Annotated in this window: 846 protein-coding genes, 12 tRNA genes, 2 other RNA genes and 3 pseudogenes (2 of these 863 cut by a window edge); 327 read left to right on the top strand and 536 right to left on the bottom strand. The window is 70.1% G+C overall.

All coding sequences use genetic code 11. The features are described 5' to 3' along the window. Positions 1-918 carry the 3' portion of a 2-oxoglutarate dehydrogenase, E2 component, dihydrolipoamide succinyltransferase gene (gene sucB, locus QUC20_RS06475; protein WP_289331277.1) on the top strand. 792 nt of this gene lie to the left of the window's left edge, so the window shows 918 of its 1,710 coding nt (coding positions 793-1,710); its start codon lies off the left edge, out of view; it ends in the stop codon at positions 916-918. 18 nt (positions 919-936) lie between these two features. Here the strand turns inward: sucB and QUC20_RS06470 are convergent, their stop codons facing one another. Then, entirely contained in the window at positions 937-2,220 is a 1,284-nt protein-coding gene (locus QUC20_RS06470; protein ID WP_289331276.1) for a serine/threonine-protein kinase, read from the bottom strand. A gap of 120 nt (positions 2,221-2,340) precedes the next feature. On the opposite strand from QUC20_RS06470, the gene QUC20_RS06465 reads away from it, so the two are divergent. Then, positions 2,341-3,051 carry a DUF4191 domain-containing protein gene (locus QUC20_RS06465; RefSeq protein WP_120264329.1) on the top strand — a complete coding sequence of 237 codons (711 nt, stop codon included), beginning with the start codon at positions 2,341-2,343 and terminating at the stop codon, positions 3,049-3,051. Between the two features lie 27 nt (positions 3,052-3,078). On the opposite strand, the gene QUC20_RS06460 is transcribed toward QUC20_RS06465, so the two are convergent. After that, entirely contained in the window at positions 3,079-3,513 is a 435-nt protein-coding gene (locus QUC20_RS06460; RefSeq protein ID WP_259455196.1) for an RDD family protein, read from the bottom strand. 133 nt (positions 3,514-3,646) lie between these two features. On the opposite strand from QUC20_RS06460, the gene glnA (QUC20_RS06455) reads away from it, so the two are divergent. Both glnA (QUC20_RS06455) and arr read left to right on the top strand, forming a co-directional pair. Then, entirely contained in the window at positions 3,647-5,071 is a 1,425-nt protein-coding gene (gene glnA / locus QUC20_RS06455) for a type I glutamate--ammonia ligase (protein WP_289331275.1), read from the top strand. Positions 5,072-5,179: 108 nt separating this feature from the next. Next, complete coding sequence (gene arr / locus QUC20_RS06450) at positions 5,180-5,587, top strand: NAD(+)--rifampin ADP-ribosyltransferase (protein ID WP_289331274.1); 408 nt, start codon at positions 5,180-5,182, stop codon at positions 5,585-5,587. A 6-nt stretch (positions 5,588-5,593) separates the two neighbouring features. On the opposite strand, the gene QUC20_RS06445 is transcribed toward arr, so the two are convergent. From QUC20_RS06445 to QUC20_RS06420, 6 genes are all read right to left on the bottom strand, one after another. Then, on the bottom strand, positions 5,594-6,262 hold the full coding sequence (locus QUC20_RS06445) for an esterase/lipase family protein (RefSeq protein ID WP_289331483.1): 669 nt from the start codon (positions 6,260-6,262) through the stop codon (positions 5,594-5,596). Beyond that, positions 6,262-7,065, bottom strand: a complete 804-nt coding sequence (locus tag QUC20_RS06440; RefSeq protein ID WP_289331273.1) for an alpha/beta fold hydrolase — start codon at positions 7,063-7,065, stop codon at positions 6,262-6,264. The genes QUC20_RS06445 and QUC20_RS06440 overlap by 1 nt, the downstream gene beginning before the upstream one ends. 91 nt (positions 7,066-7,156) lie before the next feature. After that, on the bottom strand, positions 7,157-8,059 hold the full coding sequence (locus tag QUC20_RS06435; RefSeq protein ID WP_120262878.1) for a DUF808 domain-containing protein: 903 nt from the start codon (positions 8,057-8,059) through the stop codon (positions 7,157-7,159). A gap of 9 nt (positions 8,060-8,068) precedes the next feature. Continuing rightward, complete coding sequence (locus QUC20_RS06430) at positions 8,069-11,059, bottom strand: bifunctional [glutamine synthetase] adenylyltransferase/[glutamine synthetase]-adenylyl-L-tyrosine phosphorylase (protein WP_289331272.1); 2,991 nt, start codon at positions 11,057-11,059, stop codon at positions 8,069-8,071. A 4-nt stretch (positions 11,060-11,063) separates the two neighbouring features. Beyond that, positions 11,064-12,401 (bottom strand): type I glutamate--ammonia ligase, encoded by a 1,338-nt coding sequence (gene glnA, locus QUC20_RS06425; protein WP_120262880.1) that lies wholly within the window; start codon positions 12,399-12,401, stop codon positions 11,064-11,066. Positions 12,402-12,434: 33 nt separating this feature from the next. Then, complete coding sequence (locus QUC20_RS06420; RefSeq protein ID WP_120262881.1) at positions 12,435-12,656, bottom strand: SPOR domain-containing protein; 222 nt, start codon at positions 12,654-12,656, stop codon at positions 12,435-12,437. A 78-nt stretch (positions 12,657-12,734) separates the two neighbouring features. Here QUC20_RS06420 and ppgK point away from each other — a divergent pair, with 78 nt between their 5' ends. Both ppgK and QUC20_RS06410 read left to right on the top strand, forming a co-directional pair. Continuing rightward, on the top strand, positions 12,735-13,559 hold the full coding sequence (gene ppgK / locus QUC20_RS06415) for a polyphosphate--glucose phosphotransferase (RefSeq protein WP_289331271.1): 825 nt from the start codon (positions 12,735-12,737) through the stop codon (positions 13,557-13,559). A 151-nt stretch (positions 13,560-13,710) separates the two neighbouring features. Beyond that, entirely contained in the window at positions 13,711-14,631 is a 921-nt protein-coding gene (locus tag QUC20_RS06410) for a phosphatase PAP2 family protein (protein ID WP_289331270.1), read from the top strand. Between the two features lie 232 nt (positions 14,632-14,863). Here QUC20_RS06410 and rnpB read toward each other — a convergent pair. After that, positions 14,864-15,222, bottom strand: an RNA gene (gene rnpB, locus QUC20_RS06405) — RNase P RNA component class A. Between the two features lie 133 nt (positions 15,223-15,355). On the opposite strand from rnpB, the gene QUC20_RS06400 reads away from it, so the two are divergent. After that, positions 15,356-16,000: an LPXTG cell wall anchor domain-containing protein gene (locus QUC20_RS06400; protein ID WP_289331269.1), complete on the top strand. Its 645-nt coding sequence runs from the start codon at positions 15,356-15,358 to the stop codon at positions 15,998-16,000. A gap of 1 nt (position 16,001) precedes the next feature. After that, positions 16,002-17,768, top strand: coding sequence for a DUF4012 domain-containing protein (locus QUC20_RS06395; protein WP_289331268.1), 1,767 nt, complete (start codon positions 16,002-16,004; stop codon positions 17,766-17,768). An 8-nt stretch (positions 17,769-17,776) separates the two neighbouring features. Here QUC20_RS06395 and QUC20_RS06390 read toward each other — a convergent pair whose 3' ends face one another. From QUC20_RS06390 to QUC20_RS06380, 3 genes are all read right to left on the bottom strand, one after another. Beyond that, the gene (locus QUC20_RS06390; protein WP_289331267.1) at positions 17,777-19,465 is read right to left on the bottom strand and encodes a bifunctional 3'-5' exonuclease/DNA polymerase; all 1,689 of its coding nucleotides are present in this window, start codon (positions 19,463-19,465) and stop codon (positions 17,777-17,779) included. Between the two features lie 7 nt (positions 19,466-19,472). Further along, complete coding sequence (locus QUC20_RS06385; protein WP_120262887.1) at positions 19,473-20,204, bottom strand: zinc ribbon domain-containing protein; 732 nt, start codon at positions 20,202-20,204, stop codon at positions 19,473-19,475. Position 20,205: 1 nt separating this feature from the next. Beyond that, a tRNA-Val gene (locus QUC20_RS06380) sits at positions 20,206-20,279 on the bottom strand. A gap of 137 nt (positions 20,280-20,416) precedes the next feature. On the opposite strand from QUC20_RS06380, the gene aceE reads away from it, so the two are divergent. The 6 genes from aceE to QUC20_RS06350 all read left to right on the top strand — a co-directional run bounded on the left by aceE (position 20,417) and on the right by QUC20_RS06350 (position 28,012). Further along, on the top strand, positions 20,417-23,146 hold the full coding sequence (gene aceE / locus QUC20_RS06375; protein WP_120262888.1) for a pyruvate dehydrogenase (acetyl-transferring), homodimeric type: 2,730 nt from the start codon (positions 20,417-20,419) through the stop codon (positions 23,144-23,146). Positions 23,147-23,153: 7 nt separating this feature from the next. Beyond that, entirely contained in the window at positions 23,154-24,356 is a 1,203-nt protein-coding gene (locus tag QUC20_RS06370; protein ID WP_120262889.1) for a PucR family transcriptional regulator, read from the top strand. A 126-nt stretch (positions 24,357-24,482) separates the two neighbouring features. Then, positions 24,483-25,400, top strand: coding sequence for an ACP S-malonyltransferase (locus QUC20_RS06365; protein WP_289331266.1), 918 nt, complete (start codon positions 24,483-24,485; stop codon positions 25,398-25,400). Continuing rightward, a complete protein-coding gene (locus QUC20_RS06360) occupies positions 25,397-26,398 on the top strand; it encodes a beta-ketoacyl-ACP synthase III (protein WP_120262891.1) in 1,002 nt (333 codons plus the stop codon). The genes QUC20_RS06365 and QUC20_RS06360 overlap by 4 nt, the downstream gene beginning before the upstream one ends. 75 nt (positions 26,399-26,473) lie before the next feature. Continuing rightward, positions 26,474-26,722, top strand: coding sequence for an acyl carrier protein (locus QUC20_RS06355; RefSeq protein ID WP_091499275.1), 249 nt, complete (start codon positions 26,474-26,476; stop codon positions 26,720-26,722). 51 nt (positions 26,723-26,773) lie between these two features. Further along, positions 26,774-28,012 carry a beta-ketoacyl-[acyl-carrier-protein] synthase family protein gene (locus QUC20_RS06350; RefSeq protein WP_120262892.1) on the top strand — a complete coding sequence of 413 codons (1,239 nt, stop codon included), beginning with the start codon at positions 26,774-26,776 and terminating at the stop codon, positions 28,010-28,012. Positions 28,013-28,169: 157 nt separating this feature from the next. Here QUC20_RS06350 and QUC20_RS06345 read toward each other — a convergent pair whose 3' ends face one another. Next, entirely contained in the window at positions 28,170-28,673 is a 504-nt protein-coding gene (locus QUC20_RS06345) for a DUF3145 domain-containing protein (RefSeq protein WP_120262893.1), read from the bottom strand. Between the two features lie 204 nt (positions 28,674-28,877). On the opposite strand from QUC20_RS06345, the gene QUC20_RS06340 reads away from it, so the two are divergent. Further along, complete coding sequence (locus tag QUC20_RS06340) at positions 28,878-29,069, top strand: hypothetical protein (RefSeq protein ID WP_120262894.1); 192 nt, start codon at positions 28,878-28,880, stop codon at positions 29,067-29,069. Positions 29,070-29,120: 51 nt separating this feature from the next. Here the strand turns inward: QUC20_RS06340 and QUC20_RS06335 are convergent. Together QUC20_RS06335 and QUC20_RS06330 are read right to left on the bottom strand one after the other, a co-directional pair. Beyond that, a tRNA-Ile gene (locus tag QUC20_RS06335) sits at positions 29,121-29,194 on the bottom strand. Positions 29,195-29,243: 49 nt separating this feature from the next. Then, positions 29,244-30,236, bottom strand: coding sequence for a DMT family transporter (locus tag QUC20_RS06330; protein ID WP_120262895.1), 993 nt, complete (start codon positions 30,234-30,236; stop codon positions 29,244-29,246). 43 nt (positions 30,237-30,279) lie between these two features. Between QUC20_RS06330 and def (QUC20_RS06325) the strand changes: the two genes are divergently transcribed. Both def (QUC20_RS06325) and glsA read left to right on the top strand, forming a co-directional pair. Next, the gene (gene def, locus QUC20_RS06325; RefSeq protein WP_120262896.1) at positions 30,280-30,846 is read left to right on the top strand and encodes a peptide deformylase; all 567 of its coding nucleotides are present in this window, start codon (positions 30,280-30,282) and stop codon (positions 30,844-30,846) included. Positions 30,847-30,850: 4 nt separating this feature from the next. Next, positions 30,851-31,777, top strand: a complete 927-nt coding sequence (glsA, locus tag QUC20_RS06320; protein ID WP_289331265.1) for a glutaminase A — start codon at positions 30,851-30,853, stop codon at positions 31,775-31,777. Positions 31,778-31,894: 117 nt separating this feature from the next. On the opposite strand, the gene QUC20_RS06315 is transcribed toward glsA, so the two are convergent. The 5 genes from QUC20_RS06315 to dusB all read right to left on the bottom strand — a co-directional run bounded on the left by QUC20_RS06315 (position 31,895) and on the right by dusB (position 37,303). After that, a tRNA-Asn gene (locus QUC20_RS06315) sits at positions 31,895-31,967 on the bottom strand. 93 nt (positions 31,968-32,060) lie between these two features. Continuing rightward, positions 32,061-32,828, bottom strand: a complete 768-nt coding sequence (locus QUC20_RS06310) for an ATP-binding cassette domain-containing protein (protein WP_120264332.1) — start codon at positions 32,826-32,828, stop codon at positions 32,061-32,063. A 53-nt stretch (positions 32,829-32,881) separates the two neighbouring features. Further along, complete coding sequence (gene dnaG / locus QUC20_RS06305) at positions 32,882-34,777, bottom strand: DNA primase (protein WP_289331264.1); 1,896 nt, start codon at positions 34,775-34,777, stop codon at positions 32,882-32,884. Beyond that, positions 34,777-36,150: a deoxyguanosinetriphosphate triphosphohydrolase gene (locus QUC20_RS06300; protein ID WP_289331263.1), complete on the bottom strand. Its 1,374-nt coding sequence runs from the start codon at positions 36,148-36,150 to the stop codon at positions 34,777-34,779. Before QUC20_RS06300 ends, dnaG begins: the two co-directional genes overlap by 1 nt. Continuing rightward, entirely contained in the window at positions 36,140-37,303 is a 1,164-nt protein-coding gene (dusB, locus tag QUC20_RS06295; RefSeq protein WP_120262900.1) for a tRNA dihydrouridine synthase DusB, read from the bottom strand. Before dusB ends, QUC20_RS06300 begins: the two co-directional genes overlap by 11 nt. 57 nt (positions 37,304-37,360) lie before the next feature. On the opposite strand from dusB, the gene QUC20_RS06290 reads away from it, so the two are divergent. Further along, entirely contained in the window at positions 37,361-37,861 is a 501-nt protein-coding gene (locus tag QUC20_RS06290) for a glutathione peroxidase (protein WP_120262901.1), read from the top strand. 18 nt (positions 37,862-37,879) lie between these two features. On the opposite strand, the gene QUC20_RS06285 is transcribed toward QUC20_RS06290, so the two are convergent. The 3 genes from QUC20_RS06285 to recO are packed head-to-tail and all read right to left on the bottom strand — an operon-like array spanning position 37,880 to position 40,178. Further along, entirely contained in the window at positions 37,880-38,557 is a 678-nt protein-coding gene (locus QUC20_RS06285) for a DsbA family oxidoreductase (protein WP_120262902.1), read from the bottom strand. A 46-nt stretch (positions 38,558-38,603) separates the two neighbouring features. After that, complete coding sequence (locus QUC20_RS06280) at positions 38,604-39,407, bottom strand: isoprenyl transferase (protein WP_120262903.1); 804 nt, start codon at positions 39,405-39,407, stop codon at positions 38,604-38,606. Positions 39,408-39,449: 42 nt separating this feature from the next. Then, a complete protein-coding gene (gene recO, locus QUC20_RS06275; RefSeq protein WP_120262904.1) occupies positions 39,450-40,178 on the bottom strand; it encodes a DNA repair protein RecO in 729 nt (242 codons plus the stop codon). Positions 40,179-40,214: 36 nt separating this feature from the next. Between recO and QUC20_RS06270 the strand changes: the two genes are divergently transcribed. Continuing rightward, positions 40,215-40,901, top strand: a complete 687-nt coding sequence (locus QUC20_RS06270) for a trimeric intracellular cation channel family protein (RefSeq protein WP_120262905.1) — start codon at positions 40,215-40,217, stop codon at positions 40,899-40,901. A gap of 68 nt (positions 40,902-40,969) precedes the next feature. Here QUC20_RS06270 and QUC20_RS06265 read toward each other — a convergent pair whose 3' ends face one another. The 3 genes from QUC20_RS06265 to glgA all read right to left on the bottom strand — a co-directional run bounded on the left by QUC20_RS06265 (position 40,970) and on the right by glgA (position 43,294). Then, positions 40,970-41,221: a type B 50S ribosomal protein L31 gene (locus tag QUC20_RS06265; protein WP_018186539.1), complete on the bottom strand. Its 252-nt coding sequence runs from the start codon at positions 41,219-41,221 to the stop codon at positions 40,970-40,972. Positions 41,222-41,305: 84 nt separating this feature from the next. Next, the gene (locus tag QUC20_RS06260; protein WP_120262906.1) at positions 41,306-42,091 is read right to left on the bottom strand and encodes an ABC transporter ATP-binding protein; all 786 of its coding nucleotides are present in this window, start codon (positions 42,089-42,091) and stop codon (positions 41,306-41,308) included. Positions 42,092-42,100: 9 nt separating this feature from the next. Continuing rightward, positions 42,101-43,294, bottom strand: coding sequence for a glycogen synthase (glgA, locus tag QUC20_RS06255; protein ID WP_289331262.1), 1,194 nt, complete (start codon positions 43,292-43,294; stop codon positions 42,101-42,103). Positions 43,295-43,341: 47 nt separating this feature from the next. Between glgA and glgC the strand changes: the two genes are divergently transcribed. From glgC to QUC20_RS06240, 3 genes are read left to right on the top strand one after another with little or no spacing between them, the layout of a single operon-like run. Continuing rightward, positions 43,342-44,586 carry a glucose-1-phosphate adenylyltransferase gene (gene glgC, locus QUC20_RS06250; protein WP_120262908.1) on the top strand — a complete coding sequence of 415 codons (1,245 nt, stop codon included), beginning with the start codon at positions 43,342-43,344 and terminating at the stop codon, positions 44,584-44,586. A 26-nt stretch (positions 44,587-44,612) separates the two neighbouring features. Next, positions 44,613-45,248 (top strand): phosphoserine phosphatase SerB, encoded by a 636-nt coding sequence (serB, locus tag QUC20_RS06245; protein ID WP_120262909.1) that lies wholly within the window; start codon positions 44,613-44,615, stop codon positions 45,246-45,248. 43 nt (positions 45,249-45,291) lie between these two features. After that, complete coding sequence (locus tag QUC20_RS06240) at positions 45,292-45,981, top strand: alpha/beta fold hydrolase (protein ID WP_120262910.1); 690 nt, start codon at positions 45,292-45,294, stop codon at positions 45,979-45,981. Between the two features lie 14 nt (positions 45,982-45,995). Here the strand turns inward: QUC20_RS06240 and fabG are convergent, their stop codons facing one another. Further along, positions 45,996-46,706 (bottom strand): 3-oxoacyl-ACP reductase FabG, encoded by a 711-nt coding sequence (gene fabG, locus QUC20_RS06235; protein WP_120262911.1) that lies wholly within the window; start codon positions 46,704-46,706, stop codon positions 45,996-45,998. A gap of 103 nt (positions 46,707-46,809) precedes the next feature. Between fabG and QUC20_RS06230 the strand changes: the two genes are divergently transcribed. Genes QUC20_RS06230 through QUC20_RS06215 form a run of 4 tightly spaced genes read left to right on the top strand, consistent with a single transcriptional unit; the run spans position 46,810 to position 48,787 of the window. Further along, entirely contained in the window at positions 46,810-47,259 is a 450-nt protein-coding gene (locus tag QUC20_RS06230; RefSeq protein ID WP_259455200.1) for a DUF4190 domain-containing protein, read from the top strand. A gap of 42 nt (positions 47,260-47,301) precedes the next feature. After that, complete coding sequence (locus QUC20_RS06225; protein ID WP_259455201.1) at positions 47,302-47,652, top strand: DUF3099 domain-containing protein; 351 nt, start codon at positions 47,302-47,304, stop codon at positions 47,650-47,652. Continuing rightward, entirely contained in the window at positions 47,649-47,864 is a 216-nt protein-coding gene (locus QUC20_RS06220) for a hypothetical protein (RefSeq protein WP_289331261.1), read from the top strand. The genes QUC20_RS06225 and QUC20_RS06220 overlap by 4 nt, the downstream gene beginning before the upstream one ends. Next, on the top strand, positions 47,861-48,787 hold the full coding sequence (locus tag QUC20_RS06215; protein WP_289331260.1) for an SURF1 family cytochrome oxidase biogenesis protein: 927 nt from the start codon (positions 47,861-47,863) through the stop codon (positions 48,785-48,787). Before QUC20_RS06220 ends, QUC20_RS06215 begins: the two co-directional genes overlap by 4 nt. Before the next feature lie 18 nt (positions 48,788-48,805). On the opposite strand, the gene QUC20_RS06210 is transcribed toward QUC20_RS06215, so the two are convergent. After that, positions 48,806-50,404, bottom strand: coding sequence for an ABC-F family ATP-binding cassette domain-containing protein (locus QUC20_RS06210; RefSeq protein ID WP_120262915.1), 1,599 nt, complete (start codon positions 50,402-50,404; stop codon positions 48,806-48,808). Positions 50,405-50,595: 191 nt separating this feature from the next. Here QUC20_RS06210 and QUC20_RS06205 point away from each other — a divergent pair, with 191 nt between their 5' ends. Genes QUC20_RS06205 through QUC20_RS06185 form a run of 5 tightly spaced genes read left to right on the top strand, consistent with a single transcriptional unit; the run spans position 50,596 to position 55,512 of the window. Further along, positions 50,596-51,636, top strand: a complete 1,041-nt coding sequence (locus tag QUC20_RS06205; RefSeq protein WP_120262916.1) for an iron-siderophore ABC transporter substrate-binding protein — start codon at positions 50,596-50,598, stop codon at positions 51,634-51,636. A gap of 40 nt (positions 51,637-51,676) precedes the next feature. After that, a complete protein-coding gene (locus tag QUC20_RS06200) occupies positions 51,677-52,711 on the top strand; it encodes a FecCD family ABC transporter permease (RefSeq protein ID WP_289331482.1) in 1,035 nt (344 codons plus the stop codon). Further along, positions 52,708-53,757, top strand: a complete 1,050-nt coding sequence (locus tag QUC20_RS06195) for a FecCD family ABC transporter permease (RefSeq protein ID WP_289331259.1) — start codon at positions 52,708-52,710, stop codon at positions 53,755-53,757. The genes QUC20_RS06200 and QUC20_RS06195 overlap by 4 nt, the downstream gene beginning before the upstream one ends. After that, complete coding sequence (locus QUC20_RS06190; protein ID WP_120262918.1) at positions 53,754-54,596, top strand: ABC transporter ATP-binding protein; 843 nt, start codon at positions 53,754-53,756, stop codon at positions 54,594-54,596. The genes QUC20_RS06195 and QUC20_RS06190 overlap by 4 nt, the downstream gene beginning before the upstream one ends. A gap of 10 nt (positions 54,597-54,606) precedes the next feature. Beyond that, a complete protein-coding gene (locus QUC20_RS06185; protein ID WP_289331258.1) occupies positions 54,607-55,512 on the top strand; it encodes a siderophore-interacting protein in 906 nt (301 codons plus the stop codon). An 85-nt stretch (positions 55,513-55,597) separates the two neighbouring features. On the opposite strand, the gene QUC20_RS06180 is transcribed toward QUC20_RS06185, so the two are convergent. The 6 genes from QUC20_RS06180 to sufB all read right to left on the bottom strand — a co-directional run bounded on the left by QUC20_RS06180 (position 55,598) and on the right by sufB (position 60,944). Then, the gene (locus QUC20_RS06180) at positions 55,598-56,776 is read right to left on the bottom strand and encodes a MalY/PatB family protein (RefSeq protein ID WP_289331257.1); all 1,179 of its coding nucleotides are present in this window, start codon (positions 56,774-56,776) and stop codon (positions 55,598-55,600) included. 112 nt (positions 56,777-56,888) lie between these two features. Further along, complete coding sequence (locus QUC20_RS06175; RefSeq protein WP_120262921.1) at positions 56,889-57,218, bottom strand: metal-sulfur cluster assembly factor; 330 nt, start codon at positions 57,216-57,218, stop codon at positions 56,889-56,891. Between the two features lie 9 nt (positions 57,219-57,227). Further along, positions 57,228-57,998 carry a Fe-S cluster assembly ATPase SufC gene (sufC, locus tag QUC20_RS06170; protein ID WP_120262922.1) on the bottom strand — a complete coding sequence of 257 codons (771 nt, stop codon included), beginning with the start codon at positions 57,996-57,998 and terminating at the stop codon, positions 57,228-57,230. 15 nt (positions 57,999-58,013) lie between these two features. Continuing rightward, positions 58,014-58,343, bottom strand: a complete 330-nt coding sequence (locus tag QUC20_RS06165) for a non-heme iron oxygenase ferredoxin subunit (protein WP_120262923.1) — start codon at positions 58,341-58,343, stop codon at positions 58,014-58,016. Continuing rightward, complete coding sequence (gene sufD / locus QUC20_RS06160; protein ID WP_120262924.1) at positions 58,340-59,524, bottom strand: Fe-S cluster assembly protein SufD; 1,185 nt, start codon at positions 59,522-59,524, stop codon at positions 58,340-58,342. Before sufD ends, QUC20_RS06165 begins: the two co-directional genes overlap by 4 nt. A 1-nt stretch (position 59,525) precedes the next feature. Further along, positions 59,526-60,944 (bottom strand): Fe-S cluster assembly protein SufB, encoded by a 1,419-nt coding sequence (gene sufB, locus QUC20_RS06155; protein WP_120262925.1) that lies wholly within the window; start codon positions 60,942-60,944, stop codon positions 59,526-59,528. A gap of 246 nt (positions 60,945-61,190) precedes the next feature. Here sufB and QUC20_RS06150 point away from each other — a divergent pair, with 246 nt between their 5' ends. Then, complete coding sequence (locus QUC20_RS06150) at positions 61,191-62,159, top strand: COX15/CtaA family protein (protein WP_289331256.1); 969 nt, start codon at positions 61,191-61,193, stop codon at positions 62,157-62,159. A 79-nt stretch (positions 62,160-62,238) separates the two neighbouring features. Beyond that, positions 62,239-62,730 (top strand): dinucleotide-utilizing enzyme, encoded by a 492-nt coding sequence (locus QUC20_RS06145; protein ID WP_289331255.1) that lies wholly within the window; start codon positions 62,239-62,241, stop codon positions 62,728-62,730. Positions 62,731-63,131: 401 nt separating this feature from the next. Here the strand turns inward: QUC20_RS06145 and QUC20_RS06140 are convergent, their stop codons facing one another. Continuing rightward, a complete protein-coding gene (locus QUC20_RS06140) occupies positions 63,132-64,064 on the bottom strand; it encodes a heme o synthase (RefSeq protein WP_289331254.1) in 933 nt (310 codons plus the stop codon). A gap of 223 nt (positions 64,065-64,287) precedes the next feature. On the opposite strand from QUC20_RS06140, the gene tkt reads away from it, so the two are divergent. From tkt to pgl, 6 genes are read left to right on the top strand one after another with little or no spacing between them, the layout of a single operon-like run. Further along, positions 64,288-66,366, top strand: a complete 2,079-nt coding sequence (gene tkt / locus QUC20_RS06135; protein ID WP_289331253.1) for a transketolase — start codon at positions 64,288-64,290, stop codon at positions 66,364-66,366. Further along, complete coding sequence (tal, locus tag QUC20_RS06130; RefSeq protein ID WP_120262929.1) at positions 66,363-67,469, top strand: transaldolase; 1,107 nt, start codon at positions 66,363-66,365, stop codon at positions 67,467-67,469. Before tkt ends, tal begins: the two co-directional genes overlap by 4 nt. After that, positions 67,466-69,085 (top strand): glucose-6-phosphate isomerase, encoded by a 1,620-nt coding sequence (locus QUC20_RS06125; protein WP_289331252.1) that lies wholly within the window; start codon positions 67,466-67,468, stop codon positions 69,083-69,085. The genes tal and QUC20_RS06125 overlap by 4 nt, the downstream gene beginning before the upstream one ends. Positions 69,086-69,098: 13 nt before the next feature. Beyond that, the gene (zwf, locus tag QUC20_RS06120; RefSeq protein ID WP_120262931.1) at positions 69,099-70,646 is read left to right on the top strand and encodes a glucose-6-phosphate dehydrogenase; all 1,548 of its coding nucleotides are present in this window, start codon (positions 69,099-69,101) and stop codon (positions 70,644-70,646) included. Beyond that, the gene (locus tag QUC20_RS06115; protein WP_289331251.1) at positions 70,643-71,584 is read left to right on the top strand and encodes a glucose-6-phosphate dehydrogenase assembly protein OpcA; all 942 of its coding nucleotides are present in this window, start codon (positions 70,643-70,645) and stop codon (positions 71,582-71,584) included. The genes zwf and QUC20_RS06115 overlap by 4 nt, the downstream gene beginning before the upstream one ends. A 1-nt stretch (position 71,585) precedes the next feature. Then, the gene (pgl, locus tag QUC20_RS06110) at positions 71,586-72,359 is read left to right on the top strand and encodes a 6-phosphogluconolactonase (protein ID WP_120262933.1); all 774 of its coding nucleotides are present in this window, start codon (positions 71,586-71,588) and stop codon (positions 72,357-72,359) included. 74 nt (positions 72,360-72,433) lie between these two features. Here the strand turns inward: pgl and QUC20_RS06105 are convergent, their stop codons facing one another. From QUC20_RS06105 to QUC20_RS06055, 11 genes are all read right to left on the bottom strand, one after another. Continuing rightward, on the bottom strand, positions 72,434-72,790 hold the full coding sequence (locus QUC20_RS06105; protein WP_120262934.1) for an RNA polymerase-binding protein RbpA: 357 nt from the start codon (positions 72,788-72,790) through the stop codon (positions 72,434-72,436). Then, positions 72,790-73,038: a preprotein translocase subunit SecG gene (gene secG / locus QUC20_RS06100; RefSeq protein ID WP_036304945.1), complete on the bottom strand. Its 249-nt coding sequence runs from the start codon at positions 73,036-73,038 to the stop codon at positions 72,790-72,792. Before secG ends, QUC20_RS06105 begins: the two co-directional genes overlap by 1 nt. A gap of 117 nt (positions 73,039-73,155) precedes the next feature. After that, a complete protein-coding gene (gene tpiA, locus QUC20_RS06095) occupies positions 73,156-73,944 on the bottom strand; it encodes a triose-phosphate isomerase (protein WP_120262935.1) in 789 nt (262 codons plus the stop codon). Beyond that, positions 73,935-75,149, bottom strand: coding sequence for a phosphoglycerate kinase (locus tag QUC20_RS06090; RefSeq protein WP_289331250.1), 1,215 nt, complete (start codon positions 75,147-75,149; stop codon positions 73,935-73,937). Before QUC20_RS06090 ends, tpiA begins: the two co-directional genes overlap by 10 nt. A 5-nt stretch (positions 75,150-75,154) precedes the next feature. Then, positions 75,155-76,159: a type I glyceraldehyde-3-phosphate dehydrogenase gene (gene gap / locus QUC20_RS06085; RefSeq protein WP_094261864.1), complete on the bottom strand. Its 1,005-nt coding sequence runs from the start codon at positions 76,157-76,159 to the stop codon at positions 75,155-75,157. Between the two features lie 137 nt (positions 76,160-76,296). After that, entirely contained in the window at positions 76,297-76,917 is a 621-nt protein-coding gene (locus tag QUC20_RS06080; RefSeq protein WP_120262937.1) for a superoxide dismutase, read from the bottom strand. Positions 76,918-77,072: 155 nt separating this feature from the next. Beyond that, positions 77,073-78,050 carry a DNA-binding protein WhiA gene (gene whiA / locus QUC20_RS06075; RefSeq protein WP_023951475.1) on the bottom strand — a complete coding sequence of 326 codons (978 nt, stop codon included), beginning with the start codon at positions 78,048-78,050 and terminating at the stop codon, positions 77,073-77,075. Between the two features lie 40 nt (positions 78,051-78,090). Continuing rightward, complete coding sequence (gene rapZ, locus QUC20_RS06070; RefSeq protein ID WP_289331481.1) at positions 78,091-78,921, bottom strand: RNase adapter RapZ; 831 nt, start codon at positions 78,919-78,921, stop codon at positions 78,091-78,093. Positions 78,922-78,999: 78 nt separating this feature from the next. Beyond that, positions 79,000-80,898, bottom strand: a complete 1,899-nt coding sequence (gene uvrC / locus QUC20_RS06065) for an excinuclease ABC subunit UvrC (protein ID WP_289331249.1) — start codon at positions 80,896-80,898, stop codon at positions 79,000-79,002. A 1-nt stretch (position 80,899) separates the two neighbouring features. Continuing rightward, positions 80,900-83,785: an excinuclease ABC subunit UvrA gene (uvrA, locus tag QUC20_RS06060; protein ID WP_120262939.1), complete on the bottom strand. Its 2,886-nt coding sequence runs from the start codon at positions 83,783-83,785 to the stop codon at positions 80,900-80,902. 73 nt (positions 83,786-83,858) lie between these two features. After that, positions 83,859-84,284: a MarR family winged helix-turn-helix transcriptional regulator gene (locus QUC20_RS06055; RefSeq protein WP_434543664.1), complete on the bottom strand. Its 426-nt coding sequence runs from the start codon at positions 84,282-84,284 to the stop codon at positions 83,859-83,861. Between the two features lie 60 nt (positions 84,285-84,344). Here QUC20_RS06055 and QUC20_RS06050 point away from each other — a divergent pair, with 60 nt between their 5' ends. Next, on the top strand, positions 84,345-84,581 hold the full coding sequence (locus tag QUC20_RS06050) for a hypothetical protein (RefSeq protein ID WP_396652150.1): 237 nt from the start codon (positions 84,345-84,347) through the stop codon (positions 84,579-84,581). A 24-nt stretch (positions 84,582-84,605) separates the two neighbouring features. Here QUC20_RS06050 and uvrB read toward each other — a convergent pair whose 3' ends face one another. Next, positions 84,606-86,687 carry an excinuclease ABC subunit UvrB gene (gene uvrB / locus QUC20_RS06045; RefSeq protein ID WP_120262941.1) on the bottom strand — a complete coding sequence of 694 codons (2,082 nt, stop codon included), beginning with the start codon at positions 86,685-86,687 and terminating at the stop codon, positions 84,606-84,608. A gap of 63 nt (positions 86,688-86,750) precedes the next feature. After that, on the bottom strand, positions 86,751-87,359 hold the full coding sequence (coaE, locus tag QUC20_RS06040) for a dephospho-CoA kinase (protein WP_120262942.1): 609 nt from the start codon (positions 87,357-87,359) through the stop codon (positions 86,751-86,753). A gap of 91 nt (positions 87,360-87,450) precedes the next feature. Here coaE and QUC20_RS06035 point away from each other — a divergent pair, with 91 nt between their 5' ends. After that, positions 87,451-88,176: a response regulator transcription factor gene (locus QUC20_RS06035; protein WP_120262943.1), complete on the top strand. Its 726-nt coding sequence runs from the start codon at positions 87,451-87,453 to the stop codon at positions 88,174-88,176. 18 nt (positions 88,177-88,194) lie between these two features. On the opposite strand, the gene QUC20_RS06030 is transcribed toward QUC20_RS06035, so the two are convergent. The 4 genes from QUC20_RS06030 to QUC20_RS06015 all read right to left on the bottom strand — a co-directional run bounded on the left by QUC20_RS06030 (position 88,195) and on the right by QUC20_RS06015 (position 93,133). Then, entirely contained in the window at positions 88,195-89,358 is a 1,164-nt protein-coding gene (locus QUC20_RS06030) for a diguanylate cyclase domain-containing protein (protein ID WP_289331247.1), read from the bottom strand. Next, on the bottom strand, positions 89,355-91,031 hold the full coding sequence (locus tag QUC20_RS06025; protein ID WP_289331246.1) for a sensor histidine kinase: 1,677 nt from the start codon (positions 91,029-91,031) through the stop codon (positions 89,355-89,357). The genes QUC20_RS06030 and QUC20_RS06025 overlap by 4 nt, the downstream gene beginning before the upstream one ends. Positions 91,032-91,156: 125 nt before the next feature. Next, positions 91,157-92,614 (bottom strand): 30S ribosomal protein S1, encoded by a 1,458-nt coding sequence (rpsA, locus tag QUC20_RS06020; protein ID WP_120262946.1) that lies wholly within the window; start codon positions 92,612-92,614, stop codon positions 91,157-91,159. Positions 92,615-92,845: 231 nt separating this feature from the next. After that, positions 92,846-93,133: a YchJ family protein gene (locus QUC20_RS06015; protein ID WP_353105724.1), complete on the bottom strand. Its 288-nt coding sequence runs from the start codon at positions 93,131-93,133 to the stop codon at positions 92,846-92,848. Positions 93,134-93,357: 224 nt separating this feature from the next. Here QUC20_RS06015 and QUC20_RS06010 point away from each other — a divergent pair, with 224 nt between their 5' ends. The 3 genes from QUC20_RS06010 (at position 93,358) to QUC20_RS06000 (ending at position 95,570) form a co-directional block, all read left to right on the top strand. Beyond that, positions 93,358-93,894 (top strand): hypothetical protein, encoded by a 537-nt coding sequence (locus QUC20_RS06010; protein ID WP_289331244.1) that lies wholly within the window; start codon positions 93,358-93,360, stop codon positions 93,892-93,894. A gap of 272 nt (positions 93,895-94,166) precedes the next feature. Then, the gene (locus tag QUC20_RS06005) at positions 94,167-94,592 is read left to right on the top strand and encodes a hypothetical protein (RefSeq protein WP_120262949.1); all 426 of its coding nucleotides are present in this window, start codon (positions 94,167-94,169) and stop codon (positions 94,590-94,592) included. Positions 94,593-94,652: 60 nt separating this feature from the next. Continuing rightward, positions 94,653-95,570 (top strand): 5'-3' exonuclease, encoded by a 918-nt coding sequence (locus tag QUC20_RS06000; RefSeq protein ID WP_120264338.1) that lies wholly within the window; start codon positions 94,653-94,655, stop codon positions 95,568-95,570. A gap of 17 nt (positions 95,571-95,587) precedes the next feature. On the opposite strand, the gene QUC20_RS05995 is transcribed toward QUC20_RS06000, so the two are convergent. The 3 genes from QUC20_RS05995 to trpD all read right to left on the bottom strand — a co-directional run bounded on the left by QUC20_RS05995 (position 95,588) and on the right by trpD (position 98,270). Beyond that, a complete protein-coding gene (locus tag QUC20_RS05995; RefSeq protein WP_289331243.1) occupies positions 95,588-96,586 on the bottom strand; it encodes a PHP domain-containing protein in 999 nt (332 codons plus the stop codon). A gap of 49 nt (positions 96,587-96,635) precedes the next feature. Then, entirely contained in the window at positions 96,636-97,127 is a 492-nt protein-coding gene (locus QUC20_RS05990) for an aromatic ring-opening dioxygenase LigA (protein ID WP_120262951.1), read from the bottom strand. 93 nt (positions 97,128-97,220) lie between these two features. Then, positions 97,221-98,270 (bottom strand): anthranilate phosphoribosyltransferase, encoded by a 1,050-nt coding sequence (gene trpD, locus QUC20_RS05985; protein WP_120262952.1) that lies wholly within the window; start codon positions 98,268-98,270, stop codon positions 97,221-97,223. 121 nt (positions 98,271-98,391) lie between these two features. On the opposite strand from trpD, the gene ctaE reads away from it, so the two are divergent. The 5 genes from ctaE to QUC20_RS05960 all read left to right on the top strand — a co-directional run bounded on the left by ctaE (position 98,392) and on the right by QUC20_RS05960 (position 103,303). Continuing rightward, on the top strand, positions 98,392-99,036 hold the full coding sequence (gene ctaE, locus QUC20_RS05980; protein WP_112613998.1) for an aa3-type cytochrome oxidase subunit III: 645 nt from the start codon (positions 98,392-98,394) through the stop codon (positions 99,034-99,036). A 17-nt stretch (positions 99,037-99,053) separates the two neighbouring features. Next, positions 99,054-99,854, top strand: a complete 801-nt coding sequence (qcrC, locus tag QUC20_RS05975) for a cytochrome bc1 complex diheme cytochrome c subunit (RefSeq protein ID WP_120262953.1) — start codon at positions 99,054-99,056, stop codon at positions 99,852-99,854. Positions 99,855-99,890: 36 nt separating this feature from the next. Next, on the top strand, positions 99,891-100,967 hold the full coding sequence (gene qcrA / locus QUC20_RS05970; protein WP_120262954.1) for a cytochrome bc1 complex Rieske iron-sulfur subunit: 1,077 nt from the start codon (positions 99,891-99,893) through the stop codon (positions 100,965-100,967). Continuing rightward, positions 100,964-102,814, top strand: a complete 1,851-nt coding sequence (gene qcrB / locus QUC20_RS05965; RefSeq protein WP_289331242.1) for a cytochrome bc1 complex cytochrome b subunit — start codon at positions 100,964-100,966, stop codon at positions 102,812-102,814. The genes qcrA and qcrB overlap by 4 nt, the downstream gene beginning before the upstream one ends. 81 nt (positions 102,815-102,895) lie before the next feature. Continuing rightward, positions 102,896-103,303: a rhodanese-like domain-containing protein gene (locus QUC20_RS05960; protein WP_289331241.1), complete on the top strand. Its 408-nt coding sequence runs from the start codon at positions 102,896-102,898 to the stop codon at positions 103,301-103,303. Positions 103,304-104,124: 821 nt separating this feature from the next. Here the strand turns inward: QUC20_RS05960 and QUC20_RS05955 are convergent. From QUC20_RS05955 to QUC20_RS05935, 5 genes are all read right to left on the bottom strand, one after another. Continuing rightward, positions 104,125-104,562: a cytochrome c oxidase subunit 4 gene (locus tag QUC20_RS05955; protein ID WP_120262956.1), complete on the bottom strand. Its 438-nt coding sequence runs from the start codon at positions 104,560-104,562 to the stop codon at positions 104,125-104,127. A gap of 3 nt (positions 104,563-104,565) precedes the next feature. After that, entirely contained in the window at positions 104,566-106,332 is a 1,767-nt protein-coding gene (ctaD, locus tag QUC20_RS05950) for an aa3-type cytochrome oxidase subunit I (protein ID WP_120262957.1), read from the bottom strand. Beyond that, positions 106,332-107,240, bottom strand: a complete 909-nt coding sequence (gene ctaC, locus QUC20_RS05945; protein WP_120262958.1) for an aa3-type cytochrome oxidase subunit II — start codon at positions 107,238-107,240, stop codon at positions 106,332-106,334. The genes ctaD and ctaC overlap by 1 nt, the downstream gene beginning before the upstream one ends. A 109-nt stretch (positions 107,241-107,349) precedes the next feature. Then, positions 107,350-107,709 (bottom strand): iron-sulfur cluster insertion protein ErpA, encoded by a 360-nt coding sequence (gene erpA / locus QUC20_RS05940; protein WP_023951519.1) that lies wholly within the window; start codon positions 107,707-107,709, stop codon positions 107,350-107,352. 98 nt (positions 107,710-107,807) lie between these two features. Next, entirely contained in the window at positions 107,808-109,202 is a 1,395-nt protein-coding gene (locus QUC20_RS05935) for a dipeptidase (protein WP_289331240.1), read from the bottom strand. A 47-nt stretch (positions 109,203-109,249) separates the two neighbouring features. Between QUC20_RS05935 and QUC20_RS05930 the strand changes: the two genes are divergently transcribed. Beyond that, positions 109,250-109,819: a DUF3043 domain-containing protein gene (locus tag QUC20_RS05930; RefSeq protein ID WP_120262960.1), complete on the top strand. Its 570-nt coding sequence runs from the start codon at positions 109,250-109,252 to the stop codon at positions 109,817-109,819. On the opposite strand, the gene QUC20_RS05925 is transcribed toward QUC20_RS05930, so the two are convergent. The 5 genes from QUC20_RS05925 to dnaE are packed head-to-tail and all read right to left on the bottom strand — an operon-like array spanning position 109,794 to position 117,429. Further along, positions 109,794-110,837 carry a quinone-dependent dihydroorotate dehydrogenase gene (locus tag QUC20_RS05925; protein ID WP_289331239.1) on the bottom strand — a complete coding sequence of 348 codons (1,044 nt, stop codon included), beginning with the start codon at positions 110,835-110,837 and terminating at the stop codon, positions 109,794-109,796. The two genes, QUC20_RS05930 and QUC20_RS05925, sit on opposite strands and share 26 nt — an antisense overlap. Before the next feature lie 11 nt (positions 110,838-110,848). Continuing rightward, positions 110,849-111,331 carry a transcriptional regulator NrdR gene (gene nrdR, locus QUC20_RS05920; protein WP_289331238.1) on the bottom strand — a complete coding sequence of 161 codons (483 nt, stop codon included), beginning with the start codon at positions 111,329-111,331 and terminating at the stop codon, positions 110,849-110,851. Positions 111,332-111,343: 12 nt separating this feature from the next. Beyond that, positions 111,344-112,642: a histidinol dehydrogenase gene (gene hisD, locus QUC20_RS05915; protein ID WP_120262963.1), complete on the bottom strand. Its 1,299-nt coding sequence runs from the start codon at positions 112,640-112,642 to the stop codon at positions 111,344-111,346. Between the two features lie 31 nt (positions 112,643-112,673). Next, complete coding sequence (locus tag QUC20_RS05910) at positions 112,674-113,909, bottom strand: hypothetical protein (protein ID WP_289331237.1); 1,236 nt, start codon at positions 113,907-113,909, stop codon at positions 112,674-112,676. Positions 113,910-113,958: 49 nt separating this feature from the next. After that, on the bottom strand, positions 113,959-117,429 hold the full coding sequence (gene dnaE / locus QUC20_RS05905; protein WP_289331480.1) for a DNA polymerase III subunit alpha: 3,471 nt from the start codon (positions 117,427-117,429) through the stop codon (positions 113,959-113,961). A gap of 95 nt (positions 117,430-117,524) precedes the next feature. Between dnaE and QUC20_RS05900 the strand changes: the two genes are divergently transcribed. Both QUC20_RS05900 and QUC20_RS05895 read left to right on the top strand, forming a co-directional pair. Then, on the top strand, positions 117,525-117,998 hold the full coding sequence (locus QUC20_RS05900) for an NUDIX hydrolase (protein ID WP_289331236.1): 474 nt from the start codon (positions 117,525-117,527) through the stop codon (positions 117,996-117,998). Further along, a complete protein-coding gene (locus QUC20_RS05895) occupies positions 117,995-118,597 on the top strand; it encodes a cyclodeaminase/cyclohydrolase family protein (RefSeq protein ID WP_289331235.1) in 603 nt (200 codons plus the stop codon). The genes QUC20_RS05900 and QUC20_RS05895 overlap by 4 nt, the downstream gene beginning before the upstream one ends. Before the next feature lie 37 nt (positions 118,598-118,634). Here the strand turns inward: QUC20_RS05895 and QUC20_RS05890 are convergent, their stop codons facing one another. The 19 genes from QUC20_RS05890 to QUC20_RS05800 form a co-directional block, all read right to left on the bottom strand. Beyond that, positions 118,635-119,555 carry an RluA family pseudouridine synthase gene (locus tag QUC20_RS05890; protein WP_289331234.1) on the bottom strand — a complete coding sequence of 307 codons (921 nt, stop codon included), beginning with the start codon at positions 119,553-119,555 and terminating at the stop codon, positions 118,635-118,637. A 1-nt stretch (position 119,556) separates the two neighbouring features. Next, complete coding sequence (gene lspA / locus QUC20_RS05885; RefSeq protein WP_434543655.1) at positions 119,557-120,135, bottom strand: signal peptidase II; 579 nt, start codon at positions 120,133-120,135, stop codon at positions 119,557-119,559. 3 nt (positions 120,136-120,138) lie between these two features. Beyond that, positions 120,139-120,717, bottom strand: a complete 579-nt coding sequence (locus QUC20_RS05880) for a DivIVA domain-containing protein (RefSeq protein ID WP_120262970.1) — start codon at positions 120,715-120,717, stop codon at positions 120,139-120,141. A 121-nt stretch (positions 120,718-120,838) separates the two neighbouring features. After that, positions 120,839-121,141 carry a YggT family protein gene (locus tag QUC20_RS05875; RefSeq protein WP_094261897.1) on the bottom strand — a complete coding sequence of 101 codons (303 nt, stop codon included), beginning with the start codon at positions 121,139-121,141 and terminating at the stop codon, positions 120,839-120,841. 6 nt (positions 121,142-121,147) lie between these two features. After that, on the bottom strand, positions 121,148-121,609 hold the full coding sequence (locus QUC20_RS05870) for a cell division protein SepF (protein WP_120262971.1): 462 nt from the start codon (positions 121,607-121,609) through the stop codon (positions 121,148-121,150). Positions 121,610-121,640: 31 nt separating this feature from the next. After that, entirely contained in the window at positions 121,641-122,327 is a 687-nt protein-coding gene (locus QUC20_RS05865) for a YggS family pyridoxal phosphate-dependent enzyme (protein ID WP_120262972.1), read from the bottom strand. 12 nt (positions 122,328-122,339) lie between these two features. Continuing rightward, on the bottom strand, positions 122,340-123,491 hold the full coding sequence (ftsZ, locus tag QUC20_RS05860; RefSeq protein WP_120264340.1) for a cell division protein FtsZ: 1,152 nt from the start codon (positions 123,489-123,491) through the stop codon (positions 122,340-122,342). A 192-nt stretch (positions 123,492-123,683) separates the two neighbouring features. Beyond that, positions 123,684-124,760, bottom strand: a complete 1,077-nt coding sequence (locus QUC20_RS05855; RefSeq protein WP_289331233.1) for a cell division protein FtsQ/DivIB — start codon at positions 124,758-124,760, stop codon at positions 123,684-123,686. A 3-nt stretch (positions 124,761-124,763) separates the two neighbouring features. After that, the gene (murC, locus tag QUC20_RS05850) at positions 124,764-126,164 is read right to left on the bottom strand and encodes a UDP-N-acetylmuramate--L-alanine ligase (RefSeq protein ID WP_289331232.1); all 1,401 of its coding nucleotides are present in this window, start codon (positions 126,162-126,164) and stop codon (positions 124,764-124,766) included. A 49-nt stretch (positions 126,165-126,213) separates the two neighbouring features. Next, the gene (locus tag QUC20_RS05845; protein ID WP_289331231.1) at positions 126,214-127,287 is read right to left on the bottom strand and encodes a UDP-N-acetylglucosamine--N-acetylmuramyl-(pentapeptide) pyrophosphoryl-undecaprenol N-acetylglucosamine transferase; all 1,074 of its coding nucleotides are present in this window, start codon (positions 127,285-127,287) and stop codon (positions 126,214-126,216) included. A gap of 10 nt (positions 127,288-127,297) precedes the next feature. After that, the gene (ftsW, locus tag QUC20_RS05840; RefSeq protein WP_289331230.1) at positions 127,298-128,581 is read right to left on the bottom strand and encodes a putative lipid II flippase FtsW; all 1,284 of its coding nucleotides are present in this window, start codon (positions 128,579-128,581) and stop codon (positions 127,298-127,300) included. Continuing rightward, on the bottom strand, positions 128,532-130,079 hold the full coding sequence (gene murD / locus QUC20_RS05835; RefSeq protein WP_289331229.1) for a UDP-N-acetylmuramoyl-L-alanine--D-glutamate ligase: 1,548 nt from the start codon (positions 130,077-130,079) through the stop codon (positions 128,532-128,534). Before murD ends, ftsW begins: the two co-directional genes overlap by 50 nt. After that, the gene (mraY, locus tag QUC20_RS05830; RefSeq protein WP_120262977.1) at positions 130,076-131,185 is read right to left on the bottom strand and encodes a phospho-N-acetylmuramoyl-pentapeptide-transferase; all 1,110 of its coding nucleotides are present in this window, start codon (positions 131,183-131,185) and stop codon (positions 130,076-130,078) included. The genes murD and mraY overlap by 4 nt, the downstream gene beginning before the upstream one ends. Next, a complete protein-coding gene (locus tag QUC20_RS05825) occupies positions 131,182-132,594 on the bottom strand; it encodes a UDP-N-acetylmuramoyl-tripeptide--D-alanyl-D-alanine ligase (RefSeq protein WP_289331228.1) in 1,413 nt (470 codons plus the stop codon). Before QUC20_RS05825 ends, mraY begins: the two co-directional genes overlap by 4 nt. Before the next feature lie 28 nt (positions 132,595-132,622). Next, on the bottom strand, positions 132,623-134,416 hold the full coding sequence (locus QUC20_RS05820; RefSeq protein WP_120262979.1) for a peptidoglycan D,D-transpeptidase FtsI family protein: 1,794 nt from the start codon (positions 134,414-134,416) through the stop codon (positions 132,623-132,625). 5 nt (positions 134,417-134,421) lie between these two features. After that, positions 134,422-135,042, bottom strand: a complete 621-nt coding sequence (gene ftsL, locus QUC20_RS05815; RefSeq protein WP_120262980.1) for a cell division protein FtsL — start codon at positions 135,040-135,042, stop codon at positions 134,422-134,424. After that, entirely contained in the window at positions 135,039-135,998 is a 960-nt protein-coding gene (gene rsmH, locus QUC20_RS05810; RefSeq protein ID WP_289331478.1) for a 16S rRNA (cytosine(1402)-N(4))-methyltransferase RsmH, read from the bottom strand. Before rsmH ends, ftsL begins: the two co-directional genes overlap by 4 nt. Before the next feature lie 101 nt (positions 135,999-136,099). After that, the gene (gene mraZ, locus QUC20_RS05805; protein WP_023951570.1) at positions 136,100-136,531 is read right to left on the bottom strand and encodes a division/cell wall cluster transcriptional repressor MraZ; all 432 of its coding nucleotides are present in this window, start codon (positions 136,529-136,531) and stop codon (positions 136,100-136,102) included. Between the two features lie 152 nt (positions 136,532-136,683). Further along, on the bottom strand, positions 136,684-137,055 hold the full coding sequence (locus tag QUC20_RS05800; protein ID WP_120262982.1) for an SCO2097 family morphological protein: 372 nt from the start codon (positions 137,053-137,055) through the stop codon (positions 136,684-136,686). A 68-nt stretch (positions 137,056-137,123) separates the two neighbouring features. On the opposite strand from QUC20_RS05800, the gene QUC20_RS05795 reads away from it, so the two are divergent. Beyond that, entirely contained in the window at positions 137,124-138,197 is a 1,074-nt protein-coding gene (locus QUC20_RS05795) for a polyprenyl synthetase family protein (RefSeq protein WP_289331227.1), read from the top strand. Positions 138,198-138,232: 35 nt separating this feature from the next. Here the strand turns inward: QUC20_RS05795 and QUC20_RS05790 are convergent, their stop codons facing one another. Further along, positions 138,233-138,583, bottom strand: a complete 351-nt coding sequence (locus QUC20_RS05790) for an Rv2175c family DNA-binding protein (RefSeq protein WP_120262984.1) — start codon at positions 138,581-138,583, stop codon at positions 138,233-138,235. A 138-nt stretch (positions 138,584-138,721) separates the two neighbouring features. Between QUC20_RS05790 and QUC20_RS05785 the strand changes: the two genes are divergently transcribed. After that, complete coding sequence (locus QUC20_RS05785; RefSeq protein WP_289331226.1) at positions 138,722-139,933, top strand: LysM peptidoglycan-binding domain-containing protein; 1,212 nt, start codon at positions 138,722-138,724, stop codon at positions 139,931-139,933. A gap of 88 nt (positions 139,934-140,021) precedes the next feature. Next, positions 140,022-141,977 carry a Stk1 family PASTA domain-containing Ser/Thr kinase gene (gene pknB, locus QUC20_RS05780; RefSeq protein ID WP_289331225.1) on the top strand — a complete coding sequence of 652 codons (1,956 nt, stop codon included), beginning with the start codon at positions 140,022-140,024 and terminating at the stop codon, positions 141,975-141,977. 104 nt (positions 141,978-142,081) lie between these two features. Here the strand turns inward: pknB and QUC20_RS05775 are convergent, their stop codons facing one another. The 4 genes from QUC20_RS05775 to QUC20_RS05760 form a co-directional block, all read right to left on the bottom strand. After that, complete coding sequence (locus QUC20_RS05775) at positions 142,082-143,002, bottom strand: putative endonuclease domain-containing protein (protein ID WP_289331224.1); 921 nt, start codon at positions 143,000-143,002, stop codon at positions 142,082-142,084. A gap of 137 nt (positions 143,003-143,139) precedes the next feature. Continuing rightward, positions 143,140-144,474, bottom strand: a complete 1,335-nt coding sequence (locus tag QUC20_RS05770) for a class II 3-deoxy-7-phosphoheptulonate synthase (RefSeq protein ID WP_112613926.1) — start codon at positions 144,472-144,474, stop codon at positions 143,140-143,142. 46 nt (positions 144,475-144,520) lie between these two features. Next, on the bottom strand, positions 144,521-145,210 hold the full coding sequence (locus QUC20_RS05765) for a lysophospholipid acyltransferase family protein (protein WP_289331223.1): 690 nt from the start codon (positions 145,208-145,210) through the stop codon (positions 144,521-144,523). Between the two features lie 3 nt (positions 145,211-145,213). Next, a complete protein-coding gene (locus QUC20_RS05760; RefSeq protein WP_289331222.1) occupies positions 145,214-146,146 on the bottom strand; it encodes an ROK family protein in 933 nt (310 codons plus the stop codon). Positions 146,147-146,289: 143 nt separating this feature from the next. On the opposite strand from QUC20_RS05760, the gene QUC20_RS05755 reads away from it, so the two are divergent. Further along, positions 146,290-148,125, top strand: a complete 1,836-nt coding sequence (locus QUC20_RS05755; RefSeq protein ID WP_289331221.1) for an AMP-dependent synthetase/ligase — start codon at positions 146,290-146,292, stop codon at positions 148,123-148,125. A 64-nt stretch (positions 148,126-148,189) separates the two neighbouring features. Here the strand turns inward: QUC20_RS05755 and def (QUC20_RS05750) are convergent, their stop codons facing one another. From def (QUC20_RS05750) to QUC20_RS05740, 3 genes are read right to left on the bottom strand one after another with little or no spacing between them, the layout of a single operon-like run. Further along, positions 148,190-148,681: a peptide deformylase gene (def, locus tag QUC20_RS05750; RefSeq protein ID WP_289331220.1), complete on the bottom strand. Its 492-nt coding sequence runs from the start codon at positions 148,679-148,681 to the stop codon at positions 148,190-148,192. A 1-nt stretch (position 148,682) separates the two neighbouring features. After that, on the bottom strand, positions 148,683-150,458 hold the full coding sequence (locus QUC20_RS05745) for a MinD/ParA family ATP-binding protein (protein ID WP_289331219.1): 1,776 nt from the start codon (positions 150,456-150,458) through the stop codon (positions 148,683-148,685). A 50-nt stretch (positions 150,459-150,508) separates the two neighbouring features. Continuing rightward, positions 150,509-153,916, bottom strand: a complete 3,408-nt coding sequence (locus QUC20_RS05740) for a pyruvate carboxylase (protein WP_289331218.1) — start codon at positions 153,914-153,916, stop codon at positions 150,509-150,511. Between the two features lie 90 nt (positions 153,917-154,006). Between QUC20_RS05740 and QUC20_RS05735 the strand changes: the two genes are divergently transcribed. After that, positions 154,007-154,828: a ParA family protein gene (locus QUC20_RS05735; protein ID WP_120262993.1), complete on the top strand. Its 822-nt coding sequence runs from the start codon at positions 154,007-154,009 to the stop codon at positions 154,826-154,828. A 72-nt stretch (positions 154,829-154,900) separates the two neighbouring features. Here the strand turns inward: QUC20_RS05735 and QUC20_RS05730 are convergent, their stop codons facing one another. The 3 genes from QUC20_RS05730 to QUC20_RS05720 form a co-directional block, all read right to left on the bottom strand. Further along, on the bottom strand, positions 154,901-155,446 hold the full coding sequence (locus tag QUC20_RS05730) for a MerR family transcriptional regulator (protein WP_120262994.1): 546 nt from the start codon (positions 155,444-155,446) through the stop codon (positions 154,901-154,903). Positions 155,447-155,546: 100 nt separating this feature from the next. Next, on the bottom strand, positions 155,547-156,227 hold the full coding sequence (gene ftsR / locus QUC20_RS05725) for a transcriptional regulator FtsR (RefSeq protein WP_183045276.1): 681 nt from the start codon (positions 156,225-156,227) through the stop codon (positions 155,547-155,549). Continuing rightward, a complete protein-coding gene (locus QUC20_RS05720) occupies positions 156,224-156,718 on the bottom strand; it encodes an FHA domain-containing protein (protein ID WP_023951596.1) in 495 nt (164 codons plus the stop codon). Before QUC20_RS05720 ends, ftsR begins: the two co-directional genes overlap by 4 nt. A 106-nt stretch (positions 156,719-156,824) precedes the next feature. Between QUC20_RS05720 and QUC20_RS05715 the strand changes: the two genes are divergently transcribed. Then, positions 156,825-157,379, top strand: a complete 555-nt coding sequence (locus tag QUC20_RS05715; protein ID WP_120262995.1) for a copper resistance protein CopC — start codon at positions 156,825-156,827, stop codon at positions 157,377-157,379. A 9-nt stretch (positions 157,380-157,388) separates the two neighbouring features. After that, positions 157,389-158,789, top strand: coding sequence for a dihydrolipoyl dehydrogenase (gene lpdA / locus QUC20_RS05710; RefSeq protein ID WP_120262996.1), 1,401 nt, complete (start codon positions 157,389-157,391; stop codon positions 158,787-158,789). Between the two features lie 86 nt (positions 158,790-158,875). On the opposite strand, the gene QUC20_RS05705 is transcribed toward lpdA, so the two are convergent. Both QUC20_RS05705 and QUC20_RS05700 read right to left on the bottom strand, forming a co-directional pair. Further along, the gene (locus QUC20_RS05705) at positions 158,876-159,508 is read right to left on the bottom strand and encodes a CYTH domain-containing protein (protein WP_289331217.1); all 633 of its coding nucleotides are present in this window, start codon (positions 159,506-159,508) and stop codon (positions 158,876-158,878) included. Then, positions 159,498-159,743, bottom strand: coding sequence for a response regulator (locus tag QUC20_RS05700; RefSeq protein WP_120262998.1), 246 nt, complete (start codon positions 159,741-159,743; stop codon positions 159,498-159,500). The genes QUC20_RS05705 and QUC20_RS05700 overlap by 11 nt, the downstream gene beginning before the upstream one ends. A gap of 97 nt (positions 159,744-159,840) precedes the next feature. Between QUC20_RS05700 and QUC20_RS05695 the strand changes: the two genes are divergently transcribed. Continuing rightward, positions 159,841-160,572, top strand: coding sequence for a glutamine amidotransferase (locus QUC20_RS05695; RefSeq protein ID WP_120262999.1), 732 nt, complete (start codon positions 159,841-159,843; stop codon positions 160,570-160,572). A 1-nt stretch (position 160,573) separates the two neighbouring features. Here QUC20_RS05695 and QUC20_RS05690 read toward each other — a convergent pair whose 3' ends face one another. From QUC20_RS05690 to adhE, 6 genes are all read right to left on the bottom strand, one after another. After that, the gene (locus QUC20_RS05690) at positions 160,574-161,587 is read right to left on the bottom strand and encodes a YihY/virulence factor BrkB family protein (RefSeq protein WP_289331216.1); all 1,014 of its coding nucleotides are present in this window, start codon (positions 161,585-161,587) and stop codon (positions 160,574-160,576) included. 51 nt (positions 161,588-161,638) lie between these two features. Continuing rightward, positions 161,639-162,118: a prepilin peptidase gene (locus QUC20_RS05685; RefSeq protein ID WP_289331215.1), complete on the bottom strand. Its 480-nt coding sequence runs from the start codon at positions 162,116-162,118 to the stop codon at positions 161,639-161,641. After that, positions 162,115-162,405, bottom strand: coding sequence for a DUF1905 domain-containing protein (locus tag QUC20_RS05680; RefSeq protein ID WP_353105728.1), 291 nt, complete (start codon positions 162,403-162,405; stop codon positions 162,115-162,117). Before QUC20_RS05680 ends, QUC20_RS05685 begins: the two co-directional genes overlap by 4 nt. A gap of 66 nt (positions 162,406-162,471) precedes the next feature. Continuing rightward, on the bottom strand, positions 162,472-163,383 hold the full coding sequence (locus QUC20_RS05675) for a L,D-transpeptidase (RefSeq protein WP_289331213.1): 912 nt from the start codon (positions 163,381-163,383) through the stop codon (positions 162,472-162,474). 49 nt (positions 163,384-163,432) lie between these two features. Continuing rightward, complete coding sequence (locus QUC20_RS05670; protein ID WP_120263003.1) at positions 163,433-164,425, bottom strand: aldo/keto reductase; 993 nt, start codon at positions 164,423-164,425, stop codon at positions 163,433-163,435. Positions 164,426-164,486: 61 nt separating this feature from the next. Then, a complete protein-coding gene (gene adhE / locus QUC20_RS05665) occupies positions 164,487-167,228 on the bottom strand; it encodes a bifunctional acetaldehyde-CoA/alcohol dehydrogenase (RefSeq protein WP_289331212.1) in 2,742 nt (913 codons plus the stop codon). A 191-nt stretch (positions 167,229-167,419) separates the two neighbouring features. Here adhE and nrdI point away from each other — a divergent pair, with 191 nt between their 5' ends. Beyond that, positions 167,420-167,866 (top strand): class Ib ribonucleoside-diphosphate reductase assembly flavoprotein NrdI, encoded by a 447-nt coding sequence (gene nrdI, locus QUC20_RS05660; protein ID WP_289331211.1) that lies wholly within the window; start codon positions 167,420-167,422, stop codon positions 167,864-167,866. Positions 167,867-168,176: 310 nt separating this feature from the next. After that, positions 168,177-168,380: a cold-shock protein gene (locus QUC20_RS05655; protein WP_091499607.1), complete on the top strand. Its 204-nt coding sequence runs from the start codon at positions 168,177-168,179 to the stop codon at positions 168,378-168,380. Positions 168,381-168,440: 60 nt separating this feature from the next. Here the strand turns inward: QUC20_RS05655 and QUC20_RS05650 are convergent, their stop codons facing one another. The 7 genes from QUC20_RS05650 to QUC20_RS05620 all read right to left on the bottom strand — a co-directional run bounded on the left by QUC20_RS05650 (position 168,441) and on the right by QUC20_RS05620 (position 176,055). Next, on the bottom strand, positions 168,441-169,127 hold the full coding sequence (locus QUC20_RS05650; RefSeq protein WP_120263005.1) for an ABC transporter ATP-binding protein: 687 nt from the start codon (positions 169,125-169,127) through the stop codon (positions 168,441-168,443). Continuing rightward, positions 169,124-171,466: an FtsX-like permease family protein gene (locus tag QUC20_RS05645; protein WP_289331210.1), complete on the bottom strand. Its 2,343-nt coding sequence runs from the start codon at positions 171,464-171,466 to the stop codon at positions 169,124-169,126. The genes QUC20_RS05650 and QUC20_RS05645 overlap by 4 nt, the downstream gene beginning before the upstream one ends. Positions 171,467-171,468: 2 nt before the next feature. After that, positions 171,469-172,122: a TetR/AcrR family transcriptional regulator gene (locus tag QUC20_RS05640; RefSeq protein WP_147374353.1), complete on the bottom strand. Its 654-nt coding sequence runs from the start codon at positions 172,120-172,122 to the stop codon at positions 171,469-171,471. Then, positions 172,122-172,883 (bottom strand): ABC transporter permease, encoded by a 762-nt coding sequence (locus QUC20_RS05635; RefSeq protein ID WP_120263008.1) that lies wholly within the window; start codon positions 172,881-172,883, stop codon positions 172,122-172,124. The genes QUC20_RS05640 and QUC20_RS05635 overlap by 1 nt, the downstream gene beginning before the upstream one ends. After that, the gene (locus tag QUC20_RS05630; protein ID WP_120263009.1) at positions 172,870-173,817 is read right to left on the bottom strand and encodes an ABC transporter ATP-binding protein; all 948 of its coding nucleotides are present in this window, start codon (positions 173,815-173,817) and stop codon (positions 172,870-172,872) included. Before QUC20_RS05630 ends, QUC20_RS05635 begins: the two co-directional genes overlap by 14 nt. Positions 173,818-173,851: 34 nt before the next feature. Continuing rightward, positions 173,852-175,186, bottom strand: coding sequence for a heparan-alpha-glucosaminide N-acetyltransferase domain-containing protein (locus tag QUC20_RS05625; protein ID WP_120263010.1), 1,335 nt, complete (start codon positions 175,184-175,186; stop codon positions 173,852-173,854). A 107-nt stretch (positions 175,187-175,293) separates the two neighbouring features. Next, positions 175,294-176,055: an alpha/beta fold hydrolase gene (locus tag QUC20_RS05620; RefSeq protein WP_289331209.1), complete on the bottom strand. Its 762-nt coding sequence runs from the start codon at positions 176,053-176,055 to the stop codon at positions 175,294-175,296. Between the two features lie 91 nt (positions 176,056-176,146). Here QUC20_RS05620 and QUC20_RS05615 point away from each other — a divergent pair, with 91 nt between their 5' ends. Both QUC20_RS05615 and QUC20_RS05610 read left to right on the top strand, forming a co-directional pair. After that, positions 176,147-176,866 carry a DUF998 domain-containing protein gene (locus tag QUC20_RS05615; protein ID WP_289331208.1) on the top strand — a complete coding sequence of 240 codons (720 nt, stop codon included), beginning with the start codon at positions 176,147-176,149 and terminating at the stop codon, positions 176,864-176,866. 32 nt (positions 176,867-176,898) lie between these two features. Beyond that, positions 176,899-178,086 (top strand): heparan-alpha-glucosaminide N-acetyltransferase domain-containing protein, encoded by a 1,188-nt coding sequence (locus tag QUC20_RS05610; protein WP_289331207.1) that lies wholly within the window; start codon positions 176,899-176,901, stop codon positions 178,084-178,086. Here the strand turns inward: QUC20_RS05610 and lysX are convergent. Next, entirely contained in the window at positions 178,028-181,393 is a 3,366-nt protein-coding gene (gene lysX / locus QUC20_RS05605) for a bifunctional lysylphosphatidylglycerol synthetase/lysine--tRNA ligase LysX (protein ID WP_289331206.1), read from the bottom strand. The two genes, QUC20_RS05610 and lysX, sit on opposite strands and share 59 nt — an antisense overlap. Before the next feature lie 184 nt (positions 181,394-181,577). On the opposite strand from lysX, the gene QUC20_RS05600 reads away from it, so the two are divergent. Then, complete coding sequence (locus tag QUC20_RS05600; RefSeq protein WP_289331205.1) at positions 181,578-182,768, top strand: alpha/beta hydrolase; 1,191 nt, start codon at positions 181,578-181,580, stop codon at positions 182,766-182,768. A gap of 16 nt (positions 182,769-182,784) precedes the next feature. Here the strand turns inward: QUC20_RS05600 and QUC20_RS05595 are convergent, their stop codons facing one another. The 3 genes from QUC20_RS05595 to QUC20_RS05585 are packed head-to-tail and all read right to left on the bottom strand — an operon-like array spanning position 182,785 to position 185,463. Next, the gene (locus QUC20_RS05595; protein WP_289331204.1) at positions 182,785-184,263 is read right to left on the bottom strand and encodes a sensor histidine kinase; all 1,479 of its coding nucleotides are present in this window, start codon (positions 184,261-184,263) and stop codon (positions 182,785-182,787) included. Then, a complete protein-coding gene (locus tag QUC20_RS05590) occupies positions 184,260-184,997 on the bottom strand; it encodes a response regulator transcription factor (protein WP_120263016.1) in 738 nt (245 codons plus the stop codon). The genes QUC20_RS05595 and QUC20_RS05590 overlap by 4 nt, the downstream gene beginning before the upstream one ends. 55 nt (positions 184,998-185,052) lie before the next feature. After that, complete coding sequence (locus QUC20_RS05585; RefSeq protein WP_289331203.1) at positions 185,053-185,463, bottom strand: barstar family protein; 411 nt, start codon at positions 185,461-185,463, stop codon at positions 185,053-185,055. A gap of 132 nt (positions 185,464-185,595) precedes the next feature. On the opposite strand from QUC20_RS05585, the gene QUC20_RS05580 reads away from it, so the two are divergent. Together QUC20_RS05580 and QUC20_RS05575 are read left to right on the top strand one after the other, a co-directional pair. Beyond that, positions 185,596-188,841, top strand: a complete 3,246-nt coding sequence (locus QUC20_RS05580; protein WP_289331202.1) for a glycoside hydrolase family 9 protein — start codon at positions 185,596-185,598, stop codon at positions 188,839-188,841. A gap of 91 nt (positions 188,842-188,932) precedes the next feature. Next, positions 188,933-190,009, top strand: a complete 1,077-nt coding sequence (locus QUC20_RS05575; protein WP_120263018.1) for a LacI family DNA-binding transcriptional regulator — start codon at positions 188,933-188,935, stop codon at positions 190,007-190,009. 4 nt (positions 190,010-190,013) lie between these two features. Here QUC20_RS05575 and QUC20_RS05570 read toward each other — a convergent pair whose 3' ends face one another. The 9 genes from QUC20_RS05570 to QUC20_RS05530 all read right to left on the bottom strand — a co-directional run bounded on the left by QUC20_RS05570 (position 190,014) and on the right by QUC20_RS05530 (position 200,071). Further along, positions 190,014-190,760, bottom strand: coding sequence for a MerR family transcriptional regulator (locus tag QUC20_RS05570; RefSeq protein WP_289331201.1), 747 nt, complete (start codon positions 190,758-190,760; stop codon positions 190,014-190,016). Beyond that, positions 190,747-191,994 carry an MFS transporter gene (locus QUC20_RS05565; RefSeq protein ID WP_120263020.1) on the bottom strand — a complete coding sequence of 416 codons (1,248 nt, stop codon included), beginning with the start codon at positions 191,992-191,994 and terminating at the stop codon, positions 190,747-190,749. Before QUC20_RS05565 ends, QUC20_RS05570 begins: the two co-directional genes overlap by 14 nt. 57 nt (positions 191,995-192,051) lie before the next feature. Then, a complete protein-coding gene (locus tag QUC20_RS05560; RefSeq protein WP_289331200.1) occupies positions 192,052-192,621 on the bottom strand; it encodes a hypothetical protein in 570 nt (189 codons plus the stop codon). Between the two features lie 57 nt (positions 192,622-192,678). Further along, positions 192,679-193,695: a hypothetical protein gene (locus QUC20_RS05555; protein ID WP_289331199.1), complete on the bottom strand. Its 1,017-nt coding sequence runs from the start codon at positions 193,693-193,695 to the stop codon at positions 192,679-192,681. A 39-nt stretch (positions 193,696-193,734) separates the two neighbouring features. After that, positions 193,735-195,387 (bottom strand): glycoside hydrolase family 53 protein, encoded by a 1,653-nt coding sequence (locus tag QUC20_RS05550; protein ID WP_289331198.1) that lies wholly within the window; start codon positions 195,385-195,387, stop codon positions 193,735-193,737. Further along, on the bottom strand, positions 195,384-196,556 hold the full coding sequence (locus tag QUC20_RS05545; protein WP_120263024.1) for a glycoside hydrolase family 53 protein: 1,173 nt from the start codon (positions 196,554-196,556) through the stop codon (positions 195,384-195,386). Before QUC20_RS05545 ends, QUC20_RS05550 begins: the two co-directional genes overlap by 4 nt. Then, entirely contained in the window at positions 196,553-197,386 is an 834-nt protein-coding gene (locus QUC20_RS05540) for a sugar ABC transporter permease (RefSeq protein ID WP_120263025.1), read from the bottom strand. Before QUC20_RS05540 ends, QUC20_RS05545 begins: the two co-directional genes overlap by 4 nt. Continuing rightward, positions 197,379-198,644 carry a carbohydrate ABC transporter permease gene (locus QUC20_RS05535; protein WP_289331197.1) on the bottom strand — a complete coding sequence of 422 codons (1,266 nt, stop codon included), beginning with the start codon at positions 198,642-198,644 and terminating at the stop codon, positions 197,379-197,381. The genes QUC20_RS05540 and QUC20_RS05535 overlap by 8 nt, the downstream gene beginning before the upstream one ends. Before the next feature lie 107 nt (positions 198,645-198,751). Then, complete coding sequence (locus tag QUC20_RS05530) at positions 198,752-200,071, bottom strand: extracellular solute-binding protein (RefSeq protein WP_183045284.1); 1,320 nt, start codon at positions 200,069-200,071, stop codon at positions 198,752-198,754. Between the two features lie 164 nt (positions 200,072-200,235). On the opposite strand from QUC20_RS05530, the gene QUC20_RS05525 reads away from it, so the two are divergent. Together QUC20_RS05525 and QUC20_RS05520 are read left to right on the top strand one after the other, a co-directional pair. Continuing rightward, positions 200,236-200,721: an NUDIX hydrolase gene (locus QUC20_RS05525; RefSeq protein ID WP_183045285.1), complete on the top strand. Its 486-nt coding sequence runs from the start codon at positions 200,236-200,238 to the stop codon at positions 200,719-200,721. Between the two features lie 64 nt (positions 200,722-200,785). Continuing rightward, entirely contained in the window at positions 200,786-201,820 is a 1,035-nt protein-coding gene (locus tag QUC20_RS05520) for a serine hydrolase domain-containing protein (protein ID WP_120263029.1), read from the top strand. Between the two features lie 18 nt (positions 201,821-201,838). Here the strand turns inward: QUC20_RS05520 and QUC20_RS05515 are convergent, their stop codons facing one another. From QUC20_RS05515 to QUC20_RS05495, 5 genes are all read right to left on the bottom strand, one after another. Next, a complete protein-coding gene (locus QUC20_RS05515; RefSeq protein ID WP_120263030.1) occupies positions 201,839-202,585 on the bottom strand; it encodes an ABC transporter permease in 747 nt (248 codons plus the stop codon). A 2-nt stretch (positions 202,586-202,587) separates the two neighbouring features. After that, on the bottom strand, positions 202,588-203,337 hold the full coding sequence (locus tag QUC20_RS05510) for an ABC transporter permease (RefSeq protein ID WP_289331196.1): 750 nt from the start codon (positions 203,335-203,337) through the stop codon (positions 202,588-202,590). Continuing rightward, a complete protein-coding gene (locus QUC20_RS05505; RefSeq protein WP_289331195.1) occupies positions 203,334-204,233 on the bottom strand; it encodes an ABC transporter ATP-binding protein in 900 nt (299 codons plus the stop codon). The genes QUC20_RS05510 and QUC20_RS05505 overlap by 4 nt, the downstream gene beginning before the upstream one ends. Positions 204,234-204,365: 132 nt before the next feature. Beyond that, the gene (locus QUC20_RS05500; RefSeq protein ID WP_289331194.1) at positions 204,366-205,070 is read right to left on the bottom strand and encodes a response regulator; all 705 of its coding nucleotides are present in this window, start codon (positions 205,068-205,070) and stop codon (positions 204,366-204,368) included. After that, on the bottom strand, positions 205,067-206,206 hold the full coding sequence (locus QUC20_RS05495; protein WP_183045286.1) for a sensor histidine kinase: 1,140 nt from the start codon (positions 206,204-206,206) through the stop codon (positions 205,067-205,069). The genes QUC20_RS05500 and QUC20_RS05495 overlap by 4 nt, the downstream gene beginning before the upstream one ends. Before the next feature lie 284 nt (positions 206,207-206,490). On the opposite strand from QUC20_RS05495, the gene QUC20_RS05490 reads away from it, so the two are divergent. Together QUC20_RS05490 and lanM are read left to right on the top strand one after the other, a co-directional pair. Next, positions 206,491-206,694 carry a hypothetical protein gene (locus tag QUC20_RS05490; protein WP_289331193.1) on the top strand — a complete coding sequence of 68 codons (204 nt, stop codon included), beginning with the start codon at positions 206,491-206,493 and terminating at the stop codon, positions 206,692-206,694. Between the two features lie 71 nt (positions 206,695-206,765). After that, positions 206,766-209,849 carry a type 2 lanthipeptide synthetase LanM gene (lanM, locus tag QUC20_RS05485; RefSeq protein WP_289331192.1) on the top strand — a complete coding sequence of 1,028 codons (3,084 nt, stop codon included), beginning with the start codon at positions 206,766-206,768 and terminating at the stop codon, positions 209,847-209,849. Between the two features lie 25 nt (positions 209,850-209,874). Here lanM and QUC20_RS05480 read toward each other — a convergent pair whose 3' ends face one another. After that, the gene (locus tag QUC20_RS05480) at positions 209,875-211,146 is read right to left on the bottom strand and encodes an MFS transporter (RefSeq protein WP_259455206.1); all 1,272 of its coding nucleotides are present in this window, start codon (positions 211,144-211,146) and stop codon (positions 209,875-209,877) included. A gap of 42 nt (positions 211,147-211,188) precedes the next feature. Here QUC20_RS05480 and QUC20_RS05475 point away from each other — a divergent pair, with 42 nt between their 5' ends. The 14 genes from QUC20_RS05475 to QUC20_RS05415 all read left to right on the top strand — a co-directional run bounded on the left by QUC20_RS05475 (position 211,189) and on the right by QUC20_RS05415 (position 225,392). Beyond that, positions 211,189-213,750: an excinuclease ABC subunit UvrA gene (locus QUC20_RS05475; RefSeq protein ID WP_289331191.1), complete on the top strand. Its 2,562-nt coding sequence runs from the start codon at positions 211,189-211,191 to the stop codon at positions 213,748-213,750. 79 nt (positions 213,751-213,829) lie between these two features. After that, entirely contained in the window at positions 213,830-214,060 is a 231-nt protein-coding gene (locus QUC20_RS15940; protein WP_353105723.1) for a microvionin family RiPP, read from the top strand. Between the two features lie 58 nt (positions 214,061-214,118). Next, on the top strand, positions 214,119-214,544 hold the full coding sequence (locus QUC20_RS05470; protein ID WP_147374354.1) for a GNAT family N-acetyltransferase: 426 nt from the start codon (positions 214,119-214,121) through the stop codon (positions 214,542-214,544). Further along, positions 214,541-215,737, top strand: a complete 1,197-nt coding sequence (locus QUC20_RS05465) for an aldehyde dehydrogenase family protein (RefSeq protein ID WP_289331190.1) — start codon at positions 214,541-214,543, stop codon at positions 215,735-215,737. Before QUC20_RS05470 ends, QUC20_RS05465 begins: the two co-directional genes overlap by 4 nt. Continuing rightward, positions 215,728-216,273 (top strand): flavoprotein, encoded by a 546-nt coding sequence (locus QUC20_RS05460; protein ID WP_289331189.1) that lies wholly within the window; start codon positions 215,728-215,730, stop codon positions 216,271-216,273. Before QUC20_RS05465 ends, QUC20_RS05460 begins: the two co-directional genes overlap by 10 nt. Beyond that, entirely contained in the window at positions 216,270-218,852 is a 2,583-nt protein-coding gene (locus QUC20_RS05455; RefSeq protein ID WP_289331188.1) for a class III lanthionine synthetase LanKC N-terminal domain-containing protein, read from the top strand. Before QUC20_RS05460 ends, QUC20_RS05455 begins: the two co-directional genes overlap by 4 nt. Beyond that, the gene (locus QUC20_RS05450; protein WP_289331187.1) at positions 218,830-219,741 is read left to right on the top strand and encodes an AMP-binding protein; all 912 of its coding nucleotides are present in this window, start codon (positions 218,830-218,832) and stop codon (positions 219,739-219,741) included. The genes QUC20_RS05455 and QUC20_RS05450 overlap by 23 nt, the downstream gene beginning before the upstream one ends. Beyond that, a complete protein-coding gene (locus QUC20_RS05445) occupies positions 219,738-220,805 on the top strand; it encodes a beta-ketoacyl-[acyl-carrier-protein] synthase family protein (RefSeq protein ID WP_289331186.1) in 1,068 nt (355 codons plus the stop codon). Before QUC20_RS05450 ends, QUC20_RS05445 begins: the two co-directional genes overlap by 4 nt. Continuing rightward, on the top strand, positions 220,798-221,055 hold the full coding sequence (locus QUC20_RS05440; protein ID WP_120263043.1) for an acyl carrier protein: 258 nt from the start codon (positions 220,798-220,800) through the stop codon (positions 221,053-221,055). The genes QUC20_RS05445 and QUC20_RS05440 overlap by 8 nt, the downstream gene beginning before the upstream one ends. Positions 221,056-221,075: 20 nt before the next feature. Continuing rightward, the gene (locus QUC20_RS05435) at positions 221,076-221,588 is read left to right on the top strand and encodes a hypothetical protein (protein ID WP_289331185.1); all 513 of its coding nucleotides are present in this window, start codon (positions 221,076-221,078) and stop codon (positions 221,586-221,588) included. Continuing rightward, positions 221,585-222,292: a Rossmann-fold NAD(P)-binding domain-containing protein gene (locus tag QUC20_RS05430; protein WP_289331184.1), complete on the top strand. Its 708-nt coding sequence runs from the start codon at positions 221,585-221,587 to the stop codon at positions 222,290-222,292. The genes QUC20_RS05435 and QUC20_RS05430 overlap by 4 nt, the downstream gene beginning before the upstream one ends. Beyond that, positions 222,282-223,391 carry an SAM-dependent methyltransferase gene (locus QUC20_RS05425; protein ID WP_289331183.1) on the top strand — a complete coding sequence of 370 codons (1,110 nt, stop codon included), beginning with the start codon at positions 222,282-222,284 and terminating at the stop codon, positions 223,389-223,391. Before QUC20_RS05430 ends, QUC20_RS05425 begins: the two co-directional genes overlap by 11 nt. After that, positions 223,381-223,815, top strand: coding sequence for a hypothetical protein (locus QUC20_RS05420; RefSeq protein WP_120263047.1), 435 nt, complete (start codon positions 223,381-223,383; stop codon positions 223,813-223,815). The genes QUC20_RS05425 and QUC20_RS05420 overlap by 11 nt, the downstream gene beginning before the upstream one ends. After that, complete coding sequence (locus QUC20_RS05415; RefSeq protein ID WP_289331182.1) at positions 223,812-225,392, top strand: thiamine pyrophosphate-dependent enzyme; 1,581 nt, start codon at positions 223,812-223,814, stop codon at positions 225,390-225,392. The genes QUC20_RS05420 and QUC20_RS05415 overlap by 4 nt, the downstream gene beginning before the upstream one ends. Here QUC20_RS05415 and QUC20_RS05410 read toward each other — a convergent pair. Together QUC20_RS05410 and QUC20_RS05405 are read right to left on the bottom strand one after the other, a co-directional pair. Beyond that, entirely contained in the window at positions 225,387-226,136 is a 750-nt protein-coding gene (locus tag QUC20_RS05410; protein ID WP_120263049.1) for a GAP family protein, read from the bottom strand. The genes QUC20_RS05415 and QUC20_RS05410 overlap by 6 nt on opposite strands. After that, a complete protein-coding gene (locus QUC20_RS05405; protein ID WP_147374355.1) occupies positions 226,136-226,618 on the bottom strand; it encodes a hypothetical protein in 483 nt (160 codons plus the stop codon). The genes QUC20_RS05410 and QUC20_RS05405 overlap by 1 nt, the downstream gene beginning before the upstream one ends. A 125-nt stretch (positions 226,619-226,743) precedes the next feature. Here QUC20_RS05405 and QUC20_RS05400 point away from each other — a divergent pair, with 125 nt between their 5' ends. Further along, positions 226,744-227,679, top strand: coding sequence for an AvrD family protein (locus QUC20_RS05400; protein ID WP_289331181.1), 936 nt, complete (start codon positions 226,744-226,746; stop codon positions 227,677-227,679). On the opposite strand, the gene QUC20_RS05395 is transcribed toward QUC20_RS05400, so the two are convergent. The 3 genes from QUC20_RS05395 to QUC20_RS05385 form a co-directional block, all read right to left on the bottom strand. After that, positions 227,667-228,368, bottom strand: coding sequence for a ScbR family autoregulator-binding transcription factor (locus QUC20_RS05395; protein WP_289331180.1), 702 nt, complete (start codon positions 228,366-228,368; stop codon positions 227,667-227,669). The genes QUC20_RS05400 and QUC20_RS05395 overlap by 13 nt on opposite strands. A 46-nt stretch (positions 228,369-228,414) precedes the next feature. After that, positions 228,415-229,335, bottom strand: a complete 921-nt coding sequence (locus tag QUC20_RS05390; RefSeq protein ID WP_289331179.1) for an NAD-dependent epimerase/dehydratase family protein — start codon at positions 229,333-229,335, stop codon at positions 228,415-228,417. 85 nt (positions 229,336-229,420) lie between these two features. Continuing rightward, positions 229,421-230,083, bottom strand: coding sequence for a response regulator (locus tag QUC20_RS05385; protein WP_120264349.1), 663 nt, complete (start codon positions 230,081-230,083; stop codon positions 229,421-229,423). A 270-nt stretch (positions 230,084-230,353) separates the two neighbouring features. Here QUC20_RS05385 and QUC20_RS05380 point away from each other — a divergent pair, with 270 nt between their 5' ends. Further along, positions 230,354-231,535, top strand: coding sequence for a sensor histidine kinase (locus QUC20_RS05380; protein ID WP_289331178.1), 1,182 nt, complete (start codon positions 230,354-230,356; stop codon positions 231,533-231,535). Here the strand turns inward: QUC20_RS05380 and QUC20_RS05375 are convergent. The 9 genes from QUC20_RS05375 to QUC20_RS05335 all read right to left on the bottom strand — a co-directional run bounded on the left by QUC20_RS05375 (position 231,510) and on the right by QUC20_RS05335 (position 239,002). Beyond that, positions 231,510-233,096: a hypothetical protein gene (locus tag QUC20_RS05375; RefSeq protein ID WP_289331177.1), complete on the bottom strand. Its 1,587-nt coding sequence runs from the start codon at positions 233,094-233,096 to the stop codon at positions 231,510-231,512. The genes QUC20_RS05380 and QUC20_RS05375 overlap by 26 nt on opposite strands. Continuing rightward, positions 233,083-233,784: an ABC transporter ATP-binding protein gene (locus QUC20_RS05370; RefSeq protein ID WP_289331176.1), complete on the bottom strand. Its 702-nt coding sequence runs from the start codon at positions 233,782-233,784 to the stop codon at positions 233,083-233,085. The genes QUC20_RS05375 and QUC20_RS05370 overlap by 14 nt, the downstream gene beginning before the upstream one ends. Before the next feature lie 37 nt (positions 233,785-233,821). Beyond that, complete coding sequence (locus QUC20_RS05365) at positions 233,822-234,151, bottom strand: hypothetical protein (RefSeq protein ID WP_183045292.1); 330 nt, start codon at positions 234,149-234,151, stop codon at positions 233,822-233,824. 59 nt (positions 234,152-234,210) lie between these two features. Next, the gene (locus QUC20_RS05360) at positions 234,211-235,458 is read right to left on the bottom strand and encodes a DUF418 domain-containing protein (protein ID WP_289331175.1); all 1,248 of its coding nucleotides are present in this window, start codon (positions 235,456-235,458) and stop codon (positions 234,211-234,213) included. Then, complete coding sequence (locus QUC20_RS05355; protein ID WP_183045293.1) at positions 235,448-235,984, bottom strand: flavoprotein; 537 nt, start codon at positions 235,982-235,984, stop codon at positions 235,448-235,450. The genes QUC20_RS05360 and QUC20_RS05355 overlap by 11 nt, the downstream gene beginning before the upstream one ends. Positions 235,985-236,006: 22 nt before the next feature. Further along, positions 236,007-236,837 (bottom strand): T3SS effector HopA1 family protein, encoded by an 831-nt coding sequence (locus tag QUC20_RS05350; RefSeq protein WP_289331174.1) that lies wholly within the window; start codon positions 236,835-236,837, stop codon positions 236,007-236,009. After that, positions 236,834-237,910, bottom strand: coding sequence for an aminoglycoside phosphotransferase family protein (locus tag QUC20_RS05345; protein WP_289331173.1), 1,077 nt, complete (start codon positions 237,908-237,910; stop codon positions 236,834-236,836). The genes QUC20_RS05350 and QUC20_RS05345 overlap by 4 nt, the downstream gene beginning before the upstream one ends. A 73-nt stretch (positions 237,911-237,983) precedes the next feature. Next, entirely contained in the window at positions 237,984-238,313 is a 330-nt protein-coding gene (locus QUC20_RS05340) for a hypothetical protein (protein ID WP_094261966.1), read from the bottom strand. Between the two features lie 167 nt (positions 238,314-238,480). Further along, positions 238,481-239,002 (bottom strand): DUF1269 domain-containing protein, encoded by a 522-nt coding sequence (locus tag QUC20_RS05335; protein WP_289331172.1) that lies wholly within the window; start codon positions 239,000-239,002, stop codon positions 238,481-238,483. A 30-nt stretch (positions 239,003-239,032) separates the two neighbouring features. Between QUC20_RS05335 and QUC20_RS15935 the strand changes: the two are divergent. Beyond that, positions 239,033-239,194: pseudogene (locus tag QUC20_RS15935) on the top strand (hypothetical protein); the annotation flags it as partial. 241 nt (positions 239,195-239,435) lie between these two features. Here QUC20_RS15935 and QUC20_RS05330 read toward each other — a convergent pair. From QUC20_RS05330 to QUC20_RS05315, 4 genes are read right to left on the bottom strand one after another with little or no spacing between them, the layout of a single operon-like run. Next, the gene (locus QUC20_RS05330) at positions 239,436-239,744 is read right to left on the bottom strand and encodes a hypothetical protein (protein ID WP_289331171.1); all 309 of its coding nucleotides are present in this window, start codon (positions 239,742-239,744) and stop codon (positions 239,436-239,438) included. Between the two features lie 37 nt (positions 239,745-239,781). Continuing rightward, a complete protein-coding gene (locus QUC20_RS05325) occupies positions 239,782-240,438 on the bottom strand; it encodes an ATP-binding cassette domain-containing protein (RefSeq protein WP_289331170.1) in 657 nt (218 codons plus the stop codon). Continuing rightward, positions 240,435-241,886 (bottom strand): hypothetical protein, encoded by a 1,452-nt coding sequence (locus QUC20_RS05320; RefSeq protein WP_289331169.1) that lies wholly within the window; start codon positions 241,884-241,886, stop codon positions 240,435-240,437. The genes QUC20_RS05325 and QUC20_RS05320 overlap by 4 nt, the downstream gene beginning before the upstream one ends. After that, positions 241,883-242,689 carry a hypothetical protein gene (locus tag QUC20_RS05315; RefSeq protein WP_289331168.1) on the bottom strand — a complete coding sequence of 269 codons (807 nt, stop codon included), beginning with the start codon at positions 242,687-242,689 and terminating at the stop codon, positions 241,883-241,885. Before QUC20_RS05315 ends, QUC20_RS05320 begins: the two co-directional genes overlap by 4 nt. 317 nt (positions 242,690-243,006) lie before the next feature. Between QUC20_RS05315 and QUC20_RS05310 the strand changes: the two genes are divergently transcribed. Further along, positions 243,007-243,795 (top strand): serine hydrolase domain-containing protein, encoded by a 789-nt coding sequence (locus QUC20_RS05310; RefSeq protein WP_353105722.1) that lies wholly within the window; start codon positions 243,007-243,009, stop codon positions 243,793-243,795. 63 nt (positions 243,796-243,858) lie between these two features. On the opposite strand, the gene QUC20_RS05305 is transcribed toward QUC20_RS05310, so the two are convergent. Both QUC20_RS05305 and QUC20_RS05300 read right to left on the bottom strand, forming a co-directional pair. Continuing rightward, complete coding sequence (locus QUC20_RS05305; protein WP_289331166.1) at positions 243,859-244,326, bottom strand: HTH domain-containing protein; 468 nt, start codon at positions 244,324-244,326, stop codon at positions 243,859-243,861. An 83-nt stretch (positions 244,327-244,409) separates the two neighbouring features. Next, positions 244,410-245,006: a hypothetical protein gene (locus tag QUC20_RS05300; RefSeq protein WP_289331165.1), complete on the bottom strand. Its 597-nt coding sequence runs from the start codon at positions 245,004-245,006 to the stop codon at positions 244,410-244,412. 235 nt (positions 245,007-245,241) lie between these two features. Between QUC20_RS05300 and QUC20_RS05295 the strand changes: the two genes are divergently transcribed. From QUC20_RS05295 to QUC20_RS05285, 3 genes are all read left to right on the top strand, one after another. After that, on the top strand, positions 245,242-245,772 hold the full coding sequence (locus QUC20_RS05295) for an RNA polymerase sigma factor (protein WP_289331164.1): 531 nt from the start codon (positions 245,242-245,244) through the stop codon (positions 245,770-245,772). A 106-nt stretch (positions 245,773-245,878) separates the two neighbouring features. Further along, entirely contained in the window at positions 245,879-247,192 is a 1,314-nt protein-coding gene (locus tag QUC20_RS05290; RefSeq protein WP_289331163.1) for a coiled-coil domain-containing protein, read from the top strand. After that, positions 247,189-247,728 (top strand): GIY-YIG nuclease family protein, encoded by a 540-nt coding sequence (locus QUC20_RS05285; RefSeq protein WP_289331162.1) that lies wholly within the window; start codon positions 247,189-247,191, stop codon positions 247,726-247,728. Before QUC20_RS05290 ends, QUC20_RS05285 begins: the two co-directional genes overlap by 4 nt. 569 nt (positions 247,729-248,297) lie before the next feature. Here QUC20_RS05285 and QUC20_RS05280 read toward each other — a convergent pair. From QUC20_RS05280 to QUC20_RS05255, 6 genes are all read right to left on the bottom strand, one after another. Continuing rightward, positions 248,298-249,644: an SMODS domain-containing nucleotidyltransferase gene (locus QUC20_RS05280; protein WP_289331161.1), complete on the bottom strand. Its 1,347-nt coding sequence runs from the start codon at positions 249,642-249,644 to the stop codon at positions 248,298-248,300. Positions 249,645-249,661: 17 nt separating this feature from the next. Continuing rightward, the gene (locus QUC20_RS05275; RefSeq protein WP_289331160.1) at positions 249,662-250,630 is read right to left on the bottom strand and encodes an SAVED domain-containing protein; all 969 of its coding nucleotides are present in this window, start codon (positions 250,628-250,630) and stop codon (positions 249,662-249,664) included. 193 nt (positions 250,631-250,823) lie between these two features. Then, positions 250,824-251,456: a hypothetical protein gene (locus QUC20_RS05270; RefSeq protein WP_289331159.1), complete on the bottom strand. Its 633-nt coding sequence runs from the start codon at positions 251,454-251,456 to the stop codon at positions 250,824-250,826. 152 nt (positions 251,457-251,608) lie between these two features. Further along, positions 251,609-253,228: a ThiF family adenylyltransferase gene (locus QUC20_RS05265; protein ID WP_289331477.1), complete on the bottom strand. Its 1,620-nt coding sequence runs from the start codon at positions 253,226-253,228 to the stop codon at positions 251,609-251,611. 131 nt (positions 253,229-253,359) lie between these two features. After that, positions 253,360-254,355 carry an SMODS domain-containing nucleotidyltransferase gene (locus tag QUC20_RS05260; RefSeq protein WP_289331158.1) on the bottom strand — a complete coding sequence of 332 codons (996 nt, stop codon included), beginning with the start codon at positions 254,353-254,355 and terminating at the stop codon, positions 253,360-253,362. Then, a complete protein-coding gene (locus QUC20_RS05255; protein ID WP_289331157.1) occupies positions 254,352-255,458 on the bottom strand; it encodes a CBASS cGAMP-activated phospholipase in 1,107 nt (368 codons plus the stop codon). The genes QUC20_RS05260 and QUC20_RS05255 overlap by 4 nt, the downstream gene beginning before the upstream one ends. Before the next feature lie 187 nt (positions 255,459-255,645). Here QUC20_RS05255 and QUC20_RS05250 point away from each other — a divergent pair, with 187 nt between their 5' ends. From QUC20_RS05250 to QUC20_RS05230, 5 genes and pseudogenes are all read left to right on the top strand, one after another. After that, on the top strand, positions 255,646-255,789 hold the full coding sequence (locus QUC20_RS05250) for a hypothetical protein (RefSeq protein WP_289331156.1): 144 nt from the start codon (positions 255,646-255,648) through the stop codon (positions 255,787-255,789). Positions 255,790-255,804: 15 nt separating this feature from the next. Then, positions 255,805-256,376 (top strand): annotated as a pseudogene (locus tag QUC20_RS05245) (hypothetical protein). Positions 256,377-256,444: 68 nt separating this feature from the next. After that, positions 256,445-256,588, top strand: coding sequence for a helix-turn-helix transcriptional regulator (locus QUC20_RS05240; RefSeq protein ID WP_289331155.1), 144 nt, complete (start codon positions 256,445-256,447; stop codon positions 256,586-256,588). Positions 256,589-256,631: 43 nt separating this feature from the next. Then, complete coding sequence (locus tag QUC20_RS05235) at positions 256,632-256,793, top strand: hypothetical protein (RefSeq protein ID WP_289331154.1); 162 nt, start codon at positions 256,632-256,634, stop codon at positions 256,791-256,793. Between the two features lie 15 nt (positions 256,794-256,808). Beyond that, entirely contained in the window at positions 256,809-257,798 is a 990-nt protein-coding gene (locus QUC20_RS05230) for a tyrosine-type recombinase/integrase (protein ID WP_289331476.1), read from the top strand. 202 nt (positions 257,799-258,000) lie between these two features. Here the strand turns inward: QUC20_RS05230 and QUC20_RS05225 are convergent. Continuing rightward, positions 258,001-258,074, bottom strand: a tRNA-Pro gene (locus tag QUC20_RS05225). Between the two features lie 142 nt (positions 258,075-258,216). On the opposite strand from QUC20_RS05225, the gene QUC20_RS05220 reads away from it, so the two are divergent. Both QUC20_RS05220 and QUC20_RS05215 read left to right on the top strand, forming a co-directional pair. After that, positions 258,217-258,834 carry a GNAT family N-acetyltransferase gene (locus QUC20_RS05220; RefSeq protein WP_289331153.1) on the top strand — a complete coding sequence of 206 codons (618 nt, stop codon included), beginning with the start codon at positions 258,217-258,219 and terminating at the stop codon, positions 258,832-258,834. 22 nt (positions 258,835-258,856) lie between these two features. Then, positions 258,857-259,225: an RNA-binding S4 domain-containing protein gene (locus QUC20_RS05215; protein ID WP_289331152.1), complete on the top strand. Its 369-nt coding sequence runs from the start codon at positions 258,857-258,859 to the stop codon at positions 259,223-259,225. Positions 259,226-259,280: 55 nt separating this feature from the next. Here QUC20_RS05215 and QUC20_RS05210 read toward each other — a convergent pair whose 3' ends face one another. From QUC20_RS05210 to argC, 11 genes are all read right to left on the bottom strand, one after another. Next, the gene (locus tag QUC20_RS05210) at positions 259,281-260,075 is read right to left on the bottom strand and encodes a DUF4184 family protein (protein ID WP_289331151.1); all 795 of its coding nucleotides are present in this window, start codon (positions 260,073-260,075) and stop codon (positions 259,281-259,283) included. 9 nt (positions 260,076-260,084) lie between these two features. Next, a complete protein-coding gene (tyrS, locus tag QUC20_RS05205; protein WP_289331150.1) occupies positions 260,085-261,389 on the bottom strand; it encodes a tyrosine--tRNA ligase in 1,305 nt (434 codons plus the stop codon). 364 nt (positions 261,390-261,753) lie between these two features. Next, a complete protein-coding gene (locus tag QUC20_RS05200; protein WP_120263073.1) occupies positions 261,754-262,449 on the bottom strand; it encodes a hypothetical protein in 696 nt (231 codons plus the stop codon). Continuing rightward, complete coding sequence (locus QUC20_RS05195) at positions 262,446-263,090, bottom strand: SatD family protein (RefSeq protein ID WP_289331149.1); 645 nt, start codon at positions 263,088-263,090, stop codon at positions 262,446-262,448. The genes QUC20_RS05200 and QUC20_RS05195 overlap by 4 nt, the downstream gene beginning before the upstream one ends. Positions 263,091-263,168: 78 nt before the next feature. Then, a complete protein-coding gene (gene argH / locus QUC20_RS05190) occupies positions 263,169-264,599 on the bottom strand; it encodes an argininosuccinate lyase (RefSeq protein ID WP_289331148.1) in 1,431 nt (476 codons plus the stop codon). Positions 264,600-264,608: 9 nt separating this feature from the next. After that, on the bottom strand, positions 264,609-265,709 hold the full coding sequence (locus tag QUC20_RS05185; RefSeq protein WP_289331475.1) for a heparan-alpha-glucosaminide N-acetyltransferase domain-containing protein: 1,101 nt from the start codon (positions 265,707-265,709) through the stop codon (positions 264,609-264,611). Positions 265,710-265,742: 33 nt separating this feature from the next. Further along, positions 265,743-266,666 carry an ornithine carbamoyltransferase gene (argF, locus tag QUC20_RS05180; RefSeq protein WP_289331147.1) on the bottom strand — a complete coding sequence of 308 codons (924 nt, stop codon included), beginning with the start codon at positions 266,664-266,666 and terminating at the stop codon, positions 265,743-265,745. Continuing rightward, on the bottom strand, positions 266,663-267,910 hold the full coding sequence (locus tag QUC20_RS05175; protein ID WP_289331146.1) for an acetylornithine transaminase: 1,248 nt from the start codon (positions 267,908-267,910) through the stop codon (positions 266,663-266,665). The genes argF and QUC20_RS05175 overlap by 4 nt, the downstream gene beginning before the upstream one ends. Beyond that, on the bottom strand, positions 267,907-268,812 hold the full coding sequence (argB, locus tag QUC20_RS05170) for an acetylglutamate kinase (RefSeq protein ID WP_120263078.1): 906 nt from the start codon (positions 268,810-268,812) through the stop codon (positions 267,907-267,909). Before argB ends, QUC20_RS05175 begins: the two co-directional genes overlap by 4 nt. Beyond that, on the bottom strand, positions 268,809-269,966 hold the full coding sequence (argJ, locus tag QUC20_RS05165; protein ID WP_289331145.1) for a bifunctional glutamate N-acetyltransferase/amino-acid acetyltransferase ArgJ: 1,158 nt from the start codon (positions 269,964-269,966) through the stop codon (positions 268,809-268,811). Before argJ ends, argB begins: the two co-directional genes overlap by 4 nt. After that, positions 269,963-271,009, bottom strand: a complete 1,047-nt coding sequence (argC, locus tag QUC20_RS05160; RefSeq protein ID WP_120263080.1) for an N-acetyl-gamma-glutamyl-phosphate reductase — start codon at positions 271,007-271,009, stop codon at positions 269,963-269,965. The genes argJ and argC overlap by 4 nt, the downstream gene beginning before the upstream one ends. A gap of 375 nt (positions 271,010-271,384) precedes the next feature. Here argC and QUC20_RS05155 point away from each other — a divergent pair, with 375 nt between their 5' ends. Genes QUC20_RS05155 through QUC20_RS05140 form a run of 4 tightly spaced genes read left to right on the top strand, consistent with a single transcriptional unit; the run spans position 271,385 to position 274,015 of the window. Next, positions 271,385-272,041 (top strand): hypothetical protein, encoded by a 657-nt coding sequence (locus QUC20_RS05155; protein WP_289331144.1) that lies wholly within the window; start codon positions 271,385-271,387, stop codon positions 272,039-272,041. Then, the gene (locus tag QUC20_RS05150) at positions 272,038-272,337 is read left to right on the top strand and encodes a transcriptional regulator (protein WP_071918345.1); all 300 of its coding nucleotides are present in this window, start codon (positions 272,038-272,040) and stop codon (positions 272,335-272,337) included. The genes QUC20_RS05155 and QUC20_RS05150 overlap by 4 nt, the downstream gene beginning before the upstream one ends. After that, complete coding sequence (locus tag QUC20_RS05145; protein WP_289331143.1) at positions 272,334-273,263, top strand: ABC transporter ATP-binding protein; 930 nt, start codon at positions 272,334-272,336, stop codon at positions 273,261-273,263. The genes QUC20_RS05150 and QUC20_RS05145 overlap by 4 nt, the downstream gene beginning before the upstream one ends. After that, positions 273,263-274,015, top strand: coding sequence for an ABC transporter permease (locus QUC20_RS05140; protein ID WP_289331142.1), 753 nt, complete (start codon positions 273,263-273,265; stop codon positions 274,013-274,015). Before QUC20_RS05145 ends, QUC20_RS05140 begins: the two co-directional genes overlap by 1 nt. A 33-nt stretch (positions 274,016-274,048) precedes the next feature. Here the strand turns inward: QUC20_RS05140 and QUC20_RS05135 are convergent, their stop codons facing one another. Beyond that, positions 274,049-275,629: a hypothetical protein gene (locus tag QUC20_RS05135; protein WP_120263084.1), complete on the bottom strand. Its 1,581-nt coding sequence runs from the start codon at positions 275,627-275,629 to the stop codon at positions 274,049-274,051. Then, on the bottom strand, positions 275,611-276,414 hold the full coding sequence (locus QUC20_RS05130; RefSeq protein ID WP_259455208.1) for an ABC transporter ATP-binding protein: 804 nt from the start codon (positions 276,412-276,414) through the stop codon (positions 275,611-275,613). Before QUC20_RS05130 ends, QUC20_RS05135 begins: the two co-directional genes overlap by 19 nt. A 59-nt stretch (positions 276,415-276,473) precedes the next feature. Between QUC20_RS05130 and QUC20_RS05125 the strand changes: the two genes are divergently transcribed. Further along, positions 276,474-277,598: an AAA family ATPase gene (locus QUC20_RS05125; RefSeq protein ID WP_289331141.1), complete on the top strand. Its 1,125-nt coding sequence runs from the start codon at positions 276,474-276,476 to the stop codon at positions 277,596-277,598. Positions 277,599-277,683: 85 nt separating this feature from the next. Here the strand turns inward: QUC20_RS05125 and pheT are convergent, their stop codons facing one another. The 10 genes from pheT to infC all read right to left on the bottom strand — a co-directional run bounded on the left by pheT (position 277,684) and on the right by infC (position 287,096). Then, entirely contained in the window at positions 277,684-280,203 is a 2,520-nt protein-coding gene (gene pheT / locus QUC20_RS05120) for a phenylalanine--tRNA ligase subunit beta (protein ID WP_289331140.1), read from the bottom strand. Beyond that, positions 280,203-281,243 carry a phenylalanine--tRNA ligase subunit alpha gene (gene pheS, locus QUC20_RS05115; protein ID WP_289331139.1) on the bottom strand — a complete coding sequence of 347 codons (1,041 nt, stop codon included), beginning with the start codon at positions 281,241-281,243 and terminating at the stop codon, positions 280,203-280,205. Before pheS ends, pheT begins: the two co-directional genes overlap by 1 nt. A 72-nt stretch (positions 281,244-281,315) precedes the next feature. Continuing rightward, positions 281,316-282,254 carry an amino acid ABC transporter permease gene (locus QUC20_RS05110; protein WP_289331138.1) on the bottom strand — a complete coding sequence of 313 codons (939 nt, stop codon included), beginning with the start codon at positions 282,252-282,254 and terminating at the stop codon, positions 281,316-281,318. Then, positions 282,251-282,898 (bottom strand): amino acid ABC transporter permease, encoded by a 648-nt coding sequence (locus QUC20_RS05105; RefSeq protein ID WP_289331137.1) that lies wholly within the window; start codon positions 282,896-282,898, stop codon positions 282,251-282,253. Before QUC20_RS05105 ends, QUC20_RS05110 begins: the two co-directional genes overlap by 4 nt. 70 nt (positions 282,899-282,968) lie before the next feature. After that, positions 282,969-283,880, bottom strand: coding sequence for a glutamate ABC transporter substrate-binding protein (locus QUC20_RS05100; protein WP_120263089.1), 912 nt, complete (start codon positions 283,878-283,880; stop codon positions 282,969-282,971). 56 nt (positions 283,881-283,936) lie between these two features. Then, complete coding sequence (locus QUC20_RS05095; RefSeq protein WP_289331136.1) at positions 283,937-284,728, bottom strand: amino acid ABC transporter ATP-binding protein; 792 nt, start codon at positions 284,726-284,728, stop codon at positions 283,937-283,939. A gap of 180 nt (positions 284,729-284,908) precedes the next feature. After that, positions 284,909-285,706 carry a TrmH family RNA methyltransferase gene (locus QUC20_RS05090; protein WP_289331135.1) on the bottom strand — a complete coding sequence of 266 codons (798 nt, stop codon included), beginning with the start codon at positions 285,704-285,706 and terminating at the stop codon, positions 284,909-284,911. A gap of 78 nt (positions 285,707-285,784) precedes the next feature. Beyond that, the gene (gene rplT, locus QUC20_RS05085; protein WP_023951735.1) at positions 285,785-286,165 is read right to left on the bottom strand and encodes a 50S ribosomal protein L20; all 381 of its coding nucleotides are present in this window, start codon (positions 286,163-286,165) and stop codon (positions 285,785-285,787) included. Positions 286,166-286,197: 32 nt separating this feature from the next. Then, a complete protein-coding gene (gene rpmI, locus QUC20_RS05080) occupies positions 286,198-286,392 on the bottom strand; it encodes a 50S ribosomal protein L35 (RefSeq protein ID WP_005048908.1) in 195 nt (64 codons plus the stop codon). Positions 286,393-286,436: 44 nt separating this feature from the next. Continuing rightward, a complete protein-coding gene (gene infC / locus QUC20_RS05075) occupies positions 286,437-287,096 on the bottom strand; it encodes a translation initiation factor IF-3 (RefSeq protein ID WP_259455209.1) in 660 nt (219 codons plus the stop codon). Between the two features lie 227 nt (positions 287,097-287,323). On the opposite strand from infC, the gene QUC20_RS05070 reads away from it, so the two are divergent. Then, positions 287,324-287,728, top strand: a complete 405-nt coding sequence (locus tag QUC20_RS05070) for a DUF1844 domain-containing protein (RefSeq protein WP_289331134.1) — start codon at positions 287,324-287,326, stop codon at positions 287,726-287,728. A gap of 40 nt (positions 287,729-287,768) precedes the next feature. Here the strand turns inward: QUC20_RS05070 and QUC20_RS05065 are convergent, their stop codons facing one another. The 6 genes from QUC20_RS05065 to QUC20_RS05040 all read right to left on the bottom strand — a co-directional run bounded on the left by QUC20_RS05065 (position 287,769) and on the right by QUC20_RS05040 (position 292,130). Then, positions 287,769-288,551: an SseB family protein gene (locus QUC20_RS05065; protein WP_289331133.1), complete on the bottom strand. Its 783-nt coding sequence runs from the start codon at positions 288,549-288,551 to the stop codon at positions 287,769-287,771. Continuing rightward, positions 288,535-289,281 carry a bifunctional 1-(5-phosphoribosyl)-5-((5-phosphoribosylamino)methylideneamino)imidazole-4-carboxamide isomerase/phosphoribosylanthranilate isomerase PriA gene (gene priA / locus QUC20_RS05060; RefSeq protein ID WP_120263092.1) on the bottom strand — a complete coding sequence of 249 codons (747 nt, stop codon included), beginning with the start codon at positions 289,279-289,281 and terminating at the stop codon, positions 288,535-288,537. Before priA ends, QUC20_RS05065 begins: the two co-directional genes overlap by 17 nt. 56 nt (positions 289,282-289,337) lie before the next feature. Further along, positions 289,338-290,015: an imidazole glycerol phosphate synthase subunit HisH gene (hisH, locus tag QUC20_RS05055; protein WP_289331132.1), complete on the bottom strand. Its 678-nt coding sequence runs from the start codon at positions 290,013-290,015 to the stop codon at positions 289,338-289,340. After that, the gene (hisB, locus tag QUC20_RS05050; RefSeq protein ID WP_120263094.1) at positions 290,012-290,617 is read right to left on the bottom strand and encodes an imidazoleglycerol-phosphate dehydratase HisB; all 606 of its coding nucleotides are present in this window, start codon (positions 290,615-290,617) and stop codon (positions 290,012-290,014) included. Before hisB ends, hisH begins: the two co-directional genes overlap by 4 nt. Beyond that, on the bottom strand, positions 290,614-291,699 hold the full coding sequence (locus tag QUC20_RS05045; RefSeq protein WP_289331131.1) for a histidinol-phosphate transaminase: 1,086 nt from the start codon (positions 291,697-291,699) through the stop codon (positions 290,614-290,616). Before QUC20_RS05045 ends, hisB begins: the two co-directional genes overlap by 4 nt. A gap of 71 nt (positions 291,700-291,770) precedes the next feature. Further along, positions 291,771-292,130, bottom strand: a complete 360-nt coding sequence (locus QUC20_RS05040) for a LysM peptidoglycan-binding domain-containing protein (protein ID WP_289331130.1) — start codon at positions 292,128-292,130, stop codon at positions 291,771-291,773. Between the two features lie 256 nt (positions 292,131-292,386). On the opposite strand from QUC20_RS05040, the gene lexA reads away from it, so the two are divergent. Together lexA and QUC20_RS05030 are read left to right on the top strand one after the other, a co-directional pair. After that, positions 292,387-293,052 (top strand): transcriptional repressor LexA, encoded by a 666-nt coding sequence (gene lexA, locus QUC20_RS05035; RefSeq protein ID WP_120263097.1) that lies wholly within the window; start codon positions 292,387-292,389, stop codon positions 293,050-293,052. A gap of 67 nt (positions 293,053-293,119) precedes the next feature. Continuing rightward, positions 293,120-295,027 carry a dipeptidyl-peptidase 5 gene (locus QUC20_RS05030; RefSeq protein ID WP_289331129.1) on the top strand — a complete coding sequence of 636 codons (1,908 nt, stop codon included), beginning with the start codon at positions 293,120-293,122 and terminating at the stop codon, positions 295,025-295,027. A gap of 59 nt (positions 295,028-295,086) precedes the next feature. On the opposite strand, the gene hflX is transcribed toward QUC20_RS05030, so the two are convergent. Continuing rightward, positions 295,087-296,604 carry a GTPase HflX gene (hflX, locus tag QUC20_RS05025; protein ID WP_289331128.1) on the bottom strand — a complete coding sequence of 506 codons (1,518 nt, stop codon included), beginning with the start codon at positions 296,602-296,604 and terminating at the stop codon, positions 295,087-295,089. Between the two features lie 85 nt (positions 296,605-296,689). Between hflX and QUC20_RS05020 the strand changes: the two genes are divergently transcribed. Continuing rightward, positions 296,690-297,331 (top strand): class I SAM-dependent methyltransferase, encoded by a 642-nt coding sequence (locus tag QUC20_RS05020; RefSeq protein ID WP_289331127.1) that lies wholly within the window; start codon positions 296,690-296,692, stop codon positions 297,329-297,331. 30 nt (positions 297,332-297,361) lie between these two features. Here the strand turns inward: QUC20_RS05020 and dapF are convergent, their stop codons facing one another. From dapF to QUC20_RS04980, 8 genes are all read right to left on the bottom strand, one after another. Continuing rightward, positions 297,362-298,231 carry a diaminopimelate epimerase gene (gene dapF, locus QUC20_RS05015; protein ID WP_289331126.1) on the bottom strand — a complete coding sequence of 290 codons (870 nt, stop codon included), beginning with the start codon at positions 298,229-298,231 and terminating at the stop codon, positions 297,362-297,364. 9 nt (positions 298,232-298,240) lie between these two features. Beyond that, positions 298,241-298,708 carry a GNAT family acetyltransferase gene (locus tag QUC20_RS05010; RefSeq protein ID WP_289331125.1) on the bottom strand — a complete coding sequence of 156 codons (468 nt, stop codon included), beginning with the start codon at positions 298,706-298,708 and terminating at the stop codon, positions 298,241-298,243. After that, positions 298,705-299,691 carry a tRNA (adenosine(37)-N6)-dimethylallyltransferase MiaA gene (miaA, locus tag QUC20_RS05005; protein ID WP_183045295.1) on the bottom strand — a complete coding sequence of 329 codons (987 nt, stop codon included), beginning with the start codon at positions 299,689-299,691 and terminating at the stop codon, positions 298,705-298,707. The genes QUC20_RS05010 and miaA overlap by 4 nt, the downstream gene beginning before the upstream one ends. Beyond that, positions 299,688-301,238, bottom strand: coding sequence for a tRNA (N6-isopentenyl adenosine(37)-C2)-methylthiotransferase MiaB (gene miaB / locus QUC20_RS05000; RefSeq protein WP_289331124.1), 1,551 nt, complete (start codon positions 301,236-301,238; stop codon positions 299,688-299,690). The genes miaA and miaB overlap by 4 nt, the downstream gene beginning before the upstream one ends. 76 nt (positions 301,239-301,314) lie before the next feature. Further along, entirely contained in the window at positions 301,315-303,057 is a 1,743-nt protein-coding gene (locus tag QUC20_RS04995; protein WP_289331123.1) for a choice-of-anchor G family protein, read from the bottom strand. After that, entirely contained in the window at positions 303,054-303,815 is a 762-nt protein-coding gene (locus QUC20_RS04990; protein ID WP_289331122.1) for a hypothetical protein, read from the bottom strand. Before QUC20_RS04990 ends, QUC20_RS04995 begins: the two co-directional genes overlap by 4 nt. Positions 303,816-303,831: 16 nt before the next feature. Further along, positions 303,832-304,455, bottom strand: coding sequence for a signal peptidase I (locus tag QUC20_RS04985; RefSeq protein ID WP_289331121.1), 624 nt, complete (start codon positions 304,453-304,455; stop codon positions 303,832-303,834). A gap of 4 nt (positions 304,456-304,459) precedes the next feature. Continuing rightward, positions 304,460-305,149: a SipW-dependent-type signal peptide-containing protein gene (locus tag QUC20_RS04980; protein WP_289331120.1), complete on the bottom strand. Its 690-nt coding sequence runs from the start codon at positions 305,147-305,149 to the stop codon at positions 304,460-304,462. A gap of 292 nt (positions 305,150-305,441) precedes the next feature. Between QUC20_RS04980 and QUC20_RS04975 the strand changes: the two genes are divergently transcribed. After that, complete coding sequence (locus QUC20_RS04975) at positions 305,442-308,024, top strand: helix-turn-helix transcriptional regulator (protein WP_289331119.1); 2,583 nt, start codon at positions 305,442-305,444, stop codon at positions 308,022-308,024. Positions 308,025-308,035: 11 nt separating this feature from the next. On the opposite strand, the gene QUC20_RS04970 is transcribed toward QUC20_RS04975, so the two are convergent. From QUC20_RS04970 to dapA, 9 genes are all read right to left on the bottom strand, one after another. Next, positions 308,036-308,380, bottom strand: coding sequence for a regulatory protein RecX (locus tag QUC20_RS04970; RefSeq protein ID WP_289331118.1), 345 nt, complete (start codon positions 308,378-308,380; stop codon positions 308,036-308,038). A 356-nt stretch (positions 308,381-308,736) separates the two neighbouring features. Beyond that, complete coding sequence (recA, locus tag QUC20_RS04965) at positions 308,737-309,789, bottom strand: recombinase RecA (RefSeq protein ID WP_289331117.1); 1,053 nt, start codon at positions 309,787-309,789, stop codon at positions 308,737-308,739. Between the two features lie 278 nt (positions 309,790-310,067). Further along, complete coding sequence (locus tag QUC20_RS04960) at positions 310,068-310,292, bottom strand: DUF3046 domain-containing protein (RefSeq protein ID WP_120263110.1); 225 nt, start codon at positions 310,290-310,292, stop codon at positions 310,068-310,070. A gap of 15 nt (positions 310,293-310,307) precedes the next feature. Beyond that, complete coding sequence (locus QUC20_RS04955; protein ID WP_120263111.1) at positions 310,308-310,628, bottom strand: helix-turn-helix domain-containing protein; 321 nt, start codon at positions 310,626-310,628, stop codon at positions 310,308-310,310. Positions 310,629-310,785: 157 nt separating this feature from the next. Beyond that, entirely contained in the window at positions 310,786-311,331 is a 546-nt protein-coding gene (locus QUC20_RS04950; protein ID WP_120263112.1) for a CinA family protein, read from the bottom strand. Further along, positions 311,328-311,900, bottom strand: a complete 573-nt coding sequence (pgsA, locus tag QUC20_RS04945; protein WP_120263113.1) for a CDP-diacylglycerol--glycerol-3-phosphate 3-phosphatidyltransferase — start codon at positions 311,898-311,900, stop codon at positions 311,328-311,330. The genes QUC20_RS04950 and pgsA overlap by 4 nt, the downstream gene beginning before the upstream one ends. Positions 311,901-311,916: 16 nt before the next feature. Further along, positions 311,917-314,637, bottom strand: coding sequence for an FtsK/SpoIIIE family DNA translocase (locus QUC20_RS04940; protein WP_120263114.1), 2,721 nt, complete (start codon positions 314,635-314,637; stop codon positions 311,917-311,919). Between the two features lie 48 nt (positions 314,638-314,685). Further along, complete coding sequence (locus tag QUC20_RS04935) at positions 314,686-316,362, bottom strand: ribonuclease J (RefSeq protein ID WP_120263115.1); 1,677 nt, start codon at positions 316,360-316,362, stop codon at positions 314,686-314,688. A gap of 51 nt (positions 316,363-316,413) precedes the next feature. Next, on the bottom strand, positions 316,414-317,391 hold the full coding sequence (dapA, locus tag QUC20_RS04930; protein WP_120263116.1) for a 4-hydroxy-tetrahydrodipicolinate synthase: 978 nt from the start codon (positions 317,389-317,391) through the stop codon (positions 316,414-316,416). A 133-nt stretch (positions 317,392-317,524) separates the two neighbouring features. On the opposite strand from dapA, the gene QUC20_RS04925 reads away from it, so the two are divergent. Further along, positions 317,525-318,064, top strand: coding sequence for an NUDIX domain-containing protein (locus QUC20_RS04925; protein ID WP_289331116.1), 540 nt, complete (start codon positions 317,525-317,527; stop codon positions 318,062-318,064). Positions 318,065-318,095: 31 nt separating this feature from the next. Here QUC20_RS04925 and thyX read toward each other — a convergent pair whose 3' ends face one another. After that, complete coding sequence (gene thyX, locus QUC20_RS04920) at positions 318,096-318,848, bottom strand: FAD-dependent thymidylate synthase (protein ID WP_289331115.1); 753 nt, start codon at positions 318,846-318,848, stop codon at positions 318,096-318,098. Between the two features lie 65 nt (positions 318,849-318,913). Here thyX and QUC20_RS04915 point away from each other — a divergent pair, with 65 nt between their 5' ends. The 3 genes from QUC20_RS04915 (at position 318,914) to QUC20_RS04905 (ending at position 320,810) form a co-directional block, all read left to right on the top strand. Continuing rightward, positions 318,914-319,357 (top strand): thioredoxin family protein, encoded by a 444-nt coding sequence (locus tag QUC20_RS04915; protein ID WP_120263119.1) that lies wholly within the window; start codon positions 318,914-318,916, stop codon positions 319,355-319,357. 120 nt (positions 319,358-319,477) lie between these two features. Continuing rightward, on the top strand, positions 319,478-319,903 hold the full coding sequence (locus tag QUC20_RS04910) for an OsmC family peroxiredoxin (RefSeq protein WP_023951786.1): 426 nt from the start codon (positions 319,478-319,480) through the stop codon (positions 319,901-319,903). Then, the gene (locus tag QUC20_RS04905; protein WP_289331114.1) at positions 319,896-320,810 is read left to right on the top strand and encodes a TIGR01777 family oxidoreductase; all 915 of its coding nucleotides are present in this window, start codon (positions 319,896-319,898) and stop codon (positions 320,808-320,810) included. Before QUC20_RS04910 ends, QUC20_RS04905 begins: the two co-directional genes overlap by 8 nt. A gap of 1 nt (position 320,811) precedes the next feature. Here the strand turns inward: QUC20_RS04905 and QUC20_RS04900 are convergent, their stop codons facing one another. The 7 genes from QUC20_RS04900 to QUC20_RS04870 form a co-directional block, all read right to left on the bottom strand. Further along, complete coding sequence (locus QUC20_RS04900; protein ID WP_289331113.1) at positions 320,812-321,261, bottom strand: tetratricopeptide repeat protein; 450 nt, start codon at positions 321,259-321,261, stop codon at positions 320,812-320,814. Next, positions 321,258-322,073: a 4-hydroxy-tetrahydrodipicolinate reductase gene (gene dapB / locus QUC20_RS04895; protein ID WP_289331112.1), complete on the bottom strand. Its 816-nt coding sequence runs from the start codon at positions 322,071-322,073 to the stop codon at positions 321,258-321,260. The genes QUC20_RS04900 and dapB overlap by 4 nt, the downstream gene beginning before the upstream one ends. A gap of 10 nt (positions 322,074-322,083) precedes the next feature. Continuing rightward, positions 322,084-322,905, bottom strand: coding sequence for a TSUP family transporter (locus QUC20_RS04890; RefSeq protein ID WP_289331111.1), 822 nt, complete (start codon positions 322,903-322,905; stop codon positions 322,084-322,086). A 68-nt stretch (positions 322,906-322,973) separates the two neighbouring features. Then, positions 322,974-323,465 (bottom strand): GrpB family protein, encoded by a 492-nt coding sequence (locus QUC20_RS04885; protein WP_289331474.1) that lies wholly within the window; start codon positions 323,463-323,465, stop codon positions 322,974-322,976. A gap of 87 nt (positions 323,466-323,552) precedes the next feature. Further along, positions 323,553-324,152, bottom strand: a complete 600-nt coding sequence (locus tag QUC20_RS04880) for a histidine phosphatase family protein (RefSeq protein ID WP_120264358.1) — start codon at positions 324,150-324,152, stop codon at positions 323,553-323,555. 85 nt (positions 324,153-324,237) lie between these two features. Continuing rightward, positions 324,238-325,263 carry an aldo/keto reductase gene (locus QUC20_RS04875; RefSeq protein WP_434543654.1) on the bottom strand — a complete coding sequence of 342 codons (1,026 nt, stop codon included), beginning with the start codon at positions 325,261-325,263 and terminating at the stop codon, positions 324,238-324,240. A 201-nt stretch (positions 325,264-325,464) separates the two neighbouring features. After that, positions 325,465-327,744, bottom strand: a complete 2,280-nt coding sequence (locus QUC20_RS04870) for a polyribonucleotide nucleotidyltransferase (RefSeq protein WP_289331109.1) — start codon at positions 327,742-327,744, stop codon at positions 325,465-325,467. A gap of 289 nt (positions 327,745-328,033) precedes the next feature. On the opposite strand from QUC20_RS04870, the gene QUC20_RS04865 reads away from it, so the two are divergent. Next, positions 328,034-328,216, top strand: a complete 183-nt coding sequence (locus tag QUC20_RS04865) for a DUF5302 domain-containing protein (RefSeq protein WP_120263127.1) — start codon at positions 328,034-328,036, stop codon at positions 328,214-328,216. Between the two features lie 133 nt (positions 328,217-328,349). Here the strand turns inward: QUC20_RS04865 and QUC20_RS04860 are convergent, their stop codons facing one another. After that, positions 328,350-329,798, bottom strand: coding sequence for a cation:dicarboxylate symporter family transporter (locus QUC20_RS04860; protein ID WP_120263128.1), 1,449 nt, complete (start codon positions 329,796-329,798; stop codon positions 328,350-328,352). A 157-nt stretch (positions 329,799-329,955) separates the two neighbouring features. Here QUC20_RS04860 and QUC20_RS04855 point away from each other — a divergent pair, with 157 nt between their 5' ends. Further along, positions 329,956-331,218, top strand: coding sequence for a sensor histidine kinase (locus QUC20_RS04855; RefSeq protein ID WP_289331108.1), 1,263 nt, complete (start codon positions 329,956-329,958; stop codon positions 331,216-331,218). Beyond that, positions 331,215-331,895 (top strand): response regulator, encoded by a 681-nt coding sequence (locus tag QUC20_RS04850; protein WP_120263129.1) that lies wholly within the window; start codon positions 331,215-331,217, stop codon positions 331,893-331,895. Before QUC20_RS04855 ends, QUC20_RS04850 begins: the two co-directional genes overlap by 4 nt. 116 nt (positions 331,896-332,011) lie before the next feature. Here QUC20_RS04850 and QUC20_RS04845 read toward each other — a convergent pair whose 3' ends face one another. Next, the gene (locus tag QUC20_RS04845) at positions 332,012-333,997 is read right to left on the bottom strand and encodes a GDSL-type esterase/lipase family protein (protein ID WP_120264360.1); all 1,986 of its coding nucleotides are present in this window, start codon (positions 333,995-333,997) and stop codon (positions 332,012-332,014) included. 150 nt (positions 333,998-334,147) lie between these two features. Here QUC20_RS04845 and QUC20_RS04840 point away from each other — a divergent pair, with 150 nt between their 5' ends. Continuing rightward, positions 334,148-334,831 carry a DedA family protein gene (locus QUC20_RS04840; RefSeq protein ID WP_289331107.1) on the top strand — a complete coding sequence of 228 codons (684 nt, stop codon included), beginning with the start codon at positions 334,148-334,150 and terminating at the stop codon, positions 334,829-334,831. Here QUC20_RS04840 and QUC20_RS04835 read toward each other — a convergent pair. Further along, positions 334,743-335,387: a CE1759 family FMN reductase gene (locus tag QUC20_RS04835; RefSeq protein WP_023951815.1), complete on the bottom strand. Its 645-nt coding sequence runs from the start codon at positions 335,385-335,387 to the stop codon at positions 334,743-334,745. The genes QUC20_RS04840 and QUC20_RS04835 overlap by 89 nt on opposite strands. Then, positions 335,384-336,580, bottom strand: a complete 1,197-nt coding sequence (locus QUC20_RS04830; RefSeq protein ID WP_289331473.1) for an LLM class flavin-dependent oxidoreductase — start codon at positions 336,578-336,580, stop codon at positions 335,384-335,386. Before QUC20_RS04830 ends, QUC20_RS04835 begins: the two co-directional genes overlap by 4 nt. Positions 336,581-336,727: 147 nt before the next feature. On the opposite strand from QUC20_RS04830, the gene QUC20_RS04825 reads away from it, so the two are divergent. Further along, positions 336,728-337,891 (top strand): acyltransferase family protein, encoded by a 1,164-nt coding sequence (locus QUC20_RS04825; protein WP_289331106.1) that lies wholly within the window; start codon positions 336,728-336,730, stop codon positions 337,889-337,891. Between the two features lie 9 nt (positions 337,892-337,900). Next, complete coding sequence (locus tag QUC20_RS04820) at positions 337,901-338,914, top strand: isopenicillin N synthase family dioxygenase (protein WP_289331105.1); 1,014 nt, start codon at positions 337,901-337,903, stop codon at positions 338,912-338,914. A gap of 178 nt (positions 338,915-339,092) precedes the next feature. On the opposite strand, the gene rpsO is transcribed toward QUC20_RS04820, so the two are convergent. After that, complete coding sequence (gene rpsO / locus QUC20_RS04815) at positions 339,093-339,362, bottom strand: 30S ribosomal protein S15 (protein ID WP_120263133.1); 270 nt, start codon at positions 339,360-339,362, stop codon at positions 339,093-339,095. A 118-nt stretch (positions 339,363-339,480) separates the two neighbouring features. On the opposite strand from rpsO, the gene QUC20_RS04810 reads away from it, so the two are divergent. Beyond that, a complete protein-coding gene (locus QUC20_RS04810; protein ID WP_120263134.1) occupies positions 339,481-340,785 on the top strand; it encodes an MFS transporter in 1,305 nt (434 codons plus the stop codon). Positions 340,786-340,859: 74 nt separating this feature from the next. Here QUC20_RS04810 and QUC20_RS04805 read toward each other — a convergent pair whose 3' ends face one another. From QUC20_RS04805 to QUC20_RS04795, 3 genes are all read right to left on the bottom strand, one after another. Continuing rightward, complete coding sequence (locus tag QUC20_RS04805; RefSeq protein ID WP_289331104.1) at positions 340,860-341,414, bottom strand: YceI family protein; 555 nt, start codon at positions 341,412-341,414, stop codon at positions 340,860-340,862. Positions 341,415-341,576: 162 nt separating this feature from the next. Continuing rightward, positions 341,577-341,945 carry an FKBP-type peptidyl-prolyl cis-trans isomerase gene (locus QUC20_RS04800; RefSeq protein WP_023951826.1) on the bottom strand — a complete coding sequence of 123 codons (369 nt, stop codon included), beginning with the start codon at positions 341,943-341,945 and terminating at the stop codon, positions 341,577-341,579. 200 nt (positions 341,946-342,145) lie between these two features. Continuing rightward, positions 342,146-343,228, bottom strand: a complete 1,083-nt coding sequence (locus QUC20_RS04795) for a PrsW family intramembrane metalloprotease (RefSeq protein WP_289331103.1) — start codon at positions 343,226-343,228, stop codon at positions 342,146-342,148. A gap of 167 nt (positions 343,229-343,395) precedes the next feature. Here QUC20_RS04795 and QUC20_RS04790 point away from each other — a divergent pair, with 167 nt between their 5' ends. Further along, the gene (locus tag QUC20_RS04790; protein ID WP_120263137.1) at positions 343,396-344,265 is read left to right on the top strand and encodes a fumarylacetoacetate hydrolase family protein; all 870 of its coding nucleotides are present in this window, start codon (positions 343,396-343,398) and stop codon (positions 344,263-344,265) included. Here the strand turns inward: QUC20_RS04790 and QUC20_RS04785 are convergent. The 10 genes from QUC20_RS04785 to QUC20_RS04740 form a co-directional block, all read right to left on the bottom strand. Beyond that, complete coding sequence (locus tag QUC20_RS04785; protein ID WP_289331102.1) at positions 344,255-345,409, bottom strand: LacI family DNA-binding transcriptional regulator; 1,155 nt, start codon at positions 345,407-345,409, stop codon at positions 344,255-344,257. The genes QUC20_RS04790 and QUC20_RS04785 overlap by 11 nt on opposite strands. A gap of 37 nt (positions 345,410-345,446) precedes the next feature. Continuing rightward, a complete protein-coding gene (locus QUC20_RS04780) occupies positions 345,447-347,291 on the bottom strand; it encodes a glycoside hydrolase family 3 protein (RefSeq protein ID WP_289331101.1) in 1,845 nt (614 codons plus the stop codon). Between the two features lie 44 nt (positions 347,292-347,335). Beyond that, on the bottom strand, positions 347,336-348,220 hold the full coding sequence (locus QUC20_RS04775) for a carbohydrate ABC transporter permease (protein ID WP_120263140.1): 885 nt from the start codon (positions 348,218-348,220) through the stop codon (positions 347,336-347,338). A gap of 4 nt (positions 348,221-348,224) precedes the next feature. After that, positions 348,225-349,175 (bottom strand): carbohydrate ABC transporter permease, encoded by a 951-nt coding sequence (locus QUC20_RS04770; protein WP_289331100.1) that lies wholly within the window; start codon positions 349,173-349,175, stop codon positions 348,225-348,227. Positions 349,176-349,180: 5 nt separating this feature from the next. Then, positions 349,181-350,446: an extracellular solute-binding protein gene (locus QUC20_RS04765; RefSeq protein WP_259455214.1), complete on the bottom strand. Its 1,266-nt coding sequence runs from the start codon at positions 350,444-350,446 to the stop codon at positions 349,181-349,183. A gap of 175 nt (positions 350,447-350,621) precedes the next feature. Then, positions 350,622-351,038 carry a DUF4190 domain-containing protein gene (locus tag QUC20_RS04760; protein ID WP_289331099.1) on the bottom strand — a complete coding sequence of 139 codons (417 nt, stop codon included), beginning with the start codon at positions 351,036-351,038 and terminating at the stop codon, positions 350,622-350,624. Between the two features lie 76 nt (positions 351,039-351,114). Beyond that, positions 351,115-352,575: an aspartate ammonia-lyase gene (locus QUC20_RS04755; RefSeq protein ID WP_120264363.1), complete on the bottom strand. Its 1,461-nt coding sequence runs from the start codon at positions 352,573-352,575 to the stop codon at positions 351,115-351,117. A gap of 54 nt (positions 352,576-352,629) precedes the next feature. Continuing rightward, positions 352,630-353,577: a phosphodiesterase gene (locus tag QUC20_RS04750; protein ID WP_289331098.1), complete on the bottom strand. Its 948-nt coding sequence runs from the start codon at positions 353,575-353,577 to the stop codon at positions 352,630-352,632. A 23-nt stretch (positions 353,578-353,600) separates the two neighbouring features. Beyond that, a complete protein-coding gene (locus QUC20_RS04745) occupies positions 353,601-353,936 on the bottom strand; it encodes a peptidase (protein WP_120263144.1) in 336 nt (111 codons plus the stop codon). Then, positions 353,933-355,177 carry an inorganic phosphate transporter gene (locus tag QUC20_RS04740; protein ID WP_289331097.1) on the bottom strand — a complete coding sequence of 415 codons (1,245 nt, stop codon included), beginning with the start codon at positions 355,175-355,177 and terminating at the stop codon, positions 353,933-353,935. The genes QUC20_RS04745 and QUC20_RS04740 overlap by 4 nt, the downstream gene beginning before the upstream one ends. 199 nt (positions 355,178-355,376) lie before the next feature. On the opposite strand from QUC20_RS04740, the gene QUC20_RS04735 reads away from it, so the two are divergent. Then, positions 355,377-357,530 (top strand): S9 family peptidase, encoded by a 2,154-nt coding sequence (locus QUC20_RS04735; protein WP_289331096.1) that lies wholly within the window; start codon positions 355,377-355,379, stop codon positions 357,528-357,530. A gap of 18 nt (positions 357,531-357,548) precedes the next feature. Here QUC20_RS04735 and recR read toward each other — a convergent pair whose 3' ends face one another. After that, a complete protein-coding gene (recR, locus tag QUC20_RS04730) occupies positions 357,549-358,142 on the bottom strand; it encodes a recombination mediator RecR (protein WP_120263146.1) in 594 nt (197 codons plus the stop codon). Between the two features lie 3 nt (positions 358,143-358,145). After that, entirely contained in the window at positions 358,146-360,461 is a 2,316-nt protein-coding gene (locus QUC20_RS04725; protein WP_289331095.1) for a DNA polymerase III subunit gamma and tau, read from the bottom strand. Between the two features lie 89 nt (positions 360,462-360,550). Here QUC20_RS04725 and QUC20_RS04720 point away from each other — a divergent pair, with 89 nt between their 5' ends. Beyond that, entirely contained in the window at positions 360,551-361,684 is a 1,134-nt protein-coding gene (locus tag QUC20_RS04720) for an NAD(P)-binding domain-containing protein (protein WP_289331094.1), read from the top strand. 32 nt (positions 361,685-361,716) lie between these two features. On the opposite strand, the gene QUC20_RS04715 is transcribed toward QUC20_RS04720, so the two are convergent. From QUC20_RS04715 to ffs, 5 genes are all read right to left on the bottom strand, one after another. Continuing rightward, complete coding sequence (locus QUC20_RS04715) at positions 361,717-364,296, bottom strand: glycoside hydrolase family 65 protein (RefSeq protein WP_120263149.1); 2,580 nt, start codon at positions 364,294-364,296, stop codon at positions 361,717-361,719. 64 nt (positions 364,297-364,360) lie between these two features. Next, positions 364,361-365,089, bottom strand: coding sequence for an HAD family hydrolase (locus tag QUC20_RS04710; RefSeq protein ID WP_120263150.1), 729 nt, complete (start codon positions 365,087-365,089; stop codon positions 364,361-364,363). Between the two features lie 25 nt (positions 365,090-365,114). Continuing rightward, positions 365,115-366,344: an acetate/propionate family kinase gene (locus QUC20_RS04705; protein WP_289331093.1), complete on the bottom strand. Its 1,230-nt coding sequence runs from the start codon at positions 366,342-366,344 to the stop codon at positions 365,115-365,117. Further along, positions 366,341-368,458, bottom strand: coding sequence for a phosphate acetyltransferase (gene pta, locus QUC20_RS04700; protein WP_120263152.1), 2,118 nt, complete (start codon positions 368,456-368,458; stop codon positions 366,341-366,343). The genes QUC20_RS04705 and pta overlap by 4 nt, the downstream gene beginning before the upstream one ends. A gap of 93 nt (positions 368,459-368,551) precedes the next feature. Further along, an RNA gene (ffs, locus tag QUC20_RS04695) (signal recognition particle sRNA small type) lies at positions 368,552-368,648 on the bottom strand. A gap of 107 nt (positions 368,649-368,755) precedes the next feature. Here ffs and QUC20_RS04690 point away from each other — a divergent pair. Genes QUC20_RS04690 through QUC20_RS04680 form a run of 3 tightly spaced genes read left to right on the top strand, consistent with a single transcriptional unit; the run spans position 368,756 to position 373,347 of the window. Next, the gene (locus QUC20_RS04690; protein ID WP_120263153.1) at positions 368,756-369,748 is read left to right on the top strand and encodes an AAA family ATPase; all 993 of its coding nucleotides are present in this window, start codon (positions 368,756-368,758) and stop codon (positions 369,746-369,748) included. 7 nt (positions 369,749-369,755) lie between these two features. Beyond that, on the top strand, positions 369,756-371,036 hold the full coding sequence (locus tag QUC20_RS04685) for a DUF58 domain-containing protein (protein ID WP_289331092.1): 1,281 nt from the start codon (positions 369,756-369,758) through the stop codon (positions 371,034-371,036). Further along, positions 371,023-373,347 (top strand): transglutaminase TgpA family protein, encoded by a 2,325-nt coding sequence (locus QUC20_RS04680; protein WP_289331091.1) that lies wholly within the window; start codon positions 371,023-371,025, stop codon positions 373,345-373,347. The genes QUC20_RS04685 and QUC20_RS04680 overlap by 14 nt, the downstream gene beginning before the upstream one ends. Positions 373,348-373,453: 106 nt before the next feature. Here QUC20_RS04680 and QUC20_RS04675 read toward each other — a convergent pair whose 3' ends face one another. Further along, positions 373,454-374,848: a dicarboxylate/amino acid:cation symporter gene (locus QUC20_RS04675; RefSeq protein ID WP_289331090.1), complete on the bottom strand. Its 1,395-nt coding sequence runs from the start codon at positions 374,846-374,848 to the stop codon at positions 373,454-373,456. A 200-nt stretch (positions 374,849-375,048) separates the two neighbouring features. On the opposite strand from QUC20_RS04675, the gene QUC20_RS04670 reads away from it, so the two are divergent. Continuing rightward, on the top strand, positions 375,049-375,657 hold the full coding sequence (locus QUC20_RS04670; RefSeq protein ID WP_289331089.1) for an HD domain-containing protein: 609 nt from the start codon (positions 375,049-375,051) through the stop codon (positions 375,655-375,657). A 69-nt stretch (positions 375,658-375,726) separates the two neighbouring features. On the opposite strand, the gene QUC20_RS04665 is transcribed toward QUC20_RS04670, so the two are convergent. Both QUC20_RS04665 and QUC20_RS04660 read right to left on the bottom strand, forming a co-directional pair. Next, a complete protein-coding gene (locus QUC20_RS04665) occupies positions 375,727-375,987 on the bottom strand; it encodes an META domain-containing protein (RefSeq protein WP_289331088.1) in 261 nt (86 codons plus the stop codon). 350 nt (positions 375,988-376,337) lie between these two features. After that, a tRNA-Ser gene (locus tag QUC20_RS04660) sits at positions 376,338-376,429 on the bottom strand. Positions 376,430-376,502: 73 nt separating this feature from the next. Between QUC20_RS04660 and QUC20_RS04655 the strand changes: the two genes are divergently transcribed. Together QUC20_RS04655 and QUC20_RS04650 are read left to right on the top strand one after the other, a co-directional pair. After that, on the top strand, positions 376,503-377,543 hold the full coding sequence (locus QUC20_RS04655; RefSeq protein ID WP_289331087.1) for a lactonase family protein: 1,041 nt from the start codon (positions 376,503-376,505) through the stop codon (positions 377,541-377,543). A gap of 57 nt (positions 377,544-377,600) precedes the next feature. Beyond that, a complete protein-coding gene (locus tag QUC20_RS04650) occupies positions 377,601-378,377 on the top strand; it encodes a siderophore-interacting protein (protein WP_289331086.1) in 777 nt (258 codons plus the stop codon). Between the two features lie 12 nt (positions 378,378-378,389). On the opposite strand, the gene QUC20_RS04645 is transcribed toward QUC20_RS04650, so the two are convergent. Next, the gene (locus QUC20_RS04645; RefSeq protein WP_120263160.1) at positions 378,390-378,587 is read right to left on the bottom strand and encodes a helix-turn-helix transcriptional regulator; all 198 of its coding nucleotides are present in this window, start codon (positions 378,585-378,587) and stop codon (positions 378,390-378,392) included. Positions 378,588-378,589: 2 nt separating this feature from the next. Continuing rightward, positions 378,590-379,072: a hypothetical protein gene (locus tag QUC20_RS04640; protein ID WP_289331085.1), complete on the bottom strand. Its 483-nt coding sequence runs from the start codon at positions 379,070-379,072 to the stop codon at positions 378,590-378,592. Between the two features lie 101 nt (positions 379,073-379,173). Between QUC20_RS04640 and QUC20_RS04635 the strand changes: the two genes are divergently transcribed. Continuing rightward, positions 379,174-379,809 carry an NADPH-dependent F420 reductase gene (locus tag QUC20_RS04635; protein WP_289331084.1) on the top strand — a complete coding sequence of 212 codons (636 nt, stop codon included), beginning with the start codon at positions 379,174-379,176 and terminating at the stop codon, positions 379,807-379,809. Between the two features lie 40 nt (positions 379,810-379,849). On the opposite strand, the gene QUC20_RS04630 is transcribed toward QUC20_RS04635, so the two are convergent. Continuing rightward, on the bottom strand, positions 379,850-380,347 hold the full coding sequence (locus tag QUC20_RS04630) for a DUF427 domain-containing protein (protein WP_289331083.1): 498 nt from the start codon (positions 380,345-380,347) through the stop codon (positions 379,850-379,852). Between the two features lie 10 nt (positions 380,348-380,357). Beyond that, a complete protein-coding gene (locus QUC20_RS04625) occupies positions 380,358-380,762 on the bottom strand; it encodes a DUF3054 domain-containing protein (protein ID WP_289331082.1) in 405 nt (134 codons plus the stop codon). Between the two features lie 55 nt (positions 380,763-380,817). On the opposite strand from QUC20_RS04625, the gene QUC20_RS04620 reads away from it, so the two are divergent. The 3 genes from QUC20_RS04620 (at position 380,818) to QUC20_RS04610 (ending at position 385,120) form a co-directional block, all read left to right on the top strand. Then, positions 380,818-381,435 carry a Type 1 glutamine amidotransferase-like domain-containing protein gene (locus QUC20_RS04620; RefSeq protein ID WP_220700894.1) on the top strand — a complete coding sequence of 206 codons (618 nt, stop codon included), beginning with the start codon at positions 380,818-380,820 and terminating at the stop codon, positions 381,433-381,435. A gap of 97 nt (positions 381,436-381,532) precedes the next feature. Beyond that, positions 381,533-383,248 carry an AMP-binding protein gene (locus tag QUC20_RS04615; protein WP_289331081.1) on the top strand — a complete coding sequence of 572 codons (1,716 nt, stop codon included), beginning with the start codon at positions 381,533-381,535 and terminating at the stop codon, positions 383,246-383,248. 108 nt (positions 383,249-383,356) lie between these two features. After that, positions 383,357-385,120: a thiamine pyrophosphate-dependent enzyme gene (locus QUC20_RS04610; protein ID WP_289331080.1), complete on the top strand. Its 1,764-nt coding sequence runs from the start codon at positions 383,357-383,359 to the stop codon at positions 385,118-385,120. Between the two features lie 36 nt (positions 385,121-385,156). Here QUC20_RS04610 and QUC20_RS04605 read toward each other — a convergent pair whose 3' ends face one another. Genes QUC20_RS04605 through QUC20_RS04595 form a run of 3 tightly spaced genes read right to left on the bottom strand, consistent with a single transcriptional unit; the run spans position 385,157 to position 388,344 of the window. Further along, a complete protein-coding gene (locus QUC20_RS04605) occupies positions 385,157-385,711 on the bottom strand; it encodes an NYN domain-containing protein (protein ID WP_120263166.1) in 555 nt (184 codons plus the stop codon). Between the two features lie 47 nt (positions 385,712-385,758). After that, the gene (locus tag QUC20_RS04600) at positions 385,759-386,937 is read right to left on the bottom strand and encodes a PQQ-dependent sugar dehydrogenase (RefSeq protein WP_289331079.1); all 1,179 of its coding nucleotides are present in this window, start codon (positions 386,935-386,937) and stop codon (positions 385,759-385,761) included. 9 nt (positions 386,938-386,946) lie between these two features. Beyond that, positions 386,947-388,344: a serine hydrolase gene (locus tag QUC20_RS04595; RefSeq protein ID WP_289331078.1), complete on the bottom strand. Its 1,398-nt coding sequence runs from the start codon at positions 388,342-388,344 to the stop codon at positions 386,947-386,949. 96 nt (positions 388,345-388,440) lie between these two features. On the opposite strand from QUC20_RS04595, the gene QUC20_RS04590 reads away from it, so the two are divergent. Beyond that, positions 388,441-389,751, top strand: coding sequence for an SLC13 family permease (locus tag QUC20_RS04590; RefSeq protein WP_289331077.1), 1,311 nt, complete (start codon positions 388,441-388,443; stop codon positions 389,749-389,751). Positions 389,752-389,769: 18 nt separating this feature from the next. On the opposite strand, the gene QUC20_RS04585 is transcribed toward QUC20_RS04590, so the two are convergent. The 4 genes from QUC20_RS04585 to QUC20_RS04570 all read right to left on the bottom strand — a co-directional run bounded on the left by QUC20_RS04585 (position 389,770) and on the right by QUC20_RS04570 (position 393,292). After that, positions 389,770-390,480, bottom strand: a complete 711-nt coding sequence (locus tag QUC20_RS04585; RefSeq protein ID WP_120263169.1) for an NUDIX hydrolase — start codon at positions 390,478-390,480, stop codon at positions 389,770-389,772. 20 nt (positions 390,481-390,500) lie between these two features. Beyond that, entirely contained in the window at positions 390,501-392,243 is a 1,743-nt protein-coding gene (locus tag QUC20_RS04580; protein ID WP_434543653.1) for an ABC1 kinase family protein, read from the bottom strand. 5 nt (positions 392,244-392,248) lie between these two features. Further along, a complete protein-coding gene (locus QUC20_RS04575) occupies positions 392,249-392,833 on the bottom strand; it encodes a PadR family transcriptional regulator (protein ID WP_120263171.1) in 585 nt (194 codons plus the stop codon). Positions 392,834-392,923: 90 nt separating this feature from the next. Then, on the bottom strand, positions 392,924-393,292 hold the full coding sequence (locus tag QUC20_RS04570; protein WP_120263172.1) for a winged helix-turn-helix transcriptional regulator: 369 nt from the start codon (positions 393,290-393,292) through the stop codon (positions 392,924-392,926). 96 nt (positions 393,293-393,388) lie between these two features. Here QUC20_RS04570 and QUC20_RS04565 point away from each other — a divergent pair, with 96 nt between their 5' ends. Further along, positions 393,389-394,246, top strand: coding sequence for an SDR family oxidoreductase (locus QUC20_RS04565; protein ID WP_289331076.1), 858 nt, complete (start codon positions 393,389-393,391; stop codon positions 394,244-394,246). 59 nt (positions 394,247-394,305) lie between these two features. Here QUC20_RS04565 and QUC20_RS04560 read toward each other — a convergent pair whose 3' ends face one another. Then, positions 394,306-395,085 carry an isocitrate lyase/PEP mutase family protein gene (locus QUC20_RS04560; RefSeq protein ID WP_289331075.1) on the bottom strand — a complete coding sequence of 260 codons (780 nt, stop codon included), beginning with the start codon at positions 395,083-395,085 and terminating at the stop codon, positions 394,306-394,308. A 78-nt stretch (positions 395,086-395,163) separates the two neighbouring features. Next, the gene (gene ykgO, locus QUC20_RS04555) at positions 395,164-395,286 is read right to left on the bottom strand and encodes a type B 50S ribosomal protein L36 (RefSeq protein WP_023951906.1); all 123 of its coding nucleotides are present in this window, start codon (positions 395,284-395,286) and stop codon (positions 395,164-395,166) included. A gap of 82 nt (positions 395,287-395,368) precedes the next feature. Between ykgO and QUC20_RS04550 the strand changes: the two genes are divergently transcribed. Next, positions 395,369-396,298: a GTP-binding protein gene (locus tag QUC20_RS04550; protein WP_289331074.1), complete on the top strand. Its 930-nt coding sequence runs from the start codon at positions 395,369-395,371 to the stop codon at positions 396,296-396,298. A gap of 15 nt (positions 396,299-396,313) precedes the next feature. Here the strand turns inward: QUC20_RS04550 and QUC20_RS04545 are convergent, their stop codons facing one another. After that, positions 396,314-400,840 (bottom strand): lamin tail domain-containing protein, encoded by a 4,527-nt coding sequence (locus tag QUC20_RS04545; protein ID WP_289331073.1) that lies wholly within the window; start codon positions 400,838-400,840, stop codon positions 396,314-396,316. Positions 400,841-401,015: 175 nt separating this feature from the next. On the opposite strand from QUC20_RS04545, the gene chrA reads away from it, so the two are divergent. After that, positions 401,016-402,221: a chromate efflux transporter gene (chrA, locus tag QUC20_RS04540; protein WP_289331072.1), complete on the top strand. Its 1,206-nt coding sequence runs from the start codon at positions 401,016-401,018 to the stop codon at positions 402,219-402,221. On the opposite strand, the gene QUC20_RS04535 is transcribed toward chrA, so the two are convergent. The 3 genes from QUC20_RS04535 to QUC20_RS04525 form a co-directional block, all read right to left on the bottom strand. Then, entirely contained in the window at positions 402,211-403,488 is a 1,278-nt protein-coding gene (locus QUC20_RS04535; protein ID WP_120263181.1) for an MFS transporter, read from the bottom strand. The two genes, chrA and QUC20_RS04535, sit on opposite strands and share 11 nt — an antisense overlap. A 100-nt stretch (positions 403,489-403,588) precedes the next feature. Then, positions 403,589-404,908 carry a M18 family aminopeptidase gene (locus QUC20_RS04530; protein ID WP_289331071.1) on the bottom strand — a complete coding sequence of 440 codons (1,320 nt, stop codon included), beginning with the start codon at positions 404,906-404,908 and terminating at the stop codon, positions 403,589-403,591. Positions 404,909-404,942: 34 nt separating this feature from the next. Beyond that, positions 404,943-405,638, bottom strand: coding sequence for a M15 family metallopeptidase (locus QUC20_RS04525; RefSeq protein WP_289331070.1), 696 nt, complete (start codon positions 405,636-405,638; stop codon positions 404,943-404,945). Between the two features lie 86 nt (positions 405,639-405,724). On the opposite strand from QUC20_RS04525, the gene QUC20_RS04520 reads away from it, so the two are divergent. Then, positions 405,725-406,393 carry a response regulator transcription factor gene (locus QUC20_RS04520; RefSeq protein ID WP_120263184.1) on the top strand — a complete coding sequence of 223 codons (669 nt, stop codon included), beginning with the start codon at positions 405,725-405,727 and terminating at the stop codon, positions 406,391-406,393. Continuing rightward, positions 406,390-407,493: a sensor histidine kinase gene (locus QUC20_RS04515; RefSeq protein WP_353105720.1), complete on the top strand. Its 1,104-nt coding sequence runs from the start codon at positions 406,390-406,392 to the stop codon at positions 407,491-407,493. The genes QUC20_RS04520 and QUC20_RS04515 overlap by 4 nt, the downstream gene beginning before the upstream one ends. Positions 407,494-407,499: 6 nt before the next feature. Here the strand turns inward: QUC20_RS04515 and QUC20_RS04510 are convergent, their stop codons facing one another. Continuing rightward, the gene (locus QUC20_RS04510; protein WP_120263185.1) at positions 407,500-407,808 is read right to left on the bottom strand and encodes a TraR/DksA family transcriptional regulator; all 309 of its coding nucleotides are present in this window, start codon (positions 407,806-407,808) and stop codon (positions 407,500-407,502) included. Positions 407,809-408,016: 208 nt separating this feature from the next. Here QUC20_RS04510 and QUC20_RS04505 point away from each other — a divergent pair, with 208 nt between their 5' ends. Both QUC20_RS04505 and QUC20_RS04500 read left to right on the top strand, forming a co-directional pair. Continuing rightward, positions 408,017-408,151, top strand: a complete 135-nt coding sequence (locus QUC20_RS04505) for a hypothetical protein (RefSeq protein ID WP_259455221.1) — start codon at positions 408,017-408,019, stop codon at positions 408,149-408,151. A 120-nt stretch (positions 408,152-408,271) separates the two neighbouring features. Further along, a complete protein-coding gene (locus QUC20_RS04500; protein ID WP_289331069.1) occupies positions 408,272-409,774 on the top strand; it encodes an MATE family efflux transporter in 1,503 nt (500 codons plus the stop codon). A gap of 18 nt (positions 409,775-409,792) precedes the next feature. On the opposite strand, the gene QUC20_RS04495 is transcribed toward QUC20_RS04500, so the two are convergent. Further along, the gene (locus tag QUC20_RS04495) at positions 409,793-411,475 is read right to left on the bottom strand and encodes an NYN domain-containing protein (RefSeq protein ID WP_289331068.1); all 1,683 of its coding nucleotides are present in this window, start codon (positions 411,473-411,475) and stop codon (positions 409,793-409,795) included. An 83-nt stretch (positions 411,476-411,558) separates the two neighbouring features. Here QUC20_RS04495 and QUC20_RS04490 point away from each other — a divergent pair, with 83 nt between their 5' ends. From QUC20_RS04490 to QUC20_RS04480, 3 genes are read left to right on the top strand one after another with little or no spacing between them, the layout of a single operon-like run. After that, positions 411,559-412,356, top strand: coding sequence for a glycosyltransferase family 2 protein (locus QUC20_RS04490; protein ID WP_289331067.1), 798 nt, complete (start codon positions 411,559-411,561; stop codon positions 412,354-412,356). Then, entirely contained in the window at positions 412,353-413,210 is an 858-nt protein-coding gene (locus QUC20_RS04485; protein WP_289331066.1) for an endonuclease/exonuclease/phosphatase family protein, read from the top strand. Before QUC20_RS04490 ends, QUC20_RS04485 begins: the two co-directional genes overlap by 4 nt. Then, a complete protein-coding gene (locus QUC20_RS04480) occupies positions 413,207-413,851 on the top strand; it encodes a DUF2238 domain-containing protein (RefSeq protein ID WP_289331065.1) in 645 nt (214 codons plus the stop codon). The genes QUC20_RS04485 and QUC20_RS04480 overlap by 4 nt, the downstream gene beginning before the upstream one ends. Here QUC20_RS04480 and QUC20_RS04475 read toward each other — a convergent pair. From QUC20_RS04475 to QUC20_RS04465, 3 genes are all read right to left on the bottom strand, one after another. After that, complete coding sequence (locus QUC20_RS04475) at positions 413,835-415,067, bottom strand: NAD(P)/FAD-dependent oxidoreductase (RefSeq protein WP_120263191.1); 1,233 nt, start codon at positions 415,065-415,067, stop codon at positions 413,835-413,837. The two genes, QUC20_RS04480 and QUC20_RS04475, sit on opposite strands and share 17 nt — an antisense overlap. Before the next feature lie 188 nt (positions 415,068-415,255). Beyond that, positions 415,256-415,645, bottom strand: a complete 390-nt coding sequence (locus QUC20_RS04470; RefSeq protein ID WP_289331064.1) for a hypothetical protein — start codon at positions 415,643-415,645, stop codon at positions 415,256-415,258. A gap of 132 nt (positions 415,646-415,777) precedes the next feature. Further along, positions 415,778-416,602, bottom strand: a complete 825-nt coding sequence (locus tag QUC20_RS04465) for an SDR family NAD(P)-dependent oxidoreductase (protein WP_289331063.1) — start codon at positions 416,600-416,602, stop codon at positions 415,778-415,780. A 133-nt stretch (positions 416,603-416,735) separates the two neighbouring features. On the opposite strand from QUC20_RS04465, the gene QUC20_RS04460 reads away from it, so the two are divergent. Then, positions 416,736-416,951, top strand: a complete 216-nt coding sequence (locus QUC20_RS04460; RefSeq protein WP_289331062.1) for a hypervirulence associated TUDOR domain-containing protein — start codon at positions 416,736-416,738, stop codon at positions 416,949-416,951. Positions 416,952-417,029: 78 nt separating this feature from the next. On the opposite strand, the gene QUC20_RS04455 is transcribed toward QUC20_RS04460, so the two are convergent. The 13 genes from QUC20_RS04455 to QUC20_RS04395 form a co-directional block, all read right to left on the bottom strand. Continuing rightward, the gene (locus QUC20_RS04455) at positions 417,030-417,485 is read right to left on the bottom strand and encodes an SRPBCC family protein (protein ID WP_120263195.1); all 456 of its coding nucleotides are present in this window, start codon (positions 417,483-417,485) and stop codon (positions 417,030-417,032) included. A 113-nt stretch (positions 417,486-417,598) separates the two neighbouring features. Then, a complete protein-coding gene (locus QUC20_RS04450) occupies positions 417,599-418,684 on the bottom strand; it encodes a winged helix DNA-binding domain-containing protein (protein ID WP_289331061.1) in 1,086 nt (361 codons plus the stop codon). 43 nt (positions 418,685-418,727) lie between these two features. Next, complete coding sequence (locus QUC20_RS04445; RefSeq protein WP_289331060.1) at positions 418,728-419,411, bottom strand: NAD-dependent deacylase; 684 nt, start codon at positions 419,409-419,411, stop codon at positions 418,728-418,730. Between the two features lie 2 nt (positions 419,412-419,413). Then, positions 419,414-420,145 carry a sulfurtransferase gene (locus QUC20_RS04440; protein WP_289331059.1) on the bottom strand — a complete coding sequence of 244 codons (732 nt, stop codon included), beginning with the start codon at positions 420,143-420,145 and terminating at the stop codon, positions 419,414-419,416. A gap of 125 nt (positions 420,146-420,270) precedes the next feature. Continuing rightward, positions 420,271-421,119: an aldo/keto reductase gene (locus QUC20_RS04435; RefSeq protein WP_289331058.1), complete on the bottom strand. Its 849-nt coding sequence runs from the start codon at positions 421,117-421,119 to the stop codon at positions 420,271-420,273. A gap of 74 nt (positions 421,120-421,193) precedes the next feature. Further along, positions 421,194-421,691 (bottom strand): GNAT family N-acetyltransferase, encoded by a 498-nt coding sequence (locus tag QUC20_RS04430; RefSeq protein WP_289331057.1) that lies wholly within the window; start codon positions 421,689-421,691, stop codon positions 421,194-421,196. A gap of 44 nt (positions 421,692-421,735) precedes the next feature. Continuing rightward, positions 421,736-422,593 carry a siderophore-interacting protein gene (locus QUC20_RS04425; protein WP_289331056.1) on the bottom strand — a complete coding sequence of 286 codons (858 nt, stop codon included), beginning with the start codon at positions 422,591-422,593 and terminating at the stop codon, positions 421,736-421,738. Further along, the gene (locus QUC20_RS04420; RefSeq protein WP_289331055.1) at positions 422,590-423,423 is read right to left on the bottom strand and encodes an ABC transporter ATP-binding protein; all 834 of its coding nucleotides are present in this window, start codon (positions 423,421-423,423) and stop codon (positions 422,590-422,592) included. The genes QUC20_RS04425 and QUC20_RS04420 overlap by 4 nt, the downstream gene beginning before the upstream one ends. Continuing rightward, positions 423,416-424,456: a FecCD family ABC transporter permease gene (locus tag QUC20_RS04415; protein WP_259455223.1), complete on the bottom strand. Its 1,041-nt coding sequence runs from the start codon at positions 424,454-424,456 to the stop codon at positions 423,416-423,418. The genes QUC20_RS04420 and QUC20_RS04415 overlap by 8 nt, the downstream gene beginning before the upstream one ends. Then, entirely contained in the window at positions 424,453-425,454 is a 1,002-nt protein-coding gene (locus tag QUC20_RS04410; RefSeq protein ID WP_289331054.1) for a FecCD family ABC transporter permease, read from the bottom strand. The genes QUC20_RS04415 and QUC20_RS04410 overlap by 4 nt, the downstream gene beginning before the upstream one ends. Beyond that, the gene (locus QUC20_RS04405; RefSeq protein WP_120263204.1) at positions 425,451-426,383 is read right to left on the bottom strand and encodes an ABC transporter substrate-binding protein; all 933 of its coding nucleotides are present in this window, start codon (positions 426,381-426,383) and stop codon (positions 425,451-425,453) included. The genes QUC20_RS04410 and QUC20_RS04405 overlap by 4 nt, the downstream gene beginning before the upstream one ends. A 67-nt stretch (positions 426,384-426,450) precedes the next feature. Beyond that, positions 426,451-427,098: an SDR family oxidoreductase gene (locus QUC20_RS04400; RefSeq protein ID WP_289331053.1), complete on the bottom strand. Its 648-nt coding sequence runs from the start codon at positions 427,096-427,098 to the stop codon at positions 426,451-426,453. A 67-nt stretch (positions 427,099-427,165) separates the two neighbouring features. Then, complete coding sequence (locus QUC20_RS04395; protein WP_120263206.1) at positions 427,166-427,675, bottom strand: bifunctional nuclease family protein; 510 nt, start codon at positions 427,673-427,675, stop codon at positions 427,166-427,168. 76 nt (positions 427,676-427,751) lie between these two features. Between QUC20_RS04395 and QUC20_RS04390 the strand changes: the two genes are divergently transcribed. The 8 genes from QUC20_RS04390 (at position 427,752) to QUC20_RS04355 (ending at position 434,050) form a co-directional block, all read left to right on the top strand. After that, positions 427,752-428,789, top strand: coding sequence for an LLM class flavin-dependent oxidoreductase (locus tag QUC20_RS04390; RefSeq protein ID WP_289331052.1), 1,038 nt, complete (start codon positions 427,752-427,754; stop codon positions 428,787-428,789). Then, on the top strand, positions 428,786-429,568 hold the full coding sequence (locus tag QUC20_RS04385; protein ID WP_289331051.1) for an alpha/beta fold hydrolase: 783 nt from the start codon (positions 428,786-428,788) through the stop codon (positions 429,566-429,568). Before QUC20_RS04390 ends, QUC20_RS04385 begins: the two co-directional genes overlap by 4 nt. 39 nt (positions 429,569-429,607) lie before the next feature. Continuing rightward, entirely contained in the window at positions 429,608-430,198 is a 591-nt protein-coding gene (locus tag QUC20_RS04380; protein ID WP_259455224.1) for a GNAT family N-acetyltransferase, read from the top strand. A gap of 110 nt (positions 430,199-430,308) precedes the next feature. After that, a complete protein-coding gene (locus tag QUC20_RS04375) occupies positions 430,309-431,106 on the top strand; it encodes an alpha/beta fold hydrolase (protein WP_289331050.1) in 798 nt (265 codons plus the stop codon). A 219-nt stretch (positions 431,107-431,325) separates the two neighbouring features. Further along, on the top strand, positions 431,326-431,607 hold the full coding sequence (locus tag QUC20_RS04370; protein ID WP_120263210.1) for a GlsB/YeaQ/YmgE family stress response membrane protein: 282 nt from the start codon (positions 431,326-431,328) through the stop codon (positions 431,605-431,607). A 171-nt stretch (positions 431,608-431,778) separates the two neighbouring features. After that, positions 431,779-432,729 (top strand): aldo/keto reductase, encoded by a 951-nt coding sequence (locus QUC20_RS04365; protein ID WP_120263211.1) that lies wholly within the window; start codon positions 431,779-431,781, stop codon positions 432,727-432,729. Positions 432,730-432,777: 48 nt separating this feature from the next. Then, entirely contained in the window at positions 432,778-433,227 is a 450-nt protein-coding gene (locus QUC20_RS04360) for a hypothetical protein (protein WP_120263212.1), read from the top strand. Positions 433,228-433,423: 196 nt separating this feature from the next. Next, positions 433,424-434,050 carry a helix-turn-helix transcriptional regulator gene (locus tag QUC20_RS04355; protein WP_120263213.1) on the top strand — a complete coding sequence of 209 codons (627 nt, stop codon included), beginning with the start codon at positions 433,424-433,426 and terminating at the stop codon, positions 434,048-434,050. A 29-nt stretch (positions 434,051-434,079) separates the two neighbouring features. On the opposite strand, the gene QUC20_RS04350 is transcribed toward QUC20_RS04355, so the two are convergent. Next, the gene (locus tag QUC20_RS04350; protein WP_289331049.1) at positions 434,080-434,646 is read right to left on the bottom strand and encodes a TetR/AcrR family transcriptional regulator; all 567 of its coding nucleotides are present in this window, start codon (positions 434,644-434,646) and stop codon (positions 434,080-434,082) included. 23 nt (positions 434,647-434,669) lie between these two features. Here QUC20_RS04350 and QUC20_RS04345 point away from each other — a divergent pair, with 23 nt between their 5' ends. Next, positions 434,670-435,851 carry an MFS transporter gene (locus QUC20_RS04345; protein WP_289331048.1) on the top strand — a complete coding sequence of 394 codons (1,182 nt, stop codon included), beginning with the start codon at positions 434,670-434,672 and terminating at the stop codon, positions 435,849-435,851. A gap of 45 nt (positions 435,852-435,896) precedes the next feature. Here QUC20_RS04345 and moaA read toward each other — a convergent pair whose 3' ends face one another. Beyond that, positions 435,897-436,907 carry a GTP 3',8-cyclase MoaA gene (gene moaA, locus QUC20_RS04340; protein WP_289331047.1) on the bottom strand — a complete coding sequence of 337 codons (1,011 nt, stop codon included), beginning with the start codon at positions 436,905-436,907 and terminating at the stop codon, positions 435,897-435,899. A 196-nt stretch (positions 436,908-437,103) separates the two neighbouring features. Here moaA and QUC20_RS04335 point away from each other — a divergent pair, with 196 nt between their 5' ends. The 4 genes from QUC20_RS04335 (at position 437,104) to cydC (ending at position 443,022) form a co-directional block, all read left to right on the top strand. Next, positions 437,104-438,531, top strand: coding sequence for a cytochrome ubiquinol oxidase subunit I (locus tag QUC20_RS04335; protein ID WP_120263217.1), 1,428 nt, complete (start codon positions 437,104-437,106; stop codon positions 438,529-438,531). Positions 438,532-438,541: 10 nt separating this feature from the next. Beyond that, a complete protein-coding gene (gene cydB / locus QUC20_RS04330) occupies positions 438,542-439,573 on the top strand; it encodes a cytochrome d ubiquinol oxidase subunit II (RefSeq protein ID WP_289331046.1) in 1,032 nt (343 codons plus the stop codon). Between the two features lie 87 nt (positions 439,574-439,660). Continuing rightward, positions 439,661-441,364 carry a thiol reductant ABC exporter subunit CydD gene (gene cydD / locus QUC20_RS04325; protein WP_289331470.1) on the top strand — a complete coding sequence of 568 codons (1,704 nt, stop codon included), beginning with the start codon at positions 439,661-439,663 and terminating at the stop codon, positions 441,362-441,364. Next, positions 441,361-443,022 carry a thiol reductant ABC exporter subunit CydC gene (gene cydC / locus QUC20_RS04320; protein ID WP_289331045.1) on the top strand — a complete coding sequence of 554 codons (1,662 nt, stop codon included), beginning with the start codon at positions 441,361-441,363 and terminating at the stop codon, positions 443,020-443,022. The genes cydD and cydC overlap by 4 nt, the downstream gene beginning before the upstream one ends. 92 nt (positions 443,023-443,114) lie before the next feature. Here cydC and QUC20_RS04315 read toward each other — a convergent pair whose 3' ends face one another. Genes QUC20_RS04315 through QUC20_RS04295 form a run of 5 tightly spaced genes read right to left on the bottom strand, consistent with a single transcriptional unit; the run spans position 443,115 to position 446,908 of the window. Next, entirely contained in the window at positions 443,115-443,720 is a 606-nt protein-coding gene (locus QUC20_RS04315; protein WP_120263221.1) for a GNAT family N-acetyltransferase, read from the bottom strand. 34 nt (positions 443,721-443,754) lie between these two features. Then, a complete protein-coding gene (locus QUC20_RS04310; protein WP_289331044.1) occupies positions 443,755-444,855 on the bottom strand; it encodes an ABC transporter ATP-binding protein in 1,101 nt (366 codons plus the stop codon). Further along, a complete protein-coding gene (locus QUC20_RS04305) occupies positions 444,852-445,688 on the bottom strand; it encodes an ABC transporter permease (protein ID WP_289331043.1) in 837 nt (278 codons plus the stop codon). The genes QUC20_RS04310 and QUC20_RS04305 overlap by 4 nt, the downstream gene beginning before the upstream one ends. After that, positions 445,685-446,506 (bottom strand): molybdate ABC transporter substrate-binding protein, encoded by an 822-nt coding sequence (gene modA / locus QUC20_RS04300; protein WP_289331469.1) that lies wholly within the window; start codon positions 446,504-446,506, stop codon positions 445,685-445,687. Before modA ends, QUC20_RS04305 begins: the two co-directional genes overlap by 4 nt. Before the next feature lie 9 nt (positions 446,507-446,515). Continuing rightward, a complete protein-coding gene (locus tag QUC20_RS04295) occupies positions 446,516-446,908 on the bottom strand; it encodes a TOBE domain-containing protein (RefSeq protein WP_289331042.1) in 393 nt (130 codons plus the stop codon). Between the two features lie 119 nt (positions 446,909-447,027). Here QUC20_RS04295 and QUC20_RS04290 point away from each other — a divergent pair, with 119 nt between their 5' ends. The 4 genes from QUC20_RS04290 to QUC20_RS04275 are packed head-to-tail and all read left to right on the top strand — an operon-like array spanning position 447,028 to position 450,095. Next, a complete protein-coding gene (locus tag QUC20_RS04290; RefSeq protein ID WP_289331041.1) occupies positions 447,028-448,131 on the top strand; it encodes a ThiF family adenylyltransferase in 1,104 nt (367 codons plus the stop codon). Then, on the top strand, positions 448,119-449,378 hold the full coding sequence (locus tag QUC20_RS04285; RefSeq protein WP_353105719.1) for a molybdopterin molybdotransferase MoeA: 1,260 nt from the start codon (positions 448,119-448,121) through the stop codon (positions 449,376-449,378). The genes QUC20_RS04290 and QUC20_RS04285 overlap by 13 nt, the downstream gene beginning before the upstream one ends. A 4-nt stretch (positions 449,379-449,382) precedes the next feature. Then, positions 449,383-449,862 (top strand): cyclic pyranopterin monophosphate synthase MoaC, encoded by a 480-nt coding sequence (gene moaC, locus QUC20_RS04280; RefSeq protein WP_289331040.1) that lies wholly within the window; start codon positions 449,383-449,385, stop codon positions 449,860-449,862. Continuing rightward, positions 449,862-450,095 carry a MoaD/ThiS family protein gene (locus QUC20_RS04275; protein WP_289331039.1) on the top strand — a complete coding sequence of 78 codons (234 nt, stop codon included), beginning with the start codon at positions 449,862-449,864 and terminating at the stop codon, positions 450,093-450,095. Before moaC ends, QUC20_RS04275 begins: the two co-directional genes overlap by 1 nt. Positions 450,096-450,114: 19 nt before the next feature. Here the strand turns inward: QUC20_RS04275 and QUC20_RS04270 are convergent, their stop codons facing one another. Genes QUC20_RS04270 through QUC20_RS04260 form a run of 3 tightly spaced genes read right to left on the bottom strand, consistent with a single transcriptional unit; the run spans position 450,115 to position 452,629 of the window. Beyond that, positions 450,115-450,543, bottom strand: coding sequence for a molybdenum cofactor biosynthesis protein MoaE (locus QUC20_RS04270; RefSeq protein WP_289331038.1), 429 nt, complete (start codon positions 450,541-450,543; stop codon positions 450,115-450,117). Next, positions 450,543-451,019: a MogA/MoaB family molybdenum cofactor biosynthesis protein gene (locus tag QUC20_RS04265; protein ID WP_289331037.1), complete on the bottom strand. Its 477-nt coding sequence runs from the start codon at positions 451,017-451,019 to the stop codon at positions 450,543-450,545. Before QUC20_RS04265 ends, QUC20_RS04270 begins: the two co-directional genes overlap by 1 nt. After that, a complete protein-coding gene (locus tag QUC20_RS04260) occupies positions 451,016-452,629 on the bottom strand; it encodes an SDR family oxidoreductase (protein WP_120264375.1) in 1,614 nt (537 codons plus the stop codon). Before QUC20_RS04260 ends, QUC20_RS04265 begins: the two co-directional genes overlap by 4 nt. A gap of 233 nt (positions 452,630-452,862) precedes the next feature. Here QUC20_RS04260 and QUC20_RS04255 point away from each other — a divergent pair, with 233 nt between their 5' ends. Next, positions 452,863-454,338, top strand: coding sequence for an MFS transporter (locus QUC20_RS04255; RefSeq protein WP_120263228.1), 1,476 nt, complete (start codon positions 452,863-452,865; stop codon positions 454,336-454,338). 20 nt (positions 454,339-454,358) lie between these two features. Here the strand turns inward: QUC20_RS04255 and QUC20_RS04250 are convergent, their stop codons facing one another. The 3 genes from QUC20_RS04250 to QUC20_RS04240 are packed head-to-tail and all read right to left on the bottom strand — an operon-like array spanning position 454,359 to position 458,209. Next, complete coding sequence (locus QUC20_RS04250; RefSeq protein WP_289331036.1) at positions 454,359-456,251, bottom strand: helicase HerA-like domain-containing protein; 1,893 nt, start codon at positions 456,249-456,251, stop codon at positions 454,359-454,361. A 10-nt stretch (positions 456,252-456,261) separates the two neighbouring features. Then, on the bottom strand, positions 456,262-456,921 hold the full coding sequence (locus QUC20_RS04245) for a phosphatase PAP2 family protein (protein ID WP_289331035.1): 660 nt from the start codon (positions 456,919-456,921) through the stop codon (positions 456,262-456,264). A 58-nt stretch (positions 456,922-456,979) separates the two neighbouring features. Further along, complete coding sequence (locus QUC20_RS04240; protein WP_120263231.1) at positions 456,980-458,209, bottom strand: multidrug effflux MFS transporter; 1,230 nt, start codon at positions 458,207-458,209, stop codon at positions 456,980-456,982. Between the two features lie 249 nt (positions 458,210-458,458). Between QUC20_RS04240 and QUC20_RS04235 the strand changes: the two genes are divergently transcribed. Together QUC20_RS04235 and QUC20_RS04230 are read left to right on the top strand one after the other, a co-directional pair. Further along, complete coding sequence (locus QUC20_RS04235) at positions 458,459-459,163, top strand: thioredoxin-like domain-containing protein (protein WP_120263232.1); 705 nt, start codon at positions 458,459-458,461, stop codon at positions 459,161-459,163. Beyond that, positions 459,160-459,855, top strand: coding sequence for a DUF305 domain-containing protein (locus QUC20_RS04230; protein ID WP_310790725.1), 696 nt, complete (start codon positions 459,160-459,162; stop codon positions 459,853-459,855). Before QUC20_RS04235 ends, QUC20_RS04230 begins: the two co-directional genes overlap by 4 nt. A gap of 36 nt (positions 459,856-459,891) precedes the next feature. Here QUC20_RS04230 and QUC20_RS04225 read toward each other — a convergent pair whose 3' ends face one another. The 3 genes from QUC20_RS04225 to QUC20_RS04215 all read right to left on the bottom strand — a co-directional run bounded on the left by QUC20_RS04225 (position 459,892) and on the right by QUC20_RS04215 (position 463,645). Then, positions 459,892-460,863, bottom strand: coding sequence for a carbohydrate ABC transporter permease (locus tag QUC20_RS04225; RefSeq protein ID WP_120263233.1), 972 nt, complete (start codon positions 460,861-460,863; stop codon positions 459,892-459,894). Then, positions 460,863-462,200, bottom strand: a complete 1,338-nt coding sequence (locus QUC20_RS04220) for a carbohydrate ABC transporter permease (RefSeq protein WP_120263234.1) — start codon at positions 462,198-462,200, stop codon at positions 460,863-460,865. Before QUC20_RS04220 ends, QUC20_RS04225 begins: the two co-directional genes overlap by 1 nt. A 110-nt stretch (positions 462,201-462,310) precedes the next feature. After that, a complete protein-coding gene (locus QUC20_RS04215) occupies positions 462,311-463,645 on the bottom strand; it encodes an ABC transporter substrate-binding protein (protein ID WP_183045298.1) in 1,335 nt (444 codons plus the stop codon). A gap of 269 nt (positions 463,646-463,914) precedes the next feature. Between QUC20_RS04215 and QUC20_RS04210 the strand changes: the two genes are divergently transcribed. Next, complete coding sequence (locus QUC20_RS04210) at positions 463,915-464,964, top strand: LacI family DNA-binding transcriptional regulator (protein WP_120263236.1); 1,050 nt, start codon at positions 463,915-463,917, stop codon at positions 464,962-464,964. A 73-nt stretch (positions 464,965-465,037) separates the two neighbouring features. Here QUC20_RS04210 and rplL read toward each other — a convergent pair whose 3' ends face one another. Together rplL and rplJ are read right to left on the bottom strand one after the other, a co-directional pair. Continuing rightward, entirely contained in the window at positions 465,038-465,421 is a 384-nt protein-coding gene (rplL, locus tag QUC20_RS04205; protein ID WP_023952029.1) for a 50S ribosomal protein L7/L12, read from the bottom strand. A 48-nt stretch (positions 465,422-465,469) separates the two neighbouring features. Further along, positions 465,470-465,958 (bottom strand): 50S ribosomal protein L10, encoded by a 489-nt coding sequence (gene rplJ, locus QUC20_RS04200; RefSeq protein WP_120263237.1) that lies wholly within the window; start codon positions 465,956-465,958, stop codon positions 465,470-465,472. 440 nt (positions 465,959-466,398) lie between these two features. On the opposite strand from rplJ, the gene QUC20_RS04195 reads away from it, so the two are divergent. Next, positions 466,399-467,373: a hypothetical protein gene (locus tag QUC20_RS04195; RefSeq protein ID WP_289331034.1), complete on the top strand. Its 975-nt coding sequence runs from the start codon at positions 466,399-466,401 to the stop codon at positions 467,371-467,373. Positions 467,374-467,544: 171 nt separating this feature from the next. Beyond that, positions 467,545-468,204: a YqaJ viral recombinase family protein gene (locus QUC20_RS04190; protein WP_289331033.1), complete on the top strand. Its 660-nt coding sequence runs from the start codon at positions 467,545-467,547 to the stop codon at positions 468,202-468,204. A gap of 26 nt (positions 468,205-468,230) precedes the next feature. Here QUC20_RS04190 and QUC20_RS04185 read toward each other — a convergent pair whose 3' ends face one another. Beyond that, complete coding sequence (locus QUC20_RS04185) at positions 468,231-468,743, bottom strand: 2'-5' RNA ligase family protein (protein ID WP_289331032.1); 513 nt, start codon at positions 468,741-468,743, stop codon at positions 468,231-468,233. A gap of 191 nt (positions 468,744-468,934) precedes the next feature. Here QUC20_RS04185 and QUC20_RS04180 point away from each other — a divergent pair, with 191 nt between their 5' ends. The 3 genes from QUC20_RS04180 (at position 468,935) to QUC20_RS04170 (ending at position 472,357) form a co-directional block, all read left to right on the top strand. Beyond that, entirely contained in the window at positions 468,935-470,644 is a 1,710-nt protein-coding gene (locus QUC20_RS04180; protein ID WP_259455226.1) for an MDR family MFS transporter, read from the top strand. A 10-nt stretch (positions 470,645-470,654) separates the two neighbouring features. Further along, positions 470,655-471,173 carry a MarR family winged helix-turn-helix transcriptional regulator gene (locus QUC20_RS04175; RefSeq protein WP_120264377.1) on the top strand — a complete coding sequence of 173 codons (519 nt, stop codon included), beginning with the start codon at positions 470,655-470,657 and terminating at the stop codon, positions 471,171-471,173. A 155-nt stretch (positions 471,174-471,328) separates the two neighbouring features. Beyond that, complete coding sequence (locus QUC20_RS04170; RefSeq protein ID WP_120263242.1) at positions 471,329-472,357, top strand: NADP-dependent oxidoreductase; 1,029 nt, start codon at positions 471,329-471,331, stop codon at positions 472,355-472,357. 161 nt (positions 472,358-472,518) lie between these two features. On the opposite strand, the gene QUC20_RS04165 is transcribed toward QUC20_RS04170, so the two are convergent. Then, on the bottom strand, positions 472,519-473,412 hold the full coding sequence (locus tag QUC20_RS04165; RefSeq protein WP_289331031.1) for a LysR family transcriptional regulator ArgP: 894 nt from the start codon (positions 473,410-473,412) through the stop codon (positions 472,519-472,521). Positions 473,413-473,483: 71 nt separating this feature from the next. Here QUC20_RS04165 and QUC20_RS04160 point away from each other — a divergent pair, with 71 nt between their 5' ends. Together QUC20_RS04160 and QUC20_RS04155 are read left to right on the top strand one after the other, a co-directional pair. After that, the gene (locus QUC20_RS04160) at positions 473,484-474,110 is read left to right on the top strand and encodes a LysE/ArgO family amino acid transporter (protein ID WP_120263244.1); all 627 of its coding nucleotides are present in this window, start codon (positions 473,484-473,486) and stop codon (positions 474,108-474,110) included. Between the two features lie 14 nt (positions 474,111-474,124). After that, positions 474,125-474,400 carry an acylphosphatase gene (locus QUC20_RS04155; RefSeq protein ID WP_120263245.1) on the top strand — a complete coding sequence of 92 codons (276 nt, stop codon included), beginning with the start codon at positions 474,125-474,127 and terminating at the stop codon, positions 474,398-474,400. Positions 474,401-474,436: 36 nt separating this feature from the next. Here the strand turns inward: QUC20_RS04155 and QUC20_RS04150 are convergent, their stop codons facing one another. The 6 genes from QUC20_RS04150 to QUC20_RS04125 form a co-directional block, all read right to left on the bottom strand. Beyond that, a complete protein-coding gene (locus QUC20_RS04150) occupies positions 474,437-475,480 on the bottom strand; it encodes an NAD(P)H-dependent flavin oxidoreductase (RefSeq protein WP_289331030.1) in 1,044 nt (347 codons plus the stop codon). Positions 475,481-475,566: 86 nt separating this feature from the next. Beyond that, complete coding sequence (gene rplA, locus QUC20_RS04145) at positions 475,567-476,256, bottom strand: 50S ribosomal protein L1 (RefSeq protein WP_120263247.1); 690 nt, start codon at positions 476,254-476,256, stop codon at positions 475,567-475,569. Between the two features lie 13 nt (positions 476,257-476,269). Continuing rightward, positions 476,270-476,701, bottom strand: coding sequence for a 50S ribosomal protein L11 (rplK, locus tag QUC20_RS04140; protein ID WP_023952050.1), 432 nt, complete (start codon positions 476,699-476,701; stop codon positions 476,270-476,272). Positions 476,702-476,916: 215 nt separating this feature from the next. Then, positions 476,917-477,981 (bottom strand): transcription termination/antitermination protein NusG, encoded by a 1,065-nt coding sequence (nusG, locus tag QUC20_RS04135; protein WP_120264378.1) that lies wholly within the window; start codon positions 477,979-477,981, stop codon positions 476,917-476,919. 74 nt (positions 477,982-478,055) lie between these two features. Next, a complete protein-coding gene (gene secE / locus QUC20_RS04130) occupies positions 478,056-478,313 on the bottom strand; it encodes a preprotein translocase subunit SecE (RefSeq protein WP_114588099.1) in 258 nt (85 codons plus the stop codon). A gap of 44 nt (positions 478,314-478,357) precedes the next feature. Beyond that, positions 478,358-478,430 (bottom strand) — tRNA-Trp (locus tag QUC20_RS04125). 245 nt (positions 478,431-478,675) lie between these two features. Here QUC20_RS04125 and QUC20_RS04120 point away from each other — a divergent pair. From QUC20_RS04120 to QUC20_RS04110, 3 genes are all read left to right on the top strand, one after another. Beyond that, positions 478,676-480,100, top strand: coding sequence for an HNH endonuclease signature motif containing protein (locus tag QUC20_RS04120; protein WP_289331029.1), 1,425 nt, complete (start codon positions 478,676-478,678; stop codon positions 480,098-480,100). A 158-nt stretch (positions 480,101-480,258) separates the two neighbouring features. Continuing rightward, the gene (locus QUC20_RS04115; RefSeq protein WP_289331028.1) at positions 480,259-482,109 is read left to right on the top strand and encodes an HSP90 family protein; all 1,851 of its coding nucleotides are present in this window, start codon (positions 480,259-480,261) and stop codon (positions 482,107-482,109) included. A gap of 36 nt (positions 482,110-482,145) precedes the next feature. Beyond that, positions 482,146-484,932: a tetratricopeptide repeat protein gene (locus QUC20_RS04110; RefSeq protein ID WP_289331027.1), complete on the top strand. Its 2,787-nt coding sequence runs from the start codon at positions 482,146-482,148 to the stop codon at positions 484,930-484,932. A gap of 79 nt (positions 484,933-485,011) precedes the next feature. Here QUC20_RS04110 and QUC20_RS04105 read toward each other — a convergent pair whose 3' ends face one another. The 7 genes from QUC20_RS04105 to gabT are packed head-to-tail and all read right to left on the bottom strand — an operon-like array spanning position 485,012 to position 494,524. Further along, positions 485,012-486,379: an NAD-dependent succinate-semialdehyde dehydrogenase gene (locus QUC20_RS04105; protein ID WP_120263251.1), complete on the bottom strand. Its 1,368-nt coding sequence runs from the start codon at positions 486,377-486,379 to the stop codon at positions 485,012-485,014. Positions 486,380-486,397: 18 nt separating this feature from the next. Further along, positions 486,398-487,864: an NAD-dependent succinate-semialdehyde dehydrogenase gene (locus QUC20_RS04100; RefSeq protein ID WP_120263252.1), complete on the bottom strand. Its 1,467-nt coding sequence runs from the start codon at positions 487,862-487,864 to the stop codon at positions 486,398-486,400. Next, positions 487,861-489,420 (bottom strand): APC family permease, encoded by a 1,560-nt coding sequence (locus tag QUC20_RS04095; RefSeq protein ID WP_289331026.1) that lies wholly within the window; start codon positions 489,418-489,420, stop codon positions 487,861-487,863. The genes QUC20_RS04100 and QUC20_RS04095 overlap by 4 nt, the downstream gene beginning before the upstream one ends. Continuing rightward, complete coding sequence (locus QUC20_RS04090) at positions 489,417-490,319, bottom strand: universal stress protein (protein WP_120263254.1); 903 nt, start codon at positions 490,317-490,319, stop codon at positions 489,417-489,419. The genes QUC20_RS04095 and QUC20_RS04090 overlap by 4 nt, the downstream gene beginning before the upstream one ends. After that, positions 490,316-491,674, bottom strand: coding sequence for a flavin monoamine oxidase family protein (locus tag QUC20_RS04085; protein WP_120263255.1), 1,359 nt, complete (start codon positions 491,672-491,674; stop codon positions 490,316-490,318). Before QUC20_RS04085 ends, QUC20_RS04090 begins: the two co-directional genes overlap by 4 nt. Then, positions 491,667-493,163: an amino acid permease gene (locus tag QUC20_RS04080; RefSeq protein WP_120263256.1), complete on the bottom strand. Its 1,497-nt coding sequence runs from the start codon at positions 493,161-493,163 to the stop codon at positions 491,667-491,669. The genes QUC20_RS04085 and QUC20_RS04080 overlap by 8 nt, the downstream gene beginning before the upstream one ends. A gap of 2 nt (positions 493,164-493,165) precedes the next feature. Next, positions 493,166-494,524 carry a 4-aminobutyrate--2-oxoglutarate transaminase gene (gabT, locus tag QUC20_RS04075; RefSeq protein ID WP_183045299.1) on the bottom strand — a complete coding sequence of 453 codons (1,359 nt, stop codon included), beginning with the start codon at positions 494,522-494,524 and terminating at the stop codon, positions 493,166-493,168. Between the two features lie 90 nt (positions 494,525-494,614). Between gabT and QUC20_RS04070 the strand changes: the two genes are divergently transcribed. Further along, the gene (locus QUC20_RS04070) at positions 494,615-496,135 is read left to right on the top strand and encodes a helix-turn-helix domain-containing protein (RefSeq protein ID WP_289331025.1); all 1,521 of its coding nucleotides are present in this window, start codon (positions 494,615-494,617) and stop codon (positions 496,133-496,135) included. Positions 496,136-496,227: 92 nt separating this feature from the next. On the opposite strand, the gene QUC20_RS04065 is transcribed toward QUC20_RS04070, so the two are convergent. The 6 genes from QUC20_RS04065 to QUC20_RS04040 are packed head-to-tail and all read right to left on the bottom strand — an operon-like array spanning position 496,228 to position 501,187. Beyond that, the gene (locus QUC20_RS04065) at positions 496,228-497,076 is read right to left on the bottom strand and encodes a MurR/RpiR family transcriptional regulator (protein ID WP_289331024.1); all 849 of its coding nucleotides are present in this window, start codon (positions 497,074-497,076) and stop codon (positions 496,228-496,230) included. Beyond that, on the bottom strand, positions 497,066-497,899 hold the full coding sequence (gene phnE / locus QUC20_RS04060; protein ID WP_120263260.1) for a phosphonate ABC transporter, permease protein PhnE: 834 nt from the start codon (positions 497,897-497,899) through the stop codon (positions 497,066-497,068). Before phnE (QUC20_RS04060) ends, QUC20_RS04065 begins: the two co-directional genes overlap by 11 nt. Then, positions 497,896-498,696: a phosphonate ABC transporter, permease protein PhnE gene (gene phnE, locus QUC20_RS04055; protein ID WP_289331023.1), complete on the bottom strand. Its 801-nt coding sequence runs from the start codon at positions 498,694-498,696 to the stop codon at positions 497,896-497,898. Before phnE (QUC20_RS04055) ends, phnE (QUC20_RS04060) begins: the two co-directional genes overlap by 4 nt. Continuing rightward, on the bottom strand, positions 498,693-499,511 hold the full coding sequence (gene phnC / locus QUC20_RS04050; RefSeq protein ID WP_120263262.1) for a phosphonate ABC transporter ATP-binding protein: 819 nt from the start codon (positions 499,509-499,511) through the stop codon (positions 498,693-498,695). Before phnC ends, phnE (QUC20_RS04055) begins: the two co-directional genes overlap by 4 nt. Continuing rightward, entirely contained in the window at positions 499,508-500,482 is a 975-nt protein-coding gene (gene phnD / locus QUC20_RS04045; RefSeq protein ID WP_120263263.1) for a phosphate/phosphite/phosphonate ABC transporter substrate-binding protein, read from the bottom strand. Before phnD ends, phnC begins: the two co-directional genes overlap by 4 nt. A gap of 39 nt (positions 500,483-500,521) precedes the next feature. Further along, on the bottom strand, positions 500,522-501,187 hold the full coding sequence (locus QUC20_RS04040) for an HAD family hydrolase (protein ID WP_289331022.1): 666 nt from the start codon (positions 501,185-501,187) through the stop codon (positions 500,522-500,524). Between the two features lie 80 nt (positions 501,188-501,267). On the opposite strand from QUC20_RS04040, the gene QUC20_RS04035 reads away from it, so the two are divergent. After that, the gene (locus tag QUC20_RS04035; protein WP_289331021.1) at positions 501,268-501,924 is read left to right on the top strand and encodes an amino acid deaminase; all 657 of its coding nucleotides are present in this window, start codon (positions 501,268-501,270) and stop codon (positions 501,922-501,924) included. A gap of 92 nt (positions 501,925-502,016) precedes the next feature. On the opposite strand, the gene QUC20_RS04030 is transcribed toward QUC20_RS04035, so the two are convergent. Continuing rightward, the gene (locus QUC20_RS04030; RefSeq protein WP_289331020.1) at positions 502,017-503,501 is read right to left on the bottom strand and encodes a helix-turn-helix domain-containing protein; all 1,485 of its coding nucleotides are present in this window, start codon (positions 503,499-503,501) and stop codon (positions 502,017-502,019) included. Positions 503,502-503,632: 131 nt separating this feature from the next. Between QUC20_RS04030 and aceA the strand changes: the two genes are divergently transcribed. Both aceA and aceB read left to right on the top strand, forming a co-directional pair. Beyond that, positions 503,633-504,940 carry an isocitrate lyase gene (gene aceA / locus QUC20_RS04025; protein ID WP_289331019.1) on the top strand — a complete coding sequence of 436 codons (1,308 nt, stop codon included), beginning with the start codon at positions 503,633-503,635 and terminating at the stop codon, positions 504,938-504,940. Between the two features lie 97 nt (positions 504,941-505,037). Continuing rightward, positions 505,038-506,723, top strand: a complete 1,686-nt coding sequence (aceB, locus tag QUC20_RS04020; RefSeq protein WP_353105717.1) for a malate synthase A — start codon at positions 505,038-505,040, stop codon at positions 506,721-506,723. 94 nt (positions 506,724-506,817) lie between these two features. Here the strand turns inward: aceB and QUC20_RS04015 are convergent, their stop codons facing one another. The 5 genes from QUC20_RS04015 to QUC20_RS03995 all read right to left on the bottom strand — a co-directional run bounded on the left by QUC20_RS04015 (position 506,818) and on the right by QUC20_RS03995 (position 511,524). Next, positions 506,818-507,810, bottom strand: a complete 993-nt coding sequence (locus tag QUC20_RS04015; protein ID WP_289331018.1) for a hypothetical protein — start codon at positions 507,808-507,810, stop codon at positions 506,818-506,820. Positions 507,811-507,932: 122 nt separating this feature from the next. Further along, on the bottom strand, positions 507,933-508,568 hold the full coding sequence (locus QUC20_RS04010; RefSeq protein ID WP_289331017.1) for a response regulator: 636 nt from the start codon (positions 508,566-508,568) through the stop codon (positions 507,933-507,935). Further along, positions 508,565-509,740, bottom strand: coding sequence for a sensor histidine kinase (locus tag QUC20_RS04005; RefSeq protein WP_120263271.1), 1,176 nt, complete (start codon positions 509,738-509,740; stop codon positions 508,565-508,567). Before QUC20_RS04005 ends, QUC20_RS04010 begins: the two co-directional genes overlap by 4 nt. Positions 509,741-509,755: 15 nt before the next feature. After that, positions 509,756-510,631: an ABC transporter permease gene (locus QUC20_RS04000; protein ID WP_120263272.1), complete on the bottom strand. Its 876-nt coding sequence runs from the start codon at positions 510,629-510,631 to the stop codon at positions 509,756-509,758. Next, a complete protein-coding gene (locus QUC20_RS03995; RefSeq protein WP_289331016.1) occupies positions 510,628-511,524 on the bottom strand; it encodes an ABC transporter ATP-binding protein in 897 nt (298 codons plus the stop codon). Before QUC20_RS03995 ends, QUC20_RS04000 begins: the two co-directional genes overlap by 4 nt. 94 nt (positions 511,525-511,618) lie before the next feature. Between QUC20_RS03995 and QUC20_RS03990 the strand changes: the two genes are divergently transcribed. Next, complete coding sequence (locus QUC20_RS03990) at positions 511,619-512,818, top strand: pyridoxal phosphate-dependent aminotransferase (protein ID WP_289331015.1); 1,200 nt, start codon at positions 511,619-511,621, stop codon at positions 512,816-512,818. Between the two features lie 106 nt (positions 512,819-512,924). Here the strand turns inward: QUC20_RS03990 and QUC20_RS03985 are convergent, their stop codons facing one another. The 7 genes from QUC20_RS03985 to QUC20_RS03955 are packed head-to-tail and all read right to left on the bottom strand — an operon-like array spanning position 512,925 to position 520,454. Continuing rightward, positions 512,925-514,061 carry a UDP-N-acetylmuramate dehydrogenase gene (locus tag QUC20_RS03985; RefSeq protein WP_289331014.1) on the bottom strand — a complete coding sequence of 379 codons (1,137 nt, stop codon included), beginning with the start codon at positions 514,059-514,061 and terminating at the stop codon, positions 512,925-512,927. A gap of 2 nt (positions 514,062-514,063) precedes the next feature. Continuing rightward, positions 514,064-514,471: a MaoC/PaaZ C-terminal domain-containing protein gene (locus tag QUC20_RS03980; RefSeq protein WP_120263276.1), complete on the bottom strand. Its 408-nt coding sequence runs from the start codon at positions 514,469-514,471 to the stop codon at positions 514,064-514,066. Continuing rightward, positions 514,468-514,917, bottom strand: a complete 450-nt coding sequence (locus QUC20_RS03975) for an FAS1-like dehydratase domain-containing protein (RefSeq protein WP_120263277.1) — start codon at positions 514,915-514,917, stop codon at positions 514,468-514,470. The genes QUC20_RS03980 and QUC20_RS03975 overlap by 4 nt, the downstream gene beginning before the upstream one ends. A 9-nt stretch (positions 514,918-514,926) precedes the next feature. Further along, positions 514,927-515,763, bottom strand: coding sequence for a sulfite exporter TauE/SafE family protein (locus tag QUC20_RS03970; protein ID WP_289331466.1), 837 nt, complete (start codon positions 515,761-515,763; stop codon positions 514,927-514,929). Continuing rightward, entirely contained in the window at positions 515,763-516,629 is an 867-nt protein-coding gene (locus tag QUC20_RS03965) for a DUF2510 domain-containing protein (protein WP_289331013.1), read from the bottom strand. Before QUC20_RS03965 ends, QUC20_RS03970 begins: the two co-directional genes overlap by 1 nt. 43 nt (positions 516,630-516,672) lie before the next feature. Further along, a complete protein-coding gene (locus tag QUC20_RS03960) occupies positions 516,673-518,730 on the bottom strand; it encodes an ABC transporter ATP-binding protein (protein WP_120263280.1) in 2,058 nt (685 codons plus the stop codon). Continuing rightward, positions 518,727-520,454 carry an ABC transporter ATP-binding protein gene (locus QUC20_RS03955; protein ID WP_120263281.1) on the bottom strand — a complete coding sequence of 576 codons (1,728 nt, stop codon included), beginning with the start codon at positions 520,452-520,454 and terminating at the stop codon, positions 518,727-518,729. The genes QUC20_RS03960 and QUC20_RS03955 overlap by 4 nt, the downstream gene beginning before the upstream one ends. 139 nt (positions 520,455-520,593) lie before the next feature. Between QUC20_RS03955 and QUC20_RS03950 the strand changes: the two genes are divergently transcribed. Further along, the gene (locus tag QUC20_RS03950) at positions 520,594-521,289 is read left to right on the top strand and encodes a GTP pyrophosphokinase (RefSeq protein WP_120263282.1); all 696 of its coding nucleotides are present in this window, start codon (positions 520,594-520,596) and stop codon (positions 521,287-521,289) included. Positions 521,290-521,313: 24 nt separating this feature from the next. Here QUC20_RS03950 and QUC20_RS03945 read toward each other — a convergent pair whose 3' ends face one another. The 6 genes from QUC20_RS03945 to QUC20_RS03920 form a co-directional block, all read right to left on the bottom strand. Beyond that, complete coding sequence (locus tag QUC20_RS03945; RefSeq protein WP_289331012.1) at positions 521,314-521,736, bottom strand: organic hydroperoxide resistance protein; 423 nt, start codon at positions 521,734-521,736, stop codon at positions 521,314-521,316. After that, entirely contained in the window at positions 521,733-522,227 is a 495-nt protein-coding gene (locus tag QUC20_RS03940) for a MarR family winged helix-turn-helix transcriptional regulator (RefSeq protein WP_259455228.1), read from the bottom strand. The genes QUC20_RS03945 and QUC20_RS03940 overlap by 4 nt, the downstream gene beginning before the upstream one ends. 93 nt (positions 522,228-522,320) lie before the next feature. Further along, positions 522,321-523,217 (bottom strand): SDR family oxidoreductase, encoded by an 897-nt coding sequence (locus QUC20_RS03935; RefSeq protein ID WP_289331011.1) that lies wholly within the window; start codon positions 523,215-523,217, stop codon positions 522,321-522,323. Positions 523,218-523,270: 53 nt separating this feature from the next. Then, positions 523,271-524,155 (bottom strand): SMP-30/gluconolactonase/LRE family protein, encoded by an 885-nt coding sequence (locus QUC20_RS03930; RefSeq protein ID WP_120263284.1) that lies wholly within the window; start codon positions 524,153-524,155, stop codon positions 523,271-523,273. Further along, positions 524,145-525,935 (bottom strand): glycoside hydrolase family 15 protein, encoded by a 1,791-nt coding sequence (locus tag QUC20_RS03925; RefSeq protein ID WP_289331010.1) that lies wholly within the window; start codon positions 525,933-525,935, stop codon positions 524,145-524,147. The genes QUC20_RS03930 and QUC20_RS03925 overlap by 11 nt, the downstream gene beginning before the upstream one ends. Continuing rightward, on the bottom strand, positions 525,932-526,291 hold the full coding sequence (locus QUC20_RS03920) for a sugar ABC transporter ATPase (RefSeq protein ID WP_120264380.1): 360 nt from the start codon (positions 526,289-526,291) through the stop codon (positions 525,932-525,934). Before QUC20_RS03920 ends, QUC20_RS03925 begins: the two co-directional genes overlap by 4 nt. Positions 526,292-526,433: 142 nt before the next feature. Here QUC20_RS03920 and QUC20_RS03915 point away from each other — a divergent pair, with 142 nt between their 5' ends. Together QUC20_RS03915 and QUC20_RS03910 are read left to right on the top strand one after the other, a co-directional pair. Further along, positions 526,434-527,354, top strand: coding sequence for a DUF368 domain-containing protein (locus tag QUC20_RS03915; RefSeq protein ID WP_289331009.1), 921 nt, complete (start codon positions 526,434-526,436; stop codon positions 527,352-527,354). A 62-nt stretch (positions 527,355-527,416) separates the two neighbouring features. Beyond that, a complete protein-coding gene (locus QUC20_RS03910; protein WP_289331008.1) occupies positions 527,417-528,736 on the top strand; it encodes a cytochrome P450 in 1,320 nt (439 codons plus the stop codon). A 774-nt stretch (positions 528,737-529,510) separates the two neighbouring features. On the opposite strand, the gene QUC20_RS03905 is transcribed toward QUC20_RS03910, so the two are convergent. The 5 genes from QUC20_RS03905 to QUC20_RS03885 all read right to left on the bottom strand — a co-directional run bounded on the left by QUC20_RS03905 (position 529,511) and on the right by QUC20_RS03885 (position 532,982). Continuing rightward, positions 529,511-529,584, bottom strand: a tRNA-Met gene (locus QUC20_RS03905). A gap of 23 nt (positions 529,585-529,607) precedes the next feature. Beyond that, a tRNA-Thr gene (locus QUC20_RS03900) sits at positions 529,608-529,679 on the bottom strand. 63 nt (positions 529,680-529,742) lie between these two features. Beyond that, complete coding sequence (locus QUC20_RS03895; protein WP_259455229.1) at positions 529,743-531,143, bottom strand: M23 family metallopeptidase; 1,401 nt, start codon at positions 531,141-531,143, stop codon at positions 529,743-529,745. A gap of 136 nt (positions 531,144-531,279) precedes the next feature. Then, positions 531,280-532,077, bottom strand: a complete 798-nt coding sequence (locus QUC20_RS03890; protein ID WP_120263288.1) for an inositol monophosphatase family protein — start codon at positions 532,075-532,077, stop codon at positions 531,280-531,282. 44 nt (positions 532,078-532,121) lie between these two features. Further along, positions 532,122-532,982 (bottom strand): hypothetical protein, encoded by an 861-nt coding sequence (locus QUC20_RS03885; RefSeq protein ID WP_120263289.1) that lies wholly within the window; start codon positions 532,980-532,982, stop codon positions 532,122-532,124. Positions 532,983-533,060: 78 nt separating this feature from the next. Here QUC20_RS03885 and QUC20_RS03880 point away from each other — a divergent pair, with 78 nt between their 5' ends. Both QUC20_RS03880 and QUC20_RS03875 read left to right on the top strand, forming a co-directional pair. Then, the gene (locus tag QUC20_RS03880) at positions 533,061-534,341 is read left to right on the top strand and encodes a sensor histidine kinase (RefSeq protein WP_289331007.1); all 1,281 of its coding nucleotides are present in this window, start codon (positions 533,061-533,063) and stop codon (positions 534,339-534,341) included. Positions 534,342-534,354: 13 nt separating this feature from the next. After that, a complete protein-coding gene (locus tag QUC20_RS03875; RefSeq protein WP_289331006.1) occupies positions 534,355-535,023 on the top strand; it encodes a response regulator transcription factor in 669 nt (222 codons plus the stop codon). Between the two features lie 123 nt (positions 535,024-535,146). Here the strand turns inward: QUC20_RS03875 and QUC20_RS03870 are convergent, their stop codons facing one another. After that, positions 535,147-537,561: a thioester domain-containing protein gene (locus tag QUC20_RS03870; protein ID WP_120263292.1), complete on the bottom strand. Its 2,415-nt coding sequence runs from the start codon at positions 537,559-537,561 to the stop codon at positions 535,147-535,149. Positions 537,562-537,687: 126 nt separating this feature from the next. After that, a complete protein-coding gene (locus QUC20_RS03865; RefSeq protein WP_289331005.1) occupies positions 537,688-538,407 on the bottom strand; it encodes a LuxR C-terminal-related transcriptional regulator in 720 nt (239 codons plus the stop codon). 319 nt (positions 538,408-538,726) lie between these two features. On the opposite strand from QUC20_RS03865, the gene lanKC reads away from it, so the two are divergent. Together lanKC and QUC20_RS03855 are read left to right on the top strand one after the other, a co-directional pair. Then, positions 538,727-541,348, top strand: coding sequence for a class III lanthionine synthetase LanKC (gene lanKC / locus QUC20_RS03860; protein ID WP_289331004.1), 2,622 nt, complete (start codon positions 538,727-538,729; stop codon positions 541,346-541,348). A gap of 4 nt (positions 541,349-541,352) precedes the next feature. Continuing rightward, on the top strand, positions 541,353-541,469 hold the full coding sequence (locus QUC20_RS03855) for a SapB/AmfS family lanthipeptide (protein WP_114597945.1): 117 nt from the start codon (positions 541,353-541,355) through the stop codon (positions 541,467-541,469). 68 nt (positions 541,470-541,537) lie between these two features. Here QUC20_RS03855 and QUC20_RS03850 read toward each other — a convergent pair. The 6 genes from QUC20_RS03850 to QUC20_RS03825 all read right to left on the bottom strand — a co-directional run bounded on the left by QUC20_RS03850 (position 541,538) and on the right by QUC20_RS03825 (position 545,826). Beyond that, positions 541,538-541,619: transfer RNA gene (locus QUC20_RS03850), tRNA-Tyr, on the bottom strand. 92 nt (positions 541,620-541,711) lie between these two features. Further along, a complete protein-coding gene (locus tag QUC20_RS03845; RefSeq protein WP_120263296.1) occupies positions 541,712-542,203 on the bottom strand; it encodes an FBP domain-containing protein in 492 nt (163 codons plus the stop codon). A 76-nt stretch (positions 542,204-542,279) separates the two neighbouring features. Further along, positions 542,280-543,662: a hypothetical protein gene (locus tag QUC20_RS03840; RefSeq protein WP_289331003.1), complete on the bottom strand. Its 1,383-nt coding sequence runs from the start codon at positions 543,660-543,662 to the stop codon at positions 542,280-542,282. Next, entirely contained in the window at positions 543,659-544,825 is a 1,167-nt protein-coding gene (locus QUC20_RS03835; protein WP_289331002.1) for a DUF2510 domain-containing protein, read from the bottom strand. The genes QUC20_RS03840 and QUC20_RS03835 overlap by 4 nt, the downstream gene beginning before the upstream one ends. Positions 544,826-544,947: 122 nt before the next feature. After that, positions 544,948-545,271 carry a hypothetical protein gene (locus QUC20_RS03830; protein WP_120263298.1) on the bottom strand — a complete coding sequence of 108 codons (324 nt, stop codon included), beginning with the start codon at positions 545,269-545,271 and terminating at the stop codon, positions 544,948-544,950. 60 nt (positions 545,272-545,331) lie between these two features. Beyond that, a complete protein-coding gene (locus QUC20_RS03825) occupies positions 545,332-545,826 on the bottom strand; it encodes a GNAT family N-acetyltransferase (protein WP_289331001.1) in 495 nt (164 codons plus the stop codon). Positions 545,827-545,894: 68 nt separating this feature from the next. Between QUC20_RS03825 and QUC20_RS03820 the strand changes: the two genes are divergently transcribed. Continuing rightward, positions 545,895-546,383 carry a YajQ family cyclic di-GMP-binding protein gene (locus tag QUC20_RS03820; RefSeq protein ID WP_289331000.1) on the top strand — a complete coding sequence of 163 codons (489 nt, stop codon included), beginning with the start codon at positions 545,895-545,897 and terminating at the stop codon, positions 546,381-546,383. Between the two features lie 18 nt (positions 546,384-546,401). Here QUC20_RS03820 and QUC20_RS03815 read toward each other — a convergent pair whose 3' ends face one another. Next, the gene (locus QUC20_RS03815; RefSeq protein ID WP_289330999.1) at positions 546,402-547,421 is read right to left on the bottom strand and encodes a LacI family DNA-binding transcriptional regulator; all 1,020 of its coding nucleotides are present in this window, start codon (positions 547,419-547,421) and stop codon (positions 546,402-546,404) included. A gap of 194 nt (positions 547,422-547,615) precedes the next feature. On the opposite strand from QUC20_RS03815, the gene QUC20_RS03810 reads away from it, so the two are divergent. Both QUC20_RS03810 and QUC20_RS03805 read left to right on the top strand, forming a co-directional pair. Further along, positions 547,616-548,551 (top strand): dihydrodipicolinate synthase family protein, encoded by a 936-nt coding sequence (locus QUC20_RS03810; RefSeq protein WP_289330998.1) that lies wholly within the window; start codon positions 547,616-547,618, stop codon positions 548,549-548,551. 131 nt (positions 548,552-548,682) lie between these two features. Continuing rightward, complete coding sequence (locus QUC20_RS03805; protein WP_183045302.1) at positions 548,683-549,999, top strand: Nramp family divalent metal transporter; 1,317 nt, start codon at positions 548,683-548,685, stop codon at positions 549,997-549,999. Between the two features lie 4 nt (positions 550,000-550,003). Here the strand turns inward: QUC20_RS03805 and QUC20_RS03800 are convergent, their stop codons facing one another. The 10 genes from QUC20_RS03800 to QUC20_RS03755 all read right to left on the bottom strand — a co-directional run bounded on the left by QUC20_RS03800 (position 550,004) and on the right by QUC20_RS03755 (position 559,887). Continuing rightward, positions 550,004-550,981, bottom strand: coding sequence for an alpha/beta hydrolase (locus QUC20_RS03800; RefSeq protein ID WP_289330997.1), 978 nt, complete (start codon positions 550,979-550,981; stop codon positions 550,004-550,006). A 64-nt stretch (positions 550,982-551,045) separates the two neighbouring features. Further along, positions 551,046-552,341, bottom strand: a complete 1,296-nt coding sequence (locus tag QUC20_RS03795; protein ID WP_120263304.1) for an ABC transporter ATP-binding protein — start codon at positions 552,339-552,341, stop codon at positions 551,046-551,048. A 46-nt stretch (positions 552,342-552,387) separates the two neighbouring features. Further along, complete coding sequence (locus tag QUC20_RS03790) at positions 552,388-553,236, bottom strand: carbohydrate ABC transporter permease (RefSeq protein WP_094262209.1); 849 nt, start codon at positions 553,234-553,236, stop codon at positions 552,388-552,390. Beyond that, positions 553,236-554,171 (bottom strand): carbohydrate ABC transporter permease, encoded by a 936-nt coding sequence (locus QUC20_RS03785; RefSeq protein WP_120263305.1) that lies wholly within the window; start codon positions 554,169-554,171, stop codon positions 553,236-553,238. Before QUC20_RS03785 ends, QUC20_RS03790 begins: the two co-directional genes overlap by 1 nt. Further along, positions 554,168-555,430, bottom strand: coding sequence for an extracellular solute-binding protein (locus QUC20_RS03780; protein ID WP_120263306.1), 1,263 nt, complete (start codon positions 555,428-555,430; stop codon positions 554,168-554,170). Before QUC20_RS03780 ends, QUC20_RS03785 begins: the two co-directional genes overlap by 4 nt. Before the next feature lie 150 nt (positions 555,431-555,580). Then, on the bottom strand, positions 555,581-555,946 hold the full coding sequence (locus QUC20_RS03775) for a hypothetical protein (RefSeq protein ID WP_120263307.1): 366 nt from the start codon (positions 555,944-555,946) through the stop codon (positions 555,581-555,583). Positions 555,947-555,956: 10 nt separating this feature from the next. Further along, positions 555,957-557,330 (bottom strand): FAD-dependent oxidoreductase, encoded by a 1,374-nt coding sequence (locus QUC20_RS03770; protein ID WP_289330996.1) that lies wholly within the window; start codon positions 557,328-557,330, stop codon positions 555,957-555,959. A 53-nt stretch (positions 557,331-557,383) separates the two neighbouring features. Further along, complete coding sequence (locus QUC20_RS03765; protein WP_120263309.1) at positions 557,384-558,394, bottom strand: polyprenyl synthetase family protein; 1,011 nt, start codon at positions 558,392-558,394, stop codon at positions 557,384-557,386. Positions 558,395-558,487: 93 nt separating this feature from the next. Continuing rightward, positions 558,488-559,168, bottom strand: coding sequence for a class I SAM-dependent methyltransferase (locus QUC20_RS03760; RefSeq protein ID WP_289331465.1), 681 nt, complete (start codon positions 559,166-559,168; stop codon positions 558,488-558,490). A 185-nt stretch (positions 559,169-559,353) separates the two neighbouring features. After that, a complete protein-coding gene (locus QUC20_RS03755; RefSeq protein WP_310790737.1) occupies positions 559,354-559,887 on the bottom strand; it encodes a ribonuclease FAU-1 family protein in 534 nt (177 codons plus the stop codon). 25 nt (positions 559,888-559,912) lie between these two features. Here QUC20_RS03755 and QUC20_RS03750 point away from each other — a divergent pair, with 25 nt between their 5' ends. After that, positions 559,913-561,205: an isochorismate synthase gene (locus tag QUC20_RS03750; protein ID WP_120263312.1), complete on the top strand. Its 1,293-nt coding sequence runs from the start codon at positions 559,913-559,915 to the stop codon at positions 561,203-561,205. A gap of 21 nt (positions 561,206-561,226) precedes the next feature. On the opposite strand, the gene menD is transcribed toward QUC20_RS03750, so the two are convergent. Then, the gene (menD, locus tag QUC20_RS03745; protein ID WP_289330995.1) at positions 561,227-563,062 is read right to left on the bottom strand and encodes a 2-succinyl-5-enolpyruvyl-6-hydroxy-3-cyclohexene-1-carboxylic-acid synthase; all 1,836 of its coding nucleotides are present in this window, start codon (positions 563,060-563,062) and stop codon (positions 561,227-561,229) included. A 1-nt stretch (position 563,063) separates the two neighbouring features. Beyond that, positions 563,064-563,471, bottom strand: a complete 408-nt coding sequence (locus QUC20_RS03740; RefSeq protein WP_120263314.1) for a PLD nuclease N-terminal domain-containing protein — start codon at positions 563,469-563,471, stop codon at positions 563,064-563,066. Between the two features lie 53 nt (positions 563,472-563,524). On the opposite strand from QUC20_RS03740, the gene QUC20_RS03735 reads away from it, so the two are divergent. Next, positions 563,525-563,782, top strand: a complete 258-nt coding sequence (locus tag QUC20_RS03735; RefSeq protein ID WP_120263315.1) for a DUF4229 domain-containing protein — start codon at positions 563,525-563,527, stop codon at positions 563,780-563,782. 18 nt (positions 563,783-563,800) lie between these two features. On the opposite strand, the gene QUC20_RS03730 is transcribed toward QUC20_RS03735, so the two are convergent. Genes QUC20_RS03730 through QUC20_RS03720 form a run of 3 tightly spaced genes read right to left on the bottom strand, consistent with a single transcriptional unit; the run spans position 563,801 to position 566,858 of the window. Beyond that, positions 563,801-564,769 (bottom strand): 1,4-dihydroxy-2-naphthoate polyprenyltransferase, encoded by a 969-nt coding sequence (locus QUC20_RS03730; protein WP_289330994.1) that lies wholly within the window; start codon positions 564,767-564,769, stop codon positions 563,801-563,803. A gap of 11 nt (positions 564,770-564,780) precedes the next feature. Next, positions 564,781-565,941, bottom strand: coding sequence for an AMP-binding protein (locus QUC20_RS03725; protein ID WP_289330993.1), 1,161 nt, complete (start codon positions 565,939-565,941; stop codon positions 564,781-564,783). A 17-nt stretch (positions 565,942-565,958) separates the two neighbouring features. After that, on the bottom strand, positions 565,959-566,858 hold the full coding sequence (locus QUC20_RS03720; protein ID WP_120263318.1) for a 1,4-dihydroxy-2-naphthoyl-CoA synthase: 900 nt from the start codon (positions 566,856-566,858) through the stop codon (positions 565,959-565,961). Positions 566,859-566,905: 47 nt separating this feature from the next. Between QUC20_RS03720 and QUC20_RS03715 the strand changes: the two genes are divergently transcribed. Beyond that, the gene (locus tag QUC20_RS03715) at positions 566,906-567,895 is read left to right on the top strand and encodes an o-succinylbenzoate synthase (protein ID WP_289331464.1); all 990 of its coding nucleotides are present in this window, start codon (positions 566,906-566,908) and stop codon (positions 567,893-567,895) included. Positions 567,896-567,929: 34 nt separating this feature from the next. Here QUC20_RS03715 and QUC20_RS03710 read toward each other — a convergent pair whose 3' ends face one another. After that, on the bottom strand, positions 567,930-568,547 hold the full coding sequence (locus QUC20_RS03710) for a TetR/AcrR family transcriptional regulator (protein ID WP_120263319.1): 618 nt from the start codon (positions 568,545-568,547) through the stop codon (positions 567,930-567,932). 126 nt (positions 568,548-568,673) lie between these two features. On the opposite strand from QUC20_RS03710, the gene QUC20_RS03705 reads away from it, so the two are divergent. Both QUC20_RS03705 and QUC20_RS03700 read left to right on the top strand, forming a co-directional pair. Continuing rightward, positions 568,674-571,499, top strand: a complete 2,826-nt coding sequence (locus QUC20_RS03705; protein ID WP_289330992.1) for an MMPL family transporter — start codon at positions 568,674-568,676, stop codon at positions 571,497-571,499. Continuing rightward, positions 571,496-573,547 carry a YhgE/Pip family protein gene (locus QUC20_RS03700; protein WP_289330991.1) on the top strand — a complete coding sequence of 684 codons (2,052 nt, stop codon included), beginning with the start codon at positions 571,496-571,498 and terminating at the stop codon, positions 573,545-573,547. Before QUC20_RS03705 ends, QUC20_RS03700 begins: the two co-directional genes overlap by 4 nt. Positions 573,548-573,916: 369 nt before the next feature. On the opposite strand, the gene ccsB is transcribed toward QUC20_RS03700, so the two are convergent. Genes ccsB through QUC20_RS03670 form a run of 6 tightly spaced genes read right to left on the bottom strand, consistent with a single transcriptional unit; the run spans position 573,917 to position 579,636 of the window. Then, complete coding sequence (gene ccsB / locus QUC20_RS03695) at positions 573,917-574,984, bottom strand: c-type cytochrome biogenesis protein CcsB (RefSeq protein WP_289330990.1); 1,068 nt, start codon at positions 574,982-574,984, stop codon at positions 573,917-573,919. A 5-nt stretch (positions 574,985-574,989) separates the two neighbouring features. Further along, the gene (resB, locus tag QUC20_RS03690) at positions 574,990-576,765 is read right to left on the bottom strand and encodes a cytochrome c biogenesis protein ResB (protein ID WP_289330989.1); all 1,776 of its coding nucleotides are present in this window, start codon (positions 576,763-576,765) and stop codon (positions 574,990-574,992) included. After that, the gene (locus tag QUC20_RS03685) at positions 576,746-577,606 is read right to left on the bottom strand and encodes a cytochrome c biogenesis CcdA family protein (protein ID WP_289330988.1); all 861 of its coding nucleotides are present in this window, start codon (positions 577,604-577,606) and stop codon (positions 576,746-576,748) included. Before QUC20_RS03685 ends, resB begins: the two co-directional genes overlap by 20 nt. Next, the gene (locus tag QUC20_RS03680) at positions 577,603-578,217 is read right to left on the bottom strand and encodes a TlpA family protein disulfide reductase (protein WP_120263325.1); all 615 of its coding nucleotides are present in this window, start codon (positions 578,215-578,217) and stop codon (positions 577,603-577,605) included. The genes QUC20_RS03685 and QUC20_RS03680 overlap by 4 nt, the downstream gene beginning before the upstream one ends. Further along, on the bottom strand, positions 578,217-578,858 hold the full coding sequence (locus QUC20_RS03675) for a histidine phosphatase family protein (RefSeq protein WP_120263326.1): 642 nt from the start codon (positions 578,856-578,858) through the stop codon (positions 578,217-578,219). The genes QUC20_RS03680 and QUC20_RS03675 overlap by 1 nt, the downstream gene beginning before the upstream one ends. A gap of 52 nt (positions 578,859-578,910) precedes the next feature. Beyond that, positions 578,911-579,636, bottom strand: coding sequence for a DedA family protein (locus QUC20_RS03670; RefSeq protein WP_120263327.1), 726 nt, complete (start codon positions 579,634-579,636; stop codon positions 578,911-578,913). 99 nt (positions 579,637-579,735) lie between these two features. Between QUC20_RS03670 and aspS the strand changes: the two genes are divergently transcribed. Further along, on the top strand, positions 579,736-581,076 hold the full coding sequence (gene aspS / locus QUC20_RS03665; RefSeq protein WP_289330987.1) for an aspartate--tRNA(Asn) ligase: 1,341 nt from the start codon (positions 579,736-579,738) through the stop codon (positions 581,074-581,076). Between the two features lie 89 nt (positions 581,077-581,165). After that, positions 581,166-582,359 carry a mechanosensitive ion channel family protein gene (locus QUC20_RS03660; RefSeq protein ID WP_289330986.1) on the top strand — a complete coding sequence of 398 codons (1,194 nt, stop codon included), beginning with the start codon at positions 581,166-581,168 and terminating at the stop codon, positions 582,357-582,359. Between the two features lie 39 nt (positions 582,360-582,398). On the opposite strand, the gene QUC20_RS03655 is transcribed toward QUC20_RS03660, so the two are convergent. From QUC20_RS03655 to QUC20_RS03630, 6 genes are all read right to left on the bottom strand, one after another. Continuing rightward, positions 582,399-582,701: a Dabb family protein gene (locus tag QUC20_RS03655; protein ID WP_120263330.1), complete on the bottom strand. Its 303-nt coding sequence runs from the start codon at positions 582,699-582,701 to the stop codon at positions 582,399-582,401. Then, positions 582,698-582,970 (bottom strand): glutaredoxin family protein, encoded by a 273-nt coding sequence (locus QUC20_RS03650; protein WP_289330985.1) that lies wholly within the window; start codon positions 582,968-582,970, stop codon positions 582,698-582,700. The genes QUC20_RS03655 and QUC20_RS03650 overlap by 4 nt, the downstream gene beginning before the upstream one ends. Positions 582,971-582,986: 16 nt before the next feature. Next, positions 582,987-583,280 (bottom strand): rhodanese-like domain-containing protein, encoded by a 294-nt coding sequence (locus QUC20_RS03645; RefSeq protein WP_120263332.1) that lies wholly within the window; start codon positions 583,278-583,280, stop codon positions 582,987-582,989. A 119-nt stretch (positions 583,281-583,399) separates the two neighbouring features. Beyond that, positions 583,400-583,498, bottom strand: a complete 99-nt coding sequence (locus QUC20_RS03640; protein ID WP_003792170.1) for a 30S ribosomal protein bS22 — start codon at positions 583,496-583,498, stop codon at positions 583,400-583,402. A gap of 83 nt (positions 583,499-583,581) precedes the next feature. Beyond that, the gene (locus QUC20_RS03635; RefSeq protein WP_094262527.1) at positions 583,582-583,773 is read right to left on the bottom strand and encodes a helix-turn-helix domain-containing protein; all 192 of its coding nucleotides are present in this window, start codon (positions 583,771-583,773) and stop codon (positions 583,582-583,584) included. 101 nt (positions 583,774-583,874) lie between these two features. Continuing rightward, the gene (locus QUC20_RS03630) at positions 583,875-584,282 is read right to left on the bottom strand and encodes an ArsR/SmtB family transcription factor (RefSeq protein WP_120263333.1); all 408 of its coding nucleotides are present in this window, start codon (positions 584,280-584,282) and stop codon (positions 583,875-583,877) included. A 100-nt stretch (positions 584,283-584,382) separates the two neighbouring features. On the opposite strand from QUC20_RS03630, the gene QUC20_RS03625 reads away from it, so the two are divergent. Beyond that, positions 584,383-585,825, top strand: a complete 1,443-nt coding sequence (locus QUC20_RS03625; protein ID WP_120263334.1) for a TrkH family potassium uptake protein — start codon at positions 584,383-584,385, stop codon at positions 585,823-585,825. Then, the gene (locus QUC20_RS03620) at positions 585,818-586,489 is read left to right on the top strand and encodes a potassium channel family protein (protein WP_023952231.1); all 672 of its coding nucleotides are present in this window, start codon (positions 585,818-585,820) and stop codon (positions 586,487-586,489) included. The genes QUC20_RS03625 and QUC20_RS03620 overlap by 8 nt, the downstream gene beginning before the upstream one ends. Positions 586,490-586,597: 108 nt before the next feature. Here the strand turns inward: QUC20_RS03620 and proC are convergent, their stop codons facing one another. Continuing rightward, positions 586,598-587,440: a pyrroline-5-carboxylate reductase gene (gene proC / locus QUC20_RS03615; protein ID WP_289330984.1), complete on the bottom strand. Its 843-nt coding sequence runs from the start codon at positions 587,438-587,440 to the stop codon at positions 586,598-586,600. Between the two features lie 114 nt (positions 587,441-587,554). Between proC and QUC20_RS03610 the strand changes: the two genes are divergently transcribed. Beyond that, positions 587,555-588,673, top strand: a complete 1,119-nt coding sequence (locus QUC20_RS03610) for an alpha/beta fold hydrolase (protein ID WP_289330983.1) — start codon at positions 587,555-587,557, stop codon at positions 588,671-588,673. Positions 588,674-588,686: 13 nt separating this feature from the next. Here the strand turns inward: QUC20_RS03610 and QUC20_RS03605 are convergent, their stop codons facing one another. Beyond that, complete coding sequence (locus QUC20_RS03605) at positions 588,687-589,118, bottom strand: nucleoside deaminase (protein ID WP_289331463.1); 432 nt, start codon at positions 589,116-589,118, stop codon at positions 588,687-588,689. Between the two features lie 87 nt (positions 589,119-589,205). Between QUC20_RS03605 and upp the strand changes: the two genes are divergently transcribed. After that, entirely contained in the window at positions 589,206-589,841 is a 636-nt protein-coding gene (gene upp / locus QUC20_RS03600) for a uracil phosphoribosyltransferase (RefSeq protein WP_289330982.1), read from the top strand. Between the two features lie 110 nt (positions 589,842-589,951). Here the strand turns inward: upp and QUC20_RS03595 are convergent, their stop codons facing one another. Further along, positions 589,952-593,455: a TM0106 family RecB-like putative nuclease gene (locus QUC20_RS03595; protein ID WP_289330981.1), complete on the bottom strand. Its 3,504-nt coding sequence runs from the start codon at positions 593,453-593,455 to the stop codon at positions 589,952-589,954. Between the two features lie 70 nt (positions 593,456-593,525). On the opposite strand from QUC20_RS03595, the gene QUC20_RS03590 reads away from it, so the two are divergent. Further along, on the top strand, positions 593,526-595,595 hold the full coding sequence (locus tag QUC20_RS03590) for an NAD(+) synthase (protein WP_289330980.1): 2,070 nt from the start codon (positions 593,526-593,528) through the stop codon (positions 595,593-595,595). A 5-nt stretch (positions 595,596-595,600) separates the two neighbouring features. Here the strand turns inward: QUC20_RS03590 and QUC20_RS03585 are convergent, their stop codons facing one another. Beyond that, positions 595,601-596,182: a hypothetical protein gene (locus tag QUC20_RS03585; protein WP_120263340.1), complete on the bottom strand. Its 582-nt coding sequence runs from the start codon at positions 596,180-596,182 to the stop codon at positions 595,601-595,603. 142 nt (positions 596,183-596,324) lie between these two features. Here QUC20_RS03585 and QUC20_RS03580 point away from each other — a divergent pair, with 142 nt between their 5' ends. Then, a complete protein-coding gene (locus QUC20_RS03580) occupies positions 596,325-596,456 on the top strand; it encodes a hypothetical protein (RefSeq protein WP_258524632.1) in 132 nt (43 codons plus the stop codon). A gap of 2 nt (positions 596,457-596,458) precedes the next feature. Further along, positions 596,459-597,019, top strand: coding sequence for a phosphorylase family protein (locus QUC20_RS03575; protein ID WP_120263341.1), 561 nt, complete (start codon positions 596,459-596,461; stop codon positions 597,017-597,019). Here the strand turns inward: QUC20_RS03575 and QUC20_RS03570 are convergent. The 8 genes from QUC20_RS03570 to QUC20_RS03535 all read right to left on the bottom strand — a co-directional run bounded on the left by QUC20_RS03570 (position 597,007) and on the right by QUC20_RS03535 (position 604,574). Then, positions 597,007-597,189 carry a hypothetical protein gene (locus QUC20_RS03570; protein WP_120263342.1) on the bottom strand — a complete coding sequence of 61 codons (183 nt, stop codon included), beginning with the start codon at positions 597,187-597,189 and terminating at the stop codon, positions 597,007-597,009. The genes QUC20_RS03575 and QUC20_RS03570 overlap by 13 nt on opposite strands. Before the next feature lie 9 nt (positions 597,190-597,198). Continuing rightward, a complete protein-coding gene (locus tag QUC20_RS03565; protein WP_289330979.1) occupies positions 597,199-600,210 on the bottom strand; it encodes an AAA family ATPase in 3,012 nt (1,003 codons plus the stop codon). Further along, on the bottom strand, positions 600,207-601,355 hold the full coding sequence (locus QUC20_RS03560; RefSeq protein WP_289330978.1) for an exonuclease SbcCD subunit D: 1,149 nt from the start codon (positions 601,353-601,355) through the stop codon (positions 600,207-600,209). Before QUC20_RS03560 ends, QUC20_RS03565 begins: the two co-directional genes overlap by 4 nt. A gap of 61 nt (positions 601,356-601,416) precedes the next feature. Continuing rightward, positions 601,417-602,877 (bottom strand): MFS transporter, encoded by a 1,461-nt coding sequence (locus tag QUC20_RS03555; protein WP_289330977.1) that lies wholly within the window; start codon positions 602,875-602,877, stop codon positions 601,417-601,419. A gap of 132 nt (positions 602,878-603,009) precedes the next feature. Beyond that, positions 603,010-603,369, bottom strand: coding sequence for a hypothetical protein (locus QUC20_RS03550; RefSeq protein ID WP_259455232.1), 360 nt, complete (start codon positions 603,367-603,369; stop codon positions 603,010-603,012). After that, positions 603,366-603,599, bottom strand: coding sequence for a hypothetical protein (locus QUC20_RS03545; RefSeq protein WP_289330976.1), 234 nt, complete (start codon positions 603,597-603,599; stop codon positions 603,366-603,368). The genes QUC20_RS03550 and QUC20_RS03545 overlap by 4 nt, the downstream gene beginning before the upstream one ends. 118 nt (positions 603,600-603,717) lie before the next feature. Beyond that, entirely contained in the window at positions 603,718-604,011 is a 294-nt protein-coding gene (locus tag QUC20_RS03540; RefSeq protein ID WP_289330975.1) for a GNAT family N-acetyltransferase, read from the bottom strand. Then, the gene (locus QUC20_RS03535) at positions 604,008-604,574 is read right to left on the bottom strand and encodes a P-loop NTPase family protein (protein ID WP_289330974.1); all 567 of its coding nucleotides are present in this window, start codon (positions 604,572-604,574) and stop codon (positions 604,008-604,010) included. The genes QUC20_RS03540 and QUC20_RS03535 overlap by 4 nt, the downstream gene beginning before the upstream one ends. 400 nt (positions 604,575-604,974) lie before the next feature. Between QUC20_RS03535 and QUC20_RS03530 the strand changes: the two genes are divergently transcribed. The 3 genes from QUC20_RS03530 to QUC20_RS03520 all read left to right on the top strand — a co-directional run bounded on the left by QUC20_RS03530 (position 604,975) and on the right by QUC20_RS03520 (position 606,978). Beyond that, entirely contained in the window at positions 604,975-605,667 is a 693-nt protein-coding gene (locus QUC20_RS03530) for a winged helix-turn-helix domain-containing protein (RefSeq protein WP_120263349.1), read from the top strand. A 76-nt stretch (positions 605,668-605,743) separates the two neighbouring features. Further along, the gene (locus QUC20_RS03525; RefSeq protein WP_434543652.1) at positions 605,744-606,733 is read left to right on the top strand and encodes a DNA-3-methyladenine glycosylase family protein; all 990 of its coding nucleotides are present in this window, start codon (positions 605,744-605,746) and stop codon (positions 606,731-606,733) included. Between the two features lie 26 nt (positions 606,734-606,759). Continuing rightward, positions 606,760-606,978, top strand: coding sequence for a hypothetical protein (locus QUC20_RS03520; RefSeq protein ID WP_023952268.1), 219 nt, complete (start codon positions 606,760-606,762; stop codon positions 606,976-606,978). Positions 606,979-607,070: 92 nt separating this feature from the next. Here the strand turns inward: QUC20_RS03520 and QUC20_RS03515 are convergent, their stop codons facing one another. Genes QUC20_RS03515 through QUC20_RS03500 form a run of 4 tightly spaced genes read right to left on the bottom strand, consistent with a single transcriptional unit; the run spans position 607,071 to position 610,855 of the window. Then, on the bottom strand, positions 607,071-607,829 hold the full coding sequence (locus tag QUC20_RS03515) for an iron ABC transporter ATP-binding protein (RefSeq protein WP_289330973.1): 759 nt from the start codon (positions 607,827-607,829) through the stop codon (positions 607,071-607,073). Continuing rightward, positions 607,826-608,848 carry an iron chelate uptake ABC transporter family permease subunit gene (locus tag QUC20_RS03510; RefSeq protein WP_289330972.1) on the bottom strand — a complete coding sequence of 341 codons (1,023 nt, stop codon included), beginning with the start codon at positions 608,846-608,848 and terminating at the stop codon, positions 607,826-607,828. Before QUC20_RS03510 ends, QUC20_RS03515 begins: the two co-directional genes overlap by 4 nt. After that, a complete protein-coding gene (locus tag QUC20_RS03505; RefSeq protein ID WP_289330971.1) occupies positions 608,841-609,815 on the bottom strand; it encodes an ABC transporter permease in 975 nt (324 codons plus the stop codon). The genes QUC20_RS03510 and QUC20_RS03505 overlap by 8 nt, the downstream gene beginning before the upstream one ends. Before the next feature lie 53 nt (positions 609,816-609,868). Further along, positions 609,869-610,855: a siderophore ABC transporter substrate-binding protein gene (locus tag QUC20_RS03500; protein WP_120263353.1), complete on the bottom strand. Its 987-nt coding sequence runs from the start codon at positions 610,853-610,855 to the stop codon at positions 609,869-609,871. A gap of 101 nt (positions 610,856-610,956) precedes the next feature. On the opposite strand from QUC20_RS03500, the gene QUC20_RS03495 reads away from it, so the two are divergent. The 4 genes from QUC20_RS03495 to QUC20_RS03480 all read left to right on the top strand — a co-directional run bounded on the left by QUC20_RS03495 (position 610,957) and on the right by QUC20_RS03480 (position 613,153). Next, positions 610,957-611,742, top strand: a complete 786-nt coding sequence (locus QUC20_RS03495; protein ID WP_289330970.1) for a siderophore-interacting protein — start codon at positions 610,957-610,959, stop codon at positions 611,740-611,742. 113 nt (positions 611,743-611,855) lie between these two features. Further along, entirely contained in the window at positions 611,856-612,032 is a 177-nt protein-coding gene (locus QUC20_RS03490) for a hypothetical protein (RefSeq protein ID WP_289330969.1), read from the top strand. Continuing rightward, positions 612,032-612,313, top strand: coding sequence for a DUF6412 domain-containing protein (locus QUC20_RS03485; protein WP_120263355.1), 282 nt, complete (start codon positions 612,032-612,034; stop codon positions 612,311-612,313). The genes QUC20_RS03490 and QUC20_RS03485 overlap by 1 nt, the downstream gene beginning before the upstream one ends. Positions 612,314-612,427: 114 nt before the next feature. Then, positions 612,428-613,153, top strand: a complete 726-nt coding sequence (locus QUC20_RS03480; RefSeq protein WP_289330968.1) for a YidC/Oxa1 family membrane protein insertase — start codon at positions 612,428-612,430, stop codon at positions 613,151-613,153. 90 nt (positions 613,154-613,243) lie between these two features. Here the strand turns inward: QUC20_RS03480 and QUC20_RS03475 are convergent, their stop codons facing one another. From QUC20_RS03475 to QUC20_RS03465, 3 genes are all read right to left on the bottom strand, one after another. Next, the gene (locus QUC20_RS03475; RefSeq protein WP_289330967.1) at positions 613,244-615,319 is read right to left on the bottom strand and encodes a S9 family peptidase; all 2,076 of its coding nucleotides are present in this window, start codon (positions 615,317-615,319) and stop codon (positions 613,244-613,246) included. A 23-nt stretch (positions 615,320-615,342) separates the two neighbouring features. Beyond that, on the bottom strand, positions 615,343-616,173 hold the full coding sequence (locus QUC20_RS03470; protein ID WP_289330966.1) for an aldo/keto reductase: 831 nt from the start codon (positions 616,171-616,173) through the stop codon (positions 615,343-615,345). 63 nt (positions 616,174-616,236) lie between these two features. Beyond that, complete coding sequence (locus QUC20_RS03465; protein WP_120263359.1) at positions 616,237-617,040, bottom strand: Cof-type HAD-IIB family hydrolase; 804 nt, start codon at positions 617,038-617,040, stop codon at positions 616,237-616,239. A gap of 120 nt (positions 617,041-617,160) precedes the next feature. On the opposite strand from QUC20_RS03465, the gene QUC20_RS03460 reads away from it, so the two are divergent. The 4 genes from QUC20_RS03460 (at position 617,161) to QUC20_RS03445 (ending at position 621,408) form a co-directional block, all read left to right on the top strand. Beyond that, on the top strand, positions 617,161-618,429 hold the full coding sequence (locus QUC20_RS03460; protein WP_289330965.1) for a sensor histidine kinase: 1,269 nt from the start codon (positions 617,161-617,163) through the stop codon (positions 618,427-618,429). After that, on the top strand, positions 618,417-619,094 hold the full coding sequence (locus QUC20_RS03455; RefSeq protein ID WP_120263361.1) for a response regulator: 678 nt from the start codon (positions 618,417-618,419) through the stop codon (positions 619,092-619,094). Before QUC20_RS03460 ends, QUC20_RS03455 begins: the two co-directional genes overlap by 13 nt. After that, on the top strand, positions 619,091-619,975 hold the full coding sequence (locus QUC20_RS03450) for a hypothetical protein (RefSeq protein WP_289330964.1): 885 nt from the start codon (positions 619,091-619,093) through the stop codon (positions 619,973-619,975). Before QUC20_RS03455 ends, QUC20_RS03450 begins: the two co-directional genes overlap by 4 nt. A gap of 221 nt (positions 619,976-620,196) precedes the next feature. After that, positions 620,197-621,408 carry an MFS transporter gene (locus QUC20_RS03445; protein ID WP_289330963.1) on the top strand — a complete coding sequence of 404 codons (1,212 nt, stop codon included), beginning with the start codon at positions 620,197-620,199 and terminating at the stop codon, positions 621,406-621,408. Here the strand turns inward: QUC20_RS03445 and QUC20_RS03440 are convergent. From QUC20_RS03440 to aztB, 6 genes are all read right to left on the bottom strand, one after another. Further along, a complete protein-coding gene (locus tag QUC20_RS03440) occupies positions 621,383-622,813 on the bottom strand; it encodes an MFS transporter (protein ID WP_289330962.1) in 1,431 nt (476 codons plus the stop codon). The genes QUC20_RS03445 and QUC20_RS03440 overlap by 26 nt on opposite strands. 57 nt (positions 622,814-622,870) lie before the next feature. Continuing rightward, positions 622,871-623,704: a hypothetical protein gene (locus QUC20_RS03435; protein WP_289330961.1), complete on the bottom strand. Its 834-nt coding sequence runs from the start codon at positions 623,702-623,704 to the stop codon at positions 622,871-622,873. Between the two features lie 87 nt (positions 623,705-623,791). Continuing rightward, on the bottom strand, positions 623,792-624,976 hold the full coding sequence (gene aztD / locus QUC20_RS03430) for a zinc metallochaperone AztD (RefSeq protein ID WP_289330960.1): 1,185 nt from the start codon (positions 624,974-624,976) through the stop codon (positions 623,792-623,794). A gap of 29 nt (positions 624,977-625,005) precedes the next feature. Continuing rightward, positions 625,006-625,908 (bottom strand): metal ABC transporter substrate-binding protein, encoded by a 903-nt coding sequence (locus tag QUC20_RS03425; RefSeq protein WP_289330959.1) that lies wholly within the window; start codon positions 625,906-625,908, stop codon positions 625,006-625,008. Beyond that, positions 625,905-627,140: a hypothetical protein gene (locus QUC20_RS03420; RefSeq protein WP_289330958.1), complete on the bottom strand. Its 1,236-nt coding sequence runs from the start codon at positions 627,138-627,140 to the stop codon at positions 625,905-625,907. Before QUC20_RS03420 ends, QUC20_RS03425 begins: the two co-directional genes overlap by 4 nt. Continuing rightward, positions 627,137-628,018, bottom strand: coding sequence for a zinc ABC transporter permease AztB (gene aztB / locus QUC20_RS03415; RefSeq protein WP_289330957.1), 882 nt, complete (start codon positions 628,016-628,018; stop codon positions 627,137-627,139). The genes QUC20_RS03420 and aztB overlap by 4 nt, the downstream gene beginning before the upstream one ends. A 54-nt stretch (positions 628,019-628,072) precedes the next feature. On the opposite strand from aztB, the gene aztA reads away from it, so the two are divergent. Continuing rightward, positions 628,073-628,792, top strand: a complete 720-nt coding sequence (gene aztA, locus QUC20_RS03410; RefSeq protein WP_289330956.1) for a zinc ABC transporter ATP-binding protein AztA — start codon at positions 628,073-628,075, stop codon at positions 628,790-628,792. Then, positions 628,789-630,474 (top strand): glucose-6-phosphate isomerase, encoded by a 1,686-nt coding sequence (pgi, locus tag QUC20_RS03405; protein WP_289330955.1) that lies wholly within the window; start codon positions 628,789-628,791, stop codon positions 630,472-630,474. Before aztA ends, pgi begins: the two co-directional genes overlap by 4 nt. A 94-nt stretch (positions 630,475-630,568) precedes the next feature. On the opposite strand, the gene QUC20_RS03400 is transcribed toward pgi, so the two are convergent. Beyond that, on the bottom strand, positions 630,569-631,123 hold the full coding sequence (locus tag QUC20_RS03400) for a helix-turn-helix domain-containing protein (protein ID WP_289330954.1): 555 nt from the start codon (positions 631,121-631,123) through the stop codon (positions 630,569-630,571). A 67-nt stretch (positions 631,124-631,190) separates the two neighbouring features. On the opposite strand from QUC20_RS03400, the gene QUC20_RS03395 reads away from it, so the two are divergent. Continuing rightward, positions 631,191-632,825, top strand: a complete 1,635-nt coding sequence (locus QUC20_RS03395) for an FAD-dependent oxidoreductase (protein ID WP_289330953.1) — start codon at positions 631,191-631,193, stop codon at positions 632,823-632,825. A gap of 94 nt (positions 632,826-632,919) precedes the next feature. Here the strand turns inward: QUC20_RS03395 and QUC20_RS03390 are convergent, their stop codons facing one another. The 4 genes from QUC20_RS03390 to QUC20_RS03375 form a co-directional block, all read right to left on the bottom strand. Then, complete coding sequence (locus tag QUC20_RS03390; protein WP_289330952.1) at positions 632,920-635,019, bottom strand: glucose PTS transporter subunit IIA; 2,100 nt, start codon at positions 635,017-635,019, stop codon at positions 632,920-632,922. Positions 635,020-635,107: 88 nt separating this feature from the next. Next, positions 635,108-636,616, bottom strand: coding sequence for a PepSY-associated TM helix domain-containing protein (locus QUC20_RS03385; protein ID WP_353105716.1), 1,509 nt, complete (start codon positions 636,614-636,616; stop codon positions 635,108-635,110). A gap of 81 nt (positions 636,617-636,697) precedes the next feature. After that, positions 636,698-637,351, bottom strand: a complete 654-nt coding sequence (locus tag QUC20_RS03380) for a hypothetical protein (protein WP_289330951.1) — start codon at positions 637,349-637,351, stop codon at positions 636,698-636,700. 41 nt (positions 637,352-637,392) lie between these two features. Beyond that, positions 637,393-637,866: an S-ribosylhomocysteine lyase gene (locus QUC20_RS03375; protein ID WP_289330950.1), complete on the bottom strand. Its 474-nt coding sequence runs from the start codon at positions 637,864-637,866 to the stop codon at positions 637,393-637,395. Positions 637,867-638,096: 230 nt separating this feature from the next. Here QUC20_RS03375 and QUC20_RS03370 point away from each other — a divergent pair, with 230 nt between their 5' ends. Continuing rightward, on the top strand, positions 638,097-639,131 hold the full coding sequence (locus QUC20_RS03370) for an aggregation-promoting factor C-terminal-like domain-containing protein (RefSeq protein WP_259455235.1): 1,035 nt from the start codon (positions 638,097-638,099) through the stop codon (positions 639,129-639,131). Positions 639,132-639,214: 83 nt separating this feature from the next. On the opposite strand, the gene QUC20_RS03365 is transcribed toward QUC20_RS03370, so the two are convergent. After that, positions 639,215-639,346, bottom strand: a complete 132-nt coding sequence (locus tag QUC20_RS03365; RefSeq protein WP_259455236.1) for a hypothetical protein — start codon at positions 639,344-639,346, stop codon at positions 639,215-639,217. 140 nt (positions 639,347-639,486) lie between these two features. On the opposite strand from QUC20_RS03365, the gene QUC20_RS03360 reads away from it, so the two are divergent. The 3 genes from QUC20_RS03360 to QUC20_RS03350 all read left to right on the top strand — a co-directional run bounded on the left by QUC20_RS03360 (position 639,487) and on the right by QUC20_RS03350 (position 642,331). After that, positions 639,487-639,921, top strand: coding sequence for a VOC family protein (locus QUC20_RS03360; RefSeq protein ID WP_120264392.1), 435 nt, complete (start codon positions 639,487-639,489; stop codon positions 639,919-639,921). A gap of 23 nt (positions 639,922-639,944) precedes the next feature. Continuing rightward, a complete protein-coding gene (locus tag QUC20_RS03355) occupies positions 639,945-641,183 on the top strand; it encodes an amidohydrolase (protein ID WP_289330949.1) in 1,239 nt (412 codons plus the stop codon). A gap of 83 nt (positions 641,184-641,266) precedes the next feature. Then, entirely contained in the window at positions 641,267-642,331 is a 1,065-nt protein-coding gene (locus QUC20_RS03350; RefSeq protein ID WP_289330948.1) for a sodium:calcium antiporter, read from the top strand. Positions 642,332-642,364: 33 nt separating this feature from the next. Here QUC20_RS03350 and QUC20_RS03345 read toward each other — a convergent pair whose 3' ends face one another. Next, entirely contained in the window at positions 642,365-642,697 is a 333-nt protein-coding gene (locus QUC20_RS03345) for a hypothetical protein (RefSeq protein WP_120263377.1), read from the bottom strand. A 286-nt stretch (positions 642,698-642,983) separates the two neighbouring features. Then, positions 642,984-644,783 (bottom strand): DUF2207 domain-containing protein, encoded by a 1,800-nt coding sequence (locus tag QUC20_RS03340; RefSeq protein ID WP_289330947.1) that lies wholly within the window; start codon positions 644,781-644,783, stop codon positions 642,984-642,986. A gap of 35 nt (positions 644,784-644,818) precedes the next feature. Here QUC20_RS03340 and QUC20_RS03335 point away from each other — a divergent pair, with 35 nt between their 5' ends. Continuing rightward, positions 644,819-645,250, top strand: a complete 432-nt coding sequence (locus QUC20_RS03335; RefSeq protein WP_120263379.1) for a MarR family winged helix-turn-helix transcriptional regulator — start codon at positions 644,819-644,821, stop codon at positions 645,248-645,250. A 139-nt stretch (positions 645,251-645,389) separates the two neighbouring features. On the opposite strand, the gene QUC20_RS03330 is transcribed toward QUC20_RS03335, so the two are convergent. Beyond that, entirely contained in the window at positions 645,390-645,557 is a 168-nt protein-coding gene (locus QUC20_RS03330; RefSeq protein ID WP_289330946.1) for a hypothetical protein, read from the bottom strand. An 18-nt stretch (positions 645,558-645,575) separates the two neighbouring features. Between QUC20_RS03330 and QUC20_RS03325 the strand changes: the two genes are divergently transcribed. Further along, positions 645,576-646,895 (top strand): HNH endonuclease signature motif containing protein, encoded by a 1,320-nt coding sequence (locus QUC20_RS03325; protein WP_289330945.1) that lies wholly within the window; start codon positions 645,576-645,578, stop codon positions 646,893-646,895. Between the two features lie 256 nt (positions 646,896-647,151). On the opposite strand, the gene QUC20_RS03320 is transcribed toward QUC20_RS03325, so the two are convergent. Both QUC20_RS03320 and QUC20_RS03315 read right to left on the bottom strand, forming a co-directional pair. Then, the gene (locus tag QUC20_RS03320; protein WP_064956137.1) at positions 647,152-647,577 is read right to left on the bottom strand and encodes an Hsp20/alpha crystallin family protein; all 426 of its coding nucleotides are present in this window, start codon (positions 647,575-647,577) and stop codon (positions 647,152-647,154) included. A gap of 151 nt (positions 647,578-647,728) precedes the next feature. Further along, the gene (locus tag QUC20_RS03315) at positions 647,729-649,138 is read right to left on the bottom strand and encodes an L-serine ammonia-lyase (protein ID WP_289330944.1); all 1,410 of its coding nucleotides are present in this window, start codon (positions 649,136-649,138) and stop codon (positions 647,729-647,731) included. Between the two features lie 89 nt (positions 649,139-649,227). On the opposite strand from QUC20_RS03315, the gene QUC20_RS03310 reads away from it, so the two are divergent. After that, positions 649,228-650,298 carry an FUSC family protein gene (locus QUC20_RS03310; protein WP_120263382.1) on the top strand — a complete coding sequence of 357 codons (1,071 nt, stop codon included), beginning with the start codon at positions 649,228-649,230 and terminating at the stop codon, positions 650,296-650,298. A 22-nt stretch (positions 650,299-650,320) separates the two neighbouring features. Here QUC20_RS03310 and QUC20_RS03305 read toward each other — a convergent pair whose 3' ends face one another. The 4 genes from QUC20_RS03305 to QUC20_RS03290 all read right to left on the bottom strand — a co-directional run bounded on the left by QUC20_RS03305 (position 650,321) and on the right by QUC20_RS03290 (position 652,961). Beyond that, positions 650,321-651,574: an FAD-binding protein gene (locus QUC20_RS03305; RefSeq protein WP_289330943.1), complete on the bottom strand. Its 1,254-nt coding sequence runs from the start codon at positions 651,572-651,574 to the stop codon at positions 650,321-650,323. Between the two features lie 138 nt (positions 651,575-651,712). After that, a tRNA-Arg gene (locus tag QUC20_RS03300) sits at positions 651,713-651,785 on the bottom strand. A gap of 76 nt (positions 651,786-651,861) precedes the next feature. Beyond that, entirely contained in the window at positions 651,862-652,479 is a 618-nt protein-coding gene (locus QUC20_RS03295; protein ID WP_120263384.1) for an asparagine synthase, read from the bottom strand. Positions 652,480-652,523: 44 nt separating this feature from the next. After that, on the bottom strand, positions 652,524-652,961 hold the full coding sequence (locus QUC20_RS03290) for a YdeI/OmpD-associated family protein (protein WP_289330942.1): 438 nt from the start codon (positions 652,959-652,961) through the stop codon (positions 652,524-652,526). A gap of 209 nt (positions 652,962-653,170) precedes the next feature. Here QUC20_RS03290 and QUC20_RS03285 point away from each other — a divergent pair, with 209 nt between their 5' ends. Both QUC20_RS03285 and QUC20_RS03280 read left to right on the top strand, forming a co-directional pair. Beyond that, positions 653,171-653,584: a DUF4383 domain-containing protein gene (locus QUC20_RS03285; RefSeq protein ID WP_120263386.1), complete on the top strand. Its 414-nt coding sequence runs from the start codon at positions 653,171-653,173 to the stop codon at positions 653,582-653,584. Beyond that, the gene (locus QUC20_RS03280; protein ID WP_120263387.1) at positions 653,584-654,129 is read left to right on the top strand and encodes a hypothetical protein; all 546 of its coding nucleotides are present in this window, start codon (positions 653,584-653,586) and stop codon (positions 654,127-654,129) included. Before QUC20_RS03285 ends, QUC20_RS03280 begins: the two co-directional genes overlap by 1 nt. 30 nt (positions 654,130-654,159) lie before the next feature. Here QUC20_RS03280 and QUC20_RS03275 read toward each other — a convergent pair whose 3' ends face one another. The 5 genes from QUC20_RS03275 to QUC20_RS03255 form a co-directional block, all read right to left on the bottom strand. After that, positions 654,160-655,095 (bottom strand): aldose 1-epimerase family protein, encoded by a 936-nt coding sequence (locus QUC20_RS03275; RefSeq protein ID WP_289330941.1) that lies wholly within the window; start codon positions 655,093-655,095, stop codon positions 654,160-654,162. A 32-nt stretch (positions 655,096-655,127) separates the two neighbouring features. After that, complete coding sequence (gene araA, locus QUC20_RS03270) at positions 655,128-656,630, bottom strand: L-arabinose isomerase (RefSeq protein ID WP_289330940.1); 1,503 nt, start codon at positions 656,628-656,630, stop codon at positions 655,128-655,130. A gap of 28 nt (positions 656,631-656,658) precedes the next feature. Further along, positions 656,659-658,272, bottom strand: a complete 1,614-nt coding sequence (locus tag QUC20_RS03265; RefSeq protein WP_259455239.1) for a xylulokinase — start codon at positions 658,270-658,272, stop codon at positions 656,659-656,661. 87 nt (positions 658,273-658,359) lie between these two features. Next, positions 658,360-659,376, bottom strand: coding sequence for a LacI family DNA-binding transcriptional regulator (locus QUC20_RS03260; protein WP_289330939.1), 1,017 nt, complete (start codon positions 659,374-659,376; stop codon positions 658,360-658,362). Positions 659,377-659,467: 91 nt separating this feature from the next. Further along, positions 659,468-660,082, bottom strand: coding sequence for a hypothetical protein (locus tag QUC20_RS03255; RefSeq protein ID WP_289330938.1), 615 nt, complete (start codon positions 660,080-660,082; stop codon positions 659,468-659,470). Positions 660,083-660,283: 201 nt separating this feature from the next. On the opposite strand from QUC20_RS03255, the gene QUC20_RS03250 reads away from it, so the two are divergent. Further along, the gene (locus QUC20_RS03250) at positions 660,284-660,919 is read left to right on the top strand and encodes a hypothetical protein (RefSeq protein ID WP_289330937.1); all 636 of its coding nucleotides are present in this window, start codon (positions 660,284-660,286) and stop codon (positions 660,917-660,919) included. 2 nt (positions 660,920-660,921) lie between these two features. Here the strand turns inward: QUC20_RS03250 and QUC20_RS03245 are convergent, their stop codons facing one another. Further along, complete coding sequence (locus QUC20_RS03245; protein ID WP_120264393.1) at positions 660,922-661,509, bottom strand: PadR family transcriptional regulator; 588 nt, start codon at positions 661,507-661,509, stop codon at positions 660,922-660,924. Positions 661,510-661,572: 63 nt separating this feature from the next. Continuing rightward, entirely contained in the window at positions 661,573-662,649 is a 1,077-nt protein-coding gene (locus tag QUC20_RS03240) for an FUSC family protein (RefSeq protein WP_289330936.1), read from the bottom strand. Positions 662,650-662,716: 67 nt separating this feature from the next. Here QUC20_RS03240 and QUC20_RS03235 point away from each other — a divergent pair, with 67 nt between their 5' ends. After that, entirely contained in the window at positions 662,717-663,217 is a 501-nt protein-coding gene (locus QUC20_RS03235) for a DnaJ family domain-containing protein (protein ID WP_289330935.1), read from the top strand. Positions 663,218-663,251: 34 nt separating this feature from the next. Here the strand turns inward: QUC20_RS03235 and QUC20_RS03230 are convergent, their stop codons facing one another. The 3 genes from QUC20_RS03230 to QUC20_RS03220 all read right to left on the bottom strand — a co-directional run bounded on the left by QUC20_RS03230 (position 663,252) and on the right by QUC20_RS03220 (position 666,373). Next, a complete protein-coding gene (locus QUC20_RS03230; protein WP_120263396.1) occupies positions 663,252-664,406 on the bottom strand; it encodes a cystathionine gamma-synthase in 1,155 nt (384 codons plus the stop codon). Further along, positions 664,403-665,401, bottom strand: a complete 999-nt coding sequence (locus tag QUC20_RS03225; RefSeq protein ID WP_120263397.1) for a pyridoxal-phosphate dependent enzyme — start codon at positions 665,399-665,401, stop codon at positions 664,403-664,405. The genes QUC20_RS03230 and QUC20_RS03225 overlap by 4 nt, the downstream gene beginning before the upstream one ends. A 156-nt stretch (positions 665,402-665,557) precedes the next feature. Then, positions 665,558-666,373, bottom strand: coding sequence for an NADPH-dependent oxidoreductase (locus tag QUC20_RS03220; RefSeq protein WP_220700896.1), 816 nt, complete (start codon positions 666,371-666,373; stop codon positions 665,558-665,560). 85 nt (positions 666,374-666,458) lie between these two features. Between QUC20_RS03220 and QUC20_RS03215 the strand changes: the two genes are divergently transcribed. Further along, on the top strand, positions 666,459-667,028 hold the full coding sequence (locus QUC20_RS03215) for a flavin reductase family protein (RefSeq protein ID WP_120264394.1): 570 nt from the start codon (positions 666,459-666,461) through the stop codon (positions 667,026-667,028). A 26-nt stretch (positions 667,029-667,054) separates the two neighbouring features. Here QUC20_RS03215 and QUC20_RS03210 read toward each other — a convergent pair whose 3' ends face one another. Next, positions 667,055-667,912, bottom strand: coding sequence for a sulfurtransferase (locus tag QUC20_RS03210; protein WP_289330934.1), 858 nt, complete (start codon positions 667,910-667,912; stop codon positions 667,055-667,057). A 182-nt stretch (positions 667,913-668,094) separates the two neighbouring features. On the opposite strand from QUC20_RS03210, the gene QUC20_RS03205 reads away from it, so the two are divergent. Then, positions 668,095-669,432 carry an O-acetylhomoserine aminocarboxypropyltransferase/cysteine synthase family protein gene (locus QUC20_RS03205; protein ID WP_120263400.1) on the top strand — a complete coding sequence of 446 codons (1,338 nt, stop codon included), beginning with the start codon at positions 668,095-668,097 and terminating at the stop codon, positions 669,430-669,432. Continuing rightward, positions 669,429-670,754 (top strand): NtaA/DmoA family FMN-dependent monooxygenase, encoded by a 1,326-nt coding sequence (locus tag QUC20_RS03200; protein ID WP_289330933.1) that lies wholly within the window; start codon positions 669,429-669,431, stop codon positions 670,752-670,754. Before QUC20_RS03205 ends, QUC20_RS03200 begins: the two co-directional genes overlap by 4 nt. Positions 670,755-670,765: 11 nt before the next feature. Here the strand turns inward: QUC20_RS03200 and QUC20_RS03195 are convergent, their stop codons facing one another. Both QUC20_RS03195 and QUC20_RS03190 read right to left on the bottom strand, forming a co-directional pair. Then, on the bottom strand, positions 670,766-673,252 hold the full coding sequence (locus tag QUC20_RS03195) for an MMPL family transporter (RefSeq protein ID WP_289330932.1): 2,487 nt from the start codon (positions 673,250-673,252) through the stop codon (positions 670,766-670,768). Between the two features lie 54 nt (positions 673,253-673,306). Next, positions 673,307-673,861: a TetR/AcrR family transcriptional regulator gene (locus QUC20_RS03190; RefSeq protein WP_289330931.1), complete on the bottom strand. Its 555-nt coding sequence runs from the start codon at positions 673,859-673,861 to the stop codon at positions 673,307-673,309. Between the two features lie 38 nt (positions 673,862-673,899). Here QUC20_RS03190 and QUC20_RS03185 point away from each other — a divergent pair, with 38 nt between their 5' ends. Beyond that, positions 673,900-674,505 carry a response regulator transcription factor gene (locus QUC20_RS03185; RefSeq protein WP_289330930.1) on the top strand — a complete coding sequence of 202 codons (606 nt, stop codon included), beginning with the start codon at positions 673,900-673,902 and terminating at the stop codon, positions 674,503-674,505. A 52-nt stretch (positions 674,506-674,557) separates the two neighbouring features. Here the strand turns inward: QUC20_RS03185 and QUC20_RS03180 are convergent, their stop codons facing one another. Next, a complete protein-coding gene (locus QUC20_RS03180; protein WP_289330929.1) occupies positions 674,558-675,148 on the bottom strand; it encodes a DoxX family protein in 591 nt (196 codons plus the stop codon). Between the two features lie 180 nt (positions 675,149-675,328). On the opposite strand from QUC20_RS03180, the gene QUC20_RS03175 reads away from it, so the two are divergent. Beyond that, complete coding sequence (locus QUC20_RS03175; RefSeq protein WP_120263405.1) at positions 675,329-675,784, top strand: CinA family protein; 456 nt, start codon at positions 675,329-675,331, stop codon at positions 675,782-675,784. A 13-nt stretch (positions 675,785-675,797) separates the two neighbouring features. Here QUC20_RS03175 and QUC20_RS03170 read toward each other — a convergent pair whose 3' ends face one another. The 3 genes from QUC20_RS03170 to QUC20_RS03160 form a co-directional block, all read right to left on the bottom strand. Then, complete coding sequence (locus QUC20_RS03170; protein ID WP_289330928.1) at positions 675,798-676,091, bottom strand: hypothetical protein; 294 nt, start codon at positions 676,089-676,091, stop codon at positions 675,798-675,800. Positions 676,092-676,155: 64 nt separating this feature from the next. Further along, complete coding sequence (locus QUC20_RS03165; protein ID WP_289330927.1) at positions 676,156-677,115, bottom strand: Gfo/Idh/MocA family protein; 960 nt, start codon at positions 677,113-677,115, stop codon at positions 676,156-676,158. Between the two features lie 41 nt (positions 677,116-677,156). Continuing rightward, on the bottom strand, positions 677,157-677,465 hold the full coding sequence (locus tag QUC20_RS03160) for a hypothetical protein (RefSeq protein ID WP_259455241.1): 309 nt from the start codon (positions 677,463-677,465) through the stop codon (positions 677,157-677,159). A 163-nt stretch (positions 677,466-677,628) separates the two neighbouring features. Between QUC20_RS03160 and QUC20_RS03155 the strand changes: the two genes are divergently transcribed. After that, positions 677,629-677,928: a DUF7882 family protein gene (locus QUC20_RS03155; RefSeq protein ID WP_120263409.1), complete on the top strand. Its 300-nt coding sequence runs from the start codon at positions 677,629-677,631 to the stop codon at positions 677,926-677,928. 13 nt (positions 677,929-677,941) lie between these two features. Here QUC20_RS03155 and QUC20_RS03150 read toward each other — a convergent pair whose 3' ends face one another. The 5 genes from QUC20_RS03150 to QUC20_RS03130 all read right to left on the bottom strand — a co-directional run bounded on the left by QUC20_RS03150 (position 677,942) and on the right by QUC20_RS03130 (position 681,785). After that, entirely contained in the window at positions 677,942-678,388 is a 447-nt protein-coding gene (locus QUC20_RS03150) for a MarR family winged helix-turn-helix transcriptional regulator (RefSeq protein WP_183045307.1), read from the bottom strand. A 90-nt stretch (positions 678,389-678,478) separates the two neighbouring features. Continuing rightward, complete coding sequence (locus QUC20_RS03145) at positions 678,479-679,933, bottom strand: phytoene desaturase family protein (protein ID WP_289330926.1); 1,455 nt, start codon at positions 679,931-679,933, stop codon at positions 678,479-678,481. After that, positions 679,930-680,370 carry an SRPBCC family protein gene (locus QUC20_RS03140; RefSeq protein ID WP_289330925.1) on the bottom strand — a complete coding sequence of 147 codons (441 nt, stop codon included), beginning with the start codon at positions 680,368-680,370 and terminating at the stop codon, positions 679,930-679,932. Before QUC20_RS03140 ends, QUC20_RS03145 begins: the two co-directional genes overlap by 4 nt. A gap of 24 nt (positions 680,371-680,394) precedes the next feature. After that, positions 680,395-681,570, bottom strand: coding sequence for a zinc-dependent alcohol dehydrogenase (locus QUC20_RS03135; protein WP_120263413.1), 1,176 nt, complete (start codon positions 681,568-681,570; stop codon positions 680,395-680,397). Beyond that, positions 681,567-681,785: a multidrug transporter gene (locus QUC20_RS03130; RefSeq protein ID WP_120263414.1), complete on the bottom strand. Its 219-nt coding sequence runs from the start codon at positions 681,783-681,785 to the stop codon at positions 681,567-681,569. Before QUC20_RS03130 ends, QUC20_RS03135 begins: the two co-directional genes overlap by 4 nt. Positions 681,786-681,890: 105 nt before the next feature. Between QUC20_RS03130 and QUC20_RS03125 the strand changes: the two genes are divergently transcribed. Next, entirely contained in the window at positions 681,891-682,013 is a 123-nt protein-coding gene (locus QUC20_RS03125) for a hypothetical protein (RefSeq protein ID WP_023952386.1), read from the top strand. Between the two features lie 79 nt (positions 682,014-682,092). Here the strand turns inward: QUC20_RS03125 and QUC20_RS03120 are convergent, their stop codons facing one another. Next, the gene (locus QUC20_RS03120) at positions 682,093-682,602 is read right to left on the bottom strand and encodes a MarR family winged helix-turn-helix transcriptional regulator (RefSeq protein ID WP_120263415.1); all 510 of its coding nucleotides are present in this window, start codon (positions 682,600-682,602) and stop codon (positions 682,093-682,095) included. 180 nt (positions 682,603-682,782) lie between these two features. Between QUC20_RS03120 and QUC20_RS03115 the strand changes: the two genes are divergently transcribed. Further along, the gene (locus QUC20_RS03115; RefSeq protein WP_120263416.1) at positions 682,783-683,139 is read left to right on the top strand and encodes a DUF7882 family protein; all 357 of its coding nucleotides are present in this window, start codon (positions 682,783-682,785) and stop codon (positions 683,137-683,139) included. A gap of 161 nt (positions 683,140-683,300) precedes the next feature. Next, complete coding sequence (locus tag QUC20_RS03110; RefSeq protein ID WP_289330924.1) at positions 683,301-684,953, top strand: thiamine pyrophosphate-binding protein; 1,653 nt, start codon at positions 683,301-683,303, stop codon at positions 684,951-684,953. Here the strand turns inward: QUC20_RS03110 and QUC20_RS03105 are convergent. Together QUC20_RS03105 and QUC20_RS03100 are read right to left on the bottom strand one after the other, a co-directional pair. Then, positions 684,950-686,839, bottom strand: a complete 1,890-nt coding sequence (locus QUC20_RS03105) for an FAD-dependent monooxygenase (protein WP_289330923.1) — start codon at positions 686,837-686,839, stop codon at positions 684,950-684,952. The two genes, QUC20_RS03110 and QUC20_RS03105, sit on opposite strands and share 4 nt — an antisense overlap. A 24-nt stretch (positions 686,840-686,863) precedes the next feature. Further along, complete coding sequence (locus QUC20_RS03100; RefSeq protein ID WP_289330922.1) at positions 686,864-688,264, bottom strand: MFS transporter; 1,401 nt, start codon at positions 688,262-688,264, stop codon at positions 686,864-686,866. A 75-nt stretch (positions 688,265-688,339) separates the two neighbouring features. Here QUC20_RS03100 and QUC20_RS03095 point away from each other — a divergent pair, with 75 nt between their 5' ends. Genes QUC20_RS03095 through QUC20_RS03070 form a run of 6 tightly spaced genes read left to right on the top strand, consistent with a single transcriptional unit; the run spans position 688,340 to position 694,847 of the window. Then, on the top strand, positions 688,340-689,800 hold the full coding sequence (locus QUC20_RS03095; protein WP_289330921.1) for a fumarylacetoacetate hydrolase family protein: 1,461 nt from the start codon (positions 688,340-688,342) through the stop codon (positions 689,798-689,800). Then, positions 689,797-690,495, top strand: a complete 699-nt coding sequence (locus tag QUC20_RS03090) for a GntR family transcriptional regulator (RefSeq protein WP_289330920.1) — start codon at positions 689,797-689,799, stop codon at positions 690,493-690,495. The genes QUC20_RS03095 and QUC20_RS03090 overlap by 4 nt, the downstream gene beginning before the upstream one ends. Before the next feature lie 26 nt (positions 690,496-690,521). Next, positions 690,522-692,033, top strand: coding sequence for a 5-carboxymethyl-2-hydroxymuconate semialdehyde dehydrogenase (gene hpaE, locus QUC20_RS03085; RefSeq protein WP_289330919.1), 1,512 nt, complete (start codon positions 690,522-690,524; stop codon positions 692,031-692,033). 52 nt (positions 692,034-692,085) lie between these two features. Beyond that, complete coding sequence (gene hpaD, locus QUC20_RS03080; RefSeq protein WP_120263423.1) at positions 692,086-693,246, top strand: 3,4-dihydroxyphenylacetate 2,3-dioxygenase; 1,161 nt, start codon at positions 692,086-692,088, stop codon at positions 693,244-693,246. A gap of 27 nt (positions 693,247-693,273) precedes the next feature. Beyond that, on the top strand, positions 693,274-694,059 hold the full coding sequence (locus QUC20_RS03075) for a 2-keto-4-pentenoate hydratase (RefSeq protein ID WP_120263424.1): 786 nt from the start codon (positions 693,274-693,276) through the stop codon (positions 694,057-694,059). Continuing rightward, positions 694,044-694,847 (top strand): HpcH/HpaI aldolase family protein, encoded by an 804-nt coding sequence (locus QUC20_RS03070; RefSeq protein WP_120263425.1) that lies wholly within the window; start codon positions 694,044-694,046, stop codon positions 694,845-694,847. The genes QUC20_RS03075 and QUC20_RS03070 overlap by 16 nt, the downstream gene beginning before the upstream one ends. A 7-nt stretch (positions 694,848-694,854) precedes the next feature. Here the strand turns inward: QUC20_RS03070 and QUC20_RS03065 are convergent, their stop codons facing one another. From QUC20_RS03065 to QUC20_RS03055, 3 genes are read right to left on the bottom strand one after another with little or no spacing between them, the layout of a single operon-like run. After that, positions 694,855-695,682 (bottom strand): PRD domain-containing protein, encoded by an 828-nt coding sequence (locus QUC20_RS03065; RefSeq protein ID WP_120263426.1) that lies wholly within the window; start codon positions 695,680-695,682, stop codon positions 694,855-694,857. Positions 695,683-695,726: 44 nt separating this feature from the next. After that, positions 695,727-697,178, bottom strand: coding sequence for a family 1 glycosylhydrolase (locus QUC20_RS03060; RefSeq protein ID WP_120263427.1), 1,452 nt, complete (start codon positions 697,176-697,178; stop codon positions 695,727-695,729). Beyond that, on the bottom strand, positions 697,165-699,069 hold the full coding sequence (locus QUC20_RS03055) for a beta-glucoside-specific PTS transporter subunit IIABC (protein ID WP_289330918.1): 1,905 nt from the start codon (positions 699,067-699,069) through the stop codon (positions 697,165-697,167). The genes QUC20_RS03060 and QUC20_RS03055 overlap by 14 nt, the downstream gene beginning before the upstream one ends. 219 nt (positions 699,070-699,288) lie before the next feature. On the opposite strand from QUC20_RS03055, the gene QUC20_RS03050 reads away from it, so the two are divergent. From QUC20_RS03050 to QUC20_RS03035, 4 genes are all read left to right on the top strand, one after another. Further along, positions 699,289-699,981 carry an SDR family oxidoreductase gene (locus QUC20_RS03050; RefSeq protein WP_289330917.1) on the top strand — a complete coding sequence of 231 codons (693 nt, stop codon included), beginning with the start codon at positions 699,289-699,291 and terminating at the stop codon, positions 699,979-699,981. A 7-nt stretch (positions 699,982-699,988) separates the two neighbouring features. Further along, positions 699,989-701,455: a glycosyltransferase gene (locus tag QUC20_RS03045; RefSeq protein WP_289330916.1), complete on the top strand. Its 1,467-nt coding sequence runs from the start codon at positions 699,989-699,991 to the stop codon at positions 701,453-701,455. Between the two features lie 88 nt (positions 701,456-701,543). Beyond that, positions 701,544-701,846 (top strand): DUF7882 family protein, encoded by a 303-nt coding sequence (locus QUC20_RS03040; protein WP_289330915.1) that lies wholly within the window; start codon positions 701,544-701,546, stop codon positions 701,844-701,846. Further along, a complete protein-coding gene (locus tag QUC20_RS03035; RefSeq protein ID WP_289330914.1) occupies positions 701,843-703,042 on the top strand; it encodes a glycosyltransferase family 4 protein in 1,200 nt (399 codons plus the stop codon). Before QUC20_RS03040 ends, QUC20_RS03035 begins: the two co-directional genes overlap by 4 nt. Here QUC20_RS03035 and QUC20_RS03030 read toward each other — a convergent pair. Genes QUC20_RS03030 through QUC20_RS03015 form a run of 4 tightly spaced genes read right to left on the bottom strand, consistent with a single transcriptional unit; the run spans position 703,005 to position 707,051 of the window. Then, a complete protein-coding gene (locus QUC20_RS03030) occupies positions 703,005-703,802 on the bottom strand; it encodes a glycosyltransferase family 2 protein (protein WP_289330913.1) in 798 nt (265 codons plus the stop codon). The genes QUC20_RS03035 and QUC20_RS03030 overlap by 38 nt on opposite strands. Next, positions 703,799-704,812 (bottom strand): glycosyltransferase, encoded by a 1,014-nt coding sequence (locus tag QUC20_RS03025; protein WP_289330912.1) that lies wholly within the window; start codon positions 704,810-704,812, stop codon positions 703,799-703,801. Before QUC20_RS03025 ends, QUC20_RS03030 begins: the two co-directional genes overlap by 4 nt. Further along, on the bottom strand, positions 704,809-705,927 hold the full coding sequence (locus QUC20_RS03020; protein ID WP_289330911.1) for a glycosyltransferase: 1,119 nt from the start codon (positions 705,925-705,927) through the stop codon (positions 704,809-704,811). The genes QUC20_RS03025 and QUC20_RS03020 overlap by 4 nt, the downstream gene beginning before the upstream one ends. Then, positions 705,924-707,051, bottom strand: coding sequence for a glycosyltransferase family protein (locus QUC20_RS03015; RefSeq protein ID WP_289330910.1), 1,128 nt, complete (start codon positions 707,049-707,051; stop codon positions 705,924-705,926). Before QUC20_RS03015 ends, QUC20_RS03020 begins: the two co-directional genes overlap by 4 nt. Before the next feature lie 114 nt (positions 707,052-707,165). Here QUC20_RS03015 and QUC20_RS03010 point away from each other — a divergent pair, with 114 nt between their 5' ends. Together QUC20_RS03010 and QUC20_RS03005 are read left to right on the top strand one after the other, a co-directional pair. After that, positions 707,166-708,206, top strand: a complete 1,041-nt coding sequence (locus QUC20_RS03010) for a glycosyltransferase family protein (RefSeq protein ID WP_289330909.1) — start codon at positions 707,166-707,168, stop codon at positions 708,204-708,206. Next, positions 708,203-709,492 (top strand): glycosyltransferase, encoded by a 1,290-nt coding sequence (locus QUC20_RS03005; RefSeq protein WP_289330908.1) that lies wholly within the window; start codon positions 708,203-708,205, stop codon positions 709,490-709,492. The genes QUC20_RS03010 and QUC20_RS03005 overlap by 4 nt, the downstream gene beginning before the upstream one ends. Here QUC20_RS03005 and QUC20_RS03000 read toward each other — a convergent pair. Beyond that, a complete protein-coding gene (locus QUC20_RS03000) occupies positions 709,471-710,460 on the bottom strand; it encodes a squalene cyclase (RefSeq protein ID WP_289330907.1) in 990 nt (329 codons plus the stop codon). The two genes, QUC20_RS03005 and QUC20_RS03000, sit on opposite strands and share 22 nt — an antisense overlap. Before the next feature lie 4 nt (positions 710,461-710,464). Then, positions 710,465-712,537, bottom strand: coding sequence for a beta-galactosidase (locus QUC20_RS02995; RefSeq protein ID WP_289330906.1), 2,073 nt, complete (start codon positions 712,535-712,537; stop codon positions 710,465-710,467). A gap of 62 nt (positions 712,538-712,599) precedes the next feature. Here QUC20_RS02995 and QUC20_RS02990 point away from each other — a divergent pair, with 62 nt between their 5' ends. Continuing rightward, the gene (locus QUC20_RS02990; protein WP_289330905.1) at positions 712,600-713,199 is read left to right on the top strand and encodes a TetR/AcrR family transcriptional regulator; all 600 of its coding nucleotides are present in this window, start codon (positions 712,600-712,602) and stop codon (positions 713,197-713,199) included. Positions 713,200-713,326: 127 nt separating this feature from the next. Here QUC20_RS02990 and QUC20_RS02985 read toward each other — a convergent pair whose 3' ends face one another. From QUC20_RS02985 to QUC20_RS02960, 6 genes are all read right to left on the bottom strand, one after another. After that, positions 713,327-714,133, bottom strand: a complete 807-nt coding sequence (locus QUC20_RS02985; RefSeq protein ID WP_289330904.1) for a sugar nucleotide-binding protein — start codon at positions 714,131-714,133, stop codon at positions 713,327-713,329. A 40-nt stretch (positions 714,134-714,173) separates the two neighbouring features. Beyond that, the gene (locus QUC20_RS02980; RefSeq protein WP_289330903.1) at positions 714,174-714,623 is read right to left on the bottom strand and encodes a GNAT family N-acetyltransferase; all 450 of its coding nucleotides are present in this window, start codon (positions 714,621-714,623) and stop codon (positions 714,174-714,176) included. Positions 714,624-714,702: 79 nt separating this feature from the next. Then, positions 714,703-714,794, bottom strand: a tRNA-Ser gene (locus tag QUC20_RS02975). Positions 714,795-714,885: 91 nt separating this feature from the next. Then, complete coding sequence (locus QUC20_RS02970; RefSeq protein WP_259455244.1) at positions 714,886-716,196, bottom strand: LCP family protein; 1,311 nt, start codon at positions 716,194-716,196, stop codon at positions 714,886-714,888. 273 nt (positions 716,197-716,469) lie between these two features. Then, positions 716,470-718,101: a RecQ family ATP-dependent DNA helicase gene (locus tag QUC20_RS02965; RefSeq protein ID WP_289330902.1), complete on the bottom strand. Its 1,632-nt coding sequence runs from the start codon at positions 718,099-718,101 to the stop codon at positions 716,470-716,472. A gap of 4 nt (positions 718,102-718,105) precedes the next feature. After that, the gene (locus QUC20_RS02960) at positions 718,106-718,864 is read right to left on the bottom strand and encodes a hypothetical protein (RefSeq protein ID WP_289330901.1); all 759 of its coding nucleotides are present in this window, start codon (positions 718,862-718,864) and stop codon (positions 718,106-718,108) included. A 119-nt stretch (positions 718,865-718,983) separates the two neighbouring features. On the opposite strand from QUC20_RS02960, the gene QUC20_RS02955 reads away from it, so the two are divergent. Both QUC20_RS02955 and QUC20_RS02950 read left to right on the top strand, forming a co-directional pair. Next, positions 718,984-721,407 (top strand): acyltransferase family protein, encoded by a 2,424-nt coding sequence (locus QUC20_RS02955; RefSeq protein WP_289330900.1) that lies wholly within the window; start codon positions 718,984-718,986, stop codon positions 721,405-721,407. Positions 721,408-721,710: 303 nt separating this feature from the next. Next, a complete protein-coding gene (locus tag QUC20_RS02950) occupies positions 721,711-722,565 on the top strand; it encodes a DUF308 domain-containing protein (RefSeq protein ID WP_289330899.1) in 855 nt (284 codons plus the stop codon). Positions 722,566-722,623: 58 nt separating this feature from the next. On the opposite strand, the gene QUC20_RS02945 is transcribed toward QUC20_RS02950, so the two are convergent. The 3 genes from QUC20_RS02945 to serS all read right to left on the bottom strand — a co-directional run bounded on the left by QUC20_RS02945 (position 722,624) and on the right by serS (position 724,966). Continuing rightward, a tRNA-Ser gene (locus QUC20_RS02945) sits at positions 722,624-722,711 on the bottom strand. Between the two features lie 48 nt (positions 722,712-722,759). Then, positions 722,760-723,704: an HAD family hydrolase gene (locus tag QUC20_RS02940; protein WP_289330898.1), complete on the bottom strand. Its 945-nt coding sequence runs from the start codon at positions 723,702-723,704 to the stop codon at positions 722,760-722,762. Next, positions 723,701-724,966, bottom strand: coding sequence for a serine--tRNA ligase (gene serS, locus QUC20_RS02935; protein WP_289330897.1), 1,266 nt, complete (start codon positions 724,964-724,966; stop codon positions 723,701-723,703). Before serS ends, QUC20_RS02940 begins: the two co-directional genes overlap by 4 nt. Before the next feature lie 116 nt (positions 724,967-725,082). On the opposite strand from serS, the gene QUC20_RS02930 reads away from it, so the two are divergent. The 3 genes from QUC20_RS02930 to QUC20_RS02920 all read left to right on the top strand — a co-directional run bounded on the left by QUC20_RS02930 (position 725,083) and on the right by QUC20_RS02920 (position 728,837). Then, positions 725,083-726,273, top strand: coding sequence for a diacylglycerol/lipid kinase family protein (locus QUC20_RS02930; protein WP_353105715.1), 1,191 nt, complete (start codon positions 725,083-725,085; stop codon positions 726,271-726,273). A gap of 62 nt (positions 726,274-726,335) precedes the next feature. After that, positions 726,336-727,700 carry a cryptochrome/photolyase family protein gene (locus QUC20_RS02925; protein ID WP_289330896.1) on the top strand — a complete coding sequence of 455 codons (1,365 nt, stop codon included), beginning with the start codon at positions 726,336-726,338 and terminating at the stop codon, positions 727,698-727,700. 90 nt (positions 727,701-727,790) lie between these two features. Beyond that, positions 727,791-728,837, top strand: coding sequence for an LLM class flavin-dependent oxidoreductase (locus tag QUC20_RS02920; RefSeq protein WP_120263446.1), 1,047 nt, complete (start codon positions 727,791-727,793; stop codon positions 728,835-728,837). Positions 728,838-729,280: 443 nt separating this feature from the next. On the opposite strand, the gene pheA is transcribed toward QUC20_RS02920, so the two are convergent. Beyond that, on the bottom strand, positions 729,281-730,243 hold the full coding sequence (gene pheA, locus QUC20_RS02915) for a prephenate dehydratase (RefSeq protein WP_120263447.1): 963 nt from the start codon (positions 730,241-730,243) through the stop codon (positions 729,281-729,283). Continuing rightward, on the bottom strand, positions 730,240-731,136 hold the full coding sequence (locus tag QUC20_RS02910) for an EamA family transporter (protein WP_289330895.1): 897 nt from the start codon (positions 731,134-731,136) through the stop codon (positions 730,240-730,242). The genes pheA and QUC20_RS02910 overlap by 4 nt, the downstream gene beginning before the upstream one ends. Before the next feature lie 73 nt (positions 731,137-731,209). Here QUC20_RS02910 and QUC20_RS02905 point away from each other — a divergent pair, with 73 nt between their 5' ends. Together QUC20_RS02905 and pgm are read left to right on the top strand one after the other, a co-directional pair. Further along, entirely contained in the window at positions 731,210-732,136 is a 927-nt protein-coding gene (locus QUC20_RS02905; protein ID WP_289330894.1) for a LysR family transcriptional regulator, read from the top strand. 52 nt (positions 732,137-732,188) lie between these two features. Next, entirely contained in the window at positions 732,189-733,829 is a 1,641-nt protein-coding gene (pgm, locus tag QUC20_RS02900; protein ID WP_289330893.1) for a phosphoglucomutase (alpha-D-glucose-1,6-bisphosphate-dependent), read from the top strand. Positions 733,830-733,947: 118 nt separating this feature from the next. Here the strand turns inward: pgm and QUC20_RS02895 are convergent, their stop codons facing one another. Then, positions 733,948-734,436: a MarR family winged helix-turn-helix transcriptional regulator gene (locus QUC20_RS02895; protein ID WP_120263450.1), complete on the bottom strand. Its 489-nt coding sequence runs from the start codon at positions 734,434-734,436 to the stop codon at positions 733,948-733,950. Positions 734,437-734,528: 92 nt separating this feature from the next. Between QUC20_RS02895 and QUC20_RS02890 the strand changes: the two genes are divergently transcribed. Beyond that, positions 734,529-735,458, top strand: coding sequence for an NADP-dependent oxidoreductase (locus QUC20_RS02890; protein WP_289330892.1), 930 nt, complete (start codon positions 734,529-734,531; stop codon positions 735,456-735,458). A gap of 107 nt (positions 735,459-735,565) precedes the next feature. On the opposite strand, the gene QUC20_RS02885 is transcribed toward QUC20_RS02890, so the two are convergent. The 11 genes from QUC20_RS02885 to QUC20_RS02835 all read right to left on the bottom strand — a co-directional run bounded on the left by QUC20_RS02885 (position 735,566) and on the right by QUC20_RS02835 (position 746,832). After that, a complete protein-coding gene (locus QUC20_RS02885) occupies positions 735,566-736,186 on the bottom strand; it encodes a bifunctional 4-hydroxy-2-oxoglutarate aldolase/2-dehydro-3-deoxy-phosphogluconate aldolase (RefSeq protein ID WP_120263452.1) in 621 nt (206 codons plus the stop codon). Continuing rightward, a complete protein-coding gene (locus tag QUC20_RS02880) occupies positions 736,183-737,121 on the bottom strand; it encodes a sugar kinase (protein WP_289330891.1) in 939 nt (312 codons plus the stop codon). The genes QUC20_RS02885 and QUC20_RS02880 overlap by 4 nt, the downstream gene beginning before the upstream one ends. Next, positions 737,118-737,957 (bottom strand): 5-dehydro-4-deoxy-D-glucuronate isomerase, encoded by an 840-nt coding sequence (gene kduI, locus QUC20_RS02875; protein WP_120263453.1) that lies wholly within the window; start codon positions 737,955-737,957, stop codon positions 737,118-737,120. The genes QUC20_RS02880 and kduI overlap by 4 nt, the downstream gene beginning before the upstream one ends. A gap of 58 nt (positions 737,958-738,015) precedes the next feature. Next, positions 738,016-738,780, bottom strand: a complete 765-nt coding sequence (gene kduD, locus QUC20_RS02870; RefSeq protein WP_120263454.1) for a 2-dehydro-3-deoxy-D-gluconate 5-dehydrogenase KduD — start codon at positions 738,778-738,780, stop codon at positions 738,016-738,018. After that, positions 738,777-739,652 carry a fumarylacetoacetate hydrolase family protein gene (locus QUC20_RS02865; protein ID WP_259455249.1) on the bottom strand — a complete coding sequence of 292 codons (876 nt, stop codon included), beginning with the start codon at positions 739,650-739,652 and terminating at the stop codon, positions 738,777-738,779. The genes kduD and QUC20_RS02865 overlap by 4 nt, the downstream gene beginning before the upstream one ends. After that, positions 739,649-740,887 (bottom strand): glycoside hydrolase family 88 protein, encoded by a 1,239-nt coding sequence (locus QUC20_RS02860; RefSeq protein WP_120263455.1) that lies wholly within the window; start codon positions 740,885-740,887, stop codon positions 739,649-739,651. Before QUC20_RS02860 ends, QUC20_RS02865 begins: the two co-directional genes overlap by 4 nt. 21 nt (positions 740,888-740,908) lie before the next feature. Then, complete coding sequence (locus QUC20_RS02855) at positions 740,909-741,580, bottom strand: DUF624 domain-containing protein (protein ID WP_259455250.1); 672 nt, start codon at positions 741,578-741,580, stop codon at positions 740,909-740,911. A 4-nt stretch (positions 741,581-741,584) separates the two neighbouring features. Further along, the gene (locus tag QUC20_RS02850; protein WP_120263456.1) at positions 741,585-742,505 is read right to left on the bottom strand and encodes a carbohydrate ABC transporter permease; all 921 of its coding nucleotides are present in this window, start codon (positions 742,503-742,505) and stop codon (positions 741,585-741,587) included. After that, complete coding sequence (locus QUC20_RS02845; protein ID WP_120263457.1) at positions 742,505-743,440, bottom strand: carbohydrate ABC transporter permease; 936 nt, start codon at positions 743,438-743,440, stop codon at positions 742,505-742,507. Before QUC20_RS02845 ends, QUC20_RS02850 begins: the two co-directional genes overlap by 1 nt. A 93-nt stretch (positions 743,441-743,533) precedes the next feature. Beyond that, positions 743,534-744,817, bottom strand: coding sequence for an ABC transporter substrate-binding protein (locus QUC20_RS02840; RefSeq protein ID WP_289330890.1), 1,284 nt, complete (start codon positions 744,815-744,817; stop codon positions 743,534-743,536). Continuing rightward, positions 744,814-746,832, bottom strand: a complete 2,019-nt coding sequence (locus tag QUC20_RS02835; protein WP_289330889.1) for a DUF2264 domain-containing protein — start codon at positions 746,830-746,832, stop codon at positions 744,814-744,816. Before QUC20_RS02835 ends, QUC20_RS02840 begins: the two co-directional genes overlap by 4 nt. 165 nt (positions 746,833-746,997) lie before the next feature. Between QUC20_RS02835 and QUC20_RS02830 the strand changes: the two genes are divergently transcribed. The 3 genes and pseudogenes from QUC20_RS02830 to QUC20_RS15965 all read left to right on the top strand — a co-directional run. Then, positions 746,998-748,881, top strand: a complete 1,884-nt coding sequence (locus tag QUC20_RS02830) for a heparinase II/III family protein (protein WP_289330888.1) — start codon at positions 746,998-747,000, stop codon at positions 748,879-748,881. After that, entirely contained in the window at positions 748,878-749,993 is a 1,116-nt protein-coding gene (locus QUC20_RS02825) for a substrate-binding domain-containing protein (protein WP_120263461.1), read from the top strand. Before QUC20_RS02830 ends, QUC20_RS02825 begins: the two co-directional genes overlap by 4 nt. A gap of 296 nt (positions 749,994-750,289) precedes the next feature. Then, positions 750,290-750,436 (top strand): annotated as a pseudogene (locus QUC20_RS15965) (LbetaH domain-containing protein); the annotation flags it as partial. 1,261 nt (positions 750,437-751,697) lie between these two features. Here QUC20_RS15965 and QUC20_RS02815 read toward each other — a convergent pair. From QUC20_RS02815 to QUC20_RS02785, 7 genes are all read right to left on the bottom strand, one after another. Beyond that, complete coding sequence (locus tag QUC20_RS02815; RefSeq protein ID WP_289330886.1) at positions 751,698-752,810, bottom strand: glycerate kinase; 1,113 nt, start codon at positions 752,808-752,810, stop codon at positions 751,698-751,700. Between the two features lies 1 nt (position 752,811). Continuing rightward, positions 752,812-753,849, bottom strand: coding sequence for a LacI family DNA-binding transcriptional regulator (locus QUC20_RS02810; protein ID WP_289330885.1), 1,038 nt, complete (start codon positions 753,847-753,849; stop codon positions 752,812-752,814). Positions 753,850-753,858: 9 nt separating this feature from the next. Next, positions 753,859-754,743, bottom strand: a complete 885-nt coding sequence (locus QUC20_RS02805; protein ID WP_120263465.1) for a sugar phosphate isomerase/epimerase family protein — start codon at positions 754,741-754,743, stop codon at positions 753,859-753,861. Further along, positions 754,740-755,942: a dihydrodipicolinate synthase family protein gene (locus QUC20_RS02800; protein ID WP_289330884.1), complete on the bottom strand. Its 1,203-nt coding sequence runs from the start codon at positions 755,940-755,942 to the stop codon at positions 754,740-754,742. Before QUC20_RS02800 ends, QUC20_RS02805 begins: the two co-directional genes overlap by 4 nt. 10 nt (positions 755,943-755,952) lie before the next feature. Further along, positions 755,953-757,077, bottom strand: coding sequence for a Gfo/Idh/MocA family protein (locus tag QUC20_RS02795; protein WP_289331459.1), 1,125 nt, complete (start codon positions 757,075-757,077; stop codon positions 755,953-755,955). A gap of 194 nt (positions 757,078-757,271) precedes the next feature. Then, positions 757,272-759,650, bottom strand: a complete 2,379-nt coding sequence (locus tag QUC20_RS02790) for a glycosyl hydrolase family 95 catalytic domain-containing protein (RefSeq protein WP_289330883.1) — start codon at positions 759,648-759,650, stop codon at positions 757,272-757,274. Beyond that, entirely contained in the window at positions 759,647-760,636 is a 990-nt protein-coding gene (locus QUC20_RS02785; protein WP_289330882.1) for an aldo/keto reductase, read from the bottom strand. The genes QUC20_RS02790 and QUC20_RS02785 overlap by 4 nt, the downstream gene beginning before the upstream one ends. A 64-nt stretch (positions 760,637-760,700) precedes the next feature. Between QUC20_RS02785 and QUC20_RS02780 the strand changes: the two genes are divergently transcribed. Genes QUC20_RS02780 through QUC20_RS02765 form a run of 4 tightly spaced genes read left to right on the top strand, consistent with a single transcriptional unit; the run spans position 760,701 to position 766,552 of the window. Continuing rightward, positions 760,701-761,909 (top strand): ROK family transcriptional regulator, encoded by a 1,209-nt coding sequence (locus tag QUC20_RS02780; protein WP_289330881.1) that lies wholly within the window; start codon positions 760,701-760,703, stop codon positions 761,907-761,909. After that, a complete protein-coding gene (locus QUC20_RS02775; RefSeq protein ID WP_289330880.1) occupies positions 761,902-762,849 on the top strand; it encodes a BadF/BadG/BcrA/BcrD ATPase family protein in 948 nt (315 codons plus the stop codon). The genes QUC20_RS02780 and QUC20_RS02775 overlap by 8 nt, the downstream gene beginning before the upstream one ends. Beyond that, positions 762,846-763,604, top strand: coding sequence for a glucosamine-6-phosphate deaminase (locus tag QUC20_RS02770; RefSeq protein ID WP_289330879.1), 759 nt, complete (start codon positions 762,846-762,848; stop codon positions 763,602-763,604). The genes QUC20_RS02775 and QUC20_RS02770 overlap by 4 nt, the downstream gene beginning before the upstream one ends. Further along, a complete protein-coding gene (locus QUC20_RS02765) occupies positions 763,601-766,552 on the top strand; it encodes a glycoside hydrolase family 2 TIM barrel-domain containing protein (protein WP_289330878.1) in 2,952 nt (983 codons plus the stop codon). Before QUC20_RS02770 ends, QUC20_RS02765 begins: the two co-directional genes overlap by 4 nt. Before the next feature lie 10 nt (positions 766,553-766,562). On the opposite strand, the gene arfA (QUC20_RS02760) is transcribed toward QUC20_RS02765, so the two are convergent. Beyond that, a complete protein-coding gene (gene arfA, locus QUC20_RS02760) occupies positions 766,563-768,083 on the bottom strand; it encodes an arabinosylfuranosidase ArfA (protein WP_289330877.1) in 1,521 nt (506 codons plus the stop codon). Between the two features lie 224 nt (positions 768,084-768,307). On the opposite strand from arfA (QUC20_RS02760), the gene QUC20_RS02755 reads away from it, so the two are divergent. Genes QUC20_RS02755 through QUC20_RS02735 form a run of 5 tightly spaced genes read left to right on the top strand, consistent with a single transcriptional unit; the run spans position 768,308 to position 776,201 of the window. Then, on the top strand, positions 768,308-769,573 hold the full coding sequence (locus QUC20_RS02755) for an ABC transporter substrate-binding protein (protein ID WP_289330876.1): 1,266 nt from the start codon (positions 768,308-768,310) through the stop codon (positions 769,571-769,573). A 22-nt stretch (positions 769,574-769,595) separates the two neighbouring features. Continuing rightward, positions 769,596-770,543, top strand: a complete 948-nt coding sequence (locus QUC20_RS02750) for a carbohydrate ABC transporter permease (protein ID WP_220700898.1) — start codon at positions 769,596-769,598, stop codon at positions 770,541-770,543. Beyond that, positions 770,537-771,430 carry a carbohydrate ABC transporter permease gene (locus QUC20_RS02745; protein ID WP_120263473.1) on the top strand — a complete coding sequence of 298 codons (894 nt, stop codon included), beginning with the start codon at positions 770,537-770,539 and terminating at the stop codon, positions 771,428-771,430. The genes QUC20_RS02750 and QUC20_RS02745 overlap by 7 nt, the downstream gene beginning before the upstream one ends. Beyond that, positions 771,430-774,492 (top strand): alpha-mannosidase, encoded by a 3,063-nt coding sequence (locus QUC20_RS02740; protein ID WP_289330875.1) that lies wholly within the window; start codon positions 771,430-771,432, stop codon positions 774,490-774,492. The genes QUC20_RS02745 and QUC20_RS02740 overlap by 1 nt, the downstream gene beginning before the upstream one ends. Continuing rightward, complete coding sequence (locus QUC20_RS02735; RefSeq protein ID WP_289330874.1) at positions 774,489-776,201, top strand: hypothetical protein; 1,713 nt, start codon at positions 774,489-774,491, stop codon at positions 776,199-776,201. Before QUC20_RS02740 ends, QUC20_RS02735 begins: the two co-directional genes overlap by 4 nt. Before the next feature lie 16 nt (positions 776,202-776,217). Here QUC20_RS02735 and iolG read toward each other — a convergent pair whose 3' ends face one another. From iolG to iolC, 7 genes are read right to left on the bottom strand one after another with little or no spacing between them, the layout of a single operon-like run. Beyond that, positions 776,218-777,228: an inositol 2-dehydrogenase gene (gene iolG, locus QUC20_RS02730; RefSeq protein WP_120263476.1), complete on the bottom strand. Its 1,011-nt coding sequence runs from the start codon at positions 777,226-777,228 to the stop codon at positions 776,218-776,220. A gap of 22 nt (positions 777,229-777,250) precedes the next feature. Next, positions 777,251-778,168, bottom strand: coding sequence for a sugar phosphate isomerase/epimerase family protein (locus tag QUC20_RS02725; protein ID WP_120263477.1), 918 nt, complete (start codon positions 778,166-778,168; stop codon positions 777,251-777,253). Continuing rightward, positions 778,165-780,093 carry a 3D-(3,5/4)-trihydroxycyclohexane-1,2-dione acylhydrolase (decyclizing) gene (iolD, locus tag QUC20_RS02720; protein ID WP_434543651.1) on the bottom strand — a complete coding sequence of 643 codons (1,929 nt, stop codon included), beginning with the start codon at positions 780,091-780,093 and terminating at the stop codon, positions 778,165-778,167. Before iolD ends, QUC20_RS02725 begins: the two co-directional genes overlap by 4 nt. After that, a complete protein-coding gene (iolB, locus tag QUC20_RS02715) occupies positions 780,090-781,001 on the bottom strand; it encodes a 5-deoxy-glucuronate isomerase (RefSeq protein ID WP_289330872.1) in 912 nt (303 codons plus the stop codon). Before iolB ends, iolD begins: the two co-directional genes overlap by 4 nt. Next, a complete protein-coding gene (locus QUC20_RS02710; protein ID WP_289330871.1) occupies positions 781,001-782,551 on the bottom strand; it encodes a CoA-acylating methylmalonate-semialdehyde dehydrogenase in 1,551 nt (516 codons plus the stop codon). The genes iolB and QUC20_RS02710 overlap by 1 nt, the downstream gene beginning before the upstream one ends. 26 nt (positions 782,552-782,577) lie before the next feature. Then, on the bottom strand, positions 782,578-783,516 hold the full coding sequence (locus QUC20_RS02705; protein WP_434543650.1) for a Cgl0159 family (beta/alpha)8-fold protein: 939 nt from the start codon (positions 783,514-783,516) through the stop codon (positions 782,578-782,580). Further along, on the bottom strand, positions 783,453-784,421 hold the full coding sequence (gene iolC / locus QUC20_RS02700; RefSeq protein WP_289330870.1) for a 5-dehydro-2-deoxygluconokinase: 969 nt from the start codon (positions 784,419-784,421) through the stop codon (positions 783,453-783,455). The genes QUC20_RS02705 and iolC overlap by 64 nt, the downstream gene beginning before the upstream one ends. Before the next feature lie 152 nt (positions 784,422-784,573). Here iolC and QUC20_RS02695 point away from each other — a divergent pair, with 152 nt between their 5' ends. Then, positions 784,574-785,335 (top strand): GntR family transcriptional regulator, encoded by a 762-nt coding sequence (locus QUC20_RS02695; RefSeq protein ID WP_289330869.1) that lies wholly within the window; start codon positions 784,574-784,576, stop codon positions 785,333-785,335. A 7-nt stretch (positions 785,336-785,342) separates the two neighbouring features. Here the strand turns inward: QUC20_RS02695 and QUC20_RS02690 are convergent, their stop codons facing one another. The 8 genes from QUC20_RS02690 to QUC20_RS02655 form a co-directional block, all read right to left on the bottom strand. Continuing rightward, on the bottom strand, positions 785,343-786,623 hold the full coding sequence (locus QUC20_RS02690) for an ABC transporter substrate-binding protein (protein WP_289330868.1): 1,281 nt from the start codon (positions 786,621-786,623) through the stop codon (positions 785,343-785,345). Between the two features lie 41 nt (positions 786,624-786,664). Then, positions 786,665-787,333: a hypothetical protein gene (locus QUC20_RS02685; RefSeq protein WP_289330867.1), complete on the bottom strand. Its 669-nt coding sequence runs from the start codon at positions 787,331-787,333 to the stop codon at positions 786,665-786,667. 2 nt (positions 787,334-787,335) lie between these two features. After that, complete coding sequence (locus tag QUC20_RS02680; protein WP_289330866.1) at positions 787,336-788,262, bottom strand: carbohydrate ABC transporter permease; 927 nt, start codon at positions 788,260-788,262, stop codon at positions 787,336-787,338. Further along, the gene (locus QUC20_RS02675) at positions 788,259-789,251 is read right to left on the bottom strand and encodes a carbohydrate ABC transporter permease (protein ID WP_120263487.1); all 993 of its coding nucleotides are present in this window, start codon (positions 789,249-789,251) and stop codon (positions 788,259-788,261) included. The genes QUC20_RS02680 and QUC20_RS02675 overlap by 4 nt, the downstream gene beginning before the upstream one ends. 71 nt (positions 789,252-789,322) lie before the next feature. Further along, positions 789,323-790,621, bottom strand: a complete 1,299-nt coding sequence (locus QUC20_RS02670) for an ABC transporter substrate-binding protein (protein ID WP_289330865.1) — start codon at positions 790,619-790,621, stop codon at positions 789,323-789,325. A 184-nt stretch (positions 790,622-790,805) separates the two neighbouring features. Continuing rightward, entirely contained in the window at positions 790,806-791,753 is a 948-nt protein-coding gene (locus QUC20_RS02665) for a family 43 glycosylhydrolase (RefSeq protein WP_289330864.1), read from the bottom strand. Positions 791,754-791,851: 98 nt separating this feature from the next. Further along, the gene (locus QUC20_RS02660; protein WP_289330863.1) at positions 791,852-793,618 is read right to left on the bottom strand and encodes an ABC transporter ATP-binding protein; all 1,767 of its coding nucleotides are present in this window, start codon (positions 793,616-793,618) and stop codon (positions 791,852-791,854) included. Positions 793,619-793,667: 49 nt separating this feature from the next. Beyond that, complete coding sequence (locus QUC20_RS02655; RefSeq protein ID WP_289330862.1) at positions 793,668-794,411, bottom strand: hypothetical protein; 744 nt, start codon at positions 794,409-794,411, stop codon at positions 793,668-793,670. Between the two features lie 223 nt (positions 794,412-794,634). Between QUC20_RS02655 and QUC20_RS02650 the strand changes: the two genes are divergently transcribed. After that, complete coding sequence (locus tag QUC20_RS02650) at positions 794,635-796,593, top strand: DUF6807 family protein (protein ID WP_289330861.1); 1,959 nt, start codon at positions 794,635-794,637, stop codon at positions 796,591-796,593. 17 nt (positions 796,594-796,610) lie between these two features. On the opposite strand, the gene QUC20_RS02645 is transcribed toward QUC20_RS02650, so the two are convergent. Continuing rightward, a complete protein-coding gene (locus tag QUC20_RS02645) occupies positions 796,611-797,528 on the bottom strand; it encodes a carbohydrate ABC transporter permease (RefSeq protein WP_120263492.1) in 918 nt (305 codons plus the stop codon). Continuing rightward, positions 797,518-798,450: a carbohydrate ABC transporter permease gene (locus tag QUC20_RS02640; RefSeq protein ID WP_120263493.1), complete on the bottom strand. Its 933-nt coding sequence runs from the start codon at positions 798,448-798,450 to the stop codon at positions 797,518-797,520. The genes QUC20_RS02645 and QUC20_RS02640 overlap by 11 nt, the downstream gene beginning before the upstream one ends. Positions 798,451-798,571: 121 nt before the next feature. On the opposite strand from QUC20_RS02640, the gene QUC20_RS02635 reads away from it, so the two are divergent. Next, positions 798,572-799,729, top strand: a complete 1,158-nt coding sequence (locus QUC20_RS02635; RefSeq protein ID WP_289330860.1) for an acetylxylan esterase — start codon at positions 798,572-798,574, stop codon at positions 799,727-799,729. A gap of 152 nt (positions 799,730-799,881) precedes the next feature. Next, positions 799,882-801,162 (top strand): ABC transporter substrate-binding protein, encoded by a 1,281-nt coding sequence (locus QUC20_RS02630; protein WP_289330859.1) that lies wholly within the window; start codon positions 799,882-799,884, stop codon positions 801,160-801,162. Positions 801,163-801,271: 109 nt separating this feature from the next. Here QUC20_RS02630 and QUC20_RS02625 read toward each other — a convergent pair whose 3' ends face one another. Together QUC20_RS02625 and QUC20_RS02620 are read right to left on the bottom strand one after the other, a co-directional pair. After that, positions 801,272-802,669, bottom strand: a complete 1,398-nt coding sequence (locus QUC20_RS02625) for a glycoside hydrolase family 30 protein (protein WP_289330858.1) — start codon at positions 802,667-802,669, stop codon at positions 801,272-801,274. A 112-nt stretch (positions 802,670-802,781) separates the two neighbouring features. Continuing rightward, the gene (locus tag QUC20_RS02620; protein ID WP_434543663.1) at positions 802,782-803,756 is read right to left on the bottom strand and encodes a M24 family metallopeptidase; all 975 of its coding nucleotides are present in this window, start codon (positions 803,754-803,756) and stop codon (positions 802,782-802,784) included. Between the two features lie 176 nt (positions 803,757-803,932). Between QUC20_RS02620 and QUC20_RS02615 the strand changes: the two genes are divergently transcribed. From QUC20_RS02615 to QUC20_RS02580, 8 genes are all read left to right on the top strand, one after another. After that, a complete protein-coding gene (locus QUC20_RS02615; protein ID WP_289330856.1) occupies positions 803,933-804,925 on the top strand; it encodes a LacI family DNA-binding transcriptional regulator in 993 nt (330 codons plus the stop codon). 129 nt (positions 804,926-805,054) lie between these two features. Next, positions 805,055-806,389: a Gfo/Idh/MocA family protein gene (locus tag QUC20_RS02610; RefSeq protein ID WP_289330855.1), complete on the top strand. Its 1,335-nt coding sequence runs from the start codon at positions 805,055-805,057 to the stop codon at positions 806,387-806,389. Continuing rightward, a complete protein-coding gene (locus QUC20_RS02605) occupies positions 806,386-807,321 on the top strand; it encodes an NAD-dependent epimerase/dehydratase family protein (protein WP_120263498.1) in 936 nt (311 codons plus the stop codon). Before QUC20_RS02610 ends, QUC20_RS02605 begins: the two co-directional genes overlap by 4 nt. Continuing rightward, positions 807,318-808,217, top strand: coding sequence for a 5-dehydro-4-deoxyglucarate dehydratase (locus QUC20_RS02600; RefSeq protein WP_289330854.1), 900 nt, complete (start codon positions 807,318-807,320; stop codon positions 808,215-808,217). The genes QUC20_RS02605 and QUC20_RS02600 overlap by 4 nt, the downstream gene beginning before the upstream one ends. Continuing rightward, complete coding sequence (locus QUC20_RS02595) at positions 808,214-809,332, top strand: mandelate racemase/muconate lactonizing enzyme family protein (RefSeq protein ID WP_289330853.1); 1,119 nt, start codon at positions 808,214-808,216, stop codon at positions 809,330-809,332. The genes QUC20_RS02600 and QUC20_RS02595 overlap by 4 nt, the downstream gene beginning before the upstream one ends. Positions 809,333-809,357: 25 nt before the next feature. After that, positions 809,358-810,797: an aldehyde dehydrogenase (NADP(+)) gene (locus QUC20_RS02590; protein ID WP_289330852.1), complete on the top strand. Its 1,440-nt coding sequence runs from the start codon at positions 809,358-809,360 to the stop codon at positions 810,795-810,797. 48 nt (positions 810,798-810,845) lie between these two features. After that, a complete protein-coding gene (locus QUC20_RS02585) occupies positions 810,846-811,817 on the top strand; it encodes a serine hydrolase domain-containing protein (RefSeq protein ID WP_120263501.1) in 972 nt (323 codons plus the stop codon). Positions 811,818-811,825: 8 nt separating this feature from the next. Then, a complete protein-coding gene (locus QUC20_RS02580) occupies positions 811,826-814,084 on the top strand; it encodes a beta-galactosidase (RefSeq protein ID WP_289330851.1) in 2,259 nt (752 codons plus the stop codon). A gap of 193 nt (positions 814,085-814,277) precedes the next feature. Here QUC20_RS02580 and QUC20_RS02575 read toward each other — a convergent pair whose 3' ends face one another. Then, entirely contained in the window at positions 814,278-818,168 is a 3,891-nt protein-coding gene (locus QUC20_RS02575; RefSeq protein WP_289330850.1) for an RICIN domain-containing protein, read from the bottom strand. Between the two features lie 221 nt (positions 818,169-818,389). Next, the gene (locus QUC20_RS02570) at positions 818,390-819,433 is read right to left on the bottom strand and encodes a LacI family DNA-binding transcriptional regulator (RefSeq protein WP_259455259.1); all 1,044 of its coding nucleotides are present in this window, start codon (positions 819,431-819,433) and stop codon (positions 818,390-818,392) included. Positions 819,434-819,544: 111 nt separating this feature from the next. Here QUC20_RS02570 and QUC20_RS02565 point away from each other — a divergent pair, with 111 nt between their 5' ends. The 6 genes from QUC20_RS02565 to galE all read left to right on the top strand — a co-directional run bounded on the left by QUC20_RS02565 (position 819,545) and on the right by galE (position 827,150). After that, complete coding sequence (locus QUC20_RS02565) at positions 819,545-820,468, top strand: carbohydrate ABC transporter permease (RefSeq protein WP_289330849.1); 924 nt, start codon at positions 819,545-819,547, stop codon at positions 820,466-820,468. Beyond that, positions 820,465-821,343, top strand: a complete 879-nt coding sequence (locus QUC20_RS02560; RefSeq protein ID WP_120263506.1) for a carbohydrate ABC transporter permease — start codon at positions 820,465-820,467, stop codon at positions 821,341-821,343. Before QUC20_RS02565 ends, QUC20_RS02560 begins: the two co-directional genes overlap by 4 nt. Before the next feature lie 88 nt (positions 821,344-821,431). Further along, positions 821,432-822,769, top strand: a complete 1,338-nt coding sequence (locus QUC20_RS02555) for an ABC transporter substrate-binding protein (RefSeq protein WP_120264413.1) — start codon at positions 821,432-821,434, stop codon at positions 822,767-822,769. A 73-nt stretch (positions 822,770-822,842) separates the two neighbouring features. Next, complete coding sequence (gene arfA / locus QUC20_RS02550; RefSeq protein ID WP_120263507.1) at positions 822,843-824,381, top strand: arabinosylfuranosidase ArfA; 1,539 nt, start codon at positions 822,843-822,845, stop codon at positions 824,379-824,381. Beyond that, positions 824,378-826,129: a glycoside hydrolase family 35 protein gene (locus tag QUC20_RS02545; protein WP_289330848.1), complete on the top strand. Its 1,752-nt coding sequence runs from the start codon at positions 824,378-824,380 to the stop codon at positions 826,127-826,129. The genes arfA (QUC20_RS02550) and QUC20_RS02545 overlap by 4 nt, the downstream gene beginning before the upstream one ends. Positions 826,130-826,169: 40 nt before the next feature. Then, positions 826,170-827,150, top strand: a complete 981-nt coding sequence (galE, locus tag QUC20_RS02540) for a UDP-glucose 4-epimerase GalE (protein ID WP_289330847.1) — start codon at positions 826,170-826,172, stop codon at positions 827,148-827,150. A gap of 109 nt (positions 827,151-827,259) precedes the next feature. Here the strand turns inward: galE and QUC20_RS02535 are convergent, their stop codons facing one another. Beyond that, positions 827,260-828,231 carry a LacI family DNA-binding transcriptional regulator gene (locus tag QUC20_RS02535; protein WP_120264414.1) on the bottom strand — a complete coding sequence of 324 codons (972 nt, stop codon included), beginning with the start codon at positions 828,229-828,231 and terminating at the stop codon, positions 827,260-827,262. A 76-nt stretch (positions 828,232-828,307) separates the two neighbouring features. Here QUC20_RS02535 and galT point away from each other — a divergent pair, with 76 nt between their 5' ends. Next, the gene (gene galT / locus QUC20_RS02530; RefSeq protein ID WP_434543662.1) at positions 828,308-829,468 is read left to right on the top strand and encodes a galactose-1-phosphate uridylyltransferase; all 1,161 of its coding nucleotides are present in this window, start codon (positions 828,308-828,310) and stop codon (positions 829,466-829,468) included. A 32-nt stretch (positions 829,469-829,500) separates the two neighbouring features. After that, positions 829,501-830,655, top strand: a complete 1,155-nt coding sequence (galK, locus tag QUC20_RS02525; protein WP_289331458.1) for a galactokinase — start codon at positions 829,501-829,503, stop codon at positions 830,653-830,655. Between the two features lie 63 nt (positions 830,656-830,718). Here the strand turns inward: galK and QUC20_RS02520 are convergent, their stop codons facing one another. From QUC20_RS02520 to QUC20_RS02495, 6 genes are read right to left on the bottom strand one after another with little or no spacing between them, the layout of a single operon-like run. After that, positions 830,719-830,889, bottom strand: coding sequence for a CsbD family protein (locus tag QUC20_RS02520; protein ID WP_023952533.1), 171 nt, complete (start codon positions 830,887-830,889; stop codon positions 830,719-830,721). Positions 830,890-830,948: 59 nt separating this feature from the next. Continuing rightward, on the bottom strand, positions 830,949-831,563 hold the full coding sequence (locus QUC20_RS02515) for a hypothetical protein (protein WP_289330845.1): 615 nt from the start codon (positions 831,561-831,563) through the stop codon (positions 830,949-830,951). Further along, positions 831,560-832,144, bottom strand: coding sequence for an Asp23/Gls24 family envelope stress response protein (locus QUC20_RS02510; protein WP_120263512.1), 585 nt, complete (start codon positions 832,142-832,144; stop codon positions 831,560-831,562). Before QUC20_RS02510 ends, QUC20_RS02515 begins: the two co-directional genes overlap by 4 nt. Then, positions 832,141-832,536 (bottom strand): hypothetical protein, encoded by a 396-nt coding sequence (locus tag QUC20_RS02505; RefSeq protein ID WP_289330844.1) that lies wholly within the window; start codon positions 832,534-832,536, stop codon positions 832,141-832,143. Before QUC20_RS02505 ends, QUC20_RS02510 begins: the two co-directional genes overlap by 4 nt. After that, positions 832,533-832,724, bottom strand: a complete 192-nt coding sequence (locus QUC20_RS02500; RefSeq protein ID WP_023952539.1) for a DUF2273 domain-containing protein — start codon at positions 832,722-832,724, stop codon at positions 832,533-832,535. Before QUC20_RS02500 ends, QUC20_RS02505 begins: the two co-directional genes overlap by 4 nt. After that, the gene (locus QUC20_RS02495) at positions 832,721-833,224 is read right to left on the bottom strand and encodes an Asp23/Gls24 family envelope stress response protein (RefSeq protein WP_120263514.1); all 504 of its coding nucleotides are present in this window, start codon (positions 833,222-833,224) and stop codon (positions 832,721-832,723) included. The genes QUC20_RS02500 and QUC20_RS02495 overlap by 4 nt, the downstream gene beginning before the upstream one ends. 163 nt (positions 833,225-833,387) lie before the next feature. Here QUC20_RS02495 and QUC20_RS02490 point away from each other — a divergent pair, with 163 nt between their 5' ends. The 5 genes from QUC20_RS02490 to QUC20_RS02470 are packed head-to-tail and all read left to right on the top strand — an operon-like array spanning position 833,388 to position 837,634. Beyond that, entirely contained in the window at positions 833,388-833,936 is a 549-nt protein-coding gene (locus QUC20_RS02490) for an RNA polymerase sigma factor (protein ID WP_289330843.1), read from the top strand. Beyond that, positions 833,936-834,523 (top strand): Asp23/Gls24 family envelope stress response protein, encoded by a 588-nt coding sequence (locus QUC20_RS02485; RefSeq protein WP_259455345.1) that lies wholly within the window; start codon positions 833,936-833,938, stop codon positions 834,521-834,523. The genes QUC20_RS02490 and QUC20_RS02485 overlap by 1 nt, the downstream gene beginning before the upstream one ends. Then, positions 834,520-834,840: a hypothetical protein gene (locus QUC20_RS02480; RefSeq protein WP_120263517.1), complete on the top strand. Its 321-nt coding sequence runs from the start codon at positions 834,520-834,522 to the stop codon at positions 834,838-834,840. Before QUC20_RS02485 ends, QUC20_RS02480 begins: the two co-directional genes overlap by 4 nt. A 47-nt stretch (positions 834,841-834,887) precedes the next feature. Continuing rightward, the gene (locus QUC20_RS02475) at positions 834,888-836,135 is read left to right on the top strand and encodes a GNAT family N-acetyltransferase (RefSeq protein ID WP_120263518.1); all 1,248 of its coding nucleotides are present in this window, start codon (positions 834,888-834,890) and stop codon (positions 836,133-836,135) included. Continuing rightward, positions 836,132-837,634, top strand: a complete 1,503-nt coding sequence (locus QUC20_RS02470) for a carboxylesterase/lipase family protein (protein ID WP_120263519.1) — start codon at positions 836,132-836,134, stop codon at positions 837,632-837,634. Before QUC20_RS02475 ends, QUC20_RS02470 begins: the two co-directional genes overlap by 4 nt. 24 nt (positions 837,635-837,658) lie before the next feature. On the opposite strand, the gene lplAB is transcribed toward QUC20_RS02470, so the two are convergent. Next, on the bottom strand, positions 837,659-838,708 hold the full coding sequence (gene lplAB, locus QUC20_RS02465) for a lipoate-protein ligase LplAB (protein ID WP_289330842.1): 1,050 nt from the start codon (positions 838,706-838,708) through the stop codon (positions 837,659-837,661). 101 nt (positions 838,709-838,809) lie between these two features. Between lplAB and QUC20_RS02460 the strand changes: the two genes are divergently transcribed. After that, the gene (locus tag QUC20_RS02460; RefSeq protein WP_289330841.1) at positions 838,810-839,568 is read left to right on the top strand and encodes an ABC transporter ATP-binding protein; all 759 of its coding nucleotides are present in this window, start codon (positions 838,810-838,812) and stop codon (positions 839,566-839,568) included. Beyond that, positions 839,565-840,983, top strand: coding sequence for an FtsX-like permease family protein (locus QUC20_RS02455; RefSeq protein WP_289330840.1), 1,419 nt, complete (start codon positions 839,565-839,567; stop codon positions 840,981-840,983). Before QUC20_RS02460 ends, QUC20_RS02455 begins: the two co-directional genes overlap by 4 nt. Positions 840,984-841,017: 34 nt before the next feature. On the opposite strand, the gene QUC20_RS02450 is transcribed toward QUC20_RS02455, so the two are convergent. Further along, positions 841,018-841,863: an alpha/beta fold hydrolase gene (locus tag QUC20_RS02450; protein ID WP_289330839.1), complete on the bottom strand. Its 846-nt coding sequence runs from the start codon at positions 841,861-841,863 to the stop codon at positions 841,018-841,020. 83 nt (positions 841,864-841,946) lie between these two features. On the opposite strand from QUC20_RS02450, the gene QUC20_RS02445 reads away from it, so the two are divergent. Beyond that, positions 841,947-842,405, top strand: a complete 459-nt coding sequence (locus QUC20_RS02445) for a MarR family winged helix-turn-helix transcriptional regulator (protein WP_120263524.1) — start codon at positions 841,947-841,949, stop codon at positions 842,403-842,405. An 8-nt stretch (positions 842,406-842,413) separates the two neighbouring features. Next, positions 842,414-843,748, top strand: coding sequence for an MFS transporter (locus QUC20_RS02440; RefSeq protein WP_259455262.1), 1,335 nt, complete (start codon positions 842,414-842,416; stop codon positions 843,746-843,748). Positions 843,749-843,788: 40 nt separating this feature from the next. Here QUC20_RS02440 and QUC20_RS02435 read toward each other — a convergent pair whose 3' ends face one another. From QUC20_RS02435 to QUC20_RS02425, 3 genes are all read right to left on the bottom strand, one after another. Continuing rightward, positions 843,789-846,665 carry a rhamnogalacturonan lyase gene (locus QUC20_RS02435; RefSeq protein ID WP_353105714.1) on the bottom strand — a complete coding sequence of 959 codons (2,877 nt, stop codon included), beginning with the start codon at positions 846,663-846,665 and terminating at the stop codon, positions 843,789-843,791. A gap of 172 nt (positions 846,666-846,837) precedes the next feature. Beyond that, complete coding sequence (locus tag QUC20_RS02430; protein ID WP_289330838.1) at positions 846,838-849,261, bottom strand: glycoside hydrolase family 2 TIM barrel-domain containing protein; 2,424 nt, start codon at positions 849,259-849,261, stop codon at positions 846,838-846,840. Next, positions 849,258-849,917 carry a TetR family transcriptional regulator gene (locus tag QUC20_RS02425; RefSeq protein ID WP_289330837.1) on the bottom strand — a complete coding sequence of 220 codons (660 nt, stop codon included), beginning with the start codon at positions 849,915-849,917 and terminating at the stop codon, positions 849,258-849,260. The genes QUC20_RS02430 and QUC20_RS02425 overlap by 4 nt, the downstream gene beginning before the upstream one ends. Before the next feature lie 183 nt (positions 849,918-850,100). Here QUC20_RS02425 and QUC20_RS02420 point away from each other — a divergent pair, with 183 nt between their 5' ends. From QUC20_RS02420 to QUC20_RS02385, 8 genes are all read left to right on the top strand, one after another. Beyond that, positions 850,101-851,630 (top strand): ABC transporter substrate-binding protein, encoded by a 1,530-nt coding sequence (locus QUC20_RS02420; RefSeq protein ID WP_289330836.1) that lies wholly within the window; start codon positions 850,101-850,103, stop codon positions 851,628-851,630. 67 nt (positions 851,631-851,697) lie between these two features. Next, entirely contained in the window at positions 851,698-852,639 is a 942-nt protein-coding gene (locus QUC20_RS02415) for an ABC transporter permease (RefSeq protein ID WP_120263529.1), read from the top strand. Then, on the top strand, positions 852,636-854,501 hold the full coding sequence (locus tag QUC20_RS02410) for a dipeptide/oligopeptide/nickel ABC transporter permease/ATP-binding protein (protein WP_289330835.1): 1,866 nt from the start codon (positions 852,636-852,638) through the stop codon (positions 854,499-854,501). Before QUC20_RS02415 ends, QUC20_RS02410 begins: the two co-directional genes overlap by 4 nt. Beyond that, positions 854,498-855,346 (top strand): ATP-binding cassette domain-containing protein, encoded by an 849-nt coding sequence (locus tag QUC20_RS02405; protein ID WP_120263531.1) that lies wholly within the window; start codon positions 854,498-854,500, stop codon positions 855,344-855,346. The genes QUC20_RS02410 and QUC20_RS02405 overlap by 4 nt, the downstream gene beginning before the upstream one ends. A gap of 198 nt (positions 855,347-855,544) precedes the next feature. Next, a complete protein-coding gene (locus QUC20_RS02400) occupies positions 855,545-857,830 on the top strand; it encodes a glycoside hydrolase family 3 protein (RefSeq protein ID WP_289331457.1) in 2,286 nt (761 codons plus the stop codon). Beyond that, the gene (locus tag QUC20_RS02395; protein ID WP_289330834.1) at positions 857,827-858,972 is read left to right on the top strand and encodes a serine hydrolase domain-containing protein; all 1,146 of its coding nucleotides are present in this window, start codon (positions 857,827-857,829) and stop codon (positions 858,970-858,972) included. The genes QUC20_RS02400 and QUC20_RS02395 overlap by 4 nt, the downstream gene beginning before the upstream one ends. After that, a complete protein-coding gene (locus tag QUC20_RS02390; protein ID WP_289330833.1) occupies positions 858,969-861,746 on the top strand; it encodes a family 78 glycoside hydrolase catalytic domain in 2,778 nt (925 codons plus the stop codon). The genes QUC20_RS02395 and QUC20_RS02390 overlap by 4 nt, the downstream gene beginning before the upstream one ends. A 56-nt stretch (positions 861,747-861,802) precedes the next feature. Further along, complete coding sequence (locus QUC20_RS02385) at positions 861,803-863,560, top strand: DUF5605 domain-containing protein (RefSeq protein ID WP_289330832.1); 1,758 nt, start codon at positions 861,803-861,805, stop codon at positions 863,558-863,560. Positions 863,561-863,653: 93 nt separating this feature from the next. Here the strand turns inward: QUC20_RS02385 and QUC20_RS02380 are convergent, their stop codons facing one another. Further along, positions 863,654-864,370, bottom strand: coding sequence for a FadR/GntR family transcriptional regulator (locus QUC20_RS02380; protein ID WP_120264417.1), 717 nt, complete (start codon positions 864,368-864,370; stop codon positions 863,654-863,656). A gap of 107 nt (positions 864,371-864,477) precedes the next feature. Here QUC20_RS02380 and QUC20_RS02375 point away from each other — a divergent pair, with 107 nt between their 5' ends. The 8 genes from QUC20_RS02375 to QUC20_RS02340 are packed head-to-tail and all read left to right on the top strand — an operon-like array spanning position 864,478 to position 873,209. After that, positions 864,478-865,860, top strand: coding sequence for an MFS transporter (locus tag QUC20_RS02375; protein ID WP_120263535.1), 1,383 nt, complete (start codon positions 864,478-864,480; stop codon positions 865,858-865,860). After that, on the top strand, positions 865,857-867,605 hold the full coding sequence (locus tag QUC20_RS02370) for a dihydroxyacetone kinase family protein (RefSeq protein ID WP_289330831.1): 1,749 nt from the start codon (positions 865,857-865,859) through the stop codon (positions 867,603-867,605). The genes QUC20_RS02375 and QUC20_RS02370 overlap by 4 nt, the downstream gene beginning before the upstream one ends. Further along, a complete protein-coding gene (locus QUC20_RS02365; RefSeq protein ID WP_120263537.1) occupies positions 867,602-868,072 on the top strand; it encodes a ribose-5-phosphate isomerase in 471 nt (156 codons plus the stop codon). Before QUC20_RS02370 ends, QUC20_RS02365 begins: the two co-directional genes overlap by 4 nt. Next, positions 868,072-868,890, top strand: a complete 819-nt coding sequence (locus tag QUC20_RS02360) for a triose-phosphate isomerase family protein (RefSeq protein ID WP_289330830.1) — start codon at positions 868,072-868,074, stop codon at positions 868,888-868,890. Before QUC20_RS02365 ends, QUC20_RS02360 begins: the two co-directional genes overlap by 1 nt. Beyond that, entirely contained in the window at positions 868,887-869,693 is an 807-nt protein-coding gene (locus QUC20_RS02355; RefSeq protein ID WP_289330829.1) for a sugar phosphate isomerase/epimerase family protein, read from the top strand. The genes QUC20_RS02360 and QUC20_RS02355 overlap by 4 nt, the downstream gene beginning before the upstream one ends. Continuing rightward, positions 869,693-870,541 (top strand): phosphogluconate dehydrogenase C-terminal domain-containing protein, encoded by an 849-nt coding sequence (locus QUC20_RS02350; RefSeq protein WP_289330828.1) that lies wholly within the window; start codon positions 869,693-869,695, stop codon positions 870,539-870,541. The genes QUC20_RS02355 and QUC20_RS02350 overlap by 1 nt, the downstream gene beginning before the upstream one ends. Positions 870,542-870,552: 11 nt before the next feature. Beyond that, positions 870,553-871,308, top strand: a complete 756-nt coding sequence (locus QUC20_RS02345; protein ID WP_289330827.1) for an SDR family NAD(P)-dependent oxidoreductase — start codon at positions 870,553-870,555, stop codon at positions 871,306-871,308. Between the two features lie 2 nt (positions 871,309-871,310). After that, complete coding sequence (locus QUC20_RS02340) at positions 871,311-873,209, top strand: D-apionate lactonase family protein (protein WP_289330826.1); 1,899 nt, start codon at positions 871,311-871,313, stop codon at positions 873,207-873,209. Between the two features lie 267 nt (positions 873,210-873,476). Here the strand turns inward: QUC20_RS02340 and QUC20_RS02335 are convergent, their stop codons facing one another. Continuing rightward, the gene (locus QUC20_RS02335) at positions 873,477-874,481 is read right to left on the bottom strand and encodes a LacI family DNA-binding transcriptional regulator (protein ID WP_120263542.1); all 1,005 of its coding nucleotides are present in this window, start codon (positions 874,479-874,481) and stop codon (positions 873,477-873,479) included. Between the two features lie 125 nt (positions 874,482-874,606). On the opposite strand from QUC20_RS02335, the gene QUC20_RS02330 reads away from it, so the two are divergent. From QUC20_RS02330 to QUC20_RS02295, 8 genes are all read left to right on the top strand, one after another. Then, positions 874,607-875,014: an L-rhamnose mutarotase gene (locus QUC20_RS02330; protein WP_289330825.1), complete on the top strand. Its 408-nt coding sequence runs from the start codon at positions 874,607-874,609 to the stop codon at positions 875,012-875,014. Beyond that, positions 875,011-876,177 (top strand): L-rhamnose isomerase, encoded by a 1,167-nt coding sequence (rhaI, locus tag QUC20_RS02325; protein ID WP_289330824.1) that lies wholly within the window; start codon positions 875,011-875,013, stop codon positions 876,175-876,177. The genes QUC20_RS02330 and rhaI overlap by 4 nt, the downstream gene beginning before the upstream one ends. Further along, on the top strand, positions 876,174-877,490 hold the full coding sequence (locus QUC20_RS02320; protein ID WP_289330823.1) for an MFS transporter: 1,317 nt from the start codon (positions 876,174-876,176) through the stop codon (positions 877,488-877,490). Before rhaI ends, QUC20_RS02320 begins: the two co-directional genes overlap by 4 nt. Beyond that, positions 877,487-878,347 (top strand): alpha/beta hydrolase fold domain-containing protein, encoded by an 861-nt coding sequence (locus QUC20_RS02315; RefSeq protein ID WP_289330822.1) that lies wholly within the window; start codon positions 877,487-877,489, stop codon positions 878,345-878,347. Before QUC20_RS02320 ends, QUC20_RS02315 begins: the two co-directional genes overlap by 4 nt. Positions 878,348-878,375: 28 nt before the next feature. Continuing rightward, positions 878,376-880,412, top strand: a complete 2,037-nt coding sequence (locus tag QUC20_RS02310) for a bifunctional aldolase/short-chain dehydrogenase (protein ID WP_289330821.1) — start codon at positions 878,376-878,378, stop codon at positions 880,410-880,412. Positions 880,413-880,509: 97 nt separating this feature from the next. After that, complete coding sequence (locus tag QUC20_RS02305; RefSeq protein WP_434543649.1) at positions 880,510-881,937, top strand: rhamnulokinase; 1,428 nt, start codon at positions 880,510-880,512, stop codon at positions 881,935-881,937. 173 nt (positions 881,938-882,110) lie between these two features. Continuing rightward, positions 882,111-882,332 carry a hypothetical protein gene (locus tag QUC20_RS02300; RefSeq protein WP_289330819.1) on the top strand — a complete coding sequence of 74 codons (222 nt, stop codon included), beginning with the start codon at positions 882,111-882,113 and terminating at the stop codon, positions 882,330-882,332. Between the two features lie 101 nt (positions 882,333-882,433). Beyond that, positions 882,434-884,044 (top strand): DHA2 family efflux MFS transporter permease subunit, encoded by a 1,611-nt coding sequence (locus QUC20_RS02295; protein WP_289330818.1) that lies wholly within the window; start codon positions 882,434-882,436, stop codon positions 884,042-884,044. On the opposite strand, the gene QUC20_RS02290 is transcribed toward QUC20_RS02295, so the two are convergent. The 12 genes from QUC20_RS02290 to QUC20_RS02235 all read right to left on the bottom strand — a co-directional run bounded on the left by QUC20_RS02290 (position 884,028) and on the right by QUC20_RS02235 (position 899,009). Further along, complete coding sequence (locus QUC20_RS02290; protein ID WP_289330817.1) at positions 884,028-884,873, bottom strand: transglutaminase family protein; 846 nt, start codon at positions 884,871-884,873, stop codon at positions 884,028-884,030. The genes QUC20_RS02295 and QUC20_RS02290 overlap by 17 nt on opposite strands. Continuing rightward, entirely contained in the window at positions 884,870-885,802 is a 933-nt protein-coding gene (locus tag QUC20_RS02285; protein ID WP_120263550.1) for an alpha-E domain-containing protein, read from the bottom strand. Before QUC20_RS02285 ends, QUC20_RS02290 begins: the two co-directional genes overlap by 4 nt. Further along, entirely contained in the window at positions 885,796-887,460 is a 1,665-nt protein-coding gene (locus tag QUC20_RS02280) for a circularly permuted type 2 ATP-grasp protein (RefSeq protein ID WP_120263551.1), read from the bottom strand. Before QUC20_RS02280 ends, QUC20_RS02285 begins: the two co-directional genes overlap by 7 nt. 184 nt (positions 887,461-887,644) lie before the next feature. Then, positions 887,645-889,138, bottom strand: coding sequence for a cellulase family glycosylhydrolase (locus tag QUC20_RS02275; protein ID WP_289330816.1), 1,494 nt, complete (start codon positions 889,136-889,138; stop codon positions 887,645-887,647). A 58-nt stretch (positions 889,139-889,196) separates the two neighbouring features. Beyond that, complete coding sequence (locus tag QUC20_RS02270; protein ID WP_289330815.1) at positions 889,197-890,819, bottom strand: FAD-dependent oxidoreductase; 1,623 nt, start codon at positions 890,817-890,819, stop codon at positions 889,197-889,199. Further along, complete coding sequence (locus QUC20_RS02265; RefSeq protein ID WP_289330814.1) at positions 890,816-891,862, bottom strand: LacI family DNA-binding transcriptional regulator; 1,047 nt, start codon at positions 891,860-891,862, stop codon at positions 890,816-890,818. Before QUC20_RS02265 ends, QUC20_RS02270 begins: the two co-directional genes overlap by 4 nt. Continuing rightward, on the bottom strand, positions 891,859-892,950 hold the full coding sequence (locus tag QUC20_RS02260) for an ABC transporter ATP-binding protein (protein ID WP_289330813.1): 1,092 nt from the start codon (positions 892,948-892,950) through the stop codon (positions 891,859-891,861). The genes QUC20_RS02265 and QUC20_RS02260 overlap by 4 nt, the downstream gene beginning before the upstream one ends. Then, positions 892,947-893,990 carry an ABC transporter ATP-binding protein gene (locus QUC20_RS02255; RefSeq protein WP_120263555.1) on the bottom strand — a complete coding sequence of 348 codons (1,044 nt, stop codon included), beginning with the start codon at positions 893,988-893,990 and terminating at the stop codon, positions 892,947-892,949. Before QUC20_RS02255 ends, QUC20_RS02260 begins: the two co-directional genes overlap by 4 nt. A 1-nt stretch (position 893,991) precedes the next feature. Further along, entirely contained in the window at positions 893,992-894,912 is a 921-nt protein-coding gene (locus QUC20_RS02250; RefSeq protein ID WP_023952618.1) for an ABC transporter permease, read from the bottom strand. A 1-nt stretch (position 894,913) separates the two neighbouring features. After that, on the bottom strand, positions 894,914-895,993 hold the full coding sequence (locus tag QUC20_RS02245) for an ABC transporter permease (protein WP_289330812.1): 1,080 nt from the start codon (positions 895,991-895,993) through the stop codon (positions 894,914-894,916). After that, a complete protein-coding gene (locus QUC20_RS02240) occupies positions 895,990-897,633 on the bottom strand; it encodes an ABC transporter substrate-binding protein (protein ID WP_289330811.1) in 1,644 nt (547 codons plus the stop codon). Before QUC20_RS02240 ends, QUC20_RS02245 begins: the two co-directional genes overlap by 4 nt. A 251-nt stretch (positions 897,634-897,884) precedes the next feature. Continuing rightward, positions 897,885-899,009, bottom strand: a complete 1,125-nt coding sequence (locus QUC20_RS02235) for an aminotransferase class III-fold pyridoxal phosphate-dependent enzyme (protein ID WP_289330810.1) — start codon at positions 899,007-899,009, stop codon at positions 897,885-897,887. 173 nt (positions 899,010-899,182) lie between these two features. Between QUC20_RS02235 and QUC20_RS02230 the strand changes: the two genes are divergently transcribed. Further along, a complete protein-coding gene (locus QUC20_RS02230; protein ID WP_120263559.1) occupies positions 899,183-900,073 on the top strand; it encodes an aldo/keto reductase in 891 nt (296 codons plus the stop codon). Positions 900,074-900,149: 76 nt separating this feature from the next. Here the strand turns inward: QUC20_RS02230 and QUC20_RS02225 are convergent, their stop codons facing one another. Continuing rightward, positions 900,150-900,470, bottom strand: coding sequence for a DUF952 domain-containing protein (locus QUC20_RS02225; protein ID WP_120263560.1), 321 nt, complete (start codon positions 900,468-900,470; stop codon positions 900,150-900,152). Between the two features lie 49 nt (positions 900,471-900,519). Here QUC20_RS02225 and QUC20_RS02220 point away from each other — a divergent pair, with 49 nt between their 5' ends. Next, positions 900,520-901,077, top strand: a complete 558-nt coding sequence (locus QUC20_RS02220; RefSeq protein ID WP_289330809.1) for a TetR/AcrR family transcriptional regulator — start codon at positions 900,520-900,522, stop codon at positions 901,075-901,077. A gap of 35 nt (positions 901,078-901,112) precedes the next feature. On the opposite strand, the gene QUC20_RS02215 is transcribed toward QUC20_RS02220, so the two are convergent. From QUC20_RS02215 to thiD, 9 genes are all read right to left on the bottom strand, one after another. Continuing rightward, positions 901,113-901,394, bottom strand: coding sequence for a hypothetical protein (locus QUC20_RS02215; RefSeq protein WP_289330808.1), 282 nt, complete (start codon positions 901,392-901,394; stop codon positions 901,113-901,115). Between the two features lie 56 nt (positions 901,395-901,450). After that, a complete protein-coding gene (locus QUC20_RS02210; RefSeq protein ID WP_289330807.1) occupies positions 901,451-905,146 on the bottom strand; it encodes a proline dehydrogenase family protein in 3,696 nt (1,231 codons plus the stop codon). 51 nt (positions 905,147-905,197) lie between these two features. Next, positions 905,198-905,758, bottom strand: coding sequence for an acyl-CoA thioesterase (locus QUC20_RS02205; RefSeq protein WP_289330806.1), 561 nt, complete (start codon positions 905,756-905,758; stop codon positions 905,198-905,200). Positions 905,759-905,942: 184 nt separating this feature from the next. After that, positions 905,943-907,484: an arabinosylfuranosidase ArfA gene (arfA, locus tag QUC20_RS02200; RefSeq protein WP_289330805.1), complete on the bottom strand. Its 1,542-nt coding sequence runs from the start codon at positions 907,482-907,484 to the stop codon at positions 905,943-905,945. Positions 907,485-907,540: 56 nt separating this feature from the next. Then, entirely contained in the window at positions 907,541-908,458 is a 918-nt protein-coding gene (locus tag QUC20_RS02195; protein ID WP_289330804.1) for a carbohydrate ABC transporter permease, read from the bottom strand. After that, the gene (locus QUC20_RS02190; RefSeq protein WP_289330803.1) at positions 908,455-909,426 is read right to left on the bottom strand and encodes a carbohydrate ABC transporter permease; all 972 of its coding nucleotides are present in this window, start codon (positions 909,424-909,426) and stop codon (positions 908,455-908,457) included. The genes QUC20_RS02195 and QUC20_RS02190 overlap by 4 nt, the downstream gene beginning before the upstream one ends. Further along, positions 909,423-910,754, bottom strand: coding sequence for an extracellular solute-binding protein (locus QUC20_RS02185; protein WP_289330802.1), 1,332 nt, complete (start codon positions 910,752-910,754; stop codon positions 909,423-909,425). The genes QUC20_RS02190 and QUC20_RS02185 overlap by 4 nt, the downstream gene beginning before the upstream one ends. A 130-nt stretch (positions 910,755-910,884) precedes the next feature. Beyond that, on the bottom strand, positions 910,885-911,937 hold the full coding sequence (locus tag QUC20_RS02180) for a LacI family DNA-binding transcriptional regulator (RefSeq protein ID WP_289330801.1): 1,053 nt from the start codon (positions 911,935-911,937) through the stop codon (positions 910,885-910,887). 9 nt (positions 911,938-911,946) lie between these two features. Further along, positions 911,947-912,064, bottom strand: partial view of a bifunctional hydroxymethylpyrimidine kinase/phosphomethylpyrimidine kinase gene (thiD, locus tag QUC20_RS02175; protein WP_289330800.1) — the final stretch only. Its footprint extends 1,406 nt past the window's final position; the window shows 118 of its 1,524 coding nt (coding positions 1,407-1,524); the start codon falls outside the window, past its right edge — the gene reads right to left on this strand; it ends in the stop codon at positions 911,947-911,949.

Here is a 912,064-nt window from a genome sequence, read left to right as displayed (position 1 = left end):
AACGAGGGCGTCACCTACGTGACCCCGCTCGTGCGTCGTCTCGCGCAGCAGCAGGGCGTCGACCTGGCCTCGATCAAGGGCAGCGGCGTCGGCGGGCGCATCCGCAAGGAAGACGTCCTGAAGGCTGCTGAGGCCGCATCGGCCCAGCCCGCCGCGGCTCCCGCCGAGTCCGCCGCCGCGCCTGCCCAGGTCGAGGTCTCGGAGCTTCGCGGCACGCGCGCTCCGATGTCTCGTCTGCGCAAGGTCCTCGCCAAGCGCGCGGTCGAGTCGATGCAGCAGACCGCTCAGCTGACGACCGTCGTCGAGGTGGATGTCACCAAGCTGTCGGCGTTCCGCGACAAGGTGAAGGTCGACTTCAACGAGAAGACCGGGGCGAAGCTGTCGTTCCTGCCCTTCTTCGCCCTTGCCGCCGCCGAGGCGCTTCAGACCTTCCCGATCGTGAACTCCACGGTCGACGGTGAAGAGATCGTCTACCCCGCCACGGAGAACATCTCGATCGCGGTCGACACCGAGCGCGGACTGCTCACGCCCGTGCTGCGCGACGCGGGCTCGAAGAACCTGGCCCAGATCGCTCAGGACATCGCGGACCTCGCTGCACGCACGCGTGACAACAAGCTGAAGCCCGACGAGCTCGCAGGCGGCACGTTCACGATCACGAACACCGGCTCGCGTGGCGCGCTGTTCGACACCCCCGTGGTGTTCCTTCCGCAGTCGGCGATCCTCGGTACCGGCATCGTCTACAAGCGCCCCGGCGTCGTGACGGTCGACGGCAAGGACGCGATCTCGGTGCGCTCGTACGTGTACCTCGCGCTCTCGTATGACCACCGCACCATCGACGGCGCCGACGCAGCGCGCTTCCTGAGCGCGATGAAGGCACGCCTCGAGGGCGCTCAGTTCGAGGGGAACCTCGGCTACTGATCGGCTGAGCCACTCACCTCACGGCTGGTCCGCGACGTCGTACACGTCGCGGACCAGCCTTTTCTCGTCATGAGCGACGACCACGACCACCTGAGCGGGACGCCGTCCGGAAGGATCGTCGACACGCACGACCTCGACCCCACCCAGGTCGTCGAGCACGCGCACCTCGCGCGGAGCGTCGGCTGTCGCGATGCCGTCGGGGAGCGCGGCATCCGCTCGTTCGAGCAGTGACGCACGGCACGTCGGTTCGTCCGCCCGCCAGCAGTCCGCGAGTTCGTCGATGATACGAGCGGCCGGCTCGGCTGGACGCGTCTCGGCACCTGTGGCGGGGATGGTCGCCTCGTCGAGGGCAAAGCCCTGCGGCCTCGCCGACGGCTCTTCCGTACGCCGCTCGTGCGAGACGGTTCGTGCTCGTGCGTCGGCGTCCGCATCGTGAGGCAGAGAGAACCCCACGACGAGAGTCGCAGCCACCGCACCGAGGGCGACCCACATCACACGTCGCCTACCGGCGAGGCGTGCAGCGCCCGTCGCGGGCCGGCCCCACCGCCGCACGAGGCCGCCCGCCGCACGGCGGATCTCCGCGCGCACCCCCGCTGCCGCTGCCATGACCCGCTTCATGACGTCACCGTCGACGAGTCCCGACGCGGCTGTCGTCACGATGGACGCCGACGGCGAGTCGTCTTCGGATGGACGCGACGGCAGGGGCCGAGCGGGACCCGGCGCCCCCGGCACGAACGGCTCCGGCGTGGCCAGCCCGAACAGATCATCCTCGAGCGTGGGCGCCGCGAACGGCAACGTGACGCGGTCCGCCAGGGCCTCGACGACTCGATCGCGCAACGCGCGCGCGATCGCCGCGTCCGGGATGCGGTCGAGCACGATCCGCGAAGAGACGTCCCACGCCCGCGTGCCGGTCGGGACGAGGACGGGGCGCCCATCGCTCGTCGACCACCACTCCCCCTCGCGCCATTCCGATCTCGCGGCGTCCACCGCCCCGCGCAGGACGCTCACCGCGAGCGTCACCGCTTGACCGGGAGTGAGGTCGAACGAGGTCGAGCCGCCGCAGAGGCGCGCGCTGACGAGCGGCAGGATCACGACGGTCGCGTCCGCGACCCGGTCGACGTCGTCGGGCGCGAGAAGGTGACCGCCCGGGACCGCAGACCATAGCTCCTGCGGCACGGACGACGCCGCGACACGGTACGAGGTGCCGCTGCGCGAGGCGAGGATCTCGCCGGGATAGGGCGCCTCGGGCGGAGACACGTGTCTGAGTGGGCCGGGCAGGTCGACGACGGGGAGGGCGTTCATCCTGCCAGCGTGGCGCGGTCGCGCCACGGCTCGGCCCGGTTCACACAGACGTGTGGACGACCGCCGCTCCCGGCCGGTTGTGCAGGCGGAACGGGGCGACCGAAAAGGTAGGCTGTGAGCATGTCGTCCCGCAGCACCGCACCCGAGAAGCGCCCCGGATTCTTCTCCCAGCTCCGCTCCCTGTTCACCTTCACCAAGGAGTACTACAGCTGGCTGCCGTGGTTGCTCATCGGCATCGTGGTGGTCGGCATCGGCCTGGGCGTCCTGGTGGGCTTCCTCATCCCGCCGGGCGCGATCTGGAGCGTCATCCTCTGGGGTGTCACGGGACTGCTCTTCGGCATCCTCGGCGCCATGATCACCATGACGCGGCTGGCCACGCGCGCGATGTACAAGCGCATCGACGGGATGCCGGGTGCGACGGGACACATCATCTCGACCAACCTCGGCCGCAAGTGGCAGGCCTCGGAAATGCCGGTCGGCGTCAACCCCAAGACGCAGGAGGCTGTGTACCGGGCCGTCGGCCGCGGCGGCGTCGTCATCATCGGGGAGGGCGCCCGCGGGCGTCTGACGCGACTCATCAACGACGAGCGCAGCAAGGTCAAGCGCGTCGCCTCGGGAGTGCCGATCCACGTCCTCTATGTCGGACACGGCGAGGACGAGGTGCCCATCGCCAAACTCGCCCCCACCATCAAGGCGCTGCCCAAGGCGATCGACCGGACGACGATGGCCGCCGTCATCAAGCGCATCGAGTCGGTGTCGCAGTCGGTGACCTCGCTGCCGATCCCGAAGGGCGTCGACCCGATGAAGGCGCGCGCCCAGCGCCCACGCTGAGCGCCCCGCCCCCGGAGGCCTGTGGAGTCAGGCGCGGACGAGGATCGTGCCGGCCGCCTTGTCGTGGAGTCCTCGCTGATCGGGATCGAACACCACCGCAGGGATCACCAGCACGAGGAGCAGCGTCCGTACGATCGGACGCCACAGGCCCGTCCATCCGCCGTGCAGGAGCTCGAGACGCAGGCCGACGATGCGATGACCCGGGCTACCCCCGATCAGCGGGATGAAGATGACCTGGAGCGCTGCGAAAACAGTGATCGGCGCGAACTGGGTCACCCCGGCCTCACCCGGAAGAGCGAACTGGTCGAAGCCGAGGAACGCGGTCGCGAGCAGCGTCGCCGCCGCATAGTCGATCACGAGGGCCGCCAGCCGTCGTCCGAGACGGCCGACGCTGCCGGGGCCGTGCTCGGGACGCCCCAACCGCTCGCCGGGATAGGTGTTCTCGCGCAGGGGTTCGGGCACCTGTCCAGCCTAAACGGGGCCGGTGGCGTAACATCCCGGAAACATCCGAGATACTGCCGGGCAACTGGATGCCGATAGGTTCGAAGAGGTCTGGATGACTCCAGGCTGTTCCTCACCCGATCTTGGAGACTCCATGTTCAAAGATTCTTCCGAGGTGCTCAAGTTCATCCAGGACGAGGACGTCAAGTTCCTCGACATCCGTTTCACGGATCTTCCTGGCGTGCAGCAGCACTTCAACATCCCGGCCTCGACCGTCGACGAGGAGTTCTTCACGGTCGGTCAGCTGTTCGACGGCTCGTCGATCCGCGGCTTCGCGAACATCCACGAGTCGGACATGCAGCTGATTCCGGATGTGTCGACGGCTTACCTCGACCCGTTCCGCGAGGCGAAGACGCTGATCATGATCTTCGACATCTACAACCCGCGCAACGGCGAGATCTACGCGAAGGACCCGCGCCAGGTCGCCAAGAAGGCCGAGAAGTACCTCGCCTCGACCGGCATCGCCGACACCGCGTTCTTCGCCCCCGAGGCGGAGTTCTACATCTTCGACGACGTCCGCTACGAGGTGAAGCAGAACTCGAGCTTCTACTCCGTCGACTCCGAGGAAGGCGCCTGGAACACCGGCCGGGTCGAAGAAGGCGGCAACCTCGCCAACAAGACGCCGTTCAAGGGCGGCTACTTCCCCGTCTCGCCCGTCGACAAGACGGCCGACCTGCGCGACGACATCTCGCTCAAGCTCATCGAGTCGGGCCTCGTGCTCGAACGTGCCCACCACGAGGTCGGCACCGGTGGACAGCAGGAGATCAACTACCGCTTCGACACCATGGTGCACTCGGCGGACGACATCCTGAAGTTCAAGTACATCGTCAAGAACACCGCCGAGATGTGGGGCAAGGTCGCGACCTTCATGCCCAAGCCCCTCTTCGGCGACAACGGCTCGGGCATGCACACGCACCAGTCGCTGTGGCTGAACGGCGAACCCCTCTTCTACGACGAGAAGGGCTACGGCGGACTCTCCGATATCGCGCGCTGGTACATCGGCGGCCTGCTCAAGCACGCTGCCGCGGTGCTCGCATTCACCAACCCGACGCTGAACTCGTACAAGCGTCTGGTCAAGGGCTACGAGGCCCCGGTCAACCTGGTCTACTCGGCCGGAAACCGCTCGGCTGCCATCCGCATCCCGATCACGGGCACCAACCCGAAGGCCAAGCGCATCGAGTTCCGCGCCCCCGACGCCTCGGGCAACCCGTACCTCGCGTTCGCCGCGCAGATGATGGCCGGCCTCGACGGCATCAAGAACCGCATCGAGCCGCACGAGCCCGTCGACAAGGACCTCTACGAGCTGCCGCCCGAGGAGGCCAAGAACATCCCGCAGGTTCCGAACTCGCTGCTCGACTCCCTCGAGGCGCTGCGCAACGACCACGAGTTCCTGCTGGCCGGCGGCGTGTTCACGCCCGAGCTGATCGAGACCTGGATCGAGTACAAGATCGAGAACGAGATCCAGCCGATCAACGCCCGTCCCCACCCGTACGAGTACGAGCTGTACTTCGGCGTCTGACACACCGGCTGCGACGAGCCCCGTCGCCCGCTCTCTCGAGCCGGCCGGCGGGGCTCCGTCGTTGTCGGGCGCTTGCATCGTCGGCGCAGTCGGCGCCATCCTGATCGGGTGAATCTCTCTGACCTTCCCGGGCCGTTCTTCCACGGCACGAAGGCGTCGCTGCGCGTCGGCGACCTGCTCACCCCGGGCCGCCCCTCCAACTACCGCCCGGAGATCACGATGAACCACGTGTACTTCACGGCGGTGAAGGACGGTGCCGGTCTCGCTGCCGAGATCGCTCCCGTGCCCGGCGAGCCCCGCGTCTACGTCGTCGAACCGACCGGTGATTTCGAGGACGACCCGAACGTCACCGACAAGAAGTTCCCGGGTAATCCCACCCAGTCCTATCGCTCGGCCGCTCCCCTGCGGATCGTCGCCGAAGTCACCGACTGGACGCGGCTGTCTCCCGAAGCGCTGCAGACGTGGCGGGAGCGCATCGCCCGCATGGCCCGCGAGCGCGCGGAGATCATCAACTGATCACCGTCATCCCGCCAGCCGGACGACCTCCGCGATGACCCGCGGATGCGCGAGGATGCGGAAGTGCCCGCCCGTCTCCAGCCGGACGTTGCGCGCACCGTCGAGCTCGCTGCCGCCGGGGATGTGCGGGTCGAAGTCTCCGTACACCGACACGATGCGCGGGTTGGGGCTCACCTCGCGCGCCAACGCCAGAATCCCCGGCGCGCTCGGCGAGAACGCCCGCAGCGACGGTACGAGCATGAGCCGCCCGTAGACCGAGCCGGCGAACGGGCTCGCGACGGCGACCATGCCTCGGATACGACCGCCGGCAGCGGCATCCGCCATCACCTGCTTGCCGACCAGGCCTCCCTTGCTGTGCGCGACGATCACGACATCGTCGAGGTCGTGCTGCTCCAGGTAGTCCGTGACGTGGCGCGCTGCACGCGGCACGGGCCATCGGTTTCGACCCAGCGCGGCGATCACGTGAACGGGGTGCCCGCGGTCGTGGAGCGCGGTGATGAGGGGCTGCAGGAACCGCCACGTCTCGTAAACGCCGGGGAGCACGACGATGGGTGTGCCGTCTCCCGACCGGAAGTCGCCGGGATCCGTGCGCGAGAAGAAGGCGCGCACCTGCCACACGGCCGCGTAGGCGTAGTCCGCTATCCACCACGTCGCATCGCGGAGCGCGCGCCGCATCATGATGCGCCCGCGGGGTGGCCGCCGGATGCTGTCAGAGCGAGGATGCCGTGTGCGACGGCCTCCGCTGCGGTGCGCTCGACGTGGTGCCCCTTGCCCGGTACCACGAGCACACTGCTCCGAGCGGTTCGCGCCGCGAGGCGATCGACCCACCCGTTCCCGGCGATCGGGTCGCGGCCGCCGCGCACCACGAGGGTCGGCACGACGGCCTCTGCCACGCGCTCCTCGAGAGGATAGGCGAGCATGTGCCGGACCTGCGCGAAGAACCAGCGCGGGCCGGTGCGGAGGTAGTCGAGCGTGACGCGGAGGTTCACCCGCGGCGGCTCCCGCAGCCCGTCGCGAGCCAGCGCCACGGCCTGCGCGGGCAGCCCGCGGCGCTGATCATCGACGACCGGGCCGATCAGGACGAGCCCACCGACCAGGTCCGGATGCCGCACGGCCGTCTCGACCACCCACTGCGCCCCCATCGAGTGTCCGACCAGCACGGCGGGGCGTGCGACAACGCGGCGGAGCACGTCCGCGAGGGCATCCGCCATCGCGGCGACCGAGACGTCGACCTCGGGCGCCGGCAGGCCCGCGAAGCCCGGCAGATCGACGCTGTGCACCGACGCGGTACGCGCGAGCCTCGGGTGGAGGTGGAGGAATGAGCGGTGAGACATGCCCACGCCGTGGACGAGCACGATGGTCGGAGACGACGCTTCTGCGGCGGAACTCCACACGCGGAAGACAAGCCCGTCGACCGAGAACTGCCGGGGCGACCACTCGACGCGCGCGGGGCGCGGCAGCGTCGAAGTCGTCGTCACTTGGTCAGGCTATGAGAGTCGCGAACCGAGTGCAGGCGGCTTGACGTCGCGCCCATCACCATGCCCGTCGGATGCGGCGAGCGAGGGTAGGTCAGTGGGTCGCGGCGTCTCCGGCATGCTGCGGTCCGCCGTGGCGGAGGCGCCGGATCACCATCAGCACGCCGACGATCACGAGCCCGACGAGCAGCCCGGCGATCGCCGACACGGCCGTCTCGCCGATCCAGACGACCACACCGCCCGCGGCTTCGAGCAAGTGCTCCACCCCGTGCAGCAGGTCGAGTGTGAAGGCCACCCCCACCTCGCCGAGGTTCGCGAGCACGAGGTGCCCACCCACCCACAGCATCGCGACGGTTCCCACGACGCTGATGACGCGGAAGACGGCGGGCATCGACCGGACGATCCGCATCCCCGTGTGGCGCACCCGCGACGACGGGTTCTTCGCCATGCGCAGGCCGATGTCGTCGATCTTCACCAGCAGAGCGACAGCTCCGTAGACGACGCCGGTCATCAGCAGCGCGATGATGGCGAGGACGGCGAGCGTCTGCCAGATGCCCATTCCCTCGTCGAGGTTCGACAGCGAGATCAGCATGATCTCGGCGGAGAGAATCAGGTCCGTTCGTACGGCACCGAGCACGAGCTTCTTCTCATCCCGCGGACCGTCATCCTCGACGCCGTGATGCACGCCGAACCACTCGAGCACCTTCTCGGCACCCTCGTAGCAGAGGAACATGCCGCCGAGGATCAGCAGGAACGGGAGCACGGCGGGCGCGAATGCGGTCAGCAGCAGCGCCACGGGGATGATGATGAGGAACTTGTTCGCGATCGAGCCGAGCGCGATCTTCCCCACGACGGGAAGCTCTCGGGCCGGTGTGATCCCCTGGACGTACTGCGGCGTCACGGCGGCGTCGTCGATCACCACACCCGCCGACTTCGCGGAAGCGCGCAGAGCCGCGCTCAGGATGTCGTCGACGACAGCCAGCAGACCAACCGACATGTTTCCCCTTTAGCCGTAGAAGAGCTTCTCGAACACGCGGCGGGCTTGGCGCGCGGCGCGCATCCAATCCTCCTCCACGACGGTCGCCGATCGTGCCGGATACCCCAGCAGGCGGCCGATTCCGTCGAGCCGGCCACGATCAGTGGGCAGGACGTCGCTGGTCTGACCTGACAGCAGGGTGTTCGCCGACCGCAGCCGACTGGCGAGCCGCCACGCCGCGAACAGCTTCTCGGCGGCGTCCCGCGGAATGAGCTCGGCGCCGACCGCCGCTTCGAGGGCGGCGATGGTCGACGTCGTGCGCAGGCCCGGCGCGCGGTGCGCATGCTCGAGCTGAATGAGCTGCACGAGCCACTCGACGTCGCTCAGACCGCCCGGTCCCAGCTTGAGGTGCCGAGAACGGTCCTGGCCCTGCGGCAGCCGCTCGCTCTCGACACGGGCCTTGATACGCCGGATCTCGCGGAGTCCTTGGGCGTCGGGCGCCACGGGATAGCGCAAGTCGTCGGCGAGGGCCAGGAACCGGGTGATGAGCGTCACACTTCCCGCGACGCCACGGGCGCGCAGGAGAGCCTGGGCCTCCCACGACAGCGACCAGCGCCGGTAGTACTCGGCGTACGACTCCAGAGAACGCACGAGCGGGCCGTTGCGGCCTTCCGGACGCAGGCCCGCGTCGAGCTCGAGCGGCAGGCGGTGGTCCTCGGAGTACCGCCGCACACCCTGCACGAGCTGGAGCGCGAGTTCCTGAGCGCGCTGAGCGGGGACGCCGTTCGCGTCGAACACGTAGATGATGTCGGCATCCGATCCGAAGCCCAGTTCGGCCCCGCCGAAGCGTCCCATCGCGATGACGGAGAACTCGAGGCGATCGTCTTCGGGCGGAAGCACCTCGCGCCGCACGGCACGGAGCGTCGCCTGGATCGTGACCTCGGTGATGGTGGTCAGGCCCTCCGCGAGCTCTTCGATGGAGAGCTCGCCGACGACAGCGGCCATCGCGAGCCGCAGCAGCTCGCGCCGCCTGAGCGCCCGGACCGCAGCCATGGCATCGTCGATGGAAGCATGCCGGGTCTGGATGGCGCGGGCTTCCTCCTGCAGCACGAATCCCGGGCGCGGCCGGAGCTGATCGGGCGAGTCGAGCCACGCGATCGATTCGGGGATCCACTCCATGAGCTCGCCGACATATCGTGACCCCGACAGCAGCCGGGTCAGGCTTTCCGCGGCGCCCGACGAATCGCGCAGCATCCGGAGGAACCACGGCGTGTTCCCGAGCCGCTCGCTGATGCGCCGGAAAGCGAGGAGGCCGTAATCGGGATCCACACCGTCGGCGAACCAGCGGATCATGACGGGCATGAGGTGGCGTTGGATCACGGCCTTGCGGCTGAGGCCACTCGTCAGCGCTCCGATGTGACGCAGCGCGCCGGCCGGGTCGCGGAACCCGATCGCCGCCAGGCGGGCCTTAGCCGCCTCGGGTGAGAGGGTGTGCTCGTCGGCGGGGAGCGCGGCGACGGCGGAGAGCAGCGGACGGTAGAACAGCCGCACGTGGATCTCGCGCACTTCGCGCTTGATGTCGTCCCATACCGAGACCACCCGGTCGCCGCCGTCGCCGAGGCGCGACGAGCGGGCGAGGGTGCGCAGCGCTGCTCCGTCTTCAGGCATGAGATGGGTCCGGCGCAGCTCGCGGAGCTGCAGCCTGTGCTCCATCACGCGGAGGCGCCGATAATCGAGCGCGAAGCGCGAAGCATCCTCGCGTCCGATGTAGCCCTCCGAGACGAGCGCATCGAGGGCATCGAGTGTGGAGCGCTCCCGGACTCGTTCGTCCGATGCGCCGTGCACGAGCTGGAGCAGCTGAACCGTGAACTCGACGTCGCGGATACCACCGGGACCGAGCTTGAGCTGCCGCGCAACCTCGCCGGGCGGGATGTGGTCGGTCACGCGCTCGCGCATCTTCTGCACGCTCTCGACGAAGTTCTCGCGGGCCGCGCTCGCCCACACCATCGGCTGGACGGCGTCGACGTACTGCTCCCCCAGCTCCGCATCGCCGGCGAGCGGCCGGGCTTTGAGCAGCGCCTGGAACTCCCAGCTCTTCGCCCACCGGTCGTAATAGGCGACGTGCGACTCGAGTGTGCGCACGAGCGCGCCCTGCTTCCCCTCCGGGCGCAGGTTCGGATCGACCTCCCACAGGGGCGGCTCGATCTCGACCTCCGAGATGCCCCGCATCGTCTGGATCGCGAGTCTCGTTGCGATCTCGACCGACTGCGACTCCGACACGACGTCCTCGTCGGCGGAGCCGCCGACGAAGATCACGTCGACGTCGCTGACATAGTTGAGCTCTCGCGCCCCGGACTTTCCCATCCCGATGATCGCGAGGCGGGTCGCGGCGACCGCGTCGCGATCGAAGCGCCCCGCTCCGGGGACGCCCGCGACGAGTCTGCTGCGCGCGACGGCGAGCGACGCCTCCAGCGCCGCCCCCGCGGCATCCGCCAGGGCCGCGGCCACCGCGTGCAAGATGATCGTCGGATCGGATGCCGCAAGATCGAACCGCGCGATCCGCGCCAGCATCCGCCGATACCGCACCCGTAGCGCGACCCACGCATCGTCGCCCGAGGAAGCCGCGAAGCCGTCGTCAGCGCCGACGGACTCGAGCATCTGCGCCGTCAGCTCGTCGCGCGTCGGAAGACCGTCGCCGTCGGACGCAAGGTCGGCGAGCTCTTCGGGATGTCGCAGGTAGAAGTCCGCCAGCCCCTGCGACGCACCCAGCACCGACCAGACCGCTGCGGGGCGGCGTCGCAACGCGTCGGTGACGACCGATGCGTCTCGACGAGCGATGCGCAGGAGGGCGGAGACAGCTGCGTCGGGATCCGCCGCGGCCTCGGCCGACGCCACGAGCTCGTCGCGATCGACGCTCGTCAGCTCGGCGAGCTCCGCCAGGTCGGCGTCGGCCCGTCCGAGATCGTCGAAACCCGCCCGGGCCAGCCCCGTCAGTCCGGTCGAACGAGGTGACCGGGTCATGGCCTCAGAGCATCTCCAGATTGCTCTTGAGCTCGAACGGCGTCACCTGGGCACGGTAGTTCTGCCATTCGCGACGCTTGTTGAGCAGCACGTAGTTGAACACCTGCTCGCCGAGCGTCTCGGCGACGAGCTCCGACTCCTCCATGTACTCGAGAGCGTGGTCGAGGCTTGCGGGCAAGGGCGCGTAACCGAGGGCGCGCCGCTCGGAGTCGGTCAGCGACCACACGTTGTCCTCGGCCTCGGCGGGAAGCTCGTAGCCCTCTTCGATGCCCTTGAGACCCGCGGCGAGCAGCAGCGCGTACGCGAGGTAGGGGTTGGCAGCCGAGTCGAGGGCACGGTACTCGACGCGCGACGACTGGCTCTTGTTGGGCTTGTACATCGGCACGCGCACGAGCGCCGAGCGGTTGTTGTGGCCCCAGGTGATGAAGCTCGGCGCTTCGTCGCCGCCCCACAGCCGCTTGTACGAGTTGACGAACTGGTTGGTGACCGCCGAGATCTCGTTGGCGTGGCGCAGAAGTCCCGCGATGAACTGCCGGCCGGTCTGCGAGAGCTGGTATTGCGCGCCCTCTTCGTAGAACGCGTTGACGTCGCCCTCGAACAGCGACATGTGGGTGTGCATGCCGCTGCCGGGGTGCCCGCTGAGGGGCTTCGGCATGAAGGTCGCGTACACGCCCTGCTCGATCGCCACCTCCTTGATGACGGTGCGGAAGGTCATGATGTTGTCGGCCGTCGCGAGGGCGTCCGCGTAACGCAGGTCGATCTCGTTCTGGCCGGGGCCGCCCTCGTGGTGGCTGTACTCGACCGAGATGCCGAGGTCTTCCAGCATCCGCACCGAGCGGCGCCGGAAGTCGTGGGCCGTGCCGCCGGGAACGTTGTCGAAGTACCCGGCGGAGTCGACCGGCTCGGGACCGTCGGGTCCGTACGACGACGACTTCAGCAGGTAGAACTCGATCTCGGGGTGCGTGTAGAACGTGAACCCGGAGTCGGCCGCCTTCGCGAGGGTGCGCTTCAGGACGTTGCGAGGATCGGCGACGGCGGGCTGGCCGTCGGGCGTGGTGATGTCGCAGAACATCCGAGCCGTCGGGTCGATCTCACCCCGCCAGGGCAGCAGCTGGAAGGTCGTCGGGTCGGGGTGCGCGAGCAGATCGGACTCGTAGCTGCGCGTCAGCCCTTCGATCGCCGAACCATCGAAGCCGAGCCCCTCGGCGAAGGCCCCCTCGACCTCGGCCGGGGCGATCGCCACCGACTTGAGGGTGCCGATCACGTCGGTGAACCAGAGCCGCACGAACTTGACGCCGCGCTCCTCGATCGTTCGCAGTACGAAGTCCCGCTGCTTGTCCATCGCGTCCTCTCCGAGACAGGGTCGGATCCCAGACTACTGGCGGCGAGCGCCCTCCGACGGCGGCGTGCCCCAGTCGTCGTCCTGCGCCTCGTCCTCTCGCCACGCCTGGGACCGCTGCGCCATGATCTGCGGCGCGCGGGAGGCCTCCTCGGCAGAGGCGAAGGGACCCGCGCGATCGGCGCCCGGCGACTGCTTGCCGCGCTCGACCTCGTGTGTCGTGAGGTTGTACCAGTACTCGCCGTCGCTCTCGGGCATGGTCGCTCCAGACTGCGCCTACGGTGGCGCTCGATCCGAGCCTAATCGGCCCCGCTCGCGCTCGATAGGCTGAGCCGCATGAGTGCGAGTGCGACGCGGGCCGTCGGGGTGGACATCGGTGGAACCGGGATCAAGGGAGCGGTGGTCGATCTGTCGACCGGCGACCTCCTGACCGACCGCATCAAGGTCGCGACCCCTAAGGGCGCCGAGCCCGAAGACGTCCTCGGTGCCGTGAAGGTGGTCCTCGACCGCCTCGAGGTCACCGCTGCAGGCGACGTCCCGCTCGGCGTGGCATTCCCCGCGATCGTGAAGAACGGCCGCACCCTCTCCGCGGCCAACGTCGCCGACACCTGGATCGACTTCGAGGCCGAGACCTTCTTCGAGCAGGGGCTCGGTCGTCAGATCCACTTCGCCAACGACGCGGATGTCGCCGGGGTCGCCGAGCTGCGTTACGGCGCCGCACGCGGCCAGGACGGGCTCGTCATCCTCACGACCCTCGGCACCGGTATCGGGTCGGCGATGATCTACAACGGCGTGCTGATCCCCAACTCCGAGCTCGGCCACGTGCAGCGCGCCAAGCACGGCAAGGACGCCGAGGCGTGGGCCGCGTACTCCGCGATGGAACGCGATGAGCTCGACTGGCCCGAATGGGCCGAACGGCTGCAGTGGTACTACAGCCACATCGAGTTCCTCTTCTCCCCCGACCTGTTCGTCGTCGGGGGCGGCGTGTCGAAGCACGCCGACAAGTTCCTGCCGCTGCTCGATCTGAAGACGCCCATCGTCCCCGCCGTCCACCGCAACAACGCCGGCATCATCGGCGCGGCGGCCCTCGCTCTCGCGGGCGAACGGCCCGGCGTCCTCGACGAGACCACGGAAGACCTCGCCGGCACGACCGCCCACTGACGCGGGTGGCTGCGGCGTCGGTCTCGGGCGCAGTTTCGCGTGCCAGGCGCACTCGAAGCCGCGCCTGACGCGCGGAACTGCGCCCTATGTGGGCGGAGCGGCGGTCGACGTGCTCCACGGCGAACCGGCGAGTGCCGCCTAGGCTGGCAGGATGCATGAACCTCGCCCTCGCTTCTCGGTGCGGGCACGGATGATCATGACGGGCCTCATCGCGGTGGCCCTCTTCTTCGTCCTGTACCTCTTTTTCAACCTCACGGCTGCCGGGCAGTCATTGGAGAACGGGTGGGCATGGAAGTACGAGGTCTTCGACACTGTCGGCTACTGGCTCCGCCAGAATGATCTTCCGCCGCTCTCCTACGACCGCGCCACGATCGTGGTGGGGACCCTCCTGGCCGTCGTCATCGCGGCAGCGAGACGACACGGGCGGACAGCCCTCTGGGTTGTCGTCGCGACCCCCGGAGCGGTGCTGGGATCTGAAGGGTTCAAGTCGGTCTTCGGACGTCCCCTGCTGGTCGATTCGCGTGACGACGCAGTCAGCTATCCGAGCGGCCACGCTGTTGTCGTCCTCGCCGTAGCTGCCGCCTTGCTCATCGTGGTGCCGCGGGCCTGGAAGCGGTGGGTCGCCCCCGTGCTCGGGGTCTGGATGGCGCTGGCCACCTCGGCGATCATCGTGATCGGAAACCACCGCCCGAGCGAGATCATCGGCGCCGCGCTGCTCACGATCGCCGTCTTCACGCTGACGGGATCCGTCGTGCACCTGCGGAGCCCCCGTCAGCCGCCGCCGTCGCGCACGCGCCGCCCCGCGCCGACCAGTGAACGTGCCGACCCGGCACGCAGAGCGTGGTTGCTCACCGGCATGGTCGCCGTGATCACTGTTGCCGGCATCGTCGCGGCATGGGGTGCTCTGCCTTGGGTCACGGCCATCGACGGTGTGACAGGAGCGGCGGCATCGCTGCTCATCCTCCGCGTGATCCTCGTGGTCCGGTCGTGGGTCGCTGACCTTCAGCAAGCCGAACCGGGCGACGACGATCAGAGGATCTCGGGGATGACGACCGCGAGCACCGGCTCGTAGCGCCTGAAGACTCGACGCGCGACCCGCGCCTCCGCGGTCGGTTGAACGCAATGAAGGTACGTGGTGCGTGCCGTGCACGATAGCCCCTTCCGGGGCGACATGACTGCCTGCGACGGTGAGAGGTCGCTCCCGGCACCGGGGCTCACGTTTGGGGAATGCGTCCCGGCGCCGGGAGCGACACCTGCCACGAGCGAGGCCCGCGCCGCGACGGCTGCGCAGGGGCGGTCGGGGGCGAATGGGCCGGCCTGTACGCCGGGTTCTGTCCGGGGGCGTGAGCCCCGTGGACGGCCATCTCTCTCGGCGACACGTTGCCGTGCCGCTCCAGCGGTCTACCCGGGGACTCGGCGGACCGCGTCTGCATCCCCTGTCTGACCTTGCTCCGGACGAGGTTTACCGTGCGGGTCGTGTCACCACGACCCCGGTGGTCTCTTACACCACCCTTTCACCCTTACCGACGCGAACGCCGGCGGTCTGCTTTCTGTGGCACTGTCTCGCGGATCACTCCGGGTGGGTGTTACCCACCGTCCTGTCCTGTGGAGCCCGGACGTTCCTCGGTGCGGTTTCCCGCCACGCGACCGTCCAGCCGACCCATTCGCACCTGGAGTCTACCGGCGGGGTGGACGCTCCCCCGAACCGCGGCTCGCCGCACGGGCCCCGTGGTGCTACTGTGTGCTCACAGAAGCCATCTGGGGAGATGGCCTCGCAGCCCATTGGGGAGGGCGCTATGCATAGTTCTGTCATTTCTGTCGTGCTGCTCGGTTCGCTGAGCCTGCTGCCGACTGTGTCGTCGACGGATGCCACGACGTACGCTCCGGATGATCCGAGCGGGGCGACGCTCGCGGGGTCCATGGTCACGACCGACTGCGAATCCGACGCACCGTGGATCTCATTCGACGTGGTCCTCACGGGAGGGACGGTCGAAGAGGCCACGGCACCGGTGTCGTTGATTCTCGACGACGGCGTGAACACCACCAGCGTGCCGCTCGGCTCGCTTCAGGACTACCGCCTGAGCGGCCGCATGCTGTGGCCGGGGGCGAGCGTCGACGACGAAGGCCGGGGCACCGGCTGGCCCGGCTGGGAGTTCCGCGACGGTACGTGGACGGCGACGGATGCCGGCTTCGCCTGGACTCGTGGCGACATCGCCGCGACCCTGCGGGTGAACCCCGATCTCGCCGTTCCCGTCGCTTATCCGGCTTCCACGCCCGATTGCGCGACGTCGCCGAACGGCGTGCGCGATGCAGCGGTCGCAGCGCTGCCTGCCACGGGCGGCAGCGCGAGCGGACCGATCGCGCTCGCGGTCGCCGCCGTGGGCGCCTTCGTCGCCGGGGCGCTGCTCGTGCTGCAGCGCCGTCGCCACCGGCGCGCCTGAGATGGCTGCGACGGCGCTGGAACGGCGCCTTCGCCGCCGCAGGCGCACCCGTGTCGTCATCGTGGCGGCCGCAATCGGGCTGGCGGCGGCGGGGTGGATCGGCGTGCGAGGCGTGCTCGCCGCGGGCGAGCTCCGCGAGGTACAGGCGGCGGCGACCGGGCTTCGCGCGGCACTGCAGCAGCGCGACGTGGATGCCGTTCAGGTGGCCCTCTCCGACATCGGCGAGCACGCGGCACGTGCGGAGCAGCTCACCGGAGACCCGGTCTGGGGGCTCGCGTCGTCCCTGCCGGGTGTGGGGACGAACTTCCAGGCTGTCCACGCCGCCGCGGCGGGGGCAGCCACCGCGGTTCCGGCGCTGGACGATGTGCTCGCGACCCCCGGGCTCGGCGAGACGATCGCCGGGGGCGACATCGGCGCACTCGCGGGAGTGCTCCGCGACGCATCGCCGGCGCTCGGACGCGCAGCGACGACGCTTCGCGCGACGGCCGCCGATCTCGATGGGATCGACGAATCGGCTCTCCTGCCACCGATTCGCGACGGGCTGAGCACGCTCCAGACGGTGCTCCGACCGGCCGCGGACTCGATCTCCGCGGCCGCCGGAGCATCACGGTGGGTGCCGTCGATGCTCGGCGTCGACGGCACCCGCGAAGTGCTGGTCTCGGTGCAGAACTCCGCGGAGCTCCGCGCGGGCGGCGGACTGACCGGCACGTTCCTTCTCCTCGAAGCCCGTGAGGGCCGGCTCGAGGTGCGTGAGCACACGGACTCGTCGAACTTCGCGCCCCGTCGTGTTCCCGTGATCGAGCTGCCCGCCTCCGTGTCAGAGCTGTACGGCGACGTGGTGGGAACCTACGTCCAGAATGCGACGATGACACCCGACTTCGAGCTCTCGGCTCGGCTCATGCGCACCTGGTGGCAGAGCAGCACGGGCAGCGAGCCCGACGCGGTCGTCGCGGTCGATCCCGTGGTGCTGCGCTCGCTGCTGACCGCCACGGGTCCCGTCCACCTGTCCGGTGGCGCGACCGTCGATGCGGCCGGCTTCGTCCAGGCAGTCCTGGTCGACCCGTACCTGCACTCCTCCACGGACGAGCAGACCGCCCTGCAGCGGGAGGTCGTGTCCGCCGTCGTCACGCGGCTGCTTTCCGGTGACGTCGATGTGGCATCGATTCTCGGCGCGATCGGCGACGCCGTCGCAGACGGGCGCGTGAGCGTGTGGAGCGCCCACGAAGACGAGCAGCGTCATCTCCGCGAGGGGCCGCTGTCGGGGATGCGGGCGCGACAGCTCACCGGCACCGGCGACGTGTTCTCGGTGCTCCTCAACGACGCGACGACGACCAAGCTCGACTCCTACCTGGACATGGCCGTCGGCGTCGTGTCGTCGGGGTGCCGTCCCGACGGGCGTGCCGAGGTGGTCGTGGAGGTACGCCTGCACAACAACGCGCCGCCCGAGGCGCGGGGGTATCCCGGTTCGATGACGGGGATGTACAACCCCGCCAGCCCCGGCGACATCGTCACCGACGTCGGGGTGGCCGCACCTCCCGGCTGGTTCTTCGGATCAGTCGACGACGGAACCGCGGCGGTGCCCTCACGTCAGGTCGTCGACGCCGGCGTGCCGACGAGCGTCGCCCGGTCGACGCTCGCGCCCGGCGACGCTCAGTCCCTGCGGTTCCGCTTCATCGCGCCCGACGACGCCGAGATCGCCCCTCGCGTGATCCATACACCCCTGTTGCGAGACGTCGCGCAACTCGAGCCCGGCGCCGCATGCGCCTGAGCCCCGGCTCAGTCCTTGTCGGCCGACACCGCGATACGCACGTCGAGCAGGAAGTCGAGCGGGAATGAGCCGAACAGCAGCCGGCCGGCCGCATCCGCCGCCTCGCGAACGGCCGCCGCGGCCGCCTCGGCGTGCTCGGCCGGGGCATGCACGATGATCTCGTCATGGAGGAAGAACGCGAGGTGCGCCCGCGCCGTCACGGGGTGACCACCGACGCTCGGAAACACCGCGAGCCGTTGCCGGAGGTCGGCCAGCCAGGCGAGCGCCCACTCGGCCGCCGTCCCCTGGACGACGAAGTTCCGCGTGAAGCGGCCGCGCTCGCGCGCCCGTGATCGCGCGAGCGTCTTGATGGCATCGGAGGCCTCGGGCTCAGCGGCATCCGCGTGGAGATCCCGCCATGCCGCCGAGGGTGCCGGACTCGTGCGGCCGAGCAGGGTGCGCACCGAGCCGCCCTCCTCGCCCACCCGCGCCGCGTCGTCGACGAGGGCCATCGCGCGGGGGTAGGCACGGCGCAGCGACGGGACCAGGCGCCCGCTGTCACCGGTGGTGGCTCCGTACATCGCGCCGAGGAGCGCCATCTTCGCCTCCTGACGCGATGGGACGGTACCGCGGGCCACGATGCCCTCGTACAGGTCGCGCCCGCGCGCGGCTTCCGCGAGCGCCAGGTCGGCGGACATCGCGGCGAGGATGCGGGGCTCGAGCTGAGCGACGTCGGCGATCACCAGCTGCCATCCCGGGTCGGCCCGCACCGCCGGCCGCAGCATCCGCGGCAGCTGAAGCGCTCCCCCGCCCGACGACGCCCATCGGCCCGTGACCACGCCACCGGGGACGTAGACCGGACGGAACCGGTCGTTCGGGATCCACTCGTCCATCCATGCCCAGCCGTTGGCGCTGAGCAGGCGCGTGGCACGCTTGTACGCCAGGAGCGGCTCGATCACGGGATGCTCATGACGCTGGAGCTCCCACTTGCTCGTCGACTCCACGAGCACGCCGACCCGGTGCAGCGAACGCAGCAGACGCGGTTGCGAGTCGAGACTCGCCGTCGGGTCATCGAGAGCCGCACGCACCCGGTCGGCCAGGTCGCGCACGCGGCTCGGCAGCTCCCCCGGGCGCGGCCGTGGCCCGAGCGCATCAGCGAGGATCGCGTCGTGCACCTCGCGACTCCAGGGGACGCCCGCGACGTGCAGCTCGACCGCGACGAGCGCTCCGGCGGACTCGGCAGCCGTCAGCAGACGCAGGCGTCCGGGGTCGATCGCGCTCGCCATCGCGCGCGTCTGCCGCGAGAACTCCGCCAGCGTCGCGTCGAGATCGTGCGGGAGCGCGTCGGCTGCGGGTTCGAGTGCGAACAGGACGTCACGATCGGATGTCGGGTCTTCCGGCGAGGCATCCCAGACGGCGGCGGCACGGAGTTCGGCGGGATCGGCGACGAGCGAGCTGTCGCGCAGGATCGCATGGCACAGGCGCAGATCGTGGCACCGCGCCACCCGAACGCCGGCGGCGAGGATGCCGTGATACCAGGCCGTCGTGTCGGACCAGATCCACCGCGCATCGGGATCTGCTGCGACCTCGCCCGCCAGCTCTCGAGCCGCGACACGATGACGCTCGATCACCGCGCCCGCGGCATCCACCGACGCGACGTCGAGGTCGCCGTCACCGCGGCGCCCGACCGCGCGCCAGCGGACGCGCGGGGTCGTCATCGACGGATCACAGACCGGATTCGTCGGTGCGGACGAGGATGCAGCCGCACTCGGGGCACGTGACGACCTCGTCGTCAGCAGCCTGCGCGATGGCCTTCAGGTCGGTTCCGGAGAGTTCCATGTGACATCCGCCGCAGGTGCGTCGCTGCAGCAGACCGGCACCCGGTGTGCGCTCGGCGAGGGACTCGTAGCGTGCCAGCAGATCGCCCGGCACCCTCGCCGCGATGGCGGCGCGGTCACGCGTCGCGGCGTCGAGGCGTGCCTGCGCCTCTGCGACGGCGGCCTTGCCCTCGGCGCTCAATCGACCGCCCTCGTCGTTGACCTCCGCGATGAGCGCCTGCTGCGCCGCCACCGCGGCTTCGGCGGCTTCGAGTCGCTCCATGGCTTCGAGCTGAGCATCCTCGAGCTCGCTCTTCCGGCGAGCGAGCGAAGCGATCTCGTGCTCGAGTCCTTGCGCGTCTTTGGGGTTCGACGTGGCCGCGAGGCGTTCGACATCGCGAGCCGAGCGGGCATCGACGACAGTCACGTCCGAGGCGATGCGCTTGAGCTCCGCCTCGATGTCGTCGCGCTTCCCGAGCAGGCCGGTCAGCTCGATGGAGAGCTCATGACGGCGCGCAAGCAGTTCGTTCACTCGCGCGGCCTGAGCCGGATTGCGCTTCGCGGCCTCCGCTCCGCGGGCCTGCGCGTCGAGACGGGCGATGTCCAGCAGCAGCAGCTGATCTGCGGGGGTGGCTTTCATGTGGGCCCAGAGAGACTCGAACTCCCGACTCCCTCGGTGTAAACGAGGTGCTCTAACCAACTGAGCTATAGGCCCCTGCTCTCAGTGTACGAGAGCGCCGACCCCTCCGAGCGTGGGTAGGCTGTCGTGCGGTGCTTGTGCGCGCCCGACAACGCCCGCGCCCTGCCCGTGGTGATTACCTGGCACGATCTGCCATACGAGAAAGGTCGCCCGTGACTGTCAACGATCAAGACCCCTACTCCCAGGACGCCCTGGACAGCGACCCGGAAGAGACCGGTGAATGGCAGGAGTCGCTGCGCCAGCTGGTTGACGCGAAGGGCTCGGGTCGCGGTCGCGAGATCATGCTGAGCCTGCTGCAGGCCTCGCACGAGCTGCAGCTGAACGTCCCGCAGGTGCCGGTGACCGACTACATCAACACCATCGCACCCGAGAACGAGCCGGAGTTCCCCGGCGACGAAGAGCTCGAGCGCCGCTACCGTCGCTGGATCCGCTGGAACGCCGCCGTCACCGTGCACCGCGCGCAGCGCCCCGGCATCGGCGTGGGCGGTCACATCTCCACCTACGCGTCGTCGGCTTCGCTCTACGAAGTCGGCTTCAACCACTTCTTCCGCGGCCCCGACCACCCGTCCGGCGGCGACCAGATCTTCATCCAGGGCCACGCGTCGCCCGGCATCTACGCCCGCTCGTACCTCGAGGGGCGTCTGAGCGAGAGCCAGCTGGACGGTTTCCGTCAGGAGGCGTCGAAGGCGCCCGACGGCATCCCGTCGTACCCGCACCCGCGCCTGATGCCCGACTACTGGCAGTTCCCGACGGTCTCGATGGGTCTCGGCCCGATCAACGCCATCTACCAGGCGATGAACAACAAGTACCTCACCAACCGGGGCATCAAGGACCTGTCCGACTCGCACGTATGGGCCTTCCTCGGCGACGGCGAGATGGACGAGGTCGAGAGCCGCGGTCAGCTGCAGGTCGCAGCCAACGAGGGCCTCGACAACCTCACCTTCGTGATCAACTGCAACCTCCAGCGCCTCGACGGACCGGTCCGCGGAAACGGCAAGATCGTCCAGGAGCTCGAGGCGTACTTCCGCGGTGCGGGCTGGAACGTCATCAAGGTCGTCTGGGGCCGCGGTTGGGACGAGCTCCTCTCGCAGGATGACGAGGGCGCCCTCGTCCGACTGATGAACACGACCCCCGACGGCGACTTCCAGACGTACCGCGCCGAGGACGGCGCCTTCATCCGCGAGCACTTCTTCGGGCGCGACGAGCGCACGGCCGCTCTCGTGAAGGACTGGTCGGACGACGACATCTGGGGCAAGCTCCGCCGCGGCGGTCTCGACTACCAGAAGGTCTACGCCGCCTACAAGCAGGCGATGGAGCACAAGGGCCAGCCCACCGTCATCCTCGCGAAGACGATCAAGGGCTACGGACTCGGTCACCACTTCGAGGGCCGCAACGCGACCCACCAGATGAAGAAGATGACGCTCGAGAACCTCAAGCACTTCCGCGACTCGATGCGCATCCCGATCACCGACGCGCAGCTCGAGGAGAACCCGTACCTCCCGCCGTACTACCACCCGGGCGCCGAGGACGAGACGATCCGCTACATGCTCGAGCGTCGTCGTGAGCTCGGTGGGTTCCTGCCGCAGCGCCGGACGAAGCATGCGCCGCTGACGCTCCCCGGCGACGAGTCGTACGCGCTGCCGAAGAAGGGCTCGGGCACGCAGGAGATCGCCACCACGATGGCGTTCGTCCGCCTGCTCAAGGATCTGCTGCGCGCGAAGGACTTCGGTCACCGCATCGTGCCGATCATCCCCGACGAGGCACGCACGTTCGGCATGGACGCGTACTTCCCGACGGCGAAGATCTACAACCCGCATGGTCAGAACTACACCTCGGTCGACCGCGAGCTGCTGCTGGCTTACAAGGAGAGCCCGCAGGGCCAGATCCTCCACGTCGGCATCAACGAGGCCGGAGCCGTCGCGGCGTTCACCGCGATCGGGACGTCGTACGCCACGCACGGCGAGCCGCTCATCCCGGTGTACGTCTTCTACTCGATGTTCGGTTTCCAGCGCACCGGAGACGCTCAGTGGGCAGCCGGCGACCAGATGGCCCGCGGGTTCATCATGGGCGCGACGGCCGGCCGCACGACGCTGACCGGCGAGGGCCTGCAGCACGCCGACGGTCACTCGCACCTGCTCGCCTCGACCAACCCCGCCACCGTGTCGTACGACCCGGCCTACGGGTACGAGATCGCCCACATCGTGCGCTCGGGTCTCGAGCGCATGTACGGCGGGAACCACCCCGACCCCAACGTCATGTACTACATCACGCTCTACAACGAGCCGCTGGTGCAGCCCAAGGAGCCCGAGGATGTCGATGTCGACGGCATCATCCGCGGCATCCACCGCGTGAGCGTCGGCGAGGGCGACGGGCCCCGTGCACAGCTGCTCGCTTCGGGCGTCGGAGTTCCGTGGGCCTACGAGGCACAGAAGCTCCTCAAGGACGACTGGGGCGTGGTCGCGGACGTCTGGTCGGTCACGAGCTGGACCGAGCTGCGTCGCGATGGTCTCGCCGTCGACGAGCACAACTTCCTGCACCCGACCGATGAGCCGCGGACGGCCTTCGTCACGCAGAAGCTGAACGACTCGGAGGGCCCCGTCGTCGCAGTGAGCGACTTCATGCACGCCGTGCAGGACCAGATCCGGCCCTGGGTGCCGCGCCGCTTCGCGACGCTGGGCGCGGAGGGCTTCGGCTTCTCCGACACCCGCCCCGCTGCTCGTCGGTTCTTCAAGATCGACGGCCCGTCGATCGTGGTGCGGACACTCCAGGCTCTGGCCGAGGACGGCGTGGTCGACCGCGGCCTGTCGGCGCAGGCCATCGAACGCTACCGCCTGCACGATGTGACGGCAGGCACCAGCGGAAACGCAGGCGGCGAGAGCTGACCCTTCGGTGACCGACGACAGCTCGAAGGCGGAGACACTCGCGTGGCTCCGCCGGATCTCGGGTGATCTGGCCACGGCCACGATCAATCGCCTCGAGGAGACGCTGCCCTGGTACGCCGAGATGCCGCCTGCGCGCCGGTCCTCTGTGGGACTGGTCGCGCAGGCGGGCATCACCTCGTTCATCCAGTGGTACGAGGACCCGACCTCCACACCGCGCATCGCCGCCGACATCTTCGCCGCGGCCCCGCGCGAGCTGCTGCGCAGCGTCAGCCTGACGCAGACCCTGCAGCTCGTGCGGGTCACGGTGGAGGTCACCGAAGAACGGGTGGCGCACCGGGGCGACGACGTTCGCGAAGCGATCCTGAAGTACTCGCGCGACGTCGCCTTCGCCGCCGCCGACGTCTACGCCCGCGCGGCGGAGGCCCGCGGGCTGTGGGACGCGCGCCTCGAAGCCCTCGTGGTCGACTCGATCCTGACGGGTGAGACCGACGAGGAGCTGCCGAGCCGCATCGCGGCACTCGGGTGGCACGGGCACGGCGCGGTCGCGGTCCTCGTCGGCACGACTCCCCCGCAGTTCGACGTCGACCAGCTGCGCCGGGCCGCGCGCAAGATGGGCGTCGACGTCCTCGTCGGCGTTCAAGGATTGCGCTTGGTGCTCGTGATCGGACGCGCCGATCTGCCGGGCCGCGTCGAACCGGTGCCCGAGTTGACCTTCCTCGAGATCGCGGCCCGACTCGAGCCGGGCTTCGGACCCGGCCATCTGGTGCTCGGACCCACCGTGCCCGCGCTGGTCGACGCGAGCCAGAGCGCCCGCGCCGCCCTGGCCGGCTTCGCGGTCGCGAGCGCCTGGCGTCACGCCCCGCGCCCGGTCGAGGCGGATGATCTGCTGCCCGAGCGCGCGCTGGCCGGCGACCCCGTCGCCAAGGCCACCCTGGTCGAGCGCATCTACCGTCCGCTGCTGGCGCATTCGCCCGACCTCGTCGCGACCTTGTGGAGCTACCTCGACAACGGGCGCTCCCTCGAAGCCACCGCACGTGAGCTCTTCGTCCATCCGAACACCGTGCGGTACCGCTTGAAGCGCGTCTCGGACGTCATCGGATGGGACGCCACCGGCCCTCGCGAGGCGCTGATCCTGCAGACCGCACTCATCCTGGGCTCCATCGGCAACGACCTCACGAGGCGGCGTACGCCGCAGTCGCGCCGGAGCTGACGACACGCAGCCGGAGAGCCGGAGCCGCACTCACGATCGTCGACTGTACGGTCGACACAAAGGTTCGCCGCATTGTTGTGACATCGTCGCCAGCGGTCGAGCTGCTGAACTTGGAAGGATGTAACAGTGATCATCGCCGTGTTCCCCGGGCAGGGGTCGCAGTCCCCCGGCTTCCTCGCCCCGTGGCTCGAGCTGGAGGGCGCGCGCGAGCGCCTCGAGCGCTACTCCGACCTCGCCGGAGTCGACCTCGTCGCCGCCGGCACCGAATGGGATGCCGACCGCATCCGCGACACCGCCGTGGCGCAGCCGCTCATCGTCGCCGCGAGCCTGCTGTCATACGACGCGCTCGTGCGTGAAGCTGCGCGTCCCGCCGGTGTAGCCGGCCACTCCGTCGGCGAGATCGCCGCACTCGCGGCGGCCGGCGTGCTCCGCGACGACGACGCGATGCGGCTGGTCGGCCTCCGTGGCCGCGCCATGGCGGATGCCGCGACGCGCGAGCAGACCGGTATGAGCGCCGTCCTCGGCGGAGATCAGGATGCGGTGGTCGCTCGCCTCCACGAACTCGACCTCACTCCGGCCAACTACAACGGCGGCGGCCAGATCGTCGCCGCCGGCGCTCTCGACGCCCTCGCCGACCTCGCCGCCGAGCCGGTCGCGTCGACCCGGGTCATCCCCCTGCAGGTCGCCGGCGCGTTCCACACGCGGTACATGGCACCGGCGGTCGAGACGCTCGCCGAGGCGGCATCCGCGACCTCCGTGAGCGATCCCGCCCTCACCCTGTGGTCAAACCGCGACGGCGCCGTCGTCAGCGACGGCCGCGAGGCGCTCGACCGGCTGGTCACTCAGGTCGCCTCACCCGTGCGCTGGGATCTCTGCATGTCCTCGTTCGCCGAGCACGGGGTGACCGGCATCATCGAGTTCGCGCCCGCCGGCACCCTCGTGGGTCTCGCGAAGCGCGCTCTGCGCGGTGTGCCCTCGGTCGCCGTGAAGACCCCCGACGACCTCGCCGCCGCATCCGCTCTCATCTCCGGAGGTGCCGCATGACCGCCGCCATTCGCCAGGCCACCGGCCCCGCCCACACCCGCATCTACGCCTACGGCGCCGCGCGCGGCCAGAACGCGGTGCCGAACGACGACCTCGTCGGCCCCATCGACTCGAGTGACGAGTGGATCCGCCAGCGAACCGGCATCGTGACCCGCGTCCGCGCCGATAAGGACACCACGGTCATCGACCTCGCCGCCGACGCCGTGGCCGAGGCCATCCGGCGCAGCGGCGTGCCCGCCGATCAGGTCGACGCCGTGATCGTCTCGACGATCTCGAACCCCAAGCAGACGCCGTCGGTCTCGGCGATCGTCGCAGACCGCGTCGGGGCGAACCCCGCGGCGGCCTACGACGTCAACGCGGCGTGCGCCGGCTTCTCGTACGGGGTCACGCAGGCCGATGCGCTGGTGCGCGCCGGCGCGGCACGCTACGTCGCCGTCGTGGGCGCGGAGAAGCTCAGCGACATCGTCGACCCGACCGACCGCACGATCTCGTTCCTGCTCGGCGACGGCGCAGGCGCCGCGATCATCGGTCCCAGCGATACCCCGGGCATCGGCCCGACCGTCTGGGGCTCGGACGGGTCCAAGGCCGACGCGGTCGGCATGAACCACACGCTCGTGGAATTCCGCGACGGCACCGCACCGTGGCCGACGCTGCGCCAGGAGGGACCGACGGTGTTCCGCTGGGCCGTCTGGGAGATGGTCAAGGTCGCCCGCCGCGCGCTCGAAGAAGCGGGCATTCAGGCAGGCGACCTCGCCGCGTTCATCCCGCACCAGGCGAACATGCGCATCATCGACGAGTTCGCCAAGCAGCTCGGCTTGCCCGAGACCGTCGCGATCGGTCGCGACATCGAGACCACCGGCAACACGTCGGCGGCGTCCATCCCGCTCGCCACGCACCGCCTGCTCGAGGAGAACCCCGAGCTGAGCGGCGGTCTGGCCCTCCAGATCGGCTTCGGGGCGGGGCTCGTCTTCGGCGCGCAGGTAGTCGTCCTTCCCTGATCGGGCGGGCCCCCGCACCTAGACTGAACAGCGGCCCGCGTCCGGGTCGGTCCAGAGATAACAAGGAGAAACCCCATGGCATTCAGCAACGACGAGGTCCTCGCAGGACTCGCCGAGCTCATCACCGACGAGACCGGCATCTCGGCCGACGAGGTCGCCCTGGAGAAGTCGTTCACGGACGACCTCGACATCGACTCGATCTCGATGATGACGATCGTCGTCAACGCCGAGGAGAAGTTCAGCGTCACCATCCCCGACGAAGAGGTCAAGAACCTCAAGACCGTCGGCGACGCCGTCACCTACATCACGTCCAACCAGGCGTAACCCCCACCGGCGGGGGCACACGCCCCCGCCGGGGTTCCACCGAGGAGATCCATGAGCACCCCGCGAATCGTCGTCACCGGAATCGGAGCGTCGTCGCCCCTGGGCGGCACCGCGCCCGAGAGCTGGGATGGCCTGCTGGCCGGCCGTTCCGGCGCGCGCACACTCGAGCACGAGTGGGTCGAGAAGTACCAGATCCCGGTCCACTTCGCCGCCGAGGCGATCGTGCGACCCGAGACCGTGCTCGAGCGCCCCGTGTCCAAGCGCCTCGACCCGGCGTCGCAGTTCGCGATGGTCGCGGCGATGGAGGCCTGGGCGGATGCCGGCAGCCCCGACGTCGATCCCGAGCGTCTCGGCGTCGACTTCGCGACCGGCATCGGCGGGGTGTGGACCCTGCTCGACGCGTGGGACACGCTTCGCGAGAAGGGGCCGCGCCGGGTTCTCCCGATGACGGTCCCGATGCTGATGCCGAACGCCGCCGCGGGCAACCTGTCGCTGCATTTCCGTGCACGTGCGTTCGCCCGCACCGTGGCGAGCGCGTGCGCGTCGAGCACCGAGTCGATCGTGAACGCGATCGAGCATATTCAGGACGGTCTCGCCGACATCGTCATCGCGGGTGGCACCGAGTCGGCGATCCACCCCATCACGATGGCGTCGTTCTCGTCGATGCAGGCGCTGTCGCGTCGTAACGACGACCCGGCGACCGCCTCGCGTCCGACGAGCGTCGACCGCGACGGCTTCGTCATGGGCGAAGGCGCCGGAGTGCTCATCCTCGAGACCGAGGAGCACGCCAAGGCTCGAGGCGCGAAGATCTACGCCTACGCGGTGGGCGGCGGCGTCACCGCCGACTCGTACCACATCACGGCCAACGACCCCGAGGGCGCGGGAGCATCGCGCGCGGTCCGCGCGGCTCTCGAGCAGGCGGACGCCTCGCCCGACGACGTCGCGCACATCAACGCGCACGCGACCTCGACGCCGGTCGGCGACCCCAACGAGTACCAGGCGCTGCGCAACGTCTTCGGCGACCGCATCGACGAGATTCCCGTCTCGGCGACCAAGGCGTCGACCGGTCACCTGCTCGGCGGCACCGGGGCACTCGAGGCGATCTTCACGATCCTGGCCCTGCGCGAGCGCATCGCGCCGCCGACGATCAACATCAGCGAGCAGGACCCGGCCGTCCCGTTCCGGGTGTCGGGTGAGACCCAGAGCCTCGGCGAGGGTGACCTCCTGGCGATCAGCAACTCGTTCGGTTTCGGCGGCCACAACGCGGTCGTCGCGTTCCGATCGGCCTGAACCGCAGCTACCGACGAAACAGGCCCCCGCGGACGCGCTCTGCGGGGGCCTGTTCTTTTTTCGGGTCAGCCGTCCCGTACGTGCTCCCGTCCCCCGGGATCATTCCACCGGGGCTCGGTACGGACGCACGGGCCGACTGGGTCTGTGTGGTCGCGTGTCAGCCGACCTTGTGGAGCCACACGACGGCAGCGTCGTCGCCTGCGTGACGGAACGGCTCGAGTTCTTCGTCCCAGGCTGCCCCGAGGGCGACGTCGAGCTCGCGCTGGAGCTCACGGGCGTCGCCGGCCGCGATCTCGACGGCGTAGCGGATGCGGTCCTCGCCGATCACGACATTGCCCGACGCATCGGTCTGGGCGTAGTGGATGCCGAGGCTCGGCGTGTGCATCCACCGCCCCCCGTCACTGCGCGGCGTCGGATCTTCCGACACCTCGAATCGCAGATGCTCCCAGCCGCGTATCGCGGTCGCGAGCGCAGCACCGGTTCCGGCGGGGCCTTCCCAATAGAACTCCGCGCGGCGGCTGCCGTCGAGCACCGGCTGGTCTTCCCAGTCGAAGCTGACCGCGCGGCCGAGCGCGCGTCCTGCCGCCCACTCGAGGTGCGGGCACAACGCGCGTGGCGCGGAGTGGATGAAGATCACTCCACGCGCCTGTGGTGTCGCCATGACTTCTCCGTTTCATCAGGTACGTCTTCCCCTACGACCTGAGCCCGGATGCCGGCGTTGTTCGGTTATGGCGTCGATTATCGCGTACGAACCTGGAGAATCACAACCGTGTCACGATTTTGACCGCCATCCGATGTCAAGCGCCTTCCCCGCGGAGGAGGCGGCCGACAGGCTGGACGTCACATACCGAGGAAAGGATGCCGCATGTCCGACAGCACTCCCCACCACCGCGACGCCGATGACGCGCACGCCGACGACGCCGCACCGACCGATGCCGCCAGCGACGAGGTCAAGGCCGATGCGGCGCGCGCCGGCTCCGACCGGGGTGACATCGATCTCGAGGCCGGCGACGACAACACCGGCTTCCCGCAGGACCCCGCGATCACGCACCCCTGACGCCGCACACCTCCGCATGCGAATGGCCGCCCGCGGGCGGCCATTCGCGTGTAGGGCGGGTGGGACTTGAACCCACGATCGTCGGGTTATGAGCCCGCTGCCTTGACCAGCTTGGCCACCGCCCCCTGTCGTAACGAGCCTAGCGCGCGGACCGCACGGCGTCGGTGCCGCGGCTCAGTCGTCGTCGCGGAGACGGCCCTTGCTGCCCCGCGGTATCGGCAGCTGCTGACTGTCGAGCACGACCTGGGGGTGGTTCCGCGCGAGGGACGTGACTCCGTACACCGCGATGGCACCCGCGACGACGAATCCGACGAACGCCGGCCAGGGTGCCGTCGCTGCCTCGCGGAGGATGACGATGCCGATGATGACGGCGACGATCGGGTCGATGACGGTGAGGCCTGCGATCACGAGATCGGGCGGACCGACGGAGTAGGCCGTCTGGACGAAGTAGGCCCCGACCGCCGTGGCCGTGATCAGACCGACGAGGCACAGCAGCGTCAGCCACTCGAAGTCGCCGTTCTGGATGCGGGAGATGACGACCTTCGCCAGGGTCGCGACGAAGCCGTAGATGATGCCCGAGGCTGCGATGTAGAAGAGCGGCTTCGCCCCCTTGCGTACGAGCATCCAGACCACTGCCGAGATGAGCAGCACGCCGGCGAGCAGGGCGAGGATCGTGATGAGCTGTCCCTGGTCGATCGGCTCTTCTGTTGCGACGAGCGCCGCAACCGTGACGAACGCGAGGATGCCCCCGACGCACAGGATGATCGAGAGGACCGACCGTCGGGTGGGCTTGACGCCCGTGATCCGCGCATTGAGCAGAGTGGTGATGACGAGCGAGATGGCGCCGAGCGGCTGCACGAGGATGAGCGGGGCGAAGGTGAGGGCGGCGAGCTGGCACACGATCGCCAGACCCAGCATGACGGTGCCGACCACCCACGACGGACGCTTGAGGAGGCTCAGCAGCTGCGAACCGTTCAGGCCCGCGCTGCCGGACGAGTTGGTGAGCCTCTCGACCTTCTGCACACCCCGGTGCTGGTAGAGCGCCCCGAAGGACATGAACACGGCGCCGAGCAGCGCGAGCGGGATTCCGATGAGGATTCTGGGTTCGCGGAAGACTCCGATCAGCTGATCGGTGACGTCATCGAGGGACGCGACAAACGGAATCACCTATCGACCATAACGGCGATGCGGGCTCGATTAGGCTCGCAACGTGCCCGTTCTTCCGATTCGCATCATGGGCGACCCCGTGTTGCACGCCCCCGCCGAGCCCGTCACCGAGATCACGGACGAGATCCGTCAGCTCGTGACGGACATGTACGACACGATGGACGCCGCCCCCGGAGTCGGGCTCGCGGCGCCCCAGGTGGGCGTCGGCCTGCGCATCTATGTCTACACGTACCAAGACGACGACGGTCAGGCGTGGCGCGGTGAGATCATCAACCCCGAGCTCTGGATGCGCCCGCTCGAGCCCGGCTCCCCCGACCCCGACGACGAGTCGGAGGGCTGTCTCTCCTTCCCCGGCGAACGGTTCCCGCTGCGCCGCTCCGACGAGGTTCTCGTCACGGGCACCGACCTCACCGGCTCCCCCGTCGAGATCCGCGTCGACGGCTGGCGCGCCCGCATCATGCAGCACGAGTTCGATCACCTCGACGGCATCCTCTACATCGATCGTCTCGACGACTCCGATTGGAAGACGACGCAGAAGATCGCGAAGAAGCGCGGATGGGGTCGTCCGGGCGTCGCCTGGATGCCGGGCGTCGACGACCTGGACGCCTGACCACGTGAGCGCAGCCGACGATCCCCGCGAATACGACCTCGACGCGTTGCGTCGGCGGCTCCTTCCCGAACGGGCCGGCGAACGCTCCACGAGCATCCCCGAGCTCGCCGGAGCCGACCAACACCTGTGCGCGATCGCTCTCGCCTTGCCCGATGGCTCGGTCCGTTCGTCGGCCGACGGTACGAAGCGTTTCAGCATCCAGTCGGCCGTCAAACCGTTCCTCTTCGCGCTCGCCCTCGCCGACACCGACGGGGGCGCTCTCGATCGCCTGGGCATCGAGCCGACGGGTGAGGCGTTCGATGCGATCAAGCTCGAGAGCGGCACGGGACGACCCCCGAATCCGATGGTCAACGCCGGCGCGATCCTGACGTGCGCTCTCGTCGACGGTGACGGTCCCGAGGAACGTGCTGCCAGGATCGTGACGGGACTCTCGGCATTCGCGGGCCGTGCGCTCCAGGTCGACGACGACGTCTCGCGCAGCGAGCACCTGCTCGGCGACCGCAACCACGCGCTCGCCCACCTGATGCGCGACGAAGGCACCCTCGAGGCCACCGCGGACGACGCCGTAGCCGTCTACGCGCGCGCCTGCGCCGTGCTCGTCGACGCGGAGATCCTGGCCGTCATGGGGGCGACCCTCGCGATGGGCGGCGTGAACCCCGTCACTGGCGAGCGCGTCGTCTCCGCACGGATCGCGCGGGATGTCGTCGCCGTGATGGCCACGTGCGGCGTCTATGACGGATCTGGGCGGTGGATGCGAGCCGTCGGCGTCCCGGCGAAGTCGAGCGTCTCCGGAGCGATCGTCATGTCTGCGCCCGGAACGCTCGGAGCCGCGATCGTGAGCCCGCCGCTCGACGAACTCGGGACGAGCGTGCGCGGCCGTATCGGCGCGGAGGCCCTCAGCGCCGACCTCGGGCTGCACCTCTTCGGCTGAACCGCCGCCTGCCGACATGTCTTCGGCGTGCCGTCGATGCGCCGGCACACGAGTAAAGGCCCGGGGTGGAAGCCCGGGCCTTCGGTGAGAGCCGCGGTAGATAACGCGGGTCTCTCGCTCCCCGGCTTGGACTCGAACCAAGAACCTATCGGTTAACAGCCGATTGCTCTGCCAATTGAGCTACCGAGGATCAATCACCCGCTCGCGCAGGGCAACCCCTCTATATTAGCAAAGCTCCGGGGGTGCTCACGACATCGACCGCTCCCCGGGCGGGTCGCGCCTCTCAGGACGCCCGTGACCGGCCGTCGGGAGTCCACACCACGTCGGACGCCGTCGGCCCGTACCCCACGGGGCGGCCACCGTGCAGCACGAGGGCGGCGGCGTCGAGCTCGTCGGCGGTCTCGACGTCGTTCGTCGCGATGACGATCGCCATTCCGGTGTCGTCACGACGTGAGAGGAGCGCCTCACGGGCGGCGATGCGGACCTCGATGTCGAGGTTGGCGTACGGGTCGTCACCGATGAAGACTTTCGGGTCGAGCACGAGAGCGCGCGCCAACGCGACCCGCTGGCGCATACCGGCGCTGAGCTCGTAGGGATACTGCGACGCTGCGCCGAGCGGGAGGTGCAGTTCGTCGAGGAGGGATGCGACCCGCAGCGAGAGCGCGCGCTGACTCACCCGGCGGTCGCGCGAGGTGATCGGCTCGGCGATGACCTCGGCCACCGTCAGACGGGCGGGGAGCGCGGCGCCGGCTGCCTGCGGCATGTGGCCGGCGTAGTAGGTGAGCATGCGCCGGGATCGGCCACCCTTGCGGACCGAGAGCCCGGCCACCTCCGCCGTGCCGCCCACGACGCCCACGTCAGCCGGAGCGGTTCCGGCGAGAACGGAGAGCAGGGTCGACTTGCCCGAGCCGGTCGCACCCATCACCGCGAGGGCCTCGCCGGCGCGGACGGTGACGCTCACCCCTTCGACGACGCGATCGGAGTCGCCTGTGCGCGCGATCGAGAGATCGTCGCAGAGCACCGCGATTTCCGCGTCGGGTCGTCGGGACATGCGCATCATCCTGCCGTCTTCATCGTTCGACCGCTACTCGCCGCCGCTGGTGGCTATTCCGATTCCATGAGTTGCCGCAGCCGGAGATCGAGATCGCGGATCGCGACGCCGATGGAGCGGAACTCCGGCGACCCCGGCTCGAGACGCTGCTGCGCGCTTCTGAGCTCTGCCTTCTCGCGCTCGAGCGCCCGTTGGCGCAGCTTGCGCAGCGACTCCATCGCCGTTGTCTGGGCGATGCGCTCGGTACCCGCGGGGAAATCCGCGGTGAGCAGTTCGATCGCCAGCGTCCGGTACGGCTCCCGCGTCGCGTCGACCGCGGCCGACGTCCACCCGGGACGCGTGAGGTCGGGCTGCATCGACACCGCCTGCCGCACGGCCTCGAGCGCCGGGTGCGGCATCGGCAGCCCCAGCGCGATGTCGACGGCCTGCTTGTCGAGCAGATGCCCGTACTGCAGCACACCCATCAGAGCGCGCTTCTCGAGCTCGAGCGCCGGAGGAAGGGAGGCGAGGGTGACACGCACCGAAGCGGGCGTCGGTTCGGCGGCACCCCCGGACACTCCGGCGGAGTCGGCACGACCCGCGGTCGTGGTCTCTCCCCGGGTACGCTCTCCCCCACCCGTCGATGCCGCTGCACGGCGGGCGGCGCGATCGACCTCGGGTTTCACCTCAGACAGGTCGAGACCGAGCTTGCCGGCGAGCACCCGCGTGTAGCCCGGGCGGAGAGCGGTGTCTCGGATGTCGGCGACGATCGGCGCAGCCGCGCGCAGCGCGCCGATCCGCCCCTCGACGGTCGACAGGTCGAATGTGGACAGACGCTGATCCATGACGAACTCGAACATCGGCGCCTTGGCGTCGATCAGCGACCGCACCGCCGCGTCGCCGCGGTTGAGTCGCAGATCACACGGATCCAGCCCTTCGGGCGCGACCGCGACATAGGTCTGCGCCGCGAAACGCTTCTCTTCGCCGAACGCCCGCAGCGCCGCCTTCTGACCGGCGGCATCCGGGTCGAACGTGAAGACCACCTCGCCCGCGCTTCCCTCGCTGTCCCCCATCACGCGTCGGAGCACCGTGATGTGGTCGGTTCCGAACGCGGTGCCGCACGACGCGATGGCCCCGGTGACTCCGGCGAGATGACAGGCCATGACATCGGTGTATCCCTCGACGACGACGACGCGATGCTCACGCGAGATCGACTTCTTCGCCAGGTCGAGACCGTAGAGGACCTGGGCCTTCTTGTAGATCGGGGTCTCGGGCGTATTGAGGTACTTCGGTCCCTGGTCGTCGTCGTAGAGGCGGCGAGCGCCGAAGCCGATCGTCTGCCCCGCGACGTCGCGGATCGGCCACACGACCCGTCCGCGGAACCGGTCGTAGACCCCCCGCTGCCCCTTGGAGACCAGCCCACCGGTCAGCAGTTCCTCGTCGGTGAAGCCTTGCGAGCGAAGCGCGTCGCGAAGCGCCGACCATCCCTGCGGGGCGTACCCGACACCGAAGTGGGCCGCAGCACCGGCGTCGAAGCCCCGCTCCCCGAGGAACTGGCGGGCGGCCTGCGCGTCGGGGGCCGACAGCTGCGAACGGTAGAACTCCGCCGCCGCGGTGTGCGCGGCGTACAGCCGGGAGCGACCACTCGTCTCGGGAGCCGCCGCGCCGTCTTCGTAGTGCAGCGAGTAGCCGATACGCGCGGCGAGGCGCTCGACCGCCTCGGTGAACGACAGGTGGTCCATCGCTCGCAGGAACGAGTAGACATCGCCCGACTCACCGCATCCGAAGCAGTGGTAGTACCCGACCTGCGGCCGGACGTGGAAACTCGGGCTGCGTTCGTCGTGGAAGGGACACAGCCCCTTCAGCGAGCCGACGCCGGCGGATTTCAGCGCGACACGTTCACCGACGATGTCGCCGATGTTCGTGCGCGCCTTGACCTCTTCGATGTCGGTCTGCCGGATCCGTGCCATCAGAGCCCTTCGATGGGCTCGGGGAGGGCGAAGTGACTCGGCGCCGTGGCGCGCGGGTCGGAGGACCACAGACCCAGCTCGCGGAGATCGACCGGACCGACCAGACGCCCGTGCCATTCGATGGCGAAACGGTCGGTGAGGGTGGCGACCTGATCGACGATGACACGGCGGCGGGCGGCGTCGGTCACTGCCGCGGCGAAGTCTTCGGCGTGCAACGCGTCGAGGTGCTCGGGACGCGCCCACAGGGCGTCCGCGAGGCGGCGCAACACGCGGCGCTGCTCCTTGTAGAGCCCCTTCCGACCTTCGATCGAGACGACGAAGGCTCCGATGACGCCCTTGAGGACGGCCATCTCGACCTCGATCACACGGGGCACGATCACGCGGCCCCGGAAGCGCGTCAGGACGGGGATGTCGTAATGCTCACGGGTCGCCGCGGTCGCGGCGCGCGCGAAGCGTCCGATGAGGTCGGAGGTGAGGTTCTTCAGCCGCGCCATCGCGGCGCGCGAGCCGTCGTACGACTCGAGCCACTCGGGAAGCAGCGTCAGGCGGTACAGCGCATCGCCGAGCTCGTCCTTCGTGAATCCGTAGCCGACCCAGCTCTGGATCGCGGTGAGCAGCGCCTCGCGCTCGCGCGGATCGCCGAGCCGCGCCGGATCGAGGTAGCCGTTCAGCACGGCGTCTTCGAAGTCGTGCACCGAGTAGGCGATGTCGTCGGAGAGGTCCATGACCTCGGCCTCGATGCAGCGCAGGCGTCCCGGAGCGCCTTCGCGCATCCACTGGAACACCGCCTCGTCTTCGGGGTAGACGCCGAACTTCTGGCGCCCGCCCGGGTCGGGGATCGCGTGCTCGACGGTCCACGGGTATTTGCAGGTCGCATCGAGGCTCGCTCGCGTGAGGTTGAGGCCCGCGCTCTGCCCGAACGCGTCGACGACCTTCGGTTCGAGCCGCGAGAGGATGCGCAGCGACTGGGCGTTGCCCTCGAACCCGCCGATGTCTTCGGCCCAATCGTTGAGAGCCCGCTCGCCGTTGTGACCGAAGGGCGGGTGTCCGAGGTCGTGGCAGAGGCAGGCCGTGTCGACGACATCCGGTGAGAGCTCGAGCGCGATGGCGAGCTCGCGCCCCACCTGGGCGACCTCGAGGGAATGGGTCAGGCGGTTGCGTGCGAAATCGGCGGGACTGGCCGGGCTCAGCACCTGCGTCTTGGCGGCGAGACGGCGGAGGGCGCCCGAGTGCAGGACGCGGGCGCGATCGCGCGCGAAGCTGTCGCGGCGCGAGCGGTGTTCCTCGCGGTGGAAGCGGGCGGCGTCGTGATCGTCGTAGCCGGAGGGGCGTCCCGCCGAGACGCCCACACCGCTCGTGACCTCAGCCCCCACTGTTCTCGATCTCCGCTGCAGCGATGGCCGACGACTCGGCCGCGTCGACGTCACGCGATTCCAACCAGCGATCCGGCAGGGCCGGGCGCTTGGGAGTTCCCGCACGTCCGCGCTGTCCCTCCGCGGCCGCGCCGGGGTACGGCGCGGACCAGTCCAGCGTCGCGAGGATGTCGTCGATCTCGGCGAGGCTCGACGCGGTAGCCAGACGCGCGCGCGTGTCACCGCCCACCGGATAGCCCTTGAAGTACCACGCGACGTGCTTGCGGATGTCGCGACAGCCACGACCCTCGTCCTCGAAGAACTCCACGAGCAGCTCGGCATGGCGGCGGAAAGCCGTCGCCACGAAACCGAGCGTCGCGTCGACCTCGGGACCGGCCGAGCCGGGCTCGCCCAACGCCCGCGCGAGGTCTCCGAACAGCCACGGACGACCGAGGCACCCTCGTCCCACGACGACCCCGTCGCAGCCGGTCTCGGCCATCATGCGGACCGCGTCCTCGGCGGACCAGATGTCACCGTTGCCGAGAACCGGGACGCTCGTGACGGCTTCTTTCAGCGCCGCGATCGCAGACCAGTCGGCGTTTCCCGAGTAGAACTCCGCGGCGGTGCGCGCGTGGAGGGCGACGGCCGACACCCCGGCGTCCTCGGCGATGCGGCCCGCGTCGAGGTAGGTCAGGTGGTCAGAGTCGATGCCCTTGCGCATCTTCACCGTCAGCGGCACGTCGCCCGCGGCGCGCGCGGCGCGCGTCACGATGTCGCGGAACAGGTCGAGCTTCCACGGCAGAGCCGCTCCCCCGCCCTTGCGCGTCACCTTGGGCACGGGGCACCCGAAGTTGAGGTCGATGTGATCGGCACGATCCTCCTCGACCAGCAGACGCACGGCGGCCTCGGTCGTCGCGGGGTCGACGCCGTAGAGCTGGATGGAGCGCGGCTTCTCGGACTCGTGATGGGTGATCAGGCGCATCGTTGTGGCGTTGCGCTCGACGAGGGCCCGCGTCGTGATCATCTCGCTGACGTAGAGCCCTGCCCCGTACTCGCGGCAGAGCCGGCGGAACGCGGTGTTCGTGATCCCGGCCATCGGGGCCAGCACGACGGGGGCGTCCAGGGCGATCGGGCCGATCCGCAGACGCGGCGAAGCGGACAGGACGGTACTCACCAGATCATTCTCCCAGAAGGACGGACACCGGAAGGCGGCCGGGCGTAGCCTGGGGACGTGACCGAAGCGACCACCGACATCCGTTCGATCCCGTTCTCCGCTGCAGACGGCACCGCTACCACGCTCGACGACCTCGGAGACGGTGTCCTGCTCGTCGTCAATGTCGCCTCCAAGTGCGGGCTGACGCCCCAGTACGAGCAGCTCGAGCAGCTGCAGCGGACATATGGCGAGCGCGGTCTGCAGGTCATCGGGTTCCCCTGCAATCAGTTCATGGGGCAGGAGCCGGGTTCGATGGAGGAGATCCTCGACTACTGCGCGATGACCTGGGGGGTGAGCTTCCCCATCATGGACAAGATCCGGGTCAACGGCTCTCACGCCGCTCCGCTGTACAAGGCGCTGAAGAAGATCCGCAATGAGGAGGGCGCTCGCGGCCCCGTGATGTGGAACTTCGAGAAGTTCGTGATCACACCCGACGGCGAGGTGCACCGGTTCCGTCCGCAGACGAAGCCGGATGCGCCCGAGATCGTCGCCGTGATCGAGGCGAACCTCCCGCGCTGATCCTGCCCGCGCGCCCGCTCAGCCCGCGGCTTCGACGCCGCTGCGCTCAGCCCACACCTGACGGGCGATCTGCGCGAAGGCTTCGGCGGGCTGCGCGCCCGAGACCCCGTAGCGCCCGTCGATGACGAAGAACGGGACCCCGTTGATGCCGTAGGCGCGCGCCTGGTCCTGATCTGCGCGGACGGCCGGCAGGTGCTCGCCCGATTCGAGCGCGGCACGGATGGCGTCGCGATCGAGGCCGACCTCGCCGGCGAGCTCGACGAGATCGTCGATGCGTCCCACGTGGCGCCCTTCGGTGAAGTACGCCGCCATCAGGCGCTCGGCCATCTCATGCTGACGACCCTGCGCCTTCGCGGCGTGCAGCAGCTCGTGCGCCTTGACCGTGTTGGTGTGCTTGAGGATGTCGAAGTGGTATTCCAGCCCCGCATCCTTCGCGACGCCGGTGACATTGTCGAGCATCTGCTGCACCTGCTCGCGCGGCATTCCCTTGTGGGTCGACAGGAAGTCGAGTTCGTCCCCTTCGAAGTCGACGGGGGTGTCGGGCGAGAGCTCGAACGAATGGAAGGTCACCTCGACGCGCGGGGCGTCATCGTCGTCAGCCGTGGCGGCGAGGCCAGACTCCAGGTTGCGCTTGCCGATGTAGCACCACGGGCAGGCGATGTCGCTCCACACGTCGATCTTGATTGCGTCCGTCACATCGGGTGCAACGTCGCAGTCCGCGCGGGCTATTCCCAGTCGGACGTCACGCGGTGGGAGCGTCGACGGCACCGCCGAAGCGGCGGTCGCGCGAGAGGTACAGCTGGATCGCTCCCCAGAGGTCGGACCTCGAGAAGTCGGGCCACAGGGTGTCGAGGAACACCATCTCGGCGTACGCCGCCTCCCACAGGAGGAAGTTCGAGGTCCGCTGCTCTCCACTCGATCGGATGAAGAGGTCGACGTCGGGCATGTCGGGCACGTAGAGGTGCCGGCGCAGGGCCTTCTCCGTGATGGCGGACGGCTTCATCCGGCCCGCAGCGATCTGTTCGCCCATGGCCCGCATCGCGTCGATGATCTCGTGCCGACCGCCGTAGTTGACGCACATCGTGAGCGTCAGGATGTCGTTGCCCTGCGTGAGCTGCTCGGCGTACTGGAGCTCGGAGATGACCGACCCCCACAGACGGGGCTTCCGACCCGCCCAGCGAACGCGGACGCCCCATTCGTTGAGCTGGTCGCGCCGACGATGGAGGACATCGCGGTTGTACCCCATGAGGAATCGCACCTCCTCGGGCGACCGCGACCAGTTCTCGGTCGAGAACGCATAGACGCTGAGGTGCTTGACCCCCGCCTGGATGGCTCCGGCCACGACGTCGAGCAGGACTTCCTCGCCCGCCCGGTGTCCCTCGATGCGGGTGAGGCCACGACGGTTCGCCCACCGGCCATTGCCGTCCATGACGATCGCCACGTGGTTCGGCACTCCGCCTCGCGGGAACACCGGTGGGTACACCCCGGTCCAGTCGAGCGGGCGATACGGGACCGCGTCGCGGTGCGTGTACGGCTTGGGACTCATCGGTTCGAGCCTAGGCGTTCGAGCCGGCCGGCACCGCCGCGTTCAGCGCGCCGCGCCGATGTGCCCGAGCGAACGGATGCCGCGCTCGAGATGCCACTGCGCGTATGCCGCGATGAGGCCCGATGCCGCGTTGGCCGTGCGGGGACTGCCGGCGTCGACCGTGTCCCACTCGCCGGCGATGAGGGCGCGCAGTCGCACGCCCGTCTCGGGGGCGATGCGGGCCGACCCCGCCGGTGCGCAGGACGGGCAGACCGCCCCACCCAGTGGTGCGACGAAACCGTCGTGCGGCCCCGGAGCGCCGCAGCGGGCGCAGGCGTCGAGCGACGGGGCCCAGCCCGAGAGCGCCATGGCTCTCAGCAGGTACGAGTCGAGCACGGCGCGACTGTCGTGGTCGCCGCGAGCGAGGGCGCGGAGACCGCCGACAAGCAGCAGGTACTGCTGCGGCGTCGTCTCCGCTTCGTTCAGGCGGTCGGCGGCCTCGACCATCGCCGAGGCGGAGGTGTAGCGGTCGTAGTCGGTGGCGATGTCGGCGCCGTACGACCCGAGCGACTCGGCCTGCTGCACGATGTCGAGCGAGCGCCCCTTGTACATCTGGACGTCGGCGACCATGAAGGGCTCGAGCCGTGCACCGAAGCGCGACGACGTGCGGCGCACTCCTTTCGCGACGCCTCGGAGCTTGCCGTGCCGCCGGCTGAGCATCGTGACGATGCGATCCGCCTCACCCAGCTTGTGGGTGCGAAGGATCACGACCTCGTCGCGGTAGGTGGGCACCCTCCAATTATCGCGCTGACCGACGACAATGGTCCCGTGACCCAGTCTCAGTTCGTGATCCCGCTGTGGGCGGACCTCACCGCCGTCGGCCTCGGCGGGGTCCAGGGCGCTCTGTTCGCTTCCGGGTTCGTCGGCAAACAGCGGCTCGATCCGCTCGGCGTCGTGATCATCGGCATCCTCATCGGGATGGGCGGCGGCCTCATCCGCGACCTGCTCCTGGGGGTGCAGCCGGTCACGCTGCAGAGCAACTGGTATCTGATCACCGCGACGTCGGCCGCGTTGGTCGGGATGCTGCTCTCGAACGTCTTCCGACGGCTCAACGCCGTCATCATCGGCCTCGACGCGGTCGTCATCGGCCTGTTCGGCGCGTTCGGAACGAGCAAGGCACTCGTGCTCGGGCTGCCGATCGTGCCCGCCATCTTCATCGGCTCGTGCGCGGCCGTCGGCGGCAGCATGCTTCGCGACGTCATCCTCGGCCTCCCCGTCGCCATCATGCACGTCGGTTCGCTCTATGCCATCGCCGCAGCCGCGGGATGCGCGGTGCTCGCCGGCGCCTCCACGATGGGAGCCCCCATCGTGGCATCTGCCATCATCGGCATCGCCGTCACCACCGTCATCCGTCTGCTTGCCGTCGTCTTCGACATCTCGCTGCCGGAGCAACGCGCCCTGCACCGTCGCAAGGTCGCCGCCGAGACGGCGTCGATCCCGATCGTCAGGCCCTGAGCGGGGCGGGGAGCGCCCGCGCCAACGACGAAGGCCCCGCCGAAGCGGGGCCTTGATCGAAGAACGGCTTACTTGGAGCCGAAGTTCTTGAAGCGCTGGTTGAACTTCTCGACACGGCCGGCCGAGTCCATGATGCGCTGCTTGCCCGTGTAGAACGGGTGCGAGGCGGACGAGATCTCGACGTCGATGACCGGGTAGGTCTCGCCGTCCAGCTCGATCGTCTTGTCGCTCGAGACCGTCGAACGGGTCAGGAAGGTCTCACCGGAGCCGAGGTCGCGGAAAACGACGGCGCGGTACTCGGGGTGGATGTCAGTCTTCATGGGATTCCTTACGTGGTGCCCTGGATTTTGCCAGGGCGAGGGAAGTCTGCGATGCGTTCGCACCAACGAGCGATCTTATCAGGTTCAGGAAGCCGCCCGCGCCGCATAACGTCCGTCCTCGGAGGCGAGCGTGATGGGCAGCCCGAAGGTGTCGGAGAGGTTTTCGGCTGTGAGCGTCTCGGCCAGCGGGCCGGCGGCGACGACTCCGCCCTCGCGGAGCAGAAGCACGTGGGTGAACCCCACGGGGATCTCCTCGACGTGATGGGTCACCATGATCATCGCGGGCGTGGTGGGCGCCTGGGCGTACCCGCCCAAGAGCGCCAGCAGCTCTTCGCGGGCGCCGAGGTCGAGACTCGCCGTGGGCTCGTCGAGCAGCAGGAGCTCGGGGTCGGTCATGACGGCGCGAGCGATCTGCACGCGCTTCTGCTCACCGTCGGAGAGGGTGCCGAACGTCCGCTCGGCCAGTCCATCGAGCTTCCACTCCGCGAGCACGCGCATCGCGCGCCGCTCGTCGATGTCTTCGTAGTCTTCGCGCCAGCGCCCGGTCACCGCGTACGCGGCCGTGAGGACCACGTCGAGCACGGTCTCCTCCGCGGGGATGCGTCGCGCCATCGCCGACGACGCGAAGCCGATACGCGGGCGCAGTTCGAACACGTCGGTTCGGCCGAGCCGCTCCCCCAGGATCTCGACGGTTCCCGAGGTGGGGTGCAGGAGGCTCGCGGCGAGCTGCAGCACCGTCGTCTTGCCCGCGCCGTTGGGGCCGAGCACCACCCAACGCTGATCATCGGACACCGACCAGTCGACCCGGTCGATGATGTTCCGGGCGTTTCGGCGGACGACGACGTCGGAGAACTCCAGGACCTGCGGCATGTGTTCAGCCTAGCGGCCGAGCCCCGCCACCCTCGCGTACAACGCGGCGGTCTCGTCCGCGATCGCAGCCCAGCTGAACGACCGTGCGGCACGCTGGCGTCCCGCGGCGCCATAGCGTCGCGCCGTGTCGGGATCCGAGACGACCTCGGTGAGGGTGGCCGCGAGGTCGGCGACGAACTTCTCGGGATCGAGCGGGGTCCCGGTGCCGTCGTCGGACTGCTCGATCGGCACGAGGCGTCCGGTCTCGCCGTCGACCACGACCTCCGGGATGCCGCCGGTCGCGGTCCCGACGACTGCGGCGCCGCACGCCATCGCCTCGAGGTTGACGATGCCGAGCGGTTCGTAGACCGACGGGCAGACGAACGTCGTCGCGGCGGTGAGGATCGCGCACAGCTCGTCGCGCTGGAGGAACTCCTCGATCCACACGACACCCGAGCGCTCGGCCTGCAGCTCACGGACGAGCCCCTGCACCTCCGCCATGATCTCGGGGGTGTCCGGCGCGCCGGCGCACAGGACGACCTGGACGTCCGCGGGAAGCAGACGGGCAGCACGCAGGAAGTACGGCAGCCCCTTCTGTCGCGTGATGCGTCCGACGAAGACCACCGAGGGGCGCGCGGGGTCGATGCCGTGGCGCTCGAGGACGGCGGGATCATCGACGGGCCGCCACGTCTCGACGTCGATGCCGTTGTAGATGACCGAGACCTTCTCGGGGTCGAGACCGGGATAGCTGCGCAGGATGTCGCGGCGCATCCCGTCGCTGACCGCGACGATGGCCGCGGCGTTCTCGTACGCGGTCTTCTCGATGTAGCTCGACACGGCGTAGCCGCCGCCGAGCTGCTCCGCTTTCCACGGGCGCAAGGGCTCGAGCGAGTGGGCGGTGACGACGTGCGGGATGCCGTGGAGGAGAGAGGCGAGGTGCCCGGCGAAGTTCGCGTACCAGGTGTGGCTGTGCACGACATCCGCTCCGGCGACGTCTCCGACGATCTCGAGGTCGGTGCCGAGCGTCTGGAGTGCCGCGTTGGCGTCCGCGAGTTCGACGGGCGTCTCGTAGGAGGTCGTGTCCGGCTCGTCGCGGTCGGCTCCGAAGGCCCGCACCTGCACCTCGATCGTCTCGCGCAGGGCGCGGACGAGCTCGGTGACGTGCACCCCCGCTCCCCCATAGATCGCGGGAGGATACTCCTTCGAGACGATGTCTACACGCATGGCTCGAACGCTAGTACACGAGCGTTCGGCGGGCCTAGTGTGGTGCCATGCCAGCAGCGCCCAAGGTCTTCGGAATCGTTCTCGCCGGCGGCGAGGGAAAGCGCCTCATGCCGTTGACGGCAGACCGCGCCAAGCCCGCCGTGCCGTTCGGCGGACAGTACCGCCTGATCGACTTCGCGATCTCGAACCTGATCAACTCGGGCCTGCGTCAGGTCGTCGTCCTGACCCAGTACAAGTCGCACAGCCTCGATCGGCACGTCTCGCAGACCTGGCGGATGTCCGCGCTGCTCGACTCCTACGTCGCGTCCGTGCCCGCGCAGCAGCGTCTGGGCAAGCGCTGGTTCTCGGGCTCGGCCGACGCGATCCTCCAGTCGCTGAACCTCATCAACGACGAGAAGCCCGACATCGTCGTCGTGATCGGCGCCGACCACGTCTACCGCATGGACTTCCGTCAGATGCTCGATGCGCACATCGCATCCGGCGCCCGGGCGACCGTCGCCGGCATCCGTCAGCCCATCGGTCTCGCCAACCAGTTCGGCGTGATCGACGTCGATCCCGCCGATGAGAGCCGCATCCGCGCCTTCCTCGAGAAGCCGCAGGAACCCGCGGGGCTGCCCGACTCCCCCCACGAGGTGCTCGCATCCATGGGCAACTACATCTTCGACACGGACGCTCTGATCGAGGCGGTCGAGGCCGACGGCGAGCTTCCCACCTCGAACCACGACATGGGCGGCGACATCATTCCGTACTTCGTCGACCGCGGCGAGGCCGCCGTGTACGACTTCAAGCGCAACGACGTCCCCGGCTCCACCCCGCGCGATCGCAACTACTGGCGTGACGTCGGCACGATCGAGTCGTTCTTCGACGCGCACATGGATCTCATCTCGACTCTGCCGATCTTCAACCTGTACAACACCGATTGGCAGATCCACTCGCAGGCCGTGAACTCGCCGCCGGCGAAGTTCGTGCGCGACAGTGTGGGACGCATGGGCAACGCGATCGACTCGATCGTCTCGCTCGGATCCGTGCTGTCGGGCACCCACCTCGAGCGCAGCGTCGTGGGTCCGTGGACGCTCTCCGGCGGTGGGGCCACCATCACCGACTCGGTGCTGTTCGACTACGTCAGCGTCGGAGCGGGGGCGCGCGTGCATCGCGCGATCCTCGACAAGAACGTCGTGCTCGAAGACGGTGCCACCGTGGGCGTCGACCGGGAGCGCGACCTGGCCCGTGGTTTCACGGTGACCGACACGGGCATCACCGTCGTGGGCAAGAACGCACGCGTCGAACGCTGACACCCGTTCCCGCTAGCGTGGTGGGCATGCCCCACGCGCGCTTCCTCGTCGTCTTCGATGCCGACTCGACCCTGTTGCAGAACGAGGTCATCGAGCTCATCGCCGACGAAGCGGGACGCGGGGCGGAGGTCGCGGCCGCGACCGAGGCGGCGATGCGCGGCGAGGTCGACTTCGCCTCGAGCCTGCGCTCACGCGTGTCTCAGCTCTCCGGGGTGCCGCTCGCGGCGTTCGACCGCGTGCGCTCCCGTGTCGAGCCGACGCCGGGCGCACGCGAGCTCATCGCCGCGATCCACGAGCGCGGGGGCGTCGCCGCCGTCGTGTCGGGCGGCTTCCACGAGGTGCTCGATCACATCGCCCCCGGACTCGGGGTCGACGTGTGGCGCGCCAATCGGCTCGGCACCGACGGCTCGACGCTCGACGGGACGGTCGACGGCGACGTCGTCGACGCGGAGGCCAAGGCCGCGTCGCTGCGCGAGTGGGCCGGCGCCCACGGGGTCTCTCTCGCGCGAACGATTGCTGTCGGCGATGGCGCGAACGATCTGCGGATGATGGCGGTCGCGGGCCTCGGCGTCGCGTTCAACGCCAAGCCGGCGGTGCGCCGTCAGGCGGATCTCGTCGTCGGCCCCGTCGACCTGCGGGAGCTCGTCGCGCTCCTTCCCTGACCGTGCGCTGTCGGCTGTCCGCGCCGAGCGCTACGGTCGGGTCATGGACGTGATCCTCATCCCGGGCCTCTGGCTCGACGCCTCCTCGTGGGACGACGTGGTCCCGGCGCTCCGAGACGCCGGGCATCGTCCCCATGCCCTCACACTGCCCGGAGTCGGCAGCACGGCCGGAGCATCGCGAACGACGCTCCGCGATTGGGTCGATGCGGTGGTCGCCCGCATCGACGATCTGCCGGGGCAGGTCGTCCTCGTCGGGCACAGTGGCGGCGGGAATGTGGCATGGGGAGCCGCCGACCGACGCCCCGATCGCATCGCACGCGTCGTGTTCGTCGACACGCTCCCGCCGTCGCCCGGCGCGGAGATCTCGGAGTTCCCGGTCGTCGACGGCGCGGTGCCTTTTCCCGGGTGGGATTTTTTCGACGAACCGGATGTCGCTGACCTCGACCGCGACACGCGCGCCCGCTGGACGCCACGCACGCATCCGGTTCCGGCCGCTGTCCCCACCGACGCCGTCGACCTGACCGACGACCGCCGACACGGCATCCCCGTCACGATCCTCTCGGGGTCGGCCGACGAGCGAGGAGTCCGCGAGATGCTTGCAGGGTGGCCGCGATTTCTCGCCGAGTTCGACGCCCTCGAAGATGTCTCCGTCGTCGAACTGGGCTCAGGCCACTGGCCGCAGTTCTCGCAGCCCCACCGACTCGCCCGCGAGATCGTCGCCGCGCTGGCGTGACGCCGGTCGGCGCTTCAGTGCCCCATCCCGAGGCCGCCGTCGACCGGGATGACGGCGCCCGAGATGTACGCGGCGTCGTCAGAGGCGAGCCAGGACACCGCCCCCGCGACCTCGGCAGAAGAGCCGTATCGACCAGCCGGGATGCTGCGCTTGTACTCGGCCTGTGTCTCGTCGGGAAGAGCCGCGGTCATGTCGGTCTCGATGAACCCCGGGGCGACCACGTTCGCGGTGATGCCACGAGCACCGAGCTCGCGCGTGAGCGAGCGAGCGAAGCCGACGAGGGCGGCCTTCGACGAGGAGTAATTGATCTGGCCCGCTGATCCGAACAGCCCGACCACGCTCGAGATGAGGATGACGCGTCCCCATTTAGCGCGCAGCATGCCCTTCGACGCTCGCTTGACCACGCGGAAGGCACCGCCGAGGTTGGTCGCCACGACCGAGTCGAAATCGTCCTCGGTCATGCGGAGCAGGAGGGTGTCCTTCGTGATGCCGGCATTGGCGACCACCACCTCGACCGGCCCGAGCTCGTTCTCGACCTGCGTGAAAGCAGCGTCGATGGATGCCGCGTCCGTCACATCGGCGCGGACGGTCAGCGCGCCCTCGGGCCCCTCGCCCGACCGGGCCGTCACCGCGACACGGTGGCCGTCGGCGATGAAGCGCTCAGCGATCGCGCGGCCGATACCGCGGTTTCCTCCGGTGACGAGAACGACTCGGGACGTGGACATACGGCTCTCCTGTGTCTGCTGCGCGAACCCCGCAAGCCTAGTCGCAGCGCGTGCGACGCCCGCGAACGATAAGCTGGCGGCCCGACGTCGACGAGGAGCAGATGTGAGCGACCAGCCCCAGCCGCAGCAGCCGTACCCCGCGCCCGGGCAACCCGCCTCCGGCGCTCCCGTCCCTCCCCCCGCCCCGCCCTACGCGAATCCGCCGCAGCAGCAGGCCTACCAGCCGGCCGGTTACCCGCCGCCGGCGTACGGCTACGGCGGATACCAGCCGCAGAAGACGAACGCACTCGCGATCGTGTCGATGATCGCCTCGATCGTCGGGTTCATCTGGATCCTCCCGATCATCGGATCGATCGCGGGCGTCATCATGGGCCACATCTCGCTGTCGCAGATCAAGCGGACCAACGAGAACGGGCGAGGAATGGCCCTGGCCGGCCTCATCGTCGGCTACGCCGGTCTCGCCCTCGCGATCGTCGGGGTGATCGTCTTCGCCTCGTTCATCGGCTGGGCCATCGAACAGGACAGCTACAGCTCGTACTCGTCGAGCTTCTGAGACCGGCCTCCCCCGACCACCCGGGCGTATCCTTGATGCACCGTGAAGCATCAGCCCGCAACACCGTCGGCGACCTCGCTCCCGCGAGCTCCGCACGACGACTCCAACCGCCGCATGACGAAGTACTTCATCATGATGGCGGTGCGGGTCGTGTGCTTCGTGCTGATGGTCGTCATCGCCCCGTACGGCTGGCACACGGCGGCCCTGGCGGTCGGAGCGATCTTCCTCCCGTACTTCGCGGTGGTGATCGCGAACGTCGGCGACGACGTGCGCGAGCCCGCGGCCGTCTCACCTCTGGCAGCCCTTCCCGAGCGCCCGAGCGAGGTGCCCAGCTCGCCGGAAGCACCCGCGAAGCCGACCGTGATCGAGATTCGGGAGTCGCGGCCGGAGTGAACGACATCGAGTGCTCCCGCGCCGGATGCCGCGCGTCGGCACGGTGGCGGGTCATCTGGCGCAATCCGCGCATCCACTCCGCCGATCGGCGGAAGATCTGGGTGGCATGCGACGACCACGTCGCGTACCTGCGCGAGTTCGTCGCCGCGAGGGACTTCCCCGTGAGCGTCGAGCCTCTCACCGTCGAGACCAGCGGAGCGGGCGGATCATGAGGGCGAAGACGGCTCTGCGCTGGAGCGGCTACGTCGCGGTCGCCATCGCCTTCGCGATCGCCTGCGCCTATCTGTCGAACTGGCAGTTCACGCGCAACGAGGAGCGCAGTGCGCAGCTCGAGCTCGTCGAGCGCAACTACGACGCCGATCCGGCCGCGCTGTCCGACATCCTCCCCCCGGGGAGCGAGCTCGATCCGACCGACGAGTGGCACCCGGTGGAGCTGACCGGACGGTACCTCGCCGACGACCAGGTGCTCGTGCGGAACCGTCCGCACGGGGGCACATCGGCTTTCGAGGTGCTCGTCCCGTTCGAGACGAACGACGGGCGCGTATTCGTCGTCGACCGCGGGTGGGTGCCCCCGGCGTCCGACGCCCCCGAACCCGCGTCGATCGCCGCTGCGCCGTCCGGCACCGTGACGGTCGTGGCCCGCCTGAAGCCCGCCGAAGCCGCACCCACCTCGGGCCGCTCGGCTCCGGACGGGCAGGTGCCGACGATCAACATCGACCTCGTCGTCGACGAAGCCGGCCTCACCGGCGACGTCGTGACATCGGCCTACGGGCTGCTCGTCTCGGAGGACCCCGCCCCCGCCGAGACGCTCGGAGCCATGCCTGTCCCCTCGGAGGACCCGGGTCCGCACCTGTCCTACGCGATCCAGTGGATCCTGTTCGCGATCATGGGCTTCGTCTTCATCTGGTACATGATCCGCACCGAACGCCGCCACCGGCGTGAGGACGAGGAGGATGCCGCCGCTGCCGCCGCACTCCTCGCGCCGTCGTCGGGCGACGAGCTGGTCGCTGCCGTCACGGCATCCGGTCCTCGCGAGACGTCGGTCGTCCCCGCCAGCCTCCGTCGACGACGCGACACCAAGCGCGATCGCGACATGGAGGACGAGGACGCGATCCTCGACTCCAGCCGAAACTGACTGCGGGGCCCCGAACGCTCAGGCCAGGGTGATGAGCTCGAGGTAGTCGCGTCCCCAGATGTCCTCGACGCCGTCGGGCAGGATCAGCACACGCTCCGGATTCAGCGCCTCCACGGCGCCCTCATCGTGGGAGACGAGCACGACAGCGCCCTCGTAGTGCGCGAGCGCACCGAGGATCTCGTCACGCGAAGCGGGGTCGAGGTTGTTGGTCGGCTCGTCGAGGAGCAGCATGTTCGCCGATGACACGACGAGCGTCGCGAGCGACAATCGGGTCTTCTCACCGCCGGAGAGGACGCCCGCGGGCTTGAGGACGTCGTCACCGGTGAACAGGAACGAACCGAGCACCTTCCGAGCCTCGGTCTCGGTGATGTCGGGCGCGGCCGACATCATGTTCTGCAGCACCGAACGGGAGACGTCGAGGTTCTCGTGCTCCTGCGCGTAGTAGCCGATGCGCAGCCCATGACCCGGCTCGAGCATGCCGGTGTCGGGCTGGTCGACACCGGCGAGGATGCGCAGCAGCGTCGTCTTACCGGCCCCGTTCAGCCCGAGCACCACGACCTTCGACCCGCGGTCGATGGCGAGATCGACGTCGGTGAAGATCTCCAGCGAGCCGTACGACTTCGACAGCCCGGACGCCATGAGGGGCGTCTTGCCGCACGGCGCGGGCTTGGGGAACCGGAGCTTCGCGACGCGGTCTTCCTGCCGCACCTCGTCGAGACCGGAGAGGAGCTTCTCGGCTCGCGCGACCATCTGGTGCGCCGCGGCGGCCTTGCTCGCCTTCGCGCCGAAGCGGGCGGCCTGCTGCTGCAACGCCGTCGCCTTCTTCTCGGCGTTGGCGCGCTCTTTCTTGCGCCGCTCCTCGTCCGCGACCCGCTGGCGCAGGTAGTTCTTCCAGTTCATGTTGTAGACGTCGATGACCTGGCGCATCGCGTCCAGGTAGAAGACCCGGTTGACCGTCTCGCCGACGAGCTCGACATCGTGGCTGATGACGATCAGCCCGCCCTTGTATCCCTTCAGAAACTCCCGAAGCCACACGACGCTGTCGGCGTCGAGGTGGTTCGTCGGCTCGTCGAGGATCATCGTCTGGGCGTCCGAGAAGAGGATGCGGGCCAGCTCGATGCGTCGCCGCTGACCGCCGGACAGCGTCTTCAACGGCTGGTCGAGGATGCGGTCCGGCAGCGACAGGTTGTGCGCGATGGACGCCGCCTCAGCCTCGGCGGCGTATCCGCCGAGGGCCTCGAAACGCTCCATGAGGTTGCCGTAGCGGCGCATCGCTTTTGCAGCGGCCGCTTCATCGTCCGCGCCCATCTCGAGCGACGCGGTCTGCATGTCCACGGCGATGGTCCCGAGCCCGCGGGCATCGAGGATGCGGGTGCGCGCGAGCATCTCCGGGTCGCCCGATCGGGGATCCTGCGGCAGGTAGCCCAGCTCGCCCGAGCGTTCGACCTTGCCGTCGCTGGGCAGGAGGTCGCCGGCGAGCACCTTGGTGAGCGTGGTCTTGCCCGCTCCGTTACGTCCGACGAGGCCGATCTTGTCGCCATCGGAGACACGGAACGACACGTCCGCCATCAGCGTGCGCGCGCCCACGCGGATTTCGAGGTCGTGCACGGCGAGCACAGCGATCGTCCAATCGTCGGGAACAGGGAGGGCGGCCGAACGGCCAGCCTCTCATCCTACTCGCTGTCCACGGGCATCCGCCGCAGACCGCACCCCCGACCACCTTCAGCCGGGCTGCAGCGGATTGGCACGATGGACATCGCCGACGTAAAGTAAGCCTGCCCTTACTCACCTCTCCTCTGGAGGACACTGTGCCCCGCATCCGCACAGCCGCCGCAGCCATCATCGCAGCCACGCTGCTCCTCGCCGGCTGCGGTTCGACCGCGGCTCCCGATTCGGCTCCCGCCGCTTCCGGAGACGCGTCGTCCGACGCGTTCCCCGTCACCATCGACCACGCGTTCGGCCAGACCACGATCGACAGCAAGCCCACCCGTGTCGCGACCGTCTCCTGGGGAAACCAGGAGGCCGCGCTCGCCCTCGGCGTCGTCCCGGTCGGCATGCCCGCCGTCACCTGGGGAGACGATGACGGCGACGGCATCCTCCCGTGGGTGAAGGACAAGCTCGACGAGCTCGGCGGCGACACCCCGGTGCTGTTCGACGAAGCCGAGGGCATCGACTTCGAGGCCGTCGCCGATACGCGGCCCGACGTCATCCTCGCCGCCTACTCGGGCCTGACGCAGGACGACTACGAGACTCTGAGCAAGATCGCCCCCGTCGTCGCGTACCCCGACATCGCGTGGGGCACCAGCTGGCAGGAGCTCACCGTCATGAACGGCACGGCGCTCGGCCTCAAGGACGAGGCGGAGACGCTCGTCGACGACCTTACGACCCACCTGGACGAGCTGACGGGCGCATACCCCGACATCGCCGGCAAGACGACGCTGTTCAGCTCCTTCGACGCGACGGATCTCAGCCAGATCGGCTTCTACTCGACCGCCGACCCGCGACCCCTCTTCCTCGAAGACCTGGGGCTCACCCCGGCCGCGACCGTCGCGGAGCAGTCGAAGGGCACCGACCAGTTCTGGATCACCAACAGCACGGAGGAGATCGAGCGCTTCTCCGACCTCCAGGTGCTCGTGACCTACGGCGACGACGCCACGCTCGCCGCGATGCAGGCAGACCCGCTGCTCTCGCGCATCCCCGCCGTCGCATCCGGAGCCGTCGTGGTGCTCCCCGCGTCCAACGACCCGCTCGCCGCAGCGGCCAACCCCAGCCCCCTCTCGATCACCGACCCCCTGACGTCGGAGTACGTCGACATGATCGGTGCGGCCGCCGCGAAGGCGAGCTCGTGATCGCAGGCGAACTGCGTCGGATGCCGTGAGCGCTCCGACCATGACGACGGCCGCCGCCGTGAGCACGCCCCCGCGGCGCAGCTTCCGGCGGCGGCGCGTCGTCTGGCTCATCGTCCTGGCGCTCCTCGTCCTCGCGGCGAGCGTCGTCTCGGTGACCTTCGGCACGCGCGCGGTCTCATTCGACGACATCATCGCCGGACTCAGCGGAAGCGTCGAGACCACCTCCGCGGCGGCGGTCTCCAAGCGCGTTCCGCGCACCGTCCTCGCCCTCATCGTCGGGGCCGCCCTGGCGGTGTCGGGCGCCGTGATGCAGGGTGTGACGCGCAACCCCCTCGCAGATCCTCAGATCCTCGGCATCAACGGCGGCGCGTCTCTTGCGGTCGTCATCGGGCTCGCGTTCTTCGGCGTCACCAGTGCGTTCGGCTACATCTGGCTCGCCATGCTCGGCGCAGCGATCGCCGCGGTCTTCGTCTACACGATCGGCTCGCTGGGCCGAGGCGGCGCGAGCCCGCTCAAGCTCGCTCTCGCCGGGGCGGCGACCGCGGTCGCGTTCAGCTCGCTCATCAGCGCCATCCTCCTCCCGCGCATCGACGTCATGAGCGTCTTCCGGTTCTGGCAGATCGGCGGAGTCGGCGGCGCGACCGCCGAGAAGATCGTGCTCGTGCTCCCCTTCCTCGCCGTCGGCATGATCGTCTGCCTCGCGGCCAGCGCAGCGCTGAACTCCCTCGCACTCGGGGATGAGCTCGCAGCGGGCCTCGGCGAGCGCGTACGCACCGCGCGTCTGATCGCCGCGCTCGGCGCCGTCATCCTCTGCGGTGCCGCGACGGCCGTCGCCGGTCCCATCGGATTCGTGGGACTCATCGTTCCCCACATCTGCCGCCTCCTCGTCGGCCCCGACCATCGCTGGCTCCTCCCCGTCTCCGCTCTTGTGGGCGGGGGCCTGCTGATCGTCGCCGACGTCGTCGGTCGTGTCATCGCCCGCCCCCAGGAGGTCGAGGTCGGGATCGTGACCGCGCTCATCGGCGCGCCGTTCTTCATTGCGATCGTCCGCCGACAGAAGATGCGGGCCCTATGATCGCGCCCGCAGCATCCCGTTCGACGATCGACGTGGTCGTCGCCGGGCGCCGGCGTCGCGCCTGGCGCCGACGTGTCGTGCTCGGCTCCCTGCTGGCCGCCGTCATCGTCATGTACGCGGTCTCGCTCATGGTCGGGCAGACCTTCTACTCCCCCGCCGAGGTGTGGGGTGTCATCACCGGCCAGACGGTTCCGGGCGCCTCGTTCACCGTCGGCGAGCTGCGCCTGCCTCGCGCCACCGTCGCGCTTCTCACGGGTCTTTGCTTCGGCATGGGCGGCGCCGTCTTCCAGACGATGCTGCGCAATCCGCTGGCCAGCCCCGACATCATCGGCGTCAACGCGGGCGCGAGTGCCGCCGCTGTCGTCGGAATCGTCTTCCTCTCGCTCAGCGAGGCGGGCATCTCGCTGCTGGCCACGGTGGCCGCCCTCGTGACGGCCCTGATGATCTACCTCCTCGCTTTCAAGGACGGAGGTGCCGGCGCGCGCTTCATCCTCATCGGCATCGGAGTGGCCGCGATCTTCAACAGCGTCGTCTCGTACGTGCTCTCGCGAGCCGCCGAGTGGGATCTCCAGGCCGCGATGCGGTGGATCACGGGCAACCTCAACGGAGCTTCGTGGGACCAGGCGATCCCCTTGGCGCTCACGATGGTCATCGTCGTGCCCGCATTGCTGTGGCTCACTCGCGATCTCGAGCTCATGCGACTCGGCGACGACACGGCCGCCGCTCTCGGGGTCGCTGTCGAACGCCGCCGCGTCCTGCTGATCGTTGCTGCTGTCGCACTCCTGGCCTTCGCCACGGCGGCCGCGGGACCGATCTCCTTCGTCGCGTTCCTCTCCGGCCCGATCGCCGCACGGATGCTGGGCCCCGTCGGGTCCCCCGTCCTCGCTGCAGGCCTCTTCGGGTCGCTCCTCGTGCTCGTCGCCGACCTCACCGCGCAGTACCTCCTCGGCATCCGGCTGCCCGTCGGAGTGGTGACCGGCGTACTGGGCGCCCCGTACCTCATCTTCCTGCTCATCCGCAGCAGCCGCTCAGGAGGCTCACTATGACCGCGGACCGCTCCCTCGAAGCACGCGGAGTCCGCCTCGGCTACGGCGACCGCGTCATCGTCGACGAGCTCGACCTCGTCGTGCCTGGCGGCCGCATCACGGCGATCGTCGGCGCTAACGCCTGCGGCAAGTCGACTCTGCTGAAGTCGATGGCACGGTTGCTCACGCCGAGGGCGGGCAGCGTGCTGCTCGATGGCAAGGACATCCATCGCTTGCCCACGAAGCGGGTGGCGCGCGATCTCGGGCTCCTGCCGCAGTCGCCGATCGCACCCGAGGGGATCACGGTCTCCGATCTCGTGAGCCGCGGCCGGACGCCGCACCACGGGCCCTTGGCGCGCTGGACCCGGGCAGACGACGAAGCCGTCGCGTCGGCACTGGACGCCACCGACACCGCTGCCATCGCCGATCGATCGGTCGACGAATTGTCGGGCGGACAGCGTCAGCGCGTGTGGATCGCGATGGCCCTGGCCCAGCAGACTGACGTGCTGCTGCTCGACGAGCCCACCACGTTCCTCGATGTGAGCCATCAGATCGACGTCCTCGACCTGCTCACCGACCTCAACCGCGACCGCGGGACGACGATCGTGATGGTCCTCCACGACCTCAACCTCGCCGCCCGGTATGCCGACCACCTCGTCGCCATGGCCGGGGGCCGCCTCTACGGCGCCGGCGACCCGGGCGACGTGTTGACGGCCGAGACCGTCCGCGCGGTGTTCGGACTCGACAGTCGCGTCATCCCCGACCCGCTCACGGGACGGCCGCTCGTGCTGCCCATCGGCCGTCACCACGTGCCCGCAGAGCTGACCACCCCTGACGTCGACGGCTCACACGCCGGCTGATTGGAACACCATGACTCGACCCGCCCTCGACTTCTTCCGCGTCTCTGTCGCGGACATCACCGACCTCACGCCGAGCTTCCGACGGTTCACCTTCCACGGCGACGACCTCGCCGACTACGGCGACCCCGGATTCGACCAGCGCGTGAAGATCCTGTTCCCCACCGACACCGCGTCCATCGACACCATGCCGACGGGCGACGATTGGTACGACGGCTGGCGCGCCCTCTCCCCCGAGGCGCGCCCCGTGATGCGGACGTACACGACACGCGCCGTCCGGCCCGCCCTGCGCGAGGTCGACATCGACATGGTCGCCCACGATGTCCTCGGTCCCGCGTCGGCGTGGATCGCCGGCGCCCGCGTCGGTGACGAGGTACTCATCCTCGCCCCGACGACCACGCACACCGGCGTGAGCTACGGGATCGACTTCGTCCCGCCCGCCGACACCGACGCCATCCTCCTCGCCGGTGATGAGACCGCCGCGCCGGCGATCGCCGTCATCCTCGAGCAGCTGCCTCCGGAGGCGCGCGGCACCGTGGTGCTGGAGGTCCCCACCGAGGCCGACCTCGACTACCTGCCGCACCATCCCGGGTTCGAGCGCCGGATCGCCGCGCGCTGTGGTGACGGCGAACGTCACGCGCATCTGATCGCGGCGGTCGAAGACACCGCCGCGCGTCTCGCTCCCGCCGGAATCGGCGCCGAGGTCGAAGAGATCGACATCGACGCCGACATCCTCTGGGAAGTGCCGCGCACCGCCAAGGGCGGCGCCGCCCTCAAGCGCGCACCGCTCTACGCCTGGCTCGCCGGCGAGGCGTCGGCGATCAAGACTCTGCGACGCCACCTGGTCAGCACCGTGGGCGTCGACCGCCGAGCCGTTGCCTTCATGGGCTACTGGCGGCTCGGGCGCGCCGAGAACTGACGAAGCCCGGACGACGAGTCGCCAAGATTCGCGGGTGCGAGGAGCTCGGCATCCGCGTTCCTTGGCGAGTCGAGCGCGATGCGGCTCACCCGCCGGCAAGCACCGTCTGACGGGCGAACGCGCCGACGCGGCCGACGGCCTCTCGCAGGACCTCGGGCCCGCAGCCGAAGTTCAGACGCACGTGCCCGACGCCCTCCGTTCCGAAGAACGGCCCATGGTGGAGCGCGACGCGCGAGCCGTCACGGATCGCGTCGGCCGGGTCGTCGCCCCAGCCGTACGCCGACACGTCTATCCACGCGAGGAATCCCGCGTCTGGGATGCGATAGCGCGCCCGCGGGAGATGCTCGGCCAGCAGCTCACCCAGCAGCCGCCGATTGAGGTCGAGCCGAGCGAGCAGACCGTCGAGCCACGCATCCGACTCCGGAGAGAACGCGGCGATCGTCGCCAGCGCGCCGAACAGACCGGTGCGCCATTCGACCTCCCAGGGCAGGCCGCGCACGACATCGGCGTTCGCCTCGGATGCCGTCACCATCACGGCGCACTTCAGACCGGCGAGGTTGTAGGCCTTGGACGCGCTCGTCACGGCGTACCCGACCGCGGCGGCCTCCGACGATGCCGTGAGAAATGGGGTGAACACGACGTCAGCCGCGGCGAGCGGGCCGTGGATCTCGTCGCTGATCACGACGGCATCATACCTGCGCGCGATCGCCGCGAGCGCGCGGAGAGACTCGGGCGAATGGACCGTTCCCGTCGGATTGTGAGGGTTGCACAGCAGCACGGCCCGGGCACCGGCGGCGAGAGCCCGCTCGATACCGTCGATGTCGAGCTCCCAGGCCGACCCCGTATCGACGAGCGGCACCTCCTCGACGATGGCCCCCGCCTCGGCGACCGTGTCGAAGAACGGCGGGTAGACCGGAGGATTGACCACGACCCGATCTCCGGGGGCGACCGTGGCACGCAGGAGCTCGACGACGCCCATCATGACGTCTCCGGTCCAGCGGACGCGGTTCGGGTCGACCGTCCATCCCCACCGCCGCTGGGCGAATCCGACGAACGCCTCCGCGATGCCGGGCTGCGGGGGCGTGTAGCCGGTGTCACCGATCTCGACCGCTTCGCGAAGCGCACGCGTGATCGGCTCGGCCAGCGCGAAGTCGGTCTCGGCGACGAACATCGGGATGACGTCGTGCGGATACGATCGCCATTTCGTGCTCGACCGTCGCCGCAGCGTCTCGAGCGGGAGGGCGTCGAGGGGCTGGATGTTCATTCGGCGAGCCTAATCGCGGCGCCGGTCGGTCCGCCGGAAGGTGTCGCCGCATGACGAAAGCCCCCGTCGCCGCCGAGGGGCGGTCACGAGGGCTTTCGTCTCCGGAGTTCCGTCAGATCGCGAAACCGAGGGCGCGCATCATGTCGCGGCCGTCGTCGGTGATCCGCTCGGGGCCCCACGGCGGCATCCACACCCAGTTGATGCGAAAGCGATCCACGACGTCGTCGAGGGCCTGTGCTGTCTGCTCCTCGAGGACGTCGGTCAGCGGGCAGCCCGCCGACGTCAGCGTCATGTGGATGATGAGAGCGTCGTTCTCGTCGTCCCACGCGAGGTCGTAGATGAGACCCAGGTCGACGACGTTGATCCCCAGCTCGGGGTCCATGACGTCCTTGAGGGCCTCGGTGACCTCGTCGTACTTCTCGGGCGCGAGTGTTGCGGTCATGTAACGATCTTACGCGTCGACGGGGGCGTCGGCGTCGAGGAAGCGGTCGTAGCCCTCTTCTTCGAGTCGGTCGGCGAGCTCGGGGCCGCCTTCCTCGACGATGCGGCCCTTGACCATGACGTGGACGAACTGCGGCTGGATGTAGCGCAGGATGCGGGTGTAGTGCGTGATCAACAGCACGCCCAGGTCGGTCTCGGACTTCGCCCGATTCACGCCCTCGGAGACGATCTTGAGCGCGTCGACATCGAGACCGGAGTCGGTCTCGTCGAGCACCGCGATCTTCGGCTTGAGCAGCTCGAGCTGGAGGATCTCGTGGCGCTTCTTCTCGCCGCCCGAGAAGCCCTCGTTGACGTTGCGCTGCGCGAACTTCGGGTCCATGCGCAGGTTGGCCATCGCCTGCTTGACATCCTTCGTCCACGACCGGATCGCCGGCGCCTCTCCCGCGACGGCCGTCTTGGCGGTACGGAGGAAGTTCGTGACCGTGATGCCGGGCACCTCGACCGGATACTGCATCGCGAGGAAGAGGCCCGCACGAGCGCGCTCGTCGACGGACATCTCGAGGACGTCCTCGCCGTCGAGCGTGATCGAGCCGCCGGTGACGGTGTACTTGGGGTGACCGGCGATCGCGTAGGCGAGCGTCGACTTGCCGGAGCCGTTGGGCCCCATGATCGCGTGGGTCTCGCCGGTGCGCACCGTGAGGGTGACACCGTTGAGGATCGGGGTGGGCCCCGCCTCGGTCTCGACCGTCACGTGCAGGTCGCGGATCTCGAGAACAGACATGTCGGGTTCCTTACTTCACTTCACATCGCGGGTCACGGCGGGATCGATGAGGATGTCGTCCCCATCGATCGTGACCTCGTAAACGGGGACCGGCTCGTAGGCCGGGAGATTCAGCGGTGCGCCGGTGCGCAATGAGAACGCCGAGCCGTGGGCCCAGCACTCCAGCGTGTCACCTTCGACGAAACCCTCGGCGAGCGAGATGTCGCCGTGGGTGCAGGTGTCGCCGATCGCGTGCACCTCGCCGTTGCCGTCGAGCACGACGGCCATGGGGACTTTGTCGATGACGACGCGCACAGCGGTGTCCTGCTCGAGCTCGCTGAGCTTCAGGACCTTCTGCGCGGTCACGCGCCGGCTCCGGCGGCGAGCTCGGCCTCGATGGCCTCCAACAGCTCGTCGGCCAGCTCGTCGACGCCCATCTTCTGGACGATCTCGGCGAGGAAGCCGAGCACGACGAGACGACGCGCCTCAGCCTCGGGGATGCCGCGCGCCTGCAGGTAGAACAGCTGCTGGTCGTCGAATCGTCCGGTCGCGCTGGCGTGGCCGGCGCCCCGGATGTCACCGGTCTCGATCTCGAGGTTCGGGATCGAGTCGGCTCGGGCGCCGTCGGTGAGGACGAGATTGCGGTTCGCCTCGTACGAGTCGGTGCCCACGGCATCCGGGCCGATCAGGACATCGCCGATCCACACACTGTGGGCGCTCTCGCCCTGCAGCGCGCCCTTGTAGAGCACGTCGCCGACGGTCTGCGGGCCCTTGTGATGGAGGTAGACCTGGCTCTCGAGATGCTGTCCCGCATCCGCGAACGACAGTCCGTACATGCGTCCCTCGGCGCCGGAGCCCGCGAGTTCGAGCGACGGGTTCACGCGGACCACCGCGCCGCCGAGGCTCACCACGACGTGGGTGAGCGAGGCGTCGCGGTCGACGCGCGCCTGGTGCGCCGCGGCGTGCACGGCGTCGTCATCCCAGCGCTGCAGCGAGACGACCGTCAGGGCCGAGCCGTCGCGAGCGATGATCTCGACGTTCTGCGCATGTGCGGCGGTGCCCTCGTGGCGCAGGATGACCGTTCCGCGTGCGTTCGGCATGGCCTCGATCACGACGTGGGCGTGCGCGAGTCCGCCGTTGCCCCGAAGGCTGACGACCACCGGCTCGCTCAGTTCGACGCCGGCCGGGATCCGCAGCAGCGGAGCCTCGTGCTCCTGCGACCACGCGATGGCACTCGGCAGATCCTCCGGACGGAACACCTCGCCCCGGGGCGCGTCGCCGACACGGAGCCGAGCCTGCTCGACCTCCGCCGGCGCGCTGACCTCGACGGACACGACCCCCGTCGGGCCGGGCTCGTCCACCAGCAGCGGAGCCAGTCGATCGATCGGTGTGTGCTTCCAGTTGACCTCGCGGCCCGTCGGGGTGGCGAAGTCGGCCGGGTCGTACGACGCCGGCCGCTCGGACCGCGTCTGGATCGGCACGAATGCCGCCGCAGGGTCGATGTGGCCCTTCTCGCCGGTGGCGGGGGCCTGGGTGACGCTCGTCATATCAGCCGACGCTGCCTTCCATGCCCATCTCGATGAGCTTGTTGAGTTCGAGGGCGTACTCCATCGGGAGCTCACGCGCGATCGGCTCGATGAACCCGCGCACGATCATGGCCATCGCCTCGTCCTCGGGCATGCCGCGGCTCATGAGGTAGAACAGCTGCTCCTCGGAGACCTTCGACACGGTGGCCTCGTGGCCGAGCTGGACGTCGTCGACGCGGATGTCGATCGCGGGATAGGTGTCGGATCGCGAGATGGTGTCGACGAGCAGGGCATCGCACCGCACGGTGTTCGCCGAGTGATGCGCGTTCGCATCGACCCGCACCTCGCCGCGGTAGCCGGCCCGGCCGCCGCCGCGTGCGATCGACTTCGACACGATCGACGACTGCGTGTACGGCGCCATGTGGATCATCTTGGCGCCCGCGTCCTGGTGCTGACCGGGACCGGCGAAGGCCACCGAGAGCGTCTCGCCCTTGGCGTGCTCGCCCATCAGGTAGATCGACGGGTACTTCATCGTCACCTTCGACCCGATGTTGCCGTCGACCCACTCCATCGTCGCGCCCTCGTGCGCGACCGCACGCTTGGTGACGAGGTTGTACACGTTGTTCGACCAGTTCTGGATCGTCGTGTAGCGAACGCGGGCGTTCTTCTTGACGATGATCTCGACAACCGCCGAGTGGAGCGAGTCGCTCTTGTAGATCGGCGCGGTGCATCCCTCGATGTAGTGGACGTAGCTGTCCTCGTCGGCGATGATCAGCGTCCGCTCGAACTGGCCCATGTTCTCGGTGTTGATCCGGAAGTAGGCCTGCAGCGGGATCTCGACGTGGACGCCCTTGGGGACGTAGACGAACGACCCGCCCGACCAGACGGCCGTGTTCAGCGCGGCGAACTTGTTGTCGCCGGCCGGGATGACGGTGCCGAAGTACTCCTCGAAGAACTCCGGGTGCTCACGGAGCGCTGTGTCGGTGTCCATGAAGATGACGCCCTGCGCCTCGAGGTCTTCGCGGATCTGGTGATACACGACCTCGGACTCGTACTGCGCCGCGACACCGGCGACGAGGCGCTGCCGCTCGGCCTCGGGGATGCCGAGCTTCTCGTACGTCTCGCGGATCTCAGCCGGGAGGTCTTCCCATGACTGCGCCTGCTTCTCCGTCGAGCGCACGAAGTACTTGATGTTGTCGAAGTCGATGTCGCTGAGGTCGGCGCCCCATGTCGGCATCGGCTTGCGGCCGAACAGCTGATAACCCTTCAGACGGGTCTTCAGCATCCACTCCGGCTCGTTCTTGAGAGCCGAGATCCCGCGGACGACGTCCTCGTTGATGCCGCGTTGCGCGACAGCGCCTGCGGCATCCGTGTCGTGCCAGCCGAACTCGTACACCCCCAGGCCTTCGAGTTCCGGTCGGTCGATCAGCACATCCGACATGACTTTCCTCCTCTTCGCACCGCAACGGTGTCATCCGTCCCGGCATTCCCGACTCCGACGGGAGTCACGTGGACGGGGATGCCGATTCGCGGGCCTGATGGACGCGGATGCCGCGCCTAGACTGTGAGGGACGACGTGCACACGCGCCGCCATCCCGAACACACCCGATTCTACAGGCAACGCCCCCACCCGCGGGCCTGCCCGGAACGTACGAGGCGCGAATCGAGCGCCTCGCGGAGGACTCCGATGACACAGGTCCGAACCCGCCCCGGACTCGTCGCGACGATCACGCCGACCGCCATCACGCGCTGGACGCGCGTCATGGGGTGGCTACTCGTCATCACGAACATCGGGATCGTCGGCACCGGCGGCCTCGTTCGCCTGACCGGGTCGGGCATGGGATGCGAGACCTGGCCCTACTGCACTGAGGGCTCGCTCACCCCGACCCCTGAGATGGGCATCCACGGCGTCATCGAATTCGGCAACCGCACCCTCACCGGCGTGCTGGTCGTCGTCGCATTGCTGGCGTTCCTCTCGGTGATCCGACTGCGTGCGACACGACGCGAACTCCCCGTGCTGAGCTTCCTCGTCGGACTCGGGATCATCGTGCAGGCCGTCGTCGGGGGCATCACGGTGTGGCTGCACCTGCACCCCAGCATCGTGGGTCTGCACTACCTCATCTCGGCCGCCCTGGTCGCGCTCGCCACCGCGTTCCTCGTGCGCCTCTACGCCACCCCCGGACCGCGGGTGCGCATCGTTCCCCGCGCGTACGCCATCGCCACGCACGCCACGACGCTCGCCGTCACGGTGACGGTCGTCGTCGGCATCCTCCTCACCGGGGCAGGCCCGCACGCCGGCGACGACGCCGCGGCGCGCAACGGCCTCGACCCGATCTTCTGGCAGCACGTGCACAGCTGGCCGGCCTACGTCACGCTCGTGCTGACGCTCGTGCTGGTCTCGGGGGCCATCCGCCTCCCCCGCACGACCGGTCTGCAGCGCTGGACCGGTCTGCTGCTCGGCGTCGAGCTGCTGCAGATCGCGGTCGGGCTCTGGCAGGCGCGCACGGGGCTGCCGATCGTGCTCGTCAACATCCACATGGTGCTCGCGGTCGCGCTCGTGTCTGCGATGGTCGCCGTCGTGATGTCGCTGAAAGCTCCGCTGTCGAGCGCCACGCCCGCCGCCGAACGAGAGGTCGCGCGCACAGAAGCCTCATAGGCTTCGTATGGGGCACGCAGAGGTCGACCCCGCAGAGTGTTCGAGGCCGCCGACAGCGGTCGCGACACGAAGGAGCACCATGACCGTTCACCCCCGCCTCGTCCGCAGCATCCCGTTCTGGATTCTCGTCGCCGGATCGGTTGCCGCGATCGGCGGTGGCGCCTACATCCTGGTCGAGAAGCTCAGCAACATGGAGGCGACCATCCTCGACAACACCGCCACGGGAGTCGACGTGTACGTCGGCCAGATCTGGGGCGTGTTCGGCGGCATCCTCGTCGGTGCCGGCGTCGTCGGGCTGGCCCTCGCCCTCGGCGCCGCGGCTGTGAGCTCGGCGATCCCGACCTCCGCGCGCGGCGCCGGCAAGCGCGAGCGCGGCGCTTCCGCCCCGGACGCCACGACTCCCGTCGCGTCGGAGCCCGTCGCCTCGGAGCCCGTCGCCTCGGAGCCCGTCGCCTCGGAGCGCGTCGTCTCGACCGAGACGACCGCGGTGCCCGCCGCTGGCATCTCGGCACACGACACGGCCGCGACCTCGACCCTCGAGTCGCCGTCCGATGACGCGCAGCAGCGCTGACCAGCGCCGCTGACATCCAGAACGGCCGTCCTTCGCGCCGCCCGGGCCCCCGGGTGCGGAGGGCGGCCGTTCTGCTCGTGCGCCCGTAGCCCGAGCCCTCCGTCGCGCCTCGTCACCCCGAAGCGGCATCACCCGCCACGTGGGCCGGCCGATCCCGCGGTTCATGTGTCACCGAGCGCCCCCACTCGGCCCGCGAAGCGACCCCACCTGCCAACCGAGCCCAAACCCGGCGAGCTCACCTGGCAGCACACGCCCCCACCCACCCCGCGAAGCGGCGCCAACCGCCAACCGAGCCCAAACCCGGCGAGCTCACCTGGCAGCACACGCCCGCACAGGGCCGCGGAGCGGGCAGCAGCTGCCAGGTGAAGAGCGAAGCCAGCGCGCAGCCGGGAGGCGCGGCGTCAGAAGGGCAGCAGCGGGTCGACCGCGATGGCCACGAAGACGAGCGTCAAATACGTGATCGACGCATGGAAGACGCGCATCGGACGAGCCTGCTCGCCGCGGACCGCACGGTTGTACAGGCGGTGCGACTCGTAGAGGAACCAGCCGCCGAAGACGATCGCCGACACGCTGTACACGAGTCCCATGGGCGCGACCGGGATGAGCAGCAACGAGCACACCACCGTCGCCCACGCGTAGAGGATGACCTGGAGTCCGACCTGCGAGCCGTTGCGTGTGGCGCCCAGCATGGGCACGTCGACCTCGTCGTAGTCGTTCTTGTACTTCATCGACAGCGGCCAGTAGTGCGGCGGTGTCCAGAGGAAGACCAGCACGAACAGGATGAAAGCCGCCCACGAGAGCGATCCGGTCACGGCGGACCAGCCGATGACGACCGGGAAGCACCCCGCGATGCCGCCCCAGACGATGTTCTGCTCGGTACGGCGCTTGAGGATCATCGTGTAGATCACGACATAGAAGAAGATGGCGAAGACGCTGAGGGATGCCGCGACCCAGTTGGTCGTCGCGGCGAGCCAGACGGTGGATGCCACGGCGAGCGTCCACGCGAAGACGAGTGCTCCACGGGCCGAGACCTCGCCGGTCACGATCGGACGGTTCTCGGTGCGCTTCATGTGCGCGTCGATGTCGCGGTCGAGGTACATGTTGAACGCGGCGGCGGATCCGGCGCTCATCGCTCCCCCGACCACCGTCGCCAGCACGAGCCACAGGTTCGGCAGGCCGCCGGCGGCGAGGATCATCACCGGCACGGTCGTCACCAGGAGGAGCTCGAGCACGCGCGGCTTGGTGAGGGCGACGTAGGCGCGCACCGTGGCACCGAAGGACGTTCCGCGAGAAGTGTCGACAGAGGCCGAACGCGCAGTCGTCGTGATGTCCATCGCTCCCCGCATCTCACCGCTGTGAACCTGTCCAGTCTAGGGCATCCGCCGACGGTGGCCTCCGCGGAGCCGCCCCTAGCACGACCGTCACAAGACGACGTCCGTGCCCCCGCCGCCTGACGTCATCGCTATGCTGAACACATACGCGCGCCGGCGCCGAAACCCTCCCTTCCTGACTGCGGAGCGGCATGCGCAGGCGCTGCCTCTCGAGAAAGGCGACCGAGTGTCGGAACTTCGTTGGGACGAGATCGATCGGCGCGCGGTGGACACCGCCCGCGTCCTGGCCGCGGATGCGGTGGAGAAGGTGGGCAACGGCCACCCGGGTACGGCCATGAGCCTGGCCCCTGCCGCCTACCTCCTCTATCAGCGCGTGCTGCGCCACGATCCGGCGGACACCGACTGGCTCGGACGTGACCGCTTCATCCTGTCGGCCGGGCACTCCTCGCTCACGCAGTACGTGCAGCTCTATCTGGGCGGCTTCGGACTCGAGCTCGACGACCTCAAGGCGCTGCGCACGTGGGGGTCGCTGACTCCCGGACACCCCGAGTACGGCCACACCAAGGGCGTCGAGATCACGACCGGCCCCCTCGGTCAGGGCCTGGCGACGTCCGTCGGCTTCGCCTACGCGGCGCGTTACGAGCGCGGACTGTTCGACCCCGAGGCGCCGGCGGGCACCTCTCCGTTCGATCACTTCATCTATGTGATCGCGAGCGACGGCGACATGCAGGAGGGCATCACGGCTGAAGCCGGATCGCTCGCCGGACACCAGCAGCTCGGCAACCTGATCGCGATCTACGACGCGAACCAGATCTCGATCGAGGATGACACGAACGTCGCCTTCACCGAGGATGTCGCCGCACGCTACGAGGCGTACGGCTGGCACGTGCAGACGGTCGACTGGAAGAGCACGGGCGAGTACGTCGAAGACGTCGCCGCGCTCTACGCCGCGATCGAGGCCGCGAAGGGCGAGACCGACAAGCCGTCCCTCATCGTGCTCAAGACGATCATCGGATGGCCGGCTCCCGGCAAGCAGAACACCGGCAAGATCCACGGGTCGGCGCTCGGCGCCGACGAGCTCGCCGCTACCAAGAAGGTGCTCGGCTTCGACCCCGAGAAGAGCTTCGAGGTCGCCGACGACGTCATCGAGCACACGCGCGCCCTCGCCGAGCGCGCCGCAGCGGAGCGTGCCGAATGGCAGAAGTCGTTCGACGCGTGGGCCGACGCCAACCCCGAGCGTAAGGCGCTGCTCGACCGCCTCGAATCCGGCGAGCTGCCGGCCGACGTCTCGGTCCCGGCATTCGAGGCGGGCAAGGCCGTCTCGACCCGCGCCGCGAGCGGACAGGTCATCAACGCCCTCGCCGACCAGCTCCCCGAGCTGTGGGGCGGCTCGGCCGACCTCGCCGAGTCGAACCTGACGACGATCAAGTCGGGCAAGAGCTTCATCCCCACCGAGTGGTCGACGCACGAGTGGTCGGGCGACCCCTACGGCCGCGTCCTGCACTTCGGCATCCGCGAGCACGCGATGGGTGCGATCGTCAACGGCATCGTCCTGCACGGCAAGACGCGCGCCTTCGGCGGCACCTTCCTCATCTTCAGCGACTACATGCGCCCCGCGGTGCGTCTGGCCGCTTTGATGAACATCCCCTCGATCTACGTGTGGACGCACGACTCCATCGCCCTCGGCGAGGACGGGCCCACGCACCAGCCGATCGAGCAGATCTCGTCGCTGCGCCTGATCCCGAACTTCACCGTCGTCCGTCCGGCCGACGCGAATGAGACGGCCGCGGCGTGGCACGAGCTGCTCCGTCGTCAGGGCGGCCCCGCTGGCATCGCGCTCACGCGTCAGAACATCCCGGTCTTCCCCCGCGGTGAAGACGGCTTCGCGACCACCGACGGCGTCGCGAAGGGCGCCTACGTGCTCATCGACGCCGAGGGCGGTCAGCCCGACGTGATCATCGTCGCGACCGGGTCCGAGGTCCAGCTGGCGGTCGAGGCACGCGAGGCGCTCGCGGCCGACGGCATCCAGGCGCGCGTCGTCTCGGCGCCCTCGCTCGAGTGGTTCGCGGAGCAGGACGAGGCGTACCGCGAGTCGGTGCTCCCCGCCGCCGTTCGGGCCCGCGTGTCCGTCGAGGCCGGCGCCACCCCGCTGTGGCGCTCGATCGTCGGCGACACCGGCCGCTCGGTCGGTATCGATCACTTCGGCGCGTCCGCCGACTACCAGACCCTGTTCGAGAAGTTCGGCATCACCACCGAGGCCGTCGTCGCGGCCGCCCGCGCAACTGTTGAGGAGAACAACGCATGAGCACGCCCACCCAGGATCTCTCCGACGCCGGCGTCAGCATCTGGCTCGACGACCTGTCGCGTCAGCGCATCACGACCGGCAACCTGCAGGAGCTCATCGACACCCGCAATGTCGTCGGGGTGACGACGAACCCCTCGATCTTCCAGGCCGCCATCAGCGCGGGCGTCGGATACGAGGAGGCCATCGAGGCGCAGGCGAAGGCCGGAGCGTCGACCGATGACACGATCTTCGAGCTGACCACGACGGACGTGCGCGACGCGTCCGACATCTTCCGCCCGATCTTCGACAAGACCGGCGGCGTCGACGGCCGGGTGTCGATCGAGGTCTCCCCCGACCTCGCGCACGACACCGACGCGACGATCGCCGAGGCGAAGAAGCTCGCGGCCGCGGTCGACCGGCCCAACGTTCTCATCAAGATCCCCGCGACCAAGGCCGGGCTCCCCGCGATCACCGAGGTCATCGCAGCAGGGATCAGCGTCAACGTCACGCTGATCTTCTCGCTCGAGCGCTACAGCGAGGTCATCGACGCCTACCTCGTCGGTCTCGAGCGCGCCCGCACCGCGGGCATCGACCTGGGCGGCATCCACTCGGTCGCGTCGTTCTTCGTGTCGCGCGTCGACACGGAGGTCGATAAGCGCCTGACGGCGATCGGATCGGATGCCGCGAACGAGCTGAAGTCGCTCGCCGGTGTCGCCAACGCGCGCCTCGCCTACGAGCTGTTCGAGAAGAAGTTCGCCGAGCAGCGCGCCCAGGACCTCGTCGCGGCCGGTGCGAACCTGCAGCGTCCGCTGTGGGCCTCCACCGGCGTGAAGGACCCGGCCCTGCCGGACACCCTCTACGTCACCGAGCTCGTCGCTCCCGGCACCGTGAACACGATGCCCGAGAAGACGCTCGAGGCGACCTTCGACCACGGCGTGATCTCGGGCGACACTGTCACCGGAGCGTACGAGGCCGCACACAAGGTCTTCGACGACCTCGCGGCCGTGGGCGTCGACCTCGATGACGTCACCCAGCTGCTGGAGGATGAGGGTGTCGACAAGTTCATCGCGTCGTGGCACGACCTGCAGGGCACGGTGACCGCGGCTCTGGAGAGCGCCCGTTGAGCTTCGAGATCCACGTCTCGGGGCACGTCTCCGAGGTCGTCGAGCAGACGCTGCCCCGACTCGTGAGCGATCTGGTGGCGAGCGGCATCACCGCGGGTGACGCCGACCTGTGGGGGCCGGATGCCGCGGACGAGGCGTCCCGCCGACTCGGCTGGGTGCAGGCCGTCACCGTGTCGCGCCCGCTCGTCGCGGAGATCGAGGCGCTGCGCGCCGAGCTCGTCGACCGAGGCATCACCCGGGTCGTGCTGGCCGGGATGGGCGGTTCGTCGCTCGCTCCCGAGGTCATCGCACGCACCCACGGTGTGCCGTTGACGATCCTCGATTCCACCGCGCCCGGGCAGGTCCTGGCGGCTATCGACGGCGACGCCGAGACGGGCGGTCTCGCCGAGACCGTCCTCGTCGTGTCGTCGAAGTCGGGGTCGACCGTCGAGACCGACTCGGCCCGGCGCGCGTTCGCCGCGGCCTGGAGCGACCTCGGCATCGACCCGGCCGACCGCATCGTCGTCGTCACCGACCCCGGTTCGCCGCTCGAGGCCGAGGCCCGCGAAGCGGGGCACCGGGTCTTCACCGCCGACCCGACCGTCGGGGGCCGGTACTCCGCCCTGACCGCGTTCGGGCTGGTGCCGGCTGGTCTCGCGGGAGCCGACATCGGGCAGCTGCTCGATGAGGCCGACGCGACGCTGCTCGAGGTGGCCGTCGACGATCAGCGCAACCCCGCGCTCGTGCTCGCTGCGGCGATCGCGGGCGGAGAGCCGCGCCGCGACAAGCTCGCCCTCATCAGCGATGGCACCCACATCGTGGGTCTCCCCGACTGGATCGAGCAGCTGGTCGCCGAGTCGACGGGAAAGGCCGGCACCGGCATCCTGCCCGTCGTCGCGACGCCGCTCTCCCCCGAGCTCGATCTGCTGCCCGACGACCTGCAGGTCGTCAGGCTCGTCGGCGACGCCGTCCATTTCCAGATCCTCGAGCAGCATCCCGGCGAGGTGCTCGTCAGCGGGTCGCTCGGAGCGCAGTTCCTCGTGTGGGAGTACGCGACCGCGATCGCCGGGCGTCTGCTCGGGATCAACCCGTTCGACCAGCCCGATGTCGAGGCGGCCAAGACTGCGGCGCGAGGTCTGCTCGATGCACAGCCTGCTCCCACCGCACCGCTGTTCGTCGAGAACGGTGTCGAGGTCCGGGTCTCCGACCCGTCGCTCGCGGCAGACCGCACGCTGGCGGGCGTCCTCGAGCACCTGTGGCAGAGCGTCCCGTCCGACGGGTACGTCGCCGTGCAGGCGTACGTCGATCGCACCTCGGTGCCGCAGCTGGCCGGTGTGCGCGAGCTGATCGCGGCGGACTCCGGCCGCCCGACCACGTTCGGCTGGGGACCACGATTCCTGCACTCCACTGGTCAATATCACAAGGGCGGCCCCGCGAACGGCGTCTTCCTCCAGATCACCGAGCGAACCGATGTCGACCTCGAGATTCCCGGTCGGCCGTTCACGTTCGGCCGACTGATCGAAGCGCAGGCCTCCGGCGACGCCGCAGTCCTCGCCGAGCGCGGCCGTCCGGTCGTCACGCTCACCCTGACGGACCCCGCAACCGAGGTCCTCACCCTTTTCGAAGCCGCCCAGTAGGAAGACCCCTCCCATGACCGTGGAGATCTCGCGCGCCCACAACCCTCTGCGCGATCCCGACGACCGTCGTATGAACCGCATCGCGGGGCCGAGCGCCCTGGTGATCTTCGGTGTCACCGGCGACCTGTCGCGCAAGAAGCTCATGCCCGCCGTGTACGACCTCGCCAACCGCGGATTGCTGCCCCCGGGGTTCGCCCTCGTCGGGTTCGCCCGACGCGACTGGGAGGACCAGGACTTCGCCGAGGTCGTGCACTCCGCGGTGAAGCAGTACGCCCGCACGCCGTTCCGGGAGGAGACGTGGAAGCAGCTCCTTCAGGGCATCCGCTTCGTCTCGGGCGAGTTCGGCGACGCCGACGCGTTCAGCCGGTTGCGCGAGACCGTCGAGAAGCTCGACGTGGATCGCGGGACGATGGGCAATCACGCGTTCTACCTGTCGATCCCGCCGAAGGACTTCCCCATCGTCGCGAAGCAGCTGAAGGACTCGGGCCTGGTCGACGAGCACGCCGACGCCGACACCTGGCGGCGCGTGGTCATCGAGAAGCCGTTCGGCAGCGACCTGAAGACGGCACGCGAGCTGAACGCCGCGCTCGAAGTGGCCTTCCCGGCTGATTCGATCTTCCGCATCGACCACTACCTCGGCAAAGAGACGGTGCAGAACATCCTCGCCCTTCGCTTCGCGAACGAGATGTTCGAGCCGATCTGGAACGCGAACTACGTCGACCACGTGCAGATCACGATGGCCGAGGACATCGGCGTCGGCGGGCGTGCCGGTTACTACGACGGCATCGGTGCAGCGCGCGACGTCATCCAGAACCACCTGCTGCAGCTCCTCGCGCTGACGGCGATGGAGGAGCCCATCTCCATGGAGGCCAACCACCTTCGTGCCGAGAAGGAGAAGGTCCTGGCGGCCGTCCAGCTGCCCGACGATCTGTCGACGGCGACCGCTCGCGGTCAGTACGCCGGCGGTTGGCAGGGTGGCGAAGAGGTGACCGGCTTCCTCGCCGAAGACGGCATGAACCCGGAGTCCACGACCGAGACGTACGCGGCCATCAAGGTCGACATCGCCACACGGCGGTGGGCGGGCGTGCCGTTCTACCTGCGGACGGGCAAGCGTCTCGGCCGGCGCGTCACCGAGATCGCCGTCGTGTTCAAGCGTGCGCCGCAGCATCTGTTCCTGCGCAACCAGACGACCGAGCTCGGGCAGAACGCCCTCGTCATCCGGGTTCAGCCGGATGAGGGCGTCACGATCCGTTTCGGGTCGAAGGTCCCGGGCGCCGCCACGGAGGTTCGCGACGTCACGATGGACTTCGGCTACGGCCACGCGTTCACCGAGTCGAGCCCAGAGGCGTACGAACGCCTGATCCTGGATGTCCTCCTCGGAGACCCGCCGCTGTTCCCGCGCCACGAAGAGGTCGAGCTGTCGTGGCGGATCCTCGACCCCGTGGAGGAGTTCTGGGCGAAGCAGGGCGGCCCGCTCGAACAGTACGCCCCGGGCTCCTGGGGTCCCACTTCCGCAGATGAGCTGCTGGCCCGCGACGGCCGCGTCTGGAGGCGTCCATGATCGTCGATCTGCCCGACACGACCGTGTCGAAGATCGCCCGCGAACTCGTCAACGTGCGAGAGGAGGGCGGCGCGGTCGCCCTCGGCCGCGTGCTCACACTGGTCATCGCGACCTCGCACGGACTCGAAGAAGACGCGATCGAGGCCGCGAACGACGCGTCCCGCGAGCATCCCATGCGCGTGATCGTGCTGATCACCAACCCGGATGGCGAGTCGAAGCTCGACGCGCAGATCCGGGTGGGCGGCGACGCCGGCGCGAGCGAGGTCATCGTCCTGCGCGCCAGCGGCGGAGCAGCAAGCAACGACGAGGCCCTCATCACGGGCCTGCTGCTTCCTGATGCCCCCGTCGTGGCATGGTGGCCCGATCACCCGCCGGCAGACCCGTCGCAGTCCCCCATCGGCCGCATCGCGCAGCGCCGCATCACGGATGCTGCCACCCTTCCCTACGACAGCGGACGACTCGCCGCTCTCGGTGCAGGCTACGCGCCCGGCGACACCGATCTCGCCTGGACCCGTCTGACGCACTGGCGCGAGCAGCTCGCCGCCGTGCTGGATCAGCCGCCCTACGACGCCGTGACCGAGGTCGAGGTCATCGGAAGCGGCAGCTCCCCGTCGACGGGCCTGCTCGCCGCGTGGCTGTGCCTGATGCTCGATGTTACGGTGAACTGGCAATATGCCCCTCGCGAGGAATGGGAGCACGGCATCCGCAGCGTGCGCCTGAAGCGCCCGAGCGGCGACGTCCTGCTCGAGCGGACGTCGACGGTCGACGCCACCCTGACCCAGCCCGGCCAGCCGTCGCACGACCTCGTCCTCCCCCGCCGCACGCTCCGCGAGTGCCTCGCCGAAGAGCTACGGCGTCTCGGACCCGATGTCCTGTACGGCCGTGTCATCACCGACGGCTGGGCGCAGCTGCACCGCTCACCGGCAGGAGACGCCTGAGATGCCCACCGCCGAGAAACGCGTCGTCATCAGCCCCGACGTCGACACCCTCACGGGCTCCATCGCATCGCGCTTTCTCGATCGCGTGGCGAAGTGGGGTGCGGACGGGAGAACCGTCAACGTCGGACTCGCCGGCGGCGGGATCATCGGCGATGTGCTCGAACGGCTGGGGGCCCACACCGATCGCGACAGCGTCGATTGGTCACGCGTCCACTTCTGGTGGGTCGACGAACGTTTCGTGCCGCGCGAGAGCGATGACCGGAACGAGGCGATCGCTCGCCGGGCATTCCTCGACACGATCGCCGTCCCCGCGGAGAACGTGCATCCGATCGCCGCGTCCGACGAGGTGCCGGATGCCGAAGCTGCCGCGACCGCCTACGCGGCGGAACTCGCCGCTGCGGGAGCGGACGACGTCGCCTGGCCCGTCTTCGACATCTGCTTCCTCGGCGTCGGTCCCGACGGTCACATCGCGTCGCTGTTCCCCGACCGCGGCGAGATCCGGATCACCGACAGCGCGGTCGCAGCCGTCCACGAGTCGCCGAAGCCGCCGTCTGACCGCGTGACCCTGACTCGTCCCGTGATCAACGCGTCCAAGCGCGTCTGGATGGTGCTGGCCGGGCCCGACAAGTCGGCGGCACTGGGCCTCGCCCTCGCCGGTGCGAGCTATCACAGTGTCCCCGCGGCCGGGGCGAAGGGCACCCGCCGGACGATCCTGTTCACCGACGAGGCGACGGCGTCGCAGGTGCCGCCGGAGCTCATCGACGACCAGTACTGACACCGTCGACGACACGAACGAAGAGAGCGGATGCCGTGGCATCCGCTCTCTTCGTTCGTCGCGACGGTGTCGCGTCAGTTGAGTCCGCGGCGCTCGCGAAGCTGCTGCAGCGCCTCGTCGAGGAGCTGCTCGGCTTCCTCGTCGGTGCGCCGCTCCTTCACGTAGGCGAGGTGGGTCTTGTAGGGCTCGGTCTTGGCGACAGCGGGCGGATTCGCCTTGTCGCGGCCGGCCGGCAGCCCCGAATGGGGCGAGTCGATCGTTTCGGGGATCTCGTCGTCGGCGATACCGGCGGCGAAGTAGCGCACGGTCTCGTTGCCGAGGGCGTCCCAGTACGAGATCGCCACGCGATCAGCGTGGTGACCGTGGTCCTGCTCGCCCATGGGGCCGGCGCCGACACGGGTGCCGCGGATCGCGTTGCCTCCGGTGGCCATCAGAGCACCGTGAACTTCGTGATGAGCCCGAGGGCGACGATCGAGAGGAACCAGGCCAGGGCGAGGACGATCGTGAACCGGTTGAGGTTGCGCTCGGCGAGGCCCGATGAGCCCATCGCGGAACTCATCCCGCCGCCGAACATGTCGGACAGGCCGCCGCCACGCCCCTTGTGGAGCAGGATCAGCAACGTCAGGAGCAGGCTGGTGATGCCCAGAAGCACCTGCAGCACGAACTCGAGGATCTGCACGGTGGTCGTCACCTTTCCGGCGATCGTTCCGATCGCACGAGGGTCAAGTATATCCAGCACCTGCGCGGATACGCGTACGGCCCGGCGACCTGTAGTTGGTCGCCGGGCCGTACGACGTCACACGCCGACGTGCTTCTGGTAGCGGATGATCGCTGCGAACTCGTCTGCGACGAGGCTCGCGCCTCCGACGAGGGCACCGTCGACATCGGGCTCGCGCATGAAGCCGGCGATGTTCCCCGACTTCACCGATCCGCCGTAGAGGATGCGGGTGCGCGCGGCGGCGTCCGCGCCGAGCACCGATCCGACGACCTCGCGGAGCTTCGCGCACACGTCCTGCGCCTGCTGCGGCGTCGCGGCCTGGCCCGAGCCGATCGCCCAGACCGGCTCGTACGCCACGACGATGTCGGCATCCGCCGCCACGCCAGCGAGAGCGGTCTCGAGCTGCGCCACCGGAACAGCCGATGCGCCGTGCTTCTCGAGGTCTTCCGCGGTCTCGCCCACGCAGATCACGGGAGCGAGTCCGTGACGCAGGGCCGCCTGCACCTTGGCCGCGACGACCTCGTCGGTCTCCGCGTGGTACTCGCGCCGCTCGGAGTGACCGATGATCACGTAGCGGCAGTCGAGCTGCTTGAGGAACGCTCCCGAGATCTCACCGGTGTACGCGCCGGAGTCCTTCGTCGAGAGGTCCTGGGCGCCGAGGGCGAACGCGATCTTGTCGGCGTCGAGCAGGGTCTGCACCGTGCGCAGGTCGGTGAACGGCGGGAAGACCGCCACCTCGACGGAGTCGTCCTCGTGCTTGGCGTCCTTCAGCGTCCAGTGCAGCTTCTGCACGAACGCCACCGCCTGCAGGTGGTCGAGGTTCATCTTCCAGTTGCCCGCGATGAGGGGCATACGATTCATGCCCATCCGAGCACCTCCAGACCGGGCAGCTTCTTGCCCTCCAGGAACTCCAGCGACGCGCCGCCGCCGGTCGAGATGTGACCGAACGACGAGTCGGAGAACCCGAGCTGACGCACCGCGGCCGCGGAATCTCCGCCGCCGACGACGGACAGGCCGTCGACCTCGGTGAGCGCCTGAGCGACCGTGCGCGTACCCGCGGCGAACGCCGGCATCTCGAACACGCCCATCGGACCGTTCCAGAACACCGTGCGCGAGCTGCGGATGGCTTCGGCGAACAGCTCCGCCGTCTTCGGCCCGATGTCGAGGCCCATGCCGTCGGCGCCGAACGCGGTGTCCTCCAGCGCATCAGCCGCGGCCACCACGTGGTCGGCATCCGCGGCGAACCCGGAGGCCATCACTGCGTCGACGGGGAGCACGAGCTCGACGCCGCGCTCCTTCGCCGTGGCGATGTAGCCCTTCACCGTCTCGAGCTGGTCGCTCTCGAGGAGGCTCTTTCCGACCTTGTCTCCCAGCGCGGCCAGGAACGTGAACAGCATGCCCCCGCCGACGAGGATCTTGTCGGCGCGCGGCAGAAGGTGCTCGATGACACCCAGCTTGTCGCTGACCTTCGACCCGCCGAGCACGACCGCGTACGGACGCTCCGGGTTCTCGGTGAGGCGGTCGAGGACGTCGACCTCCTTCTCGATGAGGAAACCGGCGGCCGACGGAAGGATCTCCGCGAGCTCGTAGACCGAGGCCTGCTTGCGGTGCACGACACCGAAGCCGTCGGAGACGAGCACGTCGCCGAGGGCGGCGAGCTGCTCGGCGAAGGCGCGACGCTCGGTCTCGTCCTTCGACGTCTCACCCGCGTTGAAGCGGAGGTTCTCGATCACCGCGACGTCGCCGTCGCCGAGCGACGAGACGACCTGCTGCGCCGACTCGCCCACCGTGTCGCCGGCGAAGGCGACGGGCTTGCCGAGCAGCTCGGACAGACGCTGCGCGACGGGTTCGAGCGAGTACTTGGGGTCGGGGGAACCGTCGGGGCGGCCCAGGTGCGAGCACGCGATGACGCGAGCTCCCTGGCCGATGAGGTGGTCGATGGTGGGCAATGCCGCACGCACGCGGCCATCGTCCGTGATGACTCCGTCCTTCAGGGGGACGTTGAAGTCAACACGGACGATGACGCGCTTTCCTGCGAGCGGGCCCAGCGAATCGAGGGTTCGCAGAGCCATGGTCGTCAGAGCTTGCTGGCGACGAGCTCGGTGAGGTCGACGAGGCGGTTAGAGTAGCCCCACTCGTTGTCGTACCAGCCGACGACCTTGACCTGGTTGCCGATGACGCGGGTCAGGCCGGCGTCGAAGATGCAGGAGTGGTCGTCGGTGACGATGTCGCTCGAGACGATCTCGTCCTCGGTGTACTTCAGGATGCCCTTGAGCGGTCCCTCGGCGGCAGCCTTGTATGCGGCCTTGATCTCTTCGACCGTGACCTCGCGCTCGAGCTCGACCGTGAGGTCGGTGGCCGACCCGGTGGGGACGGGCACGCGGAGAGCGAAGCCGTCGAGCTTGCCCTTCAGCTCGGGGAGGACCAGGCCGATGGCCTTGGCGGCGCCCGTCGAGGTGGGGACGATGTTGAGGGCGGCGGCGCGGGCGCGACGCAGGTCGCTGTGCGGGCCGTCCTGCAGGTTCTGGTCGGCGGTGTACGCGTGGACCGTGGTCATGAGGCCCTTGACGATGCCGAACTCGTCGTTGAGGACCTTGGCCAGCGGCGCGAGGCAGTTGGTCGTGCACGACGCGTTCGAGATGACGTTGTGGTTCTCGGGGTCGTACAGATCCTCGTTGGCGCCGATGACGAACGTGCCATCCTCGCCCTTGGCGGGAGCCGAGATGAGAACCTTCTTGGCGCCGCCCGCGATGTGCTTCTTGGCGTCCTCGGCGTTGGTGAAGCGGCCGGTCGACTCGATGACGATGTCGACGCCCAGCTCGCCCCAGGGGAGGTTGGCGGGGTCGCGCTCTTCGAAGACCTTGATGGTCTTGCCGCCGACCGTGATCGAGTCCTCCGAGTACGTGACCTCGGCGTCCAGACGACCCAGGATCGAGTCGTACTTGAGCAGGTGGGCGAGGGTCTTGTTGTCGGTGAGGTCGTTCACCGCCACGATCTCGAGGTCCGCGCCCTGAGCGAGGGCGGCGCGGAGGTAGTTGCGTCCGATGCGGCCGAAGCCGTTGATGCCGATCTTGACAGACACGATGTCTCCCGTTTCTTGTCGCGCCGGAAAAGCCCGTGCTGGCTGACCGAAACGCGATCTGGTGAAAAAGAAGAGGATGCCGGGTTCGGCTCCCGTTGCCGGGAGGAGCCCGGCATCCTCACCTGTTTATGACCCTACTACGCGAGTAGGCCGGCCGTCTTCTCCCGAGCCGTCACAAAGCGCTCGGCGACGTTCTGCCAGTTGGCGATGTTCCACGCGGCCTTGACGTAGTCCGCCTTGACGTTGAGGTAGTCGAGGTAGAAGGCGTGCTCCCACATGTCGAGCTGGAAAATGGGGACGGTTCCCTGTGCGGTGTTCGACTGCTGGTCGAACAGCTGCTGGATGATCAGCTGGGCGCCGATCGGGTCCCAGCTGAGCACGGCCCAGCCGGAGCCCTGGATGCCTGTGGCTGCGGCGGTGAAGTGGGCCTGGAACTTGTCGAAGCCGCCGAAGAACTCGTCGATCGCCGCGCGAAGCTCGCCCTCGGGCTCGCCGCCGCCCTCGGGCGACAGGTTCGTCCAGAAGATGGAGTGGTTGACGTGTCCGCCGAGGTTGAACGCGAGGTCCTTCTCGAGCTTGTTCACGTTGGCGAGGTTGCCGGTCTCGCGAGCCTCCGCGAGCTGCTCGAGGGCGGTGTTCGCGCCCGTCACGTAAGCCTGGTGATGCTTGGAGTGGTGGAGCTCCATGATCTTGCCGCTGATGTGCGGCTCGAGGGCCGCGTAATCGTATGGGAGCTCGGGAAGGGTGTACTTCGGCATTCTCTATCTCCTGTCAGCACCGCGCAGCGCGCGGCTCGTGCTGTCGAAGGCGCGCGACCGCGCACCTCGTGGACGTTTTCATCCTATTGAGGGGCAACGCTTTGCACACCCCGTTGCTTCCCGTTCGGAATGCGGTGTAACGCGGCGGCGACCGGTCAGTCGGAAAGACCTGCGGGGACCGCCGACTCGGTGTCGGGCAACCCTTCGGCGGCGGCCTTCTTGTCGGCCATGGCGAGAAGGCGCCGGATGCGCCCCGCGACCGCGTCCTTGGTGAGCGGCGGGTCGGCGTGGTGGCCGAGCTCGTCCAGGCTCGCGTCGCGGTGCGCCAGACGCAGATCACCCGCCTGCTTGAGGTGGTCCGGCACCTCGTCGCCCAAAATCTCGAGAGCGCGCTCGACTCGCGCGCAGGCTGCGACGGCGGCCTGCGCGGAGCGGCGCAGGTTCGCGTCGTCGAAGTTGACGAGACGGTTCACGCCGGCGCGCACCTCGCGACGCTGGCGCATCTGATCCCAAGTGTCCGCTGTGCGGGTGGCGCCCATCTCGGCGAGCGTCTGACGGATGGCTTCGCCGTCGCGGACGACCACGCGCGGGATCCCGCGGACCTCGCGCGCCTTCGCTGCGATACCCAGGCGGTGAGCCGCACCGACGAGCGCCATGGCGGCCTCCGGCGACGGGCACGAGATCTCGAGGGCGGCCGAACGGCCGGGGTCCGAGAGTGATCCGGCGGCGAGGAAGGCACCGCGCCACAGCGCGGCCAGGTCGGGACGGGATCCGGTGGTCAGGCGGTTGGGGAGCCCGCGCACCGGTCGGCGCCTCTGGTCGAGAAGGCCGGTCTGGCGCGCCAGGGTCTCACCGCCCTCACGGACGCGGACCGCGAACGTCGCACCATCGCGTCCGCCGGAGGCTTGGATGCGCGCCAGCTCGGGGCGTACGCCGTAGATCTCGACGAGCTCTCGGGCCACGCGGCGCGCGAGGATCTCGGAGTCGACCTCGGCCTCGACGGCAACCCGGCCCGCGATCGAGTGCAGACCGCCCGCGAAGCGCAGGATCGCGGTCACCTCGGCGACCCGCGCGGCGGGTCGAGGGTCGCGCATCGCAGCCAACTCGGTCTTGACGTCAGCGGTCAGCGGCACGGCGCTCCTTCGGCAGGGGTTCGGGGGACGAAGGAACAGCCTACTCGCGACCGAGGTCGCGGTGTTTTAGTCGCACCGCCACACCCGGGAGCCCGGACAGCCGCTGAGCCAGCTCGCGCGCGGTCACGACGGAGCGGTGCTTGCCGCCGGTGCAGCCGACAGCAACCACCGAGTGCCGCTTGTTCTCCTCCTGGTAGCCCCGCATGACCGGGGCGAGGGCAGCGGCGTAGGCATCGATGAACTCGCGCGCGTTGTCGTGCGAGAGCACTTCGTCACGCACTGCCTCGTCTTCGCCGGTGAGGGCCTTGAGGTCGGGATTCCAGAACGGATTCGGGAGGAAGCGCATGTCCGCGACGAGGTCGGCATCGGGCGGGAGGCCGTACTTGAATCCGAAGCTCATGACGGTGACGGTGTGCCGCGCTGCCCCGTCGTCGGCGAACAGGTCGGCGATGTAGGTCGCAAGCTGGTGGATGTTGTCGCGCGAGGTGTCGACGATGACGTCGGCGCTCTCGCGGATAGGGGCGAGGCGTTCGCGTTCGCGGCGGATTCCGTCGACCAGCGTGCCGTCGCCCTGCAACGGGTGCGGTCGGCGCACCGACTCGAATCGGCGCACGAGCACCTCGTCGGCCGCGTCCAGAAAAAGGATCCGCAGAGCCCGCCCGTGCCGCAACGCCCGCGTGATGTCGGGCAGCGCGGCGAACAGCTCACCGCCGCGCACGTCGACGACCGCGGCGACGCGCGGCAACGCATTGCCCGCGAGCTCGCTGAGCTCCAGGAGCGGGCGCAGCATCTGCGGCGGCAGGTTGTCGACGACATACCAGCCGAGGTCTTCGAGGGCGTTCGCCGCCGTCGTTCGTCCGGCCCCGGACATACCCGTGACGATGAGAATCTCGCCCGCCGGAACCTCGTCGGTCACCGTCACCACCCCTGTCGCTCGCCGACGTCCAGCCTATCCGTCCGCGAGGTGCCGATGGATCGCATCGGCCAAGCGCGGCCCGATGCCCGGTAGCTCCTGGATCTCTTCGGGGGTGGCCTGCTTGAGCTTCGACACCGAGCCGAAATGGCGTAGCAGCGCCTTGATGCGCGCCGCCCCGAGCCCCGGGACCTCGGAGAGCACCGATGCGATGTCGCGTTTGCGGCGCTTGCGCTGATGGACGATCGCGAAGCGATGCGCCTCGTCGCGAAGACGCTGCAGCAGGTAGAGCGACTCGGATGTGCGCGGCAGGATCACGGGGTACTCCTCCCCCGGCAGCCAGATCTCCTCGAGACGCTTCGCGATGCCGCAGAGCGCGATCTCGGTGTGGCCGGCGTCCGCGAGCGCGCGAGCCGCGGCCTCCACCTGTGGCTTGCCGCCGTCGACGACCAGCAGCTGCGGGCGGTAGGCGAACCGGGGCCGCTTGCGTGCTGTGACGACCTCGCCGTCTGCGGTCGCGTCGGGCATGGGCTCGTCGTCCTCATCGGGTCGGTCGAGGTAGGCGAGGCGACGCGTGAGCACCTGGTACATCGAGTCGGTGTCATCCGTCGTCTCGTTGACACCGAAGATGCGGTACTGGTCTTTCCGGGGCAGCCCGTCCTCGAAGACGACCAGCGAGGCGACCACGTTGGTGCCCGACAGGTGGGAGACGTCGTAGCACTCGATCCGCAACGGAGCCTCGTCGAGACCGAGGGCTTCCTGCAGATCGGTCAGCGCTTGACTGCGCGCGACGTAGTCGCTCGTGCGGCGCGTCTTATGGAGCATCAGGGCCTGCTGGGCGTTGATGCTCGCGGTCTTCATCAGGTCGGCCTTGCGCCCGCGCTGCGCGACCTGGATCGTCACACGCTTGCCACGGCGCGTCTGGAGCCACTGCTCCAGCTCTCCTGCGTCGCCGGGCAGTGTCGGGACGAAGACGTGGCGTGGGATGTCGGCGGCGGCAGCATCCCCATATGTGCGCTGGAGCACCTGATCGACCAGATCGGCGCCCGAGATGTCGATCTCCTTCTCGATCGTCGTCGCGCGGACACCGCGGATACGGCCGCCGCGCACGACGAAGTGCTGGACGGCAGCGGCCAGCTCGTCCTCGGCGATACCGAAGAGGTCGGCATCCATGTCGTCGTCGAGCACGAGCGCGCTCTTGTTGAGGACGGCATCGATCGCCTGCAGCTTGTCGCGGTACACGGCGGCAGACTCGTAGTCCATCGCCGCGGCGGCCTCGCGCATGCGCGCGGTCAGGTCTCGAGCGAAACGCTGGTCACCGCCCGACATGAACGCCACGAAATCGTCGACCATCGCCCGGTGCTCCTCGATGGTGACCTTCATCGAGCACGGACCGCCGCAGCGGCCGATCTGACCGGGGAAGCAAGGACGCCCCGAGGCCATCGCCTTCTTGTAGGACGAATCGCTGCACGTGCGGATCGGGAAGACCTTGATCATCAGGTCGATCGTCTCGTGCACCGCCCAGACCTTGGGATAGGGGCCGAAGTACTTCGCGCCGGGAATCCGCCGGTTTCGGGTGACGATGACCCGCGGCGCTTCGTCGGCGAGGGTGATCGCCATGAACGGGTACGACTTGTCGTCGCGGTAGCGGACGTTGAACGGCGGATCGAACTCTTTGATCCACATGTACTCCAGCTGGAGCGAATCGACGTCGGTCGCCACCACCGTCCACTCGACCGATGCCGCCGTCGTGACCATGCGGCGGGTGCGTTCGTGCAGGGTGTGGAGCGGCGCGAAGTAGTTCGACAGGCGCGCCCGCAGGTTCTTCGCCTTGCCGACGTACAGCACCCGCCCTTCCGCATCGCGGAAACGGTAGACGCCGGGGTCGGTGGGGATCTCGCCCGCTTTGGGTCGGTACGGGAGGACGTTCGCCACGTCAGCCCGCCTTGCGCGCCGCCGGGGCCCCCAGGATCTCGGCGAGGAACTGTCCGGTGTGGCTCTCGGCGACCCCCGCGACCTGTTCGGGTGTGCCGGTGGCAACGATCGTCCCGCCGCCGGCTCCGCCCTCGGGGCCGAGGTCGATGATCCAGTCGGACGCCTTGATCACATCGAGGTTGTGCTCGATCGTGATGACGGTGTTCCCCTTGTCGACGAGCCCGTTGAGGACCTCGAGGAGCTTGCGGACGTCTTCGAAGTGCAGACCGGTCGTGGGCTCGTCGAGCACGTAGATGCTGCGGCCGTTCGAGCGGCGCTGCAGTTCCGTCGCGAGCTTGACACGCTGCGCCTCGCCGCCGGACAGCGTCGTGGCGGACTGGCCGAGCCGGACGTAACCGAGCCCGACGTCGACGAGCGTCTTCAGGTAACGGTGGATCGCTTGGATCGGCTCGAAGAACTCCGCCGCTTCCGAGATCGGCATCTCGAGGACCTCGGCGATGTTCTTGCCCTTGTAGTGGACGGCGAGAGTGTCGCGGTTGTAGCGCTTGCCGTGACACACCTCGCAGTCGACGTAGACGTCGGGCAGGAAGTTCATCTCGATCTTGAGCGTGCCGTCGCCCGAGCACGCCTCGCAGCGACCACCCTTGACGTTGAACGAGAAGCGGCCGGGCAGGTAGCCGCGGACTTTCGCCTCGGGCGTCTCACTGAACAGCGTCCGGATGCGGTCGAAGACGCCGGTGTAGGTGGCCGGGTTCGATCGCGGCGTGCGACCGATCGGCGCCTGGTCGACGTGGACGACCTTATCGAGGTTGTCGAGCCCGGTCACACGGGTGTGCTTGCCCGCGACGCGGCGCGCACCGTTCAGGCGTGTCGCCAGCACCTCGTAGAGGATGCCGTTGACGAGGGTCGATTTGCCCGACCCGCTCACGCCCGTCACCGAGGTGAGCACGCCGAGGGGGAACTCCGCCGTGACGTTCTTCAGGTTGTTGGCACGGGCACCCACGACCGTCAGCATCCGCTTCTTGTCGATCTTGCGGCGCTTGGTGGGCGTCTCGAGCGAGCGACGCCCCGACAGATAGTCGCCGGTCATGGAGTTCTCGTCGGCGAGCAGCGCGTCGTAGGGGCCGGAGTGAACGACGTTTCCGCCCTCGACGCCGGCACGCGGCCCGATGTCGACGACCCAGTCGGCGGCGGCGATCGTCTCTTCGTCGTGTTCGACGACGATCAGCGTGTTGCCCAGGCTCTTCAGCTTGACGAGTGTGTCGATGAGACGCCGGTTGTCGCGCTGGTGGAGTCCGATCGAGGGCTCGTCGAGGACGTAGAGAACACCCGTGAGTCCCGACCCGATCTGCGTCGCCAGGCGGATTCGCTGCGCCTCGCCACCCGAGAGCGAGCCGGCCGCCCGGCCCAGGCTGAGGTAGTTCAACCCGACCTCGATGAGGAAGTCGAGCCGGGCGCGGATCTCTCGCAGCACCGCCGCGGCGATCTTGGCCTCGCGATCGGTGAGCTCGAGGTGGTTGAAGTACGTCTGGGCCTCGGCGAGGCTCAGACGCGCGACATCGGCGATGGAGCGCTCGTGGACGAGGACGGCGAGCACCTCCGGCTTGAGCCGGTCGCCGTCGCACGCCGGGCACGGAACCTCGCGCAGGTACTCGGCCCAGCGCTGACGCTGCGTGTCGGTCTCGGCCTGGAGGTACTGGCGCTCGATGTACGGGATGACGCCTTCGAAGCCGGAGGCGTAGCGCATCTCACGTCCATAGCGGTTCTTCCACTTGACCGTGACTTTGTAGTTCTCGCCGCGCAGCACAGCGTCCTGGACATCCTCGGGCAGGTCACGCCAGGGCGTCTTCAACGAGAACTTCAGGTCGGCCGCGAGCCCCTCGAGGAGTCGCTCGTAGTACTGGAAGAGTCCCTTGCCCTGAGTCGTCCACGGCAGCAGGACGCCCTCGGCGATCGAGAGCTCCTCGTCGCCCAGCATGAGCTCGGCGTCGACCGACATCCGGGTACCGAGGCCCGAGCACGTCGGGCATGCGCCGAACGGCGCGTTGAACGAGAAGGTGCGCGGCTCGATCTCGGTGAGCTGCAGTGCGTGCCCATTGGGGCAGGCGAGCTTCTCGCTGAAGCTCTGCCACGCGGCATCGCCTTCTTCGTCGACGAAGTTGATCTTGATCACACCGCCGGCGAGGGCGAGCGCCGTCTCGACGGAGTCGGTGACACGGCCGAGCAGATCCGGACCGGCCACGAGGCGGTCGACGACCACCGCGATGTCGTGCTTGTAGCTCTTCTTCAGCGTCGGCGGCTCGGCAAGCGAGACCACGTCGCCGTCGACGACGGCACGTGCGTAGCCCTTCGCGCTCAGCTCCTTGAAGAGGTCGACGAACTCGCCCTTCTTCTGCGTCACCACCGGTGCCACCACCTGGTACCGGGTGCGCTCGGGAAGCTCCATGAGTTGATCGGCGATCTGCTGGACCGTCTGACGCTGGATCCGCTCACCGCACTCGGGGCAGTGCGGTACGCCGATGCGTGCCCACAGCAGGCGCATGTAGTCGTGGATCTCGGTGATCGTGCCGACCGTCGAACGCGGGTTGCGGTTCGTCGACTTCTGGTCGATCGACACCGCTGGGCTGAGCCCCTCGATGAAGTCGACGTCGGGGCGATCGACCTGCCCGAGGAACTGCCGGGCGTAAGCGCTCAGCGATTCGACGTAGCGGCGCTGGCCCTCGGCGAAGATCGTGTCGAAGGCGAGACTCGACTTGCCCGAGCCGGACAGGCCGGTGAAGACGACGAGACTGTCGCGCGGGATGTCGAGGTCCACGTCCTTGAGGTTGTGGACGCGGGCTCCGCGGACGCTGAGTTTCGATGAGGAAGCGACGGGGACGATGGGCACCGCACAAGTCTAGGTGGGGCCTCCGACACCGGCTCCGAGGTTCGCCCTGGGCTCACTCGTGCGGTAGATGCGACTACTGCCGCGGCATCCGTCGGCCGGCGAACGGCTGCAGCCCATCGCGCAGCGCCGTCACGTCGTCGACCGTCATGCCGACCGCCGCCATGACCTGGTCGGGCACGTGCACGGCATCGGCGCGCAGCGCGCGGCCGTCGGCCGTGAGTCCGATCTCGAGAACGCGCTCGTCGCCTTGACGACGCGTGCGCGTCACCAGCCCTTGGCTCTCGAGGCGCTTGACGAGCGGAGACAGCGTGGCCGGCTCCATCGCGAGATCCGATGCCAGCTCCCCCAGCGCCTGCGGTGACGCTTCCCACAGCGCGAGCATGACCAGGTACTGCGGATGGGTCAGGCCGAGCGGCTCGAGGATCGGCCGATAGATGGCCACGACGTTCCGGGCGGCGGTCACCAGCGCGAAGCAGAGCTGGTTGTCGAGCTTCAACATGTCGTCAGCGGAGTCCACGCTCGTATCCTATATGCCCTAATCGTTAGTACACTGATGATCATGACCGAGCACGACCGTCGCCCTCCCCTTCGCACGCGCGTCCGCGAGGCGGGCGGCTGGTACGCCTATCTCAACTCGCGCCTCATCCGCGCAGCCGGCCCCGCGTCGGTCGGGCCCTACGAGACCGAGCCCGAACCCGAACGCACGGGGCGTGCGTGCCCGTTGTGCGGCCACCCCATGACCGAACACGACGTCGACCGCACCGGACCGAAGCCGCTGCTGCACTGCCCGCGCTGAGCGAGCGCGTCGGTCGGCGCACGATCAGGCGTGCCCGGCCCGCTCCATCGCGCGCAGTTCCTTCTTGAGGTCTTGCACCTCGTCGCGCAGGCGTCCGGCCAGCTCGAACTTCAGTTCCGCGGCCGCGGCGAGCATCTGCTGCGACAGGTCTTCGATCGTCGACTCGAGCTGCTGAGCACCCTCCGCGGCGATGCCCTCGCGGCGCAACTGCGGCGTCGGGCTCTTGCCCTTGCCCGACTTGTTGCGAGCGGTCGCCTTGCCGTTGAGCAGATCGCGGGTGTCGGATGCCTCGCGCGCCAGCGCGTCGGTGATGTCGGCGATCTTCTTGCGCAGCGGTTGAGGATCGATGCCGTGCTCGAGGTTGTAGGCGATCTGCTTCTCACGACGACGCTCGGTCTCTTCGATCGCCGCGGCCATCGAGTCGGTGATCTTGTCGGCGTACATGTGGACTTGGCCGGAGACGTTTCGCGCCGCACGCCCGATCGTCTGAATGAGCGAAGTGCCCGAACGCAGGAACCCTTCCTTGTCGGCGTCGAGGATCGCCACGAGCGACACCTCGGGCAGGTCGAGCCCCTCGCGAAGCAGGTTGATGCCGACGAGCACGTCATAGGCGCCCTGGCGCAGCTCGGTCAGCAGCTCGACGCGTCGCAGTGTGTCGACGTCGGAGTGGAGGTAGCGCACCCGCACGCCGTGCTCGCCGAGGAAGTCGGTGAGCTCTTCCGCCATCTTCTTCGTGAGCGTCGTGACGAGCACCCGCTCGTCGCGCTCGACCCGCACCCGGATCTCCTCGAGCAGGTCGTCGATCTGGCCCTTCGACGGCTTGATGATGATCTCGGGGTCGACCAGACCGGTGGGGCGGATGATCTGCTCGACGACGCCGTCGGCGATGCCCATCTCGTAGCGGCCGGGGGTCGCCGACAAGTAGACGGTCTGCCCGACGCGTTCCTTGAACTCATCGAAACGAAGGGGGCGATTGTCCATCGCGCTCGGCAGCCGGAACCCATGATCGACAAGGGTGCGCTTACGCGAGGCATCCCCCTCGTACATCGCGCCGATCTGCGGAACGGTCACGTGCGACTCGTCGATCACGAGGAGGAAGTCGTCGGGGAAGAAGTCGAGCAGCGTGTGGGGAGGATCGCCCGGGGACCGACCGTCGAGGTGCCGGGAGTAGTTCTCGATGCCGGAGCAGAATCCGAGCTGCTGGAGCATCTCGAGGTCGAACGTGGTGCGCATGCGAAGACGCTGCGCCTCAAGCAGCTTGCCCTGGCTCTCGAACTCCTTCAGACGCTCGGCCAGCTCATGCTCGATCGTTCCGATGGCGCGCTGAACCGTCTCGGTGCCCGCCACATAGTGAGAGGCCGGAAACACCGGAACGCTGTCCATCTTCTGCACGATGTCGCCGGTCAGCGGGTGCAGCATGTAGAGCGCCTCGATCTCGTCGCCGAAGAGCTCGATACGGATGGCGTACTCCTCGTACACCGGGATGATCTCGATCGTGTCGCCGCGCACGCGGAAGTTGCCGCGCGAGAAGTCGACGTCGTTGCGGTTGTACTGCATCGCGATGAACTTGCGGATGAGCGCATCGCGGTCGTATCGCTCCCCCACCTGCAACGCGACCATGGCGCGCAGGTACTCTTCGGGCGCACCGAGACCGTAGATGCACGAGACGGTGCTCACGACCACGACGTCGCGGCGACTCAGCAGGGAGTTGGTGGTGGAGTGGCGCAACCGCTCGACCTCGGCGTTGATCGAGGAGTCCTTCTCGATGAAGGTGTCGGTCTGCGGAACGTATGCCTCAGGCTGGTAGTAGTCGTAGTAGCTGACGAAGTACTCGACCGCGTTGTTGGGCATGAGATCGCGGAACTCGTTCGCCAGCTGCGCAGCGAGCGTCTTGTTGTGCGCCATGACGAGCGTCGGACGCTGCACCTGTTCGATGAGCCACGCCGTCGTCGCCGACTTTCCCGTACCGGTGGCACCGAGCAGTACGACGTCGGTCTCGCCCGCGTTGATCCTGGCCGCGAGATCGGCGATCGCCTGGGGCTGGTCACCGCTCGGGACGTATTCGCTGATGACCTCGAAGGGTCGCACGGAGCGCGTGGTCTGCATGATTCCAGCGTAGGCGGGGCGACCGACACCGGGCCCGGTCTTCGCTCAGAGCGTGCGAGCGTGCTACAGCTCCGAGCCGGTGGTCAGCCGCTCCCACAGAGCATCCGCCTGCTGCTCGGTCGCCGAGATGTCGCCCGCGGTGTCGATGACGACGTCGGCGATCGCGAGGCGCTGTTCGTCTGAGACCTGTGCCGCGATCCGGCGATCGGCCTCCTCCGGCGTCATCCCGCGCAGGCGCTGCAGGCGTTCGCGGCGAACCGGCGCGGGAGCATGCGCGACGACGATCGCGTCCCAGGGGTCGTCGACGCGAGCCTCGACGAGCAGAGGCACGTCGTAGACGACGACGGTGCCGGGTCCCCGGCTGAGCGCCTCGTCGAACCGCCGCTGCGATTCTGCTCGAACCGCCGGGTGCACGATGGCATTCAGCGTGCGGAGCGCCTCCGGGTCGGCGAACGCGACCGAGGCCAGCGCAGCGCGATCGAGCTCGCCGTCGGCCGCGACCACCGCAGGCCCGAACGTGGCGCGGATGGCTTCGAGCACGGGCGACCCCGCGCGCTGGACGTCGCGCACGATCGCATCCGCGTCGACCACGACGGCACCGTGCTCGGCGAGCCGCCGTGCGATCGTGGATTTGCCCGAGGCGATCCCGCCGGTCAATGCGATCAGAGGCATACACCCGAGGATGCCATGGGCGCCAGGCCGGGCGCGAGGCCGCCCGATCGATACGATGGGATTCTGACAACCCGCGGAAGGTGGGATCACCGTGGAACGCACCGCCGTCATCGTCGAAGACCAGGCCGACATCCGCAGCCTGCTCTCGGCGATCCTCGAGTCGAGCGGGTTCGTCGTGCACGCGACCGACAACGGTCTCGACGGGGTCGAGCTCGTCCGGTCGGTCTCCCCCGACGTGACCACCCTCGACGTCAACATCCCGGGTATCGACGGGTTCGAGGTCGCGCGCCGCGTCCGCGAGTTCAGCGACACCTACATCATCTTCATCTCGGCCTTCGTCGAGCCCGGTGATGCGGAGCGCGGCAGAGCTGCGGGCGGCGACGAGTACCTCGGCAAGCCGTTCCGGCCGCGAGACCTCAAAGCGCGTCTAGCTGCGATCCCGTCGCGGCGGCGGCGCGATGAGGCACCGATCGACGACGTCGTTGCAGACGCGGCCGCCGGAGCCTCGCAGGACTCCTCTTTCGGCGACGTATCGGTGGTCGCGGGAGTCTTCCGCGTCTCGGGGGCTCCCCTCGACCTGTCTCCCCCCGAATCGACAGTGCTCCACGACCTGCTCATCGCGCACGGACGCACGCGCACGAAGAACGAGCTGGCCGTTGCGCTGCGTTCCCGGTCGCGGGGAGACGCTCCCGACGCCGATGAGGTCCGCGCCGTCGAGCGCACCGTCGAGTCGCTGCGCGGCAGGCTCGCCACCGCTGCCGCCACCACACTCATCGTCTCGGATCAGGGGATCGGTTACCGGCTCGACCGGGGCTGACCCTGTCGCGTCATCCGATCACGAGGGTTCGGCGAGGAGCACGGCTGACGCCACCCCGGATGAGGCGCGTGTCGCCGTCGCTGCGGCCATCTCGATCAGGGCATCCGCGTCGTATCCCACGACGTCGCTCAGAGCGACGCCGATGCCGATGGCGGGCAGGACTCCCCCTTCGACCGACGCGAGAGCCTCGAAGAGCGATCGGTACAGTGCCATCGCCTGCCGTCGCGCGTCGGCTGCTGAGCCCACGACGGTGATGACACCGATCCGCTCGGAGCCGACCTCACCGAGGATCGCGAGCGTCGGCGCGTTGGCAGTCATCGTGTCGCGCCACGTCCGCACGACATCGTCGCCGACATCCAGGCCGAAGGCGGTGGCGATGTACTCGAGCCCGTCGAGTTCGATCACCCAGACCGCCATGAGCTCCCGCCGCGCCTGGGCCCGCTGCGCGCTGACGGCGACGGCACGCCGGAAGCCCGTCACCGTCACGATCTCACTGGGTCCGGCATCCCGGCCCTCCGGTGAATCGGAGCCGCGCACGCCCGCTCTGCCCGCGCGGAGCACGGACGCACTCACCACGGCGGTGATCGAGAGGGTGACGGTGAGGAAGCTGGCGGGGATCGAACCCGCCCACAGCAGGAAGACCTCGCCGTAGCCCACCATGGCGACGACCACGATGCGCGCGAGGTAGAACGCAGCCTGGACCCCGAACACGAGACCCAGTGGGAGCGCCGTCCGCGACGCACCGAGGGCGCCCCGGAAGCACTCCGCCGAGGCAGCAGCCCCGACGACGCCGAGGGCCCCGAACATCACGAGCGAGCCCGACCAGTCGTTCCCGCCCGCAGCGAGTTCGATGGACGCGGCCGCGGCGGCGGCGAGGCCGGCCACGGCCACGAGCGCGCCCGGGCCACGCACGCTGCGCCGGTTGTAGGCGCGACATCCGAGCCACATGAGCCCCGTGCCGACCACCGAGGCGGTGTTGCCGCAGACGACGGCCCAATCGGTCTCGGGGGCGCTCGCCCAGACGACGTAGAACAGCGTCGTCAGCACGGCGCACAGAAACCCGACGGCCCAGAACCGTCCGCTCTGCTCGGGCCGGCGAAGCAGGGTGTCGAAGATGAAGAGCACCGCGCACACCAGCACCACCAGCGCGGTGATGAGGGATACCGAGAACTGGTCGATCATGATGCCGCGGTTCCGGGGCGTCGGGCCGGGAGCGTCACCGAGAAGGTCGAGCCGACCCCGAGCACGCTGCTCACGGTGATATCGCCACCGTGTCGACGGACGATGTCGCGACTGATGGCGAGCCCGAGCCCGTTGCCGGTGACGGCGGAGTCCCGCACGGCGGCTCCGCGGTAGTAGCGCTGGAACACAGAGCCGAGATCCTCCTCGTTGAGCCCCACGCCAGAATCCTGCACCGCGATGAGCGCCCACTGGTCGCCCACCGACGTGGCGACAGACACTCGTCCACGCGGACGGTTGTACTTGACGGCGTTGGAGAGCAGGTTGTCGAGCACTTGCCGGATGCGGACCGGGTCGGCGTACGCGCGTGCGGGCTCCACGCGCGACACGTCGATCGTGATCCCGCGCTCACCCGCGCTGACGAGGATCGACTCGACGGCGGCATTGACGATCTCGACGAGGTCGATGTCGGTGGGCGAGACCGTGAGTTGCGCGGCGGACTTGTGCTGACTCGACGCGGCGAGCACGTCGCCGACGAGTCGGAGCAGCTGGTCCGCGTTCCGGTCGGCCACGCGTAGGTTCTCCAGCGCCGCCTCGGGGACGCCCGGAGTGTCGATCGCGAGCTCGAGATATCCGAGGATCGAGGTGAGGGGCGTCCTCAGCTCGTGCGAGACGGACGAGACCAGCGCATCCCGCTCCCGCAACGCATCCGTCTCGGCGGTGATGTCTCGTGTGACGACGACCGCACCGGAGTCGCCGCCGTCCGGCTCGATGATGCGCCGCGCCGAGACGCTCAGCACGCGTCGGTCGTCACCATGACCCACCTGGATGCGCGCGTCCGTGAACGCCTCGCCGCGGCGAACGCGGGCGAGCGGATGGTCCTGCGGATCGAGCGGAGTCGCACCGTCCGCAGCGTAAACGTCGGGCTGACCGCTGGTGCGAGATCCTCGCTGCAACCGGGCATGCGCGTCGTTGATGATCGACGCCGACCCATCCGTCTCGATGCGAGCCACACCGAAGTCGACTCGATCGAGGGCCTCCGTGAGCACCTGCTCATGACGTCGCGCCCGCTCCAGCGACTGTGTCAGCACCGTCGCCTGACGGTCGAGGAGAAGGCGCTGCGCGCTGGCCCGTCTGCTGCTGAGATACGTCGAGGTGCTCACCGCGATGAGGAGCAGCGGCAGCAGGAGGAAACCGAATGAGGATGGCGAGGAACGGATGACGACATCCGTCACGCCGTAAGCGCCCAGCGCGAGCAGGACGCCCCCGATCCACCCGACGGTGCCGAATCCCGCGGCGAGCCAGATGACCGGGAACACCCACAGCAGTCCGAAACCGGCGGTGGGCTCGGCGACGCGCATGACAGCTATCGCGAGGATGTCGCCCAGGGGGATCAGTGCCAGCCACAGTCTTCCGAGACTCCCCCAGGGAACGATGATCGCCGCCCCGGTGAGCACGAAGACAGCGGTGACCGCGAGGAAGAACAGCGCCGTGTCACCGCGGAACCCGACGACGAGACCCGCGATCGCGACGACGAGGACCACGGATGTCGTGACGATCTGATTGAGCATCGCCGATCGGGTGCGATCGCCGTCGCCGAGCACGGCGTCGATCCACCGTGGGGGTGCCGGGAGAACAAATGTCGCCCGCGTGCGCCGCGGCGTCTCCGTCTCCATGGTTTGAAACTATCGCGTCCCGGACTCCCCCGGGCACGGCGGCAGGCTGATCATCCCGCCTGCGCACGAAACGGCGGAAGGGCCGGAGCACGAGGCTCCGACCCTTCCGGCGTATCAGCGTGGACTCAGCGGCCCGAGAGCTTCTCGCGCAGAGCGGCGAGAGCCTCGTCGTCGGCGAGGGTGCCGCCGCCGGCGCTCGCGGACTGGACGTCCGACGAGAACGACGAGCCGTTGTCGGCCGGAGCCGCAGCCTCGGCCTCGAGGGCCTTGACGACGGCAGCCTTGTGAGCCTCCCAGCGACCCTGAGCGGCGGCGTACTCGGCCTCCCAGGCGAGACGCTGCTCGTCGAAGCCTTCCTTCCACTGGTTGGTCTCCGGGTCGAAGCCCTCGGGGTACTTGTACTCCCCGTTCTCGTCGTACTCGGTGACCATGCCGTAGAGAGCCGGGTCGAACTCGGTGCCGTACGGGTCGACCGACTCGTTCGCCTGCTTGAGCGAGAGCGAGATGCGGCGACGCTCGAGGTCGATGTCGATGATCTTGACGAAGACCTCTTCGCCGACCGACACGACCTGCTCGGCGAGCTCGACGTGCTTGCCCGACAGCTCGGAGATGTGCACGAGGCCCTCGATGCCGTCCGCGACGCGCACGAAAGCACCGAACGGAACGAGCTTGGTGACCTTGCCCGGCGCGACCTGACCGATCGCGTGGGTGCGGGCGAAGACCTGCCACGGGTCCTCCTGCGTCGCCTTCAGCGACAGCGAGACGCGCTCGCGGTCGAGGTCGACCTCGAGGATCTCGACGGTGACCTCCTGGCCGACCTCGACGACCTCCGAAGCGTGCTCGATGTGCTTCCACGAAAGCTCGGAGACGTGCACGAGGCCGTCCACGCCGCCCAGGTCGACGAACGCACCGAAGTTGACGATCGACGAGACGACGCCCTTGCGGACCTGGCCCTTGTGGAGGTTGTTGAGGAACGTGGTGCGCGACTCGGACTGCGTCTGCTCGAGCAGGGCGCGGCGCGAAAGCACGACGTTGTTGCGGTTCTTGTCGAGCTCGAGGATCTTGGCCTCGATCTCCTGGCCGAGGTACGGCGTGAGATCGCGGACACGGCGAAGCTCGATGAGCGACGCGGGCAGGAAGCCGCGGAGGCCGATGTCGACGATCAGACCACCCTTGACGACCTCGATCACGGAGCCGGTGACAACACCGTCGTTCTCCTTGATCTTCTCGACGTCGCCCCAGGCACGCTCGTACTGAGCACGCTTCTTGGAGAGGATGAGGCGGCCTTCCTTGTCCTCCTTCTGGAGAACGAGGGCTTCGACCTCGTCGCCGACCTTGACGACCTCATTGGGGTCGACGTCGTGCTTGATGGAAAGCTCGCGGGAGGGGATGACACCCTCGGTCTTGTAGCCGACGTCGAGGAGGACCTCGTCGCGGTCGATCTTCACCACGGTGCCTTCGATGAGGTCGCCGTCGTTGAAGAACTTCAGAGTCTTCTCGACCGCGGCCAGGAAGTCCTCAGCAGATCCGATGTCGTTGATAGCGACCTGCTTGGTGGCCGGGGCGGTCGTTGCGTTAGTCATGTAGTGGGTTGTCCTTGTTGGGTCAGGGTGTCGGGCCGCGGATCCGAGACGTCTTCTATCGATGACGACCTCGACCGAGGCGGATGGTTGTGGATGATGCGTCGTGAACGCATGGCGACGAGGCCACACGAGTGACGATCCAGAGTATCAGAGCAGACCCGCGCGATTCCAGTCCTCCGGGGCTTCGCACTCACCCGCAGGGCGACGGGTCTGACGCCTGTCCTCGGAGGGTCAGGACGACGGGTCTACGACACCGCCCACGTAGAGCCACCGACCACGTATCCGCGTGAAGCGGCTGACCTCGTGGAGCTCTCCGGAATCCGGCCCCGAACGCCAGCGGGCACGGAACTCGACGGTGCCGTCGGCGTCGTCGACCCCGCCGGCCGCGCGCACCACCGTGAGCCCCGTCCACTCCTGCGCAGCGTCCGAATCGAGGTCGTCCGGGCGCGTCGCCGGGTGCCAGGTGCGAGCGAGATGCGCGCGGTCGCGCAAGGCGAACGCGGTGTAGCGCGAGCGCATCAGCTGCTCCGCCGTGTCCGCGGGCCGACCATCGAGGACGGGACCGCAGCACGCCCCGTACGAGCCGCCCCCGCAGGGGCAGGGTGCGGTCGCGGCCGGCTTGCGCCTGAGCGCCGCTTCACCGAACGACATGTCCACCTCGTCTCCGCATGCCCCCAGGCTACGAGAGACTGCCCTGTGGAAAGTTCCCGCGCCGGCGGGATCACGCCGGATACGGTCGGGGCATGTTCGTCCGCCGCCACGCTGTTGCCGCCCTCGTCGTCGTCGCGCTGCTGACGAGCGGATGCGGCTCCCCCGCCTCACCGCCGACGCTGGCCCCCACCACGGCGGCGCCCTCCCCCACGGACAGCACCGCTGCCGCGTACGCTGCGGCCGAAGCGACCTACCGCGCCTACGTCGATGCCCTGAATGCCGTCGACCTCGATGATCCCAGCACCTTTGAAGCTGCGCTCGCACTCACGCGCGAGGAGGCTAAGGCATCCGCCGCCGCGTCGTTCGAAAATATGCGGTCGCAGGGATGGACGGTAGAGGGAGCAAGCAGAATCGCCTCGGTGAGCCCGAACGAAGTCGACGAGGCTCAAACTCACGCCATATTGAGCGTTTGCCTAGACGTGTCCCAAGTGAATGTTGTGGACGAGAAGGGGGCATCAGTCGTCGGTGATCGCCCTGACATTCAAGGTCTGCGCGTCAGCGTCAGCCGCTTCGGCGAACGCTGGCTGATAACGAAGTTCGAGAGCGACCCAGGGCGAACATCGTGCTGAGCGCGATCGTCATGGCCCCACTGTTACTCGGAGCTCCATTGGTATCCAGCGACCCCTGCGCAGACGGCCTCGGCTGGGTCGGTACGTGCGCTGTGAGCACCGGGAACGATTCCGTTGTCATCCGAGGCGACATCCGCACACAGTCCCCCGGCACGGCGCCCGCTCGGGATTACGATGCGCCTGCGCCACCCGCCCCACCACGAGACTGCGGGGCGCTCAACCGCTGCGATGACTTCACCGTCTCGCTGCTACCGCAGGCGACGATCGCCGACGTGGCCTCGTTCGCTCCCCAACCCTCGACGCTGGCCGCTGAACCGGCGGGTTACGGCATCGTCGGCCTGCCGGTGACGTTCCTGATCGGCGCGTCGCAGCACAGTGCCGCGGGAACACTGTTCGACCTTCCGGTGACCGTGCGGTTCACTCCGGACGACATCGTGATCGCGCCGGGCGACGGAGCGACTCTCACCGTCGAAGGCACCGCCCGCCCACCCGCGAGTCACACGTATCGCTCACGGGGCGGCTACGTCGCGACGGCCACCGTGCGTTACCGGGCGGAGGTCGATTTCGGTCGTGGCTGGCGTCCCGTTCCCGGAACCCTCGACGTTCCCACCGCCGGCTATGCGATCGAGGTGCTGGAGGCCCGCGGGACACTCGTCGATCGCGTGTGTACCGAGCCGCCGTCAGGACCCGGATGCTAACAGCCGGATGCTGAATCGAGGTGATGCCACATGGTCGGTGACCCGTGCCAGGATGATGCGATGAGCGACCGCCTCATGCTGCTCGACAGCGCATCCCTCTACTTCCGCGCGTTCTACGGCGTGCCCGACACCGTCAAAGACTCGGAAGGGCGGCCGGTCAACGCGGCCCGCGGGTTCCTCGACATGATCGCCAAGCTCGTGGCCACCTACGAGCCGACACATCTGGTCGCCTGTTGGGACGACGACTGGCGTCCGCAGTGGCGGGTCGACCTGATCCCGACGTACAAGACGCACCGTGTCGCCGAGACGGTCGAGACGGGCCCGGACGTCGAGGTCGTACCCGATCCGCTCGAGGCGCAGATCCCCACGATCCGCGAGAGCCTCGAGGCCCTCGGCATCCCGATCGTCGGCGCACCCCATCACGAGGCCGACGATGTCATCGGCACCCTCGCCACGCAGGCGACGATGCCCGTCGACGTCGTGACGGGAGATCGTGACCTCATTCAGCTGGTCGACGACGAACGCGACGTCCGGGTCATCTACACCGGGCGAGGGATGAGCAACCTCGACGTGCTGACCGGCGAGACCGTGCTCGCGAAGTACGCCGTGCGCCCCGACCAGTACGCCGACTTCGCGACGATGCGGGGCGATGCTTCCGACGGTCTCCCCGGAGTGGCGGGCGTGGGCGATAAGACCGCGGCGACTCTCCTCTCCACTCATGGCGACCTCGACGGCATCCTCGCGGCGGCGGAGACGGGCGAGGGTATGACGGCAGGTGTGCGAGCGAAGCTCGCGGCGGCGGCCGACTACCTCGCTGTGGCTCCGCAGGTCGTTCGGGTGGTGCGCGACCTCGACCTCGGTGTCGTCGACGGCCGCATACGTCCCACCGATCCCGAAGTCGTCCAGCAGCTCGCCGATCGTCGCGGGCTGGGCGGGTCGCTCGCACGCGCGGCATCCGCTCTCCGCGCCCGCGCCTGAGCCCGGGCGTCGCGGCCTCAGGGACGCGGCCGACCTGTCCACTCCCGCAGGCGCTCCATCGGCCACGTCGTGACGATGCGGTCGACGGGAACCCCCATCCGCTCCGCGCGCTCGGCACCGTAATCGAGGAGTGAAAGCTGCCCCGGGGCGTGAGCGTCGGAGTCGATCGAGAACAGGCAGCCGGCGTCGATCGCCCGCGCGATGAGATCGTCCGGCGGATCCTGCCGCTCCGGCCGGGAGTTGATCTCGACCGCCACGCCGTTCTCGGCGCAGGCCGCGAACACGGGGTCCGGGTCGAAGTCGGACGGCGGCCGGGTGCCGCGCTCCCCTTCGACCAGCCTGCCGGTCACGTGTCCGAGGACGTCGACGCGGGGATCGGATGCCGCCGCCACGAGGCGCCTCGTCATCGCCGGGCGAGGCATCCGCAGCTTCGAATGCACCGACGCGACGACGATGTCGAGCCGGCGCAGCAGTTCGTCCTCCTGGTCGAGGGTGCCATCGTCGAGGATGTCGACCTCGATGCCGCTGAGCAACGTGAACCCATCGCCGCTCATCCCGGAGACGACGTCGAGCTGGTCGCGCAGACGCTCGGGAGACAGTCCGCGAGCCACCCTCAGACGAGGAGAGTGATCGGTGAGAGCGAGGTACTCGTGTCCGAGTGCGCGAGCTGCGGCGACCATCTCCGCGATGGGGGTCGAGCCGTCCGACCAGTCCGAATGGCAGTGCAGGTCACCGCGCAGCCGGCGGCGCAGCTCGCCGGCCACGACGATTCCTCGCCGTTCGCGCAGATCCGCGAGATAGGCGGGCACGCCTCCCGCCCGGGCCTCGACGATGACCGACAGCGTCCGGTCTCCGATGCCGGGTCGCCGGCGCAGGGCGGCGGTGTCGTCGAGCTGGTCGTCCGAAAGGTCGCGGATCGCGTCGGCCGCGGCGCGGAACGCCTTCGACTTGTACTTCGACGAACGCTCGCGCTCGAGCAGCTCGGCGATCTCGGTCAGGGCATCGATGGGATCCATACGCATGTCTGAGGCCCGTGCCGCAGCACGGGCCTCACGTCCTCCCCGTTCAGCCGGAGGTCACCGCGGTTCGGCGGACGACCACCGGGGCCGAGGCCAGGCGGTGCACCGCGAAGCCGAAGATGATCGACAGGATACCCACCCCCATCGCGAAGGCGGCGACGCCGAACGAGACGACCGAGGTGAACAGCGAGGCGCGAAGGAACGAGGCGTTCATCATGGTCGCGCGGACGGGGTCGTCCTTATCGAGCTCGGCGTAGGTCTTGCCGCCCGAGGCGTCGAGTGCGTGGTGCTGGATGATGTCGGCCTGGACATAGGCGGTGAACGGTCCAGCGACGGTCTGCCCCTGGAAGGCCGCTGCGTCGTCGGGGACCGTGATGTTCTCGGCGCGCAACTGCCCCGAGACGATCGACCAGACGACGATTCCGCCGACGATCAGCACGACTCCGCCGAGCATCCCCAGGATGCCCAGGATCTTCACGAGACCGGTGCGGCGAACGGGGGCCTCCACCGTATCGGCGGTGGGGGTGGTGTGGGACATCAGTTCCTCCTCGGGTGCGTTGAGCCTCACGCTATTCACCCGCGATCACGGGACCGCTCACGCGGTGCCGTGAAAAACCGATGTGGTCTGACCTCAGCGGGACGAAGCTTCGACCCACCGCTCCAGCGTGCGCGACGCGTCTCCCGAGTCGAGGGCGCGCACGGCGACCTCCGACGCCTCAGCGAGACGCTCGAGGATCGGACGCTGCACCTGGCTCGCATCCCGCCACAGTCGGTAGGCGACGATGCCCGCGGCCGCGTTCAGCACGACGATGTCACGTACTGGGCCGGACTCCCCGTCGAGCACTCGCCGAACGACCGCAGCATTGTGCTGCGGGTCGCCGCCGAGGAGGTCCTCGATGCGGGCCAGCGGCATACCGAGATCACGCGGGTCGAGATCGTGCTCGTGGATGTCGCCGAGGCTCACCTCCCAGATCCGGCTGTGTCCGGTGGTCGTCAGCTCGTCCAGGCCGTCGTCCCCGCGGAAGACCAGTGCGGTGGCACCGCGGGTGCGGAAGACGCCCGTGATGAGCGGCACCCGGTCGAGATGCGCGACGCCCACCGCGTTCGCCTCGGCACGGGCGGGGTTCGACAGCGGCCCGAGGAAGTTGAAGACGGTCGGGATGCCGAGCTCGGCCCGTGCTGCGCCGGCATGACGGAAGCCCGGGTGGAACGCCGACGCGAAGGCGAAGGTGATCCCGGCCTCCTCCAGGACGCGGGCGACGCGGTCGGGCTCGAGCGACAGGTCGATCCCCAGCGCCGCGAGCACGTCGGACGATCCCGACTTCGAGCTCGCCGCCTTGTTGCCGTGCTTGACGACGGGCACACCGGTGGCTGCGGCAACGATCGACGCCATGGTCGAGACGTTCACCGTGCCGAATCGATCACCTCCGGTGCCGACGATGTCGAGGGCGTCGGTGGGAACGGCAAGCGGCAGGGCCGCTTCGAGTATCGCGTCGCGGAAGCCGACGATCTCGTCGACCGTCTCACCCTTCGCGCGGAGCGCCACGAGGAAGCCCCCGAGCTGAGCGTCGGTCGCGCGGCCGGCCATGACCTCGCGCATGGCCCACGTCGCCGCCGACACGCTGAGATCACGCTTCTCGAGAAGGTCGGTCAGGATGTCGCGCCATGCGTACTGAGCCATGACACACGATCCTATCGGCCGGTTGTCGGGCGACTTTCGGCTGATTCTTAGGTGGGCCTAACCTCGGCGCGATCGGACCAGACCTTCAGCGATGCAGAAACCACCCTCCAGATCGGCCATAATGGATGCCGTGACGACCACTCCAGCGACGTATTCCCAGGCCCTGCGCTCGGTCAAGCGGCCGGACCCGGTCGCTGTGGGCACCATCGTGTGGCTCGGCAGCGAGGTGATGTTCTTCGCGGGCCTCTTCGCGATCTACTTCACCCTGCGCAACACCTCTCCCGAGTTGTGGGCCGACCGCACCGAACTGCTGAACATCCCGTTCGCCGCGGTCAACACGCTCATTCTCGTGTTGTCGTCGGTGACGGCGCAGATCGGTGTCCACAACGCCGAGCACTTCCGCCCCTACCGCTCGGGCTCTTTCTGGAACCTGCGCAAGTGGGGCATGGTGGAGTGGTTCTTCCTGACCTTCATCATGGGCGCGATCTTCGTCTCCGGCCAGGTGTGGGAGTACGCCACGCTCGTCGCCGAGGGCATGCCCATCCAGGCCGACTCCTATGCGTCCGCCTTCTACATCACCACCGGCTTCCACGCCCTCCACGTCACCGGTGGTCTCGTGGCGTTCCTCCTCGTCATCGGGCGCGCCTTCGCCGTCAAGAACTTCGGCCGGAAAGAGATGACGTCCGCCATCGTCGTGTCGTACTACTGGCACTTCGTCGACGTGGTGTGGCTCGTCCTGTTCGCCGTCATCTACTTCCTGAAGTAACCGGAGCTGATTCACCCATGGCATCCAAGAACCCGCGCCGCAACGGCGGACGTCGCAGCAAGTGGGCTGCCGCCGCTCTGATCGGCATCGGACTGCTCGTCACCGGCGGAGGCTACGCCGGCGCCACCGCCGCGATGGCCGCGGGCGATACGACGCAGACGGCATCCACGCTCACGGTCGAGGACGGCAAGAAGCTGTTCCAGGCCAACTGCGCCACCTGTCACGGCCTCGACCTGCAGGGCACGAACGACGGCCCGTCGCTGTACGGCGTCGGCGAGCTGTCGGTCGAGTTCCAGGTCGCCACCGGCCGCATGCCGCTGCAGATGCAGGGACCGCAGGCTCCGCAGAAGCCCGTGCAGTTCACGCAAGAGCAGATCGAGGCCATGGCGGCCTGGGTTCAGTCCGAGGCCCCCGGCCCGACGTACCCCGAGTCCGCGGTGCTCGACGGTGAAGGCGATGTCTCGCACGGCGCCGAGCTCTTCCGCATCAACTGCGCGATGTGCCACAACGTCGCCGGCGCCGGTGGTGCACTCACCGAGGGCAAGTACGCTCCGCCGCTGACGACCACGTCGCCGCTGCACATGTACGCAGCCATGGTCACGGGCCCGCAGAACATGCCCGTCTTCAACGACATGACCCTCACTTCCGAAGAGAAGCGCGACATCATCAGCTACCTGATGATGCGCCCGACCGAGAACTCGCCCGGCGGCTTCTCGCTCGGCTCGCTCGGCCCCGTCTCGGAGGGTCTGTTCATCTGGATCTTCGGCATCGGCTCGCTCGTCGCCATCTCGGTGTGGATCACCGCGAAGTCGAACTGAGAACCGTGACGATCGAAGCAACGCACAAGGAGCAAAATGGCTGACGAGAAGGCGCCCGAGCAGATCCCTGCTTCCCCGGTGCCCTCATCGGGGCTTGCCGTAGCGGTATCCGACCCGGTGCAGAACCCCGGGCTCGCACCCCACCGCAAGCGCATGACCGACAAGGACCCCGCCGCCATGACGCGCGCGGTCCGCACCGTGTACACCCTGTTCTACCTGTCCGCAGCGGCGAGCATCTGGGCGATCGCTGCGTACCTGATCTTCCCGATCGAGAGCGGGCTGATCAGCGACATCCGACGGAACAACCTGTTCATCGGTCTCGGCATCGCCACGGCGCTCCTCGCCATCGGCATCGGCGCGATCCACTGGTCGAAGGCCGTGATGAACGACACCGAGTTCATCGAGGACCGCCACTCCACGCGAGGCAGCGAGAAGACCCGCGCCGCGGCGGTGCAGGTGTTCGCCGACGCGAACAACGAGTCGGGCTTCGGCCGTCGCACCATGGTGCGCAACTCGCTTTTCGTCGCCCTGGCGGCATCCATCCTTCCGGGGATCACCCTGTTCCGCGGCCTCGCGCCGCACAGCTCCCCCGAGCACCCGCACGCCGGCGACCCCGTGCACCTGCTCAAGCACACGATGTGGGAAGAGGGCATGCGCCTGGCGCACGACCCGACGGGCAAGCCGATCCGCGCCGCCGACCTCACCCTCGGCTCCGCCGTGCACGTGATCCCCGAGTCGCTCGCGACGCTGGCGCACCACGACGGCTACCTCGAAGAGAAGGCCAAGGCGATCGTGCTGCTCATGCGTCTGCTCCCCGAGCAGCTGAACGAGGCCGAAGACCGTAAGGACTGGTCGTACGACGGCATCGTCGCCTACTCCAAGGTGTGCACGCACGTCGGCTGCCCCGTCGCCCTGTACGAGCAGCAGACCCACCACCTGCTGTGCCCCTGCCACCAGTCGCAGTTCGACGTCACCAACGCGGCAGCCGTCATCTTCGGCCCCGCAGCGCGTCCGCTGCCCCAGCTCCCGATCACCGTCGACGACGAGGGCTACCTGATCGCACGCAGCGACTTCACCGAACCCGTCGGCCCGAGCTTCTGGGAGCGTCATTGAGCACCTCCACCCACCCCACGGAGAACGTCACGACCGCGCCTGCGGTCCACGCTGACGGCCCCACACGTCCCTCGGACAAGCCGCTCGGCGGCAAGTTCGTCGGCGGCGTCGCGAACTACCTCGACGAGCGCACGAGCATCTCGGGCCTCGTCAAGGAGCTGGGTCGGAAGATCTTCCCCGACCACTGGTCGTTCATGCTCGGCGAGATCGCGCTGTGGTCGTTCGTCGTCGTCCTGCTCTCGGGAACGTTCCTGACGTTCTTCTTCGAGGCATCGATGGCGGAGACCCACTACTACGGCGCCTACGCACCGATGCGCGGGCTCGAGATGTCGGCCGCCATGGCCTCGACTCTCGAGATCTCGTTCGACATCCGCGGCGGCCTGCTCGTTCGCCAGCTGCACCACTGGGCTGCGCTCGTGTTCGTCGCCGGTATCGGCGTGCACATGCTGCGCGTGTTCTTCACCGGTGCGTTCCGCAAGCCGCGTGAGCTCAACTGGGTCATCGGCTTCATCCTGTTCATCCTCGCGATGGCCGAGGGCTTCACCGGGTACTCGCTTCCTGACGACGTGCTCTCGGGCAACGGCCTCCGCATCATCGACGGCATGATCAAGGGCATCCCGCTGATCGGAACCTGGACCTCGTTCCTGCTGTTCGGCGGCGAGTTCCCCGGCACCGAGATCGTCGGACGCCTGTACGCACTGCACATCCTGCTGCTGCCGGCGATCCTGGTCGCGCTGCTCGCGCTGCACCTCATGCTCATGATCGTGAACAAGCACACGCAGTTCGCCGGCGCCGCCCGGACGAACAACAACGTCGTGGGCTACCCGATGATGCCGGTGTACATGTCGAAGATGGGTGGCTTCTTCTTCATCACCTTCGGCGTGCTCGTGCTCATCGCCGCACTGTTCACGATCAACCCGATCTGGAACTACGGGCCGTACGACCCCTCGCCCGTGTCGGCAGGTACACAGCCCGACTGGTACATCGGCTTCGCCGACGGTGCGCTGCGCCTCGTCCCGCCGCACTGGGAGTTCGTGCTGTTCGACCGCACCTGGTCGTTCAACATCCTCGTCCCGCTCGTCGGACTCGGACTGTTCATCGTCATCGTCATGCTCTACCCCTTCATCGAGGCGTGGGTCACCGGCGACAAGCGTGAGCACCACATCGCTGAGCGCCCGCGCAACGCGGCGACCCGCACCGCGATCGGCGCGGCCGGCGTGACCTTCTACGCCGTCCTCTGGGCCGCCGCCTCGTCGGACATCATCGCGACGCACTTCCACCTGACGATGGAAGGCGTGATCCACACGCTGCAGGCGCTCCTGATCCTCGGCCCGGTGATCGCCTACTTCGTGACGAAGCGCATCTGCATCGCGCTCCAGAAGAAGGACCGCGAGATCGCCCTGCACGGCTACGAGTCGGGTCGCATCGTCCGCCTGCCCGGTGGCGAGTACATCGAGGTGCACCAGCCCGTCGACGAGTACGAGCTCGTCAAGCTGGTCGACTACACGACGAACGCTCCCCTGGTGGTCCGTCCGAACGACAAGGGTCAGATCCCGTGGCACGAGAACCTGCGTGCCGGGCTCTCGCGCTGGTTCTTCGAAGACCGTCTGGCGCCGCTCACCCAGGCTGAGATCGAGGCTGCACGGGCACACGCCCACCACGACCTCGAGCACATCGCCGAGGAAGAGGACGCTGAGATCCAGGGCGCTCACGATCGCGCCGGTGTCCCGGACGCTCCGCACCAGCCCATCGACGACGGCAAGGGTGTCGAGACGGCCAACCGCCCGTCGAACATCATCGTCCCCGACGAGGACGCCGACGGCGGGCAGTCGACGAAGAAGAGCTGACACCGGACCTGTCCGGATTACGGCGGGGTGTGACCGATCGGTCGCACCCCGCCGTCGTCATGTCTGCGTAGCGTGTTCGGCATGACCGATGCGCTCGCCTACTTCTCCGCCAAGCTCGCACATGAAACCGACGCCTCTGACGTCTACGAGGCGCAGCGGGCCGCTGAACCGTTCGTGTTCGTCGACGTGCGCAGCGCCGAGGCGTGGGCCCAGGGACATGCCGTCGGCGCCGTCCATATGCCTCACCGTGAGATCGCGGCACGCGCGCCAGAGGAGATCGACCGCTCACTCGACGTCGTCGTCTACTGCTGGAGTCCCGGCTGCAACGGTGACACCCGGGCCGCCATCGAGTTCGCCAAGCTCGGATACCGCGTGCGCGAGATGATCGGCGGATTCGAGTACTGGGCCCGCGAGGGCTACCCGGTGGCGAACGCACACGGCCCCCTCCCCCGCACATATGACCCCCTGGTGGCGTTGGTGCGCTCCTGACGGGTCTGGTGGGCCCGGGCAGCCCTCTCGGGAGGACCTTGGCTGTGCTTAGCGCGTGAGGCGGCCCAGTGCCGTCGCCCGAAGGCACCGAGCGGCCGGGGCGACTCGCGCCGCGGCACCCGGTCGACGGAACAGCGAACGCGACGACAGCGACCCAGGCCTCTTAGAGGCGCTTCTCGCACTGCCCGGGGCCTCACGTGGGACTTCTCGGGCGTTCGCCGCTGGTCCCCCTGCACCATGCAGGCCCACCGTGGCAGCATCCGCTAGCCGAGTCGCACCGCAGGATGCCCTTGCTGCGGTCAGTCGTGATTCAACCGGCCGCCCGTCAATGCGTCTTGATCGGTCTGACCGCCTATGTTGCGGAACCGGTACTGAGAGCCTGTGGGATGCCAGGTCGGACGGGCGCGCAGCCGCAGGCAGAGACATAGGGCCAGGGCCAGGGCCAGGGCCAGGGCCAGGGCCAGGGCCAGGATGCAAGGGATCGGGACGGACACACCGTCATGCATCCATCTCTGCCCGCGAGTCGCCGCAGAACACTTGCATCGCGGAGCGTCGACCTTCGGGCTGAGCCAACGCCGAGGTCGAGTGAGCCAACGCCCACGTCGAGTGAGGCAACGCCCACGTCGTGGGTGGGTGCGAGCCCGGATGCAAGGGAACCAGGGCGACACGCCGACCCAGGGCCGAAGCAGCCCGCGTGTCTCGAACGATCGCTTGCATCGCGGCACCCGGCGACGGGGCGCGGCCCCAGCAACGCGGCACGACCCCGGTAAACGGAAACGGCCACCGCACCGGAGTGCGATGGCCGTCGTGAGGCGCTGGTGTCAGCGCGCGAAGTATCCGCGGTAGTACTCGTAGACCCATCCGACGATGGCGACGATGAAGATCGCGAAACCGATGGGAAGCAGGAACTGCCCGACCGCGAGGCCGATGATGAACACCGAAGCCGCGAAGGCCAGAACGAGCGGCCACCAGGACCACGGGCTGAACTCGCCGACTTCGGGGTCTCCGTCGTCGATGTCAGCCGTGAGCGAGTCCTCGGGCAGCACGCCGCCCTGCGCCTTGTGCACGCGCGAGACGTAGAACGCGATCATCGCGCCCATGAATCCGGTGAACAGCAGCGCCGTCGACCCGACCCACTCGATGCGGTGCCACCACAGTTCCTGGTCGGTGTGAGCGATGAGGTTCCACACGGTGTACGTGATGAACACCGCGAAGAAGAACCACGTGAGAACCCACCACAGGTTGATGTTGGTCTTCACGACTTACTTCACCTCTCCATCGGCGACATCCACAACCGGTGCATCGGGGGCGTCCTTCGCGGGGCCCACGCCGACCGGGATGGCGGCCTCGGGGTGGTTCAGGTCGAACGCCGGTCGCTCGCTGCGGATGCGCGGGATCGACGTGAAGTTGTGACGCGGCGGCGGGCAGCTCGTCGCCCACTCGAGCGAGGCTCCGTAGCCCCAGGGGTCGTTGACCGTGACCTTGGGGGCGGTGCGCGAGGTGATCCAGACGTTCAGGAAGAACGGGATCATCGACGCACCGAGGATGATGGCACCGATCGTGGAGACCTGGTTCTGCCACGTCCAGCCGTCAGCCGCCGAGTAGTCGGCGTAGCGGCGGACCATGCCGTCGACGCCCAGCCAGTGCTGGATGAGGAAGGTCATGTGGAAACCGATGAACAGCATCCAGAAGTGCACCATGCCGAGACGCTCGTTGAGCATGCGCCCGGTCCACTTCGGCCACCAGAAGTAGAAGCCCGCGAACATCGCGAACACGACCGTGCCGAAGACGACGTAGTGGAAGTGCGCCACGACGAAGTACGAGTCGGAGAGGTGGAAGTCGAGCGGGGGCGACGCCAGGATGACGCCGGTGAGACCACCGAAGACGAACGAGACGAGGAAGCCGAGGGTGAAGACCATGGGCGTCTCGAACGTGACGGAGCCTCGCCACATCGTGCCGATCCAGTTGAAGATCTTCACACCCGTCGGCACCGCGATGAGCATCGTCATCAGCGCGAAGAACGGCAGCAGCACGGCGCCGGTGACGTACATGTGGTGCGCCCAGACGGCGACCGAGAGAGCGGCGATCGCGATGGTCGCGTAGATCAGCGTCTTGTATCCGAAGATCGGCTTGCGGCTGAACACCGGGAGGATCTCGGAGACGATGCCGAAGAACGGCAGCGCGATGATGTACACCTCGGGGTGGCCGAAGAACCAGAACAGGTGCTGCCAGAGCAGGACACCGCCGTTGGCCGGGTCGTAGATGTGCGAGCCCAGGACACGGTCGGATGCCGCAGCGAAGATCGCCGCCGCCAGCACGGGGAACGCCATGAGGATGAGGATGCTCGTGACGAGCGTGTTCCACGAGAAGATCGACATCCGCCACATCGTGAGGCCCGGAGCGCGCATCGTGATGATCGTGGTGATGAAGTTCACGGCGCCGAGGATGGTTCCGAAACCGCTCATGCCGAGGCCGAGCATCCAGAGGTTTCCACCGGCTCCCGGCGAGAAGGTCGCATTGGCCAGTGGCTGATATGCGAACCACCCGAACGAGGCGGCGCCCTGCGGCGTGAGGAAGCCCGAGATCGCGATGATCGAGCCGAACAGGAACAGCCAGAAGGCGAACGCGTTCAGACGCGGGAAGGCCACGTCGGGAGCACCGAGCTGCAGCGGCAGGATCGCGTTGGCGAAGCCCGCGAACAGCGGCGTCGCGAACATCAGGAGCATGATCGTGCCGTGCATCGTGAAGAGCTGGTTGTACTGCTCCTTGGTGGGCACGATCTGCATGCCGGGCTCGAAGAGCTCAGCACGGATGATCAGCGCCATCACGCCACCGAGGAGGAAGAACAACACGGAGGCGATGAGGTACATGTACCCGATCGTCTTGTGGTCAGTGGACGTGATCCACTTGACGATGATGTTGCCCTTCTGCTCGACGCGCGAAGCGCTGAGCAGCGCCGCCTGACGCGGCGGCAGGGTCGTGGGGCGGCCTGCGGGCTGTTCGCCCTGGAGCGGAAGTGTCGTGGCCATCAGTGGCTTCCCTCGCCGGAGTCGTCGGTGACCGCGCCCGTTCCCGGAGCGTTCTGGAGGCGGTCGTATGCCTTGTTGATGTCACCGGTCTGGCCGCTGGCGCGCAGCGACTCGAGGTAGTCCTCGTACTCCTGCTCGGAGACGACCTTGACGTTGAACAACATCATCGAGTGGTATTCACCGCACAGCTCGGCGCACTTGCCGGCGTACGTTCCCTCACGGGTGGGGACGAAAGACCACGAGTTGGTGTCGCGGTGCGGGTACATGTCCTTCTTGTACAAGAAGTCGATGACCCAGAACGAGTGGATGACGTCGCGCGACTGGAGGTTGATCTTGACCTCCTTGTCGACCGGGAGCACGAGCGTGGGCAGCGCGTCCTGATCGATGTTGCCTTCGGCGTCGGGCTGCGCCTGCACACCCATGGTCCAGACGGCGTCGGAGTTGTCCGAGTCGTCGCCGTTGTACTGGAAGTCCCACGCCCACTGCTTGCCGATCGCGGTGATCGAGACATCGGGGTCGTCGTACTGCGTCTCGAGGATCGACTGGTCACGCGCCGTGAAGGCGAAGAACCCGATGACGAGGATGAGCGGCACGATCGTGTAGAAGATCTCGATCGGCATGTTGTAGCGCAGCTGGACCGGCAGACCCGTCTGGCCGCGACGGCGGCGGTAGGCGATCGCGGCGAATGCCATGAGACCCCACGTCAGCACGCCGACGGCGAGGAGGACGATCCAGGAGTTCACCCAGAGACCCGACACCATCTCGGTGCGGTTGGTCGCCTGGGTACCGTCATCGGTGAAGCCGGGAAGGTAGCCGTTCAGCTCCGTCGGTGTACAAGCTGCGAGGGAGACTGCCGTGACGATCCCGAGCGGGATCACGGCCCAGCGGAGGCGGCGTTTGAAGCGCACAGTGCACCTTTCCGGGACGAATGGTTCGACCTTCAGTCTAGGGCAAGCTTTCACCCTATTCAGGCCATCCATTCAGGATGTCGGAGTCGAGGGGTGTCGCGGGCGGGGGTCAGTGGAAGCTGTCGCCGCACGCGCACGAACCCGCCGCGTTGGGGTTGTCGATCGTGAAGCCCTGCTCCGAGATCGTGTCCTTGAAGTCGATGGTCGCGCCGTCGAGGTAGGGCACCGACATGTCGTCGACGATGACCTCGACGCCGTCGAAGTCGACGGCCTTGTCGCCGTCGAGGAAACGCTCGTCGAAGTAGAGCTGGTAGATCAATCCGCTGCATCCGCCGGGCTGGACGGCGACGCGCAGGCGGAGGTCGTCGCGGTTCTCCTGCGAGAGGAGGCTCTTCACCTTGAGCGCCGCCTCATCGGTCAGCGAGACGCCGTGGGCTCGGACGGTGTCGGACGTGGCGATGTCGGTCATGATTCTCCCGAGGTCTCGGGCCGCAAGACACGCGGCCGGTGCCACGATTCTACGCGTGAGCACCGGCCGCGGGTCGGTCCGAGATGACCTCGTGATCGTCAGCGCGAGCCGGCGTCCAGCCGCTCGAGCAGCAGCGCCTCGGAGACGAGGGCGTGCCGGAAGGTGTCGAGGTGGAGCGACTCGTTCGGGCTGTGCGCGCGGGCATGCGGGTCCTCGACACCGGTGACGAGGATCTGCGCGGCCGGGAACTCGCGCACGAGGTCTGCGATGAAGGGGATCGATCCGCCCACACCGATATCGACAGGCTCGACGCCGTAGCCCTCCGCCAGCGCGGCCCGCGCGTGCGACACCGCCTCTCCGGTTGTGTCGACGAGGAACGGGTTCCCGGTCTCGACGTCACGGAAGCTCACCTCTGCGCCGAAGGGCGCATGGGCGCGCAGGTGCTCCTCGATCGCACGGTACGCCTCGTCGGCGGACTGCCCCGGCGCGACGCGGGCGGAGATGACGACCGACACCTCCGGACTCAACGTGTTCGAGGCGTTCCGCACGCTCGGCGCGTCGATGCCCGTCACGGTGATCGAGGGCTTGTTCCAGATGCGCGAGAGGATCGTGCCCGAGCCGATCGGCGAGACCCCCGACGGAAGACCCGCCTCGGAACGGAGGGTCGCCTCCGAGTACTCCGGCGTCTCCGCGTCACGCTCGGTCAGGCCCTCGACCGCGACGCCGCCCTCGTCGTCCCAGAGCGTGCCGAGCAGCTTCACCGTCGCCAGCATGGCGTCGGGGACCGCTCCCCCGAACATCCCCGAGTGGGACGCGTGCTCGAGCGTTCGCACCGTCATGGTGAAACGCGCGTTGCCTCGCAGTGACACGGTCAGCGCGGGGGTCGTGGCATCCCAGTTGCCGGAGTCAGCCACGACGATCACGTCGGCGCGCAGCGCGTCGGCGTTCTCGGACAGGAAAGCGGCGAAGGATGCCGAGCCGGCTTCCTCCTCCCCCTCGATGAAGAGGTTGACCCCGAGGTCGAAATCCTCGCCGACGGCGTCGACGAGCGCGCGCAGGGCGCCGATGTGCGCCATGACCCCCGCTTTGTCGTCGGCTGCGCCGCGACCGTACAGCCGGCCGTCTCGAACCGTCGGCTCGAAGGGCGCGGACTCCCAGAGCGCTTCGTCACCCACCGGCTGCACGTCGTGGTGCGCGTAGAGGAGGATCGTCGGCCGACCGTTGCGCGCGGCACGAGTCGCCAGGACTGCCGGCATCCCCTCTTCGCCCGTCTCGGGCACGGTGGCGGTGGCCACCTCGACGCGATCGAAGATGCCGAGTCCGCGTGCCAGCCCCGCAACAGTCTCCGCGCTGCGCTCCACCTCGGCCCGATCGAATCCGGGGAAGGCGACCGACGGGATCCGCACGAGAGCACCCAGATCGGCGAGAGCGGCAGGAACGGCGGAGAGGGCGGCGTCGCGTACGGCGACGGACCGAGGAGATTCGGAGGTCATGCGGGTAATCTTAGAAGGCACGTTCGTCGCAGAACCCGAGGATCCCCGTGGCCAAAACTCCCGCTGCCCCCGCTCCGGACGACGCCGACCAGGCGTCGACGGGCGCAGGCAAGAACCGTCCCACTCCCAGCCGCGCCGCCCAGGAGGCGGCCCGGAAGCGACCGCTGGTGCCCGATACCAAGGAAGCCAAGGCGCGTGCCCGCGCTGAGCTGGCCGAGCGGCGCGACAAGGCCCGCATCGGTATGGCCAACGGCGACGAGCGTTATCTGCCGGTCCGCGACAAGGGGCCGCAGCGCCGCTTCGTCCGCGACTACATCGACGCCGGATGGCACCTCGGCGAGCTCGTCATGGGAGCGATGGTGCTCGTCATCATCGTCACCTTCCTCGGCTCGAACGCCGTGACGTTCTACGCTTTCATCGCCCTGTGGGCGTTCATCCTGCTCGTGATCGGCGACATGGTCATCACCAGCTTCCGGGTGAAGAAGGCCGCCCGCGCCAAGTTCGGTGCGGAGCGGATGGAGAAGGGGCTCGGCTGGTACGGCGCGATGCGTTCGATCCAGATGCGCTTCATGCGCCTCCCGAAGCCTCAGGTCAAGCGCGGCCAGCGCCCCGTCTGAGCTCGACCAGACCGCGATTGATCTGCCGCGCCCACAGGGGGCCGCGGTAGATGAACGCGGTGTACCCCTGAACCAGGTCTGCGCCCGCCGCCAAGCGCTCCTGGACGTCGGCGGCGGTCTCGACTCCCCCGGCTGCGATGACGCAGAAATCGTCGGGAACGGCCGAGCGCACGAGGCGCAGAACCTCGAGCGCGCGGCGGCGGAGCGGGGCGCCGGACAACCCGCCGGCACCGATCCGTTCGATCGTCGCCTCGTCCGTCAGCAGTCCGTCGCGAGAGATCGTCGTGTTCGTGGCGATGAGACCGGCCAGCCCGGCGTCCACGGCCATCTTCGCGATCGCGGTGACCTCGTCGTCCGACAGGTCGGGCGCGATCTTCACCAGCAGCGGAGTCTTTCCGGCGGCGTCGCGCACGGCCTCGAGCAGCGGGCGGAGCGTCTCGACCGCCTGGAGCCCCCGCAGCCCGGGGGTGTTCGGCGATGAGACGTTGACGACGAGGTAGTCGGCCTGGGGCGCGACGAGACGGGTGCTCTCGACGTAGTCGGCCGTGGCATGCTCGACGTCGACGACGCGGCTCTTGCCGATGTTGGCACCGACCACGGCGTGATGGCTGCCGCGCCGGAGGCGACGAAGGCGGGATGCCGCCGCCGCCGCACCGCGGTTGTTGAAACCCATCCGGTTGATGAGTGCGCGATCTTCGATCAGGCGGAACAGGCGGGGACGAGGATTGCCGTCCTGCGCGACGGCCGTGACCGTCCCGACCTCGACGTGGCCGAATCCGAGAGCCCCGAGGCCGCGAATCATGACGGCGTTCTTGTCGAAGCCCGCAGCGACGCCGAACGGCGAGTCGAAGACGATGCCCAGGGCTTCGGTGCGAAGCGACCGGTCCGGGCGCGTGAGAGCCCGCGCGATGATCGAGAACGGCGGAACGCCCAGCAGCCGGATCACCGGGACCACGAGGTGGTGCGCGGTCTCCGGCTCCATGCGCGAGAAGACGGTGCGGAAGATGAACGGATACATCGCCGTCCAGCCTAAAGCGAGCCTGCGTCCTCTGTTGTCCGTGCGCCGATGTGGTCTGCCCGCAGCTGTTCGATCGCAGCCTCGAAGTCTTCGAGCGTGTCGAAGGCCTGGTAGACGCTCGCGAAGCGGAGGTACGCGATCTCATCGAGGTTTCGGAGCGGTCCGAGGATCGCGAGCCCGATCTCGTTCGTGTCGATCTGCGACGAACCGGTCTGACGCACGGCCTCTTCGACCGCCTGCGCCAGCACGGCGAGGTCGGCCTCTGTCACCGGCCTCCCCTGGCAGGCCTTGCGAACGCCGGACATCACCTTCTCGCGGCTGAACGGCTCAATCACACCCGAGCGCTTGATGACGTTGAGGCTCGCCGTCTCGATGGTCGAGAAGCGGCCGCCGCATTTCGGGCATTGGCGCCGGCGGCGGATGCTCAGGCCGTCATCGCTCGTGCGGGAGTCGATGACGCGGGAATCGGGATTGCGGCAGAAAGGGCAATGCATGACCAGCCCAGATTACGCGTTGAAACGCGCGGACACGGCCTCGCCGTGCGCGGGCAGCTGCTCGGAGTCGGACAGAGCCAGGATGCCGTCGTGCACGGCCCGCAGCGCGTCGCGGTCGTAGGTGATGACCTGCTGCGACCGCAGGAATGTCGCCGCCCCGAGACCGGCGGCGTACCGGGCCTGTCCCCCCGTCGGCAACACGTGGTTGCTGCCCGCGAGGTAGTCGCCGAGGCTCACCGGCGTGTGCGAGCCGACGAACACCGCCCCCGCGTTGACGAAGTCGTCGGTCCGCGGGTCGCGCAGGTGCAGTTCGAGGTGCTCGGGGGCGTAGGCGTTCGAGAACGCCGCCGCAGCCGCGATGTCGTCGACCAGGACGATGGCGGACTGTGGTCCGTCCAGCGCGACCGCGACACGCTCGGCGTGTCGGGTCGCAGTCGCGCGGATCGAAACCCGCTCGGCGACGGCCTGCGCCAGATCGACAGAGTCGGTGACGAGAACAGCCGCGGCCTGTTCGTCGTGCTCCGCCTGGCTGACGAGGTCAGCCGCCACGAGGTCGGCGTCGGCAGCGGCATCGGCGACGATCAGGATCTCGGTCGCTCCGGCCTCCGAATCGGTGCCGACCACACCCGCGACGACGCGCTTGGCGAGGGCGACGAAGTTGTTGCCCGGCCCGGAGATGACGTCGACAGGGTCGAGCTCGAGCGAGCCGACGCCGTAGGCGAAGGCACCGATCGCGCCGGCGCCCCCCATCGCGTAGACCTCGGAGATGCCGAGGAGGCGCGCCGCGGCCAGGATGACCGGGTGCACCCGTCCGCCGTGGTCGCGCTGCGGGGGCGAAGCGAGCGCCACCGTCTCGACACCGGCGACCTGCGCGGGCACGACGTTCATCACGACGCTCGAGGGGTACACGGCCTTGCCGCCGGGCACGTAGACGCCGACGCGACGCACGGGCCGCCAGCGCTGCTCGACGCGCGCACCGGGGCCGAGCTCCGTCACCCGATCGGGCGGGACCTGCGCTGCCGAAGCCAGCCGAACGCGGCGGATCGACTCCTCGATCGCTGCTCGAACGGCCGGTGAGATATTTCCCAGCGCCTCCTCGAGGTGGTCGGCGGGAACACGCACGGCGTGACCCTCGACACCGTCGAACCGTGCCGCCTGTTCACGGAGCGAGACCTCCCCCCGCGCAGCCACATCGTGGACGATCTCTGCTGCGGTGGCCAGAGCGAGCCCACGCGCGGCCTCGGCCCGGGGAACGGCGGCGAGCAACTCAGCGGGCGTCATCCGACGGCCGCGAAGATCGATGGTGCGCATCGTTCCAGGCTAGCGCGCGGCCACCGCGGACTCAGCCGCGCGTGACATCGCTGGTGTCGTGCAGGTAGCCGACACGACCGTCCTCGTGACGGACGACGAACACCTCACCGCGGTCCTCGATGACGAGCGCCCATGCGGTGGGACCGACCCGGAACAGCGGCTCGCCCATCTCGTCGAGGACATCGCGCTCTTCCGGAGCCAGCGCCCAGAACGCCTGCGGCGCCGCAATGGGCTCGATGACCGTGGTGGCTCCCGTGTCGAACGGCTCGGCTGCATCGGCAGGCGCCGATCCCCCAGCGTCCGAGTGCGTCGGAGTCGCCGAGTACGTCGGAGCGCCCGAGTACGCGGCGCTGCCTGCCGGAGCGGCATAACCCGTGTACTCGGGGTTCACGGCTGCCGCGTTGTGCGGGGCCGTGTACATGACGTTGTGCGACGGGGCCGGCCGCGCCGACGCCGGCCGCGCGACAACGGGACGCGTCGCGCGCGCGACGCGGTGGGCGGGCGACTCGGCACGGTGGGCGAAGTCTTCACCCAAGACCGGGAGGTGCGGCGCGACGACGGTGAGGACGACACCCGCGAGGGCCAGGATGACCTCGACCCAGACCACCCAGCTGGCGAGGAACACCCCCGACTGCGCGAGGCCTGCGAACGAGCTCCAGATGATCCCGAGCCACACTGTCGCCGAGACCGAGAAGGCCACGGAAGCGAACTGGTCGATGCCGAGCGATCCGACCCGACGGATGCCCTGCGGAGAGAACCGGCGAAGCAGCACCAGGAACACCGCCACCGTGGGGACGCCGATCGTCAGGATCCAGTCGATACCGGCTCCCCACACCGACACACCGGCCCCGAACCGGCCGTAAACCGGGAAGAAGGAGCAGATGAAGGCGATCGCCCAGACACCCGCGAGAGCGACCTCGCGGATCGACAGCGGGCCGACGCCGTACTGCGGCGGCGTCTCCCCCGTCGCGACCGCGGCCGGCTGGGCGGAAGGCTCGTCGGCGCTCCGGTCCGAGACGAACTGGTCGCCTGTGTCGGAACCGTCTGAGACGGGCTCGGCGGACGACTCGTCGACCGGCGCCTCATCGTGCGCCTCGATGGCGTCCCCCACTTCCGGTGCCGGGGCGAACGCATCGGCAGCCGCCTCGGTCGTCGACGTCCCATCGAACTCGTCGCGAGTCGCGACGTCGTGTTCCGGCTCGGCAACGCCGGGCGCTGCGTCCTCGGGACGGCCGTCGTCGGAGTGGATGTTCTTCTCGTCGGTCACGATGTTCCCTTCGTCGCGGCGGTTGCGCTGCGGTGGAATCCTACCCGGCTCAACCCAGACACTGAGGTCCCAGAAGTCCCTTGAGCTCGCCGTAGAGATCGGGCGTGACGCGCACCGGATGCGGCACCTCGAACACCTTCGCCGTACCTGCTCTATGAAGCTTCAGCGAGACCTCGGTCTCGCCGCTGTGGCGACGCAGGACGGCCGCCAGCTCGCCGATCGTCGACTCCGTCGCACGCTGCTCCGGGAGCAGCAGCACGAGCGGCCCGGCGGCATCGAACGACCCGAGGTCGGGCGAGAACGCCGACTGACCGTGAAGGTTCAGCCCGTCATCGCGGCGGGATACGCGCCCACGGACGACCAGGATCGAGTCGGCCACGAGCATGCTCTGGAACTCCGTGTAGGTCTTCCCCATGAACATCACGGTCACTTCACCGTCGAAGTCCTCGACGGTGATCATGCCGTAGGGGTTGCCGCTCTGCTTGGCCACGCGGTGCTGCACGCTCGTGACGAGCCCCGCGACGGTGACCTGGTCGCCGTCCTGAACGTCTTCCGACGCCAGCAGATCGTGGATCGAGGTGGAGGCGTGCTTGGCGAGCGGGATCTCCAACCCGGCCAAGGGGTGGTCGGACACGTAGAGGCCGAGCATCTCGCGCTCGAACGCCAGCTTGTCCTTCTTCGTCCACTCCGGCCGCTCGGGGACCTTCGCCGGCATGACCTCCTCGGTCTCGTCGTACAGGCTGTCGAAGTCGAAACCGATCGCGCCCGTGGCGGCCTTTCTCTTGGCGTCGACCGCGGCTTCGACGGCATCCTCATGGATCTCCATGAGCGCCCGCCGGGTCGAGCCCAGCGAGTCGAAGGCGCCCGCCTTGATCAACGACTCCACGGTCCGCTTGTTCGCGACGTGAAGCGGGACCTTGGTGAGGAAGTCGTGGAAGCTGACGTAGTTGTCGTCTGCCCGCGACGCGATGATGCCGTCGACCACGTTCGCACCGACGTTGCGCACCGCGCCCAGACCGAATCGGATGTCTTCGCCGACGGCCGCGAAGTACCTGATGGACTCGCCCACATCGGGCGGCAGCACCTTGATGCCCATGCGGCGGCATTCGTTCAGGTACACCGCCATCTTGTCCTTCGAGTCGCCGACGCTCGTGAGCAGGGCAGCCATGTACTCGGCGGGATAGTGCGCCTTGAGGTAGGCGGTCCAGTACGAGACGAGACCGTACGCGGCGGAGTGCGCCTTGTTGAACGCGTAGTCGGAGAACGGCAGCAGGATGTCCCAGAGCGCCTTGATGGCGGCCTCGCCGAAGCCGCGCTCCTTCATGCCCCCCGAGAAGCCCTCGTACTGCTTGTCGAGCTCGGACTTCTTCTTCTTGCCCATCGCGCGGCGGAGGATGTCTGCCTGACCGAGCGAGAAGCCTGCGACCTTCTGAGCGATCGCCATGACCTGCTCCTGATAGATGATCAGGCCGTACGTGGTGTCGAGGATGTCGCGCAGTGGTTCTTCGAGCTCGGGATGGATCGGGGTGATCGGCTGCAGGCCGTTCTTACGGAGCGCGTAGTTCGTGTGCGAGTTGGCGCCCATCGGACCCGGGCGGTACAGCGCGATGACGGCGGAGATGTCTTCGAAGTTGTCGGGCTTCATCAGCCGGAGGAGCGAGCGCATCGGCCCGCCGTCGAGCTGGAACACCCCGAGCGTGTCGCCGCGGGTGAGGAGGTCGTAGGCCGGGCGGTCATCGAGCTCGAGATGTTCGAGATCGAGTTCCTCGCCCCGGTTCATGCGGATGTTGTCGAGCGCGTCCGAGATGATCGTGAGGTTTCGCAGCCCCAGGAAGTCCATCTTGATGAGCCCGAGCGTCTCGCAGGACGGGTAGTCGAACTGCGTGACGATCTGGCCGTCCTGCTCGCGACGCATGATCGGGATGATGTCGAGGAGGGGTTCCGACGACATGATGACACCGGCCGCGTGCACACCCCACTGCCGCTTCAGACCTTCGAGCCCGAGTGCCCGGTCGAAGACCGTCTTCGCTTCGGGATCGGTGTCGATCAGGGCACGGAACTCGCTGGCCTCCTTGAACCGCGGGTGGTCCTTGTTGAACATGCCGTCGAGGGGCATGTCCTTTCCCATCACGGGCGGCGGCATCGCCTTGGTGAGCTTCTCACCCATGCTGAATGGGAAGCCCAGCACGCGCCCAGCATCCTTCAGCGCCTGCTTCGACTTGATCGTGCCGTAGGTGACGATCTGCGCGACGCGCTCGGAACCGTACTTCTCAGTGACGTACTCGATGACCTCGCCGCGGCGACGGTCGTCGAAGTCGACGTCGAAGTCGGGCATGCTGACGCGGTCGGGGTTGAGGAATCGCTCGAAGATGAGTCCGTGCTCGAGCGGGTCGAGATCGGTGATGCGCATCGCGTAGGCCACCATCGAGCCGGCGCCCGAACCGCGGCCGGGGCCCACACGGATGCCGTTGTCCTTGGCCCAGTTGATGAAGTCGGCGACGACGAGGAAGTAGCCCGGGAAGCCCATCTGGAGGATGATGCCCGTCTCGTACTCGGCCTGCTTGCGCACCTTGTCGGGGATGCCGCCGGGGTACCGGTAGTGCAGGCCCGCCTCGACCTCCTTGACCAGCCAGCTGTCTTCGGTCTCGCCGTCGGGAACGGGGAATCGCGGCATGTAGTTGGCCGAGGTGTTGAACTCGACCTCGCAGCGCTCGGCGATGAGGAGGGTGTTGTCGCACGCCTCGGGGTGGTCGCGGAAGAGCTGCCGCATCTCCTGAGCGGTCTTGATGTAGTAGCCGTCGCCGTCGAACTTGAAGCGGTTCGGGTCATCGAGCGTCGAACCGGACTGCACGCAGAGCAGCGCCGCGTGCGCGTCGGCCTCGTGCTGATGCGTGTAGTGCGAGTCGTTGGTCGCGACGAGCGGGATGTCGAGGTCTTTCGCGAGACGCAGCAGGTCGGTCATGACCCGGCGCTCGATCGACAAGCCGTGATCCATGATCTCGGCGAAGTAGTTCTCTTTGCCGAAGATGTCTTGGAACTCGGCGGCCGCAGCGCGAGCAGCGTCGTACTGACCGAGGCGGAGCCGCGTCTGCACCTCGCCCGAGGGGCAGCCCGTGGTCGCGATGAGCCCCTTGCCGTAGGTCTGGAGCAGCTCGCGGTCCATGCGCGGCTTGAAGTAATAGCCCTCCATGCTCGACCGCGAGCTCAACCGGAACAGGTTGTGCATGCCTTCGGTGCTCTGGCTCCACATCGTCATGTGGGTGTAGGCGCCAGAACCCGACACGTCGTCGCTCTTCTGCTCGGGAGAACCCCACGCCACGCGGGACTTGTCACTGCGATGGGTGCCCGGCGTGACGTAGGCCTCGAGGCCGATGATCGGCTTGACGCCCGCGGCCTTCGCGGCCCGGTAGAACTCGAACGCGGCGAAGGTGTTGCCGTGGTCGGTCACGGCGATCGCCGGCATGCCGTAATCGGCCGCCGCTTGGGTCATGGCCGCGATCTTGGCTGCACCGTCGAGCATCGAGTACTCGCTGTGCACGTGCAGATGAACGAAGGAGTCGGATGCCACCAGACGAGTCTACGTTCGGGCTCGGACACCGGTCTTAGGCTGGGCCCATGGCCACTCCCGACTTCGTCCTCGATCTGCGCGAGAAGATCGGCACCGCTCCGCTCCCCCTCGTGGGGGTGACCGCCGTGGTGTTCCGCGACGAGAAGGTGCTTCTGGGCAAGCGAGCCGACAACGGCAGCTGGCAACCCGTGTCGGGCATCGTCGATCCGGGCGAGGAGCCCGCTGACGCGGCCGTCCGCGAGTGCCTCGAAGAAGCGGGAGTCGTCGTCCGCGCCGAGCGCCTCGCGCTCGTGCATCAGATCCCCCGGATCATCTATGCCAACGGCGATCAGGTCGACTACCTCGATCTGGTGTTCCGGTGCTCGTGGGTCTCGGGCGACCCGCACCCCGCCGACGGCGAGCTGACGGAGGTGGGGTTCTACGACCTCGGCCAGATGACCGACGTCGCGCCGGAGCACGTCCGCAAGATCGCACTCGCCGTCGCGGAGGACGACCCGGCCACATTCCGGGGCGGCCGGTGAGTTCCCGCGTCGCTCTGGGCGACCTGCTCGACGCGCTCGCGCAGGATCAGGGCGACCCGGGAGGCGGGACCGCGAGCGGAGTCGTGACCGCGGTCGCCGCGGCACTGGCTCAGATGGTGAGTCGCTACAGCGCCGCAGAGCCCGCCGCGACCGGCATCGACCGCCGACTCGCCCGGCTTCGTGACGCGGCCGTGGCGGCAGCGGATGACGACGGCCGCGCGTCGGGCGCCCTCGGCGCCGCACTCCGACCGGCACAGGATGAGGGTCCGGGCGATCGCGATCGGCGCATCGTCGATGCGGCGACCCGTGCGATCGAGACGTCGGCCGCACTCGGCGACATCGCGCTCGGGGTGTGGACGGAGGTGCGCCTCCTCGCCGACGTCGGCAACCACCACCTCATGTCCGACGTCGCCGTCGCCTCCGATGCCGTGGCCGCAGGACTCGGTGGCGCGGCGACGAACCTCCGCGGCGGCCTCGCGCTCATCGATGCCCACGGCGATGCCCGCCCTGCCGAGGCGATGCACGGCGACCTGCTCGGCCGGCTCATCACGGCACGGCGCGAAGCGCGGGCTCTCGCCGACCGGCTCGGCGAGCCATAGCGAGACCTCGCCCGGCGGTTCTGCTTGCGGGCAGACGTCAATCGCCGCGGAGTACCTCGAGGGCGCGCGCGAGGTCGGGGGCGTACGGCGAGACGAAGGTCGACCACTCCCCCGTCACCGGGTGATCGAATGCGAGCCGGTGGGCGTGCAGCCACTGACGGGTCAGCCCGAGCCGGGCGGACAGCGTCGGGTCGGCGCCGTACAGCGGATCGCCGACGCAGGGATGCCGATGCGCGGCCATGTGCACACGGATCTGATGCGTCCGTCCGGTCTCGAGGTGCACCTCGAGCAATGATGCGCCCGGGAACGCCTCGAGCGTCTCGTAGTGGGTGACGGAGTCTTTGCCCGTGGGCGTGACGGCGAACTTCCAGGAGTGCGAGGGGTGGCGGCCGATCGGGGCATCGATCGTTCCCGCGAGCGGATCGGGATGACCTTGCACCACGGCGTGGTAGATCTTCTCGACCTCGCGCTCCTTGAACGCGCGCTTGAGCGCGACGTAGGCGCGCTCGCTCTTGGCGACGACCATGAGACCGCTGGTGCCGACATCGAGCCGGTGCACGACGCCCTGACGCTCGGCGGCACCCGTCGTGGCGATGCGATAGCCCGCGGCTGCCAGCGCGCCCAGGACCGTCGGTCCGTCCCACCCGAGCGACGGGTGCGCGGCGACCCCGGCCGGCTTGTCGACGACGACGATGTCGTCATCGTCGTGCACGATGCCCAGGTCGGGCACCGCGACCGGGACGATCTGCGCTTCAGCCCGCTCCTCCCAGAAGACGTCGAGCCAAGACCCGGCGACGAGCTTGTCGGACTTGCCGAGCGTGCGACCATCGAGGGTCACACCGCCCGCAGCCGCCACCTCCGCGGCGAAGGTGCGGGAGAATCCGAGCAGCTTGGCCAGCGCGGCGTCGACACGAACGCCGTCGAGTCCGTCGGGAACCGGGAGCGCGCGCTGCGGCATCTCAGCGGTCCGCGGGGGCGTCGGTCGTCGATTCGGCGGGCGCGTCTGCTGTTCGCCGCTCGCGTGAACCATCGAAGCGGATGCCGATCACCACGAGCACGGCGACGGAGATCATCATCGTCACGATGAACATGTCGGCGACGTTGTAGATCGCAGAGGGGAACCACAGCCACATCCACGGCGTGTGGATGAAGTCGATCACGTGCCCGACGAGGAAACCGGGTTCGCGCAGCAGGCGGTCGGTGAGATTGCCGAGCACGCCCCCCAGAAGGAGTCCGAGGACGATGGCCCACGACCGCGTGCGCACGCTGCGTACAGTGAGCACGATCACGACCACCGCGACAGCAGCGAGCGCGATCGTGAAGAGCCACGTGACGCCGGTCCCCAGCGAGAACGCCGCACCGGGGTTCTTCGTCAGGTAAAGCTGGAAGAAGTCGCCGAGGACGGGGACCTCACGCTGGTACGGCAGGTTCTCGAGGGCGAGGTACTTCGTGAACTGGTCGGCGGCCAGCACCACTGTCGCGAGAATCGCGACGAGGGCACCGGCCGCCGGACCGTTCAGACGCTTGCGCGACGCCAAGGATTAGGCGCCGGCCGAGACGCCGGTCGTGTCGAGATCGCGGAGCTTGCTCTCGATGAAGCCGCGGAGCTGACCGCGGTAGTCCTTCTCGAACTGCTGCAGCTCGGAGATGCGACCCTCGAGCGACACGCGCTCGGCTTCGAGACGCGCGACCTCGTCGCGGCCTCGGGCTTCTGCCTCGGAGATGATCGACGCGGCCTGGGCCTGCGCATCGGCGATGAGCTTGTCGCGCTGGGCCTTGCCCTCGGCGACGTGCTCGTCGTGCAGGCGCTGGGCCAGCTCGATGATGCCGGCGGATGCGGCGGCAGGAGCCATGTCGGCGGCCGCGGCGGGCTGCTCGACAGCGGCGACCGGCGCGGGCACCTCTTCGACGACGGCGTCGTCGGATGCGGCCGGCGCGGGGGTCTCGCCCGACTCGTAGGCTGCGAGCTTCGCCTTGAGCTCGTCGTTCTCAGCGATCGTCTTGCGCCATTCCACGACGATCTCGTCGAGGAAGTCGTCGACCTCATCGGGGTCGAATCCTTCCTTGAAACGCACGTGCTGGAACTGCTTGGTGACGACGTCTTCAGGGGTCAAAGCCATGGTGTTGTCCTCTTTCAGGGCTCACGACGCGGGCCGGTCAGCCGGCACCCGCCGCAGCGGGCCGTACCCACCCAGCATAGTCCGACGCTTTCTCGGCCGCGACGATCCCGCCGCGACCGCCTCAGACGAAGGCGATCACGCGAGTGATCGACAGCAGGATGAAGCACGCCAGCATGGTGAGCGGGAATGCCAGATCGATCGCGATGACGCCGAGCCTGATCGGAGGAATGACCCGGCGCAGTGTCTTGATCGGGGGATCCGTGATCGTGTAGACGACCTCGGCGAGAACGAGGGTGAAGCCTCTCGGGCGCCACTCCCGGTTGAACAGCGGGATGTACTCCAGGATCAGTCGGACGAACAGAACGAGGATGTACAGCAGGAGGGCGAAGTAGACGAGTGCGGCGATCAGCCGTACGACATCCACGTCAGGTCACTGCGCGAACGGCGCCGCCTCAGGCTCAGCCTGAGCCACGGCGCCGTCGCCGGAGACGGCGATGTTCTCGGGCGAGAGCAGGAACACCTTGCTCGTCACACGCTCGATGCGGCCGTAGAGACCGAGGGACAGGCCGCTCGCGAAGTCGATGAGGCGGCGCGCATCGGCGTCGCTCATCTGCGAGAGGTTGATGATCACCGGCACACCCTCGCGGAAGTTCTCGGCGATGACCTGCGCGTCGCGGTACTGCTTGGGGTGGACGGTCAGAATCTCGCTCACGGTTCCCGTCGTGGGCTGACGCACGACCGCGGGGCGGTGCAGGGGCGTCACCGGCGCCGCCGGCTTCTCGACGGGCTTCTCACGGCGAGCCTGCTGCTGCTCGGCCTGCGGCTCTTCGTACATTTCTTCCTCATCTGCGAGGCCCAGGTAAACCATGGTCTTCTTCAGCGGGTTCGACATCGCATCCTCCGTTTGCTCGTCTGTTCCGAGGCTATCCGCGGTCCGGGCGCGGTCCCGTGATTGCCGATCCGATCCGCAGGTGTGTCGCACCGGCAGAGATCGCTTCGACGAAATCGCCGGTCATCCCGGCGGAGATCCAGGTCGCGCCGGGCGCGACGGTACGCAGGACGTCTGACGTCTGCGCGAGGCGGGCGAACGCCGCGGCGGGCTCCTCGCCGAGGGGGGCGACGGCCATGACGCCTCGGACCACCAGACCCGGGCACCGCTCCAACACGTGGGTGGCCAGGGCCTCGACTCCGTCCGGCGCGACGCCGCCACGACCCGGGTCATCGGTCAGGTTGACCTGCACGAGCACGTCGAGGGGCTCGCCCTCGGGCTCTGCGCCGTCGAGCGCGTCGGCGATGCGCGCGCGGTCGACGGAGTGGACGACATCCGCCGCTGCTCGCACCGCGCGCGCCTTGTTCGTCTGGGCCTGGCCGATGAAATGCCAGCGCATGCCCTCGAGCCCGGCGAGCTCCGCGCGCTTCGCGGTGAGCTCCTGCTGCCGGTTCTCCCCCACATCACGCACGCCCAGTGCGTGGAGCTGCGCGATGAGCTCAGGCGGGTGGAACTTCGTCACCACGACCCTCGTCACCTCGCCCGGGGCGCGACCCGACGCCCGCATCGCAGCGGCGATGCGGGCGTCGACGTCGGCGAGCCGTTCGGCCAGATCCGGCATGGGGCGATCGGCCTACTTCAGGAAGTCGGGGATGTCGAGGTCGTCGTCGCCGAAGACCGAGTCGTACGACTCGCTCTTGGCCGAGACCGGCACCGTCTCCTTGGTCTCGCGACGTTCGGAGGGCTCGGATGCCGCAGCCTCCTCGGCCGGAACCTCGGGCAGGACCGGCGGCGCGGAAGGACGAGCAGCGGCGATGGGCTCGATGCGGGTCTGCGGCTCGCCACCGTCGAAGCCTGCCGCGATGACCGTCACGCGGACCTCGTCGCCGAGGGTGTCGTCGATGACCGTACCGAAGATGATGTTCGCCTCGGGGTGCGCGGCCTCCTTGACGAGCTGCGCCGCATCGTTGATCTCGAAGATGCCGAGGTTCGACCCGCCCTGGATGGAGAGCAGGACGCCGTGGGCTCCCTCGATGGACGCTTCGAGAAGCGGCGACTCGACGGCGAGCTCGGCGGCCTTGATCGCGCGGTCGGCTCCGCGCGCGGAGCCGATGCCCATGAGGGCCGAGCCAGCCCCCTGCATGACGGACTTCACGTCGGCGAAGTCGAGGTTGATGAGACCGGGGGTGGTGATCAGGTCGGTGATGCCCTGGACACCGGCGAGCAGCACCTGGTCGGCGGTCGCGAAGGCCTCGACCATCGAGATGCCGCGGTCGCTGATCTCGAGCAGGCGGTCGTTCGGGACGACGATGAGGGTGTCGACCTCTTCCTTCAGCTTCGACACGCCGGCCTCGGCCTGGCTCTGCCGACGACGACCCTCGAACGAGAAGGGCTTCGTGACGACACCGATCGTGAGCGCACCGATCGACTTGGCGATACGTGCAACGACGGGCGCGCCGCCGGTGCCGGTGCCACCGCCCTCGCCGGCAGTCACGAAGACCATGTCGGCGCCCGCGAGCGCCTCTTCGATCTCTTCGGCGTGGTCCTCCGCAGCACGACGCCCGACCTCGGGGTCGGCGCCGGCGCCCAGGCCGCGCGTCAGCTCACGGCCGACGTCGAGTTTGACGTCGGCATCGCTCATCAGGAGCGCCTGGGCGTCGGTGTTCACCGCGATGAACTCGACACCCCGCAGCCCCAGCTCGATCATCCGGTTGACGGCATTGACGCCGCCACCGCCCACACCGACGACCTTGATCACCGCGAGGTAGTTCTGGTTCTGGCTCATGCCGGCCTCCATCTCGTCCCGAACCCTGCTCGTAAACCTTCAACCTCACGTAGAGGTTTAAAGAATTGCCGGGTATGCAATTCCTGAGGTTGAAGCTACGCACTCGTGGACGCACCCGACGGACGTGAGCGGCGTGTCGCGACATCCCACGTGTCATGGGCTTCCAGCACGGTCGCCCGGTCCCGGCCGACCTCAGCGGACGACGGCCGCCTGCGGCGACGAAACGTCGTATCCCGAGGCATCCGGCCGCGCGTTCATCAGCGCTTCGAGCGCCTGAACCTTCTTGGCCGAGTCGGCGGGCCCACCCCAGACCACCGAGCGGCCGTCGCCGAGGGTCAAGGTGACGTCGTTGGGCGTCGTCGCGGACAGCACGGTCACCTGCGAACGCAGCGAGTCCGGAAGCGATCGGAACACCTGCCCCGCTGCGGCGAAGGTGCTCGACGACGGACCGCCTTCGACCTCGATGAGCGGCTGACCGGCCGGCGGCTCGGGCGTAGTCGAGAGCGCGACCCCGGCCGCGTCGACGAGGGTGTAGCCGGCCTCGCCCTGCACGGCTCCCACCGGCGTCCGCTCGACGACGCGCACCACGAGCTCGTGCGGCGGCCTGGCCTCGAGGCTGTACGACTCCACCAGCGGGAAGGAGACGAGCGCCGCCTTCACGGCGCTCTCGTCGACGAGCGGCATCGGCGTGCCCAGCTGCCCTTCGAGGGCGGTCTCCACCGCTCCCGGGTCGAGCTGCGCGGTGCCGACGATCGTGATGCGCTCAACGGCGAACAACGGGCTGTACGCGGCTCCGATCGACCCGAGGACGAGGGCGACGAACAACCCCGCGGAGACCAACCAGATGCGTCGGCGCCGACGCTGACGCGCGGTGAAACGTCGGACCTCGCGCCGGAGCGCGCGCCGACGCGCCCGCGCCGCTCCCCACAGGTCGCGCGCGGTGAGCGGCGTGCGACCTGTGTCGTCGTCGTCCGCGACACCCGGTGTCGACGGGGTCTCGGGCTCCGCCCGCGCGGGCGGATCGAACGGGATGATGGGCGCGATCCCGTAGTCACGGCCGCGTTGATGCCACATCTCCTCGACGGGCTGAGTCTCGGTCGCATCCGGCGACGAGCCCTCCGCAACGTCACCCGCATCCGGACCGTCCTGCGCCCGACGCGGCGGGTCGACGCGCCGCGTCGCGAGCGGGCGACGAGCGTCCTGGGCGTCTGCGCCGTCGTGCCCGCCGGCGGGCCGTGACGAGGGCGGCAGCGGGCTCGGGCGGCGCATCGGCTAGTCCTCCGTCCGAGCGAGCGCTTCGAGCACCTGCGGGACGATGAGGTTCACGTTGCCGCACCCCAGCGTGACGATGAAGTCGCCCTCGCGTGCGACGCCTGCCGTGTAGTCGGCGGCCTTCTGCCAGTCGGCGACGAAATGGACGCGCTCGGGGTCGGCGAACGCCCCGCTGACGAGTTCACCGGTGACGCCGGGAACCGGATCTTCGCGCGCCCCGTAGACGTCGAGGACGACGGTGTGGTCGGCGTGCGTCTCGAGGACGTCCGCGAACTCGCGGAACATCTCCTGGGTGCGCGAGTACGTGTGCGGCTGGTGGAGCGCGATGATGCGCCCATCGCCGACGACGGTGCGGGCCGCCGAGAGGGCGGCGGCCACCTCGGTCGGGTGGTGCGCGTAGTCGTCGTACACGCTGACTCCGCGGGTCACGCCGTGCAGCTCGAACCGCCGGGCCGTGCCCCCGAACCCTTCGACGGCACGCAGCGCGCGCTCGAGCTCGAACCCGAGGGCGATCAGCCCGGCGACGGCGCCAGCGGCGTTCATCGCGTTGTGCGCACCCGGCACCGAGAGTCGGCCGTGGACCGTGTCTCCCCCGGCAGTGAGCGAGAACGACACCGGCCCGTGCGTCACGATGTCGGAGACCCGAACGTCGGCCTCGGCCGCCTCACCGAACGTGATCACTCGGCGGTGCGTCAGAGCGGCGGCGACACGCGCCGCGCCCGGGTCGTCAGCCGAGATGACGACGGCCTCTCGCGCGCCGTCGCCGAATCGCACGAAACCGTCGTAGAACGCCTCGCGGGTCTCCCAGTGGTCGAGGTGGTCGGGGTCGACGTTGGTGATCAGGGCGATCGAGGTGTCGTAGAGGAGGAAGGTGCCGTCGGACTCGTCGGCCTCGATGACGAAGACGTCGTCGTCTCCCGTCGCACTCGAGACCCCCAGGTCGGCGATCACGCCGCCGTTCACGAACGTCGGACGGGTTCCGAGGCCACGCAGCGCGGTCACGATCATGCCCGTGGACGTGGTCTTGCCGTGCGCCCCGGCCACCGAGACCAGCCGCCGTCCTCCGATGAGCCAGTGCAGGGCCTGCGACCGGTGGATGACGTGCAGGCCACGCTCTTTGGCGAGGAGGAACTCCGGGTTCTCGGGCCAGATCGCGCCCGTGTGGACGACCGTGTCGGCGTCGTCGGGGAGGTGGGCCGCGGCGTGTCCGACGTGGACGTCCGCCCCGCGCGCCGCGAGCGCGCGCATCGCGGGGCTGTCGGCGCGGTCTGAACCGGAGACGCGGATGCCGCGGTCGAGGAACATCCCGGCGAGGCCGGACATGCCCGATCCACCGATGCCGATGAAGTGCGCGGCGGTGATGTCGGCGGGGATCGGGAGGCTCAAGTCGGGTCTGATCATGACCCGTCAAGTCTAGGTCGCCCGGCTGACAGGGCCGCCCGCCACGCCCTCAGCGCTGCTGCGCGGCGTCGAGCAGAGCGACGACGTTGGCGGCGCCCTCGCGCGTGCCGACCGTGCCGGCGGCGCGCCGCATCCGGTCGAGCTCACCCTCGTCCGCGAGCAGCGGGACGATCTCGGCGCGCACCCGCTCGGGAGTGAAGTCGGCGTCGGGGATGATGCGCGCAGCGCCGGCTCGGACCGCACCCGCCGCATTCAGCGCCTGCTCGCCGTTGCCCACGGCGTAGGGCACGTAGATGGCCGGGATGCCGAGCGCGGTGACCTCGCTCACCGTCGCGGCTCCCGAGCGCGAGATCACGACATCGGCGAGAGCGAACGCCAGGTCCATGCGATCGAGATACGGCACGACGCGGTAGTCCGGCGACGAACCGTCGGGCACCTCGTTGCGTTCGCCTGCAGCATGCAGCACCTGCCAGCCGGCGGCGACGATGTCGCGCCATGAGCCGGCCAGCGCCTCATTGAGCCGGCGTGCGCCGAGGGAGCCGCCGAACACCAGGACGACGGGGCGCGCAGGATCGAGACCGAACGCGGCTGCGGCCTCGGTACGACGCGCTGCCCGGTCGAGGTCGACGATCTCACGGCGGAGCGGCATCCCGACCACCTGAGCGCCGCGCAGGGGCGTCCCCTCGAAGACCGTGCCGGTTGCGGCGGCCTTGCGCGCACCGAGCACGTTGGCGAGCCCGGGCCGCGCATTGGCTTCATGGACGACGTAAGGCACACTCTCACGGCGCGCCGCGATGTAGGCGGGGGCGGCCGCGTAACCGCCGAATCCCGCGACGACGTCGACTCCCCGCTCACGGATGTAGGTGCGCACCTGCGCAACGGCTCGCAGCCAGCGTGCCGGGAACCGCACCGCCGCACCGTTGGGTCGCCGCGGGAACGGCACCTTGTCGACGATCAGCAGTTCGTATCCGCGCTGCGGCACCAGACGGGATTCGAGCCCCTCTCGCGTACCGAGCACCAGCACGGTGTCGTCGGAACGTCGGTCGCGCAGTTCGTCGGCCACGGCGAGCAGCGGATTGACATGCCCCGCCGTGCCGCCGCCCGCCAGAAGGTAGGTGGTCACCGGATCGAGCCTACCGGCGGGCGGACCCGGCCCGAGCGGCCGCGGGCCGGACGGGGCGAGCACCCGAGGCCACGTCGAGCGCCGGGGTGCGCACCGGCAGCGTCCGCGCGAACGAGAGCAGCACCCCGGTGGCCAGAAGACCCGAGACGAGGGATGTGCCGCCCTGTGACATGAACGGCAGGGGCACCCCGAGGACGGGGAAGATGCGAAGGACGACGCCGATGTTCACGAGCGCCTGGCCGACCACCCAGATGGTGATGCCGCCGGCGACGATCCGCACGAACGGGTCGTGCGTCTTGCGGACGATGTGGAAGGCGCCCACCGCGTAGAGCGCGAACAGCGCGAGGACGACGGCGCAGCCGATGAGGCCGAGCTCCTCCCCCACGATCGCGAAGATGTAGTCGTTCGCGGCGGCGGGGAGCCACTGGTACTTCTCCCGCGAATTGCCGAGACCGAGACCGAAGACGCCGCCGCTCGCGAGCGCCCAGATGCCGTGGAGCGGCTGGTAGCACGAGCCCGCATCGGCGAAGTAGCAGTCCGTCGAATCGACGTTGAGGAAGCTCATGATCCGCGCCATGCGGTTGGGGCTCGTGACCGCGAAGACCGCGGCCGCACCGACCACGAGGAGGAGCGGGATCACGAACAGCCGCAGTTTGACGCCGGAGAAGAACAGGCACCCGAGCAGGATCGCCATGAGGATCATCGCGGTGCCCAGGTCGTGCCCGCCCATGACGGTGCCGATCACCAGCGCTCCGACCGGGACGACCGGGATGAACACGTGCTGCCACTTCGACAGGAGAGTCTGCTTGCGATAGAGCACGAACCCCAGCCATACCGCGAGGGCGAGCTTCAAGAACTCCGACGGTTGAGCCTGCAAGCCGAAGACCGAGATCCAGTTGGTGTTTCCGTCGTTGTGAACACCCAGTCCGGGCACGAAGACCAGCAGCTGCAGCAGAATGCCGACGATGAGCGCCGGCCACGCGATGCGCTTCCAGAAGCGCAGCGGCATCCGGCTCGCGATGAACATCAGCGGGATGCCGAGCAGAGCGAACACGGCCTGCTTCAGCACCGTTTCGAACGGGCTCGCGTCCGCCGTGGCCATCGTCGCCGAGAGCACCATCACGAGACCGAACCCGGTCAGGATGAGGGCGGTCGAGGCCAGCAGCAGGAACTCGCTCGGCACCGGGGCGAACGCGCGTCCCAGCGACACGCGCGCGGCGAAGCCGCTTCGCGTCGGGCCGTCGTCAGCGAGTTTCGTCGGGGGCGGCGTCGGGCGGCTCGGCGTCGTGGTCACCGTCTCCCCTTCCGATCCGTTCGCGCACGGCCTCCGCGAAGCGGCGACCGCGGTCTGCGTAGGAGGCGAACTGATCGAACGAGGCTGCTGCAGGGGCGAGGAGGACCACGTCCCCGACACCAGCGACCTCGGCCGCCAGTTCGACGACCCGTGCCATGACATCCTCAGTCTGAGTCGCCTCGACCTCGATCACCGGAACCGCGGGGGCGTGTCGCGCGAACGCCGCGAGGACGGCCGTGCGATCCTCGCCGATGACGATGGCGGCCTTCGTGGCCGCTCCGCGTCCGGCGACGAGCGCGGAGATGTCGACTCCCTTGAGGAGCCCGCCCACGACCCAGATCGCACCCGGGAAGGCGGCGAGCGACGACGCCGCCGCGTGCGGGTTCGTGGCCTTCGAGTCATCGACCCAGGTCACGCCCGCCACCCGTGCCACCACTTCGATGCGGTGGGGGTCGAGTCGGAATGCCAGCACCGCCGCGCGGATGGCGGCGGGCTCGACGTGGAGGGATCGCGCGAGAGCCGCCGCCGCGAGAATGTTCGCGACGATATGAGGAGCCGCCAGGTCACGCGCGGCGAGCTCCGCGACCGTCGTCAGTTCGAGGGCGGAGGCGCGCCGGTCGTCATGGAAGGCGCGATCGACGAGGATGCCGTCCACGAGCCCCAGATCACTGGGACCGGGCACGCCGAGGTCGAACCCGATGGCACGACAGCCCTCGACGACCTCCGCCTCCTCGACCATCTCGCGCGTGGCGACATCCGCCTTGTTGTAGACGCAGGCGACACGCGTGTTCTCGTACACCACGGCCTTCGCGTCTCGATAGGCCTGGAAAGACCCGTGCCATTCGAGGTGGTCGTCGGCGAGATTCAGGCAGACGCTCGCGTGCGGCGAGAGCCGATCGGGGCCGTCTGCCAGGCCGAGATACCAGAGCTGATGGCTCGACACCTCGACGACCAGCACATCGAAACCGCTCGGGTCACGGACGGCGTCGAGCACCGGCACACCGATGTTGCCGCACGGCGCCGCTCGCAGACCACCGGCGGCCAGCATCGCCGCGGTGAGCTGAGTCGTGGTCGTCTTGCCGTTCGTGCCCGTGATGAGAAGCCAATCGGCCGGGCTCCCGTCGGGGCGGACGACTTTGTCGCGCACGCGCCAGGCGAGTTCGATGTCACCCCACAGCGCGATGCCGCTCTCGCGCGCCCAGCGGATCACAGGGTGGTGAGGGGGGAAACCCGGAGAAGCGATCACGACGTCGGGCGCGTGCGCCACGACGGCATCGGGAACGCTCTGCAGCGAGCCGTCGTGGAGCGAGACGCCGATGACCGGCAGAAGCCGCGCGTACTCCGCATCCGCTCCTTCGGTCGCCACCAGGACATCCGCGCCGAGCTCGGCGAGGGTGTCGGCTACCGAGAAGCCGGTGACCGAGAGCCCGAGGACCACGACGCGGAGGCCACGCCAGTCGGCGTGCCAGCTCGTCAGCTCGTCCAGACGCGCGGTCATACCGCCGCCAACCAGGCCACGTAGAACAGTCCGACACCGCCGACGGCGAGCATTCCCGCGATGATCCACATGCGCACGACGATCGTCACCTCGGGCCAGCCGCGCATCTCGAGATGGTGGTGGAAGGGGCTCATGAGGAACAGCCGTTTTCCGCCCGTGGCCTTGAAGTAGTACCGCTGGAGGATGACCGACCCGGGGGCGATGATGAACACGCCCGCGATGATGACCGCCAGCAGCTCGGTGCGCGAGAGCACGGCCATGGCGACGATGACGCCGCCGATGGCCATCGATCCGACGTCGCCCATGAAGATCTTCGCCTTCGGAGCGTTCCACCACAGGAACCCCACGAGCGCGCCGACGAACGACGCGGAGATGATCGTGAGATCCATCGGGTCGTTGGTCGTGTAGCACGCCGACTCGTAGGCCGGAACGAGCGCGCCGCTCGCGCAGCGCTGCTGGAACTGCCAGAACGTCACGAGGCTGTAGGCGGACACCGTGAAGATGCCCGCGCCGGTGGCCAGACCGTCGAGACCGTCGGTGAGGTTCGTGGCGTTCGACCATGCGACCGCCTGGAACGAGATCCACGCGAGGTACAGAAGCCACCCGGCGACACCGCCCAGGGCCATGAACGACAGCCAGTCGATGTCGCGGAACAGGGAGATGAACGGGCGCCCCACCGGCTGGCCGCCGTGGTTGGGAACGAGGAGGGCCAGCACGCCGAACGAGACGGCGACGATCACCTGCCCCGCGACCTTCCGCCACCCCGACAGGCCGAGGCTCCGCTGCGAGCGGACCTTCATGTAGTCGTCGATGAATCCGACGACACCGAGACCGACCATCATCCAGATCACGAGCAGACCCGACATCGACGGCGGCGCGCCACCGGTCAACGTGCCGACGAGGTAGCCGACGATCGTCCCGATGATGAAGATGATGCCGCCCATCGTGGGCGTTCCGCGCTTGGCGTGATGGCTCGGGTTGGTCGCGTCGTCGGGCGTGCGGATGACCTGCCCCCAGCCCAGCTTCTCGAAGAGCCGGATGAACAGGGGGGTCAGGAAGAGTGTGAACGCGAGGGAGATCGTCGCGGCCGTCAGCAGGGATCTCACGAGAAGAATTCTCCCAGACGATCGCCGAGGTGCCGCAGTCCGGCGGAGTTGGACGACTTCACGAGCACGCGGTCGCCGGCGCGCAGCTCCTCGATCAGATAGTCGTACGCGGCGTCGGCATCGGCGAAGAACACCGCCTCGCCGTCCCACGACCCCTCGCCGATGGCGGCGAGGTAGAGCCGCCGTGCATCGGCGCCGATGACGACGATGCGCTCGATCCGCAGGCGAACCGCCTGGAGGCCGACGCGATCGTGCTCGTCACCGGCGAACTCGCCGAGCTCGCTCATCGCGCCGAGCACGGCGACCTTCCGTTCGCCGGGCTGCGTGATCTGCGCGAGGGTGCGCAGAGCCGCGGCCATCGAGTCGGGGCTCGCGTTGTAGGCGTCGTTGATGATGCGCACCGACTCGGACCCGAGCGGCTGCATCCGCCAGCGCTCCGCCAGCTCGACCGTCTCGAGCCGCGCGACGGCGTCTTCGAGGGCCACCCCCAGTTCGAGGGCGGCGGTGATCGCGGCCAGCGCGTTCATGACGTGGTGCTCACCGAGCACGCGCAGCCGCAGCGGCATCCGCTGCTCGCCGACCACGATCACGCAGGACGTCCCCGAGGCATCGACCTCGACGTCGTCGGCGCGCACCTCTGCCGCCGGACCGCGTCCGAACCAGCGGACACGGACGCCTCGGGCCTCGGCGACGGCCGCCATCGTCGCGACACGCGCATCGTCGGCGTTGAGGACTGCCACACCACCGGGGCGGACGGCCTCGACCAGCTCGGTCTTGGCCTTGAGGGTCGCCTCCACGCCGCCGAAACCGCCGGCATGCGCCATCCCGACCATGAGGACCACGCCGACGTCCGGGGTCACCAGACCCGCGAGACGCGCGATCTGTCCCGAGCCGTCGGCTCCGAACTCGCTGACGAGGTACCGGGTGTCATCCGCGACCCGGAGCATGGTCAGCGGCGCGCCTACCGAGTTGTTGAACGAGGCGCGGGGCGCGACCGTCGGGCCCTCCCCCTCGAGGATGCGGGCGAGGAGGTTCTTCGTCGTGGTCTTGCCGTTCGATCCCGTGATGCCCACCACGCGGAGGTCGCCTGCGGCGCGCACCCGGCCCACGACCTCGCGCGCGAGGTCGGCCAGCGCGGTGACCGCGTCGGCGACGAGGATCTGCGTGATCTCGGCGTCGACGAGGTGCTCGACGATCGCGAGCGATGCACCGGCCTCGGCCGCGGCCGGCACGAAGAGGTGTCCGTCGGTCGCGTCGCCCGGCTTGGCCACGAACACGTCGCCGGAGCCGATGTTGCGCGAGTCCGTGTCGACCGTTCCGCCGACGCGGGTATCGGGGCCGTCGCCACCGGCGAGGTGGAGGGTGCCCGAAAGCACCCGGGCGATGTCGGACAACGGAAGGGAGATCATGTTCAATCCTCAGACGCGCACATGCGCGTCACTGGGTCACGGGGAGCAGCGGCGTCTGCGAGTCGGACGGCATGATCCGGTAGTGCTTGAGCACCTGGGTCATGGCCTTCTGGAACGCCGGCCGGTTGGCTGCAGACAGACGCAGGGTCTTCGGCTCGTCGAACGCCGTCAGGACAACATACTTCGGATCGTCGGCCGGCGCGTAGCCCACCAGCGACGTGTAATAGAGGTTGTCCTTGTACGCGCCGGTGTTCGGATCGACCTTCTGAGCGGTGCCCGTCTTACCCGCCATGCGGTAGCCCGGGATCGCGATGTCATCGGCGAGCGTGCCCTGCGCGAAGACGTTCTCGAGCATCTCGCTGACCTGGCTGGCGGTGCTCTCCTTGATGACGCGCACCGGCTCGGGCAGGTCGGGCTCGGTCACGGTACCGTCGGCCGCGGTGCAGGACTCGACGAGGCTCAGCGGCTCGCGCACACCGCCGTTCGCGATGGTCTGGTAGACCGATGCCACCTGCGGGGCGGTCACGGTGAAGGCCTGGCCGAACGTGGTCGTGTAGTACGTCTGGTTGTCCCACTGGTCGGTCGGGATGTAGGTGCCCTTGGGCTCCCCCGACCAGTTGAGCGCCGTGCCCTCGCCGACACCGAACTTCTTGAGGTACTCGAGCCGGGTCTCGGGATCGACCTGCGTGCCGAACTGCGACAACGCGACGTTCGACGAGGTGACGAGCCCGCCGGTGAGGGTCAGGTTCTGCGCCTCGTGGTGCTCGGAGTCGTTGACGACGGCGCCGTTGGGGAACTCCATCCGATCCGGCGACCACGCGGTCGACAGCGGCGTGAGTCCCGCCGCCTCGATGGCGGTCGCCGCCGTGACGGGCTTGAAGGTCGATCCCGGCTCGTACGAGTCGCGGAACAGCCGGCTGCCGCGATCGGCCGGGTCGGATGCCGCGATGTCGTTCAGATCGACGCTGGGGTACTCAGCCGCTGCCCGGATCTTTCCCGTGGCGACCTCCACGACGAGGATCGAGCCGCTCTCGGCCCCGAGGTTCTGGGTCTGCTCGGCGATCAGCTGCTGCATGTACCACTGCAGATCGCGATCGATCGTCAGGCGCAGCGTTCCGCCGTTGACGGGCGCGGGATCTTCGATCTCCGTCCCGGGGATCACGACGCCATCGAGCCCCCGCATGTACCGGACCGTGCCGTCGCTGCTCTGCAGGCACGAGTTCTGCAGCGACTCCATCCCCTCGAGCGGGGTCTCGTCCGAACCGACGAATCCGATGACGTTGCCCGCGACGGCCCCGTCGGGATAGGTCCGATGCGGGTGGGGGTCGAAGCCCACGAACGGGAGCTTGAGATCGGCGAGGGCGCGGTACTGCGCCGTCGATATCCCACGCTCGAGATAGGCGAATCGCGACTCGGGATCAGCAGCGACGGCGGTCGTGACGATGCCCTCGACCTCGGCGGCATCCTGCCCGGTCACGGCGGCGATCTCGGTCGCCAGCTCGGGCCACGTGACGGTGACGGTCTGACCGTCGTCGTTCTTGCGCTTGATCCCGTTCGCGGCGAGCTTCGGGTCGATCTTCGCATCGTAGACGGAGGTCGTCGTCGCGAGCGGTGCCCCGTTGGTGTCGGTGATGTCGCCGCGCGTCCCGAAGAGTTCCGTCCCGGCCTCCATCGCCAGGTTTCGGGCGTCCGTCTGGTGCTCGTCGGCGTTGACGACCTGGATGTCGACGAGCCGGACGATGAAGGCGACGAGGACGATGAGGACGACGAGGAGTGCGACGACCGTACGGCGGCGCGGACTGCGGGTGGCTCGTGTCGTCATGGTTCTCAGTGTGTGCTCGGGGCGGGCAATCCGTCGGCGATGGGCGGGGGTGTCGCACGATCGGCACCGACCAGCTCGTCGGTGCTCGTGCCGGACGCGAGACTCGCGTCGGGATCGGTGACCAGCGGCACGCCGGCGACGAGGGAGTTCGCGACGGCGGCTCGGCCCAGGGCGTCGACGTTCGAGTGCGAGCCGGCAGCGCTGGCGGCGCCCAGCACGGCTCCGTCGCTGAGCCGCAGGTAGCTCGGCGACTCCGCGATCACCATGCCCAGCGCGGTGGCGTTCGCCGCGAGGTACTGGGGAGAGGCGAGCCCCGCGAGATCGTCCTGGATGATCTGCTTCTGCCAGGTGAGCTGGCGCTGCTGCTGCGAGAGCGAGGAGATCTCGTACGAGGTCTGGGTCGTGAGGATCGACAGCCCCATCTGCACCGCCCCGATGAGCACCGCCCCGGACACGGCGATGACGCCGTAGAGCATGCGCGGGCGGCGGCGACGGGCGGCGCCCGTGACCAGGCGCAGATCGCGCTGGCGTTCCCGCTCCCCCTCGCGCGGCAGGCGGCCGGGAACGCTCGCGAAGAAGTCGTCACCGAGCGGCGATGGGATGCGGGCGGTGTTGTCGGCAGTCACGAGGCCTCCCTCATCCGTTCCGCCGCACGCAGCCGGACCGGCGTCGCGCGGGGATTGCGTTCACGTTCTTCCTCGGACGCCAGTTCCGCGCCGCGCACCAGCAGCCGGAACCGCGGCGCGTGTTCGGGGAGCTCGACGGGCAGGCCGCTCGGCGCGGTCGAGGACGAGGCCTCGGCCAGCACGCGCTTGACCGCGCGGTCTTCGAGCGACTGGTACGACATGACGACGATGCGCCCGCCGACGGCCAGCGCATCGAGCGCGGCGGGCAGAGCGCGTTCGAGCACGGCGAGCTCGGCGTTGACTTCGATGCGCAGCGCCTGGAAGACGCGCTTCGCGGGATGCCCCGAACGATCGCGCTGGACGGCCATCGGGGTCGCGGCGATGAGGACATCGACGAGCTCGCCGGAACGGGTCAGCGGAGCTCGGCCGCGCGCTTCGATGATCGCCCGCGCATACCGCCCGGCCAGCTTCTCCTCGCCGTAGCGCTCGAAGATGCGGCGCAGGTTGCCCTCGCTGTAGGTCGCGAGGATCTCCGCCGCGGTCGTACCCGCCGTCTGGTCCATCCGCATGTCGAGGGGCGCGTCCTGCGCGTATGCGAATCCGCGGTCGGCCTCGTCGAGCTGCAGCGACGACACGCCCAGGTCGAAGAGGATGCCGTCGACACGGCGGATGCCGAGCGAGTCGAGGGCCTCGCGGATGCCGTCGTAGACGGTGTGCACGAGGTCGACGCGATCGCCGAACCGTGCCAGCCGCTCTCCCGCGATGCGCAGAGCGTCGGTGTCACGGTCGAGGCCGACCAGCCGCACGTCGGGGAACTTCTCGAGCAGAGCCTCCGAGTGACCGCCCATGCCTTCGGTCGCGTCGACGACGACGGCGCCCTCGCGCTGGAGCGCGGGAGCGAGCAGCTCGACGCAGCGGTCGAGCAGAACGGGGGTGTGGATGTCGTCGTTCGTCATGGTCATGGAGGGACGGGGCCCGGAGCCGTGATCCCCCTCCGCTGCGACCTGACACCGGGGAAGTGCGTCAGGGCCAGCGGCTGAGGATCACGGCCACGGGGTCAGAAGAGTCCCGGGATCACCTCCTGCTCCATGTCGGAGTACGCGTCTTCGTTGCCGGCGGCGTAGGCGTTCCAGGCATCGGCGTCCCAGATCTCGGCGTGTGCGCCGACGCCGGTCATGACCAGCTCTCGGCCGAGACCGGCATAGGTGCGCAGGTGCGGCGGCACCGTGATGCGGTTCTGGCTGTCGGGCTTCTCCGCGCTCGCGCCCGAGAGGAACATGCGCTGGAAGTCGCGCGCCTGCTTGTTCGTCAGGGGCGCTTCGCGGATCCGCTCGTAGACGCGCTCGAACTCGACCGTGCTGAAGACGTAGAGGCACCGCTCCTGGCCGCGCGTGACGACGACACCAGGGCCGAGGTCGTCGCGGAATTTGGCGGGGAGGATGACGCGGCCCTTCTCGTCGAGCTTGGGGGTGTGCGTGCCGAGAAGCATGGTGCTCCACCACCCCCTCCCGGCCCGTCGGTGCGCACCACTTTACTCCACTTTCCTCCACTTCACTATGGCAGGCGCGCCCGTTCCTCCCCCGAGGCACAAAAAAGAGCACCGACCCGGAGGTCGGTGCTCTGAAAGTGAGGTGGCTGACGTCAGCGTTCGCCGTTGCGGCGGTCCCATCGGTCGTTCATCCGGTCCATGAAACTCGAGGAGCGGGCGGTCGGCTTGCGGGTGCCGGCCGTGGCCGCCGGCCGGCTCGCGGCGGCGTTCCGAGAGGGGGTCAGCGCCAGCACGACACCCCCGACCATCACGAGGAAGGCGACGACGCCGATCGCGATGATGCTGCTCGAGACGCCGGCGATCAGACCGCCGAGACCGAGGAGGACGAGGACCGCACCGTAGACGATGTTGCGGTAGCTGAGGGACTGACCTTCGCGCGGAGCACTGACGACGTCTGCTTCATTGCGCATGAGATGGCGTTCCATCTCGTCGAGCAGCCGCTGCTCCTGTTCTGACAGTGGCATGCATCCCCCTCTGTTCGGGTACCGGTGCGCCCGATTCTACGCGCGCTGATGAGAACTAGGCTAGGCCCGTGACGAGCTCCGCCGACCCGATCTCGACCGTTTCCCAGCGACTGGAAAGATTCGCGTTGGATCGGCGGGCCGAGGTCGCCGATCTCGGGGCTGAAGCGGCCGATTTCGTCGACCGCGCCCTCACCGCCGTCGCCGGCGGCAAAAGGCTGCGCGCCCGCTTCCTGTCGGCAGGACACGCGGCGGCCGGCGCCCCGTCCGGCGACGCCGACATCGCCGGCGTCGCCGCGTCGCTCGAGATCTTCCACGCCGCTGCACTGGTGCACGACGACCTCGTCGACAACTCCGACACCCGGCGGGGCCGCCCCGCCGCGCATCGGGCTCTCGAAGAAGCGCACCGTCGATCGGGCTGGCTGGGCGATGCCGACGCCTTCGGACGCGCCGCGGCGATCCTGCTCGGCGACCTGCTCATCGCCTGGAGCGATGACCTCCTCGAAGACGCCCTCGACGGGCACCCGCGCGCGGCCGATGTGCGCCGCCAGTACGCGACGATGCGCCGCGACGTGACCGTCGGGCAGTACCTCGATGTCGCGGAGGAAGCCGCGTGGGCGACGGCACCCGACGGGGAACACGCCGCGCGCGCCCTCCGCGTCGCGTCGTACAAGTCGGCCCGCTACAGCGTGCAGCAGCCGCTGCTGATCGGCGCCGCGCTCGGCGGCGCCACCGCGGCTCAGCGCGAGACCCTCGCAGACTTCGGTCACGCCGTCGGGCTCGCCTTCCAGCTGCGAGACGACGTGCTCGGCGTCTTCGGCGACTCTTCGGTGACGGGCAAGCCGTCCGGAGACGACCTTCGCGAGGGCAAGCGCACGGTCCTCATCGCTTATGCCCGTGAGGCGATGGACGACGCCGGCCGGTCCGACCTCGATGCCGCGCTCGGCGACCGGACCCTCGATGAGGCGACCATCGCTCGGCTGCAGAAGGTCATCCGAGAAAGCGGCGCCGTCGAGCGCCTCGAAGGCGAGATCGATCGCCTCTCTACGGCCGCGGACACGGCACTCGAGAACGCCCCGATCGGGGCTGCCGAGGTGGCCCTCCTGCGCGAGATCGCCGACGCCGCCATCCGACGCTCCGCCTGAGTCGACGGCTTCCGCCTCCGCTGACGGGCGCTGCGTCAGGCGAGAGTCTGAGCGACCCGTCGGACCTCCGCCTTGCGCCCCGCACGCAGAGCCGCGATCGGAGCCGCTCCGATCGATTCCTCGATCGCGAACAGCCAGTCAATCGCCTCGTCATCCGAGAACCCGACGTCGTGCAGCACGGTGATGGTGCCGCGCAGCGACGAGAGCGGTGCACCGTCGAGGAAGAACGCCTCGGGAATGCGGAACGTGCCGTCGCGGCGCGACCCGATGAGGTGATTCTCATCCAGCAGCCGGCGGACGCGGCTGAGCGTCTCACCCGTGAGGTCGACCACATCGGGCAGCGTCAGCCAGGACAGGGGAACGACGGGGTAATCGGCAGTGCTCACCCCTTCACTATGTCACTTCCACTCGGCGTCGCGGCTCCCGCGTCCGGCTCATTTCACACGAGTCACAGCAGTCACATCGGTTGACACCTCTCACAGCCGCGTGTCAGCGTTTCCGAGACCTCCGAGAAGGGACCCTCCGTGCGCCGCGACTCGATCTCTCCCCCGCACCCACCGCGACCCCGCCTGCGCGGCATGGTCGCGCCCGCCGTCGTGGGCTCGATCGCGCTGAGCCTGACGGCGCAGCCCGCCGCCGCCACCCCCACGGTCGAGACGGCCCATCGGGATGGCGCGCCCGGGGCGACGTTGCGTTCGGCTGTGCCCGGTGCCGCCTCCGCGCGTCCGCTCGCGGCTCGACCGGCCGAGCACACGGTCGTGCTCGGCGACACGATCAGCCGGATCGCATCCGCCTATGGGCTCCGTACGGTCGACCTCCTCGCATGGAACGGTCTGGACTGGTCATCCGTCATCCGTCCCGGAGACCGGATCCGGCTGAGCGCCGAGGCGGGCGCGTCCGCCGCGGTCGCTCCCGCCCCGCAGGTCGCGCCCGCCGGAACCACCCACACCGTCTCGACCGGCGAAACGCCCTGGTCGATCGCTCAGGCCCACGGCATCGGGGTCGGCGCCCTGCTCGCCGCGAACGGGCTCGGGGACGGAGCGGTGATCTTCCCCGGCCAGACCCTCGCGGTCCCCTCGGCCGCCGGCGCGACGGCGATGCCCGCCCCCGCGGCCGTCTCTCAGGCGACCCCGATCGCCGCCGCGACTCACACCGTGGCCGCCGGCGACACGCTGTCGGCGATCGCCGCCGCGAACGGCCTGGGCCTGGACGCCCTGCTCGCCGCGAACGGGCTCGACCGCTCGTCGATCATCTACCCGGGACAAGCGCTCGTGATACCAGGCGCCGCGGCGACTCCGGCTGTCGCGACGTCCGCGCTGGTCGACCTCGGCCTCGACGCGGAGCAGATCGAGAACGCCCGACTCATCATCCAGGTCGGTCGGGAACGCGGCGTCCCCGACCGCGGCATCGCCATCGCTCTGGCGACGGCGATGGTCGAGTCGTGGATCCGCAACCTCGACTGGGGTGACCGCGACTCGCTCGGACTCTTCCAACAGCGCCCGAGCACCGGATGGGGCACTCCCGACCAGGTCCGCGACCCCTCGCGGTCGATCGCGACCTTCTACGGCGGCGCCGCCGACCCCAACGGCACCGCAACCCGCGGGCTGCTCGACATCCCGGGCTGGGAGAACCTCCCGTTCACCGACGCCGCGCAAGCCGTGCAGATCTCCGCTTACCCCGATCGGTACGGCGAGTGGGAGCAGCAGGCTTACCGCTGGCTCGCAGTGCTCGGCTGACCCCGAAAGCGCTGGGAAGCCCATGTCACCGGTGCCCGAGGGTGAGCCGTTGCCCGGGCTCGCAGCATCCGCTCCGTAGAATCGCTCCGTGAGCATGAGCCAGCAGACCGACCCGCTGATCGGCCGACTGGTCGACCAGCGGTATCGCGTCCGCGCTCGCATCGCCCGCGGCGGCATGGCGACGGTGTACGTCGCGACCGACCTCAGACTCGAGCGCCGCGTCGCTCTCAAGGTCATGCACGGGCACCTCTCCGACGACTCCGTGTTCCAGAGCCGCTTCATCCAGGAAGCCCGCTCCGCAGCGCGGCTCGCCGACCCCCACGTCGTCAACGTGTTCGACCAGGGCCAGGACGGCGAGATGGCCTACCTGGTGATGGAGTATCTGCCGGGCATCACGCTGCGCGAGCTGCTGCGCGAGCAGAAGCGCCTGACCATCCCGCAGACGATCACGATCATGGACGCGATCCTCTCCGGTCTCGCCGCCGCGCACCGGGCGGGGATCGTCCATCGCGACGTCAAGCCCGAGAACGTGCTGCTGGCCGAGGACGGGCGCATCAAGATCGGCGACTTCGGCCTCGCCCGCGCGACGACCGCGAACACCGCGACAGGTCAGATGCTCCTCGGCACCATCGCCTACCTCGCTCCCGAACTGGTCACCCGAGGCACCGCCGACGCGCGCAGCGACATCTACGCCCTCGGCATCATGCTCTACGAGATGCTCGCGGGCGAACAGCCCTACAAGGGCGAGCAGCCGATGCAGATCGCCTACCAGCATGCGACCGACTCGGTGCCGCGACCGAGCGCGAAGAACCCCGGAGTGCCCGAGCAGCTCGACGAGCTGGTGCTGTGGGCGACCGAGCGCGAGCCCGACGAGCGTCCCCTCGACGCCCGGGTCATGCTCGACCGGCTGCGCGAGATCGAGCGCGAGCTGGGTGTCTTCCCGCAGGTGGTGCGCACAGCACCGTCCGGCGCCCCGGCGGTCGTCATCGACGATGACGGCGAGGGCTCGGGCGAGCTCACCAAGGTGATGCCCGGCACGTTCACCGCGCCGCCGGTGACCACCGATGTCGACAACGCGACACGACTGCGGCGACTCGCCCGACGCAATCGCGCGAAGGGCGCCTGGCTCGTCACGATCGTCCTCCTGCTGGCGGCTCTCGCCGGCGGGACGGGGTGGTGGTTCGGATCGGGTCCCGGCTCGCTGGTCGCCGTTCCGGACGTGCGCGGCGAGACGTTCGCCGAGGCTCAGGCCGCGATCGCAGCCCAGGGGCTGCTGGCCGAGGAGTCCGGCGAGAACAGCCTCGACGTCGCTACGGGTCTCACCATCCGCACCGACCCCGCCCCGGGCACCCGGCTCGATCGCGAGGCGACCGTGACCGTGGTCATCTCGCGCGGACCGGCCGAAGTGTCGATTCCCGCCCTCTCGGGTCAGACCGAACAGGCGGCGCGCGAGATCCTGCGGCAGAACATCGTGGCCGTGTCCGACGACCCGGAGGCGGAATTCGATCCGGATGTCGCCGAGGGCACCGTCATCCGCGCGTCCGGCACCCCGGCCGGGGGCGGCGACGCCATCGACTGCTCGAACGGCTGCACGCTCCGCCAGGGCGACTCGGCGGCCCTGCTGGTCTCGCGCGGCGCCGTGCCCGATGTCTCGGGCCAGAGCGTCAACCGCGCGACCGCCATGCTCACCGACGTCGGCCTCGAGGTCTCGAGTGACACCCGCAGCGAGGCGAGCGAGCGCATCGCCAAGGGCGACGTGATCGGCATCGCAGACCGCGGCGAGGAGGGCAACTGGCGGCCGGGCGAGACCGTGACCCTCATCGTCTCGAGCGGTCCCCCGCTGTTCGAGGTGCCGAGCGTCGTCGGGCAGACCCGCGATGCGGCCGCGCAGACGCTGCGCGACGCGGGCTTCGACGTCAGCTTCTCGGCCCTGTGGAACATCTGGCCCGACGGATTGACCAAGGTCACCGCGCAGGATCCCACCGGCGGGAGCAAGCACGTGCGCGGCACCACCATCACCCTGCAGATCACCGCCACCGGCTGAGCCTGCCCGGTCTTCCGGGCCCGACGAGTGCGAGAGCGCACGAATGCACGGTCAGCAGCCTCCTGCACCCTGCGAATACGCGTCCTCGCCGACCTCCGAGCGGTTCAGGCGAGAGCGCGACGGATGCGGGCGGCCAGCGCCCGCGCGTCGTCGTCGAGGTCGGCCGCTCCGACGAGGATGACGCGGTACCCGGCATCCTCGAGCAGCTGCACACGCGTGAGATCGTCGAGCCATCGGCGTCGTGACGCGCGATGCTCGTCGCCCTGGTACTCGAGGAGCAGCCGGTGCTCGGGCCATCCCATGTCGGCGTGCCTCACGCCCGCAGCCGTGCGAACCGCGACCTGCACCCGCGGTTCGGGGATTCCCGCGTCGATGAGCGCGACGCGCAGGATCGATTCCTGGGGTGAATCCACGGGCGATCGGGCGCGCTCCAACGCAGTGCGCAACGACCGGGCTCCGCGCGCACTTCCCCGATCGACCACAGCCGTCTCGAGTTCAGCGCGCGTCGCGAGAGGACGCGTGCGGCCCCGCTCGCCGCGTCGTCCGCTGAGGAGGTAGTCGGCTGTCGCGACGAGCCACCGGTGACCGAGGGGCTGCGGACCGGCAGCGAGCCGACACCAGGCCTCGGTCGGTGTGATCACGGGCAGGCCCTCGACGTCCCGGCGTTCGAGAACGAGGCTCGTCCGCGATCCCAGAACACCGGGGCGCCGCATCGCCGCTCCGCCGCCGGCCGTGATCACCTCGAGCATCGGCGGACCGGAGACCCAGGGCAACGGCATCCCCCATAGCGCCGCGGCCGTTCGGCCGGAGAAGAGTTGCGTCGGCCCCAGCGCGGGCAGGATCAGGCGGCAGCGCCCGAGGATGTCGTCGGCGCCGATGGCGTCGAATGCGGCGTAGACACCATGGTGCGGATGCCGCAGATCGGCGGCCCGCAGCCTGCCGCGGCTCACGCCGAACGCGCGCGCCTCGTCCGTGGTGAATGCCTGTGCGGTGACGGGTCGTGGCAGAGGAGCGCGGCGGTTCACCCGCCCACATTCCCCCCGGAACCCTCATCGGCCCGGCCTATCCACACCTCGAGACAGCGAGAGCGCACATCTGCACGGTGGGGAGACCCCGTAACCGTGCGGATGTGCGCTCTCGCGCGATGCTGAAGCGCCGAGGCTCAGCGCTTCTCGAGCTCCTCGGCGACCAGGAAGGCGAGCTCGAGGCTCTGCATGTGGTTCAGTCTCGGGTCGCACAGGCTCTCGTAGCGCGTGGCCAGTGTCGCCTCGTCGATCATCTCGGAGCCGCCGAGGCACTCGGTGACGTCGTCACCGGTGAGCTCGACGTGGATGCCGCCGGGGAAGGTGCCGACCGCGCGGTGCGCTTCGAAGAACCCGCGGACCTCGTCGACGACGTCGTCGAAGCGACGCGTCTTGTAGCCGGTCGGCGTCGTGATGCCGTTGCCGTGCATGGGATCGGTGACCCACAGCGGCGTCGCGCCGGAGTCCTTCACGGCCTCGAGCAGCGGCGGCAGCGCGTCGCGGATCTTGCCCGCACCCATACGCGTGATGAAGGTGAGACGACCCGGCTCGCGCTCGGGGTCGAGCTTGTCGATCAGCGCCAGCGCGGTGTCGGTCGACGTCGTGGGGCCGAGCTTCACGCCGATCGGGTTGCGGATCTTCGAGAAGTAGTCGACGTGGGCGCCATCGAGCTCGCGGGTGCGCTCGCCGATCCAGAGGAAGTGCGACGACGTGTTGTACGGGGTGTTCGTCCGCGAGTCGATGCGCGTCATCGGACGCTCGTAGTCCATCAGCAGGCCCTCGTGGCCCGTGTAGAACTCCACGCCGCGCAGCTCGTCGAAGTTGGCGCCGGCCGCTTCCATGAACTTGATGGCGCGGTCGATCTCGCCCGCGAGTCCCTCGTAGCGCGCGTTGGCCGGGTTCGACGCGAAGCCCTTGTTCCACGAGTGCACCTCGCGCAGGTCGGCGAACCCACCCTGCGTGAACGCGCGGATGAGATTCAGTGTCGACGCAGCCGTGTGGTAGCCCTTGAGCAGCCGTGCGGGGTCGGGCTGGCGCGAGGCCGCCGTGAAGTCGTAGCCGTTGACGATGTCGCCGCGGTAGGCGGGCAGCGTGACATCGCCGCGCGTCTCGGTGTCGCTCGAGCGCGGCTTGGCGAACTGGCCGGCCATGCGCCCCATCTTCACGACGGGCATCGAGGCGCCATAGGTCAACACGACCGCCATCTGCAGCACGGTCTTGATGCGGTTGCGGATCTTCTCCGCGGTCGCGCCGGCGAACGTCTCGGCGCAGTCACCGCCCTGCAGCAGGAAGGCTTCTCCGGATGCCGCGCGCGCGAGGCGCTCGCGGAGGATGTCCACCTCTCCGGCGAAGACGAGGGGCGGAAGCGTCGCGATCTCAGCCGACACCGCAGCGACGGCGTCGGGGTCGTTCCACGCCGGCTGCTGCTTGATGGGAAGATCGCGCCACGAGTCGAGTGAATCCAGCGTAGGCACGCGCCAAGTCTAATGCTCGGCCGACACCGCGCCGGTCGTGTGACGCTCAGGCCTGCTGCTGCGCCGCACGCTCCTTGACCGACGAGGCGTAGACGTCTTCGTACTCCTGCTCGCCCAGACGCTGCAGCGCGACCATGATCTCGTCGGTCACCGAGCGCAGCACGTAGCGATCCCCTTCCATCCCCTGGAAGCGCGAGAAATCGAGCGGCTCGCCGATGACCATTCCCACGCGCCCAACGCGGGGGATGCTGCGCCCGATGGGCATGACCGCGTCGGTGTCGACCATCACCACGGGGATGACCGGCACACGGGCCTCCAGCGCCATGCGCGCCAGCCCCGTGCGCCCGCGGTAGAGCTTGCCGTCGGGACTGCGTGTGCCCTCGGGGTAGATCCCGAGCAGGTCACCGCGGCCGAGGACCTGCAGTCCGGTGTTGAGCGAGGCCTCGGATGCCTTGCCCCCGGTCCGATCGATCGCGATCTGACCGGTCGCCTTCATGAACACCCGGGTCGCCCAGCCTTTGAGGCCCGTACCCGTGAAGTAGTCGCTCTTGGCGAGGAACGACATGGGCCGGTCGATCATGAGCGGCAGGAAGATCGAGTCGCTCACCGACAGGTGGTTGCTGGCGAAGATCGCCGCGCCGGTCGCGGGCACGTTCCGCCGACCGACGATCCAGGGCCGGAAGATCGCCTTCACCACGGGTCCGATGAAGATGTACTTCATCAGCCAGTAGAACACCGGTCACCGCCCCCCGGCGAGATCGGCCACGCCGATCAAGCCGGCATCGTTGCCGAGGGTGGCGATGGCGAAATCGGCGGGCGCGGCGTTCTCGCCGCCCGGAAGGGCTGCGCGATAGGCCGCCCGGACCGGCGCGAGCAACGTCTCACCCAGCTGCGCGACGCCGCCGCCGATGACGAAGATCTCGGGGTCGAGCGTGGCCTGGAATCCGCCCGTGGTCTCTCCCAGAGCCGTCGCGACCCGGTGGAGCGCCTCGAGCGCGCCCGGGTCGTCCGCGAGGATCAGCCGGGAGATCGCGTCGCCGGGGATCGAGCCCTGCTCGTCGCGCACCTGAGCAAGCCCGGAGCCGAGCCCGGGATCGTCGGCGATGGCGATCGCCTCGCGCTGCAGCGCTCGTCCCGACGCGTACTGCTCGAGGCATCCCTGCAGTCCGCAGCCGCACCGGCGTCCGCCGCGCTCGAAGCGCACGTGACCCAGCTCGCCCGCCGCCCCGCGACCGCCGATGAGGAGCTGCCCGTCGATGATGACCGCTCCCCCGACGCCGGTGCCGAGGGTGAGCATGACCATGTTCGAGCTGCCGCGACCGGCGCCGAAGCGGTACTCGGCCCAGCCGGCGGCGTTCGCGTCGTTCTCGAGCACGACGGCGACGCCGACACGCGCTTCGAGCTCGGCGCGCAGCGGATGCTCGACCCAGTCGATGTTGGGCGCGTGCCGCATGATCGACCGCGTGCGGTCGAGGAAGCCGGCGGCGGCGACACCGACGGCGGTCACCTCGTGGGATGCCCGGAAGTGCCGCACCATGTCGGCGACGGCGTCGGCCAGCGCGTCGGTGTCGGCGGGGGTGTCGACGCGGATGCGGTCGACGATCGTCCCGTCGGCGGAGACGACACCTCCGGCGATCTTGGTTCCGCCGATGTCGATGCCGATGTTGAGCACGCGTGGTCCTTTCCGTCGGCCGACCGGCGGCGACCCGGAAAGTCTAATGGGGCGCCGTGTCCTGGCGCGGGCTCGGCGACCGGGTGACAGATAGAGTGTGTGTACCCTGCCAGACGCTTCCGGTACCGAAGGAGTTGCCGCCCATGAGCGCCGTCCAGTTCGAAGTCCCCGCTGTCGTTCCAGCCGACCCTGACGCGAACATCACCGATCTCCTCGTCGACCGGGTCGCTGCCACCCCGTCGCGAGCACTTTTCGCCGTCCCACACGACGGTGCATGGCGCGACATCGCCGCGGCCGAATTCCAACGCGAGGTCATCGCCCTGGCGAAGGGCCTCGTCGCCGCGGGTGTCGAGCCCGGCGACAAGGTCGCGTTCGTGGCCCGCACGACGTACGACTGGACGCTCGTCGACTTCGCGATCTTCTTCGCCGGAGCCGTCATGGTCCCCGTCTACGAGACGAGCTCGGCGTCGCAGATCGCCTGGATCCTCAGCGACTCGGGCGCGACGTTCGCGATCGCCGAGTCGGCCGACCACGCGGCCCGCATCGATGAGATCCGGTCGACCGTGCCCCTGGTCCGCGACGTGTGGGTCATGGCTTCGGGAGACCTCGACAAGCTGCGCTCGGGCGGAAGCGACGTGTCCGACGAGGAGATCGAGCGGCGCCGCAATCTCGCCGTCGGCTCGGACATCGCGACGCTCATCTACACCTCGGGATCGACCGGACGCCCCAAGGGCTGCGTCCTGACCCACAGTAACTTCGTCGAGCTCGCCCGCAACTCCGGCGAAGCGCTCAAAGAGGTTGTCAACCACCCCGGTGGCGCATCCACGCTGCTGTTCATCACGACGGCCCACGTGTTCGCCCGCTTCATCTCGATCCTCAACGTCCACGCGGGGGTCAAGACGGGGCATCAACCCGACACCAAGCAGCTGCTCCCCGCGCTCGGCACCTTCCAGCCGACCTTCCTGCTCGCCGTGCCGCGTGTGTTCGAGAAGGTCTACAACTCCGCGGAGCAGAAGGCCGAGGCGGGCGGCAAGGGCAAGATCTTCCGCGCCGCGGCGCAGGTCGCGATCGACCACTCCCGGCTGCAGCAGGAAGGCAAGAGCATCCCGCTCGTGACCAAGCTGAAGTTCCGACTGTTCGACAAGCTCGTGTACGGCAAGCTTCGCGCCGCCATGGGCGGCCGCGTCACGTACGCCGTCTCGGGATCCGCTCCCCTGGGTCCGCGCCTCGGACACTTCTTCCACAGCCTCGGTGTCACGATCCTCGAGGGGTACGGGCTGACCGAGACGACGGCACCCGCCACGGTGAACCTCGCGACGAAGTCCAAGATCGGCACCGTCGGTCCTGTCCTCCCCGGTGTCGGCGTGCGCCTCGGTGAGGACGGCGAGGTCGAGGTACGGGGCGTCAACGTGTTCGCCGAGTACTGGCGCAACCCCGAGGCCACCGAAGCGGCGTTCAACGACGGTTGGTTCAAGACGGGTGACATCGGGTCGTTCGACGACGAGGGCTTCCTCACGATCACGGGACGCAAGAAGGAGATCATCGTCACCGCCGGCGGCAAGAACGTCGCCCCGGCCGTGCTCGAGGATCCCATCCGCGCCAACCCGATCGTGGGCCAGGTCGTCGTCGTGGGCGATCAGAAGCCGTTCATCTCCGCGCTCGTGACGCTCGACCCGGAGATGCTGCCGACGTGGCTGACGAACAACGGCCTCTCGGGCGACATGACGATCGCAGAGGCTGCGAAAAACAGTCAGGTCCGCGCCGAGATCCAGCGAGCGATCGACGATGCCAACCGCAACGTCTCGCGAGCCGAATCGATCCGCAAGTTCACGATCCTCGACACCGAGTGGACGGAGGCGAGCGGCCATCTGACGCCGAAGATGAGCATCAAGCGCAACGTCATCCTCACCGACTTCTCGGACGAGATCTCGGAGATCTACGACGAGCCGGTCAAGACGAGCAACGTTCCGCTCGGATGATCGGATGACGCGAAAGGGGGCCCGGCTGGTAGATCATCAGCCGGGCCCCCTTCGTCGTGACGGGTCAGAACCAGGAAGACTCGCGCACCTCGCGCATCGCGATGCGCCGCTCGGCGGGCGAGAGCCGGTCGAGGTACAGGATGCCGTCGAGATGGTCGCACTCGTGCTGCAGCGCCTGGGCCATGAGACCTTCGCCCTCGAGGACGATCTCGTCACCGTCGAGGTCGATGCCCACCGCGCGCGCGTAGGGGTGGCGGAGCGTGTCGTGCCAGAGGTTCGGCACCGACAGGCAGCCTTCGCCGATCAGCGAGGGCTCACCGGAGACCTCGACCAGGCGCGGATTGAGGATGTAGCCGACGACCCCGTCGACGTTGTAGCTGAACGCGCGCAGCCCGACGCCGATCTGCGGCGCGGCCACGCCGGCGCGGCCGGGCAGTTCGACCGTGTCGAGGAGATCTTGGACGAGCGAGCGCACACCGTCGTCGATCGTCTCGATCGGGGCTGCCGTCGATTTGAGGACGGGGTCACCGAAGAACCGGATCGCACGGACCGTCATGTCAGGCCGCCGCCCCGAGTCGGAGCCCCTCGACGACGCTCGCTGCCAGCGTGCGCGCCGCCTCGCGGGTCGCCGGATCGAGATCGCGGAACGAGACCGCGCTTCCCGCCGCGAGGTGCGGGTCGTACGGCACGCGCAGCACGGAGCGCACCCGCGTGGCGAAGTGCGTCTCGAGTTCGTCCGCGCGCACCATGGGCGTTCCCGGTCGTGAGGTGTTGAGCACCACGACGGCGTTCTTCACCGCGTCGGCGAAACCGTTGGACTCGAGCCACGTCAGCGTCTCGGAAGCCAGCCGTGCCTCATCGACGGAGAGCCCGGCGACCACGACGATCTGGTCGGACATCCCGAGCGTCGCTCCCATGACGGAATGCACGATTCCGGTGCCGGTGTCGGTGAGGACGATCGAGTAGTAGTGCGCAGCGATCGCAGCGACATCCTCGTAGTCGTGGTCGCTGAAAGCTTCGGAGATGTGCGGGTCGGTGTCGGACGCGAGCACGTCGAGGCGGGTCTCGTCTCGCGCGACGATCGCGGAGAGATCGTTGAACCCGACCACCTCGCCCCGAGCACGCGCCAGGTCGCGCACGGTCTTGCCGCTCGTGCGGCCGATGCGATCGGCGAGCGTGCCGCGGTCGGGGTTGGCGTCGATCGCGATGACGCGGTCGTCGCGGGCGTCTGCGAGCGCCATCCCCAGCAGGGTGGTCACGGTCGTCTTCCCGACGCCGCCCTTACGCGAGAGCACGGGGACGAACTTCGCCCCACCCGCGAGCGGGGCCGAGATGCGGCGGTCGAGCTCTTTACGGGAGCGGGCCCGCTTGCTGTCGCCGAGGTTGATGCGATGGCCCGAGACGCTGTACACCAGGCGCTGCCAGCGCCCCTCGGGCTCGGCCCGAACGACCTGGGCCGGATCGAGAAGGCGCTCGGCGGTGAGCAGATCCGCTGTTTCGCGGCCCGGCTCGAGATCGCCCAGACGCCGCGACTGCAGCACGGGCTCTGCCTGACGCGTGACCTGGACCCGCTCGCTCGCGTGCCGGACCTGCTCGGCGACGTGGTGAGCCTGGCGGCGGGTGGTGGGCACGGATCCGGTGATCGGCGTCGAGGTCGGCACGACGGTCGCGACGACCACCCCGCCGTCGACGGCGTCGACGTCCTCAGGCGCGGCGGCGGCGTTCTCCACTGCGACGTCCGAGGCACCCGCAGCAGCATCCGGCGCATCCGCGACGACGTCGGCGATCGCCGCGTCGTCGGGTCCGGGCTCGGAGTCGTCCTCGTCCTCGATGGTGGCGGTCACGACCTCGCCGGCGGGCTCTGCGGCCCCCTCGTCGACGGAGGTGTCGCTGTCGACGTCATCGACGGCGTGATCGAATGACCCGTCTCCCGCGGTCTCGTCCGCCTCCGGGAGCCCGTGGTCCTCGAACTCGTGGTCTTCGACCTCGTCGTCTGCGAGCTCGTCGTCCGCATGGGGTTCGTCGCCCGACGCGTCGTCGACACTTCCCCCGTCCTCGGAGCCGCGGACATCGGCGTCGTACGACACCTCGGCAGCGTCATGCTGCTCGTCCTGGCCGCCGCCGAGCGGGATGTCGCCGGTCGTCAGCTGCTCGTCGCCGATCTCACCGTCGATGACGTCGTCGTCGTCGAGGTCGTCGTCAGCGACGGGAAGCGCGACGTCGACCTGCGCGGTGCCACCGACGATACCGATGGCCGTCGTGTGGATGCTCTCACTGTCGGCGAGGACCGCGGGATCGGTCTCGTCGGGCTGGTTCTCATTGCGCTCAGGCATGTTCTGCTGCATCCACTCCAAGGTCTCGAGCTCGCGCCCGACCCCTTAGGCTACCCGCCGGTCCGGACGACGACCAAAAGGTCCCCGGCCTCGACCGCGGCCGTCGGATCGACCACGAGCCGTTCGACGACGCCCGCCACGGGCGCTGTGATCGCCGCCTCCATCTTCATCGCCTCGATCGAGGCGACGGGTTCTCCCGCCTCGACGGCGTCGCCGACAGCCACCTTGAGCGTGACGACACCCGAGAACGGGGCGGCGACCTGGCCGGGAACCGACGTGTCGGCCTTCTCGGCCTGACGGGCCTCGACGCTGATGCTGCGGTCGCGGACGAACACCGGGCGCAGCTGACCGTTCAACGTCGCCATGACCGTGCGCATCCCCTTCTCGTCGGCCTCGCCGATGGCCTCGAGCCCGACGTACAGCTGCACGCCCTTCTCGATCTCGACGACGTGTTCGGCGCCGGGCACGAGGCCGTAGAGATAGTCGGCCGTGTCGAGCACGCTGAGGTCTCCGAAGGTGTCGCGCACCCGGTCGAACTCCTGCGTGGGCGTGGGGAACAGCAGCGAGTTCAACGTGCGTCGCCGTGTCGGCGAGTCCGCGTCGAGGGCCGCGGCCTGCGACGGTGAGAGCTCGGCGGCGGCGGGCCGCACGGTGCGCCCGGCGAGCACCTTCGACCGGAACGGTTCGGGCCATCCGCCCGGCAGGTCACCGAGCTCGCCGGCCATGAAGCCGACGACGGACTCCGGGATGTCGTATGCCCCGGGGTCGGCGGCGAAGGCGGCGGGATCCGCCTTGACGGCTGCGAGATGCAGGGCCAGATCGCCGACGACCTTCGACGACGGCGTGACCTTCGGAACCCGGCCGAGGATCTGGTTGGCCGCGGCGTACATGTCCTCGATGAGCTCGAAGTCGTCGGCGAGGCCGAGCGCGATGGCCTGCTGGCGAAGGTTCGACAGCTGGCCGCCCGGGATCTCGTGACGGTAGACGCGCCCGGTGGGGCCGGGAAGACCCGACTCGAACGGCCGGTACATGTGTCGTACCGCCTCCCAGTAGGGCTCGAGGTCCGACACGGCACCCAGGTCGAGCCCCGTGTCGCGCTCGGTGTGCGCGAGCGCGGCCACGAGAGCCGACAGCGACGGCTGGCTGGTCGTGCCGGCCATCGGCGCGGACGCTGCGTCGACGGCATCCGCTCCCGCGGCGCTCGCGGCCATCAGCGTGGCGAGCTGGCCGCCGGCGGTGTCGTGCGTGTGCACGTGGACCGGCAGATCGAAGCGTTCGCGCAGCGCGGAGACCAGGCGCGATGCTGCGGCGGGGCGCAGCAAGCCGGCCATGTCTTTGATGGCGAGGATGTGCGCACCGGCGTCGACGATCTCCTCGGCGAGACGCAGGTAGTAGTCGAGCGTGTAGAGGTCTTCGGCCGGGTCGAGCAGATCGCCCGTGTAGCAGAGCGCCACCTCCGCGATCGTCGTCCCGGTCGCGAGCACGGCGTCGATCGCCGGACGCATCTGCGCGACGTCGTTCAGCGCGTCGAAGATCCGGAAGATGTCGACGCCGGCGTCTGCGGCCTCACGGACGAAGGCTTGCGTGACCGCGGTCGGGTAGGGCGTGTACCCCACGGTGTTGCGACCGCGCAGCAGCATCTGCAGTGCCACGTTGGGCAAGGCTGCACGCAGCTTGTCGAGCCGCTCCCACGGGTCTTCTCCGAGGAAGCGCAGCGCGACGTCGTAGGTCGCGCCACCCCACGCCTCGACCGAGAGGAGCTGCGGGGTGAGACGGGCGACGGCGGGTGCGACCGCCACGAGGTCCTTCGTGCGCACCCGGGTCGCCAGGAGCGACTGGTGCGCGTCTCGGAAGGTCGTCTCGGTGACGGCGAGCGGCGTCTGGCGGCGCAGCGCCTCTGCGAACCCCGTCGGACCGAGTTCGAGCAGCCGCTGGCGCGAGCCGGCCTGCGGCGGCGCGGTCAGGTCGAGTCGCGGAAGCTTGCTCCGCGGCTCGACGCTCGTCGGGGCAGAACCGTGCGGACGGTTGACCGTGGTGTCTGCGAGCCATCCGAGGATCTTCGACCCGCGATCCTTCGACGTGCGCCCCTCGAGCAGTTCGGGGCGCTCGTCGATGAACGACGTGCTCAGGTCGCCGCGGGCGAAGGAGGGGTCATCGAGCACCTGCTGCAGGAACGGGATGTTGGTCGAGACGCCGCGGATGCGGAACTCGGCGAGGGCGCGGCGGGAACGCACGACCGCGGCGCCGAAGTCCCTGCCCCGGCACGTGAGCTTGGCGAGCATCGAGTCGAAGTGCGGGCTCACCTGAGAGCCGGCGGCGGTCGTGCCGCCGTCGAGACGGATGCCGGCTCCGCCCGGCGACCGGTACGTGGTGATCTTTCCCGTGTCGGGGCGGAACCCCTGTGCGGGGTCTTCGGTGGTGATGCGGCACTGCAGGGCGGCGCCGCGCAGCTGGATGCGGTCTTGAGTGAGGCCGAGCTGCGCCAGGGTCTCCCCCGCCGCGATCCGCATCTGCGACTGCACCAGGTCGACGTCGGTCACCTCCTCGGTGACGGTGTGCTCGACCTGGATACGAGGGTTCATCTCGATGAACACGATCTCGCCCGCGCGGGGCCCGTCGGTCTCGAGCAGGAACTCGACGGTCCCGGCGTTCACGTAGCCGATCGAGGTCGCGAAGGCGATCGCGTGCCGGTGGAGGGCGGAACGCGTCTCGTCGTCGAGGTTGGGGGCCGGCGCGATCTCGATGACCTTCTGGTGACGACGCTGCACCGAGCAGTCGCGCTCGAACAGGTGCACGGTCTCCCCCGTGGCATCGGCGAGCACCTGGACCTCGACGTGACGCGGACGGCGGACGGCCTGCTCCAAGAACACCCGGGCGTCGCCGAACGCGCTGCCGGCCTCGCGCATGGCCTCGGACAGGGCTGGGGCGAGCTCGTCGGGAGTGGCGACGCGCCGCATTCCCCGACCCCCACCGCCGGCGACGGCCTTGACGAAGATCGGGAAGCCGATGTCACCGGCCTGCGAGACCAGGACATCGATGTCGTCGGAGGCCTCCGTCGATCGCAGCACCGGAACGCCGGCGGCGACCGCATGGCTCTTGGCGGTGACCTTGTTGCCCGCCATCTCGAGCACGCGTGCGGACGGACCGATGAACGCGATGCCCGCGTCGGCGGCGCGTGCGGCGAGCTCGGGGTTCTCGGACAGGAACCCGTAGCCCGGGTAGATCGCGTCGGCTCCGCTCTCACGCGCGACCCTGATGATCTCGTCGACGTCGAGGTAGGCCCGTACGGGATGACCCTTGACGCCGATCTCGTAGGCTTCGTCGGCCTTCAGCCGGTGAAGCGAGTATCGGTCCTCGTGCGGATAGACGGCGACGGTACGCGCCCCCAGCTCGAAAGCGGCGCGGAAGGCGCGGATGGCTATCTCACCGCGATTCGCGACAAGGATCTTGCGGAACATGCTCACCTCGCTGGGCTGAGTCGCACGGCGACGGCGCCGCGCGGGGGCTCGAATACCCTCACAGCCTAGGGGACGGTAACGTAGAGCCTCGTGCACGTACTTTCCGTCAGCTCGCTCAAGGGCGGGGTCGGCAAGACCACGGTCACCTTGGGGCTCGCATCCGCCGCGTTCGCCCGCGGTGTCCGGACGTTGGTCGTCGATCTCGATCCGCAGTCCGACGTGTCGACGGGGATGGACATCCAGGTCGCCGGCCGTCTCAACGTCGCCGATGTCCTCGCCAACCCGAAGGAGAAGGTGGTCCGTCAGGCCATCACCTCGAGCGGGTGGGCGAAGGTGCATCCCGGCACCATCGACGTTCTGATCGGCAGCCCGTCGGCCATCAACTTCGACGGACCGCACCCCAGCGTGCGCGATGTCTGGAAGCTCGAAGAGGCGCTGGCCACCATCGAGGCCGACTACGACCTCGTCCTCATCGACTGCGCGCCCTCACTCAACGCCCTCACCCGTACGGCGTGGGCTGCGAGCGACCGCGTCATCGTCGTGACCGAGCCCGGCCTGTTCTCCGTCGCCGCGGCCGACCGAGCGCTGCGCGCGATCGAAGAGATCCGACGCGGTCTCTCCCCGCGCCTGCAGCCTCTCGGGATCGTGGTGAACCGTGTTCGCCCGCAGTCGATCGAGCACCAGTTCCGCATCAAAGAACTGCGCGACATGTTCGGCCCCCTGGTGCTCTCACCCCAGCTGCCCGAGCGCACCTCGCTGCAGCAGGCTCAAGGCGCGGCGAAGCCGCTGCACATCTGGCCGGGAGACTCCGCGCAGGAGCTCGCGTCCGATTTCGACGCGCTGCTCGACCGCGTGCTCCGGACGGGCCGTATCGCCGTCGCGGGCGAGGCCCCCACGGTCACACCGAGCTGAGCCGCCCGGACCCACACGAACGAAACCCCGGCTGCACCCAAGGTGCGCCGGGGTTCTGTGTACGGGGAGGTCTCAGGCGCTGCGCGCAGCGCGACGCGTCGCGAGCTCGTCGACGGGGTCCGGAGCCTGCGGGTCGAACTCGACGAGCGTCGACTCGACCTCGCGCAGCACCTTGCCGACCGCGATGCCGAACACGCCCTGCCCACGGCTGACGAGGTCGATGACCTCGTCGTTCGACGTGCAGAGGTACACCGAGGCGCCGTCGCTCATCAGCGTCGTCCCGGCGAGGTCGCGGATGCCCGCGGCGCGAAGCTGGTCGACGGCGACGCGGATCTGCTGCAGCGAGATGCCGGTGTCGAGCAGCCGCTTCACGAGCTTGAGGACGAGGATGTCGCGGAAGCCGTAGAGCCGCTGCGATCCCGAGCCACTGGCCCCGCGCACGGTCGGGACGACGAGTTCGGTCCGGGCCCAGTAGTCGAGCTGGCGGTAGGTGATGCCGGCGGCACGGGCGGCCTGCGCCCCGCGATATCCGGCTTCGTCGTCCATCTCGGGAAGACCGTCGGTGAAGAGGAGGTCGGTCGTGAACCGCATCTCGCCGAGCGAATCATGCGCGGTCATCTGGTCCTCCTGCCGGACGGTCGGGTTTCTTCCACGCTAGATGAGGGATGCCGCCGCGGCAACGACATCCGGTCAGAGCCCGCGGCGTGTCGCGCGGTGCTCACCGGACCAGTCGGTCGATCGCGGTCTGGACGAACGCGGAACGGACATCGTCGAGCCGACGCAACAGCTCGGGGGCGAGTTCGTGCGCACGCCCACGAGCCGATGAATCGGTGCGGCGCAGCAGCGGCGCGAGGGCCGTCTCGACGAGCGCCACGTCGCGTTCTGCCGCCTGTCGGACAGTGCGGAGGTGGCGCGGCCCGATCCCGTGGCGATCGAGCGCCACGAGCGTGCGCAACAGAACCAGCGCGCGCTCGTCGTAGGTGTCAGCGGCAGGCAGCAGCCCGGCAGAGACGGCGTCGCCGAGCAACGCCGGGGTGGCCTCGGCCTGGTCGATCAGCTCGTCGCGCCGGTAGCGCCGATGCTGAACGATGGATGCCGGCAACGCAGGAGGAGGACCCTCCGCCCCCGGGTCATCGAGGTACTCCCGAATGCGGGCCAGCGGCATGTAGTGGTCGCGCTGGAGTGTCAACGCGGTGCGCAGACGTTCGACATCGGCGGGTGAGAACTTCCGATACCCCGACCCGGTGCGGGTGGGGGTCACGATTCCCTGATCTTCGAGGTACCGCAGCTTGCTCGAACTCAGCGCCGGGAACTCCGGGCTGAGCCGGGCGAGGACCTGACCGATGCTCAGGTGACCCGCCGCCGTGGACCGGCCGCGGGCAGCGGGAGCCGCGCTCACGCGCCGGTCGCCGGAGCGCGATCGAGCGGTGAGACGAAGAAGTTCAGGCGGAACTTGCCGACGCGCAGTTCAGCCCCGTCGGAGAGCACGGCACGGTCCACACGCTCGCCGTTGACATAGGTGCCGTTGAGCGAGCGCTGGTCCACGATCTCGAAAGCCGACCCCGTGCGGGTGATCTCGGCGTGCCGACGCGAGACGGTGACGTCATCGAAGAAGATGTCGGCCTCGGGGTGGCGGCCGACGGTCGTCACGTCGGTGTCGAGCAGATACCGCGCGCCCGCGGTCGGGCCCGAACGCACCAGAAGCAGGGCCGCCCGCTCGGGCAACGCCTGGATCGCGTCGCGCTCCACAGCGGTGAGGTCAGCCCCGAACGGCACGAACGACAGGTCCAGGTCGTGCCCGAACGTCTGCGTCGTGTCCGAGGAACCGCTGTGCGGCGCGCGGTCGGGTCCGCGTCGGATGTCGTCGACGTCTCGATCCTTTTCGTCCACAGTGTCCTCCTCTTCCGGGCCAGCCTAACGGATCGGCGACGAGTCGCGAACGCGAATACCGGGCCCTCTCACCCCTTTCATATAGCCGAGGATTAGGCTCGGCACGATGTCTGCACGCACTCCTTCGCTTCGCACGCGCCTGCTCGTGGGTCTCGGCCTCGTGCTCGGCCTCGCTGCGGCTTCGCCCGCTTCGCCCGCTCTGGCACACGACGAATTGCTCGCCTCCGACCCTGCCGCGGATTCGACCGTCGCCGCGCTGCCCGACGAACTGACCCTCACCTTCAGCGGCGTACTCATCGACGAGGACGGCGTCAATGCGATCTCGGTGACCGATGCGGCCGGCACGGAGCTCGCCGAGGGCGCGCCGACGCTCGACGGGACGACGGCGACGCAGGCCCTCAGCGGAGACAGTCAGGGGCCCATCACGGTGCGCTGGCGCGTCGTCTCGAGCGACGGTCATCCGGTCTCCGGAGAGTTCTCGTTCGTCGCCGGCGACCCCGCTGCGGCGCCCACGGCGTCGACCGATGGAACCGCCGAGGCCGCACCCGCCGAAGGCCTGCCGGCGGTGTTCTGGATCGTCGTGTCGATCGTCGCGGTCGCCGGTGTCATCGCCCTCGTCGTCGCCCTGATCGCGGCGTCTCGGCGGCGCACCGAGGACTAGGCTGGGACCATGCCTCACTACAACGTCGTCATCCTCGGCGCGGGCCCCGGCGGGTATGTCGCAGCTGTCCGCGCTGCGCAGCTCGGACAGTCCGTCGCGATCATCGAAGAGAAGTACTGGGGAGGCGTCTGCCTCAACGTCGGCTGCATCCCCTCCAAGGCTCTGCTGAAGAACGCCGACCTCGCCCACACCTTCAAGCACAAGGCCGATCTCTTCGGCATCAGCGGAGATGTGAACTTCGACTTCGGCACCGCGTTCGACCGCAGCCGCAAGGTGGCCGAGACGCACGTCAAGGGCATCCACTTCTTGATGAAGAAGAACAAGGTCACCGAGTACGAGGGCCGCGGGTCGTTCCTCGACGCGAAGTCGATCCAGGTGACCAAGGCCGACGGCTCGCAGGAGACGGTGACGTTCGACAACGTCATCATCGCCACGGGCTCGACGGTGCGCCTGCTCCCCGGCGTGCAGCTGAGCGACAACGTCGTGACCTACGAGGAGCAGATCCTCACGCGCGACCTGCCGAACTCGATCGTCATCGTCGGCGCCGGCGCGATCGGCATGGAGTTCGCGTTCGTCATGTCGAACTACGGCGTGAAGGTCACCATCATCGAGTTCCTCGACCGCGCCCTCCCCAACGAGGACGTCGAGGTCTCGAAGGAGATCCAGAAGCAGTACAAGAAGTACGGCATCGACATCCTCACCTCGACCAAGGTCGAGCAGATCGTCGACTCGGGCGACAAGGTCACGGTCTCGTACTCGGCCAACGCCGACGGCGCGAAGGGTCAGATCGAGGCCGACAAGGTGCTCATGTCGATCGGCTTCGCTCCCCGTGTCGAGGGCTTCGGTCTCGAGAACACCGGTGTCAAGCTCACCGAGCGCGGCGCGATCGACATCGACGACTACATGCGCACCAACGTCGAGGGCATCTACGCGATCGGTGATGTCACCGCGAAGCTGCAGCTCGCGCATGTCGCCGAGGCGCAGGGCGTCGTGGCGGCCGAGACCATCGGTGGAGCCGAGACGCAGACGCTCGGCGACTACCGCAACATGCCGCGCGCGACGTTCTGCTCGCCGCAGGTCGCGTCGTTCGGTCTCACCGAGCAGCAGGCGCGCGACGCCGGCTACGACGTCAAGGTCGCGAAGTTCCCGTTCTCGGCCAACGGCAAGGCCAACGGTCTGGGCGAGCCCGTCGGCTTCGTCAAGCTCATCGCAGATGCCGAGCACCTCGAGCTCCTGGGCGGCCACCTCATCGGCCCCGACGTGTCGGAGCTTCTGCCCGAGCTCACCCTGGCGCAGAAGTGGGACCTCACCGCGCTCGAGGCAGCGCGCAACGTCCACACGCACCCCACGCTCTCGGAGGGCCTGCAGGAGGCCTTCCACGGTCTCGCGGGGCACATGATCAACCTCTGACGCTCGCGTCACGCAAAGACGAACGCACCGCTCGGCTCCGGCCGGCGGTGCGTTCGTCTTTGCGTGTCGGTGAGAACCCGGGAGGCTCAGCGTCCGAGGGCACGTCCGAGCTTGGATTCGGATGCCGCGGGCGCTCCCCCGGCCGAGGCGACCAGCTCATCGGCCGCGGCGAAGAGCGATGCGACGCCCTCCGCGCTGCGCGGCGCCGCAGGCCCGAGCTCGAGCTCCCACTCGCGCCAGGAGCTGACCCGCCCGGATCGCTCATCGGTCGCCGTCACCCGGTCGTCGACGAACTCCGCGACCATGTCACCCTCGGCATCGAGCAACGCGAACGCGGTGCGCGAGTTGCGGATGCGCGCGATGACCTCGAACGGCGGCTGCGCCACTTCGGCCAGCTCGGCGACGATCGCCTCGGGCACCTCGAGCGGAGCCGATTCGTCGGCGTCGTCGAGGGGCCAGTGCGTCTCGAGCTTGCCTTCCGGCGTCGAGCGCTTCACGTGCCAGCCGGCGTCGGGTCCGCCCGTGCGCCGTCGGAGCGCTGTCAACGCAGCGGCGAGCCGACCGTCGGCGGTGTCGAGATAGCGCGCGTCGAGCTCGCGGGGCTCGGCCTCGCCGACCGCCGCGACTCCCGGGAGTGCCGACCAGTCGGGAACGGCCGTGCCGTCGTCGACGTCGTACTTGCGCTCGACCTCGAGCGAGCTGCGAGGCTCAGTCGTCACTGGTGACGCGGTCGTCGCGCTCATCGGTCGAGGGGTCGATGTCGCCCTCGGCTTCGACGAAGTGGAACTCCGACGACGTCGGGCCGTCACCCTCGCCCGTGTTCTCGGGCTGGCCGGCGCGCTCGTAGACCACCTGGGTCTCGCTGTAGGGAAGGATGAGCCGGTCTGACGCGTCGTCGTCCAGCGGAAGGGTCTGCCCGTCGAGGGGACCACCGTGCAGTCGTGCAATAGCCATGTTCTGACCTCCTGGCTCCCGACGATACCCTCGCGGGCCGACCCGGCCGATACGCTTGCGCCATGCGTGCTCGGCGACTACGAAAGCACCCCCGGGCGTGAAACCGTTCGTGCTGCTCGCGACCCGCGCCGAGGACGTCCCCGCCGATGAAGAGTACGAGCTCTTCCTCCGTCACACGGGGCTCGAGCCTGCATCGCTCCGCCGCGTGCGCCTCGAGGCGGGCCCGATGCCGGAGATCGACCTCGACGACATCTCGGGCATCTTCGTCGGCGGCGGCCCGTTCAACGCGTCCGATCCGTGGGAGCAGAAATCCCTCGTGCAGCGCCGCGTCGAGGCGGAGTTCTCGAACCTGCTGGCACGGGTCATCGCGCACGACAGCCCGTTCCTCGGCGCCTGCTACGGCATCGGCACCGTGGGTGCGTTCCTCGGTGCCACGATCGACCGCCGGTTCGGCGAGCCGATCAGCGTCGTCGACGTCGAGCTGACGGACGCCGGGCGGCGCGATCCGCTCCTGGCCGGGATGCCGCCGACGTTCCCCGCGTTCGTCGGACACAAGGAAGCGATCTCGGCGCTCCCCTCACGCGCCGTGCTGCTCGCTTCCTCGGCCGGATGCCCGGTACAGATGTTCCGGGTGGGCGAGAACGTCTACGCGACGCAGTTCCACCCCGAGCTCGACCTCGAGGGCATCACGACCCGCATCCACGCCTACGCCGGCTACGGATACTTCGCTCCCGACGAGCTCGACCTGACGCTCTCCGCGGTGCGCCGCAGCCCGGTCACGCACACGGGTTCGATCCTCAGCGCGTTCGTCGAGCGCTACGCGCGGTAGATCAGGCGCCCGCTTTCGCGCGCTCCTCGGCCTCGAGCTCGCGGGCCTTGTCGAGCTCGCGGGCGGCGGCGGAGACGGCATCCTCGGCACGCTGCACGCGACGCTGCAGGAACGTCGTGGCACCGAAGCGCGACCGGACGCGGTCCTCCTCTTCGCGCACACCCGTGACGATGTACGCCGTGGCGATGAGGATGACCTGCGACGACAGGTTGAGCCACAGCAGCAGCGCGATGAGCGAGGCGAATGACGCCAGCAACGGGTTCGAGGTCGCTCCACCGACGAACAGTCCCGACAGCTGCTGCAGCACCGTCAGCCCGGCGGCACCGAGGAGTGCGCCGCTCCAGAGCGCGCGCTTGCGCACCTTCACGCCGGAGAGCACTCGGAACAGAACCGCCACGACGACGGCGTCGAGTGCGAATACCACCACCAACGAGACCGCCCAACCGGCGAACTGCACGAGCGGGTTCTCGTCGGAGAAGCCGAGAAGATCTGCGAGCAGTCCGACTCCAGCCGTCCCGAGGATCGTCACAGCGGCTGCCGCGACGAGTGCACCGCCCATACCGATCGCGAGTGCGAGGTTGCGCAACATCACCCAGATGAACAGAACGTCGTCGGTCAGCTCATCCGCGATCGCACGCATCGCGGTGCGGAGCGATCCGATCGCGCCGATGGCTGCACCGAGCAGACCGACGGTTGCGATGGCTCCCGCGATCGACAGTCCTGCGGGAGCCGTGATGCTGTCGAGCTTGATCAGGCCGTCTTCCCCGACGAGCCCCGGGATCACGCCGTTGACGGCGTCGATGAGGGCCTGCCAAGCGACGGGATCGCCGGCGAGCCAGAGCGCCGCGACCGAGAACCCCAGAAGGACACCGGCGAAGACGCTGAACAGGGTGCGGTACGTGACGCTGTCGGCGAGAACCGGTCCGCGGTGCTCGCTGTACAGCAGGAACGCGCGCACCGGCTTGCGCTGCAGCGCCCACGCGATCGAGCGGGAGACGAAGGTGGACTCGGCCATGCCGCCACGATAGCGCGGCGCTCGCCCCGGCCCCCGTGCCCTTGACAGGCCTCATGTCCCGGCCCAGACGCCCCCTGCCACCGCCCATGCGCCCAGGAGCATGAAGGGCCCGAATGGGATCCGCGTGCGCCGACCGCTGCGCCCGGCGACGATCATGGTGACGGCGACGAGGCCGCCCGCCACGAACCCGAGCGCGGTCGCGAGCAGCGGAGCCTGCCAGCCGAGCGGCCCCAGGAAGAGCCCGATGGCCGCAGCGAGCTTGACGTCTCCCCCGCCCATCCCGCCTCCGCCGCGATGCAGGAGGTAGTACAGGACGAACAGCACCGCCCCCGCGACGACCGCTTCGACGATCGGCCGGATCGAACCCCGTTCGATGGCGGATAGCACCGCGATGCCCGCAGCCGCGCCGGCCAATGCGATGACGAGCCGGTTCGGCAGCCGATGCGTCGCGATATCGATGACCGTGAGCGCGATGCTCAGCGCTGCGCAGACAGCCACCAGCACGATCGTCGCCGACGACAGCGGGGTCACGCGTCGAGGACCTCGAGCATCACCCGGACGATGCCGTCGGATCCGATGGACTCGGCGCGACGGATCGCCTGCTTCAGCGGCAGGACGTAACCGCCGCGCGCGGCATCCGGGAAGATCGACGTCTGCCACGTCGACCCGCCGATCGTCGCACGCACCCGTACGGATCCGAACCCCCGTGGCATCCGCGGGATCTCGCGGATATCGGCACTGGGCTCGTCGGGCACGGCCGCGAAGTACCACGCCTGGGTGCGGGCCTCCCAGCGGAAGACCTCCGCGTCGAACTCCATCTTCACGCGATCAGCGTAGGCCGTCTCGCGCGCACGGTGTCGCGGGTGTCCACAGGCGCGCCACGGCTACGGCTGGATCATGACCGGGGTCCCGGGCGGCAGCTGGGCGAGGCGGTCGACCGCAGGCCCGTCGAGGTATATGCAGCCGAACGAGGTGTCGCCCTCGCGCATCCGGTAGTAGTGGAAGGCCGTCACGGCGACGTCTCCCCCGTCGAATCCCGCCATCACGGGTGACTGCACCCCCAGATAGACCATCGGATGCCCCTGGGTGTACCGGAACTCCGGGACCACCGTGGTCCACATGACGAAGGTCCGCCCGGTCGGGGTCGGCGTCGACGGCTTTCCCCACGCGAACTGGTCCGACACGCGTTCACGTCCGGTCGCGCTGACGATGTCGATGGTGTTCGCCGCGAGATGCACCTCGACGTACTGGGCGGTCGTGGTCAACTCGACGTCGGCGGCGCGCAGCCACCCCACGGTCTGACCACCGTTCCCCTCGGGAGGCACGCCCTGTCGGCCGGGCAAGAGCACCTTCACCCAGTCGGTCTGCGCTTGCACGACGGGCACCGTCGTACCTCCGTAGTGGTGGTCGCGCGGGAGCTGACCGACGGGCTGGGCCGTGGGGTCGGCGAACACCGGAGCACCCGCGCCCAGCGGTCGCGCGAGCAACGAGGTCACCGACCCCATCGGATCATCGTCGACGGGCACCGCCGAGTTCACCGAACGCACGTCGATCAACGGGAGCGTCGAGATGTCGTACGCGTTGTCGTTGCGGGCATAGGGCGCCGGCGCGGCATCCGCCGCTCGCTCCGCGGACGGCGTCGACGGCGTCGCGTCCGAGACGACGGCGGCCGGGGTGTCCGAGCCACGGAGGGCCGCCAGGTCGCGAAGCGGGGCGAGCGCCCAGAAGGCCGATACCGCGAGGGCCCCGACCGCGACCACGGCCACGAAGGCTGCGGGATGCGGTCGTCGGGTCATACGCCCATGCTCGGCCGCGCGCGGCCGCAACGCAAGAGAGGGACGCCGGTCACCACTGGGGGTGGATGTCGGCCCGCAGCAGCTCGTCGTAGACGTCGACGACCGCGTCGGCGAAAGCCGTCAGATCGGCGCCGTCGTCGAGGAGGTCCCCCGCAGCAGCGTTGGCTCGTGCCTGCTCGGTCGTGCGGGCTCCCGGGATGACGCTCGTGACGCCCGGCCGCGAGGCGATCCACGCCAGCGTCGCCGCCGGCAGGGTGACGCCCTCGGGAAGAGCGGCCGCGAGCCTGCGCGCGGCCGCCAGGCCGGTCTCGAAGTCCACGCCGGAGAAGGTCTCGCCGCGGTCGAAGGCCTCGCCGTTGCGGTTGTAGGAACGGTGGTCGTCAGCTGCGAACTCGGTCTTCTCGGTGTAACGACCGCTCAGCAGGCCCGACGCCAGGGGGACGCGCGCGAAGATCGCGACGCCGGCCGCTTCAGCCGCCGGGAGCACCTCGTCGAGCGGCTTCAGCCGGAAGGGATTGACGATGATCTGGACGTTCGAGACGTTCGGCCGCGCGATCGCCGCGAGCGCCTGCGCGGTGGTCTCGACCGAGACTCCGTAGGCCGCGATCGCCCCGTCGGCAACGAGCTCGTCGAGCGCGTCGTACGTCTCGTCGGATTCGATGACGGCTGAGGGCGGGCAGTGCAGCTGCACGAGGTCGAGGGTGTCGACACCCAGGTTGCGGCGCGACCGATCGGTCCAGGCACGGAAGTTCTCGCGCGTGTAGTTCTCGGGCAGCTGCGCCTCACGCCGGCCCATCTTGGTGGCCACGGTGATCCCATGCCCGGGACGAGCGGCGAGGAACCGGCCGATGGTGCTCTCGCTGCGTCCATCGCCGTAGACGTCGGCGGTGTCGAAGAGCGTGACGCCGGCGTCGGCCGACGCGGCCAGGACGGCCAGAGCCTGGTCGTCGTCGACCTCGCCCCAATCCGCGCCGAGCTGCCAGGTGCCCAGGCCGATGGCCGACACGGAACGGGAGGTCGAAGCGAGGCTGCGCTGCTGCATGGCTACAGCGTAGGCGTAGGGCCGGACCTCTCGGTCCGGCCCTGCGCCCCGTGGCTCGTGGTCAGGCGCCGTGCGCCGCCTTCGCCTTGCCGGTGCTCTTCTTGCCCGGCGCTACCGGCGCGTCCGTGCCCGTGGGTGTCACCGTGAGGGCGTCGGCGGCGACGACGGCCGCGGCGCGGGTGGCGCGCACCTCGGCGAACGAGGTGCCGTAGTACGCGGCCTCCATGAGCGTCTTCATGTCGTCGATCATCGGCATCCGGGGGTTCGCCGGCGCGCACTGGTCCTCGTACGCGGCCATCGCGAGGCTGTGCAGGTTGTCCAGGAAGCGGGCCTCGTCGACCCCCTGCGCCTGGAACGACCGCTCGATGCCGACGCGGTCGCGCAGCTCCTCCACGGCGCGCGCGTAGCTCTCGACCCCCTCTTCCGGCGTCGCGGCGGGGAGCCCGAGGTGCTGCGCGATCTGCTGGAACCGTTCGGGCGCGATATAGCGCTCGTACTTGGGCCAGCTCGTGAGCTTCGTCGGGACCGTGCCGTTGTACCGGATGACGTGGGGCAGGTAGACGGCGTTGGTCCGCCCGTGCACCAGCTTGTACGTCGCACCGGTCACATGGGCCATGGCGTGCACGATCCCCAGGAACGCGTTGCCGAACGCCATGCCCGAGATGGATGCGGCGTTGTGCATCTTCTCTCGAGCCTTCCGGTCGGCGCTGTCCGTCGAACCCGGACGGGCGTTCGTGCTGCGCTCGATGTTCTCGAAGATCAGCTTGATCGCGTGGAGGCACAGCCCGTCGGTGTAGTCGTTCGCGTACACCGACACGTAGGCCTCGGTTGCGTGGGTCAGCGCGTCGAAGCCGGCGTCGGCCACGAGGAATCCGGGCAGCACGCGCGTGAGCTCGGGGTCGATGATGGCGACCGACGGCGTCAGCGCGTAGTCGGCCAGCGGGTACTTCATCCCCGTGACGTCGTCGGTGATCACCGCGAACGGAGTCATCTCCGAGCCGGTGCCCGATGTGGTGGGAACGCAGACGAGCTTGGCCTTCTTGCCCATCTCGGGAAAGGTGAAGGCGCGCTTGCGGACATCGAAGAACTTCTCGCGCATGTCGGAGAACTCGATCTCGGGGTTCTCGTACAGCAGCCACATGACCTTGGCGGCATCCATAGGTGAGCCGCCGCCGAGCGCGATGATCGTGTCGGGCTGGAACTGGCGCAGCTGTGCGGCGCCCGCGACGACCTCCGACACCTTCGGCTCGGGACGCACCTGGTTCAGCAGCTGCACCTGCACACGGTTCTCGCGACGGTTCAGGACATCGGTGATGCGGTCCACGTAGCCGAGCGAGGTCATCGTCTCGTCGGTGATGATGCTGACGCGCTCGACGCCTCTCATGTCGGCGAGATACCGGATCGCGTGCGGCTCGAAGTACGTCTTCGCCGGGATCTTGAACCATTGCAGGTTGTTGTTGCGCCGACCGACGCGCTTGACGTTCACGAGGTTCACCGCCGAGACGTTGTTGGATACGGAGTTGTGCCCGTACGAACCGCACCCGAGGGTCAGCGAGGGCAGGAAGGCGTTGTAGATGTCGCCGATGCCGCCCAGGGCGGACGGCGAGTTCTCGATGATGCGGACCGCTTTGACGACCTCGGCGAAACGAGCGACGACCTCGGCGTCGTTCGAGTGGATGGCGCCGGAGTGGCCGAGTCCGTCGAAGGCCACCATCTGCCGCGCGAGCTCGATGCCCTCCTCGGGGGTCGCGGCGCGCAGCACCGCCAGGACCGGGGCGAGCTTCTCACGGGTCAGCGGTTCGTGCGGACCGACTCCCGCGACATCGGCGAGGAGGATCGAGGTGTCCGCAGGCACCGCGAAGCCCGCCTGTTCGGCGATCCAGACCGGCGACTGGCCCACCACGCGCGCGTTGAGCTTCGCCTCGCCGCAGTTCGCGCTGTCGGCGGTGACGCCGAAGATGAACTCCTCGAGCATCGCCTTCTCTGCGGCGCTCACCCGGTACGCGTGCAGGCGGGCGAACTCCGCCAGCGCCTCGTCGGCGACGGGCTCGTCGAGGATGACCGCCTGCTCGCTGGCGCAGACCATGCCCATGTCGAACGACTTCGACAGCACGATGTCGTTGACGGCCCGGCCGACGTCGGCGGTGCGCTCGATGAACGCGGGCACGTTGCCGGCGCCGACGCCGAGCGCCGGCTTTCCGCACGAGTACGCGGCACGCACCATGGCGTTGCCGCCGGTGGCGAGGATGAGAGCGACGCCCGGGTGGTTCATGAGCTCGCCGGATGCCTCCATCGAGGGCTCGTCGATCCACTGGATGCAGTCAGCGGGCGCGCCGGCGGCCACCGCGGCGTCTCGGACGATGCGAGCGGCTTCAGACGAGCAGCGCTGCGCCGACGGGTGGAATCCGAAGACGATGGGATTGCGGGTCTTGAGCGCGATGAGCGACTTGAAGATCGCGGTCGAGGTCGGGTTGGTGACCGGCGTCAGCGCGCAGATCACCCCGACGGGATCGGCGATCTCGGTGATCCCGGTGAGCTCGTCGTGCGCGATGACGCCGACGGTCTTCTGGTCGATGATCGAGTGCGTGACGTGTTCGCACGCGAACATGTTCTTGACGGCCTTGTCCTCGAACAGGCCGCGCCCGGTCTCCTCGACCGCCATGACGGCGAGGTCGCCGTGATGGTGCAGCGCCGCGACCGACGCCTTGCGGACGATGTGGTCGATCTGTTCCTGGGTGAAATGCGCGTACTCGTCGAGGGCACGCTGTGCCCGGGTGACGAGGGCGTCGACGGCGATGGACATCGTGAGCCTTCCCGGCGCGGAAGGTGTCCGCGTCTGTGTCCGAATCCGGGATGAGGGACCTCGACCCCGTGTCCCCAGTGTGGTCGTTGTGGTCTGACCACATCGTGTGCCCTGGCCGGAACAAATCAAGACGATGGTTTTCACGCTTCTCGTCCCGCTCCGCGCTCCCCGGCGCCGGGCAGACTGGGCCCGTGCCGCACCTCCCGGTCTACTTCTTCTCTTCGACCTCGAACCTGATCCGCCGCTTCGCGCAGCACCTCCACGCCACGGACGGCCGCCCGTTGCTCGATCTGTCCGATCGAGCGGTGCGATCGAGCGAGGCACCCGGCCCGTGGATTCTGCTCACACCCTCGTACAAGGCCGGCAACGACGCGCACGCGACACTGCCGGCCGCCGTCCGCGTCTTCTTGCGTTCACCCGTGAACCGCCGGCGCCTCGTCGGGATCATCGGGTCGGGCAACCGCAACTTCGGCGACCACTACCAGGCGGCGGCGCGCGAGCTCGGGCGCGTATCGGGACGGCCGGTCGTGTTCGAGTTCGAACTCGCCGGCACGCCGGAGGACGTCGCCGCGTGCGCTCGGATCCTCGCGGCTTTCGACGCGCGCTTCGCGAGCGGCCCCGGAGCGCACCAGGAGTGAGTCGGATTGCGTCATTCGACGACATTGCGCGACGGATCGCCCCACAGCCGCCGGAAATCGCGTAGCATTCGAGAGTCGGTGCGTCACGGCGCGCCTCTCCGTCGGTTCACTCCGACGTGCACTTCGTTTCATTCCGCCGTCGATCTCATGCACCCGGGCCATGCTCTCGGCCCCGTGACCGCACCTATCTGGTCCGGTCACCACCACCGGCGAGTGTCTGCTCGCCCCCACACACTCCGCAGCGGCTCAGCCGCAGCGGTATCCGGATCATCACAGCGGTGGTCCCAGAACACAGAAGGAAAATGACGACATGGCCACTGGCACCGTCAAATGGTTCAACTCGGAGAAGGGGTTCGGCTTCATCGCTCCGGACGACGGCACCGCGGACGTGTTCGCGCACTTCAGCGCCATCTCCGGCACTGGACACCGCAACCTGTTCGAGAACCAGAAGGTCGAGTTCGACGTGGAGCAGGGCCAGAAGGGCCTGCAGGCGACGAACATCCGCGCTCTCTGAGCGTTCGACGCAGTGAAGGGGTCGGCCCGATCGGGCCGGCCCCTTCCGCGTTCCCGGGCGTCATCGAACCGCGTCGAGTCGCCCGTCGAGAAGGTGATGACGCGTCCCGGCCCTCTCGGCGACGACGGGGTCGTGCGTGACCAGGACGACCGTGGTCCCTCCCCTGTGCAGTTCCGCGAACAGCTCGACCACCGCATCCGCGGCATCGCGGTGGAGAGCGCCGGTCGGCTCATCCGCGAAGACCACGTCGGGCCGGTTCACCAACGCTCGGCAGATGCCTGCACGTTGACGTTCGCCGCCCGATAGCGCCGCAGGTCGGCTGTCGCGCACGTGGCCCACTCCCAGTCGCTCGAACAGCGCGTCGACCCACCGTCGAGTTCCGCGCGCTGCAGCCCCTCGACGCGCCAGGACGGGGAGAAGCACGTTCTCCCCCACCGACAGCTCGTCGAGGAAGTCGGCGTGCTGGAAGACGAAGCCCATCCGCTCCCGCCGGAGCCGCGATGCTCGACGGTCATCGAGCTCGCCCAGGTCCACCCCGTCGAAGCGAACCCGACCACGGTCGGGCCGGTCGAGTCCGCTCAGGCAGTGCAGGAGCGTCGACTTGCCCGAACCACTCGGACCGGTGAGACAGGTGAACGACCCGGCCTCGATCTCGAGATCGACATCATCGAGCACGACCGTCTGCGCGCCCGCGGGCGACCGGTAGGCGCGTGTGATCCCGCGAGCCGTGATCAGGGAAGTGGTCATGAGGCGTCCTTCCGTCGGAACGCGGTCGTCACGGGAGAGGGGATCGACGCGGACACGGCGCTGGATGCTGCCACCGCCACGACGGCGATCGCCACGGTCACCGCAGCAGGCAGAGCATCGGAGGGGAGCGCGACCGCTCCCCCGCCCAGCGCCGAGAGGATCGCGCCGAGAGCCGCCGGCGCGAGGGCTTCGGCGGCGACGACGCCCAGGGGTGCAGCGAAGGCGGCGACGATGACCGCGCGCAGCGCGACCGTCGCGCGCACGGAACCCGCGGTGAAGCCGATCGTGCGCAGAGCGCGGAGCCCGCGTCGGTCTCGCACCGACTCGAGCCGGGTGAGCAGCAGGACGACCAGTATCAGCACGCCCGCGGCGAAAGAGGCTGCTCCGATCGCGGACGCCCGCAGGGTTTCGATCGTGCCACCGAGCGTCTGCTCGACGAACCGGCCGACGCTCGTGACCGTCGCCGTCGGATGGCGCGCCTCGAGATCCGAGACCACGCGCTGGACGTCGCTCCCCGGCGCGACGTCTGCGGTGACCGTCTGCCAGGCGACGGGCCCCGGCACCGCCCCGCGCAGTGTCCGGGCCGAGCGCCCGCCGTTGGTGATGTCCTGGTAGAGGCCCGTGATCTCGACATCGCTCCGGGGCCCCTCGTCGCCGCCGAGTCGCACCGTGTCGCCGATACCCACGCCCCACGTCTGCGCCGCGAGGAGCGACAGTGCGACCTCGTCGTCGCGGCCCGGCTCGTGCCCGGAGCTGTACATCGGCGACGGGACGGATGCGTCGACCGTCTCGATCACGAGGTCGGCCTCGTACCCGGCGGCCGCGACCGCCACCCGCCGACTCGTCGACATCGCCGACCGCACGACGTGGGGGGCGTCTCGCAGGTCGTCGAGCACCGCCGCCGCTGTGCCGCTGGGAGCGGTGGCCGGAACGAAGACACGCACATCGCTCTGACCGATGCCCATCGTGGCGACGAAGTCGGGCGACGCGACCGTCTGGGCGAGGCGCAACGGGACGACCGCGATGACCATCGCGATCACGACAATGCCGAGCAGGAGAACGGTGCCCGCGGGGCGCGTGAGCCTCGACCGGATGCCCAGCCACAGAGGCACGGGTACGAGGGCCGAAGCGGGCAGCCAGGTCGCCGGTGGCGCGCCGGAGCGCTGCGTCGCAGCCACCGGGCTCAGTCGTCTGACCCGGCGCAGGACGAGCGCGGCCGAGCAGATCGTGGCGACCAGGACCGTCGCGCCGGCGCCGACGGCCACGGCCGCCGCCATCGTGCCGGGCGCGCCCCCGGTGTCGGCCACCACACCCGCCGTCAGAACAGCCGTCAGTGGAACAGCCGCTCCCATGCCGAGACCGACCCCCACGGCCGCGACGACGGCGTACCGCACCAGGTACTCGCCGACGACACGGGCGGACGAGAACCCGAGCATGCGCAGCAGCACGATGCGCGAACGCTCGTTCTCGAGGGTGGTGAGGATGACCAGCCGGAGGCACAGGGCACTCACCGCGAAGACGACCAGGGCGACGAGCAGAAGGCACGCCGCGACGACGCCGTCTGTGATCGAGCCGATCAGGCGCAGAAGCGCGCCGTCGACCGCGGGGCCGTCCGCCGGCAGGCCCGCCGCGCGGTAGGCGTCGGCGAGCGCGACCGCATCGCCGTCGGTCTGGAAGGTGACGATGCTCTGCTGCGGCAACACAGCGGCGAGCTCCGCCCAGTCGGCGTCGTGCAGCAGGAAGCGTTTGGAGTTGACGATGCCCGGATTCATCTGGGCGTCCCGGAGGCGATCGGCGATCACGAAGCTACGGGTCGATCCGCCGACCGCGACGCTGATGGTGTCCCCCGGTTCGAGGTCGTACTCGCGCATGTAGAAGACAGGCACCGCGATCTCGCCCCGCCCCAGCACCGGCGCGACGTCGTCGCTGCCGAGGAGGATGTCGAACCGCTCGCTCTGGGTCACGAGGAGGATCTCCATCACACCGGTGCGTGCGGCGTCGCTTCGACCATCGAGCACCAACCCCGCGTTCTCGAGTCGGAGCACGGTGGCGACCTGATGATCACGGACCTCGGGCCGCGATGCGGCGAACGCCGCGATCTCAGCGGAGTCGACGGGCCCGGCGTGCATCTGCACCCAGTCCGGGGCTTCGGAGGCGGCGAAGAGACGTTCGGCGCCTCCCGCGACCGCTGCCCAGGTGACTGCGCCGGCGCTCGCGCTCGCTGCCGTCAGGGCGGTGAGGATCAGCAGGGCGGCCGAGGCCAGCGGCGCTCGACGCAGCGCGGCGATGCGGGTCGGGAGAGCACGGCGACGCAGCTCGCCGGTTCGTGGCGGCCGCATCCTCAGTCCCATGACCAACCGGCGAGGACGACTCCGAGGGCGACGTCGAACTGACGCGCGGGATCGGGACTCCATCCGGCCCGCGCGAGCATCTCGAGATGCGGGGTCGGCACGGACTCGGCCGGACGGGATTCCTCGGCGAGACGGCGACCCGCCCCGGCAGACGGCGCCGTGTCGCGTCCCGCGGGGGGTGTGTACTCCCCCAGGGCGGACGCGACTGTGAGCATGACGAGCGTGTTCACGAGGTCGCCGAGGCCCGCGGCGACGGGGGCGCCGGCAGCGATGATGCGGCCGAGGGCGTCGTCGGCCCACCGCAGGGCGCCGGGTGAGGAGATGGGCCGGGTCGCGACCACCGGGATGAGGTGGGGATGCCGCGAGAGCCCGAACCGGATGCCGCGCATGACATCGGCGGCGTATGCCCGCCAGTCCCCGGCATCCTCGAGGTCGGGCAGCTCGCAGCCCACCCAGAACCTGTCGGCCACGGCATCCACGACGTCACCCTTGTCGGCGAAGTGCCGGTAGAGCGCCATCGGATCGACTCCCAGCGCGGAGCTGAGCCGTCGCATGGTCAAGGCCTCGACCCCGCCCTGGTCGATGATGTCCGCCGCCGCCGCGACGGCCTGCTCGCGCGTGAAACGTGCCGGGCGAGGAGACATCACGACCACCGTCCGCGCCGCGAGAACGCGACCACGGCGCCGACCGCGAAGGCGCCGGCGAAGGCGAACAGAACGGCCACGGAGGCGAGGATGTCGTGCAGTCCGGCCCCGTCGAGACTCAATGCGCTCAGCGCGTCGAGCGCCCAGAAGGCGGGTGACACCGGCGCCACGGCCCGCAGCGCCTCGGGTAGCGCGGCGACCGGTCCGAATGCCCCGCCGAGTCCGGCCATGAGCATCGCCACGATGCTGCAGACGGCGAGCGCCTGGTCCTGAGTCGCGAAGGCGCCCACCACCAGCACACCGAAGGCGACCATGACGAGCGAGAACGCGAAGCCGACGACGGCGATCCCCATCCAGGAGCCGGCGGGACGGTACCCGAAGAGGACGACGCCCCCGCCGAGCACGACACCGAGTTGGAGCAGCTGGGCGACGAAGGCGGCGAGCGCCTTCCCCGCCAGGAGCGAGGGGAGGCCCGCCGGCGAGATCCGCAATCGTTCCCACGTTCCCGACTGCATGTCGCGGTGGAACGCCACGACGATCTGCTGGACGCAGAGCATGGCGAACAGCACCGCGAGTCCGGGCACGGCGTACTGAGCGCCGGACGCACCGGCATGGCCGGTCGCCGCGAGCTGAGCGCTCGCTCCCGGCAACAGGAACGGTACGAACAGCAGCGGGATCACGATCATCACCAGGATCGGGGCGGGATCGCGCCGCAGGATGCGGGCATCGATCGCCGCGACAGCAAGGCTACGCCGCAACACCGTCTGCCCCCTCGCTTGCCGTGTCGGCGCCGTCCAGCAGGCGCAGGTAGGCGGTCTCGAGCGATGATCGCCGGATGTCGACCTCGACGACTCGCCCGCCGTTCGCGGTCACCTCGTCGATGCCTCGAGCGAGCAGCCGGCCTGGATCAGTGCCGTCGGCCACACCCACGAGCCACTCACCCGTCCGTCGCCACGGCGGAGACACCTGATACGCCTCGCCGCCGACCGTGCGGAGCGCGACCCGGGCTGAGCCCCAGCGGGCGATGACCGCATCGACCGTCCCGAGGTCGCGGATCCGTCCGCCTCGGAGGAACGCGACGTCCGCTCCGAGACGCTCAACCTCATCGAGGTGATGCGTCGTGTACAGGACGGCCGCGCCGTCATCAGCGAGCGACCGCACGAGGTCGACGATGCGAGCGCGAGAGCTGACATCGGCGGCGACGGTCGGCTCATCGAGGAAGAGGGCGGCCGGTCGGTGCACCAGGGCCATGGCCGTGTGAAGCCGCCGACGCTGTCCCCCGCTCAGGCGGTCTGCGCGGCGATCCGCGACCGCATCGAGGTCGAGGGCCGAGATCAGCTCGTCGACCCGCACACGCGATGCGCCGCCGCGCACACCGTACAGCGCACCGAATCCGGCGAGGTTCTCCCGCAGGGTGAGGGTGGGATAGACCCCCGTGTCCTGCGGGGCGCATCCGACGAGCGCCGCGAAGCCGGGCGCATCGGGCGACAGGCCCGCCACCGACACCCCACCGGCGTCGGGGCGCAAACGGCCGGTCGCAATGGCGACGAAGGTCGTCTTGCCCGCGCCGTTGGGCCCGAGCAGGGCCGTCACCTGCCCCGGCTCGATGTGGATCTCGGCATCCGTCAGCACCGGCCGCGATCCGAATCGCTTTCGGACGCGGTCGATGTGCACGCCGGATTCTCTCGCGGACATCCCGTCCCCTCTCGCTCAATATCTACATTGTAGACTAACGAGCGACGGGTTGCTCATTCCCCAGGCTCGCGGCGGGCCCCCGCTCGTTCGCGGGCAGATCTACACGGCGCGCGACGCCCGCCACGACCGACTCGAGCGGACCCCGGCCCCGGCTGAGCGCCCACATGGTGCACGCCGCGAGAAGCACCCCCATGCTGGCGATCCAGAACCAGGCACTGACGGCGGGATCGCCATCCCCCGAAGCGAGACCGGGGGCAAGGGCGAACGGCGAGACCAGGACCGCGAACGAGACGACATGGGCCGTGTACGCGGTGAGGGGCATCGACCCCACGGCGGCAAGCGGCACGAGCAGCGCGCGCAGCGGACGAGCGAGGAGCAAGCACGCGCCGATGACGGCGACGGCGAATCCGCCCGAACCGACGATCTCCCACGTTCCCCCGGAATGCGGCGCGACGCCCCACGCTTGAGAGAGCGTGGCTCCGAGGTCGACTTCGCTCAGACGCTCCAGGTAGCCGCGTGTATCGGGACCGATCGGCGAGGACGATTCCGGCAGAAGCGACGACGTCCCGGCGGAGGACAGCGCGGATAGCGACGACGAGGAGCTGTCCCAGCCCGATAGCCAACCGCGCACCGTCCCGTTGAACGCGTCGCCGAGCCCGTAGCCTACGGCGGCGAACCCGACACCCGATCCGAACAGCACCGCCGCGTTCCGCACCCGGTCGAGCCGCAGCCGCCCGAGTGCCATCCCGGCGAGAACCAGGGAGAGCCACACGGTCAGCGGGTAGGAGCCGCTGATGAGGAAGTCGACCGCGGTGCCGCCGATTCCCTGGGGGATGCCGGTACCCGCGAGCGTCACCGCACGCAGGAGCGCGAGGAGGGACGGCCCCGCTACGGCGATGGCGACCGCGGCGAGCGCGAGGGTGCGTCGACGGAGCCCGAGGAAGGGTATGAGGATGAGGAACACGATGCCGTAGATGGGCAGGATGACGGCGATCGTGCTGCCGAGCATCTCCAGTGCGAGGCCGAGGGCGAGGACGACGAGGGCACGGCCGGCCATACGCAGACGAGCGGACCGCAACGCTTCTCCCCGAGGCGGCTGCCCGCGGCCGGTCGCGAGCGCGACCGAGATACCGGCGACCACTGCGAAGAGGATGGCGGAGCGCCCCTGGACGAGCGCGGCGATGTCCGGCCCCTCGGGACCGGCGACCATCCACACGATCCCGACGTGCGCGCCGATCATGCCGAAGATCGCGAGACCGCGCGCCACATCGACGCCCATGAGCCGAGGCGGGCGGCCGACGTCGCGCCACCGATCCCGCAGCGGCGGCCTGAGCTTCACGGCGGGTCGATCGGTCGGAATGGACGGCATGGACACGACAGCCTCTCCTCGGCGATGGGCCGGACGACGGACGGGCACGTCCGATGTCTGTCCACCGGGGGCCCGCCCCGACCGTAGGGCGGTGCCCTGTGCGCAGATTAAGCGGGTGCCGCGTACCGGACGAGGCGTGGGTCTACCACGCCAGGCCGATCGATCCACGCGCGCACGATGTCGGCAACGGCCGCGGGAGAGGACAACGGCCACGAATGTCCCGCGCGAGGCACGAAGGCCGCTTCGGACTCGAGCCCGGCGGCCGTCAACCGCCTCGTGAGTATGACGGCGGAGCGCCGGCAGTGCGCCGATTCGCGCTGTCCCGCCAGCGCGAGGACTCGGGTCGAAGCCAGCTCCACGCCGGCGAGCGACACGCCCGCGAGAACCTGTCGGCTCAGCCGAGAGTAGTCGCCGATCCGCACCGGCCGCGTCGACGCCAGATGCGCACGGCGCAGATCGTCGGACAGCCGCATCTCTCGGGCGAGCAGCCGGTGCGTGAACGGCATCGCCATGACCGGCCAGCTCATCACATCCAGAAGCCGACCCCACCACGGCACTGGCGACGTGCTGATCCCGGTGAGCACGGCGGCGTCGACCAGGGCGGGATGCCGCGCGATCAGACGCAGAGCGACGTCCGCGCCCAGCGAGAACCCCACGACGTGCACGCGACCCAGACCTCGCTCGCGCAGTGCTCGCGACACGGCGTCTGCGGCGTCGTCCATCGTCGTCCACCGTCGATGGCGCTCGGCGCCGTGCGCGGGCAGATCGAGAGCCAGCATGTGGCGCTCATCTCCGAGGAGAGTCATATGCGGAGTCCATGACACCGCGGCGAGCCCGCCGCCATGGAGGAAGACGATCGGGGTGCGCATGGCGTCACCATAGGTCAGCCGTCTCCCGGATCGCTCGGCGCGCGACTCGATGCTTACCCGAGCCATATCCCGTCCGCCTAACCTCCGGGGCGTGCGCGCGCCGACCCCGACCGACACCATCGCCCACGTGCTCTTCGTCTCGGCGGCCATCGCATACTCAGGCGTGATGTGGGAGGCCCTCGCCGGCTACCCGCTCGACCCCGCCCGCGCGTATCTGTCCGAGCTTGCAGCCGAGAATCAGCCGACGAGCGCGGTCTTCCGCAGCCTCGATGCGCTGACCGGCGTGCTGGTGCTGATCGCGATGTCACTGCACCGCTCTCGATGGATCTCGGCAGCGGCGGACGTGACGGCGCGCTGGTCGGCGATGTTGCTCGGCGCTTTCGCGGCGCTCACCGTCGCCGACTCCCTCGTGCCTCTGGCCTGCGCCGGTTCGGCGGATGCAGCCTGCGCCGCTGCCGATGCGGCGGGAACGCTCGGGCTCGCCCACCAGGTGCACGCCGTGACGAGCTCGAGCGCGCTCGCCGCCGCGACAGCGTCGGCGGTGCTTCTCGCACTCGCGACCGGAAGACGACGCGGAGCAAGCCCCCGTGCCCGACCCGCCTCGCGAGTCTTGCGCCTCTGTCTCCGTGGGGGCGTCATCGTCTTCGTCGGAACGACGGTCGGGGTCAGCCTTCTGGCCGTCCTCAGCGCGAGCTCGGGCACCCTGCCCGACGGGGGCGGCTATCTCCAGCGAGCCCAGGTCGTCCTCCTGAGCGTCTACATCGCCGCATTCCCCGCCGTGATGAGCACACTGGCCCGGAGGCGGGTATGACGCCCCCGGCGGCGGCGGCTCACTCACGGCGAGTGGTCGGGCTCGATCTCTTCCGCACCATCGCAGTTTTCGGGATGCTGGTGGCGCACGTCGGCCCCGCCGCCTGGACTGCGGGCGAGGGGTGGGGCACCGTTCACGTCGGCTGGGAGCTGTTCCACTCCAGGATGCCGGCGATGTTCGCGTTCGCGGCGGGAGTCTCCCTCACCCTCGGATCACCGACGGCCCCGGACCGGGCCACGCCCGAGACGGCACCGACCGTCATCCGGGCCGCCCTCTTGGCCGTCTGCGGAGGAGCGCTGGCAGCGCTCGGTACGCCGGTCGCCGTCATCCTGACTTTCTTCTCGGTGTGGTTTCTGCTGGTGCTCCCGTTCCGGCGCTGCACCCCCCGCACACTCGTCGTCGCCGCGGCCGTGTGGGCCCTCATCGGCCCGCCGCTCTCCGTGCTGCTCCGTCGCATGATCGGCAGCGAACCCGGCTTCGCGTGGTCGGTGCTGGTCGCGGGCGACTACCCCGCACTGACCTGGGTGCCCTTCGTCCTCGCCGGGTTCGCCGTGGGCCGATTCGATCTGACGCGGCGGACCGGGCGCCGAGCGCTCGCCGTCGTCGGCACGCTGCTCACCGCTCTTGCCTACGGCGGCGGGGGTGCATTCCTCGCTCTCGGCGGTGTCGATGCGCTCGCCGCGGCCCGGGGAGTCTCCGAGGGCGGTCCCGCGGCCGCAGCGGAGGTCGCCCGCGTCTTCTACGGCGAAAGGGGTGTGACCGACACGAGCAGCCTGTTGTGGCTGCTCGTACCGGCGCCACACTCGGGCAGCTGGGCAGACGTCGCGGGATGCCTCGGCGTCAGCGCCCTCCTGCTGTCGGTGTGTCTCACCGTCGGCGACGCCGCCCAGCGCGCCCGCGCCGCACTCCGCGTCGCCCCGCGCCTCGCCGGGATAGCGACCACAGCGCTGGCCGCCCCCGGCGCGATGGTGCTGTCCGTCTACGCGGCTCACATCGTCGCGATGGCGCTCATCACCGCGACGACGGGGCATTCCTTCGGTCCCGCCCAGAGCATCGGCACGCTCGCCGCGTTCACGATGGGATTGACCGCGGCGTCCGTCGTGTGGTCGAGATTCGAGCCTCGCGGCCCCCTCGAATGGGCACTCGGGCGAGTGACGCTTCTCATCGTACGAATGGGAAGGCGAGCGTCTGCCGGATGGTCGCGCCCGTCGCGACCATGACAATGCGGTCGACTCCGAGTCCGAGGCCGCCGGTGGGCGGCATCCCGAACTCGAGGGCTGCCAGGAACTCCTCGTCGAGCTGCATCGCCTCCGGGTCACCGTGTGCCGCCCGCAACGACTGCTCGGTGAGACGTCGCCGCTGCTCGACCGGGTCGTTGAGCTCCGTGTACGCGGTGCCGAGCTCCATTCCGCCGGCGACGAGATCCCAGCGCTCGGCCAGCCCCGGGATGCGCCGATGCGGTCGCGCCAGAGGCGACGTCTCTGCCGGGAAGTCCGTGTAGAAGGTCGGCTCGACGGTTCGGGGCTCCACGAGCTCCTCGTACAGCGACTCGATCATCGTCCCGACGCCTGCGCCCCCGGCGACGGAGACGCCGTAGACGGCGCACACGTCGCGCAGGGCCTCGGGGTCGTGATCGGGTCGGATGGGGATGCCGATGCAGTCCGTCAGGGCATCGCAGACCGCGACCACGCGCCACGGCGCCGAGACGTCGATGCGCTCGCCGCTCGGAAGCAACATCGTCGCGCTCCCCGAGACGGCGACGAGCGCCGATCGGATCAGCCGCTCGGCGAGCCGACGCATGTCGTCGTAATCGGCGAAGGCACGGTATGCCTCCATCGCGGTGAACTCCGGATTGTGGGTGGCGTCGACGCCTTCGTTGCGGAAGTTGCGACCGATCTCGAACACCCGCGGGAAGCCGGCGACGATGAGGCGCTTGAGAGCGAGCTCGGGGGCGATGCGCAGCGCGAGCTCGCGGTCGTAAGCGTTGATGTGGGTACGGAAGGGCCGAGCCGTGGCTCCGCCGTGCGTGCGCTGCAGGACCGGGGTCTCTACCTCGAGATAGTCCTCTGCCAGCAGGCAGTCGCGCAGGGCGCGGGTCGCACGCGCCCGCGCGCGGATCAGCTCGGCCGCGTCGGGCGATGTCGCGAGGTGCACCTGTCGCTGGCGGACCTGCACCTCGGGGTCGCGCAGGCCGGTCCGGCGGTTCGGCGGCTGCCGCAGCGACTTGGCCGCGACCTCCCAGGAATCGGCGGCGATACTCGGCTCGCCGCGGACGCTGCGCACGGGCGCTCCCGAGACCGAGATCAGATCGCCGAGATCGATGCCCCGCAGCGCCCCGTAGCCGCGCGTGCGGCCCGCGGCGGCGATGACCTGGAGCCCGACGTGGTCCTCGACGATGTCGAGGAAGGTGATCCCGCCGTGCCTGCGACGGCCGAGCACCCGGCCGACCACCGACACGGGCTCGAGGGGCACCGCCGTCGACCCGGCGCTCTCGATGTCACGACGCACCTCGCTGAGCGCCGCCGTCCGCGCGACACGGGGAGGGAAGGGATCGCCACCGGAGGCACGGATGCCCTCGGCGATGCCGATTCGCCGAGCCGTCGAGGGCGACACCGGGTGTACCGGCGGCAGCCCGATAACCGGCGTACCGAGAGCGCGGACCGCAGCCGCGAAGTCCGCCGAGCGCGGGGCGGACTGAACATGCCACCGGTGCGGAGAACGCGCGAAGCCTTCGGCTCGTGCGACGGCGAGCACGACCGATGCGATCGTGGTGCGGCGTGACCACATCAGCAGTCGAGGACGCCAGTCCGGGTCGTACTTCTCGTTCGCCCGCCGCAGCGAGTCGAGCTGCCAGTGCCGGGAGAGCATCAGCAGCATGCGGCGCTTCGCCCGCAGCAGGGGTCCGGCACCGACCCTCGCCCCACGGACGAAGACATCCCGCAGAACCGCGAAGTTCAAGGAGACGCGCGTCAGCCCCAGGGCAGGCGCCTGCGCGACGAGTTCGGAGACGAGGAACTCCGTCGCCCCGTTGACCGACTCGGGGTGACGACGCATGACATCGAGAGAAACGCCATCGCCGTTCCACGGCACGAACACGAGGAGAGCCTTCACCACACCGTCGCCGTCGTGTGCCGTCGCGACCAGCGCGTCGCCGTCCGAGGGGTCGGCGAAGCGCGAGAGCGCCATGGAGAAGCCGCGCTCCTCAGCGCCATGACGCCAGTCCTCGGCGAGGTCGGCGAGAGCGATGAGCTCCGCGTGCGGGATATCGCGCTGCCGTCGGAACTGGGCGGTGTAGCCCGCACGGCGCGCCCGCCGCCGCGCGGACGCGACCTGGGGCGACCGCGTCACGGCTTCGGCATGCGGTCCGTTCAGACGAAGGACGGCCTCGTCCCCCAGCACCATGCCTCGCATACCCCGTCGCTGATAATGATGCGCTGCGCGCTCCGACGCGGCGAGCACCGCGGGCCGCCAGCCGAAGTGGTCGACGACCCGAAGCCACTCGTCGATCGCGGCGTCCCACTCCTCCTCCGGCCCGACGGGGTCACCGCTGGCCAGGGCGACAGCTCCGACGACGCGATACGAGACGGCAGAGCGCCGTGAGGGCGAGAAGACCGCCGACTTGTCGCGGCGGGTCGCGAAGTAGGCCAGCGCGTCGTCGGTGCGGTTCGAGGCCAGGATGCCGCGTAGCTCGAGCTCCTCGCCCTCGGTCAGCAGCTGGCGGGCCCGGGCACTGCGCAGCAGCATTGCGAGCGCGATCAGCAGGGCGACGGCGGAGATCGACGACACGACGGTTTCGATGCTCTGGTGGAGGCCCGCGGCCTGGACCTCGACAAGGGTCGACGACGGGAACACCCCCGTCGCCGAGTAGAGCGCCCACCACCAGCTGTCAGCCGCCGACTCGCCGGGTCCGGCCGTCATCCTCGCGAGCACACCGCCTGTGAGCACTGCGACGGCGACCCCGCCGAGGAACACCGCTGCCGCACGAACGTAGGTCGATCGCGGCAGGACCGCGGAGTACTGGCCTCGAGCGACGAGGAGCAGCACGACGAAGGCCGCGGCCAGCACCGCTGCCACGACGTCGACCCGCTGGATATCGGTGGGAAGCACCGATCCCTCTCGAACTGCCTCCAGCAAGTTGGTCAGCGGCAGCAGGACGGTAGGCAGCTCGAAGAGGACGAGGAAGACGAGGGCTCCTCGGAGGCGTCGCTTGGAAGCAGCACCGACGACGAACAGCAGCACGGCGTTGAACAGCACCGGCTCGGGGCTGAACCCGAACACCGCGAAGTACGACGTCGCCCAGTAGATCCCCTCGGGCAGCACGACGTCGGTCACGGCGACCAGCACCATCGTCGCCGCGATCGCCTGCAGCACGCGCCCCACCCACAGAGGCACACTCGCCAGTGGGTGGTGCGTCTTCGGCCGACGGGCGTGGGAAGGCTGTGCAGACGGGGCGATGCGAGGTGCTCGCGGCGCGCGCCCGTCGTCATCGGCGGCGGTGCGACGCGGACGCTCCAGCAGAGTGCTCATGGGTGTCTCCTCGGATCAGGGCCGCGTCGCAGCAGGACGGCCGGTCGGTGCGGTCATGTTCCTGCCGTCCGTTAAGCCCCCGATATGACTTGGACGGCGGGGGCGGGGGCGATCCCACTCCCGCTCGTACGCTCGGATCAGCCCGCCGCAGCACGCTGCGAGCAACACGACGAACGGATGCCACGTGGACCCCGACGCTCCCATCGACGTACCGCCGACTCTCCAGCAGGACCCGGGTTCCGACCTCCTGTCGACCTACTGGCCGGCCGCGGTCGGTCTCCTCTTGGTGGCCGCGGGCGTCGTCCTGAGCGTGCGCATCCTGCGCGCTCGGCGCACCCGATCCCGCGCGCGTCGAACGCTCTTCGGCGGCGCCGCGGTGACAGGCACCGCCGTCGTCCTGGTGCTCTCGCTCGCTCTCGGGGTGAACACCTGGGTCGGGTATTTCCCGTCGGTGGCCACTCTCAGCCGTTGGATCGACGACAAGACCAGGGAGCCCGTGGCGGAGCTGCCTGCTGCCGCCGTTACGGCAGAGGGCGCCTCGAATGTTCCTCTCACCGAGGGCGAACGAGTCACCACCGACACGAACGGGTACTCCTTCCTGACCGCCGTTCCATCGACCGCGGCCCAGGTTCCCGCCACGGGGGCTTGGGTCTACCTCCCCCCGGGCTACGACGCTCCCGGCAACACGCGACGATATCCCGTGATGTACGCCCTCCACGGCGCACCGGGCAGTGCAGCGGACTGGTTCGCCGGCGGGCGCATCGACTACCTGCTCGACACACTCATCGCGAGCGGCTCGGTGCCGCCGATGATCGTGGTCTCCCCTGACCTCAATGCCGGCTCAGCGCGTGTCGACGATGAGCCACTCGATCGCCCCGGGGGCGCGCAGCTCGAGACTTTCGTGACACGCGACGTCGTGAGCTGGGCCGACGGCGCGCTCCGCACGGTCGCCGACAAGAAGCACCGGGTGATTGCGGGCATGTCCGCCGGAGGACTCGGCTCGCTCCTCTACGGACTGCACAGCCCCGAGACGTTCGGCGGGGTGCTGTCGATCATGCCGTACACCGCCCCCTACACCGCCTCGGTCGTGGCGGACCCGCAGGCCAAGAAGCGCAACTCGCCGCTCGATGTCATCGCCGCGACAGCGAACGATGCCGTCGATCGCTCGCAGGTCTTCTTCCTCGGGCAGGGCGATCGTGAATCGGCCGCCGAGGCGACGGCGATCCGCGACGCGCTTCGCGGACAGGGGCGGACGACGACACTGCGCGTGCTCCCGGGACTAGAGCACAACTGGGTCGCTGCCCGGACGATCGCTCCCTACGGACTGATCTGGACCGCGATGCACCTGGGCTGGAACACGGAGCAGACGGAGTGACCCGCGGCCGTCGGAGTCAGTCGCCCACGACGATGGGGATGCGGATGACGAACCGGGTGCCCGCACTCGAGCTGACGACCGACACCTCGTATCCCGACGCGATTGCAAGGGCCTGCACGATCGCGAGCCCGAGGCCCACCGTGGAGCGTTCCCGCGTCTGCGACCGGCTGCCGGCTTGGGTGAATCGGTCGAAGATCGTCGGCAACGCGTCGGGGTCGATGCCCGGACCGTCATCGTTGACGCTGAGCTCGACGGCGGTCTCGGTCTTCCCCACCGCGACCGTCACACTCGTGCCGTCGGGGGTGTGGTGTCCGGCGTTGGCGACGAGGTTCAACAGCATCTGCCGGATCGCGCCTTCATCCCCGACCACGGTGACGTCCTCGTCAGGCAGGGCGATGCGCCAGACATGTCCCGGATAGGCGAACCTCGCATCGGACGCGGTCTCCACCACGATCATCGAGAGTTGGACGTCATCATGGGCCACCACGGGGTCGGCATCCAACCGCGCCAGCAACAGCAGGTCGTCGACGAGCGCGCTCATCCTGGCCGCTTCCGAGCCGATGCGCTGCAGCGCACCCTGGGCCTCGCGAGGGTCGGCGTCGGCGCCGGGCTGGGCGTAGAAGTCGGCGTAACCGCGGATGGAGGCGAGGGGGTTCCGCAGCTCGTGGCTCGCCTCGGCGATGAAGCGACGCATCGATTCCTCCGCGCGGTGGCGTGCGTTGAGCGAGAGTTCGACATGGTCGAGCAGGCGGTTGAGCGCGTCCGCCACACGGTCGGTCTCCGACCCGAGATGCCGCACATCGCGGGGAACACGGCGTTGCGGCGCGATCTCTCCGGATGAGAGCGGCGTGGCCGCCACTTCATCAGCGATCTCGGCGACCCGCTCGAGCGGGTCGAGCTGTTGTCGGGTCCAGCGCCAGCCGAACACCGCGGCGAACGCTGCGATCGCTATCCCGACGACCGCGAGCCAGAGCGCATAGGTCCGAACGACGGTGTCCGCGTCGGTCAGACCGACGCCACTGACGATCGTCAGCTCTCCCCCGTCCTCGGCGACCACGTCGGACGCAGTGACGAGGTACATCCCGTCGTCGGCGACATCGGCCTGGGCGGTATAGCCGCTCTCTCCCATCGCGGCGCGCGCGTGAGAGAGCTCGACGCCGGTCATCGGGCGGTAGTCGTAGTCGCGGGTGAAGAACGCCGAGACGACGACCTCGTCGTCCTGCACGACGAAGAAGAACCCGTCGGACGGGACCGCGAGCGATACGTCGTCGAAGGTCGGAACGCTCCCCGTCGCATCCACCGCCGTGAGGGTCTGACTGATGGCGGTGTCGTTGGACAGGTACAGAGTCGACTCGGCCTGGGTGACGAGGTTCTGCCGGAGGATCGCGACGGAGACGATGCCGAACACGGTCACCGCTGCCAGGAGGAGACCCGAGATCATCGCGACCGAACGGCCGCGCAGGGTGCGCAGGCCTCCCGACCGCGCGGAGGTCACGACGAGGCCGGAGCGGTCGGAGCAGCCCGCAGGATGTAGCCGACGCGGCGCAGCGTGTGGATCATCGGCTCACGTCCGTGATCGATCTTCTTGCGCAGATACGAAATGTAGATCTCCACGATGTTCGACTCCCGTCCGAAGTCATACTCCCAGACACGGTCGAGGATCTGCTCCTTGCTGAGGACCCGATCGGCGTTGAGCATCAGGAAGCGCAGCAGCGAGAACTCCGTCGCCGTCAGCCGGATCGGCTCGCCCGCCCGTGTGACCTCGTGGTTGTCCTCGTTCAATCGCAGGTCGCCGACCTCGAGCATCGGCGTCGGCGCGCCCTGCAAGAGCATGGGGCTGCGTCGCAGCAGTCCGCGCAGACGGACCACCACCTCTTCGACGCTGAACGGCTTCGCCACGTAGTCGTCGCCGCCGGCGGCGATGCCCGTGATGCGGTTGGCGACGGTGCCGTTGGCGGTCAGGAAGAGGACCATGGTCTCGCTCAGCTCGCTGCGCAGCGTTCGCAGAACCTCGACGCCGTCGATGTCGGGCAGCACGACGTCGAGCACCATGAGATGCGGCCGCATCCGTCGCGCCGTCTCGATCGCGCTCGCCCCGGTCGCCGCGACCTCGACGATCCAGCCCTGCCGCGAGAGCACCGCCCCGAGCAAGTGGCGCAGGTTCGGCTCGTCATCGACGACGAGCACGCGAATCGCGGGATCGGACAGCGGGGACGACGTGAGCGACATGACTTCATGCTCCCGCGCGAGGATATGCGCCCGTTAAGAAAACCAGCGACGAACCTCAGGCGAGGACGAGCTCGAGCTCGGGGTGACCGGCGAAAACCTGCAGGACCAGCTCGAAGTACGTCATCCCGCCACCCCGCTCGAGGTCGTCCAGCGCGGCCCGCGCCGGACCGACGGCATAGATGTCCGGGCGCTCGAGCTTGGCGGCGAGGTGGACGCGCGTGAGCGGGATGCCCAGCGCGTCTCGTGAGACCGCCGAGTCAGCCCAGACGACGCGCGCGATCGACGTGTGCGCGAGGACGCCGAACCCGCCGTAGAGGAGGTCGTCGAGCGCGTCGAGACTCTCGCCGAGACGCCACTCCTCGTCGGCCATGAAGACGCGGTTCAGCTCGGCGTAGAGCGACGGGATGTCGCGCACCCGCCCGCCCTCGATCCGCAGGTCGACGGGAGCGGACGGCGCGCTGTTCACATGCCGAGGCTAGCCGCCACGACGACGAGCCCACGAAGCACGGCCGAACAGGCCGATCGCGGCCGGAGGCGTTCTGCTAGCGTTCGTGGGAGCGCTCCCTGGGAGCGCTCTCAGACGAGCGAAGGAGCTTGAATGGATGCGATGAAGCTGCGTCGGACGAGACGCGCGACAGCCGTGATCACGACGGGGATGCTCGTGGGAGCCGCGATGACCGCCCTTCCGGCGGTCGCCACCGCGGCCCCGGCGGAGCTCGTGCGGAACGGAGACTTCTCGACCGGCCATGAACCCTGGTGGTCGGCCGGTGTCGACAGCTTCGACACCGCGACCGGCGCCTTCTGCGCCGGGGTGCCGGACAGCGAGAACCCCTGGGACGTACTCGTCGGTCAGAGCGACCTTGCCCTGGCCGACGGCGTCACCTATACGTTGACGGCAAGGGTCCGCGCCGATGCGCCCGCCACGGTCGTCACGCAGGTCGCGCCCACGGTCCCGGATGCCGTCTACACGACGTATCTCTCACAGAGCACACCGCTGACCGTCGAATGGCAGCAAGTCAGCGAGGAGTTCACGGCGCGCGACCTGGGAAACGGCACCGTATCGGAACTGCAGTTCCGCCTCGGCGCCAACACCGCCACCCGGTTCTGCGTCGACGACGTGAGCCTGGTCGCCCAGGACGGGTCGACTCCCCCGGTCATCCCGGTCGGCGACGACGAGCTGCTCCCCAACCCCACGCTCGACCAGAGCACGGCCCCGTGGTGGACCAGCGGACCGGTGTCACTGTCGAACCCCGCGCAGCGGATGTGCGCGACGGTGACGGAGCAGACGCCCGACCTGTGGGACGTGCTCCTCGGCCACAACGACATCTTTCTGCCCGGCGACACCGGATTTCGCCTGAGCTTCACCGCATCCGCCTCGACGGGCGCGACCATCTCAGCCAAGGTCGGCACGTACACGGGCGCGTCGCCGACCGACTGGATTGAGCAGTCCTTCGCTCTCGGGCTCGAACCGCAGCAGTACGAGGTCGCTTTCGCGACGACACCGGCTACGGAGTACCACCTCGGCCAGGTGCAGTTCCGCCTCGGTGCGGTACCGGCCGGAACCGACATCTGCTTCGACGAGATCTCACTCCAGGGCACCGCCTACTCGTACACGGCCGACCCCGGCCCCGCCGTCAAGGTCAATCAGGTCGGGTATCTGCTACACGGCCCCAAGCGCGCGACCGTCGTGTCGGGTGCCACGGCACCGCTGCCGTGGGCCCTCGAGGCACCCGACGGATCCGTCCTCGCCGAGGGCGAGACCGAGCCGGCAGGCTTCGACGCAAGTGCGGGAACCGCCGTGCACACGGTCGACTTCGGCTCCTACTCCCAGGAGGCGGCGGACGTGAGGCTCCGGGTCGGCGCCGACACCAGCCATCCGTTCACGATCTCCGCCGAGGTCTTCCAATCGCTGCGCACCGATTCGATGCGCTTCTTCTACACGAACCGATCCGGCATCGAGATCGACGGCGACATCGCGGGCGCGGAATACGCTCGCCCCGCCGGCCATGTCGACACGTCACCGAACCAGGGCGACGGGAACGTGGGGTGCCTCGAACCGCAGACGTGGTCCGGGGGATGGACCTGCACCGATCGACACGACGTCCGCGGCGGCTGGTACGACGCAGGCGACCACGGCAAGTACGTCGTGAACGGCGGAATCGCCGTGGCCCAGGTGATGTCCGCCTACGAGCGAGCCGTTGCCGCGGGCACGGCGGACGCGCTGGGCGATTCGACCCTCGCCGTGCCCGAGCGCGGCAACGGCGTGCCCGACATCCTCGACGAAGCGCGATGGCAGATGGAGTTCCTGTTGCGGATGCAGGTACCCGCCGGTGACCCGCTGGCCGGGATGGCCTGGCACAAGGTGCACGACCGCGCGTGGACCGGGTTGCCCCTCATGCCGCACGACGACTCGCAAGAGAGGCTGCTGCACCGACCGTCGACGGCGGCGACGTTGAACGTGGCTGCCACCGCCGCGCAGGCAGCACGCCTGTTCGCGCCGTTCGACGAAGAGTTCGCGGCGCGGCTGCTCGCCGCCGCGGAACGGGCCTACGACGCCGCGCTCGCCCACCCCGATCTGCTCGCCCCGGAAGAAGACGGCACGGGTGGAGGAACGTACGCCGACGACGTGGTGACCGACGAGTTCTACTGGGCGGCAGCGGAGCTGTACATCACGACCGGCAGCGACCGTTACCGCGCCGAGCTCGAGGCAAATCCGCTGCATCAGTCGGATGTGTTCGGGCCGGGCGGCTTCTACTGGGGAGACGTGGCGGCGCTCGGCCGCATGCAGCTCGCCCGGTTCGCGACAGACCTCCCCGACATCGACCGCATCCGCGGGTCGGTGATCGATGCCGCCGAGCGTCTGATCGCCGATCAGCGCGCACAGCCGTTCGGTCAGCCGTACGCGCCGGATGAGGGGCTGTACGACTGGGGATCGAACTCGTCGGTGCTGAACAACCAGGTCGTCCTCGGGACGGCGTTCGATCTCACCCAGCGCCCGCGGTACGCCGATGCCGTCGTCGAAGGGTTCGATTACCTGCTGGGCCGCAACGTGCTCGGGCAGTCGTACATCACCGGGTACGGCACGAACGACGCGCGCAATCAGCACAGCCGGTGGTACGCGAACGCCCTCGACCCCGCCCTGCCCCATCCTCCCGTCGGCACGGTCGCGGGCGGGCCCAACTCGTCGATCCAGGACCCCGTCGCGGGAGCCTGGCTGCAGGGGTGCGCACCGCAGGCCTGTTACGTCGACAACATCGGGGCGTGGTCGGTCAACGAGATCACCGTGAACTGGAACTCGGCCCTCGCCTGGGTCTCGTCCTTCGTCGCCGACCTGGGTGACGGCTTCGTCGCCGTCACTCCGCACGCGGTGGACGACCTCGCGTCCGGACCTGCGGATGCCGCTGTTGCGGTGAGCCCGCTCGCCAACGACCTCCCCGGCGATGCCGACGTCCCTCTCGTCCCGTCCTCGCTCACCCTCCTCGATGCGTCCGGCGCGCCGACCACGTCGGTCGTCGCCGACGGTCAGGGTCGCTACGAGCTGAATGCGGACGTCGTCTCGTTCGTTGCGGACGCCGGGTTCGAGGGCACGGCGGTTCCGGTGAGCTATCGCGTGGCGGACGCACGGGGAACCGAGGTGACCGCCACCATCACGGTGACGGTGACGGCCGGCCCCGGTGAGCAAGTCGCCGAATCCGGCGCGGCGGACACGACGCCCGCCGGTGCGGCGAGGGGCGTCCTCGCGCGCTCGGGTGGTGACCCGCTGCCGCTGTGGATGCTCGGCGGAGTGGCCGCGGCCCTCATGTCGGCGGGCGTCGCATTGCTCCGTCGGCGACGATTTGGCTGAGTCAGCGCGGCCCGCTCGGGACATGCTCCCGAGCGGGCCGCGTCGTCCGTGTTAGCTTTCGAGAACCGCGACCGACAGCCGGAACGAGGACATGACCGACACTCCCCCGACCCGACGGGCACCCCGGGTGACACTGCGGGAGGTCGCGGAGCGTGCCGGAGTCTCGCGCTCGGCCGTCTCGTTCGTGATGAACGGCCGCACCGATCAGCGACTGTCCGACGACGTATTCGAGCGGGTCCGTCGCGCTGCGGACGAGCTCGGCTACCGCCCCAACATCACCGCCCAGACGCTGCGCACCGGCCGTTCGGGCACCGTGGCCCTCGTGTCGGACTTCGTCAGCAGCACCTCGTTCGCCAACTCGATGGTCCGTGGCGCGATGCAGGAGCTCCGCGAGCACGACACCCTCCTGTTCACCGTCGACACTCAGGGCGACGCTGATCTCGAGGAGCAGTTGCTGCAGAGCCTTCTCGGCCGCGACATCGACGGTGTCATCTACGCGTCGATGTTCACACGCACCATCGCTCTGCCGCGGTCGCTCGAGGGCGTCCCGACGGTATTGCTGAACTGCGTGACCGCAGACGCTTCGATCGACGCGGTCGTGCCCGACGAGATCGCAGCGGGCCGTGATGCCGCCCGGATGCTGCTCGATCACGGACACCGTGACGGCATCTGGTTCGTCGGCGCCCTGCCCGCGGGTTCCACAGGCGGAGCCGCCTGGCCGGAATGGGACCCCATCGCGCTGGCCGAGCGGCGGGCGGGGATCGATTCGGTGCTGGCCGCCGCGGGCACGTCCCTCGCCGGGGTCGCCACGATCGACGACGACTGGGACGTCGCGAACGGGCGACGGGCCGTCGCGAGACTGCTGGCGGAATCGCGGAGCGCTCCGACCGCGCTCGTCTGCGCGAACGACGCACTCGCCGTCGGCGCCTATCAGGCGCTGCATCACGCGGGACTGCGGGTTCCCACGGATGTGTCGGTGATCGGGTTCGACGGCAGCCCCTATGCTCGCGCGGTCGATCCCGAGCTCACCTCGATCGCGCTGCCCCACATCGAACTCGGACGTCGGGCGGCAGCGATGCTCGCCGTTCTCGGTGACGCGCCCCGTCTCGAACGCGTGCCGATGCCGATCCGTACCGGCGGGTCGGTGGCTGCCCCGCCCTCCCGGTAGCGCCTCAGCTCCCGGCCAGCCGGTTCTCGACCCGATCGAGCACCGCGCGCTGCCGCGGGCTCAGGGATTCGTCCGCGTACTCGCTGACCACGTGCGCGGCGCCGGAGAGCCGGTTTCCGATGCCCGGATCGTCGATCTCGTCGAAGAGATCGAGACAGACGTCGACGAGCTCGTCGACGATCGCGTCGACGACAGCGGCATCCGTCGCGTCGTCGATCGCACCGAAGCGGTTCATGAGATCGGCGGCCGCTCGCGCGCGCCCCGGGCCCGCGAGGCGTTCGTAGAACCGCACGAGCTGCGGCAGCCCCTCCTCCCCCGCGAGGTGCGCGAGGAGCACGGCCTGGTCACGGTCGAACCGCGCCATCTCGGGCGAGAGGCCTGCTGCAACGAATGCGCTCACGACGGGAGCGAGCTCGGGCGGGACATCCGGGCTCGCGCCGGCGTCACGCATTCGCGCGATCAGCTCACGTTGGCGAGTCAGCCGATCGATCTGCGCCGAGAGCTCGGAGTCGAGGTCGTCGAGGATTCGGGTCGAGTTCTCACCGCGGTCGAGCACGGCCCCCATACGTTCGAGCGGCATGCCCAGCGACGCGAGTCGCCGGATCCGCAGCACCCGCACGAAGTCGACGGCGTCGTAATCTCGATATCCGTTGGCGCTGCGAGCGGGCTCGGGCAGGACCCCGATCTGATGCCAGTGCCGGAGCGATCGCACCGTCACACCCGCGAGCCGGGCGAGTTCACTGCTCTGCACCGACGACCACCTCCGCTCGCTCGGCGTCCGGCCGCCGCTCCAGATTACGCAGATGCGGCGTCGCGAGTCCCCACACCAGGGCGACGAGCCAGGGCGAGATGATGATCAGGGCGGCGATCTCGACGCCGAGATGCTCGGTCAACAGCGCTGCAGCGACGAAGCCCGCGGCCGGTGCCGCGGTGGTGAGGGCGTTCTGGGTGCCCATGATCCGTCCGCGCATGTCGTCGGGAATCCGCTCGATCATCAGCACCCCGATGAGGCTGCCGAAAGCACCTCCGCACAGACCGATGACGACGGCCCCCACCAGGATCGCCTCGATCGATGCGAGCGCCCCGACCACGACGAATCCGATCGCGTTGCCGACGAGACCGACGACGAGCCAGACGCGACGGTCTCCATGACGACCGAGGACGGCGAAGACGGATCCGCCGAGCAGCATTCCGATCGCCAGAGCGCTCAGCACGAAGCCGAGCATCTCGGGGCGCCCGACGAGGGTGACGTAGACGGGCAGGATGAGTCCCTGCAGCGGTGCGAGGACCAGCACGGAGATGAGGCCGAGACCCGTGGTCACCAGCAGGAACGGTGTTCGCAGCAGCATCCGCCAGCCGTCTCGCAGCATCCGCCAGCCGCTCGCCTGCACCGCCTCGTCGGCAGGCGGGCTGATGGTCCCGATGCGGCCCGGGATGAGCAGCGTCAGGAGGGCCGCAGCTCCGGATGCCGCCGCGGTGAGCCAGAGCACGGTAGAACCTGCGAACAGCGCCATCAGTGTTCCCGCCGCAGCAGGACCGACGATCAGGGCCAGCGCGCCGAGGGCCTCCCGGATTCCGACGAGCCGCTCCGAAGAGACCCCCGAGTACCTCACCACAGCGGGCAGCAGGGCTTCGCGAGCGGTCAGCCCCGGAACGTCACCGAGCGAACCGATCACACCGAAAAGGATGAACCAGCCGATGTCGAGCCCCGTGACCAGATCGACGATCGGGAGCGCGGCGAGTGAAGCCGCCGAGACCAGGTCTGTGACCACGGACGACGTGCGCCGGTTGATCCGATCGATCACGACCCCCATGAACAGGCCCGCGGCGACGGCGGGCACGGCGGTCGAAGCCGCGAGGATGCCGGCGCCCAGGACACTGCCCGTCGCCTGGAGCACGATGAGCGGGAGTGCTACGGCGGCCACGGAGTTGCCGAGCAGCGACAGGAAGTACGAGGCCAGGTAGGCCACCGGAGCGATTCTCATGCAGCCAGTCAGCACCCTGACGTAGCGGCGGGGTCAAGCACGCCCTCGCTCGACTCCTCAGCGGAAGCCACCCGACACGAAGAGATCGGGGCGCTCGGCGTTCACGTGGGCCACGAGCTGCCCGTAGCCCGTCATGGCCGAGGTCGCTGTGAAGACCGTCTGCCGGCCCTGCTTCGCGAGAAGTCCGCTGTACCGGTGAGCCGCGTGCGGGCGCAGCCGGGTGATGTCCGCAACCGCGACCCGAACCGGGGGCAAGAAGCCTCGCGAGACGAAGATCGCGTCCCGCGAGACCTCGAGCCGCATCCTGCTCATCCCGTGCGCGAGCCACACCAGCGCCGCACCGATGAGCAGGGCCCCCAGCCCCACGATCCGCCTTGCGGGCGAGTCCTCCGGACGCGTGATCGGTGCCACGAGATTCATGACGCCGACGAGCAGCGCCACGACTCCGCAGATGCGCACCACGACCCTCCGCCAGCGCTGCGTCGATACGGCGAAGAGCACCGAGTCGCGTTCGTTCCGCCACTCCGCGACGACGTCGGACGATCGGGCGAACACGGCGCTGGCGACCGCGATCGACAGCATGATGACGGCGACGGCGATGCCGACCACGGCGAAAACGGCGTCCATGGGCGGCGGGCCTTTCGTCAGGAGCGGACGACCCTCGACGCTATCGCACGTCGGACATCAGGTCGGGGTGCCACCGCCAGCGAACTCGAGGGCGAGGTCGCCGTTTCGCGAGCGGCGAGAAGCACGCGGAACGAGACCGGCCGACGCGAGCCGGTGGACGAGGTCCGCGGGAGGCAGCGGGAACGTCGGGGCCGTGTCCCGGCGCCGCCGTGCCAGGCCGACCAGCAGGACGAGGCCTGGCCCGTAGGACGGACGGATGACGATACGGGTCGGGCTGCTCCTCGGCGCGAACTGCAGCGACCCGATAGCGCTGGCCGGCGCCTCGACGAGGACGTCGCCGTCGGACGAGCGCACCACGCGGACGGTCGCCGAGCCACGGGCCGCCTCGAGGGTGACCACGACATCCGCCGTCCGCCGATGGGCGATCGCGCGCACCACGAGATAGCCGGGCGCCCCGACGACCCAGCCGAGGACCAGGAGCAGAAGGAGGGGCCCCATCCGCTGGACGACGTCGTCGAACACGATCACGACCGCCGTGATGAGGCCTCCGCCGAGCACGGCGATCGTCGCGGTGATCGCGACGAACACCGGCGAGCGCAGGGAAACCGCGGCGAGACGCAGGTGCCAGGCGTCGCCGACGCGCTCCCATTCGGGCACGACGAGCGTCGCCGCGCGGCGGCGCGACGCACTGGCGACGGCCGCGGAGGTCCGACCGATGAGCGTGAGCCAGATCCAGCCCGCCCCCGGGACCGCGGCGAACCCGATCGCTGCGGCTATGGCAGGCGGGAGCACATGCCGCCATCCGCCATCGGCGGTCAGCGCGAACAGCAGCAGCGCCGCGCCGACCGATGCAGCCAGATGGAGGGCGAGCGACAGCGTGCCGGGCAGCGTGAGGAGGCGTCGGATCAGTGCGTGGGCCGCTGACCATCCGCCGAGCAGGCAGAGGAGGAACCCCCAGAAGTCATGTTCGGTGCCGAGCAGCGGAACGGCGACGACGAGGCAGACCGCACTCCACAGAAGCGGATGCCGCAGAACCCGCCACGCGACCGCGCGAGCACCTTGCTTCGTCGTCACCGCCTGCCCCTCCCGAACGGAGGATGAGCCTAGCGAACGTCATCCGACTCGCTGGACGCGGACGTCGTCGATGTTGAGCCAGGAACCGCCGGCGGCCTCCGTGTAGAAGCCGATCTCGAGCGTTCCGTTCGTGACGGGCAGATCGAGGGACACCCGCGTCCAGTCATTCGCACTGATGGGAATGGCCGACCGCCGCTCGGGCACGCCGGAGTTCTTCGCATACAGGTAGGCGGAGGTCTGTCCGCCGCTGTTGAGGCTCCATGCCGAGATTCGGTAGAGCCCCGACGGCATCCCTTCGAGCGTCTGATAGACCGATGCGGTGTAGGCAGTCGCTTTCCAGAACGTGAGCTTGAGCGCGCCCACGACCGCGGGATCCTGCGTGAACACCGCGTCGGCGTGCGCACCTCCCGGCGACCACACGCCCCATCCGGTCGGGCTGTTCGTGTAACCGTCCTGCTCGAAGCCGCCGTTGACCACGAGATTCGGCGGCGGGACCTCACCGAACACGCCGAGAGTCGACAGGGCTCGCCCGTTCCCGTCGAACAGCGTCTGGTTATCCCACGGGTTGGAGAGGACACCCGGGTCATCGTTGTCGAGCTTGCCCGCCTCCGTTCCCCAGTTCGCGCCCGGCACCGGCAGCCAGGCCGGCTCCCACCAGATCAGTCCACGCCCCCGCCCGCCCGGCACGGCGCGGACGATGTCTCGCAGGTCTCGGAGGAAGGCGGTTTGGCCCGCGACGGTCGCCGGATATCCCCCGGCCGCTTCCTCGGCCGTGTAGAACGAGTTGCCGAGGCCGTCGGCGTCGCCGAGGGTCCATCCGTACGCGGTCTCGACGATGAGAACGTCCTTGCCGTAGCGCGCGCTGATGTCGTTGAGGTTGGCCGCGAGCTGGCCCATGGTCCCGTGCCAGAACGGGTAGTACGACAGCCCGATGATGTCGTACGGCACACCCTGCGCCGTGACCGCGTCGAACCACCAGCGATAGAGGGCGTTGTCGCCGCCGTGGTCGAGGTGCAGCACGATCTCGATGTCTTCCCCGCCGCGGAGCGCCGCCTCGACTCCCGCGATCCCCGCTTTCAACAACCCGGCGAGCTGGGTGAAATCGGAGACGCCGTTGCCCACGCGCCCGTGGTCCCAGAGGATGCCGCCCGGGATCTCATTGCCCATCTGCACCATGTCGGGCCGGACCCCGGCCGCACGCATCGCGTCGATGACGTCCTCGGTGTATGCGCGAACGGTCGATACCAGTTGCGGGTAGGTGAGACCCCGCCACGCTTTCGGCACCGTCTGCGTTCCGGGGTCGGCCCACCAGTCGCTGAGGTGGAAGTCGAGGAGGATGTCCATCCCCGCCGCTTTCGCTCGTTGCGCGGTCGCGATCGTGGTGGCCAGATCGTTCGTGCCGCCACCGTAGGGTTCGCCGGCGACGGTGTACGGATCGACCCAGAGGCGCAGCCGAGCGAGATTCATGCCGGCGTCGCCCATGATCTCGATCGGGTCGCCCGTGACGCCGCCGCGCGAGTAGCTTCCGCCGAGAGCCTCGACTTCGTGGATCATCCCGAGGTCGCCGCCCATCACGAAGTCATCGGCATCGGCGGCCGCCGTCGCCGTCGTCGCGGGCAGGGTCGCGGCGACGAGAACGACGGCGGTCGCCGCGACGAGCCCGGACGCCCGCCGCCATGATCGGTACGTCATGACTCTTCCTCCCTCATCGGATCGGGCCGACCGGCGGTCGCCCCGAGCGCGCGCAACGAGTCGAGAGCGCATCCACGCTCGTCGAAAAGCGTCTGATTCGCCCAGCCGTTGCCCGGCTCGGCCACGTCGTTCCCATAGGCCATCCCCTCCGCCGACGCCCAGGACGTCCCGGGCACGGGCAGCCACGCGGGCTCCCAGTACACGATCCCCAGGCCGCGGCCCCCGGGGACAGCGCGAACGACACCCGCGAGGTCATCGAGGAACCGCGCCTGACCCGCGACCGAGGCCGGATAGACCGCCGCCGGCGAGTGCGCGTCGAACATCGAAGTCCCCGCTGGATTGTCCGGACGATGCGCATATGCGGTCTCGACGACGATGACATCCTTCGCATAGCGTTCGACGAGCTGGTGGAGGTTGACGCTGAGGTCGCTCAGCGATCCGTGCCACAGCGGGTAGTACGACAGCCCGACGGCATCGAAGTCGACGCCCCTCGTCGTGATCTCGTCGAACCACCGACGGTAGAGGTCGGCCGCGCCGCCGGCGTCGAGATGCAGCACGATGCGCGATCGGGAGTCCGTAGCCCGCACGGCGGTCGACCCCGCCTGCAGGAGCCGGGCGAGACGGTTGTACTGCTCACGAGCCTCGTCCGCCGGCACCGGTTCGAAGGCGCGCAGCTCGAGGTCGTACCGCGGTGTCCGGCCGAACGGCCACAGCATCCCGTTCGTCGTCTCGTTGCCGACCTGCACCCACTCGGGGCTGCCGGCGTTCGCGCGCACGGCGGCGACGACGTCGGCGGTGTGCGCGCCGACCGCCTCGCAGATGCCGTCGAGATCACGTCCCTCCCACGAACGGGGCAACGATTGCTTCTTCGGGTCGGCCCAGAAGTCGCTGTAGTGGAGATCGATCATCAAGCCGAGCCCCGCGTCACGCGCGCGCTCGGCCAGTCGCAACGTCGTGGCGAGATCGTTCGTGCCGCCCTGGTACGGGCGTCCCTGCGCATCGGTCGGATCCACCCACACACGCAGGCGTGCGAGGTTCACTCCGTGGTCGGCGAGGATCCGGAACAGATCCCTCGCGCCCGCGGCATCCGAGAACCAACCGCCGAGCGCCTCGACCTCTGCGGTCATCGACACGTCGGCACCCCGGATCTGCAGTGATGTCGTCGTCATTCCTTCTCTCCTCCTTGAGCGAGCCCAGCGACCAGGTATCGCTGGAGCACCATGTAGAGCACGGTGATGGGTACCGCGACGAGGATCGCCCCCGCCGCGAATGTCGTGAAGTCGTTCCGCGTCTGGTCGGAGATCAGCTGGAACAGCCCGATGGCGACCGTGTAGTTCCGCGGGCTGCTGATCAGCAGACGCGGCAGGATGAAGTCCATCCACGGCACCGCGAACTGGGTGACGGCGACGAACGTCAGCATCGGCGTCATCAGCGGCAGCAGGATGCGCGTGAAGATCTGCAGGTGCGATGCCCCATCGAGCACGGCCGCCTCATCGAGGCTGGTCGAGATGCCGTCGAGGTAGCCCTTGAGCAGCCAGATGTTGTAGGGCACCGCCGCGGCGACGCTCGCGATCACAAGCCCGGCGAGGCTGTCGAGCAGCCCGAAGTTCAGATACAGGATGTAGATCGCGATGGCCGTCATGAACGTCGGGAAGATCTGGATGACGAGCATCACCAGAAGTCCTAGGCGCCGTCCAGCGAAGCGCAGCCGGGCGAACACGTACGCGGCGATCGCCGAGAGCAGCACGCTGAGCACCATGTTCGACACCGCCACGATGAACGAGTTGACGTACCAGGTGGCGAACGGGGTATCGGTGAACAGACGCACGTAGTTGGCGAGCGTCGGGTCGGTGGGGATCGCCGACGCTTGCGCGAGCGAGCGACCGGACCCCAGCGACGAGCCGACGATCCACGCCAGCGGGTAGAGCACGATGACCGCGACGACGACGAGCTCGACGTGGATCACGACGGTCGCGATTCGGTTACGGGTTCTATGCATCGGTGAACGCCTTCGAACGACGCAGGCTCCAGACGGAGAAGCTCCCCACGATGACGAAGATCAGGATCGACATGACCGAGGCGATGTCGTAGAGACCGTTGTCGAGCGTGAGCTTGTAGAGCCAGGTGATGAGGATGTCGGTGCTGCCGGCGTACCGGTAGTCGGGGTTGGCGGGTCCGCCCTGGGTGAGGAAGTAGATGACTCCGAAGTTGTTGAAGTTCGCCACGAACGACAGGACGATCAGCGGCCCGGTGGCACGCAGCACGATGGGAAGCGTCAGGTACCGCACCTGCTGCACCGCGGATGCGCCGTCGATGCGCGCGGCCTCGTAGTAGCTCGGTGAGATGTTCGTCAGCGCGCCGCTGATGAGGGCCATGAAGTAGGGGAACCCCAGCCAGAGGTTCACCACGAGTGCGACGATCCGCGCGAGCCAGGGGTTCGCGGGGTCGGTCAGCCACATCACTCTGTCTGACGTGATGCCGAGGTCGACGAGGGTTTGGCTGATCGGCCCGAACTGACCGTTGAACATCGAGCGGAACACGAGGGCGGAGATCATGGCCGGCACCGCCCAGGGCAGAAAGAAGATGCTCCGCCACAGACGCGGCAGCCGCACACGCCGGCTCGACACGAGCACGGCCTGCAGGAACCCGAGCGCATAGGTCGTCGCGGTCGCCAGCGCCGCCCACAACACCGTCCATCCGAGAACGCCGAAGAACGTCGCACCCCACGACCCGGCACCGAGCAATTGACGGAAGTTCGCGATCCCGACCCATTCGACCAGCTTCATCGGCGGCAGGTTGTCGCTGCTGTAGTCGGTGAACGCGATGAGGATGCCGAAGACGACCGGCAGCGCGGTGACGAAGAGCAGCAGGATGAGGGTGGGAGTGAGAACGAGGTAAGGGAAGGCCGTCTGCCGAGTGGCGCGCGCCCACTCCCCTGCGGTCAGGCGTTCTCCGGTCGTGATGAGCCGCAGCCGAGTCCGTGCGGCATCGCGGACAGCCCAGACGGTGATCGCCGCGATCAGCGAGAGGACGAGCACTGCGATGATGCCGTTGATCATCAGGACGATCGAATGGTCGCCTGCGGACAGGCCCGCCACCGTCATGGCGCGCGGTCGCGTGCCGAGGGTGACGAGACCCCAGAGGCCGCGGACGAAGAAGCCCCCGTGTGTGCGAGCCGTGTACCCCGACAGGTTCGCGTAGTGCCCGGTGAGCAGCTCCGTCGCGACGGCCGCGGCGCTGACGACCAGAACCGCCACTCCTTTGCCCCACTCGCGGTTGAGCAGTTGCCCTAGACCGGGAACCAGTGCGGAGGCGAGCCCCAGCGACCACGGGGCCGCCGGGCTCGTCCCGCGTCGGCGCGGACTCACTCCCCCAGCCCGGTCAGGTCGGCATAGCCGGTCACGGCCTGCTGCTGCGCGGCTGCCGGGTCGAGGACGCCGTCCCACACACTGGCCACGAGGCTGTTGCCGACCGTCCAGAGCGCGTCTCCGACGTCGGCCACCAGGTCGGACCGCTCGGCCTGCGCGAGCACCCCGTTCGCATAGGGGTCATCGGCGAGACCGGGAATGGCCTGCGCATTGACTCTGGTCAGAGCGGGGATGCCACCCGTCGTCCGGTACAGCGCGGCGGCTGCCTCGTCGGATGCGAGGAACGCTGCGAATACCCGCGCTGCACCGGGATGCTGGGAGTAACCCGAGACGACTCCGACGCCCAGACCCGCGAGCGTCGCGGCGTCACCGCCGCCCTCGACGGAGGGAAGGGTCGTCACGCCGAACTCGAAGCCGTTCTCCGCCGCCCCCGCAGTGAAGTCGCCGATCGACCACGGCCCCGTGATCGCGTAGGGGGTCTGTCCCTTCGCGAACTCCATCTCGATGGAGTCCCACGTGGCATCCGCCGAGTTGACCGGCCAGAGATCACGCAGTGCGCCGTAGTACTCGAGTCCGGCAGTGAGCGCGGGCGCGTCGAGACCGGGGGCGCCCGCGTCGGCACCGAGATGCCAGCCGAGCGAGCTGAGCACCGGGTAGGCGTAGTAGAGCTGGCCGCTCAGCCAGCGGATCGTCCAGCGGTTCGCGCGGGGGTCGTTGTAGGCGGCGGCGAGCTCGCGAATCTGCTCCCAGGTCGTCGCGGGCGCGGGCGAACCGGTGAGGTGTTCCAGGAGGGTCTTGTTATAGAACAGGGCGATCGACTCCGTCGACACGGGCACGCCGTAGAGCTCGCCGTCGCGGCTGACGACGTCGGCGAAAGAGTCGCCGACTCGCGAGGCGATGTCGTCGGCGTACTCGCCCAACGGAGCCGCCACGCCCGAGTCGATCGCGCCGGACAAGTCGGTGAAGTTCGTGAAGTACACGTCCGCACCGGTTCCGGCTTCGCCATCGAGCTCCATCTTCGCGACGGCATCGACTTTCGACACCGTCGTCACGTCGATGCGGATGTCGGGGTGCAGGGTGGTGAAGGCCTCGACGAGCGCCTCGCCGTACTCGGGGTACTCGACCCAGACCTTCAGCGGTACGTCGCCTCTGGCGATCTCCGGCTCGATCTCATAGGCCCGCGCGGCGGCATTCCACGTCAGGCTGGTGTCGGCGTCGCGCGGTGCACTCGAGCACCCGGCGCTGACCGCGAGCGTCAGGACGACGGCTGCTCCCACCGTCGTACGAGCGATGGCTGCTGTGTATCGGATGGTCATGCAAACTCCTTCGTTGCCGTGACTGTGACCGGTCCCAGTCAACTGACGCGATGCACGCGAGTCCATGACCGTAATGGCAGGATCGACGTCACGCGATGACTCTCCGCTGGGGAGGAACCGGCGCGTGCTGGGACAGTGGGGGCGAGAGCAAGGGACCGAGAACGATGGAACAGCTGGTGTTGCCGAACGTCTATGTCATCGCGCGTGAACGCGAACGTCCGGAGCACGTTCTGCTGCAGCAGCGTTGGAAGCCGCACTCCGATCCCGCGAACAGCGGGCGGTGGGAGCTCCCCGGCGGAAAGTGGCGGGCCTTCGAGACGATCGCCGTGTGCGCTGCCCGCGAATTGCAGGAGGAGACGGGCCTCGTCGACGTCGACGTTCTGGGTGCCCGTAGCGATCACGAACTGCTCGGCGACAGAGTTCAGGTGAGCGCCGGCGTGCAGCTCGTTCAGATGGTCGAGGGGCCGTACCCCTCGGTCCTCGCCGTCGTCGATGCGATCGCGTCCGGGCGCCCGCGGACGACGGGCGACGGGTCGCGCGCTGCCCAATGGGTCGACGAGACGCGGCTGCGCAACATGCTCTTGAGCGAGCCCGAGACGTTCACGGCGCTGAGTCACGCCGCACTCCGGCACCGCTTCGCCTCGTCGTGACGGGGTGATCCACAGGTCCGAAGCGGGTCGCGCGGGGCGACGCGCACCTGGCACAGTGGGGAGCATGAGCGCGACGGAGAGCATCATCATCGATGAGGGGTCGCTTCAGGCCGCGATCGACGAGCAACCGTTCTCGGGAATCGTCGGCGTCGACGCCGGCGACGTCTCGGTATGGCGCAGGGCACACGGACTCGCCGACCGCGCGAGCGGGACGCCCGTCTCGGAGAGCACCCGCTTCGCGATCGCGTCAGGAAGCAAGGCCTTCACCGCGCTGGCGGTGATGCGCCTCGTCGAGGACGGCAGCCTCGCACTCGACACGGCTGTCCGAGAGGTGCTCGGTGACGACCTGCCCCTCATCGACGACACGGTCACCGTCGAACAGCTCCTCGGACACACGTCGGGAATCGGCGACTACATCGACGAGGACGACGATCTCGACGTATCGGAGTTCTACCTCGGAGTACCCGTGCACACGCTGACGACCGCGGAGGCGTTCCTGCCCCTGCTCGACGGCATCCCTCCGAAGGCCCGTCCCGGAGAGACGTTCTCGTACTGCAACAGCGGCTACGTCGTGCTCGCGATCATCATCGAACGGGTCACGGGCCGGGGATTCCACGAGGTCGTGCACGACCTCGTCCTCACCCCCGCCGGCCTCGCCGACACCGACTTCCCGCGCACCGACGAACTCGGCGGCGACCACGCTCGCGGCTACGTCTTCGACGACGGACTGCGCGTCAACACGCTGCATCTGCCTGTCCGCGCCGGCGGCGACGGCGGCGCGTCGACGACGATCGCCGACGTGCACCGGTTCTGGCGCGCGTTCTTCGACGGGCGCATCGTCTCGCCGGAATCCGTGGCTCTCATGACCGCACCCCGCTCCTCGGTCGACGACGAGGAGATGCGGTACGGTCTCGGATTCTGGCTGACCGAGACCGGCTCCGGTGTCGTCCTCGAGGGATGCGATGTCGGCTCGTCGTTCAGGTCGGTCCATCACCCGTCGACAGCGACCACCGCGACGGTGATGAGTAACACGGCCGACGGCGCCTGGCCCGTCGCGCGTGTCCTCGCCGACGCGATGGCCGAGCTCGACGAGCGGTAGACCGGGCGCGGCGCGCCGTCACCGCAGCTTGACCGTGCGCAGCAGGGTCGCCGTGACCAGCAGCACGACGGCGCCGCCGCCGATCCCCGTGGCGAGCAACGGCAGCGTATCGCCGAGCGTCAGTCCGCCCGAGCCGGCGATGGCCGTCGATCCGAGGTTCAGCGCCCTGGTGTTGATCGCCTGGGGAATCACGTGACCGAGCGGCCGGAGGGTCGGCGACGTCACAGCGGCCACCCCCGCGACGCAGCCGAGCAGGCAGATCGCCACGGGGGCGGCGAAAGAGCGCATCAGCATCGACAACAGCGACTGGAGTGCGATGAGCGGGATGGCGGCGACGATCGCGACGACTCCCACGACCGCGAACTGCCACGGGAAGCCGCCGTCGAGGCCGAGGACGAACGTGCCCGCTGCCGCGGTGCCCACGATCAGCACGACCTGCATCAGCGCGACCGGCACGAGGACGGCGGCGACCTTCGCGGTGGCCAGACCCACCGGCCGCACCGTGGAGGTGAGCAGCAGGTTCCAGTTCGACCCGCGGTGCTCCGCGCGCCAGACCGCGGCGGCGAGGAGACTGATCCCCATCGAGAAGAAGAGCAGCCCGTAGAAGAGCACCACCTGCGACGTGAACGATGCCCAGCCCGCGTCGAGCGCGTCGGCGTTGGCCGCCAGGTTGAGCGTGCCGGTGACGACGGCGAGGAGCGGCAGGACGATCGCGATGATCCACGTGCTGGAGCGGCGGAGTTTGCGCATCTCGGCTCGGAACATCGTCAGGCTCCGATCGGATCGAGGCGTCGGATGCCGACCGCGATGACGAGCGCCGCCAGGGCCACGAACCCGATGATCCACGGGTAGGGCGCCTGCACGTACCCCACCGAGTCCCCCTCCTGCCCCGCTTGCGAGATGACGGCGTAGTAGCCCCAGGGGATGGCGCGGCTGACCGCGGCGGGCAGCAGGAGAGAGAACACGGCGAGGAACGACCCGAGCACCCCCACCCCGACGCTGACGAGCTGGTTCTCCACTCGTGCGGCGAGCAGGATGTGAAGACCGCAGAAGACGACATCGAGCACGAAGAGCAGTCCGGTGTACGCGATCCAGGGAATCGGATCGATCGGCACACGGATGCCCGCGAGCACACCGATCGCGACGACCGCCGCGGTCTGTAGCGCGATCGCGGGGGCGAGCATGAACGCGAGGGTGAGGAGTTTCGCTGCGCAGAGCCGACCCGGAGTCCGGCCTGCCCCCGCTGCGAGCACCCATCCGTTGCCGGAGTGCTCGATGTCGGTCTGCCTGCTCGCGAGCACCGCTGCCAGCAGCGGCGACGTCATCGCCGCCATCATCGTGTACGAGAGCAGGAGCGCGGCCCACGGCGATGCCGCCGGGTCGTCGAAGGTCTCGCGGGCGGTGCCCGAAAAGAGCGACGCCGAGCTCAGCGCTGCGACCGCCAGCACGAGGCCGACGAGGACCGGAATGGTGCGCAGCCGCCGCATCTTGCGAATTTCGAGGACGACGTCACTCACAGCAGACCTCCCCGGCCGGTGAGGTCCATGAAGACGTCCTCGAGGCTCTGCTGCACACGACGCACCTGGTGGATCCGGACGTCGGCAGCGACAAGCAGGGCGACCAGTGCGGCAGTCGCTTCGTTGTCGTGTCCGCTCAACCGGATGCCGCCACCCGTGATCGTCGCGTACGGCACGGCGCGCAGCGCCGCATCGATCGACGGTGTCTCGATGACGAGGTCGGGCAGCGAGTGGGCGAACAGGTCGGCGCGGGTGCCCTGGAAGATCAACCTGCCCGCCGAGAGGATGCCGAGCACAGACGCCATCTTGTCGATCTCGTCGAGCAGGTGACTCGAGACCATGACCGTGATGCCCTGGCCCGCGAGCTCGATGAGCAGATCGCGGATCTCTTCGATACCGGCCGGATCGAGGCCGTTGGTGGGCTCGTCGAGAACCAGGAGCGACGGGTCGCGCGCGAGCGCCATCGCGATGCCCAGGCGCTGCTTCATCCCGAGGGAGTAGTTGCGTACGAGCTTGTCCTTCTGCTCGCTCAGCCGGACGATCTCGAGAGCGGTCCGGATCTGCGCGTCGACGAGCCCGAGCATGTCTCGGACGATCAGCATGTTCTCCCAGCCCGTCAGATGACCGTAGCCGGGTGGCGCCTCGATCATCGAACCGATCGAGGGCAGCAGGTCGCCGCGCGAGCGGGGGGTGAGCGATTGCCCGAAGATCTCGATCTCGCCGGCTGTGGGCTGGCTGAGCCCGAGCAGCATCTTCATCGTGGTCGACTTCCCCGACCCGTTCGGGCCGAGGAACCCGTACACCACGCCCTGAGGAACGGAGAGATCGACCGCGTCGACCGCGGTGTGCTCGCGGAACTTCTTCGTGAGGCCGTGGGTGGCGATGACGGTGCTCACTGCGGGCACCACCGGATGCGTGTCATGCCGCCATCCTCGTTCGCAGCACCCGCCACGCGGATCGGTCGCGAGATGCATCATCCCCCACGCGGTCCTCCTCCGATCGGAGGAGGACCGACCGCCCCGAGAGGGCTAGTCGGTGCGTGAGCGCCCCGCGCGTCGAACCGAAGCCAACCCGCGCTCGTGCGCCCAGATCACCAGATGCACGCGGTCTCTCACCCGCAGCTTGGTGAGGATGTGGCCGACGTGGGTCTTCACGGTCACCTCCGCGATGTGGAGACTGCTCGCGATCTCGGGATTGGAGCACCCCTGGACGATCTGCTCGAACACCGCCCGCTCCCGCCCCGTCAGCACCGCGAGAAGGGCGTCGTCGCCCTCCGCCGGCTCGGTATCGTTGATCGCGATGCGCTCGAGAAGGCGGCGGCCGGTGGGCGCCGAGACTGCGAACGTGCCGCCGTACACGGCCCGGATGGCGTCGACGAGCTGATCGGCTGTGCTGTCTTTCAGGATGAACCCGACCGCACCGGCCTGCAGGATCCGAACCGCGTAGGAGTCGGTGTCGTAGGTGGTGAGTCCGAGCACCCGCGTCGCGGGGCTGACCGCCTCGGCCGTCAGTGTCCGCGTGGCCTCGATCCCATCGAGTCGCGGCATCCGGATGTCCATGAGCACGACGTCGGGCCGCAGTTCGCGAACACGCTCGACGGCGGCCTCGCCGTCGGGCGCCGTGCCGACCGCGCGCATGTCGGGCTGCGCGTCCACGATGCGGCTGAAACCGTCACGGACGAGTGCCTGGTCATCGGCGACCAGCACGGTGATCGGCGGCGATGAGGTCGTCATACGACGGCACCGTCGACGACGACGTCCAGCGGCCAGACCGCCCGCACCGTGAACGTGCGGTCGTGAGCGTAGGTCAGCTCGCCGCCGTACAGCTCGCACCGCCGCCGCATGCCGGCGAGACCGCGGTGCTCCCGCACCGGGCGGTGGATCGGAGACGGGCCGACGGGGTTCGCCACCGACACGGCGAGCTCCCCTCTTCCCCACGACACCGTCAACACGATCGGACCATCGCATCCGTGCCGAACGGCGTTGGTGAGCGACTCCTGGATCACTCGGTAGGCCGCGAGAGACATGCCGGGGCTGAGCGGGTGCGGGTCGCCGAGCACCACGACCTCTAGCCGGGTGCCCGCACGGACGAAACCGGAGATCAGGTCGTCGAGATCGTCGAGCGACGGCGTCGGGCGGCGGTCCAGGTCGTCTGCAGGCGAGAGCAACCCACGGACCTCCCGCAAGGCTGATCTGCCGCTCGCGGAGATGGTCGCGAACACCGATGCGGAGTCCGGATCGGATGCGGCTGCCCGTCCGCTCTCGGCTTGGACGATGACGTTCGTGAGCGTGTGCGCGAGAACGTCATGCATCTCGTCGCTGATCCGCTCGCGTTCCTCGTAAGCAGCCAGACGTGTCCGCGCCTCGGCATCGCGTTCGGACATCTCGCTGCGTTGTCGCGCCATCCGCAGAGCCTCGCTCCGGCGACGATCGAGCAGGCCGAACGCCCACGCCGTGAGCATGCTGATGCCGACGAGCCCGATGACGAGGCCCGTGCCCGCCGACGCGCTGAAACCGATGTCGAGGAGAACGGCGGCACCGAGCCCCGAGATGTAGAGCAGACCCAGCATCAGGCCCAGGTGCTGGGCGCGTTCCGAGGCATGGGCCGCGACGGAGAAGACGCCCACGAGCAGGATCAGGTCGCCGGGAAGGAGCAGCGACGCGTCGACGCCGAGGTGCACCGCCGAGATCGCGGTGGCCGTCACGGCGAAGACGACCGGGTGCGAGCGACGCCACACGAGAGTCGCGGCCATCAACGCCGACCATGCCCAGTCGGGCTGCCCGAGCAGCCCCATCGCGACGCAGCCGGCGATGGCGACCCCCGCGACGAGCGAGTCGCGACCCCGTGTGGTGCCGTCCCCCCGGTGCATGCCGCCACCATATCCCTTCGGTCGGCGGCTCACCCCCCTCCTCAGAACAGCGGAGACCGCTCCTCCGGCAGGTGGAGGATCGGGCCGAAAATCCCCGGATCGCATAGTTCCGGTGAAGGTCTGCCGCGGGCTTGAGTGAGCACGGCAGGAGCATGCCGGAACTGGCAGTGATGCGGGCGCACCGCGGCACCCGCCGTCGGCGCCGTTCCGGTTCCGCCCCGTCGGGCTCCCGCGGCAACCGCCGCCGAGGAGGGATAGCGGAAGAACGAAGGAAGGAACGGATCATGATCACGCCCCATGACCAGGAGATGACGATCGTCAGCCCGCGTTGGGACATGGCAGCCCGCTCGACCGACGGATCCACCCCGTCGGTGCAGGCTCAGATCGACGCCGAGTTCGAGCGCGTCGTGAGCCCGTACATGGCCAGCAGCGGCTGGCTGTGCACACTCACGATCGAGTGCGGAACCCTGATCTGCGCCTGTCGCTGACCGCTGCTCGCGGGCGGCGCGGCACCCCGCGCCGCCCGCACCCGTTGGACGACCCACGATCGGAGCTCGCCGTGCTCACCACCCGCGACACCATCGCGCTGCTTCAGGCTTCGGCGCTCGACGAGCGCCGGCTCGGGCCCATGGCACGGCAGAGCATCACCGACGACATGACACGGGCGTGGTCCGACCGGGCGCTCGAAGCCGACGGCATCCTCGACGGCTACCTCGCTGCCCGTGACCTCGACCGCGAAGCGCTCTCGGGTCTGCTGACCGGCGCCCCCTGGTCACCGCGGCAGCACAGCATCGGGTGGATCGAGAACGTCGCGTGCTGGCTGACGCACACCACCGGAGAGCCGTGGCGGCCGGGCCGTCCGCTCGCCATCGAGAACGCGCTGCTCACGCGCATCCCCTTTCCCTCGTTCCTGGTGCCGATGGTCTCGACTCAGCGGTCGTTCCTCGCTGGTCTGCCCGGGGTCCCCGAGGGTGCGCGCCGCGATCTGCTCGACGGACTGGCCGAGACGGTCGCAGCGCTGGCCCTGCGTCCGCTGCTCACCGAGATGGCCGGCGACGCGTCGGCCGGTGCATACGCGCGTCTCGATTCCTCGCTCTCGCACCCGGCGAGGCGGATGTCCTTCCTCTCGCGCTACCCCCTTCTCGCCCGTGACCTCGTCGCAGCGATCGGCAACTGGCGCGAGCGCGTGCGTCTGATCCTGGAGCGCCTCGATCGCGATGCCGAGGCGCTCTCGACAGCCGGTCTCCCTTGCCCCGGAATCGCTGCCGTCAGCGGCATCCGTTTCGCGGGTGACACGCACGATCGCGGGCAGTCGGTGGCCATCGTGACGTTCGACGACGGCCGACGGGTGGTCTACAAGCCGCGCGAGTCCGCCGTCTTCGCCCTCTACCGCGACATCACGACGGTGCTGGCCGACGAGCTTCCGGAGGGGGTGCGCCTGCGCGCGCCGAACGTGCTGGTCCGCGATGGATACGGGTGGGTCGAGTTCATCGAACACGCCGCCCCCGGCGAGGTCGACCTGCGCGATCATCTGCGCAGACTCGGCGGGCTGCTCGCGATCGCGCACGTGCTCGGCGCGTCGGACCTCCACCTCGAGAACGTCATCGCATCCGCGGCGGGTCCGGTTCCCGTCGACCTCGAGACGCTCGTTCAGAATCGCAGCCACCGCGACGCCGCCGACACCGCGGCTGCGGCGGCAGCACGCCGTCTGAACGAATCGGTGCTGGGCACCGGAATCCTGCCCGTCCAGCTGACCGCCGGTGAGGGCACGAGCATCGACGTGAGCGTCGTCACGGGCGGGCTGCAGCCGACAGGCCGGACAGCCATGGCGCATCAACTCACCGGGACCTTCACCGACGCGATGCGGATCGAGGCCGTCGAGCTGCGCGTCGGGTCGTCGCAGAATCAACCGCCGGGCATGACCCTGCGTATGGTCCGCCGTCACCGGGACGCGCTCGCCGACGGTTTCGTGGCCACCTCACGGGCGCTCATCTCGTGTCGCGACCGCGTCGTCGGCATCCTCTCGGGTGTTCCCGAGCTGACCGTGCGGCACATCGTCCGCGCGACGCGCTCGTACTCGCTGCTGCTCGCCGAGATGCGCCAGTCGTCGCGCCTGCGCAGCGGAATCGATCGCGACCATCTCTTGCGCAGCCTGTGGACGCGACTGGCCGACCATCCCGGTGACCTGCCTCTCATCGGGGCGGAAGAACGCGCCCTCCGGCGGCTCGATGTGCCGCTCTTCACGGTCGACATGGACTCGCTCTCCCTCGACGACGACCGCCGCCCGTTGGTTCCGGAGTACTTCGCCAGAACCATGCGTGAGGATGTCGTCGCGCGTCTCAAGCACCTCCGCCCGGCCGACATCGATGCCGGCGAATCCCTCATCCTGGAGTCGATTCTGGCGGCCACGACCGCCGAGACCGAGAACGAAGGCGCTCCCGGTCCACTCGGCGCCACTCCCCTCCGCCGCACCGGCATCCGTGCGGTCGCCGAGCAACAGGCCCGGCTGCTCGCCGAGTCGGCGATCCTCGGACGAGACGACGCGACGTGGATCAGCGTGTGCAGCAGCGTCGACAGCACCGGGCTCGAGTACCGCCCTGTCGGCCCCACGCTCTACGACGGCCTGGCAGGCATCGTCATCGGCGCCGCTGCGGGACACCGTGCGTTCCCTCGCTGGGGACTCGACGACCTCGCCGCGCGCGGCGCCCACGCGATCGCCGCAATCCTCGATGACTGGAGCTCCGGGCGCGTGACGCTCCCGGTGGGAGCGTTCAGCGGGGCGGCCGGGCTTCTCTACGCGTTGGCCCGCTACGAGAGCATCGTCGGGGTCGACCGATTCGGCGCGACCCGGGCGAGCGCCGTCCGCCGTTTCCGGGACGCCGCTGGGACGGACGGCTACCTCGACGTCATGGCGGGGTCAGCGGGCGCCATCGCCGTGCTGACGTCCATCCGCGCGGCCGACGACGCCGAGACGGACGTGGCCGTCCGCGCGCTCGCGTACCACCTCCTCGAGCGCGCCGTCGAGACCTCCGACGGCGCGCTCGTCTGGGAGAGCGGAGCGACCCGCGCCCGTCTGGGCGGCATGTCGCACGGCGCGACGGGGATCGGATGGGCGCTCGCCGCCGCGTCAGCCAGGCTCGCAGATCGCACCATGGCCGACGCTGCCCAGCGGGCTCTGGGCTTCGACGACAACCTCTTCGATGTGAAGCCCGGGCGGTGGCTCGACGCCCGTCCTGAGTCACTCGCGCAGGGACGCCTCTTTCCCACGCACTGGTGCCACGGCACGGCGGGTATCGCGCTCGCGCGCGCCGACGCTGCCGTGCTGCTCGGAGATGACACGCTGCTGCCGCTCGCCGACCTCGGAGCGCTGGAGACCGCGACGGACCTGCCGTCGGACGATTCGCTGTGCCACGGCTCGTTGGGGAACCTCATGGCGCTGCGGGGCATCGAGAGCCGTGGTGGCCCTGCTGCCGGCGACTACGCCGAACGCGTCATCGCGCGTATCGATCGCGACGGCCCGCACAGCGGACTGCCGTCGGGCATCACCACCGTGCGAGGGCTCATGGTCGGAACCGCCGGAACCCTCTACGCGCTCTGTCGCGAGCTCGACCCCGACCTGCCGAACATCCTGCTCCTGGAGTGATCGCTGCGCCGGTGCAGCGGGAGGCTCATCCGGCCGCGACCGCTTCCGTCTCGTCGTCATCGACGACCGGCGGCGCAGCGGCGATGTGCGTGATCGGACGCCAGACGAACAGCAGCGTGAGCGCGGCACCGACGAAGGCGAACCACCAGGGGCCCGTGGGGCCCCACACCTGGGCGATCACCCCGCCGAGCGCCTGCCCGATCACGAGACCGCCGAAGACCCCCACCATGTTGACCGACGCGATGCGGCCCTGCAGCTCGTGGGGAACGAGGCGCTGACGAACAGTCGTCGAGATGGTCGCCCAGACGAAGGCATAGGCGCCGAACGCGATCATGATGACGAATGCCACCGCGCCCGAGGTCGTCAGGGCGAACGCGAGGTGCATGAGGACCTCGGCGGTGAGGCACACCCGCATGAGCGCAGCGAACGAGAATCGCCGCTCGAGCCTTCCGAACAGGAGAGTCGCCGCCAGTCCGCCGATCGCGGACGCGGTCGTCAGTGCGCCGTAGCCGACGGGCCCCATCTGCAGGTAGTCGGTCGCGTACAGCACGAGCACGCCCCACGGCGCCGCCCAGGTCACGTTGAAGGTGAGGATGATGATCACGAGCGTGCGCACCGGCGGGTTGCGCCACAGCCAGCGGATGCCGCTCAGGATGTCGGTGTGCACGGGGGTCCGCGTGCGCGGTGCATCCGCCTCCTCGACGCGCGTGGTCGCCGTGATGCGCGAGATGAGGACGACGGCGAGGGCGACGCACACGCCCTGAACGGCGAACGGCCAGAACGATCCGACGGCGAACAGGAAGGCACCCAAGGGCGGTCCGCCGAGCTGGTTGGCCACGAGGAACCCGGCTTGCAGCCGCGCGTTCCCGACGCCGAGGTCGCTTCTGCGCACCATCATCGGCAGGAGGGTGCTGCTGGTCGTGTCGACGAAGACCTCGGCGGTGCCGTACAGGAAAGCGACGATCAACACCATCCAGATACTGGCGAGCCCGGTGACGAGGAAGACGCACAGACCGACCAGCACGAGAGCCCGGATGCCGTTGGCCACCATGATCAGCACCCGGCGATCGACCCGGTCGGCGATCGCGCCCGCGTGAAGCCCGAACAGCAGCCACGGGAGGAACTGCATGACCGCACCGGAGGCGACCAGGATCGGCGAATCGGTCATCGATGCGATCAGCAGCGGTGCGGCGGCGAGCGCGATGCCGTCGCCGATGTTGCTCGTCAGCGATGATGCGAACAGCCACCGGAAATCACGGCCCAGACGCCGCGGCGCGACCCACTCTGCGATACCCACCGCACGAGCCTAGGGGCGACCTCCGACACGTAGGCTTGCCCGATGTCCGGAAACGCTCGTGTCAGCCCCGATGCCTTCGTCCGCGTGCGCGGTGCGCGCGAGAACAACCTCCGGAACGTCGATGTCGATGTCCCCCGCGATGCGATCGTCGCTTTCACCGGGGTGTCGGGCTCGGGCAAGTCGTCGCTCGCGTTCGGCACGATCTTCACGGAGGCGCAGCGCCGGTACCTCGAGTCCGTGGCTCCGTACGCTCGGCGCTTGATCCAGCAGGGCCATAACCCGCACGTCGAGTCGATCACGGGGCTCCCGCCGGCCGTCGCTCTGCAGCAGCGCCGCGGTGCTCCCAGCTCGCGCTCGAGCGTCGGCACCGTGACGACGCTGTCGAACTCGCTGCGGATGCTGTTCTCGCGTGCCGGTACCTTCCCCGAGGACGCCACGACGCGCCTGGACTCCGACGCCTTCTCACCCAACACCGCCGCCGGGGCGTGTCCGGAGTGCCACGGCATCGGCGTCGCACACACCGTCACCGAAGAGACGCTCGTGCCCGACGCGTCCCTCAGCATCCGCGAGGGCGCGATCGCTGCGTGGCCGGGGGCCTGGCAGGCGAAGAACCTCCGTGACATCACGATCGCGCTCGGCTACGACGTCGACCGCCCGTGGCGCGAGCTCGCCCCCGCAGATCGCGAATGGCTGCTGTTCACCGACGAGCAGCCGGTGGTGGAGATCACCCCGCAGCGCGATCGCGTGGCGAAGCCGTATAAGGGAATGTTCTGGAGCGCGAAGAAGTACGTCTTCCACACGCTGGCCGATTCCGCCAGCGCGAAGATGCGCGACCGGGTGCTGCAATTCGTCCGCAGCGGCACCTGCCCGTTGTGCGGCGGTTCCGGATTACGACACGAGGCGCTGGCCGTCACCTTCGCCGGCCGCACCATCGCCGAGCTGAACGCGCTTCCCCTGACCGAGCTCGCCGACATCCTGCGCCCGACGACGACGCTGACCGACGCCGTGCCCGCGCTTCCCACCTCGTCGTCGGGTGAGCGAACGGATGTCGCCGTCGCGATCACCACCGACCTGGTGGCGCGCATCGAGGTGCTGCTCGACCTCGGCCTCGGCTATCTCGGGCTCGGCCGCGTCACCACGACCCTCTCTCCCGGCGAGATGCAACGTCTCCGGCTCGCGACGCAGCTGCGCTCGGGCCTCTTCGGCGTGGTCTATGTCCTCGACGAACCGTCGGCAGGACTGCATCCCGCCGACGCCGAGCCGCTCATCGCGGTACTCGAGCAGCTGGCGGCGTCGGGCAACTCGGTGTTCGTCGTCGAACACAACATGGACGTCGTCCGCGGCGCCGACTGGATCGTCGACGTCGGGCCCGCTGCGGGCGAAGGCGGAGGTCACGTCCTCTACAGCGGCACGGTCGACGGCCTCGCCGAGGTCGCGGAGTCGGTGACGCGGCCCTTCCTGTTCCCCGGCGCCGACGACAGCACGACGATGGCCAGGAGCGCGCGCATCCCGACGGAATGGCTGACGATCGAGGGCGCGTCGCTGCACAACCTCATTGACGTCGACGCGGCCTTCCCTCTCGGCACTCTGGTCGCGGTGTCCGGTGTGTCGGGTTCGGGCAAGTCGTCGCTCGTGGGCGGCGTGCTCCGCGACGTGGTCCACGGGCACCTTCACGGAGACGGTTCTCGCGATGAGCCGGCCGACGAAGCGATGGATGCCGCGGGGACGGCGGACGCAACGCTCCCGGATTCGCCACGCGCGACCTCGTCGGTGCGGGTGGCCACCGGCCTCGAGAGCGTCGACCGCCTCGTCCGAGTGGACCAGAAGCCGATCGGACGCACCCCGCGCTCGAACCTGGCGACATACACGGGATTGTTCGACGCGGTACGTGCGGTGTTCGCAGGCACCGACCTGGCTCGCGAGCGCGGATACACCGCGGGACGTTTCTCGTTCAACGTCGCCGGCGGCCGATGCGAGACCTGCCTCGGCGAGGGGTACGTCGCGGTCGAGCTGCTCTTCCTCCCCGGCAGCTACGGACGCTGCCCGGCCTGTCACGGCGCCAGGTACAACGACGACACGCTCGAGGTCGCGTACCGCGGGAAGAGCGTCGCCGACGTCCTCGCGTTGACCGTCGACGAGGCGGCGGCGTTCCTGGTGGAGATTCCGTCCGCGGCCCGGAGCCTGCAGACGCTGCGCGAGGTCGGGCTCGGGTACCTGCGCCTGGGGCAGCCGGCTACCGAGCTCTCGGGCGGCGAGGCGCAGCGGATCAAACTCGCGACCGAGCTGCAGCGCGCCCGGCGCGGACACACCCTCTATCTACTCGACGAGCCCACCACCGGGCTGCATCCGGCGGACGTCCGCCTGCTCCTCACTCAGCTTCACGCGCTCGTCGACGCGGGGAACACCGTCGTCGTCGTGGAACACGACATGGATGTCGTCGCCTCGGCCGATTGGGTGATCGACTTGGGCCCATCCGGCGGAAACGCGGGCGGGCGCATCGTGGTGGCCGGCACCCCGATCGACGTCGCACGAGAGCCGGCGAGCCGGACGGCGCGGTACCTCGCACGAGCCCTCACGGGCGTCATTCCCACCCTGACCGAATAGCGCGGGGTCGCGGAAAACGAAAGAAAACGCTTGCAATTAAGGCGAACGCCCGTGTTACTATCGCCACGTATGTAGCCAGATGTGGCAAAAGGCCGCACGTGGGGGGTCATCCGTTTCACCAAGCGAGGAGTTTCGTCGAGTTCTGACGCTCTTCGCAACACGCTCGCGCGCGTCTGACCGCCTGCATTGCCGCCGAGATCTCGGCCACGGGAAGGAGGTGGAATTGATGTCCTTGGAACAACTCGAAGCGCTTGACGCAAGTTCAGAGGCGGCGGAAATGGCCGCCAGCCTCGGCAGCCAGTCCTGCTGACAGACAAGCGGGCGGACGCGACCGCGTCCGCCCGCTCCGCTTCTACGAGGAGGTCTCCGTGAGCGCATTGACCCGCATGCTCCGCATCCCGAACACCGCGGCGTCGATCGGTGTCCCCGCATGGTTCGACGACGCGGCCGTCGACGAGTTCGTGGGCGCCGGACCGGTGACCGTCACCGGCGACCGGGCCTGCCATGTCGGCTTCTCCCTCGCGCCCGAGCACCCCACCGCCACGTGCTTCGTCGCGATTCCCGACGGGCATGGCACCCCCGACTGGGTGGCGGCCGCCGTGACGGAGGCGGCGTCCGCAGCGGGGGCGCGCGGGGCGAAGCGGTTCGAGGCCTGGGTGCCCGCGTGGAACGACGCGATCGCGCGCGCCGCCGAACGATCGATGACCCGTGAGGGCCTCCTCGAGAAGGCGGTCTTCGCATACGGCGAGCGCTGGGATCTGACTCTCTACTCCGTGCAGGACGGTGGGCGATGACGCTCGACGCGCTCGACATCCGTCGCGATCTCGACCCCTCGATTCAGCGCACCTTCGAGCAGTCGCTGATCCGCAACGCACCCCGACTGCTCCATCGGCTGACTGAGCAGTGCACGCTGCACAGTGCCGAGATCGAGTTGGCGCAGTCGCTTCGCCTCGCTCGGAATCTCGAACGGCTCGCCACGGCGTCTGCGGCTCCACCCCAGCCCGCCTCCGGAACGGTGTACACCTTCCTCCCGCGCAACAATCTTCTCTACTCGATCGCCCTGTACTGCCTGATCCCCCTCTCGCTCGGGCTCCCGGTGCAGGCGCGAACGCCCGCTGCGCTCTCGGGCCTGGTCACCGAGCTCTGGCAGCTGACCGGGCTCGACCGCTTCGACAGCGCACGACTCCGCGACGAATCGCAGCGGGATTTCACCTCGCGTTCCTCGTCCGAGGACGTGCTGATTTTCACGGGTCGGAGTGAAAACGGTCGTCGCGTCGAGGCGCAGACTGCGCACCGGGCCTTCATCGGATTCGGATCGTCACTGAATCCGGCGATCGTGATGCCGGGGGCGGATCTCGAAAAAGCGTGCGACGACCTCGTTTTCGCCCGCCTGTACAACTCTGGCGCCGACTGCCTGGCACCAGACTCGATCTTCGTTCACGCGTCCGTCTACGCGGAGTTCCACGAGCGGTTGACCGCCCGGCTGACGCTGCTCGACGTGGCCGATCGCAGATCCGCCGGCACGATCGCGCATGCTCCGAGTCCCGACATGCGCACGGCGACGCAGGGGCGGGAGTTCCTCTCGCGGATGACGGACCGCACGACATGGTCAGGTCCCGACTTCGACGCGCCCGATTTCGTTCCGACGACCGTCACGACGAGCGACCTCGACGAGGCCACGCACGTCGAGCTCTTCTCCCCCGTCTTCAACATCGTGACGTTCTCGTCATGGGAGCGCCTCCTCGCGACGTTCGGCTCGGAGCCGTACCGGGGCAGCGAGATGTACCTCAGCCTGTATGGCGAAGCCGGAGGCCCGCTGCCCGACGCCTATCGCCTCTGCGCGTCGTCTACTCCGTTCCATCACGAGGCCGCGCTGCGACCCTTCGGCGGGTACGGCGCGGACGCGACCTGGCTCACCGTCGACGGGACCACGACGGGCAGACCCGTCAGTGTGTTCCACACGCTGAGGAGCGAACTGTGCGCGTGACCATGATCGCCACCGGCGCCGTCTCCGCCGCGCACCTGCCGATGTATCTCTCCTGGCTGCGTCGACGGGACGCGCACGGTCTCGAACGCATCGTGATGACACGCTCGGCGGCCCAGTTCGTCAGCCCCCTCTCGCTCCGGAGCATCGCCGGAGTGCCGGTGATACAGGACGACTGGAACTCGTTCTCGACCGCCGATCTGCACCACGTCGAGCTGGGCGAGACGAGCGACGTCATCCTCGTCTACCCCGCGACGGTGAACTATCTGATGCGCGTCAGTCTGCTCGCGTTCGACACCCCGTCAGTGGCCGCCATCGCCACGGGCGCATGCACGACCGTCCTCTGTCCTTCGCTGCCGCCGCGGATCGTCGAGCACCCGTTGTACCTCGCAGCACGGGATCGGATCCAAGCCGTTCCGCAGTACCGGATGGTCGAGCCCGTCGTCGGAGAGAGCCTCGCGAGCGCGGCACCAGGATCGGTGCCGCCGCCGCTGTGGGAGTTGTGGCCCGACCTGGAAGGAATGGTGACTCAGCCGTGACGTATCTCGACGACCTCTCAGACCCCGTGATGACCGCTCCCATCACCCTCTGGCGGCCCGAGGAGCAGGACTTCCCGATCGACCGCCGGTTCTTCGGTCCTCTGGGACGGCGCTCGCCGGATCCGGCGTCCGATTGGGGCATCTGGCGCGTCATTCGCGGGCGTCGCCCGTTGCCCGCGCAGGGATTCAAGATCCATCTCGCCCCGCGCTTCGACGAGTTCGACGAGGTCCTCGCCATCGCCGAACGCGTCGCACGGGAGTTCGAGCTCACGGTGAAACACGTCGCGCGGCGCGAGTTCCTCTGGGCGCTGTACTCCAAGAACGCGCCCCGGGTGAACGCCGGCAAAGCGATCGTGCTCTACCCCAGAGCCGATGATCTGTCCAGGTGCCTCGCTTCGCTCCGGCGAGACCTCGGACCGCGTACCGGGCCTCCGATCGCCGGCGACCACTCGCTCAGCGACACGATCATCCACTGCAGATTCGGCGCGTTCGAGTTCTCGGAGTCGACGCAGTTCGACGAACGCGGACACGCGCTGATCGAAGGGCCCGACGGGATTCTGCGTCCGGATGCCCGCACGGTGGTGCCCGTAGCGGCGGACAAGGAGCACCTGTTCGAGCTCTCCGGTCTCCGGTTCGACGCCGAGCCCCACGCGCTCCCGGACAGGTACCGCGTGCGCAGTGCCGTCGCCGTCCACGCGGGCGGCGGAACCTACCTCGCTGACGACCTGGCCACGGGTGACCGAGTCGTCATCAAACGCGGCATCCGTTTCATCGGCCTCGACGGCCGTGGCCTCGACGCGGCACAACGGATCCGCGAGGAGACGGAGACGCTCCGGGCGATGGCCGACAGTCCCCGGCTCGATGGGCGCGTCCCGCGGCTCGTCGACACGTTCGAGATCGGCACGAGTAGTTTCCTCGTCGAGACCTGGATCGGTGGGGTGACGCTGTTCGAATGGGTGGCGTCGAACAGCCCCGTGTACGCGGGCGTCGACCGAGGCACCGACGAGTACCAGGCGCTCGCCGCGACATACTCCCGACGCGTCGCGACGATCGGTGATCAGCTGCGCGAGCTCGTGGCCGATCTGTCGCGGGCCGGGATCACCCACAACGACCTTCAGCCGGCGAACGTGCTCGTCGCGGACGAGGGCGTCGCACTCGTCGACTTCGAAGCGGCGAGCCGCGGGGGCCCGTCGGGTGTCCGCGGGGTGCCGTGGGTGTACGGGACGCGCCGGGAGTATTCCACCCAGAGCGATGTCGACGCGGTCGACCAGCTCACGGCCTACGCCTACTGGCCCCCCGTCGTCTCGGCGCATCTCGATCCGACGTGGAGATCGAGGTTCGCCGCGGGCGTGCAGCGCTACTTCTCCGGCCATGCGCCGATGTCGCACACGCGTAACGGCGGCCTCGACGAGCCGTCGGCCGCGCCGCCTGCGGCGGCCGACATCTATCGCGCATACGCCCGAGCGTGCCGCCACTACCTCGAAACCGGGGTCGGTCTGCCGCATCCGCTGCGCTCTCCGCGGGGAAACCTCGACAACCGCTCCGTCGCGAGCCTCGGGTCCGGCCTGCTCAGCCTGCTCTTCCTACCCGGCGAGGACGACGAGGTGCGTTCAGCGCAACAGCGGCTGCTCGATGTCGTGGCGGACGGCCCATCTCGGCCGTTGCGCGTCTCCGACCTCGGTCTCATGGGCGGAGTCGGCCTGCTCCCGGCGGCTCTCCGACGCCAGGGCGACGACGAGGGCGCGGCGCTCTGGTCGGATGCCTATCTGGACCGCCTCGAAGCAACGGAGTTCGACGCGCTCAGCTCGCGGTTGGACACCGGCCTGTCGGGAATCTTGACGGCCATCCTCCTCGGTACCGACGGGCGACCGTCGGGACGTGCCGCTGCTGTTGCCGACCGTGTCGGGCGGGAACTCGACGTTCGAGCCCGGCATCTGCTCCGCGACCATCTCGGGCGCTCGCCAGACGCCGATCAGCGGGGCCTGATGGGCGGAGGCCCGGGGATCGCCCTCGCGCTCGCGCTCTGGGCCAGGACTCACGGGGGCGATGCCGCCACCTCGTACGACCTCATCGACAGCGAGCGCCGCCGCTATCAGGTCGTCAAGCGCGCGCTCTACTTCGTCGACGGCGACAACAAGTTCCGCCCGTATCTCGACCGGGGCAACGCCGGACTGCTCGTCGCCGCGTCGACGATCCTGCCCGCGAACGAACTGGCGAATCCGCGTTGGCAGCGGATCGCCGCCGGGCTGAAGACGGCGTTGGGAGTGGCACCCGGTCTCATGACCGGAGCCGCTGGGCTGTTGTTCGCCGCGAGCGTCGTCAACGCGCGCCTCGGGCACCTGCCCGGGCAGATCGACTCCGCCGGGCTGCTCGCCGACCTTCAGTCGATGCTCGTGCCGACGCCCCACGGCCCGCTGGCGCCGGGCGGCCTCGGCCGACGGGTCGCGCTCGACGGGGCGACGGGCTCGGGCGGGGCTGCCGTCGCGGTCGCCGCACACAGCGGCGACCTCTCGCTCACCGGTCTGATCGACAACCGAACCCACCATGGAGAGCGCTATGCCCCTGTCACTGTCCGCTGAGCGCCGACTCGACGGTCACGGCGTGACCGCGATCGACCCGTCACTCCCGGCCGCCGAGCTGATCGCATCGGTCAGAGAACGGTGGGACCGCCACGAGACGATCCTCGTCGACTCCGCGTCAGCGCCGGTCGGCGCGGTCCGGCTCGACCTCGGCTCCACGGATGTGGCACTTCTCCAGCGCACCAGCGGAACCACGGGTGCACCGAGGATGTTCGCGTTCGAGCGTGCGGCCGTCGAGGCACACGCCGCCGCTACGGCGCGCGCGATGGAGGTGCCGTCAGGACGCCGCGTCGCCATGGCGATCCGCGCGGGGACGGCGTACTACACCAGCGTCGTGCTGATGTCGATGTTCAACGACAACGCGCTGGTCGTCTTCGACCCGCTCGACATCGATTCTGCGATCCGCGCGATCCTGGAGCGGCAGATCGACACCCTGGATGCCGGCGTCCGCTTCTGGCAGACCATCGCGGTCAAAGCACGGCGCAACCCCGCCATCATCGACGCCCTCGCCGACCTCTCCGTTCGCGGGGTCGGCGGGGATCCGCTTCCTCCCTCGGTCGAAGCGCACTACCGGCAGAACGGGACGCCGCTGGCCAACGGGTACGGCTTGACCCAGGCCGGCCCGAATGTCGCGATCGGGCTGCGCCCGTCGGCGAAGGAGGGCAGCTGCGGTCGACCGCTCGACGGCGTCGAATGCACCATCCGCGATAGCGAGCTCATGGTCCGTTCACCGTTCACCGCCGTCGGAGAGGTCGTGGATCACCAGCTCGTGGCTCTGTCCGGAACGGACGACGACGGCTGGCTGCGCACGGGCGACAGAGCTCGGATCGTCGACGGCGAGGTCGTCCCCCTCGGCCGGTTGCGCGACCAGACGAGAGCGGCATCATGATGTCCACACCGCTACGGGCTGTCATCACGGCGACCAGCGTCAGCTCACCCCGCAGCGAGCGATTCAGCGTCGGACTCGCCGACCTGGGCGACGACGTCGAGTGGGCCCGGGATGCCGCCGCACACGAGCTCCGCGACGCCTGCATCAGCCGAGCTCTCGCGGCTGCGCAGGCGAAGGGCTACGTCATCGGGCGCAGAGTCGTCGTCATCCTCGGCGCGCAATGCATCGGGGAGGACCCGGCCACCGGGCGCTACTACCCGGAGAGCCCGGTGCGGCACGTGCAGACGCTGCTCCCCGAGTCCGAGGTCACGTCACTCGTGCTCTCGCACGCATGCGCGTCGACGGGGGTCGCTGCCGGCGTGGCCGCGGATCTCTGCCGGGCGGGGGCAGCCGACACGGTCGTGGTGTGTTCCTCATCCATCGACGGCTCCCTCGAGGAGGACACATTCCGAGACGCACGGGCATGGGCCCCCGAGGTGCGCCCCTTCGATCAAGCGGCATCCGGCACACGCGTCTACGGTTTCGCCGGTGCACTGGTCGTCCAAGCCGCCCCGGCGCCGATCGGCGATGACCCGGTCATCACGGGGTGGCACGCGCGGAGCATCGGCGGCAAGACCGTCTCCGACCCCGACGAGGAATACCTCGTGATGAGCGAATCCGCCCGCAAGGCGGGTAGAGCGCCCAGGCTCGTGATCGCGCACGCGACGGGCACGAAGCAAGGCGACCAGGCCGAGCTGCAGGCGATCGCACGGTACGCCGACACCCACGACGTCTTGGTCGAGGTGCTCGCCAACAAAGGCGCCGTGGGACATGCGGTGTTCGCCGCGGGAGTCGCGTCGATCGTCACCGCCGTGCGGGTTCTGTCCGGCGTGCCTGTCGGCGGCAGCTTCGGACTTCGAGAGCCGCTCGAAGCCCCCGGCAGCATCCGGCTTCTTCGGGAGGCGGAGGGCGACGCCCGCCTCGATCTGTCCGGCCGGCACCAGGCGGCACTGGTCAACGGGTTCGGATTCTCAGGCAGCAACGTCGCTTTGATCATCGAAAGAGAAGGAGAGAACCATGACTGACTCGGAACTGTACGATTTCGTCCGCGTCGAGGCCGGCCGGATCAACGAGGAGAGCTACGCGGATGTCGTCCTCTCCGACGACACCGTCCTCGCCGACGACCTCGACATCGACTCGCTCGCGATGCTCGAGCTGTGCATACGAGTCGAGGAGGTGTTCGGGGTGGCTGTGGCCGACGAAGTGGCAGCCGAGATCAAAACCGTGGGAGACCTGCGCCGGTTCCTCGACTCCGCCGAGACCGTCCGCGCCTAGCCGCAGCGGAGAGGACCGACGTGGAGCCCGACACCAGCTGGCGAAGCCATTTGCACGGCAAATGGACCTACCTGCGGCGGTCTGCCGAGACGCGATCGTCGCAGGATTACAGCCGTTTCGACATCCATCGGCTGTCCGACGGCGACCAGGTCGGGCGCATCGATTCGCGGCAGACGTTACCCCGCGTCTTCCAGATCGGCATCGAGCTGGAAGACCGGGCCCTTTCCAGTGGCGCCGGGCTGGACGCCGCCATCACTTTGGGTGCATGGCTGTTCGACTTCCGTGAGGCGTACGCGCTCGCCGTGATCACTTCTGTCGACAACAGACCGCTCGATGGCCTGTTCCGCCTGGGCGTCGCTCGCCAGACGGCGGTCTCGCCGTCGTATCTCAGCGAGGGATCGCTGTCGCGCACCGCGCGATGGGGAATGGTCACGAAAGAGGATTTCGAGCCGGCCAACATCCTCCTGTCGCGCATTCGGGATCGGTATCCCCCGCGTCTCCCCTCCCGCGTGGGGGCGAGTGAACCAGCATGACGGTCCTCGTCGTCGGCGGCGGCCGAGGCATCGGCGCGTCCCTCGTGAACGCTCTCGACCGCCGCGGAGTCGGGGGCGTGTTCACCTATCGATCGAGCGGAGCTCGCGCCACGCGCCTGGCCGCGAGATGCCGGAGCTGGCGAGCGCGGCATCTGGACCTCCTGGGCGGGCACGAGACCTCCGAGGTCCTGGCGCCCCTGGGCGGCGAGATCTCGACCGTGCTCCTGTGCGCTGCGGCGGGGCTCGAAAGCGAGCCCGATGCGACCGCAGCTCGGACCGTCAACGCCACGGCGCCCGCGAATCTGGTGCGCACCATCGCGGACGGGAACCGCGTCCCGTTCGCAGTGATCTACGTGACATCGACCGACGCCCACCACCACCTGCCGGATCGATCCGACGACGAGGAGCCCGACATGTACGACCTCACAGCGCGAACCAAACGAGAGGGAGAGTCGTTGCTGGCGGACGTCAGCGACGGATCGAGCGGATTCCGTTCGTTCACAGCGGTCGTGGCGGACCTCGTCGTTCCGTCGACCGCGCACACCATCTATCGCCGACGCGATCCGGGAGCCGTCGAGCGTCTGGTCGCGGCAGGCCGGTGGGTCGATCTCGCCACGGTCACCGATCGACTGGTCGACGCGACGCTGAGGTCAGAACGCGGCGAACGTCTGCCGCGCGTCATCCGGGTGCAGCATGACTCTTGATCTCGACGCTCCCCGAACCGCTTTCCCCGGCGCACATTCGGGACCGGGCGCATACTTCCTGCCGTCGATCGGCGAGTACCCCATCTACGACGATGCCGCCTATCAGTTCATGATGGACGACGAGCCTCGCGTGCGCGCTTTCGAGCAGGCTCTGACAGACGCCGTCACCGCGGACTCGGTCGTCGTCGAGCTGGGCTGCGGCGTGCACGCCCCGTGGGCGCGCCTCGCGGCACGGCTCGGGGCGCGCCGCGTGGTCGCCGTCGAGCAGCTGGACCACGTCCGCGAGGCTGTGATCTCCGAACTGGCGAACGACCCCCGATATGCGTCGATCGACGTCCTCTCTTACGACGACTATGTCGCATCGGGCATCCGACCCACGATCCTCGTGAGCGAGATCGTCGGCGCCATCGGCAGCTCCGAAGGTGCCGAGCAGATCGTGGGCCGAGAGGTCGCACGTATCGGCGACCCCGGAATGGTGGTGCTCCCGCAAGGCTGGATCACGAGCGTCAGCGCCTTCAGCTGGCGACGGATGCTGAGGGGCGCCGAACCCGTGTTCACGCGAGAGGCCGATCGTTACCGCCGCGCACTCGAGGAGACCGTCGGCAGCGGCGACATCCGGCTGTGCGTGGTGGGACGGCAGGTCCAGCTCGGCCTGCTGTCTCGCCCCGCTGCCGTCGAGACGGCCCGTTTCACCGGCGCCGCCTCGGACGTCGCGTCCATTCCGGCCGAGGTGGCCGTGTCACGGACGGGGACACTGGATTCGTTGCTGTTGTCGGTGGCCGTGAAGATCGGCACGCAATCGGTCGACAGTCTGAGTTCCCGGTCGAGCTGGCTGCCCGTCGTCGTCCCCCTCGGCAGCACCGAGCTACCCGTACGCCCGGGGGACGTGCTCGAGGTGCGGATGCACCGGACCCTCGAGACGAATCCGGTGTGCCCCGACTACGTCGTCGACTGGCGTCTCCGGCGCGACGGCGAAGAGGTCGCTCGCGGAGCCGCCGAGCTGCCCTGGCGACCCGACCCGCATGCCACGAGCAGCGCCCTGCACGTCAGGCTGGCGAGCAGCGACTCTTTTCTGATCGGAGACAGCCATGACCACTGAGCACACCGTCGCGGCCGACGTCGCGCTGGACTATCCGTCATGGCATATGACGATGGGCGAAATCGTCCTCGCCGCGTGCCGTCAGCACAGCCCTGACCTCCACGACGACTTCGATGTCTGGTTCGACTGCGGCCCGCTTCTCGACTGGATCTCCGTCGAGTACCCGCAGCGTCGATACAGTCCGGGTTACCGGGTCGTGCCCACCGAGCTCATGAATGCGGATGCCTGCCGCGCATTCGGGCTGCTCGCGAAAGCGGGATTCGACGGCAGCGCCTTCGCGGTGGGCGCCACCGACCCGACGCTCGTGCGCATCGCCGCCAACGCCCATGACGGCGAGCGCGATGCGCTCATCATCAGCGTTCGGCGGACCCCCGCGGGCACCTGGGACGTCACCTCCTCGGCGTTGTCGGGAGACGCGGCGTGACGACGGGACTCGCGTGGGGCCCGGTGGCAGCCGCCCTGCGCGACCTGAGCGACCTGCAGGTGTTCGGTCTGCCGCTCGATGAACCCGGCCTCCTCGATGTTTGCGCCTCGGAGGAGCGGTCGGTCTTCAGCGACGAGCGGACCGCCGCGTTGGCCGCGTTCGGACGCGCGACTCTTCAGCCCGACGCGTTGACGGTGCTCGCCCTCGAGACCGGGCCCTCCTTCGTCAACGCGCTCCTCGGTCTGTCCGAAGCGGCGTCAGGTCGCGTCCCCATGCTGGTCGTCGTCGAGGCGGCTGCTCCCGAGCGGCGAGGGTGGGGCACGTTCCAGGACCTGCCGGTCGAGGAGATCTGCCGCGCCCTGGGGATGCCGACACGGACGATCCAGCAGTCCGACGACCTCGTAGCCGAGATCAGCGCGGCCGCGCGGAGCACGTTCCGCCACCGGTCGCCCACGGTCGTGGTGGTGCGCTCCCGCACGGGGTCGGAATGGGAGCGTGGCAACGGCACCACTCGCGAATGGTCGCGCACGCCGGGCCCACCGATTCGACAGACGCGCGAGTCGGTTACCGCGGCTCAGGCGATCGACGAGCTCCGCGACGCCGCGGCACGACGCGCCCGGATCGCGGTGATCGTCGGTGGGGGCGCGAAGCGAGCGCATGCCGGCGCCGGGGATCTCGATGCCTTCGTGACTCGGCTCGACGCGTCAGCGCTGGTGACCGCTTCGGGCCGCGGTGCGGTCGACGAGTCGGGGGCGCGCTTCGTCGGCCTCGCCGGGCTGTACGCGACGCCGGAAGGCCTCGATGCGCTCGCGTCGGCGGATGTCGTCGTGTCACTCGGGTCAGCGCTCGAGGAGACCGTGCGCGAGAGGTGGGCGCCGAAGCCGGGCGCCACGCTCATCGTGGTCGACGAATCCGAGGTCAGGTGCCCGGCCCACGATGGCCGACGGCTCGACGTCATGTCCGACGCCACGGCGTTCCTGGCTCTCGCCCGCGACGCCTTCACGGGCGTTCCGGTTCCGCCCCGGATCCCGAGCGCCCCTCAGACCAGACGGCAGGGCGCATCCGAGATGGTCGCGACGTGGGCTCAGATCGAGGCCATCGTGGTCGACGGGAGTTTCGACGTCGTCTGCATCGAGAACGGCCTCACCGACATGTGGGGCTACGACCCGCGCTTCCTCACGATCCCCCCGTCGACGTCTCTCGTCGTGGCGGCGGAGCAGGCGGCCATGGGCGCCGCGCTCTGCGGCTCGCTCGGCGCGGAGCGCTCGCAGCAGACGCTCGTGATCTGCGGCGACGCCACCCTTCGCATGCATCTGGCCGCTGTATCGGACGCGGTGGAGCACCGCCGGTCGGTCGCCTTCGTCGTGTCGAGCAATTCCGGGATGGGCTGGCCGTCCCTGTCGAGAACCGACCCCGATCTCACGACGTTCGCATGGAACCGACGTCTGCCCGCCGTGCTGTCGTCGCTCGGCGTCAACGTGAGCACGCCCGCGGAACTCCGCGCACAGAAGCACCTCACGGAACCCGCGGCGACGTTCTTCGACGTCCATCCGGTGGCGCCGCCCTGGGAGTCATGACGCTCCGGTGCCGATGTCGACCCAGCCGAGATTCGCCACGGCGTTCACCGCGAGCAGGAATCCCACGATGCCGATGATCCAGGCTGTGGTGGCTTGAGCGTTGCGCGTCAGCCACCGGTCGAGCCGCGTGAGCGGCCCCTCGAGTGCGTCATGCGCCACCAGGCGCCCGACCATGAGGATGAGGGCCGGCAGGATCATGACGACGCAGTATCCCGCGATCGTCGCGATCGAAAGGGCCGGACCGACGTCTGCGGCGGCGACGATGCCGATCGCGGCGAGATAGGGAACCATCGTGGCGAGTTCGAGCGCTACAGCCACGATCGCCAGGCTCACCAGCCCGAGCGTGGCACCGCGGGAGGGCTCCTCGTCCATGATCCGCTTCCGCCAGTTCAGGATTCTTCCGCCACCGGCCGCCGCCCGCTCGGCCGCGCGGGCACGTGCCTTCTTCGTGTCCATCAGCCAGCTCACCCCGATCAGCACGATGCCGAGGACGAGCACGGCGACCAGGAAGCCAGGCGAATCCCAGAGGTCCCGGGTACGCGCGACGATCGCGGAGAGGCCGAGGTAGAGGAGAACGCCCACCACGAGGTAGGCGGCAGCCACGGTCGCCAGGTAGCCGACGACGCGGCCGGAGCGCAGCCTCCCCGGAGCCGTGAGAAGCCAGACGGGAATCAGCAGGGTGCCGAAGCTCGTCGAGTCGACGAGCGCAAGGACGACGAGGGTTCCGAGGGTGCCGAAGTCCATCAGGACGGCCCGAGCTGGAGCCGGCGTTCGCACACCGCGGTCGACGCGCCTCCCTCGGCACGGTGCGACGCAACCTCTTCGCCGTCGACGAGGATGCGACATTCGATCCACGTGGCACCCGGCCCTGCGTCGACCTCGATCCGACTTCCGCGGAACGGGAATGCGACATCCGTCGGCACGGTGAACTCGTGCTCGAACGGAAGCTCGACCGAGTCTTCGGCGAAGCTCTGGCTGTCACGCGGCGCGTCGACGGTGACCGAGATCTCGCCGGTCTGCGGCGCGTCGCTCGTCACCACGGCGGTCACGATGATGTCGGCACCGGCGCCGTCAGAACCACTGCCCCCGGCAGGCGGGTCAGGCGTCGCCGGCCCCGTGGCCGTGAGTCCCTCGACGGTGTCGTTGATCACTCCGCATCCGGACGCACCCGTTATCAGCCCACCGACGATGGCAACGGCCAGGATCGTCTTCCGGAGTGCTCTCATCGCATCGCTCCCTGCGTCGGTCGGCGTCACCTGGATTACTAAGGCGTTCACCCATGTTAGTTACGGCATGAACAGAAATCCATCTCACCCTGGCGCCAGGTTGGCGCCTTAAATAAGCTGACCGCATGGCTTACTCGAATCGATCAGCCGCCATCTCGGAGGCGATCGGCGCGAGTCTGGATGACCTGCTCGGCCCCGCTTCCGAGCGCTACCTCGCGAGCCGGTTCCGACGCGTGGCCCGGGCATTCGTCGGCTCTGCGACGCGGTCCAGCGATCGGCAGATCGCTGTCGAAGGCCACGCCGCCCTGAAGTATCCCGGCACGTGGACCGTGAAGACGGGGAAATCGCCCGCGCCGCATTTCAGTTCCATCGATGCGATCGTTCTCACCGCGGCGCTGTGCTCCCACCCCGCAGGCATCGATGATCGCTCGTCGCCCGTCTCGGCGCGCTTACGCAACATCAGTCTCCGTGCGGGAACGACGGCGGACGTCGAGCTCGAGAGCATTCCGGTCTCGGGCACTCTCGATGCACAGGCATCCACCGCAGGTTTCGAAGCACGTCTCACCCTGGGCGGTATGCGCACGGTCGCTCAGCTGGATCATCCGCCCGCCCTGGCTCACGCGACCCCGCCTGACGGAAGCGCCCTCTCCGTCGAGCTCGCCGCCGACTGCACGACGGAGAACGCGTGGAACTCCCGGCTGACACGCATCGAGGTGGGGCGCTCGGTCGAGTTCCAGCACGAGATCGCCGCTGCAGACCACCCCCCCTCCCGACGGGTCGTCACTGTGCTCGATCTGCTGCGTCTCTCCGCGCAGCAGGCACAGGCCCTGATCTACTGCAGCGACGGACTGGACCGGGCGTCCGCCAACTCGATCTGGATGCGAAGCGCATCATTCGATGCCGGAGAGCGACGACAGCTGCGCGGACCGTTGCTGCTGGAGGTCGGCATCGCCCGGACGCAACGGATCGACCGCGGATCGGTGCGATGGAACGTGTTCGACGTCGTCGCGCGAGGAACCGGAGGCCTCCAGGCTTCAGCCTCGCTCGCTTACTCCCGCTGAGCGGAGTCGACGCGGAAAGCCGTCTCGACGATGTGAACGGCACCATCGCGATCGGCGGCACGCACCATCGCGTCAACGGCGAGAAGCCACATGTCGCGGAGACCGGTGAGCAGGTCGTCACGAGCACTCGTCGCCTGCGACATGAGCTGCACTCCCGTGAAGAAGCCGATCAGCGACTTCGCCAGCGCCTCGGGAGACAGCCCGCTCGTGAGCTCCCCCCGTTCCAGCGCAGGCGCCAGCATCGCACTCGTCATCTCCACCCAGTTGAGGTAGAAGTTGCCGGCCGGCGCACCGAGGGCGCCTTCTTCCATCGCCAACCGGATGCCGGCACGCACGACGGCATCGTCACGCAGCTGGTCCGCCATGGCGCGCGACACCGAAACCAATCGCTCGAAGACGCCGGGTGACGAGTCAGCGGCATCCGTCAGAAGCGGCAAAGACCGGGCGTGCTGCTCGTTGATCACCGCGAGCGCGATCTGCTCCTTCGATTTGAAGTGGAAGTACATCGAGCCCTGGGAGATCCCCGATTCCTCGACGATCATCGAGAGGCTGGCTTTGCCGTATCCCTCCCGATCGAACACCCTTGCGGCACCCTCGACCACCGCGCGCTGGGTTTCCTGCGAGCGGCTCTGCTGCGGCGTCCGCCGTACAGCCGTCGGGGTCTCGCGGTTTGCTTCATCCTTGCGCACGAGAGCCCATTATTCCCTGGCCGGTGCGGGGCTGGTGCTCACGCGTTCAGCGCGCCGATCGCCCGTGCTGGAGGTACCACGAAAGCGCGGCATCGGTCAGGTGCCCGTTGCGGCTTCCCGCATCGGGCACGAGAGCGCCGAGACGCTCGGACGACAGGAAGTAGTCGTGAGCGAACTGCGCGATCTTTCGTGCCGGGATGCCGCGCGCTTCCAGCACAGCGGCGGCATCGGCGGCGCTCAGCGACCGCGAGGGAAGCCTCCCCCACTCGGCGAGGATCGGCGAGAGGAGATCTCTCACGGCGACCGGTCGGTCGGGCACGACATGCACCACGCCGCCCGTTCCACCATCCAGGCGATGCCCCATCGCAGCGACTGCCGCCCGGGCGACCAGGTTGGCAGACGCCACGGACAAGCGCGCGGCGCCGTCCTCGATCCACGCGCCCAGCGCGATGTGAGCGGCGAGCAGTCGCAGAAGGAAGTGCGCGTCGCCCGCCCCGGTGATGAACAGGGGACGCAGCACCGTCGCGCCGCCGGCGGACGCGATCGCGTCGCCGCGCGCTCGCGTCACGCTGAGCTCGGACTCCGGGTGGATCGGATACTGCCCCTCGGTGCCGCCTGAGACCGCCAGTCCCCCGTAAATCCCCGCCGTGCTGACGTGCACGAGAGGGATGCCGAGCGACGTCGTCGCCTCAACGATATGCGCCACGCCGTCGACGTTCACGCGGCGCTGCTCCCGTTCGTCATCGCCCACGTGACTCGCTGCATTGACCACGGCGACCGATCCCGAGATCGCCTCGCGCAGCGGCCGCACGCCGTCGGTGATATCGACGCGCCGCATCCGATCGGAACGCTCCCCGCCTCGGCCTCGGCTGAGGATGAGCGGCGCGAATCCCGACCGCGCGAGCTCCTCCGTCACGTGGCGGCCGATGAATCCCGACCCGCCGATAACAGCCACCGACGATGCCATACGATCCCCCCCCCCGATCTCTCCCGATCGAACCCGCGGATTCGCGAGCAGTGTCGACTTCGCCCCTCAGCCGGCTCCCCAACGATCAATCGGGAGGTCGGAGATCGAGCGCGTCGACGTCGATGACCTGTTTGGTCATCGCGTAAATGAGCACTTGCACGCGATCGCGCACTCCCCATTTGGTCATGATGCGACCGAGGTGAGCCTTGACGGTGGGTTCGGCAAGATGCAGCTGACGTGCGATCTCGGAATTCGACCGCCCTTGAGCGAGCGCTTTCACGATCGACAGCTCACGCGCCGTGAGCGGCGACGGCACCGGCGCGCCACCGACTGCGACAGGGTCGGCGCGGACGGAGCGGATGAGGTCGCGCGTGACGCGCGGTGACATCACCGAACGACCGGCATGCACCTCGCGGATCGCGGCCAGGATGTCGTCCGGGTCGGTGTCTTTCACGAGATACCCGGACGCCCCCGCGCGCAGGGCCGGCACGACGTGCCGCTCGGTCGAGAACGTCGTGACGGCGAGCACGCGCACATCCGGGAACGCCGTCGTGATCTGACGCGTGGCTTCGATCCCCGACAGTTTGGGCATCTGCAGATCCATCAGTACGACGTCGGGCCGGAGTTCCCCCGTCGCAGCGACCGCGCCCTCACCGTCGACCGCTTCGCCGACGACGCTCATGTCATCGCTGGTTTCAACGAAAACGCGGAGAGCATGACGGACGAGCGCTTCGTCATCGGCAATCAACACCCGCGTGGCCCCCACGCCGTAATCCTAAGGAGCATCTCGACAATCGGGTTAATACCTAAGTATGTGAATTCCGATACCTCGGGCCGCAGTGCATCGGCATGCACGTCCGACATCCTCCTCCGAGGACCCTCGTTAGGAGAATCGATGTTCACGGAACTCTTCATGTTCACCGGGGAGATGCGACCGGCGGGACCGATCATGCGGGAGCTGTGCCGCCTGCTCGGAATCTGCAAGTGACCCGAGCACCCTTCCGGGCATGATGGGAGGGTGACGGAGCGCCAGAGGAGACTGCGGCACAGGCACGCGCCGGCCCACGTGGGCGCGGACACGCGTGGGTTCACCGCCCTGCCTTCCTGGGGACGCATCGCCCTGCTCCTCGTGCTGGCCATGATGCTCGTCGTCGACGTCGTCCTGGTCATCACCGATCCGAGCGTCGCCTGGCGTGGTCTGATGTTCGGGTTGCCCGCGATGCTCGCCACGGCACTGTTCATCTGGTGGCCCGCGGCAGCAGCGACCAGCCTCCTGCTCATCGCGCTCGTGCAGATCACCGCGGGCCAGGACGGCAGCGATGTCCTCTACCTCGCCGGCGTTGCCGGCCTCGTGGTCTACACGAGCCCGCTGTGGTTCGTGGCGATCTACGTCGTCGCGACGCTGAGCCTCACGATCCTGGCGAGCACCGTCCTCGGGATCTTCGCGAACACGGCGCTGCCTGCGCTGGCACTCGTGGTCGCGATCTCCGCCTCCATCGGCTGGGCGCTGCGTGCGGCGCACGGGCGCGAGCTGCGCCTGGCGGGTGACGTCGCCGCTCTGGCGCAGGCACGCTCGGCGGCGATCGAAGCTGAGAGAGATCGCATTGCAGACGAGTTGCACGACATCATCGCGCACGACATCACGCTCGTCTCGATGCACGCGAGGGTCCTCGAGCGCGTCGACGACGAAGCCCTGCGCGACCAGTCCGTTCGCGCGATCCGCGCCGGCGCAGACCAGGCGCTCGCCGACATCCGCAGGATGCTGAGGATCGTGCGCGACGATGACGGCTCTCTCACCGGGCCTGTCGACGAACAGCCGGCGAGCATCGACTCGGCACTCGACGAGGCCCGCGATGCGCTCGTGCAGCTGGGAGCGACGATCAGCGTGCGATCCACCGAAGGCTCGGTGTCGTCGACGATCGAGCAGACCCTCGTTCACCTGATACGCGAGGGGACCACGAACATCGCCAAACACGCGCCCGAGAACACCTCGGTGAGGATCACTCTCGAGATCCTCGGCGACGATGTCCGGCTCGAGATGGCGAACACCACCGGTCCCGCGCCGATGACGAACGGCATCCCATCGTCCGGTTACGGACTCGACCGTCTGCGCGAGCGCGTCGCCGTGTCCGGGGGTGACTTCACGTCTGGCCCGACCGACGACGGATGGACGCTCATCGCACGTCTACCCGCTCGGTGACCGTCGACGCCGGCGTCCCGCCCGGCCGTGCCCCGGGCAGAGCCGAGCGGAACACCGCGAACGCCAGTCCGAGGTACAGGACCGCGGCCACGATCACTGTGCCGGCGATCGTCACCCACGATCGGCACGCGACGTGATCATCGCCGTAGCCGAGAACACTCGACACCGCGATCAAGAGCGGGGCAGCGCTGAGGAGCAGCCCCGCGATCGCCCGCCCGATCGGCGCTTCCGAGAACGCTCGCGCGCCCACGCCGGCGAGCGATGAGCACACGAAGAAGGCCGCCAGGGGAACCATGTAGGCGATGCCCCACCCCACGTGGCCGAATTGGATGGACACGCCCAGGATCACCGCGGGCGCTGCCACGACCAGGTCAAAGAACGCGTTCAGCAGCACACCGGCGAGGCCCGTCCTGACCACGGACACATCGGCCAGAAGCAGATGCTGGTGATCCAGATCCGCCGCGGCGAGCTGAGATGCCGCCGACACGCAGGGAAGGAGCACCGCGATGACCACCCCGACGGTCACCGGCACGACTCCCCCGGAGAGCATGCACAGTGACACCACCGCGATCAGCACGACCGCGGTGGCCGGGTACTGCCACCGGCGGCGACGAATCTGAGCGAGGTGACTCACCAGAACCGCCGGAATCGGGCGGGACGGCCATCGGTCCCACGACCTCATCCCGACCGCATATCCCCTACTCTGCAGGGCAGACGATGGTCCACCCGAAAGAGCCTTCGACAGCTGATTCGCGAGGATGCTCTCTTGGACCGCCGGTTCGACGAACACCCGCGGCTTCGCGGCGAGCACCGACACCGCGATCGCCGCGAGAACGATGAACCCCGCGCTCACCGTGAGATCCGCCGATTCCGGAGACACGACCGCGGCGATCGGCTGGGCAACCGCTGCCAGTGCCCATGCGAACGGGCCGTCGTCGGGCACGAGACCGGCGTATGCCGCGGCGTTCAGGACTCCCCACAGGATCGCCCACGCACTCGCAACACCGACGAGCGCGGCTCGACCATGCTTCGAGACCCGGTGCCCGAGAGCGTGCGCCGACAACGACACCGAACGGATGAGGAGGAGGATGCTCGTGAGCGCCACACCCGAGACCAGGCCCAGCTGAGGTGGCTCGCCGCGCAGGACGAGGGCGATCGCGCTAGCCGCCGATGCCCCGATGAATCCCATAGCCGCTGTTCCGAGCGCGTGGGTCAGCAGCACGAGGACCGGACCGTCGCGGCTCGCCAGAACCCACGACACGTCTCCGGGGCGCAGCCGCAGCGGTGAGCCGCGCTGCGCCGTCAATACGACGAGCGGCAAGATCAGGCCCAGGCCGAGACCCGCCAAGCGCACCCCGGGAGTCTGGTCTCCTCCAGAGATGTCGTCACCCTGGCTGACGAGGATCCACAGGTAGCCGACCACGCCGACCGCCGAGAGCACCAGAGCGAGCGGATTGAGGAGGAGCACGCGCAGGTCACGGATCCGCATACGTGCATAGGCGGTGACGAGCGCGACGGCGGCGGTCGTCGCGGAACGGCGCGCAGCGCTAGGCGGAGCCACGGCTCATCGTCCCCACGACGCGGAGGTAGGCGTCCTCGAGCGACTCTCCGGACTCGCCCTCGGCCGGCCTCACTCTCATGTCGTGGACGAGGCGACCGGCGTACAGCATCAGCGCCCGATCGGCGATCTTCTCCAGATCGCCGAGCCCGTGCATGGAGATGAGAACCGTGCATCCTTGCTCAGACAATCGGCGAACTTCGTCGCGCAGCTCGCGGGACGAGACGGGATCCAGACCGTTGAACGGTTCGTCGAGAAGGAGGATTCGTGATCCTTTCGTGAGCGCGAGGATCAGCGCCAGCTTCCGTCGCATGCCCTGCGACAGTTCGTGCGGGAGTGAGTCGCGCTTGTCGGCGAGGTCGTATCTCTCGAGCAGCGCCGCGCGTGCTTGCGCGGTCGTCGTGACACGGTTCAGACCTTCGACCAGACGCACGTGTTCGATGACGCTGAGCCCGGGATAGAGGTCGGGGTCTTCCGGCATCAGGCTCAGCGCGCGTCGCGCCTCGGGACTGCCCGCGGCGTGACCGTCGACGAGCGCGCTTCCCGAGCTGAGCTCGTACAGCCCGGCGAGACTGCGCATGAGCGTGGTCTTGCCGGCACCGTTCGGCCCCATCAGTCCGACGACCTGCCCGACGGGGACATCGAAGGTGACGCCGTCGAGGATCCGCGACGCGTCGATCGTCTTCGTCACGCCCCGCAGCGTGAGGGCGGTCCGTGACCGGGTCGGATCAGTCATCATCGGCCCCCAGCCAGCCGGCGAGATCAAGACCCGACGCCGACACGAATTCGGAAAGATCGACCAGCTCCCCCCGCCGGTGCATCGAACGGAGGACCGCACGGACGTCCGGGTCTCCTCCCGCGGCGGCTCGTTCGATCTCACGTTGAAGCGTCGGTTCGCAGGCGGGGCGGCGACGCAGTCCGATGCGCTCGGCGAGGCCGCGGCGCTCATCCCCCGACCCCCACCCCCGCAGGTCGCCGTACTCGCGCACGCGACCGGCCACCGGATGCTCGGCAGCGCTCTCCGATGCGAGCGCGAACGCGACGTGCTCGGCACTCACCGGCGATTTCTCCGTCGCCGCGACTCGTCCCGCGGTGGTCATCGTCGAACGGAAACGCGCTATCGATTCCACGTGCCCTCTCCTCTGCTCGTTGCCTGTGCCTGATCCGGTTGCCGCCGCTTCACGACGAGCCGGATGAGGCTCTCCATCGGCCCCTGTTTTCCGGCACGATCCATAGCGATCGACAGGAGCGCGAACACGATCGTCAGCACCACTCCGATGGCGACCGCTCCGCTCGCCGAGACGCGGCCGTAGTAGCCGAATCCGTACGCCGCGACGGCGCAGATGATGCTCGTGAAGATGTAGATCGACAACGGGTATCGCCCCATCGCGGCCACGGCTCGAACCAGCGGGGACGCAGACAGACGCGTCTCCCGCATGAGGATCAACACGTACATCGCGACCGCGAGAACGGGAGGCGCGATGACCTGGCACCATGTCGAGAGCGCACTCAGCACGCCGGTGTCATGGGGCAGCAGAATCTGAACCCCGAGCTGATAGAGGTAGGCCGCACCCGCGACCACCACCGCGATCACGAGGACGGAGCGCGCCCGCCCAGTCTTCAGCACTGTCGATCCCGCAGCCCGGAGGCGCGAGATCCCGATGCCGATCAACAGAAGCCCGACGAGCTGCGGCAGTCCGACCGGGGCGAAGTCCTGCATGTAGACGAGCCAATCCGTCAGCCGCTGCTGCAGAATCGCCCCCGCATCGTGCGAACCGTAGGCGCTCGCCGCATCCGCCTGCAGACCGCGATAGGCGTCTGAGACGGCGGACATCGCGTTGGTGGCACCGTCGCCGCGGGTTCCGATGCGCGCCAGCAGATCGGAGACGACGAGCACGAGAGGGAACATCGTGATGCTCGCTCCGATCGCTATCTGAGCGATCGGTTGGCGGAACCGGAAGTACAACGCGATCACACCGGCGATGAAGTAGTAGAGGAGGATGTCACCCCACCAGACCAACAATCCGTGGAGCAGTCCGACCACCCCGATCGCGCCGAGCCGGATGATCGCGTATCGGAACTCTCGCCGCCCGGCCCCCGCCCGGGCGAGACCATGCCCCATCGCGAGAACGAACATCCCCATGCCTGTCATGGTGGGGACGCTGAGGAACAGCATGATCGCGGCGTCGTCCACGGGGACACCCGTGAACGGGCTCGCGCCCACGACCTGTTCGTACCGGATCGGAGTCAGGATCAGCGGAACGTTGGTGAGCAGGAGCAGGATGATGCCGACGCCGCGCAACAGATCCGGACCGAGCAGTCGCGCTGGCGCGAGCTCCTCCCTCGTTCGAGATTCAGTCGTCACGGCTCGCCTCCTCGGCGCGCGTCGCGAGCTGCGCGACGAGCTTGTTCAGACCGTGCCGGCTGACCCCCGCCTGCGCTCGGCCGCTCAGGTCTCGCGCCGCCCCGGGCTCTTCGGGAGGGAACGCGAACCCGTCGGCCGCCAACTGGTCGAGAACGCGTTGCACGGCGGGTCGGGATCGCATCTCGTCGTTCAGAACGGGGAGCAGGCCGACCGGGCCGCCGAAGTTCGCCAGGGTCAGCGTGAGGAGGTTGCTCGTCGAAGCGACGGCAAGGCTGCTCAGGGTGTTCAGCGTGGCGGGAGCGACCAGCGCAATATCGCTGTCGGCAGCGAGAGAGCGATGACGTGGGACCCCGCCCGTGGGCTCGTCGACCTCGACGTAGACCGGGCAGTTCATCACCGAACCGGTCAAAGCGGGCGACATGAGACGCGCGGCCGACGGCGTCATCACGACGGCGCAGCCGGCAGCGGCTGCGCGCATCCGCGCGAGTTCGGGCAGCAGCGAGATGAGGGCAGAAGAGGCGCACATCCCGATGAGGAGCCGCGGCAGCCTAGGCGGCATCCGACACCTCCGGGAGCAGCCGGTAAGGCGCGGCCGCGTCGATCCCCGCGGCGGTGAACTCGCGTTCGATGGCCGCAGCCAACGACGGGCCCGAGCCTGGAGGCGTGCGGAGTGCGCGCGCCACGCAGGCTGCGCGCACCTGGCCGGCGCTGTCGCGCGCCGGACCCTCGATCCACGAGACGCCGGAGTCGTCGATCTTGGCGAACAGAGAGTGCTGCGGCGACGTGGTGAAGTGCCGCGCGATCGCACCTCCCCCCAGCGCGTCGAGCACGGGCTCGAGGTCGCCCCGCGGAAGGTAGATGGTGAAGGCGTCGGGCCGGGGGTACTCCTCTTTCACGCTGAGCGCTTTGATGACGTAGCGGGTGGTGATCGCGCCGATTGCCGCGGCGAGCATGCGGCCGGCGTCGGGCGCAGCATCCCGGGCGACGGGTGCATAGACACGGACTCCCTGATCCGGCGGTTCGGACGGCGACAGCAGACCCGCGAATGCCGGCGACAACCGGTCACGGACGGCAGGCAGAGAAAGGACCCCCTCCGCGACGACGTCGCACGCGTCGACCCGCACGCGCAGACCCGCCTTCTCGAAGACCGACGCGCCTGCGCCACCCTGCGTGACGGGCCGCCATCCTTCCTCGTGTCGCATCACGCTGCCGAAGATCTCTGCAGCTGAGAAGGCGGAGCGGGACGAGGGCGCTCCGCCCGAGGTCGGGCTCCGTCGCAGGTGGAGCACCTCGTAGAGCTCACGGGTCAGAGCCGAATCGTCGGTCATCGTGAGGCTGTCGGCGGTGCGCTCGACTTCAGACACGATCGCGTCGATCATGCGACCCCGCTCCTCGCGCGGAACCAGGCGTACGAAGCGTCGAGCCCCCAGGGCCGCAGGAGCACGGAGGGATTCTTGACGAACGCGCACCCCATGACGGAGAAGGATCGCCCGACACGCGTCTCACCGTGGAGGTGGTGAGCGAGCGCGCCGGCGCGGTGCAGCAGATGCACGCCGACGAAGGCTGCCGTCCGCGAGAGGAAGTCCTCGGGGTCGGGAGTTTCGCCGTGAAGGGCGCGGACTGTCGCCCGATATCCCGCGATAACCGCCCGGGCGCGGTCATGCAGTCGGCCGGCGACATCCGGAATGTAGTGAGACATCTTCTCGTCGGTTTCGGGCGGAGAGTCGATGACCAGGTACTCGATCATCGACCCCAGCAGAGAACCCAGGTCGAACAGCGGATCACCCACGCGAGACAGTTCGAAATCGACGAATCGGACGTCGGACGTGGAGTCGACGAGGATGTTGTCGAGCCGTGCGTCACCGTGGATGAGCGATGTCTGTCGCGCATCCGTGAGGTCGGTCAGACGCGCCGTGACGGCAGAGTCGGCCTGAACCGTGCGAACGACCTGAAGCTGCCCTGGAGTCGACGTGATCAGATCGTCGGGACGAAGAGGCTCATCATCGGGAACCAGATCGGCGAACGGGCCGAGCAACCGTGACGCCCACTCCGGCAGCCGTCGCGTGCCGGCGTGGAGGCGGGCGAGCTGAGCCCCGAGCGGAGCCCATGCTCCCGGCGACTCCCCCAGCGAGTCCCACGCCGCACGCGCTGTCGGGTGCGGCAGGAACTCTGTGACGAGGATGTCGCTGCGACGATCGTGGAGGATGCAGCGAGGCCCGATGTCGGCGATATCCGATTCGCCCAGCAGCTGATAGACGAGCCCCTCGGTGAGAAGCGCGCCGTCGCCGACCGGCGTCCGCTTCTTCCCGCGTTTGAGAAGCAGTTCGCGCCCGTCCCGAGTTCGGGCGCGAACCACTTCGTTCCGCTCGTCCTGCAGAGATGTGACCGTGGCGTCCGAGATGCCGAGGGATGCCAGGTAACGCACCCAATCGAAGTCGGACTGCTCGGTCATGGGTCTCCTCAGACTCGCGCGTGCTCGGGACGTACGCGCCGCGAGATGTCGGCGCGAACGGTGGGGGGATCCGTCAGCACTTGAGCAGCCACGTCGCGCACTTGAGCACGACCGTGGTGCGGATGACGATGCCGCCCATCTCGGGTGCGATGTACTCGTCGCCGAGCATGTCGCTGATGTGAGCCTCGAAGGCGTCGACGTCCTCGATGAGCGCTCGACCGTGTTCTGCCACGGCGACGTCGGCCGCTCGGCGAATGAAGTCGAGGTAGTCGCGCTCCTCCGGCGTCAGCGAGTTGCGGAACTCGTGGAACTTGGACGTGAATTCAGCCAACCGGCTGCTTTCCGGGTCGCACAGCACCTGGAGCTCGGCGTCGAGATCGACGGTGTCAAGAATGAGTGACATCTTTCCTCCTGTGTGAACACACGCAACGAGTTGTTACGTGACGCAAAGCTAGCGCCGACGAATTCGGCCCCGTTAGAGACCTTCGTAGCGGTTTTGCGGCCCGCGCCCGGTGATGGACAGCCGGACGGCTCCCTACCTGACGAAGCGTGTGAGAGACACCAGGTGGATCACGCGGTGATCGCGTCGACGATCTTCGCGTCGCCCTTGTTCACCGCATTCACAACGGCGTCGTAGTCGCCCTTCGCGATCGCCTTGTTGACGCGCTTGGTAGCCCTCACGAGGGCCTTCTCGACACGGTCGAGGAAGACGTCGTCGACGACGGCGACGATCGCCGACGAGCCCGCGGGTAGCCACTCCTCGACGTCGACACCCAGCGACTTCTCTTCGTGCCTCTTGATGATCTCGCCGACGCCTGCACCGATCCCGAGCCCGGCAACGCCGGTCAGCAGAAGCACCGGCGGGGCGAAGAGCCCGACGACCAGGCCGACGACGGCGCCCACGGCCGTCCCGTAGGCCACGATCCGTCCGCCGTGCTGCTTGACGTGCACATTGCCGTCTGCGTCGCGTGTCAGGACGATGGCAGCCACAACGTTGAGGTCGTCCATCGACTTGATGAATGAGAAGTCCTCGTGAGCTGAACCTTCGTCATCGTACGTGGCGACGAGCAATTCTAGATTTCGGTCAGTCATAGCCGTTTCCTTTCGACTCCGGGGTGGAGTGTGAGTGCAAGCACTCTGCGACACCCGACGTCGGGGTTACAGAGCAGTAGGTCCCGTCGCAGCCGCCGTGTGTGGTCTCGTCATGATGTTCGGGCTCAGCGTGGGGCGACCCTGCGGCTCATCCACCCCGTCGACGGTCAGATGCTCCTCAATCGAGAGCAGCTCGCCATGAACGCGACCGCGGGGTGGAAACTGGTCGTGCACGGCCCGGGCGCTGCTGGCGACGCTCGCGCCTGGGGGCTCCCCGCTTGCCCGACCAGGCGTGGCTCGTCCAAACGGAAGGCCTCGTCGGCCAGGGTGTGGACGTCGCTGACACTGCGGGTGGTGAAAGAGGCCGTCGCGCCGCGCTCCCGCTCCGCGCGCAGGATTCCGGTGACACGCCCGACGCTGCCGTCGCCGCATATCAGGGAACGAACATACTCGCTTCGCGAGCGAGGGTGCATCCAACGAGTACGACCGCGATCGCCACCAGAGCAACACCTAAGACACCGGCCACCTGCAGTCCGCGTCGCCGGCGGGCCAGCAGGGCGGCGACGAATGCGACCAGGATGCACAAAGCGCCGAAGAGGCGCAGCCCTACCGAAACGGCTACGGCTAGGTGGGCCTCGTCATCCCGCACCGCGAGGAGTCCGTTGAACACGTCTAAGCCCGCAAGAACAACGGCCCCCGACGCGATCGCTGAAGGCGCCGCAGGGTGAATCTCGAATTTCATCAGATGCACCTTTCGTCGCGCTCCAAGGTGCCACAGATCATGAGTGAGGCCTCACCTGTTGTTTGACCAGGCGCTGCTCCTCCACACGGAAGACCTCGTCGGCCAGGGTGTGAACGTCACGGTCGCTGTGGCTGGTGAAGAGGATCGTCGAGCCGCGCTCCCGCTCCGCGTGCAGGATGTCGGTGACACGCTCGACACTGCTCTTGTCGAGGGCGTTGAAAGGCTCATCCAACAGCAGAACCTCCGGCTGCTCCATCAGGGCCTGAGCGAGCGACAGCTTCTGCTTCATCCCGAGCGAGTAGTTGCGCACCTTCTGCTTCGCATCGGGATCGAGCCCGACACGCATCATCGTGGCTCTGACGTCCTCCGCGGTGATCTGACGGCGGATCCGAGCGAGTTCGAGAAGATTCTGCAGCCCGGTGCGACCCGGGATGTAGGCGGGCCCATCGATCGCGATACCGAATCGCTCAGGGAACGTGCGGCGCGCAGACAGCAGTGACGGATCGATCCAGATGCTGCCGGAATCGGGCGTGACGAATCCGCAGATCACCTTCAGAAGCACCGACTTGCCCGACCCGTTGGGCCCGGTGAGCGCCACCGTGGCTCCGCGACGCAAGTTGAGGGTCGCGCCCCGGTAGAGGTCGATACCTCCGAGGGTCACGCTGACATCGCGTACCTCTACGACGTTGTTCATCTGATGAGAACCTTCCCGGGCGACGAAGATGAAAGCGGAGCCGTCTTGGGTCCGCGTCGGGTGGCGATGAGCACCGCGGCGCACGTAACCGCGGAGAGGAGCAGGGCGTTCGCGATGGTCGCCACCCACCCGCCGTCGAAGAGGACCGCGCTGCTGGCGCGTTGCGTCAGCCACACCGCGGAGGCGGGAATCGGAATGGCTGCGAGTGCGGTCACGACGCCGACGACCACGAGGCCGCTGACCTGCTTGTTCGAGATGAGCACGGCGCACGCGACACACGCGACGTAGAACGTGATCTGGATCGCCTGCATGACGCTGGCCTGGAAGAGCAGCAGCATGACACTCGGCTCCCCCACGATCGTCCGCCCGCCGGCGACGAAGTACGCGGCGACGGCGGCAGTGAGGACCACCGCAGAGTACGTCAGAGCCTGACCGAACTCTCGCGAAACGATCGTGATGAGCTGGCTGCGGCGACTCCCGTACCGCAACGCCGTCACCAGCCCCCAGGGCCCCGCGAGCTGCGCCATCCGGAACTGAGCGGCGAAGGCATAGCCAACGACGAGGATCACCGCGACGAGCATCTGCAGCATGGTTCCGGTAGCACCGAAGTACATCGCGGTGAGAAACCCCACGAGGTCGGTGTCGCGCGCGCCGAAGGCCCCCGCGGCCAAGAGCGCCACGAGGGCTCCGGCCGCGCTCGGCAATACCCAGTCGGGAGCGCTGATGGAGGCCTGACGTGCGCCCCGGTCGAGCAGAGCCGCCGCGATGATCAGGCCGATGACGGCGACCGCGTAGGCGAGCACGACGTCGCCGATCATCGTCGGCTGCGCTGCCAGGGCCGGGACGAGCGTATACGCGCGGAAGTCCGCAAGGCCCCCGAGCGGCAGGAACCCGGTCGCGGATGCTGCCGCCCACAACCACGCCGCGATGCTGAGTGCGACAGCCACGGCGTGGAGGCTCAGCAGGGCCAGCATCTCGACGATCATCCTCGTCAACACGAGGAAAAGGCCGAGCAGCGCGACCTGCGCACCGATCGCCGCCCCGAGCGGCATCCCGACGTCGTCGATGCGCGCAATGAGAGTCGAATCCCGGTCGAGCTGTCCGCCCAAGTCGACGGCGACCGCCGCCGCCGCTCCGGTGATGACGGCCAGGAGGGGCGGCATCATCGCCCGGAGCGCCCGCCAGCAGATGCGCCGCAGGTGGCTCGAATAGCTGCCGGCACGGATGAGGCGAAGGAACGTGGCTGTGCGCCGTGAGTCAAGGGGGCCGTAGGCCAACCACAGCGGGGTCACGACGAAGGCGAGGAACGTGGGGCTCGTCAGCGTGCTCAGGACCCCGAGTGCCAGTTCTTCGTGAAGCCCTGCCGAGCTCGCTGGCCGCTCGAGGACGCAGTACCCGAACGAGGCAGCGGCGACAGCTGCCCACAGGGCGATCCGCCAGCGATTCACGCAAGCTGACCGTTCGTCGGCGCGCGATACAGCACGAGAGCGGCGAAGACGAGCGTGACTGCTGCTAGGACGAGCATGGGGGCCGCAGCGATGAGCGGCGCCGAGGCTTCGAGCCCAAAGGGGAAGAGCGAGTACAACAGGCCGAAACGGGGCAACCCGATGAGCGCTGCGCCGACCGTTGAGCCCAGATAGATGAGGAACGGGAGGCCGAGGGCGAGGATTCGATTCGGCAGCGTGACCAGGAAGCAGCAGCACAGAACGGCGAATGCGGCTGAGCTCAGCGAGACCCAGGCGGCGTACCCGAAACCGAAGGCGAGCTCGCCGTATTCGAGCAGGAAGCTGTAACTCGACCGCTCCAGGCTCTCCGCGGCGGCTTGCGCTGCGGTCATGTTGTATCCCTCCGGGTCGATACCCGGGTCACCGACCATCGGCCACACGGAGAAGGCGACCACGAATGCGGCGAAGACGTACAGGAAGAAGATGAGCGCCGATATCCCGGCCGCGCGCACCATGTGGCGGAGAACGAATTCGCGAGCGCTCATCCGGTTGCGGGTGTTCGCGACGAATCGCTCCGTGAGCCGCGCATATAGCCGCAGGCAGGTCAGCAGAGCGACGACCAGCGGCAGAATCAGGCTCACGGGCGCGAGCATCATGATCGCGAAGACGTCCGACCTGTCGCGGAACGAGCCGCCGGATGCCGCGTTCACGCCGACGACGATCGGGGCCAGCACCACCACAACGGCGACTATCGGGGCGATGAGGTCGCCGCGGCCGTCAGAGCCTGCGAGGATCGATCGCTTCATTCTCCCCTGATCTCTCTTCGAACCGACATAAAGCTGAGCGCGCATTTCAGATGCAGGGAGCGGCCCTGGCCGCGACTCGCCCGTTACTCGCAGAATTCGTCGTCTCCATCTTTCGAACGTATCAACACCCGCCGGCCCATGATCAGGCCCATGGCACCCATACTCCGCCAACATTGGCAAGCTGAAGTCAACCGACGCTCGCGAATAGTCTGAGGAGCATGAGTTGGAGGGTGCGTCACAAGAGTTCGGCCTATCGCGTTCGCGACTCGGAGCGCGTTACCGTCGAGCATTTCGGGCCGCCGCATCGCGGTTCTCCGATGCTCGAGTGGGGCTCGGTCACGAAGACCGCCACCGCTCAGATCGCGCAGCAGCTGGACCGCGCAGAGATCGTCGACCTCTCGGCTCCGGTAAGCGAGTACCTGCCAGAAACCGGTCTACCCCGCAACGTCGATGTGCGCTCGTTGGTGACCCACACCTCGGGCCTCGCCAGGCTTCCCTCACGGATGATCGAGACGATCGCCGAAGCCCGCGACCCCTATGCGAAGTACACGACGGAGTACTTCGATTCCGAGGTGTTGCCGAATATCTCAACGCAACACAGCGGGCACGTCGGCGTCGTCGCGTACTCGAACCTTGGCTACGCGGTGCTGACGCGTGTGCTCGAGGTCACGACAGGTCTCGACTGGTGGACGCTCGCGAAGGAATACGTCTTCGACCCGCTCGACATCACGGCCGTGTCGACGTCCCCCGAGCCGGAACGTGTGCCCGTTCTGCGCACCTGGACGGGGCGCATTCGCGAGCAGTGGCACGATCCCGGGCCATTCGTCGGGGCCGGCGGCTTGCATGGAACTTTCGATGCGCTCGAGCTGTACGCCACTTCCATCACGCGGCAGACGCCCGGAGAGAACCCGCTGGGCTGGATGGACGATTCATCGTTGTGGTGGCATAACGGCCATAACCGAGACCATGGGTCATTCGTCGGCGTCACGCACGATGGAGCGCGAGTCATCACTGTGCACACCCTGGGATACAACGCGGGACGTGCCGACCGGATCGCCGCACGGTTGGAGCGGCACCCCCTGGAGTGCTCTGCATGGCGCCGCTAGGAGAGCTCATACCACGGGAGAACCCATTCAGGCGCTGCCGTAACCGGGAATGACGGCGGTCCTTCACCTTCCCGGATCGACAGTTCCAGGACGCGCTCGCTCGATCGCGTTCGTGAGATAGGACAGCCTCGATGCGAGCGCGTACTTTCGATCCGCAGGCAGCGATGCTGGTTCGCGGAGCGCCACGGCGAGGTCGGTCGGCTTGGCATGGATCAGTAACGCAATATTCTCCAGAGTGAGATGAAACTGAGCCGTCAGCCCTTCCAGGGTCGCCCGCAGTCGTTCGTCATCATCGATCTCTAAACCCTGACCAATTTGCGCCGCGAGAACCGCCAGCCGAGTCACCTCATCCGAGGAGAGCGACTGGGGTTTCACTGTGACACCGACGGCACCTGCCTCAGCCCCGGTGAAGAAGGATCGGAGCTTCGCGGTTGGGATCTCGGTGATGGCCTCGAGGCTCTCCTCAGAAAGGCGCCCATCATCGACAGCGCGCTTGAGCTGCTCAGCAGGATTGAACATCTGGGTAGTCATGATCGACTCCTTCGCTTGTCAAGGGCCGAGCCGCTGTGGCAGGAACGGTGGCAGTCGCCCCGATCACAGCGGCCCAGATATCGTTAACCCGTGTACGTGTAGAGCGTGTAATTCGGCACGACGGTAGCAACTGGGACGCCTACGAGGAAGGCCGTCCCGGTTAGTACACCAGAATACCGATGGCCACGGAGCCGGCTAGTCGGCACCGAGCCGGAGAATCCGGAAACGAGAGTCGTCCCACCCGAGAGTCCGTGGCTCACGTCCGTGACGTTGAAGGTACCGGTGAAGGACGTGGCCGGAACCGACATCGCGATGCTGTAGTGGAAGCTCCCGCCCGAACCGGTCACTGTCAGCGTGCCTGCGTCGCCGGGGTACACCACCTTCGGCGTCACCTGTCCCGGCACAGCCGCCGATGGGATTCTCTGCATTGCGAAGGTCACGCTCTCGCCCTCATGGAGCGTGTGCACTTCTCCCCCCAGTTCGAGTAGGTATTCGGCCGGAACGATGCGTTCGCTCGCGCTCGCAACAGGCGCCGTCATACCCAGGGAGAAGAACCCGATCAGCATGGCCAGGAGCACGCCGAGCGGGCGCATCCTACGTACCCTCTTCTGATCGACACCCGCGACGTCAGAACTCTCCGGAGGCTCGGTTACTGTGAACTCGTGCGTTGCCGTGATCATGGCCACTTCCTTCATTTGGATGAATCGTTCGCACCGGACACGGAACGCGGCCGGTGTCTCGGTAACGTTTGCCTGCCATGAGATTCCTGACAGCAGCGATCGCGACGAGCCGCACCGGCACCTCTTGAGTTGACGCAGAGTCGGATGTCATGATGCGAGTTGTCGGCGACCTGTTCATCGCAACGGCCCAGGTAGTTACTGACCGGAGACGAACCGCCGTCTGTGGGGAGGTCACGTGCCGAAACTGTTCACTGCTCTGTACGCAGATAGAGCCAGGTCAATTGAGCGCTACATCCTGTCACGCATCAACGACGTCGATCTAGCACAGGACCTGACTGCCGAGACCTTCGCTATCGCGTGGCAAAAGTACTCCACCGGGACTCGCATCACGAGCGGGTGGCTATTTCAAACTGCACGGAATCTCATCGGAAACGAGTATCAACGACGGAGTCGCGTCAAGGAGCGGACACGACAACTGGTGGCCGAAGAACTGACCAGGGCTCGGAACCCCATGAGCGAACTGGCGACCGTCGAGCTGCAGGACGCGGTCGCGAAACTTAGGCCTGCTTATGCGCTGGCACTCGAGCTCACCTACTGGTGTGGGCTGCCCGCTGCCGAGGCGGCAGAGGTGCTCGGGTGCACGACGAGCTCCTACTGGCAGCGCCTGGCACGGGCTCGTGCAGCCCTTCGGGCCGAACTCAGCGACCCCGCGATCGTCACCCGCCAAACAGGTGCCCGCACCTCGCCCGGACGCCCCGGGCGTTAGCTGGTGATGCGAAGCGCGAGAGGGGGTGAGCGGAGCCAGTAGGGAACACGCGCCGCTCGCCCCGATAACCTCGAGTCACCAACCAGGCGTGGCGAACGGAGCAAGGATGGCGAACGAGGACGATTCGCGCGACGAGATCGAGCTCGTCATCGACGGAGATGGTCTGGCGGTCATCGGCGACGCGCTGGCGGTCGAGCGTTTCCTCTCAACGGCGGGTGTTGCCTCCCGCGAACTGAATCTGTCGCACGCTGTCGGTGGAGCTCTCAACATCGGTTCGGCCGCCGCGAAGGGTGGAGCCGAGCTCACTGCCAACGCCGGTCGCTGGGTGAAGCTCACCGAGGATTCGGCCAAGGCCCTGAAACTCGGCAACGCCATGAGGGGCTCATCGGACGGCGTCAGCCGCGCCATCGTGACCACGAGCAAGGGCAAGATCACAAACATCCTTGAGTTCGTGAAGCCCGGAACGGTCGGCTCTATGCTCACGAACCCGGCGATGCTGGCCGGCGCAGCAGGCATCATGGCACAGCTCGCCATGCAGCAGACCATGCAGGAGATCACGGACTACCTTTCCGCGATCGACGAGAAGGTCGACGACGTCCTGCGGGCGCAGAAAGACAGCGCACTCGCCCGCATGATCGGCGTCGGGCTCGTCATCGACGATGCCATGCTGAAGCGCCATCACGTCGGTCGTGTGTCGGAAGTGACGTGGTCGAATCTCCACGGCGCGGCGCAGGCCATCGCAGAGACGCAGGCTTACGCGCTTCGCCGCGTCGACGCCCTGGCCGAGAAGATTGAAAAGAAATCGCGCATCGGCGACATCGCGAAGGTCGCGAGGGATGCAGAAGGAGAGATCGAGGAGTGGCTGGCCGTGCTGGCTCGCTGCTTCCAGCTCCAGGACGGCCTGGCTGTGCTGGAGCTCGACCGAGTCCTCGACTCCAGCCCGGACGATCTCGACCGTCACCGCGAGGCGATCCAGGCCGGCCGCGCCAAGCGTCGTGACCTGATCGCGAAGAGCACCGAACGCCTCCTCGCACGCATAGACGCTGCAGCGGCGACAGCGAACAGCAAAGTGCTGTTCCACCCGCTCAAGCCCGGCGAAGTAGTGCGCTCCAGTAACGAGGTCGCCGAAGACGTGCTGGTCTTTCACGAGACACTCGGCATCTCCGACAGCCGCCTGAACCTAGAGAAGAAGCGCTGGGCCGTCGCCGCTAGGGAGGCACGGGATGCCACTGTCGACACGGGAACAGCCCGCGCACGGGCGGTTGGGAGGATGGGCGCTCAAGGAGCCGAAGCGGTCGCATCCTTCAGCGTCGATGCGGCTCACACAGCAAAAGACACGGCGGGGAAAATCGCGAGCACCATCGCGTCGAGGTTGCGGCCTCGCCACGGCGACAAGCTCGCGGACTCTGAGGGGCCATGAAGCTCCTCGATGACGGCTCCTTCCGATCAGCTGGTGAGGTCGGGCCGCTCGTACCGAACGAGTTCGGCGTCTACGCCATCCGGCTTCGCGGCGGCGCGACTCTCGCCGAGCCGTTTTTCTCCGTTCGCGATGGTCGCGACCTGATCTATATCGGACAAGCGGAAAAGCAGACGCTCCGGAAACGACTACTCGGGAACGAACTGCGAGCACGCGGTAACGGAACCTTCTTCCGTAGCATCGGCGCGGTGCTCGGATACCGGCCCCCGTTCGGCTCACTCGCCGGTCGAGCCCGAATGCAGAACTACCGCTTCGCCCCCACCGACCGGAACGCCATCGTCAACTGGATCGACGCGAACCTCGAGGTGAGCTGGGCCGTCCTGCCGCAGTCCGAAGTGCAGGAGGCGGAGGTCGCCTTGATCCGAGAGAACACGCCATTACTGAACCTGCAGCACAATCCACGAGCGCGCTCTGAACTCGCGTTGCTTCGAGCCAACTGCCGCGCCATTGCCGCCGGATTGTCCACTTCTGCGTCGTGATTCCTTCGTCGGCGAGCGTCTCGTCAGTGTCACGGCTGTAAACAGGAGCGTCGCACTTCGGCAGCGACCGGAGCAAGTGGATCGAGCGGCTGGGCCAGGGGCGACCAACCCCCCGGACACGACGAAGCCTCGACGAGAATTGGCTTCTCATCGAGGCTTCCGACCGTCGGGATGACAGGATTTGAACCTGCGACCCCTTGAACCCCAGGCGCCTAGACGACGCTGGCGAAACCAAAAACCGCGCGCTTCTGGCGCTCGCCAAATGCAGCGCACGTCGCGAGATGCATGGTTTGCATGATCCTGGTCCCCTTTTGGTCCCCCTCCCGCGCGGCCCGCGGAGAGCCGTTGGCAGGCACCATACATCGATTGCTACGCGTTCGACGGCCCCTCGACTGAACGGCCGCGTAACCGGGTAAAAAGGGGTGTATCCGGGAGGCGCCAGCAGCGACCAGCCACCTGGGGCGGGACGAGACACAAAATCGATCCTGCTGTTCCGGCACCCCCCAGACCGGGCTCACCCCGTGTGACGTCCCCACCAAAAACGACTGGATGTGATTCAAGCAGAGGTTCTACCGGATGACGACTGCATGATGGTCCGAGGCGACAACACGTCCACCTTGCAGGATGTACACCTCAACGAAGTGGTTCCCTGCGTAGCTGGTGGATTCGCGATGTTCCACACCCTGCGTGCCGTCACCTTCGAGGAGTTGCCCCCGGAGCTGCCCAACTCTCTCTGCCTCTTCTCCCTTGTTGCGCACCTTCCAGATGACATCAAACTGTCCAGGAACATCAGTCACTACTCGGAAGAGGAGATCTCGGTTCTTCTCGACTCGACCGTCGACGCGGAGCGAGCGCGCCACGCGTCCAGAGTCCCGAAGTACGAAAGCATCGATCCGCGCGCTATGGCCGCCAGCATACGCGTAGTGCTCGTGAATGAACTCCTCTTCTGGAGCTCGAAGAACGAGAGCCTTCCGCTGCCCGCTGTGCCCAAGCGACTTCGCCAGTCTTACGTTCTCTTCAGCAACAAAAGTGTCTCCGAAGAGTTTGCGCCAACGGCTTGCGCTCGTGGCTTCGTCGTCCTCGACAAGCGCTTCTCTCGCCCACTCGGCGTAGCGCTGTACCTGCACGCGGAAGTTTGCGTACTTCTCCTGGGCCCACCGATGGTTGAAGTAGGTCCCAAGACAGCTCGGGTCTTCGAGGACAGGCATCTGCTCGTGCCAGCGCAGCCAAGAGGCCAGGTCTTCGAGAAGGGCGACCAGCGTTGAACCGACTGAGGCGTACCGAGCCTCGGTGTCGAAGGCTTGGACTCGTCCACCGAGAAGTGTTGTGAGGATCACCGAGGGGCAGTCGAAGGTGTTCTTGTAGTCCCGGATGTATTTCAGAAGGCGGATGACTCGACGGAGGTTTCCGTTCGTGATGTCATCCTTTTCCTTCATCCATGACGTGAACCCCGCGGGGTTGGTGTCCTCAAACTTGTTCTCTTTGTAGTTGACGATGACTTGAGATCCGTCATCGCGCACGATGTAGGGCACCACATCAACATGACAATCATTTGCGTAATCGATTCGGACGCACCGATTCTTTCTCTGAAGCATCGACTTATAGGTCGCGTTCCGCTTGAAGGCGGCTCGCACCTCTCGCAGGTACTCTTTCGGGTTCTGTGACCACTCAGAAACTTCCTCGATGTGTAGAAGAAAGTCGGCGTCGAACTCGTCTAGCGCTCCGACGGGCGTGATGATTGTCTCGTGGGCCCATGATCCCTGCGGGATGTGGTCTTGGTAGCGAGTACCAATCACCGCGTCTTTCTTCAGAGCATCCACGATGGCAATCACTCGACCGTCGAGCTGCTTCAGTTTCCACTGCTTGAGGTTCACCGTGTTCTGAAGAAAGGCGGTGAAATAGTTCTCGAGTTCCATGCGACCTCCGTTGTTTCTTAGTGCACCGTGAGCGCGATTACGTAGCCTTGTGCTCTCGTTCGTTGATAGATGACTAATTCCGGTTGGGCGTCGCGCATGTGGAGTCGCCCCATCTGGATCGCCGCTGGCGCCGGAACAGCTGCGACCACGTGAACGCGAGAGACTGTCGGGAACTCTTTTTCTACGAAGGAAAGAGCGCGTTGCCAGCCGTCCGAAAACCGGTCGAGTGCGGCCCTGGTGTCGATCACGCTGGGGCCGGGCGTTTCAGTTGCAAGACTGAGCACTACACGGGGCAAGCCGCGAACCTGCGGAGGGATCTCGTCGAGCTTGACGTGCGCGGTTACGTTCACGGTCAAGAGAATCTCGTCGAACGTTTGCGTGGCTGAGTCGTTGTTGGTTACGGACACGCCATACGCCGGCGAGTTCGCCGCGTCAGTGGCCCAGGCCCATGCTCGCGCGTCGTCGAATCTCGCACGGCGGAAGAGGACAGTTTCGCTCTTGTCGTCGAGGCGGGAGCCAAGGTGTACGAGCAGAGGGATCGGGGCGAGCGCGAACACCGCTGCCACCTCGACGTCGCTGGCCTCGATCGCGGCCAGCAGCGAATCTACGGCCCGATCGATGCGCTGAATGCCCCTCGTCCACGACCAGTCTGCGTCTTCAGGATCGTCCAGCACGACTTCGTACATACCCGTACGAGTGGCCTCGCCGAAGCCCGTCAGATGGAGCGGGTGGAGCGCTTCCGCAATCTGTCTAGGAGAAGGCGGAGCGAGAGTTCCTCGTATCTTCCCGGTGACTTTGAGGACGGCAGCCGGTCGAAGGGTCGCAAAGTCAGTAACTTCGCGGACACGGCGCTCGTGCGTGATCTTGGCATCGCGGAGATACTCAGCCGTGAAGAAGCCGACCATTTCAGGATCATCGATCCGTCGATGGCATTCGTGGCAGAGCAAAAGGATGTTCTCTTCGGCCGAGCGTTCTCGCAACGACAAAGCTGACTTCCCTCTCGGCGACTTGGCGCCATCAGTGGCTCCGACGTTGTGGGCGAGTTCTGCAACGGAGCGGGAGTGAAAGAAGCTTCTAGTGTCAAGGAGGTAAGCGGCACAGAGTACGCAACGGCCTGCAGAACGAGCCCATACCCGGTTCTGAACCGACGGCAGTATCGCGATTCGTTGTATCTGTGAACTAGGCACCCGACGACACTGCCTTCCGTCCGAAACGTCGCAGGCTATCCCTCGTATTGAGCGCCCTTTGGCTGCGTACACGGTCCGCAGAGCGCCTGCATGCCGAGACCATCGCGGCTCTGTCGACACTCATGTCCTCCAAGCGGGGCGGCGGCTTCCGCTGCAACGCCGGAGCTGTGCGCTTCTCCCACCCGTCAGACAATAAGAAACTGAGCGGTCTCATGATTGCCCATACAAGCACCGCCGTGACGCGGTCTGAGTCGTCGAAGACTACGCAGAGCTGCCATCGCCTCGTGCCCGTGCCCGTGCCCGTGCCCGTGCCCGTGTCGGTGTCCTTGTCCTTGTCCTTGTCCTTGTCCTTGTCCTTGTCCTTGTCCTTATCCTCATCCTTGTCCTTGAAAAGGGACTCGCGCGTGCCGACCATAGCTTCGGTCACCTTGTCGAGCGTCGAGGCGACATCGAAACCGACTGATTCCGAAAGCTCATCCGAGATGGTCTTGGCAACATTGGACTCCACTCCAGCCTTGCGGACCGCGGCACGTAGCTCCACAACGGACTGGGCCTTGTTGGTGGGCATGTAGCGTCGCAGATAGCAGCGGACGTGGGCACTCAGCGCCCAGAGCAGACGGACCATGGCGTTTCCTCTCGTGGCATCGTCAGCTGACGAGACGGTGCGTAGAGAGTGACCCGACGGCCTGTTGGCGAGGGACGCCGTATCGAGGATGAATCTGCGTCCCTTCCGACGTTGGGCTCTCCGGCGACACAAGTAAGAGGCCGCGTGCTGTCTCATCCGCGAGTGTCCTGTGTCGCGGGACGGAAGTGATGCCGTGGGCCGGCTGGTGCGTGTGGCAGGGAGATGAGGTGGGTTCCTGAGACTAGTGCCTCTACCTGCTGGAGGTGCAGACCGATCATGTTGACGAGTGTGGCGGCGACGGCAGCGAGGTCTGCGGCCGAGCCGTGGAACGTGGGTACGGAGCATCCTCGGGTGGGGATCAGTTCGTCGCCTTCGGCTGCTTCCTTCCAGAGTGCGTGGTACAGCTCCAGCGCGCCATCGGCCAGCACCAAGCGGCCTGTTTGGTCGTCGAGCTCGGACGGCGTACAGGTGTCACGGGGCGCGCAGATGTTGGCGATACCGAGCGTTCCCGTCCTGGCGTCGGTGGCGACCTGGGCGATCAGTGCCGTGCGGTCTTCGCCTGCGAGGCTGTCTAGGTAGGTGGTGATGCTGTGGCTGACGGTGGCGTCGATGATGAGGTCCGCGGCGAGGGAGACGGCTGGGTCAGGGACGCTTCCTTCTGCGACGGTGACGGTCAGGTCATCGCGGATCGCGCGGAGGCGTGTGGCGAGGGCGTCGGCTTTCGTCTGGCCGATGTCGGCTTCGGTGTAGTTCTGTCGCACTAGGAGCCCGCCTGTGATGGTGCCGGGGTCGCAGACAGCGATGGTGCTGGCCCCGGCGCGTGCGATGAACTCGGCGAGCCATGAGCCGAGGCCGCCACACCCCCAGATGTGAACGGTCTTTCCTCGGAAGCCGTTGACGGGCCGGTCGTCGTCGCGCCGGGTCGTGACCTCTTGCCGTTCGTCGGACATGTTGCACCATTCGATGGGGATGTCGGCGTTGATGATTCCGGGGTCGAGGTTGACCGCGGTGCCGTGCTTCTTGGCGAGGCGCCGGAGCGCGTCGGCGGTAGTTGCGGGGAGGCGTCCGCCGAGAAGATGGTGCGGTCCGCCTGCGGGGTGCGGCACGGCGAGCACGAAGTACTGCTCGGTGCCGTCAGAGTTTCGTAGCGCGCTAGCGAGGAGCGATGTGAGGAACGCGGGCGACTGCGGTGAGACCCGTGGTGACCGTCCTTCGGCGCGGTCAAGGTGCGGGTCGTCCAGGAGCGTCAGGAACAGCGCGAAGGTGGATGCCGCACCGAACGGGAGGTCGCTCGCAAGGGCAAAGACGGGCGTGCGGTGTCCGTCGTGGTCGGTCGAGTAGGTGAGGTCGTAGCGGTGCGGTGAGCGTGTAATCAGCCGAGCGATCTGACGCTGCTTCGACGGGCCGGGTTCGCGGACGACGATGGTGGGCGTGGCGTCGGCGTGGTGAAGCACTCCTCCGACAGCGTGGTACATCGCGGTCGAGGGATCGAACACTCCGGCGGAGGCATCGGTGAGCCAGTCCCACAGTCGGCTGAGGAACCCGGCCATTCCGGCGGATGGGCGCCACTCTCGTGAGGGATCGAGGTAGATGCAGAGCCGCTGCCCTTGGAGGACGTGCGGGAAACCGAGGAAGCGTGTGTGATCAACCTCGGCGCTCGGCGGCGAGAACAGAGCGGGGCGAATCTTGACGATGAGCTCCTCATCGTCTCCAAGTTCCAGCCCGCCGGGGCGGTGAGGGATGTCGACGGTGTGGAGCCGGAGTCGGAGGATGGCGTTGCCGTCAGAGTCGAGCCGAGGCTGCTGGACTATCCGGACGTCGCGGGGGTGCCCCCTGTCGAGTGACCTCAGCTCGTCAACGAGATGCTTCTGCCAGGCCGACAGCGTGGCCCGGTTGCGGCGGCTCATCCCGCGCGGCCAGACCGCCCCACGGTGGAAGGGGCCGCGGGAGCTGCTGCCGGGAACTTCGCGCTGCTGGACGAGGTGGCCGGAGCCTTGAAGCCGTCACCGAAGATGCCCTGCCACAGCTCGATGCTGCGCTCCTTGTTCTCCTCCTCGTACGCCTCTTCGATTTCGGCGGCGTGGACATGAATGCGGTCCCGGAAGTAGCTGTAGGTGGACTGCTCCCACCGATGGTCGAAGGTGACACCGGACCCGGACGGGTCTGGAATGGGGGGCTTGGTCGGGCGTGCCTGGAGCCAGGCGTCGAGGTCCTTAACGAGGTGCAGGAGAGTCGCGGGGACGTCGCTGTAGTAGCCAGGATCGAGCAGCGTGCGCAGCTCGGTGACCTGCTCGCCGAGCAGTGTCGTCAGGAGGATCGACCGTGTGCCTGTGAAGGAGTTCTTGTGGTCGCGCAGGTACTTCATCAGCCGGATGACCTTGCGGAGGTTGCCCTTAGCGAGCGCGTCCTTGCTCTTCATCCAGTCTGTGAAACCCTGGGGGTCGGTCAGTTCCCAGGCGTTGTCGTCGCGGTTGACGATGACTTCGCGACCATCGGCGAGGTTGAGGTGCGGCACGATGTCGAGGTGCATGGAGTTCGCGTAGACGACTCGGACGCAGCGGCACTTGCGTGAGTGCGGCATGTCGCCGTAGATGCTGTGGCGATGCAGTGCCGCGTAGACCTCTTCGATGTACTTCTCGGGGTCGTCGGCCCAGTCCGGGTTCTCGCTCATGTCGAGCATGAAGTCGGCGTCGAACTCGTTGCTGCCCACCGGGTTGATGATGGTCTTGTGCGCCCATGAGCCCTGGGGCGTCTTGCCGAGGATGAGGTGCCCGATCTGCTCGTCGGCCTTCAACGCCTTATAGACCGCCTCGACGCGAGTGTCGAGCGAGTCGAGCTTCACCTGGCCGAGGTTGACGGTGTCCTTGAGCAGGACGTTGAAGTAGTCAGTGAGCTTCATCGGGAGACCTCCGTGGTCGACATGCTGGTCGGGTCGCCGCGGTGTCGGTCTCCGATCAACGGTGTGTAGTCGGCCGCGCGATGATCTGCGAATCGCGCGGTGTAGATAGGGCTGAGCTCGCGGCTCACGGACGCGGCGAGGCCGGCGACGTCGCTCGGGTCTGCCGAGTCAAGTGCGTACAGTCCGCCCGGCACGAGAGCGTCGAACCTGGTGTACGCGGCCTTGCCGATCAGATGCTCAGCAATGCCCTGTCCGCCACGGCTGCCGGCGGTGAGGATCAGTGGCGCGATCGGCTTCGCCCAGTTGAGCAGCCCGCCGCGGTCGAGGCGCTTAGGGTGGTTCGTGAGCTGGTCGATGGTGCCCACGTTGAGCACCCTGATCGAGGCGAGCGGTACGTCGAGCATGCTCACGGCCTCGGCGATCGCGACGACAGAGGGGTTATTCGCCCACACGCCGCCGTCGATGAGGCGGTGTCCATCGACCCGCGCGGCAGGAAAGTAGAGCGGTGCCGCCGAGGTCGCCATCGCGATGTCCACCATCGGGATGCGCCAGTCCCGGGCGAGCCGTCTGTGGTGCGGCGTCTTGAAGATGTGCACGGAGCCACGTTGCACGTCCCACGCCGGGATGACCAACCGTTTCGTGCTGTCTCCCAGCAGCCTTTCGCCGAGCACCTTGGTTAGGGCAGTGTGCAGCGCGTCGCTGTCGTAGATGGGTGCAGTGAGTTGACGAGGACGCCGCCACAGTCGCCGACGCGCGGCCGGGAAGACCGCCTCGACCAGTTCCTCGTAGTGCCCCACGATCTCGCTCGGGGTGAGACGGGCGCCCAGCGCGAGTGCGACAATTCCACCCGCCGATGAGCCAGCGATCAAGTCGAAGGAGTCCTGGATGCTGACGTCGAGGTCCTGTTCCAGCCGCGCTAGGACGTGAGCCGTGAACAGTGCCTTGGCTCCCCCGCCATCGAGGGCGAGAATCTGGAAACGATCTACGGATGGGGTGCTTGGCTCGATCATCGTGGATGGATGGCCCTGCGGCCCGGGCATGGAGGCCTGACCAGCCGGCATCTCGCCTCCGGGATCGGTCGAACTTGCAGGAACTACACCCATGTAACTATTCTACGCCGCCGCACCGACATTCCCCCGGGCTCAGACGCTCGGTGACATCGGCAGACCGGCGAGCAGCTTCCTCCGCCCACGACCGGCTCGCCAAGGGAGACAAGTTCGTCGCGGAGGGTACACCCGCGAGTACGACCGCACCACGCCGGAAGGCGAGGCGGTCAAGGCGGAAGAGTTCGTGGCGAAGAAGCTCGGCCATGACCTCGCCCGCACCCGCTACGAGGTCGACCGCGCCCGCCGCCAGCCCGCCGTCGCGCAGGAGGCCCCGGGCCAGGCGATTGATGCCGGGGCGCGCCGCGCCGCACCGGCGCTCGGACTCTGACCGGCGGTGACAGCGATGAACGAGAATGACACCGCCGCCGAGACCGACGAGCCGGACCTGGACGAGGAGTCCGAGGAGTTCGACGGGCCGCTGATCCCGGAGCCTCCGCACCCGATCACTGGAACCTCCTGACCAGCGAGGAAGCGGAGGCCGAGTGGCTGGAGCTGAACCGCTGGGACGATTGGCTGCGCCGCACCTACGGGCTGCCTGCTTCGGTGGTTCCGCCGTTCTGGCACCGTCATCCGGAGCTGCTGTGGGAGCTGAGCGCGCTGCACCTGCATTGGCTGTCCGCCTACGACCCGGAGCAGAACGGCTCCGCTCCACTGGGCTGGCATCGCGACTTCGCCGACGCCCGTCAGCGGCTCCGTGACTGGGTCGCAGCTTCCGGAACCCGTCTCGACCGAGACCGCCCCACCCGGCAAATCACATGGCCCGGGGAGGACCCGGCAGGCCCAGTCGAGGACACAATCATCGCTCACCGCGATCAGGACTTCGTGCAGTTCGTCCTCGACGATGTCGCCGCGCGCCGCCAGGCCGAGGACGAGTTCTATGCCGGGCTCGACCCGAACACCGGAGAAGTCGCGTGAGTGATACCGGCGGCACGATCGTGGTCTCGCCTCTCATGGACAGTCGCGAGATCGCCGCCTAACTCAAGGTGTCCGAGTCGACTTTGTCGAGGTGGCGTTCCGCCGGTCAGGGGCCGCCGTTCCTGCGGCTGGGCGGGATCGCCCGATACCGCGTCGAGGCGGTCGACGCCTGGCTGGCAGGCCTGGAGCACGGCGATGCCCCGGAAGGCTGAGCCACTCCCGCAAGCACAGCCGAAACCGGTGCCTCCGGTCGGCGTGAAGATTTCCACCGATCTGGAGCGTCGTTCCTACGGCATCCGCGCCCGTGCCCGCTGGACGGACCCGATCAGCAAACGCCGCATCATCCGCTCCGAGATCGTCGCCGATGAGGCTGCGGCGCACGAGTTCCTCGACTCGCTGCGGCGGTCATCGGCCTAGGGCATGGACGTGTCCATGACGCTCACCGAGTTCGTCACCAGGATCGGCGACCGACGGGCGCGCGGCCTCGACCCGACCTCAACCGGGGAGACCTACGGGTACGGGCTCAAGCTCCGCGTGCTGCCTGCTCTCGGGCACTTGCCCGTCACGCAGATCACCGCCGGGATCATCGACCGCACCATCGATGCCTGGGAGAAACGGCACGGGGCCTCGACGATTAAGAACTCCATCGCCCCACTCGTGCGAGTCCTCGACGAAGCAGTACGCGACGGGCTCATCCCGATCAACCCCGCGAAGAACCGCGCTAAGCGCAGCCTGAACCGCAATGCCTTCCGTCTCCAGCCTGCGGAGGGTGCTTCCCCGCGCGCGCATGCGATCCCCGACATCGGAACGCTGACGAAGCTCGCTGAAGCTTGCGGGAAGATTCACCAGTCGTACTCCGACTTCGTCATGCTCGCCGCCCTCCTCGCGGCGCGTTCATCCGAGGTCTCGGGCCTCCAAGCCGGTGACGTCCGGTTCGACAAGAGCATCGTGGTGATCGCCCGGCAGACCTACCCCGGCAAAGGCGGGCTCATCACGAAACAGACCAAAGGCCGGAGCGAACGCCGCGTGCCGATCCTCGACCCACTCCGACCGGTTCTTGAGCGGCTCGCGGAGGGAAAGGAGCCCGATGACCGGCTGCTGGTCGGCCCGAAGGGCGGCGCTCTCACGACCGCGACCGTGCGGGAGGCGACGAACTGGGACCAGATCGTCAGCGATCTCGGCCTGCCCGACCTCACCCGACACGGCCTCCGGCACACCGGCGCGACGTGGATGGCCGACGCAGGCATCCCGCTCCACATCCTCCAGGGCATCCTCGTCCACGCCTCCGTCGAGACCACCCGCGGATACCTGCACCCCGACGACCGCCACCTAGCCTCCGCCGCGGAGCAGGCCAACCCCTTCCTTGCCCGATCCTCCAAGGCAAGCAGACCGAGCCGGCGCGAGGCGTCGAGGTCGCTGTGACGGGTAGCCAGAAGCCACGATCAGATGCTCTGGTCCCCTTATCCACAGGCGACGACTTCCAGAGAGCCAGCTACGCCCTCGGCCGTCCGCGGGCTGGCGCCGATGCCTTGGCGAGGGGACCAGAGGGGGGACCAAACGAAAACCCGTCGCCAGACATGACGAAGCCCTGATGAAAATCACTTCTCATCAGGGCTTCAGACCGTCGGGATGACAGGATTTGAACCTGCGACCCCTTGACCCCCAGTCAAGTGCGCTACCAAGCTGCGCCACATCCCGGTCCGCTGTCCGCACGCGGACAACTCCCCTATCCTAACGGGTCCCGAGCCCGCTCGCGAACCGGCGCACCCGGGCGCGTTGCGCTTGCATCTGCGACGACCGATCGTTGCCCGGTGTCCGGGGCGGGCAGTACCGTCTGGCCATGAGCGAGACGACGATCGTGCCGGTGACGCCCGGCAGCTTCAGCGATGCCCAGCACGCGATGAGCGGCGGCGGCGACGGACACGAGTGTCAGTGCCAGTGGTGGACGATGACAAATGCCGACTTCCAGCGCACCGATATCGACGGCCGCGCCGCAGCCTTCCGCAGCGAAGTGGATGCCGCGCCCTCCCCCGGCCTCATCGCTTACGTCGACGGCGACGCCGCCGGCTGGGTCCGTGTCGGTCCGCGTACACGCCAGATTCGGTTGAGCAAGACACGCGCCTACGCAGGCGCGACCGAGGAGCCCTGGGACGACGCGGATGTCTGGGCCGTGAGCTGCTTCGCGGTGCGGAAGGAGCATCGCGGCTCGGGCCTCAACGCGGCACTCCTCGACGCCGCGATCGCCTTCGCCCGCGAGAACGGCGCACGGGTGGTCGAGGCGTACCCCGTCGACCCGGATGCGGGGCGCAAGGTCACCTCGAACGAGCTGTACCACGGTGCTCTCTCCACGTTCCTCAGCGCGGGGTTCCGCGAGGTCGCCCGCCCGAAGCCGCATGTCGCCGTCGTCTCGCTCGACCTCGCCGATGCGAACAAGACCGATGCCGGCGAGCACCCGTGACGCTTCGGCGAGAATGGAACGCATGACCGCATCCGATGCGCCCGTCCGTGTGGACTCGTGGCTGTGGGCGGTCCGCATCTACAAGACCCGGTCAGCGGCGACCACCGCCTGCCGCGCCGGTCACGTCCGGATCAACGGCGAGAGAGTCAAGGCGTCGCAGTCGGTGAAGCCCGGCGATGAGCTGCGGGTGCGGATCGCGGGCTTCGACCGCATCCTCGTCGTCAGACAGACGCTCACCAAGCGCGTCGGCGCGCCCGTCGCGGCGACCGCCCTGGAAGACCGCACTCCCCCGCGCGAGCCGATGGCGATGCTCGCCGTCCGTGATCGCGGCGCCGGCCGACCGACGAAACGCGAACGCCGGAAGATCGACCGGCTACGCGGAGTCGACTGAACCTTCACCTCGAGTACGCGACCACGGGTCGCCGAAGACCGAAGCCCCGCGATACTCACCGCACGACACGTCGCCGCACCACCTGCACGACGACGCACAGCACGAGCGTCGCCACTCCCCAGATCGCACACGCGGGCGGCAGCACTCGGTATGCGAGGTGCTGCGCGGTCCACTCCGCGGTCAGCGGGCCATAGGCGGCGAGACCCATCAGCCACGCGACGACGAGCACGAACGGTAGCGATGCCCACCAGACGACTCGCACCGCACCGGGCAGCACCCGGCGCACCGAAGACAGCGACCGCTTCCGCAGCCAGAACGCGCCCGCCGCCGCGAGCCCGAGCAGGCCCAGCGCGCTCGATGCGTACTGCAACCACCGGTAGCCGTGGAACGGTCCCCAGCGCTCGGCCAGCGCGGGGATGAGCTCCACGCCCCAGCGCCCCTCGTGGGTGAAGGCATCCCAGGCGATGTGACTCAGCACGCCCAGCGCCAGCGACACCACGACCAGCAGAACGTTGACCGCGACCGACCGGGTCCGCCCCGATGCGGGCCGCACGGTTCGCAGCGCGTCGCCGCCCGTGGCGTCCCACGCCGATGGCAGCCTTCCCGCAAGCCAGTCGGGTGCGAGCTCACACACCGCGGGCCGCAGCAGCAGCCACCACGCGAGCAGCAGCACACCCGCGATCACCACCGTCAGCCACGGATACGCATGCGTCTGCGCGTAGCTGATGCCGATCCCGCGGGCGAACAACGGCAAATCGGGCGCCATCGCCCCGACAGCCACGGCCGCCGGCACGAGCGGTGTGCGGACGACTGCCAGCGCGACGACGGCGTGGCTCGGGGTGAACGGCATCCGCTCGGGTCAGTCGTCGATGAAGACGCCCGCGAGCGTCTTCTTGCCTCGCCGCAGCACGGCCACGCCACCCGGCAGGTCTCCGACCACGACAGCCGACTCGTCGTCGACCTTCGCACCGTTGATCGAGACGCCGCCCTGCGCGATCGCCCGGCGGGCTTCCGACAGGCTGCCGACGAGCCCGGTGTCGACGAGCAGCTGCACGACCGAGGCGCCCGCCGACGCGGTGGCGTTGGGCAGCTCCTGCAGAGCCGAGCGCAGCGTGGCGGCGTCGAGAGCGGTCAGGTCGCCCTGGCCGAACAAGGCGTCGGATGCCGCGATGACCTTCGCCGTCGCATCCACGCCGTGCACCGTCGCGGTGACCTCGAACGCCAGACGCTTCTGCGCCGCGCGGCGGAACGGCTCGTCGGCGACGAGACGCTCGTACTCGGCGATCTCGGCGCTGCTGAGGAACGTGAACACCTTCAGGCGCTCGACGACGTCGGCATCCGCGGTCGAGAGCCAGAACTGGTAGAACGCGTACGGGCTCGTGAGCTCCGCGTCGATCCAGATCGCGTTGCCCTCGCTCTTGCCGAACTTCGTGCCGTCGCTGTTGGTGATCAGCGGCGTGCCGAACGCGTGCACCGAGGTGCCCTCGACGCGATGGATCAGGTCGGTGCCGCTCGTGAGGTTGCCCCACTGGTCCGATCCGCCCGTCTGCAGCGTGCAGCCGTACTGGCGGTAGAGCTCGAGGAAGTCGAGCCCCTGCAGGATCTGGTAGCTGAACTCGGTGTAACTGATGCCGGCATCGGAGTTCAGGCGCGCGGCTACGGCATCCTTCTTCAGCATCGTGCCGACGCGGTAGTGCTTGCCGATCTCGCGCAGGAAGTCGATCGCCGACATCGGCGCCGTCCAGTCGAGGTTATTCACCATGCGGGCGGCGTTCTCGCCCTCGAAGCTGAGGTACTTCTCGATCTGACCGCGCAGGCGGTCGACCCACTCGGCGACGGTCTCACGCGAGTTGAGCGTGCGCTCGGCGGTCGGACGGGGGTCGCCGATGAGGCCGGTCGAGCCGCCGACGAGACCGAGGGGCTTGTGACCGGCCAGCTGCAGGCGGCGAAGGGTCAGCAGCTGCACGAGGTGACCGAGGTGCAGGGATGCCGCCGTCGGGTCGAAGCCGCAGTAATACGTGATGGGGTCTCCGCCGAGCGCCTCTCGCAGCGCTTCCTGGTCGGTGGACACATGCACGAGACCGCGCCACACCAGCTCGTCCCACACGTTCTCGAACGCGGGATCGAGCGCCACGGGGGCGGTCGTCAGGGCTTCATCAGACACGCGCTTCAGGCTATCAGCGGCGCACCCGCCGACACGGCCCGACCGGCGGTCCGGCCCCAGCCTTCGCCGTTCCGTCATCAGGCTGGCGGGCGCCTCGGGCGACGTCGAGGCCCCAGCCCGGCGGCTGAGCCTGATGACGGCACGGGAATCAGCACGCCGAGGAAACGTCATACAGACCGACCACGTGCCCTCGCAGCCGCGCATGGGGACCCAGCGCGCGGCGTCGCCGTTCCGTCATCAGGCTGGCGGGCGCCTCGGGCGACGTCGAGGCCCCAGCCCGGCGGCTGAGCTTGATGACGGCACACGAAACAGTCCTCCGAAGCCACAAGACCGGCGGCGTGCTGAGCGCCTCACCGGACGACGCTCAGGCGGCCGTGCCCCACCAGATGAGGAAAGCCGCACCGAGCGCGACGACCCAGCTGACCAGGCTTCCGACGAGGAAGTACTCGGCGCGGTCTCCCCCGTCGTGGTCGCGCGAGATCTCGGGGAAGCGGACGATGCCCTTCGCCGCGAGCACGGCGGCGAGAAGCGTGAACGCTCCAGTGAGGGTGAGCGCGAAGACGAGCACGCGCTCAAGGGGGCCGATGATGCGCCCGCCCTTCAGCTCGTTCGCCGCTTCGGCGGCCACGACCCCGCCGCGGAGCGACGCACGCACGATGACATTGCCCGATTCGACGAGGAACACCAGCGCACCCGCGAGCGCGATGGCGAGGTCGAGGCTCACGACGCCGAGGGGCGAGTCGATCGGCCAGATCCGCTCGAGAGGGCCCTGGCCGTCGCGCACCCCGATGAGCGCGACCGCCACGGCCACGACGACGGCCAGGAGCGCCGCGGGCCACAGGCCCCAGCGGGTGGGCTCGCGCGTCGAGGTGACCGCTGCCCATCCGGCCGCGACGGCGATCGCTGCGAACCACCACGCTGCTGCCCCGGCCCATGCCGCGAGCGGCAGGAGTGCTGCCCCGAGGACGACCAGGACGATCCCAAGCCTCGCACCCGACAGCCTCTTGCGGGCGAGATCGAGCCCGCCGACCGCCAGCAGCATGAGCCCCGCGCCGATCATGACGAACGCTCCGTCAGAGCTGCGTACCCGGCGACGATCGCGGGGGCCCCCGAGGATGCGAGCAGCTGCGAGACCGCCGATTGCGTGATGCCCTCCTCCTTCGCGAGCGCACCCTGCGTGCGGCCGAGGCAGCGACCGTAGGTCAGCCGTCGAGCGCGCTCCGACATCGCCCCGACGATCTCGTCGCGTGAGAGCAGGTAGGCGTTGGCGAAGCGGATGCGGTCGGCCATGGCGACATCCTCGTCCTCCCCTCCGACAATGCGGGTGCGGGCGCGCGGAACCGCGCGGTCCTGCATCGCGTGCACCTGCTCGATCGCCGCGCGCGCACGCCACCACCCCGGGCCGTCGGAGATGTCCGAGCTCTCCGAGACGACCGAGCCGACGTCGCCGACGCCGAGCCCGAACCGCAGCGACGTCTCGTCGGGCAGGGCGAGCTGGAGAAGCAGAAGCCAGGCCAGCGCGTCGTCGAGGTCGTCGAAGACCGCCTGGAACTCATCGGCGAACGTGGCGCGCATGGGCGCCACGGCGACGGGTAGAGAATGGTCGACCTCGGCCATGGCCGCCTCGATCCGCGCCTGTGTGCGACTGCGGTCTTCGAGCAGACGCGATCCGACGATGTCTGCGATGACGGCGATGGACATAGCGATCAGGCTAGCACTTATATTCTTGGAATATAAGTGTTGAGCTGATGAACCCGATATATCAGCTCTGGGCTGATATCAGAGCTGCCACACACGCACAGCCTGCTGGGCGCGAGCGATCAATGCCGCGCGCTGCTCGTCGACCCGCACCGGTGCGGTACCGCCGACACCGTCGCGGCTGGCGACCGACCCCTCGGGTGAGAGGACACCTCGGACCTCGGGAGAGAGGTGCTCCGAGACCGAGACGAGGTCGTCGTCGGATGCCTCGTGCAGCTCGATCCCGCGCTCTTCGCAGAGCCGCACGAGCGAACCCGAGATCTCATGCGCCTCGCGGAAAGGAACACCACGCTTCACAAGCCATTCGGCGACATCGGTCGCGAGCGAGAAGCCCTGCGGCGCCAACTCGGCCATACGGACGAGATCGAACCGAAGCGTCGCGATCATGCCGGCGAACGCGGGGAGGACGACCTCGAGCGTCTCGATCGAGTCGAAGACAGGCTCTTTGTCCTCCTGCAGATCACGGTTGTACGCCAGCGGCAGCGCCTTGAGGGTGGCGAGCAGACCCGACAGGTTGCCGATCACGCGCCCCGCCTTGCCGCGGGCGAGCTCGGCGATGTCGGGATTCTTCTTCTGCGGCATGATGCTCGACCCGGTCGAATAGCCGTCGTCGAGGGTCACGAAGCCGAACTCGCGGGTGTTCCAGATGATGATGTCTTCCGCGAACCGCGAGATGTCGACGCCGATCATCGCGGCGATGAACGCGAACTCGGCCACAACGTCGCGCGACGACGTGCCGTCGATCGAGTTGTCGGCGGGACGCTCGAGACCGAGTTCCGTCGCCACGAGCTGAGGGTCGAGACCGAGAGTGGCCCCGGCGAGCGCTCCCCCGCCGTACGGCGAGACCCGAGCGCGGGCCGACCAGTCGCGCAGGCGCTCGAGGTCGCGCAGCAGCGGCCACGCGTGGGCCTGCAGGTGATGGGCGAGCAGCACCGGCTGCGCGTGCTGCAGGTGGGTGCGGCCGGGCATGATGGCGCGCGAGTGCGCCTCGGCTTGGCCGACGATGGCGTCGATCACCCGCAGGATGTCGCGGGCGATGACCTCGGCGTGATCGAGCAGGTACAGGCGCACCAGAGTGGCGATCTGGTCGTTGCGGCTGCGGCCGGCGCGCAACTTGCCGCCGAGCTCCGGTCCGACGGTCGCGATGAGAGCGGCTTCGAGCGCGCCGTGCACGTCTTCGTCTCCGGGAGCGGGCTGCAGCGAGCCGTCGCGCACGGCCGCGAGCACCGAGTCGAGCCCCGCGTGCATGCGGCTCTCTTCGTCGGGCGTGAGGTAACCGGCGGCGGCGAGCGCCTTCGCGTGAGCGTGCGATCCGGCGATGTCATAGCCGGCCAGAGCCCAGTCGAAGTGGGTCGATCGGCTCAGGCGGGCCAACTCGGGCGCCGGGCCCGAGGCGAAGCGGGCTCCCCAGAGAGCCCCGGAGTTCGTGCCGCCTGACGTGTCTTCGCTCATCGCTCCAGCCTATCGGGGCGGCATCGCCGCGCCCGGCGCCGCCGAGTGCCCGCGGACGGTCAGCCGCGCGAGTGCGTCGATGCCGGCTTCGAGCGGGCCACGCCCGACGACGAGGGCCCACACGGTGCATCCGAGGATGATGCCGAGGGTCATCGGCCAGAACGGGTCGAGCGCCCGGTAGGCGTCGAGTTCGAACACGCCGGGCTCGGCGGCGGGACGGGTGAGGGCCCACACCACGATCTGCGCCGAGTACGCGGTCAGGGGCATCGAGCCCACCGCGCGCAGCGGCAGAGCGGCCCAGGTGATCGGCGTCCGGCACACGAGCACGCACACGCCGATGACGAGCAGCGCGAAGCCGCCGGATCCGATCACCTCGAACAGCCCGGAGGAATGGGCCTCGCCCGTCCACGGCGTCTCACCGAAGACCTCCGAGCGCCCCCAGACGATGTCGAGAGCGGCCCCGACCGCCGTCAGGGCGAGCCCGGCGAGGGCGACGAGCCACGGGGTCGCGCGCGAGCGCAGGTCGAGGCGCGCCACGCCCATACCAGCCAGGACGAACGCCATCCAGGTGAGGAAGGGGTAGTGCCAACCGAGGGCGTTCGATAGATCGACCCCGGCGGGCGTCGACCAGAACGCCAGGCCGTCGATCGCCGCCTGCGGGAACGGCGCGACGAGCCCCACGACCCCGGCCGCGATGAGCAGCGTACGCGCCCGCAGCGGCAGGACCGCGGCGGCGATCACGAACAGCAGCGCGTAGGCGGGGAGGATGACGTACACCGGCACCGCGAGGAACAGCAGCAGCACGCCGATCACCCAGATCGCCCCGGCCCGCACGAGCAGGCGCAGACGAGTCGTCTCGAGTCGTGGGCCGCGCAGCGGCACCGGGCCGCCGCTGATGAGCCCGATCGACACGCCCGCGAGGGTGGCGAACAGGATGGACGAGCGACCGTGGACGATCCCCTCGTACGAGGAGGGGATCGTCCAATCGAAGTCGGGGATCGCGAGCAGGTGTGCTGCCAGCATCCCGATCACGGCGAGGTCGCGAGCGAGGTCGATGCCGTCGATGCGCGACGGCGCGAACAGCGGGCGGCGCCGCAGCATCTCGCTCATCCCCGACACCGAACGCTCCTCACCGCCTCGTGGTCACTGCTGACGCAGCAGCCAGACCAGCAGCGCCTTCTGCGCGTGGAGGCGGTTCTCTGCTTCGTCCCAGACGACGCTGTCCGATCCGTCGATGACGTCGGCGTCGACCTCGTACCCGCGATCGGCGGGCAGGCAGTGCATGAAGATCGCGCCGTCGGCAGCGGCATCCATCGTCTGCTGCGTCACCTTGTACGCGCCCAGATCGCGGATGCGTGCGATCTTCTCCTCTTCCTTGCCCATCGAGACCCAGGTGTCGGTCACGATGACGTCGGCACCGGATGCCGTCTCGAGCGGGTCGACCAGGATCGTGACCGAGCCGCCCGTCTGGGCCGCGATGCGCTGCGCGTCTGCCACGACGTCCTCACGGGGACCGTAACCCTCCGGAGACGCGACGCGGACGTGCATCCCCGCGGTCACGCCGGCGAGCACGTACGAGTGACCCATGTTCGACTGACCGTCGCCGAAGAACGACAGCGTGAGCCCGGCGAGGTCACCCTTGTGCTCGCGAATCGTCAGCAAGTCGGCGAGCAGCTGGCAGGGGTGGAAATCGTCGCTCAGCGCGTTGACGACCGGAACGCGGGTGCCGCGGGCCATCTCCTCGAGCCCGGCCTGCGCGTACGTGCGCCAGACGATCGCGGCGACCTGCCGCTCGAGCACCCGTGCGGTGTCGGACGGGGTCTCCTTGCCGCCGAGCTGGCTGCTGGCGGTCGAGATGATCAGCGGCGAACCGCCCAGGTCGGCGATGCCGACAGCGAACGAGACGCGCGTGCGCGTCGACGACTTGTCGAAGATGACCGCGACGGTCTGCGGGCCCTCGAGGGGCTTCAGCTTCCAGCGGTCCTTCTTCAGCGACAGGGCGAGGTCGAGCACCTCGGCCTGCTCGGCCGGGCTCAGGTCGTCGTCGCGAAGCAGATGGCGGGTCATGCGGATTCCTCCGTGGTCGTGTTCTCGAGAAGCAGGGCCGACTCGACGGTGCGCAGCGCGGCGGTGAAAAGCTCGGCGAACTCGTCGATCTCGACGTCGCCGATGGTGAGCGGCGGGGCGATCCGCACCGTGCGGTCGTTGGCCGCGTTGACGATCAGCCCGTGCTCCTGCGCCGCGGCCACGACGGCGCCGGCGACCGGATGCCGCAGCCCGACGCCCAGCAGCAGGCCCTGTCCGCGCACGCCGTCGATGAGCGGCGAGTCGATCGACTCGAGAACCTGCCGCACGCGCGCGCCGTGGGTGGCGGCGGCATCGACGAGTCCGGCGTTCTCGATCTCGCCGAGAACGGCCGAGGCGACGGCGGTGCCCAGCGGGTTGCCGCCGAACGTCGAACCGTGGGTGCCCGGGTAGAACAGCTCGCTCGCGCTCGCGAACGTGATGAGCGCGCCGATCGGGAAGCCGCCGCCGATGCCTTTGGCGACCGTGATCGCGTCGGGCTCGATGCCGGCGTGCTGGAACGCGAACCACGCGCCGGTGCGCCCGGCGCCGGTCTGGATCTCGTCGATGATCAGCAGCGCGCCGTGGCGCTTCGTGATCTCTCGCGCCGCCACGAGATAGCCCTCGGGCAGCGGGATGACGCCCGCTTCGCCCTTGATGGGCTCGACGAACAGCGCCGCGACGCGATCGTCGATCGCGGCCTCGAGGGCCTCGATCGTCGAGTCGATGCTCTCGACGCCGGGAACCATCGGCTCGAACGGCTGCTGCATCTGCGGCTTGCCGGTCAGGGCGAGGGTGCCCATCGTGCGCCCGTGGAAGGCATCCTTCAGCGCGAGGATACGGGGGCGCTCGGCTCCTCCGTGCAGACGTGCGAGCTTGAACGCCGCCTCATTGGCCTCGGCGCCGGAGTTGCCGAAGTACACGCGTCCGGCGTCACCGGTGCCCGCGAGACGCTTGAGCTTCGCCGCGAGGTCGAGCTGCGGCGGCGTCGCGAAGTAGTTCGACACGTGCGAGAGGGTGGCCGCCTGGCGCGAGACCGCCTCGACGAACACGGGGTGGGCGTGCCCGAGCGAGTTGACGGCGATGCCCGCGAGGAAGTCGAGGTATCGCTTGCCGTCGGCATCCCAGACGTATGCCCCCTCGCCGCGTTCGAGCAGCGCCAGGCGCGCACCCGCGCTGCGCACGAGGTCACGATCGACGTCGTCCGCCCATGTGGGCGCCGTCTGCTGGATCGTCGGGTTCGTCATCCCGCCACCACCTCCGTACCGATTCCTTGTGCTGTGAAGACCTCGACCAGCACCGAGTGGGGCTGGCGTCCGTCGATGATGGCCGCCGTGTCCACTCCCCCGTCGACCGCGTCGAGGCAGGCCTGCATCTTCGGGATCATCCCCGACTCGAGCTTCGGCAGCATCGCGCGGAGGTCCGTCGACGTCAGATGCGACACGAGCGAGTCGCGGTTGGGCCAGTCGGCGTAGAGGCCGGGCACGTCGGTGAGGACGACGAGCTTCGTGGCACCGAGAGCCGTCGCGAGGGCCGCGGCCGCGGCATCCGCGTTGACATTGAGCGACTGACCCGGATTGTCGAGGTCGGGGGCGATCGAGGAGATGACCGGGATGCGTCCCGCGTCGAGCTGATCGTGGACCGGCTGCGGATCGACCTCGACGACATCGCCGACGTGGCCGAGGTCATGCTCGGTGCCGTCGATCACGACACCGCGGCGGCGGCCGCCGAACAGCCCGGCATCCTCACCCGACAGGCCCGTCGCGAACGGACCGTACGCGTTGATACGGGCGACGAGCTGCGGATTGATCTGCCCCGTGAGCACCATGCGGACGACGTCGATCGCCTCGGTGCTCGTGACCCGGTAGCCGCCCTTGAACTCGCTCTCGATCGAGAGCCGGTCGAGCATCTTGGAGATCTGCGGGCCGCCGCCGTGCACGACGACGGGCTTGACACCCACGAAGCGCAGATAGGCGATGTCCTGGGCGAAGGACTCCTGCAACTCCTCGGAGACCATCGCGTTGCCGCCGTACTTGATGACGATGATCTGGTCGCGGAAGCGCTGCAGCCACGGCAGCGACTCGATGAGGACGCCCGCCTTGGCTGCCGCCTCTTCGGGGGTCGTGTACTGGAGGTCGATGTCGTTCATGAGGAGTAAGCGCTGTTCTCGTGGACGTAGTCGTGCGTCAGGTCGTTCGTGAGGATCGTCGCCGTCGCATCGCCCGACTTCAGGTCGATGAGGATGTGCGTCGCGCGAGGCGTCAGGTCGACCTCCTCACGCGGGCGGTCGGGCCCACCGGCCGTGCAGACCCGCACCCCGTTGAACGACACGTCGACGTCGTACGGGTCGAACGCGGCATCCGTCGTGCCGATCGCCGCGAGCACGCGGCCCCAGTTGGGGTCGTTGCCGAAGATCGCGGCCTTGAACAGGTTGTTGCGGGCTACGGAGCGTCCGACGACGACAGCATCCTCTTCGGATGCCGCCCCGACGACCTCGATCGAGATGTCGTGGCTCGCGCCTTCGGCGTCGCCCTGCAACTGCTCGGCGAGGTCGGCGCAGAGCTCGGCGAGCGCGTCGGCGAAGTCCGCGGCATCCGGAGTCACTCCCGACGCGCCGCTGACCATCAGCGTCACCTGGTCGTTGGTCGACATGCATCCGTCGGAGTCGAGCCGGTCGAAGCTCGTGCGCGTCGCGGACCGGAGCGCCGCGTCGGCCTGCGCCGAATCGAGGACGGCGTCGGTGGTGATGACGACGAGCATCGTCGCGAGGCCCGGAGCGAGCATCCCCGCGCCCTTCGCCATACCGCCGATCGTCCAGCCACCCCGGGAGACGACGGCGCGCTTGGGGCGCGAGTCGGTGGTCATGATCGCGAGCGAGGCGGCCTCGCCGCCGTCGGCGCTGAGCGAGCCGATCGCAGCGGTGGTGCCGTCGAGCACCTTGGCTCGGAACACCTCATCGCCGGTGCCGATGAGTCCGGTCGAGCAGACGAGCACATCGCCCGAGCTCACATCGAGCAGCTCGCCCGCCTTCTCGGCGGTCTGATGCGTCGTCTGGAAGCCGAAGCTGCCGGTGAAGCAGTTCGCTCCCCCCGAGTTGAGGACGACGGCCTCGACCACACCATCGGCGATCGCCTGCTGCGACCAGATGATCGGGTTCGCCTTGGCGCGGTTCGAGGTGAAGACCGCGGCGCCGACCTTGAGCGGGCCGCGGTTGACGACGACGGCGACGTCGGGCTTTCCGGTGGACTTCAGACCCGCGGCGACGCCGGCGGCTTCGAAACCCTGGGGGGCGGTGACGCTCACGGGGCGACTCCGTTCACGCTCAGGCCCGTGGTCTCGGCGAAACCGAGGGCGATGTTCATCGACTGGATGGCGGCACCCGCGGTGCCTTTGGCGAGGTTGTCCACCGCGGTCACAACGACCACCCGGCCGGCAGCACGGTCGATCGCGAGGCCCATGAGGGCGGTGTTCGCGCCGGTGACGTCGGCGGTGCGGGGGAACGACCCTTCGGGCAGCAGCTGCACGAAGGTCTCGTCGGCGTAGGCGCTCTCCCACGCCTCGCGGATCTGCGCGTCGCTGACGCCGTCTGCGATCGGGGCGGTCGAGGTGGCGAGGATGCCGCGCGACATCGGCACGAGGACCGGAGTGAACGAGATGCGGATGTCACCCGCCGCACCCGCGCCGCGCAGCGCCTGCCGGATCTCGGGGATGTGGCGGTGCGTCCCGCCGATCGCGTACGGGTTGGCCGATCCGAGGATCTCGGCGGCGAGGAGGTTCGTCTTCAGGCTCTTGCCCGCGCCCGAGGGGCCGACGGCCAGCACGCTCACGATGTCGCCCGGGTCGATTACGCCGGCCGCGACCCCGGGGGCGAGGCTCAGCGCGACGGTCGACGCGTTGCAACCGGGGGCCGCGATGCGCGAGGCCCCGATGAGCTTCTCCCGCTGCTTGCCGCCGCCGGTCAGAAGCTCGGGCACGCCGTAGGTCCAGGGTTCGTGGAACTCGCCGCCGTAGAAGGCATCCCAGTCGTCGGACGAGGTCAGCCGGTGGTCGGCACCCGCGTCGATGACGAGGGCGGTGTCGGCGAGCGCGTCGGTGTACTGCCCGGACTGTCCGTGCGGGAGGGCCAGGAACACGATGTCGTGCCCGGCCAGGACCTCGGGCGTCGAGGGCTGGAGCGTGAGATGGCGCAGCGACCGCAGATGCGGCTGGTGGTCGATGAGGGGCTGACCGGCGTTGGAGTGCGCGGTGACCGTGCGGATCTCGACCTCGGGGTGAGCGGCGAGCAGGCGCAGGATCTCGCCTCCCGCGTATCCGGATGCGCCGGAGACGGCGACGGAGAGGGGCATGACTTCCACCTTATTGTCTGGGATGACGTCGCCTCTGCGGCGACGGGGACCGGCGGCGGCGACACCACGCGCTCGACCGCGGATGCGGGAGCGTGCAGGGTCGCCTAGCGTCGGCGGTCGCCCAGACGTCGGCGCGCGCGAAGCACCGTGACGGTGCGCTGCGAAGCCGAAGACATGCGCCGACAGTAGCGCTCGCTCGCGGCATCCGCCAAATCCCCTGCGGGCGACGCGCGTGGCGTGGGGCGCAGTTGCGCCTGTCGAGCGCGGTTCGAACTGCGCCTATCCCGCCGAAGTGCGCCCGATGCGGCGAGGCGACGGGAACGGGAACGGGATGCCGAGTTGACGGCGCCAAGTTTGCAATGCAAAGTGGTTTGCATGGAGCACGATTCGATGGATGACGAGCAGCAGGCCGACCCGGCGGCGATGCTCGCCCTCATGCAGGACCAGCGCCGGCGCACCGCGCACTGGGTCAACCGCAACTACGCGGTGATGCTCATCACCTGGGCGGCGGCGTGGATCATCGGGTTCGGAGCTATCTGGAGCGCGGCGAGCGGCGGTGGGAATCCGTGGTTCCGCATCCCGACGACGCCCGCGTGGATCGTCTTCGGCGTGGTGCTCGTGGCGGGCATCGTCGTGTCCGGTGTGGCCGGCATCCGCTCGGGTATCGGCGTGCGCGGACCGTCGCGCCTGGCCGGAGCCATGTACGGCTGGGCGTGGTCGCTGTCGATGTTCGGCGCCGGACTCCTGGTCGGTGCGGTGCAGCGCACGGGCGCGGATGCCGCGGTGATGGCGGTGCTCTCCCCCGCGATCTTCGTCCTGCTGGTCGGCGTGCTCTACCTCGCCGGGGGTGCGCTCTGGCGCTCGCCCGTCCAGTACGCGCTCGGTGTCGTCATGATCGCCACCGCGATCGTCGCGTCGTACGCGGGCTCCCCCACCAACTACCTCGTCTACGCGACGGTCGGGCCGTTCGCGATGCTCGTCGTCGCGACCCTGATGCTTCGCGGCGTCATCCCGGCAGAAGGCAGCCGATGACCGAGCTCGACCCGGTGATCCACGCCCCCGCCCGTCTGCGCATCGTGACGGCGCTGAACGAGGCTCTCGCCGACGGCGACGAAGTGACCTTTCCCGTGCTGCAGAAACTGCTCGGGATGACCGCGGGCAATCTCACCACGCACCTCGCGAAGCTCGAGGCTGCCGGATACGTCGAGACCGCGAAGGCCTTCGCGGGCCGGAAGCCCGTGACCTACGTTGCGCTGACGCCCGCCGGGCGTGCCGCGTTCCGCACCTATCGCACCCACCTGCTCGATCTCCTCGGAGGAGGATCATGACCGCCCTCATCAGCACCCGCGACCTCGTGAAGCGTTTCGGCGACGTGACCGCGCTGGCCGGGGTGACCCTCGACATCCACGCCGGCGAATGCGTCGGCCTGCTGGGCCCGAACGGCGCCGGCAAGACGACGCTGCTCTCGCTCGTCGAGGGCCTGCGAACGCCGACGAGCGGCGAAGTGCGCCTGTTCGGCGGCGACCCGCGCGCCGCGTCATCCCGCGTGCGGCTCGGCTCGACGCCCCAGGCGACGGCCCTGCCCGACGCCTTGCGCGTGGGCGAGGTCCTCGACTTCGTCGCGGCGCACTTCCCTCATCCCTCGCCCCGCAGCCGCATCGTCGACGAGTTCGATCTCGGCCCACTGCTGCGCCAGCAGTGCGGCGCACTGTCGGGCGGCCAACAGCGCCGGGTCGCCGTTGCGCTGGCATTCGTCGGCGATCCCGACCTCGTGCTGCTCGACGAGCCCACGACCGGTCTCGACGTCGACGCCCGACGAGCCCTCTGGGATGCCGTCCGCGCCCGGCACGCCGCCGGATGCGCCGTGGTCGTCACGAGCCACCACCTCGAAGAGATCGAGCAGCTCGCCCAGCGTGTCGTCGTCATCGACGACGGCGTCGTGCGCACCGACGACACGCTCGCGGCTGTCGTGTCGAGCGTCTCGCGTCGCCGCGTCACCCTGCGCGGTGTCTCGGCAGACGACATCCGGCGCCTCGACCCCGAGGCATCCGTCACCGTCTCTCACGGCACCGCGTTGGACGACACGGCCTCTGGCGGCACCGTCACCGCCGTCGTCGCCGACTCCGACGCTCTCGTCCGCTCGCTCGTCACCGCCGGTCTCCCCTTCGCCGACCTCACGGTGCGCGGGGCGACCCTCGAAGAGGCGTTCCTCACCCTGACCTCCACGTCCGCACACACCGACAAGGCCGCCTGATGTCCACGCTCTCGCTCACTCTCACCGCGACCAAGTACAACCTCGTCGAGACCGCACGGGTTCCGATCGCCGTCATCGGGTCGGTCGTCTTCCCCACCCTCGCGTTCTGCCTCTTCGTGCTGCCGCAGGGGGCGGTTGTGGCCGACAGCACCGTCGCGACAGCCGCTGTCTGTTCGATGGTGGTGTTCGCCTTCATGTCGTCGGGGCTGTTCTCCGTCGGCATCGAACTCGCCGAGCAGCGCTCGAAGCCGTGGACGCCGTACCTGCGTACGCTCCCCGGAAGCCCGCTCGCCCGCATCGGCGCCCTCATCCTCGCGACCCTCGCGATCGCGACCGTCGCGATGCTGCCGCTGCTCGTCGTCGGCGGGATCTTCACGAGCGCGCGCCCCGAACCGCTTCGGTTGCTCGCGGCCATCGTGCTCGTGATCGCGACGGCGCTGCCGCCGATGCTCATCGGCGCGATCATCGGTCTCACGACAGGCCCGAAGGCGGCCATCGCCGTCACGCAGGTCGCGCTGTTCCTGCTGGCTTTCGGCGGTGGCCTGTTCCTGCCCCCGCAGCTGTTCCCCGCGTGGCTCGACACCGCATCGTCGGCTCTGCCGATCCGTCAGGCGCGAGAGATCGTGGTCGGCGTCGCGACGGGGTCCGAGGTGCCGCTGTGGGCGGTGCTCGGCGTCATCGCGTGGACGGTCGCGCTGGGAGCCCTCGTCGTGTGGCTGTACCGACGCGACGAGGGCCGCCGCTACCGCTGATCGCGAGCGGCCCCCGGCAGGATCCCGCGTAGATCAGGTGGGGAACGACTTGATGCGCACGAGCAGGTCGGGGCCCGTCCGCTCGAGTGTCCGCCCGCCGACGAGGACGCCGACGATCGCGACCACGGCACCGAAGACGACACCGACGGCCAGCGCGATCCAGCCCCACATCGCATCTCCCGTGACGGCGTTCACGATCGCGGGAACGATAGCCGGCAGCGACAGCGCGATCACCGCGGCCCATACGACGAACACCAGCAAGCCGACGATGGAGTTCTGGCCCGGCGTGCTCTTGAACGGGCTGTCACCGGGCGCGGGCACGGGCGTGACGATGAGCGCCGACGACACAGCGCACGCGCCGTATCCGGCCAGCAGCACGCCGAGCGCCGCGCCGAGGACGGCGGGCAGGTGCGCCGCGTCGCCCGCGACCACGGCCGTCGCGACCGCGATGACGAGGATGAGCGGGATGCCGACGCACGCGGCCCCGAGCAGACGCCCGAGGCGGTCGGCGCGGCCCGAGATGCCCGTGGCGAGGGTCGTGCCGAATGCCGTCCCGTCGAACGAGACGTCGGCGTAGCCGACCGCCGCCATCACGAGCGCGGCCAGGACGGGCGAGATCAGGAACATGAACCCGTCCGTTCCGCCCGTGAAGGCGAACAGCACCGGGAACAGCGGGATGACGATGAGCTGACGGAGGTAGCGCGGGTCGCGCAGCCATCCCGAGAGCGACCGCGCCCACGTCGCACCGACACCACCGGTCGGCATGACGCCGAACAGGCCGAGCTTTCCGGCCGCGACCGCGCGGGTCGCGCGCTGACGCGGCGACGACACGGCGGTCTCGATGACGCGGTCCCACACGATCCACAGCACGACGAGGGTTGCGATGGCGATCGCCGTGCTCGCGAGAGCGGGCAGCCATTGCCCCGCCGCGACGCTGGGGGCGACCGACCAGGCGGCACCGAGCGGGGTCCAGGCGAGGATGCCGGCCGCCTGCTGGATACGCGTCCAGAGATCACCGCCCGCCTGGTCGAGCAGCGCCGCGACGCCCGTCAGGATGGGGCCGGTCATGATGAGCACGACGAGCACGACGGTGCCGATGATCTCGCGCGATCGGCGACCGCCCATGCCACCCGACAGCTCGCCCATCAGACGCGACGCCAGCACGCAGGTCAGCACGCCGAGCAGGACGGTGGGAACCGCGACGACCGCAGCGACCGGCCAGCGCACCCAGACGATGAGCGTCGCGAGGGCGGCGACGGTGGTGACGATCCCAGGGATGCCGGTGAGCCCGGTGCCCGCGAGAGCGAGCATGACTTGGCGGCGCGTCAGCGGGAACGGCGCGAGGCGCACGGCGTCGACGGTGCTGTCGAGCCCCGCGATGATGATCGGACCGACGAGCCAGCCGAGGATCAGCGCCGAGCCGCCGAGGACGGAGACCACGGTCGCCACTTCGAGGTTCTGGAAGATCGACAGCGCGATGAGCGCCGTGACCAGACCGCCGAGGATACCGAGCCCCCACAGCGACCCGAGGATGAAGCCGACCAGCTGCCAGGGCCGCCGAGCGAGCGTGTTCCCGAGAACGCGATAACGCAGCTTCAGGACTGTCGCAACCACTGCGGTCCCTCCGACTGGTGGCGTCCGCCCACGAGCGAGACGAAACGGTCCTGCAGGCTCTCACCGGCGCGCACCTCGTCGATGGTGCCCGCGGCCAGCACCCGGCCGGCGGCGATGACGGCGACGTGGTCGCACATGCGCTGGACGAGATCCATGGAGTGGCTCGAGACGATCACCGAGCCGCCCGAGGTCGTGTAGCTGCGCAGGACGTCCTCGATGTTCGCGGCAGACACCGGGTCGACCGACTCGAACGGCTCGTCGAGCACCAGCAGACGCGGGGCGTGCACGAGGGCGCAGGCGAGCGCGACCTTCTTGGTCATACCGGCGGAGTAGTCGGCGACGATGGTCCCGGCCGCGGCGCGCAGGTCCATGAGGTCGAGCAGGTCCGACACGCGCGGCGCGATCTCGGGGCGCGGCAGCCCGAACATCATCGCGGTGTAGGTGATGAGCTGTTCTCCCGTGAGGCGGTCGAAGAGCCGCACACCGTCGGCGAGGTTGCCGATCGTGCGCTTCGCGGCCACCGGGTCGCGCCATACGTCGATGCCGTGGACGCGGGCGGTGCCGGCATCCGGGCGCAGCAGGCCCGTGGCCATCGAGAGGCTCGTGGTCTTGCCCGCGCCGTTCGGACCGACGAGGCCGTAGAACGACCCGCTCGGAACGACGAGGTCGATGCCGTCGACGGCGACCTTCTCGCCGAACCTCTTGACCAGGCCGTGCAGCTCGAGGGCGGGGGCGGCATCAGCCGCCGGGGACGATGGGGTGACGCTGGCTGGGATCTCGCTCACGGCCCCGACACTATCGGGAAGCGGGCGGCGGTGTCAGAAGCGGATGCCAGAGTGAAGGGATGCTGCGCACTCTGGCTGTATCGGGATACCGTTCGCTCCGCGATGTCGTGGTGCCGCTCGGCGACCTCACCGTCGTCACCGGCCCCAACGGTTCGGGCAAGTCGAACCTCTACCGCGCCTTGCGCCTGCTGGCCGCGGCCGCGCAGGGCGACATCGTCGGGGCGCTCGCCCGGGAGGGCGGTCTGCCGTCGGTGCTATGGGCGGGACCCGAGAACGGCGGCGGCCAGGGAACCGTGCGACGCGGGCCGATCGCGGTTCAGCTCGGCTACGCGTCCGACGAGCTGGGGTACCTCATCGATCTCGGTATCCCTCAGGGCGATCAGACCAGTCCGTTCGCCCGCGACCCCGAGATCAAGCGCGAACAGGTCTTCGCCGGCACCGTCGCCAAGCCATCGACGCTGCTCATCGATCGCACCCGGCAGCTGACGCGGGTGCGAGAGCACTCGTGGACCATGCTCGACCAGCAGCTGGCACCGTACGAGAGCATCGTCACCGACCTCGCCGAGGGCGACACCGCCCCCGAGCTGTTGACGCTTCGGCGCGGGATGACCGCCTGGCGCTTCTACGACCACTTCCGGGTCGACCTCGGCGCGCCCGCACGCCAGCCGCAGGTGGGCACCCGCAGCCACACCCTCGCGCACGACGGCGCGAACCTCGCCGCCACCTGGGCGACGATCGTCGATGCCGGGCACGGCCCAGCGCTCGCCCGAGCGGTCGACGATGCCTTTCCGGGCAGCCGCGTGCGCGTCGTGACCTCCGACGGTCTGTTCCGGCTGACGATCGAACAACCCGGGCTGCTGCGGCCTCTCGACGCGGCCGAGCTCTCGGACGGCACGCTGCGGTACCTGCTGCTCTGCGCCGCGCTGCTGCCTGCGCGCCCGGCCCCGCTGCTCGTACTCAACGAGCCCGAGGCGAGCCTGCATCCCTCGCTCCTGGGTCCGCTGGCATCGCTGGTACGCACGGCATCCGAACGCACTCAGGTCATCACCGTCTCGCATGCCGATGCCCTCGTCGACGCTCTGCCCGAGCCGGCGCGCGTCGAGTTGCAGCGCTCCGACGCCGAGACGATCGTGCGCGGTCAGGGCCTTCTCGACGTTCCGGCGTGGAACTGGGGCTCGCGCTGAGCCGGGCACGCGTCAGGCGCAGTTCCGAACGTGAGGCGCGCGTGAACCCGCGCTCGACGTTCGGAACTGCGCCCGATACGCAGCGTCAGTCGCGGATGACGGCACCGAAGCGCTCGGCAGCGACGGCGACTCCCGCGAGCTTGGCCTCGCTCGCCTCCGCCGCCGTCAGGGTGCGGTCGTCGGCGCGGAAACGCAGTGCGAACGTCAGGCTCTTCGAGCCCTCCGGCACGCCTGCCCCGCGGTAGTCGTCGACGAGACGGAGCGACTCGAGCAAGACACCCGCGCCCTCGGACAGCGCCGAGGCGAGCGCCCCTGCGGTCACGTCGGCCGGCACGACGAGCGAGACGTCCTGCGTCGCCGCCGGGTAACCCGACAACGAGGCGACGACGACCCGCTCACCGGCGCCGGCGAGGATCGCATCGAGGTCGACCTCGGCGACGAGCACGCGGCCCGACAGATCGGCTGCGGCCGAGACCTCGGGATGCAGTTCCCCGGCGTACCCGACCTCGATACCGCCCACGGTGAGCGCGGCGGCGCGACCCGGATGCAGCGCGGCACGCCGGGTCTGGGAGATCTCGATGTCGACCCCGGCTGCCGAGGCGATCGCGGCGACGGCGGCGAACACGTCGCTCAGGTCGGCCGCGATCGCAACATGGCCCGGCGTCTTCGGTGCGACGTTCCCGGCGACGAGAACCGCGACGTGACGCGGCTGCGGCGGGATCGACGCGTGGAGCTCGGCGAGGGTCGCGTCATCGGGGCGGGCGGCGAGCGGCGGAACCGTCGCGGTGCCGTACTGCACTCCCGGCTCGGGCAGGAAGACGGCGCCGACCTCGAAGAGCGCGAGATCGGTCAGCCCGCGCGAGACGTTGCGGTGCGCGACCTGGAGCAGTCCCGGCACGAGCGAGCGGCGCAGGTAGGGCGCCTGCCCGTCGAGCGGGTTCGCGATCTTGATCGACGGCAGCTCTTCGCCCGAGGCGGAGCCATGCAGGTCGTTGCTGTCTTGCGTCGTGAACGGGAACGACGGGGTCTCGACGAAGCCCGCGGCCGCGAGCGCGTTCGAGACGCGACGACGACCCTTCTGCGCATCCGTCAGACCACGGCCGGAGGGAGCGGTCGGCAGCACCGACGGCACCCGGTCGAGCCCGTGGATCCGGGCGACCTCTTCGGCGAGAGTCCACTTGTCGGTGAGATCGGGACGCCACGACGGCGGGATGACCTCGTAACCGGCATCCGTCTCCGATACTTCTGCGCCGATCGTCTCGAGCGCGGAGACGACCTCGTGATCGGTGTAGTCGACGCCGATGAGCCCCGCGACGAAGCCGCGCGGCAGGTCGATCGCCTCGAGGAAGACCTCGCTGAACAGTGCACCGCCGACAGGCTCGAGCGTGCCCCCGGCGAGCTCGACCATGAGGTCGGCGACGCGGCGCGCGGCGACGAAGGGCAGCAGCGGGTCCACGCCTCGCTCGAAGCGACGCGACGCCTCGCTCGGCAGCTTGTGCCGACGCGCAGTGCGGGCGATCGTGACGGTGTCGAAGATCGCGGCCTCGATGAGCACGTTCCGCGTCGCGTCGGTCATCTCGGTCGTGCCACCGCCCATGACGCCGGCGAGGCCGATCGGGCCCGACTCGTCGGTGATGAGGAGGTCTTCACCGTCGAGGGTGCGCTCCTTGCCGTCGAGCGTCGTGAGCTTCTCCCCCGGCGTCGCACGACGCACGGTGATGCCGCCGGTCAGCTTGTCGAGGTCGTAGCCGTGGATCGGGTTGCCCAGCTCGACCATCACGTAGTTCGTGATGTCGATGAGGATGCCCAGCGAGCGGATGCCGGCGAGCGAGAGGCGCGCGACCATCCATGGCGGCGTCGGACGCGAGGGGTCGACACCCGAGACGACACGCACCGCGAACTCGCTCGCACCGACCCGGTCGCGAATCGGCGCCTGATCGTCGACGGCGACGTCGAAGCCCGTCGCCGGATGCTCGAGCTCCTCGAAGTCACGCACGCCCGGGTCGCGGAAGGCTGCACCGGTGGCGTGGGAGTACTCGCGCGCGATGCCGCGCACCGACAGCGCGTAGCCGCGGTCGGGAGTGACGTTGACGTCGATCGCGGCGTCGTCGAGGCCGAGCAGCGCGATCGCGTCGGCGCCGACCGGCGCATCCTCATCGCTGTCGAGACCCAGCTCGGTCAGGCGCAGGATGCCCGAGTGCTCGTCACCGAGCCCCAGCTCCTTGGCCGAGGCGATCATGCCGTCGGAGACATGACCGTACGTCTTGCGTGCCGCGATCGGGAACGGTCCCGGCAGCACGGCGCCGGGGAGCGTCACGACGACCTTGTCGCCCTCGAAGAAGTTCGAGGCGCCGCAGACGATGCCGCGGATACCCCCGTTGGCCTCGCCGACGTCGACCTGGCACCAGCGGATCGTCTTGCCGTTGGACTGCGGCTCGGGTTCGAACGAGACCACCCGTCCCACGACGATCGGACCCGTCAGGTCGAAGCCGTGGACGTCCTCCTCCTCGAAGCCGACCGACACCAGTGCCGCGAGAATGTCTTCCGGTGCGGCATCCGCCGGCACCTCGACGTACTCACGCAGCCACGAGAGCGGAACGCGCATCAGACCACCATCCCGAACTGCTCGCTGAAGCGCACATCGCCCTCGGCCATGTCGCGCATGTCCTTCACGTCGGAGCGGAACATCAGCGTCCGCTCGATGCCCATGCCGAAGGCGAACCCGGAGTACACCTCGGGGTCGATGCCCGCGGCGCGGAGCACGTTGGGGTTCACCATGCCGCAGCCGCCCCATTCGATCCAGCGAGCACCGCCGGCGAAGGTCGGGTGCCATAGGTCGAGCTCGGCGCTCGGCTCGGTGAACGGGAAGTAGTTGGTGCGGAACCGCGTCTTCGCCTCGGGGCCGAACAGCTCACGTGCCGCGTGGTCGAGGGTGCCCTTGAGGTGCGCCATCGTGATGCCCTTGTCGACGACGAGTCCCTCGAACTGCGTGAACACCGGCAGGTGGGTCGCGTCGTACTCGTCGGTGCGGAACACCCGGCCGGGCGACAGCACGTAGATCGGGATGTCGCGCTCGAGCATCGACCGCATCTGCACGGGGCTCGTCTGCGTGCGCATAACGAGGTGCCGCGCGACGGGGTCGACGAAGAACGTGTCCTGCATCTGGCGCGCAGGGTGGTCGACGTCGAAGTTCAGCGAGTCGAAGTTGAACCACTCGTGCTCGAGCTCCGGCCCCTCGGCGATTTCCCAGCCCATCCCGACGAAGAGGTCTGCGACCTCTTCTTGCAGGAGCGAGATGGGATGCCGCGCACCGACGCGTCCGCGCGGGGCGATGGCGGTGACGTCGAGGGCTTCCGCCTCGAGCTTCGCGGCCGTCTCGGCAGCGGCGAGCTCGTCCTCGCGGGCGGCGAGCGCCTGGTTGACACGGCCTCGGGCCTGGCCCACGAGCTTGCCGAACTCGGCCTTCTTCTCGTTGGGCACCGACCGCAGCTGCGCGTTGAGGCGCGCGAGCGGCGACCCCTCGGCGGTGTGGGCGTTGCGGGCTGACTTCAGCTCGGCGGTCGAGGCAGCGTCGGCGAAGGCGGCGAGGGCCGCATCCACCGCCGCGGCGACCGCGTCAGGGGTGATCTCGGGTGCGTCGGACACGGGAGTCGAGTCTACCGGCGACGGGCCCCTCCGCTTTCGCGTGAGGGGCCCGTCGTGGTTGTGCTGGCTGCGTCAGGCGCTGCCCGAGCTGTTGGAGTCGTACTTGCCGATCCCCTTCTGCATCGCGATGAGCTCGGTGTCCGTCGTCGGAGGCACCGGGTGGTGCAGTGGGTCGACTGCCGATGCTCCGCCGCCCGCGGTGCCCGCACTCCGCGGCGACCGCGACATGCGCTTCTCGAGGAAGCTCGCGAACCACGACAGCAGCAGGCACATGACGATGTAGATCGCACCGATGACGATGCCCGCCTGCAGGATCGGGCGCCCCGGCTGCGAGGTCAGCTGCTTGGCGTAGTACAGCAGCTCGGGGTAGGTGATGATGAAGCCGAGCGCGGTGTCCTTCAAGGTCACGACGAGCTGCGCGATGATGACGGGCAGCATGGCCCGAACCGCCTGCGGCAACAGGATGAGACGCATGACGCCGCTCTTGCGGAGACCGATCGCGTAACCGGCCTCCTTCTGCCCGCGAGGCAGCGACTCGATGCCGGCACGCAGAGCCTCGGCCAGCACCGACCCGTTGTACGCCACGAGGGCGATGACGACGGCCCAGTACGGCTCCATGCGGATGCCGAGCGTCGGCAGGCCGTAGTACATCAGCATCATGAAGATCAGCACCGGCACGGCCCGGAACGCCTCGATGACGACACCGAAGGGAATGCGCACCCAAGCGTGGTCCGAGAGGCGACCGATGGCGAGCACGAAGCCGAGAGCCAGCGCACCGACGGCCGCGAGTCCGAAGGCGGCGAGAGTGTTGCCGAGCGCCTTCACGATGCCGAGCCAGACGTTGCTGAAGGTGAAGATGTACCACTTGTCGGCGGAGAACTGACCGCTCACCGCGAAGCGGAAGACGATGAAGCCGATCGCCGCGGCGACCAGGAGGATCGTGACGACACCGAGGATGCGGTTGCGCAGGATCGCGCGGGGCCCCGGGACGTCGTACAGGACGGAAGTCATCGCGCGATCCTCCACTTGTTCTCGAGTCGTCGCTGCACGGCGCTGAGCACCAGCACCAGAGCGACGAAGACGACGGCGACCCAGAGCAGGACCGTCAGGGCGTTCTCGCCCCGCTCACTCAGGTTGGAGCGGATGGCACCGAGCTCGACGACGGAGAATCCGGCGGCGACGGTGGTGTTCTTCAGCAGCGCGATGAAGACGCTCATCATCGGCGGCACGACCGACCGGAACGCCTGCGGCATCACGACGAGAGTCATGACCTGCCCGAACGTCAGGCCGATCGCCCGGGCCGCCTCCGCCTGACCGACCGGCACCGTGTTGATGCCGGCGCGAATGACCTCCGCGACGTAGGTCGCGGTGTAGATTCCGAGCGCCCAGATGCCGAGCACCGTGAAGCCGGGGTTCGGCAGGTCGAGCTGCGGGTAGCCGAACGCGAAGAAGAAGAAGACGAGCGTCAGCGGGGTGTTGCGGATGGTGTTGACGTAGACCGTGCCGAAGGCGCGCGCCATCGGGATCGGCGATACCCGCATCGCGCCGATCAGGGTGCCGAGGACCAGGGCGATCGCTCCGCCGGCGAAGAACAGCAACAGCGTGTTGCGGATCGCCTCGCCCCAGAGGTCGAGGTTGTCGGTGATGACGCCCACATCGTCTCCTTGGGTGGTGCGGGGCGGGGACGCGTGCGCCCCCGCCCCGTGGTCATGGTGTCAGTGCGACTCAGTACGCGTCGACCGCGGGCTGCTCGACCGTGATGCCGGACTGACCGAGGTTCTTGTCGAAGATGCCCTGCCACACGTCGCCGCCGTCGGTCAGCAGCTCGTTGATGTGCGCGCGGAACGCGTCGTCGCCCTTGCGCAGGCCGACGCCGTACTTCTCCTCGCTGAAGGGCTCGCCGACGACCTTGATCTCGTCGGGGTACTGCGCCGCGTAGCCGATCAGGATCGCCTGGTCGGTCGTGACGGCGTCGACGGTGCCGTTGATGAGCGCGTCGACGCATGCGGAGTACAGGTCGAACTCCTCGGTCGGAACCTCGGGGTAGTTCGCCTTGATGTTCTGGATCGGCGTCGAACCGGTCGCCGAGCACACGCGTGTGTTCTCGTTCAGGTCGTCCTCGCTCGCGATGTCGCTGTCGGCGGCGACGAGCAGGCCCTGGCCCGTGATGAAGTACGGGCCGGCGAAGTCGATCTGCTGCTTGCGCGAGTCGGTGATCGAGTAGGTGCCGACGTAGTAGTCGACGTCGCCGTTGACGATGGCCTGCTCACGGTTGGCCGATGCGATCGCCTTGAACTCGATCTTGTCCTCGTCGTAGCCGAGGGACGCCGCGATCCAGCGGGCGATGTCGACGTCGAAGCCGCTGCGCTCACCCGTCGTCGCGTCGAGGAAGCCGAGACCGGGCTGGTCCTCCTTGACGCCGACGATCACCTTGTCGCGGGACTGGATGGCGTCGAACGTCGGGCTGCCCTCGAGCGAGACGTCGGAGGCGACCTCCCACAGGGCCTCGTTGCTGTCGCCGCCGTCACCGGTGGCGGCGCCGCCGGGCGAGGTGGGCGAGCCGCTGTTGCAGCCGGTCAGAGCGATCGCAGCGATGGCGACACCGGCGAAGGCGCCGGTGATTCGTGTCTTGCGCATGTGGTCCTCCTGGTTGGGGCATCCGCGCCCGGTGCAGAGCGCGGAAGTCGGTGGTCTCAGTGGGTGATGAGCTTGGAGAGGAAGTCCTTCGCACGGTCGCTCTTGGGCGACGTGAAGAACTGCTCGGGAACGGCCTCTTCGACGATCTGACCGTCGGCCATGAACACGACCCGGTCGGCCGCCTTGCGGGCGAAGCCCATCTCGTGCGTGACGACGATCATCGTCATCCCGTCCTGCGCGAGGCCGACCATGACGTCGAGGACCTCGTTGATCATCTCGGGGTCGAGCGCGCTGGTGGGCTCGTCGAAGAGCATGACCTTCGGCTTCATCGCGAGCGCACGCGCGATCGCGACGCGCTGCTGCTGACCGCCCGACAGCTGCGCCGGCAGCTTGTCGGCCTGGTGGCCGACGCCGACGCGGTCGAGCAGTTCGCGGGCGAGCTTCTCGGCCTCGGCCTTCTTCATGCCCTTGACCTTGATCGGCCCGAGCGTGACGTTCTCGAGGATCGTCAGGTGGGCGAAGAGGTTGAACGACTGGAAGACCATCCCGACGTCGGCGCGGAGCGCGGCCAGAGCCTTGCCCTCGGACGGCAGCTTCTCACCGTCGATAGTGATCGTGCCTTCACTGATGGTCTCGAGACGGTTGATCGTGCGGCAGAGGGTCGACTTGCCCGAGCCCGACGGACCGATGACCACGACGACCTCGCCGCGGTTGACGGTGAGGTCGATGTTCTTCAGAGCCTGGAACGAGCCGTAGTGCTTCTGCACGCCCTCGATCACCACGAGCGGGTCGCCGCGGCGCACCGAGATGTTCGACGTCGGGGGCGCCGGGTTTTCGGGAGTCGTCATAAGAGTTCACACTAAGAGCACTCCCCCGCCCGAGGTGGCCGCGAACCCGTCGAGTCACCGATCTGTAACAAAATCGGAATACACGGCGCGCCCATCCGCATCCATCGAGTCGCCATGAACTGCGGATGCCGCGCGGGCCGGACCCACACTTTCCGGCGACTCGACCGGTGGAAGACGGGGTCAGCCGGCGCGCTGGGCGAACGCGGTCTCGTACAGGCAGACGCTCGCGGCGGTGGCGAGGTTGAGCGACTCGGCGGCGCCGTAGATAGGCAGGCGCAGGGCGAGGTCGGCCCGGGCCAGGGCCTCGTCGGCCAGTCCGCGCGCCTCGTTCCCGAACAGCCACGCGGTCGGATCGGCGAGGGTCACGCGGTGCTCGAGGAACTCCTCGCCCTTCACATCGGCGGCCACGACCCGCAGTCCGGCAGCATGGGCCTGTTCGACGGCGGCGTCGAGCTCGACACCGAGCGCGATCGGAAGGTGGAACAGCGACCCTGTGGTCGAGCGCACCACCTTGGGGTTGTAGGGGTCGACGGTGCGACCCGTCAGCACGACGGCATCCGCGCCCGCCGCATCCGCCGCCCGGATGATCGTGCCGAGGTTGCCGGGGTCTCGCACCTCTTCGCAGATCGCAACGAGTCGGGGCCGTGTGGCGAAGATGTCGTCGAGCGACGACGGCGACTGACGCGCGACGGCCACGATGCCCTGCGGGGTGACCGTGTCGGCCATTGCCTCGAGCACGGCCTCGCTCGCCGAGACGACGGCGACGCCGGCCCGCTCCGCGCTCGCGGCCAGCTCGGGATGCCGCTCGATCGCGCTCGGCGTCGCGAAGATCTCGACGAGCGTGTCGGCTCGGTAGGCCAAGGCCTCGCGCGCGGCCTGAGGGCCCTCGAGCAGGAAGAGACCGGTCTCCTGACGCGCACTGCGCTTGGTCAGTTTGGCGACGGCGCGCACGCGGGGCGACCGGGGGTTCTCGAGCACGTTTTCAGCATACGGCGAAGGGGCGCCCTCCTCTCGGAGGACGCCCCTTCGTGCGGTGCGTGGAACGCGAAGACCCGATCAGGCCTTGGGCGCGTTGACGTCGGCGGGCAGAGCGCCCTTGGCCGTCGCCACGAGCGACGCGAAGACGGCGGGCTCGTTCACGGCGAGCTCGGCGAGCATACGACGGTCGACCTGCACACCCGCGAGGCCGAGGCCCTGGATGAAGCGGTTGTAGGTGATGCCGTTCTGACGGGCAGCGGCGTTGATGCGCTGGATCCACAGACGACGGAAGTCGCCCTTGCGCTTGCGACGGTCACGGTACGCGTAGACGAGCGAGTGGGTGACCTGCTCCTTCGCCTTGCGGTACAGGCGCGAACGCTGTCCGCGGTAACCGGACGCGCGCTCGAGGATGACGCGACGCTTCTTGTGGGCGTTTACGGCCCGCTTGACTCTAGCCATTTCGTTTGTTTCCTATTCGTGCGCAGCAGCGCTCAGATGCCGAGGAGCTTCTTGGCGACCTTTGCGTCGCCGGGAGCCAGGATCTTGTCGGCCGACAGACGGCGCGTGCGCTTGGTGGGCTTGCCTTCGAAGTTGTGGCGGAGGTTCGCCTGCTGCTTCTTGATCTTTCCGCTGCCGGTGACCTTGAAGCGCTTCTTGGCACCCGAGTGGGTCTTCTGCTTCGGCATGTCTCTTCCTTCGTTGTGTATCCCGCGAGGCGGGAGTCTGGGGGCTACTCCGCCGAGGCGGGAGCGGCGTCTTCGGTCTCGGGCGCGTCACCGGAGCGGGCCTGACGTGCTGCCTCCTTGTTGGCGGCACGCTGGGCGTTCTGCTCGGTCTTCACCTCGGACTTGTTCTTGTGCGGCGCGATGACCATCACCATGTTGCGGCCGTCGATCGTCGGGTTCGACTCGACGGTGCCGAGCTCGGCGACGTCCTCGGCGAACTTGCGGAGCAGGCGCACACCCTGCTCGGGACGCGACTGCTCGCGACCGCGGAACAGGATCATCGCCTTCACCTTGTCGCCCGCCTGGAGGAAGCCCTCGGCGCGCTTGAGCTTGGTGATGTAGTCGTGCGCCTCGATCTTCAGACGGAACCGGACCTCCTTGAGGACCGTGTTGGCCTGATTGCGACGCGTTTCCTTGGCCTTCTGAGCCGCTTCGTACTTGAACTTGCCGTAGTCCATGATCTTGACCACGGGCGGCTTCGAGTTCGGGGCGACCTCGACGAGGTCGAGCTCGGCCTCCTGCGCCAGACGCAGGGCGACCTCGATACGGACGACGCCGACCTGCTCTCCAGCGGGGCCGACGAGGCGAACCTCGGGGACGCGGATGCGGTCGTTGGTGCGGGGATCGCTGATGTGCGGAACTCCTGTTCGTGCGGTGGTGGCCACCGGGAAGCGAGGACGCCACCCGGGCGGAAGAGCATCGCATCCACCCCGCACGACGCACGTGCGTCGGCATTCGTGTTCCGCACCCTGGCTACTCCGGCCGCGGTGAAACGGACGGAGCGGAGTGCATGACCCGGTAGCCTGGAACGGCAAGCGCGGGTGGGATGTGATCCTCTTTCGATCCGGAGTAGAACACTCCGGTGCCCGCACAGTCTAGCAGAGAGCGACACGTGGACACGAACCCCGCCGACAACATCACTTTCACCGACGACGAGGCTCGTCGCCAGCGGTGGGAGGAGCAGGAGCGCGCCGCCTCGGCAGCCACCCGCGACATCGCCGACGTTCCCGCCGTCGAGGTCATCACGACCGCCGCCGTGCATCTCATGAGCGCAGCCGCGGTCAAGGTCGGACTCGCCGACGACCCCGCCACGCAGCTCGACCTCGACGAGGCGCGGAAGCTCATCAATGCCCTCGCCGGCCTCATCACCGCCGGTGCCCCCGAGATCAGCGACATGCACGCACGGTCGCTGCGTGACGGCCTGCGCTCGCTGCAGCTCGCCTTCCGCGAGGCATCCACGATCCCCGACCCGATCGGCAAGGGCCCCGGCGAGAAGTTCACCGGCCCCGTCAACTGAGGCCGCTTCGGGCTCGGTCACCCCGGGCCCGGAACCTCCGTCAGGAGGCTCGGACGAGCTTGACGGTCAGCGAGTCGACGAGCACCGCGATGCGGTCGTCGGCGGCCCATCGCGACGCCAGTCGCGACAGCACGGCGTCGAGTTCGGCGGCATCCAGTCCGTCGATGAGATGAAGCCGGACGATCAGCTCGGGGCCGCGCATCCGTGCGTCGGGATCCCCCGCCGCGACCGACAGGTCGAGCACCGCGAGCTCGCCCCCGATGCTCGCCTGAAGAGCGGTGAAGACCTCGGGCGAGGTGGGAGCCGGCTCCCAGGCCAAGCCCTGCCCGATCGCCCAGACGGCAGGTCGCCGCAGCACGAACTCCGTCTCGGAGCCCGGATCGATCACGATCAGATCGGTGTCGTCGGACGCCGCGGCCATCGCCGTGCGCACACCGTCGGCCGGGACCGGTCGGGCAACGGCATCCCACCGCCCCAGCGCCGCGACCGAGGTGAACACCGGCAGCACCCGACGACCATCGGGGGCGGCGACCGTGACGATCGACAGCTCCTGCGTCTTGTCGACGCGCAATCCCGCGGGCCCGACTCCGTCGTCGCCCTTCTCGGGGACGAGCGGGATCAGCAGGCGCGCAGCGCGATACGCCTCGACGACCGCGACCGCATCGCCCGTGCCGGCGCGGAACGCCTCGAGGGCGGCGAGCAGAGCGGGATCGGCGGAGCCGTCGTCACCGGCGTGCGGGTTCGACTCGAAGCTGCGCCCCTCCCAGGGGACCCCAGCCGAATCGGCCGCATGGCCGCAGCCGTCGTCAGTCTCCGGCGACATCCAGCGCCTCGGCCAGCGTGAAAGCGCCAGCATAGAGAGCCTTGCCGACGATCGCGCCCTCGACCCCGAGCGGCACGAGCTCGCGCAGCGCGGCGATGTCGTCGAGGCTCGAGATGCCGCCCGATGCGACGACCGGCTTCGGCGTGCGGGAGGTGATCTCGCGCAGCAGCTCGATGTTCGGCCCCTGCAGCGTGCCGTCCTTCGTCACATCGGTGACGACGTAGCGGCTGCAGCCGGCGTCCTCGAGCCGCTCGAGAACGTCCCACAGGTCGCCGCCGTCGCGCGTCCAGCCGCGCGCGGCGAGCGTCGTGCCGCGGACGTCGAGTCCGACCGCGATCGCGTCGCCGTAGCGTCCGATGACGTCGGCGGCCCACTCCGGGTTCTCGAGCGCGGCGGTGCCGAGGTTGATGCGCGTCGCCCCGCTCTCGAGCGCGGCCTCGAGCGTCGCGTCGTCGCGGATGCCGCCCGACAGCTCGATCTGCACGCCCTTGACCTGCTTGATGACCTTGCGGAGCACGGAGGTGTTGTTGCCTCGGCCGAAGGCTGCGTCGAGATCGACGAGATGGATCCACTGCGCGCCCTGCTTGGCCCAGGCGAGGGCGGCATCGACGGGATCGCCGTAGGTCGTCTCGCTGCCGGCCTCACCCTGGGTGAGGCGCACGGCCTTCCCGTCGGCGACGTCGACGGCGGGCAGGAGGATCAGTTCGGGGGTGGACGCGAAGTCGTTCATCACATTCCAGAGGTGTCGGGATGCGCGCTCGTCCATGCGAACGCACCAGAGGGAGACTAGTGGCGCGGCAGGGCGCCGATCCAATTGGCGAGGAGTCGGATGCCGGCTGCGCCCGACTTCTCGGGGTGGAACTGCGTGGCCGAGAGCGGCCCGTTCTCGACCGCCGCGAGGAACGGTCTGCCGTAGTCGCACCACGTCAGCACGGGCTCGGCGAACGGCTTCATGACTTCGAGCGTCCAGTCCTGTGCGCCATACGAGTGGACGAAGTAGAACCGTTCGTCCTCCAGTCCGTCGAACAGAGTCGACCCCGCCCCTGCTCGCACGGTGTTCCAGCCCATGTGGGGCAGCACGGGTGCCTGCAGCTCGGTGACGGTGCCCGGCCACTGCCCGAGGCCCGGGGTGTCGTCACCGCGCTCGACGCCGTTGCCGAACATGATCTGCATCCCGACGCAGATACCCAGGACCGGACGACCGCCGGCCAGACGGCGCTCGATGATCTCGTCACCGCGGCTCGATCGGAGGGCCGACATGACGGCGCTGAACGCACCGACTCCCGGCACCAGGAGCCCGTCGGCGTCGCGGATCAGGCCGCGATCCGACGTCAGGCGGGCGTCGGCACCTGCGGCCGACAGAGCCTTCACCGCCGAGTGGACGTTGCCCGACCCGTAGTCGAGCACAGCGACGAGCGGCGCCCTCCCGGTCGCGTCGGCCCCGGTCGCGTCGCCCTCGGTCATAGGGCGCCCTTCGTGCTGGGGATGCCGTGTACGAGCGGATCGAGCGCCTTGGCCTGTCGGAACGCGCGCGCGAACGCCTTGTACTCCGCCTCCGCGATGTGGTGGGGGTCGCGCCCGCCCAGCACCGTGACGTGCATCGTCAGGCCGGCGTTGAACGCGATGGCCTCGAACGTGTGCCGCACGAGCGACCCGGTGAAGTGTCCGCCGATGAGGTGGTATTCGTAGCCCTCGGGCTCGCCCGTGTGGACGAGATAGGGGCGCCCCGAGATGTCGACGACGGCCTGCGCGAGCGCTTCGTCGAGCGGAACGAGCGCGTCACCGTAGCGGGAGATGCCCGACTTGTCGCCCAGGGCGGAACGCAGCGCCTGCCCCAGCACGATCGCGACGTCCTCGACCGTGTGGTGCGCGTCGATGTGCGTGTCGCCCGTCGCGCGCACGGTGAGGTCGGTGAGCGAGTGCTTCGCGAACGCCGTCAGCAGGTGGTCGAAGAACGGCACGGTCGTCTCGATCGTGCTGCTCCCGGTGCCGTCGAGGTCGAGCTCGAGCTCGACGCTCGACTCGCTCGTGGCGCGACGGATGCTGGCCGTTCGGGGGCTGGTCATGCCTCCGAGTCTATCGAGGCCAGTGCCTCGAGGAAGGCGGTCGTCTCGTCTTCCGTACCGGCGCTGACACGCAGACTGCGCGGGATGCCCACGTCGCGCACGAGGATGCCGCGGTCGTACAGCGCCTGCCACGTGCGCTGCGGATCGTCGACGCCGTCGAACAGGACGAAGTTCGTCCAGCTCTCGTAGGCGCGGTAGCCGAGTGCGTCGAGCGTCGCCGACATCCGGTCTCGCTGCGCGACGATCTCGTCGACCATGCGCAGCATCGTCGACGAGTGCGACAGCGCAGCGGTCGCCGCCGCCTGCGTCAGACCGCTCAGGTGGTACGGCAGGCGCACGAGACGCAGGGCGTCGATCAGCGTGGCGTCGGCCGCGAGGTAGCCCACGCGCGCGCCGGCGAACGCGAACGCCTTGCTCATCGTGCGCGACACGACGAGCCGTTCGCGACCTCCGAGAAGCGTCAGAGCGGAAGAGCTCTCGCGCGGCGCGAACTCCTGGTAGGCCTCGTCGACGATCACGATGCCGTCGGTCGCGTCGTAGACAGCCTCGATGACGTCGAGACCGAGAGGTGTGCCGGTCGGGTTGTTCGGGGCGCAGAGGAAGACGACGTCGGGCCGCAGATCGGCGACCTGCGCTGCGGCGGAAGCGGCGTCGAGCGTGAAGTCGGGCGCACGCGTCCCCGCGACGTACTGCGCGCCGGTCGCGCGCGTCAGCAGCGGGTACATCGAGTAGGTGGGGCCGAAGCCCATCGCGGTGCGGCCCGGTCCGCCGAAGGCCTGGAGCAGGTGCTGCAGCACCTCGTTCGATCCGTTCGCAGCCCAGATCCGATCCGCCGTGAGACCGTGGCCCAGGTACTCGGCGAAGGACTCGCGCAGGTGGGTGAACTCTCGATCGGGATAGCGGTTGACATCTCGCAGGGCACGGGCGACGGCATCCAGGATGTCGTCGGCGACCTCTTCGGGAACCGGATGCGTGTTCTCGTTGACGTTCAGCGCGACCGGGAGCGGCGCCTGAGGGGCACCGTACGGGGTGAGGCCTCTCAGATCGTCTCTGAGGGGCAGATCATCCAGACTCGGGCTCATCCCACCCATGCTAGGCCGCAGCGCGTCGTCGAGTGACCGAACTCGGCGGACTCACCGCGCGCAGCAGCTCGTCAGCTGGCGCCCGTGTACTCGAGCGGGATGGCCAGCGTCTGGCCGGCCTCGAGCTGACCCGAGCCGAGCGCGTTGAGTCGGACGATCGCGTCGACGACGTCGCGGGGGTCGGCCGCGGGGGCGACCTCTTCGGCGATCGACCAGAGGGACTCCCCCGACATCACGGTGACGGTCGTGAACGAGCCCGCGGGCGCCCCTGCGTCGTTCGAGGCGAGCGCGCCACCGCCGGAGAGTGCGACCGCAGTGATGGCGACGACCGCCGGGAGGGCGGCGATCGTCGCAACGACGCGGCGTCCGCGGCGCGTCATACGCAGGCGGGTACGGGGGGCCGGTGCGAAGCGGGCATCGATCGTGGTCATGACATCTCCTCGGGAGCGGTAGGAAGATTCGCCCTCGCCTCTCGGCCGGGAGAGACGGGTGCGAACTTCGGTTCCGAACGTATCTTCGATATTGTGTGGTGTCAACCACCCACCGAAATCGGAGACCGATCGAAGAGACACGCGGAGCGTTCCGTGATGTCGCCGTCGTATCGGGCTACCTTTTCGACAGCGAGAGCCCACCACGAACCTCCGACATCGGGTCGGGGACGGGGCGTGACGACAGGAGACCGGCGGTATGAGCGAGAAGCCGCAGACGCGACGACGCAAGAATCTGAGCGACAAGCAGCTCGCGATCCTCGAGGTGATCCAGCACGCGATCGCCCGCAACGGCTATCCGCCGAGCATGCGCGAGATCGGCGACGCGGTCGGCCTCAAGTCGCTCTCGAGCGTCACCCACCAGCTGAACCAGCTCGAGCTCAGCGGCTACCTCCGCCGCGACCCCGGCAAGACCCGGGCGATGGAGGTCCTGATCGACCTCCCCGGCACGGCCGGTGAGAACCCGGCCGATGCGGCGCCCGCTCTCGGCGACGCCGCCCTGGTCCCTCTCGTGGGCCGGATCGCGGCCGGGGTCCCGATCACCGCCGACCAGCAGGTCGAGGAGATCTTCCCGCTGCCACGCCAGCTCGTCGGCAAGGGAGAGCTCTTCATGCTCAAGGTCGTCGGCGACTCGATGATCGATGCGGCCATCTGCGACGGCGACTGGGTCGTCGTGCGCGCACAGGCGACAGCCGACAACGGAGAGATCGTCGCCGCGATGCTCGACGGCGAGGCGACCGTGAAGACACTCCGTCAGCGCGACGGTCACACCTGGCTCCTCCCCCGCAACTCCGCCTTCGAGCCGATCCTCGGCGACGACGCGACGCTCCTCGGCAAGGTGGTCGCCGTCCTCCGCGCCGTCTGACCCGCGCGCCGCCGCGCACCTCCCGTCATCTCGCCGCGGGGTGCCGCGGCTCGCGTAGCGTGGCGGTATGTCGCAGCAACTGCCCTACGGTTCCTGGCCTTCTCCCCTGACCGCATCGTGGGCGAGCTCGTCGTCACTGCGCCTCGACGGCGCCGGCTTCGTCGGCGATGAGGTCTGGTGGGGCGAGTCGCTGCCCGACGAGGGCGGCCGCGTCGCCGTCGTGCGCCGCCGAGGCGACGGCGAGGTCGAGGTCGTCCTTCCCGCCCCCTGGAACGCCCGGTCACGCGTCCACGAGTACGGCGGAGGTGCGTGGGCGGTCTCCGATGACGGCGATCTGTTCTTCGTCGACAAGTCCGACCAGCGCATCCGTCGCCTCCGCCCCGGCGGCGAGCCCGAGGCGCTCACCCCCGACGAGAGCGGCACGCACTACGGCGGGCTTCGCTGGCAGCGCGGCGTCCTGCTCGCGGTGCGCGAACGCGAACGCTCAGAGGGCACTCCCGAACGCCACATCGTGCGCATCGACGGCGCTACGGGCGCCCACGCTTCGGGCGTGACCGAGCTCGCGGGCGGCAGCGACTTCGTCGCCCAGCCCGCCCTCTCACCCGATGGCTCGCACCTCGCCTGGGTGGCCTGGGACCACCCGGACATGCCCTGGGACCGCACCCGCATCCGCGTCGTCGACCTCCGCGCCCCGCACCGGGTCCGTGACGTCGCCGGTGGCAGCACGGCCGCGCTTCAGCCGGAATGGACCCCCGATGGCCAGCTCGTCGTCGTCGACGAGCCGACCGGGCGCTGGAACCTCTACCGCGTCGACCCCGACGCCGACGCGAACCCGGCCCCGATCTCCCCCGCCGACGCTGACACAGGCGGCGGGCTGTGGGTGCTGGGAACCCGCTGGTACGCGCCGCTCGATGACGGCCGCGTCGTCGCCGTCCGCACGCACGGATCGGATCAGCTCGTCGTCATCGACCGCGACGGTGGCGCCGTCCCGCTCCCGGTACCCGCCACAGCGCGGCTGCAGATCGAGGATGTCGCGGGCAGCAGCGCCCTCGTCAGCGGCACGATGCCGGGCGCGACGGGGCTGTGGATCGTCGATCTGGACAGCGGCGAGGCGACCGCGGTGCGCGGCGGCGCTCCCGATGTCGATGCGGCATGGATTCCGCACGCCCGTCAGCTGACGACCGAAGGCCCGCACGGCCCCGTGCACGCCTTCGCCTACCCGCCGACCAATCCCGACGTCGAAGCGCCGACCGATGAGCTGCCACCGTACCTCGTGTGGGTACACGGCGGTCCGACCTCGCATGTGGGCGGTACGGCGGACAGCAAGGTGGCCTACTTCACCAGTCGCGGCATCGGCGTGCTCGACGTCAACTACGGCGGCTCGACGGGCTACGGCCGCTCGTACCGCGAACGACTGAAGGGCCAGTGGGGCGTCGTGGACGTCGACGATGTCGCGACCGCTGCCCGAGGGCTCGCCGCCGACGGACTCGCCGACCCGTCACGTCTCGCGATCGAGGGCGGCTCCGCGGGCGGCTGGACCGTGCTCGCGGCGCTGGTCGGAACCGACGTGTTCGGTGCCGGCGTCTCGCGGTACGGCGTCGGCGACGCACGCGCCTTGGCGGCTGAGACGCATGACTTCGAGGCGCGCTACCTCGACGGGCTCATCGGCCCGCTGCCCGAAGCGGAGCAGGTCTACATCGAGCGGTCGCCCCTGAGCCGGCCGGAACGGTTCCGGGTGCCGCTGCTGCTTCTGCAGGGCGACGAGGACGCCGTCGTGCCCCCGGCGCAGGCGGAAGCCATCCGCGACGCTCTCGTCGCACAGGAAGTGCCCCATGCCTACGTGTTGTACGCGGGCGAGGGCCACGGGTTCCGGCGCACGGAGACGATCGTGCACGCGCTCGAAAGCGAGCTGGCATTCCTCGGCCAGGTCTTCGGCTTCGACACCCCGGGGGTCGCGCCGGTCGAACTCGACTGAGCCCTCGACCCGGTGCCCCGAGCCCTGAACATGGCGGGCTGATACACCCGAGCGGCAACTCAGACGGCGTAGGGTGCGAGCTCGGCGGCGAGGCGCTCGGACACGTGAGCATGCACGGCGGTGCCGTCCTCCTCGTGCGAGGTCGCGACGATGTGACCGCTCTCGTGCACAGCCGAGATCAGATCGCCCCGGTCGTACGGCACGAGCGCACGCACCTCTACCGCGGGCAGCGGAAGCGCGTCCTCGATCGCCGCGCGGAGGTCGTCGATCCCCTCGCCGGTCCGCGACGACACGAAATGAGCCGTCGGCTCGAGCCCGCGCAGCAGCAGCCGCGCGTCATCGTCGACCAGGTCGGCCTTGTTGAACACGACGAGCTCGCGCGTCGCACGCGCACCCACGTCGCCCATCACGTCGCGGACGGTCGCGAGCTGCGCCGCCGGGTCGGGGTGCGACCCGTCGACGACGTGCACGATGACGTCGGCGCCCGACACCTCTTCGAGCGTCGACCGGAAGGCTTCGACGAGCTGGTGCGGCAGATTGCGCACGAATCCGACGGTGTCGGTGAGCGTGTACACGCGCCCGTCAGCGGCCTCGGCCCGGCGCACGGTCGCGTCGAGCGTCGCGAACAGCGCGTTCTCGACGAGGACTCCCGCGCTCGTCAGCCGGTTGAGCAGACTCGACTTGCCGGCGTTGGTGTATCCGGCGATCGCCACGGAGGGGATCGTGTTTCGCCGACGCTCGGCGCGCTTCGCCTCGCGAGACGGCGCGAACTCGCGGATCTGCCTGCGCAGCTGCGCCATGCGCGTCCGGATGCGGCGGCGGTCGAGCTCGATCTTCGTCTCACCCGGACCACGCGAGCCCATGCCCGCGCCGCCTGCGCCGACCTGTCCACCGGCCTGACGGCTCATCGACTCACCCCACCCGCGCAGGCGCGGGAGCAGGTACTCGAGTTGCGCGAGCTCGACCTGAGCCTTGCCCTCGCGGCTCTTCGCGTGCTGGCTGAAGATGTCGAGGATGACGGTCGTGCGGTCGATGACCTTGACCTTGGCGACATCCTCGAGCGCACGCCGTTGGCTCGGAGCGAGCTCGGTGTCGGCGATCACGGTGTCGGCGCCGACCGCGGCGACGAGATCGCGCAGTTCGGCCGCCTTGCCGCGTCCGATGTAGGTGGCGGGATCGGGATGCGGCCGCCGCTGCAGCACACCGTCGAGGACGACCGCGCCGGCGGTCTCGGCCAGCGCGGCGAGCTCGCGCAACGAGTTCTCGGCGTCCTCGTGCGACCCCTGCGGGTACACGCCGACGAGCACGACGTTCTCGAGTCGCAGCTGCCGGTATTCGACCTCGGTGACGTCCTCGAGCTCGGTGGACAGTCCCGGGACGCGGCGCAGCGCGGCGCGCTCCTCGCGATCCCACTGGTCGCCGTCGGTGTCTCCGTATGAGACGGTCGCCGCATCCTGCAGCGCCTGCGCGCCGCCGAACACGCGCATCGACGAGCGCGTCTCGGCGCTCGCGAGCACTCGATCGACCGGATCCACCGCGATGTCGTCGTCGCCGTCGGGGGTGGTGATTTGCGTCATAACTCTCTTCCCGGGATGCCCGTGCCCGGGCATCCGTGAATTCTAGTCTCCCGCCGGATTGCCCGGCTCCGATACGCTCGGATGCATGGGGAGCGATCACTACTTCAGCGCGTCCCCGTCCAGCGAACAGAACCTCCGCCGCATCCGCGTGACCCTCGCGGGTCGTGCCGTCGAGGTCACGACCGCGGGCGGGGTGTTCAGCCCTGACCACGTCGACTCGGGCACGGGGGTTCTTCTGGCCAATACTCCGCCGGCACCGCCCGGTGGGGATTTCCTCGACCTCGGCTGCGGCTGGGGGCCGATCTCGCTGTCGCTGGCTCTGGAGTCGCCTCACGCCACGGTCTGGGCCGTCGATGTCAACGAACGTGCTCTCGACCTGGTGCGACGCAACGCCGCTGATCTGGGACTCACCAATATCAACGCTGTGCTGCCCGACGATGTTCCCGACGACGTCGTGTTCCGGACCATCCGATCGAATCCGCCGATCCGCGTCGGCAAGAACGAGCTGCACGGGATGCTCCAGCGCTGGATCCCCCGCCTGGTCGAGCGCAGCGACGCCTGGCTCGTCGTGCAGCGCAACCTCGGATCCGATTCGCTGCAGCGCTGGCTCGCCGCGACCTTCGACGACGGGTACACCGTCTCGCGCGCCGCGACCGGCCGCGGCTTCCGCGTGCTGAAGGTGCGTCGCCACGGCACACCCCCGACGGGGGCCATCGAACTGCCCTGACGCGCGCGACGACCGATCATCCGGGCCCGCTCAGTCGGCGAGGGTGACCTGCCCCGAGAACACCAGCGTCGCGGGCCCGGAGAGAAGCACGTGCTCGCCGTCGTCCTGACGCACGACGCGCACGCCGAGCGTGCCGCCCGGGACGTCGACCGTCCACCGATCGGGTGCCGCCGAGCCTGCCCAGAAACGGACGGCGAGTGCGGATGCCGCGACCCCCGTGCCGCACGAGAGGGTCTCCCCCACTCCGCGTTCGTAGACCCGCATGCGGATAGCGCCGACACCGTTCTGTACGAGCGGCTCGGCCGGGACGACGAACTCGACGTTCGCGCCGGCGGCCGGATGCGGGTCGAGGGTGGGCTGCGACGTCAGGTCGAGCCCGTCGAGCTCTGCCTCGCCCGCGAGAGCGACCACGACATGCGGGTTGCCCACGTCGATCGCCTGCCCGGGTCGGGCGACGCCGAGTCCACGCGCGCGCACCAGGATGTCGCCCTCCTCGGCGCGCCAGAGACCGAGGTCGACCTCGAAGCCGTTCTCGGCGCGGGTGATCGTCTTGACGCCGGCGCGCGTGCCGATGCGGAGTCCGGCCTCGATCGACGCGAGGCCCGCGTCGGCGAGGTAGCGTGCGAAGACGCGCGTTCCGTTGCCGCACATCTCGGCCAGTGACCCGTCGGCGTTGCGATAGTCCATGAACCACGCAGCGCCGGAGGCCGCGGCATCCGCCCCCTCGGCGATCGCGGCCGAGCGGACGACCCGCAGCAGGCCGTCGGCGCCGATGCCGACGTGGCGGTCGCACAGTGCCGCGACCTGCGCATCGCTGAGCTCGAGCTCGCCGTCGGGGTCGGCCAGGATCACGAAATCGTTGCCGGTGCCGTGGCCCTTGGTGAACGCGAGAGTCGCCATGTGCCCAGCTTAGGCGGGGCCGCCCGGGCCATCGACGACGAGGCGTTTGCCGGTCGACCACACGGTGAACGGCTCGTAGCCGAGCTCGTGGTAGAAGCCGCGCACCGCTTCGTTCTCGGGCCGCACCATGAGCTGCACCTTGGGGCATCCCATGGCCTCGAGAAGGCGCTCGGCCTCCGCGACGAGCAGGCGTCCGACGCCCTGCCCCCGGTGCGAGGGCGCCGAGGCGAGGTAGTACAACCAGCCTCGGTGGCCGTCATAACCGGCCATCACGGTGCCGACGATGACATGCGCGGTCCCGTCGACAGGCTCGTCGACGGCCACGAGGAACAGTTCGGGCTGAACCGTCAGCTTGCGCCTGATGTCGGCACGCGGATCGTTCCAGGGGCGGGTGAGGCCGACCTCATGCCACAGCTGGACGACGGCATCCTCATCGTCGGGAGCGAATGCGCGCATCGTGATAATCACGGGTGTCATCCTCTCGCATCGATGACGGGCCCACCCGCCACGGCGGAGTCGACGAGCGCGCCCGCATCCGTCGTGCGAGGGTCGACCCAGCGGACATCGTCGTACCGCTTGAACCACGACACCTGGCGGCGCGCGTAACGCCGCGTGAGGGCCTGCGTCTCGGCGATCGCCTCCTCCTCGCTCGTGTCGCCGCGCAGCTGCGCGAGCGCTTGCGCGTAGCCGATGGCGCGACCGGCGGTGGCACCGCGCTCGAGACCCTGCTGCCGCAGGACGGCGACCTCGTCGACCAGGCCGGCCGCCCACATCCGCTCGACGCGCGCATCGAGGAGCGGCACGAGCTCGTCGCGGGGCACCGCGGTGCCGATGATCCGGGTCCGCGGCGACCAATGCTCGGGCGCCTCGGGCAGGGCTCCGCCATGGGTTCGCCCGCCCTGCGCGAGCACCTCGAGCGCGCGCACGATGCGGCGGCCGTTCCGCGCGTCGATCCGCTCGGCTGCTGCCGGGTCGGCGGCACGCAGCCGCGCGAACAGGTGCCCGGCACCGTGGCGCTCGAGCTCGTCCTCGAGGCTCGCGCGCAGGCGTTCGTCGCGCGGCGGGAAGCGGAAGTCGAACAGCACACTCGAGGCGTACAGTCCCGAGCCGCCGACGAGGATCGCGTCGGCGCCGCGACCACGGATCTCCTCGATCGTCCGGCGCGCGACCTCCTGGTACCACGCGACGGCGGCTTCCTGCGTCACCTCCAGCGCGTCGAAAAGATGGTGCGGGATGCCGCGGCGTTCGGTCTCGGGGATCTTCGCGGTGCCGATGTCCATGCCGCGGTACAGCTGCATAGCGTCGACGTTGACGATCTCGGCCGACCGGCCACGTGCGACGAGTGCTTCGGCGAGGTCGAGCGAGAGACCGGTCTTGCCGGTGCCCGTCGCCCCGAGAACGGCCCAGAGGATCGGCGCTCCGTCAGCCGGGGCGGAGTCCGGGGCCGGCGCCGCGGTCACACCCCGACGCGCAGAGACGGCAGACCCAGCGACACCGCGCGCGGGCCGGCATCCGTCGATGCCGGAGCCGGTACCCCGCACGACTCGGCGAGCGAACGGTCCCAGGCGTCGCCTGCTCGCGTGCGTCGGATGCGCAGCGGCGATCCGTCCGTGCTGTCGGCCAGCAGGTGGAACGGGGCCGCGTGCGTCACCGTCACGGTGACGACGTCTCCCGGTCGCGGCGTCTCGGAGCCGCTGGGCAGCTCGAAGTGCACCAGGCGGTTGTCCTCTGCGCGGCCGGTGAGACGGTGCGTCTCGGCGGCCTTCTTGCCCTCCGCGGAAGACACCAGCACGCGGACCTCGCGGCCGACCTGCTTCTGGTTCTCCTCCAGCGCGATCCGGTCCTGCAACGCGACGAGCCGCTCGTACCGCTCCTGCACGACCGCCTTCGGCACCTGGTCGGGCATCGTCGCGGCGGGCGTCCCCTCGCGGATGGAGTACTGGAAGGTGAAGGCGCTCGCGAAGCGCGACTGCTCGACCACCCGCAGCGTGTCTTCGAAGTCGGCTTCGGTCTCGCCGGGGAACCCGACGATGATGTCGGTCGAGATCGCCGCGTGCGGAATGCGCTCACGCACACGGTCGAGGATGCCGAGGAACTTCGAGCTGCGATACGACCGGCGCATCGCTTTCAGGATCCTGTCGGAGCCCGACTGCAGGGGCATGTGCAGCTGCGGCATGACGGCGGGCGTCTCGGCCATCGCGTCGATGACGTCGTCGGTGAACGCCGCCGGGTGCGGGCTCGTGAAGCGGATGCGCTCGAGCCCCGGGATCTCACCCGCCGCGCGCAGGAGCTTGCCGAACGCCTGACGGTCGCCGAACTCGACGCCGTAGCTGTTGACGTTCTGCCCCAGCAGGGTGACCTCGATCGCCCCGTCGTCGACCAGCAGGCGGATCTCGTTCAGGATGTCGCCGGGACGGCGATCCTTCTCCTTGCCGCGCAGGTGGGGAACGATGCAGAACGTGCACGTGTTGTTGCAGCCGACCGAGATCGACACCCAACCGCTGTAGACCGAGTCCCGCTTCGTCGGCAAGGTGGAGGGGAAGGTCTCGAGCGCCTCGAGGATCTCGAGCTCGGCCTCGCCGTTGTGACGTGCTCGCTCGAGCAATCCCGGAAGGGCGCCCATGTTGTGGGTGCCGAAGACGACGTCGACCCACGGAGCCTTCTGTTGCACGGCGGTCTGGTCCATCTGCGCGAGGCAGCCGCCGACCGCGATCTGCATGCCCTCGCGCTTGTCCTTGACCGACTTCAGATGGCCCAGGGTGCCGTAGAGCTTGCCGGCGGCGTTGTCGCGCACCGCGCACGTGTTGATGACGATGACGTCGGCATCGGTGCCGGGATCGGCGGGGAGATACCCCGCGCTCTCGAGCGATCCGGAGAGCCGCTCGGAATCGTGGACGTTCATCTGGCAGCCGAAGGTACGCACCTCGTACGTACGCGCGCGGCCATCGGCGGTGCGCGCGGCGAGTGACGGCGCGATGAGGGTGGGTGCGCTCGAGGGAGTCGACATGATTCCCTCATTCTACGATCGCGCTCGTGGGGTCGACCCGCGCCGGTCGACCCCACGAGTGGTCACACGTGCGACGTCAGGGTGCCGTGACCGGACCGGCGCTCGCCGTGGCGAAGGTGGCCGCCGCCAGACCGCCGAGGCCGTCCGCGAGTCCGAGCCGGAGCGCCGCGACACGGTACTCGGCCGTCGCGTCGACCGACGCCGCGATGAAGGTCGCGTCCGGCGGGGCGTTGGGCTGATCGGGCTGCACGTTGACCATGAGCGACACGACCGACGGCAGCGCGTCGACCACCCCTCCGAGCGCCGAGATCACTGCGGTCACCGCCGTCGCGAGCGTGCCGCCGAGCGTCGTGAGCGCCGCGGTGATCGTGGTCGTCAGCGTGTTCGCCAGCGTCGAGACGAGACCCGAGCTGAGCCCTCCGACTGTGTTCAGCAGCTGCGTCACGGTGGGCAGGCCCAGCGCGCTGAGCAGGGTGTTGATCGGCCCGACCAAGCCCGCCGCCTCCGCGTCGATCGTCAGCACCGCCGTCCCGTCGAGCAGCGATCCGAGCGGGCCGACGAAGCCGACGTCGGCGGTCAGGACGTTGAGCCCCGGCAGGATACCGATCCCCGGCGCGGCCACGACGGCTTCGAGCGCCACGGTGACCGTTGCCTCACGGAGCTCGGTGGTGAGCGCGGCGACGATCTGCGACGTCCAGTTGTCGAGCAGCACGCCGGCGCGATCCACGATCGGGTTCAGCACCGCAGCGTTGAGGACGACCTCCGTGTTCGGTGCGGCGTCATTGAGCGAGGGAAGAAGAGCGTCGAGATCGACGTCGATCGTGCCCGCCTGCAGGTCGATCGTGACCACGCCGTCGGTGAGCGGTGTGTTCAAGAGCGTGGACACCGATCCGAGGAGGTCGAGTCCCGTGATCGAGACGTTCCCGCCAACCGTCGTGGTGAGGACGCCGGGGATTCCCGCGTCGATTCCGGCTCCGATGGTCGAGCCGATGAGCCCGCCCGGCCCGGTCAGCTGCCCGACCACACCGGCGAGCGTGTTCACCGCGGTGGTCGTGGTGCCCACGAGGCTCTGCACGACGGGCGCGTCCAGCTGCAGGCCGAGACCTGCGATGCCGTAGTCGCGCATGACGGCGCTCGCAGGTGCTGTCTCTCCCCAGAGCTCGTCGCGCAGCAGCGCGCACCCGTCGATCTGCGAGCTGGCCGCGACCGCACCGATCTCGAGGTTCGCGTCGGCGATGCCGGTGACCGCCGGAAGGATGCCGCTGAGCCCGACCCGCGCCCGCGCGGGCAGCGATGCCGGCGGCGTCGTGTCCGACACGAGCACGGCGCCGGAGTCGTTGACGAGTCCCGACGCGCCCGCGACGGAGCCGTCGGTCGCGACGTTCGCGTACTGGTTGACGGCTCCGAGGGCCGCTCCCGGCAGTCCGACGGTGAAGCCGGTCAGATCCACGTTGATGGCGCTGAGAGCCGTGACGTCGAACGGGTTGGCGTAGACGTAGGAGTCGGGCGGGGCGGATCCGAGGTCGATCGCATCGCTCGGCGACACGGCGACGTCGCCCGCGCCATCGAGGGCGAGGGCCATCTGCTCGAGCTCGGCGATCGGGTCGAGGTCGAGTCCAAGCAGGGAACCGCTCAGGAACCGGCCGGATGCGACGGAGGCGAAGCCCGTGCCGTCGGTGCAGTCGAGCGTCGACGTGCCGACCTCGCCGTGCACCCACTCCGAGCTGTTCCACGCCGCTGTCGTCGCGGTGACGGTCATCGGCACCCCCACGATGGCCACCGCGGCGATGGCAACCGCGGATCGGGTTCGAGTCTTCATGCGCGGGCCTCCCGGCGGTGCAGGCGCAGGGCGAGGCCTGCGGCGAGGAATCCTCCGGCGAGCGCCAGGACGGCGGCCAGAGCGGACAGGTCGCCACCGGTTGCCGGCAGCCCCGGCATCCCGGTTCCCGGAGGCGCAGGCACCGGCGGTTGCACCACCGGTGGCACGGTGTCATCGATCGCCACCGCGGTGAGGGCGAGATCGGTGTCGCCGGTGCGCCCCATGAGGGTGGTGTCGGCGCGCGCCTCGGGGCTGTCCTCGACCCCGAGGGTGACGAGGAGGCTGACCGGCGCGTCCGCGGCGAGGGCGGGCAGGTTGAAGCTCGGGCTCGAGAACCGGTAGTCGTCGGCCGGCGTCGCCACCGTCAGCGGCTGTGCACCGGATGCGCAGACGGGCGCGTCGGGCAGGCCCGTCCATTCCTCGGCGCATGACTGCACGGTGACCCGAAGGCCGCGCGGGTGTGTGACGAGGTCGCCGTCCTTGCGCAATTCGAGAGCGAGGGTCGCGCTCGACGCATCCTCGAGCCGGGCCTGCACCTGCCACGCCCGGGTGTCGCCGGGGCTCAGATCGCGGAACTCCGCGGGATAGGGGTCGGCGGCGAGCACGAGGCGTCCCGGGGTGCCCGTCTCGGGCACCTCCACGAGCGCCGCGTTGGCGACGCCGGCCAACAGCACGGTACCGGTCACCAGGAGCGCGACGGAGCCCGCGGCAGCCGTGACGACGGCGGCGCGATGACCGTGCGACGATGCACGTTTCATGAGTGGTTCTCCTTGTTCAGGTCTCGTCGACATCGACATCGACATCGGCGTCGGCGTCGGCGCGCGTCGGAGTTGGCCAGAGCGCCCAGGCGATCGCGAGCGCGATCAGGATGCTGGCCGCGATCATCACGATCGGTGTCTGCGCCCACAGGACGACGGACCCGAGCACGGGCACCGCCACGAGCACGCGCGGTGCCTGATCGACAAGATACGTCTGACTGTCGGCGAAGCCGTTGTCGTCGCCTCGGAGCGTCAGTTCGCGTTCCTCCGGGGCAGCCGCCACCTCGTCGATGGCGACGATGCGGTGGGTCACCGGCTGCCCGGTGTCGGGGCGTGGGACCGTCACGACATCACCGACGCGCAGCTCGGCCGCGGGCGTCAGCTGCGATACCGCGGCCGTTCCGACCGGCATGGTCGGCGACATCGACCCCGTTACGAACACGACGATCGAGAGACCCCAGATCCACGCGGCCAGGAGCCAGGCGATCGTGGCGATGCCGACCACGCCGACCAGCGTGATCACGACATCGCGCAGCCGGTCGAGCCGGGAGGAACCGACGGGCACGGTTCCTCCCGGCTCTGCCGGATCGCCGCCGTCCCGTGCCGCGTGAGCGTCGTGGGTGATGGCGTGCGTCGACATGGGGTCAGGACTCCGCCTGGAACTCCCAAGCGGGGGCGACGGTCAAGCCCATGTAGTCGTCGATCGTCGTTCCCGGGGCGAGCGTCAGCGGGTCGGGAAGCGAGATCTCGAAGCAGTACACCTGCGTGCTGCCGGCGTCGGCCGTCAGCGACTGGCTGGCACTACCGCCGGTCGTCGCGAGCGGCCCGTCAGCGATGAGCGTTGCCGTTGCGCCCGCCGCGAAGGCCGTCGCATCACAGGTGAAGGCGGCCGCATCGGTCGCGACGCGCACGTTCAACGCATCGAAGAGCAGACCCGCGGTGTCGTTCGCCGTGATCCCCGCGGCCGGCACGGCCGCCTGCAGCTCGACATCGCCTGCGACCGAGTCGGGCGCCGTGCGGAGCGCGACAGCGGCGTACACGGTGTCGCCTGGGGCGAGATCGAGGGCGTCGGGGCCGAACACGATCTCTCCCCCGGGGTTCGCGGGCTCGTTCACCCAGTCGGCTGCCGTGGTGAAGGGCGCGACGGTGTTCTGCTCGACCGAGAAGGTCGATGTGCCTACTCCGGGCCCACCAGCACCATTGCCGCCGAAGACCCATTCGGTGTCGGTCCAGGCTGCGAGCGTCGCCGTGACGCCCAGCCCCAACGCCGCCCCGCCGGCGGCGATCGCGAAGACCTTGCGGCGGGTCGTCCCCCGTGTGGTCGCAGTGTTCATGTTCGGAGTCCCCTCGTGTCGACCGGCCTCGTGTCGGCCGGTTCCGGTGTGGTTCGAGGCGACGCTAAGGGGGCGTGACAGCCCGGCGACAGCTGTTCCCCGCCGCCCCGGTGGTGAAATGCGTAGCGAGCCCGCGTGCACCGCCGTCCGGCCACGGGGGCGCCAGGAGGAATCAGTAGACGCTCAGTGCAACCTCAGTAGTCCGAATGCTGTCTACCGATGGCCCGGTTCGGATCGTCTGGGTAGGTTGTGACCGAAAGCCATGTCTCGCTGGGGAGAGGAGCTGGGGTTCATGACTCAGTGGGAGCACTCGGAACGGTCGCCACGGACGTATCACGAGAATGATGAGGTCGTCGGGGACGGGCGCGATCCGAATGCCGTCGCCGACGCGCTCCTCGGCGGCCGGTCGATCGTCATGGGCGGGCCGCTCGGATCGGGGAAGAGCTTTCTGCGCGCACGCGTCGTGAACGTTCTCCGGCAGCGGGGATCCGATCCGATCATGGTTCGGGCGTCGGCCGTGCTGCGCCACACGTACGCGAACGTCTTCGAGGCGGCATCCGACGCGCGCGCCCGGGCCCTTCTCCGCGATGACCCCGTCCCCGCGTCGACGATCATCGTGGTCGATGACGCGCAGGAGCTCGACGCCGCATCCCTCGCCGTTCTTTTCCGCGCCGTTCATTCGGGGCGGGCGACCGCCCTGATCGCGGTGACCGAGCCCCGACTGCCCACGAGCAGTCGCGACGGCGTGGTCGATGTCATCCATGACCTGTGGCTCACCGGCAACGCCGACCGGATCGAGCTCCCGCGCCTCTCTCCGCGCGACGCGGATCGACTCCTGACTCTGTTCGCACCGCATGAGCCGTTCGACAGCGTGACGCGCGCGGCGCTCCTGTGGTCGGCCGACGGCTCGCGGCTTTTGCTGCGCGCGCTCGTCGACGCCGGCCTCGCCGCGCTGACCGAGGGCCGGGATCCGATCGTCGCCATCGCCGACGGCGCCTCGCACGGTGCCCTCGCCGCCGTGCTCCACGCTCACGTGCGCGACCTCGACGACGAGCAATTGCGCGCTCTCGTCCTCATCGATCGAGCCCCGGGCATCACCCGCGCCGACGCGACCCGGCTCGTACCCGTCGCCGTGGTCCACGAACTGCGGGCCGCGGGGCTGGTGTACGACGACGGCAGCACGAGCCACCACCTGACCGCGAACCGGGTGCTGGCGCGGGCCGCAGAGCGGGCGCTGGGAAGAGAACGATCCGAGGCGGTCATCTCCGACGCGCTCGAACGTCTCCTCCGCGACGAAGGTCGCTGGTGGAGCACACCGCTCGCGCGCCTCCTCGCAGACCAGTGGATGCGCACCGTCACCCGTCCCGCCGATCTCGACGGCGTCGCGCCGGAGTTCATCGAGCGGGTGGTGCTCGATGCGGCACGTGTGGCCAACGACACCGGCGACGCATCGGATGCCGCTGCGTACGCCGCCTGGATGAGGACCGACGTCGCCGTTCCCGCGATCGTGCTCGAACAACGCTTCGCCACGGAGAGACTCGGAGCGCGAACCACGGATGAGTCGCTGCTCGACCTCGCCGTGAACGAGCGTCGGAGGGCGCGCACACTCGTCACGTTCCCCTCGGTGGACGACACGGCGACGGCGCCCGATCTCGGGAGTGCTGGGGCCCCCGACGCCCTCGCCAAGTCGCGTCAGGCCGTCTCCGACCTGCGACTGCGAGACGCCGTGGTGCTGACGGAGCACGTGCGCCGCGATCCGGCAACGTCGTTCCTACGCGACCGCATCGATGTCGAACTGCTGGCCGGCATGGCCCGCGCCTACCTCGGCGAGACCACCGCGATGCGCGAGGCTCTGAACCGTGCGATGCGCATGTTCACCTCTGGTGCGAGCTTCGACGACGCACTCGACCGCATCGCGGCCAGGTCATACGATCTCGCCTGTCGGACGGTAGCCGGGACGGACGACGCCGAGGCCGTCGATCGTTTGGCCTTCGAGCGCGACATGGCGGTGCGAGCAGGCGGGTCAGCGCTCGCTGCCGCCTCGCTCGCCGCGGTGCTGGTGGAGATCAGACGTGGGCGGGTGCTCGCGGCCCGGCGCGAGCTGCACGCCGCAGCGGCGCGCGCTCCGTACCGGGGCGGTGAGTCGCTCTCGATGATCGAGCTCGAGACCGCCTGCGGTTTGGCCGTGTTCGGGTACCCGCTCGAGGCGCAGGAGACCCTCGCTGCCGTCGAGATGCCCGCCGCCGCGAGCCGGATGCTGCAGCATTCCTTCGCCTCCACGTCGTCGGTCGTGGCAGCTGCGAACGGGAATATCGACGAAGCCCGCTCCCACGCCGCCGATGCGTGGACGCTCAGCAGCATGACGGATGCCGTCATGCTTCAGATCCGCGACGCGCATCGTCTCGCCGTCCTCCGCCACTCCCTCGCGGAGCAGGTGCTCGCAGAGATGCGGCCCGTCGTCGAACGCATCGAGGCGCCGACCGCTGATGCTCTCCTTCGCGATGCCGAGTCTGCTGCAGCCGGGGCAAACGAGGTCGGGCCACCGCCGGAGAGGATGCTTCAGCGCCTCCGCGCGGCTTTGTCGGTCCGCAACGACATCGACGAGCCCGGCGAGGCCCCGACCTCCCTCCCCACGAGATCTCTGACCGCGCGCGAGCGCGAAATCGCGCAGCTCGTCGAAGAGGGTCTGTCGAACCGACGGATCGCGGAGGCCCTGTTCGTGTCCGTGCGCACGGTCGAATCGCACATCTATCAGGCGCGCGCCAAGGTCGGAGCGGCATCACGAAGCGAGCTGGGCGCGGCCGTAGCCCGCGAGATCCGAGCACTCAGAGGAGAACGGGCCGCCGCCACCACGCAGATGAACGCGCGAGGCTGACGGGCGGGCGCTCAGTCCTCGTCGCCGGCCAGCGCCTGACGGGCGGCATCAAGCGCCACTGCTCCTCGGAAGCCACGTCGCGCGAGCTGCCCGTGCAGTCGCCGCAAGGCGACGTCATGATCGAGGCCGGACATTCCACGGGCTCGCTGGCGTGCGAACTCGAGCGCCCGCTCGGCCTCGTCGTCAGGTAACGACGCCAGAGCGATGTCGATCACCTCGCGGTCGAGCCCTCGCCGGACGAGGGTCTGCGCCACCGCCGTCGCGCCCTGCGCCTTGCGACCGAGAGCTCCGTCGAGTAGCTGCTCGGCCAAGCGGGAGTCGTCGAGGTAGCCGTTGTCGAGGAAGGCGGCGATCACGTCCTCAGCCTCGCTCTCGTCGAGTTCGGCCCCGCGCAGAACGTCACGAGCCTCTCGGATCGACAGTGACCTGCCGCGCAGCCGCTTGAGCAGCGCGCGCTCGGCGCGCGCGCGTCGCTCCGACTCGTCGGTCGGCCCCTCGGGAGCCCTATCGCGAGGAGTCGTTCGCCGCGTCGGAGACCCGCCCGACGCAGCGTCTCGAGGTTCTGTCGTCCACGTTGTATGCCATCGCGAGCTGCCGTCCGCTGCTCTCCCGCTGTCAGGACGGGGTTCGGGGACGGCGACATCCGCTGTACCGAAGAGGGGGATGATGGGGGCGAGGCGGTCGGCGTCGCCCCCATCATGATCCGAACCGATCACGCCGGGCGGCGGGCCGCGAGGTCGTCTGCTGCGGCCGGAGCCGGGGCAGCGGGCTGACCGATATCGAGCTTCTGCTTGATCTTGTTCTCGATGTCGACGGCGACGTCGGCGTTCTTGAGCAGGAAGTTGCGCGCGTTCTCCTTGCCCTGCCCGAGCTGCTCGCCGTCGTAGGTGTACCAGGCACCCGACTTCTTGACGATGCCGTGCTCGACGCCGAAGTCGATGAGGCTTCCCTCGCGCGAGATTCCTACCCCGTAGAGGATGTCGAACTCGGCTTGCTTGAAGGGCGGCGCCATCTTGTTCTTGACGACCTTCACGCGCGTGCGGTTACCGACAGCCTCGGTTCCGTCCTTGAGGGTCTCGATGCGGCGGATGTCGAGGCGGACCGATGCGTAGAACTTCAGCGCCTTACCGCCCGCCGTCGTCTCGGGCGAGCCGAAGAAGACACCGATCTTCTCGCGCAGCTGGTTGATGAAAATGGCGGTCGTCTTGGTCTGGTTCAGACCACCCGTGAGCTTTCGAAGGGCCTGCGACATGAGACGCGCCTGCAGGCCGACGTGCGAGTCGCCCATCTCGCCCTTGATCTCGGCCTCGGGAACGAGCGCGGCGACGGAGTCGATGACCACGAGGTCGATCGCGCCGGAGCGGATCAGCATGTCGGCGATCTCGAGCGCCTGCTCACCCGTGTCGGGCTGGGAGACCAGGAGCGCGTCGATGTCGACGCCGAGCTTCTGCGCGTAAGACGGGTCGAGCGCGTGCTCGGCGTCGATGAACGCGGCGATACCACCCGCGCGCTGCGCGTTCGCGATGGCGTGGAGGGTCAGCGTCGTCTTACCCGACGACTCCGGACCGTAGATCTCGATGATTCGGCCACGCGGGAGCCCTCCGATGCCGAGCGCCACGTCGAGGGCGATGGACCCCGTGGGAATGACCTCGACCGGTGCGCGTTCGTCGGAGCCCAGGCGCATGACCGAGCCCTTCCCGAACTGACGGTCGATCTGGGCGAGGGCCGATTCGAGGGCCTTCTCACGGTCAGCGGGTGATGGCATGGCGTGCTCCTTATGCTCGCGTTTCCGACGCCTGTAGGCTGTCGCGCTCTCGACTCGGTGCCGGGATGCTGCGACAAGGCATGGTGTGTCTCTCGACGCTGCCCACGGTACGGAGGGCCTCCGACATTCATCGACGGCCGACCCGCATCCGGGGAACCTCGCCGGGAGGAACCACCTGTGCAGGACACTACGCTCGTTTCGAACGGATATTCGACGACACGCCGCAGAATCTCCGCGGACGTCGAACACGCGCCGGCTGCGACCACGGCGCCGCCCCCTCAGCGTTCGCGCGGGTCCAATCGACCGACGCCGTAGCGTCGGGACTCGGGCACGTCGGCCTCGAGGCACAGCGCCAGCCAGACCGCTCGGGGCGGTTCGCCGGCGTCGAGCGCCTGACGCGCCGTGCGATCGCCGAGCGGCCCGAGAGCGAGATCGTCGATCAGCGCCGGGCCGCGTCGGCCGAACTCCGCCTCGACGGCGCGGTCGAACTCACTGCGACGCATCGATGCGAGCGGTGATCAGTGCAGCGAGAGCTCGGGCGCGATGAGGTCGCCGTCGAGACCCGCGATGTCGTCGGGGACGACATCCGACAGCACCGGAAGCCCCTCGAGAACCGAGATGCGGTCGCCCACCTCGCGCATGATGCTCGAGATCGGGACGTCGAGCGCCTCGGCCACGGAAGCGAGGATCTCGCTCGAGGCCTCCTTCTGGCCGCGCTCGACCTCGCTGAGGTAGCCGAGCGCCACGCTCGCGCGGCTGGCGACCTGTCGGAGGGTGCGGCCCTTCTGCAGGCGGAGGTCACGCAGAACGTCGCCGATCTCCTGTCGAACCAAGATCATCTCGGACCCCCTCCTTCGTCGTGGTGCTCGCTCGTCCCGGGTGGACAACGGTATCTCATCAGCACGCCACCCTAGCTCGCTCCCGCTGTGGGTCGCATGAGAGTTGACACGCGCTGATCACGATGACAAGAACGACGTCGGTGCCATGCGTATTCCGTCACAGCGCATCGAGCGCCAACCGGATCGCGCGGGCCGAGGCCTCGGCTCGGATCTGCGCCCGATCGCCCTCGAGCTGCAGGCTCTCGATGCGCACGCCGAGCGCGGTCGCGACGGCGATATGCACGGTTCCGACGGGCTGACCGTCGGGCGAGCCGGGGCCGGCGATGCCGGTCGTCGCGATGCCGACGTCCGCAGCTGCAGCCCCGGGCCCCAGGGCGACCCGGGCGCCTTCGGCCATCTGGCGGGCGACGCGCGGGTGCACCGCGCCGTGAGCATCCAGAAGTGCGCCGTCGACGTGGAGCAGTCGTTGCTTCAGTTCCGTCGCATAGGCGACCACTCCCCCGCGCACGACGGCCGAAGCCCCGGAGACGGCGACGAGCTCGGCGACAACGAGTCCGCCCGTCAGCGACTCGGCGACCGCGAGGGTCCATCCGAGCTCGCCGAGCCGCTCGATGAGGCGCTCCGCGTCGGTGCGCCGACCGGTCGACACGAGCGTCGCCTCGACCTCGTCCGGGAGGTCGTGTACGTGCTCGCGAGCCGTCATGATCCCGCTCCGCGCCGTCTGGCTCCGCGGACCGCGGTGATGACGTAGTCGATGCCGCTGGCGACGGTGAGTACGACGGCAATCCACATCGCGATCGTGTTGACCACGTGGATCCAGTCACCCACGAGCGTCCACAGCGGGAGCAGGGCCAGCGAAAGCGCTACGGCCTGCGCGACGGTCTTGAGCTTGCCCATCCACGCCGCTGCCACGACGTGGTCGCCCGCGACGAGGAGGCGATGGACCGTGATCCCCAGTTCGCGCACGAGGACGACGATCGTGACGGCCCACGGCAGTTCTCCGAGCAGTGACAAGCCGACGAAGGCCAGGCCCGTGAGCACCTTGTCGGCGATCGGATCGAGCAGCTTTCCGAGGTCGGTGACGATGCGGTACTTGCGAGCGAGGTATCCGTCGATGCCGTCCGTCGCGATCGCGACGATGAAGAGCACACCGGCCCACCAGCGCAGGGCGCCGTCGGAACCGCCGTCGACGAGCAGCAGCCAGAGGAAGACGGGTGCGCACAGAATGCGCACGATCGTGATCGCGTTGGGCAGTTGCCTGGGGACCGTCACGGAGCGAGCCTATCCGTCAGTCGCGCCCGGTGAGACCCCACGCGTCTTCCGACGCGTCGTCGCCGTCGACGACCTCCAGCCCTTCGAACTGGGCTTCGACGGGGTCGACGGCAGCGGCCGCCGGAGCTGCCGGTGCGGGCGGGTCTTCTCCCCGCAGCCGTGCGAGGACGGCCGGGAGCTGGTCGGGGGTGACGAGGACGTCGCGCGCCTTGGACCCTTCGGACGGGCCGACGATCTCGCGCGACTCCAGGAGGTCCATGAGGCGGCCGGCCTTGGCGAACCCGACGCGCAGCTTGCGCTGCAGCATCGAGGTCGAACCGAACTGCGTCGAGACGATCTGCTCGGCGGCGGCGAGCAGAAGCTCGAGGTCGTCGCCGATGTCGGCGTCGATCTCCTTCTTCTCGGCGACCGCCGCCACATCGGAGCGGTACTCCGGCTGCGCCTGCCCCTTGACGTGGGCGACGACCTTCTCGATCTCGGACTCGGCGACCCATGCACCCTGCACGCGAATGGCCTTGGACGTCCCCATCGGCAGGAAGAGCGCATCGCCCTGACCGATCAGGCGGTCGGCGCCCGGCTGATCCAGGATGACTCGGGAGTCGGTGACGCTCGTGACGGCGAACGCCAGCCGCGACGGGACGTTCGCCTTGATGAGACCGGTCACGACGTCGACCGACGGTCGCTGGGTCGCGAGCACGAGGTGGATGCCGCTCGCTCGCGCGAGCTGGGTGATGCGGACGATCGAGTCCTCGACGTCACGGGGAGCGACCATCATGAGGTCGGCGAGCTCGTCGACGACCACCAGCAGGTACGGGTACGGCTTCAGCACGCGCTCGCTGCCGGCCGGGAGCTGGATCTCGCCCGCGACCACGGCCTTGTTGAAGTCGTCGATGTGACGGAAGCCGAACGACGCGAGATCGTCGTAACGCATGTCCATCTCTTTCACGACCCACTGCAGCGCCTCGGCCGCCTTCTTGGGGTTCGTGATGATGGGCGTGATGAGGTGCGGCACACCGGCGTAGCTCGTGAGCTCGACGCGTTTCGGGTCGATGAGCACCATGCGGACGTCGGTGGGCTTCGCCCGCATCAGCAGGCTCGTGATCATCGAGTTCACGAAGCTCGACTTGCCCGACCCCGTCGATCCGGCCACGAGAAGGTGGGGCATCTTGGCGAGATTGGCGACGACGAAACCGCCGCCGACATCCTTGCCGACGCCGATGGTCATCGGGTGGGTCGACGAGGTCGCCGCGTTGGAGCGAAGCACGTCGCCGAGCGTGACGATCTCGCGGTCGGTGTTCGGGATCTCGACACCGATGGCGCTCTTCCCGGGGATGGGGGCGAGGATGCGCACCTCGTTGGAGGCGACGGCGTAGGCGATGTTGTTCGTCAGCGCCGTGATCTTCTCGACCTTGGTGCCGGGCCCGACCTCGATCTCGTACTGCGTCACTGTCGGACCGCGCGAGAATCCGGTCACCTTGGCATCGATCGAGAACTGCTCGAAGACGCCCGTGATGGCTCGGACGATCGCATCGTTGGCTTCTGACCGCGTCTTCGCCGGGGTGCCGGCGCCGAGGGCTGCCACCGCGGGCAGCCGGTACGGCGTAGCCGGGGGCTGCCCGTGGAAGTCGCCGCCGAGGCCCGTGAGCCCGGGCAGCTCTTCGATCTCGCCGGTGTCGTGGTCGTCGCGCACCGCGGTGTCGGCCGGCCGCCCGGAACGCGCGGCCGTGGCCGCCCGCTCGATGACGGAGGGGTCGATGATCTCGGTCGGCGCGTCGGGAAGCGGCGGCGGCGTGGCCACAGCCTGCTCGAATCCACCGGCGACGGAGCCGGCGACCGAAGGCCCGAGAAGCTCGGTGAGGTCTTGCGATGCGCTGCCGTCGTCGGGATCCTCTTCGCGACCGCTCTTGTTGCGACGCCACCACGGCAACGCGTCCTCGCCCTCGTCGGCATCCTCGTCAGCCGACGGTGCCGCCTTCTTGCCCTTCTTCGGCGAGAACGCCACCGTGGGGGCCTCGCCGTCGGGATCTGCGACGGGGCGTTCCGCCCCGAACATCCAGGCGTACAGGTCGCCGAGGCGGCTGCCGATACGGTTCGGCGGGGTCTTGGTGAGGATGAGGATGCTGAGGACCGTGACGAGACCCAAGACGGCCGCAGCCCCGTAGACGGTGAGGATGGTCAGCGGTTCACCCACCGCCCAGCCGAACAGCCCGCCGGACGCGCTCAGCTCGAGCGCGCCGGCCTTCGGCTCGGGGCGCGCGCCGAGAACGTGGCAGAACCCCGCCACCGAGAGGATGAACAGCCCGAACCCGATGCCGATGCGACCGTTGTCGTTGACCGACGCGGGATGCCGGAACAGCCATCCCGCGAGGAACAGCAGCAGGACCGGCATGATGAACGCCTCACGACCGATGAGGAAGCCGACCGTGTACGCGCTGACGAGCGTTCCGGCCTCGGTTCCGATCATGAACCACTCGACGGCCGCCCCCGCGATCGCGAGGAGGACGAGCAGGAACGGCAGCCCGTCGCGGCGCTGATCCTTCTCGAGCGTCTCGGGCCCGAACGCGCGGAACATGCCGCCGGTGGCGTGGGCGAGGCCCATCCATGCGCGCGCGATCACCGGAGGCCGCTCGGACTCATCGACATACCGCTTGGGTGTCGGTTCGCTCTTGCGGGCGCGCGAGGTCGACGTCTTCGCCGGTGCGCGGCGTCCGGAGGGCGCGTTCGTGCTCCTGGCCATTCCTCCACGGTACGCGGGGGTTCCCCCATTACCGCGGAACGACGCGGGTCAGGCCTCGATGACGACCGGGACGATCATGGGGCGCCGGCGCAGCGACTGGTTCACCCAGCGGCCGATCGTGCGACGGACGACCTGCGACAGCGCGTGGTTGTCGCGCGTCCCCGACTGCACGGCCTCTGCGAGAGCCGCCGCGATCTTCGGCTTGACGCCCTCGAAGACCTTGTCGTCCTCCGCGACACCGCGCGCGTGGATGTCGGGGCCGCTCACGACTCGTCCCGTCTTGCCGTCGACGACGACGATGACCGAGATGAACCCTTCTTCACCCAGGATCCGGCGGTCCTTCAGGTCGGCGTCGGTGATCTCGCCCACGGTCGAGCCGTCGACGTACACGAAGCCGATGTCGAGCTGGCCCACGACCTCCGCGACGCCGTCCTTGAGGTCGACGACGGTGCCGTTCTCCGCCAGGATCGTGCGGTCCTCCGGAACACCGGTGTCCTGCGCGAGCTTGGCGTTGGCCATCAGGTGGCGGTACTCACCGTGAACGGGCAGCACGTTGCGGGGCTTGAGGATGTTGTAGCAGTACAGCAGCTCGCCCGCCGCGGCGTGGCCCGACACGTGCACCTTCGCGTTGCCCTTGTGCACGACGTTCGCGCCGAGCTTGGTCAGCCCGTCGATGACGCGGTAGATCGCGTTCTCGTTACCGGGGATCTGACTCGAGGCCAGGATGACGGTGTCACCGGGACCGGGCTCGATCGCATGCTCGAGGTTGGCCATGCGCGAGAGCACGGCCATCGGCTCGCCCTGCGAGCCCGTGGACATGTAGACGATGCGATCGTCGGGCAGGTCCTTGGCCTTCTTGTAGTCGATGAGCACACCGTCGGGGACGTTCAGGTACCCGAGGTTCTCGGCGATCGTCATGTTGCGCACCATGCTGCGGCCGAGGAAGGCGACGCGGCGACCGTTCGCGGCCGCGGCATCCACGACCTGCTGCACGCGGTGCACGTGGCTGGAGAAGCTCGCGACGATGACGCGGCGCGGCGACTTGCTGATGACCTGGTCGAGCACGGGGCCGATCCCGCGCTCGGTCGGCGTGAAGCCGGGGACATCCGCGTTCGTGGAATCGACGAGGAAGAGGTCGACGCCCTCTTCGCCCAGTCGGGCGAACGCGCGGAGATCGGTGATGCGGCCGTCGAGCGGCAGCTGGTCCATCTTGAAATCGCCGGTGGCGAGCACGAGTCCCGCGGGGGTGCGGACGGCGACCGCGAGCGCGTCGGGGATCGAGTGGTTCACCGCGATGAACTCGAGATCGAACGGGCCGACCTGCTCTTCTTGTCCCTCGGCGACGGTGAGGGTGTAAGGACGGATGCGGTGCTCCTTGAGCTTCGCCTCGATGAGGGCGAGCGTCAGGCCCGAGCCGATGAGGGGGATGTCGCCCTTGAGCTTGAGCAGGTAGGGAACCGCTCCGATGTGGTCTTCGTGACCGTGCGTCAACACGACGCCGACGATGTCGTCGAGGCGGTGCTTGATCGGCTCGAAGTCGGGCAGGATCAGGTCGACACCGGGCTGGTGCTCCTCGGGGAAGAGCACACCGCAGTCGACCACGAGGAGCTTGCCCTCGTACTCGAAGACGGTCATGTTGCGACCGACCTCGCCGAGGCCGCCGAGCGGGTAGACCCGCAGCGTTCCGGGTTCGAGAGCGGGCGGGCTGAAGACGTTCGTGGGCATTGGCACGCTTCCTCGGGACGCCGGTGTATGCGGCATCCTCATCGTTTTCGTCTAGCGGGTCGTCCCGTGCACCTTGGGCAGCGCACCGCCGGCGGCGGCATTACGGTCGGGACGGAAGTTGGAGAAGTCGGCGCCGGGAACGCCCGAGACGAGGGCGAGCTCGTCCTCGATGATGGCGGCCTCCCACTCTTCGGGGCCGACGAGGGGCAGACGCACGCGCGGGCTCGAGATGCGTCCCAGGCCATGCAGGATGTACTTCGCACTGACGGTGCCCGGCACGTGGGTCATGACCGCGCGGACGAGTGGCTCGAGGCTCTTGTGCGCCTCGGTCGCGGCCGTGAGGTCGCCTCGATTCACCGCGTCGACGATCGTGCGGTACGGAGTCGCGGTGATGTTCGCCGTCACGCCGATGAGGCCACTGGCACCGATCGACAGGTGCGGCAGCACGTTGGCGTCGTCGCCGGAGAAGTACATGAGGTCGGTCTGGTTGAGCACGCGGCTGACTTCGCTGAAGTCACCCTTCGCGTCCTTCACCGCCAGGATGTTCGGATGCTTCGCGAGGCGGAGGATCGTCTCGTACTTGATCGGAACACCGGTGCGGCCCGGGATGTCGTAGAGGATGACGGGCAGGTCGGTCGCGTCGGCGACGAGGCGGAAGTGCGTCAGGATGCCGGCCTGGGTGGGCTTGTTGTAGTACGGCGTGACGATCATGATGCCGTCGGCCCCGGCCTTCTCGCTGGCCTTGTAGAGCTCGATCGCGTGCGCGGTCTCGTTCGAGCCGCCGCCGGTGATGATCTTCGCGCGGCCGGCCGAAACCGACTTGCCGACCTCGACGAGGCGGAGCTTCTCGGGGTCGGTGAGCGTGCTCGTCTCCCCCGTCGTCCCGGTGACGACGATGCCGTCGGCACCAGCGGTGATGACGTCGTCGATGTGCTTCTCGACGGCGGGCCAGTCGACTTCACCGTCGGCGGTCATCGGGGTGACCAGCGCGACGAGGACCTGTCCGAAGGGATTGCCCGAGTGCGTCATGGTCTCAGGGTATCGGTTCCGCCTCTGCGACGCGGCGACGGGCCGACGCCCGGTCGCCGATACGTTCCCATGTCGGGCGGCACTGATGGCGGCGCGGCGCGGCGCCCGGCGCCCGGCGCTCTAGGGTGGCGGCATGGCTTGGACGACCCGGAGCACCCGCACGACGTACGAGAACCGTTGGATCTCGGTCCGCGAAGACGAGGTGACCGGGCCGGCGGGCGACGGCATCTACGGCGTCGTCGAGATGCGGCATCCGGCGGTCTTCATCGTGGCCGTCGACGAGCACGACCGGGTCTGCTTCGTCGAGGTCGACCGCTATACGACCGGACGTTCGCTCGAGGTCCCGGCGGGCGGGAGCGACGGCGAGGACCCGCTCGTCGCCGCGAAGCGGGAACTCCTCGAGGAGACGGGCCTCACGGCCGACCTATGGCAGCCCATCGGCCGGATGAACGCCCTCAACGGCATCGCCGTGGCGCCCGAGCACGTCTATCTCGCGCGCGGGCTGCGGCCGGCGGAGGACGCCGCCTCGTCTCAGCTCGAGGAGGGCATCGAACGGGTCGTGTGGCTTCCCTTCGCCGACGCGCTGCGTCACGTCGCCGACGGCAGGATCGACGACGGTGAGACCGTCGCCGCGCTCGCCTATGCGGGCGTCATCCTGGGCCGATTCGTCTGAGCCCGACCGGAGGGCGCCGCAGCCCGGCGCGTCAGGGAGCGACGCGCCCGTTCGCGTTGAACGCCGCGTGGGTGAGCGGCATGAGCTCGCGCCAGACGGTCTCCATCTTCTCGGCGCACATCTCGATCTCGCGCTGCGGGAACGACGGGAAGTGCGTTCCCTCGACCTTGGTGCGCAGCGACAGGAAGTTCATCAGCGAACGCGCGTTGACGGTGACGTACATCGACGAGTAGATGTTCAGGGGCAGCACGATGCGGGCGACCTCACGCGCGACGCCGGCCTCGAGCATGCGCCGGTAGGCCTCGTACGCCTGGATCGAAGCCTGCCGCGTGGTCTCGTCGACCACGGCGAACTGCTCGTCGGTGCCGGGCAGGAACTCGTACGCGCCGGGCTTGCCGACCTGGTTCAGGTTGCGCTCACGACCGGGGACGTAGAACACCGGGCGCAGCTCGCGGTAGCGACCCGACTCCTCGTTGTAGGAGGCCATGCGGTGACGCATGAACTCGCGGAAGACGAAGATCGGCGCCTGCACGTAGAAGGTCATCGAGTTGTGCTCGAAGGGCGAGCCGTGGCGGTCGCGCATGAGGTAGTTGATCAGGCCGCGGTCGCGGCCGGATGCCTCGGTGCCGGCGGCGGCGGCATCCAGGGTCTGCTCCCCCTGGGTCGACACGCGGGCCGCGAACAGCACGTCCGAGTCGGCGGCGCTCGAGCGGACGAGCTCGACCGTCACATCGCTGCGGAACTCGATCTCGGGACTGGTCGGGGTCTGCTCGGCGTCGCTCACAGCTTCAGATTACCCCCGGCGCCCGAGTGCTCCCGGCCTGCCGCGAAGGTCTACTGTGGGCTGTTGTGGAACTCTTGGCGGTGGCGATCGTCCTGGCGGGCCTGTTAGCGGTAACAGGTGCGATCGGGGTCATCCTGCGCTGGCGCGCCTCACGCCCGTATCCGATCCCCCGTTTCGATGTCGTCGATCCGCGTCGGCTCGGCGCGGAGCCCGACGCGCTCGGCCGCACGGCGACCCTCCTCCAGTTCAGCACCGAGACCTGCCACCGCTGCCCGGCCGTGCACCGCACCCTCGCGGAGATGGCGCGCGACAGCGACGACATCGTCCACCTCGACGTCGATGTGACCGACCGCCCCGACATCGCGCGTCGCTTCCAGATCTCCCAGACGCCGACGACGCTCGTGCTGGATGGGCGAGGCGTCGTGCGCACGCGCTTCGGCGGCGTGCCGCGACGCGATGTCGTGCAGCTCGAGATCCTACGGCTGCGCTCCTCGTCCGCCTCGGTCTGAACAGACCGCCGGAACCTGTCAAGACGTTCCGACCGGCGCCCCGCCGACCTAGGCTCGACGCAAGCGCACCCCGCGCCGTCTCGAAGCGGCACCCGCTGCCGCCCGGTGAAGAGGAGAGTCATGAGCGTCACGAGCGAAGCAACCACCAGCTGGAAGGGCAGCCTGACCGAGGGATCGGGCCAGATCGCCCTTGAGAGCTCGAACCAGGGACCGTTCGAGGTCAATTGGAAGGCTCGGAGCGAAGGCTCCAGCGCCGTGACCACTCCCGAGGAGCTGATCGCCGCCGCCCACTCCTCGTGCTTCTCGATGGCCCTTTCCCACGCCCTCGCCGAGAACGGAACGCCGCCCGAGTCGGTCGAGACCACCGCATCGGTCACCTTCATCCCGGGCACCGGCATCACGGGTTCGCACCTGAACGTCAATGCCGTCGTCCCGGGCCTGTCGGCCGAGGACTTCGACCGGCTGGCCCAGGAGGCGAAGAGCGGATGCCCCGTCTCGGCAGCCCTCGCCGGCATCGAGATCACCCTCGAGGCCACGCTTGGCTGATCAGGCCCCCGGGGGCCGTGTCGTCGTCGCGGGCGCGTCCGGGCTGATCGGGCGCGCCCTCGTCGACTCGCTGCGCGACGATGGCGTCGCGGTCACCCGGCTGGTCCGCCGCTCCCCCGTCGCCGCCGACGAGGTCCAGTGGTTCCCGGGCGAGCGCCCGCTCGACCCGGGTGTCCTCGACGGCGCGCGGGCCGTAGTGGGGCTGAACGGTGCGAGCATCGGCCGATTCCCGTGGACGCGCTCGTACAAGCACGAGCTCGTGTGGTCGCGACTGCTCCCGACGGAGACCCTCGCCACCGCGGTACGCGCCCTCGGCTCGGATGCCCCCGCCTTCCTGTCGTCGTCAGCCGTCGGCTATTACCCGACCCGGCCCGGCGTGCGCATGACCGAGACAGCGGCTCGGGGCGACTCCTTCCTCGCCGATCTGTGCGGCGAGTGGGAGGCGGCGGCGCTGACCGCTCGTGAGCGGGCACGGGTGGTCCTCCTGCGGACGGCGCCGGTCGTGCATCCCGAAGGTGTGCTGAAGCCGCTCATGCTGCTGACGCGGGCGGGCCTGTCCGGACCGATCGGTCGGGGCACGCAGGTGTGGCCCTGGATCTCACTCGTCGACGAGGTCGCCGCCATCCGACACCTCATCGACGCAGACGTGGCCGGCCCGGTCAATCTCACGGGGCCGACGCGCGCGACGGCGAACGACCTCGGTTTCGCCCTGGCCATGCGGATGAACCGCCCCTACCTGGTCCGCGCTCCCGAGTGGGGGCTGCGGCTCGTGCTGGGACGCGATGCCACCGAGGCGCTCCTGACCAACGACACCGACGTGGCGCCGGCGGTGCTGCAGAAGTCGGGCTTCGTGTTCACGCACGAGCGCGTCGAGGACGCGATCCGAGCGGTCGTCCCGCCCCGCTGAATCAGCCGCGTCGCCCAGCGCGCTCCAGCGATATCGCGGTACGCACCGCCTGGCGTGCGCGCCGTCGATCGCCGGCACCGTCGTAGGCGAGGCCCAGTCGGAACCAGGCGCGCCAGTCGTCGGGCGCCTCTTCGACGGCTTCGCGGTATCGCGGGAACAGCGCGTCCGCCTCAGCACGGTCGGGACGGCCGCTGGGCGACAGGTCGACGCTCTCTTCCGGCAGAGCCGACTCTTCTTCGAGGCGCCGGGCGAGTCGCGACGCGCTCGCACCGAACGTCAGCTCACGCCAGAGCGCCCAGGAAGCGATGATCGGGAGGACGATCAGCGCGATACCCATCGCGACGCCCACGGGTTCCCCCGTCATGACGAGCAGGACTGCCCGCTGCGCGACGAAGACGATGTACAGCGCCAGCAGCGCTGCCATGATCAGTGTCAGGATGCGGGTGCTCATGCTCTGGTGACGCGCGCGACCTGACCGGGGACGTCGCCCTCGTCTCCCGGCGCTCCGGTCGTCGAGCGCGACGGCGGACGGATGCCGATGTCGATGAAGCTGTCGAGACCGACCGTGATCCCCCGGGCGTCTCGGGCCGCGTCGAGGGCGATGCGGATGCCGGGTTCGTACGCACGTGCAGGATCGACCGTGTCGTGCACGATCGACAGGGCCTCGCCCGGTCCGGAGAGAATCGTCTCCTGACGGGCGACGACGCCGGGCCGACGAAGCGAATGGATCGGGACGCTGGCGACCTTCTGGCCGCGCGCGCGCTGATCCGCGTGCGGCGACTCGACCGGCCCGACCCCGGCGCGGGCGGCGGCGATCAGCTCGGCGGTGCGGACCGCGGTGCCACTCGGCGAGTCGACCTTCGTCTCGCGGTGGGCCTCGATGATCTCGATCGACGGGAAGAGCGCGGCGGCCGCCGCAGCCAGCGCGCTGCCGACGACCGAGCCGAGCGAGAAGTTGGGGATGAAGACGACTCCGACCCCGGCGGCGTCGACCACCGGCCGAACCTGGGCGATGCGCTCCTGCGACCAGCCCGACGTCCCGACGAGCACGTTGATACCGCGTTCGACGGCCGCCCGGACGACGTCGGTCGAGACGGCGGGCGTCGACGCGTCGACGACGAGGTCGGCGCCGTCGAGCTCGTCGAGACTGCTGCGGCTCGTCAGGACCGCCGAGATCTCGAAGCCGTCGGACGCCTCGATGACGTCTCGGATGATGCCGCCGAGCTTTCCGGTGCCGCCCACGAGGGCCACGCGCGTGGTCATGGCGACCAGCCTACGCGGGCGCGAACTGCATGAACGTGTCCCAGGCGAGCTTGACCACCAGGACCGACAGGACGACGAGGAACACGATCCGAACGAACCCGCTGCCGTTCTTCGTCGCCATACGCGCGCCGATGAACCCGCCGGTCATATTCGCCACGGCCATGACGACCGCCAGCAGCAACAGGATCTCACCGTGGACGCCGTAGACGAGGAGCGCGGCCAGGTTCGTCGTGAGGTTCGCGATCTTCGCGTTGACGCTCGCCTGCAGAAAGCCGTAGCCCAGCACGGCGACGAGCAGGATGACGAAGAATGAGCCGGTGCCCGGACCGAGGATGCCGTCGTAGAACCCGACCACGACGCCGATGACCGCTGAGCGCCAGATGATCGCGCCACGCGATTCGTGGCGCGGCTCGTGGTGCAGGCCCATCTTGGGTTTGAGCAGCGTGTAGATCGCGACCGCGACGACGGCCACGAGGACGATCGGGGTGAGGAGTTCCCGGGGAACGTAGCGCGAGAGTGCGGCGCCCGCCGCCGACCCTCCGAAAGCTCCCCCGACGAGCGGCACGAGCAGCACGAGTTGCACGCGGATCCGCCGCAGGTAGACCCAGCTCGCCGACAACGTGCCCGCGAAAGACGACAGCTTGTTCGTCCCGAGGATGAAGGGGGTCGCGACATCCTTCGGCACGCCGATGACGAGGGCGGGAAGCTGGATCAGCCCTCCCCCGCCGACGACCGCGTCGACCCAGCCTGCCACCCCGGCCGCGACGATCAGGAAGATCAACGCCGAGACGGAGACCGGAAGCCAGTCGGCGAGCAGAGGACCATCGAGCACCGATCGATTCTCCGGTTCAGTGCCCGCCGCGTCCAATCGGCAGCGCGTGAGCGGGCCGCGAGCACGGATCAGCCGCGCATGTCGCTGAAGAACGCGGTCTTCGCACGTGTGTAGTCGTCGTAGTCCGATTTGCCCGCGTTGGCGGCCGACAGCGCGCGCTTCAGTTCCTGATAACGTGCGCGGAGCACGGGATCGGCGCGGAGCGCGTCGCGGAATCGCACCGTCTCGAGCGCCCAGGGCGAATCGGCGCGCCGCACGTGCAGGATGACCGCGGCGCCGCTCGCGACGTACAGCCGCTTCTCCCAGACCTCGTCGGCGACGTCGCCGGAGCCACGCGGGATGTCACGGCTCACGCCCGGCGAATCGGGTCGGGAACCCCACTCGCGACGGAAGCCCGCGGGTCTCAGCCGAGCCCCCAGCTCGTCTTCGTCGGGCAGCGGCAGGATGCTGACCTGCAGGTCGATGATCGGCTTGGCGTCGAGTCCCGGCACCGCCGTCGAGCCGATGTGGTGGAAGCCGGCGGCATCCGCTCCCGGCAGCCCGGCGAGGGCCTCGCGGATACGGTCGATGTACTTGCGGGCGTCAGCCGCCCACGAGGGGTCGTGGGGCGCGAGCCGCGCGGGATTGCCGGGCCGTTCTGCCGCCGCTCAGACCGGAAGGATGTCGGGAAGTCCGGTGCGCAGTTCGACGGGCAGGTGCGAGAGGTCGTTGTGCGAGACCATGGTCCAGGGGCGACCGGGACGCTGCGCGAGGACCGTCAGTCCGCAATGAGCCTGGTTGATGGTCAGCCACCGCCAGTCGGGCGCCTGAAGCACCTCGCGGACGAACCACGCGATGACGAAGTTGTGCGTGATCAGCAGCTCGTGACTGTCGGGCTTGCGAGCGAGGAACTCACCGACGGCATCCGCCATCTGGGCCGCACCGGCCTCGGTCTCGGCCTCGGTGTACGAGCCGAAGAACGGTTCGTAGACGGCGGGTGTGTCGGGCGTCATCCCGGTGGGCACGCAGTCGAACAGCAGCGATGACGCCTGCGGTGAGAGCGAGGGCAGGCGCTTGGCCACGGCCCGCGCCGTCTCTTGCGCACGTTCGAGCGGCGAGTGCCAGACGGCGTCGAGCGGCACGCCGGAGATGCGATCGGCCAGCAGTTCGGCTTGGCGGCGGCCACGGGGAGACAGCGGACCATCTTCGAGACCGTGCTCGGCGTCCTGATGCTCTCCGTGGCGCACGAGGTAGAGATACTGCGTCACAGAAGCTCGATTCGAAACGATGAACAGGGCGCCATCCACCATACGTCACCCCTCTGACAGAGGCTCCAGCCCATCCCGGATCGGCTTACTCCACCGCGCGCGCGATCTCTGCCAGGTGCGAACGACCGAGCCGCGCCCCGACGCCCTGGACGAGCTGATCGACGTGCACCGGACGGCTCGCGTTGATGATCGGCGCCGTGACGACGCGTTGCGCGAGAAGCCAGGAGACCGCGATCGCGGCAGTCGAGACCGACAGCTCCTCCGAGATGCGGTCGAGCGCCTTCAGGGTCCGCGCGCCGCGACGGTTCATCCACGCGGCGAGCTGCGAGCCGCGCACCGATGACGACAGGCCGGCCCGATCGCGGTGACGACCCGTGAGGTAGCCGTGCTCGAGCGCCTGCGACGGCGTGACGGCGAGTCCTTGAGCCCCCGCGATGAGGCGCAGATCGCCGTCGAAATCGGATCGATGCAGCAGGTTGTACGGAACGTCCACCGCCGCGAAACGCGGATACCCCGCCGACGACAGGATGCGCGCTTCGACGAGCTGCATGGCGGAGTAGCCGGCTGCCCCCAGCGCACCGACCTTCCCGCTGTCGACGAGCCATTCCGCGGTCGCGAGCGTGTCTTCGAGCGCCGTGATGCTGTCGGTGGCGGCATCCAGGTAGAGCAGATCGATGCGATCGATGCCGAGACGGCCGAGCGATGCCTCGACGGAGCGCACGAGATTGACCGAGCCGAGGCCCGGGTTGTCGGGGTTGCCGCCGACACGCACCGTGACGACGATCTCGTCGCGGTTGCCCCGGCTCGAGAGCCACCGTCCGATGATGTGCTCGCTTCGACCCGAGGCGTAGCCGTCCGACGTGTGCAGGGCATTGCCGCCCCGCTGAGCATAAGCGTCGAGGACGGCGTGACTCGCTGCGAGGTCGATCGTCCAGCCGAACTCGGAACCGCCGAGGATGAGGGGGAAGATCTGCAGTCCGGTGTCGCCGAGACCGACCCGGATGTCGGACCCCAGCGGCTTGCCGTGGACCGGGATCGGGCTGGAGGGATGCACGTGGGGTACGGCGGGCGCACCTCCAGGTGCGACCTGAGCCACCCGTTCCCCCGACATCACACACCTCCGGTCGGCACCGAGGAAATGCGGGGCGCGGCTCCCCGGCGCGCTCTTCGAGAGTAGGACACCGGGCGACGGTGGGCGCGCATTGCCGCGAACGGGCCGTGAATTCCCCATAACTGTTTCATCACGGTGTGCGCCGCGAACAGCGGATGCCCGCCCCCGAGACGGGGACGGGCATCCGGGCGATCAGTCGATTCAGCCTTCGGCGGGAGCCTCGGGGCCCTCGCTCGCAGCGGCCGAGCCGTCCTGATCGGCGGTCTCCTCGAGAACGGGCTCGAGGGAGAGCTTGCCGCGGTCGTCGATCTTCGTGATGCGCACGAGGATCTTCTGGCCGACACCGAGGACATCCTCGACGTTCTCGACGCGCTTGCCACCGGCGAGCTTGCGGACCTCGCTGACGTGCAGCAGTCCGTCCTTGCCGGGCAGGAGCGATATGAACGCGCCGAACGTCGCGATCTTCACGACGGTTCCGAGGAACTGCTCGCCGACCTCCGGGTTGGTGGGGTTGGCGATCGCGTTCACGCGGGCACGAGCAGCCTCGGCCGAGGGGCCGTCGGTCGCGCCGATGTAGACGGTGCCGTCCTCTTCGATCGAGATGTCGGCGCCCGTCTCGTCCTGGATCGAGTTGATCGTCTTGCCCTTGGGGCCGATCAGCTCGCCGATCTTGTCGACCGGGATCTGGACGCTGATGACGCGCGGAGCGGTCGGTGCCATCTCGTCGGGGCTGTCGATGGCGGCGTTCAGGACACCGAGGATCGTCAGACGAGCCTCCTTGGCCTGGGTCAGCGCTGCCGAGAGCACCGACGACGGGATGCCGTCGAGCTTCGTGTCGAGCTGGATCGCCGTGACGAACTCGCTCGTGCCGGCGACCTTGAAGTCCATGTCGCCGAGCGCGTCCTCGGCGCCCAGGATGTCGGTCAGCGCCGCGTAGCGGGTCTCACCGTCGACCTGGTCGGACACGAGGCCCATCGCGATACCGGCGACCGGGGCGCGCAGGGGCACACCGGCGTTCAGCAGCGACAGGGTCGAGGCGCACACCGAGCCCATCGAGGTCGAGCCGTTCGACCCGAGGGCCTCGGAGACCTGACGGATCGCGTACGGGAACTCCTCGCGGCTCGGCAGCACCGGCACGAGGGCGCGCTCGGCGAGGAAGCCGTGCCCGATCTCGCGACGCTTCGGGCTGCCGACGCGACCGGTCTCACCGGTCGAGTAGGGCGGGAAGTTGTAGTGGTGCAGGTAGCGCTTGCTCGTCGTGGGCGAGAGCGAGTCGATCTGCTGCTCCATCTTCAGCATGTTCAGCGTGGTGACGCCCAGGATCTGGGTCTCGCCGCGCTGGAAGATCGCGGAGCCGTGGACGCGCGGGATGACCTGCACCTCGGCGTCGAGCGGACGGATGTCGGCCAGACCGCGACCGTCGATACGCACACCCTCGCTGAGGATGCGGCCGCGGACGATCTTCTTCGTGACCGACTTGTACGCGGCGGAGAACTCCGCGAGCGCGGACGCGGGCAGCTGCTCAGCCTCGACGGCGGCGGCGACCTCGCCCTTGACACGGTCCTTGATCGCGTCGTCGGCGCTCTGGCGCTCCTGCTTGTCGGCGATCTGGTAGACGCTCGTCAGCTCGCCGTACGCACGCTCGGCCACGAAGTCGTAGACCTCGGGAGCGTAGGGCGGGAAGACGGGGTAGACACCCGGCTCACGCGATGCCGACGCGGCCATCGACGCCTGCGCGTCGACGAGCTGCTTGATGAAGGGCTTCGCGGCCTCGAGGCCCTGCGCGACGACCTCTTCGCTCGGCTTGACGGCGCCACCCTTGATGAGGTTCCAGCTGCCCTCGGTCGCCTCGGCCTCGACCATCATGATGGCCACTTCGCCGTCGGGGAGCACCCGGCCGGCGACGGTGAGGTCGAAGACCGCCTCTTCGACGACCTTCTGGTTCGGGAAGACGACCCACTGGTCCTCGTGCTCGCCGTGACCGGGGACGAGCGCCAGGCGCACGCCGGCGATCGGGCCGGAGAACGGCAGACCCGAGATCTGGGTCGAGGCGGAGGCCGCGTTGATCGCGAGCGCGTCGTAGTACTCGCCGGGCGCGATCGAGAGGACCGTGATGACGATCTGGACCTCGTTGCGCAGGCCGTCGACGAACGACGGGCGCAGCGGACGGTCGATCAGACGGCAGACGAGGATCGCCTCGGTCGAGGGGCGGCCCTCGCGGCGGAAGAACGAGCCGGGGATCTTGCCGGCGGCGTACGAGCGCTCTTCGACGTCGACGGTGAGCGGGAAGAAGTCGAAGCCTTCGCGCGGGTGCTTTCCGGCGCTGGTGGCCGAGAGGAGCATCGTCTCCTCGTCGAGGTAGGCGGCAACGGCGCCCTGCGCCTGCTGTGCCAGGCGTCCGGTCTCGAACCGGACGGTGCGGGTGCCGAAGCGGCCGTTGTCGAGGACGGCTTCGGCTGCGGTGATTTCTGGACCTTCCAAGAGGTCCCTCCTTCTTTGTTTAGACTCGCACGCGCGTTTCGCGCACGAGATCGTGCGAAGGAGCGGGGCAGATATGGGCGCGCGGACGAAACCGCGAGAACCGCCTGCGCTGGTCACCAGTCGAAGATCACCATCTCCTCGATCGGGATTCGATCGGGATGGGAACCCACCACAGGGGACCAGCTTCCTGCCGGATCCGCTCCATGAGCTCAGTGTTGAATTGAGCGGGTGCCGGACGGCAACCTGCCCCAGCCTACCAGCGACACTCTCGCCTGCGTATCGTGGCCGTATGAGCGAAGCAGACAAGCCCGCAAGCGCGGCATCCGACGATGTGAAGCGCAAGTTCCGCGAGGCGCTCGAGAAGAAGAACGCACAGCACCGCACCGGAGAGGCTCACCTCGACGGCGACTCGTCGGTGCACGCGTCGCACGGTGCGATGACGAAGCGCGAGTTCCGCCGCAAGAGCGGCTGACCCGACCCGGATGCTGCGGCATCCTCCCCCCTCTCAACCCCCGGCGAGCCGACGCGAACGGCTGCTCGCCGGGGGTTGAGACAACGATTCGCGTCGGGTCGCCGCGCGCGGCCCGGCCGAACGTCGGCAACCGTCAGCGCGTCGCGCCCTCGCGGCGGAGGCGAGCGCGCTCCTCCTTCGCCGCCGCTTCCTCGAGCGCCGCGTCACCGAGACCCTGCGTGCTCACGGCGCCGGTGTCGTCCGACATCCCGTCGTGTCCGTGACCGGTGAGCATCGCCTCGTCGAACGGACGCTCGCCGCTCAGCACGGCGCGGGCCTGGTCACGGTCGAACTCGCGCGTCCAGGTTCCGATGAGGATCGTCGCGACCGCGTTGCCCGTGAAGTTCGTCAGCGCGCGACCCTCCGACATGAAGCGGTCGATGCCGACGATGACACCGACGCCGTTGACGAGGTCGGGACGGTAGGCCTGCAGACCGCCGGCGAGGGTCGCGAGGCCCGCACCGGTGACTCCGGCGGCGCCCTTCGACGCGATGATCATGAAGACCAGCAGGCCGATCTGCTCGGGGATCGACATCGGGGCGCCCATGCCCGCGGCGATGAACAGCGAGGCCATCGTGAGGTAGATGGCGGTCCCGTCGAGGTTGAACGAGTATCCGGTGGGAACCGTGATGCCCACGACCGGCTTCGAGACGCCGACATGCTCCATCTTGGCGATCAGTCGGGGCAGCGCGGATTCGCTCGACGACGTGCCGACGATCAGGAGGTACTCGCGGGCGAGGTACTTCATCAGGCTGAAGATGTTGATCCGCGCGACGGCGTAGAGCAGCGTGCCGAGCACCGCCACGATGAAGACGATGCACGTGATGTAGAACGCGATCATCAGCACGCCGAGGCTCACGATGGCGGCGACGCCCGTCTTGCCGACCACCGCGGCGATCGCGCCGAAGGCCCCGATCGGGGCGAGCCACAGGATCATGCCGAGGATGCGGAAGACCAGCGTCTGCAGGTTCTTCACGGCGCTCATGATCGGCGCGCCCTTCTCGCCGAGCCCCTGGAGCGCGAAACCCACCAGCAGGGCGATGAACAGCACCTGCAGCACGCTCTCGCCCGTGAACGCCGAGAAGAACGTGGTCGGGATGATGCCGAGCAGGAAGTCGGTCGTCGACTTCGCCTCACCCGCAGCCCCGGCATCGTAGGTCGCGCCCTGCATGTTGAGCCCCTCACCCGGGTGGATGATGTTGCCCACGATGAGCCCGATCGCCAGCGCGAAGGTCGACATCACCATGAAGTAGAGCAGGGCGAGGCCGCCGATGCGCCCGACGGTCGCAGCCTTCGCGATCGAGCCGACCCCCACGACGATCGTGCAGAAGATGATCGGCGCGATCATCATCTTGATGAGGTTGACGAACCCCTTGCCGAGCGGCTCGAGACCGATGGCGAAGGTAGGCCATACGAGACCGACGACCGCGCCCAGCACGACCGCCAGGATGACCGAGACATAGAGCCACGTGTGCTTGTCCCAGGCCTGCTTGCCTTTGCGGGCGTTGTATCCCGGGAGGCGGAAAGATGATGTGAGAGCCATGGTCTCCTCCAGCTGAACAGTCGTTGTCCGATGCCGACGTCTCTGTCGGGTGCGGTCCCAGCGTCGGACGGTTCCGCTCGCACGCCGATTTGTGGTCGTATTGGTCGCGGCCCGCGACGCGGGCGCACCCGCCGACGACGACGAGAGCGAGAGCGACATGAGAACGCGCACCCGCAGCGCCGCCTCGCTCGTGTTCGTGGCAGTCGCGGTCGCCGTCGCCGTGCTCACCCTGGCGATCGCCGGCATCCTCATCGCCGACGGGCAGCGCTCCGCGCGCGCCGAAGCCGAGCGCGTCACGCAGGCTGTGGCCCAGACCGTCGCCGACTCGACCCAGGTCGCCGATCTCCTCGCCGCCGACGACCGTGACCTCGCGTCAGCCGAGCTGCAACCCCAGGTCGAACAGGTGATCGTCGATGCCCGTGTCGACTTCGTCACGATCATGGACCCGAGCGGCATCCGGATCACCCACCGGGACGCGGCGCGGATCGGCGAGCGCTACCTCGGCTCGATCCCGGCCGCGGCGCACGCGCTCACGGAGGAGTTCACCGGAACCCTCGGCCCGTCGATACGCACGATCGTTCCCGTGGAGAGCGACGGCCAGGTCGTCGGGTGGGTCTCGGTCGGCGTGACGATCGGCAGCATCGCGGCGACTCTGACGCCACGCCTCCTCGTCGTCGTCGGCATCGCCGTGGCCCTTCTCGCCGCCGGGCTCGTGGGTGCGGTCGTCGCGCGCCGGGCCACCCGGCAGGTCACCGGAGACCTGCCCGCCGGCGCCATCCGTGACGCGGTCTCGTCGTTCGAATCGCTCCGCACGCTCGGCGAGGCGCTGCGTGCGCAGACGCACGAGCACGGCAACCGCATGCACACCGCGATCGCCCTGCTCGAGCTGGGCCGGACCCCCGAGGCCATCGAGATCCTCGCCGAGACCTCGCGGCAGAGCCAGGTCCTCGTCGACGAGGTCGCCGCGCGGCGGGACGGCGACCCGACGGTCGGCGCCCTGCTGCTCGGCAAAGCTTCGCAGGCGAAGGAGCGCGGCATCCGCTGGCGCTCCCGCATCGCGCCCGACGCGCCGCGATCGGTGCTCTCGCCCGTCGACGCGGTCTCGGTCGTGGGTAACCTCATCGACAATGCGCTCGACGCCGCCGCCGGCGGTCCCGAGCCGCGCTGGGTGGAGATCAGGATGACGCGTACCGCGGAGGACGAGCTCGAGATCGCCGTCTCGGACTCGGGCACCGGCGTGCCGACAGACCTGCGGCGACGCATCTTCGAGCACGGCTTCTCGACGAAGCCCGCCGGCACCGAGGGGCGCGGTGTGGGTCTCGCTCTCGTCGCGGCGATCGTCGACGATGCGGGCGGCATGGTCGCCCTCGACCACGATCCGACGACGTTCCGGGTGGTTCTGCCGAGGAGGGGCGCATGATCGGCGTCCTGCTCGTCGACGACGAAGCGCTCACCCTCGACCTGCACCGCCACTACGTCGAGCGTCTCGAGGGCTTCCGGGTCGTGGCCGAATGCAGCGGCGCGCGGGCCGCGTTGCGGGCGCTCCTCGAAAGCCCCACCGCGCCCGAGATCGACCTCGTGCTGCTCGACATGACGATGCCCGACGGATCAGGACTCGACGTCCTCCGTCATCTGCGGGCACGCGCGCGCGACGTCGACGTCATCGCGATCACCTCGGTGCGCGACGCCGATGTGGTCCGGCAGGTCGTCGGCCTCGGCGCGGTGCAGTACCTCGTGAAGCCCTTCACCTTCGCCGACTTCCAGGAGCGGATGTCGCAGTACGCGCGTTTCCGGGCCCGGGCCAGCGAGACCACGGGGGCGGCCACCCAGGCCGAGATCGATGCGCTGCTCGGAGCGCTGCGACCCGTCACCGCGCCCATCCCGAAGGGCCTGGCTCCCGAGACGCTCGACCGTGTGTCGCATCGGCTCCGCGAAGCCGGGGCGCTGTCGGCCCGCGAGGCGGCGGAGTCGCTCGGGATGTCGCGCGTCGCGGCGCGCCGGTACCTCGAACATCTCGCCGACGCCGGCAGGGCCGAGCGCGCGCAGCGCTACGGCGCGCCCGGCCGCCCGGAAGCGGAGTACCGCTGGCGCGCCTGACCCCGCGCGCCACCGGCATCCGCTGAGAACGCACCGTCGCCCCGAGGACGTACCGAAGGGGGTGCGATCTCGCGGCGACGGTGCGTTCTCGGCGGGCGCAGCGCGGGGGGCGAGGGCTAATGGGGCTGGGAGGAGTGGTGGGGGGCGGTGGGGCCGATGCGGACGTAGGCGGGGAGCTTGGGCGACACGCCATCGCCGGCGGTGCGACCGCGCAGCCGCCGCCACACCCACGGGAGCGCGTCGCGACGCAGCCAGGTTCCCGACACGACGGGGTCGTCGTCGAGATGGAAGGCCTCGTCGAGACCGGCGAGCGCCTCGGCGTGCGGCACCCCGAGCGCTTCCGCCGCGCGATAGGCGACGATCCGGTGTCCGCGCGACCGCAGATGCACCTTGTCGTCGGCCCACAGGTCGAGGCGGGCGAGTTCGGGTACCGCCTCCAGATCGACCAGGATCGCGCCGGTGCTCGCGGCGACCGCGCGCAACCGGGCGTTGTAGGCCGCGAAGCGGCGCGCGAACATGCCCGCTGCGGCCCTTCCCGGCAGGAAGACGGTCGCGAGCAGCACGTCGGCGCCGGATTCGCGCAGTCGGCGGACCGCGATCTCGACCTCATCGGCGACGCTCGCGACGTCGACGCGCGCCTGTACGAGGTCGTTGGCTCCGATGAGCACCGACACCAGGTCGGGTCGGAGCGCCAGGCACGCGGGCACCTGCTCGTCGACGAGGTGACGCACGCGCCTACTGCGGACGGCGAGGTTCGCATACTGGAAGGCTCCCGTTCCGCCGCTGCCCCGCGGCGCGGCGGCGGCGAGGAGCTGGGCGAGACGATCCGCCCACCCCCGGTGCATCCCCGCCGGCATGCGCGACGTGTCGCAGAGCCCCTCCGTGATCGAGTCGCCCAGCGCGACGTAGCGCCGCCAGAGCGGCGGCCCCTCGCCCGCGGCGGGCAGCTCGGCACGCGGCCACACCCGGGCCCGCCGGACGCGGTCGATCGCGTGCAGCTCCGCCGCGCGCTCATAGTGGCCGATCAGGGCATCACCGAGGCTCTCCCAGGTCCGCCCGGCGACGGCGTCTCGGGCCGCAGCACCGAAGGCTCGCCGCTTCGCCGCATCCCCCGCAAGGTCAGCGACCCGACTGCGGAGGTCGTCCGCGTCTCCGGGCCGGTACAGCCACCCGTCGACGCTGCTGCGGACGAGGTCGAGGGGTCCGCCGCGCCCGGTCGCGACGACCGGCACCCCGCTCGCCTGCGCCTCCTGGATGGTCTGACCGAACGTCTCGCTCTCACCGGGATGCACGAACACGTCGAAGCTCGCCATCGCCGTCGCGAGCGCGTCGCCCTGCAGGTGACCGAGGAAGACGGCATCCGGCAGGAGGTTCTCCAGACTCGTCCGCGAGGGCCCGTCGCCCACGATGACCAGTCGAACGCCGGGCAGCGAGCTGAGCGCCGCCAGATCTTCGATCTGTTTCTCGGGGGCGAGCCGCCCGACATATCCGACGACGACGTCGCCGTCAGCCGTTTCCGGAACGACACGCCCACGCCAGGCCTCGTCGCGGCGGTGGGGCGCGAAGCGGATGCCGTCGACCCCGCGGCCCCAGATCGCGACGCGATCGACACCGAGGTCCTGCAGTTGCCGCCGTGCCGCGTCGGCGGGAGCGAGCGTCAGCGTCGCGCGACGATGCAGCCGCCTCACGTGCGCCGCCGTGAGCGCCGTGGCGTGGGGAACGCCGTACCGCTCGGTGTACGCGATGACGTCGGTCTGGTAGACGGCGACGCTCGGCAGACCGAGCCCCTCGGCCGCGAGCAGCCCTTGCCACCCGAGGAGGAACGGCGAAGCGAGATGCACGACATCGGGCCGGAACGCTCGCAGCGCCCGTGCGACCGAGGCCACGGGCGGCGCCGCCACCCGCACCGCGGGGTACCGGGGCATCGGAATCGAACGCACCGTCCGCCCCGGCACGGCGAGCGGATGCCGCCGCCCCGCACCCGGCGCGACGACGAAGGCCTCGTGCCCGCGGTGCTCGAGGTGCTCGAGCACCCGCAGCACGGAACCGGTGACCCCGTTCATGTGGGGCAGGAACGACTCGGTGACCACCGCGACTCTCACGAGACCAGGGTGGCTCCGGTCGCGCACCCCCGCGCGGCGAAGCAGCCGGTATCGCCCACTGTTCACGCGATCCTCGGCGGTCGGTCACCTCGCGGACGCCTGTCCGTCGCCGTTCCCGCACCGTTCATCCCCGACTGATAGGGATACCGCGTGCCCGCCGACCTGCTGACAACGATCGCCGACGGGCCGTGGCTGCTCGTCGGGGTCTTCGCGCTCGTCCTGCTCGATTCCGTGCTGGTCGTCGTACCCGGTGAGATCGCGGTGACGGCGGCTGGTGCGCTCGCAGCCGCCACCGGCGACCCGCCGCTGCTCGGCGTCGTCGCAGTCGCCGCGTCCGCCGCGTTCTGCGGAGACGCCCTCTGCTACGCGGTGGGCCGCCGCATCGGACTGCGCCGTTGGCGGTGGATGCGGCATAGACGAGTGGCGGAGGCGTTCGCGTGGGCGGGGTCACGACTGTCGCGCGGCACCGCGACAGTCGTCTTCACCGCCCGCTTCATCCCGTTCGCGCGCCTCGCGGTCAACCTCACCGCGGGAGCCACGCGGGTGCCGTCCGGCCGTTTCCTCCCGGTGGCCGCGATCGCGGCCACCGCCTGGGCGGCCTACCAGAGCATCATCGGCGCCGCGATCGGCGCGCTGCTGCCCGACGCGCCGATCGTCGCGGTCGTCGTATCCGTCGCAGCGGCGCTCGCGCTGGGCGCCGCGATCGATGTGATCGCGGCCGCCCTCACGCGGCGCCGCGAGCGGGTCACTCCCCCGCGAGACCGCCGAGCAGGTGACCGAACGACTTGCCCTCGCCGAGGTACGAGGCGGGGTCGAACGGATCCGCGTCCGTGACGGGCGTGCGTGCCACGACGGCGGCGGCGAGCTCACGTGCCCCGCGCTCGACCCGGGCGCTCAGCGGAGCGACCTCGTCGGCCTTGCTCCCCCAGTCGCTCGACGCGGCGAAGACACCTGTCGACACGGGTGCTGCGTGCAGATACGCGAACAGCGGCCGGATGGCGTAGTCGATTGCGAGCGAGTGCCGAGCCGTGCCCGCGTTCGCCCCGATCAGCACGGGCTTCCCCGTGAGCGAGTCGGGGTCGAGCACGTCGATGAACGACTTGAACAGCCCGGAGTAGCTCGTCGAGAAGATCGGTGTCACGGCGATGAGCGCGTCGGCCGAGACGACCGAGTTGATCGCCGACTCGAGCGCGGGCGGGGCGAAGCCCGTCAGCAGGTTGTTGGTGATGTCGTGCGCGAGATCGCGCAGCTCGATGACGTCGGCCGTCGCGGTGATGTCGGATGCCGCGAGCTCCGCGATCGTCGCCGTCGCCAAACGGTCGGCCAGCATCCGCGTCGACGACGGGTTCGACAGCCCCGCCGACACGACGGCGATCCGCCGCGCGCTCATCGTGCCGCCGCCACACCGAAGGCCGAACCTGCGGGCGCCGGAGCATCCTGGTAGGGCGAGGGGCCGCTGAGGTTGTCACCGCGGTTGGCGCGAGGACGCGCCTCACGGGCGGGGCCGTCGCCGTAGACCTCGCGCACGCGCGCGGCGTGCGTCGGCGCGTCGGGGACGTCGGCTCCACGACCCTGAGCGAGCTCCTTGCGCAGCACCGGGACGACCTCGCCGCCGAGGATGTCGAGCTGCTCGAGCACGGTCTTCAGCGGAAGACCCGCGTGGTCGATGAGGAAGAGCTGGCGCTGGTAGTCGCCGAACGTCTCGCGCATCGCCGCGTACCGGTCGATGACCTGCTGCGGTGACCCGACGGTAAGCGGCGTCATCTCGCTGAAGTCCTCGAGCGAAGGACCGTGGCCGTAGACGGGGGCGTTGTCGAAGTAGGGGCGGAACTGGCGGACGGCATCCTGCGAGTTCGCACTCATGAACACCTGACCGCCGAGCCCGACGATCGCCTGTTCGGGCGTGCCGTGACCGTAGTGCGCGAAGCGCTGACGGTACAGGTCGATGAGGCGCTGGTAGTGCTCCTTGGGCCAGAAGATGTTGTTCGCGAAGAAGCCGTCGCCGTAGTAGGCGGCCTGCTCCGCGATCTCGGGGGTGCGGATCGAGCCGTGCCAGACGAACGGCGCGACGCCGTCGAGCGGGCGGGGCGTCGAGGTGAAGCCCTGCAGCGGCGTGCGGAACTTGCCCTCCCAGTCGACGACGTCCTCACGCCACAGCTTGTGCAGCAGGGCGTAGTTCTCGATCGCGAGCGGCAGGCCCTGACGGATGTCCTTGCCGAACCACGGGTAGACCGGACCGGTGTTGCCGCGTCCCATGATGAGGTCGACGCGGCCGCCCGAGAGGTGCTGCAGCATCGCGTAGTCCTCGGCGATCTTCACCGGGTCGTTCGTCGTGATCAGGGTCGTCGCCGTCGAGAGGATGAGGCGCTCGGTCTGCGCCGCGATGTAGGCGAGGGTCGTGGTGGGCGACGACGACCAGAACGGCGGGTTGTGGTGCTCGCCGATCGCATAGACGTCGAGCCCGACCTCCTCGGCGTGCTTGGCGATGGTCACGGCTGCGCGGATCTTCTCCGCTTCGCTCGGGGTGTGGCCGGTCGTGGGGTCGGCCGTGATGTCGCTCACGGAGAAGATGCCGAACTGCATCCCCGACCAGCCGGTGTTATCGCTCGTGTGCGTGTTCACGTCGGTCCGCCTTCCCGGATGCCTCGGCATCCGTTTCATGCAAATGAATATAAACCATGCAACGCGATCGCGCTCGGCCTATTCCCGCGGGATAGTGTTTCACCCACGATGACGCATCCCGCCACCGGCACGACCGGAACGCGCCCCAAACGCCGTGTGCCCTTCTGGGACAACGCCCGCTTCGCCTGCATCGTGCTGGTGGTGCTCGGGCACGCGATCCAGCGCCTGACGTACGACTCCGACATCGCGATGGCGATGTACCTCGTGATCTACGCCTTCCACATGCCCGCGTTCGCGATCATCTCGGGGTACTTCTCCAAATCCGACCCGCAGTCGCGGCGGCAGATGGCCCGCGTCATCACCGACATCATCGTGCCGTACGTGATCTTCGAGGGGCTCTGGACGCTCACGAAGTTCCTCGTGGAAGGACACGCGAACCCCAATCCGACGCAGCCCTCGTGGACGCTGTGGTTCCTGCTGGCGCTCGGCATTTTCCGCCTCGTGCTGCCCTACCTCGCACTCCTGCGCTGGCCGCTGCTGTGGGCCTTCGCGATCTCGATCATCTCGGGCTACCTCCCCAACATCGACTCGACGCTCTCACTGTCGCGGACGCTGGGGTTCCTGCCGTTCTTCGTGCTCGGCTGGTGGCTGCGAGACCGCGACGTCGTCGACCGGCTCGGCCTGCTGCGACGCACCCCCGCGACGGTCACCGCCGCCGTCGCGACGCTCGGGGTCGCGGGGTGGGTGGCGTGGGCGTTCATCGGCACGTGGCGCGACATCAACCTCGGCAAATGGATGTTCTACGACGCGAGCTACTCCGATGCGGGCAGCTCCGAGTGGTGGGCAGGAGCAGTGCGGGTCGCGCTGCTGCTGGTGGCCCTGGCCCTCACGGCATCCTTCTTCGCTCTCATCCCCCGTGGCTCGCACCGGTGGACCCGGCTCGGCCAGTACACGATGTACGTCTACCTGCTGCACTCGTTCGTGCTGTACCCCTTCCGCGAGTCGGGCGTGCTGCGAGACGCCGAGCCCACGTGGCTGTGGCTGCCGCTCGTCGTCGTCGCATCGATCCTCATCGCGCTCGGCCTCGCCACCGCTCCGGTCCGACGCGTGTTCCGCCCGCTCGTCGAGCCGCGCCCGGCCTGGCTGTTCCGCGACCCCGGACTCGCCGGACGCGAGGGGCGTCGCAACGACCCGACCGGCTCGCGCCGACCACGGGAGCCCGGCTCGGTCATCCCGCGCAACAATCGCGCGGACGCCCCGGAGGGCTCGTAGCCTCGCTGCATGAGCGAGCTCTCCCTTCCCGTTCTCGACTTCTCCCAGCTCGACGGCGACGCCGCCGACATCGCGCGGTTCCGCGACGAACTGCGGGCCGCGACGCACGACGTCGGCTTCTTCTACCTGACGGGCACCGGCATCCCGGCGGGGCTCGAGGACAGACTGCACCGCGTCGCGCGCGAGTTCTTCGCGCTGCCCGAGGCGGACAAGCTCGCTATCGAGAACGTCAACAGCCCGCACTTCCGCGGCTACACCCGCGTGGGCGGCGAGCTCACGCAGGGCCGTGTCGACTGGCGCGAGCAGATCGACATCGGTCCCGAGCGGCCCGCGGTCGACGACCCCCACGCCCCCGACTACGCGCGACTCATCGGCCCGAACCTGTGGCCTTCTGCACAGCCGGAGCTCCGCGAGGTGGCCGACGCATGGGTCGCCCACCTCTCAGAGGTCGCGCGACGCCTGCTCCGCGCCTGGGCCGAAGCGCTCGGCGCGCCCGCGAGCTACTTCGAGGACCACTTCGGCGAACCTCAGACGCTGCTGAAGATCGTCCGCTACCCCGGCAAGGACGACCCCACGCCGCAGCAGGGCGTCGGCGCGCACAAGGACTCGGGCGCCCTCACTCTGCTGTGGGTCGAGCCCGGCAAGGGCGGGTTGCAGGTCGAGCGGGACGGCGCGTGGGTCGACGCGCCGCCGGTGCCGGGAGCCTTCGTCGTCAACATCGGCGAGCTGCTCGAGTACGCGACAGACGGCTACCTCATCGCGACGAACCATCGCGTCGTCTCGCCTCGGTACCCCGAGGACCGCATCTCGGTGCCGTTCTTCTTCAATCCCGCACTCGATGCCCGGTTCCCGCTCATCGAGCTGCCCGCCGAGCTCGCCGCCCAGGCGAGAGGCGTCACGAAGGACCCCGCCAACCCCATCCACGGGGTGCACGGCGACAACGCCCTCAAGTCGCGCCTGCGGGCACACCCCGACGTCGCCGCCCGCTGGCACGGCGATCTGCTCGCCGCTGACCGCCGCTGACCGCCGCCGAGCACGCACCGTCGCCGCGACAACGCACCGACGAGAGTGCGTGCTCGCGGCGAGGGTACGTTCTCGGCCCACGACGTCGACGGCCGGTGCCGGAAATGCCGAAGGCCGCCCCACACCTGGGACGGCCTTCGCAAGAATGTTTTGCGCGATTGTGCGCGGGTCGCTCTCCTTAGCGGCGGAGACCGAGGCGCTCGATCAGCGCACGGTAGCGCTGGATGTCGAGTTCCTGCAGGTAGCCGAGCAGTCGACGGCGCTGACCGACGAGCAGGAAGAGCCCACGGCGCGAGTGGTGGTCGTGCTTGTGGGTCTTGAGGTGCTCGGTGAGGTCCTTGATGCGCTGCGACATGAGCGCGACCTGCACCTCGGGGGATCCGGTGTCACCGGGGTGCGTCGCGTACTCTTCGATGATCGCCTTCTTGACGTCTGCTTCGAGTGCCATAGATGGGATCCCCTTCCTTCTCATTGCGCGGCGCCCGTCACCCGATGTGCGAGCTCTCTTTATCCGCGGCCGATCGAACGGCAACCGCTCTACTGTACCAGTCATCTAGGCTCGTCTGATGCGCCTGCGTCGGGACCACCTCATCGATCTGCGGCCGCTGACCACCTCCCCCGCGTTCGCGCGCATGTGGGTCGGATCGACTCTCGCCGGTCTCGGCGGACAGCTGACCATCGTCGCGATCATGCTCCACATGTACGACCTGACGGCGTCGACGTTCGCCGTGGCGATGATCGCCGTCGCCGGGCTCGTCCCGATGATCATCGCCGGGCTCTACGGGGGCATGCTGGCCGATGCGTTCGACCGGCGCAGGGTCGCGATCATCGCGGCATCCGTCACCTTCGTCTCGACGGCCGTGCTGATGGTGCTGACGTGGAGCGGAAGCGAGACCGTCGCCTGGCTGTACGCCATCGCGGTGATCAACTCGGCGGCCAACTCGGTCGTCATGGCTGCACGCCAGGCCATCGTGCCGCGCCTGATCCCCCGCGAGCTGCTTCCCGCCGCGTCAGCCCTCGGTGGCATCACGATGGGGATCATGGTGTCGGTCGGCCCCGCCGCGGCGGGCCTGCTCGTGGCGTTCACCGGCTACGGCTGGACCTACACGATCGACCTCGTGCTGATGAGCGCCCTCTTCCTCGGGCTCTGGTCACTGCCCAGCATCCGTCCCGAGGGCACCGTCGTCCGTCCGGGCCTGAAATCGCTGGCCGACGGCTGGCGGTTCATCAGGCGAGCGAAGAACATCCGGCTGCAGTTCATCCTCGACATCATCGCGATGACGTTCGGCCAGCCCACCGCCCTCTTCCCCGCGATCGGCGCGGTGCTGCTCGGCGGCGGCGCGATCACGACGGGGCTCCTGACGGCCGCGATCGCAGTCGGAGCCTTCCTCTCGAGCCTGTTCTCGGGCCCGATCGCGCGCTACCCGATGCACGGCCGGGGAATCGAACGGGCCATCATCGCCTACGGGATCACGATCGCCCTGTTCGGCGCCGTCCTGCTCGCGGGATCGTTCGGAGCGCTCTCTCCGGGACGGATCGGCGAAGACTCGGCGAACGTCGCCCTCATCGCCCTCGCGGCACTCGCCCTGGCCGGCTCGGGCGCCGCCGACAACATCAGCTCGATCTATCGCAACACGATGGTGCAGGCCGCCGTCCCCGACGAGATCCGCGGCCGACTGCAGGGCCTGTTCATCGTGGTTGTCGCCGGCGGCCCGCGGCTGGGAGCGCTGTACGCCGGCACCCTGGCGACCGTGACGGCGCTGTGGTTCCCGCCCTTGCTGGGCGGCTTCGTCATCGTGGCGCTGGTGGCGTTGCTCGTGCGCCTGGCGCCGGCGTTCCGCGCCTACGACGCGACGCACCCGTCACCGTGAGCCGCGGCAGCCGCGCCCGATGACGCGACGAGGGGCGGATGCCGCAGCATCCGCCCCTCGTGGGAATCCAGCGATCAGGCCTGGATGGAGCCCTGCAGATCGAGCTCGATCGTGACGTCCTTGCCGACGAGCACACCGCCGGTCTCGAGTGCGGCGTTCCACGTGAGGCCGAACTCCTCGCGGTTGATGACGGTCTTCGCCGTCGCGCCGGCCTTGTAGTTGCCCCACGGGTCGGTGCCGAAGCCACCGAACTCGACCTCGAAGGTCACCGGCTTGGTGACGTCCTTAATGGTGAGGTCTCCGTCGACGAGGAAGTCGCCGCCTTGCTGGCGCACGCCGGTCGAGACGAAGGTGATGTTCGGGTAGTTCTCGACGTCGAAGAAGTCGGCGCTGCGGAGGTGGTTGTCGCGGCCCTCGTCCTTGGTGTTGATGGAGGCGACGTCGACCTTGGCGTTGAGCGTCAGCTCGAGGGGGTTCTCGGGTGCGACGATGGTCGCCTCGGCGACGGCGAAGGTGCCGCGCACCTTCGAGATCATCATGTGGCGGACGCTGAAGCCCACCTCGCTGTGGGAGGCGTCGAGCACCCAGGTGCCAGCCTTGTAACCGGGGATTTCGGTGGTCGTGGTCATGATCGTCCTTCGTCGTAGGTGTCCGGGAGGGGTCCGGCGTACAGGGGCGGCAACGCGACCCTCGCACAGCCTATTCCCGCGAATGTAAATTTCCGGTGGCCGAACAGCGACGGGCGGATGCCGCGTGGTGCAGCATCCGCCCGTCGAGAGGCGTCCGTCGGATCAGCCGACCGCGAGCAGGTCGATGATGAAGATCAGGGTCTTGCCACCCAGGAAATGGCCGCCGGCCGGGCCGTACGCGAGGTGCGGCGGGATCACGAGCTCGCGGCGTCCGCCGACCTTCATGCCCGGGATGCCGTCCTGCCACCCCTGGATGAGGCCGCGGAGCGGGAACTGGATGCTCTCCCCGCGGTTCCACGACGAGTCGAACTCCTCGCCGGAGGTGTACTCGACGCCGACGTAGTGGACGGTGACGGTGTCGCCGGGCTTGGCCTCGGCACCGTCGCCGACGATCAGGTCGCGAACGACGAGGTCATCGGGCGCGGGGCCCTCGGGTGCGTCGATCTCGGGCTTGGTGCGGTCGTCAGTCATGGTGTCCATCCAACCCGAGGGAGGGGGTGCACGCAACGCGGCGTGTGCTGGGCCGCACCCCTTGACGAGGCGTGGGGCCCGGAGCATCATGGAGGCAGGCCAACTCAGCGCCCGGGAGACATGCAGGCATCGCCGCAGCACCGGGCGCTGAGTCTTTTCCCGGCGATGTCATCTCGCGGTCATGTCATCGCCGCCGGGCGTCACGGTCGCAGCAGGGTCTGTCGCAGTCGCGTCGCCCGGGCGAGATGCTCGCGCTCGTCGGCGAGGGCATGGTCGTCGCGGCCGGTCAGCGCGCGCTGCCGCGCCGCTGCGAGACGTGTCGCCTCGGCGATGAAGGCGCGCATCGTCTCGGTGCGGTCGCCGGGGAGCGTCCGCGCCCAGGCCAGTGCGCGGCGTCGGCCACGTCCGGTGGCGAGGAGGTCGACCTCGACGGGCGTGAACCAGCCCGCCGCCGCGTAGTCGTGCAGCCGTTCGCGCGTGAGTCGCGCCTCCTCACGGCGGAGCAGCAGCACGCCGAGCACGAACGCGATGAACAGCGGCACCTGCAGCGTCGCGTACAGAGCGAAGAAGTCGGTGAAGGCGGCCGAGCCGTTCCAGAGCGCGTGCAAGAGGATCGCGACCGCGAGGCCGGTCGCCCAGGGGCCGAAGACCGCACCGCCCCGCGCACCGCGACGCACCGCGAGTCCGACCGCGAAGCCGGTCGCGGCCGTGAACATGACGTGGGCGAAGGGCGAGAGGATGCCGCGCAGCACGAAGGTCACCGACACCTGCGCGAGTCCGCCTGCGATGAGGCTGTCGGCGAAATAGAGGATGTTCTCGGTGAACGCGAAGCCCGCCCCGATCATGGCCCCGTAGACGACGCCGTCGACCGGGCCGTCGAAGTAGCGACGCCCGATGCGGAGCATGAGGAGGATGCCGAGCCCCTTCGCGACCTCCTCGACGATGGGCGCCTGGACGACACTCGCCATCGCCTGCGCGAGAGGGTCGCGCGTCGGGCCGGTCACGATCGTGACGAGCAGATCGACCCCGAGAGCGATGATCACGGACGCGACCGCTCCCCACCCGAGCGCGAGCCACAGCAGCCGCGGCGGCTCGGGCTCCCACCGGTCGACGATACGGACCGCCCACAGCACGCCGAGCAGCGGCAGCAGGGCGAGCACCGCGCCCACGATCGAGGCGAACCAGCCGAGGAAGGACACCAGGTAGGCGACCAGCCCGAACAGCAGCAGCACGAGGACCGCGCCGACCCAGAGCGCAGCCCACCCGCCCGGTCTCGCCCGCACCGGGACGATGGGAGGCGAGGTCGGCGCGGTCGGGATCGGACCGGGATGTCCTGGCTGCGGCTGCGAGAGAGGCGACGGGAACGACACGCCCCCACCCTAGGGGCGCCCCTGCCCGACGCGGAGCAGCTCGCGCGGCGGCCGACCCGTGAGCCGGGTAGCCTGGCAGCATGCGTTTTGCCCACGTGATGACCGCGGGGGCCGACGATCCCCGCCTCGTGCTCGTCGAAGACGACCGGGCCACGTTCGTCGGCGACCTGTTCGCCGGCGCACCCGACCGGTTGCAGCAGCTCATCGAGCTCGGCGACGACGGTCTCGCACGGGTCGCCGATGCGGCGACGCGTGCGGATATCGCGTGGCACGGCGTCGACGGCTCGACGTTCGCGTCGGCCGTCCTCGCCCCGCCCATCGTGCTCGCCGTCGGCCTGAACTACGCGGCGCACTCGAGCGAGCTGGGCCTGAAGGCCGACACCGCGCCCACCGTCTTCACGCTGTGGCCCAACTCGCTGACCGCTCACGACGCGATCACGTCGTGGCCGCGGAGCCTCAGCGAGTCCGTCGACTACGAGGCCGAGCTGGGCGTCATCATCGGGGCCGCGGCGAAGGACGTCCCCGCCGACACGGCTCTCGACCACGTCTGGGGCTACACCGTGGTCAACGACATCACCGCGCGCGACATCCAGTTCTCCGAGGCGCAGTGGTCGCGCTGCAAGTCGTTCGACGGCTTCACGCCGACGGGGCCGTACGTCGTGACGGCCGACGAGATCCCCGACCCGCAAGACCTGCACATCTGGGCTGTCGTCGACGGCCAGACGGTGCAGGATGCCTCGACGGGCCAGATGATCCGTTCGGTCGCCACGCTCGTCGCGCACCTCTCGACTGCGGCGACACTGCTGCCCGGCACGCTCATCTCGACGGGCAGCCCGGGCGGGGCGGGCTACTCGCGCGACCCGCAGATCTTCCTGCGCGACCGCTCCGTCGTCACCGTCGGCATCGACGGCATCGGCGAGCTGCGGACGCACTGCCGCATCACGGGCTGACCGCGCACCCGCAGCTTCCGCCGACCCGGAGCCCGACCTCGACGCGCACGCTTCGGCGCGCCGAGCCGTCACCCGGGTCGTTCAGCAGCAGGTGGGCGGCGATGCGCCCCATCAGTTCCATCGGCTGACGCACGGTCGTGAGCGGCGGCGACGACATCCCGGCCGCCTGGATGCCGTCGAAGCCGGCCAACCGCACGTCTCGGGGCACCGCCACGCTGCGGGCGTGCAGCACGTCGAGCGCGGCGAGCGCGATCTGATCGGTCGCACACAGGACCGCCTCGGGCAGCGAGCCGGCGCCCGCCCGGGCGCTCAGCCCCGGGAACACCGGCGCGCGCTCGAGCTCGACGGTGTCGATGACCTCGGCGCTCGCGCCCGGGTGGGAGGCGACGGCATCGAAGAAGGCGGTGCGGCGCTCGTCGGTGTCGAAGCCCGCGGGCGCATCGATCCACCCGAACGTGGAGACCCCGTGGACCTCGACGAAGTGCTCGACGAGCATCCGCTCGCCGCCCGCGTTGTCGGCGAGGACGTGGTGCGCGTCGCCCAGCGGAGAGCTCAGCACGGCGACCGGAAGCGTCGACGACACCGACCCGAGCGACGCGGTCACCGTGGGCCCGGGGAGGATCGCCAGACCGTCGACCTGCCCCGCCGTGTCCGCGATCTCGGAGGCACCCAGTCCCCCGGTGCTGAGCAGCACCGCGGTGCCCGCGCGCTTGCACTCGAGCACGAATCCTCTCTGGATCTCGTCGACGTACAGGGGGAAGGTCCGGGGTGCGCTGCGACGGACGTCCTCCTCGGCGTCCCACGAGACCAGGTCGACGTCGAGGTCGAGCTCGGCGAGGTCGGTGAGACCGGGCGGAGTCGTCGAGCCCGCCGGGTGACCCCCGGCATTCAGCCCGGTCTCGACGGGTGGCGCCGATTCGACGAGGAGGTCGAACAGATGCAGCCCGAGCACCCCCGTGCGGCCACGCGCGAGGTTCCGGGCCGAGCCGCTCGGGACGTACCCCAGCTCGCGCGCCACCCGGAGCACCATGTCGCGGGTCTCGGTGCGCACCTTGTCGGGGCGACGGAATGCGAACGACACCGTCGCGATCGACACCCCGGCACGTTCCGCGACGTCGTAGACCGTGGGCCGACCGACCACCATGACTACCTCGATTCCCCGGGGAGTCTACCGACGGACCTCACGCCGGCACGATCGACAGCCCGGTCCCCCGCGGGAAGACCGGCTCGTCGGTGTCGCCCGGAACATCGGTCCGCGAGCGGCGCACGGCCTCCATCGATCGCGGGATCTCGACCGGCAGCGTGCCGCGCGGGGGCACGGCACCGGTGAGCGCCGCGAGCACGGCGGCATCCGAACTGCCGTAGTCGGCGACGATGGCCGACGCTACCGGCACGAAAGGCGTGAGCACCGCGGGACGATCGAGTCCGACGACCAGCACGAGAGGCGCGTGCGCCGCGACACGTCCCAGTCGCGAGACCAGTCCGGGGCCGAAGTCGAGCGACCCCTGATGGAACCACTTCTCGAGGAAGAGGTCGTCACGCGGTTCGAACGGCGCTCCGATGCGGACGATCGCGACGTCGGCGTCCTCCGGCCGCTCGACTCGGTCGGCGTAGGGCGCGAGCGCGGCATCGCCGATGTTCTCGGCGTACACCTTCGGACGCGGGGCCGACGCGATCGGCAGCACGTCGCCGCGGTTCTGCAGAACGGTCAGCGACTCCGCCTGCGCGCGGGTGCCGAGGGCACGGAAATCGGCGTTCCCGACGATGCGCTCGGCCTCGTCCTCATCGACGTACGGGTCGTCGAAGAGACCGAGGCGGAACTTCACCAGAAGGATGCGGCGAGCGGAGACGTCGATGCGCTCGATGGGCACGGCGCCCGACTCGACGAGGTCGACCAGCAGATCGGTGCACTCCTCGCCGCCGAACTGGTCGACACCGGCATCCAGCAGCCGCAGCATGCGCTCGGTCGGGTCGAGCTCTTCGACACCCCACGCGCGTGCCGGCAGCACCTGGTCGCCGACGTGGTTGTCGTTGACGAGCTCCCAGTCGGTGACGACGACGCCGTCGTAGCCGAGCTCGTCCCGCAGGAGGTCGGTCACGATCTGGCGGTTGTAGGCGAAGCCGACCTCGGCGATCGGGACGCCGTTGCGTTCGAGCCCGACGGGCATGCCGTAGTACGGCATCATCCCGGCCGTTCCGCGCCGGATCGCCTCACGGAAGGGCTCGAGGTGGTAATCGAACATGCCGCCCGGGTAGACCTGCTCGCGGCCGTACGGGAAGTGCGCGTCCTCGCCGTCGAGCTGCGGCCCGCCGCCGGGGAAGTGCTTCGTCGTGCAGGCGACGCTCTCGGCGCCGAGCACCTCGCCCTGGAATCCCCGCAGATAGGCCGCGGTGATCTGCGAGACCCGTTCGGCATCGAAGCCGAACGTCTGCGCCTGACGTCCCCAGCGGGCTTCGGTGGGCAGATCGATCTGGGGGTGGAGCGCTGCCCGGATGCCGACCGCGCAGTACTCGCGACGGGCCACGTCGGCGAACTGCTCGATGACCTCCAGGTCGTCGAGCGCGGCGAGCCCGAGCGGCTCCGGCCACTGCGAGAACGGCCCCGCCGAGAACGCGACGCCGGTGTTCTCGACGAACGCGTGCCGAGGGTCCGTGCTGATCGTGACCGGGACGCCGTGCGGGGTGCGTTCGGCGAGGCGCTGCAGGTTGTTGTTCCAGCGTGCGCCCTCACGGGCGGTGCGGATCGCGTGCACGTTGAAGTGCGTCATGTTCTTGCCGACCACGACCTCGGTCGTCGGCGACTTCGAGATGGCGCCGGGAGCCTCGAGGAGTTCGCCTTCCGGGCCGATCTCGATGACGGTCTGGAACATCAGGCCGATCTTCTCGGCGGGTGACATCCGGCCGAGAAGATCGTCGGTGCGCTCCTCCGGAGTCAGACGCGGGTCCTCGTACGGGTCGAGGATGCCGTTGCCGTTGAGGTCGCGGAAGCGGGTTCCGTCGGGAGCGGTGTGGAGTTCGGGTCGCATGGGGGACTTTCGCTGTTGGGGGGACGGATGCGGCAGCGCGGCGGTCACTTCAGGCCTGTGGTGGCGACGCCGCGGATGAACCAGCGCTGCAGGAAGACGAACAGCACGATGATCGGCGCGATGACGAGCACCGACCCGGCCAGGAGCAGTCCGTAGTTCGTCGCGTTCTGACCCGTCGAGTAGAGCGAGAGCGCGACGGGGAGCGTGTACATCTCCTCGGTCTGGGCCGCCACCAACGGCCACAGGAAGTTGTTCCACGAGGCGAGGAACGTCAGGATGCCGAGGGTCGCGAGCGGGGGTCCGCACAGCGGCATCACGATGCGGGAGAAGATGCGCCACTCCCCCGCCCCGTCGAGGCGGGCGGCTTCGAGCAGCGCGTCGGGGATGCCCATGATGAACTGCCGCATGAGGAACACGCCGATGGGTGCGGTGATGAAGGGCAGGATGAGCGCCGGGTAGGTGTTGACGAGCCCGAGCGACGAGACCATCACGAACAGCGGCACGAACGTGACCACGCCCGGCACCATCAGGGTGACCATGACGAGGATGAACAGCACCTTCTTGCCCGGGAACTCCATCTTCGCCAGGGCGTAGCCCACCATCGAGCAGAACACGATGTTGCCGAGGACCGTGACGACCGCTACGACCAGGCTGTTCGTGAAGAAGTGGCCGAAGTCGAGGGGCCCGAACCACTGCGCGAAGTTCTCGCCGGTCGGGTTCTCCGGGAGCCAGGTCGGCGGGCGACGCAGGATCTCGCCCTGCGTCTTGACCGACCCCAGCACCATCCACAGGAACGGGATGAGCCAGAGGACGAGGCCGACGGTCAGGACGGTGTAGGTGATCGCGCGCGGACCGAACCGGCGGCGACGGCGTCGCGGGGCAGACGGCGGCGTGACGGTGTCCACCACGGGAGCGGGGATGGTTGTCATCGGGTCAGTCCTTCGAACGGAGCAGCCGGAACTGCAGCAGGCTCAGCAGGGCGATGGCGAGGAAGAGCACGTAGCTGGCGGCCGAGGCCAGGCCGTACTCGCCGAAGCCGAATTGCTGGAAGGTGTAGTACGCGACCGACAGGGTCGAATCCAGCGGCCCGCCCTTCGTCATGACGAACGCTTCCTCGAAGAACTGCAGGTAGCCGACGGAGATGAGCACCGCACCGAGGAGGATCGTGGGGCGCAGGAGCGGCAGGGTGACCGAGACGAGCCGCCGCCACGATGATGCACCGTCCATCGTCGCCGCTTCGTTGACGTCTTGGGGCACGGCCTGCAGGCCCGCGAGGAAGATCACCATGAGCGTGCCGACGTTGCGCCACACCGCCATCATGATCAGCGACGGCAAGGCGAAGGCGGGGTCGTTCAGCCAGTTCGGGCCGTCGATGCCGACGAGGGCGAGGGCCGAGTTGAGCAGGCCGTCGGGCTGGAGGATGTAGCGCCAGACGACCGCCACGGCCACGATGCTCGTGACCACCGGCGCGTAGAACCCGACCCGGATGAACGCGACGATGCGTCCACCGCCGCTGTTCAGGGCGAGCGCGAGCGCGAGGGCGAGCACCATCGTGACGGGGATGCCGACCACGACGAAGATCGCGGTCACACCGAGGGACGTGATGAAGCGCGGATCGCCGAAGAGTGTCGCGAACTGGTCGAGCCAGACGAAGTTCACCGCGAACGGCGAGGTGATGTCGCGCGCCGTGAAGTCGGTGAATGACATCGCGAACGAACCGACGATCGGGAACAGCATGAAGACGGCGAACACCGCGACGAAGGGCAGGCAGAACGCCCAGGCGATGAGCGCCTGACGCTTGCGCTGCCGGGCGTGCAGGCCTCCGGGGCGGGAGGCCCCGCGGCCGGAGTCGACTCCGGCCGCGGGGAGAGTGGTGGTGGACATCGAGGTCACTCGAGGCCGATCGCGTCGGCGTCGGCCTGCAGCTTCTGCAGCACGGTAGGCACGTCCGCCCCGCCGCGGCGCAGCTGCTCGAGGGCCTGATCGCCCTTCGCGGCCACCTGCACCCAGCTGGTGGTCACGGGCGGAGCCTTCGCCGTCTGCAGCTGCTCACCGAAGGTCGTCAGGCTCGCGTCATCGGCCAGGGCGGGGGCATCCCACGCCGCCTGGAGGGCGGGCAGGTCGCCCGTCTGCTCGTAGAAGGCGGCCTGGGTCTCCGGCTCGCTGAGCCAGCGGACGAGCTTCCACGCAGACTCGGCGTTCTTGCTCTGGTTGAACACGACGAGATTCGCCCCACCGCTGAAGGAGACCGACCCGGTGTCAGCGGGCAGGACGGCCGTGGCGTACTTGGAGGTGAAGTCCGCGCCGCCCAGCAGCTCGAGCTGACCGCGCAGGAACGGGCCCTCGACGACCATCGGGGTGGTGCCGGCGACGAACTCCGCCTCCGTCGCTCCGGCCGAGATGTCGGCGTTCGCGTCGGCGAGGCCCTTGTCGAAGAAGCTCTTGTAGTACTCCAGACCCTTCGTCATCTCCGGGGTGTCGAGCGTCCACGCGTCGCCGTCGGTCAACTCGGCACCGGCGGACCACGGCATCCACATCGCTCCCTGGAACGAGTCGTTGCCGCCCGGCATCCGGATGCCGTACTCGGCGCCGGCCTTCTCCTTCATGTCGGAGGCGAGCTGCTGCAGCTCGTCCCACGTCGTGGGCGCCTGCGTCCAGCCCGCCTGCTGCGCGAGGTCGGTGCGGTAGTAGAGCACACGCGTGTCGACGTACCACGGCACACCGGCGGCGCGGTCGTCGAACTCGGTCGTGCTGAGTGCTCCCGGGAAGAAGCCGTCGGTCGCGATCTCGGCCGGGACGGTCGCGAACGCGTCGCCGAAGTCGGCCATCCAGGTCGATCCGACCATGGCGACGTCGGGGGTGTTGCCGCCCGCGATCGCTGTCTGGAACTTGTTGTGCGCGGCGTCCCAGGGAATCGCCGTGACGTCGATCTTGACGTCGGGGTTCGCTTCCTGGAACTCCTCGACGAACGCGGGCAGGGCCTCACCCTCGGCGCCCATCGCCCACACGCTGATCGTGCCCGTCGCCGGACTGTCGTCGAGCGACGTGACCTCGGCGGGTCCGGCAGCCGACTCGTCCGCCCGGCCGCAGCCGGTCAGGATGAGCGACACCGCAGCCAGGGTGGCGATGCCACCTGCCACTGTCTTGAACTTCACGTCTTCCTCCTTGAATCGCGGGATCGCCGAAGCGATCAAAGCGCTTAAACGTTGCGCCGAAGATGAGTTTAAGCGCTTTGAATGCTCGGATGCAATCGCAACGGCCAGACCTGAGCCGGGCATGAGGAAACCCCCGCGGATCACATCCGCGGGGGTTTCCTCTCAGCGTGTCGGGTCAGTACCGCGTGGAAGAGCAGGACTGGGTCTGGCCCCAGACCGTCACGGTGTCGGCGCCCTCGACGACGCACGTCTGGTAGATCTCGTTCGCCACGTTGCCGAAGATCGTGAACAGGACGATCGCCACGACGACGCCGATCACCATGAGCACAGCGCTGATGATGATCGCGGCCAGAGCGAGCCCGTTCTTACGGCCGGCCTTCTTGCTCTGGACGAGGGCCACGATGCCGAGGATGAGGCCGACGAGCTGCAACCCCACAGGCACCAGGGCGAGGACGAAGGCGACGATCCCGAGCGTCTTGCCCGGCACCGGCGCGTTCGGATTCTGGTACGAAGCGTCGGCGAACGACGTCGGATATGCCGGCGGCTGATAGGCCGGAGGCTGCGGTGCGGACGGGTTGTTCGGATCGGTCATGGGGTCCCCCGGGGATTCGGAAAGCGATGAACAGCCTCGACGTTAGCGAGAGCGGGCCTCGCGGCACAAAGCCTGATCAGCCCGACACGCTCTCCTCGGCGTCGGCGAGCACGATCGGAATGGCCGCTGTGACCGCCTGCAGGCCGGAGAGGCGCGCCGGCGAGAGCTGCTTGTCGACCTCCGCGCGCGACATCAGACCGGCCTCCACGACCAGGTCGCCCACGTTGCGGTGGGTCAGCAGCGCGGTCTTGGCGAGGGCCGCCGCCGCCGCGTAGCCGATGAACGGGGTGAGCGCTGTCACGACACCGACCGACGAGCCGACCATGGCACCCAGTCGCTCACGGTTCGCGGTGATGCCGTCGATGCAGTTGACCCGCAGCGTGCGCATGGCCCGCCGCATCCAGGTGATCGACTGGAAGATCGAGTGCGCGATGATCGGCTCGAACGCGTTCAGCTGCAGCTGCCCGCCTTCGACCGCCATCGTCACCGTCAGATCGGCGCCCGCGACGGCGAACGCGACCTGGTTGACGACCTCGGGGATCACCGGGTTCACCTTGCCGGGCATGATGCTCGACCCCGCCTGCCGCGCCGGGAGGTTGATCTCGCCGAAACCTGCCTGGGGCCCGCTCGAGAGCAGGCGGAGGTCGTTGCTGATCTTCGACAGCTTGATGGCGTTGCGCTTGAGCGATGACGAGAACGACATGAACGCCCCCGTGTCGCTCGTCGACTCGACGAGGTCGACGGCGCTCGACAGGTCGAGGCCGGTGATCTCGCGCAGGTGGCGGACGACCGCGGGACGGTACTCGGGGTGCGTCGTGATGCCGGTGCCGATCGCCGTCGCACCCATGTTGATCTCGTAGAGGAGCGACGCGTTCTCGCCGAGACGCGAGTGGTCCTCCCCCAGTGTCGTGGCGAAACCGTGGAACTCCTGCCCGAGCGTCATCGGCACGGCGTCCTGGAGCTGCGTGCGCCCGACCTTGAGGACGTCGTGGAACTCGACGGCCTTCGCCAGGAACGACTCGCGCAGCAGCGCAAGCTCGTCGAGGAGCCCCTGCAGGTCGAGGGCGAGACCGACCTTGATGGCCGTCGGGTAGACGTCGTTGGTCGACTGGCTGCGGTTGGTGTGATCGATCGGCGAGAGGAAGTCGTAGTCGCCCTTGGGGCGGCCCGCGAGCTCGAGGGCGATGTTGGTGATGACCTCGTTGGCATTCATGTTCGTCGACGTGCCCGCACCGCCCTGCACCACGCCGACGACGAACTGGTCGTGGTACTCGCCGTCGATGACGAGCTGCGAAGCACGATCGATCAGGTCGGCGCGCTCGGCGTCGAGCACTCCGATCTCGCGGTTCGCGCGGGCAGAGGCCTGCTTGACCATCGCGAGCGCCCGGACGAGGTCACGATAGACGAAGATCGGCCGCTGCGAGATCGGGAAGTTCTCGAGTGCGCGCGCAGTGTGAACGCCCCAGTAGGCGTCGGCGGGGATCTCGAGCGAGCCGAGCGAATCGGTCTCGGTGCGGGTGGCGGAAGGGGACGACATCATGCACGGGTCCTTGTGGGTCTCACGGCGATGGGAGGGACGCTCCCAGCCTAGTCAGCGCTTGCGCGAAAACGCCTCGAGACGCTCCTGCGGCGACAATCGCGCCATCTCGGCAATCCACTCGGCGGAGAAGTAGTCGCCCGTCGGCGCCTCGACGACGGGCACGACGGTGTGGGTGATGACATCGTCGTAGACGTGCACGAGCTGGAACGCCTGGCCGGCGTCCATTCCGTTCACCGCCTGCGGCGGGCGCTGGAGGTTCATCGTGTAGCAGGTCGCCGACGCGACGGAGACGGGGACGCCGGCGAACGTCCCCGAGGTCGAGTAGTGCAGGTGGCCGGCGAGGATACCGCGCACGTCGGTGCCCGCGATCGCCTGAGCCAGGGCGTCCTGGTCGCGCAGCTCGAGGATGTCGAAGAAGGGCACATGACTCGGAAGCGGCGGATGATGCATCGCGAGGATCGTCCCGTGCGGCGCAGGCTCGGCGAGCGTCTCGCTCAGCCAGTCGCGCTGATCGGCGTCGATGTCGCCGTGGTGCCAGCCCGGCACCGTGGAGTCGAGGGCGATCAGGCGCAGCCCCGCAAGATCCCAGACCCCGGTCAGCGGTTCCCGTGTCGGCGCGCCGCCGAACAGTCCCACCCGCATCGCCTCGCGCTCGTCGTGGTTGCCTGCCACCCAGACGATGGGCGCATCCAGCCGCTCGGCCACCGGCTCGACCGCGTCGCGGAGGCGGCGATAGGCGTCCGGCTCACCGAGATCGGTGAGATCGCCCGTGAACACCAACGCGTCGGCACGGACGCCGGTGCGCTCGACGGCCGCGAGCGTGGCATCGAGGTTCGCCTCGACGTCGTAGCGTCCGGCGAGAGCCGCGCCGCCCGCAAGAAGATGCGTGTCGCTCAGATGGACCAGGACATGATGGGCGGGCTCGTGCTGACCGAACCGCACGGATGCCGCTCGGTCGCGGGCCCGCACCGGGCCGTCCGACGGCGTTGCTGAGCTCATGGCCACAGCCTATGCCGGGGGTCCTACCGCCCCGCCACGATGAGGATGATCCCGCCGAGGACGGCGAGTGCGCAGAAGGCGAAGGCGGCGTAAGCGGTCACGAGCGCGATCCGCTTCTGCCCCGCCGTCAGCGGGTTCTTCTTCGCCGCCTTCGCCGCCGCTTTCGCGTGCCGTCGGGCCTGCTTCTCGCTGATGACGGCGATCGCGTCGGTGAACTCCGCGGGAGTGACCACCGGCACCCGGCCCGCGCGCACCAGCATCCGAAGACCCAGGGCGTAGAACCCGACGACGAGAACCGCGCCGGTGATGGCCGCCGCGAACACCTGCACGAAGGCGAACCAGTCGATCGAGACGTTCATCGCTCGCCCTCCGTCTGCTCGGGTGCCGGACTCGCCGCTGCCGCCGCCGCGCGGGCCCGGCGCTGCCGGCGCGTGGGCGGCGGATCTGCGGGAACGTCGACGGCATGACCGGAATCGGCGACCTCGCTCATCGCGTTGCCCGCGTGCACCTCGTTCCGGCGGGACCGGAGGAACAGGGCGAGGACGATCGCGACGGCGGCGATCGCATCGATGACGATCCCCGTCGGGCCGAGCCACACGACGAGCAGGGCGGCCAGGGCCCCCACGGCGCCGGAGGCGGGGAGGGTCAGCAGCCAGCCGATCGCGATGCGGCCGACCGTGCGCCAGCGGACCGTCGAACCGCGGCGTCCGAGCCCCGAGCCGATGACCGATCCCGATGCGACCTGCGTGGTCGACAGGGCGAAGCCGAGAGCGCTCGAGGCGAGGATGGTCGACGCCGTCGACGCCTCGGCTGAGAAGCCCTGCGCGGGCTTGACGTCGGTGAGTCCCTTGCCCAGGGTGCGGATGATGCGCCATCCGCCCATGTAGGTGCCGAGCGCGATCGTGACGGCGCACGCCACGATCACCCACAGCTGGGGCTCGGCGTGCTCGGCGCTCTGCCAGCCGGCGGCGATCAACGCGAGCGTGATGACGCCCATCGTCTTCTGTGCGTCGTTGGTGCCGTGCGCGAGCGCGACGAGCGACGAGGTGAAGATCTGACCCCAGCGGAAGCCGTCACGGCCGTCGGGCTTGCCATCGTGACGACGGGTCATGGCGTAGGCGACCTTCGTGACGGTGAAGGCGATGAGGCCGGCCGTCACGGGCGCGATCAGCGCCGGGAGGATGATCTTGCTCAGCACGACGCCGAAGTCGATCGCCATGGCGCCGACTCCCACGAGTGTCGCACCGATGAGGCCGCCGAACAGCGCGTGCGACGAGCTCGACGGGAGGCCGAGCAGCCACGTCAGCATGTTCCACGTGATGGCGCCGATCAACCCCGCGAAGATCAACGGCAGCAGCGCGGTCGCTGCGAGCTGTTCCTCGTGGATGATGCCGTGCGAGACCGTCTTGGCGACCTCGGTGGACAGGAAGGCGCCGACGAGGTTCAGGCCCGCGGCCAACAGGACGGCGACTTTGGGTTTGAGAGCCCCCGTCGCGATCGGCGTCGCCATCGCGTTCGCGGTGTCGTGGAAGCCGTTGGTGAAGTCGAAGAAGAGTGCCAGTCCGATGACCAGCAGAAGAATGAGTACAGCGGTCTCCACTGTGCGCTCTCTGTGCGTGCGGGCCCGCGAACACGGGTCCTCGAGTACGGATCGGGATGCCGCGGCAGCGGCGGGCGCGAACGAAGAGTTCACCGTCTGTTCAGGGTCCGGCAACCGGACCATCGAATCCTGCCACACCATCGCCCTCACCGTGAATCCGAGCGGCCGGATCAGGCGGGCGCAGCACTAGCGTGGAACGGTGACCGATACCCCCGACATCCTCACCCCCCGCCCGTCCGACGCTCCTGAGGCCCCTGTCGCGGCCGTCCGCGAGCACCGCCGCACCCACCACGGCGATGAGTTCGTCGACCGTTACGAATGGCTGCGCACGAAGGACGACTCCGAGGTGATCGCCCACCTCGAGGCCGAGAACGCCTACACCGATGCCCGTACGGCGCACCTGGGCGGGCTCCGCGAGCGCATCTTTGAGGAGATCAAGGGGCGAACGCTCGAGACCGATCTGTCGGTTCCGAGTCGCCGGGGCCAGTGGTGGTACTACAGCCGCACCGTCGAGGGCAGCCAGTACGGCATCCATTGCCGCGCTCCCCTGGCGTCGCCCGACGACTGGACACCCCCGCAGCTCGAGCCCGGCGTCGACGTGCCCGGCGAGCAGGTGCTGCTCGACGGCAACGTCGAGGCGGAAGGCGCGGAGTTCTTCTCGCTCGGGAGCTTCGAGGTCTCGGCCGACGGGACGCTCCTGCTGTACGGCGTCGACACCGAGGGCGACGAGCGGTACACGCTGCGTCTGCGCGACATCGCCACCGGCGAGAACCTCGCCGACGAGATCAGCGGCACCTTCGCCGGGGCGTCGCTGTCTCCGGACGGACGCTTCGTCGTCTACTCCACCGTCGACGACGCATGGCGGCCGGATTCAGTCTGGCTGCACGAGATCGGCACCGACACGGCCACCGACGAGCGTCTCTTTCACGAGCCCGACGAGCGGTACTGGGTGGGAGCGGGCTTCACCCGCAGCGACCGGTATCTCGTGATCGAGGTCGGCTCCTCGATCACGAGCGAGGAGTTCCTGGTGCCGGCCGACGATCTCCGCGCGGAGCCGCGTTCGGTGTGGCCGCGCCGCGAGGGCGTCGAGTACTCGGTCTCCCACGCGATCGTGTCCGGCCAGGACGTGCTCTACATCCTGCACAACGACGACGCACTCGACTTCGAGCTCGTCCGGGTCGCTGCGGACGATCCGACGGGCCCGCGTGAGGTCGTGCTGCCTCATGAGCCCGGCCGTCGCCTGGAGGGCCTCTCGACGTTCCGCGATTGGGCGCTGCTCGGCTACCGGCGCGACGGGCTGCAGCGCCTCGGCATCTTCGACTACGGCTCGGGCTCGGTCACCGAGCTCGAGTTCGACGAGCCGCTGTACACCGTGGGGTCGGGCGGCAATCCCGAATGGGCTCCCCCCGTGCTCCGCCTCGGCTACGGGTCGTTCGTCACGCCGGGCACCGTGTACGACTACGTCGTCGCGACCGGCGAGCTGCTGCTGCGTAAGCGCCAGCCGGTGCTCGGGGGCTACGACCCCGCCGACTACGAGCAGCGCCGGGTCTGGGCGGCTGCGGACGACGGCACCCGCGTTCCGGTCTCGATCGTGTGGAAGCGCTCGTTCGGCGACCCGGGCGCGGACGACCGGTCCCGCGCGCTGCACCTGTACGGCTACGGCTCGTACGAGCACTCGATCGACCCCGCGATGTCGGTGGCGCGCCTGTCGCTCCTCGACCGGGGCGTCGTGTTCGCCGTCGCCCATGTGCGAGGCGGCGGAGAGATGGGCCGGCAGTGGTACGAGGACGGGAAGCTGCTGCACAAGCGCAACACTTTCACCGACTTCGTCGCCGTCGCGCGCCACCTCGTCGAGAGCGGCTACACCTCTCCCGAGCGCATGACCGCCGAGGGCGGATCGGCCGGCGGGCTCCTCATGGGCGCCGTCACGAACCTCGCCCCCGAGCTGTTCGCGGGAGTCCTCGCCGCGGTGCCGTTCGTCGACGCGCTCACGACGATCCTCGACCCCTCGCTGCCGCTGACGGTCATCGAGTGGGATGAATGGGGCGACCCCCTCCACGACCCCGAGGTCTACGCGTACATGAAGTCGTACTCGCCGTACGAGAACGTCCGCGAGGGCGTGGCCTACCCCCGGATCCTCGCGGTCACTTCGCTCAACGACACGCGTGTCATGTACGTCGAACCCGCGAAATGGGTCGCGCGTCTGCGCGAAGTCGGGGTGGACGCGCTTCTGAAGTGCGAGATGGTCGCCGGCCACGGCGGCGTGAGCGGGCGGTACAACTCCTGGCACGAGCGCGCGTTCGAGCTCGCTTGGCTGCTCGACGTCGTCGGCCTCGCGGACGACCCTGCCTGAGGCCGTCCGAGGGCGCCGTCAGAGCTGGCGGCGCCCTTCGAACGCGCGGCCGAGTGTGACCTCATCGGCGTACTCGAGGTCGCCGCCGACGGGGAGACCGGACGCCAGCCGCGTCACCCGGATCTCGAGGGTCGTCAGAAGGCGACTGAGATAGGTCGCGGTCGCCTCGCCCTCGAGGTTCGGGTTCGTGGCCAGGATGACCTCCTGTACGGTGCCATCGGCAAGACGCTGCATCAGCTGAGCGATACGGAGGTCGTCGGGGCCGATGCCGCCGATCGGACTGATCGCGCCGCCGAGCACGTGGTACAGACCCCGGAACTCGCGCGTGCGCTCGATGGCGGCGACGTCCTTGGCGTCTTCGACGACGCAGATGAAGGTGCCGTCACGCCGCGGGTCGCGGCAGATCGCGCAGCGGTCGTGCTCGGAGACGTTGCCGCAGACCTCGCAGAAGCGCACGCGCTCGCGCAGCTCGCCGAGCAGGTGCGAGAGCTTGGAGACGTCGAAGGTCGGGGTCTGCAGGATGTGGAACGCGATGCGCTGCGCCGACTTCGGCCCGATGCCGGGCAGGCGGCCGAACTCGTCGATCAGGTCCTGGACGATGCCGTCGTACATGGCTTAGCCGAATCTCGTGGGTGAGCTGAAGGGTTCTTCTCGGACGAAGGTGGCCCCGAGGATCTGGCGGACCACTGCCTCGCCGTAGCGCTCGATCCCGCCCCGAGCGGGTGCTGCGTTCGCGCGGCCGTTCGTCGGCGCGGGTGCCGCCGCAGCGGCGGTGCGATCGGGACCGGAGCCGACGCGGTCGGCGGCGGGCGCAACCGCAGGCCGTTCGACGGCGACCGGCCCGCGCGGCGGCAGAGGCGCGTCGTCGTCGATGGGGGGCGGCGGGTAGTCGCGGTCTTCCTCGTCGATGGGCGGCAGCGGCTCGGGGTACGGGTCGACATCGCCGTCGTGCGGGATCGTGAGCGTGCGGACCGGGGCGGCAACGGCCTCCTCGGGCTCGTCGTCCACCGCGAACTGCGGCGCCGGGTCGCCCTGCGGGATCGGCGCCACCGCCCATTCCGTCACGGGGGCGGCGTAGGAGGAGGAACCGGGCGCAGCCCCGGGAGCGGTCGGACGAGCGCCCGCCGGGGCCGAGGGGGCGCTGGCGGCGCGCTGCCCGCCCGAGGACGGCGACGATGCGGGCTCTCCAGGCTGACGCTGATCCCCGGAGGGCTGCCGTCGGGGCTCGCCACCGGGCTGCCCGCCGGGCGGCGGCGTGGGCCCGCCGGGCGCCGGTCCGCCGCCGGGATCCGAGTCGTGGCGGGCGACGTACTTGACCCGAACGCCGAGCACACCCAGGATCGCGCTGCGCAGGTCTTCGCTCGGGCCCTTTCCGGCGTTGAGCTTCTTGAACTGCAGCACGTCGGAGTGGCTCTGGAACGACAGTGTGAGCACGCCGGTCTCGGAGAACGCCACGGGCGATGCCACGGAGGCGATCATCCACGAGGTGCGGCTGATGGACTCGAGGCGCTGCAGCACCTCGGGCCAGGAGTCGCGCATCTGCGCGAGCGTGACGGTAGACGGGTCGCGTGGTTCTGCCGGGGCTGCGGCCGCGCCGCCGCCCGCGGATGTCGGGCCGGAGCTCGTGGGGGCAGCCGACGGCGTCGCAGCGGTCGGTGCGGGAGCGGGGCGGTCCGTCTGGGCGGGTGCGGCCACCGGAGCCGGGGCGGGGGCCACGGCGGGGGCCGGGGTCACGATGCGTGCCGGGGCTGCGGGAGCGGACGCGGGCGATGACACGTGCGATGCGGGAGCGGCGGCGACCGGGGCCTGGTCGGCTGCCGGGACGCTGTGCTGGGCCGCGGCGAGCACGCGCGCCACCAGCAGTTCGAGCTGCAGCCGCGGCGATGTGGCGCCCGACATCTCGTCGAGGGCGGTCACGACGAGATCGGCTGTTCGCGAGAGACGGTCGGTGCCGAAGAGCGACGCCTGCCGCGCCATCCGTTCGAGCTCTTCTGCCGACACTCCGCGCAGCACGGCCGACGCACCCTGCCCGGTCGCCGACACGATGATGAGATCCCGCAGGCGCTCGAGCAGGTCGTCGACGAACCGGCGCGGATCTTGACCCGTCTGGATGACGCGGTCGACCGCGGCGAAGGCTGCGGCAGCGTCGACGGCGCCGAACGCCCCGACGACCTCGTCGAGCAGCTCCGCGTGGGTGTAGCCGAGCAGTGCGACGGCGCGTTCGTAGGCGACCGCACCGTCGTCGGAGCCGGCGATCAGCTGGTCGAGCAGCGAGAGCGTGTCACGCGGCGACCCTCCCCCGGCCCGCACGACGAGCGGCAGCACGCCGGCCTCGACCTGCACGCCCTCCTGAGCGCAGAGCTGCTCGACGTACTCGAGCATCGCGGCGGGTGCGACCAGGCGGAACGGGTAGTGATGCGTACGCGAGCGGATCGTGCCGATGACCTTCTCGGGCTCGGTCGTCGCGAAGATGAACTTGACGTGCGCGGGAGGTTCTTCGACGAGCTTCAGCAGGGCGTTGAAGCCCTGTGCCGTGACCATGTGGGCCTCGTCGAGGATGAAGATCTTGAAGCGGTCGCGAGCCGGGGCGAAGACCGCGCGCTCGCGGAGGTCGCGGGCGTCGTCGACACCATTGTGCGAGGCGGCGTCGATCTCGACGACGTCGAGCGAGCCACCTCCGCCGCGGCTGAGCTCGACGCAGCTGTCGCACGTGCCGCACGGGGTGTCGGTGGGTCCTTGCGCGCAGTTGAGGCAGCGGGCGAGGATGCGGGCCGAGGTGGTCTTGCCGCAGCCGCGGGGACCCGAGAAGAGATACGCGTGACCGACGCGGTCGGAGCGGAGCGCCGTCATCAGGGGTTCGGTCACCTGCGACTGGCCGATCATCTCGCCGAACGCTTCGGGACGGTAGCGGCGGTAGAGGGCGGTGGTCACCCAGACAGACTACGGCGTACCGCTGACACCGGCCCTGTCGGCATCCACACGGCGGGAACAGCGCGTGCCCGTGTGCGGTTGCACGGGGCATGGAAGCCGCACACGTCGACGTCGTCGTCATCGGCGCCGGGCAGGCGGGGCTGTCGGCGGCATACCATCTGCGGCGGCGCGGGTTCGTCCCGGCCGCGCCCGGCGACATCCTCTCCCAGGCATCCGGCCGGTCGTTCGTCGTCCTCGACGCCGAGTCCGCTCCGGGCGGGGCCTGGCAGCATCGCTGGGAGTCGCTGCGGATGGAGACCGTCAACGGCATCCACGAGCTTCCCGGCTTCGCCGTGCCGCCGGCCGATCCACGCGCTCCGGCACGTGCCGTTCTGCCCGCCTACTTCGACGAGTACGAGCGCCGCTTCGACCTCCGGGTCCGCCGTCCCGTCGAGGTCCACCGCGTCGAACGCGAAGACGCCGACCCGCGCGGACGCCTGCGGGTGGTCACCGACACCGGTGTCTGGTCGACGCGATGGGTGATCAACGCGACGGGCACGTGGCGACGTCCGTTCTGGCCGCACTACCCCGGCGCCGAGACGTTCACCGGGCGGCAGTTGCACGTGCACGACTACGTCTCGGCCGGCAACTTCGCCGGGCAGCGCGTCATCATCGTCGGGGCCGGCATCTCGGCCATCCAGCTGCTCGATGAGATCTCGCGCGTCGCCGACACTCTCTGGGTGACACGCGACGAACTGCGCTGGGATGCCGGCGGCTTCGACACCGCCGCGCGCATCGCAGCGATCGCCGGAGTCGAGGAGCGCGTGCGGCGTGGCCTCCCGCCCGGCAGCGTCATCTCGGTCACCGGACTGCACTGGAACCGCTGGGCGGAGTCGGCGCAGCAGCGGGGCGTGCTCGTGCGGCATCCGATGTTCGAGCGGATCGAGCCGGGCGGTGTGCGCATGCCCGACGGCCGGTTCGAACGTGCCGACGCGATCCTGTGGGCGACGGGCTTCCGAGCCGACATCCCGCACCTGGCAACCCTGGGCCTGCGCACCGCCGCGGGCGGCATCCGGGTCGCCAACGGGCGCGCGATCGACGAGCCGCGGCTCTTCCTCATCGGTTACGGCCCGTCGCAGTCGACGGTGGGAGCCAATCGCGCCGGTCGTGACGCCGTGCGGGCGATCATGACCGACGCGACGTTCTCGGCCGCCGGACCGCGCGAGGCCGTCGCGCGGGCCTGACGCGCCCGAAGCGAGGAGCGCCCGGGCGGGTGTCAGGAGTCGGTGCGCACCTGCTCGTCGGCGAACGACTGCGCGTAGTCCTCGACGACCGGGACTTCGCCGGTGATGACGGGCACGTCGGTGGTCACCGTCGGGATGGACGTCGTGACCGTCGAGTCGGGGATCGAGGCCGACAGCAGCGACCCGTCCTCGCGCCGCGATTGCGCGAGCTGGCGCAGCGACGGACGGCCCGACAGCAACGGTCCCTGCCCCGCGAGGGGAATGCGCACCGTCTCGCCTCCCGCGACCCGCATCTCGCGGCCGCGCACCGAGAACTCGACCGCGTCTCCGGGACCCGCAGCGACCGTCATCGCGTCGGCCGTCAGCGTGATGTCCAGGCGCGTTCCCTGCCAGTGCAGCGTGTACTCCAGGGACGGCCAGTCGCGCGGCAGGCGCGGGTCGAAGCTGAGGGCGCCGTAGTGGTCGCGCATGCCGCCGAAGCCCGACACGAGAGCCGTCCACACTCCACCCGCGGAGGCGACGTGCACGCCGTCCGATGCGTTGCTGTGAAGGTCGCCGAGGTCGACGTAGATCGACTCGAGGAAGTACTCCAGAGCAAGGTCCTGGTATCCGACCTCGGCCGCGAGGATCGACTGCACGACACCCGACAGGGTCGAGTCACCGGTCGTGAGCGGGTCGTAGTACTCGAAATCGGCGAGCTTCTCCTCGTCGGTGAAGTGGTTCCCCTGGAGGAAGAGTGCGAGCACGACGTCGGCCTGCTTGAGCACCTGGTAGCGGTAGATGACGAGCGGGTGGAAGTGCAGCAGCAGCGGGCGCTGGCTGTCGGGGGTGTTCTCGAGATCCCACACCTCGCGGTCGAGGAACACCGCGTCCTGCGGATGGATGCGCAGCGACTCGCTGAACGGGATGAGCAGCGCCTCGGCCGCCCGCTCCCACCCGTCGGCCTCCGCGGGGTCGAGGTCGAGTCGCTCGATCAGTGCACGGTACGCCTCGGGCGCCTCTTCGGCCATGTCGCGCACGGTGCGCGCCGCGAAGCGCAGGTTGAAGCGTGCCATCACATTCGTGAAGAGGTTGTCGTTGACGACGGTCGTATACTCGTCGGGTCCGGTCACGCCGTGGATGTGGAACGACTCGGCGTCGCCGTCCTCACCGAATCGCCAGAACCCCAGCGTCGACCACAGCCGCGCTGTCTCGACCGCGATGTCGACCGCCTCGCGGTAGAGGAAATCGACGTCACCGGTCGCGCGCACGTACTTCGCGAGGGCGAAACTCACGTCGGCGTTGATGTGGTACTGCGCGGTGCCTGCGGCGTAGTAGGCCGATGCCTCTTCGCCGTTGATCGTGCGCCACGGGAACAGGGCGCCGGCTTCGTTGAGCTGGCGGGCGCGGCGGCGCGCGGCGGGCAGCATGAGGTAACGCATCCGGAGGGCATTGCGGGCCCACAGCGGCGTCGTGTACGCCAGGAACGGCAGCACATAGACCTCGGTGTCCCAGAAGTAGTGGCCGCTGTAGCCCGAGCCGGTGACGCCCTTGGCGGGCACACCCTGACCGTCGGCGCGAGCGGCCGCCTGCGCGAGCTGGAACAGGCACCAGCGCGTCGCCTGCTGAAGATCCTCGTGACCGCCGATGCGGACGTCGGAGCGGCGCCAGAAGTCGGCGCACCACGCCGCCTGCCGCTCGAACTGCACCTCGACGCCCTCTTCGCGGACGCGATCGAGCACACGACGGCCCCGCTCGACGAGCTCGCGCGCCGGCACCCCTCGCGACGTGTGGTAGCTCACGAGCTTGGTGACGGTGACGGGCACGCCCTGCCGCGCGTTCACCCGGAAGACGTTCTTGGCGATGTCGGGCTCGATGAGCCGACGAGAGGAGTACTCGTTCTCAGTCTCGACGAGGTGGTCGGCGACGACTGACACCGTCATGCCCGAGTTGGTGGACTTGTACGACAGGACCGACCGGCCGTCCTCGTCCTGCCAGTACTCCTGGGGCTGCAGGACGCGCTCCTCGATCTTCTCGGTCTTGCGCGGATCGAAGCCGGCCCCGCCACGGCCCGGAGCCGAGCCCCCGTAGACGTCCTCGCCGTCCTGACGGTTGACGATCTGGCTGCTCACCGAGACCGGGGCGTCGGAGTTGAGCACCGTGATCGTCAGGCGCATGATCGCCAGGTGCCTCTGCTCGAAGGAGACGAGGCGCTCGAAGTCGACCTGCACCTCCTTGCCGCTCGGGGTCACCCACAGGAGCTTGCGGGTGAGCACGCCGGTGCGCATGTCGAGCACCCGCTCGTAGTCGCGGATGTCGGCGACGTCGAGGGAGAGCGGCTCATCGTCGACGTAGACGCGCAGGACCTTCGCGTCGGGCGCGTTGATGATCGTCTGCCCCACCTCGGCGAAGCCGAAGGCCTGTTCGGCGTGACGGATCGGGAAGATCTCGTGGAACCCGTTGACGAAGGTGCCGTGCTCGTGCGCGTACCGCCCCTCGGGGTGGTTGCCGCGCAACCCGAGGTAGCCGTTGCCGACGGCGAACAGCGTCTCGGTCACGCCGATGTCCTCGACGGAGAACCTCTTCTCGACGAGGCGCCAGGGGTCGACGGGGAAGCGATCGCGATCGATCATGAGGGCCTTCCGGAGAACGGGCCCCGCCGCTGGAGGCGGGCGATGAGGGCGGGTGTTGACGTGGTCAGACGAAAGCGTCGAGATCGTCGACGACGACATGGGCTCCGAGTGCGCGGAGCGCGTCGGCGCCGGCGCCGCGATCGACGCCGACCACGAGAGCGTAGCCTGCCGCGACGGCCGACTCGACACCCGAGTGGGCGTCTTCGATCGCCACCGAACGAGCCGGGTCGACGCCGAGCATGCGCGCACCCTCGAGGAAGACGTCGGGCGCGGGCTTCGAGGGGAGGTGACGCTCCTCGGCGATGACGCCGTCCATGATGACGGGGAATCGCTCGAGCAGGCCCGCGACGGCGAGGACCTCGCGAGCGTTCTTCGAGCTCGACACGACCGCGATGGGGACCCCGGCCGCCTGGAGCTTGTCGACCAGGGCGAGCGATCCCGGATACGGCGCGATGCCCTCGGAGCGCAGGACTCGCTCGAACACGGCGTTCTTGCGGTTGCCGATGCCGCAGATGGTGTCGGCCGACGGATCGTCGCTCGGGTCGCCCCACGGCACCTCGACGTCGCGCGAGCGCAGCAGGCTCGCGACACCGTCGTAGCGCTTCTTGCCGTCGAGATGACGGAAGTAGTCGTCCGCGGTGTACTCCGGGGTGATGCCCCAGGCCGTGAACAGCTCGGTGAACATCGTCTGCCAGGCGTGCATGTGCACGTCGGCGGTCGGGGTGAGCACGCCGTCGAGGTCGAACAGCACGCCGTCGTAGGCGGTCAGGTCGGGAAGCTGAGCCGAGGTCACGGAACCAGCGTAATGAGTCGGAGCGTCACACCGTCACGGCGATGGTCTGTCGGGCGATCTCGAGCTCCTCGTTCGTCGGCACGACGAGGACCTCGACCCGCGAGGTGTCGGTGGAGATCCGTCGGATGCCGCGCCCGCGCTGTTCGTTGCGCGCGGCATCGATCTCGACCCCGGCGAACCTGAGCGTCTCGAGGGCCGCGGCCCGCACCTGGGGCGAGTTCTCACCCACGCCCGCCGTGAACGAGATGACGTCGACCCCGCCGAGCACCGCGAGGTACGCGCCGGCATAGGCGCGCAGCCGGTGCGCGTACACCTCGAACGCGAGGGTGGCGGCCTCGTCGCCGCGCGCGACGCCGTCCTCGATGTCGCGCATGTCGGACACCCCGGCGAGGCCGAGCATGCCGCTGCGCTTGTTGAGGAGGTCGTCGAGCTGCGGGATGGTCATCTCGGCGCGGCGGGCCAGGTGGAAGATGACGGCCGGGTCGATGTCACCCGAGCGGGTGCCCATGACGAGGCCCTCCAGCGGCGTCATCCCCATCGACGTGTCGACCGAGCGACCGCCGTCGATCGCCGTGACGGATGCACCGTTGCCCAGGTGGAACACGATCTGCCGCAGCTCGGCAAGGGAGCGTCCGAGGTGCGCCGCGGCCGCCTCCGAGACGAACTTGTGGGAGGTGCCGTGGAAGCCGTAGCGGCGCACACGGTGAGCCTCGGCGAGCGCCGTGTCGATCGCGTAGGTGTACGCGGCGGGCGGCATCGTCTGATGGAACGCGGTGTCGAACACCGCGACGTGCGGCAGGTCGGCGAAGGCGGCCTTCGCCGCACGGATGCCTTGCAGGGCGCCGGGGTTGTGCAGGGGCGCCAGCACCGCGAGCTCATCGATGTTGATCTCGACCAGCGGCGTGATCAGCGTGGGCTCGAAGAACCGCGCGCCGCCGTGGACGACGCGGTGGCCGACGGCGACGGGCGGATGCTGCTCCAGCGACGGGCCGTGCTCGGCGAAGGCGTCGAGCATGAGCTGGAACCCGGCGGTGTGGTCCTCGATGGGCAGCTCGCGCTCGAAGGTGGCATCAGTCGCCGTGACGGCGGGTTCACCGGCAACGGCCGGCGGGAAGAACACGGTGTGCTTGACCCGGCCCTGCTCCTGCCCGATGCGCTCGACGAGGCCCGAAGCATGAGGGATACCGGTCTCGGCGTCGATCAACTGGTACTTGAACGACGACGAGCCGCTGTTGATGACGAGCACGATGCTCATGCGGATGCCCCTCCCTGGGCCTGGATCGCCGTGATGGCGATCGTGTTGACGATGTCTTCGACGAGGGCTCCGCGGGAGAGGTCGTTGATCGGCTTGTTCAGGCCCTGCAGCACCGGACCGATCGCCACGGCTCCGGCCGAGCGCTGCACGGCCTTGTAGGTGTTGTTGCCCGTGTTCAGATCGGGGAAGACGAACACCGTCGCCTTGCCGGCGACGGACGACCCGGGCATCTTCTTCGCGGCGACGGCCGCGTCCGTGGCGGCGTCGTACTGGATGGGCCCCTCGACGAGCAGCTCGGGGGCGCGCTCGCGGACGAGGGCGGTCGCCGCCCGCACCTTGTCGACATCGGCGCCCGAACCCGACTCCCCCGTCGAGTACGACAGCATCGCCACGCGGGGCTCGATGCCGAATTGACGCGCCGTCTCGGCCGAGGAGACGGCGATGTCGGCGAGCTGCTCGCTCGTGGGGTCGGGGATGACGGCGCAGTCGCCGTAGACGAGGACACGGTCGGCGAGCGCCATCAGGAAGACGCTCGAGACGACCGAGACGCCCGGCTTGGTCTTGATGATCTCGAAGGCCGGGCGGATGGTGTGCGCGGTCGTGTGGGCTGCACCCGAGACCATGCCGTCGGCCAGTCCGAGGTGGACCATGAGCGTTCCGAAGTACGACACGTCGGTGACCGCGTCGGCGGCCTGACCGTACGTCATCCCCTTGTGCGCGCGGAGGCGCTCGTACTCGCGCGCGAACTTGTCGACGTGGACGGCGTCGAAGGGCGACAGGATCTCGGCCCCCCGCAGGTCGAGCCCCAGCTCGAGCGCGCGCGAGCGCACCTCGATCTCTTCACCCAGCAGGGTGATGTCGGCGATGCCGCGGGCCAGGACGATCGACGCCGCGTGCAGCACCCGGTCATCGTCGGCCTCGGGCAGGACGATGCGGCGGCGATCGGTGCGGGCGCGCTCGACGAGTCCGTACGCGAACATCAGCGGCGTCACGACGGTCGAGCGGGCCAGCCCCAGCGCTTCGGTGAGCTCGTTGGTGTCGATGTGCCGCTCGAAGAGGGCGGCAGCGGCCTCGTAGTGGCGACGCGAATCGGCCGCGAGGCGGCCACGGGTGCCCATGATGCGCGCCGCGGTCTCGTAGGTGTCGAGATCGGTCGCGATGATCGGCAACGTCTCGCCCACGCCGTCGATCAGCCGGTCGACGGCCTCGGGCAGCGGGAAGCCGCCGTTGATGACGATCGCGGACAGCGACGGGAAGGTTCCCGATCCGTGCGCGAGCAGCGTCGCCAGGAGCACCTCGGCGCGGTCGGAGGGGATGACCACGACCGATCGCTCGCTGAGGCGCGGCAGCACGTTGACCATCGACATCGCGCCGATGACGACGCCCAGCACCTCGCGACCGAGAAGATCGGCGTCGCCCTTCACGAGCGAGCCCTCGACGGCGGCGAGGACGGTGCTCACCGACGGTGAGACGAGGAAACGGTCCTCCGGCACAGCCCACACCGGGACGTTCTGCGGCACGGCGTCGCGCACGGCCTCGACGATCTCGTCGAGACGATCGCCATCCGCGCGGTTGGCGACGACGGCGAAGAGCTCGGCGCGGTCATCGCGCAGCTCCGAAACGGCCAGCGATGCGATCTGTCCCATCTCGTCGGGAGTGCGCGCCGGCGCGGATCCGAGCTTCTCGCCGCTGCCCTGGCCCGCGCGGCCGCCGAGGACCAACAGCACCGGCGCCCCGAGGTTCACCGCGATGCGGCCGTTGTAGCTCAGCTCGGCCGGGGAGCCGACATCCGTGTAGTCGCTGCCCATGATGACGACGGCGTCGCATTTGGCCTCGACCGACTTGTACCGCTCGACGATGCGCGAGAGAGCACCGTCGGGGTCGCGGCGCATGTCGTCGTAGGTGACGCCGATGCACTCGTCGTACGCCAGGTCGACGCCGTCATGGTCGAGCAGCATCTCGAGCACGTAGTCGCGCTCGTCCGTCGACCGCGCGATCGGCCGGAAGACACCGATGCGTGGCGCGACGCGACTGAACGCCTCGAGCACCCCGAGCGCGATGATCGACTTCGCGGAATGGCCTTCTGCGGACGTGATGTAAATGCTCTGAGCCACGGGTTCAGCCTAAGAGGGAGAGGCCTGACCACGAGCCGTGAATATCGACCACGGTCGTGGCGGCGGATGCCGCAGGCCACGACGGTGGGGAAAAAGTAAGACTCTCCGCGAACCCGGCAGAGCCCGGTTACCCTTGCTACGTTTCCGTCCTGGGGGAGTTGGCCTGGATGCCGCCTCGCGGAGAGCTGTTCCCAGTCTAACCCGGAACCTGAGTCCTCCCGACACCGGGGCCGGTTAGGCTCTCGCCAGACGGGCGCGACGCGGCGGGGCACGCGGCGCCGAGAACGAGGGGATCGCATGACCAACGACGGCACCCAGGCGGCTTTCGGCCCGGATCGGTTCGCCGCGACCACCGACGCGATCTCGGCGAGCATCGCCCGCGTCATCGACGGCAAGCCCGAGGCCGTGCGCTCGGCACTGGTGTGCCTGCTCGCCGAGGGGCACCTCCTCATCGAGGACGTGCCGGGCGTCGGGAAGACGATGCTCGCGCGTGCGCTGGCCGCGACGGTCGATGCCACCGTGCGCCGCATCCAGTTCACCCCCGACCTGCTCCCCGGCGACGTCACCGGCGTGAGCGTGTTCAATCAGGCCGACCGCGAGTTCGAGTTCAAGCAGGGGGCGATCTTCGCCCACATCGTCATCGCCGACGAGATCAACCGCTCCTCCCCCAAGACGCAGTCGGCACTGCTGGAGGCGATGGAGGAACGTCAGGTGACCGTGGACGGCCGCACCCACGGGCTTCCCGCGCCGTTCCTGGTGGTCGCGACGCAGAACCCCCTCGAGATGGAGGGCACGTACGCGCTGCCGGAGGCGCAGCGCGACCGGTTCATGATGCGCATCTCCATGGGCTATCCCGACGCTGCGTCCGAGGCCCGGATGCTGCGCGAGCGCGACACCGTCAACCCCCTCTCCTCGCTCGCGGCCGTCATCACGGCGCACGAGGTTCGGGGGCTCATCGCGTGGGCACGGAGCCTGCACGTCTCGCCCGCGGTCGAGGAGTACGCCGTCGCCATCGCCCGGGCCACCCGCGATCACCGCGACCTCCGCCTGGGCGCCAGCCCGCGCGCCACGCTGCAGCTCGTCCGCGCCGCCAAAGTGTGGGCGGCGCTCGACGGCCGCCCCTTCGTCATCCCCGACGACATCGTCGCGCTCCTGCAGCCGGTTCTGGCCCACCGCCTCATCCCGGCGCGGACGACCGGCGCATCCCGCGGCCGGAGCGGCGCCGAGGTGGTCGAGGCGGCGCTCGCCGACATCGCCGCGACGGTGCCGGTCCCGCTTCCGGTCCGCTGAGCCCGCCATGACCGGTTCTCCTGCCCAGGCCCGCCGGCGCCCGCCGCTGGGCCGCATCCTCCGGCGTGCCTGGCCGCTGACGCCCCGCGGCGTCGGTGCGGTCGTGATCGGGCTCGCCGCCGTCGTGTGCGCTCACTCGTTCGGCGTCCCGGAGCTCGTCTACGTCGGCGTGCTGCTGATCGCGAGTGTCGCGCTGGGCTGGATGTCGCTGTGGTTCGTCCACCGCTACGGCGATGTCTCGCGCTCGTTCTCCCCCGACGTGACGGCCGTCGGCAGCGAGAGCACCGTGACGGTGCATGCAACGGCTCGCGGCGGTCTCTCGGGCGCGATCGCCCGATGGACCGACGCCCTGCCGGACGGTGTCGAGGGCGACGCCTCCGGCATCCTCACCGGCGCCGCCGCCCTCGACCGCGTGCGCCTGACCTACCGCATCCGCGGTACCCGGCGCGGCATCCGCGATGTCGGTCCCTTCGCGATCGTCGTCACCGATCCCTTCGGGTTCACCCGTCGCAGCGTGCGGGTGGGCGCCGTGGAGCCGATCACCGTCGCACCGGCCACCGTGATGCTGCCGCCGCTGGCGGAGTATCCGGGCGAGGCCGGCGGCAGCCTCCACACCGCGACTCACCAGCTGGGCGAGGGGGCCGACAACCTGATCCCGCGCACCTACGCCCCGGGCGACTCGATGCGGCGGATCAACTGGCGGGCGAGCGCCCACCACGACGAGCTGATGGTGCGCCAGGAGGAGCAGGAGTCCACGCCCGAGGCCACCGTCGTGCTCGACCGGGCGGCAGTCCGGTGGGCGCCGGCCGCGTCGCTGCCGGGCGAGGACCCGACCTTCGAGGCCGCTGTGACGGCCGCCGTCTCGGCCGTCGCCCGCCTCACCCGCGAAGGCTACGACGTCACCGTCATCGACGCCGAAGGGCACCCCCTCGGTGCACCGGTGCCGGCCGGCGACACGCTCGCGGTCGAGCAGCTCGCGCTCGACCTCGCGACCCTCGTCACCGGGTCCGACGACCGGTTGGCGGGCCTCCCCCGCCTGTTCGCAGGAACCGTCGCCGGGCCGGTCGTCGTCGTGTCCGCTCGCGTGACCACGGCCGATGCCGACGCGCTGGCGCCGCTCGTGGCGCACAGCGCCCTCCCGGTTCTGCTGGCGGCCGACTCGTCCGACGAGGCCATCGCACGGGCATCCGGGGCCGGATGGCGGGCGGCCGTCCTGAGCGCCGAGGGCGACCTCACCGAGACCTGGCGCGCCGCCACCGAACGAGGGACCGCTCGTGCCGCGTTCTGACGCCCTGCGCCGGTGGCGGTCTCGCCTCCTGATGCCCTCACGCGCCGACCTGGGCCGCACCGGCGACGTCCGCCTCGCGGCAGTCCTCCTGGTGTCGATCGTCGCCGCGATCCTCCCCCTGCTGCGTGTCGTCGCCGCCGGCGCATGGCTCGCGGTCGCGGTCGCGGTGGCCGCGGCGGTGCTGCTGGTCGGCATCGGGCTGCGGCGGCTGCGCACCCCCGCCGTGGTGGTCACCCTCGCCGAACTGGTGACGGCATGCGCGCTCGTCACGGCGGTCTACTTCGCAGACACCGCGCTCCTCCGCGTCATCCCGACGCCCGGGACCTTCGCCGAGCTGCCGTCGCTCGTCGCCGGCGCGAGCGAGCAGATCATCAACGGCGTCGCGCCTCTCATCGCCGAGCGACCGTTGGCGGTCATCGCCGTGGCGGCGATCGCCGCGCTGACGGTGCTGCTCGACCACACGGTGATCACGGCGCGGATGCCCTTGCTCGCGGCCGTCGCCCTCATCGCGGTCTGGCTGATCCCGGCCCTGTCCGTGCCCGCACCCGTCGACCTCATCGCGTTCATCGTCTTCGCGGCCGCGATCCTGCTGCTCATCCGCGCCGAGACCCGCTCGCGCGAGCGAGCGCTCGCCCGGTCCGTCGCCGAGACCGCCGCCGAGGCGCGGCGAGGCGGCGACGCGGAGCCGCGCGTGCGCCCGGGGCGCGCCGGCGCCGTGCTCGCTGCGGGCCTCGCGGTGACCGCGATCGTGGCCACCGTCATCGTCGTACCGGAGCTCCCCCGGCCCGCACCGCGCGTCGGAATCGGCACCGGCCCCGCCACCACCATCAATGCCAGCCTCGAACTCGGCGACGATCTGCGTCGCCCCACCGACGTCGAGGTGCTCACGACGCGAACCAACGCGCCCAGCATGCCGTATCTGCGGGCCGCGACGCTGTCGAGCTTCGACGGCGACGTCTGGGAGCCCGACCGTGACGAGACGACGCCCCTCACCCCCGAGGCCCTCGGTCCCGTCGTCGCCGACCCCGACATGCGCGTGACGGAGTACCAGACGACCGTCAGCATCACGCAGCTCTCGTCGGCGTGGCTGCCGGTCCCCGGTCCCGCCGTGCGCGTCGACGACCTCTCGGGCGGTTGGGAGGCGATGCCCGCCAACCGCACGGTGATCGCCGCCGGCGCCGACACGCAGGGACAGGAGTACGTCGCGACGACGCATGTCGTGCGTCCGACACTCGAGCAGATCCAGGCGGCCGGCACGACGACCGAGGGGCTTCCCGACACGGTCACCCAGCTGCCCGCCGACATGCCCTCCTCGATCGCGCGGACCGCGCTCGACGTCGCATCGGGCGCGGCGAACGATTACGACCGGCTCGCCGCGCTGCAGCGCTGGTTCCGCAGCTCGGAGTTCACCTACTCGCTCGACGCTCCGGTGGCCGACGGGTTCGACGGATCGGGCGTGGACGCGATCGCGGACTTCCTCGAGGTCCGCAGCGGATACTGCGTGCACTTCGCCTCCGCATTCGCCGTGATGGCGCGCACCCTCGGCATGCCCTCCCGCATCGTGATCGGTTACCTGCCGGGCACGCTGACCGGCCGTGTGGTCGACGGCGAGAGCGTCGCGACCGTTCTGAGCTCGCAGCTGCACGCGTGGCCGGAGGTGTACTTCGCCGGCATCGGCTGGATCCCGTTCGAGCCCACCAACAGCCTCGGCACCCCCGCGACCTACACCCGCTCGGCACAGCCGCTGCCCGACGACGGCGGGCAGGACGTGCCTCCGGCACCCGCGCCGCAGCAGACCGCGACGACCGCGCCGGAGGCCGGGGAGACCCCGACGCCGACGGCGACGACCGGCGCGGGCGCCGACTCCGGCGCTTCTCCCCTGGCGGTCGTGCTGCCCTACGGCGCCGTCGTCCTCGGTTTCGCGGCACTCGTGCTCTTGCCCGCTCTCGTCGGGACGGTGCGGCGGCGCTGGCAGACGAGGGCGGCCGAACGCGGCGATGTCCTCGCGGCCTGGCGGATCGTCCGCGAGAGCGCGCGCGACGTCGGCCTCCGCGTCGACGATGCCGACAGCCCTCGCGCCCTCGGCATCCGGCTCGCGGCCGTGCCGACCGTCCCCGCCGGCCGGATCGAGGGCCTGGTCGCCGCCGTCGAGCGGACGAGCTACGGCGCCCCCGACGGTGCGCGCGATACGGCCGCGGGCCGCGCCGCGGCATCCGATGCCCTCGCCGTCCGCCGCGGGCTGCTCGCGTCGGTCTCGACGCCGCGACGCATCGGGGCCGTCCTGCTCCCCCGCGCCCTCGTCCGCGCCTGATCCCCTCCCCCTCCGCACGCCGGATGGGGCGCACTTCCCGACGTCGAGCGCAGAAGAAACTGCGCCGGATGCCGCGAAGTGCGCCCCATTCAGGTGAGCGCGAAGGTCACGCCCGGGCCGGCGCCTCCAGCTCGTCCGCGCTGTCGTCGGCGAACGGGTCACCCGAACGCTCGGCGTCGTACAGCTCCCGGTCGAGGATGCCCTCGCGCTTGGCCACGATCGTCGGCACGAGCGCCTGGCCCGCGACGTTGACGGCGGTGCGGCCCATGTCGAGGATCGGGTCGATCGCCAGCAGCAGACCGACCCCCTCGAGGGGCAGGCCCAGGGTCGTCAGGGTCAGCGTCAGCATCACCGTCGCGCCGGTCGTGCCCGCCGTCGCGGCCGACCCGACCACGGAGACGACGACGATGAGCAGGTACTGGACCGCATTGAGCTCGAGGCCGAAGAACTGCGCGACGAAGATCGCCGCGATCGCCGGGTAGATCGCGGCGCAGCCGTCCATCTTGGTCGTCGCGCCGAACGGCACGGCGAACGATGCGTACTCGCGCGGGACACCGAGGTTGCGCTCCGTCACGCGCTGCGTGAGCGGCAGCGTGCCGATCGAGGAACGCGAGACGAACGCGAGCTGCACGGCGGGCCAGACACCCGAGAAGTACTGCCGGATCGACAGGCCGTGGGTCTTCAGCAGCACGGGGTACACCACGAAGAGTACGAGGGCGAGGCCGATGTAGATCGCCACGGCGAACCAGAGCAGCGTCGTGAGCTTCTCCCAGCCGTAGGTGACGACAGCGGATCCGATCAGGCCGAGGGTGCCGATCGGGGCGATGCGGATGATCCACCAGAGCACCCGCTGGACGACCTTCAGTGCCGACTCGGTGAACGACACGAACGCCTCGGCGCGCTTGCCGAGCTTGAGGGCGGCGATGCCGATCGCGACCGAGATCACGATGATCTGGAGCACGTTGTACCCGACGCTCGAGCTCGCGGCACCCGTCTCGGGGTTGATCGAGGTCGACACCGACAGACCGAGGAAGTTCTGCGGGATGAGGCCCGTCAAGAAGCTCCACCACGAGCCGACGCTCGAGGGGACATCGGGCGTGAGCTCACCGGCGTCGACGCGTGCGCCGGGCTGGATCGTGACGCCCAGCACGATACCGATGGTCACGGCGATCAGCGCGGTGATCCCGAACCACAGCAGCGTCTGACCCGCCAGGCGCGCGGCGTTCGTGACGTTGCGCAGCTGCGTGATCGAGGCGACGATCGCGAGGAAGATCAGCGGCACGACCGCCGTGCGCAGCAGCGTGACGTAGCCGCTGCCGATGGTCGACAGCGTCGCGGCGAGCCCGTTCGGGTTGCCCTCGGCATCGGGCCCGAGCTGGCGTGCCAGCAGGCCGAGGAGGACGCCCGCGACGAGGGCGATCGTGATCTGGAAGCCGAACGAGCGGTAGAAGGGCTTCTTCCGCTTCGCGGGCGCGGCGTTCTTCGAGGTGGCAGAACTCATGGTGGTGCTCCTGAGAGGGATGACGTCGCGATGGCGACCCACCGACGCTAAACCCGAATCGGGGTCGTCGGGGCCATATGACTCTTCGTGACGGCCTCCCAATGCTCCGCGCCGTCGCATTCGGGACAGGGTGGCTCTGATGCCTGCCGGAGTCCGCAGCCGGCCGATGCGGGCCGTCGTCGCCGGCGCAGAATGAGCGCATGACCCGCGATCTCGATGACCTCCTCGCTCCGCCCACACCCACGGCGTTGCTCGCACTCGAGGCCGTGCGCCGGTGGTCGTCGCCCGCGCTCGTTGATCACGGCATCCGGTCGTGGGCCTGGGCGCGGCTGCGCGCCGAAGCGCTCGGGCTCGACCACGACGCCGAGGTCCTCTACGTCGCCGCGATGCTCCACGACCTCGGTGTCACCCCTGCCTTCGACGCCCACGAGATCGCCTTCGAATCGGCCGGCGGCGCCGCGGGGTGGCTCTTCGCGGCCGGCGCCGGGTGGCCCGTGGAACGCCGCGAACGGGTGCGCGAGATCATCGAGCGCCACATGTGGCTGAGCGTCGATCCGGCGCTCGATCCCGAGGGCCACCTGCTCGAAGTGGCGACGAGCCTCGACGTCTCAGGAGTCGCTCCCGAGCTGTGGGATGCCGGCATCCTGCGGGCGGTCACGCAGCGGCATCCCCGCCGCGACTTCTCCGCGCAGTTCGCGGGGTGCATCCACGCGCAGGCGCGCCGCAAGCCCGCCACTCCCGCAGCCCGGCTCGACGCGTCGCAGCGCATCGCCGAGGGCGGGCGCGTGTGGGACGGCATCCTGGCATGACCAAGAGCGCTACCGTGTGGCGGTCCAGTGATGGTCGCTGTTACCAGATCACCGGCGCGGCAACGTGAGTCATCCGTCGGATGAAGCATCCGGGCCGAAGACGATTGCTGCCGTTCCCGCCGTGATCGTCAGCCTGCCACCGACCCTCGACCATGCGACATCCGTGGCAAAGGCCTTCTGCATCCAGGCCTGCTCAGCCGTTCGCGTCTGGTCGCACGCTTTCAGCGTCGTGGTTGCTTCACCGGGAACGATGATGCTCCCGCGGAATGCGACGGGAATGGTGAGCGTGTTGCAGGGGGTTCCGATCACCAACACGGGCGTGCTGCTCACGTCCCCGGCTCGGAGGGTTATCGCACCCCCAGCGGCCCAGTCGATCGGCGCTCCGTCCTCGGTAGCGCTGATGGATCGGTACCCCTCGCACCCCAGGGTGTCCGCCAATTCAGCAGGACACTGCTCGGAAGTCGTCCACGAGGTCGTCGGCGACGGTTGCTGAGGCTGGCTGCACGCGGCCAACCCCAGCAATCCGACGAGGATCAGGGATATCGCACCGAAACCGCTCCGCATCGGATTCTCCTTCGCTGAACCTGTCCGTCCGGAGCGTCACGGCCGCGACGAGATCGGTGCCGAGACCCCCTGGCATGACGAAGGGCGCCACCCTCGCGGTGTGACGCCCTTCGTTCTGGCGGAAGTGACAGGATTTGAACCTGCGAGGCGAGTTACCCCGCCTACATGGATTCCAGCCATGCTCCTTAGGCCGCTCGGACACACTTCCGTCGTCGAGTTTATCAGTCCCCGGCACCCTCTCCCGCCGCCTCGCCCTCGGGGCACGGAGCTAGGCTCGTGACGTGACTGATTCCTCTCTCGTCCTGGTCGCCAACGCGGGTGACAGCAGCATCAGCGTCTTCCGGCTCGACGGCGACGCTCTCGAACGCGTCTTCGTCGCCGAGGGCCTCACCGGCACCGGCACCTTCGCGATCGACGGCGAGCGCGATCTCGTCTACGCCGGCGTCAAGGGTGCGGCCTCGGACGAGCCCGCGGCGATCGTCACGCTCTCGCTCGATCGCGGCACGGGTGAGCTCACCCCCGTCTCGCGGTTCCCGCTGCCGGACGGATCGGTCAGCTACATCGCGCTGACCCGCGGCGGCACGGCTCTGCTGGCGGCGTCGTACGGCGGCGACTACGGGTTCGTCGCTCCCATCGCCGATGGCACGATCCTCGAGCCCACCGGGCGCGTGCAGTTCGCCAAGCTCCACTCCGTGCTGCCTTCGTCCGACGGCCGGTTCGCGTATTTCGTCTCGCTCGGAGACGACCTCGTGGGGCAGTTCGCCCTCGGCGACGACCTGTCGCTGACTCCAGTCGGATCAGGCACGGCCGCGGCACCAGCCGGCAGCGGCCCCCGCCACCTCGTGCTCAACAGCGCCGAAGACGCCGTGTACGTCATGACCGAGTACTCGGGAGAGGTGCTGCACTACGCACGCGACCGTGAGGCGGGCGCTCTCGAGCTTCGTTCGCAGGCCAACGCCGTCGATCCCGCGGCCGGGCTCGCGCGCGGCGAGATCGGCGGCGACCCCGTCGCCAACCACGCTGTCTGGGGCGCTGACATCCATTTCGGTGCGGACGAGCGGTTCCTGTGGATCTCGGAGCGCTCGACCAGCACACTGGGCGCAGCTCCCGTCGCCGAAGACGGCACCGTGCACGACGTCTCGGCTTTCATCCCCACGGAGCCGCAGCCGCGTGGGTTCGTTCTCTCGCCGTCCGGAGACCGTCTGATCGCTGCGGGCGAGAAGTCACGCACGGTGTCGCTCTACGCCGTCGACGGCGCCGAGCTGACGCTGCTCGAGCAGGCCGAGACCGGCGCGGGCGCCAACTGGGTCCGCTTCGCCTGACCCGCTGCGCCGGGGCTGATGAGCCCGCAACCAGTGAGCCCCGGTACCGTGGGTGAGGTGGCCCTCTCCTCTCGCACCGCACCCCGCACGCCCCGTCCGAGCATCGAGCTCGAGGTCGTCGGAACCGAACGGCTCTCGGCGCACCTGGTGCGCGTCGTTCTCGGCGGCGACGGCTTCGCCGCGTTCCAGAACCGGCCCGAAACCGACAAGTACGTCAAGCTGAAGTTCGCCACCCCCGCTCCCGAGTCGGCGCCCGTGACCCGCACCTACACGGTCCGTCGGGTGGATGCCGTCGCCGGCACGCTGTCGATCGACTTCGTGGTCCATGGCGACGAGGGCCTCGCCGGGCCGTGGGCGGCGCGGGCACAGGTGGGCGACCGGATCGAGCTGATGGGGCCGGGCGGCGGTTACGCACCGGATGCCGCGGCCGACTGGCATCTGTTCGCGGGCGATCTCTCGGCGGTTCCGGCGATCGCCGCGGCCCTCGAAGCGCTTCCGTCGGACGCGGTCGGACACGCGTTCGTCGAGGTGGAGTCCGACGACGCGATCCTGCCGATCGAGGCTCCGGCCGGCGTCGAGATCGAGTGGATCGTCGATCCGACCCACGACCCCGACGCTCTCTCCGCCGTCGTGCGGCAGTACGACTGGCCGACGGGCGACGTGCAGGTCTTCGCGCACGGCGAGCGCGAGTCGATGAAGGCCCTGCGTCGCGTGCTCTTCGACGAGCGAGGACTCGAGCGCGGCCGCGTCTCACTGTCGGGCTACTGGGCCCGCGGTCGCAACGAGGACCGATTCCAGGCGGAGAAGCGCGAGCCCATCGGCCAGATCCTCTGAGCTCCGCTTCGCTCATTCGACCTCGTCGGAGAAGATCTCCTCGATCGTGCATCCGAACGCCCGCGCGAGCCGGAACGCGAGCGGTAGCGACGGATCGAAGCGCCCCCGTTCGATCGAGATGACGGTCTGACGCGACACCCCGAGCTCATCGGCGAGGCGCTGCTGCGACCACCCGCGGTCGTGTCGGCGCTCGGCCACCGAGTTCTCCACGGTCAGCCGCGCCGCTGCTGCGCGAGATAGCGCACCGCGACCGACGCCATGGCGATGAGCAGCACGGCTGACAGTGCGATCAGGGTCGGGATCTCGACCCGGGTGAACGCCAGGATCGCCGTGCCGAGGCCCACGATCAGAAGCGTGTCGGTGAGGGCACCGCTCGAGGCCCGCTCGAACCATCGCGCCTCGACCGACTGCTCGGGCTGCTCGGTGGTTCCCCGCAGAGTCGATCGGTCGACGAACGCCACCCAGGCGAAGCCGACGCACGCAGGCAGGGTGAGGGCCACGATCACGACGGCGCCGAGGGCCGGCTGCGTTCCCGCGCCTCCCGTCGCCACCACGACCGCGGCGAGCGCCGCCGACACGAGCACCCCCACGGGGATGGCGACCCACAGCGCGGAGAAGCGGCGACTGCCGAATCTCATGCGTCCCCAGCGGGGGCGCGTGTCGACGACCGACGGCGTGTCACTGTTCTCGACCATTATTCTCCTCGGTGTAAAGCTAGCTTTACTGTCAACTGTACTTTACACACGTTCCGTGTCTGTCGGGAATGCCGAGGCCCGTCCCCACGGTTCACCTCCGCATGACCACTGTGGGAATCATCGGAGCAGGACACATCGGAAGCGCTCTCGCGGAGGGGCTCGTCGCACGCGGCTACGACGTCGTGATCGCCAACTCACGCGGGCCCGAGACGCTCGCCGACCTCGTCGCGAGGCTCGGCGACCGCGCCCGGGCCGCGACAGCGCAAGAAGCGGCGGAGGCGGCCGACTGGGCCGTCGTCACTGTGCCGCTCAAGGCGCTCGAGGACATCCCCGCCGAACCGCTCGCCGGCAAGATCGTCCTCGACACGAACAACTACTACTGGGAGCGCGACGGCCGGATCGCCGAGCTGGAGGAGAAGCGCACCACGACATCCGAGATGGCTCAGCGCCACTTCGCCGAGTCGAAGGTCGTGAAGGCGTTCAACCACATCCCCGCCGCCGACATCAACACCGGCGGCTCCCCTGCCGGAACGCCCGACCGTCGCGCGCTCGCGACTGCGAGCGACCACCCCGAGGCCGTCGCGCACGTCACCGCGCTCTACGACGACTTCGGCTTCGACACCGTCGACATCGGTTCGCTGGCCGACAGCTGGCGCGTCGAGCGCGACCAGCCCGCCTACGTCGTGCGGCAGAACGCCGACGAGCTGCACGCCAACCTCGCCCGCGCCCAGCGCTGAGCGGAGCATCGAAACGCCCACGCGGGCCTGTTCGAGCGGATCACCATCCCATCGAACCGGGGACGCCCTTGAACGGGCCCGCGAGGTTCGACGTCACCCAGCCGCCGTAGAAGCCGCCGGGCTGAGGCACGACGGCCTCGCCGTCGACGGTGCACCGGTCCATGCCGCCCGCATAGACGGCGACGCGGCCGACGAGCTCTTCGTATCCCGGCAACGGGTCGGGGTAGCCCCACGCTGCGCGCTCGCGCACCGCCGTGCCGCGTACGACGTCGAAGTACTCGGCCGCGCCTTTGAACTCGCAGTACGAGCTGCCGACCGCAGGAACCAGCGAGCCGGGCACGAACGCCGCGGCCGGCAGGTAGTACACGGGCGGATGACTCGTCTCGAGCACCCGCACCACGTCGTCGGTGTCAACGATCGTGATGGCGGCGAAGTCGATCGTCACGCGCGCGTGAACGCGTTCGAGACGCGGCGGACGAGGGTAGTCCCAGACGGACTCCTGTCCGGGACCGACGGGGTCGGGGGTGGGGCGGCGCATGCCCGACAGGTTACGCGCGGGGAGCGACATCCCGGCTGCGAGAATGCCCACCACGGCGCGACCGCAGCGCCCGGATGCCGCGGGCGATGAGACGCCATCCGACCAGCAGGACGAGCAGCGTCAGCGTCGCGACGATCACGAACGGCAGCGCCGTCCCCTGACCCGACACCGCGCGAAGCAGCATGCCCCCGATGACCGTCACCACCCACACGACGACGCCCGTGGGGACGATCCCCGTCGGCGAGCGCCAGGCCCGTGCCACCGTCCACGCCACCACCAGTGCGGCGAGGAACGGCCACGAGGTCGTCCACAGCCCCGCGAGCACATCGGAATCATGGCTCGCCCGGCCGGTCGCCGCGAACGCCACCACGAGGACGACATCGAGCAGAAAGGCGAGAACGGACGTGCGGGTCATGTCACCATCCTCCCCCGCGAGGTCGGTGTCCGCCGCCGTCGATAGCGTGGAAGGCGTGCGACTGCTTCTTCTCTCCCTGCAGGCCGGCGCGATGCGCCCGTTCCTCGATGACGGCGCCCGACCGGGACCGATCGTCTACGTCGACGATGCTCAGGCTGCGTTCCGCGATGCGCCGTTCATCGCCGCCGAGCGCGACGCGGTGCTGGCCTGCGGCCGCGAGGTCGTCGACGCCACACTGCGCGACACCGCCCCGGCGGATGCGGCCCGCCTGCTGTCCGACGCCGGAGCCGTCTACGTCGCGGGCGGCAGCACGTTCGCTCTGCTCGAGGCCCTCCGTCTCTCCGGCAACGACGACGTCCTCGTCGACCATGTGCGCCGCGGCCTCCCCTATGTCGGGCTGAGCGCGGGATCCATCGTCGCGGCGCCCGACGTGACACCCGCCTCGCTCATGGACGATCCGGCCGATGGCCCCGCCCTCGCGACCCACGCGGGTCTCGGGTTGATCGACGTCACCGTCATCCCGCATGCCGACGGCGCCCTGCCGCCTTACCCGCCTGAGCTGATCCGCCGCACCGTCGACACCTACGGGTCGGACTTCGCCCTCCTGCTGCTGCGAGACGATCAGGCGCTGCTGGTCGACGACGGGGTCTCCACGGTGATCGCCTCGCGCTGAATCCGCGTGTCCCATGCTTCGCCCAGCATCCGGTCCTTCTTAGACTCGGAAGGCGTCCGGTGCGCCTGCTGCGGACGAGAGAACAGATCCGAGGCCCATGTCTTCTCCCGATGCGACGGCGGCGACAGCCGCGTTCCGCGCCGCCCGCGACTTCCTTCTCGACAACGCGCATTCGCCCGAGGCGGCCCACGCGGGGTTCGTCTGGCCTGACGTCGGCGACCACTTCAATTGGGCCGTCGACTGGTTCGACGCGATCGCGACCGGCAACGACCGCGTCGCGTTGCACGTCGTCGACGAGGACGGCACCGAGGTTCAGGTCACGTACGACGAGATGCGTCGGCGCTCGAACCGCGTCGCCAACTGGCTCACCGAGCAGGGCATCGGGCACGGGGATGCCGTCATGCTGATGCTCGGCAACCGCGTCGAGCTGTGGGAGGCGATGCTCGCGATCCTCAAGATCGGCGCCGTCATCCTGCCGACATCCGTCGTGCTGGGCACCGACGACCTCCTCGAACGAGTCGAGCGCGCCGACATCCGCGCCGTGCTCGCCGACCCGGTCGACGCCGCCAAGTTCGACGGGATCGCGGGTCGGTTCGAGCGCATCGTCGTGGGCGGCGAGCGCCCGGGCTGGCAGTCGTTCGCCGACACAGCGACCGCCGCTGACACCGCGCCCGGCGTCGTCGTCGCCTCGGACGACCCGGCGATCGTCTACTTCACCTCGGGAACGACGTCGCGACCCAAGATGGTCGTCCATACGCACGTGAGCTACCCGGTGGGGCATCTCTCGACGACCTACTGGATCGGCGTGCGCCCCGGCGACGTCCACATGACGATCAGCGCCCCGGGGTGGGGCAAGCACGCGTGGAGCCTGTTCTTCGCCCCGTGGATCGCCGAGGCGACGATCTTCGTGTACAACTACGCACGCTTCGACGCCGCACGCCTCGTGGAGCAGCTCGATCGCAACGGCGTCAACACCTTCTGCGCACCGCCCACGGTCTGGCGCATGCTGATCCAGGCCGATCTCGAGAAGCGTCCGCACGCGCTGCGCGAGCTTCTGTCGGCCGGCGAGCCCCTGAACCCCGAAGTGATCGACACGATCGAGCGCTGGTGGGGTCTGCAGATCCGCGACGGCTACGGCCAGACCGAGCTGACGGCGGTCATCGGCAACACCCCGGGTGTCGCGGTGAAGCCGGGTGCGATGGGTCGCCCGCTTCCGGGCAACGACATCGTGCTCATCGACCCCCTCACGGGTCGGATCGGAGACGAGGGCGAGATCTGTCTCCCCACCGCTCCGACGCGTCCGCTCAACCTCATGCCCGGCTACCTCGGCGAGCCCGAGCGCACCGCCAAGGTCGATCACGACGGGTATTACCACACGAGCGACGTCGCCGTCCGCGACGCCGACGGACAGCTCACCTTCGTCGGACGCACCGACGACGTGTTCAAAGCCAGCGATTTCAAGGTGTCGCCGTTCGAGGTCGAGTCGATCCTCTTGACCCATCCCGCCGTCGCCGAGGCGGGGGTCGTCGGGGCGCCGGATGCCGTGCGGCTCAACATCGTGAAGGCCTACGTGGCGCTCGCGGCGTCGTGGGGAGCGTCCGCCGAGACCGCGCGGGCGATCCTCGCTCACGCGCGTGAGCACATGCCGCCGTACATGCGGGTGCGCCGTGTCGAGTTCTTCGAGCTGCCGAAGACGATCTCAGGCAAGATCCGCCGGGTGGAGCTGCGCGAGCGTGAAGTCGCCGCAGCAGATGCCGGCGAGCGTCTGACGACCGAGTGGCGCGAGTCGGACTTCCCCGACCTGAAGGGCTGACGCGCGGGCCTCCTGTCGCTCAGGCGGGCCATTCGCAACCCCTGGCACACCCACAGGCGGCGGGAGAAGACTGAGACTGTCCGGACAGCCTCAGCAGAAGGAGCCCCCGTGCCGCAGAACGTCGCCGAACAGATCGTCGCCCAGCTGATCGATGCGGGGGTGAAGCGTATCTACGGCATCGTCGGCGACTCACTCAATCCGATCGTCGACGCGGTGCGACGAACCGGGGGCGCCGCGGAGGGCGGGATCGACTGGATCCACGTCCGCCACGAGGAGGCCGCCGCCTTCGCTGCGGCAGCGGACGCCGAGCTCACCGGCGAGCTGGCCGTGTGCGCAGGAAGCTGCGGTCCCGGCAACCTGCACCTGATCAACGGCCTCTTCGATGCGCAGCGATCCGGTGTGCCGGTGCTCGCGATCGCCAGCCACATCCCGAGCCTGCAGATCGGGTCGGGTTACTTCCAGGAGACGCACCCCGAACGGCTGTTCACGGAGTGCAGCGACTACTGCGAGATGGTCATGACGCCTCAGCAGTCGCCGCGCGTGGTGAACTCCGCGATCCGTCACGCGACCGCGGGGTCGTCCGTCTCGGTGATCGTGCTGCCCGGCGACCTCGCCGAGCTTCACTCGACGGGTGAGTTCCCGCCCTTCGTCGCTGCCCGGCCGGGCCGGGTCGCTCCCGATGAGCGCAGCGTCGCCGAGCTCGCCGCGGCCATCGACCAGGCCGAGAAGATCGCGATCTTCGCCGGCGAGGGAGTGCGTGACGCGCGTGACGAGGTGATCGCGTTCGCCGAGCACCTGCAGGCGCCGATGGGGCACTCGCTGCGCGGCAAGCAGTGGATCCAGTACGACAACCGCTTCGACGTCGGCATGTCGGGCCTGCTCGGCTACGGTGCCATCGACCACGCCATGCACGAGGTCGACCTCCTCCTCATGGTCGGCACCGACTTCCCCTACGAGCAGTTCCTGCCCGACGGTGCCAAGACGGTGATCGCGCAGATCGACGTCGACGCCCAGCGGCTCGGGCGTCGCGCGGGCGTGACGCATCCCGTCCACGGCGACGTGGGTCTCACCCTCGCGGCGCTGCGGTCACGAACCGCCGCCAAGACCGACGACGCGTTCCTCGAGCGCACACTGAAGCGCTATCGGAAGGCCATGAAGGACTCCGTCGCGACCTACACCGACTCCGACGCGCAGCCGATCCACCCCGAGCGCGCGATGTCGGTCATCGACCGGGTTGCGGCATCCGACGCCGTCTTCACCGCCGACACCGGTATGGGAAACGTCTGGCAGGCCCGGTACGTCACTCCCGGGCCCGAGCGGCGCCTGCTGGCATCCTGGCGCCACGGTTCGATGGCCAATGCCCTCCCCCACGCCTTCGGCGCACAGATGGCATATCCCGATCGGCAGGTCATCGCCATCGCGGGCGACGGCGGGCTCTCGATGCTCCTAGGCGAGCTGATCACCGTGGCCGCCTACGACCTGCCGCTGAACATATTCGTGTTCAACAACTCGACCCTCGGGATGGTGAAGGCCGAGATGCTGGTCGCGGGCTTCCCCGACTTCGGCGTCGACGTGCCGATGGTCGACTTCGCCGCCGTCGGGCGGGCGCTCGGGTTCCACGCGCAGCGGGTCACCGACCCCGCCGACCTCGAGGTCGCCGCATCCGCCGCCCTCGCCCACCGCGGGCCCTCGATCGTCGACATCGTGACCGACCCCGATGCGCTCTCGATGCCGGCGGCGATCACGGCGGATCAGGTCGCGGGCTTCGGCATGTCGATGGCGAAGATGGTGCTCGGCGCGAAGGACGCGGGCGGCATCGGCGCGGTGCTCGAGACCGCGAAGTCGAACATCAAGCACATCCGCAGTCTCTGACGCGCCTTGCGTCGAGTGCCCGGACGCGCGCGGCGGTCAGGCCAGGAACTCCCACGGGTCGAACGACTCGATCGGGATGACGCGGACGCGCGGCAGCGGGGCATCGAAGGCGTGGACGTCGTATTCGAGGTCGAAGAACTCGACTCCGGGTATGGCGGTGAGCTCACTGCTGCGGAATTCCGAGAAAGCCAGCACGCCGACCCGGCGGTCGGGTCCGGTCAGCGCCGCGACCTCACCGACGAAGTCGCGGTCATGGCTGACCAGGACGACGTCGTCGTCGCGCTCCTTCAGCGCGGCGAGCGTGCGCTGGATGGCGATGTCCACGACCTTCTCGTCGACGTCGCCCGACAGCGGGACCGGCTTGTAGTCGAGCGCCAGCAGCGCCTGGACGAACGACATCGGCAGGTGGTTGCTGGCGTTGAGGAAGAACAGACCGCGCGCGGGCTGCTTCCACTGATCGCCGACGAACTGCAGCAGACGGTCCCACCGGGGCCGTTCATCCGGCAACGGACGCCGTCCGAGGATCGATTGGCCGAGCGTCGCGTCGATGTTCTCGCCGTCGACGAGCAACCACGTCACGCGTTCGGTCATGAGGTCCCCTGTCTGCGAATGTCCTCCGTGAACGCTATCAAGCCGGTTCAGCCGCCGGCCGTCAGTGACACCCGCATGAGTCGGTCGTCGCCGGACGCGGCGTTGCCGCGCCCGTCGGTGTTGTTCGTGAGCAGCCAGAGGTCATCGCCAGCGACGACCGCATCGCGGATCCGCCCCAGCTCGCCTTCCCAGAGGGCGATCGGCGCGCCGGCGAGAGCACCGCCATCGACATCGATCTGCCACACGCGTTCGCCGCGCAACGCCGCCACGAAGATCGTGTTCCCGCGCGCCGCGATGCCGCTCGGGCTCGCCTCGTCGGGTGTCCAGGTGACCACCGGTACGATGAAGCGGTCATCGTCCGACTCGCCCTCGACATCGGGCCAGCCGTAGTTGCCGCCCGCCTCGATGCGGTTGAGCTCGTCGAAGCGGTCCTGTCCGAACTCGCTCGCCCACATCGTGCCGTCCTGCGTCCACGCGAGGCCCTGCACGTTGCGATGGCCGAGGGAATACACCTCCGACCCGAGAGGATTGTCGGCGACCGGCTCACCGTCGGGCGTCAGGCGCAGGATCTTGCCCGCGAGCGAAGCGGGGTCCTGCGCCGCCTCGGGCGTGCCGGCATCTCCCGTCGCCACGTAGAGCAGACCGTCCGGTCCGAACGCGATGCGGCCGCCGTTGTGGACGCGGTCGCGCGGGATGCCGTCGATCACGACCTCCGCGTCGCCGAGCCGGCGATCACCGGCGTCGCCCTCGAGCGGCATCCGCACGACGCGGTTGTCGTCGGCCGTGGTCACGTACGCGTAGAGGAGCGTCTCGCCGTCCGCCTCGTGAACGGCGATGCCCAGGAGCCCGCCCTCACCGACCGCGGCGGTGAGGTCGATCTCGCCGGCGACGCGCGACACCCCCTCTGTGTCCACCTCGAGGATCGTCCCGTCGTCGCGCTGGCTGACCAGCTGCGTCCCATCGGCGAGCACGACGACCGACCACGGCACCTCGAACTGCGTGACGACGTCGGCTGGGTCGCCGGTCGGACGCCACGGAGCCGGCGCGGCATCCGCGGGATCGGTCGACGTCTCGGAGGGGACGGGCGTCGCCTCCTGGTCGGTGGGTCGCGGGTCGGCGGCCCCGGTGCACGCCGACAGCAGCAGCGTCGACGCGAGCAGTACGGCCACGGCCGCCCGCGACCCCATCGGACGCGGAAGGATGCCGGTGCCCGTCGAGCGCTTCATCGTTCCAGGCTACGGGCCGGCGAGGATCGCGGCTGCGTCCTGCGCCCACCCGAGCGCCACGGCGGGGGCGGCGAGCGTCGTGGCGTCGTCGGCGCGTGCGAGCACCGTGATCACGACCGGCGCGCCCTCCTCCCGCTCGAGGTACCACGACCCGGCGAGCACGCCGATGGAGCTGCCGCCCTTGAAACCGACGTACGTCCACTTCTCGCCGAAATCGAGCCCGGGGTTGGCGGACAGGATGTCGCGCACGGGCGCACCCGCGTCGGTGCGGGCCCGTTCCTGCAGCGACGCGTGGGCTGCGGCCAGGTCGTCTGGAGTTGCGAACCAGTCGATGCCGTCTTGCCAGCCCGGCGTCGCCGCGGCCGCCGCCGCGAGGTCGGGGACACCCGCCGGCAGCCGCTCCAGCACCGACCGTCGCGCCTCGGCGTCGTCGGCGGCCCCGCTCCAGAGCGCACGCAGGTCGGCCTCGCCGAAGAGGAGCCAGAACAGCTCGCGTGTCGTCAACAGCGGGGTGTTCGCGTCGGGGTCGGAGTGCCCCATCGAGACCATCGCGGTTTCGACCGCCTCGCGTCCGACGGCCCGGATGAGCATGTCGGTCGCGGTGTTGTCACTGATGGCGATCATCTTGTCGGCGGCCTCCCGCACGGTCACCTTCGTGCCGTCGGGACGGTCCTGCAGCTCGCCGCTGGGGAGGCTCCGCACCGCGTCGTCGACGACCAGCTCGTCGTCCCAGGCGAGCCGTCCGGCCGCGACGGCGTCGACGACGGCGCCGAGCACCCACAGCTTGAAGATGGAGCCGATGGGTCCGGCGGCCTGGTCACCGCCCTCGTAGAGCACCTCGCCCCCGACCTCCCGGACGTGCACGCCGGCGGTGAAGGCGGCGTCGTCGATCTGCTGAGTGAGCTCGTCCCAGGACGCCGCGGGCGTGCGCTCAGGCTGCGGCGGGCTGAACAGGAGCATCTGGATGCGAGCGTCGGGGGTGACCGAGATCGACATGTCGTAGGTCACCTGAGCGGACTCGATGGTCACGCGGGCCTCGGTCTCGACGCCGTCGTACCCGACCGCCGTCCACGGGGCCGCGGCCTGCATCTGCGCGAACACCTCCTGCAGCTGCGCGGGCGGGAGCTGCTCCAGAGCGGCGGCGTCGAAGTGCGTCTCGATGTCTTCGATATCGGTGGCCGCGTCGGCGTTGATCTCGTCCATCACCCAGCGGACCTGGTCGCCGACCGGCGTGACGGGAATCTCGACCGGGGTCGCGGACGGGGCGGACGTCGCTGCGGGGGCGGGGTCCGCCGAGCAGGCGCTGAGCACCGCGGCAGTCGCAGCGGCGACGGCGACGGCTGCTGCGCTACGGCGGCGCGAGGCGGCGGACGGTCGGGGCGGAGGCGTATCGATGGGGGAACTCACCTCTCCAGCTTCTCGTCGCGACGCGGTCGCCGCCTCCCCCCACAGGTGGAGATCGCCACGTCGTCTCGGTCGGCCCCGCCGGGTAGCGTGGGCCGAGTGGACCCGATCGTCGCGACTTTCCTGATCCTCGCCGCAGCGATCATCGCGTTCCTCTCGGCGCGGGTGCCGCTCGAGGTCGTGGCCGTGGGTGTCGCGCTCGCGCTGTGGGCCACGGGGGTGCTCACCCTCCCCCAGGCGTTCGCCGGCTTCGGCGATCCCACGGTGCTGTTCATCGCGAGCCTGTTCATCGTCGCGACGGCCCTCGAGACGAGCGGCGTCACCCGGATCGTCGGTGCCGTGATCCTCGCGCGCGCCGGTACGCGGCGTGGCCGCATCCTGATCTGGGTCGGCGGGATCGTCGCGATCCTCACCGCGCTGATCAGCATCAATGGCGCCGTCGCCGCGCTCATCCCCGTCGCAGCCGTGGTCGCACGCCGATCGGGACTGCCCCCTTCGCAGCTCATGATCCCGCTGGCATACATCGCCTCATCGGCCTCTCTGCTCACGCTGACGGGAACGCCCGTGAACGTGGTGGTGTCCGAGCTCGCGGATTCCGAGGCCGGCCGCCCCTTCGGCTTCTTCGAGTTCGCACTCGTCGGGCTCCCGCTCGTCGCGGCCACGATCGCGATCGTCGTGCTGCTCGGCCCACGGCTGCTGCCGCATCACGGGCCGGAGCCCGCCCCCGACCATCACACGGAGCGCGAGGCCGAGACCCTCTCGCTGGTTCCCGAGGCCGTGCGCACCGGAGCCATCCGCACCCAGCGACCCACCCGGCTGCACCGTGGCTCGCGGCGCACGCTCGCCGTCACCGCCGTGATGGTCGCGCTGCTGGCCACCGGCGCCGTTCCGCCCGCCGTCGCCGGTCTCCTCGCCGCCGGAGCGCTCATCCTCTTCCGAGTCGTGAAGCTTCCCGACCTCTACCACGGGGTGTCGTGGACCACTCTCGTGCTCATCGCCGGCATGATCCCGCTGTCGGTGGCTTTTCTCGAGACGGGCGCCGCCGACGTCGTGGCCGACGGCATGCTCGCCGTCGTCGGGCAGGCCGACCCGCACCTGGCGCTCATCGTCGTCTGCGTCGTGGTGATCGTGCTCGGACAGTTCATCTCGAACGTCGCCACCGTGCTCATCGTCGCCCCGGTCGCGACGTCGATAGCCATCACCCTCGAGGTCAGCGCGCTGCCGTTCCTCATGGCCCTCACCGTCGCCGGAGCGTCATCGTTCCTGACCCCTGTGGCCACCCCGGTCAATCTCATGGTGATGACCCCCGGCGGTTATCGGTTCGGCGACTACTGGCGGCTGGGTCTCCCCCTGAGCGTCCTGTTCCTGCTCGCGGCCGTGTTCTACGTACCGCTCATCTGGCGATTCTGATGCCCGGGAGCACGACGTTCACGGGGGCGGGAGGGGCAGCTCCCGCTCGGTGTCCCAGGCCTGGGTCCAGCCGAGCTCGGTGAACAGGCCGTCGAGGAGCATGGCGGTGAAGCCCCAGACGAGGAACTCGGCGGCATCCTGACGCACGACGAAGCCCGGTCCCCGCCATTCGGAGCCGTCGCGTCGCAGCACCGTGACGCCTCGATTCGCCGGCGCGAGCAGGTCGGCGACGGGAGCGCGGAAGACCGCGGCGGACTCGGCCACGTCGACCACGCGCACCGGCGACGGGCGACGCCACCATGCCAGGACGGGGGTCACGAGGTGACGGGAGTACTCCAAGGGCACCGGCGGAAGGGCTCCGAGAACCTCCACGCCTTCGGTGTCGAGGCCGGTCTCCTCGCGCGCTTCGCGCAGTGCCGCGGCGACGACGTCGACGTCACCGGGATCGACCCGCCCGCCCGGCAGCGCCACCTGACCCGGGTGCGACCGGAGCGTCGTCGCGCGCGAGAGCAGCAGGACGTCGAGCTCACGCGAGAGCGCGCCCTCGGGCGCGTGAGCGCTCGGGCGGTCGTCGAGGACGCCGAACAGCACGAGCACGGCGGCGGCCCGCGTGCCGGGAGCCGCCGCCACGTCACCGGCCGGGCCCGCGCCGGACGCCGGGCGTCCGAGACGCGCGGCGAGCGCGGCGAGCTGGTCGCGCGCGCCCGTTCCCGAGGGGTCGAGGGGCATTGTTCCAGGCTACCCAGCCGTCAGTCGCGCGGGCCGAAGAACCCGGCGAAGACGACGTGCAGCAACGGCAACGCCGACAGCGCCATCAGCACTGTCCCGAACGTCTCGTCGTCGGGGCGCATGAGCACTCCTGCCACGAGCAGGCCGGCGAAGAGGATTCCCGAGACCGCTCGGCGTCCCAGTCGTTCCAGACGCGACATCCGCCGTTCGAGCCGGCCGCTGTCGAAGTCGAGGTTGCCGTCCTCGAGATGCGTGATGAGGCCGTCGAGCCGCTGCGGCAGGCGCATCGTGACGTCGGCGAGCCCCATCGCACGCCGCGCCACATCGCGCATGAGATCGCCGCGTTCCTCGCGGAGAAGCCGAGCGGCGTACGGCTCCACGGCATCCCAGAGGTTGAATGCGGGATCGATCGACGTGCAGACGCCCGAGGTGAGCGATGCCGCTCGCACGACGAGCAGGAAGTTCTCGGGCAGCTGGAACGGCAGCGCGCGTGCGAGCTCACCGAACTCCCCTGCGAAATCGCGGAACTCACGGGGATCGACTTGTTTCAGTTCAGCGAACCCCATGCCGCCGAAGCGGGCGAAGAGCTGGGTCATCGCTCGCTCGAGCTCGCGGACGTCGGCGGAGGGCAACAGTGCGCCGACCTGCGAGATCCCGGCGACGAGCCCGCGGCCGTCGCGCGCCGCCGCGGCGACGAGGACGGTTCGCAGAGCTTCTCGCGTCGAGGAAGAGATCTCGCCCATCATCCCGAAGTCGATGAACGTGAGCAGCCAGTCGGGCCGGCCCTCGCGCCGCTGATCGGGGGGCACAGGCGTCACGAAGACGTTGCCGGGATGCGGATCGGCATGGAAGAAGCCGAAGCCGAAGAACTGGTCGAACATCACCGAGGCGAACACGCCGGCCACGTCGTGGGGATCGATGCCCGCGGCCCGTAGCCCCTCGACGTCCGTGACCTTGATCGCGGTGACGTCGGCGAGGGTCAGTACGCGCGACGTCGAGCGCTCCCACGCGATCTCGGGAACGGCGACCCGGGGGTTGTCGGCGAACTTCTCGCGGAAACGCTCGGCGTTGGCCGCCTCGTGACGATAATCGATCTCTTCGAGGCTCGTGACGGCGAACTCCTCGACGAGTGCGGGCATGTCCGCGCGGCGAGAGACCAGGCGGATGCGCCGGAGCCAACGGGCGATGCGCCGGAGCGCGGCGAGATCGACGTCGACGATCGTCTGGATGCCGGGGCGCTGCACCTTCACGATGACGTCGGTGAACCCGGCATCGACGGCCTGCTCGGGCGTGAGTCGGGCACGATGGGCCTGCCCGAGGGATGCCGCGGCCACCGGCTCTTCGTCAAATGACGCGTAGGCGTCGCGCAGCGGCATCCCGAGCTCCGACTCGGCGGCCGTCCGGATCTGGTCGAAGGGCACCGGCGGCACCTCGTCCTGCAGTCCGGCCAGCTCGGTGGTGATCTCCGGGGGCAGGACGTCGAGCCGGGACGACATGAACTGCCCGACCTTGATCATGAGCCCGCCGAGCTCGACCGCGAGCATGTGGAATCGGCGCGCCAGCCGGCGCAGCCGCGCCGTACGCCCGCGTTCGGCGATCCGCTCGAGACCGAAGCGCGGCAGGACGATCTCGAACCACCACGTCTGCACCAGTGCGCGAGCGGCGAATCGCAGGATGCGGCGATAGCGCGCACGCGCGCGAGCGTCACCCGGCGCCGCGAGGGTGCCGGGTGACGCGACGCGATGCGGGTCGGCCGAGGCCACCCGCGTCAGGCCTGCGCGAGCAGGGCGTACAGCTTGCGACGCGCGTCGTCGAGGATCTCGACGGCCTGCTGAACCTGCTCGGGCGATCCGCTGCGGCCGACCTGAGCGGCGGCCTGCGCCAGCTCGACTCCTGCCTTGGGCAGCGCTGTCACCCGGCTGTGGTCGCGGCTCGTGCCTTCCCACGGGGCGGACTTCTCGCCCGCCTCGCCCGCCGCCGCGCGGCCGGCCTCGGTGAGCGAGTAGGTCTTGCGACCGTTGGACTCCTCCGCGCTCACGAGTCCCTCGTCAGCGAGCAGCTGGAGCGTCGGATAGACCGATCCGGCACTCGGCTTCCACGAACCGCCGCTGCGCTCTTCGATCTCGTGGATGATCTGGTAGCCGTGCATGGGCTGCTCGGCGAGGAGGGCGAGCACGGCGGCACGGACGTCGCCGCGTCCCACCCGGGTGTTCACCTTCTGCTCGAAGGTCGACTTCAACTGGTCGAAGGCTTCGAACACGTTGTTTCCGAGGTCGGAGACGTTGAAGCCGCCCCGACCGCCGAAGATGTTGTCACGGCTGCCGAAACCGCCGGTGGGGAATGTTCCGCTCATGCTGACCTCCCGGTCGTCGATACGTTAGCGATACCTGACGATATATCGTTATCGCTCCCGGTGACAGGGTTCGCATCGGATACCCAGCCTTCAACCCCGACGTTCGACGATCTCGTCCGCGTGGGCCGCGATCCACTCCATGAGCGGCATCATGCGCTCCATCAGCTCATCGCCGCGTTCGGTCAGCGCATACTCCACGCGAGGCGGAACCTCGGGGTAGGCGGTGCGGCTCACGATGCCGTCGGCCTCCAGCGTGCGCAACGTCGAGGCGAGCATCTTCTCGCTGATGCCCGCGACGGAGCGGCGGAGCTCACCCCATCGCGCGGTTCCGTCGGTGAGCGCGAGCAGCACGAGCACGCCCCATTTGCTCATGACGTGGTCGAGCACGACGCGCGTCGGACAGTTCTCGGTGAAGATCTGATCGGACGTCGCCCGGATCTGCGCGAAACTCACTGTCATGTGCGTAGCTTACCGAAAAGTGGGTACCCCACGGTTGGAATGCGTGACCAGCGATCGGAGGTTGTGCCCGGCAACACCCGATCGAAAGGATCACCGATGACCATCCTCATCACCGGAGCGAGCGGACAGCTCGGCCACCTCGTCGTCGAGGCCCTGCTCGCCCGCGGCGTCTCCCCCGACACCATCGTGGCCGGCGCGCGCGACCTCACGAAGCTCGCCGACCTCGCGGACCGCGGAGTGCGCACCGCCCGTGTCGACTACGACGATCCCGCCTCGCTGAACGCCGCGTTGGCAGATGTCGAGAGCGTGCTGCTCATCTCGGCATCGGAACCGGGCAAGCGGTTCGCGGGCCACAAGAACGTCATCGACGCGGCTGCGGCGGCGAACGTGTCGAAGCTCGTCTACACCAGCGCCCCGAAGGCGACGACCTTCGAGTGGGCGCTGGGCGCCGAGCACAAGGCGACCGAGGAGGCGATCGCCGCGAGCGGCGTCCCCGCCGTGATCGTGCGCAACAACTGGTACATCGAGAACTATCTGCCCGACGTCCAGCGGGCCGCCGAGAGCGGCGTCATCGCGGCATCTGTCGGCGAGGGCCTCATCGCCGCCGCTTCGCGCGCCGACTTCGCCGAGGGGGCCGCTGTCGTCCTCCTCGAGGACGGTCGCATCGGTGAGGTCTACGAGTTCGCCGGTGACACCCGCATCGATTACGACGCCGTCGCCGCCGGAGCGGCCGAGGTGCTCGGTCGCGACGTCGCGTATGTCCGCGTCTCGACGGACGACCACATCGCCGCGCTGGAAGGCGCCGGGCTGGATGCCGACACCGCCCGATTCGTCGCGGGGATCGACACCGGCATCCGCGAGGGCGTTCTCGATGTGGACGACCACACCCTCTCGCGCCTCATCGGACGACCGACGACGTCGTTCGCCGACGGGCTTCGCGCCGCACTCGCCTGAGCGCGGGATGCCGACGCCCACCGCCCCGCGAAGGACGGTGGGCGTCGGTATCCGCCCCCCTAGTTCAGCGGACGCGTCGAGGGCGGGATGACCCCGTTGGCGTAGAGCTGCTGGGCGACGTCCTGCAGCGCCGTCAGCGCCACGCGCTGCGTCGTCGGGCCGTACGAGATGCGGGCGACCCCGAGGTCTTCGTACTCCTTGGCCGTCAGCGCACCCGGCAGCCCGATCACGCTGAGCTTGCGCTCTCCGAGGCCGTCGACGAGGCGCCGGGTGATGTCGGCGTCGAGGATACCCGGAACGAAGACCAGATCGGCGCCGGCGTCGAGGTAGGCGCGACCACGCTCGATGGCGTCGGCGATCGATTCCTCGGTCGAACGGTCGCCCGCGCGCACGAAGGCGTCGGTGCGGGCGTTGAGGGCGAACGGGACACCCTCGGACTCCCCCGCCCGGACGATGGCCTCGACCGCGCGGACCGAGTCCGCGAGAGGCTGCAGGCGGTCTTCGACGTTGGCTCCGACGATGCCCACGCCGATGGCCCGGCGCGTCGTCTCACCGGGGTCGCCGAAGCCGGCGTCGAGGTCGGCCGACACCGGGACGTCGCCGGCCACCGAGACGATGCGGCCCACCATGTCGAGCACGATCTCGAGCGGGATGTCGGTGCCGTCCTCGTACCCGAACGACGCGGCGATCGAGTGACCGGCGGTGGCGATCGCGCGCGTCTCGGGCAGAGCCAGGATGGCCTCGGCCGACACCACGTCCCACACGTTCACCACCCGGAGGATCTCGGGCGCGGCATGGAGTGCGGACAGGGTCTGGGCTCGCTCAGCGGGGGTGCTCATGCCGATCACGCTAACCGCGCGCGGCGGGCACGGGGCACATGTTGCGCGATTCGACGACACGTGTCATCGGGCCGCGCCTCAGCCCTGACGCCCTTTGAACCGCGGGTTGAGCTTGTTGATGACGTATACGCGGCCACGGCGACGCACGACCTGCGCGCCGGGCTGATTCTTCAGCGACTTGATGGATGCGCGAACCTTCACGACGACCTCCTATTGAGAACTCTTATCAACAACAAGGTACGGTGGAGGACCGATCGCCACAACTCGAGCCGGAGAGAACACCGTGACCACTCATCTCGCCGTCACCGGCGTCTGCAGCGCCGAACGCCGTCGTTACGCCCGTCTGTGCGTCATCGCCGGGCGCCATCGCGCCCTCCGCGTCATCGACCTCGCCAGCGACGCCGACCCGGCCCACATCCACGCCACCGTCCACGGAATGCCCTCGCTCTGCGTGCTGGATGCCCGCCATGCGATGGACGACCTGCGCGACGAGGCACCGCTGCGTCGGACCGTCCCGCACGGAGACGGGCGAGCAGACGTCGGAGCACGGGCGCGGCTGGCGGCGCAGCTGATCGAGGCGGCGAGCGCCGTCGTGATCGTCAACTGGGAGCGGATGCCGACGGCCGACCTGTCGATCCTCATGGCACTCGCGTCACACCTGGCACCGACCGCCCGCATCCGACTCAGCCGCGGCGTCGTCGACGACCTCTCCGCACTGGGCTTCGGCACCACCCTTCCGCTGCGCGACGCGGGCGACCGCGCCGGATGGACGCGTGCTCTCAACGGCGAGCACGATCCGTTCCTGACCGATCGACGCGTTGCGACGATGCGCTACGAGCAGTTGCGCCCGTTCCACCCCGGCCGGCTCGTGCTGGCTCTCGATCTGCTCGATTCCGGCTCGTGCGGACTGGTCCTGCGATCGGTCGGGGTCTGCCGTCTCGCGACGCGGCCGAATGTTCCCGCGCGGTGGGAGCAGGCTGGTTCGGCCATGTGGATCGACCCGATCGAGGCCGGCCACGGACTCGACGACGTCGGCCAGGACATCGCGCTGACGGGCGTCGACCTGAACACCGCAGCTGTTCGGCACGTCCTGGATGCTGCCGTGCTCGACGACGCGGAGCTGTCGGCGGGTCCGACGGCCTGGCGACGGCTGTCCGACCCCCTGCCCGAATGGAACGTGGCGGTCGGGTCCGAAGACCCGACCGCTGACTGAACCGGCAGGTACGGCTCAGACCCGTTCGCGGCGATGCGCGCGCCGGCGCAGGAGGGTGAGGAGGGCCCCACCCGCCAGGAGAGCGAGGGCGATCCCGGTCGCGGTGACGGCGGTCGCGCCGTCACCGCCGGTTGCGGCGAGGTCGCGACGAGATCCGGTTCCCGCACCGACGACCGAGCCCGCGGTGTCACTCGCGCCCGCACCGTCGGCCGGAGCCCCACCCGTGCCGCCGGCACCACCGCCGCCTCCGACGCCGCCGTCCGAGCCCCCGCCCGAGCCGCTGCCGGGGTTCCCGGGCTCGGCCGCCGCCACGACCGTGAACAGCGACACCCGCGAGTTGTCGACAGCACCGAACGGATCACTCGTGCGGACGTACCACCCGCGCTCGCCCTCCTCGGCGAGCGGCCATGCGGCCGAGAGGATCGAGCCGCTCGCGACATCCGAGAACGTCGCGATCTCCGTGCCGCCGAGGACCTCCGCCGAGAAGGCGTCGGTGCCGAGGGTGCGCGTGCCCGGGTCGATGCGCAGCTGCTCGTACGTGAGCGCGAACTCCTGCTGCGAGTAGTCCCCTGCTCCCGCCGGGCCCAGGAGGCTCGGCTCGTCGGAGTTGTAGACGTCGAGTGACGGCGAGTAGGTGCGCACGAGCATCTGCCGCCCCTCGTTGTCGAAGTGCAGGAGGCGGAGGAAGCCGAGGCCGCCCTCCGGGAGGCCCTGGTAGTCGAACAACATCGAGTACACGGTGCGATCCGAGACGCCGTCGCCGTCGTCGTCGAACGCGTCCTCGCGCAGGAATGCGTCGTGGTAGTGCCCGGAGAAGACCATGCGGACGTTCGGGTTGGTCGCGACGACCTCGTCCATGACCCGCTGCGGGATCACGCCGAGCCCGCCGGTGGTGAGGATGAACTCGTGCTGCGCGATGATCGCGACGCGATCGGGGTGCTGCGCGAGCACCTCGTTCATCCACGCGATCGATTGATCGCCGGGGAGCCATCCGGTGTACAGCATGAGGAAGTCGATGCCGCCCGCCGAGATGAGGTCGTAGTGACCGCGGTTGTCCTCGAAGCTGCCGCCGTACCAGGGATTGCCGGCGTAGCGGTCCTCGCCGAAGTACGCACCGTAGTTCGAGTAGTCCTCGAGGTGGTGGCCCACATCGTGGTTGCCGGCGAGCACGCCGTAGGGCAGACCGGCCTCGTCGAGGCGGCGGTACTCGGGGTCGGCTCGCTCCCACTGCTCCATGACGTCGTAGTCGTCGATGATGTCGCCGGTGTGGAAGAGGTACTGCAGGTTGAGGTCGTCGCGCCGGTCGAGCAGGTACGAGTGGATGGCCTGCTGGTGACGATACGGCTCCCCGGGCAGGGTGTTCTCGTTGTAGTACTGCGTGTCCGACTCCCACGCCAGGGTGAAGTCGTACTCGCTGCGCGGAACATCGGCGGCGTTGTGCGGTGCGACCGGAGTCGTCCGGTCCGAGCGGTCCGCGCCCGCGAAGCCTTCGGAGTGCTGCACGAGCATCCGCACCACCCGTCCCGCGCCGTCCGAGGCGGCGAATGCGTAGTCGTCGACCGCGACGACGGCGTCGAGCGAGAACGACTCGTCGTCGGACGCGCTCACGTGGCGGTCGACCTCGTCCCATCCCGATCCGTCCGCGCGCTGCACGTAGAGGATCACGGTGGCTCCCGCGTCGGCACGACCCGACCACGTCGAGCGGACATCCGATCCGGCGTCGGCGTCGCTGACTGCGACGTCGAACGACTGGTATGGGAAGGCGCGGTCGCTCGAGATCTCCTCCGCGACCCCGTCGACGGCCGCGAGCGTGCTCAGGTCGTCCGCGGTCAGCGGCTCCGCCTCGGCGCGATCGACGGCGCGAGCGTCCTGCACGGTGCCGGACTGCACGCTGACGTCACCGTCCGACAGATCGAGCCGGCGGCCCTCGAGGAAGCTCACGTCGAGCACGTCGCCCGTCGGGTCCTCGACCTTCGCCTGCAGGGTCACCTCACCGGCGGCGACCTCCGCCCCTTCGGCCGGCGCGAGCGCGCCCGCGCTCGGCTGCTCCTGGTAGGTCGTGAAGGTCGCGGTCCACGTGCCGGTGTTGCCGACGTGGTCGGTCGCGGTGATCTCCACGCGGTGGTCCCCCGCGGCAAGGGCCACCGAGGAGGTCTCATGGGGCAGGGCGATCTCTTCGCCGTCGAGTCGGGCGACGGTGCTCGCGACACCCGAGCCCGCGTCGGTGATCGCGGCGTCGATGAGGATCGGGCCCTGGTACGACGTGCCGTCCACGATCTGAGACACCACGACGGGGGCGGTGTTGTCGACCGTCACCGTTCGCGAGAGCGCCGTCTGTCCGTCGGTGGCGGCGACGACCGCGGCGCCGTCCGCGCGCTCGGTCGTGTCCCACGAGGCCGAGAGCGCGGCGAACGCGTCGTCGGGCAGGGCGAAGCGCGCCTCGTAGAAGTCGAGCTTGCCCGTCGGGGCTCCCGTCTCGGTCACGCTGTCGCCCATACGGAGGACGGCGGCGGGGTCGTCGTAGCCGACGGGTGTGAGCGTCCGCCCGTCGGGCAGGACCAGGCGCAGGCCTCGGATCTCGAAATCGTCGTTGTTCTCGGCGAGGTCGATCTCGGGCGCCTTCTTCGTTCCCGCCCAGACGCTGACGACGAGCTCATCGCCGCGGACGACGTACTCGAGCGGAACGGGGGTGACGACCGTCTCCCATCCCTCCGTGCCGATCTCGAAGATGTTGAGGACATCGTCGCCGATGCGCACGCCGTTCTTGAAGTAGTAGTTGACGTTCGTCGTGTCGAAGACGAATCGGGGTTCGTCCTCCAGAGTGGGCTCGGTCGGCACGGCCGCCCCGTCGATCGTCAGCTCGATCGGACTGGGGTAGGTGTCGCCGGCTGCCACGACCTCGGTCGCGCCCGAGACGAACCGGCCGTCCTCGAGATTGAGCCGGACCGGATTGGCGTCGACCCCCGCTACCGGGACACGACGAGCCTCGGTGGACGTGGAGTTCGTGCCGTCGCTCGCCGTGATCGTGTACTCGTACCAGCTCTTGCCGATGAGGTCGGCGGCGTTGACTACGAACGTCACCGATCCGTCGCCCGCGTCGAGGAGGTTGATGCGCGCCGGGGCGCGATCGACGTCGTTGGCGAGTTCGAGCGTCACGGTCCGCGCCAGCACATCGTCGGTCACGGTCGCGGTGATGGCGAAGTCGGTGCCCGGCTGGATCTCGGCGGCGGTGCCGTCGACGATCATCGGCGCTTGCGTGTCCGGCGCGACGATCATGAGCCCCGCGGGAACCTGGTCTGCCTGCACGGCACCCGGTGACGCCGGGGCGAGATCGACGATCCGCTGCGTGGCGACATCCGCTCCGACGGTGTAGCGGATCCCCTGGTCGGCCACGGTGTCATCGGCGCCGTCGAGGTTGTACAACGCCGTGCTGACGTGGCGGCCGCTGTTGGTCTCGATGGCGATGCCGCGAGCGGAGCCGTTCGCCATACCCGCGGAGGAGATCTCGACGAGGCCCTCACCCGGAACGAGGCTCGAATCGAAGTGGGCGTTGAAGTCGGCGGCGGTGAGCGCGTCGTTGGCGCCGTTCTTGATCCACAGCACCAGCGTCTCCCCGCCCGGGATCACGACGTCGCCGGGCACGGCCGGCCAGACGCTCGACGAGCCCTCGACCGGGTACAGGTAGTCGATCGTGTAGTCGGAGAAGTCGATCGGGTCGCTCGAGGCGTTGTACACCTCGATGAACTCGAAGGCGTCCGAGCCCGCGACGTTCGCCGAGTCGGGCAGCAGCTCGGTGATCTGCAGCGGCGCGGTGACGACGGTCGGATCGGGCTTCGGGTCGAAGCCCGACTGGCCCCCGGGCTCCTCGCCGACGGGCGGGGTGACGGCTTCGGGAGCCACGACACCGGGGGTGGCCACGGCCGGTTCCGCGAGGATGTCGGCACCGCCGTCGACCCGCTCGGCGGGCAGGCGGAAGTGCGCGGATTCTCCGGCCGCTGCCGCGGTGCGCCCGTAGGTCGACCACCCGACCGTCTGGTCGTTCTGAAGGATGCGGATACCGCGCGGCGCACTGTTGGCCATCCCGGCCTGCCCCGTCACGCGCACCACGGTCGTGTCGGCGCCGGCCCCCCAATGCGCCCGGAAGTCGTCGACCGAGCGGGCGAAGGAATCGACGCTGCCCGCCGTGTAGCTCAGCCAGAACACCACGGTGCCGCCGGCGGGGATCACGACCGGGTCGGGCAAGGTGAGCGGCACGTCGCGAGAGCGATCGGCGCCGTCGGTGTAGGTGTACGCGAACGAGACCCCCGCGGCCGCCAGGTCGACGTCTGCGGCACCGCGGTTGTGCACCTCGAAGAACTCGTAGTCGTCGACGCCGACGTTGTCGGGGGCGATCTCGGTGACGATCAGCGGGTCGGATGCCGCGTCGGCAGCCGTGGGCGCTGCAAGCGCGGGAGCCGCCAGCGAGAGCGAGACCGCTCCCGCGGCGAGCGACGCCGTCATCGCGATGGTCAGGAAACGGGCGCGTGGGCGCTCAACGGGCATGACAAGCCACCTTCGGTGCAAGAGGGATGCCGCCGACGGTAGGGACCGCACGCGAGCGCGAGGTGAACGGCGCTGCCCCGCCAGGTGTCCGCCCGGTGACGCGCCGCGACATCTCGGTGTGCTAGTCAGGCGTGGCGTTCACCGCGTGTTCACGGATCGATGGTGCGCTGGACGCGTGTCGAACCTCGCCGCCGTGTTCGTCGTCTTCCTGCGCCTCGGGCTGACCTCCGTCGGGGGCCCTGTCGCGCACCTCGGCTACTTCCGCGACGAGTTCGTCGCGCGGCGCCGGTGGATCGGCGACCGCGTCTACGGCGAGCTCGTGGCCCTGTGCCAGTTCCTGCCGGGGCCCGCGTCGAGCCAGGTGGGGTTCGCGATCGGCCTGCGCCGTGCCGGGCTCGCGGGCGCGCTCGCGGCCTTCGCCGCGTTCACCCTGCCCTCGGCGGCGCTCATGGTGTGGGCGGCGAGCGGTATCGGGGCCGTGACCGGCCCGGTCGCGACCGGGGTGATCGACGGCCTGAAGGTGGTCGCGGTCGCCGTCGTCGCACACGCGGTCTGGGGCATGGCTCGGACCCTCGCTCCCGACCGCCCCCGCGGGACCATCGCGATCGCGGCGGCGGTCGGTACCGCCCTCGTGGGCGGGCCGTTCGCCCAGTTCGGCGCGATCGCGTTCGGCGCTCTCGCGGGGGCCCTGTGGCTCCGCGAGGATGCCGCGACACTCGACTCCGACGACGCCGCGGACGACGCCCTTCCGAGCGCGGGCACCCGCATCGGCATCGCCGCGCTCGTGGTCCTGGCCGCCCTCCTCGTCGCGAGCCCGATCGCCGCACGGGTCACGGGAGACGGCGTCATCGCCCTGTTCGACGCGTTCTTCCGCTCGGGCGCGCTCGTCTTCGGGGGCGGCCACGTCGTTCTCCCGCTTCTCGAGAGTGCGGTCGTCGGCCCCGGCTGGGTCGATGCCGAGACGTTCCTCGCCGGATACGGCGCGGCGCAGGCCCTCCCCGGACCGCTCTTCTCGTTCGCCGCCTACCTGGGCGCGCTCTCGAGCGTCGGCCCCGGGGGCGCAGCGGGAGCCGCGATCGCGCTCGTCGCGATCTTCCTGCCCGGCTTCCTCCTGCTCCTCGGGGCCTTGCCCGTGTGGGCAGTCCTCCGGCGCCGCCCCCGCGCACGAGGCCTGGTGAGCGGGGCGAGCGCGGCGGTCGTCGGCATCCTCGGCGCCGCCCTCTACGACCCGGTCTTCACGACGTCGGTGACCCGCGTCGACCAGTTCGCGCTCGCCCTCGTCTGCTTCGGTCTACTGACGCTCTGGCGCTGTCCGGCCTGGATGGTCGTGGTGCTGGGGGCCGGTGCGGGCGCGGCGACCGGAGCGCTGCTCAGCGGCTGACGAGGGAGCGGGTGGAGCGGGCGCCGCGCGGCATCCGGGCTCGTTCGGCTGCACGCTCACGACGCTCGATGGCGAGGTTGACGCCGCCGAGCACCAGGACGAGCACCGCGGCGATCGTCGGCAGGAGCATCGCGAGCCGGACGTCTCCCGCCTCCGCGATCGCGCCGGTGACGGCCGATGCGAGCGCTTGAGCCAGCGTCAGCGCCGACCCGAGCAGTGTCATCGTGGTCGCCGACCGGCCGACCGGGCTGCGGTGACCGGCGATGCTGAACAGCGTCACGAGCGTCGGGCCGACGCCGAGCCCCATCAGCAGGAGCATGACGATGACCGCGCCGAGCGAGTCCGAGGCGGCGTAGCCGCCGGCCGAGATCGCGAGGACGGCCGCGAAGACGAGCCAGCGGTGCCGCAGCGCGAAACGCGAGGGCAGCAGCACGACGGCGAGCGCGAGAGCGGCTGACCCGATGCCCATGAGGCCGTAGAGCAGCCCCGCCTCGACACCCTCGCCCGCGGTCTGCGCGAAGGCCGTGAGCGACGTCAGCGTCGCGCCGAAGAAGAGCCCCACCCCGAAGGTGCCCGCCACGAGGACGAGGATGCGAGGACGCAGCACCTGTGCGATGGGCGCCCGCTCCTCGCTCTCGCCGGGCGCCAGGGCGGCAGCAGCGATGAGACCGCTCGGGTGCAGGGCGAAGGCGGTCACGAAGACGAGGCTCAGGGCCGCGGCGATCGCGATCGGAGCCCAGGGTGCGATCGCGGCGGCGAGGATGCCGACCAGGAACGGGCCGATGACGAACGCCGTCTCGTCCGCGGCGGATTCGTACGACATGACGCGTGAGAGCGTGCGCGGGCGGTGCTCGGGGCTGAGACGGACGCGGATGATGCCCATCAGTCGACTGCGTGACATCGCCGCCGCCTGCGGCGCGCTCAGACCGATCGCCGCGGCTGCGGTCAGGATCAGCGGGTCGGGAGCCCCGGCAGTGACGACGATGGGGAACACCCCCAGCAGGAGGCCGTTGAGGATGCCGAGGGGAACCAGCACCCGGCGCTGCCCGAATCGATCGACGGCGTCTCCGATGACGGGACCGGCGATCACCACGCCGACGCCGACGGCGGCGGACGTGAGCCCGCCGAGCCCGACCGATCCCGTCGCCGAGACGACGAGGGTGAGGACACCCACGACCATCATGGCGAAGGGAAGCCGGGCGATGAACGCGATCGGGAAGAACACCCGACCGGTGTGGTGGATCAGGGAACGATCATTCGACGTCATGCATGCCTCCGAGCAGTCAGCTCGTTCTCACGTGCCGCCTTGCTCCGTCAGCAGGTAGTTGCATCGCTTCGCCCGGGCCGGCGCCGCGGACCGCTCGAGTCTACCGGCGGAACAGCTCTTCGGCGACGAGAGAGAGGTCGTGGAGGTCGGAGACCCCCGCGAGCTCGCGCGCCGAGTGCATCGAGAGGATCGGGATCCCGACGTCGACCGTGCGGATGCCCAGGCGGGTGGCGGTGATCGGGCCGATGGTCGAACCGCACGGCACGGCGTTGTTCGAGACGAACTCCTGGCTGCGCACGCCCGCCGCGTCGCACCATCCGTTCCAGGCGGCCGCTCCGACGCCGTCCGTCGCGTACCGCTGGTTCGCGTTGATCTTCAGGATCGGTCCCGATCCGAGCACCGGCAGCACGACGGGGTCGTGCTTGTGCGCATAGTTCGGGTGCACGGAGTGCCCGACGTCGCTCGAGACGCACCACGACGCCGCGAGTCCGCGCATGCGTTCCTCGCGATCGGCACCGAGACCGAACTGGATGCGTTCCACGACATCGGCGAGGAACGGGCCGGCCGCCCCCGACCGGGTCGCCGAACCGACCTCCTCGTGGTCGAAGACGGCCAGCATCGCGATATGACCGGCATCGAAGCCCGCGGCGGCGCGCTCGAGGGCGACGACGCCGGCATGAACGGAGGCGAGGTCGTCGAGGCGCCCGGATGCGAAGAAGACGTCTCCCGCGCCGAAGACGGCGCCGCGCGCGGCGTCCGCCGTCACGACGTCGTATCCGCGGATGCGGCCGGCATCCACTCCGGCCTCGCGGGCGAGCTCGCCCAGCAGGTCGGCTGACTCGGCCGAGCCGAGCCCCCACACGGGTTGCGTCTGCGTCTGCTTGTCGAGGGCGAGATGGTCGTTGGCCTCGCGATCGAGATGGATGGCGAGCTGGGGCAGACGAAGCAGCGGTCCCGTCGCGGTGAGCACCGAGGTGCCGTCATCCAGCACGAGGCGACCGGCCAGTCGCAGTTCGCGGTCGAGCCACGAGTTCAGCAGCGGCCCGCCGTAGACCTCGACACCGGCCTGCAGCCAGCCGAGGCGGCCGGTGGTGGGTCGGGGCTTGAGCTTGAACGCGGGCGAGTCGCTGTGCGCGCCGAACACCCGCACGGGTGTCACGGCGGTCGCGGATGCCGGCACGATCCACGCGAGCACGGCACCGTCGCGCACCACCACGTAGCGCCCGCCGGGCTGTTCCGGCCAGCGCTCGTCCTCCGACAGCGGGGTGAACCCGGCGGCGACGAGGCGACGAGCGACATCGGCGGCGGCGTGGAAGCTCGACGGCGACGCTGCGACGAAGTCGGCGAGGTCGTCGGCATGGGAGCGGGCGGCGGCGGTGACGGCAGACACGGTGACTCCTGGATCGTTGGGGGCCTGCATCGATCGTAGGCGCACCCGCCGCCGCATCCCGGGCTCAGCCGTTGGCATCGGTGCGCATGGGCGGGCACTCCGTGCCGGGCGCAGTGGCCAGCTCGAAGTGCCAGGGCTCGTTGCCGTAGGTCTGGCAGATGCCGAACTCCGACCCGTACGAGATCAGCCAGTACTGCGCGTCGACGGGTCCGATGTCGATGGCGTCGCCGCTGACGTGGCGCGACTGCTCGGGGGTGGCGACGTAGGCGCGGGCGGTCTCCTCCCCCACCGACGCGATGCGGGCATCGAGAAGCCACTGCTGGTACGCCGCGCTGCGCCATCCGCTCGTCACCCCGAGGTGGATGCCGTCGTCGGCGGCGCGCGCTTCCGCGGCGCGCATCGCCCCCAGCAGTTCGGGGTCGAGTCGCGAGATGGCGGGTAGATCGTCGTCCCACAGGCTGATCTGCACGCCGTCCTCGATGAACCCGTCATCGGCCGTCGGCGAGAACGCCAGGCCCGGGAGCACCGGCGGCATCGGCGGCAGCTGCAGGCCCGTCGCACCCGCGAGCGCACCGGTGACGGTCGCCCCGAGAGCCGCCGCGCCCGCGACGACGACCGCGGCGAGAGCGAGGCGACGACGACGAACACGGCGGGATGCCCGCGCTCGCGGACGCGGCGGCACGAAGGTCCCTCGCCGTGCGGACTCGATCGTCGGCAGCGCGAGCGGGCGGGGCGGAATCGAGGGGGAAGGAGTGCTCATGCCTCCAGAGCACACGAGCGGATGTTGCCACGACGTCGCCGATTCCGCATACGCCGGCGATATGCGCGCCCGCCTATCCTGAGGCCATGCGTGTGCTGATCGTCGAGGACGAGCTGTTCCTCGCCGAGGCGATCCGCGACGGACTGCGCCTCGAGGCGATCTCCGCCGACCTCGCCGCCGACGGGGAGACCGCGCTGGAACAGCTGGCGATCACCGCATACGACGTCGTCGTGCTCGACCGCGACATCCCGGGCCCGAACGGCGACGAGATCGCCCGGCTCCTCTCGCAGCGCCCCGAGGCTCCGCGCATCCTCATGCTCACGGCGGCGGACCGGCTCGACGACAAGGCCTCGGGCTTCGAGTCCGGCGCGGACGACTACCTCACCAAGCCGTTCGCGATGCGCGAGCTCGTGCTGCGGCTGCGCGCTCTGGCCAGGCGGTCGGCGAACGCCGCTCCCCCGATCCGCGAGTTCGGCGACGTCCGACTCGACCCGTTCCGACGCGAGGTCTACCGAGACGGACGCTACGTCGCCCTGACGCGGAAGCAGTTCGCCGTGCTCGAGGTGCTCCTCAGCGCCGGAGGCGGGGTCATCAGCGCCGAGACGCTGCTCGAACGCGCCTGGGACGAGAATGCCGACCCGTTCACGAACGCGGTGCGCATCACGATCTCCACGCTGCGCAAACGACTCGGCGAGCCCTGGGTCATCGAGACGGTGGCGGGCGTCGGGTACCGGATGTCGGACCCCGCACCGTGATCGCCCGCCGCCGCGGGCTCTCCCTGCGGGTCTCGCTCACCCTCAGCTACGCCGGTTTCCTGGTCGTCGCGGGCGCGGTGCTCTTCGGCGTCGGGCTCCTGGCCCTGCGGTTCGTGCCGAGCGGCGACCTGTTGAGCCAGTCCACCGGCGGCTGGGCCCCCGGACGCGGCGACCTCACCGACGTCTTCGTGAAATACGCATGGTGGGCTCTGGCCGCACTGGTGGTCGTCGGCCTGGTCGGCGGGTGGTTCCTCTCGGGATGGATGCTCGCCCCGCTCGGGCGCATCACCGACGTCGTCGGACGAGCCGATGCGGCCACGCTCCACCGCCGGATCGCCCTCCGCGGACGCCGGAACGAGCTCACCGACCTCGCCGACGCCTTCGACGACATGCTCGACCGGATCGAGCGGGCGGTCGCCGAGGAATCGCGCTTCGCGGCGAACGCGTCGCATGAGCTGCGCACTCCGCATGCCGTCATCCGGACGATCGTCGAGGTCGCCCGCGCCGATCCGGACGGGCGCGACGTCGACCTCGTTCTGAGCAGGATCGCCCAGACCAACGAACGGGCGATCGTGACGACCGAGGCGTTGCTCGAGCTCGCGCGTGCCGGCCGAGCCGGTCTGACTTTCGAGCCCGTCGACCTCGCGGAGGTCGCCCAGCGGGTCGTCGCCGACGCGCGCGAGATCGAGCTCACGGCACCGCGCCGCACATCACCGAGCATCCGGCTGGAGTCGGGCCCGGCGATCGCGCGCGGCAACGCCGCCCTTCTCGGGCAGCTCGTGTCGAATCTCGTCACGAATGCGCTCCGCCACAACCTCCCCGACGGCGGCGAGGTCGCGGTGCGCACACGGACGGCGCCGGACGGTTCGGCGCTGCTCGAGATCGTGAACACCGGACCCGACCTCGATTCGGCTCGCGTCGCGACACTGACCGAGCCGTTCGTCCGGGCGGGCGACCGCACCCGCGCGGCATCCGACCGCGGCGTCGGTCTCGGGCTGACCATCGTCTCGGCCATCGTCCGCAGCCACCGCGGCGATCTGCTCATCACCCTGCGCGACGGCGGAGGCCTGTTCGTGCGCGTGGCGCTGCCGAGCGCCTGATCGGCCTCAGGCGGTCTCGGCCCGGCTCTGGCACTCGATGCATGCCGGCGCGTACGGCACCGCTTCCAGTCGCGCCGGTGCGATCGCCCGCCCGCATCCGACGCACCGGCCGTACGAGCCCGAGCGAACGCGGTCGAGCGCCTCGGTGATCAGAGTGATCGTCGCGCGGTGCGATGCGGCGGTCTGGTAGGCCACCGGGTCGACGGAGGGAACAGCGCGGGGCTCGATGTCCTGCAGCAGCTCACGGCGCTCGGCGAGCAGCGCCTCGAGGCGCATTCGCACGTCGCTCGAGGTCGCTTCAGCGGTCTTTTCCATTTTTCTTCCGTTCTGCTTTTCAGGGTGCACCAAAAGCCCCGGTCTCGAGCCCGCAAAGGCGAGACGACGGGGCGGTGACCACCAACCATAGCCACACCGCACAAAAAAGCAAGTCACGGGAATCGGCGACCGAAAACCGATTTGACTTCCTTTTTTTCCGGGCTATGGTCGGGAGTCACACGCCAGCCACGAGGGGAAGCGAGTTCTCATGTCGACGAAAACACCACGCACACGAGGCGACAAAAAGGCGCCGCAATTGACGTTGAAGGAAAAGCGCGCAGCCAAGCGCGAGAAGCAGGATGACGGCGCGTTCCTGAAGCCGCGCAAGGGATCCGCTCGCTGACACCGCGAGCGCGCATGCGGGATCCCCCGTGGCGCATCTCGAATCGATTCGATACACTGACTGACGGCGGCGCTCCGGCGCCGCCGTTGTCGTGCCCGCATCTTCTCGAAAGCCACCGCGATGTCCCGCACCCTCACCACCGGCAGCCCCTGGCGCGTCATCCTCGCGTTCTCGGTGCCCCTTCTGATCGGCAACGTGGTGCAGCAGATGTACCACATCGTCGATGCGGTGGTGGTGGGCCGCTGGCTCGGGGTCGACGCGCTCGCGGCCGTCGGCGCGACGGGTTCGATGCTGTTCCTGCTCATCGGTTTCGCGTGGGGGCTCACCTCGGGATTCGCGATCCCCACGGCGCAGGCTTTCGGGGCCGGCGACCACGCCGCCGTGCGCCGCTCGGTCGCAGCGGGGGCCACGCTGACAGCCATCACGAGCGTCGTGCTCACCGTCGTGGCGCCGTTCCTCTCGCGACCACTGCTGCAACTCCTGCAGACGCCCCCGGAACTCCTCGACGACGCGACGGCGTTCGCCGTCGTCAGCTTCCTCGGCGCGGGGGCGACGATGTTCTTCAACTACCTCGCGGCGATCATCCGTGCGATCGGCGACTCCCGCACGCCGCTGATCTTCCTGACGGTGGCCTGCGTCTTCAACGTCGTGCTCGTGGTGGTGATGGTCGGCCCGCTCGGGTGGGGCGTCGGCGGCGCCGCCCTCGCAACGGTCGTGTCACAGGCACTGTCCGTGGGACTGTGCCTCGACTACATCCGGCGCCGTATCCCGGTTCTGCGCATGCGGCGCGCCGACTGGCGCATCACCCGAACCGACCTCGCGCTGCACCTGCGGCTCGGCCTGCCCATGGGCTTCCAGGCGTCGATCATCGCCATCGGCACCCTCGCGGTGCAGGTCCGTCTCAACGAGCTCGGCGCCGACGCCGTCGCCGCCTACACGACCGCCTCACGTGTCGACGGCCTGGCGGTGGCCCTGCTGCAGTCGCTCGGACTCGCCGTGTCGATGTTCGTCGCTCAGAACTACGGCGGTGGGCGCCCCGACCGCATTCGTCAGGGCGTCGCGCAGGCGACCTGGATGGCCGTGATCGGCGCCGTCGGGCTCGGCGTGGTGCTCATCACCTTCGGGGCGCCGCTGGTCCGGCTCTTCGTCGGCGACGGTTCGGACGGCGTCGTCTCCCTCGCCGCCCTCATGCTGATCATCAACGGGGCGACGTACACCGCGCTGGGCGTTCTGTTCGTCTTGCGCGGGGCCCTGCAGGGACTCGGCCACACCCTCGTGCCGACCGTCACCGGCATCGTCGAGCTCGTCATGCGTGCCGGGGCGGCCGTGGTGCTCGGTGCGTTCCTGGGGTTCGCGGGAGTCGCATGGAGCAACCCCCTCGCGTGGCTGGGGGCGACCGTCATCCTCGTTCCGGCCTACCTCCGAGCCCGGCGCGAGCTCGCCGACATGCCCATCGCCCGCGCCGATCACATCAGCACGGCGACGACCCCCGTGCCCGTGGTCGGGCCGGCGAGCGGCTCGATGGTCGTCGATGCCGTGGTCACCCAGCCCGTGCCTGTCATCCCCGACACGCGGCGACGACGTCGCCCGCTCGCCGCCGCACTGCGCCGCGGCCGCGGCTGACCGGAACCCGCCCCGCGGTCAGCTCACCGACGAACCCGGCCGGGATGCGCGGCGCGGTGCCCGCTTGACGGGGGCGGATGCTGCCGCCGGAGCCGATGCGGCGTCGGCGGGCGCCTCGGCCGCAGGCTCGGCAGCCGGCTCGACCGGCGCCTCGGCAGCCGGAGCCTTGCGGCTGCGCGACGCGCGCTTCGGCCGGGCGGGCGCCTCGGAGTCCGACTCGCCCGACGGAGCCTCCGGGGCGCTGGTCCGGCTGCGCGACGCGCGCTTGGGCCGTGCGGGGGCCTCGGTCTCGGTCTCGACCGGCTGAGCGGTGCCGGTCTCCGGAAGCGACACGGATGCCGCGTCGGCGCTGGGCTCGGCGGCGGCCGGAGCAGCCGTCGCCGACGGTCCGTCGTCGTCCGCCGCGGACGCGGCACCGGTGCGGGCGGTCGTCGCCCGAGGGGTCCGCGTCTTCGCAGCGCCGCTCTTCGGCGCCGTCTTGGTGGATGTCTTCCGCGCCGGCGTCTTCTTCGTCCCCGCGCTGACCGCCACCGTCTCGCCTTCGGCCGGCGAAGCATCCGCAGAGCCGGTCGCCTCGTCACGGCTCTCGCCCTCCGGCGCATCCGCATCCGCATCCGCATCCGCATCCGCGGACAGTGCCGCCGATGCCGTGGCGTTGGCGCGCGAGGCGGACGAGACCGCGTCGAGCGCGGCATCCAGAGCTGCGCCCAGAGTGAGCTGCTCGATCATCGGACGGCGTCCGCGCGCCGACGACCCGCTCGTCCCTTCGGCCGGGGCGGATTCCCGGGAGCTGTCGTCATGAGAATCCGCGCCGCCCTCCGGCACGGCCGAGGCGGCAGCCTCGGCGTCGGCTACCGCGCTCTTGGCACGCGACGACGGCTTGCGCCGCGAGCGCCCACCCGCGGACCCGGTCTCGACGTCGCCGCGACCCTTTGCAGGCGCATCCGCCGAGTCGTCCGAGGCCTTCGACCCCGACGTGCTCTTCGGGCGCAGGGACATGCCGCCCGGCTTCGACTCGATCGTGAACAGGCCCACGGCGCGGACGAGGTCCGACAGCTTCGCATAGCCCCAGTTCCGGGGGTCGAAGTCGGGCTGCTGCTTGCGCATGAGCTGACCGACGGTGCCGAGGTCGGACCAGCCGTCGTCGGCCGAGGCGGTCTCGGCGGCGCTGCGCAGGAGAGCGACGAGGCGCGCGTCGGCACGCAGCGCCGCCGCCGTCCAGCGCTCCGAGGTGGTCGATCGCGCGGCGTCCCGCTCGTCGACGACGCCGAGCACCTCGAGGTAGGTGAACTGATCGCACGCGTTGCGGAAGGCCTCGGGCGTCTTGCGCTCACCGAAGCCGTACACGGTGACACCCTCTTCGCGGATTCGGGATGCCAGACGCGTGAAGTCGCTGTCGCTCGAGACGATGCAGAACCCCTGGAACCGTCGCGTGTACAGCAGATCCATCGCATCGATGATCAGAGCACTGTCGGTCGCGTTCTTGCCGGTGGTGTTGTCGAACTGCTGCATGGGCTGGATGACGTGCTCGCTCGCGGCGTCCTTCCATCCACGGAGCTGAGATTTGGTCCAGTCGCCGTAGACGCGCTTCACCGAGGCCGTGCCGTAGGTCGCGATCTCGGCCAGCACCCCGCCGATGCGCGAGGGCGAGACGTTGTCGGCATCGACGAGGACGGCGAGGAGATCGCTCTGCTGAGGCATACCTCCAGCATGTCATTGACGAGGCTCGACAGCACTGTCAAGGCGCTCCCGCCCGTGCGCCGCCGGTCGTAGCGTGAGGTCCGATGACACTCGAATCCCGGCCCCTGCCCCACCGCCCGACCGTGTCGGTCGTGATCCCGGTGAAGGACGACGCCGTGATGCTGCGACGGTGTCTGCGCGCCCTCGCCGAACAGACCGAGCCGCCCGACGAGATCGTCGTGGTCGACAACGGCTCGCGCGACGACTCCGCCGACGTCGCCCATGCCGCCGGCGCGCGCGTCGTCGAGTGCGCGGCCACCGGCATCCCCGCGGCGGCGGCGACGGGGTACGACCACGCGACCGGCGATCTCGTCCTGCGGCTGGATGCCGACTCGCTCCCCGCCCCGACCTGGATCGCCGACCTCTGCCGCGACTTCGCACGCAGGCCCGACATCGCCGTGCTGACCGGAGGCGCCCGCTTCGTCGACGGGCCGCGGGCGCTGCGACGCCCCCTCGCCGCGACGTACCTCGGGCTGTACGCGCTCCTGGGGTTCGCCGCGCTGGGCCATCTGCCGCTGTTCGGCTCGAACCTCGCCTTCCGGCGCACCGCGTGGCGGAGCGTCAGCACCGAGGTGCACCGCGCAGACGCCGAGGTGCACGACGACTTCGACCTCGCCTTCCACCTGGGCGGGCGTCACCGGATCGCATACTCGCGCCGCGCAGACATGGGGATCTCCATGCGACCCTTCGACGATCGGCGCGCCTTCGGCACGCGCATCGCCCGGGGCTTCCACACCGTCGTCTCGCATTGGCCCGACGAGCTGCCGCACCGCCGCGTGGCTCGCCGGCTACGCCGCACGGGTCGCCACGACCTCACCCGCGCAGCGGAGGGGCGGCGATGACGCGCGCAGCGAGCGAGAGCGCCGTCGCCCATTTGTTCGGCCCGAGCGAGCTGCATCCGCACGACCTCCACGTCGCGACTTGGAACATCCGCCGGCGCATCGACGGACCGACCTGGCCGCCGAACGACCGCTGGACGGTGCGCGGTCGGCGGTTGGCCACGGTGCTCCACGCGGACCCGCCCGCTATCCTCGGCACGCAGGAAGCGATGCCCGACCAGGCCGATCTCGTCCGGGCCTCCCTCGGCACGTCGTACCGCTTCGTCGGTCACGGCCGCAACGCCGACGGCCGTGGCGAGGGCTGCCCGATCTTCTTCGACTCCGACCGTCTCGAGCTGACGGGCCATGAGCAGTCGGCCCTCTCCGAGACACCCGAGGTCGCGGGCTCGACGTCGTGGGGAAACCCGGTACCGCGGGTGGTGGTCCGCGCTGCCTTCCGTGATCGGGTCACCGGCGGCTCACTGACCGTGCTGAACACGCACCTCGACGTCTTCTCCGCCCGATCACGGCTGCGCTCGGCCTGGCAGCTGCACGACCTCGCCGCCGAGACGACGGGGGCGGTGATCGTCATGGGCGACATGAACGCCGGCCCGGGCTCCGCTCCACTGTCAGCGCTGTTCAGCAGCCGTCTCGTCGACGCGTGGCAGGCGGCGGAGGTCAGGGCGACGCCGCTCTGGGACACCTACGGCGGCTACCACCCGCCGCGCGTGCGGAAAGGGCCGATCGACTGGATCGCGGTCGATCGCTCCCTCCGCGTCACACGGGCCGCCGTCGACACGCGCACGATCGACGGCGCGGCACCGTCGGACCACCTGGGCGTCCACGTGCTCCTCCGCCTGGACGGGGGCGCGTCGTGAGCCGGCCCACCATGATCGAGAACTTCCTCCGCCCGCCTCGCACGACGAGTGCCGTCGTCGCAGACGCGGTCCGGCTGTGCGGTGTGCTCAGCATCGTGGTCGCGGCGCTGTGGTTCGAACTCACGGATGCCGGCATCCTGGCCTTCGCCCTCCCGGCTCTCGTCGCGCCGCGCTTCGTCGGCGTCCGTCCCGCATTCGACATCGTGTGCGGCGTCACGGTGCTGGTCGCGGCCTGGAGCAACGTGGTCGACCTGTATCGCAGCGTTCCGTCGTGGGACATCCCGGTGCACCTCGTGTGCACGGGCGTGCTCGCGGCGCTCGCGTACATCGCGGCGGCCCGCATCTCGATCGTGCCGCTTCCCGGCGGCGAGGGGTTCCGCCGGCGCACCGGCCTCGTCGTCACGACGGCCTTCGGGCTGGCTTTCGCCGCGCTCTGGGAGATCGTGGAGTGGGCGGGCAAGCTCTTCGTCGACTCGATCCTCGTGACCTACGACGACACGATCGGCGACATGGCCGTCGGCGGCCTCGGTGCGCTGATCGCGGGCATCTTCGTGGCACGCGTTCGCCTGAAGGCGGAGGGCACGGCCGAACGGGGGCACGACGCCGATCAGGATGCCGCGGGCGTCACGCCCTCCCGGTGAGGATGAGGTTCCAATACACCCAGGGCAGCACGCGGCGGTCGAAGAACCAGGACAACGCGCTCTCGCGGTACATGCGCCGGAAGAAGGGGATCGTCGGCATGAGCTCGCCCGAGGGCCCGAACTCGGCCCACACGACGCTCGAGCGCGACACCGTCATGGGGCACACGCCGTACCCGTCGTAACGTGCGCGGGGCTCGTCTCCCGCCAGGGCCGCGGAGAGGTTCTTCGCGAGGACCATGGTCTGCTTGCGCAGAGCTCCCCCGCTCTTCGAGTTCGTCGTGGCAGCGGCATCGCCGATCGCCCAGATGCCGGCGAAGCGGGTGTGGCGAAGGGTCGCGGGATCGACGTCGACGAACCCGTCCGCGTCGCCCTCGGCGGCGAGCCCGGATTCCCGGATCCAGTCGGGCGCCGACTGCGGCGGCACGACGTTGACGAGGTCGAACCGGATGCGTTCGATGCCGGTCGGCGACGCGATCACGACCTCGGAGGCCGCGGCATCCACCTCGATCAGCGCGCTCTCGGTCCGCAGCTCGATGCCGTAACGGTCGATCGCCCGCTGGATCTCCCGGTCGAAGGCCGGGATGCCGAACACGGTCTTCTCCGGAACCACGAGGATGACCCGGATGTCGTCCAGCACCCCGATGCGCTGCCAGTAGTCGCACGCCTGGTACATGGGCTTCTGCGATGCGCCCGCGCACGAGGCGGGACCGGCGGGCTGCGTGAAGACGACGGTGCCCCGCCGCAGATCGCGCAGGCGCAGCGACGTGCGCGCCGCGAGGTCGCCCTCGTAATGGGTGGTCACGTCGCCTGTCCCGATCGATTCAGCCAGCCCCGGCACGCTCGCCCAGTCCTTCTGCATCCCGGGGCTCAGGACGAGGTGGTCGTAACCGACCTCGTCGCCCGATGCGAGGCGGACGGTCGAGCGGTGCGGGTCGACGGAGATCACGGCATCCTGGATCCACCGGACGCCGTCGGGGATGACGCTGCGCTGCGGCCGAACCGTCTCGCTGATACGCGCCGTACCGCCGGCGACGTGCGAGAACAGCGGCTGGTACTCGTGGGTGTCCTTCGGCTCGATCAGCGCGATGTCGTCGACGCCCTGCCGCTGCAAGCGGGCTGCCGCTGATACTCCGCCGTTGCCGCCGCCGACCACGACGACCCGGTGATGCGCGGTGTGCGACCGAGTCGCTCGAGGATCGGATGCTGCCGTCGCCATGTGATCACGCTAGGCGTAACCCTCGGAACGACGAGGGTGGTTGCGTCGGGCGAGCGCGGGGTCTAGAGCGTCGCGCGCATCCCGCCGAGAACGCACCGTCGCCGCGAGCACGCACGTTGGACGGTGCGTTCTCGGCGCGGAGGTACGTTCTCGGGGGCCGGGCCGGGGCGGGCCGGGGCAGGCCGGGGCTAGAGCGTCTCGGTGATGTAGATAAGGATGAAGATGGCGAGCACGCCGACGGCGAGGATGCCCATCGCGAATGCGAGGCGGCGGTTGCGCACGGGCGCCTCGTCCGATGAGCGCGCGGCGACCACCATCATCGCCCAGCCGACGACCGCGTAGACGACGCCGACCGCGGGCAATGCCGTCTGGAGCTGGAAGGCCAGCACGAAGAGCACGATCGCCACCGCAGCCAGGACGCCCGCGGGCACGAGCCAGCGCGACGCCGCCCCCTGCCGGAAGCTCGCTTGGTTGGTCAGATCCGTGGGATCGGGCCTCGGGTGGCGGTCCGGCATCTGCTCGGGTCCGTGGGGCTCGTTGCGCTCGTCGACCATGTCGTCCTCCCGTTCGCCCCTCACGGTAGGTGTTCCCCCGCGCCCCGCCGCCCCCCTTGCGCATCCCGCGCCGAGCGCGCACCATCCACGCGAAAGCGCACGTCGCACGGTGCGTTCTCGGCGCGGCGGTGCGTTCTCGGCGCTGACACCGTCGCGTCAGCGGGCGAGGCCGACCATCTCGGCGCTGCGGTCCCAGAGCTCCCGGGCGAGGCCGGCGTCGGTCGCGTCGCGGTGAGAGCGGGCCGGGCGATCGTTCTCGTAATAGGCGCCGGGAACCCAGTCGCGGTTCGGCGTGCCGTCGGCGAGGAAGACCAGTCGTGCACCGCCCTCGTCGGTCGTCGTGAGCAGGCGCCGGGCGATCGGGTTGTGGTAGACCCAGCGGAGGGGGCCGGGCACGTTCGCGGCGAACTGGGTCGCGACGACTCCGGGGTGGAACGCAGCCGCTGCGATGCCCCGATCGCCGAAGCGGGTCTGCAGCTCGCGGGTGAAGAGGATGTCGGCGAGCTTGGCATTGCCGTATGCGATGCGCCCCGAGTATCGCTTCGCCGCGTTCAGATCGGTCACGTCGAACCGCGAGAACAGGCGCGCGGCCACGCTCGCGGTCTGGATGACGGATGCCTCACTCTCGATGAGCCGGTCCAGCAACAGGTTCGTCAGCAGGAACCCGGCGAGGTGATTGACCTGGAACGTCTGCTCGTAGCCGTCGACGGTGAGCGCACGCGGGCCGAAGATGCCGCCGGCGTTGTTGGCGAGCACGTCGATGCGCGGGTACGCCTCGAGCAGTTCGTCGGCGAGGCGCCGCACCTGTGCGAGCTCGGCGTAATCGGCGAGGTGGTAGGGCGCGTCGAACGTGCTCGCAAGAGCACGTGTCTTCTCGGGCGAGCGTCCGACCAGGACGACGCGATTCCCCTCTCGGACGAGGCGCCGCGCCGCGGCCGCGCCGATTCCATCGCTTGCTCCCGTGATGACGATCGTGCGCATGTGGGCAGTCTCGCAGGCCGCGGCCGGTCGGCGAGAGCACTGGCGCATCCGGCCCCGGTGTGTCAACGGCTTCTCCCCCGGTCCCGCCGGGCGACAGGATCGCCGCAACCGATGCACAACGGAAGGAGCCGCGATGGCTCAGGAACTGTCGAAGGGCGACCGCGTCAGCTGGGATACCTCCCAGGGGCGGACGCACGGGAAGATCGTCGAGAAGAAGAAGAAGGACTTCCAGTTCGCCGGTCAGAAGTTCACGGCATCCGCCGAGGAGCCGGCCTTCATCGTCGAATCGGAGAAGAGCGGCGACCAGGCGGCCCACAAGCGGTCGGCGCTGCGCAAGCTCCGCAGCTGAGCCGCAGCATCCGCTCGATGCGACGAGAGGCCCCTCCGCTGATCGGAGGGGCCTCTCGTCGTACCGGAGCGATCGAGGTCAGTTCTCGATGTCGCCGCGCCAGGCACCGGTCTCGGTGCCGCGCGACTCGATGAACTCCTTGAAGCGGGTCAGGTCCTTCTTCACGGCGTGGTCGTCGATGCCGATGGCGGCGCCGACCGACTCGACGAAGCCCTCGGGCGTCCAGTCGAGCTGCACCGTCACGCGCGTCTCGTCGTCGCTGAGCTTGTGGAAGGTCACGACGCCGGCATGCTCGTCCTTGCCCTCGACACTGTTCCAGGCGACCCGCTCGTCAGGGTGCTGCTCGGTGATCTTCGCGGTGAACTCGCGCTCGGCCCCGCCGATCTTCACCTTCCAGTGGGTCGTGCCGTCGTCGAGCTGGGTGACCGACTCGACGAAGCTCAGGAAGTGCGGGAACGACTCGAACTGCGTCCACTGGTTGTATGCGACGGAGACGGGCACGTCGACGTCGATGGTCTCGATGATGCGAGCCATGGGCGGCTCCTTTCGTTTCGATTGCGGGGCTGTCACCATGCTTCGCCGTCGGCGCCGCCGTGGCGACCGCCTTGCGACGTCGACGGACGGCTGGTAGGCCCGCGATCGATGTTTCAGTCGAGCCCGCGCACGGGCACGCCGAGCCATTCGGCCAGGTCGCGGATCTCCGCCTCGACCATCTCGCGCTCCTCGCTCTCCCACGGCACGAGCTCGTGCAGCGCGGCGACGACGAGATGCTCCTTCGGCTTGTCGAGGGCGGCGTCGAGAAGGCCGATGAACCGGTCGCCGCAGAGGATCGGATGCGCGAAGTAGCCGTACACACGCTGCGCTCTCGGTACGAACTGCTCGAGTTTGTAGGTGAAGTCGAACGCTTCGATCAGGCGGGGGCGGTCGAACAGCATGCCGTCGTAGGGGTTGAGGATCGCGACCCGCCCTCCCGGGTCGTCATCGACGGCCTCGAACGCCCGCGGGTCGACCCGCCACTTCCAGGTGCTCCCCTCGACGACGGCGGGCTCACCGGCCATCCCCACCCCCGACCACGACGACTTCTGCCGCGCGAGCCCCGCGCCCTGCAGCCGGCGCTCGTCGAGGAAGGCCCCGGCCTCGTCGTAGGTGAGGTCGTCGGGCTCGGCACCGCGCGCCCGCTCGGCGACATCCCACCGGCGCAGCCGACCGGCACGCCCGACGACCGCGACCTCACCGAGCCGCTCGAGCAGGTCGAGCATGCGCGGCACCTGGTTGTCGCTGTACCAGCCGCTGTCGTTTCCGGCGGGCACGGCGGCGGTGTCGGGGATATCGGCCGCCAGCAGCGGTCCGTCGGCGCGCAGCCGCGCCAGGACGTCGGCGCGGAAAGCGCTGTTGGCCTCGAGCCACGCCGCGGTGCTCTCGCGGACGGGACGCAGCCGCATCCGCACGCGCATCGCCGGAAGCATGCTCGCGGGGTGGAACGAGCCGGCGTACTCGAAGAGCTGCCGGTCGTCTTCGACGGCCTTCGTCAGCTGCCCCGGCTCGTACCCCCAGCCGATCCTCGCCCACGGGATCGCCTGCTCGCTGGGCGCGATGACGGCCGTCGGGTCGATCTTGATCGCGCCGATCTGCTCGGCCACCTCGACGACGTCGCCGGGACGGTCTGCTTCGAGCAGCTGCGCCCGAACGATGATGCGGCGGGCCTGCTCACGCGTGAGCCGGTGCGGTTCCATGCCACGACGCTACCGCCCACCCCCGACGCGGCCGAGGCACGCCTCAGAAGCGGGCGACCCACTCGGGAACGGTCACTGTGGCCGGGCCGATCACGACGTCGTCGAAGAGGCGCACGTCTTCGTGGGCCTCGAGGTTCAGCAGTGCGGTGCGTGCACCCGCTTCAGCCGCCACCGCGACGAGGGATGCCGCGGGCGTGACCGCGCCCGATGTCCCGATCACCCAGAAGTGCTCGCACAGGGCCACCGCATCGAAGATGTCGTCGAGCCCGTAGACCGCTTCTCCGAACCACACTACGTCGGGGCGGAGCGCGCGAGCCCCGCACGCCGGACAGGGCGGCCGCCCGGCGAGGTCGCCGCGCCACGGCATCCGCTCTCCGCATGTCTCGCACAGCGCCGACCCCAGCTCGCCGTGGATGTGGCTGACGCTCCGCGACCCGGCGCGCTCGTGCAGGTCGTCGATGTTCTGCGTGACGACGAGCACGTCGCCCGGGCGCCGCGCTTCGAGGTCGGCGAGGGCGAGATGTGCGGCGTTCGGCGCGGCGACGGCCGCCGCACGGCGCCGCTCGTCGTAGAACGCGTGGACGAGGGCGGGGTCTGCCCGATAGCCCGCGGGAGTCGCGACGTCCTCGATGCGGTGGTCCTCCCAGAGCCCGTCGGCGGCGCGGAAAGTGCGGATACCGGACTCGGCCGAGATCCCGGCGCCGGTCAGGACGACGATCCGCGTCACGGTCAGCGCCGCGCAGACAGGTCGGGGGCGAGAGACTCGCGCTCGTCGAACACGAAGCACTCGCCGTTCCAGTGCGCGCCGCCCTCGCGCTCGAAGTAGCCGAGGATCCCGCCCTCGAGCTGGTAGGCGTCGACCCCCTCCTCGCGCAGGACGATCGCGGCCTTCTCGCAACGGATGCCGCCCGTGCAGAAGCTGACGACCGTCTTGCCGGCGAGCTGGTCGTGGTGCGCGGCGGCGGCATCCGGGAACTGCGTGAAGCGCTCGATCCGCCAGTCGACGGCTCCCGCGAACGTGCCGTAGTCGACCTCGAACGCATTGCGGGTGTCGAGCAGCACGACCTCGCGTCCGGAGTCGTCGTGGCCCTGGTCGAGCCAGCGCCGCAGGTCGCCGGGGGTCACGCTCGGCGCACGTTCGTCCGCCGGACGGATCGTGGGGCGGTCCATGCGGATGATCTCGCGCTTGACCTTCACGAGCATCCGGCCGAACGGCTGCTCGTCGGACCAGCTCTCCTTGGCGGTCAGCGCCGCGAAGCGCGCATCGGCGCGGAGGTCGTCGAGGAACTCGCGCACCGCGCTCTCGGCCCCGGCGAGGAACAGGTTGACGCCCTCCTCGGCCAGCAGGATCGTGCCCTTCAGCCCCGCGCCCTCGGCGCGCTCGCGCAACACGTCGCGAAGCGCGGCGGGATCGGCGATGTGCGTGAAGAGGTACGCCGAGACGTTGAGAACGGATGCCACGCCTCCAGCCTACGAAACCCGCGGCCGCACGCGGATCGGGCGCAGTTCCCGGCATCCGCCGCAGAATCATCTGCGCGCGTAGCCGCGAACTGCGCCCGAAGCCGAACCCCGATCGGGGTCGTCGGTCAGTTCACCTCGGAGGGGTGCGCGCTCACGCGGCCCGAGCCGTCGCCCGGGTCGAGCGCCGAGATCGCGTCGACCTGCGCCGTCGTGAGCTCGAAGTCGAACAGCGAGGCGTTCTCGACCATGCGCTCACGGCTGACGGTCTTGGGGAACACGATGAATCCGCGCTGCAGGTGCCAGCGCAGCACGACCTGAGCCGGGCTCTTTCCGTGAGCGGCCGCCGCCTCGGCGACGGGCTCGGCGCCGAAGAGGTCGTACTTGCCCTGACCCAGGGGCCCCCACGACTCGATGCGGACACCCTTGTCGGTCGCCCAGTCGACGACATCCTTCTGCTGATACGCCGGGTGCAGCTCGATCTGGTTCACCGCGGGGAGCACGCCGGTCTCGGCGGAGATCTTCTCGAGGTGCTCGACGAGGTGGTTCGAGACGCCGATCGAGCGGGCGTGACCCGCGTCGCGCAGCTCGACGAGCTTCTGCCACGCGTTGACGTAGTTGCCGTTGGCCGGGGCCGGCCAGTGCACGAGGTACAGGTCGACGTAGTCGAGGCCGAGCTTCTCGAGGCTCTCCGACAGGGCCTTGCGGGGCTCGTCGCCGCCCTGACGGTCGTTCCACAGCTTGGTCGTGATGAACAGCTCGTCACGCGGGATGCCGCTGGCGGCGATCGCGCGGCCGACACCCTCTTCGTTGCCGTAGATCGCGGCGGTGTCGATGTGGCGGTAGCCCGCATCGAAGGCCTCGGAGACGAGCCGCTCGGTCTCGGCCGGGTCGACCTTGAAGACGCCGTAGCCGAGCTGCGGGATCTCGAAGCCGGAGTTGAGGGACACGTTCGGAACGTGGATCTGATCTGCCATGGCTCCACCCTACGAGCGCGCACCGGCCGCGTCGTCGGGATTGACGCGGGACGCCCCGAGAGGCAAGGCGCTGTTCAGCCGGCGAGCGCGTGCAGGGCGTCGCCCGTGAGGCGCTGCGTCGTCCACTCCGCCATCGGCTCGGCGCCGATCGAGCGGTAGAACGCGATCGAGGGGGCGTTCCAATCGAGAACGGTCCACTCGAGCCGCGAATAGCCGCGTTCGACGCAGACCTCGGCGAGCGACGCGATCAGCGCCTTGCCGTATCCGGTGCCCCGTTGCGACTCGTCGACGAAGAGGTCTTCGAGCCAGATGCCGTGGCGGCCCGTCCAGGTCGAGTAGGTCAGGAACCAGATCGCGATGCCCACGATCGCCCCCTCGCGCTCGACCACGTGACAGAACGCGCGGGGCTCCGCTCCGAACAGCGTCTCGCGCAGCATCTCGGCCGTGTTGTCGACGGCATCCGGCTCGCGTTCGTAGACGGCGAGGGCGTGGATGCAGGCGAGGATGCCGGTCTCGTCACCGGGCCGGGCGGCGCGCAGCACAGCGCCGCCGGGGAGGTCGCGGGGGGTCATCCCGTCAGCGTATCGAGCGTGCGGTGCGCTCCGCGCCGCCGCCGTCAGCCGACGAGGGGGCCGCCGTACCGCCAGTATCCGAGGAACGAGATGCGATCCTTCGCGATGCCGACGTCGTTCGTGAGGAACCGGCGGATGCCGGTGACAACGCCCGACTCGCCCGCGAGCCACACTCCGAACCCCGGGTCGGCGGCCGCCGCGGCGCCGTGCTCCGCGGCCCACGACCGCACGGCCGTGGCGAGGGCGTCGTCACCGGCGCGATGCTCGACGCGGGTCACGAGCGCGCGATCGGCGAGCACGTCGGAAACGAGGTCATCGGCGGGGTCGGTCGCACCGACGATCACGTGCGGCCGCGTCGCCTGCGGCAGCGCGGAGACGATGTTCCGCAGGGCGGGGAACGCCGTCTCATCGCCGACGAGGAGGAACCGGGTCGCCTCGCCCGGCGTCCAATGGATGCCGTATCCCGTCCATTCCATTCGCACGTCGGGCCCCGTGATGACGAGCGGGTCGCCGGGCCGTGCGGCCAGAGCCCACGCGGAGGCGGGGCCCACGGGCTCGTGCAGGAAGAAGTCGACGTCGATCTCTCGTTCGGCGACGCGGATCGCCGACGGCGTATAGGTGCGCAGCACGTTGCGGTCGTTCTCGTCGAGCGCCTTCCACCGGGCGTACCAGTCGGAGGGATGCGGGGTGGGCTCATCGAGCAGGCCGAACTCCGCGAGCCCGGGGTGCGGACGGCCCGGCAAGGGCAGCACGATCTTGATCCGCTGGTCGAGCCCCCACGGCGCGAAGTTCGCCAGAGCCTCGCCGCGAAGGGTGATGCGGACGAAGCCGGGGCTGAGGCGGGCCACGCCGGCGACCTCGACGACGAAGGCGCTGTACGCCCAGGGCCGCTCGGCGCTCACGCTGACTCCTCCCCCGCGCCCGCCCCGGACCGACGCGCGCGGAGCGGGACGACGAGCGGTCCGCCGGTGACGGGATCGTCGACGACCACGTTGGCGAGCCCGAAGACCTCCTGCACCCGCTCGCTCGTGATCACCTCGGGCGGCGGACCCTCGGCGAGGATGCGCCCGTCGCGCATCGCCACGATGCGACTCGCGTACCGGGCGGCGTGGTTCAGGTCGTGCAGCACGGCGACGATCGTACGGCCGCGCTCGTTGAGCTCGGCGAAGAGCTCCATCAGCTCGACCTGGTGGGCCACGTCGAGGAAGGTCGTCGGCTCGTCGAGCAGCAGCAGGCCCGTCTGCTGGGCGAGCACCATCGCGACCCAGACCCGCTGCCGCTGGCCTCCCGAGAGCGCCTCGACGGGTCGTGATGCGAGCGGCATCGTCCCCGTCGCGACAAGCGCCTCGTCGACGGCCGAGTCGTCGTCGGCCGACCACTGCCGGAAGAGGTTCTGGTGCGGATAGCGCCCGCGTCCGACCAGTTCGCGCACGGTGATGCCTTCCGGGGCGACCGCCGACTGCGGCAGCAGCCCGAGCCGTCGGGCGACCTCCTTGGCGGGCAGCTCGGAGATCGCCCGGCCGTCGAGCACGACGGTCCCGGCGCTCGGTGCGAGCAGACGTGACAGGCCGCGCAGGAGCGTCGACTTGCCGCAGGCGTTGGGACCGATGATGACCGTGAACGACCCGGGCTCGATCCGCACCGACAGATCGCGGACGATCTCGGCGCCGTCGTAGGCGAGGGTCACGGACTCGGCGGCGAGCGATGTCGCCGATGGGAACGGGTCAGGCACGGCGGCGGACCTCCAGCACGATCATGAGGACGAGGTAGGCGCCGCCGAGCGAGACGGTGACGACGCCGACGGGAAGCGGCGCGGGCAGCACGTGCTGCGCGATGAGGTCGGAGGCGATCAGCAGCACGGCGCCGACGAGCGCGGAGAGCCCGAGCGACAGGTGCGGCGTGCGCGCGATCAGGCGGCCCACCTGCGGAGCCGCCAGCGCGACGAAGGCGATCGGGCCGCCCACGGTCGTCGCGGCCGCGACCAGCACGACCCCGACCAGCAGCGCGAGAGTGCGCACGAGGTGCGGTCGTGCGCCCGTCGCCGCGGCGAGGTCGTCACCGAGCTCGAGCTGCCGCAGCCGCGGCACGAGCGCGAACGACGCGACGACCAAGGGGGCCGCGCACGCGAGCGCGCCGGCCACCGCCGGTGCCGTCACCCCGTTGAGACTTCCCGCACCCCAGGCCGACGCGAACATCGCGGTCTCGAGCTCGATCTGCAGCAGCATCCAGGTGTTGAGCGATGCGAGCATCGCCGAGACCCCGATGCCGACGACGATCAGGCGGAACCCCTGCAGCCCGCCGCGCCAGGCCAGCGCCCAGATGACGACGGCGGTGGCGAGGGCACCGATCAGCGAGCCGCCCACGAGCACCGGCCAGCTCGACGACACCAGGACGAGGGCGGCGAGCATCCCGGTGAAGGCTCCGCTCGACAGCCCCAGGATGTCGGGGCTCGCGAGCGGGTTGCGGGTGACGGTCTGGAACAGCGCGCCCGCGATCCCGAGGATCGCACCCACACCGAGCGCTCCGAGCGCACGAGGCAGCCGCCACTCGCGGACGACGGTCTCGACGAGCGCGTCGTCGCCGGCCCCCACCAGCGCCGCGACCACATCGCCGGGAGCAACCGGGAAGGTGCCGGCACCGAGTGCGACGACCAGCAGCACCGCAGCGACGACGAGGGCACCCGCTCCGACGACGACGCTGCGCAGACGCACGGGCACATGCACGGCACCGGCCTGCAGCCGCAGCATCCGCGGCCCGCCGCTCACAGGGCGCTCGCCCGACGTCGACGCGCGAGCGCGATGAGGATGGGAGCCCCGACGAACGCCGTGACGATGCCGACCGGCAGTTCAGCGGGGGCGATGAGCACCCGCCCGACGACATCCGCGGCGAGCACGACGATGGGTGCGAGCAGCGCGCTGACGACGAGGATCATCCGGTGATCGGCGCCGAACAGCCAGCGCGCGATGTGCGGCACCATGAGCCCGACGAACGAGATCGGTCCCGCGAGTGCCGTCGCAGCACCCGCGAGGAGGGTGACGGCGACGATGACGCCGATCCGGATGCCGGCGAGGTTCGCGCCCTGCGCACGAGCGACGTCGTCGCCGAGCGCGACGGCGTTGAGACCGGCGCCGAGCACGAGCGCCAGAACGACTCCGACGGCGATGAAGGGCGCGACCGGCACGATCGTGTCCCACCCGCGACCCAGCAGCGACCCCGCGTTCCAGCTGCGCATCGCGTCGAACGCTTCGGGATCACTGAGCACGATGCCCGTCGTGATGCCCGACAGCACAGCGCCGAGGGCGACGCCCGCGAGCGTGAGCCGGATCGGGCCGGCCGCCCCGCGCCCGCCCGAGCCGATCACGTACACCGCGAGGGTGACGGCGAGCGCGCCGACGAACGCGAACCACACCGCACCCGACGTCGCCCGGACACCGAGCACCGACATCCCGAGCGCGACCGCCAGTGCGGCTCCGGCGTTGACGCCGAGGATGCCGGGATCGGCGAGCGGGTTGCGGGTGAAGGCCTGCATCAACGCCCCGGCGACGCCCAGGGCGGAGCCTGCGAGGAGTCCCACGACCGTCCGCGGAACACGGAGCTCGGTCACGACGAACGTCGCCTCGGGCGACCCATCGCCGCGCAGCACCCCGATGACGGTGCCCGGCGACAGCGGATTCGCCCCGACGGCGAGGGACGCCGCGACGACGAGCACCAGGGCCAGGGCGATCGCGGCACCCGCCGCGGCGCGTCCGGCTCTCGAGCTCACCGCCCGTCGAGGAAGCGCTCGATGTCGCCGAGCACGCTCTGCGCTCCGCGCGGACCGACGCCGGCCACCCAGGTGCTCGTGTCGACGAGGGTCACCGACGGGAAGGCATCCGCGTTCTGGGTGATCGCCGCGGGCACCGCCGACGCGTCGGTCGTGTCGGAGGCCGTGACGAAGACCGCGTCGGCACGCGCGTCGAGGATGTTCTCGGGAGAGATGTCGGCCTGCAGCCCGTCGGCCCAGTCGTGCTCGGGCGTGGTGTATCCGACGCATTCGAGCAGGCTGCCCGCGAACGAGACGGGTCCGTAGAGGCTGAGCGTCGTCTCGTCGCGGGGGCGGATGACCTGCGCCGTCTTGCCGTCGAGGTCGTGGGCAGAACCGATCTCAGCGCAGCGGTCGTCGACGGCGGTGATCTGCGCGGCGACCTCGTCCTCGCGTCCGAGCGCCTCACCGATCAGCTCGGCGTTGTCGCGCCATGGGTCGGCCTGCGTCGCGATGAAGACGGTGGGTGCGATCGCGGAGAGCTGGTCGTAGAGCTTCGAATGGCGCGCCTCGGTTCCGAGGATGAGGTCGGGCTTCAGCGCGGCGATCGCCTCGAGGTCGGGCTCGGGCACCGTTCCGACGGGTTCGACGCCGTCGACGCCCAGGTAAGCCGGGATCCCGGCGACGTTGCTGGCGACCGCGGCCCCCACCGGCGTGATGCCGACGGAGACCGCGGTGTCGAGCTCGAGCGGCTCGAGGGTCACCACGCGCTGGGGCTGCTCGGGCACCTCCGTGACGCCGCGAGCGTGCTCGACGGTACGCGGGGCGGCACTGGCCTCGGGGGCGGCGTCGGCAGCGGATGGCTGCGCGGCGCAGCCGGCGACGACGAGGGCCGCGGCGGCCGAGATGGCGGCGGCGCTCAGGGCGCGCCGGACAGGACGAGACAGCATGTGGGGCCTTCCCTCGGGTCGATCTCGCGGCGGGCGCGATGAGGCAAGGCAACCCTAACAAAAACCGTCAGTCGGCTGCGAGCGCCGCTTCGATCGGGGTGTCTCCACCGGTGAACTCGATCATCCGGCCGACGGTCGCGGGCTCGGCGAGGACCGCGGCGATGACCGCCGCGACATCGCCGCGCGGCACGGACTCCTCACCCGAGCCACCCACCGTGATCTTGCCGGTCGGCTCGTCGAGCGTCAGGCCGCTGGGCGCGACGATCGTCCAGTCCAGTCCGCTCTCGCGCAGGTGCGCATCGGCCTCGGCCTTGGCCTGCGCGTAGGCGTAGAACGAGTCGTCCTCGGGCACGCCGTGATCGAGCCCGGCACCGAAGTAGGACACCATCACGTAGCGACGAACGCCGGCGGCGGCCGCCGCATCGATCGAACGGATGGCGGCGTCACGGTCGACCGCCCAGGTGCGGGCGGCATCCCCTCCCCCGGCTCCTGCAGACCAGACGATCGCATCGTTGCCGCTGAACAGGTTGGTCATCTGGTCCACGTCGAACGACTCGACGTCGGCGACGAGCGGCGTGGCGCCGGTCTCGGCGACATCCCCCTCGTGGTCGCGGTTGCGGATGACGGCGGTGACCGTCTCGCCGCGCTCGGCGAGGATCGGCTCCAGTCGCAGCGCGACCTTGCCGTGGCCTCCGATGATCAGGATGCGGGACATGGGTGTTCCTTTCGTCGGGGGTGATGGATCGAGGATGCGGCTGCGCCGGCTCGGTCGGACCGGTCGGTCAGCCGCGGAAGTCGTCGGGATCGATGTCGTCGAGGAACTCGCGGAACTCCGCCACGCGCTGCTCCGCGGCCTCGGGCGTCTCGGCTCCTTCGGGAGCCTCGCTGACCGTGTCGGGGATCCCCGCCTCGGCCAGCACGTCGTCGGCGACGAAGATCGGCGCCCCGGCACGCGAGGCGAGGGCGATCGCGTCGGAGGGCCGGGCGTCGACGACCCGCGAACCGGTGAGCGCGGTCACCGTGACCTCGGCGTAGAACGTGCCGTCGTCGATGCGGGTGACCTCCACGCGATCGACCGTGGCGTCTGTCGCGTCGAGCAGCCGGATCATGAGGTCGTGCGCGAGGGGACGCGGCGGCGACACCCCCTCGACCGCGACGAGGATGGACGTCGCCTCCTGCGAGCCGATCCACACCGGCAGGATCCGGTCCGACAGCGCATCGACGGGCTTCAGCAGGATCACGTGCTGCTGGGCGGGATCGAGTGCGACCCCGAGAACGCGGACCTGGACCATGACACCTCCCGGGGTCGGTTTCGCCCAGCCTATGCACGAGGGAATGCGAACGGGGCCGCCGACGTTGCGGCTTGACATGCAGCGTTTCGGCACTCTCTCGTTCGGTCACTACGGTCCGCTGGGCGGAGGTCGCGAGCTCACCGCCGGCGATTCGCTGCGACAGGCGATCGACCTCGCGCAGGGCATGGATGATCTCGGCGCCGTCGGCGCATACTTCCGGGTGCACCACTTCGCGCGACAGCAGGCGTCTCCGATGCCGCTGCTCGCCGCGATCGCCGCGAGGACGAAGAACATCGAGATCGGCACCGGCGTCATCGACATGCGCTACGAGAACCCGCTCTACCTCGCCGAGGAGGCGGCGGCCGTCGACCTCATCTCCGACGGACGACTCGCGCTCGGCGTGAGCCGTGGGTCACCCGAGACCGTCGTCCGCGGTTACGAGGCGTTCGGGTACACCGGCTCGGCGGATCCCCGCGGCGCCGACATCGCACGCGAGCACTTCGACACCTTCCTCCGCGCAATCGAGGGCGAGGGGCTCGCCGAGCGCGACCCGAACAGCCCCTTCGGCGGCGGCAGCGGGAAGCAGCGGGTCGAGCCCCACTCCCCCGGACTCCGCTCGCGGATCTGGTGGGGTGCCGGCAACACCGACTCCGCCGAGTGGGCGGGTCGCAGGGGGGTGAACCTGATGTCGTCCACGCTCCTCACCCAGGCCGACGGCACGCCGTTCGACATCCTCCAGGCCCAGCAGCTCGATGCCTTCCGCGCCGCGTGGCGCGAAGCCGGGCATCCGGGTGAGCCCCGCACCTCGGTCAGCCGGTCGGTCTTCCCCATCACGACCGCCGAGGACGAGCTGTACTTCGGCGGCAGCAACGAGCAGGACGGCATCGGCTACATCGACGGCATGCGCTCGACGTTCGGTAAGACGTACGCCGCGACGCCCGACGTGCTCGTCGAGCAGCTGCTGCAGGATGCCGCGGTCATGAGCGCCGACACCCTGATGCTGACGATCCCCTCGCAGCTCGGCGTCGAGTTCAACCTGCGCATCGTCGAGTCGTTCGCGAAGTATGTCGCGCCGGCGCTCGGCTGGAAGAGCGAGGCGCTGCAGCCGCGATGATCGCGGCGGAGCGTGGCTCGGGCATTCCGCTCATCGCGGTGCACGGGTTCGGCGTCGATCACCGCATCCTCCTTCCCCTGGAGGAATGGGCGGCCGACCGCCCGTGGCGACGCGTCTACCTCGATCTCCCGTGGGCGGAGGGCACGACCGATCAGGGTCTCAGTACGCCTCGAGAGGTCGCCGACGCTGTCCGCGACGAGGTCGAAGCGATCGCCGCAGGCGGCCCGTTCGCTATCGTCGGCAACTCGTTCGGCGCGATGGTCGCACGTCACGTGGCGCATGAGCTCCGGTCTCAGTGCCGCGGGCTGGCGACTCTCGCCGGCGTGTTCGAGCTCGACCACGACAAGCGGCGACTGCCCCCGCGCGAGATCGTTGTGGCGAACGAGTCCGTGCTCTCCCGAGCGGGTTCGTTCCGGGACGACTTCGCGGAGATGGCGGTGCTGCAGACCCCCGAAGCGCTGGCCGCGTTCGAGAGGTTCGTGCTGCCCGGCATCCAGGGGTCCGACGCGGATGTCCTCGACCGGATCGCCTCGTCGTACTCGGCTGGATACGCCCCCGAACGCACCGACGTCCCGTTCACAGCGCCGAGCCTGCACGTCTTCGGGCGTCAGGACCACGTCGTCGGTTTCGAGGATGGACTCGGCGTCGCCGACCACTACGTCCGGGGGACCTTCGTCGTCCTCGATGGCGCCGGCCACAACGTGCATCTGGAGCGCCCCGATGCCGTGGCCCCGCTCGTCCGCGACTGGCTCCTGCGAGTGGAACAGCACGCCCTCTGACCTCGGTCGGCCCAGCCTCGGTCGATTAGCGTGGATCGCGTGCACGATGAAGACACCCCCGACCACCCGGCATCCGACGCCGCCCGTTCGCGCGGCACCATCACGCTGGTCCGCATCGACCCGGCGGGAGCCGACCGCGAGGAACTGATCGCGTTCATGACCGGCGAGGTGTTCCCGTTCCACGTCGGCACCCGGCCGACGCGCGAGCAGGTCGAGGACGGCATCGCCGACGGTCGGTACCGCGACGACGACAACGACTCGTTCTGGATCGACCACGTCGAGCACGGTCGCATCGGCTTCTTCCGTCTCGAGGAGATCAGCGACGGCGCACCGCTGTTCGACCTGCGCCTCGCCTCGCCCTGGCGCGGACGCGGCCTCGCCAAGGAGGTCGTGAAGACGGCGGCCGACCACGTGTTCACGACGATGCCCGAGGTCGACCGCTTCGAGGGGCAGACCCGCGAAGACAACCGCGCGATGCGACGCGTCTTCGAGGCCTGCGGCTGGGTGCAAGAGGCGTACTACCGGGAGGGATGGCCCGTCGAGGGGGCGGAGCCGCTGGGGTCGGTGGCGTACAGCATCCTCCGTCGCGACTGGGAGACCGGCGAGGTTACGCCGCTGCGCTGGTCGTAGCTCGCGCCGAGAACGCAGCCTCGCGCCGAGAACGCACCGTGGGGGGTGCGTTCTCGCGAAGACGGTGCGTTCTCGCTGACCGGCCGGGCGCGGCATCCGAGAATGGACGGATGATGCAACGCCGGCGCACGACGATCGAGCGTGACGGTGTCTCGCTCGCGGTGACCGAGGCGGGCGGGTCGGGGCCCGCTGTCCTGCTGCTGCACGGGCTGGCGGGCAGCGCGCGCGAGCTCATGCCGACCGCCGAGGCACTCGCCGACCGCCACCGGGTGCTGCTGCTCGACCAGCGCGGCCACGGCTTCAGCACGCGGCGGCCCGACGACCTCTCGCGCGATGCGTTCGTAGCGGATGCCGTCGCCGTGATCGAGCGACTCGCACCCGGCGAGCGAGTGGCGCTGGTCGGGCAGTCGATGGGCGCGCACACCGCGTTCCTCGCCGCAAGCCACCGCCCCGACCTGGTCAGCCGGCTCGTGATGCTGGAGGCGCACCCGGCGGGGAGCGCCGATCCACAGGATGCCGCCGACCTCGGCGCCTTCTTCGCCTCGTGGCCGATCCCGTTCGCCGACGCTGCCGCCGCCCGGTCGTTCCTCGGCGACTCGCCGCTCACCGAGGCCTGGGTCGCCGACCTCGAGCAGACAGCGTCGGGATTGCGACCCCGCTTCGACGCCGACGTCATGCAGGCCGTGATCACCGCGGTGCACGAGCCGCGATGGGCGGAGTGGGAGAACCTCGCGGTGCCGACGACCGCCGTGTTCGCCCGCCGCGGCATGTTCTCCCCCGAGCAGCAGGCCGAACTCGGCGCCCGGCGCCCGGGCACCCGCATCCTGCCCCTCCCCGACGGCAGTCACGACGCCCACCTCGACGCGTTCGCAGCCTGGGTCCGCGCGCTGCGCGAGTCCCTCGCCTGAGGCACCCCTCCCGAGCACGCACCCTCACCGCGAACGGGCACCATACCGGGTGCGTTCTCGCCACGACGGTGCGCGCTCGCGGCACATACGGACCCGGAAGGGTACAACCACGCCGGGCGTGGGCGGAAGGTCGACGGGCTTCCGCCGGAACGGCCATAGCCTGTCGTCCGCCCCGGGTGCCCGACCGGCACCTGTTCCCGCAAAGAAAGAAGAAGCACCATGCTCTGGACGATCCTCGGCCTCATCCTCGTCGGACTGATCGCCGGCTTCATCGCGCGCGCCGTCATCCCCGGCAAGCAGAACATCGGCATCCTGATGACGATCGTGCTCGGCATCGTCGGCTCGTTCGTCGGCGGATTCCTCGGATTCCTCATCTTCAACCACAGCCCCGAGGGTGGCTTCCTGCAGCCGTCGGGCATCATCGGCTCGATCATCGGCGCCATCATCGTGCTCGGCATCTACGTCGCGTTCTCGCGCCGCGGCTCGACCCGCACGCGCTGACACACCTGCGCACGCGCATCGCGCCAACTCCTCAGATCCGGCCGGTCCCGCCTCTCGCGGGGACTCGGCACAGCACCGCGGGTCGGAATCTGAGGAGTTGGCGCGTCGTCGTCCGGCCGTCTGGACCGCACGAGCCGGAATACCGACACCGGCCCGGGCCTTGAACTCATCATGAGCACGATCGGCAACAGCGACCTCTCCGTCTTCCCCCTCGCCCTCGGCGGCAACGTCTTCGGCTGGACCGCCGACCGCGACGCGTCGTTCGCGATTCTCGACGCCTTCGTCGAGGGCGGCGGCAACTTCGTCGACACCGCCGACTCGTACAGCGCCTGGGTCCCCGGCCACACCGGCGGTGAGAGCGAGACCATCATCGGCGAGTGGCTCGCTGCACGCAGCCGCCCCGAGGTCGTCGTGGCGACCAAGGTCAGCCAGCATCCCGACTTCCGCGGCCTGTCGGCATCGAACGTTCGTGCCGCGGCCGAAGCCTCACTGAAGCGCCTGGGCGTCGACGCGATCGACCTCTACTACGCCCACTTCGACGACGCGGAGACCCCGCTCGACGAGACCGTCGGCGCGTTCGGGCAGCTCGTCGCCGACGGCCTCGTCCGCCACATCGCCGTGTCGAACTACACCGCCGAGCGCATCGAGGAGTGGCTGCGCATCGCCGACGAGACCGGCGTCGCCCGGCCCGTCGCCATCCAGCCGCACTACAACCTCGTGCACCGCAACGACGTCGAAGAGACGATCGTGCCGATCGCCGAGCGCGAGAATCTCAGCCTCGTTCCCTACTTCGCCCTCGCCAAGGGCTTCCTGACCGGCAAGTACCGGTCGACGGATGCCTCCGGGCACGACTCCCCGCGCGCCGAGGGGGCAGCCGTCTACGCGACGCCGCAGGGCCTGCAGATCATCGACACGCTCGAGCGCATCGGTTCCGCGCACGATGTCTCTATCGCATCGACGGCACTCGCCTGGCTGCGCTCGCAGCCGACGGTGGTCGCACCGATCGCGAGCGCTTCGCGCCTGGAGCAGGTGCAGGGCCTCCTCGACGGCGGACGCGTCGAGCTCACCGCCGACGAGGTCGCCGAGCTCACCCGCGTGTCGACCTGGACGCCGGAGGCCTGATCGGGGGCATCCTCGGCGGGCCTGTTCCCGCAGGCTAGGGTTCGGATCGTGGGGTGGTCGGTGCTCGGTCTGATGACGAGCATCGCCGTGCTCGCGCCGAATGCGCTGCTGATCGCCTGGCCGCCACGAGGCCCGGCGCCCGATGCTCGGGTGCCGGTGCCGCTGGCCTGGCTGGAACGCGCCGGACAGGCTCTCTGCCTCGTCGTCCCCGCCATGACCGAACCGGGCGGCATCCGACCGTGGTGGGCGCTTCCGACGGCCGTGGCGCTCGCGACGTACTACGGGCTGTGGATCCGTTTCCTCCGGGCCGGGCGATGTCAGGCGATGCTCTACGCGTCCCTGCTCCGGATACCGGTGCCGATGGCGGTGACTCCCGTCGTGGCGTTCCTGGCCGGTGCCGTCTGGCTCGACAACCCGTGGATGGCCGGCTCGGCACTCGTCTTGGCTGCCGGCCACATCCCCGTCGCGCTGGCCGCTCGCCGTTCGCTCGTCGCGTGACCCTGACCATGGCCGGACACGACACGCGACGCCCGGCTCGGAGAATCACGCGAACCTCGGAGCCCTGAGGCCGCAGGCTCCGAGGTTCGCCGTTTCCTCCGAGGTTCGCCCACCGAAGCGCTCGACCGCGCGAGCAAACCGACAAATTTCACGGTGTGGTAAGACCACAGCGTGTTTTCCGTGTTTAATGAGTCCTATGAGCACCGCGACAGTCGGATACAGCGCCATCTCGAGCTACTCCCGCGTCGAGATCCTGCACCTCATCCAGGAGCAGCCCCGCCGGACGATCCTCGAGCTGCAGGAGGCGACCGACCTGCACCCGAACACCATCCGCGAGCACCTCGCACGCCTGATCTCCGATGGCTTCATCGTGGCGGAGAAGGAACACCGCACCACCCGCGGCCGCCCCCGCGTGCTCTACAGCGCCGCCGACGGCGACGCCACCCGCAGCGCGATCCAGCGCCGCAAGGTGCGGGATGCCGCGCAGCGCGGCGACCTCATGCGCCGCGTCCTCACCCTCGACGTCCCCGACGTGCTCGAGACCCGCGCCCTGCACCAGATCGACGCCCTCGTCGAAGAGCTCGAGGACGAGGGCTTCGACCCGATCATCGACGACACCGCACTGACGGTCGATCTCACCCCGTGCGCGCACGCGACGGCGCAGGCCGACCATCGCGAAGTGCTGTGCAGCGTCCACCTCAGCCTGCTGCAGGGCGTGCTCACCGAGGCGGGCGGCCCCCTCGCCGTCGACGGCATGCGCTCCTCGTGCGACCCGTCGGTGTGCATCATCCAGCTGCTTCACGCCGCCACCACGCACGACTGATCCCGAGCACGCCGGGCGCGGGCCTGCCGTCAGCGCCGCGAGGCCGCGATCAGCATCGCCGCCGTCGAGCGCGCCAGATCGGTGTCGTGGCTCCGCTCGCGCAACCGCATCGCCAGGTCGCCGCTGACGACGAGAAGCAGTCGCTCCGCGAGCTCGCCCGCGTCGGCGCCCGCGATCGGCCGGGCGAGCTCGGTCAGTCGGGTGCGCATGCCGACGGTGTCGGCGCGGACGGCGGATGCCACCTCCGGCGGCGGATCGGCGTACTCCGCGGCCGCGCCGAGGAACGCGCACCAGCGCGATCCGCGCGGCTCGTCGCGAAACGCCGTCAGCGCGTCGAACACCGCCAGCAGTCGCCCCTCGTCGTCGTCGCTGCGCGCGATAGCGGCGTCCCATGTCTCGAGCCAGGCCCGCTGCCGGCGTTCGAGCGCTGCGGCGAGCACCGCTTCCTTGCTGGCGAATCCGCGGTAGAGCGTCGCCGCCGAGACCCCGGCACGGGCGATCACGGCGTCGATCGGGGTCGCGGCGATGCCTCGCGTGAAGAAGAGGTCCTCGGCGGCGTCGAGGATGCGTTCCTCCGTGCGCGGCCGCATTCCCATGCCAGCACTCTATGCTCGGGAGAGTGAAACGATCGTTTTCGTTTTGGCGATGGGGGCTCGTCGCCTCGGGAGTCGCGCTCATCGCGGCGACCTACGGCCTCGTCCGCCTCGCCTTCGGACTTCATCTGCCCGACATGAGCGCCGACCTCGGTGTCGACGCCGCCGCGGCCGGTCTCGTCTCGGCTGCAGGGTCGATCGTCTACGCCCTCGCCGCATGCGTCGGCTTCCTCGCCGCCGAGCGCCACCCCCGCGTGCTCGTCATCGCCGCGACCCTCACGGCGAGCGGCGGGGCCGTCGGGATCTCGGCAGCAACGGATGCCGCAGTCTTCGCCCCCGCGGCGGCGATCGCCTCTGCCGGCGCAGGGCTCGCCTCGCCCGCGCTCGTGCGACTGGTCGCACGTTCGTTCGCCGATCGCGCGTCGAGCACGCCCCAAGCCGTCGTGAACGCGGGAACCGGCCCCGGCCTGGTCATCGCCGGCGCCATCGCCCTGGCACTCACCCCCGACTGGCGGCTGTGCTGGCTGATCGCGGCGGGAGCCACAGCCGTCGCCGGGATCGCCGTCCTCGCTGCCGATCGCCCGCCGAGGGGCCCATCGGAGGACGAGCGGACGGGCCGGGCCGCGCTCGTTCCGCCGCGAGCATGGTGGGCGGCGCATCGCCCCGCGATCGCGGCATCCGTCCTCCTCGGAATCGGCGCGGCGGCGATCTGGAACTACGGCCGCACCATCCTGGTCGATGCCGGCGGAGCGCCGACGCAATCGGTGCTCGCCTGGATCGTGCTCGGATGCGGCGGCGCCGCCGTCATCGTCACGTCGCGACCTGTCGCGGGCCTGCAGCCCCGGACGCTCTGGTTGGTCGGCGCCGTCCTCATCGCCGGCGCGACCCTCGCCCTCGGCGCAGCTCCGACCCGCACGGTCCTCGCACTCGGCGCGTGCGCCGTGTTCGGGTGGGCCTACGTCACGGCCTCGGGAGCCCTCATCGGGTGGACGACCCAGATCGACGCCGGGCACGCGGCGGCCGGCACGGCCCTGCTCTTCGTGACGTTCATGGTCGGGCAGGCGGTCGGCGCCGCAGCCCTCGGCGCCCTGCTCCCCGTCGCTGGGCCGGCGATCGTCTTCGCCGCAGCCGCCGCGATCGCCGTGGCTGGAGGCGCCAGCCTGACCGCACCCGGGAGCCGCCGCGAGGTCGTCGACGCCCGACCGTGACGATCGCGACGACCCAGGGGTCGCCTTTCCCCCGGTGGTTGCCGGTCAGCCGCCGATGGCGTTCATCCCCCGAGCGGGCTGGAGGAACCCGGGATCGTCGATCGCGTGACCGGCCTTCTTGCCCGCGATGCAGTTGCGCAGCACCCGATCGATCCGCTCGGCCCGCGCCCCCGGCGACATCTCGGAGCGCAGGACCGGGAGCAGGTCGTACTCGTCGATCGAGAACAGGCAATTGCGCAGCTGGCCGTCGGCCGTCAGCCGCATCCGATCGCACGCACCGCAGAACGGCGCCGTCACCGACGCGATGACCCCGACGGTGTGCGGGCCGCCGTCGAGCCGCCACCGTTCGGCAGGCGCACCGCCCCGTCCCGGGACGGGGTCGAGGCTCCAGCGCGCCGACAGCGCCTCGAGGATCTCTTCACGAGTGACCATGCTCGACCGGTCCCAGGTGTGGCCGGCATCCAAGGGCATCTGCTCGATGAACCTCATCTGGGCGTCGTGCGCGACGGCGAAGGCCACGAGGTCGGCCAGCTCGTCGTCGTTGACGCCGCGCATCGCGACGGCGTTGATCTTCAGCGGTCGCAGCCCCGACGCCTGGGCGGCCCGCACACCGTCGAGCACATCGTCGAGTCGGTCGCGACGGGTGAGCGCACGGAAGCGTTCGCGGTCGAGGGTGTCGAGCGAGATGTTCAGGCGCGCGAGGCCCGCGGCGACGAGGTCGGGAAGCACCTCGGGCAGCCGGATGCCGTTCGTGGTCATCGCGATCTCGATCGGGCCGTCGGGCGACTCGATCGCCGCGAGTCGCCGCACGATCTCGACGAGGTCGGTGCGCAGCAGCGGCTCACCGCCGGTGAGGCGGAAGGTCGTGATACCCGCCGTGGCGGCGACCGTGGCGATCTCGACGATCTCGTCGAGGGTCAGGATGCTCTGGCGGGCGAGCCATTCGTTGCCCTGCTCGGGCATGCAGTAGGTGCACCGCAACGAGCAGCGGTCGGTCAGCGAGATGCGCAGGTCGCGGTGGACCCGGGCGAATCTGTCGACGAGCGGCTCCCCCATGGGTCGAGCGTAAGCGGCCGAAGCGCACCCGAGGGTCGCTTGTCGCGAATCGCCGCTGGCCGGTGTGGTCTGACAGCACCTTGATAAGTGGTCAGACCACGCGTAGCATTATTCCCGGCCGCCCCTGAGACCGGGGAAAACCACACTCGATACCTTCAGCCTGTCGAAACCTTCGCCTCCCGAAAGGCACCTGCCGATGGACTTCCTCGATCCGCTCCTGCTGGCCCGCTGGCAGTTCGGTCTGACGACGCTCTACCACTACCTCTTCGTGCCGCTGACCCTCGGGATGGCTCTCGTCGTGGCGATCTTCCAGTCGGTGTGGCACCGCACGGGCAACGTGAAGTGGCTGCACCTGACCCGCCTCTTCGGCAAGATCTTCCTGATCAACTTCGCCATGGGCGTCGTGACCGGAATCGTGCAGGAGTTCCAGTTCGGCATGAACTGGTCGGCATACTCCCGCTTCGTCGGTGACATCTTCGGTGCTCCGCTGGCTTTCGAGGGCCTCCTCGCCTTCTTCTTCGAGGCGACCTTCATCGGCCTGTGGATCTTCGGGTGGGACAAGCTGCCGAAGGCGCTCCACCTGTTCTCGATCTGGATGGTCGTGCTCGGCTCGACCCTCTCGGCCTACTTCATCCTCGCGGCCAACGCCTTCATGCAGAACCCCGTGGGCTACCAGATGGCCGCCGACGGCGGACGGGCGGAACTCATCGATTTCGGCGCCGTCCTCACCAACCCGATCGTGCTGGCCGCGTTCCCGCACACGATCTTCGCCGCCTGGATGTTCGCCGCCGCCGTCGTCATCGCGGTCGCGGCCTGGCACCTCTCCCGCGCACAGCACATCGAGACGATGCGCCCCGCGCTGCGGTTCGGCATGTGGGGCATGATCGTGTCGTTCATCGGCGTCGCGCTCTCGGGCGATCAGCTGAGCCTCGTGATGGTCGCGACCCAGCCGATGAAGATGGCCGCCGCCGAAGCGATGTTCAACAGCGCGTGCGGAGCAGACGCATCCTTCTCGATCTTCTCCATCGGAACCCCCGACGGCACCGAAGAGATCTGGTCGCTGCGCGTGCCGTACCTGCTGTCCTTCCTCTCGACGCACAGCTTCGACGGCTGCGTCGAAGGCCTCAACGATCTGCAGGCGCAGTACACCGAGACCTTCGGGGCCGGCGTCGACTACCGCCCCATCGTGTGGGTCACCTATTGGTCGTTCCGCTGGATGATCGGCCTCGGCGGCGTCGCCACCCTCATCTCGGTCGCGGGCCTCTGGCTGACCCGCAAGAAGGCCCAGCGCCCCGTCGCCCGCTGGATGTGGAAGGTCGCGATCTGGTCGGCTCCGCTCCCCCTCCTCGGCAGCCTCGTCGGCTGGGTGTTCACCGAGATGGGCCGCCAGCCCTGGATCGTTTTCAGCCTCATGCTCACCGAGGACGGCGTCTCACCCAACGTCCCCGGATGGACCGTGCTCATCTCGCTGATCGCCTTCACCGCGGTCTACGCCTCGCTCGCGGTCGTCGAGTTCGGGCTCATCCGCAAGGCCGCGCAGAAGGGGCCCGACCCGCTGCCCGAGCCGGGCTCGCCCGAGGCCGAAGACCCTGCGGCCTCCCACACCCAGACCACCGTCTACTGAGGAGCACCACATGGATCTCGCATACGTCTGGTTCTTCATCGTCGGAGTGCTCTTCGTCGGATACTTCGTCCTCGACGGTTTCGACTTCGGCGTCGGGATGTCGTTGCCCTTCCTCGGCAAGGACAACGTCTCGCGTCGCCAGATCATCAACACCATCGGCCCGGTCTGGGACCTCAACGAGACCTGGGTGATCGTGGCAGGCGCCTGCCTGTTCGCGGCGTTCCCGGAGTGGTACGCGACCCTCTTCAGCGGGTTCTACCTGCCGCTGCTGCTGATCCTCATCGCCCTGATCCTGCGCGGCGTCTCGTTCGAGTACCGCCACCAGCGCGACGACGCCACCTGGCGCAAGCGCTTCGACCTCATGATCGTGGTCGGCTCGGCGCTCCCCGCCTTCCTCTGGGGTGTCGCGGTCGCCAACATCGTGCAGGGTGTGCCGATCGACGCCGATAAGGAGTTCACGGGCACCCTGTTCACGCTGTTGAACCCCTACGGCTTGCTCGGCGGCGTCGTGACGCTGTTGCTGTTCTTCACCCACGGCGTGTACTTCGTCGCCCTCAAGACCGACGGCGATGTCCGCGAGCAGGCCCGACGGCTCGCGACGAAGTCGGGACTGCTGACGCTCGTCGCCGCCGCCGTCTTCCTCGCCTGGACCGTCCTGTCGGCGATGCAGGCGCAGGCGCCGCTCCTGCCGCTCGTGTTCGTCACCGCCGCCGTGGCCGCCGTCATGCTGATCGGCGCCATCCTCGCCAATGCCCGGGGCCGCGAGGGGTGGGCCTTCGCGGGAGGCGCCGGCACCGTGATGTTCGCCGTGCTGACCCTGTGGCTGTCGCTCTTCCCGAACGTGATGCCGTCCTCGACCGACCCGGCGTGGAACCTGACGATCGAGAATGCCTCGTCGACCGACTACACGCTCACGATCATGACGTGGGCGGCCGTGATCTTCCTGCCCCTCGTGCTCCTGTACCAGGGCTGGACCTACTGGGTCTTCCGCAAGCGCGTCACGCGCGCACGGATCGAAGAGGCCGAGCTCGTCACCCACTGACCGAGCGACGGGATGCCTCGGATCCGCGCGATCGCGCCGGGCCCGAGGCATCCCGGTCCCGGGGTAAGGCAGGATCGAAGGGTGAGCATGGACGACTCCGAGGCGCCCGCGCGCTCGAGCGGGCGGCCCGTCGATCCGCGGCTGCTGCGCTACGCCCGCACCTCGCGCGTCTTCTTCGTCGCGATCGGGGCGATCGGCCTCGCCCAGACCGCCGTCATCGTCGGGTTCGCCTGGCTGACCACCCAGGCGATCGTCGGGGCCATCGGCGGGATGCCGATGGGCGACCTCATGCGGATCCTCGCCGCCCTCGCCGCTGTCGTGGCCGCGCGCGCCGGGCTGCTGTGGCTGCGCGAAGCCGTCTCGGCGCGCGCCGCGGCCCGCGTCCGCAGCGAGTTGCGCGGCGGCCTCACCTCCGCCGTCGGGCGCCTCGGGCCCGGCTGGCTCGCGAGCCGCAACTCCGCTCAGCTCGCCGTCACCGCCGGCCGCGGTCTCGACGCCCTCGACGCGTACTTCGGCCGCTACCTGCCGCAGCTCGTCCTGACGGTCATCGCCACGCCGGTGCTCATCGCCGTCATCTGGTGGAGCGACTGGATCTCGGGACTCACGGTGCTGCTGACGATGCCGCTGATCCCCCTGTTCATGGTGCTGATCGGTCTGGCCACCCGGGCGGTGCAGCGCGCGCAGTGGCAGACGCTCCGTCAGCTCGCCGCCCGCTTCGCCGACACCGTCCGCGGCCTCTCGACGCTCACGGTGTTCGGCCGGCAGCACCGGGCGGCGGCCTCGATCGAGCGGGTGACCGAGAACTACCGCATCGAGACGATGCGCGTGCTGCGGGTGTCGTTCCTGTCGGGCTTCGCCCTGGAGTTCCTCGCCTCGATCTCCGTGGCGATCGTGGCGGTCTCGATCGGATTCCGGCTCATCGACGGCTCGCTCGCACTGTCGGTCGGACTCTTCGTGCTGCTGCTGGCCCCCGAGGCCTACCTTCCGCTTCGTCAGGTCGGCGTCCAGTTCCACGCCGCCGCCGAGGGGGTTGCCGCCACCGACGACGTCTTCGAGGTGCTCGACGCGGCACGCGCCCTTCCGCTGCAGGGTGCTGCGGGCGCCGCTTCGACGGATGCCGCGACGAGCGCGACGGCAGAGCACGGCGTTCTGCGCGCTCGTGGTCTCCGGGTGCGCCGCGGCGACGCTCTGCTCCCGCCGGTGTCGTTCGCGGCGACGCCCGGCACGATCACGCTCCTGTCGGGTCCGAGCGGCGCGGGCAAGTCGAGCGTGTTCGCCGCGCTGCGCGGTGTCGCCCCGTTCGAGGGCGAGCTGACCCTCGACGGTGCGCAGCTCCCGCCGCCCGCCTCGTGGCTCGCCTGGGCCGGGCAGGATCCGGGGCTCATCGCCGGCACGGTCGCCGAGAACGTCACGCTCGGCGCCTCCTCGGAGCGCGCGCCGGGTCCGGAGGGCGAGCGGGCCGTCGCCCGTGCTCTCGCGGCTGCCGGCGCCGACGGCATCGACCCGGCCCTGGAGCTCGGCGTTCGTGGCGCAGGCCTGTCCGGGGGTCAGGCGCAGCGCGTCGCCGTCGCCCGCGCTCTCTTCCGTCACGCGAGCGGCGGCGCGCCGGTCGTCGCCCTCGACGAGCCGAGCGCCGCCCTCGACGCCGAGACCGAGGCCGCACTGTGGCAGAGCCTGCGTCGCGTCGCCGACGACGGCGCGACGGTGCTGCTCATCTCGCACCGGGAGTCGGCCCGGACGATCGCCGATGTGCTGGTCGATGTGCGACCCCGATCCGAGGTGACGGCATGACCACGACGTCCGACGTGCTCCGCGGCGCGATGCCCTCGCCGCGACGGTTCTGGCGCGCCCTCGCGACGGGGTTCGCCACGGAGGCCTCCGCCGTCGCTCTCCTCGCGTGCAGCGCGTGGCTCATCGTGCGCGCGAGCGAGCAGCCCGCGGTGATGTACGTGATGGCGGCCGTCGTCGGAGTGCGTGCGTTCGCGATCTCGCGGGCCGTCTTCCGCTACCTCGAGCGCCTCACGTCGCACGACGCGGCGCTGCGTCAGCTCGCCGCGACGCGCACCGACCTCGTCCGTCGCCTCATCCCGCTCGCCCCCGACGGGCTCGGCCGCATCCGCCGCGGATCCGCGCTGTCTGCTCTCGTCGATGATGTCGACGACCTGCAGAACCTTCCGTTGCGGGTCGTGGAACCGCTCGTGGCGTCGGCCACCGTCGCCCTCGCCGCCGTGGTCTTCGTCGCAACGGTGTCGTGGCCGGCGGGCCTGACTCTGCTGGGCTGCCTCGTCATCGCGGCAGCTGCGGCCACCGGCTGGGGCTGGGTCGCGGGAGCCCGCGCGGAACGGACGATCGCGCCGCTCCGTGCCCGGCTCGCCGACGCCGTCGCCGACCACCTCGGAAGCCTCGACGTGCTGCTGGCATACGGAGCCGAGGAGCAGAGCCGTCGGCGTGTCGAAGCCGCGGACGCCGATCTCCGCCGCGCCGTCGTCCGCCGGGCCGGCGCGCAGGCCGGCAGTGCGGCGATCGTCTCGCTCGCCGCCGGCGCCGCCTCGATCCTCGCCGTCATCGTCACCGCACCGGATGTCGCCGCCCTCGGCGGTCCGTGGCTGGCGGTCGCGGTGCTCGTGCCGATGGCCGTGTTCGAGGTCTTCCAGACGGTTCCGCTCGCGGCGGCCTCGTGGCGTCAGGTCCACGCGTCTGCGGAGCGCATCGCCGAGACCGTGCCGAGCGGCATCCCCGCCGGTCTCGTCGAGAGCAGCGTCGCCCCCGCGGGTGTCGCGCCCGCCCTCGGCGACGGACTCCGCCTGCGCGACGTGTCGGTGACGTGGCCCGGAGACGATCGGCCGACGCTCGCCGGGATCGATCTGGACGTCCGTCCCGGCGAGCGCCTGCTCGTCGTCGGGTCGAGCGGGGCGGGCAAGTCGACGCTCGCGCACGCCCTGGTCCGCTTCCTCGACATCGACGGCAGCTACCGTGTCGGGGGCACCGACGTCCGCGAGCTCTCCCCCGACGACGTACGCCTGACCGTGGGACTGTGCGAACAGCAGCCGATGCTCTTCGACGAGGACATCCGCCAGAACCTGCTGTTCGCCCGCGACACCGCGACCGACGCCGAGCTGGAGGCGGTGCTCGAGCGCGTCGGTCTCGGCGGCTGGCTCCGTGAGCGCGGGGGTCTCGATGCGCGCGTCGGCGAGCACGGCGCTCTCGTCTCGGGCGGCCAGGCGCAGCGCATCGCGCTCGCACGTGCGCTGCTGCACGGCTTCCCCGTGCTGGTGCTCGACGAGCCGACGGCCGGGGTCGACCCCGCAGCATCCGACGCGCTGATGCGAGATCTGCTCTCCGCCGTCGACGCGGACCGCGCCGTCGTCCTCATCTCGCATGTGCGGGTGCCGAACTCACTCGTCGACCGCACGGTCCGCATCTCCGACGGAAGCCTGCACGCCGCCTGAGACGCGAGCCACACCCCGCGAGGTCCCAGTTGGGCCGGGAAACCTGCCGCCAAACCCGGCCCAAATGGGACCTCGGGTCGCACGACCCGGGCTCAGCGCGCGAGATCGATGCCGAAAGCCTGCGCGCCGGGCGACGAGGGCAGACGCTCGAAGCCCAGGCGGTCGTAGAAGGCGAGCGCACCGGTGTTGGCCGCGGACGCGACCAGGTGCAGCCGGGTGACCCCCGCCGCGCGGAGCTGTTCCGACACGCGGTCGATCAGCCGACGCCCCCACCCCTGTCCCTGAGCCGCGGGCAGCAGGTCGATGTGGAGGTGCGCCGGGTAGGCCTCGGCGAACGGCTCCGCGCCCGCGCGCCGGCCGTAGGCGTACCGCAGCGTGGCCGCCTGGCGCGAGGTGTCGTCGGGCGAGGGCTCGGGCCAGCGCGCGGCGAAACGGGGCCACCACTCGCGATGGAACCACTCCTCGAAGGCCTCGGTGTCGGGCGTCGCGACGACGTAGCCGATCGCCCGATCGTCCTCGTCGGCCACGACGAAGGCGAAGTCGGGATGCCGCTCGGCATAGGGCCGCGCGAAGACCGCTCCCCAGATGTCGTCGTCGTCGAAGAGTCCGGTGGCATCGGAACCGTGATCGGCTGTTCGCAGACAGATCTCGCTCAGCGCGGCGTCGTCGCCGGGCCGGACGGCACGCATGTGAGGCATATCCCCATCGTGCCACCCCGCATCGCCCGACCCGTTACCCTGCCGCCGTCTCCGGTTCCGGGCTCCCCCACGTGATCGCGGCGTTCGGCAGCGTGAGCCGGACGTGAGCGCCGGCACGAAGATCTGCGGCCAGGTCGACAGGGATGTCGACGGCGAGCGACGGATCGGCGACGAGCATACGCACACCTCCGACGGTAGGTTCGAGCCGCGCCACCCGCGCATGCCAGACGACACGCGAGCCCTCCGGCGCCGCTCCGAGCGTGGTGTGCCCCGCAGCGACGACCCCCTCGAGCCGGACGTCGCCCGGGCGGAACAGCGCCGCGACGGGGCCGGGTTCCGCACCAGGCCGAGCCACCGCCAAGGTGCCCGCCCGCCACACCGCGCCGTCGCCGCGACCGATCACGCTTCCGACGACGCGGTTGACTCCCGCGATCGCCGCGCCGAACGCCGTCGCGGGAGTTCGCAGCACGTCGCGCACGGAGCCACTCTGCGTCACGGCACCCGCCTCGAGCACGACCAGCCGATCGGCCACGACCGCTGCGTCGAGCGCATCGTGGCTGACGAGCACGGCTGTCGTCCGCGCGGCCCGCAGCTGTTCGCCGAGCATCGTGCGGAGCGAGGCGGCCGTCGCCGGGTCGAGCGCCGTGAACGGTTCATCGAGCAGGATGACGCGGGGTCGCGCCGCGAGCGCGCGGGCGAGGGCGACCCGCTGCTGCTGTCCACCGGAGAGCTCGCGGGGATGCCGTCCTCCCACCCCGGCGAGCCCGACCCGTTCGAGCCATTCGTCGGCGACGAGACGCGACCCACGAGCGGGCGCCCCGCGAGAGCGCAGCCCGAAGGCGACGTTCTCGCGTGTCGAGAGGTGCGGGAAGAGGCCGGGGTCCTGACGCAGCAGCACGATGCCACGGCGCTGCGGCGCGACACGGTGACGCGGACTGGCCACCTCGTCGCCGTCGACGCGGATCGACCCCGCATCGAGCCGCACGAGACCCGCGATCGCCTCGAGGACGGTCGACTTGCCCGCCCCGCTCGGCCCCATGACGGCGACGATCTCGCCGGGCTCCGCGACCAGCTCGGCGGCCACGGTGAGACCGGGGCGCTGCACCCGGACGCGGGCCGTGAGCCGCCCGCTCACCGAGCACCGCCCGGTCGCCAGGCGCGCACGAGCAGAAGCGCCGCGATCGCCGTGATGAGCAGGAGCAGCGACAGCGCCACCGCCGTGCCCTGCGACACCCCGGCGCCGTTGAACGCGGTGTAGATCGCCAGCGGCATCGTCTGCGTGACTCCGGGCGCGTTGCCGGCGAACAGCGCGGTGGCGCCGAACTCGCCGAGTGCGCGGGCGAAGCACAGCACGGTTCCCGCGATCAGCCCGGGGGCGGCGAGCGGCAGTGTGACCCGCCACAGGATCCGCCACCGTCCCGCGCCGAGCGCCGCGGCTGTCTGCTCGTATCCGACGCCCGTCGCCCGCAGCGCCCCCTCGAGCGCCAGGACGAGGAAGGGAAGGGCGACGAAGGTCTGTGCGATCACGACGGCGGCGGTCGTGAACGGGATACGGATGCCGGCTTCGCCGAGCACGGCGCCCAGCCAGCCGGTACGACCGAACAGGAAGAGCAGGGCGACGCCGCCCACCATCGGCGGCAGCACGAGGGGAACCGTCACCACGGCGCGAAGCACCGCCGCGCCCCGAGCGCTCGCCCGGGCGATGGTGAGGGCGAGCGGAACGCCGAGCACGATGCACGCCACCGTCGCCGTCAGCGCGGTCTGCAGCGACAGCGCGAGGGCTGCGCCGGCCTCGGGTGAGGTGACGTCGGCCCACACCGTCGCGGGGTCGAGGCGGCCCACGAGCGCGACGAGGGGAACCACGAGGAGCGCGAGGCCGACGACCGCGGGGACGAGCAGGATGCGCGGCAGATTCCCCGGCGTCCGGCGACCGGTCGCCCGCTGTCGGCCGGCTTCGGCGCCGCTCACGGGGCGCCGAAACCGAGACGGCGCAGCACCGCCTGGCCCTCGTCGGACAGCACGTAGGCGACGAACTCCGCGGCTGCGCCCGGCGACTGCGCGTCGGCGAGCACCGCGATCGGGTAGCGATTGACGACTCGCTCGGCGCCGGGAACCTCGACCGTCTCGACGTCGCCGGTGAGAGCGGCGTCCGTGACGTAGACGAGCCCCGCGTCGGCTTCCCCGCTGGCGACCTTCGTCAGCACCGCCGTCACGTTCTGCTCGTAGCTGTCGACGCTCGCCGCGACACCCGCATCGCTGAGAAGCGTCGCCGATGCCGCGCCGCACGGGACGGCGGCCGCACAGAGCACCACCGTGCGATCGGGGTCGGCGAGGTCTGCCAGACCCGTGACCGAGCCGGGGTTGCCGGACGGCACCACGAGGGTGAGCCGGTTCATCGCGAAGACCTCGGGCGAGCCGGAGACTCCGGCCGCGACGACTCTCTGCATGTTCGCCTCGTCGGCTGAGGCGAAGACGTCGGCCGGCGCCCCCTCGATCACCTGAGTCGCGAGGGTCGACGATCCGTCATAGCTGATCGGCGAGATCGTGACCGAGGGATGCCGCTGCTCGAACTGCGTGGCCAGCTCGTCGAATCCCGTCTTCAGCGACGCCGCGGCGAAGACGGTGACCTCGCCCGAGACATCGGGTTCCGCTGTGCCGGGTGCCGACTCGGGCACCCCGGGCGGGGCGTCCGTCCCGATGCCGGGGCCACCGCCCGCGGCGCATCCGGCCAGCAGCAGCACGGCTGCGGCGAGGGCCGCGATGCTCGTCGTTCGTCGTGTTCGCACGCGCACGGTTCAGTCCTTCGGAGTCTCGACGACGACCGTGGTGGCCTTGACGACCGCGACGGCGAGCGAACCGGGTTCGAGCTCGAGCTCGCGCGCCGCCTCGGCCGACATGAGCGACACGACGCGGTGCGGCCCGGACTGCACGTCGACCTGGGCCATCACGCCGTCGATCTGCACCCGTGTGACGAGGCCGACGAAGCGGTTGCGGGCGCTCGAGAGCCGATCGGACGGGTCCTCGGCGGCGGAAGCGAGCTCGACCGCGTGGGCCGCGAGGGCGTCGCCGGGAATCCGCGCCGGGCTTTCGCCCGAGACCGGGAGGATGCCCTGGTCGATCCAGCGACGCACGGTGTCGTCGCTGACGCCGAGAAGGCGGGCCGCCTCCGAGATGCGATACGTCGTCATGCGCCGAACATACCCGCGTCTGCGGAGGTCGAGGGCGGAATCCACCGCATCCACGGATGCACCGAACGCTCTCACCCCCGCCCGCCCCCGGCGCCCCCGCACGCGTCTAGCCTGAACCCATGATCCTCTCGCCCCTCGTCGCTCCCGTCGGCGTCCTGTCGGATCGCGAGCGCGAACGCACCGCGAGACACACCGTCCTCGCGGGCGTGGGCGACGAAGGTCAGCGGCGATTGACGGCGGCTCACGTCGCCGTCGTCGGTGCCGGCGGCCTCGGCTCTCCCGTCATCCTCGCCCTCGCCGCCGCGGGGGTCGGGACGATCACCGTCATCGACGACGACGTGGTCGAGTACGCCAACCTCCAGCGGCAGGTCATCCACCGCGTCGACGACGTCGGCACCCCGAAGGTCGCCTCCGCCCTCCGCGCCGCCGCAGCACTGTCACCCGAGACCCGGATCGAGCCGCGCCGCGAGCGACTGGATGCCGAGAACGCGTCACGCCTGCTGGCCGGGAGCGACCTCGTCATCGACGGCACCGACACGTTCGAGACCCGCACCGTCGTCGCCGCGGCGTGCGCGGCGCTTGGACTGCCGCTCGTCTGGGGCGTCATCCAGGAGTTCCACGCGCAGGTCACCGTCTTCTGGACGGCGCCGCCGGAAGGAGCGCCGGCGGTCGGGCTCGACGACCTCTACCCCGCCGGCAGCGCCGACGACCTGCCGACGTGCGCCGAGGTCGGTGTCCTCGGGTCGCTCTGCATGACGGTGGGCGGAATGCTCGCGACGGAGGCCATCAAGCTCATCACCGGTGTCGGCGAGCCGCTCCTGGGCCGGCTCGTGGTGGTCGACGCTCTGTCCGGGATCACACGCGAGGTGCCGCTGCGTGCCGCCTCGAGCGCACCGTCGGCGCCCCCGGCGCCTGAGCCCCGCACCCCGCAGACGCGGCCGACGACGCCCGAGATCGATCTCGATCAGCTCCGCGCCCAGCAGCGCGCCGGGGCGGTGGTCCTCGATGTCCGAGAGCCCCACGAGACGGCGACGGGGGTGCTCCCCGGCTCGGTGCTGCTCCCCCTCGGCGATCTCCTCGCCGACCCGAGCCGCGTCGACGCCGACCGGGTCGTGGTCGTGTGCGCGCACGGCATCCGGGCACGCCGCGCCGCCGACGTCCTCCGCGGCCGGGGCGTGACGGCCTCCGTCCTCGCGGGAGGCCTCGCCGGGTGGCGATCGTGAGCGGCGGGCTGCGCTCGGTCGAGGAGCAGCTCGCCGACGTCCTCGCGGCCGTGCGACCGCTGCCGACCCGCACGGCCGGGCTCGCGGACGCCGCCGGATCGGTCCTGCGCGAAGCGGCCGTCGCACGGGGAGGCATCCCCGATTTCGACAACTCCGCCATGGACGGCTTCGCGGTCCGCTTCGACGACGTCGCGACCGCGTCGGCCGAGCATCCCGTCGATCTGGCGGTCGTCGCCGACCTGCCGGCCGGCACCGCCGACGACCCGCGTCTGGGCACCGGCGAGACCGCGCGCATCATGACGGGTGCCCCCGTGCCATCCGACGCCGACACCATCGTGCCGTTCGAGGACACCGCCGGCGGCCTCGACGATTCGCTGACGACCGCGCGTGTCGTCGCCGCCCCCGCACGGCGGGGTGTGTTCGTCCGACGCGCGCACGACGACATCCGTCCGGGAGACACCGTGCTGGGCGCGGGAGCCGTGCTCGGCCCCCGGCAGCTCGCCGCCCTGGCGGCTGCCGACATCGCCCGGGTCACCGTCTCGCACGCGCCGCGCGTCGTCGTGATCTCGACCGGCAGCGAGCTCGTCGAGCCCGGCCTCCCGCGCATGCGAGGCCAGATCCCCGAGTCGAACGGCCTGTTGCTCGAAGCGCTCGCTCGTCAGGCGGGGGCCGTCGTCGTCCGCCGCGTGCACGTCGACGACGGCGGCGCCGCGTTCCGCCGCGAGATCGCGGCGGCCACGACCGGCGATGCACGGGCGGACGTCGTCATCACCTCGGGCGGGGTGAGTGCGGGCGCCTACGAGGTCGTCAAGACCGAGCTCGGCGGTGCGCTGCGCTTCTCGCGGGTGGCGATGCAGCCGGGCAAGCCGCAGGCGTTCGGTGTCCTGCCCTCGGGGACGCTCGTGTTCGGCCTTCCCGGAAACCCGGTGAGCGCGGCGGTGTCGTTCGAGGTGTTCGTACGCCCCGCCCTCCTCGCCCTGCAGGGCCGCTCCGACCTGTACCGACCGGCTCTCCGACTTCCCGCGGGCGAGTCCTGGCGTACGCCGCCGGGCCGTCGGCAGTACCTCCCCGCGGTCATCGACCGCTCCGACCCCGTGCGCTGGTCCGTGCATCCGGCGACACCCGGCGGCTCGGGGTCGCACCTCGCGGGCGCCCTCGCCCTCGCCGAGGCGTATGCGGTCGTGCCGGCGGAGACCGTCGCCGTAGAGCCCGGCGACCTCATCGACGTCGTGCTGCTGGAAGGATGAGGGCATGAGCTTCACCCACCTCGACGACGCCGGTCACGCCCGCATGGTCGACGTCACCGCGAAGCAGCCGACCGTCCGCGCGGCGACCGCTCGCGGCTTCGTCCGCTGTTCGCCCGAGGTCGTCGCCGCGCTGCGTGACGGCACCGTGCCGAAGGGCGATGTCCTCGCCGTGGCTCGCATCGCCGGCATCCAGGCCGCCAAGCGCACCCCCGAACTGCTGCCTCTCGCCCACGTGATCGGCGTGCACGGGGTCGTCGTCGACCTCGACATCACCGACGAGGGCATCGAGATCGAGGCGACGGCGCGCACCGCCGACCGGACCGGCGTCGAGATGGAGGCGCTCACCTCGGTGGCGGTCGCAGCCCTCGCCGTGGTCGACATGGTGAAAGGCATCGACAAGGCGACCTCGATCGAGCACGTTCGCATCACGGCGAAGTCCGGTGGCCGCAGCGGTGACTGGCGGCGTCCCGGCGGGGACGCCTGATGGCCCGCGTGCGCTACTTCGCCGCCGCGGCCGAGCGCGCCGGACGGAACGACGAGGACCGCTCCGAGATCACCCTCGGCGCCCTGCGCGACGCGCTGTCTCGCGAACGTCCGGGGCTGGGAGCGATCCTGCCCAAGTGCGCCGTGCTGGTCGACGGTGCGCGCGTCGCCGACGCCACCGAGATCGGCCCCGACGTCACCATCGACATCCTGCCGCCGTTCGCCGGCGGCTGAGACTGCCGGCGCTCAGCGATCAGCCGCCGATCCCCTTCCACGCGGTCGTGCCGTCGGCCTCGATCTGCTGCTTCCAGATCGGCAGCTCACGTTTGATCGCCTCGATCAGCCCACGGCACACCTCGAACGCGTCATCCCGGTGCGCCGTGCCCACCGCGATGACGACCGCCGCATCCCCCACTCCGAGGTCGCCGACGCGGTGGCTGACCGCGACCGCACCGTCACGTCCGGCGAGCGCGGTGTCCGCGATCGCACGCAGCGTCGCCTCGGCGTCGGGATGAGCCTCGTAGTGCAGCGCGGCGACCGTGCCCGCGGCATCCGGGTCGTGATCGCGCACGGTTCCGACGAAGCTCGTCACGGCCCCGACCGCGGCGGACTCGACGGCCTCGAGGTGCTGCGACACATCGAGAGGCTCGGCGGTGATGCGGGCGATGCGGATCTCGCCCATCAGTGATCGTGCCCGTCGAGCTGGGCGATGACATGCCCGGCGATGCCCGTCACCACATCCATACCGGATGCCACGGCCCGGGGCGACCCCGGCAGGTTCACGATCAGCGTCCCACCGGCCACCCCCGCACGCCCGCGCGACAGGACGGCCGTGGGGGTCTCGACGACCCCGCGTCGGCGCAGCTCTTCGGCCACGCCCGGCAGCTCGCGTTCGATGACCTCGCCGGTGGCTTCGGGCGTCTCGTCGCGCGGCGCCACACCTGTGCCGCCCGTCGTGACGATGAGGCGCGCACCCGCGGCGATCGCGGCGCGCAGAGCCTCCGCGACCGAGGCGACGCCATCGGCGACGACCGTCGGGTCGCCGCACTCCCACCCCGCGCCGCGCAGGGCCTCGACGGCGACGGGACCCGCCGTGTCCGGGCGTTCACCGTGCGCTGATCGGTCGGACACGGTGATGACGGTGGCGAAGCGGCTCATGACCCCACCCTAGGAGTGCCCGCATCTGATGAGGCGGAGTCGTCGTCGGCGTGCGCGCTCTCGACCGCGATCCGCCCCTCCTCCACCTTCCCCTCGGCCATCTCGGTGATGCGCGTGGCCATCGCCGTGAAGATCAGTCCGTGGAACGGCAGCACGCCGAGCCAGTACAGTCGCCCCGCCAGCCCGCGGGGGAAGAAGATCGCGCGCTGCTCGTACCGGGCACCCCCCTCGCGCGGGGCGACCTTGAGCTCGAGCCAGGCCTCGCCGGGCACGCGCATCTCCGCACGCAGACGCAGCAGGCGCCCGTCCTCGACAGCCTCCACCCGCCAGAAGTCGATCGCATCCCCCACCCGCACCTTGCCCCGGCTTCGGCGGCCACGTGCGAGACCGATGCCGCCGACCAGGCGGTCCATCCAGCCGCGGATCTCCCACAGCGCGCGAGCGGAGTACCAGCCATTCGTCCCACCGATTCCGGCGATGACCTCCCACAGCCGCTCGGGCGATGCGCTGGTCTCGGCGGACCGCTCGTCCGTGAATACCGTCCGGCCCGCCCACTCGGGGTCGCTCGGCAGAGGGTCGCTCGGCGCACCGAGCACATCGGCGTCCTGCCAGCTCGTCTCGACCTCGTCGGCGTCCATGCGGTGGAGCGCCAGTCGCACACTCGTCCGATACGACGTGAGGCCGTCCTCGGGCTGCGGGATGATCGCGTCGATGTCGTGATCGTCCATGACGCACTCGTTCTGGAGCGACGCGATCAGCGGACGCGCGATGGCGCGCGGCACCGGCGTCACCAGGTTGACCCAGTGCGAGGCCAGCCCCGGCGTCAGCACCGGCAGGGCTGCGATCGCCCGCTGGCGCAGGCCCGCCTCGAGGGCGTACCCGTTCATCATCTGCCCGTAGCGCAGGACATCGGGCCCGCCGATGTCGACGGCACGGTTCAGGTCGGGATCGACGCGAGCCGCGCCGAGGAGGTAGTGCAGGACGTCGCGGACCGCGATCGGCTGGATGCGGTTTCGCACCCACTTCGGCGCCGGCATGTACGGCAGGACGTCGGTGAGGTGACGCACCATCTCGAACGATGCCGACCCCGAGCCGATGACGACACCTGCCTGCAGCACGAGCGTGGGCACCCCCGACGCCAGCAGGATCTCGCCGACCTCCACGCGCGACCGCAGGTGCGGCGACAGCTCGGCGTCGGAGGGGTGCAGTCCGCCCAGGTAGACGATGCGCTTCACGGATGCCGCCGCGGCGGCCTCGGCGACGGTGCGGGCCGCCCGCTCGTCGGCTTCCTCGAATCCGGCACCCGCTCCCATCGAATGGATGAGGTAGTACACGACATCCACGTCGTCGACGGCTTCGGCGACGGCCTCCGCGTCGTCGGCCGAGCCTCCGACGATCTCGACGGCGTCTCCCCACGGAAAGCTCGCGACGCGTTCGGGGGTGCGTGCCAGCACGCGCACACGGTATCCGGCCGCGACGAGGCGCGGCACCAAGCGCCCGCCGATGTAGCCGGTGGCGCCGAGGACGAGGGCTCGGGGGGCGGATCCGTCCGATCGAGGCTGCGCTCGCAGCTCGGGCTCGTGTCCGGTGGGTGCGGTCAGCTCGGTCATGATCAGACGGTAGGCGCCGCCGAGCATCGACCGACATGACTTGACACGCCTCGGTCGATCGGTCGGTGATGACACCAGCGGCGCCCCGCGCGCACGATAGGCGAGCGCCCGCCCGATCGCAACGTCGGACCGCGAGCTTGCGTGGGCCCCCTGCCGCGGGGCTACGCTCCCGTGAGCGAAGGACAGTCGTCTGGCGACCCGAGCCCGGCGGCGCTGCCGGAGGAGAACCGAATATGTCACGCACGCGCACGAAGCGGCCTGCCCGCCGACGTCTCGAGGTCGATGACGTCATCGTCGTCGAACGCAAGAAGGTCCGCACCGCGATCTCGGGGACCGTGGTCGGGAACTTCATGGAGTGGTTCGACTTCGGCATCTACGGCTACCTCGCCGTGACCCTGACCGTCGTGTTCGCCGAGGACATCCCCGACCCCTGGGGGCTTCTCGTGACGCTGCTCGGATTCGCCGTCTCGTTCCTCGTGCGGCCCCTCGGTGGCATCGTGCTCGGACCTCTCGGCGACCGGATCGGGCGTCAGAAGGTCCTGTTCCTCACGATGGCGATGATGGCGACCGCGACGGCACTCATCGGTCTGCTCCCCACATCCGCGCAGATCGGCATCTGGGCGGTCGTGCCCCTGTATGTGCTGAAGATGGTGCAGGGCTTCTCGACCGGTGGCGAGTACGCGGGGGCCTCGACCTACGTCACCGAGTTCTCCCCCGACCGCTCGCGCGGCTTCTGGGCATCGTGGCTCGACGTCGGCTCGTACGTCGGCTTCGCAGCCGGTGCCACGGTCGTCGCGGTGACCACCCTCATCACCCAGGGCCTCTGGGGGCCGGACGCGATGGTCGACGGCGGCTGGCGCATCCCGTTCCTCGTCGCCATCCCCCTGGGCATCGTCGCCATCTGGTTCCGGCTGCGCATCCCCGAGACCCCCGCGTTCGAGCAGGAGTCGGAATCGGCCGCGCCGCCCCGCAAGGACGACCCGATGGCCCGCCACGGCATCGGCGGCATCCTGCGCCACCACTGGCGGACGATCCTCGTCGCCGTGGCCATCGTCGCCGCGACCAACACCGCAGGGTACGCATTGACCAGCTACATGCCGACCTACCTCGAGAAGGAGGTCGGTCTCTCGAACCTCTCGGCCGCGGTGGCGACCGTTCCGGTGCTGGTCGTGATGTCGGCGACCCTGCCGTTCGTCGGTCGGCTCAGCGACCGGTTCGGCCGCCGGCGCGTCTACGCCTTCGCGATCGGCGCATCACTCGTGCTGACCATCCCGGCGTTCGCGATCATGCAGATCGGCGAGCTGTGGGCCGTCTTCGTGGCCCTGGGCATCATCGCCGTGCCGGTCGCGCTGTTCGTCGCGATCTCGGCGAGTGCCCTGCCGGCGCTGTTCCCGACCGCGACCCGCTTCGGCGCCATGGGCATCGCGTACAACCTCGCGGTGTCGCTCTTCGGCGGCACGACGCCGCTGTTCAGTCAGGCGCTCATCGAGTGGACCGGCAACACCTACATGCCCGCGTTCTACATCATGTTCTTCTCGGCGCTGGCGGCCGTCGCGCTGTTCGCGATGCGCGAGACCGCGCAGCGTCCCCTGCTCGGCTCGGTGCCGACGGTCGAGACCGTCGCCGAGGCCGAGGCTCTCGTCGCGGGGCAAGACGACGACCCGCGTATCGACACCTCGACGATGCCGCTCGACATCCTCCGGTCCTGAGGCGCTGTCCCTCTCGCGCTTCAGCGCCGTCCGGTGCCGAAGATGCCCCGGATGACGCCGGTGAGCACTTCCCGCGCGGCACGAGAGCCGAGGATCTGCTCTGCCGGCGTCTTCGTGCGCGAGCGCGTGTTGGAGGTCATGCTCCGCAGCATCCGGTCGTGGTCGCGTCGCTCCTTCGCCTCGTCGGCCGCCGCCTGCTTGCGGATGGCGGCGAGCTGCTTGGCGTAGGCGGCATCCGCCTTCGCCCGCAGCTTCGCGGCGTCCTGCTCGGCCTTGCGGCGCGCGGCCTCCGCCTCGGCCGCATCGAGGGCCGCCTGCGCGGCGTTCATGCGAGCGGTCAGGATCTCGCGTGCCGATTCGCGATCGATCGCCTCGGCGTAGCGCGGCCGGATCTCGGATGCCGCCACCCGGGCCTCGATGTCCGCAGGGGCGGCGGGCGACATCAGGGCCTGCGGCGCGCGCAGCCGGGTCCACGCGACGGGAGTCGGCGCGCCCCTCTCGTTCATCACGGTCACGACGGCCTCGCCGGTTCCGAGCTCCTGCAACACCCGCTCGAGGTCGTAGCCCGATCGCGGGTAGGTGCCGACGCTCGCCCGCAGCGCTTTGGCGTCGTCGGGGGTGAAGGCGCGCAGCGCGTGCTGCACGCGCGAGCCGAGCTGTGCCAGCACATCCGATGGCACATCCTTGGGCGTCTGCGTGACGAAGAAGACGCCGACACCCTTCGATCGGATCAGCCGGACCGTCTGGACCACGGCGGACAGGAAGTCCTTCGAGGCGTCGCGGAACAGCAGATGCGCCTCGTCGAAGAAGAACACGAGCTCGGGCTTGTCGCGGTCACCCACCTCGGGCAGCACCTCGAACAGCTCCGCCAACAGGTACATGAGGAACGTCGAATAGAGCACCGGCTGGTCGGCGACCCCGGGCACCTCGAGCAGGGTGACGACGCCCTCGCCGGTGTCGGTCGTGCGCATGAGGTCGGGGACATCGAACTCCGGTTCGCCGAAGAAGACGTCCGCCCCGGCGTCGGCGAAGGTGATGAGCTCGCGCAGGATGACGCCGGCCGTGGCCTTCGAGAGCCCGCCGAGTTCGGCGAGCTCGGGCTTGCCGTCGTCGCTGGTGAGGTAGGTCAGCACCGCTCGGAGGTCGGAGAGATCGACGAGGGCGAGGCCGTTCGCGTCGGCGTAGTGGAAGACGAGGCCGAGACTCGACTCCTGCGTGGCGTTCAATCCGAGCACGCGGCTCAGCAGCAGGGGACCGAAGCCCGACACCGTGGCGCGAACGGGTGTCCCCGTTCCTCGGTCGCCGAGAGCGAGGAACTCCGCCGCGAACGAGCGTGGCGACCAGTCCTGGCCGATCGCGCGGGTCCGTGAGACGAGCTTCTCGTCGGCCTCGCCCGGTGAGGCCAGCCCCGAGAGATCGCCCTTGATGTCGGCGGCGAACACGGGCACGCCGTTGGCCGCCAGCTGCTCCACGAGAACCTGGAGGGTGCGGGTCTTGCCTGTACCGGTCGCGCCGGCGACGAGGCCGTGACGGTTCGTCATCGCGAGGGGGATGCGAACGGGCGCATCGCGTTGCGGCTCGCCGTTCAGAAGCGCTCCGAGCTCGAGCGCCGGCCCCTCGAACGCGTAGCCCTGTCGAATCGCGTCGACCTCCGGCGCCTCGAGCGGGCCCACCGCTCCCCCGATCACCGCAGGCTCGGCGCCGGCGGCCGAGGGCGCGGCGGCCGCCGCGCCGGGCGGGAGCGATGCCGCTGCCCGGGCCGCCTCCGCTTCGGCGGCCGCCAGAGCGGCCCGCGCGCGGGCGGCGACGAGAGCCGCCTCGGCGGCATCCGCCTCCGCACGCAGCCGGGCAAGGTCTGCAGCGGCCACCGCGTCGTCGGAGGGAACGGCCGGGCCATCGGGCGAGACGCTCATGGGGGCGAGCCTAGCCCCGACGCTCCCCCACGGCACGGCGTTCCCGTTCCAGCTGTTCGGTGAACATCGCGGCGATCACGAGCGCGACCCCGGCCCCCAGCAGCATCCCCCCGACCGTGTCGGAGAGCCAGTGCGCGTGCACGACCGTGCGGCTGAGCGCCATGAGCAGAGTCCAGGCGATTCCGATGAGCGCGACCCAAATGCGAGGGAAGAGGATGACGGCCACCACCGCGATCGTGGCCGCGTTGGCCGTATGCCCCGACGGGTATGACCCCGCGTCGGTCGTCACCAGGATGTCTTCGGGCCGGGCCCGGTCGACGAGGTTCTTGATCAGCTGCACGATGAGCGCGCTCACCGCCGACGCCACGATGAAGTAGCCAGCGGCCCAGGGCCGACGCAGCACGATCAGCACCACGGCCACCGCGATCGGGATCGCGAAGACCCCGACCCACGTGCCGCCAATCCGGTTCATCACGAGCCCGAACACGAGGCCGACGGCGCCCGGGTCGGCGGGCAGCGTCTCGTTCCACCACCGGTCGATGGCGAAAGGCTGGCCGAGCTGCGTGAACAGCCACCACCCCAGCAGCGCGCCGGCCACAATGAGGACGGCTCCCAGGATGGCTCGACGCGGCCAGAGCCGGCGGGGATCGGTGGCAGGGGCGGCGTTCATCGGTCCATTGTGTCGACGATGGCCGATTGGACGTCGCCCCTTGCGCTGGACGCGGCGATCAGGGAGAGAGCTGAGGGACGCTGCGCGGACGCACGACGAGCCACAGCGAGAGCACCGCCACCACGGCGCACCCGGCCATCACCGAGGCCATCGTCGTGGCCGTGATGCCCGAGCCGCCCGAGATCCACGCGGCGAGCGGCGAGATGAAGCCCGCGACGCCGAAGTTGACGGCACCGATGAGGGAGGCCGCGGTGCCGGCCGCGCGTCCGTGACGATCGAGGGCGAGCACCTGCACGCAGGGGAAGGTGAAGCCGCATGCCGTGATGAAGAAGAACAGCGGCACGATCGTGCCCCACAGCCCCAGACCCAGCTGGTCGGTGACGATGATCGCGGCCCCGGCGACGACGAGCACGGCGGTCGAGACCGCCATGACCCACTGCGGACCGAATCGGGCCGCGAGGCGCGACGCCGTCTGCACGCCCAGGACGACGCCGAGCGAGTTGACGGCGAAGAGGATGCCGTACTGCTGCGGGTCGAAGCCGTACGTCTGCTGGAAGAGGAACGACGACGACGACAGGTAGGAGAACAGTCCGCTGAACGTCATGCCGCCGATGATGAGCACGCCGATGAAGATGCGGTCGCTCAGGACGCTGCGATAGCGCTGCCACACGGTCGCCGAACCGTTGTCGCGGCGCCGCGCCTTGGGCAGGGTCTCGGGCACGAGGAAGAGAGAGGCGATCAGCATCACTGCGCCGTAGGCGGCGAGGACGACGAAGATGCCCCGCCAGGGCATGACCGTGAGCAGGCCCGAGCCGACGAGCGGGGCGGCCACCGGGGCGACACCGGAGACGAGCGCCAGGCGGCTGAGCATCACCACGAGCCGGCGTCCGCCGAAGAGGTCGCGCACGATCGCCATGGCGACGACGCCGCCCGCGGCTGCGCCGATGCCCATGAAGACCCGGGCGGCGCTCAGCAGCTCGAGGGTCGGGGCGATGGCAGCGGCCGTGCTCGACAGCACATGCAACGCGGTCACGCACAGCAACGGAATCCTGCGCCCGAGCTTGTCGCTGAGCGGCCCGACGATGAGCTGTCCGAGCGCGAAGCCGACCATGGTCCCGGTGAGGGTCAGCTGGATCGCCGCGGCCGTCGTCTGGAAGTCGGCCTCCAATGCGGGGAAGGCCGGCAGGTACAGATCGATCGTGAAGGGGCCGAGTGCGGTGAGGGCGCCGAGCAGGATGATGTAGACGACGCGGCGCGAGGTCGGGATCGCATCACCCGGGTGGAGCATGATGGGCGCCGTCGCGGGGTTCGAGCCCAGCGTGCGGATCGCCCCGGTGGTGGAGGATGAATGATGGGGAGGAGTTTCGGGCACGTCTTCTTCGTTTCGTGGCAGCAGCGTTTTCGAGCGACCTTCTATCGTAACCCGGCGCGACTTCACGATGTTCGCGCCTCTCAGCCGATTCACCATTCACGCGCATAGGCTGGCCACGCGCCGCACGCGCGCCCATCCTCTTGCCCCCGAACCGAGGTCACAGCAATGACTCCGTCCGCCGACAAGCGAACGAGCGGCAATCCTGCCGCCCAGGCCCAGATCAACCTCACCGTCAAGCAGCAGCGCGAGCAGCAGAAGCAGGCCAAGCTCGCCGAGTATCAGAAGCAGCTGGCGAAGCGACGCCGCAGCAAGCTGACCTGGTGGGTCGTCGGCTCGACCGCCGCAGTCGCCGTGGTGGGACTCATCGCAGCCTCCGTCGTCCTCGCGCCCCGGCCCGTCACGTACGAGGCCGGCAACAGCACCGGTCGCGAGATCCCCGGCGTCGAGACGTTCCAGAACATCACGACGCACGTCGAAGGCACCGTCGAGTACCCGCAGACCCCGCCCACGGGAGGCGAGCACAACCCGTACTGGCTCAACTGCGGCGTCTACACCGAGCCGCAGGCGAACGAGAACGCCGTCCACTCCCTCGAGCACGGTGCGGTCTGGATCACCTACGACCCGGCGCAGGTGTCCGATGCCGACATCGAGACCCTCGAGGGCTACATGCCGAGCACCTATGCGCTGCTGACGCCGTACCCCGACATGGACACCCCCATCGCCGTGAGCGCATGGAACGCCCAGCTGAAGGTCGACTCGGCCGACGACGAGCGCATCCGCGACTTCTTCACCGAGTACTGGCGCAGCCAGAACGTCCCCGAGCCGAACGCGATCTGCTCGGGTGCGATCGACGGGCCCGGCAAGGCGTGACCGACGACGTCGCGGTGGGCACGGGGCCGCAGGCATCCGTCCCGCCGCCACCCGGCATGCGCTGGTGGGCAGTGCTCCTGATCGTCCTCGCCGTCGCGGGCGCGGCCTTCGCGGTGGGGCGGTTCTCGGCCTTCGGCACCTCGCCCGCGGTCCCCGGCGATTCCTCCCCCGAGGCCGGATTCGCCCGCGACATGCAGGTGCATCACACGCAGGCGATCGAGATGGCGATGACGATCTACCGCAAGACCGAGGACGAGGGCATCCGCACGCTCGCGTTCGACATCGCCACCGCGCAGGCCGGTCAGCGCGGCGAGTTCTACGACTGGCTCGTCCAATGGGGCCTGCCGCAGGGCTCGACCGCTCCTCTCATGCAGTGGATGGTCGGGCACCCCGCCCACGACCACGGCACCGCGTCCGCCCAGCCGAGCGACGAAGAGCTCCGCGCCGAGATGGGCATGGCCACGCCCGCGCAGCTCGCTCAGCTCGACGCCGAGACCGGCGTCGCCGCTGACTGCACGTTCCTCGACCTCATGATCCGTCACCACCAGGGCGCCATTCCCATGGCGCAGGCCCTCGTCGATCTCGGCAGCGATCCTCGGGCCGTCCAGGTCGCCGGTGGCGTCATCGAGACGCAGAGTGCCGAGATCGACCTGATGCGATCGATCCAGCAACGACTGGGGTGCGGAGGCTGACAGCCCCCGCACCCCAGCGGCATCCGATCTTCTCGGTCAGCCCTTCGTGGCTCCGGCCAGCAGGCCGCGCACGAAGAAGCGCTGCAGGGCGAAGAACACGATCAGCGGCACGATGATCGAGATGAAGGTTCCCGCCGACTGCAGGAACCACCGGTTGCCCCACGTGCCCGACAGCGAGTTCAGCGCCTGCGTGATGGGCAGGGCACCCGGCGACGCGAAGATCGTCGCGACGAGCAGGTCGTTCCACACCCACAGGAACTGGAAGATCGCGAACGAGGCGATCGCGGGAGCGGCCAGCGGAACGATGATGCGGAAGAAGACCTGTCCGTGGCCGGCACCGTCGACCCGCGCGGCCTCGATGATCTCGCCCGGGATCTCGGCGATGAAGTTGTGCAGCATGAACGTCGCCAACGGCAGCGCGAAGATGGCGTGGGCGATCCAGACGCGGGCGAAGCTGTACTGCACCTCGTTGAGGCCGAAGCCGGGGAAGATGGGCACGTCGTTGATCGTGAGCCCCTCCGAGAAGAGGCTGAGCAGCGGCACGAGAGCCATCTGCAGGGGCACGATCTGCAGCGCGAACACGAAGACGAAGAGCGCGCTACGGCCCTTGAAGTCGATCCACGCGAACGCGTAGGCGGCGAGGGAGGCCATCACGATCGGGAACACCGTCGCGGGGATGGTGATCGCGAGCGAGTTGATGAACGCCGAGGCGAGCGTCGTCGACGTCCCTCCGGCGGTCAGTGCCTCGGCGTAGTTGTCGAGGGTGAACTCCGGGTTGGCGAAGACCGTCCACCATCCGGTGGACTGCGTGTCCGCGCCGGGTCGGAACGACGTCACGAACAGGCCGAAGGTCGGGATCGTCCAGAAGATGGCGATGATGACGGCCGCGATGGTCGCGCCCTTCGACGTCAGCTTCTTGTGGGCGATCGCCTCGTTGCGACGGGTGTCGCGCGCCACCTGGCGCTTGGTGCGGGTGTCGACGGGCGCGGCCGGGGCTGCAACGGTCATCAGCGGATCTCCCTCTGCTTGGCCATCGATCGGGCGTTGTAGATGATCAGCGGCAGGACGAACAGGAACAGCACGACGGCGAGCGCGGACGAGTGCCCGTAGCTCTGGAACCGCTGCTGCTGGTTGACCATCTCGAAGCCGAGCACGGTCGTCTCGTCGCGACCGCCGGTCATGACGGCCACGATGTCGTACACCTTCAACGACGCGATCGTGATGGTCGTGAGTACGACGATCAGCGACGACCGGATGCCGGGGACGGTGACGTTGCGGAAACGCTGCCAGGCGTTCGTGCCGTCCAGCTGCGCCGCTTCGAGCTGCTCGGTCGGGACGGCCTTGATCGCGGCCGAGAGGATCACCATGGCGAAGCCGGTCTGCGTCCAGATGAAGACCACCAGCAGCATGAGCGTGTTGATCACCGGCTTGATGGCGAGCCACTGGATCGGATCGCCGCCGAACGCCGTGACGATCGCGTTGAGCAGACCGACCTGCTCCCCCTGACGGGCGTCGTACATGAACTTCCAGATGATGCCGGCGCCGACGAACGAGATCGCGACCGGCATGAACACCAGGACCTTCAGGACCTTCTCACCGCGGGCGCGATCGATGAACACCGCGTACGCCAGGCCGATGGCGACCGAGATCGTGGGAGCGAGGAGCGCCCAGAGGATCGTGTTGACGACTGAGGCCGTGCCCGTCGGGTTGGTGAACACCCAGAAGTAGTTCTCCAGTCCCACGAACTGCTCACCGGACTTGTCGTAGAACGACTTGAAGATCGTGGCGATGGCCGGGTAGATGAGCCCGAGAGCCAGCATGATGCTGGCGGGGGCCATGAAGAGGATGAGCTGGAACAGGTAGCCCGCGCCCTGACGCGAACGGAAGTCGGCGAAGAAGAGCAGGGCACCCACGAGCAGCGCGATCGCGACGACGTACAGGACCGCGTTGGCGTAGGGGCGCAGCAGCAGGAACGCGAGCACCGGGATGACCAGGCACGCGACGAGTCGCATGATGAAGTAGCCGCGGCCCGGCCTCGGTGCGTACTCGATGAGCACCAGGATGATGCCCACGACCAGCCCGAACACGGCCAGGATGACGGGGATCTGGATGAGCGGGTTCATCGCGCCCAGCCAGAGGAAGAAGCTGTTGAGTGAGAACCCGATCGTGATGCGGGATGATTCCTCGCTCGATCCGGTGAAGATCAGGAGCAGCAGGATGGCGACGATCAGGGCGAAGCCGACGGCGACGACGATCCGGGTGATCGACCTCCCCTTCGGATCTGTGGCGTGGGTGGTGACGGGAGGTTCGGTGTCGACGGGTCTGTCGACGGTCGTCTGCGACATGTGGATCCCCTTCTGAGTACAGCGGCGTACCCGGGCGGTACGGACGGGAGGAGCGGGGCCGGGCTTGTGCAGCCCGACCCCGCTCGGCTCAATCGGTCGTCAGGCGACGATCAGTTCTCGTAACCGGCCTGGATGTCGGACAGGACGGTCTCGGTGTCCTTGCCGTCGATCCAGTCGACCATGCCCTTCCAGAACGAGCCCGAGCCCACCGTCGACGGCATCAGGTCGGATGCGTCGAAGCGGAAGACCGTGGTCTCGTCCTGCAGGGTCGTCATCGCTTCCTGGAGGAACTCGCTCGAGGCGAGGGAGGGGTCGGCGTTCTTGTTCGCCGAGATCACGCCGCCGAGCTTGACGCGGGCGTCGGCGAACTCGGGCGATGCCATGAACTCGAGCACCTTCTGCGTCGACTCGTCGTCGGAGAAGGCCGCGACGAACTCGCCGCCGCCCTCGACCTGGAGCTCGCCCTCGGTGTAACCCGGGGTCAGGAACGCGTAGACGTCACCGTCGGGGGCGACCTCGGGGGTTGCGCCGTCGGCGGTCTGCACGTCGAGGAAGTTCGCCGACAGGAACGAGGCCTGGTGCGTGAGGGCGCAGTCGCCGCTCGCGACAGCCGCGGCGACGTCGCCGAACGCGGTCGAGTTGATGCTCTTGACGTCGCCGTAGCCCGCGTTGACGTACTCGGGGTTGAGCAGGATCTCTCCCACCGCGTCGAACGCCGACTTGATCTGCGGGTCGGTGAACTTCACGTCACCGGCGACCCACTGGTCGTAGACGTCGGGGCCGGACTGGCGGAGGACCAGGTCCTCGATCCAGTCAGTGCCCGGCCAGCCGGATGCGGCGTCGGAGGCGAAGCCGGCGCACCATGCGGGACCACCGGTCGTCTGGACGATCTTGTCGGTCAGGGCGATCATCTCGTCCCACGTCTTGGGCACCTCGACACCCCACTCCGCGAACTGCTTGGGCGAGTACCAGACGTAGCCCTTCAGGTTCGCGAGCATCGGCGCGGCGTAGAACGTGTCGTCGAAGGTGCCGTACTGCTTCCAGTCAGGCGACCAGTTCTCGTCGACCGCACTCTCGACGGCCTCGGTTGCGGGCAGCACCTTGCCGGTCTCGACGAGCGTCTTCAGCAGGCCGGGCTGCGGGACGATCGCGATGTCGGGGGCGTCGCCACCGGTCACCTTGGTGACGATGTTGCCCTCGAACGACTTGTCGCCGGTGTACTCCACCTTGATGCCGGTGTCCTCGGTGAACTGCGCGAACGATTCGTTGAGCGCGTCAGCCTCACCACCGGTGATGCCGCCCGAGATCCGGACGGTCGTCTTCGCGTCGCCGCTGCTCTCGCCGCCGCCGTCGGTGCCGCCTTCAGCGCACCCAGCCAGCACCAGTGCTGCCGCACCCATCAGGGCGACGGGGGCAAGAAGACGGTATCGCTGTGACAATGCCATGTACTTCTCCTCTATCGGGATCATCGTCCGCCCAGAGGAGCCTTGTCCGCATCCATTGGGGAACCGATTCCAGGACAACCTACTGTTCCGCAGAGTCCGACACAACCAGCGGAATATCACGGAATGGCAACCATCGTCTGTGATAGTGGTCTTTGCCATGGGAGCGCTCACACAGCTTGGGCATGGAACCGGTTCCCGCTCGCGCCCGAAACCGCTACGCTCTGGTGGGAGTCCCCCGGCAGGTCTCCCCGAACGGACGAGGAGGTCCCATGAGCACCATCGCCGACGTCGCGACCCGAGCAGGGGTGTCCAAGGCGACGGCGAGCCGGGCCCTCTCCGGTCGCGGTTACGTGTCGGACGAGACCCGACGGCGGGTGACCGCCGCAGCGCAGGAGCTGTCGTACGTCGCCCATTCCTCGGCCATGAGCCTCGCTACGGGCCGCACCCAGACGGTGGGTGTCGTGATGCCCCACGTGAGCCGATGGTTCTTCGGCGAGGTCCTGGAAGGAATTCAGGCAGCGCTGCTCGAACACGGCCTCGACCTCACCCTCTACGACGCACGGCCGGGAACCGAGACCCGGCGGCGGGTGTTCGAGGACTTCCTGGCCCGTCGGCGCTTCGACGGAGTCATCGCCGTGGGCCTGGAACCTGCCGAGAGCGAGCTCGACGCACTGCTGGCGCTCGGCAAACCGGTGGTGAGCATCATCGGCACTGAAGGCGATACGAGCCTCGTCACCCTTGACGACGCCCACGCCACCGCCCTCGCGACCGCGCACCTCGTCGAGCTCGGGCATCGCCGCATCGCGTTCCTGGGCGGCACCGACGCCACGCATTGGCCGCATGTCGAGTCCGAGCGTTACGCCGGCTACGAGTCCGAGATGCACCGAGCCGGACTCTCGGCGGAGATCTGCCGCGCGCCCGCGGAGCTCTCGATGCCGGCGGGATACGCCGCCGCCGTCGACCTGCTGAGCGACGCGGCATCCCGGCCGACGGGCATCGTCGCCGCCTGCGACGACGTCGCGATCGGAGCGATCATCGCGGCCCGCCGGCTCGGCATCCTGGTGCCCTCCGCGCTGAGCGTCGTCGGCATCGACGACCACGTCAACGCCGAGATGTTCGCGCTGACGACGCTGCGACAGATCCCCCACGAACAGGGCCGGGCGGCCGTCGAGCTGCTTCTGCGCCACATCGAAGACCCCGAGGCCGACACCGTGACCATGCGGATCAAACCCCGCATGGTGGTGCGGGGGACGACGGCCGGCGCACCCGGCCACAGCTCGGTCGCCGTCCGCGACTCGACCCTCTCCCGCCGCGACTGAACCCGAACGCACGACGACGGCCCCGGATGCAGCATCCGGGGCCGTCGTGCTGCTCTCGAGTGAGAGCGGGGAATTACTTGAGGGTGACCGTCGCGCCGGCCTCTTCGAGAGCGGCCTTCGCCTTCTCGGCGGTCTCCTTGTTCGCGCCCTCGAGGACGGCCTTGGGAGCACCGTCGACGACAGCCTTGGCCTCGCCCAGGCCCAGCGAGGTGAGCTCGCGGACCGTCTTGATGACCTGGATCTTCTTGTCGCCGGCAGCCTCGAGGATGACGTCGAACGAGTCCTTCTCCTCCTCGGCCTCAGCGGCACCAGCGCCACCAGCGGCGCCGGCGACGGCGACGGGGGCAGCAGCGGTGACGTCGAACTTCTCCTCGAACGCCTTCACGAACTCGCTGAGCTCGACGAGGGTCAGGCCGGCGAACTGCTCGAGCAGCTCCTCGGTGGAAAGCTTCGCCATGATGTATCTCCTAGATAGATGGGGTTGGTGTAAGAGCTCGCCTGTCGCTCACGCGGCGTCGGCGGTCTCCAGCTTTTCGCGAAGCGCGTCGATGGTGGCAGCAGCCTTGCCCATCGTCGCCTTCATCATGCCCGCGGCCTTGGCCAGCAGAACCTCGCGGCTCTCGAGCGAGGCGTACTTGTTGACCTCGTCGGCGGAGAGGGCGTTGCCCTCGAAGATGCCGCCCTTGATGACGAGGAGCGGGTTGGCCTTGGCGAAGTCACGCAGAGCCTTGGCGGTGGCGACGAAGTCGCCGTGCACGAACGCCACGGCCGAGGGACCCTTGAGGTCCTCGTCGAGCGACGTGATCCCCGCGTTGTTCGCGGCGATCTTGGTCAGCGTGTTCTTCACCACGGCGTAGTTCGCGTCCTGACGGATGCTGTTGCGCAGCTGCTTGAGCTGGGCCACCGTCAGACCGCGGTACTCGGTCAGCAGAACGGCAGTCGAGTCCTCGAATGACTTCGTGAGCTCGGCGACCGATGCGTCCTTCTGCACCATGGTCACTCCTTGATGTGTGCCTGACGCCCCGCGGTGGCGGAGCGCCGGCCTCGACCAGCCCCGGACATGACAAAAGCTCCGGCGCAGAGGCACGGAGCTCGGTTCCCGAAGGAGAAGTTCAGTGTCACCTGCGCGGGCCCCTGCAGTGCAGAGCTTCGATCACGTGTGCGCTTGCGCGCTCAGCGATGACCAGCGGTCTTTGGCTTGAGCCCAGCGTACCCCCCCATCCCCCCATCCCCCAAATCCCCCACCCCCAGCGCCGAGTGCACGGCATCCCGCCCACTGCACGGCACCGCTACGCAGGGTGCCCGTGCACTCGACGCGAGCTCGTTCGCTCGGCGCCGGCGGCGAGTTCTGCACATGTGGGGGTGGGGTGGGGGTGTCCACACATGGGTGGGGGGAATGGGGGTGATGGGGGGTGGGGGGTGAGCATGGGCGGGATGCGCAGACGACGAGGACCGGATGAGGTGCGGGCATTGCTCCACCGCCGTCGCGACCTGCTCGAGGCAGGCGAGAGCGAACGCTCGATCGCCCGTTCCGTCCGCGACGGCATCCGGGTTCACGTGCGACGCGGCTGGTACGTCGACCGCCCCGCGTTCGACGAGCTCTACGCCGAAGACGCGCATCTGCTCCACGTGATCTCGGTGGCCCATGACGTGCGCGGCGAAGCCGTCGTGTCACACGAGTCCGCCGGGGTCCTGCACGGCCTCGACCTCTATCGCGTCCGACCGGCCCGCGTCCACCTCACGACGGACCCGGGCGCCCGGGTCTCCAGCGGCCCCGATGCATTCCGCCACTGCACGCCTCTCGATGCGCATGACATCGTCGAGGTGAACGGCATCCGCTGCACCTCCCTCGCCCGCACGATCTTCGACGTCGCGCGCACGATGACTCCCGAAGCGGCGCTCGTGATGGCCGACCGAGCGGATCGCATCTGGTTCGATCGCACGGGAGGTGACCCCGACGACTGGCGGAACGCGATGGCCGCTCGGATCGCCCGAGCGGGGGCGGCACGAGGCATCCGGCGAGCCCGGTGGGTGACCGGCTTCGCCGATGGCCGGGCGGAGTCGACACTCGAGAGCGTCAGCCGGTTCCGGTTGCACCAGCTCGGCTTCCGCTCGATCCGTATCCAGGTGCCCATCGCCGGTCCGCGCGGCTCGGGCTGGTACCGCGTCGACTTCGGCCTCGACGACGCCGAAGCGTGGGGCGAGTGCGACGGAGCCGGCACGTATCTCGACACGGATCTTCGCGCTGGCCGCCCCGCTGAACAGATCGCCCTCGACGAGAAGCGCCGCGAAGACTGGATCCGGGGCACGACCGGACGCCGCCTGGTTCGCTGGGAAGCCCGCCACGTCACGTCCCCTGCCGCTCTCGCCGCCCGCCTCCGGGATTTCGGCATCCACGCCCGAGCGTGAGGAGTGCCGCCGAGTGCACGGCTTGCCGCCGAGCGAACGAGGCAGCCTTGCACCGAGACCGTGCACCGGGCGAGATGCCGTGCACTCGAGCTCCGCGCGCGGCGCGCCGCGGCGCGGGGCACGCCGGGAGCAAGGCCGGGAGTGAGGGCGACCCGGGTTAAGGTCGAGGGCGTGTCACCCGAACTCGCCGGTCGCATCGTCGCGGACTCGCGCGACCGTGTGGCGTGGATCCGGGCTCGCTCGCGAGGCATCACGGCCACGGATGTCGCGGCGTTGACGAGCCCGAAGGCGATCGCGCGCGCCGCCGATGCCAAGCTCATGGGCTCGGGGTTCTCGGGCAACGCGTACACCGACCATGGCCGTCGCCGCGAGCCGGAGATCGCCGCCTGGGTCGCCGCGACGCACGGCATCCAGCCCTCGTCCGCACTCTTCCACGCCGTGGTCGAGAAGCGTCACCTCGCCACTCCGGACGGCGTGATGGTCGACGCCGACGGTCGCGTGACCCTCGCCGAGATCAAGACCACGAATAAGAGCTGGCGCTCGATCCCCCGCACCTACCTGCGTCAGGTGTGGTGGCAGCAGCACGTCCTCGGCGCCGAGCGCACCCTCGTGGTGTGGGAGCAGCACGACGACTTCGTTCCTATCGACGACGAGCCGCGATGCGCCTGGGTCGACCGCGACGAGCGCGAGATCCGATCACTCGTGAACCTCGCGACCGACCTCATCGACGAGCTGTACCGCCGCACGATGCAGCGGCGCGCAGCGGAAGCGCCCCGGATCGTCGCGACGCGTCCGCGTGAACCCTTCCGGGCCCTCGCCCTCAGCGACTGACCGCTCGCTCGCCATGAGCGGGGCGATCACCCCAGTGGTGTGACGACCTTGGCCTCGGCATCCCACAGGCGGAGACCCGTCAGTTCACCGTCGACAGCGGCCGCGCCGACGACGGCGAGCGCCCGTCCGACCTGCTCCCCCGTCATCCGGCGCGCCAGGGTGATGTGCGGTGTCCATCGGTCGGTTGCCGTGACGGCGTAGCGCGCCGGCGGCGGTCCGATGAGATCGACGATGCGGGTGTGGAACCTCAGCAGCGCGGCGGTCATGATGAGGGGCCGGGCCAGGACGAACCTCTCCCCCGCCGCGAAGACCACCGCGCCACCGAGCCGGCACTCCAGCGGCAGCGCGCTGCCGAGGCGTGCGAGCTCGCTCGCGGCATCCGTCGACAGGCCGTCCCGCACCGCGAGGGTCACATGGGGGCGGTTCGATTCCGAGGGATGCCGCCCGGCGCTGGGCAGCGCGGCGTCGATGAGCCGCTGCCAATCGGCCCGCACGCTCCCGTCGATCCCCGCATCGGGAAGCGCCTCCACACTGAACATCCCCCCATCCTCGTCGCGGCGGAGCACCTCCGGGAATAGTTGACGTAACTCAACGATTGAACATATAGTTGACCGATCTCAACGGTTGACTTTCGTCAACCAGTTATGCCGCTTCGCGGCTACCGAAGTACCCGTCCCGCCGACGATCCGCGCCAGCGCAGCCGCGTCCGTCCGACTTTCCAGGAGGACCCATGTCCGCTTCCGCAGCCACCCACCAACCCGAGGGGAAGAGCATGTCGCGCCGCGCCGTGCTCGAAGCCCTCTCCGGGCTCTTGCTCGGCATGTTCGTCTCGATGCTGGCCTCGACCGTCGTCTCCACGTCACTGCCGGTCATCATCCACGACCTCGAGGGCACGCAGACCGCGTTCACCTGGGTCGTCACCGCGACCCTTCTGACGACCGCGATCTCGACCCCGATCTGGGGCAAGCTCGCCGACCTCACCAACCGCAAGGTGCTGTACCAGCTCGCGATCGTCATCTTCGTCCTGGCCACCGCAGCGGCCGGCTTCTCGCAGACCCCCGAGATGCTGATCGCCTTCCGGGCCGTGCAGGGCATCGGCGCCGGTGGTCTCGCCGCCCTCAGCCAGGTGCTGATGGCCGACATCATCAGCCCCCGCGAACGTGGTCGCTACATGGGCCTCTTCGGCGCCGTGATGGCCGTCGCCACCATCGGCGGCCCGCTGCTCGGCGGCGTCATCACCGACGCCTGGGGCTGGCGCTGGAACTTCTTCGTCGCTCTGCCCGTGGCCGTCGCCGCCCTGCTGATCGTGCAGCGCACGCTCCACATCCCGGTGCACGCGCGTAAGGAGACGCGCATCGACTACCTCGGCATCGTGCTGCTGTCGGCATCGGTCTCGCTCCTGCTGATCTGGGTGACCCTCGCGGGCGACTCGTTCGAGTGGATGAGCATCGAGACCCTCCTGATGGTCGGCGGCGCCGTGATCGGCGCGGTGCTCTTCGTCATCACCGAGCTCAAGGTGCGCGAGCCCCTCGTCCCGCTCACGCTCTTCCGCAACCTGACCTTCACCCTCTCGGTGATCGCGTCGATCGCGACGGGCATCGCGATGTTCGGCGCCTCGGTGTTCCTCAGCCAGTACATGCAGCTCGCTCGCGGTGCGACCCCCACCGAGGCCGGCCTCATGACGATCCCGATGATCGGCGGACTCCTCGTCGCGTCGATCGGCGTCGGCGCCCTGATCACGCGCACCGGACGCTGGAAGCCGTTCCTCATCGTCGGCGCCGTGCTGCTGATCGGCGGGGCCAGCCTGCTCTCCACGATCCACTACGACACCGACTTCACGCTCGTCTCGATCTACATGGCGATGCTCGGAGCCGGCATCGGCATGACGATGCAGAACCTCGTCCTCGTCGTGCAGAACACCTCGCGTCCGACCGAGATCGGCGTCGCGAGCTCGGGGGTGACGTTCTTCCGCAGCCTCGGCGGCACGATCGGCGTCTCCGTCATGGGAGCGGCGCTGGCCTCGCAGGTCACCTCGCTCGTCGGCGATCGGAGGGACGACATCCAGGCCGCGCTGATGTCGCTCGGCGACCAGGCTCCGACCTGGGCCGCGCAGCTCCAGTCGGGGACGCTCCCCCAGGTCTCGGCGATGCCCGAGGCGCTGCGGATCGTCTTCGAAGACATCTACGCCACCGGCATCTCGCACTCGTTCCTCATCGCCGTGCCCTTCGCGGTTCTGAGCCTCATCGCGATCGTGTTCCTGCCGAACAAGCCGCTGACCACGATGACCACCACCGAGCGCCTGCAGGCGGGCGAGGCCGACTTCGCCACGGTGTCGGTCCCTGAGGGCATGAGCGCGCTCACCGCGACCGGCGCCGTCCGCACGGATGCCGCAGACTCCGACGCCCCGGCCGACGCGGGGACGCGCCGCTCGGCTCGATAGGGTGATCGGGATGACCGCACGAGAGTCCGACGAGTCCCGGGGGTGCACCGCCCCCGGGACTCCCGGTCCGTGGGCGGCGGTTTTCGACGACGAGCGCACCGCCGCCGTCCGAGCACTCGAGCTCGAGTTCGGCGAACTCTTCACGCACGTCCGGCGTCTGTTCGCCGAGAACGCCGATCGGTTGAGCCCCGGCATGCTGCCCGGCGCCTACAAAGTGTTCACGACGATCACCCGCCGGGGTGAGATCACCCTCTCCGCGCTCGCCGACACGTTGCACGCCGACAAGGGTCAGATCAGCCGTACGGTCCGCGAACTCGAAGAGCTCCAGCTCGTTCAGCGCACGCCCGACCCCGCCGACGGGCGGTCGAGCCTGCTCTCTGCGACCCCCGACGGCATCCGCCGACTCGACGCCGTCCGGGCACCGCGCGAGAATTCGCTGCTGACCGCGCTCGAGTCGTGGCACGTCGATGACATCCGCGAGCTCACCCGCCTGCTCCACGCCCTCTCGGCATCCGAAGCTCCCGGCTGATCCGCGCCGATGTGTGCGCGCGCCCGTTCGCGCGCACACGCGAGCTTCTCCCCTCGGTGACCGCTCCGTAACACGGTCGAGACAATGTCACGATTGACTGAAGTCGACCGAGCATCATCGCCGCCGACGTCGGCGGCGTGAGGAAGGAGCGACGGATGAGATTCCGGCCGCTGCGCACAGCAACCGCCTCCCAGCCGACCACGCCGGCCGAGACGCCGCCCGAGACGATGCGCGCGGTCGTGTTCGACGAACCGGGTGCGCCGGAGGTCCTCCGCATCGGGGAGGTTCCGGTTCCCTCGCCCGCCCTCAGCGAAGTGCTCGTGCGGGTCGTCGCCGCCGGGGTGAATCCGATCGACACCAAGACGCGGGCGGGGCGCGGCGTGGCGGGGCTCATCGACCGCTGGCCGAGCACCCTCGGCTTCGACTTCAGCGGAGTCGTCGTCACGAGTCCATATGAGACCCACGAGCTGCAGCCGGGCACCGAGGTCTTCGGCATGCTGCCGTTCCCCCGATCCGGCGGCAGCTACGCCGAGTACGTCGTCGTCCCCTCGCTCTCGGTTGCCCGCAAGCCCGCAAGCCTCTCGCACGTCGAGGCAGCGGGGGTGCCCCTCGCCGCGCTCACCGCCTGGGGCCTGGTGGTCGAGACGGCGCATGCGCACGAGGGGCAGCGGATGCTGATCCACGCCGGGTCGGGTGGGGTCGGCCACTTCGCGGTGCAGCTGGCCGCCTACTTCGGCGCGCAGGTGACCGCCACCGGCTCCGAGCGAAACCTGCCCTGGCTGCGCGAGCTCGGCGCCTCGGTCGCGATCGACTACGCCACGACGCGTTTCGAAGACGTCGTCGGCGAGATGGACGTCGTCATCGACCTCGTGGGCAACGTGCACGACGACACCGGCTCCCGCTCGCTCGGGGTTCTGCGCCCAGGGGGCCTGTACGTGATGGTCCCCACCGGCGGATGGCCGGGGTACGCCGAGGCCGCCGCGGCGGCGGGCGTCCGGGCGACGGGATACAAGGTGATCCCCGACGGCAGCGTCCTGGCGACCCTCGGCCGGCTGCTCGACTCGGGCGCCGTCCAGGTCTTCGTCGACAGCGTGCACGATCTGGCCGAGGTCGCCGCAGCCCACGTCGAAGTCGAGCGCGGCCACTCCCGCGGCAAGGTCGTTCTCACCGTCGCGGAGAGCTGAGTCCGCCCCCTCGCCATCCGCCCCCCTCGCCATCCGCCGAGAACGTACCGTTGCGCCGACCACGCACCGACATTGCGACACTCTCGCGACGAGGGTGCACTCTCGGCGAACCGACCCTCGGCGAACCGACCCTCGGCGAACCGACCGTCGGCGAGGCGGGCTCAGGCGGCGGGCTCGAGCACGCGACGGGCTTCGGCGACGACCTCGTCGGCCACCGCGTCGAGCAGCGGTGAGGCGAGGTTCCACTGCTGCCAGTACAGCGGCACGACGATGTCGTCACCGCCGAGCCTGAGCAGCTCGCCCCTTTCCACGTGCGTGTGCGACTGCAGCGTCGGCAGCAGCGCCCATCCCAGTCCGAGCAGCACGGCGGTCGCGAAGTCCTGCGACGCCGGGACGCGATGCCGAGGCGGTGCGTCGACATCGACACCGGCGCTTCGGAGCCACCGGGACTGCAGCTCGTCGCGTCGGTCGAAGTCCACGACCGGCGCCGACGCGAGCCCGTCGCGGTCAGGTCCTCCTTCCGCCTCCGCCGTGAACCATCGCTTCGCGAAAGCGGGGGTCGCGACCGCCTCGTAGCGCAGCGCGCCGAGGGCCGACACGCGGCATCCCGCTACGGGCACGCGACGTGACGTGACGGCCCCCATCACCGTTCCGCTCTCGAGCAGACCGGCCGTGAAGTCCTGGTCGTCGCGATGCAGGTCGAACACGACATCGCGTGCGGACGCGACCCGCGCGAGCGGCGGCAGGAACCAGGTCGCCAGTGAGTCGGCGTTCACCGCGAGCGGGACGGTCATGACGCCCTCGTCGGTGCCGTCGAAGGCGTCGCGTTCGAGCAGAGCGAGCTGGCGCGCGTAGCGCACGAAGCGGTGGGCCGCCTCGGTCGCGCGTGCCGGCTTCGACCGCACGAGCAGCACCTGTCCGGCGATTCGCTCGAGAGCTCGGACCCGCTGACTCACCGCCGACGGGGTGATGTGAAGGCGGCGCGCCGCGGCATCCAGGCTTCCTTCATCGAGGATCACAGCGAGCGTCTCGACCAGGTCGACGGGCACACGCATCTTCAGCGATGCTTCACTGACTGAAGTTCCATGAACTGGACTGTACTGGGTCAGAACCATAGCTTCGACTCGTGCTCTCCGCCTCCCTTTCCGGCTTCGGCCTCGGCCTGTCGCTCATCGTCGCCATCGGCGCGCAGAACCTGTTCGTGCTTCGGCAGGGCATCCGTCGCGAGCACGCCCTGCTGGTGGCGACGATCTGCGCCCTCTCCGATGCCGTGCTCATCATCGCCGGGGTGACCGGCCTCGGCCTGGTCGTACAGAGCGTGCCGTGGCTGGTTCCCGTCGTGCGCTGGGCCGGGGCGGCCTTCCTCCTCGCGTACGGCCTCATGGCCGCGCGCCGGGCCTGGCGCCCGAGCGGGCAGGCTCTCGACGCTCAGGCCGCCGGCGATCGCGGGGCAGCCGCTCCCCCGGCTCGGCGCGCGACGGTCGTGCTCACGTGTCTCGCGCTGACGTGGCTCAACCCGCACGTCTACCTCGACACCGTGTTCCTCCTCGGCAGCATCGCCGCGACGCACGGCGACAACCGCTCCTGGTTCGCCGTCGGGGCGGTCGCCGCGAGCGCGGCCTGGTTCTTCGCCCTGGCTTTCGGGGCCCGTCTCCTCGGGCGGGTGCTCGCCACCCCGCGCGCATGGCGGGTGCTCGACGGGTTCGTCGCCCTCGTCATGATCCTCCTCGCCGTCAGCCTCGTCTGGCCGTGAGGCAGGATGAGGGGATGCGAAGCGTCCACGTGATCGTCGAAGGCCGCGTCCAAGGCGTCGGGTACCGCTACAGCCTGCGGCTGGAAGCCGACCGACGCGGCGTCGCGGGCTGGGTGCGCAATCGCGTCGACGGGTCCGTCGAGGCCGTTCTCGAGGGCACGGATGACGCGGTCGACGCGGTCCTCGCCTGGATGGCGGAAGGACCACCCGGAGCCCGGGTCGACGCCGCGAAGGTCACCGAGGCCCAGCGCGTCGGCTCGACGGGGTTCGAGGTGCGCGACACCCACTGAACGATGCGGACGAATCCGAACCGCCGCATCCGAGCCTCACGCCTCCGGCAGCCCCGCGGCGAGCTCGCGCAGCACGTCTGCCGCGTCGTCCCGCCGAGCGAGACCGGCGGCCTGCCCCGCCCACAGCGACGACAGTTCGGGATCACCGCCGGCGGCAGCACGGAACACTCCCGTGAGCCAGTTCTGCGCCGGGAAGGGCGCGATCACACCGGTGGACTCGATGTGACGGACCGCGCGATTCGGAATGCCGCGGGCGAGGCGCCCGCTCATCGCACGTGTGAGCACGGTCGAGGTGTCGTGCGCACCCGCGATGGCGGCGCGGTGCCCTGTGGAAGCGGCGGACTGCCGCGTTCGCAGGAACGCCGTCCCCACCTGCACCCCCGAGGCGCCCAGGGCGAATGCGGCTGCCACACCGCGCCGGTCGCTGACACCGCCCGCGGCGATCACGGGCACGGACACGGCATCGACGACCTGCGGCACGAGAGCGAAGGTGCCGACGAGAGAGTGTTCCGGTGCCGCGAGGAACGAGACCCGGTGTCCCGCGGCCTCCGCACCGCTCGCGACGACGACGTCGACTCCCCCGGCCTCGAGGGCCCGTGCCTCGGCGACCGTCGTGGCGGTTCCCATCACCCGGATGCCGAGCCGGTGCGCCTCGGTGACGACCGACGGCCCGGGCACGCCGAAGACCACGCTGAGCACGGCCGGCCGCGCCTCCCATACCGCCGCGAGTTGTTCCTCGAGCGGAGGGAGAAAAAGCTCGGGCAGAGAAGGCACGGCCGCGCCCGCGGCAGCGTAAAGGGGACGGAGGGCGTCGCGCGACGGCGCGGCATCCACGTCGTCCGGCGTCACCTCGTCTCCGAGCGGCAACCAGAGGTTCAGGGCGAAGGGGCCGGACGTGCGCTCGCGGATCGAGGCGGCCGTCTCACGGATGCGGGTGGCGTCGTAGCCGTACAGCCCATACGACCCGAGCCCGCCTCCCTCGCTCACCGCAGCGGTCAGCGTCGCCGATGACAGGCCCCCGAACGGCCCCAGTACGATGGGCAGGTCGATTCCGAGGAGATCGGTGAGGGGATGCGGCATGAGCCGACGCTAGCGCGAACCGCGCACGTCCGGAACGACGAACGGGGCCCCACCCGAAGGTGAGACCCCGTCCATGCGAATCGCGATCAGACGAGCGCGTTGACGTCCAGCGGGATGCCGGGGCCGAACGTGGTCGACACGGCGCCCTTCTGGATGTAACGGCCCTTGGCGCTCGAGGGCTTCAGGCGGACGATCTCCTCGACCGCCGCGTTGAAGTTCTCTTCGAGCTGCTCGGCCGTGAACGACGCCTTGCCGACGACGAAGTGCACGTTGGCGTGCTTGTCGACGCGGAACTCGATCTTTCCGCCCTTGATCTCCTCGACGGCCTTGGCCGGGTTGGGGGTCACGGTGCCGGTCTTCGGGTTGGGCATGAGGCCACGGGGACCGAGGACCTTACCCAGGCGGCCGACCTGGCCCATGAGCTCGGGCGTCGAGACGGCCGAGTCGAATGCGGTCCAGCCGCCGGCGACCTTCTCGATGAGCTCGGCGCCGCCGACCTCGTCTGCACCTGCGGCGATGGCGGCCTCAGCGGCCGGGCCCGTCGCGAACACGATCACGCGGGCGGTCTTACCCGTGCCGTGGGGCAGGATGACCGTGCCGCGGACCATCTGGTCCGCCTTGCGCGGGTCGACAGCGAGCTTCAGCGCGACCTCGACGGTCGAGTCGAACTTCTTCGAACCGGTGTCCTTCGCCAGAGCGACGGCCTCGGTGGAGCTGTAGAACTTGTCGCGGTCGATCTTCGCCGCGGCTGCTTCGTAAACCTTGGACTTAGCCATTGTGTTCTCCCCCTCAGCTCTCGACCGTGATGCCCATGGAGCGGGCGGTGCCGGCGATGATCAGCGAGGCGGCCTCGATGTCATTGGCGTTAAGGTCGGGCATCTTGGCCTCGGCGATCTCGCGGACCTGGTCCTTCGTGAGCTTCGCGACCTTGGTCGTGTGAGGCGTGGCGGAGCCCTTGGCGACGCCGGCAGCCTTCTTGATGAGCTCCGCGGCGGGCGGGGTCTTCAGGATGAACGTGAAGCTGCGGTCCTCGTAGACGGTGATCTCAACGGGGATGACGTTGCCGCGCTGCGACTCGGTCGCGGCGTTGTACGCCTTGCAGAACTCCATGATGTTGACGCCATGCTGACCGAGCGCGGGGCCGATCGGCGGCGCCGGGTTGGCGGCTCCGGCGTTGATCTGAAGCTTGATCAGGCCGGTCACCTTCTTCTTCGGTGCCATTCGTTTTCCTTTCATCGAGCGGATGCCGGCGGCATCCCTCTCCCGCACGCCCGGCATTTCCGAGCGGCGGTCGTGTCATGCAGGCGCGTGAGCGCCCGCAAACTCCCCAAGCCTACCGCATCCCGACCGTGAAGGTGTCAGCGGACAGCGCCCCCGACGCGGCGAAGCGCCCCGGCCGCCGTAGCGGAGGGGCGCTTCGTCGACGCGGGTTCGCGTTACTGCTTGGTGACCTGGTCGAACGAGAGCTCGACGGGCGTCTCGCGCTCGAAGAGCGACACGAGCACCGTGAGCTTGCCGCTCTCGGGCTTGATCTCGCTGATCGAGCCGGGAAGGCCGGCGAACGAGCCCTCCTTGATCGTGATGGTCTCGCCGATCTCGAAGTCGACCTCGGTGACGATGCTGCGCGTGGGAGCCGCGGCACCCTTGACGGCACCGGCCTTGGCGGGAGCGGCTTCCTTGACCTCGACGAGCGACTTCAGCATGTTGAAGGCCTCGTCGAATCGCAGCGGCGTGGGGTTGTGAGCGTTGCCCACGAAGCCCGTGACGCCGGGGGTGTGACGAACGACCGACCAGGTGTCTTCGGTGAGCTCCATGCGGACGAGCACGTAGCCGGGAATCCGGACGCGCGTGACCATCTTGCGCTGGCCGTTCTTGATCTCGACGACGTCCTCCATCGGGACCTCGACCTGGTAGATGTCCTCTTCGACCTCGAGCGTCGACTTGCGCTGCTCGATGTTGGCCTTCACCTTGCGCTCGAACCCGGCGTAGGAGTGGATGACGTACCACTTGCCCGGCAGCATGCGCAGCTCGGTGCGGAACGCCTCGTACGGGTCTTCGTCGTCGTTGCCGACGGAGATCTCGATGCCGGCGGCAGCCTCGAACTCCGAGAGGTAGTCGACGGTCTCCTCGGAGACGTCGACGTCGGGCTCGGGGCCGTCGTAGGGCTCGACCTCGTCGGCGGCTTCGGCGGCCTGCTCGGCGATCTCCTCTTCGAGGGAGTCGGTCAGCACCTCCGCAGCGGCCTCGGCCTCGGCGGCCTCGTCGATCTCGAGCGCGTCGTTCACGACGGCGTCGGCCTCGGGGTCATCGATCTCGACGCCGTCGAGGTCGGTGTCGTCCTGCTCGGCCTCGTCGTCCACCACGTGGACAGCGGCGTGCTCGGCGGCGTCGGAGGCGCGCTCCTGGTCGGCCAGCACGTTGCCCTCCTGGGCTTCGTCGTCCTCGCTGGACTGCTCGGCGGCCGTGGCCCAATCGACGTCGTCGGGGATGCGTTCTGACACTGCGTTCTCTTCCATCGGTTGTCGGGATGCCTGCGCGGCAGGCATTCGCGGGTCGTGCGGGCGGGGCCCGTCGATCAGCCCGGGACGCCGAAGACGACGGTCGTGATCCAGACGAACAGGACGTCGAGGCCGTAGACGAGCGCCATCATGACGACGACGAATCCGAGGACCACTGCCGTGAACTTCACGAGCTCCTGGCGGGTCGGGGTGACGACCTTGCGGAGTTCGGCGAACACCTGGCGGATGAAGATGATGATCCGCGCGAAGATGTTCGGCTTCTTCTCGCGGGGCGCGCCACCTGCGGCGACGACTTCGCCACCCTCTTGGACCATCGAACCCACCTGATACCTTCCGTGTGCCGGCTGACGCCGACGCGCAGGGCGGACAGGAATCGAACCTGCAACCTGCGGTTTTGGAGACCGCTGCTCTGCCAATTGAGCTACCGCCCTAGAGATCCTGCGGACCCCGGGGTCTACGCCCGCATTCCTCCACTGCCGTCGAGTCCTTGACGCTTGGGCATGGCGAAAGAATGCAGATTTCGACTGCTCCTCTCAGTGTACGTCATGACCGCCAGGGTCGCGAACGTCGGCACAGTTTTCGCGCCGACTCCTCCCCTCGCGAGGGGAGCCTCGGGTTGCGCACAGGGAAAGTTCTGTTCGATTCGGATGTCGGTGGTGCCTGCGAAGATGGGAACATGAAAACGAACGGCGACCGCAGGCTTGGGGGCGCGAATGCTCCGAGCGCGTCGCCGCACGCCGAGGCTTTCTCGGTGTTCGCCGACGCGCTCGATCTCTTTCATGCTGGCGAGGTCGCGCGGATGCAGGCGTTGGCCGATCTGGGCCGGTCGGCGTTGCGGGAGGCCCGGCACGGTGGGGTGCGGGGCATGGCCTCCGACATGGAGCTGCGATCGGTTGCGGCCGAGGCGGCGGGGATGGCCCGGTTGACGGATCGGCGGTTGCAGGGCGAGATCGACCACGCGATGACCGTCATCGACGACTACCCGACCGTGTTCGCCGCGTGGGCGGAACGGCGGATCGAACGCGGACACGTGGATGTGATCGTGCGGGTTGGGACGGGAGTACCCGATGAGGTGCGAGGGTCGTTCGCGGATGCCGCGATCGATGTGTGCGAACGGGATGTGCCCTCACGCGTACGAGGTGCGCTGGAGTTGTTGGCGGCACGGGTGCACCCGCGATCGTTCACGGAGCGGCACACGGCTGCGGCGGCGGAGCGGTGCGTGCGGGTCTTCCACGGGGCCGACGGGATGTCGAACCTCGTCGCGAATCTCCCCACCGTCATCGCTGTGGGGATGCTCGACCGGCTGACGCAGATGGGACAGTCGGTGAAGGACGCCCGGGATGCGGGGGCTGGCCGCGCTGGGGCGAATGAGGTCGGGGCGAGCCCGGAGGCTGACGCGGCGGATGCCGCCGGGGAGGATGCGGCGCCAGACGCCCGAACCATGGACCAGCTGCGGGCCGACATCCTCGGCGACCTCGTCCTCGGTGGAGCACCGGTGGTCGACCCGACCTACGGGGCCGACCGGACCGGCGGGCTCGGGGCGATCCGGGCGCGCGTGCAGGTCACCCTCACCGCGGAGACCCTGGTGGGCCGTGACGAGCACCCCGCCGACGCGGTCGGTGCCGGACCGATCGACGCCGACACGGCGCGTGAGCTCGCCGGACAGGTCACCGAGTGGGACCGGCTCTTCATCGACCCGGTCACCCGCACCCCGGTCGAGATCGACACCTACCGACCCACCGTCGCGATGAAGAAACTCCTCACCGCCCGCGACCAGCACTGCCGGTTCCCCGGATGCCGGCGAGCCGCGATCAGGTGCGAACTCGACCACACCATCGACTACGCCCTCGGCGGGCACACCCACATCTACAACCTCGCCCACCTGTGCCAACGACACCACTCCATGAAGCAATTCACCCGGTGGGAAGTGCGGCAGGTTGGTGGCGGGGTTCTGGAATGGACCTCACCCCTCGGCAGGGTCTACCGAGAAGACGTACCCGTGCCCGCGGTCTGCTTCACCACCGACCCGGCCGACACGACGGAACCACCACCGGACGACCGAACCGGCGGAACAACGCCACCCGGGCCACCACCCTTCTGATCGAGGGGGCCGGCCGGGCCCGTACGGGGACGGGCGCGGCGATTCTGGACGCGAGTCATAAATCAGGTCATAAATGACGCCTTACCGGGAACTGTTACGCTCGGCTGTCGCGCCGAGGACGCCATCGGTGGCGCGTACCCGAACACGAAATCAGGCGGATGAATACCGGACGATCCCAGCAGTTCCAGGTCGACCTTCGCGGCATCGTCGACCTCCTGAGTCGGCACATCTATTCGGGTCCTCGCGTCTTCCTGCGAGAGCTCATGCAGAACGCCTGCGACGCCATCACCGCGCGCGCCGAACTCCACACCGCGGCATCCCGCGTCGCCACCGCGTGGGAGTCGAGCGGCATCCGCATCACGCCTCTCAGCGAGCGCAGTGACGAGTTCATCGTCCGCGACGACGGCATCGGCCTCACCGAGTCCGAGGTCACCGACCTCCTCGCGACCGTCGGCCGCAGTTCGAAGCGCGACATCTTCGACCTGCCCCGGAGCGACTTCCTCGGTCAGTTCGGAATCGGACTGCTCTCGTGCTTCATGGTCGCCGAGACGATCGTCATCCGCTCCCGCAGCGCGCGCGGCGGCGACGCCGTCGAATGGCAGGGCAACGCCGACGGCACATTCACGGTGCGCACGATCGCCGACGACCTCCCGATCGGCACGAGCGTGCACCTGCGGCCCCGTCCGGGCCAGCGCGATCTGCTCAGCACACCGGCGACGGTCGAGTTGGCCGAGACGTTCGGCGAGTTCCTCCCCCTCCCCGTGCGCGTCGACCTCCCCGGCGGCGGCGAGCAGGTGACGACCCGCACACCGCCGTTCCGCGCCGCCACGACCGGCATCGACGAAGCGGCACGCTGGGCGTACGGGCGCGATCTGCTCGGCCAAGAGCCCTTCGATGCGATCCCCCTGCACGTCCCCGGTACCGACACGGTCGGGACCGCGTACGTCCTCCCCTACGCTCCCCCGCCCGGCGCCCGCCAGGCCACCCGCGTCTACCTCGGCCGGATGCTGCTGAGCGAGAACGCCGACGACATCCTTCCCGACTGGGCCTTCTTCGTCCGGGCCGTGATCGACTCCACCGCGCTCAGCCCCACCGCGAGCCGCGAGGCGCTGGTCGAGGACGACGCCCTCGAGCACACCCGTCAGGAACTCGGCGCCGCGATCCGGCGCTGGGTGCTCGACCTCGGCCTGACCGAACCGCACCGCCTCGCTCAGTTCGTCAGCGTGCACGAGGTGGCGCTGAAGTCGCTCGTGCGTCACGACGACGAGCTCGCCACGTTCATCGTCCGGTGGCTGAGCGTCGAAACCACGCACGGCCGGATGCGGGTCGGCGACCTCATCGGCCGCTTCCCTCACCTCCGCTACGTCGAGACCGTCGACGAGTACCGCCAGATCGCCGGCATCGCCGATCCCCGCCAGCCGCTGGTCAACGGCGGGTACCTCTTCGACGCCGAGCTGGTGCGCCTGCTCCCGCTCGTGTTCGACGGCGTCACGGTCGAGCACGTCGACCTGGCCGAAGAACTCGACCGACTCGATCCGCCTCCGCTCGACGACCGCGCGCGCGTCCTCGCGCTCGAGGAGCGCGCGAGCTCTGCCCTATCCGCCGTCGGATGCACCGTTGCGGTGCGTTCGCTCGACGCGGCCGAGATCCCGGCGGTCTACCTCGCGGGCGCCGAAGCGCTGCGCGCGATCGACCGCGGACGCGCCCGATCGGTCGGCAGCCCCCTGTGGGGAAGCGTCATGGACCGCATCGACGCGACGGCCGAGAAACTCCGCCCGGCGTCGCCCGAGAGCACGTCCGGAGGCGTTCGTCTGTGCCTGAACTGGCAGAACTCCGTCGTGCGATCACTCCTCGACATCCCTGACGACCTCGCGTTCGCGCGCACAGTCCACCTCCTCTACGTGCAGGCACTCCTCGCCGCCCAGCGTCCCCTCAGCGGCGAGGACCGCGCGCTCATGATGGGCGCGCTGCACGCGCTCGTCGAACTCTCCGCGCGCCCCGCGACCTGACCGCGCACCTCTCCTGGACCCCCCCGAAAGGACAGCATGAGCAGCGACCGTATCCTCGAACTGTTCGAGCAGATCGACCGCACCCCGGTCGGCGTCGAAGAACGAGCCCTCATCAACGAGGCGATCGGCCTCGCCGTAGACGCGGGCGACGAGCCGATGGAGTACCGCGCCCGGATGCGGCTGACCTCGTCCGCCTGCATGAGCGGCGACACCGAGGCCATGCTGACGTCGTTCGCCTGGTGCCTCGGCAAGCACGACGGCGACCCCGAACGCTTCCCGGCCGACCTCGGCGACGAGACAGCCGACCTGATGTGGCAGTTCAAGTGGATGGCCGACAGTCTGGCCGCATCCCCCGCCTTCGACCGCGAGCAGATCTCCGCCGTGCTCGACGACATGGAGAGCCACTACCGCGCGGCCGGACTCGGTCAGAGCGGCGTGCTCATGGCGCGCTTCGAGACCGCGTGGATGGCCGGCCGCCTCGACGAAGCCGAACAGCTGCGCACCCGGCTCGAGACCACGCCCCGAGACAGCCACAGCCATTGCGAGGCCTGCGTTCGCAGCGTCATCGCCGGCTACCTGATCGACACGGATCGTGAAGACGAGGCCATCCGTCTCGTCGAAGAACTCGTCGAGGGTGACTTCTCGTGCGGTGAAGAGCCCGAGCACGCCCTCGCGCGGTCGCTCGTCCCCTACCTGCACGCGGGCGAGTACGACAAGGCGCGTCTCGCACACCTGCGCAGCTACCGACTCGCCAAGGACAACGCCGACAACCTCGCCATCGTCGCCGACAACATCGTCTTCTGCGCGATCACCGGCAACGAGGCACGCGCACTCTCGCTCGTCGAGCGTCACCTCGACTGGCTCGCCCACGACGCCCTGGGCGTCGACGGTCACCTCTCCGCGCTCACAGCTTTCGCGATCGCGCTCGAGGCCGTCAGCGCGGCCGGCCACGCCGATACCATCGTGCGCGGCGCCGACTCCGACCGGCTCCGCGCCTTCTTCGGCGACCACGACGGACCATGGCGCGCTGCCGAACTCGCGGCCGTCATGCGTTCCGAGGCCGAGCGGATCGCCGGCGAATTCGACCGCCGTGACGGCACCGACGGCCACCGGCGCCGTCTCGATCGAGCCTGGGCCGTCGGACAGGAGCGTCATACGCTCCCGCTGAGCACCGAGCCGCTGCTCCCCCGTGTCGCCCCCGTGCCCGCGCGCTCTGCCGAGGAACTCGTCCAGCGCGCAATCGACCTCGGCGACTACGGGGCCTCGGAGGCCCTCGATGCGGCGGATGCCGCGCTCCCGGGCGCGGCCCTCGACCAGCGTGCCAAGCTCCACTCGGCCCGCATCGCGGCTCTCGTCGCCCGTGACGACCTCGACGGGGCCGAGGGTGCCCTGCGGGACCGCCTGGACGCCCTGCGGGCCGCGGGACGCGACGCAGAGGCGCACGTCGAGGAACGCGCCGGCCTCGCGCTCTTCGGGCGCGGCGCCCCCGATGACGTCGAGACGCTTCGCGCGATCCTCGCCGACGGCGACAGCCTGCCGCCCCGCCTCTACGCGGTCGTCGAGGTCGTCCTGGGCATGGCCGTCGCCGAGAGCGACCCGGAGACGGCGCGCGAGCTCCTCGACGACGCCCGCGACCGCGAGGCCGCGCTCGGCGACGATGACCTGCGCCGCATCGTCGCGCTCGCGCGAGCGTCGTTCCAGGGAGCCGTAGGCGCCTTCGACGACTGCGACGCGACGATCGCCGCGGCCCTCGAGAACCCTGCACTCGGCGCCGGCGCTCGTGCCCGGTTGCTCGGGCTGCGCGCCCGTATGCGCGGCGGCCAGGAACGGTTCCTCGACGGCGTGGCCGACGCCGACGAGCTCTGCCGCATCCTGGTCGAGCTCGACGCGCGCAGCGTTCTCGCCGGGGCGTATGTGCTCGCGGCGGCTCTCAACGAAGACGCCGGCGCTCCCGGAGAGGCGGTCGCGCGCTACCGATTCGCCGAGCGCGCCGCGACCGAGAACGGCGACGCCGTGACCGCGGTGCAGTACCGCCTCGCGCGGGCGCTGCTCGCTTCCGGCTCCGCCGACGAGGCCGCTGAGCTGCTCGTGAACGTCTACTCCGACGAGACCGACCGCGAGGAGCCGGCAGCCTCTCGTGCCCAGACGCTCATGCTGCTGGCCCGCGCCTTCGAAGACGCCGGCGAACCCGGCCGCGCCGTCGGTGCGTGGGAGTTCGCCGCCGAACTGTTCGACGAAGGCGAGGCTCCGGCAGGGCGGGCGAACGCGCTGCTGTCGCACGGACGCCTGCTGCACCGGTTCGGCGAATTCGACGACGCCCTCGCCTCCCTCACGACGGCGGTCGAGATCGCGCGCAGCGAACCGGACCAGGCCGGGCTGCTCGCCGAAGCGCGGCACTCGGAGGGCCAGGTCCGGGCCGCTCGCGGCGAGCAGGAGGCGCTTCCGGCCCTCGACGAGGCGCGGGAGGTCGCGAGCGGTATCGGCGCCCCGTGGCTGGTCGCCGACATCACCGACTCGCGGGCGCGGGCGCTCGCGATGCTCGGCCAGGCGGACGAGGCGGTCGCCACCGCGCTGCACGCCGCCGACGCCTTCGCCGAGGTCGGCGATGCGGGCTCGGCCGGGGCGTCCGAGCTGTTCGCCGCTCGGCTCCTCACCCAGAACGAGCGTGCAGGCGACGCCGTCCCGCTCTACCGGTCGGTCATGGAGCGCGCCGCGGAGATCCCGCCACTGCTCCAGGTCGCGGCGGGCGAGCTCGGTGACGTCTACGAAGCCCTCGGCCGTCCGGCCGAGGCAGCCGAGGCGCGCTCGCTCCTCGACGCCTGAGCCCGATCATCCACGACGAAGGGCGCGCCGATTCGCTCGGCGCGCCCTTCGTATTCGTCCGCGGGCTCCCCTCGACGGATCAGGCGCCCGTGCGGATGAGCTTCTTGTTCACGAACTCGTCTGCGGCGAGAAGCCCGAGCTCCCGCGAGGTGCCGCTGCGCTTGACTCCGCCGAACGGCAGTCCGGCTTCGTCCGCGAGCACGAGATTGATGTAGACCATGCCCGCCTCGATCGCATCGGCCACACGCGCGGCCTGCTCCGGCTCCGTCGTGAACACGTACGACCCGAGCCCGAACGGTGTGTCGTTGGCGAGCTCGATCGCCTCGGTCTCGTCGGCCACGCGGTAGACGACGCCGACGGGTCCGAAGAACTCCTCGCGGTAGGCATCCATCTCCGGTGTGACGCCCGTGAGCACCGTGCCCGGGTAGAAGGCGCCGTCGCGGCGCCCACCGGTCACGAGCGTCGCCCCCTGAGCCACGGCACGATCGACCTGCTCGGCGAGCCGCTCGGCCGCAGTGAGCGACGACAGCGGCCCGAGGACCGTGTCGTCGGCGAACGGGTCACCGACCTTCGCGTCGGCGAGTGCAGCGGCGAACTTCTCGACGAACGCGTCGTAGAGCCCATCGACCACGATGAACCGCTTCGCCCCGTTGCACGACTGGCCCACGTTGTCGAGGCGCGCCTCGGCGGCCGCCGCCACCGCGGCATCCAGGTCGTCGGTCGAGAGCAGGATGAACGGGTCCGACCCGCCGAGCTCGAGCGCGACCTTCTTGAGGTTGCGTCCGGCGATCTCCGCGACCGCCGACCCTGCGCGCTCCGACCCGGTCACCGATACCCCCTGCACGCGACGGTCGGCGATCACGTCCGCGGCCTGTTCGTTGCTCAGATACACGTTCGTGTACACACCGGCGGGAAAACCCGCGTCACGGTAGATCGCGTCGATCGCCGCGGCCGACTCCGGGCACTGCGGAGCGTGCTTGAGCAGGATGGTGTTCCCGACCGCGATGTTCGGCGCCGCGAAACGGGCGACCTGGTAGTACGGGAAGTTCCACGGCATGATGCCGAGCAGCACGCCGAGAGGGCTGCGCCGGATGACCGCGGTGCCCTCCCCCTCGATCGGGATCGGGGTGTCACCGGTGATCTCGTCGATGTGGTCGGCGTAGTACGCGGTGATGTCGGCGGCGAAATCGACCTCGCCCTCCGCAGCGGCGAGCGGCTTGCCCATCTCGCGCACGATGATCGCGGCGAGCTCGTCGCGGCGCTCACGGTGCAGCTCCGCGACTCGGCGCAGCCGGTCGGCCCGCTCGGCCGGCGCGACGACGCGCGACCAGGCGCGGTACGCCTCGTCCGCGCCGGCCAGGGCGCGCTCGACGTCATCGTCGGTCGCGGGATCGTACGTCGCCAGCGTCTCGCCGGTGGCGGGGTTGGTCACGGCATACGTGCTCATCGGTTCTCCTTCGTCTCGTCAGTCGGCGGGGATCAGGGTGTACTTCGTCGAGAGGTACTCGTGGATGCCCTCGAGTCCGCCCTCGCGCCCGATGCCCGACTGCTTCACACCGCCGAACGGGGCCGCCGCGTTCGAGACGACCCCCACGTTCAGCCCCATCATGCCGGTCTCGAGGCGATCGATCATCCGATGCCCGCGCGCGAGGTCTCGCGTGAAGACGTACGAGACGAGCCCGTACTCGGTGTCATTGGCCAGGCGCACAGCCTCGTCCTCGTCCGCGAAGGTCGCGATCGCGAGGACCGGTCCGAAGATCTCCTCGCGGAGGATGTCGCTGCCCGCGGCGACCTCGGTCACCACGGTGGGCTCGAAGAAGGTCCCCTCGCCGTCGATCGCCGATCCGCCGGTGCGCACCGTGGCGCCCCGGGCCACGGCATCCTCGACGAGCGCACCGGTCTTCGCTACCGCCCTCTCGTCGATGAGCGGCCCGATCTGCACACCGTCCTCGGTTCCGCGACCGATCTTCATCGCCGACACGCGTTCGGTGAGCCGGTCGGCGAACTCGTCGGCGATGGACTCGTGCACGATGAAGCGGTTGGCTGCCGTGCAGGCCTGCCCGATGTTGCGGAACTTCGCGAGCATCGCGCCCTCCACCGCCTTGTCCAGGTCGGCGTCGTCGAACACGACGAAGGGCGCGTTGCCGCCGAGCTCCATCGACACGCGCAGCACCCCCTCTGCGGCCTGTTCGATGAGCTTGCGGCCGACCGGGGTCGAGCCGGTGAACGACAGCTTGCGCAACCGCGGGTCGGCGATGATGGGCGCTGCGACCTCGCTCGAACGCGTCGCGTTCACGACGTTCACGACACCCGCCGGGAGGCCTGCCTCCTGCAGGATCTGAACGAACAGCGTCGTCGTGAGCGGCGTGAGCGCCGCGGGCTTGACGACGACCGTGCAGCCGGCCGCGAGCGCCGGAGCGATCTTGCGCGTCGCCATCGCGAGGGGGAAATTCCACGGCGTGATGAAGAACGACGGGCCGACGGGGCGCTGCGAGACGACCATGCGCCCGGTGCCCTCGGGATTCAGGCCGTACCGCCCCGAGATGCGCACCGCTTCCTCGCTGAACCACCGCAGGAACTCGCCGCCGTAGACGACCTCGCCGCGCGCTTCGGCGAGCGGCTTGCCCATCTCGAGGGTCATCAGCAGCGCGAGGTCCTCCTTGCGCTCCTGCACGAGATCGAAGGCCCGGCGCAGGATGTCGCTGCGCACGCGCGGCGCGGTGGCAGCCCACTCCTCCTGCGCCGCGACGGCGGCGTCGAGGGCTCGGATGCCGTCGGCCGGCGAGGCGTCGGCGATCTCGATGAGCGTGCGACCGGTCGAGGGATCGGTGACGGCGAACGTCGCGCCGCCTTCGGCGTCCACCCACTCGCCGCCGATGAAGAGGCCGCGCTCGATTCCCGCCAGCAGTCGTGTCTCGTTCTCGTGCGTCATCGCGCCACTCCTCTCGCGCGCCGGCTGACCGGCGCATCCTTGGTCAAAGTCTCGCCCCGGAAGAACGCGGGGCGCTTCACGGCCTGCCACACCATCACGACGACGCCGACGAGGATGACTCCCACGCCGAGGATGAACACGAGGCCCACGCCGCCGATCTGCGACCCGCTGCCGTAGGCAGGATCCATCGTGTCGATGAGCGTCGTCACGAACAGCACCGCGAGGATCGCCCCGCCGATCAGCGGGAAGAGGAACGTGAAGAAGACGTTCCGCACCGAGTCGAACCACTGACGCCGGAAGTACCAGACGCAGGCGAACGCCGTGAGGCCGTAGTAGAAGCAGATCATCATGCCGAGGGCGAGGATGGTGTCCCACAGCACGTTCTCGCTGACGATGCGCATCACGACGTAGAAACCCGACGCGACGACCGCCGACACGATCGTGGCGTATCCGGGAGTGAAGAACCGGGGGCTCACTCTCGCGAAGCTCTCGGGGAGGGCGCCGTAGTGCCCCATCGCGAGCAGCGTCCGCGCCGGCCCGACGAAGGTCGACTGCAGCGACGACGCCGAGCTGGTGAGCACGGCGAGCGAGACCAGGAACGCGAGCGGACCGAGGATCGGACCCGAGAGGTGGAAGAAGACGTTCTCCTGGATGTCATCGTTGCCGAGTCCGAGCTCGCCCGTGCCGACACCGGCGAACATGATCATGGCGATCGCGAGCAGCAGGTAGAGCGCGACGATCATGACGACCGTGATGGTGGCCGCTCGGCCCGGCGTGCGCTCGGGATCCTTGGTCTCCTCGTTCATCGTCAGGGTGACGTCCCATCCCCAGAAGATGAAGATCGACAGCGACAGCCCGGCGGCGAAAGCGCTGAACGTCGGCACCGCGAACGGGTTGAACCACGACCAGTCGAACGCCGTGGCGTCGAACGCGTTGCCCGAGACGGCTTCGACGATCGCCGCGATGGCGAACAGCACCAGCACGACCACTTGGAATGCGACCAGCCCGTACTGCAGCTTCTGAGTGGTCTGCATGTCGCGGTACGAGATGAACGTCGCCGCTGCGACGAACACGACGCACACGAGCACGTTGATCCAGACGACCGAGGCGAGGTCGGCGATCGACTCCTGTCCCGTGAGCTGCGCGATCAACAGGAAGAGGAAGTCGACGGCGACGCCGGCGAGATTCGAGAGCACGAGGATGGTCGCGGCGACGAGCCCCCACCCGGCCATCCACCCGATCCACGGGCCGAACGCGCGCGTCGCCCAGGTGAAGCTCGTGCCCGAGTCGGGCATGCGGTTGTTCAGCTCGCGGTATCCGAATGCGACGAGGAGCATCGGAATGAAGCCGACCAAGACGATCGCCGGGACCTGGGTGCCGACGACGGATGCCGTCGGCCCGACCGCCGCCGTGAACGTGTAGGCGGGGGCGATGCAGGAGATGCCGATGACGACCGCGCCGATCAGGCCGACCGTCCCGGCGCTCAGGCCTTTCCGGGAGATCCCCCCGGTGACGGGGTCGCCCGCGGGCACCCCCGCCTGTTCTGCTCGGGTCATGCGCTCGCTCCTTCGCGGTCGCTGCGGGTGCGGGGCACCACGATCATGGGGGCGGTGACGACGCGCAGCATCCGTGCGGCCGTGGAGCCCAGGAACAGCCGACGCGGCTGCGCGAGCCGGCTGGAGCCGACGATCACGACCTCACCCGCCTCCCATTCGAGGTGCGACACCGCGTCTTCGATGCCGTCGCCCGCCGCGACCACCGCGGTCACCTCGGCCTCGGGCGGGAGCGCCGAGCGGACCTCGTCGAGGACCTCCTGCGCGTGGTTGTCTCCGACGGTGCGGATGGCACCGGTGTCGAGGCCTGCCGGGAGGTCGAGGGCGACGAGCGAGAGGAGCCGCACTGGCGCCGACGTGGCCGCGGCGAGCTGGATGGTCGCCTCGACGAGAAGCTCCGTGCCCTCGCGCTCCCCCACCGCCGCCGTCAGGCGCGTGATGCCGGTCTCCGCCGGCACCCGGCGGGCACCGCGCGGCACCAGGGCGACCGGCACGTCGGACGAGTGCACGAGCTCGGTCGTCGTCGTGCCCAGTCGATGCCGCCCGCGATGACCGCCGTCGGCGGCGCCGACGACGATGAGCGAGGCGCCGAGCTCGTCGGCGGTGTCGATGAGCCCCGCCGCGACCGACTCCCCGTAACGGACGTGGGCACGGTGCGATATCCCCTCGGGCACCTCGGCAGCGCCCTCGCGCAACCAGCCGGCGGCCTGCTCGCGCAGCAGCCGTTCGTACCCGGCGTCGGGCGGCACGATCCCCGGCTTCTGGGCGGGCAGCACCAGCACGAGATGGAGCGCGGCTCCGGATGCCGTGGCGAGGCGACTCGCGAAGGCGACGGCATCCCGCCCCGCCTTGGTCGCGGTGTAGCCGACGACGATGCGGCCGCCGGACTCCGGGCGGCTCATGCGCGGTCTGCTTCGAGGATCTCGTCCGCGACACGGTGGCCCATGCGGATCGCCCCATCGACGTGCTGGTAGCCGAGCCCGGCGAGGTCGCTGCACGCGACGTGCAACGGCGCGACGAGCTCGAGCTGCTCGGCGCCGTAACGGGTCAGGCCGCCGAGGTCGAAGCTCGCGGCGTACGCACCGCGCGTCCACTCCTCGCTGCCCCAGTCGCTCTCGTAGTAGACGATCGGGTTCTTCGCCTCGGGTCCGTAGTAGTGCGACAGCGACTCGAGGATGCGCTCACGCCGCTCGTCGGCCGAGAGGCGGAAGAGGTCGTCGGCGTTCTGGTCGGAGACGAAGCCGACGAGAGTACCGCGCTCATCGCCGTGGTTGGTGTTGTCGTACGCCTCGTGCGACAGCTCGTAAGGGCTGAACGCCGTGCCCGACAACCCTTGCTCGCGCCAGAACGGCCGGTCGTAGACGGCGTGCACCTTGATGACGAAGCCCATCGAGAAGTGCTGGTGCATCTGGTGCTTCAGGCGCGGCAGCGGCGGCGAGAACGAGATGCGGTTGTAGAGCACGGGGGCCAGGGCGAGCACGACGTGACGCGCACGCACGGTGACCTCGTCGGCACGGACGACGGCACCCGAGTCGGAGTACTCGATCGAACGCACCGGCTGACCCAGCAGCACATCCTCGCCGAGTCGCTCGGCCAGGCGCAGCGGCACCTGCTGCAGACCTCCCACGACGCGCTTGTCGAGGATGAAGTCCGCGTCGACGAGGTGCGAGTACGACCCTGCCGACGCCGCCATGAGCAGCGACTGGAGAAGCGAGAAGGTGTGGGTGGGCTTGGTGAGCATCGCCGAGCCCGTGGCGAACGCGAGGTTGCGCACCGCCTCGTCGTCGTCGGTCTGCTGTCGCAGCCACGCGTCCCATGAGACGCGGTCCCACTCGGCCGCCTTCTCGTGCGCCCACGGGCGATCGGGATCGATCTCGGCGACCATCGCGTCCAGGCGCGCGGTGATCTCGTCGATGATGCGCTCGGTCTCCGGCGCCACGGGGAACATCTCGCCGCGGAAGCGCCGCGCCTGTCCATCCGGACCGACGTACACGCTGTCGCCGTCGCGGTACCGCGTGTACGTGTCGAGCCCGAGGTCGGCGAGCGTGTCGATCAGGGCGTGCTGGTCGGGCGAGACCCACTGGCCGCCGAGCTCGAGCATCGCGCCGTCGATTTCGTCCGTCCACAGCCGTCCGCCGACCCGGTCGCGAGCTTCGAGCACGACGACCGACAGCCCGGCCTTCCTCAGGTCGTTCGCGGCGGTCAGTCCGGCTGCGCCGGCTCCGACGATCGCGACGTCGCGGGTGATCTCAGTCATTTCCGACTCCTTCGTTGGCAGAACCCGAGACCGGGGCGACACTCTCCCGGTCGAGCCGACGCGCGCGCAGGTTTCGGCGCACGAGCGGCCAGAACACCAGTAGTACACCGGTGGCGATGAGACTCGTCCACACCTGCGAGCGCCCCGACTCGGTCGTGAGCATGACCACCACGACGGCGGCGATCGCGACGATGAGGAAGATGTTGAGCCACGGGTGCAGCCACATCTTCAGCTTGAGCGCGGCCACCTCCTCGGGCGTCATCCGCTGACGCAGACGCAGCTGGGTGAGGGCGATGAAGACGTAGACGAAGAGGGCGACGAGCCCGGCCGAGTTCATGATGAAGTCGAAGATGCCCGAGCCCGGAGTGAGGAAGTTGACGAGGGTCGCGATGAGCCCGCCGATCGTCGACGCCAGCAACGCCATGACCGGGACGCCGTTGCGCGAACGCTTCGCGACGATCCTCGGGGCGAAGCCCTTGTCGGCCAGGGCCGAGAACATCCGCGACGCCGAGTACAGCCCCGAGTTGAGCACCGAGATGACGGCCGTGAAGATCACGAGCTGCATGATGACGTCGGCCCCGGGGATGCCGAACCGCGACAGCGCGATCGTGAACGGCGCATTCGCGACATCCGTCGGCGCCGGCAGCTCGTCCCACGGGACGACGGTGACGATGACGAGGACCGAGCCGACGAAGAACAGCAGGATGCGCCAGATGATCGTGCTCGTCGCCTGCCGGATGCCCTTGGCGGGATCGACGGATTCGGCCGACGCCATGACGGCGATCTCGGTGCCGAAGTACGAGAAGATCACGAGCGCGACGCCGGTGAAGGCGACGCCGATGCCGTGGGGCGCGAAGCCGCCGTGCTCCCACAGGTTGGGGACGGAGAAGGTCGCCTGCGGCCACAGCCCGAGCGCGAAGAGGATGCCGGCGCCGAGGAACACCACGATCGCGAGCACCTTGATGCTGGCGAGCCAGAACTCGACCTCGCCGAAGGTCCGCACCGAGATGACGTTCGTGCCGACGAAGACCGCCAGCAGGATCAGCGACCATCCCCAGGAGGGGACGCCGGGGAACCAGGTGTGCATCGTCTCGCCGCCCAGCACGGCCTCGTAGGCGAGCACGCCGACCCAGAAGTACCAGTACAGCCACCCGACGAGATAGGCGGCCCAGTCGCCCAGCCCGACGCGGGCGTACTCCATGAACGAGCCGATCGCCGGCCGCGAGGCGGCCATCTCGCCGAGCATGCGCATCGCGAGGAAGACCAGCAGGCCGCCCAGCAGGTACGACAGGACCGCGGCGGGGCCGACCGTGCGGATCACGTTGCCGGATCCGACGAACAGACTGGCGCCGATGATGCCGCCGAGCGTGATCATCGTGACGTGGCGCGACCTCAGCTTGTTCGAGCGCGCCTTCGTCACCGCCCCGAGCCCCGCGGACGTCTCGGGCGAGACCGGGTTCTCCCAGCCGCTGGAGCTCGGGGCCGCCACGCTCAGACCCGCCCGAGCGCCGCGGCGATGACGTCGAGCCCGTCGTCGAGCAGCTCGTCGCCGATCGAGAGCGGCGGCAGGAAGCGGATGACGTTGCCGTAGGTGCCGCACGTGAGGACGATGACCCCCTCGGCGATGCAGGCCTTCGCGATCGCGGAGGTCAGGGCAGCATCCGGGGCGCCGGTGGCCGGGTCGACGAACTCGGCGGCGATCATCGCGCCGAGACCGCGGACGTCGCCGATGCGGGGGTCGGTCTCGCGCAGGGTGTTCAGCCGGTCCGTGAGGCGTGCGCCGATCTGCTGGGCACGCTCGACGAGCCCGTCGTTCTCGAACGCGTCGATCGCCGCGAGCGCCGCCGCGCAGGCGACGGGGTTGCCGCCGTACGTGCCGCCGAGGCCGCCGGGATGCGACGCGTCCATGAGGTCGGCACGACCGGTGACGGCCGCGAGCGGGAGGCCTGCGGCGATCCCCTTCGCCGTCGTGATGAGGTCGGGGACGATCCCGAAGTGCTCGCTGGCGAACATGGCACCGGTGCGAGCGAAACCGGTCTGCACCTCGTCGGCGATGAACACGACGCCGTTCTCGCGGCACCAGTCGGCGACCGCCGGCAGGAACCCGTCCGCAGGCACGATGAAGCCGCCCTCGCCCTGAATGGGCTCGATGACGACGGCGGCGAGGTTGTCGGCTCCGATCTGCTTCTCGATCTGCGAGATCGCGCGGGCCGCGGCATCCGGACCCGAGAGGCCGTCGCGGAACGGGTACGACAGCGGCGCACGGTAGACCTCGGGGGCGAAAGGCCCGAACCCGCTCTTGTAGGGCATCGACTTCGCGGTGAGCGCCATCGTGAGGTTCGTCCGGCCGTGGTAGCCGTGGTCGAAGGCGACGACCGCCTGACGGCCGGTCGCCTTGCGTGCGATCTTCACGGCGTTCTCGACCGCTTCGGCGCCCGAGTTGAACAGCGCGGTCTTCTTCTCGTGGTCACCGGGGGTGAGCCGGTTGAGGGCCTCGGCCACCGCGACGTACGACTCGTAGGGCGAGATCATGAAGCACGTGTGGGTGAACTGCGCCACCTGGGCCTGCACCGCGGCGACGACGGCGGGATGAGCGTTGCCGACCGAGGTGACGGCGATCCCGGACCCGAGGTCGATGAGCGAGTTCCCGTCGGCGTCGACGACGACTCCGCCGCCCGCGGCGACGGCCTGGATCGGCACCGTGTGACCGACACCTGCCGGCACGGCGGCGGCCTTGCGGGCCAGCAGTTCCTCGGATCGGGGTCCGGGGATCGCGGTGACGACGCGGCGCTCCTGCGGGAGGGTCGGGCCGCCGAGGGGGATGGTCGGCGTCGAGGTCGAGGTGCTCATTCCGCGACAGTAAGACGCGCATCGCGCAACCCGCATTCGCCGGGATGTACAGTTGCCGCACCTCTTATCGCCCGTCTGTACAGGATGCCGATGCCCACCGCCACTCCCCCGTCGCCGACGATCCGCGCGCTGCTGGCCCGGCGCGAACTGGATCTGCGCCTCTCGACACCCGCCGACGACCCCCATCTCGACGCACCCGTGCGCTGGGTCCACAGCTCCGATCTCGCCGACCCGACGCCCTTCCTCTCGGAGGACGTGGTGCTGCTGACGACGGGCACGCAGTTCACGGCCGACCTCGATGCGGACGCGGAGGCGGACGCCTACGTGAGCAGGCTTCGGGCGCGCGGCATCCGCGGCCTCGGGTTCGGTACCGAGGTCGTGCGCGACGGCATCCCCGGATCTCTGCGGAATGCATGCGCGGCCGCGGGGATGCCGCTGTTCGAAGTGCCCTACCGCACGCCGTTCATCGCCGTGGCGCGGGCGGCCGCCGAGGCCATCGCGGCGCAAGCGTACGCTCGGCGCAGCTGGGCGCTCGACGCGCAGCGCGCCCTCGCGATCGCCGCCCTGCGCCCCGACGGCTTCGACGCGACGCTCGCCGAGCTCGCGCGTCAGCTCGGCGCCTGGGTGGGCCTCTACGACGCCTCGGGGACGCTGACGCACGAGCACTCCTCCGCCGGTTCGTCGGTCGACGACGAGCTGCGCCGAGCCGTGGACGCGGAGGCAGCGGCCCTGCTGCGCCGGGGCGGTGGAACCGGTGCCGCGATGCGGCTGGCGGGGCACCCGGTCACACTGCAGACGCTCGGATCGGGGGGTCGCCGGGGCGTCCTGGTCACCGCCGGAGTGGAACTCGATCAGGACGCCCGGGCCGTCGTCACCGCCGTCGTCGCGACGACCGGCCTCGCCCTCGAGCAGCGCCGGATGACCGCCGGGGCGTGGAGCGGGCTGCGGGCTGCCCTCGTCGACCTCCTCGCGGATGGGCACCTCGCCCTCGCCCGTAGAGTCGCGACCGACGCGTGGGGCGGCTTCCCCGCCGCGCCCTACGTCGTCGCCGTCGCCGATGCGCACGCCCCCACGGGCGCCCGGGAAGTGCTCGACAACCACGCGACCGCCGGCCGGCTGTTCTACGGCCGCGACGAGGACGGGGTCCTCCTCATCGTGGGGGCGTCCGAGCGCGGGGTCCTCGACGGCATCGCCGCGCGCTTGTCGTGGCGGATCGGAACCGCCGCGGCGGCGACCGATGATGACGTGACCTCGGCGCGCGATCGGGCACGGCTCGCACGCGACCGCGGACGGCCGGGGGCGGCGACCGATGTCGTCGACGCTCCGGGCGACCTGCTCGACGATCTCGCTACGGCTCCCTCGCGCGCCCGCGCCGGCGCCGAGCTCGCCCCGCTGCGCACCCACGACGCGCGGCACGGCACGGCGCTCGAGGCGACGCTCGTCGCGTGGCTCGACCATGACGGCGCCCACGAGGCCACGGCCCGCGCGCTCGGCGTGCACCGGCATACCGTCCGCACGCGCATCGCTCTCGCGCAGCGCCTGCTCGGCCGCGACCTGACGACCTTCGCCGATCGCGCCGCCGTCTGGACGGCACTGCGCCTCTCCCCCTGACCCGCCCCTGGTTCCGTCGACTCGCCACGAAACGCGGATCCGGGCCCCGCCGCATCGGCCGTTTCTGGCGACTCGACGGGGAAGGATGAGAGTCAGGCGCCGAGATTGTCGGAGAGGACCTCGAGCACCTGCGCGCGCACGGCGTTCGCGCCGCCGGGCAGGCGGGCGGCCACCTCGTCGGCGAGAGCCTCGACGAACAGCGCATGCGCGGCGCGCGACGTGTGTTCGAGCTCATCGCGGAAGCTCGTCCCCGCCGGCGCGATGACGAGCGCGTGCGTGGCTCGTTCGACGAGCGGGGATGCCGCGAACGAGGTGATCGCGATGACGGCGGCTCCCCCGGTGGCAGCCGCCGCCGCGGCCCGCAGACTCGCCTCGTTCGCGCCCGAGCCGCTCACGACGATGCAGACGTCACGACTGCCGAGCTGCCGAGCGGAGATCTGCTGCGCGATGACGTCGGCGATCACCTCGGCCGGTCGGCCCACGGCGGTCAGGCGCATCGCGAGATCGCTCGCGACCGGCGACGAGAGCCCGTTCGCCACGACCAGAAGCCGCCCGGCGCCCACGACAGCCGTCACCGCTCGCTCGACCTCGTCAGCCTCGAGCAGACTCGTCGACGCCGGCAGCGACGCCGCGGCTCGATCGATCGAACTGCGCAAGCGCCCGAGTGCCCCGTCGCCGTGGTCGGATGCCGCCGGCGCGGCCGCTCCGAGCTCTGCGGCGAGCGCGACCCGCAGCTGCGGATAGCCGCGGAACCCGAACGTCTGACAGGCGCGGACAACCGACGAACGGGCGACCCCCGCGCGATCGGCCAGCTGCTGCGCGGTGAGTTCGACCACGACCTCGGGCGCGTCGAGGATCACGTCCGCGACTCGACGCTCGGTCGGCTGCAGCCCGTTGCGGAGCGCCTGGATGCGCACGGTCGGCGGAGCGTTACCGGACACGTGCGCCCTCCATGATCCGTCGGCGGATGCGGCCCGAGATGCCGTCGATCGTCATCGTGACGACGATCACGACGATCAGCAGCATCCCCACCGTCGACCATTCACGGTACTGGGTGTAGGTCGTCAGCATGTCGCCGATCCCGCCGACTCCGATGAGCCCGAGGACGGCCGACGAGCGCACGTTGATCTCGAAGCGGTAGAGCCAGAACGACAGGAACACCGGGGTCGCCTGCGGCCAGACGCCCCATCGCAGCACCTGTGCCGAGCTGCCGCCGGCGGCACGCGCCGCCTCGACGGCACCGACGGGAACGGCCTCGACGGCTTCGTAGCCCCACTTACCGAGGGTGCCGATGCCATTGATCGCGAGGGCGAGAGCCCCCGTGAGGGGAGTGAGACCGGTCATCGAGAGGATGATGATCGCGAAGATGATCTCGGGCACCGCGCGGATCGTCGAGAACACGAACCGCAGGATCGCGCGCAGCCATGCCGGACCGAAACCCCGGGCCGCCACCAGGCTGAGCGGCGTGGCCACGATGACCCCGAGCACGGTCCCTACCCACGCCATCTGAACGCTCTGCCAGGTCTGCCACAGAGCGTCCGGCAGCTTCCCCCACGTCGGCGACGAGAACATGAGCCAGCCGTAGCGCACGAGCTCGGCGGGCAGGTCGGCCAGCCGCGACCAGGTGATGTCCACCGACCAGAAGGCCAGGATGACGACAACCGTCACGGCGGCGGCGACCACGGTGCGCACCCGTCGACGCGGGCGGGAGGGCACGGCTTGCGCTGACGTGTGTCGCGTATCGGCGAGAACGGGAGCGGTCATGCGAGCCTCCGTCGCAGGGCGGAGCTGGCGGCGTCGATGACGAGCACGACGACGAGGATCTCCAGGATGATGAGCGACAGCTGGTCGTACCGGTAGAAGGTGCGCACGGCGTCGATGATGAGGCCCATGCCACCGGCGCCGACGAGTCCGAGGACAGTCGACGCGCGGACGTTGAGCTCGAGGACGTACAGCGTCTGCGCCGCAAAAGCGGGCCAGGTGTCGGGCAGGGCGAGGGCCCGATTGATCTGCAGCTGCGTCCCGCCCGCGGCGCGGCCCGCTTCGAGGGGGCCCGTGTCCATCGCGTCGATCTGTTCGGAGACGAGCTTCACGATGATGCCGACGTTGAAGATCACGAGGGCGAGGATGCCGGGCAGCGCGCCCACCCCGACCATCGCCACCAGGATCGCCGCCGACAGCAGGTCGGGAACGCTCCGGACGATGTTGAGCATCGCGCGGACCGCGCCCCGCAGTACCGGATGCGGGTTGGTCGGCCGAGCCGCCCACAGACTCAGCGGCAGCGAGAGCGCGGCCCCCACCGCGGTGCCGATCACCGCCATCTGGAGCGTCTCCAGCAGCGGGGCGACGGTCCGCGGGAAGAAGGTCCAGTCCGGCTGCAGCAATCCGAGCACCTTGTCGGCTCCGTGCTGCCAGTTGCGCGCGATGCCCGACAGGTCGAGTCCGACGCCGATTCCCGGGAGGCAGGTGACCACGGTGATCGCGGTGACGATCCCCGCGACCAGCCACGGCACCGCACGTCCGCGGGGCCGCGGCGGGATGACGAGTGCGGGCGCGCTCATGCGTCGAGCCGGTCCTCGGCCGTCAGCGATCGCCCGTAGATGCCGGCGAAGTCCGCGTCGGAGGCGTCCGCTGCCGTGCCGTCGTAGACGACCTCGCCCGCCCGCATCCCGATCAGCCGCACGCCGTAGGTGCGCGCCAGGTCGAGCAGGTGAAGGTTCACCAGCACCGTGATGCCGAGCTCGGTGTTGATGCGCTGAAGGTCTTTCATGACTCCGTGCGCGGTGGGCGGGTCGAGGCTCGCGACCGGCTCGTCGGCCAGGACGATGCGCGGCTGCTGCGCGAGGGCGCGCGCGATCGCGACACGCTGCTGCTGACCTCCCGAGAGAGCGGCGGCGCGATCCCAGACCCGCGGCAGCATCCCCACACGTTCGAGCGCCTCGAAGGCGAGGCGGCGATCGTCCGACCGGTAGGCGCCCAGCAGGGTGCGCCACACCGGGGTATGGGCGAGGCGACCGACGAGGACGTTGTTGAGCACGCTCGTGCGACCGGCGAGGTTGAAGCCCTGGAACACCATGCCGATGTCGCCGCGCAGGCGGCGCAGCTCGCGCCCGCGCGCCGTGTCGACGCGCACGCCGCCGACCTCGAGGACGCCCGAGGTCACGGGGACGAGGCCGTTGATCGTGCGGATGAGGGTCGACTTTCCCGATCCCGAGAGACCCACGACGGCGACCATCTCGCCCGCACCGATCTCGAGTGAGACCCCGCGCAGGCCGAGGGTGCCGTTCGGGTAGCGAACCGTGACGTCGTGCAGCCGGATGTCCGACGGCGATGCCGGGGCCGAGGCCCCGGCATCGCGTGCAGTGGTGTCGGTCACTGCAGTCCGAGCGCCTGCGCGGCGCGTGCGACGACGTCGAGCGACGAGGCGTCGGCGGGGGCGAGCTTGGTGATCGAGTAGATGCTCTGCAGCACCTCCGAGCCTTCCGGGGTGTTCGAGAAGTCCTCGAGCGCGGTCGCGATGCGCTCGCGCAGCTCCGGCGAGAGGTCCGAGCTCAGCGCGACACCGTCGTTGGGGATCTCTTCGGTCATCGCGAACACGACGACCTTCTGCCCGACATCCGGGGTGTCCTTCTTCACGATCGTGCGCGCGTCCCAGAAGCTGAACCCGACCTCGGCGTCGCCGTTGTAGACCGCGAGCACGGACGCGTCGTTCGCGGTCACGGGCAGCTGATCGATGTCGCTGTCGGTGTCGAGCCCGGCCTCCTGCAGCGCGAGGATCGGGTAGATGTAGCCGGCGGGCGACCCGGGGCCGAGCACGGCGACTTTCGCACCCTTGACCTTGGTGATCGAGTCGAGGCCCGCGGGGCCCGTCATCGCGTCGGCGCCGTTGCAGAAGAGCATCCCGTCGCGCTCGACGGGAGCGTCATCGCAGTACTTGTCGGGGTCGTTCGTCATGAACTGCGCGGGATAGCTGATGTTCCCGTTGCGCTCGGTCTGCAGCACGACGTCAGCGCCGTACATGTCGTTGGCCTGCCACAGCTGCAGCGACGGAAGGAAACCGATCTGCGCCTGGCCGGCGCCCATCGCCTCGACCGCGGCCTGGTAGTCCTTCGAGACCACACCGGTGACCTCGATGCCGAGCTCGTCGCTCAAGTAGTCGGTGAGCGGAGCCGCGGTCTCGACGAGCCCGTTCTGGTCCTGCGAGGGGACGAGCGCGAGCACGAGCGAGGTCGGGTCGGCGGCGGCCTGGGGGGTGTTGCCGGCGGCGGGCGAGCCCGCGCAGCCGGCCAGGGTGATCGCGGCGATGGCGCTGACGGCAGCCGCGGCGACAAGTCGGGTGGTGCGCATGAGTGGATGTCCTTCGGGTGTTGTGAGAGGTGTACGGGATCAGGGGGCGGATGCCGCGGCCCACGCCTCGATGCGCGGCAGCAGTTCGGTGAGCGTGTCGGCGTGGAAGGTCGGGGATGCCGCAGCATCCGTCCACGGCCCGACGAGCGCGGTGTCGTATCCGCGCCGGTGCGCGGGCTCGAGGTCGTTGCGCCAGATGTCGCCGACCGCGAGCACCCGGCGGTCGCGGACCTCGGGCGCGTCGAGCAGCCGTTCGAGTCCGGCGGGCTTGCCCGCGTCGGTGACGATGCGCGCGAAAGCGTCACCGAGCCCGAGCGCGTCGAGGGTCTCCGCGACGCGGATCGCCGGGGCGTTGGTGACGAGGACGCACTCGACCGGAAGGTGTTCGGCGACCGCGGCGAGCCCGACCGGCGCCTCGACGGGAGCGAGATCAGTCCCCAGCAGCGCGCGGCTGTCGAGGTAGGCGCGCGACAGCGCCTCGGCGCCGACCCCCGCATCCTCGGCGACGAGGCGGATCACGTCGTACGCGTCGAGGGGCGCCCCGGCCCCGACGGGTCGGCCGCGCATCCCGTCGTCGACCCGGGCGAGGAACCGGTCGGGCTCGCCGGAGGCAGCGGCGGCAGCACGCGCGTAGGCGAGCACCGGCCCGTCGCCGAGGGCGACGGTTCCGTCGAAATCGAAGATGATGAGAGCAGGGTTCGGCACGGATCGGACTTTCTGAGTGGACGCTTCGTCCATCGTTAGGTGCACACGTGGACACAAATCCCACAGTCGATGAACTGCGGATGAACGAGATCCAACGGCTCGATGCGGCGGCCGCGACTACCGCGCGCGGCGACGCCGGGCGGGCGTTCGACGTGGTGCCCTGGCTCTCGCGGTCGATCGCCGAGGATGCGGCATCCGGTCGCTTCGCGCGCTGGTCGCGGTCGACCATCGTCGACGAGAACACCGGTTCGCCGGTGCTCGACCGTGCGGTGTTCGACCGGTTGCACGATCTCGCCGGCGAGCCGAGTGCCTGGCCGGTCGGGAACGCCGGCCTCCTCCACGTGTACGGCTACCTGCTCTCGCTCACACCCACGCCGTACGGCCTGAAGCGCGAACGCTGGCTCGGCCCCGAGCTCGCCCGCGCGTTCGGGCTCGCCGATGACGCGTTCGCGCCCTGGGCGGACGGGCCGACGCTGCTCGAACGGGTCACGGATGCGGCGACGAGCCTGCTCCGCTCCCCCGCGGCGGCGCGATCCGAGGCCGACGGCGAGTACGTCACCGTGCTGTCGGCATCCGCGGGTCCCGCGGCGCTCGTATACGCGCGTGTCGCCGACGACGGCATCCGCCTGGTGACGACCTTTCCCGTCGCGGACGCCGCCGCCGTCCTGACCACGATCGAAGCGGCTCCGCCCGCCCCCGGCGCCCCCTACCGCCTCCGCTGGAACGCCGCGCCCTGAGTCCCGACTCCTCCCGTCGAGTCGCCACGAAACGCGGGTCCGGGCCCCGCTGCATCCGCCGTTTTTGGCGAGTCGACGGGATGCGGCGCCGGTCAGGAGGGGGCGTGCGCCTCCAGGAATGCGTAGAGGTCGGTCGTGTCGACGCCCGGGAAGGCTCCCGTCGGAAGGGTCGCCAGCAGCGTGCGCGGGGTCTTCACATTCGGCCAGGCGGCGGAGCGCCACCGCTCCTCGAGATCGGCCGGCGCGCGCCGACAGCACACGTCGACCGAGTGCCGCGACACTCCGCGATGGGGCGTGTCGCGCCCGAGGAACCACTTCGTATCGTCGAACCGCACCCCGACGCTGACGGAGTGCGCACCCTCGCTCGAATGCTCGACGCGGGCCGTGCACCAGTAGGTGCCGTTACCGGTGTCGGTGTACTGGTAGTACGGGTTGAACCGGTCATCGACGTCGAAGACGGTGCGACTCGTCCACTCCCGGCAGCACAGCTGTCCTTCGATGGCCCCCAGGCGGTCGGTCGGGAAGTCGACGTCGTCGTTCTCGTACGCCTTGGTGATCGTGCCCGACTCGTGCACCTTGAGGAAGTGCACCGCGATGCCCAGGTGCTCGGTCGCGAGATTCGTGAACCGATGCGCGGCGGTCTCGTACGACACCGAGTACGCGTCGCGCAGATCCTCGATCGAGATCGCGCGGCGCTCCTTCGCCTCACGCAGCGCCGGTGCGGCATCCGCTTCGGGGATCAGGAGCGCGCCGGTGAGGTAGTTGGTCTCCACGCGCTGCCGGAGGAACTCGTCGTAGCTCGTCGGCTCGGTGTGCCCGAGGATGCGGCTCGACAGCGCCTGCAGCACCGCGGTGCGGGGATCGGCGGGGGTCGACGCGGAGAGACGACTCGACAGGTAGAGCCGCCCGTTGGCGAGGTCCGCGACGCTGCGGGTCGTCTGCGGCAGATCGGCGACGTAGTGGATGCTGAAGCCCAGATGACCCGCGATGTCGCTGGCGGTGCGCTGCGTCACAGGTCCGCCCGGGTGCCCGACCGCCGCGAGCAGCTCCCGCGCCTGCTGCTCCAACTCGGGGAAGTAGTTGTTCTGCGTCCGCATGAGGCGGCGCAGGGCGACGTTGGCGCGTCGGGCCTCTTCGGGGGTCGCCGCACGCTCGTCGTGCAGCCGCTCGATCTCGCCCTGCAGCGCGAGGAGGGCGCGCAGGACCTCGTCGGGCACCGCCCGCGGGATGCGGAACGGCGCGATCCCAGCACTGCGGAAGGTCGGACCCCCCATCGCCCGGGCCACATCGATCTCGAGCGCGGCGCGAGGATCGAGCTCTTCTGATTCGAGCAGCGCGTCGAGCGAGGTCCCGAGTGCGCGCGCGATCGTCCGCAGCAACGAGAGCTTCGGCTCGCGGCGGCCGTTCTCGATCATCGAGAGCTGGCTCGGCGCCCGTCCGACGGCAGCGGCGAGGTCATCCAGGTTCATTCCGCGTCCGGTTCGGATCTGCCGGATGCGCCGGCCGATCGTGAAGGCGTCCATGTCCTCATCGTCGAGCGCCGACCCTGCGGCGGCGACGGCATCCTCGCGCGTCATGGCGGGATTCTGTCACGAAAGCAGAAGATCGGCCGATCTTCTCCGCGGATCCGCCCGGGACAAGACCGCTCCTTCGCACACAGTGGTCTCCACGACGGGCAGAGCAGCCCGTTCCGACGAAGGAGACCGAGATGACCACGATTCCCGCTCCGGGTCCGCTGCGGCCCGGCGACCAGACCCAGACCGCTGTCGAGCTCGAGGAGCTGTGGCAGAACGACCCGCGCTGGGACGGCATCGAGCGCACCTACGGCGCCCACGACGTCATCCGGCTGCGCGGCTCGGTACGCGAGGACGCGACCCTCGCCCGCCGGGGCGCGGAGTCGCTGTGGAACCTCCTCCACACCGAGGACTACGTCCGCGCGCTCGGCGCCTACACGGGCGGCCAGGCCGTCCAGCAGGTGCGCGCCGGCCTGAAGGCGATCTACCTCTCCGGATGGCAGGTCGCCGCTGACGCCAACCTCGCCGGTCAGACCTACCCTGACCAGAGCCTGTACCCCGCCAACTCCGTGCCCGCCGTCGTCCGGCGCATCACGAACGCGCTGCTGCGTCAGGACCAGATCGAGCACGCCGAGGGCGACCGCACCCGCGACTGGCTCGCTCCGATCGTCGCCGACGGCGAGGCGGGCTTCGGCGGTCCGCTCAACGCCTACGAGCTCGCGGCATCCCTCATCGCCGCGGGCGCGGCCGGCACCCACTGGGAGGACCAGCTCGCGAGCGAGAAGAAGTGCGGCCACCTCGGCGGAAAGGTGCTCGTGCCCACCGCCCAGCACATCCGCACGCTCAACGCGGCGCGGCTGGCCGGGGATGTCGCGGGCGTCCCCGCGATCGTCATCGCTCGCACCGATGCGCTGGGCGCCGACCTCATCACGAGCGACGTCGACGAGCACGACCGTCCCTTCCTCACCGGCGAGCGCACGAGCGAGGGCTTCTACCGCACGCGCCCCGGAATCGACCCCGTCATCGCGCGCGGTCTGGCCTTCGCGCCCTACGCCGACCTGCTGTGGGTCGAGACCGGCGAGCCCGACATCGAGTTGGCCCGCGAGTTCGCCGCAGCCGTGCACGCCGAGCACCCCGGAAAGCTGCTCGCCTACAACTGCTCGCCGAGCTTCAACTGGAAACGGCACCTCAGCGACGCGCAGATCGCGACGTTCCAAGCCGAGCTCGCCGAGCTCGGGTACCGGTTCCAGTTCATCACCCTCGCTGGCTTCCACGCCGTCAACCACTCGATGTTCGAGCTCGCCCGCGGCTACGCCGATCGCGCCATGAGCGCCTATGTCGAGCTGCAGCAGGCGGAGTTCGACGCCGAGGCCCACGGCTACACCGCCACACGTCACCAGCGCGAAGCAGGCACCGGCTACTTCGACACCCTCTCGACGGCGCTCAACCCCGACAGCGCCACCCTCGCCCTGGCCGGATCGACCGAGGCATCCCAGTTCTGACCCCGCCCCGTCGAGTCGCCAGGAATTGCCGGTTCGGCACCCCTGACATCCGCGCATCCTGGCGACTCGACCGCGAACCTCCACAGGAGACGAGACCATGACCATTACAGAGACACACACCGAGACACACACCGAGACACCCGCAGAGACACGGCGGCGCGCCTGGACGGGGCCCGTCGCGGTGCAGACCCACGAACCCGCGATCGAGGTGCGCGGCGAGATGCACCCGCGCTTCGACGAGATCCTGACCCCCGATGCCCTCGACTTCGTCACGGCGCTGCACGACCGCTTCGCGGGGCGACGCCACGACCGACTCGCCGACCGGATGCGGCGCCGCTTCGAGATCGGCAACGGCGTCGACCCCTCGTTCCGCAGCGACACGGCGCACATCCGCGAGGATGCTTCGTGGCGGGTCGCGGGCGCCGGCCCGGGCCTCGAGGACCGCCGGGTCGAGATCACGGGCCCGACAGACCCGAAGATGACGATCAACGCCCTGAACTCCGGGGCGCGGGTGTGGCTCGCCGACCAGGAGGACGCGACCTCGCCCACCTGGCGAAACGTCATCGGCGGGCAGCTGTCGCTGCGCGATGCGGTCCGCGGCGAGCTCGAGCACACGGGCCCCGACGGGCGGCGGTACGCCGTCACCGCGGAGCGCACGCCGACGATCGTCATGCGCCCGCGCGGCTGGCACCTCACCGAGAAGCACCTCGCCTACACCGATCGCACGGGTCGCACCCTCGACGCGTCGGGGTCACTCGTCGACTTCGGCCTGTACGCGTTCCACAATGCTGTGCGGCTCGTCGAGAACGGCCGCGGGCCGTACTTCTACCTCGCCAAGCTCGAGTCGAGCGCGGAAGCGCAGCTGTGGGACGACGTCTTCTCGTTCACGGAGCGACGCCTCGGGCTGCCTCACGGCACGATCCGCGCAACCGTTCTGATCGAGACGCTTCCCGCGGCCTTCGAGATGGACGAGATCCTCTTCGCCCTCCGCGACCACTGCGCGGGCCTCAACGCCGGCCGCTGGGATTACATTTTCTCGATGATCAAGAACTACCGCGGTCGCGGGGCCCGGTTCGTGCTGCCCGACCGCAGCGCGGTCACGATGACGGTGCCGTTCATGCGTGCCTACACAGAGCTGCTCGTGAAGACGTGCCACCGCCGCGGGGCGCATGCCATCGGCGGAATGAGCGCGTTCATCCCCAACCGACGGAACCCCGAGGTCACCCGGGCTGCGTTCGAGAAGGTCGCCGCCGACAAGCGGCGCGAGGCGGGCGACGGGTTCGACGGCACGTGGGTCGCGCACCCCGACCTCATCCCCGTCGCTCGCGCGGAGTTCGACGCCGTGCTCGGCGAGCGCCCGAACCAGCTCGACCGCCAGCGCGACGACGTCGAGGTCGCGGCATCCGAACTGATCGACTGTCACATCGGACTGCCGATCACCACGGCCGGGGTTCGCGCCAACGTGTCGGTCGCCGTGCGCTATCTCGAGGCGTGGCTGCGGGGCATCGGCGCCGTCGCGATCGACGACCTGATGGAGGATGCCGCCACGGCCGAGATCAGCCGCTCGCAGATCTGGCAGTGGATCCACCAGGACCGGACGACGGATGACGGTAGGCCGATCACCCGAGAGTGGGTCGATGGGCTCGTCGACGATGTCCTCGCCGAGGTCGAGCGCCGCGACGACGACCGCTTCGACGACGCCTCCGCCCTGTTCCGCGAGGTCGCGCTGGGCTCGGACTTCCCCGCGTTCCTGACCCTCCCCGCCTACGCGAAGTACCTCTGACCCCCGGTCACCCCGTCGACTCGCCACGAAACGCGGATCCCGCACCCCACGCATCCGCAGTTGCTGGCGAGTCGACGGAGAGAGGGATGGGGGGTCAGGGGGTGGGGAGGGCGGAGAGGAGGAGGGCGATCAGCTCGGGCGGAGCGGGCCGGGCCTGCAAGTCGGTGCCGACGACGCGCTGGCAGCCGTCGAGTTCGACCGTCACCGGCACCGGAGCGTCGCCGGCGCTCGTCGCGCGCGGGTGCACCACGACGAAACGGGATGCCGCCTCACCACAGTCCCGGGCCGCGGTAGGGCTGGCGGGGGCGGCGGCCGCGGCGGTGAACACCGCACGCGCCGATTCGGCGTCGAGCGAGAACGCCCCGGCGAACAGGCCCCCATCGCCGATCACGCTCGGCGTCCCGGCTGGGGCGTCCAGGCCTTCGGAGGCGTCCGCCTCGTAGGCGCACACCATCGCTTCGGCGACGTCGACCGGCGCCTGCGCCTGCGCCTGCGCCTCGAGAGGCGTCCACCCGAGGATCTCGAGCGGGGCCACGCCGGCGCGCGTCGAGCAGCCCGCCGCCGTCGCCTCACGGAGCTCGACGCGCACGGCGTCCGAGAACGTACGGTCGACGACCTCGAGCCGAGCCAGGGCGGCGAGCGGCTCGTCCTCCTTCGGGCCGCCGCACGCGGTCAGCGGGAACGACAGCGGCGCGAAGCGGCCCGCCGCATCCGTCGCCCAAAGAGCGCGGAATCCGTACCCGACGGCCGGGCAGACCTCTGCCGGACCGGGGTCGCTGGGCGCCGCCATCGCGTCGAGGAACTCCGACAGGTCGCCCTCGTAACGAACGATCTCGGTTCCGGCGATGACGCCGTCGGCATCCTCGCGCGTCACCCCGTTTGCGCACTCCAACACCGCCACGGCCTCGAACGCTTCCGGGAGAAGACCGGCACCGGCAGGCGGATCGGCCGTGAACTCCGGGCACGAGATCGTGTCGGAAACGGTCGCGACGTCACGGATGGGCGGCGGCCCGAAGGGGATCGCCGCGCACCCCGCCAGCGACAGCACCAGCGCACCGCCCGCAGCCGCCGCAGTAGCAGCCGGCATCCACCTCCGCATCCCGACCCGCACCCGCATCCGGCTTCTCCCCCGTCGTCCCTCGCACCCACGCTAGAACAGCCCCCGATCCCCCACGTGACGACCGCGTAACGATCGTCTCGGGCGCAGGGTCAGGGAAGCAGGCCGCGCTCCAGCGCGAGGGTCACGGCTCGGGTGCGACCGTCGACGCCGAGTTTGTCGTACACGCGCAGCAGATGCGTCTTGACCGTCGACTCGCCGATCCCCAGCTGCACCGCGATCTGCTTGTTGCCGTGCCCCGCCGCGACGAGGCGCAGCACGTCCGTCTCGCGCGGAGTGAGAGCGGATGCCGCGGCCTCCGGTTGCCGCATCCGTTCCACCAACCGCACCGCGACGGCCGGCGAGAGAGCGGTCTGCCCGGCGGCGACCGACCGGATGCCGGCCACGATCTCCTCGCGCGGCGCGGCCTTCAGCAGATACCCGCTGGCTCCGGCCTCGATCGCGGCGAGGATCTGGTCGTCGCTCTCGTAGGTGGTGAGGATCAACACCCGCGGGCCCGCGCCGCCGTCGCGCGCCGCCACGATGCGTGCCGTGGCCGCGACGCCGTCGAGCACCGGCATCCGCAGGTCCATGAGGACGACGTCGGGACGCGTCTCGCCGGCGAGGCGGACGGCCTCGCCCCCGTCGGCGGCCTCCGCGATCACATCGAACCCGGGCTCGTCCGCGAGCAGACCGGCCAGACCCGACCGGACGATCGGGTGGTCGTCGGCGATCAGCAGGCGGATCATGCCCGCACCCCCATGGGAGCCCGCGGCGCGGTCGGCGCGGGCAACCGGATCGACAGGGTCGTCCCCGCACCCGCCGCAGCGGCGACCTCGACGGTGCCGCCCGCGAGCGCCACCCGATCGCTCATGCCGTCGAGGCCGTAGCCGGTGCGCGGGGACGAGACGTCGAACCCGCGCCCGTCGTCCTCGACGACCAGCCGAAGGGCGCCGTCCTCCTCACCGGAGAGCGACACCGTGACCCGCGCGGCTCCCGCGTGCTTGCGCACATTGGCGAGCGCTTCCTGCAGGCAGCGCAACGCGACGACCTGGGTCTCGCGATCGGTTCCGGATGCCGTGTCGACGACGGAGATCTCCAGCCCCGTGTCGGCGCGGAAGCGTTCCGCGAGTCGTTCGACCGCGGCACCGAGCACGGGGTCGGCGGGGACGGCGGCGGTCCGCGCGACGATGGCGCGCGCCTCGGTGAGCGCGTCACGGGCGGCCACTTCGAGGCGCTCGACCGCCGCGGTGGCACCCTCGACGTCGCCCGTTCGCGAGCGCCGTCCGGCCTGTTCGGCGAGCATGACGATCCCGGCGAGGGTCTGCGCGAGGGTGTCGTGGATCTCACGGGCCAGATGCTCGCGCTCGTCGGCGGCGCCCTTGTCACGGCTGAGTGCCTCGACCTGCTGCTGCGCGCGCGAGAGCTCGTCGAGCAGACGCGCACGCTCCGTGCCATACGCGGCGATCGCCGAGATCCACCACCCCATCGCGATCGAGAACGCCGCCGAGAGCACCGCCACCACGGTGGCCTCCAGCAGGGCGTCGGGAGCGAAACCGAAGCCGCCGGCGTACCCGACGAGCATCCCCGCGCCGACCAGAAGCGATCCCACGACACCGTCACGCCGCAGCGGGGCGAAGATCCACACCAGCGGATACACGATGACCTGCATCGTCGCGAGGGAGACCTCGCCGAAGGTCATCGCCGCGATCGAGACCGTCGCGACGGCGAGGAACACCGCGAACCGCCGGGGATCCTCCGCTCCGGCGGAGGGCCGTGCGAAGAGATACGCCGCGAGCAGGAGCACCAGGCCCGCGACCGCCCACGGCAGCCGGGCCGTCTCTCCCGCGGCCGCGAGGATGCCGACGCCGAGGGCGAGCACGACACCGACGGCGACATCCACCCAGCTGCGACTGATCACGACACCATCCTGCCCTCAGCGGATGCGGGCGCGGATGCGGGCGGCGGCGAGCACCGTGAACGCGACGGCAACCACAGCCAGGACGACCGCCGCGACCCAGACCGGTACGGTCGCCGTCCCCACCTGAAGGTCGAGTCCGTAGATCCGGCTCAGCTCCTCGACTGCGCCGGGAGCGCCGCTCGCGAGGCGATCGAGCGGATCGACGGCGAACTCGCGTCGGACGAGCATCGCCGATTGGGCGAACGGGAGGACGCCGACGGCATCCCGCACCGCGTCGGGGAACGAGCCGACGGGGATGTACGCCCCCGCGACGAAGCCGGTCAGGGTTCCGACGAGCGTCGACAGCCCCGAGTACGAGCCGCTCGTGCGCAGGAACGACACCACGAACGCCCAGAGCGCCGTGTACGCCGCCACCGAGAGCACGGTCCACAGCACGATGCGGGTGATCTGTCCGGCGTCGGGCAGGGTGCGGCCGGTCAGCCCGAGGTAGGCGAGGGCCACGACGAGCACGATGAGCGTGGTGATCAGGCCGATGATGAACGCCGACCCGAGATAACCGAGCACGAGCTGCGCGCGACGCACGGGTGAGACGAGGAAGTCGCGGAACCGTCCGGTCGCGGCGTCTTCGACGAAGGTTGACAGCGCACCGAGCGGGGTCGTGACGGCGGCGACGGCGACGACCCCGGCGAACATCCACGAGTCGACGAAGTCGCGGGCCGCATCGGCGTCGAACCCCGGCGTCGCCGCGAGCGAATCGACCTGCATCTGCCCGAGGAACAGGGCGTACAGCAGGAACACCACGAGGGCCCCGGTGAGAGAGAAGAACACCCCGAGCGGGTCTCGGTAGAACAGCCGGAGATTGCGCCCGACGTAGGCCTGCACGGTCTTCATCGCGTCGCCTCCCCCGTCGCCGCCTTCCCGGTCGCCGCCTGGCCGGTCAGCGCGAGGAAGACGTCGTCCATCCGCCCGTGCCGGAACTCGAAGTCGAGGACGGCGTCGCCCCGTTCGGCGAGGATCCGCCGCGCCTCGGCGGCATCCGCCACCGCGATGCTCTCGGGGCCGGCGGCGGTGACGAGCGACAGGATGCTGGAGCTGTACCGCGCGCGCAGCTGCGCTGGAGTGCCGTCGGCGACGATACGCCCGCGGTCGATGATGCACACCTGGTCGGCCTCCTCGGTCTCTTCGAGGTAATGGGTCGTGAGAAAGACCGTCAGCCCCACGCGCTCGCGCAGCTCGTGAATCGTCCGCCACACCATCTGCCTGCTCGCGGGGTCGAGCCCGGTCGTCGGCTCGTCGAGGAAGACGATCTCCGGGTCGTGCAGGAGCGCCCGGGCGATGTCGGCCCGTCGACGCTGACCTCCCGAGAGCCGCCCGTAGCGGCGGTCGACGAACTCGCCGAGGTCGATGATGTCGGCGAGCCGCTGAATGCGATCGCGGATCGCGGCGGCCGAACCGAGGTAGGGGCGCGCACGCACCGTCAGGTTCTCGCGAACGGTGAGGGCCGAGTCGAGCAGGGAATCCTGGAAGACGACGCCGATCGCCCGGCGCACCGCGTCGCCATCGGCCCGGACGTCGTGACCGGCGACCTCGAGCTGACCGGCATCCGGCTCGATCACCGTCGTGAGGGCTCCGATCGTCGTGGACTTGCCGGCTCCGTTCGTCCCGAGGAACGCGAACACGCCGCCGGCGGGCACGTCGAAGCTCACGTCGTCGACGGCCGTCACGTCGCCGTATCTCTTGGTCAGGCCGCGCACGACGGTCGGTGCGCTCGCTCTCGTGGTCATGGTTCCAGCGTGCCGCGTGCGGCGCCGGTGCGGCAGGGGTCATCCGGTCGATCCCCGTCCACCATTCGGTGGACCACGCCGCTACTCTCGAAGGGTGACCGAACGCGCACCGCTGTCCCGCAAGCTCTCCGCCATCGCCGAGTCGGCGACCCTCAAGGTCGACGCGAAGGCCAAGGCCCTGCAGGCCGCCGGCCGGCCGGTCATCTCGTACGCGGCCGGTGAGCCCGATTTCTCGACGCCGCAGTTCATCGTCGAGGCCGCCCAGCACGCTCTCGCCGACCCTGCCAACTACCGGTACACCCCGGCCGCCGGCCTCCCCGTGCTGCGTGAGGCGATCGCCGCCAAGACGCTGCGCGACTCGGGCCTCGAGGTGCAGCCCTCGCAGGTCATCGTGACCAACGGTGGCAAGCAGTCGGTTTACCAGGCCTTCCAGACGGTCGTGAACCCGGGTGACGAAGTGCTGCTGCCGGCTCCCTACTGGACCACCTACCCCGAAGCGATCGCCCTCGCCGACGGCATCCCGGTCGAGGTCTTCGCCGGCGCCGACCAGGAGTACAAGGTCACCGTCGAGCAGCTCGAGGCTGCGCGCACCGAGCGGACCACCGCGCTCGTCTTCGTCTCGCCCTCGAACCCGACGGGCTCGGTGTACACCCCCGAAGAGACGACGGCCATCGGCCAGTGGGCGCTGGAGCACGGCATCTGGGTCATCAGCGACGAGATCTACCAGAACCTCGTCTACGAAGGCACCCGCGCAGTCTCGATCGTCGAGGCCGTTCCCGAGCTCGCCGGCCAGACGATCCTCGTCAACGGTGTCGCCAAGACCTACGCGATGACCGGGTGGCGGGTGGGCTGGATGGTCGGCCCCGCCGACGCCATGAAGCTCGCCGGAAACCTGCAGTCGCACCTGACGTCCAACGTCAACAACGTCGCGCAGCGCGCCGCCCTCGCAGCACTCACGGGACCGCAGGACGAGGCCGAGCAGATGCGGCTCGCCTTCGACCGTCGCCGCCGCCTGATCGTCGACGAGCTCGCGAAGATTCCCGGAGTCGACGTTCCCACTCCCCTCGGGGCGTTCTACGTCTACCCCGACGTCACCGGTCTGCTCGGACGCTCGTGGGGCGGCGTCGAGGTGAACACGAGCCTCGAGCTCGCAGACCTGATCCTCGAGCAGGCCGAGGTCGCCGTCGTGCCCGGCGAGGCCTTCGGCCCCTCGGGCTACCTGCGCCTGTCGTACGCGCTCGGCGACGACCAGCTGCTCGAAGGCATCCAGCGCCTCCAGCGCCTCTTCTCCTGAGGTTCCCTGGTTCCCCTCTCCCTGACCCGTCGACTCGCCAGAAATGGCGGGTCCCGGGGCACTCGTACCCGCCGTTCATGGCGAGTCGACGGCTGAGGGAACCGGGTCAGAGCTCGACGCCGACCAGCACGGGTTCGGGCTGGAGGATCAGACCGAAATCGGCCTGGACGCGCTGCTGCACGAACCGGGCGAGCGCGGCGAGCTCGTCCGCCGTCGCTCCCCCGCGGTTGGTGAGGGCGAGGGCGTGCTTGGTCGACAGCCCCGCCCGCGAGCCGGGCAGCGAGAAGCCCTTGCCGATTCCCGCGTGCTCGATGAGCCAGGCAGCGCTCACCTTGACGTCCGGTTCGGCCACCGCGCCCGTCGGCGAGACGCCGTAGTACTCCGCGAGCGGGATCACCCGGTCGGCCACCGGATCGGGAGCCACCGGCCAGCGCGGGCACGCGTCGGGCAGCGTCCGTGCGAATGCTGCGGTGACGACGGCGTTCTGGAAGAACGACCCGGCGCTCCAGGTGTCGGGGTCGGCGTCGTCGAGCACCATCCCCTTGCTGGCGCGCACCGAGAGCACGGTCTCGCGCACCCATCGCAGCGACACGGTGGCCTCGGGATCGAGCCCGAGAGCGCCGCGCAGCTGCGGGCCACGGATCGCGAACTCGCCGTGTCCGACCTGATCGAGTTCCAACGTGATCGAGAGGATGACCGCGGACCGCGCCGCGACCGACCCGTGGTGATGCTTGAGCACGGACGTGCGGAAGCCGAGCCCGAGCTCGGACGCCGGCACGACGCTGACGTCTCCCGTCGACTCGTCGAGCAGCTCGACCTCGACGAGCGTCTGCACGACCTCCTGACCGTATGCACCGATGTTCTGGACGGGTGCCGCTCCGGCAGTGCCCGGGATGCCCGACATCGCGGCGATCCCGCTGAGGCCCGCCGCGACGGCGTACTCGACGAGGTCGTCCCACGAGTGCCCGGCCTGCGCCTTCAGGCGGATGCGGCCCGGATGCGGCGACGGCAGCTCTTCGATGCCCGTCGTGCGTATCGCCACGACAGTGCCCTCGAAGGGCTCGTCGCCCGCGAGGAGGTTCGACCCGCCCCCGACGACGAGCCACGGCTCGTGCGCCCCCCACAGCTCCCTCATCGTGGCGACGAGCTCGTCTGTCGTGTGCACCTCGACCATGCGCTCGGGCGCCGCGCCCGCGCGCAGCGTGGTCAGCTCCGCGAGGGGCCGCGGTTCGATGTCAGCCACGGTCACTCCGCGGTGCGGACGCGCACCTGGGCCTTGCCGAGCACGACGGTGTCGGCGTGGCTGACGGTCAGGTCGATCCGGGCGACGCCCTCGTCGACCGCCCCGACCTTCGCGACGACGGTGAGGGTCGCGCCCGTCTCGGGATCGACGACGACAGGACGGGTGAACCGTACGCCGTACTCCACGATGCGACCGCTGTCGCCGAGCCACTCGACGATGGTCTCGACGGCCAGACCCATGGTCAGCATGCCGTGGGCGAGCACACCGGGCAGGCCGACGCGGGTGGCGACGTCGTCGCGGTAGTGGATGGGGTTGAAGTCCCCCGACGCTCCCGCGTAACGCACGAGCGACTCACGGGTGAGCTCGACGGTGCGCTCGGCGACGACGGTTCCGACGGTGAGTTCGCTCATGCGTCTTCCCCTCCGATCAGCAGCACCGAGACGGCGGTCACGACGTGGTCGCCGGCGACGTCACGGATCTCGGCCTCGCTGGTCACCATGGCACCTTTGCCGAAAGCACGGATGCCGGTCACCGAGAGCTGCGCGGTGAGCTCGTCGCCCGCCACGATCGGCCGGGTGTAGCGGAAGCGCTGCTCGGCGTGCACCGTGCGCTCGAGGGCGATGCCCGAGTCGGGCTCGCCCAGCAGCTGCTGCAGCGTGAGGTCCTGGATCACCATCGCGAAGGTCGGGGGCGCGACCACGTCGGGGTAACCCAAGGCGCGCGCCGCTTCAGGGTCGGTGTGCTGCGGGTCGGTCGCGAAGACGGCGCGGGCGAACTCGCGCACCTTCTCGCGACCCACGAGGTACGGGGCGGTCGGCGCGAAGGCGCGTTCGACCAGATCGGGGTTCACGGACACCGTCCGATTCTACCGGTGGCCCTCCGACGACAGCGCAGCCCGCTTCCCGGCCCGCGCCGCGCGGTGCGTCTTGACGGCACGCACCGCCATCTGCGAGGCGATGAAGGTGAGGAACGCGGCGAACAGGATGTTGGCGGTGAGCGGGTTCAGGAGGGTCGCTATCCAGGCGCCGACCGCGGTCGTGGTGCAGGCGGCGAGGCCGACGACCAGGGCCGCCACGAGGTCGACGTTGCGTCGGCGGGCATTGCCGACCGTGCCCGAGATCGCGGTCGGGATCATCATCAGCAGAGACGTGCCCTTGGCGATGAGGTCGCTCGTGCCGAAGAGGAACATCAGCGCCGGCACGACGATGACTCCGCCGCCCACACCGAGCAGACCGGCCATGATGCCGGTGAAGAGTCCGAGCCCGGCGAGCCCGATGCCGACGGGCCAGCTCAGCTCGAGAACGGCATCACGCGAGGGCACCACGATGAAGAGCATCACGATGACGACGACGAGGAAGCCGACGAAGCCCCATCGCAGCGCGTTCTGAGGGATCTTGGCCAGCAGCCAGCTGCCGATCTGCGCACCGATCACGGCACCCGCGGCGAGGATGATCGCCGGGATCCAGGCCACCGAACCGGTGACCGCGTAGGAGATGACACCGACCGAGGCGGTGGGGACGATTGCGGCGAGCGAGGTCCCGGCGGCGAGCCGCTGATCGAACCCGAGCAGCAGGACCAGGAGCGGCACGATGACCGTTCCGCCGCCGACGCCGAACAGTCCCGACAGCAGGCCAGCCGCGAGCCCGACCCCGGCGCACGCCAGGTAGAACCGCGCGCTCCGGCGCGCACCCCGCTCCCCCATCACTGCTCGACGTAATCGTCGATGAGCCAGCCGGAGCCGCCCGGAACGAGCGTGTACAGCGCCGAGAAGCTGCTCGGAACGGGGTTCTCGAGCGGAGCGCCGGCGGAATCGGCCGTCTGGGTGAAGGTCTCGACGGTCTGGACGTAGATCGTGTCTCCCTCGCGGGTCGTCGAGATGAAGCTGATGTCGTAGTCCTCGACGGAGTTGTCGAACTCGAGCGCGGCCTGCGCGAAGTCGGCGCAGTCGGACAGCCCGCCGCTCGAGAGGAACTCGGGGGTGACGATCGCCTGATAGGCCGCGCAGTCCATGTCGTCCCACGCGTCGTCGTAAGCATCGACGACGTCCTCGGCCGCACGCAGATCGGCCCCCTGCACCGAGCTCGAACCCGGGCGGTCGGCGCTCGGGGAGAGGATGTCGGCCACGAAACGCGGAATGAGCACGGCCGCGAGAACGATGAGACCGATGAGTACGGCGCCGAGCGCGACGAAGAGGATCCAGAGCTTCGAGCGACGTGCCGGAGGAGGGATGTCCTCGCCGCGGGCTCCGGTCATCGCCGCCGTCGCCGTCGTGGGGTGTGCGCCGGGATAGACCGGGGCATAGCCGCCCGGCGCGGGCGGGATGGGCGGCAGCGTGTCGGTCGGCGAGGCGGTGTCGGATGCCGCGAGACTCTGCTGGCTCTCGGCGATCGATGCCTCCGTCACCGCCGGTGGCTCTTCGATCGGCGCCTCTTCGACCGAGGGCTCGGGCTGCGGCTCGGGCGAGGGCTCGACAGGGGTGTGGGTGTGCTCGGTCCAGCCCGCACCGTCCCACCACCGCAACGCGCCGTGACCGTCGTCGTACCAGCCCGCAGGCGTAGAACCGCTCAACTCTGCCTTCTCTCGCGTCGGGCGCCGATCCGCCTCGTTCAGACTACCGATCGGCGGAGACCGGCCGGCTGTCCGCTTCGTCGTCTACCGAACCGAGCTCGGCGACCGCTTCCACCTGCTCCGTCGCCGCCTGCTCGAACTGCGATCGGTAGAGGCGCCAGTAGGCGCCCTGAGCGGCGATCAGTTCGTCGTGCGAACCCTTCTCGACGATGTCGCCGTGTTCCATCACGAGGATCAGATCGGCGTCGCGGATGGTCGAGAGCCGGTGCGCGATGACGAACGAGGTGCGTCCTTCGCGCAGCGCCGACATCGCCTGCTGGAGCAGCAGCTCGGTACGCGTGTCGACCGAGCTCGTCGCCTCATCGAGGATGAGCACCGCCGGCTGCGCCACGAAGGCGCGCGCGATCGTGATGAGCTGCTTCTCGCCGGCCGAGACGTTCGCGGCATCCTCGTCGAGCACCGTGTCGTACCCATCGGGCAGCGAGTGGACGAACCGGTCGACGCGCGTCGCGATCGCCGCCTCGACGATCTCGTCGTCGGTCGCGCTCTCGCGGCCGTAACGGATGTTGTCGCGGATGGTCCCGGCGAAGAGCCAGGGGTCTTGCAGCACCATGCCCGTGCGCGAGCGCACGTCGTCGCGGGAGAGCTCGGAGATGTCCTGACCGTCGAGCAGGATGCGGCCGCCGTCGAGCTCGTAGAAGCGCATGAGCAGGTTCACGAGCGTGGTCTTCCCCGCACCGGTCGGACCGACGATCGCGACGGTCTGCCCCGGCTCGACCCGGAACGTCAGGTCGGTGATGAGGGGCTTGTCGGGCGAATAGGCGAACCGGACGTGCTCGAACTCGATCACGCCACGGCCGCCGCGCACCGGTTCGGCCTCCGGGGCATCGGGCTCCTGCTCGTCCTCGTCGAGCAGCTCGAATACACGCTCTGCCGACGCGGTGCCCGACTGCACGACCGCAGCCATGCCCCCGAGCTCGGAGAGCGGCTGCGTGAACTGCTGCGAGTACTGGATGAAGGCCTGCACATCACCGAGTCGCAGCTGCCCCGAGGCGACCATCAGTCCGCCGAGCACGGCGATTCCGACGTACGTGAGGTTTCCGATGAAGGTCATGCCCGGCATGATCAGGCCCGAGAGGAACTGCGCCTTGAAGGCTGCTTCGAACAGCTCGTCGTTCTCTGCCGCGAACTTCTCGCGCGCGTCGCGCTCACGGCCGTACACCCGCACGAGAGCGTGACCGGAGAACGACTCCTCGACGCGCGCGTTGAGGCGCCCGACCTTACGCCACTGCACCGCGAAGGCCTTCTGCGACCGCGGTCCGATGACGCCGAAGATCACGGCCATGAGCGGCAGCGAGACGAGCGCGACGAGCGCGAGCTGCCACGAGATCGAGAACATCATGAAGAGCACGCCGACGACGGTCAGCACGCTGGTGAGCGCCGTCGAGAGCGACTGCTGCATCGTCTGCGTGATGTTGTCGATGTCGTTCGTGACGCGCGAGATCAGCTCGCCGCGCTGCACACGGTCGAAGTACGCCAGCGGCAGCCGGTTGATCTTCGCCTCGACCGACTCGCGCAGGCGCCACATCGTGCGCACCATGATGATGTTGATGACGAAGCCCTGCAGCCACGTCAGCACGGCCGACCCGACGTAGATCGCGAGCACCGTGACGACGACCCACTTCAGCCGGTCGAAGTCGACGCCGGCGCCCACCTGGAAGTTCTGCATCGCGCTGACGAGGTTCGCGACGTCGGTCTGACCCGCTGCGTTGAGGGCTGCGACGACATCCTCCTGGCTCGTTCCCGCGGGGAACTGCGAGCCGAGGTTCGCGGAGACGACTCCCTCGAAGATCAGGTTGGTCGCGTCGCCGAGGACGCGGGGCGCCAGGACGGCGAGGACCACCCCGACGGCGCCGAGAACCGTCATGAGGCCGAACACGAGGGCGTACGGGCGCAGGAGCCCGATCATGCGCAGGAAGCTCGGTCCGAACTTCGCCGCCTTGCCGGGAGCCACGCTGTCCCAGCTGCCCGAGTTCTGACGGGCCTGTTCGGCCAGCTCGAGCTCGGAGCGCTCGTCGTCGGTGAGGTTGTCGGCGCTCATGCGTCCACTCCCAGCTGCGATTCGACGATCTCGCGATACGTCTCGTTGGACTCGAGGAGCTCGTCGTGCGTGCCGAGCCCCGCCATCCGCCCGTCGTCGAGGACGAGGATGCGGTCGGCGCCGGTCACCGTGGAGATGCGCTGTGCGACGACGATTTTCGTGACCTCCGGCAGCTCTCGCCACAGCGCCTCGCGCAGGCGTGCGTCGGTGGTCAGATCGAGCGCCGAGAACGAGTCGTCGAAGACCAGGACGTCGGGGCGGCGCACGATGGCCCGGGCGATGGCGAGCCGCTGACGCTGTCCACCGGAGACGTTCGTGCCTCCCTGCGCGATACGCGCGTCGAGACCGCCCTCCATCTCGGCGACGAAGTCACGTCCCTGAGCGATCTCGAGCGCCTTCCACAGCTCGTCGTCGGTCGCCTCCTCGCGGCCGAACCGCAGATTCGAGGCGACCGTGCCGGTGAACAGGAAGGCGCGCTGCGGCACATAGCCGATACCGCCCCAGAGAAGGTCGAGGTCGGCCTGCCGCACGTCGACGCCGGCGACCGTGACCGCGCCGCCCGTCACATCGAACAGTCGGGGTATGAGCGAGACCAGCGTCGTCTTACCCGACCCCGTCGATCCCACCACGGCGACGGTCTCTCCCGGTGCCGCGCGGAACGAGATGCCCTCGAGGACCGGCGCGTCCGCACCCGGGTAGGTGAACGAGACGTCGTCGAACACGATGGCGCCCGGCTCGGGGAACTCGCGCACCGGTGCCGCGGGCCGCTCGAGGGCATCGTGCGACGAGAGCACCTCGCCGATGCGGTCGGCCGATACGGCGGCACGCGGGATCATGATCGTCATGAAGGTCGCCATGAGCACCCCCATGAGGATCTGACCCACGTACTGCATGAAGGCGAAGAGCGTGCCGATCTGCACGTTGCCCTGGTCGACCTGGATGCCACCGAACCAGATCACACCCACGACCGTGACGTTGAGCACGAGCATCGCCAGCGGGAACATCAGCACGAACAGCGATCCGACTTTGCGCCCGACGATCATGATGTCGGTGTTGGCCCCGCGGAACCGCTGCTCCTCGATGCGCTCACGGACGAACGCGCGCACGACGCGGACCCCCGTCAGCTGCTCGCGCATGATCCGGTTGACGTTGTCGAGGCGGGTCTGGAACTGCCGGAACAGCGGCACCATCCGGCCGATGATGAGCCCGGCGACGACGAGCAGGAGCGGCACCGCGACCCCGATGAGCCAGCTCAGCCCGACATCCTGCTGCAGCGCCATGATGACGCCGCCGATCGCGAGCATGGGCGCGGTGACCAGCATCGTGGCACCCATCATCGCGAGCATCTGCACCTGCTGCACGTCATTCGTGTTGCGGGTGATGAGGGTGCCCGGGCCGAAGCGAGAGACCTCGCGCTCGGAGAACCCGCTGACCTTCTCGAACACGTCACGGCGGATGTCGCGCCCCGCGGCCATCGCGGCACGGGCCGCGCACAGGGTGGCGATGACCGACGCGACGATCTGCCCGAGGGCGATGACGAGCATGATGGCGCCGCGGGACCAGATGTATGCCGTGTCGCCGCGAGCGACGCCGTTGTCGATGATGTCGGCGTTCAGACGAGGGAGGTAGAGCGAAGCCATCGCCGAGCCGAACTGGAACACCAGCACGCCCAGGAGAAGCCACCGATAGGTGCGCAGGTAGCGGAACAGGAGCTTGCCGAGCATGGGTCTCCTTGAGCGAGTCGGCCGGACGGTTCATGGTAGCGCCGGGCTCCGACACCCGCCGGGTCGGGGGTTGCGCCTCCGGCGAACGACCGACGATCCTCACAGCCGCCGCCGATGCCGCCTCTGTACCGTCGGTCCCATGACGTCCGGCAGCTCCGTGCCCCCGCTCTCGATCACCGACGGCCTGCAGAACTTCTCACCCCAGGAGCTGCGCAGCCTGCGTGACGAGTTCCAGCAGTTCCTCCTGGAGTACCGCTTCGGCATGCAGGAGATCGAGACGAAGCTGCAGATCCTGCGCGACGAGTTCCAGCAGCTGCACGACTACAACCCGATCGAGCATCTCTCGAGCCGGCTGAAGTCACCCGACGGCATCGTCGAGAAGGTCGTCCGAAAGGGCGTCGAGCCCGAGTTCGCGTCGATCCGCGAGCACATCACCGACATCGCCGGCGTGCGCGTCACGTGCAGCTTCACGCAGGACGCCTATCGCCTCTTCGACCTGCTGACCGCCCAGGACGACATCGAGGTCCGGACCGTCAAGGACTACATCGCCGAGCCCAAGCCCAACGGCTACAAGAGTCTGCACGCGATCGTGGAGGTGCCCGTCTTCCTCTCGACCGGTCGCATCACTGTGCCCGTCGAGGTGCAGTTCCGCACCATCGCAATGGACTTCTGGGCCAGCCTCGAGCACAAGATCTATTACAAGTTCGCCGCGAACGTGCCGGCGGAGCTGATCGCGGAGCTCAAGGACGCCGCCGAGACGGCGGCCGAGCTCGACGCGAAGATGGAGCGGCTGCACCGCGAGGTGCGGCACCGTCCCCGCGTCGTGCGCATCTGAGCACTCGACGCGGGGACGCCGGGGTCAGTCCTCCGAGACCGTGATCTCGACGGGGATGTTGCCGCGGGTCGCGTTCGAGTACGGGCAGACCTGGTGCGCGGCGTCGGCGAGCTCCTGAGCGACCTCGTGGTCGACACCGGGCAGCACGACCTCGAGCACGACGGAGAGCGAGAACCCGCCGGCATCCGTCGGGTGGATCTGCACCTGACCGCCGACGGCGGAGTCGGTCACGTCGATCTTCTTGGACCGCGCCACCATCTGCAGGGCGGAGTGGAAGCAGGCGGCGTAACCGGCGGCGAACAGCTGCTCGGGGTTCGAGCCGTTGCCCGATCCGCCCATCTCCTTCGGGATGGCCATCTCGAGATCGACGCGACCGTCCGTGCTGCGGACATGTCCGTTGCGGCCGGCGCCCGTCGAGAGTGCTTCGGCGGTGTAGAGAGCGCTCATGCGTGCTCCTCCTTCATTTCCTTGTGGGGGGTGGTCTTCGCGGCGCGGGGAGCCGCGCGCAGGTCGTCCGCGGCGTCGCGCATGCCGTCGGCCAGGTCGGTGAGGGCGGCGATCAGGTGCCGGGCGCCGTCGACGGTCACACCCATCCCCTCCGCGATGCAGGCGGGGACATGGGAGAGCTCGGTGCGCAGCTCGCGGCCGCGGGGCGTGAGCGAGACGGTCACGACACGCTCGTCGGCACCACCGCGCTCGCGCTCGACGAGACCGTCGCGCGTCATCCGGCGCAGGAGCGGCGACAGCGTGCCGGAATCGAGGTCGAGCGCCTCGCCCAGGTCGCGCACGCTGCGCCCGTCGCGGTTCCACAGCAGCACGAGCACGAGGTACTGCGGGTAGGTCAGGCCGTGCGGCTCGAGGAGGGCCGCGTACGCCTTCGTCGTCGCGCGCGACGCGGCGTAGAGCGAGAAGCAGACCATGTGCTGCGTCGGTTCCATATCTGCACTGTACACAACTGGGTTGTGCACAATCAATACCGGGAAGAAGTGCGCCGGCAGCCGCGGCCACCGGCGCACTTCCTTGCGACGACGTCAGGGCGTGGGCATGCCGCCGTTGACGTTGAGGGTCTCCCCCGCCACATAGCTCGACTCCGCGGACGCGAGGAACACGTAAGCGGGAGCGAGCTCGGCAGGCTGGCCCATGCGCCCGAGCGGCGTCTCCTCGCCGAAGCTGTCGATCTTCTCCTGCGGCTGGCCGTCGCTCGGCTGCAGCGGCGTCCAGATCGGGCCGGGTGCGACCGCGTTCACGCGGATGCCCTTCGGTGCGAGCTGCTGGGCGAGGGCCTTGGTGAACGTGTTGATCGTCGCCTTCGTCGAGGCGTAGTCCACGAGCGTCTCCGACGGCGAGTAGGCCTGGATCGACGTGGTGTTGATGATCGAGGCGCCGGCCGGCAGGTGCGGGAGCGCGGCCTTCGTGATCCAGAACATCGCGTAGACGTTGGTCTTGAAGGTGTCGTCGAACTGCTCGTCGGTCAGATCGGCCAGCTCGTACTGGAAGATCTGCTTGCCGCCGTTGTTGACGAGGATGTCGATTCCGCCGAGTGCCGAGACGGTGTCGGCGACGAGCGAGCGGCAGTACTCCGGATCGCGCAGGTCGCCCGGGAGCTGCGCGACGGTCACACCGGCATCCTTCAGGATCCCGGCGATGCGCTGGGCGTCCTCTTCCTCCTCGGGGAGGTACGAGATGGCCACGTCGGCTCCCTCGCGGGCGAAGGCGATGGCGGTCGCCGCGCCGATCCCCGAGTCGCCGCCCGTGATGAGCGCCTTGCGCCCGGCGAGGCGGCCGCTGCCGCGGTAGCTCTCCTCGCCGAGGTCGGCCTTCGGCGTCAGGTCGGCGTCGAGGCCCGGCTCATCCATGTGCTGCTTCTCGGGCTCGATGTCCGCGTACAGCTCGGCGGGGTTGACGAAGGTGTACTGGTCACGGGACATGGTGTCTCCTTCCATCGGTCTTCCTAGGGGTGGTCGTCTGGCGAAACCGTCGATCAGTCGATCGACGAGGACCCGAACGTGTGGATGCGGCGGCCGGTCGCTCCCGGTGCGAGCCGGAAGATCCCGCCCGAGAGGGGATGCCGCTGCAACTGCTCCTCGGTGAGGTTCTCTCGCGCCGACCCGACGAGGAGCACGTCGAGGTCGGGCCCGGCGAACGCCACCGAGGTGATGTTCGGTGAGGGCATCGCGATCTCCGCGACGACGTCGCCGTCGGCGCTCCAGCGGGCCACTGTCCCCTCGCCGTACAGGCCGTTGAAGAACGAGCCGTCCGTCGCCAGAGTCAGTCCGTCGCTCGCCCGCCCGACGAGGAAGGGCTCGAGTTCGCCGAGCTCGCCCTCCGATCCGTATGCCGCGCGGTAGACCGTCGAGGTCGCGGTGTCGGTGACGTACATCGTGCGGCCGTCGTCGGACCACTCGAAGCCGTTGGCGACGCCGTACCCGCCGCCGAGCACGCGGACGCCGCCGTCGGGTTCGACCGACCAGAGCGTCGCATCGGGATCGTCGCTCGTGAGCTCCATGGCACCGACGACGAAGCGGCCGAAGGGGTCGACCTTGCCCTCGTTCAGACGCATCCCGTCGTGACGGTGGCGCAGCGCCGCGAGATCGCGCTCGATGCGGCCGTCCGCGTCGAGCAGGACGACGCGGTCCTTCAGCGCGGCGACGTACCCGCCTCCGGCAGCCGGCTGCACGGCGGACAACGGCGGCGGCAGCTCGACGACCCGGTCGTCGCTGCCGTCGACGGCGCCGTCGAGGGGGCCGCGATGCAGAAGGCCGGCCGTGATGTCGACCCACACGACTTCGTCGGTGCGGTCATCCCACCAGATGCTCTCGACGAGCACGGCACGCGTGTTGCGGAAGACCTCGATCTCATCGGCCACGGAGGGCCTCCTCGGGGACGACGTCGCGAATGGTGAGCACGGTCGCGATGAACGCGAGGTGACTGAGGGCCTGCGGGGTGTTCCCCCACGCTGTGCCGTCGTCGGCGTCGATCATCTCGGCATAGATGCCCACGTCGTTCGCCAGGGCGACGAGCCGGTCGACGAGATCGAGCGCCTCGTCGTGCCTGCCGACGCACGCGAGTGCCTCGGCGCGCCAGAACGCGCAGGCGACGAACGTCTTCTCCTCTTCGGAGACCCCGCTGTAGCGGTACAGCAGCGGCCCGGCTCCCAGTTCGTCGGTGAGGGCGTCGATCGTCGTCGACATCCGTTCGCCCCGGTCGAAGCCGGTGGGCGCGTGCAGCAGCACGGAGGCGTCGAGCTCGTCGGACCCGGCGTAGAAGACGTATGCCGACTTGGCCTCGGACCAGCAGTTCTCGTCGATCCAGAGCCGGATGCGCTCGCGCTCCGCCTTCCACCGCTCGGCGCTCCCGGGAATCGCGCCGCTCTCGGCGAGCGCGACGGCGTCGTCGAGGGCCTTCCAGCAGCCCATCTTCGACGAGGTGTAGTGCCGCTCTTCCGGCAGCTCCCACATGCCCGAGTCGGGGTTGCGCCACAGATCGCAGGTGCGATCGGCGACGCCCGCCAGCATCCGTGCCGTTCCGATGTCGAGCACGTTGCCCGCGTCGACATACGTGCGGCAGATGGCCATGAGGTCGCCGTAGACGCCGAGCTGGAGCTGCTCGCGCGCCGGGTTGCCGGTCACGACGGGCTGGTTGCCCTGCCAGCCGGGCACGGGGTACTCGCGAGCGTCGGGCACGAGCTCGCCGTTCAGCGTGTACATGACGTGCAGCTCGGGGCCGTGATCGCGGATCGTGCGCAGCATCCATGACAGCGCAGCGTGCGTCTCTTCGCGGAGCCCGAAGCGCACGAGCGCGTGCGCGGTGTAGGCGAGGTCGCGCACCCAGGCGTAGCGGTAATCCCAGTTCTTGCCGCCCGCGGGGTTCTCGGGCAGAGAGGTGGTCGCAGCGGCGGCGATCGCTCCCGTGGGGCTGAAGATGAGGAGCTTGAGGGCGAGCGCGCTGCGCTGGATGCGTTCCTGCCACGGCCCTTCGTAGGAGAAGACCTCGGACCAGTGACGCCAGTTCTCGATCGTGCGGTCGATGCCGACGTCGACGTTGCGCGGGTCGGGGAGGTGCAGGGGCTCGTCGTGCGTCGCGGCAAGCGCGATGAGGTGGCGCGAACCGGCCGAGGCGGTGAACGACCCGGTCAGGCGGGGGCCGCTCGTACCGTCGGGATCGGGGGCATCCGGACCGTGCTCGAAGCCCACCACGACGAGGGCGGTCTTGCCGCTGCGGATCACGTCGCCGTGCTGGGTGCGCTCGATCCAGGGCGATGCCGTGCGAAGCGATGTTCCGGGATGGATGCGCCAGGCCATGGGCACCGTGCCGTCGAGGCCGTCGATGCGGCGAGCGAGCTCCGCCCACGGCATGCGTCCCGCGACGCCCGACACCATCGCGTCGGTGACCGTGACGGACCCGCGAGCGGTGGTGAAGGTCGTCTCCAGGACGTTCGTGTCGGGGACGTATCGACGCGTGGTCTCGTAGTCCTCCGTAGGGGCGAGTTCGAGGCATCCGCCCGTCTCACTGTCGAGCAGGCGCGCGAAGACGGGCGTCGAGGTGAGGTCGGGAAGCGGCAGCCAGTCGACGCTGCCGTCCAGGCCGATCAGTGCCACGGTGCGGCCGTCGCCGATCGGCGCGTACGACTCGATACCGGCGGTCACATGCCCTCGTCGTCGATGTCGCCCTCGCCGTCCTCGCCGAGTTCGGCGATGACCGGGTCCTCTCCCTGGGTCTCCGGCTGCTCGTACGCGGACGGCAGGTCTTCGGCCGGGATCTCGTCGTCTTCCGACGGGATGTGCGCGGGGTCGTCGCTCGTCGCGGTGGCCGTGTCGAGCTCGGCGGGGTCGACACCGGCGTCGAGCGCCTCGTCGATCGCCTCCGTACGGTCCCACTCGCGCTGGGCGGGGTCGAGATCGGGGTCGGCCACGCTGGTCGCATCGCCGTCGCGCAGCGGCTGGATGCCGGCGTCCTCGGCTGCGGCGGGGCGGGCGAGGTCGTCGTTGAATGCGTTGGACATGACTCCACGATGCGCGGGGCCGATGAATCCGTCGAGCCACTTGCACCGGGCCCGGACGCGCGGTAACGGGGCCTGCCACAGGTCGCTCAGGCGGTCACGGGTAGCCTGGAACGCTCCGTCGTCGTTCTCTCGGAGGTCGCCCATGCCCGTCGCCCGAATGCTCTTGGATGCCGGTCGCGGCGCTCTGATCGGCACGGTCGAGATCATCCCCGGTGTCAGCGGCGGCACCGTCGCACTCATCGTCGGGGTCTACGAGACGCTCATCGATTCGGCCGGCCACCTCGCCCGAGGTGTGGCTCGCTTCGTCGCCGACGGTGCGCGCGGCCGGGGCCTCGCCCGCGCCCGGGCGGAGTTCGCCGCCGTGCGCTGGTCGGTCGTCCTCCCCGTCGGGTTCGGCATGATCGCAGCGGTCCTCGCGGCGTCCGCGATCCTCGCTCCTCTCATCGAAGCCGAGCCCGTCGCATCGCGGGCGCTCTTCGCCGGCCTCATCCTGGCGTCGCTCGTCGTTCCGATCCGTATGGTCGGCGGGCGCTGGCGGATGCGCGAGTACGCGGTCGCCGTCGTCGGATCGATCGCGGGGTTCGCCCTCACGAGCCTCCCCCAGATCGATCCGCTCGAGCCGCCCCTTCCCGTTGTCGCGCTCGCGGCGGCGTTCGCCGTGTGCGCATTGGTCGTGCCCGGCGTCTCGGGCTCGTTCATCCTGCTGGCCGTCGGCATGTACGCGCCCACCCTGGCCGCGGTGAACGAGCGTGATCTGGTCTATCTGGGCGTCTTCATCCTCGGCGCGATGGTCGGACTCGGCCTCTTCGTCTCGGTGCTGCAGTGGCTGCTGGTCCACCGACGGCGCGTCATGCTGGCGATGATGACCGGCCTGATGGTCGGCTCGCTCCGCGCCCTGTGGCCGTGGCAGGAGGATGGCGCGGTTCAGCCTCCCGGACCGGATGCCGTGCCGGTGCTGCTCCTCGTCGTGCTGGGCGCGGCCGCTGTGGGCGGTGTGCTGCTCATCGAATCGGCGGTGCTGCGCCGCGCCGCTCGACGGCTCGAGTCCGGCGCGGCGGGGTAGCACACGTCGGCATGATCCGCCTCCCCCTCGGCTCGTCGGCGCCGAGGTGTGAGCGTGGAGTCATGATGTCTTCGATCACCGCCGCTGCACGCACGCTGACCGACGACTCTCCGCAGCTGCTGCTGCGCGGGTACGGGTTCGGCGAACGCATCTGGAAGCGGGTACGAGCCGGCGCACGCTCGGCCCCCATGGGTCTGCTCGGCGATCCCGCCATCTTCGTCCGGGGTGCGGAGGGTGTCGAGGTGTTCTACGACGAAGACCGCGTTCACCGTCACGGTGCGATGCCGGGCATCGTTCAGGAGACACTGTTCGGACACGGGTCTGTGCACAGCCTCGACGGGCAGGACCACCGCCACCGCAAGGCGACGTTCCTCGACGTCGCTTACGAGGACGAGCAGGTGGAGCGGCTCCGACCTCACCTGGTCGCGCAGTGGCGGAGCGAAATCGACGAGTGGGTCGCCGGCGGTGATCGCTCTGCCTACGACGCGGCGGTGGGCGCCTTCGGGCGAGCCGTCATGCAGTGGGCGGGGCTTCCGGGAACCCCCGCGGCGAAGACACGATGGGCGGCCCGGCTCGCGCAGATCGTCGACGGTTTCGGCGTTCCGTACTCCCCCGAGTACCTCCTCGCCTGGGTGAATCGCCGCTGGTCGGACCGTCACGCCCAGCACCTCATCGAGGCGGTGCGCGACGGCGATCTCGATTCCGAGCCCGGCACCGCCCTGGACGCGTGGGCCTGGCACCGCGACCGTGCCGGCGTGCTTCTCCCGGCCCGGCTGGCCGGCATCGAGCTGCAGAACAGCATGCGCCCGATGATCGCGGTTGCACGGTTCGTGGCTTTCGCCGCGAAGGAACTGCACGATCGTCCCGAATGGCGCCAGCGCATCGCCGCGGAAACGGCCGAGCGCGAGACGCTCGACGGCGGCCCGCTCGCCGTCGCGTTCGCCCAGGAAGTCCGCCGAACAGCCCCGTTCGTGCCGATGCTTCCCGCGCGCGCGGTCGCCGACATCGAGCTCGACGGCCAGCGCGTCGCGGCGGGCGGCCGCATCGTGCTCGACATCCTCGGGACCAACCTCGATGATCGCTCGTGGGAGCGCGCCGGCGAGTTCACGCCCGAGCGCTTCATCGGTGTCGACGACTACGAGGCACTCCCCGCCTTCATCCCCCACGGCGGCGCGGATGTCGCCACGGGCCACCGCTGCCCCGGCGAGAAGCTCGCGATCGCGGGGCTCGCGACGGCGATCGCCGCGCTGAGCCATCCTGGCGTCACGATCCTCGGCGACGGCCTCGAGGTGAACACGCGCCGGCTGCCGACCAAGCCCGCGTCAGGGGGCCGTGTTCGCGCCACGGGCGCCGGTGGCGGCTGCCCGTTCCATCGGCGCTGACCCGCGCTACCGAGGTGCGAGGACCGTGTCCCCCGAACGGCCGACTCGACGGACCGGCCGGGAAGCCCTAGCGTCGATGACGTCGACGATCTTCCCCCCGGATCGTAGAACGCCCCGCATCTTCGGATGTCGGGGCGTTCTGGTTTCCGGGACGCGAGAGGAGCCCGGCGTCATCCGATCGGATGAAATCTCGCGCCGAACATCGACGTCGATGACCGTCTCAGACCAACCTAACGCGGCATATTTAAGGCGCTTGACCAGCTTTTTCTGGCCGACGGCGAGACGCAGCCCGCGTGCGCCGGCTTTCTGCCATGCGAGGCATGATCGTGACGTCGGGTGCGATCTAGCGCTGATGGGGAGCAGGGCGGGCCTGCTCGACACCTCGGCCGCGAGTTAGGTCCTCGTCTCGCGCCCGACCTGCGCCCGGGGCTCTGGAGGGGCCCCGGGCGCCTTCTCGTTCCCGGGCGCCTTCTCGTTCCCGGGCGCCTTCTCGTTCCCGGGCACGTCGCCGCTGACCTGCCCCGCTGCCCCGCTGCCCCCGGGAGGTCCCACTTGGGCCGGGTTTGCCGTCCACTTTCACGGCCCAAGTGGGACCTCGAAGGATCGAGAAGTGATGATGGGTCGGGATACCACAAGGTTCGGCTGATTGCGTCGACGCGGCGCCCATGCTGCGTCTGGCCCTAAGCACAAGGACGCGCCGAGCCCGATTCGGTTCGATGCTCGAACGTGCCCGGATACGACAAAACCCCCGGGGATTCCGGGGGTTGTCATCTGTAGCAGGAGCGGGGCTTGAACCCGCGACCTCACGATTATGAGTCGTGCGCTCTCACCAACTGAGCTACCCTGCCGCAACGCATCCGAGGATGCTGCGAGCCCCGAGTCAGGATTGAACTGACGACCCCTTCCTTACCATGGAAGTGCTCTGCCACTGAGCTATCGGGGCGTGCCACCCGCAAGCGGGCAACTAGAAGAGGATACCATCTCGGCGCCCTCAGGCCGAATCAGGTCAGCGCTTCGTGTGCTCCTCGAGCCACGCGATCGGATCGGTCTGGGTGGTGCCACCGAGCAGCACCTCGAGGTGCAGGTGAGCACCGGTCGACTTGCCGGTGCTGCCGACCTTGCCGATGATCTCGCCGGGCTCGATCGTGTCGCCGACCTTCACCTTGAGCGAGCCGTACTGCATGTGTCCGTACCTGGTCGAGACCAGTTCGCCGTCGATGTTGTGGTCGATGACGACGGTCACGCCGTAGTCGCCGCCCGCCTCGGTCGCGATGCGCACTGTTCCCCCCGCGACGGCGTGGATCTCGGCGCCCGCTCCGGGGGTCAGGTCGACGCCGCGGTGCGGACGGGAGAACTCCGACAGGTAGGAGACCGAGCCGAACTGCGCCGAGATCGGAACTCCGACCGGGAACGGCCACTGGATCGCGGCGTTGGGGTCGTTGACCCACGTGCCGGCGAAGTTCGTGACACCCGAGTCGGCGGCGATCTCCGAGACGGAAGTCACATCGAAGGTGTCGCTGCGATCGAAGGTCACACCCGTCGTGGGTGAGGAGACATACGCCTGGATCTCTTCGGGCTCGACCGACGCCGCCGTGCGGGGCGCTTCGGCGGTGATGTCGCGACCGGTGTCACCAGAGGCGAAGACAGCGGCGGCAGGGCTCGTCAGGCCGACGGCGAGAAGGCCGACGGCGGCGACGGCACTCATCGAGACGGATGCCGCTGCGACGCGCTTGCCCACACGGCGCAGACGTCCGGGGCGTGCGACCGTGACCTCGCGCGTGCGCTGCTGGTGCTCGGCGATGGACGCCTCGGCGACCTGCACCGGGGTCTGAGCGGTGAACGAGAACAACCGTGCGGCGAACTCGAACTCGTCGACGTCGTGCGTGTCGGAAGACTGAGTGCTCTCGTCCGCCGCGCCCGAAGCGCCTGCCGAGTCCGCGTCACCGGCATCCGCCCTCTCGGCGTTCGAGGAGTCGACGGCAGCAGGGCCGAACGACTCGCCCTGAGCTGCGGGGCGCTCGATCGTCGAACCTGCGCGACGACGCCGCGAGGGCGTGATGAGATCGGAGCCCGCGTAGGCGTCGCCGTCGACGACGGTGAGAACCAGCTCGTCGGTCTCAGCATCAGCCTCGTCATCGCGCTCGGTACCGGCTGCGTCGACCGTTGCGCTCGTCGCGGCGACGGGGATCTCGGCGCTCGGCGCCTCGGGCGCCTGATCGATCTTCGCGACGTCGTCGGTCGGGATGTCGGCCGCCTTCGCGGCGAGCTCGGCCTCGGCCATCAGCCGCCGCCACTGCGCGCGCGTGAGACCCGTGCTCTGCGTGAGACCGGTCGCCGGGGTGGGCGACGGTTCCCCTGCCGAGGGTCGCGAGGACGCGGCCTCGGTGGGGGTGGTCTCAGAAGTCAAATCGCAGGCTCTCGAAAACAGCGCGCGCTCGTACGCGGCGGAAACTTTCCGGGTGGTGTCCGGCCTCCGGATCGGGTTCCGAAGATAACGAACGGGTAAACACTAACGACTTGCGGCTGGGAATGCGATCTACGCGTCAGCTTTCGTGGAAAACCCGTTCGGTCAGCTGGCTGTGGAGAGCCGGCGACGCCGCGATCGTCATGGTGCGCCCAGGGCGCTCTCCGGGCATCCCGGTCACCACTCCCCCGGCCTCGGCGACCAGGAGCGCGCCCGCCGCGTGATCCCAGGGCTGCAGGCCGCGCTCGACGTAGCCGTCGAGCCGCCCGGCCGCGACGTAGGCCAGATCGAGCGATGCGGCCCCGGCGCGGCGGATGTCGCGCGCGATGGGCATGATGCGTCCGAGCCGAGCGAGGTCTCCCGCGTGGGTGGCGGGGTCGTAGCCGAACCCCGTGGCCAGCAGTGCGCCGGCATCCGTCGGCTCGGACACCGCCAGACGCATATCGCCCAGCCACGCACCTTCGCCCACGGTCGCGCGGAACAGCTCGTCGACGACCGGCGAGAAGACGGCCGCGGCGACCGCCTCCCACTCCTGCGGGTCGGGTTCGCCATCGACCACCGCGATGCTGACGGCGTAGTGCGGGATGCCGTAGGCGTAGTTCACCGTGCCGTCGATGGGATCGACGACCCAGGTGAGGCCGCTCGCGCCGCGCTCGGCTCCGGATTCCTCACCGAGGAAGCCGTCCTCGGGTCGCGCCTGGGCGATGCGATCGCGGATGAGGAGCTCGACCTCACGGTCGGCCTCGGTGACGATGTCGGCGAGCGCTGACTTCGTCGCGGCGATGGCGACTCCCTCGCTGCGGCGACGGCGCGCGAGCGCTCCCGCCTCGCGGGCGATCTCGATGGCCAGGTCTGTGAGCTCTCGCGCTTGCACCATGCCACCCACGCTACGGGGTTCCCGGGCTCACCGAGCCCGGGCCGTCAACGGGGAGCGATCGGCTGGTCCGGCAGCGGCGGGGGCGGCGGGTAGTCCTGGTAGCCCGGCTGGGCGGGAGCCGCCGCGGGCGGCGCTGCCTGTGCGGGCTGTGCGGGTGCGTAGGCCTGCGGGTAGGTGGGACGCCCGGTGTAGTAGGCCTGCCAGTCGGGCGATCCGTCTCCCAGGACGGGCAGCGGCGTGCGCCCGTCGGCGTAGGTCGGCCACGGCGCCGATGCGGCCGGCTGAGGGGCGCGCGGCATCAGCAGGGCGTTCACCAGTGGAACCAGCGCGGTGCCGACCGCGGCGAGGATCGTCAGCGCGACCACGACGCGCCAGTAGATCGGCAGGAAGTCGAACCACTCGCCGCCGACGAGCGGCACGATCAGCATGACGGCGACGATCCCGAGGAAGGCGATGGTCGTGTAGGTGACGATCGAGAGGAACGTCGTGGGGTTGCGCGAGTAGGCCTTCGTGAAGAGGCGCAGGTGCAGCAGCGCCAGCTGCAGGATCAGCAGCACCAGCAGGAAGCGCATGAACCGCTCGTAGCCCCATCCGAAGCTCTCGGTCGGCGACGGCAGCCAGATCATGACGGCGCCGATCAGCAGCGCGACCACCCAGCTGCCCATGCTGGTCAGAGCGAACCAGGCGGGGCGACGACCGGCGAGGTGCGATTCGAGGATCGAGATGCCCGCGAAACCCGCGAGCAGCAGCACCGTCATGAAGGCGCGGGCGACGATTCCGGTACCCGACCCGACCAGCACCCAGACGACGCAGACGATCGCGGCGGCGATGAGCGCGCCGATGGCGACCCAGATCGCGGCGCGCAGCAGCTTGTTGGATTCGGGAGATGTGATGGGCTTGCTCATCGACAGGTTTCCTTCCGCGCTGACTCATCACATCCTGGCATGCACGGGCCTTCTCTGCGGGGCTGAGAGGATTCTGTGGTGAACCCACCCCGAGAGCCCGGCGTCGGATTCGACGAGTCCGCGACGCGCACCTTCTTCCGCACGCGTCGCGCGTCGGCGATCCTGGTCGCCATCGTGTCGGTGATGACGACCCTCCAGGTGCTCGCGACGCCGATCACCGCGATGTTGGCCGGCCCCATCGACTGGCCGTTCTCGGTCTCGATACCCGTGCTGTGCGTCATCCTCACCGTGGCCTGCGTGGCCCAGGCGTCCGCGCTTCTGCTGAGCGATCGGTGGCCGCGCACGGCGGTCGTCGCGACCGTCGCGGTGTACCTCGTCCTCCTCGCCACCTTCGACGTGCCCAACTGGCTCATCGGCATGTACCTGGTCGTGGCGCTCGCGCAGTTCCTCCTGGCGAGCCGGGTGCCGGCGACGTCGGCGATCGTGTGCTTCCTCGGCGTGGTCATGCTCGGCATGGGAGGCCTCTTCGTCTGGGCCGTCGTCTACGCGGGCGACGCCGGGGCCGCCGTGACGTTCATGGCGAACGAGTTCTTCCGGTTCACCGCCCCGGCTCTCGGGGCGACCGCGTTGGGGATCTGGTGGGGCGCGCAGGTGCGGAAGGTCACGCTCGCCCGCGAGCAGGCCGAACTGGCGCGCCAAGAGCACGATGCGCGCGTCAACGACGCTCGCGAGCGGGAGCGCGCCCGCATCGCGCAGGAGCTGCACGATGTCGCCGGTCAGCACCTGGCCGGGCTCGTGACGCTCGCCGACGCCGCCATCTCGCTTGCGCCCGCCCGTCCCGACGAGGCGATCCGTCTGGTCGGCGAGGTACGGAACGAGGGCCGGTTCGCGGCGGCGAGCCTCGCGGGCGCGCTGAGCGACCTGCACGCCGAAGCAGCGGCACCCGCGGAGACGACACGCGACCTGCGTCGTGCGGGCGAGCTGGTGGAGTTCTGGTCGCAGCGCGGCATGCCGGTCTCGTTCGAGCTGTCCGGTGCGGTGTCCGACCTTCCGGCCGTCGTCTCGACCACCGCGTACCGCGTTCTCCAGGAGGCCCTGACGAACGCCGCCAAGCACGCTCCCGGGGCGCCGGTCAGTGTGACCGTGACGGTGGCCGAGGCTGAGGACGAACTCATCGTCCGCGTCGTCAATGGGGCACCGAACAGCGAATCGATGCCGGTCCCGGGCCTCGATCTCGGCTGGGGCCTGCGGGGAATGCGCGAGCGCGTCGAGCTACTGAGGGGCACACTGTTCGCAGGGCCGACGCCGACCGGCGGATGGGACGTGCGGATCACGATCCCGATCGACCCGATCGCCTGACAGGGAGAACGGTATGACTCGTGGAGCCGAGCGCATCCGCGTGCTGATCGCCGACGACAATCGTGCTGTGCGCCGAGGGCTGCGGCTTCAGCTGGAAGGCGCCCCCGGCATCCAGGTCGTCGGCGAGGTCTCGAACGGCATCGACGCCGTGCACGTCGCCCGAACCGAGCGTGCCGACGTCGTGCTCATGGACATCCAGATGCCGCAGATGTCGGGACTGTCCGCGACACGCCTGCTCGCGCGCCCCGAAGACGGCCGCGCGCCCATCGCCGTCATCGTCATGACGAGCTTCGCCATCGACGGATACGTCAGTGAAGCACTGGATTCCGGTGCCGTCGGCTACCTGCTCAAGAGTCACGACTCCGACCAGCTCGTCGGTGCGATCTATGCGGCAGCCCGGGGCGAGGCCCTCGTGTCGTCGCGAGTGACGGCGCCCCTGATCCGTGAGTTCGTCCGCCGCGGCGGAGGGCCCGAAGACCCGGAGGCGAGCGCTCTGCTGACCTCGGCCGAGCGTCGCGTGATCTCGGTGCTCGCCGGCGGCGTGACGAGCAACGAGGGCATCGCCGATAGGCTCCAGGTCTCGGTGCACACCGTGCGATCGCAACTGCATTCCGCGCTCAAGAAGCTCGATCTCGCCGACCGGACGCAGCTCGCACTGTGGGGAACACGCAACCGGCTCTGAGTTGTCTCATCCGTCCGGATGAAATATCGGTGCCGGTTTTCCGTCGTCGATCGCCCGCTCCTCCGGCGGGCACGAGGGCGTGACTGCGCCCCCTCGCCGTCGAGCGAGGGGGCGCAGCGGGCCTCACCGTGTCAGCGTCGACCGCTGACGGTGCACCCGGTAACCGCCCATGATCACGAGCAGACCGACCATCATGCTGCCGAGTCCGAGGATGAGGGCCAGGTGTGGCGCCTCGCCGCCGGTCGCGGGGAGCGCGCTGTGTCCGGGGACGATCGGCTCCCCTCCGCGAACGTCGTTGACGAGGGCGGCATCCACGGTTCCGCCGGGTTCGATCTCCACCGTGACGGGGTCGGCCGTGGCCACCTGCACGAGCGCAGTGCTGCCCGACTCGGTCTCGGTCACGACGCAGTTCGTTCCTGCGGGCAGATCCGCGTACACCTGCTCGTAGTCGCCCGCGCGACTGCGAGCCGGGATCACGAACGTCTCGTCGAGCACGTCGCCGTCATCGCAACGGACGCTGAGCTCGATGGCATCCTGCAGACCCGCGCCTCCGCCGGTCACGGTCTTCACGACCCGCAGCGACCCCGGCAGATACGACACATCGTTCGACAGCGCGGCGTCGACCGTCGCGCCCGGCTCGATGGCCACGGTGACGGGGCCGTCTGACGTGACGTCGACCTGTGCCGTCGCGCCCGACTCGAGCTCCGTGACGGTGCACTCGGTACCAGCCGGGATGTCGGTGAAGAGCTGCTCGTACTCCCCCGCGGCGGTGCCGGCGGGAATCTCGAAGGTCTCGTCGAGCACTTCGCCGCAGACGATGCCGAGTTCGATCGCGGCCTGCTGTCCGGCCGCGACTCCCGCGATCGACTTGACCACGCGAAGTGATCCAGGACGGTAGGTCACGGTGTTCGCGACTGCCGCATCGACCGTCGCACCCGGCTGGATCTCGACGGTGACGGGGTCGCCCGTCGCGACCTCCACCTGCGCGGTGCTGCCCGTCTCCGTCTCCGTGACGGTGCACGCGGTGCCGGCGGGCAGGTCGGAGTACACCTGCTCGTAATCGCCGGCGGCGCTTCCGGCCGGGATCTCGAACGTCTCGTTAAGAACGTCACCGCAGACCACGGTCAGGCGAATCGCACCCTGCGCGCCTGCGGCGTCACCGGCGATGCCCTTCACCACCCGCAGAGCGCCCGGAAGGTAGGTGACGGTGTTCGTGATCGTGATCGCGGCACCGCCCTCCGTGATCTCCGCGGTCTGGCCCGCATCGGTTTCGACGTCGACCACCGTGTTGGCGCCGGTGACGGGTTCCGTCACCGTGCAGCTCGTCCCGGCCGGTATGCCCGAGTACGTGAAGGTCTGCGTCGTCGCCGTGCCGGCGGGGATGTCGGCGGTGTAGGTGTACCCCTCACCGCAGTCGATGGCCAGCTGGATGTCGCCCTGAAGACCGAGCGCCTCGCCGGCGAACGCCTTGCTCACCGTCAACGAGCCGACCGCGAAGAACTCCGCGGTGGCTGAGGCGACCGCGTCCAGTTCCGTCGTGTCGGCCAGGATCAGTCGCTGCGCATCGTCCAAAGAAGGTGTGTTGCCGTCGTACAGATACACCTGCCCCCGCTGGACCGTCACCGCTGCGCGCGCGTTCAGCACGGTCTCGCCGGGCGAACCGCTCGAACTCCGCACCCATATGTCGGTACCCGTGGGCACGGAGGCCGGGTTCGCGAGGGGCTCCGCCCCTTCCGCGTCCGTGAACATCGCATAGCCGCTGGGAACGGAGACGGTGACCTCGGTCGCGCCCTCGGCGACGACCGTGAAGGGCCCCGCGCTGGAGATCGACGCGGCGGAATCGGAAGCGGGTGTGATGCTCGCTTCCGGCGCAGGCGGTTCGACGACCGGTCCTGCCGCCTGAGCTGCGGCGACGATCGCCGCCGTCGCCTCGCGAATCGTCGAGCTGGCCGCCGTGCTCACGACATATCCATCCGTGAAGTACCAGATCGCGGACTGGACGGCCGCTGCCTGCTGATTCGCCGAGAGACCGGAGGGTTCGGAGGTCGTCGGGTAGTAGTTGTTGAGGATGTAGGTGACGTATCCGATGTTCGGGACGTTCGATTCCTCCCACGTGCCGGACTCGTACCCGATGCCGACGTTCGTGGCCACCCGGAGATTGATGCAGTACATCTCGGCGGTCAGCGACGGGTCGGAGATGCTCGACGCGATGATCGTTCCGCTGAAGGGCCTCACCGACGAGTATCCGGCCGGATTGCTGGTGGGGTAGGCAGCCAGCGGATCTTGTGTGATGGGCGACGGCGGTTGGAATCCCTGGACATTTGCGCCGGGCCCGAGGGCCGTGACCTGGATTTCCGTGTTCGGGCCGATCTCGGCATCCGCGATCGGCGTCGCATCATCGATGCGCGCGTGGGCCGTCTGGCCGAGGGGCATGACGATGAGTGCCGCCACGACCAGGGCGCTCAGCGAGGCGATGACGCTGCGGACACGCCTACCGGCTCGGGGATGCCGCACCCGGGCGGTCGATCGCGTCGTCACGCCGAGTCCTTCCCGTCGGTCATTTCGTGATGTGAACCGTTATGGGTTGCGCGAATCATGATCTCTTCCTTTCACGCGGGGGGATGCGGACGCCCCCTCCAGGGGACGCGTATTGGTCACCATCACTCAGGCGCGATGGCGATCGGCAGTGCCATTGGTCCCGCCGCGCGTGACGTCATCGTGCGTCATCCGATAAACGGCGGCTTGTGTGCGACTCTCCAAATGCAGCTTGGCGAGCAGCCCGGAGACGTAGTTCTTGATGGTCTTCTCTGCCAGTCCGAGCCGATTTCCGATTTGACGATTCGTCATCCCGGCGGCGATGAAACGGAGTACCTGACGCTCGCGCAGCGTGAGGTCAACGGTCGAGGGTTGGTTCGCTGGCAGGCCCGCACCGTGCACCGCCTGCAGGCTGTGCACGTCTCCGCCGCGTGCGATCCGGCGCACGAGCTGCAAGACGTCCTGCGCGTCGGCGTCATCGAGGAGGTAGCCGTCGGCGCCCACAGCCCACGCGACTCGCTTCGCCTCTTCGGCGTCGGTGCGTCCGTGGACGAGCAGCGGCACATCGATCTGCACGCGTCGGATCTTGTCCACCGCGCTCACGATCTGCTCCGGAGGCTCCGTCGCGTCGAGGATGGCGACGTCCGGGTCGGCCCGATCGATCATCGGCCACGCTTCGTCGAGCCGCGCCATCTCTCCGACCACGACGAGATCGCCCGCATCTTCGATGACGGCACGCAGTCCTCGTCGCACGACATCTCGGCGATTGACGAGGAGAACCCTCACCTCTTCTTCGACGGCCGCGACATCGTCAGCCGGGTCGAACGGCAGTGCCGTTTCGTCCTTCATAGCGTTTATCCCTCCCCCGGGTGAACTAAGTCAAACACCTCAATACCAACGCGACCAGGGGGGTCGTGTTTTCGACGGTTTTCGGGTCTTTAGTCCTTGATGCAGCCGAGGCTGCAGCCGCCAGCTCCCGGCGAGCTTCATCCATTCGGATGAATTTTCACGCTCCAATTGTCGACCGAGAACAGAAGCCCCGTCCGGGTCGCGACGGGGCAACGCCGGGCCGCACGCGCGTCTTTTCACCGCCCGGGACGCGGGCGAGCCCGTGCGCGCCGACCGATGATGACCCTGGGCCCGCCGTACCGGGCCGTGGGGGAAACAGATGGATCCGATCTTCGGGCGTTTCGCGACACGGGATCGGATGTTCTACGACTCCCCGAGCGCGGACGGCGCCGGCACCGACACACCGGACGACACTCACCGCTATGCGCCGGCGACGGCCGCCTCGTGGGCTGACTGGCGGCGGAGCCGACGGCATCCGTGGACCGTCTGGATGCCGCCTGAACCACACCTGCCCGACCAGGGGTGGAAGGTGCATGTCACGGCCCTGCCCGACGCGGCCGCGGCCGTGCTCGAGATCGTCTCGGCCTACTGCCACCGGCATGGTGTCGCGTTCAAGCATCTGGTCGACAAGCGAGCGCTCGACGCCGTACTGGCGAAGGATGCCGACCGGTCGGGAGCGGGCAAGTTCATCACGCTCTACCCACCCTCGGTCGAACGCCTCGAGCACTGTCTGGTCACGCTCGACGAGGCGCTCGGCGGGCGACCCGGCCCCTACATCCTGTCGGATCTGCGCTGGAACGCCGGTCCGCTGTTCGTCAGATACGGCGCCTTCACCGACCACGAGGTGATCGTCGACGGCGAGGCCGTGGCGGCGGTACGCGATCCACGAAGCGGCACCTGGGTTCCCGACCGGCGCGAGGCGGGCTTCCATGTGCCGCCCTGGGTCGAGCTGCCGGGCTTCTTGCAACGCCAGCTCGAGGCGCTCGGCAACGAGCCGCCGGCGGGTTTTCCGGAGATCACCGGGGCCCTGCACTACTCGAACGCCGGCGGTGTCTACACCGGAATCCTCGACGGGGCGCCCGTCATCGTGAAAGAGGCGCGGCCGTTCGCCGGTTGGACGCCGGACGGGAGGGATGCCGTTGCGCGGCTGCGCGACGAGGAGCGCACCCTGCGTGCCCTCGGCGGCGTCGTGCGCGTACCGGAGGTGCGAGCCTCGTTCGACGCGCACGGCCATCGCTTCATCGTCCTCGAGCAGCTGCCGGGCCAGCCGCTCGACCGGGTCGTCTCGACGACGAGCCCGCTCACCGCCGCGGTGTCCACCGCCGAGGAGCGCCACGCGTACCGCGACCGGATGCTGCTCGTCCTCGATGCCCTGCGACGGGAGATCTCCCGCCTGCACGCCTCGGGCCGCACCCACGGGGACCTGCATCCGGCCAATGTCCTCGTCGACGCGGACGGATCGGTCGGTCTCATCGATCTCGAGATGTCGGTGCCCGCCGCCTCCCGCGCCGCCGCCGTCCTCGGCGCAGCCGGATTCGCGCTGCCCGACGAGACCGATCCCGTGCGACGCGACGAGCACGCGCTCGCGTGCATCGAGCTACACGTCTTCCTGCCGCTCACGAGTGTGCTGGCGCTTCAGCCGGCGAAAGCCCGATCGCTGGTCGCGGAGGCGGCCGCGACCTTCGACCTGCCTCGCGACTGGTCGGAACGCGTGGCGGCGAGGCTCAGTCACGAGCGCGGCGACGACAGCCGCGGAGGCGGGCACAGGCTCTCGCATCCGACGTCGACCCCGACCATTGAGCAGGTCGCGGAGCAGCTGCTCGCCGATGCGACCCCTCACCGGCTCGATCGGCTGTGGCCAGGCGACCCGCGCCAGTTCCGCGAACCCAGGTTCTCGCTCGCCCACGGCGCCCTCGGGGTCGCCCTCGCGCTCGGCGCCGCCGGCATCGCGCTCCCCGCCGAGCTGCGCGCATGGGTGGAGCAGTCGATCTCGGAGGCGTGGGACGACCACCCTCGCCTCGGGTTGATGGATGGCGCCGCCGGCGCGATCTGGGCCTGTCGCCGCCTCGGGTTCATCGCAGAAGCTTCGACTCTCCGCGAGCGGCTGCACGGCGTCGACCTCGCCGATGCGACCGTCGGATCCGACCTCGCCTCGGGCCTTCCCGGCATCGGCCTCGCCCTCCTCGCCGAACCGGGCGATCCCGGCGCTCTGGAGCCGGCGATCGCCATCGTCGACCGCCTCAGCGAACGCTGGGGGCTCATCGGCGCAGACGCGCCGCCAGCACCGGTGGTGTCGCCGCGTCGGGGCGGCCTCATGGGCGGCGCGAGCGGAACCGCACTCCTGGCGCTGCGGCTGTTCGAGCGCACCCGAGACCGGCGGTTCCTCGAGATCGCCCGACGCGCCCTCGCGGTCGACCTCCGGTCGCTGCGCCGCGATTCGGACGGGTCGTTGCAGGTGGATCAAGGGTGGCGCCTGCTCCCCTACCTCGCCCACGGGTCGGCCGGCATCGGCCTCGTGCTCGCGCAGTATCTGTCGCACGAGCCGGACGACGAGCTGCATGACGCGCTGCGCGGGATCATCCGCGCGGCGTCGGCACCCTTCGTCGTGCAGCCGGGCCTCTTCGCGGGCCGGGCCGGGCTCGCGATCTTCCTCCAGTCGCTGGAGGCGACCGGCCACGCGAGCGCGGAGACGGTGCGCGCTCGCGACCACCATCTCTCGCAGATGAGGCTGCACGCCCTCGAAGCCCCGGCCGGCGTACGCGTCGTCGGAGACGGGATGCTCCGCGCATCATGCGACCTCGCGACCGGAGCCGCTGGTGTGCTGCTCGCTCTCGTCGCGGCATCCCCACACGCCCAGACGACCGACCAGCCGCTTCTCCCCCTGCTCCCCCCGGTGCTCGCACCCGTCGGTCCCCCGGCGGCGATCGAACCGAGGAGGTGAGGAAATGGGCTTCATCCTGTCGCTGCAGACGCTCGAGAAGAGCGAGGACGAGCACCGCACGGTCCTGGCCAGCACGCTGAGCATCGGCCTGTGCCGAAGCACAGTGTCGACCGCCTGCTGAAACGCGGCATCCGCGCCCCATGGAGCGCAAACGAAAGGGCCCCCGCTCAGCGGGGGCCCTTCTCGATGTGGCGAGTGAGGGATTCGAACCCCCGAATGCAATGCAGTCTGATTTACAGTCAGATCCCTTTGGCCGCTTGGGTAACTCGCCAGTGCGCACCCGCCCGGCTTGTGCAGTCGACCGGAGGCGCGAGAACCCATATTACCCCCTGTGACCGCGTGCTCCGAACCATGGCGGAGCTCTCAGTCGTCGGTGCCGATGACCCGTCCGACGAAGGCCTCGGTGCGGTGGCGCGTGCCGTCGATCCGGCGATCGACGCTGGCTCGGATCTCGCTAGGCGCGAGTGGTCCGGCGATGCGCACGTTGTCGTGGCAACCGAGGTCTGCGCAGATGTAGGTGCCGATCGTGTCGCCGGCATCGCCCCCGGGCCCCGCTTTGCGGGCGCTGAAGAGCGTCACCTGGTCGCCGGGCTGCATCGTGTGACAGAGGTTGCAGAGCGCGGAGCGTGCCCGCGAGCTTCCCGACGCCGCGCGCAGCACGACTCCGACCGGGGTGCCCTCGTGCTGGGCGATGAGATAGCCGCGTTCGCGCGAGTTCGGATCGCGCCACGCGAGGAAGTCGAGGTGGTCCCAATCGAGCAGCATGAAGTCGATCGGCATCGCCATGATCCGACGGTCGTCGGCGGTCGCGTTCACGAACGAGGCGCGGACTTGTTCTTCGGTCAGAGCTTGCACGCGTTCCAGCCTACGAAGCGCGCGCCGCTCGCGGGCCGCCCCCGCTGCAGCCGGGCGCACGACACGGGGCCCGCCGTCACTGAGACGCGACCCATGCCTGCCAGTCGGCCTCGGTGAAGTCCGTGCTGTCGACGAAGAACCCACCGCCGACGACGGCGTCCACCGCCATCGTCCAGGCCGTACCACCATGGGCGTCGGCGTACGCGTAGAACGACCCCGCGGCGTCGTATGCGAGGCCGGCGTCCTGGCTGCGCAGCGCCTCGTCGGAGAAGGCGCCCATCCCCTGCGAAGCGATGGCTGCCTTCACCTCGGGCCGCAGGTAGCCGGGGTCGGCGAGACCCGACTTCCATTCGACGAAACGGGCGAACCCCTCATGGACCGCGACGGGCGGAGCGATGAACGATCCGGGGGCCGCGGTGTTGTGGAGCGCGTGCGCGAACTCGTGGACGAACACCTTGTCGCGGGCCGATTCACTGCCCGGCCCCATCACGACGAGGGTGCCGGAGGTATCGGCCCCCGTCGCGATCGCGGGGTCGAGAAAGCGCTGTGCCATCTGCGGGCGCAGGGTCGGCCGGGCGTAGCCCGCGACATCCATGTCCCACGGCGTGCCCTTGCCGTACTGCCAGCGTTCGAAGCGGCCGTCGTCGCCGGTGATGGCCGAGACGAAGCCGTCCTGAGTGGGCTCACCGCCGAGCGCCCGAATCGTGTCGAGCGCGGTGACGGCCGACTGCTCAGCCACGTCGGCATTCTGCTCCACCAGATCGGCCTCGTCGCGCATGCCGAACAGGACGACGTGATCGCGCTTGGCGACGTGGATCTCGCCCTCGTCCCACGGGTTCGGCTCCCGCGACGGGACGATGGACGTGATCGTCGCGGGCTCAGGCGGCTCCGTGTCCTCGTACCGGTCGAACGAGCGGGTGGGGTCTGTGCCGGGCTCGAAGGTCACGGTGTACGCGAACCCCTGGATGAGGTCGAGGCCTGCGTCGCGGTCGCCGGCACCTCGCTCGGGGCGCGCCGCGAAGGCGTACTGCGCGCCGAGGATGACCTCGATCGTGCCGGCCTCGTCGACGTCGAAGTCCGACGGGGCGATCGCCGCGACGTCCCACCCGATCTTGCTCGAGTTGTCCCACCACAGCGCGAGCTGCGCCGCAGCGTCGCCGGTGGCGTGGGCGAGGAACCGCTCGCGGTCCTTGTCGCGCATCGCTGCGTTCATCTCGGTGAACGTCGCGCTGGCGGGGGTCGCGAGGTCGTTGTCGGCCCAGGGCGCCCACCCGACCGGGACGTCTGCCGCAGGCCCCGCCTCGGGCGTCCGCGGCCACAGGACGAGACCCGAGGCGACGGTCAGCAGCAGCGCGCCGACACCGAGAGAGGCGATGACGATCTGCATCGTCCGCGCCGCCCGATTGCGGGGCTGGCGCTCCGGCGACTCGGCGGCCTGCGCTGGCGTGGTGTCGGTCATCGGGTCTCCGCCTTCGAGATGAGGATGATGCGGCGTTCGGAGTCGTTCGTCAGCTCGCCGCCGACGCCCGTCGATGCGAAGACGAACACGTAGTCGGCGTCACCCGCAGAGATGAGGTACTGCTCGAGGGGCGCGGGGGTACTCGGGTCGTTGTGCCACCCCATGAGGTCGGTGAGCGGCGCAGCCTGACCCACGACCGGGAACCCAGCCGCGAGGGCGTCGATATCGATGCCGTCGTCGAACGATGTCGAGGTGCCGCCGCTCAGGCAGATGGCGGCGAGTACGCCCTCGGTGCGCGCGATCTCCGACAGCTGCGACAGCACGACGTCAGAGGTGTAGCAGGCCTGATCGACGCGCGCGGGCTCGAAGCTGGTCGTCGCGACGACCTCTCCCTCATAGGCCGCCGCCGAGGCGGCGCCCGTCACCCGCCAGGGCCCGACGGCAGTCGGCGTCTCGCCCTGGCGCGCAGCGGAGGGAACGTCGTCGCCGTAGTAGTAGGGACGGGTCAGCCAGATCTCGCGCGTCGAGGTCGCCGTCTGCGGTGTGCCGTCGACCGTGAAGGTGTAGGTCATATCGACCAGGGCCTTGGCGGTGTCCGCGCCGCTCGGCGACTCGTAGCCCGCGGTTCCGTTGACGCCGTACAGGATGCCGCGCTTGTCGTACTCGATCGACAGGTCGAGCACCTCGGCAGCGCGAGCGTCGCCGAACAGCGGTGTCGCCGCACCCGAGATCGCGATGTACCCGGGCGAGGCGTACTCCGTCCACGAGGGATCGTCGGCCGTCGCCGCGGCGAGGAAGCCGTCGACGACATCCGGCGCCTCCGACGTGGCCGCCGCGTTCGCCGAGACGACGGTCCACCCGACGAACCCGGCCGCACCGCCGACGATGAGGAGAGTCGCCGCGAGCACGATCCATGTCGCGCGCGTCATCGCCTTCTGCCCGGGCGCCCGGGGAGTGCGAGCGGGGGCGGGTTGCTCCTGGGGCGCCGCCGCTTCGGGTGCGGCCGCCTGGCCGGCATCCGCCGAGGACTGCTGTGCTGCGGGGTAGGGCGAGACGTGGTCGGTCCATCGCTGGCCGTCCCAGTACCTCAGCTGCGGCTGCCCCGAAGGATCGGGATGCCAGCCTGCCGGCGCCGTCGGAACAGATCCCGGCACGTCGTTCACAAATCCCCCTCCACCCCGGCCGCGAGCACCGCCGGTTCGAGACGATGCTATTGGCTCGCGCGAAGTGGCTCATACGCCTGCTTTTCCGCGCCGGCTCTGCTAGCGCCCGGCGCCACCGCCGGTCAGACGAACCAGCCGCCCAGCAGGCCGCTCCCCAGCAGCACCTGGCCCCCGCCGAGGACGACACCGGCCACGGGCCACCCGTATCCCGCGCGTTCGCCGCGCGCCGTGATCAGCCCGATGATGCCGAGCACGCCGCCGACCGCGCCCGCGGCGACCGAGATGGGCAGGGCGACGAACAGCATCCATCCCCAGAGGGGATCGACCGTGGCCGCGAGGAGGAACACGAGCCCCACGGCGAGGATGCCGATGCCCGCGACGATCGTGGCGGCGATGCCCCACCCGCGCGCGCGGCGTCGGGGCGGGGCAGCAGGCTCACTCATCATGGCGCGAGCCTAGCGTCGCCCCCGGCGGGTGCCGGCGGTCGCCGACGGACGCGGCTGAGGTCAGCGGACCATATGGGCGTCCGTGATGGCGGGAGCAGCCGGGTCGATCTTCTCCATCCCGTCGAAATCGAACCCGTTTCTGACGTAGAAGGCGATCGCTCGCGGATTCTGCTTTGCGACCCACAGAGTCGCAGGCGCCGTCCCGAGCGCCGAGTCCAGGAGCGCCTGGCCCACGCCCGTGCCGTGATGAGCAGCGGAGACGTAGATCGCGTAGAGATGGGTGTCGCGCACGGGCTTCTCATTGCCTTCGGCAGAACTCGGACCCACCAGAGCGAAGCCCACGATGCGACCGTCCTGCTCGGCGACGCGCACCGTGACCGCGGGAGAAGGATCGTTGAGGATCTGATTCCACATCCGATGCCGCGAGGCGACGTGTTCCTCGTCGAAGAACCCGCCCGGCAGGAGGTGTGCGTACGCCTCTCGCCAAGTGGCGACGTGGAGTTCGGCGAGCGGCGCTGCTTCCCCGACGGCGGGCTCTCGGATCACGAAGCTCATGCCTCCCACTCTGGCAGGGATGGGCACGATCGTGGCAGGGCGCACGGCGGCTCGGTAGGCTGAGCGGCATGGCAGATTCCTCGTTCGACATCGTCAGCAAGATCGATCGCCAGGAGGCCGACAACGCGCTGAACCAGGCCCGCAAGGAGGTCGAGCAGCGCTACGACTTCAAGGGCACCGACGCTTCCATCGAATGGTCGGGCGAGTCGATCCTCATCAAGGCGAACTCCGAAGAGCGCGCCAAGGCCGTGCTCGACGTCTTCCAGACGAAGCTCATCAAGCGGGGCATCTCGCTCAAGAGCCTCGATTCGGGCGAGCCCACCGCCTCGGGCCGTGAGTACCGCATCGTCTCGACGCTGAAGGAGGGCATCTCGTCGGAGGATGCCAAGAAGATCAGCAAGATGATCCGCGACGAGGGCCCGAAGTCGACCAAGTCGCAGATCCAGGGCGACGAGCTGCGCGTGCAGTCGAAGTCGCGCGACGACCTGCAGGAAGTGCAGCGGATGCTGAAGGCCGCCGACCTCGACGTCGACCTGCAGTTCGTCAACTACCGCTGACCCAGCCGAACCCCCGGCTCAGCGGCGGGGCGCCGTCGAGGCGCGCGGAATGAGGGTGGGCATCGCGCGGACGATCTGCGGCGTCGCAGGGTCGGTCGTCAGGAGGATGTCGAGGGCTGACGTCGCGATCTGATCGAACGGCGTGCGCACCGAACTCAGCGGGACGGGCAGACGTGACACGAGCGGGATGTCGTTGTACCCGACGATCGAGAGGTCCTTCCCCGTCTCGAGCCCCATCGATCGCGCGACGCTGAGCACGCCGATCGCGAGGTTGTCGTTGGCTGCGAAGATCGCGGTGGGACGAGAGGGGCCGGCCAGCAGTGTCTCGGCGGCTTCCATCCCGTGGTCGAGGCCGTAGCCGACCGCCATCACTCGATCTTCGGGGAGGGTCACGCCGGCCTCGGCGAGAGCGCGGTTCGCGCCGCTGCGCCGGTCGCGCCCGCTCGAGGTGAACCAGGGGCCGGTGACGACGGCGATGTCGCGGTGCCCGAGGTCGAGCAGGTGCCGCATCGCGAGATAGCCGCCGGTCTCGTCGTCGCCGAGTGAGGCCGGGCTGACCCCGTCGGTCCGCAGCGCGAGCACATGCGGGATGCCGCGGTCTCGCAGCGACGCCGGGAGCGAGTCGTCGATGCGCGCGGTCGCGAGCACGAGACCGTCGACGTTCCGGTCGAGCAGGGTCTCGGTGGCGCGGCGCTCCTCCTCACCGTCGTCGCCGCATGTCGCGACGACGGCGAAGTAGCCGCGCTGCCGCGCAGCGCGTTCGACCGCCTCGAACATGAGTGCCATGACGGCGTCGGTGAGCCTCGGCACGAGAACGCCGATCGTGCCCGTGGCGCCCCGGCGAAGCCCCGAGGCGAAGACGTTGCGGCGATAGCCGAGCTCCTCTGCGAGAGCGCGAACGCGTTCCGCTGTCGCCGACCGGGAGGGCGGAGTGCGGTCGTCGAGGATGCGACTCACGGTCGAAATGCTGACGCCCGAGGCGGTCGCGACGTCCTTGAGGGTCACGACGTGCCTGACGTTCCGGTCGCCTTCGGCCATGTCTCGCCTCCCCTCGCGAGTGTAGTCGGGACGTACCGAGCGACAAGAACCTTCCCGCGAACGTTCCTGAGGCGCTTGACATCGACAATCGTCGGGAGCAGACTGCAAACGTTCCTGCAAACGTTATTGGTCACAGGAACAGCCATCCGGCACCTCCCCGATCTCGACGACGAGACCTCACTCAAGGAGACGACATGGTCCTCGACCTCCGCGGCCTGAACCCCGCCCCTGTCACCCCGTTCACCGTCGACGGCGACGTCGACTACGACGCCATCGCACGGCTCGGCTCGTGGCTCGGCTCCATCGAGGGGGTGAAGAGCCTGGTGGTCCTCGGCCACGCCGGCGAAGGGACCTTCCTCACCGAGAAGGAGCAGCTCGACGTCATCCGCGCTTTCCGCGACTCCGTCGAAGACCGGCTGCCGATCATCGCGGGCATCACGAAGGAAGGCAACGCCACCGCCGCCCTCGAGGCCAAGGACGCCGCGACCGCGGGAGCGCGCGGCGCCCTGGTCTACCCCTCGCACGGCTGGCTGCGCTTCGGATTCCAGCCGGGCGCCCCGCAGACGCGCTACCGCGCGATCTGGGAAGAGTCGGGGCTCGAGGAGATCCTCTTCCAGTACCCCGACAACACCAAGGCCTCCTACGACCTCGACACCCAACTCGAGATCGCCGGACAGGAGGGTGTGAACCACACGAAGAACGGCGTCCGGAACATGCGTCGCTGGTACACCGAGATCCCGGCGCTGCGTGCGGCGTACCCCGAGCTGCAGATCCTGTCGTGCCACGACGAATACCTGTTGCCGACGATGTTCGACGTCGACGGGCTCCTCGTCGGCTACGGAAACATCGCACCGGAGCTGCTCGTCGACCTGATCACCGCGGGTAAAGCGCGTGACTACGCCGCCGCCCACGCCATCCACGAGCGCCTGCTGCCCGTGACGAAGGCGGTCTACCACCGTGGCTCACACATGGAGGGCACCGTCGCCCTGAAGTGGGGTCTGGTCAACCGTGGCATCCTGGACCACGCGACGGTCCGGGAGCCGCTGCTGCCCCTCCCCGCCGGCGCAGACGCCGAGATCGCCGCGGCCTTCGCCTCGGCCGAGCTCGGCAGCGTCACCGTTCCCGCATAAGACACCCCGGGCGGCCGGAGCCCGCATCCGGCCGCCCCCTCCGCCCCGTTCCGCTCCCCCGACGCGTTGCAGCGCCGGCTCGAAGTCGATGACGACTGCGCGGCATCCCGCCGCCCTCCGAAGGAGTCCCCATGAGCGACCGCACCACTTCACGTCCACCCGCCACCCCCGCGACCGGCCACGGCCGGATCTCGACCGAGACGGTGCGGAGCATCGTCGGCAAGAACCCCGTCCGGCGAACGTTCTGGCGTCGCCTGGCCCTGATCGGCCCCGCGTTCGTCGCGGGAGCATGGCAGTTCGGACCGGGAAACCTCACCACCGCGATGAACGCCGGAGCCGGCTACGGCTACGGCCTGATCTGGGTCATCATCGTCTCGACCATCCTGATGGTGTTCCTCACCGACATGAGCGTGCGTCTGGGCATCCGCACGCCGGTCTCGCTCATCTCGTCGATCAAAGACAGCCTCGGTCGATGGACCGGAGTCGCCGCCGGCTTCGGCGTCTTCCTGATCACCCTCTGCTTCTCGGTGGGCAACGCCGTCGGCTCGGGCGTCGGGCTGGCGATGCTCATCCCGGGGAGCTCACCCGTCATGTGGACCGTCATCTGCACGGTCGCCGTCGCCACCATCCTGCTGATGAAGGGCATCTACGGCATCGTCGAGAAGATCCTGATCGTCATCGTGGCGATCATGGCGTTCTGCTTCGTCGTCTCGGCGTTCGTCTCCAACCCCGACTGGGCCGCTGCCGGTCTCGGCCTGATCCCCGTCGTCCCCGACGGAGCCTGGCTGCTCATCATCGGTCTCGTGGGAACCAATTTCTCGATCAACGCCGCGTTCTTCGCGTCCTACGGCACCAAGGCGCGTTCACGCACCGAGTCGGAGTACCGCGACATCACAATCGTCGACACCATCCCCGGCATCGTCGCCCCGGGCATCATGACCGCCCTCGTGATCGTCGTGTCGGCATCCGTGCTCTTCGACACGGGAACCGATGCGCCCGGTGCCTTCGTCGGCCTCGCCCGCATCTTCGAGCCGGTCGCGGGACCGGTGGGCACCTGGATCTTCGCGCTGGGATTCTTCGGTTCGGCCTTCTCGTCGATGATCCCCAACTGCATCGCGGGAGGCACGTTGCTCTCGGATGCCATCGGGCGCGGCGCGTCGGCCGAGACGCTGACAGCGCGGCTCGGGAGCGCTTTCATCCTGGCCTTCGGCATCACCATCACCGTCGCTTTCGCGGGCTCGTCGCCGGTCGAGCTGATCGTGCTCGCACAGGCCCTCACGGTGCTGTTCGCGCCCCTGCTGGCCGCCCTGATCATCGTCATGGCGAACAACCGGGCACTCATGGGCCCCCTCCGGAACCGGTGGTGGCAGAACGCGCTCGGCATCGTCGGCTTCCTGTCGGTGCTCGCCCTCTCGATCCGATTGCTGATCAGCCTCATCGCGGGCTGAGCGCTCACCGGTCGAGGCCGCTGACGAACGACACCAGTCGGTCGGCGGCCTCGGCTCGCGCGCGTGCGGCCGAGAGGAAGACGTCGTGCAGCGCCCCGTCGATACGGGCGATCGTGACGGTCGCGGCGATGCGGGTCGCAGCGCGCGCGATGTCGTCGACGACCAGCACCGAATCGGTCGAGGTCATCGTGTCGTTCCACCGCAGGGGCGACGTCGAGCGGGCCGAAAGCAGCACGAGCGCGGGGGCGCCGACATCGACCCCGGCTGCGACGCGCGCATGCCCCGCGATGACGGCGGCGAGCCACGCGGGATGCGTAGGAAAGCCCTGTTCGGGTCGCCAGCCGTCGGGCGCTTCCGGCAGGCTCCCGACCTCGCGCTGGGCCCGCGTGTAGAACCCGAGATCGACCACGGGATGGCTTCCGCGCGGATCGAACCGCGCCCGGACCTCGACGAGCGGCGCCACCGCCTGCCTGCCGAGCGGCCCGAGCTGAAGCTCGAGCCACGGGCTGTTCAGGACTACGGCTGCAGCTCGCCCCGGGTGGCGCGCCGCCCACAGCGTGAGCGTGAGTCCGCCGGTGCTGTGCCCGAGAAGCACGAGCCGCCGGCCCTGACGTTCGGTGTCCATCGCGGCGAGCGCGGCCTCGATGTCGTCGTCATAGACGTCGAGCGACGTGACGTAGCCGCGGGCCTGACCGGGGCGGATGCTGCGGCCGTACTTGCGCAGGTCGAGGGCATGGAAGCGCGCACCACGATCGGTGAACACGCGGGCGAGATCGGTCTGGAAGAAGTAGTCGGACCAGCCGTGGACGTACAGCACGTCGATGTCACGCCAGGCCCCGAACAGACGGAGACCCGGATGCGGCATCGCGCGCACGAGCGTCGCGACGACCTCGCCCTCGTCGTCCGAACCGAGCGGAAGCGTCGCCTGCTCGAAACCGGGACCCAGCAGATCGGGGCCCCATGTCACCTCGTCCGCCCGCATATCCCCACCCTAGGTCGTGGAGATCCGCGGGCGCTGGGTCAGCCGGGCAGCTGGGCGAGCCGGTTCAGGCGGCGGAACTCTCCCGCGTCCCCGCGCCGGCGCCGGAACCGCTGCGACGAGCCTCGCGTTCCTGGGCACGCTGCAGCGCGCGCTTGCGCTGCTCCCGGGCATCCTCTTCGAGCATCGCAGCCCGGTCCTCGTCGCGCGTGAGGTTGTCGCCCGTCTCGGGGTCGAACACGTGCAACGAGTCGGGCGAGAACCACAGCGTCGCCGGGTCGCCGGCACGGATGTTGCTGAGCGAGTCGAGTGCCACGACGAGCTCGGTCCGCAGCCCTTCGCCGTCGAGATCACGATCGAGCTCGGTGAGCTTCTTGTGCACCGACTCCTCGACCTCGAACGGGATGTAGGCGTACAGCACCTCGCCGAGCCACTCGGTCATCTCGACGTCGACCTCGGCCCGGACGCCCCCGTCGAGCGGACGGTCGGACGTCTCGGCATCCTCGAACGCGTCGGGACGCACGCCCACGATGACGAGCTCGCGGTCTCCGATCGCGCGGCGCAGGCGGTCATCGAGAGGAACGTCGAACATCGGCAGCTTGAGGGTGTCGCCCTCGACCGTGCCGTGCAGGAAGTTCATCGGCGGCGACCCGATGAAGCCGGCGACGAAGAGGTTCACCGGCTGCTCGTACAGGCCGCGCGGGCTGGCCACCTGCTGCAGCTCGCCTCGGCGCAGCACCGCGACGCGATCGCCGAGGGTCATGGCCTCGGTCTGATCATGGGTGACGTAGACCGTCGTCGTGCCGAGCGACCGCTGCAGCCGGGCGATCTCGGTGCGCATCTGGCCCCGCAGTTTCGCGTCGAGGTTCGACAGCGGCTCGTCGAAGAGGAACGCGCGAGCGTTCCGCACGATCGCGCGCCCCATCGCGACACGCTGCCGCTGGCCGCCCGAGAGGTTCGCCGGCTTGCGCTCGAGGTGCTCGTCGAGCTCGAGCAGGCTCGAGGCCCGGCGTACGCGCTCGTCGATCTCGTTCTCGGGCACATTGCTCGACTTCAGTCGCATCGGGAAGGCGATGTTCTCGTAGACGGTGAGGTGCGGGTACAGCGCGTAGTTCTGGAACACCATCGCGAGATCGCGGTCCTTCGGCGCCTTGTCGTTCACGACGTCGCCGTCGATGAGCATCTCGCCGCTCGTGATGTCCTCGAGGCCCACGATCATCCGCAGCAGCGTCGACTTGCCGCATCCGGACGGCCCGACGAGGATCACGAACTCGCCGTCGGCGATGTCGAGGTCGACGCCCTTCACCGCCGTGAAGCCGTCGTCGTACGTCTTCACGATGTTCTTCAGCGTGATGGAGGCCATGACGTTCCCTTCGAAGTGAGCGTGGCAACGGCGCGGATGCGGGAGGTCATCCCTTCACCGCGCCCTGCGTGAGGCCGGACACGATCCGGCGCTGGAAGATGACGACGACCACGACGATCGGGATCGTCACGATGATGGCGGCGGCCGAGATCGCGCCCGTGGGCTGTTCGAACTGCGACGCGCCCGTGAAGAACGACAGAGCCGCGGGCACGGGGCGCGCCGCACTCGTCGAGGTGAGCGAGATGCCGTAGACGAAGTCGTTCCAGGCGATGAAGAACGCGATGATCGCCGTCGTGAACACGCCGGGAGCCGCCAGCGGCACGACCGTCTTGCGGAACGCCTCGAACGGCGTCGCACCGTCGACCTGCGCCGCCTGCTCGAGCTCCCACGGGATCTGGCGGAAGAACGCCGCGAGCGTCCAGATCGCGATCGGCAGCGTCAGCGACAGATACGGGATGATGAGGCCGAGCCACGTGTCGTAGAGCCCGATCACCCGCCACAGATTGAACAGCGGGGTCACGATCGAGACGATCGGGAAGACCGACACCGCGAGCGCGGTCACGAGGATGATGCGCTTGCCGCGGAACTCCAGCCGCGCGATCGCGTAGGCGCAGAGCGTCGCGAGCACGACGGCGACGAAGGTCGCGATGAGCGAGATGCCGACCGAGTTGCGCAGCGCCGGCAGGAACAGGTCTTGAGCACCGCCGCCGGGGGCGAGGATCTCGGTGTAGTTCTCGAGGGTCCATTCCTGCGGAAGCAGGGTCCCCGAGAACAGACCCGACGGCGTTTTGAACGACGTCATGAGAATCGAGAACACGGGGAACAGCGACCACACGAGCACGGCGATGATGATCGCTGCCCATCCGATCCGCTGCGGCCAGGTGAGGGTGCGCATCAGGAGTCCCGTCCCGTCGCCAGGTCGACTTTGAATCCCTTGATGAAGATCGCCGCGATGATCAGGACGCTGAGGAACAGCAGCACCGAGATCGCCGACCCGAGACCGATCTCGAGGCGCCCGATCGAGGTGTTGTACGCCAGCAGCGACAGCGCCTCGGTATCGTTCGCGCCGCCGGTCATGATGTAGATGTTGTCGAAGATGCGGAACGCTTCGAGCGTGCGGAAGAGCACCGCCACCATGATGGCGGCCTTCATGTTCGGCAGGATGACGCGACGCATGACCTCCCACCCCGTGGCCCCGTCGACCTTCGCGGCCTCTTCGAGCTCGCCCGGGACCTGTGCGAGGCCCGACAGCAGCAGCAGCGAGATGAACGGCGTCGTCTTCCACACCTCCGAGAAGATGATCACGACGAGCGACGTGCCCTGCTCGGCGAACCAGTTGAGTTCGGGATCGAACCCCGGGATCCAGCTCAGCCAGTTGTTGACGTAGCCGCCCGAGTTGATGTCGAACGCGTAGAACCAGGCGAAGGCGGCGACGACCGTGATGATGCCGTAGGGCACGAGGATGGCGGTGCGCGCGAGACCGCGCAGCTTCTTGATCGCCCGGTGCATCACGAGCGCGAGGAGGAAGCCGAGGATGAGCTCGAGCAGCACGGTGACGACCGTGATGAAGAGCGTCACCCCCATCGACCGCCAGAACGCGGGGTCGCTGAGGACGACCCGGTAGTTCTCGAACAGGACGAACGACCGCTCGTCGGGGGCCGTGAGCCGCAGGCTGAACAGCGAGTCGAAGAGCGCTTGGCCGATCGGATACATCGTGACCAGCAGCATGATGACGAATGCCGGACCAGCCAGCATCCAGCCCAGTCGTCCCTCGGCGCGCGCTCGCGCGGAGCGGCGGGGCCGCGGCACCGGGGCCTCGCGCGTGCTCACAGCAGACGCTCCCCTCGCAGGACGGCGAGGATGAACTCGCTCGACGTTCGCGGGGTCGTCTCGGGGTCGACGGCGGCCGGCGGGTGCCAGGTGCGCTGGAGCCCGATGGAGATCTCGTTGTAGTACGGCGTCTGCGGTCTCGGCACCCCCAGGTCGAGCGATTCGCGGATGGTGTCGGCCATCGGGAACTCCTCCTGCACGCGAGGATCGTCGTAGGCGGCGGCGTTGGACGGCGGGTTGCCGTCCGTGACGAAGTACTCCGACTGGTTCTCGGGCTGGACGATGCACTCGACGGCCTGCCAGGCGAGGTCGGGGTTCTTGCTGAAGGCGCCGACGCCGAGGTTGATGCCGCCCACGGGAGGTGCAGCCGGCGTGTCGGCATCGACGCGCGGGTACACGGCCCAACCCAGGTCATCGGCGATGGCGGGGTCGGCGCCGGTCATCGCCGGCCAGACGAACGGCCAGTTGACCATGAACGACCCCTGCTCACCCTGGAACAGGTTCATGTTCGCGTTCTCGTCGGCGGTCGGGAGCCCTGAGCCGCCGAGCCCCTCGGCTCCGATGCGGTGGATGATGTCCGCGGCGGCGCGGCCGGCGTCGCTGTCGAGCCCCAGCTCGAGCTCGTCGGCCGGGGCCTCGGGGTTCTTCAGGATCTCGCCGCCGGCCGACGCGACGAGAGCGTTGATCCACACGGTGAGCGACTCGGCCAGCGCGCCCTGAACACCCAGCCGAAGATCCTGCTCCTCGGCGACGGCGATGATGTCGTCCCACGTGACCGGCTGCGACATGTCGAGACCGGCCGCGTCGACCACCGACTGCCGATACCAGAGCAGCTGCGTGTTGGCCCAGAACGGAACGGTCACCAGCTCGCCACCCCAGCTCGCGGAGTCGATGGCTCCCTGGACGATGCCGTCGGTGTTCTGGAGCTCCTCGGGAACGTCGTCGAGGAACCCGGGCTCGGCGAGCTCCGGGATGAACGGCGGATCGAGGCTCATGATGTCGAGCGAGGCGTCGCCCGCAGCGAGGCGGCGAGCCAGCTGCTCACGCTGCGACGCGGCGTCGCGCGGCAGCAGCGACGTCTCGATGCGATAGGCACCTTCCGCGGCATCCGTGCAGGCTGCGGCGATGCGCGCCTGCCCACCGTCGTCGGGGTTGATGTACCAGGTGAGCGTGGGCACACCATCATCGGGGGCGCAGGCGCCGAGCGTCGCAGCGAGTGCGACCACCGATGCGGCTGCCAGGACCCGGGTCGTGCGCATCGGGCCTCCTCGTTCCGTATCGTCGCGTCCCGGCGCGCTCACGGCACCGGGCGTTCCCCCATCATGGCGTCGGAGGAACGCTGCGACCACGGGTTGCCCAACCCGATGCGCTGTAGTACATCGGGCGGTTCGGACGAGGGATCCGGGTGATCAGGCCTCGGCGACCGGGCTCTCGATCTCGGCTGGATCGTCGCCGTCGAAGGCACGCGACTTCGTCTCGAGGAAGGCGCAGAGCGTCGAGACCATCGCGAGCTCGGTCGACAGGGCGAGGGCGCCGCCCGCGCCGAGGCGCAGCTCGGTCTCGCGCGCCTCGAACGTGATGCGCCACGTGTTGCCGCCGGGAACGTCGGGTTCGATGTAGGTGACGGTCTGCGCGTTCATCATGTTGATCGCGACGAGTCCGGTGTCACGACCGAGGCTGCCGTCCTGCGGGATCACCTTCACAGCGAGCGAGTACCCGAACCGCTGGAACTCCTCGATCCACGCGTCGAGAGTCTGCTTGCTCCGAAAAGTCATCGCCCTGTCCTCACTCGCCACGCGAGATGGAGACCATCTCGTCGCGATCGACGACCTTCACCCGCGCGCGCTCGGCGGGCGCCCCGAGCGCGATCTCGTGCTCGTCGAGCCGGTGCCAGCCGTCGAGGTCTGTCCACGCCACACCGCGCTCGGTCAGCAGGTCGAGCACCCCCTGTTCGGACGGATCGGCCGGCTGCCACCATGAGCCCTGGTCGTTGATGACGTGGCGGACGGTCTCCATGGCGTCGGACTTCGTATGACCGATGAGTCCCACGGGCCCGCGCTTGATCCAACCCGTGGCGTAGACGCCGGGCACGCGCTCGTTCGAGTCCTCGTGGAGCACCTGTCCCTCGTGGTTCGGGATGACGCCGTGCGTGGCGTCGAAGGGTACGCCCGGCAGCGGCGAACCGAAGTAGCCCACCGCGCGGTAGAGGCCCTGGAGCGCGACCTCGCGCAGCTCACCGGTGCCTTCGACCCCGCCCTGCCCGTCGGGGCGTGTCCGCTCGTAGACGAGGGCGGCCACGCGGCCGGCGGAATCCTTCTTGACCTCGACGGGCTTGGCGTAGAAGTGCAGGTGCAGGCGACGCGAGGCCTCTCCCCCGGTGCCGTTGACGCTCGGGCGCTGCCGCCACGACTGCAGCACCCGGTCGATGACCATCACCTGCTTGTTCGATGCGATCGCCGCCTTCGACGCCTCGTCGTAGTCGAAGTCCTCGTCGTAAACGACGAGGTCGACGTCGCGCAGGTCGCCGAGCTCACGCAGCTCGAGCGGGGTGAACTTCACCTGGGCGGGTCCGCGGCGTCCGAAGATGTGGACGTCGGTCACGGCCGACGAACGGAGCCCCTGATAGACGTTGGCGGGAATCTCGGTGGCGAGGAGGTCGTCGGCGTGCTTGGCGAGCACGCGAGCGACGTCGAGCGCGACGTTGCCGTTGCCGATGACGCCGACGGAGGCGGCATCCAACGGCCACTCACGCGGGAAGTCGGGGTGGCCGTCGTACCAGCTGACGAAGTCGGCGGCGCCGTATGAGCCGTCGGCGTCGATGCCGGGGATGTCGAGCGCGGCGTCGCGGACGGCCCCGGTGGCGAAGATGACCGCGTTGTAGTGGTGCTTGAGGTCGTCGAGCGTGATGTCCTCGCCGAAGCGCACGTTGCCGAACAGACGGATGTCGCCGCTGTCGATCACGTCGCGGAGTGCGTTGATGATGCCCTTGATGCGCGGGTGGTCGGGCGCCACGCCGTAACGGACGAGCCCGTAGGGCGCAGGCAGGTGGTCGAACAGGTCGATCGAGACGTCGAACTTGCGCTCGGCCTTCAGCAGCAGATCCGCGGCGTAGATGCCGGCGGGCCCGGCTCCGACGATGGCCAGCCTCAGCTTGGTCATGGATGTTCCTCGTTCCTGGTCGCACCCGGGCGCGGGCGCAGCGGGGGTCTGTGTCAGCTGGCGCGGTCGACGACGACCTCGGCGAACCGGGTCAGTGCGTCGCGCACGGCGCCGGAGGGCAGCGGCGCGAGAGCCGCGACGGCGTCATCGGCCCATTTCTCGGCGAGCCGCCGTGTCTGCGCCGTCACATCGTGGTCGCGCAGACGGGCGAGCGGCTCGTCGAGGATCGCGGGATCCGCACCCTCTGCGATCTCGGTGACACCGCGGTCGATCGTGGCGGCGAGCTCGCGGGAGGCGTCGTCGCCGGCGCGGGTCAGCAGCAGATAGGGCATCGTCGGCACCCCGGCGCGCAGATCGGTTCCCGGTACCTTGCCGGTCGCCTCGGGGTCGGCCGAGAGGTCGATGACGTCATCGAGCAATTGGAAGGCGACGCCGGCCTTCTCGCCGAACGCGAGCAGCGGCTCGGCGAGCTCTTCGGGTCCGCCCGAGAAGAGCACGCCCACCTGGGCCGCAGCGGCGATGAGCGAGCCGGTCTTGTCGGCGAGCACCTGGATGTAGAACTCGACAGGGTCGTCGTCGGGCTGTGCGCCGATGGTCTCGTGCATCTGTCCGAGCACCAGACGCTCGAAGGTATCGGCCTGCACGCGGATCGCTCGCTCGCCGATGCGCGCCATCAGCTGGCTCGCCCGCGAGAAGAGGAGGTCACCGGTGAGGATCGCGACGTTGTTCCCCCACACCTCGTGCGCACTGGGGACGCCGCGCCGCTTGTCGGCACCGTCCATGACGTCGTCGTGGTAGAGCGAACCGAGGTGCGTCAGCTCGAGCGCGGCGGCGCCGGCGATGACGTCCTCGGTCGCACCGTTGCCGAGCTGAGCGGTCAGCAGCGCCAGCATGGGCCGCAGCCGCTTGCCGCCGGCTTCGTAGAGGTAGCGCGTCTTGGCGTCGACCAGCGCGTCGCTGACGGTGAGCTCATCGCCGAGGCGTGTCTCGACGCGCTCGAGCCCGGCTTCGACGGTCGCGAGCAGCTTGCGGGTGCGGGGTCCGGCGAAGATGCGCTCGGTCATCCCGAGGTGCTTCGCCAGCCGCGGCGCGGATGGGCTCGATGTCACGGCTCCAGCCTACCGGCCGGGCGACGACGCCGATCCGCGCCGGCCGGTTCAGACGGCGGGCTTGACAGCGCGGTGCAGCGCGACGATGCCGAACGACAGATCGCGGTGCGCGACCTCGTCCCAGCCGGCCTCGCGGATCCATCCGGCGAGGGTGCGCTGGTCGGGCCAGTCGCGGATCGACTCGTTCAGGTAGTCGTACGCCTCGGCGTTGGAGCTCACCAGGCGCGCCACCCGAGGCAGGACCCGGTCGTTGTAGAACCGGTAGAGCCCGGCGAAGGCGCGGGACGGCGGCTGCGAGAACTCGCTGATGAGCAGGCGGCCACCGGGCTTGGTCACCCGCAGCATCTCGGCGAGCGCCTTCTTCGGCTCGTTGACGTTGCGGAGGCCGAACGAGATGGTGACGACGTCGAACTCGGCATCCTCGAAGGGCAGGTTCGTGGCATCCGCTTCGACGAACGACAGATTCGGGATGCCGCCGCCCGGCGCCTGCGCACCGTACCGGCGGACGCCCTCGGCGATCATGCCCGGTGAGAAGTCTGCAGCGACGACCTCGGCGCCGCTGCGGGCGAGCGAGACCGAGCTCGCCCCCGTTCCTGCGGCGAGGTCGAGGATGCGCTCCCCCGGCTTCGGGTCGATCGCGCGCGTGGCCGCGATGCGCCAGAGGCGGTCCTGGCCGAGGCTGAGGACGTCGTTGGTGCGGTCGTAGGCGCCGGCCACCTGGTCGAACATGCCGCTCACGCGCGACGGGTCCTTGCCGAGGTCGGCGCGGTTGGGCTCGCTGGTCACGGTTCGAGTCTAGGTGCGGCGGTGCCCCGCGAGCCCCGCTCCGCGAGGTCCCACTTCGGCCGGGTATGAGCCGGTGTTTCCCGGCCGAAGTGGGACCTCGCGGGGGTGAGACGGGGGTGAGACGGGGGTCAGGGGGCGGGGAGGGAGGCCAGGATGCCGAGCCAGTGGGCGGCGGTGGCTTCGTCGAAGGGCGGACGGTGCGCGGTGACGGCGGCCTCGAGATCGACCGCGAGGGCCTCGAGGTCGGCGACGATCTCGAGCGGGTAGCCGTAGGCGACACGGTGCTCGTCCCACTCGTCGCGGTCGTCGATCCAGATGCCGCGGGTGGCGGAGTCGACGACATCCAGGTCCATGTCGATCGCGGTGGGCTCGCCGCCCTCGTCCCACCGGGCGTCCCAGGCGATGTCGATGTAGACGCGGGTCGGATGCGGCGGGGCGTTCATCGTGAGGACCCATTCACCGACGGGCGGAAGGAGCATGACACCGGGATGCGTCGCGACGAAGTCGCGCCCGGGCCGGCTGCTGCGGTCGCCCGGACGCTGGCCGAACCAGTCGCCGTGCTCGTCGCTGCCGAGGTACGTGCAGGCGTGCACCCAGTGGGTTCCGCCGTTCCACTTGCGCCAGCGGAAGGTCACCGGGGTTCCCGGCTCGGGGCGGAGCATCACGCGCCGAGTCTAGGCTGGTCGGGTGAACGATTCTGCGCCCGCCGCCCGGCTGCGCGTGGTCACTCGCGAGATCGAGGCACCCGACGAGCTGCTGGTCTTCGCCGACCCGCACGACCCGACGGTGTGGTCGCGCCGGGGCGACATCCTCGTGGGGCGCGGCACCGCCGCGGCCTTCGATTCAGCCGAGGCGAACCCCGGTCCCCGCGAGGCCGCCGACTGGTGGCGCCGAACGGTCGCCGTCGCTGAGATCGATGATCCGGTCGGGCTGCCCGGTTCCGGCCTCGTCGCGTTCGGCGCCCTGCCGTTCGATCCTCGTCCCGACGACCGCGCCGACGCGTCGACACCGGGTCTGCACTTCGCCGTGCCCCGGGTCATCGTGGGTCGTCGCGGGTCGCGCGCGTGGGTGACGTCGATCACCGCGGATGGTTCGGATCCCACCGCTGCCCTGCCCGCGACGATCGGCTTCGGCCCGCACTGGTCGGCGACGACCGGTCCCGGCGCGCTGACTCCGGACGGATATCAGGAGATCGTGCGCGCCGGCGTCGACGCGATCACCGGCGGAAACCTGCAGAAGGTCGTCCTCGCCCGCGATCTCGCGGGGACCGTACCCCCGCACGCCGACCTCCGGCGTCTCGTCCGCGCCCTGTCGTCGGCGTATCCCGACACATGGGCGTTCGCCGTCGACGGTCTCATCGGGGCGAGCCCCGAGACCCTCGTCACCGTGTCGGGCGGTACCGTCACCGCGCGCGTGCTCGCGGGAACGATCGCCCGTGGCGCCGACGCCGACGCCGACACGGCGGCATCCCTGTCGCTGGCGACCAGCACGAAGGACCTCGACGAGCACGGATATGCGGTGCGCAGCGTCCTCGACGCGCTCCGTCCGTCGACCTCGTCGCTGGTCGCCGGAGAACAGCCGTTCATGCTCAAGCTGCCGAACGTCTGGCACCTCGCCACCGACGTCGAGGGGGAGCTCGCCGGGGATGCCTCGGCCCTCGACCTCGTCGCAGTGCTGCACCCCACCGCCGCCGTCGCGGGAACGCCGACGCCGACCGCGCTCGACGAGATCCGCCGCCTCGAGCCGTTCAGCCGGGGGCGATATGCCGGACCCGTCGGATGGATCGACGCGCACGGTGACGGCGAGTGGGCCATCGCGTTGCGGTGCGCGCAGTTCCGTCCGGGCGACCGCGCCGACGACGGCGTCTCGATGCCCTTCACCGCGTACGCCGGTGCGGGCATCGTGGGTGCGAGCGACCCGGAGTCGGAGATGCTCGAGACGCGGGTGAAGTTCCGCCCGATCATCGACGCGCTCGCTTGAGCCGCGTGCAGCCTCGTCGGCTCAGCGGGCGAGCGGAACCTCGATGAGCTGACGTCCGCCGACGGGCGAGGTGAGCACCTGATCGAGCGCCGAGCGCGTCGTGACGCGTCGATACTCCCAGCCGTACGCGAGCGCGAGCTGCTCGAGTCGCGCCTCGTGCGGTGTGAAGAGCACCCGGTCCGCGGCTTCCGGCGGTGCGGTGCCGGCGACCTCGAGCCCGTCGAAGATCGTCCCGCCGCCGTCGTTGCCGACGATGACCTGGATCCGAGGCTCATCCTCGGAGCCGGGGAGCAGCAGCGAGCCGACGTCGTGCAGCAGCGACAGGTCGCCCGTGAGCACGCGGGTGACGCCCGCCCGGGCGTCGTCCTGGCTCGCCACAGCGATGCCCATGCCGGTCGCGATGATGCCGTCGATGCCCGCGAGACCACGGTTGGCGTGCACCGGCACCTTCTTGCCGCCGAGCACCGTGTCGGCCACGCGGACGAGCCTCGACGAGGCGAAGAGCAGACGATCGTGCGGCCAGCTCGCACGCCAGACGGCGTCGACGAGCGACTCGCGGTCGAGCGGAGCCTTGAGGACGGCCATCTCGGCCGAGATGGCGCCGAGTCGCTCCTGCGGCACCGCCGACGCGAGCCCATCGGCATCGGGGGCCGCGGGGCTCAGGTCGACGGCCTCCTCGCGTGACGCCCGCATCCAGGCACCCAGCCAGTCCCGGTCGGTCTCGCCGGTCGCGACCGACACTGCGGAGACCGCGGTCGTCGTGCCGTTGAGGTTGAGATCCTCGCCCGGGCCGCGCACGGCCCAGACCTCGATATCCGTTCGCGAGAGCAGCGCGGCCACTTCACGGCTGAGGGTCGGATGCCCGAACACCACGACCCGTTCGACCTCCGAGGCGAGCTCGGCGCGGGCGAGGACCGCTCGGTACCCGTGCACGAGATGGCGCCCGAAGCGCGCTCCGCTGACGACCTCGGCGATGAGCGGCCAGCCCCCCGCGTGCGCCAGGTCCTCCGCAGCCGGACCGGCGTCGGCGCCCGCGACGACGAGCGTGTTCGGACCACGGGTGAATTCCACCGGCTCAAGGGGCGTCGCGGGCTCCGCCTGTCCGATCCCGCCGCCACCCTGATAGTGGGCACCCGAGACGGTGGCGTCGGCCGCCTCGTCGGCGTCCGTGCCCGCGGCAGCCGCGGCGAGCGCCGACGCGGTGTCGGTGTCGGTGTCGGTGTCGGTGTCGGTGTCGACCAGCCACGGCGGGAGCGCACCGGACAGCGGGTTGCGGTACGGCAGGTTGAGGTGCACCGGGCCGGCAGGATGCGATCGATCGCCGCGCGTCGCCGCGAGCGCCTCGACGGCGAGCGCAGCGATCTCGGCCGACTGCGCCGCAGTGGGTTCGTCGTCGACGGTCTCCGGTGTCACGGCGTCGACCTCGAGCCGGACGAAACCCGAGAACATCCCCGGCTGCCGCGTGGCCTGATTGGCTCCGATACCTCGCAGTTCGGGCGGCCGGTCGGCGGTCAGCAGCAGCAGCGGAACCCCGGAGTGGTGTGCTTCGAGCACCGCGGGCATCAGATTGGCCACGGCCGTTCCCGACGTGCACACGACAGCTGCCGGCATCCGCGTCTCTCGTCCGATGCCGAGAGCGGTGAACCCGGCGACGCGCTCGTCGATGCGGACGTGCAGACGCACGAGACCCCGCCGCTCCAGTTCCGCCGCCACGAGAGCGAGCGCCTGAGACCGCGATCCCGGGCTCAGGACGATGTGGCGCACTCCCCCGGCGACGAGTGCGCCCAGAAGCGCCGCTGCGGCGTCGGTCGCGGGCGCCCGGTCCGGCGGCGTGGGAGCGTGTCGGGCTCCGCCCATGTCAGGCCCGCGGGCCGCGTGAACCGGCCGGTCCCTCAGCATCGTCGTCGCTCTGCGACGACCGAGTCGGTGGGGTGTCACGCGGGTCGTCGGCCTCGGCGTCGAGTGCCGCGAGCTCCTCCTCGAGACGGCGGATGCGCTCGTCCTGGTCGCGCGTCGATCCGAGGCTCCCGAGGAAGTCGGGGTCGTCGTCCGGCGCGCGGCGGGCAGGAGCGCTCGCACGACGGCGGGCTCGTCCCACGACGAACCAGAGGATGCCGCCCAGCACGGGCAGCAGGACCACGATGAGGATCCAGACCGGCTTGCTGACGCCGCGGTGACGCGTGGCGTCTTGCAGGGCGCAATCGACGATGCTGTACACCCAGAAGGCGAGTGCCAGCAGCACACCGATGAGCAGGAGCCGCGCCATCCTCCCATCCTAGGCGTCCGACAGGCCACTCGGCCCGGACGTAGAATGGCCGGATGAATGCCCGCTCGGCCGTCGTCTACTCGGTGCTGCGGCTCCTCGCCTTCCTGATCCCGTTCGGCATCATGATGCTGTTCCCGATCATGCGCGAGTACTACTGGCTCTCGGCGATCTTCGCCGCCCTCATCGGCTTGAGCCTGTCGATGATCTTCCTGCGGCGACCGCTCGACGACGTCGCCTCGGGCCTCGCGGAACGGCGCACGCGTCGCTCCGGCGCCCAGGCCGACGCCGACGCCGAAGACGCCGCGTCCTGACGCGGGCTCGCGCCGAGGTCAGCCGACGAAGGCCCAGAGCAGGAAAGCGCCGTACGCGACCGAGGTCAACGACGTCAGCGCGAGCGCGACGACCAGCTCGCGCGGCTGGCGGTACGTCCACACGATGAGGATCGCCGACAGGGCGGGCAGGAGCGCGAACAGGCTGAGCCAGGCGATCGGGTAGACCAGCGCGAGCAGGACGGCGATCGCGAACGGCGCCAGCACGAACAGGGTGAACACGACGCGTGTCGCCGTCGCCCCGATCAGCACACTGAGGGTGCGCTTGCCCGCGATCCGGTCCTGATCGATGTCGCGGAGATTGTTGGCCAGCAGCACGGCACACGCGAGCAGACCCGCACCCACCGCGCCGAGCCAGCTCTCCTGCGGCACCGATCCCGCCTGGACGAAGGTGGTGCCCACGGTGGCGACCAGTCCGAAGAAGACGAAGACGAACACTTCGCCCAGACCCGCGTAACCGTACGGACGCTTGCCACCGGTGTAGAACCACGCGGCGACGACGCAGGCCGCCCCGATCAGCAGCATCCACCAGTGCCCCGTCCGCACGACGATCGCGATGCCGGCGACGGCCGCGAGTCCGAAGAACGCCAGGGCGACGATCAGCACGGTACGGGGGCGCGCGAGCCTGCCCCCGGTCAGGCGGGCAGGGCCGACACGCACGTCGTCGGTGCCGCGGATGCCGTCGCTGTAGTCATTGGCGTAGTTGACGCCGATCTGCAGCGCGACGGCGACGACGAGGCAGCACAGCGCGATGACCCAATGCAGTTGCCGGTCGACGAGCATCGCCGCTCCGGTGCCGATGAGGACCGGGGTGATCGCGAGCGGCAGCGTGCGCAGGCGCGCCGCACCGATCCAGTCGCGAGCCGTGGCCTTGCGCGGCGGCGGAGCCGAGACGAGGCCGCGCTTGGCGGGGTTGCCGCCGCGCTGCGCGGGACGGGACGACTTCGGGGAGCGAGACGAACGAGCCACGAGGGATCATCCTAGATCGCGAGCATGCGACGCACCGCCGCGCGGTCGGGTTTGCCGCTCGCGAGTACGGGCATGCGATCGACCGCGACGACGCGCGCTGGGCGCGCGGGCTTGCCGAGCCGGTCGCCGACCGCCACCCGGAGCTCGCTGAGCAGCACCGACTCGTCGACGCCGATCTCGGCGAGCGCCGCGTTCTCGGCGACGACCGCAGACGACTGCCCCCATCGCTCGTCGGGGATCGCGACGACCACCGCCGACGCGAGCCCCGCGTGCTCCCGGACGACGGCTTCGACCCGGTCGAGCGAGATGTTGACGCCTCCGGAGATGATGACGTTGTCGATGCGACCCGTGACCCGCAGCACGTGCCCGTCGAACTCGCCGGCGTCGCCGGTGCGGTACCAGCGCACACCGTCGTCGACGATGAAGGATGCCGCCGTGCGGCCCGGCTCGCCGAGGTAGCCGTCGGCGAGCATCGGGCCCGAGAGCTGCACCTCGCCGGTGACGATCCGCACCCCCACTCCATCGAGCGGGACGCCGTCGTAGACGCATCCGCCGCTCGTCTCCGTCGACCCGTAGGTGCGCACGATGCGCGCCCCCAACCGCGCGGCCCGCTCGCGCTGCGGCAGCGGGAGCGCCTGTCCGCCCACGAGGATCGCCTCGTAGGCCCGCAGAGCGTCGGCGACGGCGGCATCCGTCTCGGCCGCATCGAGCAGGTCGGCGAGCTGGGTGGGGACCAGCGAGGTGAACATCGCCGCACGCTCCCCGCCGATGCTCGAGTGCATCGACGCGGTGACCGCGGCGAACGCGGCGGGAGAGAACGACCCCGCGAGGACGGCCGGCTCGTGACCCGCGAGCAGACTGCGCACCATCACCTGCAGCCCCGCCACGTACCCGGGCGAGAGGGCGAGGAGCCAGCGCCCCTCGCCGATGCGGGCCGCGGTAGATGCGGCGCTCGCGATGAGGGCCGAACGGCTGAGCACGACGCTCTTGGGCACCCCCGTCGACCCCGACGTCGTCACGACGGCGACGGTTCCGGGCGGAGCCTGCGCCGGGGCGCTCGGGCCGGCGGGTACCCCGAGGGCGAGGGCCGGCCCGGCACCGTCGAGGGTCTGCCGGAGAGCCCGGAGCACCTCGCGGGGCTCCGATGCGACGGAGACGAGATCGACCGACATATCAGAGGCGAGTCGTCTCAGAAGTGGTACGGGTAGGGCGACCAGTCGGGGTCGCGCTTCTGCAGGAAGGCGTCACGTCCCTCGACGGCCTCGTCGGTGCCGTAGGCGAGACGGGTCGCCTCGCCCGCGAACACCTGCTGGCCGACCATCCCGTCGTCGATCGCGTTGAAGGCGAACTTCAGCATGCGGATCGCGGTGGGCGACTTGCCGAGGATCGTGCGGGCCATCGCGATCGCCTCCCGTTCGAGCTCGGCGTGCGGGACGACACGGTTGACCGCGCCCATCTCGTAGGCGCGCTGGGCGGAGTACTCCTCCGCGAGGAAGAACACCTCGCGGGCGATCTTCTGCCCCACCTGGCGCGCCATGTACGCCGAGCCGTAACCGGCGTCGAACGACCCGACATCCGCGTCGGTCTGTTTGAACCGGCCGTGCTCGGCCGAGGCGATGGAGAGGTCGCACACGATGTGTAGCGAATGCCCGCCGCCGGCCGCCCATCCCGGGATGACCGCGATGACGACCTTCGGCATGAACCGGATGAGGCGCTGCACCTCGAGGATATGGAGGCGTCCGGCGCGCGCCGGGTCGGCGACGGCGGTCTCGTCGTCGCTGTACTTGTAGCCGTCGCGGCCGCGGATGCGCTGGTCGCCGCCCGAGCAGAACGCCCAGCCGCCGTCCTTCGCGCTGGGTCCGTTGCCCGTCAGCAGCACGACGCCGATGCGCGGGTCCTGGCGCGCGGTGTCGAGCGCGCGGTACAGCTCGTCGACCGTGTGCGGGCGGAAGGCGTTGCGCACCTCGGGACGATCGAACGCGATGCGCGCGATGCGCCCGTCGTTCGAGACGTGAGCCGTGATGTCTGTGTACGCGTCGGCCCCCGGGGCGAGCGACCATTCCGCGGGATCGAACAGTTCCGAGACCATGCCGCCAGCCTATGCCGCGGTGGGAGGATGAACGCGTGGACCCCGCCCTGCCCCTCCCCTCTCTGACCGAGCTGCTCGAGCGAGCGCACGTCGTCGCGCTGCCGCTGACGACGCGTTTCCGCGGTGTCGACGTGCGAGAGGCCTTGCTGCTCGAGGGGCCCGAGGGCTGGACGGAGTTCTCGCCGTTCACCGAGTACGACGACGACGAGGCCGCGACCTGGCTGGCTGCCGCCATCGAGTTCGGCTGGACCGCGATGCCCGCGCCGATCCGCGAGCGTGTCGCCGTCAACGCCACCGTTCCCGCCGTCGCGGCCGAGCGCGTCGCCGAGGTGCTCTCGCGGTACGACGGATGCCGCACAGTGAAGGTCAAGGTCGCGGAGCGCGGCCAGGTGCTCGCCGACGACGTGGCCCGCGTGCGGGCAGTGCGCGAGGCGCTCGGCCCCGAGGGGCGCGTGCGGATCGACGCGAACGGCGCGTGGAATCTCGACGAGGCCGAGCACGCGCTCCACGCCCTGGCGGAGTTCGATCTGGAGTACGTCGAGCAGCCCTGCGCCACGGTCGACGAGCTGGCGGAACTGCGCCGCCGCGTGCGTTACATGGGCATTCCGGTCGCCGCCGACGAGAGCGTCCGCAAGGCCGATGACCCGCTCGCGGTGGCGCGGGCCGGCGCCGCCGATCTGATCGTCATCAAGGCGCAGCCGCTCGGAGGCGTGAGACGTGCGCTCGCGATCGTCGCGGAGGCAGGACTTCCCGCGGTGGTCTCGAGCGCCCTCGACACGAGCGTCGGCCTGTCGATGGGGGTCGCCCTGGCGGCGGCTCTGCCCGAGCTCGACTTCGACTGCGGGCTGGGAACGGCCTCGCTGTTCGCCGCCGACGTCGCAAGCCCCGCCCTGCGTCCGGTCTCGGGTGAGCTCGCGACCGGGCGGGTCGCGGTCGACCGGGATGCCGTCACCGCACTCGCCCCGTCAGCGGACCGGCAGCATTGGTGGCGTGAGCGCCTCGAGCGGTGCCACGCCGTGCTCGCGCGACAGCGCTGACCTCAGGTCGCATCGGCCTCGGGTCGCACGGGCCTCAGGCGTCGAGAAGGGCGGTCGCGAGCTGCCCGATCCGCTCGTGGAGCAACCGCGTCGTCTCGGCTTCGCCCAGGCCCTCGATCGCCGCTCGTTCGCACGTCGCGTCGGCGAGATCGACCATGAGCTGCGCGACCTCCGTCGTCGGCAAGCGAAACCGCAGCTCGTAGACCTTCCGGATGTCGTCGACGATCACCCGGACGCGCTCGATGATGCCGTCCTGGAGGCGCAGGTACGCCTCGGCCATCCGCTCGTCGCGGAGTGCCTGCGCCCGCAGCTCCGACACCAGCCGGGGCTCCATGCCCGCGAGCGAGACGCCGACGACTTCCGGGACGAGCGAGGACGGGTCGGGCGCTGCGGTGCGGTCGAGAGCACGAACCCGGTCGGCGACGAGGTCGAGCTTCTCGCTGGATGAGCGCTCGACCAGGGCGAGGAAGAGCTCGCCCTTCGAGTCGAAGTTCGAGTAGAACGCGCCACGCGAGAACCCGGCGCGGTCGCACACCGCTTCGACGGAGGCGGCGTCCAGACCGACCTCGGCGAAGACCTCGGCGGCGGCGTCGAGCAACCGGGCGCGCGTGTTCTCGCGGCTTCGGGTGGCCGGGCGGGCCTCGGCATCCATGGTGCTCCTCGTGTTTCACACCGATCGTCCAGCCTGACCGATGAGGGATGACCCTAGGATACATTGGTGTATCGGATACAGCGCTGTATCGAACAACCATGACGATCGATCAGACCTGGAGCGCCCGTGTCCACACTCCTGTTCACCCTCGGACGCTGGTCGTTCCGTCACCCGTGGCGGGTGCTCGTCTCCTGGCTGCTGATCCTCGTGATCGCCGGCGGCGGCGCCGCCCTGTTGAACAAGGGCACCGACAACTCCTTCTCGATCCCGGGAACCGAGGCGCAGGAGGGGCTGGAGCTGTTGAACCGCACGTTCCCCCAGGCGAGCGGCACGAGTGCTCAGCTCGTCATCGTCGCCCCCGAGGGCCAGAGCGTTCGTGACGACCCGTTCGCCACCGAGGTCGCCGACACCGTGACCGCGTTCGGCGACCTCGGCGACGATGTCCTCGCCGTGACCGACCCGTTCGACCAGACGGTCTCGGGGCTGGTCTCGGAGGACGACCGGGCCGCTATCGTCCGCGTGCAGTTCGACGGCGAGTCGACCTCGGTCAGCGGCGAGACGAAAGACGCGCTCACCGCGGTGGCCGACCGGATGCGCGCCGATCTGCCCGCGGGCACGCAGATCGCGCTCGGCGGCGATCTGTTCTCGACATCGATCCCGGCACTGTCGATCGTCGAGGTGATCGGCGTGCTCGTGGCCCTGTTCGTCCTCATCGTCACGTTCCGCTCGTTCGCCGTGTCGTGGTTCCCGCTGGTCAGCGCTCTCATCGGTGTCGCGCTGGCGACGGCGATGATCTTCGTCGCGACGCAGTTCGCCTCGGTGTCGTCGACGACGCCGCTGCTGTCGGTCATGCTGGGTCTCGCCGTCGGGATCGACTACTCGCTCTTCATCGCCGCGCGTCACCAGGACCAGGTGCGCGCGGGCATGGATCCCGAGGAGTCGGCCGCACGCTCCACCGGCACCGCGGGATCGTCGGTCGCCTTCGCCGGTATCACGGTGCTCATCGCGTTGATCGGTCTCAGCTTCGCCGGCATCCCCTTCCTCACGACGATGGGCATCGCGGCAGCGGTCGCCGTCGCGATCGCCGTCGTCGTCGCCGTCACCCTCACCCCCGCTCTCCTCGGATTCGCCGGAGCGCGGGTCGCCGGCTGGCCCCGCCGGGCGAAGCGGTCGCGCAAGCGTCCGGCAACGCCCCGTCGATCGTTCTCGGAGCGCTGGGTGCGCGGCGTCACGCGGCATCCGCTCGTCACGACGATCGCGGTCGTGGTGGGTCTCGGCATCGTCGCGATCCCGTCGGCCAGCCTCACCCTCGCCCTCCCCAACGCGGGCGTCCAGCCGCCCTCGAGCGAGGCCCGGCAGGCATACGACCTCACCGCCGAGCACTTCGGTCCCGGCGCGAACGGCCCGCTCATCATGACGGGCACCATCGTCACCTCGAACGACCCCTTGACCCTGATGCAGGACATCGGCGACGACATCGCGACGATCCCCGGCGTGAAGGAGGTGGCGCTCGCGACGCCCAACGAGACCGCCGACACCGGTCTCGTCCAGATCGTTCCCGAGACCGCACCCGACTCGCCCGAGACCGCCGACCTGGTGCGCGAGCTGCGCGCCCAGCACGACCGTCTGCTCGACGAGTACGGCGTCGACCTGAAGGTCACCGGGTTCACGGCTGTCGGCATCGACATCTCCGACCGGCTCGGCGAGGCACTGCTTCCCTTCGGCGTCTTCGTCGTCGGGCTCTCCCTCATCCTCCTGACGATCGTGTTCCGATCGATCTGGGTTCCGATCAAGGCCGCCCTCGGCTACCTGCTGTCGGTGCTCGCCGCGTTCGGCGTCGTCGCCGCGGTCTTCGAGTGGGGCTGGTTCGCCGACCTGTTGCACGTCACCCGCGAGGGACCTGTCATCAGCTTCATGCCGATCATCCTGATGGGCGTCCTGTTCGGCCTCGCGATGGACTACGAGGTGTTCCTCGTCTCGCGGATGCGCGAGGACTACGTCCACGCCCGCCGTGACCGCGGTGGCCGCGCCGACCGCCTCACCGCCGTCGGGGCCGTTCGCTCCGGATTCACCTCGTCGGCACGCGTCGTGACGGCGGCGGCGGTCATCATGTTCGCCGTGTTCGCGGCGTTCGTCCCCGAAGGCGACTCGTCGATCAAGCCCATCGCCCTGGGGCTCGCGGTCGGCATCGCCGTCGACGCCTTCCTCATCCGTATGACGCTCGTGCCGGCCGTCATGGCCCTCCTCGGCGAGAAAGCGTGGTGGATGCCGCGCTGGCTCGACCGCATCCTGCCCCACTTCGACATCGAGGGCGAGGCCGTCGAGCGCGAGCTGTCGCTGCGCGAATGGCCCGAGCGCAACACCTCGGCGGCCCTGGTCGGAGAAGGGGTCGCCGTCCACGCCGACGACGATGGCCGGATCGCGGTCTTCACCGACGCGACCTTCCGCGTCGAGCCGGGCGAATCGCTCGTCGTCTCGCACCCCGATCCGCGGGTCGGCCGCGCCTTCGCCCTCGCCGTCTCCGGGCGTCTCCGCGTCGACGACGGGCTGCTCCGCGTCGGCGGCCACCTGCTGCCGGAGCGGGCGCCGTGGGTCCGCGCGCATGTCGGCCTCACGCTGCTCGACGACGCGACCGACCCGGTCGCCGAGCTCCGTCGCGCCACCGCCGGCGGGGCGACGATCGTGGTCGTCGACGGTCTCGACGCCCTCGCCGGCGCCGACCGCGACCAGGCCGCGGCGGTGCTCCGCGACGCGGCATCCGATCTCGACGACCGCCACGCAGGGGCCGGCGCGCTCACCGTCGTGGCTGTCGTCCGGCGCGAGCTCGGCGTCCTCGACATCCTCGCCGAAGCGCATCGCGCGACACCCCACTCCCTCCCCCTGCACGGCGGTGCATCCGCGGCGTCCGCGTCCGAACCGTCGCACCCGAACACCGAGGTGATCTCGTCATGACCCTGCCCATCGAGCGCGCCCGCTCGCGCAAGCCCATCACCTGGCTGACGATCGTCGGCGTCATCCTGCTGCCCGTCCTCATCGGCGGCGTGTTGGTCGCCGCGCTCTACAACCCCGTCGAACGGCTCGACAACATGCGCGCGGCCATCGTGAACGACGATCAGGCCGTCGAGATCAACGGCCAGCTCGCACCGCTCGGCCGGCAGCTGACTGCGGGCCTCGTCGCCGGCTCCGACGAGGTTCCGAGCAACCTCGACTGGGTCATCTCCAACGACGAGGACGCCCGGACCGGACTCGCCGACGGCACGTACGACGCCGTCGTGACCATCCCGAGCGGGTTCTCTGCCGCGGCCACGTCGACCGCTCCCGGGGGAACGCCGGAGAAGGCCACGATCCGCGTCGACACCGCCCCCGACAGTCTCGTCGTCGACGACGCGATCACGGCACAGATCACGCAGGCCGCCACATCGCTCATGGGCTCGCAGCTCTCGACGGTGTATCTCGAGAACGTCTTCCTCGGCTTCACGACCCTGGGAGACCAGCTCGGGGATGCCGCCTCGGGAGCCCATCAGCTCGCCGACGGCGGTCGCCAGGCGGCCGACGGTGCGACCCAGCTCGCCGATGGCGCCGGCCAGCTGGCGAGCGGCGCTGGGACCCTCTCGGACGGAGTCGGTCAGCTCGCAACCGGTGCCTCGCAACTCTCCGACGGCGCCGCAGCGACTCAGACCGGGCTCACCACGTGGGCGCAGGGCGCACGTACGCTCGCCGGCGGCACCAATGAGTTCGCCACGCAGCTCTCGCAGTCGCTGAACGGACTCAGCGTTCCCGAGATCCCCGCCGAAGCGGTCGCCGGCGCGCAATACCTCGCCGAGAACTCCGACCGTATCGCCAGCGGTGTGACGCAGGCCGCCGACGAGCTGGCCGCAGTGTCGGCGAGCTGCGAGGCCGATGGCGGGTCGGCGCAGGTCTGCGACGCGCTCCGCGCCGTCTCCGCCCGCACGCAGACCGCACTGCCGGAGGTCACCGGAGTGATCGGCCAGTCGGGCCAGATCGCCGGACAGGTCTCGGGCCTCGCTGCATCCGCTCCCGAGCTGATCGCAGGCTTGCAGCAGGCCGCGGGCGCGGCGACACAGCTCGCGAACGGCATGACCGAGCTCGCCGACGGCGCCGACGCGCTCGCTACCGGAGGCGGCCAGCTCGCTTCCGGCGCCTCGGCACTGGCCGACGGTGCCGTGTCCGCCGCCGATGGCGCCGCGCAGCTCTCGTCCGGGGCGGGCGAGCTGTCCGGAGGCGCGACCGACCTCGCGTCGGGCGTCGGCACGCTCGCCGATGGCACCGGCACCCTCGCCGACGGCCTCGACACCGCGACCGCGGCGCTGCCCTCGTACACCGACCAGCAGGCGACCGACCTCGCCAGCGTGGTCGCTGCACCGGTCGCCGCCGAAGGCCTGGGATCCGAGCTGTTCGGCGCCTCGGCGATCCCGCTCCTCACGGGCCTCGCCCTCTGGCTCGGCGCGATCGGTTCGTTCGTCGCGCTGCAGGCGGTCCCCCGCGGCGCGCTGACCTCGCGACGCCCCTCGTTCCTGCTGACCCTGCGAGCATTCGCTCCGGCCGCCGTGGTCGGGCTCGTGCAGGGTGTGCTCGTGGCCGTCGTCGTGCAGCTCGCTGCGTCGTACGACCCATGGACCTGGGCCGCATTCGCCGGGCTCTCCGCCCTCGCCGGCGTCGCCTTCGCCGCGGTGAACCAGGCGCTCGTCGCCCTGCTCGGCGGAGCCGGCCGGTGGGTCGCAGCGGGCGTCGCTGTGCTGGCGGTGGCCACGGGAGTCGTCTCGACCGTGCCGGGAGTGCTCTCGCAGATCGCGGGACTGCTGCCGACGGCATCCGCCTATCAGGGCCTGCTCGCGGTGCTCACCTCGGCCGGAGGTGCCGGAGCCGCGATCGCGGGACTGCTCGTGTGGACGGCGATCTCACTCGTGGTCACGGTGATCGTCACGGCGCGTGCGCGCACGACCTCGGTGCGCGCCGTGCTCCAGCCCGCGACCGCCTGACTCCGCACAGCCCCCGCCCCCGCCTCCATGTTGAGGCGGGGGCGGAGCTGTACGGGCGACTCGGGCGAATAGCCCGCCGGGTCTTCAGCCGACAGGTCACGCCCCGACGACATCAGGCTTCGGTTGGCAGATCACGCCCGCTCGCACGCCGGGAACAGGACAGCTTCTGCCAAGCGAAGCGATGTCCCCGCACCACGACGAGCTCCGGCTGACACATCACGCCCCCTCGCACGCCGGGACCGGGCACCTACTGCCAAGCGAAGCGATGTCCCCGCACCACGACGTGCCTCGGTTGGCAGATCACGTCCGCTCGCACGCCGGGAACGGGCACCTCCTGCCAATCCAACCGGGTGCAAGCTCAGCGAGGGGTCAGCTCAGGCCGCTGTACGCGTGGAGGCCCTTGAAGAACTGGTTGACGATGATGAAGTTGAACAGCACCGCCGAGAAGCCGACGATCGAGAGCCAGGCACTGCGGGTGCCGCGCCAGCCGCGGGTCGCGCGAGCGTGGATGTACCCGGCGTAGAGCACCCAGATGACGAAGGTCCACACTTCCTTCGTGTCGAAGCCCCAGTACCGGCCCCACGCGTCGTTGGCCCAGATGGAGCCCGCGATGAGGGTGAAGGTCCAGAAGATGAAGCCGATGATCGCGAAGCGGTAAGCAAGCGACTCGAGGGCGTCGGCACTCGGCAGGGTGCGAAGGAACCGCGCGCCATCGCGCCGGGGCGCGGATGCCGCGGATGCCGTCTCACCGTCTTCGCCGCTGACCCGGGCGAGAGCACGCGCCTCGCGTCGCGCCTGCATGAGCTGCACGATCGACAGGGCGAACGCCAGCGCGAAGAACGCCGACGCCAACGACGCCACGAAGACGTGGATGACGAGCCAGATCGACTTCAGCGGGTCGGCGAGAGGCACCACCGCGACGTGGAAGTTGATGACCGAACCACCGAGCAGGACGACCGCGAGCCCGGTGATGAAGGTACCGAGGAAGCGGAGGTCGTATCGGAAGAGCACCACGAGATAGACCATGACGACCAGGAGCAGACCGGTCAGGGCGAACTCGTACATGTTCGACCACGGCACACGCTCGGCGGCGATGCCGCGCAGCACGGTCGCGCCCAGGTGGAACAGGAATCCGATCCAGGTCAGGGTCGTGCCCATGCGCGCCCAGAGCAGACGCGGGCGGTCTGCGGGCCGAGCGTTGAGGGCGAGCTCCGCCTGCGCCTCCGCAGCGCGGATCTCGCCGATCGTCTGAGCGCCGCCTGCGGCGACGAGGGCGGGCGCAGCGGCCGCCGCCGGAACCGTGTCCTTCGTCTTCAGCGCGAGGTCGGACCGGCGCGCCAGATCGACCGCGTAGGCGATGAAGGCCAGCGCGTACACAGCCACCGCTGTCCATACGAGCAGGACCGATACGGCATCCAGCGACAGGTCTTCGGGCATGATCCTCAGTTTACGTCGGGCGCTTGCGCGCGGGCGGGGCGGGGACGACGGGGACGCTCGGCCTCCGGCGGCAGTTCGACCTCGTCACGCCCGAGGGCGGCGAGGTGGCTGCGCGAGATGTCGGCGACCGCCTGGGCGATCGCGGGATCCTCGCCGCGGGCGAGGCCGGCGTACTCCAGGCGGATCGCACCGTCGACGGGAGTCGCCTTGACCCACAGGCGCCGACGCGGCACGAAGAGCCCCGCGAGCAGGCCCAGGGTGGCGAGGATCGCGAACACGAGCACGAACGGCGCCCCCACGTCGCGGTGGATCGACAGCGAGACGTAACGCTTCACCGCTTCGTCGGCACCCGACGCCCGCTGGTCCTCGAACGTCACGGTGCCGCGGCCGCCGGGCAGGTCGACCGTCTGACCGGGCTCGAGCTCGAGCGACGCGACCCCCGAGTCGCCGCCGGCGATCTGCTCCATACCGGTCGGGTCGAGCGTGTAGACCGAGCGCGGCGTTCCGTCGTCGATGCCGAGGTCCCCCTCGTACACGCGGAAGGTCACGAGCGGGTTGGTGAGGTCGCCGTAGGCGGAGGCGATGGCCCCCGACTCGAGTGTCGCCGCCGTCGGGTAGAAGAACCCGGCGAGTCCGAGCTGCTGCGGCATCCCATCGGCGATCTTGACGACGCCGATCGAGGTCATGTTGTTGTCCTGCGGCAGGAACGGCACGTCTTCGCTGAAGACGACCTCGCCCGCGGCGTCGCGGACGGTGATCGTGGGGGCGTACCCGTTGCCCATCAGGTAGATGCGGTCGCCCTCGATCCCGTACGGATGATTCACCCGCACCTCGCCGTCCCGCGGCTCCTGCCCGGGCTCGGCCACCGTGAGATGGGCGAGGAAGTCGCCTGCCATACCGTGGCCCGGTCCCCCCGTGAACGGACCGTACGAGACGTCGAACTCGTCGAGGGTCAGCGAGTACGGCGGCATCTGGTCGGTGTCGACGAACCGACCCGGGTTGAACGAGGTGTAGCCCAGACCGAGCGAGTTGACGAACGTGTCGCCCTCGACGATGACGGTCTGGCCCGTGTAGGTCAGGCCCCCGCCGACGCCGACCGAGATCAGCACGCCCACGAGTGCACCGTGGAAGACGAGGTTGCCCGTCTCACGCAGATAGCCGCGCTCGGCCGAGACCGAAGCGGTCTGGCCCGAGTCGTACCGCTCGACGCGGTAGCCCGACTTGCGCAGCTGCCGCTGGGCTTCGTCGATGGCGGCGGAGGCGACGGCCGCGGCATCCTCGTCGTCGCGCAGGGAGACGCCGACCGTGCGGTGATCCGCCAGCCGCGACAGGCGGGCGGGAGTGCGCGGCGGACGCGACTTCATCGCCTGCCAGTGGTGCTTCGTCCGCGGGATGACGCACCCGACGAGCGAGACGAACAGCAGGATGTAGATCGCCGAGAACCACACGGACGTGTACACGTCGAACAGCTGCAGCGCGTCGAGGATCGGATACAGGTCGGGGTTGTCGGTGCGCCACTGGGTGACGCCGTTGGGGTCGGCGCCACGCTGCGGCACGATCGACCCCGGGATGGCGGCGATCGCCAGCAGGAGCAGCAGCACGAGCGCCGTGCGCATGCTCGTCAGCTGACGCCAGCCCCACCGCAGCCATCCGACGACGCCGAGCTGGGGCTGCGTGATCGGGCGGTCGCCGCCGGCCCCGCTGTCGAGAGGGGCGTCGGAGTGGTCGCCCGGTCGCAGCGGCGCCGAGGGATCGGCCTGGTCAGAGGAAGGTCGGGACACCGGCCACCACTCCTTGGAAGACGGACATGATCGTGGTCCAGACGCCGGTGACCATCAGCACGCCGAGAACGACCAGCAACGCACCGCCGGCGATGTTCACGACGCGGATGTGCCGGCGCACGAACGCCACGGAGCGGGTGGCCCAGCTCGCGCCGAGCGCGAGAAGCACGAAGGGGATGCCGAGGCCGAGCGAGTACGCGACGGCGAGAACCCCCGCACGGGCGGGATCGGCCTGGCTGAGCGCGATCGAGAGGATCGCGGCGAGGGTCGGACCGATGCACGGCGCCCAGCCGATGCCCATCGCGATGCCGAGCAGCGGGGCTCCGGCGAGACCGAGGTTCTGTCGCAGCTGCGGCCGGTAGATGCGCTGCGCGAAGCCGAACATCCCGACGAAGACGAGGCCGAGCACGATCACGACGGCGCCGAGGACGCGGGTGATGACGTCCTGGTACTCGAAGAAGACCCGGCCGATGGTGCCCGCGAAGACGCCCATCGCCAGGAAGACGACGGTGAATCCCGCGATGAAGAGCCCGACGCCGAGGAGGAGTCGTCCGCGGCCGGGGCCGGAGGGGACGGTCGCCTTCGCCACCGTCGGAGAATCCGTCGAAACGCGGACCGATCCGCCCGCATCCTCCGACGTTCGCGAGATCCTCCGATTCCCGTCGCGGCCGGCCGCACCGGCGGCGGGCTCACGCGGCGTGACCGCGCTGCCGAGGAAACCGAGGTAGCCGGGTACGAGGGGCAGGACGCACGGCGAGAGGAACGAGACGAGGCCCGCGAGCACGGCGATAGGCACCGCGAGCCACAGGGCTCCGCCGAAGACGATCTCGCCCGGGTTCACGACGATCCCGCGCCGGCGCCCGCCTTCGCGGCGTCCTCGACCAGAGTGCGGAGGATGCCGGCATCCCGAAGCTGCCCGACGATCCGCGCGGCGACCCGGCCCTCGGTGTCGAGCACGAGCGTCGTGGGGGCGGCCTGGACCGACGCGGATGCCGCGAGCGCCAGCTTGAGCTCGCCGTCGCCTTGCATGAGCAGCGAGGGGTAGCCGATGCCGTAGTTCTGCTCGAAGGCCGCAGCCTGCTCGGGCCCGTCGTAGATGTTGATGCCGAGGAAGTCGGCGCCGACGGCCTGCGTGTCGGTGTAGACCTCCTGGAGCAGCGGCGCCTCGGCGCGGCACGGCCCGCACTGGGCGTACCAGAAGTTCAGGACGAGAGGCTTTCCGGCGTAGTCGGCGCTCGAGACCGTCGAGCCGTCGACGGCCGTTCCCGTGAACTCGATCGGGGCGCCCCGTTCAGCCTCCGGGATCTCGGTCGTCGTGCCGTCGCCTGAGATGAAGCCCTTGTTGTCACCGTCGCGGTACTGCCCGGCGAGGTCGTCGTTCGGGCTCGAGCAGGCGGCGAGCCCCGCCGCGAGTCCGAGGGCGAGGGCGGCGGCCATGAGGCGACGCTTCATCAGACGGCTCCTACATCGACGGCGCCCGCGGTCGACGCGGGCTCGGCATATGCGACCTCGCGCCATGCGGCGCGCTCTCCCCCGTCGCCGAGCTCGAAGCTCGTGACGCTCGAGAGGGCGCACCGACGTCGGCGCGGGTCGTGGCGCAGGGGTTCACCCGCGATCGCGAGGTGGGTGATCCAGATGGGCAGCTGGTGCGAGACGATCACGACGTCGCCCGCATCGCTCGCATGCCATGCGTCGCGCATCGCAGCGTCCATGCGCGCCACGATCTCGATGTACGGCTCACCCCAGCTGGGGGTCGCCGGCGTGCGCAGGTGCCGCCAGTTCAAGGGATTGACGAGCGCGTGGCGCATGCGCCGGCCCTCGAAGACGTTGTGCGGCTCGATGACCCGCTCGTCGATGACGGGGTCGAGGCCGAAGAGTTCGGTGAAGGGTTCGGACGATTCGCGGGTGCGCTGCAGCGGAGATGACATCAGCGCGGCGACCGGGCGGTCCAGCGACGCGACGTACTCGGCGGCGGAGCGGGCCATACGACGGCCGTCCTCGCTCAACCCGAAGTGCGGCAGCCGTCCGTAGAGCACGCGCCGGGGGTTGTGGACCTCACCGTGGCGCACGAGGTGGAGACGGGCTGCGGGCACGGTCTCCAGTCTACGGCGGCCGCTCCTATGCGGACCCTGAGCGCACGACCGGTCAGGGCCCCTCCGGGCTCGGCTCGGGGGCGGTGCCCGAACCGGTGGTCCGGCCGCGCCGCAGGTCGCGCACGCGCGAAACGACGAACCACACGACGAGCACGGCGACGACGATGATCACGATCGTCTGGAAGATCTCGGCGTACTGCTCGACGATGTGCCAGTTCTCACCCAGCAGGAAGCCCGCCATCACGAAGATCGAGTTCCAGATGAGGCTGCCCGCCGTCGTGAGCAGCCCGAACTTCCACCAGTGCATCCGGGCGACCCCCGCGGGGATCGAGATGAGGCTGCGGAAGAGCGGCACCATGCGCCCGAAGAACACGGCGATCGACCCGTGCTTCTCGAACCAGTGCACCGACCGCACGACGTCGTCGCCGGTCACGAGCGGCATCCGGTCGGCGATGCGGCGCAGGCGGTCGGCGCCGAGCCACCGGCCGAGGACGTAGAGGATGTAGGCGCCGAAGACCGACCCGAAGGTCGTCCACAGGATCGCCTCCGCGAGGGTGAACGAGCCGCGCGAGGCGGCGAGCCCGGCCATCGGGAGCACGACCTCGCTCGGGATCGGCGGGAAGAGATTGTCCATGCCGACCGCGATCGCCGCGCCGGCGGGCCCGATCGTGTCCATGAGCGAGACGGTCCAGTCGGCGAGGGTCGTCAGCCACGACCCTCCCTCCTCGGCGGCAGGTGCCGACGCGTGAGCGTAGGCGGTGCGGGTCAAGACGGTCATCGGGTGCCTTCGCGCTCGGTGATCGGATGCCCGGGCGGGCCCCGCGCACAGCCTAGGGGCGCGACGTCGGAGATAGCTGGACGCGTAGACTCTCCCCTCGTGAGTGAACGCGTTCTCGTCCAGCAGCTGCAGGCCCGCCCCGACGGCCCCGTTTCGGTGTCCGGATGGGTCGAGACCGTCCGCGATCAGAAGAAGGTGCAGTTCGTCATCCTCCGCGACGAGACCGGCGCCGTGCAGCTGGTCAACCCCGCGACCCGCCCGACCGAGGACGGCAGCGAGCAGGATGCCGCGGCCCTCGCCCTCACCGAGCTGATCTCGAACCTGTCGACGGGCACCTTCCTGACCGTCACGGGAGACCTCAAGCACGACGAGCGGGTCAAGCTCGGCGGCGTCGAGATCAAGATCGGCGCCCTCGACATCGCGGCCGCGGCCCTGCCCGAGACCCCGATCGCCGCCGACTCCGGCCTCGACAAGCGCATGGACTGGCGCTTCCTCGACCTGCGCCAGCGCCGCAACAACCTCATCTTCCGCGTGCAGACGACGCTCGAGCACGCGATGCGCACCTACTGGATCGAGCGCGACTACATCGAGATCCACTCCCCCAAGCTCATGGCATCGGCATCCGAGTCGGCAGCTGAGCTGTTCGAGGTGCCCTACTTCGAGGACAAGACCGCGTACCTCGCTCAGAGCCCGCAGTTCTTCAAGCAGATGGCGCAGTCGGCGGGCTTCGGGAAGATCTTCGAGATCGGCGACGTCTTCCGCGCCGACCCGTCCTTCACCTCGCGCCACGCGACCGAGTTCACCTCGATCGACGCCGAGATCAGCTGGATCGACTCGCACGAGGACGTCGCCGCGATGCAGGAGGAGTTGCTGCAGTTCGCCTTCCAGGCCGTCAAGGACAAGCACGGTGACGAGATCGCCGAGCTGTTCGGCGTCGAGGTGCAGGTGCCGCAGACCCCGTTCCCCCGCATCCCGCTCGCCGAGGCACGCGAGATCGTCGCTGCCCGGGGCTACGACATCCCGCGCACCGACGGCGACCTCGACCCCGAGGGCGAGCGCCAGATCTCGGCGCACGTGCTCGAGACGTACGGCCACCAGTTCGTCTTCATCACCGACTACCACCCCGAGATCCGCGCGTTCTACCACATGCGCGACGAGGAGACCGGGCTCACGAAGTCGTACGACCTGCTCTTCAACGGCGTCGAGATCACGACGGGCGCGCAGCGCGAGCACCGCGTCGACGTTCTCGTCGAGCAGGCCAAGGAGAAGGGTCTCGAGCCCGAGCACCTCGACTTCTACCTCGACTTCTTCCGTTACGGCGCCCCGCCCCACGGCGGGTTCGGCATGGGTCTCGCACGCGTGCTGATGCTGCTGCTCGGCGAGTCGTCGATCCGCGAGGTCACCTACCTCTTCCGCGGTCCGACGCGCCTCGCCCCGTAACACATCCCCCCACGCACCCGGCAAGCGCACAGCCGGCGTTCGGCACCGCCCGTATCGTGGCTTCTTCGGCGACGGAAGGAGCAGAACGTATGTGGGACGGGTGGATGCAGTTCGCCATCGCTGTACTGGTGGGCCTCGCGGTCGCCGCTGTGATCGCGGTGGTCGCTCATGTCGCGCTGCGCATCGCGGCGCGACGGCAGCGTTGGCCCGAAGTGCTCAGTCGTCGTTCCCGTGCCCCGTTCCGGTCGCTGCTCGTCGCCATCGCCCTCTGGGCGGCGGTGCAGACGTCGTTCCCGGACGAGCTGTGGCGGTCGGTCCTCGGCCAGGTCCTGACGATCGCGATCATCGCCGCGAGCGCCTGGCTGCTCGCTTCCCTCGTGCTCGCCGTCACCGATGTCGCGCTCGGCCGGTACCGCATCGATGTGCCCGACAACCGCGTCGCCCGCCGCATCCGCACGCAGATGCTGATCGTCCGCCGCCTCGCGGTCGCGATCATCATCGTGATCGGCATCGGTGCGGTGCTGCTGACCTTCGACTCGGTGCGCGCCGTCGGAGCGAGCGTCCTGGCCTCTGCGGGTATCGCCTCGGTGGTCGCCGGACTCGCCGCCCAGTCGGTGCTCGCCAACGTCTTCGCGGGATTGCAGATCGTCTTCAGCGACGCGCTGCGTGTCGATGACGTCGTCGTCGCCGACGGCGAGTGGGGTCGCGTCGGCGAGATCACCCTCAGCTACGTCGTGCTCGACCTCTGGGACGACCGGCGTCTGGTCCTCCCCTGCACCTACTTCACCACGACCCCGTTCGAGAACTGGACTCGGCGCGGCTCGGAGCTGCTGGGCGCCGTCGAGATGGACCTCGATTGGAACGTCTCGCCCACCGCGATGCGCGCCCATCTGCACGATGTGCTCGAGAAGACCGACCTCTGGGACCGCCGGACATCGGTGCTGCAGGTGACGGATGCCGTCGCCGGCTATGTGCGCGTGCGCATCCTGGTCACCGCGAAGGATGCCCCCACGCTGTTCGACCTGCGCTGTCTCGTGCGCGAGGCGATGGTGATGTGGGTGCAGCGCACCATGCCGCAGGCCGTCCCGGTGCAGCGCATCGTCATGTCGGATGCCGCGACCCCGGGCCACGGCGACGACCACGCCATCACGCACGACCCCACGCCGACCAACGACGGGCTGTTCACCGGGAGCGCCGAGGCGGAGCGACGGGCGAGCACGTTCACCAACGCGATCCCGGTGATCGTGACAGGCGACCTCGCCGAGCGCGATCGGCGCGACTGACGCGCTCGTCCGCGCCGCCGCGTGCGGTAGAGCCTCGGCTCAGACCTCGAAGTCGACCGAGATGCGGCTCGCGACGACGCCGCGGACGAAGGCGGCGACCTCCTGGTGAGCCGGGTGCACCTGATACTCCTCGAGTCCGGCGACATCATCGAAGTCGGCGACCAGTGCCACGTCGCCGTTGACCTCGGCGTAGGCAGCGTTCGGTCCGATGCTCAGCGAGCGGATCGAGGGGACGACACCCACGAGGGCCTGGATGCGGCGCGACACCTCGGCGGCGTGCTCGGCCCGGGTCGCGGCGTCCTCAGCGGCGAGCTTCCAGGCGACGACGTGGCGGATGGTCATGCGGGCTCCTCGGTCGGGGTCTTCTCGGTCAGCGCGGTGCGCAGCCGGTCGGCGGACACGCGCCAGTGCGCGTGGAGGCGATCGTCGATCAGCACGACGGGGATCTTCTCCCACCACTGCTCGAAAAGCGACGGGTCATCGAAGATCGATCGTTCCACGACATCGACCTCGGTGCCGGCGGGCAGGTCGGCCACGACGGTGTCGACGATCTCGCGGGCGACATCGCAGAGGTGGCAGCCGGGCTTGGAGATGAGGGTGAGGGTGGGCATCGGACGCGAAGCGGTGTCAGCGCTCGAGCTCGAAGCCGCGTGCGGCCCACTCGCCCGTACCGCCGGTGACGTTCGTGGCGTCGTAGCCGCGGGCCTCGAGCGCCGCGACCACCTGGGCCGACCGTCCGCCGGCCTGGCAGATCACGTCGAAGGCGCCGTCGGGCAGCTCGTCGATGCGTTCACCGAGCTGCGACATCGGGATGCTGATCGCGCCGGGCACGCGCCCCGCGGCGTACTCGTGGTCTTCGCGCACGTCGATGAGGGGGATGTCGCGGCCCGCACGGAGCTCGTCGATGGTGATGGATTTCATGCTCATTCCTCCACGTTCAGCCTAGGCCGCACCGCACAGCACCGTGGCGGCAGCATCCGGAAAGCACGAAGCGCCCCTCGGCCGGAGCCGAATGGGGCGCTCAGTGACGTCGCCGCGACTTACTTCTTGTTGCGGCGCTGGTGGCGAGTCTTGCGAAGCAGCTTGCGGTGCTTCTTCTTCGCCATGCGCTTGCGGCGCTTCTTGATGACAGAACCCACGGAAAACCTCACTATGTCAGGGTCTGGACGCATCTCGTATGCGTCCGGGAACAGGCACCTCGCGAAAAATGCCTCGGATCAGTCTAGCCGACGTCGGCGATCGGCCGTTGCACGGCGTCGCGCACCGCAGATTCGGGTACGCGGTAGCTGCGGCCGAAGCGCACAGCGGGCAGCTCGCCGGAGTGAACGAGGCGATACACCGTCATCTTCGACACCCGCATGATCTCCGCCACCTCCGCCACAGTGAGGAAGCGCACATCGGGCAGCTCGGCCATCGTCATCCCTTTCCCCCGGATGCGAACACTCTAGGGGCGAGGCGCGACGCGTGTAAACCGAAGTGACGCCTGTTGCTTCCGGGGCGCGGGATGTGCCGGGGTCAGCGCGCGGAACGCTTGCCGAACACGCTCGTGACGGCGTGCTTCGCAGATGCCGCAGCCCGCCCGACCAGCTCGGCCGCGGCGACCGCCTGCTCGGGGAGCGCGGGGACGGGCTCGGCGTCGTAAGCCTCCGAGGAGAGGAACGGCACGAGCCAGTCGTCGACGACGTCGAGCGGCTCGGGCGACAGGCTGTAGTAGCGGTGCTGCCCTTCCTCGCGCACGGTCACGAGCTCGGCCCCCCGCAGCACCTTGAGGTGCTTGGAGATCGTCGGCTGGCTCACGCCGAGCTCGTTCACGATCTGCGAGACGCTCGTCCCGGAGGAGCGCGGATCGGAGTCCCGATCGAGCAAGAGCCGCAGGATGTCCCGACGGGTGCCGTCGGCGATCACGTCGAAGATGTCCGCCATGCATTCAGGTTAGTCGGCGCGCGCGCCCGAGTACCATGACATCGGCACCGACCTACTGCGGAGCCGGGAGCAACAGCTGCGATCGTGGGGAGGAACACGCATGGCGGACAGGTCCGTCGGCGCGATCGTCCTCACCCGTCTCGGCGGCTTCGGACGCAGTGCCTGGGACGCCGGTCGCGACCTGGCGACCGCCTCGCCCTCACGCTTCGCGGTGCTGATCTTCTCGACGCTGATCCTCGTCTTCACGACGCTGTTCTCCCTGCCCGCGGCATCCGCTTCGGGCCGGGCTACACCCTTCGCCGATGCGCTCTTCACCGCGGTGTCGACGATCTGCGTCGCGGGCTTGGCCACCGTCGACATGGCCACGCACTGGTCGCCGTTCGGCCACATCCTCATCTACATCGGCGTCAACGTCGGTGCCCTCGGCGTGCTGACACTCGCGTCGATCCTGGGGCTCGTCATCTCCAAGCGCCTCGGCCTGCGTGCGAAGCTCATCGCCGCCGGCGACAGCAATCCGATGCGCGCACACGGCGGTCCGGTCAACGAAGGTCAGGCCGTCCGCCTCGGCGAGGTCGGCTTGCTGCTGCGCACGGTCGCGCTGTCGACGCTCGTCATCGAGGCGGGGCTCGCCGTCCTGCTGTACCCGTCGCTGCTGCTCGGCGGCGTCGATCCCCTCACCGCCCTGTGGGAGGCCCCGTACTACGCGGCCATGGCCTTCACCAACACCGGCTTCTCGCCCAACGCGGAAGGGCTGCAGCCGTTCGCGCAGGACTACGTGATGCTCACCGTGCTGATGGTCGGCGTGTTCCTCGGGTCGATCGGCTTCCCCGTCATCTTCACGCTCTGGCGGCACCAGTGGCATGTACGCGCGTGGTCGCTGCACGCGAAGCTCACGATCATCACCACGGTCATCCTGTTCTTCACCGGCGCCGGAGTCTTCCTGCTCCTCGAGTACGACAATCCCGCGACCTTCGGGTCGATGGAGGCGTGGGACACGACCTTCCAGGCCTTCTTCATCTCAGCGATGACCCGGTCGGGCGGCTTCTCGATCATCGACATCGGCGAGATGCACGGCTCGTCCCTCATCGTCGGATCGATGCTCATGTTCGTCGGCGGCGGATCTGCCTCCACCGCCGGCGGCATCAAGGTCACCACCCTCGCGGTGCTCGCCCTCGCCGTGTGGTCGGAGGCGAAGGGACGTCCGTCGGTGCAGGTGTTCGGCCGCCGCATCCCCAGCGACGTCCAACGCGTGGCACTCTCGGTCGTCGCGTGGAGCGCCACGATCGTCGCGATCGGCACCGTGACCATCGCGCAGATCACGAAGGCTCCCGTCGACGAGGTGCTCTTCGACGTCATCTCCGGGTTCGCGACCGTGGGGCTGTCGACAGGCCTGACGGCCGAACTCCCCGAGCCCGCGGTGTACGTCATGGCCCTCGTCATGTTCATGGGACGCGTTGGTACAGTGACACTCGCCGCAGCGGTGGCCGCGGCATCCCGTTCGCAGTTGTACGCCCTGCCCGTTGAAAGGCCGATCGTTGGTTGAGCAGATCCGAAGCGACGCTCCCGTGCTGGTCATCGGGCTGGGGCGTTTCGGCGCCGCCTGCGCGGGCGAGCTCGACCGCCTCGACCGCGAGGTTCTCGCGATCGACGACAACCTCGAACTCGTGCAGAAGTGGTCGGAGCGCGTCACGCACGCCGTGCAGACCGACGCCCGCAACCTCGACGCGCTCAAGCAGATCGGCGCACAGGACTTCCAGGTCGCCGTCGTCGCCGTCGGCTCGTCGATCGAAGCGTCCGTGCTCATCACCGCGAATCTCGTCGACCTGAAGGTCCCCCAGATCTGGGCGAAGGCCGTCTCGCAGTCGCACGGCAAGATCCTCGCCCGCGTGGGCGCCAACCACGTCGTGTACCCCGAGCGCGAGGCCGGCGAGCGCGTGGCCCACCTCGTCAGCGGGCGCATGCTCGACTTCATCCGCTTCGACGACGACTTCGTCCTGGCGAAGATGTACCCCCCGAAGTTCATCCGCGGCGTCGGTCTCAACGAGTCGGGAGTGCGCACGAAGTACCGTGTCACCGTCGTCGGCGTGAAGAGCCCCGGCAAGCCCTTCCGCTACGCGGAGGCCAATACCGTCGTCACCAACCACGACCTCATCATCGTCTCGGGGACGAACTCCGACATCGAGCGCTTCGCCTCACTCGACCGCTGACCTGCCCCGCGCTGCTGCGCGCTGCCCCCGCGTCGAGGTCCCAGTTGGGCCGGGTAAACGGACGGCATACCCGGCCCAAGTGGGACCTCGGATGACGTTGCGTCGAGGTCAGGAGCCGGCGGCGAGCTCGCGCGCGCGGGCGAGCGCGGCGTCGGTCGCCCGCGCGAAGACGTCGTCGAGCCGAGCCTCCTGCAGCACGGCGATCGCCCGCTCGGTCGTGCCCTTGGGGCTCGTGACGCGGCGGCGCAGCTCGGCCGGGTCCTCGCCCGAAGCGTCGAGCAGAGCGGCCGCGCCGATGAAGGTCTGCTCGGCCATGACGCGAGCCTCGGCCTCGGCGAATCCCTTGCCGACGGCAGCCCGGGTGAGCTCCTCGATCAGCAGGAAGACGTAGGCGGGCCCCGAACCCGAGATCGTCGAGAGCGCATCGATCTGCTCCTCGGGCACCTCGACGACGACTCCGCATGTCTCGAACAGGGCGCGCACCGTCGCCCGGTGGTCATCGGATGCCGCAGGCCCGGCCGCGAGCCCCGTGACGGCCTTGCCGACGACGGCGGGGGTGTTGGGCATCGAGCGGATCACGGCGACGTCGGGCCCGAGGATGCCGGCGAAGGTCTCGATCGTGACCCCGGCGGCGAGACTCACCACGACCGCGCCGGGGCGCAGCACCGGGGCGATCTCGCGCAGCAGATCGGGCACCATCGCGGGCTTCACACCGATCAGCACGACGTCGGCCGCAGCCGCGGCATCCGTGTTCCCCGTGGGAGTGTCGGCGAGCGCGATGCTCGTGACCCCCGCGAGGTCGGCGAGGGCGGCGGCCTTCTCGGCGGTGCGGTTGGTGACGGTCACTCCCCCGGCCGCGGCACCCGAGGCCACCAGGCCCGACAGCACGGCACCCCCCATCGAACCGGCTCCGAGGATGGCGATCGGGGGCAGGGCGACGACGTCGGACATGCCGTCATCTTAAGTCCGGTCGTTTCCCAGCGGAGCGCACGGCTGCGAGGTAGAGTCGGAACGTCCGCGGGCGCGGAGGCGCTCGCCGCGCAGAGCAGAGCGAAGGATCCCGCCATGCCCCTCTTCGACGGCATCACGCCACGCATCATCGAGACGTCGCGCCTGGCGGTGAGCATCCTCGAGCGCGGCGCAGACGACCCCGAGACTCCGGCCGACCGCACGCTCGTGCTGTTGCACGCCGCTCCCGGGTCGAGTCTCTTCTGGCAGGAGATCATCGAGGATCTGCCGAGCGACGTCCGCCCGATCGCGATCGACCTCCGCGGCTTCGGCGAGACCGAGCGACTGCCCGTCGACGCGACCCGCGGTGTGCGCGACTTCTCCGATGACGTGCGGGCGACTCTCGACGCACTGGGCCTCGATGCCGTCCATTTCGTCGGCTGGGGCCTGGGCGCCGCCGTCGCCATGCAGTACGCGCTCGATCACCCCGTGCTCTCGCTCAGTCTGCTCTCGCCCGTGTCGCCATACGGCTTCGGCGGTACGCGACTCGACGGCACGCGCCTGACGGACGATGACGCGGGATGCGGCGGCGGAGCCGTCAGCCCCACGCTCGTCGACCGACTCACGGCACGCGACGCGGGGGACGACGAGGGCACCGCCCGATCGTTCTTCCGCACGTCGTTCGTCTCGCCCGACTACGAGTCCGACAACGAGGACACGTGGATCGAGGCGATGCTCACGACGTCGACCGCCGAAGGCAACTATCCCGGCGACAGCGTGCCGAGCGACAACTGGCCGGGCTTCGCGGCGGGCCGGCTCGGCGTGCAGAACGCCCTCGCACCGGCACACTTCGACGTCTCGTCCATCGTCGACCTGGCCGCCGGATACGATGCGCCCCCGATCCTGTGGATGCGCGGCGGTGCCGATGTCATCGTCGCCGACGGGTCGTTCGCCGAGAGCGGTCATCTCGGCGAGATCGGCGCGATCCCGGGGTGGCCGGGCGTGGAGACGGCACCGGCGCAACAGATGGTCGCGCAGACCCGCAACGTGCTCGAGCGGTACCGCGAGGCGGGCGGACAGGTGACCGAGGTGGTCATCGAAGGCGTCGGGCACGCCGTGCATCTCGAGCGCCCGGGCAAGGTCCGCACCGCGATCCTCTCGACGATCGGCTACCTCGGCACCCCGATCTCACCGGCTCCCCCGACCGAGGCGATCATCCTCAGCTCCTGGGACTGACCGGCCGGCCGGCTCACCGCTGCTGCGCGAAGAACATGCGCAGCAGCGCGGACGACTCGCCGGAGCGCACGCCCGCCACGACCTCGGCTCTCACGGGAAGTCGGCGGTCGCGCACGAGGTCGTACTGCGATCCGGCGGCGCCCGCCTTGTCGTCCCATGCACCGAAGACGAGCCGCGAGACGTGGGCCTGCAGCATGGCGCCCGCGCACATGGCGCACGGCTCGAGCGTGACCGTCAGGGTGCATCCCGCGAGGTTCCACGACCCGATCGCGGCGGCCGCGGCGCGAAGCGCGACCACCTCGGCATGAGCGGTCGGGTCACCGGTCGCCTCGCGGAGGTTGCGGCCCTCGCCGAGCACTGCGCCCGAGGCATCCGTCACGACCGCTCCGACGGGGATGTCACCCGCCGCCGCCGCGGCCTCCGCGAGCTCGAGGGCACGCGTCATGCTGCGGATGTCGCCAGCGGATGCCGTCAGGGTCACGGCACCAGCGTAGAGCCGAGAAGACGCGAGCCGTCCGCGTAGGATCATCACATGCGTGTTCACGTCGCCGACCACCCGCTCATCACCCACAAGCTCTCGGTCCTGCGCGACAAGAACACCGCCTCGCCGGTGTTCCGTCAGCTCACCGAAGAGCTCGTGACGCTGCTCGCGTACGAGGCCACCCGCAACGTCCGCACGGAGCAGGTCGAGATCGAGACCCCGGTCACCCGCACGACGGGCCTCGCGATCGCCAAGCCCCGCCCCCTCGTCGTGCCGATCCTGCGCGCGGGACTCGGGATGCTCGAGGGCATGACCAAGCTCCTCCCCACCGCCGAGGTGGGGTTCCTGGGGATGGCCCGCAATGAGGTGACGTTCGAGCCGACCACGTACGCCGAGCGTCTTCCCGACGACCTCAGCGACCGTCAGTGCTTCGTGCTCGACCCGATGCTCGCCACCGGAGGCTCACTGGGCGCGGCGATCGACTTCATCTTCCAGCGCGGGGCACAGGACGTCACGGCCATCTGCATCCTGGGGGCGCCCGAGGGCCTCGCCGCGATCGAGAAGCAGGTCGGCGACCGCGATGTGACCCTCGTCCTGGGCTCGCTCGACGAGCGTCTCGACGAGCGCGGCTACATCGTGCCGGGCCTCGGCGACGCCGGCGACCGTCTCTACGGCACTGTCGACTGACCCGCGACCCGCGACCCGCGACCCGCGCATCGAGCGCACCTGCGCCGATGGAGCGCAGTTCGAACCGCGCCCGTCGCTGACAACTGCGCCCCATATGCGGAGCGCGCGCCTCAGACCGCCCCGACGAGACGGGCGAAGGCGCTCATCCGTGCAACGCCCTCGGGGGTGCGGGGCAGGTCGTCGAGGATGCCGGTGCCGTAGACGACGTATGCGGTGTGCTGCGCGCGCGAAACGGCCACGTTGAGGCGGTTCTGCAGCAGCAGGAACTCCAGCCCCCGAGGCGCGTCTCGACCTGAGGATGCCGCGAGCGACACGATCGCGACCGCCGCCTCCTGGCCCTGGAACCGATCGACCGTGCCCACCGGCACGTCGTCCAAGCCCGCCGCGGCGAGCGCTTCTTCTACGAGCACCTGCTGCGCGTTGTACGGCGTGACCACGATGATGTCGCGCTGCGCGAGCGGACGAGGCTCGAGCGCCGGGTCGGGCAGCCACGCACGGTCGAGGAGATCCGAGATCAGCCCCACGACGACCTCGGCCTCTTCGGGCGAGGCCGTGGCATTGCGCCGGTGGGCGACGGGCACGGGCATGACCCCGGGCGCGACGCCCGCGAGCACCCGGCCGGCCGTGGATGCGTGCGCGGCGAGTCGACCGTCGTAGGCGAGCACGGAAACCGGTTCGGCGACCTCGGGCCGCATGCGACGGGTCTCGGCCAGGAAATAGCCGCGATCGCTCGGGATGACGTGGGCGCCGTCCATGATCCAGCCGAGGGCCGAGGTGTCGACCGGCTCGGGATGCGTGCCCTGGCTGACCTGCGGCAGCTGTTGCGGATCGCCCAGCAGCAGAAGCCGGGAGGCCGCGACCGAGACGGCGATCGTCGAGGCGAGGGAGAACTGACCCGCCTCGTCGATGACGAGGAGATCGAGACTGCCGCGCGGGATGCGGCCGGCGTGCGTGAGGTCCCAGGCCGTGCCGCCGACGACGTATCCGTCCGGACGCCCCGCGGTGAAGTCGGCGACGCCGTTCTTCGGGATGACCGTGAAGGCCTCGTCACCGGTGGGTTCGCCCTTGACCGCCTTCGCGATCTTCTCGCGCGGCACCCCCGCGGCGGCGATGCGATCGAGCATGTTCTCGACGACGGCGTGCGACTGCGCCACGACGCCGACGCGGAATCCGCGTTCGGCCACGAGACGTGTGACGACATGAGATCCCACATAGGTCTTACCCGTTCCGGGAGGGCCCTGTACCGCGAGGTAGCTGCGGTCGAGATCGAGGATCGCGCTCGAGATGTCGGCGACCGCATCCCCGCCCCCACTCGGCAGCGAGCCGGACAGCGTCCGCGGCGGGCGTCGCAGCAGAAGATCGGTCGCGGGATCGGCCGGCAGGTCGGGCGTCGCGGCGATCACCTCGTCTGCCCACGCGTCGATCGCCGCCTGCTGGCTGCCCGCAGGCGGCGGGGCTGCCGGGGTGAGCGCGATCGGCAGCTCGGACCACATGTACGCGCCCGCGGCGAGCTCCTCGACGATCGCGCCGTCATCGAGCACCTCGATGACCCGCACCCGCCGGTCGGCGTGGATGAAGCGGGGCCGCGGTTCCGTCGGGAACGGCGCGGGCGCCTCGTAGATCGCGAACGGCGACGAATCGACGCTCAATCGTGTGCCCGGTGCGACCTCGCCGCGCAGTTCGAGGACGCGCCGGTCGGTGCGAGCCCCCTCGGGCCGATGCCAGTCTTCGAGCACCCGGCTGCGCTCGGACGCCACGGCGACGACGTCGCGGGTGTCCTCCCACATCGAGAGCGGTTCGCGCAGGCGGAGGAAGTGGGTGGCCCAGAACGACTTCGCCTCACGGGGGTAGTAGTCGATCGCAGCCGCCCCGAGCCGCAGCGCGACGGCTGACGGGGCGTCGGCACCCGCGGGGTCGTCCGCGGCCGCGGCATCCGCGAGTCGCGACAGCGCGGTTGCGCGCGGCGACGGCTCGTAAGCGCGCTCTTCGGGCTCGACATCCGCGGATGGCCGCAACTGCGCCTCCCGCGCCCGGTCGACGAGCCAATCGCGCAGCCGCCGTGTCGAGACGCAGTCGTAGCGGTTGTAATCAGCCAGATCCGCGAGGATCGCCGCGGCGGCGTCGGCATCACCCGCCTCGGCGAGTGCCCGCGCCTCGACGTACCGGACGATCGAATCGTCGCCCTTCTGGACGTCGCTCGTGCGGACTTCGGACCCCATGTAGAGCGGCTCGAGCTTCTTGATCGAGTACGAGCGCGACCCCACCCGCAGCGCGCGGCGGACGATCGGATACAGGTCGACGAAGACCCCGTCGCGCAGCAGCCGGTCGACCTCGGCCTCACCCACGCCGTACCGCGCAGCCATCGCGAGAAGATGCGTCGGCTCGTACGGTGCGTAGTGGTAGATGTGCATCGCCGGGTGCGCGGCACGCTGCACGGCGACGAACTCGAGGAAGGTCTGGAACGCCGCCCGCTCCTCGTCGAAGGTGTGAGCCCAGAGTGCGGAGTACTGCTCGCGGAGATCGACCCAGCCGAACAGGTAGTCGATGCCCCACTGACGAGCCGCCCCCTCGGTGTAGAGCGGGTCGCCCTCGAAGTCGAAGAAGAGATCGCCGAGGTCGGGCCGCGGAAGCGCGCCGAGCGCCTTCGGGAAGACCACCTCGTAGGTGGGGACGGGGGCCCCGTCTGCCGCCGGCTCGCCCGCGCCGACGCCGCCCGCGGGGCTCTCGAGCTGCAGCCGAGCCTGGGTGCGGAGGCCCGCGAACGTGTCCCACGACATCCGGGCGGGCGCCTCGCGCGCCGCGGCGAGCTCGTCGATCGTCGTGACTCCGGCCGCCCGCAGGCGCTCGCGCTGGATCGGTCGCATGCCCGCGACGAGCAGGAGATCGCGCGCGGCGACGACCTCGAGGTCGCAGGTCGCACACCGTCCGCAGGCCGCGACCCGCAGATCACCGCGATCGTCGCCCCACGCGATGGGTTCGCCCGCGGCGCCCGCGGCCACGTCACGGTCGGCGATGAGCGAGCGCAGACGCTCGCGCCGCAGGACGAACACCGGTGCGATGTCGGCGCGCTCGTGGCGCGACGTCGTGCCGTCGCCCAGCAGCAGCTCGACGTGACCGGCGACGGCCGCGCCCTCGCGGTCGAGCTGGACGGCATAGGCCTCGAGCTGCATCAGCGCGGTGACGCGCGCGTGGCGTGCGAGCTTCGTGTCTTGCACGACCCACCGGCCGTCGTCGTCGCGTAAGAGGAAGTCGGCGAACCCGACGAAGTCGGTGTCGGAGAACGCCGCCTGGTAGATCACCCGCGCGTCCGAGGCGAGGGCGTCACGAGTGAGCGCGACGGCACGCGCCAGGCCCGCGGCATCCGACGAGCGCGTCTCGGGGATCTCGGCGACACGATCTCCGAACTCGGCACGGTACGCGGCGAGCTGACGTTCCTCGTGGCGATCGCCGAGACGGCCCGCCCGCTCGAGCGTCGGATCGTCGGGCTCGTCGACGGCGGAGACGCGTCCGAGCTTGGCGTCGATCGCTCGCAGCCAGGCGAACTCGCACTCGGCCGCCGCCTTGAGGTCGCTCGCGCTCCAGACGATCCGGCCTTCGTCCTCGATGTATCGCATGATCCCCTTCCGTTCAATGACCCTAACCGCGGGGTGCGACACCGCCGACGCCGGTGCCAGACTGAGGAGGGTGAACGAGTCGCTCCCCTTCGCCAGCGTGTACGCCCACGGGTTCGCGCGGGTCGCCGCCTGCACCATCCCGGTCGCCATCGCCGACCCGGCGGCCAACGCCGAGGCCGTCCTCGCCGAGGCGCGCGCCTGCGACGCCGACGCCGTCGCTGTCGCAGTGTTCCCCGAGCTGTGCATCACCGGCTACGCGATCGACGACCTCGTGATGCAGGACGCGGTGCTGGACGCCGTCGACGCGGCCATCGAGCGCATCGTCGACGCATCCGTCGATCTCATGCCGGTGCTCGTGATCGGAGCCCCCCTCCGTCACCGCAGCCGCCTGTACAACTGCGCCGTTGTCATCCACCGAGGCGAGATCCTCGGCGTCGCCCCCAAGGCGCACCTGCCCACCTACCGCGAGTTCTACGAGCGCCGCTGGTACGCGGCGGGCGAGGAGTGGGACGGCGAGGGCATCCGCATCGGCTCGCACGAGACCGTGTTCGGGACGAACCTGCTGTTCGACGTCCGCGATGTGCCCGGGCTCGTGCTGCACGCCGAGGTGTGCGAGGACATGTGGGTGCCGGTTCCGCCGTCGTCGCGCGCCGCGCTGGCAGGCGCCACGGTCCTCGTGAACCTGTCGGGCTCGCCCATCACGATCGGACGAGCAGATGATCGCCGCACGCTCGTGCAGTCGCAGTCGCTGCGGTGCCTCGCCGTCTACGCCTACGCGGCGGCAGGTCTCGGCGAGTCGACCAACGACGTCTCCTGGGACGGTCAGACCATGATCTACGAGGGCGGCTCGCTCCTCGCCGAGACGGAGCGCTTTCCCGACGGGGCGCGGCGCAGCATCGCCGACGTCGATCTCGACCGCGTGCGTCAGGACCGTTACCGGCAGGGAACCTTCGACGACAACCGCCGCACGACCTCGACCGACTTCCTCACCGTCGAGACGTTCCTGCACCCGCCCACCGAAGACATCGGGCTGCGGCGCACGCTCGATCGGTTCCCCTTCGTCCCGGATGACCCGGCACGCCTCGACCAGGACTGTTACGAGGCGTTCAACATCCAGGTGTCCGGCCTCGAGCAGCGGATGCGGGCGATCGGCGGCCCTCGTCCCGTGATCGGGGTGTCGGGCGGGCTCGACTCGACCCACGCACTGCTCGTCGTCGCCCGCGCGATGGACCGTATGGGGCGCCCGCGCAGCGACATCCTCGCGTACACGATGCCCGGGTTCGCCACGAGCGACCACACGAAGTCGAACGCCGTGGCACTCGCCGAAGCAATCGGCGCGACGATCGAGACCATCGACATCCGCCCCGCCGCGAACGAACTCCTGCGCGGCATCGGGCACCCCTATGCCTCCGGCGAGCCCGTGTACGACGTCACCTTCGAGAACGTCCAGGCCGGGGTGCGGACCGACTTCCTGTTCCGACTCGCGAACCGTCTGAACGGCATCGTCATCGGCACCTCCGATCTCTCGGAGCTCGCCCTCGGCTGGGCCACCTACGGCGTCGGCGACCACATGAGCCACTACGCGGTCAACGTCGGCGTGCCCAAGACGCTCATGCAGCACCTCATCCGATGGGTCATCGCGCACCGGGAGGGCACGGGCACCGATCTGACCGATGAAGCGGTCGCCGTGCTGCAGTCGGTCCTCGACACCGAGATCAGCCCCGAGCTCGTGCCCGCGGGCGAAGACGGCAAGGCGCAGTCCACGGAGTCGACGATCGGCCCCTACGCCCTGCACGACTTCGCGCTGCACCACGTCCTGCGCTACGGCTTCCGCCCGTCGAAGATCGCCTTCCTCGCTCAGCACGCCTGGTCGGATGCCGACGCCGGTGACTGGCCGGTGGGATTCCCCCGCGACAGCCGCTACGCGTACGACCTGGCCGAGATCGCCCACTGGCTGCAGGTGTTCATCAAGCGGTTCTTCGGCTTCGCGCAGTTCAAGCGCAGCGCGATCCCCAACGGACCCAAGGTCGCCGCGGCCGGCTCACTGTCGCCGCGCGGCGATTGGCGCGCGCCGTCGGACGGCAATCCCGAAGCGTGGCTCGCGGAGCTCCGCCGGGCGCTCCCCGATCTCGTGGACTGACTCTCTCAGGCCGTCGGCAGCGTGCCGTAGGCGAGTGTGATGAGCCACCCGTCGCGCGAGATGTCGACGAGGGTGTACTTCATATTGCGGTCGGGGATCCAGCCGCGGTGGCGTCCCGGATCGAGCCGCACCTGCTCCGGCGCCACCCGCACACCGCGACCGTCTGCCTCGAGCACCGCTTGAACGTGCACCCAATGGTCGACGAGGTCGAGCGTGTCGGCCCCGGAGAACAGCCGGGAATGCTTGCGCATGCGGGCGAGGTCGGCGGGCTCCGGGTGTCCGTCGCGGATGTCGATGCCCACCGGCAGCCCCGGGTCGCTGACCGCGACGACCGTCGCCGCACGATAGCTGGCCGTCGTGATCGCCAGCGGCACCTCGACGCCGTCGCGTGAGGCGACGAGGCGCGTGTGGTAGCCGAAGCCGCGCGGCGCCTCGCGCTCGATGCGGACATCCTTCTCGTCGCAGCCGAGGGCCTGCGCGACGAGTTCGCGCGCGATCATCCGCCGACGGTGGTGCACCGTGATCGCCGGGTCCCAGCCGAGCCGGGCCGTGATCCCCGTGGGGGTGTCGAGAAGTACCGTCTGCATGCCGTCGCTCCCGCCTGTGGATGGTCTGACCTCAGCTCGAGTCTAGCGATCGCCCCTGGCGGCACCAGGGTGCGTCACCGGGTCAATCCCCGTGCCGCACCGCCGCGACTCCCGTTGAGGCGACCTCGCCTAGGCTGGCGGGATGAGCCTCGACAACGGCGACGACAAACGGCCGTCCTCCGCCCGCATCGCGATCTGGGTGGTGGTGGGCGGCATCGGTGCCTACCTGCTGATCTCCGGCATCCTCGGCATCATCGCTCGAGGCGGTGCCTGAGCGTGCGGCGGCTTCTGGTGGTCGCGCACCGCGACGAGCTGGTGGGCTTCCCCGCCGACATTCCGGGGTTCGACATCCTGCTCACCGGCCCGGGCAAACTGCTCGCCGCGCATGAGCTCACCCGTGCGCTCGATCGCACCGCGTACGACGAGATCGTCGTCGTGGGAACCGCGGGAGCCGTGGCGGGCGCGGTCGGACCGGGCATCTACGAGGTCGGCGACGCCGTCCAGCACGATGTGTTCGATCTGGCCGGGGTACGCGGCCGTCACCTCTCGATGCCCGACCGCGTCGAGGCGGGCGGCGAAGGCGTGCGCATCGCGACGGGAGACGTCTTCGTCGACGACGCCGAGGCGGTCGCGCTCATCCAGTCGCTCGGCGCCCAGCTGGTCGACATGGAGACCTACGTCTACATCTGGGTCGCCCAGCGCTTCGACATCCCCATCCGGGTGCTCAAGGCGGTGTCGGACGATGCCCAGGACGGCGCGACCACCGGTTGGGACGAGGCCGTAGCCGCGTGCAGCCGGGCCCTCTACGAACGCATCCGCGCCGACTACGGAGTCTGATCGCCGCTGCGGGCGAAAAGCCGGCGCAGCAGCAGGAAGACGACGAGCGCGACGACAGCGACGAGCCCGAGCTTGACCGCGAAGACGGCCAGGCGCAGCACGACGTCGACGATCACCCACGCGACGAAGATCGCGGCGATCACTCCGACGACGGTCCAGAAAGTCCTCACCCGCTCAGCCTAGTCGCGCTCGCTGAGCGCCTCCTGCCGGATGACGCTCGGCCCCTCACGAGTGGACTCGACGACGATCTGCGCGGCGAGCTGCTCTTTCATGCCTTCGACATGGCTGATGACGCCGACGGTGCGTCCGCCCGCGCGCAACTCGTCGAGGGTGCGCATCGCGAGCTCGAGGGTTTCGGGGTCGAGTGACCCGAAGCCCTCGTCGACGAACAGCGTGTCGAGACGGATGCCCCCGGCGCGCCCGGTCACGACCTCGGCGAGGCCGAGCGCGAGGGCGAGAGAGGCGAGGAAGGTCTCGCCTCCCGACAACGACTGCGGCGATCTGAGGCGCCCCGTATGCGCGTCGAGAACCTCGAGCCCGAGGCCCGAAGCCGCGCCGCGCGCCTGGAGCGCGTCACTGTGATGGAGGGTGTACCGCCCCGACGACATGTCGCGCAGGCGCAGGTTGGCTGCCGCGACGATCTCTTCGAGCTCTGCCGCGAGCACGAACGTCTCGAGATCCATCTTCCGGGTGTTCGGCGCGCGGCCCGCGACCGTGTCGGCCAGGCGGGTCACGGCCGCCGTCCGCTCGGCGAGACCGGCGACGGCGACGAACGCGTCATCGATGCGCACGAGGAGCTCGCGCATCCTCTCGGCGGCGTTGACGGCGTCGCGATGCGCGGCGATCGCGGCGCTGCGCGCGAGATCCCCGGCGGCGACCGCCTGCGCGGACGCGTCGAGGTCCGGCCGCTCGTCGGGGAGTCCCGCGGCGGTGAGCTCGAGCTCGAGCAGACGCGCGCGGGTGGCCGCGACATCCGCGGCGTGCTCGGCGACGCGCCGGGTGATGGCGGTGCGCTCGGATTCGGGAAGCAGCGCCTCGCGGACGTCGTCGACGTCGGCGAAGATCGATGCCTCGATGCGCCTCGCTCGGTCGCGTGCCGCGTCCGCCGCCGTCGCTTCGCCGTGGGCGAGCGCGGTGCGGCTCTCGAGGACGGCACGGGCGAGATCGCGGCGTTCGACCGTCGACGCGATGCGCTCCGCGACCGTCGCGAACGCACCGCGAGCATCGGCGACCTCGGTCTCGAGGCGCGTCAGGGTCGTTCCCGCCACGGCGAGGCGCTCGCGCGCGTCGGCCAGGGCGGCGGTGAGGCGGGATCGTTCTTCTGTCGCCTCGGCATCGAGGCGGTCGAGCACGTCACGCTGTTCGACGAGCGAGGCGACCCGCTCAGCGGCCAGCTCGGCTCCAGCCAGCTCCTCTCGGGCACCGGCGAGCGAGGTCGCGAGCTCGTCGCCGCCACGTCCACCGGCGCGCGCCGCCGCCGCGGCGTGCTCAGCGCGCAGGCGGGCGGTGTTCTCCCCTGTCTCGCGCGCCTCGGCCGCAGCGGCATCCCGCTCCGCCTCGGCGGCCGCCAGGTCGTCGTCGGTGACTCCGTCGGCGACCCGGGGGGCGGGATGCGGGTGCTCGAGCGATCCGCAGACCGGGCAGGCCGACCCGTCGGAGAGCTCGGCGGCGAGGTCGCCCGCACGGTCGGCCACCCGTCGGCGCAGCAGCTCGGTGACCGCGGCAGCGGCAGCCTCCGCCGCGCCGCTCGCGTGCAGGTAGGCCTCCTCGGCGGCGCCGAGCTCGGCAGCCAGGCGGTCGGCTTCGCCGGCGGCCTCGACCTGCGCCGCGAGATCGGCGACGCGGACGCGCACCTCGTCGCTTCGCGCAGCCTCGAGGGTCGCCGCCGCGAGGTCGGTCGTGAGCCGTTCGCGCTCTGCCGGCAGAAGCGCATGCTGCTCATCGAGAAGACCCGCTTGCTCCTCCAGCAGTGCGATCTCGGCGATGGTCGCGTCTCGCGCGTCGACGGCGGCCGTCAGCTCGTGCTCACGTGCGAGCGCATCGGTCCACCGCGCGATGTCTCCCGTGAGCGTCTCGACGACCGCGGCGACGTCGTCATCGGCGTTGCCGCCCGCCTCGGTCCAGCGCTCGGCAGCCCGGTCGGCCGCGGCGCGGGCCTCCCCCGCCGCCTCCTCGGACCGGTCTGCCTGCTCGAGCGTCGCACGCAGCGCCTCAGCCGCGCGCGCACGCTCGACTCTGCGTTCGATCGTGGCGACCTCGTCGGCGATCGCGTCGAGGTCGGCCAGACGTCGACGCGCCGCGGCGAGCTCGTCGAGCACTCGCACCTGCTCGACGAGTTCGGCGTGCGTCGCGGAGAGGTGAGCGTGGCGCGACTCCGCTTGCTGGCGGAGCTCTTCGGCCTGCTCCACGCGATAGTCGGCGCGACGGCGGGCACGCTCGATGAGATCTCGTCGAGCGGCGAGGTCGGGTGACGCCGGCACCGTCTCGTCGGTCGGGCTCTCGTCGGCGTCCGAGGCGGCCTGCCGCGCCATCGCCGCCTCGGCGAGATCGAGCAGCGTGCGCACCTGGTCACCGGCGGCGTCGAGCTCGCGCTGCGCGGCGCGGCGGCGGTTCTCGAGATCGTCCTTGTACTGCTCGAACCGCTTCGTCCCGAACAGGGTGCGCAGCAGCTGCTGGCGTTCGTCGTTGCGTGCCAGGAGGAACCGCGAGAACTTGTTCTGCGCCAGCAGGATGACCTGCTGGAACTGCTGGGCATTCAGCCCGAGCACCTCGTCGAGCAGGAGGGCGACCTCACGCGGCTTCGCAGCCCGTCCGATCCACTCGCCGTCCACGCGCTGCTCGAGCTCGGCGCGGGCGACCTCGGTGGTGAGCTTGTCACCCCGCTTCGCGGGACGCTCGTACTCCGGCGCCCGCGTCACACGCCAGCGCTCCCCGCCGACGGTGAACTCCAGACGTACCTCCGTCGGGTCGCCCAAGAAGCTGTGGTCACTGCGAAGGCGCCGCTCGCCGTTTTCGTAGCGAGGCACGGATCCGTAGAGCGCGAAGCTCACGCCGTCGAGGATGCTCGACTTGCCCGCACCGGTCCGCCCCGAGATGAGGAACACGCCGTCGCGGTCGAAGGCGTCGAAGTCGACGGTCTGCTTCTCGCGGAACGGGCCGAATCCGGTCAGCTCGAGGCGATGGAGCTTCACGCCATCGCCTCGACGCGGACCCGCTCGTCGAGGACATCGGCGAGCAGCTCGCGCTCACGCTCGTCGGCGCCGACACCCTCACGCACGTGCACGAGGAACGCCTCGACGAGCTCGGCATCGCTGCGCGCGGCGCGCACGCGGTCGACGTAGGTGCGCGCATCGCGAGGCGCGATGTCGGCGGGCGCGTGCACGACCTTCGCGCAGAACGGGAACCGCTCCTGCAGGCGGCGCATGGGATCACGCTCGGGCAGGGTGTCGGTGTACTCGACGCAGATCCACGCATCGGCATACCGTTCGTGCGCAGGATCGGCGAGCACCTCGGCGAGCGGCCCGCGCAAGGTGACGACGGGGCGCGGGATCGGCAGCTCGAGCCAACGGGCGTCGACGAAGCCGTCGGCGTCGAGCTCGACCAGCCACGAGCCGCGGGGCTTGTCTCCCTCGCCGAAGCTGTAGTGCAGCGGCGCGCCGGCGTACCGCACGGCGGGGGCGAGCTGCTGGCGGCCGTGGATGTGGCCCAGAGCCATGTAGTCGACTCCGGCGAACGTGGCGAGCGGCACCACGTCGAGCCCGCCCTGCTGGATGTCGCGTTCGAGATGCGGTGTCGGCTCGACCCCCGCGGCGAAGCAGTGGGCGATCGCGACCGAGCGACCGCCGCGTGCCGCGAGATCGTCGCGCACGAGCCCCATCGCGCGGTCGATGACGGCCGCCTGCGAACGGGCTTCGGGCCAGAGGTGGCGAAGAAGGGCCGGTTCGAGATACGGGATGCCGTAGAAGTGCACGGGCCCGTCGGCATCCTCGACGGTGATGGGCGTGCCCACCGCGGCCGGGTCGGTCAGAACGTGGATGCCCTCGCGCAGCAGCCCCGCCTGGAAGCCGAGGCGGGCGGCCGAATCATGGTTGCCGCTGGTGACGATGACGCGCGCTCCGGCGTCGGCGATACCCCGCAGCGTGTCGGAGAGAAGGGCGTAGCAACCGGCCGCCGGCGCGGCTGAGTCGAACACGTCGCCTGCGACCACGACGACGTCGACCTCGTGTTCGCGGACCTGCTCGGTGAGCCTCTCGAGCACGCCCCGCAGCGCGTCGAGCGTCGAATGACCGTGGAAGGTCCGCCCGATATGCCAGTCGGAGGTGTGGAGGATCCGCATGCCGACCAGGGTAGGAGCAGCCTCCGACATCGCCGGGGTGCCCCGCGGGGAAGGCGCAGACTCAGACCCGGCCGGCGCGTCGCCGCGACGTCAGATCGGCGACGCCCAGCACGAGGGCGAGCGCGAGGAAGAGCCCGACGGAGACCATCCCGAGGGCGTAGGCGTCGTGGTAGACATCGATCCGCGGTGTCGATCCACCCCCGAGCCGGTTCACCGTCGAGTAGAACAGCGACAGGGCGACGGCGGTTCCGACGGCCGTGCCGATCCGCTGCACGAGCTGACCGACGGAGCCGGCCAGCCCGCCCTGCTTGACCGGGATGTCCGCGAGGGTCAGGGTCTGGTTCGGTGAGATGACGAGGCCACCCCCGAAGCCCCCGACGGTCAACACTCCCGCCATCGCGAACTCGACGATCCCGGGCGGCACGAAGTAGGCGACGAGGGCGAGGGCGACGACCGCCGAGAGCATGATGATCAGACCCCCGACGACGAGCGGGCGCCCGACACGGGTCACGATCCGGCCGCCGACGTAGGAGGCGCCGGCGCTCGCGACGGCGAAGCCGATGGAGACCATGCCCGCGAAGACGGGCTCGAGGCCGACGCCCAACTGCAGGAACAGCGTCGTCAGCAGGAACATCGCCGGCAGCGCCATGAAGTAGACCGCCTGGATGAGAGTGCCGTTGCGGTACGACGAGATGGCGAAGAGCTGCAGCGGAATGAGCGGATGCTTGCCGGATGCCGCATAGCGACGCTCCCACCACACGAACAGGGCGGCGAAGACCCCGAAGGCCACGAGCGACCACCAGCGCTGCGGATCGTCGCCCTGCGCGCCGGTCGTGAGGAGGAACGGCACCATCAGCGCGATGACGACGAACGCGAAGAGCACGAGACCGACGGGATCCAGTTGCAGCCGCGCCGGCCGGGATTCGCGTGTCTTCGGGAGGAGCCAGACGACCCCGGCGAGGACGGCGAGGGTGAGCGGGACGTTCATCCAGAAGATGTAGCGCCAGCCGTCCTCGGCGCCGCCCAACGCGATCATGAGGCCCCCGAGCGTCGGGCCGAACGCCGTCGAGATTCCGATGGTGGCGCCGAAGAGCCCGAATGCCTTGCCGCGCTCGGCCCCCTGGAACATCTCCTGCGCCAGTCCGATCACCTGCGGCATCTGGATGCCGGCCGCGACGCCCTGCACCAGACGGGCGGCCAGGAGCACCTCCGTGTTCGGCGCGAGCGCGCACGCGACGCTCGTCACGGTGAACAGCAAGAGTCCGATCACGAACAGCGCGCGTCGCGACCGTTGGTCACCGATGCGTCCGGCGGGCACGAGCGTCAGTCCGAACGTGAGCACGTACCCCGACACGATGAGCTGCAGCTCCGTCGAGCCCGCCCCGAAGGCCTTCTCGATCGAGGGCAGCGCGACGTTGACCTTCGTCAGGTCGAGGATCGTCAGCGCCGCCACGGCGACGCAGACCCAGAAAGCCCGCCACCGCTGGTGCACCGACAGAGGGATGCTCGCCGTGTCACTCATCGTGGGTCAGGCTACGCCCGCGCGAAGGCAGCGATCCCGCCCTTGCACTGTCGGCCCGGGGGCCGTAAAGAGAACAGCCCCGGCACGACGAATGCCCCGAGGCCGGCCCGGGGCATTCGCGACGTCGTCGGGTCAGTCGACGGCGAGGTCGTCGACGATCCGCGCGATCTCGTCCTCGCCGACACCGAGGCCGACCTCTGAGACGCGCTGGCGCACGTACTTCTCGACCGTCGCCCGGTTCTCACCCGGGAGATCCGCGCGCAGCTGCGCGATGAGCCCGTCGATGCGCTCCCGCTCGGTCGTGTCGTGCATCGACAGCGCCGGGCCGTCCTGCACGCCCGGAGGGGAGACGGGGGTGTCCTCCTTCGGAGGCGTGACGTCTCCGTCGGTCCCCGCCGAGGTGGCGCGTGTGCCACCACGCCCCGTCTCGGGGGCGTCCTGCGTCGCGGAGTCCGAGACGCTCGAGTCGATCTCGTCGGCCTGTCCGCTCATCGCTGCTCCTCCTCGTCCGCCTGCTCGTCGGTGACGAGGTCCGGGTCGAGCCCCTGCTGGATCTCGGCGCTCTCGACGAAGCCGTCGGGGCTGTCACCGTCGGGCATCGCGGCGGCATCGGCGGGCGTGTCAGCGTCGCGGACGGCGTCGTCTTCGGCCTCGCTCGCGGCGAGCGAGGTGGCCCCAGCGCCATCGGGATCGACGACACCCTCGGGTAGATCGCGGTTCATGACTGTCTCCTTCGATCGATGGCCCCAGTCTGACGCCGGCATCCGATCGTCAGCACCGTCTTGACAGGCGCGCGGCGTGGGACGTAGCCCGCCGAAGACTCCGCCGCGGCGCGGCCGGTCAGCGTCGCGGCTGCAGGATCCCCGCACGATCGGGGTGGGCCTCGAACCAGTCGGCGACGTACCAGCAGACCGGGCTGATCGTCCGGTCGCCGGCCCCTTCGATGTCGGACACGGCCCGCTCGACGACCTCGGCCGCGTAACCGTGACCGCGGAAGGTCGGTATCGTGTAGGCACGGGTCAGCGCGACGGTGCGCCCGTCGTCGCGGTAGTCGAGCACGCTGACGAGGTCGCCTCCGCGGTGCAACGTGTAGCGGGAGGCATCCTTCTCGTGGGTGAAGGTCAGATCGCTCATGAGGCCACGCTACGCCCGGCCGGCGGCAGCGAGGCCAGCCAGACGTCGATCTCCGAACGACTGCGCAGCCGCACGATCCGCTCCCCCGCGGCGATGCGCCCGAGCATCCGCTCACGCGTGACGGGATGATTGGTCCACGCGAACCGGATGATGTTGCGTTCGGGATGCCATCGGAGCAGATTGCTCGCACGCTCGCGGTTCCCGTGCCAGAGCTCCTCGCGCCGCACCACACGCCGCAGCGTGCGCCCGATCACCTGACGCATCACGCGCCGACGCGGGAGATCGAGCCATACGACCGTGTCGGGACCTTCCGGCGAGCCCGGGTCGAGCAGATCGCCCAGCTTCGAGTCCCAGTTGCCGTCCATGACCCAGCCCTCGGGGTGCTGCCGCATGAATCCGCGGACCCGGGCGTGCGCCTCGTCGAGGTCGCGCCTGCGCCAGCCGGCATCCCAGAAGACCGCGTCGAGCTCGAGCCGCGGGAGCCCCGTGCGCGTTGAGACGCGGTCCGCGAGCACGCTCTTTCCCGAGCCGGAGGTGCCGACGATGCGGATACGCGTAGCCACGATCGTGCACCGTAGCGACGATTGAGCAATCTGTCACATTCCGTCATCGGACGACGCCGCGAGCTGGTGTGTTTGACACATCGGGACACGGATCGTCATAATCAACCCCATGACTGACATCGCACGCACTCTGTCCGCCCGGGAGGCGAACGGAACTGCCGGCATCATGATGATGCCGCAGCGTGCTGTCATGTGTTGCCGAATGTGCCGCTGACAGGTGAACCCCGCCTGATCCTCCGCCGCTTCTGAACGCGGCCGCGGATCCCCGAGTTCCGATGGACGGCCCACAACGCCGACATCCGGATGCTCGCTCACCGGCCCCCGCTGGGCCTCACGCAACGCACACCCGAACCCGCCGCAGGCTGCCAGCCCGGGTTCACGTTCCGAGGACGAACCTCCCATGTCGAACACCGCTCTTCTCGCCCCCGCCGCCCCCGCTCGCCACCTCCGCGCCGTCGAGACCCCTCCGCCGGCCCCCGCCGCCGCGACCTCGACCGCGCCGCGCGGCTTCGCGCTCTACGTCGGCATCGACGAGGCCAAGGCCGCCGCCGACGGCGTCTCGCTCTCGACCCTCGTCGAAGCTCTGCGCCGCACGCTGGGCGACCTCGCACCCCACGCCGAGACCTACGCGACCGTCGCGCTCGCACCGATCGGCACGGGTGGCCGTGACGTCGACGTCGTGCGCCTCGCGCTCCACGAACCCAGCGCCGTGGCTCGCACGAAGCAGGACGTCCCGTCCGAGGACCACGTTCCCGGCGGCGTGACCGTCGACATCTCGCGCAAGCGCGTCTTCATCGACGGCGAGTCCGCGGCCTTCACCTTCAAGGAGTTCGAGCTGCTGCAGTACCTCGTGCTCCGCGAGGGTCGCACGATCGAGCGCTCCGAGCTCGTCGAGTCGCTGTGGAACAACGGCTCCGACGACGAGGCGCCGGGTGAGCGCACGATCGACGTCCACGTGCGCCGCCTGCGCGCGAAGCTCGGACGCTACGAGGACATCGTGCGCACGGTGCGCGGCGTCGGCTACCGGTTCGACCGTCACGCCGACGTGGTCATCCGCTACGGACACGGCACGCCGTCGCCCGACCGCTTCTGACCCGGGCCACCGCGCCGCGGCATCATCCGGCGTCTCTCACGGCGGGATGTCGGAGGTTCCGACGTAGGGTGTGCCCATGAGCGCGGTGACGACGGGACGGATGCCAGGCCGTCGCCCGGCGGTCCGCGAACGGGGTCGCGAGACCGAACCGTCGCACGCCCGCCCGATCGAGACGGAGTACCGCCCGGCCGCGCCGACCGACGTCGCCCGTGCGGTGCGCCACCAGCAGCACGGCGCACACGATCCCACCATGACCACGTCGGGCGAGGTGATCTGGCGCGTCAGCCGCACGCCGCACGGCATCGCGACGCTCGCCCTGCGGGTGGGCCGCTCGCTCGTGAGGGCGGCGGCGTGGGGTCCCGGCGCGGAATGGGCGATCGAGCAGCTGCCGCGGCTGTGCGGCGGCCATGACGATCCCGACGGTTTCGACATGGCGCGGCATCCGCTCATCGCCGACATCCATCACCGGTATCCCGACATCCGCCTGGGCGCGACCGATCTCGTCTTCGACGACCTCGCGAGCGCGATCTTCGAGCAGAAGGTGACCGGCCTGCAGGCGTTCGGTGCGTGGCGCGCGATCGTGACCTGGTACGGCGAGCGCGCGCCGGGACCGACGCCGCGTCCGATGTTCGCCCCTCCCGCCGACTGGCACCTCATCCCGAGCTGGGCGTGGCATCGCGCCGGTCTCGAACCGCCGCAGTCTCGGACCGTCGTGCGCGCGGCACAGCGACGGTCGTCGATCGAGCGCGCGGTCGGCGAGGCATCCGACGGCGACGAGCGCGAACGCATCCTGACGTCGCTGCCGGGCATCGGGCCGTGGACGTCGGCCGAGACCCGCATCCGCGCCTTCGGTGACCCCGACGCCGTGAGCGTGGGCGACTATCACCTGTGCCACACCGTGGGCTACGCCCTGACGGGGCACCGGGTCGACGACGACGGGATGCTCGAACTGCTCGAGCCGTGGCGGGGCCATCGACAGCGCGTCATCCGGCTCATCTACGCCGGCGGCGTGTTCGAACCCCGTCGCGGGCCGCGGCTGCATCCCGAAGACCATCGCGACCGCTGACGCCCCCGGCATCGTAGGCTCGGGTCATGGCGAATCGGGGATGGCAGCGCGGACACACCTATTGGGCGCTCGGCGCCGCCCTCGTCTTCGTGCTGGGCATCGTGTTCGGCCTCGTGATGAACAACGTGTGGCTGGGGCTCGTGCTCGCTGCGGCGATCTCGGTGGGCTGGCTCATCGCGTACGAGTCGCGTCGCGGACGCAACGAGGGCGTCTACGACCGCGATGACGACGGCGCGCAGCTCTGACGCCCGCGGGAACCGCTTCGCCTGACAGTTCCCGCCCCTTCGCCGCGCGAGATGGGGCCGGAACTGACAGGTGACGGCCTGCTCCGCGCGGCTCAGCGGAAGTACACGGCGAGCGGATAGTCGCCGTCGTCGCGAACGGCGATCGGCGTGTGGAACACGCTCTCGAGCACAGCGGGGCGCATGATCTCGTGCGGCGTCCCCGCGCACGCCACCGTTCCCCCGGTGAGCGCGACGATGCGGTCGGCATAAGCGGCAGCGAAGTTGATGTCGTGGATGACGACGACCACGGTCTTGCCCAGCTCGTCCGCTGCGCGCCGCAGCTGCCGCATCATCCCCACCGCGTGGCGCATGTCGAGGTTGTTGAGCGGCTCGTCGAGCAGGAGGTACTCGGTGTCCTGCGCGAGCACCATCGCTACGTAGGCGCGCTGACGCTGCCCGCCGGAGAGCTGATCGAGGTAGCGGTGGGAGAGATCCTCCAGATCGAGGAATCGCAGCGCCTCATCGACGTGGCGCCGATCGTCGGGGGTGAGGCGTCCTCCGGAGTGGGGGAAGCGCCCGAAGCCGACGAGGTCGCGCACCGTGAGCCGCGTGACGAAATGGTTCTCCTGTCGCAGGATCGACACGACGCGCGCCAGCTCGCGGCTCGGGGTGCGCGCGACATCGAGACCTCCGACGGTGACCGTGCCCGTGCTCGGCTCGGTCAGGCGCCCGACGATCGTGAGCAGCGTGGACTTGCCGGCGCCGTTGGGCCCGACGAGGGCCGTCACCCCGCCGGCCGGGATCTGGAGGTCGATGGGACCCAGCACGCGCAGACCCCCGTAGGACTTCGCGACGTCGGTGAGCGTGATCACAGCGCGCCCTTTCGCAGAAGGTAGACGATGAAGAACAGGCCGCCGACGAACTCGATGATGACCGTGAGCATGCCCGCGGCGTAGAACACGTGCCGCAGCACGAAGTAGCCGCCGAGCAGCATCGCCGCCCCCAACAGCGCCGCGAAGGGCAGGATCACGGCGTGGCGGGACGATCCGGCGAGCTGGTAGGCGAGGGTCGCGACGATGAACCCGAAGAAGGTCATCGGGCCGACGAGCGTCGTGGAGACCGAGATGAGCACGGCCACCAGGATCAGCAGGACCGTCACCTCGCGCTTGTACGCGAGGCCGAGGTTCGTGGCGACGTCGCGGCCGAGGGTCAGCACGTCGAGACGTCGGCGGCGACGCCATACGACGACGAGGACGATCGCGACGATCACCGCAGCCCACGGAAGATACTCGGGGTTCGAGTTGCTCAGGTTGCCGAACAGCCGCGCCGAGAGCAGGTCGAAATCGCTCGGCGTGAGCAGCCGCTGCATCACCGACGAGAGCGAGCCGAACCCGACCCCGAGCACGATTCCGATCAGCAGCATGATGTGCAGGTTCCCCCGCTTGCCGGCGAAGAGCCATCCATAGAGGAGGGTCGCGAAGGCCACCATCAGCAGGCTCTGGAGAGCCACCTTGGCGAGCCCGTCGGTGGCCGCGAGCGCGGCTCCACCGAAGAAGAACACCAGGCCGGTCTGCATCACGACGTAGAGCGCGTCGAACCCCATGATCGAGGGTGTGAGGATGCGGTTGCCCGTCGCGGTGTGGAACAGCACAGTCGCGACCGCCTGACAGCACGCGACGATCGCGACCGTCGCCACCGTCGTGACCCGGAGATCCACGGCGAGCCAATAGCCGCGCCGTCCCGGATCGAGCGGAATGTTCCAGGTCAGCAGCAGCACGGCGGCCGCGACGACCACGACCGCGAGAACGACGAATCGCAGCCAGACCCGCGGCACCCGCTCCACGGTGGTCGGGGACGGCGCATCGACGGCACCGCGCAGCGCCTCAGCCATCGTGCCCTCGCTGCCGGAGCAGCAGCGCGACGAACACCGCAGCACCCAGGACGCCGAGGATCATCGAGACGGGCACCTCGAACGGCGTCCGGATGACGCGGCCGACGATGTCGCAGACGACGATGACAGCCACTCCCCCGAGGCACACCCACGGGAGGTTCGCGCGGAGGTTGTCTCCGCGCCACATCGACACGAGATTCGGCACGATCAGCCCGAGGAAGGGCAGGAACCCCACGACGACGGTCGTGACCCCGGTCGCGACGGCGACGAGAGCCGTGCCGAGGAGGAGCACCCGTTCGTAGTCGACGCCGAGCGTCGTCGCGACATCCTTGCCGAGGCTCGCCGCCGTCAGCCGGTCGGCGAAGAGCGCGACGAGCACGACGACGATGCCGACGATCCACAACACCTCGTAGCGGCCGCGGACGACGGCGGTGAAGCTGCCCATGAACCACGTGCCCAGCATCTGCAGCGCGTTCGCGCTGACCGCGAGGTAGGTCGTGAAGGACGAAACGACGGCGCCGAGCATGATGCCGATGAGGGGGACGATCAGCGACGAGCGCAGCTGGATGCGCCGCAGGATCGCGAGGAAGACCATCGTGCCCAGGAACGCCGCGATGCTCGCGAAGACCATACGCACGACCAGCGGCGCGTCGGGCACCAGGAGCACCGTGGCGAGGAGGCCGAGCGCTGCCCACTCGGTCGTGCCGGTGGTGGTCGGCTCGACGAAGCGGTTCTGCGTCAGCAATTGCATGACGAGGCCCGAGACGGCCATCGCGCAGCCCGCGAGGACCAGCGCGAGCGTGCGCGGAATGCGGGTGATCCACAGCATCTCGCCTCCGACGCCGCCGGAGGCGAGGTCGTAGACGCCGACGAAGAGTGAGAGCACGACGAGACCGGCCACGACGATGATCGCGGCCGGCAGGACGAGACGCCCGCGGAGGCGGGCGGGAACGGTGAGAGAAATCATGACGGATCACGGGCCCCGGCCAGCTGTCCCGGCCGGGGCACCGCGCAGAACGATCAGGCCGCCGCGGCGAACGCCGTCGCGATGTCGGCGTAGAGCTTGGTGTAGGCCTGGATGCCCTCGTCGAGGTAGAAGCTCGGTGCGAGGTAGACGATCTGCCCCTTCTGCACGGCGGGAACGTTCTGCAGGGCCTCGGAGCCCTCGATAAGCTCCTTGGCCGAGACGTAGCCGTCCTCACCGAACATGGCGTCGCGATCCAGCACGATCAGCCACTCGGGGTTCGCCGCCGCGATCGCCTCGACGCTGATGTCGTCGCCGTGCGAGGCGTTCTCGGCTCCGCGATCGATGCCGGGGACGAGCCCGAGCGTGGGGAAGACGGCACCGACGCCGCGCCCCTCCCCCGGGGCCGCGAACGAGATCTTGCCGCCCGACGTGAGCAGGCCCACCACCGTGTCAGTGCCGTTGTAGGCCGCCTTCGCGTCGGCGACGGCGCCATCGAGGTCGTCGGCGAGCTTCTTCGCGTCATCCTGCCGGTCGAAGACCTGCCCGAGGATCTCGACCTGGCGCTTCAGTTCGGCGACCTGCTCCTCACCCTCGCGAGCGCTGGTCTCGATCGTCGCGGGCTGGATCGCCCTCAGGTCGTCGTAGATGTCGCGAAAGCGGTATCCCCCGACGATGAGGTCGGGCTGCGCCGAGATGATCGCCTCGAGGTCGGGCTCGCGGTGCAGCCCGACGTCGAGCACCTCGTCGCCGCCGGACAGGTTGGGCCATAGGTCGTACATCAGCGGCTTCGGTGCCGCCACGAGGTCGATGTCCCAGTCGCTCAGCGTCTGGAAGGTCGTGTTGTCGAGCGCGACGACGCGTTCGGGCGCCACGGGCACTTCGATCTCGCCGTGGTTGTCTGTCACGGAGACGGTCGTCGGCGAGCTCGCGTCGCCACCGGACTCGGCGGCCGGGCTCGCCGACGAGGCGCAACCGGCGAGGCCGAGTGCTGCGACGAGCGCGATCGAGACGAGTGCGGGACGGCGGAATGCATGGCTCACGTGACGTATCTCCTGGTGCGGTGCGAATCGGATGCTGGTCGACGGGCGACCGGGTGCCGAAATCGAGACCCCGGCCAGCCACTTAGGTTAGCCTAACCTTTATGTCCGCCTCGACCGCAACCCCCTCATTCCGGATCGCCCGCCGAGCGCTCGACCTGCGCTTTCGCTTCGTACGTCTGGCCGCCCGACAATGGCTGACACCGGCCTACGTGCGCGTGAGACTCGAAGGCGCGGATCTGCGGGACTTCGATTCCCCGGGCTGCGACGACCACGTGCGCGTCTTCTTCCCCGAGGTGGCCCCCGAGAGCATCGACGAGATGCGGGCGGCGCCGAGCCGCGAATACACCCCGCTCTCCTGGGACGCCGACGAGGGCTGGCTCGATCTCGAGTTCGCCCTGCACGGCGACGGCGTCGCAGCGGAGTGGGCGGCGACGGCGGAGGTCGGGTCGACGATCGGGATCGGCGGCCCGCGCGGGTCGGCGGTGCTCACGGGCCGCCCCGACGGCTGGTTCCTCGCGGGAGACGAGACAGCCGTCCCCGCCATCCGGCGGTTCGCCCATCACATGGATGCCGTCGCCGTCGGGCGCGTGCTCATCGAGGTGCCCGACGCCGAGCACGAGTTGCCCATCGCCACGCCGCCGGGGGTCGTCGTCGAGCAGGTGCACCGCGGATCGGCATCCGCCGGCGTTGCCCTCGCCGCCCGGCTCGACGCCCTCGGCGACGAGCCGCGACCGGGCGGCGCCATCTTCGGATTCGTCGCGGCCGAACAGTCGATCGTGCGCTCGGCTCGAGCGCTGCTCATCGAGCGCTGGCGCCTCGACCCCGAGCAGATCACCGTCAAGGGCTACTGGAAGCGGGGCGAGCCCGAGTACCACGCTCCCCACTGACCCGCGCGGACCCGCTTCGCCTGACAGTTCCCGCCCCTTCGCCGCGCGAGATGGGGCCGGAACTGACAGGTGACGGCCTGCGCCGCGCGGCGACGCTCGGCTAGCATCGCGGGATGGAAGCCGCCTCGACAGCACCGCTGCCGAACGCTTCGCTGGCCCAGGCGATGCGCCGTTTCGTCGCGCTTCTCCTGCTCGCGCCGCGACGGTCGCGCTCAGAGGGCGCACGTTTCGACGGGGATGCCGCTCTGCTCGAGCGCGCCTCCGGCTGGGCGCGGACCGAGGTGGTGTGATGCCTTTCCTCTCCGTGATCCCGATGCTGCTGTCGGTCATAGGTGCGATGTCCGTCGGCGACTCGAGCGGGCTCGCGACGGCGGCCGCCGTCGCCCTTGTCACGATGGCGATCGCCGTCGTCTCGATCTCGGCCGCGACCACGACGACCGGGGCCGCGGGTTCACGGCGACCCCACCCGCGACGGTCGATCTCACCGTCGACGCTGCTGGCGCAGAGCGACCCGGATGCTCCCGGTCGACGACGCCCCCGCGCCCCGGGCTACGCGACCTCGGCCGCGTAGCCACGCCCGGAACGGCTCCCGACCCACGCGCGCACCCGCGCGCTCCGCGCCAGCGCCGTCCGGCGTCCCTTCGCGGCTGATCCCTCGTGCTCAGCCTCGACGATCGGACTCATCATGGACCTGTCCTCCTTCCCGCCCACCGCCGCCGCGCTCGACGCGGTGGCCTCGATCCTCGCCGCTCTGACCGCGGCACTCGCACCTGCGCTCGGCGGCCTCGCCGCCGCGGCATCCGTCATCCTCATCACCGTCGTGGTGCGAACGGCGTTGATTCCCGCCGGGGTCGCACAGGCACGCGCGGATCGCGCCCGCGCGCGGTTGGCGCCCCAGCTGCGCGAGCTGCAGCAGCGCTACCGCACCGACCGCGAGAGGCTGCAGCGCGAGACCCTCAAGCTCTATCGCGACGAGAACGTCTCGCCGACGGCGGGCTGCCTGCCTCTGCTCGTCCAGGCCCCCGTCGTGGGACTGCTCTACGGGGTCTTCATCCATCCCACGATCGCGGGCCATGCCAATGGGCTGCTCACCGAAACACTCGCCGGTGTCCCGCTCGGGTCGAGCCTCGCGGGCACCGTCGCGTCGGGGCCAGTGCCGCTCGCAGCCGCCCTCGTGTTCGGCTTCGTGATCGCCGCGATCGCGCTCGTCGGCGAGCTGACCCGCCGGTCGTCCCGTGTCACCGACGCCCCGGCGGCGGTGTCGGGGCTGCTCGGCGCGGCACAGTTCGCGACGGCGGTGGTCGCGGTGTTCGTGCCGCTCGCGGCCGGGCTCTACCTGGCGGTGACGGTGGCCTGGACGCTGGCGCAACGACTCATCCTCCGCCGCATCCTCCCGCCGACAGCGGCGTGAACGCGTGACCTGACAGGAATGGCCCCTTCCCGAGCGAGGAAGGGGCCATTCCCGTCAAGCGAGCGCCCCGCGGGGCGACCGACGCGCGGCTCAGGCGCGCGCGGGCAGATTCTCCTCGAGGAACGTGAAGACCGTCTCGTACCAGACGCGCGCGTTCTGCGGCGAGAGGATCCAGTGGTTCTCGTCGGGGTAGTACAAGAAGCGGTGCGGGCTCGTGCCGTCCTCGGCGGCGTGATGCTCGTTGAGGTCGGCCCACAGCCGCAGCCCCTCACCGATCGGCACGCGATAGTCGCGGTCGCCGTGGATCACGAGCATCGGCGTCCGGATGTCGGCGACGAAGCGGTGCGGCGAGTTGGCGATGGCTCCCTCGGGGCTGAAGATGCTCTGCCAGTACGGCGCGAAGTCGGTCGTGCCGGCGAACTGGTCGAATGCCCACAGGCTCGCGTGGGTGACGATCGCGTCGAAGCGGTCGGTGTGCCCGGCGACCCAGTTGGCCATGTAGCCGCCGAACGAGCCGCCCATGGCGGCGGTCCGGGTCTGGTCGATGTCGTCGCGGGCGACGACGGCATCCGTGATCGACATGAGGTCGGTGAACGGTGCCGCCCCCCACGCATCCCACCCGCGGGCGATGAAGTCGAGACCGTAACCGGTCGACAGGGCGGGATCGGGCAGCAGGACGGCGTATCCGCGAGCCGCAGCCAGCAGCGGACTCCATCGCCAGCTCCACGCGTTCCAGCTGTTGAGCGGGCCGCCGTGGATCCACAGGAGCAGGGGCGCGGGCGCCGCGGCATCCGCACCCTCGGGCAGCACGAGCCAGCCGCGCACGCGGGCTCCGTCGTCGGCCGTCGTCTCGACCTCGACCATGGATGCGGTCGTCGCCGGCGAGGGCGCGGGGCTCACCAGCGGCGTCACGGTGCCGTCGGCTGCGACCCGGACCGGATGCGGCGGGGTCATCCAGTTCGAGCGGAGAGCGATGACATCGGCGGTTCCCGCGACCGGCTCGACGTGCGTGTAGGCGAAGTCGTCGTGCGTCGTCTGCGCGACAGCACCGCCGTCGAGCGGCACCGTGAACACGGGGCCGCGACCGTCGTGATCGGCGGTGACGACGAGTGCGGCATCGTCGTCGGCGAAGCGGAGGCTGCTCGGCCAGCGGTCCCAGCCGGGTGCCAGGCGCTGCGCGTCGGTGCCGTCGAGGGCAGCCGCCCACAGCTCCTGGTCGGCGGGCCCGGCGGGGGTGGACTTCGCGGTGCGGACGTAGGCGATGCGCGTGCCGTCACGGCTGATCGCGGGTGCTTCGACATCGACGTCGACCTCGTCGCGGAGGATGCGCAGCTCGCCCGTCGCGGTGTCGATCGCAACGAGACGATGGCGGGCGTCGCGGCCCTGCGGCTCGGGCACCGAGGCGACGAGCGTCGCGCCGTCGGGGGTGAGAGCCATGCCCGCCGTCGACGCCGCGCGACCGCGGAGCAGGATTCGCGGTCGCGGCAAGCCCGCGGGGTACGGCTCGTCGGCGGATTCGGACGCGCCCGCCGCGGCGCCGGCCACTTCGTCGACGGCCTGGTCGGCGGTCGCGATGACGGCGGGCGCGTCGGCCAGCTCGTCGAGGTCGAGGGCGAGCAGCACGGGCTCGTGCGGGCCGAGGTCGTGGTCCCAGTACCGCACGGGGTAGGTGTCGTGGATGATCGCCGAGACCTTGAGCTTCTTCCGCTCCGCCCGCAGCTTCGCGTCGGCCTCGATCGTGGCAGCGTCGGGAAGCAACGACGACGCGATCACGATGCGGTCCGATTCGGCCGCGGTCACGACGCCGGAGACGCCCCCGGCCAGCCGGGTCACGGGACGGGCCTCACCGCCGGCGGCCGGAAGCAGCCACAGCTGCGCAGGTGCCTCGTCGGCCGCGTCGTTGTCGGGGCGCGCCGAGACGAACAGCAGATCGCCGGACGAGGTGAACACGGCCCCGGATTCGCCGGTGGTCGAGCGGGTCAGGCGCCGCGGGGCGCCGGTGCCGTCGGCGGGCACGGACCAGAGCGAGCGCTCGTACCCGGTGCGGTCCTTCGTGAGGGTCGCGACCGTGAGCACGACGTGCGAGCCGTCGGGCGAGGTCGCCGCCGCGTCGATGCGGGGAAGGGCGTAGTAGTCGTCGAGAGAGTCGAACGGTGTCGTCGGCATGCCTCCACGCTATCCGGCGCCGCCTACATCTCCTCGTGCGTGTCGGGGTCTCCGTCCCAGAGCCGGCCGCGTTCGAGCGCGCTGATCGCGGCGATCTCGTCGTTCGACAGCAGGAGGCCGAACACGTCGGCGTTCTCGCGCTGGCGCGCCGGGTCGGCCGACTTCGGGATGGGGGTCGACGACAGCTGCGTGTGCCAGCGCAGCACGACCTGCGTGCCCGTCACCCCGTGGGCGGCCGCGATGTCGGCGATGACCTGCTCGTTCAGCAGCTCGCTGCGCCGGGCCAGAGGGCTCCAGCTCTCGGTGCGGATGCCGTTCGCGGCGTGGAACGCGCGCAGGCCGGCCTGCGGGAAGTACGGGTGCATCTCGACCTGGTTCACCGCGGGCGCGACTCCGGTCTCGTCGATCAGACGGGCGAGCATCGGCTCGGTGAAGTTCGACACGCCGACCGAGCCGACCTGCCCCTCGTCGCGGAGGGCGAGCATCGCCCGGTAGGTCTCGAGCCACTTGCCCTGACTGGGGTTCGGCCAGTGGATGAGATAGAGGTCGATCTTCTCCACCCCGAGCCGGCCGAGCGACCCCTCGGCGCTGCGGATCGTCTCATCGAAGCCGTGATCGCGTCCGGGCACCTTGGTGGTGATGATGAGCTGGTCACGGATGCCGCTGCGGCGCACGGCCTCGCCGACCTCCGACTCGTTCTGGTAGTTCACCGCCGTGTCGAGCAGCCGGTAGCCGGCGTCGATCGCGGCGGCGATGGCATCGACGCCCTCGGGTCCGCGCAGGTTGTAGGTGCCGAGCCCGAGCTCGGGGAAGTCGGAGCCGTCGTTGAGCGAGACCGTGGGAATCGTGAGCATGCCGCACACGCTACGCCTTCGGCGCTGCCGGCGGCGCGGGGTTGCGCAGGGCGTTCCCGTCGCTCAGCGAGCGAGGAACTCCTCGATCACCGTGAGCACTCCCGCCTCGGTGTGCGAGGGGGCGCTGTAGCGCGCGACCGCCGCGATCTCGGGATGCGCCTCGGCCATCGCGTAGGAGTACCGCGCCTGCTGCAGCAGTTCGAGGTCGTTGAGGTAGTCGCCGAACGCCATCGTGTGCTCGGGACCGATTCCCAGCGTCTCCTGCAACCTCGCCAGCGCCCGCCCCTTGTTGACTCCGGGGTTCATGATGTCGACCCAGTGCTGCCCCGAGACCACCACCTGGTGGGTTGCGCGCAGATCGATCAGTTCACGAGCGACCGAGTCCTCCGCGCGGGCGAAGTCGAAGACGGCGAGTTTGAGGATCTCATCGTCGACGCGGGTCAGGTCGTCGACGACTGCGAGCTCGGCGTAGTACGTGTCGGCCTCGGCGAAGAAGGTGTCGTCGGCGCGTTCGATGTAGGCCGAGCGCTTGCCGCAGACGACCAGACCGACATCGAGATGGTCGAGGCCGCGGATGCGCCGGACGACGGATGCCGCGAACTCGGGGTCGACGGCATCCGAGCTGATCTCGGCGCCGTCGCGGACGACGTACGCACCGTTCTCGGCGATGTAGTCGAGCTCCACCGGGGCGTCGGCGAACTGTCGGCGGAGCGTCGCGAGCTGCCGCCCGCTCGCGGGTGCGAACACGATGCCCCGGTCGCGCAGTCGCGGCAGCAGCCGCCACAGCCCGTCCGGGATGCGTCCGTCCGCGTCGAGGAGGGTGCCGTCCATGTCGACGGCGATCAGGCGGATATCGGGAGCGGTCACCGTCCCATCCTCGCCGACGGGACCGGCGGCGGTGATCGCGCGCTCCCGGGGGATAACCCGAAGGCGAGTCTCCGGGCCGCTCGCCTGCGCCGCACCGGGTCGCGGTCCTAGCGTGGAGCCATGACCACAGCCGTCGCCAGCACCGCCCCTCCATCCCGCATCATGACGTGGGTGCGCCCGCTCGGGGCCCTCACCCAGCTCGCCGCCCTCGGCTTCGCCGGCAGCGCCGCGTTCACGGTGATCCTGACGCTCATGGGTGTCGGCATCGGCCTCACCCCGGCACTGGGCCTCGGGCTCCCGGTGCTCGTGGGCTTCGTCTATGCGCTCTGGCTCACCGGCTGGCTCGAGTACGCCCGCGTCGACGGCCTGTACGGATGGGGCCTCCCCGCGCTCTCGCCGCGCAGCAGCGGCCGGCCCGGGTTCGGCGGATGGCTGCGCACCGTCTGGATGCAGTTCACCGACGGGCGGATGTGGCGCGGTGTCGCCCACGCCGCGATCTCGACGGTGCTGGGCCTGATCGTGCTGAGTCTCGCAGGCCTGCTCGCCTCGGGCATCGCGCTTCTCTTCGCGCCGCTGTACGCGACCCGCGACGTCACGCTCGCGGCGACCTGGATCACCGTCCCGCTCGAGGGCGCCGTCGTGGCCGGAGTGCTGATGATCATCGTCCCCGCGGCTGTGCTCCTGGGCATCGCGCTGCTGCACGGGATCCTCGCGAAGTCGATCCTCGTCCCCTCCCGCGAGGCCCAGCTCGTCGAGGCCGCCCGCACCGCAGGCGTGCAGCGCGAGGGCGCGGTCCGCGCCGGGGAGCTGGAGCGCACCCGTATCGAGCGCGACCTGCACGACGGCGTCCAGCCGCGTCTCGTCTCGGTCGGGATGACGCTGGGGCTCGCCCAGCAGAAGATCGACGACGATCCGGATGCCGCCAAGGAACTGCTCGCCGAGGCGCACACCTCGACGAAGGCAGCCATCACCGAACTGCGTCAGCTCGCACGCGGCATCCACGCCTCGGTGCTCGACGATCGCGGGCTCGACGCGGCACTATCGGCCCTCGCCGCCCGCTCGCACGTGCCCGTCAGCCTCGACGTGCGCGTCGACCAGCGGTGCAGCCGCACCGCCGAGGCGGCGGTGTACTTCGCGATCGCGGAGTCGCTCACCAACGCGGCCAAGCATTCGCGGGCCGGGGAATGCCGCGTGGTGGTCCGCCACCGCGACGATCACACCCTCTGGGCACGGGTCGAGGACAACGGCGTCGGCGGGGCCCGGGTCATCGCCGGCGGCGGGCTCGACGGGATCATCAACCGCATCACCGCCGCGGGCGGCACGACACGCCTCGACAGCCCGGCCGGCGGACCGACCGCTCTGGAGGTGAGCGTCCCGTGCGCATCCTGATCTGCGAGGACTCGACGCTGCTGCGCGAGGGGATCGTCCGGCTGCTGGCCGACTCGGGCCACGAGGTCGTCGCGGCCCTCCCCGATGCCGACGGCATCTCGGCCGCCGTCGCCGAGACCGGTCCCGACCTCTGCATCCTCGACGTCCGACTGCCCCCGACGTTCACCGATGAGGGCATCCGCGCCGCCCTCGCCCTGCGCGCCGAGAACCCCCGACTGCCGATCCTCGTCCTGAGCCAGTACGTCGAGGAGCGCTACGCCAGCGAGCTCATCACCTCGCAGGGTGCGGCCCTCGGGTACCTCTTGAAAGACCGCGTGGCCGACGTCGGCGAGTTCCTCGCGACGATCGAACGCATCGGTTCGGGAGCCACCGTGCTCGATCCCGAGGTGGTCGCTCAGCTGCTCATGCGCCGATCGCGAGACGAGCGGATGTCGCGGCTCACCGAACGCGAGCGCACGGTGCTCTCGCTCATCGCCGAGGGGCGCAGCAACCAGGCGATCGCCGCCGCGATGTTCCTCAGCGAGGCGAGCGTCGAGAAGTACATCACCTCGCTCTTCCAGAAGCTCGACCTCGAGCAGGACGAGCACGGCAACCGCCGCGTGCTCGCCGCGCTCGTCCACCTCGAACACGGCGGCACGCAGCCGCAGAACGGAGCAGTGCGATGAGCACGACCCTGACCCCGCCCCCCGCCACGCCGCCCGGGGCCCCCGTCGAGCCTCCGACGACGGGAGGCACGCCCCCGACCGGCCCGACGTCGACGCCGTCGTCGGCAGCCCGCGTGATCGCGGGACTGACGATCGCCGCGGGCGCCGGCCTCCTCCTGTTCACCGCCGGAACCAGCGTCATGTCGACCATCATCAGCGGCGGCGCCGCGACCTCGACGATCTCGGCGCCGACGGCGGGTGTGAGCATGCTCGAGATGGATGCCGCCGCGGCAGACGTCGAGGTCTCATTCGGCGATGTCGACGAGGCGACCCTCACGGTCACGGGCACGGGAGGCGCCGAGGCGTGGGAGCTCGCCCGCGAGGGTGACCGGCTCACGGTCGACTCCGACCGCGACTGGTGGAGCGGATGGCGCCTGTGGGGCGGCTCGTCACGAGCGACCCTCGTGCTGCCTGCCGACCTCGCGGGGATCGACGCCCAGCTGAGCGTGGGGGCGGGAGCCCTGCGCGCGGACGGTGAGTTCGGCGCCCTCGCGCTGCGTGCCGACGCGGGATCGATCGATGCGGCAGGGACGGCGACGAGCCTCGATGCCCGGGTGTCGGCCGGACGCGTCTCGGTCGAGCTCGACGGTGTGCGTGAAGCGACGGTCGACGTCAGCGCCGGTCGCATGTCGGGCGCCCTCGCCGGCACAGCGCCGACGTCGGTGACGATCGCCGCCGAGGCGGGCGGCGTCGATCTCGCCCTCCCCCGCGGCGGCTACGCGGTCAGCTCGACACAGGAGGCGGGCTCGTTCGTCAACGGGCTCACCGAGGACCCCTCGTCCCGCAACCGGCTCGAGGTCCGGGTCTCGGCGGGCTCGGTCGTCTTGCGCGAGGGGCGCTGACGGCCCGCGGGGCGATCCTGAACGATCGCTATGCAGCATTGATGAGAACGACTCAGCCGTTGCATCCCGTTACCTGGCCGTTATAACTTCGAGGCACGCAGTTCCCCCCAACTGCGCGGTGTGATCTCTGGTGCAAGGGATGACAGGGCCGGTCGACGATTCTGAGTCGGCCGGCCCTTCTCACGTCCGCGGGGTGCTCCCGCCGGTCGTAGGCTGGCCCGGTGCGAGCGTTCACCGGTCATCTTCCCGGGTCACCCGCTTACCGCCGGCTCATCACCGGGTTGTTCTTCGCCGGCGTCGCGACATTCGCGCAGTTGTACTCGCCGCAGGCGGTCCTCCCCTTCATCGGCTCGGAGTTCGCGGTCGAACCCGCCACAGCCGCGCTGGCGGTCTCGGTCTCAACTCTCGGTCTCGCCGTCGGTGTCATCCCCTGGTCGGTCGTGGCCGACCGCATCGGGCGCGTGCCCGCGATGGCGATCGGAGTGATCGCCGCGACGGTCCTGGGCCTGCTCGCCCCGCTCGCTCCGACACTGCCCCTGTTGCTCGGCGCCCGACTGCTCGAGGGCGCGGCGCTCGGCGCCGTGCCGGCCATCGCCCTGGCGTATCTGTCGGAAGAGGTCGACGCCGCCCACACCGCGACAGCGGCGGGCAGCTACATCGCCGGTACCACGATCGGCGGGCTGCTCGGAAGGCTGGTCGCGGGTCCCTTCGGCGACGTCGGTCTGTGGCGGGGCGGGGTGTTCGCCGTCGCGGCGGTGTGTGCCGCGTCGGCCGTGCTCTTCCTGTGGCTCACGCCGCCGGCGCGGGGTTTCGCGCCGCAGCGCAGGACGGGCGAGACGGGTCCGTCACTGATCGCCCGGCTCGCGACCAACCTCCGCGACCGCCGCCAGCTCGCTCTGTACGCTCAGGGGTTCCTCCTCATGGGCGGCTTCGTCGCCGTGTACAACTACCTCGGGTTCCACCTCGTCGCGCCGCCGTACTCGTTGCCGTTGTGGGTGGTGAGCTTCCTCTTCCTCGCCTACCTCGCCGGCACCGTCGCTTCGCCCTGGGCCGGGTCGCTCGCGGCACGGTACGGCCGCCTGGCGGTACTGCTCGCCGCGCTGGCGGTCATGGCGATCGGCATCGTCGTGACCGCGGTGCCTCACGTCATCGCGGTACTGGTGGGGCTGCTGATCCTGACGGCGGGCTTCTTCGGCGCGCATGCGATCGCGTCGGGCTGGGCTCCCGCGGCGGCGAGGCCGGAGACCCGGGCTCAGGCCGCATCGCTGTACTACCTCGGTTACTACGGCGGCTCGAGTCTGTTCGGATGGCTCCTGGGCTATGCCTTCCACGATCTCGGCTGGATCGGTGTCGCCGGATGCACCCTCGCGATGGTCGCGATCGCAGCGCTGCTCGCGGTGTTCGGGCTCACGGCGCCGCGTCGGTCTGCCTGACCGCCGGCGCCACACCCGACGACCGGGCGACCTCGCTGGAATCCGCACCCCCGGGTGCCGCGGGCTCGGACGGCGGCGCCTCGGCGTACGCCCGGCTCAGCCGCCGGTACTGCGGCGAGGCGAAGGCGAGGAGCACGATGACGAGCATGAGGGCGCTCGCGGCGACGAAGGCCAGGGCGATGCCCCGCGCCTCGCCCCCGCCGAGCAACCAGCCGAAGGTGCGCTCACCGGTATCCGTACGCATGAAGGGGATGAGGCCGAACTGCGCGAGCGGCCCGATCAGATACGCCGAGATCGGCGACGCCGCCGACTCGACCGACGCCGCGAAGCCGAAGACCCTCCCCTGGGTATGGAACGGCACGACGCGCTGGATGACGGTCTGCTCGGCAGCCTCGGCCACGGGCATGAGCATCATGAAGACGAAGATCCCGAGTGCGTAGAGCCACCACCACTCGCGGATTGCGAAGGTCATGCCCAGCACGGCGACGCCCACGTTGACGAGAAGCAGCGTACGCACGGGGTTGCGTCCGAGTCCGCGCGCAGCGACGAGGGCGCCGCCGAGGATGAAGCCGGTGCCGGTGACCGCGAGCACGATCCCCCACGCCTCCACAGTGAAGAGCGTCAGCCCGTAGGGATCCATGAGAGCCATGAAGACCCCGCCCACGAGGTTGTTGATGGTGGTGAACAGGATCAGTGCCAGCAGGCCCGGCACGGCGCGGATCGCCGGGATCACACCGCGGAACGTGAAGGCCGGTGTGGCGGCATCGTGAGCCGCGGCGACGCCGCGCTCGGGGATCGACACGAACATCAGATGGCCGAGGGCGAGCGCCGTCGCGGTGACCGCGATCACGACCGTCCATCCCATTCCGAGCAGGCCGATCGAGAGGCCGGAGAAGACGCTCGTGACGATGAACGCCACGCCTTGCACGGTTCCGACCAGGCCGTTCGCCCGGTCGCGGCGGTCGCCCGGCACGAGAAGCGTCACGGTGGTCGACAGCGCGATGTTGCGCAGGTTCTCGACCACTCCCCCGATGAGGATCAGCCCCGCGAAGATCCAGAACCAGGGCCGGCCCCAATCGACGAGGACCGCCTCGGGGAACAGCAGATAGACCGCACCGGCACCGAGATAGGTCGCGAGGGTGATGAGGCTCGAGAGCACCATCACCGCCTTCTTCTTCAGGTGGTCGACGAGGGCCCCGAAGACCACCCCGAACACGGCGACGAGCAGCATGTACGAGCCGCCGATGATGGATGTCGCCAGGACGTTCTCCGTCGCGAGGTAGGCCCAGAACGTCAGGGCGAACCAGAGGAAGCTCGAGGTCACGTTCGCGAGCAGAGTATTGCCGAGCACCTGGTGGAACGCGCGCATGCGCGAGGACTCCAGTGCGCTGAGCGGGGCGGTCATGGGACGAACAGTAGACCCGGTCGCCGACACGGAGAAGAACGGGTTTCGGGTCGCTCGTCAGGCTCGCAGCGCGGGGTCGGCGAGCGACCACTTCTGGGCCGTCTGCATCATCCAGAACACGAGGAACAGCGCCAGGGCGACGAGCTCTCCGGCCAGCACGACGGGGAGGTCGAAGAGCATCGCCGACACGGCGGTCGCGGCGAGGTCGAGCAGCAGCGCGACCGCGACGACGATGTACCCGATCCGCGTCCGCCGCGCGGGTGGGTGCGTATCGGAGGGCCGCAGCGCCTCGGCGAGCGCAACGAGGGCGATGAGGATGAAGAAGCCGAACGCCGCGACGGCGTGACCGTAGCGGACGAGCTGGTCGGGCGCGAGAGTCCAGACGAGGGTCGTGGCCGCCAGCACCGCGGCCGCCAGAGCGAGGGTCGGACCGGTGTCGCGGAGGGCGATGTCGCCCCGCCGGGCCAGCACGAGCCCGATCGCGAGCACGGCAGCGCCGATCGCGAGGTACGTCGCCACGGCGTTGTCGAGGTCGTCCGTGAACCCGACGGGAACGCACGGGGCGGCGGCGCAGTCGACGACGACGCCGGGCACCTCACCGGGCGAGACCGGCGTGGGGATGATGGCGATGAGCGGGGCCAGGAGCGCCGCGACATCCAACAGCACGCGTTGCGGGCCCCGCCCGGAGAGCGCGAGCAGGCAGGCCGCGGCGGTGACCAGGGCGGCGGAGAAGACGGTGCGGGCCGAGGAATAGAAGTAATGGCTGACGCTGGGGAGCACTCCCGCGTCGGGGATCGCGAAGAGCACCGCGAGCATGATCGCGATCGGCGCACCCGCGAGGGTCAGGCGCAGATAGCGGTAGGTGCGCTGCGAAGTCGAGACGGCCGGCACGACGCCAGGCTAACGGCGGGGTCGGACGCACCGCATCCGCCCCGCGGCAGCGTCGCTGCGGCGGAGCGGATGCGGGCATGCCTCATGTCAGGAGACGGCGGCGATCTCGTTCGGCACGTGCGGCAGCGTCACCGTCTGCACGATCTCACCCGTCGTGAGATCGACCGCGATGAGCTCGCTGTCGGCCGGATCGGTGATGTAGGCGATGTCTCCCGCGACCTTGACCGCCGGGTGCGGAGCCTGCCACTCGGCCGGGCCCTCCCACGGGTCGACGACGGGCAGCGACTTCGTGACACCGCCGGTGGCGGGATCGATCCAGTGCAGCGATCCGTCGGTGCCGATCAGCACGGCCTCGGCGGACGGCCCGCGCGCGATGCCGCGGAAGGTGTACTCGACGCCGGCGGGCAGCGCGACCTTGGTCAGCGACTTCGCCTCGGTGTCGACGAGAGCGATGTTGCGCAACAGGTAGCCCTCGGCGTCGGGGTCGTCCTTGTAGTCCATGACGACGAGCGGGCTGTCCTCGGCGACGAAGGCGTTGCCGATCCGGCCATAGGAGTCGGGCGAGGTGACCTTGGTGATCTCGCCGCCGTCGTAGATGATCGCGCCGTTCTCGCAGCCGAACACGACGCGCTCCCCCTCGGCGGTGCCCTCACCGTGGACGCCCGGGCAGTCGGCGTTCGAGGCGATCTCGGCGCGATTCGCGTCGAGCACGCGGATGCCGGTGCGCCCGGCCTCGCCGCCGACGGTGGTCAGCAGCGTGCCGTCCTCGAGCTCGACCGAGACACCGTGGTGCGCCTCGACGCCGGGGATCACCTCGGCGTCGGGCAGCTCGCCGCTCAGCGACCCGAGGGCGGCGGTGTCGAAGATCGTCGTATCGCTCGTCGCGTCGTCGTAGAGCACGGTCTTGCCGCCGTGGACGACGACGTGGCCGGCGGCGGCCGCCGGGACGACGAGGTCGGTGAGTTCGGGCTGCTGGACGTCGAGCAGCTGGAAGCCCTCCGACGTCGTGACCATGACGTGGCGGCCGTCACCGGCCGCATTGAGTCGGATGAAGTCCTCCGAATCGAAGTCTCCGATCACCTCGAGCTCGTCGCCGCCGAGCACGAGCACACCGCCTTCGTAGCCGAGCGCGACCCGGGGACCGGCGGGGACGGATGCCTCGGTCGACGCGTCGCCGGACGGGCTGGAGGTCGCGGAGGGCGAGGACGAGCATCCCGCCAGCACCAGGGCTGCGGCGCCGGCGAGGGCGCCGAACTGCAGGGTTCTCTTCATGGGGTGGGTTTCCTTTCCAGGGAAATGCCTCATCGGGTGAGGCCGTCGGTGATGCGCTGGAGGTTCTGGCGCATCATGTCGAGGTAGGTGTCGCCGGGCTGCCCCTCCGGCGCGAGCGACTCGGTCAGCAGCGGCACGACCGCCACGTCGCGCCCGGCCTCATCGGCGAGGACGCGCATGAGCCGGTCGGGCTGCGACGAGTCGGCGAAGATCGTGCGGACGCCGGCGGCGTCGATCGCGTCGACGAGCTCCTGCAGGTCGGACGCGCTGGGGGCTGCGAGCGTCGTGCCGCCCGGCACGGCCGCCCCCAGGATGCGGACGTCGTAACGGCGCGCGAGGTAACCGAACACGTGATGGTTGGTGACGAGCGCGCGGTGCTCGGCGGGGATGGCCTGCAGGCCTGCGGCCATCTCGGCATCGACCGCCTCGAGTTCCGCGACGTACGCGTCGCCGGCATCCGTCACGGCCTGTCCGCCGGCGCCGGCGAGCTCGGCGAGGACCGGCGCGAGTGCGTCGACGACGCGGGCGGTCTGGGTCGGATCGGTCCAGAAGTGCGGGTCGACGGCGTCGGAGTCGAGGTAACCGAGGGTCTCGACGTGGTCGCCCGCGACGAACTGAGCCACACCGTCGGCGGCGGACGCGTCGACGTGATGCTGCACACCCTCTTCGAGCCCGAGCCCGTTCGAAACCACGAGATCGGCACTGCGCATCGTCGCCGCGTCCTGAGCCGAGAGCTCGAACGAGTGCGGATCGGCGTCCGGAGGCATGAACGTCACGACGTCCAGCTCGTCGCCGGCGAGGTTCTCCACGATGTCGCCGAGGATGTTCGTCGTGACGACGACAGTCGGGCGGTCATCGTCCGCGGAGGCGCAGCCGGCGAGCGCGACGACTCCGGCGACGACGAGACCGAGAGCCAGCGTCACCCGCCTCATCGGCCCGTCTCCGCGAAGAAAGCGGGCGCATGCTCAGTCGTGAAGCTCCGGGCCACCCGCCCGCCGTCGGCGGGATCGATTTCGAAGAGCGTTCGCTCGGCGGGCCCGTTGAGGTAGGTGCGCCGCTGGTCGGCGACGAGGTCGACTCCGGGGGCGAGCGCCGGATCGGCGACGGATGCCGCCACCAGCGGCTCGGTGCGGGAGACCTGCTGCCCCGTTGCGCCCGAGATGACGATCACCGAACCGTCGGCGGCGAGCGCGACGACCGTCTCGTCGGCGTCGTCGATCGCCGTCACGCGGACGAGGGGTTCACCCGCGTCGTGCGCTGTCCACGTGCGCTCGCGGGTATCGAGCAGCCAGAACGCCGAGGATTCGGTACGACCGGCCACGGTGGGGCGGCCCTCGCGGTTCGCGAATGACAGGGCGCGGCTCGGCCCGCCCTCGGGGTACGGAATGCGCTCGAGAGACGTCCCCGCGGCATCCGAGACGGCGAGCACGGCACCGTCAGCGCAGCCGACGACGACGCCGACGTTCGTTGCGATAGACCCCGCGGGATCGACGCAGGGCGTGGTGCCGAGTTCGGCCCCCGTCGCGTCGACGCGACGGATCTCGCCCGCGGCCGCGTCGCCGATCAGGGCGCCTCCGGGGCTCGGCACGACAAAGGAGCCGGGCGCGTCGAGCGTGAGCCGGAAGCTCTCGACGATGTCGCCCTCCTTCAGCGCGTCGAAGTCGAGCAGCACGGCCTCGCCGCCGCGGTCGCCGTCGTCGAAGTACACGCCCACTCCGAGGTCGCTCGTGACGGTGCGCGGGGTGCCGGAGCCGGTCACCTCGCCGAGGAGGCGGGCGGGGGCCTCGTAGTAGTGGAAGTGGTCGATGTGATTCCAGGTCCACACCCCGCTGTCGATGATCGACACCTCGCCCTCACGACCGGCGAACAGGAAGCGCCCCTCGCTGTCGAGCGTGTCGGCCGGGGCGACGTCACCGAGCACCTCGGACTCCTCGTCGATCAGGTCGAGGTGGTGCACGGCACCGTCGGTGCCGATGCTCGTGAGGTGCAGTGCCGGCTCGGCGAGTTCGCGCGCCCCGGCGATGGCGCCGTGACCGTCGCCGAGGGCCGAAGCACGGGTATCCGGGGTCGCGGCGGGCGTGCTGGAGGGTGTGGCTTGGCAGCCGGCGAGCAGAGCGGCTCCGGCCGTGAGCGCGATGAGCGAGAGAGGTGCACGAGTTCTCATGCGGTCCTTTCCGGGGTGTTCGGGATGACGGATGCCGGCGCGCGGCGTCCGTCGGGGCGGGTGAAGGCACGGGTGATCGCGCGGATGCCGGTTGAGAACGCACCGGAGCAGATCGCGGTGAACGCGACCGTGGCACCCGCGGCGGTGGCGGCATGCCACGAGATGAGCAGGCCCGCGGCGACCGAAAGGATGCCGATCAGTGCGGCGAGGATCATCGTGGGCACGATGCGCCGGGTCCACTGGCCGGCCGCGACGGCGGGGCCGAGCAGCATGCCCACCACGAGCAGCGACCCGACGGCCTGATACGCCGAGACGACGGCCAGCGTGACGAGTCCGACGAGCACGATGTGCGCGGCGCGGGGGTGGAGGCCCAGCAGCTGCGCCTGACGCGGGTCGACGGTCAGCGCGACGAAAGAGCGATGCCCGAGGGCGGCGACGACGACGGTGACGAGGAGTGCGACGGCGAGCGCAACGAGTTCGGACGAGCCGATCGCGAGGATGTCGCCGAAGAGGATCGCCGAGGCATCCGTCGCGAAGCTCCGCGACGCCGAGATGACGATGATGCCGAGCGAGAGGCTCGCGACGAACAGCAACCCGATGCTCGTGTCGGCGGAGAGCCTGCCGCGGCGTTGCAGGGCACCGACGCCGAGCGACATCACCGCGGCGCTGAGGGCGGCACCGGCCATCGGCGGAAATCCCGTGAGGGTCGCGACGGCGACACCCGGAAGCATGCCGTGCGCCATCGCCTCGCCCAGGAAGGCCATGCCGCGCAACACGACCCAGGTGCCGACGATGCCGCACACGATCGCGACGAGGGCGCCACCGAGCAGCGCACGCTGAACGAACGTCACGGCGAGGGGGTCGAGGAGGAAGGACACGATCGACGACGATACATGAAAGTGAGAACGGTTTTCATTTGCAATACTGGATCAATGCTCAGCTCGACCGCGTCTCCCGCTCGTCGCCGTCCCGTCGTCGAACTGCGGGATGCGACCGTCGCCTTCGATGGCCACATCGCCCTGCGCGGCATCGACCTCGACGTCGTCAGCGGCGAGGTCCTGGCGGTGGTGGGCGCCAATGGCTCGGGGAAGTCGACACTGGTCGCCGTCGCGGCGGGCCTCCTGTCGCTCACCTCGGGAACAGCGCATCGGGAACCCGGCATCCGGGTGAGTCTCGTGCCGCAGACCTCGAACGACGGCGCCCGCCTCCCCCTCACCGTGAGCGACCTGGTCGCGATGGGCCGCTGGCGCGAACGCGGCGCGTTCCTGCCGCTGCGGCGGAGCGATCGGGCACGCATCGCGGACGCGATCGAGACCGTTGGGCTGGCCCACCTCGCCCGCCGTCCGCTCGGCCAGCTCTCCGGAGGCCAGCGCCAACGAGCGCACATCGCACAGGCCCTCGCCCAGGAAGCAGACCTGCTGCTGCTCGACGAACCGATGAGCGGGCTCGACGCGGCATCCCGTGAGGCCGTGGCATCCGCCCTCGCTGTCGCGGCGCGCGCCGGCGCAGCCGTCGTCGCCGTCACACACGATCTGGCCGAGCTCGGCGAGGTCGACGCGATCTGCCGACTCGTCGACGGGCGGGTCGTCGAGGGTTCTCCCGCCGCGCCGCGTGGACGAGGACGCGGCACCGGGGCTACCGTGAGAGCGTGACCGCTGCTCCCATCGATGCCACCACCACCGCCGCCTGGACCGACCTCGAGTCGCTGAAGAACGGCTTCACCCCCGACCTCCGCGGCTGGTTCGACAGCGACCCGGACCGCGTCGAGCGCCTGACCCTGCCGCTGGCCGATCTGCACGTCGACCTGTCGAAGAACCTCGTCACCGACGAGATCGTCGCGGCCCTCGTGCGCCTGGCCGAGCAGACCGGCGTCGCCGAACGCTACGCCGCCATGGTCTCGGGTGAGCACATCAACACCAGCGAAGACCGCGCCGTGCTCCACACGGCGTTGCGTCGCCCCGCGGGCGCCTCACCCGAGCTCGTCGTCGACGGGCAGCACATCGACGCCGACGTCCAGGCGGTGCTCGAGAAGATGTCGGCCTTCGCCGACCGGGTTCGTTCGGGTGAATGGACCGGTATCACCGGCAAGAAGGTGACCCACGTCGTCAACATCGGCATCGGCGGGTCCGACCTCGGGCCGGTCATGATCTCCGAGGCGCTGCGCCCCTATGCGACGGCCGGCATCCAGGCGCGATTCGTGTCGAACATCGACCCGTTCGACATCGCGGACAAGACCGCCGACCTCGACCCCGAGACGACGCTGTTCATCGTCGCGTCGAAGACCTTCACCACTCTCGAGACCCTGACCAACGCGCGTCTCGCACGCGACTGGCTGTGGGCGGGCCTGCAGGAGGCCGGCGCGATCGACGACAGCGAGGCGAAGAAGACCGATGCCGTCGCGCACCACTTCGTCGCCGTCTCCACCGCGCTCGACAAGGTCGAGGCCTTCGGCATCGACCCCGCCAACGCGTTCGGTTTCTGGGACTGGGTGGGCGGCCGCTACTCCGTCGACTCGGCGATCGGCCTGTCGCTCGTGATCGAGCTCGGACCCGACGCGTTCCGCGACCTGCTCGCCGGATTCCACGCGGTCGACGAGCACGTGGCATCCACCCCGCTCGAGAAGAACGTGCCCGTCCTCATGGGGCTGCTCAACGTCTGGTACACCAACTTCCTCGGCGCGCAGACGCACGCGGTGCTCCCGTACGCGCAACAGCTGCACCGCTTCGCCGCGTACCTGCAGCAGCTCACCATGGAGTCCAACGGCAAGTCGGTGCGGTGGGACGGCAGCCCCGTCACCTCCGACACCGGTGAGGTGTTCTGGGGAGAACCCGGCACGAATGGCCAGCACGCCTTCTACCAGCTGATCCACCAGGGCACGCGGCTCATCCCGGCCGACTTCATCGCCTTCGTCAACCCCGCCCACCCGCTCACCGACGGCGGCCGCGACGTGCACGGACTGTTCCTGGCGAACTTCCTCGCGCAGACCAAGGCACTCGCGTTCGGCAAGACCGCCGAGGAGGTCGAGGCCGAGGGCACGACCGGTGCGCTCGTGGCCGCCCGCACGTTCGCGGGGAACCGCCCGACGACGTCGATCTTCGCGCCCGCCCTGACCCCGAAGGTGCTCGGCGAGCTCATCGCGCTCTACGAGCACATCACCTTCACACAGGGCACGATCTGGGGCATCAACTCATTCGACCAGTGGGGCGTCGAGCTGGGCAAGCAGCTCGCCCTGCAGATCGCGCCCGCGATCGAGGGAGACGCCGACGCGCTCGCCGCGCAGGACGCCTCGACCCAGGCCCTCCTCGCCTACTACCGCACCCACCGCACTTCCTGACCCCTCCCCCTTCCTTCCGTCGACTCGCCAAGAAGAGCGGATGCCGGCACCCCGGCATCCGCGCTATCTGGCGAGTCGACGGGTAGGACGTGGGTCAGTCGGGGGCGGTCAGGGTGTGCATACGCTCACCGGCGGCGTTGAAGATGCTGATCACCTCGGCGGGGCGCGCGCCGACCGCGCTGATGGAGTGAGGGGTGCGCGTGTCGAACTCCGCCGCCTCGCCCCGTGACAGCGTGAGCTCCTGGTCTCCGAGGACGAGACGGACGCGCCCGCTCAGCACGTAGAACCATTCGAATCCGTCGTGGACCCGCGGCGCCGGCGCCGTATCCGAGGGCGGATAGGTCACCTTGTAGGTCTGGACGGGCGAACTCTCCCGCGTCAGCGGCGCGATCACGTGGCCGTGCCTGGTCGTCGCCGGCCGCCGGACGCGCGGGTCGGGATGCTCGGCGGGCACGAGGTCGTCGATGCGGATGCCGAGCTGCCGCGTGAGAGGAACGAGCAGCTCGAGGTTCGCCTGCCGCTTGCCCGACTCGAGGCGCGAGAGGGTGCTCGTCGACATCCCTGCCCGCCCGGCGAGCTCGTCGAGGGTCAATCCGCGGTCCTGCCGCGCAGCGCGCAGGCGCGGTCCGATCTGGTCGAGTCCGGTCATCCGTCTAGTTTGCCATTTTCGCAAACATGTTTGCTGAGAGTCGTCGACCGGGCGGATGCTGGTCGGCATGCAGAACTTCGATCATGACGTCGTCATCGTCGGCGCGGGGCCTGCCGGCCTCAGCGCCGCGCAGATGCTCGGGCGTGCCCGCCGCCGCACGCTCGTTGTCGACTCCGACAGCCCGCGCAACCGATTCGCCGAGCACATGCACGCCGTCGTGGGCTTCGACGGCACCGCGCCGGCGGAGCTGCGGCGACGCGGTCGCGACGAGGCGGGAGCGTACGGCGTCGGCTTCCGCACCGCGCGCGTCGAGCGGGTCGGCGAGATCGACGGCGGCCTCGAGGTCGTGCTCGCGGGCGATGAGCGCCTCACGACACGCGCACTCCTGATCGCCACCGGGGTCACCGACCATCTACCCGACATCCCGGGCCTCGCCGAGCGATGGGGCCGGACCGTGCTGCACTGCCCCTACTGCCACGGGTGGGAGGTGCGCGATCGCCGCATCGGTGTGCTGGCGACGTCGCCGATGAGACTGCACCAGATCGAGCTGCTCCGGCAGTGGAGCCCCGACATCGTGGCCTTCACCGCCGCGGCGGGCGAGCTCGGCGACGACGTCCGGGAGCGGCTTCGCGCCCGCGGCATCCGCACCGTCGCCTCACCCGTGGTGGCCGTGACCGGCCCGGACGACGCGGCAGAGGAGGCCGACGGCGGTGCCATCGGCGCCGTCCTGACCGCCGACGGACAGCGCGTCGCGATCGACGCGATCTTCACCGGCGGGCTGCTCGAACCCCAAGACGGCTTCGTCGCCGAGCTCGACCTCGCACGCACCGACGGACCGGTCGGCTCGTTCATCGCCGTCGACGCGGCGGGAGCCACGAGCCACCCCCTCGTGTGGGCTGCCGGCAACGTGGCGGCGCCGATGGCGAACGTCCCCCTCTCGATGGGCGCCGGATCGATGGCCGGCGCGGCGATCAACGGCGCGCTCGTCGCCCGCGACGCCGAGGCGGCGGTCGAGCGCCGCCGCGGTCACGCCGCCGACTGGGAGGCCCGCTACGCCGAGACCGACCGGGTCTGGTCGGGCCAGGTCAACGAGACGACCTCGACCGTGATCGCGGAGCTCGAGGCGGCGGGCTCACTCACCCCGACGACCGCGCTCGACCTCGGCTGCGGCGAGGGCGGCGATGCGCTGTGGCTCGCGTCGCGCGGGTGGTCGGTGACCGGTGTCGACCTGTCGCCGACGGCAGTCGCACGCGCCCGCGCCGCCGCCCGAAACGCTCAGCTCGAGGCGACGTTCGTCGCGGGCGAGATCGACGCCGCGGAGCTCGGGGAGTTCGACCTGGTGACGACGAGCTTCCTGCACTCGTGGGATCCGGGGTTCTCCCGTATCCCGCTTCTGCGCGCGGCCCTTCGCCACGTCGCTCCCGGCGGCCGGCTCCTCGTGGTGTCGCACACCGGCGGCACGTCCGCCGAGCCCGGAGGACCCGACGCGCACGAACATCCGGCGTTCGCGACGCCTGCGGAGGAGCGCGTCGCACTCGACCTCGATCCGGCCGAGTGGGTCGTCGAGCGCGAGGAGATCGTCGAGCGCCGAGCCCCCGCGGCATCCGCGTCCTCCCCCGCAGCATCCGCACCCGCCGCATCCGCCCCCGCCCGTCCCCCGCACTTGCGCGACGGCGTCCTCCTGCTCCGCCGCCTCCCCTGACGCCGCCGACAGAAACGTCGACTCGCCAGAATCTGCGGATGCCGGAGGTCCGGCATCCGCGATTCGTGGCGAGTCGACGTTCGGGGGTGGGGTGTTACTTCTCCAGGATCAGGAGCGGGGCGCCGGCCGTCGTCGCGCCCAGGCCCACCGGGTCGACCGTCGCGAACGCGTCGCCGTTGAGGACGATGACCGGTGTGATCAGCGGGTAGCCCGCCTTCTCGATCACGGAGCGGTCGAACGACACCAGGGGCGTGCCCTGCTCGACGCGGTCGCCCGCCTTGACGTGGACCTCGAAGCCCTCGCCCTTCAGGTTGACGGTGTCGATGCCGACGTGGATGAGCAGTTCCACGCCGTTGTCGAGCTCGAGCCCGAACGCGTGGCCGGTCGGCTGGGCCGCCGCGACGGTTCCGGCACCGGGCGAGACGACCGTGTCGCCCGTGGGCTCGATCGCCACACCGGGGCCCATGACACCTCCGCCGAAGACCGGATCGGGCACCTCGGAGAGCGGGACCACCGTACCGTCGAGCGGCGATGCGATCTCGATCGCAGCAGACACCTCGTCGGTGGCGCCGGGCTTCTCGAGCGTCGCGGTCGCGGTTCCCCGCGGCGTCTCCGCGGGCGTCGTGGTCGACGAGCCCGCGGTCGTGGTCGCCGCACCTGCGCCGGCGGGCGCTGCCGCAGCACCGGCAGCCGTCGCACCGGCCTTGGCCTTGTCGCGCTGCGCCTCGAACTCGGCGCGCTGCTCGGGCGTGCGGTAGTCGCTGATGATGACGAGCACCATCGCCACGACGAACGCGGAGAGCACGGCGATGCCGTAGAGGATGACCGAGTCGAACGCCGGGATCGTCAGGAGCGAGGTGAACACGAACGCCTGCGTCTTCACGCCGCCGCCGATGCCGATGATGAGGCCGCCCACGAGGCATCCGACGAGCATCCGGGGGTAGATGCGCTTGAACCGCAGGTGGATGCCGTACAGCGACGGCTCCGAGATGCCGCCGAGCAGACCGGCCGCGAGGGCACCCGTCGCGGTCTGGCGCATCTGCTTGTCACGGGCGCGCCACGAGATCCACAGCACACCGGCGGTCGCTCCGAAGCAGGCGAAGTTCCACGCGCCCATGGGGCCCTGAATGAAGTCGTACCCGAGGGTCTGGATGTTCAGCAGCATGACCGCGTTGATCGGCCAGTGCAGGCCGAGCGGCACCATGAAGGGGTACGCGAGCGGGATGACGATCGCGAAGATGAACGGCGAGAAGTCGTTGATCGAGCTCAGGAGGTTCGCGAGACCGGCACCCGCGTACACGCCGATAGGGCCGATGAGGAAGGCCGTGAGCGGGATCATGATCAGCATCGCCAGGAACGGCACGAAGATCAGCTGGATGTTCTCGGGGATGATCTTGCGCAGCCCCTTCCACAGCAGACCGAGCACGCCCGCCATGAGCAGCGGCGGGAACACCTGCGAGCTGTAGTCGAAGACCGTCAGCGGCAGACCGAACACCGAGACGGTGGTGATGTCCGACCCGAGGAAGTTGATCTGCTGGGCGCTCTCGTGGCTGGCCAGCCCCGAGAACTGGGGCAGCATGACGACGGCCATGATCGCGAATCCGACCCACGGGTCGGCGCCGACCTTCTTGGCCGCGTTGTAGGCGACCATGAGCGGCAGGAAGATGAAGACGCACTGCCACATCAGGTTGACGAACTGCCACGACGGGTCGAGGACGACCCCCGGGGCGTTCCACGCCGGGATGACACCGAGCGTCGCCATCAGCGCCATGAAAGTGATGAACAGCGACGCGCCCAGCAGCGCGCCGAGGATGGGGCGGAACGAGTCGGACAGGAACTCGAACAGGGAGTCGAGCCAGGCGACCTTGCCGCGAGGGCCCTTGGCCCGCTCGCGCGCCTTCACCGAATCGATGTCGTCTTCGTCGACCGCGCCACCACCGGCGCCCGACATCGCGGGGAGCGCGTTGATGTCGTTGTAGACGTTCTGGACGGCACCGCCGATGACGACCTGGTAACGGTTTCCCGCCTGCGGAACGGCGCCCATGACGCCCGGGATCGCCTCGACCGTCGACTGGTCGACGTTCGAGGAATCGCGCAGTTGGAAACGCAGGCGCGTGGCGCAGTGCGTCAGACTCTCGATGTTTCCGGGACCGCCGACGGCGTCGACGATCGATTCAGCGGGGCTTGTCGCCATGGCTCTTCTCCTGTTCTCCGACGGGTGGCCGGAGTTCTTCGCCCGGAACTTTACCCTGAGAGTTCGCCGGGAACGAGGGGTTGACCCGTCATGGCCTGACCACACTCGCTTCCGCTCCCCCGGACGAAGATTTCGGCGCACGTCGGGCTCGGATCCCCTGCACGATCGCATCGCCGATCACGAATGCCGCGAGTGGCACCCCGACGAGAGGAAGGGCGTATCCGATGCCGATCGCGGCGGCGACGACGAGGGCGACCGCCCACACCGGTGCGTTCGGCAGTGCGTCGCCGGGAACCGCTCCCATTCGACGGGCACCGTCGCGCGTGGGGCGGCGTCTCCACCACATGAGGTAGCCCAGCACGACCATCACGGCGATGCCCGCGGCGACGACGAACAGGACGAGCTGGTTCACGAGCCCGAACATCGATCCCATGTGGAGGTCGACGGCCCAGCGCGCGAGCTTCGCCATGACGGGGTAGTCGGCGAAATCCACCCGATCGACGACCGCGAGCGTGTCGCCGTCGACCGCGACCGCATCGACCTCGATCGGGAAGCTCCGCTGGATCTCCTGGACGACCCAGGCCTGCCCCGCCGAGGCGGGCGGCCGGATCTCGATCAGCCCGACGTTCACGTTCTCGGTGCGGGCGACGGCGAGCACGTCGTCGAACGTGTCGGGCGAAACGGTCGCCGTCGGCGCCGCGACGACGCCGTGGTCGGCGTGGGCACCGGCGCTCGATCCGGCGGCCGAAGCGGCGTCGCCGAGGTCAGTCGTCAGCGTCGGGTTCTGCCACGACAGCGCGGCACGAAGCGTCGAGACGTTCGCTCCGCCGTAGGTCGACCACGTGATGCCCGACGCCGAGAGGAAGAGCGCCCCGACGACGAGCCACACCCCGAGCGACGCATGCCATCCGAAGACCCTGCGATAGCCTGTGGCGCCGCGCTTCGGACGGAGCAGGTCCTTCTTCACGCGCGCCCGGCGCAGCCGCGCCAGCCAGAGGGCGAGTCCTACCACGACGACGATGCCGAGCCATGAGGCGGCGACCTCACTGTAGAGGCGACCGGGCTCGCCGAGGTGGAGGTTGCGGTGCAGATCGCTCACCCACGCGCGGATGGGCAGCGCTCCGCTCGTGCCGTACACCGTGAGGTCGCCGCGGATCTCGCCGGTGCCGGGGTCGATGAAGACGGCACGGGTCTCGCTCGGGCCGAGGCCCTCCTGCGCGAACATGACGCGCGTCGTGTCGCCGGCTTCCGGCGCGGGCCGGACAGCGGCGAGGGCCGCGGCATCGCCGATGTACGTTTCCGCGATACGGACCTGGTCGCCGATCGAGAGTGTCGCCTCGGTGACAGGTGCGCTGAGCTCGTGGGAGTAGACGACGCGCTCGAGCTGCGGCGTCACGACGTAGACCGCGCCGCTGAGGGCGGCGATCAGGATGAACGGGCCGACCAGGATGCCGGCGAAGAAGTGGATGCGCAGCAGCAGCGGCATCGCCCACGGCCGGCGACGGGCGGGCGGAGCGTGTTCGCGCGTCGGGGTGACGGGTGCGCCGTCGCGGTCGGAGGCGCCGCCTGCGGGCGTGCGCGACTCGGTGATGGACATGGGTCTCCTCGGTCGTCGGGGTGCCGGCGCGCGGAGAAGGTTCGGCGCGCACGACGCATCGCCCCGACGGTCGCCGAGGCGTCAGGAAGCGAGGAGTGCGGGCGGGCCGCGGCGGGCGGGAGCCGCCAGGAGAGCCCGGAGGCGCGGCATACCGACGCTCGCCGTCAGCGGGCGCACCCGCGGCGGCATCTGGACGCGAGGGAGGGCGCCTCGGGTCACGGTACGCAGTCGCAGCGCGATCCGCCGGGCGATGTCCGACAGGGCCGCGACGAGCTGCTCGCCGCGATGGAGCAGAAGCGTCGTCACCGCGGCGGCCAGCACGTGGGCCACGAGCATCGCGGCATCCGGTGCGACCCCGGCCAGCCCACCGGGCACACCGGGTATAGCGAGGGATGCCGGCAGCGACATATGTCCCGCATGCAGGCTGAACGGACCCGTCTGGCCCGCGGCGCCGGGCGCGCCCGGGGTCGAGCCTGCAAGCGGGACGACCCCGAGCGCGAACATGACGTGGAAGAGCGCCTGCGCGGCGGTGACGGCCACCCCGAGGCGAACGACCGAGAGACGCCGCCCGACGACGAGAAGGCTCACCATCAGCGAGAGCGCCCACGGTAGCGCGGCGCCCAGGGGCGAAGGCGGTTCGCCTCCCGCCGCGACGTGCGAGAGCAGCGCGACGAACGTCGCCAGGGTCGCGGCGGCGACGGCTCTCAGCGCGCGCTGGTGGCGAGGGGAGGTCACGTCGCGGCGGTCAGTCGGTCGATCGGTCGGTCGGGCGGTCGTCAGACTCCGACGCGGGAGAAGGCGTCGAGGCTGATGCCCTGATCGAGCACGGTCCTCGACCACTCGCGGGCAGAGTGCAGGGAGTGGTCGCGGTAGTTGCCGCACTCGAGCGCGGAGACGCCCGGGATGTCGGCCTCGACCGCCTCATCTGCGATGAAGCGCAGGCTCCCCGTCAGCGCGGCGACGACGTCGGCGACCTCGGGCTCGCCCCACATCAGCAGGTGGAATCCGGTGCGGCAACCGAAGGGCGAGATGTCGATGACACCGTCGATGCGGTCACGGAGGAGGCCGGCGAGCATGTGCTCGATGGTGTGGATGCCGGCGGTCGGGATCTCGCCCGCGTTGGGCTGCACGAACCGCACGTCGAAGTTCGTGATGGTTCCGCCGCCCGGACCGTGCTCGACCCCGATGCGCCGCACATAAGGGGCGATCACGGCGGTGTGGTCCAGCGTGAAGCTCTCGATTTCAGCCATGGTTTCCTCCCTCGGCGCGGGCGGTCGGACAGCAGACACAGCCCGTCGTTCCGGCCAGATTAGCCCGCCGAGCCGCGGGGTCGGCCCACCCCCGCTCCCAGGTTACGTCCAGGGACTGTCCGGGACTCGTCCAGACTCACCGCGCAGACTCGGGGAGTTTTGTGCGTCCGCCCGAGACGCCCGCCGCCTGTCGCGGTGCCCGCAAACATCGAAGGACCGCCCCTGTTCGCATGACTTCTTCGTCAAGCCAGCCCACCCGCCGCGACCTGCGGCGCTCCACCAGCTCCAGCTCCACCAGCTCCACCACCTCCGCATCCCGCCGCTTCGTCCGCCCCGCCGCCCTCACTCTCGGGCTGGCCCTGGGCCTGACAGCGGTCGTCGGCACGACGGCCTCGGCCGCGCTTCCCACCGCCTCGGGTCCCGCCCCCGTCATGCAGCGCGCCGCGCTCGTGACCGCGGCGGCGACGTCGACGGCCAAGCCGCTCAGCGCGATCGAGCAGGCCACGAGCGACGCGGTCGCCGCAGCCGAGGCATCCGTCGTCGAGGCCGCGACCGTGACCGGCGACGTGTCTGCGGCCGCCCTCCCCATCGAGGGCGACACGACGATCGACACCGCGCAGCTGCGTGAGCGTATCGAGGGTCTGAAGCAGACCGACGTCATCCCGACGCTGCTCCTCCCCGACCTGACCGACAAGCTGGTCGACGCGACCGATGACGTGCAGGCCGAGACGTCCGACCTGCGCGGGCGCCTCGAGGCGGCGCAGGCGCAGAAGGCCGCCGAGGAGGAGGCCGCTCGCATCGCCGCTGAGGAGGCTGCAGCAGCCGAGGCCGCCGCACAGGCCAAGGCCGAGGAAGAAGCCGCCGCCGCCGCGGCCGCACAGCGCTCGACCAGCTCGCGTTCGTCGTCCTCGTCGTCGGCTGCGCCCGCTGCTTCTGCGGTCGCCTCGACGGGTGACAACTCGCCCGGCGCCGCACAGGAGGCCGCGAGCAGCATGCTCGGCGAGTTCGGTTGGGGCCAGGACCAGTTCTCGTGCCTCGTCTCCCTCTGGAACAAGGAGTCGGGCTGGAACTACCAGGCCTACAACAGCGGCAGCGGCGCCTACGGCATCCCGCAGGCGCTCCCCGGCAGCAAGATGGCGTCGGCCGGCGGCGACTGGCAGACCAGTGCCGTCACGCAGGTCCGCTGGGGCCTCGGCTACATCTCCGGCCGCTACGGCTCGCCGTGCGGCGCGTGGGGCCACTCCCAGTCGACCGGCTGGTACTGACCCGATAGCAGGCGAAAGCGCACGTCTGCACGGTCCGCTGACGCGGAGACCGTGCGGACGTGCGCTTTCGCTGTTCCGGCGGGTCAGTCCTCGTCCGGGAGAGCCTCGTCGTCGAGGAGGTCGTCGCCCGTGACCTCGAGCGTCGGGGCCTCCTCGATCGGGTCGATCGGCATCTCACCGGGTGCGACGAAGGGCACGTTTCCATTGAGACTCATGAGGGTTCCTCCCTGCAGTTCGTGAACCGCTCACGCTACGACGATGCCCGGCCGCGGTCAGCCCCGTTGCCTCGCGGCGACGTCGGGTGTACCCGGTGTCGGTGGTCGGGGGTACCGTCGGTCGCGACGAGGAGGTCACCGTGAACAGGCTCGGCAACATCACCTTCTACGCAGACGACCCGCGGGCGCTCTCGCATTTCTGGTCGGATGTCTTCGGCTATCCCCGCCTCGACTGGCCCGACGACATGCGCCGGCAGCAGCTCGAGGCCGGTCTCACCGACGACGATCTCGACCGCCGAGGGCTCGCCGAAGATCCCGACGGCCGCGGGCCGCGCCTCTACTTCCATCACGCCGACGGCGCGAAGACGGGGCGCAACCGGCTGCACATCGACGTCTCGGTCGCCCCCGCAGACGGCGAGCGCCGTGCTTCTCCGCAGGCCGTGGATGCCGAGAAGGATCGGCTCGTCGCGCTCGGCGCGAGCGTCGTCCGGCTCGTCGAGCAGCAGTGGGGCGCGTGGCCCGAGCGCTACTGGCAGATGACAGACCCCGAGGGCAACGAGTTCTGCCTCCAGTGACCACCCGTCATAGGGTCGACGTCATGGCCCCCCGCACCCTCGCCGTCGTGAACGGCCGCATCGTCCCCGTGTCCGCACCCGTCATCGAGGGCGGGACGGTCGTCGTCACCGACGGCGTGATCACCGCCGTCGGCGGACCCGAGACGCCCGTTCCCGACGGAGCCGAGATCGTGGATGCCGCGGGGCGCTGGGTGCTGCCCGGATTCGTCGAGGCCCACGGGCATCTCGGCGTCCACGAAGACGGCGAAGGCTGGTCGGGCAATGACACCAACGAGATGACCGACCCGAACGGCGCTCGTTTCCGCGCACTCGACGGCATCGACATCGAGGAGGTCGGGTTCCGCGACGCATTGGGCGGCGGCGTGACGTCCGTCGTCATCAAGCCGGGATCGGGCAACCCGATCGGCGGACGCACGGTCGCGATCAAGACCTGGGGCGGGCGCACCGTCGACGAACAGGTCATCGCCGAGAACGTGTCGGTGAAGTCGGCCCTCGGCGAGAACCCCAAGCGCGTCTACGGTGACAAGAAGCAGACGCCCTCGACCCGCCTGGGCGTCGCCTCCGTGCTGCGCGACGCCTTCGTCGATGCGCAGAACTACGTGGCCAAACGGGATGCCGCGGCAGCCAAGGGCGAACCATTCGATCGCGACCTCGGCAAAGAGACGCTCGCGGAGGTGCTCGACGGCACGCTCCTGTGGGACCAGCACAGCCACCGGCACGACGACATCGTCACCGCGATCCGTCTGGCCGAGGAGTTCGGCTACCGCCTCGTCGTCAACCACGGCACCGAAGGCCACAAGATCGCCGATGTCCTGGCCGAGAAGGGCATCCCGGTCATCTTCGGACCGATGCTCACCTCGCGCTCGAAGGTCGAACTGCGCGACCGTGCGATCGGGGCCCTCGCCCTGATCGCTGCGGCGGGCGTCACCGTCGCGATCACGACCGATCACCCCGTTGTGCCGATCGACCAGATCCGGCTGCAGGCCATCCTGGCAGTGCGCGAGGGCCTCCCGGCCGACGTCGCCCTGCAGGCGCTGACGACCAACCCCGCCAGCATCCTGCGTCTCGACGATCGCGTCGGTGCTCTCGAGCCCGGTCGCGACGGCGACCTCGTGCTGTGGTCGGGCGACCCCCTCGCGGTCGAATCGCGTGTCGAGCACGTCGTGATCGGCGGCGCCACGGTGCTCGAGACCACCGATGACGGAGACGTGCACATCGTCGAGCGGTGGGAGCGGTTCGGGCGCTCCAGCTGGCTGCGCTGAGCCCGACCGGCTGAACCGGAGTCTCTCGCGCCCGCGAGCGCAAGAGGTACGCGCATGCCGCGGTACGGGTGTGCACTGAGGGCATGTCGAACCTGCCCCTGTGGCTGCTCCTGGTGATGTTCGTCGGCGCTGCGGCCGTCGTGTGGGCGGCGGGCATCCAGCTCTCGAAGTCGACCGACGTGCTCGACGACCGATGGCACATCGGCAGTGCCTTCGGTGGACTGATCGTGCTCGCTGTGGCGACGAACCTGCCGGAGATCGCCATCACCGTCAGCGCCGCGATCTCGGGAAACCTCGAGGTCGCCGTGGGCAACATCCTCGGCGGCATCGCCCTGCAGACGGTCGTACTGGTGATCCTCGACGCGTTCGGCAAGCGCGGGCGCGGGGTCAGGCCGCTCACCTATCGTGCGGCATCGCTCGTCCTCGTGCTCGAAGCCGTGGTCGTGGTCGCCGTGCTCGCCGTGGTGATGGCGGGCAGCCAGCTGCCCGGCGACCTCGTCGTCGCACGGGTGACCCCCGATGTCGTGCTCATCGCGGCGCTGTGGCTCGCGGGGCTCTTCCTCGTGCAGCGCGCCGGGAAGCATCTGCCCTGGCATGAGAACGGCACGTCGCCGGGCGCGAGCGAGCACACGCCGGGCCACCGGCGCGCGAAGCCGCAGCATCCGCATCATGCGATGAGCACTCCCGCGGTCGTCGTGGTGTTCGTGGTCTCGGCGCTCGCGACCCTCGGTGCGGGAGTCGTTCTCGAACGATCCGGCGACGCGATCGCCGACGGGATCGGGCTGTCGGGCGTGCTGTTCGGAGCCACCGTCCTCGCGCTGGCCACCGCGCTGCCGGAGATCTCGACGGGGCTGCAGGCGATCCGGCAGGGCGACGACAACCTCGCGATGAGCGACATCTTCGGCGGCAACGCCTTCCTGCCGGTGCTGTTCCTCGTGGCGACACTGATCTCGGGGCAGGCTGTGCTGCCCCAAGCGAACGGCGCCGACATCTATCTCACGGCGCTTGCCGCGCTGCTGACCCTCGTGTATGTCGTCGGGCTCATCTTCCGGCCCGCACGGCGCGTCGCCGGGATGGGCGTCGACTCGCTCGTCGTGCTCGTGCTCTACGGCGCCGGCGTGGCGGGTCTCTTCGCCGTCGCCGGGTGAGCGTCGCCGAGTGGGCGTCGCCGAGGGCGCGGGTCAGATCTCGTCCGAGCGGGGCGACCGCACCGACCAGCCCACGCGGCGCAGTGCATCTGCCAGGCGCGCGGCCTCGGTCGCCGCAGCATCCCACGACACGTCGGAGCACACGTCCACCGCCAGCGGGGGCGGGTCGGCGAACTTCGGGATCTGCACCTCCGCCCATACGTCCCGGCCGAGTCCGACGCGGGGGAACGCGGTGCCCGCGTTCTCGATGACGCCGTCCGAGACGAAGGCGATCGTCTCGAGCGCGTCGGGCTTGGCGATCGGCAGGTCGACGACGAGCGTGACCACGAAGGGTCCGCTGGCGGTGTCTCGGCCGTGGGCGTGCACCCGCTCATCCTGACAGACCGGCGGCTCCTCGAAGGCCGAAAGCCCGACGTCGGTGAGGCGCAGGCTCAGTGTTCTCAATGATTACGAAGAGATAACGGAAAACCCTTGCTCGTCGTTACCTCGTCGTTATAGAGTGCTCGCACGGTAGCTGTTTTGCTGTGGCAGCCACCGGCATGTGATTGCAGGAAACTCTTGGTGCAAAGGGACGAGGGCCCGACCGAATGCCTCTTCGGTCGGGCCCTCAACTGCGTTCGCGACGCCCGGCGGGGCTCCGACTGACGGTCACTCAGGCGCCGCCGCCACCACCCCCGCCGCCTCCCCCGCCCGCTGAACCGCCGCCGCTCGACCCGCCAGCCGTCGACGACGACGACGCGGCGGCCGACGACAGGGTGCCGATGCCGGCCGCGAACGACGAGGCGTCGAACCCTCCGGAACCGGAGTACCAGATCGGCGCGGTCACGCCGGCTGCGGCGTACGCCGCCGTCAGGTGGGCCGCCCACTCCTTCTCGCGGCCGAACAGCACGGCGTACGGCAGCAGCCGCTCGTAGATCCGCAGCACCTCCCGCGGGTCGTCCGTCGCCACGGGCTCGCGTTCAGCGCCCGCCGGCGACTGCAGCATCCGGATGCGATCTTCTTCGGCCCAGCGAATGAACAGGTCGAGCCCCAGGAGGTGATCACGCGTCTCGGCGCCGGCTCGCGAGAGCGGCGAGCCCGAGACGGCGAAGATCACGACGAAGAAGGATGCCGCGGCCAGCACGATCCCCACCACGGGGAGGGCCGGGTGCACGTACGAGCTCAGGGCCAGCGCGCCGAACAGGATGACGAGACCGGCCAGCACGACGCACGCGGCGACCGGCCAGCCACGAACCCCGGCCGGAACCGTGCGGTACATGTCGCGCCGCTTGAGGTTGTCCTCGGCGAGCTTGAGGGCGCGCTGCGTCTCGGATGATAGCCGGGTATCGGACGAGCCGAAACGGTAGATCTCGCCGCGCCGGTGGTGCGGGAACATCCCGCTCAGCAGCATCCGGCCGTTCTGATCGGCCAGCTTCGGGTCGACCAGTTCCGCCTGCAGCTTCGCCCGCCCCCAGCGATGCTTGCCGTCGTCGACGATGCGGATCGAGCCGACGAGCGCCTGCTCGAGCACCTCGGCCGGGATCGCCTTCGAGGTCTTCTTCAGCAGCACCGCCGACTCGAGAGCATCGATATCCCGGGGAGGGGTGTACTCGGCGATGATCGTGGGGCGCCCCGGCTCGTCGCGGAGGTAGCGGCGCCGGTTCCGCAGCGCCCAGCCGGTAGCGCCGGCGAGGAGCGCGACCGACCCGGACTGAAGCCATCCGAGAGGCGACGACACGAACGAGGTGTCGTAGGTCTCGAACGCACCCGCTTCGAACCCGACCGCCAGGGTGAGGGTCTCATGCGGAGCCAGGTCGGACGCCGACGCGGTGATCGTGGCGCCATCCGGCGACGCGGTGATCTCCGGGCACGCGGTGGTGCTGTCCTGCTCACCGACGTAGCAGGCCTCACGTCCCGCGAGGGAGTCCGCGATGGTCGGATCGACATGCAGCGTCGCGGTCACCTGACGGAACGGCTGGTTCCAGTCGGTGCCGTTGACGTCCCAATAGAACTCGAGTCCCGTGTCGGGGAAGTCCCAGACGACGTTCTCGAGGTCGTAGGTGAACACGAACGTGTTCCGGCCGTGCAGGTAGGCAGCGCCTCGCGTCAGGATGCCGAGCGTGCCATCCTCGCTGTCGGTCTCGACGGGCCGGGCCGCGCCGTTCTCATCCGTGACCGAGATGAGCTCGGGATGCAGCGGCTGCCCGTTGTAGGTCTCGGGAAGAAGTCGCCGCATGCCGCGGTTCTGATCCGAATCGGGGAAGTCGGCGACGAACGTCTCGACGACGCGCATGCGTGCGGTCCCGTCGTCGTCGCGGGTGAATGTGTAGTCGACGGACAGCGAGTCGAAGACGAACGCATCGAGATCGGCGGATTCGTCGGCGGATGCCGCGGCCGGTGCTGCCAGCGCGAAAACTGCTGTGATCAGCATGAGGACCGCGACCGCGACTGCCGCCCGGCTGCGACGGATCATGCCGACCAGCTTAGGCGGGCAGTAAAGTTGTCGCCATGAGCGATCGTCGTCGTGCCGTGGCAGCGTGGGAGAGTCTCTTCCGCGCACAGCACGAGATCTTCGACGACATCAGCAACGACTTCGCCGGCGACGAGCTCACGCAAGCCGAGTACGACGTGCTCTTGACCGTCGTGCGTGGCGCCGGTCATCGTGCGCGGCTGCGCGACGTCACGGCGAACATGCTCATCAGCCAGCCGAGCGTGTCGCGGCTCGTCGACCGGATGGTCGCGCGCGGGCTCATCACCAAATGCGGAGACCCGACCGACGGCCGCGGCGCGATGCTCACCGCGACACCCGAAGGCGTCTCGGCGTTCCGCCGCCTCGCGGCAGCTCACGGACGTTCGATCGCCGAGCGGATGTCGGTGCTGTCGACCGACGAACTGGAGCAGCTCGAGCAGCTCACGACGAAGCTGCGCCGACTCTCCTGATCTGCGGCGCCCGGTCCAGTGGCTTTCGGGCGCGGCGGGTGGTGTCGTAGCGCGTTCGTGACGGGCCTTGGCTCGGTTCGGGTGCGGTGTCGCCGGGGCCGGGGTGCCGGGCGCCTGCTCCTCCCCAGCGGCGCCGTCATCAATTGCCCCCACAGTCGTACAAAAGTTCGACCTGAATGTCGTACCCCGCTGCCACAATGGGAACATGGAATCGAGCGGCGAGATGTGTGGGGTGCGATGCGATGACGCCGCGCCCGCGCAGGTGCTCGCGTTCGCGCGGTATGCGGAGGCGCTCGATCTTGTCCATGCTGGCGAGGTTGAGCGGATGCGTGCGTTGGCCGATCTGGGCCGGTCGGCGTTGCGGGAGGCCCGGCGCGATGGGGTGCGGGGCATGGCCTCCGACATGGAGTTGCGATCGGTTGCGGCCGAGGCGGCGGGGATGGCGCGGTTGACGGATCGGCGGTTGCAGGGCGAGATCGACCATGCGATGACCGTCATCGACGACTACCCCGCCGTGTTCGAGGCGTGGGTGGAACGGCGGATCGAACGCGGACACGTCGATGTCGTCGTGAAGATCGGGGCGGGGCTGCCGGACGAGGTGCGGGAGTCGTTCGCGGAAGCGGCGATCGGCGTGTGCGAGCGGGATGTACCGTCCCGGGTGCGGGGTGCGCTCGAGGTTTTGGCGGCGCGGGTGCACCCCCAGTCGTTCACGGAGCGGCATGGTGCTGCGGCGGTGGAGCGGTGCGTGCGGGTGTTCCACGGGGCCGACGGGATGTCGAACCTCGTCGCCAACCTCCCCACCGTCATCGCTGTGGGGATGCTTGACCGGCTCACCCAGATGGGACAGTCGGTGAAGGACGCCCGGGCGGATGCCGCGGAGGCGGGTGGTTGCGGTGATGCGGTGGAGGCGGATGCTGCCGCGGCCGGTGCTGCCTCGGCCGGTGCTGCGGGCGCCGGGGCAGATGCGGCGCCAGACGCCCGGACGATGGATCAACTGCGTGCTGACATCCTCGGCGACCTCGTCCTCGGCGGAGCACCGGTGGTCGACCCGACCTACGGGGCCGACCGGGCCGGCGGGCTCGGGGCGATCCGGGCGCGCGTGCAGGTCACCCTCACCGCGGAGACCCTGGTGGGCCGTGACGAGCACCCCGCCGAGGCCGTCGGCGGTGCGCTGGTCGATGCCGAGACCGCGCGGCTGCTCGCGGGACAGGTCACCGAGTGGGACCGGCTCTTCATCGACCCGGTCACCCGCACCCCGGTCGAGATCGACACGTACCGGCCCACCATGGCGATGAAGAAACTCCTCACCGCCCGTGATCAGCACTGCCGGTTCCCCGGATGCCGGCGGGCGGCGATCAGGTGCGAACTCGACCACACCATCGACTACGCCCTCGGCGGCCACACCCACCTCCACAACCTCGCCCACCTCTGCCAACGACACCACTCCATGAAGCAATTCACCCGGTGGGAAGTGCGGCAGGTCGGCGGCGGAGTCCTGGAATGGACCTCACCCCTCGGCAGGGTCTACCGCGAAGACGTACCCACACCAGCGGTCTGCTTCACCACCGACACGACCGACACGACCGATCCACCGCGGGGCGGTCGAACTGGCGGGGCACCGCCACCCGAACCACCACCCTTCTGAGCCGGTGCGTCGCGCACTCGCGCGCACCACGACTTTTCCCAGGCGTGGCGAAACTATGCCAGCGCGCCCCACGACGCATCGCTGCCTCGCTGAGGTCAGTCCGCGACGACCCTGAGACCCTGCCGTCGCTGTGCACACGCAAAGGGCGGCCGCGCCCCCGAAGGGGCTGCGGCCGCCCGTCATGCAGTGCGCTCGACGCGCGCTGTGAACGCGTCACGACATGCGCTTCGGCAGGTTCTGCGCGATCGGTTGTCGATCAGTTCTCGATCGGCACCACCGGCGCGGCGGCGTCGGTCGTGACCTCCACCTTCCGCGGCTTGGCCTTCTCGCTGACCGGGATGGTGACCGTCAGGACACCGTTGTTGTAGGTCGCGGCGATGCCCTCGGTGTCGACGCCCTGACCGAGGTTCAGCTGACGCAGGAAGCTGGCGGCCTCGCGCTCGCGCGTGATCCACTTCACACCGTCACCGCTCGCGAGCGTGCGCTCGGCGCGGATCGTCAGCAGCTGGCCGTCGACGTCGATGTCGACCGAACCCGGGTCGATGCCGGGCAGGTCGGCGGTCATCACGTAGTGGTCGCCGTCACGGTAGAGGTCCATCGGCATGCGACGGGGGCCGCGGCGCGTGTCGAAGAGGCTCGAGGCGATGCGGTCGAGGTCGCGGAACGGGTCGTAAGTAGCCATCGATCTTTCCCTTCTCTGATGCTTCGTGTTGAGATCTGAAAGTTGAGCCTTAGCGGCTCAACTGCATCCAGATTAGCACTCCCTCCCTTCGAGTGCCAAGGGTTCTCGCACGGCGAACAGCGCCCCGACGAGCGGGGCACATGGGCGGCACTCAGCACTCGACGACGTTGACGGCGAGACCGCCTTCGCTCGTCTCCTTGTACTTGTGCGACATGTCGATCCCGGTCTGACGCATCGTCTCGACGACGGCGTCGAGCGAGACGTAGTGCTGCCCATCGCCGCGCAGGGCGAGGCGCGCCGCGGTGACCGCGGTCGACGCGGCGATCGCGTTCCGCTCGATGCATGGAATCTGCACGAGGCCGCCGACCGGGTCGCACGTGAGCCCCAGGTGATGCTCCATGGCGATCTCCGCAGCGTTCTCGATCTGCGCGCTATTGCCGCCCATGACTGCCGTCAGACCGCCCGCCGCCATCGCGCACGCGGAACCCACCTCCGCCTGGCAGCCGCCCTCCGCGCCCGAGATCGACGCGTTCGCCTTGAAGAGCGAGCCGAGCGCGGTCGCGGTCAGCAGAAACCGCCGGATGCCGCGCCGGCGATCGAGCTCCTCCGACCCGAGCCGCGACTCCGCGGCGAACCGCCACCAGTACATCGCGACGGCGGGGAGGATGCCCGCGGCCCCATTCGTGGGCGCGGTGACCACGCGTCCCCCCGATGCGTTCTCCTCGTTGACGGCGAGCGCGAAAGCGCCGAGCCACTCCCCCGGGAGCTCGCGCCCACCGGCGGCCTCGGCCGCCTCGAGCTGCGCGCGCATCGCACCTGCGCGACGCCGCACCCGCAGCATCCCCGGCAATGTGCCCTCGGCGCGCAGGCCCGCCTCGACGCACCCCGCCATGGCGTCCCAGATCGCGTCGAGGCCGGCGGCGACCTCGGCCTCGGGCCGGAGCGCCTCCTCGTTGCGGCGCGCCAGCCCGGCGATGCTCAGGCCATCGCGATCGCACAGCTCCAGCAGCTCTGCGGCACTGCCGAAGCGGTACGGCCATGCGACATCCCGGCCCGGCGAACCATCGGCGTGCGATTGCTCGCCCGTCCCCGCCCGGCGGATGAAACCGCCCCCGACCGAGAGGTAGGTCTCCGATGCGACGAGCACGCCTGCGGCATCCCAGGCGTTGAGCGTCATCGCGTTCGGGTGCTCGGGCAGTCGCGTCCGCGGCTCGAAGGACACGTCGCTTCGCGAGAACGACACCGGGTGCCGCCCCGCGAGCGAAAGGACCGCTCCGTCGACCCAGTCCGTCCACGCCGCGCGAACCACATCGGGATCGACGGTCTCCGGCGCGTGGCCCTGCAGCCCCGCGACCACGGCATCCGGCGTGCCGTGCCCGATCCCGGTCGCCCCGAGCGACCCGTACAGCACACAGCCGACGCGCTCGACCTCGTTCAGCCGGCCACCGGCTTCGAGCCCCACCGCGAAGGCGCGGGCAGCGCGCAACGGTCCGACCGTGTGGGAGCTCGAGGGTCCTACACCGATGGAGAACAGCTCGAACGCCGAGACGTAAGCGCTCACACCCCCAGGCTACGCCAGCATCTGCCGCAGGAGCCCGGCGACGTCAAGGGCATATGCGAGAACCCGGGGCGCACCTATCGTCGCGACCGATGACCACTGCACCCCACCCCCGTCTGGCGTCGCTCAAAGCCGCCGCGCGAACCGCGGGCGGCGAGGCCTTCGCGGTCTCGCGCCTGCTGCTGGCCGGCAAGACGGCCCTCGCCGCCGCCATCGCCTGGTACCTCGCACCGTTCGTCCCCTTCGCGCACGACGAGTACTCCTACTACGCACCGCTCGGCGTGCTCGTCAGCATGTACCCGACGATCGCCGACTCGGCCAAGGCCGGACTGCAAGCGGTCGGCGGGCTGGCGATCGGCATCGCGATCGGGCTCGCGGGCCTGTGGATCGTCTCGGGCCCGAGCCCCCGCATCCTGGGTGTCGCGATCGTCGTCGCCGCGGGCGTGGCTGTCGGCGGCATCCGGGCGCTCGGCACCGGCCGGGACTGGATCGCCATCGCGGCGTTGTTCGTGCTGCTGCTGGGAGCGAACGACGCCGGCGGTTTCTCGGTGTCGTACCTCGTCACGATGGCGTTCGGCGTCGTCATCGGTGTCGCCGTCAACCTCGCGATCGTTCCGCCCCTGTACCTGCGACGCGCCTCCACCCGCCTGTCGCAGCTGCGCGACGCGGTCTCGGACCGCCTCGAGATGCTCGCCGCCTCCGTCGCCGACAGCGCGCCCACCGACGCGACCGGCCAGCGCTATCTCCAAGAGATCCTCGACGCCGTCTCGGCCGACGTGCGCGAGGCCGCCCGCAGCCGCAAAGCCCACCCGCTCGCCCGACGACGCCGCGGGATCGAGGCCGAGAACGGGCGCCGCCTGAGAGCGCTCGAGAACACCGTCCGTCAGACGATCGAGCTCGCCGAGGGGATCGACGCCCTCCCCCTGACCCCGGATGCAGAGCCGCTGCGCGCCGAGCTCGCCGAGGCGGTACGGGCCACGGCGCGGGCGGTGGCACGGCCGGTGCGCGATCCCGCGACCCCGGCGGCGGTCGAGGAGGCCGAGACGGCACTCGCCCGCGTCGTCGAGGCGGCACCCACGCCCAGCGACGGCCGCATCTCGCCGTGGACCCGCGCCGCGGTCGATCTCAGCCGCATCATCGAGGCGTCTCGACCGTTCGCCTGACGCGACCGGTCGGCGCGGCAGGTCACCGCGCCGGGATACCCAGCACCCGTTCGAGGTACGGCCCCGAGAACTTGCCGTTCGGGTCGACCCGCGCGACGAGCGCGCGGAAGTCGTCGAGGCGCGGAAGCGAGTCGCCGATGGGCATCGAGAAGACCTTGCCCCAGTGCGGACGAGCGTCGAACGGTGCGAGCACGCGCTCGACGTGAGAGATCGCCGCCCGAACGGCATCCGGTTCGTTCTTCCAGGTGAAGTGGATGCAGACGCTGTCGCGTCCGAACCCGGGCGAGAGCCAGAGGTCGTCGGCCGCCACGGTACGCAGCTCGGTCACGAGGAGTGCCGGCTCGACCCGGTCGGCGATCGAACGAACGGCCGCGATGGCCTCGACGGCCACAGCCCGGTCGACCCAGTACTCGGTCTGGATCTCGTCGCCGTTGGACGGCGTCGCGTCGATACGGAAGTGCGGCAGACGCTCGCACCAGTCGCCGGGCACGCCACCCTGCTCGGTGGTGTTGTCGACCCCGTCCGCGGCCGGCGAGTCTGCCTTCGTCCTCACGCGACGGGCACTCAGCAGCCGCTCCGCCATGTCGGGAGCCGAGGTTTCGTCGAGACGCTCTTTGATCCAGACCTCGCCGACATCGGCCGTGTTCCAGCGCGTGAACACGCTGACGCTGTACCCGGATGCCGTCACCTCGTCGAACCGCTCGAAGAGGTCGTCCCACGTGAGCCCGGCATACGTGTCCTGGCGAACCCGGTACGTGGGTTCGATCGCGAGCGTCAGGCGCACGACCGGCCCGAGCGCGCCGAGGTGGACGACGCTCCCGGCAAAGTCGTCGTCGCCCGCTGAGACCGTGCGCAGCTCGCCGTCCGGGTCGATGAACTCCAGCGCGCGGACGGCGGTCGCGAGCGAACCGTTGCGATCGCCTGATCCGTGCGTCGACGTCGCCGTCGCGCCCCCGACGGAGATGTGCGGCAGCGACCCCATGTTGTGCAGCGCCCACCCGTGATCGGCGAGGTGCCGAGCGACGACGGCGTACCGCGTGCCGGCCCCCACGGTCACGGTGCGGGCCGCCTCATCGATGACGATGTCGGGATCGATCCCGGTCAGGTCGAGGAGAACGCCGGCAGCGTCGGCCAGGTCGTTGAAGGAATGCCGAGTCCCCAGCGATCTGACGTGGTCGTGAGACGCGACGAGTCGCTGCGCCTCGGCGATCGTCGTCGGCACGAGCACGCCTTCGGCGGCGAAGGTGTGTGTTCCGGCCCAGTTCCGTTCGGTCACGAGCCCACGCTACGCGATGGCCACCGAGAATGTACACAGCTACAACAAAGTCCTCGATGCTGTCACGCCAGATGGCGCCAGAGAAACAAAGAAGCCCCCGCAGAGCGGAGGCTTCTCGTTCACTGTCTCAACACAGTGTGCGCCCGAAGGGACTCGAACCCCTAACCTTCTGATCCGTAGTCAGATGCTCTATCCATTGAGCTACGGGCGCATGGCCTGGAATGTCTCCCGGGCCGTCGTCAAGCATAGCCCGCTCTCGCACAAAGAGCGAATCGAGCGCGGAACGGCTAGTCGATCACCGGCGTGGCCGCGGAATCGAGGGCTTCGTCGCGCTCGACAACCTGCCGTTGCGCGTTGCGACGCTGCGACCGCAAGCGCGGAAGATCGACCATCCGTAGAGCTTGCATGCGCGCCGTGCGCATGCGCTCGTAGTCGGGTTCGAGATCCGGCCGCGCCGCCTCGATGCGAAGGGTCCGGTCGATGTTGCCGGCGACCTCGGACCACGCGGCCTCGCGCGCGTCGGCGATCAGTTTGCGCAGCTCGCCCTCATCCGCCGCGCGTTCACGCAGCTCCTTGGCGATGCGCAGCGACTGCTTGCGCCGCCGTCGCAGGTTCGACACATCGCGGCTGCGGTAATCGTGGGTGCCGCTCGAGTCGCTGTAGCGGCCGCTCGCCGCCTTACGTTCTCGGTGAGTGCGCTCGGCGTCGGCCTCGGCTTCCTCCGCGAGCGAGATCAGCGCATCGCGGGCGTCGTCGAGAAAGCGATCGGGCTCGAAATCGCGCCCATCGGCGAGGATGTCGACGAGGATGGCGTTCTTGAGCGCCAGGCGGGTCGCCGCGGAGGCGATGTACAGCCCTTCGGCGACGATCTCCGAGCTCTTGGTACGCGCTTGACGGGTGGCCAACGCTGCCCCTCCTCACCTCACCCCAATCCTATGGGGCGCAGGTGTCAGCCGAGCTTGGCGATGATCGCCGCGATCCGCCTCGCGCGGGTCTCCGGCGTCTTCGCCGACTCGACGTTGACGACGTGCGCCTTGCGCGCGCTCGGCGCCAGACGGTCGAACGCCGCGGTCGCCCCCGCTTCGGCCAGCGCGGCGACCAGATCGTCCGGCGTCTCGACCTCTCGAGGCGCCTCATCCAGCTCGATGTCGACGACGATGGCATCCCCGCCCGCGAGGCCACTCTCGCGCCGCCGCTCGGCGGAGAACGGCACCAGCGCGAGCCCGCGCATCGAACCCACCGTACTGCGGAAGGAGAAGCCGTTGACGGTGACGGAGACGGCGGGACGACGCCCACCGCCCAGGGCATCCAGCACCGAGAAGGGCACCTCGATGCCGGTGTTGTTCCCGAACTGGGACAGCGTCGTCTCGAATCGCACGATTCTCACTACCACCGCCCATGAAGGCAGCACAAGGCCTGTGAGCCGTGAAGTCGCTGACCGTAGCCTCGCGTCACGGCCTGGGCATTACTCCCCATCGATATCGACGACCACACAAGATCGGACGCCCCGGGCCCACCCAGAGGCAAACCGATCTGCCACTGTCACCGAACAACCGCAGCACCGCGACATCCGTCGCCCAATGGGAGGGAACCCTCATGCGTACATCACCGAACCGCCTCGTGGCGATCATCTTCGGCGCCGTCTACATCCTCGTCGGCCTCCTCGGCTTCACCGTGACCGCGGGCGTCGACTTCATCGCCACCGAGGGTGGCCTGCTGCTCGGCATCTTCGAGGTCAACCCGCTGCACAACATCGCGCACCTCCTGATCGGCGCCGCGCTGCTCATCGGCGGCCTCTCCGGCGTCCGCGCCGCGAAGGGCGTGAACACGACGGTCGGTGCCGCCTACCTGCTTCTCGGCATCGTGGGCTTCTTCATCCAGGACAGCGCCGCCAACGTGCTCGCCCTGAACACCGCCGACCACTTCCTCCACCTCGCCAGCGCCCTCGTGCTGCTGGGTGTCGGCCTCGGCACCGACCGCGCCACCGCCCCGCGCACGGCCGCGATCTGATGAACGCCGCCGCGCTCACCCGCTCCTGGCCCACGCTCGCCGCGTGGGGGGCTGGTCTGCTCCAGCTCGGCGTGGGCGCGGGCATGATCACCCAGGGCACCGGAGCCGCCGACCGCGGCGTCGGTGCCCTGGCGGTCGCGGTCGGGGCGGCCGCCCTGGGTTGGGGCGTCGCCGCCCTGACGCGCGGCCGCCTCGTCGCTCCCCGCGTCGCGATGGCCATCGCCGTCGTCGGCACGGTGATGTCGGGGCTTGCTCTTGCGGCGGACCCGATGCGCATCAGCGTGCACGCCGTCGGCGTGACCGCCCTTCTCCACGTCGCGTACGGCGTAGCGGCGGCGGCCGTCGTACGGCGGGCGCGCTCAGCGTCAGCCGACACCTCTCCCGCCGACGCCCGAGTCGCACCACGGACGAGCGTCATCGGACTCGTCGCGGGCTGCGTCATCGTCGCCGGACTCGTCACACCGGCACTGGGCGCGACGGAGGCCGGCCGCGCTGCGCCGAGCCACTCCGACCACCCGCTCTTCTCCACCGAGCACAGTCACTGAGACCCGGCGCTCGGCGACCCAGCCGCGGGATCAGATCGCGCTGATGCGCCAGGAAGCCTCGACCGTCTCGGCGGGAGCGATGAAGATGAGTCCCGCGTCGTAGTCGTAGCGTGCGGCGTTGAACGCATCCGGCGCGCACGTCATCGGCTCGACCGCGAGACCCGCACGGTGCCCCGGCTGCGCCGGTCCCCCGGGAAGGTCGGCGGTGTGCACCTGCACCCAGGGACACGCGGAATCCCACGAGATCGCGACGCCGGTGCCCGACGGATCGGTCACCCGCACGGTTGCCACGCTGTCATCGGTACGCGAGAGCCCCGTGAACGCATGGTCGATCTCGACGGCGCCCAGCGCCCGCGGCTCTCGGAAGTCGAACTCGGCGATATCCGAGACATCGGCCAGCGCGACCGGCGACAACCGATCAGGCGTCACCTCGAGCACGCGTGCGGCGGGAAGCTCGAGCGTCCACTCGTCGAGCGGCGACGACCCGGCGACGAGATAGGGATGCGGCCCCGTGCCGAAAGGCGCGGCATCCGTACTCTCGTTCGTCGCGCGCACCGTCTGCGTCAATCCGTCGGCGCCGAGCCGGTAGGTCGTCTCGACGCGCACCGTCCACGGGTAGGCCGTCTGCGCGACGATCGTGGCGCCGAGCGTCACGTGATCGGCGGCGACGACCACGGGCTCGAAGTCGAGCCAGGCCACCAGGCCGTGCAGCGCATGGTGCCGCTCGGGTTCGGTCAGGGCGAGGCGGTAGCGCGTGCCGTCCACCTCGTACTGGCCGTCGACGACCCGGTTCGGCCACGGCGCGAGCGTCGCGCCGCGGTAACCCGGACGCACCTCGTCCTCGCCGTAGGGCACGACGAGGTCGCGTCCGGCGACCCGGAAGGAGCGCAGCGACGCTCCCACGCTCGCCACGATCGCCTCGGCGTCGCCGAATCGCAGCACGTACGACGTTCCGGATGCCGCCACGGGCGTCCCCTCTCGATTCTGGTTCTCAGAGCTCACAGTCCGCGGGCCAGGCGGTAGTAGGCCTGGTTCCAGCGGAGCTCCTTCTGGAATCCTCGCACCGTCGTGTCGTCGTCGATGACCACGAGCTCCGTCCCGGCGATCTCGGCGAAGTCGCGGAACACCTCGATGCCGACCGCCGTCGTCATGACCGTGTGGTGGGCGGCACCGGCTGCGAGCCAGCACGCGGCGGACGTGGCGAAGTCGGGCGCCGGCTTCCAGATCGCGCGTCCTACGGGCAGCTTCGGCAGGTCGGGAGCCTCGACGTTCTCGACGACGTTCGCCGTCAGACGGAACCGGTCGCGCATGTCGCTCATCGCCACGACGAGCGCGGGACCCGGGTCGGCGGTGAAGACGAGGCGCACCGGGTCGTCCTTGCCGCCGATGCCCAGCGGGTGGATCTCCAGACGGGGCTTCGCGGTCGTCAGCGACGGCGACACCTCGAGCATGTGCGCCCCGAGGATGCGCTCAGAACCGGGAACGAGGTCGTAGGTGTAGTCCTCCATGAGGCTCGCCCCACCGGGCAGACCCGAACCCATGACATTGGCGACGCGCACGAGGATCGCGGTCTTCCAGTCGCCCTCGGCGCCGAAGCCGTACCCCTCGGCCATGAGGCGCTGGACGGCGAGGCCGGGCAGCTGCTTCAGGTCGCCGAGATCTTCGAACGATGTGGTGAACGCCCCGAAGCCGCCGCTCTCGAGGAACGAGCGCAGCCCGATCTCGATCGCCGCGCCGTCGCGCAGCGACTGGTGCCGCTCGGCTCCCGGGAGCAGCTCGTCCGCGACGTCGTACTGCGCGAGATAGACCTCGACCAGCGCATCGACGTCGGCGTCGGATGCCGCGGCCACGGCCTCCGCCAGCTCGTTCACGCCCCACGTGTTGACCTGCACGCCGAACTGCAGCTCGGCCTCGGTCTTGTCGCCCTCGGTCACCGCGACGTAGCGCATGTTGTCGCCGAAGCGCGCGAGCTTGAGCGTGCGGGCGGCCTGCCAACCGGCCGCGGCCCGCTGCCAGTCCTCGATCTGGCGGGTGACCTCGGGGTTGGAGACGTGCCCGACGACGGTCTTGCGCGAGACGCCGAGACGCGTCTGGATGTAGCCGAACTCGCGGTCGCCGTGGGCGGCCTGGTTGAGGTTCATGAAGTCGAAGTCGATGTCGGCCCACGGCAGCTCGACGTTGGCCTGCGTGTGCAGGTGCAGCAGCGGCTTGCGCAGGGCGTCGAGACCCGTGATCCACATCTTGGCCGGGCTGAACGTGTGCATCCACGCGATGACGCCGATCACCGAGTCGTCGGCGTTCGCGTCGAGCGCGAGCCGGCGGATCGACTCGGAGTCCTTCAGGACGGGCTTCCACTCGACACGCACCGGCAGCCCGGCGAGGCCGGCGACGACCTGCTGCGACTGCTCGGCGACCTGGCGGAGGGTCTCCTCGCCGTAGAGGTTCTGACTGCCCGTCACGAACCAGACGGTGTACTGCTCGAGAGAGGTGGAGAGGGTCATTGTTCTTCTTCCGGTGGTATCGGACGGGTCAGGAGAGGGCGGCGACGGCGGCACGCTCGACGGCGAGCCCCGCGTCGTAACGATCGAGGTAGGCGGCGAAGCCGGCGGCATCCGCCTCGTCGGGCTCGGCGACGTCGATCGACGCAGCCGCGAAGACGCGCTCGCGGAGGTAATCGTCGAGATCGAGCCCGTCGCCGTGGACGAGATAATCGGCGAGGACGGCGATGCCCCACGCGCCTCCCTCGGAGGCGGTGTCGCCGACGGCCACCGGGGCACCGAGAGCGGCGGCGAGGAACCGCTGGGCGACGCCGGCGGTGCGGAACATGCCACCGTGGGCGAACATCCGGTCGAGCTGCACACCCTCGCGGTCGAGCACCCGCATACCGAGCGCGAGGGTGCCGAAGACGCCGTACAGCTGCGCGCGGATCGCGTTCGCGAGCGTGAAGCGGCTGTCGGGGGTGCGGACGAAGAGCGGACGCCCCTCGTCGGTACCGGCGATGGGTTCGCCCGCGAGGTGGTTGTAGGCGATCAGGCCGCCCGCGTCCGGCTCGCCCGAGAGGGCCTCGCGGAACAGGATGTCGTAGACGCCGTCCGCACCGAGCTCCGAACCCGACGCTGCGGCGAACCGCTCGAACATCCCGACCCACGCCGCGAGCTCGCTCGCTCCGTTGTTACAGTGGACCATCGCGACGAGATCGCCCGCGGGCGTCGTGACGACGTCGATCTCATGGTGAGTGCTCTGCAGCGGCCGCTCGAGGACGACCATGGCGAAGATGCTCGTGCCGGCGCTGACGTTGCCCGTGCGCGGCGCGACCGCAGCGGTGGCGACCATGCCGGTCCCGGCGTCGCCCTCGGGAGGGCAGAACGGGATGCCGGGGTGCAGCGCCCCCGACGGGTCGAGCAGTGCGGCGCCGGCGTCGGTGAGCGCACCGGCGGCCTGCCCGGCGACACGGATCTCCGGCAGCAACGAGCGAACGCCGGCGGGAAGACGGCCCGCCAAGTGGGCGTCGAAGAGGTCGACGCGGCGCTGGTCGTAGTCGCGCGTGGCCGGATCGATGGGGAACATCCCCGACGCGTCACCGACGCCGAGCACCTTCTCGCCGGTCAGTCGCGCGTGCACGTAGCCGGCGAGGGTGGTCACGTGACGGATGTCGTCGACGTGCGCCTCGCCGTCGAGCACCGCCTGGTGCAGGTGGGCGATCGACCAGCGGAGCGGGATGTTGATGCCGAGCAGCTCGGTGAGCTCGGCGGCGGCCGGGCCGGTACTGGTGTTGCGCCAGGTGCGGAAGGGCACCAGCAGCTCGTCGTCAGCGTCGAAGGCGAGGTAGCCGTGCATCATCGCCGAGACCCCGATCGCCCCGAGAGTCTCGGGCACGACGCCGTACGCGGACTCGACCGCGGCCGTCAGGTCGGCGTAGGCGGCTTGGAGACCTGACCACACGTCGTCGAGGGCGTAGGTCCAGCGACGCTCTTCGAACCGGTTCTCCCACGCGTGCGATCCGGTCGCGAGGACGTGTGCCGGATCCGGGCCGATGAGGCACGCCTTGATGCGCGTCGAGCCGAACTCGATGCCCAGGCTGGTGCGGCCGGCGAGGATGTCGTCGCGATCGGCGGATCGATCGCGCGTGGCGGTGTGGGTCACGGATGCCTCCATTGGTCGTGCCGCGGTGGGATCATGTTACCGGTAACACCTGCTTCGTGCGAGCGTCGAAGACCTGGTCACCCGGCCTCATACCCCGCGAGTCGATTCGCGCACGACGAGTCGAGGCGGAGTGGGCTCGGCGGGCGAGGCATCGCCCAGCAGGATACGGACGCATCTCCACGCCTCCCCCGCGATGTCGAGCCGCACCGTGGTCAGGGCCGGCCGGTAGAACGCAGCGTCGGGATGGTCGTCGAAACCCACCACGCTGACGTCCGCGGGCACATCCAGACCGAGGCGAGCCAGCCCGGAGATCAAGCCGAGCGCCATCTGGTCATTCGCGACGACGACCGCGGTCGGCCCTGCCGCGGCGCCGATCGCGCCCGCGATCTCGGGAGCCAGGGCAGCGCCCGAGCCGGCGGACCAGTCGCCGCGCCACTGGCCCGCGATCTGCAGTCCCCGGCGCGCGAGGGCAGACTCCGCGCCGGTGTCGCGGGCGACGGCCTCGAGCCAGGCAGCCGGGCCCGACAGGTGGGCGATGCGGCGGTGCCCGGCATCCAGCAGGTGGTCGACGGCCAGCGCCGCTCCCTCGGCGCCGCGATCGCCCCCGCTCGCGCGCTCCCCCGCTGCATCCACCCGCGCATGCAGGGGCACGACGGGAACTCCGAGGGAAGCCGCAGCGAGGACCGCGAGGGCGGCGGTATGCGGAGCCACGACGACGATCCCGTCCACGCCCTGGGCGAGCAGATGATCGGCGGCAGCGGAGACGCTGCCCGCGTCGGAGCCGTCGGCGTAAGCCGTGGCAATCCACCGGCCTGCTGAGCGCGCCGCACGCTCGAGGGCGCCGATGCCCGCCGCGGGGCCGTACAGGTCGGTGTCGGAGGCGATCACCCCGATCGTCCGCGTCGTCGCGGTGCCGAGGGCACGGGCTGCGTTGTTGACACGGTAGCCCAGCTCGGACATCGCCGTGATCACGCGCTCGCGCGTCTCGGGCCGGATGTGGGGGTGGTCGTTGATGACACGCGAGACCGTCTGCGTCGACACGCCCGCAGCGGCCGCGACATCCCGCACACCCACTCGCGCCCGCCCGGGCATCGCTTCGCTCACTGCGCCAGGCTAGCGGGCACGCCGAAGGGCGGCACCGGCCGAAGCCGCGTGCCGCCCCTCGAGATCTCCCGGTCGGATCCGGTCCTGAGGATCAGCGGTCGCCGAGGATGCCGCCGACCAGGTCGTCGACGTCGGAGGTCACATCCGAGGTGATGCCGCCGACGAGGTTGTCGACGGTGCTGCCGATGCCGCTCGTGACGTCGCCCGTGCTGACATCACCGGTGCCGACGTCCGTGCCGTTGCCGAGGTCGGTGCCGACCTCGTTGCCGTTGCCCACCTCGTTGCCGGTGCCGACCTCGTTGCCGTTGCCGGTCTCGTTGCCGGAGACGACGGGGGCGTCGATCGGGGCCTCCACGGCGGTGTCGTTGCCCGAGGCGATCGGGGCGTCGTTACCCGACAGCAGTGCGCCGTTGCCGACGTCGCTGATCAGCGGGCCGTTGACGAGGCCGCCCTCGAGCCCGAGGTTGCCGATGTTCGCACCCTCGCCGACTCCGGTGCCGTTGGCCTCGAGGACGCTGTCGATCCACGTCGACAGCGCGTCGAAGGACGACGTGACATCCGTGGTGGTGGTCGTGTCTGTGGTGGACGAGTCGACCGCGGTGGTGTCGTCAGCCGACGCGGGCAGAGCGAATCCGGCGGTGGCGATCGCGGCTGCACCGAGGCCCGCCGTGCCGAAGATTGCTGCTCGCTTCAGGTTCGTACGCATGTCTCTTCCTTCCGTCACGTCCGCTGGATTGCGGCACGTGGGGCTATCCGAGACGGGCACCGGGGCGGATTGGACACCCCGAGCGAAAACCGTGCATCCGCCCCCGTTTGGAGCGACGGCGATCCGCGCCCTCATGCGGATCGCGGCGGTTTCCTGGCAGTCGCCTGAGAGCGCGGCATCCGGCCCCGTAGGCTCTGCGTCATGCGCGCAGAGCTCGCCGATCGCCGTGACACGACCTGGGAGGATCTCGGCCCGAGATTCCGGGTGTTCGTCTACCCCTGCGACGCAGAAGACACGCGGATCATCGACATCGTCGACGTCTCGATCGACACCGTGTTCCGCGAGATGCGCATCCTCTCCGACGACGATCGCCACCTCTGGTCGGTCGCTCTGGTCCGTGGGGAGGGAGCGCAACGGGGTCTGGTCTGGCTGTCGGGTTACGACTACGACGACACCCCGACCGACGGCGTCGAATGGCAACGTCGTCGTGAGATGCAGGATCGCTACCTGATGGCGCGTTCCCGTCGCGGCGAGCCGGTCGTGCTCCCCGACGGACGGCGCGTCATCCGCATGTTCTCGGGATGGGCCTCGAGCCCGCTGTGGGAGAGCTTCACGGACGAGTACGTCGTCGACCCGCGCAGTCTCGGAATCAGCGATGACCTGACCCGGGATCTCCTCGCCTGGGACGGCGCGATCCAGGACGCGGGGCCCGACGGCCCGGTCCCCGCCGACTCGTTCGAGACCGGCCTGGCGATCTGGCGCCGCCTGCGCGACGAGCTCGCCCCCATCGCCGAGGTCCGCCCCGATTTCTGGGCTACCGGGTGTGGGCTCGGCTGAACTCAGGCTTTGACCGGCCGCCCGCGCTTGGGCTTCTCCGTCGACAGCTCGATCGCCATCGCGCGGCCGGGATGCTGCGCGAGGCGCTGCTCGGTGTGATCGAGCCAGCGCACCTCGGCCTCGGCGGCGAAGATCATCGAGTCGACGACGAGCGACCAGGCGAGCTGCTCGGGTCCGTCGGGGTTCGCGCCGGCGTACTCGGCACCAGTGAGTGCCTGCAGCTGCGCAAGCGACGCCCGCCGCTGGGCGTGGATCACCTCACCCACATCGATCCCGGGCAGCGTCGCCGCGACGGCGAGCTTGATCGCGAGCTCATCGCGCGTGCCCGCGGGCCGCTCGACGGGAGACCCCAACCACGACGCGACCTCGGCTCGGCCGGCATCCGTGATCTGCCAGTAGACATGCCCCTGACCGTCGACGGCCCCCTTCTCGACGAGCCCGTCTCGCTCGAGCCGGTCGAGCGTGTTGTAGATCTGACCGACGTTGAGCGGCCACGTCGAGCCGGTGCGACGATCGAACTCCGCCCGCAGCTGATAGCCGTAGCACGGGCCCTGGTCGAGGATCGCCAGAAGGCTGAGTCGAACCGACACGGTCATCCTTTCGCATACCGGGTATGTAATTTGCGAGTATATGCATACCGAGTATCGAACGAGCTACCGACGCGGTCCCACCACGATCAGGCTGCTGAGGATGCCGAGCCCGACGCCCACCGCCGTATCGACCACCCGCTCGACGGCGAGCTCCGGACCGCCACCTCCCGCTGAGCTGAGGATGAGGAGCACGAGCGGGGTGATGAAGACGAGCGCGAGAGCGTAATGGCGCACGACCACCAGCTCGATGACGAACTGCAGCGCCCCGAGCACGAGGCCGAGCACGACACCGCCGAGCGGCACGATGCTGACGGCGAGGAAGACGGCGCCGCCGGCCGCGGTGCCGAGCGCCCGGTGGATGCCGCGCGACAGCGCGACGCGGCGGCTCGCGCTGACCCCGAGCACGGCGAGGCCCGCCCCGACGATCCAATAGGCGCGCTCCGGATCGACGATCACCGCGATCAGGGTGCCGACGACCGCGACCGCCGCCGTGCGCGCGACCAGCGTCCGCGTCGTCGCCGTCCCGAGCGCGGCCGGGAAGAGGGAGCGCAGCGCTCGAGGCTGGGCTCCTCGGTGCGAGCGCCGCACGAGCGGCGCCGCGGTGACCAGCCACCCGAACGCGAGCGACGCCGCGAGGACGCCGAGGTACAGCGCCGGGTGCACCGCATGCGCCGCCTGCGGAGCCGTGACATGTGCGGACAGACCGTAGATGAGCACCGCGAACAGCGGGCCCGGGGGCCCCACCGAGCGCCCGAAGACCAGAACGGATGCCGCGACGGCGACCACGACGAGGCCGACGGCCACCGCGACCGGACCGACCGCTGCCGCCGTGACCCCGAGGGCTGCACACGCCCACAGCACCGCCGCGACGATGGGCACGAATCCCGCGCGCTCGCGGGGAGTCAGTCGCCCGCCGTAGAGCGTCGCGAACGCGCCGGTCGCGGCGAGCAGCGCGATGCTCTCGAGCCCCAGCGCCGAGAGCGCCACGACGGGCAGCGCCATCGCGATCGCTGCCTGCAGCCCCAGGTGCCAGCGCGGCCCGGGCGACGGGCCGAACCGGGCGAGACTGCGCCCCAGCTCACCCGCTTCGCGCCGCCACCGGCCGGAACTGTCGGGCGTCGGTCCGGGCGAGAGCGGCATTACCCCATTGTCTCGCGACATCGGCATCGACCAGGCGAGCACATCTACGCTGGAGGAGGAGAACGATATGAGCGACGATTCCCCCGCCTCCCCGACGTCGGACAGGCCTGCGCCCGGCGCACGCGAACGCGCCGCCTACATCGAGACGGCGATCCAGCAGGCCATCCGCCGCGGCGACTTCGACGATCTGCCGGGGGCCGGTAAGCCCATCGCCGACCTCGGGCCGAGCCACGATCCCGACTGGTGGATCAAACGCAAGATCCGCGACGAGCAGCTCACCGGCCTCGGTCCGCCGGCACTGACCCTGCGGATCGAGCACGCGGAGTTCGACGAACGCGCCGACGCCCTCGCCCGCGAGGACGACGTGCGCGAGTACGTCGCCGATTTCAACCGGCGCGTCGTCGAGGCCCGGCGCCAGTTGCAGGGCGGACCGCCCGTCGTGACGCCCACACGCGACGTCGAGAGCGAGGTCGCGGCCTGGCGTCAGCGCCGCAGGGATGCGGCTGCCGCGGCATCCGCCGCTCCCCCACCAGAACCCCGCCGGCGCCGGCGGCTGTTCCGGCGCTGAGCGCCCCGCCCGCACAGCGGGTCACTCAGCGGGTTCAGCGCAGCGCCTGCTCCACGTCGGCCAGCAGATCGTCCACCGACTCGATGCCCACCGAGAGCCGGACGACCTCGACCGGCACGGCGGCCTCGGTGCCGCGGACCGACGCGTGGGTCATCGCATCGGGGTAGTTCACGAGCGACTCGACCCCGCCGAGCGACTCAGCGAGCTGGAACAGCCGCGTGGACTCGGCGAAGCGACGTGCCGCCTCACCCGACTCGAGCGCGAGCGAGAGCATGCCGCCGAAACGGATCATCTGCGATGCCGCGAGCTCGTGCCCCGGGTGCGAGGCGAGACCGGGATAGAACACGCGAGCCACGCGCTCGTGTCCCTCGAGGAACGCTGCGATCGCGCCCGCGTTCTCGCTGTGGCGCTGCATACGGACGTCGAGCGTCTTGATGCCGCGCGTGGTGAGCCAGGCATCCATCGGCCCCGACACCGCGCCGGCGGCGTACTGCAGGAAGCCGATCTTCTCGGCGAGCGCGTCATCGTCGAGCACGAGTGCGCCGCCGACGACATCCGAGTGTCCGCCGAGGTATTTCGTCGTCGAGTGCACGACCACATCGGCGCCGAGTTCGAGGGGGCGCTGCAGCGCCGGTGTCGCGAAGGTGTTGTCGACGACGACGAGCGAGCCGGCCTCATGACCGATGGCTGCGAGCCCGGCGATATCGGTGATGCGCAGCAGCGGGTTGGACGGCGTCTCGACCCACAGCACGCGGGGCGCGCGCTCGGCGACCGCGGCCCGCACGGCGGCGAGGTCGCTCATGTCGACCACGCGCAGCTTGACACCCCAGGGAGCCAGGACACGCGCGATGAGACGATGTGTGCCCCCGTAGACGTCGTTGCCGAGCAGCACCTCGTCGCCGGGCGTCAGCGCGGCACGCAGCAGCACGTCCTCAGCGGCGAGCCCCGACGCGAACGAGAAGCCGTGAGCTCCGCCCTCGAGCGCGGCGAGCTGCACCTGGAGCGCCGTGCGCGTCGGGTTGCCCGAACGGCCGTACTCGTACCCGCCGCGGAGGCCCCCGATCCCGTCCTGGGTGAAGGTGGTGGAGAAGTGCACCGGCGGGATGACGGCGCCGGTCGTGGGGTCGAACTCCTGGCCGGCGTGGACCGCGAGGCTGGCGAGGCCGCGGGCGGAATCGTGCGTGGTCATGCGTCGCTCCTGGTGTCGGGGGTGGTGTGGGGATCGTCGACGAGGTCGGCGAAGCCGTGGGCGCGCATCCAGTCGTCGTCGTAGATCTTCGAGAGATATCCGCGGCCGTGGTCGGGGAGCAGAACGACGACGATGTCGTCGGACCCGAGGTCGCGGGCGGTGCGAAGCGCGGCGACCACCGCCATGCCCGACGAGCCGCCGACGAGCAGACCCTCCTCGCGCGCCAGGCGACGCGTCATCGCGAACGACTCGCGATCGCCCACCCGCTCGTAACGGTCGACCATCGAAGGGTCGAAGGTCTCGGGCCAGAAGTCCTCACCGACGCCTTCGACGAGGTACCGGCCGACGTCGCCGCTGTAGATCGAGCCGTCGGGGTCGGCGCCGACGATCGTGACGGCTCCGGAAGAGGCCTCGCGGAGGTACCGGCCGGTGCCCGTGATCGTGCCGCCCGTGCCGACACCGGCGACGAAGTGCGTCACGCGTCCGTCCGTGTCGCGCCAGATCTCGGGTCCAGTCGTCTCGTAGTGCGCGCGGGGTCCTGCGGCGTTGGCGAACTGGTTGGGCTTGAACGCGCCGGGGATCTCCCGCGCGAGCCGGTCTGAGACGCTGTAGTACGAATCCGGATGCTCGGGCGGCACGCTCGTGGGAGTCATGACGATCTCGGCTCCGTATGCCTTCAGCACCGCGACCTTCTCGCCCGCGAACTTGTCGGGAACGACGAAGACCATCCGATATCCCCGCTGCTGCGCGACGAGAGCGAGGCCGACACCGGTGTTGCCGCTCGTGGGTTCGACGATCGTTCCCCCCGGCCGCAGCGAGCCGTCGCGCTCGGCGGCCTCGATGATCCTCGCGGCGATGCGGTCCTTCGCCGAACTGCCCGGGTTGAAGTACTCGATCTTGGCGAGCACGGTCGCCCGCGTCGACGCGGCGACACGGTTCAGCCGGACCAGGGGTGTGTTGCCGACGAGTTCGGCGATGTTCTCTGCGTAGCGCACGAGGGTGTCCTCACGGTGTCCGCGCGCTCAGAGGCGCGGGTGCTGTCGGGGTCGTCTGAGGTGAGCGCGGCGGCGCTCAGCGACAACAACGACAGGTCTGCACGCGTCCACCCTAGGCCAGGGCCGGGGCGCTGTCGAGGGTTCCGCCCGTCGAGCTCAGCGCGACGACAGCCCGCGCCGCTCGAGAGAGCTGCGCAGCGTGTGACGCCCGTGCAGGCTGGCGGCATCCCGCACCCGCGCGATCGCGGCGCGCAGCCAGCCCCGCGGCTCGCCCTGCGCGCGGTAGTACGCCGTGACGGCCTCCTCGTATGCGGCGATGTCGGCGTCGACCGGCATGCGGTAGGTCTCGCGGTGACGGACGACCCGCTGCGGCAATCGCGGCTTCACCCCGGCGCGATCGTCCGGGTCGGGGCGACCGAGCACGAGACCGAACGCGGGGAAGGCGCCCACGGGAAGCTCGAGCAGGTCGGCGATCTGCTCGGGGTGGTTTCGGACGGCTCCGACGTAGACGGCGCCGAGCCCCAGCGACTCCGCCGCGACGACGGCGTTCTGGGCGGCGAGCGCCGCGTCGATGAAGCCGACGATCGTGCTCTCGATGTACTCGACGGCGTCCGACCTCTCCCCCGCTCGGTGTGCGAGCTCGCGCGCGCGGGCCCAGTCCGCGACGAAGACGAGGAAGACGCCGCCCCGGCGGATGAAGTCCTGGTCGCCGGCGAGCGTCGCGAGCGCGTCGAGCCGCTCGGGGTCGCGCACCTCGATGACCGACCACGCCTGCAGGTTCGAGCTCGTCGACGCCGACTGCGCCGCGGCGACGATCGCGGTCAGTGTCGCATCGTCGATCTCGCCGGGCGCGAACCGGCGCACGGAACGGTGACGGTAGAGCAGGTCGAGCACGTCGTTGCGCGGAAGGTCGTCGTGGGGCGCAGCCGAGCCGTACCGGCGCGACCATCCGTCGTGGGGTTTCGTCGTCACGCGGGGAACGTTACATGGCGTCATCGATCGTCTCCGACGTTCACGGAACATGTGGTGAGCCTTCGTGGTTACTAACGTCGTGATCATGTCTCAGCCGAACATCGACCCGTCCGCGGAGCACCCCTCCCGTCATCTGGGCGGCTCGCTGTCCGCCGATGACTTCAAGACGCTCTTCCGCGGGCACCCCGGCGGTGTCGCCGTCATCACGGCTGACGCAGGCGACGGCCCGGTCGCGCTGACGGCGACCTCGGTGTCGTCGGTGAGCGCCGACCCGCCGCTGCTGGTGTTCTCGGTGTCGGCGCAGTCGTCCGCCTCGGCGGTGCTGTCGACGGCCGAGACCGTCGTGGTGCATCTCCTCGACGCCGACGACCTTCCGCTCGCGAAGCTCGGCGCGACGAGCGGCATCGATCGCTTCGCCGACACCTCGACCTGGTCACGGCTGACTACGGGAGAGCCCGTGTACCGCGGCGTGCGTGCGTGGGTCCGTTGCGCGGTCGTGTCGCGCATGGATGCGGGCGGCTCCATCGTCATCGCCGGCCACGCCCTGCAGTCTCACGTCGAACGCGACGTCGAGCCGGGCGGTCACGGCGACGCACTGGTCTACCACAACCGCACGTGGCACCGCCTCAGCGAGGGCTCCGCCCTCCGCGACTGATCGTCGTCAGATCAGATCGTCGTCTATTAGACGACGCCGATCGCGGCGGCCGGGCTGGGACCGGTCGCGACCGGACGGCCGCGGTCGCGAGACCACTGGCTCCACGATCCCGCGAACACCCGCGCACGGCCGTATCCGGCGACGGCGAAGGCGAGGGCGGTGTGAGCCGAGGCGATTCCCGAACTGCACGTGATGACGACATCCGTGTCGGGACCGATGCCCACTGTTGCGAGCGAGGCACGGATCTCGTCGGGGCTTCGCAGCAACCCGTCCGGGGCGATGTGGACGACCGTAGGAAGATTGAGCGCGCCCGGGATGTGCCCGCTGACCGGGTCGGCCCCGACCGTCTGACCGCGGTAGTGCTGTGGCGCGCGGACGTCGAGCAGCACGCCTCGGGCCGGAGCGACGGCCGCCTCGTCGATACCGGCGAGACCGCCCCTCCCCTCCGGCAGCTCCACATCGCCGGCCGCCGCGGCGCGATCACTGCGCTCGAGACGTCGGCCCGATGCGACCCACGCCCGGAAACCTCCGTCGAGCACGCGGATGTCGAGGCCGTGACGGCGCAGCAACCACCATGCGCGGGCTGCCGCGACGCCGTCGTTGTCGTCGTAGGCGACGAGACGGTCACCCGCGGTGACACCCCAGCGTCGGATCGCGACCTCGAGGTCGGCGCGACCGGGCAGCGGATGCCGCCCCTGCTCGGGAACACCGGGGCGAGCGAGCTCGCGCTCCAGGTCGACGTAGACAGCGCCGGGCAGGTGCCCGCTCACGTAGTCGGGCCGCCCTTCGGCGCGGTCCAGCCGCCACCGGACATCCAGCAGCCGCACGGGAGCGTCCGCGGCGAGTTCGGCGGCGAGGTCGTCGACGCTCACCAGGGGGGACATGACCCCATGCTCGCCACGACCGCCCCCGGCCCACCTCCCCCGGCGAAACAGTCGGAAACACGAGAACACAGGGCGACACATGAGAACACAGGGCGACACACGAGGGCGGCCGACAGGCGCCGCGTGACTCCGCATGACGAGACGAAAGCGCCGCCTCGGTCGCCCGCCGTACTCTTCCCTCCATGTCCGCTCTGGAGAACAACCCCGAATCCCTCGCCTTCGCGACGCGTCAGTTGCACGCGGGGGCCCGCGGTTTCGACGCGTACGGCTCGCGCGCGACACCGATCTATCTGACCGCCGGGTTCGAGTTCGACGACATCGCCGACGGCGAGGGCCGCTTCGCCGACCCCGCCACGGGCTTCAGCTACACGCGCGTCGGCAACCCGACGGCGGCGGCGGCCGAGCGGCGCATCGCCGATCTCGAGGGTGGCGTCGGAGCGCTGCTGGTCGGCAGCGGCCAGGCGGCGACGACGACGGCGCTGCTGACGATCCTGGAATCCGGCGATCACATCGTCGCCGCCTCCGCGATCTACGAAGGCACGCGCGAGCTGCTGCGCTCGGAGTTCGCACGGCTCGGGATCACGACGGACTTCGTCGACGACCCGCGCGACCCCGCCGCCTGGGAGTCGGCGATCGGCCCGCGCACCCGCGCCCTCGTGGCCGAGTCGATCGCCAACCCACGCGGCGGCGTGCTCGACATCCCCACCGTCGCCGAGGTCGCACACCGCCACGGCATCCCGCTCGTGGTCGACTCGACCCTCGCGACCCCGTACCTGCTGCGTCCGCTCGAGCTGGGTGCCGACATCGTCATCCACTCCGCGTCGAAGTTCCTGTCGGGCCACGGCACGGGCCTCGGCGGCGTCATCATCGACGGCGGACGCTTCGCGTGGGATGCGGTACCAGGACGCTTCCGCCAGATCGCCTCCGAGACCGGACCCGACGGCCGCACGTTCGTCGAACGCTCGGGCGAGAGAGCCTTCCTCGACACGGCACGACGCGTCGCGATGCGCTTCGGTCCGTCACCGTCGCCCCTCAACGCGTTCCTGCTGCTACAGGGCATCGAGACCCTCTCGCTGCGCGTGGCTCGCCAATCGCAGACGGCGGCGGCGCTCGCTGCCTGGCTCGAGACGCGCCCCGAGGTCGTCGGCGTCGACTACAGCGGACTCGCCTCGCACCCCGACCACGACCTCGCCGCCCGCCTCCTCCCGGCCGGGCAGGGCGCCCTGTTCTCCTTCACCCTCGCGGGCGGGAGAGCAGCCGCGGAGGCATTCACCCGCAGCGTCCGGCTGTTCACCCCGATGACCCATCTCGGCGATGTGAGGTCGCTCGTGCTGCATCCCGCGACCACCACCCACGCCAGCCGCAGCGACGCCGATCTCGAGCGGATCGGCGTCGGACCGGGGCTCCTGCGGCTCTCGGTCGGGCTGGAGGACACCGGCGACCTCATCGCCGACCTCGAGCGCGGGCTCATCGCGGCCGCGGCCGCGACCGCCGATGTGTCGGAGGCGGTGTCGGCGTGACCCGCACGCAGCATTTCGGGTGGTTCCTCTCCCGAGGTTTCGGTCCCCACGGCTGGGCTCGGCCCTACCAGCGGTGGAACTGGCCGTGGCAGAAGCCCGACCTCTACCAGCACTCGGCGCGCGAGCTCGAGCAGGCGGGGTTCGACTTCGTCCTCATCGAAGACGCGCTCTCGGTCGGCATCACCCCCGAGACGCTCAATCTGCGGGTGCGCAAGGCCTACGGCGGGCCGAAGCACGACCCGTGGACACTCGCGCCGTACCTGTTCGCCGCGACGCAGCACCTCGGCGTGATCCCCACCGTCAATCCGGCCGCCTGGCCGCCGTACCTCGCGGCCCGTCAGTTCGCATCGCTGCAGCACCTCAGCGGCAGCCGGCTCGGACTCAACGTCGTCACCGACGTCGGCTCGGCGCACCACTTCGGCACCGAGCGCCTCGGTCACGATGCAGCGTACGACCGCGCCCAGGAATGGCTCGACGCCCTGCGCCTGCTCTGGCACAGCTGGGACGACGACGCGCTGATCGCCGACCCCGACACGCAGATCTACGCCGACGGCTCGAAGATCCACGCCGTCCGGCACCGGGGCGAGTACTTCTCGTTCGACGGTCCACTGAATGCCGAGCCGCTGGCCGCCGGTGATCCGATCGTGGCCTCGCCCGGCGGCTCCCCCCGGGGCATCGGCTTCGCCGGTGCGAACTCCGAGATCCAGCTCGCCCTGTCGAACCTCGATCCCGCGAGCATCCGCGCCTACCGCGCCCGGGTGCGCGAGGCGGCGCGCGCTGCGGGCCGGGATGCCGACGCCGTCAAGACCTTCTTCGTCTTCAAGCCGATCGTCGCGAGCTCGGCCGACGAGGCGGAGCGCATCGTCGAGGCGTCACGCCACCCGGACGAGGCGACCCTCGTCGAGGTCGCCGAGGCCTGGTCGAGCGACCTCGAGACCGACCTCACGACGCTCGATCTCGACCGCCCGCTCGACCCCGCGATCTTCGGCGATCACGTCTCGAAAGGCACCATCCGGGGCCTGCTCGGCCGATACTCCGATTTCTCGGAGGCGCCGCTGCGCGACATCCTCGCCGGCAAGGCACGGCTCGGTCGCGTGACCGACGGCGCCGGAGGAACGGTGGGGACCGCGGAGGAGATCGCCGACGTCATCCAGGCGCTCGGCGACGACGCCGACAACGACGGTCTGATCTTCTCGGGAGACTTCCACCCCGTCACACTGCACCGAGCGCTCGACGAGCTCGTTCCGGTGCTCCGGCGGCGCGGCATCCTGCGCACCGAGCACACCGGTCAGGGCCTGCGCGCCGACCTCGACGCCTTCTGAGACCCTGCCCCTCAGACGTGCGGGTGCGTCCGCTCGAGCTTGGCGCCCTCGACGTCGACATCGGGCAGGATGCGGTCGAGCCACCGGGGCAGCCACCACGCGCCGCGGCCGATGAGGTGCATGAGCGCCGGCATCAGCAGCATGCGCACCACGAGCGCGTCGACCAGGATGCCGAAGGCCAGACCGAAGCCCATCGAGCGGATGATCGTCGCCTCGGCGAAGATGAAGCCGCCGAAGACGGACACCATGATCAGCGCCGCCGCCACGACGACCGAGCGGCCGGCGCGGAACCCCTGCATGACGGCGAGCCTCGCTTCGGAGCCGTGCACGAACGCTTCACGCATGCCCGATGCGAGGAACAGCTGGTAGTCCATGGCGAGCCCGAACAGGATGCCCACGAGGATCACGGGGAGGAAGTTCAGGATCGGACCGGTCGTATGCAGACCGATGAGCTCGGCGCCCCACCCCCACTGGAACACCGCGACGACGGCGCCGTAGGTCGCGAACAGCGACAGGATGAAGCCGCCGGTGGCGATGAGCGGCACGACGAGCGACCGGAACACGACGATCATGATCACCAGCGAGAGCCCCACCACGACCGCGAGGTAGATCGGCAGGATGCCGACGAGACCTTCGGAGATGTCGATGTTGATGGCGGCCTGACCGGCGACACCGAGCGCGTACTCGCCGTCGACGGGCGGCAGTGAGCGCAGGTCGCGCACCAGGTCTTCGGTCGCGACGCTGCTCGGGCCTTCGGTGGGGATCACCTGGAACGCGGCGATGGCACCGCTGTCGGAGACGGCGATCGGGGCGACGGCGCTCACGTGCTCCCGGCCGGCGATCGCCTCGGCCACCGCGACCTGCGCCTGCAGACGCCCGGCGTCGTCGAGGCCCTCCGGGAGGCTCGCGGTCACCAGCAGCGGCGAGTTCGCGCCGGGACCGAAAGCGTCTTCGGTGAGCTGGAACGCACGCTGTCCGTACGACCCCTCCGGCTCGGATGCCCCATCGGGAAGGCCGACCCGCATCGACAGCGCCGGCACCGCCAGGACGAGCAGGAGCCCGACCGAGACGACGGCGGTCGTGACGGCGCGCCAGGTCGGCATGGCGCGCGTCGGCGTCGACACGACGTCGGGCGCTCCGACACGGGTGCGCGCCCGGCGGCCGAGCACGCGCATCCCGAGCAGCCCGAGGAGCGCCGGAAGCAGCGTGATCGCGATCAGGACGGCGATGGCGACGCACACGGCCCCGGCCGTTCCCATGAGACCGAGGAACGGGATGCCGGTGATGTTGAGGGCGAGGAGGGCGACGACGACCGTCGAGCCGGCGAAGACCACGGCGTTGCCGGCGGTGCCGCCGGCGAGGCCGATCGACTCGTGCAGGTCGATGCCGCGCAGCAGCTGCTTGCGGTGCCGATTGAGCACGAACAGCGCGTAGTCGATGCCGACCGCGAGCCCGAGCATCACGCCGAGCACGGGGGTCACCGACGCCATCTGCACGACTCCCGACAGCGAGAGCACCCCGAGCACGCCGACCCCCACGCCGACGATGGCGGTGACCAGGGGAAGCGCGGCCGCGATCAGGCTTCCGAGCATGACGAGCAGGACGACGGCGGCGACGCCGACGCCGACGGCCTCGCCGACACCGAGGATCTTCGGCACGCCCTGCGAGATCTCGGTCGAGAAGCCCACCTCGACACCGTCGATCGGCTCGGCGGTGAAGTGCTCGACGACGGCGTCCTTCGCGTCCTGCGGCAGTTCGAGGCGCGGCAGGGTGAAGGCGACGTTGACCGTCGCGGTCGAGCCGTCGGGCGAGACCAGCGCGATCCCGTCGGCCAGGTCGAGCAGACGACCGCCGAGGTCGGCGGTCTCGGCCTGCGCCTCGAGCTCGGCACGGCCCGAGTCGAGGGTCGCCTGTTGCCGTTCCAGCTCGGCGCGGCCGGCGTCGAGCTGTGCCTGCTGGGCATCGAGCGCGGCGAGCTGCTGAGTGGGGGCGCCGGCAGCCTCGAGCTGAGCCCGTGCGGCGTCGAGCTGGGCCTGCCCCGCCTCGAGCTGGGCCGTCCCCTGGTCGAGCTGCGCTTGTCCGGCGTCGAGCTGGTCACGCGCGGCCGACAGCTGCGCCCGGCCGTCGGCCAGCTGCTGAGCCTGCGTCGCCCGCTGCGCCTCCGCCTGGAACGGATCGTTGACGGTCGCGACGTCGGGCAGGTCGGTGGCCGAGGCGACGAGGTCGGAGATCGCCGCGCGCTGATCGTCGGTGAGCGCACCGTCCTCGGCGTGGAACACCACGGTTCCCGCGGCTCCGGCGAAGTCGGGCAGCTCGTCGGCGAGCTGATCGGTGACCTTCGACGAGGCGGTGCCCGGGATGTCGAAGCTCGACGACAGCCCGCCGAATCCGAGTGCGAAGGCACCGCCGGCGATCCCCAGCACCGCGATCCAGGCGACGACGACGAGCCAGGCGCGGCGCGCGGCTCCCTTGCTCAGGCGGTACAGCAGCTCGGCCATCGGCGACTCCTTCGCGGTGCGGACGCCTTGACGAGACGCGACGTCTCGTCAACCCTAACCCGGCACGAGGACGTGGACGATCGCTCGGATGCTGTCGGGCGTGGGAGCCGCGCCCAGGAGCGCCTGCATCATCATCCACCCCGCCACCGCGTCGCCGATCTCGACCGCCGCGAGCGCGGGATCACCGTGAGCGACCACGCGCGCCCGGATGCCCCCGTCGGCGCTCAGGCGATCACGCATGAGTTCGCCGATCGGCGGGTGCTCGGTGGCCGCTGCGACGAGCGATCGCAGCAGCAGGCGCCCCTGCGGGGCATCGAGCACCGTCCATACCCGCGACATCCACTCCGTGAGGTCGCCCCGCAGGTCGCCGGTGTCGCGCACCGCGAGCTGATGCCGGAAGATCATCCCCTCCAGCAGCGCCTCACTGAGGATGGCGGCGCGTGAGGGCCACCACCGATAGATCGTCTGCTTGCCCACGGCCGCGTGCCGGGCGATGGCCTCGATGGTGAGGTTCTCGTAGCCGCTCCGGGCGATCAGCTCGGCCGCTGCCGTGAGCACCGCCAGACGAGCCTGCTCGCTGCGGCGCGGACCGGCGCGATGCTCCTCCATCCCTCCACCGTAACGAGCCGGACGCTACGGTGGAGCCCATGCTCGCCGTGCTCGTCCTGGCCGACCACGACCTGGTCCGTCGCGGCGTCGCCGACCTGATCGATGCGGCCACGGGCATGCAGGTCGTCGCCGAGGCGGCCACCGCCCGACAGGCCACCGCACGCGCCGAGGTGACACGACCGGATGTCGCAGTCCTCGGCTATCGACTCGCGGACGGCACCGGGGCAGACGCGTGTCGCGCACTCCGGGCGATGGATCCGCGCGTGAGGTGCATCGTCCTGAGCGCCGCCGACGACGATGAGGCCCGCAGCGCGAGCGCGTCGGCGGGGGCCTCGGCCTTCCTCCTCGAAGACCTCGCGGCGAGTGAGCTCATCGACGCGGTGCGCCGCGTCGGCTCGGGGCACCCGCTGAGCGCGACCCTGCACACGGCGGCGGCGCCGGTGCCGCCCGGGGAGGCCCTTCCCCGCCGGCAGCGCGAGGTCTTGGCGCTGGTCGCGCGCGGACTGTCGAATCGGGCGATCGCGGCCGAGCTCGGTGTCACCGAGAAGACGGTCAAGAACCACCTGACCGCCATCATGCGCACCCTCGGTGTCACGAGCCGCACGCAGGCTGCACTGCGCGCCGCGCATCCCGTGCGCGAATGAGCGAAGGCACGGACCCGGGTGGGGTCCGCGCCTTCGCTGGGGCGACTCGATGTCAGACGAGCCACCGGAAGCGCTGCACGAGAGGCAGCTTCTTCCACATGGCGCCGAGGCCCCAGGTGTCGCCGGCGTGGAGCACGGCGATCACGATCAGCGCGAGCGCGTAGACGATGTGGTAGTCGACGAGGGGGTTGGTGGATGCGGCACCCCAGGCGAACGGCCACTCGGCGAGATACATCAGGAGCATGACGAGGCTTCCGGTGACCGCAGCGACGCGGAGTCCGATCCCGGACATCACCGCGACACCGATGGCGAGCATGCCGCCCATGAACAGGACGTCGGCGAGCGGGCTCGCCATGCCCTGGAACCACGGCTGGAGCGGGCCGGTGACGGCGGGGCTGTTGAGGAAGCCCTGCGCCGGCGTGCCGCCGTTGATCCACGCCCGCTCGAACGGCGTCGAGAAACCGAGGCCGAGCAGCTTGTCGAGGAACGCCCAGAGGAAGATGAAGCCGGTCGCATAGCGCAGCGCAGCGAGGGTGCGGCGTCCGGTGAGCGAGGTCACGATCTCGTCCTGGCGGGCGATCGCCTGGGTGCGGGTCCGAGCCTCCGTGCGGGGAATGGCTGCGTGGACCGCGTGCGTGGTCATTTCTGTCTCCTTTATCGTATGTGGTCTGACCACATAACTATGTCGCGTTTGCTCCCCGCCGAACTAGGACTAAAGTCCTGATTCTGCATGCAGGTGCGGCGCACGTATCACCGCACCGGATTCCGGACAATCCCCGCGCCCCCGGCGCCGCGCGGTGCTTAGGTCGCCCCAGGAGGAGACATGACACACATCGACGAACTCGCCCGCCGCGCGCAGGAGACCGGCACCGTGATCGCCGTGGCGGAATCACTGACCTCGGGCAACCTCGCCGCGACGATCGGCGCCGCCGAGGGCGCCGGCGACTGGTTCGCCGGCGGGGTCGTCGCCTACCGACTCGAGACGAAGCACCGGGTCCTGGATCTGGCCGAGGGCATCGATCCCTGCTCCCCCGAGTGCGCCGAACAGCTGGCGCGGGCCGTCCGCGAGCTCACGGGAGCCGACCTCGCAGTGTCGGCGACCGGCGTCGGCGGACCGGAGCCCCACGACGGACATGAGCCGGGGACGGTCTACCTCGGGTGGAGCGCCGGCGACGACACCGGGCACGTGCTGCTCGAGCTCGACGGCGAACCCGAGCAGGTCATCGACGACAGCGTGAACGCGGCCGTGGGACTGCTCATCGATCGGATGCGAGACTGACCGCGGTCGCGCCTCACGCCGGCGAAAGCGGAGGCCGGTGCGCGATGGGCAACGGCTTGGTCGCCAGTGGCGATCCCGCCCGGCGCGACGCGGCATGGCGGGCGGCGATGGCGAACGCCGCCTCACCGATCGCGACGAACGTCTCCGTCCCCGCGGTCCCGCAGAGCCACACGACCTCGTAGACACCGTCGCGGCGCCGTTCGACGTAGGCGACGACGGCGTCGGCATCCGAGGCCGGGCGAGCGGGATCGCATACCCGCCAGGCATCCTCAGCGATCTCATCCCAGCGCAGTCCCGAGTATTGCATGATTCGAGCCTGCGTCGAGCAGCCACGGAACCCCAGGGCCTTGACACCACGCTCGACGGATGCGTCAGGCGGCGGCCTCCTGACGAATGCGCTCGAGGGTGCGCAACGTAGCCGATGTCCGAACCTGGTCGTCGTCGGGGGCGGCGCCACCGCCGACGAGCTCCACGAAACGAGCGACCTCACCGTCGAGAGTGTCGACGGGCGCCTCGGACGTCCACTCCGACTCGGGGCCGCCGGCCCCGACGCGCGTCACGCGGCGCGGGCTGGCCAGATGATCGATCAGGAGCGTCGCGCTCTCGCCCTGGATCTCGCTCGGCCGGACCGCGGTCGTGATCTTCGAGTATCCGACGTCGACGATCAGTCCCGGGTACCGCAGCACCGCGAGACCGGCGCCGTCCGCGCCGGTGGCGATCGTCACCGCCGACGCGGAGACCTCTGCGGGCTCGCCGAAGAGCAGGATGGCCGCATGCACGCCGTAGACGCCGAGGTCGGCGAGCGCACCTCCGCCCATCGCGGGGTCGAAGATGTTCGGCGTCTCTCCCGCCAGCACGGCGTCGTAGCGCGAGGACCGCTTGGCGTAATGGAACGAAGCGCGACGGAGGACTCCGAGCGACCCCAGCTGCTCGCGAACGGCCCCGATGCCCGGATCGTATGCCGTGCGCATCGCCTCGATCAGCACCACCCCGGCACGCCGGGCGCGGTCGACGAGGTCGTCCCACTCGGCGGCGGAGGCGACCGCGGGCTTCTCGACGAGCACGTGCTTTCCGGCTGCGATGGCGGCTGCGACCTGCGGTGCGTGCGCCGAGTTGGGCGACCCGATGTAGACCGCGTCGATACCGGGGTCGGCCAGGACCGCGTCCAGACCCGCGAACGCCCCGGCCACGCCCAGACGATCCGCGTACGAGCGCGCCTTCGCACCGTCCCGCGAGGAGACCGCGGCGACCTCGATGCCGGGGGTGCGGGATGCCGCGCCGATGAACGCGTCGGTGATGACGCTCGTGCCGACGGTCGCGATCCGGATCATGCCTTCAGCCTAGAAGGCCGCGGCCTCGGCTCCGAGCGCCGTCAGTGGCGCCGGGTCGAACGCAGCGTCTGCACCGCTTCGTCGAAACGCAGCGTCTGCCGCAATTCGACCGCGGCCGAGTACCACGGGCCGCCGAGCGCGACGAAGACGGCGCCGACCACGTCGATGAATCCGAGGACGACCTCGCCCTCGCGCACCTCGTAGCGGTCGACGTCGACGAGCTCCCAGCGGACATCCGCCTGCGCGCTCGCGGGCTCGGGGCGCCGAGTGGGTAGCTGACGAAGCGCTCCCGATGTGGCCAGGCGCACCGCGCTGGGCTTGCGGGCGATCGGTGACATATCCAGAACCATGACCACTCCTGTCGCTCTTCACCGAGTGTCGCGCCCCGGGCCCGCCGCACCTAGCCGCTTGACAGAAGTTCACGCGGGGTTTACGCACGAGCAACACGGCCTAACTAGTTCGCCTAACTAACCGGAATTAGTTAGGCCGGAACCCGCGATTAGCCTCGCGTCCGTGGGAACACTCGTTTACGGAAGCCAGGGGCGGACGTTCGACGTCGAGGACCGTCTGCTCGCGCACCTGCGGGTGGTCTTCATGAACAAGTTGCGACGCAACGAGCCCTTCATGTTCCATCGCTCGACCGACAGTGGGCTGTTCAGCGTCTGGGTGCATCCGGCGGTGCCGATGGTGTTCCTCTTCAGCGGCAGCCGACCGCCGACGATCAACCGGCACTGGGTCGAGGCGCTCATGCTCGAGGCGGGCGGGGCGAACGGCCTCCGTGTGATCCCGGAGCCGGCGACCGCCGACGCCTGACGACCCGCGTGCCTCAGCGGCACTCCTCGTCGACGGCCTCCGCGATCGCGTCGAGAAGGGTCGCCAGCTTGGCGGCGGTCTCCTCGTCGAGCCCGCGCGCGATGTCGCGGACACGGACCGTGAGCGGATCGACGCCCTCGACGTCGGCGTTGCGGTCGGTCGGGACGACGTACTTGCTCCGGCCGTCGTCGGGGTTCCGCTGAAACGCGACGAGTCCCCCGTCGTGGAGTCGCTTCAGCATCGTGGTGGCCGTCGGCGTCGAGATGCCGAGCGTCGCCGCGATATCGGTCGGAGTGACGCGCTTGCCGGCATCCGCACTGTCGTAGACGACGCGCATCGCGGCGCGCGCGGTCTCACTCGGACCGCAGTCGCTCTGCCGACGCCGAGCCAGACTGGCTTCGGCCAACCGCAGACGCTCGACCGCACGCGCGACGGATTCGGGCTCGGACGAACCGCTCACCATGGAACCTCCCGCAGACGACGATGATCCGTCCACTGTAAGAGCGCGGCGGATCGACGCACTTCCGCTTGACTCGGACACATCGCGACCCTAGAGACGCGGCGACAGGTCGGGCCGGGTGCGCACACCGAACTCGTGCCGCAACGCGCTCAGCGCCGCCCACCACCCCGCCAGGCCGTGCACACCCGGCCCCGGACTCGTCGACGACGAGCAGAGGTACACCCCCGTCATCGGCGTCCGCCACGGGTCGCGGGCGAGCACGGGCCGCGCGATCAACTGGTCGAGCGACGGCACACCGGCGGAGATGTCGCCGTCAGGGTAGTTCAGGTTACGGGTCGCCACCTGCCGCGCGGTCTCGGAGCGTGTGCCGAGGATCGTGTCGCGGAAGCCCGGCGCGAAGCGTTCGATCTGACGCACGATCGCCTCCGTGCGGTCGACGTCGCTGCCCGCGGGGACGTGCGTGTACGCCCACAACGTGTGGTGGCCGGCCGGCGCGCGGCTCTCGTCGAACAGCGACGGCTGGGCGACCAGCACGTATGGCGCATCGGGCAGGCGACCCGCCCGCACCGCGTTCTCCGAGGCCGCGATCTCCGACCGCGTGCCGCCCACGTGCACCGTGCCACTGCGCGCGATGTCCGGATCGCGCCACGGCACGGGCGCCGAGAGCGCGAAATCGACCTTCGCGACGGCGTCGCCATAGCGGAAGCGCTCGAGGCGGTGGCGGTAGCGCGCCGGCATCCGCTCACCCGACATCCCGATGAGGGCTCGCGGGGTGACATCCAGCAGAAGCGCACGCGCGGAGGGCAGCTCGTCGAGCGAGCTGATGCGGCGACTCGCGAAGAGCTGGCCGCCGTGGGCGCGGATGTCGTCGACCATCGCCGCGACGATGGCGCCACTGCCGCCCACCGGGATCGGCCACCCCCGAGCGTGGCCGTAGGTCGCGAGCGCGAGTCCGCCACCGGCCGCCGCGAGCGTGGGCAGACCCAGGATCGTGTGGGCCGCGACCCCCGACACGAGCGCCGGTGCGGCCTGCTCGCGGAACCGCAGGTTCCATGCCGCCGTCCCCTGTTCGAGGGTGCGAGCCCCGAACCAGGCCGCGGCGATCGGATCACCGGGCACGCGCAGCAGCGAGCCACCCGTGAAATCGGCGATCCCCCGCACGCGGTCGACGAGGGGGGCCATCAGTCGTGCGTATGCGCGGCCGTCGACGCCCAGGCCGTCGGCGGTGCGGTCGAGGTCGCGATAGGCCAGGGCCGCCCCACCGTCGAGCGGGTGCGCGTACGACACCTCCGGCACGACGAACTCGACCCGCCGACGGAGTCCGAACTCGCGGAAGAACGCTGATTCGAACGCGAGCGGGTGCACCGCCGAGCAGAGGTCGTGCCGGTACCCCGGAAGGGTGATCTCACCCGTCGCCGCGCCGCCGCCGAAGTGGTCCTCCGCTTCGAAGACGGCCACCCTCAGTCCCGAGCGGGCGAGGGTGACGGCCGCCGCCAGTCCGTTCGGCCCCGAGCCGACGATGACGGCGTCGTACTCGGTCGTCACCGTCCCGCGCCGCCCTCCGCCAGGTGCGCGAGCCGCCGGAGCGTCTCGGCGTTGCGCACGTGGAGGGGCAGATCGAGGAGCGGCTGCGGGATGAGGGAGCCCGGCCCCTCCGCGGCGACCTCCTGCAGCCGCACGACGCAGTCGTCGCCCCGCGGCTTGACGTCGATGGTGATGTGGGCCTCGCCGACCGGCCACCCTCGCGCCTGGAGCACCATGCGTCGGGGCGGGTCGAACTCGAGCACCGAGGTGCTGTCGTCGATCACGAAGGGCCACACTCCGAAGGAATGGTGCAGCTTCGAGCCCTTCTGCGGCCACGCTTCGCCGACGTCTCTCATGCGCGACGCGCCGACGACCCAGGCCGGGAAGAGCCAGCCGTCGTTCAGGACCGCGAAGACATCCTCGGGTGCACAGTGCATGAGCCGGACGTTACGCGACACGGCGGTCTCCTCTCCGGGGCGAGGTCACGGCTGCAGCACCACCTTGATGCAGCCGTCCTCCTTCTTCTGGAAAGTTTCGTAGAGGTCCGGCGCGTCGGCCAGCGGCGCGCGGTGGGTCGTCAGATCCATGACCCCGAGCGGGTCGGCGGGATCTTCCACGAGGGGCAGCAGGTCATCGATCCAGCGCTTGACGTTGCACTGTCCCATCCGCAGGCTCAGCTGCTTGTCGAACATCGTCTTCATCGGCATCATGTCGGCCTCGCCCGCGTACACGCCGCTGATCGACACGGTGCCGCCGCGGCGCACCAGGTCGATCGACGAGTGGAGCGCGGCGAGCCGGTCGAGTCCGCCGGTCTCCATGACTTTCTGCGCCAGGGCGTCGGGCAGCAGGCCCAACGCCTTGTGCACGGTCGAGACGGCCGGGTTGCCGTGCGCCTCCATGCCGACCGCGTCGACGACGGCGTCCGCGCCACGTCCGTCGGTGAGATCACGGAGCTCGTCGACCACCGAGTCGGTCAGGTCGAACACCTCCGCGCCGTGTCGTTCGGCCATCGCACGCCGCTCGGCGACAGGATCGACCGCGAGCACCCGGTAGCCGCGATGCGCGCCGACGCGAGCGACGAACTGCCCCACGGGACCGAGGCCCATGACGGCGAGCGTCCCGCCGTCGGGCACGTCGGCATACTCGACGCCCTGCCATGCGGTCGGGAGGATGTCGCTGAGGAACAGGTAACGGTCGTCGGGCAGGTCGGAACCGACCCGGATGTGGTTGTAGTCGGCGAGCGGCACGCGGAGGTACTCGGCCTGCCCTCCCGCAACCTGACCGTACAGCTTCGTGTAGCCGAACAGCGACGCACCGCTGCCGTACTCCGTCACCTGGGTCGTCTCGCACTGGGACTGCAGTCCCCTCCGGCACATGAAGCAGTGGCCGCATGAGATGTTGAACGGCACCACGACCCGGTCGCCGACCGCGAGGTTCGTCACCGCCGAGCCGACCTCGACGACGACGCCCATCGGCTCGTGGCCGAGCACGTCGCCGCGGTCGATGAACGGCCCGAAGATCTCGTAGAGGTGCAGATCCGACCCGCAGATCGCCGTCGACGTGATCCGCACGATCGCGTCCGTCGGCTCGAGGATCTCGGGATCGGGCACGTTCTCGACCGAGACGTTGCGGCGCCCCTGCCAGGTGAGTGCCTTCATCGCGCCTCCTCCGATCCGTCGCCGTCGGCTTCGGGCGTGCCGGGGCCGGGGCCGGGGCGCACGGCGGCGGTCTCGGCGATGTCGATGCGCGTCACACCATCGTGCTCGCTCGTCTCGATACGTGGTGCCGCGTCGGCCTCGGTCGAGCCGCCGGCGCGCAGCAGCTCTTCACGGCGGTCGTTCTCGTCGGTCAGGGGTTCAGATGAGTCGGACATGGGCCGACCGTAAGCACGTCGCCCCGACCGGGGCGAGGGGATGGCGACGACCTGGCAAGCGTGATAGCCAGGGGACGACAAGCCCATCCCGGAAGGAGACCGTCGATGTCGCGAGACGACGCGAAGCCCAGTCAGGCCGAAGGTGCCGACCCCGAACACCCCGACACGGGCGAAGCCCCGGAGGAGGCTACGGGACACCCCTCGCAGGCCGAGGGCGAAGACAGCTGACCACGAGATCAGCTGAACGCAATGAGCCAGGGGCCGGCATCCACCGAGGTGGAGCCGGCCCCCGGCATGTTCAGGCTCGTCAGGCGCTGCGTCCGGCGACGTCGTCGAGGGCGGCGGCGAGCAGGTCCATGACCTCGGCGGCGATGGCGGCCCGGTCGGCGTCGAGCTCATCGATGACGGTGACGATCGCGCGGTGATGGGCGGCGAAGGCGGCATCCACCCGCTCGATCGCCGCCTCCGTGGGAACGAGGTAGTGCGCGCGGCGGTCGCTGGGGTGCTGGACGCGTTCGACCAGGCCCTTCGATGCGAGGCGCTCGACGACGTTGGTCACGGTCGCGCTCGAGGTGGCGAGCATGACGATGAGGTCCTTCGGGCCCAGGTCGCGGCCGTCCCGGTGACCCTGGACGAGGTACCGCAGCGCCGTCAGGTCGATCGCCGACAGCTCGGACGCCCGCACGGCGAGACCCGCCTGCACCTGCTCGGCGCGCCGCAGGCGCAGCACGGCATCGCTCAACCGACGGCCGACCTCATCGCGGGGTTGGTCCGCGTAGAGATGAAGTCCTTCATGACGGACGACGTTCTGAGGCATCGGGTTGCCACCTCCTCACGAACAGCATCCTAGAACACTAGTCCGGCTTGACAGATTCTGTCTTTCACAGATCGTGAGATACATAAGATCTAAGAATTGACAGGAAGTGTCTTGTCTGGCTAGATACTTAACGAGGGAACCAACACTTTCCTCTCTCATCGACGATCTCAGGAGGACAGCATGGGACAGCTCCACTACGGAAACTCCGACACCCGCATCGAGATCCCGGACCGCCTGCTCGCGCACCTGAAGGTCGTCATCGCGACCAAGCTCCGGCGCAACGAGAGCTTCATGATGTCGTGGACCGGCGACGGAGGTCGTTCGTCGATCTGGCTGCAGCCGTCGATCCCCCTGCGCTTCGTCTTCGGAAGCGCCGACATGGAGGTCCTCAACCCGGCCGCTGTCCGCGACATGGCCAACGCCGCGACGTCGTCCGCCGGTCTCATCGTGGCTCTCGATCAGGAGATCCCCGAGGCCCCGCAGCGGGAGCTGCGCCCCGTGACCGCCGGAGTGCCGCGGCTGAAGGTCCCGGCCTGACCCGCACCGCACCGCACACTTCACGCCGTCGTCGGTCGTTCCTATAATCGGAACGTCCGGCGGCGGCGTTGCCGTCGGTGCTCGAAAAATGGGCACGAAGCGGCATCCGCGCGTGAGACACATACGGCCTCCATCACCGTCCCGTCTCGAAAGGCATCGCCATGCCCTCCGTCTCCGCGCATGTCTCCGCAGTCCTCGCCCGACACGTATCGCACGTCTTCGGCGTGATGGGCAACGGCAACGCCCATCTGCTCGATGCACTCGAGCGTTCGCCCCGCGTCACCTTCACCGCGCTTCGCCATGAAGCCGGCGGCGTGGTCGCCGCCGATGCCCACTACCGTGCCGGCGGCGGCCTCGCGGCAGCGACCGCGACGTACGGCGCGGGCTTCACGAACACCCTGACGCCGCTCGCCGAGGCGGCTCAGGCACGCACCCCGCTGGTACTGGTCGTCGGCGACGCGCCGACGTCGGGACCGCGCCCGTGGGACGTCGACCAGATCGCCCTCGCCTCGGCGGTCGGGGTCCGCACGTACACGGTCGGCCGAACGGATGCCGCCGCCACGACCATCATCGCGATCGAGCACGCCCTCGCGTACTCCGCCCCCGTCGTCCTGGCGATCCCCTACGACGTCGCGAAGGCCGACGCCGGGCCGCTGACCGACACGCCCGAGCCGCGGCACAGCGCAGCACCGGCTCCGACCACACCGTTCGCGGCGGGCACGGTCGCACAGATCGCCCGCGCGCTCGCGACGTCGCAGCGCCCCCTCATCCTGGCCGGCCGGGGCGCCTGGCTCGCGGGAGCGGGACGAGCACTCGGAGACATCGCCGACGCCACCGGCGCCGTGACCGCGACCACCGCGCTCGGACGCGGCCTCTTCCCCCGCCCGGAGTTCGACCTCGGAGTCACGGGCGGCTTCGGCGCCGAGGGCGCGATGCACCTCATCCGCGAAGCCGATGTCGTGGTCGTCGTGGGCGCGTCGCTGAATCAGTTCACGATGCGGTTCGGCGCCCTGTTCTCACCCGGGACGACCGTCGCACAGATCGACACGGCCCCCACGGCGACGCATCCGCATGTCGGGCTCTACGTGCGCGCCGACGCGGCCCTCGCCGCCCGGGCGATCGCCGACGAGCTCACCGCGATCGGTGCTCCCGCGAGCGGCTGGCGCGAATCGCTCGACATCGCCGACCTGCGCGACCACCACCCCGGCGACGCTCTCGCCCCCGATGGGCGCCTCGACCCCCGGTCCGCCGCGCGGCGGATCGGAGAGCTGCTGCCCGAGGACCGCGTCGTCGTGTCGGACGGCGGACACTTCATCGGGTGGGCGAACATGTACTGGCCCGTGTCGTCGCCCGACCGGATGATGATGGTGGGCACGGCGTATCAGTCGATCGGACTCGGCTTCCCCTCCGTCCCCGGCGCGGCTCGCGCCCGCCCCGACGCGACGATCGTGCTGACGACCGGTGATGGCGGCGGACTCATGGCCGTCAGCGACCTCGAGTCCGCGGTGCGGGTCGCGGGCGGCCGCGGCCTCGCGGTCGTGTGGAACGATCGCGCGTACGGCGCCGAGGTGCACCTCTACGGCGCACAGGGCCTCGCGCCCGCCCCCATGCTCATCCCCGAGGTCGACTTCGCCGCGCTGTGCCGCGCTGTCGGCGGTGAGGGCGTCGTCGTGCGCGCACTCGACGATCTCGACGCCCTCGCCCGGTGGCGCGATCGCCCCGCCGATGAGCGGCCGTTCCTCCTGCTCGACCTGCGGGTGTCGGCGCAGATCCGTGCGCCGTACCAGGAGGAGATCCTGCGCGTGAACTCCTAGCGCGGCAGCAGTGCTGCCGCGAAGAAGCGGGCGAGCTCGTCCGTCGCGGTCAGCGGCAGCACGGCGGCCACATACTGGTCGGGGCGGACAACCACGACGACCCCGTCTCGCGAGAGCCCCCGCTCGTCGAAGATGTCGGAATCGTGCCACGCGCTCGGCGCCGCGGCGAACACCTTCTCCCAGTCCGTCAGGCCGAGCGGGCCCGTGCTCGGACGGAAGACGTCGGGCACGAGCGGCAGCTCGATCTCGTCGTACCGCTGCTGGTACACGACCTTGACGTCGAACACCGCATCGACGTCGGCGCCCGCGGGGGTGTGCACGGACACCGGCGACACCGGCGACGCCAGCCACCGCGCGAAGTCGTCGAGGGCCGAGGGCGCGCCAGGCAACGGGGCGTCGGCGAACGCGTAGATGCGCCACCGCCCGTCGGCGCGGGCATGGTGACCGAGGTGGACCGCGTTGCCGTCGGCGACGCGCGCGACCTCGACCGAGGCGAAGCGCATGCCGATCGGGAAGCCCGAAGCGAGCTCCTGGTGGGCGCCGTCGGCGACGATCACCGACGGTGCGTAGCGCGTTCGGAAGCCCGAGGGGAACTCGGCCGTCGCCAGGTAGTGCGTCGCGAGGTCTTGCGGATCAGTGATCTCCTCGGGCTTTCGCGCCATGAGGGCCGACCACTCCCGGTCGAAGTCGATGAGCTGCTGCGCGACGGGGCGCCGCTCCGCTGAGTACGTGGACAGCAGCGACGGCGCAGCCAACCCCGTCAGGACATGACCGAGCTTCCACCCGAGGTTGAACCCGTCCTGCATGGAGACGTTCATCCCCTGACCGGCTTTCGCGCTGTGGGTGTGGCAGGCATCACCGGTGAGGAACACGCGCGGCGCACGCTCGGCCCCCGCCGGGACGTCGTCGAAGCCGTCTGTGACACGGTGTCCGACCTCGTAGACGCTGTGCCAGGCGACTTCCTTCACGTCGATCGAGTACGGATGCAGGATCGCGTTAGCTCGCCGGATGATCTCGTCGATCGGCGTCTGCCGCACACGGTGGTCGTCGTCGGGGGCCACCGCGCCGAGATCGATGTACATGCGGCTGAGGTAACCGCCCTCCCGCGGGATGTGCAGGATGTTGCCGGCGGCCGAGTTGATCGCGCACTTGATCCGCCAGTCGGGGAAGTCGGTGTTCACCAGCACATCCATGACGCCCCACGCGTGAGCGGATGCCTCACCGACGTGGACCCGCCCGATCGCGTCGCGCACGCGGCTGCGCGCACCGTCGCACCCCGCGACGTACTTCGCGCGGATCGTGCGCTCCTCCCCCGCCCGCTCTCCCGTGAGATGACGGACGCGCGCCTCGACGGGGAAGTCGCCCTCGTCACCGACCGTCAGCCCGAGGAACTCGACGCCGTAGTCCGGCACGACGCGCCCCGGGCCCTGCGCCGCAGCCTCGGCGAAGTAGTCGAGCACGCGCGCTTGATTGACGATCAGGTGCGGGAACTCGCTCATTCGCAGCGCGTAGTCCTCGGTGCGCATGGTGCGCACGATGCGCACCGGGTCGGCAGGGTCGGGCGCCCAGAAGTTCATCCAGCCGATGTTGTAGGCCTCGGCCATGATGCGCTCGGCGAACCCGAAGGCTTGGAAGGTCTCGACGCTGCGCGGCTGGATGCCGTCGGCCTGCCCCAGCTCGAGTCGCCCGACCCGGCGCTCGATCAGGCGGACGTCGACGTCGGGGAACTGCGACAGCTGCGCCGCCAGCAGCATCCCCGCCGGTCCCGAGCCGACGATCAGGACGTCGGTCTCATCGGGCAGCTCAGCCGAGCGGTGCAGCCCGCGACCGGCCGCGGGCTGCACGCGGGGATCCCCCGAGACGTAGCCGTGATGGTGGAACTGCATCGCGCCCCCTCCTCGCCGCCGCGCTCAGCGTCGACCGATGCCGACGATCGGGCTGACCGACTGCTCGGCCTCGTGGTCGGGGTCGAGCGGGATGCCGCTGCGATCGCGCAGGAGCAGCGTCGCGACGAGCCCGAGGACCGTCATCCCGGCCAGGTACCACGTCACCGACATCGTCGAGCCCGTCGCCTGCACGAGCGCCGTGGCGATGGTCGGCGCGAACGCGCCGCCGAGAATGGCGCCGATGGCGTATGAGATCGAGACCCCCGAGAACCGGATGGATGCCGGGAAGAGCTCGGCGTACAGCGCGGCCTGCGGGCCGTACGTCAGGCCCAAGCCGATCGTCAGGATCGCCAGCCCGGCGAAGAGGAGACCGATGCTCCCGGTGTTCACGAGCGGGAAGAGGGCGAACACGCCCGCGAGCTGGAGGATCCAGCCGGCGATGTAGGTGGTCCGGCGCCCGATCCGGTCGGAGAGGAACCCGGCGATGAGCGTCGTGATGAGCCAGGTGACCGCCGAGCCGGCCACCGCCCACAGCACCGGCTCGCGGTCGAAGGCGAGGGGGCCGTCGGGGTTCGTGGCGTAGTTCTGGATGTATCCGCCGGTGGTCATGTAGCCGACGGCGTTGTTGCCCGCGAAGACGAACGCGGCGATGATCACGAGCGCGGCGTGCTTGCGGAACAGCTGCACGATCGGCATCTGCGCCTTCTCGCGGCGCTCGGCGAGCTCGGTGAACACGGGGCTCTCCTCGACGCGGCGACGCACGTACCAGCCGACGAGGATGAGCACCACGCTCAGGAGGAACGGCACCCGCCAGCCCCATGCGAGGAACGCGTCTCCCGGAGCGATCATGGCCATGAGCGCCATGACTCCCGATGCGAGGAGCAGCCCGAGCGGCACGCCGATCTGCGGCGACGCCCCGAACGCACCGCGGCGCGTCTTGGGGGCGTGCTCGACGGCCATGAGCACCGCGCCGCCCCATTCGCCGCCCGCCGAGATGCCCTGGACGATGCGCAGCAGCACGAGGATGACGGGAGCGGCGAGACCGATCGTCTCGTACGTCGGCAGCAGGCCGATGAGAGCGGTCGCTACGCCCATCAGGATGAGTGTCCACATCAGCACGAGCTTGCGCCCGAGCCGGTCGCCGAGGTGCCCCGCGAGAAAAGCTCCGAGGGGGCGGAACAGGAAGCTCACGCCGACGGTGGCGAAACCGATCAGCGCGCTGTTGGCGCCCAGCGGCGCGAAGAAGAGCTGGCCGAACACCAGCCCGACCGCCGTGGCGTAGATGAAGAAGTCGTACCACTCGACGGTGGTCCCCACGACGGTGGCGAACACCACGCGGCGCCGGTCGGCGGTGGTGGCGATCGTCCCGGTGGGGGTGAAGCCGCTTCGCGCGGCCGGGCCGGGTGTGGATGTGGGGGTGCTCATCTTCGTGCTCCCGAGGTGTCGACGTCGTTGTCTGCAGCGTTGTTCTGCTGGCGATGATCATATACGATTTCGAATATGAGACAAGAGCGAGGAAGCTCCGGTCGACCGGGCAAGGTCATCGCGGTCCACCTGAGCTACGCATCCCGGGCGACCCAGCGCGGGCGCACGCCCGCCGCCCCCTCGTACTTCCTGAAAGCGGTGAGCTCGATCGCCACCACCGGCGGCACGGTCGAGCGACCCACCGGCACCGAGCTGCTCGCCTTCGAGGGCGAGATCGCGCTGATCATCGGCCGCGACACCCACCGCGTCGGCCTCGCCGAGGCGTGGGATCACGTCGCCGCAGTGACCGCCGCCAACGACCTCGGCGTCTACGACCTGCGCGCCGCCGACAAGGGGTCGAACCTGCGGTCCAAGAGCCGCGACGGCTTCACTCCCCTCGGCCCCGACCTCATCGATGCGCGCAGCATCGACCCCGAGCGCCTCCGCGTGCGCACGTGGGTCAACGGCACGCTCGTGCAGGACGACACGAGCGCGGGGATGCTGTTCCCCCTGGCGCAGATCGTCGCCGACCTCTCCCAGCATCTGACCCTCGAGACCGGCGACGTCATCCTGACCGGCACGCCCGCCGGTTCGTCGGTCATCGGCCCCTGCGACGTCGTCGAGGTCGAGGTCGACGCGCTCGACACCGGTGCCACCTCCGGGCGACTCGTCACCACCGTCGCGGCCCGCTCCGATGCCGGCTTCGACCCCGCGCTCGGGTCGCTGCCCGCGGTCGACGACGTCCAGCGCGAAGAGGCCTGGGGGTCGCGCGCCGCGGCCGGGCTGCCCGAGGCACCGGCATCCGTTCTCACCGCGGACCTCCGCGCCAAGCTCGAGCGCGTCCCCGTCGCCGCGCTTTCTCAGCAGCTGCGCAAGCGCGGTCTCGATGACGTCTCGATCGACGGTGTGCACCCGATGCACCCGGGCCGCACGCTCGTCGGAACCGCCGCCACGTTGCGATTCGTGCCCTTCCGCGCCGACCTCTTCGCCCGTCACGGCGGTGGCTTCAACGCGCAGAAGCAGGCCTTCGACTCGGTCTCGCCCGGCGAGGTGATCGTCATCGAGGCGCGGGGCGAGACCGGGTCGGGCACGCTCGGCGACATCCTCGCCCTCCGCGCCCAGACCCGGGGAGCCGCCGGCGTGGTGACCGACGGCGGCGTGCGCGACTACGCCGCCGTCGCCGAGATCGGACTCCCGGTCTACACGGCGGGACCGCACCCGGCCGTGCTGGGCCGCAGGCACGTCCCGTGGGAGGCGGGCGGCACCATCGCCTGCGGCGGCGCGACCGTCCAGCCCGGCGACATCATCGTGGGCGACGCGGACGGCGTGATCGTCATCCCGCCCGCTCTCGTGGCCGAGGTCGTCGATGCCGCGCTCGCCCAGGAGGACGAAGACGCCTGGATCGCCGCGCGCGTCGCGGAGGGCGCATCCGTCGACGGATTGTTCCCGATGAACGCGGCCTGGCGCGCCCGGTACGACGGCGAGCGCGGGGCATGACACCGCCGACGCCGCCCCTGCCCGAGACGCAGAGCAAGTCGCAACGCGCGTACCAGTGGATCCGCGAGCGCATCGCCGAACAGGAGTTCACCCCCGGATACCGGCTGGTGCTCGGGACGATCGCCGGCGAGCTCGACATGAGCGTCGTACCGGTGCGCGAAGCGATCCGCCAGCTCGAGGCCGAGGGGCTCGTGACCTTCGAGCGCAACATCGGCGCCCGCGTCGCGATGGTCGATGACTCTCAGTACCGGTTCAGCATGCAGGCACTGTCGATCCTCGAAGGCGCGGCGACGGCGCTCGCCGCGCGTGCGCTCGACGTCGACGACATCCGACGCGCGCGCGAGATCAACGAGCTGATGACCGAATCGCTCGACCACTTCGACCCGCGGTCGTTCACCCGACTGAACCAGGAGTTCCACGCCGTGCTGTTCGAGCGGTGCGCGAACCCGCGGATGCTCGAGCTCGTGCAGACCGAGTGGGCGCGGCTCGGCCACCTGCGCGATTCGACCTTCAGCTTCGTTCCGGGCCGCGCGCAGGAGTCGGTGCGCGAGCACGAGCACATCGTCGCGCTCATCGAACGCGGAGCACCGCTGACGGAGATCGAGCACGCCGCACGACGCCACCGCTCCGCGACTCTCGACGCCTATATGACCCACGAGCACCCCGATCAGGCGCTCGGCCTGCCCAATTTCTGACCGCCCCCGTTGCAAGGACGCACGAGATGACCGACACGACGCTCACCGCCCCCCACACGCCCGCGGACCTGCCCGGCGCCATCCGCCACTACATCGACGGGTCGCTCGTCGACTCGGTCGACGGCGGCACCTTCGACGTGCTCGACCCCGTCACCGGGCGCGTGTACCTGCAGGCGGCCGCCGGCAAGAAGGCCGACGTCGACGCGGCCGTCGCAGCAGCCCGGCGCGCATTCGCCGATGGCCCGTGGCCGCGGATGCTGCCGCGCGAGCGCTCGCGCGTGCTGCACCGCATCGCCGACCTCGTCGAGTCGCGCGACGCCCGCCTCGCCGAGCTCGAGTCGTTCGACTCCGGGCTCCCCATCACCCAGGCGCTCGGGCAGGCCCGGCGCGCGGCCGAGAACTTCCGCTTCTTCGCCGACCTGATCGTCGCTCAGGCCGACGACACCTACAAGGTGCCCGGGCGTCAGATCAACTACGTCAACCGCAAGCCGATCGGCGTCGCCGGACTCATCACGCCGTGGAACACGCCGTTCATGCTCGAGTCGTGGAAGCTCGCCCCCGCGCTCGCCACCGGCAACACGGTCGTTCTGAAGCCCGCCGAGTTCACTCCCCTGTCCGCGTCGCTGTGGGCGGGCATCTTCGAGGAGGCGGGACTGCCGCCCGGAGTGTTCAACCTCGTCAACGGCCTCGGCGAAGACGCGGGCGACGCCCTCGTGAAGCACCCCGACGTGCCCCTCATCTCCTTCACCGGCGAGAGCTCGACGGGGCAGCTGATCTTCGCCAACGCGGCCCCGCACCTGAAGGGCCTGTCGATGGAGCTGGGCGGCAAGAGTCCGGCGATCGTCTTCGCCGACGCCGACCTCGACGCCGCGATCGACGCCACGATCTTCGGGGTCTTCTCGCTCAACGGCGAGCGCTGCACGGCCGGCAGCCGCATCCTGGTCGAGCGCTCGGTATACGACGAGTTCGTCGAGCGCTACGCCGCTCAGGCGAAGCGAGTCAGAGTCGGCTATCCCCATGATCCGGCGACCGAAGTGGGCGCGCTCGTGCACCCCGAGCACTTCGCCAAGGTCATGTCGTATGTCGAGCTCGGAAAGAGCGAGGGCCGTCTCGTCGCCGGCGGCGGCCGCCCCGAGGGGTTCGAGAGCGGCACGTTCGTCGCCCCGACGGTGTTCGCCGACGTGGCTTCCACCGCGCGGATCTTCCAGGAGGAGATCTTCGGCCCGGTCGTCGCGATCACCCCGTTCGACACGGACGCGGAGGCCCTCGCCCTCGCCAACGACACGAAGTACGGGCTGGCCGCCTACGTGTGGACCAACGACCTGAAGCGGGCGCACACCTTCTCGCAGGCCGTGGAGGCGGGGATGGTGTGGCTCAACTCCAACAACGTGCGCGACCTCCGCACCCCGTTCGGCGGTGTCAAGGCGTCGGGCCTCGGCCACGAGGGCGGCTACCGGTCGATCGACTTCTACACGAACCAGCAGGCGGTGCACATCACCCTCGGCGCGGTCCACAACCCGACCTTCGGCAGAAGCTGAGCCGCCGCCCGGAACCGCCGGCCGCACCCGCATCGAGAGCAAGGACGCTGTCATGACCCACCGCGAACAGATGACCCGCACATCGTCGGGATACTTCGTCAGCCCGGAGGCGCCGATCGCCTGCGACGACCCGATCCCCACGCCGGCCGCACCGGCGCCCGACATCCTCCGCTGCGCCTACATGGAGCTCGTCGTCACCGACCTCGCCGCCTCACGCGAGTTCTACGTCGACGTACTCGGCCTGTACGTCACCGAGGAGGACGACGCGGCGATCTACCTCCGCTCGACCGAGGAGTTCATCCACCACAACCTCATCCTGCGTCAGGGGCCGGTGGCCGCCGTCGCAGCGTTCTCGTACCGGGTGCGATCAGCCGAAGACCTCGACCGCGCCGTCGCGTTCTACACCGAGCTCGGCTGCCGGGTCGAACGGCGGCCGGACGGCTTCGTCCGGGGTATCGGCGACGCGGTGCGCGTCGAGGACCCCCTCGGCTTCCCGTACGAGTTCTTCTTCCAGACCGAGCACGTCGAGCGCCTCTCCTGGCGCTACGACCTGCACACACCGGGCGAGCTCGTTCGTCTGGATCACTTCAACCAGGTGACGCCCGACGTCCCGCGTGCCGTGCAGTTCATGCAGTCGCTCGGGTTCCGGGTGACCGAGGACATCCAAGACGACGCGGGCACCGTGTATGCGGCGTGGATGCGGCGGAAGCCCACCGTCCACGACACCGCGATGACCGGCGGCGACGGGCCCCGCATGCACCACGTGGCTTTCGCGACCCACGAGAAGCACAACATCCTCGCGATCTGCGACAAGCTCGGCGCACTCCGCCGGTCGGACGCCATCGAGCGCGGTCCGGGCCGTCACGGCGTCTCGAACGCGTTCTACCTCTACCTGCGCGACCCCGACGGGCACCGCGTCGAGATCTACACGCAGGACTATTACACGGGCGACCCCGACAATCCCGTCATCACATGGGACGTCCACGACAACCAGCGCCGCGACTGGTGGGGCAACCCCGTCGTGCCGTCCTGGTACACCGAGGCCTCCCTCGTCCTCGACCTCGACGGGAAGCCCCAGCCGCTTCGCGCCCGCACCGACGACTCCGAGATGGCCGTGACGATCGGGGCGGACGGGTTCTCGTACACCCGGCCCGGCGACGACGGGCTGCCCGAGGACAAGCAGGGCGAGTACAAGCTCGGCCACCAGCTCTGATCTCCTACCAGCTCTGAGAGGACGCCCATGCTCTCCCCCGACATCGTCACCGCCATCGCGGACGAACTGGCCGAAGCCGATCGCACGCACGGCGTCATCCCGCGCATCACGGCGCGCTATCCCGGCGCCACGATCGAGGACTCGTACGCGATCCAGGGCGTCTGGCGCGATCGGATGATCGCTTCAGGCAGACGCCTGGTCGGACGCAAGATCGGCCTGACCTCGAGAGCGATGCAGCAGGCGACCGGCATCACCGAGCCCGACTACGGCGTCATGTTCGACGACACCGTCTTCGACTCCGGCGTCGAGATAGCGACCGAGAGGTTCTCGAACGTGCGCGTCGAAGTCGAGCTCGCCTTCGCGCTCGCCCGCCCGCTCGCGGGACCCGACTGCACACTCGACGACGCACTCGATGCGATCGACTACGCCGTCCCGGCCCTCGAGATCCTGAACTCGCACATCGAGCTCGAGGGCCGCACGATCGTCGACACGATCGCCGACAACGCCGCCTATGGCGCGATGGTGCTCGGCGCCGAGCGGCGGCGCCCCGACGAGATCGACCTGCGGTGGGTGCCCGCGCTGCTCTCGCGCAACGGCGAGATCGAGGAGACCGGCGTGGCGGCGGGCGTGCTCGGACACCCCGCGACGGGAGTCGCGTGGCTCGCCAACAAGGTCTCGCAGCACGGTGCACGCCTGGAGGCTGGCGAGCTGATCCTCGCCGGATCGTTCACCCGGCCGATGTGGGTGTCGCGCGGCGACGAGGTCCGCTGCGACTATGGCCCGATGGGAGAGATCGCATGCCGTTTCGTCTGAAGCCGACCTTCCGCGACGCGCTCGCCCGCGCGGATCGCCCGCTCGCGGGCATGTGGGTGTGCTCGGGGTCGCCGCTGATCGCCGAGATCTGCGCCGGCGCGGGACTCGACTGGCTGCTCATCGACATGGAGCATTCCCCCAACGGACTCGAGTCCGTCCTCGCGCAGCTGCACGCCGCTGCCGCGGCGCCGGTCACCACCCTCGTCCGCGTCCCGACCGCCGACCCGGTCATCATCAAGCAGGTGCTCGACCTCGGCGCGCAGAACCTCCTCGTGCCGATGGTGTCGTCGGCCGCCGAAGCAGAGGCGATCGTGCGCGCGGTGCACTATCCGCCGCGCGGCATCCGCGGTGTGGGTTCCGCCCTCGCCCGTTCGGCCCGCTGGAACCGCGTCGACGACTACCTGGCCGAGGCCGAGCAGCACGTGTCGCTCGTCGTGCAGATCGAAACCGCCGCGGGGGTCGAGGCCGCCGCGGCCATCGCTGCCGTCGACGGAGTGGACGGCGTCTTCGTCGGCCCGAGCGATCTCGCCGCCTCGATGGGACTGCTCGGACAGCAGACCCATCCCGACGTCGTCGCCGCCGTCCGACGGGTCTTCACCCAGGCCCGAGCGTCGGGCACACCGGTGGGCGTCAACGCCTTCGACCCCGCGCTCGCCCGCGACTACGCCGAGGCCGGGGCGGACTTCCTGCTCGTCGGCGCGGACGTGGCGCTGCTGGCCCGCGGCTCGGAAGCGCTCGCCACGGCCTGGGTTCCCGAGGCCGACCGCACCGCTCGCGCCGGGTACTGACGCGCGATCAGCCCGGCACCGCCCGCGCGACGTGCAGGGCGAGGTAGGCCACTTCCTCGTCGGAGATCTCGATGTCGTGCTGAGTCCGCACGAGCGCGCGTACGCGCTCGGCCGTCGCCGTCGCTCTCGGATGCCGCCGGCTCATGCTCTCGAAGAGGAAACCGTCGTCGCTCTCGAGCATGCGACCCGAGAACACCCGCTCGGCGAAGAATTGCAGGTGCACGAGGAAGCGCGACGAATGCAGGTCGTCGCCGAAGGCGATCCCCGTGGAGTTCGACACGATCGTGGTCGCCGCCGAGATGAGCCGCACGACATGCATCGTGTCGGCACCGGCCCGCCCGTTGGCCGCGTTGGCGAGGTGGAACGCGATGTTCGCCGCCTCCTCGTCGGGCACCGCCACGCGCATGCGCTCCCGGAGCAGGTCGACGCCCCGCGATCCGACGGCGTACTCGTCGGGGTAGACGGTGCGCAGTTCCCAGGCGAGCCGGTTCACCACGACGAGACCGCGGCGGTGCCGTTCGACGGCGAAGTGGAGGTGGTCGGTGAGCGTGAGGTAGATGTGCGGGTCGAGGTCGAGACCCGACGCCACCGCGTCTCGCACGATCTCCCGGGTGAGCTCGACGAACTCACCCGGGATCTGCGCGAGCAGTTCGACGAGGTTGCGCTGATCCGCGTCGTCGAGCGCGACGAACACCCGGTCGGTCGCGCCCTCGTCGACGACGTCGCCGGGCTTGGCACCGAAGCCGATGCCCTTGCCCAGCAGCACCCGCTCGACGCCGCGCTCGTCGTCGACGAGCACGACGCTCGAGTTGAGCACCTTCTTGATGATCTGCATGCCCGTCCTCATCGACCCGGCCTCACGCTCGTGGAGCAGTGGGGTCACCCGAGATCTGCACCGTTCGTGGCGATCACCCGCTGGTACCACCAGAACGAATCCTTGCGTCGACGCTCACCGCTGCCCTGGCCGAGGTCGTCGAGGTCGACGTGAATGAAACCGTATCGCTTGGAGATCTGCGACGACGACGCGCTGATGATGTCGATCGGTGCCCAGCTGGTGTACCCCATCAGCTCGACGCCCTCATCGACCGCCCGGATCATCTCGCGGAAGTGCGCGCGGAAGTAGTCGATGCGGTACGGGTCGTGGATGCGTCCGTCTGCGGTCAGCTCGTCGCGCATACCGAGTCCGTTCTCGACGATGAACAGCGGCTTGCCGTAGCGGTCGTACAGATCGATGAGCGAGATCCGCAGTCCGACCGGGTCGATCTGCCACCCCCATTCGCTGGACTCGAGGTAGGGGTTCTTGACCCCGAGCACCGTGTTGCCCGGCGTCCGCTCGGCATTCGGGTCGACCGACTCGGCGAGGGTCATGTAGTACGACAGCGAGATGAAGTCGACCGGGTGCTCGCGCAGCAACTCGGCATCCCCCGGGGCGAACGGGATCTCGACGCCCTGTCGCGCGAGCGCGTTCAGGGCGAGCCGGGGGTAGGCACCGCCGGCCTGGACGTCCGTGCACAGATAGAGCAGCCGGTCCTTCGCCTGCGTCGCGGCGATGTCGTCGGGGTGGCACGTCAGCGGGTAGGTCTTCAGCATCGTCAGCATGCACCCCATCTGCGACTCCGGCCACATCTCGTGCAGCATCCGGGTCACCGAGGCCGAGGCCACGAACTGGTGGTGGAGGGCCGTGTAGCAGGCCTGCAGGACGCTGCCCTCGACGGTCTCCTCGATGATGCCGCCCGAGGTGAGCGGGTGCCGCACGATGCCGTCGATCTCGTTGAACGACAGCCACAGCTTCACGAGATGCCCGAAGCGTTCGAAGCACGTGCGCGCGAAACGCTCGAACAGGGCGATCGTGCTGCGATCGACCCAGCAGTTGTTCTTCAGGGCGAGAGCGAGCGGCGGGTCGTAGTGCGAGAGCGTGACGAGCGGCTCGATGCCCAGCCGCCGCATCTCGGTGAACAGCCCCTCGTAGAAGGCGATGCCCGCCTCGTTCGGCTCGGTCTCCTCACCCGTCGGGTACAGCCGCGTCCAGGCGATCGACACGCGCAGCACCGTGAAGCCCATCTCGGCGAACAGCGCGAGGTCTTCGGGGTACCGGTGGTAGAAGTCGATCCCGCGGCGCTTGGGGTAGTAGGTCTCGTCGTCATCGGCCATCGCCGCCGTGATGCTCTCGACTGTGTGCGCGTGATGGATCGCGTACTCGCGAGGATCGACGTTCGGGCGGTACTTCGCGATGTCCGAGACGGCCGGCCCGCGGCCGCCCGCGCGCCACGCGCCCTCGGCTTGGTTGGCGGCGAGCGCGCCGCCCCACAGGAACGATTCAGACAGTGCCACGAGCGGCCTCCTTGGTGCGTGCGGTGAAGATGCCGGTGCCCGCCTCGACGGGGCCGGTGAGAGCCTCGACCACGTCGAACGCGTCGCCGTTGAGGACGACGACCGGGGTGATCGTGTCGAACCCGGCGAGATGGATCGCCTCGAGGTCGGCCTCGAGGACGAGCTGACCACGCTCGACGCGATCGCCCTGCGCGACGTGGGCGACGAAGGGGGCACCGTCGAGCTTGACGGTGTCGAGCCCGACGTGGACGAGGACCTCGACGCCGTCGTCGCCGGTGATGCCGAAGGCGTGCTTCGAGGGCAGCAGGCTCGAGACCACCCCCGACAGCGGCGCGTACACCGAGCCGGCGCTGGGACGGATCGCGACGCCGTCGCCGAGGATGCCGCCACCGAACACCGGATCGTCGACGCGGTCGAGCGGGACGACCTCGCCGGCGACGGGGGCGACGAGCCTGCCGTCGGCGACCGGTTCGGCCGCGATGTCGCCCGCGCTGCCGGCCTGAGCCTCGAGCGCGCGGATCGTGCCCGAGTCGGAGTCCTTCCAGATGACGAGCGCGACGACGAAGGCGGTCGCGAAGGCGACGAGGGCCCCGATGACGGCGTGGATGAGGTTCCACGGGTTCAGCACGTCGATGAACATCGAGATGCTCGCCGCTCCGGGGCTGACGAGGGCGAAGGCTCCGACAGCAGCGATGCCGAGGTAGACGCCGCCGGTCAGCGACCCGGCGATCACCGCGAACAGTGCTCGGCGGTTCTGCAGCGTCACGCCGTAGAGCGCGGGCTCGGTGATGCCGAAGAACGCGGAGATGCCCGACGAGATGGCCGTGCCGCGCAGCGTCTTGTTGCGGGTGCGGATCGCGACGGCCAGGCTCGAGCCCGACTCGGCGATGTTGTGGGCGAGTGAGGCCACGAGGTAGAAGGGGTCACGTCCCTGCTGCGCGACGGTCGCGATCGTGGGCGGGATGAAGGCCTTGTGCATCCCGACCGAGATGATGAAGGGCAGCACGACGGCGAGCAGTGCGATGGCGACCCAGCCGAGAGTGCCGTACAGCCAGAGCATTCCGCCGGTCAGCAGCGACCCGAGTCCGTAGCCGAGCGGCCCCAGGGCGAAGATCATGATCGGGGAGACCACGATGAAGCACAGGAGCGGCACGAAGAAGGTGCGGATGGGCCCGGGCGTGATCTTCGTCGCCAGCTTCTCGACGGGCCACAGCAGCAGCACAGCGAGGATCGGCGGGAACACCTGGGCGTTGTAGGCGATCGCCGGGATCGGCAGGCCGAACAGCGCGACGCCACCCTCCTGGGTCAGCAGCCCGGAGAAGGCCGGGAACACCAGCAGACCGACGATGCCGAGGGCGAGGGGGATATTGACGCCGAGCTTCTTCGCGGCGGTGTAGGTCACCAGCAGCGGCAGGAAGAAGAACACCGCGTCGGGGATCGCCGAGAGTACCTGATAGCTGGGATCGGTCGTCTGCATCCACCCGAGCGCGGAGGCGAGGATCAAGAACGACTTGAAGATGCCCGCGCCGGCGATCGCGGGGATGATCGGGGTGAAGACGGCCACGACGAAGTCCATGATCGCCGAGCCCGCGCGCTTCCACGTCAGCTTCTGCCGGGTCTGCCCCGCCGCACGACCGGCCGCGCGGCCGCCGCGCAGTCGCTCGATCTCGGCGAAGTAGTCGCTCACCTTCGACCCGACGATGATCTGCGTCTGGGGGCCGCGCACGACGCCGATGACGCCGGGCACCGCTTTCAGGGCCGCCTCGTCGGCGCGGGCATCGTCGACGAGATTGAACCGGAGCCGCGTCGAGCAATGCTGCAGCGCGGCGATGTTCTCGGGTCCGCCGACATGCTCGAGGATCGCGCCCGCGGCATCCTTCGTGGTGGTCATCTTCGTTTTCCTCCTGTGGAATCCCGGACCGTGCCGCCGGAGCGGCTCCGCTCCGGACCCGGTCGGAGGCAATAAAAAAAGGACCCGAGCGTCGTGCGATGCACGTACGTTCGGATCCTGCCTGCATGACCAGTCACATGTCCGAGATGATCGTCGCACGTTCGGCGGCGGGGTGCAAACGGACGCGGCCGCGGAGCGTGCGGATGGGACGATGGGTGCATGACGAAGACGCATCTCATCACGGGGGCGGGTTCGGGCATCGGCCTCGCGATCGCCCGCCGGCTCGCCCACCGCGGCGACCGGCTCGTGCTCCTCGGCCGCGACGAACCCCGAGCGTTCGAGCTCGCGGACCTCTTTCCGGGCGCCGTCGGCGTCGCTGCGGACCTGCGTCAGCCCGCCGAGCTCGCGGCGGCCCTCGCCGATCGCGTGCCCGATGCGATCGATACGGTGATCCACGGCGCGGGCATCGTCGAACTCGGCCCCGTCGCCGACCTGCCGGTCACCGCGTGGGTCGACCAGCTCACCGTCAACCTCATCGCCGCCGCGGAGCTCACCCGCATCAGCCTGCCCGCGGTACGCGCCGCGCGCGGTCAGATCCTGTTCGTCAATTCCGGCGCAGGCCTCACGGCACACCCCTCCTGGAGCGCGTACGCCGCGTCGAAGCACGGCCTCAAGGCCCTCGCAGACGCGCTCCGCGGCGAGGAGGCCGCGAACGGAATCCGGGTGACGACGGTGTACCCGGGGCGGACCGCCACCCCGATGCAGGCGGAGGTGCACCGTCAGGAGGGCCGCGACTACGACCCCGCCGCGTTCATCGACCCCGAGTCGGTCGCGACGACCGCGCTCGCCGCACTCGACCTCCCCCGGGACGCCCAGGTTCCGGACGTGTCCGTGCGTCCCGGACCGCGGTGACCACGCCGTGCCCGTCTCCGATCTTCCTCCCGGACGTCACCTCGCGCTGACCTGGGGCATCGCCATTCCCTACGGCGGTATGACGACCGCGATGCTCGACCGCAGCCGCCTGTTCGCCGACGCGGGAACACCGGTCGACGTCCTGACCCTCGACGACCGCGCCTTCCCCCTCCCGCCCATCCCGGGCGTCGGAGTCGAGACGTCCGTGACCATCCGCAACCTCTACGACTGGCCGCGCACGGGTGAGGTTCCGACCGGCTCCGGGCTGCCCGACGCCCCGGCGCCGCTCGACCCCGACGGCGACGACATCGTCTGCGATGAGGCCGGCGGCGTGCTCCTCCGCCGGCTGCGGCTCGGCGAGGACGGCAAACCCGTCGACATCGACCACCTCCGCCCCGACGGCACGATCGCGCTGTCGGAGCGACGTGTCGGGGCGCGCGGCCGCGTCCTCCTCGCACGCGACGCCGGCGGCCGGCCCATCCGGGCCTGGCGTCGGCGATACGACTTCTACGCGGACTGGCTCGACCACATCGTGGGCGAGGACGAAGCGTTCCTGATCGTCGACAGCAAGACCGTCGCCCCCTTCGCCGCAGGCTACCGCCGTCGCCGCGTCACGACCGTCCACGTCGTGCACGGCTCGCACCGCGGCCCGACACCCGGCTCGGTACGCGCATCCCGGCAGCCGGTGTTCTCGCGGCTCACCGATTTCGACGCCGTCGCGTTCGCGACCGAGGCCCAGGCCGCCGACGTCCGCGCGATCGTCGGGCCACACCCGTTCCTCACCAGCGTCGCCCACCCGGTCGCCCCCGTCGACGTCTCCGCGCTGCCGCAGGAGTCCGAACGCGAGGACGCCGTCGTCATCGCCCGCCTCGAACCCATCAAGCGCGTCGAGGATGCCATCGCCGCGATGCGCCGGGTCCACGGTGACACCCGCGGCCACACCGCGATGCGCCTCGACGTCTACGGCACCGGGTCCCAGGCCGACCAGCTCGTCGCGCTGGCTGCCGACGACGACGGCATCCGCTTCCACGGTCACACGGACGACCCCGCCTCGGCGATGGCCACGGCGAGCCTGCTCCTGCTCACGAGCCGGTCCGAGGCGTTCGGCCTCGTCCTGCTCGAAGCGATGGCCGCGGGCTGCCTTCCCATCGCGTACGACATCGCCTACGGGCCGGCCGAGCTCATCCGCCACGGCGAGAACGGCTGGCTCGTGCCCGACGGCGACGTCGACGCACTCGCCGACGCCATCCGGGCCGCAGCGGCGCTCGACCCCGCCCGACGAGCCGCGATGCGGCGGAGCGCGCGAGCGACGGCATCCGCCTACAGCGACGCGCGCATCCGCAGCCGCTGGGCGAGCGTCCTCCGGACGGCGCGCCGCCGCCGGCGGACGCGAGGCGGGCTGCGTCGCCTGGCGGCGACCGCACGCCGGATGACGGGCGCGCTGCGACGACGCCTGCGTCCTTCGCGCCGTTAGCTCGCCCACGTCCGGCTCGTCAAGGGCCACTCGGAACGGCGAGCGGGTGGTGCACCCTGTCGTGGCACGAGGGGAGGCGAGCACCGCGATGGGCGTACTGAGATACGGGTCGGACCTGATCCCCATCGTCATGCCCGACGATGTGCTCGCTCATCTTCAGCTCGTGGTCGCGGCCAAGCTCGGCGCAGGCGAAGGGTTCACGGTGAGCTGGCGACACGGCGACGGACAGGGGCGGAGCACGCTGTGGTTCGAGCGCTCGATCCCGCTCCGATTCGACTTCGCATCGCCGCACCCGGTCGTCACTGACCCGCGGCGCGTGCGGGCAATGATCACCGAGGCCGCTGCGGTCACCGGGCTTTCGCTCGGCACGCTGCCTTCCGAGGCCTCATGACCGGGATCCTGACGTCGCACGCCGACGCCCGCTGGCTCGTCGCGACTCCCGAGTACGCCGGTGTCACCGCTTACACCGGCGGGATCGGCCGCCACTACGCTGCCCTCCTTCCGGCCCTCGCGCGCCAGGGGATCGCGGTCGATCTCGCGATCGAGACGAACGACGAGCTCGTGTCCGACGACGTGGGCGACGGCATCCGCCTGATCGGCGGCGGCGTGCGGCGCGCCTACCGATCACGCCGCCATGACGTCGTCTTCGCACCCGAGTGGCGAGGCCTCGCGGCCATGCTCCCCCGCACGGCGCCGCTATTGACGAACCTCGCGACCGGGGTCCGGCTCGCCGACGAGGTCTCCGGGTTCCGTCCTGCCGACCTGCCGATCGGGCAGCGTGTCGTGCGTGCGCGGCAGGCCGCCGCCGAACGGCGCCAGCTGTATCGCTCCGCGGGTCTCATCTCCATCTCCCGCGCGATGCTCGAGCGCACGAGCGACCTCTACCCGGGATTGCCCCCGGCTCGCGTCGTGCGCAACTGCATCGACGTCGACGCCGTGGCCGCCGCCGCGGCACGCGCCGGGGTCCCGCAGGGCTGGCCGGACGATGAGGCGCCGGTCGTGCTGTTCCTCGGACGGTCCGAACGTCGCAAGGGCATCGAAGACGCATTCTCGGCCTTCCGGCGCGTGCACGAGGAGCTACCGCGGGCGCGGCTGGTCGTCGCCGGGGCCGGCGGCGATGCCCGCTACGAGCCGACGCGTGCCGCGCTCGTCGAGATGCTGCCGCCGTCGGCGCGCGACCGCGTGACCTGGCTCGGGCACGTGCCCGGTGACGAGCTCTACGGGGCCATCGCTCGCGCCGACGTCGTCATCTGCCCCTCGCGCTGGGAGGGATTCGGCAATGTCGCCCTCGAGGTCAAGACCATCGGAACCCCGCTCATCGTCACCTCCGGCAGCGGGTACGACGAATTCTGCACCGACGGACAGGACTGCCAGAGCGTGCCGCCCGCGGATCCCGAACGCCTCGCCGCCGCCATCAACGTCGCGGTGCGCCATCCGGCGTGGGCACGCACCCTCGCCGAACACGCCCGCGCTCAGGTCGCCGACTTCGCCCCCGACCCCGTCGCCCGCGACCTGATCGGCGCCGCGACCGACCTCCTCGCCGGCGCGATCAGGCCGAGGCTCGACGCCAGCCGTCGTCCCCGCTGACGATCGCTCCGGCCCGCTCGAAGGCTTCCAGCCAGCCCGTCATGGGCCACTCGCCCCACTTCCGGGCGAAGAGGGCACCGTTGCGCAGGATGTCGTCGAGGTGCTGCCACGGCGGCGAGGACGTCTCGTGATACTGGTGGTACGCGTCGGCACCGCCCACCCAGATCATCGGGATCGATGCACGCCGCAGGGAGAACGCGAAGTCGGTGTCCTCACCCCCGTATCCCTCGTACCTCTCGTCGAAGCCGCCGACGGCCCGCCACACGGCGGGCGTGGTCGCGAACGACAGCGACCAGAACAGCGGGTACTCCTCCGGGGCGGCGCGTTGCAGGGCGCCCGCCGCCGGAGCCGGGCGCGCCGCGTGGGGCGCGGTGGCCGCGCGGAGGGAAGCCGCATCGAGTGCGGCTTCGGCGGGCAGATACGTCACCGGCCCGCACAGGACCGCATCGGGGTGCTGACCCGCCGCATCGCGGTAGCGACCGACGAGCTCGGGCCCGGGAATGCAATCGGCGTCGAGGAAGATGAGCAGTCTCGCCCCGAGGGCCTCCGCGGCGCGGGCGCCGGCATTGCGCGCCGCCGCGAGCCGCAGGCCGGCCGCTCCCGGAGCGACGCGCACGACGCGCTCGGCATCGAGGTCCGGCGCATCGTCGTCGCCGATCCACACGACGACGCGCGCCAGGCCCGCCGTCGCACGCAGCTGATTGCGCAGGTGCCCGAGGCGAGGCGCCGAACAGAGCGTCACGATCGCGACATCGCTCATCGAGCCTCTCCCGTCCGCAGCTCGGCGCTGATGACCGCGGCAGCGCGCTGCGCCGCTCCTTCGGTGCGCCACGCAGCCCAGGCCTCGCCGCCGCGGGCGGATGCCTGCCCCAGCAGGTCCGGCCACCGCGCCGGCTCGGGCCACCCGGTCAGGGCGACCGCGAGGCCCGAGCGTCCGAGCGCCGACGCCGTCGCGTGCTGCTCGGCGAACGGGCGTTCCTGCGGGATGACGACGGCGGGCGCGCCCGCCGCAGCGAGGTCGGCGACGGCGTTCTGGCCGCACCACGACACGACGACGGATGCCGTCGACAGCGCCTCCCACGGATCGGCCGTCCATGAACCCGACCCGGCGCCGAGCACGCGCCACGGACGCCCCGACGCGCTCTCCGCCGCCGCGATGTCGTCAGCGGAGACGTCGGCTCCGCCACCGCCCCCGAGCAGGACGACCTCACCACCGCGTGGGCGGGCCGGGCGTGCGCGGCCCGCGAACCGCGATATCCCGCCCACGAACGCGACACGGTCACCCAACGAGGTCAGATGCCGGGGCGCGTAGAGCTCGACCGGCCACGGCGCGATGACGCGCCGTGCCGCCGCGAAGGCCAGCCGGTGGGGCTCGTCGATGCGGTCGCCGGGCTGCGTGACGATGATCACCGGGACGCCGAGGAGTCGGACGAAGAGCGTCACCTCGGCAGAGACGTCGACGACGAAGGCATCGACGTCTCCCATCGCGACCGCCGCCGCGATGACGGCGAGCCGAGACCGATGGCCGGCGTGGCGCAGGGGCGCCCAGTGCAGGAGGCCGCCCGCCGTCGGATCGTCGCCGGGGAGAGCCGGGGCCGGCTGGTCATCGCGCGCGAGGCCGACCCACGAGACGTTCGCAGGTAGGTCGTCGGGAGCGGGCAGCGAGCTGAAGCAGACGACGTGGGCATCGAGATGGGGCGCGATCGCCCGCATCCGCGTGAGGTGCCCGCGGCCGTGATGATGGACGTACCAGCCGATGCGCCCCGTCATGCCGGCAGCTCGGCGGGCGCGGCTTCCGTGCTGAGCGACGCGAAGATCTCCTCCAGGGCGGTCGTCCGCGCATCGAGGGAGAACCGATCGACCGCACGCGCGCGGACGGCTCGACGGAAGTGCGGATCACGGCCGTGCCCCCACATCGCCTCGACGGCATCCGCCATCGCCGCGACGTCCCCGGCACCGACCAGACGCATACCGATGCTCGCAGCGGCGATCTCGGGCACGCCGCCCACCGCGAAGCCGACGACCGGCGTTCCGCACATGAGGGCTTCGGGCCCCACGAGCCCGAACGGCTCGGCCCATGCCGGCGTGGCGAGCGCGACCGCGGACCGGCCGACGAGCACGGCGAGCTCGCGCGGCGTGAGCTCGCCGACGAGGGTCACGTCATCATCGAGCAGCGGGGCGAGCACCTCGTCGGCGTACGCGCGATCACCCACGCGACCCGCGATCGTCAGGCGTCTCCCGAGCGCGCGGGCGACGGCCACCGCCAGGTGCGGGGCCTTCTCAGGCACGATGCGGCCGAACCAGACGAGGTCGTCGCCGCCCGGACCGATCGTCCACACTCGGGGGTCCACCCCGTTGGCCAGCAGAGTCGAGGCGACTCCCGCGTGCTGCCATTCGCGGCGGGTGTGCTCGCTGACGGAGAGGAACGTGCTGCCGCGGCCCGCAGCAGCACGATGCGCGCGCACGAAATCGTCGTCCACCGGAGTGTGCAGGGTCGTGACCATCGGCACATCGAGCTGCGGGGCCATCTGCAGCGGCAGAGCATGCAAGCAGTGGTTCGAGATCACGTCGACATCGGCGGCGCGCGACCCGAGGGTCTCGAGGGCGCGGCGGAGCTTCGGCACGCTGAGGGTCTCGTAGGCGGGCGGATACGTCTTGTCGGTGCGCACCGCGTCGGCATCCCAGCCCAGCTCGGGCATCTCCCACACGCTTCCGGGCTCGACGTGGTCCGACCCGGTCACCGCGACGACCGTCACCTCATGGCCACGGGCGCGCAGGGCCTCGACCTCCGACCACACCGCGGCCTCGAGCCCGCCGGCGTGGGGCCTCCGGATCGGGAAACGCAGCGGGGCGATGACGGCGATGCGCAGCGGACGCCCCGTCACGAGGCACGCTCGCTGCGCAGCCGGCGGTACAGTCCGGCGTGCGCTGACGCCGTCGCGGCATCCTGCTCCCGGCGTCGCGTGCGACGCTGTTCGATCAGCTCGGCGCGCGCGATCGAACCGGGCCGTGCCGCGTCGTCGCACGACAGCAGTGACCGCAGCGCCGCCGTCAGAGTCTCGACGTCGCCCGGACGGAAGCTCGCGGTCGAGGCGTCGTCGTGCTGATCGGCGAAGTGACCGACGTCGGGCACCGCGACGGGCACCCCCAGGTCCCAGCACAGCTCCAGCCACCCCGAGTGGCTGCCGTAACGGTAGGGCAGCACGCAGACGTCGAGCCCGCTGAGCGCAGCGTTCAAGGCGGCGTCGGGAAGCCGGCCCTGCTCCACGAGGACGGCGTGAGGGTGACCCGCCACCGCGGAACGGACTTCATCTCGCGCGTCCTGGTCGCGCACAGACCGGTGCATGCGGATCTCAGCGACGGCGTGGTGTCCTTCGGCACGCAGGCGCTCGATCGCCGCGACCAGCGTCCGGGTGCTCGTGGGTCCATCGGTTCCGGGGCGGAGGTCCTTCAGGTGCATCCCGACCCGGAGCTCCTCGCTCACGGCCACGACGGAGGGGCTCTCTCCCTCGTGGAGGATCGCCGGGTGCGGCAGCACGAGCGCATCGCGCCCCCAGCGATCCCGCACCTCGGCGGCGGCCCCCGGTGTCAGGGTGACGAGCGCATCGGCCAGCGGCACGAGCTCGTCGAGCTGCGCGGCGTAGGTGCTCTGGTCCGAGAGCTGCGGATGCGTCAGGTCATGAACGGTGAACACGACGGCCCATCCCGCCGCGTGTGCTTCCTCGACGCAGGCCGTCAGATGCCCGGCCGGGAACGACTCGGTGCCGAAGTGGACGTGCAGGATGTCGGCGCGGTCGGCGTTCCGACGGATCCAGTCGGGGTCGAGAGCCACGGGAGGCCACCAGACCCCCTCCGCCGCCCCCGGCACCGGCGGATCGGGCAACAGATCGATGCCCGCGGCATCCGTCACACGCCGCGCATACGGATGCCCGGCGGGCACCGCCACGACACGCACGTCGGGTGCACCGGACATCTCGTCCAGAGGCGCGCTCGCGGTCACGATGGTCACGGTTCTCCTTGCTGGAACCGCCGAAACGAGGCGATCCGAGTCGGACGCTAGCCCAGCGCATCCCCCGGCGCTTCGCACTTGCGCGAACCTCAGACGACCGGTAACGATGACCGGATGCCCGCCGCCGCCCCTCCTCTCTGCCTCGTCTGGGGTCCCGCCGGACACGGGGTCACCGATTACGGCTCCGACGTCGTCGCCGCCGCCCGCCGGCTCGACCCGAGACTGCGCAGCGTCGCTGTGTCCGATCTCGACGGCGCGCTGGGGGCGATCGCGCCGGGAGAGCACGTGCACCTCCACGCGACCGATCGACTGCTCGGCTCGAGCCTCGAGGCCGCCGCCGCGGCGGTCGAGGCGCTCAGCCGCGTCTGCCGGCTGAGTCTCACGCTGCATGATCTGCCGCAACCGTCCGACGGCACGAAGTACGACCGCCGCGTCTCGGCCTACCGCCGCTTCTTCGACGCCGCCGACGCCGTGGCCGTCAACAGCGACCATGAGCGTCTGCTCGTGTCGGAGCACCTCGGCGACGGGCTGCGGCCCCACGTGATTCCGCTCGGAACCCGCGTCGGTGCAGCTCCGGTGGTCGACGTTCCGGCCACCGTGGCCGACCTCGTCGTCCTCATCGCCGGGTTCGTCTACCCCGGAAAGGGCCACGAGCCCGCCCTCCGCGCCGCCGCCGCGGCGGTGGACGCGCTGCGCGCGTCGGGCCGGCCGGTCGGCGACGCCGTCGTCCGCGCCCTGGGCGCCGCTTCGCCGGGTCACGACGACGACGTCGCGGCTCTTCACCGCCTCGCCGCCGACCTCGGCGGCAGATTCGAGATCACCGGGTTCCTCGGCGACGACGACTTCAGCGCTCGGTTGCACGAGCCCGGCATCCCCGTCGCCGCGCATGAGCACGTCTCGGCGTCTCGGTCGATGCTCGACTGGATCGAGGCGGGACGCCGACCACTCGTCGTCCGCTCGCGGTACAGCGACGAGATGGACCGGTTGCGGCCCGGCACGTCGATCCTGTTCGATCCGGCCGAACTCGCCGGTCTCCTCGCGGCGGCGTGGGAGGACCCGGCCACGACGCGCCTCGAACCCGGCCACCCGCTGCGTCCCGATCTCGCCGATGCGGCCGGGTCGTACCTCGCCTGGTGGCGGGGGATGTCGCGGTGACTGCGGCCACTCCCGCCGGCACCCCGCTGCCCGGTAACCGGTGGGATCTCCTCGACGGCCGCTGGCCCGACGAGCCGCCGACGGTGTCGGTGATCGTCGCGCACTATCGCCAGCCCGAACAGCTCGCCCGTACTCTCGCCGCCCTGCGGTTGCAGGATCATCCGGCCGACCGGCTGCAGATCATCGTCGCCGACGACGGCTCGCCCGAGCCTCCCGCCGTCCCGGCGGGCGTCGAGCTCGTGCGCCACGAGGACCGGGGCTTCCGGCTCGCCGCCGTCCGCAACCTCGGAGCCGCGGCGGCGCACGGCGACGTGCTGGTGTTCCTCGATGCCGACACCGCCCCCGAGCCCGCCTTCGTGCGCGAGCTGACCCGCCTGCCCGCACTCGCACCCGACTGCGTCACGGTCGGGAGGCGGCGGCACGCCGACCTGTCGGGGGTCGATGCCGCCCGACTCGCCGAGCAGGCGGAACAGCGGGCGTTGCCCGAACCCGGCTGGCTTGCCGCGGAATATCGCCGCACCGAGAACCTCCTTCTCGCCGACGACCGCAGTTACCGCCACGTCATCGGCGCGGTCATCGCGTGTTCGCGCGTCTTGTTCGACGCGACGGGGGGCTTCGACGAGACCTTCACGACGTACGGCGGCGAGGACTGGGAGTGGACCTATCGCGCGTGGCTGCACGGTGCGCTGCTCGCCCACGTGCCCGCAGCGGTCGCCTGGCACGACGGACCGGATGCGGCCGGGCGCGATGAAGGGGCGGTCGCGCGCCGGAACGCCGAGACGATCCGACTGAGCGATCTCATCCCCGTCGTGGGGTCCGCCGGCCGCGGCCTGCGTCCGACGCACCCCGACATCGCCGTCGTCGCACCGTCTGATGCGAGCGCCGGGCAGCGGTTCCTCGCTCTGGACAGCACGTTGGCGGCACTCGGCGCAGCCTCGGGCCGCGCTGCCGCGCTTCCGCAACGCCCTGATGCGGATGCCGACGCGGATGCCGCGTTCGACCGGGTCCGGGTCGTCATCGAGCTGCTGCGTCCCGTGCGTGTCGCCGCCGACGCCGATGTCCTCGCCGCGTCACTGGCGCGGATCGACGACGAGGTCCTCGGGCAGCTGACGCTGCACTCGCCCGATGGCGAGCCGCTGGTGCGGATGACCTCGGTGCGCGCCCGAGCCCGCGCGGAGCGCTGGCAGCGCTCCGACCTCTTCCCCGCGGCGTCGGCGACCACCTCGGCGATCCGTGTCGTCACCGACGAGCCGGACCTCGCCGCCTACCTCGGCGGCTGGGGCTGAGCGGCGGCGGCATCCCACCAGTGCAGCACGCGTGACGCGATGAACGTCAGCCACGGCGACGGTTCCCCCTCGGCGACGTCGATGTCGAACCAGACGCGCCCGGCCAGAGGCCTCCCCTGGTGCCACGTGCCGTCGGCCGCGCGCGCGGCGCGGACCATCTCGATCGCCTCCGCCATCCGCGGGTCGGGGGCCACACCCTCAACGAGCGCGGCGGCGCGAAAGTGGTCGAGGGCGACGAGCACGCTGTAGCGGTGGCGGTTGGGGTAGACGAACTCCGTCACGAAGTCGCCCACCGGCTCGCCGGTCGAGGCACGGAAGGCCAACCGCCGTGACAGCAGGTACTCCTCGCCCCGGTGCCGGCTCTCGCGGAGGGCCGGATCGCCCGTGATCTGCTCCCACGCGAGCATGCCCCGCAGCGCGTTGAGCGTCGAATGGAACGACCCGCGGGTCGACCGACCCTCCTCCGCCTCGCAGTTCCACCCGCCGTCGGCGAGCTGATGCTCGGGGAACCACCGCGCGAGCCGGCTCACGTCGACGCCCAGCCAGGCACCGGTTGCGAGCGTGTACGAGTTGATGCACACATCGATCTCGCCGTCCCAGTAGGGCAGGTCGTCGTACTCCCACCGGCTGTTGCGCCGGAGCCGTTCCGCGGTGTCGCCGAGGACGGCCGCATCCAGACCCCACTCCCGCAGGTCTTTCAGGGTCCAGGTGGTCGCCGTCCAGGGCTGTCCCGGCGCGCGCACCTCGGGGCTGTCGAAGAACCCCGCGGGGAAGTAGGCGCCGCCCTCCCACTGGCCGTCCTCGCCCTGCTCGCGAAGCAGGCGCGCACCGTTGCCCTCCGTGGCGACGCGGGCACGCGTTGCCTGCCACACCGCAGGTGGAGCGCCGATAAGGTCGCGCTCCACCTGCCAGCGCAGCGACGGGTCGGTGTCCAGAAGCCACGCCAGCGTGCCGTCCGTGTCGGTCATGCGGTCATTGTCGCGCGGCTCGGCCCTCCTGCGCGAGCACCGCGACACCGCGGGGAGCGATCGTGACCGCGTCCGACGCACCGCGCTCGGCGGCACCGGCGAGCAGGTCACCGGCCGCAGTCACCACGACCTCCGCATCCGTGCGGTTCGCCAGGAACACGTAACGTCCGTCCTCGTGGCGGCGGACGATCACGTCGATGTCCCCGTCGGCCGCGAGCGGGTCTGCCGCGAGCGCCGGGATGTCACCGGCCAAGCGCCGCATGACGTCAGCGGCCCCCGCGCGCCCGATCGCAGCCGACACGTACGTGGCGCTCCCGGCGCCGCCGTCCTGGCCGCCTCGGCGGCGCGTGACGGCCGGGGCGCCGTCGAGGTCGCCACCGACGTACACGTCGAGCACGTCGACATCCGGCTCGACACGCGCGATGCGCTCGCTCCAGTCGCGGACGACCGCGCCCGACGCGAGGGATGCCGTCTCGCCCGGCAGCATCGGCACGAACTCCTCGATCGTGATGCCGAGCAGGTCGCGCAGCGCACCCGGGTAGCCGCCGAGCCACACCCGGTCGTTCTCGTCGACGACACCCGAGAAGTAGGTGGTCACGAGGTGCCCGCCCGCCGCGACGAAAGCGGTCAGACGCTCGCGCAGCGCCGCCGGGATGACGTGGAGCATCGGGGCGACGACGACCTCGTAGCCGGCGAGGTCGGTCGCGACGGGAACGACGTCGACGCGCACACCGAGGTCGAGGAGCGCCCGGTACCACAGCAGGGTCTCGTCGTCGTACGCGGGCGACTCGGAGGGGTGCGAGTCGCGTCCGCTGACCCACCACGACTCGTAGTCGAACACCAGCGCGACGCGGGCCCGCTCGCGCCGGCTTCCGGTGACGGGAGCGAGGTCGCGCAACTGCGACCCGAGGTCGACGACGTCTCGGAACACCCGGCTCTCGGCGCCCGCGTGCGGGACCATGCCGGAGTGGTAGCGCTCGCCCCCGGCGCGCGACTGCCGCCACTGGAAGTAGCAGACAGCGTCCGCACCGTGCCCGACATGGGTCAGGGCATCGCGCACCAGTTCGCCGGGACGCTTGGGCGGGTTCACTGCACGCCAGTTCACCGCGCTCGGCGCGTGCTCCATGAGGAACCAGGGCCGGCCGCCGGCGATGTTGCCCGTGAGGTTCGACCAGAACGACAGGTCGTCGCGCCCGAGCTCGCCGGGACGCAGGTAGTGGTCGTTCGAGACGAAGTCGACGTCGCCGACCCACGAGGGGTAATCGATGTCGCGGACGTTCTGGGCGACCATGAAGTTCGTCGTGCGCGGGATGCCCGGGGTCACCTCGGCGAGCACCGCGTTCTCGGCGCGGAGGTGGTCGCGCACGGCATCCGACGAGAAGCGCTCGAAGTCGAGCTGCTGCCCGGGGTTGCGCTGCGTCGGGGCGGCGCGCGGGGGCAGGATCTCGTCCCACTCCTCGTAGTGCTGCGACCAGAAGGCCGTGCCCCAGGCCTCGTTGAGCGCGTCGAGGGTCGTGTAACGCTCCTGCAGCCACACCCGGAACGCGCGGGCGGCGTCATCCGAGAAGTCGTAGAGGTTGTGGCAGCCGAGCTCGTTCGAGATGTGCCAGGCCACGACAGCCGGGTGGTCGGCGTAGCGCTCGGCGAGCGCACGGGTCAGCCGCAGGGCGTACTCGCGGAACACCGGCGATGTCGGCCGCCAGTGCTGCCGTGCTCCCGGCCAGAGCGTCGTCCCGTCGATCGTCTGCGGCAGGATCTCGGGGTGCAGCTTGGCGAGCCACGGCGGCGGCGACGCGGTCGCGGTGGCGAGATCGACGTCGATGCCGTTGGTGTGGAGCAGCTCGATGACCTCGTCGAGCCAGCCGAAGTCCCACTGGCCGGGGCGCGGTTCGAGCAGCGCCCACGAGAAGATGCCCAGCGAGACGATGTTGACCCCGGCCTCGCGCATCAGCCGGACGTCCTCGTCCCACACCTCGCGGGGCCACTGCTCGGGGTTGTAATCGGCGCCGTAGCGCATGCGTCCCGGGCCGAGCGCCCCGTCCTTCACCCAGCGGTATGTCGTGTCATCCGTTGCCATGCGATCAGCGTAGACCCAAACACGTGCAGATGCACGGGATTGGCGTGTTCTACGCTCGGGTCATGGCATCCGACCCCGCCCACCCTCGCGGGCCGTACGCGAAGAGCGCCGCTCGCCGCGCCGAGATCGTGGCGTCGGCGACCGTCGTGTTCGGCACCCACGGGTACCGCGGCGGGTCGCTCCGCCAGATCGCCAAGCAACTCGACCTGAGCCTGACGACCGTGATGCACCACTTCCCCACGAAGGTCTCGCTGCTGGCGGCGGTACTCGAGCAGGAGGATGCCGCCGACACCGACTTCCCCGCGCGCGCCGCGCGCGACGGGTTCATCCCGAGCGTGCTGGCGATCGTCGAACGCAACCTCGCGCGGCGCGAGCTCGTGCGCATGTTCTCGATCGTGTCGGCCGAGGCCACCCACCCCGAGCACGAGGCGCACGCGTGGCTGCTCGAGCGCTACCGCGCGGTCACCGAGACCTACGCCGCGGCCATCGCCGACGACTGCGCCCGCGGCCGCCTGGAGGCGCGAGACGACCCCCGCGCCCTCGCCGACCTCGTGATCAGCGGATGGGAAGGCATCCAGATCCGCTGGCTGACCGACGACACCGACCCGGTTGCGGCGATGCGCCTGCTGCTCGTCGGCCTGCTGCGTCCGCGCTCGGCCTGAGCCTGCCCGGCCTGAGCCGATACATTCGTCGGACCGCCGGGACTGGTGTGGCCTCGCCCGCCGTCGCAGGCGACACCAGCACCACCAGTCCGACAGCTGTATCGGCTCGCTCGGCTCTTCTCGACGATCAGCCGCGGTCGGCGATGACCTGTCCGTAGCCCTCGACGAACGTCGGGAACGTGAAGTCGATCATCGCTGCGAGGCGCGAGCCGTCGAGCACCTTGCCGCGATCCGCGTCCGGACCCGCCTCCGCGCGTGGCGGTGCGGCGACGCCGAGGCGGTCGGCGATGAACTCGACCACCTCTCCGAGGGTCGCGGGTCGCCGGTCGACCCCGTGCAACAGCGACGGCGGCGCTTCCGCGTCGAGAAGCCGCGCGAGAGCACGGACGAGGTCGACCTCGTGGATGCGGTTGGTGCGGCGATCGTAGTCGACCGCCTCGCCCGCGACGACCTGGCGGATGAGGCGTTCGCGCCCGGGACCGTAGATCCCCGCGGGCCGCACAACGATCGCGTCGAAGAGGTCGCGTGCCGCATTCTCGCCGTCGACGAGCTGTTCGCCGCGCGCGCTGGTGGGCCGGGGCTCGTCTTCCTCGTCGAGGGTGCGCTCGGGCCCCCAGCCCTCGAAGACGCGCGTCGACGACACGAAGACGGTGCGCTCGGGCGGCTTCGGAAGGGCCCGCGCGATCCGCTCGAGCGCTGTGCGGTAGAAGCCGGGGTCATCCCCCGGCGGAAGCGTCACGACCATCGCGTCGACGGCCGGCAACGCCATGTCGAGGGGCGCCGCCAGATCGGCGACGATCGGGGTGAACGCGGGACGGATGCCGGCGGCGCTCCGCCGGATCGCAACGACCTCCTGCCCCGCGTCGACCAGGCTCTCGCCGAGACGTGTAGCGACCTTGCCGGATCCGACCAGGAGCGTACGTCGAGCAGTCATGCCCCCATCCTCGCAGGGTGCGGCGGGGGCGGGGCCGAGTTCAGGGGCGCCCGGCCTCCACCGGCAGAACCCAGCGACGCCATTCCTCCTGGGGCCGATACCCCTCGGCCGCCCAGACGCTCTGGCCCAGCGCGTTGCCCTCCAACACCATCGCGTCGAGGCGAGTAGCGCCGAGTGCGCTCAGGCGGTCGTGGGCACGCGCGAGAAGGCGGCGCCCGATGCCTCGACGGCGTGCGTCGGGGTGCACCGCGAGCCGGTAGAGGTGCGCCCTCCAGCCGTCCCACCCGGAGATGAGCGAACCGACGATGCGGCCGTCGAGTACGGCGAGGTCGAGCGCGTCGGGGTCGCGCCGCAGCAGCGCCATCACCGCCCCGCGATCATCGGCGGCACGGGCGTCGTTCTCCGCCGCCTGCTCCCACAGCGCCAGGATTTCGGTCGCATCCGCCTCTGTCGCGACGCGGAAGCTCAGGGTCTCGGTGCCGGCGTCCACGGCCACAGTCTAGGCAAGGCGAGCCGCCGAGCCAGCGGCCGAGAGACGACGAAACCCCGGCGAACCGGGGCTTCTGTCATGGCGGAGACGGAGGGATTTGAACCCTCGGTCCCCTTACGGGGACTCCACCTTAGCAGGGTGGTGCACTAGGCCTGACTATGCGACGTCTCCACGGCATCCGACGCGAGACGGCGCGGATGCACCCGGCAATCATAGCCCGCTCCGACGCAGGCTCCGAATCGAGCGCCGGAAAGCCCCCGTCTCAGCGCGAGCTGACGGTGCACGTCACCTGCGCCGCGGTCTGGCCCGTGACCGACTCGGGCAGCACGACCGGCGCACCGGCCTCGGGCGCATCTGTCGCGGGCGCATCCGTGGTCGCCTCCGGGTCGGCGGGCGCCGCGGAATCCGTCGGAGCAGGGGCGGGCGGTGCCGCCTCACCGACGACCTCGGTGCCGTAGCCGTCGCTCGTCGAGCCGCTCAGCTGCACCGGCTGGTTGGCGGCGAGCGCGTCGAACAGCACCTTCGCGGCGCTCTCGACCGGCTGCACGCGCGACCCCCCGTTGACGTAGGCCGTGGGGTACTGCACGAACACGATGTCCTCGTAGGGCACGCTGCGCATGGCGAGAGCGATCTGCACCATCCGCTGCGGGCTCGACAGCGACGAGCTGAGCTTGATCTGTCCGGTGGCGACCTGGTCGACGGCCGTGGTGGCGAGGTTGAGCAGCGCGGCCGGGTTGCCGAGCACGCCGTCGGACTGCAGCTTGCGCACCATCGAACTCATGAACTGCTGCTGGTTCGAGATGCGACCGAGGTCGGAGCCGTCGCCGATCGCGTATCGCGTGCGCAGGAACTGCAACGCCTCCGTGCCCTGGAGGGTGTGGTTCCCCTTCGCGAGGCTCAGACCCGTGTGCACGTCGTTGACGTCGTCGGAGACGCAGACGTCGACCCCGCCGATAGCGTCGGACATGTTGATGACGCCGGTCCAGCGGGTCGCCGCGGCGAACTGGATGTCGATGCCCGTCAGCTCTTCGATCGTGCTGACCGAGCACGCGAGGCCGCCGTACATGTACGAGACGTTGAGCATCTGCGCGCTCATCGCTGAATACTGGGTGCCGTCCTCGCCGGTGCAGGCCGGGATGGGCACGACCATGTCGCGCGGGAACGAGATGACGGTCACTCGTCGCGGCTCGTCGCTGATGTGCACGAGCATCGTCACATCGTTGCGCTCGCCCTCGGTGTCCTTGTTCTTGCAGGCCGACGAGAGTTCGGCGTTGGCGCCCTCGCACGAGTCCGTTCCGACGACGAGCATGTTCACGCCGCCCTCGATCTCGCCGATGGTCGGGGGCAGCTGCGTGTCGTCGTCACCGATCGAAACGCCGGCGTCGGCCACGACCTGGGTGGCGTTCCACACGTAGAAGCCGCTCACGGCGACACCACTGACGACCACGACGGCGACCATGACACCGAGCACCGCGAGGATCTGCGTCAGCGGGTTCGGCGACCGCAGCTGGCCGTGCCGGGCGACGGGACGACGACGGCGCCGCGACGCCTTCGCATCGGAACGTGCGCTCACGGGTGTCCTCTCGACGGGCCGGTGAGGAGTGCGTTCGGGTGGACGCTGCTCGCGTCGTACGGACACTCCCGGGTGACCGACTCATCATAGGGACGGATGTCTGGAAAGTCCGTGAGCGCCCCGGACACGCGAGGCGGCGACGCCCCCCATTTTCAGTCGCCACCGCCTGGCGTGCTGGTCGCTCATGTGCACGCTAACGAGCCGCACGCCGCGTATGGGCCGAAGCGCCTCGAAACTGGTAGCCGCTCCCAGGGGGCGAGACCGCGATGGCGGTCAGGCGGGTTCGAGCAGACCGCGCTCGGCGACCAGCTCGGTGGCCAGCACCTTGTACCCCTGCGATTCGAAGAACACCGTGACGCGGTCGTCCTCGACGGCCATGACCGTCCCCTCGCCCCATTCGTGGTGGCGGACGACGTCGTCGACGTGGAAGGGCGCGTCCGCATGGTCGCGCCCGTCGTCCTCGCGCACGGCGCGGTCGTTCGCGGATGCCGCACACGTGTCGCAGCTCTCGCACGGCTCGACGTAGTCCTGCCCGAAATACCCGAGCAATGTCGCACGCCGGCACCGCCGGGTCTCGGCGTAGCTGCGGAGCATCTCGATACGGGACGCGTCGATGCGCTCCCGCTCCGCGGACCGCTCCAGCGCCGCGTCCACCGCGCGCTCGACCGTCATCCCCCGCCGCAGCGCCACCCCGGCACGACTCGTGCGCACCGCCCCCGCGTCGACGAGCACGGTGAGCAGAGCGGTCACGCGACGCGCCGACAGCCCACCGGCCGCCGCGAGCTCGGCGCGCGACTTCTTCGAACCGGCGATCGCCTCCACGAGCCGCGTGAGCTCGCCGCGCTTGGGAGCGGATGCCGCGAAGAAGCGTCGCAGCGACAGATCCTCGGGCCGGTAATGGAGCGTGGCCGTCGCGGGTTCGCCGTCGCGACCGGCGCGACCCAGCTCCTGGTAGTACGCGTCGATGGAATCGGGGATGTCGGCGTGGACGACGAAGCGCACGTCGGCTTTGTCGATCCCCATGCCGAAGGCCGAGGTGGCGACGACCACGTCGACCTCACCGTCGTGGAAGGCCTCGTGCACGCGGTTGCGATCCTTCGACGACAGGCCGGCGTGGTAGGCGACGGCATCGATCCCGCGCTCCTGGAGCGCCTCGGCGTACTCCTCGGCGCCGCGCCGTGTCGCGGTGTACAACAGTCCCGGCGTCGGCAGGCCGGCGACCTCGTCGAGCACCGCGTCGCGTTTGCCCGACTTGTCGGCATGACGCCTGACGTTCAACTCGATGTTCGGACGGTCGACATCCCCGACGAGGATGGCGGGGTCGTCCATGCCGAGCCGCTCAGTGATCTCCGTGCGCACGGGGCTCGTGGCCGTCGCCGTGAGCGCGAGGATCGGCGGTCGCCCCAGACGCTCGGAGACCTCACCGAGCATCAGGTAGTCGGGGCGGAAGTCATGCCCCCACGCGGCGATGCAGTGCGCCTCGTCGACGACGAGAAGTGAGACACCGGCCTCGGCGAGCTCCGCGACGACATCGTCCTTCGCGAGCTGTTCGGGCGCGAGCAGGACGTAGGAGGCCTCTCCCGACCGGATCGCGTCCCACGCCTCGCGCTGGGCCCGCGCGCCGCGGCTCGAGTTCAGGGCGACGCCGTCGGGGGCGTCGGGCGCTTCCTCGATGCGCGCGAGCTGATCCTCCTGCAGCGCGATGAGGGGCGACACGATCGCGGTGAGGCCGGGGCGGAGGGCCGCAGCCACCTGGTAGACCGCGGACTTCCCGGCGCCGGTCGCCCAGACGACCATCACGTCGCGCCCGGCCACCGCCGCCTCGATCGCATCGAGCTGTTGCGGTCGCAGCTCGTCGATGCCGAAGGACTCACGGGCGACACGGGCGATCTCGTCGGGCTGCACGTCCTCAGTCCATCGCGGAGGCCGCGACCTCGCATGCCGGTTGCGCCGGCGCCTCCGGTGTGGAAGACGCGACGCGGCCTGGCGACGCGTGCCGCTGCACGCGGTCGTACGAGGGCTGCCGCAGGGCGCGCACCCAGGGATAGACCCGGGTTCCGGGCAACACCCGTCGTCCGGCGTCGAATCGGGGCTGATCGCCCGGCCACACCTCACGATGCAGCCCCAGCAGCGCGAACGGCCGCCAGGGGCCGAGCGGCGAGGCGAACGAGAGCACGAGCCTCCAGCCGCCGGCATCCGGACCGCCGTCGACGGTCGTCGCCGACAGGAGCACGGGCCCGCGGCGCCCCCGGTACGGCAGCAGGATGCCGAAACGCGCGCGCTCGGGTCGGCGCCGGGGCAACAGGGCGTATCGGAGCGGCACCCCGCGCCCCGTCGATGCGAACTCGATGTCGGCCGCATCGGTCTCGGGCGCTGCGGGATCGCCCGGGATGCGGAGGGCGAGCCCGAAGATGTCCGGCACGGCGTCGGGGAACCCGAGCGACCGCGAGAGCCGGGCGATGACGGGTGTCTCGCCCGAGGGTGGCGGATCGTCGATCCAGGAGATGCCGGAGTGACGCACGGGTCCCACCCAGCGCAGCGTTCCGCTGAACATGGTGCCGTGCACGTGGATGGGCCGGGGCCGCCGCACGGCCAGCGACGCGGCGAAGAGCCCGCGGAGCAGCGTCCCGGCGATGCGGGCGACAGGCGCTCGACGAAGAGCAGTCATGACACGATCGAACCCGGTCCGCAGATTTCTGCGCACAGGGGTTGCGCTGACACCTCGATGCGCTATCGCGGTGATGAGACCGCTCCCACTACACTCGGGGTCGCCCTTCCGGACGCCATGTGAACAGCCCGACGCTCCCGCACCCGACGCCGCGACGCGACATCCAAGGCCTTCGGGCCCTCGCCGTCCTCGCGGTCATCGGCGCGCACGCGGTCGGGTGGCCGCGCGGCGGGTTCGTGGGCGTCGACGTGTTCTTCGTCGTCTCGGGCTTCCTCATCACCGGAGCGCTGCTGCGCGAGGTGCAGCTGACCGGCGGCATCCGCCTGGCCGCGTTCGCCGGCCGGCGCGCCCGCCGCATCCTGCCGCTCGCCGTCGTCGTGCTCGCCGCCACGACCGCGAGCGCATTCCTCGCCTTCAACCGCCCGCGGGCCGAGCAGACGCTTCTCGACGGGCTGTGGTCGGCGGGCTTCGCGGCGAACTGGCGTTTCGCCGCGGTGGGCACGGACTACTTCCATGCCGACGACGCGGTCTCGCCCCTGCAACACTTCTGGTCGCTCGCGGTCGAGGAGCAGTTCTACCTCGCGTGGCCGCTGCTGCTCCTGCTGGTGGTCTCGCTGCTGCCCGCCGCCCGGCGGCGCAGTAGGGCGGCGGCCGGTGCCGTGGCGACGCTGGCAGCGGTCGTCGTCGCTGTGTCGTTCGCCTGGGCGCTGGTGCAGAACGCGGATGCCGCCGTCCCGGCCTACTTCTCGACGCTCACCCGCGCCTGGGAGCTGGCGGCCGGGGCGCTCATCGCCGCGGCAGTGCCGCTGCTGCGACGCATCCCGCCCGTCGTCGGCGGGCTCGCGTCGTGGGCCGGTCTCGCGGGACTCGTCGCAGCGTTCGCCGTCATCGATCCCGAGGCGGGCGGGTTCCCGGCTCCGTGGGCAGCCCTCCCGGTCGCCGCGACGGCACTCGTCCTGGCCGGCGGCGTGCCGGGCGATCCGCGGCACCGGCACCTCTTCCCGCTGACGAACCCCGCGAGCGTCTTCGCCGGCGACGTGTCGTACTCGCTGTACCTGTGGCACTTCCCGGTCATCGTGTTCGCCACCGTGCTGCTGCCCGCCCGCGACGCCACGACGGCGCTCGTGCTCGCGATCACGGCCGTCCTCGCCGTCGCCTCGTACCACCTGGTCGAACGGCCCTTCCGGTTCGCGCCGTACGGGGGCTCAGCGGTACGAGGGGTGCAGGCGCCGCCCGAGGAGGTCGTGTCGGCCCCCGCGTCCGTTCCGGCTCCCGCTGCCGCGCCGATTCGGGATGCCGCACCCGCCCCGCGCGCGCTCAGCACCCGTCCCGCAGGCTGGACACCCGGGACGCGCTACTACCCGGGAGCGAGCCTGCCCGCATCCCCGAGCCCGTCGAGCCCGCCGAGCCCGGTTCCTGCGCCGCTCGAGGTCGCCGCCTCGCCCGAGACGCGCGAGCTCGCTGCGCCCCAGACTCTGGCAGGCCCCGAGCCGCATACCGTGCCCGCCGCCGCCCCCTGGGCCGCGTGGCGCGCCCGTTTCGGCCCGCCGGCTGTGCTCGCGGCATCCGGTCTCGGCATCGCCGCCCTCGCCGTCGTGCTCGTCGTCCAGAACGTGTTCGGCGGCCTCACGGCATCGCTCGTCGCCTTCCCTCCTGCGGGCGCGGCAGACGCCGCGGGCGACGCCGCCGCAGCCGACCCCGGCGACCCGGTCGCCGCCCTGCAGGCGGAGCTCGCCGAGGCCGCGACCGCGACCACGTGGCCCGAGCTGCACCCCTCCCTCGACGAGGTCATGACCCGGTCGTCGGCGAGCAACCCGGCGCGCGACTGCTTCTCACCCGACACCACTCCGACCGCGGCGGGCTGCAGCACCGGCGATCCGGACGCCCCCACGCACATCTACCTCGTCGGCGACTCGACCGCGATGGCCTACGCGCCCGCGTTCCGCAAGCTCGCCGACGACAGCGACGGCGGCATCCGCGTGACGACCGTGGGCCTCTACGGATGCCGCTTCACCGACGTCGCCGTGCAGAACGACGGCGCCGGCGTCATGACCGCGTGCCCGCAGCGGAAAGCCGACGTGCGCGCCATGATCCGCGCCGACGCGCCGACTCTCGTCGTGATGTCGAACGCGTACACGCTCGGCCACACGCCCGAGGGCGCAGACCTCTCGGCCGATGCCCTGCTCGCCGGCCAGGCGGCCGAGGCCGCCACCTACGGGATGCCCGGGCGCATCGTCCACCTGGCGCCGCCGCCCGAGGGCGCCGATCTCGGGCGCTGCTATTCCCCCGCCGCCTCGCCGTACGGATGCGCCGCAGGTGTCTCGAGCACGTGGGGCCAGATGGAATCCGCCGCCGAACGGGTGGCCGCAGCATCCGGCGACCACGCCGTGAGCTCGCTGCCTCTCACCTGCTGGGAGCTCGTGTGCCCCGCCTTCGCGGGCGACATCCCGACGCGCTACGACCGCACGCACCTGACGGTGGCGTACGCCGAGCACATCGTCCCGGCGCTGCGCGCCGAACTCGCCGCACGCGGGCTGCTCTAGCCTGCGGGCAGCCGGGGGCACACGGCTTCATCCGTTTGGATGAATTTCCCCGGGAACATGACGTTCAGCTGCCACCGACGGCACGTCCGGCAACGAGACAACATCCGCGATTCCGCCCGGCTTTCCGGTTGTCGCGGTCACCGGATCGCCCGGGCGAGGACAGGCAGGACCGATTCGCGCGTGCGGCGCGATCTCGCGGGAGGACTAGCTTGAGGTGCCCGCTCGACGTGGCTGCTCTGGGGGCGCCACCTGACGACGATCGTCGTGTCCGCGTGCATCACACCGTTCGATCTGGAGATCCGCATGACCACCACTCCGCCGCCGTTCGGCGCGCCCGAAACGCAGCCCGCCCCGTACTACCCGCCTCAGCTTGCCGGAGCGCCGACGAAGCAGCGCAACATCGTCGGCATCATCGCGCTCGCGATCTCCGCCGTCGGATTCATTTTCGCGTGCGTGCCTGGTGCGCTGATCCTTGGTTGGATCCTCCTACCTGCCGGCTTCATCGTGGGCATCGTCGCCGTCTGCCTGTCGGGGAAGACGAAGTGGCAGGGTCTGACGGCGATCATCGTCTCGGTCGTGGGAACGGTCGTCGGATTCCTCGTCTTCACCTTCGTCGTCGCAGCGGCAGTGTCCGATGCCGTCGATCAGGCAAGCGGCGGCAGCACGATCGTGAATGAGGCTCCGGCTGATGCCGCGCCGCAGGACGAGACGGTCGACGAGGCCACGAGCGACGGCCCCACCGGCACGCGCGAAGACCCGCTGCCGTTCAGCGCCTCGATCAGCAACCGCGAGTGGGATGTGACCCTCAACTCGTTCGAGCGCAACGGAAACGACGCCGTGATGGCCGGGAACCCGTTCAACACGGAACCCGGCGAGGGCACCCAGTACGTGATCCTCGACATGACGGCCACCTACAAGGGAAGCGGTGACGGGGCCTCCTCGCTCGTTCAGGTCGAGTACGTCGCCGCGGACGGCACCGTCATCTCTACCTGGGACAACTTCGTCTCCGGGGTGGAGCCCACCTTCGGCACGGCGAGCCTGCTGGCAGGGGCGTCCGACACCGGCAAGCAGGTGTACCTCGTGCCGTCGTCGCTCGACGGCCTCATCCGTGTGACGCCGGGGATCCTCGCCGACGAGGTCTACTTCCAGCTGCCGTAACCGTTGACCGACTGGCCGGGTACATCAGCGATCCCGGCCAGTCGAGCAGGGGCGATTCTGGCGGAGGGTGTGGGATTCGAACCCACGGGACATTGCTGCCCACCAGTTTTCAAGACTGGATCCTTCGGCCGCTCGGACAACCCTCCCAGCGGCGCGAACCGCTGAGCTTCGATCCTAGCCGCCCGCGACCGCGGTCAGAGCGAGCGGAGGATGGCCGCGACGCCGCCCTCCTGCACCGACACGGTCGTCTCGGACGCCTCGGCGAGCAGCTCCGTCGCGCCCTGCGCCATCGCGATCGCTCGGCCGCCGCGCTCTCGCGCCCACCGGAACATGCCGATGTCATTGCGACCGTCGCCCATGACGAGCACGTCGGCCGGCTCGATGTCGAGCCACGTGCGCACGCGCTCGAGCGCCGTGGACTTGTCGACGCCCTGCGGCGCGATGTCGAGCCAGGCCGACCAGCCCACGGCGTACGACACCTTGTTGAGCCCGATGCGATCGACGAGCTCGACGAAGTCCGAGTCGGTCTCGTCGGGAGAGACCACGACGACGCGGCACACCTCCTGCTCCGACAGCATCGCGAAGGCGACCTTGTCGGCGTCGTGGAGGTTCCAGTCGTGAAGCTCCTCGGTGTAGCGGCGGCGCCCGTCGGGCAGCTCGACCATGTACCGGGCGTGCGGGAGATGCTGGCGCAGCAGGCCGAGCACCTCGGTCGGGTCGAACGTCTCGATGAAGAAGCGCTCGTACGCGAGCACATCGGCGAAGTCGTCGTCGACCCGCTTGAGGATGACGGCGCCGTTCGAGCACACGACGTAGTCGGGGTTCAGCGCGAGCGAAGCGAGGATGCCGTGCGTGCCCTCCCACGAGCGCCCGGTCGCGAGCATCACCTCGTGGCCCGCGGCGTGGGCCTCGGCGACGGCGTCGACCACACCGGGGCTGAGCGTCTCGTCCTCCAGCAGCACGGTTCCGTCGATGTCGAGCACGATCATCAGTCGCGACGCACCGGCGACGGCCGGCATCCCCTCGGCGACGTCTTCGACGATCTCGACCGCGTCACGCGGGGCGACGACCTCGATGCCGCCCTCGTCCGGAAGCGCGTCCGGAACCGCGGTCATCCCGCCGTCGGCACCACCGGTCATGCGAGCGGCTCCGCGACCTCGAGGCCCCCCAGGTAGGGGCGCAGCACCTCGGGGATCACGACCGAGCCGTCCTCCCGCTGGTGCGTCTCGAGGAGGGCCACGATCCACCGGGTCGTGGCGAGCGTGCCGTTGAGGGTCGCCACCGGCTCGGTCTTGCCGCCGTCGGGGCGGTGACGGATGTCGAGGCGACGTGCCTGGTAGGTCGTGCAGTTCGAGGTCGATGTGAGCTCGCGGTACGCGCCCTGCGTCGGCACCCACGCCTCGATGTCGTACTTGCGCGCGGCGCTCGACCCGAGGTCACCCGCGGCGACGTCGATGACGCGGTACGACAACCCGAGGTCCTGCAGCATCCGCTCCTGCATCGCGACGAGCCGCAGGTGCTCGGCCTCCGCGTCGCCGGGCGTGGTGTAGACGAACATCTCGAGCTTGTTGAACTGGTGCACCCGGATGATGCCGCGCGTGTCCTTGCCGTACGAGCCGGCCTCGCGCCGGTAGCAGGTCGACCATCCGGCGTAACGCTTGGCGCCGCGCTCGAGGTCGAGGATCTCGTCCATGTGGTACCCGGCGAGAGGAACCTCGCTCGTGCCGACGAGGTAGGCGTCGTCTTCTTCGAGGTGGTAGACCTCGGCGGCGTGCTCGCCGAGGAACCCGGTGCCCCGCATGACCTCGGGGCGCACGAGCGTCGGCGGGATCAGCGGCGTGAACCCGGCGGCGAGCGCACGGTCGAGGCCGAGCATCATGAGCGCGATCTCGAGGCGCGCGCCGATGCCGCTGAGGAAGTAGAAGCGGCTGCCGGCGACCTTCGTGCCGCGCTCCATGTCGATCGCGCCGAGCTTCTCGCCGAGGGCGAGGTGGTCGAGCGGCTCGAAGTCGAACGAGGGCGGCTCGCCGTGCGTGCGCAGGGTGACGAAGTCGTCTTCGCCGCCAGCGGGCACGTCGTCGATGACGATGTTCTCGATGCGGGCGAGCGCGGCCTCAGCGGCCTCCTCGGCGGCGGTGACGGCCTGCTGAGCCTGCTTGACCCGTTCGCTGAGCTGCTTGGCCTCGGCGACCAGCGCCGCCTTCTCGTCCTTCGGCGCCTGTGCGACCTTCTTGCCGTGAGCGTTCTGCTCGGCACGGAGCCGTTCGAAGGTCGTGATGGCCTCCCGGCGCTCGCGATCGGCGGCGATGGCGTCATCCACGCTCTCCGACGAGTTCCCGCGCTTCACCTGCGAGAGTTTGACCAGGTCGGGCTGTTCACGGAGCAATGCGAGGTCGATCACGCGTCAAGTCTAGGGTCGCGCGCATCCGCGCAGCCGGACCAGCGCGCCCCCGTACCCGCAGCGCGCCCCGGCGCAAGAGGCAATCTCGTATCGGCGGGCGCCCCTATGGTGTAGCCATGGCGACCGAATCCGACGACACCTCCTCGCGCGAGCGTTCCGACGGTGCCACTCCCACGACCCCCGATCCCGCGCAGGCCGCGGCCCCCGACGACGTCATCCGCGAACCCGAGGACGTCGCGCCCGACACGACCGACGGCGAGACCGGCGAAGCACGCCGCGTCGGCCCCGAGGGCGAGACGGAGCCGATGGCGGGCGGATCGGAGAAGCCCAGCCCCAAGGCCGCGCTCGTCTACAACCCGATCAAGGTCGACGGCGATGCGCTGCGCGAGCAGGTTCTCCGCGCCGCCGAGGCCGCCGGGTGGGAAGAGCCGCTCTTCTACGAGACGACGGTCGACGACCTCGGCGACGACGTCACACGTCAAGCGCTCGAATCCGGCGTCAACGTCGTCCTCGTGGCGGGCGGCGACGGCACGGTGCGTGCGGTGTCGGGCGAGATGAGCGGCAGCGGCATCCCGCTCGCCATCGTCCCCAGCGGAACCGGCAACTTGCTCGCCCGCAACCTCGGACTGCCTCTCAGCGAGCCCGAGACCATGATCGAGGCGGCCTTCAGCGGCGACCGGACCGCGATCGACGTCGGCTGGGCGCGGATCACCCGCGAGAACGGCGAGGTCGAGAAGCACGCGTTCGTCGTCATGGGCGGCATGGGGCTCGACGCGGCCATGATCGCCAACACCAACCCGCAGCTGAAGAAGTCGGTCGGCTGGGTCGCCTACGTCGACGGCGCGACGCGCTCGCTCGTCAACGCCAAGCCGTTCCGCGTGGTGTACCAGCTCGACGGGCACCGCATGCACGCGGCTCGCGTGCAGAGCGTGCTCTTCGCGAACTGCGGGTCGCTGCAGGCCGGCATCGCACTCATTCCCGAGGCCTCCATCACCGACGGCCAGCTCGACGTCGTGATCATGCAGCCCAAGGGCTTCTGGGGCTGGCTGCTCGTGTGGCGCCGCGTCGCGTGGGACAACAGCTTCCTGAGGAAGTTCCGCGCCGGTCGCCGCGTCCTCGCGCTGCGGACGAAGGACAACGCGGTCGTCTACTCGCGGGGCCGCGGCGTCGCGCTCGCCCCGCAGGAGCCGCACCCCGTGCAGCTCGACGGCGACGAGTTCGGCGAGGCGAAGCACGTGCAGACCCGCATCGATCCGCGGGGCCTCATCGTCGCCGTGCCCGCCGGCCACACGCTGCCCGGCGACTGAGCCGGCCCGGCACACCCTGTCAACCGTTCGCCGTGGACCGGGCGGCCCGACAGGATGACGGGATGAGCTCGCCCTCGATCGTCTGGTTCCGCGACGACCTGCGCCTGGCCGACCACCCCGCGCTCCGAGCCGCGCTCGACCGGGGCGAACCGGTCGTCGGCCTCTACGTGCTCGACGAGGAGTCCGAGGGCATCCGCCCGCTCGGCGGCGCGGCGCGCTGGTGGCTGCACCACTCGCTCGCATCGCTCGCCGACGATCTGCGTCAACGCGGGTCGCACCTCGTGCTGCGGGGCGGAGCCGCGGCATCCGTCGTCCGCTCGCTCGTCGACGACATCGGTGCGGGCGCGGTCTACTGGAACCGCCGCTACGGCGGGCCCGAGCGCGCGGTCGACACCGAGCTGAAGGATGGCCTGCGCTCCGACGGCGTCGAGGTCGAGTCGTTCGCCGCCAACGTGCTGTTCGAGCCCTGGACGGTGAAGACCGGCAGCGGCACCCCCTTCTCGGTATTCACCCCGTTCTGGAACGCCGCACGCAACCTGCCCGCTCCGCGCGAACCGCTCCCCCGGCCCCGCGAGATCCCGGGCCTGCTCACCGCACCCGCGGGCGACGACCTCGACGACTGGGGGCTGCTGCCCACCGCTCCCGACTGGGCCGGCGGTCTGCGCGAGCGTTGGCAGCCCGGCGAAGCGGCGGCGCGTGCCCGCCTGCGCGAGTTCCTCGACGACGACCTCGGCACCTACGACGCCGCACGCGACGAGCCCAGCGCCGGGGCGACCTCGCTGCTGTCACCGCGGCTGCGCTGGGGCGAGCTGAGCCCGCACACCGTCTGGCATGCAGGTGTCGAGACCGGCGGCGGAACCGGCGCCCACGCCACGTCCGCCTCGCGCTTCCTCTCCGAGCTCGGGTGGCGCGAGTTCGCCTGGCACACGCTGTACCACTTCCCCGACCTCGCGACGAAGAACTGGCGGAGAGGCTTCGACGCCTTCCCCTGGCCGGCCCTCGACCCCGCGCACCTGACGGCGTGGGAGAAGGGCGAGACCGGGGTGCCGATGGTGGATGCCGGGATGCGCGAGCTCTGGCACACCGGATACATGCACAATCGGGTGCGGATGGTCACGGCATCCTTCCTCACCAAGAACCTGCTGATCGACTGGCGGCTGGGCGAGCAGTGGTTCTGGGACACCCTCGTCGACGCCGACGGCGCCAGCAACGCCTTCAACTGGCAATGGGTCGCCGGATCGGGGGCCGATGCGTCGCCGTACTTCCGCATCTTCAACCCGGAGCGTCAAGCCGAGAAGTTCGATCCGAAGGGGCTGTATGTCAGCCAGTGGGCCCCCGACAGCGCCGCCCGCGAGCGGATCGTCGACCTCGCCGCGACCCGCAAGGCCGCGCTGCAGGCGTACGAGGCGGTGAAGCGGGCGCGGTGAGGGCGGCGCGGTGAGGGTGGCGCGGCGACCTGGGGCCGTGAGGCGGGCGCGGGGAATGCGGACGGATGCCGCGAGGTTGAGCCGAGGGATATGTCTGATGCATCCCGCCCCGCCCTGTCCGTGCTCGACCTCGTGCCCGTGCGCACGGGACAGACCAGTGCGCAAGCGATCGCCGCATCGCTCACCGTCGCGCAGCGGGCGGACGAGCTCGGATATCGCCGTTACTGGTTCGCGGAGCACCACAACATGCCCGCCGTCGCCTCGACGACCCCGCCGGTGCTGATCGCCGCCGCGGCGGCGCGCACCTCGCGGATCCGGGTCGGCTCGGGCGGCGTCATGCTCCCCAACCACTCGCCGCTCGTCGTCGCCGAGCAGTTCGCCGCGCTCGAGGCCATCGCCCCCGGACGCGTCGACCTGGGCATCGGGCGCGCCCCCGGCAGCGATCCCGTCATCACACAGCTCCTGCGCCAGTCGGGCACGACGAGCGACGTCGACCGCTTCCCCGACAACGTCCGCGACATCCTGGCCCTCGTCACCGGCGACGGCGCGACGGTGCGGTTCACCTCGGGCGGGACGTACGACGTCCACGCGACGCCCGCGGCCACGACGACCCCGGATGTGTGGCTGCTCGGATCGAGCGACTACTCGGCGCAGCTGGCCGCCGCCCTCGGCCTGCCCTACGTGTTCGCAAATCACTTCTCGGGCGAGGGCCTCGACCGAGCGCTCGGGCTCTACCGCGACCAGTTCCGGCCGTCCGAGACGCTCGAGGCGCCGCGGACGTTCCTGACCGCGAACGCCGTCGTCGCCGACAGCGAGGCCGAGGCCGAAGCCCTCATGCTTCCCCAGGCCCGCATGATGGCGCGGCTGCGCGGAAACCGCCCGTTGGTGGCGCTCGAAACCGTCGAGGAGGCCGCGGCCGCCGAGGCATCCGATCACCTCGCCACCCCGATGCTCGACGCTCTGCGCTCGCGCTGGTTCGTCGGCACCGGGCCCGACGCGCAGGCCGCCCTCACCGCGTTCGCCGCGCAGCACGGCGTGGACGAGGTCATGATCTCGCCGGTCTCGGCCGCGCACGACGGCGAGCAGCCGGACGCCGCGCCCGCCCGCATCCGCACCCTAGAACTCCTCGCCGCCTGACCGACGCCCACCGCTCCCCCTGACCGCCCCGTCGAGTCGCCACGAACCGCGGATCCCGCACCCCCGCCACCCGCACTTTCTGGCGACTCGACCGCGCGCGGCGCCGGCCGGGGCCGGGCGCCGGGCGCCGGGCGCCGGGCGCCGGGGACGGAACCCGTGCCGGATACAGGCTGAGCACCGGCTCAAGCCGGCGGCGGGCCCGCATCACGCCGCTCAGCCTGTGCCGGTACCGGCCGACCAGCTTCCCGAGCTCGCCGGCACCGCTGGACTCCGCGCACGGCCGCCGCTGGGCGGGTCCGTGGTCCGAAGGTGCCGGACACAGGCGGAGCCGGACACAGGCTGAGATCCGGCTCACGCCGCCCATACACCCCTGCGGCCGCGCTCAGCCTGTTCGCGGCACACAGCGCTCAGCTTCCCCAGCCCACCGCAGCAGACGGGGCGTGTCAGGCCTCGGGCTCGCCGGAGATCAGGGCACGCAGCCAGTCGCGCGCCTCGACGAAGACGTCGTCGGAGTACCGCTGCGGGTACCGCACGATAGCCCGGTCGGCGCGCGGGTACGACCCGAGGAACAGCACCTTCGGGCTGAATCGCCGCACGCCCATGAGAGCGTCGGCCATGCGCTCGTCGGCCACGTGCCCGTCGGCGTCGATGACGAACCGGTACCGGCCGAGCGCGTCACCGATCGGCCGCGACTCGATGAGCGAGAGGTTGATGCCGCGGGTCGAGAACTGCTCGAGCAGCTCGAGCAGTGCACCCGGGTGGTCATCGGGCAGCTCCGCAATGAGCGAGGTCTTGTCGGCCCCGGTCGGCGACGGCGGGGCGACGGTGCGGCTCACGAGGACGAACCGGGTGACGGCGTGCTCGTTGTCGCCGATGTCGGATGCCAGCAGCTCGAGGTCGTGATGCTCGAGGATGCCGGGAGGCGCGATCGCCGCATCGGCGTCGCTGACCCCGTCGAGCAGTCCCACCGCAGCGGCCACGTTGCTCGCGGCCGGCAGATGGGCGTGCTCGGGCCGAGCCTTCAGCAGCCACTGCAGGCACTGCGCGTAGGCGACGGGATGCGCGGCGATGAGCGAGACGTCCTCGATCCGCGTGCCGGGGCGCGCCACGAGCACGAAGTTCACGGGCACGAGGTACTCGCCGACGATCCGCAGGCCCGGCATCGTGGCCAGCGCGTCCTGCGCCGTCGAGACCCCGCCGTCGACGGAGTTCTCGATCGCGATCATCGCGGCGTCCGAGCGTCCGTCCACGACGTCCGCGAGGGCTTCGCCGACGTTGCGCACCGAGCGCCAGATCTGGTCGCGCGCCTCGGGCACCTGCGCGAGGGCGGCCTCGGTGAATGTCCCCGCCGGCCCGAGATAGCTGTAGGTGCGGCGGGCGGGCTGGTCGTCGTGCTCGGGCGTCACGCAATGAGCCTAGACCGGCGCACCCGTGGCACGCGCACCGTCGTCACCAGCACGCCGACCACGAGCACGGCCCCGCCGACGATCTCGGCGGGGGCGGGGATCTGTCCGAGCAGAGCCGCGGCGGCCGCCATCGCCACGACCGGTGCCAGCAGCACCCAGGGAACGACGGCCGCCGAGGGGTTGCGCGCCAGCAGGCCGTTGAAGATGGCGTAGCCGACGAGGGTGCACAGCCCCGCGGTGTAGATGGTCGAGACGAGGGCGCGGATGCCGAAGCCGGCGAGCCCGGCGCCGATCGCCTCGGGCCCCTCGAAGATCATTGCCAGCCCGAGCGCGGGCACCGGCACGACGAGGGCGGACCAGACGGTGAGCGAGAGCGCCCCGAGCGGTCCGCGGCCCGTGACGACGCCCGCTCGACGCGCGATCACGTTGCCGACGGCCCACGACAGTGCGGCGCCGAGCGCGAGCACGACCGCGAGGGCGGGGGCGTCTCCCCCGCGGCCGGCGGCCACGGTGGCGAGTCCGGCGATGCCGAGGCCGACGCCGATCACCTGTCCCGGCGTGGGGCGTTCTCGCAGTGCTCCGGCCGCGATGACGACGGTGAACACCGCCTGCGCCTGCATCAGCAGAGCCGCGAGCCCCGGCTGGAGCCCGAGGGAGAGGGCGAGGTACAGCAGCGCGAACTGGCCGAGGCTCATGAAGAGCCCGACCCCGACGATCGCCGTCCAGCGGGCCCGGGGAGGCGGCACGACGATCGCGAAGACGGCGACGGCCGCGAACCGGATCGCCACGAAGAGCAGAGGCGGGATGCCAGCCATGCCCCAATCGATGACGAGGAAGTTGAATCCCCAGAGGGTCGCCACCGTGGCTGCCAGGATCATGTCGCGTCGGTTCACGAGGCTCAGTCCACCGCGCGGGATAATGAACGACAAGCGATGTTTTCTCGACTCGAATCAGTAGCATTGCTTCATGATCGATCTGGATGCCGTGCACTCGTTGCGGACCGTCGCGCGGGAAGGCAGTGTCGCGGCCGCGGCATCCGCCCTGGGATTCACGCCCTCGGCGGTGTCGCAGCAGATCAAGCGACTCGAACGCGAGACCGGGGTCGCGCTGCTCGAGCGCGTCGGCCGCGGTGTCGCGCTCACATCGGCCGGCACGCAGCTCGTCGTCGGGTCGACACCGATCCTCGCCGACCTCGAGCGGCTGCGCGCCGATCTGCACGCCGGCGCCCTCGCGGGCGACGACGGCCGCGTCACCGGCGAGCTGCGGATCGCGGCCTTCTCGACCGTGGTGCGCGGCATGCTCGCCGCCGTGCTCGTCGAGCTGGCCGCCGATCACCCCGACCTGCGCCTCCCCGTCCGCGAGAGCGAGCCGTGGGAGACCGTGGCGCTCGTGGCGTCGGGGCAGCGCGACCTCGGCATCGTCCACCAGTGGGGCGGCGTCGCCCTCGCGATCCCCGAGAACGTCGTCGTCACGCCGTTGTTCACCGACGTCGCCGACGTCATCCTCCACCGCGATCACCCGCTCGCGGGGCGCGACGTCGTGCACCCTGCCGACCTGGCGGACGAGCGCTGGGTCGCCACCTTCGACACGACCATCTGCCGGCAGTGGCTGAGACGGCTGTTCGACGGCATCGGCGGAGCACCGCGGGTGCTCTACGAATCGATGGAGTTCGAGAACCACATCGAGCTCGCCCGCACCGGTGCCGTCGTCGCGCTCGTGCCGCGCCTCGGTCGCGGCGACCTGGGGCCCGATCTCGTCGCGGTGCCGACGGCAGCGCCCGCGTCGACGCGCGACATCGCCGCCGTCCACCGGCGCTCGCAGGCCGACTCCCCGGCGTTGCGCGCGGTCCTCGCCGCGCTGCTCACCGCGGCGAACGCGCACGACCGACCGTGAGTGCCGTGTCAATCCGCCACCGCCGAGCCCGGAAGCGGGCAGACTAAGCATCATGAGCCGTGCAGGAGCGCCCGCAGAAGCATCCGACCTCATCGACATCGATGAGCTGATCGCCGCCTACTACGACCGGAAGCCGGATGCCGCGGTCCCCGGGCAGCGCGTGGCGTTCGGCACGAGCGGGCACCGGGGTTCGTCGCTGTCGACGAGCTTCAACGAAGACCACATCCTCGCTACGACCCAGGCCATCGTCGATTACCGGCGCGCGCAGGGCATCGAGGGGCCGCTCTTCCTCGGGCGCGACACGCACGGGCTGTCCCTTCCCGCCGAGCGCAGCGCCATCGAGGTTCTCGTCGCGAACGGCGTCGACGTCCGCATCGACTCCCGCGACTCGTGGGTGCCGACACCCGCGCTCAGCCACGCGATCCTGACGTACAACCGCGGTCGCGCGCTCGATGACGCAGGCCGCGCCGACGGCATCGTCGTGACGCCCTCGCACAACCCGCCGCGCGACGGCGGCTTCAAGTACAACCCCCCGCACGGCGGGCCCGCCGACACCGATGCGACTTCGTGGATCGCCGACCGCGCGAACGAGCTGATCGCCGCAGGCCTCGAGGGCGTACACCGCACGCGCCATGCCGACATCGACCTCGACACGCTCGGCCAGTACGACTTCCGCGACGCCTACGTGCGCGACCTCGCCACGATCATCGACCTCGACGCCATCAAAGCGTCGGGCGTGCGCATCGGGGCCGACCCGCTCGGCGGCGCCTCGGTGGAGTACTGGGCGCTCATCGCCGAGGTCTACGGCCTCGATCTCACGGTCGTGAACCCCGAGGTCGACCCGACCTGGAAGTTCATGACGCTCGACTGGGACGAGAAGATCCGCATGGATCCGTCGTCGCCGTCGGCGATGGCCGCGCTTGTCGCCCGTCGCGACGAGTACGACATCCTCACCGGGAACGACGCCGACGCCGACCGTCACGGCATCGTGACGCCCGACGCGGGCCTGATGAACCCGAACCATTTCCTCGCCGTCGCGATCGACTATCTGTTCGCGAACCGTCCGGGATGGCCGACGGATGCCGCGGTCGGCAAGACACTCGTGTCGTCGATGATCATCGATCGTGTGGCCGAGTCGCTCGGCCGCGCGCTGCTCGAGGTGCCCGTCGGGTTCAAGTGGTTCGTGCCGGGCCTGCTCGACGGTTCGGTCGCCTTCGGCGGCGAAGAGTCGGCGGGGGCCTCGTTCCTCCGCAAGGACGGCAGCGTGTGGACGACCGACAAGGACGGCATCCTGCTGTGCCTGCTCGCCGCCGAGATCCTGGCCGTCACCGGCAAGACCCCCTCGCAGCGGTACGCCGAGCTCGAAGCGCAGTTCGGCTCGTCGGCCTACCAGCGTGTCGACGCCCCGGCCACGCCCGAGCAGAAGGCCGCCCTCGGCAAGCTCTCGGGCGACGCCGTGACGGCCACCGAGCTGGCGGGCGAGCCCATCACGGCGAAGCTCTCGCACGCCCCGGGCAACGGCGCCGCGATCGGCGGTCTCAAGGTGCAGACCGAGCATGCGTGGTTCGCCGCGCGCCCGTCGGGCACCGAGGACGTCTACAAGCTCTACGCCGAGAGCCTGCGCGGCCCGGAGCACCTCGCCGAGGTGCAGGCCGAGGCCCGCGCCGTGGTCGCGGCCGCGCTCGGCGCCTGATCCCCGCTGGGCATCCTCGCATCACCCCCAATGCACGGCTGAGCGCCGAGTGCACGACCTTCGAGCGTGAGTAGGCCGTGCACGCGCGGCGAAGCCGTGCGCTCGGGCGATGCCGCGGTCAGCGACGCCGGGATGCCGAACGCGGCGGCGCCGCGCGCAGGTGCGCCGTCACGCTGCGAAGGATGCGCGCGAGGTCGGCGGCATCCGCATCCGATAGCGGCGCGAACAGCAGCCGATGCACGGTCTCGATGTGACCGGGGAACACGGCGGCCAGAACGTCGCGCCCCGCACCCGTCAGCGCGACCACGGTGCTGCGCTCGTCCTCCGGAGACGGTGACCGCGTGACGTATCCGCGCTGCTCGAGCAGCGTGGCCTGGTAGGTCAGCCCGCTGCGGCTGTACACCACGCCGTCGGCGAGATCGGTCATGCGCAGGGTGCCGCCCGGGGCGTCGTTCAACCGTGCCAGCAGCTGGAACTGCACGTAGCTCAGGCCGCCGGCATCCTTCAGCTGCGCCTCGACGGCGGGACGCAGCAGGCTGCCCACCTCCGTGAAGGCGAGGTAGGCCTCGAGCTGCGTCGACGTCAGGGAGCGTGGCGCGTTGGTCATGGTCTCGATCTTACCCATTGCTTCACATTCGAAGCAGTGCTACGTTCTCCGTATCGCTTCGAATTCGAAGCAATTCAGCAAAGGATCGCATCATGAATGCAGTGCAGTTCTCTCAGACCGGTGGCCCCGAGGTTCTCGAGATCGTCGACATCGACCGCCCCGAGCCGGCCGCGGGGCAGGTCCGTATCCGGGTCGCCGCGTCGGCGTACAACGCGGCGGACGGCGGGATGCGCGCGGGCTTCCTCCCCATCCCGATCGATCTGCCCCACGTGCCCGGGTACGACGTCTCGGGGCGCGTCGACGCGGTCGGTACGGGTGTGACCGGCCTCACGGTGGGCGACGCGGTGGTCGCGTTCCTCCCGATGGAGCACGACGGCGGGGCGGCGGAGTTCGTGCTGGCCCCCGCCGACGCCGTGGCCGCCGCGCCCACGAGCATTCCCCTCGCCGATGCCGCCGCGCTGCCCTCCGTCGCGCTGACCGCGTGGCAGGCCCTCGTCGACGACGGTCGCCTCGAGTCGGGCCAGCGGGTGCTGATCGTCGGCGCCGGCGGTGTCGTCGGAAAGTACGCCGTCCAGCTCGCCAAGCGCGCCGGCATACACGTCATCGCCACCGCGAGCCCCCGCAGCCTCGACGCCGTCCGCGCGGCCGGAGCCGACCAGATCATCGATCACACCGCGACCGACGTGCTGGGCGCGATCGACGGACCGGTCGACGTGCTGCTGAACCTCGCCCCGATCGAACCCGAGCTTTTCGAGACCTATGTCGGGGCCGTCGCGGACGGCGGCGCGGTCGTCAGCACGACGGCGTTCATGGCCACCCCGGGCGACGAGGGGCGCGGCGTCCGCGCCGCGACGGTGTTCGTCCGCCGCGATCGCGACCGGCTCGCCGAGCTGGTCCGCCTGGTCGACGAGGGCGCCCTCACCGTCGAGGTCACGCGGCGCGTCCCCCTGGCTGAGCTCCCCGCGCTGCACGCCGAGGCGGCTGAGAGCGGCATCGCGGGCAAGGTCATCGTCGTCCTCTGAGCGACGTCATCCTCGCATCACCCCCAATGCACGGCCGAGCGCCGAGTGCACGACCTTCGAGCGTGAGCAGGCCGTGCACTCGCGGCGAGGCCGTGCGCTCGGGCGAGTCAGCGCGCGAGGAGCTCGGCCAGGCGGGGCAGCTGCGACTCGTCTTCCAGGGCGGAGCCGACCGCGACGACGCGCACGCCGGCGTCGAGGAACGCCTCCGCGTTCGCGGCATCCATCCCGCCGGTCGCGACGAAACGCACACCCGGGAACGGCCCGCGGATGTGCCGGAACCAGTCGACCCCGAGCCAGTGCGCCGGGAACGCCTTGAGCCACGGGAGTCCGAGTGCCACGGCCCGCTGCACCTCACCCGGGGTCGCGACGCCGGGCAGGATCGGGATGCCGTGTCGCTGCGCCGCACGCACGACCTCGGGGTCGAGCCCCGGCGAGACGACGTAGGCCGCGCCGGCGTCGACGGCGAGAGCGACCTGGTCGACGGTGACGACGGTCCCGGCGCCGACCGCCTTGCCGCGCTCGGCCCCCAGACGCACGACCTCGCGGAGCGCCCGCTCGTCTTCGTCGGTCTGCAGCGGCACCTCGACCGAGTCGATACCCAGGTCCCACGCGGTGGTCGCGAGCCGCACGGAGCGTTCGAGACCCATGCCTCGCAGGATCGCCATGAGAGGGGCGCCAGCGAAGATGTCGTCGAGCGCCGTGTTCGCGTCGGTGTGCAGGGTGGTCATGAGGGAGTCCTCTCGCGGGGTGGTTCGTTCTGGTCGGGCGCCGGGGCGGGGTCGGGGAAGTCGCCCGTCGTGGCCATCGTGAGTGCCGCACGCTCGTGCCCCGACCGCAGTCGGTCGTGCGGCGCGGCGCCGGCGAGCAGCGCCGCGAGGTAGCCGCCCGCGAACGCATCGCCGGCCCCGACGGGCTCGACGACGTCGACGACGAGAGCCGGCTCGAACACGACGTCATCGCCGGCGAAGAGCATGGCCCCGACGGCGCCGTCCTTGACGACGAGCTGCGGGACGTCGGGCAGCAGCGCCCGGACGGCGTCAGCATCCGCCGTGGCCCAGAGCGTCTCGGCCTCGTCGCGTCCGACGAAGACGACGTCTGCACGTCGTGCCAGGTCGAGCAGCGGGCCGGATGCCGCGGTCTCGCTCCACAGGGGCGCGCGGTGATTGACGTCGACGCTGACAGGCACCCCCGCCTCTCGCGCGCGGTCGACGAGTCGTCGTACGAACGCCGGCGCCATGCCGCCGAGCGCGGCCGTGATTCCCGAGACGTGCAGCATCGCCACACCGTTCCACGAGATGGCGTCGGCGTCGGCCTCGGAGAGGTGGGCGGCGGCCGAGCCCGCGCGGTAGTACGCGACGCCGTGGCCGGGGTCCTTCAGGTAGAGCCCGGTCGGGTGCTCGGCGTCGACGACCACGCGCGAGACGTCGACGCCGCGCCGCGCCACCCGCGACACGACGCGCCGGCCGAGGGCGTCGTCGCCGACGCGCGAGAACCACGCGGCGGGCTGACCGGCGGCGGCCGCGTGCGCGGCCACGTTCGACTCCGCTCCCCCGGCGTCGATGCGGAACACCTCGGCGCGCTCGAGCCGCTCGGCAGCGGCGGGCGCGACCATCGCCATCGTCTCGCCCGCCGTCAACAGCACACCGCCCACCGGACCGCTCACTTCAGGGTCGTGACGGGTGCGGCGTCCATGTCGTCGAACGCCTGGTTCTCGCCTGCCATCGCCCAGATGAACGAGTAGGCCGCTGTGCCCACACCCGAGTGCAGCGACCAGCTCGGCGAGATGATCGCCTGACGGTCGGCGACGACGAGGTGCCGCGTCTCCTCGCGCTCACCCAACAGATGGATGACGCGGGCGTCGTCAGGCAGGTCGAAGTACAGGTAGCACTCGGTGCGGCGGTCGTGGGTATGGGCGGGCATCGTGTTCCACATCGACCCCTCGTGCAGGGTCGTGACACCCATCACGATCTGGCAGCTCTTCACGCCGTTCTCGTGGATGTACTGGTTGAGCGTGCGGCGGTTGCTGGTGGCCTGGTCGCCGAGCTCGCGCACGGTGCCCTCGCCGGGCGAGACCAGAGCCGCCGGGTAGGCCGTGTGCGCCGGTGCCGAGAACAGGTAGAACTGCGCACCCCGCTGGCCATCGGCCGCGTCCGCGTCGGCGAACACGATGTCGCGGATGCCGCGACCGAGGTACAGGCACGCGCCCGTCACGAGCGTGTGGACCTCGCCGTCGGCGGTGACCGTGCCGGTGCCGCCGACGTTGATGATGCCGAGCTCGCGGTGCTCCAGGAAGTAGTCGCTGCGGATCTCGGGGTAGCCGGGAAGCGCCAGCTCGCGCCCGGCCGGGACCGCACCGCCGAGCACGATGCGATCGTGGTGGGTGTAGACGACGGTGATCTCACCCGGCACGAACACCTCGGGCACGAGATACTGCTCGCGCAGATCGGCGGTGGTCATGCCGGGGATCTGCGCGGGGTTGGTCGCGTAACGCTGCTGCATGGGGTTCCCTTCTGGGGCGGGCCGGCGGGAGTGCCGGGGGGGGTGAGACGGAGTCGGATCAGCGGACGAGCCAGCCGCCGTCGACGGGCACGATCGCCCCGGTGACGTAGGCGGCGGCATCCGAGGCGAGGAAGACGAAGGCGCCCTGCAGGTCGCCGGGCGTTCCCCACCGGCCGGCGGGGATGCGGGCGAGGATCGACGCCTCGCGGTCGGCGTCGGCGCGGATCGGCGCGGTGTTGTCGGTAGCCATGTAGCCGGGCGCGACCGCGTTGACGGTCACCCCCGACGCGGCCCACTCGTTCGCGAGCGCTTTGGTGAGACCGGCGACCGCATGCTTCGAGGCGGCATAGCCGGGCACGAGGATGCCGCCCTGGAACGACAGCATCGAGGCGACGTTGATGATGCGCCCCGAGCCCTGCGCGATCATGCGGCGCCCGGCCGCCTGCGACAGATGGAACACGGCGTCGAGGTTGACCGCGAGCACGTCGTCCCAGTCGGCGGCCGGGTGGTCGGCGGCCGGGGCACGACGGATGATCCCGGCGTTGTTGACGAGGATGTCGATGCCGCCGAGCTCGGCGACCGTCTCGGCGACCGCGTCGGCGAGCTGCTCCGGCGTCGCGGTGCCGAGATCGAGGCGGATGCGGTGCGCGCGGCGACCGAGGGCGGTGATCGCCTCCGCCGTCTCGGCCGCGTCGCCGCGGTCGAGCAGCGCGACATCCGCGCCGGCCTCGGCGAGCGCGACGGCGGCCCCCTGGCCGAGGCCGCGGGTCGAACCGGTGACGAGCGCGACGCGCCCGTCCAGGCGGAAGGAATCGAGGATCATGCGGGGCCTCCGATGAAGGTGGTGGTCAGTTCGCCGAGACGCTCGATGCGCACGGTGACGGCGTCGCCGCCGCGCAGCGGCCGATGCGCGGCCTGCGCGTCGGGCAGCTTCTGCGGGGTGCCGGTCGAGATGACATCGCCGGGTTCGAGGGTCATGACGCTGCTGAGATACGACACGACGCGCGCGACCGAGAAGATCGTGGTGGCGGTGGACTGCGAGACGGTCACGACACCGTCGCGGACGACCTCGACGAGCATGTCCTGCGGGTCGCCCGCTTCGTCGGGCGTGACGAGCCAGGGCCCGAGCGGCGCGAAACCGTCGAAGCACTTGCCCATCGCCCACTGGCTCTGCCGCCGCTGCCACGAGCGATCGGACACGTCGTTGAGGATCGTGTAGCCGGCGACATGCGCGAGCGCCGTCGCCTCATCGACGTCCTTGGCCTGCTGCCCGATGACGACGGCGATCTCGCCCTCGTAGTCGACGTCGTCCGCGACCGCGGGCACCACGACGGGGTCGGCCGGTCCGCCGAGGGTGTTGGGGGTCTTCACGAAGACATCGGGGAACGCGGGGTCGTCGGCGGTCGGGTCGACGCCGTCGGGCACATGCCCGCGGTAGTTGTAGCCGAGGCACAGGATCTTGCCCGGTCGCACGGGCGCCTCGAGCCGAACCGACGACAGCTCGGGGTCGGTGGCGCCGGCGCGAGCGACGGCCGCGTCGAGGGCCGGTCGACCGGCGAGGATCAGCTCGGGCAACGGAGCCGCGCCCAGGTCGACGACGCGGTCGACGCCGGCCACCGTGACGACGACGCCCGAGCGGATGCCGTCGTCGCCGGCCTCGGCGGCACGGGCAGGGCGGTAGCGGACGAGCCTCACCAGTACGGCTTCCAGTCGGGGCGTGCGGCGCGCACCAGAGCTTCGAGGTAGAAGTAGTCGCCCCACAGCGTGCCCTCGTCGACGCCGACCGACTTCGGCAGGTCGTAGACGCTGTGCAGGAGCACCGCATCGGCGGCTTCGGGACTCTCGGGCGTGTAGTTCTCGATGAGCGACGCGAGGATCTCGTGGGCCGCGGCCCGGTAGCGGGAAGCGGCGTCGGGATCGGCATCCGCCCCCTCGCCGAGCACGCCGGCGAGCTCGAACAGCCCCGACACCGCGATCGCGGCCGACGAGCTGTCGCGCGGCGCGTCGGCGCCGTCGGTGTAGACCATGTCCCAGAACGGCACCCGATCGCTCGGGAGGTGCGACAGGAAGCGTTCGGCGCAGCGCCGCGACGCGTCGAGCAGGGCGGGATCGCCGGTCGCGCGGTGGTTCATCGCGAAGCCGTAGATGCCCCACGCCTGCCCACGTGCCCAGCACGAGTCGTCGAACGCCCCCTGCTCGGTCGCACCGCGCAGGGGCGCGCCGGTCTCGGGGTCCCAGTAGAACGTGTGGAAGGTCGTGTCGTCGTCGCGCAGGATGTGGGTGCGCAGCTGCGTCGTGTGGCGACGCACGGCATCGGCGAAGCGCTCCTGCCCGGTCTGCTCCCCCGCCCAGGTGAGCAGCGGCATGTTCATGAGGCTGTCGACGATCGTGCGTCCGCGCTGCGCGGGATCGGAGAGGTCTCCCCACGCCTGGATGATGCCCGCGGGCTCGAGGAACCGGCGCATGAGGTGATCGGCCGCCGCCAGGGCCGTCTCGCGCGCGTCCTCGTCGCCGAGCAGCCGGTAGGGCGCGACCGAGGCGAGGCTGTACAGGAACCCCAGGTCGTGCGTGTCGAGGTCGTCCTCTTCGCGGATCCGTCGCGCGAAGTCCGCGGCGTGAGCGAGCCCCGCCTCCCGGAAGAAGGGGTCGCCGGTGATCTCCCACGCGATCCACATCATCCCCGGCCAGAAACTGGTCGTCCACCCGCGGTTCGCCCCGGCGGGAAACCCGTTCGCCGCCGGTCGGATCGGATACCGGTCGTCGCGCGTCGTGTCGTCGGGGTAGCGCAGCCCGAACGTCTCGATGTTGCGGCGCAGCGTGGCCACGACGGCCCCGATGGCCGCCTCGATCGCGGCAGTGTCGGCGGCGGTGTCGGCAGCAGTGTGGGCGCCCGTGGGCGCGCCGAGGTCGGTGCCGGGGAGGGATGTCATGTCGAGGGGTTCCTTCGGGGTTCAGACGGCCTGGGGCTCGGGATCGCCGAGCGCCGGACGGAGGATGTAGCGGGCGTTGGCCCAGGCGAGGTAGAGCGCCGGCGCCGAGGTGAGACCGATCGCGATGGCCGGCATCGCGGCGAAGAGGCCCGCTTGCAGCGCGATGACGGCGAGCGAGACCAGGCTCAGCCACCACCGGCGCACGCTCAGGAGCACCGCGGCCCGCGCGATCGAGCGCAGCGAGGCGTCCGGCTCCTCGGCGAGCGCCGCGAACGCGACGAGACCCGAGGCGAGCAGGACCACGGTCAGCACGCCCAGCAGGGGCACGACCGCTACTCCCGCCTGCAGCGGTGCGAAGAAGCGCACGTCCACGAGCACGACGACGAGGGCGGCCACGACGACCGCGCCGAGCACGAGTGCCTTGCGCCACGAACGCTTCCAGCTGCGGACGAATACGCGGACGACCTGGCTCTCGCCCTCGCCGTGAGCACGGAAGGTCGCGAACGCCGCCGCGATCCCCGGCGCGCACAGCGGCGCGACGACGGCCAGCATCGGCCACGACAGCGCGGGGTCGGTGATCACCAGCAGCACGACGAGCGGCAGGCACGACGCGAGCAGCAGCAGATTCGTCATGAGTCCGAGGTAGACGACGCCGAAGAGGGTCGCGTACGTGTTGTGCGAGATGCGCTTCACGGCCTCAGCCCTTCATCCCGCTCGTCGCGATGCCTTCGACGAAGTACTTCTGCCCGACGAGGAAGATGATCGCGATGGGCACCACCGAGATGACGAGTCCGGCGAACAGCAGGGCGTAGTTGGTGTCGTAGAGGTTGCTGACGAAGCTCTTCAGCCCGAGCTGAATGGTCCACAGGTCGGGGTTGCGCAGGTAGATGAGCGGTCCGAGGTAGTCGTTCCAGGTGTTCACGAACGTCAGGAGCGTGAGGCTGGCGAGGGCGGGCACCGACAGGGGCAGCATGATGCGGCGCCAGATGCCGTACTCGCTCAGGCCGTCCAGACGCGCGGCCTCCGAGAGCTCTTCGGGGATCGTCTCGTAGAACTGCTTCATCAGGAACACCCCGAAGGCGCCGAACGCCTGGATGAGGATGATGGCCCACAGCGTGTTCGAGACCTTGACGTTCGAGAGCAGGATGAACTGCGGGATCATGTACGACTGCCACGGCACGGCGATGGTGCCGATGTAGGCGAGGAAGAGCACGTCGCGTCCGGGGAAGCGGATGCGGGCGAAGCCGTACGCCGCGAACGAGCCCGTCAGCACCTGCAGGAAGGTGACGACGACCGCGAGCACGAGCGTGTTGCGGATCCAGGTCAGCATCCCCGACTGGTTCCAGATGTCGACGTAGTTCTGCCAGACGAACACCTCGGGGATCCACTGGATCGGCACCGAGAAGACCTCGTTCGCCGTCTTGAGCGAGCTCATGATCATCCAGAAGAACGGCAGCAGCAGCGCTGCGGCGGCGATGATGAGCGCGATGTAGCCGGCGATGCGGCCCACGCGGCGCAGCGGCGACACGGTGTCGGGTCGATGGCCGTCGGGCAACCCGTCGGCTGCGATCTTGCGCAGCGCCCGGCGGTCGTCTTGGGGTACGAGAAGATTCGTCATCAGACGTTCCTCCGCTTGTTCCAGATGAACTGGAGGATGGTCACGAGGATGCAGAGGAAGAAGAGCGCCACGGCGGCCGCGGAGGCGTAGCCGAACTGGTTCTCCTCAAATCCTTTGCGGTAGATGAACTGCGAGATCACGAGCGTCGACTGACCCGGCCCACCCTCGGTCATGACGAGGATCAGGTCGAAGATCTTGAACGAGTTGATCGTGAGCATCACGGTGACGAAGAACATCGTGGGTCGCAGGCACGGCAGGGTGACGTTCACGAAGCGCTCCCACGCGTTCGCGCCGTCCATGCGGGCGGCCTCGTAGAGCTCGCGGGGCACGGTCTGCAGCCCTGCGAGGAACAGGATCATGTAGTAGCCCATGTCGCGCCAGGTGCTGACGATGACGACGGCGGGCATCGCCCACTCCGACGAGGTGAGCCAGCCGGGCGGGTTGGCGATGCCGACGGCGCGGAGGATCTCGTTGATCGGGCCGTACTCGGGGCTGAAGAGCAGGTTCCACACGACCGCGATCGCGACGATCGAGGTGATGTAGGGGAAGAACGCGGCCGTGCGGAAGAACGCGACGCCGCGCAGCTTGTTGTTCAACAGCAGCGCGAGACCGAGCGACGCGACGATCGTCAACGGGATGTGCAGCGCCGCGTAGTAGAGGGTGTTGACGAACGAGATGCGGAAGCTGCCGTCACCGAGCAGTCGCTCGAAGTTGTCGAGCCCCACCCAGTTCGCCGTGCCGAAGATGTTCCAGTTCGTCAGCGACATGTAGAAGAGGGTGATGACCGGCACGAGGGTCAGCAGGGCGAAACCGACGAAGTTCGGCAGGATGAAGCTCCACCCCAGCAGCGTGTTGCGCAGGGTCAGCTTCGATCTCCTGCGGCGCTGCGCCGGCTCGGGGCGGCGCGCCTTCGGGGAGGCGGCGGTGGTGGTCATGGTGTCTCCTGGGGAGGACGGCGGGGGATGCGGCCGGCGCGGGGGTGCCGCGCCGGCCGCGGGGTGCCGTCGGTCAGGCGACGGCACACGGGATCAGTCGAGACCGACCTCGTTGGCGACACGGTCCTCGGCCTCGGTGATGGCCTGCTCGACCGGGGTCGAGCCCGACAGGATCGCGCTGTGCATGTCGTTGAGGATGTTCTGGATCGCCGCCGTCTTGTTCGACGTCGGGTTCTCGGGGTGGACGTCACCGGTCGACCAGGCGAACTTCGACAGCTCGTCGGTCGGCGCACCCTCGACGGCGAAGTACGCCTCGGTGACGGCGTCGTTCGACGCGGCCGGCGTGATGCCGATCTTCGCCAGCTCCTCGGCGGCTTCCAGGCTCGCGGCGTAAGCGAGGAAGTCCTTCGCCGCCTGCACCTTGGCGCCGTCGATGTTGGCGTTGATCGAGAAGCCGGTCGGATCGCCGAACGTCACCGGCGTGTTGTCCATGCCCGTCGTCGACGCGTCGAGCTGCGGGATCGGGGCGATGCCCCACTCGAAGTCGTTCGCCTCGCCCGAGGCCTGCTGCGAGATCAGGGTCGCGACGTACCACGTGCCCATCGGCAGCATCGCGGCCTTCTGCGTGCCGAACTCGCCCTGGTAGGTGAGCTGGTTGGCCGTCGAGGTGTTGAAGTCGACCTGAGCGCCGGCGTCCTGGAGCGCGAGCACCCGGTCGTAGTAGTCGGCGAAGTAGCCGTAGTCGCCCGAGAGCACGTCGGTGTCTTCCTGCGCCGAGGCGAAGCCCTGCACGGTCGACTGCCAGCGGTGCTGGTAGGCGCCCTTCGCGACGCCCGCGGTGTTGATCGCCTCGGCGGCGGCGTCGTAGTCCCCCCAGGTCCACGAGCCGTCGGGGTACTCCTGGCCCGCCGCGTCGAAGAGCGCCTTGTTGTAGAACAGCACCCAGCGGTCCTGACGGTAGGGCACGCCGTAGGCGGTTCCGTCGACCTCGTACGACGAGGCGCCGCCGACGCCGTCGGGCAGCTCGACGTCGGAGACGTCCATGAGCTGGCCGCCCTCCTGGAACGTCGTGACGAACTTCACCTCTTTCTGGGTGATGATGTCGGGTCCGACACCGGCCGCGAGGTCGGCGGTGACCAGCGTGTTGTACTCGGCCGCGTCGTACTGCTTGAGCTCGACCGTGACGTCGGGGTTCTTCTCGTGGAAGGCGTCGGCGAGCACCTGGAACTCGGGCGTGGTGTCGAGGCTCCATCCCGAGAGGGTCAGGGTGACGGGGCCGTCGGCGGTCTGGGCGGGCTCGGATCCCCCGCCGCAGGCGGCGAGCGACAGGGTGGCGACGACCGCCATTCCCGCCGCGGCTGCGAACTTGCGCTTCATGCGTGCTGCTCCTTTGCGATTGCGTGCGAGGTCCCACGTCGGACCTCGTGGTGCCGAAGCGCCGGGGCAGGCGATTCGGGGTCGGTGAGTCGGCTCACGGTGCGGGCCCTGTCGGGCCAGGTGACCGTGACCGTGGCGCCGTCGATGGCGACGGTCGCGTGCGGCGCGGCGTGCTCGCCGCCGGCGAGATCGAGCAGGGCGACGACGGGCTCGCCGACGCGCACCTCGTGCTCGCTGACGGGCACGAGCGTGCGGACGCCGAGCGGATCGGCGTGCGCACGGGACACGAGCCCGGCGACGCCCGCGGGGAACAGTGCTCGGATGCCGCTGCTGCGGTCCCGCGACGACACCCAGGCTCCGGTGTCGTCGGTGCCGCCGACGACCTCGTCGCCCGAGAGCGGCCAGCCGCCCAGGCGGAGCCGCAGCGACGCGGCATCCTGCCCCGGCGCGAGCGCGTCGACGACGACGATGCGCACCTCCGACGACCCGCGGACGATCGAGGTGGTCGTGATGGTGCCGACGGACGTGGCCTCTCCGGCCAGCCCGGATCCGTGACGGTGCACCGCGGGCGCGGGGTCGACGAGGTGCGCGTCCCAGCGCGATGCCGCGATGCCGACGCGTCCGTCCGCGTCGTCCTGCACGCGCACATCCCGCAGGGTCATCGCCGTGCGGTGCGTCGCGCGTCCGTCGGAGTCGACGAGGGCGACCGACTGTTCGAGGGGCTCGAGCCAGCCCCGGTCGTCGACGATCGGCGAGGTGGCGGTCGAGTAGCCCAAGCGCGCGTAGAGCGGCGAGTCGGTCGTGCGGGCGTCCGGGAACGCGTGGTCGGTGCCGTGGTTGACGACACGGACGATGCCGTCGCCGGCGGTGCCCGCGACGATCCAGCCGGGCGAGGCGATCGCTCGCAGGACGTCGCCCTCGTCGGTCGGCAGCGGCTCGGCCGGAGCGGTCCACACCGGGTGGTCGGCGGGGAGCAGCAGCCCGAGGAAGCCCTTGACCGCCCAGTAGGGCGAGCCGGGACCCGAGTACGACTGGGCGAGGCCCCGCCAGGGGCCGTGCCATCCCATGGTGAGGATGCCGTCGGCGTCGGGGGCGCCGTGTTCGGCGAAGTGGGTCACGATGCGGTCGGCAGCGTGGCGGAGGCGGCCCGGGGTGTGCGAGGGCACATCCGCGATGACGCCGGCCCAGAACGGCGCCGCGGCGGCGAAGCGGTAGATGAGGCTGCGGCCCTGGATCAGGGGCGAGCCGTCGCCGCCGACGAGAGCGAGGGCGTCGTGGAGAAACGCGTCGAGTCGGGCGACGTCGGCGTCCGTCCGGCCCTCGGCGAGGTCGGCGGCCCCTGCCATCCGCGCCCACAGGATCGGATAGACGTGCAGCGCCCAGCCCACGTAGTGGTCGTACGAACGCTCGGCACCGTCGGAGAGCCAGCCGCCCTCGCGCACGAACGAGTCGTGACGGGCGAGGTCGGCGGCGATGTCGTCGGGCGACCAGGGGCCGCCGACCGAGCGCAGGAAGGTCTGCACGACGATGCGGAACCAGACCCAGTTGGTCTGCGGGTAGGTGTCGTCGCCGACGACGGGAGCGAGGTAGTCGACGACGCGCTGTCGGGTGAGCGCGTCGAGGCGGTCCCAGATCCAGGGACGGGTCAGATCGAGGACGAGGGCGATGGATGCTGCCTCGACCTTGGCCTGCGCGTGCTCCGCCATCCGGACCCACCGGTCGGGCGCGTCCGGATCGACTCCCGAGACGATGCCGCGCGAGTAGTGCGCGATGAGTTCGTCGACTCCCTCGCCTCGCGCCCCCGCGATGCGGAACCCGGCGAGCAGGAACGTGCGCGCGAAGCCCTCGAGTCCGTCGACGGCGTGACCGTAGCCGCCTTCGGCGCCCGGGAAGTGGATGCGGCCCGCGCCGGGCGTCGCGTGGCGGAGCGCGGCGTCGAGCAGAACGTCGGCGCGGGCGAGCCAGGCGTCACGCGCAGTCGCGCCGTGGGGCGGGTTCGGGTGCTCGGACGTCACCGGTTCTCCTTCGAAGGGCTTCGCGGTCGTCATCGTTGATCCCGACCGATTCGGAGATTAGCAACCTGATTCGATCATTGCAAGATCTTCTTCGTTTCCTTATGATCGTTTCTGATCGATTCATTCGTTGGACCGGCGACATCGCCGTCGCCCGAAGGAGCAGCCGTGCTGTGGAACACCGAGGGATTCGCCGGCCCGCTCGCGGCGGTGTGCAGCGGCATCCCGGCCCGCCTCCGCCCGCCCGCCGATGCTCTGCCCGTGCCGTCCGCGGAGGGCTGGACCCGGCGCATCCAGCCGTCCATCGCGCGACATTTCGTCGACCTCGCACGCGCCGACATCGACGAACCCTGGCCGCAGCCCCGCGCGAGCGCGGCCGCGCGCGTGCATCGTGACGGCGATCGCGACGGCTACGAGCAGCAGGTCTTCGCGCGGCAGCGGCGGCTGAGCCGGGGGGTGGTCGCAGCATTGTCGGACGACGATCCCCGATACCTCGACGAGGTGGCGGACGGCGTCTGGCTGCTGTGCGAGCAGTCGACGTGGTGCTGGCCAGCCCACGACGACACCTTCGCGCGGCATGGGTCGGTGCTGGCCACCGTCACCGATCCCTTCCTCGATCTCGGTGCGGGCGAGGTCGTCGGGCAGCTCGCGTGGATCGACCACGTGCTCGGGCGACGCCTCGACGATCGCTACCCGGGACTGCGGCAGCGCATGCGTCACGAAGCCCGGTCGCGCGTCATCGCCCCCTTCCTCCGGCGCCGCGACTGGCACTGGCTCGGCCTCGACGGGCACGTCCACAACTGGAATCCGTGGATCCACGGAAACGTGCTGGTGGCCGCGCTCGTGCTCTGCGATGACGGCGCCGAACGCGACGCGGTCGTCGCCCTCGTCGCGCAGGGCCTCGATCGCTACGTCGCAGCACTGCCGGCCGACGGCGCGATCGACGAGGGCTACGCGTACTGGTGGAACGGCGCGTGCCGGGCGCTCGAGGCCCTCGACGTGCTCGCCTACGCGACCGACGGCGCGTGGGACCCGATTCCCGCCGTCACGTCGCTGCGCGAGACGGTCGCGTTCCCCCATCGTTCGCATCTCGGCGGGCCCTGGTACGTCAACGCGGCCGACGGCCCCGCCCGTCCCCCCGCGGACCAGCCGTGGCACGCCCTGCACCGAGCGGCTCGCACGGTCGGTGACGACGACGCGCGCCGCCACGCCGCCGCCCAACGACGCCCCGATCTGCCCGCCACCGAGGATGCCGGGCTCGGCCGCCTGCTGCGCGCTCTGACCGACGACGCCTGGCTCGCCGCCGCTCCCGGTCCGGGGCCTCTCCCCGCAGAGGTCTGGCTGCCGTCGACGCAGGTCTGGCTGGCACGCGGACGAGCGGGCAGCGCCGCCGGGCTCACGGTCGTGCTCAAGGGCGGCCACAACGACGAGAACCACAATCACAACGACGTCGGCTCTCTCATCGTCGCCTCCGACGGCGTGCCCGTCATCGTCGACGCCGGGCGGCCGACGTACACGGCGCAGACCTTCGGTCCCGACCGGTACGACATCTGGACGATGCAGAGCGACTGGCACAGCGTGCCTCGTGTCTCCGGGATGGCTCAAGATCACGGCGCGGCCTTCGCGGCATCCGATCCGGTCATCGTCCGATCGGATGAGATGCGCGCACTGGATCTCGAGATCGGCGGCGCCTACCCCGCCGGGTCGGTACGCTCGTGGCGACGCCGGGCTGCTCTTCACCGCTCGGGACACGTCACGATCGACGACCGCTGGGAAGCCGCCGGACCGGATACCGAGGTGCGCCTGCTTCTCGCGGGCTCGGTGACGACAGGCGACGGGTGGGCTCGCGTGAGACCGCTCGACGGAGCGACCCCGGTCCGGATCACATGGCCCGCCGCGGCACCGCACACCCTCGTCGTCCGTGAGCTCGACGATCCGATGCTGACCGACGTCTGGGGTGAGCGCCTCAGCCGGCTCGCCGTCGACGTCGACGGTCGTGCCGAGCTGCGTGTCACGGTAGAACAGGAACGGAACGAGGACGAGCGACCATGACCGACCCCACACCGGCGCTGCTGGCCGCCGAGCGCCGCGCGCACATCCTGGCGACCATGGAGCGCGAGGGCGCCGTGCGCATCTCGCAGCTGACCGACGAGCTCGGCGCCGCCACCGTGACCCTCCGACGCGACCTCGCGCAGATGGAGCAGGAGGGGCTGCTCCAGCGTGTGCACGGCGGTGCCATCCCCGCCACTGGCCAGCACGCGCACCCGCCGGTCGCGGGCAGCGGTTCCGAGGCATCCACGGGGTCGATCGCCGTGCTCGTCCCCTCGCTGAACTTCTACTGGCCCGGGGTCGTGCGCGGGATGGAGGCCGCCGCGCGCCGTCACGGCCTGAAAGTACATCTGCGGGGAGCTTCGTACGAGCTGCAGGACGAGCGCCCCGTGCTCGAGCGCCTCGTCGCCAGCGGCGACATCCGCGGCCTGATCGTCGCGCCGAACACCGACACACCGCACTCACAGGACGTCGTCCAGTGGCTCGCCGACTGCGGCACGCCGAGCGTGCTCGTCGAGCGCGACGCGATCGTCCAGCCCGCCGGAGTGCCCGTCGAGGCCGTGACGACCGACCACGCCCTGGGGGCCGTGCTCGCGGCCCGCCACCTCGCCTCGCTCGGACACCGCAAGGTCGGGCTGGTGCTCTCACGCAACTCCCCCACCTCGCGCAAGATCGCCGCCGGCTGGCAGGCCGCGTGCGAGGAGCTCGGGCTCACCCCCGCCCAGCACATCGAGACGACGCTTCCCGACCGGGCGAGCGCGGAGTTCTCCGCAGCGGTCGACACGACCCTCGACCGGGCGCTCGGAAGCGGTGTCACCGCCCTTCTGGTGCATTCGGATCCCGAGGCGATGGCGTTCGTCGACCTCGCGCTGAACCGCGGGATCTCGGTGCCCGAAGACCTGTCGATCATCGCCTACGACGACGAGGTGGCCGAGCTGTTCACGCCCGCCCTCACCGCCGTCGCTCCGCCCCGCGTCAGCGTCGGCGAGACCGCGGTGGAGCTGCTGGTCTCGCGGATGGCCGACCCCGACCGGCCGACCCGGCGCGTGCTGCTCAATCCCACCCTCGTGGTGCGCGAGTCGACCGTCGCTCCCCGCGCGGCAGGCACGGCGTGATCGACCGCCACGACTACTCGCCCTGGGACTTCTGGTCGACCGCCTCCGGTGAGAGCCGGCGGCGCCAGAGCGAGCACCAGGCGACTCTCGTGGCGGCCCACGCCGACTGGAGGTTCGGCGACGGCTGCTTCGTCTCCGAGCTCGCAGCGCTCGATGCCGAGACCCTGACTCTGGGCGACCGCTCGTATATCGCCGCGGGGGCGTACCTGACCGGCACCGTACGCATCGGCGCGGATTGCTCGGTGAACCCGTCGACCGTCGTCCGCGGCGACGTGGTCTTCGGCGACGGCGTCCGGATGGGCGCGCACAGTTCGGTGCTCGGATTCAACCATTCGATGGAGCCCGGGACACCGGTCTTCCGGCAGCCGCTCACCAGCCGCGGCATTCGCATCGGCGACGACGTGTGGATCGGCTCGCACGTCGTCGTGCTCGACGGGGTCACCGTGGGGGCGTCGGCGGTGCTCGCGGCAGGCGCGGTCGTCACGAAGGACGTGCCCGCCGGTGCGATCGTCGGCGGCAACCCCGCCCGTCTGCTGCGCTGGAGGGTTCCGCCCGTCGACTCGCCTTCCGAGGCGAGCGGGCTGCACGCCCGCGTGTCCGCGTTCGCCGAAACGGCCCGCTCCGATGCGACCGCCCTGCTCGCCCGCTGTGTCGACCCGGTCTCCGGGCTGTACGCCGACCGGCCGGGCGCGGTTCCGACGGTGCGCGCGCAGGGCGACGCCGTCGAGATCGCCGACCTGCTGCTGGGGTCGACGCCGCCGGGCAGCGATCAGTCCGAGCTGGTCGAGCGGCTGCGCCGCTGGCAGGATCCGGCGACGGGCGCCGTTCCCCCGCTCGGCTCGGTCGACATCGCCGGCTGGGACGACGGCGACACGGCCTATCACGTGCTCTCCGTCGGGTACGCGCTCGACCTGCTGGGGTCGGCGTTCGCCCACCCCGTCGGGCTCGTCACCCGAGCGACGGCCGAGTCCCTGATCGCCAGACTCGATGCGCTCCCTTGGGACACCGATCCCTGGAACGCCGGACACCACGTCGATGCGATCGGCACCGCCCTGCTGTGGGCCCGGCGCCGGGGCGACCGGATCGCGCCGGGCGTGGCCGAGGCCCTCTTCGGATGGCTCGTGACGCAGGCGGATGCCGCGAGCGGCATGTGGGGCCGACCTTCCGCCGACCGCGGCCTGCTGCTCGTCGTCAACGGCTTTTACCGGGCATCGCGCGGGACCTTCGCGCAGCACGGCATCCCGGTTCCCCATCCCGAAGCCGTCATCGACACGGTGCTGCGGCACGCCCGCGACGAGCGGTGGTTCGCCCCGTCACGACTCGACGCCTGCAATGTGCTCGACATCGCGCACCCGCTCTGGCTCACGCGGGCAGCCGGATACCGCCGTGCCGAGGTCGATGACCTCGCAACGCGCCTCCTCGATCAGGTGCTGGGAGGCTGGCAGCCGGGCGCGGGAATGAGCTTCCGGCTCGCCGAGAGGGAACCGGGGCTGCAGGGCACCGAGATGTGGCTCGCGATCGTCTGGTACCTCGCCGACCTGCTCGGCGTCTCGGACGCCCTGGGCTACCGTCCCCGCGGCGTCCACCGGCCTGAGCCCGCGGCATCCTCGCATCACTCACTCAATGCACGGCCAAGCGCCGAATGAACGGCCTTCCTGCGTGAGCAAGTCGTGCGCTCGCGGCGAAGCCGTTCACTCGGGCGAGTCAACGGCCGAGCGCCGCGCCCGCCGCGCGGAGCCAGCGGGCGGGTTCGGCGAGCGAGGCCGCGGCGGATCCTGCGAGGTCAGTGAGCGAGACGGATGACGCGAACGTCGCGGTGTCGGCGTCATCCGCGATCCGTCCCGCGACGAGAGCGACCGGCACCCCGGCTGCGCCAGCCAGTTCGGCGACGAAGGCGGGAACCTTGCCCGCCGCGGACTGCACGTCGAACGACCCTTCACCCGTGATGACGAGATCGGCTCCGGCGATGGCCTCGGCGAGGCCGATGAGCGCTGCGACCTCGCGAGCGCCGGGGCGCAGGCGAGCGCCCCACGCGAGCAGCCCGAACCCGGTGCCGCCGGCGGCTCCGGCCCCCGGTGTGCTCGCGTGCGAGCCGCCCCCGGGCACGAGGCCGGTGAGCCGGCGCAGGGCGGCATCGGCGGCGGCGACCTGAGCCGCGTCGAGGCCCTTCTGCGGTCCGAACACCGCGGCGGCTCCGCCCGCGCCCAGCAAGGGGTTCGACACGTCGCTGAGCACGTCGACGCCGCCCGTGGGGAGAGGCCGGAGCCCCGACAGGTCGGCGTGCGCGATATCGGCGAGGCCGCGGGCGCCGGGAGCGACATCGCGTCCGTCGGCATCCGTGAACCGGGCGCCGAGCGCTCTCAGCATCCCGACGCCGCCGTCGGTCGACGAGCTCGATCCGATGCCGAGCACGAGCCGCTCGACGCCGGCGTCGAGGGCGGCGGCGATCGCCTCGCCGAACCCGGTGGTGTCGGCGTCGAGGCCCCGCCGCCGGTCGCCCAGCAGTTCGATGCCCGACGTCGACGCGAGCTCGACGACGCCCACCGAGCCGCGGCCGGCGGCGATCCCGGGCAGCAGCAGCCACGAGGCTTCGACCCTCGTTCCGGCGGGACCGACGACGCTCACCGGCATCCGTCGCGCCCCGGGGATCGCGGTCGCGAAAGCGTCGAGCGTGCCCTCGCCTCCGTCGGCCATCGGGCGCAGTTCGAGAACGGCGCCGGCGTCGGCGGAGGCCCATCCCGCGGCGAGTTCACGGGCGGCCGCCGCGGCGGCGATGGACCCCTTGAAGCTGTCGATCGCGACGACGACCCGCGTCACGTCACGCGCTCCGTGGCGGGGTGCTCTCGCGCACGAGCACCTCGAGCGGCAACGCGGCCGCGGCCGTGTCGGCGTCGCTGTCGACCGCGGCCTGCAACGCGCTGTACCCGACGTCGGCGAGCGGTACCCGGACGGTCGTCAGAGGCGGGGTCACGTCGCGACCGGTCGGGATGTCGTCGAAGCCGGCGAGGGCGATGTCGGCGCCGGGCTCGCGTCCCGCGGCACGCACCGCGGTGAGGGCTCCGATGGCGACGACGTCGCTGATGCCGAAGACGACCGTTCCCGGTTTCACGCCGTCGGCGAGGGCGGCCGTCATCGCCTCGGCGCCCGCCTCGCGGCTGAAGCCGCCGCGGTAGACGCGCGGCTCTGCTCCGCCACCGTTCGTGAAGCCGTCGGTGAAACCGGCGAGGCGGTCGTCGCTGGTCACGACGCCGTCGGCGGCCGCGAGCACGATCGCCGACCGGTATCCACGCGCGGCGAGCGCGGCCCCGAGCTCGCGGGCGCCGCCGCGGTTGTCGATGGCGATACTGCGGATGCCGGGCGCGCCCGGGCCCAGCGCGACGACGGTTCCGCCGCTCGCGGCGATGAGGTCGAGCTCGGTTCTCAGCTCATCCGACATCTCGCGCGAGGTGCGGGAGGCGGCGAGGATGATGCCGCGGGGACGCTGGCCGCGCAGCGCCCGCACGAGCCGCAGCTCACGCGCGGGATCGCGCTCGGTGATGGCGACGGTGACGACGAGTCCGGCCTCGTCGGCGCCGCGCGCGACGCCGGCCGCGAGCTGCCCGAAGTACGGGTCGGCGATGTCGGCCACCAGCAGCGCCACGATCGCGGCGGTGCCGCGGGCCGTCGCCTGCGCCGACAGGTTGGCGGTGTAGCCGAGCCGGGCCGCGGCCTGCTCGACGCGTTCGCGATAGGCGTCGGCGACCTTGCGGGTCGATCCGTTCAGCGCCCGTGAGGCGGTCGCGAGCGACACCCCGGCTTCTCTCGCCACATCGTGCAGCGTGGCCGAGCCACGCGGCGACATCCCCGTCTGTCCCACGAGCCGAGTCTATGGGGTGGGGGTGCGCGCGCCGGCGAGGTGCGGCGTCACGACGGCGCCGAATGCCTCGGCGGTGCGGCGCACGACGACGGCGGGATCAGCGGCCCAGATGTCGGCGTTGAAGATCTCGACCTCGATATCACGGTCGTATCCCGTCGCCTCGACGGCCCGGGTCAGCGACGCGAAGTCGATGACCCCGTCGCCCGGGTAGTGACGGCTGAGAAGCACGTCCGCGGGCAGCGGCGTCTTCCAGTCGCACACCTGGTAGGTCGCGATACGCCCCTCGCGGCCGGCGCGCTCGATGGCGGACACGACGTCGGGGTCCCAGAAGATGTGGAACGTGTCGACCGTGGCGCCGACGACCTCGGGCTCGAAGTCCGCCGCGATGTCGAGAGCCTGACCGAGGGTGGAGACGACGCAGCGGTCGGAGGCGAACATCGGATGCAGCGGCTCGATCGCCAGCGTCACCCCCGCCGCCTTCGCGTGCGGAGCGAGCTCGCCGATCGCATCGCGGACGCGCTCGCGCGCCCCCGCGATGTCGCGCGAACCCTCGGGCAGCCCACCCGCGACGAGCACGAGGATCGCGGTCGATCCGGGAGCCCCGGCGGCGGCGAGCGCGGCGGCCTCGTCGATCGCGACGCGGTTGTCGTCGATCGACGAGCGCCGGGCGGGCCCCTCCGGCATCGTGAAGAAACCCGCCCGGCAGTGTGTGGTGAACCGCAGGCCCGAGTCGGTCAGCATGGCGGCCGCCGTCGCGAGGCCGACCTCCTGCACGGGCTCGCGCCACAGGCCGATCGCCTCGATCCCGGCCTCCGCCGTGACCCGCAGCGCGGTGGCGAGATCGGCGTACTTGATCGTCGCCTGGTTGATCGACAGGCGCGGGTCGACGCTCATGCCTCGACCCCGTTCAGACGCAGCATCGCGTGCCAGCGGTCGGCGGCGAGCTCCGGCTGCTCGAGTGCGTGCGACGCGTTCGCGAGCTCGACGATGCGCGAGAGGTGCGGGAGGCTGCGCGCCGAGTGCAGTCCGCCGACCATCTGGAACGCCGCCTGGTGACCGTTCAGCCACGACAGGAAGGCCACGCCGGTCTTGTAGTAGAAGGTCGGCGCGGCGAACACCTGCCGGCTGAGCTCTTCGGTCGGTCCGAGAATCGCGAGATACCGGTCGGCATCGCCGTAATCCAGAGCCTGGATGGCCGCGGAGGCGACGGGCGTGATGGCCGCGAACGCGCCGAGCAGCGCGTCCGAGTGCTGGCGCGCCGAGGCCGGGTCGCGGTCGGGCTGGGTCGCTTGCGGCACGTCGGCGCCGCCGATGAGTCCGACGTAGTTGAAGTCGTCGCCGGTGAACATGCGCACGCCCTCGGGCAGGCGCTCGCGCACCGACACCTCGGACGAGGCGTCGAGAAGGCTCATCTTCACGCCCGCGACTCTGTCGGCGTTCTCGCCGATGATCTCGACGAGGACGTCGGATGCCGCGCGCCAGTCGGGCGAGCCGAAGTAGCCCGCGAGGCTGGGATCGAAGGCGGTGCCGAGCCAGTGCAGGACGACGGGGCCGGATGCCGCGGCGAGCACCTCGCGGTACACCCGGCGGTAGTCGTCGGCCGATGACGCCGCTCGGGCGAGGTGCCGCGACGCCATGAGCACGGGCCCAGCGCCCTGCTCCTCGGTGAACGCCAGCTGGCTCTTGTAGGCGTCGATGACCTGGTCGAGCGAGATGTGCTCGTCATCGATGTGGTCGGTGTTGACGCCGACGACGACCGAGCCGCCCTCCTCGCGAGCGACCTCTGCCGAGCGGGCGATGAGCTCGCGCGTGGCGGCGGCGTCGAGGCCCATGTTCCGCTGCGCGGTGTCCATGGCGTCGGCGACGCCGAGCCCCCACGAGTACACGGCGCGGCGGAAGCCGAGGGTGGCGTCCCAATCGATCTGCGCCGGCTGTCCAGGCGTGTTGTCCGCCGAGACGACGGGGACCACATGGGCCGCCGCGTACGCGACACGACTGCGCAGCGCGGTCTTGGGTCGGGCGAAGCCGGGGGCCTCGCCCAGCGGAACGGAGGTGATGGCGCCGTCGGCGCCGAGGAGGGTGAGATCGGTCATCGTGCGGCGCTCAGATGCTGAGGGTCGGCAGCTCGACCTTGCGGCCCTCGCGGCTCGACTGCAGGCCCGCCTCGGCGAGCTGCACGCCCCGGGCGCCGGCGAGCAGGTCGAACTCGTAGGGGGTCTCGGTCACGTACGAGGTGAGGAACTCCTCCCACTGCTGACGGAAGCCGTTGAGGAAGACGTCGTTGGTGGGCACGTTCTGCCAGTCGGCGTCGTAGTCGTGCGTGTCTTCGAGGTCGGGGTTCCACACCGGCTTGGGGGTGGCGTTGCGGGGCTGGATCTTCGCGCCGAACAGACCCACGACGGCGGAGCCGTGCGTGCCGTCGACGTGGAACTCGACGAGCTCGTCGCGGTTGACGCGCACGGTCCACGACGAGTTGATCTGGGCGATCACTCCGCCCTCGAGCTCGAAGACGCCGTAGGCGGCATCCTCTGCCGTCGCGGTGTAGTGCTCGCCTCGCTCGTCCCAGCGGTCGGCGATGTGCACGGCGGCCTGCGCGTAGACGGTCTTGACGTCGCCGAAGAGGTTCTCGAGCACGTAGTTCCAGTGCGGGAACATGTCGACGATGATGCCGCCGCCGTCTTCGGCGCGGTAGTTCCAGCTCGGCCGCTGCGCGGGCTGCCAGTCGCCCTCGAACACCCAGTAGCCGAACTCACCGCGCACCGAGAGGATGCGGCCGAAGAAGCCCGAGTCGATGAGGCGCTTGAGCTTCTGCAGTCCCGGGAGGTAGAGCTTGTCGTGCACGACGCCGGTCTTGACGCCGGCTTCCGCGGCGAGCTTGGCGAGCTCGAGCGCTTCGTCGACGGATTCGGCGGTGGGCTTCTCGGTGTAGATGGTCTTGCCGGCGGCGATCGCCTTGCGCAGCGCCGTCGCGCGGGCCTTCGTGACGAGGAAGTCGGCGTAGATCTCCCACCGGGGATCGGCCAGGGCTGCGTCGAGGTCGGTCGTGTAGTCCTCGATGCCGTGCTTGGCGGCGAGGTCGGCGAGCTTCGCCTCGCTGCGGCCGACGAGGAGCGGCTTGACCGTGACCTTCGTGCCGTCGGGCAGTTCGATGCCGCCCTGGTCTCGGATCGCGAGGATCGAGCGGACGAGGTGCTGGCGGTAGCCCATCCGGCCCGAGACGCCGTTCATGATGATGCCGATCTCGCGGACCTGCGGGGCGGTCGCCGTGGCCGGCGCGGGGCTGAGGGTGGTCGTCTCTGACACGGGCGTTCCTTTTCTTCGTCCGCTCACCGATGAGATGGTAAGCGCTTTCCCATACTGTAGATGGCGGCTTGGTCCGCGCGCAAGCCGCAACGCGTCGCCCCTCCGGAGAGGGGCGCGGGTCAGCCGCCGTCGAGCTCGACGGGGCGGCCGGCGTGGAGCTCGACGCGCGCAGAGCCACCGGGCCACCGCACGAGCCGGCTGCCGACAGCGGCATCCGTCTCCGCCGTCAGGCGCGCGGATGACAGCCGCGCGCCGGTATCCGACATCGCCCACGCGAGGTCGACGACGATTCCCGGCCGGGCGCGCAGGCCCCGGATCCGGCCCCCGCCGATCGAGGCCGGCACCGCGGGCAGCAGCTCGATGTCATCCCGGTGCGACTGCAGCAGGCACTCCGCGATCGCCGCGGTGTAGCCGAGGTTCCCGTCGATCTGGAACGGCGGGTGCGCCGCCAGCAGCGACGGGTACAGCCCGCCCACCTCCGCGTCGCGGGGCAACGTCATGTCGCGGAACACCAGCTTCAGCAGCGCATCGACCCGCTCGGGCTCGCGCAGCCGCGCGCGGAGCGCGAGCTTCCAGGCGAGCGACCATCCGGTCGCGTCGTCGCCCCGCATGTCGAGGAAGCGCGAGGCGGCACGGCGATGCTCCTCGCCGAGATCGTCGGACCCGGGATACACGAACGCGACCGGGGAGACATGCCGATGATGCGGATCGACGGCATCGGGGTCACCGTCCCACTCCGCGATGCTGCCCGAGGCGGTGATGCGGACCGGCGCGAGCACGTCCAGCACCTCGCGGATGCGGCCGGCATCGGCATCCGCCGGGGCGTCGTGCCCGAGCTCCGCGGCGAGCGCGAGGTCGGCCGCGAGGTGCTCGCGGAGCAGCACGAGGTCGAGGGCGGCTCCGGTGGTGACCGCGGCACGTCCCCCGTCCGGGGTGCGGTAGTCGTTCTCGGGGGATGTCGACAGGAGGGTCGTGAACGTGCCGTCAGGAGCACGATGCACCCAGTCGAGCGCGAACAGCGACGCCTGCCGGATGATGCGGTGCGCACGCCGGCGCGAAGCAGCGTCTCCCCCGCCGAACCGGTGCCGCTCCTCGAGGTGTCGGCACAGCCAGAATCCGGCCATCGGCCAGAAGGCCCATTGCGCGTCGTGGACGCCGTTTCCGACCGGCTGCGTGTACGCCCACGCGTCGGTGTTGTGGTGCGCGGCCCAGCCACGAGCCCCGTAGAGGCGACGCGCCGTCTCGCGGCCGTTGTCGGCGAGCGCCTCGATGAGGTCGAGCAGCGGTTCCTCGGTCTCGGCGAGGGCGGTTGTGTGCGCCGCCCAGTAGTTCATCTGCACATTGATGTTGGTCGTGTAGTTCGAACTCCACGGCGGCCGCATCTCGCCGTTCCAGATTCCCTGGAGGGTCGCCGGAAGACCTCCGGGACGTGAGGAGCAGATCAGCAGGTATCGCCCGTAGTGGAAGAGCAGCGCGGCGAGGCCGGGGTCGCGCGCGGGTTCCGCTCCTTCCCCCGCGTCGCCGCCGACATCGATCGCCCGCAGCCGCACGTCGGTGGGAGCATCAGGCGGCGGCGCATCGAGATCGAGCTCGACTCGCCCGTAGAGACGCTCATGGTCACCGAGCTGCGCAGCGCGCACACGGTCGATGCCGTCGGCGAGCGCGCGTTCGATACGGGCGACGGCGCGGTCGGCCACATCCTCCGCCCGCCCCCGCGGTGACACGCCGATGCGGGTGAAGGTCGTCTCGACGGCGATGATGAGCCGGAGCGTGCGGATGCCGCGCAGTGGGCGCTCGGGGTCGCGAGCGTCGGAGACGACCCGCACCACCACGGCCCCCTCGACGACCTCGCTCTCGTCGTACACGATCGGCTCGTCGGACTCGTCGTGGGGCGGAACGACGTCGGAGGGCAGGCGGAAGAGCAGGGTGGTGGCGTCATCGCTCTCGACGCGAGCGAGTTCGCGCAGACCGGTCTCGAGGGCGAGTCCGACGTCGGTCAGGCCGGGAGTATCGATCTCGTGGATCATCACACCGTGCGGCGCGCTGATCCAGGTGCGCTGCGTCGACGGCGCGTCGACGGGTCCGGTGCGGACGGTGTGCGTGGCCGTGCGCAGATCGAGCGAACGCTCGTACCCGGCATGCTCGCGCAGGGCGTCCGCGCCGATGCCGGCGACAGACACGCGCAGGGTCGCCACGGGCAGATAGGCCTGCGTGTGCCGGTGCTGGAGGAGACGGACGGCCTCGTCGGCATCGCCGAACCGCTCGTCCCGCATCGCCTCACGGGCACGCGCGAGGGCCGCGGCGGCCGCGTCGGCGCCGACGGTCGGCGGCATCCGCTCGCTTGCGGGGCTGCCCGACCACGCCGTCTCCTCATTGAGGACGAAGACCGCTTCGGCCGGGTCGCCGAAGCACATCGCCCCCAGGGAGCCGTTGCCGATCGGCAGCGCGTCGGTCCACTCCCGTGCCGGCGCCGCGTATCGCAGGACGTGCTCGCTCACGCACCGCCTCCGGTCCGGTCACGGCGCGACTCGGCGTCGAGATCGGCCCACAGCGCGTCGGGCAGCGGCTCGTCGTCGTCGAACGACCCCGGCACCTGGGAGGGGTCGCCGATGCCGAGGACCACGGAGACGACGGCGGGATGCCGCAGCGCGAACACCCGCGCCGCGCGGGACAGCTCGACGCCGTGGGCGGCGCAGACGTCCGCCAGTCGCGTGGCGCGCGCGATGATCTCGTCCGATGCGGGGGCGTAATCGTAGAAGCTCGTCGGCCCGGGGCGCCGGGTCGCCAGAATGCCGGAGTTGTAGACGCCGGCGGCGACGACGGCGACGCCGTGCTCGAGCGCCGCGGGCAGGAGCCGCTCCGATGCCGTGCGGTCGAGGAGGGTGTAGCGGCCCGCGATCATCACCACATCCGCCAGTCCCGTCTCGACGACCCGCGTCGCTGCAGCGGCATTCGTCGTCCCGATGCCGATCGCGGAGACATGACCGGCCTCGCGCAGCTCGACGAGGGCGGGGAGCGCCTCGTTCACGGCGACGTCGAGCTGGTCGTCGGGATCGTGAAGGTAGAGGATGTCGACCGCATCGAGCCCCAGGCGCTCGAGCGATCGCTCCCACGACTCGCGCACGCCACGAGCGGAGAAGTCCCACCGGCGGGCGAGGTTCGCGGGCACGACGAACCCGCCGGGGTCGCGCTGGGCGGCACCACCGGGATTCGGGACGAGCAGGCGGCCCACCTTCGTCGAGACGACGTACTGCTCGCGCGGTCGGTCGCGCAGCGCGTCGCCCAATCTGCGCTCCGCCAGCCCGAGGCCGTAGTGCGGAGCGGTGTCGAACATGCGCACGCCGCGGTCCCAGCTCGCGTCGACGATCCGGCGAGCGCGGTCGTCATCGATCGCAGCGAAGAGGTTGCCGAGCGGGCCGGTGCCGAGCCCCCATCTCCCCATCGCCGAGAGGAGGTCGGGCCTCGATCGCACATCGGGTGTCATCGTGCCTCCAGGAGCATCGGGGCGGGGTCGTGAGCTTTTTTATCAGTGCGAGATATATTCTGCAATGGTCGGACACCATGAGATCGAGGAACGCATGACGCCGGATGAGGCAGCCCCGAGCCGGGCGACGGCCACGACGCGCACCGTGACGCTGATCAATCAGACCGCGATCCTCGATGCGCTGCGCACCCGCGGCCCGCTGGGCCGCGTCGAGCTCGTCGAGGCCACCGGCCTCGCCACCGCGACCGTCCACCGGCTCTGCACGCGCTTGGTCGACGACGGCGCCATCGTGGTCGAGCGCGACCTCGGCGGCGCGATCGGTCGACCGACCCACCGCTACCGGTACGCCGGCGAGACCCGCAGCGTCATCGCCCTCGACGTGACCGACACCTGCGCCCGCGGTGCGCTCATCGACTTGAACGGCGATGTGCGCCACACCGAAGAGCGATCGCTCATCGGTGCGGACGGGGCCCTCGATCCCGCGTCGCGCCTGGACGGCACGCTCCGACTCGTCGACGACCTCCGCACGGCGGCCGCGCTGCGCGGCATCCCGGCCTACGGGGTCGGCGTGGCCGTCCCCGGCGTCGTCGCCCCCACCGGCCACGTCGGCGACTCCGTCGAACTCGGCTGGGTCGACGTGCCGCTGCGTGACCTCATCGCCGAGCGGACCGGCCTGCCCACCGTCGTCGAGAACGACGCCAACGCCGTCGCGGTCGGGGAATGGTCGCACGGAGCCGGGCGCGGAAGCGCGAACCTGGCCACCTTCGTGCTCGGTGTCGGGCTCGGCGCGGGTATCGTCGCCGACGGCCGGCTGCTCCGCGGCGCACGGGCCGCCGCGGGCGAGATCGGACACCTGATCGCCGATCGATCCGGTTTCACCCGCGCCCCCGCGGCCGGCGGCGACCTCGAGAGCCGCATCCTCGAACTCGGGGCGTCCCGTTCCCCGCTGGCCCGCCGGGAATCGACCCTCGGCATCCTCGACGAGTACGCCGACGGCTCCGACGCCGCGCGGGGGCCGGCCACCGAGCTCCTGGACTACATCGCGATGTCGGTGGCAGCTCTGGCGGTGGTCCTCGACTGCGGCGAGGTCATCCTCACCGGCGCCCTGCCCGAACGCGCCGGCGTGCTCGTCGACGAGATCGACCGGCGGCTCACGGGGCGCATCCCCGCGCCGCCGCGCATCCTCATCGGCGAGCTCGGCGAGCGCGCCGCCGTCGTGGGGATCGGGCAGCTCGCGATCGATCGCGTGAACGGAGCGCTCTACCTTGCCTGATCTTCTCCCCCTCCCCGCATCCGGCCCGGTGGTCGGCGTCGACGTCGGCGGGACCAAGACGCAGATCGTCGCCTCCGGCGGTGGAACCGACGTCAACGTGGTCGTTCCCAGTCCGAGCTGGCGGCGCGGCTCGCTGTTCGACGACGTCGCGAACTTCGACCGGCTGAGCGATGCGGTGCTGTCCGCTGTCGGGACGCCTCCGGCGGTGACGGTCGTCGGCGCCCACGGGGTCGACAACGCCGGCCAGCGGCGGCGCGCGAAAACGCTTCTGGGCGAGCGGCTCCCGGGGCTCGTCGACGTCGTCAACGACGCCCTGCTGCTCGCGCCCGCCATGCGGCGCGACACCGCCATCTGCGTCATCGCCGGCACCGGTTCGATCGTCGTGGGCACCGGGCCGGACGGAGCGCCCATCACCGCAGACGGGCACGGCTGGCTCATCGCCGATGATGCGAGCGCTCCCGGCCTCGCCCGCGGCGCGGTGCTGGCCGTCCTGCGCGCCGTCGACCGCGACGGACCCGTGGCACTCGGCGACCCCCTCGCTCAGTCGTTGCTCGATGCGCTCGGCGCGCACGACACCGTCGAACTGGCGCTGCGCTTCCAGGCCGCGGCGAGCGAAGACGCCTGGGGCCGGCTGGCGCCACGGGTGTTCGAAGCTCTCGGCGCAGGATCGCCACTGGCGCGCGGTGTCGTCGAACGCGCAACGGCGCATCTCGCAGACCTCGTGATGGCGGTGCGCGCTCGCGGCGCCCGAGGCCACGATGTCATCGCCGCCGGTGGGGTGATGACGGCTCAGCCCGCGCTCTCGGCCGGGCTGCGGGCGGCCGTGGCCGCACGCGACGGGGCGCTGAGCGTCACGGTCCTCGACACGGCGCCCGCTTTCGGGGCCCTCGCCCTCGCCCACCGTCTCGCCGCCCGCTCAGCAACGAAAGGCACCCCGTGAGGATCATCGTCTCCCCCGACCCCGTCGCGACCGGCGCGTCCGCCGCGCACGCGGTCGCTTCCGCGGCCGACCACCGCCCGGACCTCGTGCTCGGCGTCGCGACCGGCTCATCGCCCCAGCCGCTCTACCGGTCGCTCGCCATCCTCGTTCGCGCCGGGCTCGACCTGTCGTCGGCCACGGCCTTCGCGCTCGACGAGTACGCCGGCCTCGCTCCGGAGCACCCGCAGAGCTACCACTCCGTCATCGCCCGCGATGTGACCGCCCCGCTGCGCCTCGACCCCGACAGCGTGCACGTACCCGACGGCGCGGCAGCGGATGCCGACGCGGCGGCCGGGGCCTATGAGCGTGCCATCACACGGGCAGGCGGCGTCGACCTGCAGATCCTCGGCATCGGGACCAACGGGCACATCGGGTTCAACGAACCCGGGTCCCCCGCCGACTCCCGGACGCGCATCGTGGATCTGACCGCTCGGACGATCGCCGACAACAGCCGGTTCTTCCCCGACCCGGCTGAGCCGGTACCCACGCGGGCCCTCACGCAGGGGGTCGGGACGATCCTCGCGGCGCGGCGCATCGTCCTCGTCGCGACGGGCGAGCACAAGGCGGAGGCCGTCGCCCGCGCCGTCGCGGGTCCGGTGACCGCCGCCGTCCCGGCATCGTTCCTGCAGCGGCATCCCGACGTGACCTTCTTCCTCGACGAGACCGCGGCCTCCCGCCTCTCGCCGACCGTCCGCGTCCAGCCGGTGAACGCATGAGCGCGCCGGTCTTCGACATCGCTCGCATCGGCCCCGGCGAGGGATCGGAGCCGCCGCGGACACGGCTGCGATCGGACGCTCCCGCGCAACCTCTCGACGGCACGTGGCAGTTCCGTGTGAGCGCCTCGGTTCTCGACATCCCGGATGACACGTGGCTCGACGGAACGGCCGGGGTGTGGTCGGAGCTCGTGGTCCCGGGGCACTGGAACCTCAACGGTTTCGGGCTGCCCGCCTACTCGAACGTGCAGTTCCCGTTCCCGATCGATCCGCCGCATCCCCCCGACCACAACCCGATCGGCGACTACCGCCGCGCGTTCTCGCTCGACCCCGGACTCGCGGCGGCCGCCGCCGTTCCGGGCTCGCGGATCCTGCTGCGGTTCGACGGCATCGAGTCGGCGGCAGACGTGTTCCTCAACGGTGAGCGTCTCGGCTCGACGCGGGGAAGCCGGCTGACGCACGAGTTCGACGTGACGGGCATCGTCCGCCCTGCCGGCAACGTCATCGGAGTGCGCGTGGCGAAGTTCTCGGATGCGACGTACCTCGAGAACCAGGACATGTGGTGGCTGCCGGGCATCTTCCGCAGTGTCGAACTGCTCGCGCGTCCGTCGGGCGGCATCGACGACGCCTTCGTCACGGCCGACTACGACCCCGCCACGGGCCGCGGCGAGCTGGCCGTGCGCGTTGCCGCCGAGGGCGACGTCGGCGTCCGGATCCACGAGCTCGGCATCGACACGGTCGTCCGCGGCACCGGTCCCGGAACCGTCGACACCGCGCTCGCCCCCGCGCTCGTCGAGGCCGGCGAGGTCTCGCCGTGGTCCGCCGAGACGCCGCGCCTGTACGACGTCGTCCTGAGCACCGCCGCCGAACGCGTCTCGCTGCGCGTCGGATTCCGGCGCGTGGCGTCGGCCGACGGCATCCTGACCGTCAACGGTCGCCCCGTCACACTGCGGGGCGTCAATCGGCACGAGCACGATCCGGAGCACGGACGGGTGCACTCCGAAGCACTGGCCCGCCACGACATCGAGCTGATGAAGCAGCACAACATCAACGCGGTACGAACCTCGCACTATCCCCCGCACCCCGACTTCCTCGATCTCGCGGACGAGTACGGGCTCTACCTCATCGACGAGTGCGACCTCGAGACCCACGAGTACGAGTACGTCGAGTGGCGTGGGAACCCCAGCACGGACCCTGCGTGGCGCGAGGCGTTCCTCGACCGCATCCGCCGCACCGTGACCCGCGACCGGAATCACCCCAGCGTCATCCTGTGGTCGCTGGGGAACGAGTCCGGTGCCGGCTCGAACATCACCGCGATGGCCGATTGGGTGCGCGGCCACGATCCGTCGCGGCTCATCCACTACGAGGGCGATTGGTCCAGCCGCGACGTCGACGTCTACTCGCGCATGTACCCCTCGCACGAGGAAGTCCGACGGATCGGCGAGGAGGCGCTGCATCCCGCCGCATTCGACGCGACCGCCGACGAAGTGCGCCGGCGCGGACTGCCGTTCATCCTGTGCGAGTTCGGGCACGCGATGGGCAACAGCCCCGGCGGTGTGAAGGAGTATTGGGAGCTCGTCGAGCGGTACCCCCGCATCGCCGGAGCGTTCGTGTGGGAGTGGGTCGAGCACGGCATCGCCGTTCGCGACGAGACCGGGCGCCGCCTCATCCGATACGGCGGCGACTTCGGCGAGTCGGTGCACGACCACAACTTCGTCATCGACGGGCTCGTCAGCGCCGACCGCGAGCTGCGCCCGGGCCTCGTCGACTATGCGGCGATCATCGCGCCGGTCGTGTTCGAGATCGCCGCCGACCGGCGCGCGGCCGCCGTGATCAATCGCTACGACCACATCGATCTGTCGCACCTGCGTGTGCGCTGGCGACGCGAGCGCGACGGGGCGGTCATCGCCCAGGGCGAGCTGGAGATCGCGGCGGCCCCGCGTCAACGCGTGGTGGTCGAGCTTCCCCCGGAAGCCCGGGACGACCGCGCCGCTCCGGAGGTCGCCGATGTCCTCACCCTCGAAGCGGCGCTGCGCGACGAGACCTCATGGGCGTCGCCCGGCCACGTCGTCGCCCGCGGACAGCACGTGCGCGCCGGCGCACCGGCGCGGGAGGACGGGGTCGCGCCGGCCGCACACCTCTTCGACCGACGCGCCCGGCCGCTCGTCCTCGGCACCGCCCGCGTGGTCGACCCGCCGCGCCTGGGTATCTGGCGCGCGCCCACCGACAACGACCGCGCTGCGGGCTGGGACGAGCCCGACCTGCCGCCCTACGCCGAGCGCTGGGCGACCGCACGGATGGACCGGATGCTGACCCGTCTGCGCGGAACGGAGCGCGATGACCTCGCGCTCACCGCGTGGACCCGCGACGGCACGCCGTCGTACGACGCGGCGATCGACGCGGTCTGGGCGTGGCGCGCGGTCGAGGACGGGATGCTGCTGCACCTGGACATCGAGCCGCACGGCCCGTGGGAGGTCGACTGGGCACGGCTCGGCATCGACCTCGCCCTGGAGGGGGCGCCGGTCGGTCTCGACTTCGCGGGATACGGGCCGGGGCCGAGCTACCCGGACACCGACTCGGGCGTCCACTTCGGGTGGCATCGCGTGGGCGCGCCCGACCTCGTCACCCCGCACGTCCGCCCGCAGGAGAGCGGCTCGCGACGGGGTGTCCGCGACGCGACGATCCGCACCGAGACGGGAGACGTGCGGGTTCGCGTGCTCCAGGGCGGCAGCACGGATGCCGGCGTCGCCATCACGGTGTCGCCGTGGGATCGGCGCACCCTGGCCGACACGACGCACGCATCCCTTCTGCCCGCGCCCACGGCGACCCACCTCTCGATCGACATCGCGCAGTCGGGTGTCGGCACGGCGACCTGCGGCCCCGGAGTGCTCCCCCGATACCGTGTCCCCGCCTTCGCGGCATCCGTGCGCCTGTTGTTCAGCCCCGCCTGAGCGGTCGCGCTCAGGCCAGCAGCAGGGCGGCCCAGCTCACGGGCGGAAGGGGGATCTCGAGGATGCCGTCGCGGATGACGGCATCCTCGAGCGGCACGACCCCGACCCGCTCCGGGTCGTCGAGGGTGTTCGCGGCGTACATGTCGTCGTCGTGCAGCAGGTGCGACTCGACGATGCGCGGCTCGCGGCCCAGCTCCGCGATCAGCGCGGAGACATCGAGACGGAGGGTCGCCGCCTCGCCGACGGAACGGTTGACGACGAAGACGCTCGTCCCCTGCTCGCCGACCGTGGCGACGGCGTTGAGCGCGGGGATCTCCCCGAAGCGCGAGCTCGTCACGGTCGTACCGTCGAGCGGAACACGCACCACCCGCTCGCCCGTGAGGCGCGAGGTGATCGAGAACGGGAAGAACGTCGTCTGGCGCCAGGCCGGCCCGCCGGGCTCCGTCATGATCGGTGCGATGACGTTGACGAGCTGCGCGAGGGACGCCGAGCGCACCCGGTCGGAGTGCTGCAGCAGCGTGATCAGCAGGTCACCGAAGACGACGGCATCCAGCGCGTGGTACCGGTCTTCGAGCAGACGGGGCGCGACGGGCCAGCCCGCCTCCTCCGGCTTGTCGTCCTGCTCGCCGTTCTCGTCGAAGAGGTACCAGACGTTCCACTCGTCGAACGAGATCATGATGCGCTTGTCGCTGCGCTTGGTCGCGGCGACCGAGTCGGCGATCGCGACGACCGACTCGATGAAGCGCGCCATGTCGACGCCGGAGGCGAGGAACTCCTGGGCGTCGCCGCCGCGCTCCTGGTAGTAGGAGTGGCAGGAGATGAAGTCGACGTCCTCGAAGGTGTGCTCGAGCACCGTGCGCTCCCACGACCCGAAGGTCGGCATTCCGCTCCCCGACGAGCCGCAGACGACCAGCTCGAGGTCGGGCTGCATCATCCGCATCGCCTTGGCGGTGCGGGAAGCGAGCTTGCCGTAGTCGTCGGCGTTGCGGTGACCGAGCTGCCACGGCCCGTCCATCTCGTTGCCCAGGCACCACATCCGCACGCCGAGGGGTTCGGGGCGACCGTGCTCCGCCCGCTTCCGGGTCCAAGCGGTGTCGGCGTCGACGTTGGCGTATTCGAGGAGATCCAACGCCTCCTGGGTACCGCGCGTGCCGAGGTTCACCGCGAGCATGAGGTCGCTGCCGACGAGCTCGAGCCAGTCCGAGAACTCGTGGAGCCCGACCTCGTTGGTCTCGGTCGAGTGCCACGCGAGGTCGAGGCGCCGCGGACGCTCTTCGCGTGGACCGACGCCGTCTTCCCAGCGATAGCCCGAGACGAAGTTGCCACCGGGATACCGGATCGTCGAGACCCCGAGTTCGCGCACGAGATCGACCACGTCGCGGCGGAAGCCGTCGGGGCCCGCGGTCGGGTGACCGGGCTCGTGGATGCCGTCGTAGATGTGGCGCCCGAGGTGCTCGACGAAGCCCCCGAAGATGCGCCGATCGACGACGGTGAGGACGGCTTGGGGATCGAGGGATCCGTGGGTGCTCATGAGGACCTTTCCGGCGTTGGCGAAGGACGTTGATCTGTCACGTTACCGGTAACATTCATCCCTCACTCAGCTTTTACACCGCCGAAACGGGAAGCGCTTGCCGGATGGGCGGCGGGGGGCTACCGTATGTCTCACCCACATTGTCATGACATGCCGACAATTGCACCACGGCCTGACGCGACACGATCGAGCGCTCACCGCAGAGCGCGTGTGAAGGAGAAGCAGTGAAGAGTTCCCGCACCATTCGCACCACCGTCCTCGTCGGAGCAACGATCGGCGCCCTCGCGCTCGCTGGCTGCTCGTCTCAGGGCGGCGGAGAGGGCGATCAGGTCGTCCTCCAGTTCGTGCAGTCGGGTGATGCCGCGCAGGGCGGCGGCTACGCGATGCTCGCCGAGAAGTACGAGGAGGAGACCGGCGTCAAGGTCAACGTCGTCGAGGTCCCCAACGACGACCTGCGCACGCGCCTGCGCACGGCGTCGCAGGCCAACGACCTCCCGGCCCTCGCCGCGGCACCCGACGCCGACCCCGCCTGGACCGCGCGCATGCTCGACCTGACCGACATCGCCGAAGACGCGAAGGTCATCCCGGCCCTGCGCGTCGAAGACCCGGGCGACGGCAAAGTGAAGGCCCTCCCGACGACACTGACCGGCGTCGGTATGTTCATCAACAAGTCGCTGTGGGATGCCGCCGGCGTGGAGTACCCGACATCCCTCGACCAGCAGTGGACGTGGGACGAGTACGTCCAGCGCGCGAACGAGGTCGTCGAGAAGACCGATGCCGAGTTCGGCGCCGTCATGGACAGCTCCGCGCACCGCCTGCGCGCCTTCCTGTTCGAATTCGGCAGCCAGGGCGTCACCGAGCAGAGCGACGGCACCTGGGCCCTCGACGCCGAGGGCGAGAAGGCCCTCGAGTACTTCAAGAAGCTCAACGACGACGGGTTCATGCCCAAGGCGGTCTGGGCTGCTGGCGACGACCCCAGCGCGACCTTCAAGAGCGGTCGCGTCGCGGGCTACATGTCGGGCGTCTGGCAGATCGCCGACTTCCAGTCGAACATCACCGACTTCGAGTGGCTGTCGGTGCCGCTGCCCCAGCAGCCGGTCCGCTCGACCAACTACGGCGCCGCCTCGTGGATCGTCGCGTACGACGGCACGGGCGTCGAGAAGGAGACGCTCGACTTCGTGAAGTGGATGTACCAGCCCGAGAACTACCGCGCATACTGCGAGGTCTCCGGCTGCCTGCCCGCCCTCGAAGGGCTCGAGGTGACCTACCAGGACGACGCGTACGCGTTCGACCTCTACAACGGCGAGATCGCCGAGTCGCCCGAGATCGCCGCTCGTCAGACCGTCGACGGTCTGAAGAACAGCTACACCGGCCTCGCGATCGACAGCGAGCCGCTGAAGGACGAGACGGTCAAGTACCTCAGTGGCGAGCAGACGCTCGAGCAGACCGTGGCGAACATCAACTCCATCTCCACCGAACAGATGAACTGACCTCCCCAGGGGAGCCCATCGCATGACTGCAACCATCACGCCGGACGCCTCCGCCCCCACGGCGGGGGCGCCCGGCGCGCCCCGTCCCCGCAAGCGCGTCTTCGGGCGCTACCGGCTCGCGCCGTTCATCTTCACGGTGGGAACCGCCGCGCTGTTCGCGCTGTTCTTCCTGTGGCCGGGTGTGCTCGGGCTCTCGTACTCGCTGACGGACTTCCGCGGCTGGGGCGACGCCGAGTTCGTCGGCCTCGCCAACTACGTCGAGCTGATGACCGATCCGGGCTTCTACGGCGCGCTGGCCCGCACGTTCGTCTTCACGCTGTTCGCGGTTCCTCTCAGCTACGCGCTCTCGCTCGCGATGGCGGTCGCCATCAACGCGGTGTGGGCACGAGGCAAGACGGCCGCCCGCATCATCTTCTTCCTGCCCTGGCTCGTCTCCCCCATCGTCACCGGTGTCATCTGGCGCTGGATGTTCGGCGAGAGCTTCGGCTTCGTGAACTTCATCATCCGCACCCTCGGCGGCGAAGGTGTGCCGTGGTCGTCGAACGCCGACCTGTCGCTGCTCGTCGTGATCGTGGCGTCTTCCTGGGGCGGAGCGGCCTTCAACATGCTCCTGTTCGTCGCCGCGCTCAACAACGTGCCGAAGTCGTACTACGAGGCGGCGGAGCTCGACGGCGCGAACGGGTGGCAGCGGTTCCGCAACATCACCCTGCCCTCGATCGCCCCGACCTCGGTGCTCGTGATCCTCCTGTCGACCCTCGGGCACATGAAGGAGTTCGCGCTCATCCAATCCCTCAACGGCGGCGGCCCCGGCACCCAGAACCGCCTGATCGTGCAGTACATCTACGAGACCGGCTTCAAGCAATCCGAGATCGGCTACGCCAGCGCGGCGTCCATGGTCCTCCTGGTGATCCTCATGATCATCGCCGTGATCCAGCTGCGCATCAGCCGGAGGAGCAACAACGCATGGTGACCACCTACGCCATCACCGTCCCCGACGACAAGCGGACCAAGCGCTACGAGCGCCGCCGCCGCACGCAGGGCCGCATCCGCAAGTCGATCCTCCCCACGACGATGCTCTGGGTGCTCGCGGTTCTCATGCTCTTCCCGCTGCTGTGGTTCCTGCTCTCGTCGTTCAAGCCCGGCAGCGAGCTCTTCAGCTACCCGCTGTCGTTCTTCCCGCGGGAGTGGACGCTCGACGGCTACGCTGCGGCGCTCGAGCGCATCGACTTCGCGCGCTACTTCCTCAACACCGCGATCGTGGCGACGGTCACCACCGTCCTGACCGTCGCGCTCTGCGCGATGACCGGTTACGCCCTGGCGAAGTACAAGAACCCGTGGCTGAGCGTGCTCGGGCTCTGCATCCTGTCGATGACGATGCTGCCGGGCGAGGTCATCCTCAACCCGCTGTTCATCGTCATCCGTGACCTGGGGCTCTACAACTCGCTCGCCGGTGTGATCATCCCGTCGATCATCACGCCGACCGGAGTGTTCATGTTCCGGCAGTTCTTCATCACGATCCCCGACGAGCTCATGCAGGCGGCACGCATCGACGGTGCGAGCGAGTTCGGCATCTTCTTCCGCATCATGATGCCGTTGGCCCGCCCCATCGCACTGACGCTCGCCATCATGTCGTTCCAGTGGCGCTGGAACGACTACATCTTCCCGCTCATCATCCTCGGCAACCCCGATCAGTTCACGCTGCAGATCGCCCTGCGCGCCCTCGTCGGCGCCGAGAACATCGAGTGGACGATCCTGTTGTCGGCCTCCGTGCTCTCGATGCTCCCCCTGATCGCGCTGTACCTCGTTTTCCAGCGGTACATCACGTCGTCGAACATCAATGCGGGGCTGAAGGACTGATGCCCGCGCGGGACGACCTGATCCTCGAACGCGTCGATCGTTTCGTCGGCGACCACCTCGCACGCGCGGTGGTCGCCGATCGGCGCCCCCTGACGGTCTCGGCCTGGCAGGTGCCCGACGAGGGCGATCTGCCGGGCGAGCCGGTGTCGGTCGAGCGGATGCGGCGCGATGCCGACTTCACTCCGATCGACCCCGGCTCCGCCTGGGGCCGGGCGTGGGGCACGACGTGGTTCCTCGTCGAGGGTCGGGTTCCCGCGGAGTGGGCCGGATGCGACGGCCGCGTCGAGCTGTCGCTCGACCTCGGGTTCTCACAGGCCAAGCCCGGCTTCCAGTGCGAGGGGCTGGTGCGCACGACCGCGGGGTCGGTCGTCAAGGGCCTCGAGCCGCGCAACCATCACGTCCCGGTCGCCGCCGGCGCGGGCGAGGAGTTCTCGTTCACCGTCGAGGCGGCCGCCAACCCCGACCTCTCCGGCGGCGACGACTTCCGCAGCCCGCTCGCCTTCGCCCCCACGGCGCTCGGCGACAAAGCCACCGCCGGCACCGCCCCGCTCTACCGTCTCGGCGACATGGAGGTGCGACTCGTCGACGAGACGGTCGAACGCCTGCGTCGCGAGGTCATCGTCCTCGTGGGTCTCGTACGCGAGCTGTCGCCGACGGATCCGCGCCGAGCCCGCATCCTAGACGGTCTCGAGCGCGCGCTGTACGCGGTCGACCCCGCCGATCCGTCCCACGGGGCGAACGCGGCCCGAGACATGCTCGCGCCGCTGCTGGCGTCGCCGGCCGTGGCATCCGCGCACCGCATCACGGCGACGGGGCACGCGCACATCGACTCGGCCTGGCTGTGGCCGACGCGCGAGACGGTGCGGAAGGTCACCCGGACCTTCGCCAACGTCCTCGACCTCATGGCCGCCGACCCCGATGCGGTCTTCGTGAGCTCGTCGGCACAGCATTTCGACTGGGTGCGCCGCAGCGATCCCGAGCTGTTCGCCCGCGTCGCCGAGCGCGTCGCCGAGGGGCGGTTCGTGCCGGTCGGCAACATGTGGGTCGAATCCGACGTCAACATGCCCTCCGGCGAATCGGTCGCGCGCCAGCTGCTCTTCGGCACCCGGTTCTTCGAGGAGCATTTCGGGGCACGGAGCGACGTCGGCTGGCTGCCCGACTCGTTCGGCTTTCCCGCATCGCTTCCCCAGCTGCTGCGCGGCGCCGGGCTGCGCTGGTTCTTCACGCAGAAGATGTGCTGGAACGACGGCGACACGATGCCCCACCACTCGTTCGTGTGGGAGGGCCTCGACGGTTCTCGGATCTTCACGCACTTCCCGCCGAACAACACCTACAGCGGCGATATGCGTCCGACCGAGCTCGCCCGCAGCGTGCGGAACTTCGCCGATCACGCCGCGAGCTCGCGATCGCTCATGCCGTTCGGATACGGCGACGGCGGCGGCGGCCCCACCCGCGAGATGATGACCGATGCGCGACTGCAGGCCGATCTCGAAGGATCGCCCACCGTGACCTTCGGCACTCCGCGCGAGTTCTTCGTCGAGGCCGCCGACGAACCAGCGGCCCCGCCGGTGTGGGCGGGCGAGATGTACCTGCAGTTCCACCGCGGTATCTACACGTCGCAGATGCGCACCAAGCGCGGCAACCGGCGCAACGAGGCTCTCCTCGTCGAGGCGGAGCTGTGGAGCGCCGCGGCCCACGTCCGGCGCGGCACGCCCTACCCCGCCGCAGATTTCGACGAGCTCTGGCGCGAAGTGCTGCTGCTGCAGTTCCACGACATCCTGCCCGGCAGCGCCATCGCGTGGGTCCATCGCGAAGCAGAGCGGTCCCACGCTGAGACGACCGCGCGTCTCGAGGCGATCATCGCTGCCGCGATCGCCGCTCTGGTCGGGTCGGGCTCGACCCGGCTCGCGCTGAACCCCGCGTCCTCGCCCATCGGAGCGATCTCCCCCGGGGCCGCAGGACCTGCCCCGGCCGCGGCACCGTTCTCGGCCGAACCGGTCGCGGACGGCTTCCGGCTGCGCTCGGAGAGCATCGACGTCCTCGTCGGTCCCGACGGCACGCTGCGCAGCGTCCGCGCCCTGCCGGACGGCCGGGAGCTCATCCCGGCGGGGCATCGAGGCGGGCTGCTCCAGCTGCATGTCGATGCTCCCGCGAAATGGGACGCCTGGGAGCTCGACGCCTCGTACCGCCTCACGACGACCGACGTCGACGGCGGCGCGGCCCGGCTCACCGAGAGCGGAGCCGTGCACGTCGTCCACCCCCTCCCCCACGGCCAGGTGGAGCAGTGGGTCGACATCCACCCCGTCGGCGGCGCCGTGCGCATCCGCACGCGCGTCGACTGGCATGAGCGGCATCGCCTGCTCAAACTCGCCTTCCCCGTCGCCGTGCACGCGCAGGACGCCGCTTACGAGACGCAGTTCGGACACGTGCGTCGTGCACTGCACGCGAACACGTCGTGGGATGCCGCACGCTACGAGGTCTGCGCACATCGGTGGGTGCACGTCGCGGAGCCGGGTACCGGAGCTGCGATCGTCAACGACGGCCTGTACGGACACGACGCGACGCGCACGACGGACGAACAGGGAACCGTGACGACCGTTCGACAGTCTCTGCTGCGTGCGCCCACATTCCCCGATCCGGATGCAGACCAGGGCACGCACGAGTTCGTCTCGATCTTCACGCCGGCCGAGACGACGACCGATGCCGCCCACTGGGGCACGATCGTGGGCTCGCCGCTGCGCGAGGTCGACGGGTCCGGTCCCGTCGCGCCGCTCGTCGCGAGCGACGGGACCGACGTGGTCGTCTCGGCCGTCAAGCTCGCCGCCGACGGCAGCGGCGACCTGATCGTCCGGGTGTTCGAGCAGCGCGGCGCGCGGTCGTCCGGCGCCCTCCGGTTCGACGTGCCGCTCGCCTCGCTCGAGGTCTGCGATCTCGTCGAGACCGTCGGCGGCGGCCGAGCCGGCGCCGCCACGTTGCGCGACGATCGCACGGTCGCCCTCGACCTGCGAGCTTTCGAGGTCGCGACCCTGCGCGCCCGCCTGCTGACCCCGGAGACCCCATGAGCCGCGACACCGAGATCTTCCCGCCCGACACGTTCCCCACCGATGTCGTGGCCGCCGCCGACGCCGCGGCCGCTGCCCTGATGGATGAGCCCGTCGACGTCGCGGAAGCGCCGCTCGGTCCGCACCGGGAGTCCATGCGACGCGCGAAGCTCCTGGTGGCCGTCTACCTCTCCCCGACGTCGGCGTTCGCCGGCGACCCCGCCGCCGTGGCGCGCGCGGAGCGGTACGCCTCAGTCCTCGCGGAGCTGCAGTCGCCGACGGGCTTGTTCCTCGGCGGCGACAACGTCGAGTCGCCGCCCGACAGCGGCTTCACGATCAACGACGTCGGCGACATCCTCGAGCTCATCCGGCGTTCGGGCGACGATCGGTTGAGCGCCCTCGGCACGATGCTGGGCGCCATCGCCGACCGCGCAGCACCCGCGATGCTCGCCGGCGGTGTGCACACCCCGAACCACCGGTGGGAGCTCACGGCGGCGCTCGCCCGCCTGCACCGGCACCGGCCCGACGAACGGCTGGTCGAGCGTGCCCGGCACTGGCTCGCCGAGGGCATCGACATCGCTCCCGACGGCCAGTACTCCGAGCGCAGCGCGAACTACGCCGTCTACGTCTCGAACCCGTCGCTGCTCGCCGTCGCCGACATCCTCGACCTGCCCGCGCTGCGTGCCGTCGTGGAACGCAACCTCGCGTCCACGCTCGGCCTGATCCAGCCCGATGGATCGGTCGAGACCGTGCACTCCCGCCGCCAGGACCAGCGCGAGACGCGGTTCCCGCTCGCCCCCTTCGCGACGCTCTACCGCCGGCTCGCGATCGAGACCGGCCGCGCCGATCTCGCGTGGGCGGCCCGGGTCGCGGCATCCGAGCCGGTCATCGACCCCCAGACGGCACTGGCGGACGTGCTGCTGCACCCGGCCATCGCGGGACCGCTCCCCGACCCCGCGGCCCCCGCGGCACGGTTGCGGAGTGTGTGGCCGTCGTCCGGGCTCGTCATCGATCGCACGCCCGAGCGCACGATCACCGTGTTCGGCGGTTCCGACTATGCCGCGGCCGGCCGCATCCGTTCGGGTCTCGCCACGAACCCGACGTTCCTGCGTCTGTTCGCGGGCGCGGCCGTGCTCGAATCGGCGCGCCTGTCGCGTCACTTCTTCGGGCTCGGCCCGTTCCGAGCCGACTCGCTGACCGTCTCCGACGACGAGTTCGTCCTCGACGAGCGGCTCTCTCCCGCTTACTTCGGCCCGCTCGCCACCGAGCGCCACCGAGCGGGTGGCGACTACCGCCTGGTCGACGAAGGCCGGTTCTCGGCGGCGATGTCGTTCGACGTGCGCCCCCGCGACGAGGTCGCGCTGCACACGCGCATCGCGGTGCTTCCCTCCGAAAGCGGTGCCGACCTCGTGATCGACACCGAAGGGCCGCTGTGCACGTGGAGCCTGGAACTCGCCTTCCGGCCCGGCGGGACCTTCGAGGGCGTCGAGCCGGCGCCCGACGGGACCGCCGTCCTGGCTGCGGGCACCGCGCGTTACCGCGTCGGCGACGACGCCATCGAGTTCGGCATTTCAGCCGGAGCGGATCGCGGGGTGCCCGGCGCCGCCGGTTACCTTCCGGGTGAGGACTACACCTATCTCGGCGGCACGGACGCCCTCGGCGGGCCGCGCGTCTACCTCACCGGCACGACGCCCGGTCGCGCCGAGGTGGTCCTGCGCCGCGTACGCTGACGCGCCTCGCCCGGCTTCAGTCGAACGAGACCGCGACGGCGACGCGCTCGGCGAGCGAACGTTGCGCGGCATCGGCGAGCACGAGCGCGGCACGACCGTCCTCGAACGAAGGGCTCGTCGACGCCTCGCCGCGGACGGCCTTGACGAACTCCGCCAGCTCGGCGGCGTACGACGCGGCGTAACGCTCGAGGAAGAAGTCCTGGTACGGCGGACGGGCCTCGACGCTCGCCGCCGTCGAGGCGCTGACGAGACTCGTCCCGGCGTTGGCCACCTGCAGCGAGCCGCGAGCGCCGAACGCCTCGAGGCGCTGGTCGTATCCGCTCGCGCTGTGGCGCGAGTTGATGATCGTGACGATCGCACCGGATGCCGCGCGAAGCACGGTGACCGCGGTGTCGACGTCGCCGTGCTCGCGGGCCCCGGCGTCGAACGTCGTCGTGGCCGTCGCGGAGACCTCGACGATGTCGGACACGAAGAAGCGCGCCATGTCGAAGTCGTGGATCGTCATGTCGCGGAAGATGCCGCCGGAGACCGCGATGTACGACGCGGGAGGCGCGGCGGGGTCGCGGCTGATGATCGTGAGCTGCTCGAGCTCGCCCACCTCGCCGGCGCCGACGCGCGCGTGGACCTCGGCGAACGCCGGGTCGAAGCGGCGGTTGAAACCGAGGGCCACCGGCACGCCGCTGGCCGCGACGCGGGGGCGGAGAGCATCGACGCGAGCCAGGTCGAGATCGATCGGCTTCTCGCACAGCACCGGGATGCCGCGGTCCAGGGCCGCCGCGATGAGGTCCACGTGCGTCGGGGTGGGCGACGCGATGATGACCGCGTCCACGTCGCCCGAGGCGAGCATCTCGTCGGCGGACTCCGTCGCGCGGCCGCCGAAGCGCTCGGCGACGCCCGTGGCGCCGGCGATGAACGGGTCGGCGACCCAGGTGAGCGTGGTGTCGGGCGACGCGGCGATGTTGACGGCATGGACCTGGCCGATGCGACCGGTGCCGATGAGTCCGAAGCGGATGGGGGAAGTGGTCACGGTTCTCTCCGTCTGTCGTGGGTCACAGCCAGTCGCGCAGCGCGTCGCGGTTGGTCTGCTGGTCGGCGGTGCGCTCGCGCAGGAAGGCGTCGATCGCGGTCTCGGGGCCGTTCAGGACGTCCTGCTCCACGACGACCCAGCCATCGAAGTCGCGCTCGGCCATCGCGGCCATGACGGGGACGACGTCGAGGTCGCCGTGCCCGAACGCGACGAAGACGCCCGATGACCAGACCTCGCGCATCCCCCCGCCCGCGGCGAGGACCGCGCGCAGGCGGCCGAGGTCGACGTCCTTCAGGTGCAGGTGGTTGATGCGATCGCCCCAACGGCGCACCGCGTCGACCGGGTCGCCGCCGCCGAGGGCGAGATGCCCCGTATCGAGGGTCAGGCCGATGTCGACGCGTCCGAGGAAGCGGTCGATCTCGGCGGGTGACTCGACGAACGTGCCGGCGTGGTGGTGGAAGGTCGGCTCGAGTCCGGCGGCGCGCACGAGCGCGACCGCGCGTTCGGCGTTGCGTGCGAGGCGATCCCACGCGGCATCGTCGAGCCGGTCGACCTCTGCGCCGCGTCCGGGAGCGGCGCGGCGCGCGGCCGAGCCGTCGTCGGCGAGCGTCGGCAACGGCAGCCGGCCGCCCACAGCCTCGCCCGCGGCGACGAAGCTGCGCAGCGCCGACTCGAGCTCGGGCAGGGCGGCGGCGAACGCCTCGTCGTCCGAGAACGGCAGCTGCACCCACCCGCCGGCGAGGCCGAGCCCGAACCGCCGGAGACGCTCGGCGAGGGCGTCGCCTTCGCCGAGGAACCCGGCCGGCCCGAGGTCGACGCCGTCGTAACCCGTCGCGACGAGGGCCTCGAGCATCTCGTCCGCCGTGACGGTCTCGGCGCCGTCGGGGGTGAGCTCGAACACCCCGAAGCTCACGGGCGCTCCGGCGACCGTCGCTTTCATGCTTCTTCCTGTCCTAGCAGGGGCCGCTGCGTGCCGCGCTGCCGCTCGTAATCCTCACGGGCACGCGCCGTCGTCTCGAGTTCGGCGACCTCGGCCACGGGCACATCCCACCAGCCCGAGCCGTCCGGGGCGTAGATGAGGGGGTCGGACTCGACGTGGATGACGGTGGCGGTGTCGGCGGCCTTCGCGCGCGTCACCGCGGCGGTGAGCTGCGCCGCGGCATCCGGTCCGGGCGCGATCTCGATGACATCGACGCCGTAGCTGCGGGCGTTGGCGGCGAGGTCGACGGGCAGCGTCTGCCCGCTCTCGAAGTTGCGCGCCTCGTCGTCGAGCATGCGGTAGCGCGTGCCGAAGCGCGCGGATCCGACCGTCTCGGAGAGATGCCCGATCGAGGCGTAGCCGTGATTCTGGACGATCACGACGATGATCTTGATGCGTTCGGCGACGGCGGTCGCGAGCTCCGAGTGCAGCATCAGGTACGACCCGTCGCCCACCATCGTGATGACGTCGCGGTCGTCGCCGGCGGCGAGCAGCGCGCGCTTCGCGCCGAGAGCACCGGCGATCTCGTACCCCATGGTCGAGAAGGCGTACTCCACGTGGTAGCCGAGCGGATCGCGAACACGCCAGAGCTTGTGGAGGTCGCCCGGCAGGGATCCGGCGGCCTGCACCATGACATCGGCGGGGTCGGTGGCGGCGTGCACCGCGCCGATCAGCTCAGGCTGTCCGGGCCGGTCGAGGTGCGAGGCGACGAAGGCCGCGTCGACCGCGGCGTCCCACCTCGCCTTGTGCTCGGCGATGCGTGCGGCGTACTCCCGCGACACGTGGTGGCGGGCCAGGTCGCGCAGGGCCGCCACGAGCGTCTCGCGGGCGTCGGCGATGACCGGCAGATCGGTGCCGTGCTTGTGCGCGTCGAACGATGCGACGTTGACGTTGACGAAGCGCACCGACGGGTGCTGGAAGGCCGTGCGCGACGCCGTGGTGAAGTCGCTGTAGCGCGTGCCGATCCCGATGACGGCATCCGCGTCTGCGGCCAGGGAATTCGCCGCTGTCGTACCGGTGGAGCCCACCGCCCCGACGTACTGCGGGTGGTCCCAGGGCATCGACCCGCCGCCGGCCTGCGTCGTGGCGACCGGGATGCCGGTGCGGCTCGCGAACTCGGCGAGCGCCTCTTCGGCGCCGGAGTAGATCACGCCGCCCCCGGCGACGATCAACGGGCGTTCCGCGGCCGCGATCGCCTCCAGAGCCCGGGCGAGTGGGCCTGCCTCGGGCACCGGGCGACGCACGTGCCATTCGCGGTCGGCCAGGAATTCCAGCGGCACGTCGATCGCCTCGGCCTGCACGTCCTCGGGGAGCGCGATCGTCACGGCGCCCGTCTCGACCGGGTCGGTCAGCACGCGCATCGCCGCCAGCGCGATCGAGAAGAGCTGTTCGGGACGCTGGACCCGATCGAAGAACCGCGAGAGCGGCCGGAAGGCGTCGTTGACGGTGAGGCCGATGTCGCCGGGCTGCTCCAGCTGCTGGAGCACCGGGTCGGCGACGCGGGTGGCGAAGGTGTCGCTCGGAAGCAGGAGCGCCGGCAGCCGGTTGGTCGTCGCGAGCGCGGCGCCCGTGAGCATGTTGGTGGCGCCCGGGCCGACGGATGCCGCTGCCGCGAACGTCGCCCGCCGCCGCCGCATCCGGGCGTAGCCGACCGCCTGATGGACCATCGCCTGCTCGTTGCGCGCCTGATGGTACGGCATGAGGTCGGGGGCGCTCGCGTTCAGCTGAGCGAGGGCCTGTCCGATCCCGGCGACGTTGCCGTGGCCGAAGATGCCGAGCACTCCGGGGATCGTGCGTTCGCGGATGTCGCCGTCGACCGTCCACTGGTGCGCGAGGAACTCCACCAGCGCCTGGCTGACCGTCATCCGTCTCGTGCGGGTCATCATCTCTCCTCGTCGGCGCCGCCGCCGTATGGCAGGCGCGGATCGATCTGCTCGGTGCGCCAGGTCTCGCGCACCCAGGCGTGGGCGGGGTCGTCGCTGATGAGCCAGGCCCGCTCGGGCCCCGGGCCGGCCATGACGTTCAGGTAGTAGAGGTCGTAGCCGGGGGCTGCCACGGCGGGACCGTGATAACCGTAGGGCACGAGAGCGATGTCCCCCGTGCGCACCTGCTCGTCGATCGCGATCTCGCCGACGGGCGAGGAGGTCGTCGAGAACAGCCCGAATGCCGCATCGGGGTCCGCCGCCGGGCCAGCACCGGCGACGGGCGCGCTCTCGAAGTAGTAGATCTCCTCGAGGCGGCTCTCGTGGCCGGGCACGTGCTCGTCGTGCTTGTGGGCTGGATACGACGACCAGTTCCCCGCCGGGGTCACCACCTCGCAGACGATGAGACGGGCCGCATCGAGCGAGCCCGGGGTGCCGAAGTTGTGCACCTGACGGCTCGATGCTCCCGCGCCGCGCAGTTCGACGGCCACTTCGTCGGCGGTGATGTGACGGCTGGGGTGCCGCTCGTCGGTGGGCGACGAGGCGACGGCGACCCGACCGACGCCGGTGATGCGAAGCGTCGACCCCGCCGAGACGTACAGGACGTCCGTCGGGCCGGCGAACACCGAGGGACGTCCGCGGAGGACCGTCGTCCGCGGCTCGAGACCCTCGCGGTGCTCGACGGTGAAGCTGCCGCGCAGGGGCACGACGATCCGCTCCGCGCCGTCGTCGTCGAGCGCGACCTCGTCACCCTCCGCGAGCTCGGCCACGTGCAACCCGGTGTGCTGCCACCCGGGAAGAGCCGCGTCGACGACGCTCTCCCAGACGCCGTGCGCGAGCGCGCCGCGCCGGTGGAACCAGGTGGCGCTCATCAGGAGTTCTGCGGGAAGCCGAGGTTGATCCCGCCGTGCTCGGATGAGCCCCGGGTCGCCGGGTCGAGCCACCGGCTCGTCACCGCCTTCTCGCGCGTGAAGAACTCGAAACCGTGCACGCCGTACGCCTTCGCATCACCGAAGAGCGACTGCTTCCAGCCGCCGAACGAGTGGTAGGCCACCGGCACCGGGATCGGCACGTTGATGCCGATCATCCCGACTTCGACCTCGTTCTGGAACCGGCGTGCGGCCCCGCCGTCGTTCGTGAAGATCGCGGTTCCGTTGCCGAAGCGACCGGAGTTGATGAGCGCGACGCCTTCCTCGAAGGTCGCGACGCGGACGACCGCGAGCACGGGTCCGAAGATCTCCTCCTGGTAGGCGCGTGACGAGGTCGGGATGCCGTCGATCAGCGTGGGCCCGAAGAAGAACCCGTCCTCGTGCCCGGCCACCGAGAACCGGCGCCCGTCGACGACGATGCGGGCGCCATCGGCTTCGGCGATGTCGACGTATTCCGAGACCTTGTCGCGGTGGGCCCGGGAGATGAGCGGCCCCATGTCGGGCTCGGTGTCGGCCGAGCCGTCGCCGACGCGCAACGCCGCGATGCGGTCACCGATCCTCGCGATGAGCGCGTCGGCGACGGGCTCGACGGCGAGCACCACGCTGATGGCCATGCAGCGCTCCCCCGCCGCACCGTACCCGGCGTTGACGGCCTGATCGGCGACGAGGTCGAGGTCGGCGTCGGGCAGCACGAGCATGTGGTTCTTCGCGCCGCCGAGCGCCTGCACGCGCTTGCCGTGGCGGGAGGCTGTCTCGTAGATGTACTGCGCGATGGGAGTCGAGCCGACGAACGAGATCGATGCGACGTCGGGGCTCTCCAGCAGGCCATCGACGGCGAGCTTGTCTCCCTGCAGCACCGTGAACGCGCCGTCGGGGAGTCCGGCCTCCTGCCAGAGACGCGCGAGCCACAGCGCCGCGGAGGGGTCCTTCTCGCTCGGCTTGAGCACGACCGCGTTGCCTGCGGCCAGCGCGACGGGGAAGAACCACATGGGGACCATCGCCGGGAAGTTGAACGGCGACACGATGCCGACGACTCCGAGAGGCTGCTTGATGGAGTAGACGTCGATGCCCGTCGATGCGTTCTCGCTGAACGCGCCCTTGATCAGGTGCGGGAACCCGGTCGCCAGCTCGACGACCTCCTGGCCGCGCAGGATCTCGCCCATCGCGTCCGAGACGACCTTGCCGTGCTCGGCGGTGATGATGCGGGCGAGCTCGGGCTTGCGGGCGTTCAGCAGCTCACGGAACGCGAACAGCACGCTCTGGCGACGTGCGACGGAGTACCGGGACCAGACCTCGAACCCTCGCCGCGCAGACGCGATGGCCCGCTCGATCGTCTGCTCGTCGGCGAGCGCCACCTCGGCGCTGACCCGCCCGGTCGCCGGGTTGAAGACCGGTGCGGTCCGGGTGCCGTCGGGCGCGTATTCGGCTCCGTCGATCCAGTGCGGGATGACGGGGACGTCGCCGGTCGGGCCGGCGGTCGCGGATGCAGCCATGATGGGGGTCCTCTCGGAATCGGGCGTCAGGGGTGGACGAGCCGCGCGGCGATGTCGATCGCCGTTTCGACGTCGTCGTCGTGCGGGTACAGGAGGGTGCGGCCAACGGTGAGCCCGCGTACGCCCGGCAGGGCGAGCGCGTTCTCCCACGAGCGGTAGGTCTCGTCGGGCGATGCGCCGTTGTCGCCGCCGAGCAGCAACGTCGGAAGGGTCGTCGCGGCCATGACCCGCTCCATCTCCTCGACCACCGGCAGCTTCATCCAGGTGTAGGCGCTGCTGGCGCCGAGCCCCGACGCGATCGCGACCGAGTGGATGACGGCCTCGGTGGAGAGGTCGTTCACCACCGTCCCGTCCACGCGGCGGCTCAGGAAGGGCTCGAGCATGATGGGGAGCTTGGCGGCTGCGGCCTGCGTCACGGCCCGCGCTGTCGCTTCGAGGGTGTCCGCCGTCGCGGCGTCGGCGAGGTCGATGCGCATCAGCGTCTTGGCGAAGTCGATCCCGCTCGCCGTCATCGTCGGAACGTCGTAGGCCGTGAAGCGGTCGTCCATCTCGAAGCTCGCACCCCGCAGCCCGCCGCGGTTCATCGAGCCGACGACGATCTTGTCATCGAGCAACCCGAGGAGGGCGAGGTCGTCGATGATGTCGGGGGTTCCGAGCACCCCGTCGACGCCCGGGCGCGACAGCGCGATCGCCAGGCGCTCCAGGAGGCCGTCACGGTCGGCCATCGCGAGCGGATTGCCCCCCACCCCGAGAGCCCCGCGGGCGGGGTGGTCCGCGGCGACGATGAACAGACGTCCGTCGCCGCGCGTGAGCGGCCTCCGCCGCCGTTCCGCGAAGGCGCGGGCGATCCGCTCGGGTCGCTCCGCACGCGCTTCGCGGACGGCTTCGATATCGACGCGGCTCAACGACCGACCTCCGTCAGTGCGCCCTCGACCTCTGCTGTGGTGGGCATGGCGGTGGAGCATTCCAGACGCGATGCCACGATGGCGCCGGCGGCGTTCGCGAAGCGCAGCATCCGTTCCAGCCCCCACCCTTCGAGAAGCCCGTGGCACAGCGCGCCGCCGAACGCGTCGCCCGCACCGAGTCCGTTCACGACCTCGACGGGATGCGGCGGCACGATGACGCTCTCGTCAGCCCTGCGCGCGAGCACGCCTCGCGGTCCGAGTTTGACGATCGCGAGAGAGACGCCCCGTGCGAGCAGCGCTTCTGCGGCCCGATCGGGATCGGTCTCACCGACGGCGACCTCGCATTCCTCGCGATTGCCGACGACGATGTCCACGTGACCGATGGCGTGTTTCGCGAACGCGGTCGCATCGGCCCGGTCGTCCCAGAACATGGGCCGGAAGTCCAGGTCGAGGACAGTGTGGGAACGGCGCTGGCGCGCGTCGAGCGCGGCCAGGTGGGCGGCGCGGCTCGGTTCGCGGCTGAAGCCCGTGAGGGTGACCCACAGGATGCGCGCGCGCCGGATCGACTCCGCATCGAGGTCGGACGCCTCGATGTTGAGGTCGGGCGCCGAAGGCTCGCGGTAGAAGTACAGGGGGAAGTCGTCGGGAGGGAAGATCTCGCAGAACGTGATCGGCGTCTTCAGGACGGGGTCGACCCCGACCCCGGAGGCATCGACACCGAGGCGTTCGAGCTCGGCGAGCAGGTAGCGGCCGAACGGGTCATCGCCCACACGCGATACGAGACCGCTCGCGCGACCATGGCGCGCCGCTGCGACCGTGACATTCGCGGCGGAACCGCCCAGGAACTTCCCGAAGGTCGACACGTCCTCCAGTCCGACACCGTGCTGCAACGGATAGAGGTCCACCCCCAATCGGCCGAGCGCGAGGAGATCTGCGCCCGGACCGGTCTCAACGCTGTCGTGCACGGGCTACCGTTCTCTCCGTTGCGGCGGTCATGTCCTAACAATAGCTCAATAGCAAACGGGGAGACAAGGGTGACTGCCGCCCAGGGCGAAAAAGATATATTGTCGGCACATTCGCGCTTCCGCACCCGGCGCGTCGAGGGGATGACACGACGATGACCACCGCCGACACCGTCTGGCCCGAGAGCATCGGCGCCGAACTCGATCGGACCGGCCCCGTTCCGCTGTACTTCCAGGTCTCGACGCGGCTCGAGCACGAGATCCGCACGGGGAACATCGCGCCGGGCGCGCGCCTCGAGAACGAGATCGCCATCGCCGAGCGACTCGGCCTCTCCCGGCCCACGATCCGTCGCGCCATCCAGGAGCTGGTCGACAAGGGGCTCCTGGTCCGCCGCCGCGGCGTCGGCACGCAGGTCGTGCAGGGCCAGGTCACGCGCCAGGTCGAACTGACGAGCCTGTACGAAGACCTCGACAACGCCCAGCAGGGTCCGGCGACACGGGTCCTCGAGCACGAGGTGCGCGCTGCCGACGCGGCGAGCGCGATCGCCCTCGGAGTGGCGGAAGGCTCCGACATCCTCTACCTGCGCCGACAGCGGCTCACCGGCTCGACGCCGATCGCGATCCTCGAGAACTACCTTCCCGCCGACCTCGCCGACCTCGGTCGCGACGAGCTCGAAGAGCGCGGGCTCTACCAGCTCCTCCGCGCCCGCGGCATCGCGATCCGCATCGCGAAGCAGAAGATCGGCGCCCGCCGCGCCCAGGGCGATGAGCACACGCTGCTGGGAACCGAGCGCGGCGGACCGGTGTTGACGATGGAGCGCATCGCTTTCGACAACACCGGCCGCGCGATCGAGTTCGGCCACCACTGCTACCGACCCGACATGTACACCTTCGAGACGACGGTCGTCGCCCGCTGACGGGTGCTCAGCCGAGCACGACCTCGGCTTCGGAGAAGAACTGATCCACAGCCTGGTCCACCGAGGTGGTCCCGAGGCCGAGCGACTTGCCGAGCTCCCAGAACGTCTGCTCGAGCGAGCCGTACCCGGCGACGGGCACGGGCGGAGCATCGCCGATGCGGTCGGCGGCCGACTCGATGTAATCGGCGACCTGCTTGTCGGCGCCCTCGAGGGTGGCGCCGGCGAGCTTCGACGTCGACGCCGGGAACCCGAGCGTCGTGCCGAAGACCTGACCCGCCGCCTCGGAGTTCACGACGAAGTCGAGGAACAGCGCTGCCGCCTGCGGGTGCTCGGTCTTGGCCGAGATCGCAACCTGGAGGCCCGCCTGACGGTAGAGGTCCTTCGAGCCCTCCTTGGCCGTGGGCGGGGCGACGATCGAGATCGACGAAGCGCCCGAGTCGGCGAGGTAGCCGCCGAGGAAGTTGCTCCAGCTCATCTCGCTGGCTGTCAGAGCCGCCCCGAAGCCCGACTTGGGCGAGAGCTCCTCGAGACGCTGCTGCGGCACGGTGACGCCGTCGCGCAGGCCTGCCCCACTCTCCCAGAACTCGCGCAGCTGATCCTTGGTGAAACCGAGCTCGCCGTCGTCGGTGTACAGGTTGCCGCCGTCGGCGCGAAGCGCCAGCTCGAACACCTGGATGCGCTGGGTGTAGTCGGTGCCGCCGTAGATCGAGCCGCCGGTCGTGTCGGTGACCTCGGCCATCCACTCGTCGAATGCGGCGAAGTCGGTGCCGCCGTCGGGGGCCGCGACGCCGGCCTGGGCGACGAGGTCGTCGTTGACGAAGTTGGCCCACAGGCTGTAGCCGGTCGGCAGCGAGTACTGCGTGCCGTTCAGCGCTCCGGTGCCGAGGAGCCCGTCGTCGAAGGTGGTCATGTCGATCTGGTCGGCGACCTCGGCGAGGTCGAGCAGGTTGCCCGATTCGCCGTACTGCCGCAGGTAGCTGTCGGAGAACTGGAAGACATCCGGCAGTCCCCCGCCTGCGGCCTCGGTCTGCCGCTTCTCCCAGTAGCTCGGGAAGTCGGTGAAGCTGACGTTGACGGTGATGTTCGGGTACTCCTCGTTGAACGCCGCGATCAGCTCGTCGTAGCGCTTCGCGCGGTCGTCGTTGCCCCAGAACGCATAGGTCAGCGTGACCTTCTCGTCGGGATCGAACGCGGCTGCGGGAGGCGTCTGCGCGCCGCCGCATCCGGTCAGTGCCAGCGCGCCGGCGGCGACGATGCCGACGGTTGCGAGCAGGCGGTTGGCCTTCATGGGAGTCCTTTCATCGGGAGCGGGCCCGGGGGGGACGGGTCTCAGGTGCGGCGCGGTCGCGCCGGGATCGCGACGACGGCGAGCGCCGCGCATCCGATGCCGGCCACGAACAGCGGCGGCAGCGCCCAGGTGACCACCACGACGAAGGCCGCCGTGGCGAGGAGGTAGAGCGTTCCGGCGAGGTCGCCGCGTGCGGCATCCGGGATCGATCGGATCGCGCCCCGCCAGCCGAGCTCGGGGCTCCATGCCCCGGCGGCGAGGAGCAGGGCGACGGCGAGAGCGGCGAGCCCCGCCCAGCCGACCGCTTCGACGACGGCGCCACCGGGGAGGAACCCCGACCGGGCCAGGTCGATGTCGAGCAGCAGGACGAGCGTCACGACCAGCGCCACGAGACCGACGGCCGCGCCCGGCAGCAGCCCCGCGCGGACATCGGCCCAGAACAGTGAGAGCCGTGAATCGTCGGCGGCGACGTAGCGACGCAGATGCCGCACCCCCGCCGCGAGCGCGACCGGAAGCGTGACGACCGCGAGCGAGACGACGCCGATGAGCAGCCCGATCAGCAGCACCTCGCCGAGCAGGGCGAACGCCCCTGCCGCGCCGGGATGCCGCAGCTGCGGCCGCGCCTCGAGGGTCGGTCCGCTGCCGGAGCGGTCGGCCCGCACCGCGGCACGCTGTGCGCGCCGCGTGCGGGGACGCTCGTCGGTCGACATCGCTAGCCCTTCAGACCCTGCGTGGCGACGCCGTCGACCAGGAACTTCTGGAAGACGATGAAGAAGAGCAGGATCGGGACCAACGCGATGAACGACGCCGTCACGGTCGCGCCGTAGTCGCTCGACGAGGTCTGGTCGTTGTAGAGGCGCAGCGCGATCGGCAGCGGGTAGTTCTCGGGGCTCGTGAGGTAGAGCAGCGGGCCGAGGAAGTCGTTCCACGCCCAGATGAAGCTGAAGATCGCGCACGTGATGAGAGCCGGCTTGATGAGCGGCAGGATGATCGACCAGAAGATGCGCAGGTGTCCCGCGCCGTCGATCTTCGCGGCCTCGTCCATATCGCGCGGCATCTGCCGGATGAACTGCACGAGGAGGAACACGAAGAACGCCTCGGTCGCGAGGAACTTCGGCAGCAGCAGCGGCCAGTACGTGTCCACCATCCCCAGATTGTTGAAGATGATGTACTGCGGGATGATCACGACGTGGAACGGCAGCAGCAGCGTGCCGATCATCGCGGCGAACAGGATGCCGAGTCCCTTGAACTGCAGGCGGGCGAAGGCGTAGGCCGCGAGCGCCGACGACAGCACGGTCCCGATCACCGAGACACCGGCGATGAGCAGCGAGTTGGCGAAGAAGCGCCACATCGGCACGCCCGCGATGCCCTCGGCGACCTTGATGTAGTTCTCGATCGTCGGCGCGTTGGGCAGTAGCCCCATGTTCTGGCCGAACTCGCTGTTGGGCTTGAACGTCGACAGCAGCAGCCAGACCAGCGGGTAGAGCACGACGGCGGTGATGACGATCAGCACGGCGAACCAGATGATCGTCTGCCAGGTCTTGCGCCTGACCCTGCGTCGCGCGGGCGGCATCGGCGTGGTCTGCTGCTCGGCGAAGATGGCTTCGCTCGTGAGCGGTGAGGTGGGTGACGTGGTCATCGGTTGTCTCCCGAGTAGTGCACCCACGACTTCTGGGTGCGGAAGAGGATGAGGGCGATGATGGCGACGACGACGAGGAGCACCCACGCGATCGCGGCGGCGTATCCCATGCGGCCGTCGGCGAATCCGGTCTTGTAGAGGTAGACCGTGATGAAGTTCGTCATCCCGGCGGGGCCGCCGGTGCCGTTGGAGATGATGTAGGCCGACCCGAACACCTGGAACGCGCCGATGAGGCCGAGCAGCAGGTTGAAGAAGATGACGGGCGAGAGCATCGGCACCGTCACGGCGCGGAAGCGGCGGACGGCGTTCGCCCCGTCCATCTCGGCCGCCTCGTACAGCTCCTTCGGGATCTGCTTGAGACCGGCGAGGAAGATCACCATCGTCGCGCCGAACTGCCAGACGGCCAGCAGGATCATCATCGGCAGGATGAGCCCGGGGTTTCCGATCCATCCGCCGAGGTCGATGCCGAACACGTTCAGGCCGTTGTCGACGGGGCCGTCGGTGGCGAACATCGCACGCCACACGATCGCGACCGAGACCGAGGCGCCGATGAGCGAGGGGGCGTAGAACGCCGAGCGGAAGAACGCCGCACCACGGTCGCGGTAGTTCAGCAGCAGCGCGATCAGGAGAGCGGCGATCAGCGAGATCGGCGTTCCCACGAGCACGTAGATCAGGGTGATCTGCGCCGACTGCATGAAGCTCGGGTCGTTGGTGAAGAGCCGGATGTAGTTGTCGAAGCCGATCCACTTCGGCGGCGAGAAGATGTTGTAGCTCGTGAACGACAGGTACAGCGAGTACGCCATCGGAACGAGCGTGAGCCCGAAGAACCCGACGAGCCACGGCAGGAGGAAGCCGTACCCCGCGATGTTCTCGCGGACGGCGCGCTTGCGGGCGCCGGGGCGGTCGAGGTGTTCGGGCCGCTGCTTGCGGACGAGGCCGCGGCGCGACGAGTCCTTGGTGACGATCACCCGTGTGGCGGTAGTGGTCACGATGCTCCTGAGGATGCGGGGAGGATGCGGGGCCCGCGGGCCGGCGCAGAGCGCCGGCCCGCGGGAGCGGGTCATCCGTTGAGGGTGATGTCCATCTGCGAGAAGAAGCGATCGACGGCTTCGTCGACGGTGATCGTGCCGAAGGCGAGCTCGGTGCCGAGCTTGCGGAACTCCTCCTCGATCGTGCCGTAGCCGACGATCGGAACGGGCGGCGCGTCGCCGAGGCGGTCGGCGATCGACTCCTCGTACTCCTTGACCTGCTGGCTCAGCGGGTCGAGGTCGGCCGCGTCGAGAGCGGTCTGCGAGGCCGGCAGGCCACGGTTCGTGCCGAAGATCTCGCCCGACTCGGGCGAGTTCACGAGGAAGTTGACGAGCGTCGCCGCGGCGGCGGGGTGCTCGGTCTTCGCCGAGATCGTGTGGAGCATCGAGGGCTTGAGGTACAGGTCCTTCGCGCCCTCCTTCGTGACCGGCGGGGCGACGAGACCGAGCTCGGTGTATCCCTCGCCCAGGTTGCCCAGGTAGCCGCCGCCGAAGTTGTCCCACGTCAGCTCGCTCGCCGTGAGAGCGGCGTCGAAGCCCGAGAGCGGCAGGGCCTCCTCGAGGCGCTGCTGGCCGATGACGGCCCCGCTCTCGCGGAGCTCGGCGCCGTCCTCCCAGAACTGGGTCAGTCGCGCCTCGTCGAAGCCGGGCTCGCCGTTCTCGTCGAACAGCTGCGACCCTTCGGCGCGAAGCTGGAGCTCGAAGTTCTGGATGCGCCCGGTGTAGTCGGTGCCGCCCCAGTACGCTCCCCCGGACGCGTCGGTGACGCTGGCGATCCAGTCCGAGTAGTCGTCCCACGAACCACCGTCGAACTCCTCGACACCGGCCTGCTCGATCAGCTTCGGGTTGGTGAACATGCCCCAGGCGTTCGTCGACGTCGCGATGCCGTAGGTCGTGTCGCCCACGACACCGATATCGAGGATGTTCTGCGGCAGCGCGTCGATCTCGATGATGTCGCCGAGGTACGGCTCGAGGTCGAGCAGGAGGTTGTTCTCGGAGTACTGCCGCAGGTACGAGTAGTCGAACTGCATGACGTCGGGGAGCCCGCCGCCGGCGGCCTCGGTCTGACGCTTCTCCCAGAACTCGGGGAAGGTCAGGAACGTCGCGTTGACCGTGATGTTCGGGTATTCCTCGTTGAAGGCCGCGATCGCCTCGTTGTAGAGCTCCGCGCGAACGTCGTTGCCCCAGAACGCGAGGTTGAGGGTGACCTTCTCGTCGGGATCGAAGGTCGCGTCCGCGGCGGGGGTGTCGCCGCCGGCACAGCCCGCCAGGGTGAGCGCGGCGCCCGTCGCGATGGCGACCGTGGCCAGTGCCCGCTTTCTGCTGAACATCATTGTCCTCTCTGCCGAACGTCGTCGTCTCGGTGCGCGCGAACGTCCATTGTCCGTGTGTGCAGGTGCGCGCCGCCCCGCTGTCGGGAAAGCGCTTGCCGGCAACGGTACTACGCCGTGAAACGTTTCGCAAGAAACTCGGGCCAACCGATTCGCACCCGTGATCTCGCGGCTGTGACCGGTCTCAGTCCGCCGGTTCAGCCTCGCACATCAGACGACCCCCGTCGACACCCAGCCGCACCCGGTACACCGCGCACCGGCGGCCCTCGACGTCGTCGGCATGGGCCCCGTCGCCACCGGCATCCGGAGTCGTGGCCGGCTGCGCGAAGAAGTAGTACCAGAGGGCGTCTCCGTCGCGGACCGGGGCTCCGTGGTGCCCGAACCCCTGGCCGGGCACGGTTCCGGCTCCGAGCACGACCTCGTCGGCACCCCCCTGGCGCACCCAATCGACGGTGTCGTCCGAGACGAAGACCCCCATCCCCCGCCACTCGTCGACGATCATCCACCACCGCCCATCGAGCTCGAAGACACTGGGTCCCTCGTGCGGACGCCCGCCGATCGCGACGCCGCCGTCGACCCACGACGCGAGGTCGTCCGAGACGGCGACCCGCGTGATCGAGTCGGCGGCCTCGTCCTTGTACCAGAGCCGCCACCTCCCGTCGGGGCCGCGCGCGACCCCGGCATCGATGACGCGGTCGCTCGCGAGATCGAGCGGGCCTGTGCGATGCCACGAGACGAGGTCGGTCGAGCGGTACTCCACGATCGCGCGGGCGTGACCCGGCCAGCGATCGGGAACACCGTCGATCTCGGTCAGGTACATCCGCCATCCGCTGCCGTCGAACACGACCTCGGGCGCCCAGTGCGTGCGGTCGACCATCGCCGGGGGCGCCCCGGCGACGAGAGTGAGGCCGCCGGCATCCGGTTCGAGCGTGCCCGCGTATGTCCAGTCGACGCCGTCGCGCGAGCGTGCGACTCCGATGCGCGAGCCGTGCACCCAGGCGACTCCCGGTCCGGGGTCGGGGTGCGTCGCGCGGCGCTGCGTGTAGAACATCCACCACGCACCCCGGTCGATGACGACGACCGGATCGGTCGCCCCGTCGTACACCGGATCCCGGTAGATCTCTCTGAGCACGGGTTCTCCTCTCTTCCCCCGTCGACTCGCCACGTATCGCGGGTGCGGGGGCGCCGACATCCGCGCTTTCTGGCGAGTCGACGGGTGGGGGTGGGGGGTCAGGACTGGGTGGCGTGCAGGTGGGCGTAGCGGCCGGAGGCGGCCAGAAGATCGTCGTGCGAGCCCTGCTCGACGATGCGGCCCCGCTCGAGCACGACGATGCGGTCGGCCTGGCGGATCGTCGAGAGGCGGTGGGCGACGACGAGGGTGGTGCGACCGGTCATGAGCCTGCCCAGCGCCTCCTTCACGAGCTCCTCCGATTCGGGGTCGAGCGCCGAGGTCGCCTCGTCGAGCAGCAGGATGCGGGGGTCGCGGACCAGCGCACGGGCGATCGCGAGCCGCTGACGCTGCCCTCCCGACAGACGCGCTCCCCGCTCGCCGACCACCGTGTCCCAGCCGTCCGGCTGGCCGCTGACGAACTCCCACGCGTTGGCATCGCGCAGCGCCTGCTCGATGCGCTCGTCTGCGACGTCGGGCAGCCCGTAGGCGATGTTCTCGCGGATCGTGCCTTCGAACAGCACCGACTCCTGCGGCACGACCGAGACCGAGCGCCGCACGGTGCGCAGGTCGAGTTCCTGCACGTCGGCTCCGTCGATCGTCAGTCGCCCGCTCGTGGCCCGCACGAAACCGAGGACGAGGTTGAGCAGCGTCGACTTACCCGATCCCGACGAGCCGACGAACGCGTACGTGCACCCCGCGGGGATGTGCAGGTCGATCTCGTGGAGCGCGTCCTCGCTCGCCCCCGCGTAACGGTGGCTCGCTCTCTCGAGGCGGATGTCGCCGATGATGCGGTCGACGCGGCGCTTGCCTTCGTTCTGCTCGAGGTCGGGCTCCTGCAGCACTTCGGCGATCGAGCGCACGGACTCGAGTCCGCGAGCGCCCACCGGGATGAGCATCAGCAGTTGCGTGAGCCCCTGCGTGAGCAGAGTGAAGTAGGTCGAGAGCAGCACGACCTCGCCGGGAGATATCGGCAGGATGCCGGTGAGCGAGAAGATCGCGGCGAGAACGAGGCATCCGACGCCGAGCAGCTGCATCGCCACCCACGAGATCGACGCGACGTGACCGTTGAGCATGTCGAGGTGTAGCCCTGCGCGCCGCACCCCCTCGGCGCCGTGCGAGACGCGGGTGACCGCCGTCTCCTCCAGGCCGTGGGCGCGGGTGACCGGCATGAGCGACGCCATCTCTCCCACCCGCGCCGAGAGCACCTCGACCTCGCGGCGGAAGACGGCGTTGCGCTCTCGCGAGCGGTTGCGCATGCCGTACCGGATGCCGATCGCGATCGGCACCGCGAGAGCGTAGACCGGCAGGAACTGGGGCACCGCGATCGCGGTCATCGTGAGGGCGCCGATCATCACCATCGTCGCCGAGAGCAGCGGGTGGGTGACCTGCTGCAGCATCAGCTCGACGTTCTCGACGTCGCGCACGACTTTCGTCTGGACGATCGACGAGCTCACCCGCGAGTGATAGCCGATCGACAGGCTCTGCAGCCGCGCGGCGAGCGCGTTGCGCAGGTCGGCGCCGGTGTCGCGCACGACGGTCATGAAGCTGCGCGTGTAGAGGATGTGGTTCGGGTAGTTCTGCAGCAGCAACGCGGCCGCGACGAGGAACCACCCGACGACCGCGGTCACCTCTCCCCCGCCCGCGACGATGTCGATGATCGCCGCCGTGATGACCGGGAGGAACCACATCGGGATCTCTTTCAGCGCGAAGGCGCCGATCGCGATGCTCATGCGTCCGGGCCGACGGGCGAGCAGCCGCAGGACGGATCGAGCCGGACGAGCGCCGTCGATCAGGTCCGCGGGACGGGAAAGCGGTTTCCGAGCCACGTGACCATGCTAAGCGCACACCACGCGGCGGCACACCCCTCGGCGCGAATCAGTTCGCGGTCGCGCTCGCGATGCGATCGACGAACAGCTGCGTCGCCTGCGGCACGTAGTCCGCGCTCGTCTCGGGGTCCCAGCCCACGAGGGCGAGCACGTTCTGCCCCGTGCGCACGGTCGCGCCGACGAGGGTGAACGGCGAGCCGCCGACGTCTCCCGTCACGCGCCACCCCCGCACGTCGTCCGCTCCGGTCACGGCGACGTCGAAGGGCTCGACCGCGGTCGTCACGGGCACGCCCTGCATGGCGAACAGCTCCTGCCCGTTCGCGCAACGTGCGATCGCCTCCTCGGCCTGTGCCACGAGCGCCTTGGCAGCCGCGTCGTCGGCCGCCGACGCCACGACCGCCGTCATCGACCGATCGTTGCTCGTGCCCCATTCCACGGCGTCGCCCGCCGACTCCCACCCGGCCCCGAAGGGCGCGAGGCACGCGGCATCCGACACCGTCAGCCCGGGATAGATCGACTCGAGCATCGCCGCGATCGAGTCGTATTCGGCGGCGCGGAACTGGATGCCGCTGAACAGACCCGCGAGCTCATCACGATCGAGGGCACCGGATGCCGCCGCGGGCGCCGTCGCCGCCGTCGAGGGTGCGGTCGTCGCGGTGTCCGCCGCGCTCGGCGACTCGCCGCCCTGCTCGGCGGACGGAGTGCAGCCCGTCAACGCCGCGAGACCCAGGGCTGCGACGACCAGACCGGCGCGCAGCCGAGCGTGCGGAATGCGGGATGCGGGTGATGCCATGGCGGTCTCCTCGGATCGATGTGCCTCGACGCTAACGCGCGCGGGTCCGCCGCGACGTGGGCAGCCCTCCCCATCGACCGTCCGCGCCGACTGCCGTATGGTGTCGCTTCGCCGCCTCCGACCGGAGCGCCGAGCCACGCACCGGAACACCCGCCGCAATGGCGCGGGATGGGGCGACGGAAAGCGCTTGCTGACATGATGGGAGCGACGTCAGGAGAATCGGATGCCACGCACCACCACCATCGCCCTCGTCGGTGTCCACGGCTACGGAACCGTGCACCTCGACAACCTCCGCCGCCTGGGCGATCGGGTGCGGCTCGTCGCGGCAGCCGACCCCCGTCCGCCGGCACCGGGCGCCCTGCCTGCCGAGACGCGCGTCTTCCCCGACCTCACCTCGCTGCTCGCGGCGACCGACGACATCGACGTCGTCATCGTCGCCACCCCGTTGCACACGCACCTCGAACTCGCGCGCACGGTCGTGAGCCGCGGCATCGACCTGTACCTCGAGAAGCCCCCCGTCCTGACGCTCGCCGACCTGCGCGTGCTCGAGGACGCCGCCGCACATTCGGGGGCGCGCATCCAGGTCGGCTTCCAGAGCCTCGGATCACGGGCGCTCCGAGCCTTCGCTGAAGACCGCTTCGACCTCGGTCCGGTCCGCGCCATCGGGGCAGTGGGCCTCTGGGCGCGCGATCGCGCGTACTGGGAGCGCAGCCGCTGGGCCGGACGCCGCGAGCTCGACGGCGTCGCCGTCGTCGACGGCGTCACGACCAACCCGCTCGCCCACGCCACCGCCACCGCGCTCGCGATCGCCGGCACGACCGCCGTCGCCGACATCACCCAGGTCGCCGCCGACCTCTACCGCGCCAACGCCATCGAGGGCGACGACACGAGCCTGCTGCGCGTGTCGACCACCCGCGGCATCCGCGTCACCGCCGGACTCACGCTGTGCGCGGACGAACAGGTCGACCCGTACGTCGAGGTGCACGGACGCCGCCGCACGGCACGCTTCTTCTACACGGAGGACGTCGTCGAGGTCGACGGCCGCAGCGAGCACTTCGAGCGCGACGACCTCTTCGAAAACCTCCTCGATCACCGCGACGATGGCGTCGCCCTGCTGTCTCCCCTGTCGGCATCGGGCGCCTTCGTCGCCGTCATCGACGCCGTGGGACGCACCGCGCCGCACGAGATCGACCCCGCGTTCGTGACGGCGCGCGGCGAGGGCCCCGCGCGCCGGCTCGTCGTGGACGGCATCGAGGACACGATCATCCGCGCCGTCGACGCCGAGGCGACCTTCGGCGAGCTGCACCTGCCGTGGGCGCGTCGCACGGCCCCCGAGGTCGTGCTGACCCTGCCCGGTACCGGTTCGCCGCTCGCCGAGCTGGTCGACGGTGCCGACGCAGCGCGTTCGTCGAGCCCGCGCCCCTACCTGCATCCGCTGCGCACACCGGGCGGCGTCGTCGTGACCGATCATCATCCCGCCGACCACGACTGGCATCTCGGGGTCAGCGTCGCGTTGCAGGATGTCGACGGCACCAACTTCTGGGGCGGCCGCACCTACACGCCGGGCGAGGACTACATCTGGCGAGGCGATCACGGACGCATCGAGATCGCCCGCGTCGAGCAGCTCGACGATGGCGCGGCCCTCGACCTGCGCTGGATCGGTCCCGACGGCAGCGTCGTCGTCCGCGAACGGCGAGAGCTGCGGGTGACCCACCGCGACGATCGCGCCGCCGTCATCGGCCTGTCGTTCGAGCTGTCGCCGGCGGGCGATCGCACCGTGATGCTGGGCGGGCCGGGCAGCAACGGACGCGTCGGGGGCGGCTACGGCGGTCTCGCCTGGCGCCTCCCCGCCTGCGGCGACGTCGACGTGCGTACGCCCTCGGCTCGCGGCGAAGAGGCGGTGCACGGGACGATCGCTCCCTGGCTCGCGTGGTCGGCAGCCTTCGCCGGACCGACCGGTGGCGCACCCGCCGAAGCCACCGTGGCGCTCGCGGCCGCCGACGAGGTGTCTGCCGCGGATCCGTGGTTCGTCCGCGTCGCGGGCTACCCCGGCATCGGCGCAGCGCTCGCGTGGGACCGCGCGGTGGCGGCATCCCCCGACGCCCCGGTCCGGCGCGCCTACCGCCTGCTCGTGGCCGACGGCCGTGTGACCGACGCGGAGGTCGGCGCGCTCCTCGCCTGACCCCGCGCGACCGGCAGCTACTTGATGCCGGTCGTCGCGATGCCTCGGATGAGGAAGCGCTGGCCGAACAGGAACGCCAGGAACACCGGCACGAGCGAGACCACCGACATCGCGAACATGCCGCCGAAGTTCGAGGCCCCCTGCGCCGACATGAACTGGCGGAGCGCGAGCGGCACGGTGAACAGGTCGGGGTTGTTGAGGTAGATCAGTGCCCCGAAGAAGTCGTTCCACACCCACACGAACGTGAAGATGGCGGTCGTCGCGAGCGCCGGGGTCATCATCGGCAGCAGGATCTGCAGGAAGATGCGGGCATGGCCGGCGCCGTCGATGCGGGCCGCTTCGTCGAGCTCACGCGGGATGCCGCGGATGAACTGCACCATCAGGAAGACGAAGAACGCGTCGGTCGCGAGGGCCTTCGGCAGGATCAGCGGCCAGAAGGTGTTCACGAGCCCGAGCTGACTGAACATGATGTATTGCGGCACGATGACGATGTGCACGGGCAGCATGATCGTGACGAGCATGATCGCGAAGAGCGTGCGCTTGAAGTGGAAGTTCAGCCGGGCGAACGCATAGGCGGCCATCGCGCACGACACGAGGTTTCCCACGATCGACCCCGCGACCACGACGAGCGAGTTCCACAGGTAGGTGCCGAACGAGGGCGAGAGCGCGTTCCATCCCTGGATGTAGTTGTCGACCTCGAACGACAGCGGCCACAGGCCCGGGAGGCGGAAGATCTCGTCGTTGGGCCGTAGCGAACTGACGATCATCCACAGCAGCGGGTAGAGCATCAGCAGCGACGTCGCGATGAGGAAGATGTGCCGCGCGAGCGCGCCCGCCCGGCTCCGACGTCCGAGGCCGAGCTCCTCGCGCCGACGCGCACGCTGACGCTCGCGGGCGTTCCTGCGATCGGCGGTCGTGATCAGTTCAGTCGTCATAGAACACCCACAGCTTGGAGAGAGCGAAGTTCACGGCGGTGAAGCCCGCGATGATGGCCACCAGCAGCCAGGCCATGGCCGAGGCGTAGCCCATGTCGAACGCCGTGAACCCCTTCTGGTAGAGGTACAGCGTGTAGAAGAGCGTCGAGTCGGACGGCCCACCCGATCCGTTCGAGATGATGAACGCCTGCGTGAAGGCCTGGAAGGCGCCGATCATCGACAGCACGAGGTTGAAGAAGACGATCGGGCTCAGCAGCGGCAGCGTGATCGAGAAGAACTGCCGGGCGGACCCCGCGCCGTCCATCGCCGCGGCCTCGTAGTACATCACCGGGATCTGGCGCAGGCCCGCGAGGAAGATGACCATCGGCGCGCCGAATCCCCAGACGCTCAGCAGGATGATCGTCGACAGTGCCGTGTCGGGGTTGGAGATCCACCCCGGGCCTTCGATGCCGAAGATCGCGAGGAACTGGTTGACGAGTCCGTCGACGCCGAAGATCTGCTTCCACAGGATCGCCACCGCGACCGAGGAGCCGAGCAGGGAAGGGAGGTAGAACATCGAGCGGTAGAACGCCAGGCCGCGCAGCCCCTTGTCGAGCAGCAGTGCGATGCCGAGGGCCGCACCCATGGCGAGCGGGACGCCGACGAGGACGTACACGAAGGTGACGCCGAGGGATGCCGCCAGGCGCGGGTCCTGGGCCATGCGGACGTAGTTGTCGATCCCGATGAACTCGGGGGCGTTGAACAGGTCGTACTTGGTGAACGACAGGTACAGCGACGCCGCGATCGGGAGCACGGTCACGAGCACGAGACCGAGGAGCCACGGTGCGAGGAAGACCATCGCCGCCTTCGTGTCGCGCGGTTTCTCCCGCGCAGCCCGCCCTGCGGGACGCCGCAGCCGGGACAGCTCGCCGATGGCGCTCATCCGGTCCTCCTCGACACATCCATCGCTTCGTCGTCGAGCGATGCCGAGCGCTCAGAAAGCGCTTTCTGCGAAGATACACTATCGACGTGGACACACAAGCGTCCCCTCGATCGGAGCCACGATGACGTCGCCTGACCCCTCGCCCGCACTCGCCGACGGCGGCGCCGCACACGCCGCATCCCACCCCGCCGGGCCCCTGACCGGTTACACCGACTGGCCCGCATACCTCGAGCGCACTGCACCGCATCGGCCCGGCGATGAGCGCGGCGACACGCTCGCCCACGTCCTCGGCGTGCGGCGCCCGGTCGCCGACGGTATCCGCGTCGAGCACACCTGGTCGAGCGGCGGTGTCGACGGCTCGAAGGTGAGCTGGCAGCTCCCGTACGGGCCGCGGACCCGAGCTTGGCTGCTGCGCCCGGCCGGCATCCGCTCCCCCCTCCCCGGCCTGCTCGGGCTGCACTGCCACGGCGGGGTCCGATCGGTCGGGGCGGAACAGCTGGTCGAGACCGACCGCCCCGCACACCCGACCGCCGCCAGGCTGAGACGCGACATCTACGACGGTCGGGCGCCCGCGAACGACCTCGCCCGCGCCGGGTTCGCCGTGCTCGTGCACGACACGTTCTCGTGGGGCAGCCGCGCATTCGATCTCTCGCAGCCGACGCCGCGCCTGGCCGAGCACATCGCGGCCCGCGAAGCGCTCTGGCGCGAACGCGGTGAGGACCCGAGCGCCGACGACCGGTTCGATGCGATCTCGACACTGCACGAGGACTCGCTCGCCAAGGCCGCCGGGATGCTCGGGGCGAGCCTCGCCGGAGCCGTCGCGAGCGACGACCTCGCGGCGCTCGACGTCCTGGCCGAGATGCCGGGGGTCGACCCCGGCCGACTCGGAGTGTTCGGCCTGTCGGGTGGCGGCGGACGGGCGGTGCTCGCGGCCGCCCTCGACCGGCGCATCTCCGCGACCGTCGTCACCTGCATGATGGCCACCTTCGCCTCGCTCGTCCCCGCCGAGATCGACACCCATTCATGGCTGCTGCACAGCCCTGGCATCCGGGTGGCCGGAGACTGGCCGGATCTTGCTCGACCGCGCGAGGGACAAGCTGTGCTCGTGCAGTACGGACGGCACGACCCGCTGTTCCCCGCCGCGGGGATGCGCGCCGCCGACGCTGCTCTGGTCGGGTCGGCGGGGTACGCCGGTTCGTTCCACGATGCGGGGCACGTCTCTTCGCGGGAGATGCAGGACGAGGCCCGCGCTTTCCTGGCCGACCGGCTCGGCGCCTGAGATCGCCTCGGGGCACATCGTTGACATTGCGGTGGGCGAGCGTTAACGTCCGTCAGTAAGCGTTTTCTCACGATCGAGGGACGCTGACGAGAAAACGCTTCCCGCGAACGTCGACGCCGACGCCGCGGCGCACCCGCCCGAGAGGACCTCCCATGAACAACCGACGACTCCTCGCCCTCGCCGCCGCCGGCGTCGCGATCGCGGTCTCGCTGTCCGGCTGCGCCGCAGGCACCGGCGGTGGCGACGACGAGAAGATCACCCTGCGCTTCGCCTGGTGGGGCAGCGACGAGCTCAACGCCATCAAGGACGAGCAGATCGCGCTCTTCGAGAAGGCCCACCCGAACATCACCGTCGCGGGCGAGCCGAGCGAGTACAACGGCTACTACGACAAGCTCGCGACCCAGGTCGCCGGCGGCGGCGCCCCGGATGCCCTGCAGATCACCTACGACGCCCTCCCGCTCTACGTCGCGAAGAACGCGATCGCCGACATCTCATCCGACGTCGATCAGGACTCGTTCACACCCGGATCACTCGACGCGGGCATCATCGACGGCAAGCTTTACGCCTTACCGACCGGCGTCGGCTCACGCGGCATCATCGTCAACCCTGCGGTGTTCGAAGCGGCGGGCGTCCCCCTGCCCGACGACACGACGTGGACGTGGGACGACTACATCGATATCGCCACGCAGATCTCCGAGAAGAGCGGCGACGGGGTCTACGGGTCGGCGCAGATCGCGAACGACCAGTCACTCATGGCCTTCGCCCGCCAGAACGGCGAAGACCTCTACACCGCCGACGGCGAGTTCGGAGTCAGCGAGAAGACGGCGAACGCGTTCTTCACGTTCGCGAAGGAACTCCAGGCCAGCGGAGGGTCGCCCGACGCGTCGACTGCGTCCGAGGATGCGTCGGCCTCCCTCGAGCAGAGCCTCATGGGCCAGGGGAAGATCGGCATGGCGTTCGCCCCGCTCAACTTCACCGGCATCTACGCCACGGCATCCGGTCAGGATCTTCAGATCCTCAACGTGCCGGGCGACAAGGCCGGCAAGGTCGGCCTCGTCATCCAGCCCACCGTCCAGTACGCCGTCTCGTCGAAGTCGAAGCACCCGCGCGAAGCGGCGATGCTCATCGACTTCCTCCTCAACAGCGACGAAGCCGGGCCCCTCAACAAGCTCACCCTCGGCATCCCCGCGACGCCCGCTGTGCTCGAGGCGATCACCCCCGAGTTCACGGACTCCGAGAAGGCCCAGGTCGCCTTCATCGATCGCCTCTCCGCTGCCGGCGGGGCGGCGCAGAACCCGCTGGCGCTGCCCACCTCGCAGCTCGGCCCGATCATCACGAAGCTGCTCGACGACGTCACCTTCGACAAGGCGACCCCCGCCGAGGCGGCCTCGGAGCTCGTCTCGCAGGTGCAGACCGCGCTCGACGCGAGCTGACGAGCACCACTCGCCCCCCCCCCCCCCCCCCGTCCGACATCCCGGCGCGCGAGCCGACGCGAACGGCGCCGAACCCGACGCGGAAACGACTATTCGCGTCGGGTCAGCGTCAGGCGGGGGCGGCGATGCGGATCGTACTGAACGAGTCCGCGGGCAGGACCACGTCGAACGCCGCACCGTCGAGGGCGATGGTCACCGGCATCTCGTCCGCGAGGTCGTTCTGCATGACGATGACGATCGAGCCGTCCGGGTTCTCGAATGCGAGCTGGTTCTCGTGACCCGTCCAGCTGAATGCATCGATGCGCGTCGCGCCGACCTGCACGTGGTGCGCGAGGTGCTTCATCACGAAGAACTCGTGGGTGTAACGGAATCCGTTGGTCGCGGGATCGACGACGACCAGGGAGTTCTGCGCCCATCCCCACCGGCTGACTCCTCCCTCGTCGAGAGCGAGGTTCCAGTAGGTGTACGCGTTGGCGCCGGCCTCGAAGAAGCGCCTCATGAGAGACCAGGTGTAACGCGCGAAACGCCAGTCGTTCCGGCCATCCCCGCACTCCTGCTCGGTCTGGTAGAGCGACAGGTGAGGCGCGATCCGATGGGCATCGGCGATGGCGCCCTTGCCTGCCCACTGGAATCCCGCGCCCGAGATGAACGGCCCGGCATCCGGTTCGGCGAGCACGGTCGCGAGGTGCTCCGGCGCCGGACGCTCCTGCGTTCCGAAGAACACGTCGACGCCCAGCTCCCGCATCCGGGGCCCGAGAACGGCGATGAATCGGGCCAGCCCCTCGGGCGTCCACGTGCAGCTCGGAAACACCTGTGGCGAGTTGAACTCGTTCTGCGGCATGACCATCGAGATGTCGATGCCCTCCGCACGGTAGGCCTTGACGAATCGGGCGAAGTACTCCGCGTACGCGTCCAGATAGCGCGGCTCCTGGATCATCATGTCCGTGCCCTCGACACCGACCTGGTCGGGCCGCAGGCCGTTGTCGACGTCGCTTCCCCGCCACGGCAGCGCGGCGGCGTAATGACCGTTCGTCTTCATCCACGACGGCGGGCTCCACGGCGATGCCCACAGCTTCAGATCCGGCCGCCGCCGCAGCGCCTCATGGATGTACGGGATGAGCGACGCGCGATCGTGCTCGATCGAGAAGTGCTCGAGCCCGAAGTCTCCCGCGACCTCGTCGTAGGAGTACCAATCGGTCGAGAAGTCGTTCGCGCCCACCGGCATCCGGCACACCGAGAAGCCCGTGCCCCGACCCGGCGTGAACAGCTCATCGAAGATCTCGGCCCGATCGGCCTCGCCCAGACGTGACAGCGCCCGCCAGCCGAGCTCGTTGAAGCAGACACCGAACCCCTCGACGGTCTGGTACCGGCGGTCCGTGCGCAACAGCAGGTTGGGCATCCCCGTCAACGGCGCGAACTGCGGCGCGGGCATCTCGACCCACGCATGCTCGCGATCGGTGCTGACCCAGCTGATGCGGCGGTCGAGGGCTGCGGCGGTCTCGGACATGCGGGCCTTTCGGGTGGAGGCGAACGCCCCGCGTCATGACGACGCGACACTGCGTTCTCCCGCCATCATGGCAGCCCCGCAACCCGACGGGCGCCGGACGCCAGACGCGCCGTCAGCCGAACGGACGCGCCACGGGCCGGGCGAGGCCACCGACGGTGGTGGTGGGCCAGCGCGGATCGACCGTCAGAACCTCGACACCCGCGTCCGACACGAGCACCGTGTCTTCGACCTTCGCACCGGGCGCGCTCGGGTTCCAGGCGAACGCGTGCGGCGACCGGACGATGTCGCGCGTCTCGGCGGTCGCCCGGGGATCGCGCCCCGCGTAGCCCGTCGGACCGCCCTGGTGGTGTCGCTCCCACTCGTCCGGCGCGAACCCCGCCTGCGCATAACCCCGGCACCCCGCGCGGAACGCCTCGTCGAGCCGCGTCCCGGGACGCGTCGCCGAGAAGAACGCTGCCTCGACCGCGAGGATGCGGTCGTCGTCGGCGCCGGCTGCGCCGACCCAACGGGTCGCGTTGGCGATCAGCCCGTGCCGCCGGCCGCACACGACCAGCATCGCCCGGTCACCGAGGGCCGCCTCGGTCGGCAGCGGGTGCCGGTGCGGAAGCCTCGCGTGCCCGGCGACGAGGAGCACGAGCGGGTCGATCCCACGCTCGACGAGCTCGGCGGCGAGCGCGGATGCCGCGGTGCGCTCCGATGTCGCCGGCGAGAGCCCGGCAGCGACATCCGTCAGCGTCTCGGCCACGTCGCGACCGAGCGCGCGATAGCGATCGACCTCCTCCGGAACCAGCTCGGCTCGCGCCGCTCGCAGCTGCACCCCGACCTCCGCCTCACCGACCACACGGTCGCCGCCGTCGCCGGCACCGGCTCGGGCGACGACCGACTCGTACCAGGGCACCCGCACGACCCGTGCGGCACCGGCCGCGTCGAGCTCCTCGGCGATCAGACGGTCGGCCTCGTTCGCCGAGACGAAGAGCGTGTCGCCGTCCTCGGCGACACGCACGGCCAGAACGGGCGGGCCCGCGAGCGAGACGTGCGTACGCGCTCCGCCGAGGTACCACGACAGCGCCTCGTGCGACGTGAGCACGAGCGCTGCCGCGCCGGCATCCTCCCGCACCGCGACGAGGCGGCGGCGTTTCACCTCGCGTTCTGCCGTCGACACCGGGGGAACCGCTCGCGCGGCGGTCGTCGCAGACATCATCGTCTCCTGTCATAAAACGTTTCCTCGCATAGTATGGCCGGACCGGAGAGGGCGGGGGCACGATGGCCGGAGCGAAGCAGACCACGATCACCGACGTCGCCGCGCACGCGGGCGTGTCGCTGGCCACCGTCTCGCGCGTCATGAACGGCAACGCCACCGTCGACCCAGCCCTTGCCGAGCGGGTACGGGCCTCGGCGGCCCAGCTCGGGTACTCGGCCAATCCGCTCGCCCGCAGCCTCGTGCTCGGGCGCACCCAGACCATCTCGGTCGTGGTGCCCGACCTCGCGAACCCGACGTTCCAGGGGATGCTGCGCGGCCTCAGCCGGGCAGCGGTCGCCGACGGGTACCACGTGCTCATCGCCGACTCCGACGAGCACGTCGACGAAGAGCGTCTGCTCGCGCTCGAGTCTCGTCGACGCTCGGACGGACTGATCCTGTGCGCGCCGCGTATGAGCGATGAGCAGCTCGCCGAGGTCGTCGCCGACGTCGCACCCGTCGTGCTGGTCAACCGCACCGGCGATGCCCCGAGCGTCGCCGCCGACTACCGGACGCCGCTGCGCGCGATCATCGATCATCTCTACGCACAGGGCCACCGCCGATTCGCCTACCTCGCCGGCGCAGCACGCAGCGCCTCGAGCGGGCAGCGACTCTCCGCGCTCGAGGACGCGCGGCGGGAGCTGCCGGACTGCGAGATCGTCGAGATCCCCGCCGGCGTCGACTTCGCCAGCGGAGCGGGCGCCCTCGATGACGTGCTGTCATCCGGGGCGACGGCGGTGCTGGCCTTCAACGACCTGTCGGCGATGGGCCTGCTGAGCGCGGCGACCGAGCGCGGCATCCCCGTTCCCGGCCGGCTCTCGATCGCCGGCTTCGACGACATCCCCTTCGCCCGCTACACCTCCCCCGCGCTCACGACGGCCGCCGTGCCGATGGGAGAGCTCGGCGCTCGAGCCTGGTCGGCGCTCCACGATCTCCTCGAGGGCCGCACGCCCGACCCGGCTGTCACGGTCTCGCCCGAGGTCATCGTGCGCGGCAGCACCGGAGCCCCGGCCGCCTGAGCTCCGCGCCCTCGCGCTGCGCATCGCGCCCTCGCGCCTGCGACGCGGCTCGTGCTACGCTGAGAAAACGTTTCCTGAGAGCGCTTTCCCATATCGGCGGCGTCTCAGCTCTTGGCACGAAGGAGAGCCATGACCCGCACGCGTTACGCCCTGATCGGCGCGGGACACCGCGCCCAGATGTACGTCGACGCCATCACCGGGACGCACGCCGATCGGGCGGAGCTCGTCGCGATCTGCGAGCCGAACCCGGTGCGGGCCGAGCATTACCGCGACCAGCTGATCGCGCGCGGCCTGCCGGCCCCGACGCTGTGGTCGCCTGACGACCTCGAGCGGATGGTCCGCGATTCCGAGACCGAGCGAGTGATCATCACCGCGCGTGACGACCTGCACGCCTCGCTCATCGTCCGCTCGCTCGACGCCGGCGCCGACGTGGTCGTCGAGAAGCCACTCACGATCGACGCGCCGAGCGCCGCCGCGATCGAGGATGCCGTCGAGCGCACGGGCCGCTCGGTCGTGCTGACCTTCAACTACCGCTACTCGCCGCGCAACAGCGCGCTCCGCCAGGTGATCCAGGACGGCCGCATCGGACGGGTGACCTCGGTCGACTTCTCGTGGATGCTCGACACGAAGCACGGCGCCGACTACTTCCGCCGCTGGCACCGCGAGAAGGTGCACTCGGGCGGGCTGCTCGTCCACAAGGCGAGCCACCACTTCGACCTCGTCAACTGGTGGATCCGCGACGAGCCGCGCCGCGTCTTCGCCTCCGGCGGCCTGCGCTTCTACGGGGCCGAGAACGCCCGCGCCCGCGAACTCGGCGAGCGCCCCCTGCGCGGCACGCACGACGGACGCCACGACCCGTTCGAGCTCGACCTGCGCGACGACGATCGCCTGCGCGCCCTGTACCTCGAGGCCGAGAGCCATGACGGCTACCTGCGCGATCGCGACGTCTTCGGCGCGGGCATCACGATCGAGGACAACCTCGCACTCGTCGTCGACTACGCCGGCGGTGCGACGATGTCGTACTCGCTCAACGCCCACGCCCCGTGGGAGGGATACCGCGTCGCCGTCAACGGCACCGAGGGCCGCGCCGAGCTCGAGGTCGTCGAGCGCGGCGCCGTCCTCGAGGACGAGGGTCTGCACCCCGTGCTCGACCCTTCGGCGGTCGAGGCCGGGGGCCCGGTCTCGCTCCGCCCGCAGGGCGAGCGGCTGATCGTCCAGCGACACTGGGAGGACGCCGTCGAGATCCCGATCGAGTCGGGCGAGGGCGGCCACGGGGGCGGAGACGAGCTGCTGCTCGCCGACGTCTTCGTCGGCCCCGGCGACGACCCGCTGGCCCGGCCCGCCGGGTGGGCCGACGGCGTGCGGTCGATCGCGGTGGGCATCGCAGGCAACCTGTCGCTGGCCTCGGGGCTTCCCGTGCACACCTCCGAGCTCGGCATCCGCCTGCTCGACCGCCGCCCATGAGCCGGGTCGTCGTCACCGGCGGCGCGGGCCGCCTCGGTCGCAGCCTCGTCGGCGGCCTCGTCGCCGCGGGCCATCGCGTGGTGTCCTTCGACCGCGCGGTCTCCGACGCCCCCGAGCTCCAGGGCGCCGATCAGCTCGCGATCGACCTGCTCGACGCCGAGGCCACCGCCGCCGCACTCCGCGCGCAGCGCGCGACCGCGGTCATCCACCTCGCCGCCATCGCGGTTCCCTTCAGCGCCCCCGAAGACGTCATCATGCGCACGAACGCCGCGCTGGCCGTCTCGGTGCTCGGCGGGGCGGTCACCGCCGGGATCCCCCGGGTCGTGGCCGCCTCCAGCCCCACCGTGCTGGGTTACGGCGCGCCGCGCGGCTGGGTGCCCGACCGCTTCCCCCTCGACGAAGACACCCCGCCCCGCCCGTGGAACAGCTACGCGCTGTCGAAGCTCGTCATCGAGCAGACGATGCGGATGCTGCACCGGCAGACCGGTGACGCCGTGCGCTTCGCCGCGTTCCGCCCCTGTTATGTCATCGCGCCCGAAGAGTGGCGCGGAGCGCCGACGCAGCAGGGCCACACCGTCCGTGAACGCCTCGACGACCCGGCCCTCGCCGCGCCTGCGCTGTTCAACTACGTCGACGCACGTGACGTAGCCTCGTTCGCCGACACTCTCCTGGCCGCCCTGCCGACGATCCCGAATGCCGAGACGTTCTTCGTCGGGGCCGACGACGCCCTCGCACGCCACCCGCTCGCCGAGCTCATCCCCCGCTTCCACCCCGGCACGCACGAGGTCGCCGCCGTTCTCACCGGCACGACTCCCGCCTTCTCCAACGAGAAGGCGCGGCGTCTGCTCGGCTGGGCGCCGCGTCATTCGTGGCGTGACGCCCTGGCCGATGACCCCTCCCTCACCGACACCCGAAAGGACGTGCCGGCATGAACTTCGACGGCATCCTCTTCTTCCCCGTCACCCCCTTCGACGCTTCCGGCGCCGTCGACCACGACCTGCTGGCGTCGCACGTGGGCCGAGGCGTCCGCCACGGCGCCGGCGGCGTGTTCCCGGCCTGCGGGACGGGCGAGTTCCACGCGCTCTCGACCGCCGAGGCGGCCGCCGTGGTCCGCACCGCGGTCGCGAGCGTCGCGGGCGCCGTTCCCGTCGTCGCCGGAACCGGCGGTCCGCTCGGCCACGCCCTCGAGACGGCTCGCGCAGCCGCCGACGCCGGGGCCGACGCCCTGCTCGCCCTGCCGCCGTACCTCGTCGGCGGACCGCAGGCGGGACTCGTCGCCTACATCGAGGCGATCGCTGCGGCATCCGATCTGCCCGTGATCGTGTACCACCGCGCCAACGCGCAGTTCACCCCCGAGTCGATGCGCCGCCTCGCCGAGAACCCGCGGGTCGTCGGCTTCAAGGACGGCACGGGCGACATCGGCGCGACGCAGCTCATCGTCCGCGCGATCGCCGCCACCGGTCGCGACGACTTCGCCTTCTTCAACGGGCTACTCACCGCCGAGCTCACCCAGGCCGCGTACCGCGGCATCGGCGTACCGCTGTACTCGTCCGCTGCTTTCGCCATGGTCCCCGAGGTCGCGAACGCGTACTACCGGGCCTACATCGAGCACGACGAAGAGCGCCGCCTGGCACTGCTCGACGCGTTCTACGCCCCGCTCGTGGCGCTGCGCGACGAGACGCCCGGCTTCGGCGTCTCGCTCATCAAGGCGGGGCTGCGTCTGAGCGGCCAGGCCGTCGGCGGCGTGCGCGCCCCGCTCGTCGACCCCACCGCCGATCAGGAACGCCGCCTCGCGGCCATCCTCGACGCCGGACGCGCCCTGCTGTGACGACGATCGCAGCCCTCGACGCGCGTCTGATCCGGATCCCGCTCACCCGGCCGTGGGCCGCCGATGTGACCTCGGTCGGCGTCATCGCGACCCACCTGCGCCGCAGCGACGGCGCCGAGGGCTGGGGCTTCGCCTGGACACCCCAGATCGGCGCCGAGGCGGTGCTCGCGCTCCTGCGCCACGACATCGCCCCCGCCGCGGTCGGCCGATCCGCCGACCCCGGTGACGCGTGGCAGGGGCTCTGGGAGCACGTGCACGAGGCCGGCGGCGGTGGCGTGACCACGATCGCGCTCGCGGGCCTCGACCTGGCGCTGTGGGATGCCGCGGCACGCGCAGCGGGTTCGTCGGTCTCCACGCTGATCGGGCGGCGGCGCGAGAGCGCGCGCGTGTACGGCAGCGGCGTCAACCTGCATTACTCGATCGATGAACTCGTCGCCCAGGTCGAGCGATGGGTCGACCGGGGATTCAGCGCGGTGAAGATCAAGGTCGGCAAGGCGGACGTCGCCGAAGACCTCGACCGGCTCCGCGCCGTGCGCTCGGTGCTGGGACCCGACCGCGGCCTGATGATCGACGCCAATCAGCGCTGGGAGCTCGACCGCGCGACGCGGTCGATCGAGGTCCTCGCGGAGGTTCAGCCCGGCTGGATCGAGGAGCCCCTGCGCGCCGACGACATCGACGGTCACGCCGAGCTCGCACGTCGGCTCGGCGGCGGGCCGCGCATTCCGATCGCCGTCGGGGAGAACCTGCACACCGCCTACCGCTTCGCCGAGATGCTGCGGCGGGGCGCCGCGCAGATCGTCCAGCCCAACGTCGTGCGCGTCGGCGGGATCACGCCGCTGCAGCGCATCGCCGCGGTCGCCGAGGATGCCGGCGCCGAACTGCACCCGCACCTGCTGCCGGAGCTGTCGGGTCAGCTGGCGCTGACCCTCCCCGGCGGTGCTGCCGAGCCCTGGGTGGAGGACGTCGAGGACGCCGGTTTCGCCGAACTCGGCGCCCTGCGCGACCCCTGTCCTGTCGTGATCGTCGGCGGCCGACTGCGCGAAGCCGACCATCTCGGCCTGGGCCTGCGCTTCACCGATCCGTCGATCACCGATCCGTCGATCACCGACGCCTGACCACCGAACACGACGAGGAACAGCGATGACCACGACCCCCGATCGCATCGACGAACTGACCGCCGCCGCGGCAGCGGCAGCCCCGATCTGGCGCGATTCGGATGCCGCGACCCGCGCCGCCTGGCTGCGCGCCCTGGCCGACGCCCTCGACGGGGCCGCCGACGAGCTCGTCGCGATCGCCGATCGCGAGACCCGCCTCGGCGAGACGCGCCTGCGGGGCGAGGTCGGCCGTACGTCGGGACAGCTTCGGCTGTTCGCCGCTGTCGTGACAGAGGGGTCTTTCCGCGAGATCACGATCGACGACGCCGACCCCGCCGCGACGCCGCCCCGCCCCGAGCTGCGCCGCATGCTCGTGGGGGTCGGACCCGTCGCGGTGTTCTCGGCGTCGAACTTCCCCTTCGCCTTCTCGGTGTGCGGCGGCGACACGGCTTCGGCCCTCGCCGCCGGCAACCCCGTGATCGTCAAGGCGCACTCCGGGCACCCCGAGCTCTCGCGCCGCACGGCCGAGATCGCCGCCGAAGCGCTCCGCGGTGCGGGCGCCCCGGAGGGCTCGTTCGCGCTCGTCGAGGGCCGCGAGGCCGGCAACGCGCTCGTGCAGCATCCTCTCGTCCGAGCAGCGGGTTTCACCGGCTCGGTATCGGGCGGACGCGCCCTGTTCGACCTCGCGTCGGGGCGCCCCGATCCGATCCCGTTCTACGGCGAGCTCGGCAGCGTGAACCCCGTGGTCGTCACGCCCGCGGCCGTCGTGGTCCGCGGCGACGAGCTCGCCCGCGGACTCGTGTCCTCGTTCACGCTCGGCGCGGGCCAGTTCTGCACCAAGCCGGGCGTCGTGTTCGTGCCCCGCGGCAGTGGATTCGTCGAGGCCGTCGCCGGCGCAGCCGCCGGCGCGACCGGCGGCCCGCTGCTGACCGACCGCATCACCGAGGCCTTCCCGTCCGGGATCTCAGCGCTCGAGGCCGACGCGTCGGTGCGCGTGGCGGCGGAGGGCGTCGCGGGCGAAGGGGCACGCCCCGTCGTGCTCGTGTCGGACGTGTCGGCCGTCGCAGCCCGCCCGGAGGTCCTCCTCGAGGAGTGCTTCGGCCCCGTCACCCTCCTCGTCGAGTACACCGGAGAGGACGACCTCCGCGCAGCCCTCGCCGCCGTGCCCGGAAGCCTCACAGCCACCCTGCACTCCGAGCCGGCCGACGATGTCGCCGCGACCCTCGCTCTGCTGCAGGAGCGTGCCGGCCGTGTGCTGTTCGCCGGGTGGCCGACCGGTGTCGCGGTGACCTGGTCGCAGCACCACGGCGGGCCGTGGCCCGCGACCACCTCCCTGCACACGTCGGTCGGAGCCACCGCCATCCGTCGCTTCCTGCGCCCGCTCGTCTTCCAGGACGCGCCCTCCGCCCTGCTGCCGCGCGAGCTGCGCGACGACGCACTGCCCGGCATCCCGCACCGTCGCAACGGCGTGCTCGCGCTCCCGTAGCCGGTCGGGCTCCTCGCGGACGGAAAACGCTTCCCGTAGGCTGGCGCGATGACCTCGAGCTTCACCGCTGCGTTCGATTGGGCCCGTCGACATGTGGGAGACGGCCGGCTGCCGTCCGCGGTCGTCGGCATCGCGGACGCGCGCGGCATCCTCGCCCTCGACGCCGTCGCCGCCGACGTCGACGACCGGTACGCGCTCTTCTCGATCACGAAGCCGCTGCTCGGCATCTCCGCCGCGCGCGCCATCGAGCGCGGCCGGCTCACCCTGCAGACGCCGCTGACCCGCGCCCTGCCCGACTTCGGCCAGGATCGGGACGACACCGTTCGCCTCTCGCACCTGGTGAGCCACACGAGCGGCATCAGCGAACCGCCGCTCGACACCCGCGTGCCGCTGCGCACCGAGCTCCTGACCCGCGGCCGCGACTTCTCCGCGGGCACGGCCTCGCGGTACTCCACACTCGCGTTCGAGGGTGTCGCGGCGCTCGTCGAGAGCGTGAACGGCCACACGTGGCACGATGACATCGCCGATTGGGCGTCGGGCATCGGCGCCGACGGCCTGTCCGTCGACCTCGACGGCACGGCACCGATCGCGGATGCCGCCCGAGCGGGCGCCGACATGGCGGCCTTCGCCGCGCAGCGCAACCCCGGAGCCGGCCTCGCCGGACGGGCGCACGACCTGCTCGCCCTCGGAACCGAACTGCTGCGGATCCACGCCGGCGCCCGCGACGGCATCCTCTCACCCGCGACCCTCGCGATGATGCTGCGACCCCTCACCGGCGACATCCCGCGCTTGGAGCCCTACCCGGCCGAGCGCGGCCAGGACTGGGGGCTCGCCTGGAACCTCCGCACCCGGGCTCCCGGGCTGATCGATCGCGACGCCTACGGCCACGGCGGCTGGGCGGGAACGGAGTTCTGGGTCCACCCGGGCGCGGGCATCGCGTGGGTGCTGCTGACCAACCGCGCGATGCGCCCGGGCGTCGACATCGACGAACTCGACAACGCGATCATCGGAGCACGGTGATCGAGCCCGTGACCGCGCCCGTGACCGCGCCGCTGACCGTCCGCCACGTCGCCTGGCCCCACCCCGAGCGGCCCGCGCCGCTGCCCGCTCCCCGCGAGCGCGCCCGCGGCATCTCCGTCACCGATCGCGCCCTGTACCGCCACGGCGAGGGATGGGTGCCGGTGTCGGGTGAGGTGCACTACAGCAGGCTGCCGAGACGTCGCTGGCCCGAACGGATGCGGCAGCTGCGCGCCGCCGGCGTCTCGGTCGCCTCGACCTACGCCTTCTGGAACCACCACGTCGCCGAGCGCGGACGGCCCCGCTTCGACGGCCACCTCGACATCGGCGCGTTCATCGACGACGCGGCCGCGGCCGGACTCGACGTCATGCTGCGGATCGGGCCATGGGCGCACGGCGAGGCACGCCACGGCGGCTTCCCCGACTGGGTGCAGGAGATGCCGGTCGCCCACCGCAGCGACGACCCCGCGTACCTCGAGCTCGTCCGCGAGTGGTTCGGTCAGCTCGCCACGGCCCTCGACGGCCGCGCTCAGCCGGGTGGCCCGGTCATCGGCATCCAGCTCGAGAACGAGCTCTACGACCGACCCGAGCACCTCGTGACCCTTCAGCGCCTCGCCCGCGAGGCGGGCATGTCGGCACCCCTGTGGACGGCGACGGCCTGGGGCGGGGCGATGCTCCCCGACGGCGACGTGCTGCCCGTCTTCGGCGGTTACGCCGACGGCTTCTGGGTCGATCCCGGCGCACCGTGGGACCCGACGTTCCGGGCGCACTACTTCCCCTCGCACGACTGGGACGACCCGGGCGTGGGCGCGGACGTCCGGGCCAGCCAGGGCTTCGCCGCGGCGAGCGCCACGGCCGATCTGCACGGCTTCCCACCGGCCACGTGCGAGCTGGGCGGAGGCATGGCCACGGCGTATCACCGGCGTCCGGTCCTGGCCGGGCGCGACGTGGCCGCCCTCGCGCACGTGAAGATCGGCAACGGCTCCGCATGGCAGGGGTACTACATGTTCGTCGGCGGCCGGAACCCGGGTCCCGGCCTGCAGGAGACGATCGACACCGGATATCCCAACGACATGCCGGAGTTCGGGTACGACTTCCACGCGCCCATCGGGCAGTCGGGCGACCTCGCCGAATCGGCTCCGCTGCTGCGCGCTCAGCACGCCTTCCTCTCGGCGTTCGGCGACCGCCTGTCCGGCATGTCGTCGTCGCTTCCCGACGTCCGCCCCGCGTCGCTCGACGACGGGACGACCTTGCGGTGGGCGCTCCGTTCTGCGGCCGACGAGGGCATCGTCGTGATCTCGCACCACCAGCCGTTCGACCAGGTCACGGACGCGACCGACGTGCAGCTGCGCGTGGTCCGCGGCGACACCGAGACGGTCTTCCCGTCCCGGCCGGTCACGGTGCCTGCCGGAACTCTCGCGCGATGGCCCGTCGGGCTCGCGGTCGGGCGGGCGCGCATCGCCTGGGCGACGGCGTCCCTCGTCACGGTCCTCACCGGAGCGCCACGCCCCACGCTGGTGCTCATCGAAGACCACGGCATCCCCGTCGAGATCGCGGTCGGCGGGGATGCGCCGCGTGATGTCACGCCCGGGCACCGCCCGATCCGCTTCGATGACGTCGACGTCGTGGTGCTGCCCGCGTCCGATGCCGACCGCCTCTGGGTGCGACCGGGCGCACACCCCGAGCTGTGGCTGACCGACGGTGAGCTCGCCTGGGATGCCGACGGCACCCTCGGGCGCGGCACCGTCGAGGCCCAGCGGTACGACCCGCACGCCCGGGAGTGGTCGACCGCCACGGTCGCGGCCGACGCATCGGCCCCGCCCGCGGCGGGGAGCGAGCGCGCGTCGGTCGAGCTGCTGCGCGAGCCGCACGCGCCACCCGCGGACTACGGCTTCGGCGGACCGCGCCACCGCGCCCCGTCGGCCGAGGCGTTCCGCGAGCGGGCGGCCCGCTACCGGGTGCACCTCCCCGCGGCGTCGCTCGATCCCGAAGCCGATGCCGCGCTCGACCTCGACTGGGCGGGCGACATCGGACGGGTCGTGGTCGACGGCCGCGTGGTCGACGATCGTTTCTGGGACGGCACGCGCTGGTCGCTGTCGCTGCGGGATGCCGGAGCGACCGCGACCAGCGAGATCATGGTCGATGTGCTGGCGTTGTCTCCCGCCTCGACGATCGCCCTCGCCGCCGGTGCGGTGTCACGGCGAGCCGACGCTGCGGCGACATCCCTCCGAGCCACGGTGCGACTGCGCCCCTGGCAACGGCTCGCCTGAGGCGGTCCGGCAGCGCCCGGCGAGGTAGGCGAGGTACGCGAGCTCGGAGAATGACGCGAAAACCGGATGCTGCGCGGGCTGAGGCTCCAAGAAGCGTGCGATTCTCCGAAGACGGCGACACCGGGGGGCTGCGTCGCGACGAAGCGGAGGCCGTGCCGATCGGCACGACCTCCGCCGTCAGGCCCTCAGGCGCTCAGGCGTCTCGGGCTCCGACGCGACGGCGACGGAGCACGAGCGCTCCGGCGCCGAGCATAAGCAGCGCGAGCGCGCCGAACACCGTCGCGGCGATGTCGGCATCGCCTCCCGTGCGCGCGAGGTCGCGGGCGTCCCTCGAGGCAGCGGAGCCGTTCGCGCCCGCCGACACACCACCCGAGCCTGAGCTCGAGCCCGGCGTTCCCGCACCGCCGTCGGTGCCGCCGTCCGTGCCGCCGCCCGTTCCGGGATCGACGACGGGGGCGGTCGGAACGATCGCCGCCGAGCGAGCGCTGCCGTCGATGAAGCCGGGCGCCTCGGCGATCACCTCGACGGAGATCTCGCGCCCCTCGTCGGCGGTGGCCAGCGCGTAGCTGTCGCCGACGGCGCCGTCGATCGCGACTCCGTCCCGCATCCAGACGTACCCGGATGCCGCGTCCGCCGGATCGGTGGCGGCCACGGCACGCACGGTCGAACCCACGCGGGGCTCTCCCGACACCACCGGCGTCTCGACGCCGACCGCGCGACTCACCGTCACCGAGTACGTGCGCGAGGCACCGTCGGGAGCCGTCACGGTCACCGTCCCGGCACTGCTGACCACGTCATCGGCCGCTGCCGCGGCATCCGCCGCCATCAGCTGCGCGTCGCCGGCCCCCTCCTCGCCGGGCTGGGTCACGACGATCGTGGCGTCCTCGTCGACCGCGACCGCATGGAGCACAGGCCACGCCGACCCCGTCGAGGTGACGGCGTACTCGAGCGTGTCGGGCGAGAAGCCGTCGACGGGCTCGTCACCGACCGTGAGGCGTGCCAGATCCGCGACTCCGGCCGGCGCGGGCGCTGCGGCGAAGATCTCGACCTCCGACACGATCATGTGCGTGTCGGGGCGAGCGTTCATCACGACGCGGACCTCGTCTGCGGCGCCCGCGACCGGGACCTCGACGCGAGGCGCACCCGTCGCGAGCTCGGGCACCGTGACGAGATCACCCCCGATCCAGTCGCCGCCGCTCACACGGTGGTCGACCCGGATGGTCGCGGGCCAGCTCAGGGAGCTGCCGTCACGGTAGAACTGCACGGCGACACGCGTGAGGGTCTCGCGCTGCGCGAGGACGTAGCTCAGTGCGTCCTGCGGGTTCTTCGTGCCAGACCGCCAGTTCGACCAGCCCTTGTCGGCCGAGCTGCCGTTGATCGTGTTGCGCACGTCGTACTGCGCGCTCTCGGTGAACGTCGCGCTCGGGGTGCTCTCCGGGGCGACGTTCCGCTCGGACGCCACCGTGACGATCACCGTCAGGCGAGCATCCAGCTTCTCACCGCTCGGGCCGGTCGCGACGCCGGGAACCGACACCGTTCCGGGCCCCGCGAACGCGTCGTCGGCGATGCCGTCCCACGTCCACTCGACCGGGACCGAGAAGCCAGCTCCCGAGGGGCGCAGCTCAGCCTGCACCGTGGTGTCGGCCATGCTCCTGACGGTGTCGAGGGCACTCCCCGCGGGCACCGTGATGGATGCCGGCCGCGTCGCGGTGTATGCGCCGATCTCGACCGTCGCGGTGGCGTCGAACGAGCCGCCGAACAGCTCGGTTCCCGTGCCGCGAACCTCCACCGAACCGGCGCGCGAGAAGTCGACCCCATCGAGCTGCCAGGTCACCGGCGCCGTGCGAACGATCCCTCCCGTGTAGCGCACATCGACGGTCGCGGGCAGAGTCGGGGCGACGCCGACCGCGGTGGCGACCGTGACGGGCTCGGTGCCCACCACGCTCGTGCTCGCGATGCGCCACTGCTGGTTCCCGCCGCCGTTCGAGGTCCACAGGCCCACTGCGGCGCCCGACGTCGTGCTGCCGCCGTTCACGTCGAGGACGCGCTCCGCGGCGACGTTCAGCACCGAGTAGTACGTACCGTCCGTCGTCGAGGCCATCCATTGCAGTGCGGGATCGGCCGCGGCTGCCGCCGGGTCGGCATCCACGAGCGCCGTGGCCGTGCCGCGCGAAGCGAGGAACTGCCCCGAACCGTTCTGCAACGTGAAGCGGTGGCGGTTGGTGCCCGCGCCCTCGATCGTGCGGACGGTCCAGGCCTGTCCGCGGGCGGCCTCGGCCGTGGTGGCGAGCGAACGGACCGCGAGAGTCGAGCTGCCGTCGAGGGCGAGCCCGCTCTGCAGGCCCGTGAGCTGCACCGTCTCGCCGTCGCGGAAGGCGGCGGCATCCGATGAGACGCCCGAGACGCCGTCGATCACGAAGGTCACGACCGACTTGGCGGGAACCGTGAGGGTGGCGGTGCGGGATGCCGCATCCACGGCGACCGGCTGCCCCTGCTGGAGTGCGTTGACCGAGGGCTCCGCCGCCGTCGACTGCGTCGTGACGATCGGGGTCACCGTCGCCCCGGGGGCCACCGTGCCGAAGTCGCTCAGGTCGATCTCGACGGTGCGGTCGGCGGCCTCGGCGTTGACGTGCACGATCGTGGCGCCCTCGCCGTCCGCGTCGATCGCCGCGGTCGACTGCGCGTCGTCGGTGGCGATCAGCCGGTCGCCGGGGGTGATGTAGTGGGTGAAGTTGCGGACGGTGTTGAACTTCTCGTTCGTCAGCACCTTGCAGGAGGGGTCGGCGTCACCGTCGCGGAGCCGACGCTCGGACTGCCCGTCGGCGTTGCAGTCGAAGTCGATGAAGACGCTGCCCCAGTTGAGCTTCTCGACCTTCTCCATGTTGTAGAGGTCCTCCACCGGCTGCCAGAACACCCAGGCATCCGGCTCGAGCTCGCGCAGGTCGCCGACGATGTGCTGAGCCATGCCGAGGCCGTTCTCGATGTCGTCGGTGACGAAGCCCTTGCTGCGATCGGTCCAGTTGCCCTCGACCTCGCTCATCCACAGCGGCTTGTCGGCGGCCTTCGCGATGTCGCGGACGACCTGGCGCCCACCGGTGCCGTAGGTGTGCACGTTCAACTGGTCGACGAGGTCCTTCGCCTGCGCCGACCACGTGTTCCAGTTGGTCGCGAAGATGCCGGGGTTGGTCTCGTCCATCGCGGAGATCACGGCATCCGTGTTCGTCCCCGGCTGCGCGAGGCGCTCGGCGAGGGCCGTGATCATCGCGTCCTGCGCCTGCGGACCGATGTGCGCACCCTCCTGACGTCCGCCGGTGGGCCAGGTCGCGCCGTCGGGGATCTGGGTGGACCAGTAGTTGGTGTTGGGCTCGTTGAACGGGTCGATCGTGTCGAACGAAATGCCGTGGGCACGCTCGAGCTCATCGACGACGTTCACCAGGTAGCCGGCGAACTTGTCCATGTCGGCAGGGGCGAGCTGCTCGCTCGTCGCGTCGTTGATGCCGCCCGAGACGTAGCCGCTCTGCGTGAGGAAGTACGGCGGAGAGTTGCTGAACGCCTCCCAGTGCGTGACCTTGTCCTTGAGGGCTTCGAGCCACCAGCGCTGCGCCGCGTCCTGCGAGAAGTCGTAGGCGTCCGGGTCGTCGGGATCCCAGGCATCCCGGTAGCGGTCACGGTCCGCGAAGGTCGACGTGATCGCACCTTCGTCGTCGGTCGCCTGCAGGTCGGGGTTCCAGAACCCGGGCACGGCACCGCCCGGTCGCAGGTAGGGCGGGACGTCGGAGGCGTTGCCGCCGCCGATGTTGTACCGCGCGATGTTCAGATTCAGCCCGTCGTCGCCGAACACGGCGTCGAAGAGGTCCTGCCGGACGTCCTCGGGATAGTCGCCGGTCGCGTTGGCGAACCAGACGAGGCTCGTCCCCCACCCCTCGAAGGGCTTCTCGGAGGCGGTGGCGGGATTCGGGGTGATGCGCACGGCGGCGGGACCCGCTGCCTGCGCCGGCGGGGGCGTGGCAGCCGCCGCGGCGGTGAGTCCGCCGGCCGCGAGCGCAGCGGCACAGGTCATCGACAACAGTCGAGCTGACTTCATCGTCATTCCTATCCGGTCGCTCCGATGCGACCTCAGGGGGTGATGTTGACGTAAACATGTTGACGTCAACAGCGAGCCTAAGCGACTCCTGTGCGCGGGTGCAATGGTGCGTTCCTCACGACGAAACTCGGACGATCACGCAAAAGTCGGAGCGAATGTCGCGAACGGCCCGAGGAACGCGCGATTCTCCGAGCTTGGCGGGCCGGGCAGTCCGGCCCGGGCTAAGCGCGGGTGCCGGAGCTCGCGCGCACGACGAGCTCGGTCGGGACGAGCGTGCGCTCGGCCGGCACCTCTCCCCCGTCGATCTCGGTGAGCAGCGAGCGCACGGCCGCCGCACCGATGCGATCGAAGTGCTGACGCACGGTCGTCAGCGGCGGCCAGAAGTTCGCCGACTCGGGAGCGTCGTCGTATCCGACCACGCTGATGCTCGCCGGAACCGGGCGGTCGGCCTCGTGCATCGCCCGGAGCAGCCCGAGCGCCATGCGGTCGTTGGCGGCGAAGACCGCCGTGACCGCATCGTCCGCCGCGAGGGCGCGGCCGATCTCGTAGCCCGACTCCGCCGTCCAGTCCCCGACGTGCACCTCGGGCACCCGCGCTCCGCGCGCGACGAGCGTGTCATGCCAGGCGGCGCGCCGGCGCTCTGCGGCGAACGACTCGCGCGGCCCCGAGATGTGGTTCACGGTGTCGTGGCCGAGGTCGAGCAGGTGCTCCGTCGCGAGGCGCGCCCCCAGAGCCTGATCGTTGTCGACGACGGGATAGGGGTAGTCGGCGCTCGAGTCGACCACGACGACGGGCAGACCCGTCGGCAGCGCGAGCTCGCGCTCGCCGAGCCGATGGGTCTCGATCAGGATGATGACGCCGTCGACCGCATGCTCGGCCAGGCGCACGAAGGCTCCCGAGACGTCGGACTGCGTCGCCGACTGCACGGTGATGACGGTGAGCGAGTACCCCGCCTCGGCGGCGACGGATGCCACGGCGTCGAGCGTGCGCGTGTTGCCGTAGCTCGCCAGCGAGAACATGATCACGCCGATGCTGCGGAAGCGCCCCGAGCGCAGCGCGCGGGCCGCACTGTTGGGCCGGTATCCCAGCTTCGCCATCGCATCCTGGACGCGGGCGCGGGTCTCGGGGTCGACATTCTCGCGGCCGTTCGCGACGCGCGACACCGTCTGGCCCGACACCCCGGCCATCGCGGCCACGTCTGCCATCGACACCTCGCGACGCCGCGGCCGTGTGTCCGGGCCTGCGGCTGGTCGTGCTTCACCCATGCCCGGATCCTCCTCGATGTTGACGTTGACATGCTAGCGTGCCCGAGTTATGTTTACGTCAACATCCGCGCTCAATCGGCGAGCGCCTGCATCACAGAAGAGGCACGGACGATGACGACCACTACGGCACCCCCTCCGGCCGTGCGCACCGCGCGGAAGCGGCGGCGGATCAGCGTCGAACAACGCGGATGGCTCTTCGTCGGCCCGTTCGCCGTCGTCTTCGCCCTCGTCTTCCTGGCTCCCCTCGCATACGCGCTCTACCTCAGCTTCTTCCGCGAGCAGATCGTGGGCGGCAATGCCTTCGTCGGCTTCGAGAACTACCTGACGGCGTTCGCCGACCCGAAGCTGTGGGACGGCTTCCTCCGCGTGCTGCTGTTCCTGCTCATCCAGGTGCCGATCATGCTCGTGCTCGCCCTCGGCGCGGCCCTCGCGATCGACAGCGCGCGCCTGCACGCCTCGGGCTTCTACCGCATCATCATCTTCCTGCCCTACGCCGTGCCGGCCGTCGTCGCCGTGCTCATGTGGGGCTACATCTACGGCGACCAGTTCGGTCTGGCCGGGAACATCAACGACCTCCTCGGCGCCCAGGTCCTGCGGCCCTTCCTGCCCGAATGGATGATGGTCTCGATCGGCAACATCGTGACGTGGCAGTTCGTCGGCTACAACATGCTGATCTTCTACTCGTCGCTCAAGACGATCCCCGGCGAGCTGTACGAGGCGGCATCCCTCGACGGCGCCGGCGCGTGGCGCACGATCCTCTCGATCAAGATCCCGGCCCTGCGCGGCTCGATCGTCATCGCCACGATCTTCTCGATCATCGGCAGCTTCCAGCTCTTCAACGAGCCGAACATCCTCAAGCCCCTGGCCCCGAACACCATCACGACGTTCTTCACGCCGAACATGTACGCGTACAACCTCTCGTTCGCCGGCCAGCAGTACAACTACGCCGCAACCGTCGCGATCATCATGGGCGTCATCACGGCGGTCATCGCCTACGTCGTCCAGTTGCGCGGATCCCGTCAGGAGATGCGATGACCGCCCCCGCCCTCGCCCGCAGCACGCCGTTCGCCCGGCGGAAGTCGGTCGTGCTCACCATCGTGATGAGCCTGTTCATCCTCTACACGCTCCTGCCGCTGTTCTGGCTGGTCATCAACGCCACCAAGACCCAGGGCGATCTCTTCACGACCTTCGGGCTGTGGTTCGGCGACAGCTTCAACCTGTGGAACAACATCGTCGAGACGTTCACCTACCGCGACGGCATCTTCCTGCGGTGGCTGGGCAACACGCTGCTCTATGTCGTCGTCGGCGCGGGCGGGGCCACGGTCCTCGCGACGATGGCGGGCTACGGGCTGGCGAAGTACAACTTCCGCGGTCGCAAGGCGGTCTTCGCCGTCGTCATCGGCGCCGTCGCCGTTCCCGGCACCGCCCTCGCGGTCCCCACGTTCCTCATGTTCAGCCAGCTGGGCCTGACGAACACCCCGTGGGCGATCATCATCCCCTCGCTCATCAGCCCGTTCGGCCTGTACCTGATGTGGGTGTTCGCGAGCGACGCGGTGCCCACCGAGCTGCTCGAGGCCGCTCGCATGGACGGAGCGAGCGAGATGCGGACCTTCTTCACCATCTCGACGAAGCTCCTCATGCCCGGCATCGTCACGGTGCTGCTGTTCGCCGTCGTGGCGACGTGGAACAACTACTTCCTCCCGCTCATCATGCTGAGCGATCCCGCCTGGTACCCGCTCACGGTCGGCCTCAACCAGTGGAACGCGCAGGCCACGGGAGCCGCGGCGCAGCCGATCTACAACCTCGTGATCACCGGATCGCTGCTGTCGATCATCCCCATCGTCGTCGCCTTCCTCATGCTGCAGCGCTTCTGGCAGTCCGGCCTCAGCGCCGGCAGCGTCAAGCAGTGAGCACAACCGAGACCCTGTATCCCGCACCACCCCCATCCACAACGACCCGAATCCACAACAACGAAGTGAAGGAACTCCCATGACACCCATGCGCAAGGGATCGGCGCTGCGTCGCGCCGCATCCGTCGTGGCCCTGACCGCAGCCGCCGGCCTCGTGCTGGCCGCCTGCTCGTCCTCCGGCCCGGCCGCAGGCAGCGGCAACCCCGACGACCTCGACGCCGCGCTGAAGGCCGGTGGCGAGATCACGTACTGGTCGTGGACCCCGTCCGCCGAGGCGCAGGCCGAGGCGTTCATGAAGAAGTACCCCGAGGTCAAGGTCAACGTCGTCAACGCGGGCACCAACACCGAGGAGTACACCAAGCTCCAGAACGCCATCAAGGCGGGCTCGGGCGCTCCCGACGTCGTGCAGATCGAGTACTACGCCTTCCCGCAGTTCGCGCTCACCGAGGGCCTGCTCGACCTCGCGCCCTATGGCTTCGGCGATCTCGAGAGCGACTACACCGCCTCGACGTGGAACTCCGTCGACTTCGACGGCAAGATCTACGGCCTGCCGCAGGACTCGGGCCCCATGGCGCTGTTCTACAACAAGACGGTCTTCGACCAGTACGGTCTGACGGTGCCGACGACGTGGGACGAGTACATCGCCACCGCACGTCAGCTCACCGCCGCCGACCCGACGAAGAAGATCACGAACGACACCGGCGACGCCGGCTTCGCCACGAGCATGATCTGGCAGGCGGGCGGCCAGCCCTTCTCCGCAGACGGCACCGACGTGACGATCAACGTCGCCGACGAGGGCTCGAAGAAGTGGGCCGACACCTGGAACACGCTCGTGGAGGACGACCTGATCGCCAGCACCCCGAGCTGGAGCGACGAGTGGTTCAAGGGCCTCGGCGACGGCTCGATCGCGACCCTCGTCATCGGCGCCTGGATGCCCGGCAACCTCGAGTCGTCGGTGGCCGACGCTGCGGGCGACTGGCGCGTCGCGCCCATGCCGACCTACGACGGCACCCCGGTGTCGGCGGAGAACGGCGGCGGCGGCCAGGCGGTCACCAAGCAGAGCGAGAACCCGGCCCTCGCGGCCGCGTTCCTGAAGTGGCTGAACAACGACGAGGAGAGCCTGACGATCTTCGCCGAGAGCGGCGGCTTCCCCTCGACGAACGCACAGCTCGAGTCGGACGAGTTCTTGAACAAGGCGCCCGACTACTTCGGTGGCCAGAAGATCAACGAGGTGCTCGTGCAGGCGGCCAAGGACGTGCGTCCGGGATGGCAGTACCTGCCCTTCCAGGTGTACGCCAACAGCATCTTCAGCGACACCGTCGGACAGTCCTACGCCTCCAAGTCCGACCTGAACGAGGGTCTGGCCACCTGGCAGGACCAGCTCGTGCAGTACGGCAACGACCAGGGCTTCACCGTCAACAAGTGACGCCCGACGAGGGGCGGGTCGCATCGAGCTTCGGTCCGGCCCGCCCCTCGCCATGTCCCCCAGGAGAAGAGCAATGACCTCCCCCACCCGCATCTCGCTCGACACGGCGACCCCCGGCCCCGTCGTGCCCCGACGCCTGTTCGGCACCTTCGTCGAGCACATGGGCCGCTGCGTGTACGACGGCATCTTCGAGCCGGGTCACGCCACCGCCGACGACGCCGGTTTCCGCGCCGACGTGCTCGAGCTCGTGCGCGAGCTGGGCGCGACGGTCGTGCGCTACCCCGGGGGCAACTTCGTCTCGGGCTACCGGTGGGAGGACGGCGTCGGGCCGCGCGACCAGCGCCCTGTGCGCCTGGATGCCGCATGGCACAGCACCGAGACCAATCAGGTCGGTCTGCACGAGTTCGCCGCGTGGGCCGAGCAGGCCGGACTCGAGCTCATGGAGGCCGTGAACCTCGGCACGCGGGGCGTCGCCGAGGCGGCCGACCTGCTCGAGTACGCCAACCACCCCGGCGGCACCGCACTGTCGGAGCGCCGCCGCGAGAACGGGCGCGCCGAGCCCTTCGGCATCCGCCTCTGGTGCCTGGGCAACGAGATGGACGGCCCCTGGCAGATCGGCCACAAGACCGCCGACGAGTACGGCCGCCTCGCCGCCGAGAGCGCCCGCCTCATGCGGTTCATCGACCCCGACATCGAGCTCGTCGCCGCCGGCAGCTCCAACCACGAGATGCCCACGTTCGGCGAGTGGGAGCGCACCGTGCTCCGCCACACCGCGGGACTCGTCGATCACATCTCCGTGCACGCCTACTACGAGGAGACGCCGGGCGACCCCGCGAGCTTCCTCGCCTCCGGCGCCGCCCTCGACGCCTACATCGGCGAGGTCGCCGACATCATCGACGAGGTGCGCGCCGAGCGCGGCATCACGACCCCCATCGGCATCAGCGTCGACGAGTGGAACGTGTGGAACCAGACCCGCTGGAACGAGGTCGACAAGCCCGCCGTGTTCACCGGCGACTGGCCGGTCGCCCCGCGCCTCATCGAGGACGACTACACCGTCACGGATGCCGTCGTCGTCGGGTCCCTGCTCATCACGATGCTCCGGCGCGCCGACCGCGTGTCGATGGCGAACCTCGCCCAGCTCGTCAACGTCATCGCGCCGATCCGCACCGAACCGGGTGGCGTGGCCTGGCGGCAGACCACCTTCTTCCCGTTCCAGCTCACCGCGGCCGCGGCATCCGGGAACGTCGTCGTCCCGAGCATCGAGACCGGCGTCATCGCGACCGCGCGCTACGGCGACGTGGGCGCCGTCGACGCCGTCGCGACTCTCGAGGGCGACGAGCTGACGGTCTTCGTCGTTCACCGCGGGCTCGAGGCCGAGACGCCAGTCACGATCGACCTCGACCGACCAGCCGCGAGCGCCGAGGCACTCGTGCTGACCGTCCCCGCGGGCGGCGACCGGCACACCGTCAACAGCGCATCGTCGCAGCCGGTCGCACCGGCCTCCCTCGCCGTCGACATCCGCGACGGCGCCGTGACCCTGACCCTTCCCCCGCTCTCCTGGGCGCGCGTGAGCGTGCGCCTGAACCCCGGAACGAATCGAGTGACCCCGTGACGACCTTCAGCATCGGCGAGACCGACTTCCTCCTTGACGGGCGCCCCCACCGGGTCATCGCCGGAGCGCTGCACTACTTCCGCATCCACCCGGACCAGTGGGCCGACCGCATCCGCAAGGCGCGACTCATGGGGCTCAACACGATCGAGACCTACGTCGCCTGGAACGCCCACGAACCGGTGCGCGGCGAATGGGATGCCACGGGCTGGAACGACCTCGGGCGCTTCCTCGACCTCATCGCGGCCGAGGGCATGCACGCGATCGTCCGCCCCGGCCCGTACATCTGCGCCGAGTGGCACAACGGCGGCCTGCCGGTGTGGCTCACCAGCACCCCCGGTATCGGGCTGCGCCGGTCCGAGCCGCAGTACGTCGAAGCGGTCAGCGCGTATCTGCGACGCGTCTACGAGATCGTGGCACCACGTCAGATCGACCGGGGCGGCAACGTCGTGCTGGTTCAGATCGAGAACGAGTACGGCGCCTACGGCTCGGACCACGACTACCTCCGGACGCTCACCGAGCTGACCCGCGCCTGCGACATCACGGTGCCCCTGACCACCGTCGACCAGCCCGAGCCCCACATGCTCGCGGCGGGCACCCTCCCCGACCTGCACACGACCGGGTCGTTCGGATCGCGCGCGACCGAGCGGCTCGCGACCCTGCGCGAGCACCAGCCGACCGGGCCCCTCATGTGCTCGGAGTTCTGGGACGGCTGGTTCGACTGGTGGGGCGGCGTGCACCACACCACGGATGCCGCAGCCTCGGCATCCGAGCTCGACGCGCTGCTCGCGGCCGGCGCCTCGGTGAACATCTACATGCTCCACGGCGGCACCAACTTCGGCACCACGAACGGCGCCAATGACAAGGGCCGCTACGCCCCCATCGTCACCTCGTACGACTATGACGCGCCCCTCGACGAATCGGGCCACCCGACCGAGAAGTACCACGCGTTCCGCGAGGTCATCGCGCGATACGCTCCCGTCCCCGACGAGGTTCCCCCCGCTCGGCCGGCGGCACCGGTGCGCTCCGTCGCGCTGCGGGCGACGGGCGACTGGCTGCCCGCGGCGAGTGCCGGCGCGGGCGCGGCGGTCGCTCCCCCGACGTTCGAGGAGCTCGGACAGCTCGGGCCCCTCGTCCGCTACGACGTCACGCTGCCCGACGAGGCGTTCGGAGATACCGACAGCGCCGTGCTCGCCTTCGCTGAGGTCCGCGACCTCGCCTGGGTCGCGGTCGACGGGGCACCCGTCGGCCGCCTGCAGCGTGCGTTGCACGAGCGCTCGCTGCCGATCCCCCGCGGGTCGCAGCTCACGGTGCTCGTCGAGGACCAGGGGCGCGTGAACTACGACGCGCGTCTGGGCGAGAACAAGGGCCTCGTCGGCCCTGTGACCCTCGGCGGCCACGAGTTGACCGGCTGGTCGGCGCAGCCCGTCGACCTCGCGGCCGTCGCCGCCGGCATCCCCGCTGCTTCTGAGCAGACGACGGCGGGCCGCGCCGGTCTCGCGGGCACGTTCGACCTCGACGAGCCCGCCGACCTCTTCCTCGACACGGATGCCTGGAGCAAGGGGTTCGCGTTCGTGAACGGCTTCTTCCTGGGCCGGTACTGGCGCAACGGACCGCAGCGCACGCTGTACGTTCCCGCGCCCGCGACCCGCGCCGGCGCGAACGAGATCGTCGTCGTCGAGCTCGAGCACGTCATCGAGCCCGTCGCCGCGTTCATCGCCGCGCCTGATCTCGGCCACCGCGAGGAGTGAGCGTGAAGGAGCCCCGCCGCGATCGGGCAGGATGGATGTCATGAGCTGGATGGTCACCGGTGGTGCTGGATACATCGGCGCGCATGTCGTGCGCGCCCTCGCCGCGGCGGGTCTCGACCCCGTCGTCCTCGACGACCTGTCGAGCGGGCACGCCGGGTTCGTCCCCGAGGGTGTTCCGTTCGTCCGCGGCTCGATCCTCGACCGTCCGCTCGTCGAGGGCGCCCTGCGCGAGCACGGCGTCGAGGGCGTCATCCACGTCGCCGGCTACAAATACGCCGGCGTCTCGGTGACCCGTCCGCTGCACACCTACGCGCAGAACGTCGAGGGCACGCGAATCGTCCTCGAGGCGATGGAGACCGCGGGCGTCGACAAGATCGTCTTCTCCTCCAGCGCCGCCGTCTACGGCACCCCGGACGTGCCGCTCGTCACCGAGGACCTGCCGAAGCGCCCCGCCTCGCCCTACGGCGAGTCGAAGCTCATCGGCGAATGGCTCCTGCGCGACCAGGCGGTCGCGACGGCGGGCTCCGCCGCGCCGCTTCGCCACACGTCGCTGCGCTACTTCAACGTCGTGGGGTCGGGCGACCCGTCCGTCTACGACACGAGCCCGCACAACCTCTTCCCCATCGTCTTCGAGAAGCTGATCGCGGGCGAGACCCCGCAGATCAACGGCGACGACTACGACACCGAAGACGGCACGAACGTGCGCGACTACGTGCACGTCGCCGACATCGCCGCGGCCCACGTCGTCGCCGCCCAGCGCCTCGCGGCGGGCGAGAGCGTCGAGCCGGCCTACAACCTCGGCTCGCAGAACGGCCTGTCGGTGCGCGAGATCATGGATGCGATGGCTCGCGTGACCGGCATCGACTTCACCCCGAGAATCGGCCCCCGCCGCCCCGGCGACCCCGACCGCATCGTCGCCACCGGCGAGCTCGCCGCCCGCGATCTGGAATGGGCCAACCGCTACTCGGTCGACGAGATGGTTCGCACCGGCTGGGAAGCCCGCCGCGCGGCATCCGCCTGACCGCCTCGCCCGCCGCCCCGCGCGCCGCGCGCGAATAAGGCGCAGTTGCGGGGATGGAGCGCGGGTCGAACCGCGCCCGACGCCCCGAACTGCGCCTTACCTGCGCACCTTACCTGCGCGCAGCCCCGCGCGCTGAGCTCGCCCGGACTACCAGCTCGGTGGGCACCGTCTGCGACGGCGCCGCGGCACCCGTCTCGATGACCTTCACGAGCGCCGCGACGGCATACGCGCCGAGGGCGTCGAAGTCCTGGCGGACGGTCGTCAGCGGCGGGCGGTACTCCGCGGCATCCACGACGTCGTCGAATCCGACGACCGCGACGTCGTCCGGCACCGCGCGGCCGGCGTCGCTGAAGGCACGGAGCAGACCGAGCGCCATCTGGTCGTTCGCGGCGAACACCGCGGTGGCATCGGCGAGCGCCGATCCGGCCGCGTGACCGCCGCGTGAGGTCCAGTCGCCGCGGACGACCTCGGGTACCGCGGCATCCGCGTCGAGCAGCGCTTCGCGCCAGCCGCGCTCGCGTTCTCGAGCCGCGAACGAGGCCGCGGGCCCCGCGAGGTGGTGCACCGTCGTGTGCCCCAGCTCGAGCAGGTGCTGCGTCGCCTGCCGGGCACCTCCCGCGTGGTCGGTCTGCACGATGGCGAAGCGGTCGTCGGGGGGTGAGTCGACCACGACGAGGCGGAGGTCGGCGGGCGGGGCGGTGTCGCGAGCGAGCCGCGTCGCCTCGTTGAGCACGATCGCTCCGTCGACGCCCTGGTCGCGCAACTGGGCGAACGCCTCCGCGATGTCGCGCGCACCGGCGACCGTCACCACGGCCAGAGCGTAGTCGCGCTCACCCGCCGCATCGGCGATCGCCTGCAGCATGCGGGAGTTGCCGACCGAGGCGAGGGTCGAGACCACCAGGCCGATCGTGCGGGTCTGGCCGGTGCGCAGCGCCCGGGCGGCACGATGCATGCGGTAGCCGAGCGTCGCCATGGATGCCTCGACCCGGGCCCGCGTCGCGGGATCGACGCGCGGGCTGCCATTGGCCACACGCGAGACGGTCTGCGCCGAGACGCCCGCGTGAGCCGCCACCTGGGCCATCGACACCCGCATACCGGTCCTCTCGTCGGAGTGTGTTGACGATATCACGCCCGGAATGTAGCGTGTTATCGTGAACATCAGTGCTCCTCCCGCCGTACCGCTCGGCGCGGGCGTCGTCAAACGCTCCACGCGACTCGATGACGGCCGCGAGCTCATCTACTACGACGACCCCGACACGACGCTCGGCCCCGAGCGCGCGGTCGATGCCCGCACCCTCGACCCGCGTCCCGCGACCGCGACGATGCGGCAAGACGTCCTGACGGGCGACTGGATCTCGATCGCCGCATCGCGCCAGAACCGCGCCTTCCTCCCTCCGGCCGAGCTCGACCCGCTCGCCCCGCAGACGCCGACCAACCCCTCCGAGATCCCGTCGCGCTACGACGTCGCCGTCTTCGAGAACAAGTCGCCGTCGTTCGGTCCCGGCCTCGCCGAGGCGTTCGGCGGCGCACCCGCGGCATCCGACCCGCCCCGCGGCATCGATGACCTCGCGCACCTGGGGCTCGGCCGCACGCGCACGAGCGTCGGACGCACCGAGGTCGTGTGCTTCTCGCCCGCGCACGCCGGATCGTTCGGCACCCAGACGGCCACCCGCGCCCGTACCGTCATCGAAGCGTGGGCCGATCGCACGGCCGCGCTGTCCGCGCTCCCCGGCATCGAGCAGGTGTTCCCGTTCGAGAACCGCGGCGAGGCGATCGGCGTGACGCTGCCGCACCCCCACGGGCAGATCTACGCGTACCCGTACATCACGCCGCGCACGACGCGCCTGCTCGACTCGATCGACCGCACGGCACCCGATCTGTTCCAGCGCATCCTCGAGTTCGAGCAGGCCGGCCCGCGGGTGGTGCTCCGCGGCGAGCACTGGACGGCGTTCGTCCCGTTCGCCGCGCGCTGGCCGATCGAAGTGCACCTGATGCCCCACCGCCACGTCGCCGACTTCGCCGAGACGAACGACGCCGAGCGCGACGAGCTCGCCCCGCTCTACCTGCGCCTGCTGCGCGGCATCGACGCGCTCTACGACACCCCGACGCCGTACATCGCCGCGTGGCACCAGGCGCCGGTCCGCCACGCGCGCGACACCGCGCGCCTGCACCTGCAGCTGACCAGCCCGCGCCGCGCGGCCGACAAGCTGAAGTTCCTCGCCGGTTCCGAGGCGGCCATGGGCGCCTGGATCGGTGACATCCCGCCCGAGACGGCGGCCGCGCGCATCCGCGAGGCCGTAGAAGGAGTGACCCTGTGACCGAGACCGATCCGCGCACCGACGCGCGCGACATGCTGAGCTCGCTCGGAGCGACCGCGACGAGCGAATGGTCGGCGCCCGGCCGCGTCAACCTCATCGGCGAGCACACCGACTACAACGACGGCTTCGTGTTCCCCTTCGCGACGCCCCACCGCACGCACGTCGCACTCGCTCCTCGCGACGACGGGCGACTTCGGGTCATTTCGACCTTCGACGCGGTGCCGGTCGAAGTCGCGATCGCCGACCTCGACGCGATCTTCCCGACTGTCGACGGCGAGCATGCCGTTCCCGAATGGTCGGCGTACCCGCTCGGCGTCGCGTGGGCGCTCGTCCAGGCCTCCGGGGCCGATCCGGCGGAGCTCGCGGGAGCCGACCTCGCCTTCGCGTCCGACGTCCCCATCGGAGCAGGCCTATCGTCCTCCGCCGCGATCGAGGGAGCCACCGCCTCGGCGCTGAACGATCTGTGGAGCCTCGGGCTCGACCGCATCGCGCTCGCCCAGGTCGGCCGGCGTGCCGAGAACGAGGCCGTGGGAGCACCCACCGGCATCATGGACCAGATGGCGTCGATGCTCGGCGAGCCGGATGCCGCCACCTTCCTCGACTGCCGTTCGCTCGCGACCGACGAGGTCGAGCTCGGCTTCGCCGCCGCGGGGCTGACGCTGCTGGTCATGGACACCCACGTCAAGCACACGCACTCCTCCAGCGGCTACGGCGAGCGGCGGGCGTCGTGCGAGAAGGGCGCACGGCTCATGGGCGTGCCCATGCTGCGCGATCTGTCGGTCGCCGACCTCGACCGCGCCGCCGACGTCCTCGACGACGTCACGTTCCGCCGGGTGCGCCACATCGTCACCGAGAACCAGCGCGTGCTCGACACGGTGCGGACGCTGCGCGAGCAGGGGCCGCGAGCGATCGGCCCGCTGCTGGACGCCTCGCACATCTCGATGCGCGACGATTTCGAGATCTCGGTACCCGAGCTCGATCTCGCCGTCGAGACGGCTCGCGGCGCGGGCGCCATCGGAGCGCGTATGACCGGCGGTGGTTTCGGCGGCGCGGCGATCGCCCTCGTCGAGACCAGTGCTGTCGACGCCGTGGCCGCCGCCGTCGTAGGAGCCTTCGCCGGCGCGGGGTATACGGCCCCGACGATCTTCCCGGTCAGCCCGTCGGCAGGCGCGCGACGCGACGGCTGACGTCGCCACGACATCACGAGAGGGGGATGCCGACACGGCATCCCCCTCTCGCAGTCGCGGGGCTTACTTGAAGGCGTCCTTGACGTCTTCGCCCGTCTTCTTCGCCTCGGCCTTGACCTGGTCGGCCTTGCCCTCGGCTTCGAGCTTGTCGTTGTCGGTCGCCTTGCCGATGGCTTCCTTCGCCTTGCCGGCGATGTCCTGGGCGGCGTTCTTGATCTTGTCGTCGAGACCCATGATGGGACTCCTTTCTCTCGGTGATGGCGCCCCGCGGGCGGGGCTGTGGACGTGTGCGGTCAGGACAGGCGGCGCTGGTCGTGAGCCAGCCTCGCGCGCAGCCCCGTGTGGATGGAGATGTAGGCCGTGAGCTGCTGCCCCGTCAGGGTGCCGAGGTTGCCGATGAGACGTTCGACGGTCTCGGCCACGTGCAGCGGCGAGGTGTTCTGCCGCGGCGTCACGCTGACGTGCAGCACCGGCTGATGCTTGATGTCGTTGGCGGTGACCCGGGCGCTGAGGATCTCGTCGTGCTCGGCGAGAGCGTTCTTCAGCGCGTCGGATGCGAACCCCTCGGTGACGGTGATGCGGCCGAGATCGCTCTCCGCCCCGGTCGCCCGAAGAGAGGTACGACGGCGGCCGTGGATGCTGCGCACGATCAGGACGATCAGCAGCACGACCAGCAGCGCGAGGGCCGCGAGCGCACCGAGGGCGAGCCAGGTGAGGCTCGTCCCCGCGATGACGGTCGCATCCCAGGCCTGCTTCGCCCAGTCCTGGGCACCGGATCCGACCGAGGTCCAGGTGTCTGCGGCTGCCGGCCACACTGCTCCGGCGATGATTCCGCCGCCGACGACGACGAGCACCAGTCCCAGGATCAGGAGGATCGTGCGGTTGACCGCTCGATTGGTGTTGTTCATGCGTTCTCCTCCTGTTCACGGGGCCGCTCGACCCGGACCGAAGTGCGCAGCTTCGACGCGAGCCGATACGAGTCGAGCTCGGCGTCGACGGTGCTGCGGATCTGAGCCTCATCGACGGGCACTCCCACGGCGGGGGTGAGGGTGACGTCGGCCGAGCGATGTCCGACACCGACCCGCACCTGATCGCGGGGCAGTCCGCTCTCGGCGCTGACACGCTGCGCGATCGCCGAGGCGATCACCCCGTTGTCGGCGACGACGGCACTTTCGCCGACGACGAGCTGATGCTTCGACAGCCGGCCCGGCGCGATCGCGAGCACCACGAGGATCACCCCGAGCACCGCGATGACGGCGCCGATGGCGATGCTGACGCCGACGGGAACCTCCGTCGGCAGACCGACGACCCACCCGAAGGCGGCGGCGGGGCCCAGCAGCAGAGCCGGCTGACCGGCGAGGTTCAGCACGATCTCCGTGCCGACATACACCAGCGCGAGGATGACGAGGACGACGGCGACGATCATCGCGACGGTGCGCGGCGAGTGCGTCTCGCGCCGCACGACGCGGCGCAGCACGGGACTGCTCATCGGACTCTCCTCTTGATCGGGGTGGCGGCGCCGTTCACGGTGATGTCGACGCGGGTGACGGGCTTGCCCAGCACGCGGCTGAGCTCCTGCTGCATCCGCTGCTGCATCTCACGGGCGGCGTCCACGACAGCGCCGGCGGCTCGCACCGCTTCGGTGTCGTCGAGTGACGGGACGGGCAACGGCGCGGTGATGCGGACGGCCACCCCACCCCGGTGATCGGATGCCGCGACCGACACGCGGTCGACGTCGACTCCGATGACCTGGGATGCGATCTGTTCCGAGACCTTCCGCACCACGCGCTCGCGCACATCGACCCGTCCGGCGACACCGGACGTCCCGCCGGTGGCGGCAGTGACGCCGCCACCGGGACGGATGGCCTCTGCGACGGTCATGACGAGGTGCGCCGACCTGTCAGTACGTCGGCCAGCCCGCGGACGTCGAGCTTGCCGGACGCGATGCGGCCCACTGCCGCGCCGATCGCCATGAAGAGGGCGACGAGGAGGAACCCCCAGAAGCCGAACAACAGGGCGGCGGCGGCGAGGATGGCGCCGATCAGCGCACCCGAGACGGTGGCGCTCATGCGACGCGCGACTCGGACTCGTTGTCGTCGTCGTCAGCGCCCGCGATGTGGACGTCGTTGACCTCGACGTTGACCTCGACGACCTCGAGGCCCACGAGTCGGCTGATGGCGCCGGCGACGGCAGCACGGACGTTGTCTGCAACCTCCTGGATCGGCGCCGGATACTCGACGACGATCGTGAGGTCGGCGGCGGCCTGCGTCTCGCCGACCTCGACCTTGACTCCCTGCGAGAGGTCGGTGGCGTTCATCGCGTCACGGATCGCGCCGAACGCGCGGGCTCCGCCGCCACCCAGGGCGTAGACGCCGGCGACCTCGCGAGCGGCGATGCCGGCGACCTTGGCCACCACGCCGTCCGAGATCGTCGTCTTGCCTGCCGCCTCGGTCTCTGCGGGGACACGCGACGACGAGAACGTGCGGTCGACACGCGACCCCTGGGGCACGGCTGCCGGCGACTTCGGGGTCTCGACAGCGGGGGCGGTGTTCTTCTGGTCCTCAGCCATGGCGTTTCCTTATCTGTCTGGGTTGTCCGACGCAAGCTCTCGGCTCGTCATTCGGTGAGCGTTACGTTCGCTCTACAGATAAGAGGGCGGCTCATCCGGATTCGTCACAAAAAAGTTCGAGAAGTTTTCTGGGGGAACGATGCGAGCCGATGAGAGCGGGCCGGTGACCGATCTTCAAGCCGCGCCCGACGGCATCCTGGCAGCCCGGGCGGCCTCGGGAGACGCCGAGGCCTTCGACGCGCTCCTCCGTCGACACACTCGGATCGTTCGCGCCTACGTCTACCGGATCGTCGGCACGCTCTCCGAGACCGACGACGTCGTCCAGGACGCATTCCTCACGGCGTGGCGTCAGCTGTCGACGCTGCGCGACCCGGGCGCTGTGAAGGCGTGGCTCATGAAGATCGCGAGCCGTGAGGCGTACGCGCATCTCAGAAGACGCCCCGCCCATGACACACTGGACGGATTCGACAGAGCCGCGGAGGCGGGTCTCCTCCCCGAGGCCGCTGCCATCCGCAACGCACAGTTGCAAGCGCTCTCCCTTGCACTCGATGCGCTGCCGGAAGCCCAACGCCGCTGCTGGTTGCTCCGAGAAGTCGGATCGCTCAGCTATACCGAGATCGCAGAAGAGATGAACCTCCCTCTCAGCACCGTTCGAGGAAACCTGTCACGCGCTCGCGCCAGCATCACCATCCAGATGGCGGGGTGGCGCTGATGGATGCCGACGGCATGGCTCTGGACTGCGGCAAGACGATCGACGAGATCAGCGAGTATCTCGACAGCGGTCGATCGCCGTACGACCCCGAGATCGAGACCTGTCCCGACTGTCTGAACGCCCTCGACGCGCTCGAGCGCGCGGGGCGGTTGTCACGCGACCTCATCGCCGCGGATGCGGCTCAACTGCCCGAACCGTCCGAGAGCTGGTTCGACGGGGTGATGACGGCGGTGCGTGCCGAGCTGCGGGCCGGGCGCTCCATCCCGCTGTCGCACCCCGATCCTCGCGTCTCGATGAGCGTGACCGAAGGCGCGGTTCAGGCGCTCATCCGAGCCAGCGGCGACGCCATCGACGGCGTTTTCATCGGCCACTCGAGAATCGTCGGCGACGTCGAGGTCCCCGAAGCCCCCATCGCCGTCGACATCACCGCCTCGGTGGCGTGGGGCGAGTCGCTGCCCGCCGCGGCGGGAGCCGTTCGCCAGGCGGTGTCGGAGGCGCTGGCGCAGCACACCGAGCTGAACATCACCGCCGTCGACGTGACCGTCGAAGATCTCCACCGTCCCTTCCCGTCCAAGGACACCGCATGATCGAGCCCGCCTCCCTCGTCGACCCGTCGGCGCCGCGCCCCATCGCCGAGATCCCCGGGGTCAGCGCCGTGCACGACCCGCGCCCGCCGCTGACCCGCGCCCTCGGGGCAGCCGCGTCGGCGCTGCGTCTGGACGCGGCGGCACCGACCGACGGCGTCATCGTCTCGACCGGAGCCGAGGGCACGACCGCCGCGGCCGCCGTCACCGTCGCCATCGCCGCGCGCACCCCCGAGGTCGCGCGCGCTATCGCGGACGAGCTGTGCGCGCAGCATCCGACGGTCGACCGCGTCACGGTGCAGGTCCGCCGCATCGCCTGACCGGCATCCGCCTCACCGGGCACCTCGGACTCCGCTAGCTTCGGACTGTGTCTGCGACCGTCTCCGTCTCTCTCCGCCCCGCGGATCCCGAAGATCTCCCCGCCGTCCGGGAGCTCGACAGGCTGTGCTTCCCGCCCGGCCGCGACGATGTCGAACCGGCTCACCCCGACGAGCTCGAGAACGCGCTGGCGGGTGGCCAGATCACGCTCGCCGTCATCGGGGAGTCGGTGGTGGGGATGCTGCAGACCGAACGACTCGGCCCCGAGCACGTCTACCTCGCCGCGCTGGCGGTGCACCCCGACCGGCAGCGCGCGGGCATCGGCGCCCGCCTCGTCCGACACTTCTCCGACACCGTGAAGGGGATGTCGCCGCGCCCCTCGGCCACGACGGTGACCAGCCCCATGAACGTCGCGATGATCGACTTGCTCACCCGCAGCGGCTTCGTCGGGTCGCGCGGCATCCACGCCTACTTCGGCCCCCGCAAGGACCGCCTGTACTTCCAGCTGAAGAGCCGGCAGCTGGTCGCCGATCCCGACGACCGGGTGCTCGTCCCCGTCGCCGCGACCGAGCATCTGTTCGACCTGCTGAGCGCCGACGCCAACGCCGTCACCAGCGTGATCAAGAGCGTGCAGGGGACGTTCTTCGAGGTCTCGACCTTCGAGGTCGAGGACCGTCCCGGCCTGCGGGCCGACGAGACGTCCGTCAGCACCGGCGAGGCGGGGGCAGTCCTGGCGGCGCTCACCTTCCTGCTCGGCTTCTCTCTGACGATCCCCGACTTCTCCGAGGCACTGCGGATCTTCCTGCTGGTCGCCACGATCCTGACCCTCGGAGCGACACAGATCTACGCGAACGCGTCGGGCTCGCTGTCACGTCTTCAGGACGATCAGTTCGGGCTCCACATGAAGTGGGGCAACCTGCTGCTCGAGTTCGGCGGGGTCTATCCCCTCGTCCTCGTGCTCCCGGCAGTGTTCGCCGATGCGTCCGATAACGTCGCGCTCTCGCTCGCGACCGCGATCGTCGTCGCGGTCCTCGTCCTCGCGTACGAGGTGTCGCCGTTCTCGATCAGCGGCCGGTACCGACGCAACCTCGTGTTCTATGCGCTCGCGGTGATCACGGCGGCTGCTCCGATCGCCGCAGCCCCGCTGCAGGCTCTCACCGGGCGCGACACGACATGGGTCGTCCTGACGGCCGCGATCCTCATCGTGCGCCTCGCCTACTTGATCCCCGCCGGACGCCAGGAGCTCGGCGCCCGAACCCGACCCCGGCTGATGCGCCGGACGCGGGTGTCGCGATGAGCGTCGCTGCCGACGTCGCGAACGGCGAACCGCTCGTGCGAGACACCGCCGCGGGCCGCGTGCGCGGCGTCCGCCGGCCGGACGGAACCCTCGCCTTCCTCGGCATCCCTTACGCGCAGCCGCCGACCGGCGCACGCCGGTTCGGCGCCCCCGTCACGCTCGACCCCTGGGACGGCGTCCGCGACGCGACCGCGTACGGGCCGACCCCGCAGCGCGGCGACTACGGCGACACCCTCATTCCCGAGCCGTCGATCCCGGGCGACGACACCCTGTCGGTCAACGTCTTCGCACCGGAATCCTCCGGGGAGGGGGCCGACCCCCGCCCGGTGCTCGTCTACATCCACGGCGGCGGTTTCGTCCAGGGGTCGCCGGCGAGCCCGTGGTACGACGGCGGATCGTTCGCGCGGGCGGGAATCGTCGTGGTCACGGTCTCGTACCGACTGGGTTTCGACGGATTCGGACTGCTCCCCGGAGCCCCGACCAACCGCGCCGTGCGCGACTGGATCGCCGCCCTGGAGTGGGTGCAGGCGAACGTGTCCGCTTTCGGCGGGGACCCGGGTGACGTGACGATCGCCGGGCAGTCGGCCGGCGGCGGAGCAGTGCTCACCCTGCTCGGGATGCCGGCTGCCCAGCACCTGTTCCATCGCGTGCTGGCCATCTCGGCGGCCCTGACGAATGTGCCACCCGCCCGGGCCGCGACCGCCACCGGCCGGCTCGCCGCGCACCTCGGCATCGCGCCGACACGCGAGGCGTTCGCCGGCGTCGACGAGCTGGTCGTGCTCCGACGCCAACAGGAGCTCGAGTCGGAGCGGCAGGGCAGCATCGTGGCCTCGGTGCGCTCGCGCCTCGCCGACGGGCTCACCTGGGGTCCGGTCGTCGACGGAGACCTCGTGCCCCGCCCGACCCTCGACGCCCTCGCCGCCGGAGTCGGCGCCGACAAGCCGCTCGTGCTCGGCACGACCGACGACGAGTTCACGATGGTCACCGATGGGCTCGCCACGAGCCCGCTACGGCTCGTCCCGCCCGCGCTGGCGCTGGGCGCGCTCGGGGTCGGCCACGCGATGCGCTGGCGCTACATCCGGGACAACCGGGCGCAGCGACGACTCGGCACCGCGGCATTCCTCGGCCGCTACGCCACCGACCGCGTGTTCCGCGACACCGTGCCCCTCGTCGCCCGGGCACGAGGCGCCGCGTCGACCTGGGCCTACCGTTTCAGCTGGCCCTCGCCGACCAAGCGGTGGGCGCTGCACTGCCTCGATGTCCCGTTCTGGTGGGACGCCCTCGGCGCCGACGGTGTCGCGAAGCTCGCGGGCGAGCATCCGCCGCAGGAGCTGGCCGACGCGATGCACGGCGCCGCCGTGTCGTTCGTGCGCACCGGAGACCCGGGATGGCCGCGATGGATGCCGGACGAGCGGGCGACCCGCATGTTCGGTGCCCCGCCGTCGGTGCCGACGGTCGTGGCCGACGGCTACGCCTCGGTGCGGGCCCTCGTCGGCTGACGCGTGCGGGGTCGCTCCGGCGACTCAGGGGACGCGCTTGAGCCAGGCGTCGGTCGCGAACTTCGACTCGACGAGGGCTTCGGCCTCGGCGTACTCCTCATCGGAGATCGTGCCCGGCACGGCCCCGTAGCGCTTCGAGAACACCTCGATGAACCGCTCGATGATCGCGTCGCGCGGCAGGCCCGTCTGGCTGCGCAGCGGGTCGACACGCTTGGCGGCCGAGACGGTGCCCTTGTCGCTGAGCTTCTCGCGGCCGATGCGCAGCACCTCGGTGAGCACCTGACCGTCCATGTCGTACGACAGCGTGGCGTGGTGGAGCACCCCGCCGTTGGCCAGACGCTTCTGCGCGGCGCCGCCGATCTTGCCCGACGGCGAGGCGATGTCGTTGAGCGGCTGATAGGTCGCCTCGATGCCGAGCGAGCGGAGCGCCTCGAGCACCCAGTCGTCGAGGAACGCGTACGAGTCGGCGAAGGTCAGCCCCGCCACGAGGGATGCCGGCACGTACAGCGAGTACGTCACGATCGAGTTGGCCGCCATCATCATCGCGCCACCGCCCGAGATGCGGCGCACGACGTCGAAGCCGTGCTTCGCAGCGCCCTCGGGGTCGACCTCGTTGCGATACGACTGGAACGACCCGATCACGACGGCCGACTCGTTCCACTCCCAGATGCGCAGCGTGGGGTTGCGTCGGCCGTCGCCGACACGGGTGGTGAGCACCTCGTCGAGCGCGAGGTTCATGCTGGGCGAGACCGCTCGGTTGTGGACGACCTCCCAGTCGAACTCGCGCCAACCCGGAGCTGTGATCATCGCGCGACGCACGGCCGTGCCGACCGACTCCGGGGTGAAGCCGAGAAGCTGGGCGCCGTCGGGCAGCGCCGAGCGGACGGCGGCCGCGATCGTGGCGACATCCGATTCCTCGGGAAGCCCCGTCACCGCCGCGTCGATGTCGGCGAGCGCGTCGTCGGGCTCGAGGAAGAAGTCGCCGGCCAGGTGGAAGTCGGCGATGCGCCCCTCGCGCACCTCGAGGTCGACGACGACCAGCTTTCCCCCGGGGACCTTGTATTCGCCGTGCATGCGTCCAGCCTAGGACCGGGGCGGAGGATCGGTCGCGCGACGGATGCCGTTACACCTCGCGACGGACGACGACGAGGCCCGCGATCGCGAGAGTGGATGACATGAACCCCACCATCGAATCCGCCCCCGTCCTCGAAGCCAGGGGGCTCGTGAAGCGCTACGGGGCGCTCACCGCGCTCGACCGCGTCGACCTCACCGTGCGCGCGGGCGAAGCCGTCGCGATCATGGGCGCATCGGGGTCGGGCAAGACGACCCTCCTGCACTGCCTCGCCGCCATCATCGCGCCCGACTCCGGCTCGGTGCGACTCACCGCTCCCGGCACCGCGGCGCGTGAGCTCGTCGGGATGCCCGACGCCGACCGCTCGGCCGTGCGCCGCAGCAGCCTCGGGTTCGTCTTCCAGGACCACCTGCTGCTGCCCGAGCTCACCGCCGTCGAGAACGCCGCGCTGCCCCTGCTCCTGGTGGGCACCGCTCGTGCGGCCGCCGAGGCCCACGCCGCCGCATGGCTCGGCGCGCTCGGCCTCGCGGGCATGGAGAACCGCCGCATCGGCGAGCTGTCAGGCGGGCAGGCGCAGCGCGTCGCCATCGCCCGCGCGCAGGTGACCGGGGCCCCCGTGGTGTTCGCGGACGAGCCGACCGGCGCCCTCGACTCCACCACCTCGTCGGAGGTTCTCGACGCACTGCTGCACGCAACGACGGGTCAGGGACGCAGCCTCGTCGTGGTCACCCACGACGCCGAGGTCGCGCGCCGCTGCGACCGTGTCCTCCGGATGCGGGACGGCCGCATCGTCGACTCGTCCGTCGCCGAGCAGTCCGTCGCGGCGGCACGTTCGGCCGGTACCGCCGAGGTGACCCGATGAGCGCGGCGGGCCTCGCGACGGCGTCGGTGCCGCGGCCGCCGGCTCCCCTGTCCCCAGCCTCCGCGGCGCCGGGCGGCGTGCGCCGCGTCGCCGTCCTGACCGTCCTGCTCTCCCGTCCGGCCCGTCAGGGGTCGGCGGCGATCGTCCTGCCGCTGACGGCCTTCGCCGTGACGACGCTGCTCATGCTCATCGTCGCCGGGGGCACGCGGATGTTCCTCACCGACCCGCGCGCGGGCGAGACGGCCTTCCTCTACGGTGTGCTGAGCGTGCTCGCGCTCATCCTCCTCGCCGTGCCGACCGCCACTCTCGGAGCCGCGGCCGCGCGCCTGTCGAGCCGTCGCCGCAACGACCGGCTCTCGACGCTGCGCCTCCTCGGCGCCACCAACACCGAGGTCGGCGCGATGGCCGTCGGGGAGGCATCCGTCGTCGCTCTCGCGGGAGCCGTGGTCGGTGCCGCCGCCTACGGCGCCGCACTGCCGCTGGTCGGGCTGCTCCCCTTCTTCGGCGGCCCCGTGGGCGCCGCCGCCGTGTGGGCGGGCTGGCCGATCGTCCTGGCCGTCATCGTCGGGGTCGCGCTCATCGCTACCGCGAGCGCGGCGGCGAGCCTGCGCCGCGTGCGGCTGACGCCTCTCGGTGTGCGCCGCCGCACGGATGCTCCGCCGCGACGTACCCGCACGCTCGTGCTCTCCGCGATCGCGATCGTCGTCGTGGGCCTGGTCGTCGCCCAGTTCGGCAGCGTGGCCTCGCTCCTGGCGCCCGCCGCGTCGATCGCGCTCCTGCTGGCGCTCTTCGCCGGTGCCCTCGCTCTGGTCAACCTCATCGGAACACCGATCGTCGCGGCCCGCGGCCGATCGATGGCGCGCCGAGCGCGGACGGCAGCACAGCTCATCGCCGGACGAGAACTCGCCGCCCACGCCCCCACCGCGTGGCGCCGGGTCTCGAGCATCGCGATGATCTCGTTCATCGCCGTCGTCGGCGGCAGCGGCATCGCGATCACCGAGCTCGCCGGCGACGAGACCGGCACGACGCTGTTCGCCGACATCCGCACGGGGGTCCTCGTCACTCTGGGCGCGGGCTTCATCCTGCTGGCCGCCTCGGTCGGCGTCAGTCAGGCGGCGTCGGTGCTCGACGACCGCGAGCTGATCGTGGGCCTCGACCGCCTCGGCATGGAACCCACGGAGCTCGCCCGGGCACGCCGCATCACGGTCATGCTGCCCCTGCGGTGGGCCGCCGCGGGCGGCGCGGTCGTCGGCGCGGCGCTGGCCCTGCCGATCGTGGGAATCAGCCTCATCGTCGCGCCCTTGACCATGGCCGTCATCGCCGCGACGTTCGCGGCGGGGTTCGGCGCGGTCGCACTCGCGCTCGTCGCCTCTCGTCCGCTCGTCACGGCGATCCTGCGCGGGTCCGCCGGGTGACCGTCGGGCCCGTCGTCAACCTGCTTCCCGCGGCTCAGTGCCGCGGGAAGCGGGCGTCGAGCCAGGCGAGCAGATCCGCCTGCACGTCGGCCCGCACCGCCTCGTTGAAGATCTCGTGACGAGCTCCCGGGTACACCAGCGTCGTCACGTCCGTCAGCCCCGAGCGGGTGCGATAAGCGTCGGCGAGACGGTGCACGCTTCGCGGGCCGCCCACCGTGTCGTCGCGGCCGACCATCAGCAGCACCGGGACGTCGACCCCGAGGTCGCGGCGGGGGCGGCCGATGAGCTTGAGCGTCTCGAGCGGCCCGAACAGGCGCGGCAACGGCGTCGTCGTGGTGAGCGGATCGTCGAGGAAGTCCCGCTGGACCGCGGCATCCGTGCTCAGCCACTCCACGCCGGTCGCACCCGGAGCCTTCCACGGCGCGTTGAGGTCGCCTGAGTTCAACGAACCCGGCCACCGCAGCGCCGACCCCGACAGGACGAGTCCCGCGTAGGCGTCGGGGCGATCGTCGAACAGCATCTGGGCGAGGAACGATCCCCACGAGTGGCCGAGGAGCACGATGGGCGCCCCGGGATGGTCGCGCTCGATGATGCGGGTCAGCTCGGCGCACGCATCGCGCGCGGCGTGCAGCCCACCGCGACCCAGGCGGCCCAGCTTGCGCGGGTCGCCGTGCTGGCGGATGCCGGTGCGTCCGTGCCCGCGGTGGTCGTCGGCGTAGACGGTGAAGCCGGCGGCCGCGAGCACCCCCGCGAGCTCGGCATACCGGCCCGCGTGCTCGCCGACGCCGTGCAGCAGCTGCACGACCGCCCGCTGCTCGCCCTGCGCGGGATGGATGTCGTAGACGATCGCGACCCCGTGCGCGTCGGTGAACTCGGGCATGCGGCGAGTCTACGTTTTCGGTCATCGCCTTCCGGACACCCCTGACCGTTAGCAAAACTAATGAGCTAAGCTAAACATCACAGATGAGCACCTCTTCCCCCGCCTCCGCCCCGCCGCCCGCCATCGATCTCGCGCACGACGCGACCGACCTCCGCATGGCGACGTTCCGCCTCGCGCGCCGGCTCCGCGCCCAGCGCGCCGTGGACTCGATGAGCGACGGGCAGTTCGCCGTGCTCGCGAACCTCCACGTGCACGGACCGCACACGCTCGGCGAGCTCGCCGACCGCGAGCGCGTGTCGGCACCGTCGATGAACCGCACCGTCAACCACCTCGAAGAACTCGGGTACCTGACCCGGACACCCGACGACGGCGACCGCCGCAAGGTCAACATCGCCCTCACCGACGAGGGCCGCACCGTGGTCATCGAGACGACCCGCCGCCGCGACTCCTGGCTCGAGCACGCACTGGAGGAGCTCGAGCCGGCCGACCGCGAGACCCTCGCCGCCGCGGCCGTCATCATGCGGGCGGTGGCCGACCGATGAGCTCCGCGATGTTCCGCTCGTTCTCGGTGTTCAACTACCGGGTCTGGTTCTTCGGCGCGCTCGTGTCCAACGTCGGCGCCTGGATGCAGGCGACTGCACTCAGCTGGGTCGTGCTCACCGGGCTGACCGATAACGACGCCGGCGCGATGGGCGTCACGATGGCGCTGCAGTTCGCCCCACCGCTGCTGCTCGTCGGCGTCACGGGATGGGTCGCCGACCGCTTCGACAGGCGCCGCCTGCTCGTGGTCACTCAGAGCTCGCTCATGCTCGTCGGGCTCGTCATCGGCACACTGCTGCTCACGGGCGTCATGACCCTCCCGCTCATGTACGTCTTCGCGTTCACGCTCGGGATGATCTCGGCTTTCGACAACCCGGCGCGCCAGGCCTTCGTGTCCGACATCGTCGCCCGCGAGATCGCGGCCAACGCGGTGGCGCTCAACGCGGCATCCTTCAACGGCGCCCGCATGATCGGTCCCGCCGCGGCGGGCATCGTGATCGTCGCCGTCGGAACCGGCTGGGTCTTCTTCATCAACGCGGCGACCTTCCTCGCGATGATCGTCGCCCTGTTCCTCATCCGCCCCGGCGAGCTCATCCCACGTGCGACCGCCGCGGGCGCGGCGCGCCTCGCCGACGGCTTCCGCTACGTCAAGGGCCGCCCCGACCTCATCGTCACCTTCGCGATGGTGTTCCTTCTCGGCGCGTTCGGCATGAACTTCCCGATCTTCGCCTCGACGATGGCGATCGAGTTCGGGCGCGACGCCGACGGCTACGGGCTCCTCAGCTCGATCCTCGCGATCGGGTCGCTCGCGGGGGCACTGATGGCGGCGCGACGCGAGCGGGCACGCATCCGCGTCGTGATCTTCGGCGCCGGCCTCTTCGCGGTCGCCGCGGCGGTGTCGGCCTTCATGCCGAACTACTGGCTGTACGCGGTGACCCTGATGTTCACCGGCTTCGCGGTCGTGACCACCCTGACGACGGCGAACGGGTACGTGCAGACCACGACCGACCCCGCCCTGCGCGGCCGCGTGCTCGCACTGTACATGGCGATCCTCATGGGCGGCACGCCCATCGGTGCGCCCATCGTCGGGTGGGTGGCCGATCAGTTCGGGCCGAGAGCGGCCATCGGCCTCGGCGCCGTCGCCGCTCTCGTCGCCTTCGGCGTCGGCGCGACGTGGATGCTCGTCTCCGGACGCGTGCACCGCTCGAGCTCGCGCCGATTCGCGCTCTCACTCGATGAGACGCGACCGATCTCGGTCGTGGCACCCGAGGAGTTCAGCGACGAGGTCGCCGGCACCACGCCGATCGCCCTGCCCGACCCGGCCGCCGACCGGCCCCGCCGCTGACCTGCAGATGTAGCGGAGCATCGCGTCCGAGCGGGCCGTTTCAGCACATCCGGGCGAGGTACGGCACCGTGTAGGTGGCGTGGTAGCCGACCCCGTCGAGCCACTGGTACGCCGTCACGGTCGCCGACCCCGGCACGAGCGAGTCGCGGCCCGAGTCGAACAGGCGGTAGGCGGCACCGTCGGCGGGGACCTTCTGCTGCGCGTGGTCGCTGCCGACCGCCGCGAGCCGCACGTCGATCGGCGACCCCGCCTGGTTGGCCGCGTGCACCGCAACATGCACCGCGCCGTTCACGCACTGCGACCGGGCACTGACGCGGAGAGGCACGGGCTGCCCCTCGCGCACGACCGCGGCCGCCGACGGCTGCGACGCCACCGCCGAGCCGTAGCGCCCCGCGGGGGTGACCGTCGCCGACCACTCCCCCGCCGGCACCTGCGCGAAGCGCGCCACGCGGGCATCGGCACCGACCTGCTGCTCGATCACCTCACCCGCCGCCGAGCGGAGGATGACGCTGAAGCCGGTGGCCGGGTCCCCGGCATCCGTCGTCTTCCAGGTGACGTTCACCCGGGCCGAGTCGACACCGATGCCCGGCGCCGCGACCGGCGCAGGAGCCGGCCGCAGCGGCACGCCGCCGAAGTCCATGCCCGAAGCCAGGTGGAAACCGGTGTAGCTCGGCTGGTTGTATGTCGTCTGCTGCCGCGCGACCTCGGCGCGATACTGCGGATCGTGCATCAGCGTGTACAGCTTGTGCTGGGTGACCTCGGTCGAGACGTACACCCGCAGCGCCGACGAGTCGGCCGTGCGCACGACGAGCTCCTCGCGCCAGTCGCCCAACACGTCGGCCACGAGCCCGGGGTTGCCCTTCGTGCCGTTGTTGGCGAGGGTTCCGGATGCCGTCAGCACCGTGCCCCGGGTCCAGTCATCGATCGTCGGGGTCGCGTCGCCGCTCCCGTTCACGATCTGCGTCGTGAGATCACCGGCCCACCGGATCGAGGCGTTGGTGCCGGGCGTCGCCGCCGAGAGCACCTCGCCCTGCGCCGTCAGCAGGCCCGAGGCATCCGTTCCGCCGGGCATGCTCGACCAGACCTCCATGCCGGGGACGTCGGGGCGGACGTCGCCGATCATGCCGCGCCCGGTGTCGCGACCCGAGTAGGCGCCGAAGATGACCTCGCCGGTGGCGGCATCCCGCATCGCCGTTCCGTACGGCGCATACGCCCCGCCCTCGTGAACGGTGAAGATCTCGAGGCCCGGCCGGGTGGGGTCGATGTCGGCGACGTGCATCGCGTCACCGTGACCGAGTCGCGCGACCTCGCCCGGCGTCGCCGAGCCCTCGGGCATCTCGGCGAAGGAGCTGTAGAGCAGGCTCCCGTCGTCGTCGAGGGTCGCCGAGCCATAGACGATCTCGTGGCGGCCGTCGCCGTCGACATCCGCCGCCGAGAGGCTGTGGAAGCCCTGGGTCGTGATCGAGCCGTATACGGGATCGGCGCCGTCGACTCCGTGCGGGCCGTCGTTGAACGGGTTGCTCATCGGCGCGTGGCCGCTGTCGACGAACCAGCGCTTGACGAGATTCTCGCCGTCCCAGTCGTAGGTCGCGATCGTCGTGCGCGTGTAGTAGCCGCGGGCGAACACCGCCGACGGACGCTCGCCGTCGAGGTAGGCGACGCCGGCGAGGAACCGGTCGACCCGGTTGCCGGGCTCGATGCGCGCCATCGCATAGTCACCCCAGAGCAGGCCGTCGTCGCCGCGATCCGGCTCGTACCGGACGGTCTGCAGCTCGGCTCCGCTCTCGCCGTCGAACACGGTGAGGTACTCGGGCCCGTCGAGGATGAACCCCTCGAAGTCCCGCAGGGCGTTGCGGGCGCTGCGGCTCGGGGCGTACACGTCGATGAAGTGGTCCACGAGAGCACGGGCGTCGGCATCCGACAGCGGGTAGTCGTAGCGCGGCTCGATGCCGAAGGCCTCTTCGAGCGTGGCGGGCCACTGTCCCGAGACGACCTCGTCGCGCGTCGACCACCCGCGGAACATCTCCGCGAGGTGGTCGGCGTAGTCGGCCGCGCTCATCCGGTAGTCGTCGGTGTGCGCGTACCCGGCCGCGATGTCTTCGCGCGGCAGCGTGACGTACTGCTCCGAGGCGATCGAGCCGTCGTCGGCGTAAGTGATCGATTTCGTCCCGGGCGCGGTCTTGAGCATCGTCTCCGAGCGACCGTCGCCGTCGAAGTCGTACACGAGGAACTGCGTGTAGTGCGCGCCGGCGCGGATGTTCGGACCGAGGTCGAGCCGATTCAGCAGGCGCCCCTCCAGGCTGTAGGTGTCGATGTAGACCCCGCCGGTGTACCCGACCTGCGAGACGTCCTTGGAGTTCGAGGGATCCCACTTCACGATGAACTCGTAGCGCCCGTCGCCATCGACATCGCCGACCGAGACGTCGTTCGCCGAGTAGGTGTACTCCTCGCCGGCCGGCGTCACGCCGCCCGCGGGCGGCTGCAGCGCGACGTCGAGGAAGCCCCCGTCCATCGCGATCGCGGCATCGCTCGCGGCCGCCTCGACGCCCGCCGCCACCGGCGCCACACGGTAGACGGATGTCGCCGTACCGGCCTCGTCGCGGTAGTTCGTGCTGTCGGTGACGGTGGCGATCGGCTCGTCGTCACGGTAGACGACGAAGTCGGTGCCGGTGAGGCCGGTCTCGCCTGCACCGCTGGCCTCGCCCGCGAGGAGGCGCCAGCTGAGGAAGACGCCGTCGTCTGTCGCCACGGCGACGAGGCCGCGGTCGAGGGCCTCGAGTCGGGGCACGGGTGCGGACGGCGACGCCTCTGCTCCCGCGGCGGGCAGCGTCGCGACGCCCCCGACGGTGAGGGTCGCCGTGGCGAGCGTCCCCGCGGCGAGGCCCGCGAGCAGCGTGGAGCGGAGTCTGTTCTTCATTGAATCGATCCCATCGGAATGCGCTTTCCTGCGTTCCGACGAGCCTAAGCGCCCGCTCCCCTCTCGCCGATGAGTTCTCTCTCATCCCCCGCATCCCGGCTCTCCGCGCCCGAGGGTGCGCATCCGCACGGTCTGGACCCGCCGGCACCGTGCATTCGCGCGCCCTCGCGGCTCATAACGGGGAGGGGGCCACCTCGAACTCGAGGGTCGCGGGGACATGGCCGGGGGCGGATGCCGTGACGGCGACCGTCCCGGTTCCGGTGGGCTTGACGACCGCGAGCAGGCGACCGTCGAAGGTCGTGAAGACCGGACCCGCGTACGACTCCTCGCTGTCGGTCCGCCCGGAGCCGATGCCCGCCAGCACCCCGGCTCCGGTCACCTCGACCGTCACCGGGACATCGCGGTCGCACACCACGGTGCCCGCGTCGTCCTCGAGCGTCAGCGCGACGAACGCGAGCCCGTCACGGCCCACGACCTCGTCCTCCGCGCGCGCGACCAGCGAGACCGGCCCCGCGGTGCGCAGCGTGTGTCGCCCGACCTCCGCACCTCCGCGGCGCGCGACGGCGACGAGGCGCCCCGGTCGATAGCGGGTCTCGAATCGCGCGAGGAACGCCTTCTCGCGGCCCACCGGCTCGACGCCGACGCTCTCGTCGTCGAGGAGCAGCTCGACCTCGTCGGCATCGGCGTACACATCGACGGTGACGGGTGCGCCGGAGGCGGCATCCCACGACCACGACGCCACCGTGTCGGTCCACGACCACGGCGTCGTCGCGGTCGGGCGGCCGTGGTGCTGCGGACGGTGCACGGCGATGTACGGGTCGCGGCGCAGCCCGTAGACGATCTCGCGGTAGTACGAGATCGGTCGGCGGAAGCCGGTGATGTCGATGTCGCCGCACCCGGCGAGCCGGTAGGGGTAGGGGCCGGCCGTGCCCGTGGGCGCGTAGCCGGGCTCGTCGGTGTAGTCGACGCGTCCGATACCGGCTTCGCCGAGGTAGTCCCATCCGGTCCACGTGAAGTCGCCGATGACGTGCGGCAGCTCGCGGACGAGGCCCCACATCACATCGATCCGCTCGGGGAACGTCTCCGACCCGACGATGACGCGATTCGGATGGTCGCGGGCGTCCTGCCGGTAGCGCGAGTCGGCGTAGTTGAACCCGACCACGTCGAGCACCGCCGCAGACTCCTCGATCGACGCGCTCACGAGCGGCGAGGCGTTCATGAGCCCCATCTGCTCGCCCATGTCGGCCATCATCGTGTTCGCGTCGGGGACCTGGTCACGCGCCTCGGCCATGCGGTCGAGGTTCGCGATGATGCCGTTGATCCCGTTCGTGACGAAACGACTCGGGTCGAGCTCGCGCACCCGCTCGGCGAGCCGCCGGCTCCAGGTCGCGCCGAGCGGCGTGGCGAGCTCGAGGATCTCGTTGCCGATCGAGTACATGACGACGCTCGGGTGGTTGCGATCCTTCGCGACGAGTGCGGCGATGTCGTCGTGCCAGCGCTCGGCGAACGTGATCGTCGCGTCGAAGGGGGCTTTCGATCGGGTCCAGGCGTCGGTGAGCTCGTCCATGACGAGCATGCCGTGCCGGTCGCACGCCGCGAGCATTGCGCGGCTCATCGGGTTGTGGGCGCTGCGCAGGGCGGTGAATCCCGCTTGCTTGAGCAGGCGGACGCGCCGGTCCTCGGCCGCGGGCTCGGTCGCCGCCCCGAGCATCCCGTTGTCGTGGTGCACGCACGCCCCGCGCAGGTCGATCGAGCGGCCGTTCAGGCGCAGCCCGTGCCGCGGGTCGAGCTGCAACGAGCGGATGCCGAAGTCGGCGACGTCGTCGTCGAGGTGCGCACCGTCTGCGGAGGTCAGCGTGCTGTGGAGGCGGTAGAGCTCGGGGGTCTCGATGTCCCAGCGCCGGGGCGCGTCGACCACCAGTCGCGCCCGCGCCACCGCGCGCTCGCCCGGCAGCACCGTGACGGGCGACTCCCCGCGCGCGACGACCGCTCCGTCGGGTGCGGTGATGTGCCAGCTCACGCGCGTGAGCGCAGTGTGCCGGGTCGTGTTCGCGACCTCCGTCGCGACGGCGACGACCGCGCGCTCGTCGTCGATATCGGGGGTCTCCACGCGCACCCCGTCGAGCGGGATGTGGACGGGGTCGGCCACGACGAGATGGACCGGACGGTAGATCCCGGCGCCCGAGTACCACCGCGAATCGCGATGCGCGCGCGCCTCGACGCTGATGCGGTTGACGGCGCCGAAGCGGAGGAAGGGATCGAGCACGACCGAGAAGCCGGCGTAGCCGCCTGCCTCGTGGGCGACGAAGGCGCCGTCGACGAAGACCACCGCATCGCGATAGACGCCCTCGAACTCGAGCATGACCGTGCGCGAGCGCCAGTCGTCGGGCACGTCGAGCGAGCGTGCGTACTCGAACACGCCGCCCGGGGTGTATCCGGTGTGCACCCCCTGCGGTTCGTCGGGTGAGCGCAGCAGATCGCGCAGCGCATCGTGCGGCAGGGTCACCGCGACGGGAGCGCGGCCCTCCGCGGCCGACTCGAACGGGCCGAGCTTGGGGCCGACGGTCCACCCGTCGTGCAGCGGCATCCGGATCATGCGGGCGGCTCCTCGTCGCGTTCGACCGACCAGTCGATGTCGACGAAACTCGCGAACAAGGCGCGCAGCTCGCCCGCCATGTCCAACGCGTCGCGGTCGAGCAGCCATTGCACCTGCAGCCCGTCCATGAGGGCGACGACCGTGATCGCCGCCCGGCGAGGGGTCATTCCGTGCCGCAGGCGCCCTTGGTCGCGCAGGCTCCGGAACGACCGCTCGATGTTGCCGCGGGTGTACTCGTAGCGCCGGACGAAGTAGGCATGGGCGGGATGGTCGGATGCCGTCGCCTCGGCCGACAGGGTCGTGTAGAGCTCCACGACGCCGGGCGTCGAGGCATTGTGAGCCGCAAGGAAGACCAGTCCGCGCAGCACCTCGGCCCCATCCTCCGACTCGATCGGCACCAGCGCCCGCGCGCGGGCGTCGCGCTCTTCGAGCACCGCTTCCAGCAGCGCGCTCTTGTTGCGGAAATGGTGCAGCAGCCCGGCCTCGCTCATGCCGACGCGCGTCGCGATGTCGCGGAGCGATCCGGCCCGGTACCCCGATTGCGAGAACACCTCGAGAGCGGCATCCAGGATCGCCTGGCGGGTGGCTTCGGTCTTCGCGTACGAGCCGCGCCGTCGACGGCGCTCAGGCGTCGTCGTGTCGGTCGTCGTCATCATCGTCCATCTGTCCGTGGTCGCCCTCGTCGGCGAACGGACGCCAGTCTGCCCGCTCGAATAACGAAAACCTAGCGATCGGTAGAAATTCGTTTCAAAAATCTAGTCACCGCTCGGATTTGGTGCTAGCGTCCACGGCCAGGGCGATCCACCGGGGTATCGCCTCTCCCGAGAAAAGGACCAAAGATGTTCCGATGGAAGGCCACAGCAGCCCTCACGGTCGTCGCCGCACTCGCTCTGGCGGGGTGCGCGGGGACGGACGAAGGATCCGGCGGCGGTGACAGCGGTCGCGCCGATCGACTCACCCTCACGGCGATCGCCGCTCCCACCAGCTACGACATCGGCCAGGGCGCGGAATGGGGCAACCGCAGCCCGTTCTTCCAGGCCGTCTTCGACACGCTCCTGTCGAAGGACTCCTCCGGTGAGACCCAGCCCTGGCTCGCCACCGAATGGTCGTACAACGACGACAACACGGTGCTGACCCTGATGCTCCGCGAAGGCGTGAAGTTCACCGACGGCACCGACCTCGACGCCGCGGCCGTGGTCTCGAGCCTCGAGCACTTCCGCGACGGCACCGCCCCGCAGGCCGCCACCCTCGCCGGCAAGGAGTTCGCCGCCGTCGACGCGACCACGGTCACGATCACGCAGGAGGCACCCGACCCGTCGCTGATCAACCTCCTCTCGATCGCCCCGGGCCTGATCCAGGCGCCGTCGACCTTCGACGACCCCGACTCGGCGACCGACCCGATCGGCTCGGGCGCGTACATCCTCGACACCGCCTCGTCGGTCACCGGCACCACGTACAACTACACCGCCAACCCCGACTACTGGAACGCCGACGCGGTCAAGTACGACAACCTCACGATCAACGTCCTCGAAGACGTCACCGCCACCGTCAACGCCGTGCGCGCGGGCGAGGCGAACGGCGCGAAGATCGCCGACAACAACACGATCTCCGAGGTGGAGGGCGCCGGCTGGACGATCGAGTCGAACGAACTCGACTTCCAGGGCCTGCTGCTGCTCGACCGTGCCGGCACGATGGCCCCGGAGCTGGCCGACGTGAAGGTGCGCCAGGCGATCAACATGGCCTTCGATCGCGAGGCGCTGCTGGCGTCGCTGCAGAGCGGCTACGGCACCGTCACCGAGCAGGTGTTCCCCGAGACCTCCGTCGCGTACGACGCCGCTCTCGACACCACGTACCCGTACGACCCTGATGCCGCCAAGGACCTCCTCGCCGAGGCGGGCTACCCCGACGGCTTCACGCTCAACATGATGTCGACCCCGGCCTTCCAGACCACCTTCGACCTCGTCGCCCAGCAGCTGTCCGACATCGGGATCACGGTGAACTACACCGACCCGGGCACCGGCAACTTCATCACCGACATGCTGGCGCCGAAGTACCCCGCCACCTGGATGGCCCTCGAGCAGAACCCCGACTGGCAGCTGATCAACTTCATGGTCGGCCCCGACGCGACATTCAACCCCTTCACGTACCAGGACCCGACGGTCGACGGCTACATCCAGACCGTGCAGTTCGGAACGCCCGAGGAGTCGGACCAGGCCCTCAAGGACCTCAACAAGTACCTGGTCGACCAGGCGTGGTTCGCGCCGTTCTTCCGGGTGCAGGGCACGTTCGCCACCGACGCGAACACGAACCTCGAGTTCTGGCCCACCAACGCCTACCCGTCGATCTTCGACTTCTCGCCGAAGAACTGACCGCACCCCCTCGGACCGGGCGGGTCGTCTCCGCCCGGTCCGAGGGCTCCACCTTCGGGAAGGCATCATGCTCACATTCATCCTGCGCCGCCTGATCTCGGGCGTCGTGCTGATCGCGGTGATCTCGTTCCTCGCGTTCGTCCTCCTCTACGCCGGCGGCGGCGACATCGCCCGCCGCATCCTCGGTGAGAACGCGACCGCCGAGACCGTCGCGAAGAAGACCGAGGAACTCGGTCTGAACCGCCCCCTCCTCGTCCAGTACGGCGACTGGGTCGTCTCCGCTCTCTCGGGCAACCTCGGCCGCAGCTGGTTCACGGGCGAGCTGGTTTCCGTGAGCGTCAGCGGACGCCTCGCGGTCACGCTGTCGCTCGTCCTGGGCGCGACCATCGTCTCCGCCATCCTCGCCGTCGTCCTGGGCGTCCTCGCCGCGCGTCGCGGCGGCATCGTCGACGGGGCCGTGCAGTTGCTCTCGCTCGTCGGCTTCGCCGTGCCGGGCTTCCTCATCGCCCTGCTGCTCGTGCTCGTCTTCGCGATCAACCTCGGGTGGTTCAAGGCGACCGGCTACGTGCCCATCACGACGTCGCCGACCGGCTGGCTCGCCTCGGTGACCCTGCCCGTGGTCGCCCTCTCGTTGGGCGCGATCGCGACGGTCGCCGCCCAGGTGCGCGGCTCGGTCATCGACGCCATGTCGCGCGACTACGTCCGCACGCTCCGCTCGCGCGGCCTCGGCATGCGCTCGGTCATCTACAAGCACGTCCTCCGCAACGCCGGCGGACCCGCGCTCGCCGTCCTGGCCGTGCAGTTCGTGGGCCTCCTCGGCGGCGCGGTCGTGGTCGAGCAGATCTTCGCCATCCCCGGCATGGGGCAGCTGAGCGTCCGCTCCACCACCCTCGGCGACGTCCCCGTCGTCATGGGCCTCGTGATCGCCTTCGCGATCATCGTCGTCATCGTGAACCTCCTGATCGACCTCGCCCAGGCCGCTCTGAACCCGAAGGTGAGACTGTCATGACCGCCGTCGACGTCCCTCCCGCCGTCCCGATCGCCCCCGTGCGGGTGAATCTGTTCCGCCGCCTGTTGAAGAAGCCTCTCGGGGTCGTCTCGGCGCTGTTCCTGCTGCTGGTCGGCGTCATCGCGATCATCGGCCCCGCGATCGCACCGCAGGACCCCAATTTCGCCGACATCCGCAGCATCCTGGCCCCGCCCGGCGCCGCACACCTGCTCGGCACCGACGGCAGTGGCCGTGACGTGCTGTCGCGACTGCTCGCCGCGACGCAGACGAGCGTCGCCGCCGCCCTCATCGCGGTCGTCGTGGCCGTCGTGCTGGGCGTCGTCAGCGGCCTCATCGCCGGTTACTACCAAGGCTGGTTCAACACCGTCGCCACCTGGGTGACGGAGCTGAACATGGCGCTGCCCGGCATCGTCGTCCTGCTCGCGGCGCGCGCCGTGCTCGGCCCGTCGGTGTGGATCTCGATGCTGATCTTCGGCATCCTGCTCGCCCCCGCGTTCTTCCGGCTCGTCTACGCGGCGGTCACGGCGGTACGCGGCGAGCTGTACGTCGACGCCGCCCGCGTCTCTGGTCTCGGGGACGGCCGCATCATCGGCCGCCACGTCCTCGCGGTCGTCCGGGCGCCCATCATCATCCAGGGCGCGATCATCTCGGGCATCGCCCTGGCGATCCAGTCGGGCCTGGAGTTCCTCGGTCTCGGCGACGTCAACGTGCCGACGTGGGGGTCGATGCTGACCGACGGCTTCAAGAACATCTACAAGACGCCCGTCCTGATGATCTGGCCCTCGCTCGCGATCGCCCTGACGTGCATCGCGCTGACCCTGCTCGCCAACGTCATGCGCGACGAGCTCGAGCGCACCGTCACCGTCCGCCGCAAGCGTCGTCGTGCTGTCACCACCGCGACCGGCTCGGTCGCAGCCGTCACCACCTCGGTGTCGACCGGAGGCGGCGAGCCCATCGAAGACCTCGACGAGCTGCCGGTCGTCGAGGGCACCGGCGTCATCGTCCACCCGGAGGACGCGCGCAGCAAGGCGACCGAGCGCGTGCTCGAGATCCGCGACCTGCATGTCGGCTACGACCAGCCCGACGGCTCGCACATCGAGGTGGTGCACGGCGTCTCGCTCGACATCCGCAAGGGCGAGGTGCACGGGCTCATCGGCGAGTCGGGCTCGGGCAAGACGCAGACCGCCTTCGGCGTGCTGGGTCTCCTCCCCCGCGGCGGCCGGGTGACCGACGGGTCGATCCGCTACGAGGGCATCGAGCTCGCCGATGCCTCCGACCGGGTCTACGCGGGGGTGCGCGGCAAGCGCATCGGCTACATCCCGCAGGAGCCGATGAGCAACCTCGACCCCGCCTTCACGATCGGCAGCCAGCTCGTCGAGCCCCTGCGCGCGACGCTCGGCCTGTCGAAGAAGGATGCGACCGAGCGCTCGCTCGACCTGCTCGCCCGCGTCGGCATCCCCCAGCCCAAGCGCACGTTCGACGCCTACCCCTTCGAGGTGTCGGGCGGAATGGCGCAGCGCGTGCTGATCGCCGGGGCGGTCTCGACCGATCCCGATCTGATCATCGCCGACGAGCCGACGACCGCTCTCGACGTCACGGTGCAGGCCGAGGTGCTCGATCTGCTCCGCGACCTGCAGGCGGAGCGTCACATGGCGATGCTGCTCGTCACGCACAACTTCGGCGTCGTCGCCGATCTGTGCGACCGCGTCACGGTCATGCAGAACGGGCGCTTCGTCGAGCAGGGCCCGGTGCGCTCGATCTTCCGCGACGCACGTCATCCGTACACCCGAGCGCTGCTCGACGCGATCCTCGACGAGGGTCCCGCCCGCCCGGCGCTGGTCACGAAGGGAGCGAGCGCATGACCGCTCCGCTGCTCGAGGTCTCCGACCTCGTCGTCGAGTACCCCGGCAAGGGGTTCCGAGCCGAACCGTTCCGCGCCCTCAAGGGGGTCTCGCTCGACATCCTCCCGGGCGAGACCGTCGGGCTCGTGGGCGAGTCGGGTTCGGGAAAGACCACCCTCGGTCGCGCCGCGCTGGGGCTCGCCCCCGTCACCGAAGGCTCGATCGTCTTCGACGGACGCGACATCTCGCACCTCTCCCGGCGTGAGCGGCGCCCCCTCAGCGCCGACATCCAGGTGGTCTTCCAAGACCCGTACTCGTCACTGAACCCCTCGATGACGATCGAGCAGATCCTCACCGAGCCGCTCACGGCCGCCGGCGTCGGCACGCGCGAGGCCCGCGACCGGGTCCGCGAGCTGCTCGACCAGGTGGGCCTCCCCGGTGATGCGCGCAGCCGCCTGCCGCGGGAGTTCTCGGGCGGTCAGCGTCAGCGCGTCGCGATCGCCCGTGCGCTCGCACTGCGCCCCCGCCTGATCGTCTGCGACGAGCCGGTCTCGGCGCTCGACCTGTCGACGCAGGCCCGCGTTCTCGACCTCTTCATCGAGATCCAGGAGCGCACCGGGGTGGCCTACCTCTTCGTGACGCACGACCTCGCGGTCGTCCGACACGTGAGCCACCGCGTCGCGGTGATGTACCGCGGCGAGATCGTCGAATCGGGCGACGCCGACCAGGTCACCGCGCGGCCGGAGCACCCGTACACGCAGCGCCTGTTCATGGCCGCACCCGTTCCCGACCCCGATCGGCAGGAGGAGCGTCGCGCCGCCCGACGCACGTTCCTCGCGTCGGAGGCCGCGCGCGGCGCAGCCTGAACGGATGCCGGGGCTCCCGTTCCGGCGCCCCGGCATCCCCCTCCCACCACCCCCCTCTCGCTTGGAGTCCCCGTGACCGCGTCCACCGACCACCTCCGTCCCCTGCTCGACCGCCTCACCCTCGAGGACAAGGCCGCCCTCGTGCAGGGCGCCGACTTCTGGACGACGGTGCCGCTGCCCGGGATCGGGCTGCGGGCGATGACCCTCTCGGACGGACCCGCGGGTGTGCGGGGCCCGCGTTGGGACGAGCGCGACCCGTCGCTGAACCTGCCCTCCGGCTCCGCGCTCGCGGCATCGTGGGACGCCGACCTCGCCTACCGCTACGGCGCGGCCTCGGCGTCGGAGGCCCGCCGGAAGGACGTCGACGTCGTGCTCGGCCCGACCATCAACCTGCACCGCTCCCCGCTCGGCGGACGTCACTTCGAGTGCCTGTCGGAGGACCCCGAGCTCACCGGCGAGCTCGGTGCCGCGTACGTGCGCGGCCTGCAGGACAACGGGGTCGCCGCGACGCCGAAGCACTACGTCGCCAACGACTCCGAGACCGACCGCTTCACCGTCGACGTGCAGGTCGATGCCCGCGCGCTGCGCGAGCTCTACCTCGCCCCCTTCGAGCGCACGGTCGCGGATGCGGGCGCCTGGGCCCTCATGAGCTCCTACAACTCCGTCGACGGCGTCACGATGACCGAGAACGACCTGCTCGAGAACCCGCTGAACTCCGAGTGGGGCTTCGACGGCGTCGTCATCAGCGACTGGACCGCCGTGCGCTCGCTCGGTGCCGTCCCCGCGGCGCAGGACCTCGCGATGCCGGGCCCGGCGCCGGCGTACGCCGACCTCGTCGCCGCGGTGCGCGACGGGCGGGTCGACGAGGCCGACCTCGACCGCAAGGTGCTGCGCATCCTGCTGCTCGCCGAGCGGGTCGGCGCCCTGGGCGACAGCGCCCCGCGCGAGACGGCCGCCGTCGACGGCGTCGCGTTCGCACGGGAGGCCGCCGTCGCCGGGACCGTGCTGCTCCGCAACGACGGGACGCTGCCGCTCGATGCGGACGTCCTCCGTCGGGTCGCCGTCATCGGCCAGAACGCCCGGGATGCGCGGACGCAGGGCGGCGGCTCGGCGACGGTGGTGCCCGAGCGCGTCAGCTCGCCGCTCGATGCGCTCCGCGAGACACTCCCGGGCGCCGAGGTGCGCTTCGAGATCGGCGCCGTCGTGCAGGAGGGCGTCGCCGAGCTGCCGCTGTCGCAGCTGACGAACCCGGTGACGGGCGAGCCGGGCATGCGCGTGAGCTTCCTCGACGCCGCCGGCGCCGAGATCTTCGCCGAAGACCGCCGCTCGACCGCCCTCGTGTGGTTCGGCGGCGGCGCCCCGATCGCCGAGAGCTCGACGATCGTCTACGAGACGCGCCTCACCCCGGCCGAGTCCGGCGAGATCGAGCTCGGTTTCGCCGGGGCGAACCCCGGCCGTCTCTTCGTCGACGGCGAGCTGCGCCTCGACGACGCGCCCGTGCTGACCGGTACCGACCTCGGCGCGGCGTTCCTGAACCCGCCCTCGCTCACGGCGCCGGTCACGGTGACGGCGGGCACCCCCGTCGACATCCGGGTGGAGTTCGCCCGGGCGGGCAACGGTGCGATCGCCGGCGCCTTCTCGGCCACGGTCGGCGTCGCCCCCGAGCGCACAGACCCCGACGAGCTGATCGCCCGCGCGGTCGACGCCGCCGCCGCGGCCGAGGTCGCGATCGTCGTCGTCGGCACGAACTCCAAGGTCGAGTCCGAGGGCTACGACCGCGTCGACCTCGACCTTCCCGGCCGCCAGGACGACCTCGTGCGAGCGGTCGCGGCGACGGGCACCCCGACGATCGTCATCGTCAACGCGGGGTCGCCGGTCGTGCTGCCGTGGGCCGGCGAGGTCGCCGCCGTGCTGCAGGGATACTTCGGCGGCCAGGAGTTCGGCCACGCCCTCGCCGACATCGTCACCGGCGCAGCCGAGCCCGGCGGGCGCCTCCCCACGACGTGGCCCGCTGCCCTGTCGGACGTCCCCGTCGCCGAGGTGACGCCGACCGACGGCGTGCTGCGGTACGACGAGGGCATCCACATCGGATACCGGGCCTGGCTGCGCGACGACGTCGAGCCCGCCTTCGTGTTCGGGCACGGGCTCGGCTATACGACCTGGCGATGGGATGCCGCCGAGCGACGCGGCGACGCGCTCGCGGTGACCCTCACCAACACCGGCGATCGCGCGGGCAAGCACGTCGTGCAGGTCTACGCCGAGCGGGCGGGCTCCGCCGTCGACCGGCCGGTGCGGTGGCTGGTCGGCTTCGCCGTCGCGCGTGCCGAGGCCGGCCAGACCGTGACGGTCGAGATCGCGGTCGACCCGCGCCGCCTCGCGTACTGGGAGGGCGCCTGGGTCGTAGAGCCCGGCACCTATACCCTGCACACGGGAGCGTCCGTGGCCGAGCTCCCGCTCACCGCCGAGTGGGAGGTTCCCGCATGACCACCGAATCGATCACCGAGCTGACCGGCAGCCTCCGCGGGCACGCCGACGATCGCCTGACCGACGTGGTGACCGACCTCGAGGGGCTGCTCGCCGCGGACCCCGACCTGTCGTTCCAGGTCGCGGCGATACACCGAGGCCGCACGGTGCTCGACGCCTGGGGCGGCCCGCACCTCGACGGCGACTCCGTCATGGTGCCGTACTCGGTGACCAAGAACACGATCGGGCTCTCGATCGGCCTGCTCGTCGAACGCGGCGAGATCGACCTCGACGAGCGCGTCGCGCACTACTGGCCCGAGTTCGCGGCGAAGGGCAAGGCGGCGGTCACCGTCCGCCAGCTGCTGTCGCATCAGGCCGGGCTCCCGCAGACCGACGATCCGCTCACGTGGGACGAGCTGCTCGACCACCACGCCGCCGCCGCGCGGCTGGCGGAATCGACACCGTTCTGGCACCCCGGCAGCGCATTCGGGTACCACGCGATCACGATCGGCAGCCTCGGCGACGAGCTGGTCTACCGCGTGACCGGCCGAACTCTCCACGAGTTCTACGAGACCGAGATCCGGGCGCCGCACGCGATCGAGTTCCACCTCGGGCTCCCCACTGAGCTCGAGCACCGCCGGGTGGACGTGCTGCCGATGATCCGACCGGTGTCCGACACCGCCGAGCGGTCGTCGTCGACGCTCGGCCCGAAGGTGTTCGCCCCCGCGGCGGGCGGCATCGACCTCGCCAACTCGCCGCGCAGCTGGCGCTACGGGCATCCCGCCGGCAGCGGCACCGGCTCGGCCCGCGGTCTGGCCCGCCTGTTCGCCGCCATGGTCACGGGGGTCGACGGCGCCGCGCCGGCGCTCGGCCCCGAGACCGTGGCCGCGATCGGGCAGCAGCAGATCCGCGGCTACGACGAAGTGCTCCATCAGCACGACCGCGCACACGCCATCGTCTTCCAGAAGCCGTCGCAGCAGCTCGCCTTCGGCGGTCCTCGCGCGTTCGGGCACGACGGGGCCGCGGGCGCGCTCGCCTGCGTCGACCCCGACACCGGGCTCGCCTTCGCCTGGACGATCGCCCGCGGTCCCTGGCCGGGCGGCGCCGATCCGCGTGCGGTGGCTCTGGCGGCCCGGCTCGGCCGCATCCTGGGCGACGCATGAGCGCCGCCGTCGCGACGCTGCGCGCCGAACTGCGCGACGACACGGCGTTCGTCGCAACGCCCACCCCGCGACTGAGCTGGACGGTCGGAACGGACGAGCCCGATTGGATGCAGCGCCGGGCCGAGATCGACGACGGCTCGGGCCCGGTCGCCCTCGAGTACGACGAGAGCGCGCTCGTGCCGTGGCCGTTCACCCCGCTCGCCCCGGGCGAGACGCGACGCGTGCGCATCCGGGTCGAAGGCATGTCGGGCACGGCGACGCCCTGGAGCGATGACCTCGTCGTCACCGCGGGCTTCCTCGGCGACGACGAATGGGTCGCCGAGCCGATCGGGCTCGCCGACCCGGAGCGCCCGGCGCAGCCCGCCGTCGTCCGTACGAGGTTCCGGCCGGCCCGCCCGGTCTCGCGCGCGATCCTCTTCTGGACGGCGCTCGGATCGGCTGAGCCCGAGATCAACGGCAGCGCCGTCTCGGACGAGGTGCTCGCGCCGGGATGGACCGCCTACCGCGATCGCCTGGTGCACGAGACCGTCGATGTCACGGCCCTGATCCGCGACGGTGACAACGAGCTCTCCGCGACGCTCGCGGGCGCCTGGTACACCGAGAAGTACGGGTTCTTCGCGTTCGCCGACCGCCTCTACGGCGACCAGCCGTCGTTCCTCGCACAGCTGCGGGTGACCTACGACGACGGCACGAGCGAGACCCTCGCCGCGACCGGTGCAGGATGGGAGGCGGCGGGCGACGGCCCGGTCGTCGACTCCGGCATCTACGCCGGCGAGCACCAGGACCTCGCACGCGCCGCGACGGAGTTCTCGCCGGCGAGGGTCGGCGCCGCGGCCCGCCCCGATTACGAGAACGTCCCGACGCCCGAGGCTCGCATCGCACCGCCGGTGCGCCGCACCCAGACGCTCCCGGTGGCCGAGGTGCTCACCGCACCTTCGGGCGGCCGCATCCTCGACTTCGGCCAGAATCTCGTCGGCCGGCTCCGCCTGCGCGTGCGCGGCCGGGCCGGGCAGCGCGTCGTCGTCCGCCACGCCGAAGTACTCGAGCACGGCGAGCTCGCCCTGCGGCCGCTGCGCAACGCCGCCGCGACCGCGACGTTCGACCTCACCGGCGACGACGATGTGCTCGAGTCGCGCTTCACCTTCTACGGATTCCGCTACGCAGAGGTCACCGGCGCCGACGTCGACCCGGCCGACATCGAGGCCGTCGTCCTGCACACCGACATGACGCGCACCGGGTGGTTCTCCTCGTCGGACCCGCTGATCGACCGACTGCACGAGAACGTCGTGTGGGGGATGCGCGGCAACTTCCTCTCGATACCGACCGACTGTCCGCAGCGCGACGAGCGCCTGGGCTGGACCGGCGATCTGCAGGTCTTCGCGCCGACGGCATCCTTCCTCTACGACTGCGCCGGATTCCTGACGTCGTGGCTGCGCGACCTCGCCCACGAGCAGCGCCGCAGCGGCGGCTCGGTCCCCGTCGTCGTCCCCGCCGCTCTCACGGCCTTCGGGGCGTTCGGGGTGAGCCCGGCGGCCTGGGGGGATGCCGCGACGGTGGTGCCCACCGTGATGCACGAGCGCTTCGGCGACCGCGACGTCGTCGCCGCGCAGTACCCGAGCATGCGCTCGTGGGTCGACGCGGTGGCAGCGGATGCGGGCGAGAGCGGGCTGTGGGCCGGACGCATGCAGCTGGGCGACTGGCTCGACCCTTCCGCTCCCCCCGACAAGCCGGGCCAGGCGAAGGTCGACTCCGACATCGTCGCGAGCGCCTACTTCGCCCGGTCGCTGCGGCTGGTCGCCGACGCGGCCCGCCTGCTCGGGTTCGACGCGGATGCCGCGCATTACGGGGCGCTCGCGGAGCGCAGCCGCGCGGCCTTCGTCGCGGAGTACGTCACCCCGGCCGGCCGGATGGTCAGCGACGCCCCGACCGCATACGCGCTCGCACTCGAGTTCGACCTCGTCGTCGACCATGAGGCGCGGGCGGCACTTGCGACCCGACTGGCCGACCTCGTCCGCGAAGGCGGCTACCGCATCGGCACCGGATTCGTGGGCACACCGCTGGTCGCCGACGCCCTCACCGAGGGTGGGCGGTTGGATGCCGCCGAGCGCCTGCTGACGCAGACGCAGTGCCCGTCATGGCTGTACCCGGTCACGCAGGGCGCGACGACCGTCTGGGAACGCTGGGACTCGCTGCTGCCCGACGGCAGTGTCAACCCGGGCGAGATGACCTCGTTCAACCACTACGCGCTCGGCGCCGTCGCCGACTGGCTGCACCGGACCGTCGCAGGCCTGGCCCCGGCGGCCCCCGGTTACCGGCGGCTGCGGATCGCGCCGCGCCCGCTGCGTTCGCTCGACCACGCCGCGGCGCGACACCTCACGCCGTACGGCGAGGCGAGCGTGGCGTGGCGCCGCGCGGGCGGAGAGATCGTGGTCACCGCGACCGTGCCGCCGAGCACCCGCGCCGACGTCGACCTGCCGGGGCTGCGCGCCGAAGTCGGATCGGGGACACACGAGTGGCGATTCGCAGCCGAGAGCCCGACGGCGCTCCCCCCGCTCGACGGGCTGAGCGCCTCGCTCGCCGACGTCATCGACGACCCACGGGCGTACGACGCTCTGCTCGGCGCGCTGGACCAGCACGCCCCCGACCGGGTGCCGGCCGTGCGCGACGAGACCCGCTGGGGTTCGGGCCGCACGGTGAGCTCGGTGCTCATGTTCAGCCCGCCCGACCTCCTCACGGCGGTCGACTCCGCGATCCGCGACGCCACCGCGTCCTGACCCGCCCGTCACCGCACACCCTTCACCGCATACCCCTCACCGCCCAGGAGGCATGAATGTTCGACCGCGCCACGACCTTCGGCGAAGCCCTCGACGACCCCGCCGCCCGCGCCATCCTCGAGCGGTACATGCCCGGTGTCGCGGCCTCGCCGATGGCGACGCAGTTCCGGGGTGGACGTCTCGGCCAGCTCGTCGCGATCGTGCCGGCGCTCGAGAACCTCGACGAGCGCGAACGCTTCTTCGCCGCCCTCGCCGAAGTCGGGACCGGGGCGGCCCGCCCGCCGTACGCGCCCGCGATCGACCCCGACCCGTCATACGAGGGCGCCGAGGTCGCGCGGGGGTCGGCGACGGTCGAGGTGCCCGCGAGCGCGGCGCTGTGGGATCCGATCGAGATCCGGCTCACCGGACCCGCCCACGGCAATCCGTTCGTCGACGTCGAGCTCGACGCGGTCTTCGAGCGGGGCGGTGCCGAGGTGCGGGTCGGCGGCTTCTACGACGGCGACGGCGTCTACATCATCCGCGCCCTCGCCGACACGCACGGAGCCTGGAGCTTCCGCACCCGCTCGACCGCACGTTCACTCGACGGCGTCACCGGCGGGCTCGAGGTCGTCGCGGCACGCGCGGGCTCGCACGGCCCGGTGCGCGTCGACGGCTTCCACTTCCGGCACGCCGACGGCACCCGGCACCGTCCGCTCGGCACGACCGCGTACGCCTGGACGCACCAGCCCGACGCCCTGCAGGAACAGACCCTCGCGACGCTCGCCGCCACGTCGTTCGCGAAGCTGCGCATGTGCGTCTTCCCGAAGTCGTACCTGTACAACAGCGACGAGCCCGCGGATTTCCCCTTCGCGGGGAGCCTGGCCGAGGGGTTCGATCTCGAGCGTTTCGACCCCGCGCACTTCCGCCGCCTCGAGAAGCGGATCACTCAGCTCGCCGAACTCGGCATCGAGGCCGACATCATCCTGTTCCACGCCTACGACCGATGGGGCTTCGCCGACCTCGGACCCGCCGTCGACGAGCGGTACCTGCGCTATGTCGTGCGGCGCCTGTCGGGCTACGCGAACGTGTGGTGGTCGATGGCGAACGAGTACGACCTGCTGTGGTCGAAGGACCTCGACGACTGGGAGCGGCTCGCCGCGGTCGTCGGCGAGGAGGACGCATTCGGCCACCTCAACTCGATCCACAACTGCCGTCCCGTCTACGACTACGACAAGCCCTGGATCACGCATGTGAGCATCCAGCGCGTCGACGTGTACCGCACAGCCGAGAACACCGACCAGTGGCGCGAGCAGTGGGGCAAGCCCGTCGTCATCGACGAGTGCGCCTACGAGGGCGACATCGACCAGGGCTGGGGCAACATCACGGGCGAGGAGATGACGCGGCGCTTCTGGGAGGGAGCGGTGCGCGGCGGCTACGTCGGCCACGGCGAGACCTACTACCCGCCCGCGCACGGCCGCGACGACGAGATCCTCTGGTGGTCCAAGGGCGGTGAGCTGCACGGCTCGTCCCCCGACCGGATCGCGTTCCTCGAACGACTCCAGGCCGAGTCGCCGACCGGCGTCTGGGATCCCCTGCCGAGCGACTGGGACGTTCCGTGGGGCGGCGTCGCCGGGGCCGTGAAGATCGGCTACTTCGGCTTCAACCGCCCGCGGTTCCGCAACGTCATCCTCGACGAGGGCGCGTGGCGGGTCGAGGTCATCGACACGTGGAACATGACCGTCGAGCCGGTGCGCGGCGAGCATCGCGGCCAGCTGCGCGTCGAGCTTCCCGGCCGGCCCTACATGGGCATCCGCCTCACCCGCGTCGCCGACTGACCCGCGACCCGCGTGGGCCAACCCGCGAGGTCCCAGTTCAGCCGGGTATGGCGTCCGGATAACCGGCCGAAGTGGGACCTCGCGCGCCAGGGATCAGGGGGCGATGCGGCGGGCGGCCGTCGCCATATGCGCGGCCATCGCCGATGCGGCGGCGTCCTCGTCGCCCGCCGCCACGGCACGGGCGATCACCTCGTGCTCGGCGAGCGCACGACGGGCCTGCTCGTCGTCGTGCACCGCGCGGTCGGCGTAGACCTGCAGCAGTGACCGGACGACGTGCAGCAGATCGATGAGCATCGCGTTGCCCGCGATGCGTGCGAGCTCGTGGTGGAATGCCAGATCGGCACGGGCGAACGCGCCGAGGTCGCCCAGCGTCGACCGCATCCGTTCGACGTGCGCTTCGAGATCGCCAGAACCGGCGGCGGCCGCCGCCAGACGGGCGACGTAGATCTCCAGTCCCGACCGGAGCTCGATCAGCTCGTGCGTGTTCCGCTCGCCGATGAGCAATCCCCACCGCAGCGTCTGCGGCAGCAGCTCGCTCGCCGCGCCGCGCAGGTACGTTCCCGAGCCGGGGCGCACGTCGACGATCCCGAGGATCTCGAGGGCGGCGAGCGCCTCGCGCACGGCGGACCGCCCGACCTCGAGGGTCGCGGCCAGCTGCCGCTCCGGCGGCAGCCGCGTGCCCGGGGCGACATCGCCCGAGGTGAACAGGTCGAGCAGGCGTCGCGCGACCTCCGAGACGGGTGTGCGCGCCGGGAGCGCTGCGAGGGATGCCGCGAGGTCGGGCGATCCGTCGGAGCGATAGGCGGGCATGACGACAAACCTACCCGGCAGGAACGAGGTTGCAATTGGTCAACCGGTTTGCCAAACTAGCCGGGCGATGAGGCAACTCGTCGCGCAACCGACGATGGGAAGTCAGCGTGGACACCTCTTCCGAAACGGAATCACCCGTAGCCCGTTCCGCGATCCGCAAGGTCGCTATCCGCCTCGTGCCGTTCGTGGCGTTGATGTTCTTCATCAACTACCTCGACCGCACCGCGATCGGCTTCGCAGCACCGAACGGCATGAATGACGACCTCGCCCTGAGCGCCGCCCAGTTCGGGTTCGCGTCGGGCGTCTTCTTCATCGGCTACATCCTGCTCGAGGTGCCCTCCAACCTCGCGCTGCACCGGTTCGGCGCCCGCAAGTGGCTCGCGCGCATCATGGTGAGCTGGGGCATCGTCGCGGTGCTCTTCACGTGGGTGCAGAACTTCGAGCAGCTCGTCGTCCTGCGCTTCCTGCTCGGCGTGGCCGAGGCCGGCTTCTTCCCCGGAGCGATCCTGTTCCTCAGCCTGTGGGTGCCCTCGCGCTACCGCGGCCGCATCCTCATGCTCTTCTACCTGGCCCAGCCCCTCACCACCGTCATCGGCGCCCCACTGGCCGGCGCCCTCATCCAGCAGCACGGCGTCTTCTTCGGGCTCGAGGGCTGGCGGTTCATGTTCCTCGGCGTCGCGATCCCCGCCGTCATCGTCGGTGTCGTCGCCTGGTTCTACCTCAAGGACTCCCCCGCGGATGCCGCATGGCTCACGGCCGAGGAGAAGACCTGGCTCACGGGTGCTCTCGCCGCCGAGCGTTCGGCCACGGAAGCCCGTGAGAAGCACGTCTCCGCGCGGTTCGCGTTCCGCAGCGGACGAGTGTGGGCCCTGTCGTTCATCTACTTCGGCTTCATCTACGGCCTCTACGCCCTCGCGTTCTTCCTGCCCACGATCATCGAGGGCTTCCAGGAGCAGACGGGGCAGACCTTCGACGTCTTCCAGAAGGGCCTGATCACCGCGATCCCGTACCTGCCCGCCGCGATCGTCATGGTGCTGTGGTCGCGCGACGCCCACCGCCGCGGCATGAAGACCTGGCACATCGCGGTGCCCGCCGTGGCCGGCGCCGTCTCGATCCCGCTCGCGCTCTTCGCGGGGTCGCCCGCCGCGACGATCGCCGTGATCACGGTCACCGCGTGCGCGATCTTCGCCGCTCTGCCGAACTTCTGGACCCTGCCCACCCGTTTCCTCACGGGAGCCGCGGCCGCCGCCGGCGTCGCGCTGATCAACACCGTCGGCAACCTCGCCGGGTTCAGCGCGCCCTACATCACCGGCGCCGTCCGCGACTGGACCGGCGGGTACGAGATGCCGATGGTCATCGTCGGGGTCGTGATGCTCGTGTCCGCCGTGCTGATGGTGCTGCTCGCCCGCGGCAACCGGATGGCGCCCGCCGCCGTCCCGCACACAGGTGAGACGACGGCCGTGACGCAGAACGGTCCCGCGGCACGATGACCCGCCTGTGGAACGCACCGGCCGACTTCGCCGACGAGATGATCGAGGGCTTCGTCGCGGCCAACGCGCGCTACGTCCGCCGCGTCCCGGGCGGCGTGGTCCGTGCCACCCCGGCACCCGAGGGCCGGGTGGCCGTCGTCGTCGGCGGCGGGTCGGGGCACTACCCGGCCTTCGGCGGGCTCGTGGGCGCGGGCCTGGCCGACGGCGCCGCGATGGGCAACCTCTTCGCCTCGCCGTCGGCCCAGCAGATCCACGCCGTCGCTCGCGCGGCCCACGCGGGCGGCGGGGTCCTCTTCTCGTACGGCAACTACGCCGGCGACGTGCTCAACTTCGACGCCGCGCAGGAACGCCTGCGCGGCGAGGGCATCGCCTGCGAGACGGTCGCCGTCACCGACGACATCGCCAGCGCGGCGGCCGACGAGCAGCACCGGCGACGCGGGATCGCGGGCGACCTCACCGTGTTCCGTTCCGCGGCGGGTGCGGCATCCGCCGGGCACGACCTCGCGGGCGTCGCGCGCGTGGCGCGTCTCGCCAACGACCGCACCCGTTCGTTCGGCGTCGCGTTCTCGGGATGCACGCTGCCGGGTGCTCCCGCGCCGTTGTTCAGCGTCCCGGATGGTCGCATGGCGATCGGCCTCGGCATCCACGGCGAGCCGGGCATCGACGAGAGCGATGTGCCGACGGCCGACGGGCTGGCCGAGCTGCTGGTCACGACGCTGCTCGCCGAACGGCCGGACGGCGCAGACGCACGCGTCGTGCCCATCCTCAACGGCCTCGGTTCGCTCAAGTACGAGGAGATGTTCGTCGTCTATCGGCGCATCGCCCAGCTGCTCGCCGACGCCGGCCTCGAGGTGATCGACCCGCACGTGGGCGAGTACTGCACGAGCTTCGACATGGCCGGTACCTCGCTCACGCTGTTCTGGCTCGACGACGAGCTCGCCGAGCTGTGGGAGACCCCCGTCGACGCCCCCGCCTACCGCCGCGGAGCCGTCGCCCCCGAGGCCTCCGCCCGGTCCGGCGAGTCCGGCGCGACGGCCGACGCGGACGCAGCCGACGCGGCCACCGCAATCGTCCCCGGTGACACCGACTCGCGATCGGTCGCCCGCGTGGTGGTCGAGGTCGTCGACGCGGTCGCCCGCACCGTCGACGCGCACGTCGATGAGCTGGGACGCATGGACGCGATCGCCGGCGACGGCGACCACGGCATCGGGATGCAGCGCGGCTCGCACGCCGCCCGCGCCGCCGCCCACGAGGCCGGAGCCGCTGGCGCGGGAGCGGCGACGACGCTCGCCCGCGCCGCCGACGCCTGGTCCGACCGTGCCGGCGGCACCTCCGGCGCGCTGTGGGGCGTCATCCTCACCTCGGTCGCGAGCGCGCTCGGCGACGCGGGCCGACCGGATGCCGCAGGAGTCGCGGCCGGGGTCGCCGCCGCCACCCGCGGCGTGATGTCGTACGGCAAGGCCGAGCTCGGCGACAAGACGATGGTCGACGCCCTCGTGCCCTTCAGCGCCGAGCTGTCGGCCGGCGTCGCCACCGGGGCCAGCCTCGCCGAGGCCTGGCGCACGGCGGCATCCGTCGCCACCTCGTCCGCCGCCGCGACCGCCGCGCTGCTGCCCCGCATGGGCCGGGCGCGCACCCACGGCCAGCACAGCGTCGGCACCCCCGACCCCGGCGCGCACTCGCTCGCCCTCATCGCGACCGCCATCGGCGACGTGCTCACCCACCACGAGAGGACCCCGTCATGACTGAACCGCTCCGCATCGTCATCGGCTGCGACGACGCCGGCTTCGACTACAAAGAGGTGCTCAAACGCGACCTCGAGGCCAGCGACGACGTCGCGTCGGTCGTCGACGTCGGTGTGAGCGCCGACGGGCACACCCCCTACCCGACCGTCGCGATCGAGGCCGCCGAGCGGGTCGCACGCGGCGAGGCCGACCGCGCCCTGCTGATCTGCGGCACCGGCCTCGGCGTCGCGATCGCGGCGAACAAGGTCGCCGGCATCCGCGCCGTCACGGCCCACGACTCGTTCTCGGTCGAGCGCGGCGTGCTCTCCAACAACGCGCAGGTGCTGACGATGGGACAGCGTGTCGTGGGCATCGAGCTCGCGCGCCGCCTCGTCCGCGAGTGGCTGACCTATCGCTTCGACACCGCCTCCGCCTCGGCCGAGAAGGTCGCCGTCATCGACCGGTACGAGAGCACCGGCTCCTGCTGATGCCGCCCGTCGCAGCTTCCGGCGAGACGCCGACGCCACGCGTGACCGTCGGGGTGAGCCTCAAGGCGTACTTCGGCCGGCGCGCCGCGCGCGTGTGGTTCGGCGAGGTCGCCGCCGCGGTGGGCGCCCACGAGGCCGTCCGCAGCGGCGTCGTCGACGTCTTCGTCATCCCCACGTACCTGCAGTTCGACGACGCCCGCGACTTCCTCGCGCCCGTCGGCATCCAGGTCGGCGTCCAGGACGTCTCGGCTCATGAGCCGGGGGCCTTCACGGGCGAGATCACGGCGGCCGAGGTCGCCGAGTCGGGCGGGACGTTCGCCGAGGTCGGCCACGCCGAGCGCCGGCGCCTCTTCGGCGAGACCGACGAGATCACGGCGGCCAAAGCCGCGGCGGCCCTGCGGCACGCCCTCACCCCGGTGCTGTGCATCGGAGAGTCGGAGCGGATGGATGCCGACGCCGCGGCGCGCGCGACCGTCGCGCAGCTCCACGCCGATCTCGCGGGCGCTCCCGCGGGCCGCGTCGTCGTGGCGTACGAGCCGGTCTGGGCGATCGGGGCTCCCGAGCCCGCGCCGACCGAGCACATCGTCGCCGTGAGCCGCGCCCTGCGCGCAGCCCTCGACGCCGATCCCGCGCGTGCCGGATCGAGCGTCATCTACGGCGGCTCCGCCGGCCCCGGTCTGCTCGCGCGACTCGAGGGCGCGGTCGACGGACTCTTCCTCGGGCGCTTCGCGCACGACGCGGCCGCCTTCTGCCGCGTGATCGACGAGGCTGCAGCCCTCGCGACCTCGCGCACCCCCCGGAACGGAGCGACCCCGTGATCGGCCTCGGCACCTACGCCTTCCTGTGGGAGCACTCCGACCGTGCACCCCAGCCGCTTTCGCTCGTCGGCGCGTTCGAGCGCACGCGCGAGCTCGGCGTCGACCTCTTCCAGATCTGCGACTACGCCCCGCTCGAACGCATGGACGACGTCGAGCTGGGCGACGCCGCCGCCGCGGCCCGCGACCTCGGACTGACGATCGAGGTCGGCACGAAGGGCGTCGCGCCCGAGCACCTGGCCCGATTCCTCGAGCTCGCGGCCGTCTTCGACGCGCGGCTCGTGCGCAGCATGATCTACGCTCCCGATTCGCGCCCGACGCTCGCGCAGGCCGAGATGTGGCTGCGCGGCATCCTGCCCGCCTACGAGTCCGCGGGCGTCGCACTCGCGCTCGAGACCTACGAGCAGGTGTCGACCGCCGATCTGACGCGCCTGATCGCGGCCATCGACAGCCCTGCCCTCGGCGTGTGCCTCGACCCGGCCAACGTCGTCGCGCGCCTGGAGCTGCCGCGCGAGACCGTCGAGCTCGCCGCGCCGTACGTGACGAACATCCACGTGAAGGACTTCGCCTTCGACCGGCAGCCCGGATGGGTGGGCTTCACGTTCACCGGAACCCGCATGGGCGAGGGGCTGCACGACTACCCCCATCTGCTCGAGACCGTCCGGCCGCGCGATCGCGGGGTCAACGAGCCCAAGGTCAACGAGATCGTCGAGCACTGGCTGCCCTGGCAGGGCGATGCCCAGACCACTGTCCGAACCGAGCGGGAATGGACCCGCGCCACCCTGGAATACCTGAGGAGCACCTGATGAGCCACACGATCGCCGTCGTCGGAGCAGGCGGGAAGATGGGCATGCGCGTGTCCAACAACCTCGTGAAGACCGACCACACCGTCTTCTACGTCGAGAACTCGCCGGCCGGCCGCGAGCGCACGATCGCCGCCGGGCGCGAGCTGACGGATGCCGCCGCGGCGGTCGCCGACGCCGACATCGTCGTGCTCGCCGTGCCCGATCTGGCGCTCGGCCCGGTGACCGCCGATCTCGTCCCGCAACTGAAGGCCGGCGCCATCGTGCTGACCCTCGACCCGGCCGCCGCCTACGCGGGGCTGCTCACCACGCGTGACGAGATCATCCAGGCCGTCGCGCACCCGTGCCACCCGTCGGTGTTCCTCGAACGCACGACGAGGGAGGAATGGGCCGACACGTTCGGCGGCATCGCCGCCCCGCAGGATGCGATTGCGGCCATCGAGTCGGACGACCCCGAGAAGAAGCGCATCGTCGAAGAGACCGTCCGCGCGATCTACGCGCCCGTCATCGATGTGCACTGGGTCACGATCAAGCAGCTCGCTCAGCTCGAGCCCACTCTCGTCGAGACCGTCGCCTGCATGATCGGCTCGCTCCTGAACGAGGCGCTCGACGAGGCAATCCACACGATGGGCGTGCCCGAGGCCGCCGCCCGCAGCATCCTGTACGGCCACACCCAGGTCGCCCTCGCGAACGGCCTGCGCGGCGACAACCCGTTCAGCGATGCGTGCCTGATCGCGATGGACTACGGTCGCGAGAGCATCATCAAGGACGACTGGAAGAAGATCTTCCGCGACGACGAGCTCGACAAGAACCTCGCGCGGATGCTGCACCTGGACCACATCGAGCGCTGAGGACGACGACGATGACGAGACTGCAGGGCAAGACGGCGCTCGTGACGGGCGCTGCGATGGGCATCGGACACGCCGTCGCCGAGCGGTTCGTCGCCGAGGGCGCGCGCGTCGTGCTCGCCGATCGCAACGGGCCGGCCGTGGCCGACGCCGCATCGGCCCTGGGCCCGCTCGCACGCGCGGTCACGATGGACATCGGCGACGAGGCCGCCGTCGCGGCGGCGTTCGCCGAGCTCGAGGCGGCCGGCTGGACGCCCGACGTCGTCGTCGCGAACGCGGGCGTGCAGCTGTTCGGGCAGGACGCACCCGCCGCCGACCTCGATCTCGACGTCTGGCGGCGGACGATCGACATCAACCTCACCGGGACGTTCCTGACGGTGAAGTACGCCGTCCGCGCGCTGCTGTCGCGCGGCGGCGGGTCGATCATCCTGACCGGAAGCCCCACCGCGGTCAACGGCGAGGGATGGGCCTTCACCGCCTACAGCGCGTCGAAGGCCGGCGTACACGGACTCGGTCGCACGGTCGCCGCGGCATATGCCGACCGCGGCATCCGGGTGAACACCGTGCAGCCGGCGTACACCGAAACGCCGCTGGTGTCGGCGATCAGCGACGACCCCGAGTCGCGGGCGGCCATCGTCTCGCGCATCCCGGTCGGCCGCGCCGGCACCCCCGCCGACGTCACCGGCATCATGGTCTACCTCGCGAGCGACGAGGGCTCGTTCGCCACGGGGGCGACGTTCTCGGTCGACGGCGGCATGACGACCCTCTGAGGATGCCGACGATGTGGGGGCGCGCCGAGGCGGACCGACGACAGATCGGAGCGTGGGAGTTCGAGTTGCGCGGCGATGAGCTCGCCGACATCCGGCGAAGCGGACGGCGCGTGCTGCGCAGCATCCGGGCCGTCGTCCGCGACCGCGACTGGAACACGGCCGACCTCGTCGTCGACCGTGTCACCGCCACCGAGACGAGCCTGATGCTGCACGTCCGCACCGCCGACGAGCGGATGCCGCTGAGCGGTGTGGTGCGCGCCGAGGTGCGCGGCGAGAGCCTGCGGGTGCTGTGCGACCTCGAGGCGGCGTCGCCCCTCGAGACGAACCGCACGGGCCTCGTCGCCCTCATCCCGCCCGGCGCGGCCGGGGCCGGGCTGTCGGTGGCCCACAGCACGGGCCGGGTGTCGGACACGGCGCTGCCGGTCGCCATCAGCCCCCACCAGCCGGTGTTCGACATCGCGGGACTGCGGTGGCGCGACGACGGCGTCGAGATCGGGCTGGCGTTCGACGGCGATGTGTTCGAGATGGAGGATCAGCGCAACTGGACCGATGCCTCGTTCAAGGTCTACAGCCGGCCGCTCGCGCTGCCGTTCCCGTACGAGGTCGGGGCCGGTGAGCGGGTGCGGCAGGCGATCACCGTCACCGCGGACCTCATGGCGAACACTGCCGTGGTGGCGACGTCGGATGCCGCGTTGATGGCGGATGCCGCAGCCGGAGGCCACGGGACCGAGGACGCGCTGATCGAGCTGCGTCGTGCCGGGGCCTTTCCTGAGATCGGGCTGAGCGCGTCGACCGCGCCGGGCCCCGCGCCCGCGCCTGCGCACGTCGGGCGTGGCGATGCGGCGAGCACCCTCGTCGAGCTCGACCTCGCGTGGCCGGGATGGCCGGCGGCGCTCGAGCGCGCGGCATCCGAGGGTCCGCCCCTCGACGTCCGCCTCGTGCTGCCCGCCGAGGCGGGGGTCTCGGATGATGCGGATGCCGCGATCGCCGCATCCCTCTCCGACGCGGTGACCGCGCTCGCACGTCATCGTGTGGCCCGGGTGGCGGCGTTCCAGCCCTCCGGGCCGGCCCGTCACATCTCCGACGAGGCCACGGTCGCGCTGCTCCGAGGCGCGCTGGATCAGTCGGGCCTGGCCGTACCCATCGTCGGCGGCGCACGCTCGCACTTCACCGAGTTCAACCGCGAGCACCACCGCCTGCCGCGGCATCTCGCGGGGCTGACGTTCAGCGTCACCCCGCTCTTCCACAGCCGCGACACCGAGCAGCTCGTCGAGTCGCTCGCGATGCAGCGACTCGTGGCGACGCAGGCGGTCGAGATCGGCGGCGGGGTGCCGGTGCACGTCGGGCCGGTCTCGCTGCGCCCGCATTTCAACGACGTCGCCACGACGGCGCCACCGCGCCCTGCGGCATCCGATCTGTCGGCCGGCTACGGCACGCACCTGACCGACGCGGACGACCCGCGGCAGCGCTCGCCCGAGCTCGCGGCCTGGACGATCGCGAGCGCCGCGGCCCTCGCGGTGCGCGGCGTCGCGAGCCTGACGTTCTTCGAGTCGTGGGGTCCGCGCGGCATCCTCGCCGCGGACGGCACGGCGCTGCCCGTCGCCGAGGCGATCGCAGCCCTCACCGCGCTCGCGGGCGGCGAGCTCCTGTCGGGCTCGAGTCCCGACGGCCTCGTCTGGGCCGTCGGCGCCGAGCGCCACGGTCAGGTCACGGTGCTGGCGGCCAACCTCGACACCCGTCCCCGCACGCTCACGGTGACCACCCCCGCCGCTCTCCCCGCCACCCCCGCTGCTCTCTCCCCCGCCGCTCTCCCCGGCGCTCTCCCCGGCGCTCGCCCTGCCGCCGTCTCCCTCGCCCCCGTCATACTCTCCCCCGGCACCTGGTCCCGGTCCCGCCTCTGACGCGCCTCGCCCGCCGAGGACGCGCATCCGCACGGTCAGACCACCCCAGCACCGTGCAGATGTGCGCCCTCGCCGCCCGGTAAGAGCGGAACCGGGTGGGGGTGGGCGCGAAGTCCCCGTTCGGCCGGGAATGCGGCGCACAGAACCGGCCGAACTGGGACCTCGCGGGGGCAGCAGGATGCGGGGGCAGCAGGATGCGGGAGGGGCAGCAGGATGCGGGAGGGGCAGCAGGATGCGGGAGGGGCAGCAGCGGGGAGGGGGCTGGGGTCAGGCGGTGGAGTCGCGGACGACGAGCTCGGGGCGGAAGCGCACGCGGCGCTCGTGCTCGCCGGCGGGGTCGTCGAGGCCGCGCAGCAGGAGGTCGACGGCGCGGTATCCGATCTCGTGCGCGGGCTGGCGTATCGAGCTGAGCGGCACGACGGTGGCCGACGCGAAGTCGATGTCGTCGTAGCCGATGAGCGCGACCTCGTCGGGCACCCGCAACTGGCCGAGCACCGAGAACGCCTGCAGCACCCCCACGGCGAGCAGGTCGTTGGCCGCGAACACGGCGTCGACGCGGTCATCTCCGCGACGGTCTCGCAGCAGCTCTCCGGCGGCGCGCCCGTGCAGGACCGACAGGGCGGGCACCGCGATCTCTTCCAGCCGCGCACCGGCGACCTCGGCCACCGCTCGGCGCGCGCCCTCGAGACGGTCGGCGACCTGCCGGATCGACACCGGCCCGCGGACGAACGCGATACGCCGACGCCCGCGTGCCAGAAGGTGCGCCACGGCGAGGTAGCCGCCCTCGACGTCGTCGACCGACACCGAGGCGAACACGTCGTCGGGCACCTCGCGGTCGACGAGGACGACCGGGACGCCGGCCGCCTGCAGCCCGCGCAACCGCTCGAGATCGTCGCTCGCAGGAGTCACGAGCACGCCGTTGACGCGCTGCTCGCGGAAGAGGTCGAGATACGCCGATTCACGCTCGGGCTTCTCGTCGCTCGTGCTCAGCAGCACCGCCATGCCGCTCTCGGCAGCGCGCTGCTCGGCGCCCCGGGCCACCTCGGCGAAGAACGGGTTGCCGATATCGAGCACCACGAGGCCGATCGAGCGGCTTCGCCCGGCCCGCAGCTGCCGCGCCGCGTCGTTGCGGACGAACCCGAGGTCGGCGATGGCCTGCTGCACGCGCGCGACCATCTCGGGCGACACGCGCGTCGGATTGTTGAGGACGTTCGAGACGGTCCCCACCGACACGGATGCCGCGACCGCGACATCCCGCACGCTCACTGCCATGCACACCACCGTAGCGCGAGCGCGACAGCAACGGCAGGATATGGGTAAGCGCTTGCCGTTTGTGCCCGCGCTCGCAAACCGCTACGCTCGTGAAACGATTCACACCAGCTCACCAAGGAGCCTCGATGACGAGTGCATCTGCCCACCGGGTCTGCTTCTCGTTGCAGATCCGTCCGGACCTGCTCGATGAGTACATCTCCCGGCACACCCCCGTCTGGCCCGAGATGCTCGCGGAGATCGCCGCATCCGGCCGCCGCAACTACTCGCTGTTCCTCGGCGAGGGCGGCCGCCTGATCGGCTACTACGAAGTCGACGACGACGCCGCAGCCCAGGCGTACCTCGCCGCGTCGCCGATCGCGGCGCGCTGGGAAGCCGAGATGGCCCGCTTCTTCGTCGGCCTCGACGGGCGCCCCGACCAGGCGGCCACCCCGCTGACCGAGATCTTCAATCTGCACGACCAACTCGCGGCGACCGGCACCGGCGCCGCCTCACCGACATCCACCCCCACCGACGAAAGCGACGACGCATCGTGAGCACCCTCTCCCCCGACCACCTCGCCCTGCTCGAGCGCCAGGGCATCGAGCTGCCCAGCTGGGCGTTCGGCAACTCCGGCACCCGGTTCCGGGTGTTCCCCACGGCCGGCACCCCGCGCGATCCTTTCGAGAAGATCGCGGATGCCGCCGAGGTCAACCGCGTCACCGGCCTCGCCCCCGCCGTCGCGCTGCACATCCCGTGGGACAGGGTCGACGACTTCGGTGCCCTGCGCCGCCACGCCGAGGACCTCGGGGTCGCGCTCGGCACGATCAACTCGAACACGTTCCAGGACGAGGACTACAAGTTCGGGGCGCTGACCCACGAGGACGACGCGATCCGTCGCAAAGCCATCGACCACCACCTCGAGTGCATCGACGTCATGGATGCCACGGGCTCGCGCGACCTGAAGATCTGGCTGGCCGAGGGGTCGAACTACCCCGGGCAGAACGACATGCGCGCACGCCAGGACCGCCTGGCCGACTCGCTGCAGAAGATCTACGACCGCCTCACGGGCGAGCAGCGCCTCGTGCTGGAGTACAAGTTCTTCGAGCCGTCCTTCTACCACACCGACGTTCCCGACTGGGGGACCAGCTACGTGCAGGTCGCGGCCCTCGGCGAGCGCGCGATGGTCTGCCTCGACACCGGGCACCACGCCCCGGGCACGAACATCGAGTTCATCGTCATGCAGCTGCTGCGCCTCGGCAAGCTCGGCTCGTTCGACTTCAACTCGCGCTTCTACGCCGACGACGACCTCATCGTGGGCGCGGCCGACCCGTTCCAGCTGTTCCGGATCCTCGTCGAGGTGCTGCGCGGCGGCGGGTTCGACAACCCCGATGTGGTGTTCATGCTCGACCAGTGCCACAACATCGAGGCGAAGATCCCCGGGCAGATCCGTTCGGTGCTCAACGTCCAGGAGATGACGGCTCGCGCGCTGCTCATCGACGCCGACGCCCTGGCCGCCGCCCGCACCGCGAACGACGTCCTCGGGGCGCAGGCGGTCTTCATGGACGCGTTCTACACCGACGTCCGGCCGGCCCTGGCCGAGTGGCGCGAGTCGCGGGGGCTGCCCGCCGACCCGATGGCCGCGTATGCGGCATCCGGGTACCAGCAGAAGATCGAAGCCGACCGCGTGGGAGGCACCCAGGCGGGATGGGGCGCATGAGCACCACCCGCACCCGCCGCCCGCTGAGCGCCTGGAAGGCGACCATCGCCGTCGCCATGTCGAACTACATCGAGGCCGGCGCCATCATCGCGCTCGCCACGAGCCTCACGCTGTGGCAGGAGGCGTTCGGCTTCGACGACGGCGTCGTCGGGATCGTCGCCGCCCTCTCGGCCAACGCCTTCGGTGCCGCGATCGGTGCCGCGATCGGCGGTCCCCTGTGCGACCGGCTCGGCCGCAAGTTCATCTACACCTACGACCTGATCGTGTTCATGCTCGGGGCCCTGGCCGTGACGTTCGCCCCGAACCTCGCGATCCTCCTCGTCGGCGTCATCCTCATGGGCATCGCCGTCGGCGCGGGCGTTCCGGCGTCGTGGACCTACATCGCCGAGGAGGCTCCGAACGAGCACCGTGCCGCGCACGTGGGCACGGCCCAGCTCGCCTGGTCCATCGGCCCGGCGGTCGGGTTCCTGCTCGCCGTGATCGTCGGCCCGCTCGGCCTGCTCGGCTCGCGCCTGATCTTCTTCCACCTGTTCGTCATCGCCGCCGTCACGTGGTGGGTCCGTCGCGGGCTCCCCGAGTCGCGCCGGTGGAAGAGCCAGCGCGAGGCCGCCCTCGTCGCGGGCGAGCGTCCGTCGTTCTTCTCCGGCATCATCGGCCTGCTCAAGGAGCCGAAGAACTGGGGCGCGCTCGCCTTCCTCATCGGCGTCTACGGTCTGTGGAACACCGTCGCCGGCCAGGCCGGCATCTTCCAGCCGCGGGTATACGACGCCGCGGGCCTCCACGATCCGATGCAGCAGAACCTGCTGCAGGTGCTCGTCTGGAGCCTCACGGCCGCGGCGACCTTCTTCGGCTTCATGCGCTTCGGCGACCGCGTGCGCCGCAAGTGGCTGTACCTCGCCGGCGCGGGGCTCGGCGTCGTCGCCTGGGCGGTGCTAATCTACGCCCCGCCCGGACTCTTCTCGCTGCTGTTCTTCGCCGTCGCGTGGGGCGTCTCCGCCGGTGTCGGAGCCCAGGCGTTCTACGGACTGTGGACCGCCGAGCTGTTCGCCACCCGCTACCGCGCGAGCGCCCAGGGCATGCTCTTCATGCTCGCGCGCGTCATGGTCGGCCTCCTGAGCCTGGTCTTCCCCGTCCTGCTGTCGGGTCTCGGACTCGGCGGCCTGGGCGTGATCATCCTCGGTCTGCTCGTCGCGGCGCTGCTGATCGGGACCATCTGGGCTCCGAACACCGAGGGCAAGTCGCTCGAGGACATCGAGCTCGAGCGTTATGGCCGGCACGTCCCGACCCCGGCGGAAGAGTCGGTGTCGCGATGAGCGCCCCGTCGGCCGCCGCGGCCGTGCCCACGTCCGAGGCGGACGGGCTCATCCGCCTCTACCGAGCCGCGGAACCCGATGGCACCGGCCTCGTGTGGATGCACGGGGGCGGCTTCGCGTTCGGCGACCTCGACATGCCGGAAGCGGATGCCGTCGCCCGCGGGCTCGCCGCCGCGGGGACGACCGTCCTCTCCGTCGACTACCGCCTCGCCCCCGTCCCCCCGACCTGGGACGGCGCCGACCAGCAGATCGAGGACCGCACCGGCAACCGCTACCCCGCGGCATCCGACGACGTCCTGCGCGCATGGGACTGGGCGACCTCTCACGCGGATGAGCTCGGCGTCACGCGCCTCGCGATCGGCGGCGCCAGTGCGGGGGCGAACCTCGCGACGGGTGCGACCCTGCGCCTGCTCGGGGCGGGCGGCATCCTTCCCCGCCTCGTCGTGCTGGCCTACCCCACCCTGCTCGCCGTCCAGCCCGCCCCCGGTCCGGCGCTGCGCGCGGCCCTCGCCGCCCATCCCGAGCACGACCGGTTCGGCACCGACGTCGTCCGCGAGATGTACGAGAACTACCTCGGCGGCTCCGTGATCGGCGCGCCGATCGCCGCGGTGCCGGGCCTCGCGTCGGCCGCCGAGCTGCGCGGCTTCCCGCCCACACTCATGATCAACAGCGAGATCGACGAGCTGAGCGTCTCGGGCGACGTGTTCGCCGCGACGCTGCGGGCCGCGGGCGGCGACGTCGACGTCGTCGTCGAGCCGGGCACGGACCACGGCCACCTCAACCGGCCTGAGCATCCGGGATTCACAGCCTCGATGGCACGCATCGTGCGGCGTTTCGCCGACCTCGCCGCATCCTGACCTCCCCTCCCTACCCCGAAGGAAAACCATGACCTCCGCCGCAGCAGCAGACCTCATCGCGCGCAGCAACCGCCTGGGATCCGACCCCAAGAACACCAACTACGCCGGCGGCAACACCTCCGCCAAGGGCACCGACATCGACCCCGTCACCGGTGAGCCCGTCGAGCTGCTGTGGGTCAAGGGATCGGGCGGCGACCTCGGCACCCTGACCGAGTCGGGGCTCGCCGTGCTCCGCCTCGACCGGATGCGAGCACTGGTGAACGTGTACCCGGGTGTCGATCGCGAGGACGAGATGGTCACCGCGTTCGACTACTGCCTGCACGGCAAGGGCGGCGCCGCGCCCTCGATCGACACCGCGATGCACGGACTGGTGGATGCCGCGCACGTCGATCACCTGCACCCCGACGCGGGCATCGCGATCGCGACGGCCGCCGACGGCGAGACGCTGACCCCCGCGATCTTCGGCGAGAAGGTCGTGTGGGTGCCGTGGCGGCGCCCGGGCTTCCAGCTCGGCCTCGACATCGCCGAGATCAAGGCGCAGAACCCGCAGGCCATCGGATGCATCCTCGGCGGGCACGGCATCACGGCGTGGGGCGACACCTCGGATGAGGCCGAGGCGAACAGCCTCTGGATCATCGAGACCGCACAGGCCTACATCGACGAGCACGGCGCGGCCGAGCCCTTCGGCGGCGTGCGCGCCGGGTTCGAGGCGCTGCCCGAGACCGAGCGCCGCGCCCGCGCCGCCGCCCTCGCCCCCACGATCCGCGGCATCGCCTCGACCGACAAGCCCATGGTCGGCCACTACACCGACGCCGACGTCGTGCTCGACTTCCTGGCATCCGAGAAGGCACCCGCTCTCGCCGCTCTGGGCACGAGCTGCCCCGACCACTTCCTACGCACGAAGGTCAAGCCCCTCATCCTCGACATGCCGGCGACGGCGTCGGCCGAGGAGCAGATCGCCCGTCTGCACGAGCTGCACGCCGCGTACCGCGCCGACTACCAGGCGTACTACGACGCCCACGCCGATGCGGACTCGCCGGCGATCCGCGGCGCCGACCCGCTCATCGTGCTGGTCCCGGGCGTGGGCATGTTCTCGTACGGCGCGAACAAGCAGACCGCGCGGGTCGCGGGTGAGTTCTACGTCAACGCGATCAACGTCATGCGCGGCGCCGAGGCCCTCTCGACCTACGCGCCGATCTCGGACGCCGAGAAGTTCCGCATCGAGTACTGGGCCCTCGAAGAGGCGAAGCTCCAGCGGATGCCCAAGCCCAAGACTCACCAGGGGCGCATCGCGTTCGTCACAGGAGCGGCATCCGGCATCGGCAAGGCCATCGCCACCCGGCTCGCGGCCGAGGGCGCGTGCGTCGTCGTCGCCGACCTCGACCTCGAGAAGGCGCAGGCCGCAGCCGCGGAGCTCGGCGGCACCGACGTCGCGATCGGCGTCGCCGCCAACGTCGCCGACGCCGACGGCGTGCAGGCCGCGATCGACGCGACGCTGCTCGCGTTCGGGGGCATCGACCTCGTCGTCAACAACGCCGGGCTGTCGCTGTCGAAGCCGCTGCTGGAGACCACCGAGAAGGACTGGGACCTGCAGCACGACGTCATGGCGAAGGGCTCGTTCCTCGTGTCCAAGGCTGCAGCCAAGGCGCTCATCGAGCAGAGAATGGGCGGTGACGTCATCTACATCTCCTCGAAGAACTCCGTCTTCGCCGGGCCCAACAACATCGCGTACTCGGCGACGAAGGCCGACCAGGCCCACCAGGTGCGGCTGCTCGCGGTCGAGCTCGGCGAGCACGGCGTGCGCGTGAACGGCATCAACCCCGACGGCGTCGTGCGCGGCTCGGGCATCTTCGCCTCCGGCTGGGGCGCCAACCGCGCCGCGACCTACGGCGTCAAGGAAGAGGACCTCGGCCAGTTCTACGCCAACCGCACGATCCTCAAGCGCGAGGTCGTGCCCGAGAACGTCGCCGACGCGGTGTACGTGCTGACCGGCCCCGAGCTCTCCCGCACGACCGGCCTGCACATCCCCGTCGACTCCGGCGTCGCCGCCGCCTTCCTCCGATGAGGGCAGGCACTCGAGTGCACGGCTACGCGCCGAGTGCACGGCATCCGCACGCTCCGAGGTCGTGCACTCGGCGGCAGGCCGTGCACTCGCGGGAAGGATGCCGCGCGTGAGCGTGTCGGGGGACGTTGCGGCGGTGGATCTCGGGGCCACCAGTGGGCGGGTCATCGTGGGACACGTGGGGGCTGACACGCTCCGCACCGAGACGGTCGCACGGTTCGCGAACGATCCGGTGCACGCCGGCGATGGCCTGCACTGGAACCTCGTGGGCATGTACGGGTCGGTGCTGGGCGGGCTGCACGATGCGTTGCGCACGGCCCCCGGCATCGCCTCGATCGGGGTCGACTCGTGGGCCGTCGACTACGCGCTGCTGCGCGGCGGGCGGATGCTGGGCGAACCGTTCCACTACCGCGACGAGCGCACCGCCCGCGGGGTCGAGAGCGTGCACGCGCGCTTTCCGCACGCCGAGCTCTTCGAGCGCAACGGCCTGCAGTTCCTGCCGTTCAACACCCTGTACCAGCTCGCCGCGGAGGATCCCGAGCTGCTCGCCTTCGCCGACACCGCGCTGCTCGTGCCCGATCTCGTCGGATACTGGCTCACCGGCGTCGCCCGCGCCGAGCAGACCAACGCCTCGACGACCGGGTTGTTGCGGGTGCTCCAGGCCTCATGGGACGGCGCCCTCGTCTCGGCGCTCGGCATCCCCCGCGGCATCCTCCCCCCGCTCATCGCACCGGGCGATCGGCTGGGACCGCTGCGTACCGACGTCGCCGCGTCGATCGGGGCGCCGACCGGCACGCCCGTGACTGCCGTCGGCTCGCACGACACCGCCTCGGCCGTCGTCGCCGTGCCGATGCAGCCGGATGCCGCGGCCTACATCTCGTGCGGCACGTGGGGCCTCGTGGGTGTGGAGGTCGACCACCTCGTACTCACCCGCGCCGCGCTCGAGGCGAACTTCACGAACGAGGGCGGGGTCGACGGGCGCGTGCGCCTGCTGCACAACGTCATGGGGCTGTGGATACTGAGCGAGGCCGTGCGGCAATGGGAGCGCCGCGAGGGGCACCGCATCGACCTGCCGACGCTGCTCGATGCCGCGCGCGAGGCCGACGGCGTCGTCTTCGACGTCAACGACCCGCGGTTCCTCGCCCCCGGCGAGATGACCTCGCGCATCGACGCCTGGTGCACCGAGCACGACGTCGCGCCGCCGCGCACGCGGGCGGAGTACACCCGGTCGATCGTCGAGTCGCTCGCGCAGGCGTTCGCCGATGCCGTCGCCGACGCCGCACGCCTGGGCCGCGTCGACGTACGAACGATCCACATCGTCGGGGGCGGCGCGCTCAACGAGCTGCTGTGCCAGCGCACGGCCGACCGCGCCGGCATGCCCGTGCTCGCCGGGCCCGTCGAGGCGACGGCGCTCGGCAACGTGCTCGTGCAGGCCCGCGCCGCGGGCTTCGTCTCAGGCTCGCTCGAGGCGCTCCGCGACCTCGTCGCCCGCACGCATGCGCCGCGCCGGTACGAGCCCAGCGCTTAGCCCGTCCGGCCGTCGGTGGTCGATACATTCGTCGGGCCCGCGGTGCGGGAGTGGCCTCGAACAGCTGTCGAGACGACACCAGCCACAGGGGTCCGACGAATGTATCGGCGTCAGGCGTCCCGCGGGTGTCAAGGGGTGCCGCGGGCGGCGACGGCGAGCGTAACGTCGCGACCATGAGCAGCCACGACACCCCGGCCGGCGGCGCCGGCGACAGCGCGATCCCGTCCGAAGAGCCCACCGGCGACCGTCACCTCGACGACCCCAGCTCCGAGCAGTCGATCACCGACGATGCACCCCGCGGCGGCGATGAGACCACCGAGCAGGAGCTCACGGCCGACAACGCAGCCGAGGAGGACATGCTGAAGACCCTCGACCCGGGTGACCCGCCCGCCTGATCCGCATCCATGAAGCGGCCGGTTCCCGACGGGGCCCGGCCGCTTTCGCGCCGCGCGAACCACATCTTGCATCCACAATTTAGCTAGCTATTCTAGCAATCATGGTAGCTTCGGCACGCCGCCGGTGGGCGGGTCTCGTCTTCATCAGCATCGCGGTGGCGCTCATCATCGTGGACTCCACGATCGTGAACGTCGCCGTCCCCTCGATCGTCGACGACCTCGGCATCACCTCGACCCAGGTGCAGTGGGTGCAAGAGGCGTACACCCTCGTCTTCGCCTCGCTGCTGCTCGTCTTCGGCAGCATCGCCGATCGGGTCGGCCGCCGCCGGATGCTGCTGACAGGCGTCGTCGTCTTCGCGCTGGCCTCGGTCGGCGCGGCCCTCGCTTCGACCGGCGACCTGCTCATCCTCGCCCGCTTCGTGCAAGGCGTCGGCGGAGCGATGATCCTTCCGACCACGCTGTCGCTCCTGAACGCGACGTTCCGCGGCCGCGAACGCGGCATCGCCTTCGCCGTCTGGGGTTCGACGATCGGCGGCATGGCCGCCGTCGGGCCGCTGCTCGGCGGCTGGCTGACGACGACGTTCTCGTGGCACTGGGCCTTCGGCATCAACATCCCGCTCGGCATCCTCATCGTCGTGGGCGTCCTGCTGACGGTCGAGGAATCGCGCGGCGGCGCCGCGGGGATCGACGTCGTCGGGGCGATCCTGTCGGTCATCGCGATGGGCACGCTCGTCTTCGGCCTCATCGAGGGACGAAGCTACGGCTGGTGGACCGTCGACCAGCGCCCCGAGCTGTTCGGCGCGTCGTGGCCGTGGGATCTGTCCCCCGTGCCGGTCGCGTTCGTCATCTCGGCCGTCACGATCGCCGCCTTCGTCGTCTGGGGCGTGCGGCGCCGCCGCGCCGGGAAGCCCACGCTGCTCGCGTTCGGGCTCTTCGGCATCCCGTCGTTCCGCAACGGCAACCTCGCCGCCCTCGTCGTCGCGCTCGGCGAGTTCGGCATCATCCTGGCCCTCCCCCTGTGGCTCCAGTTCGCGCTCGGGTTCGAAGCCGTTCAGACGGGCCTCGTGCTGCTCGCCCTCGCCGCGGGCTCGTTCGTCGCGAGCGGGCTCGCCGGCGCCCTGTCGGGCAAGGTCGCACCCGTGTGGATCGTCCGCGCCGGCCTGGCCGCCGAGATCATCGGCGTCGGCGGCGTCGCCCTCGTCGTCGCCCCCGACGCCACCTGGGGCCCGCTCATCCCGGCGCTGTTCGTCTACGGCATCGGCGTCGGCCTCGCCACCGCGCAGCTGACCGGCGTCGTGCTCGCCGACGTCCCCGTCGCCGCGGGCGGGCAGGCATCCGGCACGCAGTCGACCGCTCGCCAGCTCGGCGCCGCGCTCGGCATCGCGATCCTCGGAACCATCCTGTTCTCGACCACATCGGGCGCCCTCACCGCGAAGCTCGACGACCGCGGCATCCCCGCCGAGCAGCGCGACCACGTGGTCAGCGCCGTCGTCGACAGCGCGGGCGGCGCGATCGCGGGCCTGGCGGCCTCGCCGCAGACCGCCGACATCGCCACCGACGCGAAGGCCGCCCTCTCGGACGGCACCCGCGCCGCGAGCTTCGCCGCGGCGGGGTTCCTCGTGCTGGGCCTCGTGGCCACGACCTCCCTCGGCCGTGGCGCGCGCCGCGAGCAGGTCGAAACGGATGCCGCGGAGGTCAAGCCTCGCGGGTGATCGTCACCGTCACGTGCAGCGCACTCTTGTACGGGCCCGCGAACACCCCGCGCAGCGGCGGGACGTCGTTGTAGTCGCGGCCCCGCCCGACGAGCACGTGCCGGTCGCTGATCTCGACGTTGTTGGTCGGGTCGAAGCCCTGCCAGTCGCCCGCGAACCACTCGATCCAGGCGTGCGACTCGCCCGTCACCGCGACGCCGACCTGGGCGTCGGGGTCGGGATGCAGGTAGCCCGAGACGTAACGCGCCGGGATGCCGACGCTGCGCAGTGCGCCGAGGGTGATGTGCGCGATGTCCTGGCAGACGCCCTTGCGCTCGGGCCACGACTCCGCGGCGGTGGAGTGCACCCCCGTGACGCCGGGCATGTACTCGACGGCATCCCCGATCCCGATCGCGATCGCGTGCGCGGCCGGGCCGGGCTCGTCGTGCGACGCCGCGATCTCGCGGGCGAGCTTGACGACCTCCGGATGCGGCGCCGTGCGGGCCGTCTGCCCGAGCTGCTCGACGGTGTGGATCGAGCGCGCGGTCTCGTCGGCGAGGTCCTCCCACGAGATCTGCCGGTGCTCGATCGGGCGAGGCCGCACCTCGACGAGCGAGCGGGCCGTGATCGCGAGTGAACGGTGCGCGGCGAGCACGTCGAACGCGGCGACGCGGGTGCCGAAGTAGTCGACGTAGTGGTTGACGGCGGTCGTGGGATCGATGTCGAGCTGCGAGCTCAGCACGAACTGACTATCGGTCGAGCTCGGCAGCATCCGCGCCTCGTTGTAGGAGGCGGCGACGTCGCCGGGGTAGGTGAACCCGGTCGTGTGCTCGATGCGCAGACGCTTCACGAGGTCTCTCCGATCCAGTTCGGCTCCGCGGCGGTGGGGAAGAAGCGACTGCGGATCGCCTCGGAGGCCTCACGGGTCACCTTCTGCACGTTGTCCATGTGCTCGGGCAGCTCCGAGAGGATCTCGCCCAACGGCCGGTACTCGAGATCGTTGCGGATGCGGCCGAGCGCGCGCAGCACGGCGTTGGAGTGCCCCACGCGGTCGGCGACGGGATCGATCGCGCTCATGCACTCCTCCGCCCGCTGGATCGAGTGGATGATCGAGCGCGGGAAGAGACGATCGAGCAGCAGGAACTCCGCCGCGTTGCGCGCGCTCGGCATGCCGCGGTAGGTGCGCAGGTATGCCTCGTACGCGCCGCAGGAGCGGAGGATCGTCGTCCACGACGGCCCGGACTCCTCGGTCAGCGACCGGGTCGCGAGCAGCCGAGCCGTCATATCGGTGCGCTCGATCGAGCGCCCCAGTGTGAAGAACTGCCAGGCCTCGTCGCGGCTCGTCGACGAGTCGGTGACGCCCACGGCGAGCGCCGCGCGCTCACGCACCCAGTGGAAGAACTCGTGCACCTTCTCGGCGTTCAGGCGCCGCGGCATCCGCGAATAGGTGGTGTTGAGGGTCTCCCACAGCTCGGTCGAGACGATCTCGCGCGCGCGGCGGGCGTTCTCTCGCGCGGATTGCAGCGAGTACGCGATGCTCGACGAATTGGTGCGGTCGACGGCGAGCCGGGTCAGCACGTCCTGGCGGGTCACGGTGTCGAGCCCCTCGGGCGGGAACGAGCCCATGACCGACAGGAGCGACCGGCAGGCGGTGTCCTCGTCGATCCACGGGTCTTCCAGCAGCAGCTGCAGGTGCACGTCGAGGATGCGGGCGGTGCCGTCGCTCCGCTCGATGTAGCGTCCGATCCAGAACAGGCTCTCGGCGATGCGGCTCAGCACGTCGATCCCCCGGTCTGCTGCTGCTGTTCCTGCTGCTCGCTCAGGCCGCCGGGGTGGTCCTGCGGCGAGTGGGCGGGCTCGTCCTGCTCGTCGTAGATGATCGGGATCGCCTGGGTCGAGGCCTGATCGGCGACGAGCCCGGCGAGGTTCCCCTGGCTGTACTCGGCCGTGCGGGGCGCGTCGCCACCGACGACCCACGTGTCCTTCGAGCCGCCGCCCTGGCTGGAGTTGACGACGAGCTGGCCCTCCGGCAGCGCGACGCGGGTCAGCCCGCCCGGCAGCACCCACACCTCCTCGCCGTTGTTGACGGCGAAGGGTCGCAGGTCGGCGTGACGGGGGCGCATGCCGTCCTCGACGAGCGTGGGGATCGTCGAGAGCATGACGACCGGCTGGGCGATCCAGCCGCGCGGATCGGCGAGGAGCTTCTTGCGGAGCTTGTCGAGCTCGGCCGCAGAGGCGTCGGGCCCGACGACGAGCCCCTTGCCGCCCGAGCCGTCGACGGGCTTCACGACGAGCTCGTCGAGGCGATCGAGCACCTCTTCGAGCGCGCCCGGATCCTCGAGCCGCCACGTGTCGACGTTCTTGAGGATCGGCTCCTCCGCGAGGTAGTAGCGGATGAGGTCGGGCACATAGGTGTAGAGCAGCTTGTCGTCGGCGACGCCGTTGCCCACGGCGTTCGCGATCGTGACGTTGCCCAGGCGCGCCGCGAGCATGAGCCCCGGAGCGCCCAGCATCGAGTCGGCGCGGAACTGCAGCGGATCGAGGAAGTCGTCGTCGACGCGGCGGTAGATCACGTCGACGCGCTGCGGACCTCGCGTGGTGCGCATGAACACCTTGCCGCCCGAGCAGACCAAGTCGCGGCCCTCGACCAGCTCGACGCCCATGAGGCGCGCGAGGAGCGTGTGCTCGAAGTACGCGGAGTTGTAGACGCCGGGGGTCAGCACGACGACGTTGGGGTCGTCGACTCCGGGCGGGGCCGAGGCGCGCAGCGCCTGCAGGAGCTTGTTCGGATAGTCGCCCACGGGCCGCACGCGCATCGAGACGAACAGCTCGGGCAGGGTCTGCGCCATCACCCGGCGGTTCGAGATGACGTAGCTGACACCCGAGGGCACACGCACGTTGTCTTCGAGCACGCGCATCTCGCCGTGCTCGTCGCGGATGAGGTCGATGCCCGAGACCTGGATGCGCACGCCGTTGGCGGAGCGGATGCCGGCGGCCTGGCGGTAGTAGTACTGCGACGAGGCGATGAGCTTCGCGGGCAGCACGCCGTCGCGGACGCAGAACTGGTGCCCGTACGCGTCGTCGAGGAACGCCTCCAGCGCGCGCACGCGCTGCTTCACGCCCGACTCGACATGCGACCATTCGTCGTAGTCGATCACCCGGGGCACGGCATCCAACGGGAACGGGCGCTCCTCGCCCGCGAAGTCGAAGGTGACGCCCTGCGCGAGGTACGAGCTCGCGAGCGACTCGGTGCGTCCGCGAAGCTCTTCCTGCGTCATCTGCGCGAGCGCCTGGTACAGCTCGCGGTACGCGGCGCGCGAGCTCCCGGGAGCCGGCATGGTGCCCGAGACCTCGAACATCTCGTCGTACGGCGGCACCCCCGACACGGTCTTGCGCGGCGTCAGCGTCGAGCCGTATCCGTCGAAGAGGTCACCCATGGATGCGAGCCTAATCCGGGCCGTGTTGCGTCAGTATTTCCGCCCCCGTTTCGCCCGCCGTGTTGACATCCGGCGCGGCGACGACGGCGATACATCCGTCGGACCGGTGGTGCCGGTGTCGTCCCGCCTGCGGCGGGAGCAGACACCAGCACCACCGGTCCTGCAGCTGTATCGCGGTGGGGCGTCAGCCGCGCACGGCGAGCTCGTAGACGCGGGCGATCTTGGCCTCGGTGGTCGAGGCGGAGGGGTTGGTGACCACGAGGCGTACCGCCTCGACCCCGTCGACCCCGATCGCGACCTCGCGCGCGGCCTGCGTGTTGCCGGTGACGGCGGCGACCTGCTGCCATCCCGCCGAGGTGCGCACCTCGACCGTGAAGTCGACGAGCACGACGCCGGTTCCGGCCCCGCCGCCGAACCCGCTGTAGACCCCGAGCGAACTGACCCGCTGCGGCGCGGCCAGCTCGATCGTCGCCGTCGGCGTCGCGTCTCCGACGGCCGAGAGCCACCGGCCCGCATCGGTGCAGTCGCCGTCGACGAGGCGCGAGCCCGGGTAGGCGGCCGAGTACGTCGACGACACCGTGACCGTGGCCCCGAGACCGTCGTGCGAGGCGCACGGAGAGACGTTGGGCAGGCCGCCGAGCCAGTCCTTCACGAACTGCCCCTGGTGCTCGCCACCGAGGATGTTCCAGTCGTAGTCGAACATCTGCGGCTTCCAGAAATTGTCGAGGATCCACGCCTGCCACCCGATCCACGGACGGGCGTCGAGGTACGTGCGGAACGGCACGCCCCAGTTGGTAGTCGTGCCCGCGGTGATGCTGTCGGAGAACTCCCCCGGCGGGTTCCACCCGAACTCCGTGACGACGACGGGGATCTGCTGCGCGGCGTTGCCGAACTTGCTGTCGAGCAGCACCGTCGTCGGCGCCCCCTGGTTGGGGTAGATGTGGAAGACGTACGCGATGTTGCCGCCCGCGATGGGGTCGCTCACGGCACCGTTGACGAACGTGCTCCACTGCGGCGAGCCCATCAGCAGGAGAGTGTCGGGCGCGGTCTCCCGGATGCCGTCGACGACCGGCTGGATGTAGGCCTTCCACGTCGACCAGCTCGCGGGGTTGATGGGCTCGTTGAAGACCTCGAACACGACGTTGGTCACGTCGCCGTACTGCGGCGCGATGTAGTCCCAGAAGCGCTCGACCGTCGAGCGCGGCACGGCGCCCGCCCCGTCGCCGTAGTCGCGGACGAGGTGCAGGTCGATGATGAGGTAGATGCCGAGATCGACGGCCTGCTGGACGTACGGCGCGATGTACTCGGCGTCGTAGGCGGCGAGGTCGGTGGTCGCGGAGATCTCGGTGACGGGCAGGCGCACGACCTTCGATCCCCAGGCCGCCGCGAGATCGATCATCTCGGAGGTCGGCCGCGAGTCGCAGTAGTCGCAGAGGTCGTTCTGCTCGGGGGCGAGCACCGACACCCCGCGCAGGGCGACGTCGGCTCCGGTGGCGTCGACGACGCGGTTCCCCTGCGTCGACAGGGCGGGGAGAGAGCCGTCGGCGACGGCTGCGGTGGGCGCGACCCACGCGAGGCCGGCGATGAGGGCGACCGCCGAGACGACGGCGCCGAGGCGTCGCCGCAGCCGGCCGCGCCGGCCTGAGGCGGAGTGGGGCGGGTGGGAGAGAGGGGGCATGGATCCGTCCTTCCTGACACGTGCGCCGGCCTCGTCGCCGACGCACGGTCCCGACGCGTCAGCGCGACGGGACGATTTCGCGGGCTCGTTCCCGCGGCTTCCAGTGGTGCGTGCGCACCTCTTCCGGCCAGCGCAGCGTGATCCCGAGACGGTCCGTCAGCACCCGGCGCAGGTCGTCGAGCAGCCGCGGCTGGGCCCGGACCGCGCGCGGGGGAACCCGTTCGGCGAGCGCGACGGCAGCAAGCGCGGCGACGGCCTCGCCGATGCTCCATTCGACCGGATGCAGGCGGTAGCAGCCGTTGGTGATGTGGGTCGAGCCGATGTTCTTCGCGGCCGGCAGCAGGTTGTCGACGCGCACCGGCAGCAGTGCCCCCAGCGGGATCTGGAACGGGTACGACTCGATGTCGACGTAGGTGCGCCCGGCCGTCGAGGGATGCAGGTCGATGCGGTAATGCCCGAGCCCGACGCTGTCGTCGAACACGGCGCTGCCCGCCCCCGCGCCACGGGCCTGTACGCCGACGTGCTGCTCGAGCACGCGGAACTCGGTCACCGCGCGTCGCGCCTCGCGGATGTAGACGCGGTCGGCGTACCCGTCGGCGGTGCCGGTGACGTCTCCGCGCAGGCGGAGCCCCGGGTAGCCCGTGCCGCCGTCGTGCCGCGGCGCTTCGGTCTGCATCCAGTACAGGAACGACTCCGACAGCTCGCGACTGGCTGCGCGTGCCCGGTCGGCCGCGGCGGCGTCGACGCCGAGGAGCGGTGCCTCCCAGTAGTCGATCTGCGGCCAGTTGACGAGCGTCACGTCGGAGATGCCACCGGTGAAGTTGTCGGCGGCGAGGACGCGCCGGTACCGCCACAGGTCGAACGGCACGTCGGGGGTGTCGACCTTCTGGAAGAGCGGCCGGGTGCGCTCGTGCAGCCCGATCGGCTCGATGTCGGTCCACGACAGCTGCGGGCCGGGCCAGAACGAGTCGACGTGCGTGCGCCAGTGCTCGTAGCGTGCGGGACGGTCGCCGACGTGATCCTCGCCCTCGCGGTGCTCGAGCGCGAAGCACCATGAGACCGCCTGCTGGTCCATCGGATCGGCGACGGCCGGAGCGTGCAGCTCGCCGGTGTCGTCGACGCCCTCGGCCCCGATGACGTGCTCGACGCGTGCGAGCTCGAGCAGGTCGCCGAGTTCCGTGGCATCCACCACGATCGGCGCTTCGAGCACCGTCTCCTCCCCCGTCCGGCTGCGGACGACCACGCCCTCGACCCGGTCGCGCACGACGTCGACGGCGACGGGCTCGTGGTCGCGGAGGATCCGCAGCCGGCCGGTCGCGAGCCACGGGGCGAGCATCTCGTCGATGACCGCGTCGGCGACGCGCGGCTCGTGGCAGAGCCGGCTGACGATGCCGCGCCCCGGGTTGAGGATCGGCTCGGCGGCGGCTTCCGCCGTGACCGGGTAGTTGCGGCGGTAGTAGTCGCGGACTCGGCGGCGGAACTCGGCGTAGCTCGGCGATGTCGTCGGCTGCTCGATCCAGGCGTGCTCGTCGGGCGGCACCGCCTGCGAGGTCAGCTGCCCGCCGAGCCTGCCCGACTCCTCTGTCAGCACGACACGCAGGCCCAGGCGGGTCGCGGTGATGGCCGCGGCTACGCCGCCGACGCCGCCTCCGATGATCAGCAGGTCGATCGGCTCGGTCATCCTCGGTCCTTTCTGACCTGTGCGACGGTGCCGCCGGCGACCACCTCGCACGCGACGAACGTGCTCTCGCGGGCGGCATCCGGGTCGTCCACCATCTCGATCAGGCGGTCGACGGCGATGCGGCCGATCTCCTGGCGCGGGATGCGGAGGTCGTCCCACCGCACGTCCCCGGCGCTCGTGTCTTCGAGGACGGCGACCGAGACCTCGCCCGGGATGTCGACCCCGCGCTCGATCAGCCGGTTGCGCAGCTCGCCCGCCACCCGCTCGCTCTCGGCGACGGCGGCGGTGCAGCGTCCGTCCACGAGCGCGGCGACGACCTCGTCGGGCACCCCCGCCCGGCCTTCGCGGTACCCGGGCGACGCGTCCGCGATGCCGAGACGCGTCACCGCCTCGGCATAGCCGGCGCGGCGGTCCTCGTACGGTTCGACGTCCATCGAGTCGCGCAGGTACGCGAGGGTGCGATGGCCGAGGGCGTGCAGGCGTTCGACGATCCCGGAGGCCGCCGCACGGTAGTCGGGGATGATGCACGGGATGTCGGCGCCGGGGACGTCGCGGCGACCGATGTGGATGAAGGGGTACCCCTCGCGCCAGAGCTTGGCGAGCTCGTCGCGGTCGGGCGAGACGCCCAGCAGCACGCTGCCGTCGGCGATGCGCAGCCGGTTCGTCTCGTCGCGGTAGATCCGCCGCCCGCCGGCGCCGTCACCGGTGGAGCTGAACAGCACGAGATCGTGCCCCGTCTCTTCGGCGCGCTGCTCGATGCCGAGCAGGAACTCGACGTAGAAGCCCTCGCGGGCGTTGGGGAAGAGCGGCTCGAACGTGTGGACCCCCAGCAACTGCGTGCGGGAGCCCCGGAGGTTGCGGGCGACGGGGTTTGGGACGTAGCCGAGCTGGGCGATCGCCTCGTGGATGCGCTGCCGCGTCTCGTCGGGGATACGCGCGGCATCGCCGCTGATCACGCGTGACACCGCCGACTGCGACACCCCGGCGAGTCGGGCCACGTCGGACTGGCGGATCGAGCGCGGGCGGGTGCTGGGCGTGGTCACGGGACCTCCTCGGTCAGGGTGCGGGAGACGAGCTGCGTCATCGATGATCCGGCGAGCTCGTGCCCGCGACCGACGTCGTGCAGCCAGCAGTCTGCGCCATGGTCGGGCCCGACGGTGATCCGGGGCGGACGCGTCGTGCGGCACTGCTCCATCGCGAACGGGCATCGCGGGTGGAAGCGGCATCCGCTGGGCGGGTCGATGAGGCTCGGTGGCTCGCCCAGGTCGTCGGCCGATCCGAAGACGGCGTCGCGATCGCGGTCGGGGTCGCCCTGCGGGTCGGGCGAGGACTCGATGAGCAGCTTCGTGTACGGATGCTGCGGATCGGCGATCACCGCCTCTTTCGGGCCCATCTCGACGATGCGTCCCGCGTACATCACCACGATGTCGTCGCAGAGGTAACGCGCGCTCGCGATGTCGTGGGTGATGTAGAGCAGTGCGAGGCCGTCTTCGCGGCGGAGGCGGTCGAGCAGGTTCAGCATCTCGAGCCGGATCGAGACGTCGAGCATCGAGATCGGCTCGTCGCCGAGCAGGACCCGCGGCTCGACGGCGAGGGCTCGGGCGATCACCACGCGCTGGCGCTGGCCGCCCGACAGCTCGTGCGGGAACTTCTCGAGGTAGTCGTCGGCGGGCGTGAGTGCGACGCGTTCCAGCAGTTCCCGCGCCCGGCCGAGCCGCTCGGCGCGGGAGAGCCCGCGGTGGTGCAGCCGGATCGCCCGGTCGATGTTGTGCCGCACGCGGTGCAGCGGGTTGAGCGACCCGAAGGGGTCTTGGAAGATCAGCTGGACGGCCTTGCGGTAGGCGAGCTCGGCCTGACCGGTCGGGCGGTCGACGGGGCGGCCCTCGAGACGGATGGTGCCCGAGGTGGGCTCGTAGAAGCGCGCGAGCAGCCGCGCGAGCGTCGTCTTGCCGCTGCCGCTCTCGCCGACCACGGCTGTGACGCGTCCCGGGACGAGCCGCAGGGTGATGTCCTCCACCGCGTGCACGGTCGCCTTCGCGCCGAGCCCCGAGGTGACGGTGAAGTGCTTCGTGACGCCGACGGCCTCGAGCACAGGTGAAGTCGTGGGCTCGGTCGTGGTGGATTCGGTCATGACCCGACCTCCTCGGGTTCGCGCAGATGGCAGGCGACGGATCGCTCGCCGTGCGGGGTGAGCAGCGGCAACTCGGACCGGCAGCGGTCGAACGCGTGGGCGCAGCGCGGCGCGAACGGGCAGCCGGCGGGCAGCAGACGCAGGTCGGGGGGCGTTCCCGGAATGCCCTCGAGACGCTCGATCGGGGCGTGCAACGGCGGGAAGGAGTCGCGGAGCCCCTGCGTGTACGGATGCAGCGGCGAGCGATAGATCTCGCGCGACGCGGCGAGCTCGACGATGCGGCCCGCGTACATGACGGCGATGCGGTCGGCGAGCTCGAGCAGCAGCGACAGGTCGTGCGTCACGAACACGACGGCGAATCCGAGCTCGCGGCGCAGCCGCAGAACCTGGGCGAGGATCTGGCGCTGCATCACGACGTCGACCGCCGTCGTCGGCTCGTCCATCACCACGAGCTCGGGCCGGCAGGCGAGGGCCAGCGCGATGGTCGCGCGCTGCCGCATCCCGCCCGACAGCTCGTGCGGGAAGCTCCGCGCACGATCGGCCGAGATTCCGACGAGCCCGAGCAGCCGACGCGCCTCGTCCCAGGCCGCGGCCCGGCTCATCGAGCGGTCGTGCGTGCGCAGCACGTCGACGAACTGCTCTCCGACGCGGGTGACGGGGTTGAGGGCATCCATCGCGCTCTGCAGCACGATCGACATCCGCGTCCAGCGCAGTCCCCGCAGCCGCCGCGGGGTGAGCTGCACGAGATCGATCCCGGCGCCGCCCTCGCGGGGGTGGTAGACCACGCTCCCCGCCGTCGTGACGGCCGGGGGCCGCTGCAGCCGGGTGAGCGCGGTGATGAGCGTCGACTTGCCCGACCCCGACTCGCCCACGACCCCGAGGATCTCGCCCCGGTGCAGATCGAAGGTGACGTCGGCGCACGCACGCACGGCGCCCGTGGCACCGGCGTACTCGACCGTGAGCCCCCGCACTTCGAGCAGGACATCCGAGCCCGCGGCATCCGAGGGCGCATCCGGTCGTCTCTCCTGGATCATCGTCATGTCATGCCCTCTCTGCGCCGGTCGTCTCGAGCACGGCGGCCTCACGGCGCACCGAGGCGGTGCGCTTGGCGACCCGCCGGCTCGCCGCCCGGAGCTTGGGGTTGGCGAGCTCGTCGACGCCGAAGTTGATGAGCGCGGCCGCCGTGCCCACGAGGGCGATGCACAGGCCCGGCGGCACGAACCACCACCACAGCCCGCGCAGCACCGCGCTCTGCTGCTGCGCGGCCTGGATCATCGTGCCCCAGCTGATCGCCGACGAATCGGAGACCCCGAGGAAGGCGAGCCCGGCCTCGGCCATGACCGCGCCGATGAGGCCGCCGAGGAACATCGACGCGATCCAGCCGTAGAGGTGCGGCAGCACCTCGACGAAGATGAGGCGGCGGTGCGGCTCGCCCAGCATCCGCATGGCCTGCACGAAGTCACGGTTGCGCACGCTCATCGCCTGCGCGCGGAGCGTGCGCGCGCCTCCCGCCCAACCGAACACCCCGATGATGATCGCGATCATGACCAGGCCCGTTCCCTGCAGGTAGCCGGCGACGACGAAGATCAACGGCAGCACCGGCATGACGAGGAAGATGTTGGTGAGGAAGTTCAGCAGGTTGCCCGTCGTGCCGCCGAAGTAGCCCGCGGGCACCCCTACGACGATCGCGATCGCGGTGCCGATGGCGGCACCGAGGAACCCGACGAACATCGAGCCTCGGGCGCCCTCGATGACCTGGGCGAGCACGTCCTGCCCGAACTGGGTCGTGCCGAGCGGATGCGCGGCGCTCGGGGGCGCGGCGATCGCCGAGATGTCGTTGGCGCGGGCGTCGAGGCCGAGCGCCGACAGCAGCACGGGACCGAGCAGGGCGAGCAGCACGAAGAACGCCAGCACGACGACTCCGAAGAGGACCTTGCCGTTGCGGAGCAGGGAGGCGCGCATGTCAGCTCTCCTCTCGGACGCGAGGATCGAGCCACACGTAGAGCGAGTCGGCGATGAGGTTCGCCAGCAGGACGGTGAGGGTCACGAGCAGGAACACGCCCTGCATGACCGGGTAGTCGCGCTTCTGCAGCGCGGAGAACAGCAGGTACCCGATGCCCGGGTAACTGAAGACGATCTCGGTCAGCAGCGCCCCGCCGACCACGCCGCCGAGCGCCATCGCGAAGCCGGTGAACTGCGGCAGCATCGCGTTGCGGGCCGCATACCGCCAGCGCACTCGCGCGGGCGAGAGGCCCTTGGCCTGAGCGAGGAGCACGTAGTCCTCGCGCACCGTCGTGACGGTCATGTTGCGCATGCCCAGCATCCATCCCCCGAACGCCGAGAAGATGATCGTCAGCGCGGGCAGCGCGCCGTACTGCATGACGCTCAGCACGAACGCGGGCTCGAGCGAGATCGGGAGGTTCGGGTCGTACCCACCCGAGAGCGGGAACCAGCCGAGGACGAAGCCGAACAGCCACAGGGCCAGCAGGGCGATCCAGAAGTAGGGCACCGACGAGACGAAGGTGATGAGCGGCGTCATGATCGAGTCGAACCGCGACCCGGCCCGCCATCCGACCGCGACTCCGAGCATCGTGCCGAGCACGAACGAGATGACCGTCGTCGTGCCCACGAGCAGGAGCGTCCACGGCAGGCCCGCGCCGACGAGGTCGGCGACCGGCACCGGGAAGTTCGAGATCGACACCCCGAGGTCGAATCGCGCCAGCTGGCCGATGTAGGCCCCGTACTGCTCGAACAGGTTCTGGTCGGGATTGCCGAAGAGGCCGCGGATCGACACGAGCGCCTCCGGCGCCAGCGCCTGACCGCTCACCCGCTCGAGCTGGTCGATGATCGCCGCCGACGGGTCACCGGGCATGAGGCGCGGGATGACGAAGTTCAACGTGATCGCCGACCAGGCCGCGACCAGGTAGAACCCGAGGCGCTTGAGGAGGAAGGCGCCGCTGCGCCGACGGGGCTTCCGGCGCGCCGAGACCTCGGCCAGAGCCGTCGTCGTCGTGGGCGTGGGAGCCCCGCCGAGCGCGGTCATGACGCGGGCTTCAGCGAGAGCAGGGTGCGGACGGTGTCGGGCCCGAGGCTCGGGAAGGGCACCGCGTCGAAGTCGTCGGGCGTCGGCCAGCCGGTCCAGTGCGTCGCGTTGACGTCGACGAACCAGTACGAGTTGTACAGCGGGCTGAAGGGAACCTCGTCGACGACGATCCGCTGCATCTCCTGTCCGAGCGAGCGCAGCGTCTCCTCGTCTGCCGCCCGGGTCATATCCGACAGGATGCGGTCGGTCTCGGGGTCGTTCCAGCGTCCGATGTTGGTCGCGGCCGCGGTACCGAGCGGTTCGACGTACCGGCTGTCGAGGAAGCCGTAGACGCCGTAGACCCCGGCACCGCCGGTCGTGGCGATCGTCAGGTCGAAGTCGCCCGTCTTCTGCTGGTCGTAGAGGGTCGCCCCCGGAGCCCCGGCCGGGGCCACCGAGATGCCCAGCACCGACTTCCAGCTGTTGATCATGATGTCGGCGTAGGCGTTCCACCCGAAGTCCTGGTTGAACGACAGCCGGGGCGAGTACCGCTGCCCGTCCTTCTCCAGAGCGCCGTCGACGACCGTGAAGCCGGATGCCGCGAGCGCGGCCTGCGCGGCGGCGGCATCCACGTCCTGCACGACACCGCGATACTCCGGAGCGATCCAGTCGGCGTAGATCTGATCGACGAGGCCCGTCGGGCCGGCCTCGGTGCCCGGCCGGTTGAGCGTCGCGGTGATGTCCGAGCGTGGGATCGACAGCGCGAGTGCCCGCCGCAGGTCGGCGTTGTCGAAGGGCGGCTGCGCGGTGTTGTACATCATCGAGTAGGCCCCGCCCGTCGCGTAGAGCTGGTACAGGTTCGTCTCGGGGTTCTGCGCGACGAACTCCTCCTCCGCACCCGCCCACGATGCCGGCGCCCAGTCGACGTCGCCGCGGAGCAGCTGCGCCTTGACCGCCTCGCCGTTCGTCGCGAGCACCTTGAGGTAGGTCATGGGCATCTGCCCGCCCCAGTAGTCGTCGCGCGCCTTGAGCGTCACCTGCTGGGCCGCGAACGCATCGACCGTGAAGGGGCCCGTGCCCACCGGGTCGGGGTTCGTCCAGCTCATGAGGTCCTGGTCGCGCCAGATGTGCTCGGGAACGACCGGCAGCGAGCTCGAGGCGAACTGGTTGAGCGCGGCGAACGAGGGCTCGGCGAAGTCGACCTGAACCGTGTCGTCGTCGATCTTGCTCACCGCCTCATAGGTCACGCCCGCGAGGTTGAGCTCGGGCCGCTCGAGCGGGAGCGAGAGCGAATAGACGACGTCGTCGGCATCCATCGTCTCGCCGTCCGAGAACGTGACGTCCGGGCGCAGCTCGATCGTGAGAGCCGTGCCGGCCTCGTCGAACTGCAGCGATTCGGCGAGCCACGGCTCGACGACGGCGCCGTTGGCGTAGTCGATGCGAGCGAGCGGCTCGTAGATCAGCTCGGCGTTGGGGGCCTTCTCGGTCGCGGGACCGAGGACGTTGTAGTTGCGGACGTAGGTCGTACCGCCGTCGGACTTGCCGTAGATCAGCGTGTCGGCTCGGGCGGCGGTGTTCGTAGCGGTGCCCGGCGTGCAGGCGGCCAGAGCGAGCGCCGCGGTCGCGAGGGCGGCAGCGGCGGCGATTCGGGAAGTGCGCATTCCGGTCTCCTGTGACGTGGCGTGCGGTTTCGGCGGTCATACGTATGAGCGCCGATCCGTAGAAGAACAACGGTGTGCTTCTACGTATGACCAGCACGGTAGCGGGCGGGGCGCGACGGTGTCAACGGTCATTTCCGTGGCGGTGGCGACACACCTGTCAGAGTCGCGGGGCCGGTGGTGCTCAGCGCGCGATGCGAAGCATCACCAGCACCACCGGTCCTGCAGATGTATCGCGACGTGATGCGACAGGGTCAGGCCGCGAGCACGACCCGCAGCTGCTCGATCGCCCAGTCGAGCTCGGTCGCCCGGACGACCAGCGGCGGAGCCAGCACGACCGTCGCGTCACCCACGACGTCGACCAGCAGGCCGCGCGCGACGAGTCGCCGAGCGACCTCGGCCGCCGTCACGACCTCGGGGTCGACGTCGACGCCCGCCCAGACACCCGCGGTGCGGACGCCGACGGCCCCGGCTCCCACGAGCACCTCGATCCGCGCGGCCAGGTGCTCGGCGAGCGCGCGGGCCCGGTTCTGCAGCTCGCCCGCCTCGAGCATCTCGACCACGCGGTGCGCGATGGCGCTCGCGAGCGGAGACACCGGCACCGGTGCCGTTGCTTCACCGAGCAGCGCTCGGCTTCCGACGACGGCAGCGACGGGAATGATGCCTCCGCCGAGCGCCGGCCCGATCACCCGGAGATCGGGGGCCTCGCCCTCCCCGCCGAGCGCGACGGTGTCGCCGAGCCGGCCGAGGCCGCTGCGCGTCTCGTCGAGGATCAGGATGACCCCGCGGTCGGCGCACGCCCGTCGCGCGGCCGCGAGATAGCCCGCGGGCGCGGCGATGACTCCTGCTGCGGCCTGGACGGGTTCGAGGACGACGGCGCCGACGGTGCCGTCCAGCGCCGCGACGAGAGCGTCGATGTCACCGAAGGGCACCGTGGCCGCGCCGGATGCCGCGAACTCGGGGTGCGAGCCGGCCGCGACGACGACGTTCCCCCGCTCCCCCGCGCCGAGCGCGATCTCGACGGCGGCTCGGAGCGCGTCGGGCCCGGAGGCAGCCGGAAGCACCGCCTCAGCGCCGAGCACGGCAGCGAGCGCGTCGGCGAATCCGTCCGTACGGTCGTCGGCGACGACCGCGCTCCTCGCCGTCAACCGCCCGAGCTGCTCGGTCGCGACGGCGAGCAGGGCGGGATGCCGATGCCCGAAGGTGAGCGCCGGGTCGCCGGTCAGGTCGAGGTAGCGACGCCCCTCGACGTCGGTCATCCACGCCCCGTCGCCCGTCGCGACCATGACCGGCAGCAGGGGCGGCTTTCCCGCGAGGACATGCACAGGGGCTCCCGCCTCGCGTGCATCGGGCGTCGGGTGGTGGTCGGCGAACGTCATTCGGGCTCCTGGCTTCGGCGGTCGCGCACGCGGCGGCGGGTCGCCGGGCGGCCGGCACCCATTCTCCCCCGGGCGCCCGTGGGGCCCGCTGTGCGATTGCGCAAGATGCTGCCGGATCGCTTGCCCGACTGCCAGGCTGGGATCACACCACCGCGAAACGTCGAAGGAGACCCATGCAGCAGCGCACCCTCGGACCGTTCACCGTCTCGGCCATCGGCCTGGGCGGGATGCCCGTCTCGATGAACAACGACAAGCAGATCCCCGACCGCGAGGATGCCGTCGCGACGGTCCACGCCGCACTCGACGCGGGCGTCACCCTGCTCGACACGGCGGACATCTACGCCCCGAGCTGGGACACGATGGGCCACAACGAGGAGATCATGGCCGAGGCCCTGGCCACGTGGAGCGGCGATCGGTCTCAGATCGTCGTAGCGACCAAGGGCGGGATCACTCGCAGCGAGGGCGAGAAGTGGGGTCGGGACGGCTCGCTCGACTATCTCCGGAAGGCCGTCGAGGCGTCGCTCCGCGCTCTCCGCGTCGATGTGATCGACCTCTACCAGTACCACCGGCCCGACCGCTGGATGGTCTACGGCGAGGTGATGGAGAACCTCAAGACCCTGCAGCAGGAGGGCAAGATCCGCGCGGTCGGCATCTCGAACGCGAGCGTCGAGGAGATCGAGATCGCCGAGCAGGTGCTCGGCGAGGGCAACCTCACGAGCGTGCAGAACGAGTTCTCGCCGCGGCATCCGGGCAGCTACGACGAGCTGCGGTACTGCGTCGACCGCGGGATCGCCTTCCTCCCCTGGAGCCCCCTGGGCGGCACGGGCGGCGGAGCGCGGTCGATCGGCGAGCGCTTCGCCGCCTTCGGCGAGGTCGCCCGCGCCCACGACGTGAGCCCGCAGCAGGTCGTGCTGGCATGGGAGCTGGGGCTGGGCGACACCGTCATCCCCATCCCGGGAGCCCGTCGGGCGGAGTCGATCATCGACAGCGCGAAGGCCGTCCACCTCGAGCTCTCGGGCGACGAGCGCGCGCGCCTGTCGCGGTCGGTCGGCATCGACGCCTGACCCGGCGCACGGACGTCACGACGGCCCGCTCCGGTTCGCCCGGGGCGGGCCGCCGCGCGTCCGGCGCTGCTGCCACTCAGGCCGTGAGTGGATGCTCGCCGACGACGGCATCCGCGTTCATCGGGATGGGCCCGTGGATGCGGGGCCGTCCGTCGACCCTCGTGACCTCGACGCCGTTGCGGGCGAGCCCCTCGACGCTGCAGTCGATCCGCAGCAGCGGCAGTCGCACGTCGGCGTAGACGGTCGCGACGACCGCGGCGACGTCGCCCGGATCGCAGGCTCGGATGTACCCGCCCGGCTCCCACGGCACGCCGCGCGTCGCGACCTCGTACTCGCCGAACTTGCGGCTCATGCCCCAGTCGTCGGCGATCGCGATGTGACAGACGATCTCGTCCATGACGCCTCCTTAATGAAACGCCACCGTATCATTCTGATAGCCTGTCGCCATGCCCTCGACCGCAGACCGGCGTCGCGGCCGGCCACCCGCCCATGAGCAGGCGGCGCGCGACGCCCGCATCGTCGCCGTCGCGGCTCGGCTGTTCGTCGACGTCGGCTTCCACGCCGCTTCGCTCGACACGATCGCGCAGGAGGCAGGCGTGACCAAGCGCACCATCTACGAGCGGATCGGCGACAAGTCGGCGCTGCTCCGCGCGGCGGTGACCGACGTCCACGGCTACCTCGACGTCGCGGCACGCGACCTCCGGCAGGCCTGCACGCTCGTCGCAGCGGCGCTCTTCGCCGACCGGGCCGTCGGGCTGCACCGCGCGGCCGTCGCAGTCGCCCTGGACGACCCCGCGATCTCACACGCGTTCTACGACGCGGGCCCCGTCGCTGCGCAGCGATACCTGGCCGCGCATCTGGGCGGCGACGAGCGCCGCGCAGAGCATCTCTTCGCGGCTCTCCTCGGCGAACCGCACCGCCGGCGCCTCCTCGGCATCGACCCCGAGCCGACGGGCGCGGCGCTGGACGCCCACGTGACCGCCGTGCTCGAGCGCTTCGTCTGACCCCGCTGGCCGCGGTCAGCGGGACGTCGCCGCCGTCAGCGGGACGCGGGTGGCGCAGCGGGGTCGAGCCGGTCGAGTGCGACGATGGCGCGCGCGGCGGCCCCGCGGCGCAGGATGCCATGGACGAGCAGGACAGCCCCCACGCCGACACCCACGAGCACCGGCATGTTGAGGCCGGGCGAGAAGGCCAGCGCGATGACCACGATGGCGAGCCCGACCGCGCCGAGCCCGATGAACATGGCGCCCACGAGCGACTCACGCTCGGCCGATAGGCGGGCGAGGATCAGCGCGGGCGCGGCGGATGCGTCATCGGTCATCCCGTCACGCTACCGAGATGCCACCGTCGCGACCACCCGCAGCCGCCCGCGTCGACTCAGATGACCGCCTCGGACCAGTCGTCGGGGTTTCCGAAACGGTGCGCCGTGATCGTGATCGACTGCTCGTGCACGAACGGCAGCAGCTCGATGCGACCCGCCGTCGTGACCTCGTCGGCGTAGACGGCGACATCCGGATCACCCTCGGTCGCCCCCGCGACCGCCGTCCGCAGCTCGGCCACCGTGTCGCGCGAGCCGACCAGGCGGATACGGCCCGGGCGGCGATTCGCCGCGGCGATGCGCTGCAGCCATTCGCCGTCCGTCTCCACCGACACCGAGATGTCGACCTCGCCGAGCGCGCGCCGCACGTCGGCAGGAAGACCCACCGGCGAGCTCAGCGTCACCGCCGATCCGGCCCGCACGCCCGCGACGATCACGCGCAGCACCGCCTGCCAGGTCGCGTCGGACGACGCTCTGACCGCGACGTCGACGGGCCGGTAGCGGAACAGGTTCCGCTCGACGCCGAGACCCGACACGTCGCGCACCTGACCGAACTCGCGGTCCCAGGCGACGGCATCCGAGAGCGCGCCCCGCCGCAGCCATTCGAACGACTCGTAGTCGAGCGTGGGCTGGGCCGACTCGATGATGGTCGTGATCCGCGAGTCGAGACCGCGCAGGTGGAGCGTGCTGGATGCCGACCCGCTCGAGGCGCGCCACGATCCGAGACCGATGAGGTAGTTCGGTCCGCCGGCCTTCGTACCCGCGCCCACAGATGACCGCTTCCAACCGCCGAAGGGCTGCCGCTGGACGATGGCGCCGGTGATGCCGCGGTTGACGTACAGGTTGCCCGCCTCGACCCGCTCGAGCCACGTCGCGAGGTCGGCGGCATCCTGCGTGTGAAGCCCCGCGGTCAGCCCGTAGGCGACTGCGTTCTGCAGTTCGATCGCGTCTTCGAGCGTGCGGGCGTGCATGACGCCGAGCACCGGCCCGAAGAACTCCTCGAGGTGCGTGCGCGATCCCGGGCTCACCCCGACCTTGACGCCCGGCGACCAGAAGCGTCCTTCGGTGTCGTCGCCGAGGTCGAGACGGCGCGGCTCGACGAGCCACCGCTCGCCGTCTTCGAGCGAGGTGAGCGCCCACTCGAGCTTGCCCTGCGGCGGCTCGATGACCGGCCCGACCTCGCTGCGCGGGTCGGTCGGCGGGCCGACCCGCAGCGAACGCGTCGCGTCGACCAGCTGGCGTGCGAAGCGCTTGGACCGACCGACCGGCCCCACGAGGATCGCCAGCGACGCCGCGGAGCACTTCTGTCCGGCGTGACCGAACGCGCTCTTGATCAGGTCGGCGGCGGCGAGATCGAGATCGGCCGAGGGCATGACGATGATGGCGTTCTTGCCGCTGGTCTCGGCCAGCAGCGGCAGCTCGGGCCGCCACGACCGGAACAGGGCCGCCGTCTCCCACGAGCCGGTGAGGATGACGCGATCGACCGACGGATGGGTGATCAGGCGGCGACCGAGATCGCCTTCGTCGATGTCGACGAGCGCGAGGAGGTCGCGGGGCACCCCGGCATCCCACAGCGCCTCGGCGACGACCGCCGCGCAGCGACGGGCCTGCGGGGCGGGCTTGAAGACGACGCCCGATCCCGCCGCGAGGGCCGCGAGCACACCGCCGGCCGGGATCGCGAGCGGGAAGTTCCACGGCGGGGTGACCACCGTGACCGACGCCGGCTGGAACACGGCGCCGCTCACCCGATCGAGCTCGCGGGCCGTCGCGGCGTAGTAGGCGGCGAAGTCGACCGCCTCGCTGACCTCGACATCTGCTTCGGCGAGCACCTTGCCGGTCTCCGACGCGGCGACCTCGATCAGCTCGGCCCGGCGCGACTCGAGCGCGCGCGAGGCCGCCAGCAGCACGGCGCTGCGGTCGGCCGCGGGCATCGCACCCCAGGCGGATGCCGCCGCGCCGACGCGCGCCACGATCTCATCGAGCGTCTCGGCGTCGTCGACCCGGGCCGCGGCGATCGTCTCGTCGCCGGCCGTGCTGCCGGCGATGCGCGAGAGGATGCGGCGGGCCCACTCCCGATTGACCGCGAGCGCGGGGTCGGAGTCGGGCGTGTTCGAGAAGCCGGGAGCTCCGAGCGCCGGCGCCCGCCGCGTCTCGCGGGGCGCGTACACCGCCGTCTCGACGAAATGCTCGCCCCCGAAGAGGACGTCGTCGCGCTGCTCGAGGGCCGTCGTGTCGTTCGGGCGACCAGCCGCGTCGGCGATGCCGAGCACGGCCTGGGTCAGACCGTCGTCGCCCTCGGCAGGGTCGCGCGTGATGCGCTGCGGCGCGAGAGAGCGCAGGGTCAGCGTGCGGTCCTGCGTGCGGTTCGGTCCGCTCGGCAGAGCCGGGTCGACCGCGCGCTCGAGCGAGGCGAGGAACCGGTCGCGTTCGCGCTCGAACAGGCTCGCGTCGGTGGCGAGATCGAACGCGGCCGACAGGAAGTTCTCGCTCGAGGCGTTCTCCTCGAGGCGGCGGACGAGGTAGCTGATCGCCACGTCGAACTCGTCGGGCCGCACGACCGGCACATAGAGCAGCACGTGGCCGACGTCGTTCGTCACCGCCGCGACCTGGCCCTGAGCCATACCGAGCAGCATCTCGATCTCGATGTCGTCACGCACCCCGCGCTCACCGGCGAGCAGCCAGGCGTAGGCGATGTCGAACAGGTTGTGTCCGGCGACACCCAGGCGCACCGCCGCACTGCGCTCGGGCCGCAGGGCGCGATCGAGGCAGCGGAGGTACATCGCGTCGGCGTCGAGCTTGCTCGCGTGGGTCGCCAGCGGCCAGCCGTGGACGGTGGCGTCGACGCGCTCCATCGCGAGGTTCGCGCCCTTGACCAGTCGCACCTTGATGCGGCTTCCGCCCGCGGCGACGCGGGCCTGCGCCCACGCCGTCAGCTCGTCGAGCGCGTCGGCGGCGTCGGGCAGGTAGGCCTGCAGCACGATGCCGGCCTCGAGCCCCCGGAGCCGCTCGTCCTCGAGGATGCGGGTGAAGACGGCGATCGTGAGATCGAGGTCGCGGTACTCCTCCATGTCGAGGTTGATGAAGGTGCCGTCTTCGGCCGCGCTCAGGTACAGCGGAAGCAGCCGCTCGACCACGTCGGCGACGACCTCGTCGAACGCCCACATCGAGATGCGGCTGACGATCGCGGAGACCTTGACCGAGACGTAGTCGACGTCGGGCCGGCGGATCAGCTCGTGGATGCCCTCGAGGCGTCGCCGGGCTTCGTCTTCGCCCAGCACGGCCTCACCGAGGAGATTGAGGTTGAGGCGGGCACCGGATTCGCGGATCCGGGCGATCGCCGGGCCGAGCTTGTGCGGTCGCGCGTCGACGACGAGGTGACCGACCATCTCGCGCAGCGCCGTGCGGGCGATGGGCACGACCGGGGTCGGCAGCATCGGGGCGACGGCGCCGCCGATGCGCACAGCGCCGCGGAGGTACCACGGCAGGAACTCCGGGACGAGGGGGGCGACGTGGTGCAGGCGGGTCGCGGCGGCGGTCACGCTCTCGGGGCGCATGACGCCATCGACGAAGCCGATCGTGAACGGCAGGCCGTTCGGGTCGCGAAGGACTCCGGCGAGGCGCTGCGCTGCGGCATCCGCAGGGAAGTCGGCCGACGTGTGCACCCATTTCTGGGCCAAAGCCACCGCCTGTTGGGCGAGGGGATCGTCGGCGGGGAAGCCCGGCGGGGTGGTGCCGGACGAAACGGTGTCGGACATGCCGCCAGCCTATGTCTCGGGCGCCCTCCGGGCGCGGCGCCTCGCCCGGGGTCAGTCCCAGATGCTGGGGGCCTCGGCGCGCGTCGAGGGCAGAGCCGTGGCGGTGGCCCACTCGGTCATCCACGGCTCGAGCGCGGGCAGGTCATCGCGGCGGCCGAGCACCGCGAAGAGCTCGTCGAGCGGCACGATACCGCCCGTACGGCGGAGGAACCGTGACCGAACGAGCATCTCGGCGTAGACCTCGCCGCGCACCACGGCACGGTGCACCATGTACACCGACTTGTCGTCGTGCCCGTGCAGGCGCGTCTCGATCGTGAACCGCTGCCAGAGGTTGAGCGACTTGCGGAAGGTGATGGTGCTGCTGGCGACGACGCCGTACCAGCCCTTCTCCTGGAAGGTGTCCCAGATGCCGTTGCGCACCAGCAGGTCGAACCGGCCGAGGTCGAACAGCGAGGCGTACCGCCCGTTGTTCATGTGCCCGAGCAGGTCGATGTCGGTGGGCAGCGTCCGCAGCTCCACCCGGCCGACCGCCATGAGCGGTCGCGGGCCGTTCCTGCGCAGCTGTCGCTTCGCTCGCCAGATCGTCAGCAGGGTCCGGAGCCACACGTTCACGAGGGCCGACGCTATCGGATGCCCTATGCCCCCGCCCGCATCCGTTGTGCATCTCCCACAACCCGCGCCCCCGCCCGCTCGCAAGAACGGAGAATCGCGCGAACATCGGAGGATCTCGCGGGATCCGTCCGACGTACGCGCGATTCTCCGACGCAAGCGCGACCCGCGACGCGAGCGCCGCGGGTCAGGCGCGGGCGGTGTCGAGCACGATGACCGCCCATGAAAGGGCGGGCAGGGTCGCCCGCAGCGTGCCGTCGTCGAGACCGACGCCGCGCAGGGGCACGAGGCCGACGTCATCCTGGTCCGCCTCGGTGTTCGCCGAACGCCGGTCGCCGCCCTGGGGCACCGTCAGCACCTCGGCCGAGACGACGCTCGACGCCCCGAGCCCGCGCAGTTCGAGCGACACCTCGGTCTCGGCGTCGAGTGAGCGGTTCGCGACGAACAGCGCGACGCGGCCGGTCGACTCGTCCCAGGTGGCGGCGGCGTCGACGACATCCACATCGCCGAACTTCGCCGTCGGGGTCTGGTCCGAGTCGATCGCGAGTCGAAGCACACGGCCCTGGGCGAGCTGCGACATGCGCGCGAACGGCCAGAAGATCGACTGCCGCCACGCGGGCCCGCCCTCCTCCGACCGGATGGGGGCGATCACGTTGACCAGCTGCGCCTGGTTGGCGATGCGCACGCGGTCGCCGTGCCGCAGCAGGCTGTGCAGGAACGTCCCGACCACGACGGCGTCGGTGACGTTGTAGGTGTCCTCGATCAGACGCGGGTGGGCACGCCATTCCTTCGACGCCGAGACGATGTGCGGCTGGTCCTCGGTGTCGAGACCGCGCTGGTACCAGACGTTCCACTCGTCGAACGAGATGTCGACCTGCTTGCGGTGCTTGCCGGCGGCCTTGACCGCGTCGATCGTCGAGACGACGCCGTCGATGAACGCGTCCATGTCGACGGCCTCGGCGAGGAAGGATGCCGCGTCGCCGCCGTCCTCCTGGTAGTAGGCGTGCATCGAGATGTAGTCGACCTCGTCGTACGCGTGGGTGAGCACCGTGTGCTCCCACGTGCCGAAGGTCGGCATCTGCCGATTCGACGACCCCACCGCGACGAGCTCGATGTCGGGGTCGACCAGGCGCATCGCCTTCGCCGTCTCCTGCGCGAGTCGGCCGTACTCGTGGGCGGTCTTGTGACCGATCTGCCACGGTCCGTCGAGCTCGTTGCCGAGGCACCACAGCCGGATGTCGAACGGGTCTGCGGCGCCGTTGCGGCGACGCAGGTCGGACCAGTACGTCCCGCCCGCGTGATTGGCGTACTCGACGAGGGCGCGCGCCTCGTCGACGCCGCGGGTGCCGAGGTTCACCGCCTCCATGACCTCGACCTGGGCCTCGCGGGCCCAGTCGACGAACTCGTGCAGCCCGAACGCGTTGGTCTCGACGGTGTGCCAGGCGCCGTCGAGCCGGTGCGGACGGTCGGCGACCGGGCCGACGCCGTCCTCCCAGTTGTAACCCGACACGAAGTTGCCTCCGGGATAGCGGACGACCGTGGCGCCGAGCTCCTTCACGAGCGAGAGCACATCGCGACGGAAGCCGCGATCGTCGGCCTGCGGGTGGCCGGGCTCGTAGATGCCGGTGTAGACGCAGCGGCCCATGTGCTCGACGAACGAGCCGAAGAGACGGCGCGGCACGTCGGCCACGGTGAAGTCGCGATCGAGGACGATGCGGGCGCGGGGCATGATGCTCCTGTTCTTTCGGGGGTGAGGGGATGCGGACGCGTGCCGGGCGGCGCCGGTCACTGACCGCCGAAGCCGGTCGTGGCGACGCCGCGGACGATCTGCTTCTGGAACACCAGGAAGACGACGATCAGCGGCACGGAGGCGAGCACGGCCTGGGCCATCACCTGCGCGTACTGCACGCCGTAAGCGCTGATGACGGTCTGGAGTCCCACCGGCAGGGTCATGAGGGTCGTGTCGTTGATGATGAGGAACGGCCAGAGGAAGTTGTTCCACGCGCCGATGAACACGAAGATCGCGACGGCGCCGAGGATGGGCCGCGACAGCGGCAGCACGATCGACCAGAACACCCGGAAGCGTCCGGCGCCGTCGACCCGCGCGGCATCCTCGAGCTCGATCGGCACCTGGTCGAAGAACTTCTTGAGGATGAACACCATCGCCGGGGCGACCACCTGCGGCAGGATCAGGCCCCACGGGGTGTCGACGAGGTTGAAGGCGAGCATCTCGTAGAAGAGCGGGATGATCAGCACCTGCGGCGGGATGACGATCGAGGCGATGACCGCGCCGTAGAGCAGCTTCTTGCCGCGGAACTCCAGCCGCGAGAACGCGTAGGCGGCGACGGCCGAGATCGCGACGGTGAGGAGGGTGATCACGACGGAGGTCCAGAGGCTGTTGCCGGCCCAGATCCAGACGTTGCCCTGCGAGAGGATCGAGGTGAAGGCCTCGGTCGTGGGCCCGCTCTCGCCCACCCAGCCGCCGGCACCCGATGCGGCGTCGGTCTCGGTCTTGAAGGCGGTGGCGACCGCCCACAGGAACGGCAGCAGCCAGCCGATCGCCATGAGGGCGAGGGCGATGAAGGCGACGACGTTGATCGCGCTGAATCGGCGCTGACCGGGCTTGCGGCTCCGCGGATCGGGGCCGACCCCCGGGGCGACGACGGCGCGCGTGGCCGTGGAGCTGGCGGTGGCGGCGCTCATGAGTGCTCCTTCCGGCGACGGGTGGCGAGGGCCTGGATGACGCCGATCAGGACGATCACGGCGAAGAAGACGTACGAGATCGCTGCCGAGTAGCCGAAGCGGTACCCGACGAACCCGGACTCGTAGATGTACTGCACGATCGAGCGGGTCGTCTCGCTCGCGATGCCTCCGAGCATCTGGTACGCCTGATCGAACAGCTTCAGCGAAGCCAGCACCTGCAGGATGACGATCAGCACGGTGACCTGCCCGAGCTGCGGGATCGTGATCGAGAAGAGCTTGCGCCACTCCCCCGCACCGTCGATGGATGCGGCCTCGTACTGGGTCTCGGGGATGTTCTGGAGGGCCGCGAGGTAGAGCAGGAAGTTGAAGCCGATCGTCCACCACACCGTCGCGACGACGATCGCGAGCATGTTGGTGTCGGGGTTCTGCAGCCACGCGATCGGCTCGAGCCCGAACGCCTCGAGGATGCCGTTGGCCGCGCCGATCTGCGGGTTGAAGATCCACACCCAGATCTGCGAGATCACGGTCGAGGCCAGCAGGTAGGGCATGAAGAACGACATTCGCCAGAGCCACTGCCCGGGCAGGCCGCGTTGCACGAGGAGCGCCATGACGAGGGCGATCACGACCAGCGGCACGGTCGAGAGCACCGTGAACCAGGCGGTGTTGCCCAGCGACTGCCACATGACGGGATCGCCGAGGGCCTCGACGTAGTTCGCGATGCCGATGAACGAGCCACCGGCGCCCGTGAGCGACTGGTCGGTGAAGCTGAGGTAGAGCCCGTGCAGCAGCGGCCACACGAGGAAGAGGAGGAAGGCGGCGAGGAACGGCGCGAGGAAGGTCCAGGCGATGCGCTGCTCGCCGCGGTCGCCGACGTGCCGGTGCCGTCCCGTGCGGTCGCCGGTGACGATCGCGCGCGTCGCGGCGGTGTCGGCGAGTCCGGCGCGCCCGGATCCGGTGTCGAGGGTCATGCGCCGGCTCCTTCCGGTGCGGCCGGGTTGGGCGTCTTCAGGCGCTGGTCGACGCCCGTGCGGAAGCGTGCGATCGCCTGGGCGGGGTCGGCGCCCTGGAGCAGGACGTTCTGCACGGCGGCGCCGAAGTCGGCCTGGAATCGAGAGCCCGAGCCGGTGAACCACGCGGGCGGGTCGTATCTGACGAGCTCCGCGGCCTCGGCGTAGTGCGCCTGCGGCAGCAGATCGGCGTACGCGGCGGACTGCGTCACCGGCAGGTAGGCGGGGATGTGGCCGGCGCCGGCCCAGTCGAACGAGCCCTTCAGGATGTCGGCGACGAAGCGGTAGACGAGGTCGCGTGACTCCTCGTCGGGTGCGCTCTGGTGCGGCAGGGTGAACGAGTGCGAGTCGGCGTAGACCGACGGGGTGCCGAACACCGCCGGGATGATCGCGGCATCGATCGGGAGGTTCTGCTGCTGCATCGACCGCAGCTCCCACACGCCGGTGAGGAAGAGTCCGCTGCGGCCCGTCGCGAACTCGGCGATGGCGCTCTGGTAGTCGGCGCTCCGCGAGGCGATCTCGTCGTCGAGCAGCTGCTGCATGAAGCTGAGCGCCGCGACCGCGGCATCCTCGTCGATCTGCGCCTGGCCGCCCTCGGGCAGCTCGATCTCGAGGCCGTGCTGCGTGTAGAGCGTGTAGAACAGGCGCCACATCTGCGCTCCGTCGCCCAGATAGCCGAACGACAGCCCGTGCGACTCCGACACCGCGGCCACGGCACGCCCGAGCTCGAGGAAGTCCTCGGGCGAGGTGATGGGCGGCAGCTTGCCGTCGCTGTCGAGCACTCCCGCCTCGGCGCAGATGTCGGTGTTGTACATCAGGATGAACGGGTGGGCGTCGAGCGCGACGCTGTAGAGGTCATCGCCGATGAAGCCCTTACGCCAGATCGCGTCGGTGAAGGTGCTCGCGTCAACGCCGAGGTCGGCCAGCCGCCCGGTGTCCCAGGTGTCGAGGAGACCGCCCGGCGCGTATCCGACGACCCGCGACGCGTGCATGACCGAGACGTCGGGCGCCCGGCCGCCCGCAGCTGCCATCGCGAGCTTCGTGTAGTACGGCTCGCCCCAGGCGAGCACCGTCGGCCGCACGCGATAGTCGGACTGCGCGGCGTTGACGCCGTCGATGAGCCCCGACATCGTCACCCCGTCGGCACCCGAGAGCAGGTGCCAGAACTGGAGCGTGCGGGCGTTGGAACCGCCGGGGAGCCCCGCGCACGACGCGAGGAAGGCGGTTCCGGCGAGGGCGGCGGCTCCGGTGAGGAACCGCCGCCGACTGAGTTCGAGGGGTGGGGCCATCGGTCACTCCTTTGTGACGGCACGACATTGTGACAACCGCGGACCCTCACACTTTTACATCGATGTAATCAATGCGCAAGGAAAAGGTCGGATACCGCCACCGATGGCCGCTGACAACCGCGGGCAGGCGTCAGCGACGCGCGAGAACGCCCCCGGGCGCCGCGCCCGTGCTGGCCCGGGCGATCACGCGGTGCTCGATCGCTACCGCGCGCACCGGGATGTCGCGAGCCGCGATGCGCTCCTCCAGGAGTGCGACGGTCGCGCGCGCGAACTCATCGCGATCGAACGACACGGTCGTCAACTCGGGCGTCGTGTATCGCGACTGCTCGATGTCGTCGAAGCCGCACACGAGGACGTCGTCGGGAACCCGGATGCCGGCTTCGGCGAGCACATGCAGCGCGCCCACTGCTATCGAGTCGGTGAAGCACAGCACGGCATCGAAGTCGACCCGGCGCTCGAGGAGGGTCCGGACACCGATCGCGCCCGCCTCGAGGTTCCAGGGCAGGACGTTGACCTCGCGGTGCCGGTCGTGCTCGAGGCCCGCCTCGACGAGCGCGTCTCGCATACCCGCCAGGCGCAGACGGCTCGTCGCCGTGGCGAGGGCCGACTGCTCATCGCCGCCGATCGCGGCGATGCGTCGCGCGCCCCGCGCCACCAGATGCGCGACCGCGTCGCGCGCCCCGGCGCGACTGTCGACGAGGACCCGGTCGGTGACATGCTGCTCGACCTCGCCGATCAGAACCACGGGCGGCAGCCGGTGGTCGCGGTCCACGACGCTGTCCTCGATGCGGATCGGGTTGAGCACCACGCCGTCGACGAGATGCTGACGCGCCCGTGAGACGAGGTCGCGCTCGCGTTGGGGTTCGAGCGCCGTCTCTTCGATCTGCACGGCGTAGCCGCGCTGGTGGGCAGCGTTGACGAGGTGATGCAGCATCTCTGCCGAGAAGGCCGTCGCGAGATCGGGCAGCGCGATGGCGATCACGCCGGAGCGGCCGTTGCGCAGGCCCCGGGCGCTGAGGTTGGGTACGAAGTCGAGCTCGCGCATGGCCGACTCCACGCGCTGCTGCGTCTCGGGGCGCACAGCCGCGGTGCCCGTCAGCACGTTCGAGACCGTCTTCGCCGAGACTCCGGCGAGCGCCGCCACATCCTTCATGGTGGCTCGGCCGGCCTGCTGCTTCGGCATGAGCACAGACTAGGCCCCGCACATCTCCTCGTTCGGCCATGTTGCGGCGGAAACCGCGGCGACAGGAGCCTCGAAGAAGGCGAGCTCGTGACGCATCGACCGCGCGAACGCGACGCTCATGCGCTCA

The organism is Microbacterium arborescens, assembly GCF_030369635.1.
Classification (GTDB): Bacteria; Actinomycetota; Actinomycetes; order Actinomycetales; family Microbacteriaceae; genus Microbacterium.
The sequence above is the reverse complement of the archived record's forward strand: the minus strand, read 5'-3'. Positions and strand labels throughout refer to the sequence as shown.

Bases quoted from the DNA above. Each gene is read 5' to 3' on its own strand.
- proC (WP_289330984.1), bottom strand. From the start codon at position 587,440: ATGTCCGACGTCGTCGCCCTGCCCCCGATCGCCATCCTCGGAGCCGGT.
- QUC20_RS02615 (WP_289330856.1), top strand. From the start codon at position 803,933: ATGGCCGGAGCGAAGCAGACCACGATCACCGACGTCGCCGCGCACGCG.
- QUC20_RS02645 (WP_120263492.1), bottom strand. From the start codon at position 797,528: ATGACGACTGAACTGATCACGACCGCCGATCGCAGGAACGCCCGCGAG.
- QUC20_RS03670 (WP_120263327.1), bottom strand. From the start codon at position 579,636: ATGACCGTCTTGACCCGCACCGCCTACGCTCACGCGTCGGCACCTGCC.
- QUC20_RS05495 (WP_183045286.1), bottom strand. From the start codon at position 206,206: ATGCACCGGGGGGACGGCACCACACGGGGTCGCGACTCGCTCGTCGCG.
- QUC20_RS05430 (WP_289331184.1), top strand. From the start codon at position 221,585: ATGACGGTCCTCGTCGTCGGCGGCGGCCGAGGCATCGGCGCGTCCCTC.
- QUC20_RS03190 (WP_289330931.1), bottom strand. From the start codon at position 673,861: ATGGAGGAGCATCGCGCCGGTCCGCGCCGCAGCGAGCAGGCTCGTCTG.
- QUC20_RS02895 (WP_120263450.1), bottom strand. From the start codon at position 734,436: ATGACCAACGCGCCACGCTCCCTGACGTCGACGCAGCTCGAGGCCTAC.
- lplAB (WP_289330842.1), bottom strand. From the start codon at position 838,708: ATGCACGGCGAATACAAGGTCCCCGGGGGAAAGCTGGTCGTCGTCGAC.
- QUC20_RS04605 (WP_120263166.1), bottom strand. From the start codon at position 385,711: ATGACCGAACGCGTGACGTGGTTGCTCGTCGACGGCGAGAACATCGAC.
- QUC20_RS03215 (WP_120264394.1), top strand. From the start codon at position 666,459: ATGTCTCAGCCGAACATCGACCCGTCCGCGGAGCACCCCTCCCGTCAT.
- QUC20_RS04790 (WP_120263137.1), top strand. From the start codon at position 343,396: ATGCGTTTTGCCCACGTGATGACCGCGGGGGCCGACGATCCCCGCCTC.
- QUC20_RS04375 (WP_289331050.1), top strand. From the start codon at position 430,309: ATGATGCAACGCCGGCGCACGACGATCGAGCGTGACGGTGTCTCGCTC.
- QUC20_RS06200 (WP_289331482.1), top strand. From the start codon at position 51,677: ATGACGACGGCCGCCGCCGTGAGCACGCCCCCGCGGCGCAGCTTCCGG.
- argH (WP_289331148.1), bottom strand. From the start codon at position 264,599: ATGAGCGAAGACACGTCAGGCGGCACGAACTCCGGGGCTCTCTGGGGA.
- QUC20_RS04995 (WP_289331123.1), bottom strand. From the start codon at position 303,057: ATGAAGACTCGAACCCGATCCGCGGTTGCCATCGCCGCGGTGGCCATC.
- QUC20_RS05960 (WP_289331241.1), top strand. From the start codon at position 102,896: ATGACCGATGCGCTCGCCTACTTCTCCGCCAAGCTCGCACATGAAACC.
- QUC20_RS06395 (WP_289331268.1), top strand. From the start codon at position 16,002: ATGGCTGCGACGGCGCTGGAACGGCGCCTTCGCCGCCGCAGGCGCACC.
- QUC20_RS03795 (WP_120263304.1), bottom strand. From the start codon at position 552,341: ATGGCCTCCATCACGCTGAAGAACATCGTGAAGACGTACGACGACGGC.
- QUC20_RS02405 (WP_120263531.1), top strand. From the start codon at position 854,498: ATGACCGCTCCGCTGCTCGAGGTCTCCGACCTCGTCGTCGAGTACCCC.
- QUC20_RS02240 (WP_289330811.1), bottom strand. From the start codon at position 897,633: ATGCGCACTTCCCGAATCGCCGCCGCTGCCGCCCTCGCGACCGCGGCG.
- def (WP_289331220.1), bottom strand. From the start codon at position 148,681: ATGACGGTCCGTGCGATCCGGTTCTTCGGTGACCCCGTCCTCAAATCG.
- QUC20_RS05855 (WP_289331233.1), bottom strand. From the start codon at position 124,760: ATGCGCCGCCCGAGCCCGCTGCCGCCCTCGTCACGGCCCGCCGGCGGG.
- QUC20_RS05125 (WP_289331141.1), top strand. From the start codon at position 276,474: ATGCTGCGCACTCTGGCTGTATCGGGATACCGTTCGCTCCGCGATGTC.
- QUC20_RS04990 (WP_289331122.1), bottom strand. From the start codon at position 303,815: ATGAAACGTGCATCGTCGCACGGTCATCGCGCCGCCGTCGTCACGGCT.
- QUC20_RS02985 (WP_289330904.1), bottom strand. From the start codon at position 714,133: ATGACTGCTCGACGTACGCTCCTGGTCGGATCCGGCAAGGTCGCTACA.
- QUC20_RS06175 (WP_120262921.1), bottom strand. From the start codon at position 57,218: ATGACCGCAACACTCGCGCCCGAGAAGTACGACGAGGTCACCGAGGCC.
- QUC20_RS03550 (WP_259455232.1), bottom strand. From the start codon at position 603,369: ATGAGCGGACAGGCCGACGAGATCGACTCGAGCGTCTCGGACTCCGCG.
- QUC20_RS02185 (WP_289330802.1), bottom strand. From the start codon at position 910,754: ATGGCCCCACCCCTCGAACTCAGTCGGCGGCGGTTCCTCACCGGAGCC.
- QUC20_RS05185 (WP_289331475.1), bottom strand. From the start codon at position 265,709: ATGAGCGAGATGCTGCGGCGCCGCCCGCTGTTCGCGCCGTCGCGCATC.
- QUC20_RS04170 (WP_120263242.1), top strand. From the start codon at position 471,329: ATGAGATTCCGGCCGCTGCGCACAGCAACCGCCTCCCAGCCGACCACG.
- QUC20_RS05155 (WP_289331144.1), top strand. From the start codon at position 271,385: ATGGAGCACGATTCGATGGATGACGAGCAGCAGGCCGACCCGGCGGCG.
- QUC20_RS06445 (WP_289331483.1), bottom strand. From the start codon at position 6,262: ATGCGGCGCGCGCTCCGCGATGCGACGTGGTGGATAGCGGACTACGCC.
- moaC (WP_289331040.1), top strand. From the start codon at position 449,383: ATGAGCTTCACCCACCTCGACGACGCCGGTCACGCCCGCATGGTCGAC.
- QUC20_RS02235 (WP_289330810.1), bottom strand. From the start codon at position 899,009: ATGACGTTCGCCGACCACCACCCGACGCCCGATGCACGCGAGGCGGGA.
- QUC20_RS02485 (WP_259455345.1), top strand. From the start codon at position 833,936: ATGGATGCCGACGGCATGGCTCTGGACTGCGGCAAGACGATCGACGAG.
- QUC20_RS04400 (WP_289331053.1), bottom strand. From the start codon at position 427,098: ATGTCCCGCATCCTGATCATCGGAGGCCACGGCAAGGTCGCGCTGCGA.
- QUC20_RS03280 (WP_120263387.1), top strand. From the start codon at position 653,584: ATGAACGCCGCCGCGCTCACCCGCTCCTGGCCCACGCTCGCCGCGTGG.
- QUC20_RS02390 (WP_289330833.1), top strand. From the start codon at position 858,969: ATGAGCGCCGCCGTCGCGACGCTGCGCGCCGAACTGCGCGACGACACG.
- hflX (WP_289331128.1), bottom strand. From the start codon at position 296,604: ATGACGCAAATCACCACCCCCGACGGCGACGACGACATCGCGGTGGAT.
- QUC20_RS04070 (WP_289331025.1), top strand. From the start codon at position 494,615: ATGCCCACCGCCACTCCCCCGTCGCCGACGATCCGCGCGCTGCTGGCC.
- QUC20_RS03920 (WP_120264380.1), bottom strand. From the start codon at position 526,291: ATGTCCAACGCATTCAACGACGACCTCGCCCGCCCCGCCGCAGCCGAG.
- QUC20_RS05425 (WP_289331183.1), top strand. From the start codon at position 222,282: ATGACTCTTGATCTCGACGCTCCCCGAACCGCTTTCCCCGGCGCACAT.
- QUC20_RS02750 (WP_220700898.1), top strand. From the start codon at position 769,596: ATGACTGCAACCATCACGCCGGACGCCTCCGCCCCCACGGCGGGGGCG.
- QUC20_RS03250 (WP_289330937.1), top strand. From the start codon at position 660,284: ATGCGCGCAGAGCTCGCCGATCGCCGTGACACGACCTGGGAGGATCTC.
- QUC20_RS03725 (WP_289330993.1), bottom strand. From the start codon at position 565,941: ATGTCGGTCGATCTCGTCTCCGTCGCATCGGAGCCCCGCGAGGTGCTC.
- QUC20_RS04370 (WP_120263210.1), top strand. From the start codon at position 431,326: ATGCTCTGGACGATCCTCGGCCTCATCCTCGTCGGACTGATCGCCGGC.
- QUC20_RS02480 (WP_120263517.1), top strand. From the start codon at position 834,520: ATGATCGAGCCCGCCTCCCTCGTCGACCCGTCGGCGCCGCGCCCCATC.
- QUC20_RS02180 (WP_289330801.1), bottom strand. From the start codon at position 911,937: ATGCCGAAGCAGCAGGCCGGCCGAGCCACCATGAAGGATGTGGCGGCG.
- QUC20_RS04910 (WP_023951786.1), top strand. From the start codon at position 319,478: ATGAGCGTCACGAGCGAAGCAACCACCAGCTGGAAGGGCAGCCTGACC.
- glgA (WP_289331262.1), bottom strand. From the start codon at position 43,294: ATGCGTGTAGACATCGTCTCGAAGGAGTATCCTCCCGCGATCTATGGG.
- QUC20_RS06030 (WP_289331247.1), bottom strand. From the start codon at position 89,358: ATGATCGACCAGTTCTCGGTATCCCTCATCACCGCGCTGGTGGTGCTG.
- QUC20_RS03230 (WP_120263396.1), bottom strand. From the start codon at position 664,406: ATGACCACGCACGATTCCGCCCGCGGCCTCGCCAGCCTCGCGGTCCAC.
- QUC20_RS05565 (WP_120263020.1), bottom strand. From the start codon at position 191,994: ATGAGAATCGCTCCGGTGGCCTACCTGGCCTCGTACTTCCTGTCGCTG.
- QUC20_RS03505 (WP_289330971.1), bottom strand. From the start codon at position 609,815: ATGATTTCTCTCACCGTTCCCGCCCGCCTCCGCGGGCGTCTCGTCCTG.
- QUC20_RS02845 (WP_120263457.1), bottom strand. From the start codon at position 743,440: ATGACCACCACCGCCGCCTCCCCGAAGGCGCGCCGCCCCGAGCCGGCG.
- QUC20_RS05345 (WP_289331173.1), bottom strand. From the start codon at position 237,910: ATGACCGAGCAGTCCGACTTCGATTGGGTGCGTTACCTGGCATCCCTC.
- QUC20_RS04865 (WP_120263127.1), top strand. From the start codon at position 328,034: ATGAGCGAAGCAGACAAGCCCGCAAGCGCGGCATCCGACGATGTGAAG.
- QUC20_RS03490 (WP_289330969.1), top strand. From the start codon at position 611,856: ATGGAAGCCGCCTCGACAGCACCGCTGCCGAACGCTTCGCTGGCCCAG.
- QUC20_RS05870 (WP_120262971.1), bottom strand. From the start codon at position 121,609: ATGTCGAACCCGCTGAAGAAGACCATGGTTTACCTGGGCCTCGCAGAT.
- QUC20_RS02270 (WP_289330815.1), bottom strand. From the start codon at position 890,819: ATGACCGAGCCGATCGACCTGCTGATCATCGGAGGCGGCGTCGGCGGC.
- QUC20_RS03790 (WP_094262209.1), bottom strand. From the start codon at position 553,236: ATGCGCACCCTCACCTGGCCGCAGCGGATCGGATGGGCAGCGATCATC.
- QUC20_RS03030 (WP_289330913.1), bottom strand. From the start codon at position 703,802: ATGAGCGATGTCGCGATCGTGACGCTCTGTTCGGCGCCTCGCCTCGGG.
- QUC20_RS05095 (WP_289331136.1), bottom strand. From the start codon at position 284,728: ATGACGACTCCCGAAAACCCGGCGCCCCCGACGTCGAACATCTCGGTG.
- QUC20_RS03235 (WP_289330935.1), top strand. From the start codon at position 662,717: ATGAGCGACGATTCCCCCGCCTCCCCGACGTCGGACAGGCCTGCGCCC.
- dnaG (WP_289331264.1), bottom strand. From the start codon at position 34,777: ATGGCACGGATCCGGCAGACCGACATCGAAGAGGTCAAGGCGCGCACG.
- QUC20_RS04715 (WP_120263149.1), bottom strand. From the start codon at position 364,296: ATGATCGATCGCGATCGCTTCCCCGTCGACCCCTGGCGCCTCGTCGAG.
- QUC20_RS02275 (WP_289330816.1), bottom strand. From the start codon at position 889,138: ATGCCCCCTCTCTCCCACCCGCCCCACTCCGCCTCAGGCCGGCGCGGC.
- QUC20_RS02470 (WP_120263519.1), top strand. From the start codon at position 836,132: ATGAGCGTCGCTGCCGACGTCGCGAACGGCGAACCGCTCGTGCGAGAC.
- QUC20_RS04355 (WP_120263213.1), top strand. From the start codon at position 433,424: ATGAGCACCGCGACAGTCGGATACAGCGCCATCTCGAGCTACTCCCGC.
- QUC20_RS04405 (WP_120263204.1), bottom strand. From the start codon at position 426,383: ATGCTGTCTCGTCCTGTCCGGCGCGCCCTGAGCGCCGCCGCCATCTCG.
- QUC20_RS05990 (WP_120262951.1), bottom strand. From the start codon at position 97,127: ATGTCCCACACCACCCCCACCGCCGATACGGTGGAGGCCCCCGTTCGC.
- arfA (WP_289330877.1), bottom strand. From the start codon at position 768,083: ATGAGCACCCACGGATCCCTCGATCCCCAAGCCGTCCTCACCGTCGTC.
- QUC20_RS04475 (WP_120263191.1), bottom strand. From the start codon at position 415,067: ATGGCGACGGCAGCATCCGATCCTCGAGCGACTCGGTCGCACACCGCG.
- QUC20_RS02890 (WP_289330892.1), top strand. From the start codon at position 734,529: ATGAATGCAGTGCAGTTCTCTCAGACCGGTGGCCCCGAGGTTCTCGAG.
- QUC20_RS03365 (WP_259455236.1), bottom strand. From the start codon at position 639,346: ATGAGTCTCAATGGAAACGTGCCCTTCGTCGCACCCGGTGAGATGCCG.
- QUC20_RS02395 (WP_289330834.1), top strand. From the start codon at position 857,827: ATGACCACCGAATCGATCACCGAGCTGACCGGCAGCCTCCGCGGGCAC.
- QUC20_RS06240 (WP_120262910.1), top strand. From the start codon at position 45,292: ATGGACGTGATCCTCATCCCGGGCCTCTGGCTCGACGCCTCCTCGTGG.
- QUC20_RS02995 (WP_289330906.1), bottom strand. From the start codon at position 712,537: ATGGCAACGGATGACACGACATACCGCTGGGTGAAGGACGGGGCGCTC.
- QUC20_RS05590 (WP_120263016.1), bottom strand. From the start codon at position 184,997: ATGTCGCTCACGTCGTCCCCGCTGTCCGATCCCGCGATTCGCGTGCTC.
- hisD (WP_120262963.1), bottom strand. From the start codon at position 112,642: ATGCGCACCATCGATCTTCGCGGCCGTCGGATGACGCCCGCTGAGTTG.
- QUC20_RS05745 (WP_289331219.1), bottom strand. From the start codon at position 150,458: ATGCCTGAGCGCAATGAGAACCAGCCCGACGAGACCGATCCCGCGGTC.
- QUC20_RS03375 (WP_289330950.1), bottom strand. From the start codon at position 637,866: ATGGCTGAAATCGAGAGCTTCACGCTGGACCACACCGCCGTGATCGCC.
- sufD (WP_120262924.1), bottom strand. From the start codon at position 59,524: ATGACGAGCGTCACCCAGGCCCCCGCCACCGGCGAGAAGGGCCACATC.
- QUC20_RS03530 (WP_120263349.1), top strand. From the start codon at position 604,975: ATGTCGAACACCGCTCTTCTCGCCCCCGCCGCCCCCGCTCGCCACCTC.
- QUC20_RS05865 (WP_120262972.1), bottom strand. From the start codon at position 122,327: ATGCCGGATCTGGCCGAACGGCTCGCCGACGTCGACGCCCGCATCGCC.
- QUC20_RS04450 (WP_289331061.1), bottom strand. From the start codon at position 418,684: ATGGAACCGCACCGGCTCACGCGTGAGCAGGCCCGCCGCATCATCGTT.
- QUC20_RS03765 (WP_120263309.1), bottom strand. From the start codon at position 558,394: ATGACCGAGCGCATCTTCGCCGGACCCCGCACCCGCAAGCTGCTCGCG.
- QUC20_RS04830 (WP_289331473.1), bottom strand. From the start codon at position 336,580: ATGCAGTTCGGCATCTTCTCCGTGAGCGACATCACGGCCGACCCCACG.
- QUC20_RS05515 (WP_120263030.1), bottom strand. From the start codon at position 202,585: ATGTTCCGAGCCGAGATGCGCAAACTCCGCCGCTCCAGCACGTGGATC.
- QUC20_RS04585 (WP_120263169.1), bottom strand. From the start codon at position 390,480: ATGCCCCTCGACCCCTCGGGAACGGGCGCGCGCGACCAGCTCGCCGCG.
- QUC20_RS05525 (WP_183045285.1), top strand. From the start codon at position 200,236: ATGGAACAGCTGGTGTTGCCGAACGTCTATGTCATCGCGCGTGAACGC.
- coaE (WP_120262942.1), bottom strand. From the start codon at position 87,359: ATGCCTCTGATCGCATTGACCGGCGGGATCGCCTCGGGCAAATCCACG.
- QUC20_RS04155 (WP_120263245.1), top strand. From the start codon at position 474,125: ATGCGAAGCGTCCACGTGATCGTCGAAGGCCGCGTCCAAGGCGTCGGG.
- QUC20_RS03120 (WP_120263415.1), bottom strand. From the start codon at position 682,602: ATGCCTCAGAACGTCGTCCGTCATGAAGGACTTCATCTCTACGCGGAC.
- QUC20_RS04215 (WP_183045298.1), bottom strand. From the start codon at position 463,645: ATGGCATTGTCACAGCGATACCGTCTTCTTGCCCCCGTCGCCCTGATG.
- cydD (WP_289331470.1), top strand. From the start codon at position 439,661: ATGGACGACTCCGAGGCGCCCGCGCGCTCGAGCGGGCGGCCCGTCGAT.
- QUC20_RS04720 (WP_289331094.1), top strand. From the start codon at position 360,551: ATGGAAGCCGCACACGTCGACGTCGTCGTCATCGGCGCCGGGCAGGCG.
- QUC20_RS05315 (WP_289331168.1), bottom strand. From the start codon at position 242,689: ATGAAGCGATCGATCCTCGCAGGCTCTGACGGCCGCGGCGACCTCATC.
- QUC20_RS03865 (WP_289331005.1), bottom strand. From the start codon at position 538,407: ATGAAGGACGAAACGGCACTGCCGTTCGACCCGGCTGACGATGTCGCG.
- QUC20_RS04015 (WP_289331018.1), bottom strand. From the start codon at position 507,810: ATGCCGGCTGCTACTGCGGCGGCTGCGGGCGGTGCGCTGGTGCTGTCG.
- QUC20_RS02735 (WP_289330874.1), top strand. From the start codon at position 774,489: ATGAGCCGCGACACCGAGATCTTCCCGCCCGACACGTTCCCCACCGAT.
- QUC20_RS02230 (WP_120263559.1), top strand. From the start codon at position 899,183: ATGCAGCAGCGCACCCTCGGACCGTTCACCGTCTCGGCCATCGGCCTG.
- QUC20_RS06360 (WP_120262891.1), top strand. From the start codon at position 25,397: ATGACCGCCGCCATTCGCCAGGCCACCGGCCCCGCCCACACCCGCATC.
- QUC20_RS03090 (WP_289330920.1), top strand. From the start codon at position 689,797: ATGACACCGCCGACGCCGCCCCTGCCCGAGACGCAGAGCAAGTCGCAA.
- QUC20_RS03425 (WP_289330959.1), bottom strand. From the start codon at position 625,908: ATGAGGCGGGTGACGCTGGCTCTCGGTCTCGTCGTCGCCGGAGTCGTC.
- QUC20_RS04455 (WP_120263195.1), bottom strand. From the start codon at position 417,485: ATGGCTCGCATCATCGAGACCATCGACGTCGACGTGCCCGTCTCCGTC.
- QUC20_RS04385 (WP_289331051.1), top strand. From the start codon at position 428,786: ATGATCGCGGCGGAGCGTGGCTCGGGCATTCCGCTCATCGCGGTGCAC.
- QUC20_RS03350 (WP_289330948.1), top strand. From the start codon at position 641,267: ATGTCGAACCTGCCCCTGTGGCTGCTCCTGGTGATGTTCGTCGGCGCT.
- QUC20_RS04950 (WP_120263112.1), bottom strand. From the start codon at position 311,331: ATGACGGCTCGCGAGCACGTACACGACCTCCCGGACGAGGTCGAGGCG.
- QUC20_RS05490 (WP_289331193.1), top strand. From the start codon at position 206,491: ATGATCACGCCCCATGACCAGGAGATGACGATCGTCAGCCCGCGTTGG.
- QUC20_RS05420 (WP_120263047.1), top strand. From the start codon at position 223,381: ATGACCACTGAGCACACCGTCGCGGCCGACGTCGCGCTGGACTATCCG.
- QUC20_RS03210 (WP_289330934.1), bottom strand. From the start codon at position 667,912: ATGTCCCCCCTGGTGAGCGTCGACGACCTCGCCGCCGAACTCGCCGCG.
- QUC20_RS04465 (WP_289331063.1), bottom strand. From the start codon at position 416,602: ATGCGCACGATCGTCATCACGGGAGCAAGCGATGGAATCGGCGCGGCC.
- QUC20_RS04820 (WP_289331105.1), top strand. From the start codon at position 337,901: ATGAGCGAGCTCTCCCTTCCCGTTCTCGACTTCTCCCAGCTCGACGGC.
- araA (WP_289330940.1), bottom strand. From the start codon at position 656,630: ATGACCCTCTCCACCTCTCTCGAGCAGTACACCGTCTGGTTCGTGACG.
- QUC20_RS04535 (WP_120263181.1), bottom strand. From the start codon at position 403,488: ATGACGTCGAATGATCGTTCCCTGATCCACCACACCGGTCGGGTGTTC.
- QUC20_RS04780 (WP_289331101.1), bottom strand. From the start codon at position 347,291: ATGCGACCCGAACTCCACACCGCTCCCGACGGAACCCGCTTCCGCGAC.
- hpaD (WP_120263423.1), top strand. From the start codon at position 692,086: ATGACCCACCGCGAACAGATGACCCGCACATCGTCGGGATACTTCGTC.
- QUC20_RS03010 (WP_289330909.1), top strand. From the start codon at position 707,166: ATGCCCGCCGCCGCCCCTCCTCTCTGCCTCGTCTGGGGTCCCGCCGGA.
- nrdR (WP_289331238.1), bottom strand. From the start codon at position 111,331: ATGCATTGCCCTTTCTGCCGCAATCCCGATTCCCGCGTCATCGACTCC.
- QUC20_RS02255 (WP_120263555.1), bottom strand. From the start codon at position 893,990: ATGACGATGATCCAGGAGAGACGACCGGATGCGCCCTCGGATGCCGCG.
- QUC20_RS03420 (WP_289330958.1), bottom strand. From the start codon at position 627,140: ATGAGAACTCGTGCACCTCTCTCGCTCATCGCGCTCACGGCCGGAGCC.
- QUC20_RS05700 (WP_120262998.1), bottom strand. From the start codon at position 159,743: ATGGCTATTGCACGACTGCACGGTGGTCCCCTCGACGGGCAGACCCTT.
- QUC20_RS05110 (WP_289331138.1), bottom strand. From the start codon at position 282,254: ATGACTTCCGTCCTGTACGACGTCCCGGGGCCCCGCGCGATCCTGCGC.
- QUC20_RS02535 (WP_120264414.1), bottom strand. From the start codon at position 828,231: ATGGCCCAGGTGGCGGCTCACGCGGGCGTCTCGGCGCAGACCGTCTCG.
- QUC20_RS06280 (WP_120262903.1), bottom strand. From the start codon at position 39,407: ATGAGTCCCAAGCCGTACACGCACCGCGACGCGGTCCCGTATCGCCCG.
- QUC20_RS06115 (WP_289331251.1), top strand. From the start codon at position 70,643: ATGATCGTCGATCTGCCCGACACGACCGTGTCGAAGATCGCCCGCGAA.
- QUC20_RS03395 (WP_289330953.1), top strand. From the start codon at position 631,191: ATGCAGAACTTCGATCATGACGTCGTCATCGTCGGCGCGGGGCCTGCC.
- QUC20_RS05390 (WP_289331179.1), bottom strand. From the start codon at position 229,335: ATGGCATCGTCGGTGGCTGTTATCGGCGGGTCGGGATTCATCGGCCGC.
- murD (WP_289331229.1), bottom strand. From the start codon at position 130,079: ATGACCGCGCGTCTGGACGAGCTGACGAGCTGGCACGCCGACTGGCGT.
- QUC20_RS02215 (WP_289330808.1), bottom strand. From the start codon at position 901,394: ATGACCGATGACGCATCCGCCGCGCCCGCGCTGATCCTCGCCCGCCTA.
- QUC20_RS04520 (WP_120263184.1), top strand. From the start codon at position 405,725: ATGCGTGTGCTGATCGTCGAGGACGAGCTGTTCCTCGCCGAGGCGATC.
- QUC20_RS04030 (WP_289331020.1), bottom strand. From the start codon at position 503,501: ATGACGCGCGAGGATGCCGTCGCCGCCGCAGGGTCGGCGCTCGACGAT.
- QUC20_RS02850 (WP_120263456.1), bottom strand. From the start codon at position 742,505: ATGACGAATCTTCTCGTACCCCAAGACGACCGCCGGGCGCTGCGCAAG.
- QUC20_RS02860 (WP_120263455.1), bottom strand. From the start codon at position 740,887: ATGACATCCCTCCCCGGCACCGACCTCGGCGCGCCCACGGGCGCCCAC.
- QUC20_RS06010 (WP_289331244.1), top strand. From the start codon at position 93,358: ATGTTCGTCCGCCGCCACGCTGTTGCCGCCCTCGTCGTCGTCGCGCTG.
- arfA (WP_120263507.1), top strand. From the start codon at position 822,843: ATGACCTCCCCCACCCGCATCTCGCTCGACACGGCGACCCCCGGCCCC.
- QUC20_RS02410 (WP_289330835.1), top strand. From the start codon at position 852,636: ATGACCGCCGTCGACGTCCCTCCCGCCGTCCCGATCGCCCCCGTGCGG.
- QUC20_RS04775 (WP_120263140.1), bottom strand. From the start codon at position 348,220: ATGACAACCATCCCCGCTCCCGTGGTGGACACCGTCACGCCGCCGTCT.
- QUC20_RS06355 (WP_091499275.1), top strand. From the start codon at position 26,474: ATGGCATTCAGCAACGACGAGGTCCTCGCAGGACTCGCCGAGCTCATC.
- QUC20_RS04505 (WP_259455221.1), top strand. From the start codon at position 408,017: ATGTCGACGAAAACACCACGCACACGAGGCGACAAAAAGGCGCCGCAA.
- arfA (WP_289330805.1), bottom strand. From the start codon at position 907,484: ATGCCCCGCGCCCGCATCGTCCTCGATCGCGACTTCACCGTGGCCGAC.
- qcrA (WP_120262954.1), top strand. From the start codon at position 99,891: ATGGCTGACGAGAAGGCGCCCGAGCAGATCCCTGCTTCCCCGGTGCCC.
- QUC20_RS04235 (WP_120263232.1), top strand. From the start codon at position 458,459: ATGACTCCGTCCGCCGACAAGCGAACGAGCGGCAATCCTGCCGCCCAG.
- QUC20_RS02220 (WP_289330809.1), top strand. From the start codon at position 900,520: ATGCCCTCGACCGCAGACCGGCGTCGCGGCCGGCCACCCGCCCATGAG.
- QUC20_RS05445 (WP_289331186.1), top strand. From the start codon at position 219,738: ATGATGTCCACACCGCTACGGGCTGTCATCACGGCGACCAGCGTCAGC.
- QUC20_RS02885 (WP_120263452.1), bottom strand. From the start codon at position 736,186: ATGACCACCCTGCACACCGACGCGAACACGGCGCTCGACGACATCTTC.
- QUC20_RS03855 (WP_114597945.1), top strand. From the start codon at position 541,353: ATGGGCTTCATCCTGTCGCTGCAGACGCTCGAGAAGAGCGAGGACGAG.
- QUC20_RS04935 (WP_120263115.1), bottom strand. From the start codon at position 316,362: ATGCCCACGAACGTCTTCAGCCCGCCCGCTCTCGAACCCGGAACGCTG.
- QUC20_RS02630 (WP_289330859.1), top strand. From the start codon at position 799,882: ATGAACAACCGACGACTCCTCGCCCTCGCCGCCGCCGGCGTCGCGATC.
- QUC20_RS05030 (WP_289331129.1), top strand. From the start codon at position 293,120: ATGTCGCAGCAACTGCCCTACGGTTCCTGGCCTTCTCCCCTGACCGCA.
- QUC20_RS05540 (WP_120263025.1), bottom strand. From the start codon at position 197,386: ATGCATAGAACCCGTAACCGAATCGCGACCGTCGTGATCCACGTCGAG.
- QUC20_RS03070 (WP_120263425.1), top strand. From the start codon at position 694,044: ATGCCGTTTCGTCTGAAGCCGACCTTCCGCGACGCGCTCGCCCGCGCG.
- QUC20_RS02650 (WP_289330861.1), top strand. From the start codon at position 794,635: ATGCCACGCACCACCACCATCGCCCTCGTCGGTGTCCACGGCTACGGA.
- QUC20_RS05575 (WP_120263018.1), top strand. From the start codon at position 188,933: ATGACCGACACTCCCCCGACCCGACGGGCACCCCGGGTGACACTGCGG.
- QUC20_RS02795 (WP_289331459.1), bottom strand. From the start codon at position 757,077: ATGAACGGCGTCTCGGGCCGGATGGGCTACCGCCAGCACCTCGTCCGC.
- QUC20_RS02640 (WP_120263493.1), bottom strand. From the start codon at position 798,450: ATGAGCGCCATCGGCGAGCTGTCCCGGCTGCGGCGTCCCGCAGGGCGG.
- QUC20_RS03255 (WP_289330938.1), bottom strand. From the start codon at position 660,082: ATGCGTACGAACCTGAAGCGAGCAGCAATCTTCGGCACGGCGGGCCTC.
- QUC20_RS06350 (WP_120262892.1), top strand. From the start codon at position 26,774: ATGAGCACCCCGCGAATCGTCGTCACCGGAATCGGAGCGTCGTCGCCC.
- QUC20_RS05645 (WP_289331210.1), bottom strand. From the start codon at position 171,466: ATGCGGCCGCCACGAACCGGCGAGCTGCGTCGCCGTGCTCTCCCGACC.
- QUC20_RS05580 (WP_289331202.1), top strand. From the start codon at position 185,596: ATGGATGCGATGAAGCTGCGTCGGACGAGACGCGCGACAGCCGTGATC.
- QUC20_RS02680 (WP_289330866.1), bottom strand. From the start codon at position 788,262: ATGACCACGTCACCCACCTCACCGCTCACGAGCGAAGCCATCTTCGCC.
- QUC20_RS05230 (WP_289331476.1), top strand. From the start codon at position 256,809: ATGACGCTCACCGAGTTCGTCACCAGGATCGGCGACCGACGGGCGCGC.
- QUC20_RS05290 (WP_289331163.1), top strand. From the start codon at position 245,879: ATGGCGAACGAGGACGATTCGCGCGACGAGATCGAGCTCGTCATCGAC.
- rpsO (WP_120263133.1), bottom strand. From the start codon at position 339,362: ATGGCACTCGAAGCAGACGTCAAGAAGGCGATCATCGAAGAGTACGCG.
- sufC (WP_120262922.1), bottom strand. From the start codon at position 57,998: ATGTCTGTTCTCGAGATCCGCGACCTGCACGTGACGGTCGAGACCGAG.
- QUC20_RS03135 (WP_120263413.1), bottom strand. From the start codon at position 681,570: ATGAAGGCACTCACCTGGCAGGGGCGCCGCAACGTCTCGGTCGAGAAC.
- QUC20_RS02260 (WP_289330813.1), bottom strand. From the start codon at position 892,950: ATGACCGAATCCACCACGACCGAGCCCACGACTTCACCTGTGCTCGAG.
- QUC20_RS03170 (WP_289330928.1), bottom strand. From the start codon at position 676,091: ATGCAATACTCGGGACTGCGCTGGGATGAGATCGCTGAGGATGCCTGG.
- QUC20_RS03475 (WP_289330967.1), bottom strand. From the start codon at position 615,319: ATGCCGACGACACCGTTCGACTCTCTCGACGACTACTACGCCCTTCCC.
- kduD (WP_120263454.1), bottom strand. From the start codon at position 738,780: ATGATCCTCGATTCCTTCCGCCTGGACGGGCGCGTCGCGCTCGTCACC.
- QUC20_RS03580 (WP_258524632.1), top strand. From the start codon at position 596,325: ATGAGCCTCGACAACGGCGACGACAAACGGCCGTCCTCCGCCCGCATC.
- QUC20_RS03885 (WP_120263289.1), bottom strand. From the start codon at position 532,982: ATGAGCAAGCCCATCACATCTCCCGAATCCAACAAGCTGCTGCGCGCC.
- phnE (WP_120263260.1), bottom strand. From the start codon at position 497,899: ATGACCGCTCCCGTTCTCGCCGATACGCGACACACGTCAGCGCAAGCC.
- QUC20_RS05405 (WP_147374355.1), bottom strand. From the start codon at position 226,618: ATGAGAGCACTCCGGAAGACGATCCTGGCCGTTGCCATCGTCGGTGGG.
- QUC20_RS04850 (WP_120263129.1), top strand. From the start codon at position 331,215: ATGATCGGCGTCCTGCTCGTCGACGACGAAGCGCTCACCCTCGACCTG.
- QUC20_RS02840 (WP_289330890.1), bottom strand. From the start codon at position 744,817: ATGAAGCGCAAGTTCGCAGCCGCGGCGGGAATGGCGGTCGTCGCCACC.
- QUC20_RS04295 (WP_289331042.1), bottom strand. From the start codon at position 446,908: ATGACGACGTATCGCATCTCGGAGGCGGCCCGCCTTCTCGGCGTCAGC.
- QUC20_RS03555 (WP_289330977.1), bottom strand. From the start codon at position 602,877: ATGAGTGACACGGCGAGCATCCCTCTGTCGGTGCACCAGCGGTGGCGG.
- QUC20_RS05890 (WP_289331234.1), bottom strand. From the start codon at position 119,555: ATGCCGCAGCGCGCGCTCCCGGTTCCCGACGGACTCGACGGCGTTCGT.
- QUC20_RS02695 (WP_289330869.1), top strand. From the start codon at position 784,574: ATGACCACCGCCGACACCGTCTGGCCCGAGAGCATCGGCGCCGAACTC.
- rplJ (WP_120263237.1), bottom strand. From the start codon at position 465,958: ATGGTGCAGAAGGACGCATCGGTCGCCGAGCTCACGAAGTCATTCGAG.
- galK (WP_289331458.1), top strand. From the start codon at position 829,501: ATGCTGAGCTCGCTCGGAGCGACCGCGACGAGCGAATGGTCGGCGCCC.
- galE (WP_289330847.1), top strand. From the start codon at position 826,170: ATGAGCTGGATGGTCACCGGTGGTGCTGGATACATCGGCGCGCATGTC.
- QUC20_RS05335 (WP_289331172.1), bottom strand. From the start codon at position 239,002: ATGACTGACCGAAATCTAGAATTGCTCGTCGCCACGTACGATGACGAA.
- hisH (WP_289331132.1), bottom strand. From the start codon at position 290,015: ATGACCGAGGGCGACGCGACCGGGGCCGACGCGACCGGGAGGGCGCCG.
- QUC20_RS06090 (WP_289331250.1), bottom strand. From the start codon at position 75,149: ATGGCTCTGCGAACCCTCGATTCGCTGGGCCCGCTCGCAGGAAAGCGC.
- QUC20_RS05260 (WP_289331158.1), bottom strand. From the start codon at position 254,355: ATGAAGCTCACTGACTACTTCAACGTCCTGCTCAAGGACACCGTCAAC.
- QUC20_RS03760 (WP_289331465.1), bottom strand. From the start codon at position 559,168: ATGTTCGACCAGGTGGCCGGCGCCTACGACCGCACCAACGACGTCCTC.
- QUC20_RS03195 (WP_289330932.1), bottom strand. From the start codon at position 673,252: ATGGCCGAGCTGCTGTACCGCCTGAGCAAGGGAGCCGCGCGCCGCGCC.
- QUC20_RS03390 (WP_289330952.1), bottom strand. From the start codon at position 635,019: ATGGCGACAAGCCCCGCTGAATCGATCGTCGACGCCGTCGGCGGTCCC.
- QUC20_RS04755 (WP_120264363.1), bottom strand. From the start codon at position 352,575: ATGTCGTCCCCTTCCGCCACCCGCACCGAGACCGATTCGCTCGGCTCG.
- lysX (WP_289331206.1), bottom strand. From the start codon at position 181,393: ATGAGCACTCTGCTGGAGCGTCCGCGTCGCACCGCCGCCGATGACGAC.
- QUC20_RS05550 (WP_289331198.1), bottom strand. From the start codon at position 195,387: ATGACGTACCGATCATGGCGGCGGGCGTCCGGGCTCGTCGCGGCGACC.
- QUC20_RS04985 (WP_289331121.1), bottom strand. From the start codon at position 304,455: ATGTCGACGCACGCCATCACCCACGACGCTCACGCGGCACGGGACGGC.
- QUC20_RS02415 (WP_120263529.1), top strand. From the start codon at position 851,698: ATGCTCACATTCATCCTGCGCCGCCTGATCTCGGGCGTCGTGCTGATC.
- QUC20_RS02340 (WP_289330826.1), top strand. From the start codon at position 871,311: ATGCCGACGATGTGGGGGCGCGCCGAGGCGGACCGACGACAGATCGGA.
- QUC20_RS04705 (WP_289331093.1), bottom strand. From the start codon at position 366,344: ATGAGCATCGTGCTCGTCATCAACAGCGGCTCGTCGTCGTTCAAGTAC.
- hpaE (WP_289330919.1), top strand. From the start codon at position 690,522: ATGACCGACACGACGCTCACCGCCCCCCACACGCCCGCGGACCTGCCC.
- QUC20_RS02610 (WP_289330855.1), top strand. From the start codon at position 805,055: ATGACCCGCACGCGTTACGCCCTGATCGGCGCGGGACACCGCGCCCAG.
- QUC20_RS02445 (WP_120263524.1), top strand. From the start codon at position 841,947: ATGAGCACCTCTTCCCCCGCCTCCGCCCCGCCGCCCGCCATCGATCTC.
- QUC20_RS03770 (WP_289330996.1), bottom strand. From the start codon at position 557,330: ATGACCAAGCTGAGGCTGGCCATCGTCGGAGCCGGGCCCGCCGGCATC.
- QUC20_RS06420 (WP_120262881.1), bottom strand. From the start codon at position 12,656: ATGCCCGAGAGCGACGGCGAGTACTGGTACAACCTCACGACACACGAG.
- QUC20_RS04825 (WP_289331106.1), top strand. From the start codon at position 336,728: ATGACGCATCCCGCCACCGGCACGACCGGAACGCGCCCCAAACGCCGT.
- QUC20_RS04640 (WP_289331085.1), bottom strand. From the start codon at position 379,072: ATGGTCGAGAACAGTGACACGCCGTCGGTCGTCGACACGCGCCCCCGC.
- QUC20_RS05330 (WP_289331171.1), bottom strand. From the start codon at position 239,744: ATGAAATTCGAGATTCACCCTGCGGCGCCTTCAGCGATCGCGTCGGGG.
- QUC20_RS02745 (WP_120263473.1), top strand. From the start codon at position 770,537: ATGGTGACCACCTACGCCATCACCGTCCCCGACGACAAGCGGACCAAG.
- trpD (WP_120262952.1), bottom strand. From the start codon at position 98,270: ATGGCTCAGTACGCATGGCGCGACATCCTGACCGACCTTCTCGAGAAG.
- QUC20_RS02555 (WP_120264413.1), top strand. From the start codon at position 821,432: ATGCGCAAGGGATCGGCGCTGCGTCGCGCCGCATCCGTCGTGGCCCTG.
- QUC20_RS04120 (WP_289331029.1), top strand. From the start codon at position 478,676: ATGAAAACGAACGGCGACCGCAGGCTTGGGGGCGCGAATGCTCCGAGC.
- QUC20_RS05220 (WP_289331153.1), top strand. From the start codon at position 258,217: ATGAGCGAGACGACGATCGTGCCGGTGACGCCCGGCAGCTTCAGCGAT.
- QUC20_RS05280 (WP_289331161.1), bottom strand. From the start codon at position 249,644: ATGGAACTCGAGAACTATTTCACCGCCTTTCTTCAGAACACGGTGAAC.
- QUC20_RS02420 (WP_289330836.1), top strand. From the start codon at position 850,101: ATGTTCCGATGGAAGGCCACAGCAGCCCTCACGGTCGTCGCCGCACTC.
- QUC20_RS06430 (WP_289331272.1), bottom strand. From the start codon at position 11,059: ATGACCCGGTCACCTCGTTCGACCGGACTGACGGGGCTGGCCCGGGCG.
- QUC20_RS05825 (WP_289331228.1), bottom strand. From the start codon at position 132,594: ATGATCTCCCTTCCGTTGTCCGACATCGCCCGGGTGCTTTCGGGCACC.
- QUC20_RS04350 (WP_289331049.1), bottom strand. From the start codon at position 434,646: ATGGGAATGCGGCCGCGCACGGAGGAACGCATCCTCGACGCCGCCGAG.
- QUC20_RS04860 (WP_120263128.1), bottom strand. From the start codon at position 329,798: ATGGCTCTCACATCATCTTTCCGCCTCCCGGGATACAACGCCCGCAAA.
- QUC20_RS03980 (WP_120263276.1), bottom strand. From the start codon at position 514,471: ATGAGCGAACTCACCGTCGGAACCGTCGTCGCCGAGCGCACCGTCGAG.
- QUC20_RS04270 (WP_289331038.1), bottom strand. From the start codon at position 450,543: ATGGGCGAGATCCGCATCGCCCGCATCACCGCCGAGCCTCTCGATGTG.
- QUC20_RS02600 (WP_289330854.1), top strand. From the start codon at position 807,318: ATGAACTTCGACGGCATCCTCTTCTTCCCCGTCACCCCCTTCGACGCT.
- QUC20_RS04165 (WP_289331031.1), bottom strand. From the start codon at position 473,412: ATGCGTGTGCCCGTCGACCTGGTCGAGACGCTCGCTGTGATCCTCGAT.
- lpdA (WP_120262996.1), top strand. From the start codon at position 157,389: ATGCCTCACTACAACGTCGTCATCCTCGGCGCGGGCCCCGGCGGGTAT.
- QUC20_RS03780 (WP_120263306.1), bottom strand. From the start codon at position 555,430: ATGCGCACGACCCGGGTCCTGGCAGCCGCATCGGTGGTCGCACTCGCT.
- QUC20_RS03175 (WP_120263405.1), top strand. From the start codon at position 675,329: ATGACACACATCGACGAACTCGCCCGCCGCGCGCAGGAGACCGGCACC.
- phnE (WP_289331023.1), bottom strand. From the start codon at position 498,696: ATGAGCGCGCCCGCACTCGTCATCCCGCCGCGGCCCCGCGGACGTGCG.
- QUC20_RS05675 (WP_289331213.1), bottom strand. From the start codon at position 163,383: ATGACCCGACGACCGCATCCCGCAGCCTTCGTGGCCGTGGTCGCGGTC.
- erpA (WP_023951519.1), bottom strand. From the start codon at position 107,709: ATGACCGACATCGCCACGTCCGACACCGTCCGAGCCCACGGCGTCTCG.
- QUC20_RS05150 (WP_071918345.1), top strand. From the start codon at position 272,038: ATGACCGAGCTCGACCCGGTGATCCACGCCCCCGCCCGTCTGCGCATC.
- QUC20_RS03065 (WP_120263426.1), bottom strand. From the start codon at position 695,682: ATGCAGATCATCAAGAAGGTGCTCAACTCGAGCGTCGTGCTCGTCGAC.
- QUC20_RS04570 (WP_120263172.1), bottom strand. From the start codon at position 393,292: ATGACAGTGAGTTTCGCGCAGATCCGGGCGACGTCCGATCAGATCTTC.
- QUC20_RS05045 (WP_289331131.1), bottom strand. From the start codon at position 291,699: ATGAGCCCGAGTCTGGATGATCTGCCCCTCAGAGACGATCTGAGAGGC.
- QUC20_RS02590 (WP_289330852.1), top strand. From the start codon at position 809,358: ATGACCACGACCCCCGATCGCATCGACGAACTGACCGCCGCCGCGGCA.
- rplL (WP_023952029.1), bottom strand. From the start codon at position 465,421: ATGGCGAAGCTTTCCACCGAGGAGCTGCTCGAGCAGTTCGCCGGCCTG.
- QUC20_RS03470 (WP_289330966.1), bottom strand. From the start codon at position 616,173: ATGCTCACGATTCCCACGGTCTCGCTCAACGACGGCTCCGACTTCCCC.
- QUC20_RS05065 (WP_289331133.1), bottom strand. From the start codon at position 288,551: ATGTCGCCGGAGACTGACGACGGCTGCGGCCATGCGGCCGATTCGGCT.
- QUC20_RS06310 (WP_120264332.1), bottom strand. From the start codon at position 32,828: ATGTCCCGACGACCCGACGCGGAAATCGCGGTGCTCTGCGACGATCTC.
- QUC20_RS03105 (WP_289330923.1), bottom strand. From the start codon at position 686,839: ATGCAGTTCCACCATCACGGCTACGTCTCGGGGGATCCCCGCGTGCAG.
- QUC20_RS03630 (WP_120263333.1), bottom strand. From the start codon at position 584,282: ATGGCGGACATCTTCGACGTGATCGCCGACGGCACCCGTCGGGACATC.
- QUC20_RS02605 (WP_120263498.1), top strand. From the start codon at position 806,386: ATGAGCCGGGTCGTCGTCACCGGCGGCGCGGGCCGCCTCGGTCGCAGC.
- QUC20_RS06345 (WP_120262893.1), bottom strand. From the start codon at position 28,673: ATGGCGACACCACAGGCGCGTGGAGTGATCTTCATCCACTCCGCGCCA.
- QUC20_RS02450 (WP_289330839.1), bottom strand. From the start codon at position 841,863: ATGCCCGAGTTCACCGACGCGCACGGGGTCGCGATCGTCTACGACATC.
- QUC20_RS05325 (WP_289331170.1), bottom strand. From the start codon at position 240,438: ATGAACAACGTCGTAGAGGTACGCGATGTCAGCGTGACCCTCGGAGGT.
- QUC20_RS03545 (WP_289330976.1), bottom strand. From the start codon at position 603,599: ATGAACCGCGATCTACCCGAGGGTGTCGTCGATCCCGATGGCGCTGGG.
- dapA (WP_120263116.1), bottom strand. From the start codon at position 317,391: ATGACGCACTCGGGCAATCCCTTCGGACAGGTCCTCGTCGCGCTGGTC.
- QUC20_RS03095 (WP_289330921.1), top strand. From the start codon at position 688,340: ATGAGACAAGAGCGAGGAAGCTCCGGTCGACCGGGCAAGGTCATCGCG.
- QUC20_RS02250 (WP_023952618.1), bottom strand. From the start codon at position 894,912: ATGCGCGCCTCCCTGCTCCGCAACGGCAAGGTCCTCTTCGGAGTCGTC.
- QUC20_RS02280 (WP_120263551.1), bottom strand. From the start codon at position 887,460: ATGGGTGACCTCTTCGACGGATACGGCTCGACGCTGACGCCGCGCAAG.
- QUC20_RS06390 (WP_289331267.1), bottom strand. From the start codon at position 19,465: ATGACGACCCCGCGCGTCCGCTGGCGCGCGGTCGGGCGCCGCGGTGAC.
- QUC20_RS05215 (WP_289331152.1), top strand. From the start codon at position 258,857: ATGACCGCATCCGATGCGCCCGTCCGTGTGGACTCGTGGCTGTGGGCG.
- QUC20_RS06385 (WP_120262887.1), bottom strand. From the start codon at position 20,204: ATGAAAGCCACCCCCGCAGATCAGCTGCTGCTGCTGGACATCGCCCGT.
- QUC20_RS04745 (WP_120263144.1), bottom strand. From the start codon at position 353,936: ATGAACGTCTCGATCGACTGGTTCGCCTTCGTGCAGGTGTTCGCGGCG.
- QUC20_RS02515 (WP_289330845.1), bottom strand. From the start codon at position 831,563: ATGAACAACACCAATCGAGCGGTCAACCGCACGATCCTCCTGATCCTG.
- QUC20_RS04000 (WP_120263272.1), bottom strand. From the start codon at position 510,631: ATGAAGACCGTGCAGGCCTACGTCGGGCGCAATCTCCGGCTGTTCTAC.
- QUC20_RS02685 (WP_289330867.1), bottom strand. From the start codon at position 787,333: ATGTCGACCGACGAGCGTCCCCGCACGCGGCGCGCACAGCGTGCCGCG.
- QUC20_RS02805 (WP_120263465.1), bottom strand. From the start codon at position 754,743: ATGAGCGTCGACCCGCGCCTGTCGATCAACCAGGCGACGATCAAGTAC.
- QUC20_RS05195 (WP_289331149.1), bottom strand. From the start codon at position 263,090: ATGTCCATCGCCGTCATCGCAGACATCGTCGGATCGCGTCTGCTCGAA.
- QUC20_RS05100 (WP_120263089.1), bottom strand. From the start codon at position 283,880: ATGCGCAAGACACGAATCACCGGCGCCTTCGCCGGTGTCGCCATCGCT.
- QUC20_RS05900 (WP_289331236.1), top strand. From the start codon at position 117,525: ATGGCCACTCCCGACTTCGTCCTCGATCTGCGCGAGAAGATCGGCACC.
- QUC20_RS04785 (WP_289331102.1), bottom strand. From the start codon at position 345,409: ATGGTGGTCGGTCGGCCCACGGTCTACGACGTCGCGGAACGTGCCGGG.
- QUC20_RS05625 (WP_120263010.1), bottom strand. From the start codon at position 175,186: ATGCCGTCCATTCCGACCGATCGACCCGCCGTGAAGCTCAGGCCGCCG.
- QUC20_RS06050 (WP_396652150.1), top strand. From the start codon at position 84,345: ATGACCGAGCACGACCGTCGCCCTCCCCTTCGCACGCGCGTCCGCGAG.
- QUC20_RS04625 (WP_289331082.1), bottom strand. From the start codon at position 380,762: ATGACCCGCACGTCCGTTCTCGCCTTTCTGCTCGATGTCGTCCTCGTG.
- QUC20_RS03495 (WP_289330970.1), top strand. From the start codon at position 610,957: ATGTCCGCCTCGACCGCAACCCCCTCATTCCGGATCGCCCGCCGAGCG.
- QUC20_RS04525 (WP_289331070.1), bottom strand. From the start codon at position 405,638: ATGAGCACTCCTTCCCCCTCGATTCCGCCCCGCCCGCTCGCGCTGCCG.
- QUC20_RS04315 (WP_120263221.1), bottom strand. From the start codon at position 443,720: ATGCCTCACATGCGTGCCGTCCGGCCCGGCGACGACGCCGCGCTGAGC.
- QUC20_RS03960 (WP_120263280.1), bottom strand. From the start codon at position 518,730: ATGAGCGCCGACAACCTCACCGACGACGAGCGCTCCGAGCTCGAGCTG.
- QUC20_RS05740 (WP_289331218.1), bottom strand. From the start codon at position 153,916: ATGTTCCGCAAGATCCTTGTCGCGAATCGCGGTGAGATAGCCATCCGC.
- QUC20_RS02570 (WP_259455259.1), bottom strand. From the start codon at position 819,433: ATGGGTGAAGCACGACCAGCCGCAGGCCCGGACACACGGCCGCGGCGT.
- QUC20_RS06025 (WP_289331246.1), bottom strand. From the start codon at position 91,031: ATGGAGACGGAGACGCCGCGGCGCACGCGGGCGACATTTGTTCTCCCG.
- QUC20_RS04960 (WP_120263110.1), bottom strand. From the start codon at position 310,292: ATGCGTCGCAGTGAGTTCGACCGCGCCGTCGAGGCGGAGTTCGGCCGA.
- QUC20_RS02320 (WP_289330823.1), top strand. From the start codon at position 876,174: ATGAGCACCACCCGCACCCGCCGCCCGCTGAGCGCCTGGAAGGCGACC.
- QUC20_RS03935 (WP_289331011.1), bottom strand. From the start codon at position 523,217: ATGTCCCGTGACCAGTACACCTTCGTCAACCCCGCCGAGCTGTACGCG.
- QUC20_RS02335 (WP_120263542.1), bottom strand. From the start codon at position 874,481: ATGGCAGTGAGCGTGCGGGATGTCGCGGTCGCGGCATCCGTGTCGGTG.
- QUC20_RS04760 (WP_289331099.1), bottom strand. From the start codon at position 351,038: ATGACCGATCCGAACAACCCGTCCGCACCGCAGCCTCCGGCCTATCAG.
- glgC (WP_120262908.1), top strand. From the start codon at position 43,342: ATGCCAGCAGCGCCCAAGGTCTTCGGAATCGTTCTCGCCGGCGGCGAG.
- QUC20_RS03325 (WP_289330945.1), top strand. From the start codon at position 645,576: ATGCGTGCGTTGGCCGATCTGGGCCGGTCGGCGTTGCGGGAGGCCCGG.
- QUC20_RS05310 (WP_353105722.1), top strand. From the start codon at position 243,007: ATGCTCGAGTGGGGCTCGGTCACGAAGACCGCCACCGCTCAGATCGCG.
- aceA (WP_289331019.1), top strand. From the start codon at position 503,633: ATGACCACGATTCCCGCTCCGGGTCCGCTGCGGCCCGGCGACCAGACC.
- QUC20_RS04685 (WP_289331092.1), top strand. From the start codon at position 369,756: ATGACCGGTTCTCCTGCCCAGGCCCGCCGGCGCCCGCCGCTGGGCCGC.
- QUC20_RS03595 (WP_289330981.1), bottom strand. From the start codon at position 593,455: ATGCGATACATCGAGGACGAAGGCCGGATCGTCTGGAGCGCGAGCGAC.
- QUC20_RS03480 (WP_289330968.1), top strand. From the start codon at position 612,428: ATGGACCTGTCCTCCTTCCCGCCCACCGCCGCCGCGCTCGACGCGGTG.
- QUC20_RS03805 (WP_183045302.1), top strand. From the start codon at position 548,683: ATGAGCGACCGCACCACTTCACGTCCACCCGCCACCCCCGCGACCGGC.
- QUC20_RS05200 (WP_120263073.1), bottom strand. From the start codon at position 262,449: ATGATCGGCGCGGGGCTCATGCTGCTGGCGGTCGGCGGGCTCGATCTC.
- QUC20_RS05620 (WP_289331209.1), bottom strand. From the start codon at position 176,055: ATGCGCACCCCGATCGTCTTCCTCCATGGCGGCGGGCTCGCCGCGGTG.
- QUC20_RS05520 (WP_120263029.1), top strand. From the start codon at position 200,786: ATGAGCGCGACGGAGAGCATCATCATCGATGAGGGGTCGCTTCAGGCC.
- QUC20_RS04245 (WP_289331035.1), bottom strand. From the start codon at position 456,921: ATGAACGCCGCCCCTGCCACCGATCCCCGCCGGCTCTGGCCGCGTCGA.
- QUC20_RS02960 (WP_289330901.1), bottom strand. From the start codon at position 718,864: ATGACTGCTCTTCGTCGAGCGCCTGTCGCCCGCATCGCCGGGACGCTG.
- QUC20_RS03040 (WP_289330915.1), top strand. From the start codon at position 701,544: ATGGGCGTACTGAGATACGGGTCGGACCTGATCCCCATCGTCATGCCC.
- QUC20_RS06265 (WP_018186539.1), bottom strand. From the start codon at position 41,221: ATGAAGACTGACATCCACCCCGAGTACCGCGCCGTCGTTTTCCGCGAC.
- dnaE (WP_289331480.1), bottom strand. From the start codon at position 117,429: ATGCTCGACGGTGCAGCCAAGATCGCGGCCATGACCCAAGCGGCGGCC.
- QUC20_RS03370 (WP_259455235.1), top strand. From the start codon at position 638,097: ATGACTTCTTCGTCAAGCCAGCCCACCCGCCGCGACCTGCGGCGCTCC.
- QUC20_RS03025 (WP_289330912.1), bottom strand. From the start codon at position 704,812: ATGACGGGGCGCATCGGCTGGTACGTCCATCATCACGGCCGCGGGCAC.
- QUC20_RS02360 (WP_289330830.1), top strand. From the start codon at position 868,072: ATGCCGCCCGTCGCAGCTTCCGGCGAGACGCCGACGCCACGCGTGACC.
- menD (WP_289330995.1), bottom strand. From the start codon at position 563,062: ATGGGCGGAGCCCGACACGCTCCCACGCCGCCGGACCGGGCGCCCGCG.
- QUC20_RS04810 (WP_120263134.1), top strand. From the start codon at position 339,481: ATGCGCCTGCGTCGGGACCACCTCATCGATCTGCGGCCGCTGACCACC.
- QUC20_RS03075 (WP_120263424.1), top strand. From the start codon at position 693,274: ATGCTCTCCCCCGACATCGTCACCGCCATCGCGGACGAACTGGCCGAA.
- QUC20_RS05880 (WP_120262970.1), bottom strand. From the start codon at position 120,717: ATGGCTTTGACCCCTGAAGACGTCGTCACCAAGCAGTTCCAGCACGTG.
- QUC20_RS03485 (WP_120263355.1), top strand. From the start codon at position 612,032: ATGCCTTTCCTCTCCGTGATCCCGATGCTGCTGTCGGTCATAGGTGCG.
- QUC20_RS04390 (WP_289331052.1), top strand. From the start codon at position 427,752: ATGCAGCGTTTCGGCACTCTCTCGTTCGGTCACTACGGTCCGCTGGGC.
- QUC20_RS02245 (WP_289330812.1), bottom strand. From the start codon at position 895,993: ATGACCGCGCTCGGCGGGGCTCCCACGCCCACGACGACGACGGCTCTG.
- argF (WP_289331147.1), bottom strand. From the start codon at position 266,666: ATGACCCGCCATCTGCTTCGCGACGACGACCTGAGCCCGGCCGAGCAG.
- QUC20_RS04365 (WP_120263211.1), top strand. From the start codon at position 431,779: ATGAGCACGATCGGCAACAGCGACCTCTCCGTCTTCCCCCTCGCCCTC.
- phnD (WP_120263263.1), bottom strand. From the start codon at position 500,482: ATGCGCACCACCCGACTTGTCGCCGCGGCTGCCGTCAGCGCCATCGCC.
- QUC20_RS02435 (WP_353105714.1), bottom strand. From the start codon at position 846,665: ATGAAGAACAGACTCCGCTCCACGCTGCTCGCGGGCCTCGCCGCGGGG.
- QUC20_RS02385 (WP_289330832.1), top strand. From the start codon at position 861,803: ATGTTCGACCGCGCCACGACCTTCGGCGAAGCCCTCGACGACCCCGCC.
- QUC20_RS03605 (WP_289331463.1), bottom strand. From the start codon at position 589,118: ATGACGCGTGCCCTCGAGCTCGCGGAGGCCGCGGCGGCGGCGGGTGAC.
- QUC20_RS02765 (WP_289330878.1), top strand. From the start codon at position 763,601: ATGAGCGCGCCGGTCTTCGACATCGCTCGCATCGGCCCCGGCGAGGGA.
- QUC20_RS02635 (WP_289330860.1), top strand. From the start codon at position 798,572: ATGACGTCGCCTGACCCCTCGCCCGCACTCGCCGACGGCGGCGCCGCA.
- QUC20_RS03240 (WP_289330936.1), bottom strand. From the start codon at position 662,649: ATGCCGCTCTCGCCCGGACCGACGCCCGACAGTTCCGGCCGGTGGCGG.
- QUC20_RS04510 (WP_120263185.1), bottom strand. From the start codon at position 407,808: ATGGAAAAGACCGCTGAAGCGACCTCGAGCGACGTGCGAATGCGCCTC.
- pgm (WP_289330893.1), top strand. From the start codon at position 732,189: ATGAGCCGTGCAGGAGCGCCCGCAGAAGCATCCGACCTCATCGACATC.
- QUC20_RS04600 (WP_289331079.1), bottom strand. From the start codon at position 386,937: ATGAAGCGCTCGACGGGCACCGGCATCCTTCCGCGTCCGATGGGGTCG.
- QUC20_RS02505 (WP_289330844.1), bottom strand. From the start codon at position 832,536: ATGACCGTCGCAGAGGCCATCCGTCCCGGTGGCGGCGTCACTGCCGCC.
- QUC20_RS02670 (WP_289330865.1), bottom strand. From the start codon at position 790,621: ATGTTCAGCAGAAAGCGGGCACTGGCCACGGTCGCCATCGCGACGGGC.
- QUC20_RS04545 (WP_289331073.1), bottom strand. From the start codon at position 400,840: ATGCCCGTTGAGCGCCCACGCGCCCGTTTCCTGACCATCGCGATGACG.
- QUC20_RS04395 (WP_120263206.1), bottom strand. From the start codon at position 427,675: ATGGTCCAGGTCCGCGTTCTCGGGGTCGCACTCGATCCCGCCCAGCAG.
- iolD (WP_434543651.1), bottom strand. From the start codon at position 780,093: ATGATGACCCGCACGAGACGGATGACGGTCAGCCAGGCGCTGGTGGAG.
- QUC20_RS04560 (WP_289331075.1), bottom strand. From the start codon at position 395,085: ATGAGCACCCCCGCTGAGCGAGCCCAGACCCTGTCCGCACTCCATGCC.
- cydB (WP_289331046.1), top strand. From the start codon at position 438,542: ATGGATCTCGCATACGTCTGGTTCTTCATCGTCGGAGTGCTCTTCGTC.
- QUC20_RS03100 (WP_289330922.1), bottom strand. From the start codon at position 688,264: ATGAGCACCCCCACATCCACACCCGGCCCGGCCGCGCGAAGCGGCTTC.
- QUC20_RS04110 (WP_289331027.1), top strand. From the start codon at position 482,146: ATGAGCAGCGACCGTATCCTCGAACTGTTCGAGCAGATCGACCGCACC.
- QUC20_RS02655 (WP_289330862.1), bottom strand. From the start codon at position 794,411: ATGGCATCACCCGCATCCCGCATTCCGCACGCTCGGCTGCGCGCCGGT.
- QUC20_RS05755 (WP_289331221.1), top strand. From the start codon at position 146,290: ATGAGCGCCGTCCAGTTCGAAGTCCCCGCTGTCGTTCCAGCCGACCCT.
- QUC20_RS06015 (WP_353105724.1), bottom strand. From the start codon at position 93,133: ATGCGCTCGCGCTACACCGCGTTCGCCTTGCGCGACCGCGCGCATCTC.
- QUC20_RS05255 (WP_289331157.1), bottom strand. From the start codon at position 255,458: ATGGGTGTAGTTCCTGCAAGTTCGACCGATCCCGGAGGCGAGATGCCG.
- QUC20_RS04090 (WP_120263254.1), bottom strand. From the start codon at position 490,319: ATGAGCCGCCCGGAGTCCGGCGGCCGCATCGTCGTCGGCTACACCGCG.
- QUC20_RS04290 (WP_289331041.1), top strand. From the start codon at position 447,028: ATGATCCTCTCGCCCCTCGTCGCTCCCGTCGGCGTCCTGTCGGATCGC.
- moaA (WP_289331047.1), bottom strand. From the start codon at position 436,907: ATGGGGGAGCCGCTCGTCGACAGATTCGCCCGGGTCCACCGCGACCTG.
- QUC20_RS05690 (WP_289331216.1), bottom strand. From the start codon at position 161,587: ATGGCCGAGTCCACCTTCGTCTCCCGCTCGATCGCGTGGGCGCTGCAG.
- QUC20_RS04180 (WP_259455226.1), top strand. From the start codon at position 468,935: ATGTCCGCTTCCGCAGCCACCCACCAACCCGAGGGGAAGAGCATGTCG.
- QUC20_RS03815 (WP_289330999.1), bottom strand. From the start codon at position 547,421: ATGGCCGAAGGCGACCGGAACGTCAGGCACGTCGTGACCCTCAAGGAC.
- QUC20_RS02690 (WP_289330868.1), bottom strand. From the start codon at position 786,623: ATGAAGGCCAACCGCCTGCTCGCAACCGTCGGCATCGTCGCCGCCGGC.
- QUC20_RS03560 (WP_289330978.1), bottom strand. From the start codon at position 601,355: ATGCGGATCCTCCACACCTCCGACTGGCATATCGGGCGGACCTTCCAC.
- QUC20_RS02575 (WP_289330850.1), bottom strand. From the start codon at position 818,168: ATGAAGTCAGCTCGACTGTTGTCGATGACCTGTGCCGCTGCGCTCGCG.
- QUC20_RS02440 (WP_259455262.1), top strand. From the start codon at position 842,414: ATGTTCCGCTCGTTCTCGGTGTTCAACTACCGGGTCTGGTTCTTCGGC.
- QUC20_RS02940 (WP_289330898.1), bottom strand. From the start codon at position 723,704: ATGACCGGTGGTGCCGACGGCGGGATGACCGCGGTTCCGGACGCGCTT.
- QUC20_RS04975 (WP_289331119.1), top strand. From the start codon at position 305,442: ATGACTCAGTGGGAGCACTCGGAACGGTCGCCACGGACGTATCACGAG.
- murC (WP_289331232.1), bottom strand. From the start codon at position 126,164: ATGATCAGACCCGACTTGAGCCTCCCGATCCCCGCCGACATCACCGCC.
- QUC20_RS05995 (WP_289331243.1), bottom strand. From the start codon at position 96,586: ATGGATCCCATCGATGCCCTGACCGAGATCGCCGAGCTGCTCGAGCGC.
- QUC20_RS05545 (WP_120263024.1), bottom strand. From the start codon at position 196,556: ATGACGACGACATCACTGCAGATCCGGGGTGCCGACGTGTCGATGACC.
- QUC20_RS02585 (WP_120263501.1), top strand. From the start codon at position 810,846: ATGACCTCGAGCTTCACCGCTGCGTTCGATTGGGCCCGTCGACATGTG.
- QUC20_RS03000 (WP_289330907.1), bottom strand. From the start codon at position 710,460: ATGACCGACACGGACGGCACGCTGGCGTGGCTTCTGGACACCGACCCG.
- QUC20_RS06190 (WP_120262918.1), top strand. From the start codon at position 53,754: ATGACCGCGGACCGCTCCCTCGAAGCACGCGGAGTCCGCCTCGGCTAC.
- rplT (WP_023951735.1), bottom strand. From the start codon at position 286,165: ATGGCTAGAGTCAAGCGGGCCGTAAACGCCCACAAGAAGCGTCGCGTC.
- lexA (WP_120263097.1), top strand. From the start codon at position 292,387: ATGAGCGAGAAGCCGCAGACGCGACGACGCAAGAATCTGAGCGACAAG.
- QUC20_RS04010 (WP_289331017.1), bottom strand. From the start codon at position 508,568: ATGATCCGCCTGCTGATCGCCGACGACCACCCGATCGTCCGGTCGGGT.
- QUC20_RS02345 (WP_289330827.1), top strand. From the start codon at position 870,553: ATGACGAGACTGCAGGGCAAGACGGCGCTCGTGACGGGCGCTGCGATG.
- QUC20_RS04035 (WP_289331021.1), top strand. From the start codon at position 501,268: ATGAACGAGATCCAACGGCTCGATGCGGCGGCCGCGACTACCGCGCGC.
- QUC20_RS03995 (WP_289331016.1), bottom strand. From the start codon at position 511,524: ATGACCACGAGAGCGAGCGCACCGACCGTCGTGCGCGGCCTGACCAAG.
- QUC20_RS03915 (WP_289331009.1), top strand. From the start codon at position 526,434: ATGCCCGTCGCCCGAATGCTCTTGGATGCCGGTCGCGGCGCTCTGATC.
- QUC20_RS04630 (WP_289331083.1), bottom strand. From the start codon at position 380,347: ATGCGCCGCCCCACCCCCGACCCCGTCGGTCCCGGACAGGAGTCCGTC.
- QUC20_RS06140 (WP_289331254.1), bottom strand. From the start codon at position 64,064: ATGGACATCACGACGACTGCGCGTTCGGCCTCTGTCGACACTTCTCGC.
- QUC20_RS03160 (WP_259455241.1), bottom strand. From the start codon at position 677,465: ATGGTTCTGGATATGTCACCGATCGCCCGCAAGCCCAGCGCGGTGCGC.
- QUC20_RS02625 (WP_289330858.1), bottom strand. From the start codon at position 802,669: ATGTCCGAGACCGCCGCAGCCCTCGACCGCCGCATCAGCTGGGTCAGC.
- QUC20_RS02785 (WP_289330882.1), bottom strand. From the start codon at position 760,636: ATGACACCCGATGTGCGATCGAGGCCCGACCTCCTCTCGGCGATGGGG.
- dapF (WP_289331126.1), bottom strand. From the start codon at position 298,231: ATGGCGACTCTCGCGTTCACCAAGGGCCACGGCACCGGCAACGATTTC.
- QUC20_RS03460 (WP_289330965.1), top strand. From the start codon at position 617,161: ATGACCACAGCCGTCGCCAGCACCGCCCCTCCATCCCGCATCATGACG.
- QUC20_RS02500 (WP_023952539.1), bottom strand. From the start codon at position 832,724: ATGAGCGCCACCGTCTCGGGTGCGCTGATCGGCGCCATCCTCGCCGCC.
- QUC20_RS03400 (WP_289330954.1), bottom strand. From the start codon at position 631,123: ATGACCGGACTCGACCAGATCGGACCGCGCCTGCGCGCTGCGCGGCAG.
- QUC20_RS05210 (WP_289331151.1), bottom strand. From the start codon at position 260,075: ATGCCGTTCACCCCGAGCCACGCCGTCGTCGCGCTGGCAGTCGTCCGC.
- QUC20_RS03385 (WP_353105716.1), bottom strand. From the start codon at position 636,616: ATGTCCATCACCGAGTCGCGCACGCCCGCAGGCGGCGCCTCCGACCGC.
- rpmI (WP_005048908.1), bottom strand. From the start codon at position 286,392: ATGCCGAAGCAGAAGACCCACTCGGGTGCCAAGAAGCGCTTCAAGGTC.
- QUC20_RS03520 (WP_023952268.1), top strand. From the start codon at position 606,760: ATGGCGAATCGGGGATGGCAGCGCGGACACACCTATTGGGCGCTCGGC.
- pgl (WP_120262933.1), top strand. From the start codon at position 71,586: ATGCCCACCGCCGAGAAACGCGTCGTCATCAGCCCCGACGTCGACACC.
- fabG (WP_120262911.1), bottom strand. From the start codon at position 46,706: ATGTCCACGTCCCGAGTCGTTCTCGTCACCGGAGGAAACCGCGGTATC.
- QUC20_RS05560 (WP_289331200.1), bottom strand. From the start codon at position 192,621: ATGGACGCCGTTTTCGCCGTGGTCGGCATCGCCGTCGCCGTCATCATG.
- QUC20_RS02920 (WP_120263446.1), top strand. From the start codon at position 727,791: ATGTCTGATGCATCCCGCCCCGCCCTGTCCGTGCTCGACCTCGTGCCC.
- QUC20_RS04805 (WP_289331104.1), bottom strand. From the start codon at position 341,414: ATGACCACGACCACCGAAATCCCCGGTTACAAGGCTGGCACCTGGGTG.
- QUC20_RS04095 (WP_289331026.1), bottom strand. From the start codon at position 489,420: ATGACCCGAGCAGAACAGGCGGGGGTGCCCGCGGGCGACCCCGTCACC.
- QUC20_RS03635 (WP_094262527.1), bottom strand. From the start codon at position 583,773: ATGGCCGAGCTGCCCGATGTGCGCTTCCTCACTGTGGCGGAGGTGGCG.
- QUC20_RS03810 (WP_289330998.1), top strand. From the start codon at position 547,616: ATGGTCCTCGACCTCCGCGGCCTGAACCCCGCCCCTGTCACCCCGTTC.
- QUC20_RS04225 (WP_120263233.1), bottom strand. From the start codon at position 460,863: ATGACCGTTGCAGCCCCGGCCGCGCCCGTCGACACCCGCACCAAGCGC.
- ftsZ (WP_120264340.1), bottom strand. From the start codon at position 123,491: ATGAGCCAGAACCAGAACTACCTCGCGGTGATCAAGGTCGTCGGTGTG.
- QUC20_RS06470 (WP_289331276.1), bottom strand. From the start codon at position 2,220: ATGAACGCCCTCCCCGTCGTCGACCTGCCCGGCCCACTCAGACACGTG.
- QUC20_RS03050 (WP_289330917.1), top strand. From the start codon at position 699,289: ATGACGAAGACGCATCTCATCACGGGGGCGGGTTCGGGCATCGGCCTC.
- QUC20_RS03840 (WP_289331003.1), bottom strand. From the start codon at position 543,662: ATGACCGACACCACGCCAGCGCAGGCCGCCGAGTCGCCGGAGCGCCAG.
- QUC20_RS02210 (WP_289330807.1), bottom strand. From the start codon at position 905,146: ATGTCCGACACCGTTTCGTCCGGCACCACCCCGCCGGGCTTCCCCGCC.
- upp (WP_289330982.1), top strand. From the start codon at position 589,206: ATGCGTGTTCACGTCGCCGACCACCCGCTCATCACCCACAAGCTCTCG.
- QUC20_RS02190 (WP_289330803.1), bottom strand. From the start codon at position 909,426: ATGACCCTCGACACCGGATCCGGGCGCGCCGGACTCGCCGACACCGCC.
- lanKC (WP_289331004.1), top strand. From the start codon at position 538,727: ATGGATCCGATCTTCGGGCGTTTCGCGACACGGGATCGGATGTTCTAC.
- QUC20_RS05655 (WP_091499607.1), top strand. From the start codon at position 168,177: ATGGCCACTGGCACCGTCAAATGGTTCAACTCGGAGAAGGGGTTCGGC.
- QUC20_RS06105 (WP_120262934.1), bottom strand. From the start codon at position 72,790: ATGGCCACCGGAGGCAACGCGATCCGCGGCACCCGTGTCGGCGCCGGC.
- QUC20_RS03035 (WP_289330914.1), top strand. From the start codon at position 701,843: ATGACCGGGATCCTGACGTCGCACGCCGACGCCCGCTGGCTCGTCGCG.
- QUC20_RS03910 (WP_289331008.1), top strand. From the start codon at position 527,417: ATGATGTCTTCGATCACCGCCGCTGCACGCACGCTGACCGACGACTCT.
- QUC20_RS04495 (WP_289331068.1), bottom strand. From the start codon at position 411,475: ATGCCTCAGCAGAGCGATCTCCTCGCCGTCCTCGTCGATGCCGACAAC.
- QUC20_RS04530 (WP_289331071.1), bottom strand. From the start codon at position 404,908: ATGCAGGCCCCCAACGATCCAGGAGTCACCGTGTCTGCCGTCACCGCC.
- QUC20_RS02365 (WP_120263537.1), top strand. From the start codon at position 867,602: ATGACTGAACCGCTCCGCATCGTCATCGGCTGCGACGACGCCGGCTTC.
- glnA (WP_120262880.1), bottom strand. From the start codon at position 12,401: ATGGACAAGCAGCGGGACTTCGTACTGCGAACGATCGAGGAGCGCGGC.
- QUC20_RS04115 (WP_289331028.1), top strand. From the start codon at position 480,259: ATGAATACCGGACGATCCCAGCAGTTCCAGGTCGACCTTCGCGGCATC.
- QUC20_RS04250 (WP_289331036.1), bottom strand. From the start codon at position 456,251: ATGAGCGTCTCGCCCGATGGCCCGGCCGTTCCCTCCGACGACGCGGTG.
- uvrB (WP_120262941.1), bottom strand. From the start codon at position 86,687: ATGCAGACCACGCGCTCCGTGCGACCCTTCGAGGTCATCAGCGAATAC.
- QUC20_RS03510 (WP_289330972.1), bottom strand. From the start codon at position 608,848: ATGGCTGAGGCGCTGCGCGGTGCCGTCGATGCGCCGTCCCCGACCACC.
- QUC20_RS06000 (WP_120264338.1), top strand. From the start codon at position 94,653: ATGAGCGACCGCCTCATGCTGCTCGACAGCGCATCCCTCTACTTCCGC.
- QUC20_RS15940 (WP_353105723.1), top strand. From the start codon at position 213,830: ATGTGGCAAAAGGCCGCACGTGGGGGGTCATCCGTTTCACCAAGCGAG.
- zwf (WP_120262931.1), top strand. From the start codon at position 69,099: ATGACCGTGGAGATCTCGCGCGCCCACAACCCTCTGCGCGATCCCGAC.
- QUC20_RS02930 (WP_353105715.1), top strand. From the start codon at position 725,083: ATGGCGACCGAATCCGACGACACCTCCTCGCGCGAGCGTTCCGACGGT.
- QUC20_RS02350 (WP_289330828.1), top strand. From the start codon at position 869,693: ATGAGCCACACGATCGCCGTCGTCGGAGCAGGCGGGAAGATGGGCATG.
- QUC20_RS02195 (WP_289330804.1), bottom strand. From the start codon at position 908,458: ATGAGCGCCGCCACCGCCAGCTCCACGGCCACGCGCGCCGTCGTCGCC.
- QUC20_RS02295 (WP_289330818.1), top strand. From the start codon at position 882,434: ATGGTAGCTTCGGCACGCCGCCGGTGGGCGGGTCTCGTCTTCATCAGC.
- QUC20_RS04750 (WP_289331098.1), bottom strand. From the start codon at position 353,577: ATGAGCTCAGCAACGCCGTCGGACGGCCCGGTGCGGGCCCGCGACCGA.
- QUC20_RS03320 (WP_064956137.1), bottom strand. From the start codon at position 647,577: ATGGCTACTTACGACCCGTTCCGCGACCTCGACCGCATCGCCTCGAGC.
- QUC20_RS02305 (WP_434543649.1), top strand. From the start codon at position 880,510: ATGCCGCGCGTGAGCGTGTCGGGGGACGTTGCGGCGGTGGATCTCGGG.
- QUC20_RS05680 (WP_353105728.1), bottom strand. From the start codon at position 162,405: ATGGAGTTCGACGCGGAGGTCTTCCGCTGGGAGGCCCGCACCCAGGCG.
- QUC20_RS05305 (WP_289331166.1), bottom strand. From the start codon at position 244,326: ATGACTACCCAGATGTTCAATCCTGCTGAGCAGCTCAAGCGCGCTGTC.
- QUC20_RS02725 (WP_120263477.1), bottom strand. From the start codon at position 778,168: ATGAAAGCGACGGTCGCCGGAGCGCCCGTGAGCTTCGGGGTGTTCGAG.
- QUC20_RS06465 (WP_120264329.1), top strand. From the start codon at position 2,341: ATGTCGTCCCGCAGCACCGCACCCGAGAAGCGCCCCGGATTCTTCTCC.
- QUC20_RS02710 (WP_289330871.1), bottom strand. From the start codon at position 782,551: ATGGCTGCATCCGCGACCGCCGGCCCGACCGGCGACGTCCCCGTCATC.
- QUC20_RS02520 (WP_023952533.1), bottom strand. From the start codon at position 830,889: ATGGGTCTCGACGACAAGATCAAGAACGCCGCCCAGGACATCGCCGGC.
- QUC20_RS02315 (WP_289330822.1), top strand. From the start codon at position 877,487: ATGAGCGCCCCGTCGGCCGCCGCGGCCGTGCCCACGTCCGAGGCGGAC.
- QUC20_RS05715 (WP_120262995.1), top strand. From the start codon at position 156,825: ATGTCTGCACGCACTCCTTCGCTTCGCACGCGCCTGCTCGTGGGTCTC.
- adhE (WP_289331212.1), bottom strand. From the start codon at position 167,228: ATGTCCATCGCCGTCGACGCCCTCGTCACCCGGGCACAGCGTGCCCTC.
- qcrC (WP_120262953.1), top strand. From the start codon at position 99,054: ATGGCATCCAAGAACCCGCGCCGCAACGGCGGACGTCGCAGCAAGTGG.
- QUC20_RS04275 (WP_289331039.1), top strand. From the start codon at position 449,862: ATGGCCCGCGTGCGCTACTTCGCCGCCGCGGCCGAGCGCGCCGGACGG.
- QUC20_RS05270 (WP_289331159.1), bottom strand. From the start codon at position 251,456: ATGGTCCGTCTGCTCTGGGCGCTGAGTGCCCACGTCCGCTGCTATCTG.
- QUC20_RS03440 (WP_289330962.1), bottom strand. From the start codon at position 622,813: ATGACCGCCCCGCTCAGCGCACTGGAGTCCTCGCGCATGCGCGCGTTC.
- QUC20_RS02380 (WP_120264417.1), bottom strand. From the start codon at position 864,370: ATGCCCGCCTATCGCTCCGACGGATCGCCCGACCTCGCGGCATCCCTC.
- rplA (WP_120263247.1), bottom strand. From the start codon at position 476,256: ATGGCTAAGTCCAAGGTTTACGAAGCAGCCGCGGCGAAGATCGACCGC.
- QUC20_RS05925 (WP_289331239.1), bottom strand. From the start codon at position 110,837: ATGTATCCGTTCATCTTCCGCACCGTCTTCTCGCGCATGGAGCCGGAG.
- QUC20_RS06150 (WP_289331256.1), top strand. From the start codon at position 61,191: ATGACACAGGTCCGAACCCGCCCCGGACTCGTCGCGACGATCACGCCG.
- QUC20_RS06180 (WP_289331257.1), bottom strand. From the start codon at position 56,776: ATGAACATCCAGCCCCTCGACGCCCTCCCGCTCGAGACGCTGCGGCGA.
- QUC20_RS03625 (WP_120263334.1), top strand. From the start codon at position 584,383: ATGGCGGACAGGTCCGTCGGCGCGATCGTCCTCACCCGTCTCGGCGGC.
- QUC20_RS02455 (WP_289330840.1), top strand. From the start codon at position 839,565: ATGAGCGCGGCGGGCCTCGCGACGGCGTCGGTGCCGCGGCCGCCGGCT.
- recR (WP_120263146.1), bottom strand. From the start codon at position 358,142: ATGTACGACGGCATCGTCCAGGACCTGATCGACGAGTTCGGCCGCCTG.
- dapB (WP_289331112.1), bottom strand. From the start codon at position 322,073: ATGACCACGCGCGTGGCCCTCGTGGGCGGCACCGGAAAGCTCGGCGGC.
- QUC20_RS05530 (WP_183045284.1), bottom strand. From the start codon at position 200,071: ATGACCATCCGATACACAGCAGCCATCGCTCGTACGACGGTGGGAGCA.
- QUC20_RS05465 (WP_289331190.1), top strand. From the start codon at position 214,541: ATGACGCTCGACGCGCTCGACATCCGTCGCGATCTCGACCCCTCGATT.
- QUC20_RS05140 (WP_289331142.1), top strand. From the start codon at position 273,263: ATGTCCACGCTCTCGCTCACTCTCACCGCGACCAAGTACAACCTCGTC.
- QUC20_RS03825 (WP_289331001.1), bottom strand. From the start codon at position 545,826: ATGAGCTTCGTGATCCGAGAGCCCGCCGTCGGGGAAGCAGCGCCGCTC.
- QUC20_RS04940 (WP_120263114.1), bottom strand. From the start codon at position 314,637: ATGGCCAGGAGCACGAACGCGCCCTCCGGACGCCGCGCACCGGCGAAG.
- tal (WP_120262929.1), top strand. From the start codon at position 66,363: ATGAGCACGCCCACCCAGGATCTCTCCGACGCCGGCGTCAGCATCTGG.
- QUC20_RS06410 (WP_289331270.1), top strand. From the start codon at position 13,711: ATGCATGAACCTCGCCCTCGCTTCTCGGTGCGGGCACGGATGATCATG.
- QUC20_RS02310 (WP_289330821.1), top strand. From the start codon at position 878,376: ATGACCTCCGCCGCAGCAGCAGACCTCATCGCGCGCAGCAACCGCCTG.
- gabT (WP_183045299.1), bottom strand. From the start codon at position 494,524: ATGAGCACCTCGACCTCGACGCCGACCATCCCCCTCGGCGGCCCGACC.
- miaB (WP_289331124.1), bottom strand. From the start codon at position 301,238: ATGTCGACTCCCTCGAGCGCACCCACCCTCATCGCGCCGTCACTCGCC.
- QUC20_RS04675 (WP_289331090.1), bottom strand. From the start codon at position 374,848: ATGAGTTCTGCCACCTCGAAGAACGCCGCGCCCGCGAAGCGGAAGAAG.
- QUC20_RS02330 (WP_289330825.1), top strand. From the start codon at position 874,607: ATGACGAGTGCATCTGCCCACCGGGTCTGCTTCTCGTTGCAGATCCGT.
- QUC20_RS03310 (WP_120263382.1), top strand. From the start codon at position 649,228: ATGACCACTGCACCCCACCCCCGTCTGGCGTCGCTCAAAGCCGCCGCG.
- QUC20_RS06055 (WP_434543664.1), bottom strand. From the start codon at position 84,284: ATGTTGAAGCTCGACAACCAGCTCTGCTTCGCGCTGGTGACCGCCGCC.
- QUC20_RS02950 (WP_289330899.1), top strand. From the start codon at position 721,711: ATGACCACCACTCCGCCGCCGTTCGGCGCGCCCGAAACGCAGCCCGCC.
- QUC20_RS05010 (WP_289331125.1), bottom strand. From the start codon at position 298,708: ATGACACCCGTGATTATCACGATGCGCGCATTCGCTCCCGACGATGAG.
- QUC20_RS03180 (WP_289330929.1), bottom strand. From the start codon at position 675,148: ATGACCACGCACGCGGTCCACGCAGCCATTCCCCGCACGGAGGCTCGG.
- QUC20_RS04240 (WP_120263231.1), bottom strand. From the start codon at position 458,209: ATGCTCCACCCGGGTGATGCGATCCCGACCTCGCGCCGCGTCGTCTAC.
- QUC20_RS02425 (WP_289330837.1), bottom strand. From the start codon at position 849,917: ATGATGACGACGACCGACACGACGACGCCTGAGCGCCGTCGACGGCGC.
- QUC20_RS05340 (WP_094261966.1), bottom strand. From the start codon at position 238,313: ATGTCACTCATTCTTGACACCGTCGATCTCGACGCCGAGCTCCAGGTG.
- QUC20_RS05640 (WP_147374353.1), bottom strand. From the start codon at position 172,122: ATGTCTCCTCGCCCGGCACGTTTCACGCGCGAGCAGGCCGTCGCGGCG.
- QUC20_RS03660 (WP_289330986.1), top strand. From the start codon at position 581,166: ATGTGGGACGGGTGGATGCAGTTCGCCATCGCTGTACTGGTGGGCCTC.
- QUC20_RS03945 (WP_289331012.1), bottom strand. From the start codon at position 521,736: ATGAGCGCTCTCTACACCGCCGAAGCACTCTCGACGGGCGCCGGCCGC.
- QUC20_RS05350 (WP_289331174.1), bottom strand. From the start codon at position 236,837: ATGATCGACGCGATCGTGTCTGAAGTCGAGCGCACCGCCGACAGCCTC.
- QUC20_RS03655 (WP_120263330.1), bottom strand. From the start codon at position 582,701: ATGACCATCCGCCACGTCGTCGCCTGGAAGCTCGCCGCTGAGGACGCC.
- QUC20_RS05935 (WP_289331240.1), bottom strand. From the start codon at position 109,202: ATGACCTCCGAATCTCCTCGGTCCGTCGCCGTACGCGACGCCGCCCTC.
- QUC20_RS02460 (WP_289330841.1), top strand. From the start codon at position 838,810: ATGAACCCCACCATCGAATCCGCCCCCGTCCTCGAAGCCAGGGGGCTC.
- kduI (WP_120263453.1), bottom strand. From the start codon at position 737,957: ATGCAGCAGCGTTACGCGACCAACCCCGCGCAGATCCCCGGCATGACC.
- QUC20_RS02925 (WP_289330896.1), top strand. From the start codon at position 726,336: ATGAGCTCGCCCTCGATCGTCTGGTTCCGCGACGACCTGCGCCTGGCC.
- QUC20_RS02370 (WP_289330831.1), top strand. From the start codon at position 865,857: ATGACCCGCCTGTGGAACGCACCGGCCGACTTCGCCGACGAGATGATC.
- QUC20_RS02400 (WP_289331457.1), top strand. From the start codon at position 855,545: ATGACCCTCTCGGACGGACCCGCGGGTGTGCGGGGCCCGCGTTGGGAC.
- QUC20_RS04925 (WP_289331116.1), top strand. From the start codon at position 317,525: ATGGCTTGGACGACCCGGAGCACCCGCACGACGTACGAGAACCGTTGG.
- QUC20_RS03680 (WP_120263325.1), bottom strand. From the start codon at position 578,217: ATGAAGCGTCGCCTCATGGCCGCCGCCCTCGCCCTCGGACTCGCGGCG.
- QUC20_RS06195 (WP_289331259.1), top strand. From the start codon at position 52,708: ATGATCGCGCCCGCAGCATCCCGTTCGACGATCGACGTGGTCGTCGCC.
- QUC20_RS03540 (WP_289330975.1), bottom strand. From the start codon at position 604,011: ATGAGCGATCTGACCTTCACCCACGAGAAGGATGCCTCCCGCTACACG.
- QUC20_RS04500 (WP_289331069.1), top strand. From the start codon at position 408,272: ATGTCCCGCACCCTCACCACCGGCAGCCCCTGGCGCGTCATCCTCGCG.
- ccsB (WP_289330990.1), bottom strand. From the start codon at position 574,984: ATGCCCGAAGACCTGTCGCTGGATGCCGTATCGGTCCTGCTCGTATGG.
- QUC20_RS04335 (WP_120263217.1), top strand. From the start codon at position 437,104: ATGGACTTCCTCGATCCGCTCCTGCTGGCCCGCTGGCAGTTCGGTCTG.
- QUC20_RS04900 (WP_289331113.1), bottom strand. From the start codon at position 321,261: ATGAGCACCCGCATCCTGACACTGATCATGGCAGCGCTGCTGGCGCTG.
- QUC20_RS04260 (WP_120264375.1), bottom strand. From the start codon at position 452,629: ATGACCGAGCTGACCGCACCCACCGGACACGAGCCCGAGCTGCGAGCG.
- QUC20_RS03710 (WP_120263319.1), bottom strand. From the start codon at position 568,547: ATGGATGCCGAGGCCCGCCCGGCCACCCGAAGCCGCGAGAACACGCGC.
- QUC20_RS02740 (WP_289330875.1), top strand. From the start codon at position 771,430: ATGCCCGCGCGGGACGACCTGATCCTCGAACGCGTCGATCGTTTCGTC.
- QUC20_RS04575 (WP_120263171.1), bottom strand. From the start codon at position 392,833: ATGAGCGGAACATTCCCCACCGGCGGTTTCGGCAGCCGTGACAACATC.
- ctaE (WP_112613998.1), top strand. From the start codon at position 98,392: ATGGATGCCGTGACGACCACTCCAGCGACGTATTCCCAGGCCCTGCGC.
- QUC20_RS05175 (WP_289331146.1), bottom strand. From the start codon at position 267,910: ATGACGAACCCGACGATCCAGCAGACGGCGCCCACATGGGCGGACGAC.
- QUC20_RS05300 (WP_289331165.1), bottom strand. From the start codon at position 245,006: ATGATCACGGCAACGCACGAGTTCACAGTAACCGAGCCTCCGGAGAGT.
- QUC20_RS05670 (WP_120263003.1), bottom strand. From the start codon at position 164,425: ATGCAGCAGCGCAGCCTCGCTTCGACCTCCCGTTCCGTGTCGGCCATC.
- QUC20_RS04980 (WP_289331120.1), bottom strand. From the start codon at position 305,149: ATGAACACTGCGACCACACGGGGGACGACCCGCCGCAAGGTCTTCGCG.
- argB (WP_120263078.1), bottom strand. From the start codon at position 268,812: ATGAACGACATCGACCTCCAGTACACGACCCCCGAAGAGGCGGCAGCC.
- QUC20_RS03940 (WP_259455228.1), bottom strand. From the start codon at position 522,227: ATGGAACCGACGCAGCACATGGTCTGCTTCTCGCTCTACGCCGCGTCG.
- aztA (WP_289330956.1), top strand. From the start codon at position 628,073: ATGCTCAGCTCGACCGCGTCTCCCGCTCGTCGCCGTCCCGTCGTCGAA.
- rapZ (WP_289331481.1), bottom strand. From the start codon at position 78,921: ATGTCCGGGGCCGGACGAACGACGGCGGCGAACGCCCTCGAAGACCTC.
- QUC20_RS05355 (WP_183045293.1), bottom strand. From the start codon at position 235,984: ATGTGCGCCTCTTCTGCCCTCATCTCGCTGCTGCCCGAACTCGCGCGG.
- QUC20_RS05440 (WP_120263043.1), top strand. From the start codon at position 220,798: ATGACTGACTCGGAACTGTACGATTTCGTCCGCGTCGAGGCCGGCCGG.
- QUC20_RS04150 (WP_289331030.1), bottom strand. From the start codon at position 475,480: ATGCCGCATCCCCTCACCGATCTCCTCGGAATCGACCTGCCCATCGTA.
- QUC20_RS02780 (WP_289330881.1), top strand. From the start codon at position 760,701: ATGGTCGGACACCATGAGATCGAGGAACGCATGACGCCGGATGAGGCA.
- QUC20_RS05020 (WP_289331127.1), top strand. From the start codon at position 296,690: ATGGGGAGCGATCACTACTTCAGCGCGTCCCCGTCCAGCGAACAGAAC.
- QUC20_RS03125 (WP_023952386.1), top strand. From the start codon at position 681,891: ATGTCGCGAGACGACGCGAAGCCCAGTCAGGCCGAAGGTGCCGACCCC.
- QUC20_RS03755 (WP_310790737.1), bottom strand. From the start codon at position 559,887: ATGCTCCGCCCCGAGCCGGGAACCCCGGTGACCTTCCGCTGGCGCAAG.
- QUC20_RS04255 (WP_120263228.1), top strand. From the start codon at position 452,863: ATGTCACGCACGCGCACGAAGCGGCCTGCCCGCCGACGTCTCGAGGTC.
- aztD (WP_289330960.1), bottom strand. From the start codon at position 624,976: ATGAAGAGAACCCTGCAGTTCGGCGCCCTCGCCGGCGCCGCAGCCCTG.
- QUC20_RS05500 (WP_289331194.1), bottom strand. From the start codon at position 205,070: ATGACGACCTCATCGCCGCCGATCACCGTGCTGGTCGCCGATGACCAG.
- ppgK (WP_289331271.1), top strand. From the start codon at position 12,735: ATGAGTGCGAGTGCGACGCGGGCCGTCGGGGTGGACATCGGTGGAACC.
- QUC20_RS02905 (WP_289330894.1), top strand. From the start codon at position 731,210: ATGATCGATCTGGATGCCGTGCACTCGTTGCGGACCGTCGCGCGGGAA.
- QUC20_RS04615 (WP_289331081.1), top strand. From the start codon at position 381,533: ATGTCTTCTCCCGATGCGACGGCGGCGACAGCCGCGTTCCGCGCCGCC.
- secE (WP_114588099.1), bottom strand. From the start codon at position 478,313: ATGGTCCAAGAGGGTGGCGAAGTCGTCGCCGCAGGTGGCGCGCCCCGC.
- QUC20_RS03645 (WP_120263332.1), bottom strand. From the start codon at position 583,280: ATGAAATCCATCACCATCGACGAGCTCCGTGCGGGCCGCGACATCCCC.
- QUC20_RS03355 (WP_289330949.1), top strand. From the start codon at position 639,945: ATGGCCCCCCGCACCCTCGCCGTCGTGAACGGCCGCATCGTCCCCGTG.
- QUC20_RS06435 (WP_120262878.1), bottom strand. From the start codon at position 8,059: ATGTCGGTTGGTCTGCTGGCTGTCGTCGACGACATCCTGAGCGCGGCT.
- QUC20_RS03740 (WP_120263314.1), bottom strand. From the start codon at position 563,471: ATGGCGCGGCTCCTGCTCATCGGTGTGCTGCTGGCACTCGCCTTCTGG.
- mraZ (WP_023951570.1), bottom strand. From the start codon at position 136,531: ATGCTTCTCGGCACGCACACCCCCAAGCTCGACGAGAAGGGCCGCGTC.
- QUC20_RS03115 (WP_120263416.1), top strand. From the start codon at position 682,783: ATGGGACAGCTCCACTACGGAAACTCCGACACCCGCATCGAGATCCCG.
- cydC (WP_289331045.1), top strand. From the start codon at position 441,361: ATGACCACGACGTCCGACGTGCTCCGCGGCGCGATGCCCTCGCCGCGA.
- QUC20_RS05400 (WP_289331181.1), top strand. From the start codon at position 226,744: ATGGCTTACTCGAATCGATCAGCCGCCATCTCGGAGGCGATCGGCGCG.
- QUC20_RS02560 (WP_120263506.1), top strand. From the start codon at position 820,465: ATGACCGCCCCCGCCCTCGCCCGCAGCACGCCGTTCGCCCGGCGGAAG.
- QUC20_RS02990 (WP_289330905.1), top strand. From the start codon at position 712,600: ATGGCATCCGACCCCGCCCACCCTCGCGGGCCGTACGCGAAGAGCGCC.
- QUC20_RS04175 (WP_120264377.1), top strand. From the start codon at position 470,655: ATGACCGCACGAGAGTCCGACGAGTCCCGGGGGTGCACCGCCCCCGGG.
- QUC20_RS03950 (WP_120263282.1), top strand. From the start codon at position 520,594: ATGACGTCCGGCAGCTCCGTGCCCCCGCTCTCGATCACCGACGGCCTG.
- QUC20_RS03775 (WP_120263307.1), bottom strand. From the start codon at position 555,946: ATGACTTTTCGGAGCAAGCAGACTCTCGACGCGTGGATCGAGGAGTTC.
- hisB (WP_120263094.1), bottom strand. From the start codon at position 290,617: ATGACCAGCCCCCGAACGGCCAGCATCCGTCGCGCCACGAGCGAGTCG.
- QUC20_RS03585 (WP_120263340.1), bottom strand. From the start codon at position 596,182: ATGCAGACGGTACTTCTCGACACCCCCACGGGGATCACGGCCCGGCTC.
- serB (WP_120262909.1), top strand. From the start codon at position 44,613: ATGCCCCACGCGCGCTTCCTCGTCGTCTTCGATGCCGACTCGACCCTG.
- QUC20_RS03610 (WP_289330983.1), top strand. From the start codon at position 587,555: ATGCCCCTCTTCGACGGCATCACGCCACGCATCATCGAGACGTCGCGC.
- QUC20_RS04185 (WP_289331032.1), bottom strand. From the start codon at position 468,743: ATGTTCAGTGTGGAGGCGCTTCCCGATGCGGGGATCGACGGGAGCGTG.
- QUC20_RS03330 (WP_289330946.1), bottom strand. From the start codon at position 645,557: ATGGACAAGATCGAGCGCCTCCGCATACCGCGCGAACGCGAGCACCTG.
- QUC20_RS06340 (WP_120262894.1), top strand. From the start codon at position 28,878: ATGTCCGACAGCACTCCCCACCACCGCGACGCCGATGACGCGCACGCC.
- ctaD (WP_120262957.1), bottom strand. From the start codon at position 106,332: ATGGCCACGACACTTCCGCTCCAGGGCGAACAGCCCGCAGGCCGCCCC.
- QUC20_RS02430 (WP_289330838.1), bottom strand. From the start codon at position 849,261: ATGATCCGGATGCCGCTGCACGACGGGTGGACCGTCGGCCCCAAGCTC.
- QUC20_RS06145 (WP_289331255.1), top strand. From the start codon at position 62,239: ATGACCGTTCACCCCCGCCTCGTCCGCAGCATCCCGTTCTGGATTCTC.
- QUC20_RS05475 (WP_289331191.1), top strand. From the start codon at position 211,189: ATGTCCGGAAACGCTCGTGTCAGCCCCGATGCCTTCGTCCGCGTGCGC.
- QUC20_RS03450 (WP_289330964.1), top strand. From the start codon at position 619,091: ATGAGCACGACCCTGACCCCGCCCCCCGCCACGCCGCCCGGGGCCCCC.
- QUC20_RS02565 (WP_289330849.1), top strand. From the start codon at position 819,545: ATGACGACCACTACGGCACCCCCTCCGGCCGTGCGCACCGCGCGGAAG.
- QUC20_RS03800 (WP_289330997.1), bottom strand. From the start codon at position 550,981: ATGCGGGCGGACGAGGTGACATGGGGCCCCGATCTGCTGGGTCCCGGT.
- QUC20_RS04835 (WP_023951815.1), bottom strand. From the start codon at position 335,387: ATGAGCGCGCGGCGGATCGCCGTCGTGTCGGCGGGGCTGTCGAACCCG.
- QUC20_RS04690 (WP_120263153.1), top strand. From the start codon at position 368,756: ATGACCAACGACGGCACCCAGGCGGCTTTCGGCCCGGATCGGTTCGCC.
- QUC20_RS02825 (WP_120263461.1), top strand. From the start codon at position 748,878: ATGACCGACCCCACACCGGCGCTGCTGGCCGCCGAGCGCCGCGCGCAC.
- rpsA (WP_120262946.1), bottom strand. From the start codon at position 92,614: ATGACTAACGCAACGACCGCCCCGGCCACCAAGCAGGTCGCTATCAAC.
- QUC20_RS04105 (WP_120263251.1), bottom strand. From the start codon at position 486,379: ATGAGCACGTATGCCGTGACCAACCCCGCCACCGGCGAGACGCTGGCG.
- QUC20_RS03875 (WP_289331006.1), top strand. From the start codon at position 534,355: ATGACTCGTGGAGCCGAGCGCATCCGCGTGCTGATCGCCGACGACAAT.
- aceB (WP_353105717.1), top strand. From the start codon at position 505,038: ATGACCATTACAGAGACACACACCGAGACACACACCGAGACACCCGCA.
- QUC20_RS04635 (WP_289331084.1), top strand. From the start codon at position 379,174: ATGACCACTGTGGGAATCATCGGAGCAGGACACATCGGAAGCGCTCTC.
- priA (WP_120263092.1), bottom strand. From the start codon at position 289,281: ATGAACGACTTCGCGTCCACCCCCGAACTGATCCTCCTGCCCGCCGTC.
- QUC20_RS04460 (WP_289331062.1), top strand. From the start codon at position 416,736: ATGGCTCAGGAACTGTCGAAGGGCGACCGCGTCAGCTGGGATACCTCC.
- QUC20_RS03055 (WP_289330918.1), bottom strand. From the start codon at position 699,069: ATGACCACCACGAAGGATGCCGCGGGCGCGATCCTCGAGCATGTCGGC.
- QUC20_RS04210 (WP_120263236.1), top strand. From the start codon at position 463,915: ATGAGCACCATCGCCGACGTCGCGACCCGAGCAGGGGTGTCCAAGGCG.
- QUC20_RS03335 (WP_120263379.1), top strand. From the start codon at position 644,819: ATGAGCGATCGTCGTCGTGCCGTGGCAGCGTGGGAGAGTCTCTTCCGC.
- QUC20_RS02705 (WP_434543650.1), bottom strand. From the start codon at position 783,516: ATGCTCCACCGCCATGCCCACCACAGCAGAGGTCGAGGGCGCACTGAC.
- iolB (WP_289330872.1), bottom strand. From the start codon at position 781,001: ATGAGCGCCACCTGGTTCCACCGGCGCGGCGCGCTCGCGCACGGCGTC.
- QUC20_RS03650 (WP_289330985.1), bottom strand. From the start codon at position 582,970: ATGCCCACCCTCACCCTCATCTCCAAGCCCGGCTGCCACCTCTGCGAT.
- QUC20_RS05145 (WP_289331143.1), top strand. From the start codon at position 272,334: ATGACCGCCCTCATCAGCACCCGCGACCTCGTGAAGCGTTTCGGCGAC.
- QUC20_RS06080 (WP_120262937.1), bottom strand. From the start codon at position 76,917: ATGCCGAAGTACACCCTTCCCGAGCTCCCATACGATTACGCGGCCCTC.
- QUC20_RS05820 (WP_120262979.1), bottom strand. From the start codon at position 134,416: ATGACGACACGAGCCACCCGCAGTCCGCGCCGCCGTACGGTCGTCGCA.
- QUC20_RS03890 (WP_120263288.1), bottom strand. From the start codon at position 532,077: ATGGTGCAAGCGCGAGAGCTCACAGACCTGGCCATCGAGATCGCCCGC.
- QUC20_RS04265 (WP_289331037.1), bottom strand. From the start codon at position 451,019: ATGAGCCGCTTCGCCACCGTCATCACCGTGTCCGACCGATCAGCGCAC.
- QUC20_RS03820 (WP_289331000.1), top strand. From the start codon at position 545,895: ATGGCAGATTCCTCGTTCGACATCGTCAGCAAGATCGATCGCCAGGAG.
- tpiA (WP_120262935.1), bottom strand. From the start codon at position 73,944: ATGGGCATGAATCGTATGCCCCTCATCGCGGGCAACTGGAAGATGAAC.
- rplK (WP_023952050.1), bottom strand. From the start codon at position 476,701: ATGGCACCGAAGAAGAAGGTGACCGGCCTGATCAAGCTTCAGATCAAC.
- QUC20_RS04855 (WP_289331108.1), top strand. From the start codon at position 329,956: ATGAGAACGCGCACCCGCAGCGCCGCCTCGCTCGTGTTCGTGGCAGTC.
- QUC20_RS02800 (WP_289330884.1), bottom strand. From the start codon at position 755,942: ATGACCGATCTCACCCTCCTCGGCGCCGACGGCGCCATCACCTCCGTT.
- QUC20_RS05630 (WP_120263009.1), bottom strand. From the start codon at position 173,817: ATGTCCGCGAGAGAATCCGGCGTGCACATCGACCGCGTCCGAAAGCGA.
- QUC20_RS04800 (WP_023951826.1), bottom strand. From the start codon at position 341,945: ATGACTGACGACCGCACCAAGCCCGAGATCGACGCACCCGAGGGCCCC.
- QUC20_RS04430 (WP_289331057.1), bottom strand. From the start codon at position 421,691: ATGACCCCCCGCGACCTCCCCGGCGGCGCTGTGCTGCGCGCCGCCCGG.
- QUC20_RS04770 (WP_289331100.1), bottom strand. From the start codon at position 349,175: ATGTCCACCACCACTCTCCCCGCGGCCGGAGTCGACTCCGGCCGCGGG.
- QUC20_RS03205 (WP_120263400.1), top strand. From the start codon at position 668,095: ATGTCCGCTCTGGAGAACAACCCCGAATCCCTCGCCTTCGCGACGCGT.
- QUC20_RS03285 (WP_120263386.1), top strand. From the start codon at position 653,171: ATGCGTACATCACCGAACCGCCTCGTGGCGATCATCTTCGGCGCCGTC.
- QUC20_RS04565 (WP_289331076.1), top strand. From the start codon at position 393,389: ATGACCATCCTCATCACCGGAGCGAGCGGACAGCTCGGCCACCTCGTC.
- QUC20_RS04670 (WP_289331089.1), top strand. From the start codon at position 375,049: ATGACCCGCGATCTCGATGACCTCCTCGCTCCGCCCACACCCACGGCG.
- QUC20_RS03185 (WP_289330930.1), top strand. From the start codon at position 673,900: ATGCTCGCCGTGCTCGTCCTGGCCGACCACGACCTGGTCCGTCGCGGC.
- QUC20_RS03735 (WP_120263315.1), top strand. From the start codon at position 563,525: ATGAATGCCCGCTCGGCCGTCGTCTACTCGGTGCTGCGGCTCCTCGCC.
- QUC20_RS02225 (WP_120263560.1), bottom strand. From the start codon at position 900,470: ATGGACGAGATCGTCTGTCACATCGCGATCGCCGACGACTGGGGCATG.
- QUC20_RS06215 (WP_289331260.1), top strand. From the start codon at position 47,861: ATGAGGGCGAAGACGGCTCTGCGCTGGAGCGGCTACGTCGCGGTCGCC.
- QUC20_RS03830 (WP_120263298.1), bottom strand. From the start codon at position 545,271: ATGATGAGTGAGCCTGCTGCCCCGCCCCGACGCCGCGCGCGCGGGTGG.
- QUC20_RS06185 (WP_289331258.1), top strand. From the start codon at position 54,607: ATGACTCGACCCGCCCTCGACTTCTTCCGCGTCTCTGTCGCGGACATC.
- QUC20_RS04875 (WP_434543654.1), bottom strand. From the start codon at position 325,263: ATGTCGGGGGAACGGGTGGCTCAGGTCGCACCTGGAGGTGCGCCCGCC.
- QUC20_RS05730 (WP_120262994.1), bottom strand. From the start codon at position 155,446: ATGACCGCGCATGATTCGCTCGGCGAGATGCGGTTCACGACCGACCTC.
- rsmH (WP_289331478.1), bottom strand. From the start codon at position 135,998: ATGACGAACGACGACATCCACACCCCCGTTCTGCTCGACCGCTGCGTC.
- QUC20_RS04220 (WP_120263234.1), bottom strand. From the start codon at position 462,200: ATGTCGCAGACGACCGTCGACAGACCCGTCGACACCGAACCTCCCGTC.
- QUC20_RS03130 (WP_120263414.1), bottom strand. From the start codon at position 681,785: ATGTCCGACTCATCTGAACCCCTGACCGACGAGAACGACCGCCGTGAA.
- QUC20_RS04955 (WP_120263111.1), bottom strand. From the start codon at position 310,628: ATGATCTTGGTTCGACAGGAGATCGGCGACGTTCTGCGTGACCTCCGC.
- QUC20_RS02495 (WP_120263514.1), bottom strand. From the start codon at position 833,224: ATGGCTGAGGACCAGAAGAACACCGCCCCCGCTGTCGAGACCCCGAAG.
- QUC20_RS05040 (WP_289331130.1), bottom strand. From the start codon at position 292,130: ATGACCACGATCGATGCCCGCTTCGCACCGGCCCCCCGTACCCGCCTG.
- QUC20_RS05285 (WP_289331162.1), top strand. From the start codon at position 247,189: ATGAAGCTCCTCGATGACGGCTCCTTCCGATCAGCTGGTGAGGTCGGG.
- QUC20_RS03970 (WP_289331466.1), bottom strand. From the start codon at position 515,763: ATGGGGGAGCGGGGTGCGCGCCGGAGCGCGCGGTTCTACCTGGCGTGC.
- QUC20_RS02510 (WP_120263512.1), bottom strand. From the start codon at position 832,144: ATGAGCAGTCCCGTGCTGCGCCGCGTCGTGCGGCGCGAGACGCACTCG.
- recA (WP_289331117.1), bottom strand. From the start codon at position 309,789: ATGCCATCACCCGCTGACCGTGAGAAGGCCCTCGAATCGGCCCTCGCC.
- sufB (WP_120262925.1), bottom strand. From the start codon at position 60,944: ATGTCGGATGTGCTGATCGACCGACCGGAACTCGAAGGCCTGGGGGTG.
- QUC20_RS02300 (WP_289330819.1), top strand. From the start codon at position 882,111: ATGAGCAGCCACGACACCCCGGCCGGCGGCGCCGGCGACAGCGCGATC.
- QUC20_RS06260 (WP_120262906.1), bottom strand. From the start codon at position 42,091: ATGCCGCAGGTCCTGGAGTTCTCCGACGTCGTCGTCCGCCGAAACGCC.
- QUC20_RS05450 (WP_289331187.1), top strand. From the start codon at position 218,830: ATGCCCCTGTCACTGTCCGCTGAGCGCCGACTCGACGGTCACGGCGTG.
- QUC20_RS05800 (WP_120262982.1), bottom strand. From the start codon at position 137,055: ATGCCACTGTCAGAACAGGAGCAGCGGCTGCTCGACGAGATGGAACGC.
- pheT (WP_289331140.1), bottom strand. From the start codon at position 280,203: ATGCGCGTTCCGCTCTCGTGGCTGCGTGAGTACGTCGAGGTGCCGGCG.
- QUC20_RS03110 (WP_289330924.1), top strand. From the start codon at position 683,301: ATGCCCTCCGTCTCCGCGCATGTCTCCGCAGTCCTCGCCCGACACGTA.
- QUC20_RS04435 (WP_289331058.1), bottom strand. From the start codon at position 421,119: ATGGCAGATCAGATCCACGTTCCGAACGTGTCCCTCAACTCCGGCTTC.
- QUC20_RS04490 (WP_289331067.1), top strand. From the start codon at position 411,559: ATGACACTCGAATCCCGGCCCCTGCCCCACCGCCCGACCGTGTCGGTC.
- QUC20_RS03340 (WP_289330947.1), bottom strand. From the start codon at position 644,783: ATGATCCGTCGCAGCCGGGCGGCAGTCGCGGTCGCGGTCCTCATGCTG.
- QUC20_RS04485 (WP_289331066.1), top strand. From the start codon at position 412,353: ATGACGCGCGCAGCGAGCGAGAGCGCCGTCGCCCATTTGTTCGGCCCG.
- argC (WP_120263080.1), bottom strand. From the start codon at position 271,009: ATGCCCCTCTCCGTCGCCGTCTCCGGCGCATCCGGATACGCGGGAGGC.
- QUC20_RS04085 (WP_120263255.1), bottom strand. From the start codon at position 491,674: ATGACTGAGATCACCCGCGACGTCGCGATCGTCGGAGCCGGCGCAGCC.
- QUC20_RS03165 (WP_289330927.1), bottom strand. From the start codon at position 677,115: ATGATCCGGATCGCGACCGTCGGCACGAGCGTCATCACCGACGCGTTC.
- QUC20_RS03525 (WP_434543652.1), top strand. From the start codon at position 605,744: ATGAGCGCGGTGACGACGGGACGGATGCCAGGCCGTCGCCCGGCGGTC.
- QUC20_RS05410 (WP_120263049.1), bottom strand. From the start codon at position 226,136: ATGGACTTCGGCACCCTCGGAACCCTCGTCGTCCTTGCGCTCGTCGAC.
- QUC20_RS04100 (WP_120263252.1), bottom strand. From the start codon at position 487,864: ATGACGCACGAGAACGAGACACGACTGCTGGCGGGAATCGAGCGCGGC.
- QUC20_RS06400 (WP_289331269.1), top strand. From the start codon at position 15,356: ATGCATAGTTCTGTCATTTCTGTCGTGCTGCTCGGTTCGCTGAGCCTG.
- QUC20_RS05650 (WP_120263005.1), bottom strand. From the start codon at position 169,127: ATGACCACTTCCCTGATCACGGCTCGCGGGATCACACGCGCCTACCGG.
- QUC20_RS03720 (WP_120263318.1), bottom strand. From the start codon at position 566,858: ATGGTCTCGGAACTGTTCGATCCCGCGGAATGGTCGCTCGCCCCGGGG.
- QUC20_RS04195 (WP_289331034.1), top strand. From the start codon at position 466,399: ATGCGCAGACGACGAGGACCGGATGAGGTGCGGGCATTGCTCCACCGC.
- glnA (WP_289331275.1), top strand. From the start codon at position 3,647: ATGTTCAAAGATTCTTCCGAGGTGCTCAAGTTCATCCAGGACGAGGAC.
- QUC20_RS03955 (WP_120263281.1), bottom strand. From the start codon at position 520,454: ATGCTCGGCAAGCTCCTGTTCCGCTACCTGCGCACCTATCGGTGGCTT.
- QUC20_RS03700 (WP_289330991.1), top strand. From the start codon at position 571,496: ATGACCCTGCCCATCGAGCGCGCCCGCTCGCGCAAGCCCATCACCTGG.